Origin of the sequence: Auritidibacter ignavus, from assembly GCF_029853775.1 — a bacterium.
Lineage (GTDB): Bacteria > Actinomycetota > Actinomycetes > Actinomycetales > Micrococcaceae > Auritidibacter > Auritidibacter ignavus.
In genome coordinates this window covers 346,030-1,268,775 of sequence record NZ_CP122564.1, presented here as the reverse complement: position 1 = coordinate 1,268,775, position 922,746 = coordinate 346,030, and the positions used below count along the sequence as shown (strand labels likewise).

812 protein-coding genes, 14 tRNA genes, 3 rRNA genes, 25 pseudogenes and 3 riboswitches (2 of these 857 cut by a window edge) are annotated in these 922,746 nt (G+C 59.7%); of the genes and pseudogenes, 455 read left to right on the top strand and 399 right to left on the bottom strand.

Annotation, left to right across the window (positions count from 1 at the left end):
- Positions 1-615, top strand: the 3' portion of a protein-coding gene (locus QDX22_RS05740; protein WP_279718150.1) for a stage II sporulation protein M. It extends 321 nt beyond the left edge of the window; the window shows 615 of its 936 coding nt (coding positions 322-936); its start codon lies off the left edge, out of view; the stop codon is at positions 613-615.
- 157 nt (positions 616-772) lie between these two features.
- Entirely contained in the window at positions 773-2,287 is a 1,515-nt protein-coding gene (locus QDX22_RS05735; RefSeq protein WP_279718149.1) for a TIGR01906 family membrane protein, read from the top strand.
- Positions 2,288-2,295: 8 nt separating this feature from the next.
- On the opposite strand, the gene QDX22_RS05730 is transcribed toward QDX22_RS05735, so the two are convergent.
- Both QDX22_RS05730 and QDX22_RS05725 read right to left on the bottom strand, forming a co-directional pair.
- Positions 2,296-4,146 (bottom strand): AMP-dependent synthetase/ligase, encoded by a 1,851-nt coding sequence (locus QDX22_RS05730; RefSeq protein ID WP_279718148.1) that lies wholly within the window; start codon positions 4,144-4,146, stop codon positions 2,296-2,298.
- A 63-nt stretch (positions 4,147-4,209) separates the two neighbouring features.
- Complete coding sequence (locus QDX22_RS05725) at positions 4,210-5,856, bottom strand: dolichyl-phosphate-mannose--protein mannosyltransferase (protein WP_482147632.1); 1,647 nt, start codon at positions 5,854-5,856, stop codon at positions 4,210-4,212.
- 58 nt (positions 5,857-5,914) lie between these two features.
- Here QDX22_RS05725 and rsmI point away from each other — a divergent pair, with 58 nt between their 5' ends.
- Positions 5,915-6,796, top strand: a complete 882-nt coding sequence (gene rsmI, locus QDX22_RS05720; protein ID WP_279718146.1) for a 16S rRNA (cytidine(1402)-2'-O)-methyltransferase — start codon at positions 5,915-5,917, stop codon at positions 6,794-6,796.
- Positions 6,797-6,930: 134 nt separating this feature from the next.
- On the opposite strand, the gene QDX22_RS05715 is transcribed toward rsmI, so the two are convergent.
- Positions 6,931-8,199 (bottom strand): ferrochelatase, encoded by a 1,269-nt coding sequence (locus QDX22_RS05715; RefSeq protein ID WP_279675367.1) that lies wholly within the window; start codon positions 8,197-8,199, stop codon positions 6,931-6,933.
- Between the two features lie 208 nt (positions 8,200-8,407).
- On the opposite strand from QDX22_RS05715, the gene QDX22_RS05710 reads away from it, so the two are divergent.
- The 5 genes from QDX22_RS05710 (at position 8,408) to QDX22_RS05690 (ending at position 14,569) form a co-directional block, all read left to right on the top strand.
- A complete protein-coding gene (locus tag QDX22_RS05710; RefSeq protein ID WP_279675366.1) occupies positions 8,408-9,472 on the top strand; it encodes a TatD family hydrolase in 1,065 nt (354 codons plus the stop codon).
- Between the two features lie 245 nt (positions 9,473-9,717).
- Complete coding sequence (locus QDX22_RS05705; RefSeq protein ID WP_158524643.1) at positions 9,718-10,695, top strand: resuscitation-promoting factor; 978 nt, start codon at positions 9,718-9,720, stop codon at positions 10,693-10,695.
- A gap of 110 nt (positions 10,696-10,805) precedes the next feature.
- The gene (rsmA, locus tag QDX22_RS05700; RefSeq protein ID WP_425248476.1) at positions 10,806-11,714 is read left to right on the top strand and encodes a 16S rRNA (adenine(1518)-N(6)/adenine(1519)-N(6))-dimethyltransferase RsmA; all 909 of its coding nucleotides are present in this window, start codon (positions 10,806-10,808) and stop codon (positions 11,712-11,714) included.
- The gene (locus tag QDX22_RS05695) at positions 11,711-12,667 is read left to right on the top strand and encodes a 4-(cytidine 5'-diphospho)-2-C-methyl-D-erythritol kinase (RefSeq protein ID WP_110123404.1); all 957 of its coding nucleotides are present in this window, start codon (positions 11,711-11,713) and stop codon (positions 12,665-12,667) included. The genes rsmA and QDX22_RS05695 overlap by 4 nt, the downstream gene beginning before the upstream one ends.
- 72 nt (positions 12,668-12,739) lie before the next feature.
- Complete coding sequence (locus QDX22_RS05690) at positions 12,740-14,569, top strand: ABC-F family ATP-binding cassette domain-containing protein (protein WP_279718145.1); 1,830 nt, start codon at positions 12,740-12,742, stop codon at positions 14,567-14,569.
- Here the strand turns inward: QDX22_RS05690 and QDX22_RS05685 are convergent.
- Positions 14,566-15,565: pseudogene (locus QDX22_RS05685) on the bottom strand (IS481 family transposase). The gene QDX22_RS05690 and the pseudogene QDX22_RS05685 overlap by 4 nt on opposite strands.
- A gap of 168 nt (positions 15,566-15,733) precedes the next feature.
- Here QDX22_RS05685 and QDX22_RS05680 point away from each other — a divergent pair.
- Positions 15,734-16,387, top strand: coding sequence for a 4'-phosphopantetheinyl transferase family protein (locus QDX22_RS05680; protein ID WP_279718182.1), 654 nt, complete (start codon positions 15,734-15,736; stop codon positions 16,385-16,387).
- On the opposite strand, the gene QDX22_RS05675 is transcribed toward QDX22_RS05680, so the two are convergent.
- The 11 genes from QDX22_RS05675 to QDX22_RS05625 form a co-directional block, all read right to left on the bottom strand.
- The gene (locus QDX22_RS05675) at positions 16,381-16,935 is read right to left on the bottom strand and encodes a hypothetical protein (RefSeq protein ID WP_279673052.1); all 555 of its coding nucleotides are present in this window, start codon (positions 16,933-16,935) and stop codon (positions 16,381-16,383) included. The genes QDX22_RS05680 and QDX22_RS05675 overlap by 7 nt on opposite strands.
- Positions 16,916-18,163: a cytochrome P450 gene (locus QDX22_RS05670; protein ID WP_279718144.1), complete on the bottom strand. Its 1,248-nt coding sequence runs from the start codon at positions 18,161-18,163 to the stop codon at positions 16,916-16,918. Before QDX22_RS05670 ends, QDX22_RS05675 begins: the two co-directional genes overlap by 20 nt.
- Before the next feature lie 10 nt (positions 18,164-18,173).
- Positions 18,174-18,806 carry a hypothetical protein gene (locus tag QDX22_RS05665; RefSeq protein ID WP_279673050.1) on the bottom strand — a complete coding sequence of 211 codons (633 nt, stop codon included), beginning with the start codon at positions 18,804-18,806 and terminating at the stop codon, positions 18,174-18,176.
- Positions 18,803-20,422: an acyl-CoA dehydrogenase family protein gene (locus tag QDX22_RS05660; RefSeq protein ID WP_279718143.1), complete on the bottom strand. Its 1,620-nt coding sequence runs from the start codon at positions 20,420-20,422 to the stop codon at positions 18,803-18,805. The genes QDX22_RS05665 and QDX22_RS05660 overlap by 4 nt, the downstream gene beginning before the upstream one ends.
- The gene (locus tag QDX22_RS05655) at positions 20,419-21,441 is read right to left on the bottom strand and encodes a methyltransferase (protein WP_279673048.1); all 1,023 of its coding nucleotides are present in this window, start codon (positions 21,439-21,441) and stop codon (positions 20,419-20,421) included. The genes QDX22_RS05660 and QDX22_RS05655 overlap by 4 nt, the downstream gene beginning before the upstream one ends.
- Complete coding sequence (locus tag QDX22_RS05650; RefSeq protein ID WP_279718142.1) at positions 21,438-22,205, bottom strand: hypothetical protein; 768 nt, start codon at positions 22,203-22,205, stop codon at positions 21,438-21,440. The genes QDX22_RS05655 and QDX22_RS05650 overlap by 4 nt, the downstream gene beginning before the upstream one ends.
- On the bottom strand, positions 22,202-22,978 hold the full coding sequence (locus QDX22_RS05645; RefSeq protein WP_279718141.1) for a leucyl/phenylalanyl-tRNA--protein transferase: 777 nt from the start codon (positions 22,976-22,978) through the stop codon (positions 22,202-22,204). Before QDX22_RS05645 ends, QDX22_RS05650 begins: the two co-directional genes overlap by 4 nt.
- Entirely contained in the window at positions 22,975-25,977 is a 3,003-nt protein-coding gene (locus QDX22_RS05640; protein ID WP_279718140.1) for a non-ribosomal peptide synthetase, read from the bottom strand. Before QDX22_RS05640 ends, QDX22_RS05645 begins: the two co-directional genes overlap by 4 nt.
- Positions 25,974-26,585: a TetR/AcrR family transcriptional regulator gene (locus QDX22_RS05635; protein WP_279673044.1), complete on the bottom strand. Its 612-nt coding sequence runs from the start codon at positions 26,583-26,585 to the stop codon at positions 25,974-25,976. Before QDX22_RS05635 ends, QDX22_RS05640 begins: the two co-directional genes overlap by 4 nt.
- Positions 26,586-26,842: 257 nt before the next feature.
- On the bottom strand, positions 26,843-28,021 hold the full coding sequence (locus tag QDX22_RS05630) for an FAD-dependent oxidoreductase (RefSeq protein ID WP_279718139.1): 1,179 nt from the start codon (positions 28,019-28,021) through the stop codon (positions 26,843-26,845).
- Complete coding sequence (locus tag QDX22_RS05625; protein WP_279673042.1) at positions 28,018-28,662, bottom strand: TetR/AcrR family transcriptional regulator; 645 nt, start codon at positions 28,660-28,662, stop codon at positions 28,018-28,020. The genes QDX22_RS05630 and QDX22_RS05625 overlap by 4 nt, the downstream gene beginning before the upstream one ends.
- Before the next feature lie 163 nt (positions 28,663-28,825).
- On the opposite strand from QDX22_RS05625, the gene QDX22_RS05620 reads away from it, so the two are divergent.
- The 8 genes and pseudogenes from QDX22_RS05620 (at position 28,826) to QDX22_RS05585 (ending at position 37,537) form a co-directional block, all read left to right on the top strand.
- On the top strand, positions 28,826-30,391 hold the full coding sequence (locus QDX22_RS05620) for an MFS transporter (RefSeq protein WP_279718138.1): 1,566 nt from the start codon (positions 28,826-28,828) through the stop codon (positions 30,389-30,391).
- Positions 30,392-30,452: 61 nt separating this feature from the next.
- Positions 30,453-30,665 (top strand): heavy-metal-associated domain-containing protein, encoded by a 213-nt coding sequence (locus QDX22_RS05615; RefSeq protein WP_279673040.1) that lies wholly within the window; start codon positions 30,453-30,455, stop codon positions 30,663-30,665.
- Position 30,666: 1 nt separating this feature from the next.
- Complete coding sequence (locus QDX22_RS05610) at positions 30,667-31,629, top strand: heavy-metal-associated domain-containing protein (protein ID WP_279718137.1); 963 nt, start codon at positions 30,667-30,669, stop codon at positions 31,627-31,629.
- Positions 31,619-33,942 (top strand): annotated as a pseudogene (locus QDX22_RS05605) (heavy metal translocating P-type ATPase). The gene QDX22_RS05610 and the pseudogene QDX22_RS05605 overlap by 11 nt, the downstream one beginning before the upstream one ends.
- A 39-nt stretch (positions 33,943-33,981) precedes the next feature.
- The gene (locus tag QDX22_RS05600) at positions 33,982-34,260 is read left to right on the top strand and encodes a YHS domain-containing protein (protein WP_279673037.1); all 279 of its coding nucleotides are present in this window, start codon (positions 33,982-33,984) and stop codon (positions 34,258-34,260) included.
- A 125-nt stretch (positions 34,261-34,385) separates the two neighbouring features.
- Complete coding sequence (locus QDX22_RS05595) at positions 34,386-34,961, top strand: YdhK family protein (protein WP_279673036.1); 576 nt, start codon at positions 34,386-34,388, stop codon at positions 34,959-34,961.
- A 112-nt stretch (positions 34,962-35,073) separates the two neighbouring features.
- On the top strand, positions 35,074-37,203 hold the full coding sequence (locus QDX22_RS05590) for a heavy metal translocating P-type ATPase (RefSeq protein ID WP_482147631.1): 2,130 nt from the start codon (positions 35,074-35,076) through the stop codon (positions 37,201-37,203).
- 16 nt (positions 37,204-37,219) lie between these two features.
- Positions 37,220-37,537 (top strand): metal-sensitive transcriptional regulator, encoded by a 318-nt coding sequence (locus QDX22_RS05585; RefSeq protein ID WP_279673034.1) that lies wholly within the window; start codon positions 37,220-37,222, stop codon positions 37,535-37,537.
- Positions 37,538-37,916: 379 nt separating this feature from the next.
- Here QDX22_RS05585 and QDX22_RS12020 read toward each other — a convergent pair whose 3' ends face one another.
- Positions 37,917-38,117, bottom strand: a complete 201-nt coding sequence (locus QDX22_RS12020) for a hypothetical protein (RefSeq protein ID WP_341849191.1) — start codon at positions 38,115-38,117, stop codon at positions 37,917-37,919.
- Between the two features lie 139 nt (positions 38,118-38,256).
- On the opposite strand from QDX22_RS12020, the gene QDX22_RS12015 reads away from it, so the two are divergent.
- The 8 genes and pseudogenes from QDX22_RS12015 (at position 38,257) to QDX22_RS05545 (ending at position 45,754) form a co-directional block, all read left to right on the top strand.
- Complete coding sequence (locus QDX22_RS12015) at positions 38,257-38,751, top strand: helix-turn-helix transcriptional regulator (RefSeq protein ID WP_341849190.1); 495 nt, start codon at positions 38,257-38,259, stop codon at positions 38,749-38,751.
- Between the two features lie 311 nt (positions 38,752-39,062).
- A complete protein-coding gene (locus QDX22_RS05575) occupies positions 39,063-39,995 on the top strand; it encodes a bifunctional DNA primase/polymerase (protein ID WP_279718136.1) in 933 nt (310 codons plus the stop codon).
- A gap of 2 nt (positions 39,996-39,997) precedes the next feature.
- Complete coding sequence (locus QDX22_RS05570) at positions 39,998-40,846, top strand: DUF2637 domain-containing protein (RefSeq protein ID WP_279718181.1); 849 nt, start codon at positions 39,998-40,000, stop codon at positions 40,844-40,846.
- Positions 40,843-41,349: a hypothetical protein gene (locus tag QDX22_RS05565; RefSeq protein ID WP_279718135.1), complete on the top strand. Its 507-nt coding sequence runs from the start codon at positions 40,843-40,845 to the stop codon at positions 41,347-41,349. The genes QDX22_RS05570 and QDX22_RS05565 overlap by 4 nt, the downstream gene beginning before the upstream one ends.
- A gap of 88 nt (positions 41,350-41,437) precedes the next feature.
- A pseudogene (locus QDX22_RS05560) lies at positions 41,438-42,297 on the top strand (hypothetical protein).
- Positions 42,297-43,316 carry a ParB N-terminal domain-containing protein gene (locus QDX22_RS05555; protein WP_279718134.1) on the top strand — a complete coding sequence of 340 codons (1,020 nt, stop codon included), beginning with the start codon at positions 42,297-42,299 and terminating at the stop codon, positions 43,314-43,316. Before QDX22_RS05560 ends, QDX22_RS05555 begins: the two are co-directional and overlap by 1 nt.
- Positions 43,317-43,356: 40 nt before the next feature.
- Complete coding sequence (locus QDX22_RS05550) at positions 43,357-44,091, top strand: hypothetical protein (RefSeq protein ID WP_279673029.1); 735 nt, start codon at positions 43,357-43,359, stop codon at positions 44,089-44,091.
- Positions 44,092-44,107: 16 nt separating this feature from the next.
- Entirely contained in the window at positions 44,108-45,754 is a 1,647-nt protein-coding gene (locus QDX22_RS05545; protein WP_279718133.1) for a M23 family metallopeptidase, read from the top strand.
- A gap of 91 nt (positions 45,755-45,845) precedes the next feature.
- Here QDX22_RS05545 and QDX22_RS05540 read toward each other — a convergent pair whose 3' ends face one another.
- Positions 45,846-46,679 (bottom strand): hypothetical protein, encoded by an 834-nt coding sequence (locus QDX22_RS05540; RefSeq protein ID WP_279673027.1) that lies wholly within the window; start codon positions 46,677-46,679, stop codon positions 45,846-45,848.
- 300 nt (positions 46,680-46,979) lie between these two features.
- On the opposite strand from QDX22_RS05540, the gene QDX22_RS05535 reads away from it, so the two are divergent.
- The 3 genes and pseudogenes from QDX22_RS05535 to QDX22_RS05525 all read left to right on the top strand — a co-directional run.
- On the top strand, positions 46,980-47,246 hold the full coding sequence (locus QDX22_RS05535; RefSeq protein WP_279673069.1) for a DUF6112 family protein: 267 nt from the start codon (positions 46,980-46,982) through the stop codon (positions 47,244-47,246).
- 131 nt (positions 47,247-47,377) lie between these two features.
- A complete protein-coding gene (locus QDX22_RS05530; protein ID WP_137802585.1) occupies positions 47,378-47,647 on the top strand; it encodes a DUF6112 family protein in 270 nt (89 codons plus the stop codon).
- 1 nt (position 47,648) lies between these two features.
- Positions 47,649-48,494, top strand: a pseudogene (locus tag QDX22_RS05525) (conjugal transfer protein TrbL); the annotation flags it as partial.
- Here QDX22_RS05525 and QDX22_RS05520 read toward each other — a convergent pair.
- The 4 genes and pseudogenes from QDX22_RS05520 to QDX22_RS05505 all read right to left on the bottom strand — a co-directional run bounded on the left by QDX22_RS05520 (position 48,494) and on the right by QDX22_RS05505 (position 52,747).
- Positions 48,494-49,803 (bottom strand): annotated as a pseudogene (locus tag QDX22_RS05520) (ISL3 family transposase). The pseudogenes QDX22_RS05525 and QDX22_RS05520 overlap by 1 nt on opposite strands.
- Before the next feature lie 109 nt (positions 49,804-49,912).
- Positions 49,913-50,593 (bottom strand): hypothetical protein, encoded by a 681-nt coding sequence (locus QDX22_RS05515; protein ID WP_279718132.1) that lies wholly within the window; start codon positions 50,591-50,593, stop codon positions 49,913-49,915.
- Between the two features lie 908 nt (positions 50,594-51,501).
- Positions 51,502-52,422, bottom strand: a complete 921-nt coding sequence (locus QDX22_RS05510) for an aminoglycoside phosphotransferase family protein (RefSeq protein ID WP_279718131.1) — start codon at positions 52,420-52,422, stop codon at positions 51,502-51,504.
- A gap of 151 nt (positions 52,423-52,573) precedes the next feature.
- The gene (locus QDX22_RS05505; RefSeq protein ID WP_279718130.1) at positions 52,574-52,747 is read right to left on the bottom strand and encodes a hypothetical protein; all 174 of its coding nucleotides are present in this window, start codon (positions 52,745-52,747) and stop codon (positions 52,574-52,576) included.
- A 217-nt stretch (positions 52,748-52,964) separates the two neighbouring features.
- Here QDX22_RS05505 and QDX22_RS05500 point away from each other — a divergent pair, with 217 nt between their 5' ends.
- The 5 genes from QDX22_RS05500 to QDX22_RS05480 all read left to right on the top strand — a co-directional run bounded on the left by QDX22_RS05500 (position 52,965) and on the right by QDX22_RS05480 (position 57,483).
- The gene (locus tag QDX22_RS05500) at positions 52,965-53,396 is read left to right on the top strand and encodes a hypothetical protein (protein WP_279718129.1); all 432 of its coding nucleotides are present in this window, start codon (positions 52,965-52,967) and stop codon (positions 53,394-53,396) included.
- Complete coding sequence (locus QDX22_RS05495) at positions 53,353-53,685, top strand: hypothetical protein (protein ID WP_279718128.1); 333 nt, start codon at positions 53,353-53,355, stop codon at positions 53,683-53,685. Before QDX22_RS05500 ends, QDX22_RS05495 begins: the two co-directional genes overlap by 44 nt.
- Before the next feature lie 328 nt (positions 53,686-54,013).
- Complete coding sequence (locus QDX22_RS05490; RefSeq protein WP_279718127.1) at positions 54,014-54,247, top strand: hypothetical protein; 234 nt, start codon at positions 54,014-54,016, stop codon at positions 54,245-54,247.
- 1,170 nt (positions 54,248-55,417) lie between these two features.
- Complete coding sequence (locus QDX22_RS05485) at positions 55,418-56,026, top strand: TetR/AcrR family transcriptional regulator (RefSeq protein WP_279718126.1); 609 nt, start codon at positions 55,418-55,420, stop codon at positions 56,024-56,026.
- 200 nt (positions 56,027-56,226) lie between these two features.
- Entirely contained in the window at positions 56,227-57,483 is a 1,257-nt protein-coding gene (locus tag QDX22_RS05480) for an MFS transporter (protein ID WP_279718125.1), read from the top strand.
- A 619-nt stretch (positions 57,484-58,102) separates the two neighbouring features.
- Here the strand turns inward: QDX22_RS05480 and QDX22_RS05475 are convergent.
- From QDX22_RS05475 to QDX22_RS05465, 3 genes and pseudogenes are all read right to left on the bottom strand, one after another.
- A pseudogene (locus QDX22_RS05475) lies at positions 58,103-59,595 on the bottom strand (ATP-binding protein).
- A gap of 285 nt (positions 59,596-59,880) precedes the next feature.
- The gene (locus QDX22_RS05470; RefSeq protein WP_279673024.1) at positions 59,881-60,468 is read right to left on the bottom strand and encodes a hypothetical protein; all 588 of its coding nucleotides are present in this window, start codon (positions 60,466-60,468) and stop codon (positions 59,881-59,883) included.
- A gap of 79 nt (positions 60,469-60,547) precedes the next feature.
- Positions 60,548-62,014, bottom strand: a complete 1,467-nt coding sequence (locus QDX22_RS05465) for a PrgI family protein (protein ID WP_279718124.1) — start codon at positions 62,012-62,014, stop codon at positions 60,548-60,550.
- A 784-nt stretch (positions 62,015-62,798) separates the two neighbouring features.
- Here QDX22_RS05465 and QDX22_RS05460 point away from each other — a divergent pair.
- The 5 genes and pseudogenes from QDX22_RS05460 (at position 62,799) to QDX22_RS05440 (ending at position 67,274) form a co-directional block, all read left to right on the top strand.
- Positions 62,799-64,108: pseudogene (locus QDX22_RS05460) on the top strand (ISL3 family transposase).
- Positions 64,109-64,268: 160 nt separating this feature from the next.
- Entirely contained in the window at positions 64,269-64,907 is a 639-nt protein-coding gene (locus QDX22_RS05455) for a flavoprotein (protein ID WP_110123192.1), read from the top strand.
- Complete coding sequence (locus tag QDX22_RS05450; protein WP_110101396.1) at positions 64,907-65,722, top strand: class I SAM-dependent methyltransferase; 816 nt, start codon at positions 64,907-64,909, stop codon at positions 65,720-65,722. Before QDX22_RS05455 ends, QDX22_RS05450 begins: the two co-directional genes overlap by 1 nt.
- 12 nt (positions 65,723-65,734) lie before the next feature.
- Positions 65,735-66,523 (top strand): class I SAM-dependent DNA methyltransferase, encoded by a 789-nt coding sequence (locus QDX22_RS05445; RefSeq protein ID WP_279718123.1) that lies wholly within the window; start codon positions 65,735-65,737, stop codon positions 66,521-66,523.
- Positions 66,486-67,274 (top strand): helix-turn-helix domain-containing protein, encoded by a 789-nt coding sequence (locus tag QDX22_RS05440; protein ID WP_341849189.1) that lies wholly within the window; start codon positions 66,486-66,488, stop codon positions 67,272-67,274. The genes QDX22_RS05445 and QDX22_RS05440 overlap by 38 nt, the downstream gene beginning before the upstream one ends.
- Before the next feature lie 131 nt (positions 67,275-67,405).
- Here QDX22_RS05440 and QDX22_RS05435 read toward each other — a convergent pair whose 3' ends face one another.
- From QDX22_RS05435 to mobF (QDX22_RS05425), 3 genes and pseudogenes are all read right to left on the bottom strand, one after another.
- On the bottom strand, positions 67,406-68,374 hold the full coding sequence (locus QDX22_RS05435) for a hypothetical protein (protein WP_279718121.1): 969 nt from the start codon (positions 68,372-68,374) through the stop codon (positions 67,406-67,408).
- Between the two features lie 33 nt (positions 68,375-68,407).
- Entirely contained in the window at positions 68,408-69,382 is a 975-nt protein-coding gene (locus QDX22_RS05430; protein WP_244924693.1) for an AAA family ATPase, read from the bottom strand.
- Positions 69,383-69,547: 165 nt separating this feature from the next.
- Positions 69,548-70,756, bottom strand: a pseudogene (mobF, locus tag QDX22_RS05425) (MobF family relaxase); the annotation flags it as partial.
- 154 nt (positions 70,757-70,910) lie between these two features.
- Between mobF (QDX22_RS05425) and QDX22_RS05420 the strand changes: the two are divergent.
- A complete protein-coding gene (locus QDX22_RS05420) occupies positions 70,911-71,195 on the top strand; it encodes a transposase (protein ID WP_110111033.1) in 285 nt (94 codons plus the stop codon).
- Entirely contained in the window at positions 71,165-72,046 is an 882-nt protein-coding gene (locus QDX22_RS05415) for an IS3 family transposase (protein ID WP_158278494.1), read from the top strand. Before QDX22_RS05420 ends, QDX22_RS05415 begins: the two co-directional genes overlap by 31 nt.
- An 18-nt stretch (positions 72,047-72,064) precedes the next feature.
- Here the strand turns inward: QDX22_RS05415 and QDX22_RS05410 are convergent.
- Positions 72,065-72,616, bottom strand: a pseudogene (locus QDX22_RS05410) (IS3 family transposase); the annotation flags it as partial.
- Between QDX22_RS05410 and QDX22_RS05405 the strand changes: the two are divergent.
- Entirely contained in the window at positions 72,560-72,799 is a 240-nt protein-coding gene (locus QDX22_RS05405; protein WP_122549500.1) for an ABC transporter C-terminal domain-containing protein, read from the top strand. The pseudogene QDX22_RS05410 and the gene QDX22_RS05405 overlap by 57 nt on opposite strands.
- Before the next feature lie 7 nt (positions 72,800-72,806).
- On the opposite strand, the gene QDX22_RS05400 is transcribed toward QDX22_RS05405, so the two are convergent.
- Positions 72,807-73,727, bottom strand: a complete 921-nt coding sequence (locus QDX22_RS05400) for a LysR family transcriptional regulator (protein WP_243857622.1) — start codon at positions 73,725-73,727, stop codon at positions 72,807-72,809.
- 69 nt (positions 73,728-73,796) lie between these two features.
- Complete coding sequence (locus QDX22_RS05395; RefSeq protein ID WP_122549502.1) at positions 73,797-74,573, bottom strand: alpha/beta fold hydrolase; 777 nt, start codon at positions 74,571-74,573, stop codon at positions 73,797-73,799.
- Positions 74,574-74,728: 155 nt separating this feature from the next.
- On the opposite strand from QDX22_RS05395, the gene QDX22_RS05390 reads away from it, so the two are divergent.
- Positions 74,729-75,388, top strand: coding sequence for a DNA-3-methyladenine glycosylase I (locus tag QDX22_RS05390; protein WP_122549503.1), 660 nt, complete (start codon positions 74,729-74,731; stop codon positions 75,386-75,388).
- 18 nt (positions 75,389-75,406) lie between these two features.
- Here the strand turns inward: QDX22_RS05390 and purF are convergent, their stop codons facing one another.
- A complete protein-coding gene (gene purF, locus QDX22_RS05385) occupies positions 75,407-76,867 on the bottom strand; it encodes an amidophosphoribosyltransferase (RefSeq protein WP_279718120.1) in 1,461 nt (486 codons plus the stop codon).
- 34 nt (positions 76,868-76,901) lie between these two features.
- On the opposite strand from purF, the gene QDX22_RS05380 reads away from it, so the two are divergent.
- The 12 genes from QDX22_RS05380 to QDX22_RS05330 all read left to right on the top strand — a co-directional run bounded on the left by QDX22_RS05380 (position 76,902) and on the right by QDX22_RS05330 (position 88,388).
- Complete coding sequence (locus tag QDX22_RS05380) at positions 76,902-77,357, top strand: hypothetical protein (RefSeq protein ID WP_279718119.1); 456 nt, start codon at positions 76,902-76,904, stop codon at positions 77,355-77,357.
- A 278-nt stretch (positions 77,358-77,635) separates the two neighbouring features.
- A complete protein-coding gene (locus QDX22_RS05375; protein WP_110098811.1) occupies positions 77,636-78,331 on the top strand; it encodes a metal-dependent transcriptional regulator in 696 nt (231 codons plus the stop codon).
- A gap of 48 nt (positions 78,332-78,379) precedes the next feature.
- Positions 78,380-78,451: transfer RNA gene (locus tag QDX22_RS05370), tRNA-Gln, on the top strand.
- A 59-nt stretch (positions 78,452-78,510) separates the two neighbouring features.
- Positions 78,511-80,001 carry a bifunctional UDP-N-acetylglucosamine diphosphorylase/glucosamine-1-phosphate N-acetyltransferase GlmU gene (gene glmU, locus QDX22_RS05365; protein WP_199446218.1) on the top strand — a complete coding sequence of 497 codons (1,491 nt, stop codon included), beginning with the start codon at positions 78,511-78,513 and terminating at the stop codon, positions 79,999-80,001.
- Positions 80,002-80,156: 155 nt separating this feature from the next.
- The gene (locus tag QDX22_RS05360) at positions 80,157-81,137 is read left to right on the top strand and encodes a ribose-phosphate diphosphokinase (RefSeq protein WP_110098809.1); all 981 of its coding nucleotides are present in this window, start codon (positions 80,157-80,159) and stop codon (positions 81,135-81,137) included.
- Between the two features lie 53 nt (positions 81,138-81,190).
- Complete coding sequence (locus QDX22_RS05355; protein ID WP_110110379.1) at positions 81,191-82,114, top strand: MurR/RpiR family transcriptional regulator; 924 nt, start codon at positions 81,191-81,193, stop codon at positions 82,112-82,114.
- 183 nt (positions 82,115-82,297) lie between these two features.
- Positions 82,298-82,897 carry a tyrosine-protein phosphatase gene (locus QDX22_RS12085; protein WP_425248475.1) on the top strand — a complete coding sequence of 200 codons (600 nt, stop codon included), beginning with the start codon at positions 82,298-82,300 and terminating at the stop codon, positions 82,895-82,897.
- A 135-nt stretch (positions 82,898-83,032) separates the two neighbouring features.
- Positions 83,033-83,887, top strand: coding sequence for a metallophosphoesterase (locus QDX22_RS05350; protein ID WP_158524597.1), 855 nt, complete (start codon positions 83,033-83,035; stop codon positions 83,885-83,887).
- Positions 83,888-83,939: 52 nt separating this feature from the next.
- Positions 83,940-84,965, top strand: coding sequence for an ABC transporter substrate-binding protein (locus QDX22_RS05345; RefSeq protein WP_279674141.1), 1,026 nt, complete (start codon positions 83,940-83,942; stop codon positions 84,963-84,965).
- A 76-nt stretch (positions 84,966-85,041) separates the two neighbouring features.
- Positions 85,042-86,634 (top strand): ABC transporter permease, encoded by a 1,593-nt coding sequence (locus QDX22_RS05340; RefSeq protein WP_110110409.1) that lies wholly within the window; start codon positions 85,042-85,044, stop codon positions 86,632-86,634.
- A gap of 65 nt (positions 86,635-86,699) precedes the next feature.
- Positions 86,700-87,815 carry an ABC transporter ATP-binding protein gene (locus tag QDX22_RS05335; RefSeq protein ID WP_279718118.1) on the top strand — a complete coding sequence of 372 codons (1,116 nt, stop codon included), beginning with the start codon at positions 86,700-86,702 and terminating at the stop codon, positions 87,813-87,815.
- Between the two features lie 27 nt (positions 87,816-87,842).
- Positions 87,843-88,388, top strand: a complete 546-nt coding sequence (locus tag QDX22_RS05330) for a histidine phosphatase family protein (protein ID WP_110098803.1) — start codon at positions 87,843-87,845, stop codon at positions 88,386-88,388.
- On the opposite strand, the gene QDX22_RS05325 is transcribed toward QDX22_RS05330, so the two are convergent.
- Together QDX22_RS05325 and QDX22_RS05320 are read right to left on the bottom strand one after the other, a co-directional pair.
- On the bottom strand, positions 88,360-89,589 hold the full coding sequence (locus tag QDX22_RS05325) for a beta-ketoacyl-[acyl-carrier-protein] synthase family protein (protein WP_110101124.1): 1,230 nt from the start codon (positions 89,587-89,589) through the stop codon (positions 88,360-88,362). The two genes, QDX22_RS05330 and QDX22_RS05325, sit on opposite strands and share 29 nt — an antisense overlap.
- Positions 89,586-91,100, bottom strand: coding sequence for a class I adenylate-forming enzyme family protein (locus QDX22_RS05320; protein ID WP_279718117.1), 1,515 nt, complete (start codon positions 91,098-91,100; stop codon positions 89,586-89,588). The genes QDX22_RS05325 and QDX22_RS05320 overlap by 4 nt, the downstream gene beginning before the upstream one ends.
- A gap of 298 nt (positions 91,101-91,398) precedes the next feature.
- Here QDX22_RS05320 and QDX22_RS05315 point away from each other — a divergent pair, with 298 nt between their 5' ends.
- From QDX22_RS05315 to QDX22_RS05300, 4 genes are all read left to right on the top strand, one after another.
- Entirely contained in the window at positions 91,399-92,040 is a 642-nt protein-coding gene (locus QDX22_RS05315; protein WP_110123077.1) for a 50S ribosomal protein L25/general stress protein Ctc, read from the top strand.
- Positions 92,041-92,069: 29 nt separating this feature from the next.
- On the top strand, positions 92,070-92,669 hold the full coding sequence (pth, locus tag QDX22_RS05310) for an aminoacyl-tRNA hydrolase (protein ID WP_110123078.1): 600 nt from the start codon (positions 92,070-92,072) through the stop codon (positions 92,667-92,669).
- Positions 92,670-92,778: 109 nt separating this feature from the next.
- Positions 92,779-94,254 (top strand): MFS transporter, encoded by a 1,476-nt coding sequence (locus QDX22_RS05305; RefSeq protein WP_279723944.1) that lies wholly within the window; start codon positions 92,779-92,781, stop codon positions 94,252-94,254.
- Positions 94,241-94,807, top strand: coding sequence for a TetR/AcrR family transcriptional regulator (locus tag QDX22_RS05300; protein WP_279718115.1), 567 nt, complete (start codon positions 94,241-94,243; stop codon positions 94,805-94,807). The genes QDX22_RS05305 and QDX22_RS05300 overlap by 14 nt, the downstream gene beginning before the upstream one ends.
- A 1-nt stretch (position 94,808) precedes the next feature.
- On the opposite strand, the gene QDX22_RS05295 is transcribed toward QDX22_RS05300, so the two are convergent.
- Complete coding sequence (locus QDX22_RS05295; RefSeq protein ID WP_110101119.1) at positions 94,809-95,321, bottom strand: DUF2505 domain-containing protein; 513 nt, start codon at positions 95,319-95,321, stop codon at positions 94,809-94,811.
- A gap of 135 nt (positions 95,322-95,456) precedes the next feature.
- Between QDX22_RS05295 and mfd the strand changes: the two genes are divergently transcribed.
- Positions 95,457-99,173, top strand: a complete 3,717-nt coding sequence (gene mfd / locus QDX22_RS05290) for a transcription-repair coupling factor (RefSeq protein WP_279718114.1) — start codon at positions 95,457-95,459, stop codon at positions 99,171-99,173.
- Here mfd and QDX22_RS05285 read toward each other — a convergent pair.
- The 6 genes from QDX22_RS05285 to QDX22_RS05260 form a co-directional block, all read right to left on the bottom strand.
- Positions 99,170-100,282 carry an acyltransferase family protein gene (locus QDX22_RS05285; protein WP_122549511.1) on the bottom strand — a complete coding sequence of 371 codons (1,113 nt, stop codon included), beginning with the start codon at positions 100,280-100,282 and terminating at the stop codon, positions 99,170-99,172. The two genes, mfd and QDX22_RS05285, sit on opposite strands and share 4 nt — an antisense overlap.
- Before the next feature lie 75 nt (positions 100,283-100,357).
- On the bottom strand, positions 100,358-101,506 hold the full coding sequence (locus QDX22_RS05280; protein WP_122549512.1) for an acyltransferase family protein: 1,149 nt from the start codon (positions 101,504-101,506) through the stop codon (positions 100,358-100,360).
- 39 nt (positions 101,507-101,545) lie between these two features.
- On the bottom strand, positions 101,546-101,836 hold the full coding sequence (locus tag QDX22_RS05275) for a hypothetical protein (RefSeq protein ID WP_110101116.1): 291 nt from the start codon (positions 101,834-101,836) through the stop codon (positions 101,546-101,548).
- Positions 101,837-101,903: 67 nt separating this feature from the next.
- Positions 101,904-102,644 (bottom strand): deoxyribose-phosphate aldolase, encoded by a 741-nt coding sequence (gene deoC / locus QDX22_RS05270; protein WP_110101115.1) that lies wholly within the window; start codon positions 102,642-102,644, stop codon positions 101,904-101,906.
- Between the two features lie 11 nt (positions 102,645-102,655).
- A complete protein-coding gene (locus tag QDX22_RS05265) occupies positions 102,656-104,497 on the bottom strand; it encodes a phospho-sugar mutase (protein WP_279718113.1) in 1,842 nt (613 codons plus the stop codon).
- Complete coding sequence (locus tag QDX22_RS05260) at positions 104,494-105,369, bottom strand: purine-nucleoside phosphorylase (RefSeq protein WP_279718112.1); 876 nt, start codon at positions 105,367-105,369, stop codon at positions 104,494-104,496. Before QDX22_RS05260 ends, QDX22_RS05265 begins: the two co-directional genes overlap by 4 nt.
- Positions 105,370-105,460: 91 nt before the next feature.
- Here QDX22_RS05260 and QDX22_RS05255 point away from each other — a divergent pair, with 91 nt between their 5' ends.
- Complete coding sequence (locus QDX22_RS05255) at positions 105,461-106,900, top strand: NAD(P)H-quinone dehydrogenase (protein WP_122548877.1); 1,440 nt, start codon at positions 105,461-105,463, stop codon at positions 106,898-106,900.
- A gap of 96 nt (positions 106,901-106,996) precedes the next feature.
- Here the strand turns inward: QDX22_RS05255 and QDX22_RS05250 are convergent, their stop codons facing one another.
- The 5 genes from QDX22_RS05250 to QDX22_RS05230 form a co-directional block, all read right to left on the bottom strand.
- On the bottom strand, positions 106,997-108,433 hold the full coding sequence (locus QDX22_RS05250; protein ID WP_243857804.1) for an MFS transporter: 1,437 nt from the start codon (positions 108,431-108,433) through the stop codon (positions 106,997-106,999).
- Positions 108,434-108,610: 177 nt separating this feature from the next.
- A complete protein-coding gene (locus QDX22_RS05245) occupies positions 108,611-110,446 on the bottom strand; it encodes an acetyl/propionyl/methylcrotonyl-CoA carboxylase subunit alpha (protein ID WP_110123097.1) in 1,836 nt (611 codons plus the stop codon).
- Positions 110,447-110,650: 204 nt separating this feature from the next.
- On the bottom strand, positions 110,651-111,298 hold the full coding sequence (locus QDX22_RS05240) for a Maf family protein (protein ID WP_110098786.1): 648 nt from the start codon (positions 111,296-111,298) through the stop codon (positions 110,651-110,653).
- Positions 111,298-111,531: an acyl-CoA carboxylase epsilon subunit gene (locus QDX22_RS05235; protein WP_158278482.1), complete on the bottom strand. Its 234-nt coding sequence runs from the start codon at positions 111,529-111,531 to the stop codon at positions 111,298-111,300. Before QDX22_RS05235 ends, QDX22_RS05240 begins: the two co-directional genes overlap by 1 nt.
- Positions 111,532-111,570: 39 nt before the next feature.
- Entirely contained in the window at positions 111,571-113,184 is a 1,614-nt protein-coding gene (locus QDX22_RS05230) for an acyl-CoA carboxylase subunit beta (RefSeq protein WP_233242904.1), read from the bottom strand.
- Positions 113,185-113,344: 160 nt separating this feature from the next.
- Here QDX22_RS05230 and QDX22_RS05225 point away from each other — a divergent pair, with 160 nt between their 5' ends.
- From QDX22_RS05225 to gatB, 10 genes are all read left to right on the top strand, one after another.
- On the top strand, positions 113,345-114,262 hold the full coding sequence (locus QDX22_RS05225; protein ID WP_122548866.1) for a biotin--[acetyl-CoA-carboxylase] ligase: 918 nt from the start codon (positions 113,345-113,347) through the stop codon (positions 114,260-114,262).
- 177 nt (positions 114,263-114,439) lie between these two features.
- The gene (locus tag QDX22_RS05220; protein ID WP_110098783.1) at positions 114,440-115,039 is read left to right on the top strand and encodes a PH domain-containing protein; all 600 of its coding nucleotides are present in this window, start codon (positions 114,440-114,442) and stop codon (positions 115,037-115,039) included.
- Complete coding sequence (locus tag QDX22_RS05215) at positions 115,039-116,256, top strand: adenylate/guanylate cyclase domain-containing protein (RefSeq protein WP_183145586.1); 1,218 nt, start codon at positions 115,039-115,041, stop codon at positions 116,254-116,256. The genes QDX22_RS05220 and QDX22_RS05215 overlap by 1 nt, the downstream gene beginning before the upstream one ends.
- Positions 116,257-116,276: 20 nt before the next feature.
- Positions 116,277-117,044, top strand: a complete 768-nt coding sequence (locus QDX22_RS05210) for a PP2C family protein-serine/threonine phosphatase (protein WP_158524596.1) — start codon at positions 116,277-116,279, stop codon at positions 117,042-117,044.
- A complete protein-coding gene (gene ligA / locus QDX22_RS05205; protein WP_122548865.1) occupies positions 117,041-119,338 on the top strand; it encodes an NAD-dependent DNA ligase LigA in 2,298 nt (765 codons plus the stop codon). The genes QDX22_RS05210 and ligA overlap by 4 nt, the downstream gene beginning before the upstream one ends.
- Before the next feature lie 5 nt (positions 119,339-119,343).
- Positions 119,344-120,246 (top strand): inositol monophosphatase family protein, encoded by a 903-nt coding sequence (locus tag QDX22_RS05200; RefSeq protein WP_122548864.1) that lies wholly within the window; start codon positions 119,344-119,346, stop codon positions 120,244-120,246.
- Between the two features lie 12 nt (positions 120,247-120,258).
- Positions 120,259-120,795, top strand: a complete 537-nt coding sequence (locus tag QDX22_RS05195; RefSeq protein WP_199445893.1) for a GNAT family N-acetyltransferase — start codon at positions 120,259-120,261, stop codon at positions 120,793-120,795.
- A 55-nt stretch (positions 120,796-120,850) separates the two neighbouring features.
- Positions 120,851-121,147, top strand: a complete 297-nt coding sequence (gene gatC, locus QDX22_RS05190) for an Asp-tRNA(Asn)/Glu-tRNA(Gln) amidotransferase subunit GatC (protein WP_110101103.1) — start codon at positions 120,851-120,853, stop codon at positions 121,145-121,147.
- The gene (gene gatA, locus QDX22_RS05185) at positions 121,147-122,676 is read left to right on the top strand and encodes an Asp-tRNA(Asn)/Glu-tRNA(Gln) amidotransferase subunit GatA (RefSeq protein WP_279718111.1); all 1,530 of its coding nucleotides are present in this window, start codon (positions 121,147-121,149) and stop codon (positions 122,674-122,676) included. The genes gatC and gatA overlap by 1 nt, the downstream gene beginning before the upstream one ends.
- Positions 122,673-124,169, top strand: a complete 1,497-nt coding sequence (gene gatB, locus QDX22_RS05180; RefSeq protein WP_110110357.1) for an Asp-tRNA(Asn)/Glu-tRNA(Gln) amidotransferase subunit GatB — start codon at positions 122,673-122,675, stop codon at positions 124,167-124,169. The genes gatA and gatB overlap by 4 nt, the downstream gene beginning before the upstream one ends.
- Positions 124,170-124,283: 114 nt before the next feature.
- Here gatB and QDX22_RS05175 read toward each other — a convergent pair whose 3' ends face one another.
- Positions 124,284-125,888 (bottom strand): ABC-ATPase domain-containing protein, encoded by a 1,605-nt coding sequence (locus QDX22_RS05175; protein ID WP_122548863.1) that lies wholly within the window; start codon positions 125,886-125,888, stop codon positions 124,284-124,286.
- A gap of 148 nt (positions 125,889-126,036) precedes the next feature.
- Between QDX22_RS05175 and QDX22_RS05170 the strand changes: the two genes are divergently transcribed.
- Entirely contained in the window at positions 126,037-127,137 is a 1,101-nt protein-coding gene (locus QDX22_RS05170) for an NAD(P)/FAD-dependent oxidoreductase (RefSeq protein ID WP_279674126.1), read from the top strand.
- 10 nt (positions 127,138-127,147) lie between these two features.
- On the opposite strand, the gene QDX22_RS05165 is transcribed toward QDX22_RS05170, so the two are convergent.
- Positions 127,148-128,029, bottom strand: coding sequence for a phosphotransferase family protein (locus tag QDX22_RS05165; RefSeq protein WP_279674125.1), 882 nt, complete (start codon positions 128,027-128,029; stop codon positions 127,148-127,150).
- A gap of 44 nt (positions 128,030-128,073) precedes the next feature.
- On the opposite strand from QDX22_RS05165, the gene QDX22_RS05160 reads away from it, so the two are divergent.
- Together QDX22_RS05160 and QDX22_RS05155 are read left to right on the top strand one after the other, a co-directional pair.
- Positions 128,074-128,886 carry a CPBP family intramembrane glutamic endopeptidase gene (locus QDX22_RS05160; RefSeq protein ID WP_279723943.1) on the top strand — a complete coding sequence of 271 codons (813 nt, stop codon included), beginning with the start codon at positions 128,074-128,076 and terminating at the stop codon, positions 128,884-128,886.
- Between the two features lie 84 nt (positions 128,887-128,970).
- Entirely contained in the window at positions 128,971-129,225 is a 255-nt protein-coding gene (locus tag QDX22_RS05155; RefSeq protein ID WP_110098772.1) for a hypothetical protein, read from the top strand.
- Positions 129,226-129,274: 49 nt separating this feature from the next.
- Here the strand turns inward: QDX22_RS05155 and QDX22_RS05150 are convergent, their stop codons facing one another.
- Positions 129,275-131,677: an ATP-dependent helicase C-terminal domain-containing protein gene (locus tag QDX22_RS05150; RefSeq protein WP_279718110.1), complete on the bottom strand. Its 2,403-nt coding sequence runs from the start codon at positions 131,675-131,677 to the stop codon at positions 129,275-129,277.
- Between the two features lie 108 nt (positions 131,678-131,785).
- Positions 131,786-131,901, top strand: a riboswitch (SAM riboswitch).
- Between the two features lie 79 nt (positions 131,902-131,980).
- On the opposite strand from QDX22_RS05150, the gene QDX22_RS05145 reads away from it, so the two are divergent.
- From QDX22_RS05145 to QDX22_RS05130, 4 genes are all read left to right on the top strand, one after another.
- On the top strand, positions 131,981-133,330 hold the full coding sequence (locus QDX22_RS05145) for an O-acetylhomoserine aminocarboxypropyltransferase/cysteine synthase family protein (protein WP_279718109.1): 1,350 nt from the start codon (positions 131,981-131,983) through the stop codon (positions 133,328-133,330).
- A gap of 66 nt (positions 133,331-133,396) precedes the next feature.
- A complete protein-coding gene (gene metX, locus QDX22_RS05140; RefSeq protein ID WP_110098829.1) occupies positions 133,397-134,557 on the top strand; it encodes a homoserine O-acetyltransferase MetX in 1,161 nt (386 codons plus the stop codon).
- Positions 134,558-134,603: 46 nt separating this feature from the next.
- Entirely contained in the window at positions 134,604-135,287 is a 684-nt protein-coding gene (locus QDX22_RS05135; RefSeq protein ID WP_110101094.1) for an alpha/beta hydrolase, read from the top strand.
- Positions 135,288-135,423: 136 nt separating this feature from the next.
- The gene (locus QDX22_RS05130) at positions 135,424-137,970 is read left to right on the top strand and encodes a 5'-nucleotidase C-terminal domain-containing protein (RefSeq protein ID WP_279696421.1); all 2,547 of its coding nucleotides are present in this window, start codon (positions 135,424-135,426) and stop codon (positions 137,968-137,970) included.
- 130 nt (positions 137,971-138,100) lie between these two features.
- Here the strand turns inward: QDX22_RS05130 and QDX22_RS05125 are convergent, their stop codons facing one another.
- The gene (locus tag QDX22_RS05125; protein WP_110098767.1) at positions 138,101-138,361 is read right to left on the bottom strand and encodes an RNA-binding S4 domain-containing protein; all 261 of its coding nucleotides are present in this window, start codon (positions 138,359-138,361) and stop codon (positions 138,101-138,103) included.
- Between the two features lie 196 nt (positions 138,362-138,557).
- Here QDX22_RS05125 and QDX22_RS05120 point away from each other — a divergent pair, with 196 nt between their 5' ends.
- From QDX22_RS05120 to QDX22_RS05090, 7 genes are all read left to right on the top strand, one after another.
- On the top strand, positions 138,558-139,940 hold the full coding sequence (locus QDX22_RS05120) for a glycine--tRNA ligase (protein ID WP_122548858.1): 1,383 nt from the start codon (positions 138,558-138,560) through the stop codon (positions 139,938-139,940).
- The gene (locus QDX22_RS05115) at positions 139,941-140,882 is read left to right on the top strand and encodes a GNAT family N-acetyltransferase (RefSeq protein ID WP_122548857.1); all 942 of its coding nucleotides are present in this window, start codon (positions 139,941-139,943) and stop codon (positions 140,880-140,882) included.
- Complete coding sequence (locus QDX22_RS05110) at positions 140,875-142,230, top strand: YibE/F family protein (RefSeq protein ID WP_122548856.1); 1,356 nt, start codon at positions 140,875-140,877, stop codon at positions 142,228-142,230. The genes QDX22_RS05115 and QDX22_RS05110 overlap by 8 nt, the downstream gene beginning before the upstream one ends.
- Before the next feature lie 134 nt (positions 142,231-142,364).
- Positions 142,365-143,864, top strand: coding sequence for a CoA-acylating methylmalonate-semialdehyde dehydrogenase (locus QDX22_RS05105; RefSeq protein WP_122548855.1), 1,500 nt, complete (start codon positions 142,365-142,367; stop codon positions 143,862-143,864).
- A gap of 26 nt (positions 143,865-143,890) precedes the next feature.
- Positions 143,891-144,967 (top strand): enoyl-CoA hydratase/isomerase family protein, encoded by a 1,077-nt coding sequence (locus QDX22_RS05100; protein WP_122548854.1) that lies wholly within the window; start codon positions 143,891-143,893, stop codon positions 144,965-144,967.
- Positions 144,968-144,972: 5 nt separating this feature from the next.
- Entirely contained in the window at positions 144,973-145,857 is an 885-nt protein-coding gene (gene mmsB, locus QDX22_RS05095) for a 3-hydroxyisobutyrate dehydrogenase (RefSeq protein ID WP_122548853.1), read from the top strand.
- 66 nt (positions 145,858-145,923) lie between these two features.
- Complete coding sequence (locus QDX22_RS05090; RefSeq protein ID WP_122548852.1) at positions 145,924-146,709, top strand: enoyl-CoA hydratase-related protein; 786 nt, start codon at positions 145,924-145,926, stop codon at positions 146,707-146,709.
- Positions 146,710-146,800: 91 nt separating this feature from the next.
- Here QDX22_RS05090 and QDX22_RS05085 read toward each other — a convergent pair whose 3' ends face one another.
- Positions 146,801-148,573: an AMP-binding protein gene (locus tag QDX22_RS05085; protein ID WP_122548851.1), complete on the bottom strand. Its 1,773-nt coding sequence runs from the start codon at positions 148,571-148,573 to the stop codon at positions 146,801-146,803.
- Positions 148,574-148,689: 116 nt separating this feature from the next.
- On the opposite strand from QDX22_RS05085, the gene QDX22_RS05080 reads away from it, so the two are divergent.
- From QDX22_RS05080 to QDX22_RS05070, 3 genes are all read left to right on the top strand, one after another.
- On the top strand, positions 148,690-149,883 hold the full coding sequence (locus tag QDX22_RS05080) for an acyl-CoA dehydrogenase family protein (RefSeq protein WP_243857808.1): 1,194 nt from the start codon (positions 148,690-148,692) through the stop codon (positions 149,881-149,883).
- 66 nt (positions 149,884-149,949) lie between these two features.
- Complete coding sequence (locus QDX22_RS05075; RefSeq protein WP_341849188.1) at positions 149,950-151,092, top strand: AMP-binding protein; 1,143 nt, start codon at positions 149,950-149,952, stop codon at positions 151,090-151,092.
- 81 nt (positions 151,093-151,173) lie between these two features.
- Positions 151,174-151,545, top strand: a complete 372-nt coding sequence (locus QDX22_RS05070; protein ID WP_341849187.1) for an AMP-binding enzyme — start codon at positions 151,174-151,176, stop codon at positions 151,543-151,545.
- On the opposite strand, the gene QDX22_RS05065 is transcribed toward QDX22_RS05070, so the two are convergent.
- On the bottom strand, positions 151,528-152,727 hold the full coding sequence (locus tag QDX22_RS05065) for an IS110 family RNA-guided transposase (protein ID WP_279717641.1): 1,200 nt from the start codon (positions 152,725-152,727) through the stop codon (positions 151,528-151,530). The genes QDX22_RS05070 and QDX22_RS05065 overlap by 18 nt on opposite strands.
- A gap of 328 nt (positions 152,728-153,055) precedes the next feature.
- Here QDX22_RS05065 and pcrA point away from each other — a divergent pair, with 328 nt between their 5' ends.
- From pcrA to QDX22_RS05040, 5 genes are all read left to right on the top strand, one after another.
- Complete coding sequence (gene pcrA / locus QDX22_RS05060) at positions 153,056-155,512, top strand: DNA helicase PcrA (protein ID WP_122549289.1); 2,457 nt, start codon at positions 153,056-153,058, stop codon at positions 155,510-155,512.
- Between the two features lie 231 nt (positions 155,513-155,743).
- Positions 155,744-156,913 (top strand): ADP-forming succinate--CoA ligase subunit beta, encoded by a 1,170-nt coding sequence (gene sucC / locus QDX22_RS05055; protein WP_110101367.1) that lies wholly within the window; start codon positions 155,744-155,746, stop codon positions 156,911-156,913.
- Between the two features lie 22 nt (positions 156,914-156,935).
- Positions 156,936-157,853, top strand: coding sequence for a succinate--CoA ligase subunit alpha (gene sucD, locus QDX22_RS05050; RefSeq protein WP_122549290.1), 918 nt, complete (start codon positions 156,936-156,938; stop codon positions 157,851-157,853).
- 176 nt (positions 157,854-158,029) lie between these two features.
- Positions 158,030-159,046: an AEC family transporter gene (locus tag QDX22_RS05045; RefSeq protein ID WP_110101369.1), complete on the top strand. Its 1,017-nt coding sequence runs from the start codon at positions 158,030-158,032 to the stop codon at positions 159,044-159,046.
- Positions 159,047-159,118: 72 nt separating this feature from the next.
- On the top strand, positions 159,119-160,501 hold the full coding sequence (locus QDX22_RS05040) for an aspartate aminotransferase family protein (protein ID WP_110101370.1): 1,383 nt from the start codon (positions 159,119-159,121) through the stop codon (positions 160,499-160,501).
- On the opposite strand, the gene QDX22_RS05035 is transcribed toward QDX22_RS05040, so the two are convergent.
- The gene (locus tag QDX22_RS05035) at positions 160,498-161,586 is read right to left on the bottom strand and encodes a VIT1/CCC1 transporter family protein (protein ID WP_110101371.1); all 1,089 of its coding nucleotides are present in this window, start codon (positions 161,584-161,586) and stop codon (positions 160,498-160,500) included. The two genes, QDX22_RS05040 and QDX22_RS05035, sit on opposite strands and share 4 nt — an antisense overlap.
- Before the next feature lie 118 nt (positions 161,587-161,704).
- Here QDX22_RS05035 and QDX22_RS05030 point away from each other — a divergent pair, with 118 nt between their 5' ends.
- Together QDX22_RS05030 and QDX22_RS05025 are read left to right on the top strand one after the other, a co-directional pair.
- Positions 161,705-162,094: a YidH family protein gene (locus QDX22_RS05030; RefSeq protein ID WP_110099405.1), complete on the top strand. Its 390-nt coding sequence runs from the start codon at positions 161,705-161,707 to the stop codon at positions 162,092-162,094.
- A 4-nt stretch (positions 162,095-162,098) separates the two neighbouring features.
- Positions 162,099-162,425, top strand: coding sequence for a DUF202 domain-containing protein (locus QDX22_RS05025; protein WP_110099450.1), 327 nt, complete (start codon positions 162,099-162,101; stop codon positions 162,423-162,425).
- Here QDX22_RS05025 and QDX22_RS05020 read toward each other — a convergent pair.
- Both QDX22_RS05020 and QDX22_RS05015 read right to left on the bottom strand, forming a co-directional pair.
- Positions 162,422-162,949 carry a pyridoxamine 5'-phosphate oxidase family protein gene (locus QDX22_RS05020; protein ID WP_183145618.1) on the bottom strand — a complete coding sequence of 176 codons (528 nt, stop codon included), beginning with the start codon at positions 162,947-162,949 and terminating at the stop codon, positions 162,422-162,424. The two genes, QDX22_RS05025 and QDX22_RS05020, sit on opposite strands and share 4 nt — an antisense overlap.
- 84 nt (positions 162,950-163,033) lie before the next feature.
- Positions 163,034-163,954, bottom strand: coding sequence for an inositol monophosphatase family protein (locus QDX22_RS05015; protein ID WP_158524636.1), 921 nt, complete (start codon positions 163,952-163,954; stop codon positions 163,034-163,036).
- A 98-nt stretch (positions 163,955-164,052) separates the two neighbouring features.
- Between QDX22_RS05015 and QDX22_RS05010 the strand changes: the two genes are divergently transcribed.
- Positions 164,053-165,342: an App1 family protein gene (locus QDX22_RS05010; RefSeq protein ID WP_233492030.1), complete on the top strand. Its 1,290-nt coding sequence runs from the start codon at positions 164,053-164,055 to the stop codon at positions 165,340-165,342.
- Between the two features lie 50 nt (positions 165,343-165,392).
- The gene (locus QDX22_RS05005) at positions 165,393-165,875 is read left to right on the top strand and encodes an acyl-CoA thioesterase (protein ID WP_110101373.1); all 483 of its coding nucleotides are present in this window, start codon (positions 165,393-165,395) and stop codon (positions 165,873-165,875) included.
- Between the two features lie 69 nt (positions 165,876-165,944).
- Here the strand turns inward: QDX22_RS05005 and gdhA are convergent, their stop codons facing one another.
- Positions 165,945-167,285 carry an NADP-specific glutamate dehydrogenase gene (gdhA, locus tag QDX22_RS05000; protein WP_122549292.1) on the bottom strand — a complete coding sequence of 447 codons (1,341 nt, stop codon included), beginning with the start codon at positions 167,283-167,285 and terminating at the stop codon, positions 165,945-165,947.
- Positions 167,286-167,534: 249 nt separating this feature from the next.
- Between gdhA and QDX22_RS04995 the strand changes: the two genes are divergently transcribed.
- Complete coding sequence (locus tag QDX22_RS04995; RefSeq protein WP_147472546.1) at positions 167,535-168,881, top strand: cell division protein PerM; 1,347 nt, start codon at positions 167,535-167,537, stop codon at positions 168,879-168,881.
- Between the two features lie 6 nt (positions 168,882-168,887).
- Here the strand turns inward: QDX22_RS04995 and QDX22_RS04990 are convergent, their stop codons facing one another.
- The gene (locus QDX22_RS04990) at positions 168,888-169,292 is read right to left on the bottom strand and encodes a hypothetical protein (RefSeq protein WP_122549294.1); all 405 of its coding nucleotides are present in this window, start codon (positions 169,290-169,292) and stop codon (positions 168,888-168,890) included.
- 160 nt (positions 169,293-169,452) lie between these two features.
- On the opposite strand from QDX22_RS04990, the gene purN reads away from it, so the two are divergent.
- The 4 genes from purN to QDX22_RS04970 all read left to right on the top strand — a co-directional run bounded on the left by purN (position 169,453) and on the right by QDX22_RS04970 (position 175,999).
- Positions 169,453-170,115, top strand: a complete 663-nt coding sequence (gene purN, locus QDX22_RS04985; RefSeq protein ID WP_122549295.1) for a phosphoribosylglycinamide formyltransferase — start codon at positions 169,453-169,455, stop codon at positions 170,113-170,115.
- Between the two features lie 65 nt (positions 170,116-170,180).
- Entirely contained in the window at positions 170,181-171,902 is a 1,722-nt protein-coding gene (gene purH / locus QDX22_RS04980; protein WP_425248474.1) for a bifunctional phosphoribosylaminoimidazolecarboxamide formyltransferase/IMP cyclohydrolase, read from the top strand.
- Between the two features lie 325 nt (positions 171,903-172,227).
- On the top strand, positions 172,228-173,601 hold the full coding sequence (gene mgtE, locus QDX22_RS04975; protein ID WP_122549297.1) for a magnesium transporter: 1,374 nt from the start codon (positions 172,228-172,230) through the stop codon (positions 173,599-173,601).
- Between the two features lie 172 nt (positions 173,602-173,773).
- Positions 173,774-175,999: an NADP-dependent isocitrate dehydrogenase gene (locus QDX22_RS04970; protein WP_279672404.1), complete on the top strand. Its 2,226-nt coding sequence runs from the start codon at positions 173,774-173,776 to the stop codon at positions 175,997-175,999.
- Positions 176,000-176,098: 99 nt separating this feature from the next.
- Here QDX22_RS04970 and glsA read toward each other — a convergent pair whose 3' ends face one another.
- The 5 genes from glsA to QDX22_RS04945 form a co-directional block, all read right to left on the bottom strand.
- On the bottom strand, positions 176,099-178,045 hold the full coding sequence (glsA, locus tag QDX22_RS04965; protein ID WP_122549298.1) for a glutaminase A: 1,947 nt from the start codon (positions 178,043-178,045) through the stop codon (positions 176,099-176,101).
- A gap of 95 nt (positions 178,046-178,140) precedes the next feature.
- Entirely contained in the window at positions 178,141-179,340 is a 1,200-nt protein-coding gene (locus tag QDX22_RS04960; protein WP_279717641.1) for an IS110 family RNA-guided transposase, read from the bottom strand.
- A gap of 250 nt (positions 179,341-179,590) precedes the next feature.
- Complete coding sequence (locus QDX22_RS04955) at positions 179,591-181,318, bottom strand: AMP-binding protein (protein WP_122548849.1); 1,728 nt, start codon at positions 181,316-181,318, stop codon at positions 179,591-179,593.
- A gap of 41 nt (positions 181,319-181,359) precedes the next feature.
- Positions 181,360-182,328, bottom strand: coding sequence for a LapA family protein (locus QDX22_RS04950; protein ID WP_147472509.1), 969 nt, complete (start codon positions 182,326-182,328; stop codon positions 181,360-181,362).
- A gap of 69 nt (positions 182,329-182,397) precedes the next feature.
- Positions 182,398-183,177 (bottom strand): LLM class flavin-dependent oxidoreductase, encoded by a 780-nt coding sequence (locus QDX22_RS04945; RefSeq protein ID WP_243857807.1) that lies wholly within the window; start codon positions 183,175-183,177, stop codon positions 182,398-182,400.
- A 20-nt stretch (positions 183,178-183,197) separates the two neighbouring features.
- Between QDX22_RS04945 and QDX22_RS04940 the strand changes: the two genes are divergently transcribed.
- Positions 183,198-183,728, top strand: a complete 531-nt coding sequence (locus tag QDX22_RS04940; protein ID WP_425320824.1) for a recombinase family protein — start codon at positions 183,198-183,200, stop codon at positions 183,726-183,728.
- On the top strand, positions 183,647-183,874 hold the full coding sequence (locus QDX22_RS12145; protein ID WP_243857811.1) for a hypothetical protein: 228 nt from the start codon (positions 183,647-183,649) through the stop codon (positions 183,872-183,874). Before QDX22_RS04940 ends, QDX22_RS12145 begins: the two co-directional genes overlap by 82 nt.
- A gap of 101 nt (positions 183,875-183,975) precedes the next feature.
- On the opposite strand, the gene QDX22_RS04930 is transcribed toward QDX22_RS12145, so the two are convergent.
- The 8 genes from QDX22_RS04930 to QDX22_RS04895 form a co-directional block, all read right to left on the bottom strand.
- Complete coding sequence (locus QDX22_RS04930; protein ID WP_166769962.1) at positions 183,976-184,206, bottom strand: low molecular weight phosphatase family protein; 231 nt, start codon at positions 184,204-184,206, stop codon at positions 183,976-183,978.
- A gap of 72 nt (positions 184,207-184,278) precedes the next feature.
- Positions 184,279-184,446 (bottom strand): hypothetical protein, encoded by a 168-nt coding sequence (locus tag QDX22_RS04925; protein ID WP_166769961.1) that lies wholly within the window; start codon positions 184,444-184,446, stop codon positions 184,279-184,281.
- Positions 184,447-184,492: 46 nt separating this feature from the next.
- Entirely contained in the window at positions 184,493-185,371 is an 879-nt protein-coding gene (locus tag QDX22_RS04920) for a permease (RefSeq protein WP_279718106.1), read from the bottom strand.
- Entirely contained in the window at positions 185,361-185,756 is a 396-nt protein-coding gene (locus tag QDX22_RS04915; RefSeq protein WP_110101658.1) for an ArsR/SmtB family transcription factor, read from the bottom strand. Before QDX22_RS04915 ends, QDX22_RS04920 begins: the two co-directional genes overlap by 11 nt.
- Before the next feature lie 47 nt (positions 185,757-185,803).
- The gene (locus QDX22_RS04910; protein ID WP_122548846.1) at positions 185,804-186,874 is read right to left on the bottom strand and encodes an ArsO family NAD(P)H-dependent flavin-containing monooxygenase; all 1,071 of its coding nucleotides are present in this window, start codon (positions 186,872-186,874) and stop codon (positions 185,804-185,806) included.
- The gene (locus tag QDX22_RS04905; RefSeq protein ID WP_110098754.1) at positions 186,867-187,292 is read right to left on the bottom strand and encodes an arsenate reductase ArsC; all 426 of its coding nucleotides are present in this window, start codon (positions 187,290-187,292) and stop codon (positions 186,867-186,869) included. Before QDX22_RS04905 ends, QDX22_RS04910 begins: the two co-directional genes overlap by 8 nt.
- Positions 187,289-188,407 carry an ACR3 family arsenite efflux transporter gene (gene arsB, locus QDX22_RS04900; protein WP_110101660.1) on the bottom strand — a complete coding sequence of 373 codons (1,119 nt, stop codon included), beginning with the start codon at positions 188,405-188,407 and terminating at the stop codon, positions 187,289-187,291. The genes QDX22_RS04905 and arsB (QDX22_RS04900) overlap by 4 nt, the downstream gene beginning before the upstream one ends.
- Positions 188,408-188,445: 38 nt before the next feature.
- The gene (locus tag QDX22_RS04895) at positions 188,446-189,276 is read right to left on the bottom strand and encodes a methyltransferase domain-containing protein (protein ID WP_122548845.1); all 831 of its coding nucleotides are present in this window, start codon (positions 189,274-189,276) and stop codon (positions 188,446-188,448) included.
- A 91-nt stretch (positions 189,277-189,367) separates the two neighbouring features.
- Here QDX22_RS04895 and QDX22_RS04890 point away from each other — a divergent pair, with 91 nt between their 5' ends.
- Positions 189,368-189,751 carry an ArsR/SmtB family transcription factor gene (locus QDX22_RS04890; protein WP_110098825.1) on the top strand — a complete coding sequence of 128 codons (384 nt, stop codon included), beginning with the start codon at positions 189,368-189,370 and terminating at the stop codon, positions 189,749-189,751.
- A 223-nt stretch (positions 189,752-189,974) separates the two neighbouring features.
- On the opposite strand, the gene QDX22_RS04885 is transcribed toward QDX22_RS04890, so the two are convergent.
- Positions 189,975-190,100: a hypothetical protein gene (locus QDX22_RS04885; protein ID WP_255410796.1), complete on the bottom strand. Its 126-nt coding sequence runs from the start codon at positions 190,098-190,100 to the stop codon at positions 189,975-189,977.
- A gap of 121 nt (positions 190,101-190,221) precedes the next feature.
- Positions 190,222-190,659, bottom strand: a pseudogene (locus QDX22_RS04880) (recombinase family protein); the annotation flags it as partial.
- A gap of 21 nt (positions 190,660-190,680) precedes the next feature.
- Here QDX22_RS04880 and cmtR (QDX22_RS04875) point away from each other — a divergent pair.
- A pseudogene (cmtR, locus tag QDX22_RS04875) lies at positions 190,681-191,040 on the top strand (Cd(II)/Pb(II)-sensing metalloregulatory transcriptional regulator CmtR).
- The gene (locus tag QDX22_RS04870) at positions 191,037-191,639 is read left to right on the top strand and encodes a cadmium resistance transporter (RefSeq protein WP_110101663.1); all 603 of its coding nucleotides are present in this window, start codon (positions 191,037-191,039) and stop codon (positions 191,637-191,639) included. Before cmtR (QDX22_RS04875) ends, QDX22_RS04870 begins: the two are co-directional and overlap by 4 nt.
- A 220-nt stretch (positions 191,640-191,859) precedes the next feature.
- On the opposite strand, the gene QDX22_RS04865 is transcribed toward QDX22_RS04870, so the two are convergent.
- Positions 191,860-192,708: a hypothetical protein gene (locus QDX22_RS04865; protein ID WP_122548843.1), complete on the bottom strand. Its 849-nt coding sequence runs from the start codon at positions 192,706-192,708 to the stop codon at positions 191,860-191,862.
- A 93-nt stretch (positions 192,709-192,801) separates the two neighbouring features.
- Positions 192,802-193,140 carry a hypothetical protein gene (locus QDX22_RS04860; RefSeq protein ID WP_110098749.1) on the bottom strand — a complete coding sequence of 113 codons (339 nt, stop codon included), beginning with the start codon at positions 193,138-193,140 and terminating at the stop codon, positions 192,802-192,804.
- A gap of 159 nt (positions 193,141-193,299) precedes the next feature.
- Between QDX22_RS04860 and QDX22_RS04855 the strand changes: the two genes are divergently transcribed.
- Positions 193,300-193,830 carry a DinB family protein gene (locus tag QDX22_RS04855; protein ID WP_043057151.1) on the top strand — a complete coding sequence of 177 codons (531 nt, stop codon included), beginning with the start codon at positions 193,300-193,302 and terminating at the stop codon, positions 193,828-193,830.
- A gap of 7 nt (positions 193,831-193,837) precedes the next feature.
- Here QDX22_RS04855 and QDX22_RS04850 read toward each other — a convergent pair whose 3' ends face one another.
- Positions 193,838-195,229, bottom strand: coding sequence for a dihydrolipoyl dehydrogenase family protein (locus QDX22_RS04850; protein WP_279718179.1), 1,392 nt, complete (start codon positions 195,227-195,229; stop codon positions 193,838-193,840).
- A gap of 92 nt (positions 195,230-195,321) precedes the next feature.
- Here QDX22_RS04850 and QDX22_RS04845 point away from each other — a divergent pair, with 92 nt between their 5' ends.
- Complete coding sequence (locus QDX22_RS04845; protein WP_043057152.1) at positions 195,322-195,711, top strand: heavy metal-responsive transcriptional regulator; 390 nt, start codon at positions 195,322-195,324, stop codon at positions 195,709-195,711.
- Between the two features lie 43 nt (positions 195,712-195,754).
- Here the strand turns inward: QDX22_RS04845 and QDX22_RS04840 are convergent, their stop codons facing one another.
- The 4 genes from QDX22_RS04840 to QDX22_RS04825 all read right to left on the bottom strand — a co-directional run bounded on the left by QDX22_RS04840 (position 195,755) and on the right by QDX22_RS04825 (position 197,607).
- On the bottom strand, positions 195,755-196,357 hold the full coding sequence (locus tag QDX22_RS04840; RefSeq protein WP_110110350.1) for a cadmium resistance transporter: 603 nt from the start codon (positions 196,355-196,357) through the stop codon (positions 195,755-195,757).
- Entirely contained in the window at positions 196,354-196,716 is a 363-nt protein-coding gene (gene cmtR / locus QDX22_RS04835; RefSeq protein WP_043057154.1) for a Cd(II)/Pb(II)-sensing metalloregulatory transcriptional regulator CmtR, read from the bottom strand. The genes QDX22_RS04840 and cmtR (QDX22_RS04835) overlap by 4 nt, the downstream gene beginning before the upstream one ends.
- A gap of 276 nt (positions 196,717-196,992) precedes the next feature.
- Complete coding sequence (locus QDX22_RS04830; RefSeq protein ID WP_233242821.1) at positions 196,993-197,226, bottom strand: antirestriction protein ArdA; 234 nt, start codon at positions 197,224-197,226, stop codon at positions 196,993-196,995.
- A 111-nt stretch (positions 197,227-197,337) separates the two neighbouring features.
- Positions 197,338-197,607, bottom strand: a complete 270-nt coding sequence (locus tag QDX22_RS04825; protein WP_122548842.1) for an LLM class flavin-dependent oxidoreductase — start codon at positions 197,605-197,607, stop codon at positions 197,338-197,340.
- Between the two features lie 128 nt (positions 197,608-197,735).
- Between QDX22_RS04825 and dusB the strand changes: the two genes are divergently transcribed.
- A complete protein-coding gene (dusB, locus tag QDX22_RS04820) occupies positions 197,736-198,971 on the top strand; it encodes a tRNA dihydrouridine synthase DusB (RefSeq protein ID WP_122548841.1) in 1,236 nt (411 codons plus the stop codon).
- On the top strand, positions 198,964-200,274 hold the full coding sequence (locus tag QDX22_RS04815) for a deoxyguanosinetriphosphate triphosphohydrolase (protein WP_110098742.1): 1,311 nt from the start codon (positions 198,964-198,966) through the stop codon (positions 200,272-200,274). The genes dusB and QDX22_RS04815 overlap by 8 nt, the downstream gene beginning before the upstream one ends.
- 35 nt (positions 200,275-200,309) lie before the next feature.
- Here the strand turns inward: QDX22_RS04815 and QDX22_RS04810 are convergent, their stop codons facing one another.
- Positions 200,310-201,074, bottom strand: coding sequence for an SIR2 family NAD-dependent protein deacylase (locus QDX22_RS04810; protein WP_122548840.1), 765 nt, complete (start codon positions 201,072-201,074; stop codon positions 200,310-200,312).
- Between the two features lie 84 nt (positions 201,075-201,158).
- Here QDX22_RS04810 and dnaG point away from each other — a divergent pair, with 84 nt between their 5' ends.
- The 3 genes from dnaG to QDX22_RS04795 all read left to right on the top strand — a co-directional run bounded on the left by dnaG (position 201,159) and on the right by QDX22_RS04795 (position 205,157).
- Entirely contained in the window at positions 201,159-203,030 is a 1,872-nt protein-coding gene (gene dnaG, locus QDX22_RS04805) for a DNA primase (protein ID WP_122548839.1), read from the top strand.
- Positions 203,031-203,112: 82 nt separating this feature from the next.
- A tRNA-Asn gene (locus QDX22_RS04800) sits at positions 203,113-203,184 on the top strand.
- A gap of 506 nt (positions 203,185-203,690) precedes the next feature.
- The gene (locus tag QDX22_RS04795; protein ID WP_279718105.1) at positions 203,691-205,157 is read left to right on the top strand and encodes a permease family protein; all 1,467 of its coding nucleotides are present in this window, start codon (positions 203,691-203,693) and stop codon (positions 205,155-205,157) included.
- 191 nt (positions 205,158-205,348) lie between these two features.
- Here the strand turns inward: QDX22_RS04795 and QDX22_RS04790 are convergent, their stop codons facing one another.
- From QDX22_RS04790 to QDX22_RS04760, 7 genes are all read right to left on the bottom strand, one after another.
- Positions 205,349-205,597, bottom strand: coding sequence for a hypothetical protein (locus QDX22_RS04790; RefSeq protein ID WP_147472508.1), 249 nt, complete (start codon positions 205,595-205,597; stop codon positions 205,349-205,351).
- A 261-nt stretch (positions 205,598-205,858) separates the two neighbouring features.
- On the bottom strand, positions 205,859-206,791 hold the full coding sequence (locus QDX22_RS04785) for an NAD-dependent epimerase/dehydratase family protein (RefSeq protein ID WP_122548836.1): 933 nt from the start codon (positions 206,789-206,791) through the stop codon (positions 205,859-205,861).
- A gap of 169 nt (positions 206,792-206,960) precedes the next feature.
- Positions 206,961-208,145, bottom strand: coding sequence for a ThiF family adenylyltransferase (locus tag QDX22_RS04780; protein WP_183145585.1), 1,185 nt, complete (start codon positions 208,143-208,145; stop codon positions 206,961-206,963).
- Positions 208,146-208,149: 4 nt separating this feature from the next.
- Positions 208,150-208,974, bottom strand: a complete 825-nt coding sequence (locus QDX22_RS04775) for a thiazole synthase (RefSeq protein WP_279718104.1) — start codon at positions 208,972-208,974, stop codon at positions 208,150-208,152.
- 4 nt (positions 208,975-208,978) lie between these two features.
- On the bottom strand, positions 208,979-209,215 hold the full coding sequence (thiS, locus tag QDX22_RS04770; RefSeq protein WP_199446204.1) for a sulfur carrier protein ThiS: 237 nt from the start codon (positions 209,213-209,215) through the stop codon (positions 208,979-208,981).
- Positions 209,216-209,223: 8 nt separating this feature from the next.
- Positions 209,224-210,417 carry a glycine oxidase ThiO gene (gene thiO / locus QDX22_RS04765; protein WP_279718103.1) on the bottom strand — a complete coding sequence of 398 codons (1,194 nt, stop codon included), beginning with the start codon at positions 210,415-210,417 and terminating at the stop codon, positions 209,224-209,226.
- Positions 210,414-211,124, bottom strand: coding sequence for a thiamine phosphate synthase (locus tag QDX22_RS04760; RefSeq protein ID WP_279718102.1), 711 nt, complete (start codon positions 211,122-211,124; stop codon positions 210,414-210,416). The genes thiO and QDX22_RS04760 overlap by 4 nt, the downstream gene beginning before the upstream one ends.
- 347 nt (positions 211,125-211,471) lie before the next feature.
- Here QDX22_RS04760 and QDX22_RS04755 point away from each other — a divergent pair, with 347 nt between their 5' ends.
- The 3 genes from QDX22_RS04755 (at position 211,472) to bioB (ending at position 214,199) form a co-directional block, all read left to right on the top strand.
- The gene (locus QDX22_RS04755; protein WP_279723942.1) at positions 211,472-212,089 is read left to right on the top strand and encodes a hypothetical protein; all 618 of its coding nucleotides are present in this window, start codon (positions 211,472-211,474) and stop codon (positions 212,087-212,089) included.
- Positions 212,090-212,169: 80 nt separating this feature from the next.
- The gene (locus QDX22_RS04750; protein WP_279718100.1) at positions 212,170-212,889 is read left to right on the top strand and encodes a GAP family protein; all 720 of its coding nucleotides are present in this window, start codon (positions 212,170-212,172) and stop codon (positions 212,887-212,889) included.
- Positions 212,890-212,981: 92 nt separating this feature from the next.
- Positions 212,982-214,199: a biotin synthase BioB gene (gene bioB, locus QDX22_RS04745; protein WP_279718099.1), complete on the top strand. Its 1,218-nt coding sequence runs from the start codon at positions 212,982-212,984 to the stop codon at positions 214,197-214,199.
- 1 nt (position 214,200) lies between these two features.
- Here the strand turns inward: bioB and QDX22_RS04740 are convergent, their stop codons facing one another.
- A complete protein-coding gene (locus QDX22_RS04740) occupies positions 214,201-214,716 on the bottom strand; it encodes a GNAT family N-acetyltransferase (RefSeq protein WP_279718098.1) in 516 nt (171 codons plus the stop codon).
- 146 nt (positions 214,717-214,862) lie between these two features.
- Between QDX22_RS04740 and QDX22_RS04735 the strand changes: the two genes are divergently transcribed.
- The 5 genes from QDX22_RS04735 (at position 214,863) to QDX22_RS04715 (ending at position 218,761) form a co-directional block, all read left to right on the top strand.
- Positions 214,863-215,525 (top strand): hypothetical protein, encoded by a 663-nt coding sequence (locus tag QDX22_RS04735; RefSeq protein ID WP_279718097.1) that lies wholly within the window; start codon positions 214,863-214,865, stop codon positions 215,523-215,525.
- Positions 215,526-215,702: 177 nt separating this feature from the next.
- Positions 215,703-216,596 (top strand): phage holin family protein, encoded by an 894-nt coding sequence (locus QDX22_RS04730; protein ID WP_110098728.1) that lies wholly within the window; start codon positions 215,703-215,705, stop codon positions 216,594-216,596.
- 42 nt (positions 216,597-216,638) lie between these two features.
- Positions 216,639-217,346, top strand: coding sequence for a CDP-alcohol phosphatidyltransferase family protein (locus QDX22_RS04725; RefSeq protein ID WP_279718096.1), 708 nt, complete (start codon positions 216,639-216,641; stop codon positions 217,344-217,346).
- A gap of 116 nt (positions 217,347-217,462) precedes the next feature.
- A complete protein-coding gene (locus tag QDX22_RS04720) occupies positions 217,463-218,674 on the top strand; it encodes a glycosyltransferase (protein WP_279696378.1) in 1,212 nt (403 codons plus the stop codon).
- A 13-nt stretch (positions 218,675-218,687) separates the two neighbouring features.
- Positions 218,688-218,761, top strand: a tRNA-Ile gene (locus QDX22_RS04715).
- Positions 218,762-219,054: 293 nt separating this feature from the next.
- Here the strand turns inward: QDX22_RS04715 and QDX22_RS04710 are convergent.
- From QDX22_RS04710 to QDX22_RS04665, 10 genes are all read right to left on the bottom strand, one after another.
- Positions 219,055-219,312 carry a holin gene (locus QDX22_RS04710; protein ID WP_279718095.1) on the bottom strand — a complete coding sequence of 86 codons (258 nt, stop codon included), beginning with the start codon at positions 219,310-219,312 and terminating at the stop codon, positions 219,055-219,057.
- 38 nt (positions 219,313-219,350) lie between these two features.
- Positions 219,351-220,349: an N-acetylmuramoyl-L-alanine amidase gene (locus QDX22_RS04705; protein WP_279718094.1), complete on the bottom strand. Its 999-nt coding sequence runs from the start codon at positions 220,347-220,349 to the stop codon at positions 219,351-219,353.
- A gap of 439 nt (positions 220,350-220,788) precedes the next feature.
- Complete coding sequence (locus QDX22_RS04700; RefSeq protein ID WP_122548830.1) at positions 220,789-221,187, bottom strand: hypothetical protein; 399 nt, start codon at positions 221,185-221,187, stop codon at positions 220,789-220,791.
- A gap of 49 nt (positions 221,188-221,236) precedes the next feature.
- Positions 221,237-221,551 carry a hypothetical protein gene (locus tag QDX22_RS04695; protein ID WP_279718093.1) on the bottom strand — a complete coding sequence of 105 codons (315 nt, stop codon included), beginning with the start codon at positions 221,549-221,551 and terminating at the stop codon, positions 221,237-221,239.
- Positions 221,552-221,569: 18 nt separating this feature from the next.
- Positions 221,570-222,628: a hypothetical protein gene (locus QDX22_RS04690; protein WP_279718092.1), complete on the bottom strand. Its 1,059-nt coding sequence runs from the start codon at positions 222,626-222,628 to the stop codon at positions 221,570-221,572.
- 63 nt (positions 222,629-222,691) lie between these two features.
- Entirely contained in the window at positions 222,692-223,840 is a 1,149-nt protein-coding gene (locus QDX22_RS04685; RefSeq protein ID WP_279718091.1) for a Gp37-like protein, read from the bottom strand.
- Positions 223,840-224,448, bottom strand: a complete 609-nt coding sequence (locus QDX22_RS04680; RefSeq protein WP_279718090.1) for a hypothetical protein — start codon at positions 224,446-224,448, stop codon at positions 223,840-223,842. Before QDX22_RS04680 ends, QDX22_RS04685 begins: the two co-directional genes overlap by 1 nt.
- Positions 224,449-224,834: 386 nt before the next feature.
- Entirely contained in the window at positions 224,835-228,899 is a 4,065-nt protein-coding gene (locus QDX22_RS04675) for an aggregation-promoting factor C-terminal-like domain-containing protein (protein ID WP_279723941.1), read from the bottom strand.
- Positions 228,900-228,968: 69 nt separating this feature from the next.
- Positions 228,969-229,337 carry a hypothetical protein gene (locus tag QDX22_RS04670; protein ID WP_122548824.1) on the bottom strand — a complete coding sequence of 123 codons (369 nt, stop codon included), beginning with the start codon at positions 229,335-229,337 and terminating at the stop codon, positions 228,969-228,971.
- A 62-nt stretch (positions 229,338-229,399) separates the two neighbouring features.
- The gene (locus tag QDX22_RS04665; protein WP_122548823.1) at positions 229,400-229,768 is read right to left on the bottom strand and encodes a hypothetical protein; all 369 of its coding nucleotides are present in this window, start codon (positions 229,766-229,768) and stop codon (positions 229,400-229,402) included.
- Positions 229,769-229,793: 25 nt separating this feature from the next.
- Between QDX22_RS04665 and QDX22_RS04660 the strand changes: the two genes are divergently transcribed.
- Entirely contained in the window at positions 229,794-230,177 is a 384-nt protein-coding gene (locus QDX22_RS04660) for a PH domain-containing protein (protein WP_122548822.1), read from the top strand.
- Here QDX22_RS04660 and QDX22_RS04655 read toward each other — a convergent pair.
- The 14 genes from QDX22_RS04655 to QDX22_RS04600 all read right to left on the bottom strand — a co-directional run bounded on the left by QDX22_RS04655 (position 230,174) and on the right by QDX22_RS04600 (position 240,121).
- On the bottom strand, positions 230,174-230,347 hold the full coding sequence (locus tag QDX22_RS04655) for a hypothetical protein (protein ID WP_166769916.1): 174 nt from the start codon (positions 230,345-230,347) through the stop codon (positions 230,174-230,176). The two genes, QDX22_RS04660 and QDX22_RS04655, sit on opposite strands and share 4 nt — an antisense overlap.
- Positions 230,348-230,432: 85 nt before the next feature.
- Positions 230,433-230,669, bottom strand: coding sequence for a hypothetical protein (locus tag QDX22_RS04650; protein WP_122548821.1), 237 nt, complete (start codon positions 230,667-230,669; stop codon positions 230,433-230,435).
- 78 nt (positions 230,670-230,747) lie between these two features.
- Entirely contained in the window at positions 230,748-231,437 is a 690-nt protein-coding gene (locus QDX22_RS04645) for a hypothetical protein (protein ID WP_122548820.1), read from the bottom strand.
- A gap of 15 nt (positions 231,438-231,452) precedes the next feature.
- The gene (locus tag QDX22_RS04640; protein ID WP_122548819.1) at positions 231,453-231,875 is read right to left on the bottom strand and encodes a hypothetical protein; all 423 of its coding nucleotides are present in this window, start codon (positions 231,873-231,875) and stop codon (positions 231,453-231,455) included.
- 276 nt (positions 231,876-232,151) lie between these two features.
- Positions 232,152-232,496, bottom strand: a complete 345-nt coding sequence (locus tag QDX22_RS04635; RefSeq protein ID WP_122548817.1) for a hypothetical protein — start codon at positions 232,494-232,496, stop codon at positions 232,152-232,154.
- Between the two features lie 567 nt (positions 232,497-233,063).
- Entirely contained in the window at positions 233,064-234,002 is a 939-nt protein-coding gene (locus tag QDX22_RS04630) for a hypothetical protein (RefSeq protein ID WP_279718088.1), read from the bottom strand.
- A 20-nt stretch (positions 234,003-234,022) separates the two neighbouring features.
- Positions 234,023-234,478 (bottom strand): hypothetical protein, encoded by a 456-nt coding sequence (locus QDX22_RS04625; protein WP_279718087.1) that lies wholly within the window; start codon positions 234,476-234,478, stop codon positions 234,023-234,025.
- Positions 234,479-234,572: 94 nt separating this feature from the next.
- On the bottom strand, positions 234,573-235,460 hold the full coding sequence (locus QDX22_RS04620) for a VG15 protein (protein ID WP_279718086.1): 888 nt from the start codon (positions 235,458-235,460) through the stop codon (positions 234,573-234,575).
- Complete coding sequence (locus QDX22_RS04615) at positions 235,444-236,889, bottom strand: phage portal protein (protein ID WP_279718085.1); 1,446 nt, start codon at positions 236,887-236,889, stop codon at positions 235,444-235,446. Before QDX22_RS04615 ends, QDX22_RS04620 begins: the two co-directional genes overlap by 17 nt.
- Positions 236,886-238,295, bottom strand: coding sequence for a hypothetical protein (locus QDX22_RS04610; RefSeq protein WP_279723939.1), 1,410 nt, complete (start codon positions 238,293-238,295; stop codon positions 236,886-236,888). Before QDX22_RS04610 ends, QDX22_RS04615 begins: the two co-directional genes overlap by 4 nt.
- Positions 238,296-238,314: 19 nt before the next feature.
- Positions 238,315-238,629, bottom strand: coding sequence for a hypothetical protein (locus tag QDX22_RS04605; protein ID WP_279718083.1), 315 nt, complete (start codon positions 238,627-238,629; stop codon positions 238,315-238,317).
- A 196-nt stretch (positions 238,630-238,825) separates the two neighbouring features.
- Positions 238,826-239,140: an HNH endonuclease gene (locus QDX22_RS12080; protein WP_183145584.1), complete on the bottom strand. Its 315-nt coding sequence runs from the start codon at positions 239,138-239,140 to the stop codon at positions 238,826-238,828.
- Between the two features lie 18 nt (positions 239,141-239,158).
- Positions 239,159-239,314 (bottom strand): DUF7455 domain-containing protein, encoded by a 156-nt coding sequence (locus tag QDX22_RS12075; protein WP_425248473.1) that lies wholly within the window; start codon positions 239,312-239,314, stop codon positions 239,159-239,161.
- Positions 239,315-239,440: 126 nt separating this feature from the next.
- Positions 239,441-240,121, bottom strand: coding sequence for a hypothetical protein (locus QDX22_RS04600; protein WP_279696364.1), 681 nt, complete (start codon positions 240,119-240,121; stop codon positions 239,441-239,443).
- Positions 240,122-240,257: 136 nt separating this feature from the next.
- On the opposite strand from QDX22_RS04600, the gene QDX22_RS04595 reads away from it, so the two are divergent.
- The gene (locus tag QDX22_RS04595) at positions 240,258-241,565 is read left to right on the top strand and encodes an ISL3 family transposase (RefSeq protein ID WP_117328628.1); all 1,308 of its coding nucleotides are present in this window, start codon (positions 240,258-240,260) and stop codon (positions 241,563-241,565) included.
- Positions 241,566-241,744: 179 nt separating this feature from the next.
- On the opposite strand, the gene QDX22_RS04590 is transcribed toward QDX22_RS04595, so the two are convergent.
- The 19 genes from QDX22_RS04590 to QDX22_RS04505 all read right to left on the bottom strand — a co-directional run bounded on the left by QDX22_RS04590 (position 241,745) and on the right by QDX22_RS04505 (position 251,910).
- The gene (locus QDX22_RS04590; protein WP_122548808.1) at positions 241,745-242,368 is read right to left on the bottom strand and encodes a DUF7341 domain-containing protein; all 624 of its coding nucleotides are present in this window, start codon (positions 242,366-242,368) and stop codon (positions 241,745-241,747) included.
- Positions 242,369-242,484: 116 nt separating this feature from the next.
- Complete coding sequence (locus tag QDX22_RS04585; RefSeq protein WP_122548807.1) at positions 242,485-242,796, bottom strand: hypothetical protein; 312 nt, start codon at positions 242,794-242,796, stop codon at positions 242,485-242,487.
- Complete coding sequence (locus QDX22_RS04580; RefSeq protein ID WP_122548806.1) at positions 242,796-244,067, bottom strand: replicative DNA helicase; 1,272 nt, start codon at positions 244,065-244,067, stop codon at positions 242,796-242,798. The genes QDX22_RS04585 and QDX22_RS04580 overlap by 1 nt, the downstream gene beginning before the upstream one ends.
- A complete protein-coding gene (locus tag QDX22_RS04575; protein WP_122548805.1) occupies positions 244,025-244,771 on the bottom strand; it encodes a hypothetical protein in 747 nt (248 codons plus the stop codon). Before QDX22_RS04575 ends, QDX22_RS04580 begins: the two co-directional genes overlap by 43 nt.
- Entirely contained in the window at positions 244,764-244,964 is a 201-nt protein-coding gene (locus QDX22_RS04570) for a hypothetical protein (RefSeq protein WP_122548804.1), read from the bottom strand. The genes QDX22_RS04575 and QDX22_RS04570 overlap by 8 nt, the downstream gene beginning before the upstream one ends.
- A gap of 483 nt (positions 244,965-245,447) precedes the next feature.
- The gene (locus QDX22_RS04565; protein ID WP_122548802.1) at positions 245,448-245,708 is read right to left on the bottom strand and encodes a hypothetical protein; all 261 of its coding nucleotides are present in this window, start codon (positions 245,706-245,708) and stop codon (positions 245,448-245,450) included.
- Positions 245,705-246,169: a RusA family crossover junction endodeoxyribonuclease gene (locus QDX22_RS04560; protein WP_279723938.1), complete on the bottom strand. Its 465-nt coding sequence runs from the start codon at positions 246,167-246,169 to the stop codon at positions 245,705-245,707. The genes QDX22_RS04565 and QDX22_RS04560 overlap by 4 nt, the downstream gene beginning before the upstream one ends.
- A complete protein-coding gene (dut, locus tag QDX22_RS12070; RefSeq protein WP_122548800.1) occupies positions 246,123-246,551 on the bottom strand; it encodes a dUTP diphosphatase in 429 nt (142 codons plus the stop codon). The genes QDX22_RS04560 and dut (QDX22_RS12070) overlap by 47 nt, the downstream gene beginning before the upstream one ends.
- Before the next feature lie 24 nt (positions 246,552-246,575).
- On the bottom strand, positions 246,576-246,767 hold the full coding sequence (locus QDX22_RS04555; RefSeq protein ID WP_122548799.1) for a hypothetical protein: 192 nt from the start codon (positions 246,765-246,767) through the stop codon (positions 246,576-246,578).
- Between the two features lie 423 nt (positions 246,768-247,190).
- A complete protein-coding gene (locus QDX22_RS04550) occupies positions 247,191-247,616 on the bottom strand; it encodes a single-stranded DNA-binding protein (RefSeq protein WP_166769919.1) in 426 nt (141 codons plus the stop codon).
- Entirely contained in the window at positions 247,616-248,191 is a 576-nt protein-coding gene (locus QDX22_RS04545) for a hypothetical protein (protein WP_279718081.1), read from the bottom strand. Before QDX22_RS04545 ends, QDX22_RS04550 begins: the two co-directional genes overlap by 1 nt.
- Complete coding sequence (locus QDX22_RS04540) at positions 248,188-249,120, bottom strand: PD-(D/E)XK nuclease-like domain-containing protein (RefSeq protein ID WP_279718080.1); 933 nt, start codon at positions 249,118-249,120, stop codon at positions 248,188-248,190. The genes QDX22_RS04545 and QDX22_RS04540 overlap by 4 nt, the downstream gene beginning before the upstream one ends.
- On the bottom strand, positions 249,117-249,326 hold the full coding sequence (locus QDX22_RS04535) for a hypothetical protein (protein ID WP_279723936.1): 210 nt from the start codon (positions 249,324-249,326) through the stop codon (positions 249,117-249,119). The genes QDX22_RS04540 and QDX22_RS04535 overlap by 4 nt, the downstream gene beginning before the upstream one ends.
- Positions 249,323-250,123: a phage antirepressor KilAC domain-containing protein gene (locus QDX22_RS04530; RefSeq protein WP_279675277.1), complete on the bottom strand. Its 801-nt coding sequence runs from the start codon at positions 250,121-250,123 to the stop codon at positions 249,323-249,325. Before QDX22_RS04530 ends, QDX22_RS04535 begins: the two co-directional genes overlap by 4 nt.
- Before the next feature lie 15 nt (positions 250,124-250,138).
- Positions 250,139-250,591, bottom strand: a complete 453-nt coding sequence (locus QDX22_RS04525) for a hypothetical protein (RefSeq protein ID WP_122548795.1) — start codon at positions 250,589-250,591, stop codon at positions 250,139-250,141.
- Between the two features lie 121 nt (positions 250,592-250,712).
- The gene (locus tag QDX22_RS04520; protein ID WP_279587223.1) at positions 250,713-250,838 is read right to left on the bottom strand and encodes a hypothetical protein; all 126 of its coding nucleotides are present in this window, start codon (positions 250,836-250,838) and stop codon (positions 250,713-250,715) included.
- A 13-nt stretch (positions 250,839-250,851) separates the two neighbouring features.
- The gene (locus QDX22_RS04515) at positions 250,852-251,055 is read right to left on the bottom strand and encodes a helix-turn-helix domain-containing protein (RefSeq protein WP_122548794.1); all 204 of its coding nucleotides are present in this window, start codon (positions 251,053-251,055) and stop codon (positions 250,852-250,854) included.
- A complete protein-coding gene (locus QDX22_RS04510) occupies positions 251,055-251,375 on the bottom strand; it encodes a hypothetical protein (protein ID WP_279672972.1) in 321 nt (106 codons plus the stop codon). The genes QDX22_RS04515 and QDX22_RS04510 overlap by 1 nt, the downstream gene beginning before the upstream one ends.
- A 166-nt stretch (positions 251,376-251,541) precedes the next feature.
- Positions 251,542-251,910, bottom strand: coding sequence for a helix-turn-helix transcriptional regulator (locus QDX22_RS04505; RefSeq protein WP_166769920.1), 369 nt, complete (start codon positions 251,908-251,910; stop codon positions 251,542-251,544).
- A 169-nt stretch (positions 251,911-252,079) separates the two neighbouring features.
- Between QDX22_RS04505 and QDX22_RS04500 the strand changes: the two genes are divergently transcribed.
- From QDX22_RS04500 to QDX22_RS04480, 5 genes are all read left to right on the top strand, one after another.
- Positions 252,080-252,676 (top strand): hypothetical protein, encoded by a 597-nt coding sequence (locus tag QDX22_RS04500; RefSeq protein WP_279718078.1) that lies wholly within the window; start codon positions 252,080-252,082, stop codon positions 252,674-252,676.
- 2 nt (positions 252,677-252,678) lie between these two features.
- Positions 252,679-253,563, top strand: coding sequence for a DUF3800 domain-containing protein (locus QDX22_RS04495; RefSeq protein WP_279723935.1), 885 nt, complete (start codon positions 252,679-252,681; stop codon positions 253,561-253,563).
- A 382-nt stretch (positions 253,564-253,945) separates the two neighbouring features.
- On the top strand, positions 253,946-254,353 hold the full coding sequence (locus tag QDX22_RS04490; RefSeq protein WP_279718077.1) for an ImmA/IrrE family metallo-endopeptidase: 408 nt from the start codon (positions 253,946-253,948) through the stop codon (positions 254,351-254,353).
- Positions 254,350-255,705 (top strand): tyrosine-type recombinase/integrase, encoded by a 1,356-nt coding sequence (locus QDX22_RS04485; RefSeq protein WP_279718076.1) that lies wholly within the window; start codon positions 254,350-254,352, stop codon positions 255,703-255,705. Before QDX22_RS04490 ends, QDX22_RS04485 begins: the two co-directional genes overlap by 4 nt.
- 244 nt (positions 255,706-255,949) lie before the next feature.
- Positions 255,950-257,074 carry a glycosyltransferase family 4 protein gene (locus QDX22_RS04480; RefSeq protein WP_279718075.1) on the top strand — a complete coding sequence of 375 codons (1,125 nt, stop codon included), beginning with the start codon at positions 255,950-255,952 and terminating at the stop codon, positions 257,072-257,074.
- A gap of 1 nt (position 257,075) precedes the next feature.
- Here the strand turns inward: QDX22_RS04480 and QDX22_RS04475 are convergent, their stop codons facing one another.
- Entirely contained in the window at positions 257,076-257,744 is a 669-nt protein-coding gene (locus tag QDX22_RS04475) for a M23 family metallopeptidase (RefSeq protein ID WP_279718074.1), read from the bottom strand.
- Between the two features lie 161 nt (positions 257,745-257,905).
- Between QDX22_RS04475 and QDX22_RS04470 the strand changes: the two genes are divergently transcribed.
- The 9 genes from QDX22_RS04470 (at position 257,906) to QDX22_RS04430 (ending at position 266,028) form a co-directional block, all read left to right on the top strand.
- Complete coding sequence (locus QDX22_RS04470) at positions 257,906-258,316, top strand: hypothetical protein (RefSeq protein WP_279718073.1); 411 nt, start codon at positions 257,906-257,908, stop codon at positions 258,314-258,316.
- A 6-nt stretch (positions 258,317-258,322) separates the two neighbouring features.
- Positions 258,323-259,846 (top strand): sensor histidine kinase, encoded by a 1,524-nt coding sequence (locus QDX22_RS04465; RefSeq protein WP_279718072.1) that lies wholly within the window; start codon positions 258,323-258,325, stop codon positions 259,844-259,846.
- Positions 259,843-260,607, top strand: a complete 765-nt coding sequence (locus QDX22_RS04460) for a response regulator transcription factor (protein WP_279718071.1) — start codon at positions 259,843-259,845, stop codon at positions 260,605-260,607. Before QDX22_RS04465 ends, QDX22_RS04460 begins: the two co-directional genes overlap by 4 nt.
- 276 nt (positions 260,608-260,883) lie before the next feature.
- The gene (gene rpsB / locus QDX22_RS04455; protein WP_110098723.1) at positions 260,884-261,765 is read left to right on the top strand and encodes a 30S ribosomal protein S2; all 882 of its coding nucleotides are present in this window, start codon (positions 260,884-260,886) and stop codon (positions 261,763-261,765) included.
- Between the two features lie 60 nt (positions 261,766-261,825).
- Positions 261,826-262,662: a translation elongation factor Ts gene (tsf, locus tag QDX22_RS04450; RefSeq protein WP_122548786.1), complete on the top strand. Its 837-nt coding sequence runs from the start codon at positions 261,826-261,828 to the stop codon at positions 262,660-262,662.
- Between the two features lie 122 nt (positions 262,663-262,784).
- Positions 262,785-263,567, top strand: coding sequence for a UMP kinase (gene pyrH, locus QDX22_RS04445; protein WP_110098721.1), 783 nt, complete (start codon positions 262,785-262,787; stop codon positions 263,565-263,567).
- A 156-nt stretch (positions 263,568-263,723) separates the two neighbouring features.
- Positions 263,724-264,245 (top strand): ribosome recycling factor, encoded by a 522-nt coding sequence (frr, locus tag QDX22_RS04440; RefSeq protein ID WP_208392252.1) that lies wholly within the window; start codon positions 263,724-263,726, stop codon positions 264,243-264,245.
- A 20-nt stretch (positions 264,246-264,265) separates the two neighbouring features.
- A complete protein-coding gene (locus QDX22_RS04435) occupies positions 264,266-265,399 on the top strand; it encodes a phosphatidate cytidylyltransferase (protein ID WP_110101651.1) in 1,134 nt (377 codons plus the stop codon).
- Positions 265,400-265,449: 50 nt separating this feature from the next.
- Positions 265,450-266,028 carry a DivIVA domain-containing protein gene (locus QDX22_RS04430; RefSeq protein ID WP_136088822.1) on the top strand — a complete coding sequence of 193 codons (579 nt, stop codon included), beginning with the start codon at positions 265,450-265,452 and terminating at the stop codon, positions 266,026-266,028.
- 65 nt (positions 266,029-266,093) lie between these two features.
- On the opposite strand, the gene QDX22_RS04425 is transcribed toward QDX22_RS04430, so the two are convergent.
- The gene (locus QDX22_RS04425) at positions 266,094-266,564 is read right to left on the bottom strand and encodes a GNAT family N-acetyltransferase (RefSeq protein ID WP_110098717.1); all 471 of its coding nucleotides are present in this window, start codon (positions 266,562-266,564) and stop codon (positions 266,094-266,096) included.
- Between the two features lie 429 nt (positions 266,565-266,993).
- On the opposite strand from QDX22_RS04425, the gene QDX22_RS04420 reads away from it, so the two are divergent.
- From QDX22_RS04420 to QDX22_RS04400, 5 genes are all read left to right on the top strand, one after another.
- Complete coding sequence (locus QDX22_RS04420; protein ID WP_279718070.1) at positions 266,994-268,334, top strand: M50 family metallopeptidase; 1,341 nt, start codon at positions 266,994-266,996, stop codon at positions 268,332-268,334.
- Between the two features lie 52 nt (positions 268,335-268,386).
- Positions 268,387-269,307: a GNAT family N-acetyltransferase gene (locus tag QDX22_RS04415; protein ID WP_279718069.1), complete on the top strand. Its 921-nt coding sequence runs from the start codon at positions 268,387-268,389 to the stop codon at positions 269,305-269,307.
- A gap of 115 nt (positions 269,308-269,422) precedes the next feature.
- Positions 269,423-270,436, top strand: a complete 1,014-nt coding sequence (locus QDX22_RS04410; RefSeq protein WP_279718068.1) for a hypothetical protein — start codon at positions 269,423-269,425, stop codon at positions 270,434-270,436.
- Positions 270,426-271,325 (top strand): hypothetical protein, encoded by a 900-nt coding sequence (locus tag QDX22_RS04405; protein WP_279718067.1) that lies wholly within the window; start codon positions 270,426-270,428, stop codon positions 271,323-271,325. The genes QDX22_RS04410 and QDX22_RS04405 overlap by 11 nt, the downstream gene beginning before the upstream one ends.
- Positions 271,326-271,395: 70 nt before the next feature.
- The gene (locus QDX22_RS04400; RefSeq protein WP_279718066.1) at positions 271,396-273,237 is read left to right on the top strand and encodes a proline--tRNA ligase; all 1,842 of its coding nucleotides are present in this window, start codon (positions 271,396-271,398) and stop codon (positions 273,235-273,237) included.
- A gap of 59 nt (positions 273,238-273,296) precedes the next feature.
- Here QDX22_RS04400 and QDX22_RS04395 read toward each other — a convergent pair whose 3' ends face one another.
- Positions 273,297-274,001 (bottom strand): hypothetical protein, encoded by a 705-nt coding sequence (locus QDX22_RS04395; RefSeq protein WP_279718065.1) that lies wholly within the window; start codon positions 273,999-274,001, stop codon positions 273,297-273,299.
- A 211-nt stretch (positions 274,002-274,212) separates the two neighbouring features.
- Here QDX22_RS04395 and QDX22_RS04390 point away from each other — a divergent pair, with 211 nt between their 5' ends.
- From QDX22_RS04390 to QDX22_RS04315, 16 genes are all read left to right on the top strand, one after another.
- Positions 274,213-274,719: a ribosome maturation factor RimP gene (locus QDX22_RS04390; protein ID WP_279723934.1), complete on the top strand. Its 507-nt coding sequence runs from the start codon at positions 274,213-274,215 to the stop codon at positions 274,717-274,719.
- 74 nt (positions 274,720-274,793) lie between these two features.
- Entirely contained in the window at positions 274,794-275,789 is a 996-nt protein-coding gene (gene nusA / locus QDX22_RS04385; protein WP_279718063.1) for a transcription termination factor NusA, read from the top strand.
- Positions 275,790-275,863: 74 nt separating this feature from the next.
- Positions 275,864-276,178, top strand: a complete 315-nt coding sequence (locus QDX22_RS04380) for a YlxR family protein (protein WP_279718062.1) — start codon at positions 275,864-275,866, stop codon at positions 276,176-276,178.
- A 181-nt stretch (positions 276,179-276,359) separates the two neighbouring features.
- Complete coding sequence (gene infB / locus QDX22_RS04375; protein ID WP_279718061.1) at positions 276,360-279,146, top strand: translation initiation factor IF-2; 2,787 nt, start codon at positions 276,360-276,362, stop codon at positions 279,144-279,146.
- Between the two features lie 104 nt (positions 279,147-279,250).
- Positions 279,251-279,688 carry a 30S ribosome-binding factor RbfA gene (gene rbfA, locus QDX22_RS04370; RefSeq protein WP_279674082.1) on the top strand — a complete coding sequence of 146 codons (438 nt, stop codon included), beginning with the start codon at positions 279,251-279,253 and terminating at the stop codon, positions 279,686-279,688.
- Positions 279,689-279,694: 6 nt separating this feature from the next.
- Complete coding sequence (gene truB / locus QDX22_RS04365; protein WP_279718060.1) at positions 279,695-280,657, top strand: tRNA pseudouridine(55) synthase TruB; 963 nt, start codon at positions 279,695-279,697, stop codon at positions 280,655-280,657.
- The gene (locus QDX22_RS04360; protein WP_110101641.1) at positions 280,657-281,022 is read left to right on the top strand and encodes a hypothetical protein; all 366 of its coding nucleotides are present in this window, start codon (positions 280,657-280,659) and stop codon (positions 281,020-281,022) included. The genes truB and QDX22_RS04360 overlap by 1 nt, the downstream gene beginning before the upstream one ends.
- A 5-nt stretch (positions 281,023-281,027) precedes the next feature.
- Entirely contained in the window at positions 281,028-281,540 is a 513-nt protein-coding gene (locus tag QDX22_RS04355) for a hypothetical protein (protein WP_341849186.1), read from the top strand.
- Between the two features lie 17 nt (positions 281,541-281,557).
- Positions 281,558-282,535, top strand: coding sequence for a bifunctional riboflavin kinase/FAD synthetase (locus tag QDX22_RS04350; RefSeq protein WP_279674080.1), 978 nt, complete (start codon positions 281,558-281,560; stop codon positions 282,533-282,535).
- Complete coding sequence (locus QDX22_RS04345; RefSeq protein WP_279718059.1) at positions 282,528-283,376, top strand: class I SAM-dependent methyltransferase; 849 nt, start codon at positions 282,528-282,530, stop codon at positions 283,374-283,376. The genes QDX22_RS04350 and QDX22_RS04345 overlap by 8 nt, the downstream gene beginning before the upstream one ends.
- Before the next feature lie 58 nt (positions 283,377-283,434).
- Positions 283,435-284,727 carry an AI-2E family transporter gene (locus QDX22_RS04340; RefSeq protein WP_279718058.1) on the top strand — a complete coding sequence of 431 codons (1,293 nt, stop codon included), beginning with the start codon at positions 283,435-283,437 and terminating at the stop codon, positions 284,725-284,727.
- Positions 284,728-284,841: 114 nt separating this feature from the next.
- A complete protein-coding gene (locus QDX22_RS04335) occupies positions 284,842-286,062 on the top strand; it encodes an MFS transporter (protein WP_279718057.1) in 1,221 nt (406 codons plus the stop codon).
- A 119-nt stretch (positions 286,063-286,181) separates the two neighbouring features.
- Complete coding sequence (gene rpsO, locus QDX22_RS04330) at positions 286,182-286,451, top strand: 30S ribosomal protein S15 (protein ID WP_110098700.1); 270 nt, start codon at positions 286,182-286,184, stop codon at positions 286,449-286,451.
- Positions 286,452-286,713: 262 nt separating this feature from the next.
- A complete protein-coding gene (locus QDX22_RS04325) occupies positions 286,714-288,933 on the top strand; it encodes a polyribonucleotide nucleotidyltransferase (protein ID WP_279718056.1) in 2,220 nt (739 codons plus the stop codon).
- 383 nt (positions 288,934-289,316) lie between these two features.
- Positions 289,317-289,667, top strand: a complete 351-nt coding sequence (locus QDX22_RS04320; protein WP_279718055.1) for a hypothetical protein — start codon at positions 289,317-289,319, stop codon at positions 289,665-289,667.
- A gap of 10 nt (positions 289,668-289,677) precedes the next feature.
- A complete protein-coding gene (locus QDX22_RS04315) occupies positions 289,678-290,883 on the top strand; it encodes a M16 family metallopeptidase (RefSeq protein WP_279718054.1) in 1,206 nt (401 codons plus the stop codon).
- A gap of 113 nt (positions 290,884-290,996) precedes the next feature.
- On the opposite strand, the gene QDX22_RS04310 is transcribed toward QDX22_RS04315, so the two are convergent.
- Both QDX22_RS04310 and QDX22_RS04305 read right to left on the bottom strand, forming a co-directional pair.
- A complete protein-coding gene (locus tag QDX22_RS04310) occupies positions 290,997-291,551 on the bottom strand; it encodes a hypothetical protein (protein ID WP_279718053.1) in 555 nt (184 codons plus the stop codon).
- Positions 291,532-292,949: pseudogene (locus tag QDX22_RS04305) on the bottom strand (IS30 family transposase). The gene QDX22_RS04310 and the pseudogene QDX22_RS04305 overlap by 20 nt, the downstream one beginning before the upstream one ends.
- Positions 292,950-293,377: 428 nt before the next feature.
- Between QDX22_RS04305 and QDX22_RS04300 the strand changes: the two are divergent.
- From QDX22_RS04300 to QDX22_RS04285, 4 genes are all read left to right on the top strand, one after another.
- Positions 293,378-293,671, top strand: a complete 294-nt coding sequence (locus QDX22_RS04300) for a hypothetical protein (RefSeq protein ID WP_279723933.1) — start codon at positions 293,378-293,380, stop codon at positions 293,669-293,671.
- Between the two features lie 340 nt (positions 293,672-294,011).
- Positions 294,012-295,565, top strand: coding sequence for an alanine/glycine:cation symporter family protein (locus QDX22_RS04295; protein ID WP_122548783.1), 1,554 nt, complete (start codon positions 294,012-294,014; stop codon positions 295,563-295,565).
- Between the two features lie 48 nt (positions 295,566-295,613).
- A complete protein-coding gene (gene dapB / locus QDX22_RS04290; protein WP_110110876.1) occupies positions 295,614-296,375 on the top strand; it encodes a 4-hydroxy-tetrahydrodipicolinate reductase in 762 nt (253 codons plus the stop codon).
- Positions 296,376-296,407: 32 nt separating this feature from the next.
- Positions 296,408-296,851, top strand: coding sequence for a tetratricopeptide repeat protein (locus QDX22_RS04285; RefSeq protein WP_279674070.1), 444 nt, complete (start codon positions 296,408-296,410; stop codon positions 296,849-296,851).
- A 29-nt stretch (positions 296,852-296,880) separates the two neighbouring features.
- Here the strand turns inward: QDX22_RS04285 and QDX22_RS04280 are convergent, their stop codons facing one another.
- The gene (locus tag QDX22_RS04280; RefSeq protein ID WP_279718052.1) at positions 296,881-298,128 is read right to left on the bottom strand and encodes a heparan-alpha-glucosaminide N-acetyltransferase domain-containing protein; all 1,248 of its coding nucleotides are present in this window, start codon (positions 298,126-298,128) and stop codon (positions 296,881-296,883) included.
- 156 nt (positions 298,129-298,284) lie between these two features.
- On the opposite strand from QDX22_RS04280, the gene dapA reads away from it, so the two are divergent.
- From dapA to QDX22_RS04215, 13 genes are all read left to right on the top strand, one after another.
- A complete protein-coding gene (gene dapA, locus QDX22_RS04275; RefSeq protein ID WP_110110885.1) occupies positions 298,285-299,193 on the top strand; it encodes a 4-hydroxy-tetrahydrodipicolinate synthase in 909 nt (302 codons plus the stop codon).
- Between the two features lie 21 nt (positions 299,194-299,214).
- A complete protein-coding gene (locus QDX22_RS04270; protein ID WP_279718051.1) occupies positions 299,215-300,906 on the top strand; it encodes a ribonuclease J in 1,692 nt (563 codons plus the stop codon).
- A gap of 189 nt (positions 300,907-301,095) precedes the next feature.
- Positions 301,096-301,470, top strand: a complete 375-nt coding sequence (locus QDX22_RS04265; RefSeq protein WP_110099579.1) for an ectoine synthase — start codon at positions 301,096-301,098, stop codon at positions 301,468-301,470.
- Positions 301,471-301,630: 160 nt separating this feature from the next.
- On the top strand, positions 301,631-304,672 hold the full coding sequence (locus tag QDX22_RS04260) for an FtsK/SpoIIIE family DNA translocase (protein WP_110110880.1): 3,042 nt from the start codon (positions 301,631-301,633) through the stop codon (positions 304,670-304,672).
- Positions 304,651-305,268 (top strand): CDP-diacylglycerol--glycerol-3-phosphate 3-phosphatidyltransferase, encoded by a 618-nt coding sequence (pgsA, locus tag QDX22_RS04255; protein ID WP_110101729.1) that lies wholly within the window; start codon positions 304,651-304,653, stop codon positions 305,266-305,268. The genes QDX22_RS04260 and pgsA overlap by 22 nt, the downstream gene beginning before the upstream one ends.
- Complete coding sequence (locus QDX22_RS04250) at positions 305,268-305,741, top strand: CinA family protein (protein WP_110101716.1); 474 nt, start codon at positions 305,268-305,270, stop codon at positions 305,739-305,741. Before pgsA ends, QDX22_RS04250 begins: the two co-directional genes overlap by 1 nt.
- A gap of 230 nt (positions 305,742-305,971) precedes the next feature.
- Complete coding sequence (locus QDX22_RS04245) at positions 305,972-306,415, top strand: helix-turn-helix domain-containing protein (RefSeq protein WP_279718050.1); 444 nt, start codon at positions 305,972-305,974, stop codon at positions 306,413-306,415.
- A 103-nt stretch (positions 306,416-306,518) separates the two neighbouring features.
- A complete protein-coding gene (locus QDX22_RS04240; RefSeq protein ID WP_279718049.1) occupies positions 306,519-306,752 on the top strand; it encodes a DUF3046 domain-containing protein in 234 nt (77 codons plus the stop codon).
- Positions 306,753-307,030: 278 nt separating this feature from the next.
- On the top strand, positions 307,031-308,104 hold the full coding sequence (recA, locus tag QDX22_RS04235) for a recombinase RecA (protein WP_110101718.1): 1,074 nt from the start codon (positions 307,031-307,033) through the stop codon (positions 308,102-308,104).
- Positions 308,104-308,760 (top strand): regulatory protein RecX, encoded by a 657-nt coding sequence (locus QDX22_RS04230; protein ID WP_279718048.1) that lies wholly within the window; start codon positions 308,104-308,106, stop codon positions 308,758-308,760. Before recA ends, QDX22_RS04230 begins: the two co-directional genes overlap by 1 nt.
- A gap of 20 nt (positions 308,761-308,780) precedes the next feature.
- Entirely contained in the window at positions 308,781-310,298 is a 1,518-nt protein-coding gene (gene miaB / locus QDX22_RS04225; RefSeq protein WP_110099572.1) for a tRNA (N6-isopentenyl adenosine(37)-C2)-methylthiotransferase MiaB, read from the top strand.
- Between the two features lie 14 nt (positions 310,299-310,312).
- Positions 310,313-311,263, top strand: a complete 951-nt coding sequence (gene miaA, locus QDX22_RS04220; protein WP_279718047.1) for a tRNA (adenosine(37)-N6)-dimethylallyltransferase MiaA — start codon at positions 310,313-310,315, stop codon at positions 311,261-311,263.
- Positions 311,264-311,268: 5 nt separating this feature from the next.
- A complete protein-coding gene (locus QDX22_RS04215; RefSeq protein WP_110099570.1) occupies positions 311,269-312,168 on the top strand; it encodes a hypothetical protein in 900 nt (299 codons plus the stop codon).
- Positions 312,169-312,170: 2 nt separating this feature from the next.
- On the opposite strand, the gene QDX22_RS04210 is transcribed toward QDX22_RS04215, so the two are convergent.
- Complete coding sequence (locus QDX22_RS04210) at positions 312,171-312,794, bottom strand: class I SAM-dependent methyltransferase (RefSeq protein ID WP_110099569.1); 624 nt, start codon at positions 312,792-312,794, stop codon at positions 312,171-312,173.
- Positions 312,795-312,886: 92 nt separating this feature from the next.
- Between QDX22_RS04210 and hflX the strand changes: the two genes are divergently transcribed.
- The 3 genes from hflX (at position 312,887) to QDX22_RS04195 (ending at position 318,272) form a co-directional block, all read left to right on the top strand.
- On the top strand, positions 312,887-314,446 hold the full coding sequence (hflX, locus tag QDX22_RS04205) for a GTPase HflX (RefSeq protein WP_110101731.1): 1,560 nt from the start codon (positions 312,887-312,889) through the stop codon (positions 314,444-314,446).
- Positions 314,433-316,514, top strand: coding sequence for an ATP-dependent DNA helicase (locus tag QDX22_RS04200; protein ID WP_279718046.1), 2,082 nt, complete (start codon positions 314,433-314,435; stop codon positions 316,512-316,514). Before hflX ends, QDX22_RS04200 begins: the two co-directional genes overlap by 14 nt.
- 120 nt (positions 316,515-316,634) lie before the next feature.
- Entirely contained in the window at positions 316,635-318,272 is a 1,638-nt protein-coding gene (locus tag QDX22_RS04195) for a DASS family sodium-coupled anion symporter (protein WP_279675245.1), read from the top strand.
- Between the two features lie 117 nt (positions 318,273-318,389).
- Here QDX22_RS04195 and lexA read toward each other — a convergent pair whose 3' ends face one another.
- Positions 318,390-319,139 (bottom strand): transcriptional repressor LexA, encoded by a 750-nt coding sequence (gene lexA / locus QDX22_RS04190; RefSeq protein ID WP_279718045.1) that lies wholly within the window; start codon positions 319,137-319,139, stop codon positions 318,390-318,392.
- A 246-nt stretch (positions 319,140-319,385) separates the two neighbouring features.
- Here lexA and QDX22_RS04185 point away from each other — a divergent pair, with 246 nt between their 5' ends.
- From QDX22_RS04185 to QDX22_RS04155, 7 genes are read left to right on the top strand one after another with little or no spacing between them, the layout of a single operon-like run.
- Positions 319,386-319,739 (top strand): LysM peptidoglycan-binding domain-containing protein, encoded by a 354-nt coding sequence (locus tag QDX22_RS04185; RefSeq protein WP_110099565.1) that lies wholly within the window; start codon positions 319,386-319,388, stop codon positions 319,737-319,739.
- A gap of 26 nt (positions 319,740-319,765) precedes the next feature.
- Complete coding sequence (locus tag QDX22_RS04180; protein ID WP_233488082.1) at positions 319,766-320,896, top strand: histidinol-phosphate transaminase; 1,131 nt, start codon at positions 319,766-319,768, stop codon at positions 320,894-320,896.
- A 55-nt stretch (positions 320,897-320,951) separates the two neighbouring features.
- Positions 320,952-321,572, top strand: a complete 621-nt coding sequence (gene hisB / locus QDX22_RS04175; RefSeq protein ID WP_110110883.1) for an imidazoleglycerol-phosphate dehydratase HisB — start codon at positions 320,952-320,954, stop codon at positions 321,570-321,572.
- On the top strand, positions 321,569-322,231 hold the full coding sequence (gene hisH / locus QDX22_RS04170; protein ID WP_110099563.1) for an imidazole glycerol phosphate synthase subunit HisH: 663 nt from the start codon (positions 321,569-321,571) through the stop codon (positions 322,229-322,231). The genes hisB and hisH overlap by 4 nt, the downstream gene beginning before the upstream one ends.
- Positions 322,231-322,395 (top strand): hypothetical protein, encoded by a 165-nt coding sequence (locus QDX22_RS04165; RefSeq protein ID WP_166769923.1) that lies wholly within the window; start codon positions 322,231-322,233, stop codon positions 322,393-322,395. Before hisH ends, QDX22_RS04165 begins: the two co-directional genes overlap by 1 nt.
- Positions 322,396-322,449: 54 nt before the next feature.
- A complete protein-coding gene (gene priA / locus QDX22_RS04160; protein WP_110099562.1) occupies positions 322,450-323,223 on the top strand; it encodes a bifunctional 1-(5-phosphoribosyl)-5-((5-phosphoribosylamino)methylideneamino)imidazole-4-carboxamide isomerase/phosphoribosylanthranilate isomerase PriA in 774 nt (257 codons plus the stop codon).
- Positions 323,220-324,173 (top strand): SseB family protein, encoded by a 954-nt coding sequence (locus tag QDX22_RS04155; protein WP_279674059.1) that lies wholly within the window; start codon positions 323,220-323,222, stop codon positions 324,171-324,173. The genes priA and QDX22_RS04155 overlap by 4 nt, the downstream gene beginning before the upstream one ends.
- A gap of 69 nt (positions 324,174-324,242) precedes the next feature.
- On the opposite strand, the gene QDX22_RS12065 is transcribed toward QDX22_RS04155, so the two are convergent.
- Together QDX22_RS12065 and QDX22_RS04150 are read right to left on the bottom strand one after the other, a co-directional pair.
- Positions 324,243-324,518, bottom strand: a complete 276-nt coding sequence (locus tag QDX22_RS12065; protein WP_158278412.1) for a MarR family transcriptional regulator — start codon at positions 324,516-324,518, stop codon at positions 324,243-324,245.
- 114 nt (positions 324,519-324,632) lie between these two features.
- A pseudogene (locus QDX22_RS04150) lies at positions 324,633-325,456 on the bottom strand (LLM class flavin-dependent oxidoreductase); the annotation flags it as partial.
- 88 nt (positions 325,457-325,544) lie between these two features.
- Between QDX22_RS04150 and QDX22_RS04145 the strand changes: the two are divergent.
- Positions 325,545-326,018, top strand: a complete 474-nt coding sequence (locus QDX22_RS04145) for a (deoxy)nucleoside triphosphate pyrophosphohydrolase (RefSeq protein WP_233242905.1) — start codon at positions 325,545-325,547, stop codon at positions 326,016-326,018.
- 46 nt (positions 326,019-326,064) lie between these two features.
- Here the strand turns inward: QDX22_RS04145 and QDX22_RS04140 are convergent, their stop codons facing one another.
- On the bottom strand, positions 326,065-327,165 hold the full coding sequence (locus QDX22_RS04140) for a radical SAM protein (protein ID WP_279718044.1): 1,101 nt from the start codon (positions 327,163-327,165) through the stop codon (positions 326,065-326,067).
- Between the two features lie 807 nt (positions 327,166-327,972).
- Between QDX22_RS04140 and QDX22_RS04135 the strand changes: the two genes are divergently transcribed.
- From QDX22_RS04135 to QDX22_RS04105, 7 genes are all read left to right on the top strand, one after another.
- Positions 327,973-329,313 (top strand): YjiH family protein, encoded by a 1,341-nt coding sequence (locus tag QDX22_RS04135; protein WP_279674058.1) that lies wholly within the window; start codon positions 327,973-327,975, stop codon positions 329,311-329,313.
- On the top strand, positions 329,286-330,182 hold the full coding sequence (locus QDX22_RS04130) for an IclR family transcriptional regulator (RefSeq protein WP_334228565.1): 897 nt from the start codon (positions 329,286-329,288) through the stop codon (positions 330,180-330,182). Before QDX22_RS04135 ends, QDX22_RS04130 begins: the two co-directional genes overlap by 28 nt.
- Positions 330,183-330,228: 46 nt before the next feature.
- A complete protein-coding gene (locus tag QDX22_RS04125; protein WP_279674054.1) occupies positions 330,229-331,920 on the top strand; it encodes a urocanate hydratase in 1,692 nt (563 codons plus the stop codon).
- 211 nt (positions 331,921-332,131) lie between these two features.
- The gene (gene hutI, locus QDX22_RS04120) at positions 332,132-333,352 is read left to right on the top strand and encodes an imidazolonepropionase (protein ID WP_110101725.1); all 1,221 of its coding nucleotides are present in this window, start codon (positions 332,132-332,134) and stop codon (positions 333,350-333,352) included.
- A gap of 42 nt (positions 333,353-333,394) precedes the next feature.
- Positions 333,395-334,363: a formimidoylglutamase gene (hutG, locus tag QDX22_RS04115; protein ID WP_199445924.1), complete on the top strand. Its 969-nt coding sequence runs from the start codon at positions 333,395-333,397 to the stop codon at positions 334,361-334,363.
- A gap of 179 nt (positions 334,364-334,542) precedes the next feature.
- A riboswitch (TPP riboswitch) is annotated at positions 334,543-334,635 on the top strand.
- 107 nt (positions 334,636-334,742) lie between these two features.
- Complete coding sequence (locus QDX22_RS04110) at positions 334,743-335,405, top strand: TenA family protein (protein WP_279674051.1); 663 nt, start codon at positions 334,743-334,745, stop codon at positions 335,403-335,405.
- Positions 335,402-336,052, top strand: coding sequence for a TenA family protein (locus tag QDX22_RS04105; protein WP_136088734.1), 651 nt, complete (start codon positions 335,402-335,404; stop codon positions 336,050-336,052). The genes QDX22_RS04110 and QDX22_RS04105 overlap by 4 nt, the downstream gene beginning before the upstream one ends.
- A 4-nt stretch (positions 336,053-336,056) precedes the next feature.
- Here QDX22_RS04105 and thiD read toward each other — a convergent pair whose 3' ends face one another.
- The 10 genes from thiD to QDX22_RS04055 form a co-directional block, all read right to left on the bottom strand.
- On the bottom strand, positions 336,057-336,917 hold the full coding sequence (gene thiD, locus QDX22_RS04100; RefSeq protein ID WP_279674049.1) for a bifunctional hydroxymethylpyrimidine kinase/phosphomethylpyrimidine kinase: 861 nt from the start codon (positions 336,915-336,917) through the stop codon (positions 336,057-336,059).
- Between the two features lie 93 nt (positions 336,918-337,010).
- The gene (gene thiE / locus QDX22_RS04095; protein ID WP_279674048.1) at positions 337,011-337,700 is read right to left on the bottom strand and encodes a thiamine phosphate synthase; all 690 of its coding nucleotides are present in this window, start codon (positions 337,698-337,700) and stop codon (positions 337,011-337,013) included.
- A 3-nt stretch (positions 337,701-337,703) separates the two neighbouring features.
- Positions 337,704-338,540, bottom strand: coding sequence for a hydroxyethylthiazole kinase (thiM, locus tag QDX22_RS04090; protein ID WP_279674047.1), 837 nt, complete (start codon positions 338,538-338,540; stop codon positions 337,704-337,706).
- 162 nt (positions 338,541-338,702) lie between these two features.
- Positions 338,703-338,805, bottom strand: a riboswitch (TPP riboswitch).
- Between the two features lies 1 nt (position 338,806).
- Positions 338,807-339,718 carry a LysR family transcriptional regulator gene (locus QDX22_RS04085; RefSeq protein ID WP_279674046.1) on the bottom strand — a complete coding sequence of 304 codons (912 nt, stop codon included), beginning with the start codon at positions 339,716-339,718 and terminating at the stop codon, positions 338,807-338,809.
- A 104-nt stretch (positions 339,719-339,822) separates the two neighbouring features.
- Positions 339,823-340,983, bottom strand: a complete 1,161-nt coding sequence (locus QDX22_RS04080) for an NAD-dependent formate dehydrogenase (RefSeq protein WP_279674044.1) — start codon at positions 340,981-340,983, stop codon at positions 339,823-339,825.
- Positions 340,984-341,095: 112 nt separating this feature from the next.
- Entirely contained in the window at positions 341,096-341,956 is an 861-nt protein-coding gene (locus QDX22_RS04075) for an HpcH/HpaI aldolase/citrate lyase family protein (RefSeq protein WP_279674043.1), read from the bottom strand.
- Positions 341,953-342,474: a MaoC family dehydratase gene (locus tag QDX22_RS04070; protein WP_341849185.1), complete on the bottom strand. Its 522-nt coding sequence runs from the start codon at positions 342,472-342,474 to the stop codon at positions 341,953-341,955. Before QDX22_RS04070 ends, QDX22_RS04075 begins: the two co-directional genes overlap by 4 nt.
- Before the next feature lie 50 nt (positions 342,475-342,524).
- Positions 342,525-343,658, bottom strand: coding sequence for an acyl-CoA dehydrogenase family protein (locus tag QDX22_RS04065; protein ID WP_110101694.1), 1,134 nt, complete (start codon positions 343,656-343,658; stop codon positions 342,525-342,527).
- A gap of 32 nt (positions 343,659-343,690) precedes the next feature.
- Entirely contained in the window at positions 343,691-345,736 is a 2,046-nt protein-coding gene (locus tag QDX22_RS04060; protein WP_279675235.1) for an acetyl/propionyl/methylcrotonyl-CoA carboxylase subunit alpha, read from the bottom strand.
- Between the two features lie 198 nt (positions 345,737-345,934).
- Entirely contained in the window at positions 345,935-347,542 is a 1,608-nt protein-coding gene (locus QDX22_RS04055) for a carboxyl transferase domain-containing protein (RefSeq protein ID WP_279674039.1), read from the bottom strand.
- Between the two features lie 119 nt (positions 347,543-347,661).
- On the opposite strand from QDX22_RS04055, the gene QDX22_RS04050 reads away from it, so the two are divergent.
- The 3 genes from QDX22_RS04050 to QDX22_RS04040 all read left to right on the top strand — a co-directional run bounded on the left by QDX22_RS04050 (position 347,662) and on the right by QDX22_RS04040 (position 351,308).
- Positions 347,662-348,312, top strand: a complete 651-nt coding sequence (locus QDX22_RS04050; RefSeq protein WP_110099548.1) for a TetR/AcrR family transcriptional regulator — start codon at positions 347,662-347,664, stop codon at positions 348,310-348,312.
- A gap of 71 nt (positions 348,313-348,383) precedes the next feature.
- A complete protein-coding gene (locus tag QDX22_RS04045; protein WP_279674270.1) occupies positions 348,384-350,036 on the top strand; it encodes an AMP-binding protein in 1,653 nt (550 codons plus the stop codon).
- Between the two features lie 84 nt (positions 350,037-350,120).
- Positions 350,121-351,308: an acetyl-CoA C-acetyltransferase gene (locus QDX22_RS04040; RefSeq protein ID WP_136088725.1), complete on the top strand. Its 1,188-nt coding sequence runs from the start codon at positions 350,121-350,123 to the stop codon at positions 351,306-351,308.
- 31 nt (positions 351,309-351,339) lie between these two features.
- Here QDX22_RS04040 and QDX22_RS04035 read toward each other — a convergent pair whose 3' ends face one another.
- The gene (locus tag QDX22_RS04035; RefSeq protein WP_136088724.1) at positions 351,340-351,732 is read right to left on the bottom strand and encodes a hypothetical protein; all 393 of its coding nucleotides are present in this window, start codon (positions 351,730-351,732) and stop codon (positions 351,340-351,342) included.
- A gap of 154 nt (positions 351,733-351,886) precedes the next feature.
- Here QDX22_RS04035 and QDX22_RS04030 point away from each other — a divergent pair, with 154 nt between their 5' ends.
- The 5 genes from QDX22_RS04030 to QDX22_RS04010 all read left to right on the top strand — a co-directional run bounded on the left by QDX22_RS04030 (position 351,887) and on the right by QDX22_RS04010 (position 357,534).
- Positions 351,887-352,759 carry an alpha/beta hydrolase family protein gene (locus tag QDX22_RS04030; protein WP_279674038.1) on the top strand — a complete coding sequence of 291 codons (873 nt, stop codon included), beginning with the start codon at positions 351,887-351,889 and terminating at the stop codon, positions 352,757-352,759.
- Positions 352,760-352,830: 71 nt separating this feature from the next.
- Positions 352,831-353,547, top strand: a complete 717-nt coding sequence (locus QDX22_RS04025; protein ID WP_279718043.1) for a hypothetical protein — start codon at positions 352,831-352,833, stop codon at positions 353,545-353,547.
- Positions 353,548-353,743: 196 nt separating this feature from the next.
- On the top strand, positions 353,744-354,811 hold the full coding sequence (gene pheS / locus QDX22_RS04020; RefSeq protein ID WP_279718042.1) for a phenylalanine--tRNA ligase subunit alpha: 1,068 nt from the start codon (positions 353,744-353,746) through the stop codon (positions 354,809-354,811).
- A gap of 3 nt (positions 354,812-354,814) precedes the next feature.
- A complete protein-coding gene (gene pheT / locus QDX22_RS04015; protein ID WP_279675234.1) occupies positions 354,815-357,382 on the top strand; it encodes a phenylalanine--tRNA ligase subunit beta in 2,568 nt (855 codons plus the stop codon).
- Positions 357,379-357,534, top strand: coding sequence for a hypothetical protein (locus QDX22_RS04010; protein WP_158278436.1), 156 nt, complete (start codon positions 357,379-357,381; stop codon positions 357,532-357,534). The genes pheT and QDX22_RS04010 overlap by 4 nt, the downstream gene beginning before the upstream one ends.
- 64 nt (positions 357,535-357,598) lie before the next feature.
- Here QDX22_RS04010 and QDX22_RS04005 read toward each other — a convergent pair whose 3' ends face one another.
- Positions 357,599-358,588 carry a quinone oxidoreductase family protein gene (locus tag QDX22_RS04005; RefSeq protein ID WP_110101702.1) on the bottom strand — a complete coding sequence of 330 codons (990 nt, stop codon included), beginning with the start codon at positions 358,586-358,588 and terminating at the stop codon, positions 357,599-357,601.
- A gap of 118 nt (positions 358,589-358,706) precedes the next feature.
- Here QDX22_RS04005 and argC point away from each other — a divergent pair, with 118 nt between their 5' ends.
- Genes argC through QDX22_RS03975 form a run of 6 tightly spaced genes read left to right on the top strand, consistent with a single transcriptional unit; the run spans position 358,707 to position 364,919 of the window.
- Positions 358,707-359,738 (top strand): N-acetyl-gamma-glutamyl-phosphate reductase, encoded by a 1,032-nt coding sequence (gene argC, locus QDX22_RS04000; RefSeq protein ID WP_110101703.1) that lies wholly within the window; start codon positions 358,707-358,709, stop codon positions 359,736-359,738.
- The gene (argJ, locus tag QDX22_RS03995; RefSeq protein ID WP_279674036.1) at positions 359,735-360,895 is read left to right on the top strand and encodes a bifunctional glutamate N-acetyltransferase/amino-acid acetyltransferase ArgJ; all 1,161 of its coding nucleotides are present in this window, start codon (positions 359,735-359,737) and stop codon (positions 360,893-360,895) included. The genes argC and argJ overlap by 4 nt, the downstream gene beginning before the upstream one ends.
- A gap of 42 nt (positions 360,896-360,937) precedes the next feature.
- On the top strand, positions 360,938-361,927 hold the full coding sequence (gene argB, locus QDX22_RS03990) for an acetylglutamate kinase (protein ID WP_425248446.1): 990 nt from the start codon (positions 360,938-360,940) through the stop codon (positions 361,925-361,927).
- Complete coding sequence (locus tag QDX22_RS03985) at positions 361,927-363,237, top strand: acetylornithine transaminase (RefSeq protein ID WP_279674035.1); 1,311 nt, start codon at positions 361,927-361,929, stop codon at positions 363,235-363,237. The genes argB and QDX22_RS03985 overlap by 1 nt, the downstream gene beginning before the upstream one ends.
- A 38-nt stretch (positions 363,238-363,275) precedes the next feature.
- Entirely contained in the window at positions 363,276-364,322 is a 1,047-nt protein-coding gene (gene argF, locus QDX22_RS03980) for an ornithine carbamoyltransferase (RefSeq protein WP_279674034.1), read from the top strand.
- A gap of 9 nt (positions 364,323-364,331) precedes the next feature.
- Complete coding sequence (locus QDX22_RS03975; protein ID WP_279674033.1) at positions 364,332-364,919, top strand: arginine repressor; 588 nt, start codon at positions 364,332-364,334, stop codon at positions 364,917-364,919.
- Between the two features lie 15 nt (positions 364,920-364,934).
- On the opposite strand, the gene QDX22_RS03970 is transcribed toward QDX22_RS03975, so the two are convergent.
- Entirely contained in the window at positions 364,935-365,372 is a 438-nt protein-coding gene (locus QDX22_RS03970; protein ID WP_110099535.1) for an ankyrin repeat domain-containing protein, read from the bottom strand.
- Between the two features lie 152 nt (positions 365,373-365,524).
- On the opposite strand from QDX22_RS03970, the gene argH reads away from it, so the two are divergent.
- The 3 genes from argH to tyrS all read left to right on the top strand — a co-directional run bounded on the left by argH (position 365,525) and on the right by tyrS (position 370,747).
- Positions 365,525-366,997: an argininosuccinate lyase gene (gene argH, locus QDX22_RS03965; protein ID WP_110110912.1), complete on the top strand. Its 1,473-nt coding sequence runs from the start codon at positions 365,525-365,527 to the stop codon at positions 366,995-366,997.
- Positions 366,998-367,023: 26 nt separating this feature from the next.
- Positions 367,024-369,345 (top strand): HelD family protein, encoded by a 2,322-nt coding sequence (locus QDX22_RS03960; protein WP_110110913.1) that lies wholly within the window; start codon positions 367,024-367,026, stop codon positions 369,343-369,345.
- 73 nt (positions 369,346-369,418) lie between these two features.
- The gene (gene tyrS, locus QDX22_RS03955; protein WP_246840144.1) at positions 369,419-370,747 is read left to right on the top strand and encodes a tyrosine--tRNA ligase; all 1,329 of its coding nucleotides are present in this window, start codon (positions 369,419-369,421) and stop codon (positions 370,745-370,747) included.
- A 299-nt stretch (positions 370,748-371,046) separates the two neighbouring features.
- On the opposite strand, the gene QDX22_RS03950 is transcribed toward tyrS, so the two are convergent.
- A complete protein-coding gene (locus QDX22_RS03950; protein ID WP_148707506.1) occupies positions 371,047-371,310 on the bottom strand; it encodes a hypothetical protein in 264 nt (87 codons plus the stop codon).
- A 13-nt stretch (positions 371,311-371,323) separates the two neighbouring features.
- Here QDX22_RS03950 and QDX22_RS03945 point away from each other — a divergent pair.
- From QDX22_RS03945 to der, 21 genes are all read left to right on the top strand, one after another.
- Positions 371,324-372,847 (top strand): 16S ribosomal RNA (locus tag QDX22_RS03945).
- A 631-nt stretch (positions 372,848-373,478) separates the two neighbouring features.
- Positions 373,479-376,576, top strand: a 23S ribosomal RNA gene (locus tag QDX22_RS03940).
- A 325-nt stretch (positions 376,577-376,901) separates the two neighbouring features.
- Positions 376,902-377,018 (top strand): 5S ribosomal RNA (gene rrf / locus QDX22_RS03935).
- Together the 16S, 23S and 5S rRNA genes form the textbook arrangement of a ribosomal RNA operon.
- Before the next feature lie 516 nt (positions 377,019-377,534).
- Positions 377,535-378,518 (top strand): thiamine pyrophosphate-dependent dehydrogenase E1 component subunit alpha, encoded by a 984-nt coding sequence (locus QDX22_RS03930; protein ID WP_110100421.1) that lies wholly within the window; start codon positions 377,535-377,537, stop codon positions 378,516-378,518.
- 24 nt (positions 378,519-378,542) lie between these two features.
- On the top strand, positions 378,543-379,529 hold the full coding sequence (locus QDX22_RS03925) for an alpha-ketoacid dehydrogenase subunit beta (protein WP_110099293.1): 987 nt from the start codon (positions 378,543-378,545) through the stop codon (positions 379,527-379,529).
- 11 nt (positions 379,530-379,540) lie between these two features.
- A complete protein-coding gene (locus QDX22_RS03920; protein ID WP_168186075.1) occupies positions 379,541-380,809 on the top strand; it encodes a dihydrolipoamide acetyltransferase family protein in 1,269 nt (422 codons plus the stop codon).
- 258 nt (positions 380,810-381,067) lie between these two features.
- Positions 381,068-381,967 carry a tetratricopeptide repeat protein gene (locus tag QDX22_RS03915; protein ID WP_110099295.1) on the top strand — a complete coding sequence of 300 codons (900 nt, stop codon included), beginning with the start codon at positions 381,068-381,070 and terminating at the stop codon, positions 381,965-381,967.
- On the top strand, positions 381,964-382,761 hold the full coding sequence (locus tag QDX22_RS03910) for an HAD-IIA family hydrolase (RefSeq protein ID WP_279674031.1): 798 nt from the start codon (positions 381,964-381,966) through the stop codon (positions 382,759-382,761). Before QDX22_RS03915 ends, QDX22_RS03910 begins: the two co-directional genes overlap by 4 nt.
- Positions 382,754-382,921 (top strand): hypothetical protein, encoded by a 168-nt coding sequence (locus QDX22_RS03905; RefSeq protein ID WP_158524631.1) that lies wholly within the window; start codon positions 382,754-382,756, stop codon positions 382,919-382,921. Before QDX22_RS03910 ends, QDX22_RS03905 begins: the two co-directional genes overlap by 8 nt.
- Entirely contained in the window at positions 382,918-383,730 is an 813-nt protein-coding gene (locus QDX22_RS03900) for a TlyA family RNA methyltransferase (protein ID WP_279674029.1), read from the top strand. Before QDX22_RS03905 ends, QDX22_RS03900 begins: the two co-directional genes overlap by 4 nt.
- A 122-nt stretch (positions 383,731-383,852) precedes the next feature.
- A complete protein-coding gene (locus QDX22_RS03895) occupies positions 383,853-385,007 on the top strand; it encodes an NAD kinase (protein WP_110099297.1) in 1,155 nt (384 codons plus the stop codon).
- Positions 385,008-385,023: 16 nt separating this feature from the next.
- Complete coding sequence (recN, locus tag QDX22_RS03890; RefSeq protein ID WP_110100427.1) at positions 385,024-386,751, top strand: DNA repair protein RecN; 1,728 nt, start codon at positions 385,024-385,026, stop codon at positions 386,749-386,751.
- Positions 386,752-386,812: 61 nt separating this feature from the next.
- Positions 386,813-387,484 carry an NUDIX domain-containing protein gene (locus tag QDX22_RS03885; protein WP_110100428.1) on the top strand — a complete coding sequence of 224 codons (672 nt, stop codon included), beginning with the start codon at positions 386,813-386,815 and terminating at the stop codon, positions 387,482-387,484.
- The gene (gene xerD, locus QDX22_RS03880; RefSeq protein WP_110100429.1) at positions 387,453-388,436 is read left to right on the top strand and encodes a site-specific tyrosine recombinase XerD; all 984 of its coding nucleotides are present in this window, start codon (positions 387,453-387,455) and stop codon (positions 388,434-388,436) included. The genes QDX22_RS03885 and xerD overlap by 32 nt, the downstream gene beginning before the upstream one ends.
- A gap of 195 nt (positions 388,437-388,631) precedes the next feature.
- Positions 388,632-389,492, top strand: coding sequence for a ParA family protein (locus tag QDX22_RS03875; protein WP_110099358.1), 861 nt, complete (start codon positions 388,632-388,634; stop codon positions 389,490-389,492).
- Positions 389,489-390,361, top strand: a complete 873-nt coding sequence (locus tag QDX22_RS03870) for a segregation and condensation protein A (RefSeq protein ID WP_158524701.1) — start codon at positions 389,489-389,491, stop codon at positions 390,359-390,361. Before QDX22_RS03875 ends, QDX22_RS03870 begins: the two co-directional genes overlap by 4 nt.
- Positions 390,354-390,935: an SMC-Scp complex subunit ScpB gene (scpB, locus tag QDX22_RS03865; protein ID WP_233487846.1), complete on the top strand. Its 582-nt coding sequence runs from the start codon at positions 390,354-390,356 to the stop codon at positions 390,933-390,935. Before QDX22_RS03870 ends, scpB begins: the two co-directional genes overlap by 8 nt.
- Before the next feature lie 6 nt (positions 390,936-390,941).
- Positions 390,942-391,859, top strand: coding sequence for a pseudouridine synthase (locus QDX22_RS03860; protein WP_110099302.1), 918 nt, complete (start codon positions 390,942-390,944; stop codon positions 391,857-391,859).
- A gap of 44 nt (positions 391,860-391,903) precedes the next feature.
- Positions 391,904-393,034: a prephenate dehydrogenase gene (locus QDX22_RS03855; RefSeq protein ID WP_279674268.1), complete on the top strand. Its 1,131-nt coding sequence runs from the start codon at positions 391,904-391,906 to the stop codon at positions 393,032-393,034.
- Positions 393,035-393,037: 3 nt separating this feature from the next.
- The gene (gene cmk, locus QDX22_RS03850) at positions 393,038-393,763 is read left to right on the top strand and encodes a (d)CMP kinase (protein WP_279674028.1); all 726 of its coding nucleotides are present in this window, start codon (positions 393,038-393,040) and stop codon (positions 393,761-393,763) included.
- Positions 393,760-395,289 (top strand): ribosome biogenesis GTPase Der, encoded by a 1,530-nt coding sequence (der, locus tag QDX22_RS03845; RefSeq protein ID WP_279674027.1) that lies wholly within the window; start codon positions 393,760-393,762, stop codon positions 395,287-395,289. The genes cmk and der overlap by 4 nt, the downstream gene beginning before the upstream one ends.
- 25 nt (positions 395,290-395,314) lie before the next feature.
- Here the strand turns inward: der and QDX22_RS03840 are convergent, their stop codons facing one another.
- A complete protein-coding gene (locus tag QDX22_RS03840; protein ID WP_279674026.1) occupies positions 395,315-395,848 on the bottom strand; it encodes an adenine phosphoribosyltransferase in 534 nt (177 codons plus the stop codon).
- A 124-nt stretch (positions 395,849-395,972) separates the two neighbouring features.
- Here QDX22_RS03840 and QDX22_RS03835 point away from each other — a divergent pair.
- From QDX22_RS03835 to QDX22_RS03820, 4 genes are all read left to right on the top strand, one after another.
- Positions 395,973-396,046: transfer RNA gene (locus QDX22_RS03835), tRNA-Pro, on the top strand.
- 212 nt (positions 396,047-396,258) lie between these two features.
- Complete coding sequence (locus tag QDX22_RS03830; protein ID WP_110100432.1) at positions 396,259-396,708, top strand: FHA domain-containing protein; 450 nt, start codon at positions 396,259-396,261, stop codon at positions 396,706-396,708.
- Positions 396,709-396,829: 121 nt separating this feature from the next.
- Positions 396,830-397,582, top strand: a complete 753-nt coding sequence (gene ftsR, locus QDX22_RS03825) for a transcriptional regulator FtsR (RefSeq protein ID WP_233487848.1) — start codon at positions 396,830-396,832, stop codon at positions 397,580-397,582.
- A 272-nt stretch (positions 397,583-397,854) separates the two neighbouring features.
- A complete protein-coding gene (locus QDX22_RS03820; protein ID WP_233242807.1) occupies positions 397,855-398,454 on the top strand; it encodes a MerR family transcriptional regulator in 600 nt (199 codons plus the stop codon).
- Positions 398,455-398,620: 166 nt separating this feature from the next.
- On the opposite strand, the gene QDX22_RS03815 is transcribed toward QDX22_RS03820, so the two are convergent.
- On the bottom strand, positions 398,621-399,454 hold the full coding sequence (locus QDX22_RS03815) for a ParA family protein (protein ID WP_279674025.1): 834 nt from the start codon (positions 399,452-399,454) through the stop codon (positions 398,621-398,623).
- 291 nt (positions 399,455-399,745) lie between these two features.
- Here QDX22_RS03815 and QDX22_RS03810 point away from each other — a divergent pair, with 291 nt between their 5' ends.
- Both QDX22_RS03810 and QDX22_RS03805 read left to right on the top strand, forming a co-directional pair.
- A complete protein-coding gene (locus tag QDX22_RS03810; protein WP_279674024.1) occupies positions 399,746-403,261 on the top strand; it encodes a pyruvate carboxylase in 3,516 nt (1,171 codons plus the stop codon).
- Positions 403,262-403,439: 178 nt separating this feature from the next.
- Positions 403,440-404,891: a mycothione reductase gene (locus tag QDX22_RS03805; RefSeq protein WP_279718041.1), complete on the top strand. Its 1,452-nt coding sequence runs from the start codon at positions 403,440-403,442 to the stop codon at positions 404,889-404,891.
- A 7-nt stretch (positions 404,892-404,898) separates the two neighbouring features.
- Here the strand turns inward: QDX22_RS03805 and QDX22_RS03800 are convergent, their stop codons facing one another.
- From QDX22_RS03800 to QDX22_RS03785, 4 genes are all read right to left on the bottom strand, one after another.
- The gene (locus QDX22_RS03800; protein WP_279718040.1) at positions 404,899-405,867 is read right to left on the bottom strand and encodes an IS481 family transposase; all 969 of its coding nucleotides are present in this window, start codon (positions 405,865-405,867) and stop codon (positions 404,899-404,901) included.
- A gap of 98 nt (positions 405,868-405,965) precedes the next feature.
- Positions 405,966-407,786, bottom strand: a complete 1,821-nt coding sequence (locus tag QDX22_RS03795; RefSeq protein ID WP_279674022.1) for an AMP-dependent synthetase/ligase — start codon at positions 407,784-407,786, stop codon at positions 405,966-405,968.
- A gap of 160 nt (positions 407,787-407,946) precedes the next feature.
- Positions 407,947-408,402: a hypothetical protein gene (locus tag QDX22_RS03790; RefSeq protein WP_279674021.1), complete on the bottom strand. Its 456-nt coding sequence runs from the start codon at positions 408,400-408,402 to the stop codon at positions 407,947-407,949.
- Positions 408,395-409,264, bottom strand: coding sequence for an alpha/beta hydrolase (locus QDX22_RS03785; protein ID WP_279718039.1), 870 nt, complete (start codon positions 409,262-409,264; stop codon positions 408,395-408,397). The genes QDX22_RS03790 and QDX22_RS03785 overlap by 8 nt, the downstream gene beginning before the upstream one ends.
- Positions 409,265-409,357: 93 nt before the next feature.
- On the opposite strand from QDX22_RS03785, the gene QDX22_RS03780 reads away from it, so the two are divergent.
- Entirely contained in the window at positions 409,358-410,767 is a 1,410-nt protein-coding gene (locus QDX22_RS03780) for a class II 3-deoxy-7-phosphoheptulonate synthase (protein ID WP_110122831.1), read from the top strand.
- A gap of 11 nt (positions 410,768-410,778) precedes the next feature.
- Here QDX22_RS03780 and QDX22_RS03775 read toward each other — a convergent pair whose 3' ends face one another.
- Positions 410,779-412,302: a protein kinase domain-containing protein gene (locus QDX22_RS03775; RefSeq protein WP_279718038.1), complete on the bottom strand. Its 1,524-nt coding sequence runs from the start codon at positions 412,300-412,302 to the stop codon at positions 410,779-410,781.
- 69 nt (positions 412,303-412,371) lie between these two features.
- Positions 412,372-414,003 carry a lytic transglycosylase domain-containing protein gene (locus QDX22_RS03770; protein WP_279718037.1) on the bottom strand — a complete coding sequence of 544 codons (1,632 nt, stop codon included), beginning with the start codon at positions 414,001-414,003 and terminating at the stop codon, positions 412,372-412,374.
- Between the two features lie 253 nt (positions 414,004-414,256).
- Here QDX22_RS03770 and QDX22_RS03765 point away from each other — a divergent pair, with 253 nt between their 5' ends.
- On the top strand, positions 414,257-414,628 hold the full coding sequence (locus tag QDX22_RS03765) for an Rv2175c family DNA-binding protein (RefSeq protein WP_279718036.1): 372 nt from the start codon (positions 414,257-414,259) through the stop codon (positions 414,626-414,628).
- A 29-nt stretch (positions 414,629-414,657) separates the two neighbouring features.
- Here QDX22_RS03765 and QDX22_RS03760 read toward each other — a convergent pair whose 3' ends face one another.
- A complete protein-coding gene (locus QDX22_RS03760) occupies positions 414,658-415,758 on the bottom strand; it encodes a polyprenyl synthetase family protein (RefSeq protein ID WP_279718035.1) in 1,101 nt (366 codons plus the stop codon).
- Here QDX22_RS03760 and dinB point away from each other — a divergent pair.
- The 24 genes from dinB to nrdR all read left to right on the top strand — a co-directional run bounded on the left by dinB (position 415,743) and on the right by nrdR (position 444,111).
- Positions 415,743-417,137 carry a DNA polymerase IV gene (gene dinB / locus QDX22_RS03755; RefSeq protein WP_279718034.1) on the top strand — a complete coding sequence of 465 codons (1,395 nt, stop codon included), beginning with the start codon at positions 415,743-415,745 and terminating at the stop codon, positions 417,135-417,137. The two genes, QDX22_RS03760 and dinB, sit on opposite strands and share 16 nt — an antisense overlap.
- 122 nt (positions 417,138-417,259) lie before the next feature.
- Positions 417,260-417,649 (top strand): DUF3040 domain-containing protein, encoded by a 390-nt coding sequence (locus tag QDX22_RS03750; RefSeq protein WP_110099365.1) that lies wholly within the window; start codon positions 417,260-417,262, stop codon positions 417,647-417,649.
- Between the two features lie 234 nt (positions 417,650-417,883).
- Entirely contained in the window at positions 417,884-418,156 is a 273-nt protein-coding gene (locus QDX22_RS03745; protein ID WP_279718033.1) for a hypothetical protein, read from the top strand.
- A gap of 144 nt (positions 418,157-418,300) precedes the next feature.
- A complete protein-coding gene (gene mraZ, locus QDX22_RS03740; RefSeq protein WP_110099318.1) occupies positions 418,301-418,732 on the top strand; it encodes a division/cell wall cluster transcriptional repressor MraZ in 432 nt (143 codons plus the stop codon).
- A 181-nt stretch (positions 418,733-418,913) separates the two neighbouring features.
- Entirely contained in the window at positions 418,914-419,936 is a 1,023-nt protein-coding gene (gene rsmH, locus QDX22_RS03735; protein WP_279718032.1) for a 16S rRNA (cytosine(1402)-N(4))-methyltransferase RsmH, read from the top strand.
- Positions 419,933-420,676 (top strand): cell division protein FtsL, encoded by a 744-nt coding sequence (gene ftsL, locus QDX22_RS03730; protein ID WP_110100440.1) that lies wholly within the window; start codon positions 419,933-419,935, stop codon positions 420,674-420,676. Before rsmH ends, ftsL begins: the two co-directional genes overlap by 4 nt.
- A gap of 89 nt (positions 420,677-420,765) precedes the next feature.
- Positions 420,766-422,556, top strand: coding sequence for a peptidoglycan D,D-transpeptidase FtsI family protein (locus QDX22_RS03725; protein WP_279718031.1), 1,791 nt, complete (start codon positions 420,766-420,768; stop codon positions 422,554-422,556).
- Positions 422,550-424,346, top strand: coding sequence for a Mur ligase family protein (locus tag QDX22_RS03720; RefSeq protein ID WP_279718030.1), 1,797 nt, complete (start codon positions 422,550-422,552; stop codon positions 424,344-424,346). Before QDX22_RS03725 ends, QDX22_RS03720 begins: the two co-directional genes overlap by 7 nt.
- 12 nt (positions 424,347-424,358) lie before the next feature.
- Positions 424,359-425,867, top strand: coding sequence for a UDP-N-acetylmuramoyl-tripeptide--D-alanyl-D-alanine ligase (locus tag QDX22_RS03715; protein ID WP_279718029.1), 1,509 nt, complete (start codon positions 424,359-424,361; stop codon positions 425,865-425,867).
- A complete protein-coding gene (gene mraY / locus QDX22_RS03710) occupies positions 425,864-426,970 on the top strand; it encodes a phospho-N-acetylmuramoyl-pentapeptide-transferase (RefSeq protein WP_279718028.1) in 1,107 nt (368 codons plus the stop codon). The genes QDX22_RS03715 and mraY overlap by 4 nt, the downstream gene beginning before the upstream one ends.
- Positions 426,952-428,526: a UDP-N-acetylmuramoyl-L-alanine--D-glutamate ligase gene (gene murD / locus QDX22_RS03705; RefSeq protein WP_110099323.1), complete on the top strand. Its 1,575-nt coding sequence runs from the start codon at positions 426,952-426,954 to the stop codon at positions 428,524-428,526. Before mraY ends, murD begins: the two co-directional genes overlap by 19 nt.
- 39 nt (positions 428,527-428,565) lie before the next feature.
- Entirely contained in the window at positions 428,566-429,915 is a 1,350-nt protein-coding gene (gene ftsW / locus QDX22_RS03700) for a putative lipid II flippase FtsW (protein ID WP_279718027.1), read from the top strand.
- On the top strand, positions 429,915-431,069 hold the full coding sequence (gene murG / locus QDX22_RS03695) for an undecaprenyldiphospho-muramoylpentapeptide beta-N-acetylglucosaminyltransferase (RefSeq protein WP_279718026.1): 1,155 nt from the start codon (positions 429,915-429,917) through the stop codon (positions 431,067-431,069). The genes ftsW and murG overlap by 1 nt, the downstream gene beginning before the upstream one ends.
- A 104-nt stretch (positions 431,070-431,173) precedes the next feature.
- Positions 431,174-432,667 (top strand): UDP-N-acetylmuramate--L-alanine ligase, encoded by a 1,494-nt coding sequence (gene murC / locus QDX22_RS03690; RefSeq protein WP_279718025.1) that lies wholly within the window; start codon positions 431,174-431,176, stop codon positions 432,665-432,667.
- Between the two features lie 16 nt (positions 432,668-432,683).
- Positions 432,684-433,784, top strand: coding sequence for a cell division protein FtsQ/DivIB (locus QDX22_RS03685; protein WP_122548883.1), 1,101 nt, complete (start codon positions 432,684-432,686; stop codon positions 433,782-433,784).
- Positions 433,785-433,942: 158 nt separating this feature from the next.
- Positions 433,943-435,166: a cell division protein FtsZ gene (ftsZ, locus tag QDX22_RS03680; RefSeq protein WP_110099327.1), complete on the top strand. Its 1,224-nt coding sequence runs from the start codon at positions 433,943-433,945 to the stop codon at positions 435,164-435,166.
- Between the two features lie 70 nt (positions 435,167-435,236).
- Positions 435,237-435,962 (top strand): purine nucleoside phosphorylase YfiH/LACC1 family protein, encoded by a 726-nt coding sequence (locus QDX22_RS03675; RefSeq protein ID WP_279718024.1) that lies wholly within the window; start codon positions 435,237-435,239, stop codon positions 435,960-435,962.
- A gap of 127 nt (positions 435,963-436,089) precedes the next feature.
- Entirely contained in the window at positions 436,090-436,716 is a 627-nt protein-coding gene (locus QDX22_RS03670) for a cell division protein SepF (RefSeq protein ID WP_110099329.1), read from the top strand.
- A gap of 115 nt (positions 436,717-436,831) precedes the next feature.
- Entirely contained in the window at positions 436,832-437,116 is a 285-nt protein-coding gene (locus tag QDX22_RS03665) for a YggT family protein (RefSeq protein WP_110099330.1), read from the top strand.
- Positions 437,117-437,418: 302 nt separating this feature from the next.
- Positions 437,419-438,162 (top strand): DivIVA domain-containing protein, encoded by a 744-nt coding sequence (locus QDX22_RS03660; protein ID WP_279675201.1) that lies wholly within the window; start codon positions 437,419-437,421, stop codon positions 438,160-438,162.
- A gap of 142 nt (positions 438,163-438,304) precedes the next feature.
- Positions 438,305-438,868, top strand: a complete 564-nt coding sequence (gene lspA, locus QDX22_RS03655; protein ID WP_233492026.1) for a signal peptidase II — start codon at positions 438,305-438,307, stop codon at positions 438,866-438,868.
- The gene (locus QDX22_RS03650) at positions 438,855-439,802 is read left to right on the top strand and encodes an RluA family pseudouridine synthase (protein WP_279718023.1); all 948 of its coding nucleotides are present in this window, start codon (positions 438,855-438,857) and stop codon (positions 439,800-439,802) included. The genes lspA and QDX22_RS03650 overlap by 14 nt, the downstream gene beginning before the upstream one ends.
- 115 nt (positions 439,803-439,917) lie before the next feature.
- Positions 439,918-443,502, top strand: coding sequence for a DNA polymerase III subunit alpha (gene dnaE, locus QDX22_RS03645; protein ID WP_279718022.1), 3,585 nt, complete (start codon positions 439,918-439,920; stop codon positions 443,500-443,502).
- 123 nt (positions 443,503-443,625) lie between these two features.
- The gene (gene nrdR, locus QDX22_RS03640; protein ID WP_279718021.1) at positions 443,626-444,111 is read left to right on the top strand and encodes a transcriptional regulator NrdR; all 486 of its coding nucleotides are present in this window, start codon (positions 443,626-443,628) and stop codon (positions 444,109-444,111) included.
- A 114-nt stretch (positions 444,112-444,225) separates the two neighbouring features.
- Here the strand turns inward: nrdR and ppgK are convergent, their stop codons facing one another.
- On the bottom strand, positions 444,226-445,029 hold the full coding sequence (ppgK, locus tag QDX22_RS03635; protein WP_279718020.1) for a polyphosphate--glucose phosphotransferase: 804 nt from the start codon (positions 445,027-445,029) through the stop codon (positions 444,226-444,228).
- A gap of 39 nt (positions 445,030-445,068) precedes the next feature.
- On the bottom strand, positions 445,069-446,034 hold the full coding sequence (gene map / locus QDX22_RS03630; protein ID WP_110099336.1) for a type I methionyl aminopeptidase: 966 nt from the start codon (positions 446,032-446,034) through the stop codon (positions 445,069-445,071).
- 82 nt (positions 446,035-446,116) lie between these two features.
- Between map and QDX22_RS03625 the strand changes: the two genes are divergently transcribed.
- Positions 446,117-446,299, top strand: coding sequence for an SPOR domain-containing protein (locus tag QDX22_RS03625; RefSeq protein ID WP_279718019.1), 183 nt, complete (start codon positions 446,117-446,119; stop codon positions 446,297-446,299).
- Between the two features lie 74 nt (positions 446,300-446,373).
- Here QDX22_RS03625 and panB read toward each other — a convergent pair whose 3' ends face one another.
- Positions 446,374-447,222: a 3-methyl-2-oxobutanoate hydroxymethyltransferase gene (gene panB / locus QDX22_RS03620; RefSeq protein WP_279718018.1), complete on the bottom strand. Its 849-nt coding sequence runs from the start codon at positions 447,220-447,222 to the stop codon at positions 446,374-446,376.
- A gap of 50 nt (positions 447,223-447,272) precedes the next feature.
- On the opposite strand from panB, the gene rraA reads away from it, so the two are divergent.
- The 3 genes from rraA (at position 447,273) to QDX22_RS03605 (ending at position 452,358) form a co-directional block, all read left to right on the top strand.
- On the top strand, positions 447,273-447,773 hold the full coding sequence (rraA, locus tag QDX22_RS03615) for a ribonuclease E activity regulator RraA (RefSeq protein ID WP_279718017.1): 501 nt from the start codon (positions 447,273-447,275) through the stop codon (positions 447,771-447,773).
- A gap of 87 nt (positions 447,774-447,860) precedes the next feature.
- The gene (glnA, locus tag QDX22_RS03610) at positions 447,861-449,219 is read left to right on the top strand and encodes a type I glutamate--ammonia ligase (RefSeq protein WP_279718176.1); all 1,359 of its coding nucleotides are present in this window, start codon (positions 447,861-447,863) and stop codon (positions 449,217-449,219) included.
- Positions 449,176-452,358, top strand: a complete 3,183-nt coding sequence (locus QDX22_RS03605) for a bifunctional [glutamine synthetase] adenylyltransferase/[glutamine synthetase]-adenylyl-L-tyrosine phosphorylase (RefSeq protein WP_425248472.1) — start codon at positions 449,176-449,178, stop codon at positions 452,356-452,358. Before glnA (QDX22_RS03610) ends, QDX22_RS03605 begins: the two co-directional genes overlap by 44 nt.
- 26 nt (positions 452,359-452,384) lie before the next feature.
- On the opposite strand, the gene QDX22_RS03600 is transcribed toward QDX22_RS03605, so the two are convergent.
- Together QDX22_RS03600 and glnA (QDX22_RS03595) are read right to left on the bottom strand one after the other, a co-directional pair.
- A complete protein-coding gene (locus QDX22_RS03600) occupies positions 452,385-453,389 on the bottom strand; it encodes an LLM class flavin-dependent oxidoreductase (RefSeq protein ID WP_110110328.1) in 1,005 nt (334 codons plus the stop codon).
- 214 nt (positions 453,390-453,603) lie between these two features.
- Positions 453,604-455,028: a type I glutamate--ammonia ligase gene (gene glnA, locus QDX22_RS03595; RefSeq protein WP_279696281.1), complete on the bottom strand. Its 1,425-nt coding sequence runs from the start codon at positions 455,026-455,028 to the stop codon at positions 453,604-453,606.
- 190 nt (positions 455,029-455,218) lie between these two features.
- Here glnA (QDX22_RS03595) and QDX22_RS03590 point away from each other — a divergent pair, with 190 nt between their 5' ends.
- A complete protein-coding gene (locus tag QDX22_RS03590) occupies positions 455,219-455,695 on the top strand; it encodes an RDD family protein (protein ID WP_279696279.1) in 477 nt (158 codons plus the stop codon).
- Between the two features lie 30 nt (positions 455,696-455,725).
- On the opposite strand, the gene QDX22_RS03585 is transcribed toward QDX22_RS03590, so the two are convergent.
- Entirely contained in the window at positions 455,726-456,514 is a 789-nt protein-coding gene (locus QDX22_RS03585) for a DUF4191 domain-containing protein (RefSeq protein ID WP_110099344.1), read from the bottom strand.
- Positions 456,515-456,660: 146 nt separating this feature from the next.
- On the opposite strand from QDX22_RS03585, the gene QDX22_RS03580 reads away from it, so the two are divergent.
- Complete coding sequence (locus tag QDX22_RS03580) at positions 456,661-458,112, top strand: serine/threonine protein kinase (protein ID WP_279718015.1); 1,452 nt, start codon at positions 456,661-456,663, stop codon at positions 458,110-458,112.
- Positions 458,113-458,203: 91 nt separating this feature from the next.
- Here QDX22_RS03580 and QDX22_RS03575 read toward each other — a convergent pair whose 3' ends face one another.
- From QDX22_RS03575 to QDX22_RS03560, 4 genes are all read right to left on the bottom strand, one after another.
- Positions 458,204-458,551 (bottom strand): hypothetical protein, encoded by a 348-nt coding sequence (locus tag QDX22_RS03575; RefSeq protein ID WP_110099346.1) that lies wholly within the window; start codon positions 458,549-458,551, stop codon positions 458,204-458,206.
- A gap of 38 nt (positions 458,552-458,589) precedes the next feature.
- Positions 458,590-460,389 (bottom strand): 2-oxoglutarate dehydrogenase, E2 component, dihydrolipoamide succinyltransferase, encoded by a 1,800-nt coding sequence (gene sucB / locus QDX22_RS03570; RefSeq protein ID WP_279696275.1) that lies wholly within the window; start codon positions 460,387-460,389, stop codon positions 458,590-458,592.
- 139 nt (positions 460,390-460,528) lie between these two features.
- Complete coding sequence (lpdA, locus tag QDX22_RS03565; protein ID WP_279675194.1) at positions 460,529-461,902, bottom strand: dihydrolipoyl dehydrogenase; 1,374 nt, start codon at positions 461,900-461,902, stop codon at positions 460,529-460,531.
- Between the two features lie 226 nt (positions 461,903-462,128).
- Positions 462,129-463,754, bottom strand: a complete 1,626-nt coding sequence (locus tag QDX22_RS03560) for a leucyl aminopeptidase (protein ID WP_279675193.1) — start codon at positions 463,752-463,754, stop codon at positions 462,129-462,131.
- A 244-nt stretch (positions 463,755-463,998) separates the two neighbouring features.
- On the opposite strand from QDX22_RS03560, the gene QDX22_RS03555 reads away from it, so the two are divergent.
- From QDX22_RS03555 to QDX22_RS03545, 3 genes are all read left to right on the top strand, one after another.
- Positions 463,999-465,060, top strand: a complete 1,062-nt coding sequence (locus QDX22_RS03555) for a proteasome assembly chaperone family protein (RefSeq protein WP_110100460.1) — start codon at positions 463,999-464,001, stop codon at positions 465,058-465,060.
- A gap of 114 nt (positions 465,061-465,174) precedes the next feature.
- A complete protein-coding gene (locus QDX22_RS03550) occupies positions 465,175-466,452 on the top strand; it encodes a DUF4192 family protein (RefSeq protein WP_279673991.1) in 1,278 nt (425 codons plus the stop codon).
- A 316-nt stretch (positions 466,453-466,768) separates the two neighbouring features.
- Positions 466,769-468,265 carry an RNA polymerase sigma factor gene (locus QDX22_RS03545; protein ID WP_279673990.1) on the top strand — a complete coding sequence of 499 codons (1,497 nt, stop codon included), beginning with the start codon at positions 466,769-466,771 and terminating at the stop codon, positions 468,263-468,265.
- A gap of 105 nt (positions 468,266-468,370) precedes the next feature.
- Here the strand turns inward: QDX22_RS03545 and QDX22_RS03540 are convergent, their stop codons facing one another.
- Entirely contained in the window at positions 468,371-468,589 is a 219-nt protein-coding gene (locus QDX22_RS03540) for a DUF7455 domain-containing protein (protein ID WP_110099352.1), read from the bottom strand.
- A gap of 354 nt (positions 468,590-468,943) precedes the next feature.
- Here QDX22_RS03540 and QDX22_RS03535 point away from each other — a divergent pair, with 354 nt between their 5' ends.
- Positions 468,944-471,049 (top strand): DNA gyrase/topoisomerase IV subunit B, encoded by a 2,106-nt coding sequence (locus QDX22_RS03535; RefSeq protein ID WP_110099353.1) that lies wholly within the window; start codon positions 468,944-468,946, stop codon positions 471,047-471,049.
- On the opposite strand, the gene QDX22_RS03530 is transcribed toward QDX22_RS03535, so the two are convergent.
- From QDX22_RS03530 to QDX22_RS03495, 7 genes and pseudogenes are all read right to left on the bottom strand, one after another.
- Positions 471,046-472,062 (bottom strand): NAD-dependent epimerase/dehydratase family protein, encoded by a 1,017-nt coding sequence (locus tag QDX22_RS03530; protein ID WP_279675191.1) that lies wholly within the window; start codon positions 472,060-472,062, stop codon positions 471,046-471,048. The two genes, QDX22_RS03535 and QDX22_RS03530, sit on opposite strands and share 4 nt — an antisense overlap.
- The gene (locus tag QDX22_RS03525) at positions 472,059-472,220 is read right to left on the bottom strand and encodes a hypothetical protein (protein ID WP_233242968.1); all 162 of its coding nucleotides are present in this window, start codon (positions 472,218-472,220) and stop codon (positions 472,059-472,061) included. Before QDX22_RS03525 ends, QDX22_RS03530 begins: the two co-directional genes overlap by 4 nt.
- A gap of 8 nt (positions 472,221-472,228) precedes the next feature.
- Positions 472,229-474,121, bottom strand: a complete 1,893-nt coding sequence (locus QDX22_RS03515) for an alpha/beta fold hydrolase (protein WP_341849184.1) — start codon at positions 474,119-474,121, stop codon at positions 472,229-472,231.
- Positions 474,106-474,540, bottom strand: a complete 435-nt coding sequence (locus tag QDX22_RS03510; protein WP_279718014.1) for an alpha/beta fold hydrolase — start codon at positions 474,538-474,540, stop codon at positions 474,106-474,108. Before QDX22_RS03510 ends, QDX22_RS03515 begins: the two co-directional genes overlap by 16 nt.
- Before the next feature lie 227 nt (positions 474,541-474,767).
- Positions 474,768-475,505, bottom strand: a pseudogene (locus QDX22_RS03505) (3-oxoacyl-ACP synthase III); the annotation flags it as partial.
- Positions 475,506-475,670: 165 nt separating this feature from the next.
- Complete coding sequence (locus tag QDX22_RS03500; protein WP_110099710.1) at positions 475,671-476,666, bottom strand: M56 family metallopeptidase; 996 nt, start codon at positions 476,664-476,666, stop codon at positions 475,671-475,673.
- A gap of 72 nt (positions 476,667-476,738) precedes the next feature.
- On the bottom strand, positions 476,739-477,125 hold the full coding sequence (locus QDX22_RS03495; protein WP_110099709.1) for a BlaI/MecI/CopY family transcriptional regulator: 387 nt from the start codon (positions 477,123-477,125) through the stop codon (positions 476,739-476,741).
- A 441-nt stretch (positions 477,126-477,566) separates the two neighbouring features.
- On the opposite strand from QDX22_RS03495, the gene QDX22_RS03490 reads away from it, so the two are divergent.
- From QDX22_RS03490 to cydC, 3 genes are all read left to right on the top strand, one after another.
- Positions 477,567-479,153 (top strand): cytochrome ubiquinol oxidase subunit I, encoded by a 1,587-nt coding sequence (locus tag QDX22_RS03490; protein WP_279718013.1) that lies wholly within the window; start codon positions 477,567-477,569, stop codon positions 479,151-479,153.
- Positions 479,154-479,190: 37 nt separating this feature from the next.
- Entirely contained in the window at positions 479,191-480,210 is a 1,020-nt protein-coding gene (gene cydB, locus QDX22_RS03485; protein ID WP_110099707.1) for a cytochrome d ubiquinol oxidase subunit II, read from the top strand.
- A gap of 65 nt (positions 480,211-480,275) precedes the next feature.
- Positions 480,276-483,986, top strand: coding sequence for a thiol reductant ABC exporter subunit CydC (gene cydC, locus QDX22_RS03480; RefSeq protein WP_425248471.1), 3,711 nt, complete (start codon positions 480,276-480,278; stop codon positions 483,984-483,986).
- A gap of 18 nt (positions 483,987-484,004) precedes the next feature.
- Here the strand turns inward: cydC and QDX22_RS03475 are convergent, their stop codons facing one another.
- Complete coding sequence (locus QDX22_RS03475) at positions 484,005-486,572, bottom strand: DNA gyrase/topoisomerase IV subunit A (protein WP_110100469.1); 2,568 nt, start codon at positions 486,570-486,572, stop codon at positions 484,005-484,007.
- 136 nt (positions 486,573-486,708) lie between these two features.
- On the opposite strand from QDX22_RS03475, the gene QDX22_RS03470 reads away from it, so the two are divergent.
- From QDX22_RS03470 to QDX22_RS03460, 3 genes are read left to right on the top strand one after another with little or no spacing between them, the layout of a single operon-like run.
- On the top strand, positions 486,709-489,378 hold the full coding sequence (locus tag QDX22_RS03470; RefSeq protein WP_425248480.1) for a bifunctional acetate--CoA ligase family protein/GNAT family N-acetyltransferase: 2,670 nt from the start codon (positions 486,709-486,711) through the stop codon (positions 489,376-489,378).
- Positions 489,379-489,424: 46 nt separating this feature from the next.
- Positions 489,425-490,030, top strand: a complete 606-nt coding sequence (locus QDX22_RS03465; protein ID WP_110100471.1) for a DUF5998 family protein — start codon at positions 489,425-489,427, stop codon at positions 490,028-490,030.
- A complete protein-coding gene (locus QDX22_RS03460; RefSeq protein WP_110100472.1) occupies positions 490,030-491,217 on the top strand; it encodes an alkaline phosphatase family protein in 1,188 nt (395 codons plus the stop codon). Before QDX22_RS03465 ends, QDX22_RS03460 begins: the two co-directional genes overlap by 1 nt.
- A gap of 42 nt (positions 491,218-491,259) precedes the next feature.
- Here the strand turns inward: QDX22_RS03460 and sepH are convergent, their stop codons facing one another.
- Complete coding sequence (gene sepH, locus QDX22_RS03455; protein ID WP_279696261.1) at positions 491,260-492,573, bottom strand: septation protein SepH; 1,314 nt, start codon at positions 492,571-492,573, stop codon at positions 491,260-491,262.
- 382 nt (positions 492,574-492,955) lie between these two features.
- Here sepH and QDX22_RS03450 point away from each other — a divergent pair, with 382 nt between their 5' ends.
- Positions 492,956-493,255, top strand: a complete 300-nt coding sequence (locus tag QDX22_RS03450) for a DUF4193 domain-containing protein (protein ID WP_110099700.1) — start codon at positions 492,956-492,958, stop codon at positions 493,253-493,255.
- Between the two features lie 148 nt (positions 493,256-493,403).
- On the opposite strand, the gene QDX22_RS03445 is transcribed toward QDX22_RS03450, so the two are convergent.
- Positions 493,404-494,015, bottom strand: coding sequence for a DUF3093 domain-containing protein (locus QDX22_RS03445; RefSeq protein WP_110123014.1), 612 nt, complete (start codon positions 494,013-494,015; stop codon positions 493,404-493,406).
- Between the two features lie 217 nt (positions 494,016-494,232).
- Between QDX22_RS03445 and dut (QDX22_RS03440) the strand changes: the two genes are divergently transcribed.
- The 6 genes from dut (QDX22_RS03440) (at position 494,233) to QDX22_RS03415 (ending at position 501,082) form a co-directional block, all read left to right on the top strand.
- Positions 494,233-494,691 carry a dUTP diphosphatase gene (gene dut, locus QDX22_RS03440; protein WP_279718012.1) on the top strand — a complete coding sequence of 153 codons (459 nt, stop codon included), beginning with the start codon at positions 494,233-494,235 and terminating at the stop codon, positions 494,689-494,691.
- 221 nt (positions 494,692-494,912) lie between these two features.
- Positions 494,913-495,611: a DUF3710 domain-containing protein gene (locus tag QDX22_RS03435; RefSeq protein ID WP_233242886.1), complete on the top strand. Its 699-nt coding sequence runs from the start codon at positions 494,913-494,915 to the stop codon at positions 495,609-495,611.
- Between the two features lie 119 nt (positions 495,612-495,730).
- The gene (locus QDX22_RS03430) at positions 495,731-497,182 is read left to right on the top strand and encodes a class I SAM-dependent RNA methyltransferase (RefSeq protein ID WP_279696260.1); all 1,452 of its coding nucleotides are present in this window, start codon (positions 495,731-495,733) and stop codon (positions 497,180-497,182) included.
- Positions 497,183-497,413: 231 nt separating this feature from the next.
- Complete coding sequence (acnA, locus tag QDX22_RS03425) at positions 497,414-500,125, top strand: aconitate hydratase AcnA (protein WP_279696259.1); 2,712 nt, start codon at positions 497,414-497,416, stop codon at positions 500,123-500,125.
- Between the two features lie 156 nt (positions 500,126-500,281).
- Entirely contained in the window at positions 500,282-500,785 is a 504-nt protein-coding gene (locus QDX22_RS03420) for a hypothetical protein (RefSeq protein WP_279696258.1), read from the top strand.
- On the top strand, positions 500,786-501,082 hold the full coding sequence (locus QDX22_RS03415) for a PLD nuclease N-terminal domain-containing protein (RefSeq protein ID WP_279696257.1): 297 nt from the start codon (positions 500,786-500,788) through the stop codon (positions 501,080-501,082). It abuts the gene before it with no gap.
- A gap of 19 nt (positions 501,083-501,101) precedes the next feature.
- Here the strand turns inward: QDX22_RS03415 and QDX22_RS03410 are convergent, their stop codons facing one another.
- The 4 genes from QDX22_RS03410 to msrB form a co-directional block, all read right to left on the bottom strand.
- On the bottom strand, positions 501,102-501,584 hold the full coding sequence (locus QDX22_RS03410) for a Rieske (2Fe-2S) protein (protein ID WP_279696256.1): 483 nt from the start codon (positions 501,582-501,584) through the stop codon (positions 501,102-501,104).
- Position 501,585: 1 nt separating this feature from the next.
- A complete protein-coding gene (locus QDX22_RS03405) occupies positions 501,586-502,911 on the bottom strand; it encodes an HRDC domain-containing protein (RefSeq protein ID WP_279696254.1) in 1,326 nt (441 codons plus the stop codon).
- Complete coding sequence (locus QDX22_RS03400; protein ID WP_110099715.1) at positions 502,850-503,434, bottom strand: DUF3000 domain-containing protein; 585 nt, start codon at positions 503,432-503,434, stop codon at positions 502,850-502,852. The genes QDX22_RS03405 and QDX22_RS03400 overlap by 62 nt, the downstream gene beginning before the upstream one ends.
- A 138-nt stretch (positions 503,435-503,572) precedes the next feature.
- Positions 503,573-504,034 carry a peptide-methionine (R)-S-oxide reductase MsrB gene (msrB, locus tag QDX22_RS03395; protein ID WP_110099692.1) on the bottom strand — a complete coding sequence of 154 codons (462 nt, stop codon included), beginning with the start codon at positions 504,032-504,034 and terminating at the stop codon, positions 503,573-503,575.
- A 91-nt stretch (positions 504,035-504,125) separates the two neighbouring features.
- On the opposite strand from msrB, the gene QDX22_RS03390 reads away from it, so the two are divergent.
- The 9 genes from QDX22_RS03390 to QDX22_RS03350 all read left to right on the top strand — a co-directional run bounded on the left by QDX22_RS03390 (position 504,126) and on the right by QDX22_RS03350 (position 514,845).
- Positions 504,126-505,430, top strand: a complete 1,305-nt coding sequence (locus QDX22_RS03390) for an alpha/beta hydrolase family protein (protein ID WP_166769830.1) — start codon at positions 504,126-504,128, stop codon at positions 505,428-505,430.
- Positions 505,431-505,502: 72 nt separating this feature from the next.
- Positions 505,503-506,264, top strand: coding sequence for a YebC/PmpR family DNA-binding transcriptional regulator (locus QDX22_RS03385; RefSeq protein ID WP_110099690.1), 762 nt, complete (start codon positions 505,503-505,505; stop codon positions 506,262-506,264).
- Positions 506,265-506,330: 66 nt separating this feature from the next.
- The gene (locus QDX22_RS03380) at positions 506,331-506,900 is read left to right on the top strand and encodes a crossover junction endodeoxyribonuclease RuvC (protein ID WP_279696549.1); all 570 of its coding nucleotides are present in this window, start codon (positions 506,331-506,333) and stop codon (positions 506,898-506,900) included.
- Between the two features lie 110 nt (positions 506,901-507,010).
- Positions 507,011-507,649, top strand: a complete 639-nt coding sequence (gene ruvA / locus QDX22_RS03375) for a Holliday junction branch migration protein RuvA (RefSeq protein WP_279675186.1) — start codon at positions 507,011-507,013, stop codon at positions 507,647-507,649.
- Positions 507,650-507,682: 33 nt separating this feature from the next.
- The gene (gene ruvB / locus QDX22_RS03370; protein ID WP_279696253.1) at positions 507,683-508,819 is read left to right on the top strand and encodes a Holliday junction branch migration DNA helicase RuvB; all 1,137 of its coding nucleotides are present in this window, start codon (positions 507,683-507,685) and stop codon (positions 508,817-508,819) included.
- A 176-nt stretch (positions 508,820-508,995) separates the two neighbouring features.
- Positions 508,996-509,514 (top strand): preprotein translocase subunit YajC, encoded by a 519-nt coding sequence (yajC, locus tag QDX22_RS03365; RefSeq protein WP_110099687.1) that lies wholly within the window; start codon positions 508,996-508,998, stop codon positions 509,512-509,514.
- 87 nt (positions 509,515-509,601) lie between these two features.
- The gene (secD, locus tag QDX22_RS03360; RefSeq protein ID WP_279696251.1) at positions 509,602-511,335 is read left to right on the top strand and encodes a protein translocase subunit SecD; all 1,734 of its coding nucleotides are present in this window, start codon (positions 509,602-509,604) and stop codon (positions 511,333-511,335) included.
- Entirely contained in the window at positions 511,332-512,357 is a 1,026-nt protein-coding gene (secF, locus tag QDX22_RS03355) for a protein translocase subunit SecF (protein ID WP_110099685.1), read from the top strand. Before secD ends, secF begins: the two co-directional genes overlap by 4 nt.
- 268 nt (positions 512,358-512,625) lie before the next feature.
- Positions 512,626-514,845 carry a RelA/SpoT family protein gene (locus QDX22_RS03350; protein ID WP_279696546.1) on the top strand — a complete coding sequence of 740 codons (2,220 nt, stop codon included), beginning with the start codon at positions 512,626-512,628 and terminating at the stop codon, positions 514,843-514,845.
- 3 nt (positions 514,846-514,848) lie between these two features.
- Here QDX22_RS03350 and QDX22_RS03345 read toward each other — a convergent pair whose 3' ends face one another.
- Both QDX22_RS03345 and QDX22_RS03340 read right to left on the bottom strand, forming a co-directional pair.
- On the bottom strand, positions 514,849-515,493 hold the full coding sequence (locus QDX22_RS03345; RefSeq protein WP_279696249.1) for a hypothetical protein: 645 nt from the start codon (positions 515,491-515,493) through the stop codon (positions 514,849-514,851).
- A 152-nt stretch (positions 515,494-515,645) separates the two neighbouring features.
- The gene (locus QDX22_RS03340) at positions 515,646-517,193 is read right to left on the bottom strand and encodes a DUF349 domain-containing protein (protein WP_279696247.1); all 1,548 of its coding nucleotides are present in this window, start codon (positions 517,191-517,193) and stop codon (positions 515,646-515,648) included.
- A 180-nt stretch (positions 517,194-517,373) separates the two neighbouring features.
- Here QDX22_RS03340 and hisS point away from each other — a divergent pair, with 180 nt between their 5' ends.
- Positions 517,374-518,723: a histidine--tRNA ligase gene (gene hisS, locus QDX22_RS03335; protein ID WP_110099682.1), complete on the top strand. Its 1,350-nt coding sequence runs from the start codon at positions 517,374-517,376 to the stop codon at positions 518,721-518,723.
- Positions 518,724-518,845: 122 nt separating this feature from the next.
- On the top strand, positions 518,846-520,651 hold the full coding sequence (gene aspS, locus QDX22_RS03330; RefSeq protein ID WP_110099681.1) for an aspartate--tRNA ligase: 1,806 nt from the start codon (positions 518,846-518,848) through the stop codon (positions 520,649-520,651).
- 56 nt (positions 520,652-520,707) lie between these two features.
- On the opposite strand, the pseudogene QDX22_RS03325 reads toward aspS, so the two are convergent.
- The 3 genes and pseudogenes from QDX22_RS03325 to QDX22_RS03315 all read right to left on the bottom strand — a co-directional run bounded on the left by QDX22_RS03325 (position 520,708) and on the right by QDX22_RS03315 (position 522,757).
- A pseudogene (locus tag QDX22_RS03325) lies at positions 520,708-521,896 on the bottom strand (IS110 family RNA-guided transposase).
- A gap of 222 nt (positions 521,897-522,118) precedes the next feature.
- Positions 522,119-522,487 (bottom strand): DUF7698 family protein, encoded by a 369-nt coding sequence (locus QDX22_RS03320; RefSeq protein ID WP_279718010.1) that lies wholly within the window; start codon positions 522,485-522,487, stop codon positions 522,119-522,121.
- A gap of 147 nt (positions 522,488-522,634) precedes the next feature.
- Positions 522,635-522,757, bottom strand: coding sequence for a hypothetical protein (locus QDX22_RS03315; RefSeq protein WP_279675180.1), 123 nt, complete (start codon positions 522,755-522,757; stop codon positions 522,635-522,637).
- 165 nt (positions 522,758-522,922) lie between these two features.
- Here QDX22_RS03315 and QDX22_RS03310 point away from each other — a divergent pair, with 165 nt between their 5' ends.
- Positions 522,923-523,840 carry a hypothetical protein gene (locus tag QDX22_RS03310; RefSeq protein ID WP_279718009.1) on the top strand — a complete coding sequence of 306 codons (918 nt, stop codon included), beginning with the start codon at positions 522,923-522,925 and terminating at the stop codon, positions 523,838-523,840.
- On the opposite strand, the gene QDX22_RS03305 is transcribed toward QDX22_RS03310, so the two are convergent.
- Positions 523,787-524,458, bottom strand: a complete 672-nt coding sequence (locus QDX22_RS03305; RefSeq protein WP_279723932.1) for a TetR/AcrR family transcriptional regulator — start codon at positions 524,456-524,458, stop codon at positions 523,787-523,789. The two genes, QDX22_RS03310 and QDX22_RS03305, sit on opposite strands and share 54 nt — an antisense overlap.
- A gap of 90 nt (positions 524,459-524,548) precedes the next feature.
- Between QDX22_RS03305 and QDX22_RS03300 the strand changes: the two genes are divergently transcribed.
- Genes QDX22_RS03300 through QDX22_RS03285 form a run of 4 tightly spaced genes read left to right on the top strand, consistent with a single transcriptional unit; the run spans position 524,549 to position 527,697 of the window.
- Positions 524,549-525,487 (top strand): ABC transporter ATP-binding protein, encoded by a 939-nt coding sequence (locus QDX22_RS03300; protein WP_110100487.1) that lies wholly within the window; start codon positions 524,549-524,551, stop codon positions 525,485-525,487.
- Positions 525,477-526,256: an ABC transporter permease gene (locus tag QDX22_RS03295; protein ID WP_110100488.1), complete on the top strand. Its 780-nt coding sequence runs from the start codon at positions 525,477-525,479 to the stop codon at positions 526,254-526,256. The genes QDX22_RS03300 and QDX22_RS03295 overlap by 11 nt, the downstream gene beginning before the upstream one ends.
- 2 nt (positions 526,257-526,258) lie before the next feature.
- Positions 526,259-526,993, top strand: a complete 735-nt coding sequence (locus QDX22_RS03290) for an ABC transporter ATP-binding protein (RefSeq protein WP_110099674.1) — start codon at positions 526,259-526,261, stop codon at positions 526,991-526,993.
- Positions 526,990-527,697: a hypothetical protein gene (locus QDX22_RS03285; protein ID WP_279718008.1), complete on the top strand. Its 708-nt coding sequence runs from the start codon at positions 526,990-526,992 to the stop codon at positions 527,695-527,697. The genes QDX22_RS03290 and QDX22_RS03285 overlap by 4 nt, the downstream gene beginning before the upstream one ends.
- Before the next feature lie 284 nt (positions 527,698-527,981).
- Here QDX22_RS03285 and QDX22_RS03280 read toward each other — a convergent pair whose 3' ends face one another.
- The gene (locus QDX22_RS03280; protein ID WP_233492052.1) at positions 527,982-528,584 is read right to left on the bottom strand and encodes a DNA polymerase family A protein; all 603 of its coding nucleotides are present in this window, start codon (positions 528,582-528,584) and stop codon (positions 527,982-527,984) included.
- A gap of 195 nt (positions 528,585-528,779) precedes the next feature.
- On the bottom strand, positions 528,780-529,172 hold the full coding sequence (locus QDX22_RS03275; protein WP_110099672.1) for an IS110 family transposase: 393 nt from the start codon (positions 529,170-529,172) through the stop codon (positions 528,780-528,782).
- Positions 529,173-530,200: 1,028 nt separating this feature from the next.
- On the opposite strand from QDX22_RS03275, the gene QDX22_RS03270 reads away from it, so the two are divergent.
- The 3 genes from QDX22_RS03270 (at position 530,201) to QDX22_RS03260 (ending at position 532,711) form a co-directional block, all read left to right on the top strand.
- Positions 530,201-530,572 (top strand): recombinase family protein, encoded by a 372-nt coding sequence (locus QDX22_RS03270; RefSeq protein WP_233492051.1) that lies wholly within the window; start codon positions 530,201-530,203, stop codon positions 530,570-530,572.
- 95 nt (positions 530,573-530,667) lie between these two features.
- The gene (locus QDX22_RS03265; protein ID WP_279718007.1) at positions 530,668-531,669 is read left to right on the top strand and encodes an IS481 family transposase; all 1,002 of its coding nucleotides are present in this window, start codon (positions 530,668-530,670) and stop codon (positions 531,667-531,669) included.
- 97 nt (positions 531,670-531,766) lie between these two features.
- On the top strand, positions 531,767-532,711 hold the full coding sequence (locus QDX22_RS03260) for an NAD-dependent epimerase/dehydratase family protein (RefSeq protein WP_279673952.1): 945 nt from the start codon (positions 531,767-531,769) through the stop codon (positions 532,709-532,711).
- Here the strand turns inward: QDX22_RS03260 and QDX22_RS03255 are convergent.
- From QDX22_RS03255 to QDX22_RS03235, 5 genes and pseudogenes are all read right to left on the bottom strand, one after another.
- On the bottom strand, positions 532,688-533,236 hold the full coding sequence (locus QDX22_RS03255) for a hypothetical protein (protein WP_110100492.1): 549 nt from the start codon (positions 533,234-533,236) through the stop codon (positions 532,688-532,690). The two genes, QDX22_RS03260 and QDX22_RS03255, sit on opposite strands and share 24 nt — an antisense overlap.
- A gap of 393 nt (positions 533,237-533,629) precedes the next feature.
- Positions 533,630-533,794 (bottom strand): annotated as a pseudogene (locus QDX22_RS03250) (S-adenosylmethionine synthetase N-terminal domain-containing protein); the annotation flags it as partial.
- A 203-nt stretch (positions 533,795-533,997) separates the two neighbouring features.
- Complete coding sequence (locus QDX22_RS03245; protein ID WP_279675174.1) at positions 533,998-535,173, bottom strand: MFS transporter; 1,176 nt, start codon at positions 535,171-535,173, stop codon at positions 533,998-534,000.
- Between the two features lie 4 nt (positions 535,174-535,177).
- Positions 535,178-535,777 (bottom strand): TetR/AcrR family transcriptional regulator, encoded by a 600-nt coding sequence (locus QDX22_RS03240; RefSeq protein ID WP_110100494.1) that lies wholly within the window; start codon positions 535,775-535,777, stop codon positions 535,178-535,180.
- Between the two features lie 12 nt (positions 535,778-535,789).
- Positions 535,790-537,454, bottom strand: coding sequence for an ABC-F family ATP-binding cassette domain-containing protein (locus QDX22_RS03235; RefSeq protein ID WP_279718006.1), 1,665 nt, complete (start codon positions 537,452-537,454; stop codon positions 535,790-535,792).
- A gap of 276 nt (positions 537,455-537,730) precedes the next feature.
- Here QDX22_RS03235 and QDX22_RS03230 point away from each other — a divergent pair, with 276 nt between their 5' ends.
- Positions 537,731-537,958, top strand: coding sequence for a hypothetical protein (locus tag QDX22_RS03230; protein ID WP_279673947.1), 228 nt, complete (start codon positions 537,731-537,733; stop codon positions 537,956-537,958).
- A gap of 382 nt (positions 537,959-538,340) precedes the next feature.
- Here the strand turns inward: QDX22_RS03230 and dtd are convergent, their stop codons facing one another.
- Positions 538,341-538,793: a D-aminoacyl-tRNA deacylase gene (gene dtd, locus QDX22_RS03225; RefSeq protein WP_279673946.1), complete on the bottom strand. Its 453-nt coding sequence runs from the start codon at positions 538,791-538,793 to the stop codon at positions 538,341-538,343.
- Between the two features lie 49 nt (positions 538,794-538,842).
- Here dtd and QDX22_RS03220 point away from each other — a divergent pair, with 49 nt between their 5' ends.
- The 27 genes from QDX22_RS03220 to QDX22_RS03090 all read left to right on the top strand — a co-directional run bounded on the left by QDX22_RS03220 (position 538,843) and on the right by QDX22_RS03090 (position 570,513).
- Positions 538,843-540,396, top strand: a complete 1,554-nt coding sequence (locus QDX22_RS03220) for a replication-associated recombination protein A (protein WP_279718005.1) — start codon at positions 538,843-538,845, stop codon at positions 540,394-540,396.
- Positions 540,397-540,689: 293 nt separating this feature from the next.
- Positions 540,690-541,316: a 30S ribosomal protein S4 gene (rpsD, locus tag QDX22_RS03215; protein WP_110098483.1), complete on the top strand. Its 627-nt coding sequence runs from the start codon at positions 540,690-540,692 to the stop codon at positions 541,314-541,316.
- A 219-nt stretch (positions 541,317-541,535) separates the two neighbouring features.
- Complete coding sequence (locus QDX22_RS03210; RefSeq protein WP_279675124.1) at positions 541,536-541,883, top strand: hypothetical protein; 348 nt, start codon at positions 541,536-541,538, stop codon at positions 541,881-541,883.
- Between the two features lie 130 nt (positions 541,884-542,013).
- Positions 542,014-544,701, top strand: coding sequence for an alanine--tRNA ligase (gene alaS / locus QDX22_RS03205; RefSeq protein WP_279718004.1), 2,688 nt, complete (start codon positions 542,014-542,016; stop codon positions 544,699-544,701).
- A 55-nt stretch (positions 544,702-544,756) separates the two neighbouring features.
- Entirely contained in the window at positions 544,757-545,290 is a 534-nt protein-coding gene (gene ruvX, locus QDX22_RS03200; protein ID WP_110110342.1) for a Holliday junction resolvase RuvX, read from the top strand.
- Positions 545,287-547,005, top strand: coding sequence for an endolytic transglycosylase MltG (mltG, locus tag QDX22_RS03195; RefSeq protein WP_110110300.1), 1,719 nt, complete (start codon positions 545,287-545,289; stop codon positions 547,003-547,005). Before ruvX ends, mltG begins: the two co-directional genes overlap by 4 nt.
- Positions 547,002-547,940, top strand: a complete 939-nt coding sequence (locus QDX22_RS03190) for a shikimate dehydrogenase family protein (protein ID WP_279672957.1) — start codon at positions 547,002-547,004, stop codon at positions 547,938-547,940. The genes mltG and QDX22_RS03190 overlap by 4 nt, the downstream gene beginning before the upstream one ends.
- 92 nt (positions 547,941-548,032) lie before the next feature.
- Positions 548,033-549,277, top strand: a complete 1,245-nt coding sequence (aroC, locus tag QDX22_RS03185; RefSeq protein WP_279672956.1) for a chorismate synthase — start codon at positions 548,033-548,035, stop codon at positions 549,275-549,277.
- Positions 549,274-549,816 carry a shikimate kinase gene (locus QDX22_RS03180; RefSeq protein ID WP_279672955.1) on the top strand — a complete coding sequence of 181 codons (543 nt, stop codon included), beginning with the start codon at positions 549,274-549,276 and terminating at the stop codon, positions 549,814-549,816. Before aroC ends, QDX22_RS03180 begins: the two co-directional genes overlap by 4 nt.
- Positions 549,817-549,884: 68 nt before the next feature.
- A complete protein-coding gene (gene aroB, locus QDX22_RS03175; protein WP_279718003.1) occupies positions 549,885-551,105 on the top strand; it encodes a 3-dehydroquinate synthase in 1,221 nt (406 codons plus the stop codon).
- A gap of 112 nt (positions 551,106-551,217) precedes the next feature.
- Entirely contained in the window at positions 551,218-551,781 is a 564-nt protein-coding gene (gene efp, locus QDX22_RS03170; protein ID WP_110098522.1) for an elongation factor P, read from the top strand.
- Between the two features lie 120 nt (positions 551,782-551,901).
- Positions 551,902-552,318, top strand: coding sequence for a transcription antitermination factor NusB (nusB, locus tag QDX22_RS03165; protein ID WP_279672953.1), 417 nt, complete (start codon positions 551,902-551,904; stop codon positions 552,316-552,318).
- A 118-nt stretch (positions 552,319-552,436) separates the two neighbouring features.
- Entirely contained in the window at positions 552,437-553,048 is a 612-nt protein-coding gene (gene pyrR, locus QDX22_RS03160; RefSeq protein ID WP_110098421.1) for a bifunctional pyr operon transcriptional regulator/uracil phosphoribosyltransferase PyrR, read from the top strand.
- Between the two features lie 2 nt (positions 553,049-553,050).
- Entirely contained in the window at positions 553,051-554,034 is a 984-nt protein-coding gene (locus QDX22_RS03155; RefSeq protein WP_279672952.1) for an aspartate carbamoyltransferase catalytic subunit, read from the top strand.
- 7 nt (positions 554,035-554,041) lie between these two features.
- Entirely contained in the window at positions 554,042-555,427 is a 1,386-nt protein-coding gene (locus QDX22_RS03150) for a dihydroorotase (protein ID WP_279718002.1), read from the top strand.
- Positions 555,428-555,483: 56 nt separating this feature from the next.
- Positions 555,484-556,044 (top strand): PH-like domain-containing protein, encoded by a 561-nt coding sequence (locus QDX22_RS03145; RefSeq protein WP_279696199.1) that lies wholly within the window; start codon positions 555,484-555,486, stop codon positions 556,042-556,044.
- Positions 556,045-556,120: 76 nt separating this feature from the next.
- Positions 556,121-557,287, top strand: a complete 1,167-nt coding sequence (carA, locus tag QDX22_RS03140) for a glutamine-hydrolyzing carbamoyl-phosphate synthase small subunit (protein WP_279718001.1) — start codon at positions 556,121-556,123, stop codon at positions 557,285-557,287.
- Positions 557,288-557,322: 35 nt separating this feature from the next.
- Positions 557,323-560,637: a carbamoyl-phosphate synthase large subunit gene (gene carB / locus QDX22_RS03135; RefSeq protein WP_279718000.1), complete on the top strand. Its 3,315-nt coding sequence runs from the start codon at positions 557,323-557,325 to the stop codon at positions 560,635-560,637.
- An 8-nt stretch (positions 560,638-560,645) separates the two neighbouring features.
- Positions 560,646-561,578: an orotidine-5'-phosphate decarboxylase gene (gene pyrF, locus QDX22_RS03130; protein ID WP_279717999.1), complete on the top strand. Its 933-nt coding sequence runs from the start codon at positions 560,646-560,648 to the stop codon at positions 561,576-561,578.
- 98 nt (positions 561,579-561,676) lie between these two features.
- Positions 561,677-562,006 (top strand): integration host factor, actinobacterial type, encoded by a 330-nt coding sequence (gene mihF / locus QDX22_RS03125; protein WP_279672946.1) that lies wholly within the window; start codon positions 561,677-561,679, stop codon positions 562,004-562,006.
- Between the two features lie 176 nt (positions 562,007-562,182).
- Complete coding sequence (gmk, locus tag QDX22_RS03120; RefSeq protein ID WP_425248479.1) at positions 562,183-562,860, top strand: guanylate kinase; 678 nt, start codon at positions 562,183-562,185, stop codon at positions 562,858-562,860.
- A 49-nt stretch (positions 562,861-562,909) separates the two neighbouring features.
- Complete coding sequence (gene rpoZ / locus QDX22_RS03115) at positions 562,910-563,302, top strand: DNA-directed RNA polymerase subunit omega (protein WP_110100515.1); 393 nt, start codon at positions 562,910-562,912, stop codon at positions 563,300-563,302.
- Positions 563,303-563,351: 49 nt separating this feature from the next.
- Positions 563,352-564,584: a bifunctional phosphopantothenoylcysteine decarboxylase/phosphopantothenate--cysteine ligase CoaBC gene (gene coaBC / locus QDX22_RS03110; RefSeq protein ID WP_279717998.1), complete on the top strand. Its 1,233-nt coding sequence runs from the start codon at positions 563,352-563,354 to the stop codon at positions 564,582-564,584.
- Positions 564,585-564,764: 180 nt separating this feature from the next.
- Entirely contained in the window at positions 564,765-565,592 is an 828-nt protein-coding gene (locus tag QDX22_RS03105; protein WP_279717997.1) for an Ltp family lipoprotein, read from the top strand.
- 195 nt (positions 565,593-565,787) lie between these two features.
- Positions 565,788-567,002, top strand: coding sequence for a thiolase family protein (locus QDX22_RS03100; protein WP_279717996.1), 1,215 nt, complete (start codon positions 565,788-565,790; stop codon positions 567,000-567,002).
- A 180-nt stretch (positions 567,003-567,182) separates the two neighbouring features.
- Positions 567,183-568,388 (top strand): methionine adenosyltransferase, encoded by a 1,206-nt coding sequence (metK, locus tag QDX22_RS03095; RefSeq protein WP_279718173.1) that lies wholly within the window; start codon positions 567,183-567,185, stop codon positions 568,386-568,388.
- A 1-nt stretch (position 568,389) separates the two neighbouring features.
- Positions 568,390-570,513, top strand: coding sequence for a primosomal protein N' family DNA-binding protein (locus QDX22_RS03090; RefSeq protein ID WP_279717995.1), 2,124 nt, complete (start codon positions 568,390-568,392; stop codon positions 570,511-570,513).
- Here QDX22_RS03090 and QDX22_RS03085 read toward each other — a convergent pair.
- Complete coding sequence (locus QDX22_RS03085; RefSeq protein ID WP_279717994.1) at positions 570,510-571,538, bottom strand: alpha/beta fold hydrolase; 1,029 nt, start codon at positions 571,536-571,538, stop codon at positions 570,510-570,512. The genes QDX22_RS03090 and QDX22_RS03085 overlap by 4 nt on opposite strands.
- Before the next feature lie 50 nt (positions 571,539-571,588).
- Here QDX22_RS03085 and glpK point away from each other — a divergent pair, with 50 nt between their 5' ends.
- The 8 genes from glpK to QDX22_RS03045 all read left to right on the top strand — a co-directional run bounded on the left by glpK (position 571,589) and on the right by QDX22_RS03045 (position 582,940).
- Positions 571,589-573,103, top strand: coding sequence for a glycerol kinase GlpK (glpK, locus tag QDX22_RS03080; RefSeq protein WP_279717993.1), 1,515 nt, complete (start codon positions 571,589-571,591; stop codon positions 573,101-573,103).
- A 331-nt stretch (positions 573,104-573,434) separates the two neighbouring features.
- Positions 573,435-574,097: a hypothetical protein gene (locus QDX22_RS03075; RefSeq protein WP_279717992.1), complete on the top strand. Its 663-nt coding sequence runs from the start codon at positions 573,435-573,437 to the stop codon at positions 574,095-574,097.
- A gap of 89 nt (positions 574,098-574,186) precedes the next feature.
- The gene (leuS, locus tag QDX22_RS03070; RefSeq protein ID WP_279717991.1) at positions 574,187-576,685 is read left to right on the top strand and encodes a leucine--tRNA ligase; all 2,499 of its coding nucleotides are present in this window, start codon (positions 574,187-574,189) and stop codon (positions 576,683-576,685) included.
- 13 nt (positions 576,686-576,698) lie between these two features.
- Positions 576,699-577,667, top strand: a complete 969-nt coding sequence (locus QDX22_RS03065) for a DegV family protein (protein WP_110098407.1) — start codon at positions 576,699-576,701, stop codon at positions 577,665-577,667.
- Between the two features lie 80 nt (positions 577,668-577,747).
- Positions 577,748-578,497: a ComEA family DNA-binding protein gene (locus QDX22_RS03060; RefSeq protein WP_110098406.1), complete on the top strand. Its 750-nt coding sequence runs from the start codon at positions 577,748-577,750 to the stop codon at positions 578,495-578,497.
- Positions 578,478-581,027, top strand: a complete 2,550-nt coding sequence (locus QDX22_RS03055) for a ComEC/Rec2 family competence protein (RefSeq protein ID WP_110098405.1) — start codon at positions 578,478-578,480, stop codon at positions 581,025-581,027. The genes QDX22_RS03060 and QDX22_RS03055 overlap by 20 nt, the downstream gene beginning before the upstream one ends.
- 5 nt (positions 581,028-581,032) lie before the next feature.
- The gene (gene holA / locus QDX22_RS03050; protein WP_110098404.1) at positions 581,033-582,025 is read left to right on the top strand and encodes a DNA polymerase III subunit delta; all 993 of its coding nucleotides are present in this window, start codon (positions 581,033-581,035) and stop codon (positions 582,023-582,025) included.
- Between the two features lie 21 nt (positions 582,026-582,046).
- Positions 582,047-582,940, top strand: a complete 894-nt coding sequence (locus QDX22_RS03045) for a GIY-YIG nuclease family protein (protein WP_199445860.1) — start codon at positions 582,047-582,049, stop codon at positions 582,938-582,940.
- A 694-nt stretch (positions 582,941-583,634) separates the two neighbouring features.
- On the opposite strand, the gene QDX22_RS03040 is transcribed toward QDX22_RS03045, so the two are convergent.
- The 5 genes from QDX22_RS03040 to QDX22_RS03020 all read right to left on the bottom strand — a co-directional run bounded on the left by QDX22_RS03040 (position 583,635) and on the right by QDX22_RS03020 (position 589,113).
- Positions 583,635-583,895, bottom strand: a complete 261-nt coding sequence (locus QDX22_RS03040) for a hypothetical protein (RefSeq protein ID WP_110098402.1) — start codon at positions 583,893-583,895, stop codon at positions 583,635-583,637.
- A gap of 2 nt (positions 583,896-583,897) precedes the next feature.
- Entirely contained in the window at positions 583,898-584,395 is a 498-nt protein-coding gene (locus tag QDX22_RS03035) for a hypothetical protein (RefSeq protein ID WP_110098401.1), read from the bottom strand.
- Complete coding sequence (locus QDX22_RS03030; RefSeq protein WP_110110188.1) at positions 584,395-587,103, bottom strand: FtsK/SpoIIIE domain-containing protein; 2,709 nt, start codon at positions 587,101-587,103, stop codon at positions 584,395-584,397. The genes QDX22_RS03035 and QDX22_RS03030 overlap by 1 nt, the downstream gene beginning before the upstream one ends.
- Positions 587,100-587,729, bottom strand: a complete 630-nt coding sequence (locus QDX22_RS03025) for a hypothetical protein (RefSeq protein WP_110100527.1) — start codon at positions 587,727-587,729, stop codon at positions 587,100-587,102. The genes QDX22_RS03030 and QDX22_RS03025 overlap by 4 nt, the downstream gene beginning before the upstream one ends.
- 175 nt (positions 587,730-587,904) lie before the next feature.
- Complete coding sequence (locus tag QDX22_RS03020; RefSeq protein WP_279717990.1) at positions 587,905-589,113, bottom strand: IS110 family RNA-guided transposase; 1,209 nt, start codon at positions 589,111-589,113, stop codon at positions 587,905-587,907.
- A 415-nt stretch (positions 589,114-589,528) separates the two neighbouring features.
- On the opposite strand from QDX22_RS03020, the gene QDX22_RS03015 reads away from it, so the two are divergent.
- Entirely contained in the window at positions 589,529-589,705 is a 177-nt protein-coding gene (locus QDX22_RS03015) for a hypothetical protein (RefSeq protein WP_014320299.1), read from the top strand.
- On the opposite strand, the gene QDX22_RS03010 is transcribed toward QDX22_RS03015, so the two are convergent.
- Positions 589,686-590,093 (bottom strand): hypothetical protein, encoded by a 408-nt coding sequence (locus tag QDX22_RS03010; RefSeq protein ID WP_110098399.1) that lies wholly within the window; start codon positions 590,091-590,093, stop codon positions 589,686-589,688. The two genes, QDX22_RS03015 and QDX22_RS03010, sit on opposite strands and share 20 nt — an antisense overlap.
- A 67-nt stretch (positions 590,094-590,160) precedes the next feature.
- On the opposite strand from QDX22_RS03010, the gene QDX22_RS03005 reads away from it, so the two are divergent.
- The gene (locus tag QDX22_RS03005; RefSeq protein ID WP_279717989.1) at positions 590,161-590,949 is read left to right on the top strand and encodes a hypothetical protein; all 789 of its coding nucleotides are present in this window, start codon (positions 590,161-590,163) and stop codon (positions 590,947-590,949) included.
- 182 nt (positions 590,950-591,131) lie between these two features.
- On the opposite strand, the gene QDX22_RS03000 is transcribed toward QDX22_RS03005, so the two are convergent.
- The 4 genes from QDX22_RS03000 to chrA form a co-directional block, all read right to left on the bottom strand.
- Positions 591,132-591,287 (bottom strand): hypothetical protein, encoded by a 156-nt coding sequence (locus QDX22_RS03000; protein WP_279717988.1) that lies wholly within the window; start codon positions 591,285-591,287, stop codon positions 591,132-591,134.
- Positions 591,251-592,027, bottom strand: a complete 777-nt coding sequence (locus QDX22_RS02995; RefSeq protein WP_279717987.1) for an integrase catalytic domain-containing protein — start codon at positions 592,025-592,027, stop codon at positions 591,251-591,253. Before QDX22_RS02995 ends, QDX22_RS03000 begins: the two co-directional genes overlap by 37 nt.
- The gene (locus tag QDX22_RS02990; protein WP_243857332.1) at positions 591,984-592,415 is read right to left on the bottom strand and encodes a hypothetical protein; all 432 of its coding nucleotides are present in this window, start codon (positions 592,413-592,415) and stop codon (positions 591,984-591,986) included. Before QDX22_RS02990 ends, QDX22_RS02995 begins: the two co-directional genes overlap by 44 nt.
- Positions 592,416-592,923: 508 nt before the next feature.
- A complete protein-coding gene (chrA, locus tag QDX22_RS02985; RefSeq protein ID WP_110100529.1) occupies positions 592,924-594,132 on the bottom strand; it encodes a chromate efflux transporter in 1,209 nt (402 codons plus the stop codon).
- Positions 594,133-595,105: 973 nt separating this feature from the next.
- Between chrA and QDX22_RS02980 the strand changes: the two genes are divergently transcribed.
- Positions 595,106-596,206, top strand: coding sequence for a M20 family metallopeptidase (locus QDX22_RS02980; protein ID WP_233242892.1), 1,101 nt, complete (start codon positions 595,106-595,108; stop codon positions 596,204-596,206).
- A gap of 38 nt (positions 596,207-596,244) precedes the next feature.
- Here QDX22_RS02980 and QDX22_RS02975 read toward each other — a convergent pair whose 3' ends face one another.
- The 3 genes from QDX22_RS02975 to rpsT form a co-directional block, all read right to left on the bottom strand.
- Positions 596,245-597,435, bottom strand: coding sequence for a M20 family metallopeptidase (locus QDX22_RS02975; protein WP_279717986.1), 1,191 nt, complete (start codon positions 597,433-597,435; stop codon positions 596,245-596,247).
- 40 nt (positions 597,436-597,475) lie between these two features.
- A complete protein-coding gene (locus QDX22_RS02970) occupies positions 597,476-599,113 on the bottom strand; it encodes an AbgT family transporter (RefSeq protein ID WP_110098393.1) in 1,638 nt (545 codons plus the stop codon).
- Between the two features lie 338 nt (positions 599,114-599,451).
- The gene (gene rpsT, locus QDX22_RS02965; RefSeq protein WP_110098392.1) at positions 599,452-599,718 is read right to left on the bottom strand and encodes a 30S ribosomal protein S20; all 267 of its coding nucleotides are present in this window, start codon (positions 599,716-599,718) and stop codon (positions 599,452-599,454) included.
- Positions 599,719-599,990: 272 nt separating this feature from the next.
- Between rpsT and lepA the strand changes: the two genes are divergently transcribed.
- Positions 599,991-601,829 (top strand): translation elongation factor 4, encoded by a 1,839-nt coding sequence (lepA, locus tag QDX22_RS02960; protein WP_279717985.1) that lies wholly within the window; start codon positions 599,991-599,993, stop codon positions 601,827-601,829.
- Positions 601,830-601,853: 24 nt separating this feature from the next.
- Positions 601,854-603,116 (top strand): radical SAM family heme chaperone HemW, encoded by a 1,263-nt coding sequence (gene hemW / locus QDX22_RS02955; protein WP_425248470.1) that lies wholly within the window; start codon positions 601,854-601,856, stop codon positions 603,114-603,116.
- Positions 603,117-603,120: 4 nt separating this feature from the next.
- Here hemW and QDX22_RS02950 read toward each other — a convergent pair whose 3' ends face one another.
- A complete protein-coding gene (locus QDX22_RS02950; RefSeq protein ID WP_233487865.1) occupies positions 603,121-603,516 on the bottom strand; it encodes a DUF4870 domain-containing protein in 396 nt (131 codons plus the stop codon).
- Between the two features lie 154 nt (positions 603,517-603,670).
- The gene (locus QDX22_RS02945) at positions 603,671-604,549 is read right to left on the bottom strand and encodes a DUF3097 family protein (RefSeq protein ID WP_279717984.1); all 879 of its coding nucleotides are present in this window, start codon (positions 604,547-604,549) and stop codon (positions 603,671-603,673) included.
- A gap of 211 nt (positions 604,550-604,760) precedes the next feature.
- Here QDX22_RS02945 and hrcA point away from each other — a divergent pair, with 211 nt between their 5' ends.
- From hrcA to QDX22_RS02895, 10 genes are all read left to right on the top strand, one after another.
- The gene (gene hrcA / locus QDX22_RS02940; RefSeq protein ID WP_110100535.1) at positions 604,761-605,777 is read left to right on the top strand and encodes a heat-inducible transcriptional repressor HrcA; all 1,017 of its coding nucleotides are present in this window, start codon (positions 604,761-604,763) and stop codon (positions 605,775-605,777) included.
- A gap of 22 nt (positions 605,778-605,799) precedes the next feature.
- Positions 605,800-606,924, top strand: a complete 1,125-nt coding sequence (dnaJ, locus tag QDX22_RS02935) for a molecular chaperone DnaJ (RefSeq protein WP_110098389.1) — start codon at positions 605,800-605,802, stop codon at positions 606,922-606,924.
- Positions 606,925-606,954: 30 nt separating this feature from the next.
- Positions 606,955-607,755, top strand: coding sequence for a 16S rRNA (uracil(1498)-N(3))-methyltransferase (locus tag QDX22_RS02930; RefSeq protein WP_110098388.1), 801 nt, complete (start codon positions 606,955-606,957; stop codon positions 607,753-607,755).
- 143 nt (positions 607,756-607,898) lie between these two features.
- Entirely contained in the window at positions 607,899-608,936 is a 1,038-nt protein-coding gene (locus QDX22_RS02925; protein ID WP_279718172.1) for a PhoH family protein, read from the top strand.
- A gap of 9 nt (positions 608,937-608,945) precedes the next feature.
- Positions 608,946-609,437 carry an rRNA maturation RNase YbeY gene (gene ybeY, locus QDX22_RS02920; RefSeq protein WP_110098387.1) on the top strand — a complete coding sequence of 164 codons (492 nt, stop codon included), beginning with the start codon at positions 608,946-608,948 and terminating at the stop codon, positions 609,435-609,437.
- A 15-nt stretch (positions 609,438-609,452) separates the two neighbouring features.
- Positions 609,453-610,802: a hemolysin family protein gene (locus QDX22_RS02915; RefSeq protein WP_110098386.1), complete on the top strand. Its 1,350-nt coding sequence runs from the start codon at positions 609,453-609,455 to the stop codon at positions 610,800-610,802.
- An 18-nt stretch (positions 610,803-610,820) separates the two neighbouring features.
- A complete protein-coding gene (gene era / locus QDX22_RS02910; protein WP_110100540.1) occupies positions 610,821-611,849 on the top strand; it encodes a GTPase Era in 1,029 nt (342 codons plus the stop codon).
- 264 nt (positions 611,850-612,113) lie between these two features.
- Positions 612,114-613,862 carry a 2-isopropylmalate synthase gene (leuA, locus tag QDX22_RS02905; protein ID WP_110098384.1) on the top strand — a complete coding sequence of 583 codons (1,749 nt, stop codon included), beginning with the start codon at positions 612,114-612,116 and terminating at the stop codon, positions 613,860-613,862.
- Positions 613,840-614,688, top strand: coding sequence for a DNA repair protein RecO (recO, locus tag QDX22_RS02900; RefSeq protein ID WP_110098383.1), 849 nt, complete (start codon positions 613,840-613,842; stop codon positions 614,686-614,688). Before leuA ends, recO begins: the two co-directional genes overlap by 23 nt.
- A 23-nt stretch (positions 614,689-614,711) precedes the next feature.
- Positions 614,712-615,500 (top strand): isoprenyl transferase, encoded by a 789-nt coding sequence (locus QDX22_RS02895; RefSeq protein WP_233487867.1) that lies wholly within the window; start codon positions 614,712-614,714, stop codon positions 615,498-615,500.
- Positions 615,501-615,529: 29 nt separating this feature from the next.
- On the opposite strand, the gene QDX22_RS02890 is transcribed toward QDX22_RS02895, so the two are convergent.
- Positions 615,530-616,594: an alpha/beta hydrolase gene (locus tag QDX22_RS02890; RefSeq protein ID WP_110098381.1), complete on the bottom strand. Its 1,065-nt coding sequence runs from the start codon at positions 616,592-616,594 to the stop codon at positions 615,530-615,532.
- 90 nt (positions 616,595-616,684) lie between these two features.
- Here QDX22_RS02890 and QDX22_RS02885 point away from each other — a divergent pair, with 90 nt between their 5' ends.
- A complete protein-coding gene (locus QDX22_RS02885; protein WP_110100543.1) occupies positions 616,685-617,842 on the top strand; it encodes a quinone-dependent dihydroorotate dehydrogenase in 1,158 nt (385 codons plus the stop codon).
- Here the strand turns inward: QDX22_RS02885 and QDX22_RS02880 are convergent.
- Positions 617,817-618,422, bottom strand: coding sequence for a DUF3043 domain-containing protein (locus QDX22_RS02880; RefSeq protein WP_110098379.1), 606 nt, complete (start codon positions 618,420-618,422; stop codon positions 617,817-617,819). The genes QDX22_RS02885 and QDX22_RS02880 overlap by 26 nt on opposite strands.
- A gap of 71 nt (positions 618,423-618,493) precedes the next feature.
- Here QDX22_RS02880 and QDX22_RS02875 point away from each other — a divergent pair, with 71 nt between their 5' ends.
- Positions 618,494-619,903, top strand: coding sequence for a M20/M25/M40 family metallo-hydrolase (locus tag QDX22_RS02875; protein WP_122549369.1), 1,410 nt, complete (start codon positions 618,494-618,496; stop codon positions 619,901-619,903).
- 25 nt (positions 619,904-619,928) lie between these two features.
- Here QDX22_RS02875 and QDX22_RS02870 read toward each other — a convergent pair whose 3' ends face one another.
- Entirely contained in the window at positions 619,929-620,261 is a 333-nt protein-coding gene (locus QDX22_RS02870; protein ID WP_110100545.1) for a hypothetical protein, read from the bottom strand.
- A 332-nt stretch (positions 620,262-620,593) separates the two neighbouring features.
- Here QDX22_RS02870 and QDX22_RS02865 point away from each other — a divergent pair, with 332 nt between their 5' ends.
- The 4 genes from QDX22_RS02865 to QDX22_RS02850 all read left to right on the top strand — a co-directional run bounded on the left by QDX22_RS02865 (position 620,594) and on the right by QDX22_RS02850 (position 624,258).
- Positions 620,594-620,989, top strand: coding sequence for a HesB/IscA family protein (locus QDX22_RS02865; protein ID WP_110098376.1), 396 nt, complete (start codon positions 620,594-620,596; stop codon positions 620,987-620,989).
- Positions 620,990-621,239: 250 nt separating this feature from the next.
- Positions 621,240-622,139, top strand: a complete 900-nt coding sequence (gene ctaC, locus QDX22_RS02860; RefSeq protein ID WP_110110177.1) for an aa3-type cytochrome oxidase subunit II — start codon at positions 621,240-621,242, stop codon at positions 622,137-622,139.
- A 5-nt stretch (positions 622,140-622,144) separates the two neighbouring features.
- A complete protein-coding gene (gene ctaD / locus QDX22_RS02855) occupies positions 622,145-623,860 on the top strand; it encodes an aa3-type cytochrome oxidase subunit I (protein WP_110098374.1) in 1,716 nt (571 codons plus the stop codon).
- Positions 623,857-624,258 (top strand): cytochrome c oxidase subunit 4, encoded by a 402-nt coding sequence (locus tag QDX22_RS02850; protein WP_110098373.1) that lies wholly within the window; start codon positions 623,857-623,859, stop codon positions 624,256-624,258. Before ctaD ends, QDX22_RS02850 begins: the two co-directional genes overlap by 4 nt.
- Before the next feature lie 154 nt (positions 624,259-624,412).
- Here QDX22_RS02850 and QDX22_RS02845 read toward each other — a convergent pair whose 3' ends face one another.
- From QDX22_RS02845 to QDX22_RS02820, 6 genes are all read right to left on the bottom strand, one after another.
- Positions 624,413-625,432: an NADP-dependent oxidoreductase gene (locus QDX22_RS02845; RefSeq protein ID WP_110098372.1), complete on the bottom strand. Its 1,020-nt coding sequence runs from the start codon at positions 625,430-625,432 to the stop codon at positions 624,413-624,415.
- A gap of 117 nt (positions 625,433-625,549) precedes the next feature.
- Positions 625,550-627,226, bottom strand: coding sequence for a cytochrome bc1 complex cytochrome b subunit (gene qcrB / locus QDX22_RS02840; protein WP_110098371.1), 1,677 nt, complete (start codon positions 627,224-627,226; stop codon positions 625,550-625,552).
- Complete coding sequence (qcrA, locus tag QDX22_RS02835; RefSeq protein ID WP_110098370.1) at positions 627,223-628,305, bottom strand: cytochrome bc1 complex Rieske iron-sulfur subunit; 1,083 nt, start codon at positions 628,303-628,305, stop codon at positions 627,223-627,225. Before qcrA ends, qcrB begins: the two co-directional genes overlap by 4 nt.
- 73 nt (positions 628,306-628,378) lie before the next feature.
- Positions 628,379-629,179 (bottom strand): cytochrome bc1 complex diheme cytochrome c subunit, encoded by an 801-nt coding sequence (qcrC, locus tag QDX22_RS02830; RefSeq protein ID WP_110110166.1) that lies wholly within the window; start codon positions 629,177-629,179, stop codon positions 628,379-628,381.
- A gap of 95 nt (positions 629,180-629,274) precedes the next feature.
- Complete coding sequence (gene ctaE / locus QDX22_RS02825; RefSeq protein ID WP_279717983.1) at positions 629,275-629,913, bottom strand: aa3-type cytochrome oxidase subunit III; 639 nt, start codon at positions 629,911-629,913, stop codon at positions 629,275-629,277.
- A 141-nt stretch (positions 629,914-630,054) separates the two neighbouring features.
- Positions 630,055-630,480, bottom strand: a complete 426-nt coding sequence (locus tag QDX22_RS02820) for a hypothetical protein (RefSeq protein ID WP_110100552.1) — start codon at positions 630,478-630,480, stop codon at positions 630,055-630,057.
- A 121-nt stretch (positions 630,481-630,601) separates the two neighbouring features.
- Between QDX22_RS02820 and trpD the strand changes: the two genes are divergently transcribed.
- Positions 630,602-631,660, top strand: a complete 1,059-nt coding sequence (gene trpD / locus QDX22_RS02815) for an anthranilate phosphoribosyltransferase (RefSeq protein ID WP_110100553.1) — start codon at positions 630,602-630,604, stop codon at positions 631,658-631,660.
- A gap of 51 nt (positions 631,661-631,711) precedes the next feature.
- Here trpD and QDX22_RS02810 read toward each other — a convergent pair whose 3' ends face one another.
- The 4 genes from QDX22_RS02810 to QDX22_RS02795 all read right to left on the bottom strand — a co-directional run bounded on the left by QDX22_RS02810 (position 631,712) and on the right by QDX22_RS02795 (position 634,050).
- Positions 631,712-631,990, bottom strand: coding sequence for an Lrp/AsnC family transcriptional regulator (locus tag QDX22_RS02810; RefSeq protein ID WP_110100554.1), 279 nt, complete (start codon positions 631,988-631,990; stop codon positions 631,712-631,714).
- 51 nt (positions 631,991-632,041) lie between these two features.
- Complete coding sequence (locus QDX22_RS02805) at positions 632,042-632,500, bottom strand: DUF3054 domain-containing protein (RefSeq protein WP_110100555.1); 459 nt, start codon at positions 632,498-632,500, stop codon at positions 632,042-632,044.
- Positions 632,497-633,318, bottom strand: a complete 822-nt coding sequence (gene aroD, locus QDX22_RS02800; protein WP_279717982.1) for a type I 3-dehydroquinate dehydratase — start codon at positions 633,316-633,318, stop codon at positions 632,497-632,499. Before aroD ends, QDX22_RS02805 begins: the two co-directional genes overlap by 4 nt.
- Before the next feature lie 120 nt (positions 633,319-633,438).
- The gene (locus QDX22_RS02795) at positions 633,439-634,050 is read right to left on the bottom strand and encodes a maltokinase N-terminal cap-like domain-containing protein (protein ID WP_279717981.1); all 612 of its coding nucleotides are present in this window, start codon (positions 634,048-634,050) and stop codon (positions 633,439-633,441) included.
- A 260-nt stretch (positions 634,051-634,310) separates the two neighbouring features.
- Here QDX22_RS02795 and QDX22_RS02790 point away from each other — a divergent pair, with 260 nt between their 5' ends.
- From QDX22_RS02790 to QDX22_RS02780, 3 genes are all read left to right on the top strand, one after another.
- Positions 634,311-634,763: an NfeD family protein gene (locus tag QDX22_RS02790; protein WP_110098354.1), complete on the top strand. Its 453-nt coding sequence runs from the start codon at positions 634,311-634,313 to the stop codon at positions 634,761-634,763.
- A 120-nt stretch (positions 634,764-634,883) separates the two neighbouring features.
- A complete protein-coding gene (locus QDX22_RS02785; protein WP_122549362.1) occupies positions 634,884-636,116 on the top strand; it encodes an SPFH domain-containing protein in 1,233 nt (410 codons plus the stop codon).
- Between the two features lie 77 nt (positions 636,117-636,193).
- A complete protein-coding gene (locus QDX22_RS02780) occupies positions 636,194-636,541 on the top strand; it encodes an RNA polymerase-binding protein RbpA (RefSeq protein ID WP_110098352.1) in 348 nt (115 codons plus the stop codon).
- Between the two features lie 75 nt (positions 636,542-636,616).
- Here QDX22_RS02780 and QDX22_RS02775 read toward each other — a convergent pair whose 3' ends face one another.
- The 15 genes from QDX22_RS02775 to QDX22_RS02705 form a co-directional block, all read right to left on the bottom strand.
- Entirely contained in the window at positions 636,617-637,351 is a 735-nt protein-coding gene (locus QDX22_RS02775; RefSeq protein WP_110098351.1) for a polyprenol monophosphomannose synthase, read from the bottom strand.
- A gap of 90 nt (positions 637,352-637,441) precedes the next feature.
- A complete protein-coding gene (locus QDX22_RS02770; RefSeq protein ID WP_110100558.1) occupies positions 637,442-638,470 on the bottom strand; it encodes a hypothetical protein in 1,029 nt (342 codons plus the stop codon).
- Between the two features lie 21 nt (positions 638,471-638,491).
- Positions 638,492-641,437 (bottom strand): DEAD/DEAH box helicase, encoded by a 2,946-nt coding sequence (locus QDX22_RS02765; protein ID WP_122549361.1) that lies wholly within the window; start codon positions 641,435-641,437, stop codon positions 638,492-638,494.
- Between the two features lie 23 nt (positions 641,438-641,460).
- Positions 641,461-642,351 (bottom strand): twin-arginine translocase subunit TatC, encoded by an 891-nt coding sequence (tatC, locus tag QDX22_RS02760; protein WP_279675102.1) that lies wholly within the window; start codon positions 642,349-642,351, stop codon positions 641,461-641,463.
- A gap of 28 nt (positions 642,352-642,379) precedes the next feature.
- On the bottom strand, positions 642,380-642,676 hold the full coding sequence (gene tatA, locus QDX22_RS02755; RefSeq protein WP_122549360.1) for a Sec-independent protein translocase subunit TatA: 297 nt from the start codon (positions 642,674-642,676) through the stop codon (positions 642,380-642,382).
- Positions 642,677-642,706: 30 nt separating this feature from the next.
- Positions 642,707-644,776 carry a helix-turn-helix transcriptional regulator gene (locus QDX22_RS02750; RefSeq protein ID WP_279717980.1) on the bottom strand — a complete coding sequence of 690 codons (2,070 nt, stop codon included), beginning with the start codon at positions 644,774-644,776 and terminating at the stop codon, positions 642,707-642,709.
- 44 nt (positions 644,777-644,820) lie between these two features.
- Entirely contained in the window at positions 644,821-645,216 is a 396-nt protein-coding gene (locus QDX22_RS02745) for an FKBP-type peptidyl-prolyl cis-trans isomerase (protein ID WP_110123141.1), read from the bottom strand.
- A 62-nt stretch (positions 645,217-645,278) separates the two neighbouring features.
- Positions 645,279-646,277, bottom strand: coding sequence for an FKBP-type peptidyl-prolyl cis-trans isomerase (locus tag QDX22_RS02740; protein ID WP_122549083.1), 999 nt, complete (start codon positions 646,275-646,277; stop codon positions 645,279-645,281).
- A 108-nt stretch (positions 646,278-646,385) separates the two neighbouring features.
- Positions 646,386-647,819: a Pup--protein ligase gene (pafA, locus tag QDX22_RS02735; protein WP_122549082.1), complete on the bottom strand. Its 1,434-nt coding sequence runs from the start codon at positions 647,817-647,819 to the stop codon at positions 646,386-646,388.
- 95 nt (positions 647,820-647,914) lie between these two features.
- Positions 647,915-648,121 (bottom strand): ubiquitin-like protein Pup, encoded by a 207-nt coding sequence (locus QDX22_RS02730; protein ID WP_110110152.1) that lies wholly within the window; start codon positions 648,119-648,121, stop codon positions 647,915-647,917.
- Between the two features lie 48 nt (positions 648,122-648,169).
- Positions 648,170-649,936, bottom strand: a complete 1,767-nt coding sequence (gene dop, locus QDX22_RS02725) for a depupylase/deamidase Dop (RefSeq protein WP_244924663.1) — start codon at positions 649,934-649,936, stop codon at positions 648,170-648,172.
- A 4-nt stretch (positions 649,937-649,940) separates the two neighbouring features.
- Entirely contained in the window at positions 649,941-651,725 is a 1,785-nt protein-coding gene (gene arc / locus QDX22_RS02720) for a proteasome ATPase (protein WP_279717979.1), read from the bottom strand.
- Between the two features lie 49 nt (positions 651,726-651,774).
- Positions 651,775-652,896 carry a tRNA (adenine-N1)-methyltransferase gene (locus QDX22_RS02715; RefSeq protein WP_279717978.1) on the bottom strand — a complete coding sequence of 374 codons (1,122 nt, stop codon included), beginning with the start codon at positions 652,894-652,896 and terminating at the stop codon, positions 651,775-651,777.
- A 71-nt stretch (positions 652,897-652,967) separates the two neighbouring features.
- Positions 652,968-654,179 (bottom strand): site-2 protease family protein, encoded by a 1,212-nt coding sequence (locus QDX22_RS02710; protein WP_279673893.1) that lies wholly within the window; start codon positions 654,177-654,179, stop codon positions 652,968-652,970.
- Positions 654,176-654,904 carry an HAD family hydrolase gene (locus QDX22_RS02705; protein WP_110098339.1) on the bottom strand — a complete coding sequence of 243 codons (729 nt, stop codon included), beginning with the start codon at positions 654,902-654,904 and terminating at the stop codon, positions 654,176-654,178. The genes QDX22_RS02710 and QDX22_RS02705 overlap by 4 nt, the downstream gene beginning before the upstream one ends.
- 214 nt (positions 654,905-655,118) lie before the next feature.
- On the opposite strand from QDX22_RS02705, the gene QDX22_RS02700 reads away from it, so the two are divergent.
- Positions 655,119-656,072, top strand: coding sequence for a PAC2 family protein (locus tag QDX22_RS02700; RefSeq protein ID WP_279717977.1), 954 nt, complete (start codon positions 655,119-655,121; stop codon positions 656,070-656,072).
- Here QDX22_RS02700 and mshC read toward each other — a convergent pair.
- The 3 genes from mshC to QDX22_RS02685 form a co-directional block, all read right to left on the bottom strand.
- A complete protein-coding gene (gene mshC / locus QDX22_RS02695) occupies positions 656,020-657,351 on the bottom strand; it encodes a cysteine--1-D-myo-inosityl 2-amino-2-deoxy-alpha-D-glucopyranoside ligase (protein WP_279717976.1) in 1,332 nt (443 codons plus the stop codon). The genes QDX22_RS02700 and mshC overlap by 53 nt on opposite strands.
- 103 nt (positions 657,352-657,454) lie before the next feature.
- On the bottom strand, positions 657,455-658,291 hold the full coding sequence (locus QDX22_RS02690) for an undecaprenyl-diphosphate phosphatase (protein WP_279673891.1): 837 nt from the start codon (positions 658,289-658,291) through the stop codon (positions 657,455-657,457).
- A gap of 138 nt (positions 658,292-658,429) precedes the next feature.
- On the bottom strand, positions 658,430-658,696 hold the full coding sequence (locus QDX22_RS02685) for a hypothetical protein (RefSeq protein WP_110110147.1): 267 nt from the start codon (positions 658,694-658,696) through the stop codon (positions 658,430-658,432).
- Between the two features lie 197 nt (positions 658,697-658,893).
- On the opposite strand from QDX22_RS02685, the gene QDX22_RS02680 reads away from it, so the two are divergent.
- Positions 658,894-659,124 (top strand): DUF5703 family protein, encoded by a 231-nt coding sequence (locus tag QDX22_RS02680; RefSeq protein ID WP_110098335.1) that lies wholly within the window; start codon positions 658,894-658,896, stop codon positions 659,122-659,124.
- Between the two features lie 30 nt (positions 659,125-659,154).
- On the opposite strand, the gene QDX22_RS02675 is transcribed toward QDX22_RS02680, so the two are convergent.
- Positions 659,155-660,339: an acyl-CoA dehydrogenase family protein gene (locus tag QDX22_RS02675; RefSeq protein WP_334228078.1), complete on the bottom strand. Its 1,185-nt coding sequence runs from the start codon at positions 660,337-660,339 to the stop codon at positions 659,155-659,157.
- On the bottom strand, positions 660,336-661,688 hold the full coding sequence (locus tag QDX22_RS02670) for a M20/M25/M40 family metallo-hydrolase (RefSeq protein ID WP_110100569.1): 1,353 nt from the start codon (positions 661,686-661,688) through the stop codon (positions 660,336-660,338). Before QDX22_RS02670 ends, QDX22_RS02675 begins: the two co-directional genes overlap by 4 nt.
- Before the next feature lie 164 nt (positions 661,689-661,852).
- Between QDX22_RS02670 and QDX22_RS02665 the strand changes: the two genes are divergently transcribed.
- Positions 661,853-661,938: transfer RNA gene (locus QDX22_RS02665), tRNA-Leu, on the top strand.
- Between the two features lie 96 nt (positions 661,939-662,034).
- Here the strand turns inward: QDX22_RS02665 and QDX22_RS02660 are convergent.
- Positions 662,035-662,436, bottom strand: coding sequence for a hypothetical protein (locus QDX22_RS02660; protein ID WP_146206402.1), 402 nt, complete (start codon positions 662,434-662,436; stop codon positions 662,035-662,037).
- Positions 662,437-663,181: 745 nt separating this feature from the next.
- Between QDX22_RS02660 and malQ the strand changes: the two genes are divergently transcribed.
- Entirely contained in the window at positions 663,182-665,443 is a 2,262-nt protein-coding gene (malQ, locus tag QDX22_RS02655) for a 4-alpha-glucanotransferase (protein ID WP_279717975.1), read from the top strand.
- On the top strand, positions 665,436-666,851 hold the full coding sequence (locus QDX22_RS02650; RefSeq protein WP_279717974.1) for a glycosyltransferase: 1,416 nt from the start codon (positions 665,436-665,438) through the stop codon (positions 666,849-666,851). Before malQ ends, QDX22_RS02650 begins: the two co-directional genes overlap by 8 nt.
- On the opposite strand, the gene QDX22_RS02645 is transcribed toward QDX22_RS02650, so the two are convergent.
- From QDX22_RS02645 to QDX22_RS02635, 3 genes are all read right to left on the bottom strand, one after another.
- A complete protein-coding gene (locus QDX22_RS02645) occupies positions 666,763-667,782 on the bottom strand; it encodes a MaoC/PaaZ C-terminal domain-containing protein (protein ID WP_279673888.1) in 1,020 nt (339 codons plus the stop codon). The genes QDX22_RS02650 and QDX22_RS02645 overlap by 89 nt on opposite strands.
- A 3-nt stretch (positions 667,783-667,785) precedes the next feature.
- A complete protein-coding gene (locus QDX22_RS02640) occupies positions 667,786-669,162 on the bottom strand; it encodes a 3-oxoacyl-ACP reductase (protein ID WP_279673887.1) in 1,377 nt (458 codons plus the stop codon).
- 81 nt (positions 669,163-669,243) lie between these two features.
- Positions 669,244-670,581 carry an acetyl-CoA C-acetyltransferase gene (locus QDX22_RS02635; RefSeq protein ID WP_110100573.1) on the bottom strand — a complete coding sequence of 446 codons (1,338 nt, stop codon included), beginning with the start codon at positions 670,579-670,581 and terminating at the stop codon, positions 669,244-669,246.
- A 45-nt stretch (positions 670,582-670,626) separates the two neighbouring features.
- On the opposite strand from QDX22_RS02635, the gene QDX22_RS02630 reads away from it, so the two are divergent.
- Positions 670,627-671,403 (top strand): TetR/AcrR family transcriptional regulator, encoded by a 777-nt coding sequence (locus QDX22_RS02630; protein ID WP_279675094.1) that lies wholly within the window; start codon positions 670,627-670,629, stop codon positions 671,401-671,403.
- A 148-nt stretch (positions 671,404-671,551) separates the two neighbouring features.
- Positions 671,552-673,624, top strand: a complete 2,073-nt coding sequence (locus tag QDX22_RS02625; RefSeq protein ID WP_279675093.1) for an acyl-CoA dehydrogenase family protein — start codon at positions 671,552-671,554, stop codon at positions 673,622-673,624.
- A 126-nt stretch (positions 673,625-673,750) separates the two neighbouring features.
- Here the strand turns inward: QDX22_RS02625 and glgA are convergent, their stop codons facing one another.
- A complete protein-coding gene (gene glgA, locus QDX22_RS02620; protein ID WP_279717973.1) occupies positions 673,751-674,950 on the bottom strand; it encodes a glycogen synthase in 1,200 nt (399 codons plus the stop codon).
- A 149-nt stretch (positions 674,951-675,099) separates the two neighbouring features.
- Between glgA and glgC the strand changes: the two genes are divergently transcribed.
- The 3 genes from glgC to QDX22_RS02605 all read left to right on the top strand — a co-directional run bounded on the left by glgC (position 675,100) and on the right by QDX22_RS02605 (position 680,874).
- Positions 675,100-676,359, top strand: coding sequence for a glucose-1-phosphate adenylyltransferase (gene glgC / locus QDX22_RS02615; RefSeq protein WP_279717972.1), 1,260 nt, complete (start codon positions 675,100-675,102; stop codon positions 676,357-676,359).
- 43 nt (positions 676,360-676,402) lie between these two features.
- Positions 676,403-679,177 carry an aminopeptidase N gene (gene pepN / locus QDX22_RS02610; protein ID WP_279717971.1) on the top strand — a complete coding sequence of 925 codons (2,775 nt, stop codon included), beginning with the start codon at positions 676,403-676,405 and terminating at the stop codon, positions 679,175-679,177.
- Positions 679,178-679,242: 65 nt separating this feature from the next.
- The gene (locus QDX22_RS02605) at positions 679,243-680,874 is read left to right on the top strand and encodes a Na+/H+ antiporter NhaC family protein (RefSeq protein ID WP_279717970.1); all 1,632 of its coding nucleotides are present in this window, start codon (positions 679,243-679,245) and stop codon (positions 680,872-680,874) included.
- Here QDX22_RS02605 and lplAB read toward each other — a convergent pair.
- Complete coding sequence (lplAB, locus tag QDX22_RS02600; protein ID WP_425248469.1) at positions 680,871-681,989, bottom strand: lipoate-protein ligase LplAB; 1,119 nt, start codon at positions 681,987-681,989, stop codon at positions 680,871-680,873. The genes QDX22_RS02605 and lplAB overlap by 4 nt on opposite strands.
- Before the next feature lie 38 nt (positions 681,990-682,027).
- Between lplAB and QDX22_RS02595 the strand changes: the two genes are divergently transcribed.
- The 5 genes from QDX22_RS02595 (at position 682,028) to QDX22_RS02575 (ending at position 688,027) form a co-directional block, all read left to right on the top strand.
- Positions 682,028-682,597 (top strand): hypothetical protein, encoded by a 570-nt coding sequence (locus tag QDX22_RS02595; protein WP_279717969.1) that lies wholly within the window; start codon positions 682,028-682,030, stop codon positions 682,595-682,597.
- A 129-nt stretch (positions 682,598-682,726) separates the two neighbouring features.
- Positions 682,727-684,415, top strand: coding sequence for an ABC transporter substrate-binding protein (locus QDX22_RS02590; RefSeq protein WP_279717968.1), 1,689 nt, complete (start codon positions 682,727-682,729; stop codon positions 684,413-684,415).
- 63 nt (positions 684,416-684,478) lie between these two features.
- A complete protein-coding gene (locus QDX22_RS02585) occupies positions 684,479-685,516 on the top strand; it encodes an ABC transporter permease (RefSeq protein WP_244924661.1) in 1,038 nt (345 codons plus the stop codon).
- On the top strand, positions 685,513-686,328 hold the full coding sequence (locus QDX22_RS02580) for an ABC transporter permease (RefSeq protein ID WP_110100580.1): 816 nt from the start codon (positions 685,513-685,515) through the stop codon (positions 686,326-686,328). The genes QDX22_RS02585 and QDX22_RS02580 overlap by 4 nt, the downstream gene beginning before the upstream one ends.
- Before the next feature lies 1 nt (position 686,329).
- Positions 686,330-688,027 carry a dipeptide ABC transporter ATP-binding protein gene (locus tag QDX22_RS02575; RefSeq protein WP_279717967.1) on the top strand — a complete coding sequence of 566 codons (1,698 nt, stop codon included), beginning with the start codon at positions 686,330-686,332 and terminating at the stop codon, positions 688,025-688,027.
- A gap of 71 nt (positions 688,028-688,098) precedes the next feature.
- Here QDX22_RS02575 and QDX22_RS02570 read toward each other — a convergent pair whose 3' ends face one another.
- From QDX22_RS02570 to QDX22_RS02555, 4 genes are all read right to left on the bottom strand, one after another.
- On the bottom strand, positions 688,099-688,356 hold the full coding sequence (locus tag QDX22_RS02570) for a type B 50S ribosomal protein L31 (RefSeq protein ID WP_110100582.1): 258 nt from the start codon (positions 688,354-688,356) through the stop codon (positions 688,099-688,101).
- A 188-nt stretch (positions 688,357-688,544) separates the two neighbouring features.
- A complete protein-coding gene (locus QDX22_RS02565) occupies positions 688,545-689,390 on the bottom strand; it encodes a TrmH family RNA methyltransferase (protein WP_279717966.1) in 846 nt (281 codons plus the stop codon).
- A 53-nt stretch (positions 689,391-689,443) separates the two neighbouring features.
- Positions 689,444-690,274: a sulfite exporter TauE/SafE family protein gene (locus QDX22_RS02560; protein ID WP_208392102.1), complete on the bottom strand. Its 831-nt coding sequence runs from the start codon at positions 690,272-690,274 to the stop codon at positions 689,444-689,446.
- 178 nt (positions 690,275-690,452) lie between these two features.
- Complete coding sequence (locus QDX22_RS02555) at positions 690,453-691,310, bottom strand: ABC transporter ATP-binding protein (protein ID WP_110100585.1); 858 nt, start codon at positions 691,308-691,310, stop codon at positions 690,453-690,455.
- 49 nt (positions 691,311-691,359) lie between these two features.
- Here QDX22_RS02555 and serB point away from each other — a divergent pair, with 49 nt between their 5' ends.
- Positions 691,360-692,391: a phosphoserine phosphatase SerB gene (gene serB, locus QDX22_RS02550; protein WP_279717965.1), complete on the top strand. Its 1,032-nt coding sequence runs from the start codon at positions 691,360-691,362 to the stop codon at positions 692,389-692,391.
- Positions 692,392-692,412: 21 nt separating this feature from the next.
- Here serB and QDX22_RS02545 read toward each other — a convergent pair whose 3' ends face one another.
- Positions 692,413-693,198: an SDR family oxidoreductase gene (locus tag QDX22_RS02545; RefSeq protein WP_110110131.1), complete on the bottom strand. Its 786-nt coding sequence runs from the start codon at positions 693,196-693,198 to the stop codon at positions 692,413-692,415.
- 66 nt (positions 693,199-693,264) lie between these two features.
- Positions 693,265-694,005: a 3-oxoacyl-ACP reductase FabG gene (gene fabG, locus QDX22_RS02540; protein WP_110110130.1), complete on the bottom strand. Its 741-nt coding sequence runs from the start codon at positions 694,003-694,005 to the stop codon at positions 693,265-693,267.
- A 193-nt stretch (positions 694,006-694,198) separates the two neighbouring features.
- Here fabG and QDX22_RS02535 point away from each other — a divergent pair, with 193 nt between their 5' ends.
- From QDX22_RS02535 to QDX22_RS02520, 4 genes are all read left to right on the top strand, one after another.
- Positions 694,199-694,726 carry a DUF3099 domain-containing protein gene (locus QDX22_RS02535; protein ID WP_279673878.1) on the top strand — a complete coding sequence of 176 codons (528 nt, stop codon included), beginning with the start codon at positions 694,199-694,201 and terminating at the stop codon, positions 694,724-694,726.
- A complete protein-coding gene (locus QDX22_RS02530; protein ID WP_279673877.1) occupies positions 694,723-694,983 on the top strand; it encodes a hypothetical protein in 261 nt (86 codons plus the stop codon). Before QDX22_RS02535 ends, QDX22_RS02530 begins: the two co-directional genes overlap by 4 nt.
- Before the next feature lie 11 nt (positions 694,984-694,994).
- Positions 694,995-695,891 (top strand): SURF1 family cytochrome oxidase biogenesis protein, encoded by an 897-nt coding sequence (locus QDX22_RS02525; RefSeq protein ID WP_279673876.1) that lies wholly within the window; start codon positions 694,995-694,997, stop codon positions 695,889-695,891.
- A 170-nt stretch (positions 695,892-696,061) separates the two neighbouring features.
- A complete protein-coding gene (locus QDX22_RS02520; RefSeq protein ID WP_279673875.1) occupies positions 696,062-697,582 on the top strand; it encodes an HNH endonuclease in 1,521 nt (506 codons plus the stop codon).
- On the opposite strand, the gene QDX22_RS02515 is transcribed toward QDX22_RS02520, so the two are convergent.
- The 7 genes from QDX22_RS02515 to QDX22_RS02485 all read right to left on the bottom strand — a co-directional run bounded on the left by QDX22_RS02515 (position 697,555) and on the right by QDX22_RS02485 (position 705,090).
- Entirely contained in the window at positions 697,555-699,153 is a 1,599-nt protein-coding gene (locus QDX22_RS02515) for an ABC-F family ATP-binding cassette domain-containing protein (RefSeq protein ID WP_122549070.1), read from the bottom strand. The two genes, QDX22_RS02520 and QDX22_RS02515, sit on opposite strands and share 28 nt — an antisense overlap.
- 110 nt (positions 699,154-699,263) lie before the next feature.
- Positions 699,264-699,995: an RNase H family protein gene (locus QDX22_RS02510; RefSeq protein WP_110098307.1), complete on the bottom strand. Its 732-nt coding sequence runs from the start codon at positions 699,993-699,995 to the stop codon at positions 699,264-699,266.
- 253 nt (positions 699,996-700,248) lie between these two features.
- Positions 700,249-700,575 (bottom strand): metal-sulfur cluster assembly factor, encoded by a 327-nt coding sequence (locus QDX22_RS02505; RefSeq protein ID WP_110098306.1) that lies wholly within the window; start codon positions 700,573-700,575, stop codon positions 700,249-700,251.
- Positions 700,576-700,641: 66 nt separating this feature from the next.
- Positions 700,642-701,409, bottom strand: coding sequence for a Fe-S cluster assembly ATPase SufC (sufC, locus tag QDX22_RS02500; protein ID WP_110098305.1), 768 nt, complete (start codon positions 701,407-701,409; stop codon positions 700,642-700,644).
- Between the two features lie 83 nt (positions 701,410-701,492).
- Positions 701,493-702,704 carry a Fe-S cluster assembly protein SufD gene (sufD, locus tag QDX22_RS02495; protein ID WP_110101083.1) on the bottom strand — a complete coding sequence of 404 codons (1,212 nt, stop codon included), beginning with the start codon at positions 702,702-702,704 and terminating at the stop codon, positions 701,493-701,495.
- Between the two features lie 65 nt (positions 702,705-702,769).
- Complete coding sequence (sufB, locus tag QDX22_RS02490) at positions 702,770-704,230, bottom strand: Fe-S cluster assembly protein SufB (RefSeq protein WP_110098304.1); 1,461 nt, start codon at positions 704,228-704,230, stop codon at positions 702,770-702,772.
- An 80-nt stretch (positions 704,231-704,310) separates the two neighbouring features.
- Positions 704,311-705,090, bottom strand: coding sequence for a helix-turn-helix transcriptional regulator (locus QDX22_RS02485; protein ID WP_199223037.1), 780 nt, complete (start codon positions 705,088-705,090; stop codon positions 704,311-704,313).
- A gap of 174 nt (positions 705,091-705,264) precedes the next feature.
- On the opposite strand from QDX22_RS02485, the gene QDX22_RS02480 reads away from it, so the two are divergent.
- The 3 genes from QDX22_RS02480 (at position 705,265) to QDX22_RS02470 (ending at position 708,312) form a co-directional block, all read left to right on the top strand.
- Positions 705,265-706,254 (top strand): ABC transporter ATP-binding protein, encoded by a 990-nt coding sequence (locus tag QDX22_RS02480; RefSeq protein WP_279696150.1) that lies wholly within the window; start codon positions 705,265-705,267, stop codon positions 706,252-706,254.
- The gene (locus QDX22_RS02475) at positions 706,251-707,138 is read left to right on the top strand and encodes an ABC transporter permease (protein WP_233491944.1); all 888 of its coding nucleotides are present in this window, start codon (positions 706,251-706,253) and stop codon (positions 707,136-707,138) included. The genes QDX22_RS02480 and QDX22_RS02475 overlap by 4 nt, the downstream gene beginning before the upstream one ends.
- Positions 707,139-707,199: 61 nt before the next feature.
- Complete coding sequence (locus QDX22_RS02470; RefSeq protein WP_279717964.1) at positions 707,200-708,312, top strand: COX15/CtaA family protein; 1,113 nt, start codon at positions 707,200-707,202, stop codon at positions 708,310-708,312.
- 92 nt (positions 708,313-708,404) lie between these two features.
- Here the strand turns inward: QDX22_RS02470 and QDX22_RS02465 are convergent, their stop codons facing one another.
- A complete protein-coding gene (locus tag QDX22_RS02465; protein WP_279717963.1) occupies positions 708,405-708,947 on the bottom strand; it encodes a Cpe/LpqF family protein in 543 nt (180 codons plus the stop codon).
- 113 nt (positions 708,948-709,060) lie between these two features.
- Positions 709,061-710,059 (bottom strand): heme o synthase, encoded by a 999-nt coding sequence (locus tag QDX22_RS02460; protein ID WP_110101062.1) that lies wholly within the window; start codon positions 710,057-710,059, stop codon positions 709,061-709,063.
- Positions 710,060-710,484: 425 nt separating this feature from the next.
- Here QDX22_RS02460 and tkt point away from each other — a divergent pair, with 425 nt between their 5' ends.
- The 6 genes from tkt (at position 710,485) to pgl (ending at position 719,067) form a co-directional block, all read left to right on the top strand.
- Positions 710,485-712,644, top strand: a complete 2,160-nt coding sequence (gene tkt / locus QDX22_RS02455) for a transketolase (RefSeq protein ID WP_279717962.1) — start codon at positions 710,485-710,487, stop codon at positions 712,642-712,644.
- 84 nt (positions 712,645-712,728) lie between these two features.
- Positions 712,729-713,862, top strand: a complete 1,134-nt coding sequence (tal, locus tag QDX22_RS02450) for a transaldolase (RefSeq protein ID WP_279717961.1) — start codon at positions 712,729-712,731, stop codon at positions 713,860-713,862.
- A 61-nt stretch (positions 713,863-713,923) separates the two neighbouring features.
- The gene (locus QDX22_RS02445) at positions 713,924-715,573 is read left to right on the top strand and encodes a glucose-6-phosphate isomerase (protein WP_279717960.1); all 1,650 of its coding nucleotides are present in this window, start codon (positions 713,924-713,926) and stop codon (positions 715,571-715,573) included.
- A 59-nt stretch (positions 715,574-715,632) separates the two neighbouring features.
- A complete protein-coding gene (gene zwf / locus QDX22_RS02440; RefSeq protein ID WP_279675081.1) occupies positions 715,633-717,228 on the top strand; it encodes a glucose-6-phosphate dehydrogenase in 1,596 nt (531 codons plus the stop codon).
- A complete protein-coding gene (locus QDX22_RS02435) occupies positions 717,228-718,178 on the top strand; it encodes a glucose-6-phosphate dehydrogenase assembly protein OpcA (RefSeq protein WP_110098296.1) in 951 nt (316 codons plus the stop codon). The genes zwf and QDX22_RS02435 overlap by 1 nt, the downstream gene beginning before the upstream one ends.
- Entirely contained in the window at positions 718,168-719,067 is a 900-nt protein-coding gene (gene pgl, locus QDX22_RS02430) for a 6-phosphogluconolactonase (RefSeq protein ID WP_279717959.1), read from the top strand. Before QDX22_RS02435 ends, pgl begins: the two co-directional genes overlap by 11 nt.
- A gap of 49 nt (positions 719,068-719,116) precedes the next feature.
- Here pgl and secG read toward each other — a convergent pair whose 3' ends face one another.
- From secG to QDX22_RS02380, 10 genes are all read right to left on the bottom strand, one after another.
- Entirely contained in the window at positions 719,117-719,368 is a 252-nt protein-coding gene (gene secG, locus QDX22_RS02425; protein WP_110098294.1) for a preprotein translocase subunit SecG, read from the bottom strand.
- 37 nt (positions 719,369-719,405) lie between these two features.
- Entirely contained in the window at positions 719,406-720,221 is an 816-nt protein-coding gene (gene tpiA, locus QDX22_RS02420; RefSeq protein ID WP_279717958.1) for a triose-phosphate isomerase, read from the bottom strand.
- Positions 720,222-720,318: 97 nt separating this feature from the next.
- On the bottom strand, positions 720,319-721,548 hold the full coding sequence (locus tag QDX22_RS02415; protein WP_122549066.1) for a phosphoglycerate kinase: 1,230 nt from the start codon (positions 721,546-721,548) through the stop codon (positions 720,319-720,321).
- Positions 721,549-721,683: 135 nt separating this feature from the next.
- Positions 721,684-722,685: a type I glyceraldehyde-3-phosphate dehydrogenase gene (gene gap / locus QDX22_RS02410; RefSeq protein ID WP_279717957.1), complete on the bottom strand. Its 1,002-nt coding sequence runs from the start codon at positions 722,683-722,685 to the stop codon at positions 721,684-721,686.
- 165 nt (positions 722,686-722,850) lie between these two features.
- Entirely contained in the window at positions 722,851-723,474 is a 624-nt protein-coding gene (locus QDX22_RS02405) for a superoxide dismutase (RefSeq protein WP_110110112.1), read from the bottom strand.
- Positions 723,475-723,711: 237 nt separating this feature from the next.
- Positions 723,712-724,695, bottom strand: coding sequence for a DNA-binding protein WhiA (whiA, locus tag QDX22_RS02400; RefSeq protein WP_122549064.1), 984 nt, complete (start codon positions 724,693-724,695; stop codon positions 723,712-723,714).
- A gap of 96 nt (positions 724,696-724,791) precedes the next feature.
- Positions 724,792-725,844, bottom strand: coding sequence for a gluconeogenesis factor YvcK family protein (locus QDX22_RS02395; protein ID WP_279717956.1), 1,053 nt, complete (start codon positions 725,842-725,844; stop codon positions 724,792-724,794).
- Positions 725,841-726,752 carry an RNase adapter RapZ gene (gene rapZ, locus QDX22_RS02390; protein WP_110098287.1) on the bottom strand — a complete coding sequence of 304 codons (912 nt, stop codon included), beginning with the start codon at positions 726,750-726,752 and terminating at the stop codon, positions 725,841-725,843. Before rapZ ends, QDX22_RS02395 begins: the two co-directional genes overlap by 4 nt.
- A gap of 76 nt (positions 726,753-726,828) precedes the next feature.
- Entirely contained in the window at positions 726,829-728,781 is a 1,953-nt protein-coding gene (gene uvrC, locus QDX22_RS02385) for an excinuclease ABC subunit UvrC (RefSeq protein ID WP_110110111.1), read from the bottom strand.
- A gap of 6 nt (positions 728,782-728,787) precedes the next feature.
- Positions 728,788-729,477, bottom strand: a complete 690-nt coding sequence (locus QDX22_RS02380; protein ID WP_110098285.1) for a lysophospholipid acyltransferase family protein — start codon at positions 729,475-729,477, stop codon at positions 728,788-728,790.
- Positions 729,478-729,782: 305 nt separating this feature from the next.
- Here QDX22_RS02380 and QDX22_RS02375 point away from each other — a divergent pair, with 305 nt between their 5' ends.
- Entirely contained in the window at positions 729,783-731,705 is a 1,923-nt protein-coding gene (locus tag QDX22_RS02375; protein ID WP_168186069.1) for a VanW family protein, read from the top strand.
- Positions 731,706-731,735: 30 nt separating this feature from the next.
- Here the strand turns inward: QDX22_RS02375 and uvrA are convergent, their stop codons facing one another.
- Complete coding sequence (gene uvrA, locus QDX22_RS02370) at positions 731,736-734,693, bottom strand: excinuclease ABC subunit UvrA (protein ID WP_110101078.1); 2,958 nt, start codon at positions 734,691-734,693, stop codon at positions 731,736-731,738.
- Positions 734,694-734,987: 294 nt separating this feature from the next.
- On the opposite strand from uvrA, the gene QDX22_RS02365 reads away from it, so the two are divergent.
- Entirely contained in the window at positions 734,988-735,704 is a 717-nt protein-coding gene (locus QDX22_RS02365; protein ID WP_110098282.1) for an MBL fold metallo-hydrolase, read from the top strand.
- 54 nt (positions 735,705-735,758) lie between these two features.
- On the opposite strand, the gene QDX22_RS02360 is transcribed toward QDX22_RS02365, so the two are convergent.
- Positions 735,759-736,604 carry a methyltransferase domain-containing protein gene (locus QDX22_RS02360; protein WP_110098281.1) on the bottom strand — a complete coding sequence of 282 codons (846 nt, stop codon included), beginning with the start codon at positions 736,602-736,604 and terminating at the stop codon, positions 735,759-735,761.
- 138 nt (positions 736,605-736,742) lie between these two features.
- Between QDX22_RS02360 and QDX22_RS02355 the strand changes: the two genes are divergently transcribed.
- Together QDX22_RS02355 and QDX22_RS02350 are read left to right on the top strand one after the other, a co-directional pair.
- Positions 736,743-739,379 (top strand): DEAD/DEAH box helicase, encoded by a 2,637-nt coding sequence (locus QDX22_RS02355; RefSeq protein ID WP_110101077.1) that lies wholly within the window; start codon positions 736,743-736,745, stop codon positions 739,377-739,379.
- 24 nt (positions 739,380-739,403) lie between these two features.
- On the top strand, positions 739,404-740,753 hold the full coding sequence (locus QDX22_RS02350; protein WP_279675076.1) for an alpha/beta fold hydrolase: 1,350 nt from the start codon (positions 739,404-739,406) through the stop codon (positions 740,751-740,753).
- 24 nt (positions 740,754-740,777) lie between these two features.
- On the opposite strand, the gene QDX22_RS02345 is transcribed toward QDX22_RS02350, so the two are convergent.
- The 4 genes from QDX22_RS02345 to coaE form a co-directional block, all read right to left on the bottom strand.
- A complete protein-coding gene (locus QDX22_RS02345; protein WP_279717955.1) occupies positions 740,778-742,115 on the bottom strand; it encodes a TerC family protein in 1,338 nt (445 codons plus the stop codon).
- A 172-nt stretch (positions 742,116-742,287) separates the two neighbouring features.
- On the bottom strand, positions 742,288-744,432 hold the full coding sequence (gene uvrB, locus QDX22_RS02340) for an excinuclease ABC subunit UvrB (protein WP_110098279.1): 2,145 nt from the start codon (positions 744,430-744,432) through the stop codon (positions 742,288-742,290).
- A gap of 82 nt (positions 744,433-744,514) precedes the next feature.
- On the bottom strand, positions 744,515-746,524 hold the full coding sequence (locus QDX22_RS02335; RefSeq protein ID WP_279723931.1) for an acyltransferase family protein: 2,010 nt from the start codon (positions 746,522-746,524) through the stop codon (positions 744,515-744,517).
- Positions 746,525-746,681: 157 nt separating this feature from the next.
- The gene (gene coaE / locus QDX22_RS02330) at positions 746,682-747,275 is read right to left on the bottom strand and encodes a dephospho-CoA kinase (RefSeq protein ID WP_279717953.1); all 594 of its coding nucleotides are present in this window, start codon (positions 747,273-747,275) and stop codon (positions 746,682-746,684) included.
- Between the two features lie 64 nt (positions 747,276-747,339).
- Here coaE and QDX22_RS02325 point away from each other — a divergent pair, with 64 nt between their 5' ends.
- From QDX22_RS02325 to QDX22_RS02315, 3 genes are read left to right on the top strand one after another with little or no spacing between them, the layout of a single operon-like run.
- Positions 747,340-748,023 (top strand): IMPACT family protein, encoded by a 684-nt coding sequence (locus QDX22_RS02325; protein WP_279717952.1) that lies wholly within the window; start codon positions 747,340-747,342, stop codon positions 748,021-748,023.
- Positions 748,020-749,162, top strand: a complete 1,143-nt coding sequence (locus QDX22_RS02320) for a class I SAM-dependent methyltransferase (protein WP_279717951.1) — start codon at positions 748,020-748,022, stop codon at positions 749,160-749,162. Before QDX22_RS02325 ends, QDX22_RS02320 begins: the two co-directional genes overlap by 4 nt.
- Positions 749,163-749,213: 51 nt before the next feature.
- Complete coding sequence (locus QDX22_RS02315; RefSeq protein ID WP_158278384.1) at positions 749,214-749,789, top strand: phosphoribosylanthranilate isomerase; 576 nt, start codon at positions 749,214-749,216, stop codon at positions 749,787-749,789.
- Positions 749,790-749,912: 123 nt separating this feature from the next.
- Here QDX22_RS02315 and rpsA read toward each other — a convergent pair whose 3' ends face one another.
- The 9 genes from rpsA to QDX22_RS02270 form a co-directional block, all read right to left on the bottom strand.
- On the bottom strand, positions 749,913-751,379 hold the full coding sequence (rpsA, locus tag QDX22_RS02310) for a 30S ribosomal protein S1 (protein ID WP_110098273.1): 1,467 nt from the start codon (positions 751,377-751,379) through the stop codon (positions 749,913-749,915).
- Between the two features lie 221 nt (positions 751,380-751,600).
- The gene (polA, locus tag QDX22_RS02305) at positions 751,601-754,459 is read right to left on the bottom strand and encodes a DNA polymerase I (RefSeq protein ID WP_425248468.1); all 2,859 of its coding nucleotides are present in this window, start codon (positions 754,457-754,459) and stop codon (positions 751,601-751,603) included.
- A gap of 32 nt (positions 754,460-754,491) precedes the next feature.
- Complete coding sequence (locus tag QDX22_RS02300; RefSeq protein WP_110098271.1) at positions 754,492-754,854, bottom strand: cation:proton antiporter; 363 nt, start codon at positions 754,852-754,854, stop codon at positions 754,492-754,494.
- The gene (locus tag QDX22_RS02295) at positions 754,854-755,132 is read right to left on the bottom strand and encodes an MrpF/PhaF family protein (protein WP_279717950.1); all 279 of its coding nucleotides are present in this window, start codon (positions 755,130-755,132) and stop codon (positions 754,854-754,856) included. Before QDX22_RS02295 ends, QDX22_RS02300 begins: the two co-directional genes overlap by 1 nt.
- 6 nt (positions 755,133-755,138) lie before the next feature.
- Positions 755,139-755,645, bottom strand: coding sequence for a Na+/H+ antiporter subunit E (locus QDX22_RS02290; protein ID WP_279717949.1), 507 nt, complete (start codon positions 755,643-755,645; stop codon positions 755,139-755,141).
- Positions 755,642-757,309 carry a monovalent cation/H+ antiporter subunit D family protein gene (locus QDX22_RS02285; RefSeq protein WP_233487931.1) on the bottom strand — a complete coding sequence of 556 codons (1,668 nt, stop codon included), beginning with the start codon at positions 757,307-757,309 and terminating at the stop codon, positions 755,642-755,644. Before QDX22_RS02285 ends, QDX22_RS02290 begins: the two co-directional genes overlap by 4 nt.
- Positions 757,306-757,791 (bottom strand): sodium:proton antiporter, encoded by a 486-nt coding sequence (locus QDX22_RS02280; protein ID WP_110098269.1) that lies wholly within the window; start codon positions 757,789-757,791, stop codon positions 757,306-757,308. Before QDX22_RS02280 ends, QDX22_RS02285 begins: the two co-directional genes overlap by 4 nt.
- The gene (locus tag QDX22_RS02275) at positions 757,788-760,706 is read right to left on the bottom strand and encodes a DUF4040 family protein (RefSeq protein ID WP_279717948.1); all 2,919 of its coding nucleotides are present in this window, start codon (positions 760,704-760,706) and stop codon (positions 757,788-757,790) included. The genes QDX22_RS02280 and QDX22_RS02275 overlap by 4 nt, the downstream gene beginning before the upstream one ends.
- Positions 760,707-761,176: 470 nt before the next feature.
- Positions 761,177-761,261: transfer RNA gene (locus QDX22_RS02270), tRNA-Leu, on the bottom strand.
- A 163-nt stretch (positions 761,262-761,424) separates the two neighbouring features.
- Between QDX22_RS02270 and QDX22_RS02265 the strand changes: the two genes are divergently transcribed.
- Complete coding sequence (locus QDX22_RS02265) at positions 761,425-762,066, top strand: ANTAR domain-containing response regulator (protein WP_110098266.1); 642 nt, start codon at positions 761,425-761,427, stop codon at positions 762,064-762,066.
- 15 nt (positions 762,067-762,081) lie between these two features.
- Here QDX22_RS02265 and pyk read toward each other — a convergent pair whose 3' ends face one another.
- From pyk to hisI, 9 genes are all read right to left on the bottom strand, one after another.
- A complete protein-coding gene (pyk, locus tag QDX22_RS02260; RefSeq protein WP_110098265.1) occupies positions 762,082-763,584 on the bottom strand; it encodes a pyruvate kinase in 1,503 nt (500 codons plus the stop codon).
- Between the two features lie 89 nt (positions 763,585-763,673).
- Entirely contained in the window at positions 763,674-764,672 is a 999-nt protein-coding gene (gene lgt / locus QDX22_RS02255; protein ID WP_279675072.1) for a prolipoprotein diacylglyceryl transferase, read from the bottom strand.
- A 16-nt stretch (positions 764,673-764,688) separates the two neighbouring features.
- Complete coding sequence (trpA, locus tag QDX22_RS02250; protein ID WP_110101036.1) at positions 764,689-765,492, bottom strand: tryptophan synthase subunit alpha; 804 nt, start codon at positions 765,490-765,492, stop codon at positions 764,689-764,691.
- Entirely contained in the window at positions 765,489-766,802 is a 1,314-nt protein-coding gene (gene trpB, locus QDX22_RS02245) for a tryptophan synthase subunit beta (protein WP_279717947.1), read from the bottom strand. The genes trpA and trpB overlap by 4 nt, the downstream gene beginning before the upstream one ends.
- 72 nt (positions 766,803-766,874) lie before the next feature.
- Positions 766,875-767,705 carry an indole-3-glycerol phosphate synthase TrpC gene (gene trpC, locus QDX22_RS02240; protein WP_279717946.1) on the bottom strand — a complete coding sequence of 277 codons (831 nt, stop codon included), beginning with the start codon at positions 767,703-767,705 and terminating at the stop codon, positions 766,875-766,877.
- A 14-nt stretch (positions 767,706-767,719) separates the two neighbouring features.
- Positions 767,720-768,004: an HGxxPAAW family protein gene (locus QDX22_RS02235; RefSeq protein WP_208392072.1), complete on the bottom strand. Its 285-nt coding sequence runs from the start codon at positions 768,002-768,004 to the stop codon at positions 767,720-767,722.
- Between the two features lie 133 nt (positions 768,005-768,137).
- Entirely contained in the window at positions 768,138-768,746 is a 609-nt protein-coding gene (locus QDX22_RS02230) for a Trp biosynthesis-associated membrane protein (protein ID WP_279717945.1), read from the bottom strand.
- Positions 768,746-770,323, bottom strand: a complete 1,578-nt coding sequence (locus tag QDX22_RS02225) for an anthranilate synthase component I (RefSeq protein ID WP_279717944.1) — start codon at positions 770,321-770,323, stop codon at positions 768,746-768,748. Before QDX22_RS02225 ends, QDX22_RS02230 begins: the two co-directional genes overlap by 1 nt.
- Before the next feature lie 78 nt (positions 770,324-770,401).
- Positions 770,402-770,788 (bottom strand): phosphoribosyl-AMP cyclohydrolase, encoded by a 387-nt coding sequence (gene hisI, locus QDX22_RS02220; protein WP_110098258.1) that lies wholly within the window; start codon positions 770,786-770,788, stop codon positions 770,402-770,404.
- Between the two features lie 65 nt (positions 770,789-770,853).
- Between hisI and QDX22_RS02215 the strand changes: the two genes are divergently transcribed.
- Positions 770,854-771,531, top strand: coding sequence for a TIGR03085 family metal-binding protein (locus tag QDX22_RS02215; RefSeq protein WP_110101031.1), 678 nt, complete (start codon positions 770,854-770,856; stop codon positions 771,529-771,531).
- A gap of 30 nt (positions 771,532-771,561) precedes the next feature.
- Here the strand turns inward: QDX22_RS02215 and hisF are convergent, their stop codons facing one another.
- From hisF to QDX22_RS02170, 9 genes are all read right to left on the bottom strand, one after another.
- Positions 771,562-772,344 (bottom strand): imidazole glycerol phosphate synthase subunit HisF, encoded by a 783-nt coding sequence (gene hisF, locus QDX22_RS02210; protein ID WP_110101030.1) that lies wholly within the window; start codon positions 772,342-772,344, stop codon positions 771,562-771,564.
- 68 nt (positions 772,345-772,412) lie between these two features.
- Positions 772,413-773,264, bottom strand: coding sequence for an ATP phosphoribosyltransferase (gene hisG, locus QDX22_RS02205; protein WP_110101029.1), 852 nt, complete (start codon positions 773,262-773,264; stop codon positions 772,413-772,415).
- Between the two features lie 36 nt (positions 773,265-773,300).
- Entirely contained in the window at positions 773,301-773,564 is a 264-nt protein-coding gene (locus QDX22_RS02200) for a phosphoribosyl-ATP diphosphatase (RefSeq protein ID WP_110098254.1), read from the bottom strand.
- 34 nt (positions 773,565-773,598) lie between these two features.
- A complete protein-coding gene (gene pnuC, locus QDX22_RS02195) occupies positions 773,599-774,339 on the bottom strand; it encodes a nicotinamide riboside transporter PnuC (RefSeq protein ID WP_110101028.1) in 741 nt (246 codons plus the stop codon).
- Positions 774,340-774,344: 5 nt separating this feature from the next.
- Positions 774,345-775,043 carry a ribulose-phosphate 3-epimerase gene (gene rpe, locus QDX22_RS02190; RefSeq protein ID WP_110101027.1) on the bottom strand — a complete coding sequence of 233 codons (699 nt, stop codon included), beginning with the start codon at positions 775,041-775,043 and terminating at the stop codon, positions 774,345-774,347.
- Positions 775,044-775,111: 68 nt separating this feature from the next.
- On the bottom strand, positions 775,112-776,662 hold the full coding sequence (locus tag QDX22_RS02185) for an RsmB/NOP family class I SAM-dependent RNA methyltransferase (RefSeq protein WP_110101026.1): 1,551 nt from the start codon (positions 776,660-776,662) through the stop codon (positions 775,112-775,114).
- Positions 776,659-777,714 carry a methionyl-tRNA formyltransferase gene (gene fmt, locus QDX22_RS02180; RefSeq protein WP_110101025.1) on the bottom strand — a complete coding sequence of 352 codons (1,056 nt, stop codon included), beginning with the start codon at positions 777,712-777,714 and terminating at the stop codon, positions 776,659-776,661. Before fmt ends, QDX22_RS02185 begins: the two co-directional genes overlap by 4 nt.
- 1 nt (position 777,715) lies before the next feature.
- Positions 777,716-778,345 (bottom strand): peptide deformylase, encoded by a 630-nt coding sequence (gene def / locus QDX22_RS02175; protein ID WP_110101024.1) that lies wholly within the window; start codon positions 778,343-778,345, stop codon positions 777,716-777,718.
- A 32-nt stretch (positions 778,346-778,377) separates the two neighbouring features.
- Entirely contained in the window at positions 778,378-779,226 is an 849-nt protein-coding gene (locus QDX22_RS02170; protein ID WP_110101023.1) for a cytochrome, read from the bottom strand.
- Between the two features lie 297 nt (positions 779,227-779,523).
- Here QDX22_RS02170 and QDX22_RS02165 point away from each other — a divergent pair.
- The 4 genes from QDX22_RS02165 to QDX22_RS02150 all read left to right on the top strand — a co-directional run bounded on the left by QDX22_RS02165 (position 779,524) and on the right by QDX22_RS02150 (position 779,943).
- Positions 779,524-779,597 (top strand) — tRNA-Gly (locus tag QDX22_RS02165).
- Between the two features lie 17 nt (positions 779,598-779,614).
- Positions 779,615-779,685, top strand: a tRNA-Cys gene (locus tag QDX22_RS02160).
- A gap of 86 nt (positions 779,686-779,771) precedes the next feature.
- Positions 779,772-779,845, top strand: a tRNA-Val gene (locus QDX22_RS02155).
- A gap of 21 nt (positions 779,846-779,866) precedes the next feature.
- Positions 779,867-779,943 (top strand) — tRNA-Gly (locus QDX22_RS02150).
- A gap of 75 nt (positions 779,944-780,018) precedes the next feature.
- On the opposite strand, the gene zapE is transcribed toward QDX22_RS02150, so the two are convergent.
- Positions 780,019-781,083: a cell division protein ZapE gene (zapE, locus tag QDX22_RS02145; RefSeq protein ID WP_110101022.1), complete on the bottom strand. Its 1,065-nt coding sequence runs from the start codon at positions 781,081-781,083 to the stop codon at positions 780,019-780,021.
- A gap of 259 nt (positions 781,084-781,342) precedes the next feature.
- Between zapE and QDX22_RS02140 the strand changes: the two genes are divergently transcribed.
- Complete coding sequence (locus QDX22_RS02140; protein ID WP_110098246.1) at positions 781,343-782,251, top strand: sulfurtransferase; 909 nt, start codon at positions 781,343-781,345, stop codon at positions 782,249-782,251.
- A gap of 146 nt (positions 782,252-782,397) precedes the next feature.
- A complete protein-coding gene (locus tag QDX22_RS02135) occupies positions 782,398-782,838 on the top strand; it encodes a SufE family protein (RefSeq protein WP_110098245.1) in 441 nt (146 codons plus the stop codon).
- Between the two features lie 44 nt (positions 782,839-782,882).
- Here QDX22_RS02135 and QDX22_RS02130 read toward each other — a convergent pair whose 3' ends face one another.
- The 7 genes from QDX22_RS02130 to QDX22_RS02100 form a co-directional block, all read right to left on the bottom strand.
- Positions 782,883-783,617, bottom strand: coding sequence for a GOLPH3/VPS74 family protein (locus QDX22_RS02130; protein WP_110098244.1), 735 nt, complete (start codon positions 783,615-783,617; stop codon positions 782,883-782,885).
- 6 nt (positions 783,618-783,623) lie between these two features.
- Positions 783,624-784,265, bottom strand: coding sequence for an HIT family protein (locus QDX22_RS02125; protein WP_110098243.1), 642 nt, complete (start codon positions 784,263-784,265; stop codon positions 783,624-783,626).
- Positions 784,266-784,268: 3 nt separating this feature from the next.
- Positions 784,269-786,272 carry a threonine--tRNA ligase gene (gene thrS / locus QDX22_RS02120; protein WP_208392110.1) on the bottom strand — a complete coding sequence of 668 codons (2,004 nt, stop codon included), beginning with the start codon at positions 786,270-786,272 and terminating at the stop codon, positions 784,269-784,271.
- A gap of 123 nt (positions 786,273-786,395) precedes the next feature.
- Positions 786,396-786,956: an AMIN-like domain-containing (lipo)protein gene (locus QDX22_RS02115; protein WP_146206426.1), complete on the bottom strand. Its 561-nt coding sequence runs from the start codon at positions 786,954-786,956 to the stop codon at positions 786,396-786,398.
- Positions 786,957-787,124: 168 nt separating this feature from the next.
- Complete coding sequence (locus QDX22_RS02110; protein WP_110101020.1) at positions 787,125-787,619, bottom strand: YybH family protein; 495 nt, start codon at positions 787,617-787,619, stop codon at positions 787,125-787,127.
- A gap of 33 nt (positions 787,620-787,652) precedes the next feature.
- Entirely contained in the window at positions 787,653-791,213 is a 3,561-nt protein-coding gene (locus QDX22_RS02105) for a DNA polymerase III subunit alpha (RefSeq protein ID WP_110101019.1), read from the bottom strand.
- Positions 791,214-791,765: 552 nt separating this feature from the next.
- Entirely contained in the window at positions 791,766-792,593 is an 828-nt protein-coding gene (locus QDX22_RS02100) for an SOS response-associated peptidase (RefSeq protein WP_110101018.1), read from the bottom strand.
- A gap of 179 nt (positions 792,594-792,772) precedes the next feature.
- On the opposite strand from QDX22_RS02100, the gene QDX22_RS02095 reads away from it, so the two are divergent.
- Positions 792,773-793,864 (top strand): S-(hydroxymethyl)mycothiol dehydrogenase, encoded by a 1,092-nt coding sequence (locus tag QDX22_RS02095; protein WP_110101017.1) that lies wholly within the window; start codon positions 792,773-792,775, stop codon positions 793,862-793,864.
- Between the two features lie 85 nt (positions 793,865-793,949).
- Positions 793,950-794,594: an MBL fold metallo-hydrolase gene (locus QDX22_RS02090; protein ID WP_110098236.1), complete on the top strand. Its 645-nt coding sequence runs from the start codon at positions 793,950-793,952 to the stop codon at positions 794,592-794,594.
- An 87-nt stretch (positions 794,595-794,681) separates the two neighbouring features.
- On the opposite strand, the gene QDX22_RS02085 is transcribed toward QDX22_RS02090, so the two are convergent.
- The 6 genes from QDX22_RS02085 to QDX22_RS02060 all read right to left on the bottom strand — a co-directional run bounded on the left by QDX22_RS02085 (position 794,682) and on the right by QDX22_RS02060 (position 801,127).
- On the bottom strand, positions 794,682-795,518 hold the full coding sequence (locus QDX22_RS02085) for a thioesterase family protein (protein ID WP_110101016.1): 837 nt from the start codon (positions 795,516-795,518) through the stop codon (positions 794,682-794,684).
- A gap of 189 nt (positions 795,519-795,707) precedes the next feature.
- Positions 795,708-796,688 carry a class 1b ribonucleoside-diphosphate reductase subunit beta gene (nrdF, locus tag QDX22_RS02080; protein ID WP_110101015.1) on the bottom strand — a complete coding sequence of 327 codons (981 nt, stop codon included), beginning with the start codon at positions 796,686-796,688 and terminating at the stop codon, positions 795,708-795,710.
- Positions 796,689-796,762: 74 nt separating this feature from the next.
- On the bottom strand, positions 796,763-798,889 hold the full coding sequence (nrdE, locus tag QDX22_RS02075; protein ID WP_110101014.1) for a class 1b ribonucleoside-diphosphate reductase subunit alpha: 2,127 nt from the start codon (positions 798,887-798,889) through the stop codon (positions 796,763-796,765).
- Between the two features lie 17 nt (positions 798,890-798,906).
- A complete protein-coding gene (gene nrdI / locus QDX22_RS02070) occupies positions 798,907-799,398 on the bottom strand; it encodes a class Ib ribonucleoside-diphosphate reductase assembly flavoprotein NrdI (protein ID WP_110101013.1) in 492 nt (163 codons plus the stop codon).
- A gap of 30 nt (positions 799,399-799,428) precedes the next feature.
- Positions 799,429-799,674 (bottom strand): glutaredoxin-like protein NrdH, encoded by a 246-nt coding sequence (gene nrdH / locus QDX22_RS02065; protein ID WP_110101012.1) that lies wholly within the window; start codon positions 799,672-799,674, stop codon positions 799,429-799,431.
- Positions 799,675-800,227: 553 nt separating this feature from the next.
- Entirely contained in the window at positions 800,228-801,127 is a 900-nt protein-coding gene (locus tag QDX22_RS02060; protein WP_158524745.1) for an HAD family hydrolase, read from the bottom strand.
- 152 nt (positions 801,128-801,279) lie between these two features.
- Between QDX22_RS02060 and QDX22_RS02055 the strand changes: the two genes are divergently transcribed.
- The 3 genes from QDX22_RS02055 to QDX22_RS02045 are packed head-to-tail and all read left to right on the top strand — an operon-like array spanning position 801,280 to position 805,499.
- Positions 801,280-802,815, top strand: a complete 1,536-nt coding sequence (locus QDX22_RS02055) for a DUF1846 domain-containing protein (RefSeq protein WP_110101010.1) — start codon at positions 801,280-801,282, stop codon at positions 802,813-802,815.
- A 39-nt stretch (positions 802,816-802,854) separates the two neighbouring features.
- Positions 802,855-804,135, top strand: coding sequence for an amino acid deaminase/aldolase (locus QDX22_RS02050; protein WP_146206425.1), 1,281 nt, complete (start codon positions 802,855-802,857; stop codon positions 804,133-804,135).
- On the top strand, positions 804,135-805,499 hold the full coding sequence (locus tag QDX22_RS02045; protein ID WP_146206424.1) for a D-arabinono-1,4-lactone oxidase: 1,365 nt from the start codon (positions 804,135-804,137) through the stop codon (positions 805,497-805,499). Before QDX22_RS02050 ends, QDX22_RS02045 begins: the two co-directional genes overlap by 1 nt.
- Here the strand turns inward: QDX22_RS02045 and QDX22_RS02040 are convergent.
- From QDX22_RS02040 to QDX22_RS02010, 7 genes are read right to left on the bottom strand one after another with little or no spacing between them, the layout of a single operon-like run.
- Positions 805,496-806,434: a ribokinase gene (locus QDX22_RS02040; protein ID WP_110101007.1), complete on the bottom strand. Its 939-nt coding sequence runs from the start codon at positions 806,432-806,434 to the stop codon at positions 805,496-805,498. The two genes, QDX22_RS02045 and QDX22_RS02040, sit on opposite strands and share 4 nt — an antisense overlap.
- A gap of 33 nt (positions 806,435-806,467) precedes the next feature.
- On the bottom strand, positions 806,468-807,250 hold the full coding sequence (locus QDX22_RS02035; RefSeq protein WP_110101006.1) for an amino acid ABC transporter ATP-binding protein: 783 nt from the start codon (positions 807,248-807,250) through the stop codon (positions 806,468-806,470).
- The gene (locus QDX22_RS02030) at positions 807,247-808,215 is read right to left on the bottom strand and encodes an amino acid ABC transporter permease (protein WP_110101005.1); all 969 of its coding nucleotides are present in this window, start codon (positions 808,213-808,215) and stop codon (positions 807,247-807,249) included. Before QDX22_RS02030 ends, QDX22_RS02035 begins: the two co-directional genes overlap by 4 nt.
- 12 nt (positions 808,216-808,227) lie before the next feature.
- The gene (locus QDX22_RS02025; protein WP_110101004.1) at positions 808,228-809,172 is read right to left on the bottom strand and encodes an ABC transporter substrate-binding protein; all 945 of its coding nucleotides are present in this window, start codon (positions 809,170-809,172) and stop codon (positions 808,228-808,230) included.
- Between the two features lie 49 nt (positions 809,173-809,221).
- The gene (locus tag QDX22_RS02020; RefSeq protein ID WP_110101003.1) at positions 809,222-809,614 is read right to left on the bottom strand and encodes an SLC13 family permease; all 393 of its coding nucleotides are present in this window, start codon (positions 809,612-809,614) and stop codon (positions 809,222-809,224) included.
- 26 nt (positions 809,615-809,640) lie between these two features.
- A complete protein-coding gene (locus QDX22_RS02015) occupies positions 809,641-810,675 on the bottom strand; it encodes an SLC13 family permease (protein ID WP_146206423.1) in 1,035 nt (344 codons plus the stop codon).
- Positions 810,676-810,704: 29 nt separating this feature from the next.
- Positions 810,705-811,316: a TetR/AcrR family transcriptional regulator gene (locus QDX22_RS02010; protein WP_110098221.1), complete on the bottom strand. Its 612-nt coding sequence runs from the start codon at positions 811,314-811,316 to the stop codon at positions 810,705-810,707.
- Between the two features lie 185 nt (positions 811,317-811,501).
- Here QDX22_RS02010 and QDX22_RS02005 point away from each other — a divergent pair, with 185 nt between their 5' ends.
- From QDX22_RS02005 to QDX22_RS01990, 4 genes and pseudogenes are all read left to right on the top strand, one after another.
- Positions 811,502-812,308 carry a hypothetical protein gene (locus tag QDX22_RS02005; protein WP_122549164.1) on the top strand — a complete coding sequence of 269 codons (807 nt, stop codon included), beginning with the start codon at positions 811,502-811,504 and terminating at the stop codon, positions 812,306-812,308.
- Positions 812,253-812,498: pseudogene (locus QDX22_RS02000) on the top strand (type ISP restriction/modification enzyme); the annotation flags it as partial. The gene QDX22_RS02005 and the pseudogene QDX22_RS02000, both read left to right, overlap by 56 nt.
- A gap of 26 nt (positions 812,499-812,524) precedes the next feature.
- A complete protein-coding gene (locus tag QDX22_RS01995; RefSeq protein WP_166769818.1) occupies positions 812,525-813,655 on the top strand; it encodes a type ISP restriction/modification enzyme in 1,131 nt (376 codons plus the stop codon).
- Between the two features lie 92 nt (positions 813,656-813,747).
- Positions 813,748-816,582 carry a choice-of-anchor M domain-containing protein gene (locus QDX22_RS01990; RefSeq protein ID WP_279717943.1) on the top strand — a complete coding sequence of 945 codons (2,835 nt, stop codon included), beginning with the start codon at positions 813,748-813,750 and terminating at the stop codon, positions 816,580-816,582.
- A 253-nt stretch (positions 816,583-816,835) separates the two neighbouring features.
- Here QDX22_RS01990 and QDX22_RS01985 read toward each other — a convergent pair whose 3' ends face one another.
- Positions 816,836-817,117, bottom strand: coding sequence for a hypothetical protein (locus QDX22_RS01985; protein WP_199445890.1), 282 nt, complete (start codon positions 817,115-817,117; stop codon positions 816,836-816,838).
- An 8-nt stretch (positions 817,118-817,125) separates the two neighbouring features.
- Positions 817,126-817,782: a TIGR02391 family protein gene (locus tag QDX22_RS01980; RefSeq protein WP_233487927.1), complete on the bottom strand. Its 657-nt coding sequence runs from the start codon at positions 817,780-817,782 to the stop codon at positions 817,126-817,128.
- Positions 817,783-817,944: 162 nt separating this feature from the next.
- Here QDX22_RS01980 and QDX22_RS01975 point away from each other — a divergent pair, with 162 nt between their 5' ends.
- A complete protein-coding gene (locus tag QDX22_RS01975; RefSeq protein ID WP_233242955.1) occupies positions 817,945-818,154 on the top strand; it encodes a BRO family protein in 210 nt (69 codons plus the stop codon).
- Here QDX22_RS01975 and QDX22_RS01970 read toward each other — a convergent pair.
- From QDX22_RS01970 to QDX22_RS01950, 5 genes and pseudogenes are all read right to left on the bottom strand, one after another.
- Positions 818,151-818,462: pseudogene (locus tag QDX22_RS01970) on the bottom strand (integrase core domain-containing protein); the annotation flags it as partial. The gene QDX22_RS01975 and the pseudogene QDX22_RS01970 sit on opposite strands and share 4 nt — an antisense overlap.
- A 4-nt stretch (positions 818,463-818,466) precedes the next feature.
- A pseudogene (locus QDX22_RS01965) lies at positions 818,467-819,884 on the bottom strand (IS30 family transposase).
- A gap of 139 nt (positions 819,885-820,023) precedes the next feature.
- On the bottom strand, positions 820,024-820,233 hold the full coding sequence (locus QDX22_RS12060) for a hypothetical protein (protein ID WP_110100998.1): 210 nt from the start codon (positions 820,231-820,233) through the stop codon (positions 820,024-820,026).
- A 26-nt stretch (positions 820,234-820,259) separates the two neighbouring features.
- Positions 820,260-821,627 carry a group II intron reverse transcriptase/maturase gene (ltrA, locus tag QDX22_RS01955; protein ID WP_233487926.1) on the bottom strand — a complete coding sequence of 456 codons (1,368 nt, stop codon included), beginning with the start codon at positions 821,625-821,627 and terminating at the stop codon, positions 820,260-820,262.
- Between the two features lie 602 nt (positions 821,628-822,229).
- The gene (locus QDX22_RS01950) at positions 822,230-822,637 is read right to left on the bottom strand and encodes an IS3 family transposase (RefSeq protein ID WP_158278425.1); all 408 of its coding nucleotides are present in this window, start codon (positions 822,635-822,637) and stop codon (positions 822,230-822,232) included.
- A gap of 911 nt (positions 822,638-823,548) precedes the next feature.
- Between QDX22_RS01950 and QDX22_RS01945 the strand changes: the two are divergent.
- A pseudogene (locus tag QDX22_RS01945) lies at positions 823,549-824,549 on the top strand (GNAT family N-acetyltransferase).
- 518 nt (positions 824,550-825,067) lie between these two features.
- Here QDX22_RS01945 and QDX22_RS01935 read toward each other — a convergent pair.
- From QDX22_RS01935 to arsB (QDX22_RS01925), 3 genes are all read right to left on the bottom strand, one after another.
- Entirely contained in the window at positions 825,068-825,496 is a 429-nt protein-coding gene (locus tag QDX22_RS01935) for an arsenate reductase ArsC (RefSeq protein WP_110100993.1), read from the bottom strand.
- A gap of 108 nt (positions 825,497-825,604) precedes the next feature.
- Positions 825,605-826,294: a low molecular weight phosphatase family protein gene (locus QDX22_RS01930; RefSeq protein WP_146206421.1), complete on the bottom strand. Its 690-nt coding sequence runs from the start codon at positions 826,292-826,294 to the stop codon at positions 825,605-825,607.
- Positions 826,291-827,403 (bottom strand): ACR3 family arsenite efflux transporter, encoded by a 1,113-nt coding sequence (gene arsB, locus QDX22_RS01925; protein ID WP_183145627.1) that lies wholly within the window; start codon positions 827,401-827,403, stop codon positions 826,291-826,293. Before arsB (QDX22_RS01925) ends, QDX22_RS01930 begins: the two co-directional genes overlap by 4 nt.
- Positions 827,404-827,846: 443 nt before the next feature.
- Between arsB (QDX22_RS01925) and QDX22_RS12055 the strand changes: the two genes are divergently transcribed.
- Positions 827,847-828,155 carry an HIRAN domain-containing protein gene (locus QDX22_RS12055; protein ID WP_110100991.1) on the top strand — a complete coding sequence of 103 codons (309 nt, stop codon included), beginning with the start codon at positions 827,847-827,849 and terminating at the stop codon, positions 828,153-828,155.
- Positions 828,156-829,166: 1,011 nt separating this feature from the next.
- On the opposite strand, the gene QDX22_RS01920 is transcribed toward QDX22_RS12055, so the two are convergent.
- The 3 genes from QDX22_RS01920 to QDX22_RS01910 all read right to left on the bottom strand — a co-directional run bounded on the left by QDX22_RS01920 (position 829,167) and on the right by QDX22_RS01910 (position 832,819).
- On the bottom strand, positions 829,167-829,811 hold the full coding sequence (locus QDX22_RS01920; protein WP_110100989.1) for a TetR/AcrR family transcriptional regulator: 645 nt from the start codon (positions 829,809-829,811) through the stop codon (positions 829,167-829,169).
- 82 nt (positions 829,812-829,893) lie between these two features.
- Positions 829,894-831,558 (bottom strand): AMP-binding protein, encoded by a 1,665-nt coding sequence (locus QDX22_RS01915; RefSeq protein WP_158524741.1) that lies wholly within the window; start codon positions 831,556-831,558, stop codon positions 829,894-829,896.
- Positions 831,559-831,655: 97 nt separating this feature from the next.
- A complete protein-coding gene (locus tag QDX22_RS01910) occupies positions 831,656-832,819 on the bottom strand; it encodes an acyl-CoA dehydrogenase family protein (RefSeq protein ID WP_110100987.1) in 1,164 nt (387 codons plus the stop codon).
- Between the two features lie 265 nt (positions 832,820-833,084).
- Between QDX22_RS01910 and QDX22_RS01905 the strand changes: the two genes are divergently transcribed.
- The 6 genes from QDX22_RS01905 (at position 833,085) to QDX22_RS12050 (ending at position 841,486) form a co-directional block, all read left to right on the top strand.
- A complete protein-coding gene (locus tag QDX22_RS01905) occupies positions 833,085-834,881 on the top strand; it encodes an acyclic terpene utilization AtuA family protein (RefSeq protein WP_233487924.1) in 1,797 nt (598 codons plus the stop codon).
- Complete coding sequence (locus tag QDX22_RS01900) at positions 834,878-836,473, top strand: acyl-CoA carboxylase subunit beta (RefSeq protein WP_110111012.1); 1,596 nt, start codon at positions 834,878-834,880, stop codon at positions 836,471-836,473. The genes QDX22_RS01905 and QDX22_RS01900 overlap by 4 nt, the downstream gene beginning before the upstream one ends.
- An 8-nt stretch (positions 836,474-836,481) precedes the next feature.
- A complete protein-coding gene (locus QDX22_RS01895; protein WP_110100984.1) occupies positions 836,482-838,587 on the top strand; it encodes an acetyl/propionyl/methylcrotonyl-CoA carboxylase subunit alpha in 2,106 nt (701 codons plus the stop codon).
- Positions 838,584-839,369 (top strand): enoyl-CoA hydratase-related protein, encoded by a 786-nt coding sequence (locus QDX22_RS01890; RefSeq protein ID WP_110100983.1) that lies wholly within the window; start codon positions 838,584-838,586, stop codon positions 839,367-839,369. Before QDX22_RS01895 ends, QDX22_RS01890 begins: the two co-directional genes overlap by 4 nt.
- An 873-nt stretch (positions 839,370-840,242) precedes the next feature.
- Complete coding sequence (gene erm, locus QDX22_RS01885; protein WP_279718169.1) at positions 840,243-841,061, top strand: 23S ribosomal RNA methyltransferase Erm; 819 nt, start codon at positions 840,243-840,245, stop codon at positions 841,059-841,061.
- On the top strand, positions 840,980-841,486 hold the full coding sequence (locus tag QDX22_RS12050) for a helix-turn-helix transcriptional regulator (RefSeq protein ID WP_425248467.1): 507 nt from the start codon (positions 840,980-840,982) through the stop codon (positions 841,484-841,486). The genes erm and QDX22_RS12050 overlap by 82 nt, the downstream gene beginning before the upstream one ends.
- 306 nt (positions 841,487-841,792) lie before the next feature.
- On the opposite strand, the gene QDX22_RS01880 is transcribed toward QDX22_RS12050, so the two are convergent.
- Genes QDX22_RS01880 through QDX22_RS01870 form a run of 3 tightly spaced genes read right to left on the bottom strand, consistent with a single transcriptional unit; the run spans position 841,793 to position 843,704 of the window.
- On the bottom strand, positions 841,793-842,653 hold the full coding sequence (locus tag QDX22_RS01880; protein WP_279717940.1) for a phosphotransferase family protein: 861 nt from the start codon (positions 842,651-842,653) through the stop codon (positions 841,793-841,795).
- A complete protein-coding gene (locus QDX22_RS01875) occupies positions 842,641-843,336 on the bottom strand; it encodes a hypothetical protein (protein ID WP_279672889.1) in 696 nt (231 codons plus the stop codon). Before QDX22_RS01875 ends, QDX22_RS01880 begins: the two co-directional genes overlap by 13 nt.
- 5 nt (positions 843,337-843,341) lie before the next feature.
- On the bottom strand, positions 843,342-843,704 hold the full coding sequence (locus tag QDX22_RS01870; RefSeq protein ID WP_279717939.1) for a hypothetical protein: 363 nt from the start codon (positions 843,702-843,704) through the stop codon (positions 843,342-843,344).
- An 859-nt stretch (positions 843,705-844,563) separates the two neighbouring features.
- On the opposite strand from QDX22_RS01870, the pseudogene QDX22_RS01865 reads away from it, so the two are divergent.
- A pseudogene (locus tag QDX22_RS01865) lies at positions 844,564-844,732 on the top strand (transposase); the annotation flags it as partial.
- Positions 844,733-844,937: 205 nt separating this feature from the next.
- On the opposite strand, the gene QDX22_RS01860 reads toward QDX22_RS01865, so the two are convergent.
- Positions 844,938-845,459: a hypothetical protein gene (locus QDX22_RS01860; protein WP_147472557.1), complete on the bottom strand. Its 522-nt coding sequence runs from the start codon at positions 845,457-845,459 to the stop codon at positions 844,938-844,940.
- On the opposite strand from QDX22_RS01860, the gene QDX22_RS01855 reads away from it, so the two are divergent.
- Positions 845,448-845,939: a hypothetical protein gene (locus tag QDX22_RS01855; protein WP_147472558.1), complete on the top strand. Its 492-nt coding sequence runs from the start codon at positions 845,448-845,450 to the stop codon at positions 845,937-845,939. The genes QDX22_RS01860 and QDX22_RS01855 overlap by 12 nt on opposite strands.
- Before the next feature lie 151 nt (positions 845,940-846,090).
- On the opposite strand, the gene QDX22_RS01850 is transcribed toward QDX22_RS01855, so the two are convergent.
- Genes QDX22_RS01850 through QDX22_RS01840 form a run of 3 tightly spaced genes read right to left on the bottom strand, consistent with a single transcriptional unit; the run spans position 846,091 to position 850,269 of the window.
- Positions 846,091-846,882, bottom strand: coding sequence for a siderophore-interacting protein (locus tag QDX22_RS01850; protein WP_122549459.1), 792 nt, complete (start codon positions 846,880-846,882; stop codon positions 846,091-846,093).
- 4 nt (positions 846,883-846,886) lie between these two features.
- A complete protein-coding gene (locus QDX22_RS01845) occupies positions 846,887-848,671 on the bottom strand; it encodes an ABC transporter ATP-binding protein (protein ID WP_279696121.1) in 1,785 nt (594 codons plus the stop codon).
- Positions 848,662-850,269, bottom strand: a complete 1,608-nt coding sequence (locus tag QDX22_RS01840) for an ABC transporter transmembrane domain-containing protein (RefSeq protein WP_279672887.1) — start codon at positions 850,267-850,269, stop codon at positions 848,662-848,664. The genes QDX22_RS01845 and QDX22_RS01840 overlap by 10 nt, the downstream gene beginning before the upstream one ends.
- Positions 850,270-850,412: 143 nt before the next feature.
- Between QDX22_RS01840 and QDX22_RS01835 the strand changes: the two genes are divergently transcribed.
- From QDX22_RS01835 to QDX22_RS01800, 8 genes are all read left to right on the top strand, one after another.
- A complete protein-coding gene (locus QDX22_RS01835) occupies positions 850,413-851,246 on the top strand; it encodes a helix-turn-helix transcriptional regulator (protein ID WP_279672886.1) in 834 nt (277 codons plus the stop codon).
- Between the two features lie 365 nt (positions 851,247-851,611).
- Positions 851,612-852,676 carry an iron-siderophore ABC transporter substrate-binding protein gene (locus QDX22_RS01830; RefSeq protein ID WP_122549462.1) on the top strand — a complete coding sequence of 355 codons (1,065 nt, stop codon included), beginning with the start codon at positions 851,612-851,614 and terminating at the stop codon, positions 852,674-852,676.
- Positions 852,677-852,719: 43 nt separating this feature from the next.
- A complete protein-coding gene (locus QDX22_RS01825; protein WP_244924682.1) occupies positions 852,720-853,787 on the top strand; it encodes a FecCD family ABC transporter permease in 1,068 nt (355 codons plus the stop codon).
- The gene (locus tag QDX22_RS01820; protein ID WP_122549464.1) at positions 853,784-854,857 is read left to right on the top strand and encodes a FecCD family ABC transporter permease; all 1,074 of its coding nucleotides are present in this window, start codon (positions 853,784-853,786) and stop codon (positions 854,855-854,857) included. Before QDX22_RS01825 ends, QDX22_RS01820 begins: the two co-directional genes overlap by 4 nt.
- Positions 854,854-855,690, top strand: a complete 837-nt coding sequence (locus QDX22_RS01815; RefSeq protein ID WP_110122769.1) for an ABC transporter ATP-binding protein — start codon at positions 854,854-854,856, stop codon at positions 855,688-855,690. The genes QDX22_RS01820 and QDX22_RS01815 overlap by 4 nt, the downstream gene beginning before the upstream one ends.
- Positions 855,691-855,884: 194 nt before the next feature.
- Complete coding sequence (locus tag QDX22_RS01810) at positions 855,885-856,937, top strand: ABC transporter substrate-binding protein (RefSeq protein WP_122549465.1); 1,053 nt, start codon at positions 855,885-855,887, stop codon at positions 856,935-856,937.
- A gap of 206 nt (positions 856,938-857,143) precedes the next feature.
- Entirely contained in the window at positions 857,144-857,599 is a 456-nt protein-coding gene (locus QDX22_RS01805) for an ABC transporter substrate-binding protein (protein WP_122549466.1), read from the top strand.
- Positions 857,600-857,630: 31 nt separating this feature from the next.
- Positions 857,631-857,969 carry a TroA family protein gene (locus tag QDX22_RS01800; RefSeq protein WP_110122766.1) on the top strand — a complete coding sequence of 113 codons (339 nt, stop codon included), beginning with the start codon at positions 857,631-857,633 and terminating at the stop codon, positions 857,967-857,969.
- Between the two features lie 58 nt (positions 857,970-858,027).
- Here the strand turns inward: QDX22_RS01800 and QDX22_RS01795 are convergent, their stop codons facing one another.
- The 8 genes and pseudogenes from QDX22_RS01795 to QDX22_RS01760 all read right to left on the bottom strand — a co-directional run bounded on the left by QDX22_RS01795 (position 858,028) and on the right by QDX22_RS01760 (position 869,296).
- Positions 858,028-858,420: an aminotransferase-like domain-containing protein gene (locus QDX22_RS01795; RefSeq protein ID WP_147472561.1), complete on the bottom strand. Its 393-nt coding sequence runs from the start codon at positions 858,418-858,420 to the stop codon at positions 858,028-858,030.
- 660 nt (positions 858,421-859,080) lie between these two features.
- Positions 859,081-861,624, bottom strand: a pseudogene (mobF, locus tag QDX22_RS01790) (MobF family relaxase).
- A gap of 378 nt (positions 861,625-862,002) precedes the next feature.
- On the bottom strand, positions 862,003-863,280 hold the full coding sequence (locus QDX22_RS01785; RefSeq protein ID WP_208392075.1) for an integrase catalytic domain-containing protein: 1,278 nt from the start codon (positions 863,278-863,280) through the stop codon (positions 862,003-862,005).
- A gap of 392 nt (positions 863,281-863,672) precedes the next feature.
- Positions 863,673-864,377 (bottom strand): response regulator, encoded by a 705-nt coding sequence (locus QDX22_RS01780; protein WP_110111053.1) that lies wholly within the window; start codon positions 864,375-864,377, stop codon positions 863,673-863,675.
- Positions 864,374-865,720, bottom strand: coding sequence for a histidine kinase (locus QDX22_RS01775; protein ID WP_158278512.1), 1,347 nt, complete (start codon positions 865,718-865,720; stop codon positions 864,374-864,376). The genes QDX22_RS01780 and QDX22_RS01775 overlap by 4 nt, the downstream gene beginning before the upstream one ends.
- Before the next feature lie 320 nt (positions 865,721-866,040).
- A complete protein-coding gene (locus QDX22_RS01770; protein ID WP_166769823.1) occupies positions 866,041-867,462 on the bottom strand; it encodes an FtsX-like permease family protein in 1,422 nt (473 codons plus the stop codon).
- Positions 867,459-868,220, bottom strand: coding sequence for an ABC transporter ATP-binding protein (locus QDX22_RS01765; RefSeq protein ID WP_233242945.1), 762 nt, complete (start codon positions 868,218-868,220; stop codon positions 867,459-867,461). Before QDX22_RS01765 ends, QDX22_RS01770 begins: the two co-directional genes overlap by 4 nt.
- A gap of 227 nt (positions 868,221-868,447) precedes the next feature.
- A pseudogene (locus QDX22_RS01760) lies at positions 868,448-869,296 on the bottom strand (IS5 family transposase).
- A gap of 546 nt (positions 869,297-869,842) precedes the next feature.
- Here QDX22_RS01760 and QDX22_RS01755 point away from each other — a divergent pair.
- Together QDX22_RS01755 and QDX22_RS01750 are read left to right on the top strand one after the other, a co-directional pair.
- Positions 869,843-871,051 carry an IS110 family RNA-guided transposase gene (locus tag QDX22_RS01755; protein WP_279717937.1) on the top strand — a complete coding sequence of 403 codons (1,209 nt, stop codon included), beginning with the start codon at positions 869,843-869,845 and terminating at the stop codon, positions 871,049-871,051.
- Positions 871,052-871,097: 46 nt separating this feature from the next.
- A complete protein-coding gene (locus QDX22_RS01750; protein ID WP_122548660.1) occupies positions 871,098-871,280 on the top strand; it encodes a hypothetical protein in 183 nt (60 codons plus the stop codon).
- A 4-nt stretch (positions 871,281-871,284) separates the two neighbouring features.
- Here QDX22_RS01750 and QDX22_RS01745 read toward each other — a convergent pair whose 3' ends face one another.
- The 13 genes from QDX22_RS01745 to QDX22_RS01685 all read right to left on the bottom strand — a co-directional run bounded on the left by QDX22_RS01745 (position 871,285) and on the right by QDX22_RS01685 (position 883,373).
- Positions 871,285-871,644 (bottom strand): hypothetical protein, encoded by a 360-nt coding sequence (locus tag QDX22_RS01745; RefSeq protein WP_279672881.1) that lies wholly within the window; start codon positions 871,642-871,644, stop codon positions 871,285-871,287.
- Positions 871,645-871,902: 258 nt separating this feature from the next.
- Positions 871,903-871,975 (bottom strand) — tRNA-Ala (locus tag QDX22_RS01740).
- A gap of 76 nt (positions 871,976-872,051) precedes the next feature.
- On the bottom strand, positions 872,052-872,699 hold the full coding sequence (locus QDX22_RS01735) for a histidine phosphatase family protein (RefSeq protein WP_279717936.1): 648 nt from the start codon (positions 872,697-872,699) through the stop codon (positions 872,052-872,054).
- Positions 872,700-872,719: 20 nt separating this feature from the next.
- Positions 872,720-873,109 carry a ribosome silencing factor gene (gene rsfS, locus QDX22_RS01730; RefSeq protein ID WP_122548662.1) on the bottom strand — a complete coding sequence of 130 codons (390 nt, stop codon included), beginning with the start codon at positions 873,107-873,109 and terminating at the stop codon, positions 872,720-872,722.
- 32 nt (positions 873,110-873,141) lie between these two features.
- Positions 873,142-874,482, bottom strand: coding sequence for a hypothetical protein (locus QDX22_RS01725; protein WP_279717935.1), 1,341 nt, complete (start codon positions 874,480-874,482; stop codon positions 873,142-873,144).
- Positions 874,479-875,171: a nicotinate-nucleotide adenylyltransferase gene (gene nadD, locus QDX22_RS01720; RefSeq protein WP_110099810.1), complete on the bottom strand. Its 693-nt coding sequence runs from the start codon at positions 875,169-875,171 to the stop codon at positions 874,479-874,481. Before nadD ends, QDX22_RS01725 begins: the two co-directional genes overlap by 4 nt.
- Before the next feature lie 114 nt (positions 875,172-875,285).
- Complete coding sequence (locus QDX22_RS01715) at positions 875,286-875,507, bottom strand: hypothetical protein (protein ID WP_279717934.1); 222 nt, start codon at positions 875,505-875,507, stop codon at positions 875,286-875,288.
- A 67-nt stretch (positions 875,508-875,574) separates the two neighbouring features.
- Positions 875,575-876,870, bottom strand: a complete 1,296-nt coding sequence (locus QDX22_RS01710; protein WP_279717933.1) for a glutamate-5-semialdehyde dehydrogenase — start codon at positions 876,868-876,870, stop codon at positions 875,575-875,577.
- Positions 876,871-876,901: 31 nt separating this feature from the next.
- Positions 876,902-878,074, bottom strand: a complete 1,173-nt coding sequence (gene proB, locus QDX22_RS01705) for a glutamate 5-kinase (RefSeq protein WP_279717932.1) — start codon at positions 878,072-878,074, stop codon at positions 876,902-876,904.
- Between the two features lie 55 nt (positions 878,075-878,129).
- On the bottom strand, positions 878,130-879,692 hold the full coding sequence (gene obgE / locus QDX22_RS01700) for a GTPase ObgE (RefSeq protein WP_279717931.1): 1,563 nt from the start codon (positions 879,690-879,692) through the stop codon (positions 878,130-878,132).
- A 144-nt stretch (positions 879,693-879,836) separates the two neighbouring features.
- Complete coding sequence (rpmA, locus tag QDX22_RS01695; protein WP_110099779.1) at positions 879,837-880,097, bottom strand: 50S ribosomal protein L27; 261 nt, start codon at positions 880,095-880,097, stop codon at positions 879,837-879,839.
- Between the two features lie 34 nt (positions 880,098-880,131).
- On the bottom strand, positions 880,132-880,440 hold the full coding sequence (rplU, locus tag QDX22_RS01690) for a 50S ribosomal protein L21 (RefSeq protein ID WP_110099780.1): 309 nt from the start codon (positions 880,438-880,440) through the stop codon (positions 880,132-880,134).
- 236 nt (positions 880,441-880,676) lie between these two features.
- Positions 880,677-883,373, bottom strand: coding sequence for an Rne/Rng family ribonuclease (locus QDX22_RS01685; RefSeq protein ID WP_425248466.1), 2,697 nt, complete (start codon positions 883,371-883,373; stop codon positions 880,677-880,679).
- Between the two features lie 507 nt (positions 883,374-883,880).
- On the opposite strand from QDX22_RS01685, the gene QDX22_RS01680 reads away from it, so the two are divergent.
- Together QDX22_RS01680 and QDX22_RS01675 are read left to right on the top strand one after the other, a co-directional pair.
- On the top strand, positions 883,881-884,555 hold the full coding sequence (locus tag QDX22_RS01680; RefSeq protein WP_110110055.1) for a vitamin K epoxide reductase family protein: 675 nt from the start codon (positions 883,881-883,883) through the stop codon (positions 884,553-884,555).
- 30 nt (positions 884,556-884,585) lie between these two features.
- The gene (locus tag QDX22_RS01675; RefSeq protein WP_110100389.1) at positions 884,586-885,314 is read left to right on the top strand and encodes an NUDIX hydrolase; all 729 of its coding nucleotides are present in this window, start codon (positions 884,586-884,588) and stop codon (positions 885,312-885,314) included.
- An 18-nt stretch (positions 885,315-885,332) separates the two neighbouring features.
- On the opposite strand, the gene ndk is transcribed toward QDX22_RS01675, so the two are convergent.
- The 5 genes from ndk to QDX22_RS01650 form a co-directional block, all read right to left on the bottom strand.
- Positions 885,333-885,767, bottom strand: coding sequence for a nucleoside-diphosphate kinase (gene ndk / locus QDX22_RS01670; protein ID WP_110100388.1), 435 nt, complete (start codon positions 885,765-885,767; stop codon positions 885,333-885,335).
- Between the two features lie 95 nt (positions 885,768-885,862).
- A complete protein-coding gene (locus tag QDX22_RS01665; RefSeq protein ID WP_110100387.1) occupies positions 885,863-886,390 on the bottom strand; it encodes a DUF4233 domain-containing protein in 528 nt (175 codons plus the stop codon).
- Positions 886,383-887,963, bottom strand: a complete 1,581-nt coding sequence (locus tag QDX22_RS01660; RefSeq protein WP_244924633.1) for a bifunctional folylpolyglutamate synthase/dihydrofolate synthase — start codon at positions 887,961-887,963, stop codon at positions 886,383-886,385. The genes QDX22_RS01665 and QDX22_RS01660 overlap by 8 nt, the downstream gene beginning before the upstream one ends.
- Before the next feature lie 6 nt (positions 887,964-887,969).
- Positions 887,970-891,395, bottom strand: coding sequence for an isoleucine--tRNA ligase (gene ileS, locus QDX22_RS01655; protein WP_424923548.1), 3,426 nt, complete (start codon positions 891,393-891,395; stop codon positions 887,970-887,972).
- Positions 891,396-891,734: 339 nt separating this feature from the next.
- A complete protein-coding gene (locus tag QDX22_RS01650; protein WP_279672880.1) occupies positions 891,735-892,523 on the bottom strand; it encodes an SDR family oxidoreductase in 789 nt (262 codons plus the stop codon).
- 128 nt (positions 892,524-892,651) lie between these two features.
- On the opposite strand from QDX22_RS01650, the gene valS reads away from it, so the two are divergent.
- Positions 892,652-895,300, top strand: a complete 2,649-nt coding sequence (gene valS, locus QDX22_RS01645; RefSeq protein ID WP_122548664.1) for a valine--tRNA ligase — start codon at positions 892,652-892,654, stop codon at positions 895,298-895,300.
- Between the two features lie 111 nt (positions 895,301-895,411).
- On the opposite strand, the gene QDX22_RS01640 is transcribed toward valS, so the two are convergent.
- The 6 genes from QDX22_RS01640 to QDX22_RS01615 form a co-directional block, all read right to left on the bottom strand.
- Positions 895,412-896,014, bottom strand: coding sequence for a DsbA family protein (locus QDX22_RS01640; RefSeq protein ID WP_110100386.1), 603 nt, complete (start codon positions 896,012-896,014; stop codon positions 895,412-895,414).
- Positions 896,015-896,131: 117 nt separating this feature from the next.
- A complete protein-coding gene (gene clpX, locus QDX22_RS01635; RefSeq protein WP_110099788.1) occupies positions 896,132-897,442 on the bottom strand; it encodes an ATP-dependent Clp protease ATP-binding subunit ClpX in 1,311 nt (436 codons plus the stop codon).
- A 231-nt stretch (positions 897,443-897,673) separates the two neighbouring features.
- Positions 897,674-898,339, bottom strand: coding sequence for an ATP-dependent Clp protease proteolytic subunit (locus tag QDX22_RS01630; protein ID WP_369860237.1), 666 nt, complete (start codon positions 898,337-898,339; stop codon positions 897,674-897,676).
- Between the two features lie 59 nt (positions 898,340-898,398).
- Positions 898,399-899,019 carry an ATP-dependent Clp protease proteolytic subunit gene (locus tag QDX22_RS01625; RefSeq protein WP_110099789.1) on the bottom strand — a complete coding sequence of 207 codons (621 nt, stop codon included), beginning with the start codon at positions 899,017-899,019 and terminating at the stop codon, positions 898,399-898,401.
- Positions 899,020-899,222: 203 nt separating this feature from the next.
- The gene (tig, locus tag QDX22_RS01620) at positions 899,223-900,605 is read right to left on the bottom strand and encodes a trigger factor (RefSeq protein WP_122548665.1); all 1,383 of its coding nucleotides are present in this window, start codon (positions 900,603-900,605) and stop codon (positions 899,223-899,225) included.
- Between the two features lie 66 nt (positions 900,606-900,671).
- A tRNA-Pro gene (locus QDX22_RS01615) sits at positions 900,672-900,745 on the bottom strand.
- A gap of 257 nt (positions 900,746-901,002) precedes the next feature.
- Here QDX22_RS01615 and QDX22_RS01610 point away from each other — a divergent pair.
- Positions 901,003-901,076: transfer RNA gene (locus QDX22_RS01610), tRNA-Gly, on the top strand.
- A 229-nt stretch (positions 901,077-901,305) separates the two neighbouring features.
- Here QDX22_RS01610 and QDX22_RS01605 read toward each other — a convergent pair.
- From QDX22_RS01605 to QDX22_RS01590, 4 genes are all read right to left on the bottom strand, one after another.
- Positions 901,306-902,409 (bottom strand): lipoyl synthase, encoded by a 1,104-nt coding sequence (locus tag QDX22_RS01605; RefSeq protein WP_110100384.1) that lies wholly within the window; start codon positions 902,407-902,409, stop codon positions 901,306-901,308.
- Positions 902,410-902,444: 35 nt separating this feature from the next.
- Positions 902,445-903,131, bottom strand: a complete 687-nt coding sequence (gene lipB, locus QDX22_RS01600; RefSeq protein WP_110100383.1) for a lipoyl(octanoyl) transferase LipB — start codon at positions 903,129-903,131, stop codon at positions 902,445-902,447.
- Positions 903,132-903,205: 74 nt separating this feature from the next.
- The gene (locus tag QDX22_RS01595; protein WP_110100382.1) at positions 903,206-904,096 is read right to left on the bottom strand and encodes an Fpg/Nei family DNA glycosylase; all 891 of its coding nucleotides are present in this window, start codon (positions 904,094-904,096) and stop codon (positions 903,206-903,208) included.
- A gap of 11 nt (positions 904,097-904,107) precedes the next feature.
- Positions 904,108-904,611 (bottom strand): ribose-5-phosphate isomerase, encoded by a 504-nt coding sequence (locus tag QDX22_RS01590; RefSeq protein ID WP_110100381.1) that lies wholly within the window; start codon positions 904,609-904,611, stop codon positions 904,108-904,110.
- A gap of 233 nt (positions 904,612-904,844) precedes the next feature.
- On the opposite strand from QDX22_RS01590, the gene pepN (QDX22_RS01585) reads away from it, so the two are divergent.
- The 5 genes and pseudogenes from pepN (QDX22_RS01585) to QDX22_RS01565 all read left to right on the top strand — a co-directional run bounded on the left by pepN (QDX22_RS01585) (position 904,845) and on the right by QDX22_RS01565 (position 910,420).
- Positions 904,845-907,544 (top strand): aminopeptidase N, encoded by a 2,700-nt coding sequence (gene pepN, locus QDX22_RS01585; protein WP_279717929.1) that lies wholly within the window; start codon positions 904,845-904,847, stop codon positions 907,542-907,544.
- Positions 907,541-907,987: pseudogene (locus tag QDX22_RS01580) on the top strand (OsmC family protein); the annotation flags it as partial. The gene pepN (QDX22_RS01585) and the pseudogene QDX22_RS01580, both read left to right, overlap by 4 nt.
- Before the next feature lie 144 nt (positions 907,988-908,131).
- Positions 908,132-908,509: a globin gene (locus QDX22_RS01575; protein ID WP_233242980.1), complete on the top strand. Its 378-nt coding sequence runs from the start codon at positions 908,132-908,134 to the stop codon at positions 908,507-908,509.
- Between the two features lie 292 nt (positions 908,510-908,801).
- Positions 908,802-909,641 carry a MerR family transcriptional regulator gene (locus QDX22_RS01570; RefSeq protein WP_279717928.1) on the top strand — a complete coding sequence of 280 codons (840 nt, stop codon included), beginning with the start codon at positions 908,802-908,804 and terminating at the stop codon, positions 909,639-909,641.
- A 161-nt stretch (positions 909,642-909,802) separates the two neighbouring features.
- The gene (locus QDX22_RS01565; protein WP_279717927.1) at positions 909,803-910,420 is read left to right on the top strand and encodes a recombinase family protein; all 618 of its coding nucleotides are present in this window, start codon (positions 909,803-909,805) and stop codon (positions 910,418-910,420) included.
- 231 nt (positions 910,421-910,651) lie between these two features.
- On the opposite strand, the gene QDX22_RS01560 is transcribed toward QDX22_RS01565, so the two are convergent.
- Positions 910,652-911,806 (bottom strand): hypothetical protein, encoded by a 1,155-nt coding sequence (locus tag QDX22_RS01560; protein WP_110123276.1) that lies wholly within the window; start codon positions 911,804-911,806, stop codon positions 910,652-910,654.
- 972 nt (positions 911,807-912,778) lie between these two features.
- Here QDX22_RS01560 and QDX22_RS01555 point away from each other — a divergent pair.
- Positions 912,779-912,901: a DeoR family transcriptional regulator gene (locus tag QDX22_RS01555; RefSeq protein WP_110123443.1), complete on the top strand. Its 123-nt coding sequence runs from the start codon at positions 912,779-912,781 to the stop codon at positions 912,899-912,901.
- Positions 912,902-912,948: 47 nt separating this feature from the next.
- A complete protein-coding gene (locus QDX22_RS01550; RefSeq protein WP_279717926.1) occupies positions 912,949-913,209 on the top strand; it encodes a hypothetical protein in 261 nt (86 codons plus the stop codon).
- Here the strand turns inward: QDX22_RS01550 and QDX22_RS01545 are convergent.
- From QDX22_RS01545 to QDX22_RS01535, 3 genes and pseudogenes are all read right to left on the bottom strand, one after another.
- Positions 913,201-914,510 (bottom strand): annotated as a pseudogene (locus QDX22_RS01545) (ISL3 family transposase). The gene QDX22_RS01550 and the pseudogene QDX22_RS01545 sit on opposite strands and share 9 nt — an antisense overlap.
- A gap of 765 nt (positions 914,511-915,275) precedes the next feature.
- On the bottom strand, positions 915,276-916,025 hold the full coding sequence (locus tag QDX22_RS01540; protein WP_279717925.1) for an SDR family oxidoreductase: 750 nt from the start codon (positions 916,023-916,025) through the stop codon (positions 915,276-915,278).
- A 68-nt stretch (positions 916,026-916,093) separates the two neighbouring features.
- Entirely contained in the window at positions 916,094-916,780 is a 687-nt protein-coding gene (locus QDX22_RS01535) for a DUF8185 domain-containing protein (RefSeq protein ID WP_279717924.1), read from the bottom strand.
- Positions 916,781-916,890: 110 nt separating this feature from the next.
- On the opposite strand from QDX22_RS01535, the gene QDX22_RS01530 reads away from it, so the two are divergent.
- Positions 916,891-917,808, top strand: coding sequence for an acyl-CoA thioesterase (locus QDX22_RS01530; RefSeq protein ID WP_110100376.1), 918 nt, complete (start codon positions 916,891-916,893; stop codon positions 917,806-917,808).
- Between the two features lie 142 nt (positions 917,809-917,950).
- Here QDX22_RS01530 and ettA read toward each other — a convergent pair whose 3' ends face one another.
- Together ettA and QDX22_RS01520 are read right to left on the bottom strand one after the other, a co-directional pair.
- Positions 917,951-919,633 carry an energy-dependent translational throttle protein EttA gene (gene ettA / locus QDX22_RS01525; protein WP_110099519.1) on the bottom strand — a complete coding sequence of 561 codons (1,683 nt, stop codon included), beginning with the start codon at positions 919,631-919,633 and terminating at the stop codon, positions 917,951-917,953.
- Between the two features lie 66 nt (positions 919,634-919,699).
- Positions 919,700-920,164 (bottom strand): single-stranded DNA-binding protein, encoded by a 465-nt coding sequence (locus QDX22_RS01520; RefSeq protein WP_110100375.1) that lies wholly within the window; start codon positions 920,162-920,164, stop codon positions 919,700-919,702.
- 259 nt (positions 920,165-920,423) lie between these two features.
- Here QDX22_RS01520 and QDX22_RS01515 point away from each other — a divergent pair.
- From QDX22_RS01515 to QDX22_RS01505, 3 genes are all read left to right on the top strand, one after another.
- Positions 920,424-920,497 (top strand) — tRNA-Arg (locus QDX22_RS01515).
- 117 nt (positions 920,498-920,614) lie between these two features.
- On the top strand, positions 920,615-922,204 hold the full coding sequence (locus QDX22_RS01510) for a DUF2079 domain-containing protein (protein ID WP_279723930.1): 1,590 nt from the start codon (positions 920,615-920,617) through the stop codon (positions 922,202-922,204).
- Positions 922,205-922,232: 28 nt separating this feature from the next.
- Positions 922,233-922,746, top strand: the start of a protein-coding gene (locus QDX22_RS01505) for a hypothetical protein (protein WP_110110046.1). It continues 599 nt past the right edge of the window; the window shows 514 of its 1,113 coding nt (coding positions 1-514); it begins with the start codon at positions 922,233-922,235; its stop codon lies beyond the right edge, outside the window.

The window sequence follows — 922,746 nt, the reverse complement described above, 5'->3', positions numbered from 1 at the left end:
GCCAATGCTCTGATGTCCGAACAACAACAAGAAATCTACGTGGAACACGAGTTTGTGGGTTATTACTCGCAGAACCCTGCCGCTTCCTTCGCTGGACAAGTCTGGACCAATAACGCCTGGATCGCCGCCCAAGAGGTTGCCTTCGGGATTACCGGATTCTTCGTGCCTGTAGTGCTCTACCTTAACGCCGCGAATGTCGGGGTTGCTGGTGGCATCATGGCCCGCCACGGTGAAACCGACACCTTCTTCAATTACATTCTGCCCCACGGCTATATGGAACTTACCGCCATTTTTATTGCCGGCGCTGCCGGGCTGTACATCTTTTGGTCCTGGGTGGCGCCGGGCCGACACACCAGGTTGTTTTCCTTAGCCAGAGCGGGGCGAATGTTGATTACCGTGGCCATCGGTTTGGTGGTCGTGCTCGTTGTTTCTGGCCTGGTCGAAGGGTTCGTGACTCCCGCCGAGATACCCGACGTCTTGCGTCACGGTATTGGCCTGCTGGTTCTTGCCGCTTATTGGTGCTACACCTGGATTCTGGGAGCTCGGGCGGCACGGATGAACTTGGGCGCCGACGTGGGGCAATACGATGGTGGAACCGTAGAACTTACCGCCTAAATCCGGACTTTCACGCTGGCTGGAGCTCTCTCAGCACACCATTTCCGCCACGTGTCGGTGTGGCCCAGAAATGACCGGGGTACCGACGACTACTGTGGGGGACAACGAGTGCTACCCGTTGCTATTCACCCGCGCCGCGGAAAGAGGTTTCTTGTCGATGTCTGACAAAACATCACCCAACCCCGATGAGACCCCAGAGTTTGAATCTGGCATTGACTACGCCCGTTTTCAGGAACCCGACGACGCTGAGAGCGCGGACGAGCAGAACACGACCGAGTCCTCTCCCACAGCATCGTCACCACAGTCCACCCGGGACACCTCGGAATCAACCCCGCTCTACAGCCAGCTCTCCGAACAGGACACGGTGAGTCATGACTCGGTGGATCAACCCACCCACCCAATCCAGACCCTCCAGCCTGACGCTGAGCCCTCATCCGCCCCCCGGGACTCTGACGAATCGTCTCGGACAACCCCTCCGGCGGACCCTCACGACTCCGGATCGGCCACGACCGCCGCCACCACTGCCATGCCGAACTTCCTCAAAGACCATGACGACAGGTCCTCGCTCGACCGTACTCAGGCTCTCGACGATGGAGTAAGCAACAGCACCACGATGGCCGAGTCTGAAACGGTGCACGAAACCCGGGCCAGCCGGCGACGGCCCAACGCGCAGGCTGAGCTACCTCAGCCCGAAGCTACGGGGGCTCCTGACGTTGCCGCCGTCGCTGGTGCTACCCCTGTTGCTGAACCAGCAACAGCAACCGGAACGCAGCACAACCTGCTGGCAGACCACGACGGTCTACCGGCAGACACCCGGGAAGATCGGGTAGCCGAACAACAACGCCTCCTCACAGACGCGCAGGCGCGTCTTGCTGCCCGCGCCCAAGCACTTGAAGGACCCAAGACTCTCTCCCGGATCCTGCAAACTGTGCTGGCAATCATTGCCCCCATTGCCTTCTTAACCGTGGTCATTCGCGCCGTGGCTTCACCCTTATTTCTCTGGATTGAATACCACCGACCCGGGTTCCCCGCCGATGACTTTGGCCTGACGACCACTGAACGGCTCGACTACGGTTCCTATGGGTTGGATTACCTGTTTAACCTCGCCTCACCCAACTACCTGGCGTCATTGACCTTCGCCGATGGGTCACCACTGTTCACCCAGGACGAGGTCTCTCACATGGCAGACGTCAAGTCGGTGATGCTAACCTCGATGCTGATCGGAGCCGTATTGGTCATCGCTTCGGCGATCATCATGGTGGTGCTCTCTCGGATCTCGAAAGGCGCCATTCGCCGTTCACTGTTTGCGGCCAGCATCTGGCTGTTGCTCGTCATCGTGGCCCTGGCTGTCGTGGCCATCATCGCCTGGCAGGATTTCTTCGCCGGCTTCCACGCGCTGTTCTTCGCTGACGGAACGTGGACTTTCTACGCTTCCGATACCCTGATCCGGTTGTACCCCAATCAGTTCTGGATCGACGCCGGTCTCGCCGTCGGAGCGCTGACGGTGTTGACCGCGGCGATCACGCTGGTGGCAACCTGGCCGACGAAGCGCCGGAAAAAGCGCTCCGCCCAAACCCAGCTGATGATGCTGGCAGCCCGCCAGCAGTGGCCGACGACCGACGGGAAGGTCACCGAGGTCAGCTTGGAAGAAGGATCTCGCCCTGGGCGTTAAGTAGTACGCTATAAATTCCCGGCAGAGCCGGAGGAGTACAGGCTCTCGATCTGGTCCTGGAAGTCCTCAATGACCCGGTTGCGCTGGAGCTTAGCCGCTGGAGTGACATAGCCGGCTTCCTGGGTCAGCTCGGCGGAGATGATCTTAAACTTCCGGACCGACTCTGCCCGAGACACCGACTCGTTGGCCTGATCGATATACTGCTGGATCTCCTCGCGGACCTGCTCATCAGTGGCCGCCTCAGCCAAGCTGAGCGGATGCCGGTCGTGCTGTTCGCACCAGTGCTTTAGCGCATCCGTATCTAGTGCGATCAGCGCACCCACAAACGGACGGTTATTGCCCACCACAACAGCCTGGTCGACCAGCTCGCAGGTGCGGATGGCTTCTTCCAGGGGAGTAGGTGCGACGTTCTTTCCGCCTGCGGTCACGAGCAGTTCCTTCTTCCGGCCGGTGACATATAGGTAGCCCTGGTCATCCAGGCGCCCAATATCACCGGTGTGGAACCAGCCGTGCTCATCGACGGCGGATTCGCCGGAAGCCTGTGCCCCGTAGTAGCCGGGAGTGACCGCAATACCGCGCAACAGAATCTCATCGTCGTCGGCCAGCTGGACTTCCATGCCGTGCATGGGTCGGCCCACGGAACCAATGCGGGTAACGCCGGGAACATTCACCGTCGCCGGGGCGGTGGACTCGGTCAGGCCATAGCCCTCTTTGACGTGAATTCCCATACCGGAAAAGAAGTGAGCCAGTTCGGGATGCAGCGGGCTGGCACCGGAGATCGCCACTCGGGCATTGCCACCCATCAGCGCTCGGATCTTGGAAAAGACGAGCTTGTCAAACACCTTGTGCTTGAGCTTCAACGCCATGGACGGACCGGAGCCTTCTCCGCGTTGTTGAGCGTCGCAGGCAGTAGAGTACTCAATAGCGACCTGGCGGGCAGCGCGGACGATCTTCTCCTGGCCCCCTTCTCGGGCCTTGTTGATGATGCCGGCCTCGACCTTCTCCAACATGCGCGGAACCAGCAACAACCAGGTTGGGCGGAAGGACCCGATATCCCGCAACAGGTAGCCCAGGTTGGGGGTATGGGCAATCTGAATCTTGCCCACCAAACAACCAAACTGCACCGCACGTGCCAGAATATGGGCCAACGGTAGAAACATCAGGGTCCGATTTTCCGGTGCGGCCAGGATCTCACTGGTGTACTCCAGCAGATTGGCTGCGCCCAAGGCAAGATTCCCGTGTGTGATGATGGTTCCCTTGGGGCGACCGGTGGTCCCGGACGTATAGACAATGGTAGCCGGGTCCGAGAGCGTAGCGGCGGAACGGGCCTGCTCGAGCTGCTCATCGGAGATGGTCTCGCCGTCGGTCGTCAGTGCATCGAAGAGGTCCTCGTCGAGAGCCAGCCGTTCGATGCGGGTGGAATCGGTGGCGGACTGATTCAGCTCATCAACAGCTTTCTCAGCCGCCTGGGCCTGTAGTGTGCCCTGGTGCAAGATCACCGTGGTCCCGGAATCGGAGAGAATATGACTAATCTGGGCCGGGGAGGAGGTGTCATAGATTGGCACTGAGATCGCTCCGGCAAACCATAGCGCCTGGTCAATCACGGCCCACTGATAGGACGTCGGAGCCAACACAGCAACGAGGTCGCCGGGTTTGATGCCACGGGCAATGAGGCCTTTGGCGACCGCCCGGACGCGATCTAGAAATTCGCGATAGCTCACATCGATCCAGCCTCCAATGCCGTTGGAGAGCGCGTAGGCGGGAGCCTCGGGGCTGTGGTGGGCGGTTTTCAGCACCAAATCGGTGAGATTGGAGTCTTCGGGAAGGGAGACTTTCAACTGGGTGTTTACGTACCGCATGGGTTCCTTCTCTACTCTCGCTGAACGGTTAAGACGCATCGTTGATCAGCGGTTCTCACCGAATTAAATCCAGGACTGAATCCACATCCGCCACCGCCATTGATCATAGGGAATCTCTTCGGCGGTCCAGATCGGCATAAAGAACGCTGAGACCAGCATAATCACCAGAATATAACCTAGGACAATGACCAGATTTCGGGTTTTGGCTCGGGGATTGTGGCCGGTTTCCCACCGCAACAACCAGCCTAGGCAATAGACGATGGCCAGAATCAGGAAGGGCTCGTAAGCGATGGTGTAGAAGAAGAACATCGTCCGCTCCGGCCAGAGCACCCAGACCAGTTGTCCGGCCACATAGGCACCCAAGATGGCGCCGACGCGCCAGTCGCGCTTGGCAAACCACACCACCGTGAGGATAATAATGGCCACCGTGCCCGACCACCACAGGATGGGGTTGGCCAGATCCAGGATAGCTTCCGAACAGTGTGCTGCCCCGCAATCACCCGAACCGTCGTCGGTGGATTCGTAGTGGAAGGAGACCGGCCGGCCCATAAAGGGCCAGGTCCACGGCGACGAAGCGTAGTTGTGTCCCGAATCCAGACCGGTATGGAAGTCGGTGGAGGCACGATGGTAGTGGAACCAAGAGCGCAACGTGTCAGGGATGAGCGATCCCAGCCACGATTCGGCAGGGTTGTCCTCGGCCCAGTGACGGTGATAGCCCCGGGAGGAGACAAACCAGCCGGTCCAGGTGGCCAAATAGGTCAGGAATCCAACTCCGACCACGCAGACGAATGCCCACAGACCATCGCGGAGAATCCCGCCCAGCGCCCAGCGCCTGATCCCGACCACGCGACGGGCGTTGAGGTCCCAGAACACCGTCATCAGCCCGAAGATTGCCACGAATGCTAGTCCGGAGAGCTTCACCGAACACCCGGCTGCCAACAAAATGCCGGCCACAATACGCCACGGACGCCACCAGATCATCGGCCCATAGCGCAGTACCTGGGACAGGGTTCCGCTGCGATAGGCGGAGCTGATTGTGTCGGCGAGTTGCCGTCGTCCATGATCACGGTCTAAGACCAGGGCGCCGAAACCAGCCAGGACGAAGAAGGACAAGAAGATATCCAGCAGACCGGTCCGGGACATGACCAGGTGGTGGCCGTCGACAGCCATCAATAATCCCGCGGTGGCGCCTAAAAAGGAAGAATGGAAGATTTTCCAGGCGATCAGTGACAAAATCAGCACCGACAAGGTTCCGACCATCGCCGAGGAAAAGCGCCAGCCGAACCCGTTATCGCTACCAAACAGCAGCATCCCCAGGCCGATCAGCCATTTGCCCAAGGGTGGGTGGACCACATAGGCAGGTTCATTGAGCGGTTCGGCCTCACCGGCGATAAAGGCGTCGTTGATGTCTTCTTCCCACTCCATCTCCACACCGAAGTGCAACAAGGAGTAGGCGTCTTTGACGTAGTAGGTTTCGTCAAAGATCAACTTGTGTGGGTGGTCGAGACGGTGGAATCGCAACAGCGCGGCCACGGCAGCGACCGCTAAAATCAGGATCCATTCCCACCGCTGGGTGGTCAGTTTCTCACCCAGCAATCGAGCACGAAGCACCGTGTCGGTATAGGCATGGTCGATAGAATCGAGCCAGGTGCGGCGAGCACCTTGCCTGGCTGTGGGAGCGGGAGTTTCTGTCAACGACACACAGAACATCGTACGTGAGAACACCCGGCGGGACGGCATTTGCGGGAGAAGAATTGAGAGGGGATCAATGAAGGGTGGCCCAGACACCGAAGCTCACGACTTGCACCAGGCGGGCGAGGGCCAGATTGTGTTGGCCGCGACGCCGATCGGAAACCTGCAGGACACCACTGACCGGCTACGGACCGTGCTGGCTAGCGCCGAGATTATCGCCGCCGAAGACACCCGCACCACTCAACGGTTAGCTACTGCCCTAGGAGTGGAGATTCGTGGTCAACTCATCAGCCACCACGAACATAATGAACAACGGTCCACCCCGGAGCTACTGGAGAAAGTACGCCAAGGGGCCACGGTTGCGGTGGTGACCGATGCTGGCATGCCGGTGGTGTCAGACCCTGGTTTCCGTCTGGTGCAGGCGGCGGTACAAGACGGGTTGACCGTGACCTGCGCCCCGGGGGCTAGCGCGGTCACGACCGCGCTAGCAGTCTCGGGATTGCCGAGCGATCGGTTTAGCTTCGAAGGGTTTGTTCCGAAAAAACACGGCGAGAAAACCCGGTTCTTGACGGATCTTCAGGATCAACCGCGCACGCTGATTTTCTTTGAGTCCCCCCACCGAGTGGTCGATACGCTACAGGTAATGACTGAGGTCTTTGGCGAAGATCAGATCGGGTGCGTGGCCCGGGAATTGACGAAACGGCACGAAGAGGTGGTGACCGCCTCCTTGCGTGAGTTATTGGATTGGACGCAGACGGCGACGCTTCGCGGAGAGTTTGTGCTCTTACTGGCTCCAGCTGACAACCGACGGGTCGAACTCGATGACGAACAACAGCTACGGCTCGTGGACGAATTGGTTGCTACCGGGATGCGCGCTAAAGACGCCACCAAACAGATCGCACACGAATACGGCGGTTCGGCCCGGACGCTGTACAACCTCTACCAACAACGTCGGTGATCTCCTGCGACCAGGGGTCAGCTCCGACAGATCAGCCCCGGACACTCAGTGACCTGCCGGCGGGGTGACCGGTCTGCGGTGGACTATGTCTTCCGGGGCTGTGACGAGGAATTCATCGTCGGTCGGGCAGGGCGCTAGGGGAGCAGGCCCCCCACACTGGCACGGAAGCCACCTGAACCAGCGGCACGCCGGGCCCGCGCAACGTCATAACCGGGGCCGTAGGAGGTCAATGCCGGGCGCTGATCTGCCGGGGTACCTTTCAGACGTTCTTCCACCAGGTCGACGAGGGCTGAGACGAAGTCGGGGTGGGTGCCCGGAGTGGCGACGCGTTTGAAGATCAGTCCGCGCCCCTCGGCTTCCTCTTTCGCCTCGTTATCCAGGTCCCACCAGACCTCCATGTGATCAGACAAGAAGGTGACCGGAACGACGACGATGGCCTTCTTCGACTCGTCGAGTTCGCTAATGGCATCTCCAATGTCTGGTTCCAGCCACTTCTGCCAGGCCGGGCCCGACTCCGACTGCCACACCGACTGCCAGGAGATCTCGGAAACACCGAACTCCTTCAGGACAGCGTCAACGATGAGTTCAGCCACGGCCACGTGCTGTTGCTCGTAGGTACCGCGCACCTCGGGGTCGTGCTCATCGGACTCGTCTGAGACCTCATTGTGGGTCAGCGGAATCGAGTGGCCAGCGAACATGAACTCCACATCGCGTTGCAGGTCCAAGTCCGGGATCTCGGTCTGCAGCTCGCGCACCTTGGCGATGGTGTCTTCGATGAAGGGGTTGACGAAACCGGGGTGGTCGAAGAATGCCCGGATCTTATCGATCTGGACTTCATTCCACAGGTCTAGGTGCTCCAGCGCGTCGGCGAAATCCTCGCGGTATTGGCGATTGGAGGAGTACGTCGAGTAGGCCGAGGTCACCAGGGCAAAGATCTTGGTCGGCTCTGGTGGTTCACCGTCTTCGGTGTCGTCGGCCTTGCGAGCCTGCGCGTCGGCGTGAGCCTGGTGGATGGCCTCGGTGAAGTAGGGCTCCCAGTTGCGGTTGCCGAAGTAGATCGGCAGGTCAATACCGCGGGCAACCAGTTCCTTCTCCAGGGCTTCTTTCAGCGCCAAGTTCTGTTCGTTGATCGGGCTGACACCACCGCGCTCGCGGTAGTGTACAGCGACTTCTTCTAAACGCTCGTCGGGGATGCCGCGACCGGCAGTCACATTGCGCAGGAACGGAATGACGTCGTCCTGGCCATTGGGCCCGCCGTAGGAAGCCAATAAGATCGCGTCAAACTCAGTGGGTTCTTCAACCCATTTCACACCGGACTGGGCGTGGGGTGTGGCTGCGGGAACGGCTGCACCGGCCTGAAGCACGACGCGGGAAGCCGGTTTGGGTTTGGACCATTCGGTCACGGTTCCTCCTGAGGGTCGGGGCCACGTTAAATCACAGCCGTGACGCGCGGTCACGACCTGATCTGTAGGGTCACTTCTCAGTCTAGTTCTTCCTCAATACACCGCTGTCAATGCGACCCTGTGCCCCGTAGAACGGGAGTGGTCATGGGCGGAGAGTACACTACAGATCTGGTGCCTGCATAGCCGTCAAACCGTCAGGAACACAGTAATGATCGGAGTGGGAGGTGACTCCGATCTACCGTTGTCCGTGCTCACGCGTGGTAAGGAAATGATGAGTTCGAAGAAGTCGAAAAAGTACGATCAGACCGGCGTGCCCGAGGCCTATCGGGTGCACTGGCCTGATCCAGCCCGTCCCGGAGTCATAGACACTGTGTCCGAAGGGGGTGGCCCACGTCGTGACACCGTGGATGAATACACCGGAAAGCAGCGGGTGCTGGTCTACCCGAAAGCGCCGGAACCTTTGGTCTCGCCGATCATCGACAACCACGCTCACCTGGATTTTCGTGATGGACTCGTCGAGGTCTCCATTGCTGATGCACTCGATACTGCCGAATCCGTTGGTGTAGCCGGGGTAATCCAAGTCGGTTGTGATCTGGACTCAGCACGGTTCACTCTTGAGTCCATCGAGACTCACCAGCGCTTACTCGGGGCCGTGGCCCTGCACCCTAATGAAGTTGCCGAGATCTGGGATCAGCAAGGCCAGGCCGGGCTGGAGCGGGCCATTGAGGCTATTGCAGAGATGGCCCGGCATCCTCGCGTCAGGGCGGTGGGAGAGACCGGGCTCGATTATTACCGTACTGGTGCAAAAGGCCACGAAGCGCAACAATATTCCTTCCGAAAACACGTGGAGCTGGCAGTTCAGTTGGGTAAAGCAGTACAAATCCACGACCGCGAGGCGCATGAGGATGTTGTCGAGATTCTGCTGTCTATGCCGCAACGCCCCGAACACGTGGTTTTTCATGCGTTTTCAGCAGGGCCCGAGCTGGCCGACATTTGTAACGAACACGGTTGGTACATGTCTTTTTCAGGTCCGGTGACTTTTAACGCGAATGACCGCCTGCGAGAGGCTGCAGCCCTGGCACGGCCAGAGCTGATCCTGACAGAGACGGATTCTCCGTTCTTGACTCCTCATCCGCGTCGGGGACGGCCTAATGCTCCGTATATGACGCCACTGACGTTACGAAAAATCGCTGAGGTGCGTGGTACTGGTGAACAGCAGATGTGCGAACAGGTGATGGCCAATACTCGGCGTGTTTACGGGGATTTTTCCTAGATTTCGGTTCGGCAACGGTGATGTGAGGATACCGTCAGTCAACCCTCGGCAACGGTGTGTTGTTCACAAAAATCGTTATAGAGTTGAGACCTTCGTTATCTTTCCGTTATCGTATTGGAATGTCGACGAGGGACACCCCCCTTTGTTGAGGGCTTCCCCAATTTTCAGATCTCTCGTTGGTCGCTAACCATCACCTACCCGAAGCATTGGAACACCTTTTCATGTCACGAGTATTTAGTAGTAGCGTGAGCAAGCTCGTCGCGCAGCTGGCAGCGCTTGCGCTGGTTCTGGGCGGGCTAGCAGCTTTCATCCTGACTCAGAACAACGGAAGCGCTCAGGCACAGGATCAGCAGAACTCTGGCCAAGGGGAAGCACTCGATATCGATCTGGCCTCCAGCGTTCAGCCACTAACCGACTTCATCCCGGCAGCACCCACTGTTGTGGAGGTGACCCGTGCCGGTGAAACCGAAAACTACGCGGTGTACGCCGATACTGTCGGGGAGGCTCTGAGCTTGTCCGGCATCGAGGTCGGCGAGAAGGACAAAGTGAGCCCTTCCACCGACACTAAGATCTCCACCGGTGACAAAATCACCGTGCAGGTTGTCACCACCGAAGAGGTTGTCGAAGAAGAAACGATTGAGTACGAAACCGTTCGTGAAAACGACGACAGCCTGGAAAAGGGGAAGACCAAGGTAGAGACCAAAGGTGAAAACGGCACCGCTGAAGTCACCTACACCGTCACCGTGATCGACGGCGAAGAATCGTCCCGCGAAGAGACCCACCGTCAAATCACCAAAGAACCGACCGACGAAGTCGTGAAGGTCGGCACCAAGGAGAAAGAGCAGCAGGCTAGCTCTTCATCGTCTACTTCCTCGTCTTCCTCATCATCGTCGTCCACCTCCTCCGATGATGACTCAGAGGATTCCTCCTCGGATGATTCTGAAGAGTCCTCCAGCTCCGGCGGTGCGGCTCCCAGCTCTGGTGTCTGGGCGAAACTGGCCCAGTGCGAGTCCGGTGGCAATTGGTCGACCAACAGTGGTAACGGCTACTACGGTGGCCTGCAATTCTCCGGTCCCACCTGGAAAGCCATGGGTGGCACCAAGTACGCACCGACTGCTGATAAAGCCACTCCGGCCCAGCAGATTGAAATTGCTAGCAAATTGCAACGTCAGTCTGGCTGGGGCCAGTGGCCAGCTTGCTCGCGTTCCCTGGGGCTGCGCTAATAACACTCTGGGCTGACCGCAACGGCCAGGACCACGAAAGAGCTCGAGCATCTCTCAAGAGGTGCTCGAGCTCTTTCGTGTGGTCAAGTGAGGTGGTAAATACCACTAAAATGATGACTGTGACTGCTGAAGCCCAACGTCTGCTGTCGGCCGCAGATATTCGTCGTCTTGCCGAGCATTTGCAGCTGCGCCCGACGAAATCCTGGGGTCAGAACTACGTCATCGATCCGAACACCATTCGTCGAATTGTTGATCAGGCACAGCTTGACCCCACAGAGCACGTTTTAGAGATTGGTCCCGGGCTGGGCTCGTTGACTCTGGGCCTGCTTGACCAAGCCACCGCGGTGACCGCGGTCGAAATTGATCCGGTTCCCGCCGCAGCGTTGCTTGAAACCCTAGAACACTTCCGTCCTGGCGCGTCGCGTTGTGCCAGTGTGCTGCAAGCAAACGCTCTGCAGATTGATGCTGACCAGCTCCATGACGTACGCCCGGCTGCGACCAACTCAGCACCGACCGCGCTCGTGGCAAACCTGCCGTATAACGTGGCGGTCCCTGTCCTTCTGCACATTCTGGCGTCAGTGCCCAGCATCCGACACGGGTTGGTGATGGTGCAACAAGAAGTCGCCGATCGGCTCTGTGCGGCACCGGGCACCAAGATTTATGGAGTTCCCTCTGCCAAACTGGCCTGGTACGCTACCGCACGTTCCGCCGGAACCGTGGGAACCCACGTTTTTTGGCCCGCACCGCGTATTAAATCCGGGCTTGTGCATTTTCACCAACGCGAACCAATCCAGACCACAGCATCTCGGAACGAGGTCTTCACCGTTATCGACGAGGCGTTCGCACAGCGACGCAAGACCCTGCGGGCAGCACTATCGAACTGGGCCGGCTCTGGTGCCTCAGCAGAACGGATTCTGCGGGCAGCAGGCCTCAACCCCCAGGCCCGTGGGGAAGTGCTCAGCATTGAAGATTTTGCCGCCATCGCTGAGCAGTCCAAGACCCTCGGAGTCAGCGGATGAGTCTACGTCCCGGAGAGTTCTACGGACACGTCACGGTTACCGCGCCGGGCAGGATTAACCTCACCACCGAGGTCGGGCAACAGCTCAGCCCGTTCTACCACCAGCTAGCCACCATCTCACTGGCGATCTCCCTCAGCGACGAGGTCGTCGCCGTCGCCCGTGACGATGAACATATCACCGTCTCCATCTCCGACTCCTCCCGCGGAATCCTCGATCCCGCTGATATCCCCGATGACCATTCCAATGTGGTTTTTCAAGCAGCTGACCTGTTGCGACGCCGGTTGCAGCTTGAGCCGGAAACTCACGGGGTTGACCTGTATTTGACCAAAGACTTGCCGTTGGCAGGCGGAGTGGGTGGTCGCGCGGCCGACGCTGCGGCAGCACTGATGGCCTGCGCTGCCCTGTGGGACCTGCACCTGTCACGGCGGGACCTGGCCCAGCTGGGAACCGAAATCTCTACCCAGGTCCCGTTTGCCATCCTGGGCGGTGCAGCGGTCGGGATGGAACGCGGTGATGTATTGTCGCCGATCCTGACCCGGGCAAGCCTCAACCTGGTGATCGTTCCAGCCTTTTCGGTCTACGCGCCGCGCGAGGTCTATGCCAACCTCGCTTCCCTCCGTGAGGAAGGTATCCAACCACAGCGGGAGTGCGCAGCAATTGATCCCGAACTACTGGACGCTCTGACTCGTGGGGACGTGGAAACGATCGCGTTGCTCATGCACAATGATCTGCAAGCCGCTGCCGTCTCACTGTTGCCGGAGCTCTCCGACGTGCTGGATATAGGCATGCAAGAAGGTGCTCTGGCTGCCATGATCTGTGGGGCCGGACCGACCGTGATGTTCTTGGCCCGTAACGCCGACGACGCAACGCAGTTGGCCTCACGGGTAGAAGAACGTTGCGGGATCGCCTCCATCCCGATTAGCGCACCGGGGTCGGGCGCTCGCATTCTGTAGAGTGTTTTACCGGTATTAACCTGACCGATTCGTCATGTTGACGTAGTTCAGGACAGAGGAGGGACGCTGTCGATGGCTCACTTGCTTGGTGCTGAAAATATCTCGATGACTTTTGGAACCCGTACCGTGTTGGACGGGGTGACGCTGGGTATCTCGGAAGGCCAACGAATCGGTATCGTGGGTCGAAACGGCGACGGTAAATCAACGTTATTGTCGATTCTTACCTCACAACAGAGTCCCGATACCGGCCGGGTCACCACCCGCAATGGGCTCCGAATCGGTGTGCTGACCCAGTCCGATGAGTTGCGTGGCGCGGACACGGTGGGCTACAGCATTGTGGGAGGCCGGGCAGAGTACGAATGGGCCTCACACCCACGCATCCGCTCGATCATTTCCGGGCTGGTGGCCGATCTGAACTGGAACGCCGCGATCTCAACGCTCTCGGGTGGACAACGCCGTCGCGTGGCTCTGGCCCAGTTGTTGGTCGAAGACTGGGACGTGATTGGCCTGGACGAGCCTACCAACCACCTGGATTTGGAAGGGATTCGGTGGTTGGCCGATCACCTCAATCAGCGTTGGACAGCTCATGAAGGCGGGCTGTTGGTCATCACCCACGACCGGTGGTTTCTGGATGCGGTGTGTACGGACACGTGGGAGGTTCATGACGGCATGGTGGAGCCTTTTGAAGGCGGCTACGCCGCCTACGTATTGCAGAAAGTCGAACGGCAACGCATTGCTGCCGCCGCCGAGGCGAAACGTCAGAATTTGATGCGCAAGGAGTTGGCTTGGCTTCGTCGAGGGGCACCGGCCCGGACCTCGAAGCCCAAATTCCGGCTCGACGCTGCCGCTGAGCTGATTTCTCAAGAGCCCCCAGTTCGTGACTCGATTCAGCTTCAAGCGCTGGCCGTCTCCCGATTGGGCAAAGATGTGGTGGATCTGGAGAATGTTTCGGTTGACTATGACGGGACCCACGTGCTGACCAATGTCACTTGGCGCATTGCACCGGGGGAGCGCACCGGAATTCTCGGCGCCAACGGCGCCGGCAAGTCCACGCTGCTGGGGCTGATCGCCGGAACCGTCGAACCGGACTCCGGACGTATTAAACGTGGGAAAACCGTGAAATTGGGAGTGCTCGACCAGAAGTTCTCGCAACTCGAAACGATTCGCAACGACCGGGTCCGAGACGTCCTGGCACGTACCAAAACCTCATTCACCATCGACGGAAAAGACTTCACCCCGGCCCAATTATTGGAACGGCTGGGGTTCAGTCGTGACCATCTGTCCACCCCGGTCAGAGACCTGTCCGGAGGACAGAAACGACGGTTGCAACTTTTGTTGGTGCTGTTATCGGAACCGAACGTGTTGATCCTGGATGAACCGAGCAACGACGTGGACCACGAAATGCTGACGGCTATGGAAGATGTGCTGGACTCCTGGCCTGGCACTTTGTTGGTCGTCTCCCACGACCGATACCTACTTGAGCGCGTCACCGATCAGCAATATGCCATCATCAACGGGACCTTTCGGCATTTGCCCGGTGGCGTCGACCAGTATCTCCAGCTGGCCGAACAGGCTGAGAGTCAAGCCAAGACGACACCGTCGAGGAACCAGAAACAGCAACAACACAATTCCTCCGGCGCTGACAACGTCGCCGGTGACGAGCAGTCACGTGGCTTGTCTGGGGCTGAGAAACACGCTGCGCGGAAAGAAGCGTCCTCGATTGAGCGCAAACTGGAGAAACTCAACACCGAACTCACTGAGCTAGAAGAAAAAATGGCCGCTCACGACCAGACAGATTTCGAAGGGCTTGCGGACCTGACTGCCCAAGTCTCCGGGCTCCGCGAAGAGATTGATACCAAGGAATCCCGTTGGCTGGAGTTGCTCGACGCGGTAGAGAGCTAACTGTACTTCCCCGTGAGGTTGTGAACACGGACTGAGGGGGTTAGGCCTCCGATGGCGGTGTGGGTTCGATGATGATTGTACTCATGTAGGAAGGCCTGGTAGGAGGCCTCAGGTTCTGATTCGCTAGTGTAGGCGCGCGTAGGCCCATTCGGTCATCAGGGTTCGGTTGAACCGCTCGACTTTGCCGTTGGTTTGTGGCCTGTAGGGCTTGGTGCGCTTGTGTTTGACTCTCTCGCCGAGGGCTTTGCGGTATTCTTTAGAGCGGTAGCATGAACCGTTATCGGTCATCACCGCGGTGACCTCGACGCCGATGCCGGCGAAGAAGGCCCTGGCGCGTTTCCAGAACCCAGCGGCGGTGTGCTTGCGCTCATCGTTGAGGATCTCGGAGTAGACCACCCGGGAGTGATCATCCACCGCGTGGTGCAAGTACCGGTAGCCCCTGCCCGCAGAGGCTCCCTCAGCAGCTGCCTTCTGCGTCTTAGCCAGGGCTTTCAGCGCCTGGGGTGAGCCTCTGCCGTGGACTCGCCAGCCCCCACCGTCAGGGATCTGGCCCAGCTTCTTGATGTCCATGTGCACCAGCTCACCGGGCGTGGATGCTTGATACCGGTTCGGGGCCGCACGGCGCACCGGCAGCCCAGTGGCCTGGTTAATGCATTCCAACCTGGGCATCCGGTACCGCTGAAGCACCCGGCCCACGGTGGAGCGAGGGATACCCAGGTGAGCGTTAATCCGGTGAGGCCCCCACTGGCGGGTGAATCGCAACGCGATGATCCTGCGCTCGGTGCGCTGTGGCAACCTTCGGGGACTATGGTGAGGGCGACTGGAGCGGTCCTGGAATCCGTGGCCGGCCCGGTGGCGGGTCACCCATTTCGAGACCGTGGCCGCAGAGACCTGGAATCGCTCTGCGACTCGGCGCTGGGGCCATCCCTGATCGATAACCAGGGCTACGATGCGTCGCCTTCCCTCCGGGGTCAGCGGTGATCTACGGTGAACCATAGGAGACCTCCGTATCTGATGGTGAGTTGTGGTAACCCACATCGATATCGGAGGTCTCCGCTTAAGTCACGGACTGTTCACAACGTGTCGAGGAACTACAGCTAGTCAACTACGACCTGTGTGCATGAGAATGGGTGGGTGTGGGAATGTCGGGGGTTCGTCGATCTGATGCCCCTGTCTGTGGTATCCGAGCAGACAAAGGGAAACGACCATCATGCTGAGGTATGGCAAGAGGAGTCTGCGCACATAGTGAACGCGACTCCCGAACGACGCGCGGAGTTCGCCACCACCCGTCAATGCGCGCGACGAGCCCTGCAACGTCTAGGCTTCCCGTCCGTCGCGATCCCGGTGCAAATGTCCCGGGTACCGGCGTGGCCAGCCGGTGTCGTGGGGAGCCTGACTCATGGAGCGGACCTACGCGCCGCCGCGGTCGCAACCACAGCAACCTGCCGCGCAGTGGGGATCGACGTCGAACCGAACGACGGTTTGCCTAACGGCACCCTCGAGCTCATTGCGTCTCCCGTCGAGATCTCGGGGCTGCGCGCACTTGATTCCTTGTGGCCGAAGGTTGCGTGGGATCGTCTCTTATTCAGCGCCAAGGAGGCCATCTTCAAGGCATGGTTCCCTATGACGGGACACTGGCTGAACTACCACGAGTGCACCCTCACCATCGAGTCCGACACCGCAACGTTCACTGGTCGGCTGCATCTAGACAGCAGCATCCGAGCACACTTCGGCATCGACATACTCGAGGGGCGATGGGGCCTCAGCGAAGGACGTCTGCTGAGCGCAGTCGTCGTGCCGCCACGGGCTGATCAGTAGCTTCCATCGCTCGCGGACGGTGTGGAGAGGGCGCTCTCGACGGCTCCGATGTCGACAGCCCGCCGTGCCGAGACCCCCTCCGTGTCCCACCGATCGAGATCGAGGATCCAGAGCTCGAGCGGGCGCAGTTCCAGCAGGCGCTGCGGGCCTCCTCCGTCCAGCTGTGTGAGCGGGAGCGCTTGGGCCTGGGCTTCTGCCGGATCGGCGAACATCTGCTGGTAGAACGCCTCCACCACCGCTGCCAGCTCCGTACCGGGCAGCGCGCGGCAGTCACCAGCCATCTGCAGCCCGTCAAGACCGTGCGCGCTGCCGGGCAGGGTGGAGATGGTCGCTGCGGCGACTCCCGTGCTGAGGACCTGCCGCGTGTGCTGCGCGGTGACCCCTGAACCGGCCACGAGTCGCAGCGGATGGGTGAACCAGGCGTATTGGAGCTGTGCTGCCCAGGGGCCTGACTCCGGTGCGGCGGTGGCCATGGTCAGGTAACCGGCATCTCGGATGATTCGCGCGGTGCGGGCAACGATCGCCCGGTCAGTGCTGTGCGCGGTCATGGGTGGCCCCGAGTCGCATGGGCAGTTCGAGCAGGTCGTTGCCGATGAAGGTCGGTCCGGCGTAGTCGTTGATGTCGCCGATGACCTCCGCGTTGGGGAAGGCTTCGAAGAACAAGGTCACGGCGACCTCGGCCTCGAGGATGGCCAGGTGCGAGCCCGGGCAGCGGTGCACGCCGAGGCCGAACGCCAGATGCTCAGGAGTCTCTCGATTCGGGTCGAAGCGCGTCGGGTCTGGGTTGATGTTCTCGTCTCTGCCCTGGCCGCCGTAGTTGAGCAGGATGGGTTCGCCAGACCGGATGATGACGCCCTCGCCGAGGTCGATGTCTGCCAGGGCCCACCGCATCGGGAGGTTCATCACTGGGCAGTCCTTGCGTAGAGACTCCTCGATCATGGGCCTGGGGTCAGCACCCTGTCGCAGGGCGTGGCGAGCGTGCGGGCAGGCCGTGAGGTCGGCCAGGGCGTGGTCGATGAGGTTGATGGTGGTCTGGCTGCCTCCGCCGATCATGAGCAGCAGTGTTGCGATGAGTTCGTCCTCGGTGAGGGGGTTGTCCTCTTTCTGGCTTTCGGTGATGAGGATGCTGGTGAGGTCATCGCCAGGATGGGAGTGTTTCTCGTCGATGAGAGTGCGCATGGCGGTGAGCAGATCTTGGTTGAGCTGGGTGGCTTCGTCTTCGCTGAGATCGTCGGTGCGGGCGACCAGACGGAACACGCGCAGTACCTCGGGCCGTTGAGCCTCGGGGATGCCGAGCAGGTCGCAGATGACCAGGGTGGGGATCTGGTAGGAGTACGTGGCGTGGACATCGACCGGGGTCTCGTTCGTCTGGCCGGCGAGGTCGTCGATGAGGCCGCGCACTGAGTCCTCGATGGCCGAGCGCAGTCGCTGGATGCGGCGATACGTCAGCGAGGGCACGACGACGCGGCGCAGTCGGGCGTGGTCGGCGCCGTCCTTGGTCGTCATGTTCTGCAGATCGATCCACGGTGCCAGCCAGGGCACCTCGCCGGTCTCATAGGTGGGCACAGCGCGGGTGACGTCGCGGGAGACGTCTGGGTGCGTGAGCAGATAGGAGACGGTCTCGCCGCGCACGACCGACCATGCGGTGAGTCCGTCGGGCAGTTCGACCGGGACGGCGGGGCCGAGGTCTCGGAGCTCTTCGGTTTTGGTGTACATGCAGCCGCCGGATCTGCTGGGCAGAGTGGTCACGGGGGCGGTGTGAAACGGGATGGGCATGAGTATCTCCTTAGTCCGTTGGGTTCGGGGCACACAGGGCGAGCATGCGTTGCCAGAAGAGGTCTTCGAAGACGGCAAGATGCCTGGCCAGTTCCAGGGCCGAGGACAGTGCAGCGCGCGGTGCTGTGGCGATCAGGGCGTCGATCGTCTGGATCTCGGCGTCATCAACGTGGCCGAAGTAGGCGAAGTGCTCGAGTTGGTCGTCGGTGAACGCTCCGGTGAGTGCCAGGGCCTCACGCAGTTGCCGGTAGCAGCGCGTGGAGGAGCGCGCGAGATGACGGAAGCAGACCGGATAGTCCCAGGGACTGCCGATGACGGCGATACGCGCAATGTGGGCGGGGTAGGCCATGGCGTACGCGTCCAATCCGCTCCCCTGCTCAGAGGGGCGGGGGTAGGCGCTGACGAACGGTTGCAGGAGGCGGTGTGCTTCCTGTTCGGACTGGTGGCTGAGCGCGTAGAGTTCCGCGGCCGCTGTGTCGTGGTGGCGGTCGGTCATGATTTGGGTGGAGGCGACGTTCGACGCCACGAGGGCGTCGAGATGATACGCGAGCGGGCCGAGATTACCGGGTGTGATGCTGCCGGAACCGATGGCGTGGGCCAGCGGGTTTTCGGGCAGAACCGCGTCCGAGATTGCTGCTGTCATCGACGCGCTCCGAGGTCGTTCAGGGGGCGGGTGAACTCGACAGGCAGGCCCGCCTGAGGGATGTTGAGTAGCTCAGTGGCCAGTGTTTGCTGCCGTTGGAGGGAGGAGGGGTTGGAGAGTTTCTGGAGGTGGGCGTCGATGCGTTGGTCGAGCGTGTCGACCGCCGTCTCCCATGCCGTGGTGGCCGAACGATCATCCTCGCCGAGGTTCCGTCGGTACTGATGGAGGCATGCGAGGGTGAACAGCTCCAGAGCGCAGTCAACGGCGCTCGCTCTCACCCATGGGTCGTCGGGCTCGCTGCCGATCGCGTGGTGCAGACGGGACACCTGCTCGGCGATGCCTCCGGTAGCCGTCGGCGGCACCGTTGTGGGGGTGGTGCTCGGGGGTTGGGCGAGGAGGTCTTTGAGCATCTCGGTGGAGCTGTCGAAGATACGGGTCACGCGGGTGTCACGCCAGAGTCGTTCAATGGGCCATGGTGTGGCCTCGCGTGCTCGCGCCGAGGCTGCGGTTTCGTAGCCTCGTCCGCCGACTAGTTGCATCACTGTGTCGGTCGCTCGATTTGCTGCCTCGCTGACGATGAGCTTGGCGGCTTCGCTGTCGGTCGGTGCGCAGTGCTCGTCGAGGGCATGCCAGGTCACGGCGTTGGCGATCAGCGCCTCGACCATGAGAGTGGAGAGGTGGTGCTGGGTCTGGGGATGCGTGTGCAGTCCGCGACGGGTCTGTCGGTCTTCGCCAGCCCAGGCTACGGCCTGCTGGAGGCAGGCAAGGATCGTCGTCAGTCCCGCCACCGGCAGGGCGGCGCGGCACTGGCTCAGACAGGTCAGGGCGACTTCGACGCCGTTGCCTTCCCCGCCGATGACCCGGTCGGCGGGGATGCAGGCGTCGTCGAACGCCAGTCGGCCGTTGGGCAGGCCGTGCATGCCGGCGAAGCGGCTCTGCAGGCCCCGCGTGACTCCGGGGTCATCGGCGGTGATCAGCAAGGCGGTGATCCCTCCCGGTGAGTCCTCGCCGGCGGCGACGTCGACCAGGACGATCATGTGGGAGGCGATCGTGGCGTTGGTGATCCACGTCTTGGTGCCGGTGACCCGATAGGTGCCCGCCTCGACATCGAAGGAGGCGGTGGTCTGCAGGGGTCCGCTACCGTAGCCGAGCTCGGGCTCGTTGAGGGCGAAGGCCGAGACCTGTTCGGTCAGCTGCGGCAGGTAGCGGTCACGCTGTGCCTCGGTGCCGAACTCCAGGAGGGGGCGGACGGCACCGATGACCTGGTGAGCGGCGATGACCTCGCACAGGCTCGCATGCGCGGAGGTGAGCACGGAGAGGACAGCGAGCAGGCAGGTATCGGAGAACCCCAGACCGCCGTAACGGGTCGGGATAGTGATCCGGAAGGCACCCAGCTGCGCAAGGTCCTCGAGGAGGTCATCGGGTACCTGGGCCGTGGATTCGATGCGCTCTGCCACGTCTTGTCGGGAACACCAGTCGGTGATGCTCGCAACGAAGTGCGCTTCCTCGGGTGATAGTTCCGTGCGGGTGTGCGGTTGGTCGGGGTCGGGGACGTGCCCGCTGAGGATCTGATCGATGACAGAGTTCAGGTCGTAGTCTCGGCTCGGCGCGGTCATCGGCGTGGCCCCAGCTCGACGGCGGTCAGCGGTCCGAGCCGCTCGTGGCGCAGCTCTGCGGTGTCGAACCCTGCCTGATCGAGCAGTGCCGTGAGGTCGGCAAGGGTGCGCTCGCGGCCGCCACTGATGACGAGCATGCACACATCGGTCAGATACCCCACGGCCGCCTCGTCGGTGTAGTCGTCGGGCAGGAAGTTGCCGATGATGATCAGCCGTGCCTCGTCCGGGATCTGCTCTTTGCACGTGGAAAGGAGGGCCAGGGCGTGCTCGTCGTCCCAGTCTTGGAGGACGCTCTTGATGATGTAGGTCGTCCCGTCCGGTGGGATCGTGGCGAAGAAGTCTCCGCCGATGCTGGTGCACCGGTCGTTCAGGCCGGCGCGGGTGATGACGTCCTCGGCGGCGGCGATGCCGGCGGGGCTGTCGAAGACGATGCCGGTCGCTGTCGGTGCTGTCTGCAGCACGTTGGTCAGGAAGGTGCCGTCTCCGCCGCCGATGTCGATGACGGTCTCGTCCTCGCCGATGGTGGTTAGTGCAGCGGCGGACTCGGCCGTGGCGGTGGCTTCTTCCTGCATGGCCTGGTTGAACAGGGTGTTCGCGGCAGTGTCCTGGCCGAGATAGTCGTAGACCGGCTGGTGGTATTCGCGGTCGAAGCCGGCTTCGCCGGTGAGGATCGAGGTCTCGAGGTGGTCCCAGGCGCGCTGGAACAAGGGGCTGGTGAAGTTCTTGGCGAAGGCCGCCAACGAGCCGGGCTTGCCGGGCACTAGGACGGTCCCGAGGTGGGTGTTGTGCAGGGCAGGCCCGCGCTGTTCGATCAGCCCGGCGTAGCGCAGTAGGTTCAGGACACGGTCGAGGTGCTCGGCCGGTGCGCTGGTCCGGGTTGCCAGCTCCTCCAGCGTCATGCCGGGGGTCGTGTCCAGGTGGGTGAAGATGGCGAGGTGTCCTGCTGCGCGGATGGCGTCGGAGACCATGTAGCCGCCGATGAGGCGGATGACGGTGTCGCGTTCTTGGAGGCTCGTCATGATCCCTGTCCTTCCTCGGCGGGCATGTCGGTGAGGCGGTGTCTGACCCAGACGTTGGGTTCGATATAGACGGCGTAGTCGAGGTCCGCATTGGCATAGACCGGGGCGATACCGCCATCGACGGTGGTCAGTCCGGTGGTGGTGAAGGGCTCCGTGGTCCAGGCCCTCCAGGTCTCCAGTGGCGCGGAGATGGTCATGGAGGTGTGGCTGAGTGCGATGATGCGCCCGCCGATCCGTTCGTGGATGCGCAGCCAGTTGTCGGCGCGCTGCCCATCATTTCGGCGACGCTCGACGTAGTCCTCGATGGGCATCTCGGGGAACTCGGTCTTGCCGCTGGGGCGGACCGGGGCGATGAGGTACTCGAATCCGGCCGCGCGAGCGTGATCGCGCAGGGCAGTGAAGACGGGTTGGGACAGACCGCGGCCAGTGTGATCGGTGTCGATGCCGGCTTCGAGCGCGCACAGCGTGTTCAGCTCAGCGCTGTTGTAGGTGTCGGTCGCCGATTGCTCGACGACTCCGTCCCAGCCGCGGCGCGGAAGTGATTCCGGGTCCCCGTCCCAGTGCAGGGGCAGGGAGGAGGCGCGGGCGATCGGGGTATCGCCGTCGAGCATGATGAACTGGTGCTCGGCATGGGCGTGGATGCCCCATTCCACCAGCAGCCGGGTGGGCTCGATGAACGCCGGCCACGGGATGTCCAGGTTCAAGAATGCCGGAAGCAAGTCCGGGCGCTCGGCGAGGGAAAAGGTCTGGATGGGGTCTGTCATGTCGTCACCAACTCTGCGATGTGTTCGGCGGAGCGCCGCTCGTGGGGAATGTGGACCGGGTTCTCTCCCAGCGTGTGCAGGGATTCGAGGTAGGAGGTGCGAGGCATCGGCGCTGCTCCCAGGTTCGTTGCGTGCTGGGAGTCGTACTGGAAGTCGAAGAGACGGCCTCCGCCTTGTAGGAAGCGCGTCATGAGGTCGACGACCGCGATCTTCCCGGCACCCTCGACGAGAGTGAACTGGGAGTCGGCGGAGAAGACGGCTCCGAGTTGGAGGCCGAAGACTCCACCGATGAGCTCTTCGTCGTGCCAGACTTCGCAGCTGTGAGCCAGACCCTGCTCATGGAGCTCCTGCAGGGACTCGTGGAGGGTGTCGGTGATCCAGGTGGTCTGGTGTGTCTGGGCGCAGGCGGTGACGACCTGGTCGAAGGCGGCATTGATGCTCGTGCGCCACTCGGCGCGGCGCCGGGCGAGCCGGCGCATGGTCCGTCCGGTGCGGCGGGTGGTCAGATCTGCCACGGGTCGGGGGTCCGGGTTGAGCCAGGCGACCGAGTAGGGCTCGGATGACTGCTCGTTGACGGCGAGGCTGCCGCTCTCGGCATCCGCGGCGTAGCGGATCTCGTTGAGCATGGTCTCCTCGTAGGAGGAGGCGGGGAAGCAGTAGAAGCCGTGGGAGGCCGCGGCGTGGATGTTCGATGCTGAGAGGTCAGCGTCGAAGGCCACGGGGCCGGTGGCTGGGAGGGTGCCGCGGCTGAGGGCGGTCCAGTCGAGACTCATAGGAACTCCTTTCGCTCCAGGAAGTCGAGGTAGCGGTCGATCAGCTCGGCGTCGACATCGGGGAAGGTGATGTCGGTGCCGGCCAGGGCCTGCTCGACGTTGGTTCGGGTGAACACGGGGAACGTGTCCTCGAGGTACATCTCGGCCACGCTCATCTGTCCGCTGGGGCACTTGTCGATGAACAGGGGCGCGAACGGGGTCATCGGGTGTTCGGGGTTGGTGACCGCCAGATCGATCATCTGAGCGACCCAGTCCGCCCAGGGGATCTCGGCGACCGTGGTGCCGCGAGCCTGCAGACGCTGCTGGAGCAGCGAGATGGGGGCCTTGTGCGGGTTCGTCAGGTGGTAGACCTGCCCGGTGGCCGGTTCGTGGGTGGCGATGTGGACCAAGGCGTCGGCGAAGACGTCGACCGGGGTGTAGTCCATCGGCAGCTCGGCATGCGGGATGGCACCGGTGTCACGGATGAACCGCTTCATGCAGCACATCTCGGTGGTGGTGTTCCAGGTTCCCCGGATGCTGTGCCCGGAGATGTCGGCGGCCCGGTAGATGGCCACCGGCAGCCCGGCCTGTGCCGCGTCGTGGACCAGGTGTTCAGCGACCCACTTGCTTTCGGCATAGCCGACACCGAGCTGGTCGAGGTGATCCAACGGGGCGTCCTCGCTGATGGTGCGCGTGCCGGCGACGCTCTGGCCGGCGACGACGGCCATCGTGGAGACGTAGTGGAATGCGATGCCGTGGGTTGCTGCCAGGCGCAGGAGCTCGTAGGTGCCATCGACGTTGGCCGCTTTCATCTGCGCATAGGGGTAGATGAAGTTGACCGTTCCGCCGGAGTGGACCACGAGGCTGGTGCGCTCGGTCAGCGCCTCGAAGTCGGTCGTCTCCAGCCCGAGGCAGGGTTGGGCGAGGTCCCCGAGGACGATTTCGATGCGGTCCTCATCCTCGGGGCGAACGTCCGGTGCTGAGCCGTAGGTCTCCCAGGCGGCGCGCAGTCGCTGGCGTGCCGCGTCCTCGGATGGGGCGCGTACCAGGCAGGCCACCCGGGCCGGGGTTGTCGCCAGCAGTCGGGGCAACAGATGGGAGCCCAGGAAGCCAGTGGCGCCGGTGAGCAGGATGGTGGAGGTCTCTCCCAGCTCGGGCGGGTCCGCGTTCGGAGCCGAGCCGTCGAGGGTGATGGAGCGTTGCAGGTCTGCTTGCATGGTGGTGCGTGGATCGCTGCCTGCTTCGAGGACTCCGGCGCGGGCGTGGGCGACGGCCTGGCAGTAGCTGGTGAAGTACGGGTCTTTGAGCAGCTGCTCGATCAAGGCCCGGACGAACCGGACGTGGATGCCGAGACTGGACCTGGTGCGGGCGACGAGTTCGGCAGCGGCGATGGAAGTGCCACCGGCGTCGAAGAAGGACAGCCCGAGTTGGGTGCGGGCGATGCCGAGGACATCGGTCCAGATGCCTGCCACTGCATGCTCGATCGCCGAATCCAGTTCGACGGTGGTGCCTGCGGTCTCGGCGGGGCGCGCGTCAAGATCGGCGGCCAGGGCCTTGTAGTCGGTCTTGCCGTGGGCGGTCTGCGGCAGTGAGTCCACCACGGTGGCAGTGTTGGGAACGGCATGCGCCGGAAGCACAGCGCGGACGTGATCCAGGGCGGCCCTGCTGCCGGGGTCGGGGCATCCCGGAGCGACCGTGTAGAAGGCATGCAGCCGGGTCTCCTCGCTGTCGCCGAGTACGGCGGCGTCTCCGATGGCGTCGTGGCTGCGCAGGATGTTCTCGACTTCTTCCGGGTCGACGCGGAAGCCGCGGATCTTCAACTGCCGGTCGGCGCGGCCGGTGATGAGCAGGCCGGAATCCGGGTCCAGGGTGCCGGTGTTCCCGGTGAGGTAGAAGCGGTGACCCTCGAGCGTGACGGTCGGCAGTGGGTTCAGACCGGCTGTTCCGTGCGTGGTGCCCAACGCCAGACGCCCGGAGACAGCGACGTCTCCGCTGCGGCCCTCGGCCACAGGGGCGCCGTTGGTATCGAGGATGCGCACGTCGGCACCGTCGAGGGGGTGGCCGACGGCAGCGGGACCGTCATCGAGGCCGTTGATGTCGGGGACTTCGGGCAGGCAGGAGGTGATGCCCGTCTCGGTCAGTCCGTAGGCGTTGAGGACTCGGGCGTGCGGGTACAGGGCCCGCGCGGCCTTGAGTTCGCGGTTGGAGACCGCTGCACCGCCGAGGATAAGCAGACGGATCGATTCGTCGGCGACAGCGGCGTCCGTGGAGTGTCCGACGACTTCGCGCCAGTAGCTGGGCGTGAGGTCCATGACCGTCACGCCGGCCTGGGTGATCTTGTCGTGGAACTCCGAGGGTGCCCAGAGGGTCTCGGGCAGGACCAGTGTCGCTCCGGCGGCCAGGCTCACGCCGATCTGCTCGATCGAGGTGTCGAAAGTCGGCGCCGCGAATTGCAGCACGCGATCGGTGGGCGTGACCTGGTAGCGGGTGATGAGCTGATCGAGCAGAGAAGCCAGGGCCTCGTGGGAGGCGGCAATGCCCTTGGGGTGGCCGGTGGAGCCAGAGGTGAAGATCACGTAGGCGATCTCTGAATCCTCCGTCTCCTCTGAGCCGACTGGAGGCGCGTCTGTCACGGGGATGTTGGGCGTGATCGTGACGGTCTGCGTGCGAGTGGAGGCGAAGGGTTGCAGGGTGAGGGTGGCGACCGCGCCGGTTGCGTGACGGATCTCGTTGTGTCGTCGGGGCGGGTCGCGATGATCGACGGGCAGGTAGACGAGGCCGGCCCGCCAGATCGCCAGCATCGCCACGATCTGCTCAGGCCCGCGCGGCAGGGCCACCATGACCGGCCTGTTGGCCGGCAGGGAGTATGCCGCGAGCTCGTGTGCCAGCTCGGCAGACTGCGCGGCGAGCTGGGCATAGGTGAGTTCGGTATCGCCGCAGATCAGGGCGATGGCCTCAGGGTGAGTCTGCGCCGTGTGGTCAACACGGTCGCAGAGGTACGGGTGGGGGTTCGTCGTCATGACGCATTCTCCTTCTGGGAGGTCTCGGGGTCGCGAAGCAGTGCGAGGACAGTGCCGGTGATCAACGTCAGCACCTGCCCGTGGTGCAGTCGATTGCGAGTCATGTCGGTTGCGGCACCGTGGAAGACCCGGTGGATGGCAGTGACCAGCCACCAGGCGGGGAGGTCGGTGCGGAAGATGCCGGCTGCCTGACCTCGCTCGATCAAGGTGGTGGTACGCGCTTCGAGGGTGTCGTGGAGTTCACGCAGGCGTGCCGGGGTGAGCTCTTCGGAGGCAGCCAGCACGATGGAGCGTGACTGGTCCATCAGATGCCAGCTGAGACCGATCACGCATTCCAGGGCGCGGGCCGGATCGGGGTCGTCAGCGACGGCGTCGAGGGGTTCCTGCCCGTCTGCGATGACGCGTCCGACGGCGGCGTCGACGAGCGCTGTGCGTGAGGAGAAGTGGCCGTAGATGGTGACTCTGCTGAGTCCGGCTTCGCGGGCGATGCTGGTGATCGTGGCATCGGGTCTGGTCCGCAGCTGTGAGATGGTCGCGTCGATGATGCGCTCGGTGTTTCTCGCCGCGTCCGAGCGGCGGTGTTCGGGTCTGGCAATGGTGCGGGGCATCGTCTGCAACTTCGGTAGCCAAACACGTCTGTTTGACTTACGGTATCAGAAACACAAGCACCAGTGTATGAGTTCTGTTGCGACGGAGACTGTCGGTCAGGTTCTATGACGCCGCGAGAAGCCGCGTTTCGCGGGTGCGGGCCGGGTTGCGCGCAGTGCCGGCACGACCCCGCCCCCTGCCCCGATCGATCCGGAAAAGGGCAGGGAGCGGGGTCTCGGCGCCCTCACACGTCGGCCCACTGCCCGCGGCGTGCGGGTCAGCGTGGAAACGCCGCGGGTTGATGTAGGCCCGGAAGGTGCTGACGTAACGGGCCGGCGGCGTCGATGCCCGTCAGAGCCACCGGAGTGTCACCGAGGTGGTGCGCGATCAGGAATGGGTCGGTCGAGAGGGCGCGGGTGCTGGTGCCCAAGGCCGGGTGTCCTGCTCCAGTCAATGTTCGACCGTGGACGCGTACCGAGAAGGTGGAAGTGGGCAGGTAGGGGCCGGGATCGTCGCCGAAGCCGAGGTCGTGAAGCACCGTCTGTGCGGCGTGGGTGCCTTGGGCGGTCGCGTCATCCCAGTGGTCGATGCGGTAGGAGCTGTGTCCGGGATAGTGGTGGATTGCCACTCCTCCGGCGGCGTAGATCCGCTGATCTGGAGCGTGCAGAGAGCGTAGGCGGGCGTCGACAGGCATGCCCTCGGGCCCGGTCCATGGGGCCGGCGCGTTGGCGAGGGTGCCGTGAGCGATGATCGCGAGATCACCGTCGATTTGCGTGCCGTCATCGAGCGTGAGGCTGATGTGGTCAGTGTGAGTGCGGATCATGCGTACGTCGCGCCCGAGGTATGCCGCATGCTGAGGCTGATGCAGTTCAAGGAGCTGTCTGGCGGCGGGCTCACCGATAGAGCTGGCACCCGGCATCGGTGAGCGGGCGATGAGGACGGAGTCGTGGCCGGCGTCGGTGAGCAGGGATGCGGTCTCGGAGGCGATCAGCCCTCCGCCGAGGATCAGCACCCGCGCCGAGGTCGTCTGGGCGAGGCGATCGCGTACATGTGCTCCGTCGGCCATCGAGTGCAGTGTGGTCAGGCGGCCGGAGCGCAGGGCCTCGTCGCGGCCGATGATCTCCTCGCTCAGCAGGCGGGGGCGGCTGCCGGTGGCGATGATGAACGCGTCGAAGCTCCGGCGTTGTCCGGAGTCGAGCTGGAGCTGGCGTGTGCGGGGATCGAGGGCGCGCACCGTATCGGCCGTGAGGCGCGCACCGGTGTCCGGGAGAACGGCCTGGTGGGGCTCGAGCAGGCCGGCCACTACGCCTTTGTTGACCAGTGTCCGGTTGGTGGGTTGTTCGTGCGTGCGGGTGAACAGTTCGAGGTCGAGGTCGGCGTCTGCGGTGTGCAGGGTTCTCGCCGCGGCGTTGCCGGCTGCTCCGCCTCCGATGACTGCGACTCGTGCGCCCCTCATGCATCCCCCTCGACGTTTGCCGTGTGGGTGAAGGCTGGCAGCAGGATGGCGTCGATGAACCAGGGGGCGTCATCGGCGTCGAGGCGACCGGTTCGGACCTCCTCGGCGGCTCCGTTCATCACCACGTGGGTGGTGGTCAGTAGCCAGGACACGGGCAGATCGGTGCGGAACGCGCCTTCGCGCTGTCCGCGCAGGAGCAGGTCGCGCATGCGGGCCTCAGCGTCCTCGTGCATCTCGCGGATGCGCGCGGCCGGCAGCTCCTTCTGCGCGGCGGCCAGCAGAGCCCGGGACTGATCGACCAGGACCCAACTGGAGGCGACCAGACGCTGGAACGCCTCAGTCGGGTCGCCGTCGAGCGGAACCCCGGAGAGGACCTCCTCGCCACGCTCGAGGCTGTCGACGAGGGCGGCTTCGATGAGTTCGGCCCGGTTCTGGAAGTGGCCGTAGAGGGTCATGCGGCCCACTCCGGCCTCGGCGGCGATGTCGGCGACCGAGGCGTCAGGGTTCTTGCGGATCGCGGTGACCGTGGCCGCGAGGATCTTTGTCCGGTTGCGCTGGGCGTCGGCACGCTGATTGGCCGCGCGGGTCGTCGTCGGGGCACGTCGGGTGCCTCGTGTTGCCTGTGTCTTCTGGGTCGGCATCGTCCACCTCACAAGTCGTATGGGAATGTATGAGATAGTGTAGCTGTTACAACCCGTACACCGATGATTGAGTTACGGTACTGTCGCCCCGACCGGGCGACCCAGACACAGGAAGGAGCGACACGGCCATGAGACCGACACACGCACGTACAGGGGGTGCGTCATGACTGACACGAGCACCCCGGCTCCCAAGGCGGGGGCGAAGCAGTGGTGGGGGCTCGCCGTCCTGGTGATCCCCTCGACTCTGCTGTTCATGATGCTCACGATTCTGTTCCTGGCCGCGCCGAACATGGCCGCGGACCTGAACCCGTCGAGCACGCAGCTGCTGTGGATCCTCGACATCTACGGCTTCGTGATGGCCGGGTTCCTCGTCGCGATGGGTGTGCTCGGCGACCGGGTGGGCAAGCGCCTGCTCATGGTCATCGGCGCGATCCTTTTCGCCGCGGTCTCCATCGCGGCATCGTTGACGACGATCCCTGAGCTGATGATCGTCTGGCGTGCCGTGCTCGGCCTGGCCGCGGCGATGATGGTGCCGGCGACCCTGGGATTGATCTTCGTGCTCTTCGCCGACGCGAAGCAGCGCGGTGTCGCTATCGGCATGTGGGCCGGTGGCATCTCTGCCGGCGTGGCGCTGGGCCCGTTGCTGTCCGGTCTGCTGCTGGAGGGCTTCGGCTGGCAGGCCACGTTCCTCGTCGCCGTGCCGATCATGGCGCTCGTCGCGATCGGCGCCCCGCTTCTCGTGCCCGAGCACAAGGACCCGACCGCGAGGGTCGACCTGCTCAGCGCCCTGCTGCTCGTGGGCGGACTGCTGGCGATCATCTACGGCATCAAGCGCTTCGCCGCCCAAGAGCCCGTCGGGCCCTCCATCGGCCTGTTGGTCGCCGGCGTGCTCATCGGCCTGTGGTTCGTGATCCGGCAGTTGCGCGCCAAGACCCCGCTGCTGGATGTGCGGCTGTTCGCCAACCGCACCGTCTCCGGAGCGCTGGCGGTCTTCCTGCTCTCGGCGGCGGCACTGGGCGGGGTGTACTCGCTGTTCACCCAGTACCTTCAGCAGGTCCAGGGCCTCTCGCCCCTGCAGGCGGGTCTGTCGATCCTGCCGGCGGCCGCGGTGCTGATCGTCGTCTCGACGCTCTCTCCGGTGTTCGCCAGGAAGTTCCGGCCGGGCAATGTGATCGCGATCGGCCTGCTCACTCAGGTGGTCGGCTACGTCCTGTTCACCCAGCTCGACGCCGGCACCGGCCTGGCGCTGGTGATCGCGAGCTTCGTGATCACCTACCCCGGCGTCGCCCCCTCGATGGCGCTGACGACCGACCTCGTGGTCAGCTCCGTGCCCCCGGAGAAGGCAGGCGGCGCCTCCGGGCTCGCGACGACCGCGAATGATCTGGGCATCTCGCTCGGTGTCGCGGTGATCGGCAGCGTCGGCGTGGCCGCCTACCGCGGGAACATCGACGGAACCCTGCCCGAGGGCCTGCCGCCGGAGGCCGCCGCAGCCGCCTCGGACAGCATCGATGGCGCCCTCGTCTCCGCCGGCGAGCTCCCCGGAGCATTGGGCGGGCAGCTCGTCGAAGCCGCGCAGGCGGCATTTACCGGCGGCCTGAACACTGCCGCGATCGTCTCGGCTGTCATCGCCGCCGTGACCTCGATCATCGCCGCGACCCGGCTGCGCCACGTCCGCCCCACCGGCGAAGCGCAACAAGCCGACGAGAGCGCTGACACGACCACCAGTTGACATATACCCCCTATGGGTATAGTCTCGAATAAGTCATACACGAGTGAAGGAGTTAGAGATTATGGCAACCACGACTGAATACCAGGTGACCGGGATGAGCTGCGGGCACTGCGAGACCGCGATCCGGTCCGAGGTCTCCGAGATCGCCGGAGTGACCGGCATCGACGTCAGCGCCCAGACCGGGCGTCTGGCCGTGACCAGCGAGCAGCCTCTCGACGATGCCGCGGTGATCGCCGCGGTCGACGAGGCCGGCTACGCCGCCGTCAGGAGCTGAGATGAAGGCTCCTGCACGGCTGGGCCTGTACGGGCTGGGGCTGGTGGCCGTGTTCGCCGTATCTGGATTCACGGCGAACGCGGTCATCCCCGATCAGACCGTGCAGGCCTGGACACAAGAAACCTCAGAGAACACGCACCACGAGGAAGGAGACGCCATGAGCGACGACGGACACGCAGGCCACGACGCCGGTACCGCGTCGCTGGGCCTGGGCATCGCACAAGACGGCTACGAACTCGATGCCGTCACCGCCCCCACCGAGACCGGAACCGACGGCGAGCTCTCGCTCACGGTCACCGGCCCCGAAGGGGAACCGGTCACGGACTTCGAGCTGGAGCACGAGAAGGAGCTGCACCTGATCGTCGTCCGCGCCGACGGGCAGCACTTCGCACACGTCCACCCGGAGATGGGCGAGGACGGCACGTGGTCGATCCCGTGGCAATGGGAGGAGGCCGGCTCGTATCGGGTCTTCGCCGACTTCGTGCCGGCCGAGACCGGAGAGGGCATCACCCTCTCGACCACGGTGCAGGTGCCCGGCGACTACCAGGCCGTCGCGGCAGAGCCCGTCGCTGAGACCACGGTCGACGGTTTCGACGTCGCGGTAGAAGGCGACCTCGTCGCCGGTGAGGGGTCCGAGCTGACCATGACCGTCACCCGTGACGGTCAGCCGGTCACTGCTTTGGAGCCGTACCTGGGCGCGTTCGGCCATCTCGTCGCCCTGCGCGACGGGGACCTGGCCTACCTGCACGTCCACCCGCACGGCGACGCGCCTGCAGCCGGGGAGACATCTGGGCCGGAGATCGTGTTCGAGGCCACCGCCCCGACCGAGGGCCGGTACCTGCTGTTCCTCGACTTCCAGGTCGACGGGCAGGTCCACACGGCCCCGCTGGTCATCGACACCACTACCGCCAGCGGTGGTTCGGCGAGCGATACGCATGAGGAAGGAGCGGGCCATGAGCACTGACCAGGCCCCCGGCATGAATGCTGCCGGGATTGATCTGCAGATCGGCGGCATGACCTGCGCCTCGTGTGCGAACCGGATCGAGAAGAAACTCAACAAGCTCGACGGCGTCACCGCATCGGTGAACTACGCGACCGAGAAGGCCAGCGTCACCACCCCCGAGGGCTACGACCCGCAGCTGCTCATCGCGGAGGTCGAGAAGACCGGCTACACCGCCGAGCTGCCGACCCCCAAGGGTGAGAAGTCCGCCGACAGGGATGACGGTGAGTCACGTGAGGACGCCGAGCTGCGCACGCTGCGCCAGCGGCTCATCGGCTCCGCGGTCCTCGCGGTCCCGGTCATCGCCATGGCGATGATCCCGGCCCTGCAGTTCGACTACTGGGGCTTCGCCTCCCTCGTCCTGGCCGCCCCCGTGGTGGTCTGGGCCGGGTGGCCGTTCCACAAGGCGGCGTGGATGAACCTCAAGCACGGTGCGGCGACGATGGACACGCTCATCTCCGTGGGCACCTCCGCGGCGATGATCTGGTCGATCATCGCGCTGTTCTTCGGCACCGCCGGCGACCGTGGGGTCGTTCACCCGTTCGAGTTCACGATCTCCCGCTCCGACGGGCTCGGGCACGTCTACCTGGAGGTCGCGGCCGGGGTGATCACCTTCATCCTGCTCGGCCGGTACTTCGAGAAGCGCTCCAAGCGCCGCGCCGGAGCCGCCCTGCGCGCCCTGCTCGAACTCGGCGCGAAGGAAGTCTCCGTCCTGCGGAACGGCCAGGAGCAGCGCATCTCCATCGACGACCTGTCCGTGGGCGATGAGTTCGTCGTCCGGCCCGGCGAGAAGATCGCCACCGACGGCACCATCACCTCCGGCAACTCGGCGATCGATGCCTCGATGCTCACGGGTGAGTCCGTGCCGGTAGAGGTTTCCGAGGGCGATAGCGTCACCGGTGCGACCGTCAACGCTGGGGGTCGGCTCGTGGTCAAGGCCACGCGTGTGGGCTCGGACACCCAGCTGGCGCAGATGGCCAAGCTCGTCGAGGACGCCCAGTCGGGCAAGGCCGAGATCCAGCGCCTGGCCGACCGCGTCTCGGGTGTGTTCGTGCCCATCGCGATCGCGGTCGCGGTCGCAGCTCTCGGCGCCTGGATCGGGGCCGGATTCCCGCTCAGCGCTGGGTTCACTGCCGCGGTCGCGGTACTGATCACGCCTGCCCGTGCGCCCTCGGCCTCGCCACTCCCACGGCCCTGCTCGTGGGCACGGGTCGCGGTGCGCAGATGGGGGTGCTCATCAAGGGCCCCGAAGTGTTGGAGTCCACGAAGAAGGTCGACACGATCGTGCTGGACAAGACCGGTACCGTCACCACCGGCAAGATGACCCTGACCGATGTGCTCCCCGCCGAAGGCGTGGACCGTGATCAGTTGCTGCGCATCGCAGGCGGGCTTGAGGACTACTCCGAGCACCCCATCGCACAGGCCATCGCCGCAGGTGCCACGGCACAGGCCGGCGAACTGCCCGCCCCGGAGTCCTTCGACAACATTGAGGGCAAGGGTGTGCAAGGCGTCGTGGACGGTCACGCCGTGGTCGCCGGCCGGGAGGCGCTGCTGGCTGATTGGTCGATGCACCTCGACGAGGAGCTCAAGGCCGCGAAGCAGGCCGCCGAGTCCGAGGGCAAGACCGCGATCACCGTCGGCTGGGACGGCAAAGCCCGCGGCGTGCTGGTGGTCTCGGACCAGATCAAGCCCACCAGTGCGGAGGCGATCAGCCAGTTCAAGGACCTGGGTCTGACTCCGGTGCTGCTGACCGGGGACAACCAGACCGTGGCCGAGCAGGTCGCCGCCGAGGTCGGCATCGAGCAGGTCGTCGCGGAGGTGCTGCCGAAGGACAAGGTCGATGTCGTCGCCCGCCTCCAGGGCGAAGGCAAGGTCGTGGCGATGGTCGGTGACGGCGTCAACGACGCCCCCGCCCTGGCCCAGGCCGACCTCGGTCTGGCGATGGGCACCGGCACCGATGTCGCCATCGAAGCCGCTGATATCACCCTGGTCCGCGGTGACCTGCGGGCGGCCGCGGATGCGATCCGGCTCGCGAGGCGCACGCTGCGCACGATCAAGCAGAACCTGTTCTGGGCCTTCGGCTACAACAGCGCCGCCATCCCGATTGCGGCCTTCGGGCTGTTGAATCCGATGCTCGCCGGAGCGGCCATGGCCTTCTCGTCCGTCTCGGTGGTCTCCAACAGCCTGAGGCTGCGCAGGTTCAAGGCCAAGGCCGACAACCAGAACACCCCAGCAGACAGTGCCCCTGTCCCGGCACGCGAGCCGGCGCAGGTCTGAGAAGAACCCGTCATCACATCAGAAAGGACACCATTCACGATGACTGCACACGACCACCACAATCACGGAAACGATCACGACCACGGCAGCGCCTCTGGCGGCTGCAGCGGCCACGCTCCCAACACCGAGGACATCGCTAAGGCGAACAGCGACGATGTCACCGAGTGCCTGGTCATGGCCGGCACCCCGGTCATCAAGTCCGACGCTGAGGCCGCCGGCCTCTACCGCGACTACAATGGTGAGCGGTACTGGTTCTGCTGCGCGGCTTGCGGCCCGCTCTTCGACGCCGACCCCGACCGGTACGCCAACGCGGCCTGAAACCGCACAGGGACAACGGATTCTGCGCTTGCCAACGCAGCTCTATTGGCAAGCGCGGAATCCACCATTCGGCGCCCTGTGGCCACCGCCAGCGGAGCCAACGCAGAAAAGCAAGGACCAGACACGTGAAGAAGAAACTGAGACTCACCCTGGGAGCCGCAGCACTATGCAGCGCGTTGATGCTGGTCGGCTGTGCTTCGGCAGATAACGATGAACCGACGACCTCAGAGCCGTCGGCAGAACACGACGACCACGGAGGCCACGGCGATATGGAACACCCGACTGACGGCGGACCGGTGCCCGAAGGTATGAACGAGGCCGCCGACCCCGAATACCCAATCGGCTCAGAGGTGACGCTGACCGCAGATCACATGCATGGCATGGACGGCGCGACAGCGACCATCGTCGGCGCCTACGACACCTTCACCTATTCCGTCGACTACACCCCGGAGGGCGGCGAACCTGTCACCGATCATCAGTGGGTCGTGCAGGAAGAGATCGAGGACGCCGGTGACGAACGTCTCGCTGACGGTGCCGAGGTGGTGCTGCTGGCCGATCACATGGAGGGCATGGCAGGCGTCACCGCGACGATCGCCTCCTCCACCGACGAGACCGTCTACGTCGTTGATTACGAGGCCGACGGCATGACCATGACCAATCACAAGTGGGTCGTTGAAAGCGAGATCGAACCCACGAGCTGACCCCACCGCTGAACCGCGGAGGCGAGTAGGGGTCGAACCGAACAGGAGAAACGAGACAGGCATGAACAACACACACAGTGGCCACCACCACGACCGTGGTGGTGAGCACACGATGCACGACGACCGGTCTGAGCATCACGGCCACGGTCATCACGATCACCATGGACACAACGGTCATGAGCACCACGGCGGTCATGACGACCACAGTGGCCACGCCGGACACGCTGGACACGGCGGTCATGGCGGGCACGCGGGTCATGGGGATCATGTGGGGCAGTTTCGCCGGTTGTTCTGGATCATGCTCGCCCTGGCGATCCCGGTGGTGGGGTTCAATGAGATGTTCGCCCATCTGGTCGGCTACCACCTGCCCGAGGCCGAGTGGGTGTGGTGGGTCTCCCCGATCTTGGGCACCATCGTCTACTTCTGGGGCGGCTGGCCGTTCCTGACCGGTGCGGTCAGCGAGATCCGCTCGCGCAAACCGGGCATGATGCTGCTGATCGGCTTGGCGATCACGGTCGCGTTCATCGCCTCCTGGGGCGCGACCCTGCACCTGCTGGATCATGAGCTGAACTTCTGGTGGGAGCTGGCCCTGCTGGTGGTGATCATGCTGCTGGGTCACTGGATTGAGATGCGCTCCCTCGCCCAGACCACCTCGGCGCTGGACTCCCTTGCCGCCCTGCTGCCCGATGAGGCCGAGAAGGTCGACGGCGACGACGTGGTGAAAGTCGCCCCGGCCGACCTCGCCGTGGGGGATGTGGTGATCGTCCGGCCCGGCTCCTCAGTACCGGCCGACGGCAAGATCGTCGACGGCTCGGCGTCGATGGATGAGTCCATGGTCACCGGGGAGTCCAAGCCAGTACGGCGTGAGACCGGCGACCACGTGGTTGCCGGTACGGTGGCCACCGACTCCGGGGTACGGGTCGAGGTCACCGCAATCGGGGATGACACCGCCCTGGCAGGAATCCAGAAGCTCGTGACTGATGCCCAGGCGTCATCGTCCCGCGCGCAGAGGATCGCCGATACTGCAGCGGCGTGGCTGTTCTGGTTCGCCCTGGGGGCTGCGGTGATCACCGCGATCACCTGGGCGCTGCTCGGGATGCCCGATGCCGCGGTGGTGCGCACCATCACCGTGCTGGTCATCGCTTGCCCGCATGCACTCGGCCTCGCCATCCCTCTGGTGGTCTCGATCGCCACCGAGCGCGCTGCCCGCGGCGGGGTGCTGGTCAAGGATCGTCTCGCGCTGGAGTCGATGCGCACCGTGGACTCGGTGCTCTTTGATAAGACCGGCACCCTGACCAAGGGTGAGCCCACCGTCACCGGTATCGAGCCGGTCGGAGACCGCAATGAGGATGAGGTGCTGGCCTTGGCGGCGGCCGCCGAGGCAGATAGTGAGCACCCACTGGCCCGGGCCATCACCGGAGCCGCCAAGACGAAGGGGCTCCGGGTGCCTATGGCCTCGGACTTCTCCTCCTCACCGGCTGTCGGGGTCAGAGCCACCGTCGATTCAGCGGTGATTGAGGTCGGTGGCCCGTATCTGCTCGAACAGCAGAATCGAGACGAGTTGCCGGTGGCCGATCAGTGGCGAGACGAAGGAGCGATCATCCTCCACGTCCTCGCCGACGGTGAAGTCATCGGAGCGCTGCGCCTGTCCGATGAAATCCGGCCCGAGTCCCGCGACGCTGTCGATGCCCTCCACGCCCGCGGCGTGCAGGTGGTGATGATCACCGGAGACGCCCAAGCCGTGGCAGAGACCGTCGCCAAGGACCTGGGTATCGACCGCGTCTTCGCAGGCGTCCGCCCCGAAGACAAATCAGCCAAGGTCAAAGAGCTCCAGGACGAGGGTCGCAAGGTCGCGATGGTCGGCGACGGCGTCAACGATGCCCCCGCCCTCGCGCAGGCCGATGTCGGGATCGCGATCGGGGCGGGCACCGACGTCGCGATCGGTTCGGCCGGGGTGATCCTGGCCTCCTCGGATCCGCGGTCGGTGCTGTCGGTGATCGAGCTGTCCCGGGCGACGTTCCGGAAGATGAAGCAGAACCTGTGGTGGGCCGCCGGCTACAACCTGGCCGCCGTACCGCTGGCCGCCGGCGTGTTGGCGCCGGTCGGGTTCGTGCTTCCGATGAGCATCGGCGCGATCCTCATGTCCGCCTCCACCGTCGTCGTGGCGTTGAATGCTCAGCTGCTGCGCCGCCTCGACCTCACCCCCGAAGCGGGCACCGACAGAATCCTCGACCGCTCCTGACAGATAAGGACAGACCATGACCACCACCGCACCCACCGTTGAAGAGGCGGCGACCGGCCACGGCTACATCAGCGACAAGAACCGCTACCTCGCCAGGCTCAAGCGCATCGAAGGCCAAACCCGTGGCATCCACCGCATGATCGACGAGGACACCTACTGCATCGACATCCTCACCCAGATCAGCGCCGTAAACGCGGCCCTCGAGAACGTGGCATTGGGCCTGCTCGACGACCATTTGAAGCACTGCGTTGCCGACGCCATCAACGACGGAGAAGAAGCCGACACCAAGCTCAAGGAGGCTTCCGAGGCTATCGCGAGACTTGTGAGGTCCTGAGGAGGAGCCATGCGTATCGCAGCACTTGCCATTCATAACCTGGTCCGTCACGGAAAGATGGAACTGACCCTGCAGCGCTGTTGCTCAGCAGCCCGCTGGACATTCAAGATCAGCACCCACTGAACGGCCATCGCTGGCTCACGCTGAGCCCGCATTTTGCCCATCCCCGACGATGAAAAGCGCTGACCGAATCTGCCTCGAAGGCGGTGCCCCATGCGCCTCCCGGGGACGCTGCGAACCGCAAGGCTTTGGCGGCGAATGGGCGGAAGAGCAGAACACAGACTGGTTCCGACCGATCCTCGCGCGTACCAGAACGGTGCATCGCCCCATCGGCCCAGTGGCTTACGACTGCGTGAAGTTCATCGTCGTGCGAGCCGGGTCAGCACTTCTCTACTGCCGGCATTTCAAAGAGCAGATCATCAGCGTCGGCGACGTGGTACTCATTGGTCCAGGCGTCCTTGTAGGCAGCGAACCCGAAGGGTTCAACACTGTCACGACGATCTATCTCGACACCGACTACGTCGTGGACCAGCTCTACTGGCAGTACGTGGGCTTGCCGCAAGACCGGCTTGATGCACAAGAATTGGCCGACTCGCTCTATTGCGAGCCCACTCAGATCCTAAGGCTCGGCGAAGAACGCGTCGGGCTACTCTTACCGTGGCTGGACGAACTCGTAGCGCTCAGCGTCGACGGAGCCCCTCGCCCCCCGTTTTCACCGCATGCAGTCTCTGTGGCTGGCCATCGCGGACAAGATCGCACCCTATGTCCAGGTGAGCCCCGTTCGCGGCTCCGCATCGAAGCGGTCAACCGTCAGCCCCAACACGCCTCGCTACCGCCGCTTTGCGCCACTGCGGGAAGAAGCAATAGCTATACACCACATCATGAAAAGCGATGTGGCGCGCCATTGGACACTCGAAGATCTGGCCCATCGAGTGCATCTGTCGCAGCGTCAAGTGTCCCGGTTGTATTTAGACGCCTTTGGAAAGACGCCGCTAGCCCATTTACGCATGCTTCGCGTCCAGGAAATGGCACGCCTTTTGAAAGACACGAACATGTCCGTTGCCCGCGCTGCCCAGGAAGTTGGCTGGCGCTCCCGCGATTATGCATCTGAGGTCTTCCGCGACGCTACCGGCATCACGCCGCATCGCTATCGAACCATGAACCGTTCGCACCCAGGAGACCCCACGATCCGGACAACATACCCCGCCAGGTAGACACGTTCGCCCACCAAGGCCTCCTTGCGAACGAGATCACGGGTATGCCGGGTAGACGTCAGGTGCGAGTCGCGTCCTGGCGGCCACCCTACTCACCGATCGTGAGTACTGACCGTCTCGACACGCCAGATCATCTCCGCGCACCTGCCGGAGGTAGAGCCTGCTCCTCACCCCGAAGCCGGCTCTCGGCAAGGAGACCTGGTGATGAGACACGCACGGCACAACCGACACGAACCACGACCTGATCACACAGCAGGCGGTCACGACAGGATCGCACCTGCGACAGGAATCGCTCGAGGGGCGTGGTCGTGATGGCCGAGCACGGTGCCGTCTCCTCGGTCCTCCTCCGCCTCGATGACTCCTGGCCGTTGGGAGCCGCGGCTCGCGAGTTCGCCCGGGCCGGGGTACCGATCTTCCCCTGCGCGCCGAACGGCAAGCGCCCCCTGACCCACGGCGGGTTCCACGACGCCACGACAGATTTCAGCCAGGTCCAGACGTGGTGGGACCAGATCCCCAACGCCAACATCGGCCTGCCGACCGGCCAGCCCAGCGGCGTGGTCGTTGTCGATGTCGACCTGCACGAGAAGGTCAATGGCTACGACGCGATCAACCGTGCCTACGAAGCCGGAAGGCTCGGGCAGTGGGAAGTCGTCACCCGCACCCCCTCCGGCGGCGCCCACCTGATCTACCCCGCCACACCGGCGACGCAGCAGCGGTCGTGGCAGGCGGCTCGGGCGGGTGTGGATTTCCGCGGCGACGGCGGCTACATCGTCGTCCCGCCCTCGTACCGCCGCATCGACGGGCAGCAGCACCACTACCGGCTGGACCAGGTCAACAACGGCCCGGCTACCGCCGTGGATGCTCAGGGCTTGCGGGACTTCCTCGATCCCCGCCCTGCCGTTCCTGCACCCGAGTCACGCGGGACTCGGCGGACGCCGAATATCGCTGCGCTCGCTGACCGGGTGGCCAGCCTGCGCGAGGGCGAACGGAACCTGGGCCTGTTCAAGGCCGCGTGCCGGCTGGCAGAGAACGGGACGCCTCCCGGTGAAGCTCTCCACGTCCTCGGCGCCGCGGCCGGGCAGGCGGGTCTGGGCCAACGGGAGATCTGCCGGACGGTGCAGTCGGCCTACCACAACGTCCACGGCGGCGGGGCACGCCAACGCACCACCGTCGGTGACCAGCAGCGCTCGTTCTCCCCGGCGAGCACGGGTCCGTCGCGTCCGCCGGTGTATCGGGTGATGTGATCATGGGCGGCTCGGAACGGTGGGGATGGTCGGTGGTCACGGCCGCGTGCGGGACGATCGGTATCGCTCTGGGGGCGTTCTGGCTCTCGTTCACTGCTCTGGCGGATCTGGCGCGACGCTCAGGGATCGCCAGCTCGCAGGCGTGGGTGTGGCCGTTACTCGTCGATGGGCTCATCGTCGTCGCCACGATCGCTGTCGTGGCTCTCGATGGCCGTGCCGGGGCCTGGTACCCGTGGGGGCTGCTCATCTCTGGGGCCCTGGTCTCGGTGGCGGCGAACGCGATGCACGCTGTGGTGGCCGCGGAAGCGGCCGTGCCGGGATTGCTGGCCTCGGTGATCGCGTCGGTACCGCCGCTGGTGCTGCTGGCCTCCACGCATCTGACCGTGGTCCTCATCCGCTCCGCCCACCACTATCGCTCACCCGCAGTAGACGGACTGGAGAAGGCCGAGAGCACCGATGCCGTCGACCCCGAGCTGGCAACGGTGCCGGACCGGACAGACGACGACGGCGGTGAGTTGCCGCTGACGTCCTCGACCGTAGCGGACCTGCCCCGGCCGGCTCTGCCCTCACCGACCCCGCTGGAACTGGCCGCCGAGTCTTCGCCTGCACCGACCGAGGCCGTATCCGATGACAGTCCCACGCAGCTTCCTACCCCACCGCGCACGAGCGAATCGGCGGGGTCGGGGCGGAAGGCGGAGGCGGCGCGGCTGTGGGAGGCCGGGTGGTCGAACAAGGCGATCGCCGCGCGCCTGCACGTTCATCCCTCGACCATCGGCCGCTGGCGCACCCGCCAGACCACCACCACCGCCTCAGCCCACCCGGACGAGGCCGAAGAGGAGAGCACATCATGAGTTCCGATCCCGCCCAGGACGCGCAGAACTGGGACACCAGCTTCACCCCGCCCGCTCCCGAACCGTGGGATGCACTGAACACCGCACCCGCCCCGGACCCCGCCGGAGAGCAGAACCCCTGGTGGGACGCGCCAGATCCCGAGGCCGAGCCCGACCACGACACCGCGCGTATCACCGGCCGCGAGGGCACGGGGGCTCCGGATGCGATCGAGCACGAGAAGACCGCGCAGCGCCGCGCGAGCCTGCGCCAGCGCCTCCAGGCCCCGCAGGGCCGCGGCGTCGACTGGGTCAGGCCCACCGACCTGGTTGCTCGGTCCTCCGCTGCGATGGCCGGACGCGGGATCGCCCTGCAGGATCACCTCGCCCGCAAGGTCGACCGCGGCCTGATTACCGCCGGAAAGAGAGCCGGCGCGTTTGCCGCGAAGAAGCTACCCCCGCTGAAGGCCTTCGGCCACGGCCACCCCCGCGAACCAGCCACCCGCTCGGCCATCGCACGGAACTAGGCGGTGACCTCACATGAGCCGACGCCACGACCCGATTCGATCCCCACGAAAGCGACGTGCACCTGACGTACAGGAGGAGATACCCATGATGACGACCTTGTCCGAACCCGAAGACTTCACGACCAGCGAGGGCCTGCGCGTCCTGCTCGTCCGCCTGCATGAGGCCGGGCCCGACGCCTGGCGGACCGACCCCGTAGCGGCGGATCTGATGGAACACGCTGCGGCCAAGTACGCGCCGTTGGCGCGCAAGCACGGCCTCGACCCCTGGGAGGCCGCCAGTGCGGCGTTCGATGTCATGCGCACCCGCTCGGCGCGCACCGCGAAGGACCCGTGGGGTGTGATCACCCACGCGGTGCGAATCACCTGCATCGCCGAAGAACGCGCCCAAGGACTGCTGTGCTCAGTCCATCAGGCTCGCCGCCCGCACGTGTCGGCCTTCCACGATCCCGAACGGATCTCCGACCGTGAGAACCCCCTGACGGACTACCACGAGGCCTTCCACATCACCGACCCCGACCCGACCGAGGACCCCGCCGATCACGACGAGGACGACCAGCGGCGCGAGTACGACACCTTCACCACCGCCACCAGCTTGATCGAAGACGCCATCGCCTTCGTGACCGCGATGAAATGGCCGCCGGCACTGGCTGGGCCGCGGTCGAGCACGTCTGCCAAGAACTGGCCCGGGCCGGGACCCGTCGTACCGCCTACGAGGCGCTGCGCCGAGACAAGCACGCCCAAGCGCTGCTGGATATCGAAGCCGACTCCTAGTCGATTCTGCTCAAGGCACTGCTGGGGCACCCGCACCCGGCCTACGCCGCGACCAGCACCGGCCGCGGGATCCTGCACCGGCTGCTCATCGGCGAGATCCTGCGTGCGCTGCTGCGCGATGAAGACCTCGTGCTCACCCTCTCCCTGGCCGCCCCGCACCGTGGAGGGTATCGCTGATGGGACAGACGCAGGGACACATCCAACTCCAGCGGGCCGTTGCCTCGATCATGATCGGGCACCGGCACCGCACCGACCTCGGCGACATCGACGCCCTGGCCGCATCCATCGCCCAGCTCGGACTGCTGCAGCCGCCGACGATCACCACCGACGGAACCCTGGTCTGTGGCGCTCGCCGGTTGGTGGCCGTGAAGCAGCTGGGATGGCGGACGGTGGATGTGTGGGTCCGCTCGAGCATCTCGGACCGGCTCGGGCACCTGCTTGCCGAACAGGATGAGAACACCCAGCACAAGGACCTCACCCCCGTCGAGGCCGCCGCACTATATGGGGAGCTCAAGACGCTGATGGCCGAAGACGCCAGCCAACGTGAGTCCGCAACGCAGTTCAGTTCCGAACATCAGCCCCGGTGGAACGGGTCCGCAAAATTTGCGGACCCGTTGGGGACTCCCCGAGGTGAAGCCCGCGCACAGGCCGCAGGGATGATCCCCGGCGGGGCCTCCCACACCACGCTGGACAAGATCACCTACCTCCAGCAGCTCGCCACCGACCCCGAGACCCCACCGGCACTGCGAGAGCAGATCACCGCGGAGCTGGAGGCGATCAACGACGGCGCCCCGGTCCATCCGGTCTACGAGCGCATCCGTGCCCTGCAGCAGCGCGAGGCGATGCCGGCGCGCGGCACGGATCTGCAGAGCATGGCCGACGAAGCGATCGCGCGCGCTCACCGGAGCAAGGACGCCCCGGATCAGCCCGCCGGAGACACACCCGAGACCGGTGATGAGGAGCCAGTGGCGAAGATCATCCGCTGGCCCCTGCGCGCGTTCATCGCCACCTGGTCCGAGTTGGAGAACTGGTGGATCCACTACAACGCCGAGGCGCTCGCCGCTGAGCTGAGCGAGGAACAGATCGAGAGCTTCCTCGCCACCGCGGAGGGAACCAGCCAGTTCGCCCGGGACCTGCGCGCTGCCCGCGATGCCCACGACGAGGGCGCGCGGCGAGGGCATCTGCGCGCCCTCTGACCCCGCCCCGGCCGTCGACGGGCGGAGTGCACCTGGGGGTATGACGAGAACTGAAGGCTCCCCGCGGCTGCGCCGCCGCCACATCGCCCTGGCCATCGCCACGATCATCCTGCTCATCTTCACCGGGGTCGGGGTCTACGGCATCATCATCGGCCCCGCCAACCCGGAGCACACCGCACCACAGCCTGACCCTCCAGGCACCGAGACTCCAGCACCGTCGCCGGCTCCGGCGGAGGTCGAGATCCCCGGCATCCCCGCCTCGACCGACCCGGAGGACTTCGCCCGCAGTGCTGCCGAGGCGTTGTTCGCCTGGGACACCACCAGCGGGCTGATGCCCCTGGATTACACCGCCACCGTGTTGGAGGTCGCCGATCCCAGCGGCGTCGAGCAAGCCGGACTGGCCTCGGACATCGCCGGCTACCTCCCGACACGGGAGGCCTGGGTCGAGCTGCGCAAGCATTCCACCCGCCAGCATCTGAGCATCGACCGGGCCTACGTACCCGAGCAGTGGGACGAGGCCCTGGCCCAGGCCCAGCCGGGACAACTGCCCGAGGGCGCGACCGCGATCACCATCGAAGGCACCCGGCACCGCGAAGGCACCTGGAACGACGCCCCCGTGACCTCCGAGCACCCGGTCGCCTTCACCCTCTTCCTCACCTGCCCGAAGGCCACCAGCACCCCGGAGAGCACCGCCACCGCGTCGCCCTCGGTCGAGGGGCAGGAGGACTCCTGTTTCCTCATGCGGCTCTCGGTGCTGGATACGCCCCTGCGCTGAGACGAAAGGCCGTGCGATGAAGAAAGCCGTGGCCGCCCTGGCCGTCCTGGTGCTGCTGGGTCCGATGTTCGCCCTGGTCGGCGTCGGCCTGGTCATGAACCCCGCCGCCTCCGCCCAATGCGTCACCCCGGGCGAGAACATCGACGTCGGTGACGTCCCCGATGAGCTCACCGCCGAGACCGCCAACGGGGAGACGATCACGCTGGAGAAGACCCAACTCGAGCACGCGGCCACGATCATCCAGACCGGCTCCGAGAGCGAGGACATCACCCGCGATGGGATCCAGATCGCCCTAATGGCCGCATTGACGGAGTCCGTGCTCAAGCAGCTGTCGAACACCAGCTCCTACCCCGAATCCGGCGACATGCCCAACGACGGCAATGGCTCCGACAACGATTCGCTGGGTCTGTTCCAGATGCGGCCGCAATCCGGGTGGGGCTCGGTCGAAGAGCTGATGGATCCCGACTACCAGGCTGAAGCGTTCTACGGCGGGCCGGACGGTCCCAACGGTGGTTCCCCGCGGGGCCTGCTGGATATCGACGGGTGGGAGGAGATGAGCAAGGGCGAAGCCGCCCAAGCCGTCGAAGGCAGCGCCTACCCCGACCGCTACGCCAACTACGAGCCGGTCGCCGAGGCCATCCTCACCGAGCTGTCGACCTCGGAGGGCGGCAGCGGCGATGGGGAGGAAGATGATCAGCCGGCCGCGGAGACCTCCCGTGTGGTCTTCCCCCTCCCGGAGGACACCTGGGTCGCGACCTCCCCGTTCGGGCCGCGCACCCATCCGATCACCGGGGAAGAGACGCTGCACACCGGCAGTGACTTCGCCGCCAAGGACGGCACCGAAATCCTCGCCGCCGCCGATGGCACTGTGGCTGAGGCCCAGTACACCGACTCCGGCGGCGGGATCGTCGTCATTGACCACCAGGTCGACGGGCAGCGACTGGCCACGGCCTATATCCACATGTGGGAAGACGGCATCCACGTCCAGACCGGCGACGAGGTCACGGCGGGGCAGCACATCGCCGACGTCGGAAGTTCCGGACAATCCACCGGAGCCCACCTGCACTTCGAAGTCCGCGAAGGTGGACCAGACGGCGACTACACCGACCCCGCCGCTTGGCTCAACGACCACGACGCGGCAGACCTCCCCGAAGCCGAAGGCGGCAACCCCGAACCCGGCGAGGACGGCTGCGAGACCGACGACGGTAGCGGAACGGGCGAAGAACCGGGTGACTTCGACGTGGATGATCCCGGCCAGATGGTCGATGATCCCACCAGCCACGGGCAGATCACCGCGCGCATGCTCCACGTCCACGACGAGGCACTGAAGGCCTACCCCGACACCTCCTGGGCCTGCTTCTCCCCGAGGCCTGGACAGAAGTCCGAGCACCCGTTGGGCCGGGCCTGCGACGTCACGTTCGGCAACCCGATCGGGCAGATGCCGACCCCGGACCAGCTCGAGGCGGGCTGGGACCTCGCGCACTGGATGCAAGACCATGCCGAGGACCTGGGCGTGGAGTATCTGATCTGGCAGGGCAAGATCTGGTCGGTCGGCAGCGACAAGGACGGGTGGCGCGACTACGACGGCGGGGGCATGCACAGTCCCGAGGACATCACAGGCGGACACTACGACCACGTCCACATCACGGTGAAGGAAAACTAGCATTCGATGCAATCGGCAACGGCCCCAGCTTCGGCGAATCCGCCTCCCCACCCGCCGCTTCCACACCGGAAGCGGAAATGCTCGCACACGTCTACCAGACTCCGCGTGTTCTCCACTTCTCAGCCAGCTCGGAATCAATCGCATCCTCCACCGTCTGCGTTGCAGAATCAAGCGAGAAGGACGCTGAGGGCACGAGGGTACGGATGCCCGACACCGCAGGAAGCAAGAGATACCGGACAGCCGCGGGATGATGCCACAGGTCCGGCGAGACCGCAGAACCCACAACTGCCAGCACCGTCCCTTTCTCGCCGGCCGCGACAGCGGTGGTCGACCATGCGCTCGCGATCGGTTTCGCGGCGACGGAGACGGCAGCGGGGAAGGTCATCTCCTTGATGGTCTTCACCGTGTCCCCGGCGTTGGCGCGCGGGTAACGGGCCTGATCGAACACGGTGGAGACGCCTGCGGGAAAGGCTTCGATGACAGGGGCCGAAACGCTCGTCCCCGCCGCATGGGCTCCGGACGCTGCGGCCAACATGGATCCCCAGAAGTATCCGCTGACTCCATCGTGACGGCCAGCGATGACCTCAACACTCGTCACGATCGAATGCCAGCTCGACTGGACGGTCAAGGCGTCCAGGAAGCTCGACCACCCGCGCTTTGCTTGCATTGGCAAACCGTGCACGATACATAGCAGATCGCGGAGAGTGACATCGACGACCCGTTGCTCAATCTGGCTCCGTTTCTTGCCGGTCGAGGCCGTGGCTATCGGCTCCCAGTCATCACGCCGATCCCGCTGCGGTGGAACCGGGTCCATGGACAGAGTCGTGAACGGCGAACCGAATAGGCGGGTCAACTCGCGGTCAAAGTCTGCAGGGCTACCGCGAGACTCGAACGCGGCGACGAGGACATCACGCTGGTGCATCATGCCATCGCACCTGCAACCACAATCGGGAGAAGCTGCGCGTTCGCAGGACGGTTCGTGATTGGCGGGGGCCGGGCCATGGCTCGCTGACATCATTCCTCCTCATTGAGGTAGTCGTCTGCCCGAACACGTATGGCTGAGCGTGCTCGAGCCTGTCTACTCGCCAGGCTAGCGACTCTTCGTTCTAGGGAGGGCGCCGTTTCCGAATCGTGTCCTGCTTAAGAAGCGCTCCATCTGTCAGGCCCTCGTCGCGATGAGGGCCTGACAGATGGGCTTATGCAGTTGATCGTGCACCTGCCCGGCATGGATGTGTTCCCTGACTTCAAGGGCATGAGCGGCATCGGTGATCTCATGGAGGTCGCCGGTGCCTTGCTCATGGCCGCGCTGATCATCGCCGTGCTCATGGTCCTCGTCTCCGCGATCATCTGGGCGATCGCTGCGAGCACCGGCAACTACAGCCTCGCCGCCAAGGGCCGTATCGGCGTGCTCGTCTCCCTCGGCGGCGCGATCCTCGCTGGAGCGGCCACCGGGTGGCTGAACTGGCTGGTCAGCCTCGGCGAACAGCTCTGACTCCACCCCACCTCACGAACGACCCGAGCGCCCATCCGGATACCGGATGGGCGCTTCTTCATGCCACGACGATGCCCGTGCACCTTGCCGCAGACAAGCACCCAACGACTCTGCATGAAGGAGCGTGTGTCGTGATCGACATTGACCCCAATGACTCCGGACTCCCGGGCATCGAACAGCTGCGCGAGATCGTCGGCGCCGTGATGACCGTGGCGCTGATCCTGTCCGTGCTCGCCCTGATTATCTCCGCGATTGTCTGGGCGTACGGCTCCAACTCGAGCAACCCGAACCTCGCGGGCAGAGGAAAAATCGGTGTCCTCATTTCCTGTGCCGCAGCAGTCCTGTCGGGGGCCGCAGTCACCCTGGTGAACTTCTTCTGGGACGTCGGGCAGGGCATCTGAGATGGGCTTCTGCGACGTACCCGTCCTCTCCTCGGTCTGCGACAGTGCAGGGGAAGCCGCGGCCAGCCTCGTCTCGGCACCATTCGAGTGGCTGGCCGCGGGCATGGGCGCGGCCGCGGAATGGATGTTCGAGTCCGTCTGGAAGATCTTCGACACCACGACCCTGGTCGATGTCACCAGCGGCGAATACGTCGAGGTCTTCAACTTGACCTTCGGCATCGCGATCTTCGTGATGCTGATCTTCTTCTGCCTGCAACTGATCACCGGGATGATCCGCCGAGAACCCGGCGCGCTCTCCCGCGCAGCCTTCGGACTGGCCAAGAGCGTGCTCGGTTCCTTCGTCGTGCTCACCCTGACCGCTCTACTGCTCGAGATCGTCGACCAGCTATGCATCGGCATCATCCAAGCCGCCGGCGAGACCACCGAGTCCATGGGCGCGAAGATCACCGGCCTGGTCGCCGCGCTGGCCACACTGAACATCACCGCGCCGGGAGTCGGCGCGATCATCTCGATCTTCCTCGGCGGCCTCGCGATCTCCGCGGCCGCGATCGTGTGGCTGAGCCTGCTCATCCGCAAAGCACTGCTGCTGGTCGCCGTGGTCCTGGCCCCGTTCGCGTTCGCCGGGGCCTCCTGGGACGCCAGTCGTGGCTGGATCGGCAAATGGGCGATGTTCGTCCTCGCGTTGATCTTCAGCAAGCTCGTCCTGGTCATCATCCTGCTCGTGGCCGTCACCCAGGTCTCGGCTCCGATCGAAGCGGATCTGGCCTCGGTCGCCGATCCTCTCGCCGGAATCGTGCTCATGGTGCTCGCCGGGTTCGCGCCCTATCTCACCTACAGATTCCTGGCTCATCGTAATTGAGAGTGTAGAACTGGTCTGAAGCCGCCGGACTCGAGCAGACATCTCGCGATGTAGTGCGTGAGGTTGCGGAAGCCGAGTGCTGAGCCCCGTAGGTGTTCGAGCCTGCCATTGATCGCTTCGGTAGGCCCGTTCGACGTTCCCGGTCGGGTGAAGAACGCCAGGATATCAGCAGCTCGACGCTTCAGAGTCTGTCCTAACCGTTTGAGTTCGGCCAGTCCTGTCGGCAGATTCGTCGTCAGATCGTCGATGACTGTTTGTAAGAGCTTCTTGCCCTCGTTGCCGTCGTTGGTTCGGTAAGCGCGCACAATGTCTTGATAGACGGCCCAGGTGACTTCGACGGCGGTGAAGTTGGCGTCGGCGAAGAGGTCTACGATCCGCTCCTGCTGTTTGGCCGTGAGCAGATCAGCACCGGTGTGCAGAGTCCTGCGCGCTCGATACAACGGGTCTGTTGCTCGTCCGCGATGCCCGGTGGTTTCCTGCTGAATGCGGCGGCGTACCTCGTCGAGGGCATCACCGGCGAGTTTGACGACGTGGAACGGGTCCATGACTTCGACAGCCTCGGGCAGTTCCTCAACGGAGGCTGTTTTGAAGCCGGAGAATCCGTCCATCGCGACGACGTCGATGCCATCACGCCAGTCTTTCGGTCGGGCTTTCAACCATTGCTTGAACACCTGTTTCGATCGTCCGGGCACCATGTCGAGCAGGCGTGCCGGGCCTGCTTTCTGGCTGATGGGAGTAAGGTCGATGATGACGGTGACGTACTTGTCACCGCGCCTGGTGTGCCGCCAGACGTGTTCGTCGACACCAATGACGCTGACCCCGTCGAACCGGGTCGGGTCGTCGATCAGCAGTCGATGTCCCTGCGCGAGGATCGCGGAGTTCGCGGTGTGCCAGGATACGGCGAGTTTGCGTGCGATCACGGACACGGTGTCGTGGTCGATGACGAGGGCACGCAGCGCCCAGTCGAGGCCGGTTCGCGAGATCTTCGCTCGTGGTGGCGCCGCAGCAGTGGTGTTCTGACGCCATACGCGGCCGCATTCGACGCATTTGTACCGGCGGAGGCGAATGTGAAGCGTGGTGGCCGGTGGCCGAAGGGTTCGTGGGCGAGGCGGCGGACGACGGTGTCGCGGACGATCCCGTGTCCGCCACACCGTCGGCACCAGTCATCGGCAGTGTTGGGCTGGCATTCCAGAATGGCTTTGTGCCCGGTGATGTGCTGGCCAATGCACGTGAGGTCAAGGGAGTCGAGCCGGCAGAACGTCGTGAGATCAGGAGATGAGAAAGTAAGCTTGGACACGTCGAGGTCTTTCGGATGGACTGTGTAAGAACTTCCATCATCGGAAGACCTCGACGTCTATCCGGGCAGCGCCACGCCGTGTCCTGGAATCACTGATCCACACCCTCAATTACGAAGAGCCGTATTTCGGCGAGGAATTTGCGACGGAAACCGCCAGGTTGATCGCCATCTTTGCTTTGAATTCGCTCTTGGCTTGAATGAGTGAAGAAGCCCAAATAAGTTCTTCAATCAGTCTTCCAGCGGTTGCAGCTTTTGGGGCTGCATCGCCGAGCGGTGCAAGCACCATTCCTCGACCTGTTGGATCAAGAATGACTCGGCCGAGTCCGATCGGCACCCCCGGCTTTATCGGATATTTCTCACCAGATTTTCCGACGTTTGACGGTTCACTGACAGTATCAATCGTTTCCAGGACTTGCTGTGAAAGTCGAGTGAGCTTCTCCTGCTCGTCTTTGCTCGTGTCAACGTACTGCCGCGTTCGCCCTATTTGGTCAGAGCTCCATGCAGCCTCCCCAGAAGCGGAGATTGTGGCGAGACAACGTAAGGCGTTCTCATAACAAGCCCAATGTGCTTCGTCATACTCACTCTCGTTGAGAAGGTCATCAATGAGCGCATGGTCTGCGGGCACGTCTTCATAGATCACAGTCCCCTTAGGAGTCTTTGGGCGAATCGAGTCAAGCCCTAACTGCGGTACTGATTCACCATACCTGAACTGCTCCGCGGACAGCTCCCAGGTCCATGCTGATTCGCCTTGTTGGCTAATTCGTCTTGTGCCGATCTTCTCTGTGCTCAAAAGAGGGCCTCATTCCAATTATCGATTCCGATTGCTGTCGCGGATTCTTGGAGGATTGCACAAAGTTCCGGGTGGCGCCACAAGTGGGATAGGACTCGACTAAGTACTCACCGGCTTGCCTAGCCACGGTCACTCCAAAACTTGATGTCACCCCAGCTCGATTCAGACCGTATGGGATTCCGTACGGGCCAATAAGTGCGAATCCAGGACCGTTAAGTTCGATGGACTGGGTTGATGGTGCTGCTTGCTGGAGTGCTTCAAATATTTTACAAGCATCGCCAGTTGAGCAATAAAGTACAGTTTTATCTGGACGTTGTGTCGCGAAATTGGCGAACTTTATCATCCACCGGCTGACCGCTTGGTCCAGCTTATCTATTAGATTCTCTGCGCTGTGGCTACTATTGACCCACGGAATGTACATTCGCAGATCTGGAGACAATGGATTGCCATCGAGGCCAGTTATACTATCCCAGCCACTCAAGAATCCTTTACGCACTCTTGGTACGCTTAATGCATCAGGCCCGACAATCCACTCGCTACGCTGCTCGGCAGCGATGAGAAGCTCGACACCACTCAAAGCAGATGTCGCGACGGTAGCGCCCTCGGCGGATGGTCGCAGACTCCAGCCTAGACTAGTTCGGCGTGCATTCCTCAGTGCTGTTGATGCCACCACGGGGCTAGCCACTTCGGCGCCTTGCGCCACTGAGCTTCCTGTCCTCTTTAAGTGGACGTCCTCGTAAAGCCAGCGACTCACCGTCCTCGCTGCGACACTCGAAGTGGCTGAAACAGACTCACCGTTGAGGCACCTCCTAAGTTCCTTGCCATCGACAAATAGAGAGTTAAGACATTCTTCGGCCCAACGCGCCGCGGCCGTATACTCAGTTTCAAGCAGTGCAGACCTAGTGCCCTTACTTAGCATCCCGCATCAACCCTTTGCTTATAGCAGTGGCATTGGCGGTCATGTTTATTGTCATGCGTAACAAAACCGTCGCCAACGCAGTCTGTGGAACCGATGCAGCGGCCACCACTTGTGACCGCGCAAGAAGTTTCAAGGCTACGACACGCACGAGAAGCACCGCCTCGTCGGTGTCGGAGGCAAACCCGTATGTGCCTAGGAGGTGGGCAGTGAACTCTTTAAATTCCCCCATAAGGCCAGCTGGCACGCTGGTACGTACAGTACCTCTCGCGGTTTGTGCCCGCACACGCGATGCAAGGAACGATGCCATTAGTGAGCTGATATCATGCAGATTCGGTCCCGCGCCCGCCAGCTCCCAATCGATAAACACCGCATCGTGCTCAGTGGTAAGTACGTTGTCTATCGAGAGATCGCCATGAATGAACACTGACTCCATCTCCTGGAGTTGTGTGATCGTTCTCTTTAACGTTTCGTGCACCTGTTTTGGAAGTTGCTTTAGCGTCCATAGCGCGCCGTCAGTGATGTGCATGAAGAGGTGAGCCGGAATAGGATACAGAATGGGTGATTCTGGCTCCGCGCCGAAATCTATTGACGCTCGGTGTAGGATGGCTAGCTTCTTCCCGATGAGGGAAACTTGACCTCGCCAGTCCGTGGGAAGATCCCGATCAAAAAAATCCTTGATCGGGGAGGAATATCCGTGAGGGGTCTCCATGGTAATCTGGTTGTCGAGGATACGTGTGCTTGGCAATGCGACCGGGTTTCCGGCTTCATCCAGAATCTCTGCAGCCGCTTGCATAGCCTGGAACTCCCGGTTAAGAAGTCGCTGTTCCTTGTCGAAGCCTCGCGCTGTTTTTACGTACCTCTTGAACTCCTTTTCATCGGATACTGTGACCCGAGACCCCATCCGCTCCATCGCGTCCACCTTTTCCGTCGATCGATTTCACAACGATCAATAATGCTTGCAGAACTACTAGTGCTGGGCCAGGACCCCGGGCACAGATTGGGCCCTACCCGATCGCAATAGGCGACTGCTTCGGTAGGGCCCAATCAGGGTTTCCCGCCTTTTAGCACATGATCAGAGCGGTACCGATCGTTGCGCAGACGGGGGTGGTTGCAACCATCTCAAGGTCCGTGGCGAACGCTTCCTCGCGCTCAGCCTGCTCCATCAGGTCGATGGTGTCCTGAAAGTCGCCGAAGACTGCTTCCGCCATCATGGTGTTCTCGGTCTGCATGGACATGTTCTCTTCCTTGAGTCGTGCCCTCCGCTCTGAGCGACGGGGTCGCGTCATGCACTATCTTCGCTCGAGCCCACAGCTGACGGACCGCCTGCGACGAGACTCATAGAAAGTCCCCGCGTAGTAAGGGGTCGTGCCTCACAGAAAAATCCCCGCGAAATCTTTCTCCCGGGCCACCAGGCACGACGACGATGGGGTCATGGTCGACAAGGACGTATCTATGAGCAGCCGAATCGAGATCACGAAGAACTACGCCACCGCCTACACGCAAGCGCCGAAGAAACCTAAAGCCGCGATCCTCGATACCGTCACCGAACTCACCGGGTGGAACCGCGACCACGCCCGCCAGCAACTCACCCGCCGTACCCGGCAACCCAAAGGACGCGTGAAAGCCACAGTCGCGGTCATCGACAGGCCGAAGACGAAGGCCCGCAAATACTCCTACGACGCGGTCAAGATCTTGCCATACGTGTGCTCGATCGCCGGCGGCATCTGCGGTAAGTACCTCGTTGCAGCCATGGAAGGCCTGCTGGACTGCCTCGAAGCCCACCCACCTGATCCCGGGCAAAGGCCGCTACAACCACAGCGTGCGTGCCGAGCTGTTGGCGATGAGTCCGGCGACCATCGACCGGTACCTCAAACCAGTCCGTGACAAGGATCCCCTGCCTGGGAAGTCAGCGACGAAGCCCGGGAGCCTGCTGCGTAACTCCATCACCGTGCCCAAGGCCGGTGACGAAGTCGACGACGAACCCGGCTTCTTCGAAATCGATACCCTCGCCCACTGCGGCCCGACCCTCAACGGCGAGTTCGCCCGCTGCGTGAACGACACCGACATGCACACCGGGTGGGTCTATACCCACCCGATGAAGAACAACGCCTCGACCCACGTCGTCGATGCCTGCACACAATTCGTCAATACTGTGCCCTACCTGGTGACCTGACTCGACTTCGACAACGGATCCGAGTTCATCAACCACAACCTCATCGACTGGGCCGCTGACCGCAAGATCTTCTTCACCCGGGCACGCCCGGATACGAAGAACGATCAGGCCACCATCGAATCGAAGAACAACCACCTCATGCGCCGGTACGGGTTCTCCTACCGCTACGACACCGCGACCGAGCTGGAGCTGCTGCAACGCCTGTGGCCGCTGGTCAACGACCGCCTGAACTTCTTCACTCCGAGGAAGAAACCGACCGGGTATTCCACCGATCGCGTCGGCCGGACGCAAACGTGTCTACGACTCTGCCAAGACACCGTATCAACGATTGCTGGATTCCGGGATCCTCAACGCCCAGCAGAAACAAGAGCTTCAGAAGTACCGGGCAGGTCTGGATCCGGTCGGCATGGCTGCCGAGATCGATCAGATCCAGCAACGGTTGATCAAGCTCGCTGCGGGCAAGACTGCGAGACTTGAACGCCAGATCGAGAAGTCACAGGCCCAACCGGATCCCGCGGGCATCAAGGTCCACCACACCCGGGCCGGCTCAGACCCCGGTTAGCGGGGGAAATATGTGCGAGGCACAGCCTCATTCCCCGGGGATCTTGACATGAGGCACTCCGTCCAGTTCCGCATTGGTCGAGGGGCTGGGCCGCACAGTTCGCAATAGGGGTTTTTCCATACAGGCACTGTTTCCTGCAACGTGCGAAGGAAGTCCAGATCTATCCGACGCCCCCAAGGCGAGTGAGGGCCTGCTGGAGCCACCACTCGCAATGCCGAGTGGGTAAGCAAACCGCTTACCCACGCTAGTGAGCCTGTCTGCATGCTGAGCCAAGATGTACTGAGGCCAACGTGGGATCTAGTCGAATACAGTCCAACTCCGTCAAGCGATACAGGGCACATGGGGCAGGCTGTTTCGCCAGGTATGACCCATGGTCCGATACTTGCTCCGGTAGGACTAAGCACCACGGGCGACCAGGCAGTTCCAGCTGCGTGATACTTCCTCGAGATTTCGGGGAGCTTCTCCATGTTCGCGACCAATTCGACACATATTGTGCTTGCCGACTCCGAGGTATCAATGGAGAGTCCCTGCGCCTCAAAGGCTGTTCGCCAATGCCCGACCAGTTCCTCGGGCCCAATTAGTCGGAATCGTTGTTCGCGAGCATGTTCATATGTCGACCTCGTGTTTTTGGTTCTCCGGGCGAGGAATGTGAAGAACCTTCGTTGAGCTTCCGAATTGATGTCTTGAGGTGCTTCCAGAAGTACGCCCATCTTTACAAAGTCGTCTACATACGGGCTTAGGGCATCAACTTGAGCCTCGTCCAGATCACGTGCAAAGGCTTCTGAATCTCGTAGCAACGGGACAATCTCGGTGAGCACTTCCCTAAGCTGTTCTGCCTGCGACGGAGTAGCCTCCAGCGTGTAAGTGCTAGAGCCAGTTGTGATCGTCAGGGGACTCTTGCCTCTCAATTCGAAGGTGACATCGCTCGCGGCAATCAACGGCGAGTCTGTTGGTGTCGCCTCCACGCTTGCCACCTTTCATTGGGTATAAGGACGAATCCGAACTAATGCCTTCCTGTTACGCTACGGCTCTCAGGTGAGTCACATCCCCACCGAAACCCGTGGTACTGACCTAGGGGTCACCGTGGGTCGACGGCCTCAAAAGACCTGCATCCAGCTCGGATTCACCAGGACATGCTTGTCCTGGCCCCGATGAGCTACCCTGTGAGACATGAAGCGATCGGCCGAGGATGCGTGGAAAACGAAGCAAACTATCCTGTGGGCTTCGCTAGGTGCGTTCGAAGACCATGGCTGGAGAGGGGCGACTTTCGAGGTCATCGCACGCGCAGCCGGCGTCTCGCGCGGAGCGCTGAATCACCACTTTGCTTCCAAGTCCGCGCTGCTCTCCGAGGCGCTTCAGTTCGGCTGGTCGGAGTTTGGCGACAAACTCTTCGCTGATGACACCACCTCCGCCAGCGCGACAGAGAACTTGCGAGTCTTGCTTCGACGCTACATTCAGTGGCTCCAGGATGACCCCGAGTTCCGTGCACTCGTGAGCACAACAGTGATCGTGGCACCGCAGGCGGCAAGCAGCGGCAACGCCGAGAAGAGCGACGCTCTGGCTTCCTGGAAAAGCCAGATCGAGAACAGCCTGAAACCTGAAGATGATCTACCAGTATCAAGACACCTCATCGCTCGAAGCGTAGTGGTCTTCCTGCAGGGCCTGGCCGTCACTGCCATCACGAACCCCGACGATCTTCCTGCCAGTTCTGAACTCGATTCCAACGTTGACTACCTAGTCCATGGCTTCCTCGGCACGGGGCTCAATTATTCCGAGTAGGCCAGGTCGAGGCAGTAGCCGGGTCAGACCCGCCCGGCTTTGTCTGCGCCCCCGCTGCGCTTGGCATCACCGACCTCGCGAATGATTCGCTGGACAGTCTCACCTCCCCGTGCGATCAGCAAGCTGAGACAGCCCCTCGCCGAAGCGTTTCCGCGGACACCGCGGTGACTTGACGTCTTTTTACATACGAGCTAACCTGTATGCCAAGCTATGTACCTTTAGGATACGGAGGCATCGTGAGTAACTCCCCGCCGAATACCCTTCCGCCAGGTACACTTTCAAAGAGGGCGCTCGTCGTAGCCTCACTTGCACTCTTTGTCGATAACCTCGTCATCGGCTTGGCAGTCCCGGTACTTCCCTTACTGCCCCCAGTCGTCGAAGCGGGGTCCGCCATGACTGGGGTCTTGTTCGCCTCGTACGCCATCGCCCTTGTCTTGTCTGCGTTACTAAGTGGGCGCTTGGTCGATCGGGTAGGACCGAAAGCCCCTCTGCTCATTGGCATGGTCGGGCTCGCAGCAGCAACTCTCATGTTCGCGATCGGCGGGCCCTTTTGGCTACTTGTAGTGACCAGATTCGCCCAAGGCGTTGCCGGGGGAATGTCTTGGGTCGCGGGCTTGGCATTAATCGCTGCCACTACAAGCTTTGATAAGCGCGGAATGGCAATGGGTATTGCCATATCTACGATCACGCTCGGTGTCCTTATCGGGCCCCCACTTGCCGGATTCATGGTTGGAGAGTTTGGAACATCCTCCCCATTTATCTTCGCAGCCGGTGTAGCAGTTCTGGACGGTATTCTTCGCATCACGCTAGTTCGCAAAGTCCCACGTATTGCTGACGACACTGGCAGCCCCTTGACGGTACTCCGAGTACCGGGCTCTGCGTCCATAATTATCGCCATAGCCATAGGGGCGGCTGTGATAGCTGCCCTTGAGCCGGTTTTGCCCGTTCACTTAAATGAAAGTCCGCTGGCTATTGGGTTGCTGTTCGCTCTAGCCGCGCTTGTTGGAGTCATTGCCAATCCGGTCGTAGGATCAATGGTTTCACGCGTTTCGCCCCGCATTCTTATCGGTCTCGGCATCGCCTCAGTAGTGGTCTCACTGCTGCTCGTCGGATGGTCTACACATATCTGGCAGATCGCGATCGGGATGGGCTTGCTTGGTACCGCAGCAGCGTTCCTCCAGGCGCCAGCAACTGCCCTAATAAGTGTTCAAGGTTTCCGCTCTCAACCCCCAACATTAGGCGGATCATACTCTCTGTACACCCTGGCGTACGCGGTCGGACTTGCCGTAGGTCCTCTTCTTGCCGGATTCGCTGTTGAACAGCTCGGATTCCCCAACGCTATGACCTTGACCGCAGTCGTGCTTGCCATCGTTGGCGCCATGTCCCTGGGACGCCTGCCGGGGATGCCGACCGACGAAGCGTCAGTTGACCATGGCTCAACCCAGAGCCGGGCTTGACCCGCGTGGTCGATACCCATAGAGCTGCAGAGCGAGAGGTATCGGCCCGCACCGCGCTGCGCGACATCGAAGCATTTTCGACCGCAGTGGTGCCGGCGTATGCCGAGCGCAGCAGGCAGGGTAGGGCCACCCTCCTACAGGGGCCCACACAGACCTGACGAGGTACCACCTAGACTCAGATGACACCCTGACACTGTTGCCCGCAGGGACGGGGTGAGGCGGACCAGCCCTCAGCTTTCAGCAACGCCGCACAACGCTCCCTGTTCAACTAGAAATCGATCTGCTGTCCGCTGATAGGAGACTAAGCGCATCCCCTTGTCATCTTGACGAAGGTTCCGCGGGTCGGTGCTCACGGGGAGAAAGCTCGGCAACTACTACACTGCGGTTGTACGCGAGACCAAATTGCGCATCATGATGTTCCCTGAAAGGGGGGCGTCCGAGTTGCGAGGGTAACCTTGAGGGTCGTCCTGTCCGAACTCTGATTGCGCTCCCAAGGAGCCCATCAAGCCAGACCAAAGCCGTCTCCGGAGTGCGCCGCACCCTTCCCCTCCGTCATTACCTGCCAGCCGTCGCAATCTCAACCCACCTTCGAGCCATCGCTGATGTGAAGTTATGTGCGTCAGTCCACGGGGTTGTTCCCGGCCGCGCGAGCGCTGGTATCCCACAGGTCCATCTCGGCGGGGTGGAGTTGGTGTTGCCTGACGAAGGACCTCGAGGCGATCTTCCACAGCCCCTGCCCAACACCCAGAGTCGGCAGCAGACCCTGTTCGGTGCCGGTCAGGCCCAGGGCTCTCGCGATGGAGCCGAGCTGGTCGGCCTCCTGCCGATAGATCACCCGGGTCTCGGCATTGGCCAGCAGCGAGGCCGCGATCGAACGCATCGCCGAGCCCTGATCGCCGACGGCTTCCAGGTCCGAGATCCGGTGGAAGAGCATGAGGTTCGCGATCCCGTAGTGGCGGGCCAACCGCCAGTGCGAATCCATCCGGCGCAGCAGCGGGGGTGGCTCATCATCCGCCACGCCTCGTCATAGACGCACCACCGCTGGCCGCCGCGCGGGTCCAACAGGACCGCCTCCATCCAGGCCGAGGAGCAGGTCATGAGCACGCTCATCAGCGTGTTGTTCTCCGTCACCCGCGACAGGCCCAGGATGATCATCGGCAGCGTGGGGTCGAAGACCTCGGTCGAGGGACCATTGAAAAGTCCCGCGAGATCCCCGACGACGAGGCGGCGCAGGGCGTGGCCGGCGATCCTGCCGTCTTCGGCCAGCCTGCCGTCGGTGTCATCGGTCGGGTTGAGGATGTGCTCGACGACCATCGGCAAGATCGGCGTGTCGTTACCCCGCACCGTTGCGGCCAGGGCGGTGTCGATCGCGGTGTGCTCCAGCGGGGTCAGCGGCCGGGTCAGCACGGTCTCGGTCAGGGCCCCGATCTGGTCTCGGCGGCGGTAGGCTACCGTGGAGGACCACTCGGCATCGGTCATGCCGCTGGGCCGGTAGCCATCATCGAGGGGATTGAGCCGACTCGGCAGCCCATGGCCCAAGGCGATGGCACGTCCGCCGACGGCTTGCGCGACGCGGGTGTGCTCGCCCTTGGGATCACCGGGCACGTACACGCGCCGTCCGAACTGCAAGCTTCGGGTGTAGAGGCTCTTGGCCAGGGCCGACTTGCCCGAGCTGCCGATGCCGGCGACGACGACGTTCGGAGCGGTCATCACGCCGCGGGCGTAGAGCACCCACGGGCCATAGACAAAGCTGGCCCCCGAATAGAGGTCCTGGCCAATGAATACGCCTTCACTGCCCAAGCCCCCTACTGCCAAGAAAGGATAGGCCGCGGCCAGGCTGGCGGTGGTGTCCTGGTGCCTGGGCAACCGGAACCGGCCCGGAGTGCGCAGTGCTGCCGGTCCCGGCTCCCCGGCGGCCGGCAGGTACGCCCGGGCGCGGCGTTCGGCGCGGTCGGCCTCGGCGCGGGCCTTCGCTTCGGCCATGTGCTGACGGTTCTGCTTGGCCTGGATCGCGGTGGCCGCGGCACGGCGGGCCTTGCGGGAGGGGCGCCGTTCAGCGGCAGGGGCGACGAGCACGGAGGTGTGCAGGCGCTCGTCGTCGTCCCGGCTCATCGTCCCAGCCCTCGGCTGTCCTTGACCGCGGCGACACCGGGATGTTCGAACCACGAGCTGTCCCGCCGTGATGACTGCCTCGTCCCGGATGGTGTCGCAGGGCTCTGCCCGGTAGGTGCCTGGCGCGGGGCCGGCTTGATGACCGGGCGCGGGAAGCCCGGCACATGGCTGTGGTTCACCGCTGTGGGGGCGGCAGGGGTGTCGAGGGCGTCCTCGGGGTCGGGGGTGAAGGTCCGGTAGAGGCCGACGTGGCCGAGGTCGCGGTTGTAGACCATCATGTAGCCTTCACCGTTGGCGGTGTCGTCCAGGGCCCGTATCGGCGGGGTGGTCCAGGGCCCGTATCGGCGGGGTGGTGTAGACGTAGCCGTTGATCAGGGCGGCGTCGGTGGTCTCGGCACCGGCGTCGAAGGCCTGCAGGTGATCGATCGCGGCGTCTTCGCCTACGGCGTCGATGATCTCGATGACCTCATCGGCGTCCTGGCCTTGGAGGAAGACGACGTTGAGGTACTGCGACTCCGGTTCCGGGGGCGGCTGCCAGGCGATGAGGTGGGCGTGGGTGCTGGCCCAGTCCATGCGCGCATCGACGTCATCGACGAGGGTGGCGGCCTCGTCGATCGCGTCGGCGGTGGCGAAGGCGTGGGCCTCGCCGGTCTTGAAGTCTCCGGTGTCGGTGCTGGCCCGGTCGATGTAGTACACGTGGGTCCGGGCGAGGATTTCGAGGGTTTCGCGCAGGCGCCGGGTGGTGGCCAGCAGGTCACCGACGATGCCGGGCATGGTCTCGGGACGGGAGATGGCGTGGATGGAGTGGGCCAGGCCGCGGGTGGCCTCGACGGTCTCTGAGGCATCGCGGGCGGGGTCGGAGTAGGTCGGCATGATCAGCTCTCCTGTGTCGAAGGTGGGTACTCCCGCTACAGGGCGGGAGCGGAGATAGCACGCAGGTGCACGGGAGGGGTCAGACCCGTCGGCAGAGCGGCAGGGCCGCGGCGGTGAAGGCGCGGGCTTGCTGTCCGACCAGGCGGCGGTTCTCACAGGAGGCCCGGATCGCGGCTTGTTCGAGTGCGGCCAGGTCTCGGTCGAGGTCATCGAGGGTTTCGGCCGAGACGGAGATCAGGCCCGTGTAGCGCACGACGCCGTGGCCGGCCGTCAGATCGGCCTCTTGCTGGAGCACGTCCTGGAATTCGGCGCTGTGCCCGGCGTCTTCGATCTGCCCGATCCGGGCTCGCTGGGTCCGGTCGGAGATGTACTCGACCTTCTTCTTGCGGATATCGCGGGCTGCCTGATCGGTGCGCAGCGGGGTGCAGATCAACGAGAACGCCCGCTGGATACCCGTCGAGAGCAGCACGGGTGAGAGGAACCCGGGGTGGACCATCGCCCGGGGCCACTCGCTGATCCACAGCACCGCGTGGAACGCGGAGTCGGTGCGCAGGTGCCCCCACCGTTCGGTCACAGCGACCGAGCCGGCGGTGGCCAGGTCCTGACCGATCTCGCCGTGGCGTTCCAGGGTCGCAGCGATGGCCGGGTCGTAGGCCGAGCGCAGGATCACTGCGATCTGTCCGGTGCTCAGCCAGTCGGTGAAGGACAGGTCGGCTGCCCGTAACGCTGAGGCGAGGGTGGACATGTCCTGGCGGAGGATGTTCGCCGCTCCGCGCAGCCCACCGCCGGCGGTGCGGATCTGGCGGGCGGCGTGCTTCATGTCCAGGCTCAGACTCAGCGTGGTCGCGTGTCGCTCCCCGGCAGGGCCTGCCCGGTCGATGAGCTCGGCGTAGGTCGTCGCTGCCCACGATCCGTCATCGGTGCCGTGAGCGGCCCACCATTCGGCCAGGCCCTGTCCGGAGTCGGGCAGGGTACGTTCGAGGACTTGGAGCTGACTGATCCGGCCTGACCGGCAGATCGTGGCCAGCACGCGACCCCAGGATTCGACGCGGCGGTTCTGCTCGACCGGGTCCAGCAGCACGAACGCCGGATGGGACAGCTCGATCATCACCGTCAGGGTCGCCGCGGTGGGGTCGTGGATCATGCCGGCCCCGGTCTCGGGATCGGAGTATTCCCGCAGCCGGGCGGCATCACCGGGCAGTGCCAAGGTGCCTGCCGGGCGGGGCATGACGATCCGACGCCGGTAGATCAACTGGCCCATGCTGGCCCGCCACACCCACCAGCCGGCGATCGGCACCCACTCCACCGCGGGGCGGCCACTGATGGGGATCCAAGTCATCGCCGCACCGAGTACCCAGATCGGCGATGTGAGCAGGAACAGCGCCCCGCCGCCGCCGTAGAAAGAGCCGACCAGGCTCACCCCGGCGATGCCGAGGGTGACCAGCTGGGAAGCCGAGAGCCCGAGCAGGATGCCCCGGCGGGTCAGACGACTGAACTTCGCCGGGACCAGGGCGGTCCCGGACTCCGTGGAGGTTTCCGTGGACATGGGGGACTACTCCTTCCCACTCGTCGGGCCCGAGGGCTTCGGACCCTGCCGATTCGGGCCCTGCTTGGGCGCGGACGGTTTCGGTGAGGACGTGTCCGGCGGCGACTTCGGCACCGGCGAGGACGCCGGGGCGGCGTTCGGGGCCGGGATATCGACCGGGGCCGGTGTCGAGGTCGTGGTGTCCTGGGAGGGCTTCTCGGCGCCCTCGGTCGCCGTCTCTGCCTGCCCGGCCAGGGCTTGGCCCGCTTCGGGGCCGGCGGTGGCGGCCTTCTTCGCGACCGCGGCACCAGCCACGACCGCAGCGGCCGGCCCGGCCGCAGCTGCACCGGCACCCGCGCCCGCACCTGCTCCAGCTCCTGCGCCACCTGCTCCTGCGCTTCCGGCCGAACCAGCGCCCGCCGACCCGGCACTTGCACTGGAGGCACCGGAACCACCGGTGCTGCCGCCGGGACCAGGGGTAGCGGCCTGGCTCGAGCTGTTGCCGGACTTCTTCCCACCGCCTCCGCTGTCGCCGCCTTTGTCGGACTTTCCGTCGAGGACCTTGTTCGGGCTGTTGCCCTGCGGCTTGCCCGGTGTCGGCACCGGCCGGTTCAGCGCCGATTTCGCTTCCTGCTCGGAGCCCATCGAGTTGTAGAGGTCGAAGCCGATGAAAGACAGGAATCTGGCTCTTCGTAATTGAGGGTGTGGATCAGTGATTCCAGGACACGGCGTGGCGCTGCCCGGATAGACGTCGAGGTCTTCCGATGATGGAAGTTCTTACACAGTCCATCCGAAAGACCTCGACGTGTCCAAGCTTACTTTCTCATCTCCTGATCTCACGACGTTCTGCCGGCTCGACTCCCTTGACCTCACGTGCATTGGCCAGCACATCACCGGGCACAAAGCCATTCTGGAATGCCAGCCCAACACTGCCGATGACTGGTGCCGACGGTGTGGCGGACACGGGATCGTCCGCGACACCGTCGTCCGCCGCCTCGCCCACGAACCCTTCGGCCACCGGCCACCACGCTTCACATTCGCCTCCGCCGGTACAAATGCGTCGAATGCGGCCGCGTATGGCGTCAGAACACCACTGCTGCGGCGCCACCACGAGCGAAGATCTCGCGAACCGGCCTCGACTGGGCGCTGCGTGCCCTCGTCATCGACCACGACACCGTGTCCGTGATCGCAGGCAAACTCGCCGTATCCTGGCACACCGCGAACTCCGCGATCCTCGCGCAGGGACATCGACTGCTGATCGACGACCCGACCCGGTTCGACGGGGTCAGCGTCATTGGTGTCGACGAACACGTCTGGCGGCACACCAGGCGCGGTGACAAGTACGTCACCGTCATCATCGACCTTACTCCCATCAGCCAGAAAGCAGGCCCGGCACGCCTGCTCGACATGGTGCCCGGACGATCGAAACAGGTGTTCAAGCAATGGTTGAAAGCCCGACCGAAAGACTGGCGTGATGGCATCGACGTCGTCGCGATGGACGGATTCTCCGGCTTCAAAACAGCCTCCGTTGAGGAACTGCCCGAGGCTGTCGAAGTCATGGACCCGTTCCACGTCGTCAAACTCGCCGGTGATGCCCTCGACGAGGTACGCCGCCGCATTCAGCAGGAAACCACCGGGCATCGCGGACGAGCAACAGACCCGTTGTATCGAGCGCGCAGGACTCTGCACACCGGTGCTGATCTGCTCACGGCCAAACAGCAGGAGCGGATCGTAGACCTCTTCGCCGACGCCAACTTCACCGCCGTCGAAGTCACCTGGGCCGTCTATCAAGACATTGTGCGCGCTTACCGAACCAACGACGGCAACGAGGGCAAGAAGCTCTTACAAACAGTCATCGACGATCTGACGACGAATCTGCCGACAGGACTGGCCGAACTCAAACGGTTAGGACAGACTCTGAAGCGTCGAGCTGCTGATATCCTGGCGTTCTTCACCCGACCGGGAACGTCGAACGGGCCTACCGAAGCGATCAATGGCAGGCTCGAACACCTACGGGGCTCAGCACTCGGCTTCCGCAACCTCACGCACTACATCGCGAGATGTCTGCTCGAGTCCGGCGGCTTCAGACCAGTTCTACACTCTCAATTACGATGAGCCCGAAATACCCTAACCTTCTGCTTTATTCCACCCTGCTGGCCTTCTCGGCCCATGTCCAAAGACGTCTATCAGCACCAATGGCTCCAGCTGAGACCGTTGATATCTTCTGGCCAGCAATTGTGAAGGTAGCTAAGAACCCAGCTGAAGTAGGATTACCATGGAAAGGGGTAAGATGACATCCTTTGATCCACAAAATCATGCTAAACCCCCTGTTGCACTCAATTTGCAACGTGGGCAGTTGCTTATTGTCGGAACGGGCGCAATCTCAGTTACCTTCTTGCCCAGTTGGGTTAATGTCCTACGAACATGGTATCCACAGATGTCAATCCGGGTTGTGCTCACGCACTCTGCTACTGCGTTGGTCTCCACGCGCGCTATCGCCGCAATTTCCGGTCATTCGGTAGCTGTTCAGGACGGAGGCGCCTCGTCGCCAGCGGTCATGCATCGCGCCTTGTCCGCTTGGGCCGATCTCGTTCTAGTATATCCTGCTACTTCCAACTTCTTAAGCAAGCTGGCGCACTCGATGACAGACAGCATGGCACTGATGACATGTGCCGTGTCGCCGTCACCAGTTGTCTTGGTGCCCTCTGTACCCGAAAAGATCTGGAAGGCACCCTCGATGGTTCGGAACATCTCGCTCCTCAAGGAGTCTGGGTATTGGGTACATGAACCATCAGCAGCGGTTACCGCCGCTACTCGTACCGGCGAGTTTGGTGGCCCGGCCGATATTTCCAGTGTGGTGCGATTAATGAGCAAGACCTTGGAAACTGACCCAAATACTCAGAAGGAATCCTAATGAACAAGCCACTGCACTCACCTTTTCGGGAGATCGTTGCGTATGTCCCGGGGGTCGTAAGATCTAGCCTCTATAAGGGCTACTTCGCCCGCTTTTATGCAGAGTACACTTCTCTCATTGATTCTGATATTCAGTGGTATCGTAAAGCGATCGGCAGGAAGCAGAAGTTACGTGTTCTCGATCTTTTTAGCGGTACAGGTCGTATTGCGGAGGGTCTTGCTGAAGACGGGCATGAGTGCACCGCAGTTGAGGTATCTCCCGATATGACAGCAGGAAAGAACACGAGTGGCGCGCGGGTCAGAAGAATTCTCGGTGACGTTTTCGATTTTCCTGGTTCGGCCGAATACGATTCTGTTGTAACCGGTCAGATGTCCGTGGCTATGTTTCTGAACGACTCGGAACGGTTTCACTTGTTTCACCACATATGGAGTCATCTGAAGCAAGGCGGTCGTTTAGTTTTTGATATGCCATTGCCTCCTGAGGCTGATTCGGAAGACGTTATAGGGCTACCGCTTTTGAGTGGTGAACGGGGATACGTCTTGTCTGGGGTATTTCGCGATGTGGAAAATGCTGTTCAAACCACTTACTTTCTGGCCGAGGTCGATGCCGCGGATGCACCAACCTCACGAATTCTAGCAAGTCACCAACTGGCGCTACTGAACGAAGCCACTATTCGAGTCGAGCTGGAGAGTGCTGGATTCTATGTCGAGCAATTCGAGATATCCAATCCAGCCCCTCTGCAACCGGGCCTTTCTGCGCCCGTTGCACAGATCAGTGCTGTTAAGCGTTCGGTCGATAGTTTCCCGGCTAGTTGAAAGGCCAACACAATGATTGATCACGTAATTTCTAATGGTCAGCTCACGGCCAGCTTCTATGACGAAGTTACCGCACCTGATAGCTTTCCCGACGAGGCGGCCGAATGGTTGCTTAGCACCATTGGACCAGAGCGAACAAGTATTCTCGACCTTGGGGTAGGCGCGGGTCGGGTTCTCTCTAGAATTGCCCGTTCCTTGCAGCGGGACGAGGTATTGACTCGGTATCGACTTCATGGAGTGGATATTTCTCCGGAGATGATCGCTCAAGCTCGGTCCAAACCGGAACTTGCTGGTGTTACGTTCACAATCGACGATGTCAGGTCGGTATGCTTGAGCGAACAGTACTCTGCAGTTATATGCCTTGGGAACACCCTGGGCATGTCTCTGGAGGACAACGCACTCACGGAAATCTTCAAGACGGCAGCCAGGCACCTCGACTCAGCCGGACTTTTCATTGTCGATTTTCAGAACCCTGTGGCGTTGGATTCACTATTTACTGAGGCGTCAGTTGTGTCGAGCTTTGAACAGAATGATTCGAACGAAGCCTCGGGCATTGTCCAGTTCTTCAGTCGTCCCACCGAGAGATTGTTCAGGATTAACCAGCACTGGATAGTTAAAGATGAGGTTACCTCCTTTGTCGAAGAAATATCCCTTTACCCTGCTGAGCAAGTTCGGGAGGTTGCAGAATCGTGCGGATTCAATCTAGTAGACGCTTATGGCGACTATTTGGGATCGCCGTTGATTGAGACTGCCTCATTTATGAATGTCCTGGTGTTTCGATACGAACCTTCAACCATTTAATGAGTGTTGGAATATGTCCCTGAGCACGAGCGAGATTGCGAAATTATCTGGAGTCACGCGTCGAACAATTCGTCATTATCATGACATAGGCCTGTTGCAGGAGCCGAGGCGGAGACCTAACGGGTACAGGGAGTACTCAACTTCGGATTTGGTGGCGCTTTTGCGTATTCGTCGGCTTTCTACTCTTGGATTTTCCCTATCAAATGTTGCTGATATGATGCGGGGCGAACAGGGTTCGGAAGAACGGCTCATCGATAGCCTTGATTTTGAGCTGGAGTCCCAGATTTCACAGTTGCAAGCGATTCGGGAGGAAATTCGCCTTGCGCGCACGCGCGGCGTCCCTGCGGATGTTAGCCCAGATGCTTTTATGGCAGCTCAAGGTGTGGATGGGCCAAATCGACTTAGACTTGGCGTACTTCTCGGCGCGCTTTTCCCATCGGAACAACTAGAGATTTTCGCGCATTTTGTTGCCTCTCCGCCTAGTGACTATTCTGAGATAAACCAGGAGTTCGCTTTAATTGATGCCAGCACAAGTGAGGAACGTTTGCGGGAGTTCATTAATCGACTTACAGACTCTCTCGCCGAAGCTAGGGCAACGGCAACTTGCCATACCGAGAGTAACGGAAAAGATGCTTTTACGGTGGATTCGTTGTCTTCAAGGCTTCTGGTCGATGTCTTTTTCGAGGGCCTGAACGCTACGCAACGAGGAGTTCTAGAGAAGGTGCTGTCAAGGCTGTCCAGTGAGCAATGAGCCGCTTGGCAGGAAAGCGTGTATGCCTGGGTGGGCGTACTAGCTCTCAGCTCCCCGGGGCTCTCTTCCCTCGGTCATTCGGTAGCGCCTTTCTTGGTCTTCAGTATCCGCGAACAGACACAAATTCCACCCTAGAGGCTCGAGCGCAGTGCCCGTTGTGCTGGCTTCCGGTCTGGTTGAGGGGACGAGCTCGACTGGGGCTGAGAACACAGTCGCGAGTGCGCGATCTGGGCGATCCGCCGTTCGGCTGCCTGTTGCGGGGAGGCCACGGTGTCCGGATCACCGAGGGGCGCGGACTCGTGGATGTCATAGCGCCGGCGGTACAACGCGATGCGCACTGCGAGGCCACGCCACCGCTGGCGCTCACGGGACCTCGGTCCAGGTTTCCCGAGCTTGGCCACCCAGGCGGCCCCGCACTCTATCGCCTCATCCAGCGAAGCCGCGGCTGCGGTAGTGATCAGATCTTCCCGCTCCTGCAGGGCGACTCGCATGTCATCATCCAGGGGGCCGGTCGGGCGCGGGATCAGCCCCGCCACCCGCCCGGGTGTGCTCGTCTTGCGACGTGGCAGTTGCGTGGTGACCGCGTCGATCATAGAGGCCAACCACGCCGCGGGGTCCTTCTCCTCGGTCCACGACTGCAAGCGCGGAGCGAGACGAGCAAGGATCCGGGTCGGTGCGTGCCCGGCGGCCTCGTGGCGGATCACCGCAGCCTCGAGCTGTTCGTAGTGCGGGCTCGTGAACACCTCGTCCGCGATCCCTTCCGGGAACGGGGCGACATCGAGGTAGCTGGCCACGCGCTCGACCTGTGCCTCTCGGGCCAGCACGTCGTACTCCGCTAGCAGGGTGTCCAGGGAGGCGTGCCGGTCGAGTTCCTGCTTCAAGGTCTCGGTGGCCGAGAGGTCCGCGTCGCTGCGGGCCAGCACGCGGTGCAGCTGCCCGATTCGGGTCAGCGGCTCCGGGGGCTCCAGGTGGGTCTCGACATCGTGCGGGTCCGGTTGGATCACATGGGCGCTGTTGTTCTGCTTGCCGGGGGTCATCGCGACGTAGAACAGCTCCCGGGACGCGGTCTCCGGATCGACCAGGGCGTGCACGGTATCCACGCTGGCCCCCTGGGCCCGGTGGACGGTGGTGGCCTAGCCGAGTTCGACGTCCTCGGCAACGTACTCCGCCGGCAGGATCAGCTCAGCCCCGGCAGGGTGGTCTCCGGGTCCGAGGCGGCGCACGGCCAGCGCCCAGTTCTCGAGCCGTCGGGTGACGGCCCGGCGGTCGCCGTTCTTCACCCAGGACCGGCCGAGACTCAGTTGTCGGTCGTTGCGCCTGGTCACCACCAGGTCCCCTACCCCGGCAGTGGTGCCGTCATGCAGTCCGGTCCCGTCGCGCTCGACGTGCCCGGCGATGATGAGGTCTTTGCGGGCGCGGGTGTTCAGCTCGGCGACCATCTCGACGTTGCCCGCGATCATCAGCGTCGCCAGCCCTTCGTCGCGGTCATGTTGCCAGGCGTTGTAGGCGGCATCGAGCATCCGCTCGATGCTCCCATCAGTGAGCCGGCCGTGGTTCTCGTAGTCTTCAAGCACGGCGGTCTTGCCGCGGCGCAGGCCGAGGCTGGCCGTTTTCTCCCACTCGTGGACGAACCGGCGCGCATCGGTCAGCGTCGGCGGGGCAGCACGGTGGCGCACCAGCATCCCGAACGCCCCGCCGGTTTCCACGGAACTGAGCTGGGCCGGATCGCCGACGAGCACCAGCTTCGCCCCGGCCTGCCTCGCGTGCTCGGCGATCCGATCCAACGTGAGCCTTCCGGCGAGGCTGGCCTCATCGAGCAGGATCAGCTGTCCGGGCTGGAAGTCCCAGCGGCCTCTCTCGTGTTCGTAGAGGAATTTGGCGGTGTTCTCGGCGCGGACGCCCAGCGATTCGCCGAGAACTTCGGCCGCCGCCGCCGAGGGTGCCAAACCGATCACGGAGTCCTGCCCGTGGCGGGCGGTCCAGGCACGGTGCAGGCCGCGCAGCGCGGTGGTCTTCCCCGCACCGGCCGGGCCGACCAGCAGGTCCAGGCCCCGCCCAGAACGAGCGATGCGGGTGACGGCGGCGGCCTGATCCTCGGCCAGCCTCACGCCCTGGATCTTCCGGGAGACGTGCCGGGCCACCATCCGAGATGGCAGTCGCGGCGCGGATGTGTCCTCGGAGTGCTCCAGGAGGCGGTGTTCGGCGTCGAGAATTTCCTGGCTGGAATAGGCGACCTGATCGCCAGTCTGGAAACGGTTCCCGCTCTGATCGACCTAGTGCCCCGGCACCGCACGGTCATACTCGGGCGTCAGGCGCAGCGACTGCGCTTCAGCAACAGCCACGATCTGATCCAGCACTGCGATGCGTTCGGCCGGGGTGGTGAAGCGGGTGGACATGAGCTGGCGCATGGCTTCGGCGTGCAAGTTCCACCGCGTCCAGGTCGAGCGCCGATCCGCGACCGTCATCACCACGACCGATGCCAGGTCCTCGACCTGTTGCGCGCCGAGGTCTTCGGCACGCAACCGAGGTGCTTCCGGTGCGCGGGCGAACACGTCTTGTGCCCAGGTGGTTGCATCGGTGCCCAGCAGCTGGGTTGCACGCTCCCGCCAGTCCGCGGTGAGCTCAGCCAACGAATGCAACTCCTTCTCGGGCCGGGCCTCCAAGGTGGCTTGCTGGCGCAACCGAGCGATCGTGTCCGGGCTGGGTGCGTGCCCGTGGGCGTCCCGGTAGTCACGGATGAGCCGGTTCTTCGCCTGCTCGATACCCTCCACACCGACGCTGCCGGTGGTGCGGCGGGAGAACTCCGCGATCAACTCAGGCGGGATGCTGGTGATCTCCCAGCCGGTGTTCCGGTCCTTACCTCGGTCGACGGGTGCCCAGGTCAGGCCGAGCAGGTCGGCGGTGTGGTCGATGAGGTAGGCGTTGTAGTTGGCCGACAGCGCGACGGTGGCCTTGTGCAGCCGCCGCGAATCCAGGCTCCGCCACTTCCCGTCCTCGCCTTGGACCTTGTTCGAGACGACCAGGTGCGTGTGCAGCTGCGGGTCGGCGGCTCTCGAGTCGTAGTGGTCGAAGGCGGTGGCGATGATCCCGGTGATCGGCATCCTCGCGATCCCGCCCTTGCCGACCCGGGTCGAGGCCACCCGCCCTTCGAGCAAGGCGACGGTATCGCGCATCGCGGCGTGATGGGCTTGTGCCAGCAGTTCTTGCGTCGGCGCGTCCGCAACACCCCAGAGGCTGCTCAGGGACTTCGGTGGCGAGAAGGTCAGGTCGAAACCTGCAATCGCTGCACGAGGCTTGCGTGCAATCTCTTCGTCGCGGATGTCCTGGATCGCGACCTCACGTTGCGCAGCCGGCATGTCCGGGCTGAGCTTGGCAACCCGGTCAGCAATCCGCTCATGCGGTGGGCGCAGGGTCGGGTAGGCGTGGCCGAGTTTCGCGCCGGTCACCGGGTGCACGCCGTGCTGAACTAGCCCCCGAAAGTTGGACTGGTTTAATTCTAGGCGGTTAAAGGCTCAAGGGTCTGGTTTCGATATTGCATCGGGGTCAGGCCCTTGATGGAGTGCCCTAGGTTTTTAGGTCCAGGTGACTTGAGTGTTGTCCATTGATGCCCCGCCTGTGGGTGGGGAGAATGGATGAATGGTGAAGAAGTTCAGCAAGCATACTCCCGAGCAGATTGTTCGTAAGCTCGATGAGGCGCGGGAGTTGAAGGAATCGGGATCAACGACAGCTCAGATCCTGACCGCGTTGGGGATTAGCGAAGCCACGTTGAACAGGTGGCAGGCTACCTATGGGTCGATGACGAAGAGCGAGGCGAAAGAGCTCCAGCGATTGCGCGAGGAAAACACGCGCTTGAAGCGTCTCCTTGGTCAGGCAGAGCTGGAGAAGGCTGCGTGGAAAGAATTATCGCAGGGAAACTTCTAAGCCCAGCTCGCCGCCATGATGCCGTCTGGCATCTGGTCGGGCTGGGCTACTCCCAAAGATATGCCTGCCAGATTGTTGGGCTCTCCCGTAGCGCTTACCGGCGCGCTAGGACCCGTGAAAGCAAACCTGATAAGTACGCAGACCTGCGCGAGTGGATGCACGAGTTCGCGCGTGATCACCGCCGGTGGGGACACCGGCGTGCCTGGAGGAACGCCTTGGCTGAGGGGTATGGGATATGCCGGGAAACTTTCCGCAGGATGTGGCGTGAAGAGGGTCTGCGCGTGTTGCCTCGCAAGAAGCGTAAACGCCTCAATGGACACGTCCAGCGCGATGTTCGGTCCGGCCAGTACCCGAACGAGGTGTGGGCACTGGACTTCCAGTTCGATTCAACATGGCACGGCAAGACAATCAAGATCTGCAACATTATTGATGAATACACCCGCGAACACCTCGCCTTCGCGGTCGATAAAAAGATTGATGCGGGCTCGGTGATCGAACTCCTTGACGTGGCTTGTCTGGAGCACAGAGGACGCCCTAGGGTGATCCGGATGGATAACGGGCCTGAGTTCATCGCCCACGCCCTCGAGGCTTGGGCGGCCGAGGATGAGACGATCCAAGCGTTCATCCCGCCAGGCCAGCCCTGGCATAACGGGTTCGTTGAGTCGTTCCATAACCGGATGCGAGACGAACTCTTGGAAGATAACAGTATCGAAAATCTCGACCATGCCCGCCTACTCGTGGCCCAATGGTCACGGCGCTACAATGACTTCCATCCGCACTCATCACTGGGCTACCTCAGCCCGCGGCAGTATGCGGAACAATGGAGACAAGAAAACACGGTCAACGCTTAAACCAAGTGGACCTAATTCTTAGGCCACCCCCTTGAGTCGTTGTTGGATGCGTTCGGTGTTGTACCACTGGATGTACTCGTCGATTGCCTGGTTGAACTCTGTGACGGTGTCGAAGACTTCTCCGTGGTACATCTCGGTTTTCAAGTGCCCGAAGAAATTCTCCATGACCGCGTTGTCGTAACAGTTGGCTTTACGCGACATCGACTGAGCGCCACCGTTGTCATGAATTAGGTTGCGCCAGGACGAATGCTGGTACTGGAAACCTTGATCGGTGTGCATCATCCACCCAGGTTCAGGCGCACACGTTTTAATCATCTGAGTTAAAGAATCGGCGGTAAACGCTGTCGACGGCGATGTAGCCACTGTGTGGGCAACGATTGAACGGTCGAACAGATCCATCACCGGTGACAGGTAGACCTTGCGGCCTGCGACCCTGAACTCGGTGACGTCGCTGACAAAGACGGTGTTTGGCTTAGTTGGGGTGAACTTGCGGTCAAGTGTGTTTTCAGCAATGTGGCTGAACGTCCCGCTGTAGGAAACATATGGCCTACGCTGGCGGACCTTGGCTCGATTGAGCGCAAACTGGAGAAACTCAACACCGAACTCACTGAGCTAGAAGAAAAAATGGCCGCTCACGACCAGACAGATTTCGAAGGGCTTGCGGACCTGACTGTCCAAGCTTCCGGGCTCCGCGAAGAGATTGATACCAAGGAATCCCGTTGGCTGGAGTTGCTCGACGCGGTAGAGAGCTAACTAGCTTTTAAGTTCCGTCCGGCTGGGTTGGTGGGCTGGGAAAGATCCGTTGGGCCAAATCTACGACTGCATGCAGGGCGGGGTTGTTATCGTGACGTCGCCAGATCATTCGCACCTCCAGCGGAGGTTGGGAGATGTCCTGAATTCTGGCGAAGCTCACGTTTTCGTGGGGCACATTGGTAGCTATGGAATCCAGGGTGATACCACACCCCATCCCCACGGCCACGAGGACCACCAAGGTCCAGGAATCAGGTGCGGTCTGTGTGACGCGAGGAACGAATCCGGCGGTATTGGCCAGAGCATTGAAGCGGTTGGGTAGGGCGGCCCCAAACCCGGAAGGCAGAGAAATCCAATTCTCGTGAGCGAGTTCTCTGAGATTGACCGCGGGGCGACCAGCCAAGCGGTGGGACGCTGGTAAGGCCACAATGACTTCTTCAAGCCCCATCAGGTGGGAACTTATTTCTGCCGGGAGGAAATCCCATCGCCCGATGGCCAGATCGACGCTGTGGTCCATCACTGATTGCAACGCCTGGTGAGAGAACTGAGCTGAGTTGTACTCTAGGCGTAACCCAGCGCGTTCTGTTCGCAAGGCTTTGGCTAACCGTGCAACCTGGGTATTGACCGATGCACCGGCAAATCCAATCCGCACGTAACCGGCCGCTCCACTTATGGTGTCCTTTACCGTTTGACGAGCTTGATTCGAGGCGGCAATGAGATGCTGAGCGGGCTCCAATAAGGCTTCACCGGCTGGAGTCAGAGACACCGTCCGTGTGGTGCGCTCAAAAAGAGTTGCACCGAGTTCACGTTCTAGCTGCTGAATCGCCCGCGAGAGAGGCGGCTGGGCCATGCGGAGGGATTTCGCAGCACGACCAAAGTGCAGTTCCCGGGCGACCGCCAGGAATTCTTTGGCCTGCTGGACTTCCATCATGTTCCCCCGCGAGATATTAGTACGGTCTGCGTATCAATATTTCCTTATCTAATATACGGGGGGAACGAGCTACACAGCGGGAACGGTGTGCTCCGGACGAAGCCCACCGGAGAGTAAATCCATCGTCCAGGTAACATAGTGTGGTGCCTGGGCAGGCAGATGGTGTCCGGTTGGGGCAACGATGACTCGCACATTCGGCGGCAGCGATGCCTGTTGCAAATTGTTCAGGTACTCCGCACGGTCGGCAGCGCCGGTGATGACCGTGGTGGGGACGGTGATCTGTTCCAGGTGGTGAATCCCTTTGCCTCGAAAAATCACCCGCCGCAGTGCGCCTTCCCGCGCTCGAGTGCTGTGACGTCCCCAGACATGGAAACCCAGTAAATGAGCCGCGCCCCAGCCGACGGAGCGGAAGCGCGAGGTCATCAGGAATTTATACAGCTTGTTGGTCTGTTCGATGCTGGCCTTGGCCTCATGGGAGTCTCGGAAAAGTGGCGCATTGAACATGACGAGTTCGGAAACGAGGCTGGGGTACTTGCGAGCTAACTTGAGAGCAATCAGGCCACCAAGGGAGTGTCCCACCAGAACGACAGGCTGGCCACCACTGATCGACAGCAACGCATTTTTCACGTGCTCAACGTGCTCGTTGTAATCGTAGCTTGCAGCTGGAACACGAGCTGCGCGTCCAAAGCCCAACAGATCAACAGTCGCCACACGGTAGCCGGCAGCGGTTAGTCGTCTGCGCGCCGGATTCCAGTACTTCGCGGAGGTGAGTAAACCGTGCAAGAGCACCACGGGGTGAGACTCTCCGGGGTACTGATGAATGAACTCATCAACTGTGGCAGTCATGGCAACTCTTCTTCGTTCTCGAGGGTTGGGCTATGCAAGATCCTTACAAAATGGACAGTCGGTTTTCGGACCGGTGTACATACTGTAACACCACGGTTTGAAGAAATTTACCTCATGTTTGCTTTTGGGGTGGTGTTTTCAGGCACACTGAACGTATGGATGACAGCACCTCTCTAGGACAGGGCAGAGGCGTCATCGTCGATGGTCACGGCACCGCCCGAAGCCCGTGGGCGATGAGTAGCCAGCTGATGCAGGATTACTACGACAACGAATGGGGTGTCCCCATCACGGATGAAGCTGGGCTTTTTGAGCGGATCAGCTTAGAAGTCTTCCAAACCGGCCTATCTTGGCGCACCATTTTGACTAAACGCCCCGCCTTTCGCAAAGCCTTCTGCCAGTTCGACCCCGATGAGGTCGCGACCTTCGACGAGGATACGGTGGAGAGTTTGGTACGCCTTGATGGGATTATTCGGCACCGGGGGAAAATTCGGGCAACCATTGCCAACGCTGTGGCGACGCGTGCGCTGCGCGATAAAGGCGGGCTGGTGCAGTTGGTGTGGTCGTTTCATCCAGAGACGACGCCCATGCCACGCACCAGCGATGAGGTGCCCACACAGTCAGCTGAATCGGTAGCGCTGGCTCGCGCGCTGAAGAAATCCGGTTTCCGGTTTGTGGGGCCCACCAATATGTTCGCGATGATGGAGGCTATTGGGATGGTCGATACCCATCTGCTGGGTTCGTTCCGGCGCGGGGTCTCCGGTCTTTTTGATTCCCAAGGGAACCGGATGAAAAGGCCATGGGACGAAACCGGGTGACCTGGGGCAGGGATAGTGCTAAGACTCTCGGGTGGCCTCAATCCAGCTGAGGTATTCCTCGGTGACATCGCCGGTGGTGTAGTGGCCCGTAAAGCACGACAGCTCCAAATTGGTGACGTGAGATCCAGTAGTGACGGCCTCCACCATGGCATCCACTTCTTGGTAGACCAGCCGGTCAGCCCCAATGACTTGGGCTACTTCGTCTTCGGTGCGGTTTGCCGCAACCAATTCGCCTCGGGTGGGCATATTGATACCGTACACGTTGGCGTAGCGGATCGCCGGCGCCGCCGACGCGAAGATCACTTTGCGTGCCCCGGCATCCCGGGCCATCTGGACAATCTGTTTGGAGGTGGTTCCGCGCACGATGGAGTCATCGACCAGCAGTACCGATTTGCCCTGAAATTCTTCGGGTAGCGCATTGAGTTTCTGACGCACTGACTTCTTTCGAACCTTCTGGCCAGGCATGATGAAGGTACGACCCACATAGCGGTTCTTATAGAAACCTTCGCGGTAAGGCAGGTTAAGGGAACGGGCCAGTTCCATGGCGGTGGGACGCCCGGAATCTGGGATAGGCATCACCACATCAATATCGCCCAGATCCAAAGTGGCGCGAACCTTGGCGGCTAGGGTCTCGCCCATGCGCAACCGTGCTTGATAGACCGAGATCCCGTCCAGGGTCGAGTCCGGACGTGCTAAGTACACGTACTCGAAGGCATCCGGAACCAGACGTGGGTTCTCTGCGCACTGCCGGGTGAAGAGCTTTCCACTATCGGAAATGAAAATGGCCTCACCTGGAGCGACGTCTCGGACCAACTCATATCCACCGGAGGCCAAAACCAGAGACTCGGAGGCCACCACCCATTCGGGGTCCCCGTTGTCATCAAACCGACGGCCCAAGACCAGTGGGCGAATGCCGAAGGGGTCACGGAATGCCAGCAAGCCATAACCGGCTATCAAGGCAATCGCTGCATAGGTGCCGTTGACACGCTGATGGACGGTGGAGACAGCTTGGAACAGGTCATCTTCAGTGGGCTCTTTACCAACCAGCGAGTTTTGCAGAGCGTTAGCCAGAACATTCAGCAAAATTTCGGTGTCCGAGGAGGAGTTCAGATGCCGGCGGTCAACGTGGAAGAGCTCTTTGGTTAGTTCGCGTGTGTTGGTGATATTACCGTTGTGCACCAGGGTAATGCCGTACGGGGCATTGACGTAAAAAGGTTGCACCTCATCTTCATTGCTGGCCGAACCACTGGTGGCGTAGCGGACATGCCCCAACCCCACATTGCCCAGCAAAGTACGCATATCCCGGGTCCGGAAGGATTCGCGCACATGCCCGCGGTGTTTGACGGTGTGGAAAGTGGAGTGTTCATCGTAGGTTGAGATACCGGTGGAGTCTTGACCGCGATGTTGCAACAGCAACAATGAGTCATAGATACTCTGGTTAACCGGGCTGGTCGAAACGAGACCGACAATTCCACACACGACGGTGAGCTCCCTCTACATGGGTATACGGCAGATGACCGAACCATTAAATCACTATTCGGTACCGACGGTGTACTTGAAGACAGCGGGACTACCAGCACCAGCCGATGCACAGACAGCACAGCAGACAGAACGTGTCGCCCCGATGATTCACAACCACCACAAGGACCACCCGGCAGACCTGGCGGTCCGAACTGCCCAGCACCCCGATGCTCTTCCGGCGTTGCGGATGCGGAACCTAGCCAATCGCAAGGTAAAGGTATATGCCGGGTTGGGCGACGAGCGGTTCTTCACCCGGCTGGAAGAACGACTAGACCAGGACGTGGCCTGGTCTCAGCGTGGCTTGGCTGCCGAGGCCGATCTGGTCATTGCAGAGACCGGGCCCAAAGATTTTTCCGAGACCTCTGGGATTATAGCAGTGGCGGGAGCTACTCCGGTGTTACCTGAGGATGCCGAGACCGGGGTGGGGATTCAGATGGGTATGCTTTAGGTTCACCCCGTCTGGGAACAGCGTGAACGGCCGGACCAAGACACCGACAGCCCCCGGTTCAGGGTGCGATCCACCTTATGAGAAACGGTCTTAGCCGGACGTCCAGCGTTGGTGTGGGTCCTCGCTGAAGATCAGGACACCCGAGATGTCTATGCCCGCCACGGTTTTACAGCCGATGGACAAAGCGAAAAACTCACCGGCGACTGGAAGGGGCTGACCGAGAGGCGGATGATCCGGAGCCAGTCGGTGACCGGGGGAGCTTTGATAACCTAAAGGTTATGTCGGTCACCGATCTTACGGCCTCTACACAGAACTACCTCAAAGCCATCTGGACGTTGCAGGAATACTCTGAAGATCCCGTGACGGCCAAAGTTCTCGCGGAAAAAATCGGGGTGCGGTTATCCTCCGCATCGGATGCGGTCCGGAAGTTGGCTGACCAACAACTCGTGATCCACCAGCCCTATGGTTCAGTGGAACTCACAGCCGAAGGAACGGGCTATGCCATCGACATGGTGCGTCGCCACCGGCTGATCGAGGCCTTTCTGGTCGAAACACTGGGATACCGATGGGATGAGGTTCACGAAGAAGCCGACGCGCTCGAGCACGCGGTCTCGGACATGATGATCGATCGCATTGACCAACACCTCGGATTCCCGACCCGTGATCCGCACGGTGATCCCATCCCGCGCAGGGATGGCAGTATTGACGCCCCCGAGCTCGACTGCTTGTCCGTGTTACACATAGGAGACCGGGCCCGTATTGAGCGCATCTCAGATGCGGATCCGGCGATGCTACAGTTTTTCGCCCGCCAGGGACTACACCCCGGAGTGGAACTCACGATTGTGCCGTCGGCGCCTTATTCGGGCTCGATGGCCGTCTCAGTCGGCGAGGCATCTACCGAGCCGGTCTGGCTGGGAGTTGACGCCACGAATAGCATTTGGGTGTACCGTTTGTCCTCGCCTGAAACGTCCTGATTCCGACTCACGGCCGGAAGTATGGCACAATGTTTGGGGTGTTCGTGATCCGCCATGGTGTAACGGCAGCACGCCAGCCTTTGAAGCTGCGCGGTCTAGGTTCGAATCCTAGTGGCGGAACTGGAGAGCGATTTTAGCCTTCATCTCACTCTGTGCCGATGACCAAAGGAAGTGACCAGGTGACTCAGCCTCCCGCTCCAGTAGCCGTGATCGTTCTGGCGGCCGGCCAGGGCACTCGAATGAAATCTTCTACTCCGAAAATCCTGCATCAAATCGGCGGGCGCTCACTCGTTGGCCACGCGCTTCACGCAGCTCAGAGCCTCAACCCTGAACATCTCGTGGCGGTAGTGCGTCACGAACGCGATCGTGTGGTGGCACACCTGCAAGAACTCGTGCCCGAGGTTGTTATCGCCGACCAGGACGAGATTCCGGGCACCGGTCGGGCCGTGGAACAAGGGCTCCAGGCGCTACCGGCCGACACAACCGGAACCGTGGTAGTCACCTACGGTGACGTCCCGCTGCTGACCCCGCAAACCCTGAGCACGCTGGTGGCCTGTCACCATGACCAGGGTAACGCCGTGACCGTGCTGACCGCAGAGGTCTCCGACCCCACCGGATACGGTCGTATCGTCCGCGATGACCAGGGCCTTGTGGAGCGCATCGTCGAGCACAAGGACGCGCTACGTCATGCCGAGGAAACCGGCGATGACTCGCTGGTGAACATCCTCGAGATCAACTCTGGGATCTATGCTTTCGACGCTCAAGTGCTGGCTCGTACGCTGGCCGAGGTCTCCACCGATAACGCTCAGGGTGAGAAGTACTTGACGGATGTGCTTAGCCTGGCCCGCGCCGAGGGCGGCCGGGTCGCCAGTTGGGTCACCACCGATGTGTGGGAGGTTGAAGGCGCGAACGACCGTCGTCAGCTGGCAGCCTTGGGCGCCGAACTGAATCGTCGGATCACTGATTTTTGGATGCGTCAGGGCGTGACCATCGTTGACCCGGCCACCACCTGGATTGACATCGAGGTTGAGCTGGCCGCCGACGTCACCATTAAGCCGGGAACCCAGCTCCACGGCTCTACTCGGATTGCTCCCGGCGCCACCATTGGCCCAGACACCACGCTGACCGATGTCCATGTCGGTCAGCACGCGACCGTCAAGCGTACCGATGGGACCGAGGCAATGATTGCTGCGGGAGCTAAAGTGGGACCATTCACCTATCTGCGCCCCGGTACCGTCCTGGGAGAAAACGGCAAAATCGGTGCCTTTTATGAAACCAAGAATGTCACCGTAGGCGCTGGGTCTAAACTCTCCCACCTGGGGTATGCCGGCGACGCCGAGATTGGAGAGAACACCAATATTGGATGTGGCAATATCACCGCAAACTATGACGGGGTCAATAAGCATCGCACCGTGATCGGTTCCGAGGTGCGCACTGGATCTAATACCGTCTTTACTGCTCCGGTAGAAATCGGCGATGGCGCCTACACGGGTGCGGGCGCTGTGGTACGAGACAATGTGCCCGCTGGGGCCCTGGCCATCAACCAGGTTTCTCAGCGCACCATTGAGAATTGGACCATCACCAAGCGTCCCGGTACGGCTGCCGCTCGAGCCGCAGAAGCCGCTGGAGAAGCATCTGAACACACCGATGGCGACCGGTCCGCGAACTAGTCACTAGCATCTCGCTGTGATGACGAGCCACAACACAACTTCCACAACGGCGACGGGAAGACAAGAACCTCTCAGGCCTGCCGTTGAGGACAAAAACTACATAGTGTAGTTTGCAAGAACTATCGCACGCACATTTCTGTCGAGGGAGTCGATCGTTGAGCGAGATTAGTCATCACGAAAATAAGAAGCTGGTCCTGGCTTCGGGCCGGGCGCATCCCCAGTTGGCCGATGAAATTGCCGAGGCCTTGGGTACTGAGCTTCTCTCGCTGTCAGCCTACGACTTTGCCAACGGGGAGATTTACGTTCGCCCCGGCGAATCGGTGCGTGGTAAAGACTGTTTCGTCATCCAGGCGCACCCAGCACCGTTAAACAACTGGCTGATGGAGCAGCTCTTGCTCGTCGATGCGATGAAGCGTGCCTCAGCACGACGGATCACCGTGGTCTCGCCCTTCTACCCGTACGCGCGTCAGGACAAAAAGGGGCGTGGACGCGAACCTATTTCCGGACGCCTGGTCGCTGATCTCTATAAGGCCGCTGGTGCCGACCGCATTATGTCGGTGGACTTGCACACCGCTCAGATTCAGGGGTTCTTCGATGGACCGGTGGATCACCTGTTCGCAGTGCCCATCCTGGCCGATTACATTCGTGGCAAGGTTGGCGACTCCGAGGTTACGGTGGTCTCTCCGGATACGGGACGCGTGCGGGTGGCCGAGCAGTGGGCCGATCGGCTGGGCGGTGTCCCGCTGGCTTTCGTACACAAGACCCGTGACCTGACCACTCCGAACAAAGCTGAGTCGAAAACCGTGGTCGGGAAGATCGAGGGTCGCACCTGTGTGCTGATCGACGACATGATCGATACCGGTGGCACCATCGCCGGTGCGGTGCGAGTGCTGAAAGAAGCCGGGGCGAAAGATGTCATTATTGCCGCTACTCACCCGGTCTTCTCCGATCCTGCCGCCCAGCGGTTAGCCGAGTGCGGGGCCCGTGAAGTGGTGGTTACCAATACCTTACCGATTCCGGCGGCCAAAAAGTTCGAGAACCTCACCGTGCTTTCCATCGCTCCACTGATAGCCCGGGCCATCAAGGAAGTCTTCGAAGACGGTTCTGTCACCAGCCTGTTCGACGGCAACGCCTAAGAACTGGCGATTGGCCGATCACACTGGCCGGCCCTCGTTACTTTGTCGAGTCCATGATGGTCCCACACTCGCCTGCGCAGACACCCAGATCGCTGATAGAGCGTCTGAAAACTGACGCGACCTATCTGGGCCCGGCGGAACGTAAAGTCATCGTGGCAGTCATCGAGGCATTCGAACAGATACCTGATCTATCTGCCACCGATCTGGCTGCTCGCGCTCAAACATCGGCGGCTACCGTCGTGCGAGCCGCACAGAATTTGGGCTATTCAGGCTTTCAGAGGCTGAAGGATGAGATCTCTCGGTCTCTTCTCGCCCAAGCTGACCAGTCGCAGGTGGCCACTGCCCAGGGGCAGGTCAGCGGTGCCGTGCAGCTGTCCGCGTTGCAGTTGTTGAGTCGAGATGTTTTTGCTGCTGCCCAGAGCGAAATCGCCCTGACTGAGCGAATGCTTGCCAGCGAGGTCATGGAGCAGGCGGTCACTGCGGTGGCGTCGGCGAAGACCATTCTGTTAGTCGGCACCGGAGGTTCAGCAATTCCGGCCCAAGAGGCCGCGCTACGCTACACCATGTCAGGCTTAACCGCCGTGGCCCCCGTCGATGTCCTGGGGCAACAATTTACTGCTCGGATGCTCTCTGAGCGGGATGTCTGTATTGCGGTGAGCTACTCGGGAGCCAATAAACACACTCTCGACTCCGTGCGAGCCGCCCAAACTGCGGGGGCACTCATTATCGCTATTACGAGCTCTGGGATTTCTCCTCTGGCTCAACAAGCAGACCTGACGTTGACTGCTGGAAGCCGAAACGACGACCAGGAAGTGCTGGTGTCCAGAATTTCCCACACCTTGGTGCTCAACATCTTAGGTCTCGCCGCTCAGCGTCTCGTGTTTCACGATGCCGAACCTCACATGGGACCTTCAGAAAAACTGGGTCCGCTACTGTCCGACGCGCTCGAACCTGACATCTCTGAGGTCGAGGATTAATCGAAAAAATCTCACGTGGTAACAATCGTCACATCGGTTAGCTGAGATTGTTAAACCGTTGTCGCGACCCGTTCACGGTGTATTTATCTTCGCTCGTTCTACTGGGGTGTAACACCGTTTCATCGATAAAGTAACGATGAAATGTGTGGGCCTCGTTGAGAAATATACCGTGAGGAGGGCGAGATGGCACCGTGGGGCGATCCCAACAGTATTCATAACCTGCGCCCTCTTCCCGGAGTGACCAGCACAGCCAAGGGCCCCGCTAAGATTTACCGCTCGTCGGTTCCGGGGAAACTTCAACTCTCCGCTCCCGAATTGTGCGCCGTCGATGGGATTGGGACCGTGATCGACCTGCGTGAGCCAGAAGAGATCCTTCAGCGCCCGGACACACTGCCAGAGCACGTTGGCTATATCAATATTCCGCTCTATCGGGGACCAGTTCCCAGAGACGAGCCCATTTTGCAGGTCTATTCCAGACTCATCACCCAACGCGGTGCTCAACTCGTCTGCGTGTTAAAAGCTGTCACAATGGCGCTCGATGATGGCGTACTCATTCACTGCACTGCCGGAAAGGACCGCACGGGACTTGTGGCAGCGCTGGTTCTTTCGGTGGCAGGAATCACCGGGACATCATTGTTGCCGATTATGCCCGCAGTGCTGACGAGCTACCGGACAGTTACCACGCACAAGTCGCTACCGAGATGTCGAGTCAATGGGATACCTCGTCTGAAGAATTCTCTCAGGCCCTCAGATTGCATACCCTCAGCCCCGCCTCAGCGATGAGGCACTTACTGGAACACCTAGACCATCGTTACGGTTCAGTCGCGCGTTTTCTTGACTGCGTTGGTTTCAGCCTTCCTGAGCAACGCGTACTGGCTGAGCATCTGCATGCGAGGCGAGAGCCGAAGGGGGCCTGAGATGGCAGACTCATGGCACATAGCTCACTTAACCGACCCGCACCTGACCGAAAACCAGCAGACCCTGTATGGTGGCTCAATCGACCCCTGGGGGCAACTGCGTCAAACATTCGAGGCCCTCGCCCGCGGTGACGCTGGTTTACCGGATGCCGTGGTAATCAGTGGCGACCTATGCCAGCGTGGCCATGATGCCTACGCTGAAGTCGCTGGTTTTCTTACCGAGCAACGAAGGCGCTTGGGCTGTCCGATCCTTGTCGTTCCAGGTAACCACGATGAACCGGGGGCGATCGATGCTCGTTTTCACGATCCTGACACCAGCCATACTGATCCCCACGATGCAAGCAATAGCATCATCGCGGTACCCGGTCTGCGACTCATCGGGCTCAATACCCATGGTTATGGCCACCCACACGGTTGGCTTGAGACCACCTCATTGGATTGGCTAGAACACCACATCCGCCAAGACGGCACCGAGGACATTGTTTTAGTTCTGCACCATCCGCCGGTACCGGGGATGATCGCCGGCCTGCGTCACCGCGGTCTCCTGGATTCTGACTCTCGCCGGCGGCTCGCAGAGATTATGACCGGTTCGCGGGTTTGTCTGATCCTGAGCGGACATTACCACCTGAATCAATACGGCAGCTTTGCCGGAATCCCGGTCAGCGTTGCTCCCGGAATCTCCTATAGCAACGACCCCCTAGCCCCCGGAGAAACAATCCTGGCGCGGGCGGTCTTTGGATTCGTTCGCGTTGAACGAGAACCCCCAGGGCCCCCGGATATCGTGAGCAGCCTTCTTCCCTGTTCAGAACCATCCAGAGTGGTTTTCACTCTGGAGGCTTCTCCCTCGTCCCCCTAAACCCTGACCAACCCGAAACCACTGTTCACCGACAAACGTTGAGGAGGAAACCATGAAAAAAACCACCAAACTGCTCGCTCCGCTTGTTCTCATTCCTGCTCTTGCCTTGAGCTCCTGCGCTGATGAAGCGCAGGAACAGATGAACGAGTCTGACTCTGGGGATAACACCCTGACCGTTTACACCTCAGAACCGCAAGAGAAAATCGACGAGATCATTGATGCCTTTGCGGAGGTTAATCCCGACGCAGAAATTGACGTGTTCCGTGCTGGCACGGGTGAGCTGAAGACTCGTGTGGCCAGCGAAAAAGAAACCGGCGAGATTCAAGCCGATGTCATTTTGGCAGCGGATGTGCCCACTTTCGAAGATTACGCCGCAGAAGGTGATCTTGCCGAGCTGAATTTGGAGAACACCGATTCGCTTGATGACTCCTACGTCGATGAAGACAACTACTGGGTCGGGACCCGACTCATTCCGACCATTATTGCTGTCAATACAGACGTTATTTCCGAAGAGGATGAACCGAGCTTATGGCAGGACCTCACCAATTCGGACTATGAAGGTCAAATAGCGATGCCCAACCCGGACGTATCTGGTGCCGCCGCATTCAACACGGCGGTTTGGCGTTCGAGTGATGAGCTAGGAGATCAATGGCTCGAGGACTTGGTCGCCAATGATCCCACCATCTTGGAATCCAATGGTCCCGTAGGACAGGCCGTGGGTGAAGGGACCACCGGCCTTGGCATCGTGGTGGATTACGTCATTCGCGACCTGGCTGATCAAGGTTCGCAGGTAAAAGTCGTATACCCGGAAGATGGCGCACCTTATGTGTCACAGCCGGCGGGTGTGTTTGCTGATAGTGACAACCAGGAACTGGCTAATCAGTTCGTGGATTTCTTGATTTCCGAAGACGGACAGCAGATGGCTGCTGAACAGTCCTACCTTCCGGTTCGTGATGACGTGGGGGTTCCTGAGGGGGCTCCGGAGCTGGCAGATCTTAATCTGATGGATCCTGATTTGGAAGAAATTGCGGCTGAACAGGATGAAGCCGTGTCCTATTTCAATGGATTGCTGAAGTAAGGTGAGTCAGCTGGCTAGCACCGCGGGTAACGTGGCTCCGAGAACTCGCACAGGACGTGCCGATGGCTTGTTCATCATGCGATGGGCAGTTGTTCTGGCCCTGGTACTCATTGTTGTTGTTCCGCTGGTTGCGCTGATCAAGGTGGGAATTGATCCCACAGCTTTGACGGTTTTTTCCGACCCCGCGGTGCTAGAAGCGCTCACGAATTCGGTGGTCTCAGCTACCATCTCCGCGATGATCGCGACCACGCTGGGGGTGATCTTCGCCATAGTCTTAGACCGGTTGATCATCCCCGGCGCCCAACTCATTCGTTGGTTGTTGCTTATTCCCTTTTTGATTCCGCCCTTCATCGGCGCGATGGCATGGATGGCGCTCTTAGGGGTCAACGGTCCTGTCAACCGGATCTTGGAACAGATGGGTCTCGAGGCGAATCTCAGCATCTTCGGTGGATCCGGCGTGATCCTCCTACTCACCATTCACTCCTATCCCACGGCTTTTCTCGTGGTCTCGACGGCGTTGCGTCGGGTCCCCGGCAACCTTGAGGAAGCCGCAAGAATCTCAGGTGCCTCGACGTTCAAGGTCATGACCACCGTGACTCTGCCACTGATGCGACCTGGGATCGTTGCCGCCTTGATCCTCACCTTGGTGGCGAATCTTTCCGACTTTGGTATCCCCGCTTTGATTGGTCTGCCGGAGGGTTATACCACGCTCACCACGCTGGTATACCGCTACCTCGCCTCGGCAACCATTTCGAATCCTCTTCCAGCAGCCTCGGCGATCGGAATGGTGCTTCTGGTCGTCGCGCTCGTAACCATCCTCGCGCAACGTCGCATGCCGACAGCCTCACAGCTATCCGATACAGCCGTAGCGCAGAAAGCCCATCCAGGCCGGGGCATGCAATACCTGCTCAGCGCGACACTGTGGGCATGGATCGTGCTTATCTGTATCGTCCCTATGGTTGCGCTGAGCGTGCAAGCTCTACTGCCGGCCCCGGGAGTCCCCTTGATCTGGGAGAACCTGACGTTTGACAATTTTGGTTCCGCTCTCACCTCCCGCGGGGCCGTTCAGGGCCTCCAGAATTCGCTGATGTTGGCCGGTTCCGCGGCCGTGATTTGTGGGGTGCTGGGGTTGTTGGTTGGGATCGTGCTGACCAGATCTCGATCCCGACTCAACCCTGCGATCGACGTGCTCGCAACGTTGCCTCAGGCCTTGCCCGGACTGGTGATCGCGGTGGGATGGTTGCTCATTGCCCCGATGCTCAAGATCTTCAATACCCCGTGGGTGATTCTCGGCGCGTATGTCATGGCTTTCATAGCCCTCGTTGTCCAGCAGGTCCGCGCACCGTTGGCCACCATTTCGTCCTCTTTGGAAGAATCAGCTCAGATTTCGGGAGCTACTCATGCCCGAGCGGTGCTGGACATCACTGCCAGAATGGTGACTCCCGCGGTGATCACCGGCATCATCGTTGTATTCTTCACTGCAGTCCGAGAACTCACCATTTCCATTCTGCTGGTCGCACCGGGATCGCAAACGCTGGGTGTCACCATATTCAACCTGCAACAAGCCGGTAACTACAACGCGGCCTCTGCGCTGGCGGTGGTGGTTGCTCTGGTCGGCATGATCGGGCTGTCCTTTGCCGGGTGGTTGGGCTCCCGTCGTGCCAGCTGATGTCTGTCGTTCTTTGTTCTTGCTGGTCTTGCTTCGCCTCTACGTTCGAAAGATGATTGCTTCTTATGTCTGATATCAGCATTTCGCAACTCAACCACAGCTATAACAGTGCCCCCCTGGAATCACAGCTAGCTCTTCAAGATATTTCGCTCAACATCGCCGATGGAGAATTTATCGCCCTGGTCGGGCCCTCCGGATCCGGTAAAACCACCTTGTTGCGCACACTGGCAGGGTTCATCCGACCGCTGAGTGGACGGATAACGTTGGGTGGACGGACCCTACTTGCTTCCGATATCTGGGTACCACCACATCGACGTCAACTGGGTATGGTATTCCAAGACCACGCGGTATGGCCTCATATGAGCGTCAGCGAGAATGTGGCGTATCCTCTCAAACGTGCCGGACTGCGCTCGGCAGAAATTTCGGCGCGGGTCGAGAAGATACTCGAGGACGTGGGACTGGTGGAGTTCGCTCAGCGCAAGCCCACACAGTTGTCCGGAGGACAGCGACAACGAGTTGCATTGGCCCGCGCAATCGTCGCAGAGCCGTCAGCACTTTTGCTTGACGAAGCGTTGTCGGCCTTAGACGAGCCGCTTCGCGCTCGGCTTCGCCTGGAACTTCGCAGGCTCACCACCGAGCAAGGTCTCACCGCGGTGCACGTGACCCACGACCGCTCTGAAGCACTAGCGATTGCCGACCGTGTGGTGGTGATGGATCAGGGCCGAATTGTCCAAGTTGGTACCGCAAGCCAGATGACGGCCAGTCCCGCGTCAAGTTTTGTGGCTGGCTTTCTTAATGATGCGACGCTGTTTCCAGGAAGTATCTCATCGGGTCGGTTCTATCCGGACCACCCGGGGGTGAACCTGTACACTGCTGGCACGGATCATGCTCCCGCGAAGGTCAGTTTCGTTGATGACGTGCAGGCTGGTGCCGGCAGGCAACGAGCTATCGCTAGCGTCGACCCCTACCATATTCGCCTGGAGTCGGTGTCTCAGCCCGACGGAGACGATGTGCAGGTGGCGCGAGTCACCTCGATCTTGCAAGGTCGCGATCGGACCGAAACCGCGCTCGAATGGGGAGACACGGAGGTGCGTGTTTTTGGCGATCCGGATCAACCGGTTCGGCAACCGGGCGAGCTGGTCCAGCCCGTGATTCAATCCGCACACGTATACTTGAACTAAATCAATCCAGCGAACAGGATCTCTTGCGTGCACGACCAAGACCGCCCTCAGCCAGGTGCTACCTGGTATCTCGTCCGCCACGGTCAAACTGATTGGAATAAGGCCGGCCGGATGCAGGGACGCACCGACATTCCGCTCAATGACACCGGTCGCGCCCAAGCGGTTTTGGCAGCTGAGGAACTGGCAAATCTGCGTCCCACGGCGGTGATTAGCTCGCCACTGTCTCGGGCACAAGAAACCGCACAGATTATCGCCACCCGGATCGGGGGAGTCGAGGTCCACATCGAACCTGGGCTGATTGAACGATCCTACGGCAGTGCGGAAGGCCGGGATGTACGGGGATTGTCCGATGAGCAACGTCAGGCTCTGATGGACGGTGGTGAACCACGTGCGGAGGCGGGGCGACGTGGGGTGCGGGCACTGCGAGAGCTTAAAACCCGCTACGGTGATGCCCCGGTGGTCATTATTAGTCACGGGGCACTGATTCGAGTCATGCTCGAGCAACTCACTGGAGAGCCACACCCCCGGATCGCTAACGCCGAAATTAGGGCGATTGACTCTCGACTGGTGTGATCACCACCGCAGCATTGTGGCCACCAAAACCGAAGCTGGGAGCCAACACCGCCGAGGGTTGCCAATGTTGTGTGGATGTCACCACCTGAATCTGATCAGAAAAATCTGGGTGCTGAAGATTCCGGGTGCCCGGAATGAGCCCGGCACAAATAGACTCAACCGCCATGGCCACCTGCAAAGCACCGGATCCGCCCATCAAGTGACCGGTCACCGACTTGAGTGCGGTGACCGGCACACCGGGAAGGCACGCGCCAAAAATTCGTGATAAAGCAGCTACTTCGGCAGCATCCCCACGGGGAGTGGAGGTAGCGTGAGCGCTGATCTGTCCGATCTGGTACGGTTCGAGACCGGCATCCGCTAGAGCATCAGCGATCGTCTGTCCGGCCCAGCGACCGGTGGGGTCTGCCGCGGTGGGATGAAAACTATCCTGGCCCATCCCGCCTCCGGCCAACAGCGCCAGGGGACGGGCCGGGTCGGCTTCCAGGAGTAATGCCACCGCGCCGGAAGCCATCACGAACCCATCGCGTGCGGCATCGAAAGGTCGGCAGATCTGATCCGGATTTGCATTCTTGCTCAGCGCCCCAACCAATGCATTACCGGTCAGATTCACCGGATTCACCGCGTCTTCATAGCCGATTACCAGCACGCGGCGGGCATAACCGTGGCGTATCCGGCGCAAAGCGGTCACGAGCGCGATCGTGGAGGACGCGCACGTGGCACTCACCGCTTCGGTCCCGCCATGACTGCCATAGCGTTGGGCGGCCAGTGTGGCCACCGTATCGGGGGAGGCCGTTAGGACCGCTGGGATCGCGGGCGCTCGCGAGACGCCGGAGGTGATGGCTTCGACCGCGCGGTGAATTGTTGTCACCGGTCCGTTGGCGCTGGCGGCAATAATGTCCCCGCCAAAAAAAGGTTCATCGGATGTGGGGGTGCCGGAATACCCCAGGGCCTGATCGGCTGCACAGATTGCCATCACCACAGCCTGATCCACCCGGTTCGATAACGGTGGGTCAAAGATGTCGGTGGCATCGATCGGCTCAGCTGTGGCAGCTACGCGGACACCGGTTTGCTGTACGAGAGACTCCGGCAGGGGGCTGAACAGATGGTGCCCGTCAGTTACAGAATGCCAGAGCCTAGCGGTCCCGTGCCCAGCTGCGCTCACCGCGCCCATCCCGGTGATGCCAACCTGGTGGATACTCATAACCGGTGGGCCTTTCCCTCATCAATGAGTTGGGTGAGGCGTCGGCGTTGAATTTTCTCTGAGCTGGTCCGTGGGAAACGGGCGATGGAGTACCAGCGCCGTGGTCGGAAGGGCTCCGGGATGTTGTCGCGGGCGAGGGCCACCAATTCGGATTTTGTGGGCGCCTGTGGAGTTTCGATCACCCCGGCGATGATCACGCCCAGACGTGGATCGGGCAAACCGACGGTGGCTGTTGCCCCCGTGACCAGGGGGCCAAGAGCTTGAGCCAGCCTGTCATCGGCCTCGACGAGGCTGATGGTGTTGGCCCCGGTGGTGACGATCTCGTCGCCACGGCCAGCTAACTGAATCCACCGATCCTGCACCATCCCCCAGTCACCCACGGTGCGCCAACCGAATTCGTCGCTGAGTTGGGCAGGGGAATTGAGATACCGTGCTGACGCCGACGGGGCGCGAAACCACAGCTGCCCCAGACAGTTCTCGGCCAAGACCCGGTTGGTGGTGTCTCGGACCTGGGCAGTGACGTGGTCATAGAGGCGTAACCGGTTGGAATAGCTGATCCCGCAGGGATCCGGTGTGGAATCGGCAATGAATCCGATTTCTCCGGTGCCAAAGTAGTTGATCAGTTTTGCGCGCGGCACTTTCTCCGCGACCCGGTCGCGTAATGCTTGAGGGACTGCCGAACCTCCGGTGACCAGTACCTGAAGATTCCCTAGCCGTTCGGTCTGATTCCCGGCGGCCTCCAGAATGCCCAGCAAGACGGCCGGTGCCGCCACGACGCGGGTGATCGGCCAGTGGGTGAAGGCTGCGGTCATGTGCCGAAAATGCGCCCGGCCGGTCACCACGCAGGTTTCACCAGCGCCCAGTGCCTCGACCACCGCGTAGAGGATGAGGCTATACGACAACGTTCCGGGGGCCAGTGTTGTGTGACCTGCTACCTGGAGTCGTTGGTGCGAGGCCCGGTAATTGGCCCGGTACTCGCCCCGGGTTTTGATAAATGCTTTGGGCTGGCCTGTCGTCCCCGAGGAAAACAACACGAGATAGGGATCTGCATCTTGGGGAACCGTGGTGTCTTTGGGATCCACGTCTGGTGCTAGCAGCAGTTGCGGGCCGAGCACCGTTCCAGGAAAGCCGTGGGTACGAAGATACTGGGAGAAAGTCTGGTCATCGGTGACTACTACAGTGATACCGGCAGAGGAGATATTGCCCCACAGCTGGTCGTGCCAGTCCCTTGGATTCAGCACGCTGAGCACCACCGGGCCCATACTGAGCTCGGCAAAGAGACGTACGGTGGTCAACGCATCGTGCAGACACAACGCCACGACCGGGTAACCGGCAAGATCCTGGTGAGGGCTGTCCGGGGTTTCCCGCGCCACCTGCTGGAGTCGTGACGCTGTGGTGCGGGATGAGCTCAGCAGCTCACCATAGGTAATGTATTGACCCTGGTCATCGGCGAGGGCGATGCGCTCGGGAGTCTCGATTGCGCGGGCCAGAACTGATTGTACAAAGGGCATAAGTCGACACCCCCCCTTACCACTTCACCACGGATTGGATAGGCTGTGCCGGAGACTGTCCCGGCGTTCCTTGCTATCTAAACACATCGCTCAGGCGAGGTTGAAGTGGTCGAAGCCAGTGCGCTCATGCTAGAATGCAACAGTTGCCCAGGCGAGGGAGCAGACTTGCTCCGTTATCGACGAGGCTGATGAGATCACCGTTGCCAGCTGTCTTCATGCTCGGCGTATCACAGATTCTCTTTGTTCCTGCCTGGTCGTGATGAGCACTAGCTCGTGAGTATTAACAGGAGGACTCATTATGGCGATTGATACCGTCAACATCAATGTCGAATTTCGCACCGATACTGGCAAGGGTGCTTCCCGCCAGGCGCGCCGCGAAGGCAAAATCCCGGCCGTCATTTACGGTCACGGTTCAGAGCCGCGCCACATTCTGATGCCTGAGTACGACACCTTCATGGCTTTGCGGACCCCCAACCAGTTGCTGAAACTCACCGCTGACGGTGAAGAGATCATGGCACTGGCCAAAGATATTCAGCGCAACCCGCTGAAAGAAAAGATCGAGCACGTTGACCTGCTGATCGTGCGTCGCGGTGAAAAGGTGGTTGTTGACGTGCCCGTTGAGGTCGAAGGCGAAGTGGCACCTGGCTTCACCTACTTCTTGGAAGAAGCCTCCCTGCCGATCGAAGCCGACGCGCTGGACCTGCCGGATTCTGTCACCATCTCGGTAGAAGGACGTGAAGGTGGCAACCACGTGCTGGCTTCCGACGTGCAGCTGCCGGCTGGCACCTCGTTGCAACTGGAAGATGACGCTGTGATCGCTACCGTCGACGAGATCGTCGAGCAGGACCTGGGTGAAGAGCCCGAAGCAGGTACTGAGGGAGACGAAGCCGCTTCTGGCGACGAGGCCAACAGCCAGGGCTCTGAAAACAGCGACGACTAAGTGTCTCGTCACGGAGATATATGGTGCCGATGCGTTTAGGCAGAAGCTCAGCGTCCACCACCAGCCCCTGGCTGGTGGTGGGACTGGGCAACCCCGGCGACAAATACCACAGCACTCGGCACAATATTGGTCACATGGTGGCCGATGAGCTCGTCGAACGCTATGGCGGAAGCTTCCGGGCTCATAAAACACAGAACGCGTTGGCCACCCTGCGGCTGGGACAAACTCGAGAGAAAGTCCTGGTGGCCAAACCAGCTACCTACATGAATCTCTCTGGTGGTCCCGTCAAAGCGTTGACCACTTTCTTTAAAGTGCCACTGGACCAGCTCATTGTGGTCCACGACGAGCTCGATATCGATTTCGATCGCCTGCGCATCAAACGCGGTGGGGGAGATGGCGGTCATAACGGACTGAAATCCATCACGCAGTGTATAGGCGATAAAAACTATTACCGCGTTCGGGCCGGAATCGGACGGCCCCCCGGAGCCATGGACGTATCCAGCTACGTGCTCAAGCCTTTCAATTCCACTCAACGCCAGGTGCTACCGTTGCATGTATCCACAGCAGCTGATGCTGTCGAAAGTCTCATTACTGACGGCTTGACTCCCACACAAAACCGTTTCCACTAGCCTTGGGCCCACCTGTCTGCTAGGACCGAGAACTGTTTGATATCTCACCATCTGTGACGGACCTCTGAGATAGTAACTGTACCGAACGGTTGGTAGAGTTTTGGGGGTGATGACTCGTCTTCAAGCTGAAACCTCAACGCCCGGTCAGCGTTGGGCCTTTTTGGCCATCATCTCCGCCGCACTATTTTTGGTGGGTGCTGATAACTCGGTCCTCTATACCGCATTACCGGTACTGCGCGATGAGCTCGGCACCAGTGAACTGCAAGGTCTCTGGATCATCAATGCCTACCCCCTGGTACTATCAGGGCTGTTACTGGGCACCGGCACACTCGGAGATAAAATCGGTCATCGGCTCATGTTCTTACTGGGCGTCAGTATCTTCGGTGCCGGTTCCTTGCTGGCGGCCTTCTCGCCCAACGCCTGCACGCTGATTGTCGCCCGGGCAATCCTCGGCGTGGGAGCTGCCACCATGATGCCAGCGAGTCTCGCACTCGTGCGGCTAACATTCCGTGACGTTAAAGAACGCAACGTCGCAGTGGCCATCTGGGGGTCGGTGGCGGTCGTGGGCGCCGCATCCGGTCCGGTGCTGGGTGGTTTACTCCTGGAGTTCTTCTGGTGGGGCTCGGTGTTTTTGCTCAACGTCCCCATCGTCATCATCACGGTGATTGCCACCATCGCGGTTGCCCCACCGAACGTGGCACACCCAGAACGGCATTGGGATCTGGTGTCATCGCTGTTGATGATGTTTGCTATGGCGGGGTTCGTGATGAGCATTAAAGAACTAGCCAATCCTCAGCGGAATGCCTGGGTGCTATCGATCGCTCTTGTCATTGCCGTGATTGGTGTTGTGTTGTTTTGGCTTCGCCAGCGCTTGCTCACCCACCCGCTGTTGGAATTGTCGATTTTCCGTGACCCAGTCTTCACCGGCGGCACGCTGACCGCGGTGTTGATCATGGTGGCGCTTTCCGGCGTGGAACTTATGACCACCCAGCGGTTCCAGACCGCTGGCGGTCTCACCCCCTTGCAAGCCGGCGCAATGGAGGCTGCCGTGGCTCTGCCGGCGATTCCTACCGCGTTATTAGGTGGCTCGGTACTCCACAGGGTCGGTTTCCGTCCGCTGATTACCGGCGGGTTCCTGCTTATCGTGGTGGGACTGGGAGTGAGTATGTGGACGTTCACCCTCGATGTGGTGCCCTTGTTCCTGGGCAGTATGATCCTGGTGGGTCTAGGTGGTGGCCTGGCAACCTCGGTCTCGTCGACTGCCATCCTAGGATCGGCACCCCCGTCCAAGGCGGGGATGGCCTCCTCTGTGGAAGCGGTTTCCTACGAGTTCGGCACCTTGGTTGCGGTGGCCGTTTTTGGCTCGGTGATGCCCCTGCTCTACAGCATGAACGCCCCAGCACCGGTAGCCGCAGACGTGGACCACGGGGTCGATCACCCAATGTATGGCGAGCAAGCCGTTGCCGCCTACGATCAGGCCTATCTCAGCATTTTGGGCATAGTAGCGACCGTGGGCCTCATTGGTGCCCTGGTGACCGCCTGGTGTTTCCGAGGCAACCCGAAGGAAGCTGATGCGACCGAGTAAGAAAACCAAAATCATCCGCACCGCTATTGACCTCATTGAGGCCGGAAGCCTGGATTCGGTGTCTTATGATGCGTTGGCCCAATCCTCCGGGCTGTCGAAATCCGGGATCATCTACCATTTTCCCTCCCGCGAGGAAATGATGCGCGCGGTGCATCAGTATATGGCGGATCAGTGGGAAGCCGAACTCGAAGCAGCCCGGGGTGGCCCCGCCGAGCAACTCACGGGGTCCCAGCGCCTGCGCGCCGTCGTGGTATCTCTGCGACGCAGTGCCACCAAAACCGAACTCCTGTTGGAAATTGATGCCCGCTCGAACCCGGAACTGGCCGCTATCTGGCAAGCGGTGGATCAACGTTGGGTCCCCTCCCCGGCGGAGATCGACAGCGCCGGGACTTTGGGGCTCGAGCGTTTCCTCGTGTTGTTAATGGCCGACGGGCTGTGGCTTCACGACTACGTCCACGAGGATCGGCTCAGCGAATCCCAGCGGGAAGCGTTGGTGGACCACGTCCTGGCCAAGATCGATCAAACCGCCACGGACGAACGACCAGACCGCTGAGCTAGTGCTCGGCCAGCCACGCATCGATGGCGCGTGCTTGTGTGGCGATAACCTTTGACACCTGGGGCTCGAGCGTGGAAACCAGTGCGGACCCGATGAACGGGATATGGCACTGTAGATTTCCTTCAACCGCATAATCCGTGTCGCTGGTACTGGTTGCTGACAGGGTCTGGGTGACGGTGCTTTCAGCACGGGCGATGGGGATGAGAATCCTCAGCAATGCTGTCCGCGAGTCGTTTTCAGCTGGTCTAGACCAGACCACTTCCTGCCGAATTTCCACACCGTCTGTGACCAAGCTTCGCAGCGCATGGGGAACCTTATGCTGGATGGCCTCGCCGGAGAGATGAGGAATTATCGTCACCTTCACCCGCCCGTCATCGCCGTCAGCCACCTGAAACTCGGTGAGGGTCGCCCCGACCTGCTCGGTGGCGTGTCGATGAAAATCGTGTGAGGTCAGCGCCTGAAAGACGTGTGCTACGGGGTGATGCACGGTGATGTTTTCCGCAAAAGCCATGATCGGTGCTGGTCCTCTCCGCAGGAGACTTTTGGTTCACTCACGGCGTGAGGAAAGGTGAACCGGGTAGTCTAAATCTGGGCGCCACAATGATGGCGCTGAACCCATTTAACCACGCTGAAGGAAGACCATCCCGTGTCCGAGCATTCACCCTTAGCACCGCTGTTGCCCGCGCTGTCTGAAGATCGCGGATTAGCCACAGCGTTATCGAGCTTGGCCGCCCACGACGAGCCCACCCCAGACCTGGGACTCCACCTGCCTGATGGGGCCCGACCTGCGGCCACCGCGTTGATTTCAGGCGCCGTGAGTGACCTGGCGACTCAACGCAACGGCGACACCCCAGTGCACCCGGTGGTGCTGGTGATGACCGCTACCCACCGTGAGGCCGAGGAACTACGCTCAGCCGTGACCTCGTGGATGGATGCTGACACTGTCGGGCTGTTTCCCTCCTGGGAGACCTTGCCTCATGAGCGACTCTCGCCACGTTCGGATACGGTCGGTGAACGGCTGGCGATCTTGCGCCGCCTGGCTCACCCACAGGATGCCGGGCAGGCCCCGCTGAAAGTGCTCTTCGCCCCGATCCGTTCGATCCTGCAACCGGTGGTCAAAGGACTCGGCGACTTAACGCCGGTGGTGATCAACACCGGTGAATTCTACGAGTTTGAGTCCGTGGTCGCTGCGTTGGCTCATGCCGCCTACTCTCGGGTGGATATGGTTACCAAGCGCGGTGAATTTGCGGTACGTGGTGGGATCATTGACGTCTTCCCGCCCACCGAAGACCACCCACAACGCATCGAGTTCTTCGGCGATGAAGTCGAGGAAATCCGCTGGTTCTCGGTGGCAGACCAGCGCTCCTTGGAAGACACCAGTAATGACGGCTCGGCCACCCCCACCAGTGTGTATGCGCCACCGTGCCGAGAACTGTTGCTCACCGACGCCGTGCGCGAAAAAGCCCGTGCGCTACAAGCCTCCATGCCGCAAGCCGTCGATATGCTGGAACGCATCTCGCAAGGCCAGGCCACCGAGGGCATGGAATCGCTGGCGCCGTTGGTGACCGAGATGGTTGACTTCCTAGACCTGTTGCCGGCTGGATCGTTGAGCCTGCTGATTGAACCGGAGAAAATTCGAGCCCGGGCCGAGGACCTGTTGGCCACCAACGAAGAATTCCTGCAGGCGGCCTGGGCGGCTGCTGCCGACGGGGTGGCAGCACCGCTGGATACCTCTCAAACCGAACAGTCTCAGTTTGGGGGATTCGCCACGCTAGCGGAGACCCGGGCCAAGGCGCTGGAGAATCATCAGGGCTGGTGGCAATTCGCTGTGTTGGGTGCTGACCCCGATTTAATCGCTGATGAGCAGAGCTACCGGACCGGATTCCGGCCCTCTGCAGAATTCTCCGGAGACGTGGAGGCCATGCTAGAGCATATGCGCACCCGGATTTCTCAGGACTTCACTGTCGCGGTGGCCACCGACAGCTCCGGTTCGGCTCGGCGCGTGGCCGAGTTGCTTGTCCAAGCCGGTATGAGCGCCTCGGTGGTCGAGGAAGTGGCCGCAGAATTGCCCGGCCAAGTTCAGATCACGCCAGCAGCTATTAACGCCGGTTTCGTGGCGGAAGCAGAAAAAATCGCGGTGGTATCTGAACGTGACTTATTTGGACGTCGTGCGATTGCCGGATCCGAACGCGGCAAACGTCGTTCCCTCGCCCGGAAAAAGCGCAACGCGGTCGATCCTCTCGAACTGCGCGAAGGCGACTACGTTGTTCACGCTCAGCACGGCATTGCCAAATTCATTGAACTACAACGTCGCAAAGTCTCCACAGCACCATCTGGAGTTGCCGCCCAAGATGGTTATCGGGAATACCTGGTGTTGGAATACGCTCCCTCCAAACGCGGTGCTCCCGGAGATCGGCTGTTTGTGCCCACCGACCAGCTGGACCAAGTCTCGCAGTACGTGGGAGGAGAGACTCCCAGCTTGTCGAAAATGGGCGGCTCTGACTGGGCTCAGACGAAGTCCAAAGCCCGGCGGGCGACCCGCGAAATCGCCAATGAGCTGATCCGGCTCTACTCGGCACGCATGGCCTCTCGAGGGTACTCGTTCTCGGCCGATACGCCGTGGCAGAGAGAACTCGAAGAATCCTTCCCCTTTATCGAAACGCCCGACCAGCTGACTGCAATCGATGAAGTCAAGCACGATATGCAGTCGCAGGTTCCGATGGACCGGCTGATTTCCGGGGATGTAGGCTTCGGCAAAACCGAGGTCGCCGTTCGCGCAGCGTTCAAGGCGGTTCAAGACGGCAAACAGGTGGCGGTGCTGGTGCCCACCACGCTGTTGGCTCGCCAACACCATGAAACCTTTACCGAGCGTTTCGCCGGCTTTCCCATCACCGTCCGGCCTCTTTCACGTTTTCAAACCGGCAAACAGGCTAGAGACACCATCAACGGTGTCGCCGACGGGAGCGTCGATGTGGTGATCGGTACTCACCGGCTGTTGGCCGACCAGGTGCAGTTCAAAGATCTCGGCCTGGTGATTGTCGATGAGGAACAGCGCTTCGGCGTGGAACACAAGGAACAGCTGAAGAAACTTCGCACCAATGTCGATGTGTTGGCCATGTCGGCGACCCCGATCCCGCGCACCCTGGAGATGTCGATGACCGGGATTCGGGAAACTTCGACGCTGGCCACCGCCCCGGAGGAACGCCACCCGGTGCTGACCACGGTCGGTCCCTATACCGACCAACAGGTGATTGCCGCGATACGGCGGGAGATGATGCGCGAAGGGCAGGTTTTCTATGTCCACAACCGGGTCACCTCGATCAATAAGGTAGCCGCCCACATTCAGCAGCTGGTGCCCGAAGCCCGTGTCGCGGTGGCTCACGGCAAAATGGCTGAGTCCACCTTGGAAGAGATCATGGTTAAATTCTGGGAGAAAGAGTTCGACGTGCTGGTCTCGACCACCATCATTGAAACCGGGCTCGACATTGCCAACGCCAACACGTTGATCATTGAAGATGCCCACCGCTACGGGCTCTCCCAGCTGCACCAGTTGCGCGGACGCGTGGGACGTGGTCGAGAGCGGGCCTACGCTTATTTCCTCTACGATCCACATAAACCACTGACCGAGACTGCTCTGGAACGACTGCGGGCGGTGGCCACCCATAACGAGTTGGGATCGGGTCTGAAACTGGCCCAGAAAGACCTGGAAATTCGTGGGGCCGGCAATCTGTTGGGTGGGGAACAGTCCGGCCACATCGCCGGGGTGGGATTCGACCTCTATATCCGCATGGTCGGGGAAGCTGTGGCCGATTTCAAGGGCGAAGACGATCCTTCGCCGGTGGAGGTCAAGGTCGAGCTACCGGTCAACGCGCACCTGCCGCATGATTATGTCCCCGGCGAACGGCTACGTTTGGAGGCGTATCGAAACCTGGCCCAGGCCCACGATGACCAGGCTATCGAGGCGGTGATCGACGAACTCAAGGACCGCTACGGGGACCTACCAGAACCGGCTGAGAACTTGGTCGCGGTGGCTCGATTGCGCAATGTCGCGCGTGGACACGGGATCTCCGAGATCATGTCGATGGGCAGGAACATCAAGTTCGGGCCTGTGGAAGAGCTCCCCGAGTCACGTGTGATGCGCCTGAACAGGATGTATCCAGGTTCGAGTCTCAAACCGGCTTTGAAAGCCGTAATGGTGCCCCGGCCCAAGGACGCTCAGACGGTGGTCGGTAAGGACCTCACCGACCAACCACTGTTGCAGTGGGCCAGTGAGCTGGTGCGCAATATCTTCCCTCAGGTGGCCAAGAACTTACCGGAAGAAGGTGGATCATCGCAGGAGTCCGGTGTGGCTGAGGGTAGTTAGTGTTGGTACTCGCCAGGCTGGAGGATGCGACGCCAGAAAGGTTTCATCGGAACCCCAGCTAAGGGGCGGGACAGTGGTGAATAGATGATCAGCAAGCCGAGTGCCCAGCTGGTAAGTACGGTGAGGATAAAGCGCTGATGCAGGTTATCGACACCCAGCCGGGCGAACTCCATGATCAGCCAGCCATGGGCCAGCACCACCACGGTCCCGGTTCGGACTAGTTGCTGTATCACCGGGCGGGCGGGTTGGACCAGAACGTTGACCCAGGTGCCGAAGATCATCACCATGCCACAGACCATCAGCACCCCGACCACCGGGGTCACCAGGAACAGACCGAATCCAGCGAATTTGATGTTGTGCGGTGGCACGCCCATCAGCACCGCGGCCATGCCGATCAGCACGAGGCCAAGACCGAGGAAACCCAGCGTGGTGGAGTCGAAGGGCGTGGTCGTTGATTTGGCTTTGATCCCCGGAAAATCGCTGAGTCGCGGCAGGATGTGATAGCGGAAGGCTTCACCGCACAGGATGTAGAACATACACGGTATAGCGAGTCCGATGCCCAAGGGCAAGATCACGCCCAACTGGTAGTCCTCGGGCAAGACCGCAGCGGCGACAAAGCCCAGGATGGCCACCGTCCAGGCCACCCAGGTGGGGAATCGTTCGAGGAACCGACGGATAAGTACGGCAAAAAAGAGCACCGAGATAAACCAGAAGGCCCACCACGGCGGGTCTTGCTGCGACCCGCCATACCAGCCGTAGAAGAGTGCTTCGAGGAATTCTTCCCAGGTGTCGTTGAACAGCCATGCCACGACCGACATCAGCACCGCCCAGATCAAATAGGGCACGCCCAGAGTGAGCCACCGGTTTTTCAGTTCGGTGGTGAAGGGCCGGCCGGGGGTGAAGAAGAAACCGGACAGGAAGAAGAACAGCGGCATCCGCCAGATTTCCAGATAACTTTTGAAGGTGAAAGCATCCCCGTAGATGTGTCCGACGACCACCGCGACGATCGAGACGATTCTTAACAGGTCGATCCCCACATTGCGACCGATGGTCCCGGTGAGATGGCGCCGAGTGGCGACGTCACCGGCGGGGTAGGTGGGAGTGGCCATGGTGCGCTGAAGGGGCTTCTCTTCTCGGTCGTGGAACAGCTGTTGGCTGATCGGCTGGCTGGTGTCCGTCCCAGTCTAGCTAACCGAAGACCTCGGTGACGAGGTCTTCGGTGTGCGCATTCCGGTCAACAGACGGGCCCACCAGTAGCGGGGTGCCAGGCGGCACAGCAGAGTTCCGACAGCGAAACAGATCACCACAGTCAGCAGGAAACGCAGGTGGAGGTTGCCCAGGTCCCAGCGGTCTAGTTGCAACAGCACGATCCCGTGCAGGAGCACGACAACGGTTCCGGCACGGGCGAGCTGATATACCCAGTGGCGCATGGGCGGTATAGCTCGGATGAGACGGTCTCCCCAGGTGGCGCTGAGCAAGATGAAACCGGCAGAGATGGTGATCCCGGTAAGCGGGGTGACCAGAAACAAACCGAAGTCTGAGGACTGGATGGAATGGGTGGGAACCCCCAGGGCGGTGGCGATGAAGCCGGCGACGACCAGGTCCGACCCGATCAGCGCATAGGGCGTACTTGGGCGCTCAGTGCCGATGGTTGCTTGCAAGCGGGTGTGCACCAGCATGTGCAAGGCACGTCCGCAGAGGATGTAGAACAAGACCGGCAAACACAATCCCACCGAGAATGGGGTACGCGCTAGGAGCTCGTCGTCGAGAATGTCAGACAGCACGAGTCCGCTCAGTGCCACGGCCCAGGGAACCCAGGCTGGGAGATGTTGCAGGCACCGGTAGAGCAGCACGGTGGCGGTCAACACCGACAGAAACCAGAATGCCATCCAGATAATGGTCTGGTCGACTCCGCCATACCAGCCCATGATGAGTAGCTCCGTGAGATGTTTGGGGTCGTGATACCACCAGATCACGGTCACCACCGAGCAGATGACTGACCACCAAAAATAGGGGACGAGAAGAGTGGTGAATCGTGTATTTGTTTCCGCGCGCAGTGACTTTCCCGGGGTCAAGAAATATCCGGAGAGCACGAAGAACAGCGGCATGCGCCACATCGACAAAAACTCGCGGTGCTCTATGGTAGCACCATAGGTGTGGCCGAAGATTACCGCGATCAGGCACAGCACTCTCAGAGCATCGACGCCGACGATCCGCGGTCGCTTCACAGTCGCGGTGTTGGTGTTCGGGGGTGCTGTTGTCATCATGGTGGGGGTCAGACGGCGGTGGGTAAACAATAGCCCGGGCCGTTGTGGGCCCGGGCATGCAGTCATTGAAAACGAAGGTCGCCACCGTCGGAACGGTGCGCGTGGTTAGTACTGCTCGGGGTCGTGACGAAGGTTCTTGGGATCGTGAATGTGATCGTGATCAACCGTATCGGAGCGACCGACAATGGCCTTGGGGATCAGGAAGGTGATCACCATCAGCACCAGCGCGGTGATGCCCGGGAGCCACACAGCGTTGACGTAGTCGGTGCTGTGCTCCCAGAAACTCAGGGCGAACATGGTTCCCAGCAGGAGTACGAACACCACGGCGAACAGGATAATATTGCCGGTGCCGAATCCGCGACCAGAGTGGTCGGTTGGTTTGCCGTTACGAATCACGGGTCTACCTCATCTTTCACAGCTACAGAAGCCTCTGTAGCCAAGCGTGGGTGCGAGTCGAATATGCTTAGTTACGTTCTAGGATAGCAAGAGTTGCGGAACAGCCCAGCCTGTTAGCCCCTGCATGAAGCATCTGAAGGGCAGATTGCCGGGTTTTAATGCCACCGGAGGCCTTCACCCCCAGCCGGTCGGAGACTGCCTGCCGCATCACGGTGACAGCTTGGCGGGTGGCTGGACCGTAGCCGAATCCGGTGGAGGTTTTGACAAAATCGGCGTGGGCTTCCTCGACGGCCTGGCAGGCCCGGGTGAGCAGGTTGGTGGAGAGGTTGCCGTCGGGGCCGGTCAGCGCCCCGATTTCGACAATGACTTTCACCAGCGCAGAATCGTTGATGGACTTGGTGGCCTCGACCACCTGGGCAATATCGGCGATGACGGTGTGATCGTCCCCGGCATGCAACGCGCCCAGATTGATGACCATATCGATCTCTGTGGCCCCGGCAGCGACAGCTTGTTGAGCTTCGGTGGCTTTCGCCCAGGTCGTGGTGGCGCCCAAGGGAAACCCGACCACGCTACACACCGCGACCGGTGAGTCCTCGAGCTGGGTCACCGCGGTCGGGACCCAGAATGGATTCACGCACACCGAGGCGGTGCGGTGGGCGGCAGCCTGGTCACACAGGGCGGCAATGTGTTCGGCGGTGGCGGTGGCCGTCAACAACGTATGATCGATCAACCCCGCCAACTCGGCGGTGGAGAGGGTGTCAATCTGTTCGGTGGTCAGGGCGGCGGTGGGGGATTCAACAACAGTCATCGTTTGGGTGCTTACCGTTCGGGGTTTAGGGGTTGGGTCAAAAACGTTTCGGCATCCGCTTCAAGCCGTGCTAACAGGTCCGCAAGCCGTGAGGCGGCAGCGGTCTTGTCGGGGGTCTCGGTGGGCCGTTGTGGTGGCAGGTGAACTTCCAGATAGCACTTCAGCTTCGGTTCGGTCCCGGAGGGACGGACCTGGACCGACAGGTGTGCAGCCGGAACCTCGGGGTGGGCGGGGTCGGCTTCGGCGCTGAGAGACACCAACTCGGTGGGGTGTAATCCTTGGGCGGAGGCGGTGGCCGGATCGGCGTAGTCAACCAGCGTGGTGGGGCCGATACCGGCTAAGGAGGCTGGTGGGTGCTGGCGCAGGTGCGCCATGATCTGAGGGATCACGCTGAGATCATCCAGCCGCAACGACAGCTGGCTACTGAGCCCGGACCCCACGAGGGCCTGCAACTGCTCACGATACTCCCACAGGCTCGATCCTTGGGATTTCAGTGCCGCGGCTAGTTCGCAGATTAACAGTCCGGCGCTGAGTCCGTCTTTATCGCGGACCACCTCGGGGGCAACACAGTAGCCCAGGGCTTCTTCGAAACCGAATTTCAGATGGGGCACGCGCGAGATCCATTTGAAACCGGTCAGTGTTGGAATGCATTCAGCCCCCGGGTAGTGGCCGGCCAGCCGGGCTAACGCGGGGCTGGAGACCACCGAGCGGGCCAGCACCTGCGGGTTGGTGGTTGTCGCGTGGGAGCCTGAGCGAGCTAAGAACAACGACCCGAGGATTAAACCGAGATCATTGCCGGAGAGTCGTTGCCAAGTGCCGTTCGGGGAACTGGGGCTCGGGATGGCAACGGCCAGTCGGTCCGCGTCGGGATCGTGGGCGATGATCAGATCGGTCTCCGGTTCCCGATTGGCGGTGCTCAGCGCCAGATCCAGAACACCGTGTTCTTCCGGATTGGGGAAGACCACCGTGGGGAAGTCGGGGTCGGGATCGATCTGTTCGGCTACTGGCCGGAGTGGCCCGTACCCGAAACGGCGCATCATCTCCGGGAACACCACCCCGCCCACTCCGTGCATCGGCGTATACACCACCCGCAGTGACGCCCGAGCCCCGATGGCCTGGTCTGCGGTGAATTCCGTGAGTGGAGACCGCGGTTGCAACGAGTCGGCGAGCGCGAGCCGGTAGCGTTCGGCCACCTCGTCGACGTCCAGAGACTCCACGCCAGCGGCTTGCATGACCGGGATCTGGTCGGTAGTGTGCCAGTGGTTGATGCGCTCGGCGATCTCGGTATCGATTGGGGCAATGATCTGGGCTCCGGTGCCCCATTGGTCACTGAGCCGTCCGCCGAGGTAGACCTTATAGCCGTTATCGGTGGCCGGGTTGTGGCTGGCGGTGACCATAATGCCCACATCGGCGGCGAGCTCCCGGACGGCGAAGGCGAGCAGCGGGGTGGGACACCACGTTCTGAAAAGGTAGGTTTGGCACCCAGCGGCTTGGAACACGGCTGCAGAATCTTCGGCAAAGCTCAACGAGCCGTAGCGGGCGTCGAAACCGATCACCACCCGCGGCGGGCGAGAGTCCTCCGTCAGCCGGGACTGTGCCCAATCGCTGATGCCGGCTGCGCTACGCCGGACGACGACACGGTTCATACGGTTCAGACCCGGACCTTCGGCAGCCCGCAGACCAGCGGTGCCGAAACGAAGGGGCCCGGCAAAACGGTCGGCCAGGGTGGCATAGTCGTGGCGGTTGAGTTCTTCGTGCAGGATCTCGTGGTGTCGCGGGTCGGGGTCGATCTGGCACCAATCCTCGACCAGGCGAACGAGTTGGTCGGGGTCAACGGGGTTATGTGTGGTCATAGCTTGTCGATGATCGAGGCGAGTAAGTGGGAAATGCGTGTCTGGGCGGCACGGCCGGCCTCGATCACTTCGTGATGGGAGAGCGGGTGCTGGCTGATGCCGGCAGCCTGGTTGGTTACCAATGACATCCCGAAGACTTCAAGCCCGGCATGCCGGGCTGCAATGGCGTCTAATGCAGTCGACATACCGACCAGGTCTCCACCGAGGAGCTTGGCCATGCGTACCTCGGCGGGAGTTTCGTATTGCGGGCCGGGGAACTGGACATAAACTCCCTGTGGCAAGGAGGGATCCACGCTGCGGGCGATCTCACGGATGCGAGGCGAGTACAGATCGGTGAGATCAACGAACTCCGGGCCCAGGAGGGGAGTAGCGCCGGTGAGGTTTAGATGGTCGCTGATCAGCACCGGTTCTCCGGGCGGTAACGCCTCGTTGACGCTGCCAGATCCGTTGGTGAGCACCACCAGCTCAGCTCCGGTAGCGGCAGCGGTACGCACCGTGTGTGCTACCGCGTTCACATCGCGGTGTTCGTAGTAATGGGTGCGAGATCCGAACACCAGCACGTGGTCAGTGACCGTACCCTCGGCGGAGCTCCGGGCAATGGAAGACACGGTGGAGCCGTGTCCGGCCACAGACGCAGAAGTGAAACCCGGAATATCACCGGTGGGCAACTCGGTCTGACGGTCACCGAGCAGATCGGTCGCCCCGGACCAGCCAGAGCCCAGTACGACCGCGATGCGGTGCTGTGCTACCCCGGTCGTCTCGGCGATATAGCGCCCGGCTTGGCGGGCTAAATCGAACCCCGGATGGTCCCCGGACAACCCCATGGACTCCGCAGTAGGCTCAAAAATGTTCTTGTCAGTCACGTCTGTCATCCTAGCGAGAACGGCCCCAGCCAGCCTAGCTGTGAGGTTCAGCTGTCATCTGCACTACATCTGTGGGCCTTGGCAGGGTTTGTACGACAGAATAGGACTCGTGTCTTCTTCAGCATTGATTCCTCACCCCTCATTGACCATTATCGGTGCCGGACCCGGAGGCTACGAAGCAGCGCTGGTGGCTGCTAACCAAGGATCCGAGGTCACCATTGTCGAACGTGACGGTATCGGCGGGTCAGCGGTGCTGACCGACGTGGTGCCGTCGAAGACGCTGATCGCGGCAGCCGACGGCCGTCGGCGCGTGATGAAATCGACCAGTCTGGGTATTGAGCTGGATTCGAACGCAGTGTTCTCCAACCTCAACGAGGTGGACCAGCGTATTATCCAGCTGGCCTCGGAACAGTCCGAAGATATCCGCCATAAGTTACAGAAGGCCGGCGTCAGGATTGTCATCGGTCAGGCTCGCTTCCGGGAGCCTCGCGTGCTGGAAGTGGAAACCATCTCGGGCAAGACCGAAACCATCACTTCCGATGCGGTGCTCATCGCCACCGGGGCCTCACCTCGAGAACTCCCAACCGCCCAGCCCGACGGGGAGCGCATTTTCAACTGGAAGCAACTCTACCGGCTCCGTGAACTGCCCGAACACATGATTGTGGTCGGCTCGGGTGTCACCGGTGCGGAATTCGCCTCGGCTTATAACCTGCTGGGCGCGAAGGTATCGCTGGTATCCTCACGTGACCAGGTGTTGCCCAATGAAGACCCTGATGCGGCGCGAGTGCTGGAAAACGTCTTTATAGAAAACGGTGTCAACGTCGTATCCCGAACCCGCGCCAATGCCGTGACCCGCACCGAGCACGGGGTTGCGGTCGAGTTGTCCACCGGCGAGGTGCTGGAGGGCTCCCACTGTCTGTTGGCGGTTGGCGGGATCCCCAACACCCAGCACCTGGGGCTGGACGAGGTCGGGGTGGCCACCACTGAATCCGGACACATTCGGGTTGATGCGGTCTCGCGCACCTCCGTGGAAGGCATCTACGCTGCCGGGGACTGCACCGGTCGGCTGGCGTTGGCCTCCGTGGCGGCGATGCAGGGCCGGATCGCGGTCAACCACCTTATCGGTGATGAGGTTAAGCCCTTCAACCCGTTCCGGGTCTCGTCTAATATTTTCACCTCTCCGGAGATTGCCACCGTCGGTGTGGCTGCCCAGCAGGCCGATCGTACCAAGTATCAGTATGACGAGGTGATCCTGGATCTGACCACGAACCCGCGGGCCAAGATGATGAACGTTGAGCACGGTTTCGTCAAACTCTTTGCGCGCAAAGGCTCCAATAGTGTGGTCGGTGGTATCGTGGTGGCTCCCCGTGCCTCGGAGCTGATCTACCCGATCTCGTTGGCGGTGGCCAAACGACTGCAGGTCGATGATCTGGCCAATACCTTTACCGTCTACCCCTCACTGTCGGGCTCCCTGGCCGAGGCTGCCCGACTGTTGCACGTGCGTAGCAGTGATTTGAACCCGGTCCCCGAAGACGTCTAAATACACCAGAATGCTCGCCCAAGGCCTTTAAAGAGATTCAGGGCTGTCAGGATCGCGATGAGCCCTGACAGCCCTGAACCGTATGTCGGGTTAGCCTCAGGTGCGCTGGACTTCGTCGACAGTGAAGTCATACAGCGAGCGGTACTTGGTTTCCGGGGCCACAACGAGGGCCACCAGTGAGATCGCTGAAGCGATCGAGAGATAATAGCCGACCCAGGCCACTGACATATTTTGCACCAGAGCGGTGGCAATAAAAGGGGTCAGGGCGGCGCCGAGGATCGAGGAGACGTTATAGGCAACGCCCGAACCGGTGTAGCGGGTTTCGGTGGGGAACAGTTCCGGAAGTACCGCCGACATGGGCCCAAAGGTCAAGCCCATCAGCATCATGCCGACGATTAAGAAGGCAGCCATCTGCCAGACCTTCAGCGATCCATCGTCGTGGAGCACTGAATGCGGTGACAGCCAGGGGCCAAAGGTCATCCCGAATAGCACCATCAGCACCGTGATGACGATCAGGGTGGGTCTGCGGCCGAATCTATCGGCGAGGTATCCCGCGACCGGAATGAACAGCGCGAAAAAGACAATGCCGATCAGTTGCAAGACCAAAAACTCCGAGTAGTTTTCGCCCAGACCCTGCCCCTGCTTGGGGCTCCCAATGGCATAAGAGAGGATCCAGGTGGTCATCAAATAGAACATCACGTAGGTGGCATACATGATGAACGTTCCCAGAAGTAACTCCCACCAGTTGCGCTTGAAGACCTGACCCAGGGGAGCCTTGGCCCGTTTGTCCTGGGCAATGACGCGCTGGAAAACCGGGGTTTCTTCCAGGCTGACGCGGATCCACAAGCCGATGATGACCATCACGGCCGAGAGCAGGAAGGGAAGCCGCCAGACCCAGTCGATGAACACGTGATCGACACCGTGTTCCACCGAGTTGTAGCCGACCGCAACAGTCAGGACCAAGAAAAAGCCATTGGCCAGCAAGAACCCAATTGGAGCACCCAGTTGTGGCCACATGGCCGCCCCAGCACGCTTGCCCTTTTGGGCGGTTTCGGTCGCGAGCAAGGCGGCCCCGGACCATTCACCGCCCAGGCCTAGTCCCTGGCAGAAGCGCAGAATGGTCAGCATCGCCGGCGCCCAGATCCCAATCTGGTGGTATGTAGGCAACAGACCAATCAAGAACGTGGCAATGCCCATGGTGAGCAAGGCGCCGATCAACGTGGCTTTGCGTCCGATGCGGTCGCCCATGTGGCCGAAAATGATCGAACCGATCGGCCGGGCCACGAAAGCAGCACCAAAGGTCGCCATCGAGGCCAGTAGTGCGGCCGACTCGTCGCCTTCAGCGAAGAAGATGAGCGGGAACACCGACACCGCGGCGGTGGCATAGATATAGAAGTCGTAGAACTCAATGGAGGTACCCACCAGGGAGGCGATAATAATCCGCCAGCGCGGGACACCGAGTTCTGTAGCGGTGTGGTCATAAGAATCTGACGCGATGTCGTCAGTGACACCAGGCATAGGCTGTCCTGCCATGATGCTCCTCAACAGGTAGTCAGTGAATAAGCGAATGTGGAACTTTTTCAGGCTACTACCGCGCTGAAGTCAACGCTGCAGAAACAGCAAAAACCGGGGTGATCGTCTCACATTTTGAGATTCTGTGAGAGGATCACCCCGGTTGAGGCTATAAAAGACGAGATGGTGGCGGGATTTTTAGGAATCGGAGATGGTGGCCAGAATGCCACCGGCGGCGATGGTTTCCCCCTGGGCTACTGTCAAGGAAGTCACGGTGCCGGACTTGTGGGCGGTGATGGGCTGTTCCATCTTCATCGCTTCCAGTACCACGATCAGATCTCCTTCAGAGACGTGCTCGCCTTCGGCGACGGCGATTTTGACCAGCGTGCCCTGCATCGGGGAGGTTAAGTCATCGCCAGAGGCTTTCTTCGGTCCGGTCGCTCCGGCGGCTTTACGCAAACTGCGACGAGGCTTGCCGGTCGCTCGACCGCCCGATTGTTGCACCGAGGGCAACCCCGGCATGGTTTCCGGTAGCGTGACTTCGACACGCTTGGTGTTGACCTCGATGGTGACGCTACGACGTTCGGTCGCCTCGGTCTCGAGAGCGGTGGGGCCATCGTAAGGGGTGATGGTGTTATTGAACTCGGTTTCGATCCAACGGGTGTGGACATCGAAGGACCGAGCGTCAGGCTCGTTGAGCTCCGGGGCGAAGGCCGGATCGCGGACGACGAGACGATGGAAGGGGAGTACCGTTGGCATTCCCACGATCTGCATCTCAGTCAGGGCGCGGTAGGAGCGTTCCAGGGCCTCACGACGCGTTGCGCCGGTGACGATGAGTTTGGCCACCATAGAATCGAACGCGCCCGAGATGGTCTCGCCTTCTTCCACCCCGGTGTCGATGCGCACTCCGGGGCCACCGGGCAGACGCAACCGGGTCAGGGTACCCGGTGCTGGCATAAAGTTTCGACCGGCGTCCTCGCCATTGATTCGGAACTCGAAGGAGTGGCCACGATTGGTCGGGTGCTGGTAACCAAGTTGCTCACCGCGGGCCACGCGGAATTGTTCGCGGACCAAATCCAGGCCCGTGACTTCTTCGGAGACACAGTGTTCGACCTGCAGTCGGGTATTGACCTCCAAAAACGAGATCGTGCCGTCTTGACCGACCAAAAACTCACAGGTACCAGCGCCGACGTAGTTGGCTTCCTGCAATAGTGCGACCGAGGCATCGTAGAGACGCTGGTTCTGCTCATCGGTCAAAAACGGTGCGGGTGCTTCTTCCACCAGCTTCTGGTTCCGCCGTTGCAACGAGCAGTCGCGGGTCGAGACCACGGCAACATGGCCGGAGGAATCTGCGATGCACTGGGTCTCAACGTGGCGCGGTGCCTCCAAGAAGCGCTCCACAAAACACTCACCACGACCAAACGCGGCGGTGGCTTCCCGCACGGCCGATTCAAACAGCTCGGGAATATCTGCGCGCTCGCGGGCGACCTTAATGCCCCGACCACCTCCCCCGTAGGCGGCCTTGATGGCCAAGGGCAGGCCATGCTCATCGGCGAAGGCGAGAACCTCGTCGGCGGATTCCACCGGATCTTGAGTTCCTGGGGCGAGTGGAGCTCCGACCTTCTGAGCGATCTGTCGTGCTGCGACCTTATCGCCCAGGGAGTCAATGGCTGAGGGAGAGGGGCCAATCCAGACAAGGCCGGCCTCTAAAACGGCGCGGGCAAAGTCAGCGTTTTCAGCCAAAAAGCCGTACCCGGGATGAACGGCATCGGCTCCGGACTCTTGGGCTACACGAATGATTTTGTCGATGCGCAGGTACGTCTCGGCAGCTGTGTCGCCCTCCAAAGAGTAGGCTTCATCGGCCATACGCACATGCATCGCGTCTCGATCCGGGCCTGCATAAACCGAGACCGCGTCGAGGCCTTCGTCGTGGGCTGCGCGGATCACGCGAACAGCGATTTCACCGCGATTGGCAATTAGGACCTTAGAAAACGGCTTGAGCAGCAGCTCGGTGCTAGCGCGTTGAGCGGTCATACAGGCACAGGCTCCTCAATAATGACGAAAACTTGGCGAGGGACGTCGGCAAACGGCCAGGAGAATATTCCACCACAGTCCCTTGAAGAATCCTAGGACCTCACGGTGGGAATTCTACAATTTGACGTGAAATTCTTGGCAGATTGGCAGAATCCCTTGGAGGAAGTCTACAAAAATGCTTCGAGTTCCTTCAGCGGTGTGATGTCAGTCCCACCAATCGGAGAGCCGGTATCCCCACGTTTGAAGTGACTCGCGCACCACACGCAGGCTGAGCCCCAAGACGGTATTGGGATCACCTTGCACGGACTGGATCAGCGATGCGCCCCGGGCTTCGAGGGTAAATCCACCGGCACACCCTAGCGGTTCGCCGGTGGCCACGTAGTCGAGGATCGTTTGCTCGTCCACCGCTGCGAACTCCACCTCAGCGGAGTCGGTGACCACTTGTTGCTTGAGCGCACCGGGTTTTTCAGGGTGGAGGAGCCCCAGCCAGTGTCCGGTGTGCAGGGTACCGGACTGTCCTTGTTGGGCCCGCCAGCGCTCGATGGCGATCTCGGGTTCATGGGGTTTGCCGTAAACGCTGGAGTTGAATTCAAAGACTGAATCGGCCGCCAAAATCAGTGTTGGGGAGGTTATCTCCTGAGCTACCTCGGTAGCGACTGCCCTGCCCTTGGCCTGGGCAAGCAACTCGGGAATCTCAACCGGGGTGAGTTCGCGGTTTTGAGAGGCCACCAATGCCGGTTCATCGATGTCGGACACACGTTGGGTGAAGGGAAGAGCGGCCCGAGCGAGTACTTGGGCTCGGGCTGAGGAGCCGGAGGCCAGAATAATCTCAGGGTGCTGAGATCGCGCCATTAGTCTTCCCCAGCGGAGATACGCCAGTGTGCCGTGACGTCACGGTTCCAGGTCGAGACCCGGCGACGGTGCGAAAAACGACGGGCACGGGCCTTTTCTCGGTCTTCGGCCGTTTCAGGCTGCGCCATGGCTACGATACCCACTACGGCCGTGGCTGCAGCGATGTCTTCGGCGGTGAGATTGCCACCACGCACGATCATCCCGGTGGGATCGTGGTGTTCCTCAACGCTCATCCAGGTTCCTCCCATATCTCGGCCGGTGTGGTCTTGGGTTTACAGTGGAATATTGCCGTGCTTGCGGTACGGGCGCGACTCACGCTTATTGACCGTGGCGCGAATGGCCTTGACAATTTCGGCGCGCGTTTCTGAAGGCGCGATCACGGCGTCAACGTAACCGGACTCTGCTGCCTGATAGGGGTTGAGCAACTCGGCCTCGTAGTCCTCAATCAATTCCTGGCGACGGGTCTCGACGTCTCCGCCCTCGTCAGCGACCTTGGCCAACTCGCGACGGTAGAGAATATTAACCGCACCCTGGGCACCCATAACACCGATCTGGGCGGTAGGCCAGGCCAGGTTGAGGTCTGCACCGAGCTTCTTCGAACCCATCACAATATAAGCGCCCCCGTAGGCCTTCCGAGTGATCACGGTGATCTTCGGGACCGTAGCCTCGGCATAGGCATAAATCAGCTTCGCGCCACGCCGAATGATGCCGTTGAACTCCTGATCGGTGCCGGGCAAGAAACCAGGCACATCCACCAGGGTGACAATCGGAATGTTGAAAGCATCGCAAAAACGCACGAAGCGTGCCGCCTTCTCCGAAGCAGCGATATCCAGGGTGCCAGCAAATTGCATTGGCTGGTTGGCCACCACGCCCACCGAACGCCCATCCATCCGGCCGAACCCGACAATCACGGAGGGAGCATAAAGTTGCTGGACTTCTAAAAAGGCCCCGTCATCAACCAGCGTGGCCACCACGTCGAGCATATTGTAGGGCTGGTTCGCCGAGTCGGGCACGATAGTGTTCAGGGACAGGTCGGCTTCGGTGGTCGCCAGATCGGGGTCGACATCGAAGATCTGACCATCGGAGTAGTTGTGCGCTGGCAGGTAATCCAGCAGTTCCCGCACCCAGTCGAAAGCATCGGCTTCATCCTCGGCCAGATAGGCCGCGGTCCCGGTCCGCTCATTGTGACTACGAGCGCCACCAAGAGTTTCCATATCAATGTCTTCACCGGTCACGGCCTTGATGACATCGGGGCCGGTGATGAACATGTGTGAGGTCTGATCCACCATGACCACAAAATCGGTCAGGGCCGGGGAGTAGGCGGCACCGCCAGCAGCCGGTCCCATAATGATCGAGATCTGCGGAATCACCCCCGAAGCCAACACATTATTGCGGAAGATGTCTGCGAACATCGCGAGGGAGTCCACGCCTTCTTGAATGCGTGCTCCGCCCCCGTCGTTGATCCCGATGATAGGACACCCATTACGGGCAGCGAATTGCTGGACTTTGACGATCTTTTCCCCGTTGACCTTCGACAGGGACCCACCGAACACGGTGAAATCCTGAGCGTAAACGGCCACCAGACGTCCATCGATGGTCCCATAGCCAGAAACCAGACCATCACCTTCGGGGTGTTTGGCGTCCATACCGAACGAGGTGGTGCGGTGCACGCGAAGCTGATCGAATTCGACAAATGAGCCGTCATCCACCAGCTCGTCGAGACGTTCACGAGCGGTGGCTTTACCGCGGGAGTGCTGACGGTCAATCGCGACTTGGCCGGAGGGCACCATCGCAGATTCACGCCGATGGAAGAAGTCTTCGAGTTTTCCCGCGGTGGTAGTCAGATCGGGAGTGGTCTGTCCCGCCTGGTCTGGCTCAGTGCTCAACAGCTTCCTCCAACATGGGTTAGGTGTGCTTTGTTGATCCCGCTGGTACTGCTGATTCTAGCGCGGAGAGCACAGCAAGATTCGAATCTCTAGTGTACTCATCTCAGCGCTCTGGCACCATGAAGTGTCCTGCGGGAAAGGCATCCCCTACGCTAGGAGTGTGACTACTTCCTCTGAGCCCATCATCCCAGCTGATCCGCAACGGATTCGTGAACGTTTCTCCACCGGCCTCAGTGATGATACCCGGCGGGGAGCCAGTCGGTTATGGTTGCCCAGCGTGGATTCCACGCAACGCTTTCTGATGAGGGAGGCCAAAGAGCACCCGGAGTTCTGGCCACACGCCAGTGGAGTGGGAGCTAATTATCAAACGGCAGGTCACGGCCGTCGTGGAAACGCCTGGCAGGCTGCTCCGGGCGCCTCGGTGAGTATGTCGATTCTGCTCAAACCCGCGCGGTTAGGACCCGGCCTCCAGGCCCAATATTGGCCCTGGATTACGTTGGTGGCTGCCGCGACGCTGGTCGACTGGTTCGGTGAACTAGGTGTGACGGCTCAGGTGAAATGGCCCAATGACGTGCTGGGATCTGACGGACGAAAACTCGTGGGAATCTTGGCGCAGGTTGTCGATGACGACCGGGTGATACTCGGTCTGGGCATCAACCGCGATTTCGGTGGTTCCGGCCAGCAACGTCCGGTCGACACCGCTGCGGCACTTAGCGATTACAACCCGGTCCTGGCCACTGTGGGGTCTCGAAAGCTTGCTGACGAGGCGATGACTCGTTTGGTGGCCGGACTCGAGACCTTTGCTGAGCGCGTCAATCCGCCCAACCCGGATCACGTCGAAGACGAACTGCGTCGTCTCAGTCGATTGATCGTTACCGAAGGCCAGTACATTAGCGGTGAACTTCCAGGCCAGCGTCGCTTGACCGGCTGGATCAGAGGCCTCGGGGATACCGGTTCACTGTTGGTCGAACCTGACCCCTCTCTGCCAGAGGACACCCTGGAAGATCTCCCGCGAGATCCCGACACCGGGTGGGTTGATCTGACCTCAGCAGTGATTCATCACGTTAGACCCCGATAGGTTCGCCTCCAGCCAGACAAGCACGACTCCACGTCGGGCTCGACCGGTAGAATGGCAGTGCCGGTCACATATCTCACGCTGTGAACGCTGAGCACACAGCATTTCTTCATCTTTGTCCGGCATACTGTGGTCGATGCAGCAGATGCACCCCGTCCGGGTCGGAGAGGAGGAGGATAAATGGCCAAGCTTGTCACCGGAGAACAAATGCGGATCCGTACCCGTGCCGATGCCTCCATCCTGATTGGCCCAGCCATCTGGCTGGTGTTATTGGGCGGGCTTCAAGGCGCTTGGCAAGGATTCTTAACCCGCCCTGATCTGCCCTGGGCGCTGAGTACGTATGACCGTGTGTGGTCGATCGCCGGAACTGTTGTGGTGGTTTTACTCCTGGCAGTGCTGGTGGTTCGCCCAGTCTGGCAATGGTTGACGGAAGTTTATGAAATCACCACCCACCGGGTGGCCCAACGCTACGGCACCTTATCTGTGCGTCGCCGGTGGATGGCGCTATCCAGTATTGTCCACATCCGGATTCGCCAGTCCCGCCGACAAACTCGTCGCGGGGTCGGAGACCTCCAACTCTTCACCGCTCAAGGACAATCCTGGACTTTGACTAACGTGCCACACGTCGATGACTTCACCCACTTTGTGGAAAACGAACGTCTCGCTTATGCTCGCAAATTTGGCACGTTGTCGGCAACCTATCGGCCCGACTATCGCCATGACGGCATGTCGACACAGACGCCGGGGAACTCCCAACCCCACCCGATGGGAGGCTACTGATGGCTCGCGGATCAGAGAACACCGGGCATTCCGAAGACCAGGTTTACCGGGACCCCACACCTACTCAGCCTGAACCAGTAGTGCAGTCTAACCCTTGGGAAGGGCTCAAAGAGCTCAGCGACTTACAGGACCAGAAAGGTGACACCGCTGCCACTCTTGACCCGATCAACGACCCGGAAACCTGGACCCAGGCGATCCGGGTGCTTGATGAAGAGCTCATCGGGGGGCCACGCAAACTTAATCGTCGCCAGTTGGCCCAGAAACTCGGCGTATCGGCGCTCTCCGTTCGCAAGCTCGGCCGAGCCTTGGGCTTCCCGAATGTCTCCGAAGAAGAACCAGTCTTTACCAATAGTGACGCTGACGCCTTCGCCACCATGATCGACTTGGTGCGACGCGGTATTTTGAACGAAGAAACCGCGATCTCACTCTCACGCTCCATTGGGCAGATGACCGACCGGATGGTGGTCTGGCAGATCGAGGCCCTAGTGGAAGACAAAATGAATGCCGAAGGTCTCTCAGATCCGCAGGCCCGCCGTGAAGTCGTCCAGATGTTGCCCCGAGTCGTGGATTCGCTGGAAGAAGTCATGGCCTACTCCTATAAGCGTCAACTGAATTCAGCGTTGCAACGACTGGCCGTGCGGGTTGAAGCAGGGCTCGCCGCTTCAGCCCGGGGTCGCGATGGCACCGAAGACGATGATTCGCTACCGCTGGCCCGGGCGGTCGGGTTTGCCGATATGGTCTCCTACACCTCGCTGTCGCGCACCATGTCCGAACGCACCCTGGCCCAAATGGTGCAACGCTTTGAGAACCGGTGCGCAGAAATTATCTCTGTGGGCGGAGGTCACCTGGTCAAAACCGTCGGCGATGAGGTGTTGTTCAATGCTGAAACCCCCGAAGACGGAGCCGAAATCTCGCTGGCCTTATCAAAGGCGCTGTCGGATGACCCGGTGCTCCCCTCGGCGCGCGTCTCGTTGGTGTGGGGCCGGGTGCTCTCCCGACTCGGAGATATCTACGGCCCCACCGTCAACCTTGCTGCCCGGCTGACCGCGCTGGCCGATCCGGGCACCGTGCTGGTTGACCAGATGGCTTCCAACGCGCTCGCCGATGATGACCGCTATATTCTGATTCCCCAGCCACCGGCTTCGGTGCGAGGATTCGGTGAAATTCGCCCGGCGATGTTGTTGCGGGGCACCGGTGAAGGTATTGAGATCGACTAGTGGGCGACTATTCTGGTGGGGTGAGTTCATCCTACCGATTCCGTAGTGGCGTCGCCACCGATGTGGGGCACCGACGTGACACTAATGAAGACAGCCATGGCACCGCTGACGACCTGTTCATCGTCGCCGACGGTATGGGAGGACACGATGCCGGAGAAGTCGCCTCGGCGCTGACCGTCAAAGCCCTGCTCACCGGGCGCAAAGAACACGGCGACAAGCTCGTAGAACTCACGGATCTGCAACAGTGGCTCACCACCGGCAACAAAGAAGTCTTTGACTATTCCAATGGGCGAGCTGGCACCACTGTCACGTTGCTCTGCGCGGTCAAACACGAAGGCGTAGAGCGACTGGCGGTGATCAATGTCGGTGACTCTCGCACCTACCTGTACCGCAGCGCCGATGAACAACTTGTGCAATTGACCGAGGATCACTCCGTGGTCCAAGAAATGCTCCGCTCCGGCCACATCACGGCCGATGAAGCACGCCACCATCGGGCCAAAAATATGATCACTCGTGCCGTGGGTTCCCAGCTGCGACTAACCGCCGATGTCATGATGCTCGATGCCGCGGTGGGAGACCGGTTCTTGCTGTGTAGCGATGGGTTGAGTAACGCGGTGGATCACCACGAAATAGGTTTAGTGCTCACGTCGGCCCAAACACCGCAAGATGCCGCCGACACATTTATCGAACAGGCCCTCGACCTCGACGGCTCGGACAATATCACCGCCGTGGTGGTGGAAGTGCTCGATGCCCCACCCGAGACCGACCACCAGAAGGTTCAGCAATGACTTCCTCCGCAGAACATCACGAGCCAGACGTCATCCCCGATTCCGAGCTACGTGAACACTACGAGCAACTCATCTCTCAGGTGCGCCGGCATCGCACCGCGTATTACCAACACGATGAGCCTGAAATCTCCGACGCCGCCTACGACAAGCTGTACCGCGAGCTTGAAGACCTCGAAGCGATGCACCCGGAGATCGTGGCCAATGACTCACCCACCCAAGACGTCGGTGGCGACGTCTCGGCGGCCTTCACCCCGGTGGAACACCTGAACCAGATGTACTCGCTGGAAGATGTCTTCTCCCTGCAGGAGCTGACCACCTGGTTCACTCGCACCGAGACCTCCCTGCACAACATCCGCCCCGATATGCGTCCGGCTTGGTTAGCGGAGGTCAAGATCGATGGTTTGGCCATCGCGCTGGTGTATCGCCATGGCGTCTTAGAGCGGGCCGCAACTCGTGGGGATGGCACTGTCGGTGAAGATGTGACTCACAACGTGCGCACCATCAAAGACATTCCCCAACGACTCCGTGGAGACAACATCCCTGAGTTGGTTGAAGTCCGCGGAGAGATCTTTATGCCTTCCCAGGCCTTCCGAGAATTCAACCAGCAACGTGCTGAGTCCGGGTTGGCGCCCTTTGCCAACCCACGTAACGCCGCGGCCGGGTCACTGCGACAAAAGGACCCGGCCCTCACCGCCCAACGTCCCCTATCGATGTTTGTCCATGGCATTGGAGCTCGGGAAGGACTGGAACTCACCAGCCAATACGAGACCTACCAGCAACTGGGGGAGTGGGGGCTACCTATCAGCCCGTACACCACCTTTTTCTCTGCTGAATCCGCCGAAGCAGCGCACCAGGATGTGCTGGATTATATCGCTCAGTATGGCGACCAGCGCCACGAGCTGGTGCATGACATTGATGGCATCGTGGTCAAGATCGATGACTTCGACCTGCAACGCCAGTTAGGCTATACCTCTCGGACACCACGCTGGGCGGTGGCTTATAAATACCCACCGGAAGAAGTCCATACCCAGTTATTGGATATTCGCGTCAACGTTGGCCGTACCGGACGAGTCACCCCCTACGCAGTGATGGAACCGGTCGTGGTGGCCGGCTCCACCGTCTCCATGGCGACCCTGCACAACCAAGACGTGGTCACAGCGAAGAACGTCAAGATCGGGGACACCGTGGTGTTGCGCAAGGCCGGTGACGTGATCCCCGAGATTGTCGGGCCGGTGCTACCGATTCGTGAACAGATCCAGTCCGGCGAGCGCGATGGTGAGATTCGGGACTTTCAGATGCCATCCGAGTGTCCTTCGTGTGGTGAGCCGTTGGCCCCGGCGAAAGAAGGGGACGTGGATCTGCGGTGTCTCAATGCCGAGAAGTGTCCGGCGCAATTGACCGGACGCATTGAGCACGCCGGCTCCCGGGGGGCCTTCGACATTGAAGCCCTGGGGGAAGAAGCCGCTATTTGGCTAACCAATGGGCCCGGACCTGACCCGGCCCATAACCACGGGCACGTCCACCCCCAAGGCCCGGGCGTGCTGACCTCGGATGCTCAGCTGTTTGACTTGGCAGAAACTAACGGTGACCCGGACCTGAAAGCAGCGCTGGGCGAGGTGAAGGTCTGGCGCGAAAAACGCGTCAAGGACAAGGACGGGCACCTGGTCCCCAGTGGCACGTGGCAGTTACAGCCCTATTTTTACAATCAACGTGGCGAACCCACCGCGAACACCAAGAAGTTATTTGCCGAACTGGACAAAGCCAAAGAACAACCGCTCTGGCGAGTGCTGGTGGCGCTGTCGATCCGCTACGTCGGACCCACCGCCGCCCGGGCGCTGGCCGTGGCCTTCGGGTCACTGCCGGCTATCCGAAAAGCCGCCCAGTCCGGTGACCCTGAAGCCTTTGCTCACGTTGATGGAATTGGCCCGACTATTGCCGAGGCACTGGTCGAGTTCTTCTCCGAACCATGGCGGCTGAAGGTCATCGATGCGTGGGCTGCTTGCGGGGTGCGCACCGAAGACGAACGCAACCAAGCCATCACCAAAACCCTGGCGGGGCTCACGCTCGTGGTGACCGGCACGTTGGAAGAATTCAGCAGGGACTCAGCCAAAGAGGCCATTCTTGCTCGTGGCGGTAAAGCCACCGGGTCGGTGTCGAAGAAGACCGATTATCTCATCGCGGGCGCCAATGCCGGTTCTAAACTCGATAAAGCCGAATCACTGGGCATCACCGTCCTCGACGAAGCGGGATTCCAACGGCTGTTGGAACAAGGACCTGACGGCGTTGAAGGATAGGACCTATGGTCGATGAATGCTCCCATCCGGTCCAGGGCCTGCTCGCGGTCGCACGCGCGGCCGCTCGAGCTGGCGCCGAGACCTTGCAACGACGCCCTGGTCCACTGACACCGTTGCGCGCCGACCAGCTCGGTGCCGAAAACAAAACCTCGACCTCCGATTGGGTCACCGACTACGACCGTGGCGCTGAACACGCGGTGCGTTCGGTCATTATCGCCTATCGGCCCCACGATGAGATCACCGGAGAAGAATACGACCAACACGTCCCCGAGAGCCCGTCGGGCTACCGGTGGTCCATCGATCCACTGGACGGCACCACGAACTTCATCAGGGGCATCCCACACTATGCCACCAGTGTGGCGGTGGGCTACCACGCCGACGAGGGACGGGCTGTCCAATGGCTAGCCGGAGTCGTCCACGCTCCGGCGCTGGGGTGCACCTGGTACGCCGCGCGTGGGGCGGGTGCCTATCTGGTGCGCGAGGCCGATGTCCCTGCGGGTGAAGCAGGTCAGCACCCAGAACCGTTGCGACTTTCCGGCCCGGCATCTCAACAGCAGGGGCGCCTGCTGGGAACCGGGTTCAGCTACGATCAGCAACGTCGTCCCTACCAAATTGAGGCTGCCAACCGGCTGATGGAGCACGAAGGATTCGCCGATATCCGCCGTCTCGGGTCAGCTGCCATTGATCTGTGTCTGGTGGCTCAAGGTACGCTGGACGCCTACGCCGAGTACGGTTTGAGCGAGTATGACTGGGCCGCTGGCGCGTTGATTGGTGAAGAAGCTGGTCTTAGCGTGCGTCGGCCTCGCTGGTCTAATGGCGTTGAGACGGGAGATTGGTGTCTGCTCGGGGAACTGGGTCCGACCGGCAACAGTCTCGGGCTGGAACCAGGCCACCGCTGTCACTACTGAAAGGTGGAGCACGTGATTCAGATCAGAACCGCCACCGAAGACGATTTCGCCGCCATTTCCGACCAACGAGTGCGCTCCTACCTTGACGGTGGTCATCTCCGCCCCGAAGACAGTTATGTCGAGACCTTGGCCGACGTGGCTGCTCACGCCTCCGAACTCCTGAAGGTCGCTGTCGATTCAGCGCACCCGGACCAGGTGCTCGGTTCAGTGATCATGGTTCGCCCCGAGGACGATGCCTCGGAAACCGCTCGGCCGGATGAACGTGAATTTCGCATGCTCGTGGTCGCCCCGGAGGCACGCCGTCGAGGAGTCGGCGCCGCCCTGGTCACTGCTGTATTGGATTGGGCCGAACGTGAAGGCGCTCGCGCGGTGTCGCTGACGACGTTGCAATCTATGACGGAGGCGCACCGGCTCTACGAACGTCTGGGCTTTCGCCGGGCGCCGGAACGCGACTGGTCGCTGTCTGATATCGGCTTAGCTGAGCCGGTCGACGGTGAAGAGGTCTTTCTCGTCTACGTCCGCCCCTTGTCAGCTGAGACAACGGGCTAAACTAGATGCGGACTGAAATACGTGCAGATGAACAGTGCAGTGATAAAGGAGACTCATGTCCGGAATCTCTCGCGAGACGGTCGCGCATCTAGCGCAACTGGCTCGAATTGATCTAACCCCCGAGGAACTTGACCGGTTCTGTGGTGAGCTCGATCTGATCCTGAAGTCCACCGCGATGGTGCAGGAAGCGGCCGGAGACGACGTTCCGCCCACCTCTCACCCGATGCCACTGACCAATGTCTTCCGTGAAGACGAGGTATCCGGTGTGCTCACCCAAGATCAAGCGCTTGGCGGTGCCCCTGATGCCGAAGACGGCCAGTTCAAGGTTCCTTCGATCCTGGAGGCTGAGTAATGACACAGACCACAGATCTGACACGTTTAACTGCCCTGCAGATGGCTGAAAAACTCCAGTCCGGAGAGATCACCTCTAAGGAGCTGACCCAGGCCCACCTCGACCGTATTCACGCCATCGATGGTGACGCCGAGTCCGGGGTTCATGCCTTTCTTCACGTCAACGACAAAGAAGCCCTCGAGGTGGCTGTTGAAGTTGACCAGTTGCGCGCGCAAGGTGCTGAGCTACACCCGTTGGCCGGTGTACCCATTGCCATTAAGGATCTGCTGGTTACCGTCGGACAGCCTACGACCGCAGCATCCAAGATCCTCAAGGACTGGATGAGCCCTTACGACGCCACGGTGATCCGCAAGATCCGTGAGGCCAAACTGCCCATGCTGGGCAAAACGAACTTGGACGAATTCGCGATGGGCTCCACGACCGAATTCTCCGCCTACGGGCCCACGCGCAACCCCTGGGACACCACCCGCGTCCCGGGCGGATCCGGCGGTGGCTCCGCCGTTGCGGTCGCAGCGTTCATGGCCCCTCTAGCGATCGGTACCGATACCGGCGGGTCCATCCGCCAACCAGGTTCCTTCACCGGGACAGTGGGTGCTAAGCCCACTTACGGTTCGGTCTCCCGCTATGGTGCGATCGCGATGGCCTCCTCGCTGGACACTGTCGGCCCGGTGGCCCGCACCGTGGCTGATGCAGCGGCTCTGCACGAGCTGATTGCCGGCCACGACCCGCACGACTCCACCTCGCTACAACGCGAGTGGGACGACCTCGCCCCGGCTGTGGTCGCTGGTGAGGACCTCACCGGGCTGAAAATCGGTGTCATCGAGGAACTTGACGGTGAAGGATTCGATGCTGGGGTGCTGGAATGTTTCCAGGCCAGCCTGAGGCTGCTCGAAGATGCCGGAGCCGAGATCGTGAGGGTCGCGTTGCCTCATCTGAAAGCCGCTCTGCCGGCCTACTACCTGATCATGCCCTCGGAGGCGTCCTCCAACCTGGCCCGCTACGACGGTGTCCGCTACGGTAACCGGGTGGTGCCTGAGCAGGCCACGATCGACCGGGTCATGTCCGCTACCCGTGCTGCTGGCTTCGGGGATGAGGTCAAACGTCGCATCATCCTGGGGACCTACGCACTTTCGGCCGGTTACTATGACGCCTACTACGGTTCGGCCCAGAAGGTGCGCACTCTGGTCCAGCGCGACTTTGCAGCAGCCTTTGAAAAGGTAGACGCTTTGATCTCACCGACCACCCCGACCACCGCGATTGCCCTGGGCGAGGAACTGGACGACCCGATCGCCATGTACCTTAACGACGTGGCGACCTTGCCGTCGAACCTGGCCGGGATTCCTGCGATTTCCGTGCCCGGTGGACTGGCCTCCAACATGCCTGTCGGCGTGCAAATCCAAGCCCCGGCCACCGAAGATGCGCTGATGTACCGCATCGGTGCCGCTCTGGAAACCGGTCTGAAAGCCTCGCATGATGGCGCCGATTTCTTCTCGTTACTTCCCAACGCTTATGAGAGTGATGCCCGATGAGCCAAGATCTCATGAACCTCGATGAGGCCTTTGAAAAATTCGATCCCGTGCTGGGCTTTGAAGTCCACGTCGAGCTGAACACCACGACCAAAATGTTCTCCGCGGCGCCCAATGCCTTCGGCGATGAACCCAACACGAATACCACCGAAGTCGATTTGGGAATGCCCGGCGCGCTACCGGCAGTAAATAAAACCGCGGTGGAATCAGCCATCAAACTGGGCCTGGCCCTGAACTGTCACATCGCCGAGAAGTGCGGTTTCGCCCGCAAACAGTACTTCTACCCGGATCTGGCGAAGGCTTTTCAGACCTCCCAGTACGATGACCCGATTGCGTCGAGCGGTTATGTGGATGTGGAACTTGATGACGGAGAAATATTCCGCGTTGAGATCGAACGCGCGCACATGGAAGAAGACGCTGGAAAGCTCACCCATAAGGGTGGGTCCGGACGCATTCAGGACGCCTCCTATTCCCTGGTGGACTACAACCGTGCCGGCGTGCCCCTGATCGAAATCGTCACCAAGCCCATCGAAGGCGCCGGCGACCGGGCACCGGAGTTGGCCCGAGCCTATGTGACTGCGATCCGCGATATCGTCAAAGCCCTCAATATCTCGGATGCGCGCATGGAACGCGGTAATGTGCGGTGCGACGCCAATATTTCGCTGAAGCCTCGAGGTGCAGAGAAATTCGGGACCCGCACCGAAACCAAGAACGTCAACTCCACGCGTGCGGTACAGAACGCGGTGAGCTACGAGATTCAGCGCCAGGCTGCGATCCTGGATCAGGGTGGGTCTGTCACGCAGGAGACCCGGCACTGGCAGGAAACCTCAAAGACCACCACCTCGGGTCGTCCGAAGTCCGATGCTGACGATTACCGGTACTTCCCCGAGCCTGATTTGGTGCCGATCGTGACCGACCAGGCCTGGATTGACAAATTGCGCGAAGAACTGCCCGAAGATCCCTTGGCCCGCCGGCGTCGTCTCAAAGGCGAATGGGGTTACTCGGACGAAGAGTTCCGCGATGTGGTCGCAGCCGGGCTGATCGATGAAATCGATGCCACCGTTTCGGCCGGGGCCTCGGCATCAGCTGCCCGTAAATGGTGGATGGGGGAAATCGCCCGACTGGCCAATGAAGCTGAGGTTGCACCGCATGAACTCGGTGTCACCCCCGAGCACGTGGTCGAGATTGAGGCGCTCATCTCTGAAAAAACCATCAACGACAAGATCGCCCGCCAGGTCATCGGCCACGTCGCCGACGGTGAGGGCTCTCCTGGAGAGATCATTGAAGCCCGTTCTTTGGCCGTGGTCTCCGACGAGGGCGCGCTGAACGACGCCGTGGCCCAGGCGATTGCCGACAACCCGGACGTGGTCGAGAAGATCAAGGGTGGCAAGAAGAAAGCCATCGGTGCCCTGATGGGACCGGTGATGAAGGCCACCCGCGGTCAGGCGGATGCTGCACGTGTCCAAGAACTGATCAATGAACAGCTCGGCCTCTGAACCCCGGTCTATGCCTGGATTCCCGAGTCGTTGACGGCACCGAAGCCGGCCCCGTCTTACGCATCACGGGGCCGGCGTGGTGCTGTCTAGGCCCGATTTTCGTGCTCTGGCGCCTTAGCTGACCTTGAGCGAGCGCAACCGGTTGACCGCTGCCATCACCTCGTGGCGACGGGGCATTGCCAGGTGACCTTTCCACCGTGGCGCTAGCTCACTCAAGCTACGTAGCGTTAGGTTTGTCTCGCCCCTGTTATGGTTGTCACCCTGTTGTTGCGTTACGATGATCTGTTCCAGAATGCCAGCAATGGCCCGGGTCTGTTCCACACTGATCAGCTGGCTGAGGGCGGAGAGATCAATATCTTCGTGCCCGATCTGAATGGTGTGCACTCCGCGTGCCCGAGGCGGTTTCCGGGGAGATTTGATCTGTTGCGGAACACGATCCTTCGGCAACCTCAGGGGTTGCGCAGCGGACTGGTGTCGTTGCTGGGCACCGAGCCGGTGAGCCTCGGCGGTGAGATCACTGACACGGTAGTTTTCTAAACCTAGGACACGATCGGCCACCGAAAAGAACGCTCCGGTGCCCCCGGCCACCAGCACCGTGGAAATGCCTTGGTCGGCCAGTTCTTTGATGCGTGCGGTAAATGGGGTAATCGGCTCGGTTTTGACTAGCTGACGCATCAACTCATCCCGGACCATGAAGTTCGTGGCAGAGGTATCCTCATCGATCAGCACAGCGCTTGCTCCTGCTTCCAGGGCCTCTACGACGTTAGTGGCCTGCGAGGTGGAGCCCGACGCGTTCGTGGTGGAAAAACGTGTCGTGTCAGTGCCCTGTGGTAGGTCAGAGATGAAGGAGGAAATATCGACGCCGGCCACTGAACGACCGTCTTCGGCCCGAATTGCCACCGCATCGGGATCCGTGATCACGAACTCACGTCCGTCGCCGGCTCGGTGGGGATACACGCCGTGCTCCAGCGCATTGAGTACCGTGGATTTACCGTGGTAGCCCCCACCGACGATCAGTGTGATCCCGTGGGCGATGCCCATACCGGTGAGAGTTCGGCCACTGGGGAGATCGAAGCTGACCGAGACGGAATCCGGGGACTCGAACGGTTCGGCATATTGCAACGGTGCCGAGGAATTACCGGCAGCGCGGGGGAGCACTGAGCCATTGGCGATAAAGGCGACCAGCCCGCGGCGGGGAAGCTCGTCGCGAATGGCCTGCTGGTCCTTCAATAGCGTGATGGTCTCGTCCAGTTCCTGGTGGTCAATCTCCTTCGTGGCATCCCGGAGTAGGTCAGGCAACACCTGGGTGATCAACCGGGCAGCCTGGTGACCTTTGATCCGGCGACCCGCAGCCGGCAAGGACACCAGCAGGTGGATTTCCATCACCCACCGACTCGACCCTGGGACGCGATGAAACTGGATGCACGAACGCTCCAACACCTCAGGCCCAAACGTCCCGATGCTGATCTCGCGCGGGGCACGCTGGCGGATCCGGCGTGCCAAGTAGTCTGTGGTGGCCACTGTGGTCAGGTGGTCGGCGAGGTTCTCTAGGTGGTCGGCTGTGGCAAATACTCGCACCGTCGACGGCGGCGCATACGGGTCAGCCTGAATATGGTCCAGGTGTACCGTGAGCTCTCCGAGCTGGTGCTTACCCTTCAGATTGCGATATTTGGCGTAAGACTGCCCGTCCAGAGCGTGTAACTGCTTCGCCAGCGACATGGCACCTCCATCGTCAGCATCGAGACTTCACGCAGGTTTGGCAGTCTAACAGTGCACCCTTAGTCCCGGCCCAACCTGTCCGCACCTGCATGCGGGCCACCACCGTGTGGTCTCCTGCCATCCAGCCTCGCACGTAGACTGAGGGACTATGAAGTATGTGATTATTGGTGGCGGAATAGCCGGAATTTCCCTGGCCGAAGAGCTCACACGGCGTGTGGCCAGCAACGATCAGGTCACGGTGCTTGAGGCCGAAGACCGGTTGGCGTACCACACCTCCTCGCGGGCCGCCCAGCAACTGACACTGTCTTATGGACCCCAGGCGGTGCGAGAGCTTACCGAGTTGACCGTCCAGGACCTCGACAAACGACAACAGGGACTCGACGAACCACTGATGTGGCAGTCCGATTTCTTGCTTTTCGGTACCCAAGACCATGTCGTGGAGGAAATGTATCCAGGAATGACGCCCTTGACTCACCAGGAGGTGCGCGAGCACGCCCCGGAGATCCGTCCCGACAGTTTCGACGATGGCGCACTGGAACACCGCTCGGTGCGAGTCCGCGCTCTGCCATTCCTGCACTGGTTGGCCGATCAGGCCACCGAACGCGGGGCGAACACCGTGCTGAATGCTCGAATGATCCGGGCTGAACGTGTGGGTGGGCTCTGGCAGCTGACCACTGAGGACGGCCAGGAATTCGTCGCCGACGTGGTGATCAACGCTGCTGGAGCGTGGGCCGATATCGTCGCTGAGGCCTTTGGGGCCCGGCCCTTGGGTCTCATTCCGAAGCGTCGCACGGCACTAGAGGCGGCTCTGGCCACTCCGCTGACTCCCGACCACCCGCTGGTCTGCCGTGCCGGCCACGACTACTACTACCGCTACGACGAACTGGGCATCGTCGCTTCTCCCGGGGAGGATGAGCCCTGGCATGCTGAGGATGCCCAACCCCGCGATGCCGACGTACAACGTCTGATCGATCGCATCCAGACTGAAACGACCTTGGAGATCACCGAGGTCATTCGCTCTTGGTGTGGACTGCGCACTGAAGCCCCCGATGGGGAACCGGTGAATGGATTTGACCCCCAAGTCCCGGGATTGTTCTGGCTGGCCGGACAATCTGGGTACGGATTCCAAAGCTCACTGGCTATGGCCACTCTGGCCACCGACCTGCTCATTGATCGCACCGCTGGCAACTGGGTGAGTGCTGATGCCGTCGCTCGGGTCAGCCCGGACCGCTTTTACCAGCAGGGTTGAGCCGACCGACTTACCGCAGTGCCTGCTGGGCCGCTTCGAGTCGCGGGACCGTCTTCCGCATGAGCCGACGGAAGGCAGAGGCTGGTGGCTGACGCCGGAGTGCGTTCTCGATAGATTCCAGTGCCATCGACGCTGACCATACGCGGGCATGCACCAGCTCGGAGGGTGAAGAACAGATCTGGGGGAGCAGACCGGCGCCGTGCCACAGACTGAGAATCGCCGGATTCAGGGCCGGGTCCCACCGACTTGCCTGGTCCCAGTCCAGCACCCCGTTCAGTCGCCAGGGATCCTGGAGCCAGAGCATATTGTGTCCGGCGAGATCACCGTGCACGAGCCCGAAAGGGCCTTCTTGGGTCCAAGTATGAGTCAGTTCCGCGACGTCTGCGATAAACTGCGCAAAATCCGGTAGGGGTGGGCCGGGCATCTTGGCTAGTCGCGTGACTTTCTGCGGGGTCAGCCCGCCACGCTGGGCAAAGGGCTGGTTCAACGCCAAACCGGTGGTGTCAATCTCCGATAACGTGTGAACAATGTCGCGTAACTGCTCTGGGTCTCCGCTGTGGTTCGGGTGGGCCGTGCCAGCAATATAGGGCTGGATAACTCCGCCGTCGACGATCGACAACGCTACCGGGACCTGCCACGGTAACTGGGGTGCGAGCTGGTCCAGCAATGTTGCCTGACGTTCAAGATTGGTGGCCGGATCCCGTGGAATCCGTACCACAAGGTGGCCCGGAACAATGACCAGACGATGATCTTTTCCTCGCTCGATGACATGAGCTTGAGACCACGGTGCGGACTCGATCAGGGCGCGGTGTCTAGCGCTGATCCCCTCGCGCAAATGCGCGGCCAAATGCTGTGCCAGGGCCAGGTCGTCGTCGGCGGGCAAAGAAGCCATAGTCTCTAATTTAGTGCCCCTGACAGGTTTACACTGGGGTGGTGGTGCTGAGATTCTCGCGAACGGTGGTCTGGTGGCAGATCCTGATTGTCCTGGGGCTATCCCTGGGACGCTCCGGGGTCTACGCCTTGGTGGACTTAATGGAAAAGCTCACTCAAGCACCTTTAGACGAGCAAACCACCGCGCTCAACCCCTCGCTGGCACCAGATCCCGTGTTCGATCTGGTTCGCCAACTCCTCAGCATCGGGTTCGGACTGGTCCCGGTCGCGCTGGTGCTTCACCTGGTGTGGATCTACGGTCGCAACCCGTTGAGAAGCTTCGGTTTGGATTTCCGCCGTCCGGTGACCGACTTTGGGCTGGGACTGATCCTGTTTATCACCATGGGTGGTGGCACTCTGCTGGTCTACGCGGTGGGTCGCTCTTTGGGGCTGACCACCGCGATTATTGGATCGAGCATGAATGACCACTGGTGGACTCCGATCGTGCTGACGCTGGCAGCCGTCCGGCACAGTCTGGTTGAAGAAGTCATTATCTTGGCCTGGTTGGTGGACCGGGTCAGCCTCCTGCGACGCACCCCCTTTCCCACGGCTGACTTGGGTACAAATACCACCTGGCTGCCAACCACCAGGACCGATGTGGTCGCGGTCTTGTTGGTCTCCTCGCTGATCCGGGCCAGCTATCATCTTTACCAGGGCATCGGTCCGGGGATCGGTAACGCGATCATGGGAGTGGTATTCGTACTGGTTTACCTGAAATATCGGCGCGTCATGCCCATGGTCTGGGCTCATCTCTTCTTGGACGTGGCCGGCTTCGCAGGCTTCCCGGTACTCGAAAGCCTGGGCTGGTTTGGGCACTAACGTCGGGCTCGGCGTGCCACGTGGAAGGTAAGCGGTTGTGCATCGCGATCACACAGCGCGCAACGCATCGTGAAAGGAACATTCATGCAGAAAAATAAGCTTCTGATTTATGGCCCGTTGGGTGTGGGCGCTCTCGCGCTGTTTTCGCTCATGGCGCTACTGTTATATCTGTTTATTTTTGGCACCCTCTTGGGCCATAATGTTTCCTCGCTCGACGGTGACGGACCGCAATGGCCGTTTGCGACCGCATGGGTGCTGGGATGGATTAGTGTCATCTGCGTTCCGCTGGGGGCTCTCTGGGCCGTGATCATGCCACATATTGGCCGGGAGCAGGGCTAAAGAGAAGCCAGCTCAACTTGGGTTCGTTCCATGGCCGGTTTGTCCGCTGTCAGCGGTGCAACCGTTTATTGGTCAGCCGGGTCGCGGTGGCGGTCGTGGGGTCTTCTGGCCACGGGTGTTTGGCGTAGCGTCCTCGGTTCTCGGCACGTACCTGGGGATAGACCTCGGACCAGAAAAACGGCAGGTCTTGGGTGATAGCTAACGGTCTTCCGGCAGGGGAGAGCAAATGAATGCTGACCGGAACATCGGCAATGGTTGGTGTCTCCACGGCTCCGAACATCTCTTGGAGCTTCACTGCCAGCACGGGTGGGTCCTGGGAATAATCCACCCGATAGCTTGAACCGGACGGGACCGTGAGCCGTTCCGGGACTCGTGTCTGTAATTCAGCGTCCTTGTCCCAGCCCACCAGCGTCTTCAGACCTGACAGGAGATCTTGGGCAAAAGGAGCCCATTGTTCGGGAGTGAAACTCCGGGGATCGGGCCAGTCTGGCAGATGGTGATGGGCGAAGCGTAGCCGGTCCCAGTACTGCCAGAATTGCTGACTCGGGTTGAGGGCCTCGAGCCCCTGGACGCGAATGGCCCGAGCGGTGGCCTGCAAGGTGTCGTCACTGGTGGCCGCCACCGGAGTCTGGTGGAGAATGATGGCACCGATCCGGGACACCTCGCGGACGTTGACTTTCTGCCCCGACCATTCGGCAACTCGCTCCTGGGTAACGGGTAACAACAGCTCGACAGTGTCTTGATCAACCGGCACTGCCGCGCGGATGATGGGCTTGCCACGCAACAGCCCAACCTCAGTGCACACTAACCAGTCGGTCTGTGGTAGCCGAGAATCTCGGGGTAGTTCGGCGGCGGTTCCGGAGACCAACAAGAATTCTCGGGAGTTGCGGTCTCGGCGACGGGCAATGCGATCTGGGTAAGCCAGAGCCGCTACGGTGGCGAGATCCTGCTCCCGGGGCTTCTCAGCCGGTGCTATACCGGAGGGGGTAGCACCGGTGAGGCCGAGAAATCGGTGCGCCTCGCGTGGAAGCTCACGTGCTCTCACATTGACACCGGGGGCTCTCTGATCGGAATCCAATAACGCTACCGCCGTGGCCGCGGTGGCAGGGTCGAGGAGTTCGGAACCGTCCAGTAAAGCGCGGGCGAGTCGTGGTTCTGTAGGAACTGAAGCTAAACGTCGACCCAGATCGGTCACCACCGGCCACGCACCGGAGTCTTCATCGGGCGGTTCGATAACTTCCAAAGCACGCAAGACCTCCACTGCGGCGCGATATGCGCGTTGCGGTGGACAGGTCGGGAGACGGGTCGGACCCCAACACGCCAGGAACAACACGGCCGAGGTCAGGTCACTGGTGAGGATCTCCGGGGTGATATCACTGGGGCGGGCAGCATATTCGCGTTCCGTCACACACCGTACGACCAGGCCTGGCCCGAGACGCGCCGCACGACCGGCCCGCTGCCGCATCGAGGCCTTGGACGCACCCACGGTGACCAGCCCGGTCATGGCCCGCATCGTGTCTAACCGTTGGGTTCGCTCCAGCCCTGAGTCCACCACGGCCCTGACCCCCGGAACGGTCAAGGACGACTCAGCGACATTCGTTGCCAGAATGATGCGCTGATGGTTGGCTCGGGAGAGTACCCGGTCCTGTTCCTCGACGGTGCTTGACCCGGTCAACACGAGGGCTTCAGGAAGCTGGCGTTGTACCGCGCGGATCTCGGCGACACCGGGCAGAAAGACCAAAACGTCTCCCTCGGTGCGGGCACTGGTCTGGGCCGTCGTCTTCGCAACGTGGGCGAGAAAATCTGGAGTGACGCCACGGTCGTCCAGCGCGGTGGGGGGCTGAGAGAATTCTTCGGTGAGGGCATAAATCTCGGTGTGGGCGGTGAATAATGCAGCATCAAAATAGTTCACCCACTGTTGCGACTGCGCAGTTGCTGACATCGCCACGAGTTCCAGGTCATCGCGTCGTGGTAAGAGATCGCGGATAAATGCGGCGGTGAGGTCGGTTTCTACGGAGCGTTCATGGATTTCGTCGATCACCACCGCCGAATCATCATCCAGGTCCGGATCACGCAACAGACGACGGAGCAACACTCCCACCGTGACGAACTCGATCTGAGTCTGTGCTGAGACCTTCGCATCGCCCCGAACGGTATAACCAATGTGGTCCCCCACGGTGGTGCGAGTGAGCTGTGCCAGTCGCCGTGCTGCTGCCCGGGCCGCAACCCGGCGCGGCTGGGTCACCACGACCTTGAGACCGGGCTCGCGGTGCTCGGCCCTGGCCGCCAACAACGGGGGAATGATCGTGGTTTTACCCGTACCCGGAGGTGATTCCACCACCGCGCGAAGCCGGTGCGGTAGCCCGAGAAGTTCTTCGACTAATGACGCGGCCGGTAACCCGTGGCCGATCTGTGGGAGGGCGTCGTGGAAGGACAATGAAGAACTGGTCATCCCTTGTAGTCTATGGACTCGTCGTTGGTAGGCAGAACCAGTGCAGTCTCCGATGTGATCAGACCTGGGATGAAATGACCGCCCAGATCTGGCAGAATACTTTGTATTGGTCACGAGTGTCAGTGAAACAGCCCCGGCTTGCTGACCGGCAACCCTCCACCGCGGTGGGGTGCCCCGGGTGAGGACCAGGCGCGAACCACAATGGTTCGCAGCAAGCGCGGGTCCACCGTGCTCTGAACGCTGTCTGCCGGCACGGTGTCAGAACACGAGTTGCGACCCCTGAGACAACAGGAGTCAAACCCCATGGGTCAATCACAGCAACCAGACAGCACCAACCCCAACACCTGGGGGCTAGCCACCAAACAGATTCACGCTGGGATTCCGGAGGTAGCCGACTACGGTTCCACCCAGCTTCCCATTCATGCCACAGCGTCCTATAACTTCCCGACTTTGCAGGACGCAGCCGATCGTTTCGCACTCTCCAGCCTGGGCCAGATCTACACCCGCATTACGAATCCCACCACCGACGCGGTCGAACAGAAGGTCGCCGCACTGGAAGGTGGCGTGGGGGCGGTGATGACCTCCTCCGGACAGTCCGCGACCACCCTGGCCGTTCTCAACCTTGCCGGTGCGGGAGATTCGGTGGTGGTGTCCGCATCACTATATGGTGGCACCCAAAACCTGTTCAAACACACCCTACCGCGACTCGGGATTGAAACGATCTTTGTTGACGATCCCGATGACCTTGACGCTTGGAAACAGGCCATTAAACCCAACACCAAGGTGCTCTTTGGTGAAGTGCTGGGTAACCCGAAAGCCGATGTGCTCGATGTGGAAGCGGTGGCAGATATTGCCCATCAGGCGGGGCTCCCCTTGATCGTGGATTCGACATTGACTCCACCGCCGGTGTTCCGCCCGTTCGAACACGGTGTGGATATTGTCGTGCATTCGGCGACCAAATACTTGGGCGGTCATGCCGCGGCGCTCGGCGGGTTCGTCGTTGATTCGGGCCATTTCGACTGGACAGCCGACCCGGAAAAATTCCCCTGGTTCAATACCCCCGACGAGTCGTATCACGGCGTGGTGTTCGGCACCGATTTTGGACCCGATGGACCGCTGGGTGCGAATCTCTCCTATATTTTGCGACTTCGCACCCAGCTGTTGCGCGATCTGGGCAGCGCAGCCAGCCCATTCAATGCTTGGATCGTCAACCTCGGCCTCGAGACCCTCTCCTTACGTGTCTCCCGCCATGTGGAATCAGCGCTGACGGTGGCGCACTGGCTGGAAGACCATCCCTTAGTTCAGCACGTGGCCTACGCCGGTCTGGAATCAAGTCCCTGGTATCACCGTGCCCAACGGCTGTTGCCCGAGGGAACCTCTGGCATCGTCTCCTTCAACATCGCCGGCGGTGCACAAGCCGGTCGGTTTTTCGCTGAAGCCTTGACGCTTCACAAGCGAGTCGCCAACCTTGGAGACACTCGCTCACTGGTGATTCACCCGGCTTCGACCACTCACGCACAGCTCAGTGAAGCAGAACAGCGGGCCGCCGGCGTCGAGCCGTCGTTAGTCAGGCTGTCGGTCGGTCTGGAGAACCCCGAGGATATCCTGGCTGATCTGCAACAAGGTTTTGCAGCAGTCGAACAGCGTCGCTAGCGCCACAACCGCGTAGCTACTCGCAGATACTGCCGGGCACAGTATCGACAACCGGAACTGAGGATGATGAACGTGTCAGTGGATGCAGAACCGATCGTTGCAGGTCGTGCGATCTCACCGGGGCTTCGGACCATCTCAGTGGGTGAACTGACCTTTGAAACCGGAGGCTGGCTACCCGAGGTGCAGCTGGCCTATGAAACCTGGGGCACACTCAATCAGGATGGCTCCAACGCCATCCTGATATTGCACGCCCTGACCGGTGATAGCCACGTGGTTTCCTCAGAAGCGCTTCCGCATCCGGGCTGGTGGGAGTCTCTTGTCGGGCCGGGCCGCCCCATCGATACCCGAAAATGGTTCGTGGTGGCACCCAATATGGTGGGTGGCTGTTACGGCTCGACGGGCCCGTCTTCCCCGGACCCTGACGGGCGACCGTGGGGCTCACGGTTTCCCTTTACCACGATCCGAGATTCGGTTCATGCTGAAGCACGCCTGGCCGACGCGCTGGGCATTGAGACCTGGCACGCCGTGCTGGGCGGTTCTATGGGCGGAGCTCGCGCACTGGAATGGGCAGCCACCTACCCGGAACGAGTCCGGGGTGCGGGTATTTTAGCCTGTGGGGGAGCAGCCAGCGCCGAGCAGATTGCCTTCGCCCAGTCGCAAGTGGCCGCGATCAAACTTGATCCACACTACCGCCGTGGTGACTACTACGGTCAACAGCCGCCCGAGGAAGGGCTGGGTATCGCACGGCGCATTGCTCACATCACCTACCGTTCGGAGGCCGAGCTCCAGTACCGCTTCGCTCGGAAACCTCAAGGGCAGGAAGACCCCTTCGGACAGATCACTCAGCGTACCGGCCGGTACCAGATCGAATCCTATTTGGATTACAAAGCCAAAGACCTGGCCTCCCGGTTCGATGCCAACTCCTACGTGGTTCTCACCGAAGCGCTGATGTCGCACGACGTTGGACGCAACCGTGGCGGGCAACAAGCCGCGGTAGCACGGATTGTGGCAACACCGTTCATCGCTGCGGTCTCCTCGGACCGGTTGTACTTCCCCTCTCAGTCCCAGCAACTAGCCGACGACTTCAACCGCGGCCGTGGTGCCCAGGATCCTAATCATCCGCAGCATGTCCTCAGTCACCAAATCGATTCGCCCATCGGACATGATGGCTTCCTGACCGCTCCCGAAAAAATCGCGGATGAACTCATCCGGGTCCTGGAGCTGTAAAGCGAAGCTTCTGCACTGGTAGACTGGTTCGCTAAGATCATCGACTATGAGCTACAACACTGAGTCGAACCAGCTGGTAGTACGTTTCAGCCACCAGGACCTTTCCTCCCGCAGCGATAGCGACTTACTCGTAGTGCTTCACGGTTACGGCGCCGATGAAACCGATCTCCTTCCGCTCACGGCCGAGTTGCCCGACACTTTTACCGTAGCCGCGGTGCGTGCCCCCATCTGGCTGACCAACGGGATGAATGGATACGCCTGGTTCCCGATCACTGAAGAGTTGAGCTCCCCGCCCGAAAGCGTTCGGAGTAGCTTGGAACAGTTGGATGCCTGGATCCAGAGCGTGGCCGATGGTTTCCGCACCGTCTCCATTCTGGGGTTCTCCCAGGGTATGGCCATGGCCACCTCCATGTTGCGGATGCGCCCCGAGCAGTATGCTGCGGTGGTTGGTCTGTCGGGCTTTGTTCTTGACGCGAGTAACGAGCCACTCCTGGCAGAGCTGTTGAGTCACGACGAAGAACTGGCAACCAAACAGGTGCCGGTCTTCTGGGGTCGCGACCTACAAGACCCCATCATCCCACCCCAGATGGCCAAAGAGGCTGGCATGTGGCTTGACCAGCATGTCGACCTCACACAGGACACGTACCAAGGTGTGGGCCATGGGGTACACCCGCAGGAAATCTCCGATCTCACCGCATTCCTCGTTCGCCACGTCGCGAACCGGCGTTAACCGTAGGTGAATTTCGGGGTGCATCAGGAGACATGGGTTGTTACCAATCTGTAATCTGTGGCCCCTACAGTGATCGTGTTCTTACTGAGGCTGACCAAGCCTTGTTCCAAGATCACTATCACCGAGGAGAACACGCATGTCGTCGAATCGTCGCCCGCTTGCTATCGGGCTGATCACTCTTGTGGGGTTGCTTGCTCCGACCCCGGCTTTGGCAGCGACTTCCGAGTCCCCTGCCCCTGAAGAAAATCTCGCACCTTCGGCACAGGCTACTCAGTCGTCGGAAGTTCCTGACGAAACTCAGCCCGCTGACAACGGACCTGAGACTGAAGATACCGAGACGGAAGGTTCTGAGACCGCGGGCTCCGAATCCCCTAATCCGGATGAGGAAACCGCCGAGAACCCAGACGGAGAAACCACCGTCAGCTTGCTGAACATCAATGACTTTCATGGTCGCATGAGTGAAGATATCGCCATGCCGTTTGCCAAGCTGATCACTGATCAGCAGGCTGTGAACCCTGGTAACACTTTGTTCTTGTCGTCTGGTGACGATATTGGTGCTTCTCTGTATGTTTCCTCTGTGCAGGATGACAACCCGACTCTGGATTACCTGAATGCTCTAGGTCTGGATGCTAGTGCGTTGGGTAACCACGAGTTTGATAAGGGCGTTAGCGACTTAGTAGACCGTGTCTTCCCGCGCTCGGATTTCGATCATCTGGCGGCCAATGTGATCGTGAAGGAAACCGGCGAGCCGCTGACCGATCCTTATAAGATCTACGAAACCGAGTCCGGTCACTCCGTGGCCGTCGTGGGCGGTGTGACCCAGGAGACTGTTACCCTGGTGAACCCGGCGGGCATTGAGTCCGTCGAGTTCAAAGACCCGGTGGAATCGGTCAACACCTACGTTGAGCAGCTGTCCGATGGGGATGCGTCGAACGGCGAGGCAGACATCATCGTGGCTTCGTACCACGAGGGTGTCAACACCGACAATATTGACAACGACCGCATCGTCAACAACACCCACCCTGAAGCTGACGTGATCTTTACCGGTCACACTCACGAGTTGTACAACGTGGATGCTCCAGTTCCAGGCGAGGAGGGCAAGACCCGCCCGGTTATGCAGACCGGTGAATACGGCAGCAACCTGGCTCGTGTTGACTTCAGCCTCGATGCTGAGGGCGAGATCATTGACGTCGAGCACAAGAACTTGCCGGCCGAACAGGACCCGAGTGATGAAGAGATCGCTGCCAGCCCGGTGCTGACCGAGGTTAAGCAGATTGTTGATGACGCCGCTGCTGTGGCTGAAGAAGAAGGCTCTGTGGTGATCGGTGAGCTCGAAGACTACATCACCACCGGTTACAATCCTGAGGCCACCGATAAGGGTGGATTCGACCAGCGTGATCGTGAATCCACCATGGGTCACCTGGTGGCCGATGCGTGGTTGTGGGCCGGCAATAACAACCCGGCTGGTCTGAGTGCTGACATCGGTGTGCTGGCCGCCGGCTCCCTCCGTGACGAATTCCCCAGTGGCCTGCGTTTGAACAAAGACCTGCAACCTGGTGAAGTTACCGTTGCTGATGCTGTATCCGTGAACCCGTTTGCTAACGACATCTACGTCGTAGAGATCACCGGCGAGCAGCTCCGTGAAGCGCTGGAGCAGCAGTGGCAGACCACCGCTGATGGTGAGATTCCTTCTCGCCCCTACCTGCAACTGGCTCTGAGCTCTAACGTTCGTTACACCTTTACCGGTGAAGTGTCGACCAACGCTAACAACCGTGCTGGTCACGAGACTCTGGGTAACAACATCGACCAGATCTGGGTTAACGACAAGCTGGTCACTGGTGACGAGACTTTCAAGGTGGCTCTGCCGTCCTTCTTGGCCGCTGGTGGTGACAACTTCCGTGCTTTTGGTAACAGCCTGAACCAGCAGCAGACCGCGCTGATTGACTCCGACATCTTCGTCAACTACCTGCGTGACGAGCTGGATGGCAAGATTGCTCCGCGTTTCGATCAGCAGGCCATCAAGGTCTCTGATGTGTCTGATAGCTACGACATCAACGGCGAGCTGACTTTCGGCCTGCAGTCCCTGGGTGTTCCGTCCTACAACGCTCCGATTCCGGAGAACTTCGCGGCCAGCATCGTGACCGAAGATGGCACCGAGGTTGAACTGGGCACCGTCGAGGTGCAAGACAAAGCAGGTAACGTCACGTTCGACCTGTCGCAGTTCGATTTGGCTGCCGGTAACGTTCAGGTCAAGCTGGTGGATGAGACCACCGGTACCATCATTACCCGCGCCATTGAGTTGACTGGTGAGCGGGACGACGAGGGCGGACAGCCTGGTGATGGTGAGACGACCGAGCCTGGTGACGAGGAGACCAGCGAGCAGCCTGGTCAGCCTGGTGATGACGAGACCAGCGAGCAGCCTGGTCAGCCTGGTGATGACGAGACCAGCGAGCAGCCTGGTCAGCAACCTGGTGATGAAGATGAGTCGGGCAAGCCTAGCGAAGGTGGCGAGGCTAGCGAAGATGGCGAGGCTGGCGACAAGGGCCAGGGCGGTGCCGAAGGTTCTGAACAGGGCTCCTTGGCTTCCACTGGTGCCACCATTGGTGGTCTGGCACTGCTGGGTGTAGCGGCTCTGGGTGTTGGCGCGCTGTTGGTTCGCCGCCGCGCTAACGCTCACGAGTAAGGGCCCTATCCCCTGAGGGGATAGTTCACACTGACGATCAGGGTGGTGACGGAATCATTTCGTCACCACCCTGAATCGTTGTGGAGGCTGAGTCTTAACCGGGTTAAAGAACGAAAAACATAGGAACAGACTAGACCCCGGGTGATTCTCGTTCGATAGTGACAGCAATGCCTGCGCTCGGGATAGCAATTACGTCCCCGGGGTGCAATTGTCGACCACGGCGAGTTTCGACCTCACCGTTGACCACAATAAGGCCATCCTGGATAATCTCACGGGCCTCCACTCCGTCTTCGACGAGGTTTCCCAATTTGAGGGCCTGGCCTAAACGGATCATGTCATCGTTGATCAATAGTGCTGTGACGTCAGGTGGCTCAGAAGCAGAAATACCCATGATGCCATTCTCACACCCGCCAACGATGTTGTCAGTGCCTGATCTGGGTGTCGCATCCGTGCCCGTGACTCAAACTGCCCGTAGACTAGTCACCGTTAGGCTCGCTTACGCACCATCGAACAGAGTGAGCCTCCACGATATCAAGACACTCATACCACCTTTGTCCCGCGCGAGCCCGCGCAGAAAGTGAAGCTTCATGGCTGCCCCGTCATCTCCTCTGGACCAGGTTATTAATCTCGCCAAACGGCGTGGATTCGTGTTCCAAGCCGGTGAAATTTACGGTGGCTCGCGTTCAGCCTGGGACTATGGACCACTGGGCGTCGAGCTGAAAGAGAACATTAAGAATCAGTGGTGGCAGACCTTTGTTCGTGGGCGTGGCGATATGGTCGGACTGGACTCGTCCATTATTTTGCCCCGTCAGGTCTGGGAGGCCTCCGGCCACGTCGAGACCTTCACGGACCCGCTGGTGGAATGCACGAGCTGTCACCGCCGGCAACGCCAAGACCACCTCGAGGAAGCTTTCGAAGCCAAGCATAACCGTGTTGCAGAATCCATGGCAGAAATCGTCTGCCCCGACTGTGGGACTCGTGGCCAGTGGACCGAACCTCAGTTGTTCTCCGGACTGGTCAAAACCTATCTGGGGCCGGTTGATAATGAGGAAGGCCTGCACTACATGCGCCCGGAGACTGCCCAGGGCATCTTCGTGAATTTCCTGAACGTGCTCAATGCCTCCCGGAAGAAACCACCGTTTGGTATCGGCCAGATTGGTAAAGCCTTCCGTAACGAGATCACTCCGGGTAACTTCATCTTCCGCACCCGCGAATTCGAACAGATGGAAATTGAATATTTCGTCCATCCCGACGAGGCTGGCGAACACTTTGACCGGTGGGTTGATGACTGCTTCAACTGGTTCGTTGATCTCGGCGTCAACTCCGACAACCTGCGTAAGTTCGATGTTCCTGCCGAAGACCGGGCACACTACTCGGACGGCACCATCGACTTGGAGTATCGTTTCGGTTTCCAGGGTTCTGAGTGGGGCGAACTGATGGGTATTGCGAACCGGACCAACTATGACCTGTCGCAACACACCGAGTATTCCGGTACCAAGATGCAGTACTTCGACCAGGGCACCAACGAGCGGTACACACCCTATGTGATTGAACCCTCCTTCGGTCTCACACGCTCGCTGATGGCCTTCTTAGTGGATTCCTACCGCGAAGACGAAGCCCCCAACACGAAGGGTGGGGTTGATGTGCGCACCGTACTGGGCCTGGACCCCCGATTGGCACCGATTAAAGCCGCCGTGCTCCCGCTGTCGAAGAAATCCGAGCTACAGGTCCCGGCTAGCCAGCTGGCCGACACCCTGCGGAAACGCTGGAATGTCGATTACGACGAGTCCGGGGCGATCGGGCGTCGCTACCGTCGTCAGGACGAAGTTGGTACCCCGTACTGCATCACCGTCGACTTTGACACGCTCGAAGACCAGGCCGTGACGATCCGTGAACGTGACTCGATGAACCAAGAACGTGTGAGCCTTGACCAGGTGGAGAACTACCTCAGCACCAATTTGGGTATCTAAATGACACCAGGCGACGATATTCACATCCGGCCTTGGGCAGAAGGCGACGACCTGAAGCTTCTCGAAGTTTTCGCCGACGTCGCCTCGCCCCAGCAAGCTGCCGACCGACTCATTCTTGCCAGGGCCACCACCGAGCCCTTCGGCATCACTTTGGTCGCTGAACGCGACGGTATTGCCATCGCTGCCGGTGGTGTGCGAGAGCAACCCATCCACCCCCAACGGCACTGGGTATACCTCGAAACTGCTCCGCTCGAGCGTCGTCAAGGATTTGCCGGCCTGCTCTTGGAACGGTTGGGTGAGAACATCCCGGCAGGTAGCGAGCTCAAGGCCCGGTCGGTGGCCGGTGATACCGCCACCGAATCCTTTTTAACCCGGCACGGGTTCTCCCGCATCAACACCGCTCGCAGGGTGCTGATTGGACCCGGTGGACTACAAACTCCCACCTTCAGCGAGAATGGTGAGGACGGTGCCCCAGTGTTAGAAGAACTCGGCACCGGTTCCGTTGAGCTCTCTCAAACGGTCGCGACCTTCTACAATGCCGTGCATGCTAGCTGGGATCCCAGCGAAATCAGCCTGACCAAGGCTCAACAGCTTTTCCTGGCACCTGAAACTGCAGCGACCGGCGCTGTGGTAGTCCGAGACCGCCCCAAAGCGCACTCGGGTACCATTCAGGCATTCGCGATCTCTTACCTGGTGGAAAGACCGGACGGAGCCGAGCACGATGAACGGCAACCGGCCGAGGTGCTCATGGGATGGAACCCGGAGGCTCCCGACCCGCACACCGCCGTGAGAAACTTACTCGCCATGCTCACCGGAACATACCCGATTCAGCTCGAAACCGATGAGTCACTCACCGCGCTCAACCCGGTCATCGACGAGTTGATTGACTCCGGCTATGCCACCGTGGAAGCAACTCATCACCTGTGGGCCACGGATGGCTGATCACCGTCGCCGTTCACATCGAGCAACCACTGCTGGGCACCCCCGCAACGAGACGGAGACTGGGACCCCGCACGCCGGGCACGGCCACGGCCTACCGGCCGGGCCCAGCGCCGATGGACTGGTGGCTGGCACCTCCAGTCGCAAAAAGCGCCGTGTCATCGGGTGGCTGACCGGAATCCTGGCCCCGTTGACCTTGGTGCTGATCATCGGCATGGTGCTGTTGTGGCCCTCCGGCAGCTACCGGGAACTGACCCTCGACGACCCCTACGGCACGACCGAGAACTTCACCATCACACCGGCCACCGTCATCGAAACGGCGGAACGAAGCTGTCAAGACCAAAACCAGGTGATGGAATCAACCACCGGGGCTCCCATGACCCTGCCCGATTCCGAGACCGGGGCTAGCCCAGACTGCCACACCGCTTGGGTCAATCCCGATGGAGGTGGCAGTGAACGAGTCGAAGTGGAGATCCCGCCCCAGGTCTCGGCTTCGGCCAGCATTGAGGTGGGAGACCGACTGAAAATCCTGCGCCCCAACGCCTCGTCGGGATTTGACACCTCGGTGGCCGATTTCGTCGACTTCGAGCGCACCGTACCGATCGTGCTACTGGCCGGCCTCTACGCGCTGGTGGTCGTGCTGGTGGCCCGGTGGCGCGGGGTGCGCGCGATCATCGGACTCGTCGCCTCCTTCGCGGTGATCTTCTTTTTCATGATCCCGGCACTGCTCGAAGGCGGCCCACCACTGTGGATTGGACTCGTCGGGTGCTGTTTGATCATGGTCGCTGTGCTCTACTTCGCCCACGGTTTCTCTCTACGGACCACCACCGCCTTGCTCGGCACCCTCTTAGGCCTGGGCTTGACCGCAGGATTGGCCATTTGGAGCACCGATGCCGCCTATCTGACCGGGATGGGTGAAGAAGAATCCTTCGTGCTCTCCTCGGTCGTGCCCGATATTCGGCTCTCCGGCATTGTGCTCTGCGGACTACTTATCGCCGGGCTGGGAGTGCTCAACGACGTGACCATCACCCAATCCTCAGCAGTCTGGGAACTGCAAGCCGCCAACCCGCAGGCCAGCGCCAGGGAGCTCTTTAGCGCCGGCATGCGCATCGGCCGGGACCACATTGCCTCTACGGTCTATACCATCGCCTTTGCCTATGCCGGATCAGCGTTACCGGTCATGATGGTGATCTCCATGTACGAAACCGGACTGGGCACCATCCTGGTCTCCTCCGAACTGGCCGAAGAAGTCGTCCGGATCTTGGTGGGATCGATCGGACTGGTCTTGGCCATCCCGGCCACCACCGCCATTGCCGTTGTGGTGGCCAGGGCCGTCAGCAGTGACTCTTAACCTCCAGCCCGTGGTAGTGTGATCCGGGGCACAACTCGTGCTAGATTCAGAGATGAACCCTGTCCTGTACGCTCGTACAGTTTGCAGGTGTGTGGCATGAATCGGTAGCACGACGGGAGAAAGAGGTCTCGATCATGGTTCAGCAACTTAGTCACTACCTCAATGGTGCACGGGTACCGGGGTCATCCGGTGCCTTCAGTGACGTCTACAACCCCTCCACGGGAGAAGTTCAAGCTCAGGTCCCGCTGGCCAGTGTCGACGAGGTTCGGGAGGCAATCGCCCAGGCCAAACGAGCCCAGCCCGCGTGGGCAGCCACCAACGCCCAGAAACGAGCTCGGATCATTTCGCGATTCGTGGATGTCGCATACCAGCACGAAGACGAGCTGGCTGAATTGCTCTCGCTGGAACATGGCAAGATTTTTGACGATGCCAAGGGAGATTTGCAACGTGGGCTGGACGTGATGGAATTCGCCACTGCAGCCCCGCATCTGCTGAAAGGCGAGTACTCGACCGGAGTCGGCACCGGCATCGATGTCTACTCCATGCGCCAGCCGTTGGGCGTGGTCGCCGGCATTACCCCGTTCAACTTCCCGGCCATGATCCCGTTGTGGAAGGCCGCCGGCGCGATTGCCTCCGGTAATGCCTTCATCCTCAAGCCCTCCGAACGAGACCCTTCGGTGCCCCTGCGGCTGGCGGAGCTGTTCACCGAGGCTGGGCTGCCCGATGGCATCCTGCAGGTCGTTAATGGCGATAAAACCGCCGTGGATGAGATCCTGGACCACCCAGACATCAAGGCCGTGGGCTTTGTGGGGTCCACCCCGATTGCTGCCTCGATCTATTCCCACGCTGCCGCGAAGGGCAAGCGCGCCCAGTGCTTCGGTGGGGCGAAAAACCACATGGTGATTATGCCCGATGCCGATATGGACCAGGCCGCCGATGCACTGATTGGGGCGGCTTTTGGTTCGGCCGGTGAGCGGTGTATGGCCATCTCCGTGGCGGTGCCGGTCGGCGTTGAGACACATCAGATCATTCGCGATAAGGTCCTGGAACGCGCCCAGCGACTCACCGTGGGACACTCGCTGGCTCAGGACTCCGATTTCGGTCCGGTCGTCTCCCCGGAAGCCAAAGAACGCATTGAAGCAGCCATCGCCCGCGGTGTGGATGAGGGTGCCGAGCTCATCCTGGATGGCCGCCATCCCAAGGTCGCCGATTATCCCAATGGCTTCTATATCGGTGCCACCATTTTCGACCACGTCACTCCCGGGTCCTCACTGCACGCCGATGAGATCTTCGGTCCGGTGCTGTCCATTGTCCCGGCCGCCGACTATGACGCAGCGGTGGAGATCATCCACGGCCACGAGATGGGCAACGGTGTGGCGATCTTTACTCGCGACGGTGACGCTGCTCGGGAATTCGCCGCTGGGATTGAGGTGGGCATGGTCGGTATTAACGTGCCCATCCCGGTTCCGATCGCCTATTACACCTTCGGCGGCTGGAAAGCCTCGGGCTTCGGGGATCTCAATCAGCACGGTCCCGATGCGTTCCGGTTCTATACCCGCACCAAGACCGTCACCCAACGGTGGCCATCCGGTATCAAAGACGGCGCCAGCTTCGTGATGCCCACCGGCAACTAACACCCCACCACGAAAGGATCACGAAGATGACCGAGAACCATTCCGAACACGTCATAGCAGAGGTCCGTGGATCACTGGGCATCATCACCTTGAATAAGCCCCAGGCGATGAACTCGCTGTCACTGGAGATGGTCCGCACCATCACCGCGACACTGCAGCAGTTCCGCGAGAACTCTGCGGTGGTCTCAGTCGCGTTGCGCGGCGCCGGCGATCGCGGTTTCTGTGCCGGCGGGGACGTGGTGGCGCTGTACCACCAGGTCGTCGATGATCCGCGTGATGCCTCGCCGTTCTTCATTGCGGAGTACCAGCTCGACCACGCCATTTCGGTCTACCCTAAGCCGGTGCTGGCCGTGATGAACGGTGTGGTGCTCGGTGGGGGAGTGGGCCTGGCCGGCCCCAGCTCCCACCGGATCGTGACCGAGACGACCCGGCTGGGTATGCCAGAAACCGGGATCGGTTTCAGCCCCGATGTGGCTGGAGTCAACTACCTAGCCCAGGCGCCTGGACTGCTGGGACGCCACCTGGCACTGACCGGTGCACACATTTCAGCTGCCGATGTCCTACATATCGGAATGGCTGATTATTTCGTCAACGACGAGTCCATCGAGGAACTTTTGGACGCGGTGTCTCAGATCAGCACCGCAGACCAACTGGACCCGACCATCCGGCAGTTTCAGGCTGAGCCGGGCCAGTCAGAGCTGGCCGCCCAGGCGGAATGGATCGACCGAGTCTACGACGCAGACACCGTGGAACAGATGCTGAGCAATGTGAGTGGCTTGGTGGAAAACCACCCCGACCACCCGGCCGGAAAGGCGCTCCGAGCACTACAGCGTAATTCACCGACCGGGATGAAAGTGGCTTTAGAAGCCGTCAAACGGGCCGGAGACCAGACCATTGGTGAAACCCTGGCTCAAGATTTGCGGACCACCATGAATGCTGCCTATGGCCACGACTTGCGCGAGGGTATTCGCGCTCAACTGGTGGATAAAGACCGCAACCCGCGGTGGAAACCGGCTGAGCTCTCGCAGGTCAGCCAACAGCTGGTCAACAGCTTCTTTGACCCTGTCGATGGGGTAGCAGATCTAGAACTCAACGAAGGATGAACCTGATGAACATCGCGTTTTTGGGATTAGGAAATATGGGGGCCCATATGGCCCGCAACCTGCTGGAGGCCGGCTACCAGGTGACCGGTTTCGACGTGGTTCCCGCTGCCGTGGAGCGTGCCGCCGAGGCGGGGATTGCCCCGGCCGAGTCAGGAGAGGCCGCGGTGCGCGACGCCGAGGTGGTGATCACCATGTTCCAAAACGGGCAACAGGTGTTGGATGCCTATCAAGGCTTACTAGCTGCCGCGCCGGAGAACACGCTGTTTATTGACTCGTCGACTATCAGCGTCGATGAAGCCCGTCAGGCTGCAGAACAGGCTCGTCAGGCAGGCCACCGCCCACTGGATGCTCCGGTCTCGGGCGGCATGTCCGGTGCTGAGGCAGGAACCTTGACTTTCATGGTGGGTGGCGATGCCGAAGCGTTTGCCACGGCCGAACCGCTTTTCCAGGCCATGGGACGCAAGATTGTGCACTGCGGTAACTCCGGTGCTGGACAAGCGGCAAAAGTCTGTAACAACATGCTGTTGGCGGTGACCACCATTGGCGCCAGTGAGGCCTTCGCGCTGGGACAGAATCTGGGGCTCAGCGACCAGGCACTGTACGATGTGCTGTCGACTTCGGCGGCACAATGTTGGGCCGTGACCACCAACTGCCCGGTGCCCGGCCCGGTGGGGACGGCCCCGGCCGATCGGGGCTACGCCCCGGGGTTTGCAACCGCGCTGATGGCCAAGGATCTCGGGTTGGCGCATGCGGCGATTGAAACCACCGGGACCTCGGCTTCGTTCGGGGAAGCAGCCTACGAGGCATACCGTCAGTTCAACGAGCTAGATGGTGGTGCCTACTCAGGACAGGACTTCTCAGCGATCATTAAAACTATTCGCCAGAGTTGACCTCGTGATGACGACGAGAAAGCACAAAACAACGAGACCCACCACTGAAAGGTAGATGACGAGACGATGACTGAGTCCAGCGAAGAGATTATTCTGACCGAAGTCCAAGACCGGATCGGAATGATCCGGCTCAACCGTCCTCAGGCCCTGAATGCACTGAATGCCGAGGTCATGACCGCGGTGGTGGACACCGTCACAGGTTGGGAAAAAGACCCCCAGATCATGGCTGTCGTCATTACGGGCAACGAGAAAGCCTTCGCTGCTGGTGCTGACATTAAAGAAATGTCGACCAAAACCGCAGTAGAGATGGCGCGCAACGACTGGTTTGCCGATTGGGACGCCTTTGCGAATCTACGGATCCCTACCATTGCTGCGGTCAACGGGTATGCGCTCGGTGGTGGCTGCGAGCTAGCCATGATGTGCGATATTCTCATCGCCGGTCCCTCCACCAAATTTGGTCAGCCTGAAATCAACCTCGGTGTCATCCCCGGGATGGGTGGTTCCCAACGACTCACCCGAGCGGTCGGAAAAGCCAAGGCCATGGACATGGTGCTGACCGGTCGGATGATGCCAGCCGACGAAGCAGAACGCGCCGGTCTCGTTTCACGACTAGTCGACGAGGATGAAAAGGTTTTTGACACCGCGATCGAGGTGGCCGGAACCATCGCCTCGAAATCGCGTCCGGTGGTTCTGGTCGCCAAGGACGCGGTGTCTGCTGCCTTTGAGACCACCTTGCAACAAGGTGTGCTCTTTGAACGCCGGACCTTCCATAGCCTGTTCTCCCTGCAGGACCAGAAAGAGGGCATGGCCGCCTTTAACGAAAAGCGCAAACCTGAATTCACAGATCACTAAAAATCCCCACACATACAGGATCCGCCGGTTGGTGTCCTACCAGCCGGCGGATCCTGCTGTGCTGAGGGCTGAAGTCCGGGAAATCGGTCAGTTACGCGGTGACATCCGTGTCGGAAAACTCGTGGTTGTACCCTTCGGTGCTGGTGCGCGTGGCACGAGCTTGATCCGTGAGTTCGCCTTCCTCACCGTGGAATTCCCGCTCTTTTGCACGCAATTCAACACGGCGGATTTTGCCCGAAACCGTCTTGGGCAACTCGGCGAATTCCAGCCGGCGAATCTTGGCATACGGAGGCAACACCGTGGAAGTGTGAGCGAAAATCGATGCCGCGGTCTCAGCAGTCGGCTCGTGCCCGGCGGCCAACACCACATAGGCTTTCGGCACCGAGAGTCGAATCGGATCTGGGGATGGGACCACCGCCACCTCGGCCACTGCCGGATGCTCAATCACTGCCGATTCCAATTCGAAGGGGGAGAGCTTATAGTCAGAAGCTTTAAACACGTCATCGGCTCGACCAATATAGGTGAAGATTCCCTGCTCATCTCGCTCCATGATGTCACCGGTGTGGTAGTAGCCACCGCGGAACGCTTTGTCGTTCTTCTCCGGGTCCTTATAGTAGCCCTTCATCAGCCCTACCGGCTGAGGGTCGGCAACCAGGCATACCTCGCCCTCTCCTGCCCCTTCGATGAGCTCATCGGTGGCCGGATCGATCAGGACCACCTCAAAGCCGGGGAGGGGCCGGCCTACGGAACCGGGCTTGAGCTCCTGGCCGGGAGTATTAGCGATCTGCAACGTGGACTCGGTCTGTCCGAACCCGTCGCGAATGTCTCGATTCCAGTCTTCGCGGACTTTATTGATCACCCGGGGGTTCAACGGTTCACCGGCAGCAACAACTTTGTCGGGTGGATTCTTCAGTTTGGTCAAATCCGCCTGAATCAGCATCCGCCAAACCGTCGGCGGAGCGCAGAAACTCGTCACCCCTTCGTCATCCATAACCTGCATCAATTTTTCGGCATCGAAGCGTGAATAGTTGTAGAGGAAGATCGTCGCTTCAGCGATCAACGGGGCAAAGAAATTCGACCAGGCGTGTTTTGCCCACCCTGGCGACGCGACATTGAGGTGAACATCTCCGGGTTCTAAACCGATCCAATATACCGTGGTGAAATGCCCAACCGGGTACGAGAGATGGGAATGAGCCACCATTTTGGCCCGTGATGTGGTCCCGGAGGTGAAATACAACAGGACCGTGTCATCAGCAGGAGTTGGTTGATCCGGTGTAAAGGCGATGTCCGCATCGAACGAGGCAACGTAGCTGAACCGGGGGTGGGCCACATTCTGCGCTTCGGTGTCCGACCTCGTGGTTCCGGTGGTGATGACCGTCATCTCACCGGTGACGGCCTCGAACTTCTCTGCGTTATCTGGGTTGACCACAACCCAGCGAGCCTCGGAACGATCAATGCGCTCCTGTAGATCATGGGGCGAGAGCATCACCGTGGTTGGTAACAGCACCGCCCCCAATTTGATGCCAGCCAGCATCGTTTCCCACAGCTCCACCTGGTTATTGAGCATCACCATCACGCCATCGCCACGCTGTACACCCAGAGAACGCAACCAATTGGCAACCTGCGAGGAGCGGTCGGCCAGTTCTCGATATGTCAGTCGCGTCGAGGAACCATCCTCTTCAACGATGACTAACGCGTTGTGATCCCCGCGTTCGGTCTCATAGGCCACGTGGTCGACCCAGTCTAGGGCGAAATTGAAGTGCTCAAACTCTGGCCACCTGAAGTTCTCTCGGGCGCTCTGGATATCGGTGCGGTAGCTAAGAAGTTGATCGCGGGCTGCGCGAAATGTCTCGGTAGCTGACATGAGGATTGTTCTCCTTGCCAAGGATGGAAACAGGGGGATGGAATCACAGGCTGTACAAGTGTATAGTTCCAACTGGAGTGATACAGCTCACTTTATAGTTTCGAGAGAGGATGTCAATGACTTCGACCGTGGACTGCGACCCTGAGCTTCGTCTCCCTTTCCCTGATGCGGATCTGCTCGATGTTGCATCGTTGCTGACGGCTGATGAACGTCAAGCTTTGCGTGCCGTGCGATCCTACATGCAGGACGTGGTTCGCCCGGTGATTGTCGACTACTGGAACCGTGAAGAGTTTCCTTTTGAGTTGCTTCCGGGGATGGCTGAGGTTGGGCTCGCCGATGTGGCTTTACAGGACCGGTCCTGGCTCTACCGTGGGCTCGTCTACTCCGAAGTGAGTCGTGTCGATGTCTCGCTCGGGGCGTTGGTGGGTATTCATAATGAGCTCATTGTCGGTATGGTCAACCAATTGGGGTCTGAGGCTCAACGACAGCGGTGGCTACCAAAACTCACCCGTTTTGAGGCGGTCGGGTCGTTTGGAATGACCGAGCCGGATCACGGGTCCGACATCGCCGGGGGTTTGGAAACCACTGCCACCCCGGTTGAGGGTGGATGGGTTATTAATGGTGCCAAGCGCTGGATCGGCGCCGGGACTTTCTGTGATTTTCTCTTGGCCTGGGCCAAGGATGCCGCTGATGGTTCGGTGAAGGCTTTCCTGATTGACTCATCGACCCCAGGGTTTTCGGCCGCAAAGATTGGGCATAAGATCGGTCTGCGCGTGATGCAAAACGCGGACATCACCCTCGATAACGTCTTGGTTTCCAGCGATGACATGCTCCCCGGAGTGGTCGGCTTTGACTCCGCGAACGAAATGTTGCGCAATTCCCGGGTCTGGGTCGGCTGGCAAGCCGTCGGCGCCCAGCTGGGTGCCTTTGATGTGATGCGAAACTATGCGCTGAATCGACAACAATTCGGTCGTCGGTTGGTGAAGTTCCAGCTCATCCAGCAAGGTCTTGCAGACCTGATCTCCAATGCCCATGCATGTCTGGGCATGATGATGAATATTGCTCGCTTGCAAGAAACCAACCAGATCGAAATGGTCCATGCCGCCATGGGTAAGGCGACCGGGTCTCGGCTGTTGCGAGAATCGGCGGCGATTGCGCGCAACGCGCTGGGTGGTAACGGGATCCTATCGACCTATGAAGCAGCCAAGATCTTCTGTGATGCCGAGGTGATACACACCTATGAAGGCACCTATGAGATCAACTCGCTGATTGTGTCTAGGGCGGTGACGGGGCACTCTGCTTTCGTGTAGAGTCGGCCGTGTCACACCGTGTTTTCTCTCACATAGTATCCCAAAGAACCTCATAAAAAGGGCCCCATGAAAACCAGTGAAATGATTCAACGTGCCCGCTTGAACACCATTGGGCAAGCTTTGCACCGGGTAGCTGTCGGATCGCCCGATAAGCCAGCTCTGAAATATCTGCAACGCGAATTTAGTTATCGAGATCTAGACGATGCGGCCACCATCACCGCTCGTCTGCTGATCGAAGCCGGGGTGAAACCGGGTGACCGCGTGGCTTCCTATGCCAAGAACTCCGATGCCTTTGTGTTGGCATTCTTTGGGTCTTTACGGGCCGCTGCAGTTCACGTGCCCATTAACTTCGCCCTCACCGGTGAAGAGTTGGTACATGCGTTGATTGACTCCGGGTCCACCTATGTCTTTTGTGATCCAGACCAATATGACAAAGTCGAGGAAGTTCGTGGTGATACGGCCGTGCAACAGGTGACCTTGCTCCACGGGGACATGGACTCGCTACTGGCTCGGGTGCAGTTGATTCTCGAGGATCCTGAGCAACGCCAGGCCTACACCTCTGGTGAGACACCGGATAGTCAGGCACAATCTAGTGACGTAGTGCAACTGCTCTATACTTCCGGAACCACCTCGCGCCCGAAGGGTGCGATTCACACGCACGAATCGTTGATGACCCACTATGGTGCGGTGCAACAGGCTCTGGACTTTACGCCCCAGGATCGTCCTGTGGTGTGTATGCCGCTTTATCACTCGGCCGGGCTCCACGTGTTTTTGACCCCTTATCTGCTGATGGGGGTAACCGTTCGACTCCTAACCGTTCCGGATATCTCAGAGATCTTGGCGAAGGTGGAAGAAGACCGGGCCACCAGCTTGTTTTTAGCCCCGACCGTTTGGGTGCCGTTGTCGCAGCATCCAGAGCTGGAACACCGGGATCTCTCCTCGCTGACGCACGCCTACTACGGAGCCTCTATCATGCCGGTCACGGTGCTCCAAAGACTGCGGGAGGCTTATCCGAAAATCGGGTTCTACAACTGCTTCGGTCAATCTGAAATGGGGCCGCTCGTTTCTGTCTTGCGTCCAGAAGACCATGATGAACGGCCGAAATCCGCGGGTCTACCGTTACCCACGGTGCAAATCCGGGTGGTGGACCCAGAAGGACAGCCGGTCCCTGAAGGAACCCCGGGGGAGATTCAGTATCGTTCGCCGTAACTGTGTCGGGGCTACTGGAACCGAGATGAGGCTACTGCCGAAAGCTTCGCCGATGGCTGGTTCCACTCCGGAGATCAGGTCGTGCTCGATGAAGACGGCTACATTGAGGTGGTCGACCGGATTAAAGATGTCATTAACACCGGCGGTATTCTGGTTGCCTCTCGCGAGGTCGAAGATGCCATCTACCGTCACGACGCCGTTGCGGAAGTTGCGGTCATTGGACGCCCCGATGAGAAATGGATCGAATCCATTACCGCCTATGTGGTGCTCAAGCCCGATCAGCAGCTCGACGCTGACGAGCTCAAAGAGTTCCTGCGTCCCATCTTGGCCGGGTTCAAAATTCCTAAGAGTTACGAGTTCGTTGACGAGCTACCCCGGAATCAGTCCGGCAAAATTCTCAAGCGTCAGCTCCGGGGGGTGCTTCTATCGTTTTCGTCAAGCTGCTGGGGCTAGTTGGGCTGGTCGAGATTCGTAGAAGGTACCGTCTCTGAGCATCGCGAACAGGACGTCAGTTCTTCGACGGGCTAGGGCGATGACGGCTTGGTTGTGACGTTTCCCTTCGGCGCGTTTCTTGTCGTAGTAGGCCCGCGAGGCGGGGTCGCCTTTAATCGAAGCAAAGGCAGACAAGAACAGCACTCGTTTGAGGACTTTGTTGCCGCGCCGAGATGGGGATTCTCCACGAATGGAGGTGCCGGATTGGCGGGTCACGGGTGCGATGCCAGCATATGAAGCTAGGTGTGCTGCGGATTTGAAGTCTTTGCCGACGACTTCGGTGAGGATGCGTGCGGCTGTCCTGACCCCGATGCCTGGCATGGAGGTCAGGACTTCGGTAAGAGGGTGCGCATCAACGACTTTCAAGATCTCTGTTTCGATATCTGTTCGTTGTTGGGTCAGCTGTTGAAGTTGAGCCGCCAACCGCCCGACGATGTGTTCAGCAGCGTGCGTGCCAGTCACGATGGTGGTTTGTTCAGCTAGCGCGGCAAAGATCTCGTCGGTGAGTCGCGCCGCCATTCGGGGCGCTAATTTCTTTAACCGGGTTCTGACATGTCCTCGCCCGGCGCGCTGCAAAGCGGCCGGAGTTGGATACCTACCCAGCAAATCTACCACGGCCGGGTGGGCCAGCCTGGGTCCAAGCACCCGTTCCAGCGTTGGGTGAATCTGGGTCAATAATCCTCGCAGCCGGTTGCGGACTTGGGTCAGTTGCGCGGCGAGATCGTCATCAAAACCACACAGCATCGATAGTTCTGCAATCCGCTCCTCAGCCACGGTGATGCCGCGCAATGTGTGGGGCATGGTGCGCGCTGTTTCAGCAATTATGTAGGCATCTCGGGCATCCGTTTTAGCCTGGCCCGGATGTAAATCGGCCACCCGGCGCATCGTCAATCCTGGTAGGTAGGCGACTTGGATCCCGAGTTGTTGGGCAACCGCGATCACTAACGCGCCGATGGTTTTGGGCTGATCTACCACAACCAACAGCTCACCGTATTTGGCCGCAAGATCTTTCAACAGCTCCTGAATCTTTGGTTCAGATTGCGGCAATGGCTTGTCATATACAACCTTGCCATCGTGGTTGACAGCGGTGGCATGATGGTCGGACTTGCCGACGTCGATTCCAAGAAACACTTGAGGTTCCATCGGGTACCTTCTTTGACTCGTTCCACTAAAAGACCAGGTCACCGATGGCCCGTCCGCTCACAACCACGTTACAAGGGCCCGCAAGTTCCAAGAGCGTGCTTCTATTAGCGATCCGAACGAACCAGACCGGTTCCGGTGACAACACCCCCCGGATTATGGTCAACTGGGGGCAAACATCATGCCGGAACCAGCCGGCTCCCTACACTGCATATCCTGCCGGAAAACAGTGACACCTAAAAGGTAACGGGGGTGCACGGTGATAAGTGTTATCCCCACGCCCACCCATCCTAGTCTGCTGTGTCAGTGGAGCTGACTAGACTGGGGGACTATGGCATCGATGATCACCCCCTCGTCTTCGGATCCTGACACGCTGATCGCTGACCTGAACGACCAACAGCAGGCCGCAGTCGCTCACCGCGGGGGACCGTTGCTGATCGTCGCCGGAGCAGGCTCGGGTAAAACCAAGGTGCTCACCCACCGCATTGCTCATTTACTGGCCACCGGGGAAGCTCGTCCCTGGGAGTTCTTGGCCATTACCTTCACCAATAAGGCCGCCCGAGAAATGCGCGAACGCATCGAAGGGCTGATCGGTCCTGATGCCCAAAAAATGCGGATCTCGACCTTTCACTCCTCAGCGCTACGCATCCTAAGAGCTGAAGCTAGCACCGTGGGATTGAAATCCAATTTCTCCATCTATGATGCTGCTGATTCCTTGCGGTTGATAAGCCAGCTTGTCAAGGTGGCGGACCTGGATCCCAAACGGGTGAAACCTAAATCGATTCAGCACAAGATTTCCTCGCTGAAGAATGATTTGGTGGATGCCGACGAGTTCGCCTCGAACAACAGCGGGGACCCTTTCCAGCAGGCGGTGGCCGAGGTCTACACCGAATACACCGCGCGCTTGCGTCAGGCGAATGCGATGGATTTCGACGACCTGATCTCCACCACTGTCAATATGTTCCGCGCTTTCCCCGCTGTGCTCGATAACTACCGTCGCCGGTTCCGTTACGTGCTGGTCGATGAGTACCAAGACACCAACCATGCCCAGTATCAGCTGGTCCGATTGCTCACCGGGGAACCCGGAGACCCCTCCGGGTGTGAGACCAGTGGGGGGCAACTGACTGTCGTCGGGGACTCCGACCAGTCGATTTATGCCTTCCGCGGTGCCGATATCAGCAACATTATCGAGTTTGAGCGGGATTACCCTGATGCCACCGTGATCAATCTGGAGCAGAACTACCGTTCCACCCAGAACATTCTCGACGCCGCTAACGCGGTGATCTCGCATAATCCCTCCCGAGAGGCCAAACGGTTGTGGACCGATGCTGGGACCGGGGCAGCACTGATCGGTTACGCGGGCGAGAACGAATCGGATGAAGCCGGCTGGGTGGCCGATAAGATCGATGAGCTGATCGACAATGATGAGGCGATCCCCGAAGACATAGCGGTCTTCTACCGCACGAACGCCCAGTCCCGTGCGCTGGAAGAACGCCTCATCTCCGCGGGGATCCCTTACCGGGTGATCGGAGGAACCCGATTCTATGATCGCAAAGAAATCAAAGATGCCCTGGCGTATTTGCGCGTGATCGATAATCCCGATGACGACGTGAACCTTCGCCGGATTCTCAACGAGCCCAAACGCGGTATTGGTGACCGCTCCGAAGCGGCCTTGGCGGTACTACAAGACCGAGAACGCATCAGTTTCTTTGACGCACTCCACCGCGCCGATCAAGCACCCGGGATTGGGTCTCGAGCCGTGAAGAAAGTCCAGGAGTTTGCCCAGTTATTGGACGACCTGCAACAGCTGGCCACGACCGAATCCCCGGCCAGGGTGCTCGAAGCTGTATTGGAACAAACTGGGATGTTACACGCGCTACGCTCCTCAGAAGACCTGCAGGACGAATCCCGGGCCGATAACCTCGGAGAGTTGGTGGCGGTGGTGCGGGACTTCGAGAAAACTCACCCCGACGGAGATCTGAGCCAGTTCTTGGAACAAGTCGCCCTGGTGGCCGATACCGATCAACTGCCCACCCCTGTCGAAACCGACACTGAGGGTCAGGACTTGGCTGAGCAGTGGGGCCAAGTAACCTTGATGACCTTGCATACCGCTAAAGGTTTGGAGTTCCCGGTGGTATTTTTGACCGGAATGGAACACGGCGTCTTCCCACACGCCCGGTCGATGGGGGACACTCAAGAGCTGGCCGAAGAGCGCCGACTGGCCTATGTGGGGCTGACCCGGGCCGAAAAGCGACTGTACCTGTCCCGGTCCGAATCCCGTTCGCTATGGGGTCAGCATCAGTTCAACCCGCCCAGCCAATTCCTCACCGAGATTCCCGACGCCCTCATCGAATGGGAACGAGAAGGGCGCTTGAACGGCGTCGACACGCGTGGGTCCTGGAACGATATCGGTGCGGGGCTAGGATTTGGCGCCCCCGGATCTCGGTATCCAAAACGGTTCACTGGCTCCCATTGGGGCGCTTCAACCTCACGCAGCCACTACGGCAAGCCCGGCCAGAGTTCTGGGTCCCGAGCTGGGGCTACCGGGATCACCGAGGCGCAAGAACGCGCCGAGGTGGTTCGAGGCGAAAAACCGACCCGAGTGGTGCCCGACCACGAGGTCATCAGCCTCAGCCCCGGCGACCACGTCAAACACAAAAGCTTCGGTACTGGGGTGGTCACAGCCATCTCTGGCAGTGGAGACAAGACCGTTGCCACGGTGGCGTTCTCCGGTTCGGAGAAACGGCTGTTGCTACGCTACGCCCCAGTCGAAAAAATCTCCTTCTAATGCACGCCTTTGACCTGTACCGGCCCGGGGATGTGCTGACGGTCCTGGTGGGCACAAAAGCCCGTCATTTCTGGGTCAGTGGCTAGTTTTCAACTGTCTACAAAACCCCAGGCAGTGCACTAAGGTTATTTACTGGAGCCCGCAGTGGCGGGTCGTCGAGTGCTACCGCGCAAACATCGCCGGTGAGACTCGAAAAATCGAACTATTGTCGACGTTAAAGGACTCCAACCCGTGGACCTGTACGAATACCAGGCGCGCGATCTCTTCGAAGCACACGGTGTTCCCGTGCTCGCCGGAATCGTGGCCGAAACCCCACAAGATGCCAAAGCAGCCGCTGAAAAACTCGGTGGCGTGACCGCCGTCAAAGCCCAGGTCAAAGTCGGTGGGCGTGGTAAGGCCGGTGGCGTCAAAGTCGCCAAGACCCCGGACGAGGCCTACGAATACGCCCAGCAGATTCTGGGCATGGACATCAAGGGCCACACTGTCCACCGCGTGATGATCGCTGCCGGTGCAGATATCGCTGAAGAATACTACTTCTCGGTGTTGCTGGACCGCGCAAACCGCACCTACTTGGCCATGTGCTCCGTCGAAGGTGGCGTGGAAATTGAGCAACTGGCCGCTGAACGTCCCGACGATCTGGCACGCGTTCCGGTCTCCGCTCTGGAGGGAATCACCTTCGAGGTGGCCAAGGACATCGCCACTCAGGCGAAATTCCCCGCTGAGCAGGTTGATGCTGTGGCCGAGGTACTGGTCAAGCTCTGGGAGGTTTTCGACGAAGAAGACGCCACCCTGGTTGAGGTCAATCCGCTGGTCAAGACCGGTGACGGCACCATCTTGGCCCTGGACGGCAAGGTCACTCTGGACGACAACGCGGATTTCCGCCACGAAGACCACACCAAGCTGGTCGATGAGCGCACCGAGAATCCGTTGGAGGCCAAGGCCAAGGCTAAGGGACTGAACTACGTCAAGCTTGACGGTGATGTGGGCATTATCGGCAACGGGGCCGGTTTGGTGATGTCCACCCTCGACGTGGTTGCTTACGCCGGTGAGAACCACGGCAACGTCAAGCCCGCCAACTTCCTGGACATCGGTGGCGGCGCCTCGGCGCAGGTGATGGCCGATGGTCTGGATGTGATCCTCAACGACGATCAGGTCAAGTCCGTGTTCGTCAACGTCTTCGGTGGTATTACCTCCTGCGATGCCGTGGCCAACGGTATTGTTCAGGCCCTAGACATCCTGGGTGACAAAGCTACTAAGCCGCTGGTCGTGCGTCTGGACGGCAACAACGTGGAAGCCGGCCGCCAGATCCTGGCCGATGCCAACCACCCGCTGGTGCACATTGCCAAGACCATGGACGCCGGTGCTGACCAGGCCGCTGAGCTGGCCCACGCCGCCAAGTAAGTTAAGGACGGATTGAACAACAATGTCGATTTATCTCAATAAAGACTCCAAGGTCATCGTCCAGGGTATTACCGGTGGTGAAGGTACCAAGCACACCGCGCTAATGCTCAAGGCCGGTACTAATATTGTCGGCGGTGTCAACGCTCGCAAGGCTGGCACCACCGTGACTCATGAGGACAAAGACGGTAACACCGTTGAACTACCGGTCTTTGGTTCCGTCGAAGAAGCCATGACCGAAACCGGTGCCAATGCGTCGGTGATGTTCGTGCCTCCGAAGTTCGCGAAGGACGCCGCGATCGAGGCCATCAAGGCTGAAATTCCGTTGCTGGTGGTCATCACGGAGGGCATCCCGGTTCAGGACACCGCCGAGTTCTTCGCACTGTCTCAGTCGATAACTGACGAGCAGGGTCAGGCCAAGACACGCATCATCGGCCCGAACTGCCCGGGTATTATTACCCCCGGCGAATCCCTGGCGGGTATTACCCCGAACTCGGTCACTGGTTCCGGTCCGATCGGTCTGGTCTCCAAGTCCGGAACCTTGACCTACCAGATGATGTTCGAACTCTCGGACTTCGGTATCTCCACCGGTATCGGTATCGGTGGTGACCCGGTGATCGGCACCACCCACATCGATGCGCTGGAGGCCTTCGAAAATGACCCCGACACCAAGGCCATCGTGATGATCGGTGAAATTGGTGGTGACGCCGAGGAACGTGCCGCCGAGTACATCAAGGCAAACGTCACCAAGCCCGTTGTCGGCTATGTGGCCGGTTTCACCGCGCCCGAGGGTAAGACCATGGGCCATGCCGGCGCGATTGTCTCCGGCTCCTCCGGAACCGCGACAGCGAAGAAGGAAGCTCTCGAAGCAGCCGGCGTCAAGGTCGGTAAGACTCCGACCGAAACCGCGGAGCTGATGCGCGAGATTCTTAACAACGGCTAAGTGCGCGCAGTGTGAACTATGTAGTGACCGGTGCCCCGAACCGTTCTGGTTCGGGGCACCGGGGTTTAACGACTGGTGTCTTAATACGGCATGCACCCCACCCGGTGAGTGACAACGGCGGTACCCTAGATAGCGTTTGACCGTGGCCAACACAGACCACCGGGGAAGGAAAGCACATGGCAGAGATGCTGGCGACCATGGTCCCGCTCTTTCTGATTTTGGGGCTGGGCTTTGCCATCGGATTCTCGGATAAGATTCTGGGATGGCAACCAGCCCTGAACGGGTTTGTCTTCCATATCTCGTTGCCGACTTTCGTGTTCTCCTCCATGGTGACCGCGCCCATACCCGACGTCGTTCCCTGGGGAACACTGGCGATCGCAGGACTGGTGCCCATCGTGTTAGCCATTGTGCTCTACTTCGGGGCCCGCTGGCTGTTAGGCTCACAGGAGACACAAGCTTCCACGCTGTCGGTCTCAGCGGTCTTCGGCAACGTGGGATATCTGGGCATCCCGTTATCGATCGCATTCTTCGGCGAGGAGTCCATCATTCCTGCCGTGGTGATCGGCATGGTGCACAATATGGTCTTCCTGCTGGGATTCCCCTTGGTGCGCACCACCGTGAATATGCGACAGAACTACCGAACCCTGGCTCAGGCTGGTGGATCAGCTGATCCCGTCCCAGCACAGCAACGAAAAACCCACGGTTCGCTGACTTCTGTGCTCATTCGTGTGGTGGTCGATGGGCTCTTTTTCAACCCCTTATTCATCGCCGCCGCCCTGGGGTTGACCGTGATGCTCACGCCCTTTGAGCTACCACAGGTCATCAGCGAGTCCGTGGCGCTGTTGGGTGCAACTGCGGTGCCTTTGTCCCTCTGCGCGGTGGGGCTGGCCATCCACCCGGCCCTGCAGGCTTTCACATCCGGTTCGTTGAACTACGTGCTGGTGCTGATTGGTGTGGCGACGAAGGCTTTTGTGGTGCCGGCGATGACCTTCCTGGTGGCGGTGGTGTTGTCGTTCTGGGTGCCCGAAGACTGGCTCGGCGTCCTGGTGCTGATGGCAGCCACACCCTCATCGACGACCGTGTTTATTCTGGGCACCCAATACGACAGACAAGGGCCCTTGGCCGCTTCCATCTTGTCCATCACGACGGTGGCTTCTCTGTTCACCGTGCCTGTGATGCTGATTATGATTTAGATAACGTTTAGACTCACAGAGAAAGCCCAACGCCAGAACGTTGTTCAGACACCCCACAGGAGGATCGTCACGGTGAGCACCGAGTACGTAGAAGCTGACCCGACAATCACCCCGGAGCAGATCGAACAAGGTCAGCAGGCCTATCGTCTCGATCGTGAACATGTCTTCCACTCCTGGGCGGCGCAGGCGCAACTAGACCCGATGACCGTCATCAAAGCTGAGGGCAGTTACGTCTGGGACGGTCAAGGACATAAACTGCTGGACTTCTCCTCCCAGATGGTCAACACCAATATCGGGCACAGTCACCCCGCCGTGGTGGCCGCTATCCAGCAGCAGGCAGCGCGGATTGCCACCATCGCTCCGGCACACGTCAATGACGCTCGCTCGGAGGCTGCTCGGTTGATCAGTGACCTCGTTCCGGACCATTTGAACCACGTGTTCTTTACCAACGCTGGTGCTGAAGCGGTCGAGCACGCCACCCGCATGGCGCGTTTGCATACCGGACGGCCCAAGATCCTTTCGGCCTACCGTTCCTACCACGGAGGCACCGAACGAGCCATCAACATCACCGGCGACACCCGTCGGTTCCCGGTCGATACCGCCAGTCAGTCGGTGGTGCACTTCATGCCCGCTTACTTCTACCGCTCCTTGTTCGGGTCCACCACCCTGGAAGAGGAAACCCAGCGAGCTCTGGACCATCTGGAACAAACCATCATTTTTGAAGGTCCCGACACCATCGCCTGCATTATCCTCGAGACTGTTCCGGGAACCGCCGGGATTTACGTGCCACCTCCCGGCTACATGGCGGGGGTACAACACCTGGCTCGTCGCTACGGGATCATGTTCATCACCGATGAGGTCATGGTTGGTTTCGGTCGAACCGGTGCGTGGTTTGGTTTCCAGCACTGGGACCTGACACCGGATTTGGTGACCTTTGCCAAGGGTGTGAATTCCGGGTACGTGCCGTTAGGCGGTGTGATCATCTCCGATGAAATCTACACCAGCTTTGCTGACCGGGCCTACCCCGGGGGGCTGACCTACTCCGGTCACCCGTTGGCCTGTGCTGCCGCGGTGGCCTGTATTCGGGCGATGGACGAAGAAGGTATGGTGACCAACGCCGATCGGCTGGGTCGGGAGATCCTGGGACCGGGAGTCGTCGAGTTGGCCGAAAAGCACCCCTCTGTGGGAGACGCCCGTGGCCTCGGGGCCTTCTGGGCTCTGGAATTGGTGACGAACCGGGAGACCAAAGAACCCTTGGCACCCTATGGTGGCTCGTCGCCGGCCATGAACGCCGTGGTAGCAGAGTGCAAGAAGCTCGGCCTGTTGCCGTTCTCCAACGCCAACCGCATTCACCTGGCCCCGCCATTGAACATCAGCGACGCGGATGCCCGTCGTGGCCTGGAGATCCTGGATTCAGCCCTCGACGTTGCTGATAGCTACTACGAAGGCGCCTAAACCCCGAAGATCAATCCCACCAGGTAGGTGATCATCGCGGCACCTAAACCAATCGCCAGTTGGCGCAGTCCTCGCGTGACCGGGGAGGTTCCTGACAGCAGACCGGTGACACCACCGGTAAACAACAGGGCTACCGAGACCAACCCTGCCGACCAGAGGATTCCGGCAGTACCGGTCACTCCGAAAAGGAACGGGAGGACGGGAATGATCGCTCCGGAGGAGAAGAAACCGAACGACGAAAAGGCAGCGCCCCACGCGCTACCGAGTTCTTCGTGCTTCGGAGAGCGCTCCACCGGCCCCTGGGAGCCATCAGGGCGGGCCGACAGGCTGGGGTTACAGTCGCAGTTGAAATAGCCCATGCGCTCCATGGCGCGATGTCGGGCGTCCTCTTGAGACATGCCACGGGCCCGATAGACGAGCTCGAGCTCATTGGAATTCAAATCCAGATGCGGGGCAGCTTCCAGGGTTACTTGGGTTGGTGAGGAGGCCTCGATCAGCTCGCGTTGGGACCGCACTGAAATGAATTCACCGGCGCCCATGGACATCGCCCCGGCCAGCAGTCCGGCGATGCCGGCTACGAGGATGAATTCATTGGTCGCTGAGGTGGCTGCGACACCCATCACCAGGGCCAAATTCGACACCAGGCCGTCGTTGGCGCCAAAGACAGCCGCACGGAAGTTCCCGGCTAGTTTTTGACGGCCTCGGGCCGCCAGTCCACGGACGACTTCACTGTGGATGGCCTCATCGGCGGCCATGCTCGGGGTGGCATCGGCGTCACGGGCATACGGGTTATCCGTCTCGGCACGTTGCATCAGTGCCAAGACAAACACCGAACCAAAGATGCGAGCCAAGAAACGTAATAGCGAGCGTCTCAGTGATGGTCGGGGCGGATTGTTGGCGTGTTCTCCCAACAGATCGCGCCAGTGCTCTTCGTGACGTTTTTCCGCTGTGGCCAGATCCAACAAGATTTCGCGTTCTTCGCCGGTTTTTCGCTCGGCGAGCTGTTCGTAAATGGCCCCCTCGGCGATCTCGTCTGCTAAGTAGCGTCGCCACCGGCGTATCTGCGCTTTAGTGGGTGCACTCATTCGTGTCTCACGACTCCCTTAGTACTGCAAGCCCCGATTCGTGTACGAGTGTGCAGCTTCGGCTTGTAACCTGGTCAAGTCTACTGAAAGCGGGCACGCCCAGAGTACTGTGAGAGGTATGGGCACTGATCCACACGATTCATCGAAAGCGTCATCGTTGCGTACGAAACTCCTCGCCGAGGGGGAGGAACCAGATGCCCGCTTTTCATTGGCCAACGAACGCACCTTCTTAGCCTGGATCAGAACCGCGTTGGCACTGCTCGCAGCGGGGATCGGGATTGAAGCCTTTACCACGCACGTGTTTGAGACGCCAATTCGTCAGATCCTGGCCTCGATCCTGCTGGTATTGGGAGCCTTCATGGCCATTTCAGCGGCGATTCGGTGGGTGCGCGTCGAGCGGTCCATGCGCACCGGACGTCCGCTACCGTTGCCACTGTGGGGGCCACTGGTGGCTGTGGTCTGCGCAGTGACGGCGGTGCTGGTGATGCTCGCTGTGGTGACGGGGTAGTGTGATGGCCACCACTTACCGTCTCCACGAAGATCCTGCGTTACAACCGGAACGCACCATCCTGTCCTGGTCCCGCACCATACTGGTACTGTGTGTGGTCTCGAGCCTGTTTCTCCGCTGGTATCCCGACGTCGGGCTGATCTCTCTGGCCCCTGCGGTGGGATGCGTGGTGGCGGGGTTGGTCATCCAGCTAACCCAACGCCACCGTTACGCGCTCCAGTCGCGCGGAATCGTCCGTGGCCAGGTTGAAGCCAACCTCATCGCGGTGGGACTGATGACCGCTTTGGTGGTCGCGGTGGCCGGCTTGGGGCTGATGGCGTTGTGGCTCTAATTGGCTGAACCGTCGTGGCGAGACAACCGAGAGGTATCGGGGTGGCGCGGTGGCTCGGAGGTTTTCAGGTCCGGATCGTAGCGGAACCCACCGTCCTCGTCGCGCTCTGGTTGCCGGCCAAAAATGAAATGGCGACCGGATAATTCCTCGATTGAGATTGAGGCGAAGAAGTCTTTCAGTGTCGGAACCCAGGGAGCAATACCGAGTTGGCGCACGTGTTCAAGCTCCGCTGTATCGGTGACCATCCGCGCGACGCCACGAACCACCACCGACCAGGCCTGCTCGGGGAGAATCCCGTCGGTTTCAAAGGCCACATCGAGTCCGTGTTCGGCGGCTGCTAATTTACTCCCGGGTGCGGTGCGGAAATAGAGCAAGTCACCGTCGCGGACATAATTGATGGGGAAGATCTCGATCTTGGGACCATCGGCAAAGGCGAAACGACCGTGGCGAGTGTTGTCCAGCAACTTCCGGCACTGTTCCTCGGTCAGGGTCAGGACCGGTTCGTTTTCGGGGTGCTCAAACATCAGGTGGTTCATCTCACTATTGTCTCCCATTTAGGTCATGAGGGGAATCGATGACGCGCCGAGGATCCGGTGATGCCCTGCTGATCATCGAGGTAGGTGCAGAATCCGCTCGAAGATCTCGCTGGCCGCAGCCGGGTCTCTGCCCGGTGCGAGCCCGAGGTAACACGGCGCCCTGTGCGCCGGACCGGACTCGGCAGGGGAGAACCAGCCGGGGCGGTAATGGCCACCGGCACACTGCAGAATCAGCTGTGCGGCCGCGATATCCCAGGGTTTGGTGTCCACCCCGATGACAAGGTCGAAAACTCCTTGGGCGGCTAAACACAATTCGAGTGCTCCGGAGACCATTCGGCGTACGGTGGAAAACTGGCAGACCGCCTGTCCAAAAATCTCCAACGCGGTGTGAGGAGTCGGTGGGCTAGCCTGCAAGATTTCGGCTGCCGGAAACGAGGTCACCAGATTGTAGTCCTGGAGCCGTTGCGGGCACGGACGTCGGACGCGGAGTTTGGAGTCGTTCACCCAGGCGGTGCCTGACTCGATATCGGCAGAGAACTCGAGGCCCATCGCCGGGGCAACGACTACTCCGGCGAGCACCTGGTCGTCGATCACCGCCGCGATGGAGATGGAATAGGTGTCGAGACCGTGGGCCAGGTTTGAGGTCCCGTCAATCGGATCGATGAGCCACACCACGGCATGGTCTGGTCGGGGCTCCAGCGCCGAGGTTCCAGTTGGGGAGTGCTCACCGAATTCTTCGCCAAAGATTTGTGAGGTCGGTAACCGCTCGTGCAAAAACTCCCTGAGGTGGATCTCCACAGCACGATCGAGGTCGGTGACCACATCGTGGTGGTTGGTTTTATGGGTAGTTCCCCACCGAACTGTTCCATCGTTAACCTGATGTTTGTTTGGTGGGTCTAAAACTCTCGTGGCAGAGCGTGCAGCCGCGAGCGCCAGCTGGCGCAAGGCTGAGGGTCCAGAGATCGTTGTGCTATGACGGGATGCAGTGGCCACGGTGTGTATCCTAGCCAGTTTTACATCATCCAACGGTTCAGGCAACGGCCACGCCCGTGTGGTCACAGCAGCATTAATAATGGGGGATACTAGAGAGCATGGGAAAAATCTTTCGCCGCGCCGGACGTCAGAGGGCCACATCGACCACATCATCACGGCGGGACACCTCGGCGCTTGCTCAGCGGAAGTTGGTTCAGGGGCGAAACTCTATCCGTGCTGCCGCGCAACACGATCGTCAGGACCCGGTGCCAGAACGCTTGGTGACCTGGGCTTATTACCGGTACCAAGGCATGCGCAAGAAACAAGCTCTCGACCGCGGAGATGTGCCGACTCTGCTACCGTTCATCGGATACGGTTCCACCAGCTGGGTCCGAGTCTTTGCACGAGTGTTGCTCGCCCGTGAGGACGCCTTCGAAGCTGGGCACCGGTTGACTAAAGTCGTTCAAGATGGAGTCCGCGGGTGGCGTAACTTCGTCTCCCCACCGCTGCCGTATGCAGAAGTCCACGTCGATATCGACGGTGTCACCCACACGGTGCGTGCTGATCGTAGTGGCGTGGTGGACACAGTGCTACCGGCCGCGCTCGACGAGGGATGGCAGTCGATCACCCTTCATGTAGCTGACGGTGACTCCGCTAATGCCGATATTTTCGTGATCTCCGACCAGGCCCGCTCCGGAGTGATGTGCGACGTCGACGACACCGTGGTGGTCACCGCCCTACCACGTCCGTTGTTGGCAGCCTGGAACTCCTTCGTTCTCGACGAACACGCTAGAACGCCCACTCCGGGGATGTCGGTGCTACTCAACCGGATCGTCGAAGCCGAAGCGAAGTCCCCGGTGTTCTATGTCTCTACCGGGGCATGGAACGTCGCCCAAACTCTCACGCGGTTCTTAGCGCGTAACCTCTACCCGTTCGGCCCACTGTTACTGACTAGCTGGGGGCCCACCGAACACCGCTGGTTCCGCTCCGGTGTGGAACATAAGGTTACGGCGCTGCGCAGACTGGCCGAGGACTTCCCGCATATTACGTGGATTTTGATCGGTGACGATGGGCAGCACGATCCCGAAATCTATGCCGATTTCGCCCGAGACTATCCGCACCAGGTACGCGCGATTGCGATCCGTCAGCTGACGCCTTCTGAAGCGCTCTTGGCTGGCGGTCGGGCTGAAGAAACCCGTTACTCGACGCCGGGCATCCCGTGGGTATACGGCCCTGATGGGGCCACATTGGAATTGCAACTAGAGCGTTTAGGTATCCTGGATCCCCAGTCCGAAACTGCCTCGCCGTTGGCCTGGCCGGCATCCATTCAGCAAAATGAGTCCAAGGCTGTCGCTGAGCTACAACAAGACTATCCGCGATTTACCCAAGATATTCCGCGGGAAGACTAATGAGTCAGTGGCGGGCTAGGTCAGCAGACACATTCGAGGAGGCCACCACCATGAGTCCGGTATCAACCAACAGCTCCCACGGTGTCAACACCACCGTGCAGATCCACCTGCGCTGGGGCGATATGGACGCCTATGGGCACGTCAATAACGTCCAAATCGTGCGTCTGATGGAAGAAGCCCGCGTGCTGGCTTTCGGAACTCCCTCGGGCACTGGAGCTCCCGAATCCGAAGACCAGCCGGAGGTGGCAGCCCCGATTGACTTGATTAGTTCCGTCCCCGAAGGCGTGCTGACCCTGATTTCCGAGCACACCGTGAGATATCGGCGACAACTGCCCTACCGACGCCAACCGGTCCCGGTCCGTCTGCAGATCACGAAGGTGAAGGCCGCCGCGATCGAGGTTGGCTATGAATTCATCGACCCGGTGACTGCCGAGGTGGCAGTGACCGCCAGCTCCACCATGGTCTTCGTTGATGCCGAGTCAGGACGACCAGTGCGGCTCAATGATGAACAGAAAGCGCGGTTGCACGGTTAGCGCGCCGGTGCCTCTGGGACGCCGAGACGGTGGTACCGGTCATGACCGGATGGGACGGGCTCGCCGAGTTTAAACAACACCTTGGGCCAGCATCGCGTCGGCGACCTTGGTGAAGCCAGCGATATTAGCGCCCATCACATAGTCACCGGGGACGCCGAAATCCTCGGCAGTAGCCACGCAACGATCGTGAATATCTGTCATGATCTGCTCGAGACGGTCGTGAGTGTAGCTGAAGCTCCAGCTGTCGCGCACCGCGTTCTGTTGCATTTCCAAAGCCGAAGTAGCCACACCGCCGGCATTGGCAGCCTTTCCCGGCCCGAACAATACTCCAGCTTCTTTGAAAGCTGCGGCGGCGTCGTGAGTACATGGCATATTCGCCCCCTCAGCCAGAGCCACCACGCCGTTTTTAATCAGGGTCTTGGCATTCTCTTCGGTTAGCTCATTCTGGGTAGCGCACGGTAGAGCGACGGTGACCGGAACATCCCACACCGAGCCAGAGGATTGATAGGTGGCCTTGCCACCGCGGCGGTCGGCGTAGTCTGAAATCCGGCCACGCTCAACTTCCTTGATCTGGCGCAACAGATCCAGGTCAATGCCGTCAGGGTCATGAACGTAGCCGGAAGAATCCGAGGCAGTCACCACGGTGGCTCCCAACTGGGTGGCCTTCTGGATGGCGTAAATGGCCACGTTGCCCGAACCGGAAACCGCAACGGTTTGGCCATCCATGGACTGGTTCTTGGTGTGCAACATCGAATCGGTGAACATCACCGCGCCGTACCCGGTAGCCTCGGTACGGGCCAAAGAACCACCCCAGGAGATGCCCTTACCGGTCAACGTGCCGGCCTCCCACTTATTGGTGATGCGCTTGTATTGGCCGAACAGATAGCCGATCTCACGGCCACCGACACCGATGTCTCCGGCAGGAACGTCGGTGTACTCACCGATGTGTCGGTACAGCTCGGTCATGAACGATTGGCAGAAGCGCATGATTTCATCTTCGCTTCGTCCGGCCGGATTGAAGTCAGATCCGCCCTTACCGCCGCCGATCGGCATACCGGTCAATGCGTTCTTGAAGATCTGCTCAAAGCCGAGGAATTTCACGATTCCTAGATACAGCGAGGGGTGGAAACGTAGACCGCCTTTATAAGGGCCGAGTGCGGAGTTGAATTCCACCCGGAAGCCACGGTTGATGTGGACGTTGCCGTCATCGTCGAGCCACGGCACCCGGAAAATAATCTGGCGCTCAGGCTCACACATCCGTTGCAAAATGGATTGTTCAGCGTATTCGGGATGGCGCTTCATGACCGGGGACAGCGTCTCGAAGATCTCGGTGACCGCCTGGTGGAATTCCGATTCGCCGGGATTGCGACGGAGAACTTCTTCGTGGACTTTCTCTAATGCTGCATCCATATCAGGCAACCTCTTTTATCTTTGGAGTCATAGATCATTCGGTGAGGCTGCCTCCGAAAGTAGGGTACGGCTGCACCCTCTCGGGGAGACAGCCGTTGTCTACCACGTATCACCATAACACCTTGAGGCGACAAAGGAAAATACCAGTTGCCATTATCTCGCAACATTTACCTTCAGCGGGTTCGGAAGTCTTTCGCTCCGAGACAGTAAATCCCCAGATCGAGCGTCGATAATGGCACCATAGGGAATGTGCCAGACAAAACTTCCCCCCAGCCTTCCCACGGGGTTCGTCCCCTGCCGATGCCGTTGTGGCTTCAAGGCGTGATCGAATCCTGTGCTGCAGCTCTGATGGGTATCGCCGGGCTTGCCGTGCTCCTGATTGGGATGTGGCTCTTTGGAGCCTGGGCCAATATGGATCTACTGGCGGTGGGACAGCTTGCTGGCGTGTTGTGGCTGGCCGGTCAAGGAACCCCGGTAGCACTGTCGGTTCCCCAACCTGGGACCGAAGAGATCATGTCGGGAACTCTGTGGTTCCTCCCGCTGGGCCTGACCGCGATCCTGCTGTATCTCACCACGCGCGTCGGGCACCGACTGGCTCGAGCCAGCGAGGCTCGCAAACTCTGGCAGGCGCTGATCCCCGCGGTACTGGCCTACGGGCTGTTCGCTTTTGGGCTTTCCTCACTGATTTCTGTTGAGCGCATCCACGTTCCCCCGGCGGGCGTGCTGGCACCCCTTGGGATCTTTGGACTCGGTATTGTGCTCGGGCTGCGCCGACGCTACGGTAGCTGGCGTTTTCTGGGGACCGAGGCGATCGGCACCTGGATGAGTGCCCGTTCCCAGCAGGTGCGCTGGATGTTGAGCTTCCTGGCCTCGATGGTCAAAGCTGCCACCGTGGGAATCCTGGCCGCAGTGGCCAGCGCGGCAGTACTGACCGTCGTGCTCATCGGAGTGCAGTGGGCGCCGATTACCGAGGTCTATCAACGTTTAGGTACCGGAATATGGGGTGGCCTGGCGCTGACCCTGTTGCAGGTGGCGCTGTTACCGAACCTGGTGCTGTGGGTGTTGTCGTGGATGACCGGTATTGGATTCAGCCTGGGCACCGGCTCACTGATCGCCCCAGCCGGAACGATTCTTGGCCCGCAACCGGCCATACCGTTACTGGCTGCCATTCCACCGGAGTCTTCCTTGGCCGATACGTGGTGGGTGCTGTTGATCCCGGTGGCCTGCGGCATCGTCGCCGGTGTGTGGCTCTTCCGTGACGGGGAAAATCACGTAGAAGATTGGATCACTCAACGGGTTGGCCACCCCATCGTCGCGCCCGCGCTGGCCACCCTGACGACTGGGGTCATCTTGGCTGCGATCGTCGCGGTGGTCATGATGTTGGTATGGTGGCTGTCCTCAGGGTCCTGGGGCTTCGGCAAATTTGACGAGGTCGGCCCCACCGCATGGCTCAGCGGGTTGACCCTGGGCGGCGAAGTTGGGGTCGGGGCCATGCTGGGCTATGTGCTGGCTCCGCTGGTTGACGCTCCGCTGTACTCCAGTACGACAGACCAGGCCCAGCCAACGGTCACATCAGGATCGGCTGACCCCGACTGAGTGCTACTACTCAGTCAGTCTGAGCTGCTGAAGGATATCGGAGTATTGCTGATCGCACTCACTGACCGCAGTGTGGGTGATCGCCGAGTGCAAGCATTGTTCATAGTCCTGGGTGGGGGCCCACAAGACCATCTGCGCAACCGCAATGGCGGTAAACAGGACACAACCCAGTGCTCCGGCAGTGCCTGCTAACCAGGTCAGCATGGTGGTTTTGACCTGAGTGGCACCTCGGAATAACACGACCGCAACCACGACACCAGCAATCCCAAAGATCGGGGTGACGACTTTATACGGCAGAGGTAACACCGACCCGGCGTAGGTGGCGATCAACGCGGCCAACAACCAGAGCACCAGCTGACTCAGCGATCCGGTGCGAGAACTGGTCGATGAGGCCGAGGTCTTATTCGACACGATCCTGGTGGTCCTCTATTCCGTCGTTGGGGTGATGTCCAGAACACCATCCTAGCCAGAGGTAGCCACTCTTTGCGTCGGGCCTCGCGTTAGAGTTAAGGCCGGTCATGATCGTCTGGCTCGCATCCAGCTCACCTCTGGCGGAAGGATCCCCCATACTATGCGCGTTGTTGTATTGCTATCTGGCTCCGGTTCCAATTTTCAGGCGGTGCTCGACGCGGTTCAGGCCGGGCGCCTGGCGATCGAAATCGTTGCGGTGGGGTCTGATACCGCCGAGGCCTATGGTCTGCGTCGTGCCGACGCAGCCGAGCTGGAGACCTTCGTGGTCGACTGGACCAATTATCACAACCGCACCGAGTGGACGAAGGCGCTACTGACCGTGGTGGATAGCTATGCACCCGATCTGGTTGTCTCGTCTGGTCTGATGCGGGTGGTCGGTGAAGAATTTGTCCGGGCCTACCACGGTCGATTTATCAACACTCATCCGGCGTTACTACCGAGCTTTCCCGGAGCCCACGCGGTCCGGGACGCCCTACAGGCCGGGGTCATCACCACCGGTGCCACCGTGCACCTGGTGGATGCCGGGGTGGACACCGGCCCGATCATTGCTCAGACCGAGGTCGAGGTCACCGCAGATGATGACCAGGACAGTCTGCACAAACGCATCAAAGTCGTTGAACGAGACATGCTGATTGACACCCTGGCCGCCGTGGCTGCGGGGCACACGGCGCTGGAACTGGCCGAACAATTTGCCCAGAAGCGACGGGGCCGCGCCGGTGCGGACGCTACTGAGGCATCAAAAGAACACTCGAGTCCAGACTAGACTTGAACTGTGAATGGAGCGCTGGCCCGTTCACGCCAAATGTATTTTCGAGTGACCGCGAACCGATGGTAGGAGTAGCTGGCGTGGCAGAATCCACAGATAAAATCCCGTTCAAACGTGCACTGATTTCGGTTTACGACAAAACCGGTCTTCAGGATCTAGCTCGCGGTCTAGCTGATGCCGGTGTGCAGATTGTCTCGACCGGGTCGACTGCCAAAACCATTGCGTCCACTGGGGTGGATGTTACCGAGGTCGCAGATATTACCGGGTTCCCCGAAGTGCTTGACGGGCGGGTGAAAACTCTGCACCCGCGCATTCACGCCGGCATTCTGGCTGATCGCCGCCTGGAATCGCACCGGGCCCAGCTGGACGAACACCACATCGAACCTTTTGACCTGGTCATCGTCAACCTCTATCCCTTCGTCGAAACCGTTGGTTCTGGCGCGGGGGAAGACGACGTGATTGAAAAGATCGACATCGGTGGGCCCTCCATGGTTCGGGCGGCAGCGAAGAACCACCCCTCTATCGCGGTGGTCGTCGACCCGCGCTCCTATCAAGACGTTGTCACCGCAGCCCAGCAGGGTGGTTTCGACTTGGCCACTCGCAAGCGACTGGCCTCGTTGGCTTTTGCGCATACTGCCGCTTACGACAACGCGGTGGCGGCTTGGACTGCCGCGCAATTCGGTGAAGCTCCCGAGCAGGAATCCACGGTCAGCCAGCTTCCGCCCTACGTTGGGGTATCGCTGAGCCGTGCCGAATCGTTGCGCTATGGTGAAAATCCCCACCAGCCCGCTGCCCTGTATGTCGAGGATGGGGCCAGTACCGGTATCGCCCAAGCGCAGCTGCTGCATGGCAAGCCGATGAGCTACAACAACTATGTGGATGCCGACGCCGCGGTGCGCGCCGCGTTCGACTTCAGCGATCCGGCCGTGGCCATCATTAAGCACGCCAACCCCTGCGGTCTGGCCGTCGGGGACGCACATGCCACCGACCCGATCGCTGATGCTCACGCTAAAGCTCACGCCACGGACCCGGTTTCTGCTTTCGGGGGAGTGATCGCGGCGAACCGTGAGATCACCGCGACGTTCGCCACCCAGGTCAAGGACATTTTTACCGAAGTGATGGTGGCCCCCAGTTTCTCGGCCGAGGCGGTTGAGATCCTCTCGGCGAAGAAGAACCTGCGCCTGCTCGAATTGCCCGCAGGCTTTCACCGCGACTCCGTGGAGTATAAGCAGGTCTCCGGGGGCATGTTGTTACAGGTCGCCGACACCTTCCAGTCTCAGGGCGACAACCCTGCCGACTGGGAACTGGTTTCGGGCGAGCCCGCCGATGAAACCACCCTGGCCGATCTGGCTTTTGCTTGGAAAGCCGTGCGCGCGGCTAAATCCAACGCCATTTTGTTGGCCCAACAGCAGGCAGCCGTGGGTATCGGGATGGGCCAGGTCAACCGCCTGGACTCCTGCCGGTTAGCCATCGAACGTGCCAACACCCTCGGTATGGCAACCACCGGAGCTCAACAGACCGGCACCAACGATCAGGTGAGATCGGTCGGAGGCGCTAGCAACCCGACCTCGACCGAGCAGGCCCCGGTGCGCGCTCGCGGTTCGGTAGCAGCCTCGGATGCGTTCTTTCCCTTCCCCGACGGGCTCCAAATCCTCATCGATGCTGGGGTGCGTGCCGTGGTGCAACCCGGTGGCTCCATCCGAGACGAGGACGTTATCGCCACAGCGCGCCAGGCGGGGATCACGATGTACCTGACCCATTCCCGACACTTCTACCACGGCTAAGCACGGCTGTAATCATTCAGGTGGTGCCAACTGACCGCAGGCTGGCAAAGTTTGAAGTTGGTCTCTGCGGTCGGCTAGTGTTAGTGACCGTTCAGCCAGCGCCTGAGCGACACAGCCTCATCACTCAGCTCTTTCAGATAATCCCGCGTAGCCACCGGCGTCTCCGGGGTCACCGTGACTCCTTCACGGTGTTGACCGACGTTGAGCTCAGGTGTTGCTGTGTCCCCACGGTGCCGGCGCGTTTGCAACGACTCCACCCTGGGCCGCACTCCCGGTCCGGACGGTGGCCGGTCGTGGCCTGATCTGGGGAACTGGAGGCGGGATCATGTCGAAACAGCAGACCACGATCTACGACGTGGAGGCACTGGAAGAGTCCATCCAAGACCACCTCAAAGAAGATCGACTGGCTGAAGCCACCGTCGAGCTACGACGGTTACGCCCCTCTGATCTGGAGCGGTTCCTGGACCGGACCTCTCGCACGATGTTGCCGGTGGCCTTCCGCCTGCTGGATAAAGACGCAGCCGTGACCGTGTTTGAGACCATGGAGCCGCAGTTGCAGTCGGATCTCATTGACGGGTTGCAAACCAGCCGGGTGCAGGAAATTTTCGGGGAACTGGAATCGACCTCCCAGGCTCGGCTCCTCGATGAGGTGCCCGCCGAGGTCGCCCAACGGTTGCTGTCCGGACTCTCGGCTGCCGATCGCAATCAAGCCGGGCGCGTGCTCGGGTACCCCGAAGACGCGGTGGGTCGACGCCTGACCCCCATCACGGTCGAGCTCAGTGCCCACATGAGTGCCACCGAAGCCCTGCAAGCTGTGCGAGCCGCTGACGTCGATGCCGACGATGAAAATGAGCTCGCCACCCTGCCGGTCGCCTCCTCCACGCACAAGGTCCTGGGCTTGGTCGACCTGACCCGCCTCGTGCGGGCTGAGCCGGATACCTTGGTCCGCGACATCATGCACGACACCGATACGGTCAATGCGACCGAAGAAGCCGAAGTGGCCGCGCGGATGGCTGTGCACCACCGAGTGCAAGCGGTGCCTGTGGTCGACGACGCCGAACGGCTCATCGGTATGCTGCTGGTTGATGATGCCCAGCGTATTCTGGAAGAAGAAGAGTCCGAAGATACCTATCGTTCCGGTGGTGCCGAACCTCTGGGCCAGCCGTATCTGACCACTTCGATCATGCAACTGGTCAAGTCCCGCATCGTCTGGCTGCTGGTGCTGGCGATCGGCGCAACACTGACCGTGCAGGTATTGCAGGTCTTTGAAGAGATGCTTGCGGTCATGGTGGTGCTGACCTTGTTCATTCCGTTGCTGACTGGCACCGGTGGAAATACCGGTAACCAGGCGGCCACCACCGTTACCCGTGCCATCGCCCTGGGCCAAGTGACGCCCCGAGACGTCTGGCGGGTCATCGGTCGAGAAGCACTGGTGGGTTGCACCCTGGGCGCCTGTTTAGGTGTCCTCGGGTTTGTGATTACCGGACTGATCTTCGGGTGGGATATTGGCACAGTGATCGGACTGACACTGCTGGCGATCTGCACGGTGGCTGCTACGGTGGGCTCGATGATGCCGCTCATCGCGTCCAAGATCGGTGTGGACCCGGCGGTGTTCTCCAACCCATTTATCTCCACGGTGGTGGACGCTCTGGGGCTGATCATCTACTTTATGGTCGCCCAGTCCGTTCTGGGGCTCTAAGCTCTGCGCCAGATCTGCCGGCAACTGCCTTTACCTATCGACCCATGACTCCGGTAGATTAAGAAAGAACCTGTGTTGGTCGACGGTGTTCGCACCGTTGGTCGGTGTGCTTTAGGGCGCACCCATGAGAAATCCGAGACGGATGAGCATCCACGAGGAGATTGGTACACCCATGTCCAAGATTATCTATACTCACACCGATGAGGCCCCCATGCTCGCCACAGCATCGCTGTTGCCGATCGTGAGGGCTTTTGCATCCACCGCCGGTGTTGAGCTGGAGACGCGCGATATCTCCCTGGCCGGACGTGTGCTGGCTGCTTTCAACGACGTCCTGCCCGAGGAACAGCGCACCAATGATGCGTTGGGCGAACTGGGTGAATTGGTCAAAGAACCCGAAGCAAACGTCATCAAGCTTCCTAATATCTCCGCCTCCGTCCCGCAGCTGGTGGCCACCATCAAAGAACTGCAACAGGCCGGCTACGAGTTGCCGGACTACCCTGACGAGCCTGCCACCGAGGAACAGAAGGATGCTCGGGCCCGCTATGACTCGGTCAAGGGGTCGGCGGTTAACCCGGTGTTGCGCGAAGGAAATTCGGACCGTCGCGCCCCGCGGGCGGTCAAAAACTTCGCCAAGAAGCACCCGCATTCCATGGGGGAGTGGTCTGCGGACTCCCAGACCAACGTGGCCACCATGCACGACCATGACTTCGTCTCCAATGAGCAATCGGTGACCATGGATTCCGACGATGTGCTCACCATTCGGCATACCGACGCTGACGGCAATGTCACCATCCTGAAAGACGAGCTCAAAGTCCTCAAGGGCGAGATTGTGGATGCCACCTTCATGTCGGCCCGTGCCCTGGATGACTTTTTGGCAGAACAGGTTGCCAAAGCCAAAGAGCAGGGCGTGCTGTTCTCCGCTCACCTGAAAGCCACCATGATGAAGGTCTCCGACCCGGTGATCTTCTCCCACGTGGTTAAGGCCTACTTCCCGGAGTTGTTTGAAAAATATGGTGACCAGCTGGCCGCTGCCGGGCTATCGGCCACCAACGGGCTGGCTTCGATCGAAAACGGTTTGGACCAGCTGGACGACCAGACCGCTGAAGGCATCAAACAGGCGATTGCTGATGGCTACGCCAACGGCCCGGATTTGGCCATGGTCAATTCGCATAAGGGCATCACCAATCTCCACGTTCCCTCGGATGTGATCATCGATGCCTCCATGCCGGCGATGATTCGCACCGGCGGCCAGATGTGGAATAAGAACGATGAAACCCAGGACACCTTGGCTGTGATCCCGGATTCCTCCTATGCTGGCGTTTACCAGACCGTGATTGACGACTGCCGTGCCAACGGCGCCTACGATCCGACCACCATGGGCACCGTGCCCAATGTGGGGCTGATGGCACAGAAGGCTGAAGAGTACGGCTCTCACGACAAGACCTTTATCCAGGACACGGCCGGCATCGTGGAGATCATCAATTCGGACGGGGATGTATTAACGAGCCACCAGGTGGAAGCACATGACATCTGGCGGGCCTGCCAGACCAAGGACATCCCGGTGCGCAACTGGGTTAAGCTTGCAGTCACCCGCGCCCGGGCCTCGAAGACTCCGGCGGTCTTCTGGTTGGACGCTGAGCGCGCTCACGATGCGCAGCTGATTGCCAAAGTCAAAGAGTACCTACCCGAAAATGACACCGACGGACTGGATTTGCGCATCCTGGCACCCGAAGAGGCCACGCGGTTCACCCTGGAGCGGATCCGTGCCGGTGAAGATACCATTTCGGTAACCGGTAACGTGCTACGCGACTACCTCACCGACCTGTTTCCCATCCTGGAGCTGGGTACCTCGGCGAAGATGCTCTCGATTGTTCCACTGATTAATGGTGGCGGGCTCTTCGAGACCGGTGCCGGCGGATCGGCTCCCAAGCACGTCCAACAGTTCGTGGAAGAAAACCACCTGCGCTGGGATTCACTGGGTGAATTCTTGGCCCTGGCCGTCTCCTTCGAACACCTGGCCCAGTCCTTCGACAACTCCCGCGCCCAGGTGCTCGGCGATACTCTGGATGCCGCCACCGGTACCTTCTTGGAAGAAGGGCGTTCCCCGTCCCGTCGAGCCGGGGAGATTGACAACCGTGGCTCCCACTTCTATCTGGCGCTGTACTGGGCTGAAGAACTGGCAGCCCAGACCGATGACCAGCCGCTGGCTGATGCCATGAAGGATGTCGCTTCCCAGCTACGGGCCAAAGAAGACCAGATTATGGAAGAACTCAATAGCGTCCAGGGTGAGCCGGTGGATATCGCCGGGTACTACTACCCCTCGGTGGAGAAGATTTCTGCTGCTATGCGTCCCTCCGAAACGCTCAACAGCATTATCTCCAGCCTCGACCAGCGCTAAAAAATTGACGACCCGGGTCAGAATCGGCCGGTTCCTGCTTTCAAAGCGGGCACCGGCCGATGGTGGGTCGGTGGCCTGGCGCCGAGTACGCTGCCGGCGCTAGTCAGCGAATTCCTCACGAGCGCCGGCCTCGCGGGCTGACTGTTCCAGTACCGTGTAGGCCTCACGTGTCAAAGCGGTCCACAGCTTGATCGCCAGGTTCGGATCGGTTTCTTCCACCGATGCGATCATCTGGGCGGTGAGCACCAAACACACCACGTCGTCCACGGCACGAATCGTGGAGACCTGACGCCCGCTACGACCCAGGGCGATCTCCCCGAAAGTGGTACCGGGGGAGAGATAGGTCTGCCGATACCGGGCACCACCGGAACCGTGGGAGGTGGTTTCTACCCGCCCGGAGCGGATGAAGTAGATGCCGCCGAAAGGCTGGCCGGCACGTCGGATAATCTCCCCGGCTTTGTACTTGCGCCGTTCCATGATCGCAGCCAGCACATCCACGTCGCGATCGTCGAGGAACTCGAATAACGGAGCTGATTCTGGTTCTTCGCTCGAAGCGGGCAGATTGTCCTGTGCGTACCGTTGCGCCAGTCGGTGTTCGGCCCATTCCAGCGCTGCCGCACGGTTCTCGAACAGGCGGAAAGTGCCCTGAACTTCGGCGTTCGAGGATGCGGACCGGGGGCCATCGGAGAGTACCAACTCGCCTTCCGAGGCAGCCTTGGCCTTCTCCCGCGGGTCTTCGACTTCCAGCCCCTCGGTGCTGTTGACGAAGTCCATAATATGATCCACCAGCCGGTCTTCGTGATCGATAATTGCCAGGTCTCGGTTATCTGCATTGAGCTTGGAAGCCAGGGAGGCTAAGACGCGAATCGCGGAACGACCGAACTCATCGATCCCGTTGAGATCGATCATGATGGTCGAGACGTCGTCGTCGAATTCCACGATGCTACGCTGCAATGCTTCGGTTTCGGCAAAGCCCAGATCGCCAGAGATTTCCAAAATCTGGCATCGGTGGCCATAGGCTGAAACCGCCCGGGACAGGTCGGTGGAGCGGATGACACCTGAGAAAGCATCGGCCAGGGAGTAGTGGGCACGCAGGGTAGACCGGCCCAGTGGTGGGGCATCGGCGTAGTGCAGGCCCAGATCACTGGTGATCCGTGCAATGGCGGCGGCCCCGCGCACTGAGGTGCCGTGTTCGTCCAGTGGGGGAGAGAACACCCCGATGCCCAGCTGTCCGGGAAGCACCACCATGATGCCTCCATCAACCCCGGACTTTGCCGGCAGTCCCACGTCAATGGCCCAGTTACCGGCCGAATCGTACATACCGCACGTGTTCATGACCGACACCACCTGACGTACTGTTTCAGGCGTGAAGACCTGACGGCCGGTGACCGGGTTTTCACCGCGTCGTGCCAGGGTAGCGGCCATCATGGACAGCTCAGCACTGGTGAGTCCGACCGCACATTGCCGGAAATAGTCGTCCACGATGGGTTGGGGGTCTGATTCGATGATGTCGAAGGAACGTAGTAACCAGGCCAGTGCCCGGTTACGGTGGCCGTGCTTATTCTCCGCCCGATAAATCTGCTCCATGATCTTCAGTTCCCGGTCGCATCCGGCTGAGGCTTCCTCGAACGCGTGCATGAGACGTCCGATGCGATTACGACCACCGCGACCTTTAATCAGCCCGACGGTGGCGATCGCCCCGGCATTAATCATGGGATTATCTGGGCGTCCCGTCCCGGACTGCAGAGAGATTTCGTTGAACGAGTCCCCGGAGGGTTCCACATCGACCTTTTCCCCGACTTTCTGGGGGCCCAAATCGTCCAGGGCCAGCGCGTAGGCAAAGACCTTGGCGATGGACTGGATGGCGAAGCGCTGATCCACATCGCCGGCCGAGTACTGTTGGCCGTTGACCGTGGTCAGCGTGATGCTGAGATGGTCTGGATTTGGGTTGGCCACTGATTCGGTTACGGGATTGACCGCGCCATGGCGCATCGGACGCAAGTCGGTGACGAGCTGCTCCAAATAATCCTGCAGAGGAGAACGCATGATGAGCGACAGACTTCTTTCTCCCGCGCATCACGCGCGGGCCTCGTCGAGTGAATGGGCGAAGATGGGATCGGGGGGTGCTTCTATCGTTTTCGTCAAGCTGCTGGGGCTAGTTGGGCTGGTCGAGATTCGTAGAAGGTACCGTCTCTGAGCATCGCGAACAGGACGTCAGTTCTTCGACGGGCTAGGGCGATGACGGCTTGGTTGTGACGTTTCCCTTCGGCGCGTTTCTTGTCGTAGTAGGCCCGCGAGGCGGGGTCGCCTTTAATCGAAGCAAAGGCAGACAAGAACAGCACTCGTTTGAGGACTTTGTTGCCGCGCCGAGATGGGGATTCTCCACGAATGGAGGTGCCGGATTGGCGGGTCACGGGTGCGATGCCAGCATATGAAGCTAGGTGTGCTGCGGATTTGAAGTCTTTGCCGACGACTTCGGTGAGGATGCGTGCGGCTGTCCTGACCCCGATGCCTGGCATGGAGGTCAGGACTTCGGTAAGAGGGTGCGCATCAACGACTTTCAAGATCTCTGTTTCGATATCTGTTCGTTGTTGGGTCAGCTGTTGAAGTTGAGCCGCCAACCGCCCGACGATGTGTTCAGCAGCGTGCGTGCCAGTCACGATGGTGGTTTGTTCAGCTAGCGCGGCAAAGATCTCGTCGGTGAGTCGCGCCGCCATTCGGGGCGCTAATTTCTTTAACCGGGTTCTGACATGTCCTCGCCCGGCGCGCTGCAAAGCGGCCGGAGTTGGATACCTACCCAGCAAATCTACCACGGCCGGGTGGGCCAGCCTGGGTCCAAGCACCCGTTCCAGCGTTGGGTGAATCTGGGTCAATAATCCTCGCAGCCGGTTGCGGACTTGGGTCAGTTGCGCGGCGAGATCGTCATCAAAACCACACAGCATCGATAGTTCTGCAATCCGCTCCTCAGCCACGGTGATGCCGCGCAATGTGTGGGGCATGGTGCGCGCTGTTTCAGCAATTATGTAGGCATCTCGGGCATCCGTTTTAGCCTGGCCCGGATGTAAATCGGCCACCCGGCGCATCGTCAATCCTGGTAGGTAGGCGACTTGGATCCCGAGTTGTTGGGCAACCGCGATCACTAACGCGCCGATGGTTTTGGGCTGATCTACCACAACCAACAGCTCACCGTATTTGGCCGCAAGATCTTTCAACAGCTCCTGAATCTTTGGTTCAGATTGCGGCAATGGCTTGTCATATACAACCTTGCCATCGTGGTTGACAGCGGTGGCATGATGGTCGGACTTGCCGACGTCGATTCCAAGAAACACTTGAGGTTCCATCGGGTACCTTCTTTGACTCGTTCCACTAAAAGACCAGGTCACCGATGGCCCGTCCGCTCACAACCACGTTACAAGGGCCCGCAAGTTCCAAGAGCGTGCTTCTATTAGCGATCCGAACGAACCAGACCGGTTCCGGTGACAACACCCCCCGGATTATGGTCAACTGGGGGCAAACATCATGCCGGAACCAGCCGGCTCCCTACACTGCATATCCTGCCGGAAAACAGTGACACCTAAAAGGTAACGGGGCCTAAGACCGTAACTGGGCCTCAGCAAACTCGACGTTGAACCCTTCGGTAACCACGGGCGGAGTCTTCTGCCCATCGTCACCGTGGAGTTCTTGTTCTTGGCGACGTAATTGCACCCGTCGGATCTTGCCGGAGATCGTCTTGGGTAGCTGCGAGAACTGGAAGCGACGAACCCGGCCGTATGGTGGCAGTGTCTCACGACCGAACTCATAGATGGACCGCGCGGTCTCTTCGGTAGGTTCATAGCCTTGAGCCAAAACGATATAAGCCTTCGGCACGGCCATACGAATGGCATCCGGTGAAGGCACCACGGCAACTTCCAGCACCGCGGGGTGCTGGATGAGCCCGGATTCCAGTTCAAAGGGCGAGAGCTTGTAGTCGGAGGCTTTGAACAGATCATCGGCGCGGGACACGTAGGTGTAGACCCCAGATTCATCGCGCTTCATCACGTCCCCGGTGCGGTACACGCCCTGTGAGAAGGCTTCGGCATTACGCTCATCGTCCCGGTAGTATCCCGGGGTTAACCCACCCGGTCGTGGGTCAAGGCGGAGAACGACCTGGCCTTCACCGGGGCCGGAAATGATGTCTTCGGTGTCCTGATCCATCAGCTCGACCTGGTAGCCCGGCAACGGGCGACCCAAAGCCCCCGGGGTGAGCTCTTGGCCGGGGGTGTTGGCGATTTGGAGCGTGGTTTCGGTCTGCCCATAACCGTCGCGAATATCCACGCCCCAGCCGCGCCGGACGTGTTCGATAATGCTGGCGCTGAGTGGTTCCCCAGCCGAGAGTGCAACCGTTGGAGGAGTGGACAGTTGGGTCAGATCTGCCTGGATCAGCATTCGCCACACGGTCGGAGGAACACACAGGGAGGTGACCTGCTGGCGATCCATTAACTCCATCAGCGCCTCAGGATCAAAGCGACGGTAGTTGAATACCAGAATGGTGGCCTCGGCAATCCAGGGTGTAAAGAAGCTGGACCAGGCGTGTTTGCCCCAGCCCGGGGAGGCGATATTCAGATGGACGTCTCCGGGACGCAACCCCATCCAATACAGAGTGGAGAAGTGCCCTACTGCGTAGGAGTACTGCGTGTGAGTAACCATCTTCGGTTCCGAGGTGGTCCCGGAGGTGAAATAGATCAGCATCGTCTCCGCCGCTTCGGTCAGCCCCGGATCGGTCAGCTCGCCGGTGGCCTCGCGGGTGAACCCGTGGGCCTGATCTGTGGCCTCCCCAGTGGTGATCAAACCATCGAGCTGGTCGGCACAGTTGGCGAATTTGTCGAGATTGTCCGTATTGGTCATCGCCCAACGCACTTGGGCGCGTTGCAGACGAGAGATAATGGCCTGGGGAGCCAGCATCGTGGTGGTGGGCAGAACGACCACACCGAGCTTGATCGCCGCCAGCATGGCTTCCCACAGCTCGACCTGGTTGTCCAGCATCAGCATGAGCTTATCGCCACGGCGCATGCCCAGGGATTGGAACCAGACCGCCACGCGGGCAGCGCGCTCCGCGAGCTCGCGGAAGGTCAAGGAAATGTCTACGCCGGCCTCGTTGGCAATGATCAGAGCTGGTTGATCGCCACGGACGGGGTCGGCGGCCAGCTGGTCGAACCAGTCGGAGGTGAAATTGAAGTGGTCGATCTCAGGCCACGAGAAGCTCTTGCGTGCTTGGTCGAGATCCTCACGTAAACGTAGCAGGTCATCTCGGTAGGCTCGGTAGGTCTCCGTGACTGTCATCAACACACACCTTTCGTGGCTTCAATCTTGGCTCGAGCTGATCAGATGTCGTGCACCACTCGGCGGTAGCCCGACTCAAAGTCCTTCCGGCCACGGGCGATGTTCTCACCAACTAACCGCAACCTGTCGGTACGCAATCCCACGGTGAGTGCATCTTGGAGCACTTCACGATTTTTTGGTGTAAAGAACAGAAAGCCCAGGATCCGCTGTGCCCGATGGAAAAGCGACTGTGCGTCGAGATCGTCGCCGCCGAGCGCCTCATAATAAACATTAGCAATCTCCACCGGGCTCAGATCCTTCAAACGCCCATGTGAGCCCAACATCACGGTGCGGTATACCGCCCATTGATCGATGTTGACACTGGCGGGCCAGAGGAAGCCGTACTCGTCGGTGATCCAGGTGCCGTGAGCGAGCCGCTCACGGATGACCTGGCTGGCCGCGGAGCTGACGCGGGTGACGAACCGTGGCCGGCAGGGCCAGAGGTGATCGAGCAGATATTCCGCCCGGGGCCGACCGGACATCCCCGACGTATCGGGGTACCGCAACCGCTCGCCCCAGCGTGGTTCCAAATACTGCTGCAACTGAACATTGTCGACCTCGGCGCCGGACTGTGTGAAGCGCATAATGGTCTCCGTCTCCCGGAGCACATCCTCCAACTGCGAGGTAATCATTTCGATGCGGTTCAGATCCCGATTCGATAAGCGGGGATTTGTGGCTACATCAGAACTTGGGTCCACAGGTGACACCGCCGGTGCCCAGAGTCGCTGGGCGCGCGCGTACTGTGTATGGAGACGTTGAATCGCTGGGTGCTGGCCGGTGACCCATTCGGGGTGGTCCAAGGCCTGAGCGGGGTCGGTTTCTCGCAGTGCCAGTTCCGACTGCAACCGCTTGATCTTGTGTTGTAAGGCGTTCAATCGGGCACGCTGGACACGACGTTGATATAAGAACACGGCACAACAGCCCACAGCGATCACCAGGGCCACCAGTAAGAAGAAGATCACAGGCTCCACGATGCTCACTCTATCTTGTGCGCTCGGTGTGGTGAGATGAAACGGTGGGACGCACGGCGGGCTGATCCATCACTTCCACCCCAGGTGCTCAAATACCCGGACCCAACTGGCAAAGAGGCGCCGGTTGGCAACCACGCCCCACTGGTTGGGGTTGGCCACCAGGAGCAGGTCAGCCTCTCGCACCGCCTGATCTGCGGCCAGCTGCTCCGCGACGCTGTCTACGGTGCCCACCACCGTGGGCCCGGACCGAGCTCGAGCACCATCGAGCATCCCGACAGAGTCTGTCTCCCCCGAGATCGGGGCATAACGGAGCTTGTCTTCGGCCGATTCGATCACGTAGATAGACCGAGTGACCGCCGTCTGTCCGCCTGTCGTGTGGCCCGAGGCAGTATAAGCGGCACGATACTCGGTGAGTTGGTGAGCCTGCTGGACATGGAAGGGGCGTCCGTCGTCTTCCAACAACAGGGTAGACGAGACCAAGTTATATCCCTGTTCGCCGGCCCAGACCGCCGACGAGGTGCTTCCGGCTCCCCAATACAGGCGGTTAATCAAGGTCGAGGAATACGGTTCGATGCGCAACCGGTCCACCCCCACCGGCGCCCAGGACGACTCCGGGTCAGCGTGAGCGATGGGCTCACCGGAGACTGCCTGTCGAATGCGTCCCCCGGTGTTGCGGGGATAGTCAGACCAGGACTGGCCCTGGTCACGGTGATAACCGAACTGGTGTTGCCCATCCAAGGCCGCCTCAGGAGAACCACGGGAGATCCCCAGATGTAGACGCGCATCGGAGATGAGATCGGTGGTGGCGGCTTCCTCGGCAAAGTACAGCGGATTCTCGTAGCGCAACATTCACCCGTAACATTGGATTCATGACGAGTCGCGTAGCCGCCTACATGCGGATCTCCCAGGACCGCACGGGCGACGGATGGGCCATCGACACCCAGCTCCGCAAGATCAGCGACCTGGCCACGCTGAGGGGCTGGCGGGTCGTCGCCGAGTACGAGGACTCCTCCGTCTCGGCCTCCAAGCCGCGTGGTGCCGGCACGGACTGGGCCAGGATGCTCAAGGACGCCGACGCCGGTCAGTTCGACACCGTGGTCGCCGTCGACATCGACCGCCTCCTGCGCAGCACCAAGGATCTGAACACGCTGATCGACCATGGGCTGCAGGTCGTCACGGTCGACGGCGAGATCGACCTCGCCACGGCCGATGGGGAGTTCCGGGCGACGATGCTGGCCGGCACGCGCGCTTCGAGGCCAGGCGCAAGGCGGAGCGGACGATCCGCTCGAACGAACGCCGTCGTACCGAGGGGATGCCGGTGCTCTCGGGCTGGACGCCGTTCGGCTACACGAAGGACGGGGCGCAGATCCCGGAGCAGGCCGAGGCGGGTGCGTACCTGATCCGGTCGGGCGGGGGCACCTTCCGCCAGTTCTACGACGAGCGGATGGAGCGGGTCGACAAGCTGCGGGCGCCGGGCAAGCAGCTCGAGGACGAGGCGCGTCGTCATGAGGACGAGGCGCGCAGGATCACCGGCAGGGTCCGATGATGGAGATGACGGAATAGCCCCGGCCAGGGCCGGACGGGGCTATCGGTGAAGAGGGAGAGGTCCATGCTCGGCAGGTGCGCTGGGCCGGTCATGATCTTGGGTCAGGTGAGTTCGGTGATGAGGTCGCGGATGCGGGAACCGATCTCGTTATGGATGGGGCGCACAGCGTCGAGCCCAAGTCCTGTGGGGTTGTTCAACTGCCAGTCCTCGTAGCGTTTGCCGGGGAAGACCGGGCAGGTGTCGCCACATCTCGTCGTGCTCACTGCAGCCGAGGTCTGCGCGGTATCGGTGGCGAGCAGCGTGGCATGGTCGGAGGGTTGGATTGCGCACACGGCGAGGGCCTTCGCCAGTGGCGGGGCCCTCGTGGCTGTTCCTATGACGGCATCGAAGTTCTGTGGATAGCGTCAGCCTTCCGTCTTGGCGTCCTGGCAGCAGTTCTCCTCCGTTGGCTGAGGCGTCGTAGTGTTGGTGTTCTGCTGCTTATCGTCTTCGTCGGCCGGGACGATCTCGACGTTGCAGCAGTCTGACTGCTCGTTCTTCGAGCGTCCGGTGAACAGGTCTTTCAGTCCCATGGTGGTTCCTTTCCTATGGTGGGTTTACGGGGGACAGTTGTAGGGATCAGGCTGTGATCGTGAGGATGTAGCCGCCGGCGATCGCCACGGTAAGGATGGTGACGACGAATGCCACGAGAAGCCGTGGCTTGAAGATCGCCGTGAGCATCGAGACCTCCGGCGGGGAGGCCCCGGCCCCGCCGATCATCAGGGCGAAGATCGGGCCGAGGGCCACACCGGCGGACTGGAGGGCCAGCCCGACCGGGAGCATGGTCTCCAAGCGGATGTAGAGCGGGATGCCGATGACCGCGGCCAGTGGCACCGCCCACCAGATGTTGGCTCCGGCGAAGGCGGTCAGCTGGTCCTCGGGGACGAACTCGTAGATCGCGGCTCCGATCGCCACGCCGATGAGCATGGGCACAAGCAGGGGGCGCAGATCGGTCCAGGCTTGGCGGAGCGCTCCGGGCATCTCGCCGCGCATTCCTTTCCACGGCTCGGGCGTCGTCTCGCCCAGCACGCGCACGCGCTTGAGCGCCTTCTTCAGGCCCAGGCCGCGCCATACCCACGGGATGATCAGTGAGACGGCCAGGGTGAAGAGCGTGTAGACGATCGCGGTCGTCCACCCGAAGATGATTCCGATGCTGCCGACGATGATCGGGTTGAGCAGCGGTGAGGCGATGAGGTAGGTCATCGCGGTCTGGAAGGCGACCCCGGCGTTGAGCATTCCGACCAGCATCGGCAGTGTCGAGCAGGAGCAGAATGGAGTCACCGCCCCCAAAAGTAGTCCCTTGATGGATCCGGGGACTTTCCCGCTGCTCATCCAGTCACGCATCTTCTCCGGGCCGAATCGCCGGTTGATCAGCGCGACGGCGGTCGAGACGACGAGGAACAGGGCCAGCAGCTCGCCCAGCAGCAGTGCGAAGGTGCCGAGCGTGTCAGTCAGCATCGGTCACCACACTGCGTGCCGGGATCTCGGCCTCGGTGCAGCAGGCTCGCTGTCCGGCGGGAGTCAGGGTGGCAAGGTGGGCCAGCCATTGGACTGGGGCGGCCAACTGTTCGCAGCAGATCGAGATGAGGTTCGACCGGCCCTGCGGGGTCACGTCGATCAGTTCCGCTTTAAGCAGGGCGGAGACGTGGTGGCTGACCAGCGCCTGACTAAGGCCGGTGGCCTCCTGCAGCTGCTTGTTCGTCTTGGCGCCATCGGCGAGGCACAGCACGATCGTGAGCCGGTTCTCATCGGCCAGGGCCGAGAGGGTGGGGGCCAGGTAGGCGGCGCGTTCTTTGGCTGAGAGGTCCGAGGCCACGGCCGGAATTTGTATCGGTGAAGACATACCTCCACACTAACAAGCCACTGCTTATGACACAAGCGACGGCTTATCTATTGTGGGGGTGACGCCTCGGGGAGGTGGCTGGTGATGTCATGGACTGCGTCCTTGGCGGTCCTGCCCGCCCCGATCAGGGTGGCTGAGGCGAAGCCGGTCCAGTCCCCGTACCCGAGCAGGTGCAGGCGGGGCTCGTCGGCGGAGCGTGTGCCGATGGTCTTGGGCACGCCGTTCTCGCGCCTCAGGCCCAGGGACGCGAGATGGTTCAGGGTGGGGCGGAAGCCGGTGCACCAGATGATCGCGTCGTAGGGATCCATGGTGCCGTCGCTCCAGGCCGCTCCCTCGGCGGTGAGCCGGTCGAACATGGGGCGGGGGCGCAGCACGCCGCGGTCGCGGGCAGCACGGACACTGGGGACCATGACGATGTCGCCCAGACCGGAGACGCCATCGGCCTGGGTTCCCGCCTTCCGGGCGGCTTCTTCTCGGGTGGCGGTGTCGAAGAGGACGCGGCCGTCGACGTCGTCGGGCATGAACCGGGGCGGGTGTCGGGTCGCCCAGGTCGTCTCCGCGATGGTGGAGACCTCGGCGACGATCTGCGCGGCGGAATTGCCGGCACCGACGACCAGCACCCGCTGGCCGCGGAATCGCTCCGGGACGGAGTAGTCGACCGTGTGTAGCTGCTCGCCCGCGAAATCGGCCATGCCCGGATAGGCGGGCATGAAGGGGGTGTCCCAGGTGCCGGTGGCGCTGATGACGAACTCGGCGTTCCAGGTGCCCCGGTCGGTCTCAACGCTGAGCCCGCGGCTGTGGGCGCGGACGCCGCTGACCTGGACGGGCCGGTGCACGGGCAGCTCGTAACGCTGTTCGTAGTCGTGCAGGTACTCGACGACGTGACCGGCGGTGGGGAACGTCTCGCCCCGCTGGCGCGGCATTGGCCAGCCCGGTAGCGGGCTGTACTCGGCCGGGGAGAACAGTCGCAGTGAGTCCCAGCCGTGACGCCAGGCCCCGCCTGCACGGTCCTGCCGGTCGAGGATCACGAAGTTCAGCCCCGCCCGGCGCAGATAGTAGCCGGCGGCCAGGCCTGCTTGGCCGCCGCCGATCACCACGACGTCGGCGTGCTCACTCATCGGTCTCCTGAGGAACGAGCAGTTCGGCGATGAGGACGCGGACGCGGGTCTCGATCTCGTTCCGGATAGTACGCACGGCGTCGAGCCCACGCCCTGCGGGGTCGTCGAGCTGCCAGTCCTCGTAGCGCTTGCCGGGGAGAAACGGGCAGGTATCGCCGCACCCCATGGTGATGACGACATCAGCGGTCTGCACCGCGTCGGTGGTCAGCAGCTTGGGCCGCTCGGCGGTGATGTCGATGCCGACCTCGCGCATGGCCTCGACCACGGCCGGGTTGAGCTGGTGGGCGGGCTCCGACCCAGCGGAGCGGACCGCGATGCGGCCCGCCGCGTGGTGGGTGAGGAAGGCGGCGGCCATCTGGGAGCGTCCGGCGTTGTGGACGCAGACGAACAACACCGTCGGAGGGGTATCGGTGGTCATCGGGGGCTCGTTTCTGTCTGGTAGGGGTCGGTGTGGAACCAGCGGCGTGCAGCCCACAGGGAGACGTAGACGAGAGCGACGAGGACAGGCACCTCGATCAACGGGCCGACCACCCCGGCCAGCGCCTGCCCACTGGTTGCGCCGAAGGTGCCGATGGCGACGGCGATGGCGAGTTCGAAGTTGTTGCCCGCCGCGGTGAATGCCAGCGTGGTGGATCGGGCGTAGCCGAGGCCGATGCCCTTGCCGAGCAGGAGGCCTGCGAACCACATGAACGCGAAGTAGACCAGCAGCGGCAACGCGATCCTCGCGACATCGAGGGGATTCTGCGTGATGGTTTCGCCTTGGAGGGCGAAGAGCAGCACGATCGTGAACAGCAGCCCGTAGAGCGCCCACGGCCCGACGCGCGGGATGAACTTCTCTTCGTACCAGGCGCGGCCCTTGCGTTTCTCGCCGATCCAGCGGGTCGCGAACCCCGCGACCAGCGGTACGCCGAGGAAGACGAGCACGTTGAGGGCGATCTGCCCGACCGAGACGTCCAGGCCCTGGGTGTCCAGGCCCAGCCAACCAGGAAGCACGGTGAGGTAGAACCATCCGAGCACGGAGAACATCACGACCTGGAAGATCGAGTTGATCGCGACCAGCACCGCGGTCGCTTCCCGGTCGCCGCAGGCCAGGTCGTTCCAGATCACCACCATCGCGATACAGCGGGCGAGACCGACGATGATGAGGCCGGTGCGGTACTCGGGCAGATCGGGCAGGAACAGCCAGGCGAGGGCGAACATGACCGCGGGGCCGAGCAGCCAGTTCAGCACCAGCGAGGACACCAGGAGTTTCTTGTCGCCGATGACGGCGGCGATCTTGTCGTAGCGGACTTTCGCGAGCACCGGGTACATCATCACCAGCAGGCCCAGTCCGATCGGCACCGAGATGCCGGCGACCTCCATCCTCGTGAGCACGTCAGCCAGGGCGGGGATGAAGCGGCCCAGGAGGAGGCCGGCGATCATCGCCAGCCCGATCCAGACCGGCAGCCACTTATCCAACGTCGACAACTGCCGCCTCGCCGCAGCCGCAGGCGCTGGGGTGTTCGTGCTCTTGGTGTTCGGGGGTGCCGGCATCGTGCTGCTCAGTCTCCTCGTCAGCTCGGGGTATGCGGTTAGTTCGTAGGCTTAGTGGCGCGGATGATCGCGGCGTGCATCCCGTCCGCGGGCTCGTGCGTGAACTCCACGCTCGCACCCGTGAACCCCGCCTTGGCGAGGCCGTCGAGGTACTCGGTCTTCGACAGGGCTCCGGCGATACACCCAACGTAGGAACCGCGCTCAGCACGCTCTTCGGGGGTGAGGGGGTCTTCGGCGACGACATCGGAGGCCCCGATACGGCCACCCGGCGCGAGGACGCGGAACATCTCGGCAAGGTCGGCGGGCTTGTCGGTGGAGAGGTTGATGACGCAGTTGGAGATCACCACATCCACCGACCCGCCCGAAAGCGATATGTCCTCGATGGTGCCCTTGAGGAACTCGACGTTCTCCGCCCCGGCCTCGTTCTTGTTCTTCTCGGCCAGCGGGAGCATCTCGTCGGTCATGTCCACCCCATAGGCGAACCCCGACTTACCGACCCTGCGGGCGGGGAGCAGCACATCGAGGCCGCCACCGGAGCCGAGGTCGAGGACGCGCTCACCCTTGTGGAGTTCGGCGACCGCCGTGGGATTGCCGCAGCCCAGGCTGGCCTCGACCGCCTCCAATGGGAGTCCGGCGGCGGTCGCCTCGTCGTAGAGGCCCGCGCCGAAGCTCCGCTCGGTCGGAGCACAGCACGAACCCGAATCCGGCTCAGTGCCCTCGGCGGCAGTCGTGCTGGAACAGCACGAGGAGACGGGGGTCTCCTCGGTGAGGAGGTCGGCGTTGCAGGTGCCGGTGGTGACCGCGGTCGCGGCCTGGGCGTAGCGGGCGCGGACCTGCTCACGCAGCTCGGTATTCTCGTTCTCGCTCATTGCCTGCTCCATTTCCCGCGGGTACCCCGACTACATATTGATGCTCGTCGATGTATCGACAGTTGTCAATGCATGGCGTAGGGTCGAGGGCATGCCGATCTCACTGTCGCTGGTCGCGACCGACACGGGAGGATGTTGCGCCCCCGTCACGGGTGGGGTGCTCGCGGTCGAGGATGCGCAGCAGTTGGCGCGGATGTTCAAGGCCCTCGGTGATCCCACGAGGGTGCGGTTGGTGTCGATGATCGCTGCGCAGTCCGGCGGGGAGGCGTGTGTGTGCGATCTGACCGAGCCTGTCGGCCTCTCCCAGCCCACGGTCTCGCATCACATGAAGCAGCTCGTCGACGCCGGCCTGGTCACGCGTGAGCAGCGCGGCAAGTGGGCCTACTACGCGGTCGTTCCCGAGATCCTGGGGATGCTCTCGGCCGCGCTCGACCCGCAGACACTGAGCACTGACACTCCCGCGTGCTCCTGCTGAGGAGATTCGGGGTTCAGCGGCGCAGGGCGGCGTAGCGGTTCCACGCTGCTCCCGCGAGGGTTCCAGTTCGTCGGCCTCATGCTCAAGGCAGGGCTACTGGTGCTGCCGGAGGATGACGGCCCGACTTCCGCGAGACGAAGGGTGCCCTGCGCACGGCATGGCGCGAGTTCCAGGCGTTCCAGGCCCGCTCGCCCATCTGGCGGCTCGCGCTCATGGCGGCGCTCTACACCGTCGGCTTCATGGTCGTGCGGCTGCTGTTGACGCAGGCGATGGGGATCTTCGAGAACGTCTGGATCGCAGGCGGCATCTCGGCGCTCGTCGCCTCGGTGATCGTCGCCCCGACGCTCATCAGCAACCTCATCAAGGGGGTCGGCTCCAAGATGGGCGTGAAGGTCACAAGGGACAAGAGCTGTGGATGTGATGGCTTGGTGGCGGGTTTCTGTGATCTCTCAGTGGCGGTGCAGGCGCGATCAGGTGGCGGCCGTGGTGCGGCGCAGCTCGCGGTAGATGGTGGTGCGGGAGACGTTGAACAGCTCGGCGAGCTCGGCTTGGGTGTGTTCGCCGGCGGCGTGCAGCGTCAGCAGGTGCTTGCGCTGAGAGGGCGAGAGCTTGGGCTTCTTGCCTTTGAGTTTGCCCTTGGATCTGGCGATGGCCATGCCCTCGCGGGTGCACAGGCGGATGAGGTCCGCCTCAAACTCGGCCACCATGCCGAGCACGTTGAACAGCAACCGGCCGACGGCATCGTTGGGGTCGTAGACGCTGCCTCCGAGACTGAGCGCCACTCCCTTGATGGTGAGCTCGTCGGCGGTGTCCCTCGCGTCCGGGAGCGAGCGCGCCAGCCGACGTACGGTGAAGGATCCCCTTACGGGCATGCGATCTGGGCTGACGCCTGTGACCGAGTGTTCAGTACCTGCTGTATAGTTAAGTTCATGCTGACTATTGCTTCGCGTCTCGACGTGATGAACCGCCTGGGTCGTGCACTGGCCGACCCCACTCGATCCCGGATCATCTTGACCCTGCTCGACCATCCCGCTTACCCGGCGGAACTGCCCTGAGATCTGGACCTGACACGCCCGAACGTGTCCAACCATCTGGCATGCCTGCGCGATTGCGGGATCGTCGTCTCCGAGCCCGAGGGTCGTCGGACACGATATGAGATCGCCGATTCGCACCTGGCGCAGGCGCTAACGGCACTGGTCGATGCCACCCTGGCAGTGGACGAAGACGCCCCGTGCATCGATCCCGCCTGCTCGCTTCCCGGATGCGACGCAGCTGGGGAGGGCGCATGATCCTCACCTCGGTCTTGCAGGCGATGGGCCTGTTCGCAGCGACCAACATCGACGACATCATCGTGCTCTCCCTCTTCTTCGCGCGAGGGGCAGGCCAGCGCGGCACTACCGCCCGCATTTTGGCCGGCCAGTACCTCGGATTCGCCGGCATCCTCGGTGCCTCGGTCCTGGTGACCATCGGCGCCGGAGCATTCCTGCCCTCGGCAGCCATCCCGTACTTCGGTCTCATTCCTCTGGGCCTCGGCCTCTGGGCCGCATGGCAGGCCTGGCGCGGAGACGATGACGACGATGACGACGAGGCCAAGGTTGCCGGCAAGAAGGTCGGCGTGTGGACAGTCGCAGGCGTCACCTTTGCCAACGGCGGCGACAACATCGGCGTCTACACCCCTGTCTTCCTCAGCGTGGAACCTCTCGCAGTAGTCGCCTACTGCATCGTCTTCCTCGCGCTCGTCGCGGTCCTGGTGGCCCTGGCAAAGTTCGTCGCCACCCGCCCCCCGATCGCCGAAGTGCTCGAACGCTGGGAGCACATCCTCTTCCCCATCGTTCTCATCGGCCTCGGCATCGTGATCCTCGTCAGCGGCGGAGCCTTCGGACTCTGACGTAGCGGCAGCGCTCCAAACGGCCCCGACCGGGCGCACCCCTCTCGGTTCAGACCGCGACACCTACCTGCAGCCAGTCCTGGGTGATCGCGGCAACAAGACCGCCACGGAGCGTTGCAAAAACCCCGCCACGAAGCGAACGAAGCCACAACCACACCTCCCGATGCCCGGTGATCCGACGGAGGAGGATCGACGGGCGCCCCGGTCTGCGTGGAGGACCTCAGCCCTCCTCGAGTCGACGCAAGATGTTCGCCAGCAGGATCACGGCATCCGCGGTGATGCCGGTCGTGGTCCGGTCGGCCTTCGGTGAGTGCTTCATCTTGTGGGCGAGAGCCGACGCCTTCTTGGTCAGCCCCCGCAGCTCCTCATTGGACTTGCCGGGCAGACGGTGGTCGATGTACGCGCCGATGCGGATGTCGGTCTTGTCGACCGGAGGCTCTGAGAGTACCGGAGGGCAGTGCACCTCAGGATCGTAGACGTGGGCGCTGAGCGCCTCGAGGACGCCGACGCAACGGTTGCCCACATCCTTGTAGTCGACAGGCGTGGAGGCTGACCTGAAGCGCTGCCGTAGCTGTGAGATGTGATCGTCGACGTCAGTCCAGCCGAGATCGCCGTGCGGCGAGATGCCTTCGGCCAGTTCGCCAAGGAACTGCCACTCTTCGGCCTCCTCAAGCTGATCCTGGATTGGCCGAAACACCTTCTCGATGATGTCGCGGCGGGCTTGCCACTTCCCATAGGCACCTTCAGCGATCCAGTGACTGTGGAAGGACGAGAAGTCACGCCATGGAGGGTCGAAGACGATGCCCCTCCGCTTGAGGAGCATGCGGAGCGCCTTGAGTGCGGCCCTCGCCTCGTCCTCGTCGGTCCGCAGGTGCGACTTCTCGGTGCCGTAGGACTCGTACTCTGCTCGGACGAGCCTGGTGAGCTCGAGCGCGGTCTCCAGCGGGTTCGGGTCGTAAGCGGTGCCCTGTGCGAGCTGGGTGATCAGGTCGGCGTTGAGAACCGGCTTCGATGAATCCCAGGGGTTGTCAGTCCCCGCTGGCTCCTCGAAGAAGTCTTTGATGCGCATGCTTCATTATCCCACGACTCCTGCATTCACGCAGATCAAGAAAGAGACCCTCGAGGAGCGAGCGGATGCTCCCCGGGGGTCTCGTGATCACGCTCAGCTCTCCTGCTTCTGCAGTAGCTTCGAGCTGACGTGGTTCTGGTGCGGGATGGTGATCGAGCCGTCGTCGTTGACCGTGCCGTAGACGTTGTAGCTCATGAGTCCGACGAAGGTCAGCTCATCGCCGTTGCGGGTCCAGGAACAGTCATCGTCGATCTCGGCCTGCGGGTTGGTCCGCTCCTGGTGGCCGCAGGTGCTGTCCTCGCCGAGGACGAGCATGTATCGGCCCTCCTTGGCGTCGAGGTAGGTGCCCTCGAGGCTGTCGCCACTACAGCCGGTGAGCAGGGCGCTGGCGGCGATGGCGAGCGTGGTGGCGGTGATCAGGTGGCATCGCATGGTGGGGCTCCTATGGGAGGCAGAGATCTGTCAGACATGCTATGCCCGATTAGATGCTGCGTACGTGTGCGCAACTATGCTGCCAAGACAGGTTGAAATGCAGTCCATAATAAAAGGACAAGGCGAGCAAGACCCCGCTCCGGACCGAAGAAGGTCACCGTGATAGACCGTGCTGAGATCACCGTTGGATATCTGCACGCCTGTGGCGATCTGGAAACCTTCCTCGCGCTGGCTGGTGACGCCGAGTTGCGTAGCCGAAGCGCCGGTACGCGCTGGACCAACGAAGAATTGTTGTTTCACATGGTGTTCGGTTACATGGTGACCCGACGCCTGCTGCCCCTCGTCAAGTGTTTCGGTCGGTTGCCACCGTCCGTGGGGAATGCCTTTGCTGGGTTGCTCGATGCCGGGACCAAGCCCTTTGATTGGGTCAATTACTGGGGGTCTTGGGCGGCATCGCGCGTGTACAATCGTCACCGGATGGCCCGGAAGTTGCGTCGGGTCACGACCACGCTGGCCGCCAACCTGGAAACCGAGTCCCACGCCTCCTTGGGGCTGCAGATGGCGTTTCCCACCCGGTGGGATCCATTTTTTCGGCCGGTGATGACCGTGGCCGACCTCTACGCCTACCCCACGAAACATTTCGCCTTCCACGCCCAGCAACTGAGTTTCCTGCCCCACACCCCCGAATAACAAAGGGTCAGGCACAACAAGACGTGGGCAGCTCGTCATGGAAGGTGCCTGCCACCAGGCGCAGTGCTTCGGAGGTGGTCAGATAGGGTGCCCAGGTGTCGGCGAGGTGGCGGGTGGTCATCCCCGCGGTGATCGCATAAGTTGCCGGGAGCAGGAGCTCTGCTGCGTGATCGCCGATAGCGCTGATGCCCAGGATTTTGTCGGTTCTTGTTTCGGCGACCATCTTCAGCGCCCCGCAAGTGTCGTGATTGACTAAGGCGCGCGGCAGGTCTTGGAAGCTCAGCACCCGGGAGTGACACCGGTACCCGGCTCTCCGGGCCGCGGCTTCGGTCAGTCCGGCCGTGGCCAGTTGGGGGCGCGAGAAGATCACGGCAGGTAGGCCGGTGTAATCGACTTTCGTGGCCGGCACTTGCGGATCGGTGCGCAGGGCATTGGCCGCGGCAGCTTTGCCGGTGGCCGCGGCGACGTAGACATATTGCGGGGCCGCCGTAACGTCACCGGCAGCAAAGACCCGCGCATTGGTGGTGCGCTGGTGGTCATCGACGAGGATGAATCCCTCCTGGTCGGTGGTGATACCTGCGGCGGGCAGGTTGAGATGCTCGGTGGACGGGCGGCGGCCGGTGGCCACCAGCAGGCGCTCAGCACACAGGCTGCGTCCCGAGGCGGTGGCCACCTGGATCTGGTCATGCTCCTGGGTCACCCCGGTGGCGTGCTCTTCGAGCACCGTAATCCCATCGAGGGTCAGGGTTTGTCGGAGGATGGCGGTCATTTCTGGCTCGGCGGTGGGGGCTATCCGGCCGATGATCGTCACCCGGGTGCCCAAGTCGGCAAAAAGCTGGGCTTGTTCGATGCCGACGTAGCCGCCGATAATAATCATGGACTCGGGCAGCTCGGTCAGTGCCATGGCCGTGGTCGAGGTCAGATAGTCCACCTCGTCCAACCCGGTCACGTCCTGTGGTAAGGCTGGCACCGCGCCGGTGGCCAGCACAATCGAACCGGCTGTCACCGGGGTCCCATCCACCACCAGGGTGTCGGGATCAACAAAGGAGGCCTCCCCGGTGCGGATCTGGAACCCATGCGCGGCCGCGACCTCAGCGTATTTGGTGTCTCGCAGCCGGGTGATTAGCTGGTCTTTTTGTCCGACCAGCGACCCCAGATCCACGCCCGCGGCGGAGGTGGGGACCCCGGGGAACGGGTTGGTCAGGGCGGCTTGCCGGGTGCCGGCCGCGGCCAACAGCGTTTTGGACGGGACGCATCCGATGTTCACGCAGGTGCCACCGAGGGTGTCCCGCTCGATCACCAACACCTCTTTGCCGGCCCGCCGGGCTGTAATGGCTGCCGCCATGCCAGCGCCACCGGAGCCCACCACCACCAGATCAACGTCGAAACCTTGTACCATCTGTTTGCCTCTTTCTTTGGTCTGCACCCAGTATGAACCTTCCAGTACACTGGAAGGTCAAGTCCGACGATCATAAAGGAGCCTTGAGTTCAATGAGGATTGGCGAATTGGCAGACGCTGCCGACACCACCACCAAAACGCTGCGCTATTACGAAGCCATCGGGCTGCTGCCACCCCCGGATCGGGCCCCGAACGGCTACCGAGACTACCCCGAAGCGATGCTCTGGCGACTCGATTTCATCCGTCGAGGCCAACGCGCGGGACTGTCCCTGGCCCACATCGGTGAGATTCTGCGGATGCGCGATACCGGCCAGCCGCCTTGCGCCCACGTCGACGCGCTGCTGGCCAACCGTCTGACCGAGCTCGACCAGCAGATCGCTGACCTCATCCAATTACGCCAGACCGTCACTGCCCTGCACCACACCAGCCGCGCAGCGGACCCCGCCACGTGCCACGCCGAGGCCATCTGCACCAACCTCTGACCGCCAGAGCTGATGACTGCAAGAACTGTTCAACCGCTGTGGCTTAGAGACCGAAGGCTCCGCCGCTGATGAGGATCACAATGCCCAGCCCAATGAGGACTGCTGGAAACAGAATGTGTTCCCACCGTTCCAGGGCTTCGGCGATAGGTTTCCTGGACGTAATCCATCGAGCCACAAACACCAGGACGGCGACGAGGAGTAAGAAGACGATGCAGTAGGCCAGGATTGTGCTCCAGCTAACACTGACGAACACTGGCACATAGACCCCGATATTGTCGCCACCATTGGCGAAGGTCACCGCGGCCACGGTCCAGACCGAGACTCGCTTGCCTTCCAGCTGTGCTGCGTCGTCATCGTCGTCGTCGCGATTGCGCCACGCCTGCCATGTTGCCCATAGGCCTAGCCCCAGTGGGATCAGGCCAAAATAAGGCAGCACTTGGTCAGGTAGCAGCGCTTGGGCGCCCAGGGCCGCAAGCACGGCAGCCCCGAGAATGCCGAGGAATCCGAGATATTGTCCCAGCAGGATACGGCGGGTGGTGCCGGGTTGTCCTTGGCCTCGGCCGAAGAACAACGACAAGATAATGATGTCGTCGATATTGGTGGCGATGAACAGCCCAACTGCTTGCGCAATGGAGGACAGGATCACGCACTCACCTCCGCAACGTCACTACAGTCCCCCACAGTGCAGGCCGGGTCGATGCACGGTGCGGCCTCATCGACGGCCAGGGTCGTGTCCACCAGCGCCGTCAGTGCCCGAGTCAGGTGTGGGTCGGCGATCTCATAGCGCGTCTGGCGTCCCTGGTGGTGCGCCACCACAATCCCACAGTCCCGCAGACAGGCCAGATGGTTTGACACGTTCGACCGCGTCAGCTCAAGGTTCTGGGCGAGTACCGCCGGATACTCTGGCCCACGCAACAGGGTCAACAGGATGCGGGACCGCGTGGGGTCAGCCATGGCTCGACCCAAGCGGTTCATCACATCAATACGTGCATCATTCGTCAGCATGCGCTGAACTATACAGCAGTGACTGAATAGTTCTTCTGGGTTTTACGAGAAGTGGAGTAGATCGATGCTCACCCTAAAGAATTTCCACCACGACAACAGTTGAGTACTGTCAAAGAGGGTATAGGCGCGTTTACGTGACAGTGCAGTAAACGCGCCTATAGCTCAGAGGTTGCGGAAGACGAGGACGCCGCCGTCCTCGGCGACGTAGCTGCCGGACCGCACCCAGGCGAAGAGGGCCTCCTGCTGGTGCTCCGGCACCGAGGTGAGGACGCGGCCCTACTGGGCCGCGGTCATGGGGTCCATCTCGCCGGTGACAGGGATGCCCTCGTGGTCCATCACCCAGAGTTCCTCGTGGTCGGTCGCGTGACCGTGCAGCTGGGCAGGCGTGACCTCGTCGCAGTCCTCGGCGTCGTACCACCTGCCGACGAGATCGCCGTCGTTGTAGCAGGCCAGACAGCCAAGCCACGCGCGGGGCTCGGTGTGACGGATGATCTTGTGCATGATGGCCATGTGGGTCCTCCTCGTCCGCGAGCAGGCTGATCACCTACTCCTCAGGAGGTCTCCCGGCCACGCCTCGCGTGGCGTGTCAGCGGCCGCTGTGCCGCCTCGACGTCACGACCGTCATGAAGCTAAGTGCTCGTAGCGCAAGTCGATCACGCCGGTCCCGAGTTCAATGGTCGAGGTCCGCGCCGCCATCGCAGCCAGCGTGGGGAACGGCGCTGAAAACATCGACTGAAAATGATGCGAGCGAATCCAGGCGGCATCCAGCCCAACCTGCTCGCCAGCGACAGTCATCTGAATCTGGTCGTGCAGGGCTTGGCGCGCGCCACCAGTCCCGTTTTGTCCTTGGGTCCAGTGTCCAAAGTTCAGAAACCCGAGTTTCTTCTTCATGCTCGGTTCAACAATTGATCATCGGGCTTCATTCCTGGTGATTATTCCAGGTGATGTTGCTTGCTTTACGCGCTGTGGACCGCCTGCGGTGGTCCCTGCCGGCCAGGATCTGGGATAATTGAGCAATCATGACAACTACTGTGACTTCTTCTGTGCGAGAACAGCGCATCGCGACTGGTACCGGAGATCAAGGCCGTCCGCACCACACCACGGAGAAAACCACCCTGACGTTGCCCCCATTGCAGATCGGACCGTTGACCATTCCGGTCCCGGTGGTGTTGGCACCGATGGCCGGGATCACCAATACCGCGTTTCGTCGTCTGTGCCGCGAGTACGGTGGCGGGCTCTACGTCAACGAAATGGTGACCGCCCGTGCCTTGGTAGAACGCAAACCGGAGTCGATGCGGATTATCTCCCACGACCCCGATGAGGTACCGCGGTCCGTGCAACTGTACTCCGTGGACCCGGTCACCACTCGCGCTGCTGTGCGCATGCTGGTCGAAGAAGATCACACCGACCATATCGATTTGAACTTTGGCTGCCCCGTCCCGAAGGTCACCCGCAACGGCGGGGGATCGGCGCTACCGTGGAAGATCGATCTGTTCACCTCCATCGTCAAGGGCGCCGTGGACGAAGCCGGCGATATTCCGGTCACGATCAAAATGCGTCGCGGGATCGACGAGGAGCACCTCACCGCCCTGGAAGCGGCCCGTCGGGCTGTGGATCTGGGGGTCTCGGCGATTGCACTCCACGGGCGCACCATGCGCCAGCACTACTCCGGTCAGGCCAACTGGGACTCCATTGCCGAACTGAAAGCAACCGTCAGCGAGGTTCCGGTGCTGGGCAATGGTGATATCTGGTCTGCCGAAGATGCCATCGCGATGGTCGAATACACCGGTGTCGACGGGGTGGTCGTCGGTCGCGGGTGCCAGGGCCGCCCCTGGTTGTTTGGGGATTTGCAGAATGCCTTCACCGGATCGGAAGAGCGCTTCCGGCCCGGACTGGGCACCGTTGCCGATGCGCTCTACCGCCACGGCGAACTACTGGTCGACACCTACGGCGATGAGCTCAAAGCCATGCGCGATATTCGCAAACACGTCTCCTGGTATTTCAAGGGCTACCCGGTCGGCGGAGAAATTCGACGCTCGATGGTTACCGTGGAGACCCTGGACCAGTTGCGTGAGCTCCTGGACACCCTGGACCGGTCGATCCCGTACCCCGGTGCGGTCGCTGAGGGCCCCCGCGGTCGAGCCGGTGGCCCGAAGAAGCCCCACTTGCCTGAGGGTTGGCTGGACTCGCAAGAACTCAATACCGAACAGCAGGCGATGATCCACGCTGCAGAACTGGATATCTCCGGTGGTTAGACAGCAACCCCTCTTCGGCCCCGAAGACCGTCCACCCTATGCCGGCCAAGCGGTACAGACACCCGGGTATACCGATTGGGACCGACAACGCTGGTTAGCTGAACCGCCGAAGTCCTCCTACCGCTCCGACTATGAGCGTGACCGGGCTCGCGTGGTGCACTCGGCGGCACTGCGTCGGCTGTCGGCCAAAACCCAGGTGCTCTCACCCGGAGATGATGATTTCACTCGCACCCGGTTGACGCACTCACTGGAGGTTTCACAAGTGGGACGCGAGCTAGGCCGCTCGTTGGGATGTGATCCTGATGTGGTCGATACCGCCTGTCTGTCACATGATCTCGGGCACCCACCGTTCGGACACAACGGCGAAAAGGCCCTGGACACACTGTCTCAGCACATCGGCGGATTCGAAGGCAACGCTCAAACCCTACGGTTGCTGGCCCGATTGGAGCCCAAAAAATCCTTCGCAGACGGTACCTCTGCCGGGCTGAACCTCACCCGGGCCAGCCTGGATGCCGCTTGCAAATACCCCTGGACCCGTCAACCCGGTGTGCGGAAATTTGGGGTCTATGAAGACGATCTGCCAGTGTTCACCTGGTTCCGACAAGGTCTGACCGGCACCAGGAAATCCATGGAAGCCCAAGTCATGGATCTCGCCGATGATATTTCCTACTCGGTGCACGACATCGAAGACGGGGTGGTCTCCGGGCACTTCCAACTGCATTGGCTCAAAGACCCCGAACAGCGCGCCCGTGCGGTGTCCACAATCCAGGCCTGGTACCTGCCCGACACCGATGAAGCCACCATCGAGGCCGGGCTCGACCGGCTGGAACACGCACCAGAATGGGTCGGTCGGATCGACGGGTCCCGCCAAGCCCGCTCACAGCTCAAGGACATGACCTCCCAACTCATTGGGCGATTCTGCACCTCAGCGTTCAACGCCACCCGTGAGGTCTACGGCAATGACCATCTCACCCGACACAACGCCAACGTGGTGGTTCCCGAAGACACCGAGGTCGAAATCGCGGTCATGAAAGGAATCGCGGCCACCTACGTGATGGAATCCGAAGAACGGCAACCGTTTTACGCCCGACAACGCGAGATCCTGAGTGAATTGGTCGAGCTCTTGGCTGAGAACGACGACCGCTATCTGGAGCCGATCTATGCCCGCGACTGGCAGCGGGCCGACGATGCCGGCAAATTCCGAGCTGTCATCGATCAGGTGGCATCACTGAGCGACTACGCGGCGCTACAGTGGCACGGCAATCTGGTGGCGGGTAACGCCGAACCCACTCGCATTAACTAGTGGTCTCCTGAAACTACTCGGCTACGCAGCATGGTCTAGTCGTGGGCCGGAACCAGCTGTGGCATGACCTCAGCTGCTGGCGCTCGCAGAATAATATCGGCCATTTCCGACAGCTCGGTTGGGGCCGGGTTGATCTCGATCAGCGTCGCCCTTGAGGCCGCCAACGGCAAAGACGCTGCTGGTTGCACCACCGAGGATGTTCCCACAGAGATGACGGCGTCGGCCTGTTGCATGGCGGTCAGAGCGTTCGCGAAATCTTGCTGGGGGAGCACCTCGCCGAACATCACAATGTCGGGACGCAAATACCCGGTACAGATCTCACACTCGAGAGGCTGGGCGAGTCGCTCGGGATCAGTTGGTGCCTGGGTGATTTGCTGTTGGGCCAGGATCTGCTCTAACGAAAACGGCGAGGGACGCTGACAGTCATGGCACCGGAATGTGGCGATTTGGCCGTGTAAGTGCGACAGAACCGTGGCACCCCCGCGTTCGTGGAGGTCATCAACGTTTTGGGTGATGACCCGAACATCGTGGAGCCGGCGTTGCATTTCGGCCACGGCTTCGTGGGCGGGATTCGGAGTAGCCTGGCGCATGGTCACTGCCTGATGCATCATCCAGGTCCATACCAGCTCCGGGTTGTAGTACATGGCCTCAACGGTGGCTAATTCTTGGGGGTCCCACTTCTCCCACAGGCCTTCCAATGGCTCACGGTAGGTGGACAGGCCGGATTCCTTGGAGATACCGGCACCGGAGAAAACGACGATGTGCTCGGCATCGGCCAGGACTTCACGTGTTTTTTCCATGACTAATTCTTGCACCTCTCCATGCTATCCACAGATGCTCAGCCGGTGGAGAACGCTGTCGGTCGTTGCTCCTAGACTGGTGCTATGGCAGGACTGATTAAGCGCGACACCATCGATGCGGTACGGCAAGCCACGGACTTGAAAGCCGTGGTGGAAGACTATGTCACGCTCAAGTCCGCCGGTGTGGGATCCTTCAAAGGCTTGTGTCCTTTCCATGACGAGCGGACTCCGTCATTCCACGTGCGGCCATCGGTGGGTACCTACCATTGTTTCGGATGTGAAGCCTCCGGGGATGTCTTTAGTTTCCTCATGGAGTTGGAACACACCTCATTTACCGAAACGGTGGAAGCGTTAGCGGCTAAAGCTGGCATCGAAGTCGCCTATCAGGACGGTCAGGGTCCAGACCGTCGCGAGGTCGGACAGCGCCAGCGTCTATTGGAAGCCCACAAGATTGCCGACGAGTTCTATCAGAAAACCCTGCAAACATCCCAGGCAACATTGGGACAGCAATTCCTCCAATCCCGGGAATTCACGGCTGAGGATGCCCAACGTTTCGGGGTTGGCTACGCCCCGGCCGGGTGGTCGAATCTGCTCGACCACTTGCACCGCCACGGATTTACCGACCAGGAATTGAAAGCCACCGGGCTGTTCTCAGAAGGACGTCGCGGTCTGTATGACCGGTTCAGAGATCGGCTGACCTGGCCGATCCGGGATCTGACCGGCGCCACCATTGGATTCGGGGCGAGGAAAATGTCAGACGAAGACCCCGGACCGAAATATCTGAATACCCCGGAGACTGCGTTGTATAAGAAGTCCCAAGTCCTCTACGGGCTGGATATCGCCAAACGCCAGATCTCTCAGCACCGTCAGCTCGTGGTGGTGGAGGGCTACACCGATGTGATGGCAGCTCACCTTGCCGGCGTGGACACCGCTGTCGCCACCTGTGGAACCGCATTCGGGTCGGGCCATACCAAAATTGTGCGCCGGCTGATCAGCGATGACCGCAGTGGTGCCGAAGTGATCTTCACGTTTGACGGCGATGAAGCCGGTCAGAAAGCAGCGTTGCGGGCCTTTGAAGAAGACCAACAGTTTCAAGCCCGCACTTTCGTGGCCGTAGAACCCTCGGGTATGGATCCTTGTGACCTGCGTGTTAACAAAGGAGACCACGCTCTGCGGGAGCTCATTGACTCGAAGCGGCCATTATTCGAATTTGCCCTCAACACGACGCTGAAGCGGTTTGATCTTCAGAGCGTGGAGGGTCGTTCCCAAGCATTGCGAGCCACAGCCCCCATTCTGGCTGGCATTAAAGATCCCATCATGAAAAAGGAGTACGCTCGAGATCTTGCTGGAAAACTGGGGCTAGAACTCACCGATGTCGACCAAGCGGTTCGTACCGAAGAACGTCGCCTCCAACAACACCAAAAAGAACACTCGGCCAGAGTATCCCAGCCGGGGCAACAACGGCAGGTAGGTGCGAACCTCCCGGTAGCAAGTCACCCCGATCTTAGGGATCCTGTGGCCAGAATGGAAAAAGGCGCGCTAGAGGTCTTGCTCCAGTACCCGGAGATGCTCTCCCAAGAGCAATGGGAAGCGTTCTACTCCTCTGTCTTTAGAGTGCCGGTCTTCGCAGCGATCCAGGCGGCCATCATTACCACAGGATCAACGACCGAGAGTTTGAACGGCTGGGTTGAAAAAGTCTCTGAGGAAGTGCCCGCTGCCTTGCGTCCCATGGTCGCTGAGCTGGCCGTGACAGCCTTACCTGCAACGAATGAACACGATGTCGTTCTCTACTGCCGCGACATCATGAACAGTCTGTTTGAATTACAGATCACCCGTCGCAAAGCTGACCTGCTAGCCCAGCTAAATCGAGTGGGCGACAATGACGACGAGTTCCTGAAAATCAATCAGGAACTGATGCAACTCGAACAGCGTCGCCGGGCCATCAGAGGCCACTAAGACCCCCAGCCTCACAGATTAGCCGATGTCACCTCGATTTCACACTTCGGATTTCTTCTGCTAAAGTGATTATCCGTTGCTTTCCTCCATAGCTCAACGGCAGAGCATTCGACTGTTAATCGAAGGGTTGCTGGTTCGAATCCAGCTGGGGGAGCTGTGAGGAAACGTCCCCGTTCGGAACTCCCGGGCGGGGACGTTTTGCGTTAAAGGTTCCCTCCCCCAGTAACTGGGCACAACCAATGCCGTAAGCAACTACTAGCACCCTGCAACCGTCTGAGACGCTATCTTGAGACCGAACAAGGTGGGCTAGTGCGCCTTAACTGTTTATATCTCGAGTTCTCAGGGGGCGGGCTAGGTATTCGGCCACCGACGATGGCGTGCCTTCTCACGAGGTCGTTATCGGGGTGCGGACGCCTCTGGCCCCAGGCCAAGCCAGATCGATTTGAGTAGTACCTCACAGTGCTGGCAGTAATTATCCGTACCACGGTAGCAGGAACTAGAATCAGACGTCGTCGAGGTCCGTGGAATCGTGTGGTTCAGTGCCCCTGATTCTTCAGGACCTCGAAGTCTCTCAGGATACAAATACACCCACTGCGAAACCCGATCTCGCCTCACACCCATTCCGAAGAGCGGCGTTTCGTCATGGCATAGAGGAGTTATATGATGACGCGTCGATATGCGAAACCGTGGAAGGCGGGACCGTTTGACGTTCGGCTACCCTTCTTGCACTACCGATTTGAATGGCGAGACTACACGCAGGGTCTCGTAATGTGTGCGGTTGACCTCTCCGCCATTCCGTTGATGACCGAGCTGCTCGAAATGCCGTTTGAGGCTGCGCTTGCGATCGTGATTCTCAACGGCTTGCTCTACCTCACCCATCACATGCTCGGTGACCCGGTCGTCCCTGGCTGGATCACCCCAGCGATTCCACTGTTGGCGCTATATCTTGAATCGTTCCCAGTGGAACAGCGGGTCCATGCGCTGGTTTCGTTCCAGCTGGTGTTGGGGGTGCTGTCGCTGACGCTGGGTGTCACGGGGCTCGCCTCAAAAGTGGTGCGATTCGTGCCGAACGCACTGCGCGCCGGCATCGTCGTCGGTGCTGGACTAGCAGCCGTGCAGGGAGTCTTCTCCGCGGGCGGGCAATTTGAGGACTTCCCTTGGACGATCACTATCTGCGTCGGTATCGCATTTTTCTTGTTGTACTCAAAACACTTCCAGATGTGGCAACGTAAATCCGGGGTCCTGGCTTTCATCGGTAGCCTCGGCATTCTGCCCGCCATGCTCCTGGCTGTGGTTATCGCTCCGCTGTTTAACGAAGTACCTTGGCCTGAAGTCGAGTGGGGTTTCAGCACCCCTGATTTCAACACGCTATTCACTGAATACACGGTGTTTGGTCTGGGTATGCCACCGATCGGGATGTTCCTCACTGCAATTCCCACGGTGCTGGCTGCCTACATCGTCGTCTTCGGCGATGTCCTGCAGGCACGCGCTGTGCTGGACGAAGCAAACGTGGTGCGTACCGATGAGAACGTTCGCTATAACCCCAACCGTGGGCACCTGATTTTCGGTGGTCGAAACGTTTTGATGAGTATCTTCGGGCCCGACACCGCGATGTGTGGTCCGCTTTGGGCTGCCATGCACGTGACAACTTCGGAGCGGTACAAGAAGGGCCCGAAGGCGATGCAATCGATTTTCAGCGGGGCGGGTTCGTTCCGGTTGGGAACGAATACGGGTCTTTGGCTCTTGCCGATCGTGACGTTGATGGAGCCGGTGCTCGGGGTCGCACTGGCACTGACCCTGCTGGTGCAGGGCTTTGTGTCAATTCGAGTTGGTATTACCGAGGCACGCTCGAAAACCGACCTTGGTATCGCTGGGGTGACCGCAGCAATTCTTGCCACCATGGGAGCAAGCTGGGGCTTTGTGGCAGGTATCATTCTGTGCCTGCTCATCTACACGAAGGACTTCTTCAAGGGAGAAGATGACGGTCTCTTTGCGGAGCCTTCGCCCCATGATGCCTCGGACGAGTTTGCTGCTGAACAGCAGCAGGCCAGCACTGAGGGAGGGGAACCTGGCCAGACTGAGACTAAGCGGGCACCGGAGGATGGTTCGGAACCGGGCGGCCGTTAGATGAGCACGGAGAAAGCGCCCGCCCGTTAGTGGTGGGCGCTTTCTCGTGCGTCGAACCTGCGTCTGCTTCAGCCGGAGGCCAATACAACGACAATGAAACGTCCTCGTCCGGAGCACTGGAACGAGGACGTTTCAGGTTGAAATTTTCTGGTGCTTGCTTCGTGGCGATCTCGGACGTGGACTGTGCAGTGTCATCGGTCTCTCATCAGGGCCCCGATCAGTCCGGAACGGCACGCTGTGATCAAGATCCATCCGGCTGAGTAGAGGACAGCATGGCCCCATGCCGGATATTCAGCACCGGTTGAATAGATGATGGTGAATCCTGCCAAGAAAAACAATCCCAGCTGAAGCAGAGTCAACAGCGTCGAGATAGGGCGAGTCCCCAACAGTGCAAAGAGCGTGATGGCACCCAAAATGACCAACGCGATGAACGGTCCCATGGTGATCACTTCCTTGTGGTAGCGGTCGGTATCGGTAATGAACCGTTGGTCCTTTCATTCGTACGGAAAACCACGGACAACATAAAGTTGTGGTCGACATCTCACCCTGAAGTTTTGAGATCGGTGTCGATCATGGCGACATTCGCCTCACAATGGGGCCGGTCCTGACGGCATCATGCCTCGGGCCCCTCCTGACTACCGAGGACAGGCCCGACGAGAAACAGACAGGGCGGGTGCTTCAGGTGCTTGAGGAAGGCCGCGTCAGTCTTGTTGCGACTGTCGCTCGTCCACCATATCGCTCAAGGTTTCTTCCAGTGGACGAGGCTCGAACCCCAGCTCACGGCGGGCCTTGGCATTTTTGAAACGGTTTCCTGAGCTCAGGGTATAGAGAGAATACTTGGTAAATAGCGGGGGCCGTCCGAAGAGACGCGCGACACCTTTGACCGGCACCGCTGTTGCCCGAGCCACCCACAACGGCAATGTCAGGGGGTCACGTCGATCGACCAAGTTGGTGACAATCCGTCCGAGTTGACGCAGGCTCATGTAGCCACCGGTTGCCAGATAGGGTCCCGAACCGGTGCGACAGGCTTTGACCACGCAAGCGGCCACGTCACGCACGTCGACCATGTCATAGCCACCTTTGACCACCACTCCCAGTTCTCCATCCACCAGGCGTTGCACCAGTGTCGTCAGGTTTGTTGCCCCGGGATCGTTCGGGCCTAACAGCCCTGAAGGATGAATGATGACCCGATCGACGTCATCAGCTTCCATGACAAGGGCCGCTGCCTCGGCTTTGGTTTTGGCATACCCACCGAAGACGGTGTCGGGGTCGAACGACTCCGGTTCTTCCATCACGACGCCGGTCGGAGCCTCGGTGAGGGCATGAACGGACGACACATACACCAGACGAGCCTGGTGACGACGCGCCGCTTCCAGGATATTGGCGGTGCCTTCGACGTTGACGGCTCGTACCTGCGGTTTCACCTGGTCTTCAATAGTCACCATCGCTGCGCAGTGGATGATGACATCGCAGGGCCCGATGGTTTGCTCCACGTCCTGGGCATCGGTGATATCGCAATCGTTGGCATCCGCTAGCGCGGTGACTTTTTCCCCGGCTGTTTCCAGCTGGGAAACGACGTGGCTACCGAGGAAACCCCCGGCGCCGGTAACAGTAACGTGGAGAGGCTGATTCATAAGTTGAAGCTGACCTGATACTCGCTCTGACTATGATTTTTCCCGTCACATATCGGCATTTTTCGCGCCAAACATACCGCCGAGTAGTCAGGTCGTCCGAGATAATGCTTGGGGATAGATAGCTTGTGAGGTGATACCACCGGCGCTGATGTCTCGTGTGCCGGGCGATTCAGCCCGAGACTCCTCCGGGAAGGTTGATCAGTGTGACCCCGTGTGCTTGTGCGAGTGATGCGTAGGCCTCAACAAACCGCTGACTGCGTTTGCCAGAAGCGCAGTACGCGACGATGTCTGCTTCGCCGTGACGGGAGAATAGATCTCGGACCTGCGGGGCATCTTGTTCAAGTGTGCCGTCTGGCAAAGTCAACTCCGACATTGCCAGGCGGCTGGAGCGACTGTGTGGTCCTAGCGCTGCGAGATTGTCCAGCAAGGTTTCGTGGTATTCGCGCACGTCCAGCGCGACAGCGTCTCCTTGCGAAATGCGGTCCAACAGTCGCCGGCGTTCAGAGGGGGTACGGGTGTGGGCATCGCCGTCCGGGCACACAGTTTTTGATCTGCAGGTGCTTGGGGTCGTACCAAGCTGTTCTGCCGTGACTGGGTTGCGTTGCGGATCTGCCATCACGTTAAAGGTGCTGGTGGTGGCGTTCAATGCGTCATAGGACAGTACGGAGCCGAGCAGTGGGCGACCGATGCCGGTGAGCACCTTAATGACCTCGGTTGCGGCTAAAGAACCCATGACTGCTGTGGTTGCTCCTAAGACACCTGCAGAAGCACAATCCGGTATGGCGTCTCCACTTGGTTGGTTTGGAAAGAGATCCCTCAGACCTACTTTTCCCGTCTGAAAGACGGAAAGCTGTCCGCTGTATCGCAGTACTGTCGCCCAGACCAGCGGGGTGCCGGTGATCTCGGCTGCATCGGCGACCAAGTACTTGGTGGCAAAAGTATCGGAACCATCCAGTACGACATCGACGTGCGCCAAAGCATCGAGAATATTCTCCGCAGTGAGACGCTCGCGATGTTCTTCGACTCTGATGTCCGGTTGCAAACGACGGAGCTGTTCGGCAGCGACGGTGACTTTTGGTCGGCCCGTGTCGGCTGTGCTGAACAATATCTGCCGGTGCAAGTTGGTGATATCGACGGTGTCGTCGTCATACAGCACGATGGTGCCGACCCCGACTGCTGCCAGCGATTGCATAGCGGGGCTACCGAGTCCGCCAGCACCTACAACGAGCACCTTAGCGTCATGAAGGCGTTGTTGCTCGGCGGGCCCGAAATCGGGAAGATTCAGGTGGCGAGCGGTGCGTCGTTGCTCCTGAACTGGCAGACTACGAAAAGGCTGGGGACTGTGCTCGGTCATCACACTAGAGCATCTCTTGTGCCCAGTTCTCATCCCACCGGGCAAGGCCTTCGAAGGTCGAACTAGCCAGAGCGCCTTCGGCATGGTTGCGGAGGGGGATCCGGCCGGCCTCCCGGGCCAGGCGGCCGGATTCCACCGCACGTTTCATAGCTTGTGCCATCGTCACCGGATCTTGGGAACGATTGATAGCGCTGGCTAAGAGCACACCGCTACAGCCAAGTTCCATGGCCAGCGTTGCATCTGAGGCGGTGCCCACACCTGCATCCAGAATGATCGGAACCTGGGCGCGGGCACAGATCAGCTCAATATTATGGGGGTTAAGAATTCCCAGCCCTGTTCCAATGGGAGACCCGAGCGGCATTACCGCAGCGGCTCCGGCGTCCTCGAGTCGTTTGGCCGCCACGGGGTCATCACTGGTGTAGGCCAGAACCTCAAACCCATCAGCCACGAGCATCTCGCAGGTGTCGACCAGTTCGACAACATCCGGTAGCAACGTGCGATCATCGGCAATCACTTCGAGCTTTACCCAGTTCGCCCCTAAAGCCTCACGTGCCAGCTGAGCGGTAAGGATTGCGTCTTTAGCCGTGCGACATCCGGCAGTATTGGGCAACACCGCAATGCCGAGTCGTTCCAATAACGTAAAGACGCTCTCGCCGCGGTTGCTTGACGGAGTATCGGCGCTGTGTGACGTGCGATAACGACGCATAGCAACTGTGGTCAGCTCTGTGCCACTGGCGACCAAGGATTTTTCTAACAGCTCGTGGCTCGTCGCACCGCCGGTCCCCATGATCAACCGGGAGTTAAAAGACCGTCCTGCAATCTCCAACATGTGCTTAACCACCTTGCACGGCAACGAGTAGGTCGATGTCGTCACCATCGCTGACTTGCTGTGATTCCCATTGGCTCCGCGGGACAACAGTGCGATTAAGTGCGACCGCGATGCCTTGTGCATCCGCTGTAGCTGCGGCAGTTGCCCCGGATGAAGATGTTTCGTGGTGCACAATATCCGCGATGCTCAGCGGAGTAGTGCTGGTGCGTTGTTCCTCGTTGACCGTATACAACACGGGCATATTCTCCTTTACAGGTACCGTTCCAAGGCACAGGCACTGATGTCAATGCCTACCTTATCCGTTGCGTCGTTCCGTGCAAATTTTGAAGTGTCTTGGGTTAACCCTAGGGCCACGTTGGCCTGTCCGGCGAGCGCAGAGAGTAAAATCCCGTGGCGGAAATAACCGGTCGAGATGATCACGTTGGACCCGACCGTGCCCAGCAGCGGGAGATCGTCCGGGGTGGCCGGTCGAGCCCCAGCGAGGGCCTCGATAAATTCGCACTCCTCCAGCCCCGGTACGATACGAATCGCATCCCGCAACAGCGCATACACCCCATCGACGCCGGCACGGGTGCGGTGATCTTCTCGGCTGGTGGCGCCCACGGCAACCGTGTGATCGGTGCGCGGAATGACGTAAATAGGGCGGTCCTCGACGAAACCGCGAATGACGCGATCAACTGGGGCCGGCTGGTCGTTTGGAACCGCCAAACGCACTAGGTCGCCCCAAACCGGGCGCAACGGCAAGACGGGCACACCGGCGATATGCTGGGCGCCTAGGCCATTGCAGACATAGACGCTCCCACTGACCTCGACGACATCATTGGTGGACAGGCGCACCGCGGTACAGCGCGCCGAGTCAAAGGTCAGTGCCGTTGCCCGTTGCTTTATCAGTCGCCCCCCGGCTTCTTGGAGTACCTGAAGCGATGCCACACAAAACAATCGTGGATTGACCTGGTGATCTCCCGGGATTTCCACTGCCCCCGCCAACTGCGGGGAAAGTCCCGGCTCTAAGGTCCGGGCCTGGCGTGTGGTGATGCGGCGGACGTCCATGCCGTGGTGGGTCTGATGCGCTTGGAGCTCAGATACGTGGGTCGCATCGGCCCGATCAGCGGCGACAACTATCGTGGATTCGGACCGATATCCTGTCGGCAGTGTGGTGCGTTCCCGGATCCAGTCCACCACCTGTGGCCAGAGTTCAGCCGAACGCGCCATGAGCGGATACAGCTTTTCTTGTCCATATTGGACCTCCGCCACCGGGGCGAGCATGCCTCCAGCCACGCGGGAGGCACCACTGATGGGGTGGGCGTCGACGAGCGCGATGTCTTGAGCGGGAACCCCGTGGCGTAACAACTCGATTGCGGTTGTCAGCCCAATAATGCCGGCACCAATGATGAGGTGCCCAACGGGGGAGAGAAGGCGGGTAGCGGAGGCGTTCGTCGTCATCGGGTGATCCCCCGGGTTGCAAAGGCCTGGTTGACTTCCTGGGCAACGGCCGCGGGGTCTTCAGCCTGCATGAAGCCTCGTACAATAGCGACACCGGCGACCCCCGTGGCGGCCAAATCGCCCGCATCCTCGGCGCGCACGCTACCGATGGCTACCACCGGAACTCGGCAGGCCTCGACGAGTGCGGGATAACCCTGTAGCCCTAAGGGTTCGCGTCCGGAGTCCTTGGTAGGTGTTGGGTGAAAGGGCCCAGCGCCCACATAGTCAATGACATCGGCATACTCGTTGGCCTGTTCAACCAGTGGCAGTGTGCCGGTGGTTAGTCCGATGATGGCTTGAGGCCCCAAGACCCGCCGGGCGAGTCTGGGGTCCAAATCATCTTGGCCTAGGTGTACTCCGTGAACATGGTGGTCTGGCATCAGCGCGACTGCGACATCGACGCGATCATCGATGACCACTTTGGCCTGCGGGTTGACCTCTTCGACCGCAACTGCAATGATGACCGAAAGCCGGGTCAGGGCACGGACGCCAATCGGCTTACTCCGAACCTGTACGATGCCCGCGCCACCAGCAACCGCGCGCCGAGCAATATCCACGATCGCTTCTATTTCAGCTTCATCTGGCTCGGGAGTGGGCTGGGGCACGGTTCGTCCGGTGACGAAGTAGCACTCCAGGAAGCTCTCGTTCGGGTGTTTGCTTTGATCCAACCGCTCGTTCCTTCAGATCGATCCGAATGTCGCTACCCCATACGACTGTGGTCTCAGACACTTTAACGACTACCGCAACGGATCAGCGCGGAACAAGGGACGGACTGGCTGATGACGATACGGTGTCGCCTCGAGGTACTACTCTACGCTGAGCCCGGCACACGAGAGCACTCTGTGATGAACCCGGCTCGAACTGAAGAAGAGATTCGAGGGGTTGACAGCAAACGATCCCTGTGGCGTTATGTCAACCAAGAAGTTATTCAGATATGTCATGTTTTTGAGATGACAGAGAACTCGGAGAGGAAGTGATGATGATGAACCGACCCGAGATCGAACCAGAACCGAGGATGAACCAACCCAGGATCGAACCAGAACTGCTGTGGGAGGAACGGTACGGGGATCCGATGGTGATGAAACTCGACCAGGAGTTGTGGCAGGCCCAGCAGGACGCATGGGACGAGGATCCCAACGTGTGGCAGAACCCGTTGGAGGAGACCCCGTATCTGCAGTCGCTGGTGGAGATGTACCACGAGGAGACAGTGGACGGGGAGTTTCCGTCGGTGCTGGACCGGGCACTGGAACTTCCGAGGTTTCAGGACGTGACCGAGGAATTCAAGAACTATCTGAAGGCGATCGTTATCAGCCACAAAGTGCAGTTGCGTCGGGAACGAGTACGACCGTTCGATCTGGACGAGATGGAGAGACAGAGCTTGAAGGGTCAGAAGCGGACGATGATGCAGTTGGACGTGTTGATGCATCGGGCGTTCGAGTGGATGAAGTCTCAGGGGATGGACCCGATGCCGGGCCACGAAACGATGCCAGTAGTGATGAACGAGCAGATGTATCAGAGAGCACTACAGCGTCAGAAGGAACACCAACAGGCCTCACCGAGTAACAGAGCAGGCCACACAGAGTCAGAGAGCAGAAGAACACTGCCGAAGAAACCTGGGGCGGATGGTAGCTAATGAAGTCGGTATCGCGTGAGTCCTGTACGCGGAGCTCGTTCTGAACTGTTCCGCTGACCTGATTGGTATATTCGCCCTTGATGTTGCTCCTCGTGATTGGTGGCCTCGCGCTCTTAGACTCCACGGCTTTCGGGACACTGCTCATTCCGGTGTGGTTGACGATGGCACCGGGACAATTCCGCTTTGGTCGTATTGCGACCTACCTAGCTGTCGTGGCGCTGAGTTACTACGCGATTGGTCTGGCCTTCCTATTAGGTGCTGACGCTCTGGTTGCTCGGTACCGGTCAGTATTTGAATCGGAGGGGTTCTCTTGGATTCTGGTGTTCATCGGGGCCCTGGCTGTCATGATTGGGGTGTTTCTGATGTGGCGTGATCGCCGAAGAAACCGCGTCCGGAAGGCGCCGAAGCGAGGCCCAGGCGTCTTGCGGAGAATCAGAGACCACATCATGCAGTCCGAGAGTTCGGGGTTGAAATCGGCGTCCTTAATGACAAGCCTCGCTCTGACAGCAGTGGTTTTGGAGGTGGCCACCATGCTTCCCTATCTGGCGGCGATCGGCATCTTGGTCGCTCAGGAGCTGAGTCTGTGGCAATCGGCTAGTCTGCTGGCCCTGTATTGTGTGGTGATGATTATGCCAGCCTTACTGCTGGCGCTGGGGCGGTGTTTTTTCCCGAAGACAGTCTCCGGGCCCCTGACGACGCTCGACGAGTTACTTTCTGAACAGGCGACATCCTCCAGCGCGGGATTTACCGCAATTTTCGGTGTCGTTATCGCAGGAATTGGTATCTTTGAGCTGCTTTAGCGCCAGATTTCGCCACAGGTGAGCGGTGGAGGCAAGCGTGCCGTTTGTGTGAGGAGGTTGACATTTCCTGAACAGTGTTCAAGGATTGAACGGTGTTCAACTACGGATTACTCGCAGACCGCGTTGAAAACGGTGAAGTCATTTCCGCTGACGACGCGATGGAAATTTTGACCAGTCCAGATACTGACTTGATGGAGCTCGTCAGCGCTACGAGTCGCTTGCGCAGAAAGTACTTTGGCAACCAGGTCAAGGTCAACTACCTAGTGAACCTGAAGTCTGGTCTGTGCCCTGAAGACTGTGGTTATTGCTCACAGCGGTTGGGGTCAGATACCGAGATTCTCAAGTACTCCTGGCTTGATGCTGATGAAGCACGGCGACAAGCTGAATTCGGGCTCGCCGGTGGAGCCTCGCGCGTGTGCTTGGTGGCCTCCGGGCGCGGGCCTTCGAATCGGGACATTAATAAGGTCTCTGGGATGGTAGAGGACATCAAATCGGCCAATCCCGGTGTTGAGGTGTGTGCCTGCTTGGGCTTCCTCAAAGACGGGCAGGCGGAACGATTGAAAGAAGCAGGAGTAGATGCCTATAACCACAACCTCAATACCGCTGAGTCACATTACGGCAATATCTGCACCACTCATACCTTTGCTGACCGCGTTGATACTGTCGGTAAGGCCCGAAATGCTGGATTGTCACCGTGCTCGGGTCTGATTGTGGGTATGGGCGAAACCAATGAGCAGATCGTTGAAACCATTGAGTCGCTCCGGGACGTCGACTCAGACTCGATTCCGGTCAACTTCCTGATCCCTTTTGAGGGCACCCCTCTTGCGGGGACCAATTATCTCACCCCGCAGCAATGCATGCGCATCCTGTGCGCGGTGCGGTTTATGTGTCCTGACCGCGAACTGCGGATCGCGGGTGGTCGAGAAATGCACTTGCGCTCGCTACAGCCACTATCGCTGCACGTGGCTAACTCATTATTCTTGGGAGACTATCTCACCTCAGAGGGGCAACCGGCTGAAGAAGATCTTGACATGATCGTCGATGGCGGATTCTCCATCGTGGGCACTGAAGATGCACAACAATTACGTGACGAGCTCAAAGCACACCGTGCTGCGCATCTAGCTGCTGTATCAACCGACCCACAGCCGGCTCAGAAGGTCAACGAATCTGTGGCTACGGCGGCGTCGGGATCCTTGCCTTGCGGTAAACCGCGTCCCACGGTCACAGGCCACGAGACAGACCCCGACGGTGTGTTGATTCCGTCGATCCGGTTGCGGGGAGCTGGGACTGACTACGCGCCGAATGCCTAATTTACGCCTCTGGCCGGTTGGAATCCTGCGAAGTTCCGAACGATTGGAGTGCCGGGCCATCGAGCCGGAAGACGTGCCAGCCATCCATGGGGTAGGCCCCAAGGTAGCGGTAGAAATCAATGGAGGGTTGGTTCCAGTCCAGCACTGACCACTCGACCCGGCGGTAACCGCGCGCCACGGCAATACTGGCCAGATGCTGGAGTAGCGCCTTGCCGTATCCCTGGCCACGGTGTTGTTCACGCACGTAGAGGTCCTCGAGATAGATTCCGTGCGTCCCCTCCCACGTGGAATAGTTCAAAAACCATAATGCGAATCCAGCTAGCTGGCCGTCGCCGGGTCCGGGCGCGTCAACGACGTGGGCGAAAATGGCAGGGTGCGGGCCGAAAAGATGGACTTGCAACTGCTCGGCAGTATTGCGGACGGCATCAGGCTCTTTCTCGTACACGGCAAGGGCCTGAATCATCTGAAGGATTTCGGGGGTATCTTGCGGACGTGCGGGGCGAATCGTTGGGCTCATGAGTGTCAGTTTAGGCCTCATACGCATCAATTCTCATAGCCTTCTCACAAACTCTCGATACGTTCAGACTCATCAGCCGGGGAAATAGCATCCTCGGGTCAAAACAGAATCACGACGAGATGTAATCCCGCAAGGAGGAGATTCTGATGATGACGACTACCACTACCCGCCATGTCACCACTGTTCTGGGGCTTAGCGTTCTGGGACTGGCCACGCTGACAGGTTGCTCGACCGAAGAACAAGGTACCGACACTTCAGCAAATGCCCCCGCTGAGCAGAGCGCAGACTCTGGGACCGAGGCGAACAACCAGAATGCTGGTGCCGACGACGCTGATGACCAGGTGGAAGAAAATGACCAGTCAGACAGCGATGATCAGGATGATGACGCTAGTAGTGCCAACGACTCAAACGGTACCGCGGAAAGCGAGGACGCGGTCTTCGGCGTGATTGATGCGGCACTGAATGAATATAGTGATGGGGTGGTCATTGCAGTGGATCGCGAGGACTCTGGTGCAAGCTATGAAGTTGACGTCGTTTCTTCGGGTGCTCTTTATGAGTTGGTGATCACTCCAGAAGGTCAGGTCACCGAGACCGAGCAAGACGACGGCGATGACGACGATACGCAGAAAGCCGAACAAGCCACGGTCACCGCGGCTGAAGCAGCTCAGCAAGTCCTTCAGGGACGCGATGATGAAGCGATCGTCGACGAGCTGGAATTGGATGAGGACGATGACCAATTGCGGTGGGACGTTGACCTCGACGACACCAATGGCCAGGATCTTGCTGAAGAGACGGTGCCCCCTAACTAATCTGGTCATTGTGTGAATTCCCCCAGGCATTCAAGCCCAAGGTGTGAAATACTGAGAGAAACACGCTGAGTAGACGTTTGGTGCACCGACGAGGGCCCGATGGTTCTCGTCGGTGCACCGGTCATGATAGTTTGTTGCTGGTACTGAACACCTCCCGTGGAGAGTAGGAATTTTCGAATGGCTCAGAAGAGTGCCCCGACCGTCTCAGATCAGACTCGGTCCAGCTCGCTGATGGATCTGGCCACAACTGGCTCGCGCCTGGTGCCGAAACAGTTAAAGGACAACCTCCAACTACTAAAATCTCATGCCACTTCCAAAGGTGTGACCATCGGGGTAGGGGCCGGATTTGCGGTTGTCGGCCTCTTGTTCCTGTTTATCACCATCGTGGCCTTGATCGTGGCAATGATCGGAGGCTTTGCTACTCAAACCAATATCTGGGTTGCGGCACTCTGGACTGCTCTGGGAGCCTTCGTTCTGACTCTGATCCTGATCGGTATTGGCGCTTGGCGAATCATGGCTGCGATGCCTCTTGTTCCCGCTGACCTGATTCGCGGGGTCAAGCACGACATTGGATACCTCACGGAAGGTAACGCATTCGACCCAGTGGAGTTCGATCGCCTCGAGGCCGAAAAGGCCGAGCAGAAGAAGATCGATAAAGAGCGCGAGAAAGAACTCATCAAGCAGGCGCAGAAGGAACAAAAAGCCGCGATCAAGCGCGGTGAGGCACCTGAGGGCATTCCTGATATCAAGCCCAGCGATGACGAAATCCGCCACCGCATGGACTTGCGTCGCCGTCACCTCGGTGACATTCGCTCCGGCCTGAATGAGAAGACTGACGTCAAAGCCCAGCTGGCGACCTTCACCGACCACGCCCTGGGGCGCGTCGATTCGGCTACCCGTGCAGAACAGTTGCGTCCGGTTTCTTCCTACTCGACCGCGGCAGCAGCAGGCGAGAAAGTCAACGACGCAGGTGAATTCGTCAAAGACCGCTGGGCTCCATTGACTCTGCTGGGTGCTTCGGTGACTACTTTCGCTGTCTTAGTCCGTCGTCTGAACAAAAAGAAGGACTAACCCTGTGGCTCTTACCACCCGATGGAGCTCAGGACCGTCCTGATGCGACTGATTGGTGCAGGTACCCGCGACGATATTGACTATGTTGTCACCGACCGGTGGCTGACCATACCCAATATCATCACCTTTGTCCGGTTTTTGCTGGTGCCGGTCTTTGTCTGGTTGCTGGTCATTGATGAGTATGTCTGGGCATTCATCACTTTGGTGGTGTTGTTCTCCACCGACTGGATTGACGGATATTTAGCACGGCGACTGAACCAAATTTCCGCGGTTGGAAAGTGGCTGGATCCGGTGGCCGACCGCATCGGGATTATCATCGTCGTGGTGTCGGTGGCACTGTCTGGTTTCGCTCCGTGGTGGTTAGCACTCAGCCTGATTGTGCCAGACCTGTTGCTGGCTATCCTGATGGCGTTCTTATTTCTGGGTAGCCCAGAACTTGAGGTCACAGTGCTGGGCAAGGTTCGCACCGCGTTGCTGATGATTGGTATCCCGGCCCTGGTCCTGGCCCAGGGAGTCGCTGAGTCTAACTGGTTGAACCTGATTGCTTACGTTTTTTTGATCCCTGGTAGTGCCGGTCACGTGCTGGCCGCGGTTGACTACGCCTGGCGAGGTATTCAAAAGTACAACTCGTTACGCTCCCAGAACATTAATCCGCGCCACCGTCGAAGCTGGTCCATGGCTTATACTCACGAGCCGAGTGAAGACCTCAGCCACGGACTGCACGAACGAGGTAGCCCGGCATCCGACTAAAAAGGCGATTCGGTTGAGAACCGCCTTGTTGTCTGCTTCCATGACAGTCGTGCAACGAGTTGATATGTTAGCTAGCAAATATTCCCGTTGCCTATCCCGCATACCAAAGGAAGCTTGTGCCCGTACCTGAATCCGGCCCGCTGACCCTCCTGATCGCTGCCGATACCTATCCGCCAGACGTCAACGGGGCCGCAACCGTATGTTTCCGTCTTGCCACTGAACTGCATCGGCGCGGTCATCATGTCCACGTGGTCTCGGCCCGCAACGAGGCGGGGCCTGACACGGTCCAGTACCGCGACGAGGCAACCGTGCACCGTCTGAAGTCGTGTCCGGCGCCGACCCACGAAACCTATCGGCTGGTTTCGCGATCGCATGCGGGACAGACGATTGGGGCGCTTTTGGATGAGATCAAACCTGATGTTGTACATGCGCAGTGCCACTACATGATCGGTGAGGCAGCGATCTTACAAGCTGAGAAGCGACGGATTCGTACCGTGTGCACCAATCACTTTATGCCGGAGAATTTGGACCCCTTCCTTCCGTTTCCGCAGTGGTTCCGTAATATTGTGTCGAAGAATTCCTGGCGCGATATGGGACGACTAATGGGTAAAGCCGTCGCCGTGACAACACCGACCCCGCTGTCAGCTCAAACGATGCGCGAGCGAGCGGGCCTAGATTTGGTGCTACCGGTTTCTAACGGCATTAATGCGGCAAAATATCAGCTTGCCGAGGGCGAAGAAATCCCCAAAAACCCATACCCGACGGTGTTGTTTGTCGGTCGGCTGGCCGTGGAGAAGAATATTGATGTGCTCCTGCGTGCGCTGAGCCATACGGGACCGGAGATTCATGCAGAAATCGTCGGTGACGGTGAGCAGCGGTACCGGTTGTGGGATCTGGCTGAGTCCCTGGGGGTCGATGATCGGGTCCGGTTTTTGGGTCATCTCAGTGATGAGGAACTGCGAGTCGCTTATTTGCGGGCCGATGCGTTCTGCCAACCAGGAACAGCTGAATTGCAGTCTTTGGTCTCTCTGGAGGCGATGAGCGCACAGAAGCCGGTGATCCTGGCCAACGCGTTGGCGCTGCCACATTTGGTCAATGAAGGAGAGAATGGGTATCTGTTCACTCCTGGCGATGCTGGAGACTTAGCGGATAAGTTGCAACGGGTTTTACTGGCAGCTCCGGCCGAACGCCAGAAGATGGGTGAGCGCTCGTATCAGATCGCATTGCGGCACTCTGAGTCCGCCAGCGTTGATGTGTTGGAAGCACTGTACCGCGGCGCCACCCTTGAAGAAGCAACTCAGTTGCTCCCCGAAGCTACGCTACGATAGATTCTTGAGCCTTGGGGCGTTAGCTCAGTTGGTCAGAGCAGAGGACTCATAATCCTTTTGTCGTGGGTTCAAGTCCCACACGCCCTACAGTGGCTACTCCCGCGGGGTAGCAGGGAACCCGCCAGATTTTGGGTCTGGCGGGTTCTGTGTTTTCGGGGTACTGGGTGGAACCACAGGTGGAACAAGCAATTTGGACGGCTGTTCTGGACGGGGAAAAAGGGGGCAGGATGCGGTGTCCAAACAGACTAACTCTCGACCGCGAGCACACACGGTTATATGTTCGCTGGCATAACCCTTTTTAAGACAAAAAAAGGGGGCCGCCCCACCTACCCAATGAGTAAGCGAGGCGGCCTAAACCGTTGTCGCAGGATCACCCGAGCCTATACACCACGGCCAGAGTCCAGCGACGCATCTTTCGCGGTGTTGTCAGCATTACCCACAGCGGTAGCAATGGACAGGAACGTTGCTAGGGCTGAGACGCTCAGCGCGGCCAGCCACGGCGCGTCAAGAATACCGGCCGAGATACCGACAGCGTCAGCGCCGACCCCGGCAACCAGGACCGCAACAAAGGTTTGGAAAAACGTTTTAATTGCCCGGTCAAGGGCACCCGTCCAGAATGCTTTAGTCCAAATAGTCATGTTGTGTTGCTCCTTTAATTCTTGTGTTCCCCGGGGGATCACTCGTCGTCCACCGCTTCGGTGGTGGTTTCTTCGCTGGTGTTGATGTTCAAGGACACGTCGGCTTCAAGGCTGGATAGGGCGTTAGACACGCCATTGTTGACTGCTTTGCCGATCTCTGCGGGGTCTACACCGTCGATCTGTTTGACAGCTTCGACGAGGCCATCAACGGTGCCTTTGATAGCGGCCACGTTGCGATCTGTCTGCTTCAGCACCGCGTGCATGTCCCGAGGGTCCTTCGCCCCCTTGTAGAGCCAGGGCCGGACTTTGGAGTTGTCGCGAATATTTTTGACGACACTGCGGATTTCTCGCAGGATTGCCCAGGCGTCTTTGTTTGCTTTGCCCCGGTATGCCCAGGAGGCGATGCGGATTTCTTCTTTTACGATTTTGCGGAGTTCTTCTGGGGTGGCCATGTCGAACCATGAACCTTTCTTAGTCGATGTTTTTGCGGTCGATGTAGTCGATGGTGTTTTCCAATACCCGCGTTTGACTGCGTTACGGAACGTGGTCATGTTGAAGGTCGGGTCCACTTTACGGCCACGCGGGACCGCCGCCTCCTTATGGCCAATGACCCGTGACATGTCCAAACGGAATTCTTTGCACAGCTCAGCACAGAGTTTCACGTAAGCGTCCATTTGCGCCGAGCCCCATTGTTCGCCGCGACCGGTATTCTCAGCCTCAATACCGATACTGTAAGAGTTCGTGTAATTCGTGTGGCTGACTTTGCCCGCGTGATTTGCCCGGCCGGCGGCAATCACATAAATTGTTCCGTCACGACCAAGCCCATAGTGAGCCAACGGCCCTGGGATGCCCGGCCGACCATCCCGGACCACACCCAGGGACGGATAGTTCCCGTTTCGTGGCCCGGCCGTGTGGTGGCACATGACCGAGCGGGCACCGGACATTTGCCCGTACCCTCGTCGCTTCCAACCCTTGACCTCGACCACCGGGTAGCCAGTCTTTCTGGCGACCCGCGCAAGGCCCGTGTACATGACCATTTTTGTCTCCTTCGTTCGGCAGAAAAAAACGACCACCACACAGGATGGTCAGAATGAATCGTTGATGTACCGCATGTCACGTCCAGGAACAGGCAAACCCGCGCATCATTCAATCAACGAGGGTCCCGTGGTGGCCGGTTCGGAGGCGGCGGCGGCTTCCCCAACCAAATGTGCTCCTGGAGTAGACTGATCCAAGCCGCGTCAACAGCACGATCAGCTTCCAGACGTTTCACTTTCGCTTCGAGCGCGTCCACGCGGGCCAGGATTTTCGTTGTGAATGCGTCCCAGTTCGCTGTTGCCGCTTTCGCGGCTTCGACCTCATTCCCAGATTGACCGGTCCTAGCGGAGGCTCTGGCCGAGTAGATGCCAGCGACTGTCCCACCGAGACCGGTCCCTCCAAGAAGAGTGATGAGGAGAGTCAACCAGCCTGAGTCCACAGTCACCTCCGATGTTGTGCAGCGTGTTTCTTTGCGAGCGCTCTGAGCGAAAGGAGCCGAGTGCCTAGCCCGACCGCGAACGCCGTGAGAATACACGCTTGTGGCCCACGCGTGATTGTTTCGGGCACGTCGGCCCAGACAGCGGCCGCGTAAATGCCAACTCCTGCGATGAGCAGTGGGAGTACCGTTAGCTCGACGCGCCATTTCATCAGCAACGCCGCGACGGCCGCGACGGACGCAAGGAGTAGGAGGGCTCCCCAAACGAAGGTTGATGTTGTTCCGATGATGCCCTCAATCGTCCTCGGCGGTGTGAGGATCACCCATGTGCCTGCGGTGAACATGAGGACGTAGGTTGCCACGCGGGAGAGTGCTTCACCGCGTGTTGGTGCGCCTTCTGACATTGGTTCCGGCCTCCTCTCCGGCCGTGGTGGTGACTTTCCCCGCCGCGCATCATGGTGTGTCGGGGTCGTGTTTTTTCCAGGCAGTCTTGCAGTGTCCAGGCGTGCACACGTTGATGGGGAGCTGCGACACGAATGTTTCCCCGTCCTTCACAGTGGTTTCTCCGAGCGCGAACGCCTCATCAATGGGCGGGGTGTGGGTCCATTCGTCTGCTGGCTCGCGCGCGGCCCCGTTCAGTCGTGCTGTGAGCAGCACGTCATTGATGTCGCGTGCGAGCGCTTCCCGGTTTTGACGTGTCACAAGCTCGTTTTCCAATTGGTGCATGAGTTCGTACATTTCAGCATTAGTCAAATCAGAAAAATCCATGAAAATGTGCCACCTTTCTTAGTCGAGGGTGTAGCTAATTCCGTCGAGAGCAACCCACGAACTTAGTTGCCCGTTCAGATGGCGGATACGAATGTATCCGTCGCGTTTAATTTCCATGGATACTGTTCCGCCATGACCGTGCGTAGCGGACATAACTTTTGTACTGGAAGGGATCACGTCATTTCGAAGCTGCATAATGTCTCTGCCGGTGCTCCAGTGTCCTGGCGACATCATTCCGGAAACATGCACCACATTATTTATCAGTGTGAACTGAACGTCCCCGTAGCCCCCACCGCCTGTGTAGTTCGACCAACCGTTCATGAACCGGGCCGGCGCATACTTCGTTTCTTTATAGATTGGAACCCATCCGTGCACGCCCCGGTTGGTGTACAGTTCCGGCCCGGTATCACGCGCAGAACGTGGGATGACAACACAGGCGAGTGTCCCGTACTCGGTGCGCTCCGGATCAGGCAGCATCTGGTACGACCAAACGTTGATCACATGCCCCAACCAAGGACGGGTCTGTGTGATTGTGGCGTCGGACAGGAGCTGATTGGGGGAGCGGCGGATCGTGTACAACACAATGTGTTTCCTGCCGTGCGTTGTTGGTAGTTTGTTGGCGTGTACTTCGACGCTGATTGGGCCGGCTTCTTCTTCCTCACGACGGGGATCATACGTCAGCGCCAGATAGTAGGTTGTCGGTGTGGTCACGGGCGGAAAACTCACCGGCATGTCTTCGAGTTGCGTATGGAAGAATCCCTCGATGGCGGCTTCTGACCTGCCTGTGGCATTTGAAGTTCGGAGCATCATCTGGTTCTTGGCATTGGTTTCAGAGTCCCCACCGGGCATGCCCACAAGCCGGTATGGTGATTGGGCTGATCCTGGTTCAGATTGTACGAACACGCCGGTGCCTGCAGCGCGTGACATCTGCTGATATTGGCGAGAATCAATGCCCTGCCCAACGACCGGGAATGACCTTTCTGGCGCGTCCGGGGGATCATAGGCCGGTTTGACCAGGCCCTCTAGACCGTCTAACCGTTGGTCTTGGAGTATGTCGTGCGCGGTTGGGTGTGTCATAGCGGCTCCTTTGGTTAAACAAAAAGACCGCCCAAGTGAGCGGCTAGGGGAGTAAGTGTCGGGTTAGTTGTTTTGTGTGCGGCGTAGTTCGGCGCGTAACTCTTTGATCAGCTCACGGACTTTGCCATCGTTCGCGTCGGGTTCTTCCATGACCGGGCCAACGGATACTTTGTATGTGGTGCCGCCTTTGTCCCAGTTGAGCTCCACCCGCTGCAACGTGTCCTGGATGTTCGTCTTATCCGTCAACTGCACGGTGATCAGATCGCCCCTGGTGAAGTCCCGCCCGTATTTGAGATTGCCCATCGTGGACGTGTCAATGGTGATCGACTGCTTCTCCACATGATCAGCTAGGGTGTCTTCCCCGGCCTTGATGAGTTCTTTGGCTTCTTCGGTGTCGCGCCGGTCTTGGAATAGCAGGGTTTTGACTTCCCAATCGGTCTGATCGGATTCGACCAGTCTCAGCATGCGGCCTGTGCCTTCACCTTGGCCTGCTACGAGTACGCGTGACGCTGTGGGAGCTTCGAGAGAATACGAGTATTGTTCGACGCTGCCATTGGCCTCACGCAAACGGATAGACCGGCGGTAATCATTGGGTTCACGAACACCAAACCGGATCTGCGAGGTCTCATGGTCCAAATACGAGAAAAACACGACACCGGAGTTCTTACTGACCGCTTGCAATTCCTCTAAGAGGTTCTGGAAGCGAGAATTGATCGTGACCCTCTTACCGCGCCCCTCAGACAAATCCACCACGATGGGGTTCCGATTCTCAGCACGCGGCGCGTTTTGGCTCACATGCAGTCTCACGGCGTCTTTGATGACCGTCTCTGCAGGCCCGGTTTCACGGTAGTACGGTCGCACAGTCTGAGAGGTGAGCGCCCGGTTAGGTGACGGCACCGTGATCATCCCGTGAACGTAGGACAGGTGGCACTCGAAATGCAGCTCAATATCTTTCAACCCGCTGCTATTCGTTTCAACATATTGTTTGAGCTTCCCCGCGATCAACTGATCTTTGCCGTCGTACACGGCCACGTGACCGCCCTCTAACCGGTAGCGTGGGTCAGTCTCAAACCGCCGCCACAATGGGCTATTGCCGTTCACGTCAAGCACACCGGTAGACACCGCGTTATTGCGGATCACCGCGCTACCACCCAGGATCGGGATCCGCCCAAGACGCTGCAAATCCCGGTTATAAAAGTCAGCGTGGATCACTACCCACCCCCGATCGCGTGGAAGAACGCCTCATGATACCGGATCAAAATCTCCGACTGCTGATTAGCGCCAACCATCGACACGTGAATATGGTTCCGGCCAGGATGCAACGGGAAGAAGTCATCATCTCCAGGGTCGATACGATCCCAAATTGGCGTCCCATCCGCCAACGTGATGTCTTGTTCTTGTGGCCTGGTTTGAATCAGGATTGGTTCATCAACCCTGCCATGCACAAAAATGCGTTCCCCCTGCGCGTTCTGGATCAACAAATCCTCACCAGGTGGGGTAACAACCGCAGACCAATACGCCGGCGCATCACCAGCCACCTGGAGTTCATATTCGCCTTGGACAACTGAGCCACCGATACGCACCGGGAAAAACGGGAACTCATACCCGTTCGGATCAGGCTTCGCCGTAATGAACTTCTTCTCAATGTTGCCCAGACGACGCCGCAACTCACGCACCTGCCCATACCAAAACGGGTCAAAAAACTGCGCCGTGATCCCGACCGTCCACCACCAATCATTATGACGCGTAGGATCAGTGATCTCCGTGGCCATCAACTTCCGGGTGCGCGTCTCCTGCGAGTACGGGTCAAACACGATCACATCAAAAAACCGTTTCTGACCAGGCTGCACAATCTGGACTAGCCGGTCAAACATCTGAGGCAACGTCGAAGGCACCGGCGTGTGTAGGTGGATTGGCAAAAACATGTCACCAGCCTCCAACCGGGCATGCCTGAACACCGACCCACCAGACGCCAACTCAGCAGCCTCCACCGACACCGGCGCAACACCAAGGCCCTCAACATCCGGCTTTAGGAAATACCCCTCACGCCGCTGGTTGTGGTGCAACCGGATCCCAGACTCCATCGGCTCACCAGACGGCTTGATCGACACCACAGGCGGCTTATGATCCCTGCGATCACCCCGCGGCGACTGGAACACCGGAGGCATCAACGCGCTCTCACGAAACGGCATAACGAATGACCTCCCTAGAATGGCACAGCCAACGAAGCTTTACGACGAGCTTCCTTATGAACTTCCTGCGCAAACTCGGCAGGCGACTGAGTCAACACGTCACCATAGAAATTCATGGTCGAACCATGCTGAGCACCACGACGGGACTGCAAAGCACGCTCCAAATCATGCAAATTCCGCTGATTCATCACATACTCATTCCGGCCAGTGTTATTCAGCACCATCGACAAACCAGGAGGAAGAACACCACCCTGATCACGCAAGATCGGTTTCGGGTCAACCAAACCACCAGTATCATAATGGTTATGCCGTTTGTGGAAGTTCAACGCTGAAACAGGGCTACCATAACGGCCCTTAATGTAATTCAAACCCCAATTAGCCTGACCAGCCGCAGTAGACTCAACCGGACCGTGCAAGGATGTCATCTTCTGGAACAACCCCCTCGCACTTGAGGACGGGTTCGCGGCGTTCGGGTTCCACGACGATTCACGCTGAATCAAATCCGACAAAGCGGACCACTGCTGACCGGTGTGCCAGCCGAACCGTTTGGCAACGTCCCTGACCTGATCCACAACAGAACCAGATGGTTCAGCGTCACCGCCCTCATTGTCACCAGAGGAAAGACCGATTTTGCTTTTCGCCCATTCCAGCATGGAATCAAACGCCTGTTTGGCCAGACCGATTGACGCGTCCAAAATGTATTCCGCGTGAGGGAACTTATCGGTTATCCATTTGGTGATTTTCTTGCCAAGCGCTTTGAATGGTGCTAACGGGTCAAACCAGCCGCCGCCGCCGTCGTCGTCACCTTCGGGGATTCCACCCATGTGTTTCAGCGGATCAACAGGTTTCCCACCAGACCAGGTTTCAAAGTGCAAGTGAGGGCCAGTACTGTTACCGGTGTTACCTGATAACGCAATAGTCTGGCCTTTAGAAACGTCATCACCTGCGGCTGCTTTAGCTTTCTGCAAGTGGCCGTAATACGTGTTCCTGTTTCCTGGGTGGTTCAACAGAACGCCGATCCCGGTACGGCCTGTGACGATGTTCCACCCTGTGCGTGCCACCGTGCCAGCCAGCGCGGCCCGAACAGGTGTCCCAGTTGGGACGGCCCAGTCAACACCCGAGTGGTGGCCACCCCACCGTGGACCAAACTTCGACGTGACAGGACCATTCACAGGTTTAACGAGCCCGCCAGACGCGTACCCTTCAAGGTCCCCGTGCTCGTTGATGTGCGACAACAGGCCAGGGTGCAAACGTTCAAACCGGCGACGCGACGACTTGCGGATCACGAACTCATCGGCGTGAACAACACCAGCAGGCTGGAACTTGCCACCAGGACCAGTCCAACCACCGGTCGCGTACTCGTTAATCCAACCCGGCTCCGGAATGCCCGGAATGTTAACCCCAGGAACCTTATTCAGTGCGTTGATCAGGCCGTCGTTGAAGACATCCTGGATGACGAACTTAATCGGTTTAGCCGCGATCCCTTTCAGCCGGTCCCACTGCTTTTGGATGTTCTCCACGGCTGTTTTGAACCGGGATTTAAGGTTCTCCATCTTGTCCCCAAACCAGTCAATAACCGGTTTGATGCCATTGTGGTAAACGTCGGACATGAGGCCTGACATTGACGACCATTTGTCACCAATCCACGTGAAAACCGGGGACAAAACAGCGTTCCATAACCAGAAAGCGATGTCAGCAAGGTAATCCCACGCGGGTTTCAGAATGTTCTGCCACGCCCAGACCATCCGATCAACCATGGATTGCCAGTGGTTCCCAATCCACGAAAACACCGGGGAAAGAACCGCGTTCCACAACCAGAAAGCGATGTCAGCAAGGTAATCCCACGCCGGTTTCAAAACGTTCTGCCACGCCCAGACCATCCGATCAACCATGGATTGCCAGTGGTTCCCAATCCACGAAAACACCGGGGAAAGAACCGCGTTCCACAACCAGAAAGCGATGTCAGCAAGGTAATCCCACGCGGGTTTCAGAATGTTCTGCCACGCCCAGACCATCCGATCAACCATGGATTGCCAGTGGTTCCCAATCCACGAAAACACCGGGGAAAGAACCGCGTTCCACAACCAGAAAGCGATGTCAGCAAGGTAATCCCACGCCGGTTTCAAAACGTTCTGCCACGCCCAGACCATCCGATCAACCATGGATTGCCAGTGGTTCCCAATCCACGAAAACACCGGCGACAAAACATTATTCCACAACCATTGCGCAACAAAAGCAACAGCATGTAAAACGGGTTTCCAAACAGTTTCCCAATTAAATTGGATCGCGAGAACCACGTACTGCCACTTATCAGCAATCCACGAAAACACCGGGCTGAGAATGTTTTCCCACAACCAAGTAGCGACCGCAGCGACCGCGTCCCAGACCGGTTTAAGTATGTACTCCCAAGCGGCCTGCATTGTCGTGGACATGACTTGCCAGTACGTCCAGATCGCCGTAAAAACAACGAAGACCACGGCATCCCACAGCCACTGCAAAACGGTTGCTACCGCATCCCACACTGGCTTCAGAACGTTTTCCCAGGCAGCTTGAATGAATCCGACCGTTGCATTCCAGGCGTCAGCAATCCACGAGGTGACTGGCTGGATGACTGATTCCCAGAGCCACGAGAAAGCGGAGCCGATACCGTCTACCGTGGTGCCGATCCCGTCGCTGATGGCAGTGAAAGCCTCACCGAGCCACTGCCAGGCCGCAACAATCCAATCGACAACCGGTGAGATGACAGACTCCCACAACCATGTGAACGCATCACCCATCCAAGTGATGACCGGCTGCACCACGGTCTCCCATAACCAGGTCAAAGCAGTGCCTAGTGCCTCAGTGAAGGTAGCCCAGAGTTTTTGACCTATCTCGGTTTGTGTGAAAAACCAGGTCAAACCAGCAACCAGGGCGGCTATACCCGAGATCACCAACCCGACAGGGTTTGCTTTCATGACTGCGTTGAGTGCACCGAATGAAATTTTGACCGAATCAATCGCGGACTTGACCGAATCAATCGCGGACTTGACTCCAAGCACGCCAAGGAACGTTGTGATGAACGTTCCGACCGCGAGCGTGAGTGGGATGATCCAATCGCGGTTCTGGATAATCCATTTCCCAATGTCCATGAGCGCGCCAACAACATTGCTAGCGATGGGGAGGAACGTGTTTTGGAACCAGTTCGCCAATCCTGCCACCGCGTCTGCGATGATCGGCTCCATGGACTTAGCCCAATCCTCAACCGGCTCCAAAGCTTCCATAGCCCAGTTCAGGAATGCTTTACCGGCCTCGTACAATGGGCCAAGCAGTGACGCGCCAATGCGACCCAAAGACGCAATAGTGTTCTTCCAAGCGCCAAGAAACGTATCCCCGGATTCCTGGGCGGCCCCGCCAACACCAGTCTCCATGGCTGCGGCAAAGTCCTCAAAGCTGACTTTTCCCTCCGACACCATGTCGGACACTTCCGCAGCCGTCACATTATAATGGTCAGCAAGCAAGTCCAAGATAGGGATTTGCCGCTCAAGCATCTGATTGACAATCTGGCCGTCAATCTTGCCCTTCGCCGCAGCTTTACCCCAGATGAGGCCCATATCATTCAGGTCAGTGCCTGCAACCGTGGCAGCGTCGCCCACCAGCGTCAGCACACGCTCTAGATCTTCACCAGGCTGAATACCAGCAGCGACCATCGTGGCAGCCAGGGATGCAGCCTCGCCCATGCCAAAAGCTGTGCCTTTGACCGCGTTGAGTGCGTTGTCCATGATGGCTTCGACTTCTTCACCACTATGACCAAGACCTTTGAGCTTTGCGCGGGCTTCTTCGATGTCCTGAAGGCGTTGGAATCCTTTGGCGAGCGCTGTTGCGACAACACCAGCACCCACAGCGACCGTGCCCGCAGCCCCCACCTTGAGCGCCTTACCGAGACCAGAAATGACCTTGTCGCCAATTCGTTTCCCGGGATCAGCGGCTCCCACGCCTTTTTCTAGAGGCTTGACGAAGCCCCTCCCAATAGCTGACTGCAAGCCAGAGAAAGTAGGCGTGACAAGTACCTGGGCGTTACCGATAACAGAAATTTGGATCACCCTACCTTCTGGGAACAAAAAAGGAGCCACACAGAATGTGACTCCCGACGTGATGAAGTGGCCCGCTAATCAGCTGCTAAAGAATGCCTTCAGGTCCTCATAGTCAGTCTTCTTAGCGCGCGACTGGGCCTCCCTGACCAGCGGCATACTCGTCTCAGGCGGCATCTCAATAGGCTTCTTCGACTGCGCTGCAAGACGATTCGCAATACGCAGCTCAATCAGCAGGTCATTGATCGCAGACAAAAGCGGCGTGTCCTCAGAAATACGTGTCGTACGCTTCTGATCAGACTCTTTGAATAATCCCTGCTCCGCCATCGCATCGACTTCTTCAGGATCATTCATGATCGCCTCGTTCGTCAGCGAATACGACGGCAACATGTAGAAAAAGTCCAGGACGGCTTGATACCGGTTCTCGGCAACCAGCAGGGCCAAGTCCACCCCGTACTTCGACGCGAAATCTGCGCGAAGCTGCGGGGTGTACTTAGCTACCAGTTGTCCGACTACTTGTCTTTTGGGTCATCCGCCCCATGCTGATTATTGAAATACTGTCCAGCTTGCGCAGAAATCTGTGCACGTTCAACAATCGTGGTTTTGGCCTTGAGCTTCTCGTAAACCTCTTCGCCAATCCACTCTTCAAAGAGCTGATCATTTGCTAAGACAAGCTCCTTGTACGAATCAGCAGTGTTGCCATGTGCCTTGTCCATCAGATCCATCATGCGCAAGTACCGCTCATCATCAAAGTAGTTGAAGTCCTCAAAAATGAGTTCCAAGTCTTTGTCAACGGTGAACGTAAACGCTTTCGCGGGCTTGTGCTCCTTGCGCAGCGCGGCGAGAGATTTGATAGGTTTTGTCTGGTCAGACTTTGCCATGGTGGCCTCCTGATAATGTGGGGATATGCTATTTAAGACAAAAAAGGTCGCCTTACGTGACGACTTACAAAACGTGTTGGATACAAACAAGATCAAACGGAACACCAAGAATAAGGCGCTTCTGAATGATCTGCTTAAAGACGCTGAGACGGTCGAGTACGCGCTGACATGCCGCAAGGGAAAAAGGTTCGGCGTCATGGTGACAACCGATCAACGCCTACTATGGGTTTCCACGATCGCTGGAATGCCAGACGTGTACACGATCGACCGCTCAGAAATAACCGGGCTAGATAGTTCCACAAACTCTGCGAATCTCACAACGTTTACGATTAATCAGGCCGGTCAGAAAACAGTGTTCGATTATGGTCAGAAGAAAGCTGTGGTTGAGCTAGTGAAGCAGCTCAGTTAGTCTTTCTTCTCCTTCTTCTGTGACTGCCCGGTAGCAGGTTTTGTCTTCTGCTCGGACCAGCCATGCAGTTTCAGGTTGTTATATTCGGCTTTCGTGCCAGGCTTGGTGGTTACCGTACCGAGCTGGTCATCCTTTTTGGTCAAGATCACGCCGGGTTTGAAATTCGACATTGTGTCTCCTCAAACTATTTGGTGGGGGGGTGAGGTGGCCGTGGCAATCCCCCGAGGCCACACCACAGCCACCGGTATTGTGAGGCTAGCCTGCTGCGAGGGCTTTGAGTGCTGCGACTTCTTCCTCAGTGAATTGAGGTTCAGCATCCTTGCCAGGCTCGCCCTTGTCACCCTTCGCGCCTTTCGGGCCAGGGGTCAGTTCGATCGCATCAACGTTGGTACGGACTTCCTTAATCGCGTCGTACACCGCGTTGTGATCCTGAACATGCGTATCCGCGCCCTCGACCGCCTTGGCAGGCAGGTCTACATTCCATTCAGCCATCACAGGCTCCTTTCAAAATGATTAGAAAACAGATCATCCCGTTACCAAGCATTTAGTAGCTTGGAAGGTAACGGGCTGTTATTCCCCCGACTCGTCGCCACCACCAGCAGCAATATCAAAACCCAATGCTTTCGCATGACGAAGCGGCCCAGTGCCAGCAATAATCTCACGCGACGGGATGCCTTCAACCGCATCATCGAGTGCAGTAAAGCTCACCGGCCGGTCCATCGTGACGCCCTTCGCCCACGAATACGCATCACGGGAGGACAGCTGCAACGCGAAATACAGTTTGCCCATAATCCACTGATCCTCAGGCGGACCATCCACGGACAAAACCAGGCCACGGTACTCAGTCAGAATGGGCAACGACGGGTCATCAAAAACCACTTCACCATTCTCTGACATCTCCAGGCCAGAGTAGTCAGCACCCCGGACCACGCCTTCAACAAACTTGTTGTACGATTCCTGCAACGTGACTGAAATGCCACGCTCAGTCTCGCCGGGATCTTCACGCGTGTTCGATGTGTACCCGACAGATGAAGATCCTTCAACCTCAAAACTGTCGTTGAATTCCACACCATCATCAGTCAGCAGACCGACCGGATGGAACCCAATCCTGACAGGATCGATCAGCTCGTTACCGGAACTAAAAAGTGAGGTCGGAACTTCGACAGACTGAGGCGCAAGATACACGATCTGCTTCAGCCCACCATGCCGGCGAAGCTTACGATTATGGCCCTCGGCCATCAACGCTTCAATAGTAGCCATAATATTTTCTCCTTATTAATTGATGGACCGTGACACGGCCACAAGGTCGAACACAAACACGATGCTTGTTAGACCGGGTGATTCTTGTAGGAAGGGTGCCTGCTCAGATTCGATATGATCAAAAAACGCAAGCTCTGGATTCATGATGTTTGGCTCAATCGTGACGCCATCATCTAGCAGTGATGAATGGATGACCTCAGCAATTGACTCAGCAGTCCAGTAGTCATGCCCATACAGTGAGAACCTGGTGCGTTGATTTCGCATACCATTCGCGTCTCGCTTCTGCATGTTGCGACCATGCAAGATCACTTCACCAGAGGCAGGGTCAATCGTGGTTAAAATCAGTGATGTCACCACCTTGTGGCCCAGGATTTCCTGGCCATCGAAATGACCAAGAAACGAAGCCACGAAATTCGGGAATACCATCGGGTCAGTCATTTCTGAGACACCTGCCTCATAGCTGACAACAGGGCCGCTGTCGTCGCGCCTGGATACCATTGCCCCTCGACAACAGCGCCATTACGCGGTTCGTTTTCCCACCCCGCATACAGGCCGACACCTCGCGCCGCGTATTTCCCTTTCGGGTCCAACGCATTCGCAGCAGACACCAACCTTGACGCGCCCAGTCCAGCAGCCTTAGACGCCACCTTTGAAACACCAAGAGCACGCATACCAGCCGGTTTCGACTCGTAATACACATTCTTTGTTCTCTTGCTATACCCCCTCGCCATGCTGATTCACCCGCCTGAGTATCGTCTCAGTACCAAACGGCCACTGATTCGACGGCGCCTGAACCTCCCACCTGCCAGCATTCATCAGACCATCACCAACGATGATCAAATCGTTCTGCTGAAACATTTGGGTTTCGTGGTACAAGGCCGCATCAGAATCAGACCATGCGCCATACTGGTCTTCGTTATTCATCGACTTCGGGCCCAAAAGGCAGTTAGTCACTTCAAACTCTTCGACCGGCAACGGCCTACCAAACCGGTCGAGCCCACCGCCGCCACGCTCAACTTTGACCGTGATGAACCAGGATCTCGGGAAAGGCCACACCATTAGTCATCACCTCTCATAGATCGGTTCGCCCGCAATATCAGCCCCACAGGAACAACGGGTGGCCCCAAACATCAACGAGCACCAAGGCCGATGTTGTTCTAACCCTGCTACCTGGCCTGTGACTTGGACACTGAACGCTTTCTGCTGTCCGTCACCCAGTGATCGTTTCTCATTCTTTGTCAGATAGAAGTCTCCGTGCGGATTCGCAGGTGACCCTCCCATGCTGAATGGGCCAGTGCCAACACTGAATTGAGAGAAACCAGAAAGGTCAGCCGTAGACGCTTCCATTGAGCGACGAACCACGGCGCACACCACACGACGGCGCGTGGACTCTTTCGCGTCAGCAGACGATGGAACCATGTCCAGAATGAACTGCGACGCATCCTCTAGCAGAGTCGCTGCGTGATCCTCCGAACCAGCGGGCATGTCCGGCCAGCGGGCCTTGAGCTCTTTTACCGTTGCGAATGGAAACGGTTTAACCGTGTCAGCCATGACCGGACCTCCCAACTAGTTGTTCTCTGACCAGCCCGTTATCAAGCAGCTAGTAGCTTGGAAGATAACGGGCCGTCATTCCCCCGAATCGCCACCGCCGGTCTCAATGACCGCGAACCGGTCAGTGAACACGTACCAGCCGTAGACGATCTCAAGACGCAATGCGATCTGGTTCTTGCGTTTCAAGTCGCCCTGACCATCAGGGTCACCGAAACGAATCAGCTCAACTGGAAGGTCCCGCTGGACACCCCAACGAATACCGGACTGGAAATCACCAACAATGCCACGAACACCAGTATCAGATGCTTCAGGGGTACCAGAAACCGTGTTGCCCTGAGCGGTGTTGACACCCATGAATGAGGTGATGTCGGTGCCGAATCCAAGATTCGGGTACCGCTGGATACCAGACGGGTCACCATTAGCGAGCTTGGTCTGCAGGTTCGACAGCTCCCAAGAGAACCGTGGATCAACCGCGAAACCATTCACACCCCAGGAAGTGTCCTGCTGCAACAACAACCCAACGGCCTCACGGACAACCTGGTCCGCCTCAACAGTGCCGTCATAGGTGACACGCTTATCGGTAGCGTCCAGGTAGTTATCCCATCCGGTGATGGTATTACCAGTCAGCGGGTTAATACGGTGAATCAGGCCAAGATCCAGGGCGCGAGCCAGGGAGACCTGACCAGCATTCGCAAGGTCCTGGAAGATGGACAACTGGTGATCCTCAGACGCCCACTGCACTTCCTGGTTGAACCGCATCGTGACCTGAGCCTTACGAGGCTTCGCAGTCACCGAGCTGTACCCGCCAGAAGTAGACGACTTATCGTCACCTTCTTCAACAAATTCCGCTTTCGGGAAGTCATTGAAGATCATGTAATCAGTTTCACCAAAAAGCTGCGGTTCACGACCAGACAGCTGCGCGACAGTGGACAGAGTGCGAGACTCAGTGATCATGCCATCCGCAATATTGCGAGGCATCAGCACCTGAGCATCACTAGTACCGAAAACGGCCATGATAGATGCCTTTCTATAAGTCAGTTACCGAATAGCCCACGAACGGCTTTCCGCTCTTCGCTATCCTCAACGTTGTTTGGTCTTTTCTCCTGGCCGGGAATCACAGGGCCAGTGGATTGCACAAGAGACTTCAGCACTTCCGCGTGAGCTTCCAACTCATCTTTGGTCGTGCCACGCAAAGCATTAGCCGGTACACCAGTCGCTTCAGACACCTCAGCAATCAACTTGGATTGCTCTTCCTTGGCCTCAAACTCGGCTACCCGATCTGCTAATGATTGGTTCTCTGATTCAAGTTCCTGAGCACGCTCAGCAGCGGCCTTCAGATCCTCATAATCAGAAAACTTGTCTCTCTCGCGTTGCAACCGTTCCTGAACAATCCGGTTCACGTCCTCCTGCGAGAACGTAGACTCAGTCTGCTCTTGGTTTGGTTGCTGTTCTCCCGCTTCTGCGGTGTTCTTCCCAGTGTTTTCAGACAACGCTGATCACACTCCTTCTCCGTAGCTCGTCAGCATTGATAAACCCCGAAATAACGGTCGGGTGCCGTTCACCAGCGGGAGTCCACTGGAAGATCTATTTGATACCGAGTTCGGCGCGCATCGCGGCCAGGATGTCACTGGTCTTATCCGCGGCAGTGTGTTTTTGGCCGTCTTTCACCCAGTAATGATTCCGCTTCGTCGTGCCGTCTTTCAGCGTGGTCTCTTTCCACGCCAAAGACCTGCCCTCGTCAGCGTTCTGAGCGGCATTCTCATACGCTGCGAGATGCTGTTCTTGGATCGCCAAAAGCTCAGCCTGGTTGTCCTGGGTCAGGATCACAACCTCACAACGACAGTAATCGTGGAAATCCTCCCCAAGTTTCCGTGACCCACGAGGACGAATCCCTTTCGCCAACCGGTGCGACCCAATAGGCGTACCCCGCCCCACAACACCAGTAGCCGACCGCTCAGTATAAACCGCACCACGAGAAGCCAACATGCTGCAAAACGCACAGCATCCAGGCTGGGGGACACGCTGCGCGCTATAGAAGTTATCGCGTTGCTGTTCAGCGTTCCCGATCATCGTGTCCGCCGCAGCTTCCGTGAGTATCTTCGTCAACCCGCCCGCAAGACGCGAAAACACCGCATCAGCACCCAGCCGCTCAAACACGTAATCAGCAGCAGACCAATCCACCAACGACCGCCACCGGTTCGGGTCCTCCACGAGCAACGTGTCAGCACGAACCGGTTTCGCCACATCCTGCAACGACATCAGCTCATCAAAAAACTCAGCTGCCACCATCGACGTCGCACCAACATACCGGTCACCCAAATCAGGCATAACATCCCGCAACGCCTCACGCTGCACACGTGGCGACTCCGGCAACACCGACACCATCAACGAGTCCAGGTCATCCATCGCAGCGTCACTAATAACCTTCCGCAACGACGAATACGACCCCAACACGCTAGACGGAATCATCATCAGCATTCACCACGCCCGCATCAGCAGCAGCACGAGCACGCACAGAACGCGGCTCAAGACTCGATATGCGATTCAAGAACGAACCCACAGCCGAACTACGTCGGTCCGCATTAACCCGCTGAATCTGACCCTCATCAAAGATTTCTTCGAGCACCACGGTTGAATCAGCAAGTGTCGGAATAGAAGCCAGCTTGACCGCAGCGTCAGCACGAGCAGACATCGACCGGAACTCAGGATCAAGGAACACAGTAGACAACTTGTGCGACTCAGCAGGCGGCTCTGACAAGCCATCACGAACCATCACCGCATACTGAGCAATCTGCTTCACCGCAGACGACAACACGAACTTATTCTGATACTGAACATCAATCAACAAATCATGCTCATTCGCCCGAATCGCCTCAGCAGACGACGGCTGATCATGAATGATCCCCAACGACGACGGCGGTATGCCCGTCTCCCCGCTAAAAGCCATAGCCACGGTACGCAACATATCCGAGTGCGGCGTCATCGTGGCCTGCTGCATCTGCTTGACGGTCGGAGCGTTGCCGTCCTCATCACGAGTCAACGCAACAAGCCGGTCCATCGCCAGCTTGAACTTTTTCTGCTCCGAAACATTCCCAAACGCTTCAGGATCGATACCCTCAACCGCCAACTGCGGCGAGCTATAGAACTCGGCGTTACCTTCCATCCGGACATAGGCTCGCACAGCCATATCCGTTAGCGACATCACCGGGCGCGTAATCCGCGACCGACCAAACGGCTTACTCGTCTGCGGATCATAAGTAACCGGAACCATCAACGCACGGCCAACAGGATTCGCAGACCGCTCAGCCACCCACTTACCAGAATCGTTGCGCTCACAAATCAGCACAACATCATCCAGGTACACGACAAACCTTGACGGCCCCTTTTCGTCGAGCTCTGAAATCGTGATGCCAGCCTTGATGCGACGGTTCCGGTAATCCCACAACGCCGCAGCAGATTCAGCTTCATGCGACTGAATCTGAACATCCGGCTCACCCTGAGCGCCCCTAGCAACCGTCACGAATGACACGCCATGCTTATACGCCGAAACAACCGACTGCGAAAACTCCAAACCAAAACTGTTCTGACCCAGAATCTCAGACAACTCAAAAGGATCATCCGACCCAGGCAACCGCAGACCATCAAACTGCGAACGGATAGCAGCCTTCCTGACCGCCATATTCGCCCACCCAAGATAAAACTTCGCATTCTTCAACTGCGGCGGCAACATCAGATTCAAATCCTTGAACGCCTGCTCAGCATCATAATAAACAGATCGCTCAAGATTACGGGCCAAACGACCCTGCCACACTCGAATCAGGTCACGAATCGTGTCCATCTCAGCATCGGTGACATTCACAATCGACAAGTTAGCGATGTCCCGCACGCTCAAATCGATCACAACATCACCGCCTTCCTCCCTGGTCTACGATTCGTCACACGAGCACCCCAGTGCGCTAATGTCACAGCCTCAAATGAAGCCACACTGCCACCATCCGGAGCTTCCCAACCAAAGCCGCCAGCAGTACCAATCTTTCGTTTCAAAGCCGCAACCACCTGGCCATCAAGTGCCTCCTGGCCCGTATGTATCAGGCCACCATCACGAATAGCGGCCTCCATCATCGAATGAGCCGCTGTCACATCATCAGTAGTCGGCGTCAAAATCGTTTTCGCAGAGACACCCTCAGCCCTAAGAGCGTTCACAAGATACCCGACACCAGACTTCCCATCAATCACAATCTGCGCCAAATCCGTATGCCGCTCAACCAGGAAATCAACCAGCCACTGAGTGCCCCCGCTAGTAGACCGCTGATCAATCGCTTCAACCACAAACGGTAACGACTCATCATCCGGTTTCACCGCGCCAGCCACAGCAACAGTCGAACCATCAGGAGTGAACCTGACACCAACAACCCGACGACCCTCAGACGCCAACTCAACCTGATCTGACGACCCACGACGTGCGGCCCACACCTCAGACTGAACAGCCTTCTTGCCTAACTGCTCTTCATCCCAAATCCCTAAAGCCTCACGGAGGAAAGACTCAACAGACCCGAGCAACTTCTTGACGCGAAGAATCGCTGTCTCCGTGGTGCGACCAGGGAACGACGGATTAGCTTTCTTCCACTGCTCCCGGTCATCAGGGTTCGCCCGCTTATCAGCAGAGAACTCCACATACAGGGTGTCAGTATCGTCACCAGACAGCGCATCAACACGACGACTCGTAAACACCTCACCAGGATCACCAGGACGAGGCGGCGTACCCATCATCAACACAAGCCCATTCGGAGCCGCGTTCGTCGCAGGAACCATATCTTCCATGGCTTTCTCAGTCAGGATCTGAGCCTCATCAAGCACAAGCACATCAACCTTGGCAAAACCACGACCGAAACCATTCTCACGAGCACCAAACAAAACCCGTGAACCATTCGCAAATTCAACAGCCTCAGTGCCAGCCCCGGTCAACACCCGTTTGACATACGCGGCGACACCAGACCGTTTCGACATCGTGTCCATCGATTTGAAAGTCTCCTGGTGCGTCCTAGCCCTGTGAGCAGACCACAACACCAGCATGTCCGGATTCATCGCACACAGTGCAAAAATCAAAACACCAATCGTGTACGTCTTCCCAACCTGACGCGGGATGCTGACCACTGCCCCACCGATACCGCAGGCGTACATCCCATTCTCACGCTTCGCCAGAATCGCCTGACACAACCCCTGCTGCCAACGATCCAACGGTGTCCCCATGCGCTCGATCTGTGGACCGAGCAAAGGGAAATCAGACGACACAATTCCGTCCGGCATGATGAGATGCCGAGCTACCTCAGATAGCTTCGGAGTTCCAGATGGTGCTAATGTTCCCATCCTTCACCTCCGCATCCTTAGCCTGCTCAGCTTCTTGCGCCTGCAACTGCTCAATCTCCTTAGAGACCTCCATCATCCGCTTCGACAACGACGCCAAATCACGCGCCAAAGTCGTATCAGCATCCAAGGTGGCAGCAATCCGACGACGCAGAGCAATCAACTGGTCCAACTGCGAACCAGACTCAGCAGCCTCGTAAATCGTCTTAGGAGCCTCCCTCAACCCGTCAGGCACCGATGCGCCGTCAACGGCTTTCAAACGCTTCTTACCGGCCATACAGCACCTCCTAAGCTGTGTCCTGTCGCCCCGGGGCCCTGTGGAAAAGACTGAAAATATTCAACTATGCCCGGGGCGCTAGATTTGGTGTGACGGGGACCGGGTGCCCCCTGGGCCGGGGCGCGGGCTTCTAACACACCCGAATCCAGAAGGCAACCCAGAACCTATCTTTTTTCGAAAAACTTTCAAAATCTTTTTACCAGTCGAGGGCGGTCTGGTACTCCACTTTTCGTACTGCGATTACCCCGTGTTTCGCGCCGAGTTTGCCGCCTGACCGCTGGTTGCAGTTGCGGCATATGGTCCGCGTGTTTTCGAACGCGTCTGGCCCGCCTTGGCTGTGCGGGATGATGTGGTCTGGTTCGGCGCTGTTTGGTCGTCGACTGTATTCCCAGTCAAGGAACGTTCCGCAGTCTGGACAGTGTGTTAGTCCGTTGTTGAAGTCATGATCGAGTCGCTGTTGCCTGACTCGTCGCCATCGTGCTGTTCCTGTTCGTGATGAGTTTTGTTTCATACTCATCACTTCCTGTGGTCAGCTGTGGTTCTCGGCGTTGATTGTTTTGCCTTGCGCTATGAGCTGCTCGATGACTGTTCGTGCGTGGTGTCCGCAGAGTGTGAGTTGTTTGCCGCTGCGCAGGGTGATGGTTGTGGTGGCTCGTTCTGCTGGGTGGGCGTCACATACGAGCATGGGGTCCCCTTTCGCAGGGTGGGGGTGGCATGCCTGTGGTGGGGTACCACGTCAGGTAGAGGGGGCCTTTTAAATGGGGTGGACCCCGCCCATAAGGAGGGGTCCTGCTGGAAGGGTCGGGTCGTATTAGTTGGTGGGGGCTTCGAAGTCTAAGTCAAACTCTGCCATCTCGACTGGGAGTGCGTCTGTGCCGCCCATATAGCTACTACCTCCGTTGATTCCGAGGCGTGTGAGCTCGTCTGGGAGGCTTGTTTCTTGGGAGATAAGCCATACGTCTTTGATGGCTCCGGGTTCAATATCGTTATCATATTTGTCTACGAGAGCTTCAAGTTCATCGTACTCTTGCATTGCTGCGTCATCTGAGATGTCGATGTCTTCCCATACTGACCAGAGCGGTCCTGACATTGTTGCGCCGAAGTCTTGGTATTTGTATTCTTTGCCGTCGGTGTCGTATCCGGTGATGTCGTCGACGGTGAATTGTGATTCGCCTTCTCGGTTGTCCACTGTGACTTTGATGAAGGTGGATTCTTCGTCGGGGATGAGAGATGTGAAGATGTGGTTGATTTCTTCGGTGGGTTCGGTTGGGATGGTGAACTTACCTACGGATCGACCGTCGTCTCCGATGAAGTAGTAGTCAGCGTCGGTGGGGTAAGTTCTGACTGTGTTCATGGGTTCTTCGTTGGCTGGTTCAGATGCAGCTGCGGCTGTTGGCGTCGGGTCTTCTGATTCTGCCTGGTCACTGCATCCTGTGAGGGCGAGTGTTAGTGCGAGGGCTGTGAGTGTGGCTGGTGTGCGCGGTTGTTTCATGCGCTCAAGTTTAGCGGCTCTTCACAATCGAGGGTGTAGACGGGGGTCTCGGGGAAGTGGCGCGTCGATAGCTGGATAGAGGTCGAGGCCTTCCGATGATGGAAGTTCCTACACAAGCCATCTGAAAGACCTCGACGTGCCTAACGCTACCTTCGACGACTGTGACCTGACCAAGTTTTGCCGGCTGGACGAGCTCGGCCTTCAAGCTACCGGGCAACGGGTGGAGCCCGGGCGGGCGGTACTGGCCTGTCGGGTGGTGGAGCCAGATGAGTGGTGTCACCGCTGTGGTTCTCAGGGCACCGCGCGGGGCACGGTGATCCGCCGGCTGGCGCACGAGCCGCTGGGCTGGAGGCCCACGACTCTGCACGTCACGGTTCGGCGCTACCGGTGCGCCGACTGCGCCCACGTCTGGCGCCAGGACACCACCGCCGCGGCAGAGCCGAAGGCCAAGCTCTCCCGCCGTGCCCTGCGCTGGGCCCTGGAAGCTCTGGTCGTGCAGCACCTGACCATCGCCCGGGTCGCCGAGGCGTTGGGGGTGCGGTGGAACACCGCCAACGACGCCGTGCTGGCCGAGGGCAAGCGTCTGCTCATCGACGACCCGGCCCGGTTTGACGGGGTCACCGCGATCGGCGTGGATGAACACGTCTGGCGCCATACCCGGCGTGGCGACAAGTACGTCACCGTGATCATCGACCTCACACCACTGCGCGTCGGCACCGGTCCGGCGAGGTTGCTGGACATGGTCGAGGGCCGCTCCAAACAGGCCTTCAAGACCTGGCTGGCCGAGCGTCCGGCTTCCTGGCGGGATGGCGTGGAGGTGGTGGCGATGGACGGGTTCACCGGCTTCAAGACCGCAGCCACTGAGGAGATCCCCGAAGCCACCACGGTCATGGACCCCTTCCATGTGGTCCGCCTGGCCGGAGACGCGCTCGAGCGATGCCGCCGGCGAGTCCAGCAACAGGTGAACGGCCACCGGGGCCGCAAACAGGATCCGCTCTACAAGGCCCGCCGGACCCTGCTGACCGGGGCCGACCTGCTCACCGAGAAGCAGTATTCCAGGATCCAGGACCTCTTCGAGGCTGACGAGCATGTGGAGGTCGAGGCCACGTGGGCGTTCTACCAGCACATGGTCGCCGCCTACCGCCAGACAGACAGGGCCGAGGGCAGGGCGATGATGGAGCAGCTGATCGCCAAGCTGGGCCGGGCAGTGCCGACCAAGCTCATCGAGCTGGCCGGTCTGGGTAGGACGCTGAAGAAAAGGGCGGCAGACATCCTGGCCTACTTCGACCGCCCCGGAACCTCCAACGGACCCACCGAGGCCATCAACGGACGACTCGAACACCTGCGCGGATCCGCCCTGGGCTTCCGGAATCTCACCAACTACATCGCCAGGTCCTTGCTCGAGAGCGGAGGATTCAAGCCCCGTCTACACCCTCGATTGTGAAGAGCCAGTTTAGCCCAGGGTTTTCTCAGGTTGCAGGTTTTGTGCCCGGCCCTTGTGGTTTGCGTATCCGGTGGGGCCGGGCTTAAACAAAAAACCCCCTGACCAAAACGGTCGGGGTTTCTGTGTTGCTCTCGGAAAATCAGACACTTCACCGGGGCACTCACTACTATAGCAGATTTTTATTCGGTTTGCGATGTGTGTGCTGGTGTCCCGTTGATGGGGGCGTCGTGGTTGATGATGCGTGCGAGGTTGGCCATTGATGCTTTGCCTTCCCAGGTGGTTTTGCAGTTGATGCAGGTGGCCCGGTGTTTGTTGAAGGTGAGGCAGCGTTTCCTGATGTTTTCGCCGGCTTCGTGTCTCCAGACGTAGGTTTCGTGGCATTCGGGGCATGGCGCGCTGAGTTCGACGCTTGGTTCGAAGAGTGCTTGGATCTCTCGGACCCATCTGGCTAGGTGCTTGTTGAGGGTGGCTTCGTCGTGTTCGTCGTTGGAGTTCAGTGCGACGGATGCCCATTGCTGGATGCGCCTGTGTAGTGGGGTTCTGGCGAGGTGTGGGCGCCCGTAGCCTGGCCAGTGTTGCAGCGTGGTTTCTGCGATTTCGTGCCAGAGGTCGAGTGCGTTTGTGCTGAGTGGTGCGCTGGTTTGGTTGCCGCCTCTTCCGCGTGATTTGCCGGTGATGGCGTCTTGGAGTTGGGCGAGGTAGGAGTGTACTTCGACGTATTGGCGTGTTCCGTCGTCGTTCTCGATGGTGGTTTTGTGTGTTCTGGTGAGTTGGTGGAGAAGGTCGAGAGTGTCAGTAGTCACTGTTTAGAATCCTCCGTTGGTGTGGTGGCTGTTTCTTCGGCGACTTGGTGGATGAGGTCTACGCAGGCTGGGCTGTGTCAAGGATTGTGGACAGGTCCTCGGTGATTTCCTGTGTGTCAGGCCGCCCCGGGTAGGTCCTCGGCGGCGTCGGCCTGAGCGTCGGCCCAGGTGAAGCAGAGTTCGCCGTAGTAGGTGCTGCCAACGTCGCGGGGGTTCATGTGGTGGTCGCATAGTTTGCATTGCCAATACCAGGTTGAGAATGTTTGCCCAGTGATGGGGTTTGGTCCGCGCCAGATGCGTCGCACTTTGACGATGGGCCGACGTTTATGTTTGAGCAGTCTCATGAATGGTCCTGGCGGGCTGAGTAGGTTGTGGAAGTAGTCGAGTCCTGCCGGGAGTTTCCCGCCGTTGTCGCGAAAAGTGGTCATTAGAATCCTCCATGTGGTTCTCTGAGTTTGCTGTAGTGGCCTGCGAAGTCGAGTGTGAGTCCTCCTGGTGCGCCGTGGCGGTTTTTGGCGACGATCATTTGGAGTTCGTGAGCTTTCCCCTCGTCTACGATGTCGCGGTGGAGGAGCAGTACCACGTCGCTGTCTTGTTCGATCGACCCCGACTCGCGCAAATCGGAGAGTTTCGGCATGCCGTTATTTCTACCTTCAAGTTCACGGTTGAGCTGGCTGAGCATGACCACGGGCACATCGAGTTCCATAGCTAGCAATTTCAGGTTCCGGGACATGTCGGAAACAAACTCCTGCCTGGCCCGCTTGTCGTTCGGCGCTTGCCCCATCAGTTGCAGATAGTCCACCACGACACCGGCCAGAGGGTCACGACGATCCACATTCCTGGCAAACCGGCGTATCTCCCCGATGGTGACCTGCGGCGACTTATTCACCGCGAAAGGCCGCCTGAACTCGTTACGCCATTCCGCGATCTTCCGATAATCGACGTCCGTGAGCTCAGACGGCGACATGAGCCGGTTCATCGGTATCTGCTTCTGATTAGCCAGAATCCGCTTGTTTACGTCATCCTGGGACATCTCAAGACTGAACAGCGCAACACCGCCGTGTTGTGCCATCACTAACCCTAGTTCGATACCCAACACGGATTTGCCGACACCTGGCCTTGAGCCGACCGTGTATACCGCTCCTGGCCTTAGCCCGCCGATGATCCGGTTCAAGGACGGCCACGGGGTCTCAATGAACGTGTCACCCTCCGTGAACGTTGCTACCGTGTCGCCCATCGTTTCCCACACGTACTGAACCGGGCTAGTGATGTTCACGCGGGTCGTGTTGTCGAGTTTTTTTCTCGCCTCATCGATGAGCGCGTCCACGCTACCGGGCTGGCCTGCTAGGTCGATGATCGACCGGCCCACGGTTGCTAGCCTCCTACGGGCCGCGTGCTCAGCGACGATGCCCGCGTAGTAGTTCGCTGAAGCAGGGGATGGTGCGACCTCTACAGCCTTGTGGATCAGCGATGGCTCTACCGGCATGTCACTGTTCGCTAGAGCGTGTATGAGTGTCACCTGGTCTACTGGTTTCCCGTCTTGGACCATTTTCTGCATGACCCGCCAGACTTGTTCCATGACGGGGTGACGGAAGTCTGTCGGGTCAAAGTCCAGTTCGGTGAACGCTCGTCCAGCACTGTTGAGTGTTGCCCCGATCAGGCCGAGTTCTGCTTGTTCCAGTTCATCAGTTTGTGCCATGAGTCATCCCCTGAAGATCTTGAGGGTTGAGGTCGTGCGTTGATCAGCCAGTTACTAAACGCCCGGTTCCAGTCCACGTATTTACGGTCATTGGCTATTGCCCAGTTCTTGAACTTCTCAGCTTCTTCTGCGAGGTTCAGGTTCTTCTCTGCCCCACGCTTCTTGTGAGAGTCGGTAGGTTCCCAGTCGTCTGGGATGCGGGTTTTGCGGGAAGGCTTGGACTGCGCGCCTCTCTCACCTTCACCTTCACCTTCACCTTCACCTTCATCGACGAGTGCACGACGAGCGCCCGACGAGCGGGTGTCTTTACCTTCGTCTTCCGCCTTGCTTGCACGTCGTTTGCTCGGTGAGCGTGCCAGCTTGTCTTTTGGGTAGAACTTCACATCAGGGTCGAACTCACACGCTTCACAGAAAACTAAGAATCTGCGGTCGATCTTCTGATGATGAGGAAGGTTCGGGATCGACAAGTGTCCTTCAATCCGCTTCACCAGCCCGATATTGACTAGCTCATCAACAAGCTCTTTCACGTCGCAGTTATCCATTGGAAGTAACCGGACTTTGAGTTGCACCGGGTTATCTTCGACGTGCCCGTTATCGCACGCTTGAGTCCACATGCCGATGAATAGCCAGCGTGCTAATGGTGAGATTTGCAGGATCTTGTCGTCAGTGAAAGTCTCCGGCTTGATCCCGCGCATCTTAGCCATTGCTGAGTCCTTCCTGCGCTTGGTCTAGGTATCCGAGTAGTTCTGGTCCTTCGTTTGACATTTCGTTTGCGAAGAATGTGGGCATGTCGTCTGGCATTCCCTTGAGTGCTTCTACGAATTTCCTGATGTCTCCAAATGTGGTGTTGTCGTCTAGGTCAACGCTGAGTTTTAGGTTGTACTTTTCGCGGCTCATGTTGGCTCCTCACCGGTAGGTGAGCTGTTTGAGTTGGTGTAGAACACTGGCAGGTATATGGCTGTTTTCTGGGGTGACGCCCAGGTGGTCGAGGGCAAGCAACAAGACGTTCAGACTGACCCCGAGCTCTTTCCTCGCGGTGTTCACGTGAACATAACCCCGATCAACCATGCCCCGGTATTCGTCGCGGGTTTTCGCTGCCTTGTACCTGCCGAGGTGAAAAAGTCCACAGTGTCGGCACTTGTAGGGGTTACCGTGGACGTGACCACTGCCTTGTCTGGCTCGGCGTGCTTGTTTGCGGCTGGTGTACCCGCGTTTGCCAGTCACAGGACAGGTCCCGAAGTAATCGCCAGCGCGGGAGTGGAATGATTCGTGAGACATAAACGCCTCTTAGGTAAGGTAGCTGGGGCCAACGTGTGCTGACCCCAGCTGTTAAACAAAACAACCGCCTCATTGGGCGGTCAGCTTGAATATGGTGTGTGCTTATTTCCGTTTGGCGAATCTGCCAAGGTGGTCACGGGGTGGGAAGGACTCGCAGTGCAAGGCGATGCCGATTGAATTGCCGGTTGACTTCGAGTCGTTCACTGGCGTGTGCGCTTCCACAGCGTCATCAACTAGCTGAATGATCTGGTCATCGTCCAGGTGTTCCAACGATTTGACGTACTCCCGAAGCTCTGACAGACGCACTGTCTTCGTTGCTGATAGGGCGCCTTTGAATTTCAGGCGGTAAATAAAGTTGATCATGTCGTCTCCTTGATGGTGATGGTGATTCCTGCGATGGGTCGTGGATCGCCTTCTCGCATGTCTGGTCCGGTCAGGTGAGCATTCGTGTCATCTGGCAGGACGCCGTAGTCAATGAGCCCGTCAATGGCGGCTTTTGCTGTTCCGTAGAGGTTGTGTACGTCGTAGGTGCGCCTGTTGCTCTTGTGGACGTGCACGGTGATGTGAGCGCGTTTTAGCCCTGTTGGGAGTTTCATTTGACGCGCTCTAAGTGCTGTTGCTTGGCGCCATAGCTTCGTGTTTTTTGCTTTCACGGCCCAGTGTTGGCGTTGATTCGCGTTTATCCATAACGGCTTGCCTCCTTCATGTGGGGCCGTCACAAACAGCTCGTATTCAGTCATCTTGTCATTTGAAGTTGTCACCCGGTCCATGCTGAGTTCATTGACCTGTTGACCCAAAACCGGCACCCCCTCTGTCTGTGCCACTCATCGAGTAGGTTTCGACCACAAGGGCGTGAACGTATTCTTGGATTACGAGTTGGCAGAATCGTTCACCGTCGTGGATGGTGTACGGTTGCATGCCAGTGTTATGGACGACTGCCATAATTTCGCCACGGTAGTCTGCGTCCACAACGCCGGTTCCGTTAGCGAGGGACAACCCGTGTTTTAGTGCGTGTCCTGACCGGATAAACAGCATCCCAACGTGCCCGTGAGGTATTGATGCTGCAATACCTGTTGGGACAGCTACGCGTGCTCCTGACGCGATCCTGGTGGACCCTAGCGCATATAAATCAAGCCCAGCTGAATCGGCTGAGCCACGTGTTGGAAGTTTCGCGTCCGGGTTTAACTTTTTAATTGGTAACTGCATGGGCTCTCCTCGAAGGCGTGTGGGTCATGGCTGGTTTTCTTCTTCGATGTGGTTTGCGATGTCTCTGAGTTGTTGAGCCAAAAGTTCGGGGTTTGTGTTGGTGAATACGGCGTATTCGCCCATCCCGTCGATGGCGATCTGAGACACGTGTTCCCCGATAGTTTCAGCAGATTTCAGGCTGTACGCAGGGTCAATAGGTTTCTGCGGGTTGGTCATTTGTTGTCCTTAAGTTGTGAAAAGATTTCTGTTTGCCAGTGGTAGTCTTCGCATAAAATACAAACCCCGTCCTTCATGAGAAGGCGGGGATGAATTCAACATTCATGCCAGCTCCTTTTCTTCGGAGGTCGAGAATTTCACGAGGGGCTCACAAGCTGGCCCGCAGTACCAGATCATTTGAGCACCGCAATCTGATGGCATCGGCACTGGTATCGGGCGTAACAAACGTTGTAGATTGTTTTGCAGCAACCGCGCTGACAGTCTGCTGAGTCTCTGCTGGGCTGCTCCCGCCATTCAAGGGTGGTATTCGTCATTGGTCTCCTAGGTGCAAGTGAGGCCCGGCCAAACAATGCGTCTGACCGGGCCTTGGGTAATAAAAAAGACACCCGAAAAGGTGTCTTGACTAATTCGTAGTGCTACGGGTCAGAAAGGAGGGTTGCCACCTTGCTGTTGTCCGCCACCTGCCCATGCGTTTTCTGGCGCGTTGTTCCAGTTAGCAGCAGGGGACGACTGAGGCTGGTTAGCCCGGTGGACTAACCCAACATGATCAGCCGCAACGTCTAATGATTCGCGCTGCTCACCGTTGTGCTCGTACCGTCGAGTTTGCGAGCGCCCAGTAACCACGACTTGTTGCTTCTGGCCTTCCTGGATAATGTCTGCCAGGTTCTCGGACTGTTTCCCGAATACGGTCACGTTCCACCATGTCGTTCCAGTGTCTTGCCATTGATTGTGCTGGTCGAACCGGCCATGACTTTCCGCAACGCTGAACTGGAAGCGCGGTTTGCCGTCTTGGGAACGCTTGAGGCCGAACACCTTGCCGACATTGCCTCGAAAACTGACGTTCGCCATTACTGTTGGTCTCCTTGTTGTGCTACTGCTTGAATCTTGTTGAGGACTTCTTGTGGGGCGCCGGTTTCTTGTGCTTGCGTCCATAAGGCCCGCAGATCGTCAGTGTTGCCCTGGCAGTCAGAGATCGCCTCATCCCAATCAGGGGCAGCCTGTGGGGACTGCTGAGGCTGTTGCTGCGGTTGTTGGGGGAGTGGTTCAACATAGAAGTCTTTCCACTTGCCGCGCCCCTCAGGCAGAGCCAATACTTCTGGTTTCTCGATGTGACTCATGCGCGAGACACGAATCCCGCCGACTTCTTGGCCTGCCCATTTCACGGTCGGATCGTTGTAGATTTCGATTTGCCGGCCAACCCATGCCGAACCGTCGTTACCCCATAGGTGGGCAATAATCCGGCGTACAGTCAGGCCGGGTTTGAAGTAGCGTTTAGGGTATTCAGCCACGGTGATCCAAACTGGCTGGTCGTCACCCTTTTTGACCTTCACCTCGGTGATGGTGATGATCGTTGGCTGGGTAATGTCGGAAGCATTGATTTGGTCAGATTTTGCGACTATGGTGCCACTGATATCCACATTCATGCTGCACCTCCTATAAAGATTTCGTCATCCAGCAGGGACTCATTTTTCATGGATTCCCAGGGGGTTAGTTCTTGGGTGAAGATTGCCTCATAACCAGTCCACCCGCGCTCTTGTGCGGCCTTGTAGCGGTCGATGGCATGACCAATGCGAATAGAGCCTTCAGTGAGTGCGTCTGGGCTCATGCGATGAACTGAGACCACGTGCGGTTCTGATTTCTCGACTGCCACGAATAACCAGTCGTACTTGTCTCCGGTGACAGTCTCTAATCCGTTGAGGTAGTGGGATGCTTGAACGTAGTAGGCGAGGTCGGAGATTTGTCGTTTGAAGTCATTTGGTCTTGCTGAACGAACCGTTTTCAAATCCACTGCGAGCTTCCGACCCTCATGCAACGCGTCGATACGGGCTTTCATTGGTACACCGGATTGCTCCCAAAACAGGCTGACTTCTGGTGCATGGTCGGTGAGTAGATCACGCGCAATGTCGTGATGGTACACGGCGGCTTGCATCCCATGAATTGGTTCCATCATGGTTGCCCATTCCGCATTATTCACTGGGATCTTATTTGCGGCGTAGGCGGCGTCTCGTGCTTCTCGTGCCGCTTTCGTCCGGTAGTCGTTGGCATCTACCTCTACGATGAGGTGATCCATTGAGCCTTCCAAAATGAGTGCGTGAGCCAGCGTGCCGACGTCGTACTCTTTCTTGTGCTCGTCGTGTTCGAGTAGGTGTTTGACTTCTTGGAGGCTGATTTCTGGGTCAGATAAATATCGTATTGATGTGCTGCCGAATGCTGGGTTAGCAAAGTATTCTTCTGCCGGCAAGTTATGAATTATCTCGGTCATATCCGTGCTCTTTTCTGGGATCGTCGTCTGCTTCGGCTTGTTGGTTGCGGTTACGAATGCTGGGGTCGAGGATTCTGTCCATTGGCTCATTGTGTTTCCTGGTCGAATAGTTTGGGTGAGCGTTGTTGGCGCCGTCTTTCCCGGTCAACGGTTGTGTCTATCCGGCGCCGTCTAGCGTCGTCTTCACGTTCTTGTGCGAAAAGGATCAGCTCTTCCGCCTTCGCTCGGCTGATCTCCCCTTGCTCCATGCGCTCGATAATCTGCTCAATCTCACCCATTAGGTTGTTTCCTTTCATGCTGCCTTCTTTCTCTCCACAAGACGTGCAATAGCAGACGCGCCAGCCGGAGTGATCTTCAACGTGTGCATCACCTCGCCACGGAAACGCGGCACATCATGATGCAGCACGGCTTGGAAGCAGTTCTTCTTCTCCGCATACGCGCTATACCGGGTAATCGGGATCTTTTTCTGCTTCGACTGCGACCAACGTGAAGTGTGCTGAGCATAAATCCATCCAGCACCCATCAACATCTGCCGTAATTGCTGCTCACCGATCTTCAAATCACTCGCCACAGTGCGGAAAGACAGCAGGTCCTCATCAGCAACAAACGTGTCGTGATAATCAACTTTCGGGGCGTCCTGCTCAACCTTCGCTTCCAGAGCCTTCACCCGGCCAGCAGAGATCTCTAATGCCCGATGCAAGATCTCATCCTCAGACATCTCAATCTGCTGAGGAATCTGAGTCTCAGCAACACGAGTCTGAATCGCGAAATACGACTGAGCGCCAGCAACTTCTGGTTTTCGCGGGTCGCCGTTCATGGCGACCAGATAGCAAGCGAACCGTGGCATCAAATAGTCTTCACGTGGACGGCCACCAGACTTTTCACGGTTGACCTTGAAAAGGGTTTCGGGGGTGTGACCTTGATTCGCTGATGCGCTCATAGCACGTTCAATCACTGGACGGAAGTGTTGCCAGGTGGGGTAACCCATGACTTCCATCAGGTCACGTGCTGACCACCACTCATTACCGTGTTCGTCGGTCTGCTTGATCGCATCAAATGGTGATTCGTTAGTATGCGGTATAATATGTTGCATCTTGGTTTTCCTTTCTTAAACCAAAATGCCCGGTGTTCCCGAACCGGGCTTCTTCTTTTTTCTGTGGTAGTTATTTTTCGTTAATTGCTCCATGTGGTGCTCACAGACCGGGTTGTCCGTGTCCCAACCAGGAACGTGGACGGCGGGCTGGTCACACCGGACGATGCCTTTATCCGTGACCATTGCCGCGCTACAGATCGACGCACGTATTGCCTGGGTGACTAAACTTCTAGCCATCAACCGGAACCAATGCTTGACGGCCGCATCACCAGTCGGATCCTTATACGTCGTCGGATCAAAATCGCATTGCAATTCCTCATCCTCTTTAACGGCATCCTCAAGTAACCGCATGTAATAGTTGCTGATATTGAAAACCTTCTTGGACGACAGCTTCAGACCCTCTTGTTTAGCGGTCTTTTTTATGGTTCGGTAAACATCCCAGAACCCAGTTGAACTATTTTTGGACATGCCAATAGACGCTCCTTTCAGCATTTGCTTGCCGAGAAACCACCCCAGTAGTGGCACGGACTTAGAACCTGGGTACGCCAAAAGGCGGCGTGAAATAATGAGAGAGAGTTTTGCCTAAGTGTTAGGCGGGGAAGTTACCGCCGAGTTGACGGTTCATCATGTTGAACGCGGTCTGAAAGTCCACGCCCTGTTTCTGAAACCGTTCAAGCATCTCGGCCAGACCATCAGTAGGTATAGGTTCAGTCATGGTGGTGCTCCTCTTAATGGGCATGGGAATCGAGATATTCGATGAGGTCGCAGTGGCGAACACGGAACTTGCTACCGGTCCCAAGATTCACGGCGGTGAGACGTCCAGCGTGGATCTCCTTATAAACAAACCCGGGGGAGGTCCCGAGGTGTTCGGCTACCTCACGAACCGTGTAGCAACGAACCTCAAGCAGATCAGGGGAGAGGGTGGCGGTCATCAGTCGTCCTCTTCGTCAGGCAGGGGCGCTACCGGGGAGGCGTCACCAGACACTGCACGCCGCAACGGCTCAACAATCCGGTCGTTGGCTTTGCGTTCCTCGTTGGCCTCAAGCCAGAGCTTGGATTCATAGAACGCGGAGACCTTCCATACCGTCTCAAATGCGGCTTGGACCTCCTCGGTCGTCACGCCCGAGGAGGCAAGCGCGGCCGGGTCACGACGCACATCGTTGAGCTGGTGAAGCACAACAGTCCGAGCCCGTGCGCTTCGGATGTACGTATCTCTGGCTTCGGTGGCATATTCAAGTGGTAAAGTAGACATCAGATACTCCTTTTTCGAGTTGACTGTTTTGGCCCCTACCCGGCACGGTGGGGGTCAATCTTTTGATAGGCGACAGCGACAACCGACTCAAAGTCGGTCACCAGTCCGCTGCCAAACGTGGCCTTATATGCGGAAGCTAGAAGCCCTAGGCCGCTTTTCGGTGTTGTCATGCTGCTGGCTCCGCTTTACGGTGACGAGTGCGGCGTGTATCAATTTTCACTTTGACCGCAGCAACTTCACGGTCGTCGAACTCGTCAAAAAGTTCACGCGGACGACGCCCCAACCAGTAAGCCAGGTGAGTGCCAAGGTCCACACTGATCGTCGTGAGGTTTTCGTTCTCGATGGCGCTAATCGTGGCCTGACTGCATTTCGAGAGAACCGCTAGCTGGGTTTGCGTTAGGCCCTGCTCTTCTCTGAGCTCTCTCATGAGCTCATAGTCGCGTACTTTCATGTAGGTGTGCCCTGCAATTCTTTCCTTTGGTCGGCTCCACTTCTTCTTCAGTGGAGTAACTCTTGGTTGCTGTGTATAAACCATTGTGCCCTCTTTCTTCGGTGAAAACAACTGTAGCATGCCGCAATTGGCACTGCAAGTATTACTAATGGCCGTGGATGCCATACAATGCAAGGGAAGTAGCCGACCTGGTAATAATTACTTTTCACTTTGCGCTGGTATTACTAGTACCAGTACCGGGAAAGTTGAGGACATGAGCACGAGCCAAAACGAATCACTGCGAGACATCGCGCTGATCGCCCAGCAACGCCACGACGGCGTCGGCGGACGACAGATGCAACGAATCGCTGAGCGCGCTGGCAAGACCATGTCACCAACTACCTTTGACCGAATCGTGGCAGGGATCTACCGGTCCAAGCCGCAGGCAAAAACTCTCGAAGCGCTGGCCTTCCTGGCCGGCCTCTCCGAAGAGCGGGTGTATGAAGCTGCAGGCCGTAAATATGTGGCCGCGAAATTCGCAGACCAACTCCCACCAGATGTTGATGAACTGGACCAAGACCAGCGTGAAGCTCTGATTTATGCGGCACGTGCCTTTCTGAAAACCAATCGTGAGATTGAAAGGCTACGAAATGAACTCCGCAAACGAGCCCAAGAACCCAACCGCCCAGACCTCCGTGCTGTCGATAGCCCGGACAATGACACCCAAAGTTCTGAGTCTGAACAGAAGATCCCGTCGCTGGATCCAGAATTCTTAGCGGCACACCCAAACATGCCGATCCAAGCTGATCAGGACGATGAGTTCTTTGATGGGCTCGGCGAAGAAAACCAGGATGAGGAGGGCGAGCGCTAACCATGGAGAAGTTTTCAATGAAGGTTAGCGACATCCCGAATTCGGTTTACTCGAACCCACGGAATCTCGAATGGGACAAAAATGGGAAGCTAACAACCTCAGCAGTGTGTCGTCGACTTCCAAAGCTTCACGTATACGTCGACGAATCCGGGGATCGAAATTTCTCGAGAAATCGGCAAAGTAACTTTTTCTCCATGACTGCTGTGTGCATCCCCGAAGAGTTTGACCGAGACATGAAGTACATGGTGGGTGGCCTACGATACGCCCTGAAAATTAGGAAAACGATGCACTGGGTAAGACACTTCCGCGACAGGCCTGGTCAGGCCTGGAAACGGGATTTCCTGGTTGACAAACTGTCACAACTCCCTGCTATCAGAGCCATTCATGTCGTTATGGATAAACCAAATGTGTACAAAGATGCGCACATGCGAAAGAACCCTGACGTGGCATACAAATACGCTTCGATGCTCTTGTTAGAGCGTATTGCCAGGGTAGCTGCAGGGTGGCCCGGAGGGCAGCGAGTAGCGTTGACCAGGTTTGGGGTGGTCGGTGGCGTGGATCATAAGGAGACCAAGAGATATTTGGAAGACACGGCCATTGGGCCGCCTAAATTTCCGACCCCATGGGAGAACATCCTGTGGCCGGTGACTTGGCGACATCAACACGAGTTTGATGGTTTGCAGTTAGCTGACGTCTATTCGGGGATCTTTGATGCAGCCATTCGACGCAGCAAGCCTCAGCATCTTTTTGGAATCGCAAAACAAGTGCATCAAAATTACCGAGGGGAAGTAGGTGGTTATGGAATCAAATTTTTGCCAACCGCGTCCGCTCAAGATATGTATGGGAGCCCTTGGTGGCTTACGTTTCTTGAGCACAAGGATGCATAAACAAAGAGAGCCCCTGGGAGGGACCAGGAGGGCGTTTCTCCCATTGTTTCAGAGAGTGATCCGCGTACGCGGCTCCGGCTGACTCCTGCGTCCCTTCCAAGGGCTCTCCCTGTTTTAAGTATGACATCTTGGATACCGTGCGGTCAATAGGACGCAACAGCAGGAAACTGCATGTGCAGCCGCAGGGCACGTACTGGAATTTCACGAGATAAAAAGTCGGCCCTTGGTGCTATCCCACGATTGTGGGAACGCCAACCATACGGCGACTATTCGCGCCAAGGGCCTCGGTGACCCCAGTATAACACTTTGGGTGCCGCGCGGTCACACAATTTTGGTTGCTGCTGCTGTTATCGTGTCCTAGCTAACAGCCAGCATGGTGGGCATGGTTGAACGAATTCTTCAGTCCTTCGCGCCCCATGTCAGAGTGATCCACCGTAGACCAGCCGACCATATCCCCGCCGCCACCGATGGCACTCACATCTGGGTTGACCCCCGGATGAATCAAACCGAGTACCGGTGCGCGGTGATGCACGAACTCGTCCACATCGCATGCGGGCACACCACCTGCCAACCACCCCTTGTCGAAGCACGCGTCCGGGCACTCACCGCGAAACTGCTCATACCGTTCGAGACCTTGGAGGAGTCTTGGCGGTGGGCTACCACGATTGATGAACTCGCCGACGAACTCCAGGTGACTCGGCTGGTGTTAGAGGACCGGTTGGACGGGCTGACCTTCAAACAACAGCAACGGTTAGGCAGCATTAACGCGGAGATAGGGAAAACACTATGAGCAAGGGCGCACAGAAGAAACGTAAACGGCTCGATGGGGAGGGGTCCGAGCCCAAAGAAGTCCGACCCGGGGTGTGGCGGTCCACGGTCATGCTCGGGTACAAGCCCGACGGCGCCCGCAACCGGCGCACCGTGACCGCAGAGTCTGCTACAGCGTGCAGGCGGGCGATTGCCCGGCTGGTGCGGGATTATGAGGCCGGCCGAGTCACCACCGTGGACGCCAGCATGACACTGTCGGCGTGGATGGAGCATTATCTGCAGAAACGAGAGTTAGCAGAGGACCTGGATCCGGTGACGCTGAAGGGCTACAGGTCGAAGATCCGAACCTATGTGGACGAAACCAGGTTGGGCAAGATCGGGTTAGCGCGTCTGGTACCGGAGGATGTGGAGCGCCAGTACCGGGTGATGCGCGACGCCGGGTTAGCAATTTCCACGGTCCGGCAATTCCATAACATTCTGCGTAAGGGGATAGATATGGCGGTGCGGCGGGGCGTGTTGGGACATAACCCGGTGGACTTGGCGACGGTGCCGAAGGCGTTGCGGTCGCAGAACATGTCGAGGTCGGGGGAGTCGTTGACCGTGCCCCAGGCCAAGAGGCTGTTGGAGGTGATCCAGGATAGTGAGAATCCGGCCAGGTGGCTTATTGGCACCCTGTTGGGTCCACGCCAGTCAGAGGTGCTGGGCTTGGCCTGGGACCGGGTGTATTTGGAGCAGAAGCGGATCAGAGTGGACCGGAAACTGTATCGGCTCACCTGGCAGCACGGGTGTGCTGAGTCGAGGCGTGGTCCTTCGTGCGGGAAGCGGCGTGGCGCGGATTGCCCACAACGGTTTGGTGGTGGGCTATTTTTGGGGGAGCCGAAGACCGAAACAAGTATCCGCGGGCTGCCCATGCCAGAGGTGATCTATCGAGCGTTGTTGGAGCAGCGGGAGCGTCACCGGGTGTGGGAGGTCCAAGACGGCCACCGGGCGACCTGGACTGCCCCAGACGGTCAGGAGTACGACCTGGTGTTCAAACAGCGCAACGGGCGGCCACCAAACTCGCGTGAGGACTGGGCGCTGTTCAAGGACCTGTTGAAGCAGGCTGGGGTGACAACCGGGACGGTGAAAGACCTGCGGCACACGGCGGCGACCATGCTGCTAGTGGAGGGCGTGGACCCCAGGGTGGTCATGGAGATCATGGGGTGGTCGCAGGTTTCGATGTTGAAGCGGTATCAGCACGTGTTGGATGAGCTGCGGGTGGATGCGGTGGACCGGGTCGCTGACGCCTTGTTAGCGCCTGCGCCGTCCTCGCCACCACCGTCTGAGGGGAATGTGGTGGGGTTGGATGCGTGGCGTGAAGCTAGGGGATTGTAGGTGGAACCACAGGTGGAACAAGCCCGAACACGCCTGCATGTCAGTGAAACAAATTTCGCGGAATGGTGCGGTTTTGGGTGGTAGTGTAACCACGTGAAATGGGTTGACACGGACTCATAATCCTTTTGTCGTGGGTTCAAGTCCCACACGCCCTACCAATTGCCATCCCACCAGGCAACCAATCTGATCAGGTGTGAGCCAGGTACCTTTTCGTGGGGAGAACGTCATCGAGGGAAGGAAGCCCATGACCACAACGTTGAGGCTGGTGATGGACGCTCGATACACCCGCACCGATTTCCACGACGGGATTTCTCGGTACGGGTCCTCCCTGATCGAAGCGGTGGCCGCCCAGCATCCTGTTTCCATGCTCATCAGCGATACCGCACAGCTCAAGCTCCTGCCCAATAATGTCCCGTGGGAGCTCATGCCCGCACCGACGTCTCCGGCCGAACCATTCATTGCTCGACGGATCAACGCATTAGAACCCGATGTGGTGTTTTCCCCTATGCAGACCATGGGGTCGTGGGGGAGGAACTACGGGCTGATTCTCACCCTGCACGACCTGATTTATTATCAACACCGCACCCCGCCACATGATTTGCCCGCCCCGGTGCGTGGACTGTGGCGACTCTATCACCTGGCCTACTGGCCGCAACGGCTGGTGCTGAACAGAGCGGATGCCGTGGCGACGGTGTCGCGTACCACGCAACGGCTCATGCGCAAACACCGGCTAACCACTCGTCCCATCACCGTGATCTCCAATGCGGCCCATGAGGTTTCCCAGCCCCGTGATCCACACCAGCAACCGGATAAATCATTGGTCTATATGGGCTCGTTCATGGACTACAAAAATGTCAACGACCTCGTCCGGGTCATGGCAGAACTCCCTGAGTATCGGCTACATCTATTGTCCAAAATTTCACCACAACGGGAAGAAGAACTGGCTACTGTCGCTGCTGAGGCCGGGGTTGGGTCCGAACAGGTGATCCTGCATCACGGTACATCCGAAGAGGAATATCACCGGCTCTTGCGTACTGCCACCGCCCTCGTGACATTGTCTCGTACCGAGGGTTTCGGCTTGCCGCTGGCCGAAGCAATGGAAGAAGGAACCCCGGTGATTGTTTCCGATATCGAGATATTCCGGGATATCGCTGGGGAGGGACCGCACGCCCACTTTATCGATCTGCAGGACTCTGACTGGCTCTCTGACTTTGCACAGGCCGCTATCCTACTCAACCAGCCCGAACACTTCGCGCGGGCCTCGGTTGCAGCGCGAGAGCAATCTCAGTGCTACCGCTGGGAGGATTCGGCCCGTCGACTCATCGATCTGGCTTACCGCGTTCATGACCAGCGTCGCCGCGGTGCGTGACTCAGTGTTCCGGCGCGACCGGCGGATCATGGTCGAGTGGCCATAACACCGACGGCCGTTGCCATCCCAGCAACAATGACGGATCGATATAGCGATCTCGAAGCGTCGAGCCAATGCGCCATCCATCGGGAACTCGCACCCCCCAGTGCACGCACGAAACATCACAGTGGTCCACGCCCGGTTCAATCTCCCCGATGACATCCCCGGTCTGCACCGTTTCTCCGACCTCGAGCTCGGTCACCACCGGTTCGAACGATGACAACAGACCATTGGGGTGCTCAACTGTCACGACATGTCGGTCCACCACTTTCTGAGCCACCGTCACCCGCCCGTGAGCGGGAGCGACCACGGTGCCCGATGGAGCAACGAGATCTATCCCACGGTGGCCAGCGGACCACGGGGCAGTCGGTGGATCAAAACTGGTGACAATGTCCTGCGGACTCGCGCCGGGAACCGGTGGGTCCCATTGAGTGTCTGCTGGCACCACAGTCAGAGGCGATCTCGACACAGGGGAGTAGTGGGGAGTGGCGAGCACCGTCGCAGCCGGAAACAACCCCATCAGCCAGATCACCGCGAGTAGCCCAAGGAGTCGTCTGCCGATTTCACGACGCCCGGGAGCACGTTGGTCTCGCCGTGGAACTTCGGAACAAAAACGTTGTGTCGTCGTCATATCCGTAGCATCGTCCGCCACCAGTACTTGGATCCAGCAAGAAAGGGAACTGTGGATGAGGAAAGTCTTGTTCCCCGGGAGAGCGTAGATATGTCATGATGAGGACACGGTGAGCGCACATTCTCATTGAGGTCTCACGAAAAAACGACAGAATAGGCATCATGTCAACAGGTGGAAGGACAGCCCTGCTATGGGGTGGGTCGGCGGTAGCGCTGGTCGCCGTGATCATCGGTTTGGGCATGCTCTGGGTCAACCTCTCTGGTGGCTCGGATGAGGTGGAACTCAGTCCTCCAATTTCCGTGAATCAGACCCCCACCTCCTCTCAACACCGCCCATCCCAAGCCGTCGCCGACGAATCATCTGGACCCGTGCCCGCGACCTCATCTAAGATCACCGGTTCTTCTCAGAACCCCTCGTCCGAAGCTCAGCCAACAGAAACGCCCGGCAATACCGAAGTAAACGAAGTGAGCCCGAAGAACGTTGGCCCACCGGCACCTTCGCCCTACCAGCCAGACGATGATGATGACGACGATGAAGACGGGGATGATGAGGACGATGATGACGACGACTAGGCCAGCGTGAACAAAGAGCAGCAAGCACCAGCTTGGAAACGGCTCTCGGTCCGCACCCGAGTGGTGCTGTTTTTGATCGCCATGACCCTACTAGCGCTGAGCCTGACGGGGGCATTGTCCTATCTCTTGCAGCGTGGCGCCTATCTTCAGCGCATGGACGACGGGCTGACCCGAACCGTTCACGAAGTGCGTATTTTGGCCGAACAGGGTGTAGACCCTGAAACGGGAGAGCCCTTTAACGAGTCAGACCAGCTGATCTACGTAGCCATGGCGCGGCACATGCCCGAAGCCCATGAAGGCATGCTGGGCCTGAACCGGAACGGGGTGGTCTGGACCGCTCATGAATCTGTGCCCACCCGCCTGGAACACGACCCAGAACTCGTGTCCTTGCTCGAACGTCGCGTTCAATCAGCAGAATTCACCGCGGTAACGTTGGAAACCGTGCGGACCGAGCTGACTACGTACCGGGTGGTCTCCATTCCGGTGTCTTTTTCTGAAGACCCCGAGCCGTCAGTATTGGTGGTTGCACAAGACCAGCGAGCAAGCCTGCAGGAAGTCAACCGAACTTTTATGACTTTCGGCATTACCGCTGGCGTGGTGGTCGTATTGATCGCTGTTGCCGGTTGGGTGCTGATTGGCAGACTTCTTGCACCACTCCGGCAACTTCAAGCCACCGCGGCCAAGATCTCGTCCGACGAGGACCTTGATCGCCGAGCGCCGGTGACTGGTGACGATGACGTTGCTCGTCTCTCTCAAGACGTCAATGCCATGCTCGATCGTCTTCAAGACAGTTTCTCGTCCCAACGACAGCTACTCGACGATGTGGGTCACGAAATTCGTACCCCGATGACCATCATTCAGGGAAATTTGGAACTGATGAAAAGTGACAATCCCGACGACGTGGAGAGAGTACGCGACATTTCTCTGCACGAGCTTGAACGAGCCACCCGGCTCACTGAAGACCTAATGACGCTAGCTACCTCAAACCGCCCAGATTTCGTGCAACCGATACCCGTAGACGTAGCCACGCTGACTCATGATGTCGCCCGAAAATCCGAACAGCTGGGCACGCGTACCTGGAGCGTAGCCGAAACCGCCGACGTGATCTATCCCTTAGATGAACACCGCATCACTCAAGCGTGGTTACAACTCGCCGAGAATGCCGTCAAACACTCTGAACCCGATAGTGAAATCACGCTGGGCTCGCGCCTGGTCGAGCGCTTAGACAGTGGCGAGGTTCTCGACCGTAGCCTCGATCTCTGGATTACTGACTATGGTGCGGGGATCGCCGTCGACGATCTGAGCACGATCTTCGAACGTTTCGGTCGAGCCCGTAACGCTTCCGGCACCGAAGGGCCCGGGCTCGGACTGACCATTGTTCAAGAGATAGTTCGTGCACACCGTGGCGTGGTCTCTGTCCGGTCTCAGCTCGATGTCGGATCGACTTTTACGATGTCATTGCCCTATCCCTCCGGCTCAGGCAAAACCTTGTGCACCACCAGTTCCTCGCGTCAGGAGAGCACCGAATGACAGTAGCCCGTATTCTCGTGATTGAAGATGAGCCACGTATTTCGGATTTTGTATTCAACGGTCTGTCGGCTGAGGGATTTGACCCGGTAGTCGCTGACACCGGCGCCAAGGGTCTCGCGCTGGTGCGCACCGAAGAGTGGGATTTGATCATCCTCGATCTGGGACTGCCAGATATGGATGGCTTCGAGGTTCTTGAACAAATTCGACTCAGATTTTCGGATCTTCCTGTCATTATTCTCACAGCACGAACCTCTGGGGCAGCGACTGTCCAGGGATTGACGTCCGGGGCCGACGATTATGTTCCCAAACCGTTCCGTTTCCCCGAACTGGTGGCTCGCATCCGGTTGCGACTTCGAGACCGGGAGAACCGTGAGCAAGTAGCGGGCGCCTCGCACGATCAGCCAACCGCTTCGCCCCATGCCGGCAACACCGTCCACGACGCACAAGATCACGACGTGGTCAGTCACGCCGAAGTCGTTATCGATTCCACCCGACATTTGGTCACTGTGGACGGCAAGCCGGTTGATCTCTCACCGCGCGAGTTCGCCCTGGCAGAATTATTCTTCCGCAATCCCGGGCAGGCGCTCACCAGAGATGTGTTACTGAGTAGAGTCTGGGGCGAGGGCTTTACAGGTAGCTCCAACGTGGTCGACGTCTACGTTCGGTACTTACGCAATAAACTCGGTGCGGAGCGCTTCGAAACGGTGCGGGGAATCGGCTATCGGCTCGTGGAGGAAAAACACTGGCATGGTCGCTCCTGACGCGGTTAGGGCCACGGGAAAATACGGTATGCTGATACAAGCAGTAGTATCCGGGCCGGCAAAGCAGCCTGCGATGGTACTGACTTCGCGCACGATGTGAGTGTCTAGTCAGACAACATAACCCCTTCGGTCCCCATCACGGGGTGCTGGTGTTGTGTCGGGAAACCGCCGTCGTGCCAGGAGCGCCGACCAACCGGTTGTGGTGCTAAGTAACCGATAGACAAGAAAAATGTCAGCCTCGGCGCAGGCCGCGAAGGCTGACGGTAAAGGAGCGACATGCCCGTCGTTACGATGCGTGAAATGCTGGACTCTGGTGTTCACTTTGGACACCAAACTCGCCGTTGGAACCCGAAGATGAAGCGTTTCATCTTCACCGAGCGCAACGGCATCTACATCATTGATCTGCAGCAATCGCTGTCTTACATCGACCGCGCCTACGACTTCGTTAAAGAAACCGTGGCACACGGCGGTTCCATCCTGTTTGTAGGAACCAAGAAGCAGGCCCAGGAGGCCATTGCTGAGCAGGCAACCCGGGTCGGGATGCCCTACGTCAACCACCGCTGGCTTGGCGGTATGCTGACGAACTTCCAGACCGTTTCTAAGCGTGTCAATCGCATGAAGGAACTGGAAGAAATCGACTACGAAGATGTTGCCGGGTCCGGCCACACCAAGAAGGAACTGTTGCTGCTACAGCGCGAAATGCAGAAGTTGCAGGCTAACCTTGGTGGTATCCGCAACATGAGTCGCACCCCTTCTGCGGTCTGGATCGTTGACACTAAGAAAGAACACCTGGCTGTGGACGAGGCCAAGAAACTTGGCATTCCCGTGGTCGCAATCCTCGACACCAACTGCGATCCGGACGAAGTCACCTACCCGATTCCGGGCAACGACGACGCGATCCGCTCAGTGGCATTGCTGACCCGCGTGGTTGCAGACGCTGTGGCCGATGGTCTACTGGCACGCAATCAGGGCAAGCAGGGAGAGGCCGGCGGTGAAGAGCCGATGGCTGAGTGGGAACGTGACCTGCTCCTCGGTGAACAGACTGAGACCAAACAGAAGGCACAGGCCGAGCAACCCGCCGAGACCGCAACGCAGCCGGCCACGACTGAGGATCAGGCTACCGCGCCAGCACCTCAGTCTCAGACTGACTCCGAGTGAGATTGACCTTTCGACCTACTCACCACCAATAACTCAGAAACCTAAGGATGGGATTACTGAATGGCCAACTACACTGCCGCTGATATCAAGGACCTGCGCGAACGTACCGGTGCAGGCATGATGGATGTCAAGAAGGCCCTGGATGAAGCCGAAGGCGACGCCCAGAAAGCCATGGAAATCATTCGGATCAAGGGTTTGAAGGGCGCGACCAAGCGTGAAGGTCGTTCCGCTGCTGAAGGTCTGATCGTCGCTACTGTCAACGACGGCGAAGGCGTGATGGTCGAGATCAACTGCGAGACCGACTTTGTGGCCAAGAACCAGAAGTTCATCGATCTGGCTAACAACGTCCTCGAGGTCGCCGTTTCCAGTGGAGCCGATGACGCTGAGGCATTGCTGGCCGCTGAGTACGATGGTAAGACCCTGGGCGAATACGTCACCGAGGAGGCTGCCACCCTGGGTGAAAAGGTCGCGGTTCGTCGTGTCGCCCGGGTTTCCGGTGCGTACGTTGACGCATACTTGCACAAGACCAGTAAAGACCTGCCAGCCCAGGTCGGTGTGCTCATGGCTGTCTCCACCGATGACGAGAAGGCTCAGGAAGCAGCTCACGACGTTGCAGTTCACATTGCAGCTCTGTCTCCGACTTACCTGACCCGTGACGAAGTTCCGGCCGAAACCGTTGAGAATGAGCGTCGCGTGGCTAAGGACACCGCTCGTGCTGAGAACAAGCCGGAAAAGGCCATGGAGCAGATCGTCAATGGTCGATTGAACGGCTATTACAAGGATGTCGTGCTGGTGGATCAGCCATTCGCTAAAGATTCCAAGACCACTGTGGGTAAGGTACTGGAAGAAGCCGGCACCGAAGCCGTGCAGTTCGCACGCTTCCGCGTCGGCGCCTAAGCATGAACAGCAGAAGGGGTGAACACTTATAACTAAGTGTTCACCCCTTCTGACTGCCCCAAACTTTTTCATTAATATCGCTGACTTCGTTCAGATCCGGTGAACCATTGCAGGAGGAGACCATGACCGAACCCACCCCGGCTATTAATATTCCCGGAGGCCTCCAAGATGGGCCGAGATCTGCAGAATCTGACCCTTCGACCCGGAGGCGTCGGGTGCTCTTGAAACTCTCCGGTGAAGTCTTCGGCGGTGGCTCCGTGGGGGTTGATCCCACAACGGTTCGGTTCGTGGCCGAACAAATTGCGGCGGCCTCTGACCAGGTCCAGATTGCCATCGTTGTCGGAGGCGGTAATTTCTTCCGTGGAGCCGAACTATCCGAGAACGGCATGGAACGCCGGCGTGCCGACTACATGGGTATGCTCGGCACTGTGATGAATGCCCTGGCCTTACAGGATTTCTTGTTGCAAACTGGCGTGGATTGCCGGGTTCAGTCTGCGATTCACATGTCACAGGTTGCTGAACCGTACATTCCTCAGCGCGCGGTGCGACACATGGAAAAAGGCCGTGTGGTAATTTTCGGCGCCGGTACCGGTCTGCCGTACTTTTCCACCGACACTGTCGCGGCCCAACGGGCCCTAGAAGTCGGTGCTGACGAGGTGCTCATGGCCAAGTCCGGTGTGGACGGTGTCTACACGGCCGATCCCAAGACGAACCCCGATGCTCAGCTCTTTGACCACCTCAGCTACGACGAAGCCATCATGAGAAATATCCGAGTGATGGATCTCACCGCAATGACGATGTGCAAAGATAATAATTTGCCAATGATGGTTTTTGGCATGGAGCAAAAGGGTAACGTCACCAAAGCACTGCTCGGTGAACGCATCGGTACTACGGTGGAGTCATAACCGCCCCGCCGTATCAACACGACGGTGACTGCACCTAAGCTGTCCTAAGATGGTAATCAGGCGATTAAGTTCGCCCAACCGGAGCCGGTTGGGCAAGTTCATAATGTTGAAGGAGATTCCGTGACCAGCGAAGTACTCAATGACGCCAAGGCCGCGATGGAACGAACCCTGGAGGCCACCTCCGAGGACTTTGCCTCGGTGCGCACCGGTCGAGCCACACCTGGTCTTTTTGCCAAGGTTCTGGTCGACTACTACGGTACTCCCACCCCCTTGCAACAACTTGCCTCCTTCACCGCACAGGATGCCCGTACCCTGCTGATTGCACCTTATGACGTATCCGCCCTGCGTGAGATCGAAAAAGCCCTGTCTGACTCCGAGGTGGGAGCTAATCCCTCCAATGACGGCAAAGTGATCCGGATTGTCATGCCGGAGTTGACCGCTGAGCGTCGAGCCGAATATGTGAAGCTGGTTAAATCAAAGGCCGAAGATCACAAGGTCTCGATACGTAATTCCCGTCGCAAAGCCAAAGAAACCCTCGAGAAGATGGTTAACGACGGCGAAATCGGCGAAGACGAAGGCAAACGTGGTGAGAAAGAACTTGATGACCTGACCCGTAAGTACGTGGACCAGGTTGAAGAGATGGCCAAGAACAAAGAACAGGACCTCATGGAGGTCTAAGCACCTCTAACGTGCACCACATGAGCCAACAAGACCCCACAGGCAACACCGGATCCTCACCAGGTGAGGAGCCGGTTATTACCGAGCTTGAGGGCTTCGAGAATTTGGTCCGGGACCCGGAAACCGGCCGGATCATTCCCCAAACCCGGAAAGAACGCAAGGCTCTGGAAGCCGCCCAAGCCGAAATCGAGCACCAACGGGCTCTTCCCGAGACGGTTGGTGCTGAACGCGGTGAGTCCAATGACACAGACCCCGAGACAGCCGAGCCCGCCACCTACGTTGACAACGATCCCATGGTGGCACCTACCACCGTCTCGGAACGTCCAGCCGAGCTAGAAGAACCCAAACAATCGACGGCTGGTCGTAACCTTCCGGCAGCGATTGCCGTCGGTGCGGTTCTGCTCGTCGCAGCCATCATCGGGATCTTCTGGGTTCCCGTGGTGGTGATGGTGCTCATCTCACTCCTGTTGCTGGTGGGCACTTGGGAAATGTCCCGGTTGTATCGCCCCTACAAGATTGAGGTACCTTTGGTACCGCTCTGGGTCGGGGCCCTTGCGATGCCCATTTCGGCGTATTTTGGTGGCATCGACGCTATGGTGTTCGCCCTGTTCGGGACGATGATCCTTGCGGTGTTTTGGACTGTAGTCAGTGATCCCTACCGGCCCCTAGCCGCGGCAATGACCACCGGATTCATCGTGCTTTGGGTCCCCTTTATGCTCTCGTTCGGGGTCGTGTTGATGCAGGAGCCCGAGGGCAACTATATGGTCGCATTGTTCCTATTGGCCGTCGTTGCCAATGACACCTTCGGGTACATCGTCGGAGCCTTGTTTGGCAAACACCCGATGGCGCCACAGATCTCACCGAAAAAATCCTGGGAAGGTTTCGCGGGTTCTTTGGTCGGAGCCGTCCTGGTCTCGATTGGGGCTGGCTGGTTCATGCTTGACTTGGAAGTCTGGCGGTCGGTGATTGTCGGCCTCGTCATGGTCGTGGTAGCCACTACTGGCGATTTTGCGGCCTCGATGGTCAAACGCGATCTCGGTGTCAAAGACATGGGCAACACGTTGCCCGGGCACGGGGGAGTGATGGACCGGTTGGACTCCCTCGTTTTTGGTGCTCCAGTGGCGTTCGCGCTGTTCGTGGTTCTTTTGCCCTAGGCTACGAGTAGATGACCGAGCAACTCACATCCGTCAGGAAGGATACAACCATGGGCCGACGGGCTGCACGAACCGAGCACGAGAGTTCTCCTTTTACTCGGGTGGAGAAAAAAGCCTATGGTTACCAGCCGAACCAGGTTGATGAATTTATCGCGCGGGCGCGTTCTGCTTATGACGGGAATGAATTCATGGCGGCCAACGACGTGCGTGATGTCTCCTTCGCCGCGGTCAAAGGCGGGTATGCACCCCATCAGGTCGACAAGGTCTTGGACCGTCTCGAGGACGCATTCCGACGGGCCGAACGAGATGAATTTATTGAGAGCCATGGCCTGGAAGCGTGGAACAGCTACCTTGATGACTCCATCCGGGAACTGATGGGTCGCCTTCAGCGCCCAGCCGGGGAACGTTTCCGTCGCCCCAAGAAATCAAAGGCCATCAGCTACCGTGTTGAAGATGTCGACGCGGTATGTGAGACCCTTTTTGCTCACTTTACCGATCGCGATACGGTCACTGCCCAACAGCTTCGAGCCACGACCTTCCGCGCCGCTAAAGGTAAGAAGGGTTACGAAGAGGCCGAGGTTGATGCCTTTGTGCAAGCTGGAATCGAATTGCTGATCAACCTCAGCTAGAAGGTTGATCAAGGCATGACCCAGTCCCAGCTGATCGCCAGGCAACCACCAGGCGCAAGGACTGGTTAGGGTTGGTTGAGCTCTAGCACGTCCTCCGTGATAATCTCAGCGCGAGCATTTGAGAAGGACTGCTCTTCACCAATCTTTTCGAAACCACGTCGGGTGAGTACCTTCTGTGACCCGGCGTTGTCAGCCGGAACCATGGCGCGGATGGGGCGCTGTTGGAAATCCTCCAGGAACTGGTCCACCGCCGCAGTGGTGATGCCCTGGTCCCAGAACTCCCGGGCTGTCCAGAACGACAGCTCCGGAATCTCGTCGATGTTCAAACAGATCAACGCACCGGCCACCTGACCGTTCTCCTCGATGGTGCGAACGATGGTGTTCTCATCGTGAAGCAAGCTATTCCAGTGGAAATCGAAGACGCCACGATCCTGGGGATTGCGAGGCGCAAAGGCGGCCATCAGATTGGCCAAGGTATCCTGCTGGTGGACAAAGAACTCATCGAGGTCCTCGGTCCGTACCTCACGAAGAATCATGCAACTGCCTCCTGGTCTCTGGTAGTCCCACCACTCTACATTCTTCCACCGTGGGATGTGCCGATCCTGCAAACCGCACAGCACTCACGTTGGGCGCGAGCTCTTGGGCCAATGCGGTACAACTGTCTTCTGGTAGCACAGCCGGGCACGCATCAGATGGTGTTCGCTTGCCTCGTCTGAGGAACTCAACGTGGTCGGCCCGGCCGGGTGGACGGCGATGTTCCGCTAGGGGGTGTGTGGTCGCGGAGTTGGCGGCTGTGCTAGCTGATGACATTGTGCCTCTAGCACTGCCTCGACGAGGATTCAACCGTTCATCCGAGCCCACTTCACAGGTTTGACCGGCATAATAGGCCGGTGAACTATCCCTTGGATAGCGCGTGCAGACAACCTTGTGAGAAACAACCCAATGAGAAATGAGAGGAGTACTCCGTGGAGATTTTGGCTTTCACCCTCGGTGTTTTGGCCATTGCCGTGGGGATTATCCTCTCTATTGCGTTGCACGAGATCGGGCACCTGGTTCCGGCCAAACTCTTCGGAGTACGTGTCACCCAGTACATGGTGGGTTTTGGAAAGACACTGTTCTCCATCCGCCGTGGCGAGACCGAATATGGGGTCAAAGCCATTCCCCTGGGTGGCTACGTGGCCATGATCGGGATGTACCCGCCCCAAGCCCCGGGCGAGAAGCCGAAAACCTCGTCGACCGGCGTCTTCCAACAAATGTCCCAACAGGCCCGGGAGATCTCCGCGGCTGAGATTCGCCCCGGAGATGAGAACCGGTTGTTCGTCCAGCTACCGGTATGGAAACGGATCATCATCATGTTGGGCGGTCCGGCGATGAATTTGTTGATTGCGGTGGTTCTGACCGGGATTTTAATCACTAGCTTCGGGGTGAACACCGCCACCACCACGGTTTCTGAGGTCTACCGGTGTGTGCAGGCAGTACAAGTCGCGGCCACCCAGGACGAGATCGCCGAATGCGACGACAATGACCCAGGTGGGCCGGCCTACGCCGCCGGACTACAACCCGGTGACACGATTACCTCCTTCAACGGGGTCGCGGTGGAATCCTGGGACGAACTCACCGGCTTGATCCGACAACGAGCCGGAGACCCCACGCCCATGACCTACGAGCGCGGCGGACAACAACATGACACCGAGATTACCCCGGTGCTGACCGAACGCCCGGTGGTCGACGACCTAGGACGCACCGAAACCGACGAATCCGGCGACCTTGTCACGCACCAGGTCGGATTCGTGGGAATGGGATCGCAGGTAGAACGAGTGCAACAACCGGTCACCCAGACCTTCCCGGTCATTGGACAGCAATTGGAAGCCACCTTCCGCGTGATCGTAGTCTTGCCGGTTCGGCTTTGGGATACCGCCCAAGTGCTGATTACCGACGGGGAACGTGACCCCAACGGTCCGATGTCGGTGGTGGGAGTCGGTCGCATTGCCGGCGAGGCGGCAGCCATGGACGAGATACCCCTGCAGGACCGGGTGGCCATGCTGGTCTCGCTGATCGCCGGGGTCAATATTGCCCTCATGGCCTTCAACCTGATTCCGCTCTTGCCCTTGGACGGTGGCCATGTGGTGGGTGCGCTTTGGGATGGTGGGCGCAAACTCTGGGCCAAGCTCCGGGGTAGACCACGCCCGCCTACCTTCGACATTTCACGACTATTGCCCCTGACTTACGTCGTTGCGGTGGCCCTGTTAGGCATGGGCGTACTGTTGATAGTGGCCGATATCTTCAAACCGGTGACGCTCAACTAGCGCCTGCCTGAACCACCTTGAGCCGTTCGTATCAGTCGAAGGGATACCAGAGATGAGATTTGCCCGGCAGATGCGTTGGCTATTGGACACCGAAGACCAGCTGTCTCGGACCACCGGCGATATGGTTCGGATCCTTTCCGACGACGACACCGAGGCCTTATCCCGACTGGTTGCCAGCGACCCGGTGGCTCACTGCTATGTCCAATCGTTGCTCGACGGCGGCCGTGGTGCTGGGCCTGGACGTGACCTGCATCGCGGGCTATTTCTGGGTATCGATGACGAACGCGATCCGAATGAGCTCCGGTGTGCGGTGTGGGTTGGGTCCAATATCGTCCCGGTCGCGGTCAATGAATTTTATGGAGAAATCCTGGGCATGGCCATCCGGTGCTTGGGCCGACGCTATGGGTCGATCTTCGGGCCGCGGGACGCGGTGCACGGAATCTGGTCTAGCCTGTCGTATGGGCTACAACAACCCCGCGCCATTCGAACGTCACAACCGCTGATGACCACCCGGAGCCTCTCTGCGGTACCGGTCGACCCCGACGTGCGGGTCGCCCAAGCTGGTGACTTCAACACGGTCTTTCCCGCTGCCGTGGAGATGTTCACAGAAGAGCTCGGATACTCACCGATGAAGGACAGCCCCAACTCCTACCGAGCCCGGGTCCGACAGTTGATCGAATCCGGATGGTGCCTGGTGAAGACCCCCGGTCGCCGAATCGGGGGAGAGGTTCTGTTCAAAGCAGACCTGGGGGTGGTCACCAACGACTGCATTCAAATTCAAGGTGTGTGGATCCCCGAGCATTTGCGTGGTCGCGGTGAGGCCAGCGCTCTGATGTCAGCGGTGGTCGCTCACAGCCTGACCCTAGCCCCGGTCGTCTCGCTCTACGTCAACGATTTCAATGTGGCGGCGCTGAAGACCTACCGTAACGTGGGGTTCGAGGTTACCGGAGAGTTCGCCACGGTGTTGTTCTGATCGTTTCGGCGCCCTGCACTGTTCTCCATACCGGACAAACTCGGCTACAGTGAGAGAAGTATGTGCTTCGACCTGAGAACTCCAGAACAGGTCAAAAACAGCGTGCAAACAGCTCGTGACAGAACGTGAAGAGGAAGGCAGTGGTGTGGCCCTAGGCAGAGCGGGACACCTAGCGTTATGGGCGGTGTGTGCGCTAGCGCTGGCCGGTTGCGCCGACGGTGACGACGAGGCTGAACGTGCGCAGGCCACACCGTCTGACACTGCCAGTGCCAGTCAGTCACCGTCTGCTGAATCCGATTCAGACGCGTCGCTGCAGGCCATTCGTCACGCCCTGGGAGATCAGGCCGTGACGCTCGACGGGGACCAGGCTCGGCAGGCGCTGATTGAGGAAGAACGCGCGTTGGAAGAATACGAGATTTCGCCTGCTTCTTGCCAGACCACCTTTGACGAACAGCTGTTGGCCAACACCACCGCTACCTTAGGCGTGGTTACCGAACAAGACGCTGAGACCCTCTCCACGTCGGCGTCCATCATCGAATTTGAATCCGAAGCTGAGGCCGAAGACTATCTGACAGCTCGTCGCCAGGCTGCCAAGGAGTGTCCCACCTATCTCGTGGACCTCGACGAGGACATCGAAGCGGAGGTCACGACCGCGGTCAGCGATTTCTCCAACCCCGAGCTCGCCGGCGAGCAGGTCGAGGACGAACCCACCGAGGACCAAACCGCCACCGGTGGAGACGGAGGCGAATCGGTAGCACCGTCGCCCACCGCCGATCCCGCCCAGGTGGGTGAGGAACTTCAACAGCTGGCCACTGAATTCGATGAAACTCTGTTGATCAACAGCACGACCGTGGTTGATCTTGACGAAGCCCAAGACCAGGCAGATACTGCCGACGCCGTCGAAACGCCTCCCACACCGGCCGAGGAAATGCCCAGCGCCGCCCCGCAACTACAACCTCGGTTGGAAGCACAAACCACGACCACCACAGCCCTGGGACAAGAAAATCATCACGTACTGGTGGTCACGGTCGATCATCCTGTGGAACAGTCTCGTCTGGTGGAGATCTTGACTAAGATCGTAGATCAGCTGCCCGAAATCGCGACGGAGCAGGAGAACCATGCACCATAGCTCGGAACACAGGCCCCGGTTACAGCGCGCTACCTGGATTCTTGCGCTGACGATGGTTGGCATCTTGACGTTGTCCGGGTGCCGAGACGACTTTCAGCCCGAAGACGGTCCGTCGCCGACAGACACCGCTGAGGTTGCGATCACCGAGGACCAGATCGCCGAAACCCTGAACGAGGTGCTGGGACCCGGCGCCGAGGTGGTCGATGGGGAAGCCGCCATTGATTACGTGAATGTGCTGGGCACCACAGGTGAGTGCGTCAGCGGGGGAAGCGATGAAAGCCCCGTCCCTAAGCCTGACTTGCCCTCAGCCGAGGACGTCGTGGCGGTGACCGGGACACACGTCGATGCCTCCGAGCCCGGTAATTTTGATTTTCGGCAACTCGCGGTCATCGAGTTCGACGATGCCGATGAAGCCAAGCGGTACACCGACCAGGTCCGAGAATTCGCCAGCTCGTGCCAGAGAGCCCTTTTTGAGCCCCAAGGGAGCCCGGCCTTAGAACGCGAGATCACCTTCGAAGAACTCACCCATCACACTGACCAGGCGTTTGCGGTGTATCTGGAAGATTATGGCCAGGGTGAGTCCGCTGCGGGGGAGTCTGTCACCGATGAGGCATCCGAGGACGAGTCTGAATCTGCCACGGACGATGAAAACACCCCGGAACCCGAGCACACACTCAGCCCTGCGGGCCAGAGCTCGGAAGATCCCCCTGCAGCGGGCCCGCTCAGCGGTGACGATCAGGAAGTCCTCGGTCACGTGGGTACCTCTACGGTCTGGGTCCAGGACGGTAGCCGTCTCACCGTTGCTCTCAGCGTGCCACCGCGCGCCTACGCTGAGGAACTGAGTGCTATTGACCAGCTGGCCGAGGAACTCAAGGCCCCCGCTGACTAGACTCCGCTGGGGTAGACTTTCCCCAGATCTCAGAATGTCCTGACGCTCTCACCGTGATTGGAGCCGTGCTGTGCCCTTGCGCATGTCCCACCTGTTCTTGCGTACCTTGCGTGACGACCCGGCTGATGCCGAAGTCGCCAGCCACAAGCTACTCGTCCGGGCCGGTTTTATCCGCCGGGCTGCACCTGGTGGTTACACCTGGTTGCCGTTGGGTGTGCGCGTCAAGACTAAAGTCGAACAGATCATTCGCGACGAAATGAACGCCATTGGCGCTCAGGAAGTCTTCTTCCCAGCTTTGCTACCCAAAGAGCCGTATGAAGCGACCGGTCGCTGGGACGACTACGGCGACAATATCTTCCGGGTCAAAGACCGCAAGGACGCCGACTACCTGTTGGCTCCCACCCACGAAGAGCTGTTCACTCTGCTGGTTAAGGATCACTACGCCTCATATAAGGATCTGCCGGTCTACCTGTACCAGATCCAAACCAAATATCGCGACGAAGCTCGCCCGCGAGCTGGTCTCCTGCGGGTGCGAGAGTTCGTGATGAAAGATTCCTACTCCTTCACCATTGATGACGCTGGGCTCGATGAGGCCTATGAAGCCCACCGTGGCGCCTACTTTCGGATCTTCCAGCGACTCGGTCTGCCCGTCGTAGCAGTTCAAGCCACCGCCGGTGCCATGGGCGGTTCTCGGTCTGAGGAATTCCTGCACCCGTCCCCCATCGGTGAGGACACTTTTGTGGAATCCGACGGGGGCTACCGGGCCAACGTGGAAGCGGTAACTACCGTGGCTCCTGAGCCTGAAGACTACTCGGATGTACCGGCAGCTGAGGTGAAAGAGACCCCGGAGTCGACCACCATCGAGGCTCTGGTCGAGGTCGCTAATCATCTGGTGCCACGCGAGTCCGGTGCCTGGGACGCCTCCGATACACTGAAATGTGTGGTATTGGTTGCCATCGATGGTGATCAACGTCTACCCTTCGTCGTCGCTGTTCCTGGCGACCGCGATGTCGACGTCAAGCGTTTGGAATCCACGATTGCCGAGGCTCTTCCGCTCACTGGTGAACCTCAACTGGAACCGGCCACTGCAGATGATTTGGCAAAGAACCCCCATCTGGTGCCCGGATACATCGGCCCCGCCACCGTGGCAGGCGAGACCGTGACCCAGCTGTTGGGTGCAGAGGCACCCTCCGGGGTGCCGTTCTTCGTCGACCCCCGCATTGTCCCCGGGACCCGCTGGATTACTGGCGCTAATCAGACGCAGCACCACGTCTTCGACCTGGTCGCAGGACGCGACTTCACCTGGGACGCGGTCGTGGAAGCCACTGTGGTTCAAGATGGAGACGAGGCCCCGGATGGATCCGGACCATTACACACTCGTCGCGGTATGGAAATGGGCCACATTTTCCAGCTGGGTCGTAAATACACTGAAGCCCTGGACCTGAAAGTGCTGGACGAGAACGGCAAACAAGTTGTGGTCACGATGGGCTCTTATGGCATCGGTGTCACCCGCGCGGTGGCAGCGATCGCCGAAGCACACCACGATGACCGTGGCCTGATCTGGCCACTGAATGTTGCCCCCGCCCACGTCCATGTGGTGGCCACCGGCAAGGACCAAGACATCTTCGATACCGCCGAAAAACTCGTCGCCGACCTCGAAGCCTCAGGCATCGAGGTACTCTACGACGATCGCAAGAAAGTTTCGGCCGGCGTGAAATTCTCCGACTCTGAGTTGGTCGGTGTACCACTCATCCTGGTGGTCGGACGCGGTCTTGCCCAAGGCACGGTTGAGTTCAAAGACCGTCGTGACGACACCCGTCAGGACCTGCCGGTTGATCAAGCGGTTTCTGCTGTCGTCGACATCGTCGCGCAGGGGCTCTCGACGCGGTCGGACAACCAGAACAAGCAGTAAAGAGATCACTCTCTCGCCTTCGAGAGTAACTACCGGTCGGTCCTGTGCCCCTGTGCCCCCTAGGCGGTGAGTTCGGCCAGCTCCGATAGCTTCTGTTCGAACACCATTGATTCCCAGAGCCCGGCCTCAGCAAGTTGTTCCTGAGCCGGGGTGCTGGCCTTCTCCCAGGCGCGCGCCCACTGCGCTTTGAGGCTTTCCGCCGGCTCGTGCAGGACTGTCATCGTCGGCGAGGAGTCTTCCCGTAGCTGTTGGTCAACTACCTCTGGGTGTTCTGGGTAAGCCACGCATTCAGTTGGTAGACCGGCGGTCATCGCCATACTGGAAGATTCGGCAGTTAAATCAAGATCAATCACCGCGTTAGTCCAGTCTTGTTGCTCATCCTCCGTAGGGGCGCTCACAGGTCCCTCGACGCGGGCGGAGAGAAATTCTGTCAGACGAGCGAGTGCCCGGTGCTCTCGGCCGAGGTCTTGGACTTGCTCGACCCAATCACCGTCGCATTCTTCACTGGTCACGGTGGAAGCGGTGTCCCACAGAGCACGATAGTCCTCCGGTTTTTCGCCTTGCTCGGCGAGACGCTGGTACTCCTCCACGATTTCGGTGGCATCCCGCGGTGGCGCAAACAGCGGGAAAGAGAATGGCCCGGGCGCGAAGAGGCTACGAATGCCCCACCATCCCAGAATCAGGATCACCAAGGTGGCTGCCACGGTGAGGGGGATTACCACGTAACGCCAACGAGACGATTGTGTCGGTGCGGAGGATTTCACAGCTCAGATTCTTCCACGTTTACCACTCAACTGTGCGTATTGCTGTCCCAGAGGGCTAAGGTTTAAGATTGCGCACGATATTGAGCGCGCCACAGACGACACCACAGATAACAACCGACAACCTTTCGGAGGTCCATCCCTGATGGCATCACGGTTCTTTCCTCGCACCCATGCTGAGTCCTCGGAAGACGTTTCAGAAAAAACGGTCGAGATGCGAAGCCCACTTGAACAGCTGATCGCCACGGCGCTGACCGATCAACAGGTCTGGGTGGAAGATGTGGAGGTCACCGGGACCCCGGGGTCCAAAGTTCTCACTGTTGTGATTGATGCTTGGACCGGCGCCGAGGGTCTTAGCCTGGATGAGATCGCTACGTCCTCGCAAGTAGTCTCAGACGCTTTGGACGCCCATACCGGCCCGTTGCCGGAGATCGGTGACGACGCTTACCAGCTGGAAGTTTCCACTCCCGGGGTGGGGCGACCGCTGGTGCGTCCCCACCACTGGCAGCGCAATCTCGGTCGCACGGTGGAAGCCGAGTTAACAGGCCAGCCGGGTCGGCAACGCGCGCGTATCGATGATGTGGACGACACCGGAGTCGAACTGACTTTGATCATTCCGGGCGCCAAGAAAGGTATGCCGGAGAAGGTGGGGGAGCGTGCTCACTACTCATTCGACGACATTACCGATGCTCAGGTGCAGGTAAAGTTAAAACAGGCCTAGGCATGCTGGTGGTCTGTGGGACGTCGCATCCCAGGCACGAGATAAGTGAATGATCGAGAAGACCGGAGGCAGAGATGGACATCGATATAAGCGCACTGCGGATGTTGGAGAAGGAACGCGGTATTCCGCTTGAACAGCTGGTGCCAACTATCGAACAGGCCCTCTATCTGGCCTATCAGAAGTCTCCGGGGGCGATCTCGAAATCCCGTGCTGAAATTGATCTGAAGACCGGCAAGGTGACGATCTGGGCCACCGAGTTCGATGAAAACAACAACGCCATCGGGGAATTTGACGACACCCCCAATGACTTTGGTCGCGTCGCGGCCTCAACTGCCCGCCAGGTCATCCTGCAACGGTTGCGCGATGCAGAAGACACCCAAATTTTAGGTGAGTTCAAAAACAAACAAGACCAGCTGGTATCCGGCGTCATCCAACAGGGTAAAAACCCCCATATGATTCAGGTCGATCTCGGGTCGATTGAAGCAGTGTTGCCGCCAGCAGAACAGGTTCCCGGGGAAGAGTACGTGCACGGCAAACGCCTACGGTGCTATGTTGTTTCGGTCACCCGTGGTACCAAAGGACCGTCGGTGACGGTTTCGCGCTCGCATCCGCAGCTGGTGGCCAAGCTGTTTGAGCTAGAAGTTCCCGAAATCGCTGACGGGTCAGTAGAGATCGTTGCTCTTGCTCGTGAAGCCGGGCACCGCTCCAAGATAGCAGTGCGGGCCAAGCAGGCCGGGTTGAACGCTAAAGGCGCGTGCATTGGTGAACTCGGCTCGCGCGTCAGAGCGGTCATGACCGAACTGAACGACGAAAAAATCGACATCATTGACGCCTCAGAGGAACCAGCCAAGTTCGTTGCGAACGCGCTGAGCCCCGCCAAGGTTTCCTCGGTGCCGATGGTTGATGAAGCCACCCGCTCAGCACGTGTGATCGTTCCGGATTACCAACTGTCTTTAGCTATTGGCAAAGAAGGACAAAATGCTCGTCTGGCGGCCAAATTGACTGGATGGCGCATTGATATTATGGGGGAGTCGGGAACCACTGACCCCTTGGCGGTGACCCCGGACTAGAAACCGGCGACAAAATATTTTCAAAACCGCTAAACTATAGTATGTCTTTTTGTGCTCCATGAGATGGGAGAACCATGGGTTCACGTCTTCCGGTGCGAACGTGCATCGGATGCCGAGCACAACAAGAGACTCCTAACCTGGTGCGTTGCGCCTGCGACATGACCGCGGATACCCGATCCGTGGTGGTGGACTGGCAACGAAAACTCCCGGGACGTGGGGCGTGGATACACCCCAACACACAGTGCGTGCGACGTGCTGTAAAATCCGGTGCTTTTCACCGCGCTTTTCGGACTCGCGTCAATGCCGAGTCACTGCGTGCGGTCGAAGCGGAGTTTTCCAAGGTGCTGGGTGAACTAAACCAAGGACAAGAAAGCGGGTCGAAGATCTGATGGATACCCGGTGAGCACACGATGAGTGCCCAACCATGACCAAAAAGACATGCTCACACAGCATGCTACGACATCAAACTGTCGTGGCGTGCCCAAGATTAGAGCCCCACACAACGATGGTACGAATCCGGACGCGCTGAGCATCCGCCCGCCGCCGCGATTCGTCCAGAACAGGAGAGTCGTGGCGAAACTACGCGTCCACGAAGTTGCCAAGCAACTTGGGATCACCTCGAAAGAGGCCCTTGCCAAATTGGAAGACATGGGGGAGTTCGTCTCCTCCGCATCCTCAACCATTGAACCCCCAGTCGTGAAACGGCTGAAGGCCGAATTCAAAGACGACGCTTCGTCCGAAGACAAGCCTAAGCCTGCCCAGAAGCCCGCGCCCAAAAAGCCGGCCGCCAAGCCATCTGCTCCGGCGAAGAAGCCGGCCACCAAGCCAGGCCAGAAGAAGACCACCACTGCGGGACCGAGCACTGAGCCGACCGCGCAGAAGTCAAAGGAGCAGGCACCCCAGGCTCCTGAGGATCCCAAGCCCTCCCAATCCAAACCGAAGCCGGCCGCGCCGACTCCGCGTCCTGGGGCAGCCCCCAAACCCGGAAAGCCGGGGGGTTCCGGGAAGAAACCGGCACCGCGTCCGGGCAATAATCCGTTTAGCCCGAAGGGTGCCGCCACCCCGCGCCCCGCACCGCGTACGGCACCTCGGCCCGGAGCGCCGCGTCCGGGCAATAACCCCTTCGCACCCCAGCAAGGAATGCGGTCTTCCGAAGAACGTCCGGGTGGGCCACGTCCCCGTCCTCGTGGCGGAGCTGCCCCCAAGCCCGGTATGCCCCGTGGTAATAAACCGCGGTCTGCACCCAAGCCAAGTCGCCAGGATTCGCCGGCGCCGAAGCCGTCGAATTTGCGTCCCTCACCGGCGATGATGCCCGGACACATTGATCGTCCGGCCCCGCCGAGTCAACACAAGGGCCCGGGACATCCGGGGGGCCGTCGTTCTGGTGGCGGCGGTGGCCGTCGTCCAGGCGGTCACGGCAACGCTCAGGGCGCATTCGGTCGAGGAGGCCGGGCAGGACGTCGTCGGGCGAAGAAGCGTCAAAAGCGTCAAGAAGTAGAGCAACAAGCACCAGTGATCGGTGGTGTCAAAGTCCCCAAAGGCGATGGCAACACCGTTATTCGGCTACGTCGTGGCTCTTCCATTGCCGATTTGGCCGAGAAAATTGGTGCAGACCCGGCAGCACTGGTGACCGTGATGTTCCACCTAGGCGAGATGGCGACCGCCAACCAGTCTCTGGACGAGGACACCTTCGGTGTACTCGGTGACGAACTGGGGTACAAGGTCCAGATCGTCTCGCCCGAGGACGAAGACAAGGAAATCCTCGAGTCCTTTGACATCAATCTAGAAGCGGAAGAGGCCGCAGAAGATGAGGAGGACCAGGATCCTCGTCCGCCGGTGGTGACCGTGATGGGTCACGTCGACCACGGTAAGACTCGGCTACTGGATGCCATCCGTTCCTCGAGGGTTCGGGAAGGTGAAGCCGGTGGTATTACTCAGCACATTGGTGCGTACCAGATCGATGTGGAGCTTGAAGGCGACCAGCGTGCCATCACCTTCATCGATACCCCGGGTCACGAGGCGTTTACGGCCATGCGTGCTCGCGGTGCTGAAGTCACCGACATCGCCGTGCTCGTCGTCGCCGCTGACGACGGTGTGATGCCGCAAACCGTTGAAGCGCTCAACCACGCTCAGGCAGCTGATGTGCCCATTGTGGTGGCCATCAACAAGGTGGATAAGCCCGAGGCCAACCCAGACCGGATCCGTGGTGAGCTGTCGGAGTACGGGCTGGTGCCCGAGGAATATGGTGGCGAAACCATGTTCGTTGAGGTTTCGGCGTTGCAGAAGATGGGTATCGACCAGCTACTCGAAGCTGTGTTGCTGACCGCAGATGCGACTCTGGAGCTCAAGGCAAACCCGGATAAGGACGCCCGCGGTGTGGCTATTGAAGCCAACCTGGATAAGGGCCGCGGTGCGGTGGCCACCGTCCTGGTTGAGTCCGGTACCTTGCGGGTGGGAGACAACATGGTTTGCGGTGACGCCTACGGGCGTGTGCGTGCGATGTTTGGCGATGACGGTCAGAACGTCTCCGAAGCCAAGCCGTCGACTCCGGTCCAGGTGTTGGGCTTGTCGAACGTGCCACGGGCCGGTGACAACTTTTTGGTTACCGACGAAGAGCGCACCGCCCGTCAAATCGCTGAGAAGCGCGAAGCTGCCAAGCGTAACGCCCAGTTGGCACGTCGTCGCAAGCGGATCACCTTGGAAGAATTCGACCAGGCGGTCGCCGAGGGCAAGTTGGATACCTTGAACCTGATCATCAAGTCCGACGCCTCCGGTCCAGTGGAAGCGCTGGAAGATTCGTTGATGAAGATCGACGTGGGTGGCGAAGACGAGGTCCAGTTGCGAGTGATCCACCGCGGCGTGGGTGCGATTACCCAGAACGACGTCAACCTGGCCACCGTCGACAACGCGATCATCATTGGTTTCAACGTTCGCCCTGCCGAGCGGGTGACCGAACTGGCCGATGCCGAAGGCGTGGATATGCGCTTTTACACGGTCATTTACGACGCGATTGATGATATTGAAAATGCTTTGCGCGGTATGCTCAAGCCCGAGTACGAAGAAGTCGTGCTGGGTCGTGCCGAGGTTCGCGAGATCTTCCGTTCCTCCAAGGCCGGTACCATTGCCGGTTCTCTGGTGCAGTCCGGTGTGATTAAGCGCAACGCATCGGCACGCTTGGTCCGCGACGGTGCGGTGGTCACCGACAATATCAGTATCGAGTCGTTGCGCCGGTTCACCGATGACGTGACCGAGGTTCGTGACGGCTACGAATGCGGTATCGGCCTGGGCAAGTTCAACGACATCAAGGTCGATGACGTGATTGAAAACTACGAAATGCAGGAAAAGCCACGGAGCTAGTCCTGTCGATCTCCTCCCCGACCCGGCGACTGTCATCGCACAATGGCAGTGGCCGGGCCGGAGGGGGATCCCTAGACAACACAGCATGAGAGAGGTTGTCGCCGATGGCAAATAACAACCGTCCGGCACGTTTGGCTCAGCGGATCAAAGTCATTCTGGCTGAAGCCCTGCAAAAAACTGTGAAAGATGATCGCGTGGAAAACGTGACCATTACTGACGCCAAAGTCACCAATGACCTGCAACAAGCCACGGTCTACTACACCGTTTACGGCGACGAGGACACGGTCGCTGCCGGTCACGCGGCGATGACCGAACACCGGGGCATGCTACGCCGAGAAATGGGTCGAGGACTCAACATCCGTTTGGTCCCGACCCTGGAATTGGTGCCGGATACGGTGCCGGAGGCCGCAGCACACCTGGAAGATATCCTGCGTGCTGCGCGCGCTCGTGATGAAGAACTGGCCGCTAACCGAGACGAGTCGCAGTACGCTGGCGAGGCGAATCCGTACCGCACGTCGGACCACCACCGGTTAGGAGACTGACGGGTGGTGAGCTTCTCCACCTCCGCTTCCAACACCTCCCAGGCCCCGGGACGAAGCGTCTCGGGTCTGGTGCTGGTGGACAAACCGACCGGCTGGACCTCTCATGATGTGGTGGCCAAGCTACGCAAACTCGCTGGGACGCGGAAAGTCGGTCACGCAGGAACCTTGGACCCGATGGCTACAGGCTTACTGGTCGTGGGGTTCAATAAAGCCACCCGCCTTTTGACCCACATCACCGGTACGAACAAGACCTATGCGGCAACCATCCGGCTCGGAGTCAATACCACGACCGATGATGCTGACGGTGAGGTCATTCAACGCAGATACGCCAACGCGGTCACTCGAGACCGTCTTGAACTCGCCATCGCAGAACTTAAGGGGGAGATCGATCAGATCCCTTCGGCAGTGTCTGCCATCAAGGTTGGTGGCAAACGAGCCTATCAGCGCGTGCGTGACGGTGAAAAGGTCGAGCTACCGGCACGTCGGGTCACCGTATCTCGGTTCAAGGTCACCGGAGTTCATCGTCTCGACGAGGGAAAGATCCTTGATATCGAGGTCGCTATAGATTGCTCTTCGGGTACCTATATCCGGGCTCTCGCCAGAGATTTGGGCGAGTCTTTGAACACTGGCGGGCACCTGATCACGCTGCGCCGCACCCGGGTGGGGCCCTTTACTATCGATAAGGCCCACACCATAGAACAGCTGGGAAGTCGGTTTGACTACTGTGAGCTATCACAGGCCTGTTCCGAGCTGTTCCCGGTCCGTGAAGTCTGCGACCGCGAGGCGGAAGCGCTGAGTTTCGGGCGACTGATTAGCCCCAATGACGACGACCGATGCTACGCAGCCCGCCATGGTGGCGACACCGTGATCGCGCTGATCGAAAACGCCCGCACCAAAACCGGTTACGGGGCCAAGCCTCAGGTAGTGTTCGTCACCGATTATCGCATCCACACAGAAGGTGAGGCCTGATGGTCCTAGACGCTTGGTTCTGGGTAGCGACAGCGATCTGTCTGGGCTCCCTAGCGATCTGTGTTGTGATGACAATAATCCGCACGTTCCCGGATGATTTGTCGATCCTCTCGGTCGGCGCCGTCGAAATTTTCTTGGTCATTTACGGCATTTATGCGGCGATCTCACCGGTGGAGATCCAAGGTCCACTCTGGGAATTCTGGGGCTATCTCGTGGTCGCCCTTATACTGCCAGTGGTGGCCTTTTTCTGGGCCATTACCGATAAGTCACGATGGTCTAACCTGGTGCTGGGAGCCATGGGCCCCACCGTTTTGGTGATGATTCATCGCATGCAGGTCATCTGGCACGCATGGTATGGAGATTGATGCACGTGGATTCAATTGCAAACACAGTCGGGAACCGTTCAACGGCCCTCAAACCGCCCCGATGGGACCGCCGTCATAAAGGGATCGGTCGTTTGATCGTCGCTGTCTACGGTGTGTTTGCCTTCTCTGCCATGGCCCGTGCCAGCTACCAGATCATCACCAAGTTCGACGAAGCCCCGATCTCTTATGCGTTGTCAGGTTTTTCCGCACTGGTCTATGTCGTGGCGACCATTGCTCTGGCGATTCCCGGCAAAAAAGCCTGGATCGTGGCTATGGTGGCAGTAACCGTGGAACTGGTGGGCGTGATCGGCGTGGGGATTTGGTCCTACGCACAGCCGGAACTATTTCAACATGCTTCGATCTGGAGCCACTTCGGTGAGGGTTACGGCTATATTCCGTTGATCCTGCCTTTCGTGGGGCTGTTCTGGCTGGTCAAGCACGCACCGAAAAACGCAGACTCGCACCAGGCTGACACCGTCCAGACCACTGAGGCGGTAGTCTCAGCACAACGGCGATAGGGGGGGGCGCTCAAATAGTGGAGGCTTGGCAAGGACTGGCAGCGGTGCCGGCCGAACAACCGCCCTCGGCGGTGACCATGGGCAACTTCGACGGGGTACACCGGGGTCACCAAGAGGTGCTCACAGCAACCGTTGACACCGCCCGTGACCGCGGACTCCAAGCGGTGGTGCTGACCTTTGATCCGCACCCCAGACTGGTGCACCATCCCGAAGAACCCCTGGTGCCCATTGTTTCGTTGCCGCAACGGCTGAACCTGATTCAACGTGCCGGTGCCGACGCCACGTGCGTGGTGCACTACACGCTGAACTTCGCGAGCCAATCGCCAGAGGAATACGTGCGCACCACCCTGGTCGAAACCTTTAACGCCCAGGTTGTCGTGGTGGGATCCGATTGTCGCTTCGGCAAGGCTAACGCCGGTGATATCACGACGTTGCGAGAGCTCGGGGAGACGTACGGATTTGAGGTGGTAGAAGTCCCCGAAGTCGGCACTGACTCGCGGTGGTCCTCCACCAGTGTCCGCCAGGCCCTGTCCGAAGGCAGAGTTGCCGACGCCGCCACCATCCTGGGGCGACCGCATGAAGTCTGTGGCGAAGTTGTTCACGGCGAAGCACGCGGCCGCGAACTGGGTTTTCCCACCGCCAACCTCAGCGATGAGGCACAGGGTATGATTCCAGCCGATGGCGTCTACGCGGGATGGTTTATTGATCAAGATCACCACCGCTGGCCCACCGCGATCTCCGTGGGTTCGAACCCGACTTTTGAAGGGGTCCAACGGACCGTGGAAGCCCACATCATGAACCGGCCCGAAGAAGAGCGCGTAGAAGACTTCGACCTGTACGGACAAATCGTCACCGTGGAATTCGTCGCCCGGCTTCGGGGCATGGTCGCCTTCGAAGGTGTGGAGAAGCTCATCGCCCAAATGGGTCAGGACGTGGCTCAAGCCCAAGCTGTTTTGGAAGGCCGGTCCCTAGCCGTTGATGCCGTCGATGGCTGATACACCGTCTCGCCCGCAGTCAGCGCCACGCATCGACACCAACAGCAGACACGCCTTCGGTACCTCCTACCATTCCACCAGCGCCCAGACCTACCACTCGGTGCGACCCGGATATTTCCCAGAGATCATTGATTTTCTCCTGGAGGAGCAGGACCAGCCCTTACAGGTTTCTGCCTCAGCTCTTGACCTCGGTGCCGGAACCGGGCTGTTCACCCAGGTGCTGGTCGACTATGGTTTCACCGTCACCGCTGTGGAACCGGCCGAGTCGATGGCAGCGTTTCTCTCCCAACGACTACCCCAGGCGCAGGTGTTGCAACTCAGCGTCGAAGACCTGGACCACCGGGTCCGTCATGACCCGGACCTCGCTCGACGGCTCGGCGATCAAACACTGATCGTGGCCGCCCAGTCATGGCACTGGTTCGACCCGGACCAACTTTGTACGATGGCAGCGTCCCTGTTGAAACCCACCGGCGTACTGGGTATCGTCCACCACCAGCTGGATACCTCCATTCCCTGGGTCCACCGCTTGACCCGGATCATGCACGCCGGAGATGTTCACCCGGTTGAGCTCAGCCCTGCACTGGTCCCGCCGTTTCGTCCCGCTGAAGGGCGATGGTGGCACTGGAACGACGTCTTAGGACCACAAGAACTTCACCAGCTGATGCAGACCCGATCCTTTTATATGCGCACCACCGACACACAGCGCCAACGTATGCACCACAACCTCGACTGGTACCTGCATCAGCATCTGGGCTACCGGCCTGAGGAGTCTATCGCCGTCCCGTATGTGACCAGCGCTTGGCGCACCCAAGTACACCGGAGATCGCCTGCTAGCGACTGACCACAGCACGTACTATAGTCGTGATGTCGATCAACCCGGATACCAACAGGATCAGTGCATGACACACGCCAGTAACTCCTCGGAACACGCCTCGGAGACTGCTCAACCAGCCGCGGAGACCTCAACGCGAACCCCCAGATTCTCCCTGAAACAGCTTTGGACCGACGTCTTTGGACGCACCAGTATCCGGGCAGCCCAAATCCTGCTGATCGGTATTGTCGCCATCGCGGTGATCTTCGCGATGCTCCAGCTGACCCTGATCGTCATTCCGACCTTGCTAGCCCTGATTATCGCCTGCGCGCTGTGGCCACTGGTGCGACTCTGTCGCACGGTGATGAATAGCATGCTGGCCGCCTGGTCCGTGTTCTTAGGCTCGTTGCTAGTGCTCGGCGGTGTCGGAACCGCTTTGGTGTTCTCGGTGATGAGCGAGTGGGAAACCCTGGTCGATCAGGCCATCAACGGTTTCAATCAGTTGCGTGCCTGGGCTGATGAGCTGCTTGGCGATGCCGATCTTCAACTCCAACAGGAACAGGTCGATAGCCTGCTGAACTCCATTCAGAGCTTCTTAACCTCCCCACAATTCGGCACCGGTGCCGTCAACACGATCAGTGCGGCCGGAAGTTTTGTCACCGGGCTGGTGCTATTCCTGGTGATCCTGTTCTTCTTCCTGAAAGACGGGGACCGGATTTGGGCCTTCTTCGTCTCCTGGACGCCCGAGCACTTCCGCGATAAGTGGATCGCCTCCGGTGACCGCGCCCAGCGGACATTCGGCGGATACATCCGTGGCACCGCGATCGTGGCGGCCGTGGACGCCGTTGGCATTACCATCGCGCTGTTGATCTTGCAGGTTCCACTGGCCATCCCGCTGGGGGTGGTGGTCTTCCTGGGCTCGTTCATCCCCATGGTTGGTGCTACGCTGGCGGGCATTTTGGCCACCCTGATTGCCCTGGTCGCCAACGGCCCGGTGGTGGCGATCATCGTGTTGGCCGCGGTTATTCTGGTCAACCAGCTCGAAGGCAACTTCCTGCAACCGGTAGTGATGTCGCAGACTCTGAAACTGCACGCATTGATTATCTTGATGGCCCTGACCGGTGGTACGGTGCTGGCCGGTATTATTGGCGCAATTCTAGCGGTTCCTCTGGTGGCGGTGATTTGGGCAGTCATCAAGGTCTGGACCGGACGTGACGGAGAAAATGACAAAGTCGACCAGGCCCAGCATCAGATCCGCCGCGTCGCCGAAGAAAATAAGGAACGCGAGCGACAGGCGAAAAAAGAGCGCAAGAAAGAGCATGACAAGCGCAAAGCCGCCAAGGACGCTGAAGCGGTGAACAAAGAGGATTCACTCATTTAATAAGTAGCCACGGCAACGGGGTGGCTCCGCTGGACACCGTAGCCCGCCCTCAGATCCAGTCTGGCCCGTCAGCTTCTGGCGTCAATAGCCAAGAGTAGACCCACGCGCGGATGTGTGGTTATTCAGGGGGCACACACCATCGAACCATCACCACGGCTGTTTACTCCCGCCTACGTGCTGACCATTGGCGTTCAGCTGTTCGTCTCTTTGGTTTTCATCTCGTTGATGACCTTCATGGCGGTCTATGCGATTCGCATGTTCGCCGTTGAGGAGACCGCTGCCGGCTTCGCAGCGGGCGCCTACGTCCTGGGAGCAGCGCTGGCCCGGCTGGCCTTCGGGAAATACATTGACGTGATCGGTAGACGGCGCGTGCTGATAGTGGGACTGATCGTCTTTGGAGCCTGCTCGGGGCTCTACTTGCTGGCGATAAACTACCCCCTACTGATTACGGTGCGACTGATCCACGGGCTGGCCTTCGGCCTGATTAATACCGCCATTACAGCCGTGGCGATTTCGTTGATTCCCGCCCACCGTCTCGCGGAAGGAATCGGCTACTTTGGGATTTCGGGGACCATCGCCAATGGGATTGGTCCGTTGCTCGCGGTGCCGATGAGCCTGTCGGTTGACCCGGTGTGGATGTTTACTTATACCGGGGCGTTGTCGGTCTTGTCGTTGGTCGCGGTCTTGATCCTGAAGATCCCCGAACCGCAGATCTCAGCCACCGAGCGAGAGACGTTGCGCGGTGTCGGGTTCGATACCATCGTCGACCTGGATGCGTTACCTGTTGCCGGGGTGGTGTTGTTGTGCGGACTTGGATACTCGGTGGTGATGACCTATCTGACACCGTTTATGATCTCCACCGGTGAACCGGCCAGCGCCTCGATCTTCTTCGCAGTGTTCTCCGTGGCGATGTTGCTGGTCCGGCTCTTTGCGGGGCGCTTACAAGACCGGCGTGGTGAAAACTCGGTCATACCAGCTCTGTTGCTGTGTTTTGCGGCAGGCTTAGGACTCCTTGCCCTCACCCAAGACCTCTGGGCCGTAGTGCTCGCCGGGACTCTGGTCGGATGCGGATTTGGCGGTGCTGTGCCTTGTTTGCAAGTGGTCGGAGTCCAACGGGCCACACCAGAACGCGTCTCCATGGCCACCTCAACCCACTTTCTCGCGCTGGACTCCGGGGTGGCGCTCGCTCCAGTGTTGCTGGGATCGTTGATTACCTACTCGGGGTATCGTCTGCTGTATGCAACCGGCGTCGGTCTGATGCTGGCCAGCCTGGGGATCTATTGGTTCGTGCACGGCCGGTACCACCGTGGCAGGATACCGCGTGGGGGAATGTAACACAAACCTGTTAGACTGATTCCGGTGCTTGCTGCGGTCCGCGGTGGCGGGCACTGGCTGGCAACCCACGGGTTGGCAGTGTTGTCCTTGAACGCGGCACACTCCAAGGAGTTTTTATCATGGCATTAGCCCCTGAAGTTAAACAGCAGATCATCCAAGAATACGCGACTCACGAAGGTGACACCGGTTCTCCTGAAGTTCAGGTTGCCGTGCTGACCCGTCGTATCTCGGATCTGACTGAGCACTTGAAAGAGCACAAGCACGACCACCACACTCGCCGTGGCCTGATGGCTCTGGTGGGTCGGCGTCGTCGCATGTTGCAGTACCTGCAGAAAGTCGACATTGAGCGCTACCGCTCCTTGATCGAGCGACTGGGACTGCGTAAGTGATCTATCTGACCGAAGGCGGCGAACTTGGGATCAAGTCGCCGCTTTCGTTGTGTCAGGCCACAGTAGGCCGATGCTGATAAGTCAATAACCCTGAAACTCCACTGATAGGTCAGCCACGTTCGTGTGCGGTCCTCGACAGTGGCTTTCGGAACCGCGGTGTCCTACCGGTATCGTACCGGTAGGTTATCCCACAGCATCCGAGGGCTTCGATCGAAGACCGACTGGGGTAGGCCTTGAGGTGGAAAACCACGAAAGGAGACCCATGGAGGGTCCTGAAATTAAGTTTTCCGAAGCCGTGATTGACAACGGCGCCTACGGCAAGCGCACGGTGCGCTTTGAAACCGGCCGGTTGGCCCAGCAGGCTGCTGGGTCGGCCATGGTCTACATCGATGATGAAACCTCGATGCTCTCGGCCACCGCGGTGGGCAATAGCCCGCGCGAAGGTTTCGACTTCTTCCCGCTGACCGTCGACGTCGAGGAACGCCAATACGCCAAGGGCGAGATCCCCGGCTCGTTTTTCCGTCGTGAGGGTCGTCCCTCCACCGATGCGATTCTGACCTGCCGTCTAATTGACCGCCCGTTGCGACCGGCCTTTAAGAAGGGCATCCGCAACGAGGTCCAGGTCGTGGTCACCGTGACCTCCATCGCCCCCGATGAGCTCTACGACACCGTGGCCATCAACGCCGCCTCGATGTCCACCAGTCTGTCCGGCATGCCCTTCTCCGGCCCGATCGGTGGCGTGCGTATGGCGCTGATGGACAACGGCTCCGGGGAGCGCCAGTGGATTGCCTTCCCGAAGCACTCCCAACTGGACGACGCCGTGTTCAACATGGCTGTCGCCGGTCGTCTGGTCGATGACGACGTTGCGATCATGATGGTCGAAGCCGAAGCCACCGACCACGTGTGGAAATTGGTCAAAGAACAGGGCGCTCAGGCCCCCACCGAAGAGGTCGTCGCTGACGGTCTGGAAGCTGCCAAACCCTTCATCCGCGCCCTGTGTGAGGCGCAGGCCGACCTGCGCGAACGGGCTCAGAAGGATCCCGTTGACGTGCCGCTGTTCATTGACTACCAAGAAGACGCCTACCAAGCTGTGGAGAAACTGGCCTCCACGCGATTGGGTGAGATCTACATCATTGCCGATAAGCACGAGCGTGAGTCGGCCGACAACGCTTACCGCGAGGAAGTCGTGGAAGAACTGGCCGGTGAAGGCCGCGAGTTCGAAGAGCGTGCCGATGAAATCGCTAAGGCCTACGGTGCAGTCACCAAACAGGTAGTACGCCAGCGGATCCTGAAGGACCAGGTCCGGATCGACGGTCGTGGTCTGACCGACATCCGCAAGCTGACTGCCGAGGTGGAGGTCCTGCCACGCGTGCACGGCTCGGCCATCTTCGAACGTGGCGAAACCCAGATTATGGGCGTAACGACCCTGAATATGCTCAAGATGGAGCAACAGATTGACTCGCTGAACCCGGTCACCAATAAGCGCTACATCCACCACTACAACTTCCCGCCCTACTCCACCGGTGAAACCGGCCGTGTGGGTTCGCCCAAGCGTCGCGAGATTGGGCACGGCGCCCTGGCCGAACGCGCTCTGGTGCCGGTCATCCCTTCCCGCGAAGAGTTCCCCTATGCGATCCGTCAGGTCTCCGAGGCACTGGGCTCCAACGGCTCGACCTCTATGGGCTCGGTGTGTGCCTCGACCCTGGCGTTGTACAACGCCGGCGTGCCACTGAAAGCTCCCGTGGCCGGTATCGCCATGGGGCTGGTCTCCGACACCGTCGACGGTGAAACGCGCTATGCTGCCCTGACCGACATCCTCGGCGCTGAAGATGCGTTCGGTGACATGGACTTCAAGGTTGCCGGTACCTCCGAGTTCGTTACCGCCATCCAGCTGGACACCAAGCTGGACGGTATTCCCGCCTCGGTGCTGGCTGCCGCCCTGACCCAGGCTCGCGAGGCGCGGTTGCACATCCTGTCGGTGATCGCCTCGGCCATCGACGGCCCCGACGAGATGAGTCCCTACGCTCCGCGGATCCTCACCGTACAGATCCCGGTCGATAAGATCGGTGAGGTCATCGGGCCGAAGGGCAAGATGATCAACACCATCCAGGAAGACACCGGCGCTGAAATCAGTATCGAAGATGACGGTACGGTGCTGATCGGTGCCACCGAGGGTGCTGCCGCAGAAGCGGCCCGGGGTGCGATCAACAGCATCGCTAACCCGCAGGTTCCGGAGGTCGGGGAACGCTACCTGGGTACGGTCGTGAAGACCACCAGCTTCGGCGCGTTCATCTCGCTGACCCCCGGTAAGGACGGTCTGCTACACATCTCCGAGTTGCGCAAGCTCAACGACGGCAAGCGTGTCGCAGATGTTGAAGACGTCGTAGGTGTTGGCCAAAAGATTCAGGTCGAAATCACCAAAGTCGATGACCGTGGCAAGCTGTCACTGATCCCGGTTACCGAAGAGTCCGATGAGGACTAAGTCCCGGCTTTGACTGACACGATGACGGCCCCGCACTCGATATGGGTGGGGGCCGTTGTCGCGCACGGACTAGATGAGGACGAATCCCCGATGATCGTAGCCGGCGAACAACTTGGCCACCGGTTCCAGGTGGTGAACTGGGATAACGCACACGTCGACTGGTGCACTTCGACGTGGTGGTGTTGGGTTCAACCTGGGACTACAGTGACCGACGAGAGGACTTCCTCGCCTGGTCGGATCACGTTAGCCAGGCCAGCACCCTGGCCAATCCGACCGAGATGATCCGGTGGACGACGGGGTGGCTATGATCCCCAGTACAGTGATCGAGCCCGGGGAAACACTCGGTGGCCATCCGCAGTCTGCCGTGGTGATTAAACCTGCCATTGGCGCGGGGAGTCGGTACGTCTCACGGTTCCACCACACCAGCCCTTGAGTCGGTAGCCACCGAGGGAGAATGGCTACTGGTATTCATCATTGGAGAATTTAGCCACGTTGCCAATAAGCGGGTCAGCATTCCCGAAACGGGAGCGATCATCGGCACGCTCTTTGCCGGGGAAACCAACACGCCGTGGCAGGCTACCGCAGATCAGGTGCGCTTGGGGCAGGATGCTATCGCGAGCGTCACTGATCGGTGGGGCACCATCCCGACCTATGCCCGGGTGGATGCAGTCATCGATGACGCCGGATTCTACCGGGTGCTCGAACTTGAACTGCCGGCTGGAGTCAGGCACTAAACTACCCAGCATGGCCACCATCGATATTGACCCGCAGTACTCCGGTGTGATTTATAACGGTGGGGGAGGTAACCTCGTTGAACGCACCGTACTGGAGAACGGTGTGCGTATCCTGACCGAAGTGATGCCTGGACAAAAAGCCGTTTCCATCGGATTTTGGATCGGGGTGGGCTCGCGGGATGAACAGCCATCAGGATACGGGTCAACCCACTTTCTTGAGCACCTGCTGTTCAAGGGCAGCGCGAATTACACCGGGTGGGATATTTCCGAAGCTTTCGACCGGGTCGGTGGAGATGTCAATGCTGCGACCGCGAAAGAGTCCACCTGTTACCACGCCCGGGTGATCAACACCAACCTCGCGATGGCGGTAGACATTCTCACAGATATGGTGACCGCACCACTGCTCGAGTCAGAGCAGATGGATACCGAGCGCGGAGTCATCCTCGAAGAACTCGCCGTCGACAGCGACGACCCGGCTTATGTGGTCCACGAATCCCTGGCCGAACAGGTCTTGCCCGGACACCCGCTCGGCCGGTCCATCGGTGGCACCCCCGAGGTGATCAACTCCATCAGTCGCGAGGACATGGTAAGCCACTACAACCGGTGGTACCGCCCCGAGCAACTCGTGATTACCGCAGCCGGAGGGCTTGACCACAAAGAACTGGTGCAAACGGTTTCTGCCGCACTGAGCCGTAGTGGATGGATGAGTCCGGAAAGCAACCTGATCCAGACCCCGGCACCGCGTCGCGACCACCACGCTGAATTCCCGGTCATGAACACCGAACGCCTCACGCTTACCCGTCCAGTAGAACAAACCGCGGTGATGGTCGGTGGCCGGGGCCTGAATACCGTGGATCCACGCCGGTTCGCGATGACGGTGATGAACGTCATTCTCGGTGGTGGGATGACCTCTCGGTTGTTCCAAGAAATCCGAGAACGGCGTGGCCTGGCCTACTCGACCTATTCTTTTGCTGCCAGCTACTCTGATCTGGGCTACTTCGGAATGTATGCCGGATGCCATCCAGCTAAAGCCGACGAGGTCATTGAGGTCATGAGCACAGAACTCGACACGCTCGCGCAGAAAGGCGTCACCGCCGATGAGCTCGAACGAGCCCACGGTCAAATCGCAGGAAACGTGGTGTTGGGACTAGAAAACACCGAAGCACGGATGTCACGACTCGGACGCGCCGAACTCGTCACGGGTCAATACACGTAGTGCCTCATGTCAAACTGAGCGCGAAGGGTAAGTCGTGCCTCACAGATCGTGAGCGCGAGAGGTCGCGTGGCTGCAGTGTCGTGCCTCAGCTAGTTTGAGCGCGAAAACTTGGGTTAGCTGGCTTTGGTGCGGATGCCGGTGGTGCGGCGTTTTTGCCGGGCCTGGTGCTTGCTGTCGAGGTCGGCGGCGATGGTGAGGGTTTTGTCTTTGGCCAGGCTGATCAGCCGGTCTTGGTAGGTCAGGATTTGGCGGGTCAGCTGGGCTGGATTGATCCTGCGGTAGATGGCCGCTAGCTCTTCTTGTTGGGCGGTGGAGAGGATCCCGGCATCCAGCAGCCGGTGGTAGGGAGTCTTGGGTTTGTCATAGAGGCGTTTGCGCCGCCCGCTGGCGTCTTGGGTCCAGCCGGTGGGTTTTTTGGTGGCGGTGAAGTAGTTGAGTTTCAAACCCACCACCTGCCATAGGGCCGCCAGGATGGCGCGTTCATCTGCGGTGTCGTACCGGTAGTGAAACCCAAATTTTCGCACGGCGTGGTTGTTTTTGGATTCCACGGTGGCTTGATCATTTTTTTGATACGGCCGGCCCCGGGTGAAAAAGATCAACCGGTCAGCAGCCCAGTGCATGACTTCGTGGTTGATGAACTCGGCAGGTTCAACCGGTGGTTGCAACACCGGCCTGTTTCAGGGATTGTAGTGCTTCGCCGAAGACTTCGGCGGGGGTCTTCCAGCCGAGGGTCTTGCGGGGTCTGTTGTTGAGGGTGTGGGCCACCGCTTCGAGGTCGTCTGCGCTCCAGCGGGACAGGTCGGTGCCCTTGGGGAAGTACTGACGTAGCAGGCCGTTGGTGTTCTCGTTGGTGGGCCGTTGCCACGGGGAGTGCGGATCAGCGAAGAACACCTTGGTGCCAGTCTCAAGAGTGAACGCGGCATGTCCTGATAGTTCCTTGCCGCGGTCCCAGGTGATCGTCTTGCGTAACTGCTGGGGCAGGGTCGTGATCGCAGCGGCCAGAGCCGCGTTCATCGCGACTGCACCGTAGCCGCCCAGCGCGGGGCCGTTCTTGACCGGAGGGTGCTCGCCCCAGCCGTCGAGGCGGGGCAAGTGGACCAGGATCGTCGCGCGGCTGCGACGCTCGACCAAGGTCCCGATCGCACAGAGGCCGGTCCCGATGACCAGGTCACCTTCCCAGTGTCCTGGAACAGCACGATCAGCGGCTTCTGCTCGGCGTTGGCTGATCACGACCTCGGCGCCGACATGACCGCCGGGTTTGTTCCGGGAACGCTCACGGGGCTGTCGCAACGCCCTGCCCGTTCGCAGGCAAGCCACCAGCTCACGCTTCAGTGCGCCGCGGCCTTCGATGAACAACGCCTGGTAGATCGCCTCATGACTGATACGCATTGACTCATCATCAGGGAAATCCAGCTTCAAGCGGTGACTGATCTGCTCCGGGCTCCAACTGGTGGCCCACCGTCGATCTTGCCGACGAGGCTTGTTCAACCCCTTCCACGTCGGCGTGACCGGCCCTTCCACCGGCGTCCCGTCCGGGCCAGTGACCTTCCCAGAGAGTCTGTCCTGGACATAGCCGCGAAGCCGCAGGTTGGCCACCAGCTTCGCGGTCTTGGGTCGTTTCGCGGCCTCCTGGGCTTTCCATTGGGCCACCGTGGCGCGATACTCCAGCTTCCCGCTGCGGGTAGCAGCGTTGCGGCGCAACTCCCGACTGATCGTGCCCGGATCCCGCCCAAGGGTACGCGCGATCGACCGGACACCGCGTCCCTGAGCACGCAAGATCGCGATCTCCTCTCGCTCCTCGAAACTGAGATAACGACCAGTTGGCTCCGTCAACGTCAGCGGTGGCATACCGCCAGCGTGACGGAACCACCGCGATCCGACCGGCACCGACACCCCACCGCCAGCGCTGCCTCCGCTGTCGTGACCCCGGCCGCGATCAGGCGCCAGAATTGTCGCTGCACCGCCCTCGATGGCTGCGGTCTGCCCGGAGAACGCATTGCTGGCCGCAACGCCCGGTCCGCGCGCCACTGCCGCCGCATCCCCTCCGGGACCTCGCCGATCTTCATGCTCCAGTCCTTGGTCACCATCCTTGAACACCTTTCTCACCTCAAGGTGTTGCGACGACCAGTTGAATCCGCCCTCTGACCCGTTGTCACAATCTAAGCCCGCGATCCCATAGGGGATGGCGGCTGCGGCCCGGTCCAATCCTGCCAGGATGTGCACTTGGGCGTTATTACGGAGCACTTCTAGGTGCACCCACCCGGTGCGCACATCAGTCATGGTGAGGGTGCGGGCGAATTCGCCTTGCAGGGTTGGCCCGCAATGGGCCACCGTGTCGGTTTCGAAAAACCCTGGTTCGTCTTCGACCTCATCGCCGGCTTGTCGCACCGTAATCGAGTTGCGCAACAAGGCCCCAGGCTTGGTCGTAGCGATGCCTTTGAGGCGTAACCGGTCGCGTTCGGCCTTGAGATACCGGTCAATCGTGGCGGCACTCATGGCCACCAGCTGGGCACGCACCGTGGGGTTATACCCGGAGCGGCCAAACGCCAACTCATCGTGGGCTTCTAACGCGTCTAACCAGTCTTCCATCACCGGTTTCATGTATTTGCCCGAGGGCATGCCCATCAACCGCCACACCCGGATCAACTGCTTTTTCGCATTCGCCGAATACTTCGTGGGTTTATGCTTTCGACGGTCAATGCGCACCACGTTTTTGACCCCGATGGTCTGCGACGTCAGATACCGCCTGGCCGTGGACCGGCCCAACCCAGTGGAAGCACAAAACTGATCTAAAATCGCTGACTTCTCCGCCTTGGACCCCGTGCGATAATCCCTACGTAATTGCTTGGTGACTTCAATCCGAGCACTCATCGAGACAATGTCCTTATCCATGCGTTCACACTATGGCTTCGCGCTCACGATACGTGAGGCACGACCTGAGCTACGCGCTCAATATCAATAAGGTACGTCGATACATTGACTTAGACGGTTCTGTGGCTAGAATCACAGGTGTCTCAGCGGACGAAGTCGTTGGGATGGCCCGGCTGCTGGCGGACTCGCCCAGAACACAGATCAGTGTCGGGCCGGACAACCGATAAACAGTTAAACACTCACACTAAAGGACCGGCATGGACGCTCTGATCAATTCCATCCATGAAGTGATCGTGGCGATTCGAGACTTTGTCTGGGGACCATTTTTTCTGATGCCCTTACTTTTGCTCTCGGGTCTCTACCTGACCGTACGTTACGGCGGTCTTCAATTCCGAACGCTGGGACGCGCCCTGAAGCTGGGATTCGTCCAGCGTAAAGACGACTCTGATGACGGAGATATCTCCCAGTTCCAGGCGCTCACCACAGCGCTAGCAGCGACAGTGGGGACCGGAAATATCGTCGGGGTGGCCACGGCGTTATCAATCGGTGGACCCGGCGCCTTGTTTTGGATGTGGGTCACCGCACTATTGGGTATGGCAACTAAGTACTCCGAAGCCTTTTTGGGTGTGCTCTACCGCACCAATGATGCGAAGGGCGAAAAGTCCGGTGGCCCGGCCTACTACCTGGAACGGGGACTGGGAAGCTGGTACGGCAAAGTCTTGGGCTTGCTGTTCGCGATCTTTGCGTTCTTCGCGTCCTTCGGCATTGGCAATATGACTCAGGGCAATTCCATTGCCTCCAACGTGGAGAACTCGTTCAACGTTGAACCGTGGATCACCGGACTGATCCTGACGGTTCTGACGCTAGTGGTCTTGCTAGGCGGTATTAAATCCATTGGGAATGTCACCTCCGCTCTGGTGCCGGTGATGATTGTCTTCTACGTGCTGGGCTCACTGTGGCTGCTGATCGCTAACGTCGGTCAGCTTCCCGAGGCCCTTGGCATGGTGTTCACCGATGCCTTCACCGGAACCTCTGCGGTGGGTGGTTTCGCCGGCTCGGCGATGATTATTGCCATCCAGTACGGTGTGGCTCGCGGTATTTTCTCGAACGAGTCGGGGATGGGCTCGGCCGCGATTGCCGCGGCAGCTGCCAAGACCACTCACCCGGTCCGCCAGGGCCTGGTCTCGATGACCCAGACCTTTATCGACACCATCATTGTGGTGACCTGCACCGGTCTGGTGCTGATTACCACCGGAGCCTGGCAGGCCGGAGAACGCCAAGAAGCCGCCATCATGACCGCTAACGCCTTCACCGAAGGGCTTCCCGGTAACTGGGGCCACCTGATCGTCACCATCGGTCTGATCCTGTTCGCCTATTCCACCATGCTGGCCTGGTCCTATTACGGCGAGCGCAATGTGGAACGCCTGCTGGGTCGCGCTTGGGTGATGCCCTACCGCGTGCTGTTCTGCATCGTGATTTATCTGGGGTGTACTTTGCCACTGGAAATCGTGTGGGATTTCTCGGACCTGACCAACGGTTTGATGGCTGTGCCGAACATCATCGGCCTGCTGGCGATGTCGGGACTGATTGCACGAGAAACCAAGCGCTACCTGCAGATCGACCCGCGCATGGACTCCTCGGCCGAAGACATCGACCGGCAGATGAGCCATGTGTCGTGGTGGCAGGCATGGCGTCACGACAACCTCACCGAGCCGTTCTACCAGCTCGGGGCTGAGGAATCCCCAACCCACTCTTATTCTGCAGGCCAGTCTGACGGCCGCGGAAGCTTCAGCGAGACTGACCGCTTCTAAACAGTGTCTGTCAGCGCCCATCCAGTCCCGGCCACTAGAGTGGGGGACATGACCTCACAGACAGATATTCACGTGGCCCTGGTGGGCGCGACCGGAAAAATGGGCCAGCATGCCGGGGCTGCCATCGAGGCAGCCCCGGACATGCGCCTGGTGGCTCAACTGAACTCAAAGTCTCAGCTGGAAGAAATTCTTGACTCCGAGGCCACCCACGTGTTGGACCTCACGGTCCCGTCGGTGTCTGAATCAGTGGTTCAGTTCGCTGTCGAACACGACCTGCACACCGTCGTGGGAACCTCCGGGTGGTCCGATGAGAAGCGGGACCGTCTCCAACAACAGTTGGGGGACCACCCCGATGTGGGAGTGCTGATTGCTCCGAATTTTTCGATCGGCTCAGTGCTGGCCACCCAGTTTGCCACTCAAGCTGCACGGTACTTCGACTCGGTTGAAATTATCGAAATGCATCACCCTCATAAAGTTGATGCTCCCTCCGGAACTGCCACCCGCACGGCGTCAATGATTGCCCAGGCCCGCGCCGAGCACGAGCTTCCACCCAGCCCCGATGCCACCGAACAGGATCCCCACGGTGCTCGCGGGGCGACCATTGACGACATTCACGTCCACGCGGTCCGGCTGGCGGGGCTTGAAGCCCACCAAGAGGTGCTGCTGGGTAGTCCCGGGCAACAGCTGGTCTTGCGACACGATGCCTTCGACCGTAGCTCCTATATGCCCGGTGTTTTGCTCGGCTTGCGACAGGTAGCAGATAACCCGGGGCTGAGCTACGGGTTGGATGCGTATTTAGATCTGCACTAAAACCTGAGTCAGTTGAGGTAAAAGTAGTCTCGATGAAGAATAAGTTTGCGGCCATCGCGCTGATTGTGTTGGCCTTGCTTTTCATTTTCCTGGGATTGACGTCTGCGATCGGGTTCATCAGTTCCCAGTCCACCCTGGCCAACCTGATCGGCTGGGCCGTGATCGTCATGCTCCTGTTCGGGATCTGGGCGTTGATGAGAGAATGGCGTTTTGGGGTCGGGACCGAACGGTTGGCGAAAATTCTCGACCAGGAAGGTGGCTTGCCGGTCGATGATCTCCCGCGGGGAAAATACAACAAGATCGATCAGGCTGCTGCCGATGAGGATTTCGAGATCTACCGAATAGAAACCCAGAACGATCCGGAGAACTGGCGGAGCTGGTTCCGCCTGGGACTGGCCTATGATGCCGCCGGTGACCGACGTCGTGCCCGACAAGCGCTGAATAAGGCCATCAAGATGGAAGCCGGGCAAGACTGATTCAGGCCGTCACGTGGTTTGAGACGCGCCTAGCGGGAGTCTTTAGCCGGCGGGTTGAGCACAATTAAATGCGTGGACACCGCGTGTATGAGGAATTCCAACGGGCCACGCCAGCCCACGATCCGAAGTGCAGTGCCCAGAATCAAGCACGCGCCCCATTGGATCAGCAACACGGTCCATTCGGAGCCGGCCTCATCGCCCAACACCGCCATGACCAGCACGTGAGCGACGTACAGGGTCAGGGGAATGGCTCCGGCGCCGATCAGCGGATAGAGGACCTTGTCGCCCAGACCCGCTGTGTGCTGGGTGAGGATGAGACATAATCCGATCACCGCCACGGCAATCCCGGCCGTGGAGAGCACATCGAGGGGAGCCGTGGAATGCGGGGCGACCATCACATACCAGGAAGGATCACCGACAAGGTACTGAGTGACCATACCCGACCCGGTCAGTGCGGCAGCCGGGGCCTCGGCCGGGTCGGTGAAGCTCAGCTCGCTCCACCGCCGGAGCCGCTCCGGATTCGATGCGAGCCCATAGCCGGCGGCACGTGTCAGACCAGCCACCAGCAATCCCGCGCCGAAGAGCAACAGATGCACCGGAAAGGACCGCAGGTCCATCTTGGCGATAAACATGCCCAGCAGTAAGAAACCGGTCCACACGAGCACCGGATAGTAGCCCGAGACCAGCACGTCCCAGAGCGTGACACCCGGTTGCTCCAACAACGTGATGAAATTCGGGTTGGACCATAGCCGAAAGTTGTTGACGTACTCTACTCGGCCCATAGCCGCCTGGAGGAACCGGTTGAGCACTCCGAACAGCAGTGGCATCAGCACCAACCAGCTGACCGCCAGCACGCCCAAGACCTTGGCCGAGAGCTTCAGGAAGGCGATGGCAATGACGAAAAGCACCCCGTAGTGCACCAGGATCACGGCAACCCCGGAATCCAGCTGGCCCAGGGTCAAACCCAGCAATACCAACACGGTGGCTCGTAACAGCAAACGAATCACGATCTGTCCGAAACCCACCGTCGACGCGTTGCGACTAAGCAACACCACCGAAACACCCGCCACAACGCAGAACAGCACCGAAGACGATCCCGCCGCGATCCACCCGGCCCAACTGGGGACGATACGGCCGGTGGCTGCATCCGTGACGTTCAGCGGGTAGACGTGAACGGCAATCATGCCAAGAATCGCCAGTGCGCGGGCGACATCGATACCGGTCAGTCGTTGCCGGAGCTCAAAGGGCGAACCCGTGGTTGAGGAAGAAGAAGCCATAGTTGGGTGCTCATCCTGTGTCTAGATCGTCACCTCTTAAGGCCCGCCTGGATGCTGGGATGCCGTGACGATGAAATACCTGATGCCGTGAACAACTTTACAGAGTGACGGTAAGGCAATGATGTACCCCGCGTGCGTCACAGGTAAGCTATGTCCATGAGCGATTTGAGTCAGCAGGCAGAAGACGTTTTCGGTACCACCCTGGTTGCCATGGTGACACCATTCACCGCCGACGGTCAGGTGGATGCCGACTCCGCTCAAAAACTTGCCACGCATTTGGTGGATTCTGGAGTCAACGGACTCGTGGTGACCGGAACCACCGGTGAGATTTCGACGCTGACGGATGATGAAAACGTGCTGATGTACCAGGTAGTCAAAGAAGCTGTCGGCGACAGGTGCAAAATTATCGCCGGAACCGGGATGAACGACACGGCTCATTCAGCCGAACTCTCCCGACGTGCTGCGGCCACCGGCGTTGACGGGTTGTTGCTGGTGACTCCCTACTACAACAAGCCAGTGCAGGCCGGTATCAAAGCACACTTTGAAACCGTGGCCTCGGCGACTGACGTGCCAGTGATCCTCTACGACATTCCCGGACGTTCGGTGCGTCCCATTGCCGCTGAGACCATCGTCGCTCTGGCCGATCACCCCAATATTTTGGCGCTTAAAGATGCCAAGGGCGACTACCAATCGACCACCACAGTACTGGCTGAAACAGACCTGTTTGTCTATTCCGGCGACGATTTGATGACTTTCCCGCTGATGGCTGCCGGTGCTGTTGGCGTGATCTCGGTCAGCGCTCACATTGCCCCGGGGACTTACCGTGCGATGGTGGACGCCTTGAACGAGGGCGACCTGCTTACTGCCCGAGCACTGCATTTTCAACTCGACCCGGTCCAGCGCGCGGTGATGTCCCACCACCAGGGCGCCGTCGCCTCGAAGGCCATCCTGGCCGGTCAGGGCTTGATTTCATCGGCGACCGTGCGCCTGCCTCTTACCGAGGCCACCGAAGAAGACCTCAAGGCCATCCGTACAGACCTGGCCGAAACAAATATTTCATTCTGATATTTTTCCGAAAGGACCTTCATGCCCCACGAACAGCAAGTAGTGCTGTCTCATCCTCCTCAACTGCCTGGCGGAACCATGCGCATTGTGCCACTGGGCGGGCTCGGCGATGTTGGCCGCAACATGACCGTCTTCGAGCTCAACGGAAAACTACTCATCGTTGACTGTGGTGTGCTCTTTCCTGAAGAAGTACAACCCGGTGTTGACCTGATCCTGCCAGATTTTGACTACATCCGCGATCGTCTTGACGATGTGGTCGGCATCGTCCTCACCCACGGCCACGAAGATCACATCGGCGCGGTACCCTACCTGTTGCGGATGAAAGACGATATCCCCCTGGTGGGCTCGCAATTGACCCTGGCCCTGATTGAAGCCAAACTCGAAGAGCACCGCATCACTCCTTACACGCTGGCTGTCACGGAAGGTCAGCTCGAACAGCTCGGGCCCTTCGAACTCGAATTCGTCGCCGTCAATCACTCGATTCCCGACGCCTTGGCGCTGTTTATCCGCTCGGAGGCGGGCACCGTGTTGCACACCGGTGACTTTAAGATGGACCAGTTGCCCCTTGACGGTCGCATCACCGACCTGCGCGCTTTCGCTCGATTGGGTGAAGAAGGCGTGGACTTGTTCATGACTGATTCCACCAACGCCGAAGTTCCCGGCTTTACCACCACCGAAAAAGACATCGGCCCGGTGCTAGAATCGCTGGTCGGACGCGCACAACGACGCATTATTGTCGCTAGCTTCTCCTCCCACGTCCACCGTGTCCAACAGGTCCTTGATGCCGCGGCGATGCACCAGCGCAAAGTGGCCTTCGTCGGTCGCTCGATGGTGCGGAATATGGGAATCGCTGCCCACTTGGGCTACCTCAACATCCCAGACAACACCGTTATCGACATGAAGAAGGTCGATGACTACCCCGACAACCGCATTGTGTTGATGTCGACCGGCTCCCAGGGCGAGCCCATGGCTGCCCTATCCCGGATGGCGAACGGCGACCACCAGGTCCAAATCCAGCCCGAGGACTTGGTCGTGCTGGCGTCCTCGCTGATCCCTGGTAACGAAAACTCCGTATTCCGGGTGATCAACGGCCTGATGAAACTCGGTGCCGAAGTGGTGCACAAGGGCAACGCCCAGGTGCACGTCTCTGGCCACGCTTCACAAGGGGAACTACTCTATAGCTACAACATTGTTCGACCCCGCAACGTGATGCCGATCCACGGGGAAGTCCGCCACCTGATCGCCAACGGTCGGATCGCCGAAGCCACCGGGGTTCCCACCGAGAAGGTGATTCTGGCCGAAGACGGTTCTGTGGTCGACCTCAAAGACGGTCATGCCGAGATTGTGGGCGAAATCGACTGCAGCTATGTCTACGTCGACGGTAAGTCCATTGGCGAAATCACCGACGCAGATCTCAAGGACCGTCGGGTGTTGGGCGAAGAAGGCTTTATCTCGGTGATTGCGGTGATCAACCGGCAAACCGGAAAGATTGTCTCCGGACCCGACATTCACGCCCGAGGTGTGGCCGAAGATGACACCGTCTTTGAATCGGTCAAACCCAAGATCATCAAAGCCCTGGAAGAGGCAGCCGCTTCCGATAAGAAGCACACCAATCACCAGCTACAGCAAGTCATGCGTCGAGCGATCGGATCGTGGGTGAACCGCAAACTACGCCGTCGTCCAATGATCGTGCCGATCATTATTGAGGCCTAACCAGATCCCACGTACCCGTTGCCCATCTCAACGGGTACGTGCTGAATGCAGGCTGTGTGGTTTTAAACAGTGTCTGAAACACGTCGTTCAGATACTGACACCACGTGAACCGGCCCCTAACGTGAGAAAGAGAAGCGTTCGCTCCGGGCCGGACCTGTCGCCCGGGGCGACGACAACGGAAGGAGAATAATGTTTACTCGTAGCCGTGACGACGTCGAAAAAGTTGAATGGGGTGGCGGAACCTCCGAGCGTCTGCTTGTGGACAAAGACAACATGGGATTTGCTGTGGCCCATACCGTTGTGCGGGCCGGCAGTTCCTCCAAACTGCAGTACCGCAACCACCTGGAGGCCTGCTATTGCATCGGCGGTTCCGGTTCCGTGGTGGAGCCTGACGGTACCGAGCACAAGATCACTGAAGGGACCATTTACGTGCTCGACGAGCACGATGCCCACACCCTGAAGGGCGGCGACAACGAGGACTTGATCCTGGTGTCGATCTTCAACCCGGCCATCACCGGTAACGAGAAGCACGAGCTGACCGAGGACGGTTACTCCTCCTACTAAACCGCTCACTGATACGTCATCGACTGTCAGTGAGCCAAGGGGTCTGCTGGTCATGTGAGTAGCAGACCCCGTGCTTGTCTGCGGTACCAAAGAGCACGATGACGTGCCCGAACCGCGTTCATCCTGTCTCAGTCGCTAGAGCGCGGTAGAATAAGGCCTTATGGCGACTGAAACTTCCCCAGCACGGTCGTCGAAGACCTCCAGCTCTTCGTCGAAGAAGAACGCAGGTGCCGATGAGACCGTGCATTTAGCGTACGAAACCACCGACCCGACCAGTCCGTGGGTTGTCCGGGTGCTACGCGGGTTCTGGATGATGTTTGCCACCCCAATCGGCGCCGGTGTGCGCAAAATCGGGCCCGACCGCCACATCCCGCCCCAAGATCGTCGCGACGGCACCGGCTTCTTCTTAGTACTCGTGGCCACGATCATTGCCTCGGTGGAATGGTGGGGCTTACGCGATTTGCCCGGGTACGGTCACATCGTCCATGGCGTGGCCGCCGGAACCTTCGGATGGATGGCTTTGTTTCTCCCAGTGGCCCTGGTCATCCTCGCCGTGCGACTCTTCCGGTACCCGGAAGCTGACCGGGCCAACGGACGGATCTCGATCGGACTGGTGATCATGATGATCTGCGGTGCCGGTATCGCACAGTTGGCGTTTTCCAACCCGCCGGTTGCCGGCTCGCTTCAGGAAATGCTCAGTTCCGGAGGAGTACTGGGCTTTATTGTTACCGACCCACTGGTCTCACTGATCACCCCGGTCCCCGTGTGGGTGCTGATGATCGTGCTGTTGGTCTTTGGCCTGCTGGTGTTGACCGCCACCCCAGTCGGGAAGATTCCCGCCCGCATCGTGGGCATGTATCAGTGGCTGACCGGACAGGACCCGTCTGAACACAGCGAGGAACCACAGGACTATCGTCGCGAATCTGGACACGATCAGTCTTACCTGTACCAACACGACGCTGTCGGGCAGCCCGGCGAGCCGAAGAAGCCACGCCGGGCCTCAGGTGGGCTGTTGCGCTTCTTGCGACGGTCTACCAACAACCGGGCTGACGACGGGGAGCTCACCGATAACGACGCGGACCACCTCGATCGTCAGTCCGCCGGTCAGCAGGCCTACGCCACTGCGGTGCTCGACGATCACCCGAATCATCCCGATACGACGGAATCTCTCGGATCGGATGGGGCCGGCCGCGAGTCGAAGAAGTCCGCAAAGCGCACGAAAGACCAAGCCACCGAAGTGATCGACTTCGGTGATCTCTTCGACGAGGCATCTACCGAGCCTGACGAAACCGGCGACACTGACGCACTGGACGATGACCCCTCACCCGATCAGGCCGTGGACCAGGACGCCACCCAGCCGATCGACACGACGATTCCGGCCGGGGTGAAACGCCCCACCGCCGATGAACAGAAGTTGCAGCAAGCCCGTCGAGCAGCAGGACTCGTCGCGGATGACAGCGACCAGCCGCCCCAACACTCGGTGCCCTCAACGAAGGTCTCTCAAGCACCGCAACTGCCACCACTTCCAGCCCGGTCAGAACAACTCCACCTGGACGGCGATGTCACCTACACGTTGCCCTCGCTCGAGTTGCTACCACCCGGACCTCCGGCCAAAGATCGCACCGAAGCCAACGACCACATCGTGGCAGCACTGAACTCGACCTTCGAACAGTTCAAAGTCGACGCCGAGGTCACCGGCTTCTCTCGTGGCCCGACGGTGACCCGCTACGAGATTGAAGTGGCACCGGGGACCAAGGTCGAGAAAGTCACCGGTCTGGAGAAAAATATCGCCTACGCGGTGGCCTCGCCCGAGGTACGCATGCTCAGCCCGATCCCGGGCAAATCGGCGATCGGTGTGGAAATTCCTAACCGGGACAAAGAAGTTGTCGCCCTGGGGGATGTGTTGCGCTCTAATGCAGCGCGCAAATCCGATCACCCGATGGTCATGGGCGTGGGCAAGGACGTTGAAGGTGGGTTCGTGATGGCCAACCTGGCCAAGATGCCCCATATGCTTGTTGCCGGTGCCACCGGCGCCGGTAAGTCCTCCTTCGTTAACTCGATGATCACCTCAATCCTGATGCATTCGACCCCGGACGAGGTCCGGATGATCATGGTCGACCCCAAGCGTGTGGAGCTGACCGCCTACGAGGGCGTACCCCACCTGGTGACACCGATTATTACCTCCCCGAAGAAAGCCGCCGAAGCTCTGCAGTGGGTCGTGCAAGAAATGGACACCCGCTACGACGACCTAGCCGCCTTCGGGTACAAGCACATCGACGACTTCAATAACGCTGTGCGCGCCGGAAAAGTGACCCTGCCACCGGATTCGAAGCGCAAGCTCAAGCCCTACCCTTACCTGTTGGTGATCGTTGACGAGCTTGCTGATTTGATGATGGTCGCCCCGCGCGATGTCGAAGACGCGATTGTGCGCATCACCCAGTTGGCTCGTGCTGCCGGTATTCACCTGGTGCTGGCCACCCAGCGGCCCTCGGTGGACGTGGTCACCGGTCTGATCAAAGCCAATATCCCCTCCCGGTTGGCGTTTGCGACCTCCTCGGTCACCGACTCCCGAGTGGTGCTCGACCAGCCCGGCGCAGAGAAACTGCTCGGCCAAGGTGACGCGTTGTTCTTGCCGATGGGCAAGTCCAAACCGATGCGTGTCCAGGGCGCCTGGGTCAACGAATCCGAAATTCACGCCGTGGTGGACCACGTCAAGTCGCAAATGACCGCCCAATACCGAGACGATGTCATCCCGGACAAGCCGCAGAAACAGATCGACGAGGATATTGGAGACGATCTGGAAGACCTGCTGCAAGCCGTCGAGCTGGTCGTCACCTCCCAGTTCGGATCCACCTCCATGTTGCAACGTAAGCTCCGGGTGGGCTTCGCTCGGGCCGGGCGGCTGATGGACTTGATGGAGTCCCGCGGGGTGGTCGGGCCCTCGGAAGGATCCAAGGCCCGTGATGTGCTGGTCAAACCCGATGATCTGGCCGATGTGATCGCCACCATCAAGGGCGAGACCCCGCCTTCGGCCCAGACTGAGACCACGGAACACGCCGAGACGGACTCAGCCCTCGATACTGACTCGAGGACAACCAGCACCGCCTATGATTCGCCCGTGCATACCGACTATGCGGACTACGACGATCTGGGTGAGGCTGACACAACGAATGAGGACGCATGGCAACTGACGGGGCGTTAAACACCAAGCAGGTCTGGAACCTGCCGAATATCCTCACCATGGTTCGCATCGTGCTGGTGCCACTGTTGATGTGGTTCCTGATCGCCGGCGGAGCGTATGGTGTCGAATCGGGAGTGTACCGCTGGTTGGCCTTGGTGGTCTTTGCCGTGGCGATGTACACCGATAAACTCGACGGCGATATCGCTCGAGCCCGCGGGATCGTCACCGACTTCGGCAAGATCGCCGACCCGATCGCAGACAAGCTTCTGACCGGAGTGGCTTTTATCGTCTTGTCCGCGCTCGGGGAGCTGTGGTGGTGGGTTACCATCGTTATCCTGGTGCGGGAGTGGGGCATCACGCTGATGCGTCTGGCCCTAGTCCGAGTCCAAGTCATGCCCGCCTCACGCGGTGGCAAAATCAAGACCGTGTTCCAAACCGCGGGCCTCATCGTCCTGTTGGCCCCGCTGGTTGATCTGGTCGGACTGTGGTGGCTCTACCTTGGCTGGGGTCTCGTCCTGATCGCCATGGCCATCACCGTGATCACCGGCATCGACTACGTGATCAAAGCCATTCAGCTACGTGGTACGACCCCCGAAAAAGATCAGGCGAGCTCCTAATGCACCAAACACCCCTGCACGCGCTGGTTCACACCCTGACTGACCGTGGCCTAACGGTGGCTACTGCAGAGTCTCTGACTGCCGGTTTGCTTGCTGCCCGTATCGCTGACATTCCCGGCGCCTCAGCGATACTCAACGGGGGAGTGGTCTGCTACCAGAATAAGATTAAACAGCGCGTGCTCGGGGTTGACGCCCACCTACTCAGTACCCGGGGAGCCGTGGACCCGGTTACCGCAGAACAGATGGCTCGGGGCGCCCAGAGAGTCTGCGACAGCGACATTGGTATATCCACGACCGGAGTAGCTGGCCCGGAGCCGCACCAGGGCAAAGACGTCGGCACCGTATACATCGGCCTGTGCATTGCCGATCACGTTTCCCAACACGTTGAACTGCATCTGCAAGGAGACCGAGCACAGATCCGGCACCAAACCGTCGAGGCTGCGATCAAAGAGCTCTGCGCAGTCGTAGACTAAGCGCTGAGCGGGCTAACAGTTGAGTGATCTAGACTCAACTCTTCCCAGCTTTACTTCAGGTTGCTCCCGTAGACTACATCACGGCGCTAGAGGATGCGGGAGAAATCTTTCCGAGCGATCGGGAACAAAACCCACGCATCATGAGTTGTTCATAATAGAACACAGGTCGCTAGTCCTTGTTGTCCTCAGAACTAGCAGAATTCCTAAGCGGCAGAGGAGAAACGCCACAGATGATGAAAGAACCAGTCGTAGTCAACGGAATTACCCGTTGGGTTAACGCAGGCGATCCAGGCCGAGAAGAACAAGACACTGCTGAGTACGCAGTACCGGTTCTTCGTGAGGAAATCGGAGAGGTGCTCCGCGATATTCGTCAGCGGCAAGGACGCACTCTCCGCGAAGTCTCCCACGATGCACGAGTTTCACTTGGCTATTTGTCCGAGGTGGAACGCGGACAAAAAGAGGCCTCCAGTGAATTGCTCGCCGCAATCTGTGAAGCCCTCGACGTCCCGTTCTCGGGTATGTTGCGGGAAGTTGCCGATCGTATCGCCGTGGCCGAAGTGGGACACGTACCCGATACCGTTCCAGACGAAATGACCCACCGCTTCCAGCGGGGAGTCGCGCAGCCAAACCAGTCGGCTACGGGACCTCGCGGTTACATGGCTGGAACCCACTAATACACTCTCCAGGGTTGCCTGAATACACCGTAAACTAAAGGAGCAGCCGCCGATTCTCTCCACGAGTCGGTGGCTGCGATGTTGTCAAGGAGAGTCACAGCTGGTGAGAGTCTCAGAGTTCTGGCGTTTAGCCACCGAGGAATTCGGTGACACCACCGCACGCGTCATCGTAGATTCCCTCATACTCCCTAGTCTTCATGTCACTGCCCAGCAGGCCCTGGATCGAGGCGTGGAGCCAAAACGCGTTTGGCGCGACCTCTGCGACTTACATCAGATCCCTGAATCTCGTCGACTGGGCCGAGACATCCCGACGAAAGACAATCCCGACGTCATCTAGTGACGAGTCACTGGCACCGCGAGTGGTTCAGGCGTTCTATAAAATCGCGGACAAACAGTCCACTTTGTACAACACGCCTGCCAATGTTCGAAATAGTGTTCTAATTCCCGTACAGTGGAGCTAGAACAAGGGAGTATTCGTCGGTGCGATAGTTTTCCACACGTTGTCCTTGAGGCTTATCGCGTCCGTGACGGATCCCTAGACTTTTGGGTGCATCGGGACCGTGCTAAGCGGTTCAACGTTGCGGTCTACCTTCCCTCGTGACAAGGAGTACAACCATGGCAGCAACCTCCAGCAAAGGCAATAAAGGAACAGATCGAGACAAGGCGCTCGAAGCGGCCCTGGCACAGATCGACAAAAATTATGGAAAGGGCTCCATTATGCGCCTGGGCGACGAAGCCCGGGCTCCTATTGAAGTCGTAAAAACCGGTTCTGTCGCTCTCGACGTTGCTCTTGGTATTGGTGGTTTCCCGCGGGGTCGTGTTGTCGAGGTCTACGGTCCAGAGTCTTCCGGTAAAACCACTGTGGCATTACACGCTGTGGCCAACGCGCAACGCAACGGTGGCGTGGCTGCATTCATCGACGCGGAGCACGCTCTCGATCCTGAGTACGCTGCCAAACTCGGCGTTGACACTGATTCGTTGCTGGTGTCTCAGCCCGACACCGGTGAACAAGCGCTGGAAATCATGGACATGCTCGTCGGATCCGGCGCACTCGATATCGTCGTTGTCGACTCGGTGGCGGCATTGGTGCCTCGAGCAGAAATTGAAGGCGAAATGGGAGACTCTCATGTGGGCCTGCAGGCTCGCTTGATGTCGCAGGCCCTGCGCAAGATCACCGGTCGCCTCGCTCAGTCAAAAACCACAGCAATCTTCATCAACCAGCTACGCGAAAAAGTTGGGGTGTTCTTTGGCAGTCCGGAAACCACCACCGGCGGTAAGGCACTGAAATTCTACGCTTCTGTGCGCGTGGATGTACGTCGTATCGAGACGTTGAAAGAAGCTGGTAATCCAGTCGGTAACCGTACGCGGGCGAAAATCGTGAAGAATAAGATGGCTCCGCCGTTTAAACAAGCGGAATTCGACATTCTCTACGGCCAAGGTATCTCCCGCGAAGGAGACATTCTGGACCTGGGCGTCCAAGAAAACATCATTCGCAAATCCGGAGCATGGTTTACCTACGAGGGTGACCAGCTGGGCCAAGGCAAGGAAAATGCGCGCCGATTCCTCAAGGACAACCCAGATTTGGCCAATGAACTCGAAGAACGGATCAAGAAGGCCATGGGCATCATTGCCGAGGACGAGGAGATTGAAGACTCCGGTCTGAGTGTGGTCGAAGATACTGGAGCCTGATGAGTCAACCTCACGACCGTCCCGAGGTCCTCGCGCGCTTAAGGGAGCAGATCGAACAACTCGAGTCGAGCGATGAACCTCGGCACGGGATGTACGACGAGCCGTCACAATACTCGGCTACCGACGGTGTAGCTCCCTCCGTGCCCATTGGCGAAAACCAGACGGAACGAGCCCGTCAGATCCTCTTGCGTACCCTGTCGGCGACTCCGAAAACCAGGAAACAACTGGCAGATAAGCTCGCGTCCCAGGAGATCCCCGCTGACGTTGCCGAAAAGGTTTTGGACCGGTTCGAAGAAGTTCAACTCATCGACGATGCTGCCTTCGCCCGGTCCTGGGTCGAATCACGGCAACGTTCAAAGGGATTGGCCAAAACAGCCCTGGCACGTGAGCTACACGACAAAGGCATTGTCGGGGAAACAGCTGAACAGGCACTCGAACTCATCGACGATGACCAGCAATACCAACGTGGCGTTGAGCTCGTAGAGCGTAAACTGGCGCGCAAGTCTGTCCCCGGGACAACAATTGTTGAAGACCGTCGCGAACGCGATAAACTAATTCGACGCATGGTGGGGATGCTCGGTCGCAAAGGCTATGCACCCTCCATGGCCTTTAGCATTGTTAAACAGGTGCTAGAGGAGAAAGAAATTGACTCCTAGCCTCATGAGCGAGTATTACTGTGACTCTGACTTCCCAGCTCATCGCCGATCAGGCTGATTCGACCACGCGCTCGTACGAAGTGCGGACTTTCGGATGCCAAATGAACGTTCACGATTCTGAGCGTATCTCCGGGCTTCTGGAAGACCACGGCTACGTTCCCGCCAGCAGGGACGAACAAGCTGACCTGGTGGTGTTCAACACCTGCGCGGTGCGGGAAAACGCCGATAATAAACTCTACGGAAACCTTGGGAACCTCCGCGCCGTCAAAGAAGCGCACCCCGGCATGCAGATTGCCGTCGGTGGTTGTCTTGCCCAAAAGGATCAGAACACGATTGTGGAGAAAGCTCCCTGGGTCGATGTGGTGTTCGGTACCCATAACATCGGCTCGTTGCCGACACTACTGGAGCGGTCGCGTCATAACCAAGAAGCCGAGGTCGAGCTGTTGGAGTCCTTGGAAGTCTTCCCCTCCACCTTGCCCACCAAACGCGACTCCACCTATTCAGGTTGGGTTTCCATTTCGGTGGGATGCAACAACACCTGCACCTTCTGCATTGTTCCCCAGCTTCGAGGCAAAGAAAAAGACCGCCGACCCGGGGATATTCTGGCTGAAGTTCAGGCCCTTGTCGATGCCGGTGCCGTTGAGGTGACCCTGCTGGGCCAGAACGTCAACACCTACGGTGTAGAGTTCCGGGATCGGGGAGCATTCGCAAAACTCTTGCGCGCCTGCGGAGAAATTGATGGGCTGGAACGAGTGCGCTTTACGAGCCCGCATCCGGCATCGTTCACCGATGATGTCATTGATGCCATGGCGGAAACCCCGAACGTGATGCCACAGTTGCACATGCCACTGCAATCCGGTTCCGACCGGATCCTGAAATCGATGCGACGGTCCTACCGCACGAAGAAGTTTCTGGGCATTTTGGACAAGGTACGCACGCGAATTCCTCACGCGGCGATCACCACTGACATCATTGTTGGCTTCCCCGGCGAGACCGAACAAGATTTCCAGGACACCTTAGATGTTGTGAGATCCTCACGGTTTTCCTCGGCCTTTACTTTTCAGTACTCCATCCGGCCCGGAACGCCTGCCGGTGAGATGCCAGATCAAATTCCTGCCGATGTGGTCCAAGAACGGTTCGAACGTCTCGTGGCATTGCAAGATCAAATTTCTGCCGAAGAATCCGCCACATTGCTAGGCACCACACAAGAAGTCTTGGTCACCAATGACACCGGTTCCAAAGGCGCCACGACCGGTCGTCTCAGCGGGCGGGCTCCAGATAATCGTCTGATTCACTTCTCGGTTCCGGCTGGGGCAACCCCGCCACGTCCCGGTGACTTTGTGACTGTGCCAATCACTGAAACTCACCCCTACTTCCTGATTGCTGACCCCCAGCCTGAGGACTACCAGTTACGGCGGTCTCGTGCCGGGGATGCATGGGATCTGGCGCAGGCCGATAGCTGTGGCGCTAATGCCGGTGGCTCCTCCACAGGTTCCGGAGTAAACCTGGGGATGCCAACCATTCGCGTGGGTGGCTAAAGGTCACTGTAGCTATGCCAGAACCGGTTGTTGCGATTGTCGGTCCGACGGCCACTGGAAAATCGGACCTGGCCTTAGACCTTGCTGTCGAATACTCTGAGGGTCCCGGGCCAGGGGCGGAGATTATCAATGCCGATTCGATGCAGTTTTACCCCGGCATGGATATCGGGACGGCTAAGGTTCCAGAGGCATCACGTCGTGGCATTGTGCATCACCTGATCGATATCCTCCCGCTTCATGCAGAAGCCTCCGTGGCCGAATTCCAGATCGGGGCGCGACGAGCCATCGAGACGATCCGGGCGGAACAGCCCGGCGGCTCCGCCATGCCCATCTTGGTCGGTGGATCCGGGCTGTATGTGCGAGCAGCGCTGGACGACTTGGAATTTCCGCCGACAGACCCTGACCTCAGAGCACGGTTGACCCAAGAAGCTGAGGTGGTCGGAATCCAGGTGATGACCGAACGCCTGCGGTCGGTGGACCCGGGCTCCGCCGCGCGACTAGACGATGACCGGCGCATTATTCGCGCCCTGGAAGTCCATGAGCTCACCGGCAGACCCTTTAGCTCCTACATGCCCCAACGTCGCTATGCCGCGGGGATCCCGCCGGTGGTTCAGATTGGATTAAGGCTGAACCGGGTCCGGTTGCACCAACGGATTCGTGACCGGGTCCACGCCATGCTTGAACAAGGATGGCTGGAAGAAGTCCAACGGCTGGTAGCACAGGGTATCACCGACTCACCCACAGCATCCCGAGCTATCGGCTACCGCCAGCTTTTGGAGGTGTTGGAAGGACGGTTGCCTCTCGACGAGGCTGTCGAGAAAATCGTGATTGCCACCCGACAATTCGCCAAACGACAAGAAACGTGGTTTTCGGCCGACCCACGCGTGCACTGGATCAACGCCGACGCCCCGGACCGGCTACAGCAGGCCCACAAACTCATTGCCGTCGCACAGCAAAGGACCTGATCATCATGAACACCTCCCCGGCGTCACTGGGAGAGCTTTTGGGCCTGAAGGCCACGCGTTTCCAGAAACTCATGAGCGGATCCCTGGATTGGTTAGTCACGATCGGGCCCGAGCTGGCCCCCATGGACCCCGATACCATCCGTGTGCTCACCCACCGCACCAAGGGGATCGGAGCAGCCGGAGTGGTGGGTCTTGCAGATCGTGATGATCACTGGGAGGTCATCGGTTATGCCGCCGATGGACAGCAACTCGACGATCCCACCGAGGCCTTGCGCGTGGCAGCGGAGGTGATCACCGCTCATGGTGGCCAATCCACTCCGAGAGGTCTCACCCTGACCTGTCACCAAGGACCACGGCCTGGATCATATCAGCTGGACTCGCCCCAACCAGGCTGGTGGTCGGTGCGCACCCCTGACTGGAGTTTCGCTGATCCCGAGCAAGCCAGATCCCACGCGGTTGACGCCTTGGTGAAATGCGCGGGCCTACCGGATCCGCGACCGGGGCTAAGCATCCAATCCCACAACAGACGGTTCGTCATTGTGGCCCTGGGATCAGAAGAAGAGTTCGAGGCGGCCTCCACCCAGTCACTGCCCGGCATTGAACCACCGACCCAAGAAGATCCGGTGGTGGGGCTGGTGCTGATGGCCGACCCGGTCGTCTCCAACGGGAAGGGCCAGTTGCGACTGAAACTCTCGCAACGACCCTCAGATATGCACACCGGGGCCACAGCGGCTGCAGCCGCCACAACCGCGGTGAAAACGTGGGCCCATTTACCCCACGAGATGCCTTGGCGAGTGCTAGCCGCCGGGACCGAATACTCCGTGCACTGCGCAACAGCCCCCGAAGGTAGTAACGGCCTGGACGTAGCCACCCCGGTCACCTGGCTCTTTGACGCGGTGCTGTAGGGTTACTGCGCGCGATGAATGTGCAAAATCCGGAATCCCTTGACCGTGGCGTGACGCTGTGCGGTAAATTCTCCGGGCCCATGGTTCTGAAGCATCGTTGCAATCCAGGGCAACAGTGAATCCGCGCCGAGCTTCTTGGCCACCACCAGCCACGCGTGCCCGCCGGGACGCAAACGCGGTAACCACCGTTGCAAAATTTCGTGCAACACTGCTTTACCCACGCGGATCGGAGGATTGGACCAGATCAGATCAAATCCAGGTTCGGGATCCAGCTCGTCCGGGGCCCAGACGCTGATCTGCTCCAGACCCAATGCTCGGGCATTCTCCACGGTCAACTCCCGGGCGCGCTCATTGACCTCCACTGCACAAACCTCGGCCTCGGGGGACAACAGCGCCATGGACAAGGCTAGTGGCCCCCAGCCGCTGCCGATATCGAGAAAACGTCCAGTCGGCGGGGGAGCGGGCACCGTATCGAGTAGAACGCGCGTGCCACGGTCCAATTCGTCGTGGGAGAACACGCCGGCAGCTGAAAAAACCTCGCGCTCGGCCCCAGCCAACGGCACGGTGATGCGGTGTCGACGCTGGTCACCGGCCGGAGTCGCGGAAAAATAATGTGCTGAGTCCACGGTCTCTCAGTGTAGCGGTAGGGGCTAAATGTGACAGAATAGAAGAATTACGCATCCCCGGGATGCTTGATGACGAGAACCCCAAGGAGACCATGACCGATTCCGATCGGAACACCACCACCGCTCAGCACGGCAAGGATGCCGCCCAGCGGATGATCGAGCGCATTCTCGCGCACGAAAATCAACAGACAGAAGTCAGCCATGACCCGCAGCCAGACAACGCGCGCTGGGACGGCGGGACCGCTCAAGCGTTGCATCAGGGCGAGACCACTCACACGGACTTTGATGGCGATCAATTTGACCTCGAAGAACGTCGCGCACTACGGCGTGTGACTGGGCTGTCGACCGAACTGGAAGATATTACCGAGGTCGAATATCGTCAAGTTCGGCTCGAGCAAGTGGTGCTGGCCGGACTGTGGACCGAGGGAACCGCGGCTGAGGCGGAGTATTCGCTACGAGAACTCGCCGCCCTAGCTGAGACTGCTGGCTCCACGGTGCTTGATGGCCTGATCCAACGCCGCCACGCCCAGGACCCAGCAACCTTTCTCGGCAAAGGCAAGGCCCAAGAACTGGCGACAGTCGTGGCTGAAACCGGTGCCGATACCGTAGTGATCGACTCCGAGCTGGCCCCGTCACAGCGCCGGGCGCTCGAGGATGTCGTCGGGGTTAAGGTCATTGACCGCACCGCACTGATTTTGGATATTTTCGCCCAACACGCCAAGTCCAAGGAAGGTAAAGCCCAGGTCGAACTTGCCCAACTCGAATACCTCCTCCCGCGTCTTCGCGGTTGGGGCGAGTCGATGTCCCGGCAGGCCGGTGGTCGTGCCGCATCCGGTGAAGGGATCGGCTCCCGTGGTCCCGGTGAAACCAAGATCGAGTTGGACCGTCGCCGCATTCGCGACCGGATGGCTAAACTACGGCGTGAAATCAAAGCCATGAAACCTGCCCGGGACACCAAACGTGCCCGCCGGCAAGCCCGCCGGGTGCCCTCAGTGGCCATCGCCGGCTACACCAATGCTGGTAAATCCTCCTTGCTCAACCGACTCACCCGCGCCGGTGTTCTGGTCGAAAATGCCCTGTTTGCAACCCTAGACCCCACCGTACGGCAGGCCGAAACTCCCGATGGCATCGGCTACACCCTCTCAGACACCGTCGGGTTTGTCCGGCAATTACCCACCCAACTGGTGGAGGCCTTCCGATCGACGCTGGAAGAAGTCGCCGACGCGGACCTGATGCTACACGTGGTGGATGCTTCTCACCCGGACCCGTTTGGTCAGATTGAGGCAGTCCGCACGGTTCTGAACGACACCGAGGTCGCCGGCGTGGACGAGCAGATCGTGTTCAACAAAGCAGATCTGGCTGATCCTCTCGTTTTAGCAGAGTTGACTCGCAAATATCCCGACGCCATGGTGGTCTCAGCTGCCACCGGCGAAGGGATTGATCAATTGCAACACCGCATCGCCGCACGCATCCCGCGTCCCAACGTCGAATTGAATCTGGTCGTTCCCTACACCGATGGCGCAGTCGTCTCCCGGCTACATTCGCCCGATACTGAAATTCTGCACGAGTCCTATCAGGAAGATGGCACCGCGCTTCGGGTGCTGGTTCGCCCCGAAGATGTGGAGGATTTGCGGGACTATGTCCACGACTAACCGGCTCGATACCCAGCCCGTCACGCAGGCCGACCATCAGGTCATTGACTGGCTGCACCATGTCGTTGAATCTCTGGGAGGTACGCGGCGGGTCGGTCAAGAAGCTATGGCTCTGGCCGTCTCACGAGCACTGGAAAACCAACGCCACCTGCTGGTGCAGGCCGGTACCGGCACCGGGAAATCACTGGCATATCTGATCCCGGCTCTTCAACGCGCCCAGACCAGTGACCGGCCGGTGATTATTGCCACGGCGACGTTGGCTCTGCAGGCCCAGATTGTAGCCAAAGATGGCCCTCGGGCCGTCGAGGCACTCGCTAAGCACACCGAGAGCACACCCAAAGTGGCCTTGTTGAAAGGTCGGGCCAACTACCTGTGCAAGAACCGTCTGCACGGGGGGCTGGCCAGCGAAATGAGCACGCCTCCTTTGGTGGATGAGACCCAATTCGCGGCCGCCGGTGCCATGGCGGAGACGTCTTCTCGACTCGGGACCGAGGTGATGCGTCTGCGCGAATGGGCTGAGACAACCGACACCGGTGATCGCGATGAACTGACCCCGGGTGTCTCCGACGACGCGTGGCGTCAAGTATCTGTCACCGCACGTGAATGCATCGGCTCGTCGTGCCCGTTCGTTGAAGAGTGTTTTTCCGAGCTTGCTCGTCACGAAGCCGAAGAAGCCGACATTGTGGTCACCAACCACGCTATGCTGGCCATTGCCGCCTTCGAAGGGATTCAGGTGCTTCCCTCCTCAGAAGCCGTCATCATCGATGAGGGCCACGAGTTTGTCGACCGGGTCACATCGGCGGTGACCGGGCAACTCTCGGCATCGCTGATTACCTCGGTGGCGAACAGCGCTCAGCGGGATGCAGGATTGAGCGTCACCGACCTGAAAGCTGCGGCCTCCAGCGTTGAGGATGCCTTTATCAACGCCGAGTCCGGTCTGCTCACACCTGGCCTCAACCAGGTTCAAGAACTGGCCATCGAATCGGTCCGGAGTGCCACGCGCACTCTGCTCAGCGAGCTGAAAGACTCTAACACCGCGTCCAGTTCGGCACAATCCGCTGACGAGACCGCATCCCAGGCGCATCTCGTCCGGGCGCGACTCCAAGAGATCTTGGACGTCTGTGAGCGCATCCTCGACCAACCGGCTGAGGAAGATTCTGCCCCCTGGGTGGTCTGGGCCACCAGACCTCAACAATTTACCCCGGGCACCGGATGGCACCCGATTGACGAACACGCAGCACCCACCCTGTATGTGGCCCCGCTATCAGTCGCTGGCAAACTGCGTCATCACCTCCTAGAAGAGAAGACTTGCGTGCTGACCTCAGCCACGCTGAGCATCGGGGGACGATTCGACGAAGTCGCCGGAGACTTGGGTCTAGCAGGGGTAGGGGCTCCCTCCTACACCACGTTGGATGTCGGCAGTCCGTTCAACTACCCGAGCCAAGGTATTCTGTATGCGGCCAAAGATCTGCCCGCTCCGTCGTTCAGCCTGGCAGAGCGGACCGCGGACCGTCTCGAATCATTGCTCCGGGCTTCACAGGGTGGCGCACTGTGTTTGTTCTCCTCCCGACGGGCCGCCGAAGACGCCGCTGCGGAAATGCGCCAACGCCTCGGCGATAAGTTCCCTATTTCATGCCAAGGCGAGGCCACACTGTCCAGTCTCGTGACCGAGTTTGCTGCCGATGAGCAGCTGAGCCTCTTCGGTACGCTGTCGCTGTGGCAGGGCATTGACGTTCCGGGGCGGTCATTACGTTTGGTCACTATCGATCGCATCCCCTTCCCACGTCCTAACGACCCGCTGACCCGGGCCAGGACACAGTGGGTCGTCCAGCACGGGGGTAACGGGTTCATGAAGGTCTCGGCTACACACGCGGCCGTACGTTTAGCTCAGGGCGTCGGCCGGCTGATTCGTTCCACCCAGGACAAAGGTGTGGTAGCCATTCTCGACCCTCGGATCGTCACCGCCCGATATGGTCTCTTCCTGCTGAAATCCCTTCCTGATTTTTATCGAACTGTTGACGAGGAACTTGTCACACATGCCTTGAATCGGCTGGCAAATCTGGCATAAAGAGGTCAGACCTGAGATGTTGTGTGTAAGGGTCTGCCCATGTGCCATGCCGGAACCGATCCCGGAGTCGCAGTTGGTGGGGCCTCATCACATCACTACCGGGTAGAAGGGGGACACATCATGTCATCTGGTACGCCGCAATCGGGACATACCGGTGTCGAACAGTCCGACAAAAAATCCCAACGGCGCCAACGCGACGAGGAAGTAGCCCGCGAAGAAACCAGAATCGTTCGGAGCAATCTCTACGAAGCGCTACAAGCACGCAACGATGACTCGATTCTGGCGCACTTGAGTATGAAACCCCTCTGGTTCGTGCTCGCCTTCGTGGCTATGGGCGTAGTGTTGTTCATGCCGACTCCCGATGGGCTCTCCATCGCCGGGCAACGAGCACTGGCGATCTTGGTGTTCGCGGTGATCATGTGGGTCACCGAAGCCGTCTCCTACCCGGTCAGCTCCGTGATGATTCTCGGACTGATCGCTTTACTGATCGGTTTCTCACCAGAGTTAGATCCCGAGACCGGGGCGGAGCTGGAGGAGCTCTACGGCACTGGTGGTGGCTTAAGTTTTGGGCTTCACGGCTTTTCTACCTCTGCCTTGGCCTTGGTGGCGGCCGCCCTGGCGCTGGCTGCCGCCATGCAAGCAACCGGGCTACACAAGCGCCTGGCGTTCTATATCCTGAAGTTTGCTGGTGAAAAAGTCAGCCACATCCTCGTTGGGGCGATCGTCATCTCGATCATCTTGGCATTCTTCGTCCCCTCCGCGACCGCTCGTGCCGGTGCGGTCGTACCGATTCTGATCGGCATGGTGGTGGCCTTTGGACTGCCGGTGCAGTCCAAACTCGGTGCTTTGCTGATCATCACCGCCGCCAATGCGGTCTCGATTTGGAACGTCGGCATTAAGACCGCAGCCGCCCAGAACCAGGTGGCTGTTGGATTCATCGAAGGAGAATTCGGTGCAACGATCTCATGGCCGGAATGGTTCGCCTACGCCGCCCCGTGGTCCGTGCTGATGTCCGTGGCGTTGTACTTTGTGATGCGCTGGGTCATCAAACCCGAAACCAAAGAACTCTCCGGTGGGAAGAAAGTCGTTGCCGACGGTCTGAACGAGATGGGCAAGATGACCGGTCGCGAGATTCGACTGACCATCATCGCCGTGGTGATGTTGGCGCTATGGGCTACTGAAGGAGTCATTCACGACCTCGACTCCTCGACGATTACCATCCTAGGTATTGCGATCATGCTGATCCCGCGGGTCGGCGTGATCTCCTGGAAATCACTGGAAAAAATGGTCAACTGGGGGACCCTGGTGGTCTTTGCTATCGGTATTTCCTTGGGGAACCTGTTGCTCCAGACCAATGCAGCCGCCTGGCTGTCGGATGCGATTTTCTCCAATATCGGACTGGCAGAAATGCCATTGTTGGCCACGATCGCCCTCGTAGCAGCCTTCAATATCTTGATTCATCTGGGGTTCGCCTCGGCTACTGCACTGGCCTCGGCCCTGATCCCGGTCTTCATTGCACTGGCCGGTTCGATCCCCGGGCTACCGAACGAAGGTCTTGGTTTTGTGCTGATTCAGCAGTTCGTGATCAGCTTCGGCTTCATCCTGCCCATCTCGGCACCACAGAACATGTTGGCCTACGGTACCGGCGCGTTTACCTCGAAACAGTTCATCAAGGCCGGTATCCCGTTGACCATCGTGGGCTACCTGCTGATTCTGCTATTCTCGGCCACCTATTGGCAGTGGATCGGGCTGATTTAGGTCTTCCGCTAGAGCCAGCCGCCCCGATAATAAGGGCAAACCATCGCAGGTGCGACAGAACCCGTTAGTGGTCCTGTCGCACCTGCGATGCTCAAGCGGTGGTTCGGCTGATACAGGCTATACCGAGCGCAAGACCGAGACGACTTTGCCCATAATGGTGGCGTGATCACCGAGGATGGGTTCATAGTTGGTGTTTTGAGGTAGCAGCCAGGTGTGACCATCCCGTTGCCGGAAAGTCTTGACAGTGGCTTCGTCGTCGAGCAAGGCAGCGACAATTTCGCCGTTATCGGCGGTATTCTGTTGGCGGATCACGACCCAATCGCCGTCACAAATCGCAGCGTCAATCATGGAGTCACCGCGCACCTTGAGCATGAACAATTCACCCTCGCCCGTGAGCTGTTTCGGAAGCATCATGTAGTCTTCGACCTGCTGGTCGGCAAGAATCGGCCCACCGGCAGCAATACGGCCCACTAGTGGCACCGCCACGGCTTCGGCTGGTCCCATATTCATGCGAGTATGCAGGGCCATCATTTCCGCGGCATTCATCGGAACTTCTGGAGCCATGTCGTGCTCATTGTCGGTGTCAGTTATCAGATAGCCGTACTCATCTCTGAGGACTTCGATACCGCGTGGAATGTGCGGATCGCGTCGGATATAGCCATACTTGGTCAACTTCTTCAGCTGATAAGTCACCGAGGACAATGACTGTAGATGGCACCCGGTACCAATCTCTCGCATTGACGGCGGGTAGCCCCTCTCGGTGATGGATGCCCGCAAAAAGTTCAGTACCTGGCGCTGGCGCCCACTGAGTTTTGGAACGTGCTCCGCTGGGGTCGTGGACTCAGCAGAGTCCATTTGCTCGCTCATCTAGGTCCTCCGTTCTAAAAATGTCCGTGCCCTCTGATGAACTAGCACCATGAGCCTCGAACGGATTTTTCCGATAACTGGTGGCCGTTGCTGAAATTCTATCGGATTACCGAACAGATTCATAGTTGTGTTCGAGAGATTCATTGCATCGTTCGAACAAGCATGTTAGAAAAGATGTACTAGCAATTGTGTTCGGCAAGAACACGTGGATTCGTACTGATTTTGCACGATGAGATAGGGAAGATCATGACTATCGCTAACCATGCTTCAACCTCGGTGAATGCCATGTCGCTGACTCGTCGCGGGCGTCTGGTCTTCCGCGCTGTCCCTCTGGCTGTGGTTGGTACACTGCTTGTGGGTTTCTTCGCGATGGTGCTGTTTGGTTGGGGTAACCCCTCAGCCGAGGCAAGCCACCAGTCCCATCAAGCCGGTATGGTGACGCTGACTGTCGGGTATGGCGACACGCTGTGGTCTATTGCCGGTGAGATTGCTCCGGAAGAGCCCCGTGCCGATGTGGTCACCCGTATTGCGGAACTCAATGACTTGGAAACCTCCGATATCGCGGTGGGAGATAAGCTGTTTGTCCCGCGTTATCAGTAAGGCTCAGGGCCGGCTAAGCTGGAGGGGTGGATTCTCAGAAAAGCTTCGACCCCACAGCCCTGCAGCGCTTACCTTTACGAGACGCGCTACGCGGTCAGTCTCCCTACGGAGCCCCTCAAATTGAGGTTCCCTACGCGTTGAACACCAACGAAAACACTCACCCTGTCCCGCCGGCGGTAGTGGATGCAATTGGGAAAGCAACGCTTCAGGCTGCGACAACGCTGAATCGTTACCCGGACCGGGAATTCACGGAACTTCGAGAACAGCTGGCGCAGTATCTCGGACACGGTCTGAGCCGGGAACATCTGTGGGCTGCAAATGGCTCCAACGAGATTCTTCAGCAAATACTGCAAGCTTTCGGCGGGCCGGGGCGAAGTGTGCTAAGTTTTCCGCCCACGTATTCGATGTATCCTCTGTTGGCGTTGGGAACTGAGACAGCGTACGTCTCTGGCGTCAGAGCCGAGGACTTCACGCTCAGCCCTGAATCAGCTGCCCAACAAGTACGTGAAACACGACCGAACCTCGTCTTGTTGTGTTCGCCTAATAATCCCACCGGCACCGCGCTAGGTCTTGACGTGGTAAAGGCTGTGTATGAGGTGGCGTCCGAGATTAATGCCCTGGTGGTCGTTGACGAGGCCTACGCGGAATTTGCGCTGGAGGGCACCGCATCCGCACTGAGTTTGCTTCCGTCCCGTCCGTTGCTGATCGTGACGCGGACCATGTCGAAGGCCTTTGCCCTTGCCGGGGCTCGCCTGGGCTACTTAGCCGCGGCGCCAGAAATCACCGATGCTTTGCGTCTGGTGCGTCTGCCGTACCACCTCTCGGCAACGACACAGGCCACCGCATTAGCAGCCCTGGCCCACCGGGAAGCCTTGCTGGAAAACGTGGAAGCCATTCGAACTCAGCGTGATCGTATTGTGGCGGACTTGACCGAGATGGGCCTGAAGCCGCATACTTCTGACTCGAATTTTGTGTTCTTTGGGTGGCTCGAAGATGCTCGCGCGGTGTGGCAGAGCTTGCTTGATCGTGGAGTCTTGGTGCGCGATGTCGGGATCGCGCACCATCTGCGCGTCACTGCGGGGACGGAAGAAGAAACCTCGGCATTCCTCAAAGCTCTCAGAGACATCGTCACCCATACGGACGAGCTCCCGCTGTAGAGTGAGCAGTGTTAACCACTAGTCCAACCGGGAAATCCAGGAAGGCCACGATCCCTTGGGTGCAGAACTACTTTCGGGCCGTCGTGCCAGCATGACACGCACGACCTCTGAGTCCAACGTGTCTGTCGAAGCAGATCTAGACGGTACCGGTCAATCGCAGATTTCCACGTCGGTGCCTTTCTATGACCACATGCTTACTGCGGTTTCGAAGCATTCGTTGATAGATCTGACTGTGACCGCTAGTGGCGATACACATATTGACGTCCACCATGTGGTCGAGGATGTTGCGATTACCTTGGGCGAGGTGTTAAAAACTGCTTTAGGGGATAAATCCGGAATTCGTCGTTTTGGTGATGCCCTGGTTCCGCTCGACGAGTCTCTAGCCCGGGCAGTAGTGGATTTGTCAGGACGGCCCTACGTTGTCCACACTGGTGAGCCAGCAGGGCAGGAATATCACCTGATTGGTGGACACTTCACCGGATCGATGACTCGCCACGTTTTCGAATCCATTGCCCACCACGGTGCCCTGTGCCTGCATATGGATCTCATTCGAGGCCGTGACCCTCACCATATTGTGGAAGCGCAGTTCAAAGCGTTCGCCCGTGCGCTCCGGACAGCCGTCGAGCCCGACCCTCGGATGCAGGGCACGATTCCCTCCACTAAAGGGGCCCTATGAGCCAGCAGGGTCGCGCCACAACTGTGCAGAAGAAAACGGTCGCCGTGCTGGACTACGGCTCGGGGAACATCCACTCCGCCGTTCATGCCTTGCGTCGGCTTGGCGCCAAGGTCGAGGTCACCGCTGACGCCGAACAGGTCCTGAACGCTGATGGCCTTGTCGTCCCCGGGGTGGGATCCTTCGATGCCGTCGCCAACGGCCTGCGCGCCATCGAAGCGATGCGATGGATCGGGCGCCGGATCGCTGGCGGGCGAGCTGTGTTGGGGATCTGTGTGGGCCACCAGATTCTGTTCGAAACCGGTGTTGAACATGGAATTACTACCGAGGGTATGGGGGAGTGGCCCGGCACCGTTGAGAAGCTACCTGCCGAGGTGTTGCCCCACATGGGATGGTCTGAAATTCGGGCTCCCGAGAACTCGGTGCTTTTCGCTGGTCTGCATCGGGAACGATTCTATTTTGTGCATTCCTATGCCGTACGACGCTGGGAGTTCGACCAGAACTCCCAACACATGCGACCACCGCAAGTCACCTGGGCACACCACGGGAGTGATTTCATCGCTGCCATTGAGAACGGCCCACTATCCGGTACCCAGTTTCACCCGGAGAAATCTGGTGATGCAGGAATGCAGTTGCTCAACAACTGGATTGGAACGCTTTAATGCCGGTATGGTCAACATTGTTGATCGCGCTGGGAGGGATTCTGCTGGGCGGATCGTGGTCATCGTATCGGCAGAAATTTCCCCTCTGGGTCACGGTCAGTTTCGTGGTGGTGGGCATCATGGCTATTCTCGCCGGATTCCTGACTGTTCCCGCTGTTGAATGATCGCCCGAACCCAGCACCTTCGCGCCCAACACCCCACAACAAGGAAAACCACCCATGTCTGAACGCTCTACCTCGTTGACCCTGTTTCCGGCCGTCGACATTAAGAACGGCCAAGCCGTTCGTCTCGTCAAAGGCGAGGCCGATCAAGCCACCGATTATGGTAACCCGCTCCAGGCAGCACGCCGTTGGGCTGAGGCGGGTGCCGAATGGATCCACCTGGTGGATCTCGATGCGGCCTTCGGGACCGGGGATAACCGGCAGATCATTCGTGATATCGTGACCGAGTTGCAGATTAACGTCGAAGTCTCCGGCGGTCTGCGTGACGACGCCAGCCTCGACGAAGCCATCACGATGGGCGCAGCTCGCGTCAACCTCGGCACCGCTGCCCTGGAACGCCCCGGCTGGACCGCTGAGGTCATTGCCCGTTACGGTGAAAAAATCGCGGTGGGACTCGATGTGCGCGGCGAAGAATTAGCCACCCGAGGCTGGGTGCAGTCCGGGGGGAACCTCTGGGAGGTATTAGACACCCTGGAACAGGCTGGTTGCGACCGGTATGTGGTCACCGACATCACCAAAGACGGCACCCTGACCGGCCCGAATACCGAGTTGTTGGCTAGCATTGTCGAGCGGGTCCACAAGCCGGTCGTCGCCTCCGGTGGCATTTCCACCCTCGATGATCTCGCCACGCTGTACCAGATGAGTGGCTCCGGGGTGGACGGTGCCATTATCGGCAAGGCACTGTATTCGGGACAGTTCACCTTCCAACAGGCTTTGGCCGTCGCAGGCGGGGCCGACCCGGCCCAGGTGCAGGAGAATTCCCCCTCGTGACCACCGCTGGCCGAGACAACGTGACAGGATCCGGTGACCGCCACCAACGGTCCACCTCCCGGCAGTTGCCCGCCCACATCCAGGCAGCCATTCAGCGGAACCTGGCCCATCAACATCGTGACGCTCAGGGACGACCGGCAGATTCGGCAGGAACCGCTTGGAAGGGCCGGGACCTCAGCGGCGCTGGGATCGATGGATCCCAGAATCCGCTACACGCCTTCGACACCGATGACGGCACCACCGATCAGGCGTGGACGACCATCGCCGAACAACTCATGGCCCGTGAAGCCACAGAGGTTGACGCCATTAAAGCCCTAGCTAAGATGAGGGTTTTTGCGGCCGTGGTGCCGAGAGCGACCGAGGTATCTCAGCACGACCACGCCACCTACGGGGATAAAGCAGCCGACGTCGCGCTGGTGAGCCTGCAGGCCAAAGATGGCAGACAAGCCCTCCCGGTCTTCACCTCGGTACCGGCGCTGACCTCGTGGAATCCGCAGGCGAGACCGGTGGCGGTATGGATGCCCCGGGCGTGCCTGGCGGCTGTGGATGAAGGCGATCAATTGGTGGTGGTGGACCCAGGAGAAGACCTGACCTTTGTGGTGCGACGTCCGGCCGTGTGGGCGCTAGCCCAACAGCGAGACTGGGTGCCGTCCTATCTAGACGAACAGCTCAGCGAACACCTGGCTGATTCTGTGGGTCTCGTACCGGGGCTAGCACGAATCGAAATGCTCCCGGGCCCCGGTGTTGGCAGCCTCACCCGCTCGGGCACGCCGGTGGCCGGTGGCGGGGCAGGCCCGGAACTTGAACTCCGGCTCGTGGCAGAGCAGTCGGTGGACTCTATCGGGCAGAAACTGATGCTCACCACGTTCGAAACGCTGATTGCCGATGACCCGATGCTGGCAGAACGTGCCGATAGTGTAGAGCTGCGACTCATGGGGCACCACCACTAGTCGTCAAGGTCCTCTGGGCGGTGTTGGACTCGAGAAAAGTTCCGAAACAGCGACCGCTGGTCAGCCTCATCAAGCAGATCGGTACGCATCTCTCAGACAGTGTCGAGATGGATCATTGAGGCCTTCCGGAACACATTGCGCCTTTGGTCGGTCAGCACGGTTTCCCTTAGACCGCTCGTCGGTGGGCAGGGACTGTTGCCGGGCGACCAACCCCCGCTGGTGGAAGACCGTGACCGAATAGGTGAGCCAAGAGGGTGAGACGACCGTTTCACGAACTAATTCACTCCTTGTCAGCTTTTGCTCCTGCGCCTCGGCGAAGGCCAACAACACGTTGTATTCCGACACAGTTAGACCGTGGAAGTCTTTCAACCGGTACCCCGTGGCCGATGAGGCTCAGATGGACGTTGCAGGTACCCGCTCTGATGAGAGGGTGTAAAGCTGTTGACGTGGTGGAGGCATCTAGCCAGAGGCAGGATCAGGAGTAGCCTGCGAAACGGGTCCACCACTAACGATGGGGTCGTTGCCGGCATGTTGGCGACCAACCAAGAACTCATGCGTTGGTGCATCAGGAACATTTGACGCTGGTAGTCGCCAACCCAGTCGCGGAAGCTGAGGGTACGTTCAATGACCTGCTGGGGCGAGCCGACGGTGAGAGTGGTCATAGAGGTGAACTCTTCCATCGACGGGCCGTGGCCATAGACTGGCGCGTTAGCAAAATAAGGACGGACCTCACGCCAAGCATCCTGTGAGTTCTTCCGCATCAAGGCCTGGCTACCCAGCACCACGTAGACCTGGTGGGCCTGGCCATGTCCGTAGTACGCATAGCGTTGCCGGTAGATTTCGACCATTCGGATGACGTGTTCTTTATTCCAGAAGATGTTGTTGTGGAAGAATCCGTCACCGTAGTAGGCGGCCTGTTCAGCTATGTCGACGGAACGAATCGAACCGTGCCAAACGAATGGGGCAACCCCGTCGAGCGGACGCGGGGTGGAGGTGAACTTGTGCAACGGGGCCCGAAAACGCCCAGACCAGTCGACATTCTCTTCTCGCCACAGCTGGTGGAGTAACCGGTAGTGCTCTAAAGCTAGAGGGATGCCCTGCCGGATGTCTCGGCCAAACCACGGGTCTACCGGACCGGTATTACCCCGTCCCATCGTCAGGTCAACTCGACCATCAGCTAAGTGCTGGAGGTAGGCGTAATCTTCGGCCAAGCGCACCGGATCCATCGTGGTGATCAGGGGTGTAGCGGTGGAAAGTACGAGATGATCTGTGGTCGCTGCCAGAAGGGTGATCCCCTCGTAGGGTACCCATGACCGTGAAGTAAAGTTGCTATCGGACCATCACCTATCGAGTCGTAACGGAGTGTTACCCGTGGGCCATCATCCCCATCAGTCCTCGGCCTCATCATCGCTCACCGACAGCAACAGTCGGCGTGTTGTTGTGGGAGCTGCCATCCTCGATGACAAGCATGAACCTGGACAGATGATGCTGGCACGTCGCAAAGCACCAAAGTCCTTGGCCGGCTATTGGGAGTTCCCTGGTGGCAAGGTTGAGGCCGGTGAGGATCTCGAACAGGCACTACGCCGTGAGCTTCAGGAAGAACTCGATGTTGAGGCTGAAATATTGGATCGCATCGAATCTCCAGAGCCGCAGGGGTGGCTGTTGGGCAACGGGATGCGGATGCAGGTCTATACCGCAGTGATTATTTCCGGTAAGGCCACGGCGCTGGTCGAACATGATCAATTGGTCTGGGAACAACTCGACTCTACTGCGTTGCACGCGTTCGAATGGATTCCCGCGGACCGTCCTATCGTCGACGCGCTCCTCGAGCAGCTCAGCCGATGAGTGCTGTTTCGATCGTGATAGAGCGCTGGCTACGGCCCCGACGTTTCTAAAACAGCGCCTGTTGATTCGTGCCGGGAGTCTGTGTGGTTGTGGGCCTCGAGTTGACCGGGCGGATTGGTAAATGCGTGCGAAAGTGCACGTCCGGGTCCTTTTCCGATTCGTGCACTGCGCCGATACCGAGCCCGTGCTGGTGGGCCAGTTGTCGTGTCTTGGCTCGTAATTTGTTGGCATAACGTGCCGGAGCATAAATCCGGCCACTGTACATGGATTGAAAACCGGCCAGCAGATGCGGGTACTGTGACTGGATAAACGACATGAACCACTCGCGAGAGCCTGGTCGCAGGAAGAGGGGAGTGGTTTGGATGCTGGTGGCACCGGCGGAGGCCACTGAGCTAAAGAGCTGCTCCATGGCGTTGATTGAGTCGGTCAGCCACGGGATGATCGGCATGGCCATGATTGAGACATTGGCTCCTGCTGATGAGAGCTTCTCAATCAGTTTCAATCGTGCGCTCGGAGATGGCGTTCCGGGCTCAAAAATCTCGGTCAACTGTGGATCAATCATTGCCAGGGAGACCCCAATATCTAGGGGGATCTCTGGGGCTAAGGATCGCAAGAGTGGAATGTCTCGGGAGAGTAGAGTGCCTTTGGTGAGGAGGGAAACCGGAGCGCCGGCTTTGCCAAGTTCAGCCAGTAGCCCCGGCATGAGTTGATATCGGCCCTCTGCGCGCTGGTAAGGGTCAGTATTGGTGCCGAGGGCAACGGTCTGTCCATCCCACTTGCCCCTTTTGAGTTCTTGACGTAGCGCGTCGACAATATTGACCTTGACCACGATCTGTCGGTCGAAGTCTTCGCCGTAGTTGCAATCGAGATACTCGTGTGTGCCCCGAGCGTAGCAGTAAACGCAAGCGTGAGTGCAACCACGATACGGATTGATCGACCAACGGAACGGCATGTTGGATGCTTCGGGCACCTTGTTGAGCGCTGACTTGGTGATGACCTCGTGGAATTCGGTATGAGCAAACTCGGGGGTTGGGGAGGATAACTCCAGGTCGACCATCGGGTGTTGGACACCACCTGACGGGGTATCTCCGTCGGCAATATCCAGCTGCTCGTGGTCGACCTGGAGGGTCTGCGCTTCCCATCGCATATAGAACATTATAGAACAAATTGATCGAAAGCGCATACTCTCTTCGGACAAATGAACGATAGGGGGTGTACGCGCAGGAAGAGGCGGCGATAGCTTCGTGTCGGCGTGAGTTAGCTGGATCACTCGAGTGTCTGGTATCTCAGACGGTTATCTGGGGCTGAGCTTATTACTGATCTCCAAGAGGTGCTGTACTGGTGTGTGTACCCGATTCACCACTGTCGTACGCACCTCGTCGAACGGTGATGGAGGGACGACCAGAAGGTGAGGTGGGCTGAGGCCCTCTCGACTCGCGCGAAAGCATGAAGGAGATTACCTCGATGTGAAACACACATGCCACGACGGTTTTGGTACGCGTTTCCCACACTGTGGAGATTGAGACCGTGATTGCTGTCTCCAGTGGTTGGTTCGTTGGGCAACAGAGAAAACTGCTGTGGCTAGCAGACTGCGTGAGTAGCTATCACGTCGCTTGCTACAAGACGCGGCAGGACCATTGCCGAGAAATGCGTAAGCCGCTGGGCACGATTTTCGGAGAATATACTGAAGATGACCCGGCTAGGACCTCAACTGGGTGTGGCGTACTCACGAGGGTAGTCCAACCGGAGGCGGTATTGTCGCCGGTGAATCCGCCTGGAAACCTCAAGTCGTGGCACCTGAAGACGATGGAATCCAACTGTTAGCTGCTCCGCGAAGTACTCCTCAGCGCGGGGGATATAACAAGAATTTTGGAAAACTACTGATCACCACGTCTCGGAAGATCGGAGACGAGAAAGCGGTTGGACCATCGATCCGGCCCAGACAGGAGCTGACATGACTGTGAACAGTGAAACGTCAGAAACACAACATACCCACACGGCGGGTAACGCTTTCCGCGTCATTTTTTACAGCGCGTTGGGTATTTTCATTTTCTTCGTTCCCTTGACTATCAACGGAGAGAGCTCGATCCTTATTGAACACATCGTCTCGTGGTTCACCGACTGGCTCGGTCAGGCGGTGCCATACATCATTCTGGCACTCGCTGTGGCCGGAGCGGTGCTCACCGTGATTCAGGGCAAGTGGATGACGAACGTCGTGGATGCGGTCTTCGCCGTGTTTGCCGTCTTGGGCGCTCTTTTTTCAGCCATGGTGGTCTTTGACTTCGGACCGAACTGGATCATCGGCGAGGACATTGCACCGTCGATTTTTAACCCGGTGGCATCACAGGTCGGAATCCTGGTGCCGATTGGTGCGATCTTCTTGGTGCTACTGACCAATTACGGGCTGATGGAATTCATCGGTGTTTATGCCCAGCCGATCATGCGCCCAGTGTGGCGCACGCCTGGTCGCTCCGCCGTGGATGCGGTCGCATCGTTCGTGGCCAGCTACTCGGTCTCGATGCTGATCACCGATCGGATGTACAAGAAAGGACGCTACACCGGCCGGGAAGCAGCCATTATCGCGGTGGGCTTTTCCACCGTGTCGGTGACTTTCATGGTCGTGATTGCACGCACCCTGGACCTGATGGACATGTGGCTGTGGTACTTCTTCTTGTCGCTGATCGTAACCTTCCTGGTGACCGCCATTGTCGTCCGCATTCCTCCGCTGGGCACCATTCCGAATACAGCGTATCCCAACGTGGAATTGGAAACCGAAAGCATTGTCAAGAAGAATAAGACCAAAGTGGCCTGGTCTGAAGCGCTGGCGATCGCTGATGCTGCACCCAATATCTTTGTGAACCTCGGCACCAACTTCCTGACCGGGCTTCGTATGGCCACGAATATCGTCCCATCCATCATGGGTGTGGGAACGGTGGCTTTGATCCTGGTGCACTTCACACCGATCTTCGACTGGCTAGGATACCTGCTCTTGCCGTTTACGTGGATCGTGGGCATGAGCGAACCGCTTCTGGCCGCCAAAGCATCGTTCCTCAGTGTCGCTGAAATCTTTTTGCCTGCGACTTTCCTGAGTGGCGATGAAGATCTCGCGTTGCGACTGCTGATTGCCGTCGTCTCAGTTTCGGTGATCGTGTTCCTCTCCGCACTGATTCCGACCGTGATGTCGACGTCGATTCCAATCAGCCTCTGGCAAATGCTCGTGGTGTGGTTTGAACGCGTCGTGCTGACCATTCTGATCGCTGGCCCCTTGTGCCACGTGGTGGTGATGTTGCAATAGTGAAAACAGGCAGTGTCCTTTCGCAACGGAAGCCGGAGCAGTACTCGTCATCTCGCGTGCCGGCAGCTCAGCACGTTCTGGAGATCTTGCTGATGCTGTCTAGACAACGTGGTCCCGTGAGTGCACAACTGGTCTCGGATCAATTGCACATTCCGCGTTCGACCGTCTATCACCTGTTGAACACGGCCATAGCGCAGGGGTTTGTCATCCACTACCCAGAAGAGAAGAAATACGGTCTGGGGCCTTCCGCGGTCGAATTGTCTCACTCCTATGTGCGTTACGAGCCGGTTTCACGTCTGGCCTCGCCACTGCTGGCCAAGCTGGTTGACGAGACACGGGCCAACGGACATCTGTCGACGCTCTACGGGCGTAACGTTGTCTACTTGTTGAATGAACGTGCCGAGGGCCGGCCGGTGCTGGTCAACCACGTCGGCGTGCGCCTGTTAGCTCACGCGACCGCCTCGGGACGGGCCATGCTGGCACAGCTACCCGAAGATCAAGTGGCCGCCATGTATTCACTCAAGAGCGCGTTTGCCACGGGGGAGCACGGCCAGTCGGAGGGAGAACATAAGCTCGATGACGAATCGCTGGAGTTTCCCGTCCGCAATATTGACCTGCTGAGAATCACGACGCTACAGAAATTGCAGGAGGAGTTAGGCGAGATCCGTCAGAGAGGCTACGCCAGCGAGCATTCAGAAGTCACCGAAGGTTTTTCCTCAGTATCAGTGGCGATCTGTGACCGCAATGCCTGGCCGGTTGCTGCGATGACGCTGACCTATATCCCGGCCAAGACCACACCAGAACAACACGACAAGCTTGTGACGGCTCTGCGCCGTTACGCGAACATATTAGAAAAACGGCTGATGTAGTCATCCGGGTGACTACCAGTGTGCTACCCGAGAAAGGAAAAATACGATGTCTTTTACCCGTCATGACCCGTCCCGCGAAATTCATGCGCCTCGAGGCACCGAGATCTCCGCGAAGTCCTGGCAGACTGAAGCTCCGATGCGCATGCTGATGAACAACCTCGACCCCGAGGTGGCTGAACGTCCTGAAGACCTGGTCGTCTACGGCGGAACCGGCCGGGCAGCTCGTAGCTGGGAAGCCTACGATGCCATCATCGAAAGCCTCAAAGAACTCGAAAACAACGAGACGCTACTGGTGCAGTCCGGTAAGCCCGTTGGGGTGCTCAAGACCAACGAGTGGGCACCGCGCGTGCTGATTGCCAACTCGAACCTGGTCGGCGACTGGGCCAACTGGGAAGAATTCCGCAAGCTCGATGACGCTGAGCTGATGATGTACGGACAGATGACCGCTGGATCGTGGATCTACATCGCGACCCAGGGGATTCTGCAGGGTACCTACGAAACCTTCGGTGCGATCGCGAAGAACCGTTTCGAGGGCAGCTTGGCCGGAACCCTAACCCTGACCGCCGGTTGCGGTGGTATGGGTGGAGCACAGCCACTAGCCGTGACCCTTAATGGTGGTGCCGTGCTGATCGTGGACGTCTCCGAGGAACGGCTACGTCGTCGTCAGGGCAAGCGCTACCTCGACGAGGTCGAAACCGATCTGGAAACCGCGCTGAAAAAAGTCCTGGAAGCCAAGGAGCAGAAGAAAGCCCTGTCTGTGGGATACGTGGGCAACGCCGCTGAAGTGTTCCCCGAGCTATTGCGTCGTCACCGTGCTGGTGAAATCAGTATCGACATTGTGACCGATCAGACCTCGGCACACGATCCGCTGTCCTACCTGCCCGTCGAGTACACGATTGATGATTGGGATCGGGAAGCACAGGCTGATCCGGAGGGCTTCACCAAGAAGTCCCGCGAGTCCATGGCCGCCCACGTGCAGGCCATGGTGGAGTTCCAGGACGAAGGTGCTGAGGTCTTCGACTATGGCAACTCCATTCGTGACGAGGCTCGCAAGGCCAGCTACGAGCGTGCCTTCGAATTCCCCGGCTTCGTCCCGGCCTATATCCGTCCGCTGTTCTGCGAGGGTCTTGGCCCGTTCCGCTGGGTTGCTCTCTCCGGCGATCCGGAAGACATCAAGGTCACCGACCAGGCCTTGAAGGAGCTGTTCCCGGATAACGAGCACCTGCACACCTGGTTGGATGCTGCTGAAGAATACGTCGAATTTGAGGGGTTACCGGCACGTATTTGCTGGTTAGGCTACGGTGAGCGGCACAAGGCCGGCCTGCTGTTCAACGAGCTGGTGGCCTCCGGCAAGGTCAAGGCTCCGATCGCTATTGGCCGTGACCACCTGGACTCCGGTTCGGTGGCCTCTCCGTACCGCGAAACCGAGTCCATGCTCGATGGCTCCGACGCCATTGCCGACTGGCCTCTGTTGAACGCGCTGACCGCTACCAGCTCGGGTGCCACCTGGGTCTCGCTGCACCACGGGGGTGGTGTGGGCATGGGCCGCTCTATCCACGCCGGCCAGGTCGGTTTGGCTGACGGTACCGAGCTAGGCCGGGCCAAGCTGGAAGCACTGCTGACTAACGACCCGGCGATGGGTGTCATCCGTCACGTGGACGCCGGTTACAGTCGCGCAGCCGAGGTTGCTCAGGAACGTGGTGTCAAGGTTCCGATGGAGCCGAAGATCCGCGACTAATCGCCGTTGAGTAATGGCCATGTGAGCTGCCTGGGCGCGTCTGTGTCGGTCCTTCAGGACGACACGGACGCGCTCCGGTTTGATCGGTTACAACGCGGGCGAGCCATCGGCCGTGGCCATGGGCACTACACCCTCACCGACAGTCAAAAACATCCGGCAGATCTGCAAAGGCCCCGTATTATTTTTATCGTTGAGAGGAATGAGTGTTTCGATGAGCTCGAAGAATAACGAGTCGACCGCAATCTTCAATATCTCCGAATTACATACTCAGGATGCAGAGTCACGCGTCATCAAGGATGCCGGGATTGTTTTCGAAGACGGAAAGATCGCCTGGGTAGGCCCCTCCAAGGATGTGCCCGCCGCTGACGTCAGTGTTGACGCCGAAGGCAAAGCCGCTCTTCCCGGCTGGGTTGATTCCCACACTCATATTATTTTCGATGGCGACCGTAGCGCCGAATTTGAGGCTCGAATGGCAGGAGAATCCTACTCGGCTGGTGGCATTAACGTCACCACCGAAGCGACTCGGGCTGCCAGCGATGAGCGACTGAGCGGGCTGGTGCGTGATCGGATTCGTCAGGCCGTTGACGGTGGCACCACCTATCTGGAGACCAAGACCGGGTACGGGTTGCAGGTTGCCGAAGAAATTCGGCACGCCAAGTTAGCACACCAGCTGAAAGAAGACGGGGAGCTCGATACCGTCACCTTCCTCGGTGCCCACCTGGTCCCGGCGGGCGTGGACGCCGATGAGTACCTGGCCGATGTCAACGGCCCGATGCTGGAAGGTGTGACGCCATACGTGGATTGGGCCGACGTATTCTGTGAACGGGGCGCCTTCAACGAAGACCAATCCCGGAGCGTATTGCAACACGCCAAAGATGCTGGTCTGGGTTTACGGGTACACGGCAACCAGTTGGGAGAAGGCCCCGGTGTGAGACTCGCCGTGGAGATGGGAGCCACCAGTGTGGACCACGTGAACTACTTGAGCGATTCGGACGTCGAGGCCCTGGCAGGATCCTGGAGCGATGGTGATCGGGACAATGGCACCGGACAACGTGGCACTGTGGCAACCTGCTTGCCGGCCTGCGACCTGTCCACCCGCGAACAGCTGGCTCCGGGCCGTCGCCTGCTTGATGCGGGTGCCGTGATTGCGTTGGCCTCCAACTGCAACCCGGGCACCAGCTATACCTCGTCGATGAACTTCTGCGTGGGTACCGCTGTGCTCCAGATGGGGTTGAGCTTGCACGAAGCTATCCGGGCTGCCACACTGGGTGGCGCCATCGCCGTGGGGGCTGACGATGAAGTCGGCTCCCTGGAAGTCGGAAAACGAGCCGATCTTCACCTGCTGAACGCCCCCGCTGCCATCCACTTGGCCTACCGCCCTGGAATGCCCATGACGCATTCGGTCTGGCGTCGCGGCGTTCGTGCAGTGTAAACCGTCCGTGAGCTTCGTGATTTGAGAACAGGGGTAGATTGTATGGCTCTTATTGACACCATGAACAAAGAGAACTGGAGTGGCCGTGTCGACGGGGACGGGCCAGAGCACCTGCGGTGGCACCAAGCCGTCCGTCCCTTCTCGGCTACAGCCGAATCAGGAACCGCACTGCTAGGGTTCCGCTCCGATGAAGGCGTGAAACGCAATATGGGTCGTCCTGGAGCAGTGGAAGGACCTCAGTCCTTGCGCCAGGCATTAGGCGGATTCGCGTTGCCGGAACCGATCAGCATCTACGATGCCGGAGACATTGACACCGGGGCTGAGCTCGAAGAAGGTCAGAAAGAATTCGGTGACAATCTGAGCACCCTGCTGGACCAAGGCCACTTCACCGTCGGATTAGGCGGGGGCCATGAAATTACCTGGGCCAGTTTTCTGGGTGTTTCCCACTTCCTGCGTGCTGGTGACGCCTCAGACCGTTCGCTGTCAGGCTCGGCAAAATTAGGCATCGTGAATCTGGATGCTCACTTTGACAACCGGGACGCCGGCTTTGCGACCTCCGGAACCGGATTCTTTCAAATCGCTGAGCATGAGCATCTTGCCGGCCGTGACCTGCACTACGCCGCCCTGGGCATTGCTGAGCAAGCCAACACCAAAATTCTGTTCGACCGCGCGAAATCTGAGAATGTGGCCGTCCTCCTTGACCGGGAGGCCACCATCGATCACAAGAGCGCTGTGACAGAGTTTGTGGAGTCGTTCCTGGCAGATCTGGATGCGGTCTACCTGACCCTGGACTTGGATGTGCTTTCGGCCGATGTTGCTCCGGGCGTCAGCGCTCCGGCAGCTGTTGGTGTCTCGCCCCATGTGATTGAGTACGTGATCGGTCTGGTGGCCCGCAGTGGGAAACTACTACATTTTGATGTCGCCGAGTTGAGCCCGAAGCACGATATTGGTGGGCGCACCGCGAGAACTGCGGCCCGGATGATTCACCGTGCCGTGATCGAAAAGCAGTAATGTTCGGATAGAGCCTTCCGGGCCTTCGGGTCCCAAAAACGCTCAGACGGCAACAGGGTTAGTCCAGCCACGCATAGGGGGCTGGACTGACCTTGTTTAAAGAGCCCTGAGAGTGCCCGGCTGTGCACTCGATGAACGAGCAACACCCTAGACGCAAAATGAGGCCATTCGATACAGTGTTGAACGACACGGGGTGCCTGAGAATGGGCTGAGATTAAACCCGAGAACCTGATCGAATTAATCTTCGCGGAGGGATGTCATTGCGGTGCTGGTACCGAATCTTGGTACCTGTGGAGCGAGTCAACGTCAGGCCTTATTCTGAGTGCACGATCGTGTCCTGAGTTTTTCTGTGCAAGAACGGAAAGGACAACAGGACGGAATGAGCCAACGTTTTAGTCAAGAACTCCTTGAAGCCAATCGCGCCACCTGGGATGAAGCGATTAATCACCGGTTCGTGACCGAGCTTTTCGAGGGAACAATCGATGACGCCGTGATGGCCGGATATCTCGACCAGGACTACCGCTTCTTTGAAGCGTTCTTACAGTTACTGGGCGCCGCCATCACCACCGCGGACCGGCTCGATGCACGGTTACGATACGCCAGCTTCGCCGGAGAAATGGTCAATAGTGAAGACACCTACTTCCAGCGAGCCTTTGACGCACTGGGCGTTACCGATGAACTCCGCGCATCGACTCCAGACACCCCGAGTGCCGGCGGTTTCGTCGATCTGATGCGGGAAGCGGCATCCTCACAAAACTACAGTGCGGTGGTCGCGGTGCTGATGGTCACCGAGTGCTTGTACCGAGACTGGGCGGCCCGAGCTCCCGAAAACCATCCGGAGAGTTTTGTTCATCACGAATGGATCACCTTGCACGACAACCCGGACTTCTTGAATTTCGCGACCTTCCTCGAACAGGAGGCCGACCGTTCCGGGGCGCAAGATGCCGAGACCGCCCACGACTTTTTCCGCCGGGCGGTGGAGCTTGAGCTCGGCTTCTTCAACGACACCTATAAGTACCCGCTGAAAGGAATCCACGCATGACGTTGTTCAACGATCTGAAGCAGGCCAACCTGGAGGTGTGGCAGTCCTATACTCGTCACGAATTTATCCAAAAGTTGGCCGATGAATCCCTAGAACTCGAAGCCTTCCAGCGCTACCTGATTCAGGACTACCACTTCCTGATTCACTTTGCCCGCGCCTACGGACTGGCCGTGTATAAGCAACACACGCTCGAGGGCATCCAACATTCGATGGATGGGCTGAAGAACATTGTCTGGGAAACCGGATTACACACCTCGATGACCGCCGAGTGGGGGATCAGCCCCGAGGAACTGAACGCGACCCCTGAGGACCTTGGCACGGTGGCCTACACCCGCTACGTGCTCGACACTGCGCTGACCGGTACCCTGCTGGACCTGTACGTCTCCCTGGCACCGTGTCTGATCGGCTACGCCGAAATCGGTGCCGAGATTGCACCGGCCCTGGAGAAAAACCCCGACCACCGGTATAAAGAGTGGATCGAAACCTACATTGATCCACAGTTTGTCAAAGCCTCGGAACAAGAGGTTGACAACCTCGACGCGCTGGCTGGCGAGGGGCCGTTGTCTGACCAGCGATTCGCCGAGTTGTCACACATCTTTGCCACCGCCTCACGCTTGGAAGCCGAGTTCTGGCAACAAGCACTCTAAGTGGCTAGGCCCGTAGGGCGAGGTGATTGACGGGCCCGTGCCCGGTCTGCGGAGCATAGGAGAGTTCCCAGTGTGCCCCAGCGGCCAGGGCGCGGGCCAGATCAGTTTGGCCCTTCTTGATCCACGCCAACAGATCCTCGGAGCTTGGCGGGGTCTGAGCGGATACGTTCAGGGCCGCCCGGGCTGCGATTGCTGACGACAACGTGCACCCGGTGCCGTGCGTATTGCGGGTGCTAACACGGGGGATCGGTAGCGAATAAGCTTCACCGTTGATGACGACCACATCGGTCATCTCCTGGGTGTCGTGGTAGAGGTGACCACCTTTGACCATCACCGCTCCAGTTCCATGCTGAGCCACAACGTGGGCCTGTTCAGTCATCTGTTCGAGACTTTCGGCCTCAGCATCGGCATCGGAGAGCCACGCAGCTTCGGGAAGGTTGGGGGTCACCACATCCGCTAACGGAAGCAGGTGCTCGACCATCGCCAGAGCGGCATCGTCATCGGACAAGCTATCTCCGCTGGTGGCTACCAGTACCGGGTCGACGACGAGAACACCGAATTCTTCACGCCGATCGGCAATGATCTTTGCGACGGCTTTGACCATCTCGGCCGAGCCGAGCATCCCAATTTTCGTGGCGTCAATGGGCAGATCATCCAGCACCGAGCTGATTTGAGCCCGCAGATCATCGATACCAATGGGGATCACCTGTTGAACGCCCTGGGTGTTCTGTGCGATCAGCGAGGTAATAGCGGAGGTTCCGTACACCCCGAGGGTGGTGAAGGTTTTCAGATCGGCCTGAATGCCGGCTCCTCCCGAGGGATCTGTTCCGGCGATGGTTAAGGCGGTGGCTGGTCGAGATGTCATCGGTCCTTGCCTTCCTTTCGTTCCTTCCGTGTTTTGCTGTGTCTTGATGATTCGAGGGCGAGTAGTGGAGGGTGAAGCGTTGTGCTGGGACAGTTATTCACGGTGCAACGCCGAGAATAACTGCGCAGCCACCTGGGCGGGATCGCTGGCTGCAGCGATAGCAGAGACCACACAGATCCCGTCCACGCCGGTTCTGCGATAGATATCAGCCGCATTGGTGGTGTTGATGCCACCAATGGCAACACATTTCACCTTGGAGCCGGCTGTTGCCTGAACGCACTGGCTGATCCCGGTGAGACCTAAGGGCGTGGCAGCATCGGGTTTCGTGGGGGTTACAGCAAACGGGCCGATGCCTAACACATCAGCCAGCTGGTGGTTTACGGCCTCTCGTACCTGCCGGGGGGTTGACGTAGATAACCCAATCATCACCTCCTCCCCGAGCACGGCACGAGCTTCAGAGATTGGGGTATCGGTCTGTCCCAGGTGTAGGTGACAACCCAGCTGGCGGGCCACGTCCAGCCGGTCGTTGACGAAGAACCTGACCTGTTCGAACCGTTGTTGCCCTAGCTGGTTGCGCACGGCGTGCTGGCAGGCCACGGTCAGTTCGGCGAACTCCTCGTCGGAAAGCGTCTTATCTCTGACCTGGACGACACCGGCCCCGCCTTTCACCGCCTCGACCACGACGTCGGGAACCGCAGTGAGACCACCGGAGTATTCGGTATCGGTGATGTAGTAGAGCCGCCAGTCGGTGGCGTCAGCGAGATGGGTGGAATGCCGTAACATACTTTAGGCCTGTTCGGAGTCGAGGGTGATCAGCTCGAGCACGTCGTCGGCGCTCAGGGTGTGGAGGGCATCCAACCAAGCCACGGCAAAATGTCCCGGTGCGCTCGCGGTCTGTCCCGCAACGGTCCCAGCCGCCGAGACCAAGGCATGGGACGCCACCACGGCAGCGTGGTGTTGGGCAGGCAACTGCGTGACGCCCAGAGTTGCGGCAGTCAGGGCGCCCAAAGCGCATCCGGTGCCGATGACCTGTTGCAACATCGGGTGCCCGCCGGTGACGTGAGTACGCGCTACTGTGGAGACGACCAGGTCGGTGGGCCCCGAGGCGGCCACGATTGCTCCACTACGGTGGCTCAGTCCTGCTGCAATGGTGGCAACCGCCTCCACGGAGTCGGTGGAGTCAACGCCACGCCCGCCGGAACCGGTTCCCGCTAGTGCCGCGATTTCTGAGGGGTTGCCACGGATCGCAGCGGGGCGGGAGTCCAGGATGGAACGGGCAAACTGGGTGCGGACGCTCAACCCGCCGACCGCAACAGGGTCGAGCACCCACGGGGTGTTGGCTGACTGCGCGGCGCTGACCGCTGAGGTCATGGCCTGGCGGATATCGGGGGTCAGTGTGCCGACATTGACCAGAACCCCCGAAGCGACGTGGGCGAACTCGCCGGCCTCTACAGCGTCTTCCACCATCGCCGGTGCTGCCCCGGCCGCCAACAAGGCATTGGCGGTAACCTGTTTGACCACGTTATTGGTCAAACAATGCACCAGCGGATGGCCGGTTTTCACCTGGGTCAGGATGGCGCGCACGTCGTCGTGAATCGCCTGAGGGGTCAATTTATCTGCCACAGTGACTATTCCTTTCCAGCAAGGGGATGAACCACAACGGCCAATACGGTGGGCGTTAACGCGGTGGCACCGTGCCGAAAAGAAACCCGCAGACAGCTCGGGCAGACAAGAAAGAACCATCCGGAAAGAGCACAGGGTACGCACAGTGACCACAGTGACCCGGTGCAACCGGTGAGACGTCCCTTCGCCAGTACGAGCTGGATCAGGTTCAACGGGTATCTTCTCAGCTTCCGTGTGGTGACGTGAAGCACCCCGCGTCATGGAGCTCAGTCTAACTCATCGCGGTTGATATTGGCTAGCAGAGCCGCGACAGAGGGTGCCGGAGAGGTCGCTGGATAGGCAAGCGCCAGAGGTAGCTCGACCGGCGGATCAAGGTCCAAAATCACCGCGTCGGGTCCTGTGACGCTGGGCTCCTGCAAGGTCGAGCGAGGCACGAGTGAAGCGAACTGGGGGGAGGTCGCCACAGCAAGGAGTGTTGGGAGAGTGGTCGTTTCCAACGCCGGGTGCAGCTCCACTCCCACACGCGCCATGGCTCGATCGAGCATGTTTCGTGCCTGCATGGCAGGAGACAACACGGCAAGCGGAATGTGGGCAAGATCGGATAAGCAGATGGAAGGTGAGGGAGACTGTGCCAGGTCTACCACGTCCGGGTATTGGTCCAGCAACTCCCGGCTGGCCAGGAGCTGATATCGGTCCTCTGCCACACGATGGGTATAAAGGTCATCTTCTGCGCCCAGATCGAGGATGATCCCTGCATCGAGCTCGCGGTGGCGCAATCCGTGGAGGATATGATCATTGGACCCGGAATCGACACTGACGGTGACCGTCGGATGTGTTTTTCTCAGGGTGGTCACCAGCTGTGAAGCGATGGCCAGCCCGGTAGGAACGGTACTGAGGCGAAGCGGAACCGTGAGGTGTTGCTGGAAGTACTCGAGCTCAGCGACCATCGAGCGATGATCGGCTAGGATGCGCTCGGCCCACTTCAGCACCACGTGCCCCTGCTCGGTGATCCCCTCCATGGCGTGACCGCGGCGGATGAGTTCCACACCCAGCTCGGATTCCAGCTTCTTGATCGAGGCAGACAACGTTGACTGCGAAATGAAACAGGCTTCTGCAGCACGTGCAAAATGTTGTTCTCGTGCCAAGGCCATAAAATAGGCCAGCTGGTTCAGGTGCATTGCCGGTCACTCCTCGGACGTTTAACGACCGCGGGCCGGTAGCCAGTATGGCTACCGGCCCAGGATATGACCGAGTTTAATCGATGGGGCTTGTCAGGGCCTGGTTACTTCGACTGGCGGTAGGAGGAGGCACCGGTTCCGGCGTAGTCTCCGCCGTCAACAATGAGGTATTCGTCGCGGATCTGACGGTTGGCAAGGAAGTCTTCCAAGATCTCACGAGTACCGGCAGCATAACGAGCCTGAGCCGACAGCGACGAACCCGAGGTATGCGGAGTCATGCCATTATGTGGCATGGTGCGCCATGGGTGATCTTCCGGTGCCGGCTGCGGGTACCACACGTCTCCGGCGTAGCCGGCCAATTGCCCCGATTCCAGAGCGCGGACGACGGCATCGCGATCCATGATGGCACCGCGGGCGGGGTTCACGATGTAGGCGCCATGTCGCATCGTGTTCAGCAGTTTTTCATCGAACATGCCCTCCGTTGAGGGTGTCAGCGGAGTGTGAATGCACAGCACATCAATGTTCGGTACCAGCGCTTCGGCAGACTCGTGGAAGGTCAGATTGTACTTCTTCTCGTAGTCTTCGGGCAGACGATGCTGATCGAAGTAGTGCAGTTTGACATCGAAGGGTGCCAGGCGCTCGATGACAGCCCGACCGATGCGCCCGGCCGCCAGCACACCAACATCCATTCCCTCCAGATCGTAGGACCGAGACACAGCTTCAGCAATGTCCCAACGACCGTTGCGGGAGATGTCGTGCTGGTGCAGATAATCACGCACCAGGGCCAGCACCATCAACACGGTGTGTTCGGCGACCGAAATTGAGTTGGAGTAGGTCTCCTCTGCCACGGTGATTCCGCGCTTGGCGGCCTCATCCAAATCAACGTGGTCAGAGCCAATGCCGGCGGTAAGAGCCAGTTTGAGATTCTTGGCTTTCTCCAGGCGCTCCTTGGTCAGGTAGGCCGGCCAGAACGGCTGGGAGATCACAACATCGGCGTCGGGTAGCTCACGGTCAAATTCGGAGTCTTCCCCCTCTTTATCAGAGGTCACCACCACATCGTGGCCTTCAGACTTCAACCAGTCGACGATACCCAGCCCACCGGAGACGCACCCCAGCAACTCACCCGGGGTGAAATCGATATTGTCAGGGGTTGGTAGGGACTGGCCATCTGGGTATTCGCTGAGCTCGGGGATGCTCTCGCGGGCGTACTGGGGAGGGTATCCATCAGCAGGATCGGGGTAGAGGACCATGAGAATTTTCGCCACAATAACCTCCTTGTTGTTATTGATCTATGGGCTGTGCCTCTAATCCTTACCCTATGGAGCGCGTCACAGGCGGTCCAATAGAAATCTCCGATGCGATGATCGGAAACCCCGATCAGCCGGCCCGGGCGATAATCCTGCGCGCGTGAGCGATGAGCGGACCGTCGACCATGGTGCCCCGGAAGGAGAACACTCCCTGGGGGTGATCCTCGACAGCTGCCAGCAAAGCACGAGCATATTCTTGATCTGCTGCGCTGGGGGTGAAACCCTCCCGGATCGTTGCCACATGTGAGGGGTGGATACAGGCTTTGGCGCTAAAGCCGGTCGCTACAGCGTCTTCGACTTCCACTCGCAGACCCTGCAGATCTTGGATATCGGCCCAGATCGAATCCACACAGGCTACCCCGGCACTTGCGGCGGCCACCATCACCTGGGACCGGGCAAAACGGGGGACATCCCGGTAGGTTCCGTCGGCATGACGTGAGGAGGAACCGCCCATGGACGCGATGAGATCCTCAGCACCCCACATCATGGCCACCACCCGCGGATGCTCGGCGATCGCTGTCGCGTAGGCCACACCACGGGCGGTTTCCACCAGGGCCACCATCCCCACATGGTCGTCCAGACGAGACGCTACGGCATCGAGCTGATGGACCGATTCGACCTTCGGGACCATCACCGTGGTCACCGAACTACCGGCCAACGTCGCCAGGTCGGCCCGACTCATCTCGGTACCGACAGGATTGATCCGCACTATCGTGCGGGCTGCCAGCGTCGCATCCTGCGCCACGGTCGTGGCCAGATGTTCTTGCAGAGCGTGACGGGCCCGGTCTTTGGCATCAGGGGCAACCGCATCCTCCAGGTCGAGGATGACCGCATCAGCCCGTTCGGACGCTTTGATGTATCGCTGCGGACGGTCGGCAGGGCAGAACAAGATCGCTGGCCCCAGCGTGAAGATATCGCGTGGTTGGTTCATGGACGCTGTCCTGACTGCTCTCGCCGATGTTCAGCTTCGTTCTTCCACAGCAGCGTGGAACGCACACACTCGGCGACCACCGTGCCATCCTGATTAACACCTACGTGCTGGAACTTCACGATGCTCTGATGCGGGCGGGAAGCGGAATCCCGTTTGTCCAGGATTTCGGTGCGGGTATACAGCGTGTCACCGTGATACATCGGGTGAGGGAATGCGACAGTGTCGAAGCCCAGATTAGCCACAATGGTCCCTTGAGTCAGTTGGGCCACTGAGGCGCCGACGATGGTTGCCAAGGTCAGCATAGAATTCACCAGGGGTTGGCCGAAGGACTGTTGGGACGACCAGTGCGCGTCCAAGTGCAGAGATTGGGTGTTCATGGACAGCGTCGTGAACAGCACGTTGTCGGCCTCGGTGATGGTTCGACCCGGGGCATGCTGATAGATTGTGCCGACCTCCATCTCATCGGCGTAGAGGCCCCGTTGCACCACCACCGGCGGTGTCTGATCTGCGGTATTCACAAGCAGGCTCCTTTTTCACATAGCATTCAATTTGTCGATGCTCAAGGGGATTACATGCCCAAGGACCGAGCGATCAGCATCAACTGGACCTCGGTGGTGCCTTCGCCGATCTCCAGGATCTTCGAATCGCGGTAGTGGCGAGCGACCAGAGACTCGTTCATGAATCCGTAGCCGCCGAAGACCTGAGTGGCATCTCGAGCGTTGTCCATGGCCGCCTCGGAGGCCACCAACTTGGCGATCGAGGCTTCGGTTTTGAACGGTCGGCCCGCGACCAATTTCTGTGCTGCATCATAGTAGGCCAGCCGTGCGGTGTGGGCGCGAGCCTGCATCCGGGCGATCTTGAAGCTAATGGCCTGATTGCGGGAAATGGGAGAGCCGAAGGTGATGCGCGTATTGGCGTACCGGACCGCTTCATCCACGCATCCTTGGGCAACACCGGCCGATAACGCGGCAATGGCCACCCGGCCCTCATCCAGGGTGTGGAGGAAATTAGCAAAGCCACGGCCCCGTTGACCCAACAGGTTTTCTTGTGGCACTCTCACATCATTCAGCGTCAACGGGTGGGTGTCGGAAGCATTCCAGCCCACCTTGTCATAGGCCGGTTCGGCGGTGAAGCCCGGGGTGTCGGTCGGCACGATGATCGTGGAGATTTCATGGTCCCCAGTCACCGCAGTCACGGTGACCACCGAGGTGATGTCGGTTCCGGAGTTGGTGATGAATTCCTTATTTCCATTAATCACCCAGTGGTCGCCGTCTGCACGAGCAGTGGTGCGGGTGCCACCGGCGTCGGACCCGGCGCCCGGCTCAGTAAGACCGAAACCGGCCAGCTTTCGGCCGGCAACCAGGTCGGGAAGCCAGCGTTGCTTTTGCTCCTCCGTCCCGAAACGGTAGATCGGCATCGCGCCCAGGGAAACTCCCGCCTCCAGCGTAATGGCAACGGATTGATCGACTTTGGCCAATTCTTCCAATGCCAAGCACAGGGCGAAGAAATCCCCGCCCATGCCCTCATAATCCTCGGGGAAGGGGAGACCGAAGAGGCCGAGTTCTCCCATCTGAGCAATGACCTCGTAAGGGAAGCTGTGCTCGCGGTCATGCTGTGAGGACACAGCAGCGACGACGTTCTGTGCGAAGTCGCGGACGGTAGCAATCAATTCCTGTTGTTCATCGGTGAGATCAAGGGACATCGCCAAGGTCCTTTCGTGGTGGTCATCACCAGCTAGTTTGCGGGCTCGTTTTCTGGATTCTTGTCATCGTCAGGGGTGATGCTGGCCAGCACTTGGCCGAGCTTGACCTGTTCGGTTTCTGCTGTGTGGATCGTGACGACACCATCGAAGGGAGCGACCAGCCGGTGCTCCATCTTCATAGCTTCCACGATCACCAGCGTGTCGCCGGCTGATACCTGGTCTCCGGAGGTCACCGGCACCGACATCACTGTGCCCGGTAGCGGGGAGCTCACGTCCGGGTTGGAGATAAGCCCGGCAGTGCCAGCCCGCTGGGCTTGGACCTCGTTGCTGGTGATGGCCTGTCGGTCACTGATGGTCAGCAGTCCGGCAAAGTTCGGGGTGAAACACCACAGCTGGCTTTGCCCGGCGCGTTGTGTGGCGACGACCGCGTGCACCCTGGTGGTCATTGACTCTGGTGTGGATAATAAGTACTCATGGTCTCCCACCTGCTCGACCACCGTGGAGGGGTCCAAGGTGACGTCGAAGTCTTCGGTGTCCCCGGAAGCCGTACGGTAGCTGACATGCCGGCGGACGCTTGTCGGCTCGGCCATGCTGCGCCACCCATCGCAACGCCATCCGGAGGACAGGCTGGTGGTCGGAGCCGGTTCAAAGTGGTAAGCCAATGTGGCTGCAATCTGTGCGTCGTCGGCTCCGGGCCCCGGGAAATCCATCTCCGGCAGGATCCGTTCGATCATGGTGGTATCTAACGCCCCGGCTCGGACCCGGCTATCATTGATCAACTGTCGTAGATAGCTGATATTGGTCTGGACCCCGAGCACCACCATGTTCTTCAACGCCCGATCGAGACGGTCTAGCGCTTGGTCACGGTGCGTGCCGGTCGCGATGACCTTGGCAAGCATCGGATCGAAATTCGTGCCGATGACACTGCCACGACGCAACCCGGAATCAACCCGCACCCCGGTGCCGGCAGGTTCGGCCAGTTCGAGGATGGTTCCGGTGGAGGGCAGGAAGCCGGCGGCAGGAACCTCGGCATACACCCGAGCCTCGACCGAATGACCGCGCAACTGAATCTCGTCCTGGGTGTAGGCTAGTGGCTCGCCGGCGGCGATGCGAAGCTGCTGTTCCACCAGATCGATGCCCGTGATTTCTTCGGTGACCGGGTGCTCGACCTGCAGGCGAGTATTCATCTCCATGAAGTAGAAGGTGTCCGGGTCGTGATCGGAGACTAAGAACTCCACGGTTCCGGCACCGCGATAATTTACAGAGAGAGCGGTATCGCAGGCGGCCTGACCAATTCTGGCACGCGTCTGGTCGGTCAAGACCACCGAGGGGGCTTCTTCAATGACCTTTTGGTGCCGGCGCTGCAAGGAGCATTCTCGTTCGCCCAGGTGGATGACATTGCCGTGCTGGTCGGCGAGAATCTGGACCTCAACGTGGCGTGGGGAGCCGATGAGCTGTTCAATAAAAAGCGTGTCATCGCCAAACGAAGCGTGGGCGATACGTCGAGCGGTGGCCAACATTTCCGGCAACTGGTCCAAGGACTCGGCAACGTGCATGCCCTTCCCGCCACCGCCGGCAGACGGCTTGATCAGCACTGGAAAAGTCATCGAACAGGCTTTGTCGACCAGCTCCTCATCACTGAGTCCGGGTTCAGAAATCCCTTGAATGAGCGGGACCCCGGCGGCACCGACGTGCTTTTTTGAGGTGATCTTATCGCCCATGATCTCCAGGGCCTGTGCATCGGGACCGATGAACGTGATCCCTGCTCGAGCACAGGCTCTGGCAAAGTCCGCATTCTCTGACAGGAAGCCGTAGCCGGGATGGATAGCGTCAGCCCCCGTCTCCACCGCAGCGGCCACGACCGCGTCGATGTCCAAGTAGCCGGTGGTGGCCTGGTGGTCGGGTAAATGCACGGCTCGGTCGGCGAGTCGGACATGCAATGCCTGGGCATCCGGCGTGGTATACACCGCTACAGCGGTCATGCCCATCTGGTGAACGGTCCGGATGACCCGGCACGCAATTTCGCCTCGGTTAGCGATCATAACGGTGCGGAAGACTGAAGCGGTGGGTTGATCCATGAGTCATCTTTCACTGTGCGGTGCAATATGGCTGGCGGTAGGTCAGGGCAGGGCGCTGAACAGACAGAGTCCAGGTCACGACTACATGCGGAAGACTGAAGCGGTGGGTTGATCCATGAGTCATCTTTCACTGTGCGGTGCAATATGGCTGGCGGTAGGTCAGGGCAGGGCGCTGAACAGACAGAGTCCAGGTCACGACTACATGCGGAAGACTCCGAAACCGGTGGGTGGCAGATCGGGCTGACGGCACACGTCCAGCGCCATCGCCAGAACCCGACGTGTATCGCGCGGGTCAATGATTCCGTCATCCCACAGTCGCGCACTGGAATAATACGGTTGGCCCTGGGCCTCGTAGCTGGCCTTGATGGGTGCGGTGAACTCAGCCTCTTCTTCGGCCGACCATTCGGTGCCGGCGGCCTCGTGCTGGTCCCGCTTGACCGTAGCAAGCACACCGGCAGCCTGGTCGGCGCCCATCACCGAGATCCGGGCATTGGGCCACATGAAAAGAAACCGTGGCGAATATGCCCGTCCACACATCGAATAGTTCCCGGCGCCAAAAGACCCACCGATGACCACGGTGATTTTAGGAACCCGTACGGTGGAGACCGCCGTGACCATTTTGGCCCCGTTTTTGGCGATGCCTCCGTGTTCATAATCCTTACCGACCATGAATCCGGAAATATTTTGCAGAAAGATCAGTGGGATGCCACGTTGGTCGCATAATTCGATAAAGTGGGCTCCCTTGAGCGAGGATTCAGAGAAGAGAATCCCGTTATTGGCTACAATCCCCACCGGGTGACCTTCGAGTCGAGCGAAGCCGGTGACCAGCGATGTCCCGTAATCGGGTTTGAACTCTTGGAACGAATCCCGATCAATGACGCGGTCGATGACCTGGTAGGCATCAAAGGCCTGATTCAGATCCTGCGGGATGATCCCGGCTAACTCGTCGGGGTCCGCCGCAGGGGCGCTCGCGGTGATTTTCTGCCAGGCCCGGGGATGCGGAGGAGGTAGCGTCGCGACAATATTGCGAATGATCTGTAACGCGTGGTCGTCGGATTCGGCGATGTGATCGGCTACTCCGGAGGTCTTCGTATGGACCTCGGCGCCGCCCAGCTCCTCGGCACTGACTTGTTCACCCGTAGCTGCTTTCACCAGGGGCGGACCACCCAAGAAGATCGTGCCCTGGTTGCGGACAATCACCGACTCATCACTCATGGCCGGCACGTAGGCTCCACCTGCCGTACATGAGCCCAGCACCGCAGCTAATTGTGGGATCTTCTTCGCCGACATCGTGGCTTGGTTGAAAAAGATCCGGCCGAAATGCTCGCGGTCGGGGAAGACCTCATCCTGCATCGGCAGATAGGCACCGCCGGAGTCCACCAAGTAAATACAGGGCAATTCGTTCTCTAATGCGATGGTTTGGGCACGCAGGTGCTTTTTGACCGTCAGCGGGAAATAGGTTCCCCCCTTGACCGTAGAATCATTGCAGACCACCATCACCGGTCGTGCGTGAACCAGCCCGATGCCGATAATAATTCCTGCTGACGTAGCTTGATTATCGTAGACATCCCAGGCCGCCAGCGCACCAATTTCCAAAAAGGGGCTGCCATCGTCGAGCACGCGGGTTACGCGGTCCCGCGGGAGCATGCGACCACGATCCAGATGGCGCTGCCGAGCCTTCTCTGACCCGCCTCGGCGCACGGTTGCCAGTCTCTGGCGCAATTCGTCCCAAAGTCCGTGGTGAAACGCAGCGTTGGCCTGAAACTGTTCAGATCGAGTATCGACCGGGCTACTGACCTCCGCCATGGGACCTCCTGCGACAAATTGGGTTAATCGCCATTCACTGAATCTTAGGATAGTGATATGATTCACATTTGTCTAGATGGCGGATCTCTGCAGTGAGAAAGTCCCGTAAAGGAGTCACGATGACCACTGAAATTCAGGGGCAACGAACCCGTCGAGCCCAAGATAAAGCCCGCCGGCGACAGTCGCTGCTAGATGCCGCGGCGCGATTATTCGCAGCTCATGGGTATGCGCAAGTGTCCCTGGCTGACGTGGGGGCCGAAGTCGGTGTGACAGCGCAGGCGATCTATCGTCACTTCGATTCCAAGCAACATCTGTTGGGCCAAGTGTTGGTCGATGTGAGTCGAACCCTGTTGGAAGGTGGCCGGTGGATTCAAAGTCATTATCCGGATCCGACGCCCCAGCTGGATGAGCTCATTAGTTTTCATGTGCGCTTCGCTTTGGATGCGCCGGAGGTGATTCGGATTCAAGACCAAGAAATGGCGCAGTTGGCCAATGAGGATCGACAACAGGTTCGTCGGACACAGCGAGAGTATGTTCGCATCTGGTCGCAGGCTCTGGCTCAGTTACACCCCGCTGATACGACCAAGGAGATTCGCACGCGGGTCTACGGGATTTTTGGGCTGATTAACTCCACGGCGCACTCGCTCACTGGCGGCTACCGGGCTCAGCGAGCTGACCAGCGACTGGCGCACCTGTTGGCCGTGATGGCGCATGAATCGGCTCATGTGGGGCAGTCGCCTCTCCCAAGGAGCTGTTATTGTGATTTATGACACATGCTGGTACCTTGGCGTCATTAGAACACCGATCTGGTCGCCAGATCCAGGATGATCAGGAGCCCCCGATGACCGAGTTGCTGACGCTGTCTCATGCTATTGGCCCCCGCGATGTCGCGCTGTTGGAAACCACTATTTTTGACAACCTGAAGGACACCGTCGAAAGATTTCCCGATCGTGAAGCTCTCGTCGATGTAGTGCAGGGTAAACGCTGGACCTACGCAGAATTCCACACCGCCGTCCGTGGTCTCGCCACCGGGTTGTACCGTGCGGGAATTCGTCCCGGAGAACGAGTCGGGATTTGGGGAACTAACCGCTGGGAATGGACCATGACCCAGTACGCCACCGCAGAGATCGGGGCGATTCTGGTCAACATTAATCCCTCCTATCGCCAGCACGAACTCAACTACGTCGTCCAGCAAGCCGGCATCACCTCGGTGATTTCCTCCGAAGCGTTGCCGAAGAGCAATTACCCCGCGATGCTGAACCGCGCCGAAGAGGAACTGGGAGACTTCCAGGTCAAGATCATCATGACCACTGAGTCCTGGGCTCAGGTCTACGACACCGTGGCCGACGAGGAACTGCTGGCCGCGGTTCAGTCTGGGCTCGGCCCCGACGACCCGATTAATATCCAATACACCTCGGGAACTACCGGCTTTCCGAAAGGGGCCACCCTCACCCACCGTAATATCCTCAATAACGGCTACTTTGTGGGCGAAACCATCAACTACACCGAGCACGACCGGGTGTGCATTCCGGTGCCGTTCTATCACTGTTTCGGAATGGTGATGGGCAATCTCAACTGCACCACCCACGGGGCGACAATGGTTATCCCAGGCATGTCTTTTGATCCTGTAGCCGTGTTGCGAGCGGTTGAACAAGAACGGTGCACTGCCCTCTACGGGGTGCCGACCATGTTCATCGCCGAGCTGGCGCTGGCGAGGTTCTCAGAATTTGATCTCTCCAGCCTGCGGACCGGACTCATTGCCGGATCGCCCTGTCCCGAAGAAGTAATGCGCAAAATCATGGGACAGATGCATATGGAAGAAATCTCCATTTGCTACGGCATGACCGAGACATCCCCGGTCTCGACCCAAACCCGGCCTGACGATACGGTGAACCGGCGGGTGTCTACTGTCGGTCGCCCCGGCCCCCACGTCGAAACCAAGATTATCGACCCGGCCACCGGAAAGACGTTACCGATTAACCAGGATGGCGAAGTCTGCACCAAAGGTTACTTGGTGATGCAGGGGTACTGGAATCAGCCTGAAAAAACCGCTGAGGTGCTGGATGACCAAGGATGGATGCGGACCGGTGACCTGGGGCGAATGGATGAACACGGCTACGTCAAAGTAACCGGTCGGCTCAAAGACATGGTGATTCGTGGCGGTGAGAACATTTATCCACGGGAGATTGAAGAATTTCTTTACACGCACCCCGATATTCTGGACGCTCAAGTCATTGGTGTGCCCGATGAGAAATATGGTGAAGAATTGATGGCCTGGGTTCAACTCCGCGAAGATGCCGAACCGTTGACCGCCACGCAATTGCGCGAATTCTGTGTCCCTCATCTCTCCAGCTACAAAATCCCCCGGTACGTTCACCTGGTGAAGGAATTCCCCACCACGGTGACGGGGAAAGTGCGCAAGATCGAGATGCGGGAACAAGCCAAACAACTCCTGGCTGATCACCAGGTTGATGATTCTCGTGCCGTGCTGTGAGCAGGGTCTCAGGTTCGCTAAGATACGAACTGTTAGACGGACGTTCAACACGCAGACTGCACGAATCTGAGGAGAAGATCCCGCATGACTAGTTCGGTGATTATTTCAGGTGCCCGCACCCCGATGGGGCGTCTGCTGGGCTCGTTGTCCAGCATTCCGGCTCATCAGCTGGGCGCCGTGGCTATCCGTGGCGCACTAGAAAAGGGTGGCGTAGACCCCACTAGCGTCGACTACGTCATCATGGGACAGGTCATTCAGGCAGGCGCCGGACAGAACCCGGCCCGCGGAGCTGCCATCGCTGCTGGGATTCCCCCATCCGTTCCTTCGATCACCATCAACAAGGTCTGCTTGTCGGGCCTCAATGCTGTGGCAACCGCTGATCAGCTGATCCGCGCCGGTGAAGCAGAGGTCGTCGTGGCCGGTGGCATGGAGTCGATGTCCTTGGCCCCGCATCTGTTGCCCAAGTCCCGGACCGGAGTCAAATTCGGCGATACAGCACTGGTGGATTCGATGGCTTACGATGCGCTGTATGACCAGGCCACCGAACAGGCCATGGGAGCACTGACTGACTCCTGCAACCTCGGAGAATTCGAAGTGTCCCGTCAGGATCAAGACCGTTTCGCCGCTACCTCGCACCAACGGGCTGCCGCCGCCCAGCAGAACGGGATCTTCGATGACGAAATCGTCAGCGTTCAGGTACCCCAGCGAAAGGGGGAGCCAATGGTGGTTTCCCAGGACGAGGGCATTCGACCCGAGACTACCCCGGAGTCGCTGAGCAAGTTGCCCCCGGCTTTCGGCAAGGACGGCTCCATTACCGCCGGCACTGCCTCACAGATCTCTGACGGGGCCGCCGCCTTGGTGGTGATGTCTCAGCAGAAGGCCGAAAGTCTCGGTCTGCAGTGGATTGCTGAAGTTGGCGCTCACGGTATGGTGGCCGGCCCCGATTCATCGTTGCAAGCCCAACCGGCGAATGCCATTGCGAAAGCATGTGCCAAGGAAGGTCTGACACCCGAAAACCTTGACCTGGTGGAAATTAATGAGGCTTTCGCCGCGGTGGGGCTCGTCTCTGCGCGACAACTCGGCGTCAGCGAGAAGATCGTCAACGTCAATGGTGGGGCCATCGCTTTGGGGCACCCGGTCGGAATGTCCGGCGCACGCCTGGTGCTCACCCTGGCTTTGGAACTGGGCCGCCGTGGCGGTGGCGTGGGTGCGGCCGGTTTGTGTGGTGGCGGTGGTCAGGGTGACGCCCTGATTCTGCGCGTCAGCGCCTAAGCCGGCACAGGATTGAGCCAGGGCTCGTGGCTCAGGGCCGCACCGGAGCGCGTCGTCGGTAACCGCCATCGGTAAGGCCGGCGGCGCGTTCAAAAATATTGCCATTAGCTGTGTCCCCATAACGGTACAGCGACCACAACACCGCCAGCCCGTAGAGCGGTAGGAAGGGCAAACCCAGGCATAACGCCCACTGCGTCGCATGGCGTGATTCATGGGCCAGAAGTCCGGATGAGAGCCGCACTCCGGGACGGACCAGCACCACGTTGCCCAGGGTGATACACCCGCCGGAAGGCCATGGCCACCGATAGTTCATCGCCAGCATTAACCGATCGGGACCGGGCAGAAGTGTAGTGCCGGCAATAACCGCAACAATCAAGCCCAGCACCGTCGAGAGGTTAAGCAGATTGAACGTCGCGCGAAACATGATCTGTAATTTACCCGAGAAGATTTATCTGTGACTCCCCCTGATCATCTTCCTCGGGAGCTCTAGGATAGCGGTGTAGTCCATGTCATAGACCACGTCGTACTCAATCCACTGAGCGCAGACCATCGAAAGAGTACTCGGGGGAGGACACCCCATGACGAACGTTATTCCCGAACACGCCATCGAAGAAGAAGTCACCATTACCAAAGATAACGGCGAACCGTTGGTGGTGACTCGTTTCAGCAACCCGGATGGGGCGCAGCCTCGTGCCGCAGTGATCATTTCCCCGGCCATCGCGGTCCAGGCCAGGTTCTATCGGCGCTTCGCCCGGTGGCTGACGACCCACGGGCTTGTGGCCTACTTGTACGATCACCAGGGGTATGGAGGCTCTTCCCGTGGGCCGTTGAAAGATGTCACCGCGGATTTTCTCACCTGGGCCCAGGACCCCGGAGCAGTTGTTGATTACGTCGCCGAGCACGAGACAGTTCCGGTGCGATGGCTTGGCCACAGCCTTGGTGGACAAATGCTCGCCTTTGCCCGACACGAGCATCTAGAAGCTGCCACCATCGTCTCGGCCGGAACCGGATACTGGAAATACTGGCAGCACTATGGTGCCGGAGTACTGTTGCCGCCGGTGATGTGGTATCTCTTGGCTCCGGTCGCCGTGCGAACTGTCGGCTACTTCCCGGGAAAGAAGTTGGGCATCCTCGGTGATATCCCACCGCAGGTGATGAGACAGTGGGGGAGGTGGTGCACTATGCCTCGCTACATGCTGACCGAATATCCGGAACTGGCCAAAAAATTTGCGGGCTATACCGGACCACTTACCTTTATCACCTTCGCCGATGACCGCACGATGCCCTTACCGGCCAGCCTGTCGTTGATGAGCTGGTATTCCCGGGCTGACCTGGAACATCACCATTATCATCCACAGGATTTAGGACAAGAGCGCATCGATCATATGGGGATTTTTAAAACACACAATGCTCCATTGTGGCAGCAAATCTTTGCCGATATTATTTCCTGATAAATCCTATTCCTGAGAGCAACGGTCCTTAACTGTTGGAAAGCTGGATGGTTCACTGTACTATTTCAAGTATGAACACACTCGCAAAGAAACGCGCCAGCTTGAGCCTGGGCCTGATCGCTGTTGCCAGTTTGTCGTTGACCGCTTGTGGCGGACCGCCATCGGTGTCCGAGGTTAAAGCGGATGCGGTGGAGCATTTCCAAAATGCCGAATCCGCGCGTGTTGACGTTGAGGGGACAAGCTCAGAAGAGCTCGACTTCGGCTTTGGAGACGTAACCGGGTACTTTGAAGGTTTCTCGGAAACCGGTGACATGCGAGGTGAGCTGAAGTCCGAGGAACATGGCTTCACCGTTGAGATGCTGGTCGTCGACAACTCGACCTACATCAAGGGTGACGATAACTTCTGGAACTACTTCGATAGCACCGGCATGGTCGCCTCCACTCTGGATACCTCGAAGTGGATCGATACCGGAACGGTTGATGAACAAGATTTCTCTGCCTTTACCGAGGAGTTCCGGGAGACTCTGGAAAGTATGCCTGACGAGGACGTGGCCGTCGAAGAGGCCGAGCTTGATGGGGAAGAGGCCTATAAGTACTCCGGTGAAGATACCGAGGGGGAACCGATCGACCTGTACTTCAACACCGATAACCAAGTGATTCGTGGTGAATCTCAGGCTGAGGGCGGGGAAACCACCATGGACTTCTCCGCCTATGGCGAAGTGGAGGAGATCACTGCTCCTGATGCGGATGTAATTCTCGATATCCCTGGAGCTCCCGGCAGTTTCTAACCGCAGTTAGACAATATCCTGCATGGCTGATCCGGAGTCGACTCGCCGTGGCGCCTCGACTCCGGATCAGTGTTTAACCAGACCATTCCGAGACCGAGACCTTCTCGGTGTGCCGAGGGAGTAGCAAAAGCCCCTAAACTAGATGAGGGTCGAAGACCCATCCGTAACAGTCGAATCTAGGTGAAGGCGTGTGCCCATGACAGATCGTTCATCAGCTAACGATGACCAGCTGATCTCGCCGGCCGACCAAGATGCGGTCGACCGTGCTGTGGCTGAAGCTCTCGAAGCCTTCGAAGCAGCGGGATCACTCGACGAGCTCAAAGTAGCTCGTCTTGCTCACACCGGAGAAAAATCTCCGCTTACGCTGGCCAATAAGCAGATCGGTAGCTTGGACAAATCTGAGAAAGCAGCCGCCGGCAAGCGCATGGGGCAAGCTCGAGCTCAGGTTAATAAGGCGTTGGCTGCACGTACCGAAGTGCTCGAAGCTGACCATGAACAGCAGGTGTTGCTGGAAGAAACCGTAGATGTCACCACCGCGGTGCGTCGTCGTCGCCTCGGAGCCCGCCACCCGCTCAACGTGCTCCAAGATCGAGTCTGCGACATCTTTGTCGGGATGGGATGGGACATCGCCGAAGGTCCCGAAGTGGAATCCGAGTGGTTCAACTTTGACGCGCTGAACTTCTTACCGGACCACCCAGCCCGGGAAATGCAAGACACTTTCTTTATTGATCCTCCCGAAGATCACTTGCTGTTGCGGACTCATACCTCTCCGGTTCAGGTCCGGGCACTCATCGAACGCGGAGCTCCCACCTACGTGCTGTGCCCCGGCAAAACCTTCCGCACCGATGAGCTAGACGCCACGCACACGCCGGTTTTCCATCAGTTCGAAGGACTGGCCGTGGACAGCGGGCTGACCATGGCAGACCTGCGTGGCACCCTGGAATACTTCGCCCGCGTCATGTTTGGTGACGAGGCAGCCATCCGGTTGCGCCCCAACTACTTCCCCTTCACCGAGCCCAGTGCGGAAATGGACATCTGGCACCCCGGTGCCAAAGGAGGCCCACAGTGGATTGAGTGGGGTGGGTGTGGCATGGTGCACCCCAACGTCTTGCGGGCAGCTGGTGTCGACCCTGATGAATATTCCGGATTCGCCTTCGGCATGGGTGTGGAACGCACCCTGATGTTTCGGAATGATGTTGCCGACATGCACGACATGATTGAAGGCGACATTCGCTTTTCTCAACAGTTTGGATTGGAGATCTAAGGTATGCGGATTCCACTGTCTTGGCTTCGTGAATTCACCCAGCTTCCCGCTGGCGCTACTGCCGAAGATCTCATGGCCGATCTGGTCAGCGTTGGACTCGAAGAGGAAGACGTGCACCGTCCCCTCGATGAGCTGTCCGGACCGATTGTGGTCGGCAAGGTCTTGGACAAAACCCCGGAAGAACATTCCAACGGCAAAACCGTCAACTGGTGTCACGTCCAGGTCGTGCCCGACGGAGCCAGCCAAACTCTGGAAGGCGAGGGCATCGCAGTCGATGGCGTCCAGGGCGTGATCTGCGGAGCACACAATTTCGAGCCCGGAGACAAAGTTGTCGTCACCCTGCCGGGAGCCGTCCTTCCCGGTGATTTCCGCATCTCCGCGCGGAAAACCTACGGTCATATCTCAGCCGGCATGATCGCCTCCGAGAAAGAACTCGGTCTGGGCGAAGGCCATGAGGGGATCATCGTGCTGGGGGACTGGGGGTTGGACCCAGAGCCCGGTACCGATGTGATCGAGCTACTAGGCCTCGATGACGAAGCCGCCGAAATTAACGTCACCGCTGACCGGTCCTACGTTCTTTCCCTGCGTGGTGTCGCTCGCGAGTACGGTCACGCCACCGGGACCACGAGTATCGACCCGGCAGAATCCGTGCACCCTCCTGTGCCCAACGATTCCGGGTATCCGGTCGTGCTGGACGATCAGGCACCGATCCACGGCAACCCGGGAGCAACCCGTTTTGTGACCCGCACCGTAACTGGCGTGGATACTACCGGTGCGACTCCGGTGTGGATGGCACAACGACTGCGACTGGCTGGCATTCGTTCGCTGTCGTTGCCGGTGGACATTTCCAACTATGTCATGCTGGAGATGGGACAGCCCCTGCACTTTTACGATCGTGACCGGCTGAACGGCGCTCTGCGCGTCCGACGTGCCGCGTCCGGAGAAACGCTCGAAACCCTCGACGGCAAGACCCGCACACTGGATCCCGAAGACCTGTTGATCGCTGACGACTCCGGTCCGATCGGGCTGGCCGGCGTGATGGGTGGTTTGGCCACCGAAGTGACCGAACAAACCACCGATATTGTGATCGAGTCTGCCCATTTCGATCAGGTTTCTGTCGCCCGGACCAAGCGTCGCCACAAGCTCCCCTCAGAAGCCTCGCGTCGCAACGAGCGCGGTGTGGACTGGGAGATTTGCGACGAAGCCGCCGAACGCGCCGTCCAGCTCCTCGTGGAACTGGCCGGTGGTGTTGCTGATGAGGGTGTCACCGATATCGGCGAACGCCCCGAACCGACCGTCGTTGAGATGGCAGCTGATTTCCCAACCCAACGCATCGGGTACGAGTTCACCACCGAGCAGATCGACGAGGTGCTGGAACAGATTGGGTGCCAGGTCACCCAGCAGACCGATGAACAGTCTGGCACCACCTACCGGGTCACCGTCCCATCCTGGCGGTTTGACCTGACCATTGCCGAAGACCTGACGGAAGAAATTGCTCGCCTGGTTGGCTACGACAAGATCCCATCACGGTTGCCCGTAGCACCGGCCGGGCGTGGTTTCACCCCGCGTCAGCGGCTGCGTCGCAACGTATCGGAGACCCTGGCGGCTTCGGGACTTGTGGAAGTCCTGTCGTATCCCTTCGTGGCTGAGTCGGACAACCGGTTCTTTGGTTCCGCCGACGAGCAGGTCGGTGCCCAACAACAGATGGTACATCTGGCCAATCCGCTTTCTGCCGAGCTGGGATGGTTACGCACTTCGATGTTGCCCGGTTTGGTGACCACCTTGCACCGCAACATATCTCGCGGTTTCAAAGACGTGGCGCTGTTTGAAACCGGCTTGGTGTTCCACCCGGAGGCCTCCTCGGACGCCGTGTCGGAGATTCCCGGCGTCGGTGTCCATCCCGCACCCGAGGTATTGGAACGCATCGTCAACAGCGTGCCCCACCAACCTCACTACGTGGCTGCGGTGTTCGCCGGTCACGCGGCAACACCCGGACCGGGCTTCGAACCGACCCCCTACGACTGGGAAGACGCCATCGGTACAGCCCTGAACATTGCCGATGCCGTCGGTGTGGCGTTAGAGGTTCGTCAGGGCGCCCATCAGGCCTTCCATCCCGGCCGTTGCGCTGAATTGGTCACCGCCAGTGGATCCGTGCTCGGTTATGCCGGCGAGTTGCTCCCCAAATACGTCCAGCAACAACACCTGCCAGAACGTGTCGCGGCAGTGGAACTGGACCTGGATCGGTTGCTCGATGAGGTCCCCGAGGTAGTGGAAGCCCGTGCAGTCAGCCCCTATCCTGCGGTCACTCAAGACGTGGCGTTGGTGGTGGATGAAGCCATGCCGGCTGCCCAGGTGAAGCGTGTGTTGGAGGAGGCCGCCGGTGAGCTCTTGGAAGAGATCGCCCTCTTCGACGTCTACCGTGGCGCCGGAGTGGAGCACGGCAAGAAGTCCCTGGCCTTCAATTTGCGGTTCCGGGACCACCACAAAACACTCACCAATGATGAAGCCTCTGAAGTGCGGTTGGCTGCCGTGGCTCGCGCGGAACAAGAGTTAGGAGCGCACCTACGATGAGCGACCCAGACCCGTGGGAACTCGAACGTGAGGTACCGCCCAGCGACGAGGACCGCAAACGGGGTCAGATCCAACGGATTGCCGTCGGCGTGATCGCGCTGGTCGTCATCGCCGGGCTACTCTACGCCACGATTTCGGGGCTGTTCGTCTAAATCAGCCAGATCGGCTCATGGGCCGATGCCCCCGGGACGCGGTGAGCCCCGCGGTGATGAGAGACTACACCGTCAACACGGTCTTGCCCGTCGTCTGACGAGACTCCAAAGCGGTATGTGCGCCTCCCACCTCGGACAGTGGCACGGTTTGGTCGATTCGCAAGGTCAACCAGCCCTGCTCGAGTCCATCGAAGAGTTCGCGGGCTCGAGAGGCAGTTTCCTCGGCTGTGGCGGTGTAGTGGCTCAGGGCCGGACGCGTGATGTACAGCCCGCCGGCGGAGTTCAGCCGTTGCAGATCAAAGGGCGGTACTTGCCCCGAAGCTCCACCGAAGAGCACCATCATGCCACGAACCTTCAGCGCCTCCAAAGAGCCGTCGAAGGTTGAGGCTCCGACACCGTCATAGACGACATCGACACCGCGACCACCGGTAACTTCAGCAATCTCTTCCGCGAAATTCTCGTAGTCGAAACAGTGCTCTGCTCCAGCTTGGCGGGACAGTTGCCTCTTTGCATCGGTGGAGGCAGTGGTGTAAACGGTAGCGCCCCAATGCACACACAACTGGGTGAGTAACAACCCCACGCCACCAGCGCCAGCATGGATGAGAACCGCATCACCGGGGGCAACGGGGAATGTCGAACGAGCGAGATAATGAGCGGTCAAGCCCTGCAGAGGTAATGCAGCTGCGGTGACCAAATCCATCGCATCGGGCACGGGTAATAACTGGGAAGCAGGGGCCACAAAGTGCTCGGCATAGGTGCCCCGACCTGCGGCGGTAGCCACCCGCTGCCCGAGGGCCACGTCGGTGACGTCCTCTCCGAGAGCCACCACGGTCCCGGCGCCTTCGGTGCCCGGGATAAAGGGGTAGTCCACCGAGTACACGCCGGAACGTTGATAGGTCTCAATGAAGTTGAGCCCCACAGCGGCCGTGGTGATCAGGACTTCTTCGGGGCCGGGGGCGGGGACAGAGGTTTCAGACCATGAGAAGTTTTCCACGCCACCGGCATCGGAGACGATAGCGGCGTGGTGGGTGGTGGGGATCTCAAAATGTTCCATAGTCACTACGCTAATCGACAGCTTCTGAGAAATCAGTCACAAAAGACATGACACGTACTGAATGCATAAATATGTCACAGAGTGCATAATCGGGTGATGGTGACGTAGGCTGGCCCCTATGTGTATTTCTGTAGCCGTTTCGGGTGCCTCCGGATACGCCGGTGGCGAAGTGTTGCGCCTGCTAGTCAATCATCCCGAAGTGACCATTGGAGCCATCACCGCCCATTCCAACGCGGGACAGCGACTCGGCGAACTCCAACCCCACTTGATTCCCTTAGCTGATCGGGTCTTGGAAGAGACCACGGCCGAGGTTTTATCTGGTCACGATGTGGTGTTCCTGGCACTGCCACATGGCGCCTCGGGCGAGATTGCAGCCCAGCTACCAGAGAACACCCTGGTCATCGATGCCGGCGCTGATCACCGCCTGACATCTGAACAAAGCTGGGAGAAATTCTACGGAACCGATTACGCCGGACACTGGCCCTATGGTCTGCCAGAACTACCGGGTCAACGCGAGATGCTACGGGGAACTCGGCGCATTGCCGTACCCGGTTGCTATCCGACCTCGAATTTGCTGGCCCTGAGCCCCGGGTTCAGTGCTGGACTGTTGGAAACCTCCGATGTGGTCATCGTGGCTGCCTCCGGTACGTCCGGGGCCGGGAAATCGCTGAAACCTCATTTGCTGGGTTCGGAAGTGATGGGGTCGATGAGCCCCTATGGGGTGGGCGGCGTGCACCGGCATACTCCAGAAATTGAGCAAGGATTGACCTGGGCTGCCGGTGAGCCGGTGCAGGTGTCCTTCACCCCGACGCTGGCGCCCATGGCCCGCGGGATCCTGACCACCGCTACCGCTCGGCTCCGGACGGGAGTCTCGGCGACCTCGGTCCGGCAGGCGTGGGAACAGGCTTATGCTGACGAAGCGTTCGTGCATGTGTTGCCCGAAGGACAGTGGCCAGCTACCGCTATGGTGGTGGGTTCGAATCATGCGGTGATGCAACTGGCTGTTGATGAGCACGCCCAGCGCGTGATTGTCAGTTGTGCGATCGATAACCTCACCAAAGGCACTGGCGGTGGTGCAATTCAATCGATGAATATTGCCCTGGGACTTGAGGAGTCCCGTGGACTGACCCAGACAGGAGTTTCCCCGTGAGCGTAACACAAGCCAAAGGGTTCCGGGCCGCCGGTGTTGCCAGCGGTATTAAAGAATCCGGGGCAAAAGACCTGGCCGTTATCATCAACGACGGACCCGATCAGCAGGCGGCTGGAGTTTTTACCTCCAATAAGGTCAAAGCCGCTCCGGTGAAGTGGTCCCTAGAGGCGCTGAAATCCAGTGGGTATCAGGCCGATGCGGTGGTGCTCAACTCCGGTGGTGCTAATGCCTGCACTGGAAAGATTGGCGACCAAGACGTCTCTGACACCGCGCAACGAGCCGCTGAGTTGTTGGACACAGTTGCCGACCGAATTCAGGTGTGCTCGACCGGGCTCATCGGCGAACGGCTGAAGATCCGGGAACTCGTGGACGGTCTTGACGTGGCACTGGACAGCGCGAGTGTTGCGGGAGGCGATGATGCCGCCGAAGCCATCATGACCACCGATACGCGCTCCAAGACTGCGGTGGCCACGACTACCACCGGATACCACATCGGTGGCATGGCTAAAGGGGCTGGAATGATTGCGCCCGGGATGGCCACGATGCTGGCGGTGATTACCACCGATGCCCAGCTCGAGGCCGGCCAATTACAGAGCATGTTGCAACAGGCAGTGGCTCTCAGCTTTAACCGTGCCGACTCGGACGGGTGTATGTCGACCAACGACACCGTGTTATTGCTGGCCAACTCCGCCAGCGGGGTCAGACCCGATCCAGCAGAGTTCCAGGCCGGGCTCAACGAGGTCTGCGCCCTATTAGCTCGCCAGATTATCGCGGATGCCGAAGGTGCCCAGCACGATATTGCCGTCACTGTCGTCAACTCCAGCACCGAAGCCGAAGCTGAGACAATCGCCCGGGCCGTGACTCGCTCCAACCTATTCAAGACTGCCATCTACGGCCAGGACCCGAACTGGGGTCGCGTGATCTCGGCGGTGGGTACCGTCGACGGTGATTACGATCCCGATCAGATTGATGTCACCATCAATGGCGTCCAGGTTTGCCGGGCCGGGGGCATGGGCGAGGACCGCTCTTTGGTCGATCTCTCCCCACGCGAGGCACGGGTGATCATTGACCTCCACGCCGGTGAACACACCGCTACTATCTGGACTAACGATCTGACCTACGACTACGTTGCGGTCAACGCCGAATACTCGTCCTGAATCCCGCTAGCATTCCAGCCTTCATGTATTTTTTACTGCCCCATGACTGATGACGAAAGGTCCCTTCTCGTGACCGAAGATGTGCAAGCCCATCGCCACGACCGCCGGATTGCTGCCCAAAAATCCCAGGTGCTTATTGAAGCCTTACCCTGGATTCGCGGTTTTTCTGGAACCACTGTGGTGGTCAAATACGGTGGCAACGCGATGGTGTCGGAATCCCTTCGGCAGGCTTTCGCTGAAGACATTACCTTCTTGCACCACGCCGGCATCCATCCAGTGGTGGTCCACGGTGGTGGCCCTCAAATCAACGCGATGCTGGACCGGCTGCAGATTGATTCCGAATTTCGAGGAGGATTGCGGGTCACCACCGAGGAATCCATGCAGGTCGTGCGTATGGTGCTGACCGGTCAGGTGGGTCGAGATCTGGTGGGCTTGCTGAATTCTCGTGGCCCCTACGCCATGGGCTTGTCCGGTGAAGACGCCGCGATCTTCCGGGCCCGCCGTCGGAAGGTAAAAATCGAGGGCGAATCAGCCGATCTGGGACTGGTCGGGGAGATCGACCACGTTGCTCCGGAAGCGATCCAGACCATCATTGACTCCGGACATATCCCAGTGATCTCCTCGGTCGCGCCCGAGTTCGACGACAACGGAGAGCCTACCGGCCAGGTCCTCAACATCAATGCCGATACGGTAGCCACCGCTGTCGCGGTAGCCTTGGGAGCCTCTAAGCTACTGATTCTCACGGACGTGGAAGGGCTTTATAGCAACTGGCCAGATCGCGACTCCCTGGTGTCCACCATCGGAGTCAGCGCTCTGAAGGAGTTGCTCCCCACGCTGGAATCGGGCATGATCCCGAAGATGAGCGCCTGTGTCGAAGCCGTCGAAGCCGGAGTTCCCCAGGCTCACATCGTAGACGGTCGGGAAGAACACTCGATGCTGTTGGAGATCTTCACCTCCGCTGGAGTCGGCACCCAGGTACTTCCCGACGACCACCCAGAAGTTCTTGCCCTCAACACCACAGGAGGCCACTGATGACGGACCCGGATTCCACTCATCCCGACTCCATGCAACGGGACTACTTGCAGCGTTATCAGCAGACTGTCACCGGAGTTTTTGGCACCCCGCAACGGGTGCTGGTGCGTGGTCGTGGGGCAACCGTCTGGGATGCAGACGGTGCAGAATACCTGGATCTGCTCGGCGGAATTGCCGTGAACATTCTCGGTCATGCCCATCCGCGGATCCTGGCCGCCCTGTCGGCGCAAGCGGCAACTTTGGGCCACATCTCCAACCTGTTTACCTCACCGGCTCAGGTTCAGCTGGCCGAAAAACTCCTCGAGTTAGCCCAGGCGCCCGACGGGTCCGTGTTCTTCTCGAACTCCGGTTCTGAAGCAAATGAAGCCGCCCTGAAAATTGCTCGCGCCTACGGCAAACAGCTCAGCGAGCACAAGACCCGCATCATCTGCGTGGAGCAGGCCTTCCACGGTCGTACCCTAGGGGCGGTGAGTGTCACGGCTAAGCAGGCCTACCGGGATCCTTTCGAGCCGCTACTACCGGCGATCACCCGAGTGCCTGCCGGCGATCTCGACCAGATGGTAGCCGCCGTCGATGAGACGGTGGCTGCGGTGTTGATCGAACCGGTTCAAGGCGAATCCGGGGTCCACGGGTACCCGGCCGGATACCTTGCTGCGGTGCGCGACCTCTGCGATCGGCATGGCGCGCTATTGATCTTCGACGAGGTGCAGTCCGGGTCTGGACGCACCGGAACCTGGTTCGCTTATCAAAATCCGGCCGTGACTGGGCAAGAACACCCTGTGGTTCCCGATGTGGTGACCTTGGCCAAATCTCTGGGCGGAGGATTCCCGATCGGGGCGACGGTGTGTCTGAACAAGGCCACCTCGATGGCACTGAGCGCCGGTCAACACGGCACCACCTTCGGTGGCAACCCGCTAGCTTGTGCGGTAGCCCTGGAAGTCCTGCACACCCTGGAAGAGGAGAACTTGCTGGAGCGGGCCCAGGCCATCGGGCGCTCCATGGCCACACATCTCACCGAGATCGAGGGGATCGAGACTGTGCGAGTCTACGGCGCCTGGGCCGGGATCGATGTGTCGATACCCGACCAGCCAGCCGACCAGCCACGCCCCGCCCGGGACGACCTCAACACACCGCACCTGGCGGCTCGAGCCGTCACGGCTGCCGCCGAGGCAGGTTTTCTCATCAACGCCACCTCGCCAACCACGTTGCGGTTGGCTCCCAGCTTGGTGGTCACTGACGAGCAGCTGGACTCGTTCTACCAGCGGCTCCCCGCGCTTGTCGCGACAGCCAGCCAGAATCACACCCGGTAGACCGCTACGGCGTTACCGCAGGAGACAAGAAAAGAGACATGATGAGTACAACACCGACTACCGCCACCACGCAGGAAGCAGGTGCCGGGGTGCGTCACTTTCTGATCGACACCGATCTGAGTCCCGAAGAACAAGCCGAAGTTCTCCAGCTCGCTCAGCAGATCAAGGCCGAACCGTATCGTCACCGCCCGTTGTCCGGCCCCCAGACCGGGATTGTGATGTTTGATAAAACCTCAACCCGTACTCGGATCTCTTTTGCCGCCGGGATCGCCGAATTGGGCGGTCACCCGCTGGTGATCAACCCGGGCGAGTCCCAGTTGGGGCATAAAGAAACCATCGCTGATTCTGCGCGCGTGTTTGAACGTATGGTTTCGGTGGTCATCTGGCGCACCTATGCTCAGGCCGGGCTGGAGGAACTGGCCGAGTACTCTCATATACCGGTGGTCAACGCTCTGACCGATGATTACCACCCCTGCCAAATCCTGGCGGACTTGCAAACGGTGATCGAGCACAAAGGTCGTGCCCGTGGGCTGACTATGGCCTACTTGGGGGATGCCGCCAACAACATGGCGAACTCCTACCTGCTCGGCGCAGCGACCGCAGGCATGCACGTTCGGGTCGCCGGTCCCAAAGGATATGTTCCCCGCACCGAGATCGTGCAGGCAGCTCAGCAACGAGCTAATGTCACCGGCGGGTCGGTGACTGTCACACACGACCCTGCAGAGGCGTTGCACGGTGCCGACGTGGTAGTTACCGATACCTGGATCTCCATGGGCCACGAGGAAGAGAAAGCACAGCGCCTGAGCGTCTTCAGCGACTACACGGTCGATCAGGCGGCCATGGCTCAGGCCGCTCACGATGCGATCTTCCTGCACTGTCTGCCGGCCTACCGCGGTGTAGAAGTAGCAGCCGAGGTGATCGATGGGCCTCAGTCGGTCGTCTTTGATGAAGCCGAAAATCGGCTACACGCTCAGAAAGCTCTGGTGGCCTGGTTACTCTATGCCTCGGGGCGGGCTGAGATTCCCGCAGATGTGTCCCTTCCGAAAGCGCACCGATCGGCTCAGCGACTGGGCACAAGCGTTTAGGTCAGTCTCATGGACAAACGCGCTAGCACACCGCGCAGTAAACCCAACACGCCGGGCACTAAGACGGCTCGGCAGGCCCACATCCGGTCTCTGTTGGCCGACTATCCGGTCAGTTCCCAGGCTCAATTGCGGGCCATGCTCGCCCAACAGGGAGTGGAGGTCACCCAGGGCACGCTCTCCCGTGATCTGGTCGAACTCGGCGCCTCCCGGGCCCGGGACGCCGGGGGAGAACTGGTGTATGTGGTTCCGGACCTGGGGCCTCACGCCGATGCGCAGCAGCGCTGGCAGAACGCGCAGACCGGTGATCTCGAGCAGACACCGTTGAGTGGCCCTCGGGCCAAAGCGCTGGCTCGGCTGGCTGGGCTCTGTCGGGAACTGTTGGTCTCCGCCGAGGCCTCCGGGAACTTAGTGGTGGTCCGCACCCCGCCAGGAGCCGCACAATTTTTGGCCTCCTGCATTGACCAGGCGCGACTGGACGAGGTGCTAGGTACCATTGCCGGCGATGATGCGATTCTCGTGATCGCCCGTGAAACTACGACCGGTCATCGACTCGCCACGATGTTCTTGAATATGGCCGGTGGCCAGCTCGCCGAATAGCGGGCGTTCCGAGGGCTAGCGTTGGTGCTGGTCCAGCACGTCCTTCATAGCGGGCAGGTCCATGAACTCTACGGTGGCTCGTGCTGACTGGGCACCCAGCTCAGGGTCCGCACCGGCCTCGAGTAGTTGTTGGACCAGGCCTTTGTCCTGCAGGAATACCGCGCAGGTCAGTGCGGACTGACCCCGCTGATTCGTGGCGTTGACATCCGCACCGCGTTCCAGCAGGGCGCTGACCACCTCGGGCTGGTTGCGGTAGGTCGCCAGAATCAGGAACGTATCACCATTGGCATTGGCGAGATTGACCGGGATCCCTTGATCAATCGCCGAAGACAGCATCTGGACTTTCCCCTCGCGAGCCGCATCGAACAGCGTATGCAGAAACTCGATCTGCTCGTCACTCAACTGGGGTTCGGGACCGGAATGTTCCGGGGTCGGTGTTGCAGAATCAGCCATGCTCCCACTCTAGAACACCCTGCCGGTGGCTTGAAGTCGCCCGTAGACCGATGATCTCTCCCAGCGTGTTTCTTCAGACCACAAAGTCGCTAAAGTGGAGGTGGTAACTTTTTGATTCATCCGACACAGTTCTGAGGGGACAACACACACGCATGAGCGGTTCCTCCACATCTCCAGGCCAACCCGCACCGCGCCACGGCACCAATCAAGGGTCGCTGTGGGGAGGGCGATTCTCCGGTGGCCCCAACCAAGCCGTGGCAGCGCTGAGTAAATCCACCGACTTCGACTGGCGACTGGCCCGCTACGATATCGCCGGTTCGCGTGCCCACGCCCGCGTGTTGTACCGTAGCGGGTTGCTCACCGAGGACGAACTTGCCGGGATGCTCGAGGCCCTGGACACGCTGGAAGCCGATGTGCTTTCAGAAAAATTTCAGCCAGCCGAGACTGATGAAGACGTTCATGGTGCCCTGGAACGTGGACTGTTAGAACGCGCCGGCGAAGAACTGGGTGGAAAACTGCGAGCCGGTCGGTCGCGCAACGATCAAATTGCGACCATGGGCAGAATGTACCTGCGTGATCATGCCCGCATCATCGGTGGCCGGTTACAGGCGGTCGTGCAAGCATTGGTTGATCAGGCAGAGTCCCACCCCTACGCGCCCATGCCGGGGCGTACTCACCTGCAGCACGCCCAACCGGTGTTGCTGTCCCACCACCTGTTGGCCCACGCCTGGGCGATGCTACGCGATCTGCAACGTCTGCAAGACTGGGATGTTCGCGCCGCGGTATCGCCCTATGGCTCCGGCGCACTGGCCGGGTCGACCCTGGGATTGGACCCCAATAGGGTTGCCACAGAGTTGGGATTTGATTCCGCGGTGTTCAATTCCATTGATGGTACCGCTGCTCGGGATATTTTCGCTGAATTCCTCTGGATCGTGGCCATGATCGGCATCGACCTCTCCCGAATCTCCGAAGAAGTGATCTTCTGGGCGACGAAAGAAGCCAATTTCGCCACCTTAGCTGATGCTTTCTCGACCGGCTCGTCCATCATGCCACAGAAGAAGAACCCCGACGTCGCTGAACTCGCCCGGGGTAAATCCGGACGGTTCATTGGTGATCTCACCGGCCTGTTGACCACGCTCAAAGGTCTGCCGTTGGCCTACAACCGGGACCTGCAGGAAGATAAAGAGCCCGTCTTTGACGCCGTGGACAACCTGGAAATCTTGTTGCCGGCGGTCTCTGGCATGATTGCTACCTTGGAATTCAATACCGAGAAGATGGCCGAACTGGCCCCGGAAGGTTTCGCGCTGGCCACCGATATCGCCGAATGGCTGGTCCGACAGGGCGTACCGTTCCGAGTTGCTCACGAGTTGTCTGGCGAAGCCGTCAAAATCGCCGAACGACGCGGAGTGGAACTCTGGGATCTCACCGATGAGGAGTTTGCCTCCGTCTCCGTACACCTCACTCCCGCAGTGCGGGAGGTGTTGACGACCCACGGTTCCCTCAGCGCCCGCAACGCCCAGGGCGGAACCGCCCCGGAGGCGGTGGCTCAACAGCTGGAAGAATTCAAAGCACAATTACATCGTGTCCGTGACTTCATCGACTCCAACCCCACCGGCCTGCTGTAGTCCAGTGCCGGTGAAACAGGTGACATATGCACGTTGATCAGTCCTGCTCCGACGCCCACGATCACCTTCCTGAAACCTACCGGGATGAACTCGCCCGGGAACAACGCTATGTTGGGCAGCTCTACGCTCGGCTTGACCAGCTACGCGCTGAAAAGCGGGAACAACTAGCCCGGGTGCGTAAATCCGGCGCGCAAGGATCCTTGCAGAACCAATCCGAGCGTGATGCCTTTGCCACCCAGTACGAGGACCGGATCGCTCAACTCGACGCCGTCGAAGATCGCCTGGTATTCGGCCGGCTTGACACCGAGAACGAGGACCCACGCTATATCGGACGGATCGGTCTGAGCTCGGCGGATCACTCCCGGCTACTGATCGACTGGCGCGCCCCGGAATCAGCTGCGTTCTACCAGGCCACCGCGCAGAACCGTGGGACGGTTCAACGACGCCGTCACCTGTTGATGTCACGCCGACGGGTCGTGGGCTTTGATGATGACGTGCTTGATGCAGATCTGGTCGATGAAGATATCCAGTATCGTTCCTCGGCATTGCTGAGTGCGGTCACCGCCCGGCGCACCGGACGCATGGGCGACATTGTGGCGACCATTCAAGCTGAACAAGATGAGATCATCCGGTCCCCGCTGTCCGGCGTCTTGGTGGTTCAGGGAGGCCCCGGGACCGGCAAGACGGCCGTGGCCCTGCACCGGGCTGCGTATTTGCTGTACACCCACCGGCAACGCTTGGAGTCCTCCGGCGTACTATTGGTGGGCCCCTCGGAAGCGTTCATGAATTACATTGACCAGGTGTTACCTTCCCTGGGCGAAAACGGTGTGGTGATGAGTTCTCTGGCGGAGCTGTATCCCGGGCTCAAAGCCGTTGCCGAAACCTCTCGGGACGTGGCTCGCATCAAAGGACGTGCGGTGATGGCTGACGTGATGCGCCACGCGGTCCAGGCCCGGCAACGCCGGATCACTACCCCGCGTGAGTTGAAGGTTGAAACCATTACGCTGACCCTGACACCCCAGGTCGTCGACGCTGCGCTGAAGAAAGCACGCCATTCCGGACTGGCCCACAACCAAGCACGAGAAGTCTTCGTCAACGAGGTCGTCGACGCTCTGAGCGATCAGATGATCGCCGAACTTGCCGCCGGGTCCGCAGGCAAGAACGAGGCCGACCGGTCCTATGTGCCCACCGAAATCCGCCAGTCTGTGGATGTGCGGCGCATCCTGAACATGTGTTGGATGCCGTTGAGCCCAGAAAAAGTTCTCGACGAGTTACTGTCCACCCCGCGCCTACTCGTCGATGCGGCTTATATGCTCGACAACCACGAGCTACTGGCGTTGCTCCGTGAGCCCCACGCGCCTTTTACGGTCTCTGATGTGCCACTCTTGGATGAACTGGCTGAACTGCTCGGGGCGGTGGACGCCGCTACCCGCGCGGTACAACGCGCCGAGCAACGTCAATACGAACGTGACCTCGCCAATGCCGAAGCAACGTTGGAGAATGTGCACCAGAGCCTGGAAGACCTCGGAGTCGATGGTGTCGTGACTGCCGAGGCCCTGGCCCGGTCACAAGGACCTCAGCACGTCCGGCGTAGCGCTGCTGAGCACGCTATCACCGATCGGGGCTGGACCTACGGGCACGTCATTGTGGATGAAGGTCAAGAATTGACCCCGATGCAGTGGCGGGTGCTGTTCCGCCGATGTCCGATCAAGTCTTTCACCATCGTTGGCGATATTGCGCAGTCCTCCAACGCCGACACCACCACGTGGCGGCAACGTCTGGAGCCCTTCGCGGATCAGGCGACCCGCGAGATGGAACTGAGCGTGAACTACCGAACACCGGCCACCATTGCCGACTTGGCCGCCGAAGTTGCCACCCGTCACGGGGCGAACATCTCCACTCCGAAAGCGCTCCGCGCCGGTGAGGACCGTCCACGTATTGATGTTGTTGGTGTTGGTGATCGAGACAGGCATCTGCATGAGGTGATTAATCGGTTGGCCACCGACCTGCCCGCGGCACTGATCGCCGTCGTGGTGCCCGAGGCACTCATTGACACGACCGGTCAGAACTTGTCCTCGGCCTTTCCTGAGCGCATCTGGTGGGGACAAGGACTGCGTCACGACCGGGATCTGGTCCTGGTGACAGCCTATGAATCCAAGGGACTCGAATACGACGCCGTGGTGATCGTCGAGCCCCAACAGATCGTGGCCGAAGCCGAGGGCTCGATCGGTGACCTCTACGTGGCCATGACCCGAGCCACCCAAATTTTACGGATGATCACCACCGACGATCCCGAGGAGCTTCCCGCACCATTGGAACAACACTGTCACGCCGTTGAAACAGCCTGAGCCTAACTACTCCAAGCACTGACTGTGGGGAAGATGCACCAGAGTCCAGATAGAAACTGGTATGTTGTGGTGTGTGACTACTCCAGGTGAAATTTCCGTGCCACAAGCCAATGATCCGTCCTTTGACAATATTTGGCAGGAGCTGAAGTGGCGAGGACTGGCACATGTGAGTACCGATGAACAAGCACTGGAAAAAGTGCTTGCTGGAGAACCCATCACCTACTATTGTGGCTTCGACCCGACAGCAGCGTCGCTTCATCTTGGACACCTGGTTCAACTGCTGGTGATGCGCCGACTGCAGCTGGCGGGACACAAACCCCTGGCGTTGGTCGGAGGATTCACCGGACTGATCGGAGACCCGCGACAAACCACAGAACGGACTCTGAACGATAAGGCCCTCGTGGCCGAGTGGGTCAATTCTCTGCAAGACCAGGTTTCGAACTATCTGGAGTTCGACGCCGGAGACAATGTCGCCACCATGGTGAACAACCTGGACTGGACCGGGCAGCTTTCGGCCCTGGATTTCTTACGCGATATTGGTAAGTTCTTCCGCGTGGGAACCATGATCAAAAAAGAGATCGTAGCCAAGAGACTCGAATCTGAAGAAGGCATCTCCTACACCGAGTTCTCCTACCAGATCTTGCAGGGCTACGACTTTCTGGAGCTCTACCGTCGTTACGGTTGCGTGCTACAAACCGGTGGTTCTGACCAGTGGGGAAACCTCACCTCCGGAACCGAGTTGGTCCGCAAAGTTGAAGGTCAACATGTCCACGCCTTCGGGACTCCGTTGATCACCAACGCGGACGGCACCAAATTCGGTAAATCTGAAGGCAATGCGATCTGGCTCGATCCTGAGATGTGTTCGCCCTACACCTTCTACCAGTTCTGGCTCAATACCGCCGATGCAGACGTGATCGACCGGTTGAAAGTCTTCACGTTCCTCACCCGGGATCAGATTGCAGACTATGAGACGAAGGTCAAAGAGCAACCACATTTGCGTGAGGCCCAGAAAATTTTGGCATGGTTGGTGACTAGTCTGGTGCACGGCGAAGAACAAACCCGACAGGTCATTGACGCTTCGGCTGCGCTCTTCGGCCGCGGCGAATTGGCTCATATTGACGAGCAGACCTTAGCTGCGGCAGGTGCCGAACTACCACGGCCCGAGCCAGGAGCCCTGGACTCTTCCGCGCTCACCATAGTTGACTTGCTCGTTGCTACAGGCCTGGAAAAATCCAGGTCCTCGGCACGGCGAACCGTCAGCGATGGTGGCGCCTCCGTCAATAACGAGAAAATTCCCGACCCCGAAGAGCAGTTTGGGGCCGAAAAGGCCCTGCATGGGAAGTACCTCTTCGTGCGTCGAGGCAAGAAGAATCTAGCCTTCGTGGACCTCAGCGCGCTCTAGGGCGAAAGAACCAGCTGACTAACCCCAACGCGAGAGCGGGGTCACAGAAAATAGTTTTCGCACACCGTCGCTATCAGCCTAAAATCGGCGGAATCATGCGGTAGAACCCGACGATTCCGCCGATTTTGTTTTTTGCACGAGGTGTGTGTAAAGTATTCATTGCTGTCAGAGACCAAGCCCGCTGAACGAGCGGCCAAGAAGAGACAGCATCGAGAACAGAATTTGCAACGCAGAGAGATCATCTGCTAAACTACGAATCCGGTTCTCTTCCACGTTGGGTTCGAATTTGCTTCTGAAAATCAGGTGAAGATTTGATTTGACGAGGTGAACATCGAGTGACTATCGTGGAAACCCTGAGAAATGGGAAGTTGAAAACCTCTTCTTCTGTTTCTACGAACGGTTGTTTGATAACTCGATAGTGTGCCAAGTTTGTTGATGCCAAATTTTTTTTGTTTGGTTGCCATGGCCTCTTTTTTGCCTCGTTGGTTTTGGGGTTGTGGTTTGGCCAGTGGTGGGTTTTTCCGGCCTGCCTTTTGATCGTTCTTTCTGGGGCGTGACTTCATTTTTGTTGTTCTTGTTTTGGAGAGTTTGATCCTGGCTCAGGATGAACGCTGGCGGCGTGCTTAACACATGCAAGTCGAACGATGAAGCTACAGCTTGCTGTGGTGGATTAGTGGCGAACGGGTGAGTATCACGTGAGTAACCTGCCCTTGACTCTGGGATAAGCCTGGGAAACTGGGTCTAATACTGGATATGACTTCTGACCGCATGGTTGGTTGTGGAAAGTTTTTGCGGTTTTGGATGGACTCGCGGCCTATCAGCTTGTTGGTGGGGTAATGGCCTACCAAGGCTTCGACGGGTAGCCGGCCTGAGAGGGTGACCGGCCACACTGGGACTGAGACACGGCCCAGACTCCTACGGGAGGCAGCAGTGGGGGATATTGCACAATGGGCGCAAGCCTGATGCAGCGACGTCGCGTGAGGGATGACGGCCTTCGGGTTGTAAACCTCTTTCAGCAGGGAAGAAGCTTTGGTGACGGTACCTGCAGAAGAAGCACCGGCTAACTACGTGCCAGCAGCCGCGGTAATACGTAGGGTGCGAGCGTTATCCGGAATTATTGGGCGTAAAGAGCTCGTAGGCGGTTTGTCGCGTCTGCTGTGAAAGCTCAGGGCTTAACTCTGAGTTTGCAGTGGGTACGGGCAGACTGGAGTGCAGTAGGGGAGATTGGAATTCCTGGTGTAGCGGTGGAATGCGCAGATATCAGGAGGAACACCGATGGCGAAGGCAGGTCTCTGGGCTGTTACTGACGCTGAGGAGCGAAAGCATGGGGAGCGAACAGGATTAGATACCCTGGTAGTCCATGCCGTAAACGTTGGGCACTAGGTGTGGGGGATATTTCCACGTTTTCCGCGCCGTAGCTAACGCATTAAGTGCCCCGCCTGGGGAGTACGGCCGCAAGGCTAAAACTCAAAGGAATTGACGGGGGCCCGCACAAGCGGCGGAGCATGCGGATTAATTCGATGCAACGCGAAGAACCTTACCAAGGCTTGACATACACCGGATCGTTCCAGAGATGGTTCTTCCCTTTTTGGGCTGGTGTACAGGTGGTGCATGGTTGTCGTCAGCTCGTGTCGTGAGATGTTGGGTTAAGTCCCGCAACGAGCGCAACCCTCGTTCTATGTTGCCAGCATTTGGTTGGGGACTCATAGGAGACTGCCGGGGTCAACTCGGAGGAAGGTGGGGATGACGTCAAATCATCATGCCCCTTATGTCTTGGGCTTCACGCATGCTACAATGGCCGGTACAGAGGGTTGCGATACTGTGAGGTTGAGCTAATCCCTTAAAGCTGGTCTCAGTTCGGATTGGGGTCTGCAACTCGACCCCATGAAGTCGGAGTCGCTAGTAATCGCAGATCAGCAATGCTGCGGTGAATACGTTCCCGGGCCTTGTACACACCGCCCGTCGAGTCACGAAAGTTGGTAACACCCGAAGCCGGTGGCCTAACCGTTGTGGGGGGAGCCGTCGAAGGTGGGACTGGCGATTGGGACTAAGTCGTAACAAGGTAGCCGTACCGGAAGGTGCGGCTGGATCACCTCCTTTCTAAGGAGAAAGTTTTTTTCTCAGTGTTTTTGTTGGTGCCCTGGTGTGGTGACTGATGCTGTTGTGGTGTTGGTGCCAGGGTGCTGTTTGGGTGGATCATCAATGAATCCCTGGTTGTGTGGGGGTCATGCTGTGGGCATGGCTGGTTGCTGCTATTAGTACTGTTCCGCGCCGCGTGTTGTGTGTGGTGTGGTTCGTGGAGTGTGGTGGTTGCTGGTGGTGTTCTGGTGTGTTTGGTGCACTGTTGGGTTATGGGGTAATTGTTCCCTGGTGGCCTGTCTGCTCTTGTTGTCATCGTGTTGGTGGTGATGGGGGTGGGTGGGGTGTTGTTGTGGTAATTGCATAGTGGACGTGAGCATCTATCACGACACTGCGGTTTTGTGGTGTTGTGGTTGTGCTGCAAAGAGCATGAGTTTGTGCTGCGATCATTGGCCTGTTGGGGTTGGTGGTTGTGGTGGTGTTTCTTTGTGGTTGCTTTAGTTGTTTGTTTTGTGTGTCCAGTCACCATCGCATGATGCTGGTTTGGTGTTGTGTGTGGTGTTGGTGTTGCTTGTTTTGTGGCTTACGTGTGGCGCCACCGGTTGCCCCCTGTGATTCCTTCGTTGTGTTGGGTTGTGGGGGTTGGTGGTGTTTGTAAGTTGTGAAGGGCGCATGGTGGATGCCTTGGTAATAGGAGCCGATGAAGGACGTGGGAATCTGCGATAAGCCTGGTGGAGTTGATAACCGAGCGTTGATGCCAGGATGTCCGAATGGGGTAACCCCGCGCATCGTGGTGGTGCGTGACCGCTGGTTGAATGTATAGGCCAGTTGGAGGGAACGTGGGGAAGTGAAACATCTCAGTACCTGCAGGAAGAGAAAATAATAATGATTCTGCTAGTAGTGGCGAGCGAACGTGGATGAGGCTAAACCTGGTGCGTGTGATACACGGTAGTGGTTGCGTGCTGGGGGTTGTGGGATGCGCTGTGCTGGTTCTACCGGGCTGGCGAGTGATGGTTGCGTGTATGCGAAGTAGTTTGGATGCTACACCGTAGTGGGTGAGAGTCCCGTAGTGGTAACGCGTTGGCCGGGCTTTGGTGTTTTCCCGAGTAGTACGGGGTTCGTGGAGTCCCGTGTGAATCTGCCAGGACCACCTGGTAAGTCTAAATACTTCCTATTGACCGATAGTGGATCAGTACCGTGAGGGAATGGTGAAAAGTACCCCGGGAGGGGAGTGAAAGAGTACCTGAAACCATGTGCTTACAATCCGTTCGAGCGTCCTGTGGGGTGTGAGAGCGTGCCTTTTGCAAAATGAGCCTGCGAGTCAGTGATGCGTGGCGAGGTTAACCCGTGTGGGGTAGTCGTAGCGAAAGCGAGTCTGAATAGGGCGGTGAGTCGCGTGTTCTGGACCCGAAGCGGAGTGATCTACCCATGGCCAGGTTGAAGCGTGTGTAAGAGCACGTGGAGGACCGGACCCACTTCAGTTGAAAATGGAGGGGATGAGCTGTGGGTAGGGGTGAAAGGCTAATCAAACTCCGTGATAGCTGGTTCTCCCCGAAATGCATTTAGGTGCAGCGTTGCGTGTTTCTTGCTGGTGGTAGAGCTACTGGTTGGCTGATGGGCCCGACAAGGTTACTGACGTCAGCCAAACTCCGAATGCTGGTGAGTGAGAGCGTGGCAGTGAGACTGTGGGGGATAAGCTTCATGGTCGAGAGGGAAACAGCCCAGATCATCGGTTAAGGCCCCTAAGCGTGTGCTAAGTGGAAAAGGATGTGAAGTTGCTGAGACAACCAGGAGGTTGGCTTAGAAGCAGCCACCCTTGAAAGAGTGCGTAATAGCCCACTGGTCAAGTGATTTTGCGCCGACAATGTAGCGGGGCTTAAGCATACCGCCGAAACTGTGACAAACCACCGTGTGGTGGGTTGGGTAGGGGAGCGTCGTGCGTGTGGTGAAGCAGTCGTGTGAACGGTTGTGGAGAGCGTGCGAGTGAGAATGCAGGCATGAGTAGCGATAGGAGGGTGAGAAACCCTTCCGCCGGATGACTAAGGGTTCCAGGGTCAAGTTCATCTTCCCTGGGTTAGTCGGGACCTAAGGCGAGGCCGACAGGCGTAGTCGATGGATAACGGGTTGATATTCCCGTACCAGTGGTAGACCGTCCCTGCTGAGCTGGTGATACTAACCACCCGAGCCTTCCTGGATCACCTTTCGGGGTGACGTGGTTGGTGAGCGTGGGACCTGAACTGGTGAGGCAAGCGTGTTAACAGGTGTGACGCAGGAAGGTAGCCGGGCCAGGCAGTGGAATGGTCCTGGTCTAAGCGTGTAGGATGCAGGGTTGGTAAATCCGCTCTGTGTGTGTCTGAGACGTGATGGGCTCCCACGTGGTGGGAGATCTGGTGATCCTATGCTGCCAAGAAAAGCATCGACGCGAGGTTGACATTGCCCGTACCCTAAACCGACTCAGGTAGTCAGGTAGAGAATACTAAGGCGATCGAGAGAATCATAGTTAAGGAACTCGGCAAAATGCCCCCGTAACTTCGGAAGAAGGGGGGCCTCGACCTTGACACCCACGTGCTGGGTGGAGGGGGTAGGGGCCGCAGAGACCAGGGGGAAGCGACTGTTTATCAAAAACACAGGTCCATGCGAAGTCGTAAGACGATGTATATGGACTGACTCCTGCCCGGTGCTGGAAGGTTAAGCGGAGCTATTAGCCCTTTGTGGGCGACGTGGTGAAGTTAAGCCCCAGTAAACGGCGGTGGTAACTATAACCATCCTAAGGTAGCGAAATTCCTTGTCGGGTAAGTTCCGACCTGCACGAATGGAGTAACGACTTCCCCGCTGTCTCAACTGTGAACTCGGTGAAATTGCAGTACGAGTAAAGATGCTCGTTACGCGCAGAAGGACGGAAAGACCCCGAGACCTTCACTATAGTTTGGTATTGGTGTTCGGTGTGGCTTGTGTAGAATAGGTGGGAGACTGTGAAGCTAGCACGCTAGTGGTAGTGGAGTCGTTGTGTGAAATACCACTCTGGTCATAGTGAACATCTAACTTCGGACCGTGATCCGGTTCAGGGACAGTGCCTGATGGGTAGTTTAACTGGGGCGGTTGCCTCCTAAATGGTAACGGAGGCGCCCAAAGGTTCCCTCAGCCTGGTTGGCAATCAGGTGTTGAGTGTAAGTGCACAAGGGAGCTTGACTGTGAGACTGGCAGGTCGAGCAGGAACGAAAGTTGGGACTAGTGATCCGGCGACTCGTTGTGGAACGGTCGTCGCTCAACGGATAAAAGGTACCTCGGGGATAACAGGCTTATCTTGCCCAAGAGTTCATATCGACGGCATGGTTTGGCACCTCGATGTCGGCTCGTCGCATCCTGGGGCTGGAGTTGGTCCCAAGGGTTGGGCTGTTCGCCCATTAAAGCGGTACGCGAGCTGGGTTCAGAACGTCGTGAGACAGTTCGGTCCCTATCCTCTGCGCGCGGTGGAGAATTGAGAAGGGCTGTCCTTAGTACGAGAGGACCGGGACGGACGAACCTCTGGTATGTCAGTTGTACCGCCAGGTGCATGGCTGATTGGCTACGTTCGGGATAGATAACCGCTGAAAGCATCTAAGCGGGAAGCTTGCTTCAAGATGAATTCTCCTGACACCCTTGTGGTGTGAGAGGTTCCCAGTAGATGACTGGGTTGATAGGCCGGGTGTGTAAGCACGGACTGACGACGTGTTGAGCTGACCGGTACTAATAGACCAAAGACTTACAAACACCCCCAACCAACCACAAACCACTCCCCGCCCGCCGGGGGTTGGTGAAGGATCACGGGTCTGGGGTGTGAGATCGTAAGCCAGACACAACACCACACCCTGACACAACACCACCCCAACCGGGGGTGGCCTGTCAGGGTGATCACGAGCAAACACTCACGGCACACACAAAAAACACGACACCCAACGTGTTCTAGCCAGCACAACCATGCCAACGTCCACTATGGGATTACCCCAACAAACACCGCCGTGTGTGAAACACACAGGCCCACACAATCGAAGACAAGGTTTCCCACCCCCACCCCCCGGGGGTTGGTGAGAAGAGTTACGGTGGTTATAGCGTAGGGGAAACGCCCGGTCCCATTCCGAACCCGGAAGCTAAGACCTACAGCGCCGATGGTACTGCACACGGGAGTGTGTGGGAGAGTAGGACACCGCCGGACAATCATTACACGGTCGGGGACGAACAGACCACCCTGGTGACAACGACGCCACCACCGCCCAGGCTCTGTTCGTCCCCGACCACCATTCAACCCACCAAACACCTGATCGAGGTGTTCAGGTACGCAGGTACGTATTCAGCGCTAAAAAAGTGCCAGTGCTTCGGACTGTGCTATTTTATGTGTATCTGTTGTAGTCTCTTCCAATCATTGTTTGTCACTGACCGCTACCCGGGCGCAATGAGCTAGTGTCCAGTCGTTTCTATCCGACTTCATGCTACGGCGATCACTTCCGCGCGTTTCTTGGTAATGCAACGCGTTCCCTGAGTGCTCTTGACGTGTTGTTGCTGTGGGCATCAGCACCTCAACTGTCGGCCCAGAGGGCGTGGCCCTGGTAACATTAAATATATCGGTAGAGCGTTTAGATAACGATTTACTGATAAAGTTGAATGTCCAAGTTGCACATCGGAACGTTTCCGTGGTGACTTTCCTCAGGCGGAAACGTTGAGGGGCGGGAACATGAAACTCGAGGAGGACCGGCTCATCGAAGCCTATCGGCGGATGAGTCGAATTCGGCAGTTTGAAGAAGTAACAAAAGATTTATTACTTGATGGTCAGCTTTATGGAGCGTTTCACACTTCGGCGGGGCAAGAGGCCTCTATTGTCGGGTCGTGTTTAGCTCTTGAAGAGACCGATTATATGGTTGGTACACACCGGTCACACGGGCACCCTATCGGCAAAGGCGCCGATATCAAGGGGCTGATGGCTGAATTATTCGGCCGCGTGGACGGTGTTAACGAAGGTAAGGGCGGGTCGATGCACCTGTCTGATTTCTCCGTTGGGTCGCTCGGGGAGACCTCGATCGTTGGGTCCGGACTGCCTGTCGCTACCGGCGCCGGGTTGGGCACGAAATTGCAGGGGAAAGACCAGGTCACCTTATGTTTCTTTGGTGATGGTGCTTCCAATGAAGGTGCATTTCATGAGGCTCTCAACATCGCCTCGATCTGGGATCTGCCCGTCGTGTACGTCTGTGAGAATAACGGTTATGGTGAGTTTACCTCCTGGGGAAAGGTAGTGGCATCGGAATCAATCGCTGCCCGCTCCGTGGCTTACGATATGCCGGGCGTTGTTGTTGACGGACAAGAGTTCATGGCTGTGTATGAGGCGGTCAAGACAGCGGTTGATCGGGCACGGTCCGGTGAAGGACCCTCGCTGGTGGAGACTCGCACCTACCGTTTCGAGAACCATGCGATTGGGTTGCCCGTTGAGGAATATCGGGACGACGAAGAGATCGACGAGTGGCGAGAGAACCGTGATCCCCTGGTCCTGTTCCGTGATAAGGCTGAGGAATTCGGTCTGAATATTGCTGATTTAGACAGCATTGATGAAGCGATTATCGATGAAGTCAATGAAGCGGTTGAATTTGCCAAAGCCTCGCCGGAGCCATCGGCGGATGAGGCGTTCACCCACCTATTCACCGAACCCGTCGAGATTCGACACTAGCTGTGTGAGAAGAGGATACAGGCAATGCGTACTTTGACATATCTCGACGCTATCGTCGAAGCACAACGTGACGAGATGGCCCGTGATGAGAACGTGTTCCTCATGGGCTTGGACGTGTCTTGGAACATTACCGGAACAACGGGGAACAAGAATGGCAAACTCTCAGAGCAGTTCGGGTTAGAACGTGTTCGGGACGCTCCCATTTCAGAGAATGGCTACGTTGGCACTGGAGCGGGCGCTGCGATGGTTGGGATGCGACCCATCGTCGAAATTGAAATTGCACCGTTCATCTACGTTGCCATGGACCAACTGGTGTCCATTATTTCGAAATCCACATATATCTACGGTGGTCAAGCATCGCTACCCATAACAATCCGGATGCCCATGATTTATAACGTGGGCAACGCAGCCCAGCACTCGGATCGTCCGATTTCTACCCTTGCAACCATTCCCGGGCTGAAGATTATTGCGCCGTCCACGCCCAGAGACATGTACGGGCTGTTGCGTCAAGCAATCCAAACCGACGATCCGGTGGTGGTCCTGGAAGATTTCACCCGTACCGGTGTACGTGGCGAAGTTCCGGATGCCGACGAGGAATTCACGATTCCCTTGGGCCGGGCCGATATCAAACGGGAAGGCTCAGACGTCACCATCGTGACGGTTGCCGGGGCACTGGGTGCTGCCGAGGCTGCAGCAAATCAACTAGCCGACGAAGGAATTGACGCCGAGATCTTGGACCCGCGATCGATTTTGCCTCTGGACCTGGAAGCGATTCTGACCTCTGTCGCCAAGACAGGAAAGCTTGTTGTGGCCGACCCATGTCATGACTTTTCCTCGATTGCTTCACAGATCTCGGCCGAAGTTGTCCAAGAAGGTTTCTGGGACCTGGAAGCACCGATCCAGCGAGTGACCACTCCGCACACTCACATTCCATACGCGCAGTCGATGGAAAAACCGCTATATCCGAACGCCGACCGCATCGTTGCGGCCGTACACCAAACCATGGAATGAGAGGGGCCGTTGTGACGACTGAAATCAAGCTCCCACAGTGGGGCATGTCAATGGGTGAAGGTACCGTCACGCAGTGGTATGTCAGTGTTGGCGACGAAGTAGAAGCTGGCCAACCTCTCGTTGAAATAGAAGCTGCCAAAGTCACCGACGATGTCAGCTCTCCAACAGCGGGAACCGTTCAGGAAATTTTGGTTGACGTAGACGACACCGTTGAGGTTAACACTGTGCTGTGCGTCGTGGGTGATGGTGCGATGCAGCAACAGGCAGCGCCTCAGGACGGGGATGAGTCACCGTCTGAGACCACTTCGACATCACCGACAGAATCTGAGCGGCGCACCAGCGAGAACACCTCGCATGATGCGGGTGCACCGCGAGGGATTGAAGAAGCTCGCAAGAAATCCGGTCGCATCACCGGGGTGGTTCCTTTGGCCCGCAAACTGGCCAAAGAACACGACATCGACCTTGCTCAGATCGACGGCAGCGGAACCTCAGGCCGGATTGTGACCCAAGACGTCCGAGACGTTATCGAAGGTCGCGACGCTGCACCTGCCGATGACCAAGCCCAGGAGCAACCAAGTACGGCCGAAGCCGGTGGCGTCTCACCAGAAGGCGAAACGCGGGAGAAAATCCCACGGTTACGTAAAGTCATTGCCGATCGGATGCACGCCAGCCTGTCCGACACCGCACAATATACGCTGACGACCACAGCGGATATCACGGACTTTGAAACCTTCCGGGGTGATGTCGGTGGCGGAGTGACGAAACCGTCCTACATGGACGCCGTTCTGCGGGCGGTAGCGGCCGCTCTCGGGCACCATCCGTTGTTGAATTCCCGACTGGAAGACGACTCCATCGTCGATCCGGGCGTGATCAACCTAGGTTTTGCGGTGGCACTCGAGGACGGGCTCGTTGTTCCGGTGATCCACAACGCCGAACGCCTCGGGCTGGCCGAGATGGCAGAGACCACGCGGGAACTGGCCACACGTGCGCGTGACCAGGACCTGGGCGCTGATGACTTTGATGGAGGAACTTTTTCCATCACTGCACTTGGTGGGCAAGGAATTGATTTCTTCACCCCCATCATTAACCCGCCACAGTCAGCGATTTTGGGAATTGGTCGGGTTCGTGAAGTGCCGACACGGTTTGGGTCAGGCTTCGTGTGGCGCCACGAGTTGCCCTTGAGTTTGACGGTGGATCACCGGTTGAACGATGGGTATCCTGCGGCGTTGTTCCTTGCCGAGGTGGTTGACCTTCTGGGGCAACCGAACAAGCTACTGTAGCGAGTCTCCACGCTGACATTTCACGGTCGTTGGTCCTTCGGTACGGCGACAGCGACCGTGAAATGTGTGCTTTAACGTCTGCTGTGCACGCTGTTGAAGAAGCGCGAGTGGCGAGCACAGTGATTTCAGTTCCTGAGGATGTTTCTCAACCGATCAGTGGCTCAGCCGGCCTCGTCTGACCGAACAACACCGGTGGCTTTCTAGTAGACTAACTCCGACGTGTAACAAGGTATTTTCGATCGTTAGAACGGCTCGTTAGTGACAGAACATTCAGAACAGCAGTCCTCCCCACGACGTGACCACGGAGGCCAGCGCCCGCACCGTCACAACAACCACGGTGGTCGGTCACACCCAAACCGTGGGCGTGGGCATCACGGGCAGCGATCTGTTCGGGGACCGCGCAAGGACCGCCCACGGGAGCCACAGATTGACGGAGATGTCACCGGACGGGAACTGGACGGGGCTGTCACCCGCGAACTAGCGGCTTTAGAAGAGCACAACCGCGTCAAGGTCGCCAAGCACTTGGTGATGGCCGCCCGGTACTTAGAAGCAGACCCCGAGCTCGCCTTTGACCACGCACGCGCCGCCTCCAGCCGTGGCGGTCGCATCGGGGTGGTCAGGGAAGCAGTCGGGATCACCGCCTACGAAGCAGAGAAATATCAGGATGCGCTACGCGAGTTCCGGACGTATCGACGTATTTCGGGAGACGATACCCATATTCCGGAGATCGTGGACTGTGAGCGTGCCCTGGGGCGTGGCGAAAAAGCACTCCAAACCGCCGCGGAAGTCAACCGAGAAAAACTAACCAAACGTGTCCGGGTCGAACTTGCTATCGTGGTCTCCGGGATCTTGCAGGACCTCGGCCGCGCTCAGGAAGCCGTTGCAGCGCTCCAGATTCCGGAACTAGATCGGCACAAGGCCTTTAGCTATAGTCCGCGACTATTTACGGCTTACGCGGACGCATTAGCGAACGCAAAACAAGAGCGCGAAGCGCGTCTGTGGCGCCAACGCACCGCTCGAGCGGAATCAGCACTCGGGTTCTCGGTGACTGATGATGATCCAGCGATCATCGACCTCGGTGAAGATTTTGAGCCAGCGCCAGATAAAAGTCCCCGCACCCAGAAAAAACACTCGGGACAAGGAAACCTACGCCGATGAAACTTCGTGACGGACACGATGGGCTCCTCTGTGATCTCGACGGGGTGGTCTATGCCGGGGACCAGTTGATTTCCGGAGCCGAGATCCTCAATGATCTCATCGACCACGGTGTGGCCGTGGGCTTCGTCACCAATAACGCCTCGAAATCTACCGAGGCCGTGGCAGCGAAACTCCAGAAGCTCGGCGTCCACGCCGCGCCAGCTCACGTGTACTCCTCAACTCAAGCCGGTGTTGAAATACTGCGCGCTGAACAACAGCCCGGAGCAACGGTCCTCGTCGTCGGTTCGGACAGTCTGCGACAGGCGGTAGAACAGGCCGGATTTCAGGTGGTGGACCACGCGAGCCAGCAGCCTGAGGCGGTGATTCAAGGATTCGACTCCGGAATCGGGTGGAAGAATCTCGCCGAAGCGAGCTTCGCAATCCACCGGGGCGCCTTCTGGGTGGCTACCAATTTGGACCTGACGATCCCTCAAGAACAAGGCATCGCTCCCGGCAACGGATCGCTGATTGGAGCGGTCACCCAGGCCGTGGGCAGAGGCCCCGATGTGGTGGCTGGCAAGCCGGAACCGCAATTATTCCAGCTGGCCGCCCAAGCTCAGGGAATGAACCGCCCGCTGATGGTCGGTGACCGGCTCGATACCGATATTAAAGGTGCACATGCGGCGGGATTTACTGCGGCCCTGGTGACCACCGGAATCCACCAGCCAGCCGACGTAGCCGGTCGTGACAGAACAGAACAACCTGACGTGATCATTGATCATTTGGGACAATTGGTCGAGGGCGCCCATGAATGACGACGTTGAACTCACGGATGCCAGGTTACTCGAGATTCTCCAAACTCTCGACGGGATCCAGGACCAAGACATCGCCACCGAGCGTCAGCGATACGAGCAGGTGCTGAATCAGCTCCAGGATCATCTCAACGACCCGAATGCGGCAGGGCCCACGCTGTGACCTCGACACCTGGGCAACGGTTGGACCACTATTTGGTTAGTGCCGGGCTGGCACCCACCCGAAGCCAGGCGGCAGGCTTGATTCAGCAGGGGGTGATCACCGTCAACGGCCAGGTGGTACATAAACCCGGGAAAAAAGTTGCCTCCGACGATACGGTGGAATCCCAGGCCGACCAGCAGCAGTGGGCATCTCGGGCCGGGCATAAACTGGCCGGTGCTTTGGACATTTTCCGCGGAATAGACGTCAAGGGCGCTAGCTGCCTGGATGCCGGAGCTTCCACGGGAGGATTTACCGACGTGTTATTGCACCATGGAGCTGGACACGTGCACGCGGTGGACGTGGGCCATGACCAGCTGGTGCCACGGCTGCGAGTTGACCCCCGGGTGAGCGTGTATGAAGGCCTGAACATTCGCGCGCTGAGCCTCGAAACGCTCGGGGAGTCCGTGGAGGTGGTGGTTTCCGACCTATCATTCATCTCACTGACCTTGGTGCTGGAACCGCTGGCCGGAGTGTGTGCCGACGGCGCCGATGTGATGCTGATGGTCAAACCACAATTCGAGGTCGGCAAGAAAGCACTCCCCAAATCCGGAGTGGTGACCGACCCCCAGGCCCGAGTGCAAGCGGTGACTCGCGTGGTGCATACTGCTGCCCGGCATGGGCTCGACCCGGTCGGGCTCAGCGCATCCACTTTGCCAGGACAGGATGGCAACCGGGAATTCTTCTGTCACGCCGTGAAAAGGCCCTCCGCCGTCTCGGCCGACGCGCTTGCCGACTGGGTACGACGCCAAAACGTAGACTGGGGAGAGTAACGGTTGACTGACCGGGTCAGTGCCGATGTTTTCTCCACAGAGTGCTGGCCGAAAAGTACACGCTGATCCCGTGAGACGGTACAGTGATCTGAAGCGAGACGCGCGAGTTTGGAGGTATTGGAATGGCGCCACGCAGGATTCTGATCCTGACCCACACCGGTCGTGAAGATGCCATTCAATCCGGACTCGATGTTGCTGACGAACTGTTAACGTACGGGCTACAACCGGTCATGATGCGTGATGATGCCGAAGCGATCAATCAGGCCATTATCACCGGGGCCGTGCCCCGTCGCACCATGGTGGCCGACGTTCTCGAAGATGCCGGTCAGCTTGGTGATATTGATCTGTGCGTGGTGCTGGGCGGAGACGGTTCGGTGTTGCGCGCTGCTGAGCTGGTGCGCGGTACCGAACTGCCGTTGCTGGCGGTCAACCTCGGCCACATCGGCTTCTTGGCCGAATCTGAACGCACCGATATTCCCTCCACCGTGGCTGCGGTGGCTGAAGAGGCTTACGACGTTGAAGAGCGCATGACCATCGATGTCAGAGTTTTAGTTGACGATCAGCTGGTGGCCCGAACGTGGGCATTGAATGAAGCCTCGGTCGAAAAATCCAACCGCGAACGCACTCTCGAGGTCGTCATCGGGGTCGATGATCGCCCGATCTCCACCTTCGGATGTGACGGGGTCGTGATGGCTACCCCGACCGGTTCGACTGCCTATGCTTTCTCAGCCGGAGGACCGGTCGTCTGGCCCGAAGTCGAAACGATGCTGATGGTGCCACTGTCTGCCCACGCGCTCTTTGCCCGGCCCCTGGTCGTTTCGCCGCGCTCGGTCATGTCCGTGGACGTGTTGCAACGCACCAATGAGGCCGGGGTGCTGTGGTGCGATGGCCGTCGAACCGTGGATCTACCCCAGGCAGCTCGGGTGGAAGTCACCCGCTCGGATCAGCCAGTGCGCCTGGCACGGCTGTCGCACACGCCCTTCTCCGAACGACTGGTCCGCAAGTTCAAGCTTCCCACCAAGGGATGGCGTGGGTCGATCTCAGAAGCCGATCGGGCAGAAATAGCCGCCCGATCCCTGGCGCGTCGTCAGTCCGCAGCCTCCACCGGCTCATCCGGGGTTGAAGTCGTGGAGCCACACCACTTGGCACCCAAAGTCGAAGTCACCGAGCCGCGCACCACCGAGTTGCCGGTGGTGACGAAAGCTGATGAGAAGAATCCGCTGGTGACCAGGGCGCAATTACGAGCAGACCGGACGTCAAACCGGTCCGAGGACTAAAGGGGAGGCCAGTACCGTGATAGAGCACCTAGGCATTTCGTCGCTGGGCGTGATCGAATCCGGGGGTCTCGACCTCGGGCCGGGTTTCACTGCCCTGACCGGTGAAACCGGGGCCGGGAAAACGATGATTGTCACCGCGTTGAACCTGTTGCTCGGAGGCCGGGCTGATGCGTCGCTGATTCGTCGCGGAGACCGCAAGGCCGCGGTGGAAGCTGAATTCATTCTGCCCGAGAATCACCCCGTGGCCGGGCTGGTTGAAGAAGCTGGTGGCTCTGTAGACCCGTTGGAGGACAACGTCCAGGTGCTGGTCTCCCGGACAGTGACCGAATCCTCCGGATCCACTCGCTCCCGGGCCACCGCCGGTGGCCGGAGTGTGCCGGTGAGCTTGTTGGTAGCCGTGGGCGAACATTGCATCGCCATTCATGGGCAGTCCGAACAATTGCGCTTGCGTTCTGCGACCGCTCAACGCCAAGCTCTGGATTCCTTTGCTGGAGCCGAGCTGAAAGACACGCTGGAGACTTATCGGAAGAATTTCTCTCGCTGGAACGCAGTTCGAGAAGAACTCCAGGCGCTACGCGCCCAAGCCCAAGACAGGGCACTAGAGGCCGAGAACCTGCAACGCTCGCTGGAGGAGATCGACGAGGCCGAGATCACCGAGGCAGAAGACCAAGAGTTGGCTTCCACCATTGCGCGACTGGAAAATATTGAAGACCTCAGGTCCGCAGCAACTACCGCCCGTGGCGGGCTGGCCGGTGAAGACGACACCGATCTGAATGCGCCCAGCGCAGAAGTGTTAGTGGAGGCTGCTCGACAGTCCTTGGCGAGTTCACCGGGAGATGATCCGGTGCTTCAGCAACTCGCACAACGGCTGAGCGAAGTGGGGATCCAGCTTGCCGATATTTCTACCGAATTGGCCAGCTATCTGGCCGGGCTCGATGATGAAGGCCCGCACGCGTTGGACCAGGCCCAAGAGCGTCGAGCTGAACTGGATCGGCTGAAACGTCTCTACGGTCCCGAGTTGACAGACGTGCTGGCCTGGGCCCAGGACCACCGGTCCCGACTCGATGAGCTACAGGGCGATACCGGTCGCATTGAAGAGCTTGAGACCGAAGAACAACAGCTCCACCAGGCCGTCACGCAGGGAGCAGAACAGCTCCGCTCCCTGCGCCTGGGTGCCGGTGAGATGCTATCGGAGAAAGTTACGGACGAACTGCACGGGTTGTTGATGCCCACCGCCGAACTGACGGTCCGGGTCAGCCCGTTAGAGACCTTCGGGCCCTCTGGAGCAGATGATGTAGCCATTCTGCTACGGCCCCACCCCGGCTCCGACCCGGTGCCACTGGGCAAAGGTGCTTCCGGAGGCGAGCTCTCCCGCGTCATGCTGGCACTCGAGCTGGTACTGGCCGATACCGACCCGGTCCCGACCTTCGTTTTTGACGAGATTGATGCCGGGGTCGGGGGAGAGGCCGCCGTACAGATTGGACAACGTCTGGCCGCCCTGGCTCGTCGGGTTCAAGTCATTGTGGTGACTCACCTGCCACAGGTGGCAGCTTGGGCAGATCACCACCTGAAAGTCACGAAGAATCCCGATACCGCGGCCGGGGTGACGACCTCGGATGTACAGGAACTGACCCGTCGGGAACGAGTTGAAGAACTGGCCCGCATGCTTGCCGGGCATGCTGACTCCTCCTCGGCGCAGGAACACGCCCGCGAGCTACTAGACCAGTCGCAACTTTGCGACTAACTCACTCAGTGAACCCCGGGCGCTCCGTCAGACCCCGGTGCTAGAGAGGATTCGAGAAATCGTGAAGAACCGTGACGAAGATCAGCGCGCCAACCAGACCCAGGACTGTGTGGATCAGAGCTACCGGGCGCCGGTGAGGCACCGGGAAACTGCTTTCCACGGGGTGGTCTGGGATATCCGACGCGATACTTTCGAGCTGGACGCCGGCGGCAAACGCCAGGAACTGACCCGAGAATATATGGCCCATCCCGGGGCAGTGGCGGTCCTGGCGCTCAACGACCGGGATCAGGTGGCGATGGTGCGCCAATACCGTCACCCGGTGTCCACGTTCTGCTGGGAAATCCCGGCCGGGCTCTTGGACGTCTGCGGCGAATCGCTGGTAGCCGCAGCCCAACGGGAACTGGCCGAAGAGGCTGGCCTGGAAGCCAAAGACTGGCAGATTCTGGTGGATCATTTCTCCACCTCCGGGGCCTCGACCGAAGGGACCCGAATCTTTCTGGCGCGCGAAGTGGCCCAGATTCCCGAAGAGAACCGGGCGGAGCTACACGCCGAAGAGGTGGGGATGCAACTGCACTGGGTGGACCGTGACCGGGTCATTCAGGCAGTACTGGCCGGCGAGATTCACAATGCCAACACCATCATGGCGGTGATGAGTTACACCGTGGGTTCAACCCAGCCATCCTGGCCGGTGCGCGAGCTGGATGATAAGTGGTTGGGTCGTAGCGGTGCTTGATCCGCGCGAGTACCCGGCAGGTTTAAGCACCCCAGCCCAGCGGTACCTCGATGCGGTGAGTATTGAACGGGGCCTATCGGAGAACACTCTGAAAGCATACGAACATGACTTGACTCGCTACGTGAACTATCTGGTCTCCCAGGGGCTGAACGACATCAGCCAGGTCACCACCCATCACGTCACCGGGTTCTTACAAACCATCCGCACCGGGGCCGATGGCGAGACCGCAGTGGTGGCCCGTTCGGCAGCGCGGATGCTCGCCGCCGTGCGCGGGGCACACGAATTCTGGGCGGTCGAAGGGTTGGTGGACCACGATCCGGCTCGGGAGGTTTCGCCACCCAGCCTGGAACAGAGCCTGCCGAAAGCTCTGAGCATCGACGAGGTTGCCCGTCTGTTGGAAGCACCCTCACCGGATACCCCGGCTGGGCTACGGGACCGGGCGCTGCTGGAATTTCTCTACGCGACCGGAGCCCGGATTTCTGAAGCGGTGGCCCTGGATGTTGACGATATTGTCCAGGCTCTGGATGGCACCTCCCAACCGGTGGTGCGACTGTTCGGCAAAGGATCCAAAGAACGCATCGTGCCGCTGGGATCCTACGCCTACCGGGCATTAGACGCTTGGTTGCGTCGGGGACGCCCGGGCATCGTCTCCCGGGGGAGGGGCACAGCGGCACTGTTTGTCAATCTGCGCGGTTCCCGGCTCTCTCGCCAATCTGGGTGGACCATTTTGAAAAAAGCCGCCCAACGGGTCCAGCTCACCGACGAGGTGTCGCCACACACGTTGCGACACTCGTTTGCGACCCACTTATTATCTGGGGGAGCTGATGTGCGGGTGGTCCAGGAACTGTTGGGACACGCTTCCGTGACCACCACACAGGTATATACGTTGGTCACCGCTGAGAGTTTGCGCGAGGTATATGCGACCGCGCACCCGCGGGCGATGAGGTCCTAAAGTGTATACCTTCAGGTTGCACTTTAACCTCAAGGCTCGCCGAGAAAGAGAGTGAACAACGGCTAAACTGCGACTTTCCCATTAGGGTAGTGTTAGAAGAATTTTCGAGGGTCACTAACCCCGGGGAGATCATACACCAGAAGTTTTGCAGGAGCTGTCTAGACCGTGAACGACCAACAGCAACCGTTACCCGTCATGATGGTCACCGGAGAACCGGTGATGGGGCCCACCGGCCGCCCTAAACACGACTTCCCCAACCCCCCGGCACTCGAAACCCACGGTCCGGCACGTATCATTGCGATGGTCAACCAAAAAGGTGGGGTCGGCAAAACTACCTCGTCGATCAACCTTGGAGCAGCGTTGGCTGAATACGGGCGAAAGGTGCTGATGGTCGACTTTGACCCGCAAGGTGCGCTTTCGGCAGGCTTCGGGACCAATCCCCACGAGATGGATCTGACCGTGTACAACGTGATGATGGAGCGAGACATCACTGCTCGCGATGCCATCATCCCCACCCGACACGAGAATATTGACCTCTTGCCGGCCAATATTGACTTGTCGGCTGCTGAAGTGCAACTGGTCAACGAGGTGGCTCGTGAACAAGTGCTCGAACGGGCACTGCGCCAGGTACGCGATGACTACGATGTGATCATCATTGACTGTCAGCCCTCGCTCGGATTGCTGACCGTCAACGCGCTGGCCGCCTCCCACGGTGTCATCATCCCGTTGACCGCAGAATTCTTCGCACTGCGCGCGGTGGCTCTGCTGGTAGAAACGATTGAGAAGGTTCAAGACCGCATCAACCCCGACCTCGAAATCGACGGTGTGTTGGCCACCATGTTCGATGCGCGTACTCTGCACTCCAAAGAAGTAGTCGGTCGACTCGTTGAAGCCTTTGACGATAAGGTTTTCGAAACCGTCATCTCCCGGACGATTAAATTTGCCGACGCCACGGTGGCAGCAGAACCGATCACCACTTTCGCCCACAACCACCCGGGTGCTCAGGCCTATCGGCAACTGGCCCGGGAGCTGATCTGTCGTGGTGGTGCACCGTGAGCCTCGCCGAACTCTCCGGCGATGCCCTCACCACTACAGCGCACCCCGAAGACTTCGAGGAGACCGACCATGGCGGTTTTCAGCTTCGCCTGAAAAATTTTGAGGGACCCTTTGATCTGTTGTTGTCACTGATCGCCCGCAAACGCCTGGAGGTGACCGAAGTCGCCCTGGCGGAGGTCACCGACGAGTTCCTGGCCTATGTGCGCACCATTGAGTCCACGGTTGATGCACTGGATGAAACCAGCTCGTTCATGGTGGTGGCAGCGACCCTGTTAGATCTCAAAACCGCCCGGCTATTGCCGGCTGGGATCTCGGATCCAGACGAAGAACTGGCGCTACTGGAAGAACGAGATCTGTTGTTTGCCCGTCTGTTGCAGTACAAAGCCTTCAAACAGGCTGCTGCGCTGATGACCCAGCGCATGGCCGAAAATGCCAGCGCGGTGCCACGACGGCCCGGTCCTGAACCGGCCCACAGCCACTTTCTCCCACCACTGGTGCTCAACACCACCGTCGAAGAATTCGCGCAACTGGCGCAGCAAGTCTTTTCCCGAACTCCCGTCGAGGATGGCCCTGACCAGGTCGGTACCGATCACTTGCACTCACCGGTGGTCTCCGTCTGGGAACAAGTCAGTATCCTCTCCTCCCGGTTAGCCCAGGCTGGACGGATGAGTTTTACCGAGCTGGTCGCCGATGCCGACAACACCATGACCGTGGTGGCACGGTTCCTGGGTCTCTTGGAGCTCTACCGGGACCGGCTGATCTTCTTGGAACAAGACCATCCGCTAGATGACATCCAGGTGCAATGGCACCCCGAACGTGATGCCCGGCTCCGCCCCGAGCCGTCTGTCACGGAGGGGGAGCATGACTGAGTCTCTGGCCGAGCTACGGGCCAGCCTCGAAGCGGTGCTGATGGTCATCGAAGAGCCGGTGACTATCGATCAGCTGGTCCAAGCCACCGAAGCCACCCCAACGGAGGTACTCCAGGCCCTCGAACGGTTACGCGCCGACTACGACGGTGAAGCTACCGGACCCCGGCGGGGGTTCGAACTGCGCGATGTCGCTGGAGGCTGGCGGATCTACTCTCGTGGTGAGTATGAGCAGACTGTGGAACGATTCATGGTCAGAGGTGCCACCGCTAAACTGTCACCTGCTGCCTCCGAGGCCCTGGCAGTGATAGCCTATTTGCAACCGACTACGCGTTCACGAGTTGCCCAAATTCGGGGCGTGAACTCCGACTCGGTGATTCGGAGCCTGCAAACCCGAGGCTTGATCCAAGATTCGGGTCAAGACCCGCTCACCCAGGCTGTGTTGTACACAACCACCGGATATTTCTTAGAATTACTAGGTCTCGATTCTGTCGCAGACCTGCCGAAACTCTCTCCCTTACTTCCTGGGTTGGCTGATCTTACCGATCTGGACATTCCCAACGACACCGAAGGATAACTCTGTATGGCAACCCGCAAGCCGCGAGGCTCCGGACATTCCTCGTCCCGTCGTACCCCGAAAGCAGGGCAGAAAGGCGGGCCCTTCTCCGGAGCAGACTACGACCGCACCCTTGGCCCGGTGAAATCCGTCCAAAAGTCCCAGCGCTCCGCGTCGGCTTCCGCCCGACGCGGTTCAGCGCGCGCTCAGCACACCCCGGATGGACAACGCCTGCAGAAAGTCATGGCCGCGGCCGGTGTAGCCTCCCGCCGCGTCTGTGAGGACCTGATCACCGAAGGCCGGGTGGAAGTCAACGGCGTGCTCGTCACCGAGCTGGGCACCCGCGTGGATCCGACAACCGCCGAGATCGTCGTCGACGGAATCCGCGTCCACACCAACCCCGAAACCGTCTATTATGCGTTCAATAAACCCCGTGGCGTGATTTCTACCATGCACGATCCCGAGGGTCGACGCTGTGTGGCTGACTACGTCGAAACCACCGATCAGCGCCTGTTCCACATTGGCCGGCTAGATAATGAGACCGAAGGCCTGTTGCTACTGACCAACGACGGAGAACTGGCCAACCGGATGTCGCATCCCTCCTACGAAATTGCCAAAACCTACCTGGTACAGGTTCGCGGGCCGTTGGCCAAAGGGGTGGGCGCCCAACTGCGCGCCGGCGTTGAGGTCGAAGAGGACGGCATAGTCTCGGTGGACTCCTTCCGGGTGGTGGATTCGACTCCCGGACATGTGCTGTGTGAAATCACCTTGCACTCGGGACAAAACCGAATTGTGCGCCGGATGATGAAAGCCGTCGGCTATCCCGTGGAACGCTTGGTCCGGGTCGCGCACGGCCCCATTGTGCTTGGTGACCAGCGTCAAGGCACCCTCCGGGTGCTTAACCAGCAAGAAATCGGTCACCTGATGGCCGAGGTGGGACTGTGAGCCAGCCACGTTTTTCCCGCACTCAGCGGGTCGATACCCAAGCGCTGGCCGAGGCAACCGAAGAAGTCTCCCAGCGGCATGCCATCGCCGAACCCGTGTTGATTCGTGGCACCGGACTGCTCGGGACCAGCATCGGTCTGGGCCTGCGCGCCGCCGGAGTCGAGGTGCTCTTGTCCGACCCATCGCCCTCCGCCCTGGCAGTGGCCGCCGACATTGGCGCGGGAGCGATCTGTGACCCCGCGCAAGCTCAGCCGGGTACCGTGGTGGTCGCAGCACCCCCGGACGTCACCGGCCAGACAGTGGTTGACTCACTCCAGCACTACCCGCATGCGGTGGTCCTTGACATCGCCTCGGTCAAAGTCGCCATCGCCGATCAGGTGCATCAAGCAGTCCAGACCGGTGTGATCGCGGATCAAGACGCCACTCGGTATATCGGTACCCACCCGATGGCCGGACGCGAAAAATCTGGTCCGGTCGCTGCCCGTGGCCAACTATTCACTGCTGCCCCCTGGGTGGTATGCGCCCGGCCAGAGACCGCTGCTACCGCCCTGGCCGTTGCCGAAGATCTCGCTCGGGTGCTAGGTGCGACCGTCTACCGCCTCGACCCGGTTGCTCACGACCGTGCGGTGGCCCTGGTCTCACACATGCCCCAGATCACCGCGAGTCTGCTGGCCAGCCGGTTGCAGAATATTCCGTCTCAGGCGCTGGAACTGGCTGGCAACGGGTTGCGCGATACGGTCAGAATTGCTGGGAGTGACCCCAGGCTGTGGGTCCAGATTCTGGCAGCTAACTCCACCGAAATCCTGCCACACCTCTACGGGATGAAAGCTGATCTCGACCGCCTGATTTCCACCCTGGAGGACCCCACCGCTCTCGGGGCGCGCCTGGACGTGGCCCAGCTGATCGATGAAGGCAACCGTGGCCAGGCCAGAATTCCGGGTAAACACGGCAACCCTGCGCAATCCTTTGCGGTTATCACCGTGCTGGTGGACGACTCGCCCGGCCAGATCCTCGCGGCCTTGCAGGATGTCGCCGAGGTCGGTACCAACGTCGAGGATTTGCGCATGGACCACTCCGCTGGGTACCAGGTCGGGATGTTAGAGATTTCGGTGCTGCCGGGCCAAAAGGATCTCCTGGTGCAGGAGTTGACCTCTCGAGGATGGAAGGTGCTCTAGCTGATGACTTCACCCCGTGCTGACCACACCGCTCAGGCGCCGTTGGTTATTGCCATCGACGGGCCGTCAGGGTCGGGCAAATCCACCGTGGCGAAAGCTCTCGCACGACATTTCCAGGCTCGCTACCTGGACACCGGGGCGATGTATCGCACCGCCGCGCTGTGGTGCCACCAGCAGGGAGTGGACCTGGCTGCTGCGCCCAGCCCGGAGCGGACCGAGCGAATCATCGAGCTGGTCCAAACCATGCCGGTGCACCAGGACCTCGACCCTGATGCCCAACTCATCCTGCTGGATGGCTCCGATGTCACCGAGGCCATCCGGGACCCAAACCTCTCGTCGGTGGTCTCGGCGGTGTCCACCATTCCCCAGGTACGCGAGATTCTGATTGCCCGGCAACGTCAGCTGATCGCTGGTAGCCCGCGCATTGTGGCTGAAGGTCGAGATATCACCACCGTGGTCGCCCCGCAGGCTGATGCGCGACTGTTGTTGACCGCCTCCGAGACCTCTCGGATGGCCCGACGGGGACTGCAACAACAGCAAGAATCAACCCAAGCATTAAGCGCCGAAATTACCGAGCGGGACCAACGAGACCTCTCGGTGGTGGATTTCATGACACCGGCCGACGGGGTGGCCCTGGTGGATTCCACCGAGCTGGATCTGGACGAGACGATTGCCAGTGCACTGCAGGCAGTGCAGACTCAATTGGCGGAGAGGACATACCGATCATGACCGAGCGTGACGACCACGACGACACTGAGTTCACCCCCTCGGGCCCCGACACCGTCGACGAGTCCTTTGCGGCGCTGACCGATGAGGACTACCGCAACCGTGAAGCTGCGTATCGGGCTGGACTGGAACAGTATGACCTCGATGACGAGGACACCGCCCTGTTAGCAGCTGGCGAGGATGAGGATCCGCTCCGATTCCAACCGAGCCATGTTCCTGCCGTGTTGGCCGTGGTGGGTCGCCCCAACGTGGGTAAATCCACCCTGGTCAACCGCATCATCGGTCGCCGGGAAGCCGTCGTGGAAGATGTTCCCGGTGTCACCCGCGATCGGGTGCAGTATCAGGCTGAATGGAACGGCGTGGACTTCACCCTGGTTGATACCGGTGGCTGGGAGTACGGGGTCAAAGGTATGGCCGCTCGCGTTGCTGAACAAGCCGAACGCGCGGTGGAACGCGCCGATGCGGTGATGTTCGTCGTCGATGCCACTGTGGGGATCACCGCCACCGACGAGGCAGTGGTCACCATGTTGCGTAAATCCGGCAGGCCGGTGATCCTGGCGGCCAATAAGGTCGATGGGATGAACCAGGAAGCTGACGCGGCGATGCTGTGGGGCCTGGGCTTGGGCTACCCGTTCCCGGTCTCGGGCATCCATGGTCGAGGCACCGGTGACCTGCTCGATGCGGTGGTGGCCACCCTGCCGGAAGAATCCGCCTACGGTCAGGCTCCAGATCTCACCGGGCCGCGCCGGGTGGCGCTGGTGGGGCGACCCAACGTGGGTAAATCCTCGTTGCTGAACACGCTGGCCAATGCTGAACGTGTGGTCGTCGACAATACCGCGGGAACAACCCGCGACCCGGTCGATGAGCTGATCACCCTGGATGGTCGCACCTGGAAATTCGTTGACACCGCCGGGATCCGGCGACGGCAACACATGGCTTCTGGGTCCGACTATTACGCCTCACTGCGCACCAAATCTGCCCTGGACCGCGCTGAGGTAGCCGTGGTGCTGATGGCAGCCCCCGAAGTGGTCTCCGAACAAGACGTGCGGATTATCCAGCTGGTGTTGGAGTCCGGGCGAGCCATGGTGTTGGCCTTCAATAAATGGGACCTGATGGATGAGGAGCGCCGGGATGATCTGGAACGCGAAATCGATCTGGACCTCAGCCACGTGTCCTGGGCGCCACGCATCAATATTTCCGCCAAAACCGGCTGGCACAACAACCGGCTGGTGCCGGCCCTTGATACTGCGCTGACGTCCTGGGATCAGCGCATCCCCACCGGTCAGCTCAACTCCTTTATTGGGGAACTGGTCGCGGCCCATCCGCACCCGGTGCGTGGGGGCAAACAGCCTCGCATCCTGTTTGCCACCCAGGCCTCAGCCCGGCCTCCAAAATTTGTGTTGTTCACCACCGGGTTCTTGGACCCCGGGTACCGTCGGTTCATTCAGCGTCGGCTTCGGGAGACGTTTGACTTTACCGGGACGCCGATTGAGATCACCATGCGGATCCGCGAAAAGCGCAAGCGTTAACACACACGCCACACAGTGGCCAGGATTAGAGCCTAAACAGGGCCTTGGCATCGGGGATAATCTCGCGACCGCCGAGACCTGCCAGTTCTAGCAACACCGTGATACCGACCAGTTCGGCACCGCGGGCCTGGATCAGATCCATTCCGGCCCGCAACGACCCGCCGGTAGCCAAAATATCGTCAACGAGCAACACCTTCATCCCCGGGGCCAGGTCGGCCGAAACCTCCATGGCTTCCGTGCCGTATTCCAAGTTGTAGTTCACTGAGGCAACCGGCTGGGGGAGCTTGCCCTTTTTGCGCAACGGGATGAAGCCACGGTTGGCCTCGACCGCTAAGGCACCGGCCAAGATAAACCCGCGAGCCTCGATTCCGGCGACGACATCGAACTCACCAGCATATGGTTCGATCAAGGCTGCCATGCAAGAGGTGAAGGCCCGCCGGTCGGCCAAGAGTGGAGTAATATCGCGGAATGTCACCCCCGGTTCTGGATAGTCCGGTACCGAACGAATCAAGGACAGCGCACGATCAAGTTCTGCGGTGGAAACCGGGGAGTGTTGCATGGTCTCCAGTCTACGGTGTTCGCACCACGTCCGTGCCGGTCATCTCCGCGTCGACCTCCCGTTTCGTCATTCCGGGTTAACCTGGTGTAGTATATTCCAGGTGCTCTTCGGAGACCACACGATTCGGGCTGTGGCGCAGCTTGGTAGCGCACATCACTGGGGGTGATGGGGTCGCAGGTTCAAATCCTGTCAGCCCGACCGAATAGATCAGCAACAAGCCCAGCTCAGGCACGATGTCTGAGCTGGGCTTTTCTGATGTGCTGTTGCCGGCGGTGTAACCGGTTCTCGTTGACAGAATATCGTCAAAATTTCTCAGTGCATCACGGCTGTGAAACCGATAGAATAGGGACTTCAGAGGTCACACGCGATCACATCGTGTGCGTCACGTTGAGGAAGGACATGCGAGCGGTATGGCACATGAGGGTGCGGTCCCTGGAGGAGAGCCCCAGGACGAATCAATCGAGACGACCACGGTCGGTTTGCCTCGATTTGAGCCAATCAGTGAACGCTCTCTGAACGCAGAGGATCGGGCAGCAATTAATGCTCTGCCCGTCGGCTCGGCTCTTTTGGTCGCCCACGAAGGTCCACACCAAGGGTCCAGATTCCTGCTCGACCGTGATGAAGTCGTCGCCGGACGGCACCCCAAGGCTGACATCTTCCTCGATGACGTCACTGTCTCCCGCCAGCACGCGAAGTTCCAGCGCGTCGAAGACGGTTTCGTCCTTTACGACACCGGATCGCTCAACGGCACCTATGTCAACCAAGACCGCGTTGATTCAGTCAAGCTTCGGTCCGGTATGGAAGTTCAAATCGGCAAATTCCGGTTGACCTACTACGAAGGTATTCAACCGGTTCAGTAGCGCCACCTCGGCTGGCATAGCTCGAGGGTGACTCCCGTGATGTGCTAGAGCGATCGGCTCGCTGTACGGGAACCGAGTGGTGATCTGTTGTACCCGTGACTGACGTTCTGAAGGTCGTGTTGTGAATCCCGTTTCTGCTCTGAATTCCTATCCCTCCGGTTCCTCGCGTGGAGTGGCAGGACTGCTGACCATCGGCGAGGTTCTGGCTGAAATCAATGATGAGTTCCCCGAGGTACGGGCCTCAAAAATTCGGTTCTTGGAAGAAAAGGGACTCATCACCCCACGACGGACACCGGCAGGATATCGCAAATACTCCCATACCGATATCGAGCGGTTGCGGTTCATCCTCTCGGTCCAACGTGACCAGTACCTTCCCCTGCGGGTGATCAAAGATTATCTGGACGCTGTGGATGCTGGACAACACCCTGAATCTTTGCCCGGGGGGCTACGGTTTGAACCTCGTAGCGTCTCCGAACAGCTCGCCCAAGAAATTGCCGGTCATGCCCGCCCCCTAACCCGTTCGGAGCTTATCGGCACCACTGGTGCCGATGAACAACTGATCGCCGGACTTGAAGCCAATAAACTGATCTGGCCCACTGACTCCGGTCGCTACACGGAGCACGCTCTGAAAGTAGTGCGGGCGGCTATGGTTTTGTCCACTCATGGGTTTGAGGCCCGCCACCTCCGCCCGTTCCGGATGATGGCTGATCGAGAATTGGGGCTCATCGAACAAGCCACCGCCGGGCTGAAAAACTCCGCCCAGACTACGGCGGCGTCGCAGCGTGAAGAAATTGCCCGCGATATCTCTCAGGCCTGTCTTGAACTACATGCGGCGGTGATCGGTGCAGAAATCGCCGAGGCCACTGACGAATAATGCCACCACTGGCCCCAGGGAAGTGCCGACTGCGAGTCTCCCGCGCTACTGATACTGTTGTGACAAATGTAAACTCGAGCGACACGCTGGAGAAAAATGGGCAGGGTCTTTGACCCGGGACAGCTCACCGCATAGCGTTATCTTAGACGTTCCAGATCACTCACCTCATGAGTTCTGTCGGGTCGAGGGCTATCATAGTCTCAAGGGTAGTTTCAGCCCGTCTACGCGACTCAGAAACTTCCCCACAATGGAGCGCGGAAACAGGAGGAATCGTGTCAGGTATCCATGACGCGGGACAGACAGACGCCGAGCGCCAGGCTCAAGGCGTACTTTTCAGTGATGACGCGCCCTGGCTTGCTGAAGAGATCGGTTATCGGGGCCCCACTGCCTCTAACGCTGCGGGCATCACCTATCGCCAGCTGGACTATTGGGCTCGCACCGGGTTGGTCGTGCCGAGCCTGCGCGGTGCTAAGGGCTCAGGGTCACAGCGCCTCTATTCTTTCCGTGACATCTTGGTCCTCAAGGTGGTTAAGCGTCTGTTGGATACCGGCGTTTCTCTGCAACAGATTCGTAGCGCTGTTGAGCACCTGCGTGAGCGCGGTGTCGAAGACCTCGCTCAAATTACCCTGATGTCTGATGGTGCCTCGGTGTACGAGTGCACCTCCGCAGATGAAGTGATCGACCTGGTGCAGGGCGGACAGGGTGTCTATGGTATTGCTGTCGGACGGGTATGGCGCGAGGTCGAAGGCACGTTGGCCGAGTTGCCAGCAGAATATTTGGTCGAAGACGCCCAGCATCCTCGTGGCGTGCAGTCGTTCCCTGGCGACGAGCTGTCGGCACGCCGGGAAGCCCGCCGTCAGTCGGCCTCTTAAAGCCACTCGTTGCGTGGCTTTCCAGCCCGGGGTGCTGGGAAGCCGAAAGACACACACGATATGCAAACAGCCCGCTTGATTTAGGTGGACTGTTGTTCCCGCGGTCCGGGCGCTACCCGCAGGCAATGACGACGGGCGAGGTTGTCAGCACTCTCGACACCGCGGATTACTGGGCTCGTCGAGAGCGACGGGAGGACTCCTGTTGCTGGGTTATTTCCTGCAGGAGCTGGTCGAACTGTCGGGCCGTTCTCGCTGCGGTCTCACCCGGCCAGAGATGAATCGGCCATGCTGCGCCCTGGATCTGTTGCCAGTTGGAGATTTCGGGAATGCTCAGTGGCAATAAGCGGTCACCGTACATCCGCTCCATTTCGGTAAGCCGGTACTTGTGCTCGGTTGAGGCAGTGCGCACACGATTTGCCAGCACACGAATACTCTTAATAGAGGGGGCAAACTCGCGGCGGAACTGATCCAAAGCTCGCAAGGTACGTTCAGTACCCGCTACGGAAAACAGCGACGGTTCAGCGACCAGGACCACATCGGTGGAAGCAGCCCAGGCAATCCTGGTCACTCCGTTCAATGCCGGCGGGCAGTCGATCAGCACTAGATCATAACCGCGCACCCGATCGAGGGCCACAGCCAGACGGTTCACATCGCGAGAACGAGTCGAGATACGCTCGAACATGGAGGTCGTGGACGACCCACGGACCACATCCAACCGGCTACCGCTGATGGGCGAGGAAGGTTCGGCGTCAGACTCAGTCCAACCGGCCGGTTCGGCATTGGTGTTCAGATCGGCTTTCTTCGGCTTACGCAATAACGTCCCGATATCCTGGGTGTTCAAGCCCTGCTTCATTCCCAACCCGGTGGTGGCATCGGCGTGTGGGTCGAGGTCGATCACCAGCGTCGACATGCCGGCGGTTCGAGCTGCTGACGCCAGCCCGAGGGTGACCGAGGTTTTACCGACTCCACCCTTGAGGCTCGAGATGGAAATGACCTGCACCGTTAGGGATCCTCACGTAGACGTTACGAAACAACACCATAGTCTAGCGTGCTTACCACCACGATGATGAACAGTTTTCACAGCGGGCCATTGACAAAACGATACGCCACCAGCTGTTATCGCTGGTCATGAACGCCTCATACGAGAGATTGATCAGGCGAGTCGCTAAACTATGGGAGAACCCACCGTCTCGTGCCCTGCCGGGTTTGAGCCGGTGACGAATCAACCACGCTAGCTTGGGTGAGCCGTGGTGCGACCCGGGCGTGGAAACGGCGCAACCTTGGAGGCCTCGTGGCGAGTAAAGACTCAGTCCAGCCGAACCGACCGGCACAGTCCGATCAGCCGACCGGTTTTTCGAAAGTACTGGTGGCTAACCGCGGAGAAATCGCGGTGCGTGCCTTTCGTGCCTGCTATGAGCTGGGGGCAAAGACGGTCGGGGTTTTCCCGTATGAAGACCGCAACTCCATTCACCGGCAGAAAGCCGATGAAGCCTACCTCATTGGTGAAGAGGGACACCCGGTTCGCGCCTATCTGGATGTGGACGAGATGATTCGCGTGGCCCAGCAAGCTGGCGCCGAAGCGATCTATCCCGGATATGGTTTCCTCTCCGAGAACCCGGAACTGGCACGCAAGACTGCCGAAGCTGGTTTGACCTTTGTGGGTCCGCCGGCCGATGTTCTGGAAGTCACCGGTAATAAGGTGGCCTCACTCCGGGCTGCCCGTCAGGCTGGTATCCCGACGTTGCAGTCGACTGATCCGACCGATGACGCCGAGGCCTTGATTGCTCAGGCTGACGACATTGGCTACCCGCTGTTCGTCAAGGCAGTTGCTGGCGGTGGCGGTCGGGGGATGCGCCGTGTCGAGCATGCCAAAGATCTTCCTGATGCGCTGTCGGCGGCGATGCGGGAGGCCGACACTGCTTTCGGAGATCCCACCGTGTTCCTCGAGCAGGCCGTGGTGCGTCCTCGTCACATCGAGGTCCAGGTGCTGGCCGATTCCCAGGGCAATGTGGTCCATATTTTTGAACGTGACTGCTCCATGCAACGTCGCCACCAGAAAGTAGTGGAGATGGCGCCGGCCCCGAACCTGGATGACTCCATCCGGCAGGCGCTCTACCGGGACGCGGTGAAATTCGCAAAGTCCATGAACTACGTCAACGCCGGTACCGTGGAATTCTTGGTTGATACCGCCGGTGAGCGTGCCGGCGAGCACTTCTTCATTGAGATGAACCCCCGCATTCAAGTCGAGCACACCGTGACCGAAGAGGTCACCGATATCGATCTGGTGTCCTCGCAGTTACGCATCGCCACCGGTGAGTCCCTGGAGGATCTCGGCATCACCCAGGAGAATCTGCGTTTGCGCGGTGCGGCCATCCAATGCCGTATCACCACCGAAGACCCGGCCAATGACTTTCGCCCGGACACGGGAACCGTGTCGGCTTACCGTTCTGCGGGGGGTTCAGGTATTCGCCTCGACGGTGGCACCATCTACACCGGTGCCGAGATTTCCCCGCACTTTGACTCCATGCTGGTCAAGCTCACTGGTCGCGGTCGCGATTTCGCCGCCGCCCGTCGCCGTGTACGCCGGGCCTTGGCTGAATTCCGAATTCGTGGGGTGGCCACCAATATCCCGTTCTTGCTTAACGTGCTGGATGACCCTCAGTTCATCGCCGGTGATGTTGCCACGGACTTCATTGACCAGCACCCCGAGCTGACCCAGATTAATCGTTCCAAGAACCGTGGTTCCCGGGCCTTACAGTATTTGGCCGATGTTACCGTCAATCAGCCACATGGCCCTCGTGTCGAAGGCATTGACCCTCGCGATAAGTTGCCCAGCTTCCCCGGGGATAAGCGTGAGGAGCCGGAGCGTTCTCCCTTTGACGGTGTCTCCCATAAGGTCGAACCACCTGCTGGCTGGCGGGAGGTCTTGCTGGACAAGGGTCCCGAAGGTTTTGCCACAGCCCTGCGTGAACATCAGGGGCTAGCCGTGACCGACACCACGTTCCGTGATGCCCATCAGTCGCTTTTGGCCACCCGTATCCGTACTCGCGACCTGCTGGCCGCAGCCCCTGCGGTCTCGCACCGTCTGTCGCAATTGTTCTCGGCTGAAGTCTGGGGCGGGGCCACCTACGACGTGGCGCTGCGCTTCTTGGCTGAGGACCCATGGGACCGATTGGCTCGTTTGCGTGAAGCCATGCCGAATATCCCGCTACAGATGCTGTTGCGTGGACGCAACACCGTAGGGTACACGCCGTACCCGCAAGAAGTGACCGAAGCCTTCGTGGCTGAGGCTGCTGAAACCGGGATCGATATTTTTCGGATCTTCGATGCGCTGAATGACGTCGAACAGATCATCCCCGCCATCACCGCGGTCCGGGAGCGCACCAGTGCGGTCGCAGAAGCGGCCCTGTGCTATACGGGTAACCTGCTGGACCCAGATGAGAAGCTGTACACGCTGGACTACTACCTCAATCTGGCCGAACGCATGGTGGATGCCGGTGCCCACGTGCTCGGTATTAAAGACATGGCCGGACTGTTGCGTCCGGAGGCCGCCCGCCGGTTGGTCACCGAGCTACGTAGCCGGTTCGATGTACCGGTACACCTGCACACCCACGACACCGCCGGTGGTCAGCTGGCTACCCTGTTGGCTGCCTCCGAAGCTGGAGTGGATGCCGTGGATGTGGCGGTCGCGTCCATGTCGGGTACCACGTCGCAGGTGTCGATGTCGGCATTGGTGGCCGCCACCAATTTCACCGACCGCGAGACCGGTCTGGGTTTGGACGACGTTGCCAGTCTGGAACCCTACTGGGAGACCGTGCGTAGTATCTACGCGCCGTTCGAATCCGGCATCCCGGCATCGACCGGTCGTGTGTACCAGCATGAGATCCCCGGCGGACAACTGTCCAACCTGCGTCAGCAGGCCATTTCGCTAGGTCTAGCCGATCGTTTCGAACAGATCGAGGATATGTATGGTGCCGCCAATAAGATCCTGGGCAACTTAGTGAAGGTCACCCCGTCCTCGAAGGTCGTTGGCGACCTGGCCCTGACTCTGGTTTCGGCACAGGCCGACCCGGCCGACTTCGAAGAAAACCCGCAGAACTACGACATTCCTTCCTCGGTTATCGACTTCCTCTCCGGTCAGTTGGGCGATCCTCCCGGAGGATGGCCTGAGCCCTTCCGCACTAAGGCCCTGCAGGGTCGGGAGACTTCCCCGCAACAGGACGAGACGGTCTCGGCCGAGGACTCCGCGGCGCTCAAGCGCCCCGGTCGGGAACGTCAAGAAACGCTGAACCGACTGCTGTTTCCCGGACCCACCCGCGAGTATGAGGAGCACACTCGTCGTTACGGTGACACCTCTGTATTGCATACCCGCGACTTCCTCTACGGTATGACCAAGGGCATGGAACACGTGATTTCGTTGGGCACCGGTGTGCGCCTGCTGGCCACCCTGCAGTCGATTTCTGAGCCTGACGAAAAGGGCATGCGCACCGTGATGGTTACTCTCAACGGCCAGGCCCGCCAGCTTGAGGTCCGCGACAATTCCGTGGAGTCCACGGTCCGATCGGCCGAAAAGGCAGACCGCGACCAACCCGGACACATCGCTGCCCCGTTCGCCGGTGCGGTCACCGTCCAGGTCGACGAAGGCGACACCGTTGACGCCGGTGACACTGTGGCCACCATCGAGGCGATGAAGATGGAAGCTGCGATTACCACCCAGGTGACAGGCACCGTTAAGCGCGTGGTTCTCACCGAGCCCACCCCGGTCGACGGTGGCGACCTGGTCCTGGTCATCGACCCGGAGAACTAGGCCAGCACCGGCAAATCACCGACGAACCACACCAACGGCGCCCGTCGGCCCGGTATCCCCGGGTCGGCGGGCGCCGTGATCATCTGTGCGGCTCAGGTTTAACGGTGTGAAGCGCACCGAAAGGCGGTGATGTTTCAGTGGCCTCTTCACCGCGACAGGCACCCACTAGGATGGGGGCATGAGCGTTGAACATTACGATTTAGCGATTATTGGGTCTGGTTCTGGAAACTCGGTGATCACCGAGAGCTGGGATGACAAGAAGGTCGCCATCATCGATTCCGGGGTATTTGGTGGGACCTGTTTGAATAAAGGGTGTATCCCCACCAAAATGTATGTCTATCCTTCCACCGTGGCCTCCACCCCAGAACCTGCCGCTGAGGTTAACGTCGATGTCAGTTTCAATGGGGCTGACTGGTCGGGACTGCGAGACAGAGTATTCTCCCGCATTGACGCGATCTCTGACTCAGGGCGTGCCTACCGCGATGAAGAACTCGAACACACGACTCTGATTGCTGAAGAAGTCCATTTCACCGGAGCACGCCAGCTCACCAGCGCATCGGGTCGGGTGATCGAAGCCGAACAGATCGTGATTGCCGCCGGGTCGCGTCCGCGGATTCCTGACGTGCCCGGTGTGGATCTGCCACAGGTCCACACCTCCGATACGGTGATGCGTCTCGAACAATTGCCTGAGCACATCCTGATCATTGGTGGGGGATATATCGCCGCCGAATTTGCCGCCATTTTTTCCGGTCTCGGCTCGACCGTGCACCAGGTCAACCGCGGTCCCCGGCTTTTACGTCACCAGGATGAGGAGATCTCGGCGGCCTTTACCCAACGAGCCCAGGAACAATGGCAGCTCACCACCGGGTATACACTCAACGGTATCCGCCAAACTGACGGGGATCAGGTGGTTGCTGATTTTACTGCAGTCAATACCGAAGAGAACTCTGCCGATCAGTCCCAGAGCGCGGATCTCAGTGTGCAAACCGATGTGGTGCTGATCGCCACCGGCCGGGTGCCGAATACCGACCGACTGAACCTGACCGCCGCCGGCATTGATACCAACGAACACCACCGCATTTCCACCGACCCGTATTTACGGGTGCTCTCCAACGGTGAGGTATTGCCCGGGGTCTGGGCGCTGGGCGATATCACCAATGACCACCAGCTCAAGCACGTGGCCAATCACGAACAGCGGGTGGTCAATCACAATATGGACCACCCGGACCAGCTTAAGCCCGCCCGGCTGGACCCGGTTCCGGCCGCAGTGTTCTCCCGGCCCCAAATAGCCAGTGCTGGACTCACCGAGGCACAGGCCCGCGCCCAATACGACGACGATGATCTCACGATCAAGGTCCAGCAGTACGCCGATGTTGCCTATGGTTGGGCGATGGGAGATGCCTTCGGCTTCGTGAAACTCATTGCCCAACGCAGTACCGGAACCCTGTTAGGTGCCCACCTGATCGGTGAGGACTCCTCAAACCTGATTCAGCCGTTGGTTCAAGCAATGAGCCTCGGCATCGACGCCCACACTATGGCACGCGGCCAGTATTGGATTCACCCGGCTTTGGCGGAAGTTGTCGAAAACGCACTGCTGGGTTTGGACGTCCCGGATTCCGGGCTGGTCTGACCCCAGCTTAGGTGTAATTCCCCGCGAGGTTGTGAACGCGTTCAGCTGGGGTGAGACCGCCGATGCCGGTGTGGGGTCGGTGATGATTGTAGTAGTGCAACCAGTCGGGGTAGGTTGCGGCGTGGGCTTGGTCACTGTAATAGGTTTGGGCATAGGCCCATTCCTGGGCCAGGGTGCGGTTGAAGCGTTCGACTTTGCCATTGGTTTGGGGTCGGTAGGGTTTGGTGAAGCGATGCTTGACGGTGTCCCCAAGGTTGGCCTTGAACAGGCGTGAGCGGTAACAGGCGCCATGATCATTCATCACGGCCTGCACGGTGATCCCAGCATCGGCGAAGAATGCTTGGGCGCGTTGCCAGAACCCTGCGGCGGTCTCTTTGCGCTCATCGGACAGGATCTCAGAATAGGCCAGCCGCGGGTGATCATCCACGGCGTGGTGTAAGAACGCATAGCCGCGGCCCGTGTTGCCGTACCCGTTGTTTTTGCGGCCTGCGACCCCGAGTTTCCGATGGCCACCGCCGTCGGGGATTCGGCCCAGTTTCTTGATATCCACGTGCACGAGTTGCCCGGGAGCCGATTTTTCATAACGGATGGGGGCTGGTGTGAGCACCGGCAGCCCGGTGGTCTGATCCACGTGCGCTAACCGGGGCATCCGGTATCGGGCCAGCACCCGACCCACCGTGGAGCGGGCGATACCCAGGTGATAACTGATCCGATGCGGGCCCCGCCGGCGGGTGAACCGCAGCGCAATGATGCGCCGCTCCTTGCGAACAGACAACCGATGGGGTGACCGATGCGGCCGCGACGATCGATCCGTCAGCGGCTCCCCGGCCCGATAGCGAGCGGCCCACTTCGAGGCCGTGGCCGGTGAGACTTGCAAGCGTTCGGCCGCTCGACGAATCGTCCAGCCGTGCTCAACAATCAACACAGCAAGGCGACGACGGCCTTCAGGAGTCAACGGTGCATTAGGGTGGAACATGAAGACCTCCGGTTTTCAGATGCAGGTTGTGCTAACCCCATCTGTACCGGAGGTCTTCTTCCTACCGCGAGTGTTCACAACCTCCCGGGGAACTACACCTAGGAGGTTTTCGGCTTGGGCTTGGCATAGATCTCTTCGATCAGGTTTTCGTAGTCGCGGGTGACGACCTCACGCTTGATCTTCAACGACGGGGTCATCTGTCCGGACTCCACGGTGAAGTCCTCGGTGGTAATGCGGAACTCACGGATTGATTCGGCCCGAGACACGGTGTCATTGGCCTTGTCCACCAGTGTCTGGACGTGGGCAATGATGTCGGGATGCTGGGACATTTCCTTGATTGACATCTCCGGGTCCAGCTTGTGCTGACGCAACCAGTCCGGGGCGGTTTCTTCGTCGATGGTAACGAGGGCGGCCACGAAGGGACGCTGATCGCCAATGACGATGGCCTGAGAGATCAACACGTCGGAACGTAACACGTCTTCCAGCTGTGAGGGCGAAACGTTCTTACCACCGGCGGTGACAATCAGTTCTTTCTTCCGGCCGGTGATGGACAGGTACCCGTCCTCATCTAGCTCGCCGAGATCCCCGGTGGCAAACCAGCCGTCGGTGAAGGTGCTGTCGGCCAGGTCAGGACGGTTGCGGTAGCCACGCATCACGGAGACACCCTTGGCCAGTACTTCACCGTCGTCGGCAATCTTGATGGCGTTACCCGGGATGGGGCGTCCCACACTACCGATGCGCAGTTCCGAGGGAAGGTTGACGGTGACCGGCGCGGTGGTCTCGGTGAGTCCGTAGCCTTCTAGAATGGTGACCCCCACACCCCGGAAGAAGTGCCCCAATCGGGCACCAAGCGGGCCACCTCCGGAGACCGCGTGGGTCACTCGACCGCCCATGGCGTCTTTGATCTTGTTGTAGAGAAGTTTGTCGAACAGAGCGTGCTTGAGCTTGAGGCCGAGGGGTACCTTGCCATCTTGTAGAGCGGTCGAATAATCCACCGCGGTCTGGGCGCCGGCTTCGAAGATCTTGCCACGGCCGGAGTCATCGGCCTTCATTTTCGCAGCGTTGTAGACCTTCTCAAATACCCGGGGCACGGCCAACAGGAAGTCTGGTTTGAAACTCTGCAAATCTGGGACCAGCTGTTTGATATTGGCGGTGTGTCCCACCCGGGCGCCCCCGGCTACAGCGATTACCGCGATAAAACGGGCGAAGACGTGAGCTAGGGGGATAAATAGCACCGTGGAGTGTCCCGGACGCACCACGTCGCCCAGTTCTGTGGACAGGACTTGCTGGGAGAGTTCGGAGAAGTTGCCGTGCGTGAGTTCACACCCCTTCGGTTTGCCGGTGGTGCCCGAGGTGTAAATTACCGTCGCTAGGTCTTCCAGTGTGGCAATATTGCGACGCCGTTCCATTTCCTCGGCGTCGGGGCCTTCTTGGCTGTGAGCCCGCAGGTCGTCGAGGTTTTCGTCGAAGAGCCAGATGCCCACTAGAGGGTCGAGATTTTCTTGGCGCACCGCTCGCTCGACGACCTGCTGGTGAGTGGCGTTTTCTGCCAGCACAGCTTTAATACCGGAATCTTCCAGAATCCAGGCCACCTGCGACGGCGATGAGGTTTCGTAAATCGGGACAGTCACCGCTCCGGCGTACCAGATGGCGAAATCGGCCAGCGTCCATTCGTAGCGGGTGGCGGACATGATGCCCACTCGGTCACCAGGTGCAATGCCGATGCCGGCCAGAGCCCGAGCGAGTTCTTTCACCTCGGCCTGGAAGGTCGCAGAGGAAATGTCGGTCCATTCGCCAGGAGAAGTTTGCCGAGCAAAAAGAGCGCGGTTGCGATCCGCTACCACTTGGTGCTCGAGCAAATCGGTGATATTTTCCGTCCGATCAACGGTCCTGGCTGATTCGGTGACGATTTCTTTCATAAAAATCCTCCTGGCGCTGTCCAAAATGTGGCTAGAGCGATGTGTATCAACTCACAATATTAGTCCGTATGCCCAGGATTTACGAAAGAAGGGTAACCTCTCAGCAGGGGGCGGATTCCGCCTACACTGCAAGTCAGGGAGCCAAAAACAAGCCGGTAACTTAAACCCTGGCTCCACTCCCATAGTCATCATCACTGTCTCGGCGACTATATCGATCTCGCGGTAACAGATAAAACAAACTGACCGCGGCCCCGAACCAGGCGAGCCACAGTCCTGTCGTGAACCACCACGATAGCTGCACACCGGGTAGTACCCAGAGCACGAAAAAGATCAGGGGGATACCGATGACGGTGACCCAGGACAGCACAGCACGGGGAGAACCAGAAAAAATCGGCCGGGGTGTCGCCGGGACGAAATCGTCATCGGGTTCCTCGGCCAGAGTGTAATCCCTTGGTCCGCGGGGCGTTGCTGTGGTGGAGGTTTCGCCGTGTTGGTGAGCTGTCCTGTCGACGGGAGCCGGCGCTGTGGCCTGGGTGTCGCTCCCGCCGAGCTCTAAGACGATGTCCCGCCACCGTTGCTCCTCGCTGTGTGGCTCATCAGGTGAACGATCAGGCATCTGCTCTCCCGGCTCTGGTCAGACTGAGTTCGTGTAATAGCGTTGCGCGACTGTGTTGGTGTATCAGCGTAGCATCGGCGTCCAGTGTCGCCACGTGACGAGAATGGGGTAGTGGAACGATCTCCAAAAGCTCTGTTGCCATGTGCCGACGCAAGGTCGACAGGGACCGATCTGAGACCAGCTGATCTTCGGTAGAACGATAGACGGTCACCGGGGTGGAAATCTTTGAGAGCTCGCCACGTATGGTGCGCATCAAACGGGCGAGTTGCTCGACCGCAGCCAGCGGGGTCCGCGGATAGGCATGTTCTGACAGCGGTGTCTCGGTGTCAGAAGACAGCGCGTATGGGTCGGCTATATCGTCAGCGATGGAGCCAATGGTGGGCACCAGAGGAGCCAGCAACGGCGTGAACCATGCGGCGATGCTGGTCCATCTGTGAAGTTCAAGCGCGGGATTGACCAGAAATACTCGGTCGATTTCAGGCAGGTGCGCGGCCGCATCTAGAGCCAGGAGGCCTCCCATGGATAGTCCGCCCACCACTAGCCGGGTGGTGTGTCCGGCATGGCGTTGCTGGCCCTGGCGGTCGAGAACCGCTAAGACGGTGGTTGCCGCTGCGGCACGAATCTCCTCGGCGCTGGTGCGGGCAAGATCTTGCCACTGCGTCCCGTGTCCGGGAAGTAAGGGAGCGACCACGTTGACGCCATGTTCGGCCAAGTCATAAGCCCACGGAGCGATGGAGGCCGGGCCAGACGTAAAACCGTGGAAAATTACCGCCGTCATCGAGACACCGGTGCTCGTTTCGGCCAGCATCCCTGAAGGACGGCCCACCAGGTCCAGGGGCTGTTGCTGCGGGTTACTCGTCACGGTTGCTCTCCTTCTCCCCGGGGTCTTCTCGGGAGATTTGTCTTTTAGATTCATGCACCTGACAACCGGTCCTCAACTTCGTAGACTCATTCTATGAGTTTTGATGCCACAGCAGGAGTGCAACCGTTCGGAACCACCTTCTCTGAAGGTGCCGCACAGTACCCAGGATTGGACGACTATCAGACCAAGCCCATCAAACAGGCTCCTGAGTGGTATGACCCCGAGCTCGCACAGCACGTGATTGATGAGCTTTCCGTGGTGCCTCCGCTCGTTTTCGCCGGCGAGGTTGACGTATTGCGCTCGCGGTTGGCCACCGTCGCAGCCGGAGACGCCTTCGTGCTCCAAGGCGGTGACTGCGCCGAAACCTTTGCCGGAGCCACCGCGAATAAAATTTCCGATCGCGTCAAAACCCTACTGCAGATGGCGGTGGTGCTGACTTACGGCGCGTCCATGCCAGTGGTGAAAATGGGCCGGATGGCAGGCCAGTTCGCTAAGCCCCGTTCCTCGGACACCGAAACCCGTGATGGAGTGACCTTGCCCAGTTTCCGCGGCGAGATCGTCAACGGCTTCGAATTCACCGAAGAAGCCCGCCGCCATGATCCGGAACGGATGCTCAAGGCCTACCACACCTCGGCATCGACCCTGAACCTTATTCGTGCTTTCACCCAGGGAGGTTTTGCCGACCTACGGGCTGTGCACGCCTGGAATAAAGGTTTTATGTCCAACCCGGCCTACGCTCGCTACGACGAACTCGCCGGAGAAATCGACCGTGCCGTGCGGTTCATGGCCGCAGCCGGGGCGGATTTCACGGCGCTACGCACCACCGAATTCTTCGCTGCCCATGAAGCGTTGTTGCTGGATTACGAACGTGCCCTGACCAGGTTGGACTCACGTACTGGTCTGCCCTACGCCACCTCCGGACACTTCCTGTGGGTCGGGGAGCGCACCCGCGACATTGACGGGGCTCACGTGGAGTTCCTGTCCAAGGTGCGCAACCCGATTGGGGTCAAGCTAGGCCCGAACACCACACCTGAGGACGCACTACAGCTACTTGATAAGCTCGACCCAGAGCGCGAGCCGGGACGCATCACCTTCATCTCCCGGATGGGCGCATCCAAGATTCGGGAGAACCTCCCGCCGTTGGTCGAAGCCGTTCGTGACTCGGGAGCCACCCCGCTGTGGGTGACCGACCCGATGCACGGCAACACGGTGACCGCAGCCAATGGATACAAGACCCGTCGCTTTGACGATGTTGTCGATGAGTTGCGGGGCTTCTTCGAAGTCCACCACGCCTTAGGCACCCACCCCGGCGGTATGCACGTGGAAATGACCGGTGACGATGTCGCCGAATGCTTGGGCGGTGCCGGCGCGATTGACGAATCGGCCTTCGCTGATCGATATGAGACCCTGTGTGACCCGCGCCTGAACCATCAGCAGTCGCTGGAATTAGCGTTTTTAGTTTCCGAGGCTCTGTCCCACCCGCGAAACGACGCACGCCACTAAGTCACCATCAATCAGTTATCGCCCTCGGAAACCGTCGAGAACTTGCACCAGGTTTCCGGGGGTATGCTGTCCATCTCGGCCCGTACGGGAACCTCGGCCTGTGCTGAAAGGGCAGGAATACCAAGATTAGTGCTGAGGAATAAATGTCCGGCCAGCATCCAGCCGACGAGTAAAGCAACGGCTGCGAGCATCACGATCACAATGCTGATCATCAACCCGCGCAGTGGTTCGGGCTGAGACAGTCGGTGTGTGGGTGTCAGTGCCCGGCCTTTGAGCCGGGGTTGCCGTGGCGTGGCCATGGAGGGTGATTGGGGTGCGGCAGCCGAGGGGGTCGTCTCTGGCGGTCGAGGAGTGGCTTGCGCGTAAATAGTGGTGCGGTCTGCTGGAGGCATTACCTCCGGAGAATCAGCAACCCACCGTTGCGTGGTGGCACTTGGATGCTGTGGTTGCTGTGTTGCATCGTCGTCGTGTGCTGAAACCGGTGCTGAGGTTACCGGAACCGTTGCGTCGGTTTCGGGAGCCACCACAGCGGTAGCGTCATCCTCCGGGCTCATCCTAGTGGGATGAGCTGGTGTCGGTTGCTGTTGTGAAGGCGGGCTTGTCGGTGGGGTGGGCAGGACAATTCCAGCCGAGTCTTGCACCACCTGTCGGGGACTCAACGCGGGATGCCCCAGAGCGTCTAGCGACTGTTGGACGGCATCGAGCATGGTGAGCATTTCCAGGGCATCGTGGGGTCGGTCTTGCGGGGTTGGCTCCGTACATGCCAACACGAAGTCGACGAGCAATTCGGGTAACTCCGGAACCAGATTGGCGGGCGATGGCACTCGCGCATTGACGTGCTGGAACGCTACCTGTACGGCGGTATCGCCGACGAAAGGCTGACGCCCGGTCAGCAGCTCGTAGGCAACGATACCGGTGGCATAAACATCGGAACGCTGGTCGGCTTTCTTCCCCGAAACTAGTTCGGGCGAAATATAGGCCACCGTACCCATCAACGTGGCCCCGGTGCCGGTGTGTTGTGTGGCGGCGCGCGCCAGGCCAAAGTCTGCCACCTTGATGCGACCATCTTCAGGACACACCAAAACGTTCTCTGGCTTAATATCGCGGTGAATCAGTCCCGCTTGATGCGCAGCGGCAATACCGCGGACCATCGCGGTGAGGTATGTCATCGCGGTATCCGGTTTCAGCGCGCCCTGACGGGTCGCTACGGTACGCAGGGTAAAACCACTGACATACTCCATGGCCAAGTAGACCACAGTTCCTGTGGGAGTGCGCCCCTCGCCTTGGTCATAGACGTTGACGACGTTGGGGTGGGAAAGTTTCGCAGCTGTCTTGGCTTCTTGTTCGAATCGAGCCACTAACGCACGGTCTTCGGCTAGGTGCGGATACAGGACTTTCAGCGCAACTTCGCGATCGAGGCGGGTGTCGAGGGCCCGGTAGACCGTCGACATCCCGCCACGAGCTAGTCGATCGAGAATCCGGTACCGGTCGTCGACCAGTACCCCGATCAGAGTGTCTTGAGCTGAGGACGTCACCCCACCAGGATAATGGCTGAGTCTTAATGGTTGATGAGACAGCGCCGAGCGGGGTGGCTTTCAGCCGGCTTAGAACCGTTGCATGTAACCGCGGACCTTCTTCACATAGTCCTTGGTGTCGGGGTACATACCGTTCTTCCGCACCCCGGCCTGTCCCTGATAGTAGGAGGCAATGCCAAAGTCCAGGGAACTGGAAGTCCGTTGCAAGTGGCGGATGATGGCGATCCCCGCAGTGATATTGTCCTGAGGATTTAATAAGTTCAGTTTCCGACCAACCATCTGGGATGCCCATTCACCGGAGGAAGGAATCACCTGCATCACACCAATAGCGTTGGCCGGGGAGACCGCGGTGGCATCGAAACTCGACTCTGCCATGGCGTGAGCCAACGCGAGTTTCGGATCGACGCCCATGCGGATGGCGGTGTCACGCACCATCGCTTGCACCTCCGCCCGGGAAGGGGTTGGAGCATTGAGTAGAGCCTGCTTATTCGCATTCGCATTCGCTACCACGTGATCCGGGTAGGTGTAGTGCAAGAACGTATTACCCACCAACTGCTTCGGCTGGCCGGAGCCCGAGTTGGTGGACCCGCTTGCGGTTCCGACGGATCCGGTGGTTGCTTTTGATGACCCGGAGAGCTTGAGTTGCTGACCCGGATAGATGGGGGAGCTGACTTTTAGTCCGTTGGCGTTGAGCAGTGTCGAGAGTGAGACTCCGTGGCGGGCGGCGATGCCGGAGAGGGTGTCTCCTCGTTTGACGGTATAGGTCGAGGACTTCGATGAGCCTGCGTTGCCGGAGGTGGTTTTTGTGTTGGTTGCTGGACGTGAGGGTTTCTTTGAGCCGGTGTTGGTGCCAGAGAGCTTGATCTTCTGTCCCGGGTAAATGATCGAGCTGGTCTTCAGTCCGTTGGCGTTGAGCAGTGTCGAGAGTGAGACTCCGTGGCGGGCGGCGATCCCGGAGAGGGTGTCTCCTCGTTTGACGGTATAGGTCGAGGACTGTGATGAGCCTGCGTTGCCGGAGGTGGTTTTTGTGTTGGTTGCTGGACGTGAGGGTTTCTTTGAGCCGGTGCTGGTGCCAGAGAGCTTGATCTTCTGTCCCGGGTAAATGATCGAGCTGGTCTTCAGTCCGTTGGCGTTGAGCAGTGTCGAGAGTGAGACTCCGTGGCGGGCGGCGATGCCGGAGAGGGTGTCTCCTCGTTTGACGGTATAGGTCGAGGACTGTGATGAGCCTGCGTTGCCGGAGGTGGTTTTTGTGTTGGTTGCTGGACGTGAGGGTTTCTTTGAGCCGGTGCTGGTGCCGGAGAGCTTGATTTTCTGTCCCGGGTAGATCACAGAACGCGTGCTCAGGTCCGGGTTCCAGCGTAGCAGGTGAGACAACGAAACGTTGTTCCGGGCGGCAATGTGAGAAAGAGTGTCACCAGGTTTCACGGTGTAAATCTTTTCAGACTGACGCCCGGCCGGGATTTTAGCTGAACTCAGAGAGGCCGGGAGCTCGGTCACAGTGCCTCGGGAAGCGCTGACCCGCTTGGTGATGATCTGCTGTGCGGAGGCAATATTGGCTGGCGACGCGGTCTTTGGTTCGAATTGGACCGTGGGAACGTCAGCATGTGCTGCGGCCACGGACCCCAGAGTGACCAGGGGCAACGTGGTCCCTGCGATGGCGGTCGTATAGAGCCGGGAGGCGCCGGATGCGCGCTGAGACATAGATATATCCTCTTGCGTCAGGCACCTGTAGCCAGGGGAAGTTCTCCCGAGATCATTGTGACAGGAGTAGCAACAAGGTGTTGTTGATGAAAATGTTACCTATGTAAACCTACAACACTGATGGGGCTAATGTGAAGTGAGGGAGATACTTTTTTAGCGACACGCCGTGCAATGTTCGTGAAATCCGGAGAATGTGTGATTCCCGGGTGACATGGGGCATTGTGAGTTGATGGTTATCCGATAGTTTTAAGGCATGACTCAAGAAGCAGAAACATCAGATCTCGATCACCTGGTCGGGGAATGGATGACCCTGCCAGAGGTCGCAGAGCGTTTGGGCGTGGTGGTCACCAAGGTTCACAACATGATTCGTGACCGCCGTCTGATCGCTCTGCGTCGCGGAGAGAATAACGTGCGGAGCGTGCCGGCGCAGTTCTTCGACGACCGAGGTTTATTAGGCTCGCTCAAAGGGACCATTATCGTGCTGTCGGATTCAGGGTTTGATGACGAAGGCATCGTGCGCTGGTTGTTTACCGAGGACGAGTCGCTTCCGGGTCGTCCTATTGATGCGTTGCGCGCTGGACAGAAGGCTGAAATCCGGCGTCGCGCACAGGCGTTGGCCTGGTAACTGACTCACAGGACAGTAGCGCTGACAGGTCAGCTCTTGCGGTGCAGGAGCCGTTGGGTCAGATCGATGATCTCGGATCGGGTGCGATCATCGAGGCTGAGATTATTCAGGTTGGTTAGCGCTTCCGAACCGAGCTGTGAGACCTCCGTTGTCACACGTTGCAGGGCACCTGAGTCTTTGAGAAGATCTTGAATCTCAGCCACCGAGACATCATTGAGGTCCTCGGTCCCTAAAGCTGAGGTCAACGTTTCTCGGCCGGCGGCGTCCAGGGATAACAGCGCGTGAGCGACCAACTCGGTCCGCTTGCCTTCCCGAAGATCATCTCCCGCGGGTTTTCCGGTCAGTTCGGGATCGCCAAAGACGCCGAGAATATCGTCCTGAAGCTGGAAGGCAATGCCAAGGGGGGTGGAAAAACGTCGTAGTTTTTTCAGGGTATTTTCATCGGCCCCAGCGAGAATAGCACCGATTTCAAACGGCCACACGGTGGTGTAGTGGGCTGATTTATGGCGTAGCACAGTGCGAGCCCTTTGCAACATTGCTTCAGCAGAAATAGCGGATACATCTACTTCCGAGACGAGATCCAGATACTGCCCGGTCATCACTTCGAAGCGCATCATTTGAAATGCCGAGGTGGCGGTTGCTGCATACGGGGTGGCATCCGCCACGGCGCTAAAGCACTCTTCACTGGCCGACAGGGCCAGATCTCCGGCCAGAATCGCGGCGGCTACGCCAAAGTGAGAGCCATCCTGAGTCCAACCTTTGATGCTGTGCAAGGCCTCAAAAGATTTATGGACCGAGGGGCCACCGCGACGGGTATCGGAGCGGTCCACAATGTCATCGTGAATCAGGGCAGCAGCCTGAAAAAGTTCCAATGCTGCCGCTGCTTCAACGATGCGGTGATCGGTTGCTGAGCCCCCAGCAGCTCGCCAGCCATACCAAGCGAGCAAACCGCGAACGCGTTTACCGCCGGAGCACAAACGGGAGATTTCATCGACCAGGTCAACCGCTTGTTCGGACATCTGCTCAGCCCGGTCACGGTACTGCTGAAGAAACGTGTCCAGATAGGAGGCAAGCTTGGTACGAAACTGTTCGGCAGTTCTGCCGGCGGATGAGGATGCTTGGGACGACACGATACTCCTACCTTGATGCCAACGTGGTCGGCGGCGCTCTGCTCCCACGCTACCTGCCATGTGACTACAGTGGAGACATGGGCGCGCAGACAGACAGGAATCAACAGCAAGACCCCAGCTGGGATTCCACCATTTTGCATATTGATATGGACGCGTTCTTTTTGTCAGTGGAGTTATTGCAACGCCCCGAATTGGCAGGCAAACCCGCTGTGGTGGCGCACCATGGCCCTCGATCGGTGGTGACCTCGGCTTCCTATGAGGCTCGTGCATATGGCATCAAATCAGCGATGCCCCTCGCACACGCTCAAGCTCTGTACCCTCAGGTGGAGGTCCTGGAACCACACCGGGAGAAGTACACGGCCATTTCGGCTCAACTAACTGAGATCTGGACCTCTTTCACCCCGTTGGTGGAACGGCTCTCTATTGATGAAGCTTTCCTCGATATTTCAGGAGCGCGTAGACGCCTCGGTCCTCCGGCAGAGATCGCAGTGCAGGTCAAGGAGGCAGTGCGTGAGAGAACAGGTTTGGCAGCTACCGTCGGGGTCGCGATGAACAAATCCGTGGCCAAGATTGCGTCCACCCGGTCAAAACCCGATGGGTTAGGTGTGGTCCCGGCAATACAAACAGCCGAATACCTCGCCCCTCTGCCGGTGAATGTCATTTGGGGCGTTGGGCCGAAACTCTTCGAACGGTTCCAGAGTGCCAATATCCTCACGGTTGGTGATCTGGCAACTCAGGACCCGCAACGAATGCGTCGGTGGCTGGGGGTGGTCGGTCCCGATCTCGTCCAGTTGGCCCGTGGTATTGATCCGCGACCGGTGGTGCCACAACGCGACTCGAAATCAGTCGGCGTCGAGCATAGCTTTGATCAGGACCTGGTCTCCGCTGAGCAAGTGCACCGATATCTGCTCGATCTCAGTTATGAATGCGCTCGCCGTCTGCGGAGCGAAGGCGCCCAGGCTCGAGGTATTGTGGTGAAGGTCAAAGATGACCACCGCGCCACTCGCAATAAGTCCCGGGGACTGAGGCACCCCACCGCCTCGGGTGCACAGATCGTTACGGTCGCCGAGGAGCTCTTGGCTGAGCTGATGCAACAACGGTGGCACCCATTGCGCCTCCTAGGGGTGCGTGGGGAACGCCTGATCGATGCCGATTCCCTTGAGACAAGCGACGAAACCGCCACCGTACAGGAGGCTTTGTTTTCCTGGCACGTCAGTGAAGACTCACAGCCGTCTGACCGCGGAAACTCCGGGGAGTCTCTGGCTAGAACCGATGCTGTGATGGACGAAATCCACACCAAATTCCCTGATGCTGGGCTGAAACCAGCTACGTTACTTAAACATCACCGACAAGAACGAATCGGTGAAGATTCCGAGTGATCAAGGCCTCGGGAAGTATTTCTGCTTTTTTGGCGTTCTTCCAGCTATAAGACTTACTATAGGTACAAGGACAGTGGTCGAAGCGCATTTTCCGGGTTGATGTGCTGGACGAGGAGGCTATCGTGGCGTTATCAGAGCGTGAACAAGAGGTTCTTGCCCAACTTGAGCAGCAACTCAGTGACGACCCTCAGTTTGCGTCACAGATGGAGATACAAGAGGGTTCCTCCGCCCGGAAGCTCTCCACTCGAAATATCGTCTTGGGCGTGCTGATTGCCGTGGTCGGTTTGGTCGTGCTCCTTACCGGGGTGACCATTAACCAGATCTGGGTTGGTGTTCTCGGGTTCGTCATGATGGCCGGTGGTGTCTTTTTCACGACGCTGCGTGGCAAAACCGAAAAGGCCAACGCGTCAGACTCAACAGGTCAGTCCAAGAAGTCCTCGTCTAAGCAATCGTCGGGTTTCATGAGCGGTCTTGAAGAGCGTTGGGAACAGCGTCGTAACCAACAGCCCTAACCGCGTCTCAACGACGCGGCAAAAACTTCAGACAAAAGGCCGTGTCGCCTGATGTGTCCGCAGTGCGGATCACGCATCGGCGACACGGTTTTTTCATGCGCTTAACTGGTCTGCTTATAGTGCTCCACACCCCACCCCACCGCCCTCCGCATTCTCCCCTCCACCTTCCTCCACTCGGGCAGCGAGGTCTGTCTGCCCATGGGGGCAAGAGCTGACCGGGCGTTCAAGAACTCGGTGGACAAAACCTCGATGTTTGCGCTGGATCCGCATGATCACGCGCATTTGGCCGATCTCGATGGGGCTGACTTTCGTCGCCAGCAGCGGCCTTCCACCTTGCTGTTGGCAGCCGGTGGTGCTGGCGTCGACGGTTTTTTAACGACGCTTGACGGCCTGTGCGAAAAATCCCTCCACTTTGCTCCCAAGGTCATCCCCACTGTGCTCTACCGTCCGTTTAACCGCAGAATCATGCCGATTTTGAGGAAATTTCGGTGGCTGCATCGTCCGTGATCTCGAGAATTCTCAGCATTTTTTGAGTTGAAAACGCCCGGATTTGGTTGCGGAGGGAGCGAAGTGGGGTAAAGTGGAGGCAGGTAGAGGGCGGTGGCTCAGAGGACGCTCTGAGACACTCAACAAGGAAGAGGTGGTGGGGTCATGTTTTTGGGCACCTACACTCCTCGCCTTGATGAGAAGTCACGACTGATTCTTCCGGCGAAATTCCGGGAGGAATTGGCCAATGGGCTCGTTCTCACTCGCGGTCAAGAGCATTGCGTTTATGTGTTCTCGGCTCGGGAGTTTGAACGAGTGCATGAACAGATGCGTTCAGCGCCACTGTCATCACGCCAAGCACGCGACTACATCCGTGTCTTCCTCTCGGGTGCTTCGGACGAAGTACCGGATAAGCAGGGACGGATCACTATTCCGGTGTCACTGCGCGAATATGCCGGTCTCGACCGGGATGTCGCGGTCATCGGTGCTGGTACACGCGCTGAGATTTGGGATCTTGAGTCCTGGAACAACTACCTCGAGGAACAAGAAACTGCCTTCTCGGAAACCGATGAGGAAGTTCTTCCCGGAATCTTCTAAAACGGTCCGACCATAACTGAACAGACGAGATGGGGACATCTCGAACGTGGTGTCTTGATTCAGACCTCCAGCCGAAGGATTCGCTGGCCTGTCTTCCCCTGGGCCAGGGTATCCGGCTGGGGATCTGGATCAAGAACCGTCTAGAGGAGTAACGCGCATCGGATCAGTGAAGGAGGCGACCGTGCATCATTCCGTATCACCGGACGAAAACGCTGCATGTCGCCACACTCCTGTGATGATCGATCGCGTGGTGTCCTATCTGAATGAGGGGCTGGCGGTTGCGCGGTCTGAGAAGCGTCGCCCAGTGGTCATCGATGCCACGCTGGGTATGGGCGGGCACACTCACCGTTTGCTCTCCGATAATCCCGATCTGAGAATAATCGGCATTGACCGTGACACTCAGGCTCTGCAGATGGCACAACAACGGCTTGGGGAGTTTTCCGACCGGCTGGTGAGTTTTCACGGCACCTACGATGAAATCTCTGCTGCGATCCAGGCCGCCGAGACGCAACTGCAGACCCGGTTGGACGGCGTTGACGGAATCCTGTTTGATCTAGGTGTCTCGTCCTATCAGCTCGATGAACCATCCCGTGGCTTTGCCTACTCCTATGACGCTCCGCTGGATATGCGCATGGACCCCACCGATCAGCTCACCGCCGCCGACGTGGTTAACACGTACTCGGAAGCCGACCTGGAACGAGTGTTGCGCAACTACGGCGATGAAAAATTCGCCCGACGAATTGCCACAGAGATCGTCAAAACGCGACGACAGCGCCCGTATCGTGGCAGTCAAGAACTAGTTGAGACGATTATCCGCGCTATCCCAGCTGCCGCGGCGCACCGAGGCAGTCATCCGGCCAAACGAACCTTCCAAGCCCTACGCGTGGAAGTCAATCACGAACTCGAGGTCCTCACCCGCGCTATACCCGCTGCCATGGCGGTCCTGACGATCGGCGCACGCATGGTGGTCATGAGCTACCAATCCCTAGAGGACAAAATCGTCAAAAAAGCTATTCAACACCAGGCGCAATCACTGACTCCTGCTGGGTTCCCCGTGGAAGTCGAAGAGTACGCGCCGGTGGTGAAAATTCTCAGCAAAGGGACGGAAAAACCCACACCGAGTGAGATCGAGCAGAATCCCCGGGCTGCAGCCGCCCGCGTCCGGGTCATTGAAAAAATTAGACCCACCAGGAGTAACGGATGAGCGCTTCCCCCCAGAGCATCCGCCAGACAGCCTCGTCGGTAACGGCCGATAAGCTTCCTGTGGTCAACGGTTCGAGTGCCGTCAAGGCCCCACTACCGACGACCCAGCCAAAACACGAGACAGCCACGCGACGTCGTCCCCACCTTGCTGTGGTCACGGCTCCGTTGCGAGCCACTCCCATGGGGACAGTCATCTTTTCCGTTGCTGTGCTACTGGCGGCATTGATTGTCGTGTTGGTCATCAATATTTCGGTCTCCAATAAACAGTACGAGCTGTTGGATTTGAACTCTCAGACCTCGGAGTTACGCGAAAAGAATGAGGACCTCGAACAGCAAGTCGCTCATCTGGCAGCTCCTCAGAATCTGGCACAGAAGGCCGTCGACATGGGAATGGTGTTGCCAGGAGCCTCCGCCTCCATCAATCTCGACAGCGGGAAAATCTCGGGTACCACCGAAGCGGCGTCTGACGACAACGTCCCGACGGAGTTCGTGGGATCACCTACGGTTGCGGCCTCGGAAGGACGCCAGGTCGAGGTCGCGGAATCCCAACGCCAAGCACGCGAAGAGCCGGTGGCTGTGGATGCCAAACCGGTCCCGAAAACTCTCGAGATTGACCGCAAGGTGGACGGCCCTGAGATTGGTCGTCCCTCCGACACGAGCCAAAGGTCCGAGTCATCGGCCAACGGTGATGCAGAATTGGATGAGACGAGGATGTCGTCGCCTCAGATCAGCATCCCCTGATGCCTTCCACGAGGTGCCATGGCCAACAAGGGCCAACCAGTCACAGCAGTGATGACGAACAGGCTAGAACGTTAAAGGATGAGTGTGGCATGACATCACAGCATCAGCACCCCGCGATGACCACGCGTCTGCGGATTCGGTGGATCATTGCCGTCGCTCTGGTGTTGCTAGGGGTCCTCGCCACTCGTCTGGTCTGGGTTCAGGGGGTCGATGCGGCAGGTTTTGCCGATGAAGCCATGAATGAACGGCTGCGGTCGGTTCCGTTGCCGGCCGAACGCGGTTCGATCCTGGATAAGAACGGCAACGTGCTCGCCGAATCAGTGTCCCGCTATAACTTGGTGGCCGATCAACGCTTGAACGAGGATTATGGCGTCTGGGACGAAGAAAGTCGCTCGTATCAAGAATACGACATCGATGATCGGATCGATGAACTGGCCACCATTCTGGACATGGACCCAGATGATCTGCGGGCATTAATGATGGGTGATAGCCCCTACCAAATCATCACCCGCGGGGTCACCCCCGAGGTCCGTGATGAAGCTTTGGATCTGGACATTCCCGGTCTGATTGCTGAACCTGTCGCCGAGCGTAGTTACCCCAATGGCGCCGTGGCCGGTAATATTTTGGGCTTCTTGGGCCAAGAAGGCCACGGGCTGGAGGGATTGGAACAATCCCAGGAAGCCTCTCTGGAAGGTACCCCCGGGGAGCGAACGTTTGAAATCGCCGCCAACGGGGTACGGATCCCTCATGCCACGTTTGAAGAAACCGAGCCGGTCGACGGCCAAGACCTGCGGTTGACCATTGACCAGGATGTTTCGTGGTACGCCCAGGAAGCGATCGCAGAAAAGGTCGATGAGTACAACGCCGAATGGGGCAATATTGTGGTCCAGGAAGTCAAGACCGGCAATATTCTCGCTCTCGCGGATTCCACCACGGTTGATCCTTCCGATCCATCGAAAACGGATTCACTGTTTTGGCGCCCTACCTCGGTGACTCAGGCCTATGAACCCGGCTCGACCGGAAAAGTCTCGATTTTTGCGGCCGCGCTGAACGAAGGGGGTGTCGGCCCGACTACTCCCCATACCGTGCCGAATAAGCAGGAGTTCGATCACGAGGTCATTAATGACTCGATGCCGCACGATACCTATGACATGACCACCGCGGGGATCTTCGCCCGGTCCTATAACACCGGCACGGTGCAGGTGGCCGAAACGCTGAGTAAAGAACAGCGGTACGACTACATGAAAAAATTCGGTATCGGAGATCCGATCGATCTCGGATTGCCCTATTCCTCTTCCGGGCAGTTTGCCAACTGGCAAGACTGGGACCGCCGTCAACAGTTCACCACCACGTTCGGTCAGGGCTACTCCGTGACCGCCCTGCACACTGCCCAAATCTTCCAGACCGTGGCCAACGGGGGAGTGCGCAAGAATCCGCGACTCATTGACGCCTACGTGGACCCCGACGGTACCGAGCACGCCTACGATGCCGGTGAAGACCAGCGGGTGATCAGCGAAGAAACCGCCGACGAGATGCTGAAACTCATGGAGGGCGTGGTCGAAAACGGCAGCGGTGGTGCCTCCAAGATTCCCGGTTACCGGGTTGGCGGTAAAACAGGTACCGGTCAGGTCGCCGGTGAATCGGGTGGCTATGATAGCCACGTCACCACCTACGCGATGGTGGCACCGCTGGAAGACCCCGAGTACGTGGTGTCCGTTACGGTGTATCGCCCCGAGGGGAATTGGAAATCCTGGCAGGTCACCGATACTGCAGCAGATGTCATGTCCTACGTTCTGAATAAGAACTCGGTGCCTCACTCCACAACCGATTCGCAAGCCTACGACGTATTTGTCGACGACCCACAGAAGCGCCCATGGTAGATCCTTTGACTCAACACAACCCCTCCTTCCGACCAGAGCACCAGCCTGCCTATAGCATCGACGAGGTACTTGCGGTGCTCGAGCAGGCCGGCTCCCCGGCCATTGTGGTGCCCCCGGGCCAGGACGAGTCATCCCAAACCCACAGCACGGACGCCCCGGAAATTACCGGTGTGGCGTTGGATTCGCGCGACGTGCAATCCGGAGACCTCTACATTGGGGTCCCCGGCGCGAAAGTCCATGGCGCACGGTTTATCGAAACCGCAGTGGCCGCCCCCGCTGTCGCCATCCTGACCGATGCGGATGGCTTGGAAATCCTGCGCGAATATCCCTCGGGTCAGCAACTGCCGGTCATTGTGGTCAAGCAGGTCCGCGAGGTGATCGGTGCGGTCTCGGCACTGATCTACGGCACCGTCGCCACGCCCGGGGCCCCGCAGATCTATGCGGTCACCGGCACCAACGGCAAGACGACGACGACCTACCTGCTGGAATCCGGGCTATCTGGTATGGGGTTGACCACCGGGCTAGTCGGCACGATCGAGATCCAGGTCGGTGGGGCCAACGTGCCGGCTAAATTCACCACCCCGGAAGCACCCGACCTGCACGCGTTATTAGCCAGCATGCGCGAGCGTGAGATTCAAGCCACCGCCATGGAAGTCTCTTCCCATTCGCTGTCTTATCGCCGGGTGGCTGGCGTGCAGTTCGCTGTGTCCGGATTCACCAACCTCACCCAGGATCACCTGGACCTGCACGGGAGCATGCAGGAGTACTTCCTGGCCAAAGCGCAACTGTTCACCCCCGAATATTCCCAGACCTCGGTGATCACTCTCAACGGTGGCCCACAGATCGACTACGGCTACCACATGGCCCAGCATGCGTTGGCCGCCTATGGCGAGGATACATTTGGCGACCATGTGATTACCTTGGATCTCGGCCCGGCGGCCGTCTCCCACGAGATCGCTGATCCGGCGCTGACCAAAGCAGAGATTCCCGCCATCTGGCAGGTGACCGATCTGCAGCCACGCCGGCTAGGATCGGTGTTTACGTTGCAACACCGGGACGGGTTCTGTCTCGACCTCGCTGTGGGCCTACCCGGTGAATTCAATGTCGCCAACGCCGCCCTGGCCGCGGTGATGCTGTTCACCGGATATCCCACCGAACGCTGGGATGAGATCACCAACGTGTTGACTGAAACCACCCAAGACCAGCCCGGTGCCTTCCGTGCGGTGCGGGTGCCCGGGCGGATGGAAATTGTCGCCAATGCTCCTACCACCATTGTCGACTTTGCCCATAACCCTGACGGGCTCTACCAGGCCCTGGAAGCGGTCAACCAAGCACACCAGATTGCAGAGCACCCGGGCAAAACCATCCTGGTCTTCGGTGCCACCGGCGAACGCGATACCACTAAACGTGCGGTGATGGGAGACATTGCGGTGCGCGGAGCCGACATTGTCATTGTCTCCGATGACGATCCGCACTCCGAGGACCCGACTGCCATCCGCTTGGACGTAATGGCCGGGGCCCGCCAAAGCATCGAGGAACACGGGCTGGATACCGCATTGCACGAAATCGCCCCGCGCAACAAGGCCCTGGCGTACGCCGTAGAGCTGGCGGGAGAACACGACATCATCCTGGCCGCCGGTCGCGGGCACGAGACCTCCCAGGACTTTGGCACCCACTCGGTAGAGCTCGACGACCGAGTGGCCTTAGAACAGGCTCTGATGGATTACGGATATGTCACAATACGAGAGGACTCGTCGCGTCGTGAGCAGGTCGAAAGCCGTAACGGATAAACTCGTCTCGTTATGATTGAACTCACCGCTGCTCAGATTGCCGATGCGACCGGTGGTCAGCTCGTTGCTGGCACCGATCCGGACACGAGCGTTAACTCAGCTACCACCGACTCCCGCGAGATCACCGCCGGTGGATTGTTTGTGGCCAAACCGGGAGAATTTGCCGACGGTCACGACTTTGTGCTCAGCGCACGGGAGCGCGGGGCGAAACTGATGCTGGGGCAACGCGAAGTCTCCGATGACAACGGGACCCCGGTTCCCGGTATTATCGTCGCTGACACGGTGGTCGCCATGGGTGATCTCGCCGAATACATTGTGGCCCGGATTCGTGAACATTCACCCACTACGGTGATTGGCATTACCGGCTCGGTCGGAAAAACCACCACCAAGGATCTCCTCGCTGGGCTGTTGTCCGAGGCGGTCGCCTCCGATGACCCGGACGCGGTTATCGCCCCACAAAACTCCTATAACGGTGAAGTGGGCGTGCCGTTGACCATCTTCCGCGCCAGCCTCACCACCCGGTATCTGGTGGTCGAAATGGGAGCCGACCATGTGGGCAATATTGCCGACCTGTGCCGGATGGTGCGCCCGGATATCTCCGTGGCACTGACCGTTGGCTCCGCGCACACCGCCTCCTTCGGGTCGGTGGAGAATATTGTCAAAACGAAGGGCGAAATTGTTGAAGGTCTCAGCCAGGGTGGGGTCGCTGTGCTCAACGCTGATGACCCGCGCGTGACCTCCATGGCAGAGCGTGTCCCCGAGGGGGCTGAGGTGCTGTGGTTTTCCACCGCCAACCGCCATGACAGTGCCTACGCACCCATTGTCTACACCGCCGAGTTGAGCACCGACGACAACGAACGCCCCCACTTCTACCTGGGATATAATCCCACCGGGCGCCCGGCGGATCTACAACTGACGGCAGCTGAGGTCACCAGCGGACTGACCGGTATCCACCACGCCACGAATCTGGCTGCAACCGCTGCCGTGGCTGTGGCGGCAGGTCTCGACCCGGAGACGGTCGGGGGCCTCCTGCAAGGACGCGGGCCAGTCTCGAAGCACCGGATGGCCCGCACCGACCGAGCAGACGGCATTACCATCATCGACGACTCGTATAACGCCAATCCCGAATCCATGCGGGCCGGACTGAAAACATTGGCCCTCACCGGACGTAGCACCGGCCGGCGGACCTGGGCGGTGCTCGGGGAGATGCTCGAGCTGGGTTCCAACAGCATCAAAGAGCATATCCACATCGGTGAAGCCGTGGTCCGGTTGAATATTTCGCAGCTGGTGGTGGTCGGACAACAAGCCAGACCGCTCTATACTGGAGCGGTTATGGAAGGCTCCTGGGGCGACGAAGTTGACCATGTGGCTGACATCGACGAGGCCGAACAGTTACTCAACCAGCGCCTTCAGCCCGGCGACATTGTATTTATTAAAGGATCGAACTCGACCGGCCTGTGGAAACTTGCAGACCGGCTCACCGCTGACCCAACAACCCCAAGGCAAGGTGACCTGCAGTGATCGGACTCCTGATCGGGCTGGCGCTCGGGCTAGTGCTGACATTGATTGGCACCCCGCTACTGGTCAAAGTCTTGGTGAAAAAACACTACGGCCAATTCATCCGTGAAGATGGGCCCACCAGCCACCAGACCAAACGCGGTACGCCCACGATGGGTGGGGCAGTGATTGTCGGGAACCTGGTGATCGTTTACTTCCTGACCCACGGCATCATGTCTCTGATGGGGCTGGGCAATGCCGGAGTCACCGCCTCCGGGCTCCTCTTGCTGTTTTTGACCGCCGGAATGGGGCTGGTCGGCTTCTTTGACGACTTCGCGAAGATCTCTAATCAACGCTCGTTGGGACTGACTGCCTGGGCCAAGATCATCCTGCAGGGTGTGGTTGGTATTGCTTTTGCAATCCTGGTGCTCAACTTCCCCGACGACCGAGGACTAACTCCCGGCTCCACTGCGATCTCTGTCTTCCGCGACACCAGTGTCGACCTGGCCTTTGCCGGACCTGTGGTGGGTGTAGTGCTGTTTGTGATCTGGTCTAATTTGATCACCACCGCCACCACCAACGCGGTTAACCTGACCGACGGGCTCGACGGTCTGGCCACTGGCGCGGTGGCGCTGGTGACCATGGCCTACGGGGCTATCACAGTCTTCCAGCTCAACCAGGCCTGCGGTAGCGGGCCAGAAGACCTGCCGGGGTGTTATCAGACCCGCGATCCCATGGACCTAGCCCTGCTGGCCGCTATTCTGACCGGATGTCTGATCGGATTCCTGTGGTGGAACACGAATCCTGCCAAAATTTTCATGGGAGACACCGGCTCGTTGGCCCTGGGCGGTGCGCTGGCTGGCTTCGCAATTCTGTCTCGCACCGAATTGTTGCTGGTGGTCTTGGCCGGGTTGATGGTGGCCATTGCGCTGTCGGTGATTATTCAGGTCGGATACTTCAAGCTCTCCGGTGGTAAGCGGGTGTTCCTGATGGCCCCGTTACAACACCACTTTGAGCTCAAAGGCTGGGCCGAAGTCACCGTGGTCGTTCGGTTCTGGCTGGTCGGATTGGTGTGCGCGCTGGCCGGTCTGGCCATGTTCTACGCAGAATGGGTGATCGTGCGGTGACAGTGCATCATGATCTATCGGCCCTGACCACCTGGGACTCCGACTGGGCCGGGCTTCGCGTGCTGGTCACCGGGCTCGGTGTGACCGGGTTTTCGGTGGCCGACACGCTGGCCGAACTTGGCGCTGAGGTCGTGGTGGTTGACGGCCAAGACGACGACAAGCGCCGTCACGCCGCCGACACGCTGAAAATTGTCGGCGTGCGCGAGGTACTGCTCGGTCACCAGGCGGTATCCGGTCTACCCGATGAGAACCTCTGGGACGGGCCCCTGGAGTTGGTGGTCACCTCGCCGGGCTGGAACCCCGCTCAACCCGTCCTAGCTGCCGCAGCCACCGCCGGGGTGCCGATCTGGTCAGAAATTGATTTGGCCTGGCGGGTGCGTATCCGTGAGGGTCGGCGCACCGCTGAATGGCTGGCCCTGACCGGAACAAATGGAAAAACCACCGTGGTGACCATGGCCGAGTCCATGGCCCAAGCAGCCGGCCTCGACGCCATTGCTGTCGGCAATGTCGGCACCCCAATTCTGGATGCCATCCGCCGTCCCGAAGGCTTCGATGTGCTCATCATCGAGCTGTCGAGTTTCCAGTTGCATTGGACTCACCACTTCGAACCAGCTGCCTCAGCGGTGCTCAACATAGCTGAAGACCACCTGGACTGGCACGGCGGTTTCGATAACTATGCCGCTGATAAAGCCAAGATTTACGAGAACACCCGGGTGGCCTGTATTTTCAACGAGAACCAGCCGGCCACGATGCGAATGGTTGAAAACGCCGATGTGCAGGAAGGCTGTCGCGCGATCTCCTTCACCACCGACGTACCAGCTCGGTCCATGTTTGGCGTGGTCGACGGGTTGCTGGTTGACCGGGCCTTTTTGGAAGACCGCCACCACTCCGCTTTGGAACTGGCGGCCATTACCGATATTGGCGTGATCGTCCCCGAGCACCAGGTCGCCAACGCCCTGGCTGCCGCCGCGCTGGTCCGGGCTATTGACGTCCCACCCCAAGCGGTGAAACAGGGACTACGCAACTACGCTCCCGAACCGCACCGGGTGGAACTCATTGCTGGGGGGCCTCAGGGGGAGACCCTGCAAACCCTGTGGATTGACGATACGAAGGCCACCAACCCGCATGCCACCGACGCGGCGCTGAAAGCCTTCAACTCGGTGATCTGGGTGGCCGGTGGCCTACCCAAGGGACTCAGCTACGACCAACTGGTGAAAGATCACGCCTCGCGACTGAAAGCTGTTATCGTGATCGGTCTTGATCCAGCACCTGTGACCGAGGCACTCACACGACACGCACCCGAGGTCCCCGTCTACACCCAGTATCTGCGAGACACTAACAGTGACCCCACCGATGGCTGGTCGGTGATGACGCACGTGGTCGAGTTGGCCGCGCAACTGGCAGACGACGAAGACACGGTGTTGCTTTCTCCGGCTGCGGCCTCTTTCGACCAGTTCAGCTCCTACGGAGACCGTGGCGACGCCTTCCAGCACGCCGTGAGACAACACCTGGGGATCGCCCCACCGCCGACCGACGCACCTGACGACGAGTCGTAGACATTCAGCCACCACCAGCGCAGACAGGAGACCGAGGTTATGAGCACAGCTGACTCCTCCTCGGACTCACGAGTGTGGCGCTGGCTTGAAGGGTCATCGCCTAAAACCTCCTACTGGCTGATCCTGGGATCCACCTTGGCGCTGTCGGCTCTCGGAGTGTTGATGGTGCTTTCGGCTTCCTCGGTTGAAAACATTGGCACCGTGGGGTCCTACGACTCACTGCTCAGCCACGGGGTTTACGCCCTGGCCGGGGTAATCCTGATGGTGGTGGTCGCCCGACTGAAACCCGAAACCCTGCGACGTTTGGCCTGGGGGATCGTGCTCGCTTCCATCTTGCTGTTGGTCCTGGTGTTCACCCCGCTGGGCCATGAAGTTAACGGGAATCGTAACTGGTTGCGCATTGGCGGGTTCTCTTTCCAGCCGGCTGAAGCAGCCAAGCTGGGTCTGGCGCTCTGGGGTGGCCACGTGCTCGCCCTCAAAGGTCGCTATGCGACCCACCCGTTACACCTGGTGCTTCCGGTGGTGCCGGTTGGCGGGATGATCATCCTCCTGGTGCTGGTGGGACGAGATCTCGGCACCGGGCTGGTTTTGCTACTGGTGCTGGCCGTGCTGTTGTTTATGGCAGGGATTAAGTTCCGTTGGCTCGCGCTGGCCGGAATAATCGGGCTAATCGGGGTTGCGGTGGTCACCATGCAGTCCGATAACCGCATGTTGCGCATCGGCGCCTGGTTCGGTAACTGCGATCATCCCTCGGACCCGTGCTACCAGTCCGACCACGGCTTCTACGCCCTCGCCTCGGGAGGCTGGTGGGGGGTCGGATTGGGCCAATCGCGTCAAAAATGGTCCTATATCCCCGAAGCCGAAAACGACTTTATCTTCACGATCCTTGGCGAAGAACTCGGGCTACTGGGGGCACTGGCTACCCTGGCATTATTTATCGTGCTGGCCATCGGGATGTTTCGGGTCGCTATTCGCACCCAGCACGCTTTCGTGCGCATCACCACCGGTGCCATTATCGCCTGGCTGATCGGCCAAGCCTTCTTGAATATCGCAATGGTGACCGGCCTGCTTCCGGTCATCGGAGTGCCACTACCGTTTATCTCCCGCGGTGGCTCGGCAATGATGATGGCCATGTTGGCGGTCGGGGTAGTGCTGAGCTTCACCAGACAAGAACGCCGGGACCAGCTGGCCGAGCACGAGCCAAGCCACGATACCACCCCGCTGGGGCCACCGCCGGCCGATGCGGAAAGACCCAGCACACAGCACCACGCCAACCACTCTGAAGTCACCGGTACCGAGGACATGTCGATGACGGCCCCGGTGCCTGGCACCGCACCGAAGAAACCCTCGCCTCTGCGGCGTCCTGGTAGAAAGCAGGTCAATTCCTGATGAGCCCACGATCCGGCACGACTTCGACCGCCTCAACAGCCACCCCGCCCGTGCTTCGGGTGGTCTTGGCTGGCGGTGGCACCGCAGGCCATGTGTCACCGATGATTCAAATCGCCCGGGCCATCCAGCGCGCCCACCCACAGGCTGAGATCACCATGGTCGGTACCCGTGAAGGACTCGAAGCCGACCTGGTGCCTGCAGCTGGCTTCCGGTTAGTAACTATCCCCAAAGTCCCGATGCCACGAACAGTGAATAAGGACCTGTTCTCCATGCCTTTCCGGTTGCGTGCAGCGATCAAAGCCTCCCGTGAGATCCTGCGTGATAGGCGCGCGCAGGTGGTCGTTGGCGTGGGGGGATACGCGGCGACCCCCGTCTACTTGGCAGCACAACGCGAGCGGATCCCGGTGGTGGTCCACGAAGGCAATATTCGCCCCGGACTGGCGAATAAGGTCGGTGCCCGTCGGGCCGCCGCGGTCGCCACCGCCTTTGAAGGTACTCCGCTGCCTGGTGCCCGTCATGTGGGCATGCCCCTGCGACGTGAAATCACCACCCTGGACACCTCCGTCGCAGCACAACGCCGGGCACGTCAGAGTCTTGGATTAGACCCCGACCGCACCACCGTGGTGGTCACCGGTGGGTCCTCCGGGGCCCAGCACCTCAATGAGACCATTGCTGCCAGCCGTGAGGCGATGACTGCCACGGGTGCCCAAATCCTGCACCTGACCGGAAAAGGCAAGACCATATTGGACGACAACGGCGCACCGATCCGCCAGGACGGGTACCGGCAAGTCGAATATATCGACGGGCTCGAAACCGTTTTTCAAGCCGCCGATCTGGTGGTAGCCCGCTCCGGAGCCGGCACCGTATGCGAGTTGGCAGCCGTGGGCAAACCCGCTGTCCTCGTGCCGCTACCGATCGGCAACGGCGAGCAACGCCTCAACGGCGCCGGGCTCGTCGATGCTGGGGCCGCGGTGATGGTAGACGACCAGGACTTCACCGTCGAGTGGGTCCGGTCCCACTTACCGGCGTTGCTCAACGATCCGCAACGGCTGGCCACCATGGCGGAGGCCGCCGCCGCGCAAGGGGTGACCGATGCCGATGAGGTGATGGCCCAGATCGTCACCGAAGTGGTCACCCAGCACGCCGGCGACTAACGTCTCGCTCCAGCTCGTAGCCAACCAGCTCGCACCCAACCAGCACCGACCAACACCTCCCGTACACTGACCACAACCGATGTGCCAACCCCAGGAGCCCCGTGATGACCGACCACCGTTTCGATACCGTGACACACGTGCACTTCCTCGGACTGGGCGGAGTGGGCGTCTCCGGCATTGCCCGGATCATGCTCTCCCAGGGTTATAAAGTCTCCGGTAGCGATGCCAAACACCTGCCCGTGATTGACGAATTGGCGGAGCAAGGTGCCCGAGTCTTCATAGGCTACCGGGCCGAGAACTTCGCCGCTGCTCACCATGACTCTGAACTGGGACCCATCGAGCTAGTTATTGCCTCCTCGGTAGCCACCGCCGAAAACCCCGAACGCCAAGCCGCTGAGGCAGCCGGGATTCCGGTGCTACACCGCTCGGAAGGTTTAGCCATGGCCATGCAGGGCCACAAGGTCCTGACCGTGGCCGGAACCCACGGTAAAACCACCACGTCGTCAATGGCTGCCACCGTGTTGACCGAAGCCGGACTGGACCCCACCTACGCGGTGGGAGCAGCGGTGGCTGGGCTGGGCCCGAATGCCCATTCTGGAGCCGGCGAGTGGTTCGTAGCCGAAGCCGATGAATCCGATGGAACCCTACTCAATTACCGTCCCGATATGGCTATCATCACCAACATCGAGGCCGATCACCTCGACTTCTACGGCACCGAAGAAGCCGTCCACCAGGTCTTTGAAGACTTCTCTCACCTGGTCAGCTCTGACGGGGCGCTCATCCTGTGTGCAGATGACCCCGGCTGCCGACACCTGGCAGACCAGCTGAGGGCTACTCGCGCTGACAACCCGTCGGTGCCCGAGGTGTATTTCTATGGACATGGTCGTGGCGACCACCCGGTGGATCTCGCGATGTGCGACTCTGAACCAGCAGGTAGCGGACAACGGGTGAGCTACCGTTTCGCCGGTCGACTGGCCGATGCCGGGGAACTCAGTGTCGCATTGGCCCAGCCGGGCACCCACAATGCACTCAACGCCGCGGCGGTGGTCTTAGCCGGACACCTGATCGGCATCTCACCCGATGAGAGTACTCGCGGTCTTCGTCGCTTCCACGGCTCGGCTCGTCGTTTTGAGTTCCACGGCGAAGTCGCCGGGGTGAAGGTCTACGATGACTACGCGCATCACCCCACTGAGGTCCGGGCAGCAATCCATGCCGCCCAGACCTTGAGCGGTTGCGGAAAGGTCCATGCCATTTTCCAACCGCACCTGTTTTCTCGTACCCGGGATTTTGCCGCCGAGTTTGCCAATGCACTGTCTACAGCTGATAGCGTGCGGGTTTTGGAAATCTATCCCGCCCGAGAAGAACCGATCCCTGGAGTGGACGCCTCGCTGATCACCAAGGAGCTGACCGAGACGCTACGGTCCGGTTTTCCCGCCGCTGGCCAGGTTGCCATCACACCTGCCGAGGCCATCGAGACCATCGTGGACCGCGCTCAGCCCGGGGATCTGGTCCTGACGCTTGGAGCCGGAGATATTAACGCCTCCACCCAGACGATCCTCGACCAGCTGGCCGCCAGGGCACAGTCACCACAACAGTGAGCACGGACAGTCCGGTATGAACAACAAGACTCACGACACCAACGCACGCACCGCCACCAGCACTGACGCGGACGTAGTACAGAAATACCCGGGGCTGGCTCAGCGCTCGGAAGACGACTCGCTGAGCGCCTCGAAGCCCCTGCCTGAGCATCTGCGGGATACCGAACAGACCGAAGAGTCTGAGTCCACGACAACGTCGCGGAGTTTCAGTGCTGAACGCGACCCGACCCAGCAGAAGCTAACACCGACGGCAAAACCGGCAGGAGGGCCGGTTGCGCAACGGGATGAACAACGGGATAAACCAGCGAAAAAACCTCGGCTCAGATTCTCCCGTCCTACCAAAGACAAGACCGAGAAAACTGACCGCACCTTGGCTGATCAGACCGTGGTGGAACTTCCCCCCACTGCCACACAGCTGACGAAAAAACGACTGAAACTCATGGGGATCTCTTTGGCCGGGGTCCTCGTACTGGCTCTGGTTGCCATTGCCGTGCTGTTCTATTCGCCCATTTTGGCGATCAAGAATATTGAGATCTCCGGAACCTCGATACTCAGCGAACAGCGCGCTACCGAACTATTAGGACCGCTCAAAGAGCGCCCCTTGCCGCAAGTCGGCGACGACGAAGTGATGGAGCTACTCTCCTTTTCACCAGCGGTGGCCTCGGTCAGCACTCGCGCAGAACCACCAGACACCCTGTTCGTCGAAGTGCACGAATTCACCCCGGTCGCCATGGCCCCCAAGGGCGATGGATACGCCGTGTTCAACGACGCAGCCGAAGAGATCGCAACGATCACCGCAGCCCAAGCACAGGACCAGACCTTACCGGTCGTGTCCTCAGCCGAAGACGTCGAAGATCCGGTGCTGTTCAATACCATCACCGAAGTCTTGGGTTCCTTGCCCGACGATCTGCGACAGGAGGTCACTCAGGCCTCCGGAGAGTCCATCGATTCGATTGAGCTCACCCTGGCCAATGACAAAACCGTGGTGTGGGGTAATGCCCAAGACGCCGAAAAGAAAGGACGTGTGGTACAAGCGTTGTTGGCGTTACCTGACGAGGAATCTGCCCAGATCTCCGAATACGACGTCTCTGCACCTGACCACCCGGTGACGCGATAATTCGCTGAAAATATCGACACGACACGCGACGGCGGTCATTGCCGTGACCGCCGTGGCACTCTAACGTCATGGGTAGAACTTTTAGGCTTAATGGACTCGGGATGATCCCGAGCCGTGGCCGGCCTGACATACCCGACATCAGATAAGGGAATCACATCGTGGCATCACCTCAGAATTATCTAGCCGTCATTAAGGTCGTCGGCGTCGGCGGAGGCGGCGTGAACGCCGTCAACCGCATGATCGAAGTTGGACTGCGCGGCGTTGAATTCATTGCGGTCAACACCGATGCACAGGCTCTGTTGATGTCTTCGGCTGATGTGAAGCTCGACGTGGGTCGGGAACTGACCCGTGGACTGGGAGCCGGTGCCAACCCTGAGGTCGGAGCACAGGCTGCTGAGGATCACGTCCAAGAGATCGAAGAAGCCCTCCAAGGTGCTGACATGGTGTTTGTGACCGCCGGTGAAGGTGGCGGAACCGGTACCGGCGCTGCTCCGGTGGTGGCCCGCGTGGCCCGGTCGCTGGGAGCACTCACCATCGGTGTTGTCACCCGCCCGTTTACTTTCGAAGGTCGCCGTCGCGCGACCAGCGCAGAGAACGGCATTGAGGCACTACGCGATGAAGTCGACACGCTGATCGTGATCCCCAACGACCGGTTACTGACCGTATCTGACCCCTCCATCTCGGTCATGGAAGCTTTTGAACTGGCCGACCAGGTGCTACTCTCCGGTGTCCAGGGCATCACCGATCTGATCACCACCGCCGGTTTGATCAACCTCGACTTCGCCGACGTGAAATCGGTGATGCAAGGCGCCGGCTCGGCGCTGATGGGTATTGGTGCCGCCCAAGGCGAAGAACGCGCTGTGAAAGCCACCGAAGCCGCCATCGCCTCTCCTTTGCTGGAAGCCTCGATCGACGGCGCCCACGGCGTGTTGCTCTCAGTCCAGGGCGGTTCCGACCTTGGATTGTTCGAAATCAACGAAGCAGCACGCATGGTGCAAGAAGTGGCTCACCCCGAAGCCAACATCATCTTCGGTGCGGTCATCTCCGATAATCTTGGCGATGAAGTGCGGGTCACCGTTATTGCTGCCGGGTTCGATGATAACGACGATGACCAGCAGCAGAGCGCTACCCAGTCACCGAGCCTGCCCAGCAACTCCGCTGGTCATACCCGGAGCGAGTCGGTTCCTGGCCAGCAACAGACCGGTTCCGTGCCGACGGCGACTCCGTTGGCTCCGGTCGCCGATGACGCAGATCCGGCTGTCCCAGAATCCCTGGACGAAGACGGCAATGCCACAAACGAGGAATCAGAAGATGTCCCCACTGTGGTGGAGAACCAAGAAGATCGCCGCGACGACCTCGATGTTCCGGACTTCCTGAAATAAACTCTGCCATACACCCAGCGCCTCATACAGGCTCTGGTATTGCCTTAAGCTGTAGCGGACGGAACTATTCGTGACTGAGTCTGCCTTTGTAGAAACCTACCGTAGCCCCAGTGGACACACGGTAGGTTTCTCTCATGCCAACATGGGAAACCTCGGGTTGCTGGCCCGCGAACCAGGGGAGAGCATCGACGAGATTTATGCTCGCCGGCGAGCTGTTGAAAAGCAAGCCGGGATTGCTGAAGGAACCACCGTGTTCCTGCACCAGGTGCACTCGGCCACCGTGGTTGAGGCCGATGAACTCCCGGGCTGGTCTCAGACCACCGATTCCGTGGTCGCCGATGCAAGTATCTCGGCTACCGGTGCCACACCGTTGGCCATTCTGGTCGCAGACTGCATGCCTGTGGTATTCACGACCTCCGGGAAAGCCACCGCGGTAGCCCACGCCGGGCGCGTCGGTTTGCTCAGCGGAGTTTTGCAAAACACTATCGCCACCTTGCGCGAACACGAGCCAGAGACCGAGATCACCGCGTGGATCGGGCCATCCATCTGTGGGAGATGTTATGAAGTGCCAGAACAGATGCGCTCGGAAGCCTCTGCGGTGATGCCGGTAATGTATTCCACCACCAGCTGGCAGACCCCAGCGCTGGACCTGCCTGCCGCCGGCCAGCAGCTCATGGAAGACCTGGGGGTGACCGTTCACCGCTCCCAGATTTGCACATTGGAAGACTCGCGCGTTTTTTCACACCGGGGAGGCCACCCCGTGGGGCGGTGCGCAGGCATGGTCTTTGCCGACTAACCTGTCAACGACAACCAGAATTAGTCAGTGACACGCGGCAAAACACCGCCGTTGGTCCCGAGATTTTTGGCCCCCGTGAATTAATGTGAGCTATAGAGTCCACGCTAGCTGAAAGATTGAGGAACTTATGGTTGGTGGAATGAAGAAGGCAATGATCTATTTGGGTCTTGCCGACGGTGACGAACACTACGAGCAAGAGCAACAACAAAAGGCTGAGGCCACGGCATCGCGCTCTGAGTCACGTTCCCAGGACCGTGGCACGTCGCGGTCGAAGAATCAGGCCGAGGCAGACGAACAGCAGGCAAAGGTCGCTGAGCCGGTCAACCAGATGCCGACTCTTCGGCGGGAGTTCAGCCCGGTACGCGCCGTGCCTTCCCCAGACAATAGCTCCGAGGACGGAGACGACAACGGGTACCGTGCACCGGTGACCCCGATCAAGCGTGCCACTCAGACCAGAGAGGAAGCCTCGGAAGTGCACCAGCTTAACACCATTCACCCACGTTCCTATAACGACGCCAAACTGATCGGTGAATCGTTCCGGTCCGGCGTTCCTGTCATCATGAACGTCACCGACATGTCCGAGGCTGAAGCCAAGCGCTTGGTCGACTTCTCGGCGGGGCTGGTGTTCGGTCTTTACGGCTCCATCGAGCGAGTGACCAATAAGGTCTTCCTGCTGACCCCCAACACCGTAGAAGTCATCACCGAAGGCTCACAGACCAACGAAGAAGAAGTCTCCTTCTTCAACCAGGCTTAAGATCAGGCCACTACAGCTTGCGTTTTGGCCGGACTCGGGTGAGCTTTCCACCAGGTTCAGCCGAGTCCGGTAGAATTAAAGTCTCCCGTACAACGTTGCAGAAGGAACTCTGAGAGTGAATATCGTCTTCGCGCTCTTGCACCTCGTGTTGACGCTGTACTGGTACAGCCTGCTCGTTCGAGTCGTTTATGACGTGGTGCAGTCCTTTGCCAGACAGTGGCGACCTCGGGGGATTTCACTCATCTTGGCTAGCGCGGTCTATACCGTTACTGACCCACCGATCCGTTGGTTACGTTCCAAGATCCCACCGCTGAATCTGGGCGGAATCGGCCTTGACGTGGCCTTCCTCGTGGTATTCATTGTGGTTATTCTTCTGCGGGCTCTTGTTCCTTTGCAGTAAAGTTTTTGACACTTCGTGCCACAAAGTTCCTCAACTGTAACCAGCTTCTCGTGCAGATAAATCCCAGTGGTCGATTGTTTCCCACAGCACTAAAAGGTTGAGATGTCCGCGCAATATCTGGTAAAAAATCAATATCATCATTCGAAGCAATGTCAGCTTGATCTCTGATACGGTGTTGCTGGTGGTAATCTAGTTACCAGGGATGACATTGTGACCAATAGTGGTCTGTGAAGATCACCGATAGCACCTAACCCTAGGTTTTACCCAGCTGGGTAGGACACGACACTTATTGAGGAGACCACATGGCTCTCACGCCGGAAGATGTAGTCAACAAACGGTTCCAGACCACAAAGTTCCGTGAAGGCTATGACCAGGACGAGGTAGATGATTTCCTCGACGAGATCGTCGTCGAGTTACGTCGGCTGAACCAAGAGAACGACGAACTACGTCGTCAGGTCTCCGAGCTGCAGGGTGGAGCCGGCTCCGAGAGTTCCCAGGCTGCCGTACCTGCCCCCGTTTCTGCTGATGGTCAGTCCGCTGAGACCCCGGCTGAAGAGCCCGCCACCCAGCCCGAGGCACCTGAAGACCACCAGCCTCAAGCTGAGGCTTCAGGACAAAGCGAAGCACCCGCGACCGAGCAGGCCGCACCCGTTGCCGGCCCGCAGAGTGCCGCTGGTTTCGCCAACAATGACCAGTACGGTACCGGCGCTGTCCCGCAACAGGCCAACGTCCAGACCAACGCCGATGCGAACTCCGCCGCCGGCGTCCTGGCGATGGCTCAGCGTCTGCACGATGAATACGTTGCCGAAGGTCAGCAGACCCGCGACCGCATCATCTCCGACGCGCAGGCAGAAGCTGACAAGCTGGTCAGCGACGCACAGGAACAGTCGCGCAAGACCCTCAACGAGTTCGAACAGAAGAAGTCGGTTCTGGAACGCGAAGTGGAAGAACTACGTGGCTTCGAGCGCGACTACCGCTCCCGGCTTCGTGCCTTCATCGAAGGTCAGTTGCAGGACCTGGACTCCCAGTCTCGTATTGCTGAGTAATCAGCGCGGGTGACCGTCTCGATACCACTATCGACTCAGCCGACCACGTTCTTTTCAGCGTGGTCGGCTGAATTGTGTCAAGGATTGCGACCAGCCGGTACGAAGCCTGGAGATGAAACACGCCCGACCTTGGAGCACCACCGTGAGCGATGCCCAATCACGCCGCCGCACTTTTCCCTGGTGGATGGCCATGATCCCTCTCGTCATCGGCTATCTGATCGATCAAATCACCAAATACGTCGTGGTGGAAAATATGTCCGAAGGACAATCCATCCCGGTCATTCCGCCCTTATTGCACTGGTACTTTATCCGCAACCCCGGGGCAGCTTTTTCCATCGGTACTGACTACACCTGGATCTTCACGATCATTCAAACCCTTGCTCTGGGGGTCGTTATGTATCTGATCATCAGCCGGGCCCGAACCCTTCCGTGGTTGATCACGCTGGGGTGTCTGGCCGCCGGCATTGCCGGCAACCTCACCGACCGGCTCTTTCGTGAACCGGGCTTCGGCGTCGGGCACGTCGTGGACTTCATCTCGTTGCCCAATTTTGCGATCTTCAACATTGCCGACTCACTGATTGTGTGTTCGATGATCGCGGTCGTAATCCTGATCTTTACGGGGCTACCTATGAACGATCATGCCGCCGAGGACGAAGCTCCCGTCGAGCCTGCCCGGACGGAAAGTCCAGAAAATGTCTCAGACTAATCCCGAGCGCCCCGCAGAGCAGCAGCAGATTGAGCTGACCGAATCCGGACGCGCCGATGCGGTGCTCTCGCGAGCGTTAGGGGTCTCGCGCTCTCAAGCAGCCGATTGGATCTCTCGTGGCCTGGTGACCGAGGCTGACAGCGGAGATCAGGTACTGAAATCCACCAAGGTTACACCGGGTACCAGAGTGGTGGTCACCGACGCGCAAGACCCCGACCCGCTAGAGGTTAAAGTGGAGGTTGTGCAAGACCTGACGATTATCGCCGAAGATCCCGATTACCTGGTCGTCGACAAACCCGTCGGCGTGGCTGCACACCCCTCTCCGGGATGGGTCGGCCCCACCGTGGTCGGCGGCCTCGCCGGACTCGGATACCGGATCTCTACCTCGGGGGCCGCTGAACGACAAGGCATCGTGCAGCGGTTGGACGTGGGAACCAGTGGACTGATGGTGGTGGCCACCAGTGAAACCGCTTATACCCACCTGAAAGACCAGTTCCGTGACCGGGTCCCGGCCAAAATGTATCACGCTCTGGTCCAGGGGCTACCGGATCCCGTCGACGGCACTATCGACGCCCCGATCGGTCGCGACCCAGGACACGACTGGAAGTTTGCTGTCCTGGACGGTGGTCGACATGCAGTCACGCACTACGAGACCTTGGAATCCTTCGGTACTGCCACGCTGATCCGTGTGGGGTTGGAGACCGGTCGCACCCACCAAATCCGTGTCCATTTCTCCGCGATGCGTCATCCGCTGGCCGGAGACCTCACCTACGGTGCTGATCCAAAGCTGGCCGCGAACCTGGGGCTGACCCGACAGTGGTTGCATGCCCACCAACTGGGTTTTCAACACCCCACCACCGGCGAATGGGTCACCTACACCAGCCCGTACCCTAACGATTTGCAGTATGCTCTCTCGGTGCTCCGCAATCGGTAGTCGCCCCGTACAGAAGCGGGTGAGGAGCTGCCCCACTCCTGCTATACAGCAGGTGTGAAAGGACTAGACTGGGGTCTGGTGACCCTGGCCGTCGTCGAGGAGATGATCAATTCCTATGACCTCAACTGCCTCTGAGGATCGAGGTTTCGTTCACCTGCACACCCATACCGAGTACTCGATGTTGGATGGAGCGGCGAAACTGGACGAGTTATTCGCCGAGGCCAACAGGTTGGGTATGGAATCCATGGCCATTACTGACCACGGGTATCTCTTCGGCGCCTTCGACTTCTGGTCCAAAGCCAAAAACGCCGGCATCAAACCCATTATCGGGTTAGAAGCGTATTTGGCCCCCGGCCACCAGTCCCGCCACGACAAAACCAGGGTGCGGTGGGGCGAACAGGGCCAGCGTGGTGACGATGTTTCGGGCGGTGGCGCCTATACGCACATGACCATGTTGTCGAAGAACAACACCGGCATGCACAACTTATTCAAAGCTGCCTCGATCGCATCACTGGATTCGGTCTACTCTAAATGGCCGCGCATCGACCGAGATCTGCTGAGCCAATACTCGGAGGGCATTATTGCCACCACCGGGTGCCCGTCCGGGGAAGTGCAGACTCGATTGCGACTGGGCCAGAAACAAGAGGCGCTGGAGGCCGCTGCGGAATTCCGCGATATCTTCGGTAAGGAGAATTTCTACCTGGAAATCATGCAACACGGCCTCGATATTGAGCGCCGGGTGTTTACCGATCTGCTTGAGATCGGCAAAAAACTCAATCTACCCATGGTCGCTACGAACGACCTGCATTACACCCACGAGCACGACGCCGGTCACCATGAAGCCCTCTTAGCCTTGCAATCGGGGTCCCGACTGGATGAGCCCACCTACGATCAGGGCGGTTCCCGTTTCGCCTTTTCAGGCAACGAGTATTATTTGAAGTCATCGCGTGAAATGCGCACTCTGTTCAAAGAGTTCCCCGAAGCCTGCGATAACACCTTGCTCATTGCCGAACAGTGCGATGTCAGCTTCAACACCGATGCCAACTACATGCCGGCCTTCCCCACGCCCGAGGGGGAAGACGAGACCAGTTGGTTGATCAAAGAGGTCAATAAAGGCCTGCGCAATCGTTATCCCAACGGAGTCCCCGACTACGCCCAGAAGCAAGCCGACTATGAGCTTGACGTGATCATCTCCATGGGTTTCCCCGGTTACTTCCTGGTCGTGGCAGACTTCATCAACTGGGCCAAGAATAACGGCATCCGCGTCGGCCCAGGCCGTGGGTCTGGTGCAGGCTCGATGGTCGCTTACGCGATGCGGATTACCGAGCTGGATCCCATCAAGCACGGGCTGATCTTCGAGCGGTTCTTGAACCCGGACCGTGTCTCGATGCCTGACTTCGACGTCGACTTCGACGATCGCCGTCGTCCTGAGGTTATTGACTATGTAACCGAAAAATACGGGGACGAGCGGGTGGCAATGATTGTCACCTACGGCACCATCAAGACCAAGATGGCGTTGAAAGACTCTGCCCGTGTGAAGGGCAAACCGTTCTCGATGGGGGAGCAGCTCACCAAAGCACTCCCACCGGCAGTGATGGCTAAGGACATTCCGCTCAAAGACATTGAGAACCCCGAGGCGCCTCGGTACAACGAGGCTGCAGAGTTCCGCGAATTGCTCCAGACCGACCCGGAGATGGTAGATGTCTTCGAAACGGCGAAGGGCCTAGAAGGTTTGAAGCGTCAGTGGGGTGTGCACGCGGCCGGGGTGATCATGTCCTCGGCGCCGGTGATTGATGTAGTCCCCATTATGCGCCGACTCCAAGACGGCCAGGTCATCACCCAGTTTGATTACCCCACCTGTGAAGGCCTGGGGCTGATCAAAATGGATTTCTTGGGTTTGCGCAACCTGACCATCATCTCGGATGCCCTGGACAACATTGAGGCCAACCAGGGAACACCACTGGATTTGGAAGCTCTCACCTTAGACGACACCGAATCCTATGAGTTGCTGGCGCGTGGAGAAACCCTCGGAGTCTTCCAGCTCGACGGTGGCCCTATGCGCCAGCTACTAAAGATGATGCGCCCGGATAACTTCGAAGATATTTCCGCGACCATCGCGCTGTATCGTCCAGGTCCGATGGGTGCCAACTCGCACATCAACTACGCGTTGCGCAAGAACAACCAACAAGAGATTACCGCGATCCACCCGGAGCTAGCAGAACCACTGGCAGACATTTTGGACACCACCTACGGTCTGATTGTTTACCAGGAGCAGGTGATGGCCATCGCCCAGAAGGTCGCCGGCTACTCGCTGGGTCAAGCGGATATTCTCCGTCGCGCAATGGGCAAGAAAAAGAAAGCCGAGCTGGACCGACAGTACGTGGACTTCCATCAAGGCATGCTGGACCGTGGTTACTCGGAAGAGGCGGTGACTGCGCTCTGGGACATTCTGCTTCCATTCTCTGACTACGCGTTCAATAAGGCCCACTCGGCTGCCTACGGACTCGTCTCGTATTGGACCGCGTACCTGAAGGCTCACTATCCGGCTGAATACATGGCAGCCCTGTTGACCTCGGTGGGCTCGGATAAAGACAAGATGGCAATGTATCTCAACGAGTGCCGTCGCATGGGTATCACAGTGCTTCCGCCCGACGTCAATGAATCAGCTTTGCAGTTCACCCCGGTTGGTAACGATATTCGTTTCGGCCTGGGGGCGGTGCGCAACGTGGGCGACAATGTCGTGCACGGGATCGTGAACGCCCGTGAAGAGCAAGGTCAGTTCACCAGCTTCCAGGACTTCTTTAAAAAGGTCCCGCAGGTGGTGTGCAATAAGCGCACCATCGAATCCTTGATTAAAGCCGGGGGCTTCGATTCGATGGGTCAGCCCCGGCGCGCTTTGTTGGCGGTGCATGAAGAAGCCGTAGACGCCTCGGTGGTGCAGAAACGGCAAGAGGCCAATAACCAATTCGACTTCTTCTCCCTGCTCGACGACAGCGACACCTCAGCCGCTGACGTGGGCCTGGGTATCTCTGTGCCGGACGTTCCGGAATGGGATCGTAAGACCAAGCTCAGCTTTGAACGTGGCATGCTGGGACTCTACGTCTCGGATCACCCGTTGCACGGCCTAGAATCGGTGCTGTCGCAATACGCTGACCACACCATCACCCAGATCCTGGATGAAGATGGCCCTGCTGACGGGGCCCAAGTCACCATTGCTGGCCTGATCAACACCCTGGAGCGCAGGATCGCGAAGAACTCGGGTAATGCCTATGCCCGTACCGAAGTCGAAGATCTCAACGGGTCGATGGATGTGATGTTTTTCGGACAGGTCTATGCACCGATTGCCACCGTACTGGCCGAAGATCTCATCGTCTCGGTCAAAGGCAGAGTCCAACGACGTGACGACGGGTCGGTCTCGCTCTCGGCCCAAGAGATGACGCTGATCGACGCACAGGAAGCCAGTGTAGGCCATGGGGGACCGGTGAACCTCAGCATCCCGCATTTCAAGGCCACCGAAAGTCTGATGCGGGAGCTTGGCGAAACCCTGAAGAACCATTCCGGGTCGACCGACGTGCGGGTGAAACTGATGGGCAATCTCGGCATTGACGTGATGCAGCTTGGCCCAGATTTCCGCGTGTCACCTAATCCAGCCCTATTTGGTGACCTCAAGGTGCTGCTGGGAGCCTCCTGTCTGGACTGAGAGCCACAAACCCTTCGGTTACTACATGTAGTAGCTGTGTATTTGAAACACGCCTATATGTGGGAGTACTGTGGGGGATGTCTAACGTCGATACCGTGACACGGTGAGAAAATCGGAGCGAAGATGCACTGTCCTTTCTGTCGACACGAGGAGTCCCGGGTGGTCGATTCTCGTTCGCTCGAGGACGGCTCTGCAATTCGTCGCCGTCGGCAGTGCCAAGCGTGTGGTAAACGTTTCACCACGTTAGAAACCACCTCTTTGATGGTGGTGAAACGTTCCGGAGTCGCTGAGCCCTTTGACCGCAATAAGGTCATCAACGGTGTCTCGAAAGCTTGCCAGGGTCGCCCGGTATCAAAAGACGACTTGGCTGTCTTGGCGCAAGAGGTTGAAGAGGCCATTCGATCGACCGGTAATTCGGAGGTCGATGCCCACGAAGTCGGGTTGGCCATTCTGGGACCATTGCGCCGATTGGATCAGGTGGCGTATCTGCGATTTGCCTCGGTGTACCAGGACTTTGATTCTTTGGACGATTTCGAGAAAGCCATTAGCGAGCTGAGAGAGCATCCTTTCGCGGTAGAACCCCTACAAGCGAAGCTCTTTACTCGATAAAATAGTTTTCCGGTGGGATTGCGGAGGGGAAGCCGCGATCCCACCGGTTTTCAACTCAATGGACCGCGGCACTGCCTCGTCGCGGTGCAGACTGCGGTGTGAAACCGGCCTCGACTACATCGATGCGTCGGCGATCGAGGCGTACAACGCTGCGCCAATAATGCCAGCGTTATTGACCATCTGTGCCGGGATAGTTCGTGCGCGGAGCTTCACATAGGGCAGGAACTCTTCGGCACGTTGCGATATGCCACCGCCGATCACGAACAGTTCCGGGGAAAATAGTCGTTCCAGATAGGAGAAATAGGGCTGTAACCGTTGCTCGGCATACTCCTGGAAACTTAGCTCAGCACGCTCCCGCGCCGACGCAGAGGCATCGCGCTCGGCCATATTTCCCCGGAACTCGAGTGAACCCAGTTCGAAATTGGGCACCAACACTCCGTTATGGATCATGGCCGAACCGATGCCGGTGCCCAGTGTAACCACCAGCACCGAACCAGACACCCCGCGGGCAGCACCGAAACGGGCTTCAGCCAGCCCGGCAGCATCTGCGTCGTTGATGACTCGCACATCGCGGTGCAGGTGATCGGAGAACAGCTCGTGAGCATTCGTCTCAATCCAGGACGGGTCGATGTTGTTGGCAGACAGCGCCAGCCCGTGGTGAATCACTGACGGCAAACAAATTCCCACCGGGCGATCCCGGGCCGGGGCCATTTCACGGCTGTCAAGTTCATCGATGATCTCGGCGACGGTGCGCGCGACCGCCTGGGGAGTCGCTGGTTGCGGGGTGGGAATCCGGAACCGCTCGCCGGAGAGTTCACCGGCCTGCTGGCCGGAGGCCGAGATTGCGACGATGCCACCCTTCATCCCGGTGCCGCCAATATCCACGCCGATATAGGTTGGGGTGTTGTTACCAGACATCGCTACCACGGTTCCCTTGTACTCGTCTTCCGATCGTGTCTACTCGGCTAGGGTCAAAATTTCGGCGCCATCTTCGCGTACCACGAGTGTGTGCTCGAACTGAGCGGTGCGTTGACGGTCCTTGGTCGTGACCGTCCAGTCGTCATCCCACATCTCCCAGGAAATATCGCCCAGTGTGATCATCGGTTCGATGGTGAACACCATGCCGGGCACCATCACGGTGTTATGGTCCGGGGCGGTGTCGTAGTGGGGCACAATCAACCCGGAGTGGAACTCCCGGCCCACGCCGTGGCCGACAAAGTCGCGGACGACACCGTAGCCAAACCGGTTGGCATATTTTTCAATCACACGACCAATCACGTTGATTTCGCGTCCGGGCTTGACCGCCTTGATACCGCGCATCATGGCTTCGTGGGTGCGCTGGATGAGCAACCGGGACTGCTCGTCGGTGTCACCGACGGTAAAGGTCTTATTATGGTCGCCGTGGTAACCATCCAGGTAGGCGGTGATATCGATATTGATGATGTCACCGTCTTCAAGCACGGTGTCATCGGGGATCCCGTGGCAGATGACCTCGTTCAGCGAGGTACACAGTGATTTTGGGAAACCCCGGTAGTCCAAACATGAGGGGTAAGCCCCGTGATCGATCATGTACTGGTGGCCGATGCGGTCCAACTCGGCAGTGGTGACACCGGGTTGAATCGCAGCTTCGACCGCGTTCATCGCCTCCGCGGCCAGCCGCCCGGCAGCGCGGATTTTCTCGATAGCTACCTCATCATAAACATCGCCGTGCTGACCCTCATTCGGGTCTTTTTTGCCGACATAATCGGGCCGGGGAATTTCGGCGGGTACGTGCAAGCGTGGGGCAACATACCCCGGGGCGAGTCGTCCCACCGGCGCCAGCGAGCCGGGCCCAGGCCGTGCCGGACCATCGACCGGAAGATTATGGGAACCCTCGGTACCGGGTTCTGGGGCAGGATGAAGTGTCACTGAATTGCTGGGCATACCTTGATCCTAACGCTGAATAGCATGTGCGGGGTAGTTCGCCCCCGAGGCTCAGCTCGGGAACATATGAGAGGATGGAGCCATGACTGACAGCGCGACACAGTACTGGTTCAATGCTGAGACTCACGAGGTTGAAAAGGGTCCCCAATCGAACTGGCGCAAATTGTTGGGCCCCTTCGAGACGGCGGAACAGGCTCGTCGGGCTTTGGAGAAGGTCCAGGAGAATAATGAGCGGTGGGACGCCGAGGACGAAGCCGAGGACTAGCCGTCTCGCCCCGCCTGCTGGCGCGCACTCGACCGCGCTACGTGCTCCCCGTTGCACGCTGATCCACCACGGACCTAACGGGCGAAGGAGTAGTCCTCGTCCGGGAATGCCCCCGAACGCACCTCATCGGCATAGGTCTTGGCCGCCTGGGAGAGCTGTTCCGCAAGGGTGGCGTATTGCTTGACGAATCGTGGCAGACGCCCGGTATTAAGTCCGAAAGCGTCCTGCCAGACTAAGACCTGACCGGTGGTGGCATTGCCGGCGCCAATCCCGATGGTCGGTACCTGCAAGGCCTCGTCGACTGCGGCGGCCACCTCAGTGGGCACCATTTCCATCAACACGGTAAACGCCCCAGCTTCTTGAAGTGCTAGTGCGTCCTGGATCATCTGTTGGGTGGCGTCCTGGCCACGCCCTTGGACCCGAAACCCACCGAGCACATGTTCTGACTGTGGCGTGAACCCGATATGGCCCATGACCGCCACACCCGCTGAGGTCATCGCAGCCACGTGTTCGGCATACCGGGCGCCACCCTCGAGCTTGACCGCCGCGACCTGGGCTTCTTTAATCAGCCGAACCCCGCTGTCCACGGCCTGTTGCACCGAGGACTCATAGCTACCAAATGGCATATCCGCGACCACCAGGGACCGTCCGACGCTACGAGCGACCGCCTGGGAGAACAGCACCATTTGATCTAAGGTGACCGGCATGGTCGTGTCATAGCCGAGCACCGTGTTGCCCACGGAATCACCGACGAGCAACACCTCGATACCGGCCTGGTCGAAAATCCGGGCGGTCAGGGCGTCATAGCTCGTGAGCATCGCAAACCGATGGTCGGCGTCTTTGAGTTGCTGGAGGTGGTGGGTGCGAACACGTTTCGGGTTCGGGCTCTCGGTGGCGTAGCTGATGTTCTCTGAACTCGACATGCTCACAGTCTAGGGGATCTAGATCACAGAGGATGTTCTAAGATCGAGGCATGACAACACCACTGAACACCACAGACCTTGCAGATCACCTTGGAGAGTCGGTCCGGAGCTGTCCGGTTCAACTACGGAACTTCGGCGGAGTGCAGAAATTCGCCGGCCAGATCGCCACGGTGCGTTGCTTTGAAGACAACACCGAAGTCCGGGCTACGCTGTCCACGCCAGGAGATAGGCGGGTACTTGTTGTCGATGGGGGCGGAAGCCTGAACCGGGCGTTGCTCGGAGACAATATTGCTCAACTGGCCATCGACAACAACTGGGCCGGGGTGATCGTCCATGGCGCCATCCGCGACTCGGCCGAGATCGCCGAGATGGCGATCGGTGTTAAAGCCTTGGGCACCAACTCCCAAAAATCCCGCAAAGAAGGACTGGGTGTCACGAATGTTAACCTGGTGATCGGTGGGATTGAGTTCATTCCGGGAGAATACGTTTACTCCGATGCCGACGGGATCGTGGTCACTAGTGACCCGGTGGAACTAGACGACACCGAGTAAGCGGTGACGTAGACTTGCCGAGGTAGCTCGTCACCGGCGAGCCCCACCACCTCACGACGCTGATGCAGGAGAGCGACCGTGGAACGATTGGACCGGCAGCAAGAATTCGTGTTGCGCACCCTTGAGGATCGAGACGTCCGCTTTGTGCGACTGTGGTTCACCGATGTGGTCGGTGCCCTGAAATCAGTGGCTCTGGCCCCGGCTGAAGTGGAGTACGCCTTCACCGAGGGCCTGGGGTTCGATGGCTCCTCGATCGATGGGTTCACCCGGATTTTCGAATCCGACATGCTCTTACAACCGGATCCCTCGACCTTCCAGGTTTTGCCCTGGCGGGGTGAAGATGAACAAACCTCACGCATGTTCTGCGACGTGAAGATGCCCGATGGGGAACCGGCGGCCGTTGACCCCCGCTACGTGCTCCAACGCAGTATCGACAAGGCCGCGGATTTGGGATTCACGTGCTACCTGCACCCGGAAATCGAGTTTTATCTGCTCAAGGCAGATCTGGAAGAACGCTCGGACCCGAAGCGGATGATGCACAACCCCGAACCGGTGGATGCTGCCGGGTACTTTGACCACGTGCCCGGTGGGGTCGCCCAAGACTTCCGCCGTCATGCGGTGTCCATGTTGGAGCAGGTCGGAATTTCCGTGGAGTTCTCCCACCACGAAGGGGGCCCGGGCCAGAACGAGATTGATCTACGTGCCATGGATGCGATGGCTACCGCGGATAACATCATGACATTCCGCACCGTGGTCAAAGAAGTCGCCACTTTGCAGGGTTACTACGCGACCTTCATGCCCAAGCCCTTTGGCGAACACCCCGGCTCAGCGATGCACACACACTTTTCGTTATTCGAAGGGGACGTCAACGCCTTCTATGCGCCCGGAGCCGAGTACCAGCTGTCGACCACCGCCCGTCGTTTTATCGCCGGACTGCTAAGACACTCCGCGGAGATCACCGCGGTAACCCACCAGTTCGTCAACTCCTATAAACGGCTCTGGGGCGGGGGAGAAGCACCACCCTATGTTTCCTGGGGCCACAACAACCGCTCCGCCCTGGTCCGTGTTCCCTTATATAAGCCGGATAAGGCCGGATCCGCTCGGGTGGAATACCGCGGTATTGATGCCGCGGCCAACCCCTATCTGACCTATGCGTTGCTACTCTCTGCCGGTCTGAGGGGTATTCAGGAAGAATATGACCTACCTGAGGCTGCCCAAGAAGACATCTCACAGTTGACCTCACACGAACGCCGACTCTTGGGGCACTCACCGTTGCCATCCACCCTCCACGATGCCTTGCGGGTGATGGAAGAATCTGAATTCGTTGCCGAGGTGCTCGGCGAACAGGTCTTTGAGTCCTTCCTGCGCAATAAACGCGAAGAATGGGAACAATACCGGGTCAATGTGTCCCCGTTCGAGCTCTCCCGTTACCTCGGGGCGGTGTAACTTCTTGACCAAACGTACCCCCGCCTCCGCATCCGGTTCACGATCCCGGTCCTCACGCGGGCGCACCCTGGCCGGAGCGGGGTTCACCGACCTGTCGCGAGCGGAAAGCCGGCTACAAGCGCCCGAGCTCGCTGAGCTGGATCGAGACCGTTTGCTCGATGTCATCTCGGTGGCTGCCAATCCTGACCAAGCGCTCATCCTGCTGATCCGGCTCGTGGAGGCCGAAGCCGGTGTCCAAGAGCTCTTCAACGAAGCTGAGCAACACCAGATCCGCTCGCTGATTCGGCTGTTGGGCACCTCGGAAGCCCTTGGTGAATTTCTGATCCGCTACCCTGAGCACCTGGACGTCGTCACCGGGTCCGAGGACGCTGTGGCCAGCGCACCCGCAGTTGCTGGGATCTACGAGCCTGATGCGCACGGAGAAGCACGCTATGCTCCCGAGGCTTTGCGTTGCCTGTTACTGGAGGCTGTGGGAGCTGATCCACAGCAGGAAGAACCGGTGGCCACCCAGGGTGGTAAAGAGGCGGCGGTGGCGCTACGGGTCATGTATCGGCGACAAATTCTCAGCATTACCGTCCAAGACCTCAATGCCCCCGATCCCATGGGTGCCCAGCCGATTATTTCCCGGTGGTTGGCTGACCTGGCTGCTGCGGCCCTGGAGGCCGCTCTGGCGGTGGCGAGATTCGATGCTGAGTCGAAGTTTAGTCGCGAAGAAATCGATGGCACGAGCCTGACCGTGATGGGGATGGGCAAATGCGGTGCCCGAGAGCTGAACTACCTCTCGGACGTAGACGTGATTTTTGTGCACGGACCGGCAGCCTCGGAGCATGTGGAGTCTTTGTCGGAGGAAACCATGACCGCGGTGGCCCGAGAACTGGCCACCGGGATTTCACACACCATCCAGTCTCCCGCCCCAGAGCCCGGGCTGTGGGAGGTCGACGCCAACCTGCGCCCCGAAGGCAAAGATGGAGAACTGTCGCGCACGGTAGCGTCACACCGCACGTACTACAACCGGTGGGCCCATACCTGGGAGTTCCAGGCCTTGCTGAAGTGTCGTCGACTGGCCGGTAACCACCGCTTGGCTGAGGAATATCTCAACGCCATCTACCCCCTGGTCTGGCAGGTCTCCACCCGGCCGGGCTTCGTTTCTCAGGTCCAATCGATGCGACGCCGGGTGGTAAAGAATATTCCGGCGAAGCAGCGTCACCGTGACATCAAGCTCGGCAGTGGGGGACTGCGTGACATTGAATTTCCGGTCCAGCTGTTGCAACTGGTGCACGGAAAAACGGATTCGAGCCTGCATGTGCGCTCCACCGAAGAAGCCATCCAGGCTTTGGAAGCCGGCGGATACGTGGGACGGGCCGACGCGCGCTCGATGACGGACTACTACCGGTTCTTACGCGTGATGGAGCACCGGTTACAACTTGCCCAGATGCGTCGCACCCACCTGCTACCCGAAAAAGAACAACATCTCCGGGTGCTAGCCCGGGCCGTCGGCTCAGGGGCGCAGGAACATCCGCATAACGCTGATGAGTTGCTGAGCAGCTGGAAGAAGACGGCTCGAGCCGTCGCCGAGGTCTTTGAGCGGTTGTTCTACCGGCCGCTCCTTCCCGCCACCGCGGCCCTGCCGGCCGACCAGGTCAGACTCTCCTCTGAAGCTGCCCAACAGCGGCTGGTCGCCCTGGGGTACCGAGACCCCAAGGGCGCGATCCGCCATATTGGGTTCCTTACTGAGGGCGTGTCTCGCTCGGCGGCGTTGCAGCGTCAGCTCTTACCGGCCGTGTTGGGCTGGCTGGCTGCCGGTCCGGACCCCGATGGTGGTCTGCTGAGTTTCCGGCGTCTGTCGGAATCGATCAGTCGCTCAGGATGGTACCTGCGTATGTTGCGGGACTCCTCCGATGCTGCCGAGCGACTCTGCACCGTGTTGTCCAGTTCCCGGTATGTCTGCGACTTGCTGGAACACTCTCCGGAGGCCACCGCCTGGCTAGACCGTGACCAGGACCTGGTGCCCTTGAGCCTGGACACCATCCTGACCGAGATGCGCTCGGTGCTGTCGCGTCACCCTGAAGTCAACGAAGCGATGCGCCACATCCGGCTGATTCGTCGACGCGAAATTCTGCGTACCGCAATGGCTGACGCCTTGGAACTGATCGACCAAGATGAGATCTCTCACGCGCTATGCCGGGCCGACCAAGCCAGCGCGATGGCCGGACTAGATTTGGTGGAACGCGAACTTGTCGACAGTGGTGAGAAACGACTGGCGAACCTGGTGGTGGTGGCCATGGGGCGCCAAGGCGGACAGGAATGCGGCTATGGCTCGGATTTGGACGTGATGTTCGTTCACCAACCCACCGAGGCAGCCACCGACGAGCGTGAGGCCCACCAACAGGCCGTCAGCCAAGCCAAGAAACTCGCCCACTACCTGAAGATGCCGCTGAAACCGGCCATCCCGTTGGAACCGGTACTGATGATTGACGCGGACCTGCGCCCCGAAGGCAAACAGGGTCCCTTGGTGCGCTCGATGGAGTCCTATCGGAACTACTACCAGCAATGGGCTGAGATTTGGGAAATCCAGGCGTTGTTGCGGGCCCGGACGCTAGCTGGAGAACAGGCTCTGCAGGATGAATTCACGGACTGGGCAGACTCGGTGCGCTATCACACCGAGCTGACCCCGCAGCGGTTACGGGCGATCCGTCGAATGAAAGCTCGGGTGGAATCCGAGCGACTACCCCGCGGGGCTGATCCTAACCGGCATGTGAAGCTCGGGCGTGGGTCGCTGTCGGATGTGGAGTGGCTGGTGCAGACCTTCCAGTTGCACTACGCCGGTCAAGCAGAGTCATTGCGCACCACCTCCACCATGGAAGCGTTGGAGGCATTGCACGAGCTCGGGCACCTTGATGCCCACGAGGCCCAAGCCTTGGAAAACTCCTGGAGACTGTGCTCTAGGATCCGCTCGGCGAATATGATCTGGTCGGCCCGTGCCTCCGACACGTTGCCCACCAACCGAGATGACCTAGAAGCGGTCGCCCAGTGGTGCGGGTATGAGTCGGGCAATGCGGGTGTTTTCGAAGAGGACTACTTGCGCATCACCCGCCATGCTCGGCAGGTGTTCGAACATCGGTTCTATGGGATGAACTAGCCTCAACCCATCGGGGTGACTGGAGTTTATCGGTTGATGACCGAGGAGCCGACCAGGTCCAAGGTGGTCAAGCGACTCTGCAACGACGGGGCCAGATTAGTCATGATCAGCTCATCGGCTGAGACCCGTTCGGCAAACTGATCCATGTACTCGCGTACCACTGAGGCGGTGCCCACCGCAGTGTACTTCAACATGCTCAACACCTGTTCGCCGGCCGGAGAGTGGAGCAGTAAGGACACCTCATCGTCGCTGAGGTTCTTACCGCGACCCAGGAAGGACCGAATCCGGGAGCGCTGAGCGGCCTCCAAGCTGGCCTGGGCGCCCTCTTCGGTCTCATCGGCAATGACGTTCAGGGCCGCAATGAAGTAGGGCTCCGGGTGCTGTTCAGAGGGCTCGTAGTGCTCCCGGTACAAGCTGGCAGCCGATTCCAGCATCTGCGGAGCGAAATGAGATGCGAAGGTGTAGGGCAGGCCCAGTTTGGCAGCTAGCTGCGCGCCGAAATGTGAGGAGCCGAGAATGAAGATGGGCAAGTTGGTGTCCTTACCCGGGTAGGCTTCCACCCCGGGAATCTGGGAGTCCCCACTTAAGTAGCCCTGCAGCTCCACAACGTCTTGGGGGAACCGGTCAGCGGACTGAGGATCGCGACGCAGTGCCCACAGGGTCTTCTGGTCGGTTCCCGGTGCACGGCCCAAGCCGAGGTCGATGCGGGGGCCGTAGAGTTCCTGCAACATCCCGAACTGTTCGGCAATCAGCAACGGAGCGTGGTTGGGCAACATCACGCCACCAGAGCCCAAGCGGATCGTGGAGGTGTGGGCGCCGATGTGAGATAGCAACACGGAGGTTGCCGACGAAGCGATCGAGGGCATGTTGTGGTGCTCAGCGAACCAAATACGGTGGAAACCTCGTTCTTCGGCCCGCTGGGCCAAAGTCAGCGATTCACCGACCGCGTCACCAATCGACTGCCCATGGCGGACGGTGGCTAAGTCGAGAATGGAAACCCGGTAGTTCGTTGAAGCGCCAGCTTCAGGCATTCGAAACCTTCTTTCAGTGAGCAGGATCTGTGTTTCTGTCGCGTATAGCTCCAACCGAGAGACAAATATTCCTTGGCGGTGCTACGACGCGTGTCAGATTCACCACGGTATTAACCGACGGTGCTGGTGGGGATCACTGTGATCCCCACCAGCACCGTTGCACTTACCTGAGTCGCCAGGTAGAAGGTCGAAGCCGTCCTTGATGGCGTAGGTGCTAGATCGAGTAGTAGAGCTCGAATTCCTTCGGCGAAACGTAGGCGCGCAACACATTGATTTCGTACTCACGCTTATAGTCAATCCAGGTGTTGATCAGGTCTTCGCTGAACACATCACCGGCCAGGAGGAATTCGTGGTCCTCTTCCAGAGCGTCGATCGCTTCTTCCAGAGTGCGTGGCGCCTGCTTTACATCGGCGGCTTCTTCCGGAGGCAACTCGTAGAGGTCCTTATCCACCGGCTCCGGTGGCTCGATGCGATTACGAATTCCGTCCAGACCGGCCATCAGCTGAGCTGCAAAAGCGAGATAGGGGTTCTGGGAGGGGTCCGGCGCACGGAACTCCAGTCGCTTGGCTTTGGGGTTGGTCCCGGTAATCGGAATGCGGATAGCTGCCGAGCGATTGCCCTGCGAGTAGAGCATGTTGATCGGTGCTTCGTGACCTTTGACCAGACGCTTATAGGAGTTCACCGTCGGGTTGGTGAAGGCCATAATGGCTGAGGAGTGCTCCAGCAGTCCGCCGATGTACCAGCGGGCCAGATCAGACAGTGAAGCGTAGCCCTTTTCGTCGTAGAACAGCGGTTCTCCGTCCTGCCACAGGGACTGGTGGCAGTGCATGCCTGAACCGCCATCACCGTAGACCGGCTTGGGCATAAAGGTCGCGGTTTTGCCGAACAACAAGGCGGTGTTTTTCACGACATACTTGAACACCTGAGCCTTATCGGCCGAGTGCAACAAAGAATCGAAGCGGAAATTGATCTCGGCCTGCCCGGGCGAGCCGACCTCGTGATGAGAGCGCTCGACTTCGAGCCCAACCTGTTCCAAAAGTAAGCAGATTTCATCACGCACATCGGCGATTTGGTCAATCGGGGAGACCGGGAAGTAGCCGCCACCGGACGGAGTCTTGTGTCCTAGGTTGCCACCGGGCTCTTCACGACCGGTGTTCCACCAGGCTTCTTCAGCATCAATTTCGAAGAACGATTTATGTGCCTGATTCTCGTAACGGACGCCATCCAGTAGGTAGAACTCGGCTTCAGAGGCGAAACTGGCAGTGTCGGCGATACCGGTGGAGGCTAAATAATCCTCTGCTCGCGTGGCCACACCGCGGGGATCCCGGTGGTAGGGCTCCCCGGTGCGGGGATTAATGATAGAAAAGAACATAGCCAGAGTCTTCTGCTCCCGGAAGGGATCGATAAACGCGGTGGTCACATCGGGAATCAGTTGCATATCGGACTCTGCGATGGTGGCGAAGCCGGGAATCGACGAGCCGTCGAAGAGCTGGCCACTTTCAAAAAAGTCGTCGTCGACAGCCTTGGCCGGCAGGTTGAAGTGGTGCATTCCACCGAAGAGGTCGGTGAACCGCACATCAACAAAGGCCACATCCTCGTCTTTGAGATAGGCGAGAATTTCTTCTGAGGTGGAGAACATTCTTACTCCTGTCATAGTTTCCGCGATGCAGACTTTCCGCGATGGCATTAACCCTACAGAAAGCGCGCTTTGATCGGGGGAAAGCCGTCGGGAATTTCTGCAATAGCGCAACGGAGAAAGGGTCTTGGTCAGGCGGAGCCGTGCCTGCCACACACTGAGGATGACAAGACCGAACCGATAGAGTTGTCTTATGTCCGCAGAACACCGTCGCGAAGACAACGCCGAGGACCCGTTGATCACCCGGAAAGATCTTGCTTCCTGGGTGGAAGGTCCCCCGGGAGGGCAAGATACCTACCCCGGTGAACGATTAGGGCTCCCCAGAACCGGGCCGAGCTCGGTTGCCTCGCTGGGACGCCGTGTCGGAGCACTGTTTAGCGACTGGTTTATCTCCGTAGGATTGGCTTGGCTTGTTGGCAGTGATCAGCCCTGGCTTCCCCTGCTGTTTTTCGTGATGATGCACTGGCTGTTGGTAGGACTGTTGGGAGCCACCATCGGCAAAGCTCTATTCCGCATTCAGGTGGTTCGCGTTGGCGGGGCCTCCGTGGGCCTATGGCAGGCAGCAATTCGTGCGCTGCTCCTGGGCCTGTTTATCCCGGCGATCGTGATGGACAAGGACCAGCGTGGAGTCCACGATCTGCTCGCCAAAACGGTCGTGATCACCGCCTAGTTAGTGTATCCACGCTCGAGCTCCGGGGCTTTAGCGCCCTCGCATCGCCCGACGATCTGGACGGGATTTGAAAGGATCCACACCCTTAGGAATCGGGAGCTTATTACTAGGCAAGGACGCCAGACGGTTCTCAATGGCCCGAACTTCGTGCTTATTGAGGGTTTTTTTCATCCGTTTGATGGTCTTTCTCAGCTGGTGTAGTGACACTTCATTCTTTCCATGACCGACCTGCAGAATACGGATCTCGACATTAGGCAAATAACGGCTCATGTGGCGACGCTCTTTTTCAGCCAGCTGACGGGCCTTGTTATACGAGCCCTCAGCCACCAGGACCACACCAGCTTTCCCGGTGGCACGGTACACCGCTTCCTGAGACTTAGCGTTCATGGCGACCGGCTCCTGGGGTACCACCCAGCCGCGGCCTAACGTTGACAAAGCCGCGCCCGTAGCACCAGGACGTCCGTCGATGCGCGCAAAAGCCGCGCGTTCAGCCCGCCGGTTCATGATAATCAAGGCGGTCAGCAAACCGAACGGGATAGCAATCAAGATCCACGTCACCCAGTTGCCGGTGAGACCGGCAAGGATGACACCGATCAGAATCGGCACCGCAAAACCAAGTAGCATCCACCACACCACGGCGGGATCGTATTCTTTGGTGTCTTTAAAGACTCGCCCAATACGTTTGAAAAAACCGTCCTGGTTCTTTTTGCGGCTCTTCTTGTTCGCCTTCGCTTCGGCTCTCTGCTGTCGCCGACGCTCTTTCTGCTCGGCTTTGACAGTCTTGAGATCTTTAGTGGGAGAAGAATTATCTGAGGCCATAATGACACCTATACTACCGAAAGTTATCTGTGGATAACTCACCCCGTGAGGGGAGCGATTCCGGCAGAATCAGGGGCAGACATTGTCACCTTTGTCCTCGCACACCCGCATCGCACACCGCGTTGTTACGAGCCCAGGATTATTTGATGACCTATCCCTCATCGCACACCTCCGACGCACTACCTCAGCCTCCACAGCCGCTCTCGGGTGAGGTCGGCGAGCTGTATTGCACCGGCGAACGCTTTAACCTCTGGCGGTTTCGTCCCCCGGGATTTAGCTCACGAGATGCGCCCGCCGTGCTAAAAATTCCAGACCTCGGGCAGGTAGGGGAGGAGAGACACTCACAGATTATCGACCGGGCCCAACGGTTTAGCCATCCGCACGTGGTGCCACTGATTGGCGCCGTCGAGCTCCGCGGCGATTCGGCGCCGCAGGTGGGATGCTGGCAACTGATGCGAGGTTCTCATGCCGCTAAACTCGTCAACACCATGGGTCCGCTGGAACTCGAGCAATGTTTGACCATTGTCATCCCGGTCGCTCAGGCGTTATCTGAACTACACCGACAAGGGCTCAGTCATGGCGGGTTGGGCCCGGCCGAGGTGGTTTTTGACCTCAACGGGGCGCCCTATCTCACGGATGCAGGACCGGGCCAACCGGTGCACGGTTTTGCGGCACCAGAACAGCGCGTTAAGGCCTCAGCCGTGACATCGGCGACGGACGTGTATAGCTGGGCGGCGCTGTGCTGGTATCTTCTCACCGGACGAGTGCCGGGCAAAACATACGTGCGCGCTCCGCTCCCGTCCTTGGTGCCCAACATTGATGAACATGTGGTAGATGTTCTGGAGGCGTGTCTGGACGATGATCCGACACAACGCCCCACTATGCGTCATTGTCTGGAAGCTGCCGTGCATTGGGGCGAGCCCAGGGCGCTGGAGTTGCATTCGATTGTGGCTGCAGACGTGAGGATCTTACTTCCCACCAAATTGTCGGAACCACCGTCGGAGAAGAAAAACCGCCCTCGACGCCCCGCCCGAAGAAGGATACCGAAAACGCGTCGTGGCCTTCGGCAACGGGCCCAACGACGATTCATCGCTGGAGCGGGTGCCATGGCGGTTGGTTTAGCGCTGATTAGCGGGTCGCCGTCGTTGACGGCAGAGTCTCAGGAACCAGCCAGGGCCACACAGGACACTGTCTCGGTCACCGACCACATGGATCCGGAACGTTTGGATGAGCGGTTGGAACAGATTGTGCAACAACGCTCAGCGGCGTTTCGTACCACCGATCCGGACATGGTGGATCGTTATGCGGTCGGGGAATCTGAAGTGGCGGTTCACGATCGAGAAATGATTGAGGGCTTGGTGGAGCAGGGATTGAACTTGGAGGACTTTTCAATGCGCGGACAACGCACTGGCGAGGTTGAGATCCTGGATGATACGACAGTGCGTATTCCCGTCCAGTGGGGGTGGCCGCAACAGGAGGTGACGGACGAAGGTGCTCACGGCGTGGTCAGGGCGTCGATACAAGAGTCACACGCTGATCTCGTGGTCACGTTGCAGTATGACCAGGAATGGAAAATTAGCCGGGTCCATGAGCACTAACGGCGCACACAGGCTTCGGGGCCACCGTCAGGATCCTCCTGGGAGGAATTGACGGTGGCCCCGAAACGTTGGGGATGATCTGCTTAGAGCATTACTGCCATAGCACAGCTACTAAAGCGGTAATGAGCGCGGTCCCGCCGGTCGCGTGCGCAATGCCAGTGGGGACCAGCTCACCCTTATTGACCTTACGTTGGCCCACCCAGGCAACCACCAGCACCGTAATGCCCAGCACCAACTTGATAGTGAGCTTGATGCGGTTTGGTTCACCCATCATTTCGGCCAATCCAAAGAGTACTAGTCCGGACAGCACAATCACGATGGCGCCCCAGAACTGCGACTTGGTCACCGTCGGTCGCTTGAAATGCGCGAACCATCCACCGACCACGGCTGCGAAACCGAGCAAGTGAATTGCAAGAAAAATGAGACGAACAATTTCCATAATGGTGGGGTCAAGCTCCTTTAGTTCAGACCAAGCTTTTAGTTCAGACCAAGCTCAGCGCCGAATTCCGCATTTTCAAGGCGGTTCTTCAACGTGGTCATGAAACGACCTGCGTCGGCACCATCGATGATCTGGTGGTCGTAGGTCAAGGACAGATACATCATGTCGCGGATCGCAATGCTGTCGTTACCTTCAGCATCCGGAACGATCATTGGTCGCTTGACGATGTTCCCCGGGCCCAAGATGGCCGACTGCGGCGCGTTGAGCACCGGGGTGTCGAACAAGGCGCCGAAGGACCCTAAATTGGTGATCGAGAAGGTACCACCTGAGAGTAGATCTGGCGAGATCTTGCCGGTCCGGGACTTCTCAGCCAGCTCAGCGATCTGGGAGGCGATGCCGGAGAGGTTCAGGTTGCCAGCGCCCTTGATAACCGGCACCAGCAGACCCTTTTCGGTATCAACGGCGATGCCGATGTCCTCGGAATCGTGGTAGGTGATTTCCTTGGACTCGGAGTTGTACTCGGCGTTGATGACCGGGTGAGCACGCAGTGCCTCAGCAGCTGCCAGAGTAATGAAGGCCAGGTAGGTTAGCTTGACACCGTGCTGGGCCTGGAACTGTTCCTTGGCGGCATTGCGCAGGGCGACGATACGGGTCAAATCGACCTCGTGAACCTGGGTGAGCTGGGCAGTGGTGTGCAGGGAATCCGTCATGCGCTGGGCAATCACCTGGCGGGTGCGCGAAGCCTTCTCGGTGGAACCACGCTTGGACGGATCGACCGAGGACTTCGGCTCCGGAGGAGAGGATTGTGCAGGAGCCTGAGATGGTGTCGTTGCCGAGGAAGACTTCTGAGCCTGCTTCTCTTCGTACTTCTGAGCTTCAGCGGCAGTGAGCACGTCTTGACGACGGATCCGACCACCCACACCGGTACCGGTCACATCATTGAGGTCCACACCGGACTCACGGGCCAGACGACGTACCAGCGGGGTGACGTAGCCACCGCTACTCTGAGTCGCAGTGTCGGATTCCGCATCAGAAGCCGGTGTAGCCGGTTGTTCAGCGGGTTCTGGGCTCTGGGTGTCTTCGGTCTTGGCCTCGGCTTCGCCCTGATCCTGTGGCTCGGCCGGTGCCGGCTCCTCATCAGCTTGTTCGTCTGCGGTCTCGTGGGTGGACGAGTCGTCTGACGGCGTCTCGGAGGGGGACTCGGTGGCATCGCCGGAGCCCACGATAGCCAGGACATCACCGACCTCGGCAATATCGTCTTCGTTGACCTTGATCTCTAACAGAGTACCGGCGACTGGGGAGGGGATCTCCGTGTCGACCTTATCGGTGGAGATCTCCAACAGAGCTTCGTCCACCTCGACGGTGTCGCCGATGTCTTTCAGCCAGCGAGTCACGGTACCTTCGGTGACCGATTCGCCCAGTTCTGGCAGGGTTACCTCTTCGCCCTCGCCGGAACCGCCGGAGGAAGCAGCCGGAGCCTGCTGGTCAGCGGAGTCGTCACCGGACTCCTCCGGTTGCTCTTCCCGCTGTTGATCTTCAGGTTTCTCTTCAGTCTCGTCTGCGACGCCCTCGTCGTTGGAGGAAGAACCGCTGGCTTCATCGGCATCGCCAATCTGGGCTAAAGCCTGACCAACCTCAACGGTCTCGTCCTCGTCAACCAAAATCTCGACCAGGGTTCCGGCCACTGGGGAGGGAATTTCGGTGTCGACCTTATCGGTGGAGACTTCCACAATGGGTTCGTCGACTTCGACGGTGTCGCCAATTTCTTTGAGCCAACGCGTTACCGTTCCTTCGGTCACGGACTCGCCCAGCTCGGGCAGGTTCACGGTTTCTGACATGGTGTCCCGTTTCCTCTCTCAATTTCCCACTGATCTTGGGCCAATGATGTGCTGATGTCTTCGCTGCAGATCAGTGGTTGTCGGTGGTTCAAGGGTGGACGACGGTCGGTGCCTGCCAGCCACCCGGTGGGGTGGATGATTAGGCGTGCAGGGGGTGACCGAACAGCATCATGGCTGCTTCACCCAGCGATTCGTTCTGCGTCGGGTGAGCGTGCACCAGCGAAGCCACATCCTCAGGGTAGGCTTCCCAGTTGACGATCAACTGGGCTTCACCGACCTGCTCGGAAATGCGGGCACCAACGCCGAAGGCTCCAACAATCGGGCCGTGCTTCTGGCGCACCAGCTTAATCAAACCCTTCGTACCCAGGATCGAGGACTTACCGTTACCGGCCAGGTTGTACTCGGCGACTTCCACGTTGTCTTTACCGAAGCGCTCTTCAGCCTTGGGCTGGGTCAAACCAACCGAGACGATCTCGGGGTTGGTGAAGGTCACCGCAGGGATCCGTTCATCGGGAACGACCATCGGGTTGTTGCCGGCGATTTCTTCGGCCACGAAAATACCCTGCTGGTAACCACGGTGGGCCAGTTGCTTGCCCGGGACGATGTCACCGATGGCGTAGATGTTGCCCACGCCGGTGTGCAAACGCTCATTGGGGGTCACGAAGCCACGGTCCATCGGGATACCGACCTCTTCATAGCCCAAACCTTCAGTGTTGGGTCCACGGCCCACCGCGACCAAGCAGACTTCGGCTTCAAATTCTTTACCGTCCACCAGGGTGACCTTGACACCGTTGTCAGTTTCTTCGACCTTGTCGAAGAAGGTCCCCAGGTTGGACTTGATGCCCTTGGACTTGAACTCACGCTCTAGGACCTTGATGATGGCCGGATCCTCGTTGGGGACCAAGTGGTCCAGGCCTTCGATGATGGTCACCTCAATGCCGAAGGAGTTCCAGACGGAGGCGAACTCAGAACCGATGACACCGCCACCGAGCACGATCGCTGACTTGGGCAAATAGTCCAGCTGTAAGGCCTCGAAGCTGGTCATAATCTTGTTGCCGATCGGCAGGCCCATGGTCTTGGAGTAGGAACCGGATGCCAGGATGATGTTCTCGCCCCGGTAGCGGGTACCATCGACCTCAATTTCGGACTCGGACACCAGCTTGCCTTCGCCCTCAATCACCGTGATCTTGCGCATCTTCATCAGGCCCTGTAGACCCTTGAACTTGCCGGAGACGATTTTGTCCTTGTAGTCACGGACCTTGGACATGTCGATGGACTCCAGGTTGGAGTTGACACCGATCTTGGAACCGCCGCGTGTTTCATCGGCTACCTCTGCAGCGTGCAGGTATGCCTTGGTCGGGATGCAACCAAAGTGCAAGCACGTCCCACCGAGTTTCTCTTTTTCGATCAGACCTACGCTGAATCCGTGTTGCACTGCTCGTAGAGCGGCACCATAACCGGCGGAGCCACCGCCGAGGATTAGGACGTCGAATTCTGTGGCGTTTTCGGTCACGTTGAGTTCTCCTCATCTAGGTCAAGCCTGTTTGGCTCGACAAATATCGACTTTTCGTCAGCGGTGCACCGTGCAGGACCGCACACTGATCCTCGATGCCTTTGATAACCAGCTTATCGCTGACAACCAGGCTGTTGCCACACATTGTCTGCGGTATTAACGACTGCGGTGTAAAACTCGTCACAGCTGATCTTGGAGCGCTGTTTTCGGGGCTGTCTTCGAATGTTTAGCTCTGCTGAGCGTTCTGGCGCAGGTATTCCACCAGGGTTCGAAGCATGACTCCGGTGGCATCTTTGGGCGTGTAGCCAAAGGGTGCCTCTTCGTTGAAACTGGGGCCGGCGATATCCAGGTGTGCCCAGGGGGTCTCGCCGACGAAGTCTCGAAGGAACGCCGCGGCGGTGAGCATTCCGCCAAACTTCGAGCCCATATTAGAGATATCAGCCACGCGTGAATCCAAGGACTCCCGCTGGTTCTCTGGTATCGGCATCGGCCAGATCAGCTCTCCGGCCCGTTGGGCGGCCTCGACCAGCTGGGTGCGGACCTGGTCGTGCCCCATGACGCCGGTGGTTCGTTGCCCCAAGGCCACCATTTGAGCGCCGGTGAGAGTGGCAATGTCAATTACAGCAGCGGGGGCTTCTTCGGTGGCGGCTACCAGCGCATCGGCCATCACGACGCGACCTTCGGCGTCGGTGTTCATGATTTCCACGGTCTTTCCGTTACGGATGGTCACGATATCGGAGGGCTTGACGGCCGTGCTGGAGGGCATGTTTTCGGCCATGGCCAGCCAGCCGGTGACCTTGATCGGCAGGTTCAGTGCCGCCACCGTGTTGATCACCGCGGCCACGGTGGCAGCTCCGGTCATATCGGTTTTCATGGTCAGCATAGAATTGGCGGGCTTGAGCGAAATCCCTCCGGTGTCGAAGGTGATGCCTTTGCCCACCAGGGCAACGTGAGTCGGCTGGACGTGCGAGTCCGTGGCGGGCTGATAGGAGAGCCTGACTAGCCGGGGCGGGTGGGCCGATCCCTGACCGATACCCAGAATGCCACCGCACCCTTCGGCGTCGAGTTGTTGTTCATCCCAGATCTCGCAACTGATCTGTGGCTGATCGGAGACCAGCTGGGTGACGAACTCGGCGAAAGACTCGGGGTAGAGCACCGAGGCTGGAGTATTGACCAGGTTCATCACCGTGTGCACACCACGACTGATCTGAGACGCCTCAGTCACAATACGTTCGGCTTGTTCTTCCTCCACTGCGGTGCGGATCACGAATTCGTCAGCGACCAAGCGATCCTGTCGCTGCCCGGTCGCATCGTGCGGAGTCTCGTCGTTGCTGGTACGCGTTGAAAAGGCGGTGAACCGGTAGCTTGCAATGGCAGCACCTTCGGCAACGGCCTGGAGCAGCTCGGGCGAATCAGCGCCCATCTCAAACACCACGGTGGACACCGGGTGCTGGTCCAACAGGTGGCGAACCGCAGCACCGGCGGCGCGACGGTAGCTTTCGGGTCCCAGGGTATCCGGTGTGCGCTGATCGGGGACCGGCGTGCCCTGCGGGGCTGGTTTGGCCGAGCCTAAGCCAACGAAGGCGATCTTGCGGGCGGCAACATCTTCTGGAGCGGGGAAGACCAGAACCTTCTCGGCAGCACCGGTGACGTGGAAATCACTCAGCAGGCGATGGAGACTCTCCGGGGCGTCGGAGGCCACCAATGTTCCGGATTCTTCTCCGACGGCGACCCCGTAGATCACCAGATCGGCTTCCGGTGCAACGGTGGCATAACGCAGGTGCGGTTCGGCGCAGAACTTGCTCATGAGTTCGGTGATTTCAGTCAACGACATCACTTCCCGGTGATTCATACATCTTTACAATGACAACGCAGTTAATCCTAGACAGTCACCGCTATCTTGTCGCCCGTCACAGGGGCGTAACGTGAAGGGTTCCTCTCAGAGCGCAGACGAGTAAAGAGCTGCCTGACCCGGTCAAGGGAGGATGGAATTAAAGGGAGGTTGGAATAGATCGGGTAGGGAACACAGTTATAGTGCACAAGATCGATAGAATCGACAGAACACTTGATATTCCAGGACGTGAGGAGGCTTCTGGATGCAGGATCCGCATCACCTAATCCAGTTCAGTCCCGCCGGTCGTGACCTCATGACCGGGTCCGAGGACGATCCCTCACCGTTGCGAGGAACCAAGCTACTACTGCTTTTCGGTGGTCATCTGGATGCCGGGCACCTTACCGAACAGATCCGGTACCTTTTGTTCAACCGGCTCAATCACGAGCAACTGATCACCTTTGATACTGATCAGCTCATTGATTACCGGGCTCAACGCCCCCATATTACCTTTGACGGGGAAAAATTCACCGACTATCAGCGTCCAGAAATCTCACTGGATGTCTTTACCGATGAAATGGACCAGCCGTTTTTGGTACTGTCCGGCCCTGAGCCGGACTACCAGTGGGAACGTTTCTCCGATGCGGTCATGTCCATCGTGCGCGAACTGGACCTGTCACAGGTCGCGATAGTGGACGCTATTCCGCTTCCGGTTCCACACACTCGTCCCTTGGGCGTGACCACGCACGGTAGCCGGGAGGAATTACTCGAAGGACTGTCCACCTGGTCTCCTCAGGCCCAGATGTTGGCCGGTATGTCGCAATTACTCGAGGTCAAGCTCACCGAGAACGGCCGAAAGGTCACCGGGTTCACCCTGCACGTGCCACATTATCTGGCCGATGCAACCTACCCGCAGGCGGCCGTGGCCGGACTGGAATACCTTTCAGCGGCGATGGGCATCGTGGTGCCCACCGATGAGTTGCGTGAAGCAGGACGTCAGGTTGATCGGCAACTGGCCCAACAAACCGAGAACTCCCCCCAGATTTCACACATGGTTGCGGCCCTGGAAGCTCAGTTCGACCGGTATACCGAAGACCAGGAACAGCCGCGTTCTTTGCTTCTGCCGCCGAACCAGCACATTCCCGACGGCGAAGAGATTGGTGCTCAAGCCGAGGACTTCCTTAATACCCAGTCGCAGCATAACGCCGAGCGACTCGGGTTGAGCTCAACTGCACACGACGAGGACGAGTCGGCCGAAGAATCCAATGGCGCGGAGTCGGGTTCGGAAACTGACGGAGACAACCCTCAGGACTCGGACGGGCGCTAGATCCCCAAGCGCTAAGTCGGGCTGGTTCTCCACAATGTCGGTCCTGCGCTGAAACCGTCCACAGTTCATCTCGCTAGATAGTGTCGTCTCCGATGATGGACTGATGCTGGGTACATGACAGAAAATAATCAGCATTCAGTAGCCCTTGGAACCACCGACTCAACACCACCAGCCCGGTCGCAAGGACCACGACAGTTTCTCGCCAGAACTGAGGAAGATGTCCTGGCCTTCGTGCAGAATACGTTGGGATTCGTCCCCCAACGAAGTTGCGTGTTAATTAGCACCTGCGAATCCAGCTTCCGCGCCGTACTGCGTGTCGATCTGCCAGCGCTAGATGACCCCGTCGGTGAGGACGAATTCCCTATTTCCACCGGATTCTTCGATCGCGTGGCGACAACCCTGCGCACCGATCCAAAGGCCGACGGTTGCTTTATGCTCTTGCAATCCGAAGATGACACGGTGGGCGATCCCGGTCCGGTCGACCGGCTAGCTGGATACCGACGCTTTGCTGCAAACCTGCAAGAGCATTTGCGCCACCACCAATTACCGGCTCAAGAAGTTTGGGTGCTCAGCCCACACCGAGTATGGCACCTGGACTGCGCGCACGGAGCCGAATGCCCCGTCCAGGGTGCGACGTTGGACGCGACCGAAAACAGTTTCTTAGACCTCTCAATGCGCGCCGACGGTGTTGACACACCCCGAGGCCCGAACGATTTGGTGTTGCCGTTTAATGCCCAACGACTGGCCGAACAACTTGAAACGTGGCCAGCAATGGACCCCACACAGCGCCATCAGGTCGCTGAGGCAAACACCCCCGAGCAAATTCGTGCCTTATACGCGGACCTTCAGGCGTGGGACCGCCTGCTGTCTGGCGAAACCCTACCGCAGTCGCTGGAATCTACTGAATGGTGTGATCTCGTCCGTGGGCTGGGCGAAGACCGTTACCGTGACATGGTGCTCAATATCGCCTGTTTTGGTCTTGAGCCTGCCTTGGCGGGAGCCATCCACCTGGGCCTGATCCCTCAAGGCTATGCCGATGAGTTCGACGTGATCCCCACAGCAACCAGTGGCACACAGTTCAGTCAAGCATTTATCGGTGCTTCGGACACCGTGGCAGACTGGACCCGGATCCAGCGGTTTGAAGATTGTGCACGGTATGCAATGAGTATCTACGACGGTCCGGAAGTCCTTGTCTTAGGGATTTACCTTGTCTATATCGAGTGGGTGAGAGGCCGAGGGAGCATTGCAGCCAATTACCACCGCCAGCTACAACATGCCGGGGGAGACGGATATGAACTGTTGAACCTACTGGGCAAGACTCTGGACCGTGGAATGGTCTGTGATTGGGCCAAAGATGCCCAGCGGGCATGGTCTTCCAGCGGTCGTACCTGATGCTCATCTTCTGGGCAGGACTGTGTTCGCTGTCATGGTGCAAAAGACCAGCGAAAAACATGTAATAATGAGTGCCTAGTTCGACGATGACGTCTGCTGGGTGAAAAGCGAAGAACTTTTTGCCCGGTTTAGGGAATAAGACCTCGACTGTGATCGTTGCACCTGCTATGGACCCTGTTTCTGCGGGACAGAACCGGATGGCTTTCCGATGCGAAAGAACAGCGAGATTCTGTCCATTGCAACGCAGACTTGACAGGGTCATAGGTGTGTAGACCACTGTCTGTTGAACGGGATTGACCCGTAGGAAAGGTATCGAGTGACTGACAGTACCGTAAAGATCGACGCTGTCGACCCAGAAAGCGCGGCATCGAAGTCTTCGACACGAAAGAAGACCACGACGAAGGCCTCGACAACGAAGGCCTCCACGGCCAAGGCCTCGACGACTCGGACGAAGAAGAGCTCGTCCAAGAAGAAGACGACGGGTACTTCGTCTACCGGTAAGCCTGGTGCTAAATCAACGGCCAAATCCACGAGCAAGAAGTCGACTGCGGGGAAGAAAACCACCGCGAAGAAGGCTTCCGGTAAGAAGGCAACTCAGGCCGAGACCGAGCCGGTGGTCGACGACGAAGAGGTTGACGATACCTTATTGGATGAGGACACCGATGACTTCGCCGAGGATGAGGCCGATGATATCGAGGTCGAAGGTGAAGACGATACTCCGGTAGATCTCGATGATCTGGTTGAAGACCAAGAGCCGGAGACCAAGAACGACCGGGGAGTCGTGGATGCGTTTAAAGGGCAGAAGGTCTCTCCGAGCAAAGACGACAATGATGGTTCGTCCTCCGGCTTCGTGGTGTCTGATGCGGAAGATGATGCCCCGGCTCAGCGCGTAAACGTCACTGGTGCCACCGCCGATCCGGTCAAGGACTATCTGAAGCAAATCGGTAAGGTCGCGCTGTTGAACGCAGAGCAGGAGGTAGACCTTGCGTTGCGTGTCGAGGCAGGTCTCTATGCTGAGCACAAGATGCAGGAAGAGACCTACGATGACCCGCGCATGCGCCGCGACATGCAATTGGTGATCGCTGATGGACGTCGGGCGAAGAACCACCTGCTAGAAGCAAACCTGCGTTTGGTGGTGTCGCTGGCTAAGCGCTACACCGGTCGTGGCATGTTGTTCCTGGACCTGATTCAGGAAGGCAACCTCGGTCTGATCCGTGCGGTCGAGAAGTTCGACTACACCAAGGGCTTCAAGTTCTCGACATACGCCACCTGGTGGATCCGCCAGGCGATCACTCGCGCGATGGCAGATCAAGCCCGCACGATTCGTATTCCGGTGCACATGGTCGAAGTCATCAACAAGTTGGCTCGCGTCCAGCGCCAGATGCTCCAGGACCTGGGTCGGGAGCCCACCCCGGAAGAATTGGCCGCCGAGCTCGATATGACGCCCGAAAAGGTGGTCGAGGTTCAAAAGTACGGTCGCGAACCGATCTCCTTGCACACTCCACTGGGCGAAGATGGAGACTCTGAGTTTGGTGACTTGATTGAGGACTCCGAAGCAGTTGTTCCTTCTGACGCGGTGTCTTTCACGTTGTTGCAAGAACAACTGCACTCGGTGTTGGACACCCTGTCTGAGCGAGAAGCTGGCGTGGTGGCGATGCGCTTTGGTCTCACCGATGGACAGCCCAAGACGTTGGACGAGATCGGTCGGGTCTACAGCGTGACCCGCGAACGCATCCGCCAGATTGAATCCAAGACGATGTCGAAATTGCGCCACCCATCTCGGTCGCAGGTTCTGCGCGATTATCTCGAGTAAGAACTCTGCCGTCGCCTGAGACAGCAGGTCTGAGCAGATAACAGCGGGGCGGTTCTCATGATCTGGGGAGAACCGCCCCGCTGTTGCTGTTTGTGCGTTGGAGTCTTATTCGCTACTGGCACCTTCGTGCAGACGCTGGGTCTCATCGTGCCAGGTGCTGGTTTGAGGACGCAACTGGTCCTCGACCTGGCGCGCATGGTGAGCGCAGAACAACAACACGCCACCGGAGGCGAGAACTGCCCGAACGTAGGCCTGTGCGCCGCACCGATCGCAACGATCGGCACCGGTCAAGGTCGGTGACTCAACTGTTGTTGCTGTGGACATTGGGCCTCCTCTGTGTGGTCCAAGCGAAGTTGGGCGGTTGGTACCACCCTCGCAGGTACATGCTGTCTTTGACAAGTTCAACACAAGCATCTCGCCTTTTAGTCCCGGCACACCCCTGAGTGGACAACGCCGTGGGCGAAACGCCATCGAACGGGTGCTGGACCTGACCAATGATTGCATTGATTTCCGGACATGGTCGCGTTTCTGTCAGAGCTTAAGCGAAAGGCGAACCAAGAACATGTGCTGGAACGCCAAAATACTTCCGGCGAGACAAAAAACGGCTAGTGTCAACAGGAGAGAGAATCCAAGCTCTTAAGCGCCCATCACTCAGCAGATGAAAGGTCAGCGGATTCCGTGTCTCGAAACAGTGAATACAATGCCCATCAGCTTTCCGTACTCGAAGGACTTGAGGCGGTTCGTAAGCGGCCGGGCATGTATATTGGCTCTACCGATTCCCGGGGGCTGATGCACTGTCTCTGGGAGATCATCGATAACTCCGTGGACGAAGCTCTGGCCGGCTACGGGCAGTCCATCACCATCACGTTGGATGCCGATGGCAGTGTGGAGGTTGAAGACCACGGACGCGGTATTCCTGTCGACCTCGAGCCCCGTACCGGCTTGTCTGGTGTCGAAGTGGTGTTTACAAAGCTCCACGCCGGCGGAAAATTTGGTAGTGGTTCCTATAACGCCGCCGGTGGCCTCCACGGTGTGGGCGCGTCAGTCGTTAACGCGCTGAGCTCTCGTCTGGACGTGCACGTTTTTCGTGGTGGCAAGACTTACCAGATGTCGTTCCAGCGCGGGAAGCCAGGGACCTTTGAAGATCATCGGGTTCCCAGCCCCGAGGCGCCGTTTAGTCCGAAAACAGAAGCCGGAGATATCCCCGTGGTGGGCAAGGCGAAGCGCGGACACACCGGTACGAAGGTGCGCTATTGGGCCGATGAACAGATTTTCACCCCGGATGCCACCTTCCAGTACCAAGAACTTGAAGACCGTGCCCGTCAGACCGCATATCTGGTGCCCGGCCTGAGGATTACGATCCGAGATTTGCGTCGGTTGCCGGGTACTGCCGGAGCCGAGGGGCCCCACGAACAGGTCTTCCAATACGACGGGGGTATCTCGGAATTCGTCGACCACCTCTCTACACTGAATCCGGTTACCGATATTTGGCGGTTGCAGGGATCAGGGTCCTTTACCGAACGCGTGCCGGTTCTCGACGAGGACGGACGTGCCCAAATGCAGGATGTGGACCGTGATTGCGATGTGGATATCGCTCTGCGTTGGGACATTGGGTACGACACTCGGGTGAAAACTTTCGTGAATATCATTGCTACCCCGAAGGGCGGTACTCACCTCTCCGGTTTTGAACAAGCTATGACGAAGGTGTTCCGGAAAGCGATTCAGGCCAATTCCCGGAAACTGAAGCCCGGTCAGGACAAAATCGAGCGCGACGATATCCTGGCGGGACTTACCGCGGTGCTCACCGTGCGTCTGGCCGAACCGCAATTCGAAGGTCAAACCAAAGAGGTGCTGGGTACTCCGGCTGCCAAACAAATCGTCAATAAGGTGGTCACCGAGCAACTGGGCGCGATTTTGAAGTCCACGAAACGCCAGGACAAACAACAGACCACCCAACTGTTGGAGAAGATCGTCGCGGAGATGAAATCGCGGGTCTCGGCCCGAACTCATAAAGAAAATCAGCGACGCAAGAACGCACTAGAAACCTCGACCATGCCGGCCAAGCTGGCCGACTGCCGCACCAATGACGCCATCGGGTCAGAATTGTTCATTGTTGAGGGTGACTCAGCGCTGGGGACGGCGAAAATGGCTCGTTCCTCGGAGTTCCAGGCGCTGTTTCCGATTCGCGGCAAAATTCTCAATGTTCAAAAGGCCTCAGTGGGGGACATGCTCTCCAATGCTGAGTGTTCAGCGCTGATTCAAGTGGTCGGCGGTGGCTCGGGGCGGTCCTTTGATTTGAACGCGGCCCGCTACGGCAAGGTGATTTTGATGACCGATGCTGACGTGGACGGGGCTCATATTCGCACTTTGCTGTTGACCTTATTCTTCCGCTACATGCGCCCGATGGTGGAAGCCGGCCGGATTTACGCCGCTGTTCCACCGTTGCACCGGGTTGAAATTATCAACTCTGGCTCGAAGGAGAACGAGGTCATGTACACCTATTCCGAACAAGAGCTCAAAAACCTGCTGGGCTCGCTGGAAGCCGATGGCCGGAAGTATAAGGAGCCAATCCAGCGGTATAAGGGTCTGGGCGAGATGGATGCCGACCAGCTCTCAGAAACCACGATGGATCCGCGCTTCCGCACGCTGCGGCGGGTGAATATTTCCGAATTTGAGGCGGCCGAAGAGATCTTTGAGCTACTGATGGGGTCCCATGTGGCCCCGCGCAAGGATTTCATTATCTCTGGGGCACAAGAGCTCAACCGGGAACAGATTGATGCCTAGTGGTTACGGTAATACTCGGCGGTGAGCTCTAGTCCGCGGTCAATGCTGATCTCGGGTTTCCAAGCCAAAACCTCACGGGTACGACGCTGGTCGAACCAGTGGGCGGTGGAGAGCTGTTCGGCGAGAAACCGGGTCAGTGGGGGCTCATCGTCATGTTCTCCGGTGAGGTCCCAGATCTTTTCAATCACGGCTCCAGCGACGGTGGCCAGCCCGGCCGGTAATCGCAAGGTGGGTTCTGCAGCGCCACCGGCGATGGCAATCTGACGAATCAGTTCACCGACCGGACGGGGTTCCCCGTTGGTGACGACCAGGGCTTCACCGTGGTGGTTTTCGATAGCTGACACGGCTGCGAGCACCGCCGAGATAGCGTTGTCGATAAACAGCGTGTCGATCAGTGGGGCACCGGAACCCAGGATGGGCATACGGTGGCTGCGGGCGCGATCGATGATGCGTTCGGTCAGCTGGGTATCACCAGGGCCCCACATCAAATGGGGGCGAAGCACCAGCACACGGAAGTCTTCGCGGTCAGCTGCAAGCACCAGGCGCTCACCGGCTGCTTTGGTTGCGGCGTAGTGCCCGCGTGCCTGGTCGGGGTCGGCCGGTTGGGCGGTGGTACCCACCAGAGAGCGACCGGCGTGAGCGACCGAGGGAGAGGATACGTGAATCCAGCGGTTCACCGTTCCCGCCCGGTGTGCAGCATCTAGCAGGTTGCCCGTGCCCTGAATGTTGACGTTGCGGTACGCTTCGGCCGGACCCGAAACAGAAACCTTGGCGGCTACGTGGATGATGGTATCTACACCCTGCACAGCGCGGGCAACCAGTTCGGGATCAGTGATGGATCCCAGCACGTCGTAAGCGCCGGCGATCCCGCTTCTGCGACGCTGCAACGTGGTTAGCTGTGCGCCGGCAGCGACCAGCGCGGATGCGACACCGGAACCCAGCAGTCCCGAGGCTCCGGTGACCAGGACATGACGCGTGCTGAGATTGGGCAGAGCAACGGCGAAACGATTCATGGCTTGCCAACCTTTCCTCCGGTGAGGACTCGATCGGCCCAGCGGGCCAACCGGGAGCGGTCAATCTTGGAGTTATGGCGGATATCCACCGGGATGCTGTCGACTACCAATACGGCGGCGACGGGAACATCTCCCGGTGTGGTGACGGCGCTACGCACGGTTGCCGTCAGTTGGGTGGGAGCCAGTCCAGGCTTGATTGGGCCAGTGACCTCACGCTCGGGTTCGATAATGACCACCAGAGCTTGGGTGCCGGCCGGTCCGTGTCCGACAGCTGCAGCCCGGTATACCTCTGGTAATGCGGCGACGTGTTCTTCGATGTGCACCGGACCCAGGGGTCCAGCCGGGGTGGAGATGACGTGGTGGGTGCGACCTTCGATCCAGAGTCGGCCGGACGCATCCAGGTGCCCGATATCGCCGGTGCGGTGCCAGCGTAACCCGTCGAGCTGATCGTGGGAGGCTTGAGCGGTGATGTACCACAGTGCGTCATAGCCTTGGCGCATATGGGAGGCCGACACCACGATTTCGCCCAGCTGGTCCACCGTATCCTCGGGGTTATACAGTGTTTCGGCCGGGATACCATGGTCATCCAGCGGGGCCATGGTAAGGCGGACTTCACCGGCCGGGGTGCCCACCAGTACACCGGGGTTGCCAGCGGCTCGGTCATGCCATACGGGGAGTGGATCTCGGCTTGTGGCATCAACACCTGAATATCTCTGACTAGGTCCTGGGACACCGGAGCCCCGGCCGAGAGCATCATGGTAATCCCGGCCAGTGCTTCGCGCTGGGCACGGGAGAGTTCCCGGGCGGTTGCTGCCACATTGCGCAATGCCGCCGGGGAACCAAAGGCGATCGTGGACTGACCGGCAATGGCCGCATCGGCCAGAGCAGAGGCGGTCAGGGTTGCCGGTTTGGTGACCGACATGCGCGGGGTGACCGAGGTCGCACCAATGGCCGGGCCCAGCAGCGCGAAGGGCGCGAACCCAGCCAAAAGCGAGGCGCCGGGAGTGACGCCGAAGGTATCGCGCAACAGCTGGGTGAGGTGGGAGAGCCCGGTGTGGGTGTAGCGCACACCCTTGGCCGGCCCGGTGGAGCCGGAGGTGAACAGGATGGCGGCCAGACTCTCGGGGTCCGGGGTGGGAGCCTGTAGGGCTGAAAGCCGGGTAGTGGTTTTCTCGCGCAGTGCCATACCATAGAGCGAGTCTTCGACGCCCAGTACGCCAGCCAGCGGAGTGGACAGGGTGGACACCGAGATGCGACGGCCTGGCCATCCCTGGGCGCGAGCCAGGATCAGTCCGGGGGTTTCACCAATAATCCAGTCCGGGTTGGCGCTACGAACAGCTCGGGTCATACCGGTGATCCCCAGCCCTTGATCGGCAATTACCGCGACACCGCCGATGCGCAACAGTGCGTAAAGTCCCGCGGTCAGATCACGTCCGGGAGGAACCAGGATGCAGACCCGGTCCCCGGGGCGCAGTCCAAGATCCCACAGCCCCTGGGCTATGGCGGCCACGAGCTGGGAAAGCTGAGCCCAGGAAACGGTGAAGGGTTTTCCGCGGTCGCTGACCGACATATCCACCAGGGCCGCAGCTGCGGAGTCTTCGCCACGGTACAGGAACTCCCACAGTGGCTGGTAGGGCACCTCGTGGGCTGAGCCGGCGGGGCGGGGTTGGTTGGCAGAGTGACCACTGTGTGTGATGGTGGCGGTGGTGTTGACGGTAGGAGAGTTGTCGTCGGCGGAGAGTTGTTGGGAGACCCATTCCAGGACGATAGCGGCGTAGTCGACGTCTTCGACGATCAGGTGCCCGCCGGTTTCCACTCGGTGCACATCGGCTTGAGGCAGGCGTTGGCGCAAATCGTTGAGGTAGCGATCCTGGAATACCGGATCTGTAGCACCCCAGATGATCAGGGCCGGTAACGAGGTCTCGCTGAGTGCTGTGGCCACTCGGCGGAGCGCAGGAGCACTGCGGTGGGTGGCATCAGTGGGGATGTCGGCGACGAACCCGCCCACACCGCCACGGTCGGCTTGGCGCCGGTAAGGCAGGTTCAGTGGATCGCGCACCGCAGGGGAGCAGGAAGGGGATCGTCCTCGGACTGGTGCACGGCCGTGTTCAGTGTCATCAGCCTGGCGAGGTGATGGGATCCAGCCTGATGCGCTCGCAGAGCAGCGCCCAAGGAGATGACCCCGCCCCAGTCGTGGCCGAGGGTGAAGACCGGGTGCTCAGCTTCCGGGATGAGAACTGTGAGCAATTCCTGCAGATCGGTGATCCGATCCTCCAGGGCCAGGTAGTCGCCACCATTGCCGCTGTGACGAAGCAGTCGCCGGTGGGCTAACCGGTCGGAGAGTCCCATGTCCCGCTGGTCGGGGGCGATCACCCGGATGACTGGGTATCGTTGTGGGTCGGAGACGGCCCGGTCGTAGGTGGTGTTGAGCAATGCGCGCCACAGATACGACCAGGTGGGGTTGCCGTGTACGGCCACGATGGTGGCGTGGGGGGGTCAGTCCCTGGGCTTCGAGAGCCGGGCCGGTGTCCATGACGTGGAAGCCGGCGGGATGTTCTGCTCGTGCGAGAGTGACCAGGTGAGAAAACTCTGGACGGAAACCGGGAAGCTCGGTCTGCATGGTCTCGGAGTCGGGTTGATGGGCGGCACGAGTCACAATCACAGCAACACTCTTCTTTCTCGAGGGTGTGGACCGGGTGGGGCTATTACCACTGCAGATCGAGCATGGCCACGTTGAGTCCGGAGCCAACACCCATGCACAACACAGAATCGCCGGGGCTCAGCATGTCTTTTTCCCGGGCCAAGGTCACCGGTAGCGCGGCGGGTCCGATATTGCCCAAATCCGGGAACGTGACCGGGATCTTGTCTGGGTCAATCCCGGCGGCCTGAATAATGGCGTTGGTGTGCTGGGAGGAGACCTGGTGGGTGATGTAGCGGTCGGCCTCGGACCACTTCCATGCCGGGTCGGCGTCGTTCCAGGCAGCCATGACCAGGTCGAGACCATTGGCTAGCAGAGCCGCGGAGTCGGTGCTCATGCCCTTATGGTCTCCGGCGCACAAATGGTTGAACTCGGTACCTGCCCGGGTGACGCTGTGCAGGATGCGGTGCCCCTCGGGGTGACGGTCGCTCGGCCCAATAACCGCAGCGGCGGCCCCTGATCCCAGGGTCAGGGTGGCGAATTGGGAGAGGAAGGCATCGCGGTTGGTGGCTTCGTGTACCTTGGAAGCATCTTCTCCGGCAACGACCACCACCTAGTCCACTTGTCCTGAATCAATCATGGTCGCGGCCAACCCCATCCCGTTGACAAATCCCAGGCAGGCGTTGGTGATGTCAAAGTTCATGGCCGAGCTCGGCAGTCCCATTTTGTCGTGAACCACCACGGACACCGCTGGTTCCAGGTGGGTGCGGATGACCGAGGTGTTGATCAAAAGCCCCACCTGGTCTGGGGTAGGGCACGATGACGCGGAGACTTCAGTTTCGCGGAACCAGGTCTGGGGTCATCGCGATGATAGGGTTCGCCACGACCGCTCGCCTAGCCATGTCTTCTTACTCTATCGGTCACGAAGAAGTTGAAGGCATTTGGCCTTAATGAAAGCCTGTTAGTTTTCTTACACCCCGCACAGCGTCAGGGCTGCCGGGACGGTCAACAGGCAGGCTGCCAGGGTGATGATCAGGGCTTGCTGCCAACCGGGTAAAGGGGGGTGGCTGGAGAGGAGCCGTTTGAGTCGTACCGCGGTCACCGAGGTAGTTCGGTCGGCCGGCTGGTTTGAGGAGAGCGGTTTGGCGATGGTGTGCGGGGCGTCGTGGCTGGCAACCACGGCCATAGACCGGATTAAGGTCTCGCGATCGATGCGTGCCAGAGCTGCATCATCGGCAAGCATCTCGGTGAGCGTGGTCACCGCAATCCGTGAGGTCTCGGTGGCGACCAGCCAGGATGCCGCTCGGTGCCAGGCCTCAAACCCCACCCGCAATAGGTCGTGACGCTGACGCAAATGGGCCTTTTCATGTTCGATCACCGCTGACAATTCGGCTTCGGTTAGTCGCTCCATCAATCCCTGAGAGATCACGGTATACGAGCCGGACAGTGCGGGAATGCAGTAGGCCAGCGGGTGCTCGGAGGGGAGCAATAAGGTGGTGACGCCACCGGAATTGCGTTGGTATGGGGTCAGGGTCTCAGAGGCCGTGGGGTCGTGGATGACTTTGGAGAGTAACTGCACCGTCTCGCGGTGGCGACGACGCTCCAGGGTGGTTCGCCATGCGGAGTACACCAGGCTCAGCACCAGATGTACGCCGATGGCGACTGCTAGGGTTCCAGCCACGATCTCTAGCCCACCCCAGCGTGGGTCGAGGTGGAGAGCGAATAAACCGTGGTTGGCGATCGCCTCGAATATTTCTGTCCCGGCAGGGATGAGCCCGGAGCCGAATTTGCGGACTGCATAGAGCAAGGGTGCTGAAATGAGGGCTAGACCGCCACCGAGCCCCACCGCTTGCCATAAAATCATCGCTGCCACGGGAGCGCGAGCAGGCCACTGGGCGCGCCCCAGAAGCACGGGTACGGGCCAGGCCAATAGCACGGCCACGAGGGCGAGAAGAATGGGGGCCATAACATCGTGGGTCGAGAATGCGACGAATGGGCGGACGGCGCTGCGGTTAGGGGACTGGGCCCCTCTAGTTTACTAACTGAGTGATTCGTCGCGAGCATTCAGGATGCTCCGAAGAGTCGCGAGTTCCTCAGAGTTAATGGAGCCCACAAATTGAGCAAGCACCGCTTGACGATCTGGCGCTTGGTTGAGGACCTCGTGCAAAACATCAGCGGTGTGGGCTTCCCGGGTTGCTCGGGCGGTGAAGGTGTGCGGACGCTGTTGCTGGTCCTTATTCACAAAACCTTTTTTCGTCAGCCGGGACAGCACCGTCAGGATCGTGGTGATCGCCGGAGTATTTTTGGTGGAGCCGGTACGCTGCTCTAATCGCTCGCGTAAGTCATTAGCGGTCATCGGCGCAGAGGAATCCCACAGCAGATTCATGACGGCTTGTTCCAACTGTCCTAATGAACCGGTGTTCATACTCTGTACTCCTTGGGGCTGACGGTCACGGTAGTAGATTTATTCTACGCATTGTAGAAGTTTCGGTGCACTATGACGACATAGTGGCCTGATGCCATATCCATGACCGTTGCTCTCGGGTGCTTTTCACGGGGCGCGCCTGCTTGATCTGCGTCATACGCTACCGGGGCACCGTGTGTTGAGCTCAGCCCAGGCGAATTTTCTACAACGCGTAGAAATCTTTTCTACACAGCGTAGAAAAGTGGTTATGATGGTGGTAGCTTATCCGGCGATCAAGCGTTGTACGGAGTGAGCCTCACTGCGAGCATCGTGTCGTATCACCGTTTGAGCCTCGAGTTTGAGGCCTTGGCGACAGGGTTTTGACCGAGGTCGACCACAGCCGAACTCGACCCATCTCTTGCATTCGTCGGCGCGTTAGGCGCTCGTGAGGAAGGAATCCTGATGGATCCACTTGAGGTAGCCCGGTGGCAATTCGGTATCACGACCGTTTACCACTTCCTGATGGTTCCATTGACAATCGGCCTCGGTATTGTGCTGGTGTCAATGCAGACCATGTGGCATCGCACCGGTAAAGAACACTATTTACGCATGACGAAGTTCTGGGGCAAGATCTTTTTGATCAACTTCATCATGGGTGTAGCCACCGGTATTGTCCAGGAGTTCCAGTTCGGAATGGCCTGGAGCGAATACTCCCGGTTCGTTGGCGACGTTTTCGGTGCCCCGCTGGCCATGGAAGCTCTGATCGCATTCTTCTTGGAATCGGTCTTCCTCGGCATCTGGATTTTCGGCTGGGGCAGAGTTTCTCCTCGTTTGCATTTAGCGACTCTGTGGGCCGCGGTGATTGGTTCGGTGGTGTCGGCCTATTTCATTTTGGCCGCAAACGCCTTCATGCAGCACCCAGTCGGCATTGAATACGCCGATGGTCGAGCTCAGATGATCGATATCTGGGCCGTGCTAACTAACCCCACCTTGTTGGTGCACTTCCCCCATACCATTTTCGGCGCCCTGGCCGTGGCCGGCTCCATGCTTTTCGGTGTGGCCTGGTACCACCTGTGGAAACGTCGCAAAGACGGTATCGACTCCCTCAACACCAACGGCGAAGTGATCATTGGTGCCACCGGCTCCAAAGCTCGTGACGGTATTGACCACACCGTGTGGCGGACCTCGTTCCGCTGGGGTGGTTGGATCGCCTTGGGTGCGTTCCTAGGCACGGCCTTTACCGGTCACGCTCAAGCTCAAATGATGATCGAACAGCAACCGATGAAAATGGCAGCCGCTGAAGCTGCCTGCCACGACGGGACCGGCTTCTCGGTGCTGACGGTCGGAGATATTTCCAATACCGACGGAGCCACCACCTGTGATGACGTGGTGGGCGTCTTTGAGATTCCGGGCCTGCTGTCCTACCTGGCCTACGGCGACTTCAACACCGACGTCCCCGGTGTGAACACCCTGATCCCGATTTATGAAGAAAACTTCGGTACCCACCTGCCCGACGACCCCATGTACGGTGAACGTGCCGGGTCAGAGATTGAGTACCTGCCGGTCATGGAAGTCACCTACTGGGGCTTCCGGCTGATGATCACCTTTGGTGGTCTGGCGGCCTTGGCAGCCGCTATTGGACTCTTCCTGGGGCGCAAGGGCACCGTGCCGCAAACTCCGTGGCTGATGCACGCCGCCTGGCTGTCGATCCTGGCACCGTTTGGCGCCAACGCGGCCGGTTGGATCTTCACGGAAATGGGGCGTCAACCCTTCACGGTCGCCCCCAACCCCGACCCCACCGGAGTGGATCAGGTCTGGCAGTTTACCGCTGCCGCGGTGTCACCGGGAGTCGACGGGCGTGAGATTTTGTTCTCGCTGATCGTCCTCACTCTGGTTTATGCGGTGTTGCTGGTGGTCGAAGTGGTTCTGTTGGTCCGTTACATCCGCGGTGGTGTGCCGGCAGGTATGCCGGAGCTGACTGCAGATGAAGAAAACGACGGGGATGACCAGAACAAAGATTCCTCTGATGTTCTGTCCTTCGCGTACTAAATGAGAGAACCCAGTAGAGAAAGGTAATCACGCCATCATGGAATTTCTTCCCACCCTGTGGTTCATCCTCATTGCAGTGCTCTGGACCGGATACCTCGTGCTTGAGGGTTTCGACCTCGGTGTCGGAATGCTCATGAAGTTCTGGGCTCGCAACGAGTCCCAACGACGTGTGTTGCTGAACACGATTGGCCCCGTGTGGGACGGCAACGAAGTGTGGTTGCTCACCGCCGGTGGCGCCACCTTCGCGGCTTTCCCAATGTGGTACGCCTCGTTATTCTCAGCCCTCTACATCCCGCTTACCCTAGCCCTGCTGGGGCTCATCTTCCGCGCGGTCGCGATCGAGTACCGGGGCAAAGCCCACACCACACGAGTGCGTAACTTGTGGGATTGGGCACTGTGTCTCGGGTCGTTGACGGCAGCCTTCTGTGTCGGGGCGATGCTGGCCATCACCACCACCGGTCTGCCACTGAATGAGAACGGTGACCGAGTGGGTCACGCCTTCGTCTGGCTGAACTCTTGGGCTGTGATCGGCGGACTGGCCGTGGTTGGTTTCGCCTTGGCTCAGGGATGGGCCTTCCTCGGCCTGAAGACCATGGGCGCTCCACGAGCAGCCGCCAAACGCCACCTGTCCCGGTGGCTGTGGGTCTACCTGTTACCGATGGCCGGCTGGGCTGTCGGTGTCCTGATCCTCTACCCGAAGGTGATGCCGTGGATCCTGCTTGTTGTCGCCGTGGCAGGCATGATTGCCGCACTGGTTTTCGCGGCCCAGGAACGTGAAGGTTGGGCCTTCTTTGGGATGACGGTCTTCGTTGCCGCCGGTGTGGCAGCGATCTTCTGGGCGCTGTACCCCAATGTGTTGCCCTCTACGCTCAACGACGCGTGGAACCTTACCGTCAACAACGCCTCCTCCTCGGATTACACGTTGACCGTGATGGCCGTGGTCGCAGCGATCTTCGTGCCGATCGTTTTGGCGTACAGTAGCTGGAGTTACTGGGTGTTCCGCAAGCGGATCGCCGAAACCCATATCCCTGAATCCAAGGTCGTGACTCCGGTCTGAAACCAGAACTACCAACCTCTGCGACAGGACGCCGTGCTCTGATAGGGCTCGGCGTCCTCGCCGTCGTGAAAGCTCTCGGATGGATCCTGATTGCCATCGGGATCGCCCGAGGCATCTCGCAGCTGGCTGCCTCACTGCCCACCCAGGACGCAGCCCAACTCATTGACCTCTTCTTCAATCCTCCGGCCACCTCACCGGGCATCGTCGAATCACTAGCTCAGGCTGCCTTCACTACCGAATTCCTCGCTCCCGTGGTGACCGGCTTCGGGGGAGCGGTGTTGCGCGGTGTCGCCGTCTGGGGCCAACAGGTGTTGGCCTCCCGGGCCGCGCTGGGCGAAAAAGAATATTTGCGCGCCCAGCTGGTCACTCATCGGCTCAACGCCGCCGGCGAACACGCCGATCGAGCCGGCGAAGACGCGGTACTGGCCTCCAAAGGTCTCGATGGGTTGGATAAGTACTACACCGAGTTCCTGCCGGCCCTACTTTCCGCCCTGGTCATTCCCGTTCTGCTTGGCGGCTGGATTCTGCTACACGACTGGGTTTCGGCACTCATTTTGGTCATCACCGTGCCACTGATCCCGGTCTTTATGATCTTGATCGGTCGGTATACCGAATCCCGGGTCGATGACGCCACCGCGGGGCTCAACCGGCTCTCGCATCACTTATTAGAGCTCGCCCGCGGTCTGCCCGTGCTCGTTGGGTTGCGCCGTGCTGGGGTGCAGCGGAAGTCCTTGGCGACGGTGTCAGAAAAATACCAACGCACCACCATGTCCACCCTGCGGGCCGCGTTTATGTCCAGCCTGGCTCTGGAACTCATCGCGACCCTGTCGGTGGCGGTGATTGCGGTGTTGATCGGGGTGCGTCTGGTCTACGGGGGACTAGAACTCAGCGTGGGCCTGATGGTGCTCACCCTGGCCGCGGAAGTATATTTGCCCTTCCGTGATGTTGGCTCTGCCTTCCACTCTTCCGAAGACGGGGTGGACGCACTGCGACGCGCTCGCGAACAGATTAACCAGCCCGAAGCCAAAACCCTCGCCGAATCCTTGCGGGCTGAGTCAACACACCAGACGAGCACCGTCTCCATCGACAACCTCAGCATTGCCTACCGCTCTTTCACCGAAATCACAGCGGAAAAACTCCCCGATATTCGGGCGCTCCACCACGATGACCCACGACGGGCCAAAGTGCTGGCCCACAAGAACCATGCGGGCCCGACCCATCGGATGCAGGTGTTAGACCCGGTGGTCACCGGGTTGAGTTTGAACTTGGCACCGGGAGAAATCACCGTGTTCGGTTCGGCCTCGGGGACCGGAAAATCTACGGTGCTCAACGCCTTGGCCGGAGTACTCACCGAGGCCGAAGCAGAATTCCGTGGCAGGGTGAGCGGCCTCGATGAGCTCCATGTGGCCTGGTTGGCCCAGCACCCCAATTTCAGTGAACCCACCGTGGCCGAGGAATTGGAGTTCTATGTCCGACTGGACCGCCCTGAGGCCACCGCCGATACCGTCGAGTCCTTGGTGGCTCACGCGTTGGCTACGAGCGGGCTGGCCGACTATCAATCCCGCATCGTCAACGATCTCAGCCCCGGGGAGCGCCGGCGCCTGGGCTTCGCCCGCGTGGTTATCCGGTTACTCGCCGCCGGTGACGACGCCCGTGGCTGGCTACTGATACTGGATGAGCCCACCGCCCACTTGGATCCAGCCTCCGCTGACGCCGTCCGGGACACGCTGGCCACGCTGAGACAACGACGTCTCCCTAAAGCGACCGATCGCACGCACCACGTCGGTGAAACACCACTGCTTCCACCGATCACGATGGTGGTGGCCTCCCACGATCCCGAAGTGCACCACCTGGCCGACCATTTGGTGGACGGTGCCAGGGTGAGGACCGATGCCACGACCGTTCAGACCGTGACACACGCTGCGACCACACCGGTAGCAGATACCGTGTCTGCCGGTGCACGAATCACCGACCAGGCGGAGCATAGCGCTACCACGCCCCAGAGGTCTTCCCCAGACCACCACAGGGCGCACCAGCCACACGACACCGAGAACCACCGGCTCAGCCTGGGACAGTGGTTCCGGTTCTTGCCGTTGAACCGCGGAAAATTCCTGGCCGGAGTCTTTTGGTCGGCCGCTGCTGTGCTTTCCGCCGCGCTCCTATCGGCCCTGTCCGGATGGCTCATTGTGCAGGCCTCTTACCAGCCCCCGATCCTCTATTTGCTGGCCATCATTGTCGCGGTTCGCTTCTTTGGCATCGGCCGGGCCGTGTTTCGTTACGCCGAACGCTTGGCGGTCCACGACGCGGTGCTGTCCTGGGCTGATGACTTGCGCCTGAAGATTTGGGACGCTCTAGGCTCCCAAGCGCAACAGTGGACCCGACTGACCCGCACCGGTGGCGCCCTGTCGGTGTTGATCTCTGATGTTGACGAACTGCGCGATGCAGTTCCGCGCGTTATCGTCCCCATTCCTGCCGCGGTGATCGCGTGGTTGGCGACGCTAGGGATAACCATGTACTTCGCCCCCGGAGCCTGGTGGCCCGCCCTGGTTGCCGGAATTCTCGGCGTCGTCGTCATCCCGGGCTTGGTCGCTCTCAGCGATGCGCGGTCGACCGCGATGCTGGCCGATCACCGCACCCAGGTGATGTCGCAAACCTCCCGACTGTTGACAGCGGCCGCAGATTTGGCCGGCAATGGGGGCGCAACGGTGGCCTCGGAACGCTTTGCCCGCTGGGATCTCCACCACCAGCGCCCCTTGAAACGCCATTCGATGGTTGCCGGCCTCGGCCAGGGGCTATCCTCATTGGTCTCCGGCTGGGCCGCCATCCAGATCATGTGGGAATGCGTCCAACACGGCATCAACGCCCCTCATACCGCGCTGGTGGTGATGATGATGCTCGCCCTCGCCGAGCCCTTCGGACTGTTGAACCAAGGGGTTCAAGAGTTCTCAATTCTCCGCCGGCAACTGCAGAAGATCGGTCCATTACTGCAGACCTCGCAGACCGCCACTGGTGGTTGGGTGCAGGTAGAGGCAGTGCCCGCCCCACCGGCGACTGACGACGTGGCTGAACAGAAGCGCGCCCACCATCGCGATGTGGTCGTCAGCGCGGTGGAGGTTGACCAGATTGACGTGGCTTATGCGCCACACGGACCGTTAGTACTGGCAGATTTGAGCTTGCGGGCCACCCGCGGTGACTTTTGTGTGGTCACCGGACCGTCGGGGTCTGGAAAGTCCACCCTGTTGGCGGTACTACTGGGTTTCTTGCGACCACAATCCGGGCGCATGGTCCTGCATGCCACCCGGCGCACAGACGCCACCGAGTCCGGTACTGACAGCATCATCGGCCCGGAATCTGCCCTGGGCGCGATCGCCTGGTGCCCGCAAGAGGCGTATCTTTTTGACTCCACGCTACGCTCCAACCTGGCCCTGGCCCGCGACCCGGATGACCGACCCGAGGATGCCGAGCTCATCCGTGCCCTGAAAACCGTGGGACTGGCCGACTGGCTCGAGGTGGCCCCGAACGGGCTCGACACTCGACTGGGCCCCTCCGGACATTTTGTCTCCGGCGGTCAACGTCAACGCATCGCCGTCGCCCGGGCTCTCATCGCTCGTGCTGACGTCGTGCTCTTGGATGAACCCACTGCACACCTAGGTGCCGATGAAGCAGCGCACCTCGTAGCGGATCTCAAGAAGGCTTTGGCCGATCGATCCGTGGTGATGGTCACCCACGATTCCCGATTCGCCACCGCTGGAAACCAGGCGGTGACGCTGGGTTAGCCGGTGCGTGGGCAGGGGCTAGAACAATCCTTCCGGTTGCTGGTCGGATGGTTCGGACGGTGCCGACGCGCTGTTTACGGTCACCGGTGAGCTGGCGGTCCCCACGGTCTCTACCGCCGAATCCAATAGCACACCGGAGGCATCCCGGTCACTGTGCTCAGTGGGCAGGTTCCGAGCCGTACCACCGCTGGTACTACCGCGCGGATCGCTTCCGGCCCAGGCGAGTTTCAGCCCGGTCTCGCCACGTAGCATCCGGTGAGCGCGCACGCCCCTGGTCGCCCGGCCTTTGGCCGGGAACTGACTGAGCAGGCTACGCTTAGCTGACCCCACCGCGCCTAACAGGTCTTCCTCTGCCTCGGTGACGGTCACCACCTCCGCCTGCTCGGTTGCGACAGCCGGTATGACGCCCAGGGCAATGACCTCATCCTCCTCGGAGAGCTTGATGCCGGCCACCCCACCGGCGTGGCGCCCTTGAGGGCGCACCTTGCTGGCTTCAAACCGCAAGAGCTGTGCTTGGGCGGTGATTAACACGATCGTGTCGTCGTCACGGTCGGCCACGGCGACTGCCACCACCTGATCGTTGGTCTTTAGGCTAATGGCATCAAATTCGTCCTGGTTCAACGGCCACTCATCCCGCACCCGCTTGATGACACCCTGGCGGGTCGCCAGTGCCAGCACCTTATTGAGTGGCACCAGGCCGACGAGGTCTTCTCGGTCCGGTAAGGGAAGGAACTGCGAGACCTTCACCGCATCGGTCATTGTCGGCGATTCGGTAGGTTGACTGAGCACCGGTACATCGACCGTATTGAATCGAATAATCCGCCCCGTGGAGGTCACCGCGCCCACTTCGCCGCGGGCGGTGGTCGCGACCACCGACTGGAAGACATCATGGCGTTTCCGTCGCCCGGCGGCCACGAGCGGGGTTCGATCCACAGTGCGCACCAGCTGACCAGAGGTCGACAAAATTACCCAGCACGGGTCATCGGCGATCATCATCGCCGAGGCAGCTTTCTCCGGGGACTTCTTCGCCTGGGCGGTCGAGGGGACCGGCGCCAATTCCTCGGACTTCAGCAAGGTTGTGCGGCGCGGGTCGGAGAAACTCTCTGCGATCTGCCCCAGCTCGTCCGAGACAGTTTCGCGGAGCTTGTCATCAGAAGCCAGAATCGCTTCCAGTTCGGCGATCGCTGCCGTAAGCTCTGCCTGTTCAGATTCGAGTTCGATCCGGGAGAACTTTGTCAGCTGTCGTAGTCGCAACTGCAGAATATGGTCGGCTTGTACCTCGGTGAGGTCAAAGACCATCATTAGTCGTGACCGGGCCGTTGCAGCGTCATCGCAGGAGCGGATGATCTCAATAACCTCGTCAATATCGACGAGTGCCAACAGTAGTCCCTGGACCAAATGCAGCCGGTCCCGGCGTTTGCCTAACCGGTATTCGGTGCGCCGACGCACCACGGTGAGTCGGTGGTGTACATAGACGTGAAGCAGTTCTTTTAGTCCCAGCGTGCGCGGCTGGCCATCGACGAGGGCCACGTTATTGATCCCGAAGGATTCCTCCAACGGAGTGTGCTTATACAGCTGAGCCAACACTGCCTGCGGATTGAACCCGGACTTCAGCTCAATGACCATCCGTAGCCCGTGATGCCGGTCGGTGAGATCCACCACGTCGGCCACGCCGGTGACTTTTTTGTTATTGACCGCGTCCTTGACCTTATCGATCACCTTTTCCGGCCCCACCCCGTAGGGGAGGGCGGTGATCACCAAACCGGTCCGGCGAGCACTGACCTGCTCCACGGTGATGCTGGCCCGCATCTTGAACGAGCCACGGCCGGTTTCATAGGCCTCTTTAATGCCCTCCAGCCCCACGATCTTGCCACCCGAGGGCAGGTCCGGGCCGGGCACAAACTTCATCAACGCGGCGGTATCGGCCTCAGGGTGGGCCAGCAGGTGTTGGGCGGCAGCAATAACCTCACCTAAGTGGTGGGGTGGCATATTGGTGGCCATCCCCACCGCAATACCGGAGGCGCCGTTGACCAACAGGTTCGGAAAGGCCGCTGGCAACACCGAGGGCTGGAAGATCTGATTATCGTAGTTGGGCTCAAACTCTACGGTGTCTTCACCAATATCGGCGGTCATCGCCACCGCGGCCCGGGTCATCTTCGCCTCGGTGTACCGAGAGGCCGCTGGACCGTCATCGACCGAGCCGAAGTTCCCGTGACCATCCACCAGTGGCAGGCGCATATTAAAGTCCTGAGCCAACCGCACCATTGCGTCATAAATGGCCCCATCACCGTGCGGGTGGAGCTTACCCATCACTTCGCCCACCACGCGCGCCGATTTCACGTGCCCTTTCTCTGGGGTCAGCCCCATCTGGCTCATCATGTACAGGATGCGACGTTGCACCGGTTTTAGTCCGTCCCGGGCATCGGGCAGGGCGCGAGAATAAATAACCGAATAGGCATATTCCAAAAAGGACTGTTCCATCTCGGCAGACACATCGATATCGATGATCTTCTGTTCCTGGTCCGGCACGGTTTGGGGCGCCAGCTTGCTGTCAGCGGTGGAACGCGGTGTCGACTTTTTCGCCATGGTCCTCTTCGGTCTATACTTTCGCTGATATCGGTCCAGAGTCTAAGCTGAGTCTATGGGAGAGCTCACCACAGACCGTGCATATCCAGCTCATTGGGAAGCAGATGTCGTACTCGCCGATGGTGCCACTGCCCGGATGCGCCCGGTGTCACCTCATGATGCGCAGGCGCTACAACAGATGCACCAGCATCAGTCCCAGGACTCTATCTACTTCCGCTATTTTACGTATAAGTCCTCGCTGTCAGCCAAAGAGCTCGAGCGTTTTACCGTCGTGGACTATCGCGACCGGGTCGCGTTCGTGATCTTGCACGGCGACGAACTGCTTGGCATTGGCCGATATGATCGCTTGCCCAACTCCTATGACGCCGAGGTTGCCTTCAATATCGCCGACCGGCACTCCGGTCGCGGACTGGCCTCGATTCTGATGGAACACCTGGCCGAAGCCGCCCGCGAGAACGGGATCCGACGTTTCGTGGCCGACGTGTTGCCGGAGAACCAGAAGATGCTCTCCGTTTTCCAGGCCGCCGGCTTCGATATCAAACGCTCTTTTGAAGACGGTGTCATTGTTGTGGAATTTCCGCTGGACGAGACCGCCAAAACGCGTGCGGTCATGGAATCGCGCGAACACCGCGCCGAAGCTAAGTCCTTGGGTGAGTTGCTACGGGCCGAATCCATTGCGGTGATCGGTGCCTCGCGGGACTGGGGGTCGGTCGGTTACGCGCTGATGGAAAATATCATTGAAGGCAAGTTCACCGGACCGGTCTACGGCATCAACCCCGAAGCACTCGAGCTGGCCGGGATGATCTCGTTGGGGTCCATCGCTGAGGCTCCCGGCGATGTGGACGTCGCGGTGATCGCGGTGCCGGATCACCAGCTTGATAAGGTCATTCGTGACTGTGCGGCCAAAGGTGTGCGCGGTCTGGTGGTGGTCTCCGATCTGAGTGCCCAGGACACTTCGGCCTTAGACCGCCAGCGCCAGCTGGTCTCCTTGGCTCGCTCCTACGGGATGCGTCTGATCGGGCCCGCCTCGGCCGGAATTATTTCCACCGACCCCGAGGTTTCGCTCAACGCCTCGGTGGCTGCGGCGATGCCCAAACGTGGCTCCATCGGACTGTTCTCCCAATCGGCTGCGCTCAGCGCTAATCTCTACACCGAATCCAGCCGACGTGGCATCGGGGTCTCCTCGGTGATTTCGGCCGGGAACCGTGCCGATGTGTCCGGTAACGATGCGATGCAATACTTCGAAGACGATCCCTACACCTCAGCGGTGGGTATTTATCTGGAATCCTTCGGTAATCCGCGGAAGTTCTCCCGTATCGGACGGCGTCTCTCGCGGAAGAAACCGGTGGTGCTGGCCAGTTCACCGGCCATGGGACGCCGGTTGCCTCCCGGTCACTCCACCCGTACCACCCAGGCTCCGCTGGGCACCGTGGAATCGATGCTGGACCAGGCCGGGGTGATTCAGACCAACTCCACCGCCCACATGATGGACGTCCTCCAGGTGCTGGCCTGTCAGCCGGTCCCTGGTGGCGACCGGCTCGGCGTGATCGGCAATGCGGTTGCTATCAATGAGCTAGTTGCCGAATCGGCCGAAATGCAGGGTCTGAAGGTTACTCGCCGGGACGCGGTGTCGGGACTGCCCGAAGACCATACCGTCGAGCAGGCTTTCGGTGCCTTCTCCGAGGCCATTGAACAGGCCGTGGAATCGCAACAGGTCGATACCGTACTGGTCTGCGTGCAGTCAGCCATGACTCAGTTGCCTGGCGATGCCCGAGAATTGGCCAATCAACTCGGTGAGATCGCTGCCGACACTGATGTTACCGTGCTGGCCTGCTTTACCGCGGTGCTGGACCAGGCCTTTACCCCGACCGGCGTTTTCGGTGCGGGCACCTACCGGGAACGCACCGAAGCTGAAGCCGCGGAAGAAATCACACTGTCGGCCCAGCACGGACTACCGGTCTTCAGTACTCCGGAAAGCGCGCTGAAAGTCATTGCCCAGCTGACTCGCTACCAGGCTTGGCGGGACGCCGATCAGGGCAAAGAACTCGAATACTCTGATCTTGATCGGCACCGTGCCGTTGATCTGGTCACCGAATGGGCCCAAGAAGCCGTCGGCACCGACCTGCTGGCTCTGGATCAGCACCAAACCGCCGAGCTGTTGGCGTGCTACGGGATCTCGGTGTTGGAATCCCGGGGATTTAGTACCGCAGACGAAGCTGTGGCCGCTGCTGAAGAACTTGGCTTCCCGGTCGCCCTAAAAGCCGTGGACGCCAATCTGCGCCACCGCTTGGATCTTGGCGGGGTGCGCCTGAATATTGTCGATGCTGAATCACTGCGAGGCAATGTCGCCCAAATGCGTGAGGTGCTCACCCGCTACGGTAGCCCTGAACTCGAGGTGCAATCGATGGCACCGGCCGGTCAAGGTTGCACGGTTGTGGCCGTGGAAGACCCGCTGTTGGGACCGGTGGTGTCCTTCGGGATCTCCGGTGACGCCGTAGAACTCCTCCACGACTGGGTGCATATGGTGCCACCGCTAACCAGCGCAGATCTGGAACGGATGGTGCGCACCCCGCGGGCGGCCGCCAAACTCTTTGGCTACGGTGGGCTTCGTCCGGCCGATATTCACGGGGTGAAAGAAGTACTCGGACGGCTGTCGATCTTGGCCCATGACTTACCCCAGGTGGTGCGGGTGCGGTTCTCGCCACTATTGGCCTCCGAAGACAACGTCAGCGTGCTCCAAGCAGAAGTCCAGCTGGCCAACGCAGCTCGCCGGACCGACTCAGCCCGCCGGGCCTTGAGCGGATGATGAGATATCCAGTAGCAGACCACCGGTTACGCTTTATGATGGGATCATGACAGACCTCTCCTCGGACATCGATACCTCGCTGTCACCCTGGTCAGACATTTACCACGCTGGGTTCTACCCCGAACTGGTGATCAGTGCGCTGTACGATCAACTCGATTCCCGTGAGATCCTCGCTTCGCTAGTCCACGTGGAGACCCACGTGGACTACAACGACCTACACCGCCACCTGACGGTCTTGGCACTGACCGACACCGCACTGGCTGCCGTGCACCTGACCGACTTCGTCGCCGAAGAATACGCAGGTGCCACCCGGGCGCAAGTGACCACCGAGATGGTCCCGCTGGATGCGCTGGACTCGGTCTCGGTCACCACCGTCCACGACCAGCCGGCCACGTGGACCCCGGACCTGCCGGTGGCTGAGGTGACCCTGAGCGTGTTGTGGCGTGGCAATCAGCGCCTGGAGCTGGTCCCGGCAGTCTGCCCGGATCCCGACTGTTCTGCCGACCACGGGGTGACCGGAACCAGTACACCAGAAGATCTTGCTCTGCGGGTCGCTGCCGAAGCCGAGGGCCAACAGGCTGTGGACCAGGCCCTGGCCTTTGCCCGCACCCTGCGGACCACCTTTTTGACCGCTCGGGACCAGCATCGCTGATGATCGATCGTCATACGCACTACCCCCAGTCTCCGGGGATCTGGGACGTTGTTCCGGCCCTGCTGAATTCGCTGAGGCCCTCGTCTGATGCCCAGCCGGTCGCGACGACGAGCCTGCAGCTTCCCCAGGCTGGGTCTGGCATGGTGATTCTGGTCGACGGGCTAGGAATCCGCCAGCTGGTGGCCTACTCTTCCTACGCTCCCACCTTGCGCCAGATGCTCACCCGCCAAGGAGATCACGCTGCTGCTACCGGTGGTGCCCCAACCGAAATCTCTACGGTGTTACCCACCACCACGGCGAGCGCTTTGACTTCGATGGCCACAGGGTTGTTACCCGGCCGACACGGACTAGTGGGCTATGACAGTTTCGACCCGGATCGTGGCCAGGTTATTAACCAGCTGGGCAACTGGGACCCGGAGGTTAATCCCGAACAATGGCAACCCCATCCCACACTTTTTGAGAGTGTGCAGGCACCGCTGGAGGCCGTCACGGTCTCCTTGCCGGAGTTTGCTGACAGCGGGCTGACCCGGGCTGGTTTGCGCGGTCCGCGCTTTGTGGGGGCACGGTCCCTGGGAGCCCGCTTTCATAAGGCGTTGACGGAGTTGCAACGACCCGGCGCGCTTGTCTACCTGTATATCCCGGAACTGGATAAAGCAGGGCACCGTCACGGGGTCGGTTCTGCCGAATGGATTGAGGTACTGGAAGCGATCGATAGTCACATGCGTCGGCTACGCAGAAAACTATCGACGATCGGCCACCCGGTGAACGTGCTCCTGACGGCCGACCACGGTATGGTCACCATTGCCCCGGCAGACCGGTTGGACACCCGAGAACATTCCGAACTCTACGACGGCGTGCTGCACACGGCCGGGGAACCTCGCTTTTTCCAGTTGTATTTCGCTCCCGAGGCCGACGACAGTCACCGGCGCGAGATCCAGCAACGGTGGGAGAAAATCTATGGCGAAGTAGCCATCGTCATTAGTCGCGACCGAGCAGAACACGACGGCTGGTTCGGGCCCTTAGAACCCCGGGTGGTGCCCCGTATTGGAGACCTGCTGGTGGTAGCCCAGAGCGATATCGCACTCTACGACTCACTCCGGGCTTCAGCGATGTCCTGGGAGATGTGGGGCCACCACGGATCGACCACCGACGATGAACGCCTGGTGCCACTGCTGGTGATCGACTGAGAAATCTCACAACGAGCGGAGGCTGTAGAGTAGCGCTTCGTCTCAGTCGTCTTTGCGGGTGCCGAACATAATCTCGTCCCAGCTGGGCACCCGGGGACGCTTGCGTGTGGACTTAGACGCGGAGCTACCGCTCCGCCCGTCTTTGCCGTCCTGGTGGTGTTGGGTGGATTGCTGGTGCAAGGCGTTACCGCGAGAGGCCTCATCCATCCCGTCAAAGGCATCGGTTTGACCCTCATATTCAGAGGATGAGACAGAAGACAGTGATGATGTAGACTTCTCTGGTTGGCTTGACTCGTCCTCGACCCCTGCCCGCGTGGACGGCTCCGGCTCCTGCTGCCCCGGTTGTTCCGTATCCGGATCGGTCTGATCAGCTGTCTCAGACTCAGCAGGTTTAGCGGAATCGGAATACCCGCTGACTACCAGACGTGGTCCAGTCCAGGAGGTGGGGTGCTCCTCACGAGTGATCATCATCGCCAACTCGTCATCAGCGTCTTCATCGACGCCCAACCGTTGCCCGCGCCGGGCGTGCAGGACCTCGAGTAACTCTTCTTGCGCATCGGAATCAAAATGCCGTCGCGGTCGCGGGTCAGGCTTTTCGGTGGATTCCACGTCAAAAACACGTTCCGCTGATGACACTGCGCTCAGCCGTCGGGTGGGTGTCGCGGTAGGAGTATCGAGTGGTTCGAGTTCGGAGAGCACCTGGGCCCACCGGTTGAGATTATCGACATGCTTGGCGGCGGGACGGAAACTCCAGCGGGCCACCGGCTCGTCGCCGATTTGGGTTTGGGCGCCGTTATCTTGGAAACTGGCCGAGATGGTCCAGTGGTTGGAGCCCTCTTCCTTCCACGCGTCCCATTCCAGGGTGGAGGTGTCTAAGCCCAGTGCCGCCAGCCGGTGTCGCACCATGGGTTCCAGCAGAGCCGGTTCTTCACCAAAAACGGCCCGGTAAATATCGTGACCTAATTGCGGAGAAGAGACTTCGATCGCGCGGGCCTGATCAACAATCCAGCGGCGTTCGGCCAGCACCGGGGCCTCGTAGATCTTCAACCGGTCCAGGCTGACGTCGTACCGAGAAGCCAGCTCGTCCACAGAGTAGCCGGCGCGGATCTTGGATTGAATATCTCGGGGAGACAACTTCACCGCTGCTGCCTCGTCGGCTGCGGCCGCCGAGGGCCGGCCAATGGGGCGGGTGGTGGCATGACGTAAAGCATCGGTGATCGGCAGGGAGAACTCTTCGCCAGCATCATTGGACAGAATCAGGTGGTCACCGGCATCATCGACACCAACCAGGCGCAACGGTTGGGCGCGACGTGCACCGGCCGCGGTGGTATGGTCTGGTGACTGCGGTGAATCCATAAATTGCCTCCAGAATAGTCCTAGCTCTGTGCTGAACTCTGCCACGTCAGCCCCCACTACACCAGAATCTCGCTCGGTGTGGCGACACATCCCAGGGGGATCGACGGGTGTGAGCGATCCCATAAAGCGGTCAACACGGCACTTCAAGGCACTTCAAGATGTGTTCACTGTTGGCGATTTGAAATTCTGGTCGGGGACAGTAGGATTCTCTGCGAAATGATACTCGGTGAGCGCGTTGTCACGAAGGTCATTCCAGGGATCATGCACCGCGGTAAGCCATCGGTTTGGGCCTGGAATAAAAGAACCAATCACCGAGATTAACCTGTCAGACACTGACACCTGTGCGTTCAGTCGATGACTTAGTGGAGTGGATAGCAAATATATGGCAACTGATTACGATGCGCCCCGCAAAAACGACGATGAGGTCCGGGAAGACTCCATTGAGGAGTTGAAGAATCGTCGGACCGATACGCAGTCTGCCGCGGTCGATGAAGACGAGGCCGAAGCTGCTGAGGGGTTTGAGCTGCCCGGCGCTGACCTGTCGAATGAAGAACTGCAGGTTACTGTGCTGCCGGCACAATCTGATGAATTCACCTGCGCCTCCTGTTTTTTGGTGCGACATCGATCCCAGGTGGCTTATGAAGAAAATGGTCTGCTGTATTGCACCGACTGTGAAGGGTAGCAAGGTTCAGCTGAGCAACAACTGATCGACAACCATGTAGTGGGCGGGCCCGGTCACACCCGGGCCCGCCCACTACATTGTTATGTCCCTGAGCTGACGTTCCTGCGTCGCGCCGGCAGTGTTGCTGAGCGCGGGGGCTGATGTTGCGCTAATCGGTGTTGGAGTCGGTGGGGGTGTGACCTTCGGAATCGTCGCGCTGTTGTGCTTGTTGTGTTTCTCGTTCTTCGCGCAACCAGTCGGGGATGTTCTCATCCTCGAGATCTTCGGGACGGGCGTACATAGCCCCACCGAGGGCATCAACGAGTTGTTCAGGATTGCGGGTTGACGTCAGCCAATAGGGAGTGCGGTCCCGTTCGTCGGTAATTTGAATACGCACCACCGGCGAGGCCCAACTGCGCAGATTGGTGTAAGCCAAACCGTGAAGTTTCTGACCGCGCTGTTCGAAGGCGTCGTCACCGCGATATCCGGTCACGTTGCCCACGAATCGTCGTTCAATCCCAGCGCGACCGACTTGTAAAAACTGTTCGGTGACAATAATTTCAGAGCTCATCCCGACCAAAATGGCCACGGTGATCAGGGCCAATACCACAGCGGAGCCGATTCCGGCCGCGACGTTGATCGGTGCCAGCACCATGTATCCGAGGACACCGAAAAGGACCACGAGTAACCACATCCAGGGTGTGGCCCGAAGCTTTTCATGGTACAGCACCGGATCATCGGCGGAATCAAGACTGTGCGGAGTCGTCGGTGAAGAGCTCATAATTCTAGGGTCCCATATTTTTGTTCTGTTCATGTTTTCCCGGTGTTGTGTTTTCCCGGTGTTGCATTCACCTGCAGGTAAGGTGCTCGCCACGAGCCGGGACCGAAAACAGACCGAACCCTGGCAGAATACGTGCTGGAGCACACCGGTGCATCCAGTCTCGGGAGTCCAGCCCAGGAAATAATCTCGGAAACGATCCAGAAAGGAACCTTCCACCATGCCTCAGATCGATGTAGCCCTGCAACTCTTAGCCCCCGATGTCCCGGTCCCGCACTATGCTCAGCCCGGTGATGCCGGTGCCGATCTGGTCACGGTAGAAGATGTGCGTCTGGGTCCGGGGGAGCGCTACCTGGCTTCCACGGGGATTGCGATTGCTTTACCGGAAGGATTCGTGGGGTTGGTACACCCTCGTTCTGGATTGGCTGCGAAAAAAGGCCTGAGCATCGTTAACGCGCCTGGCACCATAGATGCGGGATATCGTGGCGAGCTCAAAGTGGCCCTGATCAATACCGATCCTCACACCGAGATTGTGCTCAACCGGGGGGATCGTATTGCGCAATTGGTCATTCAGCCCGTCTATCAGGCCTGTTTCCAAGTGGTCGACAAGTTGCCGGAATCGGTTCGTGGCCAGCAGGGTTTTGGTTCTACCGGTGGGTTTTCGCACACAGAGAACTAGAACGAACCCCCGTCGTGCTCTGAAACCGCGCGCGAATCCGCGTAGACTATCACCGGTGAGCCAGTCACGACGGCTAGTTCGCCCAGGCAGGACGACACCGCAGAACGCCACGATAGGTGAACACTGCAGCAGATGGATGAACGAGAAACTGCCCCACCGCTGGAGAGAGGACAGGTTGATTGAAGCTCTTTGGACGCAACCGCGACGTGAAGGTCGAGCGTGTGACACTTCCAGAACACCTGCGGGAAGCGCCAGAGTCGACCGACCCCGACGCGCGCCCGGCAGGTCCCCGCGACATTTCGGAAATTGATCATGCCAAGGGCCTGGTCGATCTCGGCGCGTTGAAACTTGCTGCTGACCCTCAGATCGCTGTGCGACTGGACGTCGAAGAAAAGACCAAGGACATCATTGGTGTCACCTTGTCCCACGATAAGTCCAGCTTGCAGATCCAGACTTTTGCGGCCCCACGCTCGCAGGGACTATGGGACGAAATTCGGGAAGAACTTACCGAATCGTTAACCTCTGCCAACAACGCCACTGTGACCGAAGAACAGGGACGGTTTGGCACCGAGCTCTTGGCCAAGATTCCGGCGAAATTGCCAGATGGTCGTCCTGGCTGGCGCGTGGCTCGGTTTATCGGCATTGATGGACCCCGCTGGTTCGTCCGTGCCGTTGTGGGAGGCCCAGCGGTCTTGAAGTCCGAACACGCTGAACGGTTGCTCGACGTGCTGGGTCGCTCTGCGATTGACCGAGGCCAGGAACCCCACCCCTCGCGGGAGATCCTGCGCCTGCACGCTCCGAAGAACCTGCGTCGGGTCAAACCAGCCGCCGAACAATCGGAGGCAGGTCAAGCGGAGTCAACCCCGACCGATGCGAAGGGCATGCCCACACGCGGCCCTGAGATCACCGAAACTCGCTGATACGTCGCGGACCGAAATGAGTCTTGTTATTCCCGGCGATCAGCGTATTCTGTTTTTGTGCCCTACCTGCTTAAATTTGAGGGTTCACACGGTACGCGCATGATGAAAGAGACCGGTGCATGGTGAATGTGACTACCTTAGACGAGACTTCGACGCTCGGCGTCGGTGACACCGGTTATCCGGAAATCCTGACCCTTGAGGTGGGAGTCATGGCCCACGGTGGTCACTGCGTGGCCCGGCACGAAGGACGCGTTGTTTTCGTCCGCCACGCCATTCCTGGCGAAGTGGTGCGAGCCGTGGTGACTTCCGGTGGCGCGAAGGCTCGCTTTTGGCGGGCCGATACCGTCAACGTAATCCGGGGCTCCGAATTCCGGCGGGCACACCAGTGGAAATTGGCCGACTCCTTGCGCGCCTATCAGGCTGGGCGTCAGCCGATCGGTGGCGCCGAATACGGTCACATCACCCTGGAACACCAACGCCGGCTCAAGGCCCAAGTTTTTCGCGACACACTCAATCGGATTGGTCGCCTCGCCGTAGACCCTCAGGTGACCTCAGTGGAAGCCGATGAGCCTACCGGTTTGCACTGGCGGACCCGCAACCGTTTCGCGGTGACCGCCTCCGGGCGCTTGGCGATGTTCGTCCACCGATCCAAGACCATGATTCCGGTCCGCAATATTCCCCTGGCGGTGCCCGAACTCGATGAGCTACACCTGTGGGATATCAATTTCCTCGGGGCCTCCAGCGTGGACGTCATTACCCCCGGCTATAGCCAGGAAGTCATGGTCGTCATCCACCCGGCTACCGAGACGCTGGCGCACGAGCCCACGCTGAATAAGGCGATCAACAATTGGCGACGCCAACTCTCCGGGCTACCCGGTACCGTCTCGGCAGTGGTGTCTGTTCCTCAACTCCAACCGGACCAGAAGCCACGCACCATACGGTTGCGTGGTCGCACGTGGGTGAGTGAAAGTGTGCGCAGTTTGCACCACGGAACTTTTACATTCCGGGTCTCGGCCGAAGGCTTCTGGCAATCCCACCGCGACGCCCCGCATATCTTGGTCGACGCCGTCATGCAGGCGACGAACCCGCAACCCGGTGATGTCATTGCCGACTTATATGCAGGAGCTGGGCTCTTTTCAGCGTTTCTGGCTCGGGCGGTCGGGGAGACTGGCCGGGTCTACTCGGTCGAACGGGCCCGTCAGGCCAGCAAAGACGCCCGGAAGAACCTGCACGAGATGAAGCAGGCCGTAGTGATCAATGGTCGCACTGAGAAAGTGGTCTCCTCGTGGGCGCACCGCCCTCAGGCCCCCAGCGGCCAAGGCGGACTGGAAGGTCGTGACATCGATACGGTGGTGCTTGACCCGCCACGCTCTGGTGCTGGCCGGGCTACCATCAAAGGCATCAACGCGTTACCGGCCTCCAAGGTCGTCTATGTCTCCTGCGACCCGGCCTCGCTGGCTCGAGACGCCAAACTGTTGGCCGAACTGGGCTGGCAACACCAGAGCTCGGAGATTTTCGACCTGTTCCCCGACACCCACCACATGGAGTCGGTCAATATCTTCACCCGGTAGTGTCGCGCTGATCCGGGTACCGACGTCATCGTGACGCAGATAACGACATCTGATCCGGATCAGTGGCTGCGCGTTGTAGAATAATTCTCTGGTCGCTGGATTTCGAGCCCAGCGACACTGGCATCGCACCGGTACCGAGTCGCACGTCGCTGATCAGCGAAGAGGGACTGCTGCCAGCGGCTTCGGCGAGATCGGTTGAGCGCCCCTTGATGGGCAGGAAGAGGAATCTCCGTGACTACTGTCGATAGTTTCGGCTCGAAGGGCGTATTGGACGTCAACGGCGCCGAGTATGAAATTTTTAGACTTAACAAGGTCGAAGGTGCACAGAACCTTCCCTACTCACTGAAGATTCTGCTCGAGAATCTGTTGCGCACCGAAGATGGCGCCAACGTCACGAAGAAGCAGATTGAAACGCTGGCCCAGTGGGACCCGCAGGACGATCCCCGCCACGAGATCCAGTTCACCCCGGCCCGGGTGCTGATGCAGGACTTCACCGGTGTGCCCTGTGTGGTTGACTTGGCCACCATGCGTGAGGCCATCGCGGATTTGGGCGGTGACGCCAAGCGCGTGAACCCGCTGGCACCGGCCGAGCTGGTGATTGACCACTCCGTGCAAATCGATAGCTTCGGTAACCCTGACGCCATCGAGCGCAACATGGAAATCGAATACGAGCGCAATGGTGAGCGCTATCAGTTCCTGCGCTGGGGTCAGACCGCCTTCGATAACTTCAAGGTCGTTCCTCCCGGACAGGGCATTGTCCACCAGGTCAACATCGAATACCTGGCACGCACCGTGATGACCCGCGAGGTCGACGGCGTGTTGCGCGCCTACCCGGACTCCTGTGTGGGCACCGACTCCCACACCACGATGGTCAACGGCCTGGGCGTGCTCGGCTGGGGTGTGGGTGGCATCGAGGCCGAGGCCGCGATGCTCGGCCAGCCGGTCTCCATGCTCATCCCGCGCGTGGTGGGCTTCAAGCTCACCGGGTCCATCCCCTCAGGTGCCACCGCAACCGACGTGGTGCTGACCATCACCGAGATGCTACGTCAGCACGGTGTGGTGGGTAAGTTCGTCGAGTTCTACGGTGAAGGTGTGGCCTCGGTGCCGCTGGCGAACCGCGCCACCATCGGCAACATGTCGCCCGAGTTCGGTTCCACCGCCGCGATCTTCCCGATCGATCAGGTGACCCTGGACTACCTGCGGCTGACCGGTCGTACCGAAGAAAACATCGCGCTGGTTGAGGCCTACACCAAGGAACAGGGCCTGTGGCACGATCCGGCCAATGAGGCTCAGTACTCCGAGTACCTGGAGCTAGATCTATCCACTGTGGTTCCTTCCATCTCGGGTCCGAAGCGTCCGCAGGACCGGATCGTGCTCTCTGACGCCAAGGAGCAGTTCCGCAAGGATATCCACAACTATGCCACTGAGAGCGACGATGCGGGTGCAGGCCGTCCCTCGCACACCGTTGACGTGAAGATGGAGGATGGTCGTGAGTTCGAACTCGACCACGGTGCTGTGTCGATCGCCTCGATCACCTCTTGCACCAACACCTCTAACCCTTCGGTCATGATGGCCGCCGCGGTGCTGGCCCGCAATGCCGTGGACAAAGGCCTGTCCTCCAAGCCGTGGGTGAAGACCTCTGTGGCTCCCGGTTCCCGGGTGGTGACCGAATACTACGAGAAGTCGGGTCTAATCCCGTACCTGGAGCAGTTAGGCTTCAACATCGTGGGTTATGGTTGCACCACCTGTATCGGTAACTCCGGTCCGCTGGAGTCCGAGATCTCCCAGGCCATCCAGGAAAACGACCTGTCGGTGACCTCGGTGCTGTCGGGTAACCGTAACTTCGAGGGCCGGATTAACCCGGACGTGAAGATGAACTACCTGGCCTCCCCGCCGCTGGTGGTCGCTTACGCTCTGGCCGGGTCCATGGACTTCGACTTCGACAATGACGTGCTGGGTCAGGACCAGGACGGTAACGACGTCTACCTGAAAGACATTTGGCCGGACCCCACCGAGGTGCAGCAGATCATCGATGACTCCATCGACACCGAGATGTTCCACACCGAATACTCCACGATCTTCGATGGTGACCAGCGGTGGCAGTCGATCGATACCCCGACCGGGGATGTTTTTGACTGGAACGATGAGTCCACCTATGTGCGCAAGCCCCCGTACTTCGAGGGCATGAAGGAAACCCCGGACCCCGTCCAGGACATCTCCGGGGCCCGCGTGCTCCTGAAGTTGGGTGACTCGGTGACCACCGACCACATCTCTCCGGCAGGCGCCTTCAAGTCCGACACCCCGGCCGGTCGCTACCTGACCGAGCACGGTGTGGCCCGTAAGGATTTCAACTCCTATGGGTCCCGTCGCGGTAACCACGAGGTGATGATTCGCGGTACCTTCGCGAACATCCGTATCAAGAACCAGTTGCTGGATGGCGTTGAAGGTGGCTTCACGCGGGACTTCACCCAGGAGGGTGGACCGCAGGCTTATGTCTACGACGCTGCGATGAACTACGCTGAGCAAAACACTCCGCTGGTGGTGCTGGGCGGTAAGGAATACGGGACTGGTTCCTCCCGTGACTGGGCCGCTAAGGGAACCGCACTGCTGGGCGTCCGCGCGGTGATCAGCGAATCCTTTGAGCGTATTCACCGCTCGAACCTGATCGGCATGGGTGTGTTGCCGTTGCAGTTCCCGCAGGGGGAGTCCGCGAACTCACTGGGCCTGGACGGCACGGAAACCTTCGACATCTCCGGTATCACCGAGTTGAACGAGGGCACCACCCCGGCCACCGTGCACGTGACCGCCACCCACGCTGAGGGTAAGGTCACCGAGTTCGACGCCGATGTGCGTATCGACACCCCCGGTGAAGCTGACTACTACCGCAACGGCGGTATTCTGCAGTACGTGTTGCGTCAGATCGCTTCCTCCGAGAAGAACTAACGTAGCCAGCAGCCAAGCCAGTCCACGGGGCCTGCGCCCACGACCCATGCGGTCACGGTGCAGGCCCCGAGGCCATTAAACCGCTTTCTTGATCAGGTCACGGGTACGCTAAACTAGCAGGGTTATCAACCGGCCCGCGCGCAGGAGGTGCTCACCGTGACCATTATCCGAGCCTATTTCTGCCCCGAAGATAGCACTCGTCCCACCCACTACCGGGAGGCGTGGTGGGATGAAGACCAGCACGAATTCGTGGTCCACTACGGCAAAGTCGGTGCCACTGGTGTAGACACTGCCGAGAAACTCGAGGACTGCGCGCAGGCCGAAGCGCTACTGTCAGGCTTCAGCCAACAGTGCACCGAAGACGGCTACCAGCCCATCGACCCCGCCGAGATGGAACAGCTACAGATCACCTATACCTTGCGTGGCACCGAACCGAGTGACGTGGAATCTCATCAAGCGCAGACTCTGGCAACCTTGACCACCCGCGAGCTGGCCTGGCGCGGACTCGGTGAGGCGGACTCGCCGGTCTTAGGCGCCGCAGCATTTACCATTTCGGTCGCCACCGTCCACCCGGGCAAGGCCCGCGAGATCATCCCGACCGTAGTGAAAGCTGCCGGCGTGCAGGCCTCAAAAGTCACCGTGCGAAAGACCAACGCCTGAATGCTCGAATCAGCCCTATGGTGGATTGTCTCCATCCTGGTCGTGGCCGTGATGGTGTGGTCAGTGATCAGCCTGCTACGGTCGCCTCTGGAACCACAGCGTCGTATCGTCTGGGTTGTGGCGATCTTCTTATTGCCGGTGCTCGGGAGCCTGGTGTGGGCGTGGTGGAGGTTGTACTACTACCCGCGCCGGAAGGCAGAAACCCCCGACTGGGATCCCAACCGTCCCGGCACCGGGCACGTGGTGCCCCGACGGTTACGTGCCGATCACCGGCAACACGGGGCGTGGAACCCTTAGAGACGAGCTCGATGACCCGTTAGACCTCGACCCAAATGCCGCCGTCGCGGACCTCGGCGGGGTGTCGTCGCAAGCCCCGGGGAGCCGGCCCGCCCAGCACATCACCGGTTTCGGAATCAAAGAGGGAAGAATGGCAGGGGCAGGTGAAATCCGGGGCGCGCTCCGCCCCTTCACCGACACGCACGACGCATCCCTGGTGGGGGCAGATCGCGTGAAACGCCTGCACCGAGCTCTCGCTGTCCCGATAGATCAGCAGGTCATAGTCGCCGGTATGGACCCCGGTGGCTTCCCCGACGGGCAACAGATCGGCGTCGAGGACTTCAGTGGGCTGACCCGAGAAGTCCTCGACCGTATCCGGCTCGGCCGGTGCACAGCTGGACAGCCCCAGCATGCTGGCACCACCTGCCACGATGGCTGCGGTGCCAGAGAGCAATTGGCGACGGTCGAGATGAGAGGAACCATCGGCACAGGTGGAACCTGTCTGTTCAGGATTCTCAGTCATCTCAGGGCTGCTCGTCATCGCTCTCCCATGGATCCGGGTCTAGTAATGCAACGGTAATGATTGCCGAGCAGGCCCAGACCTGCCAGTTACGGGCACCCCGGTCTTTGAGATACTCTTCGACGGTTTCCGGGGTAATGGGTGAGGGCGGACGCCAACAGAGATCTCGTAGCGTCGAGGGGAGTAAGAGGTTCTCTAACGGCACGCCCATCGCCTCGGCTTGGCGAGTCAATCGCACCTTACACGTGGCGAATCGCCGAGCGGCCAGCTCGTCGAGAGACTTCCACCTTTTCACCGGCGGAGGGCCACCGGAGCCAGCCGGTTTCTTCTCCGGTCGCGTTGCGGGATCCCGTCCGTCGGCCACCCCGCGCCGAATCGCCTCCAACCACCGGTCCTTCTCCCGACCGGCAGCCCGGCCGGTGAACCCCTTGGTGTTCATCAGCTCACCTGCGGTTGCAGGTTGTGCGGTCGCGGCGGCAATAATCGCCCGATCGGGTAGTAGCCGCCCCGGGAAGACATCTTCCTGACGGCCCAGTTCATCACGGGCATGCCACAGGGCACGGACAATGGCCAGCTGTTGTGGTGATTTCACCCGGTGAATACCGGAGGTTTTCCGCCAGGGCTCGTGAGGGGGCTCCGGGGGTTGCCAGGCGGTCAACGCTTCGAACTCTTCGGTAGCGATCTCCAGCTTGTCCTGCCGACGTAGTGTGTGAATCATCTGTGCGCGTAACGGGACCAAAAATTCCACATCCAAGGCGGCGTAGTTGCGCATACGCTCGGGCAACGGGCGCTGCGACCAGTCGGCAGCTGAGTGCTCCTTGGCCAAGGTTATTCCCAACGTACGCTGTAGCAGTGCGGCCAGATTTACTTTCTGGAAGCCGCACAGGCGTCCGGCTAGCTCGGTATCGAAGAGGGCGCAGGGACGTAATCCACAGTCAGCCAGACACCCTAAGTCTTGCGTGGCAGCGTGTAAGATCCACTCGGTGTCACCGATGGCTTGCTGAATAATGTCCAAATTCTCCAAGGGTTCGGGGTCGATGAGCCAAATGCCGGAGCCTTCACGCTTGAGTTGGACCAAGAATGCTCGCTGACCGTAGCGAAATCCGGAGGCTCGTTCGGTATCGATGGCCACCGGTCCGCTACCGGCGCGGAGCGCTTCAGCGCATTCGGTGAGCCCTTCGGGCGTGTCGGTAAGTTCTGGGATGCCCTCGGCCGGCTCGGTGATCAGAACCGGTGCCTCAGATTCTGCGTTTGTGGTCAGGATGATGTTACGTCCTTCGTGCTCGAGGGAGAACTGTGACGCCTTCAGGAACCGGTGGTAAACCAGCAAAGGCGCAGACCATATCTGCCCAGGCCTCCAGGTGGTTCTCCATCGATTCGCCCATCAGGTTGGTAGGACTCCACGAGGCCCGCATTTCAATGTCAATGGCATCGGCCCGATCATCCAACACTCCGAAACTTTCCGACAGCACCCGCGTGGCGGTCCCACCGGCTTGGTCATAATCCACCTGGTGACCATCTAAGGCTTCCACCAGCCATGTCCACGCCACCTCAGCGGCCATCGGGTCCACGCCCATTTCGGCTTCAACCGACGCCCGAATGAAGGTCACAATGCGGAACGTGGATTTCCACACGGCCGAACCGGCCGGGTCATGCAAGAGAATAAAACGCCCGGTGGCTAGTGGCTCATTGGGGTCCTGGTCTTCAACCGCTCCGAGTGTGGTGACGGTTGAGGTGATCGGGGCCGGAAGCACGGCCGGGTAAACATCGGCGGCCATAGCCACCGCATAGGGTGCGATTTTCTGCGGTGCCGGGATTTCAGTCAGCCGGACTTCCGCTCGGGGCTGGGCCATCCGCAGTCCCGATAGCGCCCGACGAAAAGTCACAGGCGCCGAAGCCAAGGTTTCTGCACTCGACCGATCAATGCTCACCCCTCAAGGTTAAAGCGCTACCTGAAGGGTGGGGGCAGGCCACGCCGAGAACCCTCGAGCTTATCGGTCTGAGCGGGGGACTTTCTCCAGGGAAATGGAGTTCATGCAGTAGCGCAGGTCCGTCGGGGTATTGAAGCCCTCACCTTCGAACACGTGGCCCAAGTGGGACTGACACTGGGCACACAAGACCTCGATGCGGGTCATCCCCAAGGAGGTGTCTTTGCGGTATTCCACCCGATCTTCAGCCAACGGGGCAAAGAATGAGGGCCAACCGCAGTGGGCATCAAACTTCTGATCCGAACGGAACAGCTCAGCCCCACAGGCCCGGCACCGGTAGATCCCTTCGCTGAAATCATCCCAGTATTCCCCGGTAAAGGGTCGTTCAGTGGCCGCCTGGCGAAGCACCTGGTACTCCGCAGGACTGAGGCGTTGTTTCCACTCGTCCTCGGAGAGCTGACCGGAGCGGGTAGTGGTGGTTTGTGTGGTGTCGTCTTGGTGGTGAGAGGTATCTGAAACTGTCATATCCGCTATAACGTCACAGGCCAGGGGATTGTTCCCGACCCGACGTTTGAGAAACTGGAAATTCCCCGGTAAACGGGGAAGAATGACCAGTATGCGAGTCTTCCCCCGATCCCGCGCTGAGTCTGACAACTCGCGTTCTCGAGCACGGTTTTCCCAAGTGCTCGCCGTGGTCGGTGCCTCTGCTGCGGTGGTGGGCTCGCTGTTTGCCGGCACCATTTCTACCCTGGCTACCGTCTTTGCCCGTACGGTCGTGACCCCGACGCGACGGGTGGCCGAAGACATCCGGATTTACGCAATCATTGAGCCCTACGGTCCCCGGCCTCACATCGCGTTGCAGGCCACCCGTGAAACCACCGTGGAAGGTCGCTATTCGCTGACCTTCGCCGCCGGTGAAGGTATCGCCCGCATCGGTAAGATCGTTGACCGCGACGCTGAAGCCGGGATTGTGGTGCGAGAAATTGAACAGATCTATTCCGGGGATCTCACCGCGGCGCAAAAAGGCTCCTGGACCGGCTTTACCTGGCCCCACCCCGGTGATGCCGGGTTTGTGTCCGAGGAAGTGTCCATTCCCGTCGAACGTGGCGAAGCCCCGGCCTGGTATGTACCACCCCAAGTCCCGCGTGTCGCCGAGTCCCCCCTTCCTACCCAGACCCCTGAATTCGGAGAAGACACCTGGGCGATTATGGTTCACGGACGTGGCTCCCGGCGTACCGAAGGAATTCGTGCCCTGCGCGTCGCCGGCGCTCTAGGTATGCCGAGCTTATTGATTTCCTACCGCAACGACGGCAACGCCCCGCCGGCCGGAGATGGCCGATACGGGCTCGGAGCTACCGAATGGCCCGACGTGGAAGCTGCCATGCACTATGCGCTGAGTCACGGTGCCCGACAAGTCGTGATTTTCGGCTGGTCCATGGGTGGTGCGGTGTCCCTGCAATTGGCTGCCCAGTCACCGTTACGCGACCGGATTGCGGGGCTGGTCCTCGACGGACCGGTTATTAACTGGATTGATGTCTTGGCCTACCAGGCCCGGTTGAACCGGCTTCCCGACGCGGTGGGTCATCTGGGGCAATTTATGATTGCCAATAAATGGGCCCGTCGTCTTGCCGGGCTGGCAGCCCCGGTGGACTTGAAAGCCTTGAACTGGGTGGACCGGGCCGAGCAACTCCAGCACCCGGTGCTGATTCTGCACTCTGAAGACGACGACTTCGTTCCGATCGGGCCGGCTGGACAGCTGGCGAATCTGCGTCCGGATTTGGTCTCGTTGGTGCGATTCACCAAGGCCCGGCACACGCGAGAATGGAATGTTGACCCTGACCGCTGGGAACAAGCAACGCTGAGCTGGCTCTATGTGGTGCTCAGTGGCCCGCGACGTGTAGTGCCACAGTTATCGCGGTAGAGAAGCGGGCTGGGTTTAGACTATAGGGCAGAGTTTTATTGTTCGCACCCTGACCCCCATAAGGAGGCTCCATTGGCCGGTCACTCAAAATGGGCAACAACCAAGCATAAAAAAGCTGCCCTGGATGCCAAGCGCGCCAAAATGTTCGCCAAGCACATTAAGGCGATTGAGGTAGCCGCTCGTGCCGGTGGGCCAGATCTGGAAGGTAACCCGGCGCTGGATCTTGCAGTCTCCAAAGCCAAGAAGCAATCGGTGCCCAATGACAATATTGACCGTGCCATCAAGCGCGGTGCCGGTCTGACCGGTGAGGTCATTAACTACGAAGAGATTATCTACGAGGTTCGCGGTCCCGAAGGCTCGGCGTTGATGGTCGAATGCTTGACTGATAACAAGAACCGTGCCGCAGCCGAAGTGCGCCACACCGTCACCCGCAATAACGGCACCCTGGCCGACTCCGGGTCGGTCGCTTTCCTCTTCAACCGCCAAGGCGTGGTCCGCATGGACGCCGAGGGTAAAGAAGAAGACGAAATCCTGATGGCGGTCCTGGATGCCGGAGCCGAAGAAGTGGCCAAGTCCGGTGGTAGCTTCGAAGTCTACTCGGACCCCTCCGATCTGCAGGATGTAGCCAAAGCACTCGACGAAGCCGAGATCGACTACGAATCCGACGAAGTCGAGTTCGTGGCCACGATGAAGGTCGAGCTCGATGCCAAAGCTGCCCGCCAATTCCTGCGCTTAGCTGATGCTCTCGAAGAGCTCGACGACGTACAGAACGTCAGCTCCAACGTGGACATCACCGATGAGGTGGCCGCAGAACTTGAGAACGAGGACGACTAACCGGTGCGGGTTCCCAGCAAACCCTTGCGGGTGCTGGCGGTCGACCCGGGACTGACACGTTGTGGCATGGCCGTGGTCGACGTCGCCCCCAACCGGCAGGCCACTCTGGTGGACGTACGCGTGGTGGGGACTCCGAACACGGCCTCGATCGGTGAGCGACTGGCGACCATCGACGAGGCCATTGCCGATTTCTTTGAGTCGCACCGTCCCGACCACCTGGCCGTGGAGCGGATGTTCGCTCAAAACAACACGCCGACCGTAGTCGGTACCGCCCAAGCTTCCGGAGTGGTGATCGCAGCGGCGGGCCGACGCAATATTCCGGTCGCTTTGCTGACCCCCTCCGAGGTGAAAGCTGCGGTCACCGGAAACGGTTCCGCCGATAAAAACCAGGTCACCGCGATGGTAACCCGGGTCCTGGGCTTAGATTCGCCACCGAAACCCGCCGATGCAGCCGACGCGATGGCACTGGCGATCGCCCACGCCTGGCGCGGGGGACTCCACGGGCGTGGACTGGACACCGGGAAATTGACCAGCCCGGCCCGGCCATCGAAATTTCCCGGTGTGACAGCAAAGAATTCCCGCCCCACAACCCCAGCCCAGCGAGCGTGGTTGGAAGCCGAACGGCGTGCCCGTTAACATCGGTTGCACCCTGCGGGGTACAGTGTTCGTAGATTAGTTCTATCATTTGCGGTACGGGCAGTGGACAAAACACCTGGCGGAGCTCGACGCACAGCTACGGAGGCTTCATGATTTCCTCGTTGACCGGAGTGGTTGAGTACCTCGGTGTCGATTCGGCGGTGCTCAATGTCAACGGCGTCGGCTATACCTTCTTCGCCACCCCGCAAACACTAGCGACACTGCGGATCGAGGACCAAGCACGCGTGCTGACCGAGCTGATCGTTCGTGAAGATGCCATGACCCTCTACGGGTTTCGCTCCCGGGACGAACGCGAAATTTTCACGACGATGCTGACCATCTCCGGGATCGGGCCCCGGATCGCTCTGGCGGTTCTGGCGGTCTATGCACCCGAAGAGGTCCGGCGCGCGGTCGCCCAAGACGACGATAAGGCCTTCACCCAGGTGCCCGGCATCGGTGCGAAAACCGCCCGCCGGATCATCCTGGAACTGTCCGGTAAGCTCGTACCGACCGAGGGCCCCGCACAGGCAGGGCAGCCGAGCGGTGCCACGCCGGGCAATGACCCGGTGTGGCAGGAGCAAGTTCACGAAGCTCTCACCGGGCTCGGCTGGACCGACAAGGATGCCACCAAGGCGTTGAAATCCACTCTGGAACATGAACCCGAATTGCGCGAGTCACAGGACGTCTCCCAGGTTCTGCGCGCGACGTTGCGTCACCTGGGACAAGGACAACGTCGCGTCCATTCATAACACGTTCTCCATCGGAAGGCATGCTAGATCGAGATGAGTACCGATCCCCACCACGCTGAGCAGGATTCCCGCCTGATCGGGCCCAATGCCTCCACCGAAGAACGTGAAATTGAGGCCGCACTGCGTCCGAAGCATCTCGGAGACTTTGTCGGCCAATCCCGGGTTCGCGAACAACTGTCCTTAGTGCTCGAAGCCGCCAAACTCCGTGATGCCACCGCCGACCACGTGTTGCTCTCAGGTCCTCCGGGGCTGGGCAAAACCACTCTGTCGATGATTATCGCCGCCGAAATGAACGCCCCGCTGCGGATCTCCTCTGGTCCGGCCATCCAACACTCAGGTGACCTGGCTGCGATCCTTTCTTCGCTCACTGAGGGAGAAGTGCTCTTCCTGGACGAAATTCACCGGATGTCACGTCCAGCTGAAGAAATGCTCTATATGGCCATGGAAGATTTCCGGGTCGACATCGTGGTCGGCAAAGGTGCTGGGGCGACGTCCATTCCGCTCGAGCTCCCACCCTTTACGCTAGTCGGAGCCACCACCAGAGCGGGGCTCTTGCCGGGTCCCCTACGGGATCGGTTTGGTTTCACCGGTCACTTGGAGTTCTATGACGTGGCCGAACTCGAACTGGTGCTACGCCGCTCGGCAGCCATGCTGGATATGCGCCTGTCACCGGGAGCCTTTGCCGAAATCGCAACACGGTCCCGTGGTACCCCGCGTATCGCCAACCGACTGCTACGCCGGGTGCGTGACTGGGCACTGGTCCACCACCTTGACGAAGTGGATGCCCGGTCGGCCTCCACCGCCCTGGATATCTACGAAATTGACCGGCGTGGTTTGGACCGCCTCGATCGTGGCGTGCTCGAAGCATTGTGTCAGAAATTTGGCGGAGGCCCGGTCGGACTGTCCACCCTGGCCATTGCCGTCGGTGAAGAGGTCGAAACCGTCGAAGAAGTTGCCGAGCCCTACCTAGTGCGTGAAGGACTCCTGGGACGTACCCCGCGCGGGCGGATCGCGATGCCGGCGGCCTGGGAACATTTAGGACTTGATGTTCCTCACAACGCAGAGGTGCAGTCAATGTGGCGACTCGCAGAATCCCAGACCGATGAACCCGGTCAGACCTCTCCGTTATTCGGCCCAGATGACTTCTCCCGGGACGAGTCCCACGACTAGATCCGGGCAAAAATCAAGCGACCGTGCCGTGAGAATGGTCTCCAGCGTGAAGGTGACCCTTAAGAATTAGGCCCGACCTCAGGTGCCTAAGGTAGCCTGAGAATAATGCGTTCCACCACGAGACTTGTCGTGGTGGAAGATCTAGACATCATTGTCCCGAGGAATTGGATCGATACATGCACTTTGCTGACCTGACTCATCTCGTCAACCCACTGGCTCAGAATGCTGAAGGTGGCGGCGGTTTTGGCGCTGGCTTTTTGATCGTCATGCTGGTCATCTTCGGTCTGCTGATCTTCTTGTCCATGCGTGGCACCCGGAAACAGCAGAAGAAGCAGATGGAAACTCGCCAGGCCTTGGCCCCGGGCGTTGAGGTCATGACCGCTGCCGGAATCTTCGGTACCGTGATTTCGGTCAACCACGACGACAATAAGGTGGTCCTTGAGGTCTCGCCCGGCAACAGCGTGACCGTACACCTGCAGACCATTGCTCAAGTCATCGAACCGGTGGCAGACACCGCTGACTCGACTGCTAGCTCGGAACCAACACCGGATGAGTCCAACAAGATCGTGATCAACAGCGAGAACCGCGACGCCACCGACACTCAGGCATCGGGTAACCCGGAGGATCCCCGCGAAGAATACGGTTCGACCGAGGAGACCGACAAAGATTCCCCAAACGACGACGAGAAGAAATAACCACCAGACCATCACGAAAGGTTCAGCACCCCGGGGTGCTGAACCTTTCGTGAGTCCGCACTCCAGAACTGAAAGATCCACACCATCATGGCCTCAAAGACCCCCCAAGGGCGCGCGCGACGCACTCTGGGCTGGCTGGCAGCGATAGTCGTCGTGCTGGCTGGCATCCTCGGCGTAGGTATCGCCACCAACCAAACCAATGGCTTGCCCCTGCTCGCCTTGGACCTCGAAGGCGGTACCCAGATGGTGCTCTCACCGCAGACCGCCTCTGGTGAAGAAGTCACCGACGAAACGCTGAACCAGGCCGTCGAGATTATTCGTGCCCGTGTGGATGGTTCCGGTGTCTCGGAAGCTGAAATTAATACCCAAGGCGATAACAACGTTGTGGTCGCCCTGCCCGGCAACCCGGATCAACAAACCCGCGATTTAATCCAGGCTTCGGCCAATATGGAATTCCGCGCGGTCCTCCAAGGCGCCCCGGGTATTGCTACCCCGGAAGAGGAGCGCCAAGACGTGGAGGATTTCCCCGAGCCAGAGGCGGAACCCGAAGATGGCTCGGATCAGAACTGGATCAGCCCAGAGCTGGCCTACGAGTTTCAAAACACCGACTGTCGTGAGCAACAACAGCAGGAAATAAACGAACAACTGCCCACAGATGAAGCGGTCGTTGCCTGTGACCCCGAGTATGGGATGAAATACATTCTGGGCCCCGTCGAAGTTGAAGGGACCCAGATCGACAACGCCGACTACGGTATGGCACAGACCCCAACTGGAGTGTCGGCTAATAACTGGGTGGTCAACCTCAGCTTCGACGACGAAGGCACGGAGGCCTTCCGCGAGGTCACTCAGCGCATCACGGGCATGCCGGAACCACAGAACCAGTTTGCGATCGTCCTGGATGGCACCATCGTTTCCGCACCGCGTTCGAATGCGGTGATCACCGACGGCCGTGCCACGATTGAAGGAAACTTCACCGAAGTATCGGCCCAAGCCCTGGCCGAACAGCTCCAATATGGTGCTCTGCCGATTAGCTTCACTATCGAATCTGAACAACAGATTTCGGCGACCCTGGGCCAGGACCAGTTGTTCTGGGGCGTGGTGGCTGGACTGATCGGTTTGGGCCTGGTGGCGGTCTACCAGTTCTACCAGTACCGTGCCCTGGGTTTTGTCACCCTGACCTCGTTGCTGGTGATGTTCCTGCTGACCTACGTGGCGATCGTGTTGCTGGGTTGGTCGGATAATTATCGATTATCGCTGGCCGGTATGGCCGGTATTATCGTCGCCGTTGGTCTGACCGCGGACTCCTTTATCGTCTACTTTGAAAGAATCAAGGACGAAATGAGGTCGGGGCGACGGTTCGAATCAGCCGTGGAATTCGGGTGGTCGCGGGCTAAACGTACCATTATCGTTTCTAAGGCCGTGAACCTGCTGGCCGCGGTAGTGCTGTACTTCGTGGCTGTCGGTAATGTCCGCGGTTTCGCCTTCACTCTGGGCCTGACGGCACTGATCGATGTGTTGCTGGTGTTTATGTTCACCCACCCAGTTATGCAACTGTTAGCACGAACGAAGTTCTTCGGTGGCGGACATCCGCTGTCGGGGATGGACCCCTCGTTGCTGGGACAAAAAGCGCTCTACCAGGGCGCTGGCCGGGTCCGGGAGTTTAACGACGAACCCAGCCGGGCACCCGTGAAGAAGAAAAAGATCAAGGGCAGAGCCAAAGAAGCTCAGCGACGCCAAACCATTGCCGAGCGCAGGCAACAAGAGCGTGAGGAAAAGCTTGGTCTGACACAGGACGAGAAGACCACGGAGGACGCAGAATGAGTAGCATCGCTGAGTGGGGAAATAAACTCTATACGGGCAAAAAGTCCTACCCGTTTATCCAGAAGTGGCGACTGTGGTTTTCCATCGCGGCTATAGTGCTACTGGTGGCAGTCGGTATCACCGTGGCACGGGGTGGCTTCAACTTCGGCATTGAGTTCCGTGGTGGGTCCGAGTTCACCGTCTCCTCGGTGCAGAACACCGACCCGACGGTGGGCGAGCAGGCCGTGACCGACGTCGTTGCTGAGGTGGAAGCCACCGCGACCAATATCGCGCCCGGAACCATGCGGGTTCAAACCGAAGAGCTCACCGATGACCAGACCCTTGAAGTGGCCTCCAATCTGCAAGAGGCCTATCAGGTCTCGGCCAATGACGTGACCTCCAGCTTCGTGGGCCCGACCTGGGGTGAGGCGATTTCTCAGCAGATGTTGATTGGCTTGGTGATCTTCATTGTGCTGGTTACCGTGCTGATGGCCATCTACTTCCGGACCTGGAAGATGTCGTTGGCAGCAGTGCTGGGGTTGTTCTACGTGGTGGCCCTCACCGTGGGAATCTATGGGGCCACCGGGTTTGAGGTCACGCCCGCAGCCATTATTGGGTTCCTGACCATCTTGTCCTACTCGCTCTACGACACGGTGGTCGTCTTCGATAAGATTCGTGAAAATACCGCGAATATGGACGAAAATACCGTCAGAACCTTCCGCGAGATGGTCAACCTGGCGGTTAACCAGACCTTGGTCCGGTCCATTACCACCTCTATAGTAGGTATTTTGCCGGTCGGGTCCATTCTGTTTATTGGTGCCGGGCTTCTCGGGGCAGGGACCCTGCGCGATATTTCGCTATCGATCTTCGTGGGGATTATCGTCGGTACCTTGGCCACACTGTTTATTCAGGCGCCACTGTATGCACTGCTGCGGGGTGGGGAAGACAAAGTCAAAAACCATGATCGCCGAGTGCTCAACCTCCGTGAGGAAACCGGTCTGCGCCCTGAGGACGTGACTGAAGAACAAATTACGACAGCCTAACGGCGCCGGACCGTCGCACCACAGTCCGTCTGCCCCGATGCTACCGGTGTTTTGTCACCGGCGACATCGGGGGACTAGTGTATGAAAACAATCAACCACAATCCGTACTGGAATCAGCGTTTGGGCTCCAGAGGTCAGCGGAGAGAAAGCGGGGCGGTGCCGGATGAGTAGTACTTCTGATGCGCAAAAATCCGGTCGCCACGGTGCCGGAGAGCAACGGTCTGCGCCCAAACGTCACCGCTCCCGACTGGCCAGGCTCACCGGCAGGATGGGCGGCACAGACTATTCGCCCATCCTGGAGCCGTTGATTCGTACGCTCAAGGTCCGCCACCCCAAAGAAGACCTGGACGTGATTATCCGGGCCTTCACCATTGCTGAACAACACCATGACGGCCAATTCCGTAAGTCGGGGGACCCCTACATTACCCACCCGGTGGCAGTGGCCACGATCTTGGCTGAATTGGGTATGACGGGCACGACGTTGGCGGCAGCGCTGTTGCATGACACCGTCGAGGACACCTCCTACTCCCTCGAGCAGCTCACCGCCGAATTTGGCGAAGAAGTCGCCCTGCTCGTCGACGGTGTCACCAAGCTCGATAAAGTGCACTTTGGTGCCGCCGCACAAGCGGAGACTGTGCGCAAAATGGTGTTGGCTATGGCCAAAGATGTCCGCGTGCTCCTGATCAAACTCGCTGACCGTCTGCACAATGCGCGCACCTGGCGCTACGTGCCACCGGAGTCCTCGGCTCGGAAAGCCCAAGAGACCCTGGAAATCTATGCCCCTTTGGCCCACCGGCTGGGCATGAACACGATCAAGTGGGAGTTGGAGGATCTCTCATTTGCCGCCTTGTGGCCGAAAATGTACGCCGAGATTGTGCGCCTAGTGGGGGAGCGCACTCCGGAGCGACAAAAAAATATTGCCCAGCTGACCGACATCATCGAACAGACCCTGCGCGAGGCGAAAATCAATGCCACGATCACCGGCCGCCCCAAGCACTACTACTCGATCTATCAAAAGATGCAGGCGCGCGGAAAAGAGTTCAACGATATCTACGATCTGCTCGGGGTCAGGGTCATGGTGGACTCTGTGCGCGACTGCTATGCGGCCTTAGGCGTGCTACACGCCAAGTGGTCGCCGATGCCGGGGCGTTTCAAAGACTATATTGCGATGCCGAAGTACAACATGTATCAGTCGCTTCACACCACGGTGATCGGGCCCCGCGGTAAACCGGTGGAAATCCAGATCCGCACCCATGAGATGCACCATCGGGCCGAATACGGTGTGGCAGCCCACTGGAAGTACAAGCATCGCGGTGGTGGGAACGCCGCGGACACCGCGAGCACACCCGGTTGGCTGAAGGCCGTGTTGGATTGGCAAAAAGATGCTCAGGACCCCGACGACTTCTTGGACTCGCTCCGGACCGAAATAGGATCCTCGGAGGTCTACGTTTTTACACCGCAAGGTGAAATCAAAGCCCTCCCATCGGGCTCGACACCGGTGGATTTCGCGTACGCGGTTCACACGCAGGTGGGGCACCGCACCGTAGGTGCCAGGGTCAATGGTCGCTTGGTGGCCTTGAACTACGTGCTGAATCACGGTGACTGGGTCGAAATCTTCACCTCCAAGTCCGAAGATGCCGCACCCAGTCAAGACTGGTTGGGCTTCGTCCGCTCCGGTCGTGCTCGACATAGAATCCGGCAATGGTTCTCGAAAGAACGTCGCGAAGAAATTGTCGAACGTGGCAAGGAGCAGTTGACCAGAGAAGCCCGCAAACATCCGTTGCCACTCCAGAAGATCATGAACGCCGGGATTCTGGGCGATGTGGCCGACCAACTCAACGTTGGGGGAGTCTCCGGGGTTTACGCGGCGATCGGTGATGGCAACGTGTCGGTTGAGAATGTGCTGGATCGGGTGGAGAAACTGGTATCACCTCCCGAGCCGGAACCGAAGCTGGTGGACGATAACGACCCCGACACCATCTCCCTGCCACTCATTCCGAGACCAACCCGCAGCTCGGATTCTGGCGTGGTGGTTCCAGGAGCCGGAGACGTGATGGCAAAACTGGCCCGGTGCTGCACCCCGGTGCCACCCGATGAGATCATCGGATTCGTCACCCGTGGTACTGGCATTTCGGTCCACCGTGCCGACTGCAACAACATCAGTAATCTCGCCAACGATTCGGAGCGTCTCATCCAGGTCGATTGGCAACCAACCCAGGACTCGGTGTTCATTGTCGACATCACCGTTGACGCCCTGGACCGGACCTCGTTGCTCTCTGATGTCACCCGGATCCTTGCTGAACACCACGTCAATATCCTCTCGGCCACGTCCACCACCCGGAAGAACAGGATCGCCTCGTCGAGCTTCGTGTTCGAAATGGGAGATCCCGGCTACCTGAAGCACCTGCTCAATGCGATTCGTCGGATCGATGGTGTCTACGAGGTTTACCGGTCCTCCGAGCGGAAAAAGCGCTCGAGTAAGAAATAATCCCTAGGCTGCTGGCTGGACGAGCTGACGATAACGGGCTATCGCGGTCTCCATCCCCGCCAGATGACGCTGTGACGCCAGCGTTCGGGCCAGCCGAGCCTCATCACAGTGCGGTAAGAGCTCGCTGACGGTGCGGAGCTGGTGATTTCCCGGAAAGAAGCGCAACAGGTCGATGATCGTTTGTTCCACACTGGTAAACAGGATCGGACCCAGACTCAAAATGAGCCCGTGGTGGAGGCTAGTCTCCACAGCCTGCATGTACTCGATTTTGCGCATCGTGACCTGGATGCCACGCGTCTTCGACCGCGACATCCGTCGAGGGTGACCACTGACCGCCTGAAAATCCGCTGGTGCAGGGCCTGAGAGATGAATCCAGGCTGCGGTGGAATGAGATACCGCCCAACGTCCGGTAAATAAGTTGGCACCAAAGCAATAGGCGGCTACTGCTCGTTGCAACACGCTATCGGGATGTTCGGTCTTGATGAAGCTCCCGCCAACTTGTTCACGGATCACGCCACGTAACTGCAAAGCCTGCAATTCGCCTGGGCTCAACGGTGCGTCGGGATGAATTAAGCGACTTACCGCACGGTCGAGACGTTGGCGGGTGGTGGGAACCGGGATCGAGGACGAAGTGTCTGGCTGAGGCATGCCTCCAGAATGTCACGAGGTGGCACCGGGAAAAATACTCAGGACACCATTGTGGACAGCCAGTGCTTGGTAGCTGAGGCGGGTGTTCTCGCTGTGGACAGCTAGTCTCGAGGTCCTCGTCAACGACCTCGGCGAGACGATCGATCGTGCAGTTACTCGGCCGAGGCTTGGACCGCTTGCAACCAAGCCCGGCGGGCGTCCAGTGCTTCTTGCTTCTCAGCAATCTTGCGTTCATCGCCGGCTTCTTGGGCTTGTGCCAATTCTGTCTCCAGTTGAGCGATGGTTTCTTCGAGCTGGGCCAGGGCAGAATTGGTGCGTGCCTTAGTTTCCGGGTTGGTTCGTGACCAGTGGTCATCCTCGATCTGTTGCAACGCGTCTTCAAGTTCGCGGAAGCCAGCATCCATGCGTGAGATATCCTTGCGCGGAACCTTTCCGGCCTCATCCCACCGAGTGCGTAGATCATTCATGGTAGCCCGGGCTTTCTCGACATCGGTAAAGGGCAGAAGGCTGCGACCTTCCTCCAGGATTTGTTCCTTGACCTGAAGATTCTGCTGGAATTCGCGATCGATCTCGTCGTGAGCGGCCTGACGAGCACCGAAGAACACGTCCTGAGCGGCGCGGAAACGAGCCCACAGCGCATCGTCTTCCTTGCGCGCCGCCCGCGGAGCTTTCTTCCACGCCGTCATCAGATCACGGTATTTCTGCGTGGTGCGAGCCCAATCGGTAGAATGCTGTAGCTCTTCAGCCTCACTGATCAGCTTCTCCTTGACCTTCTTGGCCTCAGCATTCTTGCTATCCAGCTCCGAGAAAAAGGCCCGACGAGCCTTATCGAACCGATTCCGAGCCGAACGGAACCGCTTCCACAGTGCATCTTCGACGTCTTTGGACAATCGCGGGCCGGATTTCTGGAGTTCCCGCCAGCTCTCAAAGAGCTCCTTCATCCGGTTGGAGGTCTTCTTCCAGTGAATCTGCTGGGGATCTTGTGCAGCCAGTTCCTCGGCTTCATTGACCACTGCTTCACGCTGCTGGCGCTGTTCTTCCAAGGCCTCGGCCCGGGCCTGCTTTTCCCGCTCGCGCCGATTCTCGAGGGCGGTGGAAAGCTGCGCAACCTTTTCCCGCAACGCTGACATATCACCGACCATGCCACGAGCCTCTACGGCATCGGCTAGTGGTTTCAGCGTCTTCGTCAGCTCGTTGGTGGCGGTATCGGTGGACAAGCGTTGCTCCAGCAGGAGTAACTGTGTCATCACGTCATCGTATTTGCGCACGAAGTAGGCCAGCGCTTGGCCTTCAGTGGCATCGGTGACCTGACCTACTTCGACCCGGTCGTCACCATCGATCAAGAACACGGTGCCGTCCTCGGCGACATCAGCGAAGGGGCGCGCCTGTGCCAGATCCGTGTGGAAGTCCGGCACGGCCGGAGCAACCGGAGTCTTCGGCGTCGCCGTGGCCGGTACTGTCAGCGGAGGCCCCGGTTTGGGAGCCAGAGCGCTGGGTTTGGGGGCCGGCGTCGGCTCGGGGGCCGATTCGGTAGCTACCGTGGATGCCAACACGTCCTGTTCCTGGGCCTCAGCGGCTTCCTGGACCTCAGTACCATCGGCGGACTGTTGGTCCACAGCCTGGCTTTCTGTCGCCTGGCTGTTCTGTTCGGCATCGGATAAGACGGGTTGTGGGTTGTCGGATTCTTGACCGTTAGTCACCGCTAAAACTCTCCTGGTATTGGCCGGGTGTGCCTGCCTCCATAAAGTGGAGAATCGGCACACATGGTCACAAATAGCCTACCCCGATAGGCATAGAATGGCATGGTATTCAGTGAATCGATGCCGAAATGACATCCCAGCGGCATCACCGCAATCGACCCCTGGAGAACGCAACAGACTATGGCACGGAAGAGCTCCCTCTCTGGCTTCAACGAATGGTTACCAGCTGAACGCATGGTGGAATTGCATGTGTTACAGACATTGACCGAGGTCTTCCGGCTCCATGGGTTCACCAATATTGAAACTCGTGCTGTGGAAACCCTCGGTACCCTGTTACGTAAGGGAGAGATCGACAAAGAGGTCTACGCGGTGTCACGCCTGCAAGGCGATGAAGACCAAGCCAGCGACGACCCCAACCGCCTGGCATTGCATTTCGACCTCACCGTTCCCTTCGCCCGGTACGTCACCGAAAACGCCGGATATTTGCACTTCCCATTCCGCCGCTACCAAATTCAGAAAGTCTGGCGGGGTGAACGCCCCCAAGAAGGTCGTGCCCGTGAATTCACCCAGGCCGATATCGATGTGGTCGGTGACGGTCAGCTGGGTTTCCGCTACGACATCGACGTCGCCCTCGTGATGGCCGAAGCCCTCAGTAAACTTCCCATTGGCGAGTTCACCATTCGGATTAATAATCGCAAACTCGCCGAAGGCTTTTACCGTGGGATTGGGTTGGACGACACTGAGGGCGTGTTGCGCAATATTGACAAGCTAGAAAAAATCGGTGCTGAGAAGGTTGCCGAAGCGTTGCAGGATGAAGTTGGTGCCACCGCTCAACAGGCCGAACAAGCCCTGGCCTTGGCCCAGATTCGCACCGAAGACACCGGATTCGTTGATCAAGTTCGTGCTCTCGGCGTGGAACACGAACTGCTGGAGGAAGGTCTGACCGAGCTGGCCGAGGTCATCGATCAGCTCCACCGCCGGGTTCCGGGCACCGCCGTGGCGGACTTATCCATTGCCCGTGGTTTGGACTACTACACCGGTACGGTGTATGAAACCGTGCTGGTCGGTCACGAACAACTCGGGTCAATTTGCTCTGGTGGTCGCTACGACTCGCTGGCCACCAAAGGCAAGCGCAGTTTCCCCGGTGTGGGGCTATCCATCGGCGTGACTCGCCTGGTGATGCGTATCCTGTCGCAGACCATGGCCGAAGCCTCGCGCTCGGTACCCAGCTGTGTGCTGGTGGCGCTGACCCACGATCAGGACTGGGACACCGCACTGGATACCGCTCAACAGTTGCGTGAGCGTGGCATTAGCACCGAGGTCGCGGTCTCGGCCGAGAAATTCGGTAAGCAGATCAAATACGCCGATAAGCGGGGCATCCCCTTCGTGTGGTTCTCCTCGGTCGCTGAGGATGGCAGCGTCTCCCACGAGGTGAAAGATCTTCGCTCCGGGGAACAAGTCCCAGCTGATCCCACCACCTGGATGCCACCGGCCGACGACCTGGACCCTCAGGTACGAGCCACACGTTAGGGGCCAGCGCGCCTCCAGGCCACAGGCTCCAGGCACGAGACAGAGCCGGTAGAATACAAAGCTGATCGTGTCCACGAGCATCAGATAGACAAACCACAACACGTTTAAGGGGTCGTTGCACTGTGTTGCGCACTCATCAGCTTGGCGAGCTCACCGCCGAGAACATCGGAGAAACCGTCACCGTGGCAGGCTGGGTGGCCCGCCGGCGCGATCACGGAGGGGTAGCCTTCGTCGATCTGCGTGATGTCTCGGGGCTGGGCCAGATCGTCATCCACGATGAGGCAGATTTCGATCACCTGCGCAACGAATACGTCCTGCAGGTTACCGCCGAGGTCCGACGTCGCCCCGAAGGCAACGAGAATCCGAACATCACTTCCGGGGACGTCGAGCTGTTTGCCTCGGAGGTCACTGTACTCAATGCCGCCGCCCCGTTGCCCTTCCAGATCGATGAGCACGTCGAAGTCGGGGAAGAAGCCCGCCTGCGCTACCGGTACCTGGATCTGCGTCGCCCGGAGCCGGCCCGGATTATCCGCCTACGCTCGGAGGTCAACCGGGTGGCACGCACGTTGCTGGCCGAGGAAGGATTCCATGAGGTCGAAACCCCAACCCTGACCCGCTCCACTCCAGAAGGCGCTCGCGACTTCTTGGTTCCGGCCCGGCTAGCACCGGGCTCGTGGTATGCGCTACCGCAGTCCCCGCAACTGTTCAAGCAGCTTTTGCAAGTGGGCGGTATTGAACGCTACTACCAGATCGCCCGTTGCTACCGCGACGAGGACTTCCGCGCCGACCGTCAGCCAGAGTTCACCCAGCTGGATATTGAGGCATCGTTCGTAGAAGAAGACGACGTGATCGAGTTAGCCGAAAAAATCATTGCCCAGCTATGGTCGCTGATCGGGGTGGAACTGTCGGCCCCATTTCCGCGGATGACCTACGCGGAGGCCATGGCCTCATACGGGACGGACAAGCCGGATTTGCGCTTTGGCTTGGAACTGACCGAGCTGACCGAGTACTTCGCTAACACCCCTTTCCGGGTGTTCCAGAACGACTACGTCGGCGCTGTGGTGATGCCCGGTGGCGCTTCCCAGCCGCGTCGCACCCTGGACGCCTGGCAAGAATGGGCCAAGCAACGCGGGGCCAAGGGGTTGGCCTACGTGCTGATTCAGGATGACGGTGAGCTAACCGGCCCGGTCGCGAAGAATATTTCCGAAGACGAAAAGGCCGGGCTGGCTGATGCCACCGGCGCCCAGCCCGGGGACTGCATCTTCTTCGCAGCCGGCAAGCCCACCGAGTCCCGTGCGCTACTGGGGGCAGCTCGGGTGGAAATCGGTCACCGCACCGGTTTGATTAAGCACCCCTCCGAAATCGCCGCAACCGACCAAGACTGGGCATTCGTCTGGGTTGTGGATGCTCCGATGTTCGAACCCGCTGACGAAGCGGTGGCCGCCGGAGATGTGGCCGTTGGGTCCGGCGCCTGGACAGCGGTCCACCATGCCTTCACCTCGCCCAAACCGGAGTTTTTGGACACTTTCGACACCGACCCGGGCTCGGCATTGGCCTATGCCTACGACATTGTCTGCAATGGCAATGAAATTGGTGGTGGCTCGATTCGTATCCACAATCCCGAGGTTCAGCAACGTGCCTTTAACGTCATGGGCATTACCGATGAGGAAGCCCGGGAGAAGTTCGGGTTCTTGCTGGATGCTTTCCAATACGGGGCACCCCCGCACGGCGGAATTGCCTTCGGGTGGGACCGGATCGTGGCCCTGCTGGCCGGAACCGACTCAATCCGTGAGGTGATCGCCTTCCCGAAGACCGGTAACGGTTTCGACCCACTCACCCAGGCTCCGGCGCCGATCACCGCTCAGCAGCGCAAGGAAGCTGGCGTGGATGCGAAACCGGAGCCCACGACATCCGAGAAGTCAGAATAATCTGACCACCTGTGCAGAGTGCTGGAACGGGGTCCGGGGGGCTTCTATCGTTTTCGTCAAGCCGCTGGTGTTAGTGGGGCTGGTTGAGATTCGTAGAAGGTACCGTTTCTGAGTATAGCGAATAGGACGTCAGTTCTTCGACGGGCTAGGGCGATGAGGGCTTGGTTGTGACGTTCCCCTTCGGCGCGTTTTTTATCATAGTAGGCGCGCGAAGCGGGGCTGTCTTTGATCGAGGCAAAGGCAAACAAAAACAGCGCTCGTTTGAGGACTTTGTTGCCACGTCTGCAGGGCGCTTGGCCGCGGGTCGAAGTCCCCGATTGGCCGGTGACGGGTGCGATGCCAGCAGACGCGGCCAGGTCTGTTGCGGATTTAGAGTCTTTGCCCACCACTTCGGTGAGGATTCGTGCGACTGCCCTGATCCCTACGCCGGGCATGGACGTCAGGAAGTCGGTAAAGGGGTGGGCATCAACTACTGACAGGATCTCAGTTTCGATGTCGAGTCGCTGTTGGGTGAGCTGCTGAAGTTGGGTAGCCAAGCGCCCGATAATATGTTCAGCGGCTCTGGTTCCGGTCACGACGGTGGTTTGTTCGGTGAGTGTTGCCAAGATCTCGTCGGTGAGTCGCATCGGGATACGGGGCGCGAGTTTCGTGAACCGGTTCTGAAGTGTCCTCGCCCGGCCCGTTGGAGGGTTGCTGGGGTGGGATACCGGCCCAGTAGATCCACCACCGCTGGATGAGCGAGTCGAGGTTCTAGTACTGTCTCGAGCGAGGGATGGATCTGGGTCAGCAGGCCTGGCAAGCGATTGCGCACCTGGGTCAGTTGTGCGGCAGTTCGGCAATGTGCTCTTCAGCTACAGTCATACCGCCCAGCGTATGGGGCATGGTGCCTGCTGTTTCAGCGATAATGTCGGCGTCTCGAGCGTCCGTTCTGGCCTGGCCCGGATGCAGATCGGCTACCCGGCGCATGGTTAATCCAGGCAAATACGGCATCTGAATCCCAAGGTGTTGGGCAACGGCAATTACCAATGTGCCGAGAGTCTTGGGCTGATCCACTACCACCCACAGCTTAGCGTGTGGGGCCACAAGTTCTTTCAGCAGTTCCTGAATCCTCGGTTCAGATGGTGGCGGTGATTTGTCATGTACCAGCGTGCTATCGGGTGTGACAGTGGTGGCATGATGGTTGGTCTGGACGATGTCGATGCCACGAAACAGGTGGAGTTTTATCGGCCAGTTTCTGTGGTTCATTCCAGTACACGACAAGCTCACCGATAGTTCCTGCGTTCACATTCACGTGACACGGTGCCACCATAATGCCACCATGATCAGAGCGTGCTTGTCGTAGCGATCCGAACGAACCAGACCGGTTCCGGTGACAACACCCCCTGGATCATCAATGACTGGGGGCAAACATCATGCCGGAACCACCCGGCAACCTACACTGCATATCCTGCCGGAAAACAGCGACACCTAAAAGGTAACGAGGCGTCGTTGGTTGACGCTGAGGTGCCAGGCTGGCAGAAGGTCCTGCTGCCCGGTGGTCCAGTTCGTCGAGCGGGATTTCACCTGTATCAGGCCGTTGAGCCTGGCCCGGCGTTCCACGAGCTGCCAGATGATGGTCGTGGTGTTGGTCTGCGGGGCGGAGATCGTGAACTCGGTGATCTCCAACTCGCGTAACTCGTCTAGCAGGGTGGGGACTTCATGGTCGAAGACCTCGCGGGCGAGGTCGACTAGTTCGTTGCCTGCTTCCAGGGTGTCCTTATAGCCCGAGACAATCGCCATCAGATTCTTCTCCTGGCGAGTCTCGATTTGCTCATCAAGTGCTCCGATTGTGCGCATCGTATCCATCCTTTGTTCTTGGCGTGTATTCGGTCATGTCTATACAGCCATAGGTGCGCGCACATATCTAGCCATAAAATCTCTCGTCAGGCACTGTTTTTCCGAGATATACGGCACTTGTGCCGCCAGGTTTTCTGGGTGCTGGTTTTATGTGCAGGCTTTCACCGGTGGGGTGCGCCAGGCCGCATCCCCGGTCAGGTTCGCCAGCAGGGTGCGCCACAGCGCTTTGTCCTCAGGCCCAATGAAACCGAGGAAAGCAGGAAACATCACATCGTGTAATAATCATTCCCTTCTGCAGTTCGAAGTGAACTTTGAGGATGGCTCGGCGTTCGCACATCCATCGTGGCCACGCCTTCCAGACGACTGCCCAACGTGTGGCACTGGCGATCCCGCCACCTGGGAAGTCTTCGGCCACTACCTCCAGCAGATCTGACAATGGCCGAACCGACAGAGCAGGCCATACGTCTGAAGCCAGTCCGGGGGCGGAAGCTCCGCGACGGCATGTGGGTGGTCGTCGCCGACGGCTCGGAACCGCTTGTAGTCAGCGAGCCCGTCGCACACGCACTCCGAGCACAGGACGATCATGCCTCCATCATCGCCCCGCTAGCCGCCACGTTGTCAGATGCGGGATTCATGTGCGACTTCTCTGAGGAGGTCCGGCAACCTCCTGCCGCGCCCGTTAGTGGGAGGTGGAAGGTCGCGCGTGCGACGCTGTGGGTGGCCGGAGCAGCGCTCTGCCCCTCCGCAACCGTGCTCCTGCTCCAAGGCGGCATTCCCACCGGTGCGGACGTCATCTCCGCAGGATCGCATCCGCTGCTCGTGATTGCCGTGGCGCTCGCCTTAGCGATCACCACGGCCGTGTCGCATGAGCTTGCGCACATCGGCTTCGGGCGCAGGTTCGCGCGCCCAGGAGGTACCGTGCGAATTCGCGTACTTCAGGCGGCCGCCACCACCAATCTCACGCACGTCTGGGCGTGGCCATTGTCACCACGTCTATCAGCGGTTGCTGCAGGCGTGGTAGTCGACTTCGCATTCCTAACGACGGCGCTTGCCTGGCGTGCCCTGCCAGGCTCGTGGATCGCGACCGTCGCCGTTGCAGTGATGGTGTTGCGCCTCGTGTGGCAGTTCAGATTCCATCGAAATTGCGATGGTCGTCACATGGCAAAGATGTTGCTCGATGCCCCCACGATCGACACCGTCACTAGGAAGTTACTCACGGCCCGGCTCTGGACATCTGCACCCATAACGCCTTGGCTATGGCTTGCGTTGGTGGCAGTTGGCGCATTGGCTGAGCTCGCCCTACTGGCGATCTGGCTCGTGCCCGCCATTCTGCGGCTGTTGGGAGTACTCTGACTCCGTACTTGCGTCGTAGAGCGTGTGGGCGAGCGAGAGCACAGCCGTCTTGTACAGCTCGGGCTTGACGTTGTCCGGATCGAACAGCCCCAGAGCGGATAATCCTAGATCGAGCGCCGTCAGGATGCGGAACTGATCTCCAACCGGGATGCGAGCGAAGGTGCTATCGGATGGGATCGGCGACTCCGCAATTGAGATATCGTCGGCAGGCGAGATGAACTCCAGAAACCGTGCGGTCAACTGCTCGTCCCGCAGGGCGTAGGGAATGAAGTCAAACAGTAGGCGGACATAGCTGGAGCGATCACCGCTCCTGGCTGTCAGTATCCAAGCATCGCACCAAGCCTCTAGGCGCTCGCGGTCGTCAGTAGCGCGATCAAGGATCGCGTGGAAGTCCTGAGCTTCCTGCGAGAGTGTCTGACGATACCGGATTACCTCCAGGATCAAATCACCCTTGTTACGGAAGTTTGAATAGACCGCCCCCTTAGTTAGACCGGCTTCTAAGGCCACATCATCAAGAGAAGCACCCTCCACGCCACGCGCAGCGAAGATACGCTCACCCGCCTCAAGCAATAGCACTCTGTTGCGTTGCCGTTGCTGAACGCGTGTCATCCGAACCATAAACTCCATTCTATTAGACAGCACCCCCGGCACACCCCGGAGGTCGCGTCACCATTGATTCACATTGCAGATACCAATAGTATGTGAAATATGTTAAGCTCGACCCCTCCCAGCCAACCACTCCTGCTGGAGGCGATCACCAAGACGTTCCAGCGAGGAGCTGTCGCGGCGAATGACGCCATCAGTCTCACGTTCCACCCCGGAGAGCTGATCGCGCTCATCGGACACAACGGGGCAGGCAAGACTACCCTTCTCAACCAAATCGTCGGCACGGCCAAGCCTACCTCCGGCGATATCCGCTACGGCACAGAATCGCTCGCGAAAAACCCGGATCTGGCTCGGCGCATCGCCTCGATGATGCCGCAGATGCACGCTCCTCTAACTGGAGTCACACCCCGCCAGGCGATCACATCCATCGGCAGACTGCGGGGCCTTTCGGCGAGAGATGCACGCTGCGAGGCCAGCGCTCTCATAAACGAGCTCGACATCACACCGTGGCAGAATGTCGGAGGTGAAAAACTGTCTGGCGGACTGCGCCGCCTGACCTCATACGCGATGGCCGTGATCGCGCCTCCACCTGTCCTGCTCATCGACGAGCCAACCAACGATGTCGACCCGACGCGACGTCCCCTGATCTGGCGGAACCTGCGCCAACTCGCTAACGCGGGACACATTATCATCGTCGTCACTCATAATCTGCTCGAAGTGCAACGGACCGCCGACCGCTACGTACTGCTTCAGAACGGCCAGGTGCTGATTGACAGCACCCCGAGGCAGCTATCGCAGCAGGCGCAAACAACCAGCCTCAGCGTTTCCGTCCGATCCCGCGCCGACCTCACAAAGACCCCATCAGCCTCGCGGGTTCATCCAATCGACGACGGGCAACTTCGACTCGACCTCGAACCCAAGCATATTCCCGGCGCCGTGGCTTGGGTCCTCGAACAGGTTGAGGCCGGAAACGTAGACAGTTACGTGCTCGCACCGGCATCCCTGGAATCGCTGTATGAAGGGATCACTAATGTCCGTTAATAACGCGTCTACTCAGACCGTTAGGTTGCCTCGCAAACTCGGGTGGTTCCGTAGCTGGACCGGTCTCGTGCGTTGGAGCTTGCTCCGCCATAAATATCTACTCCCTGTTTTCACTGCGGTCCAGGCACTGTTTGCCGTCGCGGTCATATACGGCCTGGCCTTACTCATCCCCGACATCGATAGCGAAGCTGCCCGCTATCTGTCCTCCGGTGCCTGGACCCTCGGCATCATCGCGGTCGGATGCGTCCTCGCTCCGCAAATCACAGGCTCTTCGAAGCAGGAAGGCCTCCTCGACTACCAACGGACACTCCCGGTTCCCCGCTCGGCGATTCTCCTCGCCGATGCTGCGGTTTGGAGCCTTGCAGCCCTTCCCGGAATCGCGGTCGGCATGCTCGCAGCGGCCTTCCGATTCGGGGTTGACATCCAGGTCGATGCGCTCACCGTCGCCGCCGTGCTCGGCGCGCAGTTCACGATGGTGAGCATCGGGTATGCCATCGCGTTCTGGCTGCCCCTCAACGCCACGTCCCTAGTAACGCAGATCATCATGATCGGCGGTCTGTTGTTCACTCCGATCACATTCCCAGCCGAGCGCCTTCCGGAATGGGCGGTCACAATGCATCAGTTCCTTCCGTTCGCGCCAATCGGTAATCTCATCCGAGAGGCCACTTTCCGTGCCGGTGACCCCCAACTGCTGAACCTCGTCGCTGCGGTTAGTTGGGCTGTTGCCGCCTACACCGTGGCCTATTTGGCCCTCCGGAAAAGGAGCTGACCATGACAAACACCACTCCGACGCTCGAACTCACCGGTGTCATGAAATCGATCGATGGCCGGGACATCCTCACCGGGTGCAGCATCACGCTTCATCCCGGTGAGATCTGCGCCATCATCGGACCGAACGGGGCTGGGAAAACCACTCTCTTCAAACTGATCGCAGGCCTGGCCTTCCCTTCCTCGGGCGCCATTGTCGTGACCGGACGGATGCTTGATTGCGACTCGCGCGATGCACTCCTGGCGCGAATCGGTACGAGCATCGAAGCACCAGAGTTCCGAAACGGTGCCACCGCCGAGCAAGTTCTCCAGCTACACTTCGATCTTCTCGGCCTAATCGATCACCGGCCAATCGACGAGCTACTCGCACTGGTCGGCCTCACTGCGGCCGCCAGATCGCCTGTCGCCTCGTTCTCACTCGGCATGAAACAGCGTCTCGCTATAGCTCGAGCGATCAGTCATCGGCCCACCCTGCTAATCCTCGACGAGCCCGCGAACGGCCTTGACCCGACTGGCATTTCTGACCTGCGTTACCTGATCACCAGACTGGCCGCAGAAGGCGTGACGGTGCTTATGTCTAGCCACGTACTCACCGAGATTGAACAAACGGCACACACCGTTGCTGTACTCACAGATGGGCGCCTTGGAGCAAAGCAGGATTTGACCAGCATCCTGGACAGGAACGATGGCAGTCTCGAAGAGTTCTACAGATCAAGCATTGCGGAGGCAGGACGATGAACCACTTCCTTCGACTCGAGCTATCCCGATACCTGCGGGTCATTCCGCGCTTCGGAGCAACAGTAGCCTGCTCAACACTAATGGGACTGTACTTCTTTACTTTCGTCGGTCGGTTCGACGACAGCTCCGACAGCGCGATGCTACGAGAACCTGCCGCTGTAATTACGCTTGCCCTCACCCTCGCTTTCTGTGTCGTCGTCATTTACGGGACGGTTGTCTACCAGCGTTTCATTGTCTCGGATTACATTGGCAACCGACGGATCCAGCTGTACTCATACCCCGGCGGGCGTAGCCCTCTTTTCCTCGCTAAGAACACCGCTTATGCTCTCGCCATCGGAGGCAGCGCGGCGGTCGGCCTCGTGCTCGGTACAGCAGTTTTCTTGACTTTTGAGTCGTTCATGCCCGTGTCCGATGCGCATGTGACTGCGCGAACTTGGCCCGCGACGCTCACTATGGTTGCCTGCATCACTCTGCTCACACTGAGTGCTATCACGATCGCCGGGTTCATCGGCGTGCGCCGTAGGTCAACTGTGTCGAGCATCGTCACCGCTGTGATTCTCATCGTTCTATTTGGAAACGCCGTTGCCATGTCATTGAACGCTCCACCGTGGGTTCCATGGACGGCAACGGCAGGAAGTATGGCTCTTGCGCTAAGCTTGCTTGCAGTTCAGAATCTCGCAATCCAACAAGATGAGGTGCTCTGACGCAGGGATAGTCAAATCGGATGCCGTGGAATACGCTCAATTACACGCCCACCATCACCGGCGACGACCGCGCGCAAGGGGTAGCGATAGCCTCTGCCCTCCGACATGACCCCCACCGAGACCGTCATACCGGACAGGGGAACGGGTTGACGTGAGTGCGTGTAGGTGCCTGGTCATAGAGGAGCGTCACGCCCTCTGAGTAGTGCCTCGTAATCAGAGATTTTGTTACAGCGTGATTGGTGTGGAGGTGACCGAGGTTGAGGCGATTATGAGAAGTTGGTCACTTAGTCTTTCCTATAGAAGGCGCACTCGTAGCCAACTGCGGCCAGCGGTAATCCCTTGGACCAAGCTGGGGATGGTGGGCAGAGGTGGCAGATGTCTCCAACGGTCGTATCTGCGGTTTCGACGACGATTTCGTCGTGGATGTGCATCACGATCTCGTGCCCTGTAGCCTCGACATGGTGCATGGCGTGGGTGAGCGGGTCGGGGGCGATGGCTTGGACGATGTTCTCGACGAGTTTCCCGCCACAGGTCTTGAGCTTGCCCCACTTGCGGCCCTTGGTGATGCCGTCATAGATGATGGCGGTGCCGCCGAACCGGTTCTCACTCAACCGTGGCCGCGCATAGGCCAACTGCCTCCCTGAGGGTAGGTGGATGAACAGCCAGTGTTCGACGGCGAACGTCAGCGGACCAATCTTGACAGGCTGGCTAGTGCTGATTGCCTCGATGGCGGCGGCGTTGACATCAGTCCAGAGTTGGACGATGTTGGGGTTGGCGGCCCGCCACGCATCCACCAACGGTTGCAGCTCGGACTCGGCCAGGCCCATGCGCAAGGCTCCCATAGCTTTCAGCGCACCAACACCGCCTTGATAACCACAGGCGAGCACTGCGATCTTTCCTTTTTGGCGCAGCTCACTGTTGGCTCCGTGTTTGTCGACGGGGACACCGAATATGCGGGAGGCGGTTTCTCAGTAGAGCTCCTTGCCCTCAGGAACGCTTCGAGTGTGGTGGATTCTCCGGCGAGCCAGGCGATGACGCGGGCTTCGATGGGCTTGTCAGGTTTGTTGTGTACGGGGTTGGGTTTAGAGGTAGGGGTTGATTCGGTCGGGGTAGGTGGCGGCGAGTTGTGAACCGTCCTGGGTTTTATTCCATCCTCTCATTTCAGGACGGAACAAAACCCAGGACGGTTCATACGGCATCTGAATCCCAAGCTGTTGGGCAATGGCAATCACCAATGTGCCGATAGTCTTGGGCTGATCCACTACCACCCACAGCTTAGCGTGTTGGGCCACAAGATCTTTCAGCAGTTCCTGAATCCTCGGTTCAGATGGTGGCAGTGATTTGTCATGCACCACCGTGCCATCGGGTGTGACAGCGGTGGCATGATGGTCGGCCTGGCCGATGTCGATGCCACGAAACAGGTGGAGTTTTATCGGCCAGTTTCTGTGGTTCAGTCCAGTACACGACCAGGTCACCGATAGTTCCTGCGTTCACATCCACGTTACACAGTGCCACCATGATCACAGCGTGCTTGTCGTAGCGATCCGGACGAACCAGACCGGTTCCGGTGACAACCCCCGGATCATCAATGACTGGGGGCAAACATCATGCCGGAACCACCCGGCAACCTACACCGCACATCCTGCCGGAAAACAGCGACACCTAAAAAGTAACGAGGGCAGGAGAGAACTCATCCGCACTTGGATCATTGCGCCACGGCTTTCAGATCTCGGTTGGAGGGCCCGCAGGGACATCGACAGGGCGGACGTGCTTAGCACAGCTTTTTCGATACTCCGGGGCAGTTTGGGCCCCCTTGGCGCTCGGTCAGGCCTGTTCATGCCATACAAGAACACACTTTCGAGGTGCCATGACGCGGGAAGGCACGCATCCTCCACGTGGTGGATTCCCGATTCCCAGGGTCTGGATACGTGAGGCCCTACCGTATGCCGTCGCGTTGCTGAGTATCGACGGGTAAAGAGTGGCGTTTCGCTAGCTCGCAAGGCGGAAGAACTGGGAATGCGACCGAGAGCAGCGAAGAGGTAGTGCGATAGCGTCGCCATCGTCGAATTCGGCGGTAGCCCAAATCGACCAGTCGGAAAGTGCGTCGAGGAGGAGCTTTCGTCATCCATCCAATCGAGCGGATGGATCCCCATAGAACCCATGATCGAGCACAGCGTAATCCATATATATCAAGTCGACGATGATCTCGTACCTATGCATGAACATGAGCTTGCGCTATGTGCTCCGCTGTTTGGGAGTTTAACCGGCGGTGCGGTGGTCCGCTGTACTTGAGACGTTGACGCCGCCTCCGAGCTCGAGTTCGATTGTATAGTCGGCCCACTCCCTTTGACGCGCGTCGTGGGAAACCATGACGACAGTGATGTCTTCCGGCAGTTGGTAAAGCGCGTCCATTACCATCGCGTAGGTTCTTACGTCCAAGCTTGAGGTCGGTTCAGCGAGCCAGGAGGCAGGGGGGTAGGAAAGGCAGACGTACCTCATGTCCATGACCACCACTACTGACTCCATGCTCGAAGCCCCTCAACTCTCAACCTCGGTGGAAGCCTCGACCGCACGGCTAGGCGAGATCGCGCACGACTGGACGCCGGCGATCGTTTACGGACGCGCTTCCCAGGACCGTAAGAAGCGCATGCGCTCGATCAACGACCAGCTGCTCGGCTGCGTGTCCTGGTGCGAGCCATTGCGCTGGTACCCCGACGCGATCGTGCGTGACTCCGACCGGTCTGCCTCCCAGTGGCGGAAGCAGATCCGCGAGGGCTTCGACGAGGTGATGGCGCTACTCGAGGAAGGCAAGCACGGCGGCTTCGTCACCTGGGAGCCCTCCAGAGCCGCGCGTGACCTGGAGGTCTACGTGTAGTTCCTCGACACGTTGTGAACAGTCCGTGACTTAAGCGGAGACCTCCGATATCGATGTGGGTTACCACAACTCACCATCAGATACGGAGGTCTCCTATGGTTCACCGTAGATCACCGCTGACCCCGGAGGGAAGGCGACGCATCGTAGCCCTGGTTATCGATCAGAGATGGCCCCAGCGCCGAGTCGCAGAGCGATTCCAGGTCTCTGCGGCCACGGTCTCGAAATGGGTGACCCGCCACCGGGCCGGCCACGGATTCCAGGACCGCTCCAGTCGCTCTCACCATAGTCCCCGAAGGTTGCCACAGCGCACCGAGCGCAGGATCATCGCGTTGCGATTCACCCGCCAGTGGGGGCCTCACCGGATTAACGCTCACCTGGGTATCCCTCGCTCCACCGTGGGCCGGGTGCTTCAGCGGTACCGGATGCCCAGGTTGGAATGCATTGACCAGGCCACTGGGCTGCCGGTGCGCCGTGCGGCCCCGAACCGGTATGAAGCATCCACGCCCGGTGAGCTGGTGCACATGGACATCAAGAAGCTGGGCCGGATCCCTGACGGTGGGGGCTGGCGAGTCCATGGCAGAGGATCACCCCAGGCGCTGAAGGCCCTGGCTAAGACGCAGAAGGCCGCTGCTGAGGGAGCCTCTGCGGGCAGGGGCTACCGGTACTTGCACCACGCGGTGGATGATCACTCCCGGGTGGTCTACTCCGAGATCCTCAACGATGAGCGCAAGCACACCGCCGCTGGGTTCTGGAAACGCGCCAGGGCCTTCTTCGCCGGCATCGGCGTCGAGGTCACCGCGGTGATGACCGATAACGGTTCATGCTACCGCTCTAAGGAATTCCGCAAAGCCCTCGGCGAGAGAGTCAAACACAAGCGCACCAAGCCCTACAGGCCACAAACCAACGGCAAAGTCGAGCGGTTCAACCGAACCCTGATGACCGAAGGGGCCTACGCGCGCGCCTACGCTAGCGAATCAGAACGTGAGGCCTCCTACCAGGCCTTCCTACATGAGTACAATCATCATCGAACCCACACCGCCATCGGAGGCCTAACCCCCTCAGTCCGTGTTCACAACCTCACGGGGAAGTACATCTAGTTTTCATGAACACAAGTCATTTTAGCCACTCGTCCGCCACCGGCGATTCAAGGATCTACTGTGTCGGAGTAGCTACAGAATCAAAGGAGAATAGACAGTGACCGACGAACGCCGTGTAGCGGTGATAGGTGCGAGTGGACAAATCGGACGCCTCGTCGTGAGTACGCTGACCCAACGTGGTGTTCGAGTCGCCGCCATCTCGCGCCGGCGAAGTGATGCTCCTTCCGCTGGAGCGGTCTCCTGCCGGGAGATCTCCTCGTATGAACCCACCCAGCTAGAGCCAGCACTTGCCGATTGTACGGACGTTATCGCAACAGTAGGCTTGCCTTATCGGGCGCGCATATGGAACCAGGAGTGGCCAGGGCTGGTTCGCTCCATCGTGTCGTCGACCGAAAGCCGTCAGACTCCGCTCACCTTTCTCGACAACCTCTATGTCTATGGCCGGGCTGAATCGCCGATATCTGAGTCACAACCGATGGCTCCCTGCAGCGAGAAAGGATCTGCCAGGCTCAAGGGCACGGAGATCCTTTCTCAGGCACGTGCGAAAGGTCATGATGTTGTCATTTGTCGATCGGCAGATTTCCTCGGCCCTGGAAGTGAAACCACGGTGATGCCGTGGAGTTCTCTTGAGGAGGTCGTCATGAAAAGAAAAAGAACTTTCAGGTGGTTCGGAAGACCCGACAACTTGCACTCTTTCGCACTGCCTCGCGATGTCGCTCGCGGGCTGGCTGAAGTGTGCCTTGATTCAGATCTCCGATCTACGCTAACACTTCATATGCCAGCGATCACCGCGTTCTCAGCCAACGACTTATCGCACGAACTGTCGTCTATTATGGGACGATCCGTTAAACCAGCAGTTCTAGGAAGAAACGTTCTCGCCATGGCCGGCGTTCTCAGCACCGCCGCACGCGAACAGCGCGAAATGATGTACCAGTTCGAGAGTGACTACACGATCGACGACTCTACATTTCGGAGTCGAGTACCTGATTTTCCGAGGACAAACATCAAGGATGTAGTGTCAATGCTTCCTGCCACGGCCTGAGTCTATCGTAATCGCCCTCAGGAGACGTTCGAGCGAGTCTACGGCGTTTACCGCGTGGGTCTGGCCGGGCATCGGCGGATTGCTGCTGAGTTGCCGCTCATACAGACCTACCGCCAGTACAACCACATCACGGACAGGTAGGGCGAGTGTCGAACCGGTCTGGTTCTGTACGTAATTGAGTATGCTTTCCAGCTGACCGTACAGATCGTCTTGCGCCTTAATCAAGACCTTACGGGAGGCTTGATCGTGCACGCTGGCTCCCCGTAGTTCCGTGACCATTCCAAACCACTGCACTTCATCACCAGTGCCGAAGTTGAGGGTTCGAAGGGCGGTGCAGATGATGGAGGCCAGATCAGCCGATTCAGCAGACCTTTTCTTTTGAGAAGCGTCTATAGCGGTATGAACCGCTCGCTGAATTTGTTCGGTCTGCCACCGGTTTGCTTGGAAGTAGATCGTTTCAAAGAGCTCTTCCTTCGATTGGAAATTTGAGTAAAATGCCCCCTTGTATAGCCGGCACTTGTGCAAATACCTTTTATCGTTGTGTTCAAGTAACCGTTACGCAGGAACGCACGATAGGCGGTCTGTATGAGCCGCTCCTTGGTCGCGTCGCGTCCTGTGCCGGGTTCCGGGGCCAAGCGCTTTGGACGCTTCGTAGAAGCCTTCGCCATGGGCGTCAACAGCCCTCTCTCGCATGCCATACCTGTCGCCGTTGCCGGCGACAAGGCCACGGTGGCCTGAGAACATCATACCTGGAGGCCTTGAGGCTGTCGGAGGGCGTGAGCCGACACGGAAGAGAATGTTTCTCACCTCAGCACCACGGGAGTGCGATGACGAGATACACGCCCGCGTGATCCGCATGTACCAGTGCTATCTGACCGAGGCGGGATCCAGGAGGCCGGAGCCCGACGTGAGAGCGGCGATGTCGGCGTGTCCGCTGGTGCGAATCTCCCCGGCGACGTGGACCAGACCGGTGGTGACCAGCGTTTTCATGGCAGTGCGTGAGTGGGCGTCTTGGGTGATCAGTGCGTCAAGGATGCTGTCGCTGATCTGGTCGCAGATCTTGTCCGGGTGGCCTTCGGTCACTGATTACGAGGTGAAAAGCCGTAGCGTCATGGTCTGTTCCTCATTCTTAGGTGGTATCGCGGTCGGGGTGGCGATGGGGAGCATCATTTTTGGTTCTCCCCACCGCCAGTAATTTGTTGGTAAAGTGCGGACTCGTCGTCGCAGGCGCATCTCCTGCAAAACCGGATGGTCCGTATGGCAAGCGGGACATTCAAAGCAACCAGTTAATGACGCTCTCGAGAACGTGCGCCTGCCAGGCAACGTGCAATCGCTATCAAGATCAACGCAATCAGTCCAAAGCTCGCTGCCGTCAAAGGCAAAGCTCCGGCGCCGCCAGTTGTAAGCGCAATACCTCCAACAGCGGCCCCAATTGATACACCGAGATAGGTACCTGAGGTGTTCAGTGCTAGAGCTTGGGGTGCTACTGGCCCGGCCAACATGTACAAGCGAGCTTGGATGGCTGGCGAATTCCAGAACGCCAAACCGCCCCACACTGTCACAACGCAGATAACCGCAGGAATCGGTGCCGGTCGTCCCATCCATAGAAGCCACAAGATGACCATCGTGACGATGATGCCGCCGATTCCGATACTCAGGGTCCGGTCAGGGCCCCATCTGTCCGTTGCGATACCACCCAACCAAATCCCGAGGATGCCAGCTATACCCGACAGACTAAATGCCAATGCCCGTTCATCAACTCCAGCTGAGCTCGTGGCATCGAGGTAGGGGGCAAGGTAGGTCAACATCATCATGGACCCAGTCATCAGCGCACAGTTCGCAAGCAAGGCGAACGAGATAGGTCCGGCACTTAGCGTCCGGAGCTGATCCCGAAGGAGTGGCACCTCCCGTTCGCCATCTTCACGCGGTAGCGTAGGCAAGAGTGCAAGAAGGACTATCAGCCCTGCGACGGCCATGGTGGCAAAGCATGCACGCCATCCAAGATGTCCGCCGATCCACGTCCCAATCGGGACACCGGCAGCAATAGAACCGGTCACTCCCAGGGACACAATAGCGATGTAGCGACCGGTCTTATCTGCAGGAGCCCGCTCCGCGGCAAAGGCGAACACGGCAGGAGTCATCCCAGCCGCAGCCACAGCGGCTACCACCCTCAAAACCAGGAGGAGGGGGTATGACGGTACAATTACAGCCAGACCATTTGCGAGAATGAACAAGCATAGACCGACAGTAAATAGTCGTCGCCGCGGCACTTTTGCCAAGACGACTGCGGCCAAAGGCGCCACTATAGCTACGGTCAGCGAAAATGCGGTAATGAGCTGTCCCGCATGGGATTCACTCACCCCCAGATCAGCGGCGAGTTCAGGTAGAATTCCGGCGATGACATAGTCATCCGTATATAGTACAAATCCTGTGGCGAGCAGGGCGAAGAGCCATGCAGGCATCAGGCTACCTTTCTGCATTAAGAAGATTGCGCAACGCGTTCCGTAGAGTCGAACGCAGTTGATAAACTGTGAGAGCTCCATGAGGCGTGACGGTGTCAAGTGTCAGGCCACCAACAAGGGCCGAAACTTGCCGGGCTGCCGCGCTGGGGTTGGGCACTTCGAGGCAGGCTAGTGCCGCAGCAATAATGTCATGAAGATCGCTTGCCATCTGTGCAGCGGATGATGCAAATACTGTCTGTGTTCTTGAGGCACGTATGAGTTCAAGGACAACGATCGCCTCCATCCTCCGCGGTTCATCGACAGGGAGAACTTGTTCCAGGAGATCTTGCAAGGAAGTTAGAGCCTCCTCACCTTCGAGGCCCCTCAACTGCTCGACCGGATGGTGCATGAGTCGCTGTCCCATCCGGTTTCCGGCTTCGTGAGCTGCAGCCGTCAGTAGGTCTTCATGGCCATCAAAAAAGTGCCGTACCGACCCTATATTGAGGTCCGCTTCAGCTGCCACCTTCCTTAGGGTAAGTCCTTCAAGGCCCTCTGCTACGATCAACCGAAATGCAGCATCGATGACATACTGGCGGCGTTCCTCTGCGTCTATGCGTGCAGGCATGTGTTTTCATCCTCATTTCCTTTTGACAGATTCGTCCCATACAGGTTGGTCGGTTTCGTACGTCTGTCCGTCCTTGGCGAAGACCAAGAAGCGATCGAAATCTCGGGCAAACCAACGGTCATGGGTCACGGCAAGAACTGTCCCGTCATAGGCTCTGAGCGCTCGTTGAAGGGCCTCCGCTGACTCCAAGTCGAGATTGTCAGTCGGCTCGTCGAGAAGCAACATTGTCGCACCGCCAAGTTCGAGCAAAAGGATCTGGAAGCGAGCTTGTTGCCCCCCAGACAGGGAATCGAAGTTCTGCTCGGCGGAACGGGCGAGCTCGTAACGAGCTAGCACTCGGGACGACTCTTCTCGCGGCATTCCACGCCGGTGCTCGTCACCACGATGCAGTATCGAGAGCAGACTACGGCCGCGAAGGTCGGGGCGTCCATGTGTTTGAGCGAACCAGCCCGGACGGACTCGGGCGCCTAGACGCGCGGTACCGTCGTGCGTCACTGGATCAATCTGCATCTCGGATACAGGTTCGTGTTCAGGGGTGGGGTCATCGCCGCCGGCTGCTAGCAGACGAAGGAAGTGCGACTTTCCAGATCCGTTCTTGCCGAGAACGGCAATGCGGTCACCGTACCAAGCTTGGAAGTCGAAGGGCCGGACGAGTCCGGTGAGTTCGAGTTGCTCACACGTCAGGGCCTTCTTGCCCGTCCTGCCTCCATGTAGACGTATCGCAAGTTCTTGCTCCCGTGGTTGCGCCTCAGGCGGACCAGCCTGTTCGAACCTGGCCAACCGAGTCTGCGCCGCCCTGTACCGGGAGGTCATATCTGAGTTATAGGCCGCCTTCTGCTTATACATCTGAACAAGCGAACGTAACTTTGCATGCTCGTCATCCCATCGACGCCGCAGTTCGTCCAGCCTTTCAAACCGCTGCGTGCGTGCCTTCTGATATCCGCTGAAGCCGCCAGAGTGAACCCATGCGGTGTTACCTGCGCTGCCCAGCTCGAGAGTGACGATACTCGTGGCAGTGTTTGCGAGAAGTTCGCGGTCATGGCTGATATAGAGCACGCTCTTATTACATTCGACCAACTGGTTTTCAAGCCAGCGTTTGCCTGGGACGTCGAGGAAGTTGTCTGGTTCATCGAGGAGAAGAATCTCATCAGGGCCACGAAGGAGCGCGTTAAGAATGAGGCGTTTCTGCTCACCGCCCGATAACGTTGTCACCGGACGGTCCCAACACTTCTCGAATGGCAAGCCCAGGGAATCTGTGGCGCACGCATCCCAAAGAACTTCGAGATCGTAACCACCCCTCTCGCCCCAAGCGGCCAGAGCGGATGCGTATTCCATCTGCCGATCAATATCGTCTGTAGTGGCAACCGCTTGTTCGGCACGACGTAGTTCTGCGGCGGCTTCCTGCAAGGGCGGAGGAGCCACCGACAGTAGCAATTCTTGGACCGTCCCGGAATCGACGAACTGGCGCATCACTCCAATCGAGCCATTGCGGGAGACTGCCCCCGCTTCGGGAGTGATCTCGCCTGTGATGAGGCGTAACAGTGTCGTCTTGCCTGCTCCATTCGCTCCAATCACCGCCACTCTCTCCCGAGGGCCGACACGGAACGAGACGTCGCGGAGCAGGGGCCGACCGTCGGCCAGCGTGTAGCTCACCGACTGTGCTTCGAGGTAGCTCATGGGCCACCACGGTATCACGGTCGTGACAAATGATGGAACCCAGGCACTGGTGGCGGCGTTGAGCCGCAGCGTCGTTCGAGCCGATTCCCCGCTCCAACGTCGTCGCCACGGGGGTCGGGTGGCGATGGCTTGGATCGGGGCGGTACGGTGTGTCACACTCGTGCTATATATCACGCCCGTGATAGCTTCGGTTCGAGTACAACACACAGAAGCGCTGAGCGGTGGCTCGTCAGCACCGCAGTCGCCTACCGGTCAGCGCAGGAAGGTGGCAAGGTCATGACCGATGACTTCATCGTCGAACAGCCTCAGAAGAGTGACTTTGACGCTCTCCGTGGCTTGTTCGTCAGCACTCTGGAACCTCACTACGACGGCGATCACGACGCGCATCTCACTCGCCTGATCGAGGACCACCGTTCAAACGGACAAGACTTCAACGGCCTCAACTCTCTCGTCCAACTGGGATATGTCGCCAGACTAGAACCCGGAGGTCGCCCGCTGGGTTAAATCAACCTCGTGATCAAGCGCCACGGTACTGCCAAGATCAGCCCCCTGATTGTTGACCCGTCGGCCAGGCGCCGTGGCGCAGGAGAGGCACTATTGAATGTGGCTCCCCATGACGTCCGGACCTTCTTCTCTCGGCAGGGATTCGTACAGGTCGGGACAACACCGGACCAGTACGGTCGGGGAAAGACGGAACTGATCTGACAGCGACCACGATTGCGTGCAGGCGCGAAATCCGACGATCCGTTCAATTTGGTCCGTGTCCAAGATTCAGCACAGTGGCGACGGTTTAGGGGGCTCGCCCACTCCGCGCACGTGAACCACCCGGCTACCTACACCGCACATCCTGCCGAAAACCAGTGACACCTAAAAGGTAACGGGGGGCTTACCCACGGCGGGGGCGCTTGAGGTCATCAGAGTCAATCACGATCGTGAACGGCCCGGAATTGGTTAAGGAGACCTCCATCTTCGCCCCGAACTCACCGGTCTGCACATCGGCCCCCAGGTCCCGTAGCGTCGAGACAAAATACTCATACAGTGGTTTGGATACCTCGGGGCGGGCTGCCGCCGACCAGGAGGGGCGACGGCCCTTGCGGACGTCCCCGTAGAGGGTGAATTGAGAAATGACCAACAAGGGTGCACCGGTTGATTCCGCCGACGTTTCCCCCTCCAAGATCCGTAGCCCGAAGAGCTTTGTCGCGACAGCGGTCGCGTCCTGCTGGGTGTCTGTGGTGTTGATACCGAGCAGGACTACCAGCCCTGGTTGGTGCAACTGTCCAATAACCTCCTCGCCGACGGTGACCTGGGCCTGTGAAGCAACTTGAACCACTGCGCGCATAGCGCACAGTGTACCCAGTCGTTGGCGGGCGCTTACTAGAATGAAGACCATGGCTGATTTGTTTAGTTCGATGCACGATGATGCCGGTGATCAGGCTCCGGCAGGAATCGACACTCATCGAGCTGGGGGAGCCCAAGCGCCACTGGCGGTGCGGATGCGACCGCGAACCATCGACGAAGTCGTCGGACAACAGCACCTGTTGACCCCGGGCTCGCCACTACGGAATCTGGCCGGGGGAGAACCCAGCACCGGGGGACGTGCCGCCGGACCAGCCTCGGTGATTCTCTACGGTCCTCCTGGAACCGGCAAAACCACGCTGGCGCATGTCATTGCCCGGGGCGAAGGACGGAAGTTCGTGGAGTTATCGGCGATTTCTTCCGGTGTCAAAGACGTCCGGCGGGTGATGGACCAAGCTCTGAACGATCGAGATCTCTACGGTCGGACCACAGTGTTGTTTCTCGACGAGATTCACCGGTTCAATAAGGCCCAACAAGATGCGTTGCTACCGGGGGTCGAGAACCGCTGGGTGGTGCTGGTGGCAGCAACCACCGAGAACCCCTCCTTCTCCGTGGTTGCCCCCTTATTATCTCGGTCCCTGTTATTGACCTTGAAACCGTTGACTGACGACGATATCGCCGGGCTGATCACCCGAGCCGTCAGCGATGAACGCGGTCTGAATTCCGCCGTGTCACTGTCCGACCAAGCCCTGGACTACCTGGTGCGTATGGCGTCCGGGGACGCCCGTCGCGCACTGACCACGCTGGAGGCTTCCGCCGGGGTGGCACTCGACCACGCCCCGGAGTCCTCTGCCACCTCCGAACAGGGTGAGCAACCCAGCGTGCCGGTGATCACCGAAGAAGATGCAGCCCAGGCGATGGACCGGGCGGTGCTACGTTACGATAAAGACGGCGACCAGCACTACGACGTGATCTCGGCGTTCATTAAATCCATTCGGGGCTCGGATGTGGATGCGGGGCTACATTATCTGGCGCGCATGATTGAAGCCGGTGAGGACCCCCGATTCATTGCCCGCCGGCTGATTATTCTGGCTTCCGAGGACGTTGGGATGGCTGACCCAACCGCTTTGCAAACTGCGGTCGCAGCCGCTCAAGCGGTGCAGTTAATCGGGATGCCCGAAGGACGGATCATCCTGGCTGAAGCCGTCGTCCATCTGGCGACCGCGCCCAAATCCAATCGGGCCTATCAAGGCATTAACGAGGCCATCGCCGATGTCCGCGCGGGTCGCTCCGGGGTCGTGCCAAACCACCTGCGCGATAGTCACTACCCCGGAGCCAAGGCACTCGGACACGGTGTTGGCTACCGGTACGCCCACGACGCCCCGCACAGCATCGCCACCCAGCAGTACCTGCCCGACACGTTGAGAAACCGGGAGTACTACCATCCAACAACCAACGGAGTGGAACGTTCCCTCTCCGAACGGCTACCGGTGCTCCGCGATATTCTTCGCGGTCATCCTAGCGCGCCACGACAAGCTGAGACTTCCACAACGACCACGGGGGACAAGACCGTACCGACCGCGCAGTCGGAACAGAACGACCACGAGAACCACGACAAGCACGACGACGTCACGACTCAGGACTAAACAAGGGCCAGAAGCGTCCACGAGACCAACACCACCGTCAGGATGCTCGGTGAGGTTCGGTGCCGGCGACGATTTCTGATAGGGTAGGCAAGTCTGGCACATTCATCGCAGGACCTGCGTGTGCACCGGGCCCACGATGCAATGGTAGTGATGACGGGTGACGGCAAACCCCTCAGCTCTCCCGAAGATGATATGGGAGGCCAGGAACGCTCGCTGTGTATCCCGGAAACCTCCGGTTCTTGTCGCGCGAGTGGAACAAACATGACATTGCCGTATGACAAGAAAGTTGATTCATGACTAAGAACTTGCGTTCTCGCCGCACGGTGCGCCACTCACGCGCACTCGGCATTGCCCTGACTCCAAAAGCTGAAAAGTACATGGAGCGCCGTCCCTACGGCCCCGGTCAGCACGGTCGCGCTCGTCGTCGCGCCGACTCAGACTACTCGGTTCGTCTGAAGGAAAAGCAGCGGTTGCGCGCACTGTACAACGTGCGTGAGGCTCAGATGCGCCGTTACTTCGCCGAAGCGAAGCGCCGTAGTGGTCAGGCCGGTGAAAACCTCATTACCCTGCTGGAATCCCGTCTAGATGCCCTGGTGTTACGTGCCGGTTTCGCACGCACCATCGCTCAGGCTCGTCAGTTGGTGGTCCACCGCCACATCCTGGTTGACGGTCAGCGTGTGGACCGCCCCTCCTTCCAGGTCAAAGAAGGCCAGCTGATCCACGTTCACGAGCGCTCGGAAACCATGGTGCCCTTCCAGATTGCTGCCACCGGCGCTCACCAGGAAGTGCTTCCCGATGTTCCCGGCTACCTCGACGTGGAAATCGACAAGTTGCGTGCTCGCCTGGTTCGGACCCCGGAACGCTCTGAAGTTCCCGTCAGCATCCAGGAAAATCTCGTGGTTGAACATTACTCGCGCTAAGCCCGGACTTACCGGAGCGTACCCCGTTGGATGATGGGATCCAGCGGGGTACCGCTGGTTAAGGGCAGGTTCAAACCGAGGTATCTGGTGTGACAAGTGTGGGTCCTGTGACGCCACGGTAGCGTGCTGACAAGGTAAAGTGGAGATTGATATCATTTCGTAACCATGTCGGAAACGAGTGTTTGCTCGGCGAACTCGTGAGAAAGGTTGGAAACCTCCGTGATCAACAAGGTCCTGACGTTGGGTGTGGGAGTTGCACTCGGATGGGTTGGACACACGCTCATCTCCAAAGGCCGTGATGAGGCTGTGGTGCGTGCAGAGGAGTCCCTGAGAACCACGTTGAGCCCTGAAAACATCGGACGCCAGGCCGGCAGTGCCACCGCAACGGCGGTGACCGAAGGTGCTAAAGCCTTCTTCTCCCAGTTGCGTGAAGAAGTTCCCGCCTTCCGCTCCCAAGATGAACACGACCAACCAACCACCACGCAGACCGCTCCGCGACGGACCCTGCGGGCCCAGCAGATGACCACGATTCAAGGGACCGCTACGGTCAACTCCCCGAAGCAGTAAGCCCGGTCCCAGTCTCCGTGACAATCGGTGCACGGGCGACGGTGACGGCGTCGGGGAGCGTTCGGCAAGCCCATGGTAGTCGCCACGCGTCTGTGGCGAGACAGAAAATACAGTACAAGGAACACGTTGCATGAAATCGCATGAAATTGCCCGCCGTTGGAATGCTTTCTTTGAATCCAAGAACCATACGGTGGTGCCTTCAGCCTCGTTGGTGTCTCCTGACCCCTCCTTGCTGTTTACCATCGCCGGCATGGTGCCCTTCATCCCGTATTTCCTCGGCCAGGAAACCCCCTCATTCACCCGCGCCGCCAGTGTGCAGAAATGTATTCGCACCGCCGACATTGAAGAAGTTGGAAAAACCGTCCGCCACGGAACCTTCTTTCAGATGTGCGGGAATTTCTCCTTTGGCGATTACTTTAAAAAAGATGCCATCCAATTTGCGTGGGAACTACTGACCACTCCCCAAGACCAGGGGGGATACGGACTGGACCCAGAACGCCTGTGGGTCACCGTCTATGAAGAGGATGAGGAAGCAGCTAGCATTTGGCGTGATGTCGTTGGCCTGCCCGAAGAGCGTATTCAGCGGTTTGGAAAAGCTGATAACTACTGGAATACCGGTCAGCCCGGCCCGGGCGGACCCTGCTCCGAGATTTACTACGACCGTGGTCCGGCCTATGGCGTGGACGGGGGACCCGCCGCGGATGAAACCCGGTTCATGGAGATCTGGAACCTGGTGTTCATGCAGTATCAGCTCTCCGAGGTCCGGACCAAAGAAGACTTTGACATTGCCGGAGAACTGGCGAATAAGAACATCGACACCGGTCTGGGACTAGAACGGTTGGCGATGCTCTTGCAGGGCGTGGAGAACATGTACGAGACCGACCAGGTGCGTCCGGTCCTCGACCGGGCCGCAGAACTCGCCCAGGTCACCTACACCTCCAGCGAGAACCCTGCGGACCCCACGTTCGAAAATGACGTGCGGTTGCGCTACATTGCCGACCATATCCGGTCCTCACTGATGTTGATTTCCGACGGCGTGGTCCCCGGTAACGAAGGCGGGGGATATGTGTTGCGCCGGCTGATTCGCCGGGCTGTACGCGCGATGCGACTGATGGGGGTCACCAAGCCGGTGTTGCCCGAGTTGCTACCGGTCTCCCGGGACGCCATGAAAGGAACCTATCCTGAGGTTGAGACCGACTTCGACCGGATTTCCCGCATTGCATATGCCGAAGAAAAAGCCTTCTTGCGCACCATTGCGGCAGGAACCACTCGGTTGGAACACTCAGTGGCCGCTGCCAAGAGCGCTGGCACCCCGCTATCGGGCCAGGATGCTTTCGAGCTGCACGACACCTACGGATTCCCCATCGACCTGACCCTGGAAATGGCCGAAGAAGCTGGGGTGAGCGTCGATGAAGAGAAATTCCGGGCCTTGATGGCCGAGCAACGTGACCGGGCCCGCCGAGATGCGAAGTCCAAAAAGTCCGGTCATGCGGATGCTGCGGTGTATCACCAGCTACATCAGGGCCACGACACGGTCTTTACCGGATATACCGAGCACACCACCGAATCCCGGATTCGCGGACTGCTGGTCGACGGCCACGAGGCGAGCTATGCTGAGCAAGGCCAAGAAATCGAAGTAGTGCTGGATGCCACCCCGTTCTACGCCGAAGCCGGTGGCCAGGCCGCCGACACCGGTGTGATCACCGGTGACGGTTTCGTCCTGAAGATTACTGACGTGCAGTCTCCGGTCAAGGGGCTCAGTGTCCACTCCGCGGTGGTGACCGAAGGTGAAGTACCCGCCGGCGCCGAAGCCGTGGGTGCGATCGATGTGCAACGCAGGTTGGACGCCCAGAAAGCGCACTCGGCCACCCATATTATCCATGCCGCCCTGCACGATATTCTCGGACATGACGCAGTTCAGGCCGGGTCGTTCAATAAAGAGGGTTACCTGCGGTTCGACTTCACGTGGCGGGATGCCATTTCACCCAACGCTCTGGCCGAGATCGAAGGCCTGGCCAACACCACGATTCGCGATAACTTCCCGGTGTTGACCATGGAGACTTCACTGGATGAGGCCAAGGCCATGGGCGCCATGAGCCTGTTCGGGGAAAAATACGGCGAACGGGTGCGCGTGGTGGAAATGAACGGCGCCTGGTCCCGCGAACTCTGCGGTGGGACTCACGTGACGACCACCTCGGAAATTGGCACCCTGGCGTTGCTGGGCGAACAGTCGGTGGGCTCCGGTAACCGTCGCGTGGAGGCGCTGGTCGGTTACGATGCGTTCGAGCATTTCGCTGCCGAGCGCACCCTGATGAATCAGCTCACCGAAATGCTCAAGGCCCCGGCCGAGGATGTGCCCGGCCGTGTGGAAGCCACCCTGGCCAAATTGCGCGAGGTTGAAAAAGAACTCGCTGCCCTGAAATCCGCCCAGCTGCAGGCAGTAGCTTCCGGGCTGATCAATCAGGCTGAAACCATCGGCAACACCACCGTGGTGGCCGCCTCGCTGGGGCACGTTCCCGGTGCAGATGATCTGCGTCAGTCCGTGCTGGATCTCAAGGCCCGACTGGAACAGGCCGGACATGCCAGTGTGGTGGTAGCTCTGATTGGTGAGGCGGGATCCCGTCCGCTGGTAGCCGTGGCAGCTAACCACCAGGCCCAGGAACAGGGCCTGAAAGCCGGCACGCTCGTCAAAACCGCTACCGGTGTCCTCGGTGGCGGCGGCGGTGGTAAGCCCGATATCGCTCAGGGTGGTGGCCAAGATGCCAGCCAGGTTGACGCCGCGTTACAAGCCATTCGGGACGAGGTCGTCCAGCACTAGGCAGCTGACCCATCCCGTTATGACCCCTGCCGCTTACGGAGAGTCCACCCCACCGATGTCCGACACGCACAGCACCATGACCCGCGGAGTTCGCCTCGCGGTCGACGTCGGGCGCGCCCGCGTCGGACTGGCCGCCAGCGATCCCGACGGGATTATGGCTCACCCGGTGAAGACCCTGCGTCGAGATCTCAACGGTTCCGGGGGTGATCAGCGCTACATATACTCGGTCGCCAGAGACCGGGAAGCGACCGTGGTGTATGTGGGAGACCCGATCAACTTACACGGTCAATCCACTGCCTCCACCGCTGACGCTGAAGACTACGCTCAGGGACTTGCTGATACACTTGCCGCGAGCGCCGAATGTGCCCACGTGCAGGTTTTCCTGGTTGACGAGCGGCTTTCCACGGTCCTTGCCTCCCAATCACTCCATCAGGCGGGACGCTCCGCCCGCTCTCAGCGGTCGGTTATTGACCAGGCCGCAGCTGTGGAAATCCTGGAACACGCCCTGACCGTGGAGAAACGCGATGGACAACGGGCAGGACGTCGCGTGGTTCCGGCACCCGAACAAGCAACGGAAGGACAGTCATGACGGATGAACAATCCGCCGGTACCGGCTCACCTTCCGAACAGCGACCGATGACGCGTCGGGAGCGTCGCGAACGGGAGCAAGCAGCCGAGCTGGCACGACGTGCGCAACAAATACGCGCTGATGCCTCGGAAGACGGTGTCGCCACCACTCCGGAACAGACCACCCAAACCGCCCAGGCTTATAACCAGGCTGAGGGTGGTACACAGACTGACGAGCCAGCGCCGATGACGCGACGGCAACGCTGGGCCGCTCTCAGAGCCGCCTCGGTGGCCGATGAGGACCTCTCCGGGAACGCTCCGGCCCCGGTCCCGGCCACCGAGCACGCCTCCGAGCCTGACCATGACCGAGCAGAGCCCGAGCACAACACCTCCCAACCCACCCACTACGAGGCAGATCAGAACCAAGACCTGGGCGACTTGGACCCGTTGCCACAGGACGGACGGCAATATCCCGGCTTCGACGCTGAGGAATCCGACCATGATCATGCCGATGATGACGAAGACGAGGAACTCGAGGCACTGGGGTATCTCACCGTGGCCGACGGCTCCGGAAAGTACACCGTGGTGAACGAAGAAAAAGCCGCCGAGCGTGCCAAGCGCCGGCGTCGCCGATACCTCGTGCTGGCGGCAAGTTTCGTGGTATTTGTGGGACTGCTGGCCGTGGTCGGTATCGGACTGCGTCAGCTGATCCCTGGCACCAATGCCGACTACGAGGGACCCGGAGGAGAACCGGTGACCTTTACCGTGAACCCCGGTGAGGGTCCCATTGTGATCGGAGACCGACTGGTGGAAGAAGACATCGTCGCCTCCACCGGGGCCTTTACCGACGCGCTCGACGAAGCCCAAAGCGTTCAAGATATTCAGCCCGGCGACTACGAGATGAAACGCCAAATGTCAGCCTCCGAGGCAGCAGACAGGCTGTTAGGCATTGGAGACCCCGGGGTGAACTATGTCGCAGTCAATTCCGGGACCCGCATCGATGCGGTCTATGAATCCATCGCCGATGCCACCCAGTACTCGGTGGAAGAGGTTGAAGAAGCCGCTACTGACCCCACCGCTTACGGGCTACCCGAACAGGCCGAGAGCCTGGAAGGTTATATCGCCACCGGCGAGTACCGTTTTGACGTGGATGCTAGCCCCGAAGAAATCTTGCAGTTGATGATCGAGCCCACCATGGAAGAGTTCGACCGGCTGGGCATCACCGATGAGGACGACCAATTCGACCTGGTCACCATCGCCTCGATCCTGCAGGCAGAAGCTCGCACCGATGACTTCCAGACCGTCTCGGGCATCATCCGTAACCGGCTGGATCCATCCAACCCCGAAACCGCCGGCTACCTGCAGATTGATGCCACGGTGATCTACGGGCTGGGCACCCAGTCTCTGCAGTTTACGGCAGAAGACCGTGAGGATGCGTCCAACGAGTACAACACCTACGCCCACCGCGGGTTGCCACCGGGGCCGATTGGTTCCCCGTCGCTGGAAGCTCTCGATGCGGCGGCAGAGCCAGAGGACAACGACTACTACTACTGGGTGACCGTCAACATTGAGACTGGGGAAACCAAATTCGCCGCCACTCTGGAAGAACACAACGAGAACGTCGACGAATACCGCCAGTACTGTCAGGACAACCCCGAGATGTGTGGTGGCGGATCCAACGACGACCCCAGTGCCCCGAGCACAGACGGCGAATCAGTCGATAACGGTGCGCAGTGACCACTCGTAGCGCACCGAGCCAGGCCGCCGTATTGGGGCACCCGATAGACCATTCGCTCTCCCCGGTCCTGCACCAGGCCGCCTACCGCGCCCTGGGGCTAGCAATTGAGTACACCCGGGCCGATGTCGACCTCGACCAGGTGGAGACCTTCTACCGAGACCGGCGCCACGAATTGACGACCGGCCACACCCGCTGGCTGGGGTTTTCGGTGACGATGCCGCTGAAACCGGCCCTCGTGCCACTGATGGATCAGCTCTCTGATCGGGTGCGGCGCTTGGGCGTGCTGAACACGGTGGTACTCGACGCCAGCGGACAGGCAACCGGATATAACACCGACTGCGACGGCATCGTCCGGGCGCTGATGCGGGCAGAGACGCCGGCCTCGTCGACGCTGGGCATTATTGGTGGCGGAGGCACCGCCGCGGCGGCCATTGAAGCTGCACAGCTCATGGGCGTCACCGGGGTGGAGCTCTTGGTCCGCAACCAGGCCAAAACTGAACCCCAACGCAAGCTCGCTACCGATCTGGGATTGGCCGCTGAGATAGACTCGATCGCCTCCGGGCTGACGAAACTGGACCGCTACCGCTACGTGATCTCCACACTCCCACCCGGAGCAGCTAGCGAATTTGCTCACAGCCTGTCGGGCTACACCTGGTTGCCACCCCTGCTGGATGTAGCTTACGACCCCTGGCCCTCCCAGCTGGCCCTCGTTTGGCATCGCAATGGTGGACAGGTGATCTCCGGTATGGAGATGTTACTCTACCAAGCCGTCGAACAAGTCAAGCTGTTGACCGCCGAGCTCCGTGCCGAACACGAGGCAAGACAAGCTACCAGATCCCACCAGGCAGAACCCGACTGGGATGCGGTCACTGTGGCCATGGCCGAAGCGATCGGTTTAACACCACGACCGCCGAAAGACTCGAGGGTGATTTAGGCTGGTAGGTAGTCCGCACCGGCGCGAGGTGACCTGGGGCACCACCAAGGTTCCTCGCGTTGCACCCCCTGAATTTGAAGGACGTTAAAGATATGTTGCGATGGCTCACCGCAGGTGAATCCCATGGCTCGGGACTGGTTGGCATTATCGAAGGCCTGCCGGCAGGTATTGAGATCACCACCGCCGATATCCAGGATGCCCTGGCACGGCGTCGACTGGGATACGGCCGTGGCGCCCGCATGAAATTTGAAAAGGACCAGGTCACCCTCATCGGCGGTGTCCGTCACGGCCTCACCCTCGGTTCCCCGGTGGCCATTCACATTGCCAACACCGAATGGCCGAAATGGGAAAAAGTCATGAACCCCGATCCGGTGGACCCTGCCGAGCTCGACGGTCTGGCCCGCAACGCCGCGCTGACCCGGCCGCGTCCGGGACACGCCGATATGGCTGGAATGCAGAAGTACGGATTTGACGAATCCCGCCCGCTACTGGAGCGTGCCTCGGCGCGCGAAACCGCCACCCGGGTCGCCCTGGGGCGCGTTGCCCAACACTTCTTGGCCCAGCTGGGCATTCGCACCGTCTCCCACACCGTCTCGATCTCCACGGTCTTTGTGCCCGAGGACGCCGAACTCCCGACCCCCGACGACGTGCACCGGTTGGACGAGGACCCGTTGCGTTGCACCGACCCGGAGACCTCCCAGCGCATGGTGGAGATCATCGACTCGGCCAAAAAGGACGGTCAAACCCTGGGTGGCACCGTGGAGGTGTTGGTCTACCATGCCCCGGTCGGGCTGGGTAGCCATGTGCACTGGGATCGCCGACTGGATGCCAAACTTTCAGCGGCGCTGATGGGCATTCAAGCCATCAAAGGTGTCGAAGTTGGCGATGGTTTCACCACCGCCACCCGCCTAGGTGGTCAAGCCCACGACGAAATCATCCGCACCGAGGACAACACCGTGGCACGTCGCACCAACCGTGCCGGTGGTATTGAAGCCGGAATGTCCAACGGAGAGATCATTCGCGTCCGGGCGGCGATGAAACCAATCTCCACGGTTCCCCGGGCCCTGGCCACCGTGGATGTGGCCACCGGAGAAACCACCAAAGCCCATCACCAGCGCTCCGATGTCGCTGCGGTACCGGCCGCCGGTGTGGTCGCAGAAGCCATGGTGGCCCTGGTCTTGGCCGAAGCGGTGCTGGAGAAATTCGGCGGTGACTCGATCGCTGAAGTCCAGCGGAACCTCAACGCCTATCTGGACTCCCTGGCCCCGCTACCCACCCTGCAGACCAATACCGGCGGGGCTACGTCAGCTGACCACATGGGAGATCCGATCCAGTGAGTTCACACACCCGCGGTCAACCCATTGCCCTGGTGGGCCCGATGGGATCGGGAAAATCCTCCCTTGCCCCAGTATTAGCCGCAGAACTGGGCTATGACCACGTCGATACCGATGAGCTGTTCGCTCACCAGCACGGCCCCATCCCCGAGTTTTTCCGTGTCCACGGTGAACCCGGTTTTCGCGACGCCGAAGCGCAGGTGGTCGCCGAAGCCCTCACCGGAAAACAACAAACGGTGATCTCTTTGGGTGGGGGAGCGGTGTTGCCAGACACCACCCGCGACTTGCTGGTCGTGCACTGCTACGTGATCTATCTGCAGGTCTCCACCCGGGAGGCCCTGCGTCGGCTCGATGACGGGCAGGGCCGACCGATGCTAGAGAATAACCCGGCCGAGACGTGGGAACAGATCGCCACCGAACGCGACCCGCTCTACCGCAGCGTCGCAGATCAGGTAGTTGATACCACTGCAGATAGTCCTCGTCAACTCGCCGGAAAGATCGCCCGGCGGTATCGTCGAGCAGAAAAAACCCACGACCATTAGACTCGATAAAACAGTACTCAATGGCCCGGACAAGAACCCCGTGCCGCACGTGAGGATGAATATCGATCATGACCGATCAACAACCACAGACTGATCCCACCACCGAGCGAACTCCACAGACACCACCCGAGACGGCACCGGCTGGCGCCGACGCGGGTGTGGTGGCCGAGGACGTTCAGGCCCGCGAAGAGCACGACGAGCCCAGCGTGATACCGGTCGCCGGGGGCTCGGAATACCTCAGCGAAGGTGGTTATGACGTCGTGGTGGGTCGTGGTTTGCTCTCGCAATTACCCGAGATGTTGGGTACCCAGGTCCGCAAGGTACTAGTGGTCCACCCACGGGCCCTGCGCGCCACCGGAGATGTGGTCAAAGAAGATCTTGATCAGGCCGGGTTTAACGCCATCACCGCCGAAATCCCCGACGCCGAAGAAGGCAAGCACATCCAGGTTGCGGCCTTTTGCTGGCAGGTGCTCGGCCAAAACGACTTTACGCGCTCGGATGCGATCGTCTCCGTCGGCGGGGGAGCGGTCTCCGATGTGGCCGGATTTATCGCCGCCACCTGGTTACGTGGCGTGAACGTGGTGCACATGCCCACCACGCTGTTGGGAATGGTCGATGCCGCCGTGGGCGGTAAGACTGGCATTAACACTGCCGAGGGTAAAAACCTGGTGGGTGCCTTCCACCCCCCGGTGGGCGTCCTGGCCGACCTCGACACGTTGCTCACCCTGCCCAAGAATGAGCTAATCTCTGGTCTGGCTGAAGTGGTCAAGTGCGGGTTCATTGCCGATGAACACATTCTGGATCTGATCGAAGCCGAACCTGAACAAGCCACCAATCCGCACTCGGCGGCGCTGCGGGAACTGATTGAACGCGCCATCCGCGTGAAATCCGTGGTGGTTTCCCAGGACTTGAAGGAATCCGGAATCCGCGAGATTCTCAACTACGGCCATACCCTAGGCCACGCCATTGAGCTGGCCGAACGTTACCAGTACCGCCACGGTGCTGCGGTGTCGATCGGGATGGCATTCGCTGCCGAGCTGGCCCGCTCGGTGGGCAAACTCGATGACGCCACCGCCGAACGACACTTCAGCGTTCTTGGTGCTCTGGGGCTGCCGACCTCCTACCGCGGCGACCGCTGGGCGGCCCTGCTGGATGGCATCAAACGCGATAAGAAGAACCGTGGCGATCAGCTACGCTTCGTGCTTCTGGAAGGCCAAGGTCGGCCCATCACCTACGATGTTCCCGATGAGTCACTATTGTTCGCCGCCTATCAGGCAATCGCCGACTAAGGTACCGGAGCCGACGAACAGCACGAACAGGCCTGCGCAAAGGCGTTACACTGTTAGAGGTCATCTTTCCCAACGTTCATCAACCGAAGTGAGGTTATAACGGCGCATGGTCATGCTCACCAGTAACGATATTAAAAACGGCTCGGTGATCTCCCTGGACGGACAACTGTGGAACGTTCAGGAGTTCCAGCACGTCAAACCCGGCAAGGGTGGCGCCTTCGTGCGGACCAAGATCAAAAACCTCACCAGCGGTAAGACCATCGATAAGACCTTCAACGCCGGGGCTAAAGTTGAGTTCGCTACCGTGGACCGCTCGGACTACCAGTTTTTGTACCGCGACGGTGACGAGTTTGTCTTCATGGACAACACCACGTTCGACCAGATCATCGTCCCCGAGTCCGTGGTCGGCGATGCAGCCAACTACCTGTTGGAAAATGAGACCGTGACCATCGCGATCTCCGACGGCACCCCGCTGTACCTGGACATGCCGGCCTCGGTGGTCCTGGAAATTACCTACACCGAACCCGGGTTACAGGGCGACCGCTCCTCGGCCGGTACCAAGCCGGCCACCCTGGAAACCGGTTACGTGGTGCAGGTTCCGCTGTTCGTGGAGCAGGGTACCAAGGTCAAGGTTGACACCCGCAACGGTGAATACCAGGGTCGCGTCACCGACTAAGACTTCTCTTGTCGAGACACCCACCCGGTGCTGCCCGGCCCACCGTCGCACGGCAGGGTGGGTGCAGTCATCTCAGATACTGTGCCGACCGTTGAATCATCAGAAGGACCAGGACAACACGTGAGAACCTCCTCGCGAGGACGGGCCAGACGACGCGCCGTCGAGATTATCTTTGAAGCCGAACAACGCCACTCCACACCCTTGGCCGCGTTGCAGGCTCGCCGGCAATACACCGACCAAATCATCAACCCCTATACCGCCGAAATCGTCGACGGGGTCATTACCGAATACGACCGCATTGATGAGATTTTGGCCACCTACACCCAAGGGTGGAGCATGGACCGGATGCCGGCCTTCGACCGGGCTACCCTGCGCGTGGGGACCTGGGAGCTGCTGTTCAACGACGATGTTCCCGACGCGGTGGCCGTTTCGGAGGCCACCACTATCGCCAAAGAATATTCCACCAATGAGTCTCCGGATTTCGTCAACGGTCTGCTGGGACGAATTCAGCAGGTCAAACCTACCCTGGTGCTCTAACACGATGCGCTCGGGCCGGTGAACGATCGTGCTAGAGTTGACCAGTGGAAAACGCCCTGAACCAACCGGTTGGGGACATCCTTTAAAGACCGTCCTGTGAGGCGGGAAAGGAGACACGGTGGGAGATTTTGTCGAACCCAAAAACCCCGCCTCCCGGCCCGCCCGGGTGGTAGCCAACGCGGCCGATATTGACCGGGCGTTAACCCGAATGGCCCATGAAATTTTGGAATCGAATCACGGTAGCGATCAGCTCGTGGTGCTCGGTATTCCCCGGCGAGGTGTTCCACTAGCCCACCGAATCTCCGAAAAAATCGCCGGAATCGATCCGGACTTCGATGCCACCGAACGCACCGGAACCCTGGATATCACCCTGTACCGGGACGATCTGCGCACCCAGGCCTCCCGGATCCCAGTCCCGACCTCGCTACCGCGTAACGGCATCGATGATGCGGTCGTGGTCTTGGTCGATGACGTACTATTTTCCGGACGCACCGTACGAGCCGGACTTGATGCCCTATCTGATATTGGTCGCCCGGCCGCTGTGCGCCTGGCCGTACTGGTCGACCGTGGCCACCGGCAACTGCCCATCCGCGCCGACCATGTCGGCAAAAACCTGCCCACCTCCACGGCAGAACGCGTCAGTGTCTGGCTGGAAGACGTCGATGGCACCGAACACGAAGACTGCGTGATCATCTCCGATACCGTCGTGACCGCAACGGGGGTGCGGTGATCATGCGACACCTTTTGTCCACCCAGGATCTGTGCTTCCAAGACGCCCTGCACATCCTCGATACCGCCGAAGAAATGGCCGGGGTCAAAGACCGTCAGGTGAAAAAGCTTCCCGCCTTGCGCGGACGCACCGTGGTGAACCTCTTCTTGGAAGATTCCACCCGGACAAGGATCTCCTTTGAAGCAGCCGCTAAGCGGCTCAGCGCCGATGTGCTGAACTTCTCCGCACGGGGTTCTTCGGTGTCCAAAGGCGAGTCCCTGCGCGATACCGTCCAAACCTTGGAAGCCACCGGCGCTGACGCGATCGTGATGCGCCACTGGGCATCCGGTGCCGCCCACCAACTGGCCGAATCTGGCTGGTGCTCCTCCCCGGTGGTCAATGCCGGCGATGGCACCCACGAGCACCCCACCCAAGCGTTGCTCGATGCCTTTTCGATGCGCCACCGCTTCGCCTTCCGCGACGGGTCCGACCCGGCCACCGCCCCGCCGGTTGGTCAGGATTTGACCGGCCGACACGTGGTGATTGTCGGAGACATTCTGCATTCTCGAGTGGCTCGCTCCAATGTGTGGCTACTCAACACCCTCGGGGCGCGCGTGACCCTGGCCGGACCAGCTACTCTAATGCCTCTGGGGGCCGAATCCTGGCCGTGCGAGGTCACCTACGACCTCGACGAAGCCCTGGCCACCGAGCCGGATGCGGTGATGATGTTGCGGATTCAGCAGGAACGGATGCACCAGTCGTTTTTCCCCTCCACCGCCGAGTACACCCGCGGGTGGGGGCTGACGTCTGAACGGCTGAGCCGGCTGGAGGACACCGAAGCGATCATCATGCACCCGGGCCCGATGAACCGCGGGCTGGAAATCTCCTCCACCGCGGCCGATTCGCCACGGAACACCGTGCTCGAACAGGTCGCCAACGGGGTCTCAATCCGTATGGCCGTGCTGTACCTGATCTTGGCTGCTGAGAACCCCGGAAAGGACGGTTGAGCCAACCATGTCATCGACCACCCTGATTCGCCAGGCCACCATGCCCAACGGGCAGGTCACCGACCTGCTGATCCGCGACGGCATCCTGGTCGCCACCGGTCAGGACCTGACCTGCGCCCACGATTCTCAGCCCGCCCCGGAGGAAACCACCACCTGTGACGCCACCGGGATGATCGTGCTCCCGGGGTTGGTGGACCTGCACACCCACCTACGCGATCCCGGTAAAGAAGATGCTGAAACCGTCGAGACCGGCACCCGGGCGGCCGCCAAGGGCGGGTTTACCGCGGTCCATGCGATGGCTAACTCCACCCCGGTGGCCGATACCGCCGGGGTGGTCGAACAGGTCTGGGCCCTGGGTCGCGCCGCTGGTTGGTGCGATGTACACCCGGTCGGTGCCGTCACCGTGGGGTTGGCTGGCGAACAATTGGCTGAGCTGACTGCCATGCATGCCTCCCAAGCCCAGGTGAGTATGTTCTCCGATGACGGGCACTGCGTGTGGGATCCGCTGGTGATGCGCCGGGCCTTAGAATACGTGAAATCCTTCAACGGGTTCATCGCCCAGCACGCCCAAGAACCCCGACTGACCGAGGGTGCGCAGATGAACGAATCGAGCCTGTCCAGCACCCTGGGACTGGCCGGATGGCCGGCCGTGGCTGAAGAAGCCATCATCGCCCGCGACGCGTTGCTGGCCCACCACTTGGGCTCCCGGTTACACATCTGCCACGTCTCGACCGCTGGGTCGGTGGAAATCATCCGTTGGGCCAAAGCCCAAGGGATCGACATCACCGCCGAGGTCACCCCGCACCACCTGCTGCTCACCGAAGACCTGGTGGCCACCTATAATCCGGTGTTCAAAGTCAACCCGCCGCTACGCCGGGAGTCCGATGTGCTGGCGCTACGGGCCGGGCTCGCCGATGGCACCATCGACACCATTGGCACCGACCACGCCCCGCACACCGCCGAAGCCAAAGAATGCGAATGGCCGGTGGCCGCGATGGGCATGACCGGGCTAGAAACGGCCCTCTCGGTGGTCCAACACGCCATGATTGACACCGGAACCTGTGACTGGAATCGGATCGCCCACGCGTTTTCAGCCGCCCCGGCCCGCATCGCCGGGGACTGCGACCAAGGCCACATCAGCCCCGAGGGCGAGCTACGCACCGGGGTGGTGGCCAACCTGGTCCTCTACGACCCTGACACCACCTTTACCGTGGACCCGGCCGAACACGTATCCAAATCCCGCAACACGCCCTACCGCGGCATGGAGCTACCTGGCAGTGTGCGCCACGTGTTTTACCGGGGCCACCAGGTGGTGGCCGATGGTCAGTTGGCGACCCCGAACCCGCACGTTCAGGCCGGCCGCCGGCAAACCCCGGCGCACCCAGTCAACTAGTGATCTTGCCAAGCCACTGATACTGTCCACCCGCTACGAGGAGAAAGAACCACAGCGTGTCACCTTTTGTCACCGTCATGGCCACCAATGCCGAGGCCGAATCAGACACCGGGGCCTACCTGGTGATCATTCTGTTGACTCTGGGCCTGATCGGACTGGTGGTGCTGGGACTGTGGTTCGGGTGGCGCGCGCGGCGACGCCGACAAGTCAATATCCCGGCTCCACTACCGGTGCCCGACCGACTGTTAGCCACCGAGCCACTAGCTCAAGCCCAGGGCATGTATGTCAGCACCGTGCGTGGTGAAGACTGGCTGGATCGGGTGGCCGTGCATGGTCTGGGGATCCGGACCCGCGCCCAGTGCGAGGTCCACCCTCTGGGCGTGGTGCTGTTGCTGGAAGGCTCCCCAAACTTTGTGATTCCGTTCCGAGATATCACCCAGATCAGTACCAGTTCCGGGATGGTCGGCAAGTTCGTGGAAAAAGACGGACTGATCACCATCGGATGGAATCTGGGGCAGATCCCGGTGACCACCGGGTTCCGAACCCGCAACAGTGCAGATCAACACACGCTCCTGGAGACGATGCACCAGACCAGCCAGCAGCGCCAGCCAGAGTAAAGCCCACCACCGTCTCGTCGTTTGTGTCGAGTCGTTCGCGTCGAGAAATGTGTAGCAGGAAGCGAGAAACCCAACCGTGAGCCTTACAGATACCGCACCAGCAGTGCTCGTCTTAGAAGACGGCACCACCTTCACCGGACGGTCCTACGGAGCCGTCGGGACCACCCTGGGAGAAGCCATCTTCACCACCGGCATGACCGGGTACCAAGAGGTGCTCACCGACCCCTCGTGCACCCGCCAGATTGTGGTCCATTCCTCCCCGCACATCGGCAATACCGGGGCCAACGACGAAGACTTCGAATCCGAACGCTACTGGTGCGCCGGCCTGGTGGTTCGTGAGCCCTCCCGCGTGGTATCCTCCTGGCGGGCCACCCGGTCACTGGAAGATGACCTGGTGGCCAACGACATTGTGGGCATCCAAGGCGTCGATACCCGGGCGCTGGTGCGCCGGTTGCGCACTGTCGGAGTGATGAACGCCGGCATCTTCTCCGGCGAGTCCGCCCACGCACCATGGGAACAGCTCATCAGCCAGGTCACAGACCAACCGTCGATGAAGGGCCTGAGCCTGATCGACGGGGTCACCACGGAGAAAGCCTACTCGGTGGGACCGGCCGACTACGGCTACGACAACATCGAGGAAACCTACCGGGTCGCCGTGCTGGATCTGGGCGTCAAAGCCGCCACACTGCGCCAGCTGGCCATGCGCGGAATCCGCCTCGAGGTGCTGCCGGCTAACACGAGCCTGCAGACCATTGTCGAGCTGAACCCCGACGGCGTGTTCTACTCCAACGGACCTGGCGACCCGGCCACCGCTGACGAGCAGATTGCCACCCTGCGTAAGCTACTCACGAAGCGGATTCCGTTCTTCGGTATCTGCTTCGGCCACCAGCTTTTCGGTCGCGCGCTGGGCTTTGACACCTATAAGTTGCCGTTTGGTCACCGTGGACCCAACCAGCCGGTAATGGAAGAAGCCACCGGCAAAACCCTGATCACCACCCAAAACCACGGGTTCGCCGTTGACGCACCCCGCGGCCAGGCCCAGACCGCACCGCGGTCTGAATACGGGGCGGTCAAAGTCTCCTACTACTCCCTGAACGACCAGGTGGTGGAAGGGCTCACCGCTACCGACCTGCCTGCCTTCTCGGTGCAATTCCACCCCGAAGCTGCCGCCGGACCTCACGACTCGCACCCGCTGTTCGACCACTTCACCGAACTGATGGATGCCTACCGCGCCACTCGCTAAGGCCACCCGCTAAGCGCCAAGGAGAAAGAACTCTCATGCCCAAACGCACTGATCTGCACTCAGTTCTCGTCATCGGTTCCGGTCCGATCGTGATCGGCCAGGCCGCAGAATTCGACTACTCCGGAACCCAGGCCATCCGGGTGCTGAAAGACGAAGGAATTCGGGTCATCCTGGTCAACTCCAATCCGGCGACCATTATGACCGACCCACAACTGGCCGATGCCACCTATGTGGAACCCATCACTCCTGACGTGGTCGCCAAAATCATCGCCGCCGAGCGCCCCGATGCGGTACTGCCGACCCTGGGCGGACAGACCGCGCTGAACACCGCCATCGCGCTGGATCAAAACGGGGTGCTGGCCGAATATAACGTGGAACTGATCGGGGCCAATATTGACGCCATCGAGCTGGGCGAAAACCGTGAAGAATTCAAAGGCGTGGTGGAACGCTGCGGTGCCGAGTCCGCCCGCTCGCAGATTGTGCACTCCATGGACGAAGCCCTGGCCGCCGCCGATCACCTGGGGTATCCCATGGTGGTGCGCCCCTCATTCACCATGGGCGGACTGGGCTCCGGGCTGGCCTATAACGAAGAAGACCTGCACCGCATTGCCGGCGCCGGCTTGCAATACTCACCCACCAACGAGGTGCTACTGGAAGAATCCATCCTGGGCTGGAAAGAATTCGAATTCGAGATGATGCGTGACTCGGCCGATAACGTGGTCGCGGTCTGCTCGATTGAGAACTTCGACCCGGTCGGCGTACACACCGGTGACTCCATCACGGTCGCCCCCGCGCTGACCCTCACCGACCGCGAATTCCAAAAGATGCGCGATATCTCGATCGCCATCATCCGCGAGGTCGGGGTCGATACCGGTGGCTGTAACATCCAGTTTGCCGTCAACCCCACCAACGGCCGGATCGTGGTCATCGAGATGAACCCGCGGGTCTCCCGTTCCTCAGCGCTAGCCTCTAAGGCCACCGGGTACCCGATCGCTAAGATCGCCACCAAGCTCTCGCTGGGCTACACCCTGGACGAGATCCCCAACGACATCACCCAGAAGACCCCGGCAGCTTTTGAGCCGATGCTGGACTACGTTGTCGTGAAGGTCCCGCGGTTTGCCTTCGAGAAATTCCCGGCCGCCGACCCAACCCTGACCACCACGATGAAGGCCGTCGGCGAGGTGATGTCGCTGGGACGCAACTTCGCCGAAGCCCTGCAGAAGGCCCTGCGGTCTCTGGAACAGTCCGGGGCAGAACTGGACTTCACCGTGCCCGACGCGCACGAAGTTGCGGAGCTGATCGAAGCCGCCAAGACTCCCACCGTTGACCGCCTGGGCCAGGTCCAGCGCGCCCTGCTGGGTGGGGCCACCGTCGAGCAACTATATGAGGCCACCGGGATTGACCCGTGGTTCCTCGACCAGCTGGTGTTGCTCAACGAGGTGGCCGGCGAGGTCCGTCAGGCACCGGAACTGAACGAGTCCGTGTTGCGCCGGGCAAAACGCCACGGCTTCTCGGATGCCCAGATCGGCCAGCTACGCCACCTGGACCCGGCCGTGGTGCGCGGTGTCCGCCACGCACTGGGTATTCGTCCGGTGTATAAGACCGTCGACACCTGTGCCGGTGAATTCGAGGCCTACACGCCGTATCACTACTCCAGCTATGACGCCGAAACCGAAGTCGCCGACCACGAGCGTGCCTCGGTGATTATTCTGGGGTCGGGCCCGAACCGGATCGGTCAGGGTGTGGAATTCGACTACTCGTGTGTGCACGCCACCATGGCGCTAGAAGCCTCCGGGTACGACACGGTCATGGTCAACTGCAACCCGGAAACCGTCTCGACCGACTACGATATCTCCGACCGGCTCTACTTTGAGCCGCTGACCCTGGAGGACGTGTTGGAGATTATCCATGCCGAAGAAGCCTCCGGGGGAGTCGCCGGTGTGTTCGTGCAGCTGGGCGGTCAAACCCCGCTCAAGCTCGCCCAAGAACTCGCCGATGCTGGGGTGACCATTTTGGGCACCAGCCCGTATGCGATCAACCTGGCCGAAGACCGTGGCGCGTTTTCTCAGGTGCTGGATGAGGCCGGACTGATCTCGCCGAAAAACGGCACCGCGGTGAGCTTCACCGACGCCAAGAAGGTCGCCGATGAGATCGGTTACCCGGTGCTGGTCCGGCCCTCCTACGTACTGGGTGGACGCGGGATGGAAATCGTCTACGACGAGGCCTCGCTGTCCAGCTACATCGACAACGCCACCGAGATCACCCCCGAGCACCCGATGTTGGTCGATAAATTCCTTGACGACGCCATCGAAATTGACGTCGACGCGCTCTACGACGGCACCGAGATGTATCTGGGCGGGATCATGGAACACATCGAAGAGGCCGGTATTCACTCCGGTGACTCCGCCTGTGTGCTCCCACCGCGCACCCTGGCCCGTGACGTGCTGGAGCGCGTCAAAGATGCCACCGAGGCCATCGCCGAGGGCGTGGGGGTCCGTGGGCTGATCAATATCCAGTTCGCCCTGGCAGCCGATGTGCTGTATGTGATTGAGGCCAACCCCCGGGCCTCACGGACCGTGCCGTTTGTGTCCAAAGCCACCGGCGTGCAACTGGCCAAAGCCGCGGCATTGATCGGTGTGGGCAAGACCATCGCCGAGCTGAAAGCTCATGGTGATCTCCCTACCGCCTACGACGGCGCCTCGATGCCGATCAACGCTGCGGTGGCGGTCAAGGAAGCCGTGTTGCCCTTTACCCGGTTCCGTACTCCCGAAGGGCGCGTGGTGGATGCACTGTTGGGCCCGGAAATGCGTTCCACCGGTGAAGTGATGGGGATCGACCGATACTTCGACACCTCCTACGCCAAGGCCCAAACCGCAGCCGGAGGCCCATTGCCCACTCAGGGTCGGGTCTTCATCTCGGTGGCCAACCGCGATAAGCGCGGTGTCGTCCCGTATGCCAAGTCGCTGGTGGATATGGGCTTTACCCTGGTCTCCACCGGAGGCACCGCCGATGTGCTGGCCCGCAACGGCATCACCACCGAGGTGGTCGCCAAGATCACCGATCAGTCTGGTGATACAGATACTGGAGATGCCCGGGCCGAAACCATCTTGGACCAGATCGAAGACGGACGCGTGGATTTGGTGCTCAACACTCCCTCGGGGGGCAATGCTCGCGGTGATGGCTACGAGATCCGTGCGGCTGCCACCAGTCGTGGCATCCCGATCATCACCACCCTGGAATCCTTCGGGGCGGCCCTGCAGGCGATCGATGCCCAGCGCGAATTCGCCTGGGATGTCACCAGCCTGCAGGTCCACGATGAGAACCTGCACCGGGCGATCAACGACAACTGAGCATCACCATGACAGACCCGTCCCAGACTACCCACACCACCCATCCGAGAGGTGGCCAGCCGTTCGGACAACGATTGGCTGCCACGGTGGCCGAGCGCGGTCAGCTGTGTCTTGGCATCGACCCGCACCCAGAACTGTTGCAGGATTGGGGGCTACCGGTCGATGTCAACGGAGTGGAGCATTTCAGTCGCACGGTGATCGAGGTCGCCCACGACTACACCAATGACCCACACCAAGCAGGTGGGGTGGCCGTGCTGAAACCCCAGGTAGCCTTCTACGAACGCTACGGTTCAGCCGGCTTCGCGGTGCTGGAAACGGTGTTGGCCGAAGCTCGCGAGGCGGGGATCCTCACCATCGCTGATGCTAAACGCGGAGATATCGGTTCCACCATGGCCGGTTACGCTACCGGATGGCTCGCCGACGGCTCCGCATTGGCAGCCGATGCACTCACCCTCAGCCCATATCTCGGCTACGAGTCACTCCGACCCGCTATTGAACTGGCCCGGCGCCATCACCGTGGCGTGTTCGTGCTGGGGCTGACTTCCAATCCCGAGGGAGCACAAGTTCAGCACCGGGGAGGGCCCGAAAACTCTGTCGCCCGGACAATTATTGATAGGGTAAGTCGTGACAACAAAAGTGAGATACGACATACTGGGGCGCCGGTCATGGGATCCGTTGGACTCGTTATTGGCGCCACAGTGGCCTCTCGGACTCGAGAGCTGGGGATTGACTTGTCGGATACCCAGGCACCGTTGCTCGCACCGGGTTTCGGCGCACAGGGAGCCGGGGTGGACGATGTGGTCACGGGTTTCGGTCGAGCCTGGCCCCAGGTGCTCGTGAATTCCTCTCGAGGGATTCTCCGGGCCGGTCCCCAGCGATCGGGCATCCAGGAGGCAATTGAGAACACGCTGTGTTCTTTAGCTAGGGTGCACATCGCCTAGGGTTTCACTCTGCTCTGTGGCGAGTTTCTGGACAGCGGGAACATTTGCCCCCGCCGAAGGATTGCACTGCCGATAAAACCACAGAGAGAGTGAGAGAAATGGTCTTGGAACAACTTAGTCCTGCTGAACGACAGGCCGCTCGAGAAAAAGCGCTGGAAGCTCGCACCGCCCGAGCAGAGCTGAAAGCTGCATTCGCCAATGGAGCGATCACGTTGGAAGATGTGTTCTCCATCGCCGATCTCGATGACGCCATTGGTCGGATGCGGTGCATCGACCTGCTCACGGCGTTGCGCAGTGTTGGAGAAGTGCGCGCTACCACGGTGATGGAAGCCTGTGTGATTTCACCCAAGCGCCGATTGCGTGGTCTTGGTCGTCGCCAGCGGGAAAAACTGATTGCCTGGTACAACGCGCGTGTTGCCGTAGAGTAAACCTTTCCCCGCGGTGATCGTGGCCACGTGCGGATCGCTAAGCTGGATAAGGTGGGATCAGGCCCCGCGGGACGTGACCAGTCCTGGCCGAGCCCTGAGATGACTGTTGTATCCAGATCCGACGAGGTGACACTGTGGAGTCCGAACGCGCCGATCAGCCCGCTGACGAACAGCCTGTGGCCCCGCCGATTCCGGGTCCCCGTGCTTTTCAACCGCGTCCAGGCCAACCCAACCACCCGCAGGTCACGGTGCTGGCTGGACCCACAGCGGTTGGTAAAGGCACGGTGTCAACATACATTAGGGACCACTACGCCAACGTGTGGTTGTCGGTATCGGCCACCACCCGGGCACCACGACCCGGGGAAGTGCATGGCAAACACTACTTCTTTGTCACCACCGAAGAGTTCCAGGACCTCATCGAGACCGGCACGATGCTCGAATGGGCGGTGGTCCACGGCAAGAATATGTACGGAACCCGCAAAGATACCGTGGACGAAGCACTCCGATCCGGTCAGCACGTGCTCCTGGAGATCGATTTGCAAGGTGCCCGACAAATACGACAGACTATGCCTGAAGCACAATTCGTGTTTCTTGCCCCGCCGAGCTGGGATGAGCTGGTTCACCGCCTGACCGGTCGAGGGACCGAGTCACCCGAAGAACAGCAAAGACGGCTCGAAACAGCTAAACTAGAGCTTGCTGCTGAACCAGAATTTGATGCGGTCGTGGTCAATGACACCATCGAACAGGCTGCGGCAGAACTTGTGACCCTGATGGGCCTCGATCCGGGGAAACAAAAGCCCCGAGCATGTGGTGACACGCCCGTGACCAGGGTAGGACAAGACCCAACAAGCTAAACGACACTGAATGGTCTCCGCATGCTGCGGAGAGGTGACTGGAGAATTTGTGACTGAACAGTACGAAGGCATTACTAATCCGGCATTGGATTCCCTGCTGGAGAAGGTGGACTCCAAATACGCGCTGGTACTCTTTGCCGCCCAGCGTGCCCGTCAGATCAACGCGTACTACTCGCAACTCCACGAAGGTCTTTTCGAATACGTCGGACCGCTGGTAGATACCAAGCTCAACGAGAAGCCGCTGTCGATTGCACTACGCGAGATCAACGACGACCAGCTGGAATACAAGCACGCCTCCGAGGTACAGCAGCCGGCTGAAGAAGAAGAGCTTGACGACTTCAGCGCCTTCGAGATCTCCGATGACGAAGATCCCTTCGCCCTGCCAGCTGATGAGGACGAGGTCATCCACAGCGAGTCCGAGGACAACGAAGACAACAAGTAGGGAACCTCTCATCCTCCATCGGGTGTGAGCGTGTAAGGGAGACCATTCGGTGCGCATCGTCCTAGGTGTCTGTGGAGGCATCGCCGCCTATAAGGCCGCGTTGTTGTTGCGGTTGATGACCGAATCGGGACATGAGGTCCACGTGGTCCCCACCCGCTCGGCACTGAACTTCGTCGGTGAAGCCACCTGGGAAGCCCTGAGCGGCAACCGGGTGCACACTGACACCTTTGAAGCCGTCGACGAGGTCAACCACGTACGTCAAGGCCGTCGCGCCGACCTGGTCATCATCGCTCCGGCGACCGCAGATTTTCTGGCACGCACCGCCGCTGGTCTGGCACCGGACTTGCTGGGCAACATCATGCTCACCGCAACCTGCCCCATCCTGGTTGCCCCTGCGATGCACACCGAAATGTGGCTCAATCCCGCCACCCAGGCCAATGTGGCCACCCTGCGGGATCGCGGGATCACTGTTCTGGATCCTGATTCAGGACGGCTCACCGGAACGGATACCGGTCAAGGCCGCTTTCCCGAACCAACTGCTATTTGGGACCACGCCCACAACCTGATATCCCCCTCAGCCGGGGTGCTGGAAGGCAAACACCTGGTGATCTCGGCTGGCGGCACCCGGGAACCACTGGACCCCGTGCGTTACTTAGGTAACCGGTCTTCGGGTAAACAAGGCGTGGCCCTGGCCGTGCAAGCCGCCCGCGCGGGCGCTCAGGTCACGCTCATCGTGGCCGCCATGGACATTCCGGCTCCTCAGCACCCGCGCATCGAGGTCGTCGAGATTGAATCCAGCCGCCAGTTGCTTGATGCGGTACTGACCCACGGACGTGGCGCCGACGTGTTGATCATGGCCGCGGCTGTGGCGGACTTCCGGCCCCGCACGGTAGGGGAGTCCAAGATCAAAAAGACCGCTGAACAGCCCGTGCCGGTCATTGAACTCGAACAAACCGAAGACGTGCTGGCCACCGCGGTACAAGCCCGCAACGAGGAGAAGAACCTGCCGGGGCTGATTGTCGGCTTCGCCGCCGAAACCGGGGACGAACACGGCGACGTGCTGACCTACGGACAACAAAAACTCGAGCGTAAAGGCTGTGAGATGCTCGTGGTCAACCAGGTTGGTGTTGGCAAAGTCTTCGGTCAAGACGACACCGAAGTCACCATCCTGTACGCTGACGGTCGTGAAGCAGTGACCGCGACTGGCACGAAAGATCAGGTCGCCGGACAGATCATCTCGGCCGTGGCTGAGCAGTTGTCGGCCCGGCGGTCATGGGCCTGATCCCGACCCTGATGAAACGCCAGAGTCTTATCATGTCTGTGGTGGCTCTTAGCCTTTGAGAAGATCGGGCCAGCGACTGCCACAGTTGCTCGCGCTGATCACCAGTTGATCATTCACACCTCGTGTCGTGGCCTCTCGGTTTCGACCTGCGGTGAGCGCTCACAGACAGGACAACCCATCATGGCGCAGTATTATCCACCCACCCAACCACCTGCTCATTTCCGCAATCCCCTTCCGGACCAGACTCCTCCCCAGCAGTCTCAGCCCAAACGTCCCTGGTACAAGCTCAAACGAACGTGGTTGATCGCTGGTGGACTGGGGCTCTGCGTTCTGATCGGAGGCCTCGCAGCTGGAACGGAGCAACCCGAGGCAGAACCCATGGCTGCCACAACCACCGACGACACGACGCCGGAGGTCAAAACACCGACGCCAACGGACACCGAACCAGCCCTCGACACTGATCTCGAGGCCGATATTGCCTTGGAGACTGAAGACCAGGAAGCATCCGAGGTGCCATTCGAGGCCGCGTCTGAGGCACCTAGTGCTAACGTGAGCCCGACTGAAGAAGAAAACCCAGTGAGCGAGGCGGAGGCGAACGCGGTCAGAGCAGCAGAATCGTATCTTTCTTACTCGGGATTCTCCCGATCTGGACTCATTGATCAGCTCATCTTCGAAGGATTCACCGAGAAAGAAGCCACCGCTGCGGTTGACAGCCTGACGGTCGATTGGGGTGCACAGGCGGGCAGATCAGCCGAAAGCTATCTGAGCACCATGGCGTTCTCGGAGTCTGGTCTGATTGAGCAACTGGAATTCGAAGGGTTCTCCACTGCGGATGCTACTGCCGCCGTGGGGCAAATGACGGTTGACTGGAATGAGCAAGCTGCCCAAAAGGCAGAGAGCTATGTATCCATGTCCGGTTTCTCCCGGTCTGGACTCATCGACCAGCTGAAGTTCGAGGGATTCTCTGACTCCCAGGCGGCCTATGGAGCTGACTCAGTCGGTCTGTGAACCGTCACGCCGACCAGATCATGACCACCAGGGCCTGATCTTTTGCCAGGATGATTAACCAGCGGGCAGAAGATCAGGCCTGTGGTGTGTCTGCAAGCATGTCAGCGACAATGTACCGGTCGGTTAGTAGCGACCACACTAGAATAATCACCCAGAAGTGATCTAGGGCACTGTCATAAAGGAGATCGCCACGCCATGACCGCTCTACAACCCGCGTACGTCTACGATGCAGTGCGCACACCCTTCGGCAAAATCGGCGGGGGACTGGCAGCCGTGCGTCCGGATGACCTGGCCGCTCACGTGATCGGCGAGCTCGTCAAACGGGCGCCGAATTTGCCCAGTGAACTCTCTGCAGCAGACCAGGTCGACGAAGTGATCTTTGGCAATGCCAACGGGGCTGGAGAAGACAACCGCAATGTTGCGCGCATGGCCACGCTACTGGCTGGGCTCCCAGTATCCATTCCCGGTACCACGGTCAACCGCCTGTGCGGTTCCAGCCTGGACGCAGCGATGGTCGCCTCCCGCCAGGTCGAGGTCGGTGATGCCGATCTGATCCTCACCGGTGGGGTGGAGTCCATGTCGCGCGCGCCCTGGGTGTTGCCGAAAACCGATCGCCCGTTCCCGATGTATAACCTGCAGCTATCCAATACCGCGCTGGGTTGGCGACTGATTAACGACAACATGCCGGCTGAATGGACGGTCTCGCTCGGGGAGGCCACCGAGCAGTTGCGTGAGAAATTCGGGATCACTCGCGAACGGATGGATGACTACGCGGCCCGTTCCCACCAGCTGGCGGCCACCGCCTGGGACAACGGCACCTACGACAACCTGGTCTCCCCGGTTGTCGGCACCGAGCTACACCGGGACGAAACCATCCGCCCGGATTCCACCCCGGAAACTCTGGCCGGGCTGCGCACGGTGTTCCGGAAAGACCACGGCACCGTGACCGCTGGTAACGCCTCGCCCATGAACGACGGAGCAGCCACGGTGTGGATTGGATCGGACAAGGCCTCCGAGATTCTGGGGCTGGAACCCCTCGTGCGCATTGCCGGACGCGCAGCCTCCGCTAATGAGCCCCAGTTCTTCGGGTATGCGCCCGTGGAAGCCACCAACCGTGCTATTGCTCGGGCGGGAATTACCTGGGACGACATCGCAACGGTGGAGCTCAACGAGGCCTTTGCCGCCCAAACCCTGGTCTGTTTGGACGCCTGGGGTGTGGACCAGGGGATTGTCAATACCTGGGGTGGAGCCATCGCGTTGGGTCACCCGTTGGGTGCCTCCGGTGCCCGCGTGCTAGGGACCCTGGCTCGACGACTGCACGAATCCGGAGACCGCTGGGGTGTGGCGTGCCTGTGCATTGGAGTCGGTCAAGGTCTAGCCGTGGTCGTGGAGAACATCAACGCACGTTAGAGTACACACGAAAACCTTCCCCTCCCATCGGCTCAAGACGCTGACCGCGTTGCGAGCAAGATAACAGCTCGTGACTTCTGGACTGCAGGTGCTGAGCGCTGAGCGGTAGAATGGCGAACCGTGACAGCTCAGCATTCTTCTCAGAACACGACCGGTTCCGGCTACGCCCGTTACGAGGGCGTGGGCTCGGGCGAGTTGCGTCTGTTCACCTCTGAATCGGTGACCAGCGGACACCCCGACAAGATCTGTGACCAGATTTCGGATGCCATCCTGGACTCCTTATTGGCCCAGGACCCCAACGCTAAGGTCGCGGTGGAAACGCTCACCACGACCGGGCTGGTGCAGGTTGCTGGGGAGGTGCGCACCTCCGCCTACGTGGAGATCCCCGAAATTGTGCGCAATACGATTCTGGGCATCGGCTATGATTCCTCGGCCAATGGGTTCGACGGCGCAACCTGTGGTGTCAATATCTCCATCGGACAACAGTCCTCAGATATCCACTCGGGTGTGTCCCGCTCCCTGGAGGCCCGCGACGGCTCAGTCGACCAGATTGACCTACAGGGCGCAGGTGACCAGGGAATTATGTTCGGCTATGCCACCAACGAGACCCCGGTCTACATGCCGGCCCCGGCCTATTTAGCCCACCGACTCTCGGAACGACTGACCACGGTGCGGAACCTGGAATCCACCCCGATGTCCTACTTGCTACCGGATGGCAAAACCCAGGTCACCGTCGGCTATGACGAGAACCATCGACCGGTGACCGTGGAAACCGTGGTGGTCTCCACCCAACACACCTCGGACGTGTCCCAAGAGACGGTCCGTGCTGATGTGATCAAGCACGTCATCAATCCGGTACTAGCCAGCTCCGATCTGGACTACTCGAACGCTGATTACATTATCAATCCCGGTGGACCCTTCGTGATTGGTGGTCCGGTCGGGGATGCCGGATTGACCGGCCGCAAAATCATTGTCGACACCTACGGTGGGATGGCCCGCCACGGTGGTGGCGCCTTCTCCGGCAAGGATCCCTCCAAGGTGGACCGCTCGGCGGCCTATGCGATGCGCTGGGTGGCCAAGAATGTGGTGGCCGCCGGGTTGGCTGACCGGGCCGAATTCCAGGTGGCTTACGCACTAGGCAAGGCCCGCCCCGTTGGTCTGTACGTGGACACCTTTGGGACCGAAAAGATCTCCCACGAGCAGATCATTGCCGCGGTGAATCAGGTCTTCGACTTGCGTCCGGCCGCCATTATCTCCAGCCTGAAATTGTTGCGTCCGATCTACGCCAAGACCGCCACCAACGGTCACTTCGGCCGGGAAGATCCCGACTTCACCTGGGAACGCCTTGATCAGGTGGAGGCATTGCGCGCGGCTGTAGGCTGGTGACGTGCCACCCACCGATGCGCTCTTTGACCTACCTGTCCCAGAGCCATCCCTGCCACCACATCCCACCGGCTGGCCCGACCGGCCCGTGGCAAAGGTCTTGCTGGAATCCCCGGTCCCGCATTTAGACCGGCTATTCGACTACCTGATTCCGCCCGAACTGGATGCCCCGGCGCAACCGGGGGTGAAAGTCAAAGTCCGGTTCGGTCACCAGACCATGACCGGCTGGCTGGTCGAGCGCACCGACACCATCTCCACCCGGGCTACCCTGACTCCGATTCGCACCGTGGTCTCGGCCCTGCCCGTACTGACCGAGGATATCTACCGGTTGGCCACCACCGTGGCCGCCGACTACGCCGGCACGGTCGCTGATGTTCTCCGGGCTGCCATCCCACCGCGAGTCGCAAAACTCGAACGTCAATGGGCCCAGGATCACGGCACTGTGCGGGAACCGGGCTGGCCCGAACACCCCGAGCAGACTGACCAGGAATCGCCGACCGTGGACTGGACGGTGTTTCCCGGCTGGGAAGGGCTCTTTGCAGAACCCAGCCCCGAAGACACTGCGACGAGCTTTGCGCTGAGTCTTCCCTCCAGCTTCGGCGCCTGGGACTCGATGGCGTTGCTCGCCGATGCCGCCGCCCGGACCCTGGCACGGCAGCAGAGCAGCATCCTGGTGGTGCCGGATCTCAAAGACCTCGATCGGCTCGAGCGACATGTCGCCGACCGGGTCGGGCAGCATCACTACGCTCGGTTGGACTCCCGACAAGGGCCCACCCAGCGCTACCGGTCATTCCTGCAGATTCTGGCCGGCCACCGGCACGTGGTGATTGGCACCCGGTCGGCCATCTGGGCCCCGGTGCATCGGCTGGGGCTGGTGGCGGTGTATCAGGACGCCGACGATCAGCTCACCGAACCCCGAGCACCCTACCACCAGGTCGCCCACGTCGCCCGGCGTCGCACCGGTGCCACGGCCGAGACGACTGCACCCGCACGACTGTTGCTGGTCTCGCCCTCCCGCAGTACCGCGACCCAATACCTGGTTGAGACCGGCCAGGCCCGAGACATCAGCCCGGAGCGCCACACCCGCCATCGATTAGCCCCGCGGGTAGTCTCCACCGCCGACAGTTTTCATGCCAGACGCGACCACATGGGGCCCAATGCGCGACTACCCGGTCTGGCCTGGCAAGCCGCCCGCGAGGGACTAGACGGTACCCGCACCCAGGGCGTCGGTGGTCCGGTGTTAGTCCAGGTGCATCGGGCCGGATTTATCCCCGGGGTGTTTTGTACCCGGTGTCATGCCCCGGCCCGGTGTCCGAACTGTACCGGTCCGCTGAGCTTCACCGACCGGATGGCGGCCGCCAGTGGCGAACTGGCCTGCCGATGGTGCGGAGCCCGGCACCGCGACTACCGGTGCATCAACTGCGGCAACTCCCGACTGCGGGCCGGCGCTCGTGGCGTGGACCGCACCGCCGACGAGTTGGGCCGGGCCTTCCCTCAGGTGCCGGTGATTTCCTCCTCGGCCGACCACATGGTCGCCAGCATCACCGACGAGCCCGCCCTGGTGGTGGCCACCCCCGGCTCGGAGCCGGTGGCCCCCGGCGGATACGCCACCGCGCTCTTGCTGGACGGGGACGCGCAGCTACAACGAGAGGGACTGATGGTCCCGGAAATGGTGATGGGCCACTGGATGCAAGCCGCCACGCTGGTGCGTTCGGCATCTGATGGGGGATTGGTGGTCGTCACCGCAACCCACCAAGAGATCGTAGGAGCCCTGGTGCGGATGAACCCGGTCAGTTTCGCCTCCCGCACCCTGGCCGACCGGGCCGAGCTGGGGTTTCCGCCGATCACTCAGGTGGCCGAGGTGACCGGCACCAGTGCCGAGGTGCACAAATTTATTGCCGGCGTGCAGTTGCCTTATCGTGCCGAACAGTCCCCGTGGATTGGGCCCACCCCGGTGGAGGCCACGGTGGAAGCTACCGAAGAACCCCGGTGGCGGGCTCTGCTGTTCTACCCGCACCGGGTGGCCAGCACCGTCCAGGCCGCTTTGCGGGCTCAAAAGGCGGTGCTGTCGGCCGAACGCTCGGCCACCAGCGTGAAAGCTCGCATTGGGGGAGTGCGCGAGCTCTAAGCCACCTCACTCATCCAGTCGGTCAGCAACCTGCCGATGGCCGGGGCCTGTTCGTAGTGCATCAAATGCCCGGTCTCGGCAATGACCTCCAACCGCACGTGAGACGAGGGGCCAAACCGTGTGGCCAACACCCGCTGGTCATCCACCGAGGCCAGCGGGTCTTTCCCACCGGCAATCAGCAACACCGGGACGGTGATGTCCGGAGCCGCCTCGGCGACGGTGGTGGAGATGGAGGCCTGATAGGCCTGCAACAGGCTGTGGGGAGTGTCGAACTCCGAGAAGTACTGCTGGTGTTGGTCGTGGGTGTAGGCCAGGATATGACGGTCGTCGGTCTCTGACATCACAGCACCGGTGGCCCACACCATCGGACTGGCTGATAGCGCCCACCGGCCCAACGCGGAGGGCAGGCTTGCACAGGCCCGATAGAAGCCAGCCGTGACTGCGGTCCCGACGCGCTGAAACCAGGAGCCATCGGCTGCTAAAGCTGGGCGGGCGATGGGATTCAGCAATGCCAGCCTGCGCCAACCGGGTGAATCGGAAACGGCGGTTGCGGCCGCGTAGCTGGCCACAATCGAGCCAAAGGAATGCCCCACCAACCACGGGGAGGTGCTCAGGCCCAACGCCTCGGGTAGCTGATTAATGAGCGCAGCGAAGTCCTCCGACCGGTGCGGAGCGGTGGGAAAGGCGGGGGATGCCCCGAAACCGGGCAGGTCCGGGATATATATCTCGTGGTCGGCTAAGGCGTCGGCTACCAACTGGAGCCCGTGGTGGTCGCCACGGAACCCGTGGACCATCACCACCGGATCGGGACGGTGAGCAGTACTGGTTTGGGTGGTGCCTGTTGCCGGACGGTAGTGGTAGAGAACCGTGGGGGTGGGCTCTCCGGAGACCGGGTCGGCCAGCCACAGAAGACGGCGTTCGGGAAAGCGCATCGGGAACCCGGTGAAGGTCGCGGTATCACGCACCGAGGTGGGCGGACAGAGCTGGTCGCGGAAGCGAATGCGGGTCGGGGAGTTGGTGAACACCCTTTCAGCCTAGTGTGAGATGGGCTACTGAACGGTTAGGGTGAGGAACTATGGCGGAATCTGTGGTGATGAGTCTCGATATTGGAACAACCTCCTCGCGGGTGGTGATTTATGCGGCCGACGGCACCCAGGTGGCTCTCGCGCAACGGGAACACCGCCAGTACTTCCCTCACCCGGGCTGGGTGGAACACGATGCCGGAGAGATCTGGCAGAACATCCGGGAACTGATGGCCCTGTGCTTAGCGCGTAGCCGGTATACCGCCTCGAATATTGTCGCCATCGGGATGACCAATCAGCGCGAAACCACCGTGGCCTGGGACGTGCAGACAGGACGTCCGGTCCACCGGGCCATTGTCTGGCAGGATACCCGCACCGACGAGATGGTCGCCCGACTGGCCGAGCGCTCGCCACGGGTCCGAGAACTATCCGGTCTTCCGGTGGCCTCCTATTTCTCGGGGCTGAAAATGCGGTGGCTATGGGACCACGTCCCCGAAGTCAGCCAGCTGGCTGCAGAAGGTCGATTGTTGTTCGGCACCATCGACTCCTGGATTTTGTGGAACCTCACCGGCCGGAGTACCCATGCCACCGACATCACCAACGCCTCCCGTACGTTGCTGATGAACCTCCTGGAGGGTGACTGGGACCGGGAACTCATCGAGCTGTTGGGCTTGCCAGTGGAGGAGACCCTGGCGGCTCTGCCGAGTATCAAACCCTGTTCCGGCCACTTCGGCACCGTGGCGGATGGGTCGGGATTTACCGGCATCCCCATCACCGGCATTTTGGGCGACCAACAGGCCGCAGCTTTCGGACAGGGGATTTTCCACTCCGGACAGGTCAAAAACACCTATGGCACCGGATGCTTCGTGCTTCACAACACCGGTACCGAGCTCGTGCGGTCCTCCCACGGACTGATTACCACCGTGGCGTACCACCTGCAGGGAGACGACGTGCACTACGCGCTGGAAGGCTCGGTGGCTCAAGCCGGCTCGGTGGTGCAATGGTTACGCGACCAAATTGGGCTGATTCAGACCTCGGAAGAGATCGAGGAACTAGCCGCCACCGTAGCAGACAACGGTGGTGTGTACTTTGTGCCGGCGTTCTCCGGGCTGTTCGCGCCGTACTGGCGCTCGGACGCCCGTGGCACCATGATTGGCCTAACCAGCTACGCCACCGCCGGACATATTGCGCGTGCGGTGCTGGAAGCCACCGCCTTCCAAACCAGCGATGTGCTGGTCGCCGTCAGTGAAGACACCGGCGTCGATGGTCCCGAGGTGCTACGCGTTGATGGGGGAATGACCGTCAACCACGATCTGATGCAATTCCAAGCCGACCTGTTGCAAATCCCGGTTCAGCGGGCCTCAGATATTGAAACCACCGCCCGTGGGGCTGCCTTTGCTGCCGGACTCGGTGGGGGCTTGTGGACCGACCATCACGAGGTTTCCTCGCTGTGCCAGCCCGGACACGAGTGGACTCCCAACATGAGCGAATCAGACCGTCAGCGTCTCCTGGCCGGCTGGGCTCAAGCCATTGAACACACTATTGGGTGGAACCCTACGAAAGAGTAGATTTTGTGGAGCCGTTCGGATACCCCGGACCCGTCTCGTTCCGTCCCCTCATCGCACGGCACGGAAAGCTCTGAATCCTCACGGGATAAGAGCTTTGTTCCCGGCGCTGGAAGTGATCAACCTGAACAGACTGAAGAGTCTGACCGGGAGGTCTCAGGTGAAGGTAGCCTTGCTTCGACCGGTTTGGCTACCTTCTCAACCGTCGTCGCCAGCACGAACCCCTAGCCCCTCACGACACCGACCCCACAGCGGTGGACGCTCCGTGATGGTTTTCATGAGCCGTTCACTGCTGTGGGGTCTCTGTCGACTGACGTCGGCGTAGCATGGTCTCATGTTCACCGTGACAGCTCTCGATGGTCTGGCACCTGAGGCACCGTGCGATGCCCTTGAGGTGACCGTGGACCTTCGCATAGCACCGACAACCCAGACCACCTGCATCAAGGCCACAGCCGCTCAACCTACGGCCGACACCCTGGTTGTCAGGGCAGGCTTAGAAGAGCTCCAGTCACTGGCTGGTGCGCGGATTGCACTGGGAACCACCCTGGGTCGAGTGGAACTTGACGAAACAGTAGCCACCGGCCAGCTCGTGGTCACCGCCGAACAACCCGGACTGATCACCGTCGGGGATGTCATTCGACCCATTCCTGTCGGAGTCAGCTTCGCCCAACGCCATGGGATGTTCCCCCGCATGCCGGACGGCCTCGCCGATGCCTGGTCGGGCTCTACCGAGAATGCCCGATTTGCCCCACGCTATGAGGCGCGACTCGAAGGGCTCTGGGAGGCGGGCCTGGTTGCCGGCTTGCACCCTGAGGTACAGTGGGCAGGCTCCGAGGATGGAGAAGTGCTGGAGCTATCGCTACCGGGGGAAGCTGAGCAACGCGTCTTTTTGATTGATCTGGAAGAACCCAATAGCCAAGAAGAGATCGATGCTGTCCAGGATCTGGACGCATGGATGACTGAGATCCGTGCGGAACTGACCGAGGACCTACACTAGACTAATGACGTTATGGCCCCGTGCCACCAGCTCACCGGCTCACCCGCGGTGAGCCCAACCCCACCACCCACCTTTCGAACAGGAATCCAGTGACTGACTCGACTTCACCAGCCCCCGATCACCACGAGACGGACTACGATTTCCGGACCCTGGAGAAACGCTGGGGGACCTACTGGACCGAGCACCGCACTTTCTCTCCTGCTGATGATGGCAGCCGGGAACGACGCTATGTCCTGGATATGTTTCCCTACCCGTCCGGGGACCTGCACATGGGCCACGCCGAAGCCTTCGCGATGGGGGATGTGGTCTCCCGGTATTGGATGCTCAAAGGCTACGATGTGCTCCACCCGATCGGATGGGACTCTTTCGGTCTGCCGGCCGAAAACGCCGCAATTAAGCGCAATAGCCACCCGGCGGAATGGACCTACCAGAACATCGAAACCCAGAAGGCATCCTTCCAGCGCTACGCCATCTCGGTGGACTGGGACACCGAGCTGCACACCTCGGACCCGGAATACTACCGCTGGACCCAGTGGCTGTTCCTGCAGTTCTACAAGCACGGGCTGGCCTACCGGAAAAACTCCCCGGTGAACTGGTGCCCGAAAGATCAGACCGTGTTGGCCAATGAGCAGGTCGTCGACGGCGCCTGCGAGCGGTGTGGCACCCAGGTGACCAAAAAGAGCCTGAACCAGTGGTACTTCAAGATCACCGACTATGCCGACCGCCTGCTCGACGACATGGAAGCCCTGGAAGGCAAGTGGCCGGACCGGGTGTTGGCCATGCAACGCAACTGGATTGGTCGCTCCACCGGGGCGAATGTGAACTTCCAGATCGAAGACGGCCCGGAGATCGAAATCTATACCACCCGTGCCGACACGCTCTACGGTGCCACGTTCATGGTGGTGGCCGCCGACGCTGAGCTGGCCGGCGAACTCGTCGATGACGAGCACCGCGCCAAATTGGAGGCCTACCAGGAAGAGCTGAAGAAGGTCTCCGATATTGAGCGTCAGGCCACCGACCGGGACAAGACCGGCGTGTTTTTGGGGCGCTACGCCATCAACCCGCTGTCCGGAGAACGCATCCCGGTCTGGGCCTCGGACTATGTGCTCTCAGACTACGGCACCGGGGCGATTATGGCCGTGCCCGCTCACGACCAGCGCGATATGGACTTCGCCGTCGCCATCGGCCTACCGGTGCGCCAGGTAGTCGACAACGGAGAAGACAACCCCGAAGAGACCAAGCTCGCCACCGTCGCTCACGGCACCCTGGTCAACTCCGGAAAACTCACCGGCCTGGACTCTACCGCAGCCCAGGCCAAAGCCATTGAGTCGCTGGAGGCCCGAGGAACCGGACGGGCTGCGGTGAATTACCGGTTGCGCGATTGGTTGCTATCGCGGCAGCGGTTCTGGGGCGCCTGCATCCCGATCATTCACTGCCCGGACTGCGGTGAAGTCCCGGTGCCCGAAGACCAGCTTCCGGTCCGCCAGCCCGAGAACCTCACGGGTGAACAGCTGGCCCCGAAGGGCACCTCGCCACTAGCGGCCGCTACCGAATGGGTCAACGTCGACTGCCCGAACTGTGGCGGTGCCGCACAACGAGATACCGACACCATGGACACCTTCGTGGACTCCTCCTGGTACTACATCCGGTATGCCTCCCCGAACGTGGACACCGCCTGCTGGGACCGGGACGCCGTGGACCGCTGGCTACCGGTTGACCAATATGTCGGCGGTGTGGAGCACGCGATCTTGCACCTGCTGTACTCCCGGTTCTTCACCAAGGCCCTCTACGACATGGGGCTGGTCTCCTTCGTGGAACCGTTCTCCCGGTTGCTCAACCAGGGGCAGGTTCTCAACCGGGGCAAGGCGATGTCCAAGTCTCTCGGTAATGGTGTGGACCTGGGTGAACAGCTCGACACCTTCGGTGTCGATGCCGTACGACTCACCATGGTTTTTGCCTCCCCGCCGGAAGACGATATCGACTGGGCCCAGGTGTCCCCGCAGTCGTCGCTGAAGTTCCTCGCCCGGGCCTGGCGGTTGGCCCGCGACATCAACGAATCCGGTGCGCCAGTCGGTACCGACCCCTCCACCGGAACCGTCTCGCTCCGCCAGAAGACACACAAAACCGTCGATGAGGCCGACACTCTATTGGATGACCACAAGTTCAACGTGGTGGTCGCCCGGTGCATGGAGTTGGTCAATACGGTCCGGAAAACCGTGGATTCCAGCGAGCAAGGAATCGCCGACCCGGCCGTGCGTGAGGCCGTGGAAGTCCTGGCCCAGCTACTGTCCCTGGTAGCCCCCTATACCGCCGAAGACATGTGGGCGCTGTTGGGCCACGAGCCGTCGGTGTCCCGGTCGTTTTGGCCCACCGTCGACCCCGAGCTATTGGTGGAAGACAGCATCACCGCCGTGGTGCAGGTCAAAGGCAAACTGCGCGATAAGTTCGAGGTCCCGACCTCGATTACCGCCGAGGAGCTGGAAGCCAAAGCCCTGGCCTCAGAGAAAGTCCAGAAATTCCTCGACGGCGCCGAGATTCGCAAGGTCATCGTCAAGGAACCCAAACTGGTCAATATCGTGACCGGCTAGGACACCGTCTGGTATGGCAACCTACACCCGCTGGCTGACCGACCTGCACACCCGGGCCCGAAAAATCCGGGCCGAGGTGCCCGGTCTGGGACGATACATCAAACCGCCCCGCAAAGACCGGACGGTGATCGTCACCGACACCTCCTCGGCGCTTCCCGAAGCGGTTGCCACCACGCTACCGACCGGCTCCCAGTTGCGCCAGATTGCCATGCCGGTGATGATTGGCGAGCAGATCCACTCCGATGGCTCTGCCGATACCAACGACGAGCTCCCCATCGCGCTAGCAGCTGGTACTCCGGTGCGCACCTCCCGGCCCGCGCCGGGACAATTCCGGCAACTCTACGAGCGGATCGCCGAACAGGGCTACGGTTCGATTGTCTCGGTGCACGTCTCCGGCAAGATCTCCGGCACCGTGGAAGCCGCTCGGCTGGCAGCCACCCAATCACCCATCCCGGTCGAGATCGTCGACACCCTGACCTCCGGGATGGCTATGGGATACGCGGTGGTGGATGCGGTGGTCCGTGGCCATAACGGCATTCCGGCAACCAAGCTGGCACAGCTCATTGATGAACAAGCCACAGCCTCGCAGGTGTATTTCACGGTCCCAAACCTGGACCAGTTACGCAAAGGTGGACGCATTCCGCCACTGACTGGTCTGCTGGGGCAACTACTCCAGGTCCGGCCGGTGCTGACCCTGAACGAGGGAGCCATCCAGTTGATGGACCGACCTCGGAATTTTGCCAAAGCCCAACAGATCATGGTGGATAAAGTCGCCCAAGCTGCCACACAACGCCCCATCCGCCTGGCCGTACACGGTTACGGCAATCTCGACTCCGCCATGGAGCTGGCCGCCCGCATCGATGAATACTCCACCGCACCAGTGCCGGTGCTGATGATCCCGGCCGTGCTGGTAGCTCACCTGGGGTTAGGCGCCCTAGGTGTGAGCATCAGCCCCGAGCTGGACTACAGCACCATTCTCTAGACGCACGAGACAAAGGGCCACTGTCCACAGTTGGTGGCCGTGGGCTGATCAGCTGGCCTGCTGTCGGCAAGCTTGGGAGCATGGGCCAACACCAGCATCACCATCCAGCCGAGGGATCAGACACTGCAGTCACCCAGGACAGTTCCTCACCCTTATGGCGGACACGCATTGCCGTCTCCGCGCTGGTGATCTGTGTGATCATCGCCGGAACGTGGTGGCTGTTCCGGTGGCTGTCCATCAACCTGCCCGCATCAGCTGATGACACCGGGGAGGTCGAAGACCGCATCGAGCTCCAAGAAACCGGGGCTGACACTGCGGTTGCTGATGCGGACGGTAGCGACAGTCAGGACAACGGGGCAGATATCGGTGCAGACCAGTCTCACGTGGTGGTCCACGTGGTCGGTGAGGTCGCCAACCCAGGGGTCTACGAACTGACCACCGAGGAGCGGGTCATCGACGCGCTGGATGCTGCCGGCGGGCCCACCGAGGATGCGGTGTTGGAAGGACTCAACCTGGCCGCCCCGGTCCAGGACGGCCAACAGATTCTTGTACCGGATCACCACAGCCAGGACCAGGCTCCGGCCGGATCGGGCGGTGCCAGCACGACCGGTGGTGGGGGAGAGCCAGTAGCCGATGGGGAAGCGGTCAACGTCAATACGGCTGATGCGGCGGGACTGGAGAGCTTGCCGGGTGTCGGGCCGGCGACCGCGGAAAAGATCATCAACCACCGCGACCAACACGGACCGTTTGGGTCACTGGCGGATTTAGAAGCAGTCTCCGGTATTGGTCCGGCGACGTTGGAACGGCTCGATGGTCTCGTCAGCTTCTGAAACCCCCGACCTCCGACACAGTATCGAGCCGCCTCGGGTGCTACCGGTCGATATCCGACTGCTTCCGGCGGTGGGAGTCAGCCTGGTGGGATGTTTATGGATTCCGAGCCTCTCGGTCGAGAAGGCCCGAGCGATCCCGTTGCTGTGCTTAGGGCTGGGACTGATCTGTACCGGGTTGTTCTTTCGGTCACGTCGCCGGACGGGTACGCACCGACGCGCCGGGATGGTGGCTCGCCTGACAGCCGTTCTGGCGTTGGGCTTGTGGCTGGCCCTGGCACCGGTCACCAGTGCCTTCCACCAGCGGCTACAGGCCGAAGAATCCGGGTGGGCCGAGGCCGTGGCAGCCCAAGAACAGATCCGAGTCCACGTCGAGGTGGAGGAAACCCCGACGTCCTCGGCAGGACAATTTGGTACTCGCTGGTTCGTGCAGGCCAGTGTCGAGCGATTCGGTACCGAGCTCACCGAGATCGACCACCCGGCCGAGTTGATGATTTCCAGCAACGATGAGCGGTGGGCCACGGTCGCCGTCGGTGACCACCTGTGCCTGTTTGGGACGCCACAGCCAGCTGAGGGATCGGGTACGGTGTTCTTCTCGGCCGATACCGGGCCCCAACCTGGAGACTGTCAGAGGCCAGCAAGCCACGACAGCACCGGGATTACTGGACGAGAGATCATCCGCTCAGGGCTACGCGAGCACTCTCGCGACACGTTCGGCACCGCCGAGCAACTTCTGCCCGGGCTCATTCTGGGAGACCGCTCAGCAGAAAGCGATGAACTCAACGAGGCGATGAAAACTGCCGGTCTGAGCCACCTATCCGCGGTATCGGGTGCTAACTGTTCCTTGATCGCCGGTGCGGTGACATTAGCACTGCGCTCTTTGCGGGCACCACCGGCTGTGGTGTTGACCGGAGTGTTAGGGACCCTGGTGATCTTCGTCGACATCGTCGGCTGGGAACCGTCGGTGGTGCGCGCCGGGGTGATGGGTGCGATCTCAGCATGGGTGATCTTCTTCGGACGCGGTAAACACGCCCTGCCGGTGCTGTGTTGTGCGGTGATCGGCATCCTCGTGTTCTTACCACAGCTCGCCCAACACCCGGCGTTCCAACTGTCCTTGGCAGCGACACTGGCCATTGTGATCGCCGCTGCGCCTCTGCAACAGGCCCTAGAAGCTCTGCTGGTGAGGGCTAGGGTCGTACCCGATGTGGTGGCCACCCTCGTGTCGGCGGCGCTGGCTGTGTCCACGGTCTCCCAGCTGGCCTGTCAGCCCATCATCATTTCGATGACCGGTAACGTCAACCTTTTTGCTGTCCCGGCGAACCTGCTGGCGGCTCCGCTGGTCCCGTTCATCACGGTTCCCGGAACACTGGCAGCGTTCCTCATTCCGGTCCTTCCCTGGGTGTCGGGACTCATCCTGAGCGTGATCGCTGTGCCCGCAGCCGGAATTGGGGCTATTGCCTTGTGGGTGTCTTCCTGGCCGGCAGCGCTGGTTGCTTGGCCTGAAGGAGCCCTGGGAGGGGTGGTGACTATCCTGCACCTGGCCGGAGCGATGTGCGGACTATATGTTCTGATGCGGTGGCAACGTCGCACCCCACCGGCGGTGACCAGCTACCCTCGTCCCACTCTCACAACACGATTGGCCGTCGCGATCTCTCCCAGCCGGCTGGTGCGCCAGAAAGGTCTGGTGATCTGCGTTGTGGTGGTGTTGGTGGCGCTGATGGCTCAGATCGCCGTCCTGGTTCCGGCACCACAACAACGAGTCGGTGAAAACTGGGTCATACTCGGGTGCGATGTCGGACAGGGAGACATGTTCTTGATTCGTACTGCAGAGAACTCCGCAATCGTGATCGACACCGGCCCAGAAGACGACGTAGCCGCCGCCTGTCTGAACCGACACGACATTGACCACGTGGAATTACTGGTGGTTACACACCACCACGAGGACCACTACGGAGGAATAGATGGGGTCCTTGAGGCAACCGACACCATCGAGTCGGTGCTGTACTCCACGGCAGACGAGACGGCCAGCCTGCCACTAGATCACAGTCTGGTCGTCCACGCCGAACCCGGGATGCAGGGTGACACCACCGGAGACGTGGCCGATGAGGAAATCATGGTCGACTGGCAGGTGATTGCGGCCGATCGCAACGCCACCAACGAGAACAACGCGTCCATCGTCATGCACCTGCAGATCAGCTACGACGGAACCAGCCTCTCGGTGCTCACCACAGGAGACCTCGAAGAAGACGCGATGGCACGTTTGATTCGTGAGGATGAGGTTCCAGAACACATCGATGTCCTGAAGGTCGGCCACCACGGCGCTCGCAACGGTGGAACGGAGATCATTCACCATCTTGAACCGAGTGTGGGTCTTATTGGTGTCGGTGAGGAGAATAGTTATGGACATCCAGCTGATGAAATCGTGGAGGCGATTGAAACCTACGGCTCAGTGCTCAGAACCGATGAACATGGTCACTATGGTTTGGAAGTGGAAGACAACGCACTAATCCCGTCGACTGCGCGACTAGACTAGAGACCATGCCCGCTGGTACCAAACGCGCCTCCACCGCCTCCTGGCGGACCGTTGAACCCGCACCGATCATGTTGTTGCGTGGTCCGGAAGATTTCATCGCGATGCGGGTGACTGATCGTGTGCGGGCTACCGTACGGGAGCAAGAACCAGATCTGGAAACCCACCGACTCTCCGCAGCTGACTACGAGCCGGGCCAACTGACCATGTTGGCGAGTCCTTCGCTGTTTAGCCAAGCTAAATTGATCCAGGTCGATGACTTACAGAAAATGAACGATGCGTTCCTCGCCGAGGCGTTGCAATACGTAAAGGACCCGGCCGACGATGTCACTTTGCTGATGCGACATACCGGGGGTAACCGGGGTAAGAAACTTCTCGACGTCCTCAAGAAGTCGGGCACTGTGGTCGAGTGCGAAAGCATCAAGTCTGACCGCGACAAGTTGGAGTTTGTCACGCAAGAGTTCAAAGTCCACCGTAAAAAGGTCGCCTCCGAAGCTATCCGCGCTTTGGTGGACGCGGTCGGTTCCGATATGGGTGAATTGGCCTCAGCTGTGGACCAGCTGATCTCAGACGTGGAAGGCCCCGTGACCGAGCAGGTCGTCGACCGCTACTATGGCGGGCGTGTGCAGGCCACCGCATTCAAAGTCGCCGATGCCACCTTAGATGGCCAGATCGCTCAAGCCGTCGGACTGCTCCGGCATTCCCTGCTGACCGGCGTCTCGCCCGTGGCCATTACCGCAGCGCTGGCAATGAAGGCCCGCCAAATCGCCAGAATCATTGATGCCAGAATTGGGCAAGGACAAATTGCACAGACCCTCGGTGTTGCGCCTTGGCAGGCCAAGCGAATTGCGGCAACCACCCGCCGCTGGACCGCGCCGGGGATCGCTCAGGCCATCGAGCTGATTGCTCAGGCAGATGCCGAGGCTAAAGGCCTGGCCCGGGACCCGGACTATTCAGTGGAACGCATGATCATCCGGGTGGCACAGGGCACCAGACGCTAGGGGGAGAGATAGACACCAGTGGTGGGCAGAACAATACAACTTTTCCTCATGGATGGCACGGCCAACGGCCGGAAGAAAGCGACCCTACGAAATTGGACCGGAGTCACCCATCTCATCCCTCGCACGATGCTTCAAGAGGCGAAATCTCGAGATGATCTGAAACAAACCGGCGTGTATTTCTTGGTGGGTACCGAAGACGAAACCCCAAAGGTCTATATCGGCCAAGCCAGAGAACGAAAGAACGGCAAGGGCGTTCTCGGGCGGATTCTTGAGCATATTGGTCAGGACGGCTTGGACTATTGGACCCACGCGATCGCCATTGTGACCTCGGACGATTCCTTCGGGGCCACCGAAATCAGTTTTCTCGAAAACAGCTTCTTTACCTTGGCCAAGGACGCTGGGCGATTCAGGGTCACCAACGCCAATGACCCGTCGCCGGGTACCGTGACCGAAGAGAAAGAAGCCGAGCTTAGAGAATTCATAGCCAACGTTAAACTAGTCGTCGCAGCACTGGGATATAAGATGTTTGACCCGGTTGACGAGTCCAAGGACCACAACGTGGTCAATCCAGTCGAGCAGGAACCGGCTGATGAACCAACGCTGTACTTCAGTTACGCAGGAACTGAAGCTCGAGGACGGCAAGCTAGCGATGGATTCATCGTGCTGGCAGGTGCGAGGTTGAGGCCCGATGATGACATCACCACCAGTGGCGAAAGGCGCGGTATTCGAAAATTGCGAGAAAAGTACCGAGACCATATCGGCTCGGATGATGTCCTCACATCGGATTTGCTACTCGGTAGTCCTTCCACTGCTGCATGCTTTGTGGGTGGCAGTAGCCTTAATGGTCTCGATCTGTGGAAAAACGCTGATGGGCTGACTCTGAAACAACTTGAGGCAAAGGAACGGGAGCTGTAGAAGCTCAGTAATCACAGGTGATGCGTTCTCGTTGCTGAACTCATTTTAGAGTTTCGGCGACACGTTCCGTCACCGGGTGATCCAGACAAAAGGTTATCCCTCGTATCAGAGCCGGTCAGTATAGGAGCGTGCCGCGCGGGCTATTGCGATAGCTTCTTCATGGGCGTTTCTTGCCGCGCGGTGACTAGTTTCTAGCGAGATGGTACTTGAAATATCTGTCATAGAACCCGAAAGACCACCGATGTCTCGACTCAAGTCCCAGCTTTCCCGTGCAAAGGAATCGGCTTCGCGAGCCAACTCGTCCAGAGCGAATATGAGACGTTCAACTTCTGATGTCATCATCATCTCCTTGAGGTTTCGTGGCGTTCTGCCTCCTGTTGCAATCTTCGAAGCCGCGAGATTTCAGCTTCGAGACGGTGCACCTGCGACAGGACGGCGTGTGCCGAATCGCTGAGTCGTTCCCGAGTAGAACGTAGTTGCCGGTGTGCTTCTGTCGCTGCGCCGACCATATGGTGATGCTGTTCTGAAATACTCCCCGCAGTGGCAAGATGCGCTCTCTCGGCGATCGGTTCGAGACGGGCAATGAGTCTTTCGCAACGGCCACTGGCGGATGAAATCCGATGCCTAAGGTTCTGAAGCTCAGAAATCTCGGATTTGAGTCGAGAAATTTCTTGTGCGTACATTAAAACGGTCCTTACAAATTATGTGCATAATCGCGGGCGACACGGCTGGCTCTCTGTAGTGCAAGAACCGCTTGTCGTACTTGGCGTTCCGCATCGTCTACGGTGGCCATCAGTTCCTGATCTTTCCGCTGAGTGCTACCACGCAACGTATCGTTAATGCGGACTCGTTGCTTGTTGAATTCATGGCTATAGGCACTGAGACTCTCACCGGTACGTTGCGTGTCGGCGGAGAGCTCTAAAGTCAGGCCACGAAGATTTTCGAGAACGGACATCACTATCCTCCTAAGTACATGAGTGCGGCTCTGATCAGAACGACAACAGCTCCGATCGTGGGAGTAAGAATTGCCATCAGCAAGAGAACCCGGTTTATGATGCGGGAACTGCGGGTTTCGTCATCGAAACGTTGGATCGCCTCCAGCTGGGCGTGATCTCGACTGACGATTTCCCACTCCTGCCTTAACCGCTCACGCTCGTTGTCGATACGATTACTGTCTTCGAAACGAATAATGTCTTGTGGCGGGGTCGCTTCGGATCCGGTGCCTTCCGCGAAGTCGACAGTGTCCTGCCACATCTTTTTCACCCGGGCTGAGGTTTCCTCGAGCCGCCGCATTTGGGAATCATGCTCGTGTTGCGCCGTGTGGATCGAGGACGTTCGTGTCTTGTCATGCCCGGAGATCTGGCGTTCAAAGGATGAATCTTCCTTCAGTAAATTCTCAACCAGCGTCCGGTAACGGGCGACGGCTTCTGCGTTCGTCAGTGATCCACCGTTCATCAATTCGTCTCCTTCAGCAAGGGGGCTTCATAGGGCACGGCAGTCAACGTCGATCCTCCGGTGCCCCGAGAGTGCAACACGAAACGTGGTGAGTCAGTCGGTATTGGGAAGTTATATTCTTGTGTGACGTCGAGCAGCGTGTTTTTGTCTTGGTTGACGAGCGCATAGCAGCCGATGACATTACCGCGATACCCGAAAACCGACTTGACCGACTCAATGCTCCCGAAACGAAGAACAAACCGGAGATTGGTGCTTGGTGTGTCGCCAATCTGCTCTGCGAGGAAGTCAGAAGGATCGAGTCGCGTAAAACTATCCGGATCTGAGTTCAGGCGGTCGCTAAGACCACGAATCTTCTGCAGACCGAGCATGATGATGGATGCATCGCGCATCGTTGGTAGTGAGTCCGCAACAAATTCGCTGGCCTGCTCCCGTGCGATGTACCTGAGCTGACGAGCGAGTGCGGGCTCACGGGCTTCGAGACCGTCGAGCCAGGCAGGGCGGGTTGCAGAATCAACGTTGACCACGAAGATTTGTTCCTGGGGGCGCGCGAGATAGAGAGATCGGACCGCGGCCGCCAAGATGCCAGCGGTTTCACCACCGCTGGCTCCAACAACAGCCAATGCTTGATTAACATCATCGTTCATCGTGTAGGTCGCCGACTGCTCCTCGACGCTAAGCTGGCGGCCCAGGTCGAGAACGATATCTTCGGGATCGTCGGTTTCAAGGTCCAACTTGCCGTGTGCGCTGAACGGCATGTAACTGTCAGGGGTGAACCTAAACGGATAACGGCGTATTCCTCCAGCAGACTGCTCCCACATATGGGTCTGAAGAGATGCTATGAACGATCGGTCGGCGAGGGCACATATTCCCCGTTTATTTTTATCGACATCTTCGCCGATATTCTCGTTGAGTATGACTTCGCCACGATAGGTTAAGTCCGCGGCAGCTCTGTTTTCGTGAGAGAAGAACATCTCAGATTCGCTCGCGTTATTCTTCAACGATAGGCGCGCGTGAAACTGTCCCAAAACCGAATCCCGTTTGCTGTGAAGTGCCTCGATTCCGGACAGAGCTTGCGAGGCCAAAATAAGATGTGTGCCTGTGGCACGACTTTGCCTGGACAACTGCTCGATGAGTGTGACAGCTTCTTCGGACTGAGCGTTATTCCCCGAGAACGGTACTTGGAACTCGTCGATAACGACGACCAATCGGGGAATCTCATGGCCCATACGGCGGTAGGTTTCGTAGTCTTCAGCTCCGGCGTTTTGGAAGAGTCTTTTTCGCTTCTCGACCCGTTGCTGGATGTTACGCAACGCTATAAGTCCATCTTCCTGACGCGTGTGGAGGCCCAGGAGAGAGGCATGGGGTAGCCAGTTTTCCCCATTCTTGTCGGGACCGAACTTCTTGAACTCAAGACCTTCCTTGAAATCCAACAGATAGAGTTCGAGCTCCTCAGGCGGGTACGCGTAGGCCAATCCGTAGACGATATTAAGCAGGAGATTGGACTTGCCCTGCCCGACAGCACCACCGATCAGCATATTAGCGATCGGCGGCGATGCGCCACGCAGTCGCACGATCAGTGGCTCTTTTTGATATCTGCCAATGACGGTTTCGAGACCGTCTATAGCACTCGACTGCCAGAATTCGACATCACTATCCCGGAGCACCGACTGAAGCGGAATGACCGGACCTTTTGCCTCCCGGGCGGTTCTAACAGCGTCCTTCACGACATCTCGTACAGCCGTCGAGTCGTAGGAAATGTGAGTCTGAAATCGGTCAGAGGGAGGGTATCCGGCAATCTCTATCGAATGTGGATGGACAATAACGTGTTCACAGCCGGAAAGGATCTTCTCATCGGCGGTAACGAGATCTTCGTCCATATCGTGGTCCAGCGTGCGCAAGACAATGAGGAACGCTCCCTTATTCGCAACGTGACTGAACTTGGCCAGTCGCTGTGCTCCTTCTTTATCGAGTCCCGCTGGATAGTCGAGCAAAACCAGCACGTGGTATTCGCCTTCAGGGGTATCGAGTGTTTTCCAATACTCAGACAACGATGGGGACTGTACTTGTTTGAGCATGGACGCCGTTTCTTGTACGTGCGCAAAGATCTCGCCCAAACGCTGGCGTAGTTCGTGCACTTCTGACATAGGCTTCGGTGCGGTTTGCGGTCGTGCGTCTTTGAGGGGTCCGAAATCGGCGAGTTCACTACTGACATTGGGGTCGAAGAGACTCAGCCGCAGGTGTAGGGCGGGTATTTGGGAGACGACATCGGCGACCACAGACCGTACTAGCTGTAGGGCGAGTTCGCGTGTCTGCTGGGTTGAACTGATAACGACCCCTGAACTATCGATCAAAGGAATGCTGAGCGGGGCCTCATCCCCCCGTTGTCCGTGAATGGTCCCAACCCGAGTAAGGGGATTTGGGGCACGGACTCCTCCATTCTCAGGAATGTCTCGAACACGGGACGATGGGTCTGCTTTTCGTAGTTCGCTGAGTAATCGTGCGACCGCGTTCTCGCGGGAAGCTGTGGCAGAAATTTCACCTGATCGATAGACGGCCTCGGCGTCTTGGATTGCGTGCTGGAGCTGTTCGCTGGCTTCAGCACGATTTGCGGAGATTCGCTTTTCAGCATCTGTTTGGGCAACGTGAGCTTGTCCTGCCAGTGAACCGATGGATTGTCGAAGATGAGCGATGCGTGTTGTGATATTCACGGGAATCCACCTTTCTCTTCTCGGTTCTTGGCGAGCAAGTCAAGTGTGGTGCACAGCACGAGCGCGATCACGATGGTGATAAATGGTGAGAACGCATACGGTGTATCGACGTCTGAGAAGACAACGGAGGTTGCAACCACCAAGTCTGCCACGAGTGCTAGGCCAAGAGCGCTCCAGAATAGCTTTCTTGCTTGGTTCCGGCCACCTAGTGGAGACAAAGGTCTCCAAATGATGGCTGCAAACCAGAGGATGTTGAGAATCAGTGGTGCGAAAACCATGTTCTCCGGTGGGGTGACGTCCTCGGGGATTATAGATAAAAAAGCGTCCCAGCCGGTGATGAGCTGAAATGCGCATACAAAAGCGGCGACCTCTGTGAGCAGGAGCGCGGCGAACCCGGCGTAACCGAGAGTTACTCGTTCGCGGGCTGCCCACTCGGGGTCAGTTAGAGTTCGGCGAGCATCACGAACATGATGTTGTTGAGACTTTCGCCCCTCGGCGGAAATAAGTTCGACGGTTCGATCGGTAGCTTGATCGATGACACTCGGCGAAGCATCGTGCGGAATGGACAGCATCTCGGCGGCAGTCGACGGATCCAGTCGTTTCGGCGAACTCTTGGGAATTGTCAACGCGGACCTTTCTACAAGCGGTGGTTCTCGTGCCGTGATGTAACCGATGTTACATTAACTATCAGGCATCTGTGCTGGAAAACACATCCAGCAGATCTTGTACAGGAGGAAATACCCCACACGAAAACGCGGGATACCGTAGTTGGAAAATGGGGGGTGTCCCCTGTGCTTTAAGTCAAGCTGCTTGGGGAACTTTGTTTGGGGCGGCATGATAGAAGTTGCCATCTCGGACCAAGGCGAACATGACGTTGAGGCGGCGGCGTGTCAGACAGATCACTGCGGCGTTATGTTTCTTGCCTTCTGCGCGTTTCTTGTTGTAGTGGGCTTTCGATACCGGGTCGTGGCAGGAGGCCACCCATGCGGATCGGAATAAGGCGTTGTTGAGTTGTTTATTGCTAGAGCGGGCCGGGAACTCACCTCGGATCGAGGTCTCAGAGCGACGCGTTACGGGAGCAATGCCGGCGTAGGTGGCCAGGTGATCTGGGGTGGGGAAGGAGCTGAAGTCTGCTGCAGTGAGCAGGATCGTGGCGGCGGTCTTGATTCCGACTCCTGGCATAGAAATCAAGACCTGGGTAAGAGGGTGAGCATCGACCATCGCTTCCACCTCGGTGGCCACCAGAGCGCGTTGAGCTTTGAGCTCTTTGATCTGGGCGGCCATCCTGGGAATGATCAGTTCCACGGTAGCTGTTCCAGGCACGGTGACCGTTTGCTCAGCTAGGGCCGCGAAGATCTGGTCGATCAACGCGGAGGGGTCTTTGCGGGCCTGATTTTTCGCCCAGCGTTTTACCCCAGATTTGCCAGCAGCCTGCAGGCCGTGGGGTCCGTGATACCGAATCAACAACTCCAGGACAATGGGCCGTGTGAGGACGGTGCCGGTGAAGACTCGTTCCAGTGACGGGTAAATGTGCACCAGCAACGATCGTAGTCGGTTGATGGCTGGGGTACATTCCCGAGCCAGGTCATCATCAAACCCAGCCAGCACTTTCAACGCCGAGAACAGATCAGATTCCCGATCCACGGCTCGTAGCGTATGGGGCATGGTTCTGGCAGTATCAGCAATGATGAACGCGTCCCGGGCATCAGTTTTGGGCCGGCCGGGATACAGATCAGCGGCCTTGCGCATCGCCAAGCCCGGCAAGTATGCCACGGTGGCGTCACAGTCTCGGGCCACCGCGATCGGTAAGGCACCAATGGTGTTAGGCTGATCGACCACCACCAGCACTGAATCGTGCCTTTGGAGCTGAACGATGACGTCTTGCAATGCGGTTTCGTCTTGCGGTAATTCCCGGTCGTAGAGTTTCTCGCCGGTGGTTGTCAGGGCGCATCCGTATTGTGCGCTTTTACCAACGTCTAGCCCCAGGATCACATCGTCGGTTGTTGTCATGGCAGTCTTGCTCACTGCTGGTAGCAAGGCCGCTGTGATCATGACACCCGATGCTTGCACCCACGTGACGAAGAAACCTCAACACACTGCTTGGGCCGCATCCCTATGAGAAGTCAACGCGCGTCCTGGACCTCTGGCGGCAACACCCCCGGACCATGAAATGACAGGGCAACACAGCCATACCAGAGCCAGCGACCAGCTCCTTAGATAGACCTAAGAAATATCCTAGAAGGACCTATAAATAAATGTAACGGGGAGAGATAGACACCAGTGGTGGTCAGAACAATACAACTTTTCCTCATGATTGGCACGGCCAACGGGCGGAAGAAAGCGACCCTGCGAAATTGGACCGGAGTCACCCATCTCATCCCTCGCACGATGCTTCAGCGGACGGATAGTCGAATCCGACCAGGCAGTGTTCACCCGCCTGACCTACATCGGTTTAGCCCACCTCGGCCTGAGACAAGACGAGGTGGGCCTGATGGTCTTCGGCGAGCTCCTGGACCTGGTGGACTGCTGGCGGATCGAGACAGGACGAGCGAAACCAGCACGGGTGTGGTTCATCGACGACATCATCCCAGCCGGGATTTAGCCAGCTGCGCGATCATTTCCCACGGTAGGTGCGAGCGAACAAATGCACTGCGGGAACGTCTGGGAATCGTCAACGCTTCGTCAGCCACACGCTGGACCAGATCGGTATCGGCTCCGAGCGCCTCAGCAATCCAGACCAGCCCTTCGGGGTGTTGAAGCCGGTTATAGGTCGTTTTCGCCGACACATTCGGTTCTTTCCGCATGAACGCTCCGCTGCCGGTCGTCGCTTGCGATGCGAACCACTCCGCCATGTGTTCACGCTGCGAGGACCACCAGCGCCCATTCTTTTGTGGATCGGCTTGTTCCATAGCATCAGAAATCGGCAAATGCGCATCCAGCTTTGCAAGCAGTTTCGCGAACCGGCGCACATCAATATCGGTGTCACTCACGTTGTGCTCCCTCGCATCGCGGACGATTCCCACTACCTAATTCTAGTTCGAGGAGGTGACCTTCACCGTGGCTGATAGCTCGTTTGGTCTCAAGATCGGTCTGGAAGGTGAACGCGAGTTCAAGCGGGCCATCACCGACATCAACCGTGAAATGCGGGTGCTGGGCTCGGAGATGAAACTGGTGGCTTCCCAGTTCGGGAAGAACGCCACCAGTGCGGATGCGCTCACGGCTCGTAACCAGGTGCTGGCTAAAGACATCGAGACCCAAAAGGCCAAGATCGAAACACTCAAGGCCGCGCTGGAGAACTCGGCCGAGTCGTTCGGGGAGAACGATTCGCGCACGAAGAACTGGCAGATCCAGCTCAACAACGCCGGAGCTGAGCTCAACGAGCTAGAAAAAGAACTCAAGGCCAACAACGATGCGCTCGGCGAGTTCGGTGACGAGCCCGACGGGGCAGGCGATGACGCGAAAGACGCTGCCAAGGACGCCGGGCACTTGGAGGACGCAGTCGATGATCTCGGTGACGAGATGGACGACACCGGGGATAAGACCCGCGTCTTTGGGGACGTGCTCAAAGCGAATCTGGCCGCCGAGGCGATCATCGCCGGTGTCAAGGGCATCGGCAAGGCGATCGCAAGCATCGGCCGGGGTAACGCCGCCGGCTATGGGGTGAGTACGTTGCAGGAACCAAGGGCCGGCGGGCGATCACCTGGAGCCGGGGACTCAAAGACAGGTTCGACGTCAACGACAAGACCGATGAGGACATCATCGACGATACCGAGTCAGCCCCGGCCCGGTGGCTGGCCGAAGGCCGTGGATACGACCGCCTGCGCAGATCAGACCCGGAACTCTTAGCCGTAGTGCTCGAAGCTGCCGAAGCAGACAAATGGGCCACCGTGGAGAGTCTGCTACCGGGCCGCCCGCCACCAGACCCAGACGACACCGGAGAAGACTGACCTAGCGATCAAGGGACCCCGGAGTGCCTCATGTCAAGATCCCCGGGAATTGCAGGTCGTGCCTCACACATATTTTCCCCGCTAACCGGGGTCTGAGCCGGCCCGGGTGTGGTGGACCTTGATGCCCGCGGGATCCGGTTGGGCCTGAGCTTTCTCGATCTGGCGTTCAAGTCTCGCAGTCTTGCCCGCAGCGAGCTTGATCAACCGTTGCTGGATCTGATCGATCTCGGCAGCCATGCCGACCGGATCCAGACCTGCCCGGTACTTCTGAAGCTCTTGTTTCTGCTGGGCGTTGAGGATCCCGGAATCCAGCAATCGTTGATACGGTGTCTTCGGGAGAGTTGTAGACGCGTTTGCGGCCGGCCGACATGATCGGTGGAATACCCGGTCGGTTTCTTCCTCGGAGTGAAGAAGTTCAGGCGGTCGTTGACCAACGGCCACAGGCGTTGCAGTAGCTGTAGCTCGGTCGCGGTGTCGTAGCGGTAGGAGAACCCGTACCGGCGCATGAAGTGGTTGTTCTTCGATTCGATGGTGGCCTGATCGTTCTTCGTATCCGGGCGTGCCCGGGTGAAGAAGATCTTGCGGTCAGCGGCCCAGTCGATGAGGTTGTGGTTGATGAACTCGGACCCGTTGTCGAAGTCGAGTCCGGTCACCAGGTAGGGCACAGTATTGACGAGTTGTGTGCAGGCATCGACGACGTGGGTCGAGGCGTTGTTCTTCATCGGGTGGGTATAGACCCACCCGGTGTGCATGTCGGTGTCGTTCACGCAGCGGGCGAACTCGCCGTTGAGAGTCGGGCCGCAGTGGGCGAGGGTATCGATTTCGAAGAAGCCGGGTTCGTCGTCGAGTTCGTCACCGGCCTTGGGCACGGTGATGGAGTTACGCAGTAGGCTCCCGGGCTTCGTCGCTGACTTCCCAGGCAGGGGATCCTTGTCACGGACTGGTTTGAGGTACCGGTTGATGGTCGCCGGACTCATCGCCAACAGCTTGGCACGCACGCTGTGGTTGTAGCGGCCTTTGCCCGGGATCAGGTGGGTGGGCTTCGAGGCAGTCCAGTAGGCCTTTCATGGCTGCGGCGAGGTACTTACCGCAGATGCCGCCGGCGATCGAGCACACGTATGGCAAGATCTTGACCGCGTCGTAGGAGTATTTGCGGGCCTTCGTCTTCGGCCTGTCGATGACCGCGACTGTGGCTGTCGCGCGTCCTTGGGGTTGCCGGGTACGGCGGGTGAGTTGCTGGCGGGCGTGGTCGCGGTTCCACCCGGTGAGTTCGGTGACGGTATCGAGGATCGCGGCTTTAGGTTTCTTCGGCGCTTGCGTGTAGGCGGTGGCGTAGTTCTTCGTGATCTCGATTCGGCTGCTCATAGATACGTCCTTGTCGACCATGACCCCCTCGTCGTCGTGCCTGGTGGCCCGGGAGAAAGATTTCGCGGGGATTATTCTGTGAGGCACGACCCCTTACTACCTGGGGGCTTTCTATGAGTCTCGTCGGGCTTTTGCCTTACCGATCACCACACCGGACCAAAAGAAGTGAAACACTTCATCAGGTCTGACCAGAATTGCTGGGCATAGCGTTTCTGTGTTCCTGACTCGGTGCCCTCTGCACGCCATTGGTTGATTCGATCCCGCCAGAAAACAGCCATTTTCTGCAGACGTGTACGGATACCATTTCGGTCAATAACGTCAGACACTAGACCACCTGTTGACGAGAGCAATCAAGCAGTCGTCACAGACTGCCGTATGTAGTGCACTTTGAATCGATTGGTCCGGAGGCCATGCACCACGTCACCATTCGCAACACCCCGAGGTCCAAAAACTGGCACTAGTTTGCTTCCCCGTCTCACAGCCCATACCGCGATAACGGGGGTCGCAATTAGACCCAGGTCAGCCCCACATCGGTCACCGAAGCTACCACACCAACCAATCCACCGATGAGCACCACCGACCATGCTGGGACTTTGGCGAACAGTAGTAAGGCGAAACACCCCACGGCGATGATCAGTGTGGCATATCCGGTAATCCCTTCGGTGATGATGGGAGTGATCAGCGCGGCTGTCATGATGCCGACAACGGCAGCATTGGCCCCGAGAACGGCAGAACGGGCCACCTGGTTCTGCTGAATCTTGGACCAAAATGGCAGGGTAGCCAACAGAAGCAGAATACCTGGAAGGAAGACGGAGACCAGTGCCAGGGCTGCACTCAGCCATGCGCTCCCACCGGATCCCATCTCGAACCCGAGGAATGCTGCGAACGTGAACAACGGTCCAGGTACCGCCTGGGCCGCACCGTAACCGGCCAAGAATTGATCTTGACTGACTGCTTCTGTGACCGCAGGCTCGGCTTGGAGTAGGGGTAAGACGACATGGCCGCCACCGAAGACCAGGGCACCGGCACGGTAGAACGCGTCCGTCAAGCTCACCCAGGGGTCGTCCCAGAGGGCAGTGATGATTGGTAAGCCGAACAGCAAGACCGCAAAGAGTACAACGCTGATGATGCCCACGTATTTGGAGATTTCCACGCTGAGTGGGGCAGGCTGTGTCTGAACCAGGTGACGGCACCAGATGACGCCGGCAATGATTCCGGCCACGATGGCGCCGATTTGACCGATATTCGAGGGGAGGATTAAGACGAGGGCGACGGCAACGATCCCGATGAGAATGCGCCGCAGGTCAGGTGTTAAGGATTTTGCCATGCCCCACACAGCGTGTGCGACCACAGCAACGGCCACCGCCTTCAGGCCGATGACGAGACCTTCTGCGATCGCACCGTCCAAATTCACGGCGCCGATGGCGAATAACACGAGCAATAGTGCCGAGGGCAGGGTAAACGCCGTCCAAGCTGCTACCGCTCCCAGGTAGCCACCTCGGATGAATCCCAAAGCGAAACCTACCTGGCTTGAGGCAGGGCCGGGTAAGAACTGACAGAGCCCGACCAGCTGTCCGTAGTGCTCTTCACTGATCCACCGCCGGCGAGACACTAGCTCATTTCGGAAATATCCAAGGTGAGCAATAGGTCCGCCAAAAGAGGTGAGTCCTAGTCTGAGGAAGACATGAAAGACTTCCCACGGCTTAGTCTTCGTCATGCTGGTCTTCACCCCGTGAAATACCTGCCCCTGTTGTCGTGGACCGCATCCGAGTCATGTGGTTGGCCCTCGTTCATTTTAGATGAGAACTTCGACAAACCGGTGCGGGAAATCCATGTGGCCTCCCGAGTCGTCACGGTTCCCCAGGGCGGTGTCGCCGGGCAGGGCAACGGTGCACACTATTTACTTTATTTCCCGAATTTCATCAGAACACACCAGCAGACTATGCGAATGGTTGATGGTCGAGTATCGAGAGAGAGTCTCTGGAAGACATCGATTTTGACGTGCGAGAATTTGCAGGGCTGCTAGCTCGGTTACCTGAGCCCCTCCCGATATCAGATTCTTTTGAGCAAACCAATCGCCAGAGGACAGGCCGTTGGCGGACCTTTCAACGAGAGCATATGACTGAGTGGTTCGCTTCCCAAACAACGACCGGTTTTGGCGCCTACGTTAGGCGAAGACCGGATCTATCAGCAAAGAAGACTCATAACCGTCTCCAGAGCGCTGAGAAACTCGTATGGATTGCGGAAGCACTTGGAGCTGATGCTGACCTTGTCCAACAAGTTGCCGACGACGTGTTGATCAGGCCTTGTCGCGGTCGGTGCGGACACGTGAGGGAGCACCTGCCTTGGGAGCTGATCGCGGAAATGGCGGAAGACTCCTTTTCGGAATGAGGTGATCGAATCAAGAGTGCCGGGTGTTTCCATGGCCTGTGGTCTCTGATGGATAGCAGTCCACGCGGTTTCGCGGTTGCCCGGTTGATTCCACTGCACCAGAACTTCTCGGGAAAGTCGTTGTTTCCACCTGAAGCCGGGTTTATGTTGCTGTTCGGCGAGCTACTGCGGAAGCGCCCGAAGGTTTTTGGAGCGGAGAGAAAGCAGGGGGCGTTCGTGAGAGAATCTTCGGTATTGTTTTGCCTATGTCAATTATTTCACCTTCCCTCGTTGAATCCGCGTCATCGCGGCTCGCGGACATGCTCCGTGATATTCAGAAGTTGGTAGAGGTCGAGTCTTTTTCCTCGGACCTGGAAGCTGTGGCTCGTGGTGCTGAAGCTGTTTCTGAGGTTATTTCTCAACGGTTGGGTGCCACCGTGGAAACCCTCCAGGTCGATGGTGTTACGCACCTGCGTCTACGTTTCGGAGCAGGCAACCCGAAAGTCGTCATCCTGACTCACCAAGATACGGTGTGGCCCCTGGGGACCCTGGAACGCATTCCCTTTAGCAATGATGGTTCCAAGCTTCGAGGCCCTGGCTCTCTTGACATGCAAACCGGCGTGGTCATGGCCGTTCATGCCACAGCCATGTTGCAGGAATTGGGAGTGGATCTCGATGGTCTCTGCATTCTGGTGACAGGAGATGAAGAAGTGGGTTCGACAACATCGCAGGAGCTCATTCTCTCAGAGAGCCAGAATGCGACGGCAGTTTTCGTTACCGAAGGCGCTTTTGAGACGTCGCTGAAGATTGCTCGTAAAGGCACATCGGATTATGTCGTTGCCGTTAAAGGGCGAGCCGCTCACGCGGGTCTTGAACCTGAGCAGGGCATCAATGCGGGTCTTGCTTTGGCTCTGCTGGTGCCGAAGATTGCCGGCATGAGTGATCCTGACCAGGGGACTACAGTCACACCAACCATTATCAAGGCCGGAACCACGCCCAACACCGTCCCCGCTTCTGCTCAAGTCACCGTTGATGTCCGGACCCCGACCCGAGAAGAGCAAGACCGTGTCGATGCCGAAATGCGCCAGCTCGTGTCTCCGCTTCCTGGGGCAACGGTGACAGTTCTAGGTGGCGTCAATCGTCCGCCAATGGAGCGTAGCACCGGCGCCGATCTTCTAACCCAAGCGCAGACGATTGCGGAGACGTTGGGCATAGAGCCATTCGAGGGAGTCGGTGTGGGAGGAGCCTCTGATGGCAACTTTACCGCCGCCCAAGGGATTCCCACTTTGGATGGAATGGGGGCGTGCGGTGCAGGAGCACACGCTGATCACGAGCACGCTCTGGTGGAGTATATTGCGCCACGAACAGCGCTCTTGGCTGCCATGGTTGCTACCCAGCTTGAGAAACGTGACACGGAATAGGCTGACAAAATTTATGAGGTGTCGCTCAAAAGCTGTCTCTAGCCCAGGCCTTGAATAATACCCGCGAGAAGCGCAGTTTGCGGAGCGATGGAGGAGATCAAGATATGCTCGTGAAATGCGTGAGGTCCTTCGCCGTCGGCTCCAAGACCATCTATCACCGCCAAGCCACGTGCGGCGACAAAATTGGCGTCAGAAGCACCACCGGCGGCCTTCGGTGAAAGTTCTCTGCCCAGCCTCTTGCCTACTTCTAGTGCACGGTAGAGCGCCCTTTCAGAAGCGGGATTGAGCGTCATCGGTGGTCTATCGCCTGCGCCCATCTCAATCTCGAGGGAGAGCCGATCATCACTGGCAAAAGGTTCAGGTAATTTTAGCGCTGGTAACTGGCGATTAATTCGTTGTTGTTCCTCGAGCGTGGTCACTCGAATATCCACGAGAGCTTCGGCGAATCCTGCAACGACGTTGCGTCCTGTGCCACCATTGATAACTCCCACGTTGACGGTGGTACCCTGCTCGGGATCGGCGAGACTGGTGATATCGCTGATTATTGTCGCGAGCGCGTGGATAGCGTTGGCACCTTTTTCTGGTTCCAACCCCGCATGCGACTGGCGCCCATATACCCTAACATCCGCAAACATCACGCCTTTGCGTTCATGTTTGGGATGCCCCTGGGCGCTGGGCTCGGTGACTAAAGTGAGTCTCGATCTCGATGCCACGTCCTCGATCAAGTGCCGCGATGAGAGCGATCCGATCTCTTCGTCCCCCGTGAGTAATAACGTGACGGGCGGGAACGCCTGCCCGAGTGCTTTCATTGCTCTGATCGCCCAGGCGAGTTGTATGATCCCGAACTTCATATCCAAGACTCCGGGACCAGAAAGTTTGTCTCCGTCGGCCTTGAGTGGCCAGTCATCGATCGTGCCCTGTGGCCACACCGTATCGTAATGGCACAGCACCAGTACTGCTTGCTGGATGCTATCAGTGTGGTCTTCGGCGGTACGACCGTGCCAGTGTAGCTTCAAGACATCGCCGTAGTCGGTGTGCGGATTCCTGAATTCAGCGTCAGGTTCTCCAGTACGGGAAATCACAGTATGGCGAATCACTTCGAGACCACTATCCAGCAGGGCTTTGTCGTTACTGGGCGTTTCCGCTGTGACAACCCTTCTGAGGTCGTCGATAAATTCCTGTTGGTGTGAGTTGATGTAGTTCTCAACGGCATCCGTCGTGGCGGGCATCGCGGGAGAAGCCTTCCTGTGGGCTGGCGGTAATCAAACGTTAGCGGACGGGAACGCCGGGGCCTAGGGGAATTCCGATGGCGTACCAGACCATAAAGAAAAGGAACCAGCCGACTAGCAACGCGATAGAGATCGGCAAGGTCATGGAGATCAGTGTGCCGATTCCGGCACGCGGATAGTACCGTTGCAGATACCCTAAGACGAGGGCGAAATACGGGCTCATCGGCGAAATGATATTGGTGGGCGAGTCACCGATGCGGAACAACATCTGAGTAACTTCCGGAGAAATCCCGATCAGCATCAGCATAGGTACCAAAACGGGTGCCATGAGTGTCCATTGAGCAGATCCGGAGGTGATAAAGAAGTTTAGCGCCGCGACCAATAACACCACTCCGCCAAAGAGGACGATTGTCGGCAAGTTGGCCTGCGACAGGAACTCTGCACCGTTAATGGCCATTACCTCGCCCATGTTTGACCATCTGAAGTAAGCGATGAATTGTGCTGCCGCAAAGAAGATAACAATGATGGGTGCCAGTTCTTTAATCGCTTTGGCCATCATGTCCGGGACATCGTGTAGTTTGCGTATAGTTCCGTTCACCAGGCCATAGGTGACACCGGCGACGAAGAATGCCAGTGCGATTGGTAACGCGATGTCGGTAAGTAACGGAGAGTCCAGCGCATCTCCACTTTCAGCCTGCATCGGAGAACCTGGTATGAACAGTAGAGCGAAATAGATAGCCAGGAAGAGCACGATAGCAAGTGCTGTCCATCCCAGAGAACGGACTTCTTTCTTCGTATACGTCAGTAGCGATTCGTCGTCATCGATCGCAGTATCTGCATCTGTATCCCGACCCGTTTGGAGTACTGCGGTCGCCGCGCCTCCTGCTCGATCTTCTTCGTCACGGAAGCGCCGAGTCATTTTCACCAGCAAGAGTTCAGCAACAAGGGTGACCAGGGTGGCGAGGACTACGGCAGACGCCATAGAGAAAAAGTAATTGGCAACTGGGGACACGACGTATTCATCGTCAATAATATGAGCTGCACTCGTGCTAATACCGGCCAGGACGGGATCCACTGCAGTAATTAGTAGTGACGAGTTGTATCCCGCCGAGGCTGAACCGAAGGCAACGATTGCGCCGAGCACTGCGGAGCGACCGGCGGCCTTGAACGCGGCGGCTGCTAAAGGAATCAAAATGACGTAGATTGCGTCGGAGGCCACAGAACCGGTGACGCCAGTCAGAGCGATAGTAAATGTGAGCCATTTGGTCGAGACACGAGAAACAATGACCCGAATTGCACTGCTAATCAGTCCCGAGCCTTCGGCGACAGCCACGCCAAGCATGACCGTGATGATGATGCCAAGTGGCGGGAACTCGACAAAGTTAGCTATCGCATCTTCAATCATCCGCTGAAAACCCGCGGGGTTGAGCAACGATTGGACAGCTACGTGCTCGTCGTCGGCCGGATTCACAGCACTGAGGCCAACGCTTTCAAGAACGGCCGAAAGGACAAGGACAAGAACGGCTAACGCTATAAACAGCCAGAACGGGTGCGGCAGATAGTTGCCGATCTTCTCAAGCCATTGGAGTGACCGTACCAAGCGTCCGTCTCTCGGCGTGGTAGCTACACTATCGGCGGAAGCTACTTTTGGCTCCGGATCGTGTTGTTGAGTTGTCATAGCGGTCCTCTGTTCAAGAGCGAGTGACGAGATGATTTGCGGGCCGGCGATTCAACGTTGGATGTGTCGCGTAGGCCTGTCTAGATAGCTTGACTAATGTGAACTAAATCATAACGAAAGCAACCGGATTTTTTCAAAGCGATCTCGTTGAGGTGCTGAGATGTGAGGGACGAGAAGTCATATATTTCTGTGGGGGATTCATGAGTCAGATCGGATTTTATCGACAGGGTCTCGCGCTCTTTCGTCTTACCAGCTCAGACGGTAACTAGCGTTAAACAAAACCGGGGACCACGCGATCGCGAGGTCCCCGGCCAGATGTGCAGACTTAAACGTCTAGATTAGGCGTCCATCTTCTGAACCTTGGCGGCAGCACCGGACTTGCGGTTTGCGGCCTGGTTCTTGTGAATGACACCCTTGCTCACGGCTTTGTCCAGCTTACGGCTGGCTACGGCCAGAGCCTTCGAGGCGGCTTCCTTATCACCGGACTCAACGGCTGCATCGAGGTTGCGCAGGTGAGTCTTCAGCTCGGACTTGTACGCATTGTTGCGACGACGAGCCTTTTCGTTGGTGAGAATACGCTTCTTTTGCGACTTAATATTGGCCACGGAAATGGTCCTAACTTCTGTCGAGGATTGGTCGGTTGAGGGAGTTTCCTATCCCGAGCGACTGAGCGGTGTGGGGGCACCTAGGAAAGCTCGACACAGGGTGCCCGTCGACCTACGCGGACACACAGCTGACCATCATACCACGCAACAGCGTGCGGATTCTTCGTGGTGTGCGGTGGCACTGAGCACATACACTGGCTGGCACCCTGGTGCAATCATGAGACAATAGACCATTAGACCTTATTCATTGTCATCGATGAAGGATGTTGCCCTTGTCGCCACAGGCTATTGATCCGCCCCGTCCTGGGTCGACCAACCCGGTGCAGATTCGAAACTTCTGCATTGTCGCCCACATCGACCACGGTAAATCTACCCTGGCCGACCGGATGTTGCAGAAAACCGGCGTGGTGACTCCCCGGGAGATGAAAGACCAGTTTTTGGACCGGATGGACATTGAACGCGAACGCGGGATTACCATCAAATCCCAAGCCGTGCGCATGCCCTGGGCCTATGAAGGCACCAACTACGTGCTGAACATGATCGACACCCCCGGGCACGTCGACTTCAGCTACGAAGTCTCCCGCTCTCTAGCCTCCTGTGAGGGGGCGATTCTGCTGGTTGATGCTTCCCAAGGGATTGAAGCTCAAACGCTAGCCAACCTGTATTTGGCGATGGAACACGAGCTGTCCATTATCCCGGTGCTTAATAAAATTGACCTTCCGGCAGCTGATCCCGACCGCTACGCGGTAGAGATCGCCAACCTGATCGGTGTGGAACCCGACGACGTACTCCGCGTCTCGGGTAAAACCGGTGAAGGCGTGGAAGAACTGCTCGATGAAGTGGTCCGGTCCACCCCCGCACCTGAGGGCAATCACGATGCGGCCACCCGGGCGATGATTTTCGACTCGGTCTATGACAGCTACCGTGGTGTGATTACCTACGTGAGAATGGTCGACGGCGAACTCCAACCCCGCCAGAAGATCAAGATGATGGCCACCGGTAGTACCTACGAACTCCAGGAACTGGGTGTGTATTCACCCGATGCCATCCAAGCTGAGGGATTGTCGGTCGGTGAAGTCGGGTACCTGATTACCGGCGTCAAAGACGTGCGCGAATCCAAAGTCGGTGACACCATTACCTCGGCCCACGATCCGGCCGAGGACCTGATTAGTGGCTATGAGGAGCCTCAGCCGATGGTGTTCTCCGGTTTGTATCCCATTGATGGCTCGGATTACCCGGACCTGCGTGATGCCCTGGATAAGCTCAAGCTCAACGATGCTGCGCTGAACTATGAGCCCGAAACCTCGGTGGCGCTCGGTTTCGGATTCCGTGTCGGATTCTTGGGATTGCTCCACCTGGAGATTGTGCGCGAACGTCTGGAACGCGAATACAACCTGGATTTGATTTCTACCGCGCCCAACGTGGTCTACCAGGTCACTACCGAAGACGGCACCGAAGTTGATGTCACCAATCCTTCAGAGTTTCCCGAAGGCAAGATCCGGTCGGTGCGTGAACCCATGGCGCAAGCCACCGTGATTGTGCCCAGCGAATTTATCGGTGCGGTCATGGAACTCTGCCAGGGTAAGCGCGGACAGCTTCAAGGTATGGACTACTTGTCCGAAGAGCGTGTCGAGATCCGGTACTGGATCCCGTTGGCCGAAATTGTCTTCGACTTCTTTGACCAGCTGAAATCCCGGACCAGGGGCTACGCCTCGTTGAACTGGCAACGCGATGGCGACCAAGAAGCGGACCTGGTCAAGGTGGATGTGCTCCTTCAAGGCGACACGGTCGATGCGTTCTCAGCGATCACCCACCGTGACCACGCCTACGCCTACGGGGTCAAGATGACCGGAAAGCTCAAAGAGCTCATCCCGCGTCAGCAGTACGAGGTGCCCATTCAGGCAGCCATTGGTTCCCGGATTATTGCCCGCGAGAATATTCGGGCTATCCGCAAAGATGTGCTGTCCAAGTGCTACGGTGGCGATATTTCGCGTAAGCGGAAGCTGTTGGAGAAGCAGAAGGAAGGCAAGAAGCGGATGAAGATGGTCGGCCACGTGGAAGTGCCACAGGAAGCTTTCATTGCTGCTCTGTCCACCGACGGTGGCGACTAAGCCTCCAGGAGGCCTGACGATCTCGTGCCACACGTTGACCTGCAGGGCTACAGGGTTCCTGACTCCCCGCTGTTTCCCGCTGACGTCGGTCAGCGCATCTCCGAGTCGCTGACAGCGGGAACACCCAGGACCTTCTCGTTGTACGTGCACATTCCGTTTTGTACGGTCCGGTGTGGGTACTGCGACTTCAACACCTACACGGCCACCGACTTTGGGCCCGGAGCCTCCCACGACACCTACGCCACAACGGTCTTACAGGAACTGGAAATGGCCCGGGAGCGGATGGATGCTTCGGGCATTCCGAACCGGCCGATTCATACCGTCTATTTTGGAGGCGGGACGCCGACACTATTGCCTGCCACAGACCTGGTCCGGATTGTTGAGCGAGCCCGGGAGCTCTTCGGTATCAAACCGCAGGCGGAAATCACCACCGAGGCCAATCCGGATACCGTTACCGAGGATTCGATCGCCGAACTGGCCGAGGGAGGATTCACCCGGCTGTCGCTGGGCATGCAGTCGGCGGTCGGCCACGTACTGAAAGTCCTCGACCGGTCACACACCCCGGCCAATATTCCCCCGGCGGTGGTCTGGGCAAAACAGGCCGGGCTGGAGGTCTCCCTCGACCTGATCTTTGGCACACCGGGGGAGAGCCTGGCAGATTGGCAACAGAGCCTTGAGGTCGCCATTGAGCAGGCCCCGGAACATCTGTCTGCCTACGGACTCATCGTTGAACAAGGCACCAAATTGGCGGCCCAAATTCGGCGTGGCACCTACCCCGATACCGACGGGGACGACCAGGCCGATAAATACGTGATGGCCGAGGAGCTACTGGGCCAGGCGGGGTACCGCTGGTATGAAATCTCCAACTGGGCTCATGATCCGGAAGGCACCGGAGTGCATCGGGCAGAACACAATCTGGCCTACTGGCGTAATCAGGACTGGTGGGGCGCGGGCCCCGGAGCTCACTCGCATTTAGCCGGCATCCGGTGGTGGAATGCCAAGCATCCGCTGGCTTATGCGCAACGGTTGAGCTCGGGGGTGCCTGCCGCGGTTGGGATGGAACAACCCGATGAGGCAGAACGCCACCTGGAAAATATTATGCTCGGGATCCGCCTTTCCGAAGGACTCGCCATCTCAGAGCTGAGTCCAACAGAACAAGAACAGATTCCCGAGCTACTGCGACAGGGATTATTAGAACCAGGCGCTGTGAAGAGAGGTCGCTTAGTGCCGACCCTACACGGACGGTTACTGGGGGATGCCATCACCCGCCAGCTGGCCGATATCTAGCTGACTAGCTGATCAGGCGCAGGTTGACCGGGTAGCGGTAGGGGCGACCCTTATTGACCTCGATACCGGCCACCACACCGGAAACGGTCATAAACAGCCAAATCAACACGGTCAGTACAGCGAAGATCGCGCCGATCACCGGCAACAAGGACAAAACGTTCAGCACGATAGCCACCACCGACAATGGCAAAGTGAAGTTCAGGGCTTCCTTCGATTCTTGGGCGGTGAAGGGGCCACGCTCGCGGAAGACCAAGTAGATCACCAGTGAGGGGATGAACATCAAAATGGCACCAAAATGTGCGACAGCGGCCCACTGACGGTCCTCGGAGGGAGTCAGCGGTTTCGGCTCTGACGTCTCATTCTGCTGGGGGCCAGAAGTATTTCCCGAGTACTGGGACACGAGTTCCACCTTTTCTCTCCGAGCTGTCACAGCTACTGTCTCAGCTTTATGCCATCACGTCCGGTCCCTTCGTCAGGTGAATCCGGGCGAATTCAACCATCAGTATAGGAGGACAACCTGAATTTCGTGTAAAGAACACGATCAGGTCCGAGAGCTAGGCGGGCTCCACGGTGACAAAGTCAATCATTTGTTCGACCTTGGCCAGCAATGCCGGTTCCAAGTCCGCGTAGTTGCTCACCCGGGCCAGAATCTGTTTCCAACCCAGCCCTATATCCTCTGCATCCTTGTGCGGTAGCCCCAACCATTCGAGAATCCCGGCCTTCCAGGATTGGCCCTTCGGGATGACCGGCCACTGCTGCCGGCCAATCACCTGTGGCTTGACCGCCTGCCAAATATCGACATACGGATGACCCACAATCAGCACATTGCCCTGAGCCCCGGGAAGCGTCATGGTCTGCTCGGCAATCGCCGACTCTTTGGACCCGGGCACAAGGTGATCCAGCAACACCGCCAAACGGCGTCGCGGAGCCGGACCAAAATCTTCGACCGCACCGGCCAGCTCGTCAATACCGTGTTGCGGTTGGACCACAATCCCTTCAACCCGCAGATCATCGCCCCAGATCTTCTCCACCAGCTCGGCATCGTGGACACCTTCCACCCAAATCCGGGAGGCGCGGGCGACCTTCGCCCGCGTTACCGGAGCCTGACGAGACCCTGAGGCAGTGCGAGCATGACGGTGTCCCGGCTCGGCCGGTTTCTTCGTCTTGGTCGGCATCACCAGCTCAACCGGTTGTCCGTCGATCAGAAATCCCGGGCCCAACGGGAAAGACTTGGTCGCACCGCGACGATCTTCTAAGACCACCACGATCATCCCACCAACCCGTTCTAGCCGGATCATCGCTCCGGTGAAACCAGTGGTGGCATCCTCGACCACCAGATTCTTAGCAGCGGGAACCTTGGGAACAACGGCCTGCCGGGCCCGCCGAGCCTGATCTGCTGCCAGAGTCTCTGGTCCCCACTGATCCCACTCCATCAGTACTCCCTTTCGCTGGCACGTCGTCAGTGACGTGGTCCACTCGGTTCCCGGTGAGACTACCACCGGACGTTTGTCTGCCAGCGAAGCACCGCCGGTGAGACTGCACATCACCACAGCGGGCTACTAGAATTAGCACTAGGCGCCCGACAGTGCTAATTTGTGGAAGATACGCACGACCATCAACAGGGTGAGCAGAAGGGACGGTGAGATGAGCGAGCTACCGCGCCGGATGAAAGTCTTGCAGGCCATCGTGGAAGACTATGTCGCCTCCCGGGAGCCAGTCGGTTCCAAAGCCCTGGTGGATCGTCACGACCTCGGCGTCTCCTCGGCCACGGTGCGTAACGATATGGCCGATTTGGAAGATGAAGGGCTTATTGTTGCCCCGCACACCTCGGCCGGGCGGATCCCGACCGATAAAGGGTACCGGTACTTTGTTGACCGCATCTCCGAGATTCGGCCGCTCTCGGCAGCAGAAAAACGTGCCGTGCAGGCCGTCTTGGACATCACCACCGAAGACCTCGATGAGGTCATGACCCGGAGTGTGCAGGTACTGGCCCAGCTCACCCACCAAGTGGCCGTCGCACAGTTTCCCAAGACCGATACCGCGGTGATTCGTCACCTCGAGCTCGTCTGGTTAGCCGAACACCGCCTACTGGTTGCGGTGATTTTCTCGACCGGGAAAATCGAACAGCGCATGTTCACCGTCGCCGATCAGGAAGATGACCTCGACGTCCAGGTGGTGCGCGACATCTTCGTCCGCCAGCTCAACGGGCTCACTGCCCAGGAAGCGCTCTCGGTGATTCCGGGCATTCTGGCCGGTGTGCCCGGAAGAGAACAGCGCCTGGCCGAAGATTTATCCCACCAGCTCCAGCTGTTGTTGGCCTCCACTCAGCGCGACCGGATCTATTTGGCCGGTACCGCCAACTTGGCTCGGTCTCAAACCGACTTCGGATCCTCGATCGGACCGGTGTTGGAAGCACTGGAAGAACAGGTCGTGTTGCTGAAGCTACTGGCCGAAATGCAACAAGACGTGCGGGGGTTGTCCGTCTCGATCGGTACCGAAAACCAGGGGTCATTGTCGGGGACCTCCGTCGTCGCAGCCGGCTATGGCCCCAACAGCAGTTCCATGTTGGGTGTGGTGGGTCCAACCCGGATGGACTACCCCGGTACCATGTCTGCGGTACGGGCCATCGCCCGCTACTTGTCGAAAATCTTAGCTCAGTAAATTGGAAGGAAGTTACTCCACCGTGGCAGATCACTACGAGGTTCTGGGGGTATCGAAAGATGCCTCGGCAGAAGAAATTAAGCGCGCCTACCGGAAGAAGGCACGCACCCTGCACCCAGATGTGAACCCCTCACCTGACGCTGCCGAAGAATTCAAACAGGTCACCGCCGCCTACGAAGTGCTTTCGGACGAGACCAAACGTCGTAACTACGATATGACCGGTAACGCTAACGGTACCGGAGCGACCGGTGGCTTTGGAGGAGGCTTCGGTGGCTTCTCCGATATCTTTGACACCTTCTTCGGCGGTGGCGGTGGTGCCCGTTCTGGCCCGGCCTCACGTACCCGTCGCGGCCAAGACGCGCTGATTAACGTCAAGATCGAGCTCGAAGATGCTGTCTTCGGTGTAGAGAAAACCATCGACCTACAGACCGCGGTACGCTGTAGCGTTTGCGATGGCTCCTGTGCCGAACCCGGCACCGGCACTCAGACCTGCGAAACCTGCCACGGCCAAGGCCAAATCCGTCGCCCGGTTCAATCCATTCTGGGTACGGTGATGACCGCCGAAACCTGCCCGAGCTGTCGGGGCTTTGGCGACACCATTCCCAACCCATGCCACGAGTGCGGTGGCCAGGGCCGTGTTCGCGAACGGGTGTCGCTGACCATCAAGATTCCCTCCGGTGTCGATACCGGCACCCGCATTCAGCTGGCCGGTCGTGGTGAAGCCGGTCCCGCCGGTGGCCCCCAGGGCGATCTCTATGTGGAAATCAAAGTCGGAGACCACCCGGTGTTCTCCCGTGACGGCGCTGACCTGACCGCCACCATGACCTTGCCGATGACGGCTGCGGCCCTGGGCACCGAGCTGACCTTGGATACCTTCGACGGGGAACAAACGATCCGCGTCAAACCCGGCACCCAATCCGGCTCGGTCGAAACTCTCAAGGGCCTGGGCGTGGGTCTGTTGCGTGGCAACGGGCGCGGGGACTTAAAGGTGACGCTGAAAGTCGAGACCCCCACCAAGCTCGATGATAAGCAACGCGAGCTGTTGGAAGCACTAGCCACCGCCCGCAGTGAACACATCGTCCACGGCCAGACCGAATCCAAAGGCCTGTTCTCCCGGCGGAAGAAAAAGAACCGTGACCGCGACTAAGCATCTGGTGGCGGTGAGTGCGGGCAGGCCATGACGCACCAGCTGTTCTATGTTGCCCCCGGGGCTTTGGAGGGGCTGACAGGCCGCGGCGACCAGGTGGAACTGGATGCTGCAACCACCCGGCACGCGGTGAAATCCCTGCGACTGACGCCAGGAGACCGGGTGCTGGTGGCCGATGGGACCGGCACCGGGGGAGTGGGAGAACTGGTGGAGACCTCCGGGCCCTGTGCCGTGGTCGGTCTCGAGGAACTCACCCACCAACCGGCACCTGCACCCCGGTTGGTTTTAGTCCAAGCCCTGGCCAAAGCAGACCGCGACCTGCTGGCGGTGGCCACCGCGGTCGAACTCGGCGTGGACGCGGTGATTCCCTGGCAGGCCGAACGCTCGATCGTGCGGCTGAAAGCAGACAAGACAGCCAAAACCGTGACCAAATGGCAGTCCCAGCTGCTCACCGCGGCCCAACAGTCCCGCCGATACCGGATCCCTGAGCTCAGGGATCCGGTCAGTGGCACCGCCGTGGCCGAGCTAGCCCAGCACCGGCACCGGCTGGTGCTCGTCACCCACCAAGACGCCACCGAGCACCTGGGTGAAGCGCTCACCGACGCGATGCAACAAGCACACCATGACGGGCCAGCCATCTCCGAGATCGCTATCGTGGTCGGCCCCGAAGGTGGTATCTCACAGGCAGAAATCACCGCACTGCAGGATGCCGGGGCCCGCATCGTCGTGCTGGGGACCCATATTCTGCGGGCCTCCACCGCCGGCCCGGCCGCCGTGGCGGTGATCAATGAACGACTCGGCCGGTGGTATCCGCCCCAGGCCACCGGGTGAGGGATCACCGTCGCGTCGGTGAAGCGAGTAGACTTGACCACAACGTCTGAGAACACGACCTTGACCCCCCTGACGGAGAGTGCACCGAACTCTTGGCTGAGATCACCAACCACAACACCATTAGTTTCTCCTCTGCCGAGCAGATGATTGCCAGCTTGGGACCCCAAGACCTTGCCCTGCGTGTCTTGGACGGTATCTACCCGGAGCTGACCATCGCACTACGTGACCAAACCGTAGTGCTCTCTGGCGCCGACGACGCGGTGACGCAAGCCCACCGCGTACTCGAAGAACTGCGTTCCATCGCCGCCGGTGGCACCACCGTCGACGCCCAGCTGATTGAAGCCACCATCTCCGGTGTCCGGCACCAGGCCCGGATGGCTGGTCTCGCCCAAGCACAGACCCATGCCGGGGGAGTGGCCGGCCTCGGCGCCGGCGCGACCACCTCCGGTACCCGAATCGGTGTGGGAACCGAAGCGATTATTTCCTCCCGGGGGAAGCAGATCCGTCCCAAGACGCTGAACCAACAGGACTATGTGCGAGCCATCGACGAGCACACCGTGACCTTTGGGCTCGGCCCAGCTGGCACCGGTAAAACCTATTTGGCCATGGCCAAAGCGGTCCAAGCCCTGCAGGCCCGGGAAGTCAACCGCATTATTCTCACTCGCCCGGCGGTCGAGGCTGGCGAGTCCTTGGGCTATTTGCCCGGATCCCTGTCCGAGAAAATCGACCCCTACCTGCGCCCGCTCTACGACGCGTTGCACGATATGGTCGATCCCGAAAACATTCCGCACCTGATGGCTGCCGGAACCATTGAAGTCGCTCCGCTGGCCTATATGCGCGGTCGCACCCTGAACGATGCCTTCATCATTCTCGACGAGGCCCAAAATACCTCCTCGGAACAGATGAAAATGTTCTTGACCCGCCTGGGATTCAATTCTCATATGGTCATCACCGGCGACTCCTCCCAAATCGATCTGCCCCGGGGCACCGACTCCGGGCTGGCCCAAGCCGTGGAATACCTGGAGGGGATCGACGATATTGCCATCGTGCGCCTATCCAGCAAGGATGTGGTTCGCCACCGTCTGGTTTCTCAGATCGTCGACGCCTATGAAACTCACCAACCCGCCGGCGCCTCGCGTCCTGCCCGCAGTGCACGCAACGCCCGGAAATCCGGAAGGTAATGGTCTGCCATGTCCGTTGCTGACGCCCTGCCACACGTCGATGTGCTCAACGAGTCCCAGACCCCTGTAGACACCGACCGTCTCTACCATCTCATCCAGCACCTATTTACCGCATTGCACCTGGCAGAGACCACCGAGCTCTCGGTGGTCTGCGTGGACCCGGGTCCGATGGAACAACTCCACCTGGACTGGATGGATCTGCCCGGGCCCACCGACGTGATGAGCTTCCCGATGGACGGCATGACCCCCGGCACCGCCGAGGAACCCACCGATGGGGTGTTAGGAGACGTGGTGCTCTGCCCAGTCGTCGCCGCCGACCAAGCCCGCGCCGGCGGACACGAGACTGCCGATGAAATGGCACTGCTGCTCACCCACGGCGTGCTCCACCTGCTCGGCTACGACCACCAAGACCCCGCAGCACGCGAGACGATGTTCACACTCCAAGACCGGTTGCTGACCGCATTCCTGGGTTACCCGGCACCGGCACCGACCGTGGACTAAGGGATAACACACCAGATGCTGACCATAACGATCCTGATCCTGCTGGTACTGGCCTGCTTTGGGCTGGTCTGGGTGCTCTCCCTGGCTGAAATCGCCCTGGGCTACATCTCCTACCGGCAAGCCGAAGACATCGTCGCTACCCGACCAAAGAACCCAGCGCTGATAGTGGTCTCCCACCTGCAAGAGCACCTGTTCGCGTTGCAATTCTGGCGGGCTTTCTTCCAAACCGGAGTCGCACTGTGTGTCACCATGCTCATCGACTTCTTCACCGACAACCTGTGGCTGACCATGCTGTGTGCCAGCCTGGCGATGCTGATGGTCGCAGGCCTGCACCTGCTGTTTACCCCGCGTGATCTAGCCTCCCGCCACGAATCTCTCGTGGTGCGCCTTACCGCCCGGCTGGTACGTACCCTGCGCCAAATCCTCGGCCCCATCCCGGGTCGGGTGGTGGCGTCTACCGACGATGACGACACCGAGGACGAAGAACTCGACGAAATTCACGACCGTCACTTCCGCGAGTTCATCTCCCGGGCCGAAGATGCCGATATTATCGACCCGTCAGAGGCCGACATGATTCAGTCGGTGGTCGAGCTCGACGACACGCTGGTGCGCTCGGTGATGGTTCCCCGCATCGACGTGATCTGGATCGAGACCGGCACCACCCTGGAGGATGCCCTGAGCCTGTTCATCCGCTCCGGTTACTCCCGCATCCCGCTCACCGGAGAATCTCCCGACGACATTCTCGGCATCGTCTACCTCAAAGACGTGGTCCGGGCCATCCACCGCACCAAGATGGACACCTCTGCCAGGGTTGACCACATTGCCCGCAGTATCTCTTTCGTCCCCGAATCCAAGACCGTGTGGTCGCTGCTACAAGAAATGCAACGCGACTCCACCCACGTGGCGCTGGTCATCGACGAATACGGCGGTACCGCCGGTGTGGTCACACTCGAAGACCTCATTGAAGAAGTCGTTGGGGATATCTCCGATGAATACGATGTGGACGACCGCGAGGATGTCACCCCGGTCGCCCCGGGGGAATTTTTGGTCACCGGGTCCATGTCCGTCTCCGATTTCACCGAAACTTTTGATCTGTCGATGGATGACAACGACGATGTGGATACGGTGCGCGGTCTGTTTGCCAAACATCTCGGCCGCATCCCCATCGAATCCTCCACGGTGGAGATCGAAAACCTTCGACTCGAGGTCGAAAGCCTCGAACCCCGACGCAACCGCGTCGACCAGATCCGGGTCTGGGTGACCGAACGAGACCGGCGTGGCACCGACCAGGATCCTTCCGAGACCGAGACCGATGTCGAGACCGGCGCCGAGACCGAATCCGCCACCAGTTCCGAGGCCAGCTAGACACACCCCAGGACACCGATGAACGATCACCACGCACCCCAGCATCCCGCCGACAACACTCCCGGCTACCGGGCCGGGTTCATCAGCCTGGTGGGTCGGCCCAATGCCGGAAAATCCACCCTCACCAACGCGCTGGTCGGCACCAAAGTGGCCATCACCTCCTCCAAGCCCCAAACCACCCGGCGGGTGCTCCGTGGCATCATCTCCACCGAGGACTACCAGCTGATCCTGGTCGATACCCCCGGCCTCCACCGGCCCCGCACGCTCCTGGGAGAAAAGCTCAACGACCTGGTGGCCGAAACCCTGGCCGGGGTGGACGCGGTCGGATTGTGTTTGCCCGCCGATGAAGCCATCGGCCCCGGCGACCGGTTCATCGTCACCCAACTGTCCTACCTGAAGGACACCCCCGTGATCGCGCTGGTCACCAAAGCCGATAAAGTCACCAAACAACACCTCGGGGAGAAGCTACTTCACGTCCAGGCGCTGGGCGATGAGATGCTAGCCGAGCACGGGGGATTCGCCGAGCTCGTGCCAGTCTCGGCTTTGACGGCCTTCCAGGTCGACACCGTTGCCACGGTGCTGGCCAACTACGTGCCCGAATCCCCGAAACTGTACCCGGACGATGAACTCACCGATGAAGCCGACACGGTCATGGTCGCTGAACTCATCCGAGAAGCCGCCCTGGAAGACTTCCGCGACGAACTCCCACACTCCCTGGCCGTGGTGGTCGAGGAGATGAGCCTGCGCGAGCGCGACGAGGAGACCACCGCGCAACACGACGCCGGAGACGGGCAGCGCGCGTCTCGACGCCACACCAAAGCACCCATCACCGATGTATACGCCGCCATCTACGTGGAGCGTGACTCTCAGAAAGCGATCGTCATCGGCACGAAAGCAGCCCAGCTGCGCACAATCGGGGCGAGGGCCCGGGCCGAGATTGAAAAACTCTTGGGCACCAAGGTGTACCTGGACCTGCGGGTCAAAGTCGCCAAAGAATGGCAACGCGACCCCAAACAAATGCGCCGGGTCGGCTTTGAGGACCTCTGAGACGACGACCTGCGGCACCACCCCGGATACTGACCCGGCGTGGCAGCCATCACTGAGAACACACACCACGTGTTAGAGTTGCGGTATGCGTTCCTCACCGGTTCTCTCGGCTCTCACCCTGCTACTATCGTGCCGTAGCGGGGCCAAGGTGATGGACTAAACGCAACAACTTCACTTGAGGCCGGACCCCGTTACGGAGTATTGACTCACGGCCTGCCACAGCATTGAACTCACACAAAGCTTTCACAAAGGCAGGAACATCTCATGGAGAATCGTCAACAACCCTCGGGTATGAACATCGGCAAATACGTTCCCTTCCAGGACCACATCACTGTGGAGTTGCCGGACCGAACCTGGCCGGATCAGGTCATCACTAAAGCGCCCCGCTGGTGTGCGGTGGATCTGCGCGATGGGAACCAGGCCCTGATCGACCCGATGGGTCCGGCCCGTAAACTGGCCATGTTCGAGCTGTTGGTCGAGATGGGGTATAAGGAAATCGAGGTGGGCTTCCCCTCGGCCTCTGAAACCGACTTCCGTTTCGTCCGCCAGCTGATTGAAGAAGACCGCATCCCCGACGACGTCAGCATCCAGGTGCTCACCCAGTCTCGGGAACACCTGATTGAACGCACCTATGAAGCCGTGGAAGGTGCGCCCCGGGCCATCATCCACCTGTACAACTCCACCTCCATCGTCCAGCGCCGGGTCGTGTTCCGTGAAGACCGGGCCGGGATTATCGATATCGCCACCCAGGGTGCGCGGTTGTGTCGCAAATACGAAGACCAGCTGAAAAACACCGAGATTGTCTACGAATACTCCCCGGAATCCTTCACCGGCACTGAGCTGGAGTTCGCCGCCGAAATCTCCGAGGCCGTCATGGAGGTCTTGGAGGCCTCCCCAGACCGACAGATGATTCTCAACCTGCCGGCCACCGTGGAGATGGCGACCCCCAACGTCTACGCCGACTCCATCGAGTGGATGCACCGCAATCTGGCCCATCGCGACTCCATCATCCTCTCCCTGCACCCGCATAATGACCGCGGCACCGCGGTGGCCGCCTCCGAGCTGGGGTATATGGCCGGGGCCGACCGGATTGAAGGGTGCTTATTCGGTAATGGCGAGCGCACCGGTAACGTCGATCTGGTGACGTTGGGCATGAACCTCTACACCCAGGGCATCGACCCCGAGATCGACTTCTCCAATATGCCCAAGATCCGCCGAGTGGCCGAATACGCCAACCAGATGCCGGTCCACGCCCGCTCGCCCTGGGCCGGGGACCTGGTCTTTACCGCCTTCTCCGGCTCCCACCAGGATGCGATCAACAAGGGCTTCGACGCCATGGACGCCACCGCCGCCGAAAAGGGCGTGGACGTCAACGATCTGGTCTGGGAAGTGCCCTATTTGCCGGTGGATCCCCAAGACTTGGGTCGTAGCTACGAGGCCGTGATCCGTGTCAACTCCCAGTCCGGCAAGGGCGGGGTGGCCTACCTGTTGCGCTCCGAGCACCACCTGGACTTGCCACGGCGGGCCCAGATCGAATTCTCCCGGGTGATCCAAGACCTCTCCGACGCTCAGGGCGGGGAGATCTCCGGCGACCAAATCTGGGAGGTCTTCACCAAGGAATACCTGCCCAGCCCAGAAGAAGCCGACCGCTGGGGCCGCTACCAGTTCGTCTCCTCTTCTTCGACGACCACCGAGTCCGGCGAGTTCTCGATGACCGTGGAGATGATGGTCGATGGCACCGTCCACAGCCGTTCCACCGAGGGCAACGGCCCCATCTCGGCGATGGTGAAGCTCTTCCACGACGCTGGGGTGGATGTGCGCGTGCTGGACTACACCGAACACGCGCTGTCAGAAGGTGGCGAGGCCATGGCGGCCGCCTACGTCGAATGCGCGATTGGCGACCGCGTGCTGTGGGGCGTGGGCTTGGACCACAACACCTCCACCGCATCACTGAAAGCCGTCACCTCCGCGGTGAACCGCTTCATTCGGGATGAGGAAGCCACCGCTGAGTAAGACTCGTGGTGGATCCGGTGGTAGCCGATCGCGTCGTGCCGGGGCCAGCTATGTTGCTCAGAGCTACCGGTGCGATGCGATCGTGCTACGCACCTATAAACTCGCCGAGGCCGACCGGATTATTGTCGCACTGAGCAACACGCACGGCCAGATTCGGGCCGTGGCCCGCGGAGTGCGGCGCACCACCTCGAAGTTCGGGTCCAGCCTGGAACCATTTATGCACACCGGCCTGCAAGTAGTGCCCGGAAAATCCTTAGACATCATCGCCCAAACTCAAACCATCCACCCCTACGGGGCCATCATTGCCGCCGACTACGACTCCTACGGGGCTGCCTCCGCGATGGTCGAAACTGCCGAACGACTCACCCGAGCAGAGGACACGCCCACGACCGCCGAGCACTATCGACTGCTCTATGGGGCAATGGCCGCACTGGCCAAACACCAGCACCCGCCGCGGTTGATTATGGACTCCTACCTGCTCCGGGCCCTGGCGCTGGCCGGATGGGGTGCCCACTTCGGTGACTGTGTCTCGTGTGGGGCGCCGGGACCTCACGTGCAAGTCTCCATCCTGCTGGGTGGGACCGTGTGCTTCGACTGCCGGCCCCAGGGCGCGCTGGCACCCAGCCGGCAGGCCATCAGCCTGTTGGCCGCGCTGGCCACCGGTGACTGGGATGCTGCCGGGCAGGCGTTGGCCGATGCCACAGCCCACGAGCTGGACCCCAGTCGTGTCATCGAGGAGGCCTCCTCGATCGTGGCACAATATTTAAGATTCCATGTTGAACAAAACCTGCACTCGCTGCAGGTCATGAACCAGCGCGAGCTCTGACCCATCGGAAGGCCCTGTCCACCGTGACTCGTACCGACTACCTGGATCCCGCACCCCACCCCTCGGGAGCACAACCGCCACAACTTCCTGCCAAGGTGTTGCCCCGCCACGTGGGGATCGTGATGGATGGAAACGGTCGCTGGGCCAATCAGCGAGGACTGCCGCGCACCGAAGGGCACCGGGCCGGAGAAGCTGCGCTACTGGATGTGATGGCCGGTGCCCTCCAGCTGGGCATCGAATACGTCTCGGTGTATGCCTTCTCGACCGAGAACTGGAAACGCTCTCCCAGCGAGGTCCGGTTCCTCTTGGGCTTTTCGCGGGACGTCTTGCGTCGCCAACGCGACACGCTCAACAGCTGGGGTGTGCGCATCCGGTGGAACGGTCAACACGGGCGACTGTGGAACTCGGTGGTCAACGAGCTACGCGCCGCCGAGGAACTCACCCGGGACAACGACCGCTGTCAGCTGATGATGTGCGTCAATTACGGGGGACGCGCCGAGATTACCGAATCGGTCAAAACCATCGCCGCGCAGGTGGCTGCCGGGAAGCTGAAGCCACAGCACATTACTGAGGACACCATCAGCGCCCACCTGGATGAACCCGATGTGCCCGACGTAGATTTGTTTCTGCGCACCTCCGGAGAGCAGCGCACCTCAAATTTCTTGCTATGGCAATCTGCCTATGCCGAAATGGTCTTCACCGACACCCTTTGGCCCGATGTGGACCGCCGTACGCTGTGGGAAGCCGTCGAAACCTACGCCCGACGGGATCGTCGCTACGGCGTAGCCGTCGACCAGATCACCGGCCGGTAACCACCGCCGCAAGCCCAGCGGAGCAACGTTTAGACTTCCGGCCAGCCCAAGGCCCACTCCAACCAGGTGGTCGCCACGGTCAGCGCCTCCCGACGAACCTCGGGTGCTGAGGCAAAGACATCGTGGAGCGCATCGGTGATTTTTACCAGCGTCATCGTTCGTCCCAGGTGCGCGGCCCGGTCGGCCGTGACCTTGACATCAATCACCGCGTCAGCCCGTTGCACCTCGGGCTGATACTTCATGGTGAACTTCGTGTCCCGACTAGTCAGTACCAAAATCGGCTCCCGAATCTCTAGACCACTGGCCACCAGACGGTGTCCGGTCAGTACCGCGATTAGCCAGGTCCGCGGCACCCGAAACGAGTAGCGGGGCCGCCACAGCGGGTGCAGGTTCCACTCACCGTGCGCCTGGGCCGATAGTGACTGCCAGTAACTATCCGTGTGCGGCAGGTTCACCATCGAGTTCGGCGAGATCTTACTCAACGGCTCCATCACCGCCTGGGCCATGCCGCGCACCCACGAGTTGCCCTGCAACTCCAACCACGGCGAATTCATGATCAGCGCCCGAATCCGCCCCGGATGTCGCTGGGTCCACAGCGATAAGGTCAACGCCCCCGTGGAGTGCCCGAGCAGAACCGGCCGCTGTCCCGGATGCAACCGGTCCAGCACCGCCAGCCCGGCGCGAATCTCATCATCGTAATTGGACAGCGAGTCAATGAATCCCGGGGTTTGATAGCTCCGCAACGACCGGCCATATTTGCGCAAGTCCAGGGCGTAAAACCGGTAGCCGGCCTGCTCGAAGGCCTCGGCCTCATCGGCGTTAAAGAAATAATCCGACCACCCGTGTACCGAGAGCACCGGAATCGTGTCTGGTTCGGCGCTGCAGTTACGCCCGGGCACCGGGAGGCTCCAGTCAACGTCTGCCGGCGCACGGCGCACCAGGGTGGCCGAGACCGGGCCCTGGTCGTCATAGCCCAGGGGCAAAGATAGCCGTTGAAATCCCCGCATGATGTCGGGTTCCCACACCCCCGGGGCAGTATCGGTGAGGTAATCCGGAAGCTGATCTGGTGCAGGATGAATCGGTTGCTCGGACATACAGGACACCTTCGGCTGAATCAGGTCGCGGTCAGAGAGCAGGCGGAGAGGATCACGACGAGGCGAAACAGAATATGGTTCAATGATGGCATGACCGCTGAATCCACCGACTGGAACCTGTCTGGCACACCACGGATCTACCCGGAGGTCTTCCGGCTGGTCTTCCAGAACATGGAACCCGAGCGAGCACACGGGATCGGATTTCAGGCCATCCGTTCAGCGGAATCAACTGGTCTCTCTTTAGCGTACCGAAAGCTCGCTACTGCTGACCCGGCCCTGCGGACGCGGGTGATGGGCCTGGAGTTTCCCTCGCCCTTCGGGCTGGCCGCCGGATTCGATAAAGCAGGCCGGGGTACTGCCGCGCTGATGGACCTGGGCTTCGGGCACGTGGAAGTCGGCACCATCACCGCCCAACCACAACCCGGCAACCCGGCACCGCGAATGCATCGACTACCTCAGGACCAGGCCCTGATCAACCGTATGGGGTTCAACAACGCCGGGGCCCGCGTTATTGAACCCCGGCTGGCTGCAACGCGGAAAAAACTCACCCGCCGGTTTGGGACCCACCGCCCCATCCTCGGGGTCAACATTGGCAAAACCAAAGTGGTCGCACTCGACAACGCCGTGGAAGACTACCGCGAGTCCACCGATCGGCTGGCTCGCCACGCCGACTATCTGGTGGTCAACGTCTCCAGCCCCAATACCCCCGGTCTCCGGCAACTCCAGGCCGTGGAAGCGCTTCGTCCGATCCTGACGGCGGTGCGCGATCAGGCGCTGAAATCTACCGGCCGTCACGTGCCATTGGCGGTGAAAATCGCCCCCGATCTCGCCGATGAGGATGTGCTGGCGGTGGCTGACCTGGCCGGGGAACTCGGGCTGGACGGTTTGGTGGCCACCAACACCACGATCTCCCGTGAGGGCCTGGTCACCGACCCGACCACCGTGGAGTCCTACGGCGGTGGGGGACTGTCCGGCAAACCCCTTAGCCAGCGTTCCCTGGATGTGCTCACTCTGTTGCGTGCCCACCTGGATGCCACTGGATCCTCGCTGGCCGTGATGTCCGTCGGGGGAGTGACCACCGGAGCGGATGTTATCCAGCGCCTGCGTGCCGGAGCTGACTTAGTGCAGGGCTATACGGCCTTCCTCTATCAAGGACCGCTGTGGGTCTACCGGATCAACCGGGATCTGCGCAATAACCTGAGCGCTTGGCGTCACGAGCGGGTTAGCGGGGGAATTCCCCACGCTTGACCTGGGGCTTCGGCAGGCGTAACCGGCGCAACTGCAACGCGCGCATGGCACCGTACCAGCGCACACCGCGCTCCAGCTCCCCAAATTTCTCGGTCAGACGTTTCTTCAGCTGGTGGCCGACCCAGAAGCCTTCGACCACCACGACCACGACCAGCACCATCAGGCCCACCGAAATAAAGACCTGGACCTCTGGAATCTGGACAAAAGACAGCAATAAGAACACCAGCACCATGATCATCAGCCACTCGCTAATCCCATAGCGGGCATCCACAAAGTCCCGGGCATAACGCCGCTGGGGACCCTTATCGCGATAGGGCATGTGCTTCTCATCGCCGGTCTCCATGGCACGACGCATTTTGGCGCGCTCTTCGGCGACCGCCTGGCGCTGGGCCCGTTTGGCCTCCTTGCGGTTATCCATAATCAGCGGGCGACGGTTGGCTGCCTCCTGATCACGACGTTTCGGGGTCGGGGCACCCTTAGCGGGGGTCGTCTTCGAGTTCTTCTTCTCCACCACCGGCTCGATGGTGGCCTCTACCTCGTCGACCTCAGCAGTCTTCTCAGTCTTCTTACGTCCAAACACGTCCCCTATTCTATGCGGAATCACCCTCACCCTCTGCCACCCGACCCGCACCAACAACTACTGTGGTGTTCATGGCCGATCACACTGAACTCACCGCTGACGATGCCACCGACTGGGTCACCGCTCACGCTGACCAGATTCTGCAACACCTCACCGAGCTGGTCGCGATCCCCTCCATCGCCTTTCCCGGCTACGACCGCACCGTGCTGGACACCTGCGCTGAAGCCGTGAAAGCCCTGATGACCCGGGCCGGTTTCGATGAGGTAGAGATCCTGAGCGAACCGCTGGATCCGAAGCAACCGGACGGCGACCGCGGTGGCCCGGCCGTGCTCGCCCGCCGGGCGCCGGCCCCGGGAGCCCCCACGATCCTGCTCTATGCCCACCACGACGTGCAACCCACCGGAGATCTGGCCCTGTGGGACACCGGCCCCTTCACTGCCACACGTATCGGCGACCGCCTCTACGGTCGCGGGGCCGCCGACGATAAAGCCGGGATTATGGTCCACGTGGCAGCGGTGACCGCACTCAACGAGCTACTGGGTACTGACCACGGGCTGGGGATCACCGTGCTGATTGAAGGTGAAGAAGAAGTCGCCTCACCGACCTTCCGCGCCTTCCTTGACCGCCACCGCGACAAGCTCGCCGCCGACGTGGTGGTCGTTGCCGACTCAGCTAACTGGGCCGAAGGCGTGCCCGCGATCACCAGCTCGCTACGCGGGGTGGTTGATGGCACCATTCATGTCAAAATCCTCGATCACGCGGTGCACTCGGGCCTGTTTGGGGGAGTGGTACTTGATGCGGCCACCGTGCTCTCCAAAGTTATTGCGACCTTACACGACGAGCACGGAGACGTGGCCATCCCCGGCCTGCACGGAACATCGGGCCAGGCCCAGGTGGACTACCCCGAAGAGGACCTGCGTGCCCAGGCCGGCATCGTGGACTCGGTGCGGTTAGCCGGCACCGGGTCGATTGCCGAACGACTCTGGCATAAACCCGCCCTGAGCATTTTGGGAACCGACCTACCGGAGCTCAACCACGCCTCAAATACCATCATCCCGCAGGCCCGGGCGAAGTTCTCACTACGCATCGGCCCCGGGGTGACCCCCGACGAGGCGATGCAACGCGTCCGGGAGCACGTGGAGTCCCTCGATATTTTCGGCGCCGAGATCACCCTGGAACCGGGCGAGAAAGGTTCACCATTTAGCACTGACCTCGACTCGGCCACCACCCAGCTGATGTTGTCCTGTCTGCGGGATGCTTTTGGGACCGACCCGGTCGCCACCGGTCTGGGCGGGTCCATCCCCCTGACCGGAGATCTCGCCGAAGTCTTCCCCGAAGCCACTATTTTGATCACCGGGGTGGAGGACCCAAATACCCGGGCGCACTCGGCCAACGAGTCCTTGTACCTTCCGGATTTCTACCGGTGCATTACCGCCGAAATCCTGTTGCTGGCCCGTCTGCTTAATCGGGCCAGATCGTGAACAATAGAACAATCCCACCGCTGGGTCAGTCGCTGGCGGTTAGCTCGGACGGGTTGCCCTCGTTGCGGCTTAGCCCCAACTCGTCGGCGAGGTCCTGGAAATCCTCGACAACTTGTTGTTGTGCTTGTGCTGAGAGATCGTCCTCGAGGATTGAAAAGGTAGTCGTGTAGCGAAAACTGTCACCGCTACCGTAGGGCTCCGGACCGAGCTGAGGCTGGCCCTCGACCGTCCAGAGTTCATCACCGAAAGTCGCGACCTGTTTGCCATATCGTTGCGGCATTCCCCGCACCACTGTGTCAAGTTCGTCCAGGTGCTCCTCGGGGATGGTGACCGTACGCGGGCGGAAGATCGAGGCCATCCTAGCCAAGATCCTTTCTACGATAGTGCGGTCGTGCTGTTAACGCTTCTGAAAACGAACTTGTTCGGTAACCTATGACTCACGCTAACAATCATGTCTGTTTCAGCGGGCACACTGGGGGCGACGATCTACCAGGTGGTCAGGGGACCGTCGCTGAGACCCCGGGTTGCGCTCTGCGTGACAAAACACCCGCCCCGTTATAACAGAGTGTCTACAATGGAAGACAAAGCATCTGAGGCTATGGCTTTCGTGAGGCCCTCAGGCCCAGGTGCGACCTAATTGAACCATCCGATCTACGTGATCTCCTTGATCGATCTGAGAGAAGGCGGAAAATGACTACTGAAGCACAGGAACAGTCGTCCGTGAATCTGCCGCCGGCCGCACCTGCCGACGGGTTGCCCACCCACGAGGTCACCCTCAGTGATGTTGCGGCCGCGAAGGTCCGCGAGCTACTCACCCAAGAGGGCCGCGAAGATCTTCGGTTGCGCATCGCTGTTCAGCCCGGGGGTTGTTCCGGACTGATCTACCAGCTTTACTTCGATGAGCGCGTCCTTGACGGAGATGCCGTCCGCGATTTCGACGGCGTTGAGGTGATCGTCGATAAGATGTCGGTTCCGTATTTGATCGGCGCCAACATCGATTTTGAAGACTCCATCACCAAAGTGGGATTCACGATCGACAACCCAAACGCTGCAGGATCGTGCGCTTGCGGTGATTCCTTCCACTAACGGCTGAGGAACCAAGCCAGAGTGCAGTACCGAGGTACGGGACAGTAAATGACAGCGGACCAGACCATGAGCCCATGATCTGGTCCGCTGTCTCGTGTCATTGTTCACCCCAGGTGGTCCTGAGACTCTAAAATAGAAAACACCATAACGGTCTTGGTCTGTGCCCAGACTTCAGTCCGCTGAGGAAAACGGGGTACAGTTCTATATAGACACACTCGCACTGATTTGTAATGAAGAGGAAGGGCCGTCTGTGAGATCGCAGAATCAAGCCGGCAGCCACGGTAAACGGCTTCTCCAAGGAGGAGCGCTAGCCACCATCGGGTTGCTTGTTCTCACGGCATGTTCAGAACAAGTAAAGCGGGGCTGGCTACCAGGCAGCAACGACACCACGAACCACACGGAAGAACTGACCCACTTGTGGGTCGGCTCGTGGATCGCCGCCTTGGTGATCGGCGTGGCCGCATGGAGCCTGATGCTGTGGTGCATGATCGCCTATCGTCGTCGTAAGGAAGATCGTGGTTTCCCGCGTCAGAACGCCTACAACGTTCCGATGGAAACCATGTTCACTATCATCCCGATCATCTTGGTCCTCACCCTGTGGGGTTTCACCGACCGCGTGCAGCGCTCGGTCGACACTCCGGTTGAAGACTCCCCGCTGACCGTCACCGTTTACGGTAAGCAGTGGGCGTGGGACTTCGACTACGAATACGACGGCGAAGAGCGTCACTTCTACGGCGAGCAGGCTCACCTCGACGGGTCCGAGGGCGTCGAAGAAACCTTGCCGACCCTATATCTGCCGGTTGATGTTCCTGTCGAGTTCCGTCTGAAATCTCGTGATGTGGTCCACTCCTTCTGGATCCCAGCTTTCTTGCAGAAGCTCGATATGGTTCCCGGCCAGACCAACCATATGTACCTGACCCCTCAGGAAGAAGGGACTTTCCAGGGCAAGTGTGCTGAGCTGTGCGGTGAATACCACTCAGAAATGCTGTTTAACGTCGAAGTTGTCTCGGAAGAAGAATTCCGTGACCAACTCGAGCAGTTGCCTGAGGGTCTCTCCGGTGATGAGCTGAACCGTAACACCAACCAGAACGAAGACGGTCAGCAAGATGCTGAGATTCCGCTCGGTGACCCGGAACGGGTTGAGGAGTAATAACTATGACCACCTATGAATACACCCAGGATGACTCGCAGACTCGAGCTCAACCTCGAGTAGTTCCGGTATCCAAGGGGCGCATTGTCGTCAACTGGCTCACCACCACTGACCACAAGACGCTTGGGTACATGTACCTGATCACCTCCTTTGCGTTCTTCTGCATCGCCGGTGTGATGGCACTGTTGATCCGTGCCGAGCTGTTCAGCCCAGGTATGCAGATCCTGCAGACCAAAGAACAGTTCAACCAGCTGTTCACCATGCACGGAACCCTGATGTTGTTGATGTTCGCCACACCGCTGTTTGTGGGTTTCGCCAACGTGCTGGTGCCACTACAGATTGGTGCCCCCGACGTGGCCTTCCCTCGACTGAACGCCCTGGCCTTCTGGTTCTTCCTGTTCGGTTCGCTGATCGCCACCGCCGGGTTCCTGACGCCGCAGGGTGCAGCCTCCTTCGGTTGGTTCGCCTATGCGCCCCTGTCCAACACGACATTCTCACCCGGTGTGGGTGGTGATCTCTGGGTCTTTGGTCTGGCGCTACAGGGCTTCGGCACTATCATGGGTGGTGTCAACTTCATCACCACCATCATTAGTATGCGTGCTCCAGGTATGACCATGTGGCGTATGCCGATCTTCACCTGGAACACCCTGATCACCAGTATCCTGATCCTGATGGCCTTCCCGCCACTGGCCTCGGCGCTTTTCGCACTGGGTCTGGACCGTCGCTTTGATGGCAACATCTTCAACCCGGAAAACGGTGGTGCCATCCTCTGGCAGCACCTGTTCTGGTTCTTCGGACACCCCGAGGTGTACGTGATCGCGCTACCGTTCTTCGGTATTGCCTCAGAGATCATCCCGGTTTTCTCCCGCAAGCCGATCTTCGGGTATAAGTCTCTGGTGTTTGCGACCACCGCTATCGCTGCGTTGTCTATGACCGTGTGGGCACACCACATGTACGTCACCGGTTCGGTACTGTTGCCGTTCTTCTCGCTGATGACCATGCTCATTGCGGTCCCGACCGGTGTGAAGTTTGTGAACTGGATCGGCACCATGTGGCGCGGATCCATTACCTTCGAAAACCCAATGCTGTGGACGCTGGGCTTCATGGTCACCTTCCTCTTCGGTGGTCTAACCGGTGTCATTCTGGCCTCCCCGCCGCTGGACTTCCACGTTTCCGACACCTACTTCGTGGTGGCACACTTCCACTACGTGATCTTCGGTACTGTGGTCTTCGCGATGTTCGCTGGCTTCTACTTCTGGTGGCCGAAGTTCACCGGAAAGATGCTCAACGAACGTCTGGGGAAAATCCAGTTCTGGATGCTGTTCATTGGCTTCCACGGGACCTTCTTGGTTCAGCACTGGCTGGGTGTTATGGGCATGCCTCGCCGCTACGCCGACTACATGCCGGAGGACGGTTTCACCGGTATGAACCAGTTCTCCACGGTCTTTGCGATGTTGCTGGGTGCCTCGATGATTCCATTCTTCTGGAACATCTACATCACCCACCGCAAGGCCAAGAAGGTCACCGTCGACGACCCGTGGGGCTTCGGTGGCTCGCTGGAGTGGGCAACCTCCTGCCCGCCACCGCGCCACAACTTCCACGCTCTGCCACGAATCCGTTCCGAGCGCCCGGCACTGGACCTGCATCACCCCGAGTTGCTCCCCAGTTCGCCGGATCCTGAGTCCTCATACCGTATCGACAAGGAAGGTGCACGGGCATGAAACCATCAATCGCCGTTTTCAACATCATTGGTGCCTTCTTCGTCATCGTCGCTGTGATCTACATGTTCGCCACGCGTTTTACCGAATGGGTTGGCATCCCGGCATTCTTTGCCCTGGCAGCGATGAGCTGGATGATCTCCTTCTACCTGTGGCTCACCGACCGGAAATTCAAGACCGGACCGTCCGATCGTGAAGACGGTGAGATCGAGGATTACTCCGGTACCTACGGCAGCTTTGCGCCGTGGAGCTGGTGGCCGCTTGGGCTGGGCGTGGCCTGCGCAGTCATTGTGCTCGGCGTTGCTGTTGGTTGGTGGATCTTTTTCATCGGTGCCGCACTGGGCTTGTTCTTCCTTATTGGATGGGTCTTCGAGTTCTCGACGGGGGAGCACGCCCACTAAGGCGAAAATTCAGCCCCGCCTAGTATGACGTGACAGACAAGGACCGGCCGTTATCCGCTTTGCTTGGCGGATAACGGCCGGTCCTTGTTTATGTGGTGTTCACGGAACCGGTCCGTGCTGGCGTTGTATCTTGGGCTGAGCGGAGACGGCTAGGCTAGATCTTGACGACCATTTTCCCGGAGTTCTCTCCCCGCAGGAGCCCCAGGAAGGCATCAACGCTGTTCTCAATGCCGTTGACCACCGTTTCGTCGTAGGTCAGCTTTCCGTCTGCAAACCAGTTGCCGACCACAGTGTCGAATTCATCGCCGAGGTCGTCAGTGTAGTCTCCGACGATGAAGCCTTGAATGCGCAATTTCTGGCGCAAGACTTTGGTCATGTTGTCGGGCCCCGGTTGCGGTTCCGTGGCATTGTATTGACCGATCGCACCGCACATCGCGACGCGTCCGAACGGTGCCAGCACGTCGATGGCCGCCTCCAGGTGGTCGCCTCCGACATTATCGAAATACACATTGAGCCCATCGTCACCGATGACCTCGTTGACTTGCTCTCGAATCGGGGCGGCCTTGTAATCGATGGCTTCATCAAATCCGTATTTCTGGGTGATTAACGCACACTTTTCGGGTCCGCCCGCTGAGCCATATACCTTGCTGGCGCCCAGCAACCGTGCAAACTGGCCCACGGCGGTGCCCACCGCACCGGCCGCACCGGAGACGAAGACTGTTTCGCCTGGCTGTAATCGTGCGACACGCGTCAAACCAACATAGGCCGTTCTGCCGGGCATACCGAGTAGTCCGAAGTACAGCGATAAGGGGATGTCGTCGGATGCAGGATGAATCGGGCGAAAGATCTCGGAGGACCCCTGAGCAATATCGCGCCATCCCAGATTGTGGAGGACGATGGTGCCCTCGGGGAGATTGGGATCACGAGACTCGATGACGTGTCCTACAGCGCCACCGGTCATGACCTCGCCGACCTCATAGGGGGCTGAGTAGCTCTTGGCATCACTCATCCGTCCACGCATGTATGGATCAACCGAGATGAAATCATTGGCCACACGCACCTCGGTGTCGCCCAGATCGGGAAGGCCGATGGTGGCGGTCTCAAAATTGTCGTGGGTCGGGACGCCCTGCGGGCGCGATTGCAGATGAATCTGTGTACTGTTAATGGTCGTCATACCACCCAGCCTAGGCACAAACGCAAGACGAGTCACCCTTTACCTAAACGTACGAGACACAGCTGTGGCCCACGCCCCTCAACAGGGGAGTGGGCCACAGACTATGTTGGTGCCGGCTTAGCGCTCCAGCGAGTTGGTGTCCGAGGAGGCGTCGGTGATTTCCTCGTGACCGTGATCGTGGGCCTCGGCTTCAGCCAGCTCAGCACGGGACACCGGCTCGACGCGCTCTTCGAAGAGCAACCGTGCCAGGCCAGCGCGCATCTTCTCCATGCCACCGATCTTGCCCTTCTTATTGGGCTGAGCAGGAACCGGCTTCTGGGATTCGAAGGCCACCAACTCATAGAGACGGTAGTCGCTGACGCGTTCGTGTTTCTCGGAAAAGCCACCGCTCGGAGACATCTGAATGATACCGGCCTCACGACCGTGCAAGGCGATCTCGCGGTCCTTGCGTTGCAACGACAGACACACGCGACGGGTGATGATGAATCCAAGGATTGGGCCCAAGAAGTACAGCACGCGGAGCACGTAGGTCACGTCGTTGAGCGAGACGTGGAAGTGGGTAGCGATCAAGTCCGAGGATGCTGCTGCCCACATCACACAGTAGAAAATGACACCGGCAACGCCGACACCGGTACGACCCGGGGCGTTACGCGGACGGTCAAGAACGTGGTGTTCGCGGTTGTCCTTGGTGATCCAGCGTTCAATCCAGGGCCAGACGAACATCCCCAGGATCAACAAGGCCATTGGGATCAGCGGTGTCAACACGCCCATCGGCAAAGCGTTCTCACCCCACGGCGTGGGAATGTGCCACAGGAAGGAGTAGTCGCCGAGCATACCGGGCATCAGACGCAAAGCGCCGTCACCGAAGCCGACATACCAGTCAGGCTGGGTACCAGCCGACACCGGGGAAGGGTCATACGGTCCGTAGTTCCAGATCGCGTTCATCTGGAACAGGCCGGCAATCAGCGCCAGGATACCGAAGACGATGAAGAAGAACCCACCGGCTTTGGCAGCGTACACGGGGCCAATCGGGTAGCCCACCACGTTCTGCTCGCTGCGGCCAGGACCCGGGTACTGGGTGTGCTTGTGAGTGACCACCATGAACAGGTGGATTGCAATCAACAGGATCAGTAGACCGGGGATGACCATAATGTGCAAGGAGTACAACCGGCTGATGATGTCCTCGCCGGGGAACTCGCCGCCGAAGAGGAACATCGAGATGTAGGTACCGACAATCGGAACGGCCTTGATCATGCCGTCGACAATACGAAGACCGTTACCGGAGAGCACATCGTCGGGCAAGGAATAACCGGTGAAGCCAGCCAGGATGCCCAGCACCAGCAAAGTACAGCCCACGACCCAGTTCAGTTCGCGCGGGCGACGGAAGGCACCGGTGAAGAACACACGCAACATGTGGAAGGATAGCGAAGCCATGAACAGCAGAGCTGCCCAGTGGTGCAGTTGGCGCATAAACAGACCGCCACGAATATCAAAGGAGATATCTAGAGCGGATGCATAGGCTGCCGACATTTCCACACCGTAGAGCGGCTTATATGAACCCTCATAGGTCACGTGGGACATCGACGGGTCGAAGAAGAAGGTCAGGAAAGCTCCGGAGAGCACCAGGATCACAAAACTGTAGAGCGCGACTTCACCGAACAGAAAGGTCCAGTGGTCCGGGAACAGCTTGCGTCCGAACTCCTTGATGATCTTGGAGGCACCAACGCGAGTATCGACAAAGTTCGCGATCTTACCGGTGCGAGTGGATGCATTGTAATCGTGGACTGTTGTCATCGGTTCCTGTCACGCTCCCAATAGGCAGGTCCAACAGGCTCGTGGAAGTCGCTTTGGGCAACCAGGAAGCCTTCATCGTCAACGGTAATCGGTAGTTGCGGCAGCGCGTGGCTAGCCGGGCCGAAGATCACTTTGCACTCCTGCGTGAGATCGAAAGTTGACTGGTGGCAGGGGCACAGCAGGTGGTGGGTGTGCTGCTCGTACAGCGCCACCGGGCAACCAACGTGGGTGCAGATCTTGGAGTAGGCCACGATGCCATCAACGTTCCAGTCCTCGCGACCCTCGGAAATCTGCAAGTCTTCGGGGTTCAACCGCATCAACAGCACGACGGCCTTGGCCTTCTGGTTCAGCTTGTCGTGCTCGAGCTCCAGCAATCCTTCAGGAACCACATGGAAAGCCGAGCCGATGGTTACGTCGCTGGCCTTGATCGGGGTGCCGGTGATGTCGCGGACCAACCGGACGCCTTCGTCCCACATGGTGTGACGCAAACGCTCCACACCGAAGTTCTCAGCGACGTTATCCGAGCGGTTATCGGAGTCATCCAGATCGCGGAACATCGCGATAGCGGGTAACGGAGCCAGGGCGAGTGCACCGATGAGAGTATTGCGCAACAGCGGGCGACGCTTGATCTGGGACTCATCAACGACGTCGTTGACAATCTTGCGAGCTTCCTCTTGGTCCTCGGCGCTGGTGACCTCATGGCGGTCCTCGACCCATTCGTGGTCGGGCATCAGGGTTTTGGCCCAATGCACAATACCCACACCGATACCCAACATCGCGAAGGCCGTGCCAAGACCTAGTAGCGTGTTCTGCAAGCGCAAGGTGTCGAACCCGGTATCGGGGCCAATCTGACCGACACCGAAGTAGCCGATGAAGAAGACGATCGTGCCGATAATCGAGATGATGAACAGCACAGAGACTTGCCGTTCAGCTTTCTTGGCTTCTCGTGGATCCTCATCAGCAAGACGCCGCCGGTGTGGCGGCAGACCCGGGTTGTCGATTGCGTAACGACCCGAATCTTCCCCAGCGCGCTCGACGGTGCCCGATGTCTCGGGTCCTCCGTGGCGTTGCTCGCCCATAGATCTGATTCCTTTACTCGAGTGATGAATGTGCTTGTGTTGGGTTATCGATAGCGCTCAGTGGTCACAGTGGTCAGGACGACCGCGAGGACAGCCAGACCATGAAGCCGATGACCAGACCCAGCCCGGCAGTCCAAATGAACAGCCCCTCAGCAACCGGGCCCAGAGAGCCCAGGCTAAATCCACCGGGGTGGCCCTGGTTCTCAAATTCTTTCAGGTACGCGATCACGTCGCGCTTCTGGTCGGGGGAAATATTGGCATCCGAGAACACCGGCATGTTTTGCGGTCCGGTCTGCATGGCCTCATAGATGTGTTTTTCTTCCACACCATGTAGGGTGGGCGCAAACTTACCGCGGGTCAAGGCACCACCGCCAGCCGAGGCGGCGTGGCACATGGCGCAGTTGACGCGGAAGATCTCGCCACCACGAGCGAGGTCAACGTCGTCGTGGTCGACGTCGAGGTATTCGTCCTCTGGCACGGCCGGTCCAGCGCCCAAAGAGGCAACATAGGCTGCCATCTGCTGGGTTTGTTCGTCATTGAATTGGGGCTGTTTCTGCTGAGCCTGCGGTCCGTGCATTTGCATCGGCATACGACCAGTACCGACTTGGAAGTCCACAGACGCAGCACCCACACCCACCAGCGACGGTGCAACGGAGGTGCCGGTGGCGTTCATGCCGTGGCAGGTGGCGCAGTTGGCGTTGAACAGTCGCTCGCCGGCAGCGACATCGGATTCGGAATACTCTTGAGCCGTCGTAGCGCTAGCAGTATTGAGGCTACTGGCCAACGCGTACAGGCCACCGGTCAACAGCAGCCCGATGAGCAACAATGCGACGGCCACGGCGGGGTGGCGACGGTTCTGTGACAGAGCCTTCACTGATTAGTTCCTTACGTTTTTGCCCAACCGGATGTGACACTTCCGGTTCGACGACCTCGGGGTGCAAATGATGATTAAGTTGTGCAGTGTTTAGGTTACTGGAGGAAATAGATAATTCCGAACAGCACCAACCAAACAACGTCGACAAAGTGCCAATAGTAGGAGACCACAATAGCCGTGGTCGCTTCATGGTGACCGAAGCGTTTTGCCAAGAAAGCGCGACCGATCACGAACAAGAACGCAACCAAACCACCGGCAACGTGCAGGGCGTGGAAACCAGTCGTGATGTAGAACGCCGAACCGTAGGCGCTGGACGCGATGGTGACGCCGTGTTGAACCAGCTCGGCATATTCGAAGGACTGAACGGCGACGAAGACCGTGCCCATAATGAAGGTCAGCACGAACCATTCGACCATGCCCCATTTGCCGATATTCAAGACGCCTCCGGTGCGCCGGGGTTGCAGGCGTTCAGCAGCGAAAACACCAAACTGTGCCGTAAAAGAACTGGCGACCAGAATCAAGGTATTTACAGTCGCCAGTGGCACACTGAGCATCTCGGTGTTTTCCGCCCAGAGGGTCGGAGACGTCGAGCGAAGGGTGAAGTACATGGCAAACAGCCCGCCGAAAAACATAATTTCGGAGGCCAACCAAACAATGGTCCCGACCTGGACGAGATTCGGCCGGGAGGGGAAACCTGTGGTGGGGTGCGAGATGGTTTGAGTCGTAGTTGTCACCCTCTCATTATGGACTGAAAGTGGGCTCGTTCTCCAATCGTTGAGCCGTGTTTCACGAGGAAAATGAGTGACACAGAACACTTAGAGGCCCTCAAGTGGCCTGATTTTTCAGTGTTTTTGCAGGTTTCAACACCCTTTTAGTCAGTTTTCGGCAGGCCATGGAAGATGACGCCCGAAGCATGGGTAAGCACCTGTGTTTGGTGATGAGGGGAGCCCTGCTTTCTCCAAAAACCGGGTTTCGTCGGCGTTCAAAGCGAGGATGATGAGGATTGTCGCGGAGAATATGCCGGGCAAACCGCACCAGAGAACGACTGCGTCTGACAGGTTGACTTGATCGGTTGACAACGTCGCGGCGTTGTTCGACAGGTGCGTTTGAGCAAGCACTGAGATGCCGAACAGAGCCAAAGACAGGACAAGAAGAATCGCCCAGATGATGATGCGTCGTGCCGTGGGATCAATTTTCTGCGACATGTCAATTTCCGGAAGGCGCTGGTTTTGTTCGCGCATATTCTCGACGAGCGATAACGTCGGCAGGTGAATACCCGCGAAGCGAGGGCGTCGTGGCATAAAGGAGACTTTTCGCGGTCCGAGTTGCCAGCACAGGTTTCGTGATGAGCGGGTGCGGCGTGAGGCTGTGATGTTGGTGTTCACTCGCGCACGTTCTGCGCCGTGCAGGTACTAGGATGAGATCGTGCATACCACAGCGAACTGCTCCACACACACCTGGCCGAGCCTGTTATCGTCGGTGATCCACGGCGAAGATCTGTCCGTAGAATCTGCTTCGTGGGCGATGACCGAGATGATGTCTGGCAACGCGTCGGACGCCCAGATCGCTGGTTTTCTCGTCGCACTGGCGTCCAAGGGTGAGACGGTCGAAGAGCTGATGGGACTGGCCAACGCGATGCTCGCGCAAGCTGCCCAGATCGATCTGAGCCCCGATGCGGTCGATATCGTGGGCACTGGGGGAGACCGGTTAGGTACGGTAAACCTGTCGACCATGTCTTCGTTGGTGGCGGTAGGAGCCGGAGCGAAAGTCATTAAACACGGTAACCGTGGATCGTCCTCCACGGCAGGGGCCGCTGATGTGATCGAGTCCCTCGGTGTTGATCTGACCATGGCGCACACCCGCGCGGCCGAGTGTCTGGAACGGGCCGGTATTACCTTCCTGTTTGCTCAGGAATACCACCCCTCGATGCGTTTCGTTGCGCCCACCCGGAAACAACTCGGTGTGCCCACGGCTTTCAATTTCCTCGGGCCACTGTCCAATCCTGCGCGCCCGGAGGCCCAGGCGATGGGATGCGCCCATGAAGCCATGGCCCCGAAACTGGCCGGCGTGTTAAGGGATCGTGGAACTCGCGGGATGGTCTTCCGCGGTTGCGACGGGCGCGATAAGATCACCACCTCGGGTCCGTCGACGATTTACGAGATTCGCGACGGCGCGGTTGAAACCTACGAGCTGAACCCGCAGGACTTCGGGATTTCATTGCAACCGGTCGAAGCGCTGGCCGGCAAAGACGGCGAGTACAACGCCACGATCGTTCGCAAGTTGCTGGCTGGTCAGCCAGGTCCCGTGCGGGATGCGGTGCTACTGAACACCGCCGCCGGGCTCACTGCCTATGACACCTCGGCCGAAGGGCATCTGTTTGAACGTATCGGCAAGAACATGGATCGAGCCCGAGAGTCCATTGATTCCGGTGCGGCCGCTGAGGTGCTGACCACCTGGGTTGCGGTTTCACAGGGGAACTAGCCACCAGCCAGTTTCCGGGGCTGGGTAAAACCTACTCGGTGCTGTCGACTGTTAGTCGAATCCCAGGGCGAAGCCTTCTCCTAGATCGTGCTGGGAATAGGCACGGAACGCCAGCATGGTTTCGGTATCGACGATGCCCTCAATCTTGGAGAGACGATCAGAAATCACGTCTTCGAGGTCGTCGAACTCACGCACCCGGACAATGGCCACCAAGTCCCACGATCCGGTGACCGAATACACCTGAGCGATACCGTCCTGATCCACCAGTTCAGTTGCGACCTCCGGAATACGATTCGTGTCCGTCTTGATCATCACGAACGCAGTAACCATCACCGTGTCTCCTTCGATATCTGCCGGTTCAACGACGGGCTGACCCTTAGTCTAGTCTGTCTCTACACTGCGCTGTGCGGATCGGATAAGGGCTGCGGTGATCAGCTGGGAGATGGCCCGGCGCCCGAGTAGCAGGATGCCCAACACGATGAGTGAGACGGTGACGAAACTCCAGTGGGAACCGTCGGAGAAAATCAGCACGCGTAATGCCACACCAATAAACACTGTGGAGAGCCAAACCACCAGTCCAGCGGGCCACATGCGCTGCCAGCTGTGCCAAAAACCTGTCATGATACTGGCGAATAGGCAGGCGATGGCAAAGGGGGCGGCCACGCGGAACAACTCGCTACCGGTGATCTCTTCTTGGTGTGAACTCATCCCGAGTGCGGCAAATCCGGCCACCAGGGCGATATCGATCACCACTGCCACGATCGGGCGCCATCGGCCACCTGGGACAGGCTGGGTGACTTGTTCGGTTGCTCGCGAGGGGGAGGGGACTGGGTGAGTCATGGTGTCTCATCCTTTGAATTTTTCGCCGAAGTATAGATCGCCTGGCCAGCCTCAACGACCAAGCGCACAGGCACCTGGCCCGGCGCTGAAGCGCCCTGAAGGGTGGCAAAGGTCGCGGCGCTACCGAAAACTCCGCCCGAGAGCCGTGATCCCACGCCCAGCGGGCCCATGGCTACGGAAATCACTGGTTGCGTCAGGACCGAGGCGGCCTGATAGGTGGCCTCATAGATCCGGATCACGTCCGAGGGGGAGTTGGGCATCACCGCGATCTTGGCCAGATCATATCCGCGGTAACCCATGGTTTGGAGTCGTTCGAGAATATCGAAGCTCGATGGGGTGTGCTCAATATCGTGGTAAGACCCCAGCGTGGCGACGTTATGAGCCTGCGCCTGGTCAAGCGCTTCGACTGCGGTGCCTCGCGCCGTTTCAATATCAAGGATCACAGCACCCGGTGTGGTCGCCAGCGCCGTCAAAATCTGCACGTACGTCTGATCACTGACGTCGGCCTGACCGCCTTCGGCGCTCGTTCGGAGTGTGGCCAAGACCGGCACCTCGCCAAAGAACTCGATGAGTTCCTCGTAAACGGCTGTGACCTTTGCCGGCTGGGCATATTTGTCGTAGAAGTCCACGCGCCATTCGACCACGGAGATCGAAGAGAAGTCGGGATGGGCCCGGATCGATGCCGCCTGCCCCAGAAGCTGTTTTCGTCCCGAACCCATGAGCGGGGTGATGATCGCAGGATTGGCTGCATCAAAGGTGGCCGTACCCAGCGTGAGACGGGGGTAGGAGCCGTGCGGGGTGGAGACGGGCGCTGACATAGACAGATGATCCCTCCGAAAACCTCGATACAGAGTTAAGTTGACATAATGTAGATTATCGGCGTTTTACCCATTGGTCCGGCCAGAGACGGTCGCCCGGGCTGATTTTCGCTCGTGGTTTTAGTCGATCGAGCCGGTCTCTTCTGGTGTGGTGGTCTCATCCGAGGTTGGTTGCGGTGCCAGGAGCTCATAGATGGTGGACTGACCAGAGTCCCACATCGCCACGATGCGTCGTGTGGTGCTCTCGGTTTGGTCTAGCAATAAGACGTGGTGTGCACCGACCTGGCCCCAGGGCTCAGGAACCTCGCCACGCACGATCAGTGTGATGTTTGACTCTTCGGACCCCAGGTACTGTCCATCGGCATTATAGAAATACGGAACAGCTTGCTGAATTTCTCCGGCAATCGCCAGATTGAGCAAATGTACGGCCACAGGATCCGCGAGCGCATCGTAGATCCACAGATGTCCGACCGCTGGGTGCTCCATTTCGGCAACCAGGTATGAATCAGCGCCAGCCAGGGGCTTCAGGCGGTATGTAACCGGCACGTGTAAGAAGCGTTCACCTTGATGCAGGATGAACCCTTCGAGCATGATGGAGCCTTCGGTGTCATCAAAATGGTAGCTACCGACGATCTCTATGTCTTCATCAGATCCCCAGTATTGGGAAGCAACCCAATCCGAGAGAATACTATTTCTATCTGGTTCTGTTTCGGCGAGATATACAGTAGCCATTCTTCTAGTTTACGGGGTTGAGTGATGTTCTTCGACAATCTCGGTCCCGAGGGACAGTGTGATTCTGGGATTGAATAGTGAACGTTGGGATCGTTGCTACCTTTCCCCTAGGTCGATATGGATATTTTTTATTACTTGAATTATAAATAGAATCGTCTGTGCTGGTCAAGTGTGAGTACTGTGTTGGGCGGTGCTTTTCGGTAGGCTACGACACAACGGAACCGAGAGTGCTTCGGCGACCACATTCAGGAGGTCACAGGATGTTCGACTGGCTGTCTGACAACACCTGGGTGCTGTGGCTGGTCGTCGCTGCCGGCTCAGTACTCGTTGAGCTCATGATGTTGGATCTGATCTTTCTCATGCTTGCCGGTGGCGCGCTCGGAGCCTTGATCGCCTCGTTGTTCGGCATCCCCTTCGCGGCGGAAATTGGCGTATTCGCGGCGGTAGCAGCGGTGTTGTTATTTGCCCTGCGTCCGGTGGCGATGCGACATTTGAGCTTGCCGGGCAGTCATCCGCACGATGACTCGATCGAGGCCTATCCGGGCCGGAATGCGGCGGTGACTAGCGAGGTGTCAGAACACGCGGGTTTCGTCAAGCTCGATGGCGAGATTTGGTCGGCTCGCACCACCAGCCCGATGCCTCTGGCGGTGGATCAGGAAGTCGTGATCGAGCGGGTTGACGGCGCGATCTTATGGGTCCGTCCTCAGCGATAGGCCGTGCGGTGGCTATGCCCGTCTGCGAGGTCTCGATATACTCGTGTTAGATCTGTCACCCTAAAGCGTTCATTGCGTTGAACAATTGAAAGGCCCCAACAAACTCATCCCGGAGGAACTATGAGTGCCGGAGAAATCATTCTTGTCGTCGTGATGATCATCTTGGCCATCGTGATCATCGCGGTACTGGCGAGTGCCATCAAAATCGTCCCCCAGGCTCGCGCGGGCATCGTGGAACGCTTGGGGAAGTACCAGCGTACTCAAGGAGCGGGCCTGACCATGCTGGTACCGATCATCGACCGGATGCTACCGCTGATTGATATGCGTGAACAGGTGGTCTCCTTCCCGCCACAACCGGTCATCACCGAGGACAACCTGGTGGTCTCCATTGACACGGTGGTATATTTCCAGGTCACCGACCCTAACCGCGCCACCTACGGGATTGCCAACTACATTCACGCCGTGGAAAACCTGGCCACAACCACGCTCCGCAACGTGGTAGGTGGTCTCAACCTCGAACAGGCACTGACCTCCCGCGATTCGATTAACACTCAGTTGCGTGGCGTGCTGGATGAAGCCACCAGCAAATGGGGGCTCCGGGTCTCTCGTGTAGAGCTGAAAGCTATCGATCCCCCGCCCTCAATTCAGGACTCGATGGAAAAGCAGATGCGCGCAGAGCGTGATCGTCGTGCCGCGATTCTCACCGCTGAGGGTGAAAAGCAATCCGAGATCTTGACCGCGGAAGGTAATCGCGAGGCTTCGGTGCTGGCTGCTGAAGGTGAGGCCCAGGCCAGAATCTTGCGTGCCAACGCCGAAGCTGAGGCCATCACCACGGTATTCGAGGCCATCCACGCCGGTCGCCCGGATCAGGATCTGTTGGCCTACCAGTACTTGCAAACTTTGCCCAAACTGGCCGAAGGCGACTCCAATAAGATGTGGATCATCCCGTCTGAACTGACTGACGCGTTGAAGAATATTGCTGGCGGTTTCCATGTTCCCGGACCCAGTGGCGATCCCGTTGGCCCGAGAAACTCCACCGACCAGAATGGTTCTCAGTCGACACCTCAGACCGGGACCGGGAATAATTCCTCGGCCGATGGCGCTGAGACTACTTGGACCCCGCGTACTTCGGAGCATGACTCCGCTGGAACTGCAGAGTCCGAACAGCGTCGCGCCCGGCGTAAGCCCCGGCCGACTACTGCCGCTGAGGTTGCTGAGCACGCTCCCAAGGCTCCCAAGCTGTCGCACACCAGCTTGGAAGAGGCCTTGGCCGAGCCTGATTTCACTGCGGATGGACTGCCGGCCCGTCCGCCCCATCCACCGCAGGCCGGTCGTGCTGACGATCAGCAATGATCTATAGTGGTAGTTTGCGCCGGTGTTCTGCCGGGCCAGCGGTAGCACCACTGAGGTTGATATAGAGGAGTTATTGGATGAGTGATCGCAGTCTTCGCGGGATGCGGCTAGGTTCGCAGTCCATGGAAACTGAAGCCGGTGTGGAGCCGGCAGCCCGACAGCGGGTGGAGTACCGTTGCGAAGACGGTGAAACCGTCATTGTCACCTTCGCCGCTGAAGCTGAAGTTCCCCCCACCTGGACCACAAAAACCGGTAAAGAGGCGCGGCTGGTCAACGGTGAACAGCACGTCGAAGACAACTCCAAACCGGTGCGGACCCACTGGGATATGTTGCTGGAGCGTCGTAGTATCGAAGAACTCGAAGAATCGCTCAAACAACGGCTGAATGCCCTGCGGGAACGTCGTGGTGAAGAGCCACTGCCGTAGCGACAGGCACCCTTTCTCACTCCTGCGTGGTGCTTAAGGGAGGGGTGTCTCAGCTCTTGGCTCTTGGCAGTGAATTTAGTTCAGGCCGAGTTTTTTCTTGGCGGTCTCCCAGCGAGCCTGCACACCCCACTTGGTGACATTTACCAGTGCTTCGGTGATGATATTGCCACTCATCTTGGACTCGCCGAACTCGCGCTCAACGAAGGTAATGGGCACCTCAACGATACGCTTACCGGCCAGCGCGGTGCGGAAGGTCATGTCCACTTGAAAGCCATACCCCTTGGACTGGACAGCATCCAAGTCAAGCTCCCGAAGCGTGTCAGCACGGTAGGCGCGGTAACCGGCGGTGATATCGGTGAGTTTTAGCCCCAAGAGAATTCGTGGGTATACCGAACCACCCATCGAAATCAGCTTGCGGTACCAAGGCCAGTTGACCATCTTGCCACCGGGCACCCGGCGCGAACCGATCACCAGATCAGCCTGATTGACCGCGTCTAGGAGCCGGTGCAATTGTTCAGGCTGGTGGGAGCCGTCGGCGTCCATTTCCACCAGCACGTCGTAGCCACGCTCCAGGCCCCAGGCGAAACCAGCCAAATAGGCCCCACCTAGCCCGTTCTTTTCGGTGCGGTGTAACACGTGGAGCTGAGAGTCCTGAGTTGCCTGCTCATCGGCCCACTCGCCGGTGCCGTCGGGAGAATTATCGTCGACCACTAAGACATCCACCTCGGGGTTAGCCACTCGCACGCGCTGCAGAGTTCCGGGCAAGGATTCTGCCTCGTTATAGGTTGGGATGATGGTCAGTACTTTCATGGCTCTCCTCGATTAGCCGTGCTGGACTTCTCCTCGCATGAGTATAGCGCGGAGTGTTCTCTTCTCGTGGTAGCTGAGCTTGCGTCCCCGTCACCCCCGGTAGTCCTCTCCCACCACAGTGGCCTGGCGCTGCGGCAAGGGGGTAGCGGAATCCACGATCGGCAATAACGCCGAGCCGGCCCGGGCATCTGTGGAAAATTGGGCGCTGGATTCATCCGGCACTTGCACGCCCAGCTCGGTCCCGGTGTAGACACCCAACCGCGCCGGTGAGCCGACCCTAATCCGACCGTGCTGGAATAACCGCTGGGAGATCACCGAGGGCAAAACCCGTACCCCGTTGCGAGTCACCGCATGAAAGGCTGCCCGGGTGGATAGTCGCTGGGCGGGGTCTGGGTGTTCCACCGCTGCGGTGACGACCCGCCACATATTCTCGTGGCTGGCTTCATCATCCCCGGAACCCAGGCTGAGGTGGATGCCGGCTGCGACCACATCGGCCAGCGGCGCCTGCAATTCGGGTGTGTCCGAGCAGAGCGGTGTGACAGTCAACGACAACTGTGTTGCTCGCATGCGCTGAATCTGCTCGGCGCTGAGCGGGTGATTGGCCACTACCCGGTGGCGGGCCCGCATTAGCCAACCGGCATCGGCTCCTTCGAGTCGAGACAGAATCGTATCCAACTCGTGTGGTGACCTCGAGCCGATCAACGCCTGCACCGCCGGTGTCCGGTCACTGTGTTCGAGCAACTGGGTCAACCCGTCATCGATCTCCTGGTGAGGGATCCACCACTGTGGGGCTACAGAGCCGATCGGACCGTAGCGTACCACCGCATTGTGGTCCTCCACCGATTCCGCCTCGGTCGTCATCGACACCAGTTGCCGGTCTTCGGATCCGGTGGTCACGTCGGGGGCCTGAGTACTCAGACCATCGATGAAAGCTGGCACCACCAAGGCTCCTGCCAAGTCCACTTCGACAGTGGGCTCGGGGTCGGTAGTGGCCTTGACCATCGCGTCAGCGGTTTCCTCGGACCCCACCCAGGAGATGGTCTGATCCTCAATGAGCACCGCGGTGGCAAAAGGGTCATCAGCGGTGTGGATGAAGCCGTTACGCAGTAGCAGGCTCATAGCGTGTTCTCTCTCCTGTTCTCAGCGGGTCTCATCGGTGGTCCCAGTAGGTTCGTCCGACTCCAGGGAATCGAGCGGGTCGGGGCCATCCTCCCCCAGCGGGTCGGGGCTGGCGGAGTAGGAGACGATGCCGCGATTAACCAGGTCCTTGGCTTTAAAGCACCGCCGGGAAAAATCCGCATCCGGGCTGGCCTTCGCCAGCTGGTCCAGCATATCGATCACTTGCCGGGCCCACCGGACAAAGTCTCCGGCCGCTAGCGTGGTGCCGGACAGGCACAGGGTCAACGATTGACCGCGAACCCACCGGAAGACTGGCCACACCAACCCCGGGTGCGGTTGCGGAGTGACTTTCAGACTGGCTTGTGACTCGGCATCTTGGAGCTGGTACCAGATCGCGTCGCTGGCATCCAGCGCCTCGGTCAGTGCCGGGGTGGGCATATCGGGTTGGACGATCAATTCCTCCTCGGGGCCCTCAAATACCAACAGCGCCGCCAGCCCGGCTAGGTCTTCGGGCGACATGGTGTCAGTCACCCCGTCTTGAAGCAACAATGCGGTCAACAGGTCACGTTCCCCATAGATCCGGCGCAGGACGTGTCCGGGTTTGGTGAGCGTCTCGGTTTCCAGATCGACGTAGTCGTAATCGGCCAACAAGCCCAGGATGCGTTCGAAGGTGGTGGCAATCGTGTTGGTCCGCGAGTCGATTGTGGAGATCAACCGGTCGGTTTCAGAGCGCAACGTGGCCCACCGGTTGGCCCAGCGGGCGTGTTCTTCTCGGTCGGCACAGGTATCGCATGGATGGGCGCGCAACATCGCCCGCAACTGTTCGACGCGTTCGATCGCGGATTCATCCCGGTACCGGAACCCGGTGATTTCTTCGCGCGGCCGAGGTTTCTGATTCCGGCGCAGGGCTTCGCGAGCCCAGGAGGCAATCGTTTTGCGTTGCGTGGGAGTCTTGGTGAGCAGATTCTTGGGCAAATTCACCGACCCGATCGGTTCCACCGGTTCCGCGAGATCATCAGTGCCGACCCGGCGAAACTGCCCCTTATGGGTAATGACCGCAACTCGGGGGTTATGGGGGTTGCCGGCGGTGGAGACCACGGTACACACCCCGAATTTCCGGGGGCCTGTGACCTCGATAATGTCGCCAACCACCAACCGGGTCAAGGATTGTTCTTCAGCATCGCGCCGGGCACGTTTTTTCACCCGGGACGCAGATTTTTCAGCCGCGGCCAGCTCTCGGCGGAGGGCAGCATACTCGGTGAAGTCCCCCAGATGACAGCTCATCGCCTGCCGGTATCCCTCTAAGGACTTTTCTTGTTCTTTGACCTGTTGGGCCAGACCCACCACGGACCGGTCGGCCTGGAACTGGGCGAACGACGACTCCAGAATCCCCCGGGCAGTATCGAGACCGTAGACCGCCAATAAGTTTACGGCCATATTGTAGGTGGGCTTGAACGAGGAATTCAGCGGGTAGGTGCGACGCGAGGCTAACCCGACCACCTGATGAGGTTCGAACCGGTGGTCGGACCACATCACCACCGCGTGACCCTCAATGTCAATGCCACGTCGTCCAGCTCGCCCGGTCAGCTGGGTGTACTCCCCCGGCGTGATGGGTGCGTGGGTTTCACCATTGAACTTCACCAACTTCTCTAACACCACCGTACGGGCTGGCATATTAATGCCCAACGCCAGGGTTTCGGTGGCGAACACGACCTTGACCAGCCCGGCGGCGAACAGTTCCTCCACCACCTCTTTGAACGGTGGCAACATGCCGGCATGGTGGGCGGCGAAACCACGTTTCAGGCCATCGCGCCACCCCCAAAAGCCCAGCACGTCACGGTCGTGCTCGGGTAGCGTCGCTCCGGCTTGGTCAACCAGATCCTCAATGGCGCGTTTTTCTGCCGGAGTGGTCAAATCCAGGCCGGTTTGCAGACACTGTTCTACCGCAGCATCACAACCGGCACGGGAGAAGATGAAGGTAATGCAGGGCAACAGCGCTTCGCGTTCGAGTACCCGCACCATCGTTGGGCGGGAGGTTCGGGTCTGTGTAGCCATCGACTGGGCGCGCGGGCCGGGACTGTGGCGGTGCTGGGAGGTGTGGTTGCGGAAGCGGTATGCGCTTCCTTTGCCACCCTTTCCTCTCTTGCCACCGCGACCGCGTTTTCCGGAACCGGGTTTACCCCAGTGGGCGGGCTGACCGGCTCGTTGCTGTTCGCTGGCAATCTTCGCCAGCTCCGGATTGAGCTTGGGTTTCTCCACACCTTCACCGGTGGTGGCAAACAGGTCGTAAAGATTCTTTCCGGCCATGACGTGTTGCCAGAGTGGGACCGGACGGTGTTCGGAGACCACGACCTTGGTGGAACCCCGCACCGTATCCAGCCAGGCGCCGAACTCTTCGGCATTGGAGACCGTAGCCGACAACGACACTAACGCAACGTGCTCGGGAAGATGGATAATGACTTCTTCCCACACAGCACCGCGGAAACGGTCGGCCAGGTAGTGGACTTCATCCATGACGACGTAGCCGAGATTTCTCAGTGGCTCCGCGTCGGCATAGAGCATATTACGTAACACTTCGGTGGTCATCACGACAATAGGAGCATCCGGGTTGCGAGCCACATCCCCGGTGAGTAGCCCCACCTGCGCGGCTCCGTAGCGCTGAACCAGATCGGTGTACTTCTGATTGCTGAGCGCTTTAATCGGGGTGGTATAGAAAGCCTTGAGCCCCGAGGACTGGGCGAGATGAATTGCGAACTCTCCCACGATGGTTTTTCCCGCCCCGGTGGGCGCAGCTACCAAGACCGAGTGGCCCTGTTGCAGGTACTGACAGGCTTGTTGCTGGAACTCATCGAGCTGAAAACCCAGTGAGGCGGAAAACTCGCCGAGCGGAGTGCGAGCTTGCCGTCGACGCTTGGCATCCAGCGCATAGCGTTCGGCGGGTGATAAGTGCTGATCTGCCTCGGTCATGCTATTCAGCCTAGGGGAAACGATTAAAGTTCCCCTAGTGGCCTCGCCCCGCGCTGAATCTCCTCATCGAGCTGTCGTTGTTTTTTGGTCTGACGCTTCACCCGACGCTTGTCATTAACCAGACAGATCACCAAGGCCACAAAGAACAAGATGGTCAGTGGCAGCCCCATGAAGAACATGGTGATCACATCCGAGCCCGGGGCCGCCATGGCTGCCACCACGGCGATGACAATCACCGAGATCCGCCACTGTTTCAGGATCTGTTTGCCCGAGATCACCCCGGCCATATTCAGACCCACCAAGATTACCGGCAACACCAAGGCCACCCCGAAGACCAGCAACAACCGGAGCACAAAGGGAATATAGACGGTGGCTTGAATCCGGTGCGCGGTACCTTCCGGAGTCAGTGAGGTGAAAAAAGACAGTGCCTGGGGCAACGCGACCCAGCCCAACACCACCCCGCCGATGAACAGCGGGATTGCCGCGGCGAGAAAACCGAGCGTGTAGATCTTCTCGTTTTTCTTCAGCCCCGGCATGATGAAGGCCCACAACTGATACAGCCAGATCGGGCTGGAGATCACCACACCGGTAAAAAGCGCGACCTGCAACATGATGTCGAACGGCTGAGCGACCGAAGAAAACACGACCTCGGCCGGATGCTCTGCGGTGTCTAACCGTGACACCGGTTCGGTGATCATCGTGAAGGTGGGCTGATAGAGGATAAAACCCACGATCGTGCCGGCCACCAGGGCGAGCCCTGCTTTGATGATGCGGTTGCGGAGCTCTGTGAGGTGGGCCTTCAGGGGCATTTGCCCCTCGGGGTTGTGACGGCGACGTGTGGTGGTGCGCGACTTCTTTTTGCCGGTGGTGCTCGTGCTACTCGAACCAGGGTCGGAGGAGGAGTTTTCAGTCATGGACGTGAAAAGTCACACCGATAAAAATTTAGGAGCGGTTGTTGTTCTGAGCGGTGTGTTCCGAGTGCTGTTGCTTCGGCTCGTCTTCGACCACCGTGCCTTCCACGGCGCGGATATCGGAGCCCTGCTCGGACTCAGCGGAGTCCTTCTGCGAGGACTGGGACTTCTCGGAGTCCTGGTCCTCATCTTTCATCTGCTTGACCTCGGAGCGGAAAATGCGCATGGACTGGCCCAGATTGCGGGCCAACTGTGGCAATTTGGGTGCTGCAAACAGCAGAAGAATAAGAATGATAACGATGACCAGTGGCCAACCCTTAGGTAACATGGCACGTCCTTTCCGTAGCTGTGGAACAGTCTACAGCGATCTAGATGTCACCGGTGACAGAAAGTCCTGCTTTGTCATGGCACGGTGCTGGGTGGCGATTGCTCCATCCAGGCGCTCGACGAGCTCATCTCGCACGCGACGGGACTGTGGTGTGGTGCCCAGTACCTGGATTTCTCCGGGGTGGGAGGTGACCAGATCCTGCAGAGCACGCATCGAATGCATGCGTAGTTCCGCAACCACGCGACCGTCATCGAGTTCGGCCACACGGACAGGATCGTAGGTGGGTACCAGATCCTTCAAACGGTAGGAGAACAGGCACTGCACCACCAACGTCTCATGGTCATCATGCGTCTCGCCGGTGGTGGGCAGGCCCAATGCGTGCAAGGCCACATGTGGGGTGAAGGTGTCCTCGGTCTCGGCCAAACGCCCGATCCGATCGAGCCGGAAGGACCGTTCGGCATTCGCACGACGACACCAGGCCTGCACATAGGTGTGTTGCCGGTAGAACAGTAATCGCAACGGTTCGATCTCCCGGGTGGTGACTCGATCAGCGAACTGGCCGTAGTAGTCGATAACGATCACCCGGCGGTCACTGATGGCCCGGTGAATATCTTGAGCCAGCTGTTGGTAGGGGCCCAAGGATAGGTCCGGGAATAAAGCCACGATGTTAAGGGACTGGTCGGGGTCATCATGATCGGCCGGTGCTGAGGTTCGGATGGCACGATCAATTTTGGCCCGGGCACTGCGGATGGCCTGTAGTTCCTGCTCGCTGGCGATTCCCTGTCGTTGCAGGGCATCCAGGGCTGAGAGCAGGGCCGTGCCCTCGGGCCGTGAGAACCGGCGCGGCGCTTGTAGGTCTTCGGCCTGGTAGATTTCCACCGAATCACCGACCTGGTCGATATCAAATTGCTGGCCGGCAAAATCTCGTTCGGGCATCCCACAGAACTGCAATACGTTGAGATCTTTGCTCAGTTGCTGATCGCTCAAACCCAGCCGAGACTTGAGCTCTTCGCGACTGGTTCGACCGCGGACATTGAGAATTGCGACAATGTCGAGCAAACGGGCGATCCGCTCGGTTTCGGCGGCCCGTAAGCGCTCACGTTTGGGTGCTCGAAGATCAAAACCGGCGGGATCGGGTCGCTGGTGGGCGTCGATGACCTGTTGCCACTGGGCCAGAAGCGACTGCGCCAGATCGGGGTGATGGTGTGGGTCCACCACGACGTGGCCGACCGCGCGAGCCAAAAGCTGGTGGATGCCCACGGTGTGTGCGGCTGGAATCTCTACCAGGTCCCAACCCGGGGTCGAGCTCGAGGACTGCAGTACGGTCCCCAGCATTCGCAATTGCGGGCCGTGGCCGTCCGCAACCCAAACCTGCACCGTGGTGAGCGGATCGTCGGTGGGGATCAGCTGACGTTGCAGTGCGGACACGTCCAGATCTACCGGGCGTTGGGAGTCGGTCGGTAGTGTATTCGGGTCACGGTCGGTGACCGGTTTGGGATCAGTGGTGAACCGAGTCAGGCGGAAATTCCGGACCGCTTGTCGGTCCAGATCCCACCCCACCAGATACCACTGTCCGTTGGCCATGACCACGACCCAGGCCCGGACGGACCGCTGGGCCGAGTAGGTGCCATCTGCAGCACGGTAGCCGAATCGGATCACCTGCTGGGCGAGAGCCATCTTGGACAGTTGCACCAGGTTTTTCGACGTATTGGCCAGCTGTGCTGAGAGGCTGGGTTCGGTACCGTGCTCGTACTGAGTGGCCGTCTGCAGTCCCATCCGGCCGGTGGCACGTCGTGCTGCAGCTTGCAGTGGGGTATGGTCCCAGACCCCACGGGCCTGATTCAGGGCACGGAACTCTTCTGGTTCCAGATCGATGGGAGGCAAGAATAGCTGGTCCCGATCAATCCGGTACCGGTGCTCGGTGTGCTCCAGCGTTTCGATCTCATCGGAAACCAGCGGGATGCCGATGTCTCGCAGACTGGTCTTATCCCGGGTGAACTGTCGGTCGAAACTGTCGTCGTTGAGTTCGCGATAGTCGTCAACGCAGTGCCGAATCTGACGCTTCGTCAGTCCCTGTGTGGAGTCCAGCAGGAGCCACATCAGGGAGACGATGCGTTCAACACTGCGCTGTTGTTTGGTGCTAATTAGTTCACGCTCACCAGGTCGACGACGAAAATCAGGGTCTCGTTCGGGCCGATGTCAGCACCGGCACCACGCTCACCATAAGCCAGGTGGGGTGGAATCTCCAAGCGACGACGGCCTCCGGCCTTCATGCCGAGTAACCCCTGATCCCAGCCTGGGATCACCTGACCGATTCCGGCCGTGAAGTCCAGAGGTGTGCCTCGGTTCCACGAGGCATCAAACTCGGCACCGGTCGACCAGGCGACACCTACGTAGTGGCAGGAAACTTTATCCCCGGCTGTGACCTCGGGGCCGGCCCCGGTGATCACATCCTCAATGACCAGCTCAGTCGGAGGCGTATCCCCCGGAAAATCGATCTCGGGACGGGTCCGGTCGTAGTGGCGTTGGCCAAAAGACATGGTGAATCCTCACAGAGTTGCTACTTAGGGGTGTTGGGGCACACCCTATCGTGTTTGTCGTCCTATTCAGAGGCCTCATCTGAAGGAGCAGGCTGGTCGGCACCTTCGGGCGGGGTCATGTCGACTTTGTGCAGAATGTCGACGACGAACACCAGGGTTTCCTCCTGGAGCTCATGACCTTCCGAATCGCCATAACCTTGCTCGGGCGGAACCGAGATCAGCACGCGGGAGCCGACCTGCTGACCGTCCAGGCCTTCCTTCCAACCCTCAATCAAGCCGTTGATGTCAAACTGTGCTGGGCTACGGTTGGCCCAGGAAGAGTCAAACTCTTCACCATCAGACCACTTAATACCGCGGTACTGGACGGTCACAAACGAGTTGGAATCGACCTGTTCGCCCTCGCCTTCCTTCAGCACCTCGACTTCGAGGTCCTCCGGGGGGTCGCCTTCCGGGGTTTCGATGGTGGGCTCGCCGTTCTCCTCGTTCTCGGTGACGGTCGGCAAGGCGGGGTCTAATTCTGATTCGTCCACGGGTTCGCCGTCGGCGTGGGTGGGCAATTCTTCGGAGATCCGAAACACCAAGAGCTGATCGGGTGTGCCGTTGCCATAGGTGTTGGCTGGCACGTAGTAGGCCATCAGGGACCCGATGGGGTTCGTGGTTAGCGCTTCGTGTAGGGTCGGGTCTTCTTCGGCTAAGCGGGGATCGATGTAGAGGGCCTCCCCATTGCCGGTGAACGATTCTTGTGTCACCTCAGAATTGGTCGGGTCAACCACCGCCGTGTGGATCAGGGCCAGATCTTCGTCATCCAAGGTTTCGCCCTCGCCTTGTTCCAAAACTCGGGTGGAGACCTCATCGGCCTCGATCGCTCCATCCACGGTCACGTCAGGAGCCTGCTGTGGGTCGGACTGTTCGAAGTCAACGACATCCAGAGCATCAACGTCGCCGGTGCCTTCGGCGCCACCACAACCGGACAGTATCAGGGACGCGCTCAGGGCGAGGCTCGTGATCAGTGTTGCGCGTCGGGTTGCGCGTTGTGAACAAGGGGAAGACAACTTAGCCATGGACAAATAGATCCTCGATCATGTAATTGATATAGACATTCCCGGTGGGGTTCTCTTTACCAATGGTTACACAAACATCGGCAGGCGTGACAGATTTTGCACCGTGGTTTATCCCTCGAGCCCAGCCCGTGCCAAGAGTTCATCGACTTGACTGGAATCTGTGTCTAACGGATCTTTTGTATGAACGGTATGAAGCGGGAAATCGACCAATTTCAGATGCGTCCAGTCCACGGCGTATCCCATCCCCGCATCGCGGGCAGCACGGATAAACCGGCCACGAATACTGGCTCGAGTGGTCTTGGGTGGGTGTTCGGTGGCGTGGGCGATGTCCTGATCGGGCAGGACCCGACGGGCTGCATTGCGTGATTGCAACAAGTAAAACAAGCTCCGATCGGGGTTGATGTCGTGATAGGATAGATCCAATTGTTTGACCCGCGGGTGATCAAGACCATAACCGTTTTTCTCGCAATAGCGGTTGATAAACCGGTACTTAATAGCCCAGTCGATCTCGGTATCAATCCGAGAAAAATCTTGGGCCTCCACGGCCTCCAAGGTGCGCTCCCAGAGTTGCATGGCCGCCGATAATTCATCGTGGTGGGCACCATGTCGTTGAATAAAGTGTTGCGCCAAGGCCAGAATCTCCCACTGGATTTCTAATGCCGAACGGGTACCACCCTCAGCGAGGTCAAGTTGCTCGGTTCCGGTTAAATCATGGGAGACCTGCCGAATGGCGCGGACCGGGTGAGCTAGTTGCAACTGCGGTAGGGGCACCCCAGCCTCCAGAATCCGCAACATCAGATCGGTGGTGGCCAGCCGTAACAACTGGGTGGTCTCGGACATATTCGAGTCCCCGACGATGACGTGCAGCCTCCGGTGTACCGCCGCATCGGCATGGGGTTCATCGCGGGTGTTGATGATCGGACGCGCCCTGGTGGAGGAGGATGACACCCCTTCTTGGACGTAGTCGGCACGCTGAGAGAAGGCGAAATGGGGCTCGGGGTTCACCGGGAACCTCGCCTGCTCGGGTAGTTGCGAGGGGTCCGGGATGACCACACCGGATCCGGTCATCAGCTGGCGGGTGATCAAGAAAGGAATCAACGCATCGGTGAGCCGCCGAAACCGTAGCGACCGGGTGATGGTGTAGTTCTCGTGGGAGCCGAACGCGTTGCCCTGGGAGTCGGCGTTATTGCGATAGAGATAGATGGTTCCGGAAAATCCATCCTCGGCCAGGGCCGCTTCGGCCCGGTGGGCCAGCTCACCGAAGATGCGCTCACCGGCTTTGTCCGAGGCGATCAATTCACTGGGCAGACTGCACTCGGCGGTGGCGTATTCGGGATGGGAGCCCACGTCCAGATAGAGCCGAGACCCGTTGGAGATGAACACGTTGGAGGAGCCACCCCAGGACACCACCGGCCGGAACAGGTAGCGGGCCACGTCCTCGGGGCTCAGCCGGCCGGTGGGACTGCCGGTGCGGGGGTCAATTCCGGAGGGAACATAGTGCACCCCATATTCGGTTTCCACGCCGAAAGCGCGATGGTCCATGGTGTGAGGCTCCCCTTTCTGTGTCTCAGCCACGCCGAGGGTACAATGTCTGAGACGGTTGTGGCCTTCGTGGTGCTGGTGGTGCTATCGAGGGTTTACTGGCCACCTTTTTGGACGAAACCTTTGACGAATTCCTCGGCGTTGGTTTCTAAGACGTCGTCAATATCGTCGAGCAACGAGTCCAGGTCCCCGGCCGAGGAGCTGCTACTGGTCGCCGGTGCGGTCGCCGGTTCCGGGGTGCCCGGGTCGTCCTGATCTTCACGTTGGTCGCGGTACTGGGGTGAGTTCTGTTGAGCTGCCATGATGGTGATCCTCCTGATCGGTCCTAATGGTGTGTGGTGGTCCTGAGCCTAGCGGTCATACCGGGTGCTGCGTTGAGAGCGTGGCCCGTTGTGGTATCGGCTCAGCACGGTGAGCACCTCGGTGAGTGCCTGATTGGTCTGCGGTGAGGGTGTCGCCGGGACTGGCTGGCGTCCGGGGCGGAAGATCTCGGTGTCCTTCCCAACCGGGGCACCGGTAGACAGCTCTTGCAGGTGGCGAATTTCGGCCTTGCTACCGGCCAAGGGCTCGCGCAGGTCCAGCCGGTAGAGCCGGCCCTCGTGGTAGGGCCGGAAGACCAGGTTGTCCCAGGACACCCCGGCCAGATGGGCGCCAAAGATGCCAATACTGCGACCGCGGGTATAAGCCCGAGTGTCCTCCGGCGGGTGCATCACCGCCCGGTGAACGACGGTATCGTCGACGAGCTGGCGGATGCTCCCCCGGGCTACCAGCGCGTGGTAGAGGCCCTTGTCGGGACGAATATCGGCCCACTGCAGGTCCATCATGGCCAGTTTGGCCTCGTCCCACCTGCCAGTGGCCGTCCGAGCGCGCATGGCATCGAGCAACCGGTATTTGCCGAGCCACTCGATCCGGTCACTGAACTGATACGGGTCGGTGCGCAACCCGTCCACGGCAGTCCGCCATTCGTAGAGCACCTGACGGGTCTGTTCATCGGTGATCTGAAAACGTTGCACGTGGTCTTCGGCGGCCTCCAGGTAGCGTTCTAGTAAATCCAGCCCGGTATATTGGCCGGCACCATTGACGGTCACTGTGGCCTGCAACGACGGATCGTGGCTGATAGTTTGCAACGCTGCGACCGGGTCGGCCAGCTCGAGGGCGGGGGCGGTTCCTAGCTCGATCATGTGCAACACCAGCGAGGTCATGCCCACCCGCATCCAGGTGGCCCACTGACTGAGGTTGGCATCACCAATAATGACGTGCAACCGCCGGTAGCTGGAAGCGGTCGCGTGTGGTTCGTCGCGGGTATTGACGATCGGGCGGTGAATGGTGGTCTCGATCCCGACTTCTTCTTCAAAGAAATCTGCGCGTTGGGAGAGCTGGAACCCAGCCCGGCGGTCGCTGATGCCGATCCCGACCCGGCCCGAGCCGGTGATCACCTGCCGGGCGACGAAAAACGGCAGGAGTCGGGCGGTGAGTTCTTCGAAATTCAGGCCTCGGTCCACCAGGTAATTCTCGTGGGCCCCGTAGGAGGCGAGTTTGCCGTCGGTGTTGTTTTTATAGATTTGGACCGCGGCCCGATGGCTGTGGGCGTTCAGATACGCTACCGCCGAGCCGATGATCAGATCCCCGGCCTGGTCGTAGATCATCGCCTGCCAAGGGTTGGTGGTCTCTGGGGAGGAGTATTCCGGGTGGGCGTGATCAACGTAGAACCGTGCCCCATTGGGCAATAAGGTGTTGACCAGCTGGTGGATCGGTTTGCCCTCAGCATCGTTGAGTGGCTGGTTGGTTAGCTGGGTGGGGTGGGCTTCGGTAACCGGGATCCGCCATCCGCGGGCGTCCATCAACGGGGATTCCTCCCCGTAGTCCCACTCGGTGCCGGCCACCGGGACGTGGTCGTCCTGAAGCTTTTGAGCGTAGGCGTTGACGACATCGAACGAGAGGGCTGCGTGGGATGCCCCCGGCTGGGTGGGGGCGTGAATCCCGTACTCGGTTTCTAATCCCACCACCCGGTGGACACCCCATCCCACGGTGGCTCGTCCGGCGGGGACGAGGTCTTGGGCGCCTGCTGGCAACAGCGTTGGTGGGCGCTGGCTGGAGCTCTGCTGGTGCTCGGTCACCGGATTACTCCCCCGCCGAGGTGGTGTTCGCTGACGTGGTGTGCTGAGTCTGGTTGGCTTTAACCGCTTCTTCGACCCGGCGGGCATTCTCGTTCTTATCGCCCAAGAACGAGGCCTCACACAGCATCCGTAATCCCACCACCCGGGGTCCGCGGTGACCAGAAATTTTCACCCACTCCTCCGGGGAGGAAGTATTGGGCAGATCCTGCTGTTCGGCAAATTCTTCAGAGACCGCCCGAACCAGGTGCTGGGTCTTCAGTCCCTTGGCTGCCTGCGGGTGATGGTCTTGAGCGGCCAAATACTCCTTGATGGCATGGGTTTTGGCCCGGTCCACCACATTGGCGATGGCAGCCCCCGAGGCGAAATCCGCAAAGTGCAACACCTGAGTGGAGCCATCCAGGTAGGTCACCTCCACATACTCGGTCTGTGGCACCCGGGCGTACATGTAGGCTGCAGCGGTGGAGATCATCGACTCCACCGTGGCCTCACGACTGCCGTGCACCGCCAGCTCGGAGGGGTGCAACGGCACCTCAGCAGTAACGTACTTGCTAAAGATTTCGCGAGCTTCGGCCTCATTGGGGCGCTCTACCCGAATCTTGACGTCCAGGCGACCCGGGCGCAGGATGGCCGGATCGATCATATCCTCCCGGTTGGACGCGCCGATAACAATCACATTATTCAGTGACTCCACACCGTCAATTTCTGCCAGTAACTGCGGGACGATGGTGGTTTCGACATCGGAGGACGTCCCGGACCCGCGGGTGCGGAACAGTGACTCCATTTCGTCGAAGAAGATCACCACCGGGTAGCCGTCCGAGGCTTTTTCCCGGGCCCGAGCAAAGAGCGTGCGAATATGGCGTTCGGTCTCCCCCACATACTTATTCAGCAACTCGGGGCCCTTGATGTTCAAAAAGTAGGCGGTGCGATCCCCGGAGCCACGTTGGGCTAAGGAGTTGGCCACCGCTTTGGCAATCAGGGTTTTACCAGTACCGGGGGGTCCGTACAGCAACACGCCCTTTGGCGGGGTCAACCCGTGTTCGCGGTAGAGATCAGGGTGGGTGAACGGTAGCTCGACCGCGTCGCGGATCATCTCAATCTGATCGCCCAGTCCGCCAATGTCGTCATAGGAAATATTGGGGACCTTCTCCAACACCACATCTTGGACCTCGGAGAGAGCAACCACGTCGAAAACATAACCGGACTTCACGTCCACGGTGACTGCATCACCGACACGGATCGGGCGGTCGGCCAGTTCGTGGACCCGCCGCATCACGTGCTCGTCATCGGCGCGACCGACTACCAGTAACAGCCCGTCATCGAGTACTTCTTTCACGCGAGCCAGCTCGCCGGTGGTGGCGTGTCCCAAGACCGAGATGACGCAGAGGGATTCGTCGAGCAACACCTCGGCACCTGAGACGACCTGCTGTGCATCCAGCAACGGGGACAGGTGCGTGCGGAGTTTACGGCCGTTGTAGAGCACATCCACGCTCGCCCGAGTGGTGGCAGCTAGCTCGGTGCCCTCCACCGCCTGGCGGGCCGGGTGGTACTGCAACACGGTGGCAAAATTAAACGGTGGCAGTGCTGCGTCTTCAATGGATTGCTTTAACGTGGCAATCTGTTCGCGGGTGAGGTCCAGCATCTCCACCATCCGCCGGTTATTGCGGGAGGCGGCGTCAATGTCATGACGTAGCTGCCGATTCTTCTCCACCAATGAGCCCAGACGGCGCCGCATGGAGGACAGCTGTTGCTCGGCGGTGGTTGCGGAATCAACGCGTGCCGGTTCCGTCATTGAAGACCCTCCTAACGTTCTGAGGTCACCCTTCTATTCTACGCGTATCCTACGCGGTGGACCCTGGAGGTTGAGTGTTGTTCTCCCCCAGCTCACCGGAATGTTGCTGTGTGGTGACCTGGGTGGTGCGCTGTGCTGTGGCGGCGTGTTGGGCGTACCGGGTTGCCGCGCGGGCTTCTTTGCGGGCACGTTTGGGTTTGGCCTCGCGTTGGCCGTGTTCTTCGGGTACCCAGCGCGCCTCGTCGCTGGGCGTCCACAACTCGATGTCGTCGTCACTGAACTTTTCGGACTTATCACGCTTGCGCAACTGCAAAGACTCTTGGTGATCGGCCATCCGGCGGGTGACCAACAGGAATCCGGTATGTCCGATCATCCGGTGTTCGGGGCGGACCGCCAGACCTTCAACGTGCCAATCCCGCATCATGGTTTCCGAAGCCCGGGTGGCGGTAAAGGATCCGGCCTCACGAATGGCTTCAGCGGTCCGAGACAGCTGGGTGGCCGTGGCCACGTAGGTCAGCCACACTCCCCCGGGTACCAGGAGCTCACGGACCATCTCCACACACTCCCAGGGAGCCAACATATCCAGCACCACGCGGTCGAAGCTGCCCGGTTCGTGGTCCGCTAACGCCTGAGTTTGGACATCGCCGAGGTGGAGGTGCCAGCCCGGGTGGGGGCCGGCGAAATAGGTTTCGATATTTCCTCGGGCAATGTCGGCGAAGTCCTCGCGACGTTCATAGGAGTGCACCTGTCCCTGATCACCGACCGCTTGCAACAGCGACATGGTCAGTCCCCCGGATCCGGCTCCGGCCTCCAGCACCCGGGCGCCGGGATAGATATCGGCCTGTTGCAGAATTTGACCGGAATCCTTCGGATAGACCACGGTGGCTCCGCGTGGCATGGAGAGCACGAAGTCGTTCAGTAGCGGTCGCAACACCCGGTACTGGTGGCCCAAGGAATTGGTGACCACCACGCCGTCGGGTCCGCCAATCAACTCGTCGTGGGATAAATACCCCTGGTGAGAATGAAACACTTCTCCCGGTACCAGCGTGATGGTGTTCATCTTGCCCTTCTCATCGGTGAGTTGCACCCGCTGGCCGGCCAGCAATGGGCCACGCCGGGCGGTCAGGCCGGTAGGTCGGGGTGTGCCGGGTGTGCAGGGAGTGTACGGCATTGAAGACGTCTCCTGTGGGGTTGAGGGATAGCGTTTGTTTTTGTGCGGGAGCCAGGACCGGGGTCGCAGGCTTATCGGCCGGTGGACAGATATACCGCGATGCGACTTCCCAGCACAGCTGCCGCCGGGAGCTGGCTGGTGCTGGCCGGGGTGCCTGAGCCAGGGGTGAGCAGGAAGACCTGATCGGGATCTGTGGCTAGGGCCGAACCTAGTTCGGAGATCCGCCGGTCCGCGGGCACGTAGTGGGTGCTTCCGGCAAAGGCCTGGCTGACCTCGTGGGCGCTGGTCTGGTGGCGGAATTCGGTCGGTACCTGGGCCAGCGTGGCCGGATCAATCAGACCGGTCACCCGAGGGGGACCGGTCTCCTGCGACGAACTGAGTTGCACAATAAGTGGCTGGTCGTGATAGCCGGCCGGGTATTTCTGCAACTTGTCGATCACCTGGGCCACCGGAGTGGTTGCACTGACGAGGATGACAGCAACGGCGAGCTCTGCCAGCATCGTCGCCTCGGCACGACGCAGGGCGTTGCCACGTTTAATTCCCTCACCGGCAGCCCCCCAGAGCATCAGCACCAGCACCCCGACGACGACCAATAACAGGATGGGTAGCTGATCGCCTCTCAGGATGAGCACAGCCACCACCCCGATGATCAGCGCGGCGACGATCAGGCGCCCAGACCAGCCGGCAGCAATCAATCCTTGGGCCTTGGAACCGGTGATCTTCCAGCCAATGGTTTCCACCACGCTACCACCGTCCAGCGGGTGCCCAGGCAGGAGATTAAAGGCAGCGATCAGCCAGTTTCCAGTGGTGAGCACGGAGATCAGGCCCAGCCAGGGGCTGGGAAGGTGGGGGCCGGTCAGCTCAGCCACCAGGGTCAATATCAGCGCCAGCAGGATATTGGCAGCCGGGCCGGCCAGAGCCACCACCATGGAGCGCATCGGGGTGCGGGGATGGTTGCCATCGTGCTCAGCAAAGGAGGTGTATCCGCCCCAGAGGGTCAGTCGGATCTCATAGACTCGCCACCCGAACGACCGGGCGGCGATGGCGTGGGCAAGTTCGTGGCAGAGCACCGTGATCAGTAGCCCGAGCACGAAGAACGCCGAGAGCAACCAAGGCAACCCGCCCGGGGCCGTCGGCGGGGTGAGGATCACGAAGAACGGGCGAATCAGGATCAGCAAGGCCGTAGCGAAGATCCACCAGCTCCAGGCCAACCGGATCGGGGTCCGATCGTAGCGGGCGATGACAATGCCCTGCTCCGAGATGGTGGCTGATGAGGCACTCACGATGGGGCCACCCAGTCTTGCAAACGCTGATAGCTCACTTCGGTGAGTGAATTCACCACCAACAACTTCCCGGACCGGGCCAGCCGGTGTTCGGTGATCTGGTCGGGTAAGGGGACCGAGCCGGTGCGACGGATGGCCACGGTGGGCAGTCCGGCGCTCAGTCCAGACAGGATCCCGGGGACCGAATCCTCCAAAACCACCACGCGACCAGACTCAGCGGCCCGGTCTAGCCCGAGCCGGGCAACGGCGGTGAGGTAGGGTTCTGGGTCCGGTTTGCCGTGGGTCACCTGGTCTCCCCCCACGGTGGCGGTGAACCCATGGTTCGGCACGGCAGACAACACGGACTCAATCAGGGAGGTAAACGAGGCAGAGACCACCGCGTGTAAAACCGCGCGCTTGTTGAGGTCCGCCAGTAGATCGGCTGCTCCCGGGGTCAGCGGCGCATGGCCGACCACCTGAGCGGTGACTCGCTCATATTCCATCCGGGTCAGCTCCTCGGCCGGAATTTGTACACCAAGTGAGCTGAAGATCTCGGCGGTCGCGGCCATGGTCTGGCCCTGGAGCCGGTGGGCCAGCTCCTCGGTAAACTCCACACCGTGCTCGGCTAAGATCGCGGCATGGGCGGCGTTCCAGGCCGGTTCGGTATCCACGAGGGTACCATCCATGTCCCACAGCACGGCCTGCAGTGCTCGGGGCGGAATGTCACAGCGGTTGGTGTCAGTCACAGTGGTGATGGTTGGCCTTCAGACGTTCGGTGGCATCAGGACTAAAGGTTAACTCTAGCGCTCGCCGTGGGCATTCCCCACTGATCTTTTCGCTCACCGTCGCTGACCCGGCACTTATCCAATAATGAACGTGAGGAGATTTCCCGGATGTCTCCAGCGGTAGTGGGTAAGGTGGATCAATAGTCTCTATTGCGTTGACCGAGGTGAAACGAGCGTGAGTTTTGAAGAATCCATGGATCGGCCAGCCGAGGCCGAGCCGGATGATCGGGAACCGGTGCGGTCTCTGCCGGACTACCTGCACTACCGTGCAGAACAGCCCACGTACCGTTCCCCGGGACCGTTGCGGATTATGGTTGCGGCCTTTGAGGGGTGGAACGATGCCGGTGAGGCGGCCACCGACGCGGTGGAAGAACTCGCCACCCAGGCCCATGCCGAGCAGTACCGGCAGGTCAACGATGACGACTATTACGATTTTCAGATGACTCGCCCGGTGGTCACTCGTGCGGAGAACTCCCTGGGGCAGATCAACTGGCCACAGACCCGGATTCTGCATTCTGCTGCCGGAACCACCACCGAAGACCAGCCGGATCTGTATTTTATGCTTGGCGTCGAGCCGTCACTGCGGTGGCGGGCGTTTGTGTCCGAGATCGTGGAAGTAGCCGAAGACCTCGACCTCGACGCGGTGGTGATGGTCGGTTCGTATCTTTCTGACGTGCCACACTCCAGGCCGCTGACCGCGACCTTGTTCTCGACCCAGTCGGCGGTACGGGCCGGTTTAGAGGATGTGCTCAGCCCCCACTATGAAGGCCCGACCGGTATTACCGGAGTGATCGCCGAGGAAGCCGCCCGTGACGGTTTCACGGTGCTCTCGGTCTGGAGCGTCGTTCCCCACTATGTGTCCCAGGCGCCCTCCCCGAAGGCGAAGCTGGGCCTGGTGACCCGGCTCGAGGAGCTACTGGGCATGCGGGTTGAGGCGGGCTCGCTGACCGAAGACGCTGAGGCCTGGGAGCGTGGCGTTGATGAGCTGGCCGAGGAGGATCAGGAAGTTTCCGATTACATTCGCCGGTTAGAAAAAGCCCAGGACACCGAAGAACTGCCCGAGGCCTCGGGTGAATCTATTGCCCGGGAGTTTGAGCGGTTTCTGCGTCGACGGGATGATCAGCAGTAATCAGCTGGATCCCCAATACCGCCTCCAGAACCTCCGCCACACCGGGGCGTGCCTCGGTTGGGGCGTGAGCCGAGGGTTGCGGTCCTCGTGCGCGGGCGCTTTCTGCCCAGGCATCCACGGCCCGCAGTGCCGTAGGAGCATCCAGGTCATGGCTGAGGGCTTGGTGTATGGCAGAGAGCAACTCGGCCCCATCCTGTGTTGCTTCACCGGCCAGGGCTCGGCGCCAACCAGCGATCCGATCGGCGCTGTCGGTGAGTTCTCGGGTGGTAAATGACCAGTCGGTGCGGTAGTGGTGGTTGAGTAAGAGCGCCCGAATCGTTGCCGGCTCGTGGCCGTCGGCGGTCAGTTGGGAGACTAACACCAAGTTGCCCAAGGACTTTGACATCTTCTCCCCGTCGAGACCGACCATCCCGGCATGCACATATAACCGGGCCATTGGGGTGTGATCTACGGCGGTGGCGTGGGCAGCAGAGAATTCATGGTGCGGGAATCGCAGATCGGAGCCTCCGGCTTGCACGTCGAAAGGGGCGGGGAGGGTCTTGCGGGCAATCATCGAGCACTCAATATGCCAGCCGGGACGACCTCGACCGATGACGGCCGCATCCCAGGAGGGTTCCCCTTCGCGGGCGGCCTTCCATACCAGCGGGTCCAGCGGATTCTTCTTGCCGGGACGTTGCGGGTCTCCCCCACGTTCGGGAAAGACCTGCTGCATCTCCGCCAGACTCATCCCGGACACGCTACCTAGGCGCCAGTTGCAGGCAGCTTCGGCAGCCTCAATAGAAAAGTAGAGGTCGCCGTCGGGGTCACCGTTGTCTCCGGGCACCGGATAGGCGATACCGAGCTCGTAGAGTTGCGTGACGATCTCAATGACCCAGTCCACCGTCTCGGAAACACTGAGGTAGTAGTCCGGTGGCAATACGTTCAGCTGGGCCATATCTGAGCGGAACAGATTGGTCTGGTCTTCAGCGAGTTGCTGCCAGTCCACGTTGGTGGATTGGGCGCGTTCAAATAGCGGGTCATCGACGTCGGTGACGTTTTGGGTGTAGACCACGGACTTGCCAGCGCTACGCCAAAACCGGTTCAACAGATCAAAGGCTACGTAGGTGTTGGCGTGGCCGAGGTGCGTGGCGTCGTAGGGCGTAATACCGCAGACGTATAGGGAGGCCTGATCGCCGGTGACCGTCGCATCCTGCAGGGAGCGGGTTGCGGAATCGAAGAGCTCGAGGCGAGCTGATTGCGGTGGAAGCGACGGTGGTTGTGTGGCGGACCAGGATTCCACGGACCCTCCTGAAAGCGGTGTTGTCAGTGATGGCCGACGTCATCTCACAACGTCGTTGGTACCGTTTTGACTCTAATCGACGGTGCTGATCTGGTCATCTTGATTAGGCCGAGATGACATCAAAGCCCAGCAGAACGAACAGCACCGTACCCAGCCCAATGCGATACCACACAAAGGGCTTATACGAGTTCTGCGAGATGAACCGCATCAGCCAGGCAATGACGGCATACCCAACAACGAAAGACACGACGGTGGCCACGAAGGTCTCACCTAACCCGAAGGCTCCCTGGGCTTCGGCGGGGTCAGTCAGGGCGCCAAAGAGCTTATAAAAACCTGAGGCGAACACGGCCGGCACCGCCAGCAGGAAGGCGTAGCGGGTGGCTGCTTGGCGCGTGTAGCCCAGCGCCAGCCCCATAGTAATCGTGCCACCAGAACGCGAGACGCCCGGTATTAACGCCAGCGCTTGGGCGAAACCGTAGAGAATACCGTCACGCCAGGTGAGTTTCTCCAGCGGTTTGACCTGGCGACCTAACGTATCGGCGACAGCCAGCAACACACCGAAGACGATGAGCATGGTTGCCACGATCCATAGCGAACGGAAGCTGGTATCAATCCAGTCTTCTAACAGCAATCCCAGCACTCCAATGGGGATGGAACCGACAATGATCAGCCAGCCCATGCGCACGTCGGGATCGGATTGAGGTACTTTACGCGCTAAAGCCTGGAACCATTTGCTGATGATGTTGACGATATCTCGCCAGAAAAAAATCAGCACGGCCAGTTCCGTACCGATCTGGGTGATCGCAGTAAATGCAGCTCCGGGATCTTCGGCCCGGGGCAAGAACTCTCCGGCGATACGCAGGTGCGCCGACGACGATATCGGAATAAATTCTGTCAGGCCTTGGATTAGCCCGAGAATGATTGCCTCAATCCAACTCACGCCGGACGATTCTACGTCAGTTCTCTGAGAACCTTAGACACGGGTCGGGTGAGTCGAAAAATGTGGTGGTCGAACAGGGTTCATCCGCCCAGGCCAGCGATATACGTTCAGAAAGACGATCAGACCAGATGGGCCAGCCTAGTAATCCTCGTCCTCGTCGTAGTCATCATCGTCAAAGTCGTCGTCATCGTCGTCGATGTCGTCATCTTCGAAAATGTCGAGAGGGGTGACCTCGCCGGTGACGTTGTAGAGGGCGTCCTCGTAGTTCTCAAATGCCTCAACCAGGGCGTCTTCGGCAGACTCCAACGTGGTCGTGTCCGAATCGTCCTTATTCAACGCCGCCATCATGTGCTCCTGCAGGGCGGATACTAACGACTGGAGCTCTACGCGTGGATCGCTACTCATAGTAGATACGCTAGCTGGAAATCGTGGCGTGGTACACCTTTATTCGGCATCTGTGTCCGATTTTCTTTCACGGTAAGCAATACGGTGTTACGCCCACCTGCCTGGAGTGTCCTTGATCGGCTAGTCTGGACTCCAGCTGAGGATGCCTGCACCCCACACGCGTGCAGGTCCCACCACAACGTCAAGGAGAAGGCTCTGTGCGCGAAGATCCCGTGGTCTCAACCGTCGATAGTCTGACTCGCCAGGACCGCTGGGAATACCTGGTTTTGACAGTTGCCCCGAATGACTCCCTCCCAGAGGCTCGTCGCCGGCTGGTCGAGCACGCCGAGTACGGTAAATGGGAACTGAAACGGTCCTTGATCTACCGCGGTGGGGCACGCCGATTCTGGATGCGTCGGAAGATCTATAAAGTCGCGTCCACCCTCTAGACGGGCTGACTGGGGGATCCCGGTCCGTGGCTACTGGTCAAGCGGACCGAGCGCCCAGGTGGCCAACGTGTTGTGTGCCGACGCGTCGTTGGAGGGATGGAAGAAACCGGCAATCACGTCACGATAAAGCCGTGAAATCTCGGTGTGGCGGTTGAAGCTGGCCCCACCCGATATCTGAAACGCGTAATCCACCTGTTCTTTTGCGGTGCGCACCGCGTGAGTCTTATTGGCCACCAGTCGTGGGAACCACTCCGGGCCGAAGTCTTTGTTGTCTCGGATTGCTTCGGACAGGTAGCGCAGTTGCGCGTTCTGGGTGAGTTGCCGCAGCGCTGCTTCACCGGCGTGATACCGCAACACCGGATCCTGATCCAAGGTGATGCCCTGAACTGTGGAGGTGCGAAGAGCCAAAGCCTGCTGGGCCAGTTCCACCGCCCGGTCCCCGATCCCGGTGTAGACCGCAGACAGTAGCGTCAAAAAAGTCGAGAAAATCCCGAAGACCAGCAGATCTTGGTTGGGGCCTACCGGTAAGCGACGAATGACTTTTTCTGCTGAGATTGTGGCCTGCTCCAAGCGGGTAACGAGTGAGAAGGTAGCGCGCATGCCGAGCATGTCCCAGCTGGAATCATCGGCGCTGATCCCCTCAGCGCTACGATCCAGGACGCCGAAGATCAGTTGCGATCCGTCGGGCGTTTTCCCGAAGGTCAGCAGGTGCGTCCAGGCCGGTGAGAGGCTGGTGAAGATCTTGGTTCCGGTCAACGTCACCGAGCCGTCGGGGTTCGCCACGGCTTCGGTGCTGGAGTCGAACAGCACGGCGTCATTGCCAGCCTCGGAGATACCAAATGCGTATATCTCACCATTGGCAGAGCCACGATGAATAAACGTCAGCGAGTCATCTCCGTGGATGGCGAAGACCGAGGCGACCGCGTTGATGATCTGGTGCATATTGACCGCCAACGCGGTCGCCGGAGAGGCGGTGGCTAGCAGCCGCTGGGCTTCGGTGATCACGGCGAAGTCCCACCCAAGCCCGCCCAAATCCACTGGGGTTTGGGCGCGCAAATAGCCGGTCTCGGCTAAGTCCTGGAGATCGTCGTGTGGGAACGTGTTGTTTTCATCGTGCTCGACGGCGCGAGCCCGCAGTGTTTCTAAGAGTTCAGGGGTGAGAACTTTGCTGATCTTTGCTGAATGCTCTGAGGTGATCTGCGTCAACAGTCTCACCGATTCCTTTCATCGTGTCCGGGTTCCAGCACGCGCACCAGGGTGCGTACTCCGAAGTCCAAGGAATCCACCGGAATACGTTCATCGATGCCGTGGAAAAGGGCCGTGAAGTCCAGATCAGCCGGAAGTTTCAGAGGCATGAAACCATACCCGGTGATGCCGAGCTGGGACAGGTGGTTATTGTCGGTGCCACCAGACATCATAAAGGGCAACACCCGAGCGCCGGGGTCTTCGGCTTCAATGGCTGCGACCATCAGCTCAATGAGATCGCCAGAGAAGGGCACCTCTAAGGACGAGACCTTGTGTTCATAGTCGAACTCGATGCCGTCACCGGCCAGTTCACGAAGCTGTTCCATGACCTTGTCGTCTTCACCCGGTAACACGCGAGCATCGACTGTGCCTCGTGCTGTCCCCGGAATGACGTTGTGTTTATATCCGGCTGTCATGCCTGTGGGATTGGCGGAATTGCGCAAGGTAGAACCGACGAATTTTGCCGCAGAACCCAAAGCTTCCAACTGCGGGGAGGGATCGGTCTCGTCAAAATCGACCCCCATCATCTCTGAGACCTGCTCCATCAAATCCCGCGTGGTCTTGGTGTAATTTAGTGGCCAGGTGTGCCGGCCAATGCGGTCCATGGCTCCGGCCAGTCGGGTGACGGCATTATCGGGGTGCACCGAGGATCCGTGCCCCGGTGAGGCGGTGGCGGTGAGATTCAGCCAGGCGATGCCTTTCTCGCCGGTTTGCAACAGATAAGCCCGTTGCCCGGCAATCTCCGCGGAAAAACCGCCCACCTCGGAAATGGCCTCGGTGGCATCGGTAAGTAGCTCCGGACGGTTCTGCACCATCCACTGGGCTCCGTAGACTCCCCCGGCCTCTTCGTCGGAGAACAGGCATAAGATGATGTCACGACGGGGACGAAGCTCGTTGTGGACCAGGTATTCAAGTGCGGTGAGCATCATGGCATCCATGCCCTTCATATCCACCGCACCACGGCCCCAGATCATGCCGTCCTCGTCAATCTCACCGCTGAACGGGTCCCGGGACCACTCTTCAGCTTGAGCCGGGACGACGTCGAGATGGCCGTGCAGAATCAGTGCTGGAGCCTCCGCGTCCCACCCGGCTAAGCGACCGATGACCGAAAACCGGTCCGGTACCGATTCGATGATTTCGGGATTCATGCCCAGATCCGACATCACGTGGGCACAGTACTCGGCTGCTTCGCGTTCTCCGCGACAGTTATTACCCCCGAAATTCGTGGTGTCAATGCGAATCAAATCCGAGGTGATCTGCGCGACCCGCTGGCTGAGCAGACCGGGTTCTGGAATGTGCGACTCCGGTGAAGCTGTCATGTATCCCACTCTAACGGGAGGGGCTAAATTGGTCACAGATTCGCGGTGAGACGATACGCGCTATAGCACTGTTACCGCAGAACGTTTTTTCTCGTGCTAAGATGTACAGGTTGCCACTCCCCGATGCCGGTCTAAACCGTTCATGGTGGGACATTACTTCACCCGCGCGGGTGGCGGAATTGGTAGACGCGCAGCGTTGAGGTCGCTGTGACCTTTATCGGTCGTGGGGGTTCAAGTCCCCCTCCGCGCACGGATGGAAAACAGTTCGAGCCTGAGAGCATTTGCTCCCAGGCTCGAACTGTTTTGAGCCGTGACATTCCGGGGCTCATCTACGTTTAAGCGGTGCTTATACAGTGCGCTTCCGACCGAGTAGCTGCACCAAAAGCATGATGGAAAAGATCACCATACCCAAGGATGCCAGCAACAACAGCCACATACCGATTCCGGCCATCCCGCCGTCTTCGAAGAAGAAAACGGTGTAGTCATACCCGGCTTCTTCGTTGATCCAGTACAGCATGTAGATGATGTGGAAGGCACCGACCAGGGCTGCCAACAGCGCGGTGGTGAACTGAAAGCTACGAGCTGATTTGCCTAAAGCCAGCAAACTGAACGCCAGGGTGACCAGGAACAGGAGCAGGTGAACCCAGCCGAGGGTTTCAGCATCCTCCTCCAAGGCCGAGACGGACGCCGACAAGGGCTCCGAGAATGAAAAAATTCCGCCAGAATACGAAACCTGTGCTAATGGCATGAAAAGCGATAGTGTGCCCACCCCGGTGAGAACGGCCAGCACCACGGGAACCCAGGATTTCGTGGCGCCGAGCTCCTGTCCAGGAGCTTGTTGCTGAGCAGACTGTCTGGTTGGTCCTGGTGCTACTTGGTGTGCAGTTCAGTGGGCGGTTGGTGCTTGTGGCTGTGAGCGATCATGTGGTGGTTGGGGCTGCTGGTTTTCGGGTTGAGTCATGGTAATCCTCCGCGGTGTTGTACCGCCCAATCGCCAACCCTCGACCGGTGGACCATACCGCGCACCTCAGGCGATACCATCGCGTTGACTGGCCACCATAGACCACCGTTTTGGTCTCGTGGATCCGCTCGTGAGTGTGTTGACGGTCTCCCACGAGATGAGTTGGAAACGAGGTCGGAAGCCAATCATTAAGCGCAGTGTGTGGGTGCCACGAATGGCCCGCAAGAGGTCGGTGAATCGGACGGAGTGACGAGAACCCCTGGTCGAACGAAAGCCCTGATAGTCTTCAGTGCTGTTTTCGTCAGAAGTTGATGACAATAGGACACTGTATATAGAAAGTGCAACTATCACAATGGTTTAGCTCCTCCGTCCATCAACACTTCACTGAGACCTATGCTGGGTGAAGCACGACTCATCATCTCGAGTAGGCATGTTGAGGATGTCGGGGTATCGACAAAGGTTCAGCCAGGGCGAAGAAAAGTGAGACACTAAAGGGTGAAGTCCCGCTGAGTCTTGAGCACGGAGAAGCCAGATGCCTGCACGTCAACCTACACATCAGCCGTTGCGCGAACGGTTGCTGACGGAGCTAGCCGAATACTACGGGGTGCAAACGCATTTCACAGCCCAAAACGGGGACGACGCCAGCGTGGACCTCGACACCGTGGTGCAGATACTCCAGTTTTTCGCCGCACCCCTGCCCGATCAAGCGCAGGAGTTCGCCGACCTCAGCGCACTCGATCTACGTCAAGCCATCGATGAGGCAAAATCTCGACCGACTGAACAACCCTTCACGACCACGGTCATCGTCGATAGCGACCAGGGCCGAGAGCTGTCCTTGCCGTTTGAAACTGGCGACTGGGTGGTTGAATCATTCCAGCCCGTTGATGTGCTCGGAGGCCATGAGACCATCGCAACCGAGTGGTCCACACAGGAGTTGCTCCCTGAGATACAGCATGCGCCTCAGCGGGTCTCAACAGACTGTTCCGAAACCGCCCCGCGACTGATTTTTCCGGCCGGGCTTCCGGTCGGTGATTACCAGCTGAGACTGACTGCGCCGGCTTCAGATGTGGTCGATCTCTCAGTCATCGTGGTGCCTTCCACGATTTCGGCCACCGCAAGATACGACAACCGTCGCGGTTGGGGCGTGACCGTTCAGCTATACTCGGTGCGCTCCAGCGACTCTTGGGGTATTGGTGATTTTGCCGACCTGGCCCGGATCATGGAACTGGCAGCCTTAGAAGGCGCCGATTTTGTGCTCACCAACCCGCTGCACGCCTCAGAGCCGGTACCGCCACTTCTTGACTCACCGTATTCGCCGGTGACGCGAAGTTTCCTCAACCCGCTGTATCTCCGGGTAGAAGATGTGGCCGAATACCAGGGCCTGTCGGTGGATGATCAAAACCGGATTGCCCAGCTGGCTAGCCCGTTGAAGGCCACGAACAACACCGCAGACCGGCTGGACCGTACCGCAAGCTACCGGGCCAAAATTCAGGCGTTGCGCCTGATCTTCACCCGGTTCGAAGAAGAACTCACGACCAAGGCCATCACGGCCGGGGCCTTCCATGATTTCTGCCAGGATCGTGGTGCTCAGTTGCGCAATTTCGCTGCCTGGTGTGTCTTGCGCGAAGACGGACGAGACGACCAGATTCAGCTGAGCGACCTGCCAGCATGCCGGTCGTTGCTCGACCACGATCTGAACCATCACCCTCAGATCGATTCCTCACGACTGCTGTTCTTCGCCTGGCTTCAGTTCCTATGCACCACCCAGCTCCGGGTAGCCCACAAGCGCGGGCTACAGGCCGGGATGCGCACCGGGGTCATGGTGGATCTCGCAGTGGGAGCTGACCGGTATACCGCCGATGCTTGGATGCATCCGGATGCGCTGGTGGAGCCATTCTCGGTAGGTGCTCCCCCGGACATGTACAACCAGCTCGGACAAGACTGGTCCCAGCACCCCTGGAACCCTCAGACCCTCGGTGCCACCGGATACCGGGCCTACCGGCAGATGCTTCGTAGTGTCTTTGCCGGGGTCGGTGCGGTGCGTATCGACCATATTCTGGGCCAGTTCCGCCTGTGGTGGGTCCCCGAAGGCACCACGCCGAACCATGGGGCCTACGTTCGCTACGACTCCCGCGCCATGCTCGGCATTCTTGCACTCGAGGCCCAACGCGCCGGAGTGCTGATCGTCGGAGAAGACCTGGGGACCGTCGACGATTCGGTGGTTACCGAACTGTCTTCCCGAAAGATTCTGGGCACCAGTATTGTCTGGTTTGAACAAGATGACGGCATCCCCCACGATCCCTCCGAGTACCGCCGGTTGTGTCTAGCCACTGTCAACACCCACGATTTGCCACCCACGGCCGGCTACCTGCGCGGAGTCCACCTGGATTTACGGGAAGAACTCCAGTTGCTAACCACCTCTGCCGAGGCCGAGCGAGCCACCTTCCTCCGTGATATACGCGGCTACCTGAAGGCCCTGGTCCAACGCGGACTCTTGACGGCCAGTTCGGCGCGTGTGCACGACCTCGACGAAATTCCCCTTATTCCCGTGATTCAGGCGCTACACCGCTTCATTGCTCGCGCACCCTCTCGGCTCCATGCCGTGGCCTTGGTCGATGCCGTCGCTGATCAACGCATCCAGAATCAGCCCGGCACCACCCAGCACCAGTATCCCAACTGGTGCCAACCACTCACCAACCTGCGCGGTGACCCAGTGCTGATCGACGATCTGGAAACCACCCCGGAATACCGTGAGCTCTTCCGCGTGATGAACACTGCCATCCATCATGACTAAAGCTGATCGTGCTCACTCAACCAGCAGTCGTGGAACCTCGCTGGCTCAGGGGCCACGTTGCCTGGTGGTGATGCTGAGTATGCACACCTCACCCTTAGCGCAGCCTGGGTCCGGCGACGCTGGCGGGATGAACGTCTACGTGGCCAATATGGCCCGGGCACTGCGCGCCCTCGGCCACCGGGTGGTGATCTACACCCGTGCGACCGAACCGGTCACCGATCCGCAAACCGGGGCCCTGCCCGCCGGGCGGCTACTACCGGGCACCGAGGATGTTGCAGAAATTTCCGTCCCCGCAGGACCACGCCAGCCCCTCGCCAAAGAAGTCCTGTCCGAATACGTTGAGGAATTTGCGCAAGCCGTCCACGCTCACCTGTCTGGGTCCGTAAGCCACCTGCCTGGGTTCGACGAAGACATTCTGGTCTATAGCCACTACTGGCTATCGGGCTTGGCTGGGCGGAGCCTCGTCGCCCGGCTACGCGATGAGCACCAGGCGGTCCGAATTACCCACGCCCACTGCATGCACACCATCGCCGCGGTGAAAAATCGCGGAGAAGCCCACGCCTGGCAGGACGCTTCCGGCCAACGGTCTCACCCCGAGCCCTCGGCGCGCGAAGCCGGTGAAACTCAGATCGTCGCCGCAGCTGATATATTGACCGCCAATACCGCCACCGAAGCTGAAGAGCTGGTCACCTATTGTGGCGCCGATCCGGACAAGATCCAGATCATCACCCCCGGGGTGGACCACCGGATCTACACCGAACACGGCCCCCGATGGTGGCCCAGCACCGCTGAAGATAGCCCCGAGTCCGGATTCCGCATCCTTTTCGCTGGTCGTTTCCAACCTCATAAAGGCCCGCAGATTCTGCTCCACGCCTTAGCACAAGTACAGGCGGACCTCGATCGGCAGCGCTCGCCACAGACCGGGCTACTGGACGTGATCTTCACTGGAGCACCGTCCGGGGCGGTAGCACAGCACCTGCCCGAGCTCGCCGACAGGTTGGGAGTCTCCGACGTGGTGCGCTTTATCCCGCCGGTGGAACCCACCAAGCTGGCTGCCATGATGCGCACCGCCGATCTGGTGGTTATGCCCAGTGTGACCGAAAGTTTTGGTCTCGTTGCTGCCGAAGCCCAAGCCTGCGGCACCGGTGTGCTGGCACACCGAGCCGGAGGGCTCAGCACTGTCGTCGACCACGGTCGCACCGGAGAACTTCTCGAGGACCTCAACCCAGATACGTGGGCCACCGCCTTGAAACAGGCGCTGGCCCAACCACAGGTCTGGGAGAACTACGGCCGCGCAGCGGTTGCCCATGCTCAAGGCTTTAGCTGGCAGACGTCGGCGCAACGGGTGATGCAGTTCGTAGCTGACCGAAGAAATGCGGCGATTTCTTCTTCGGGTTCCAGCCGGTGAACTCGGTAACCTCTTCCGAGCTGTGCTCCACGGCCACCGCGACCGTGGTCGGTAGCGTCACCGGTTTGGCGAAGCTGATCTGCCACGAAAACGGTGCCTGGGGCTCGCGCCCGGCCAGCATGCGTCCGGCCAGATACATCCCGTGGGCAATCATCCCGGGCATCCCCAGTGCTTTGGCGGTCAGATGATTCATATGAATCGGGTTGACGTCTCCAGACACCCCGGCGTAGTTCCGACCGGTATCAGCCGGCAACCTCCAGGAGGCGGTGGCTACCGGTGGCTGGAAATCCCGGTGCGCGGAGCCTGCCGAGTCACTGTCTTCGGAGCCGGTTTCCGCTTCGGGCCGGCCGGCGAGGAAAATTCCTCGGGATAAATAGGTGGCCCGGCCCTGCCAGAGCAGTTTCTGCGGGTTCGCCTCATCGTGGATCTGCACCCAGATCGCCACGGTCGTTCCTCGTCGGTGTGCCCCCAGAGAATCCGCCCAGGTGGTCACGATCAACGGCTGATCGATCGCCACCGGATGCAGATGATCTACTGTGTGGTCCAGGTGCACCAGGCCCAGCAGTGGTAGCGGGAAGTTCTTGGAGGCCATCATTCCCATGGACAATGGGAACGTGGCAATGTGTAAGGCCAACGACGGAACCGTGTCGTGACCGATAGCCCCGGTGGCCCCAAAGAGCTGAATGTAGTCATCGACTTGCTGGCGGGAGACCGCCTGGCCGGTGACTTTCCACCCGGCGGTGGGCAACGAGCCGGAGCCCTTGCCCGTCGCCGAGGTTCCCGGGGTGATCTTGCCAATCAGTGACGACAGGGTGGCCCCGACCGTTCCGGCTGCCACCTTGCCATACAGTGCCCCGAGGCTGGGAAGTTGTTCCTGATGTTTCCAGTGTGTCGGTGGTGTGACGTCGTGAAGGAGAGGTGGTGTGGTCATCGGCTAGGCCCCCATCACTGCTTGACCGCACACGCGCAGGGTGCGCCCGTTGATGCCGGCTGACTGATCGGAAAGGAAGAAGCCGATCGCTTCGGCCACATCCACCGGCAGGCCACCCTGGCTCAAGGAGTTGACGCGACGACCGACCTCACGGGTGAGCGTCGGCATTTTTGCGGTCATGTCGGTCTCGATGAAACCGGGAGCCACCGCATTAATGCTGCCGCCGTTGGTAGCCAGCCGGTCGGCATAAGCCTGGGTGAACCCGATGATCCCGGCCTTGGAGGCCGCGTAGTTGGTCTGGCCACGGTTACCGGCTATACCGGAGGTGGACGCCAACGAGACGATGTGGAGGTTGCCGGCCACTGCGGGGTCGCCGGTATCGCGAGCGGCCAACAGTTGCTCGTTGATGCGCAACGGAGCCTGCACGTTGACGGCCAGCACCGAATCCCAGCGCGAAGCGTCCATATTGGCCAGTAACTTATCGCGGGTAATCCCGGCGTTGTGCACGATGCCATCCAGGCGACCGATGCGCTCGGAGACGAATCTCAGGATTTGCTCTCCGGCGTCCTCGGCGGTGATATCCAACTGCAAGGCGAGGCCTTCGACCCGGTTGATGGTCCGTGCCAGCGCTTCACCGGCGGCCGGCACGTCCACACCGACGACCTTGGCCCCGTCCCGGGCCAGCACCTCGGCGATGGCGGCCCCGATACCGCGGGCAGCACCGGTGACCACAATCGTCTTGCCGGCCAGGGGCTGATCGGCGTCAGCCGGTAGCGCTCCGGCGTCGGAGGTGACGGTCAAGAACTGCCCGGAGACATAGGCCGAGCGGGTGGAGAGGAAAAAGGAGATCGCGCCCATCACCGAGGGCGCATCGGCAACCACATCATCGCAGATGAGAATGCCATTGGCGGTGGAGCCGTAACGCATTTCGTGGGCCACCGAGCGGGTGATGCCGGTGATTGCCTGGCGAACACCGAGCTGTTGGGGATCACCGGCGATCGGGGCTGCCTGTGGATCCCGACCGATGATGATCACGCGACCGTTTTTATCCAGCTGGCGCAGACTGGCACCGAGCTCGAGGATCGGTTCGGAGAGCTGGGAGAGATCATCTACATCATCGACAGCGACAATGATGCCGGCGAACCTCGTCTTCAGGCCACGGTCGCGACGGACATCGGCACCGAGGTGGAACAGGTAGCTGGCGGTGGCCTCAGCCACCGGGGACGTGCCAATGATCAGTGCTGGGCCGTCAACGACGGGCTGACCTGGGGCATAGCGTTTCAGCGGTGTGGGCTGGGGCAACCCCAGGGCACCGGTGACTTTCTTGCCGAGCGGGTTTTGGACAAAAGCGGTGTAACCATCAGTGGGTTTAGTACTCATCAATCAACCTCTATGTCAACAGATTGGTATGTGTTGGTATGTGTAGCTGGGGTGTGCAGACGGTGGCGCAGCAGGCGGGGGTTAGCGACCCTTGACGATGGCCACCACGCCCTGACCGCCGGCCGCGCAGACTGAAATCAGACCCAGTGACCCGGTCCCGTGAGCGTGCAAGGTCTTCGACAGGCTGGCCACAATCCGCGGACCGGTGGCTGCGAAGGGATGACCGGCGGCTAAGGAGGACCCGTGGACATTGAGCTTGCTACGATCGATGGCGCCCAACGCGCCATCCAGTCCCAAGACTTCGCGACAGTACTCATCAGATTCGAAGGCAGCCAAAGTGGACAGCACAGTGCCCGCAAAAGCTTCGTGAATCTCGTAGTAGTCGAAATCTTGTAGGCGCAGACCATGGCGAGCCAACATTCGCGGGATCGCGTGCGTGGGGGCCATCAGCAAGCCCTCAGCGCCATCAACGAAGTCCACGGCGCCGGACTCAAAATCGAGAAACTCGGCCCAGACCGGCAAAGAGCGCTCGGTAGCCCACTGTTCGGTACCCAACAGCACCGTAGCGGCACCATCGGTGAGTGGAGTCGAGTTACCGGCGGTCATGGTGGCTTCGTCACCGAATTGCTTGCCGAAGACCGGCTTGAGTTTAGCCAGCGATTCCATGCTGGAATCTCGACGGAGGTTATTATCTTCGCTCAGACCGCGGAAGGAGGTCATCAGATCGGTGAAGAACCCGGAATCGTAAGCCTGCGCTAAGTTCTGGTGGCTGGCCAAGGCCAACTCGTCCTGTGCCTGACGGGAAATGCCGAAGGCGTGGGTGGTCAACGCCTGGTGATCCCCCATCGACAAGCCGGTGCGAGGTTCTCCGGCGGTGGGTGCATGCGGGGCGAAGTGTTTGGGACGCAACGATGCCAGGGCGGCCAATTTGTCTTTGGTGGACCGGGCCCGGAACAGTTTCATAAACGCAGCGCGTCCACCCCGGTTGAAAGCCAAGGGCGCATCCGAGGTGGTGTCTGTTCCGGCGCCAATCCCGGAATCGATCTGTCCCAGCCGAATCTTATTGGCGATCTGTCCGATCGCTTCCAAACCGGTGGCGCACGCTTTCTGCAGTTCGGTGGCCGGAGTGTGCGGGTCCAGGGCGGTGCCTAGCACCGATTCACGGGTCAGGTTGAAGTCCGAGGAGTGCTTCATCACCGCACCGGCGACGACTTCGCCCAGGCGTTCGCCCTGCAGCCCGAAGCGCGCAATGAGTCCTTCTAAGGCAGAGGTCAGCAGGTCCTGGTTCGATGCGGTGGCATAAGCGCCCTGAGATCGGGCGAAGGGGATGCGGTTGCCACCGATGATCACGGCCGGACGGAGCGGGCCGCCAGCCACAGCAGCAGGTGAGGAGGTAGCGGTGGTGTGTTGTTCAGCCATGAGGTGAGAATCCTCTTTCATCAGATTTCAGCAAATTTTCGTGGCGTGCATTACTCAGAACCGATCTTACCTGATACGCTCGGTACCGTGAACAGTCAGTACCACCCACATTCTGTGCACCCGGTCCGACGTGCTACGCCACGTCCGGTAGCGCGTGCTGACCGAGCGGCCAGCGCCACAACCGCCGCGGTCGATGGCCGTTCCACGCGTTGGGACGACCACCGTCGCGCTCGGCGTGCCGAACTGGTCAAAGCCGCCCGTGAAGCCGTCCACGACCTGGGCCCGGACGCCTCTATGGCCGATATTGCCCATCACGCCGGAACGTCCAAACCGGTGTTCTACCGGTATTTCGGCGATAAGTTCGGACTTCAGTCTGCGGTCGGGCAGGCCTCGATTCATTTCATGGAAGACGCCCTGCGCACAGCGATTCTGACCCCCAAAACGGCGCTGGAAGGGTTGCACACGATGATCACCGTGTATCTGCGCCTGGCCCGATCCTCCCCCAATGTCTATTTCTTTTCGACACGTGGCGAACACGAAGTTTCGCAGTTCTTCTCCCGGACTGCCGAACTCGTCGAGCAGCGGGCCCAACAGGAATTCCCTGTGGAAGATAATGGCGCCGATCAGGCAGCTCGTCGCTACTGGTCCTATGCTGCGGTTGGATTTATCCGCAACGCCGGCGAGAAATGGTTGATTGATATGAGCGCCGGACGCCAGGTGCCATCGGCTGACGATTTAGCCAAACGGATGAGCCACTGGCTCGTCCAGGGCCTCAACGCCCCGATGACGACTACCCCTCGGGCAGTGAGAGTGCGGACCTAAACATCGACACTATTTGGGCTCGAGACTGCCACACCGCCGGTGGCCTCTGCACGGTCCCACCGACCAAACGCCAACAACCTACGGACAACACACCAGATAGCACACGATCTGAAAAATCCCAACACCAATAACGAGGAGATAGATCACCATGGGCATTACCCCGTTCCCCGCAGATGACGAGAAACTCACCATCGATCCCGACGAGCTCCAGAAAGCAACGTTGGGGCGTTGGTCCGACGCACACCTGTGGATGCGCAAAGAGGCTGAATCGGCTGACCTACACCACCCCATTGATCTCACGCTGGCCGAGCACCGGGCGCGCAACCTGGAGCAACTCAAGTTGCTCACTGAGAGGAATCTAATCTCGAAGGCCTTCCCGAAGCGCTTCGGTGGCGAAGACGATCACGGTGGCAACGTGGCTGGGTTCTCCGAACTCGTCCACGCACACCCCTCGCTGCAGATTAAAGCCGGTGTGCAGTGGGGACTGTTCGGAGCCGCCATCCTGCACCTGGGCACCGAAAAACACCACGAAAAGTGGCTTGAAGACGTGATCAGCCTAGAGCTTCCCGGCATTTATGCGATGACCGAAATCGGCCACGGTTCCGATGTGGACAAGGTGGCGACCACCGCAACCTATATTCCCGAAGACGGCGAATTCGAAATCCACACCCCGTTTAAGGCCGCTTGGAAGGACTATCTGGGTAACGCCGCGCTGCACGGTAAGGCCGCGGTGGTCTTCGCTCAGCTGATCACCAAAGGCGTCAACCACGGCGTGCATGCCTTCTTCGTGCCGGTTCGCGATGAGCAGGGCAACTTCCTGCCCGGCGTCGGCGGTGAAGATGACGGTTATAAGGGCGGTCTTAACGGTGTCGATAACGGCCGGTTGCACTTTGACCATGTGCGCATTCCGCGCTTCAACCTGCTCAACCGGTACGGCGACGTGGAAGAGGATGGCACCTACACATCTGATATTGATTCCCCGGGCCGTCGTTTCTTCACGATGCTCTCCACCCTGGTACAGGGCCGTGTCTCGTTGTCGGTATCCAGCTCGCTGGCCTCTGCGGTGGGCCTGACCGGTGCGATCACTTACGCCAACCAGCGCCGTCAGTTCAATGCCTCCTCGGATATCGACGAAGAATTCATCCTGGACTACCAGCTGCACCAGCGCCGTTTGCTGGACCGACTGGCTCGCACCTACGCCGATATGTTCGTCTCTAATGACCTGCTGGAGAAGTTCAATGAGGTCTTTTCAGCAGAAGACGATTCCGATCAGAATCGTCAGGAACTGGAAACCTTCGCGGCCGCTATCAAGCCCACGACCACCTGGAATGCCTTGGATACCTTGCAAGAATGTCGCGAAGCCTGTGGTGGTGCCGGGTTCTTGGCTAAGAACCGATTCACACAGTTGCGCGCCGACCTCGACATCTACACCACCTTCGAAGGCGACAATAACGTGCTGTTGCAACTGGTCGGACGCCGTTTGCTGACCGACTACTCCAAAGAATTCGCCGGTCAGTCAGCCGGAACCGTGGGTCGCTACCTGGTCGAGCAGGCCAATGAAGCCGTCTACCAGCGCTCGGGCCTGCGCCGTGTCGCGCAGCAGGTGGTGGATCTGGGCTCAGATATTCGTGCTGGTGAATGGCTGAAGAACGAAGAAGTTCAGCATGAGCTGCTGGCTGACCGGGTGCGGACTCGGATCGCTTCGGTCGCCAGTGCCTTGCGCTCGGTCGCTAAGAAGTCTCAAGCTGAACAGGCCGCGGTCTACAACCAAAACCAGTACGAGGTCATCCAGGCCGCCAAGTGCCACGCCGAGTTGCTCCGGTGGGAATCCTTCACCAAGGTGGTTCATAACACCAAGGACGACGATACCCGCACGATCTTGACCTGGTTGCGCAATCTGTTCACCTTCAGCGCCATCGAAAACGATCTCGGGTGGTTCATCGAAAACGGTCGGATCTCCCAGCACCGCTCCCGCGTGCTACGTGAGTACAACAACCGTTTGGTGGCCCGCCTGCGTCCTTACGCTCAACAACTGGTGGATGCCTTCGGATTCTCCCAGGAGAATTTGCGTATGGACATCACCAGTGGCGTAGAGCAACAACGCCAGGACGAGGCCGCAGAATACTACCGTGCTCAGCGTGCTTCTGGCGATGCACCGATTCATGAAAAGGTGCTCCGCCGTCGCGCCAAGCAGGCTGCGAAACAACAAAAGAACGGATAGCTCGTCATTCGCCCTTTGAGACAATAGCCCCCGCAGCAGTGACCGAAACGGTCCTGGTCGGGGGCTATTGTCGTCGCGAAAGCCGGGCGGATCCCAACTCCGTCAGCCGGTCTTCGCGCCAGCCAGTTAGCCGTTGAGCACCTGGCGGTAGAGCTCAACGGTCTGATCCGCGATGGCCTCCCAGGAGAAGTGCTCAATAGCACGCTGACGACCGGCCTCCCCCATGCTCTGAGCCCGTTGCGGGTCATCCAGCACCTGTTGTAGCGCGGTAGCAAAGTCAGAGGAAAAGGCATTGGGATCCACCGGTTCCCCAGTTTGATCCCCACGATCTTGATAATGGACCAGCAACCCGGTGGTGCCGTCGTCGACAACCTCGGGAATACCGCCGACCGCTGAGGCCACCACAGCGGTCTGACAGCCCATGGCTTCCAAATTGACAATCCCCAGTGGCTCGTAGATCGACGGGCAGGCGAAAACCGTGGCGGCCGAGAGCAGTTCTTGCAGGGCATCACGCGGAGTCATGCCGCGCAGGATGTGCACGCCCTGCCGTTCTTTCTGCAAAGTCGCGAGCAGATCATCCACCTCGTGTTGCAATTCCGGGGTATCGGCAGCCCCCAGGGCCAAGACAACTTGGACCTCAGGTGTCAGTTCACGGATCGCACGCAAGAGGTGCGGCACACCCTTTTGACGGGTGACGCGTCCAACGAAGACCACGGTGGGAGCCTCCGGATCAATGCCCAGCCGCTGGTGGACCTTGCGGGTGGTGCGAGGTTGCCAGACCTGCGTGTCAATGCCGTTATGAATGACGTGCACCTTCCCCGGATTGATCTGCGGATAGGCGGTCAGGATGTCATTCTTCATCCCGTGGGACACAGCAATCACGGCAGCCGCCGAGGCATACGCGGTGGCCTCAGCCCACGATGACAGCTGATATCCCCCACCCAATTGTTCGGCTTTCCACGGTCGCAGTGGCTCCAGCGAATGGGCGGACAGAATGTGGGGCACCCCGTGGAGGAGCCCTCCGAGGTGACCGGCCATATTGGCATACCAGGTATGGGTGTGGATCAAATCGGTGCCGGCCAGATCATCGAGGATGGTCAGATCGGTCCCCAACGTTTGAACCGCACCGTTGGTTGCGGACAATTCGGCAGGGGTGGGATACGAGGAGACTGTGGCCCCGTGATAGTTCGGATCGCGATCCGTACCGAAGGCGTGAACCATCAGCTCAACACGTTGGGCCAGCACTTTAGTGAGCTCGGCAACATGAACACCGGCTCCGCCATAGATTTCGGGTGGGAATTCCTTGGTCACGATATCGATGCGCACACTCTAACCCTAAACGGAAATTCGCCGAATTGATACGGGGGTCCGGCCCAGAACTATGGCGTTAAACCCTCGTGGCTGGGTAGTCTCGAATCACAGGCTCGGTTGATGTCAACCCTGCTCTGGTGGTACGTCGTTGGAGGGATGAACTCGTGAAAAAGAAGGTTTTGGCCATTGTGCTAGCCGGTGGAGAAGGAAAACGTCTGATGCCTCTCACCGCCGATCGAGCCAAACCTGCGGTTCCCTTTGGAGGCCAGTACCGCCTGATTGACTTCGCCCTGTCAAATATTGTCAACTCGGGTTACCTCCAGGTTGTGGTACTGACCCAGTACAAATCTCATTCTCTGGACCGTCACATTTCTGAGACATGGCGACTGTCCACGCAGTTGAGCAACTATATCGCCTCGGTGCCAGCCCAACAACGTCGCGGTAAACAGTGGTTTCTCGGCTCGGCTAACGCGATCTATCAGTCCATGAACCTCATCTCGGACGCCATGCCTGACATTGTGGTGGTCATCGGTGCTGACCACGTGTACCGGATGGACTTCGAACAGATGGTGCAGGCACATATCGAATCCGGTGCTGAAGCCACCGTGGCAGCCGTTCGTCAGCCGGTGGAAATGGCGTCCTCCTTTGGTGTTATCGAGACCGATGACCAGGATCCGACCCGGATCGCTCGTTTTGTGGAGAAACCGGCCACCACCGACGGTCTTCCCGATGACCCGAATCATTTCCTGGCATCGATGGGTAACTACGTGTTCACCAAAGACGCCCTGGTGGATGCTCTAAACCGTGATGCCAAGCTTGCCGATACCAAACACGATATGGGTGGAGATATTATCCCCCGCTTCGTCGAAGCCGGCACCGCCGGCGTGTATGACTTCACCCGCAATGAAGTCCCCGGTGCCGGCACGGACTATCACTACTGGCGCGACGTGGGTACCCTTGACTCCTACTACGAAGCCCACATGGACTTGGTCAAGCCCTGGCCGGACTTTGACCTCTATAACGAACACTGGCCGATCTTCACACACCAGTCTGTCTCTCCCCCGGCGAAGCTGGTCCGTTCGGCCTCAAAACGTCCCGGTACCGCAGTGGATTCCATTGTCTCCCAGGGGGTTATCATCTCTGGCGGGACCGTCTCCCGCTCAGTGCTCAGCCACAACGTTCGGGTCATGCACGATGCCTGGGTGGAGAGCTCCGTGATCCTCGACGGAGTACAGATCGGTGAGGGCGCGCAAATCAAAGACGCGATTATCGACAAAAACGTCGTGGTCCCCGAGGGTGTCTCGATTGGGTTGGACCCTGAAGAAGACCGCCGGCGGGGGTTCACCGTGATTGACTCCGGGCTGACCGTGCTGCCGAAGAACCAGATCATTCTGCCATCGGGACACGCCGCGACGTTCGACTAACCCGGACCAGATTCCTGCAGGACCGCTTGGGCAGTCGTCTAGCATGGAGAACATGGTCGACATCAACAGCGTTGCTCAGCCCCAGATCATTCACGGAATCCCCGATACCACCCGATTGTCCCGAGCCGAAGCCCAGCAACGGGCTGAGATGTTGCGAGTGATCAGCTATGATGTCGACGTCGATGTCACCGACGCCGAAAATCTTGACCAACCCGACTACCCGGTCCACACCCAGATCCACCTCGAGGTCACCAGTGACCAACCGTCGGTGACCACCTTCCTGGATTACCTGGGCGCCAGCGTGACACAGGTCCTGGTCGACGGCGTCGCCGTACCCGGGGAGATGCTTGGTCACAACCGGATCGTCCTCACCGAGCTGGCCCCGGGCGAACACCAGGTCAGCATTTCCTCGCGATCGCGATACTCCCGCTCAGGAGAAGGGCTTCACCGGTTCCAAGACCCTCAGACCAACCAGGTGTACCTCTACACCCAATACGAGCCCGCCGATGCTCGTCGCGTATTCCCCACCTTCGAACAGCCTGACCTGAAGGCGCGCTTCACCTTCCACCTCTCCGGGCCTGAGCAGTGGGTGCTGGCTTCCAACCAGCCCGAGACTGAGCGCACGACGCTGGACCAGCCGGGCATGGTTCGGGTGAGCTTTGCCGCCACGGCGCCGATCTCGACCTACATCACAACCCTCCTGGCTGGTCCCTATCGTGTGTTCACCGACCGGTGGCAAGGCCACGCCGAGACCGACACAGCACCGATCGAACTGCGGATCTTCGCCCGTGAGTCTCTGGCCGATGCTGTTGATGCCGAGGAACTCTTCGATCTCACCCGACGCGGGTTGGACTTTTTCCACCACCACTTCGGTTTCAGCTACCCCTGGGACAAATACGATCAAGCCTTCGTCCCCGAATACAACCTGGGCGCCATGGAGAACCCGGGGCTGGTGACCTTCACCGAGGACTATATTTTCACCTCTGCCAGCACCACCGCACAACACCAAGCCCGGGCCAACACGCTGATGCACGAAATGTCACATATGTGGTTCGGTGACTTGGTGACCATGAAATGGTGGGATGACCTTTGGCTCAAAGAATCCTTTGCTGACTTCATGGGAGCCTTAGCCGTGGCTGAGGCCACCGAATTCCCGGGCTCCTGGACCACCTTCGCTCACGGACGCAAGGGTTGGGCCTACCTCCAGGACCGCTACAGCACCACCCACCCGATCGTGGCCGATATTGCCGATCTGGAGGCAGCCCGACAAAACTTTGATGGCATTACCTATGCCAAAGGTGCCGCGGTGATCAAACAGCTGGTCGCCTTCATCGGCCAAGACAACTTCATGGCCGCCTGTCGGGACTACTTTGACCGTTTCGCCTACAGCAACGCGACCCTGAAGGACTTCATGGAGGTCCTGGGTCGCGTTGCCGGGACCGACACCACCGCCTGGGCACAGGCGTGGTTGCATACCAGCGGATTCTCAACCCTGAGATTGCACCCCGACGAGCATCTCAGTAGTGTCACGTTGACCCAACATGGTACCGACCCGGTCACCGGCAACGATCAGCTTCGCCCGCACACCCTCGAGGTCGGTATCTACCAATCCAATCCGGAACGCGCCACCGGGGGCACCACCTGGTTAACCCGGGCCCTGTCGGAACCGGTCTTTTTTGACACGACCGAGACCACTGTGTCTCTGCAAGGTCACGAGTCCCAGGTCAGCGCCCCGCACACACCCCGGTTGCTGCTCGCCAATGACCGTGATCTGACCTACGCCCGCCTTCAGCTCGATCCGGCCTCGGTCTCGGCCGCACTGACCTACCCCATAGCAGATGACCTCGCCAGTGGCGTCACCTGGGCGTCGCTGTGGACCATGGTCCGCCACGCCGAACTTCCAGCCGAAGACTTTGTGGCCGGGGTAGCCCGGATTAGCCCCCAGATCAACGATGTGGGCGTCCATGCCCGGATGCTGAACCAGGCGATTACCGCCCTGGAACGGTTTGCACCGACCGGGCAGCGTGTGCAGCTCCGACGCCGTCTTGCCGAATCTCTGACCGGTGGACTCGAAACTCTCGGTGATGGCTCCGATCGTCAGCTCAATGCGGCCCGGGCCCTGGCCCGGCTCGCCCATCACCTCCCTGAGCTCGGTGGCGACCTGGTGGTCCTGCTCGGCAGTAGCGACCCGGTCCACACCTCTGGGCTCGCCCCCGGGCTGCGGGTGGATGATGAGCTACGTTGGCAGTTCTTAATCGCGCTCGCCAGTCACGGTGCTGTCGACCAGCAGCGACTAGACCGTGAACTGGACCAACACGTCTCGGCCGCCAACCGAATCCACTATCTCACCGCCCGCGCTGCCCTGCCCGAGGTCGAACAGCAACATCGCTTCGTCGATCAGGTACTCACCGGTACCGATGATCACGGCACGGCCCTGTCTAACCACGAGCTGACCGCCATCGCCCACGGGGTGAGTATCAGCGGACAGGCTGTCCTCGACAACACCTGGGACCGTCTGCGCGATCACCTTGAGTCCATCTGGTCTGACCGGTCCAACGGCTTGGCCTCCCGGACCATCACCGGACTGTACCCCGGTCACCAGGACTTCACCGGCTCCTTTCAACAAGCAACTCAGCCGGATCAGGACAACACCAGTCAGCTCGTGGACTCCCAGTGGCTCCTGGCACAAAGCACCAGCTGGTTGACGGAGCACCGCAATGCCCCGGCCGCATTGCGTCGGGTCATCACCGAACTGGCCGAAGATCTGCGTTGTGAGCTATACGCCCAGGCCAAACGGTGGCATAATAACCGGCAATAGTTTTCTCGCGGTCCCACGCGTGCGGGCCGTGGAGGTCCGCTCACGCGCCGAAAGACTCATCACTCATGGTTGAACAACTTCCTTGGCTTACTATCCTTCCACCCGTGCTGACCATCGTGTTGGCCATCCTTACCCGTCGGGTGGTGACCTCGCTGGCATCCGGTCTCGTGCTCGCCGCCCTGCTGGTCGCCAACTTTCATCCGGTTGAGTTTCTGGTGGCGGTCTGGGAAGCTTTTGCGGCCCAGTTCTGGGCCGACGGGGAGTTCGACACCTATAACCTCTTTATTGTGATCTTCCTGTGGCAGCTGGGAGTGATGACCACCCTGATGATGATGGCCGGGGGAAATCGAGCCTTTTCCCATTGGGTCAGCACGAAGATCAGCTCCCGCCGTGGCGCCCAAGGCCTCAGTTTGGGTATGGCCTTCTTGTTGTTTATCGACGACTATTTCTCCGCGTTGGCCGTCGGCCAGGTTGCTCGGCCGGTGACCGATAAGTTCGGGGTCTCCCGCGCAAAACTCTCCTATATCGTCGATTCCACCGCAGCCCCGATGACCGTGTTGGTCCCCTTCTCCTCCTGGGGCGCTAGCATCATCGGGCTACTCTCCCCCGTCATTGCCGCCTCCACGCTGGGATTCAACGACGTGGTGCTCTTCCTCGGGGCCGCGGTGTCCAACTACTACGCCATCGCCGCAGTCATTCTGGTGATCGCCGTCGTCGCGCTACAACTAGACCTTGGCAGTATGCGGGTTGAAGAGCGCCGGGCAATCACCGAAGGTAAACCCTACCGGGACGGAGAACTGATCCCCGGCGAATTGGATGAAGACCTTCCCAGTGCGAAAACGGCCGGAGTATCCACCCTGGTGGTCCCCCTGGTGGTGTTGACCCTGAGCGTGATCGGCCTGATGTATGTTACCGGCTGGCTGGAATCCGGTGCGCTGAACCCCATCGATGCGCTCGGTGAAACGATGCTTACCGAATCGCTGGTACTCGGCGGCTTGTTGGGTATGATCGTCGCGTTGTTCTACTACATCCGCAACACCGGCACCGACACATCTTTCTCCCATTCTGCCCGCGCGCTGGGTCGTGGCGTGTTCGCCGGGCTGAAATCCATGACCCCGGCGATCGGTATCCTCATGCTCGCCTGGATGCTCGGCGCCCTGATTGAAGTGCTCGGCACCGGTGAATTCCTCGCCGAGCTGATCAGCGACTCCACCCTGGGGGTCGAGTGGTTGCCACTGATGCTGTTCCTGGTGGCTGGATTTATGGCCTTCTCCACCGGCACTTCGTGGGGTTCCTTCGGCCTGTTGATCCCGATCGCTGGAACCATCGTGGTCTCGTTGGGTGCCGATGACCATTTGATGGTCACTCTGGGCGCGGTACTGGCCGGGGCGGTGCTAGGAGACCACATCTCCCCGATCTCAGACACCACGATCCTGTCCTCGACCGGGTCCCAGGCCAACATCATCACCCACGTGCGCACCCAGCTACCCTACGCAGCCGTGGCCGCCGGGGCCGGGCTGGTCGGCTATCTGGTCGCCGGGCTGACCCCGGGGCCCTGGTGGGGTCTGGGGGCCACCGTCGTGGCGCTGTTCATCGAGTTGTGGATCCTTAGCCGGATCCTGACCGATTTGGAAAAGGAAGAAACGCTCAACGGCCGGGTCCACATCGGCGGTTCCCCGCACACCAGCTGGCCCTAAGGCACCCGGTGGGTCCAGGACTCGGTGGAGAACTTCTCGGCCGCCAACGCCTCAGCACGGGTGATCTCCTCATCGGTGAGGTCCCGCACCTCGGCCTGGTAGTGCTCGGCAAAGGTGTTGATCAGCACGTCCCAGATCTGTTGCCGGCTGAGACCGGTTTGGCGCCGGAGCGGATCCACGCGCTTCTTGGCCGAACGAACACCCTTATCAGAGATCTTCTCTCGGCCGATGCGCAACACCTGGGTCATCTTCTCGGCATCAATGTCGTAACTCATCGTCACGTGGTGCAACATTGACCCAGCAGCCAATCGCTTTTGCGCTGCCCCACCGATCTTGCCCTCTGGAGTGGCAATGTCATTCAGTGGCTGGTAGAACGCCTTTACCCCGGTGGAGGCCAATGCGTCCATGACCCAAGAATCCAGGAACGGGTACGAGTCGGTAAAGCTCATCCCATCGACGAGCGAGGTCGGTAAGTACAGCGAGTAGGTTAGGCAGTTATCGTCTTCCATGAACATCGCCCCACCACCGGAGACGCGACGCACCACGGTGATCCCGTGCTCGTCGACGGCCTGGGGGTCGACCTCATTGGAGTAGGACTGGAAGGAGCCGATCACCACCGAGGGTTGATCTTCGGGCCACTGCCACAACCGCATCGCCGGGCGGGTGCGTCCGGCGGCCACATCCTCGGTGAGCAACTGGTCCAGGGCCACTTGGGTCTGGATCGGAATCACCTGTGGGCGGATGACCTCCCACTGGTGATCCTCCCACCGGGTGGCATAACCGGTGGCACGACGCACCGCGGTGGCGATCGCATTGGCATCAAAACCGAACATCACCGTGCCTTCGGCCACCGCGTGATTGACCGCACTGGCCAGCTCGGCATGCGAGGCATCCACCGGCAAGCCCAACAGGGCCCGGTTGATCTCGGCTAGGGCCTCATCGGGTTCCAAGAAGAAATCCCCGTTGAGGTTCATGGTGGTGATGACACCGTCGGCCACCTGCAGATCGGCGACGACGAGTTTTCCCCCGGGGACCTTAAACTCCCCGTGAAAATCTTGGGTGGCACCGTGGACGGCGGAACGGGACTGCTGGACTTTGTCATGATTTTCGCTCACATCTCTAGCCTACGCTGTTGACCGGTAACCTCGAAGGCATGGCCGAAGATTCCTCCCAGATGACCACCGGTCCCCATCCGCCGCGTCCCGGTCTGGTGGGACTGACCTGGGTGGCACTTATCATGGTGGTGGCATGGGTCGGGCTCTCTCGTGTGCTGATCGGCACCGCCGGAGCGTTGAGTGTGATCTACGCACTCACGCTGGTGCCCGTGCTGGCTATCCTCGGAATACTCACGCTGACGGTTCCGCATCTGCGAGGCACCCGCGTTCCCAGCCGAAGTCTGGGCTGGCTGGGGATCTCACTGGGTTGCGGTCTGGTGCTTGGTTTCTTCCTGCCCGACGCCCCGGGAAGCACGTCCTCTGTGGTCGGCGTAATGTTTGGAGAAGCCATGGCAGGAGCCGCCTCAGCAATCTCCAACCCCATGGCCGTAATCATGGTCTTTTGCGCGGTGATGGCCTGCGTTATGGCCTTCCTAGACTCCCGCCCTGCGGGCCCGCGCCGGACCACCGATGAGGACGGCTACCAGGGCACGGGATTCTTCCCCCTCTTAGAGACAGACAACTCAGACAAATCCGGCCACGATCCCCGTCCAGACTCGGATGCATGAGTGCCCTGTGTGACCGCTGTGACGTCGCTTCTGACGTGACACCGGGACATACGATACGTTGGAGTTCGGTATTAAGTTCGTGCCAACATTAGGTTTACTCTCATCACAGATCTTGGAGCACACCCCCTCATGTCCCATCGTTCACATCGTTCCCGTTCACGACGCGCCCTGCTCAGCGCTCTGCCACTCAGCGCGCTGATCCTGGCCGGTTGCTCCGGTGATAACTCCGGGCCGGCCGCCGATGAAGACCGCGAACCGGTTGTCGGTGGCACGCTGACCTATGCGACCGGTGATGCCGAACCCGACTGCCTGGACCCGCATAATGGGGGCAATTATCCGCAGTCCCTGGTCTCCTCCCAGTTCTTGGAGACGCTGTTCACCCGCGATGAGAACGACGAGATCATTCCGTGGTTGGCCGAGTCCGCCGAGCTGTCCGATGATGGGCTGACCTATACGATCACCGTGCGCGAAGGCATCCAGTTCTCGGATGGCACCCCGCTGACCTCGGAGGCTATCAAGGCCAATGTCGAGCACCTGCAGGATCCCGAAACCAAGTCCTCGACCGGGTACCTGGGGGTCGAACAGGTCGAGTCTGTGGACGTCGTTGATGATCGGACCGCCGAGCTACACATGTCCCGCCCCGATAACTCCTTGCTGGAATCCCTGGCCATGCAGTGGACCGCGATCCACTCTCCGGAGTCCCTGGACCGGACCGAAAATGAGATCTGTGAACAACCGATCGGAACCGGGCCCTTCGTCGTCGAATCCTGGGATCGGCAACAGCAGATCATCTTGCAACGCAACGACGACTACGTGCTCCCCAACCGCGATGAGGGCCGGGACGCCCGAGCCGAAGACAACGACGGCCAAGCCTACCTGGATGAGATCATCTGGCGGTTCATCCCCGAAGCATCCACCCGCTATGCCGCCCTGGAATCCGGCGAGGTCGATGTGATCGACAATCCCCAGCCCGATAACGTCCGGCAAGCCATCGATACCGGCACCTTCGGCCATCTCGACGCACCCCGTCCGGGATCATCGAACCGCCTCGAGCTGAACTCCGCCAAGGCGCCCTTTGATGATCCCGCCGTGCGCGAGGCGTTCATCAAATCCCTGGATATCAACTCCTCGATCGATGGGCTGTTCTTCGACACGGTTGACCGCAGCTACTCGCTGTTGAGCTCGGTGGAACCGTTGGGCATCTCCGCCGAAGAGCTGTTTAGCCCGGATGTCGATCGGGCCAATCAGTTGCTCGACGAGGCTGGATGGGACACCAAGGATGACGACGGGATTCGCACCAAAGATGGCGAACGCCTGGAATTAACTTTCCCGGTCTCCACCAACCAGTCCGTGCCGGCCGAGCAGTCGCTGTTTGAACAGATTCAGGCCACCGCCGCGGAGGTGGGCTTCGATGTCCAGATCGAATTGCTTGACCTGTCCAGTTGGTACGCTGCGCTGGGTGAGCACAACTACAATCTGGTTTCGGCCCCCTACACCAAGGTAGGTCCGTCGGTGTTGCGGATTCTCTACCACTCCGAGGGCACGATCCCGGCACCGTCGGGATATTTCGCCAATAACGCCCAGGTCACTGATGACGAGATTGACCAGCTGTTGATGGATGCCGAACAGACCACCGATGAGCAAGAGCGGGCCGATCTGTACGAGCAGGCTCAGCGGCGCATCCTGGAGGATTACTACGTGTTGCCGTTGTACAACCAACAGAACCAGTTCCTCTATCGGGCCGACGTCGGCGGTATGGGTGATACCAACGCGGTCGCGAACCCGCTGTACTACAGCGTCTTTGTTGATGCGCAGTAAAACAATCGGCCACCGGTCAGCGCGTGACGAGGCCGGGGTGGCTTGATGAGGAGGCCCTCCGCTGTGCTCAAACCCCTCGGAACCTGGTTGGTGCGCCAACTGGTCCGCGCCGTGGTGGTGCTCTGGCTGGTAGTGACCGCGATCTTTATCGGGGTGCGGGCGATCCCCGGAGATCCGGCTGAAGCCATTATGGGCGGGCCCGGCTCCCAGGCCTCGGCCGAAGCACTCGATATGGCCCGTGCCGAATATGGTCTCGACCGCCCACTGGTCGAACAGTACCTGATTTTTCTGGGCAATCTGCTCCGCGGTGATCTTGGGGTGTCCTATTCCTATCAGGACCCGGTGACCGAGATCATCGGCGACGTCTTCCCGCAGACACTGTTGTTGGCCGTGGTCTCGTTGCTCACCGCGTGGCTCCTGGCATTGGTCTTGTCGCTGATCTCGGTCGGTCGTGGCCGGGCCAGCCGGTGGATGACGAGTCTGTTAGAAATCATCGCAGCCGCGGTGCCACACTTCTGGCTCGGCGCGGTATTGATCACCGTGTTCTCCACCAACCTGGGTCTGCTCCCCTCGATCGATAACGGTCGGGCCTCTGGTCTTATCCTGCCGGCGCTAACCCTGGCGATTCCGATGTCTGGGTTCATGGCCCAGCTGATGCGCGACTCGCTCACTCAGGCGATGTCCAGCCCCTTCGTGTTGGCTGCCCGCGCCCGTGGGGCGAGCACCGTGCAGGTGTTTTTCGCCCACGGACTGCGCCACTCGATCTTGCCGGTGCTCAATATGTCGGGTTGGTCGTTCTCGTCGTTGCTGTCCGGGGCGGTGGTGGTTGAAGAGGTCTTTGCCCGGCCCGGTATCGGACGGGCCCTGCTACAAGGGGTACTCAGTCGCGATATCCCGCTAGTGACCGGCATCGCTGTGCTGTGCGCGGTCTGCTACATCGTCGTCATGGCCCTGGCCGAAGCTACCGAGCAGCTCATCAATCCCGCCGGCGCGGATCAGCATCCCGACCAGGACAGCCCCGACGGTCCACTCCCCGCCACCGTAGCCGAGGAGACCATCGCACCTAGCGTGGTGCCGGAACCGGGGGTGAGACGTTCGTGAGTCGCACCGGTCACATCTTCTCTGCGATCTTCATCGGCGTGCTCGCCGTCGCTGCCGTGTTCCCCGGAGTGCTGGCCCCCGGCAACCCGCTGGCCGTCGATCCAGCGGCAGCGTTCAGCTCGCCCTCGGTCGATCACCCGCTGGGCACCGATGAATCCGGCCGCGATATCTACACTCGCATCATTCACGGCACCGCCGACTCGCTGCAGATCGGATTATTGGCCACCGCACTCGGCATGAGCGTCGCCCTGGTCCTGGGCTCACTGGCGGCCTTAGGACCGCGGTGGATCGACCAGGCCATCCTGGCCGTGTTGGAAACACTCTACGCGGTTCCCGCCCTGTTGCTGGCTCTGATCATTATCGCCTTCACCGGACCCGGACCCGAACCGGCGATTATCGCTGTGGGCTGCTCAACGGCCCCGGGCTACGCCCGCCTGATCCGTTCCCAGATCCGGATCCTGCGCGGTAGCGAGATGATGGAGGCAGCCACGGTACTGGGCCGGGGACCGGTGCGCAAAACCGTCAACCACCTGATCCCCAATGCGCTGCGGACCTTGATGGTGCTGGTCACCCTCGGGATCGGTCAAGCGGTGGTATGGGCCTCAGCTTTGAGCTTCTTAGGGCTGGGCACCCCGCCTCCGGCCCCGGAATGGGGAGCGATGCTGGCCAGTGGCCGCACCTACCTAAACCTGGCCTGGTGGATGACCGTCTTCCCCGGGCTAGCCATCGTGGTTGTTGCCGCCGGAGCCACCCTGATTGGTCGCGGGATCGGTGCCGGATCGGCCCATTCGTCCGGAAAGGTCACCCTCTAGCATGCAACACCGCCTCCCCTGCTCCAACCGCCCAGAACCTGTCGATCGCCCCGCACCCAGCGACCCGCTGATCACCGTCGAAAACCTCACCGTCAGCTTTTCGGCCACCCCGGCGGTGCAAGGCATCAGCTTCAGCGTGCACGCTGGGGAATGTTTGGCCCTGGTGGGTGAATCCGGCTCCGGCAAATCTGTGACCGCCCGTAGCCTGATGGGCTTATCGGGTGGCACGGTCCACGCCGACACCCTGGAGATCTTCGGTACTGACGCCCGGGCCTATGGCGAACGGGACTGGCGGGCTCTGCGCGGTAACCAGATCGCGATGATCCTCCAAGATGCCCTGTCCGCCTTGGACCCGTTACGTCCCATCGGTCGGGAGATCGACGACGTCTTACGCCGGCACGGCTGGCTGGATCGCACGACGCGTCGCGACCGGGTGCTCCAGGCCCTGGAAGCGGTCAAAATGCCGGATCCGGACCGACGTGCTCGACAATACTCCCACCAACTCTCCGGCGGGATGCGCCAACGAGTGTTGATCGCCCAAGCCCTGATTGGAAACCCCGAGGTGGTCATCGCCGATGAAGCCACCACCGCCCTCGATGCGCCGCTGACCGCGGTGGTGCTCGACCAGCTGGCTACCATGCGGGACCAGGGCCGCGCGGTACTGATGATCAGCCACGATCTGGCCCAAGTTGTCCGGGTAGCCGATCGGATCGCGGTGATGCGCCACGGCGAAATTGTCGAAACCGGTACCACTGAGACCATGCTCACCGCCTGCGAACACGACTACACCAAAACCCTGCTCAAGGCGATGCCCCGCGGGGTTCCCCGACACCAGCCGCTGTCGCCGACCACGGTCGAACCCTCACGCCCCAAACAACCAGCCGACCGCCCAGAGCTCTCCTCAGCGACAACCACCCAGCAGCAGTCCTGCCCGGTGCTGGTCGTGGACGGGCTGAGCAAGTCCTTCGGCTCTCTGACCGCCGTGGACGGGGTCAGTTTCAGCCTCAACCGAGGCACCACCCTAGGGATTGTTGGCGAATCAGGGTCCGGCAAAACCACGACCGCCCGGCTCATCCTCGGGTTGGAAGAACCCGATGCCGGCACCGTCAGGCTCGGCCAGACGCAGTTTACCCCCGCCACCGAATCGGATCGACGCGCCCACCGGGAACGGCTCGGTGCGATCTATCAAAACCCACTGGCCAGTTTCGATCCGCGCTACAGTGTCGAAAATATCCTCGTTGATGCGCTCAGCCGTGGCCGTCACCGACGCGGGGCACGCTATCGTGACCAGGTCACCGACCTACTCAACCGCGTCAGGCTCGCCCCCTCATTGGCCTCCCGCAACCCGGCCCAACTCTCCGGGGGGCAACGTCAGCGACTGGCTATTGCCCGGGCCCTGGCCACTAGCCCCGAGGTGCTCGTGCTTGACGAACCGGTGTCCGCCCTCGACGTTTCGATCCAAGCCACCATCCTGGACCTGCTAGATGAGATTCAACGCGCGCGTGGGACCAGCATGGTGCTGATCTCCCACGATCTGGGAGTGATCGAGCACATGAGCGACCAGGTGGCGGTGATGTATCGGGGCCGGTGCGTGGAACAAGGGGCCACCAGCGATATCTTCGCCGCGCCGCGCGACCCCTACACACAACAGTTGCTCACCGCGGTGCCCGAGCTACAGATCGACCGCTCCCGGCTGTAAACAAAAGCTCCCACCCGGTCGTCGAAACTGACCGAATGGGAGCTATCTGAGCGTCGAGTTGATCAACAAGCTTACTTCTTACCGCCGAAGCCTTTGAAGCGGGCGTTGAAGCGCTCCACACGACCAGCGCTGTCCATAATGCGCTGTTTACCAGTGTAGAACGGGTGAGAGACTGAGGAGATCTCGACGTCGATGACCGGGTACTCGTTGCCGTCTTCCCACTCCATGGTGCGCTCGGAGGTGACGGTGGACCGGGTCAGCACTTTTTCGCCGGAGGCCAGATCGTTGAAGATTACCAAGTGGTAATCGGGGTGAATATCAGTTTTCATCAGGATTCCTTCGCTGGGTGTCCCTGGATTTTGCCAGGGACACGAAAGATCGATCAATCATCGTGCAATAGCCCATCAGGGCCAGCTATTCATCATACACCGTTGGTACCGTGCACGGCCAATGGCCCTGGCGACACCGACATCACGCCGGGTCTGTCAGTGCTGGGGCTGGGGCCGTGCCAGGCCGATCAGAGCGATGGGGCGCGCAATTGCCACATGGCGATCGAGGCCGCGTGGGCGACGTTGAGCGAGTCGACCCCGGTGTGCTCGATGGCCCCGGTGTGCTGCGGGATCTGCACGTGGGCATCCACGGTTTCCAGGGTCGGTTGGGTGATTCCGGGGCCTTCAGCGCCGAGGACCAAAGCCAGCCGATCGAGATGTTGCCACATCGGATCACCGATATCCTGGGCCTGATCGGTCAATTCTAACGCGATCGTGGTGAACCCCTGGGCCTGCAGTCGCTGGATCGCCGAGACCGTATGGGTTACCCGAGCAAAGGGCAACGTGAAGGTCGCGCCCATCGACACCCGCAATGCGCGCCGATAGTACGGATCGGCTGCGGTGGGAGTCAGAATGACCGCGTCCCAGCCCAATGCCGCGCCGGTGCGAAAAATTGAGCCCACATTGGTATGATTATTGACCCCTTCGGCCACGATCACCCGCCGGGTGCCTTTCCCGGTGACCGCCTCCAACGTCCTCGGTGCGGGTCGTTCCATCGCCGCCAGCGCCCCGCGATGCAGATGGAATCCGGTCAGTGCCGCAAGCAGGTCGTCATCGGCGGTGAATACCGGCACCTCGGGGTACGCCGCCAACACATCGGCAAAGGAGTCCAGGTACCGGTGGGCCAGCAGAAAGGAGCGCGGGGTGTGCCCGGCCATCAACGCCCGGCGCACCACGGTCGATGATTCGGCCAGATAGATCCCATAGCGGGCATCGGTACGGGTGCGTAGCGTGGCGTCTTTCAGGTTAAAGTATACCGCCAGCGTGTCCGCAGGATGCTGAAGATCCTGTGGAGTTACCTCATAGCGGGTCATGGTCGACACCTTCGGGTGTTGTTGACTGGGTTGTCGGTGTGAAAAATATTGGGCTACGCTCCGGTCCCAAAGGGATCGAAGACCAGGTTGATCAGACCGGCCACGGCTACGATCACGATCACGATCCGTAGCACCAACGGCGAGATCCGGCGACCAATTTGGGCTCCGACAGAACCACCGATCAGGGATGAGACCGCGATCAGTAGCACCGCGGTCCAGTTGATCCGGTCGAAGGCGAAGATGATGTATCCGAGCGCTGCCACCACATTAACGACCGTGGACAGCCAGGTTTTGACCGCATTAGCGTGCACCAGCAAACCATTGAGGAACACCCCCAACACACCGATCAGCAACACGCCTTGGGCAGCGACAAAATACCCGCCGTAAACACCGATCAAAAACACCAGCACCCACAGCAACGGTGACACCGGACCGGTGGGCACCGGCACGATGGACTCGGATTCGGCCGGCGGTGCATCGTCTTGCTGCTGTCGGGCCTTGCGCGCTTTCACCCAGGCGGACATTTTCGGTTGCAGGATGACAAAAATGATCGCGAACACGATCAGGATTGGTGCCACGAAGCTGAACACGGCCTCGGGGAGCACCATGAGCAAACCGGATCCGATCAGTCCACCAAGCAATGAGGCGGTGGTCAGCACTGGGACGACGGCTTTAGCCTGGTACAGCTCGCGACGGTAGCCCCACGTGCCGGAGAATCCGGCGGCGACCAGGCCGATGGCATTGGACATCTGGGCTGTTACCGGCGGGAAGCCCACCGAGACCAAGACCGGGAACGTTACCAGCGTGCCCGAGCCCACCACCGAGTTAATAGTTCCGGCCCAAAAGCCGGCCAAGAGCACCAGCAGAACCTGCCATAGTTCCAATCCGAGTATTTCCACCCAAGGTAGTGTACCGTCCGGTGGGCCAGAAGTAACGTCGATCGCACTGCCGTGGCTCGATCCGGCTCAGGTGAGGGTTTGCGTCCCCCTGCACGGGAACCCATCCGAGGAATGGGCCGGACGTGCTCTGGGGGTGTTGCGGTCGCGCGTTTGCGAACCGGTCCTAGCCGCGGGCGAAGGCGGTGAATCGTCCCTCGGCGGTACGCGAGACGTGCAACGGCAACCGGAAAGCCTCCGAGAGTGTTTCTTCGGTCAGTGCCGTTTCGATCGGTCCGGCCGAAACCACCCGGCCGTTGCGGAGCACCAAGGCGTGGGTGAAGCCTTGGGGGATGTCCTCCACGTGATGGGTGACCAGCACCGGGGTGGGGGCCAAGGGGTCCTCAGCCAGCTGGGCTAAGGAGCGCACCAGCGTTTCACGCCCGGCCAGGTCCAGTCCGGCCGCCGGTTCATCCAAGAGCAGTAATTCTGGGTCCGTCATCATCGCCCGGGCGATCAGCACGCGCTTGAGTTCACCCTCGGACAGAGTTCCAATGCGCCGATCGCCGTCGTGAGCGATGCCCCACCGACGCAACAACCAGCGGGCCCGATCCAGGTCAAGCTGATCATATTCTTCAGTCCACCGGCCGGTAACACCCCACGACGCGGTGACTACGGTATCCAAGATCTTCTCCGTGGCCGGAATCTGGCGGGCCACCTGCACTGAGCTCACACCCACCAGCGGGCGCAACTCGAAGACATTCACCGCGCCTAAGGTCTCCCCCAGAATCGCGACATTACCGCGAGTCGGGTGCATCCGGGTGGCAGCGAGGTTGATCAGCGTGGACTTACCGGCCCCGTTGGGGCCCATCACGATCCAGCGTTGCCCTTCTGTCACGGAGAAGCTCACCGCATCCAGGATGGTTTGCTGGCCACGCACGACCGTCGCGTCGGCAAATTCCAGCACCGCGTCGGGTTGGGGATCAAATTCGTGGGGTGATGGCAGGGACGTGGCGGGCGTGTCAACTGTATCGGAAGAGGCCATGTCTCCAGACTAGGCTAAAGCACGGTTGTACGTCTTGAAAGGAATCGGCATGGCAACGAATCAGTCCTGGAAAAGCTCCCCCGCGTTGCAATCCTGCGAGCAGAACGTCGGCGAGCTCGCCGGGCGTGAACTGGCCGGGGTGTCGGATATCCCTGCCGGATCCCGCATCGTGCTCTACCGCTCAGATTCCGCCCCCGAAACTGCTGATGGTCCACGGCCCGTTGCGTGTCAGCATCCCAGAGCCCGCCACGTTGAGCCAGTAGCCGGTCCCGGGTGGGCCGGTTATCGTTTCGTGGTTGCAGATCAAGGGCAGGATCACCAGACTGAGGACCATGACGAGAAAGGTACTGCCTCATTAGAGTCCGCTCTGAGCGGGGATCGTGCCGAAGGGTTCCATGTTGCTGTGCTACCGGCTGATTTGGTACAACGCCTCAACACCGCACCCGTTGTGTTGGTTTTTGATGTGGACTCCACGCTGATCCAGCAAGAAGTCATTGAACTCTTAGCCGCCCACGCGGGCCGGGAAGCCGAAGTGGCCGAGGTGACTGAGCGTGCCATGCGTGGCGAAATCGACTTCAGCCAGTCCCTGCACCACCGAGTCGCGGCGCTGGCCGGACTGCCTCGCCAGGTCATTGCCGAGGTGGCCCAGCTGGCTACGCCGACCACCGGCGCGACAAACCTGATCAACGCGGCCCACGCCCACGGCGGAACTGCCTGCGCGGTCTCGGGTGGCTTCACCCAGGTGCTGCAGATCCTCCGCCACCGGCTGGGATTAGACGAGTTCAGGGCGAATACCCTGGAGATTGTCGACGACCGTTTGACCGGTGCCGTGGTGGGCGAGGTTGTTGACGCTACCGTGAAAGGACAGCAACTTACCCGCTGGCGCGAGACCCTCGGAACCACCGACCAGCCTACTGCTGCGGTGGTCGTCGCCATCGGTGACGGTGCCAATGACATGCAGATGGTGCAACGTGCCGACTATGGCATTGCCTTCAACGCCAAACCAGCACTGCGCCCGCACGCGGATCTAGAACTCGATATTGCGTCCCTGGATCCGGTCCGGGCGCTACTGGGTTACTGATCCGCCCCCAGCGCGGTCTGATCAGTTCTCTGCGTGGTCTGGATCGCCGGCCACGGCCAAGAAGTCCTCGGCTCCCCCGACATATTCAGTGTGACCGGTCTGAAGATCGGTGCGACCTACCAATCCGGCAATTTCTTCGGCAAATTCCGCCACAGTATAGAGCTTTCCGGCAGCTTGGCGACGTGCCTCGATCGCTCCGGGACGCATGCGGTTGAGCAAGGTGGCGGTAATGGTGCCTTCGATCATGTCGGCGGTGGCGACCACCAGCCGGATGCCCTTGGCAGTCAATGCCGGGATCTGCGCGCGCAGGGCCACTTCTCCGGCGCGCTTGGACCGGGCAACCTGCTCGTACTCCGGCAAGGTATCAACCTGATCGATGAAGTGCGCCTGGTGGCTGGTCACAAACACGACCTCGGACTGTTCTGGCATCACCTCAGCGGCTTCGGTCAACAGCGCCACCTGGGCGTCACGGTTCAATCGCATGGCGTAATCTTCACCCAGATCGGATTCCATGCCCCCGGAGGCATTCAGGATCAGGATCGACAGCTCTCCGAAATTCTCCGTGGCTGCCTGAATCATGGCGGCCCGGCCTTGAGCCTCAGTGATATCTGCGCCAACAGCCACCGCCTTGCCACCGGCTTCCTCGATGGCGGAGACGACCTTCTTGGCCCGCGGTGCTTTCTGGCGGTAGTTCACCACCACCCCGGCGCCACGCTCGGCTAAAAACTTCGCGGTATCGGCTCCGACCCCGCGAGACGACCCGGTGACGATCGCCCCGCGACCGGTGAGATCTGGTAATTCGGTCATGATGCTCTTTCTCCTCGTATCCATTCTCTCTGACGATATCTCACGATCAGAGCTGATCAGTTTGGGTCAGTGTCCCATCCCCAAACCACCGTCGACCGGAATGATGGCCCCGGAAATATAGCTGGCCTCATCGGAAGCCAACCAACGCACCACACCGGCCACTTCGGAGGGCTCGGCGAAACGCGCCGCCGGAATCTGGGTCTTGTACTTCTTCTTCAAGTCCTCGTCCAGCGACTCGGTCATCTCCGTATTGATGTATCCCGGTGCCACCACATTGGCGGTCACGTTTCGGGATCCCAGTTCCCGGGTCAACGACCGGGCCATCCCGATCAGTCCCGATTTCGAGGCCGCGTAGTTGATCTGCCCCGGCGAGCCCAACATGCCCACCACCGACGAGATCAGCACCACGCGACCTTTTTTGGCCCGGATGAAGCCTTTAGCAGCGCGCTTGAGCACCCGGAAAGCACCGGTCAGATTGGTATCGACCACGTTGGAGAAGCTGTCCTCGTCCATCCGGAGCAACAACTGGTCGTCGTTGATCCCGGCATTGGCCACCAGCACCTCGACCGGCCCGAATTTTTCTTCCACCTCGGTAAAGGCCGCATCGACTGAGGCCATATCGGTGACATCGGCTGTCACGCACTCTAGCCCCTCGGGACCGGTACCGGAGCGGGAGGTAATCACCACGCGATCTCCGGCATCCCGGAAGGCTTCGGCAATGGCCAGGCCGATCCCCCGGTTACCACCGGTAACCAGGACGGTGCGGGCGGTTATGGACTGCGGGCTCTGATCAGACTGCTCGGACATCTCTGCTCCTTGTTGCGAGGGGACGGACGATTTCACGACGGTACGGGATTGGGCGTTCACCGGGGAAGAAACACCCGGATTGATCAGTGTCCACTCTACGGGCGAAAGTGGGACAATGGAGGATGACTTGCAGGATAACGAGACAAAACGGGACAACCAACCGCGCTATGGCACCCACCCAGAAGGCAAGCCGATGACTGAACACCACCGAGGCCGCTCCTCGCGGCCGGCCTCCGGTCGTGGCGGGCACGACAACGAGGTGTACGAGATCACCTCGGCCGACACCTCGTTAACCGAAGATCAGTCCGGCCGTATCCGGCGTTACACCATCCAGATGACGATCCGTACCGTATGTTTCATCGGTGCGGTGCTCGCCGACGGCTGGTTGCGTTGGGTGCTCTTCATTGCCGCGATGGTCTTGCCTTACTTCGCCGTCGTGTTGGCCAACAACACTCGACAGATCGGATCCACGACCGTCGAAGATCAACAGGCACTCCCGCAACCCGAGCCCAGTCCCGGCTCTTCCTCCTCATCGTCGGCGCAGCGTTCAGCGCTTTACGGGCAGCTCATGCCCTCTGAGGAACCGGATGCGTCTGAGGAAACGGATGCGTCGCCGGGGGCACCGCAGAACCAACACGCCGATCCTCTCGCGGATGACCCCGGCCGCAACCGGGCCGACCGCGCTGACCGCGTCGACCGCGCTGACCAGGGCACGTCATGACCGATCATGGACACGACGTGCTGGGCCAACTGTTTGCAGCCAGCTCGGCAGGGACCGATGCTGGGCAGACCGAGGTCGAACAGAAATGTTCCCGTCGCGGATGCCAAGAAACCGCCCGATGGAAGATAGTCTGGAATAACCCCAAAATTCACGCCCGCGAGCGGGAAAAGACCTGGCTGGCCTGCGATGCCCATCGCCAGTACCTGGAACAATTCCTCGCCGCGCGCACTTTCTGGAAATTCACCCGACCCCTCTGACAGAGACGTCCATGGTTTCACACACCACCGACCCGAAACCGAAGCTGGACTTCCGGTTTCTCTTATCCGGCCCCTGGATCGCCGGATTCATATTCTGCATCCTCTTCGCGGTGGTCTGTTACTTCCTTGGCGACTGGCAGATGGATCGTCGCATGCACAAGCTCGATGAGATCAACAAAATCGTGGCCAATTACGATCAAGACCCGGTCCCCTACGCCGAAAATTCCTCAATGTTTACCGAGTTCGACGAGCAGGACAAATGGACCCCGGTCAGTATAGAGGGCGAGTACCTGACCGACGACACCTTGCTGGCCCGCAACCGGCCCCGAGCTGGAAGCCCCGGTTATGAGGTGCTGGTACCCTTTCGCACCGTTGAAGGCGATACGATCCTGATCGACCGTGGTTGGTTGCCCACCGGTGCTGGCGCTGATGGTCCTGACACCGTCCCCGACCCGCCGGGAGGCACCGTCCAGCTTATTGCCCGTGTGGTCAACGGCGAGCCCACCCTGCAACGTCAGGCCCCCGCCGGCCAAGTCGCCTCGATTGATCTACCGGCGATCAATAATCTCGTCGACGACGATATCGCCGAGGCAGCCTATGGGCTGATGGCCAGCGAAACCCCCGATGCCGAATCCACGCCCCAACAACTGCCCCCGCCCGAGCGGGATGAAGGACCGCACCTATCCTATTCGATGCAGTGGTTCACTTTTGGGTTGATGAGCTTCGTCGTCTGGGGTTATATGGCCCGTCTGAAGGCCATTCAACGTCGCGAAGACGAGATGTCCGGAGAAACCGAAGAACAAGGTTTCCTCTCCGCCCAGCGAATCGAGCGCGCCAAGCCGGTCAAGCGTCGCCGTGATGGTTCCAAGACCGATGAGGAAATTGAAGACGAGATGATGGGATACTGACCGCACGTTGCACTGTGCGCGATCGTCCCCACCTGCTCAATCTTCCCAACCTAGTACTGCTTTCGCATCGGCCGGCGGTAGCCTCCACATGTGGCGGTTTTGCGGCCAGGACTCCACAATCATCATCCCCATCAGCCGTCCATGATGGTCCCCCACCTAGTGTGGTGGCCATGAGCCCACAGATTCCCCGCGAGAACTCCGATCAGACCGTGCTGGCAGAGCTCACCACGCTCCACCAGCACCATCGGGCGCTGGCCGAATCCTTGACGCTCACCGACGAATCCACCGCGATCGATGTCATCTCAACCTTGGAAAAAATCCAAGCCACGGCTGTGGCCATGCAGGCTCAAGCCGCCTCCCAGTTAGAGAAGCTCCGTCTGGACCGCGAAAAAGCCGCCGGCATCCCCAAGAATCGGCGTGGTTCGGGGCTCGGGGCCGAGATCGCCATGGCACGCAAACAATCCCCCGAACGTGGCAATGGATTTCTCAACGCCGCCCGTACCATCACCGACCACATGCCCGGTGCCCTCGGTGCCATGCGCTCCGGGGAGCTCTCCGAAGCCCACGCTATGACCCTATCCCGGGAAGTTCGTGGCCTGGCCCCCAGGATCATCACCGAGATCGACGATCTGCTCAGCGACCAATACGGTCGGCTCTCACCCAGACAGTTGGGCAAGCGGTCACGTGGCCATGCTCAACGGCTCGACGCCGACCAGCTCGCTCGTCGCGCGGCTACAGCCCGCAAGAACCGACGTGTGACCACGGGGAGCGCTGGCCCCGGTATGGCCAACCTTAACGCGTATCTGCCCTCCGAACAGGTTGCAGCTGTTTACAACACCTTAGAACGTGATGCCAAGAAACTCCTCGCGCCCACCCAACGCACGACATTAGAACGGCACGGTCCGGCCGATCACCGCACTCTTGAACAAATCATGGCTGACCTGTTGGTCGAACGCATCACCGGGCAGTCCAAGGCCGGTAATGTCGCTGCCCAGGTCAACATCGTGCTCACCGCCGACGCATTCCTCGGCGACGATAACACCCCCGCCATGATTGCCGGCCAGGGCCCCGTGCCCGCAGCCACCGTTCGGAAATGGTTGGCCAACCCCGAGGCCAAGCTGTTCCTTACCAAGCTCTTTGTCGATCGACAGACCGGCAAAATGGTGTCCATGGAATCCGGTTCCCGGCTCTTTCCGGCAGGACTGAAGAAGATGATCAGTCTGCGCGACGATATCTGCCGCACACCGCACTGCGAGAACCCGGTAGAAGAAACCGACCACGCGCAGCGACACACCGATGGTGGCGCCACCAGCTATGACAACGGTCAGGGACTGTGTCGGGTGTGTAACCAAACCAAGGAGAAGATCGGCTGGAAGCACGAGTCCGATGCCGACGGGCTGCAGGTGACCACTCCCACCAATCATACCTATGAAGCCCCCACCGACCCGTTGCTTCCCGGTAGCCTCAGGCCGTTACCGCCACCCAAACCACCGTTTCAGCAGAGACAATCACCGCGCTGTGAAACCTGCTCCAACGACCCACCCGATGACGATTCTCCCGCCGGTCCGGCCGATCCCAACGCTCCGACACCTTCCGAGGACCTGCAAGGTCGCGACCGATCGGATGGGGAAGCTAACGATTACTTCTCCGGCATGGGCGCAGCTCAGGTCAGTGAAACCAGGTCCAGATAGTCCTCTGACCACATATCCTCATCGGCGTCCGGCAGGATCAACACGCGGTCGGGGTCCAAGGCCTGGACCGCACCCTCGTCGTGAGTCACCAACACGATCGCACCTTCATAGCGACGGATCGCGTCCAAGATTTCCTCACGAGATGCCGGATCTAAGTTGTTGGTTGGCTCATCGAGCAACAACACGTTGGCCGAGGACACCACCAAGGTTGCCAAAGCTAAGCGAGTTTTCTCGCCACCCGAAAGGACCCCGGCTGGCTTGTAAACATCGTCGCCGGAAAATAAGAATGATCCGAGCACAGTTCGCACCGCGGTATCGTCCAGGTGCAACGAGGAGCGTTGCATATTTTCCAGCACCGTGCGGTTGACATCCAGCGTCTCGTGTTCCTGGGCGTAATACCCCAGTCGCAGGCCATGTCCGGGAACGACCCGTCCCGCATCAGGCTGTTCCAATCCCGCTAAGAGCTTCAGCAATGTCGTTTTACCGGCCCCATTGAAGCCGAGGATGACCACGCGAGACCCCTGGTCGATAGCCAGGTCCACCCCGGTGAACACCTCCTGGGTGCCATAGGATTTGGTCAACCCCTCGGCCGACAGAGGCACCTTACCGCACGGGGCTGGAGCCGGAAATCGTAGGTTGGCCACCTTTTCGGTGTGACGCTCTTCGGCCAGTCCCTCCAACATCTTGTCGGCCCTTTTAGCCATCTGCTGGGCGGCCACCGCTTTGGTCGCCTTCGCGCGCATCTTATTGGCCTGCGCATACAAAGCCGCTGCTTTCTTCTCCGCTGAAGCCCGTTCCCGGCGACGCCGACGTTCATCATCCTCACGCTGTTTCAGGTAGGCCTGATACCCCATGTTGTAAATGTCAATGACACTGCGCGTGGCGTCGAGAAAAAAGACGGTATTGACCACTTCATCGATCAATGCCAGATCGTGAGAGATCACGATTAGCCCCCCGGAGTAGGTTTTGAGGTAGTCGCGTAACCATTCCACCGAGTCCACATCCAAGTGGTTAGTGGGCTCGTCTAGAATCATGGTGTCCGGAGCTGAGAAGAGGATCCGGGCCAATTCAACTCGGCGACGTTGCCCACCAGAGAGCGTTTTCAATGGCCGTTCCAGCATTTCGGCGTCGATCCCTAAGTTCCCGGCGATGGCATTGGCCTCCGATTCGGCAGCGTAGCCTCCGGCGGAAATAAACGCGGCCTCAGCGGCGGGGTACCGCTTGATGCCTCGTTCCATCACGTCGGGATCTGGCGACGACATCTCCGCCTCGGCCTTGCGCATCCGGCGGAGTAGTTCTCCGAGCTGACGCGCTTCTAAAATCCGTTCTTGCGCCGTTTGCTCGGGATCGCCCGACCGTGGATCCTGTGGCAGATATCCGACCGATCCGGTTCGGGTCACCTCGCCGGTGGCTGGGACTACCTCGTCCATCAACACCTTGGTCAACGTGGTCTTGCCGGCCCCGTTGCGCCCGACTAAACCGACCCGGGTACCGCGGTCCACACGGAAACTCACGTCCTCTAGCAGGGTGCGCGAGCCAACGGTGACGGTCAGATTATGAGCAGAAATCATCAGGGTTACCTTTGGGGGTTGTGGTCGTAGCTGAAAGGGTTCCGCACGGAGGCACACCAGGGTGGCGCAGAGGTGCACATCTGGGGCAACTCCAGACTAGAATAATAGGCTCAATGGCCGGGCGGGCTCTGGTAATCGTGGTTCATTGCCAGTCGGATCAGGCGGGCGAGCTCTTGTTGCGGACTACGCTGAGCCTGTCGGGCTCGGGCAATAATCGTCTCCGATTCATCGTGACTGAGCTCGGTCGTCACCTGCACCCCGGGTCTCGGTTGCGTCGTGGTGGTTCCAGACGCGAGACGGTCGGCTGAGGCTGGCTGTGCGACCGACTCCGAGGCCGTGAGATGCGATGATCTCCCCGCGCTGTTTAATCCCGGGCCATAATCAGGTACGGTACCGTCCCGGAAGGCTTCGGCAACGGCCCGTGCCCGTTGATCGGCGGCCTCATTCAGCTCATGCCCGGTGTGACCTCTCACCCAGTCAAACCGGATTTTTCGTCCGGCCTGCTGGGCTTGAGTCATCAGCCGATCCAGGTGGATCATCATCTGCTGGTTCTGCACCGGTTTGCCGTCCTTCTTCTTCCACCCGCGTTTCTTCCAGCCCGGCATCCACTGGGTGATGGAGTTGATGACGTATTGCGAATCCGCCACGATGTGCAGGTCGGTGTCCAGATTTGCCGTGGTCGCCAGCAACTCAATCACAGCCTGTAACTCGCCCTGGTTATTGGTGGCCTCGTCCCACCCGCCAGCGGCCCAGTGCTCGTCAGAGATATACCAGCACCATCCGGCAGGACCGGGATTGCCCAGGGCCGAACCATCCACGGCGACGGTCAACAGCTCAGTCATGTGCGGTCCTTTTCTGTGCGGGACGTGACGATGTCACGAACGGGAGTTTACGAGAAGAAATGGGGTGGTTGGAGTAGATGGAGACGATCAAGGACCGTATCCACCGGTGTCAGGTGACAACACAGGTGAACACGGCCCTCGAGGTGGATCAGGAGTCACTGCAACAGGTGGGGGTTGCCCCCTCCTGCCGGACAGTCGGAACAGCTGGATCGATCGGACGTGCCAGATCGACACACGATCGCCCTGACCGATCTTAGATGTTGAACCCTAAGGCCCGCATCTGATCGCGCCCGTCTTCAGTAATGCGTTCTGGGCCCCATGGTGGCATCCAGACCCAGTTCAGTCGCCATTCGTCCACCATCGTGCCGATAGCCCGACCGACCTGATCTTCGATTTCATCCGTCAGCGGGCAGGCTGCAGTGGTCAATGTCATGTCCACGATCAGCACACCGTCTTCGGCGTAGTTCAGACCATAGAGTAACCCCAGATCCACGACGTTGATACCCAGTTCGGGGTCAATCACGTCTTTCAGGGCCTCTTCGAGGTCCTCGATCGGTGTTTGTGCACTCACGTCAGTCATGATGGGAACACCTTCTTCAGGTCGGTCGTGGCTTTCGCGCTGTCAGGCTGTGGCCACACGGGCCGACTAGGCCTGAGCTACGGCAGCCTTTTCGTAGTTGATGTAGCCTTCTTCTTCCAGCTTATCGGCCAGCTCAGGACCTCCGGAGTCCACCACGTGACCGTCCACGAACACGTGCACGAAGTCTGGCTTGATGTAGCGCAGAATGCGGGTGTAGTGCGTGATCAACAGGGTGCCCAAGCCGTTGGCGTCCTGTGCCCGGTTGACACCTTCGGACACGATACGTAGCGCGTCAATGTCCAGCCCGGAGTCGGTCTCATCCAGGATGGCGAACTTAGGCTTGAATAGTTCCAGCTGCAAGATTTCGGCGCGCTTCTTTTCACCACCAGAGAACCCTTCGTTCACGTTACGGGTGGAGAACGCCGGGTCCATCTGGAGCCGTTCGAAGGCGTCCTTGACTTCCTTGGACCAGTGACGCAAGGAGGGCGCCTCACCGTCGATGGCGGTCTTGGCGGTGCGCAGGAAGTTGGTCATGGTCACGCCGGGGACTTCCACCGGGTACTGCATGGCCAGGAACAGACCGGCCTGAGCGCGTTCGTCGACAGACTTTTCCAGCAGGTCCTCACCGTCGAGCAGGATCTCACCTGCGGTGACTTCATAGGCCGGGTGACCGGCGATGGCCGAGGCCATAGTGGACTTTCCTGAGCCGTTGGGGCCCATCAGCGCGTGAGTCTCACCGGAATTGACGGTCAGGTTCACGCCTTTCAAAATCTCTTTGACGCCGTCTTCGGTCTCGATCGAAACGTGGAGGTTCTTTACCTCAAGGGTTGACATAGCTACAAATTCTCCTTGATGCCTTGGTTTGGTGAAGGCCAACCGGCCTCCGGTCGTCGTTGGTAGTGGGTAGCTCGCGGGAATTAGAATTCTAGCCCGCGGATTTCGGCTTCCATGACTTCCACGAGTCGGCGTTCCACATCGTCGATACCGATCTTCTGGATGATTTCGTTCAAAAACCCACGCACGATCAGCTTGCGGGCCTGGGGCTCGGGAATACCCCGGGCCATCAGGTAGAACAGCTGATTCTCATCGAAGCGACCGGTGGAGGATGCGTGTCCGCCACCTTCAATGACGCCGGTTTCGATCTCCAGGTTCGGAACCGAATCGGCTTGCGCGCCGTCGGTGAGCAACAGGTTCTCGTTCTTCTCGTAGGTATCAGTGCCTTCTGCCTCTTTACGGATCAGCACATCGCCAACCCACACAGTACGAGCCGAATCACCCTGTAGCGCTCCCTTGTACAGCGCATCGGAGACGCAGTTCTCGGTGGAGTGATCCACGAAGATCCGGTGCTCCAGGTGCTGGCCGGCATCAGCGAAGTATAGGCCGTACATCTCCACGTTGGCGCCGGGACCGGCGAAGCGGGTCGTCGGCGTCAATCGGACTAACGAACCGCCGTAGGTGACCAAGGTATGGCGGTACTTGGCGTCGCGACCCACCTTGGCCTGCTGGGATCCGGCGTGGACCGAACCCTCGTCCCAGGCTTGGATGCTGACCACGTTCAGTGAGGCACCCTCATCCACAGTGATCTCGATATTTTGACCCAGCACCGCTGATCCGGACTGGTTGATCACCAGCACCACCTGGGAATGGCGACCTATGTGAATTCGCACGTGTTGAGCGGCTGGCTCCTGGGACTCGCCAGCGATATCGACCAGCAACGGCTTGTCGAGTTCGGTTTCGTCAGCCACAGTGATCACGGTGGCCTCCTGAAAGTTGTGCCAGGCAGCCGCTGAGACGCGATCATCAGGAATGAAAGCCTGCCCCAGACGCTGATCGTCGCGGCCGACGGTTTCGACCGTGACGCCCTGGGTTTCTTCCACGGTGACCTGCGGACCCGGTCCGGTCAGTCGCTGCTCATCGCCGCCGGGCAACTCCAGACCGGAAAGCCGCTCGATCGGAGTGAACCGCCATTCCTCTTCGCGTCCGGTGAGCTGTGGGAAGTCCGCCAGATCGTAGCTGATGGTCCGGTCGGCGCGTGAGGTACCGAATTTCTGTTTGGTCTCGGCATCCAGATGGGACGCCTGGGTGGCATCGGCGATCTCCGTGGACAAGGTCTCACCCTCATCCGTCATGCCTGGAATCAGGGGAGCCGCTCCCCCGGTTTCCGTGTCACGAGCGTGTGTAGTGTTGGTCACCGTTAGCCCACCGATCCTTCCATTTGCAATTCGATTAGCTTGTTCAGTTCCAGTGCGTATTCCATGGGCAAGTGCCGGGAAATCGGCTCCACGAACCCGCGGACGATCATCGCCATCGCATCCGTCTCGGACAGGCCACGACTCATGAGGTAGAACAGCTGCTGTTCAGAGACCTTGGAGACGGTGGCCTCGTGGCCGAGAGTGACGTCGTCTTCGCGAATATCGATGTAGGGGTAGGTGTCGGTGCGCGAAATGGTATCAACGAGCAGTGCGTCACAGATCGTGGAGTTCGCGGAGTTCTTCGCCCCGGACACGATCTGGACCAGGCCACGGTAGGCTGCGCGCCCCCCACCACGCGCCACCGACTTGGAGACGATGTTCGAGGAGGTATTCGGAGCCAGGTGTACCATCTTGGAACCGGTATCCTGGTGCTGGCCGGCGCCGGCGAAAGCCATCGACAGGGTCTCACCGCGAGCGTGCTCACCGGTGAGGTAGACGGCTGGGTACTTCATGGTGGTCTTGGCGCCAATGTTGCCGTCGATCCACTCCATGGTCCCGCCCTCTTCGCACACGGCACGCTTGGTGACCAGGTTATACACGTTATTCGACCAGTTCTGAATGGTGGTGTAACGCACGCGGGCGTTCTTCTTGACCACGATCTCCACCACAGCTGAGTGCAACGAATCGGTCTGGTAGATCGGGGCGGTGCAACCTTCGATGTAGTGGACGTAGGAGTCCTCGTCGGCGATGATCAGCGTCCGTTCGAACTGACCCATGTTCTCGGTATTGATCCGGAAGTAGGCCTGCAACGGGATCTCGACGTGTACGCCCTTGGGGACGTAGACGAAGGACCCACCGGACCAGACCGCGGTGTTCAGCGCGGCGAACTTATTATCGCCGACCGGAATCACCGAGCCGAAGTACTCCTCAAAGAACTCCGGGTGTTCTCTCAAAGCGGTGTCGGTATCCATGAAGATCACGCCCTGGGCCTCCAGATCTTCACGGACCTGGTGGTAGACCACCTCGGACTCGTACTGGGCGGCCACACCGGCGACCAGGCGCTCACGCTCGGCCTCGGGGATACCCAACCGCTCGTAAGTCTCCAAGATGTCTTCGGGAAGTTCTTCCCAGGTGCTGGCCTGACGCTCGGTGGAACGCACGAAATACTTAATACGATCGAAATCGATCCCGGACAGGTCGGCACCCCAGGTCGGCAACGGTTTGCGGTCGAAGTAGCGCAGACCCTTCAACCGGGTTTTCAGCATCCATTCGGGCTCTTCTTTGATGCTGGAGATGTGCCGGACGACGTCCTCATCCAGGCCACGTTTGGCAACAGCGCCGGCCTCGTCGGAGTCGTGCCAGCCGAATTCGTAGTTACCCAGGGACTTCAGTTCTGGATTGTCGTCCAGAACTCTCTGAATGACCCGTGGATCGGCGGTGTCTTGACTGATCTGATCGGTCATCATCAACCTCTTTTATCGCTGGTTGTCATGGTCGGGTGGTCGCAACGGCTTGCCTCCGGATCACTCCGGATGGTCACCGCTTAAGCTCGGGCAGCATTCTGTTCGGCTTGGGCAGTCAACGACGCATAGGCCTTGCGCCCTAGGGGCACGTGCGTGGTGCACACATGCCCGCCGGTGGGCAGGGTCGCCAATCGGCGCACATCTACCTGCAACAACCGGGCGAACAGTTCGGTTTCTTCTTCACAAAACTCGGGGTACTGCGCGGCCAGATCCTTGATCGGGCAGTGTCCCTGACAAATCTGGGCTGCCCGCAGGGTCGTCACGCGTGCACCACGTCCGGCGCGCCGGGTGGTGGCCGCGTAACCGAGTTCATCCAACACGGCGGTGAGCACCTTGATCCGCTCCGACAGTGTCATCTCGTCGGTGGCTCGATCCAGGAATAGCGTCTCGACCTCGGCGAAATGGTCCCGGGCGAACCGGCGGACCGCTTCGGGCCCACCCAGCTCGGCAATCATTTCCATGGCAGCGCTCGTCACGGCCAGGTAATCATCCCCGAGCTGTTGTTGTCCTTTGTGCGTGACGACATAGCGTTTGGAGGGACGCCCAGCACCCGCATCGCCGGAGACCGACTTAACCTCGATCAACCCCTCGGACTCGAGAGCGTCGAGGTGGCGTCGCACGGCCGCGGCAGTCAGATGCAACTCGCTACCGATGGCAGCGGCGCTCACCGGCCCGCGCGTCAGCACGGCATGGAGCACCTTCTCGCGGGTGTTTTCCCGAGAGCTACCGGCCGGTTCGGCAGACTGCGTCGCAGACTTCGTTCCGGAAGTCTCTTGGTGACGGGGAAAATAAGTAACCATGATATTTCCTAATTATACGCGGGATCGTGCGGACTGATAGTTTGGCATGCCTAAGTTCGCGACGAGATGACGCCGGATGACCGGTCAAGACCGGCCCCCACCTGCTCCACGTCTGATCTCCGAATAGCTTCTGCTGTCCGAATAGCCATGATCCAAGTAGCTATAGTGAACACCGTGACTTCTGCATCCTCTCTCCATCCAGACACGAGCAACGCTGGATCAGATCAGATCCTGCTCGACGTTGATGATGTGTGGCTGAGCGTGAATTCTGACGAAGGCACCGTCAACATTCTGCGGGGTATGAGCCTGCAAGCCCGCGCCGGGGAGGTGACGGCCCTATTGGGGCCCAACGGTGCCGGCAAGACCACCACGTTGTCGATTGCCCAGGGACTGGTCAAGCCCTCTGCCGGTAGTGTCCGGCTGTTAGGTCAGGACCCCTTTACCGCCACCGCAGCGCTGCGAAGCCAGGTTGGGGTGATGTTGCAGGATGGCGGATTACCACCGTCGGTGACGCCCTTGCGCCTGATTGAACATCTGGCTCACCTCTACCGAGAGCCCCTGGATATTTACGCTTTGATCAACCGGTTGGAGATCACAGAGTTTCAGGATCGGACCATACGCCGACTGTCGGGGGGCCAGCAACAGCGGGTTGCAATGGCCGCGGCGCTGATCGGTCGGCCCTCGGTCATCTTCTTGGATGAGCCCTCGGCCGGACTCGATCCAGTCTCTCGCCGGGTCGTGTTTGAGCTGATCCAGCAGATGAAACACGCCGGACTGGCCATCGTGCTCACCACCCACCTCCTCGATGATGCCGAAAAGCTAGCCGATCGGGTCATCCTGATCAATCACGGCCGGGTGGAGCGTGAAGGAACCGTTGCCGAATTGACGGATCGTCATGACCGTCCCGCTGTGCTGTTCTCGGTCGAAACTCCCCTGTCGGACCACGCCCTGGCCGATGTGCCCGAGGCGTTGAGCGTACACCGGGTTACCGCTACCGAAGCGACCGGTATGGTCGGGATGGAAACCTGGCAGGTGCGCGGACTGCAAGAACCAGCCGACTACGTGGAATTGACCCGGTGGTGGCAACGCTGGGATATTCTGCCGCGTGATCTGTCGATGTCCCGGCGGTCGTTAGAAGATGTGTTTTGGGAGGTGACCCCGTGAGCCAACAGCACCCGGACCAACCGGCACGGCCCGACCCACACCCGGATGACCGGCCCGATGGACAGCTCCGTGAACAGGCCGATGAGTTGACATACCGTTCGCACTATCAGGATCGTGTGCTGGACCTCACCCCGGTGGCCAGGCCCCACGCCTCAGGTTTGTTTCGGCGCGTGATTGCTCAGGGCGGCTATGAAACCCGCACCACCTTGTCCAATGGGGAACAGCTACTGGTGTCGATCATCTTGCCACTGATGGTGCTGATCGCGCTGTCGGTGACTGACTTCATCGTCGCTGAAGGGTCCACGATCTCGCCGGTGAACCTCGCGACCCCCGGCGTGTTGGCCTTGGCGGTGTTGTCCTCGGGACTAACTGGTCAGGGCATCGCGACCGGATTTGACCGACGCTACGGGGTGCTTCGCTACCTGTCCACCACTCCCCTGGGACCGACCGGACTCCTGCTGGGCAAGGCGGTCGCGGTGGTACTGGTGCTGATCGTGCAACTGATGGTTTTAGGGCTCGCCGCGCTGTTTCTCGAGTGGCGACCGGTCGCTGTCGGGGTGTTATACGCTGGGATCTTCATCGTACTGGGAGCGGTCACCTTTACCGCCTTGGGCCTGCTGATTGCTGGAACCGTCCGCCCGGAAGCAACCTTAGCGATCACGAATCTGCTCTGGGTGATCCTGGGGGCCGCCGGTGGCGTGGTTTTTGCCGTGCCCGAGAACCTGTTCGGTGAGCTCTTGCAGTTTTTGCCCTCGGCTGCCCTGGGTGAGGGGTTGCGGGCCGCCACGGTGCGCGGTCAATTCGATCTGCTCAGCTTCGTCATCTTAGTGGTCTGGGCGGCGATCTTCACCGGGTGCACAGTACGCTGGTTTAAATGGCGATAACTAAGAGTTTCGCTCCGATTGCCGTGACCCCTGGGCCGAATGTTGAAAGAGGTTGATCAACGTGTCTGGTTTCGCGCTGCGGGATGATGTCCACACTCAGCACCATACTGAAACGTCCCGGTCCCCGCTCCAGCGGACCAAAGACTGGTTGATGCCCACCTCGGTGACCGGGTGGACCATGGCGGTGGCGGTGGCCTCACTGATAACTCAAATCGGCATTATCGTCACCGGTGGCGCGGTGCGACTGACCGAATCTGGGCTGGGCTGTCCGACCTGGCCGAAATGTACCCCCGAGTCTTTGACGAACACCCCCGAAATGGGAATCCACGGTTATATCGAGTTCGGCAATCGGACGCTGACCTTTGTGCTCACCGCGGTCGCGGTGCTGATGCTGTTGGCGATCTGGCGACTGCGGGCCACCTACCGTGCAATCTTCTGGCTATCGATTATTCTGCTGTGTGGCATTCCCGGGCAAGCGGTGATCGGTGGAATGACGGTCCTGACCGAGCTGAACCCCTGGGTGGTCTCCCTGCACTTCTTGTTATCGAGCTTCTTGGTCTGCCTGGCCGCCCTACTGGTCAACCGGGTGGGACTGGAGCGTCGCATCGGCGGCGGCGAGGTGGAGCAGGTCCCGTCCCTGGTGGATGGCGAGACCACCGCCACGACCCGCGGGTTGGCACGTGCGGCTTTCGTGCTGGGCTGGATCACCTTGATCCTCGGCACCGTCGTCACCGGTTCGGGCCCCCACGGCGGAGATGCCGAAGCGCCCCGCCACGATTTTGATCCGGCGATCGTGACCCGCTGGCACGTCATCCCGGTTTACCTGCTGATCGCCGTGGTGATCGTCCTGCTGGTGTTGGTGCATCGGTTGGCGTCCTCCCAGCGCCAGCGGATCAGCGTCTGGGCCATGATTGCGGTGATCGTCCTGCAGGCCAGCGTGGGCTACTATCAGCACTTTAACGGTCTGCCCATCGTGGCCGTGCTGGGGCACATGCTCGGAACCGGGCTCCTAGCGTGGCTGATGACCAATATGATGGATCGGCAATGCTCGTCCTATTCCTGGCACGACACTGTGGTGGATCCCCGCTCTCCGAGATTCGCGGCCAACGTGGACCCGGCCAATCTGGTGGCTGACGCCCAGGCCGAAGGCGCCTCTCCCGGCCCGGCCCGCTAACACCCGCTTTCCCTCCTGCACCCCTTGATGGTGGGTCAGGATCACACCTTCCGACAGGCCAGATCGGTGTCGGTGAGTGGGGAGGCCAGACCTTAGCTGGGATCAGCGCTGGCGCTCGGATCGTTGGTATCGCGGTACCACAGCTCGGTGAGTCGTCCGGCCTCGTCGATACTGAAGTGCAGATCCAGTGGCTGGGCGGAGATATCGGGAGTCAACGTCATCATCGCGCTAGCCTGGTCGGTCTGTTCGTAGTGGGTCATCACATACGGCTTCTGGGGGCGTAGCTCGGCATTGAGGGTGCCCACCAGCGAGTCGACGGGGATCTGTTCGGTCAGTTCGGGGGCCACCCGGTCGTACCAGTCGGAGCGGTCAATGGCGCGGTTGCCGTTAATTTGGTTCAGGATCCAGCGCCCGGTGTCGCCGAGTTGGTTGTCTGGAAAGTGGCCGGGTTCGACATGGGTGGGGGCGGCATTGCCATCCGGGGTGGCCTCGCGGTGCTCGGATTCGACGCAACCGCTCAGCCCCAAAGAGCCCACCAGCGCCAGCCCAGCGAGCAAGGCCAGCCCACGGTGCGCGCGTGTTGATACGGATGTCGCGGTGTGCGGAGAGTGTACGGCACGGTACCTGAATGTCACGATGAGTCCTTTATCTGCTATCTGCAACAGCTTGACCTGCAACAGCGTGCCCACAGCGACCGAGCCTGTCCCGGAGCGATAACCGTACCGGACCGAGACCCGGTCTATCGGGTTTAAAGCGCCGGGGCGGTCACGGCCTCGGCCATCAGCGGCTCACCCACGAACGGGTCGATGGCCAGGCCGATGAACAGCAGGGTCAAATAGGTAATCGACAAGTGGAAGACCTTCATAGCCTGTTTGTCCTGAAAATCCGGTTTCTGCGATTCCCGGTAAAGGACGTGGCTCTCATAGATGAACCAGCCACCCACCGTTGCCGCGATCACGGTGTAGACAACACCAGCCCACCCCAACGGCACCAGCAACAGCGAGCACATCACCGTCGCCCAGGTATAGAGCACACACTGGGTGGAGACTTTCCGGGCGGTGGCGATTGCACCCAGCATGGGGACGTTGGCCTGCCGGTAATCGGATTTGTACTTCAGCGACAGCGGCCAGTAGTGCGGAGGAGTCCATAAGAAAATCACCGCGAACAGCACCACGGCTGGCCATTCGATGGTCTCGCGCACGGCCGCCCAGGCGATCAGTACCGGGAAACAGCCGGCGATCCCGCCCCAGACGATGTTCTGTTCGGTGCGGCGCTTGAGGATCAGGGAGTAGACGACCACGTAGAAGAAGATAGCCAGTGCCCCCAGCGCGGTGGCCAGCCAGTTGGTCCCGACCGCGAGGATGACCAAGGAGATCGCGCCCAGCACCGATGCGAAGATCAAGGCTTCGCGCGGGGTGACCTCACCGGTGACCAGCGGCCGGGATCGGGTGCGGTCCATCACCTTGTCGATATCGCGATCGATGTAGCAGTTGAACGCGGCCGAAGACCCGGCCGCCGCGGCACCGCCGACCATGGTGGCTAGCATCAGCCACCCCGAGGGGAAGCCCTGGGCGGCGAAGATCATGGTTGGCAACGTGGTGACCAGCAACAGCTCCATCACGCGGGGCTTGGTCAAGGACACGTAGGCGGCGATCTTACGCTTCAGACCGATCGAGCCTGGCCGTGAGGTGGTTTCGGAGGCGGAACCCGGTGTGGTCTGCTGAGTGCTTTTAACGGAAGTCGACATCTATCGTGAGTCCGATTCGGTAGGGTGCGGTCTTGGCCCACGTCGCGATGATGCAGTCAGGCAGATGAGGTGTGGTGATGCCAGCAGATACCGCCACGGTGGGTGTCGGGACGCGTGGTTAATATTCTCGTCGTCTGGTGTCTGTGTCTAGTCTACCCGGTTGAGCTCGGTGCTGAGTTTTCTGACATGCTGATGGTGCCTGCCATGCCGGTGGTGCCGGCTACGACGACCGGTTCGTCTAGTGCGGGCCATCGGTTGGGGGCGAACCGATGGGATCTGCTGGTTTTCGGGATGATCCATCGCATGGACGGCTCGATCGGCGCTAAGCTGAAGACGCAGCACTTTTCTCCAGAGCCTGCCCGGAGACGATCCGGGTGGCAGGGAAAGTCATCGTCGCACAAGTTCACCCTGCAGGAAGGTCCTCCGTGGTCTCACAAGATGCACAGACACATCATCACCTAAACCGGCTCCAACCGGCGCGAGACTATACCTATACCGAGCAGGATCAGCGCACCGTCGATTCGCTGCGCGTGCTGGCTGCTGATGCGGTCGAAAAGGTCGGATCTGGGCACCCCGGAACCGCGATCTCGCTGGCTCCGGTGGCCTGGCAGTTATTTCAGAACGTCATGCGCTGGGATCCCACCGATGCTGGCTGGCACGGTCGGGACCGGTTCATCCTCTCCCCCGGTCACACCTCGCTGACCCTGTACCTGCAGTTATTCGCCGCCGGAGCTGGTCTTCAGATGAGCGATCTGGAAGCGTTGCGCACCTGGGGCTCGAAGACCCCGGGGCATCCCGAGTACAGTCATACCGATCATGTGGAGATCACCACCGGGCCGCTAGGTCAGGGCCTCGCCTCGGCGGTGGGTTTCGCCTACGAACAGCGTCGGTTACGCGGATTGTTGGATCCCGAGGCTGCGATAGGGACTAGCCCGTTTGACTATCACGTGTTTGTGATCGCCTCCGACGGGGATATGCAGGAGGGGATAACCTCCGAGGCGTCCTCATTGGCCGGTACCCAGGAACTGGGCAATCTGGTGGTGATCTACGACGACAATAAGATCTCGATCGAAGATGACACCGAGATCGCCTTTAGCGAAGACGTGGCCGCCCGCTACCGGGCCTACGGCTGGCACGTGGAAGAGATCGACTGGACGGCCGGGGGTGACTACGTTGAGGACACCAGGTCGCTGTATCAGGCGATCGTTGCGGCCAAAGCAGAAACCCAGCGGCCCACGCTGATCATCTTGCGCACCATTATCGGGTGGCCGTCCCCGACCAAGCAGAACACCGGGGCGATCCACGGCTCGAAGCTAGGCCCCGAGGAGCTGGCCGGGCTCAAGCACGCTCTGGATGTTGATCCCGAGCAACACTTCCACATTGAACCTGAGTTACTCGAGCGCGCCCGCGAGGTCAAACACCGCAACGGCCAGTACCGGGCTACATGGGACGAGGCTCTAGCAGTGTGGCGGGCTGCCAACCCGGAACGCTCGGCCCTGTATGACCGCCTGATCGCCCGGAAATTGCCCGAGGGGTTTGCCGAGGCATTCCCGGTATTTGACGCCGACCAGAAGGGGATCGCCACTCGGGCCGCCTCCGGCCAGGTGCTCAACGCGCTGGCTGATGTGATGCCAGAACTGTGGGGCGGATCGGCGGATCTGGCCGGATCCAATAACACCACCATGAAGGACAACCCCAGCTTCATTCCTGAACGCCGGTCTACCGGAGCCTTCAGCGGACACCCCTATGGGCGGGTGTTGCACTTCGGAATTCGAGAGCATGCTGCCGGGGCGATCATTAACGGCGTGAATCTGGGCGGGCTGACCCGGGCCTATATGGGAACGTTTTTGATTTTCTCCGACTATCAGCGACCCGCCATCCGGTTGGCCGCGCTGATGGGCGCCCCCTCGGTGTTCGTGTGGACCCACGACTCGATCGGGTTGGGTGAAGACGGTCCGACCCACCAGCCAGTGGAACACCTGGCATCCCTGCGCGCAATACCCGGACTGGACGTGATCCGGCCTGCCGACGCTAACGAGGTTTCGGTGGCCTGGAAAACCCTACTGTCCCACACGGACCGGCCGGCCGGGATGGTGCTGTCGCGTCAGGCGTTACCGATCATGCCCAGGGACGAACGGGGCTTCGCCTCGGCGGAGCATGTCGCCCGGGGCGCCTATGTGCTGATTGATGCCCAAGGAGCTGGCGGTCCGCAGAGCGTTATGCCGGATGTGGTGTTGCTCGCGACCGGATCCGAGGTACAGCTGGCCGTGGCAGCGCGCGACCAGCTCGAGGCCGACGGGATTGGCACCCGCGTGGTTTCGGCACCCTGTCTGGAATGGTTCGACACCCAGGATGCCACCTACCGGACGGAGGTGCTACCGGCCGGTGTTCCCACCGTCTCGGTCGAGGCCGGGGTGGCCCAGGGTTGGCAACGCTACACCGGACCAAACGCCGCCCATATTTCGCTGGAGCATTTCGGTGCCTCAGCCGACTACCAGACCCTCTTTGAGCAGTTCGGAATCACCGTTGACGCGGTGGTGGCCGCCGCCAGAAACCTGGTGCGTGGCGGATCCGGCGATGGGTGAGCCGGCGACCGAACACCGAGCGATGACCGCCTGCCGGCACGACGTTGATCCCGCGTGGTCCCACGCAGAAAGCGAGCGTAACCCGTGACAGTACAACCCAGTCCCCGCACCGCAGAGCTGAGCACCGGCCGGGGTGTCTCGATCTGGTTGGACGATCTCTCCCGTCCGGCGATCACCTCAGGACTGTTGCGCGAGATGATCGAGTCCTACACTCTCACCGGAGTCACCACCAACCCCTCGATTTTCGCCAAGGCGCTGGCCGATGGGGTCGGCTATGAGTCCCAGCTGCGCGCCCTGGCCGCCGAGGGAGCCGATACCGAACGGGCCGTGAGGGAACTGACCACCCGGGACGTGCGCGAGGCCTGCGATCTGTTTGCAGAGATCTACCGGTCCACCCACGGCGTGGATGGCCGGGTCTCGCTGGAGGTCGACCCGCGACTGGCGAAGGACACCCAGGCCACGATTGATCAGGCACTCCAGCTGGCCGACGCGGTGGGACGCGAGAATCTGATGATCAAAATCCCGGCCACCACTGAAGGCCTGCCGGCGATCACTGAAGTCTTGGCGGCTGGAATTTCGGTGAACGTGACCCTGATCTTCTCGCTGGTGCGCTATCGGGAAGTGATCAACGCCTGGTTGCTGGGGCTGGAAGCCGCCCACCGGGCCGGACGCGATCTGAGCACTATCCACTCGGTGGCCAGCTTCTTCGTCTCTCGGGTTGACACCGAGATCGACGCGCAATTACAGCAGACCTCCCTGGAGCCGGCTCGAATCGCGGAATTGCAGGGCCGGGCCGGACTGGCCAATGCCCGGCTGGCCTACCGGATCTTCACCAACGCCCAGGACACCGAACGGTGGCGGTATCTCCGCGATGCCGGCGCGCGAGTCCAGCGGCCGTTGTGGGCTTCCACCGGCACGAAGAACCCCGCCTATTCCGATGTGTGCTACGTCGAGGGGTTGATCGCCGAGCACACCGTCAACACGATGCCACTGGCCACCCTGGAAGCTTTCGCCGATCACGGGGAGGTCGACCAGCCAGAGATCTGGACCTATTTTGCCGACGATGATCAGCTCCTCGACGATCTGGCGAAGGTCGGGATCGACTACCAGCAGGTGGTCACCACCCTGGAAGACGAGGGCATCGCCAAATTTGAGACCGCGTGGTTAGAGCTCTGGGCCACCGTAACCGACCAACTAGACCGCGCCAAGACCGCCTGACCGATCCACCCGTTCCCACCAATCTCAGCGCACGGACACCCCGTATCGACAGGAGCCAACGATGAATTCTCTGGGGATCAATCTTTCCGGTAACGCCCTCCACGGTGTTGACCAGCGTGTTGAGGAATTGCTCAGCAACCGTTTCGCCTCCCGCCTGTTGGAGCGTGATCACACACTGTGGGGCCCCGAGGCCGAAGCTGAAGCGTCGCAACGTCTGGGCTGGGTCGACCCCTTCGACACAGCCTTCGAGCTGATCCCACAGATCACCCAGTTGCGCGAGCAGCTGGCTGACAAGGGCATCACCCGGGTGGTGTTGGCCGGGATGGGTGGCTCCTCGCTGGGTGCTGAAGTCATGGCCCGCGCCGCCGGGGTCCGGCTGGATGTGGTGGATTCCACCGACCCGGAATTGGTGGGCTCGATTTTGGCCGCCGGGGTGGCCGATACGGTCTTCGTGATTTCCTCCAAGTCCGGCTCCACGGCTGAAACCGACGCGGCCCGGCGTGCGTTTACTCAAGCACTGCAGGATGCCGGGCTGACGCCCGGCGATCACCTGATTGCCGTCACCGACCCCGGATCTCCGTTGGAGTCGCTGGCCCGAGACCACCAGTACACCGCAGCGTTTGAAGCCGATCCCACCATTGGCGGGCGCTACTCGGCCCTGTCGGCCTTCGGGCTGGTACCGGCCGGACTGGCCGGAGTCGAGCTGACCACGATCGTCGACGATGCCGAGGCTGCTTCCCACAGTCTGTACGAGGACGACGAGACCAACCCGGCGTTACGGGCTGCCGCAGTCTTGGGGGCCGGGGCGCCGAGTCGCAATAAACTCATCATCACTAATTTTGATCAAGCTCTGCCCGGATTTGGGGACTGGATTGAACAGCTCATCGCCGAATCCACCGGAAAACACGGGACCGGATTCTTGCCGGTGATCGTCGAGCCCGGTGCCGTGGAGAACCGTAGTCACGACGAGGACGTGATCCACCTGCACCTGATCGCCGACCCCGGGGAATCCCAGGCGACGTTGAATCCGGAAGATCCTCGGGACGACGAGGTGCAGATTTATGGCAGTTTAGGTGCCCAGCTAGTGTTCTGGGAGGTCACCACCGTGGCCGCAGCCAGCCTGATCGGGGTCAACCCCTTCGATCAGCCTGATGTGGAATCGGCCAAGGTCGCCACCCGCGCAGTACTGGCCGAGCCGACCACACCGGAACCACCCCAGATCAGCACCGCCGAATTCGATCTATTCGGCCCGGCTGGGTTGCTCGGCGATGTGGAAGCCACCGGTGAAGCCCAACAGATCCTCACCGAGCTGTTCACCGTACTCGGTACGGTGCTGGAGGACGATAGCTACCTGGCGGTGCAGGCCTACACCAACCGGTTGCGGCAACAGCACCTCACCCGCCTGCGCCCGGCGCTGGCCCGTCGTTACGGTCGGCCGGTGACCTTCGGCTGGGGCCCGCGGTTCCTGCACTCCACCGGACAGTTCCACAAGGGCGGTCCGGCCACCGGCGTGTTCATACAAATTACCGCCGATTCCGAACTCGACCTGCAGATCCCGGGGCTGAACTACAGTTTCGCAGAGTTGATCACCGCCCAAGCCGCCGGAGATGGCTCGGTGCTGACCGAAACCGGACAACCGGTGGTGCGGATACATCTCAAGGACCGCTCGGCAGCGATCGAGACCCTGATCAACGCTGCCGAACAGATCTAGCCGCATCTGTCGATCACCACCGATCAACACACCCTACGTAGCAGGAAGGCACAGCACACGTGGCACCAGCATGGCCCGCAACACCCCAGGATCCGCCCCGCCCGTCGCGTCATACCAATCCGTTGCGTGACCCGGCCGACCGGCGCCTGACCTCGATTGCTGGACCCTCGGCCATGGTCATGTTCGGGGTCACCGGCGATCTGGCCCGCAAGAAACTGTTGCCGGCCATTTACGATCTGGCCCATAACGGGTTGCTGCCACCGAGTTTCTCCCTGGTCGGGTTCGGTCGACGCGACTGGGACCAGCAGGAATTCACCGCATTCGTGCAGGCCTCTGTGCGGGCACACGCCAGGACGAGTTTCAACGAGATCGTCTGGGCCCAGCTGTCGGGTGGATTCCGATTCATCTCGGGCGGTTTTGACGACGAGCAGGCCTACCAACGACTGTCCGCCACGTTGGAGGAGTTGCAAGACCAACGTGGCACTGGGGGCAACACTGCGTTCTACCTGTCGATCCCGCCGGCGTGGTTCGAAACGGTCTCCCGTCATCTGGTCGATCACGGGCTGGCTGGCAAACAGCTCGGTGCTGACACGGATACTGCGCTGGCTCCGTGGCGCCGGGTGGTGATCGAAAAACCCTTCGGGCATGATCTGGCTTCGGCTCGGGAGCTCAACGAGGTGATCGAGCAGGTCTTCTCCCCCGATGACGTGTTTCGGATCGACCACTACTTAGGGAAAGAAACCGTCCAGAATATTTTGGCCCTGCGATTTGCCAATCGGCTGTATGAACCGTTGTGGAATGCCGAACACGTCGACCATGTGCAGATCACGATGGCTGAATCGATCGGGATTGAGGGCCGTGCCGGCTACTACGACGGGGTCGGGGCCGCCCGGGATGTGATCCAGAACCACCTGTTGCAGTTGCTGGCGCTGACTGCGATGGAAGAACCCCTGTCTTACCGGGCCGATGATCTGCGGGCAGAAAAAGAAAAGGTGCTCAAATCCGTGGTGGTGCCCCAGGACCTGGGACACTGTTCGGCCCGGGGCCAATACGCCGGGGGCTGGCAAGGCGGAGAAAAGGTCCTGGGCTTTTTGGACGAAGAGGGATTCGATCCCCATTCCCGGACCGAGACCTATGCCGCGCTCAAATTGGGGATCCACAACCGACGCTGGGAGGGGGTGCCCTTCTACTTGCGCACCGGCAAGCGCTTAGGTCGGCGGGTCACCGAGATCGCGGTGGTGTTCAAGAAGAGCCCGGATCTGATCTTCCCGTCCCACGGGACCACAGACTTCGGCCACAACACCGTGGTGATCAGAGTCCAGCCCGACGAAGGGGTGACGATCCGTTTTGCCTCCAAGGTGCCGGGCACTCAGATGACGGTGCGCGATGTAACCATGGACTTCGGCTACGGTCATGCTTTCACCGAGGACAGCCCCGAGGCCTATGAACGCCTGATTTTGGACGTATTGTTGGGTGACCCGCCACTGTTCCCCCGGCACGAAGAGGTCGAGCAGTCGTGGCGGATCCTGGACCCATTTGAACAGTACTGGGAGTCGTTACCGGACCAGCCAGAACCCTATGAGCCAGGGTCCTGGGGGCCGGCCGGAGCGGATGAGATGATGGCCCGTGACGGGCGCGCTTGGAGGAGACCGTAATGATTGTGGAGCTATCCGGTACCACCGTCGATCAGGTCCTGAAGGAGATCGGCCGGCTCCGTGAATCTGGTGGCGTGGTCGCCTTAGGTCGGGTACTGTCGCTGATCATTGCAACCACCGCGGACAGTGTAGAAGAAGCCATTGAGGCAGCCAACCAGGCCTCGCGGGAACATCCCTGCCGGATCGTGGTGCTGGCTACCGGCGACCAGCGGAAGCAGACCGGGCTTGATGCTCAAATCCGCGTTGGTGGCGACGCCGGAGCCTCGGACGTGGTGGTGCTTTACACGTCGGGCCAGAACGCGGTGGAATCGGCGACGTTGATCAACGGGTTCCTGCTCCCCGACGCGCCGATCGTGGTGTGGTGGCCCGGCACGGCTCCCACAATCCCGGCTGAGTCACCACTGGGCCGGATCGCCCATCGCCGGATTGTCGATACCAGCGCACCCACTGGCGTGGACGCCCCGACGGCTCTGAAGCTACTTCGTGAAGGCTACCGGGCCGGGGATACCGATCTGTCGTGGACGCGGCTGACCATGTGGCGCAACCAGGTGGCGGCGATTTTTGACACGATCGACCCGGCGTCGGTGCTGGCAGCGACCGTGGACGGGGCCGAGAATAATGCGGCCACGATTTTGATGGGCGCATGGTTGCAGATGCAATTGCAGATCCCGGTCACCTTGGCTTCGACCGGGACTGGTCCGGGGCTGCGATCGGTGCGTTTGGTGCGGCGCGGCGGAGACATCGTGCTGGCTCGCAATGAGGAATCCCCGGTGGCCTTTCTGTATCAACAGGACCGGAAAGTGCAGCGCATTTCGTTGCCTCGCCGGTCACGCCAGGAGTGTTTGACCGAAGAATTGCGTCGCTTGGACCCGGATGAGTTCTTTGGTCGCGTGCTGGCCCAAGGCTTGCCAGCTACCAATACTAAGGCGGTGCATCCCAGTGCCCGATAACGACACTCCAACCGCATCACACCACGGTGGGCTCGCTCGTGCCATGCGCCGGGAAAGTACAGGTACCGGAGCAACTGTGGCGGTGTTCCCGGATAAGGCACAGTTGCTCGAGGCGGCCGCTGTTGAGCTGGTGGCGGTCATTAATCGGGCCTTGGACCAGCGTGGCCGGGCGCAGATCGTGCTCACCGGAGGAACCTCCGGTATAGGGTTGCTGGAACGGCTCGCGGATCCAAAGAAGAACCTTTTGGGACAGGTCACTGATTGGTCGGGCGTGCAGTTGTGGTTCGGAGATGAGCGCTATCTGGACGCGACTGATGCGCAGCGCAATGCGCGACAGGCCTGGGATGCGCTGGTGGGCACACTCGTTGCGTCCTACGGCCTCGGCCGGGAGCAGTTTCACCCCATGGCGGCTGCCACAGTAGGGCATGCTGACCGAGACCACCACGACGTGTTGGCAACCTCTGCCGAGCAGTACGCCACGGAGTTGGCAACGGCAGCCGAGCGGGATCCCGGAGTTGATCAGCGACTGCCACGGTTTGATGTGGTGCTACTGGGAGTTGGCGAAGACGGTCACGTGGCAAGCCTCTTCCCGGGGTTGCCGGGTGTCACGATAACCGGGCGCACGGTCATCCCGGTGACGGGATCGCCGAAGCCCCCGCCGGAACGGTTGTCGTTGACTCTGGAAGCGCTGAACAGTGGCGACAACGTCTGGCTTTTTGCCCCGGGAGCGGGCAAGGCCGGACCGGTGGGTGCGGTGCGCTCTGCTGACACGCCACCAGCAGCATCCGGGCAACAGCGTGCGATGGACGAGGTGCTACCGGCTCTGGTGGTGCGGGGACGGGTCAAAACGGTGTGGTGGGTGGATGAGCAGGCCCTGTCTGAGGGCTAGTTGCAGGACGTGGCCGAGGCGGACCGGGCTGAGACAAAACTGGCAGGGATCAGAATTCGCGCATGAACTGGGGCAACAGCGCCAGGACGATGATGATCGCACCCCACAGCACGCCGAGGAAGACGGTCAGGCGAGTGAGGTTGCGCTGAGCAACGCCCGAAGAGCTGAGTCCGGAGGTTACGCCACCACCAAACATATCGGACATACCGCCCCCGCGGCCCTTGTGCAATAGGATCAACAGCACCATGGACACACTGATGATCACCAAAAGGATCTGCAGGACAATCTGTAAAATTTCCACGAAAAGATTCTTCCTTTACGCCGTGGGTGACGGCCAGCTAGTCGGTCAACAAATGATGCTCGAACCTAACAATACTAGCAAATTCGGCTTCGTCGAGACTGGCCCCACCGACCAGGGCACCATCGACGTCTTTCTCGCGCATGATGCTGGCCACATTAGCGGCCTTCACCGAACCGCCGTAAAGGATTCGTACCGAGCGGGCCACCTCGGGCCCGTGGTCTTGACTCAGTAACTCACGGATCGCTGAGGCCATTTCTTGAGCGTCCTCAGGGCCAGCGACTTCGCCAGTGCCGATTGCCCAGACCGGCTCGTAGGCAATAACCAGGCCTTGCACGTGCTGGGTGGGTACTTTGGCGATCCCGGCGCGGACCTGGCCCAGGGTGTGCTCGAGATGGCGATGGTCTTCACGCACCTGGAGGTCCTCGCCGACACAGAGGATCGGCACGAGCCCGTGCGTGAAGGCGGCCTGGACTTTGGCGGCCACGATCTCATCGGATTCCTGGTGGACGCTACGACGCTCGGAGTGGCCGACGAGCACGTACCGGCAGTCGAGTTTAGCGAGGAACTGGCCCGAGATATCACCGGTGTAGGCTCCGGAGGCGTGTGGGGAGAGATCCTGGGCTCCCAGAGAGACCGGGAGCTTATCACCGCGGATCAGGGTCTGCACACTGCGGAGATCCGTGAAGGGCGGGAAAACCGCGACCTCAATGGCGTCGAAATCATGATCGGCATCGTTGAGGGTCCAGCAAAGCTTTTGCACCAGCGTGACGGCCTGCTGGTGGTCGAGGTTCATCTTCCAGTTACCGGCCATCAGCGGGGTGCGGTCATAGACTCCGTTAGTTGTGGAGGTCATGCACAGATCAGTCCTTCATCTTCTCGGGTCCGGTCAGCAAAGGCTCGACGAGCTACGCCGTGCCAACGGTCGGGTTGCACGTGCTACAGAGCCTGTCTTAGTTCTGCAGGGCCTGCACACCGGGTAGCTCGCGTCCTTCCAAATATTCCAGGGAGGCCCCGCCTCCGGTGGAGATATGGCCGAACTGGTCGTCACCGAAGCCCAGATTGCGCACGGCAGCTGCTGAATCGCCACCGCCAACCACGCAGAGTCCATCAACCGCGGTGAGAGCTTCGGCTACGGCCTTGGTGCCGGCCGCGAAGGCGGGTAGCTCGAAGACACCCATCGGGCCGTTCCAGAAGACGGTGTGAGCTGCGCGGATGGTCTGGGCGTAATGGGCTGCCGAGTCGGGCCCGATATCGAGGCCCATGGCCGACTCTCCATAGGTACCAGTTGCCAGACCATCGACGGGGCGAACTTCATGCCCGGCGTCAGCACCGAACGTTTCGGCCATCACGATATCGGTCGGCAACACGATGGTGGCCGCGCCACCTTGGCCGGAGCGCTTCAGGTATTCGGCCACGGTATCGATCTGGTCTTCTTCGAGTAGTGAGGAGCCGACCTGATGCCCCTGCGCGGCGAGGAAGGTGAAAACCATTCCCCCGCCGATCAGTAGCGTGTCGGCTTTGTCGAGCAAGTTATCGATGACCGCAAGCTTATCGGAGACTTTAGATCCACCCAGGGCCACTACGTAGGGGCGAGCCGGTTCGGTGATCAGCTGGTCGAGTACCTGCAACTCGGTAGCGACCAGGTCACCCTGGTAGGCCGGAAGGTGCCGGGCGATATCGAAGACAGAGGCGTGCTTGCGGTGCACCGCGCCGAAGGCGTCGTTAACATAAACCCCAGTGTCGCCGACCAAACTTGCCAGTTCAGCTGCCAACTCAGCCCGTTCGCTGTCATCTTTGGAGGTTTCGCGGGGATCGAAGCGGACATTTTCCAGCAACAGGATCGATCCGTCGGCCAGCGCATCGGCCTTGGAACGAGCATCTTCACCGGTCAAATCGGTGGCACGCTGGACCGCGATCGTGGTGAGTTCAGCCAGCCGGGTAGCCACGGGGGCCAGGGAAAATTCGGGGTTGGCCTCACCCTTGGGGCGTCCCAGGTGAGCCATGACGATCACCTTGGCTCCTGCTGTGGCGAGCTTTTCCAAAACCGGCAATGAGGCGCGGATCCGACCGTCGTCCGTGACGGTTCCGGAATCCAGAGGCACGTTCAGATCAGACCGAACCAAGACGTAGCGGGAGCTGACTCCCTGCTCAAGCAAGTCGTTGAGGTTTTGTGCAGGCATAGGAGGAGACCTTTCAAACGGCGATATTCAGGAGCATACACCGGCCCGAGCGGTCCACCGAGCAGTGGACTCGCCCGGGCCGAACGTCTGGTGATCCAGGGGGCTGATGATGGTGTCAGAGCCGAGTTCCAGGGGTTAGAGAGTGTCGGCGGCACGCTCGACGAGGTCAAGCATTTGGCAGGTGTAACCGTACTCGTTGTCGTACCACCCAATAACCTTCACCACGCGACCAATGGACTTGGTCAGCGGGGCGTCATAGGTGCAAGCTGCGGGGGTGGTTGCGATGTCAGCCGAGACCAGCGGGTCGGTAGAGTACACCAGGCGTCCGGAGAGCTCGGGGGTTTCGGAGGCCTTTTTGAAGGCTTCGTTGACCTCCTCGATGGACACCTCATGGTCGAGCTCGACGGTCAGGTCGGTGGCAGAGCCGGTGATCACCGGCACGCGCATTGCGAAACCATCGAGCTTGCCCTTCAGATCCGGGATCACTTCGCCGATGGCTTTGGCGGCCCCGGTGGAGGTCGGGATCATGTTTTGGGCCGCGGCCCGAGCGCGACGCTGATCCTTGTGCGGGGCATCGACCAGCTGCTGATCGCCGGTATAGGCGTGGATGGTGGTCATAATGCCGTCGACGATGCCGAAGCTATCGTGCAGGGTCTTGGCCATTGGGGCCAAACAGTTGGTCGTGCAGGAGGCAGCGGAGATGATCGTCATCTCTTCGGTGAGGTTCTGATCGTTGACACCGACCACGAAGGTGCCATCAACGCCTTTTCCGGGGGCAGAGAGCACGACCTTCTTGGCTCCGGCGTTGAGGTGGGCGCTAGCGGCCTGGCGATCCCGGAACTTACCGGTGGATTCAATCACGACATCGACACCAAGCTCGCCCCAGGGCAGGTTGTTCGGGTCCTTTTCCTGGAACACGCGGATCGTTTGGCCGTTGGCGATGATATTGCCGCCGTCGTAGCTGATCTCGTGTGGGTAGTTACCCAGCACCGTGTCGTATTTGGTCAGGAAAAGCAGGTCTTCGGGTTTGGTCAGATCGTTGACGGCCACCAATTCAAGATCGGGGTGGCGAGATTCGATAACCCGTAACGCGTTACGTCCAATACGTCCGAAACCATTGATGGCGATTTTTGTCATGTCAGGTCAAGCCTGCCTTTCGCAAAAGACTGTGTTGCCGTAAGCATGGTAGCGAGGTCGAGATGCTACGCCGGCCTCCCGTTGTCCAGTCTAAACAGCACCGGGGGCACCCTGCTAGGTGCAAGGTGCCCCCGAAGCATGGTTCACGCTACGACAACGCGATGGTTACGGGGTGACCAGACCGGATGCCTGGGAGCGTGCTACCTCAAAGCGCCGCTGAACATCTTCCCAGTTGACGATGTTCCAAATGGCCTTAACGTAATCGGCCTTGACGTTCTGGTAGTCCAGGTAGAAGGCGTGCTCCCACATGTCCAGCTGGAACAGCGGGATGGTCGCCACGGGGACACCGTTCTGCTGATCGTAGAACTGCTCGATGACCAGGTTGCCACCGATCGGCTCGTAAGCCAGGATCGCCCAGCCCGAACCCTGGATACCCAGAGCAGCTGCGGTGAAGTGGTCGCGGAAGGAATCGAAGGAACCGAAGTACTCGTCGATGGCGGCAGCCAACTCGCCGGTGGGCTTGTCGCCACCGTTTGGGGAGAGGTTCTTCCAGAAGATGGAGTGGTTGGTGTGACCACCCAGGTTGAAGGCCAGATCCTTGGAGAGCTGGTTAATCGCGGAGAAGTCACCGGCTTCGCGAGCTGCCTCCAGCTTTTCCAGCGCGGTGTTGGCGCCTTTTACGTAGGTATTGTGGTGCTTATCGTGGTGAAGCTCCATGATGCGGCCGGAGATATGGGGCTCCAGGGCTGCGAAATCGTAGTCTAGGTCGGGCAGAACGTACTTTTCCACGTTTCCTCCTCATACATCCCCCACGATGGCGTCTGGCGGTGGGGCCACGCACGCAGGGCAGGGTTTTTGATCAGTTCTGTCAGCCGGTGCGGTGTGTCGACCATAAGCTGTCGTGATCGCTCCGGCGAACAGCGACGGGACGCGTCTTCAAGGCCACGCCCGTTGATTCTCATCCTAGACAACGTGACCCGGTAGCGATCAAGAGCACACTGACTCGGATCAGCTCAGGGCGAGAGTTTAGTCATCTTCGCGTAATTCTTCAGGCACGGCGTCGTGGGTATTGGGAATGTTTTCCTCGGCGGCACGCTTATCGGCCATGGCCAATAACCGGCGAATACGGCCGGCGATGGCGTCTTTGGTCATCTGCGGTTCGGCCAGTCGCCCCAGTTCATCCAGGGAGGCATGCTGGTGCTCGATGCGGAGCCTGCCGGCGTATTCCAGGTGCTCGGGCACATCGTCTTCCAGGATCTCCAGGGCGCGAGCGACCCGGGCGCCGGCGGCCACGGCGGCCTGGGCGGAGCGACGGAGGTTCGCGTCGTCGAAGTTCGCCAGCCGGTTGGCAGAGGCCCGAACTTCTTTGCGGGTACGGCGCTCTTGCCAGACTTTAACGGTTCCAGTGGCCCCCATGGCAGTGAGCAGGTCGGCAATGGCATCTCCATCGCGAATCACGACTCGATCGGATTGGCGTACTTCGCGCGCCTTGGCCATCACGCCCAACCGACGGGCAGCACCGACCATGGCCAGAGCAGCCTCGGGTCCGGGTGCGGTGACCTCCAGGGCGGAAGAACGGCCCGGCTCGGTCAGGGAACCATGGGCCAGGAAGGCCCCGCGCCAGGTAGCGGCGGCATCGGCCGTGGAGCCGTTGACGATCGCCGGTGGCATGCCACGAACCGGACGTCCGCGGGGGTCGACCAAACCGGTCTGGCGGGCCAGTTCGGCTCCACCGGCCAACACACGGATCACATAGCGGTCCCCGTGGCGCAAATTTTGGCCGGAGACGCGGATCACTTCGGTTTGGTGGCCGTAGAGCCCTTGGATCGTCTGGCACAGACGCTGGGCCGCTTCGTGGTGGTCGAGTTCGGTCTCGACCACGATGCGACCGGAGATGAGGTGGATACCACCGGCGAAACGCAACATGGCCACGGCCTCAGCGGCGCGCTCCGAGGAGGTGGTGACCGGAATCTGGCACAGCTCTTGCTTCACAGCGGCTGTCAGTGCCATGCAATACCCTCTTTCGACAACGGCACATCGGCAAGATGGCCCGAGTGTTTTACCGAGTGTTTCCGCGCCACCAGGTGTGACGCAACTGGCGAGCAATCATGAGAACCGCGAAAAGATCTCGTCGAAAGCCACCGCCAGTTTCAGTGGATCGTGGACCCCATCGCGCTGATCGTCCAATACCCTACTAAAAACTGCTTCAGCACCAAGTTTTTCTGCTGTCTGCTCAAACTGGTCGCGGTCGGTATCATCGACCACGGAGTGATCGACAATGATCGCGTCAAAACGCAGTTGGGGAGCGTACTGATGGAGCACCTCCAGGTGGTCGGCGGCGCACATGTTGTTGGTCTCGGTGGTATTGGGTTGCAGGTTCATCACCAGGGCGCGTTGTGCGGTGGTTTGGATCAGCGCGTTGCGCAGCTGGGGTAACAGCAAGTGGGGCAAGACTGAGGTGAACCAGGACCCGGGACCCAGCACAACCCAGTCGGAAAGATCGATGGCTTCTAGCGCTTCGGGGGTGGCCGAGGCGGTGTCCGGGTCGAGACGGATCGAGACCACCGAGCCGGCGGCAGCGGCGCGGGCCAACTCAGCCTGACCGGTGATGGTTTCCCGGATCAGTTCTCCCTGATCGTTGCCCGAGAGCACCGTACCGGAGATGGTCAGCGGGACCCGGGACATCGGCAGCACCGTGCCGCGGGCTCCCAACAGGGCTCCGGCCCATTGCAGTCCGGCGACCGAATCGCCCAGTAACTCGCCCAGAGCCACGATCAACAGGTTGCCCAGCGCGTGGTTGTTCAGGGTCCCCGGAGTGCCATCGGCGCGTTGAGTTATGAAACGGTGTTGCATCGTATCGCGCCACGTTCTCCCCCAGTCGGTGTCATCACACAGCGCGGCCAGAGCCATCCGGAGGTCCCCGGGAGGGATCACGTCGAGTTCTTGGCGGATCGCGCCAGAGGAACCGCCGTCATCGGCCACGGTCACCACGGCGGTGAGTTCACCGGCGATGAGTCGCAACGCTGACAGAGTCGAGTACAGTCCGTGGCCACCACCCAGTGCGGTGACTTTCAGCGCGGGAGCATGGTGCCCGGATTTACGGGCCGCATTAGAACGGGAGGGGGTCAGCGGTAGCTGACCGGTGTAATGCACGCTCATTCTCGGCCCCGATCTCGGTGGGAAATGGTGACTTTCAGCCCGGGCTGTTGTCGTAAGCGACGCCCCAGTTCTTCGGCAATCGCCACCGAGCGGTGCTTACCACCGGTGCACCCGATGGCCAGGGTGGCATAGTGCTTATTTTCGGCCCGGTAGCCCTCCATCACCGGGTGCAGGGCTTGGACGTAGTGATCCAGAAAAATATTCACTCCGGGCTTGGCAAGCACGAATTCTGACACGGGCTCATCGAGTCCGGTCAACGGGCGCAGCTCGGGCACCCAGTGCGGGTTGGGGATGAAGCGCACGTCGGCTAAGAAATTGGCGTCTTGAGGCACCCCATACTTGAAACCGAAGCTCAGGACATTGATGCGCAGCACGATCGGGCCCTGATCTGAAAACAGGTCCCGGGTGGCCTTGGTGAGGTCGTGGACATTCATCTTCGAGGTGTCGAGGATGAGCTCGGCCTGGTCGCGAAGATCTTCGAGCAGTTCTCGTTCGCGACCGATCCCGTCATTAATGCGACCATCGCCCTGCAACGGGTGCGGGCGACGTCCGGATTCGAAACGCCGGACCAGGACCGCGTCATCAGCGTCAAGGAACAGCACCCGCAGCTCGGTGCCATCGACCCGCAACTGGTGCATGGCTTCCTGGACCGAGGTGAAAAATTCTTTGCTTCGCACATCAACCACGAGGGCGAGCTTGAGACCCGTGCTTTCGGTGGTCTTGGAGATCAGCTGTGACATGGTCACGAACAGTTGCGGTGGCAAATTATCGACCACATACCAGCCCTGGTCTTCTAAGGCGTGGGCGGCGGTAGTCCGTCCGGCACCGGACATTCCGGTAATGATCAGGACCTCGGTGCGGGGTGGTTTGACAGGTTCCAGCTCGGAGGGTTCCACGGGTGTCGTCATGCCGTTAAGACTACTCACTTCGCGCCCGAAGATCGCCGGGAGCACGACGGTTAATCTGCGCAAGAGTCTCAGCTGCTCAGGAGTCCTGGGAACCTTCGGCTTGCTGCGTCTTGTCCGGGTGTAGGGCCGTATAAATCGTCTCAGCCAGCGCCGGCCCGATCCCTTGGGCATTTTGGAGTTGGTCCACAGTGGCGGCGGTGATCTTTTTGACAGACCCAAATTCGGCCAACAGCGCTTTGCGTTTGGCCGGGCCCAGTCCAGCAATGTCGTCGAGAGCGGAGTGGGTCATGGCCTTGGCGCGACGTTTGCGGTGGGCGGTGATCGCGAACCGGTGGGACTCATCGCGTAGCCGTTGCAACAGGTAGAGCCCCTCTGAGCTGCGTGGTAGCACCAACGGGAAGTCATCACCGGGGACCCACAGCTCTTCGAGGCGCTTGGCCAAACCGACCACTGGAATATCGTCGATCCCAAGGTCGGCCAGCGCCTGGGCGGCCGACGCGACCTGCGCCGGTCCCCCATCAACGACCACCAGAGAGGGCGGATAGGAGAAGCGTTGACGGTCCTGATCGTCCTCGGCGGCCAGCTCAGCTGGATCCAGTTGCCCCGAGAAAGGCTCAGGGGTGTTAGCTTGTTCCTGCAGATACTTCTTGAACCTGCGGGTGAGCACATCGTCCATGGCTCGGGTGTCGTCCCGGGCGGCTTCGCCGGTGACGTTAAACAGGCGATAGTCGCGTTTTTTTGGCAGACCATCTTCAAATACCACCATGGACCCAACTACATTGGTGCCCTGGGTGTGGGAGATGTCGTAGCATTCGATCCGCAACAGCGGTTCATGCAGGCCCAGAGCTTGCTGGAGTTCTTTCAGGGCCGCTGATCGGGCGGTAATATCTCCGGAGCGACGAGATTTGTGCAACCGTAGGGCCTCCACGGCGTTGTCTTTGACGGTATGCATCAGATCCTTTTTGGCGCCTCGCTGCGGGACCCGCAAATTCACGTGGGCGCCACGACGCTCTTCAAGCCAGGATTCTAAACCCGACACCTCGCCGGGCAAGACCGGGACCAAGACCTCGGCAGGGATGCGGTCTTGATCATCGAGCTGGCCATAGACTTGCTGAAGGAGTTGTTCGATCAGATCTTGTTCGGAGACGTCTTCGACCTTTTCCACCACCCAGCCACGCTGACCACGAATCCGGCCGTCGCGAATGTGGAAGACCTGGAAAGCGGCTTCTAGCTCGTCATCGGCGAAGGCAAAAATATCGGCTTGGGTATTTTCGGGTAGCACCACCGCGTTGCGTTCAAAGACTTTGTTCAACGCGGCAATGTCGTCGCGATAGCGGGCGGCATCCTCGTAGCGCAACTCGGCCACGGCCTCGGCCATTTTGGTCTCGAGTTCCCTGACGTAAGGCCGGATGTTGCCGTTCATAAAACTGATGAAGTCGTGGGCAAGTTGGCGATGGTCGGCTTCGGAAATATTGCCCACACAAGGGGCGGAGCACTTGTCGATGTATCCCATCAGACACGGTCGACCGGACAGTTCGGCCCGGCGAAATACTCCGGCCGAGCAGGTGCGGACCGGGAAGACACGCAACAACAGGTCCATGGTTTCACGAATAGCTTTGACCGGGTGGAAGGGACCAAAGTACTTCACACCGGGACGTTTATCTCCCCGCATCACCATCACCCGCGGGAAGCGCTCATTGATGGTCACTGCCAGATACGGATACGACTTATCGTCGCGGTACATAATGTTATAGCGCGGGGTGAACTGTTTGATCCAGGTGTATTCCAACTGGATCGCCTCTTGCTCACTGGCGACAATGGTCCATTCCACACCGCTGGCAGAGGTGACCATGGCTCGGGTTTTCGGGCTCAGTTGGTGCGGCGAGGCGAAATAGGACGTCAGCCGGTTCCGGAGGTTTTTTGCTTTGCCCACATAGATAATCCGGCCGGTGGCGTCTTTGAACCGGTAGACCCCGGGGTCGGTGGGAATATCCCCGGTACGTGGTCGATAGGTTGCGGGATCAGCCACAGCTGATCAGTTCTCCGTATCCTGCTCGGCCGAGGCGGCGGAATTATAGGAATCCACACGTTCTTGGCCGGTTAACTGAGCGATCGCGTCCATAATCTCATCGGTGATCTGGCGGCGAAGCTTGGGCTTGTGCTTCGGGCCAATTTTTTCAAACTGCAGGGGCTCTCCCACCGTAAGCCCGAATTTATGGGGCACGATCAAGTTACGTCCCGGAGGTTGCAGACGGTCGGTTCCAGTCAGTCCCACCGGAATGACCGGTGCGCCGGTGGTCAAGGCCAACCAGCCGACCCCGGTCTTACCACGGTAGAGTCGGCCATCGCGGGAGCGAGTGCCTTCGGGGTAGATGCCCACGCCTTCACCGTTGTCCAGGAATTCCACCAGCCGATCCAGGGCAGCCACTGAGGCGGCTTTTTGTCCACGATCCACCGGAATAGATCCGACCGATTCGAAGAAACTCTTCTGGAGCTTGCCTTTGATCCCCGGTGCGGTGAAGTATTCGGCTTTGGCGAAAAACCGCACCAGACGCGGGAGCATACTTTGTAGCAACACCGAGTCAAAGAATGACAGATGATTGGAGGCGACGATGAACCCTCCGGTGTCGGGAATGTGGTCCAACCCCGAAATGTCAGGGCGACACGTGACCTTCACGAGGCCACGAAATCCGATCCGCACCGGATTTCGTTCGCGCAATCGCATGAAGCTCCTCACAAATGATGGTGGTAGTGATGACAACCGAAATTGCTACCCAGCATGATCTCAGCCGGTGGACAGCACGATTATACCCGTTGACCAGCAGCACCAGCACCGTTGCGTGATCAGCTCACCTTACGGAGCGCTACCGTCGGGTCACTACGATCCCAACACACGCATCGTTGCAGTGTGCGGAAGCGATTTTCCTCGGTACAATCCTTAGGTGTTGCCAGCCTGTACAGGCTCCGACTGCTCCCATCGATCACCATATGTGCACTCAGAGTGCACAGAATTTTCTGGAATCACACAGTATGCCCATTGAACACGATCATCCCGCTGCCCATCACGATTCGGCCGGCTCTGCCACCGAGTCCCCTCGCTCACGACGCATCTGGCCATGGGTGCTGGGCGGTGGCATCGTCGTGTTGGGCGTGGGCGTCTATGTCGGCACTGCCATGGCTTTTGAGGATCGCCTACCAGCGAACTTCACCGTCGAGGGAATCGATGTGTCGGGCATGAATGTTGACCAAGCCCAGCAGAAGGTCGAGGACGAGTTGGACGAACGAGCCTCTCGTGAGTTGACCCTGGTGGGAGACATCCAGTCCCAGGACAGTGCCACGGGGGACGAAACCCCCACAGTAGACGATGCGACTCAGGACGATGTGACCGCCACCGTGGTGCCCGAAGAGATTGGCTTGGACTACGACGTCGACGGTGTACTGCAGGAGTATCGTGGCCTGAATTTCTCCCCGGTGGTGTTGTGGCAACGCCTCACCGGTGAAGGCCACCGTGAGGCGGAGACGACGATCGATGAATCTCAGGCCACCGAGGCGCTGCGCGGTCTTTCCGAGCAGATGAGCCAGGAACCCGTCGAAGGGTCGGTGACCTTCAACGCCGGTGACGTGGCATACCAGGCTCCCGTGTCGGGCGTGGGAATCACCGCCGAAGGGCTCGCAAGTCACGTGGAGGAGAACTGGTTGCAGGAATCCGAGGAGATCCATGTTCAGGGCGAGACCCTGGAGCCTCAAATCTCCGCTGACACCTGGCAGAGCTTCGTGGAAAACACCGCCGAACCACTCGTCGCTGACTCTTATACGGTCACTGCCGGCGAGGCCTCCACTGAGCTCACCCCGGAGCAGTTGGGGGAAGCAGCCCAGGTGGACACCGGAATGCAGGGCCCTTCAGCCACCGCAGACAGTTCGGAAGATAGCGAGGAATCTGAGGCATCAACGGACTCGACGGGCTCGACAGCGTCGATGCAGGAGTCATCGAGCGAGGGCACCGGCGATGCGACACCGTCTTTGGAACTGGACGAGGACTCGTTGGTCGCATCGCTGGAGGCCAATGAGGACGGGTTCGCTTCCTCGGCTACCGATGCGACGGTCAAGCTCAGTGGAAAGGCTGGATCGGCTCGTCCGGAGGTAGTCCCGGGAGAAAGCGGCACCGGGATAGCGGGTGAGGAAGTCGCTGACGCTATTGAGCAGGACCTGGCGCAGGATCAGACCCGCAGTGTCGAAGTCGAGGTCAAATCCCAGGATCCGGAGGTGACCACAGAGGATGCTGAAGCCTGGGATGTCACCCACGAGGTCGCAGAGTTTTCGACGCCGTATCCGGATGATCCCACGCGTACGCCGAACCTTGAGGTGGGTGCTGAACGCGTCAACGGGACCGTGGTGATGCCCGGCGAGGAATTCAACCTGGCCGAGGCCCTGGGCCCGGTGACCGAAGCCAACGGTTACGTTTCTTCCGGTGTCGTCCAGTCGGGTGTGACCGCGCAAGCGGTCGGTGGCGGTGTCTCGCAAATTGCGACCATGGCCTATAACGCTGGCTTCTTATCGGGGATGGACATTAAAGAACACCGTCCCCACTCGCGCTGGTTTGACCGCTATCCTAAGGGCCGGGAATCGACATTCTGGGAAGGCCAAATCAACGTCCGCTGGCTCAATGACACCGATGCTCCCGTGATTGTCGAAATGTGGCTGGACGATGAGAAAGTTCACGTGCGCGTGTGGGGCAACGACTACTACGATGTGTCGATGTCAACCTCAGAGCCGTATAACTACACCAATTCGCAGACCATCACCTCGAGCGAACCCAACTGTGTTCCGGAAGCCGGTGGCCGACAGGGGTTCACCGTGGACGTCACACGCTCGCGTACCGATCCTGAGGGCAACACCGATGACGAGTCCTGGACCTGGACCTACTCGGCATGGCCTCGGGTGATCTGTCAATAGGACTCGGGACTCGGGGAATCCTCCACGTGGTTAGTCCTGTGCGCCATGGAGTAGCGGGGCCAGGTATTGACCGGTATAGGACCCCTGGACGGTGGCCACCTGTTCGGGGGTTCCGGTGGCGACGACCTGGCCACCACCGGAACCGCCTTCGGGTCCCATATCGATAATCCAGTCGGCTGATTTCACCACGTCCAGGTTGTGTTCGATGGTGATCACGGTATTGCCCTTATTAACCAGCCGAGTCAACACCAACAACAGCTTACGGATATCTTCAAAGTGCAGGCCAGTGGTCGGTTCATCAAGCACATAGACCGCCCGCCCTGCCGTGCGTTTTTGCAGTTCGGTGGCGAGTTTGACCCGCTGAGCTTCACCACCGGATAGTGTGGTCGCCGGTTGGCCTAGCTTCACGTAGCCAAGGCCGACATCGACCAGTGTGTTCAGATAACGAGAGATCTTTCCGTAGGCGGAGAAGAACTCGGCGGCCTCAGCGATCGGCATATCCAGCACTTCGGCAATATTTTTGCCCTTATAGTGGACCTCGAGAGTTTCGCGGTTATACCGGGCTCCGTGACAGACCTCGCAGGGCACATAGACATCCGGCAAGAAGTTCATTTCGATCTTTAGTGTGCCATCACCGGAGCAGGCCTCACAGCGACCACCCTTGATATTGAAGGAGAATCGGCCGGGCTGATAGCCACGCACTTTTGCTTCGGGGGTGTCAGCGAAGAGCTTACGGATCGCGTCGAAGACGCCGGTATAGGTAGCTGGGTTGGACCGAGGCGTACGTCCGATCGGGGACTGATCGACGTGGACCACCTTGTCCAACTGGTCCAGACCCGTGACTTTCTTATGCCGGCCCGGCACCAGGCGCGCGTTATTGAGTTCATTGGCCATGACCTTGTACAGGACCTCATTGACCAGGGTGGACTTCCCCGATCCGGAGACACCGGTCACCGCGATGAAAGTTCCCAAGGGGAAGTCGACGGTGACGTTATCGAGGTTATTTTCGCGGGCGCCGACCACTCGGACGATCCGCTGGCGGTCAATCGGTCGGCGGGTCGCGGGAACGTCGATGGTGCGTCGATGAGCCAAATAGTCGCCAGTGATCGAGCGGGTGTTGTTTTTGAGATCTTCGAGCGAACCGGAGTGGACCACCTCTCCCCCGGCCCGTCCGGCAGCCGGGCCAATATCGACAATCCAGTCGGCAGCTTCAATGGTTTCCTCATCATGTTCGACCACGATCAAGGTATTGCCCAAATCCCGCAGGCGCAATAATGTGCCAATCAGGCGGGAGTTATCGCGCTGGTGGAGCCCGATCGAGGGCTCGTCGAGTACGTAGAGCACCCCGACCAGACCGGATCCGATTTGGGTGGCTAGCCGGATACGCTGGGCTTCACCACCCGAGAGAGTGGCTGCCGGGCGTTCCAGGTTCAGATAGTCCAGACCAACATCGATCAAGAAGTGCAACCGGGCGTTGATTTCTTTGAGCACCTGGTCGGCGATTTTGGCGTCCCGGTCACTGAGTTGCAAGTTCTCCATGAAGTCAATGGTGTCTTCCATGGGCATGGCCGAGACCTCGGCGATTGATTTTCCCCCAACCATCACCGACAGCGAAGTGGGGTTCAGCCGGGCACCGTGGCAATCCGGGCAGGCCACCTGGCGCATATAGGACTCATACCGATCACGGGCGTGATCGGATTCGGTTTCGGCGTATTTGCGCTTAATGTAGTCCACCACGCCCTCGAAACCGGACGTGTAACGCCGTTCCCGACCCCACCGGTTGCGGTATGCCACTTCGACCTTGTAATTATTGCCGTGCAACAGCGCTTTTTTGGCCTTGGCGGGCAACTCTTTCCACGGGGTGGTCATCGAAAAGCCCAGCTCATCGGCCAGACCTGCCATCAGCCGTTGCCAATACTGGGAGGCGGCTTTACCCATGTGCCAGGGTGCGATCGCGCCTTCTTCCAGGCTCAGATCCGGGTCTGGGATCACTAAGTCCTGATCAACCTGCAACCGGGAGCCGATACCGGTACAGGTCGGGCAGGCGCCGAAGGGGCTATTGAAGGAGAACGAGCGGGGTTCGATTTCGTCAATGGTCTGCACGTGCCCGTTGGGGCAGGACAGCTTTTCGGAAAACGACCGATATTTGGCCCGGCCCTGCTCATCTTCGGCGACCCATTCGGCGGTGTTCTTTTTCTCCGGGTCGATCTCGGCTTTGACGTCGACGAAATCGACGACCAAGATCCCCTCGGCAAGTTTCAGGGCGGTTTCGACCGAGTCGGTCAGTCGGGTGCGGATACCGTCGCGGATCACCAGCCGGTCAACGATCACGGCGATATTGTGCTTGTACTGTTTCTGCAGCTTGGTGGCCTCGGCCAGCTGGATCTGCTCTCCGTCCACGATGGCGCGGGAGAAGCCTTGCTGGGAGAGCTCGGCAAAGAGGTCGGCGAATTCGCCCTTGCGGCCGCGCACCACCGGGGCCAGGATCTGGAAGCGGGTTTTCTCCGGTAATTCCAGCAACTGATCGACGATTTGTTGCGGGGTCTGCTGGGAGGCAGGCTCACCGCACTCCGGGCAGTGCGGAGTCCCGATCCGGGCCCACAGCAGGCGCATATAGTCGTGGATTTCGGTGATCGTGCCCACGGTGGACCGAGGGTTCTTCGAAGTGGATTTCTGGTCGATCGATACCGCCGGGGAGAGTCCCTCAATAAAATCAACCTGGGGCTTATCGACACGGCCCAAGAACATCCGGGCATAGGCAGACAGTGATTCCACGTACCGGCGTTGGCCCTCGGCGAAGATGGTGTCAAACGCCAAGGACGACTTACCGGAGCCAGATAGTCCGGTAAACACCACGAAAGCATTGCGAGGAATATCGATACTGACATTTTTCAGATTGTGCTCACGGGCGCCGGCCACAATGATCCGGTCGGCTTCGACCGAATCATGGTGAGCGACGGTCTGTCCCGGGTGGGGTCCCGAGGCCAGCGAGTAGTTCTCTGAACCGGTCGAGGTAGTGGTCACGGTATCGTCTAGGTCCTCTCCGACTTACACGGTCGCAGTTGTTCTCAGGTCGTTGTCAGTCAGATCGCGAGCAGCTCGTGATCAGGAATTCTCCCGCTGTGCTACCAGGGCACAGGCAGTGACACAGCGCGGAGCCGACAAGCCTACCTGCTCTATGGTAGTCCGGTCTGCCGGTATGTTTGCCGACAGCTAATCCGGCCCTGAGCGCGTCGGTGCTGACCTGTACAGTCAGCCCACCCAGACCCTAAACTGAGCGCTATGCCCAGTCACGATACCTCGACCCAGCCCAGCAACCACCCCGAAGCCGGTGAGATTCGCGTGATCGCGGACCTGCCACAGGTCACCATCCGCAGCCGCTGGGTCTCCGAGATGCGCAATAACGTCTACCTGCTGACCTCCAAGTGTTCCGGTACGCAAGTGCTTATCGATGCTGCCGACTCCCCCGAGGCCATTGACGAGCTACTGGAATCCGCCCGTGCCGATACGCCCTGTGAACCGCACGTGGCGGTCATTATTACCACCCACCAGCACTGGGATCACATTCGGGCGCTGGCCGCGGTGGCCGAGACCACCGGGGCGCCGACCGCGGCCGGTGCTGCCGATGCCGAGGCCATTGCAGAAGCTACCGGCGTGGCTCCGACCGTGGTGCTCCACCACGGTGACACCGCCCAGTTCGACGGGATCAGCCTGGATGTGATTGGATTGCGCGGGCACACCCCGGGATCGGTAGCCCTGGCCTATCGAGCGGACGACGACGAGTCGCCGGTGATTTTCAGCGGTGATTCGCTCTTCCCTGGGGGTGTGGGCAATACGGACCAGGACCCCCAACGCTTCGCGCAACTGTTTGCCGATGTCACCGCGCGAGTGTTTGATCGCTATCCCGACGACACGGTGGTGTTGCCTGGACATGGCGATCACACCACCCTGGGCGCGGAGCGTCCGCACTTGGACGAGTGGAAACAACGCGGCTGGTAACCCGGCCCAGGACCGGGCTGAACCGGTGACGAGCGGTACCGCCGATACCGATGGTTAGATGGTGTAGTCCAGCTCTTTATGGCCTACCACGAACACCCGGCGCATCGGGAAGATGGTGACCACGGTGCCATCCGGGCTGGTGTAGGGCGGGTAGTCGTGCAACATCCGCTCTCGGTATTCACTCAGATATGCGGCTTGCAGATTGGAGCCGTCGCGCTCATCAATCTCGGCAAGACCTTGGAGCACCGGACGCAGGGCGGCACCTTTTACCCAGTTGTAGACCGGTTCTTCCCCGGTCAGTACCTGGTGATAAGTCGTCTCCCACACATTGGGTCGGAATCCCCGACGGATCAGCGTGTGCGTGTATTCTCGCGGGGTGTAGATCGATTCGCCGGTGTAGGTCCGCTGGGAGGCTTCAGCATATTCGGGCCGATTCGCCAGCTCGGCAATCGTCCTGTGGGAGGGTGCCGAATAATTGCCGGGGACCTGCATCGCAAACCAGGCACCCGGTGACATCTGCCCCAACCAGCGGTCCATCAATTGCCGGTGGTTGGGTATCCACTGCAACATGGCATTGGAGACCACCACGTCCACCGAGGCATCGGGCTCCCACTGTTCGGCCTCGATGTGCTCAAACCGCAGGTTCGTGGGGGCCTGTGGGTCGTCCTGAAGGCTGAGGCGAGCTTCTTGAACCATTTCTCGGGAGGAATCCAGACCAATGACCTCCGCCTGCGGCCACCGTTGGGCCAGGGTGCGGGTCATGTTCCCAGGCCCGCATCCCATATCCACCACGGTGCGGGGTTGATCGGCGTAGATCGCAGCACTGAGATCATAGAAGGGACGGGCCCGGTGCCCGGCGAAGACAGCATACTGGCTCGGATCCCAGATGAAATTCTCCATACCTCTACCGTAGACCCACGCAACGGTGGTGCCGCTGGGGCACTGACACCCAAAGAAACAGATCGTTTCGGTGCCGGCTTTCCGGTGCCGGTCTACGGCCACTGAAGCGAGCGCGCAACTGCCGTAGAGTACGAGATGATGCTTTTGACTGACGTTCTTCCCGACCACCAAGACCGCACCGCCCAGGATCCGGCTGAGCTCTACGACCGTTTCACGCAGTGGGTCGGCTCCCGTGGCATCACGCTGTATCCGGCCCAGGACCAGGCGGTCACCGAGCTGTTGGAATCCAAGAACGTCATTATGGCCACCCCGACCGGATCTGGGAAGTCGATGGTGGCTTTGGCCGCGCACTTTTTGTCGTTGGCCCAGCACCAGGTGTCTTACTACACCGCACCGATCAAGGCGTTGGTCTCAGAAAAATTCTTCGACCTAGTGGATATTTTTGGGGCCGAGAACGTGGGAATGATCACCGGGGATGCTTCGGTGAATGCTCAGGCGCCGATTATTTGTTGCACCGCGGAAATTCTGGCGAATGTGGCCCTGCGGGAAGGCACCGGACTGGACATCGGCCAGGTGATCATGGACGAGTTCCACTACTACGCCGATCCGGCCCGTGGCTGGGCCTGGCAGGTCCCGCTGATTGAGCTCCCCCAGGCCCAGTTCTTGCTGATGAGCGCCACCCTGGGCGACACCACCCGGTTCGAACAGCGCCTCACCGAGGCAACCGGCAAGCCCACTGTGACCGTTACCGCCGCCACCCGGCCGATTCCGTTGCATTTTAGCTACTCCGAACAGTCGGTGGCCCACCGGGCAGAACAGTTGGTGGCAGCCGATCAGGCACCGATCTATATTGTGCACTTCTCGCAACTGGACGCCGTTGAGCAGGCCAGCAATCTCTCCTCGCTGGCGGTCCTGAGCAAAGCAGAGCAAGCGCAACTGGCCGAACAGCTGGAGACCTTTCCCTTCCAGGCCGGGTTTGGCAAGACGCTGAAAAGGCTCCTCAAGGCCGGGATCGGGGTTCATCACGCCGGAATGTTGCCCAAGTATCGCCGGTTGGTTGAAAAGCTCGCTCAGCAGGGCACGCTGAAAATCATCTGCGGTACCGACACGCTGGGTGTGGGTATTAACGTGCCGATTCGCACCGTGTTGATCACCGCGCTGAGTAAGTTTGATGGGCGCAAAACCCGGCACCTGAATGCTCGCGAATTTCACCAGATCGCCGGCCGGGCCGGACGTGCCGGTTTTGATACTGCCGGTTATGTGGTCGTTCAAGCACCCGAGCATGTGATTGAGAATCAGGCCGAGCAGGCCAAATTGGAACAGAAATTTGCCGGCATTAAGGATCCGCAGGAGCGGGCCCGGCGCATCAAACAGTCCAGCAAGTCCTCGGCAAAGAAAAAACCGCCGGAAGGTTTTGTGTCGTGGTCGGAAAAGACCTTCGACAAGCTGGTCGCTGCTGAGCCGGAGCCGATGGTCTCGCAGCTGCGAATCAACCACTCGATGGTGCTGAACCTGGTCGAACGAGTGGGGAACCCGGTCCGGCATGTGCGTCGGTTGATCACGCGCTCGGACGAGACCCCTGCTCGGCAGGCGCAATTACAGCGAGAGGCGATCGGCATCTTGCGTGAGTTACTGGCCACAGGTGTGCTGGTCAAATCCGACACCCCAGATGAGTTTGGTCGTCAACTCGAGATCACGGTAGATCTGCAACCGGATTTTGCACTGAACCAGCCGCTGTCGCCATTTGCCTTGGCGGCGTTTGAGCTATTGGACCCGGACAGCCCCACGTATGCCCTGGATATGGTCTCGATCGTGGAGGCCACCCTGGATTCGCCACGACAGATTCTGTCTGCCCAGACCAAGAAGGCCAAGGACGAGAAGATGGCCGAGATGAAGGCCGAGGGGCTGGAGTATACCGAGCGGATGAACATCTTGGACCAAACCACCTACCCGCAACCGCTCGGTGAGCTTCTCGAGCAACAGTTCGCGGTGTATGCGCAGGCAGCCCCCTGGCTGAAAGATTTTGAGCTGGAACCTAAGTCGGTGGTGCGCGATATGTACGAACGTGCGATGAGCTTTGGCGAGTTCGTCAGCTTTTACTCCTTGGCTCGCTCTGAAGGCGTGGTGTTGCGGTATCTGACCGATGCGGCGAAGGCCATGCGCCAGACTATCCCCCAGGATGTGCGCACTGCCGAGATCGAGATGATCCAGGACTGGCTGGATACCATGATCCGGTTCACCGATTCCTCGCTGTTAGAGGAATGGGAGGACCTGATTGCCGGCGATATCGACCAGGCGCGAGAAGAATATGAGAATCCTGAGCCTCCCAGCCCTCCGAAGCTCACCGAGCAGACCGGCGTGTTCCGGGTGATGATCCGCAATGCCATGTTTCGGCGGGTACAGCTCTTTGGGGCAGAGAAGGACGCGGAGCTGGAAGGGATGGATTATCTGCCTGAGGGCGCCATCCCGTTCACCAGCGATAATTGGGCCGACGCGCTGGATGATTTCTTCGCCGACTACGAGGACCTGGACGATACCGCCTCGGCACGCGACCCGAAGTTATTACGGATCAACACCGAGCCGCAGCTGGGCCCTGGCGAGTTGGACGATCTCGGGGCCAGCCCCGGTGATTACTGGAGTATTACCCAAGTGCTCGTGGATCCCGAGGCAAACTACGACTGGGCACTGAATGCTGTGGTGCATTTGGCGGCCTCCAACGAGCAGGGGGCCCCAGCGATCACGATGCTATCGGTGGGTGAACCAATCGAAGGCTAGCACATACAGTAAAGGAGTGATTCCGTGGAGTCCGTCTCGTCGATGAGCACCGGTGTGAACTCCAGTGAGTTCACCACCCGCCAGGATGGGTACCGGCAGCGCACCCACCGCGTGCAGGTTCCGGTTGATCACCACCAAGCCGGCGCAGTAACCGATCCTGAGATGCTGTGGGTCACCGCTCGCGAGTTTCGCCACCCCGACGATGACCCGGATTCCGAGATCAACACCAAGCCGTGGTTGATTTACTTCCAGGGCGGACCCGGCTCCCCCGGTCAACGGCCGGGCACCATCGGAGGATGGCTGGCCGAGGCACTGAAGACCTACCGGGTGATGATGCTCGACCAGCGTGGCACCGGTCTGTCCACCCCACTGAATCATCACACGTTGCGTGCCCGTGGGGATGCGTCCGCGCAGGCGGACTACCTAACTCATTTCCGGGCACCGGATATTGTGGCCGATGCTGAAGCCCTCCGAACAGGTCTCGGCATCGAGCCGTGGGTCTCGCTCGGCCAGTCCTTTGGCGGATTCTGTACACTCAGCTACCTCAGCTTCGCCCCTGAGGGTTTGCGCGGTAGCTTAATCACCGGCGGTCTAGCCCCACTGTCTGGACCGGCCGACCGCGTCTATCGGGCCACCTACGCGCGGATGCGGGCCCGCAACCAGGAATACTTCGACCGTTACCCGGAGGATCTGAGGGTGTTGGCACGGGTGTATCAGCGGGTTCGTGCCGGCGGAGTGGTCCTTCCCGATGGGTCGGAGCTCACCGTCCCTCGCGTGCAAACCCTGGGGATGATGCTGGGTGGCAATACCCGGGTTGACACCTTGCACTACGTGCTGGAGCAAGCGTTCATCCCGGGGACTGATCAGCTCAGCGATCACTTTCTGCACGCGGTATATGAGCAGGTATCCCGGGCCAGAAATCCGCTGTATCTGATCCTGCACGAAGCCATCTACGCTCAGCCGGATCAAGCCGCCGAGCCCACCAACTGGGCGGCCGAACGGATGCTGAGAGAGTATCCAGACTTCGATGCTGAGGTCACGCAGACCCCGTGGCTGACCGGTGAGATGTGCTACCGGTGGTATACCCGCACTGATCCGACGCTGATTCCGATTGCTGAGGCGACCGAATTGATTGCGCAACACACCGGGTGGGGCCGGTTATACGACCTCGAGCAATTGGCAGCGAACCAGGTGCCGGTGGCTGCGGCGGTCTATCGTGACGATGTCTACGTCGATCGCGACCTGTCACTGGAGACCGCCGGACGGGTGGCCAAGCTACAGGTGTGGGAGACCGATGCCTACCATCATGACGGGATCGGCCAGGCGGGGGCGAAAATCTTCACCCGCCTGCACACGATGATTCACGACCGGTAAGCACGGCGCCCGTCAGCCCGCTGGTTAGCGACGAGTCGAGTCTTGGCTTCGGGCACCCTCTTTCTCGGCGGAATCGTGTGAATCCTCGGTGTCGTCCGGCGGGTCAATAATCGAGCCGGACTCGTTGACCACCTGTTGCGAGACCGGGGCGGAACGCCCGGTGCGTTGGACGTCTTCCAGTCGGGTCTCGTGGGCCTGACGGATAATGCTGGACCATTGGTCTTTATGTTCGATCAGTTCGTCTAGGTATTTATATTCGACCCGACGGGCCTTTTCAGTCCACTCATCCATTTTCGCAGCGGCTTTCTCGCGCTCTTGCTCGGTAGTGGAGTCATCCAGCTTGGAATACCGGAAGGAGAACTTCTCCGCATTCTGCAATGCGATCAGCGCCTTGCCCTTCTTCGAGGTCAACGAGGTGACAACCACCATGAGCAGGATGGCGATAATAACCACCAACGACATCTCGGTCGGAATTTCTTGAACCGGCACTGGTTCCCCACCGTTGATAAACGGCAAACTGTTCTCGTGGAGGGCGTGTAGCACCAGCTTGATGCCGATGAAGCCGAGAATGGCTGCCAAACCGTATCCCAAGTACACCAGACGGTCCAGCAAGCCATCGATCAGGAAGTACAGCTGGCGCAAGCCCATCAGCGAGAAAGCGGTGGCGGCGAAGACGATATAGGGCTCCTGGGTGACACCATAGATCGCGGGGATCGAGTCGAAGGCGAAGAGCACATCGGTGGCACCGATCGCGATCATGACCAACAACATCGGGGTGATCATCAGCTTGCCACGTTCTTTAGTGAACAGTTTGTCCTGGCGATAATCGTGTGAGACCGGGAAAATCCGACGGGCGGTGCGCACCATAATGTTTTCGGCCTCATTGGACTTCTCGTCGGCCGAGGTCAATTCGCCCTTGAGTTGCTGGCCGGCCAGCAGAATCAGGAACAGACCGAAGACGTAGAACACATCCGACCAGGCGTTGATCACGGCTGCGCCGAGGAGGATGAAAATCGTCCGGGAGATCAGCGCGAAGGTAATACCGAACAACAGCACCTTTTGTTGGTACTCGCGCGGTACCTGGAAGTTGCTCATGATGATCATGAACACGAACAGGTTATCGATCGATAGTGACTTTTCAAGTAAGAACCCGGTGTAGTACTCCACGGCGTGGGAGGTATCGCCGAAGAGGAAAAATACCAGGCCAAACAGCAACGCCAGTCCAATGTAAATGGAGGACCACATCGCGGCTTCTTTGATCGTGGGGGTATGGGCTTTCCGAGCGTGGGCAAAGTAGTCGAAAGCCAATAACCCCAGGATGATCGCAACGGTGACCAACCAGGTCACAAGGTTGATTTCCACAGGGAAGCTCCTTTGAGGATACGAGAATGAATCACAAGTCTCTCCCACTTGAGCTGATGGTCTCTGCTCAAGCCTCGCGCCCGGTTGAGAATGATCTCCACGTGCTGACGTTCGCGAGAAAGATCGGGATACTCCCCTGTTCGTGGACTACTGTAGCATCTCGACGACGATATTAGGCGTGTCCGGCTTGTTTCATCTGACGCAGTTCTTTTTTGAGCTCCGCCACCTCGTCGCGCAGGCGTGCGGCAAGTTCGAACTGCAGATCCGTGGCGGCCTGATGCATCTGCTGGGACATGTTGTCGATCAAGTCCTGCAGATCCTTGGCCGGAAGGGCAGCAATCTTCACGGCCTGCTGGCCCTCACGATCGGCCTGTTGGGATTTCTGTTCATCGGTGATCATCGAGGTGTAGCCACGGTGTCCCTCACCAAAATCAAAGCCGGCCTTGACCCCGCCCATGCCCGACAGGAAGTCTTCGGAGTCGGCATCCTCACGGGCCAGTTGGTCCGTAATGTCGGCAATGCGCTTACGCAACGGCTGCGGGTCGATACCGTGCTCGGTGTTATAAGCCTGCTGGATTTCACGACGACGGTTGGTTTCGTCGATAGCCTGTCGCATCGAGTCGGTGATTTTATCGGCGTACATATGCACCTGACCGGAAACGTTGCGGGCGGCACGACCAATAGTCTGAATCAGCGAGGTGGTTGAGCGCAGGAATCCTTCCTTATCGGCGTCCAAGATTGACACCAGCGATACCTCGGGCAAATCCAAGCCTTCGCGCAAGAGGTTAATGCCGACCAGCACGTCGAACGTGCCCTTGCGTAGCTGGGTCATCAGCTCCACCCGTTTGAGCGTGTCGACATCGGAGTGCAGATACTGGACCTTGACCCCGTGCTCGATCAGGTATTCGGTCAGGTCTTCGGCCATACGCTTGGTCAGGGTAGTAACCAGCACGCGTTCGTCACGCTCGACTCGCTGGTTGATCTCGTCCATCAGGTCATCGATCTGGCCGTTGGTGGGCTTGACCACGACCTCGGGGTCGATGAGTCCGGTGGGTCGAATAATCTGTTCCACCACGCCGTCGGCTTGGGCCAGCTCGTAGGGGCCCGGGGTGGCCGACAGGTAAATGGTTTGGCCGATGCGCTCGAGGAACTCATCCCATTTCAGTGGCCGGTTATCCAATGCTGAGGGCAACCGGAACCCGTGATCGACCAGGGTGCGTTTACGCGACATATCCCCTTCATACATTCCGCCAATTTGGGGCACGGTCACGTGGGATTCGTCGATGATCAACAAGAAGTCATCGGGGAAATAGTCGAGTAAACAGTGTGGAGCAGAGCCGGGACCACGGCCGTCAATATGGCGCGAGTAATTCTCAATCCCGTTGCAGTAGCCCATTTGTTGCATCATTTCGAGATCGTAGGTGGTGCGCATCCGCAACCGTTGAGCCTCGAGTAACTTATCTTGGGCCTCTAACTCTGCCAGTCGCACGCGCAATTCATCCTCGATGGACTCGATGGCCCGAGCCATCCGGTCATCACCGGCCACGTAGTGGGAGGCCGGGAAAATGTACATCTCGTCTTCTTCCCGGATCACGTGACCGGTCAGCGGGTGCAGGGTCTGGATCGAGTCGATCTCATCGCCGAAGAATTCCACACGGACCGCAAGCTCTTCATACATCGGGATGATCTCTACGGTGTCGCCACGGACCCGGAAGGTGCCACGGTGGAAGTCGTGGTCATTGCGCACATACTGCATATTCACGAACTGACGCAACAATTCGTCCCGGTCCAGCTCTTGGCCCCGTTTGAGGGTGACCATCTGGCGGATATATTCCTCCGGGGTACCCAAACCGTAGATGCACGATACCGTAGAGACCACCACGGTGTCCCGGCGGGTGAGCAAGGCATTGGTGGCTGAGTGGCGGAGGCGTTCGACTTCCTCATTGATGGAGGAATCTTTTTCAATGAAGGTATCCGACTGCGGGACGTAGGCCTCGGGCTGGTAGTAGTCGTAGTAGGAAACGAAGTACTCGACCGCGTTGTGCGGAAGCAGGTCTCGCAATTCATTGGCCAGCTGGGCGGCTAGAGTCTTGTTCTGGACCATCACCAGGGTGGGACGCTGAAGTTGTTCAATGGTCCAGGCCGCGGTCGCAGATTTACCGGTGCCGGTGGCCCCCATCAGCACCACGTCTTTTTCCCCGCCACTGACACGCTCAGCCAATTCGGCGATAGCACGTGGCTGATCGCCAGAGGGCTGATAGGGAGATTCCACCTTGAAGGGCGCAACTTGCCGGGTGATTTCTTGGGCCAGACTCATGCCTCTACCCTACTCTTCTCCCCCCGGTCTGCCACCGCAAAAGCCCGGTCGTCAGACCCAGAGCGAACGTGCCAGCAACCCGTTAGGAGACCTGCGGTTCTCCCGACTGAGCCCGGGCCAAGGCCTTCTCGACGGTCTGACTGTACAGCGCGCGTCCCTGCTGGTCCTTGGGGTGCACCGAGTCATCGGCCAGCAAGTCAAGGTGGTCCTGGATGGCGTTATTCCAGTCGGCCAGGTAAATATCGTCGTGGTTCTTCACAGCTTCCCGGATGGCCCGGTTGGCCGGGTCGATCCAGGTTGCCCGAGACGGACCATAACCGGTCACCAACACCAGGCGCCGATCGGGACCGATGATCTCGCGAATGGTCTCGATCTGATCCTGGCTAATGACGGCGTTTGTGGCCAGCCCGACCACGACATAGGGTCGCAGTTTGCCCTCGGACTTCAACCGGTTCAAGATCTCCGGCGCAGACTGGATGGAGCGGGAAATCTCTGCATCGAGATAAATGCCGGGAAAATCCTGATTCAGGGTCTTTCCGGCAGCGACGAGCAGAGAATCACCGATCATCGTGATGTTCTCTCCAGTGACTTCTGGGCCGGGATGACCGACCGGTGAGGCGTGTTCGGTGGCAGTATCCTCAGCAGTTTCTGTAGCGGAGTCGCTGGGCTCAGCGGATGGGTCCTCGGCGGGTTGTTCCGAAGGTTGCTCCGAGGGCTGTTGGCCTGGTTCGTCCTGGGCTTCATCGTCGGACTCAGAGCCGATCACGAGGCGGTCTTGATCCCCGGCAGCTTGTTGCAGGGCTCGCTCGGCGCTGGATTGTTGTGGCGATACGGCAATGGCGGAACCCGCAGCGATCAATACCCCGGCCAGACCCGCAATGGTTGCGACCTTGGCTACCGGCATCAGCTGCGTGATTTGCGCTACCAGCTGACGACACCAGGTCAAGAACCCGTGGGTGCGGATGGGGGTTTCAATGAAGCGGTAGGACAGCTCCGCGAAAACGATGCTGAGCACGATGACCGGCAGTGCTGCCAGTAGCGGGTTCATCGTCGGGCTGAGGTAGTACATCAGCACCCACAGCGGCCAGTGCCATAGGTAGATCCCGTAAGAGCGCACGCCCAGCCACACCAGGACCGGGTTCTCCAGGATGGCGGTCAACGCCAGGGCCGGTTGAGACGGGGCCACATCGTTGAGCAGACTGCGGACTGTGATGGCTACGGCCACACTAATCGCAACCATCCCCCAGGGGTACATCAGGGACTCGGGTAGGACCATCATCATCGTGATGGCAGCCAGCAAGCCCAGCCAACCGCCCACGCCCCACAGGGTGGGATAGCGCGTAGGATTGATCGGCATCTTCAGAGCACCCGGGATCGCTAAGGCGATGCCGGCGCCCAACATCAGACCCCAGAGGTGTGTGTCGGTGCCCATGTAGGCACGGGAGAGGTCAACCCCAGACAACCAGACATGGGCAACGATCGACGTCGCGGCAACAGCGAAGACGACGGCGAGTCGTCGGGGCCGGGACCAAAAGACGAGCAACGCAACGATGAGGGGCCAGAAGACGTAGAACTGTTGCTCCACGGATAACGACCACATATTGGTGAACAGTAATGGGGAGTTCTGTTCAAAATAGCTTGCACCATTGGCGATTTCGACCCAGTTATAGGTTCCGGTCAGTGCACCAACAAACTGGCGTGGCAAGGACACGAGTGCATCGCCGCCGACCGCCAGAGCCAGAGCGGAGGCACCGATCAGGGTAACGACCACGGCCGGCACCAGTCGACGGAAGCGACGCAACCAAAAACTCTTGAGTTCAAGCCGTCCGTGACGGTGTAGTTGCTGGAGCAACAGGGCGGTGATTAAGAAGCCGGAGAGCACGAAAAACATATCCACCCCGGCAAAGCCGGCTGGAGCCCACCCGGGAATGAGGTGATACACCAAGACGGCCATGGCGGCAATGGCCCGCAACCCATCAAAGCCACGCAACCGTGGGGGTCGTGCGGCGGTGTGGGAGCTCGTGTTGGTTCCATCGGCGGACACCGTCGTCGATGCCGGTCGCTCCGCTGTATATGACGCCATATTACGCATGCGCTTAGAATAGCTCTGAGATACCCGGCTCAGACCGGCAACACGACCGTGTTGCACAATTAAGATCTTTTCGCTACACCATGACCTACCGCTATCGAGCGGTTGGGCTCGACTGTCACTCCGCCCCTGTCAGACGTGGGTGAACTCACCGAGCGGATTACAGCGACTGCCAGAGTTCGCTGACCTGTTGTTGTGTGTGTTCCAGCGATTGGGAATTGTCAATGACCCACGTGGCGATCTGGGTGCGTTGGGCGTCGGTGGCTTGGGACTCCATCCGGGCTTTGGCATCGGCAGGGTCCATCCCTCGATGGGTGGTGAGCCGCTCTAGTCGAGTCTGCTCATCACATGTCACCACGATCACTCCGTCGAAACGCTCCGCTTGCCCGGTTTCGGCCAGTAAGGGAATGTCTTCAATAAGCACGGTCTCCCCTGAGCTTTCCGCGGTGGCAGCCTCAATCTGGCGCAGGGTCTCAGCCCGGACCGCCGGATGGACGATCGAGTCGAGTGTTTGGCGTGCTTGGTCGTCGTTAAACACGATCGAGGCCAGGGCTTGACGGTCCAGCTGTCCGTGTTCGTCGAGAAGGTGCTCACCAAAATGCTCGACCACTTCCTGTAGCACCGGTTGACCAGGGGCCATCAGCGACCGGGCAATGGCGTCGGCGTCAATGATGACTGCGCCCAGCTCGGCCAGCATCTTCGCCACCGTCGATTTACCGGATCCAATTCCTCCAGTCAGGCCGAGGTGTGTCATCGAGGTCCTCCTGGATGGTGGGCGAGCTCGGGCTCAGCTGGCGAAACCGCCTAGACTGTCGACTATGCCCGATTCACAGTGCTCATCCTATCTGGTCCCCGCCGCCAGGCGCGAGACCGACGAAGTCCGGTTGGAGATCAAGAAATCTGAATTCATCGCCTATGTGCACCGGGTTGAGAGCGAGTCTGCTGCCCGTGAGGTGATCGAGCGGATCCGGAAGCACCACCACGGGGCTCGACATGTGTGTTCAGCCTTTATTCTGGGGCCGGATCGGACGGTACAACGCTGCTGTGATGATGGTGAACCGGCCGGAACCGCCGGGATCCCGATGCTGCAAGCCCTGTATAGTTTCACTCACCCTCAGTTCGACGGGTATCTGTCCGACACGGTGGTGGCAGTGGTGCGATATTTTGGTGGGATTAAACTCGGTGCCGGTGGCCTAGTCCGTGCCTATACGGATGCCGTTGTCGCTGGGCTCGAATCCACAGTGGTGCGACGTCGGGCGCGGGTGTTGTTGTATGAGGTTGCCGCACCGCACGCCGATGCCGGCCGGTGGGAGAACGAGTTGCGTGCCACCGGTGTCGAGGTGTTTGGGACCAATTATGGTGGCACCTCGGCCCACATTCAGCTCGGTATCCGCGACGAACGCGGTGCAGTGGAGAAACTCCAGACTGATCTGGCCACGATCACCTCGGGAGCTGCCCATCCGGTAGCAACCGGCACGCAATGGATGGATATCAGCTCATGACCGATCACCCTCAATCACGGACGCACCGTGTTGCCACCGGTGTCGATCGACTCTTGCTCGACCAACTCGATGAGCTACTCGAGCAGTCACCGAGCTATCGGGATCTGCCGGTCGTGGTGGTGAACGAGACCGAGGGAACAGTGGCCGCGGAGCTGAGAAGCCGGGGCATGCCACTGCGCGTGGTGCAAGATTCGGCGCTACTCTTCGATCGGCTCAGGGCACAGGCCGATCTCGCCCACGAACCGTGGGATGATGTGATGAGCCGCGAGATCCTCCAGGGTGCCGGCACGGTGCTGTATCGGTTGCCGCGCCCGTTGGAAGCGGTGGAGGAAACCGCATGGCATGTGGCCCGCTGGGCCAAGGAGACCGTAGTGTTACTCGCCGGGGCACGACAGAAAGATCTGCAACGGTCGGTTAATGACCGTTTGGGCCAATATTTTGGGCACGTTTCGGCCTCGCGCGGTGCGTATAAGGCCCGTGTTATTCGTGCCCGTGACCCACACCTCCCAGATGCGACACGCCAGACCCCACCACGGATCCCCCGGGTGAACACCGACCGGGTGCTTGACCACGAGCTGGCACTGCGCGCCTACGGGCTAACGTTTGGTGCCGCCCGGGTTGATCCGGGTACCCGGTTGATGCTGGAGACGATTTTGGGAACCCCCCATGCTTTCCAGGATGCTATCCGAGGTGCGGGTACAGCCGTTGATCTGGGCAGTGGTAATGGCACGGTGGCTACCGTGCTGGGATTGGAGACCTCCATCCCGCAGATTATTGCCACCGATGATTCAGCTGCCGCTGTCTGTGCAACGCGCGCGACCCTGGTGGCGAACGGGTTGGACAATAACAGTCGCTTCGCGGTCTACCACCAGCCCGATACGAAGCAACTTGCTGATGCGTCGGTTGATCTGGTGGTGTTGAATCCACCCTTCCATCACGGGTCCTCGGCGGTGACCCGGCAGATTGCACTCGACCTGTTTGTCGCAGCGGGCAGGGTGCTGACCGCGAACGGCTTATTGGTGGCCGTATGGAATTCGGGGCTACAGTATCGTCCGCAGCTGGAACGTCTGGTGGGTCCGACGACACAGTTGGCGCGGACCAAATCCTTTACGGTGACTATCTCTGAAGTCACCGGCTAGGCCAGCCAGGCTATTCTCATGATAAGCGCAAGAGAGGAAAGGCACCCATCAATGTTCATCAAAGTGTGCGGAGTGACCCGGGCGGAGCATGTCGAATGGGCAGCTGAGCTCGGCTACGATGCGGTGGGTTTCATGTGTGTTCGGAACTCACCTCGGTATGTCCCGGTTGAGCAACTGGCTGATCTCGCGCGGGTAGCCCGGAACAGGATTCGGACGATGGCAGTGGGGATGACCTTTACCGAGGTGGAACAGGCTCTCGATCTTGTCGATGCCGTCCAACTCTATGAGTATGATCCTCGGCCGGCACACTTGGCTGTGGCCTCAGCTGAAGCCCCCACCCGTGCCGATGCCCACCCTAATGTCGAGTATTGGTTCTACGACATCAGCCACGGCACCGGGTCCTTTACCGCTCCCCCAGATTGGATGCACGAGGCCAGGATTCCGGTGGTGTTAGCCGGTGGGCTCCATCCCGAGAACGTCGCCGAGGTGGTCCGAAATTACCATCCGGCGGGGCTCGACGTCTCCAGCGGGGTGGAGAAGGAACGAGGGGTCAAGGATCGACACCTGATGGAAGCATTCATCCGCCGTGCTCGGCAGGCTCAGACCACCCCGTCGTCTGAGGCCTAGCGTATGTCATCGTAGCGATGGTAGCCATCATCAAAACAGTGGGCCCGAGGGAAGTTTCCCTCGGGCCCACTGTTCTCGACAGTTCGTCTCAGTCAGCGGCTCGACGAACTGGACAGGCAATGTTTAGTGGCCGGTAAGCTTCTCACGCAGAGCAGCCAGCGCTTCATCGGACGCCAGGGTACCGGCGTCATCAGCATCGGAGTGCTCTTCTTCGGAAGAATACGAAGCCTGGCCGGTGTCGACCGGTCCAGCCGCGGCAGCTTCGGCACTGTCGGCCAGGTGGCGAGCAACCTGTTCCTTGTGAGCTTCCCAGCGGGCCTGAGCATCGGCGTAGTCCTGCTCCCAAGCAGCACGCTGCTCTTCGTAGCCTTCCATCCACTCGTTGGACTCGGGGTCGAACCCCTCGGGGTACTTGTAGTTGCCTTCTTCGTCGTAGTCGGCGGCCATACCGTACAGAGCCGGGTCGAACTCGGTGCCTTCGGGGTCAACGCCCTCATTGGCCTGCTTGAGCGACAGCGAGATGCGACGACGCTCCAGGTCGATGTCGATGACCTTGACGTAGACGATTTCGCCGACGGAGACAATCTGCTCGGCGGTATCGATGTGACGGTGTGCCAATTCGGAGATGTGCACCAGACCTTCGATGCCGTCTTCGACGCGGACGAAAGCACCGAACGGTACCAGCTTGGTGACCTTACCGGGCACGATCTGACCCAGAGCGTGGGTACGGGCGAACAGCTGCCACGGATCTTCCTGAGTGGCCTTCAACGACAAGGAGACGCGTTCACGGTCCATGTCGACGTCGAGGACCTCAACGGTGACTTCCTGGCCCACTTCGACAACCTCAGAGGGGTGGTCAATGTGCTTCCAGGACAGCTCGGAAACGTGAACCAGACCGTCGACGCCACCCAGGTCCACGAAGGCACCGAAGTTGACGATCGAAGAGACCACACCGTTGCGGACCTGACCCTTCTGCAAAGCCTGCAGGAAGTTCGAACGAGCCTCGGACTGGGTCTGCTCCAGCCAGGCACGACGGGACAGCACCACGTTGTTGCGATTCTTATCCAATTCGATGATCTTAGCTTCCAGCTGCTGACCGATGTAGGGGGCCAGGTCGCGAACGCGACGCATTTCAACCAGGGATGCCGGCAGGAAGCCACGCAGCCCGATGTCGAGGATCAGGCCACCCTTGACCACCTCGATGACGGTACCGGTGACCACACCGTCTTCGTCCTTGATCTTCTCGATGTCGCCCCAAGCCCGCTCGTACTGAGCACGCTTCTTGGACAGAATGAGACGGCCTTCTTTATCTTCCTTGGTCAGCACCAGGGCTTCAATGGAGTCGCCCACCGCCACGACATCGTCGGGATCAACGTCATTCTTGATGGACAGTTCACGAGACGGGATCACACCCTCGGTCTTGTAGCCGATATCGAGCAGGACCTCGTCGCGGTCGACTTTGACGACGGTGCCAGCCACCAGGTCGCCATCGTTAAAGTATTTGATGGTCTCATCGACGGCATTGAGGAAATCGTCTTCCGTTCCAATGTCGTTGACGGCAACCTGTGGGGCATTGGTAGTAGTGGTCATGTAGTAGGGACTCCGAATGGATATGGTTTATTAACTAATGGTCTTTGAATGTTGAGAACGACCTCGCTATCGTGAAGACGCCTCAGCGTCGGTGCGGGGAAATCTCAGCAGAGCGCCGGCATGCCGGCGCACCTGATAATCTTACGGCATGACGTTGTCAAGGTCAATGTGACAACACGATCAATTCCGCAGTATTGCGCGGAACATGACGTGCTCTGCACTTAGTGGGCTGCTTGCTGCCAGGTGCGTCCGCGTCCGACTTGCACATCCAGGGGCACCGAGAGCTCGGCGGCCTGCGACATTTCTTCAACCAGAATTGTTTCGGCCCGTTCCCGTTCTGATTCTGGGACCTCGAGAATCAGTTCGTCGTGGACCTGCAACAGCATCCGCGTGTTCATCGATTCCTCGCGGAGTCGCCGGGCGACACCGAGCATCGCGACCTTGATCAGATCCGCGGCCGAGCCCTGAATCGGGGCATTCAGCGCCGCGCGTTCTGCCATATCCCGCAATTGGCGATTATCGGACTGCAAGTCTGGCAGATAGCGACGTCGCCCCATCATCGTGGAGGTATAGCCGTCGTTGCGGGCTTCTTTGACCACCCCACGCAGGTATTTTTGCACGGAGCCGAAGCGCTGGAAGTAGGAACTCATCAGCTCACGGGCCTCATCAACCGGGATTCTGAGCTGTTTGGATAGCCCGAAAGAACTCAGACCGTAGGCCAGACCGTAGGACATCGCTTTGACCTTGTCACGCATCGCAGTGGTCACCTCTGCGGGACGGACATCAAAGACCTGGGAGCCGACGAACCGGTGGAGGTCCTCACCCTCCTGAAAAGCCTGGATCAATCCGGCATCCTCGGACAAGTGGGCCATGATGCGCATTTCGATCTGCGAATAATCCGCTGTCAGCAGTGTGGTGGGTTCATCGCATCCGGGAATGGTCCCGGCCTGGAAAATGCCGCGAATACGTCGACCGGTTTCAGTGCGGACCGGAATATTCTGCAGGTTCGGGTTCAGGCTCGACAGTCGCCCCGTCGCCGCCGCGGTCTGAGAGTAGGTGGTGTGGATGCGCTGATCGGTAGCCACCGAATCGAGCAGACCCTGCACGGTTTGTTTCAATTTGGTGGCATCTCGATAGGCCATCAGGTTGTGCAGAAAGGGGTGATCGGTCTTGTCCAGCAGATCATTGAGGGATTCGGCATCAGTGGAGTGCCCGGTTTTCGTTTTACGAGTCTTGGGTAGATTCAACCGGTCGAAGAGCACGGTTTGAAGCTGTTTGGGCGAGCCCAGGTTCACCGGGTCACCGTCGATGGATTCCCGTGCTCGGTCTTCGGCGGCCTGAGCCTGATCACTAAAGACTTCCAGGAGCTCGTGGAGCTTATTGGTATTGACCGCAACCCCGGTTTCTTCCATCACGGCCAGCACTCGGGAGAGCGGAATTTCCACCTCGGTGACCAGCTGATGCGCATCGCGGGCGATCAGCTCGGGGTACATGACTTCGTGGAGTCGGATCAGCATCGACCCGGCCTGACCCAGATAGGTCTGCATTTCCTGGCTCAGTGCTGGCTCGTGAGTCTCCCCCAGATCGAGCTCACCCTGTTTATTCACCGGTGCTGTTTTGGGCACCTCGAGCGTGGTGTTCAGATACGTCTGTGCTAGCGCTGGCAGATCGAAACCGCGACGGTCCGGCTGGAGCACGTATCCGCAGAGCAGGATGTCGTCGACGACCTCGGCAATGTGGTGGAGGTCTTGGTCCTCGTTCAAGGACTGCGTGAGCACCTCGGTGGCGCCACCGGCTTTGATCAGTGTTTTCAGGTCGTAGACCACTTTTTGGTAGGAGCCCGAGAGTAAGAAATCGTTGACTTCGGCGATCAGCTCGGTGTCAGTAGACCCGGAAAGCTCGATCACACCGGCCTGGTCTTCAGTGGCGATAGAGACTGCGGCCACGGTGCCGTAGTCACCAGGGGCCGGGATTTTGCGTCGGGTGATGACCTCCGGGGCGGTGATCTGGGCGAAAACCCCGAGCGCAGTGCCACCATGGGTGGAGAGAAAATCCCGCAGCTGGGCTGCCTGGGTGATCAGCTCGATGGTGACCTCCACCGAGGCCTGAGCTGAGGAGCCTTCGAGGCCGAGACGTTCATGGAAGACATCGAAAACCCGTTCGCGCACGCGGTTGAATTCCAGGGAATCGAATAAATCGTTGATGTGGTCGTGATCCGGTGCAGACAGCGCGGTGGCTTCGAGCTGAATGGGAAGGTCTAGGTCGCGTACCAGCGCGTTGAGTTTGCGGTTACGGATCACATCGTCGAGGTGCTCGCGTAGCGCTTGGCCTTTTTTCCCCTTGATCTGGTCAGCGTTATCGATCACGCCCTGCAGATCTCCGTATTGTTTCAACCATTTGGAAGCGAAACCGGCGCCAACACCGGGGACACCGGGGAGATTATCGGCTTTTTCCCCGACTAGGGCCGCCAGTTCGGGGTACTGCGCTGGCCTAACCCCGTATTTATCCAGCACCGTTTGGGTGGTCATCGGTGGGATTTCGGAGACACCCTTGGTCGGATACAACACCGCGGTGGTCTCCGAGATCAGCTGGAAGGCGTCCCGGTCGCCGGAGACCACCACGGTGGTCCAACCGGCTTGCTCGGCTTGCGCCGAGAAGGTTGCCACAATGTCGTCGGCTTCGTAGCCGTCGACGGTGATCGCCGGAATGTTCAGGGCCTCGAGGACTTCACCGATCAGATCAATCTGGCCGGAGAATTCCTCGGGAGTTTCTTGCCGACCGGCCTTGTATTCACCGTATTCTTCCGAACGGAAGGTCGGGGTGGAGACGTCGAAGGCGACCGCGACGTGGGTGGGTTGTTGCTCGCGAATCATCGACAGCAACATGGTCAAGAATCCATACACCGCATTGGTGTGTTGCCCGGTGGTTGTGGCGAAGTTCTCCGCCGGTAGCGCGTAGAAGGCCCGAAACGCCATGGAGTGGCCATCGATGACCAACAGCCGGGAGTTCTGCTGGGAGGGCTCCGGGGACGTCACGGCGGAATCCGATGCGGTGGTGCGGGATCTTTGTTGCTCAGTCACAGCTTCCATCCTATCGGTGGGGCGCCGGGTTCTCAGCGGGTTTCCACACTCTCTCCGGTGACGTCGTCTTCGTCCAGCTCGTCAAAGTAGCCGGGGTCCATCCGTACGCCAGTCAGATAACTGGAGCGAGCAATGGCCATCGTGCCGATCGCGGAGGTACCCAGTTGCATGAAGATAATCAGGATGACCTTGAGCGTGTCAACCACGGTGGGTTGGACCAGCAGGCAGCCGACGACCACCAGGATCATGCCCAGTCCCCCGGCGGTACCAACGGCGGAGATGCGCATGAAGGGGTCGGTAAACCGCACCAGGCCCAGGGCTGCGGTGGCAAAAACCAGGGCCCCGAGCACGACGAAGACCTGGCCGAGAACGAAAGAGAAGGTGGTGATATCCATTAGCGTTGCCCCCTGGTGAGTGCTCGACCCAGCGAGATGGCGGAGAGGAATCCGATCACCGAGGCGACCAGCACAATGTCGAAGGTGAACTGACCGCCGAGTCGAACCCCAAAGATCGCGATCAGTCCGGCCACACCGAACATCAGCAAATCCCCGGCGATGGCACGGTCCGCTTCGGTCGGTCCTTTCAACATGCGCCAGGTGGCCACCAGGGTCGAGACGATCAGTAGCGCAAAGGCGATGTCAAGACCGAGGAAATCGAGATCGATCAGGTCCATGATTGGTTACCTCCCGTCCTGCTCGGCCTCGGTGTCATCGGCGAGGGCGCGCTCTCCAGCCTGAACTTCGGGATCGAAGAGTTCTTTGTAGAGTTCCGGGCCCGATCTCGGGTGTTCGGGTCGGGGGTGATCGAAACCTTCGGGACGTTTGGCGTGGAGCATATGTTCTTCCATATCCCAGGACCCCTCGCGAATGGCGTCCGCGTCTCCGTCGTAGAGCGAGTGCACGTAGATCCACCGCACCCCGTGGACGTCAATGGTGGTCCCCAGCGTCAGGGTTCCGGGGGTGATAGTAATCATTGAGGACAGCAATGTGACTTCGAGTTCGGATTCGCACCGGGTGGGCACCCGGGCGATCCCAGAGTGGGCGTTGAGTCCGGGCGTGAGGTTATCGGCAATCACCGCCCAGTTAGCGACGATCACTTCTTTGATGTACCACACCAACACGCAGATGAACCGGAAGGGCCAGCTGAGGTAGTCACCCACGCTGGCAGAACGTCGGGTTGAGATCATCCGTTCATCACCGCCTCGAGATAGTTGCTGGTATCGAGCAGGCCTTCGGCTGCCATCCCGGACAGGGTCAGTAGCAGCTGTGCGCCCAGGCCCAAGCAGATGGTGAGTCCAGCGAGCACGATCGCTGGTAGCGACAGGTTCCAGCTAATGCGTTTTTTGGGCACGGTCGACCGGTCGGATTCGATAATGGTCATCGACTGCGTGAGAGTCTGGAACTGTGATTCGGAGGCCATATGGGCCAGTTGGGGGGTCCGCGAGTTCGGATCGGAGTAGGCCGAAGCGGTTGAGGCAATAATACGGGTGGCCGAGGGGGTGTTACGCGATTTCGATTTGGTCCGCTGGGCGGATTTTTCCCAGAACATCCCCGACCAGATCTTCAGCATCGATAGCAGCGTAACCAACGAGACCACCACCATCACGACGACCGCGGCGATTTCGTCGGCTTCGACCGCTCCAAGGATCAGCAAGAACTTCGCCATAAATCCGGAGAACGGTGGGATCCCGGCCAATGACAGGGCAGCCACCAAGAAGGCTCCAGCCACCCAGGGTTCGGTACGTACGATTCCGCCCAGTGCACCGATCACACCGGTGCCGTAGCGGACTTCCACGGCCCCGGTAGACAGGAACAGGCTGGCTTTGACGATCATGTGGTGCAGCAGGTAGAAGATGCCGGCGGTCAGCCCCAATTCGGTGAACAATGCGACGCCGAGCAGGATGTAACCAATCTGGGAAACCATGTGGAAGGCCAAAATGGTGCGGGTGGTCTTCTCCCCTACCGCCCCGAGCACGCCGATGACCATAGTGAGGCAGAACAGCAATACTCCGACCCACAGAAAGCGGGTGTCGCCGTCGAAAATCACCGCGTACAGCCGGTAAATCGCATAGATGGCGACCTTGGTGTGTAGTCCGGAGAACAGCGCGGTGATCGCCGGTGAGGTGGCCGGGTAGGACCGGGCCAACCAGCCGTGCAGCGGGACGATGGCAGCTTTAATACCCAGCGCCAACAGACACACCGACGCGGCCATGGCCACCGTCCGGTCGGAGGACCCCAGGCTGGCCAGCACACCGATGTTCACGCTCCCGGCGGTGCCGTAGAGAAAACCCACACCGATCATGTACAGGGTGGAGGTGAACAGGTTCAAGGTGACGTATAACCGAGCACCGTGAACGCGACGGGCCGGGGTCTGTCGGTTGGCCGAGAGGACATACAACCCATAAGACGGCAGAAGCATGACCTCAAGGAACACGAAGAGGTTGAACAAATCCGCGGTGAGAAATGCACCGTTGACGCCGGATCCCAGGATCAACACCAGGGGGGCAAAGAACATGGAGTTGGCCGCATAGGAGGCCAGCGCGAACCAGGTACAACAAACCGTCAGGATGCTGGTGACCGTCAGCATCAGGGCCGAAAACATATCGGCCACAAACGGAATGCCGACACCATAGGGCCATAACCCCACCGAGTGGCCCAGCGCATCCGGGTGATCGGGGTGGGCAAAGTAGGCCACCAGGTAGACCGAGAAGGCCAGGATCACGAGCTGGGTGATCATCATCACCCAGGCGTGTAGTTTCAGCCGGTTACCGACCACCGCCAGGGCCCCGCCGACCAGTAGCGGAACCGCGACCATCATCGGCAATAGCATCTCCAGCAGGTTTTGGCTCATTTCTCGCCTCCTGTGGGACGCTGTGTGCCGGCCTGCTGGGACTGCTCAGCGGCTTGTTGGGCCGAGCGGGCTTGGTCGTTGGCCTCTTCCTGGGCGTGCAAGACTTCCAAGGTGTGGGTGGCGGTGCCCGGGATGGTGGCGTCAGAGACCGCTTCTGCTGTGGTGTCCAGAGTCTCGGTGCGACCGGCAGTACGGTCACCTCGGTCACCGGTGACCGCGAGGACGAGCATGAATACCGTGATGGAGAAGGCAATCACGATCGCGGTGAGCACCATGGCTTGAGGCAAAGGGTCGGCGGCCAGTTCGGGGTCAACCTCGCCGAAGGGCTCGTGACGTCGAGACGCGCCACCGGCAGCCATCAGCACCAAGTTTCCGGCGTGGCCAAGCAGGATGAAGCCCAGAATGATGCGCAACATTTCTCGTTTGGTGAACAGGTACACGGCCCCTGCCACAAGGAGGCCAACGGTTAGTGCCAGGGTCATCGTTTCACCTGCCGATCGTGTGAGGGGTTTGCATCAGTGTCTGGTTGCCGGGACCGCGATTCAGTCCGGATCCGCTGTGAGGGGAGCACTCCGGTGGTCGGGTGGGGGTCCGGGGGTGGAGGCAATTGTTGTCCCAGAGCGCCGTCATCGCGAGGTTGATCCATACCCAACAGGTTGAAAGCCATGAGGATCAAGCCCAGCACCGCCAAGTAGACCCCCAGATCGAAGATCAGCGCGGTGTTGAGGTGCAAGCCAAATACATCGGCATGTAGTGGGGTGAGGAAGGATCCTTCGAGCATGCCCCAGATACCGGTGAGCACACCGACGACCACGCCGGTACCGATCAGCGTGATATAAGGCCAGCGCACGGGAGCGCGCTGATCGGAGGAAGCGACCAGGTACAGCAACGAGAACCCGGCCCCGGCCAGTAGCGCGGCAATGAATCCGCCGCCGGGTTCGTTATGGCCCCGGACCAGCGTGACCAGGGAGAGCACCATCATCACCGGGACGGCGATCTTGGTGAAGCTACGCAGATACGCCAGATTCACGTGAGGATGCGACAGTGGCGAGGTGCTAGAGGCTGCTGATTGCAACACCGGGTCGGGCTTGCGCGAGGCCAACAGTGCCGCCACGCCGATACCGGCCACACCGAGTACCGTGAGCTCGCCCAGGGTGTCTAGCGCACGGAATTCGACGAGGATGGTATTGACGATATTGTCGCCGCCGGTGATCTCAGCGGCTTCGGTGGCGTAATAGGAGCCCACATCAGACAGTTCGCGTCGGCCGGTCAGGGCAAAGACGCCGAGGAAGGCGGCGCCACCAGCGCCCAGGGCCGCGATGGCGGCCGGTAGGGCCTGGCGCAGCGAGGTTGTAGAGAATCGTTGGGGCAACCGCTTGAGCAGTAGCACCATGACCACCACGGTGAGGATCTCGATCAGCAGCTGGGTCAGGGCAACATCGACCGAGCCCAGGTTGAAGAACCACAGCGTGGTGGTGAAGCCGACCACGCCAACAACCACCAGGGCTGAAATGCGGGTTTGGGTTCTGATGGTAGCGAATACACCGACCCCGGTCAGCAACACCAGTGCCCAGTCCAGGGGCAGATCGAGACCATCGACTTGTTCGGGTAGGTGGCCCGGGAGTGTGAAAAGTCCGATGACGGCCAGGGCAATGACTGCCACAGCGGGCACGATCAGGTGGCGTCCTGGGTTTTGTCCGGAGGTCCAGGCACCCACACGGGCACCGAAGTCTATGAGTCCTTCACGCAGGGCTTCGACCACGCCGAGCCCGGAAATGGGAATCCCGCGCGGAACCAGGAATGCTTCGATCTCTGGCATCTTCCAGACCGCGATCACACCGCCGATGATGACCAGCACGGATAGCCCCAGGGCGGGGGTGAACCCGTGCCAGAGCGCAGAGTGGACTTCGGTGTAGCTGCCGACGGCCTCGGAGACAGCAGCGGTGGCGAGTTGATCGGTGAGCCCGGGAGCCAGCCCGAGGACGACGCCGGCCAGCGAGACGATCATCGGGAAGATCCAGAAGGTGATCTTGCCATCTTTAACGGTGCGGATATCGGCCGAGGAGCCCCGCGGGGTGTTCAGCCAGCCACGGGGTGAACGGTACTTACCGAAGGCGCCCCAGACCAGTCGGCCCGAGTAAGCGAAGGTGCAGATGGCTGCCACGACGATTGCCACGGCCAGGGCCACGTGTAATTCGCCGGGGAGGTTTGTTTCGATCAGTGCGTCGAACAGGGTTTCTTTGGACACGAACCCGAACAGCGGTGGCAGACCGGCCATGGAGGCGGCGGCGACGGTGAGCACGGTGAGAGTGGCCGGCATGTTCACGTCGCGGGAGGCCAGCATGCGCATATCGCGGGTGCCGGCTTGGTGGTCGATGATGCCAACGGAGAGGAATAAAGCGGATTTAAACAGGGCGTGGGCCATGGTGTGTAGCACCGCGGCGGTGATCGCCAGTGGGGTGCCGATACCGATGAGCATCACCAGATAGCCCAGCTGGGACATGGTGGAGTAGGCCAGCAGTTCTTTGAGGTCGTACCGACGCAGGGCGCCGAAAGCACCGAACAGACACGTGATGGTTCCCAGCAACACCAGCAACAGGGTCCACAGTCCATGCCCGGCCAGTGCTGGCGAGAACAGCAACAGGAGATAGACCCCAGCCTTGACCATCGCGGCCGCGTGCAGGTAAGCAGACACCGGGGAGATGGCCACCATGGAGTCGGGCAACCAGGCTTGGAAGGGGAACTGCGCAGATTTGGTCAGTGCTGCCATCGCCAGCAGTACCACCACGCTGGTGGTGATGCCGGGACGGGTCCAGATCTCGGAGGCTAATACCTCGGTGATCACGGTGGTTCCGGCCGCTACGGTCATCACACACACCGCAGCCAGCAGGCACAGTCCTCCGGCCACGGTGACCAGTAACGTGCGGATGGCCGGCTGGTGGGCGTGCGGGCCGGAGCGGGCGATAAGGAAGAAGGAACAGAAGGTGGTGCCTTCCCAGGCGATGTAGAAGACCAGCAGATCGTTGGACAGTACCAGCACCAGCATGGCCAGCGCGAAGGCTGACATCGTCAGATAGAAGGAGACGAGTTTTGTTGAGCCCAAATACCGTGGCGAGTAGAACAGCACCCCGGCCCCGATGAGCAACACCAGCAGAGAGAACAGCAGGGAGAGACCGTTGAGTCGGAGGTGGAAGCCGATTTCGAGCAGGCCCGGGATCCAGGGATAATACTCGATCACCTCACCGCCGGGACTGATGATGTAGGCGCTCATCAACAGGACGGCGGCCGCCAGCAGCGGCAGGCATAATACCCATCCGGCGTTGCGACCGAGCCATTGCGATAATGGGCCGGCGCTGATCACGCCAAGAAGGACCAGGATGACGGAGGCCAGAAGCACGAAGGAAGTTACCTTTATCGTTGGGGGCAGGGATGAGAAAACCTGCAGGAACCGGAATGGTCCGGGCCCCGCAGCGGGGATGGCCATCGGTCTACGTGGGCGGTAACCCGGACAGCATTTGACCCCACTGGGTGATGTGCCCGTTCGTCCCGGAATGCAAAAGCACCCAACGAATAGGAAGGAACCCGGGATGGGAGCGGCCGTACTGAGCTGGCTGTGGCATGACTCCCCCTCCGAGTATCAGACTGTGTGTTGGTGTGACGTGTGGGTGCCAGTGATGGTCATTCCGATGATCTATTTTAAACCAGGTGACCTGGAACCTCCAGGTAACCAGCAACATCATCCTTCCCTGCTTGCAGGAGACAGTCAAACACAGGCTGGCCCCGTGTCGGGGTGATGTCATAAGCACCGATGTAGCACGGGTGGGGTGCGGTGGTAAACGCGGAGAGACCGCTGAGAACAGTGGAGAGTGGTGCCCGAAGTGGGACTCGAACCCACACATCTTGCGATACCGCATTTTGAGTGCGGCGCGTCTACCAATTCCGCCATTCGGGCTGGCACTCGACCCATATTACACACAATTCTGCCTGGGAAAGAAATTCTGAACACGGTGAGAGCGGTGTCTCACGAGCTGGTGAACAGGTTGCGTAGAATAGTGACTCGGTACACATCAGCGGTCGCTTGACCGGGGTCAACGCCACGATGGTTGGAGGATGTTATGACGTCTGAGCAAGACACCGGACAGCTGGGTTTGCCACGCCAGACCCGTCGTATTGTCGTGGCCGAGGACGAGACCATTATTCGACTCGATATTGTCGAAACGCTCGAAGGCCTCGGGTACGAGGTGGTCGGTCAAGCCGAGAACGGACAACGTGCCATTGATCTCACCCGGCAACACCAACCGGATGTGGTGCTGATGGATATTTCGATGCCGGTGGTGGATGGGATTGTCGCAACCCGTGAGATCTGTGCCGAGAAACTCGCTCCGGTGGTGATTCTCACCGCGCTGCCGCAACGGGAGTTAATAATTCAAGCCACTGAGGCCGGTGCGATGGCGTATTTGGTCAAGCCGTTCAAGGAGCAGGACCTCGTACCGGCCATTGAGTTGGCGGCAGCCCGGTTTGATCAAATGCAAGCTTTGGCCAATGAGGTGTCGGATATCACCGAGCGGTTTGAAACCCGCAAAATGGTTGATCGTGCTAAGACGTGGCTGATGGAGACATTGGGACTAACGGAGCCGGAGGCCTTCCGGTGGATCCAGAAGACCTCCATGGACCGGCGACTGACGATGCATCAGGTAGCTGCGACCGTCGTTGAACAGATGAACTCCAGTCGCGGGGTGCAAGACCCCAAGGACTGAGAGCTCACGGTGGGTTTAGAGCGGTGACCAGCCTGATATCTGATCCATACGGTGACGTGGTGCGGGACTGACCGGTTCTTGACTGGTCTCGACGCTGCCCTCGGAAGTGACATCCCCAAGGCAGTGGACCTTGAGCATATTGGTGGTCCCGGGCTTACCGGGAGGTGAGCCCGCCACAATGATCACAAGTTCGCCGGGTTCGGCGACCCCTTCCCGGATCAGCTCAGCATCCACTTGGGCCGTCATTTGGTCAGTGGAATTCACGAAGGGCACGATCCGCGGTGTGACACCCCAGGTCAGGCACAGCTGGTTGTGAGTCTGGTCGGAGTGGGTGAAGGCATATATCGGCTGTTCGGGACGCAACCGAGACAGCCGATGGGCGGAGTCTCCCGATTGGGTGAAACACACCAGGTTGGTGATTTCTAGCCGTTCGGCGATATTCACGGCCGCCCGAGTCACCGCACCGCCCCGGGTGCGGGGTTTAGAGCCTAGCGGGGCGATGCGTTCCAGACCATGGACTTCGGTGGAGGTGATGATCTCGGACATGGTGCGCACGGTTTCGACTGGGTATTTACCAATCGAGGTCTCACCCGACAGCATCACAGCATCGGCACCGTCGAGGACCGCGTTGGCACAGTCGGAGGCTTCGGCACGTGTGGGGCGTGGGTTCTCAATCATTGATTCCAGCACCTGAGTCGCCACGATGACGGGCTTGGCCCAGCGACGAGCCATTTCAATGGCTCGTTTCTGGACCACGGGCACATCTTCCAAGGGCAACTCCACGCCCAGGTCACCGCGGGCAACCATGATCGCGTCGAAGGCATCAACGATGTCTTGGAGATTATCAATCGCCTGGGGCTTTTCGAGCTTGGCGATAACTGGGATTCGGCGCTGTTTTTCATCCATGATCTGATGAACCAGCTCGATATCAGCAGCGTTGCGCACAAAGGACAGCGCGATCATATCCACGCCGGTGTCCAACGCCCACCGCAGATCTTCTTGGTCTTTGTCTGTCAGGGCCGGGACATTGACCGCCACTCCAGGGAGGTTGATACCTTTGTGGTTGGAAATCTCGCCTCCGACCATGACCTCACAGATCACCTCGGTATCAGTCACCTCAGTGGCGCGCAACTGAATCTTACCGTCATCGACCAGCAATTGGTCTCCGACCGACACGTCGGCGGGCAATCCTTTGAAGGTCGTGGACACCTTTTCTGCGGTGCCGGGCACATCGTCGGTCGTGATGGTGAAGCTCTGTCCAGCGGTGAGCTCATGAGGACCGTTCTCGAAGGTGCCGGTCCGGATCTTTGGCCCTTGCAGGTCGGCAAAAATCGCCACCGGTTGATTCAGGTCCGTAGCCGCCTGGCGGATTGTGTCGTAGGTTTCACGGTGGATCTGGTGGTCACCGTGACTCATGTTCAGCCGGGCCACGTCAACGCCTGCTTCTAGCAGCTGGCGGGTCGTGTGATAGCTGGCGGTCGAAGGTCCGAAGGTGGCGACAATTTTTGCATGTCTCATAGCTTTAACCCTAGGACTGATGGGTAGAGAAAAGAAACGCTTCAGTGACGGATGTTTCGCCGCACTGATGCTGTTGCCGACGCGCGGGTTTAGCTCTCAGATCTGGTGTTGACCTGGGATGATCCTACCGGTTGGGGTGAATCCGGATGCTCGGTGTCTGTAGCGGTCTGTGTGGTGGTATCGGGTGCGCGGCCGGGAAGCCAGACAGTTTCGGCTTCCGCGCGTTTTTCAGCGGTGCGAGGCCGGGTGAAGAACAGGTAGACGAGCATGACAGCGGCCACGACGAACAGCGCCAGAGAAATCCAGGCGTGCAAGCGCATGGTGACACCCAGGATTTCGACGTCGGCGACGTAGTCGGTACGCAGATTCTCGATCACGGTGCGTCCGGCGCCATACCAGGCCACATAGCTCCACAGCATCATGCCTCGGCGTAATTGGAATTTCCGATCGATCAGCAAGAGCACGACCACGCCGAGCAGGTTCCACAACGATTCGTAAAGGAACGTGGGGTGGAACAGCGTATCGGCGGGATAGCCGTCCGGGAAATTGTAGTGGTTGGCATCAACTTCCAGACCCCACGGCAGATCTGTCGGGCCACCAAAAAGTTCTTGGTTGAAGTAGTTGCCCCATCGGCCGATGGCCTGAGCCAGTAAGATGCCGGGAGCCACCACATCGGCGAAGGCAGCAATTTTGTATCCATAACGCCGGCAGGCGATCCAGGCACCCAACGCGCCCATCGAGATCGCCCCCATGATACCGATGCCACCCTCCCAGATGTAGAGGATGCGCACCGGGTCACCGCTCCCGTCGAAACCTGGGCCGAAGAACGGGCCGGGGTTGGTGAAAACGTGGTAGAGGCGAGCTCCGACAATACCAAAGAGCAACGCCCAGATGCCGACGTCGAAGACCGCGCCCTCGGCGCCGTCACGTTTCTTCCAGCGCCTATTACCCAGCCAGAACGCCAGAATGGCGCCCAGGATGATGCACAGAGCGTATGCACGGATCTCGAGGGGTCCTAGCGTGAAGCCGTCCCAGCCGGGGGCCGGGATAGCTGCCAGTGTCTCCCAGGTGCTGATAGTCGACAACATCGGTTCCTACGATTCGTTAGTTGCGAGCAGTACCGGTTGCTAGTTTAGCGGCAAGTTCTCCCACTGCTACAGGACCGTGATCGCGTAAAGCACTCACCAGGGCCGTGCCAACGATCGCGCCATCAGCGTAACGACCAATCTGCTGGATGTGCTCAGGCTGTGAGATCCCCAGCCCCACGCACACCCGCGGTGCCCCCGCCCGGTGCGCACGATCCACCACGCGCTGGGCAGCTTCCGAGACGTGTTGACGGGCTCCGGTCACACCCATGACCGAGACGGCATAAACGAAACCACGGCTGGAGTTCACGACCAGCTCGACACGTTCATCCGAGGACGACGGTGCGGTGAGGAAGATACGGTCCAGCTCGTACCGGTCACTGGCTGTGAACCATTCATCAGCTTCTTCGGGCACCAGATCAGGGGTGACCAGTCCGGCTCCGCCGGCTTCGGCCAGCCGACGGGCAAACTCGGTGACCCCCAGGCGTGACACCAGGTTCCAGTAGGTCATCACCACCACGGCCGCATCGGTAGCTGCGGTGACGTCGTTGACGAGCTGGAAAACCTGATCAGTATGAAAACCGTTGTTCAGGGCGTGGGCGGTGGCCTTCTGGATGACTTCCCCGTCCATGACCGGATCCGAGTAAGGCAAGCCAATCTCGATAATGTCAGCGCCGTTGCGTCCCAGCTCGATGGCGGCCTGAATGGAGTCCTGCAGTGTGGGGAATCCGGCCGGCAGGTAACCGATGAACGCGGTACGCCCGGCTTGGCGGGCAGCTTCGATTTTCTCGGTGCACCGGGAGCGAATCTGGTTCCGTGTCATCTGTGCTGTGTCTCCTCGGTATCGGTGCGGTCATCCAACAGGTTGAGATACTCCGCGGCGGTCGTGACGTCTTTATCGCCCCGTCCGGAGAGATTGACCAGGATGATCTTCTGCTCGGATGCGGGGGTGGATGCAGAGACGAGACCCTGATCGTGCCACCGCTGGGCAAGTTTGATGGCACCGGCGACCGCATGTGCTGATTCCAGGGCGGGCATGATCCCCTCACGACGGGAGAGTTTTAAAAAGGCCTGCATGCACTCATCGTCATTGATGGGCTCGTAGTGGGCTCGCCCGGTGCCGTTCAAGTAGGAGTGTTCCGGGCCAACGCCCGGGTAGTCCAGACCGGCCGAAATGGAGTGAGTTTCCAGGGTTTGGCCGTCGCGGTCCTGCATCAGGTAGGACTTCGCTCCGTGCAGGATGCCCACGTCGCCAACGGTGATGGGAGCCGAGTGCTTACCGGTCTCCACGCCGTATCCGCCGGCCTCAAAACCGTAGAGTTCTACCTCGGGGTCGTCGAGGAATCCGTGGAAGATGCCGATGGCGTTAGACCCACCACCCACACAGGCGGTGACCGCATCCGGTAGCCGGCCGGTGGCATCCAGGATTTGTTGCCGTGCTTCCTCGCCGACGACCCGGTGGAAGTAGTGCACCATGGCCGGGAACGGGTGTGGCCCGGTCACGGTACCCATCAGATAGTGTGTGGTGTCGACGCTGGCCACCCAGTCGCGCAGAGTTTCATTGATCGCGTCTTTGAGTGTGCGGGAGCCAACGGTTACCGGCACCACCGTGGCCCCCAACATGTGCATACGGGCTACGTTCAGGGCCTGGCGACGGGTGTCTTCCTCCCCCATGTAGACGGTGCATTCCATCCCGAACAACGCGGCGGCGGTGGCGGTGGCCACCCCGTGTTGGCCAGCTCCGGTTTCGGCAATCAACCGGGTTTTACCCATCTTCTGGGCCAGGAGCGCCTGACCGATCACGTTATTGATCTTGTGGGAGCCGGTGTGGTTGAGGTCCTCACGCTTGAGGAACACCCGCACCCCGGGCAGGTCCTTGGCAAAGCGCGTCACTTCGGTGAGCAACGAGGGCCGGTTGATGTAGTTGGCGTAGAGATCTGCCAGCTGCGCGGTGAACTCAGGGTCCTCACGGGCGGCGTTAAAGGCCTCGGTGAGTTCGTCCAGAGTTGCAATTAAGGATTCCGGCATCCAGCGTCCGCCGAAAGGCCCGAAATAGGGACCCTGTTCTTCCCGGTATGGTCCCTGTGGTCCGGTCAGGGACCCCGGTGCGATGTGGTGATCGGCAGTTGTCATACACGTTCTTCTTTCGGGATTATTTTTCGCGTGACCGGCACCATTGACTGCGAGCTATCCAGCAGCGCTCAGTCACGCATCGGTCCTCTCGCCAGAGACACTGGTGGCACGGAAGTCACGGATCGCATCTGCGGGGGTACCGTGTTTGACCAGCGCTTCCCCTACCAGCACCGCATCGGCTCCGTGGCGGGCATAGTCGGCCACATGCTCGGGGCCAGTCACCCCGGACTCGGCCACCCGGACAACGTGTTCGGGCAGGTGTTGGGCCAGCTGAGCGTAGTGGGTGCGATTGACCTCAAGAGTTTTCAAATTACGGACGTTGAGACCGACGATCTTGGGTGCGATCTCGTAGGCACGCTGAATCTCATCGACCGTGTGGGTCTCAACCAGCGCGTTCATTCCCAGTTCATGGGTGAGGTCAATGAAGTCTTTCAGTTGCGCATCGTCGAGCGCCGCCACAATGAGCAGGATGAGATCAGCCCCGTGTGCCCGCGCTTCATAGATTTGGTACTCGTCAACGGTGAAGTCTTTGCGCAACACCGGAACATCCACTGCCGCTCGAACCGCGTCCAGGTCAGCCAGTGTGCCACGAAAGCGACGCTGTTCGGTCAGCACCGAGATCACCGCGGCACCCCCATCCTGATACCGGGTTGCCAGCTCAGCGGCAGCCGGAATCTCAGCCAGGGACCCGGCAGACGGTGAAGCGCGCTTGATTTCAGCGATGATCCGGACGCCAGTGGGGTCGTTGCGACCGTTGACCAGGGCTTGATGGGCGTCGCGAGCAGCCGGTACAGACACAGCATCGCGTTGGATTTGAGCGCGGGAGACGGCACGGATGCGCTCATCGATGTCCTCGCGGACCCCGCGGATGATCTCATCCAGAACGGTACCGGTACCACGCATAGCGACTGCGATCCTTAGTGGGAGCTATTGGTTTTGGAGCCACCGACTCCATAACCCATTTGACGCATCACGAAGCCAACAATCAGTCCGGCCACGGCAATGACGCCACCTACCCAGATCAACCAGATCTGTCCGGCCAGTAGCGCCACAGCACCCACAACCGAACCGATCAGGACCAGCACCACCAGGGCCCATGCAGCCGGGGAGTTTCCGTGTTCAACGGGGGCGGCATGGGTGGGATCGTTGAGAATGCGACCGTGATCGTCAATGATGATCTTCTCATCGGTGGGCTGAGACATCGATGCTCCTTTATGCACTGATCAAAGATGGGTGATGATTCTCTATTCTGCCACTAATCGGAACAGATGCCATCAGCACACGTCGTTGTTTACGTCTGAGTCGGCAGTCTGGCCCGGCGCTGATGGGTGCCCGTCAGGTGGGGTCCTGGCCACGGGAAAGTTCATCCCAGGCATCAATTTCAGCTGTGCGGGACGGTTGGGGCGAGGACAACGTGCCACTGGTTCCAGACTCCGGTTGCACGGTAGTCGTGGCTTTTTCGTATTTGCGGGAACTGGACAGTGACCAGTGGCGTCCGACCACCAACACAACTACCCCGAGCAGGGCTAACCCCATTCCCACGATCAAACAAATCCAACCTGCTACCGTCACCTGCACCGGGCCGGGGTCTTGAGCCAGCCCGGTGTATTCAGCCACAGCGGGTTGAATGGACCCGACGGGATCGGCAAGGACCAACCCGCAGGCCCAGGCCAGCATAGCGCCCACCAGGATCAGCAGCACACCGATCACCCAGCGTCCCACCGTGCGGACGATAGTCAGCGCGATTGCGGCGGCCAGGGCGACCAAGGCCATGGCCGTAGTCACCGGTGAGACGTCTTGACCGCTGACGGTGATCTCGGCGTCAAGCGTTTGGGGAATCTCGGTGGCACGTACCCAGGTTTGAGTGGCACAGATCAAGGCCACCGCACCGAGGGCGAGCACTAGCAACACGGTATTGCGACGAGAAAAGATCTTCGCGAGCATTACTGTTCCTCATCACGGTCATCGTCTCGGTAGTGACGGAGTTGTTCAGCGGCAAACAGGGCCCGCAACGGTGCCGAAGCTTTGGCCACGGTTTCTGCTGCTTCGGCGACTGGGACCGAGTCGGCGACGATTCCGGCGCCGGCCTGGACGTAGGCGACCCCGTCTTTGAGCAACACGGTGCGAATGGCGATGGCCATGTCCATATTCCCGGCAAAGTCGATATAGCCGACCACACCCCCATACGGCCCGCGAGCTTGGGGTTCCCATGCGTCGAGCAGTTGCAAGGCGCGGGGTTTAGGAGAGCCCGACAGGGTGCCAGCGGGGAAGGCAGCCGCCAGCACGTCCAGCGCGGATACGCTGGGTTCCAGGGTGCCCGAGACGTGGGAGACCAGATGCATCACATGGCTGAACCGTTCAATCTCCATGAATTGTCCGACCTGTACACTGCCGGGTCGGCAGACTTTGGACAGGTCATTGCGAGACAGGTCTGCTAACATCAGGTGTTCGGAGCGTTCTTTTTCATCGGCCAATAGTTCCTCGGCCAGTCGGTGGTCCTCGTCGAGGCTTGTGCCACGAGGTCGGGAGCCGGCGATGGGGTGGGTAACCACTTGGCCGTCATTGACGGTCACCAGCGCTTCCGGAGAGGCACCAACGAGCTGGAACCGGCCACTACCGTCGGGACGGTCAAAGGTGTAGAGGAACATATACGGGCTGGGGTTCATGGCCCGTAGGGCACGGTAGATCTGAAGGCCCGAGACCTGGGTTTCGGTAGTAAACCGGCGCGAGACCACGATTTGGAAGACTTCGCCGTCAGCGATAGCTTCCTGTGCCTCGGCGACGGTGGCGAGAAATTCGGATTCATCCCAGGAATGTTTAACCCGTTCAAACGTGTCGACGCCCTGCCAGCCGGCTGGGGCGACACTCACCGGTTCGGCAGCGGGTGCACTGATCAGCTGAGCCATGTTCCGGACCCGCGACACGGCGTGCTGGTAGGCCTCATCGGTTCCGTGATGGAGCCCGGTGGGATCGATCGCGTTGGCCACTAAGGTCACGGTGCCATCAACGTGATCGTGGATGGCGACATCGGACATGAGGTTCATCGCCAACTCAGGTAACTGCAGATCATCGACCGGTGGATTCGGTAGGTGCTCCCAGTGCCTGACGGTTTCCCACCCGAGGTATCCCACCATGCCCGACAGTAAGTATGGCACCTCAGTGCCAAGATCGGCACGGACATCGGAGGTCAGCTGATCCAGGGTGGTGGCCAGCACGTCCAGCGCGGTGCCCTGGGTGGGCAGTCCGGCCGGGGGTTGTCCTTGCCAATGGGCCTGGCCGTTGCGTTCGGTCAAGGTGGCTGAACTGGCGGCACCGATAAACGAGTACCGTGACCATACTCCGCCTTGAGCAGCAGATTCCAGCAGGAAGGTGCCCGCACGTTCTTCAGCCAAACGTTGGTAGAGCCCGACCGGTGTCACCGCGTCAGCCAACACCGTCATGGTAACTGGGATCACCCGGTGGCGCTGGGCCAGGTCATGGAACTCCTCAGGGCTGGGACTGATGACGCCCACATCGCGCATGGGGGTCTCCTTAAGGTTTAGGTTCGGTCGGGTCGGGTTTCGGGGCAGGGGTGATGATCACAACGACGTGACCGGACATTAGTGTTGGATCACCGGGATTTCCCGGTCAGTAAAGCAACTGGTGGTGCCGGTGTGGCAGGCTGGTCCGGTTTGGTGAACTTTCAGGAGCACCGTATCGGCATCACAGTCCAAGGAGACGGAAACCACCTGCTGGATGTGCCCTGAGGTCTCGCCTTTGCACCAGTATTCCCCGCGCGAGCGGGACCAGTACCAGGCCCGTCCGGTGGTCAGCGTCCGATGGAGTGCTTCATCGTCCATATATCCCAGCATCAACACCTGGTCGGTATCAGCGGACTGGACGATGGCCGGAATCAATCCCTGGTCATTATGCTTCAGCCGAGCGGCGAGTTCCGGGTCGAGTCCACCGGTGTGAGCGCGGTCTGGTGCGTGGTTGGGAGCATTCATGATTCTTCTAGTCTAAAACGGCTTGTCCACTATCGAGTTCACATCAGACATGCTAGGTTCCAAGTGTGACGGAAAAAGGGTCTGGTGCCCTGGCAGGGGCGGATGATTTTGTAGCGGCATCCCGCGATGCCCTGGTCTCGGCGCTCCTGGCGGCCGGACCTGATCAGCCGACCCTGTGCGAGGGCTGGCAGACCCAGCATTTGGTTGCTCATTTGCACCTGCGAGAGTCATCCCCCCTGGCTGCTGGATTGCTGTTTGCCCCGCTGTCGGAGAAGCTCCATGAGCGCACCATGGAGTTGGGTGACCAGTGCACGTCGGTGGCCGAGTATCATCGCCTCGTCGAACAATTTGCTCGGGGCCCGAAACCGGGACAGAAGCCCTCAACCGCGCGTAAAGTCGCCACCACGTTCCGTCGCACCTTCGCGGGAAAACGACTCGCTGAGGTTTCCAATCTCCTGGAATTCTTCGTTCACACCGAAGATATTCGACGCGCCCAAAACCGATGGGCACCACGCAAGCTCGCGCAGGACTATGCTTCAGCACTTTTTGAACAACTCAGCCACACCGCCAAGTGGCAGTATAAGAAGTCCTCGGTGGGAGTCGCCCTGGTGCGTTCCAACGGTGAGCGTATTGTGGCCAAGAATGGATCGGAGTTTACCTACATCACCGGACCGGCCGGTGAATTGGTGATGCACGCTTTTGGTCGTACCGACCACGCTTTGGTACTGATCGACCAGGCCTAGACCTCATTCACCCTCGCACACGGAGTGAAATCACTGGCCTGAGCACCGAACCGGGAAACCGGCCTGTCGTATCTGCTCCTTGACCCGAGCAATCATTTCGTGGGGCCCGAAGTGGAAGAGCGAGGCGGCCAAGACTGCATCGGCGCCGGCCTGAACGGCCGGAGGGAAATCCTCGGGTTTACCCGCGCCACCGGAAGCAATCAGGGGCACGCTGGCATGGGGACGAACCGCCTGGATCATCTCTAGGTCAAAACCTTGCTGAGTCCCGTCGGCATCAATAGAGTTCAACAGGATTTCGCCCACCCCGCGGTCGCAGGCCTCGCGCACCCACTCCACAGCGTCGATCCCGGTGCCGCGTTGACCACCGTGGGTGGTGACCTCAAAGCCAGAGAGCACCTGCGGGTCACTGGTTCGACGAGCATCAACCGAGAGCACAAGCACCTGGTTGCCAAACCGTTGAGCGATCTCGTTGATCAGTAGCGGACGTGTCACGGCCGCGGAGTTCACGGAGGTTTTATCGGCACCGTGCCGCAATAGCCGGTCGACATCGTCAGTACTGCGCACCCCACCTCCAACCGTGAGCGGGATAAACACCTGCTGGGCTGTTTGTTGCACCACCTCGTAAGTGGTCTCCCGGTCGGCGGTAGTCGCCGTCACGTCGAGGAACGTCATCTCATCAGCCCCAGCTGTGTTATACCGGGTGGCCAGCTCTACTGGGTCCCCGGCGTCACGCAGGTCGGTGAAATTCACTCCTTTCACCACGCGACCGTCATTGACGTCCAGGCAGGGAATAATACGGATAGCGACTGACATTGACGAAGCAGTTCCTTGTCGTAGTTCGGGGACAGCAGGGACGTGGTGCGCGTGGGGTCGGCGCCGGTCTAGAGCCGAATAGCGTGAATGGCCGAGGCCAGGATGGCCCGAGCCTTCAGCTGGTACAGCTCGTCCATGATCTTATTCATGTCCTTTTTCAACACCATGGAGCGCACCGCGACCCAGTTGTCATCGGCCAGCGAGGAGATGGTCGGCGATTCCAGGCCCGGGGTGACAGTGAGTGCCTGATTCAGATGTTCCCGACGGATGTCGTAGTCAATCATCACGTAGCGACGGGCGACCAACACAGACTTCAGACGGCGGATCAGCACATCCAGACCAGTGGGGTGTTGGCCCGTGCGAGTGATCAGGATGGCCTCGGAGTGCATAATGGGGTCACCGATGACCTCCATTCCTGCTGCTTTGAGAGTGCTACCGGTCTCGACCACGTCAGCGATCGCATCGGCCACGCCCAGAGATACTGAAGATTCCACGGCACCATCTAGGTGAACGATACGGCCAGGGGTGATCTCCAACGTATCCAGGTAGTCAGCAAGCAACCCGTCGTAGCTGGTTGCAATACGTTTACCGGCCAGCTCCTGAACGTTCGTGAAGTGCCCGTGAGGTGCTGCGAACCGGAAAGTCGACTCGGCGAAACCCAAGGCCATGATCTCCTCGGCGGTATCGCTGACCTGTGCATCGACGAAAAGGTCACGACCGGTCAATCCGATGTCCAGGCTACCGTCGGCCACATAGACGGCGATATCGCGTGGGCGGAGATAGAAGAACTCGACCTGATTGTCGTTGTCGACCATGACGAGTTCTTTACGGTCTCGACGTTGCCGGTAGCCAGCTTCGAGAAAGATGGCTTGGGCTGCTTCGGATAGGGAGCCTTTATTCGGCACAGCGACGCGCAACATGGGTGTGTTTTCTCCTTGGTGTAGTCCCGAGATGACTTAGAGGTGCCGGTAGATATCCTCGAGCGTGAGGCCTTTGGCGATCATCATCACTTGGAGGTGATAGAGCAACTGCGACATTTCCTCAGCGGCTTCGGCATCGGTTTCATATTCTGAAGCCATCCATACCTCGGCAGCTTCTTCGACGATTTTCTTGCCGATAAAATGTACCCCCCGGTCCAGTTCAGCAACGGTGCCGGAGCCTTCTGGACGGCTGTGGGCTTTCTCAGTGAGTTCGGCAAAGAGTTCTTCGAAGGATTTCACCCCTTCAGACTACCTGGCTTTCCTCGCTTGTGAGTTAGCGCTCACCCGATGCGTCAGAATGAGACCCGGGTTGCAGAGTGGGGTCCGGCATGCGAGTTTCTATTTCGGGCTTCTCGTGGGCTCTGGCGTGGGCCCAGACAAAGAATCCTGCCAACGTAAACGCACCGTAGAAGATGTACATCGATCCGGTTGCGTAATACCCGGCCGAAAACAGCAGGGGCACCCCGACGATATCGACCGCGACCCAGATCAGCCAGAATTCAACCCACCCTTTGGCCATTCCCCAGGTCGCTAACAGCGAGCCGACAAATGTCCAGGTGTCTGCCCAGACCGGTTCATAGGATCCCAAGAGCCTAAACAGGGGTGTGATGGCGGCGGTGCCTCCCACCAGGGCAATAATTAATCCCAGACGCACCGGCCAGGAAGCCCACTGTGGGGTAATCGCCGTGGATTCTGAGTCGTCTCGTCCTGCTTCACGTTCTTTCTTCGATCGCTGCCATTGCACCCATCCGTAGATCGACACCACGATGAACATGATTTGGCGACCGGCCTGACCGAGTAGATTAACCGCGTCTTCCCCACCGAAAACACCTGCAAGAAAGACGGTCAGTAGCAACATATTGCCGATGATGCCCACCGGCCACGCCCACACCCGACGGACCATACCACCCAGCGCAGAGGCCAGACCGAACAGGTTCCCCACGACCTCACGGACCAGTAGACCTCCACCGGCAACCGGGATCGTCCAGTCGAAAACGTCGATGAACCAATCCATACCAGTCAGCTCGCTGTGCTCCGCGATGGGGTCTGAGGGCATCGGTGGCCTCGGGCAGCTAGGATGCGTAGCTGATCAATGGCTTCGCTTGCATCCTCGGCCCCGTAAACCGCCGAACCAGCCACGAACGTGTCGGCGCCTGCTGCTGCCGCACGTTCAATGGTCTCCGCATTAATCCCCCCGTCGACTTGCAGGGCCACCGGTAGTTCTGCCGCACTGATCGCCTGGCGGGCCCGGCGAATTTTCGGCAGGACCATCTCGAGGAATGCTTGGCCGGAAAAGCCCGGCTCGACAGTCATCAATAACAGCATGTCGAGTTCTCCCAGCATGTCCAGGTACGGCTCTATGGGGGTGGCTGGTTTCAACGCCATCGAGGCCCGTGTACCGGTCGCACGTAACTGCTGTGCTAAGCGAATCGGGGCCGCTGAGGCTTCGGCATGAAAGGTTACTGACTCCGCGCCTGCCTCGGCGTAGGCTGGGGCCCATCGGTCGGGGTCTTCGATCATCAAGTGGATATCGAGTCCTAGATTCGTGGCCCGACGAATTGCCTGGACCACCGGCAAGCCGATGGTCAGGTTGGGAACAAAATGATTGTCCATCACGTCGACGTGCACCGCATCAGCAGTGGGTATTTTCTGCAGTTCCTCGCCGAGCCGAGCAAAGTCGGCCGAGAGAATAGAGGGATGAATCTGCGGTATTGTCACGGTGCTCTCTCTGATGTGTCGGGTGCGGATGAGGTGAAGTGTGATGGTGGAGGCGGGAAACTCTTAGCCTAGTCAGGCCCGTCGGTTTTGGCCATCAACGCAATGAACATGGCATCGGTGTGATGCAGGTGTGGCCACAGCTGGGCGGTTGCCGGTTGTCCTTCGGCACTGGGAGTCAGACTGGTTCGCTCCAACCGGTCGGTGGCGGCCCGCAGAACCGCTGCCGGCGTATCGACCAGTCGCAACTCAGGGTGGCGCTGGAGTAAGTCCTGGACTTGGAGCTGAGTTTCCACCTGATGGGGAGAACAGGTGACATACCCCAGGTATCCCCCCGGCTCGAGCAACTCCACGGCCGCATCAGCCAGTTGCCGTTGCAACTGAGAAAGCACCGCCAAATCTTGCGTGGTGCGACGCCACCGCGACTCCGGACGGCGGCGTAGAGCACCCAGCCCCGTACAGGGTGCATCGAGCATAATGCGGTCAAAGGTTTCGGGTGCTCCGTGTTGTGCCAGTCCGTCGGTGAGTTCCCGACCGTCGTAGGTGACCAGCTCCCAGACCGAGCCTTCCACCGGTGCCAGAGCCTGGCCCACCAGGCGCGATCGATGCTCGGAGACTTCATTGGCCACCAGGTGCGCACCGGCGCGTTGGGCTTCTGCCGCCAACAGCGCGGCTTTACCGCCCGGACCGGCGCACATGTCTAACCATCGTTCGCACTCCCCGACCGGGGCAACCTCGACCAGGGCGCGGGCAGCCAATTGGGAGCCGACGTCCTGGATCCGCACAGCTCCGGTAGCCACACCGGGGATCTTGCCGGCGTCGCCACCGGAAAAAGTGGCCGCATCCGGGGCCAAGCTTGAGGGTTCCGCGCCGTGATCCAATACTGGCTGAAGTTCTCCGATTCCCGGAAGTGCCACGAGATTCACATCGGGGGCCAGATTATCGGCCTCCAAGAGTTGCACCAGCTCACCGGCGGATCGGCCGTGGGTCACCAAAGCTTGTTTCAACGCACGAACAATCCAGCGTGGGTGCCCATACCGGATGGCCAGATCATCGTCACCGTCACCGGGCGCCAACTTTTCCAGCCACTCATCGAAGGTGGCGTGCGATACCTTGCGTAGCACCGCGTTAACCAATCCGGACGGTCCGGCACCAATCTGGTCTCGCACCAGGGCCACTGTGGAGTCCAGCGCGGCGTGGGTGGGGACCCGCATATGCATAAGTTGGTGAGTTCCCAAACGCAACACGTCGAGCACTTCGGGATCAAGCTTGTCCAATTCCCGGTCCACACACTCGGCCAGAATCGCATCGTAGCTACCCTGCCAACGCAGGCTACCGTAGGTCAGCTCTGTAGCGAACCCGGCGTCACGTTTGTTCAGCCGGTTGCGCCGAATGTACTGCGGTAGCACCAAGTTTGCGTAGGCATCATCGGCCGAAACAGCACGTACCACCTGGTAAGCGGTTAGCCGCGCCGGATCTGCGGTGCGGTTGCGGTGCGAGGGCGCCTGGGAGGAATACTGCCGTTTCTTGCCCGAGGCACCACGGTTGCGAGTTCGTCCCTGCCGGTTTCGACGTTCACGACGTGGTTCAGCAGCCGAGTTGTCTTGGTATGCAGTGTTCATCGTCTCTGATCTGTCTTCCCTGTGCTGGCCACGAATAGATCGGGGGCGGTCGCGGTAGTCAGGAGTCTGACCGGTGCGTTCTGACCGCGAGCCCAATTAATGGCGGGCATCATTTTCTTCCCGGCCGGCTGGATTGCGGTAATTTCGACGCTTCCCTCCGCACAACTCAGCACGACGCGCTTGCCTCGCACGCTGAGGGTACCGGCCTGGGATGCAGTCGGCTCCTCCGGGGTGACTTGACGTGCGCCGCCGAGCTTGACTCGCACTGCTTGAGCCGTGGGGTCTTCGTCACCGCCGTCTGCCGTCGGACCGAGGTTGTCGGTGACCAGCATCCCCCAAGCGCCCGGCTCCGGGGTGGTGCCGTTAATCCGGGCGAGCACGCGCTCAGCCGGCTGGTTAGCATCAATCAAACCATCGACGCCCGAGAGCTTGGGGGCGTAACTAGAGTCCCCGGTCTGTGCTCGTGGCGTCACCGTTCCGGCCGAGATCGTCTCCACGGTGTGTGCGAGAAGCTCTCCTCCGCGTGTTGCCATGTCTTCCAGCACTGCACCTGCGGTTTGCTCCGGGTCGATGGTGTAGTTTTGTCTGGCCCACACGGCTCCGGAATCGAGCCCTTCATCGAGCTGAAATACCGTCATTCCCGTGTGGTACCGACCGTCAATCATGGCCTGTTGAACCGGGGCCGCGCCACGGTACTCGGGCAAGAGCGAAAAGTGTAGATTGATCCAGCCCAGACGAAGATGCGCCAACACGTCTGCCGGTAGCAGCGCCCCGTAGGCAACCACAACACCCAGATCGGGTTGGAGCTCATCGAGCTGGGGCAGCACGGATTGGCCGTGGACACCACTGAGCCGGTTGGCTTTGATGACCGGTAGCCGGTGGTGCGTGGCATAATCAGCCACCGGTGAGGCCGTGAGTTTCTTGCGTCGTCCAGTGGGGGCGTCCTGACGGGTCAAAACGCCAACGATCTCCACGTCAGTGCTGATCGTAGCCCGCAGGGATTCCAGCGCGGTCACCGCGGGCTGCGGGGTGCCGGCAAACAGTATGCGCATCCTAGCCTCGTTTTCCTCCGGGGGTATGTTGCTTCAGGCTCGGGGCCAAGTGCAGGCCGGCGGAGTGACCCTCGCGCATAAACGCCGAGCCGATCTGCTCGGCCCGTTGATGCTGGGTCTGGGCGGTGTCAGCCTTGAACTGTTTGGTATTCATCGCCCGGCGCGCCTGATGCCGTTGTTCGCCCTGCAGACGATCCACAAACAGGTGACCGGTCAGATGATCGGTTTCGTGCTGAAGCATCCGCGCGAACAAGCCGTGCCCGTGGTAGGTCACTGCCTGGCCTTCAGTATTGAGTCCGGTTACTGTCGCTTCTGCGCGCCGGGGTGGCGCGTAGAACAGTCCCGGTACCGACAGGCAACCTTCCGACGGCTCGTACAATACGTCACCGCTGACCTCGAGGACAGGATTGATGACGTGACCTTGCCGACCCTCCACGTCGAAGACGAATAACGATTGGCTGACCCCGACCTGGGGGCCGGCTAACCCGACACCATCGACCGCCTGCATCGTTTCCATCATGTCTGTGATCAAACGTCGTAGTTTGTCGGTTCCGAAACGAGCCGAATCAACCTCTCGGCAGGTAGTCTTCAGGACCGGGTCTGGTACCGTGCGTAAAGCTAAAACAGTCACCAGGCCACCCTATCCCGATCTGGGCGCACGGCCTAGCGCGCCCTCGCCGGCGGGGCAATGGGTCGTAGCGCAGGAGGAGTGTTCTCCACCACGCGGGCGTACTCCCAGGCTTGACGCAGTGACCAGAATTTGCGCCAGTGATCGGCCAGCACCTCGGGGCGGGCTTGATAGGCCACTGCTTCGGTTTCGCCCAGGGCCACCGCCAACAGCACCGCGTCATGCCCAAATTCCCAGGGCACCCAGCTACCCTGGTCGGCATCACGTAAGGATTCTTCGGCTTTCATGCCGGCGGTCAATTGCATGACCACTTTTTCATCCAGTGGCTTCACCCGCCCATCACGGGTCGTGCCTTTGGTTTTGTAGTCAATCAAGCAGATCCGGCCACCAATTTCGGCCACCAGATCCAACGTCCCGGCATAACCGACCGTGTGATTCCACACCGTGACTTCAGCGGCCAGAGCGCGGACCTGATAGTTTTCCCACCACTCATCGAACCGGTCCGCGAAAGCAGTCTCTGCGTGCTCGACCAGCAGTTGACGAGCCTGTGGCACCTGATGAGATTGACCCAGCTGTGCGCGGGCCACCTGTTCTGCATAGTAGTGCACCCGGTCACCACGTTCGGCTGCCTGGTCGCGGTACTGGCTGGCGGCCTCATTGGCGTGTCGAGCGAGCGCTTTGAGTTTGGGCCCGGAGCCAAGCGCCTGTGGCAATCGGGTATCTGTGATCAGTGCCTGGGTGGCCATATAGCTGGCCCAACCGGTCAGGTCAGCTGGCTGTTGCGCAATGACCGTGGTGATGGACGGAACTTGGGGAGCATCCCGGGTACTTCGGGCATACATACGTCCGGCAGGTGTTTGATGCGCCAACAGGGGTTGAGTCATAGTCACCATTGTCGCCGATGACCACCGACAGCTCCAGATTGAGTCGTGACGATCGCGCCCTGGTGCAGTGGTGCCCATGAGCGCTTGATCACACGACACTCACGCGTCCTTTCTCGGTCTGCCGCATCATTGCGGGCTCACGGTGGCATACGAAGGTGTCTGTTGGGGGCTAAACACCGCAGGATCCCGCTCACGACACACCGCCACTGGTGCTCGATTGGACGAATCGTGAGTTTGTGTAATAGAGTTTCAACTCGTTGGAAATCGCCCCCGGGGCTCCGGACGCGGTTTTCTGATGCGGATGTAGCTCAGCTGGCTAGAGCACCACCTTGCCAAGGTGGGGGTCGCGAGTTCGAATCTCGTCATCCGCTCGCAGAACAAGCACCCTGGTGGGGTGGCCGAGTGGTGAGGCAGCGGCCTGCAAAGCCGTCTACGCGGGTTCGACTCCCGTCCCCACCTCAGATGCTCCCCCGGACAGGGTGGTAACCCAGTAGTATGGGGAGTGTTCAAGTTCTGATACTGTGGTCGATGGCCACGGCATCTGAGCGCGATTGGCGCAGTTGGTTAGCGCGCTTCCTCGACACGGAAGAGGTCACTGGTTCGAGTCCAGTATCGCGCACTGAACCGGTGCATGGTTCATGCGGATGTAGCTCAGCTGGCTAGAGCACCACCTTGCCAAGGTGGGGGTCGCGAGTTCGAATCTCGTCATCCGCTCCAACACCAGGCTGGTCACGCGAGATCGTGACCAGCCTGCTTTTGTCTCTGCAACCCCCGCCGGTGCCGAAACCGGGTCTACTTTGCTTCGGTTTGGCCGAGCACACCTTCCCGTGCTAACGCGGTCATGCGCGAGACCGTTCGGAAATATTTCTTCAGGTACCCGCCGTTCATCATCTCCTCGGTGAACAGCTGGTCGAATGGCACACCGGAGGCGATAACCGGAACGTCCTTATCGTAGAGTCTGTCGGCCAGCACCACGAACCGCAGGGCCATCGCCTGCTCGGTAATGGTCTCCACGTCGTGGAGCACCAGCACGTCGATATCCTTGACCAATTCGCGATAACGGGAGGGATGAACCTGTGAGAGGTTTTTCATCAACGCTGCGAAATCGTCGACCGCCACGACGTGGGCTTCGGGGAAGTTCTCCTGGGCCAGGTGTTCAATCTTGTCATCCTCCACCGGGTCGGGGGCTTCTTCCAGACCGCGGTGGCGGTAGTCTTCACCGTCAATGCGGACCACTTCAAATTGAGAGGACAATACCTGAATCTCCCGTTTGAAGTCTTGGGCAGCGAAGCGTCCTTCTCCGAGTGCACCTGGCAAAGTATTGGATGTAGCCGCCAGTTTCACCCCGGCATCGGCCAGCTCACGCATCAGACGCGACATCAGCACGGTATCGCCGGGATCATCGAGTTCGAACTCGTCGATGCACACCAGTGAGTACTGTTTGAGCACCTCAACGGTTTTGCTAAAGGTTAGTGCCCCGACCAGGTTCGTGTACTCCACAAAGGTACCGAATGCTTTATGGTCGCCTCCGGCCGCATGCCACAGTGAGGCCAACAGGTGGGTTTTCCCTACACCGAAACCACCGTCAAGGTACAGGCCGGCAGGCTGGTTGTCCTTCTTCTTTTTCTTCCCAAATAAACCGAGGAACCCTCCGGAGGTGTTCGAACCGGAACCGGAGATGGACTCGGCGAATTTTTTCAGACGACTGACCGCTTCAGCCTGAGATGGATACCGATCATCAGGAATGTAAGTCTCGAACGACACCTCACCAAAGCGATAGGAGGGGTGGAATCCTGCCAGCAGTTGTTCGGCAGATACCTGGGGTTGACGTTCGGCCAAGCGGACAATCTCGGTCACGAGGAACAGGCCCTTCTGGTAGGAAACGATGATGAGAAGAAACCAGTGAAGTTTCCTGTCACGACACTACCCCGAAAACTTCTCGCCCCGATACATCTGCCAGAAGACATCCTGTTTCGTCCCGACGAGCGCACCTGCATCCTATGACTTTGTATGACGCAAACACCCCCGGGGCCCTGCCATCGACCATCGTCGAAGATTAGGGTTAAACCCACACAGTGACGTGAGTCAATGACCCCAACGGAAAGGTGCAACCACGATGAGCGAGACACAAAACACTCCCCCGGTCGAGTCCAGTGAATACGCCCACCCGGAAAAATTGGTCTCCACCGCGTGGGTTGCCCAGCACAAAGATGATCCCAACGTGGTGATCTTGGAGTCCAATGAAGACACGCTGTTGTACTCCACCGGCCACATCCCTGGCGCGGTCAAAATTGACTGGCACACCGAACTTAATGACCCGGTGACTCGTGACTTCGCGTCGCCAGAACAGTTCGCCGAGGTGGTCGGTTCCAAAGGGATCGACCGCGACACCACCGTGGTGTTCTACGGCGATAAGTCCAACTGGTGGGCTGCCTACGCACTGTGGGTATTCACGCTCTTCGGTCACCCAGACACTCGGTTGATGAATGGTGGACGGGATAAGTGGATTGCCGAAGGACGCGAAATCACCCAGGAGAAGCCTGATGTCAGCGCCGTCGAGTACCCGGTTGTGGACCGCGACGATACCACCAACCGTGCGGTACAATCCCAGGTGCTCAACCATATTGGCCATCGCCCCCTGATCGATGTGCGCTCCTTCGCTGAATACACCGGAGAGACCACCCACATGGCCGGCTACCCGCAAGAAGGAACCCTGCGCGGTGGACACATTCCTACCGCGCAGTCGGTGCCGTGGGCCTCGGCAGCCCGCGAGGATGGAACCTTCAAATCGGTCGAGGAACTTCGCGAGATCTACACCCAGCAGGCTGAACTCGGTGATACCGATGATGTGATTGCCTACTGCCGTATTGGTGAGCGTTCTTCCCACACCTGGTTCGTGCTGAAGTACCTACTCGGCTACGATTCGGTGCGGAACTACGACGGCTCCTGGACAGAGTGGGGTAACTCGGTGGGTGTGCCGATTGTAGAAGGCGAAGAACCCGGCACCGACCCACGGTCGCACTAGGTCAGATTCAGAACCGGATCTGGTCTGCTCAGCCCACAGTGATGGCACCTGTTGTCGTTAGGATGACAGGTGCCATCGGCGTAGAATGGAGCGGTGCCGGTGGCCCAGATCAGCGCCGGCAGGTCCTTCGTTGCTGAAAGGGTGTTATGACCGCAACCTATCCCGCCCCGCTACAGGAGATCATCGACGATTTTCAGGCCGTTCCCGAGGCAGACCGTCTGGAATTACTTTTTGAATTCTCCGAGGAGTTGCCGGAGGTTCCGGAAAAATACGCCGGGCACGAGGACGAGATGGAACAGGTTGTAGAGTGCCAGACCCCACTATTTTTGGCGGTTGAAACCGGTAAGGGAGAAGACCCCGAGGTGACTCTGGTGATTTCCGCGCCAGCGGAGGCACCCACGACCCGCGGTTTCGCCTCAGTGGTCCTTCAGGGGATTTCCGGTTTCAAAGCCTCCGAAATTCTGGCCGTGCCCGATGATATGGCCAGCCAGCTGGGTCTGACTAAGGCACTCACACCCTTGCGTTTGCGTGGCATGAGCGCGCTCTTGGGTCGCATCAAGCGTAATATCACCGAACAGCTCACCTAAAAGCCAACCTTGGTCTCCTCACGGTCTGTGGCAGTTGGTGCTTCTTAGTCCTTGCCACGCAAGTCACGGGTGCCGGGCAAACCGGAGGCCCCGCCACGGGTTGCCGTGAGGTGTTCTGCCAGGACATTTTCGGTAGCTTGCAACACCTCGGCAACAGATTCAGTCACGGAGGTCTGCGTCATGCCCGGGCGGGTATACAGCACGCGCGAGACCGTATCGGCGCTGAAGTTCGGGAAGACCTGGTCTAAGATGCCGGTCATGTTCATCAGCGCCAGCACCGGCCAGGTGGTGAGATCCACAGGCTCATTTTCAAATAACGCTCCGCGAAGCACCGTCACAATGTCGACGTTCTCGAACGCACCCCACTTCCGGTACCGGGTGCAGGGCCAAATGCCCAATATTTTTTTGTTGAGCTCTTCGACCATCTGCCGTTCTTCGAGCTGAGCCAACACCGCATCGAACAGCGCGGTACGACCGAACCGGTAGATCCACTGTTCGGCGTCCTGATTCTCAGGGGAATCCTCTAGGACCTGGGATATTCGCGCCAGCGGCGTGTCACTTCCAGAAAACTCTTCTGATTGGATGACCAGGTCCTGCGTGACAGTCAGCAGGCCACGGCGGGTAAGGTCCGCTAATTCAGCTCCGGCCAAGGCCAACGACACCATGTTTTTGGAAGCCAACAATTTTCCACGATCATCGATGCATAACAGCAAGAACATCTCGCCCAGGCTCAGGGGGTTCTGCGTGGATTCGTCCTCGGCAGGGGTGTAAGTAGTCATAGCGCCTCATTGTGAACGGTCAGCGGCATCGGTCTGGTGACCGGACTGCGACTGGTGGTGGTCAAATTCTTGGGTCGCCTCCGGCCAATCCTCGGCGATGAGCTCGCGCATTTCTGCCAGAGTCTGCGTCAGTGCTTTAGTCTGGGCGATAATGGGCATAAAGTTCCCGTCTCCGCCAAACCGCGGGACAATGTGCTGATGCAGGTGGGCCGCAATCCCGGCACCGCCGACCTTGCCCTGGTTCATCCCCAGGTTATACCCCTGGGCTCGTGAAACCCGTCGGAGCACGACCATGCCAATCTGGCTGAGACGTCCGAATTCGGCAGTCTCTTCGATGGTTAGGTCCGTGTAGTCAGGAACATGACGGTACGGACACACCAACAGGTGCCCGGGGTTATAGGGATAGAGGTTCATCAACACATAACAATGCTCACCCCGGGTGACAATCAAGGAGTCCTCATCGCTACGTGAGGGGCCAGCACAGAACGGACAGCTTGCTTCATCCTTGACTTGTCCCTGGCCACGCTTGACGTAGGCCATCCGGTGTGGGGTCCACAACCGATCGAGCCGGTCCGGGGTTCCCGGCAGCTCAAAGCCATCGGTCACCTCGGCGTCTTCTGGGTGAGGAGTCTGTTGGTTATCCGTCATGATTTAAACCTGCTCTTTAGTCTCCACCGCCTGCACAATGCGTTCAATGGCTTGATCGATCGGCACCCCGTTGTCCTGGGAACCGTCCCGATACCGGAAGGAGACCGCACCGGCTTCTTGGTCTTCTCCCCCGGCAATCAGCACGAAGGGAACTTTCTGCTTCGAGGCGGTGCGGATCTTCTTCGGGAATCGGTCGGTGGAATCATCCAATCGCACCCGAATACCGCGCTCGCGCAACCGTTGCACAATGGTGTCCAAGTAGTCATTGAATGCCTCCGCAACCGGGATGGCAATGACTTGTTCGGGAGCTAACCAGACGGGGAAAGCACCCGCGTAGTGTTCGGTGAGCACGCCAAGGAAGCGTTCAATCGAGCCGAACAGCGCGCGGTGGATCATCACCGGACGCTGCCGGGTGCCGTCGGCTGCCTGGTATTCCAGGTCGAAACGTTCCGGCAGATTGAAATCCAGCTGGATGGTCGACATCTGCCAGGTGCGTCCGATGGCATCGCGAGCCTGGACGGAGACCTTCGGTCCATAGAAGGCAGCCCCACCCGGATCGTCAACCAGTTCCAGACCGGAGTCGGTGGCCACTTCGGCCAGGGTGCGGGTGGCTTCTTCCCAAATCTCGTCCGATCCCACGAACTTCTCGGGGTCCTTAGTCGACAGTTCCAAATAGAAGTCGTCGAGCCCGTAGTCCTTCAGCAAGTCCAGCACAAACTTCAGGGTATTGGACAGCTCGTCTTTCATCTGTTCGCGGGTGCAGTAGATGTGCGCGTCATCCTGTGTCATCCCGCGCACGCGGGTCAGACCGTGCACGACACCGGATTTCTCATAGCGATAGACCGACCCGAACTCAAATAACCGCAACGGCAGTTCACGATAGGACCGGCCACGAGAGGCAAAGATCAAGTTGTGCATCGGGCAGTTCATCGGCTTCAGGTAGTAGTTTTGGCCCTGGCGAGTGACGTCGCCGGTCTCTGGGTCCCGCTCTTCATCGACATGCATCGGCGGGAACATCCCCTCGGCATACCAGTCCAGGTGGCCGGACACTTCATACAGGTGCTGTTTGGTGATATGCGGGGTATAGACGAACTCGTAGCCGGCTTCTTCGTGGCGGGTCCGAGAATAGTCTTCCATTTCCTTACGAATAATTCCGCCCTTGGGGTGGAAGACCGGAAGACCGGAACCGAGCTCATCGGGGAAAGAGAACAGGTCTAGTTCGGCACCGAGTTTACGATGGTCACGACGCTCGGCTTCAGCCACGCGTTCCTGGTAGGCTTTCAGATCCTGTTTGGTCGGCCAAGCGGTACCGTAGATGCGTTGTAGCTGCTTATTCTTCTCATTCCCCAGCCAGTACGCGCCAGCGGCGCGGGTCAGGGCGAAAGCATTGGAGATCAGCTTGGTGGTCGGCACATGCGGTCCACGGCAGAGATCTTTCCAGACGGTTTCACCATGGTGATCGATGTTGTCGTAGATGGTGATTTCGCCGGCGCCAATCTCTACTGAGGCGCCTTCGCCGGTGGTATCGGCTTCGTGCTGTTTGTCGAGCAACTGGAGTTTATAGGGCTCGTGAGCCAGCTCTTCGCGGGCTTGCGCTTCGGTGACTTCACGGCGACGGAAATGCTGAGTCTGGTTGACAATTTTCAGCATTTTCTTTTCCAGAGCCTTCAGGTTTTCTGGGGTAAAAGGTTCCTCGACGTCAAAATCGTAGTAGAACCCGTCGGTAATGTAGGGGCCAATACCCAGCTTTGCATTGGGATACAGCTCTTGAACGGCCTGGGCCAGCACGTGTGCGGTCGAGTGACGCAATACCTCGAGACCTTCAGGGTCGGTGATGTCCACAGCCACCACGTCGGCACCATCGGGAATGGTGCGGGACAGGTCCTGCAATGCGCCATTGACTTTCATGACCACCGTGGTTTTTTGATCGACGAAGAGTTCGGTACCGGTTGTCTCTGCGCCCACCGCACGTTGTTCGCCATCAACGGTGATCGTGATTTGGTTCATTTCGGCCACAGGCCTGTTCCTCCTTGATGTCAGGTTGAGCTTTTGATGGCATACGGGACCACCAAACAACCACAGCACATTCTACGCCTGACCCCGGGTTCTCCCCTATTTCGCTGAGTGTTGTCAGTCATGGGCGAGGTCAATCACCACGCGACTGGGATTTTCGAGAACCTGCACGCGGTACTGACGTTGTTGGTCCACGCCAATGTAATAGGTCGAGGTGGCCTCCCAGGGTAAGTAGGTCACCACATCTTGGGCCACTTGGGCATCCAGGGAGGTCACCCGATGCCCGTTCTGTAGCGCCTGGGCTTCGTCAACCTGATCGTGGGAGGCCATGCCGGTGAGATTGATTTCTAAATAGGTGCCGGAAGACTCCTCGGCTCCCGGAATGGGTTCCCCAATACCTGGAGCCAGTGGGTGATCGGTGTATTCAGCCCGATAGGCCGGTGTTCCGCTCCCGGCGTGGTCGATGACAATGCGGTCATACCCCTCGTGGACCGCTGACCGCACACCGGTGGCATACAGGCCGTCACCCTGGGAAGAGTCCGGGAATCCCTCAGATTCCTGAACACCGGAGCTCAGCGGTGGCTGATCCCCTGACGTGTCCTGGTCGGTTGCTGACGGACTGTTGCTGTCAGTCAGCGTTTTCTCGCCCGGCTTTAACGTGTTTGATGGCCTGTCCATAACCGTCTGTGACGGACTCGGAGTTGAGGCAGTGGTGGCTGATTCTGGGCTCGCGGGCTCCTCCGGCTCCTGGGAATCGTTCGAGCAGCCTGCCAAGGTCACCGTCAGCATTAGTCCGGCGGTCAAGACCAGCCATGAAGTCTTCATCATAAGACAACAGTATTCCCGTTAGAGCCCAGTAGGGCCGGCATCGACACAAGCTGCGAGACCATGAGTGGTGAGATCAGTCTGGTGCGCGGAGACGATACGCCAGTGTGCTCCACCGGTGGTCGCTGACTCCGGTGAGGAATGCGTTGTTCGGGCGAGGACGAAACTCATGATCATGCGACGGGGGTGATCAGCCGGTACTGTGCGATCGTGGTGTCCGGTCATGGTGACGCGGGCCTGGACCATGGCGTGGCGGTCGCCCAGCATGCGTAGTTCGACCCGGCCGACGATGATGCTTGCCGCCCGCAGGGGGCCCTGAAAGTCTTCCGCGTGAGCTCGCTGAATCTCGTCGTGGCCTGTCCACCACAATCCGGTGTCACTAACGAATGAGGCGTCAGCAACAAACAGTTTGGCTAAGTGGTGGTCGTCGTGTTGATTCCAGGCCTGCTGGAATGCGTAGACGATGTTTTTGGGAGCAGCCAGGCTAATGGGTTGATCTGGTGTGCTCAGGTACATGGTGGTCCCTTCGTTTTTGTTTGTGTCCTGAGATCATGGTTGTGGAGTGCTGTCAAGGGGCGTGGGTTCCCACGTCTCGGGATCTGGAACGGGAATGGGCCGGGCATGGTGGGGTATGACCTTCAGCGGCGGAAGCTTGCGGTCACGGTCTAACCAGGCGGCCCATTGCTCTCGGGTTTTGTCTAAGTAGTCCGGGTCGGGCAGACGTTGCCGGTCATGGAGGTCCCAAGCCCGAACAGCCTGCACATTGACCGCTCGGCGACCGGTTCTACGTGTCGTACCTTCAATGAGCAAGAGACGGGAACCAAACAGCAGGTTGCCGGAGTTATGTTGGGCCTCAGTAAAGAACGTGGTGTCAACGAGTCCGGTCCCGTCATCGACAGAGATAAACACCACCCGACGTCCGCTACGCATCGGCGGAGTTTGAGTAGCAACTCTAACTCCAGCAACCAACACGCGAGATTGAGTGCGCAGGCTCAACAGTTTGTCAGCTGGGGTCACGCCCAGAGCATTCAGATACGGGTAGTGGGATTGCATCAGGTGCGCGGTGGTATCCAAGGCGGTGAGATCTAATTCGGTCGCAACCTGTTCGGTTACCGTCGGAGCAGGAAACAGTGCCGGCAGGCTCGACAGCTCGGTGTCGGGAAGTTCAAAGGCCAGTTGCCCGGGAATTTGACGCGACGGTTTGCGGACTCGACGGCCCGACAGGTCTCCTGTGGCAGAGTCTTGTCGGGCATGTTGGTGTTGCAGATAGTGCACCAGATCGGTCCGCGACAGCCCGTGCGGGGTGATCAGAGCATCGAGAGCACCGAGCTGTGCTAAGTGTTCTAAGGTCCGGCGATGGAGTCCGGAGCGATCGCGCACATCAGCCAGGGTGGTATAGGGTCGTGCCGCGAGGAGACGTTTTCGTTCGGTCGCGCTCATGCCCGAGACCGTCGTCAGCGACAGCCGGATGCCCCAACGCTTTTGGTCGGGCACCCATTCCAGGTGCATGTGCTCAGTGGACCGGTTAATATCGACCGGAAGCACCGGGATACCCAACCGGCGGGCTTCGGCGACCATCACACGTTGCGGATACATACCGGGGTCGTGTTCGAGTACTGCAGCCATAAAGGCTTCGGGGTAATGGGTTTTTAGCCAGGCTGAATGGTAGGTCGGCACCGCGAAGGCTGCCCCGTGTGCTTTACAGAACCCAAATGACCCGAAAGCTGCCAGGGTATTCCACACCTCGTCGATGACTGCGCGGTCCCAACCTCGTTGGTGTGCCCGGGAACGAAAATAGGATTCAACCTTGTCTTGTTGCTCCGAGCCGAGTTGACGACGTAGCTCATCGGCTCGGGCCAGTCCGCAACCGGTCAGTGTATCCAGGGTGCGCAGAATTTGTTCATGGAATACCGTGACCCCGTGGGTCTCTTCCAGAATCCCTTGTAGCGCCGGGTGAGGATAGTGCGCCGGGGCATCTCCGTTGCGGAAATCAAGGAAAGGCCTCACCATGTCGGATTTCATGGGGCCGGGGCGAAATAACGAGATATCAATGATCAGGTCATTGAGGTTTCGGGGTTCCAGTTTGCCGATCAGCTCACGCTGGCCCGGTGATTCAATTTGGAAACATCCGAGGGTGTGGGTACTACCGATCATGTCGAAGGTAGCGCGATCATCGCGGCTGACGTGTTCGAGGTCGATGACTTCCCCGGTGGATTCCTGGATCTGCTGGAGCGTGTAGGCGATGGTGGACTGCATGCGCACTCCCAGCACATCCAGTTTCAACAGCCCCATCGAGTCCATGTCGTGTTTATCAAACTGACTCATGGGCAAATCGATCCCGGAAGGTTGCACCGGGGTGCGATCGAGCAGGGTGGAATCGGAGAGGATCACCCCGCAGGGGTGCATGGAGATGTGTCGTGGCAACCGGTCGAGGCGTTCGGTGATATCAACTAGTAAGTCCAGCTGGTGATTGCCCAAGCTCCGTTGGGCCTGTAACCGGTGGGAGAACTCTGCTAGTTCTGGCATAGTCTCCATGGCTTCTCGAAAATGTGAGGCTGAAAACCGCCACATCTGTTGGGCAATGGCATCGACGTCGTGTTCTTCCATGCCCAGGGCACGTCCAGCATCACGGATCGCCCCGCGAACTCGGTACCCGTTTTGCATGCTCATTAACGTGGTGCGTGAGTCACCGAAGCGATCAAAGATCGCTCGGTAGATCTCGTGGCGTCGGGCAGATTCGACGTCGATATCAATATCGGGCAGAGTCGACCGATCTTGAGAGAGGAACCGTTCAAAGATCAGCTCGTGTTCGATGGGGTCGACATCTGAGATACGTAAAACGTAATTGACCAGCGAGGACGCACCCGAGCCACGGGCCGAGGCACGCACTCCCATGTTCTCAATCATGGCAACCACTTCTGCCACGGTGAGAAAATAGCTGGAAAAATCCAAGTCCTGGATGATGTTCAGCTCGTGTTGCAGGCGATGGGACAGCTGAATTCCGTGGCGGGAATGTTCCGGCACTCCGGGAAAGCGTTGAGTAAGTCCGGCCCGACAACGTTGCGTGAGTTCACGTCCGGGATCTGCGCTCAGACCGATCACCCCGGTTTCTGGCACCCTGGGTTGTCCCCATCCAAGATCGGTTCGAGGATCCAGCACACACCGGCGAGCCAGCTCTTGGGTACGGGTGATCAGCTGACGGGCTCCGCTCAGACCGGTACCTGCCTGATGCGATATTTCGCCAGCCAGCTGGTGCATCTGTGCGGAGCTTTTCAGCCACCCTTGGCCAGTGGGCTGAAGATCGTGTAACTGATCTAAACTGGTCAAGCTACGGGCCGCATCCAGCACATCGGCGGTGGCTGCTTGATCGGGGCTAACATAGCGCACCGCATTGGTGAGCACCGAGGGAAGTCCCAGGTCTTCGGCAACCCGTAAAAACTTCACCGCGTGTGAGGTTGAGAGTCGTTGCCCCGGCGGAGCTAGATGGCTGACAACCTCAATCCACAGCCCACCGTGTGGCAGGATATTTCGCCATTGACGTAGCAACTTCCGCCCGTCGTGGTAACGCCGTTGGGCAAAGGCGCGACCGACCGGTGATTCTGGACCCAGCAGAACATAGAGATCCGGTGCCGGTGCCGTAGTAGAGTAGCCGCCTCCCATGGCATCAGCCAGCTCTGTGACGGTGATGTAGGGGGCTCCCCCGCTGGTTCCGCCCAGCGTGTGTGCATGGGCCTGAGAGATCAGCCGTACCAGCGCACGGTAGCCAGCACCCATATGAGGTGAGGAGCATGACCCGGCCTCATGATGACCGGCTGCCAAAATAGTGAGGCGTCCTAACCGATGGCGTGGGATACGGCCTGGTTTCGGTGCAGGATGATCTCCAGCGACCGCTAGGTTAACTCCCACCACAGGTGCAATCCCGTGATCAAGACATGCGCGGAGGTGCTTTGCCATCCCGTAGAGCCCATCACGGTCTGTGAGCCCTAGAATTTCTGCCCCATCAGCAGCTGCTGCAGCCACTAAATCTTCTGGCCAGGACACACCGTAGTGCGTACTATACGAGCTGGAAACATTCAGATGGGGAAACGGCGAGGTATGCCGGATGCCCATCCCTAAGCGGTTTCCCGTTCGGCAAGCTGGGCACCATCGTGAACCTTAATGAGCCTCCACAGCCCGGAGTCCAGATGATGGGAGACATCCACGGTCATCACCGGTTGCGTGGACGAAGATATAGCGGGTCTGATCTGTAGGCGCCATACTTCGTGATCGATCATCCCTTGGCCCCTACCAGCGACAAAACGTGATTGTTGGGACCACCAGCGGCAACGTTGAAACCAACGCTGTGGTTCAGCGACCACGGTATAGTTTCGGCCCTTGAGATGCAGATGTAAGGGCATGCCGGCCGTGGTGCACACGACCCGAACAGATTGAGTTAACAACCCCATGATGATGCCTTCTTTCACCATACTTCCAATCAATCAGCCTGGTTCTCAGGCCAAATATGCAGAAATGGGAAGCACATGATCGTTGGGAAGGCCGATCATGACCACCAGTCTAAGAGAACATTCGTTCTAACTGCAACTGAACTTATCGGGCTACCAGGGACAAGATAAGAACATTTGATTGGTAGATAAAAGAGGGTGTGCGACCAAGCGAAGGATCTTAGAGTCCTGGAAGATGTTGCGTCTCGACCGGTTTAGTCAGTTCGGGGCCGTTGTTGCGCACATTGCCGACCGCGGTCGAGACCGGGTGCATCTGCCACTGGTCGCCCGCTGTGTCGTAGGCTTGTGCAACCACGGTATCGACCAGAGCTTGGGCCTGATCAGCATTGGTCAATTTCTCCGGCGCCAGCCAGTGGTCCATGGTCAACTGATTCATGGGCAACGGAAACCGATCATGCAGTCCCGCTAGCTCGTCGAGGACCTCGGGGCTACTACCGGGTTCCGGAGAAGCCCCGGTGAGGATCGTGGTAGACAGCACCCAGCCACGCGGATCATCGGTGGCTATTTCAGGGTCAGCCCACCATTCGTATAACCCAGCAAAAAAGATCGGGGCACCGTCTTTGCGGCTCACATAATAGGGCTGTTTTTTCTGGGTGCCTCGTGCAGTGGTACCGGGAAGCTTTTTCCACTCGTAGTATCCATCGACCGGAACCGCGCAACGTTGGGATCGAACGGCAGCACGAAAACTTGGTTTGGTGACCACCGTTTCTGATCTGGCATTGAACGTTCTGGACCCAAAGGACAGATCCTTCGCCCAGCCAGGGACCAGACCCCAGTGTGCCAGATGAACCTCCCGGCGCACGTGTCCGCCGGAATCGTCCGCGTTTTCGGACGTTGCCTCGACCGGTCGCTCCACGACAATCGCTACGTCCTTGGTCGGAGCCACGTTGTAGTCTTCACGGAGTTCTAGCTGTTCTTCCGGGGTGTGAGCCCCTGCGGCTGCAACTAAGTCGCCGATCGCTCGAGCCATCACAAATCGTCCGCACATGGTGCCAGTATGCCACGAGCTGCTCAAGCGTTCATGGTGAAGGACTGATCACAGCTTGCGGTAGCAATAATAAACAAACTCTTATATTTCGGTGCCGAACTGTGATGAGATGGAGAGCAAGGGAAAATTCCCTCTCACAACACTGAGCTTTCGTCAATTGAGGAGCGTGTGTTTCCCTGATGTCCCACCACGTCAAAGCAGCGGTTGTTAAATCCCAAGATGACCCGGTCTCCATTGAAACCATCGTGGTCCCCCATCCTGGGCCCGGTGAAGTCGTCGTCGATGTCAAAACCTGCGGCGTCTGCCATACCGATTACAGTTATGTCTCCGGTGGCGTAGGCGATAATTATCCGTATCTTCTCGGCCACGAGTCCACCGCTGTCGTCTCCGAAATTGGGGAAGGCGTTACCGAAGTTGCTGTCGGCGATAAGGTCATTCTGAACTGGCGAGCTGTCTGCGGTGAATGCCGCGCGTGCCGTAAGGGTGATCTGAAGTACTGTTTCAATACCCACAACGCCACCCAGAAAATGACTCTGGAGGACGGGACCGAACTCGAAGCAGCCCTGGGTATCGGGTCCTTTGCCGAGAAAACCCTTGTTGCCGCCGGTCAGTGCACCAAAATCGATGAAGTCCCAGAGTCTTCTGACGCTGCCGTAGGACTGCTGGGTTGTGGCGTCATGGCAGGTATCGGTGCTGCCATCAATACTGGCGAGATCAAACGAGGGGAAGCTGTGGCAGTCATCGGTTGCGGTGGTGTCGGCATGGCCGCTATTGCCGGGGCACAATTGGCCGGAGCTACCACGATCATCGCCGTCGATATCGAAGATCGGAAACTCGAGCAGGCGAAGCAGTTTGGTGCCACGGAAACGGTCAACTCGAAAAATACCGATCCGGTAGCTGCCATCCAAGAGCTGACCGGTGGGTTCGGAGCCGATGTCGTCATTGAGGCAGTCGGTCACCCTGAAACCTATAAACAAGCCTTCTACTCCCGTGACTTGGCCGGTCGCGTGGTCTTGGTCGGTGTACCACGCCCAGACATGGAGATCACCCTTCCCTTCCAGGATGTCTTCTCTCATGGTGGCGCTCTCAAATCGTCCTGGTATGGCGATTGCTTGCCGTCTCGAGATTTCCCGATGCTTGTTAACCAGTACCGGCTGGGGCGCCTAGATCTCAATGCTTTTGTCACCGAACGAATTGGTCTCGATGACATCAATGGTGCTTTCAAAAAGATGCACGCGGGCGATGTCCTCCGCTCGGTTGTCGAGCTCTAACATCCAGTTTCGTTGCGACACTTTGTGCTCCAAAACCTCTGATTACCCGATACCGACCGTTGAGCGGTCCGAAGGAGAACCGACCATGACAGCCCGCATTGACCACCTCGAAACGTCAGGAACTTTTAGTCTCGATGGCGAAACCCATCAGGTCGACAACAATGTATGGATCGTCGGTAACTCGACCGAGTGCATCATCATCGATCCAGCGCACGATGCCAATGCTGTCCATCAGGCAGTCCAAGGTCGCAACGTCGCCGCTATCCTGCTCACGCACGGTCACGATGACCATATTTCCGAAGCTCTCACAGTTCGTGATTTCGTCGATGCCCCGGTTTTGCTCAATGCTGAAGACCGGATGCTCTGGGACGCGGTCTACCCCGTCCAAGGTCCCGACGGATCTATTCAGGACGGAGATACTTTCACGATTGCTGGTGTCACCTTAACAGCGTTTGAAACCCCCGGTCACTCGCCCGGATCCACCTGTTTCTATTCTGCGGAGCTGGAAGATGGGCAGGGCGCGGTCTTCACCGGTGACACACTTTTTGCTGGGGGGCCCGGTGCTACCGGAGGACGGTCCTACACCAGCTTTGACGCCATCATTAAATCGATTTCCGAGGTGTTGTTGGAGTTGCCTGAATCCACGCGGGTATTGACCGGTCACGGTGAGTCCAGCACCATCGGCACCGTCAAACCACACCTGCAGGAATGGATTGATCGCGGATACTAAAGATTATCGCGAAAACCAATCACAAGCGCTTATTCAGCAGTGGCCGGAGACCTGTCGGGCCACCGGCCACAACGATAGGCATGCATGTTAGGCCCTCATATCACGTACCGACAGTGACTGTTCGGCACGCCCGAGATATCCTTTGCTGTCGGAAAGCACCGTGGAGGTAATCCCCAGACCGTTATCGCCCAACGACACCGAGGTGGCCATCCCCAGCCAGTCCTCAGAGGGTTCGCGCATCAGGTGGATGCTCAGGTCAACGTTGGCGAAATAGACCTCGTCGTGATAGGGCTCGACTGCTGGTGCCAACCCGTTGGCGATATCGATCATCCCGATCGCGTGCGCGAACGGGCTGGTTGGCTCATCCAGGATCATGGGAATCTCCGTATTGGCCCAGATCCGACCGTGTCCCGGCGCGTGATCGTCTGCTGCCCGAGATTGAATGGAGGCCACCAGTCCCCCAGCCCACCGCTTATTGAAGCCGGCATCCGGGGAACACTGATCAATCGGAGCGAGAAGTGTGTCATCATGCAGACGGTGCGCCCGGGACGTATCAGAGGAAATGAGTCGCCAGGTCCGCGCAGTCAGTACCGCACGGCCTTGGGCCTCCACAGTGGACTGAACCAGCTCGATAGTGCGACCGGGGCGAATGTTGCGGGTGGTGACCTTCACTTCGCCGGCATGAAGCTTGCCGAGAATATCGAAACTGATACGTGAGGTGGTGAAGTTCTCACGCGGTTCATAGGCCTCCAGTTCCGCGGCGACCAGGCCAGACACAGCAGCCATGTGCAGTTCATCGTCTTGCCAGGATCCAGTGGCATGTTCTGTTGAGGTGAAATATGAAATCCGAGTTCCCTCAGTGAACTCGGTTGCCCCGGATCGAACGAAATATGCGTGTGGTGTGGAGTGTGTTTCTTCAGCCATAACCGCTATCTAACCACTTTTTCACCACAAATATGAGGTCACACACTCCCGAAGGGACCGAATGACTCTCAAAGAGTCGTCCTGTCAATCTGTTTGACTCTTTGGCGTTGCTTCTCGACGTGGAGCTAACATAGCTCAGCCCCGCAGGTTTCTGCGGGGCTGAGCTATCGTGGTGGCGTGAAGTATTAGTTAGAAGTCCCAGTCGTCGTCTTCGGTTTCCTCAGCTTTACCAATCACGTAGGAAGAACCAGAACCGGAGAAGAAGTCATGGTTCTCATCAGCATTCGGGCTCAACGCCGAGAGGATCGCCGGGTTCACATCGGTGAGGGTATCCGGGAACATGGCCTCGTAACCGAGGTTCATCAGGGCTTTATTGGCGTTGTAGTGCAAGAACTTCTTGACGTCTTCAGCCAATCCCAACTGATCGTAGATGTCGTGGGTGTAGGTAACTTCGTTGTCGTAGAGATCTTGCAGCAGGTCGAAGGTAAATTCCTTCAGCTCTGCCTGGCGCTCCGGGCTATCGTTGACCAGGTTGCGTTGATATTTGTACCCGATGTAGTACCCGTGCACGGCCTCGTCACGGATGATCAGTCGGATCAAGTCTGCGGTGTTGGTCAAACGTGCTTGGGAGGACAGGTACATCGGCCAGTAGAATCCGGAGTAGAACAAGAAGGATTCCAGCATCGTGGAGGCAATCTTGCGCTTCTGGGGGTCATCGCCTTCGTAGTGTTCGACCACCTGGGAGGCCTTGTACTGCAACGTGGGTTCGTCCCCGGCCCAGCGAAACACCTGGTCAATGGCGTCCGTGGAGGCCAAGGTCGAAAAAATCGAGGAGTAGGACTTGGCGTGAACTGATTCCATGAAACAGATATTGGTGTATACCGCTTCTTCATGCGGAGTCAGCGAGTCCGGCATCAGCGAGACCGCACCAATCGTGCCCTGAATGGTATCGAGCAGGGTCAGACCCGCAAAGATCTTCATGGTCACGTCTTTTTCTTGGTCGGTCATTCGCGCCCACGACTGTAGGTCGTTGGAGAGCGGAACTTTTTCAGGCAACCAGAAGTTCGAGGTCAGACGATTCCAGACCTCCAGGTCTTTTTCGTCTTCTATATCGTTCCAGTTAATGGCCTGAAAGTTCGTGAACCGTGCTTTGACTTCTTCAGGTGTCATGATGTCCTTGGTGTCCTTTGGAGCAGATCGTCACGGAGTAGGGAGACAAGTGCGGAACGAATCCGCTCACGACCCTACAGCATGCACGATACGCAACCTTCGACTTCAGTTCCTTCCAACGCCAGCTGGCGAATCCGAATGTAGTACATGGTCTTGATGCCGTGGGTCCAGGCGTAGATCTGAGCCTTGTTGACATCGCGGGTCGTGGCGGTGTCTTTGAAGAACAGTGTCAGAGAGAGCCCTTGGTCCACATGCTGGGTCGCAGCGGCGTAGGTGTCGATGATCTTTTGGTATCCGACCTCGTAGGCATCCTCGAAGTACTCCAAGTTGTCGTTATTCAAGTAGGGAGCCGGGTAGTAGACACGACCCAGCTTGCCTTCTTTACGAATCTCGATCTTGGACGCGATCGGGTGAATCGAGGAGGTCGAGTTATTGATGTAGGAGATCGAACCTGTCGGTGGGACGGCCTGTAGGTTCTGGTTGTAGATCCCGTGGGTCATCACCGAGTCCTTCAGTTCCCGCCAGTCATCCTGGGTCGGGATGTCAATGCCACTGTCGGCAAATAGCTGAGCGACCCGTTCGGTCGCTGGCTGCCACGCCTGGTCGGTGTACTTATCGAAGAACACTCCGGAGGCGTAGTCCGAGTCCTCGAATCCTCCAAAACGTTCTCCGGTTTCGATCGCGATCTTGTTGGAGGCCCGCAACGCGTGGTACAGCACCGTGTAGAAATACATGTTGGTGAAGTCCAGGCCTTCTTCGGAGCCGTAGTGGATGTGTTCGCGTCCGAGATAACCGTGCAGGTTCATCTGCCCCAGACCGATGGCATGCGAGGAGGCATTGCCTTTGGCAATCGAAGGCACCGAAGCAATGTTGGACAGATCCGACACAGCAGTCAGCGCCCGGATCGCGGTCTCCACCGAGCCACCCAGGTCTCCGGAGTCCATAGCTTTGGCAATGTTCATTGATCCGAGATTGCACGAGATGTCCTTGCCCACGAACTCGTAGTCGAGGTTCTCGGCGTAGGTGGAGGCTTCCGAGACCTGCAGGATCTCTGAGCACAGATTCGACATGGTGATCCGACCCTTGATCGGGTTGGCCCTGTTGACCGTGTCTTCAAAAACGATGTAGGGGTAGCCCGATTCGAACTGGATTTCCGCTAGCGTCTGGAAAAAATCACGAGCGTTGATTTTGGTCTTGCGGATCCGAGGATCATCGACCATCTCGTAGTACTTTTCCGTTACCGAGATATCGCTAAACGGCTTACCGTAAACCCGCTCAACGTCATAGGGACTGAACAAGTACATGGCCTCGTTCTTCTTAGCCAGTTCAAAGGTGATATCAGGGATCACCACTCCCAAAGATAGGGTCTTGATCCGGATCTTCTCATCAGCATTTTCGCGCTTGGTGTCGAGGAACCGGTTGATGTCGGGGTGGTGGGCGTGCAGGTATACGGCCCCGGCCCCCTGACGGGCACCGAGCTGGTTGGCGTAGGAGAAGGAGTCCTCCAGTAGCTTCATGACCGGGACCACGCCCGAGGACTGGTTCTCGATGTGCTTGATCGGTGCGCCGTTTTCACGCAAGTTGGTCAGCGACAGTGCCACGCCACCACCACGCTTGGACAGCTGCAGTGAGGAGTTGATGCCACGGGCGATAGATTCCATATTGTCTTCAACCCGTAGCAAAAAGCACGACACTAGTTCGCCCCGCTGTTTCTTCCCCGCGTTCAAGAAGGTTGGGGTGGCAGGCTGGAACCGTCCGCCGATGATTTCATCCAGCAGATTAGTGGCTAGTTGTTCATCGCCACGGCCCAGGTAGAGTGCGTTCATCACCACACGGTCTTCATAGCGCTCCAGGTAGCGTTCGCCGTCGAAGGTCTTCAGCGCATAAGAGGTGTAGAACTTAAACGCTCCCAAGAAGGAGGGAAAACGGAACTTATATGCGTAGGCACGGTCGAAAAGTGAGTCAATAAATTCTTTCGAGTATTGCTCGAAAGTCTCTGGCTCATAGTAGTCGTGCTCAATGAGGTACTTAATCTTCTCATCGGTGCTGTGAAAGAAGACAGTATTCTTATTGACGTGCTGTAAGAAGTACTGTCGAGCAGCAGCGTGATCGGCCTCAAACTGGATCTTGCCGTCGGGCCCGTAGAGATTGAGCATGGCGTTCAGCTCGTGGTAGCCCATGTTCTGCCATGCTTCGGGCATCGATTTAGCGGACTGAATCAATTCTTGTTCCGTGACTGCTGTTGCCAAAATTCTTCCAATCCTTCTTTAACGCGGGCAACGTCGGAGGCGGTGCCCATCAGTTCAAACCTGTACATTACCGGTACCTGGGTCTTGGCGGAGATGATGTCGGCACCCAGGCAATAAGCATCGTAAAAATTGGTATTTCCAGAACCGATCACGCCTTGAAGTAGGTCCCGGTTTTTTTTGAGGTTGAGGAATTTGATGACCTGTTTGGGGACGGCCCCGCGACCGTCTCCCCCACCATAAGTGGGAAGCAACAGCACAAAAGGTTGTTGTGCTTCGAGGGTGGGTTCTTTGGTCATCAACGGCAACCGGGCGGTTACCCCAGCTGGTAGCTGAAGTTTTTCCACGAAATGGTGGGTGTAGCCTGACGCCGATGAAAAATAGATCAGCCGAGCATTGGTGGTCTGCAGCTGCTGCTGTTCTGGGGAGCGAATAAATGAACGATCTGCGACCGCGGTGCTCATCTCGTGACTCCCTCCTGACAGAAAAAGGTGTTAGGCGACAGTGGTGGCCTGCTGCTGGCCAAGCTCAGCAATCTTGTCGGGACGGAAACCTGACCAGTGGTCACCTTCGGTCATCACGACAGGAGCCTGCATGTAGCCCAGTGCACGCACCTGCTCCAGTGCCTCGATGTCTTCAGACATGTCGACCACCTTGTACTCGATACCCTTCTTATCCAGGGCACGGTAGGTAGCGTTGCACTGAACGCAGGCTGGCTTGCTGTAAACGGTCACGCTCATGATCTATCTCCTGAAAAACAAGGACGGTTTTTTCAAAGCAACGCTTGACAACCAATCCGGGGTTCTTGGTCTCTTTATTCGATCTGCCAGGTCATGTACGTTGTGGCGATCGATCTTGTTTAATACTACATCTAGGGATGAGCTTTGCAAGCAACCACAATATCCTGTGGATTACATGCCTGTAACTCCTCCACAGGCTTGTCCACAGAACATGAGGGTGAATGGCAGATGAACAGCAGTTGCGCATCCGCACGAACGCGCGCTTCTGACTCAACACCACGCAGGGTATCCACAACGTGTGCATGAGGTTGTCCACCCAAAAATCGCCAAAAAGTTTCTTATCTCACCCCGCGTGTCGCGCGTCGTAATCTGACAAAACACAATCCCTAGTGGACTCCATAACGGAAAACCACTAGGGATTGTGTCTAAGGGGCGCCGGTGGTGAAGATCGCCAGAATATAACTATGAGTCGTGCAGGAGCCCTGAAACGACCACCACCATGAGAGCTGACGCAGACCGAGCGTCTGGCGTACTCGGCCTGTCGATGTCAGGTCTAAGGCGCGTATTCCACGAGTGCTTCCATCAAGGCAATCACTCCGTGATCTGTATTGGCGCCAATCGCAAAATCTGCCACCTCGAATACCTCAGGATGAGCATTAGCGACCACGACCGAGGTGCCAACGCCTTTAAGCATCTGCAGATCATTGAGGTAATCTCCCACGGCCATGCAGTCTTGTAGTGAGACCTCGTGATGCTTTCCCAAAGCGGACAACCCCGTGGCTTTACTGACGCGGGAATCCATGATGTCAACCCATTGGCGTCCCGAGCGCACGATATCGACAGTGGCGAGTTGCTCAGTATTTGCGGCATGCTCTTCGAGACTCCTCAGGAACCGTTGGTATTGATCCGCGTCGGGAATGTAGACGGCCATCTTCACGACGTCAAACTCTGCACGACCGACGGCGCTCACCAGCTCATCGTCATACCGCAGGCTCCGGTAATAGGCCTGAATGGCCTCGAACAGGGACGGATCAACCTGGCGAATGAGCGCTTCCGCAGCTGAACAGACCACCACCCCTACCCGGTCTAGTCCGGTCGTGGCAGCGGTGATCGCCCCTAATGTGGCCATCACCGTGGGCTTGTTCCACGATTGGGTGGCGATAACCTGGCCTTGACTGGCGACCACAGCACCGTTTTCCGCCACGAAGTCGCTGATCGTTTCGTCTGAAGCAAACATCTCTGACAAGGTCGCCAGCTGGCGCCCCGAGCTGGGCACCACCTGACATCCCGCCCGATGTAGATCCTGGGCTAATGACCAGAACGAATCCGGAATTCTCTTGGCCCCGTCCAGCAGGGTCCCGTCCATATCCAGGGCCAGTAACCGGGGAAAACGAGCCTCGGGATCCTGTCTGACATACTCCACAATCGCCGGCCATGCCGTTGTTGCGTTCATAACTGTCTTCCTCATTCTCACCTATCCACCGGGGCAAGAATAGTCCTCGCCGTCTGGCCTCATCCTCGCTACTGCTCAACTCACCGGCTAATCTCACATCACGCGGCGGGGTGTCAGGTTTGTCCCAGCAGAAGGTGCTTGAATGGACAGACATGACCACACTGCGTGAATTCGTTGCTCCAGAGCCATCCACCATTCACCCTCACGGTTTCGACCCGCAACGCTACATTGAGTTACAGTCACGCTATATTATCGAACGTCGCGAGAAGATCGGCGGCAAACTCTACCTCGAAATGGGTGGGAAGCTCTTCGATGATTTCCACGCTTCCCGAGTCCTTCCCGGTTTCACCCCGGACAATAAGATCTCGATGCTCCATCAGCTCCGCGATGAGCTGGAAATCCTCATCTGTGTCAATGCTTTCGATATCCAAGGTCAGAAGATTCGTGCCGATTTAGGCATTACCTATGAAGAAGATGTGCTACGGCTCATCGACGTGTTTCGCGAACGCGGATTCCTGGTGCAGAACGTCGTGATTACACAATATTCAGACGATAATGCCCTCGCGAAAGACTTCTCTCGTCGCCTCGGCAATGCCGGACTGCAGGTCTCGCACCACTTCACCATTCCCGGATACCCCAATGACACGTCCCGGGTGATTTCCGACGAAGGATTCGGACAGGACGAATTCGCCGAAACGACCCGAGACCTGGTGGTCGTCACCGCACCGGGACCGGGGTCTGGCAAATTGGCGACCTCGCTATCGCAGATCTATCACGAGTACCAACGAGGTGTCGTCGCCGGCTATGCCAAGTTTGAAACCTTCCCGATCTGGAACCTCCCCCTAGAACACCCGGTTAACCTCGCCTATGAGGCCGCTACCGCCGACCTCGACGATATTAACGTGATCGACCCGTATCACTTGACCGCCTATGACGAAAAGGTGACCAGTTATAACCGCGACGTCGAGGTCTTCCCCCTGCTAAAGGCGATGCTGGAAAAGCTCTCGGGAACATCGCCCTATCAGTCGCCCACCGATATGGGCGTGAATATGGCCGGTCGGTGCATCAGTAACGATCTCGCCTGCCAGCACGCCGCTCAACAAGAGATCATCCGGCGCTGGTATAAGGCCAAGGTCGATGAATTCAAAGCCGATATCGACGACACCGTATCATCCCGGATTCGGATTGTGATGGCCAAAGCCGGGGTGGAGCCTCATGACCGCGTGGTGGTCGCACCTGCCCTGGAGCGGGCTGAGAAGAGCGGCCAGCCGGCCAGCGCCATGCAAGTCGCCGACGGCAAGATTATTACCGGCAAGACCTCACCGCTGTTGGGGTGTTCCGCGGCGATGTTGCTTAACGCACTGAAGTACTTGGCCGGCATTGACGATCACCAACACCTGCTGTCTCCTGAGTCGATTGAGCCGATCCAGACCCTGAAAACCCAGCACTTAGGTTCGAAGAACCCGCGTCTGCATACCGATGAGGTGCTCATTGCGCTATCGGTCTCGGCCGCTTCCAATCCCACGGCAGCCCGAGCCATTGACCAGATCAAGAATCTGCGTGGCTGCGATGTACACACCACGACTATTCTGGGCTCGGTGGATGAGGGCATCTTCCGGTCCCTGGGGATGCAAGTCACCTCCGAGCCAAAGTATCAGCGCAAAACACAGCTGTATCACAAGCACTAAAAACCATCCGCTGGGCCGGTGGCACGATATGCTATCAGTGTGACAGAACACACATTGCTTGCTCATCGCCAGCCCGCCACCCCGGACGCTGCCACCGAGTTGCTCGGGCTCAGCGACCTGGCTACCACCAGCGATACACCCAGCGCGCAGCAACGGTCCGGCTTTGCGGAGATGGCTCGCGCTATCACGGGGTTCAGCGCGCCCCTGGGTGTGCTAGACCGGCGGGCGTTCACCACCAATGTTGCTACCCTGCGCAACCGTGCCGACGGGGTCCCGCTGCGGGTGGCTTCTAAATCGGTGCGTTCTGTGCCGGTGCTTCATGCGGTGTTGCGTGTGCCGGGTTTTCAGGGGGTTCTGGCCTATTCACTGCGCGAGTCGATCTGGTTGGTGCGTGACGGTCTGGATGATGTGGTGGTCGCCTATCCCAGCGTCGATACCGCGGTACTGACAGAGCTGATCAGCGACCAGACACTCAGCGATGCCATCACCCTGATGGTCGACCACCCTGACCACCTCGGGCTGCTGGCTTCAGTGCACCGCCAGGCGGGCTCGCCGCCCCACCGGTTTCGAGTCTGTTTGGACCTGGATTGTTCCTACCGGTTTGCGGGCTTGCACTTAGGGACCCGGCGCTCGCCCATTCACCACCGCCAGCAGGCGGTCAACGCAGCCCGTGCAGTGATCGCGACCCCGGCGCTCAACCTCGTGGGGATCATGGGCTATGAGGCTCAAGTGGCCGGGGTGAACGACACCAGCCCTGCGGTGCGGATGCTGAAGAAGCTCTCGGTGCCTGAACTGACCGCCCGCCGTGGTGCGGCGGTGTCCGCTATCGGCGAGCTGACCGAGCTGGAATTCGTCAACGGCGGGGGCACCGGCTCGGTGGAGTCCACCAGGATTGATCCGTCAGTCACCGAGATCACGGTCGGCTCAGGGCTCTACGCCTCCCACTATTTCGATCACTACACCACCTTCACGCAGCGCCCGGCTACCTACTTCGTCTTGGATATCACCCGGATACCGGCACCCGGGTACGTCACCGCCGCCGGTGGCGGATGGATTGCCTCCGGAGCACCCGGTCCAGACCGGTTACCGGTTCCGGTCTACCCCGAGGGGTTACGCCTGACCTCGCGGGAGGGTGCCGGCGAGGTGCAGACCCCAATGACCGTAGCTGCCGGTCACCAAGTGGGTATTGGCGACCGAGTGTGGATGCGCCATACCAAGGCCGGAGAGCTATGTGAGCATCTCAATGAATTGCACGTCGTTGATGGCGCTGACCATCTCGGAGTGGTCACGACCTATCGCGGAGAAGGACAGATGTGGTGATGGCAATACCACGGTGGTTACCATGTCGAAAACCCATCGGATCACAGCGGAATTGGTCGGGTCATTACCGGTGGAGCCCGCGCACCACCCTGAATCCTAGGTCGGTGGAGGAACTACAGGCCATTCTCACCCGGGCCCGAACCACCGGCCGGCAGGTACGTCCGGTCGGTTCTGGACATAGCTTTTCGGCCGTCGCGGTCGGTGAAGACATCCAGGTGCTCACCGATCATCTCAGCGGGCTAATCGACTTCGATCATCGCGCCGGGCGGGTGACGCTAGCAGCCGGTACAAAGTTGTGGCAGATCCCGCACCTGTTGGCCGGCACGGGGTGGGCGATGGAGAATCTCGGTGATATTAACCGCCAGTCCATTGCCGGGGCCATCTCCACCGGAACTCATGGCACCGGACTCCGGTTCGGTGGGCTTTCCTCCCAACTTGCCGGATTGGCTATGATCACCGGCGACGGCGAGCACCTGAAAGTTTCCGATCAACACCCGCAACTGCTGGACGCCTTGCGGGTGACCCTGGGCGCTTGTGGTGTCCTCACCGAGGTCACCCTGCAACTGGTCCCCGACTATGATCTGCACACCAGCCAGTGCTTGCAACCCATCGACGAGGTACTCGATGGGTGGGAACAGCTGAACACTGACAACGACCACTTTGAGTTCTTTTGGTTCATGCGTAGCCAGCAGGCGGTCACCAAAACCTCTCGTCGGCTTCCCGCCGGAACCGTGGCACAGACTCAGGCCGGGCATTCCCGCCTCGTGCAACGAGGTCAAGACCTCACCGGGCTGGTGCGCGAGGAGGTGATCAGTAACGCCGGATTCGCTGCGATCTGCCGGCTGGGCAATCTGGCACCGCAGGTGACCCCACGGCTCAATGACCTCACCACTCGGGGGTGGGGTCAATCCGAGCGGATCAAGAATTGGGCGACTGCTTTTGCTTCACCGCGGCGAGTACGGTTCAACGAGACCGAGTTCGCCGTAGATTTCCAGGCAGTTCCCGAAGTACTACGCGAACTTGACCGAGCCCTGCGTGATCGGGGCTTATCAGCCACATTCCCGATCGAGGTGCGTAGTGCGGCCGCCGATAGCGGATGGTTAGCCACCAGCCAGGGTCGAACCACCGGCTATATTGCCGTGCACCGGCACGCCCCAGAGGATTTCGCCGACTACTTTGCCACCGTCAGCGAGGTGATGTCGGCGTATCAGGGCCGGCCTCACTGGGGTAAGTGGCATACACTGACCGCCGAGCAGTGTGCTACACGCTATGAACACTGGGAGGATTTCCTCCGGGTGCGTCAATGTCTGGATTCCTCCGGGACGATGCTGAGTCCGCATCTGCGCGAGGTGTTCGGTCTCTAGCGGATAGCGTCCAGAATGGCCGGAACCTTTTCCTCCAGGTCCGGCTGTCGTGTGGGGTAACCTTGGGTGCCCTGGGACTCACAGGCGAAGGATCCGGCGACGGTGCCCCAGGCGGCTGCCGTGACCACGTCTTCGCCAGCGACCAAGGCCGCCACCAGGGCTCCCGTGAAAGCATCCCCGGCGCCAGTGGTATCGACCACGTCGGTGTCTCGCGCCGGCACCGTCACCAGCTTCTGGCCCTGCTGAGTACACACCTGGCTCCCGCGCTCGCCCAGGGTCACCACCACATCAAGGTGATAGCGCTGGGAGAGTCGAGTAGCCAGATCAACGGTGCCCAGACCCGAGGTATCGCCACTCAACGTGGTGGCTTCAATCTCATTGACCACCAGCACGTCGGTGTACTCCAGCACCTCAGCGTGAGTGGTTGCCGGGGCAGCGTTGAGCACAGTGCGAGCACCAGCCCGCTGCCCAGCGCGGAGTCCGGCCACCACGGTGGGGTAGGGAATCTCCAGCTGGGCCAGGACGAGATCATCGGTGCTGACTTGGTTCAACGCCGCGACGGCATGGTCGGGATGCAAGGCAGCATTGGCTCCGGCGGCCACAATAATGCTATTTTCCCCGGCCGGATCACGCTGGATGGTGGCAATGCCGGTGGGATGGGACTCCACCTGGGTCATCAGCGAGGTATCGAGACGGGGTTCGGACGTGATGGTCTCGAAGATCAACTCAGCTTCGACATCAGTTCCGAGACATCCCACCAGATGCGTTCTCGCCCCGTAGCGTGCGGAGGCCACCGCCTGGTTGAGTCCCTTTCCGCCCAGTGAGGCGGAAGTGTCCTGGGCAAGAATGGTCTCCCCTGCCCGCACGATGTGTTCGACCAACAGATAACGGTCCACATTAGCGCTACCCAGCACGTAAACCTGTGGCTCGGCCATGAGCTGCTCCCTTCCCGACGGCCCAGCCCGACACTAACGTCGGATACTGGCTAAGAATTCCTGGGTGCGACGTTGCTGGGGGTCTTCGATGACCTGCCCGGCCTCCCCTGCTTCGACCACGACTCCCCCGTCCATGAACACCACCGTATCGGCGACATTCCGCGCAAAGCCCATTTCGTGGGTGACCACCAACATGGTCATTCCATCCTCGGCGAGCTCGCGCATCACGGTCAAGACTTCTCCGACTAGCTCTGGGTCCAGCGCCGAGGTGGGCTCGTCGAACAGCATCAGTTTCGGGTTCATCGCCACCGCCCGAGCGATGGCGACACGTTGTTGCTGACCACCCGAAAGCTGGGCCGGATAGGCGGTGGCTTTCGCAGCCAGACCCATTTGGGCCAAGAGCTTCTTCGCGGTGGCTCGGGCCTTATCCAGGGGCTGCTTTTTCACCTTGACGGGTGCCTCGATGATGTTCTCCAACGCCGTGCGGTGCGGGAAGAGGTTGAACTGTTGGAACACCATGCCAATCTCAGAGCGCTGGGCGGCGGCCTGTTTCGGCGTGATTTCGTGCAGTACCCCGTTCTGTTCCCGGTAGCCCATCAGTTCTCCATCGACGTAGAGTCGGCCGGCGGTGATCTGCTCCAGGTGATTCACGCATCGTAAAAACGTGGACTTGCCCGAGCCCGAGGGGCCAATCAGACAGGTGACTTCTCCGGGGTCAACCTGTAGATCGATGCCTTTGAGCACGTCCAGATCTCCGTAGGACTTCCAGATCTGCTGAGCATCAATCATGGGTGTCAGGCTGGCTTGAGCATTCATCGGTTACGACGCTCCTTGTCTGCGGAGTTGACCAGGGTGATGTTGGAGGGGAAATCACCTTCCGCGTCGGCCAGTGCGGCCAACTGACGTGGCGTCAGTTCGCGGGAGACTCCCTTGTTGAAATGCTCTTCCAGGTAGTGTTGTCCGATCATCAGCACCGAGGTGATCGCCAGGTACCAGGTGGCTGCCACCAACAGCATCGGCACCGGATCAAACAGCGCATTGGCAATATCCAGCGACCGGCCGTAAAGCTCCAGCGAGTACGGGATTGCCACGACCAGGGAGGTCGTTTTCAGCATCGAGATCAGCTCGTTGCCGGTGGGTGGAATGATGATGCGCATCGCTTGCGGCAGGATGGTGCGACGCATGGTCAGCCACCAGCCCATGCCCAACGCTTGGGAGGCTTCCACCTGTCCTTCGGGGACCGCTTGAATGCCGGAGCGGACAATTTCGGACATGTACGCGCCTTCATTGAGCGATAGGCCGACCACGGCCAGGACGAACATATTCGACAGCAACGACTGCACGTCGATCTCGGCAAATCCGAGGTTGATTGACTGGTACAACGAGCCGGCCAGCCCCCAAAACACCAACTGGACGTAGATCGGGGTGCCACGGAAGATCCACAGGTACAGCCACGCCACCGATTTGAGCACGATATTCGGCGACATCCGCATCACCGCAGTGACCGAGCCGAGGATGACGCCGAACAGCATCGACAGCACGGTCAGTGCCAGGGTATGTCCGGCGGCGTTGATGATGCGGGTGTCAAACAGGTAAGACCGGTAGACGTCCCATCCGTAGTTCTCGTTGTTCAGCGCCGAGATCACGAACCACAACAGCAATCCGGCCACCACGGCGGCGGCTACCCACCGACCGGGATGGCGCAAGGGCTTGGCGCGAATGGGTTCGGGCCTAACCGCTCGGCTCTCGGGTGATGTCTTAGCTGTGGTGTGATCTGTCATGTGCTGGCTCCACTAGGGCGCGAGTGTGTGGGATAAGGGGATCTCGACGGGTTTTTCGTTGACTAAGGGTTCTTCAATCAGACCGTCCTGAATATTCCATTGGTCCAGAATCTCTTCGTAGGTACCAGTTTCAATGAGATGATCCATGGCTGCGACCAGCGCGTTGGTGAGTTCTGCATCTTTCGGCACAGCAAAACCGTAGGGAGCGGCGTGATACATCGGCCCGACCTCCTGAATCTCGCCGTCAGCTTGGTCTTCAACCCAGCTGACAATCGGAGAATCCGCGGCGAAGGCATCAGCCCGCCCCAGCACAAACGCGGTCGCGGCATTATCCGAGGTGTCATAGGCCAGAATCTCGATTGGTTCCTCGCCGGCTCCTGCACACGCTTGGGACTTGGGAATGATTTCATCGGTTTGGGCCACGGTATTACGTTGCACGGCCACGGTGAGTCCACAGGAATGTTCGGGGTCGATCTCTGCGTCGCGCTCGGCGTGCTGGGCCCACTGAATGCCGGCGTAGAGCGTATTGACGAAATCGTAGTTCTGCCGACGCTCTTCGGTGTCGGTGAATCCGGAACCGCCCACATCCACGGTGCCGGATGACACCGAGGGCAGGATAAGGGCGAAGTCCTGTTCTACCGGTTCAAACTCTAGACCCATCACTGAGGCCAAAGCCCGTCCCAGGTCCATTTCGGTGCCAATGATGGTGCCATCGGAGTCTTTGAATTCGAAGGGTGCAAAGGGCGTGTTGGTGCCCATCCGGAGCACGCCACGTTTTTGCAGGTCCTCGGGAACCAACGCAGCAATCTCCGGGACGGTCTCAGGCACGATCTCGACCCAACCATCAGGATTGCCCCGCTCTTGGTTGGTGCAACCGGTCAGCACCAGGCTGAGCGCTACCAGAGTAGCCCACAGCTGCCACAGCGAGACGACACGTCTGGTTTGGGTTCTGGACATGGTCGAATACTACCTGTTTCTCCAGGTCAACGGCGCATCCTGTGATCGGCTACCGGAGAATGACCGGAAGAACGAAGAGAGCGAGGGAACTGACTAGGATCAAGCCGACCACAGTCATCCAGAGTCCGGCTTTGACCATATGTGAGATCTTCAGCTCCCCGGTAGAGAACGCAATCGCATTGGGCGCGGAAGCAACCGGCAGCATGAAGGCACATTGGCAGGCCTGGGTCACCATCATCGCGAAAATCACCGGGTCGTGTCCCACGGAGGCGGCGACCACAGCCACGATCGGTACAAAGGTGGTGATCGTGGCCATCGAAGACGTGAATTCCCTCTGGATGATCACCAGTAGCACCACCATTGGGGCCAGCACCCAGACTGGAACGGCACCAAGGCCGCCCAGGGAAGCACCTAGCCAATCAGCCAAGTAGCTGTCGGTCACTTGGGCCGATAGCGCTCATCCGCCACCTAAAGAATCAGCACACCCCACGGTGTCTTCAGCTCGGTTTCCCAATTCATCAGCATCACACCTTTGGATGGCTGAGCTGGGATCACGAAGGTAGCCACGCCGGCAATCATGGCGATCACCGCGTCGGTGGCCCAGGGGTCGTCAAAGAGCACCGGGACCACGATCCAGGACACTGCAGCGCTCAGAAACATCATCGTGATACCCAGTTCGCCCGAACCTATCGGGCCCAATTTCTTCAGTTCCGCAAGGAAGAGGTCGCGACCTCCAGGGAGATCTTTCACCTCCGGGCGGAACAAAACCTTGGTGATGATCAGCCAACCCAGGACGAGGAAGACGATCAAAAACGGAATGCCAAACAGCATCCACTGTAGGAATCCGACCTGGTAACCGACCGTTTCCTGCAGGTATCCCACCACGAAGATATTGCCTGGTGAGGCGATGATGGAACCACAGGCACTGAGCGTGGCGGCATAGGCAATCGCAATCATCAGCCCAATACCGAATTGTGAGTGGCCGGAATCGGCGTCCCCCACATCATGACCCCCGCCTTCCTCGCGCACCAGTGCAACCAGCGAAGAACCCAGTGGAATCATCATCAGCGCGGTGGCGGTATTGGAGACCCACATACCGAGCGCAGCGGTGGCCATCATCAACCCCAGAATCATCCGGGAAGGTTTCGTCCCCACGACCAAGACGATGAGTATGGCGATGCGACGGTGCAGGTTCCAGCGCTGAATGCCACGTGCGAGCAGGAATCCGCCGAGGAACAAGAAGATGATCTCGCTGGCATATGATCCGGCGACTTCATCCAGGGGAAACACCTGGGTGGCCGGGAACGCAATAAGTGGCACCATGGCGGTAACCGGCAACGGCACGGCTTCGGTAACCCACCAGGTTCCCATCAGCACGACGACCGCGGCGGTCACCCGTGCCGCTATGGCTAGCTCATCGGGCATGAGAAAACCCACAAGCACGGTCAGCCCCAGGCCGAGCAATAATCCCGCATACCGGATGTTTCGGGTTCTGGATGTCACGCCTTAGTGATAGGCACCGCGCAGCTCCCTCACATCGTGTGGCATCGTGACAGCAGCGCGTCCACAGCATCTGCCAGAACTTTGTGGGGACTGATCTGGTGTGTGGCCTTGAGTCGAGCGTAGGTCGGCGCCCGCTCGGCATCGACGGGCACGCGTTTTTCATCGAAGGCCATGGGCGCAGTGAGCGCCGACCCTATCACCACATTGGACAACTGATAGGCGGTCCCGAGCGGATCGGCCACTCCTGCGCTGTCCAATAACACGCACATCCGCTCGGACAGGGCCAAATACGCTGGGCCCCGAGGGGCCCGCATGCCGATGACCTGACCGGCCCACCGATGAGTGGTGAGATGTGTAAAAAAGCACTGCATCAGCAATGGCAGCTCAGCCTCACGGGTCGCTACCGCCATCTGTGCGTCGTCCGCTAATGCTATATCCAAGGCAAGATCGTAGAGATCATCTACCGATTCCACGCGTGAGTAAAGACTAGCGGGAGCTACACCGATGTCTTGAGCGACAGCACGCAGGGTTAGTGCTTTCAGCCCCCCAGCATCTAATAATCTCACCGATGCTCTGGCAAGATCTTGGATATCCACCGCGCGGAGGCGTTGCACAGGCTTGGGGTGTTCCCAATAAGTCATCGCACCATCCTGCCGATCACCGCCGAGAACACCCGCCTGCGTCTCCTATCCGAGCTAGATACAGAAGCGTATGCGACCGGCGCCAGAGATGAGTCGGTGCGACGCTACGGCCACCTCCCCGAGCCGGACTACACATCGGAGTCTGTGCAGCGGATGATCCGTTCACGGGTACAGGAACCTTCATTGTGCGCCTGCTGCAGTCGGGCATCATCAACACGCACGACCTGGCTCGCAAATATGCGAACGAACTCCACGCGAACGAACTCATGCTGTTGGCCTACTACGTGGCCGCTATCAATATTGAGGCCACCTACCACGGTGTTATGGGTGGTGAGTACACGCCGTTTGAGGGAATCGTCCTGGCTGACACATTCCAGATGTCAGAAGACGGCGACACCCTCGACACGCAAATGTTCACGCAGAACAGCGAACGTGCCACTCGCCAGCTGGACTGCCCCATACAGATTATTCTGGGCAACCCGCCGTACTCAGCCGGACAAACGAGCGCGAACGATAACAACCCAAATCAGACGTATCCGACACTCGATAGCCGAATCCGCGACACTTACGCTGCCAAACGAACAACCAAGGGCGGAAACGTCAACAGCCTGTACGGCTCCTACATTCGGGCTATTCGCTGGGGAGCTGGCCGTTTGGACGACCAGGGCGTTTTGGCCTATGTGACGAACGGTGGGTATATCGACTCGAATTCAGCCGACGGGTTGAGAAACAGCCTCATCGACGACTTTAACCACCTGTATGTGCACAACTTGCGAGGTAATGCTCGAACCTCGGGAGAACAGCGTCGCAAAGAAGGCGGAAATGCGTTCGAAGCGGGAAGCCGCGCGACTGTTGCCATCATGTTGGCGGTCAAAGACCCTGCTCACGCAGGGCCGTGCGTGCTGCACTACAACGACATTGGCGACTATCTGAGCCGTGAAGAAGCTCGAAATCGTAGAGACATCCGACGTTGGCACTATCGAATGGTCTGAGCTTGAGCTGAACGAGCGTGGCGAATGGATCAACCAGTCGTCAGACGCGTTTCAGGCGTTTTATCCGATTGGCGATAAGCATCGTGATGAAACTACGAGGGCATTGTTCTCAACGTACTCAGCAGGCTTGCAGACTAATCGTGATGCGTGGGTCTACAACTTCAGTGAGAAGAAGCTGAGGTCAAATGTGGCCGCTCTAGTGGGACATTTGATGAGGTGCGCGTTTCCTACCAGGCTGAACCGCGTGAGCACCGTAACGAAACCGATGTCCAGAAATGGCTTGGAGACAATCCAGAGTATTTGGACGCAACGAGGATCAAATGGTCCCGCTCTTTGCGTAACTGGGCGGCCCGGGACAGACAGATTGAAATCAGCTCAGACACGTTCCGCAGGAGTATCTACAGGCCCTTCATGAAATCCAGTCTTGCTTTTGGGTCGGGACTCAATCATGAACGCAGCCAGGTTCCGCGGATGTTCCCGGAAGCGGGAATGGAGAACTACGGGTTTTATTGCTTGTCGGGTGGAGGAGGACACCACTTTGCAGTTTTGGCTGTCAACGTGATCCCAGACTTGCATCTAATTGAGACTGGCCAGTTCTTCCCACGGTTTACGTACGAAAAGCTGGATGACTCATCAGGGCCGAGCGATCCGCAGGGGACGTTCGACCTGACCGATGGCCGCGTTTCGGGTGACACCGTCGTCAACGGATACAGGCGGATCGACAATATTTCTGATGACGCGCTCCAGCGCTACCAAGCAGCGTTCGGTGACGGGGTGACGAAGGACGACATCTTCGCAAGCATTTACGCTCTGCTTCATTCGGAGCTGTATCGGAGCACCTATACGGCTGACCTTAAACGGCAGCTGCCGCAGATCTCGTTGCCGGACACGGCGGAGGATTTCCGTAAGTTCGTTGAAGCCGGTGAGCAGCTGTTGGAACTGCACATTCGCTATGAGGAGCAGCCGGAGTATTCGTTGGGTGAAGAAGCCGTGTTTGGCGATACTGACGACCTAGATTTCTATCGTGTGCAGAAGCTGCGTTGGGGCGGGAAGTCTCGTACGCCGAACAAAACGCAGATTGTGGTGAATGACAACATCACACTGACGGGCATTCCGGATGAGGCTCACGAATACATGCTCGGGTCACGTTCGGCCTTGGAGTGGATTCTGGATCGATACCAGGTGAAGACTGACAAGGACTCCGGCATTGTCAACGACCCCAGCGACTGGGGTCTGGAGCACGGAAACCCGCGCTACATTGTGGACCTCATCAAGAAGATCACCTATGTGAGTGTAGAGACGGTGAAGATCGTTAATTCGCTACCGAAACTCACGCTGCGGAAATAAGGTGTAACACCTTGGGGTCATGTGCAAGGAGATCAGACCCCGTGCGTTCCCTAGTCACTACCTCCCGCGCCTAAACCGCTATCTAAGGGAGCGTGCACTTTAGCGTCACCCTCGTCGCGTTGACCCTGTTTTATCGGTTTGAAGCGGCGTATAAGCGATACTGCATATCATTCGTGGATGCTTATGCATACGGCAAGTCTCCTTGTGTCATGGTAGTGTTATTCCGCTGGCTCTTGTCAGTGAGAATACTTACATTAAAGGAGAGGTTCATGCGCGTATTTCGTGCAACCTGTGCCTCACTCGCGGCTGTTGCAATTACGGCTTTTTCGTTCGCCACCACTCCTGCCTTCGCGGGACCAGATGACGATCGTAGCGTCGAGACGAAAGCACACGTTGACGCGCCCAAAGTTTTTTGGAACAAAGAGGCGAACACATTCGACATCAACTCACAGTCGAACGGGAAAACAGCTCCGCTGGACAAGACAGCAAACTGGGTGGGTCGTGGCTACAACTATGACGGTAGCCAGAACTACGTATTCCCAGTTACTAACGACCACCGCCTCGGCTTTCTTGGCAAGGACGGCCAGCTTCTCTACATGGCCCCACAGGTCCCTGGGCCTGGCAATAGCCCCATTTGGTCAGGTTTCGGCGCTGACACCGCAGTCCCTATTGAACAGTTCCGTGACGGGAATTTCGCCCTGGAACTCGTGGGCTTTAATGGCCCCGGCCAAATGAACATGTTCAACTATTCGACATTCGGCGACCTACCGGTGACTCGCTTGTTCTCCTCCCACGACAAGGTTTCTCGGACAGTGTGGTTAGACCCAGGTACGCACACCCACAACATCACCACGTTTACAAAGCCGGGCCGCTACGAAGTCACTTTCGATGCAAGTGCGCGGAAATCTGACGGTTCTTTCACGGCTTCAAAACCAACCACGTTAGTGTGGCGGGTAGGTGGTACCAACCCCGCCGACGAAAAGCTCGGTGACGTGAGGGTCGCGTATGACCAGGCCGCAGGTGTCACGGGCAATTCCGCTCCGAGCTTCACGATCGCCCCACACGCAGGCAATGAAAAAGACGGCGATAAGAACCTCACTGATCTCACTTTCAATGCTGGTAACGACGCCGCTGAAGGTACGGTCGTGTTCTACATCGACGGCTACCACCTCGCCGAAATCCCTGTTACGGGTGGTAAAGCAACGTGGAGCGAAATGATCGGATCTCACACATCAAGTTTCCAGGCCGTGTTTGTGCCCACCCAGGGTGCTGCACGCTGGATCAGTGCACCCCTGACCTCAAGCACCGGGCAGACAGCAGTGTCCACCACGAACACAGGGCAATTCCCCACAGAAACACCTGACACACCTGCCGGAGACTTCTCAACAGGCGAAGTAACGGTGAACTCGCGCGATGTGTCCGTCAACGCACACACCCAAGGTGACGGCAACCGAGTCACAATTGACACGAAACCCGCTGATGACTCTCTTATCTACAACATCACGGGTGGCTTTTACGAAGAAGGTTACGACGAACCAACGTGTGCGGTAGATGGTGTAAGTGGCCCTGGGCGCCGTACGCTCGAAGTTAGTCGCGAGTACTGCAAGGGAGACGAGTACACGCTACGGCTCACATTGGAGCCACAGCCGCGCGCCGCAATTGGTAATACAGACACCATTGACCTTGGACAGGTCAGTAACACGGGCAATACAGTTCAGACCCAGTTTTCCGAAAGTGGTGCCACCACCATACCCGACCCAGGCGACGGTGGTGAAACACCAAACCCAGGCGACGGAAACGACGGCTCTGACGAAAGTCTCCTCAACACGCCTGTCACGATTAATAACGGACACGTCGACCTGCGTGCCATGGACCTCAATGGTGAACTGACCGTAGCGCTCGGTGACGATTCGCGACAGCACGCACAGGAATCCGTGACACGCACTATCGACTCGACGACCCTGGAAGTCACGAAACTTGCGAAGGTTAAGCGTGAAGGCAACGTGCTTGCCAACCCAAGCTACGACGTCCTCGGTCCCAAAGGCACTGAACTCTACATTCTGCCGCAAGCTCAACAACCAGGCCGTGTGTGGCCAGGGTTCTCAAGCGAAACACTCGACCGCATGAAGTATCCCGAAGGTGCGACGATGACACTCACACCTGTGAGCGCACCTGAAGGCGGAAAATGGTTTGCCTACACGGAGAACCTCGGCTCCATTCAAACGATGTACGCATCCAGCGAGAAGGCTGCAGACATTCCTCTTCCGCCCGGAACCCACATGCACACTGCGTGGGCATTCACCAAACCTGGAACGTACACGATCGACGTGACGGCGCGCGCCAAGCAGGAGGTGGGCGGTGCACGAAGGGCTGGTGGCAGTGTGACAGCGAAGACGCAACGTCTCACGTTCGTCGTGGATCACAAGCCAGGTGGTGAAGACGGAGACGTCTCGACTCCGCCAAGTGAAAAGCCGAGTGAAGCACCAGGCGAACAGCCAACGCAGGAACCACCTGTGGAGCCGTCGCAGGAGCCAACTCAAGCCCCGTCACAGGAACCATCAGAGGAGCAGCCTGGCGAGGAGCCCGGTGAAGCACCTTCGCAGGAGCCAAACGAACCGGCTCAGCCTGGTGAGTCCGACAACGACGACAGCAGGAAGCCTGACGACAAACAGACGGAAGCTCCTGCTGAAGGAGACGGAGGCGACTCCGACAACGGTGCGAACAGCACCTCGGGCGGTTCAGGTGACAACACTGGTTCGAATGATTCGAACGGCACTGGTGCAAATGGTTCAAACGGCACCGCTTCGAACAACGGCAACTCCCTGTCCCGTACCGGTGCCACGGTACTTCCGGTTGGACTGACCGCTGGTGCACTTGCTGTTGCTGGTGTTGCGCTACTTGTAGCTGCACGCCGTCGCAAGAGCTAAGTCCTGCACAACGAGGGCCCGCACTTTCCTTTAGCGCCTCCCGCCAGGTGAGAAATCAGTTCATCCTGGCAGGTCGCGGTTGGGGAGGTGCGGGCCTACTTTCTACCACCTCGGGAATGGCCACCCCAGCAGATAAGCGACTCTAGTGGGTTGTCCTCAGAGTCAGCTGCTTAACGAACAGTGCCAATACAAGTGCGGCTGCAACGAAGGGCACGCCACTTACAAAAACTAAATGCATCGCTTCGCCCATGCCCTAGTGAATGGCATCGGCAATTGGGCCTGGTAAGGCTTCAAGTTTCGCCGGATCCAAGGCAGAACCAACCCCTGAACCCGCACCCATCGAGTCGCCCATATTCTTGGCCCCCGCAGGCAGGTGTTCTTGAATCTTAGGCATCATCGCCGAACTCATGATCGACCCCAGCACCGCAATTCCAATCGTGGACCCGACGTTACGGAAGAACTGCACCGCCGCAGTTGCAACCCCCAGTTCAGTACGGTCCACCGCATTCTGAACCACCAGCGTGTACGTCTGCATGCACCTGCCTAAACCCTTGTGTTCCGATTTTTCCGACTCCGTGAAAAGCTATTAATCACGAACTTAGGGGCAGAATTGTTTGTTCCCAAAGCTGCGTCCAACAACTTTTGACCATCGTATGTAGAGCCAGTAAGGATGCGGATGCGGTCAGGAATCGACTTGGCTGTCTCGGATACCGCGTGGAACAGAGACTCGGCGATCAGTTCTTGGCTGCAATACTCCATCAGGCGTTCGTGGGTACTGCGCCGCTGAAGCTCCTCCACGAGAGAGCTGGTGAGACGCTCGATATCATCGAATGTGCGTGCCGCCTCAGCGAGTTGGGTCAACTCGCCAGCATCGTCGATATGCCATCCTTCGGTCGCCAGCACCTTGTTGAGCAAGCGGCGCAAATCATCCCAACGCTGACGATCGGTGGTATACCGTGTCGGGCTCATCGCCGTCGCTATGAACTCACGAGTGTGTTGACCTGCTTGCGCTACCGACATTCCCTCCGTAAGCGCGACAAACAGTCCTTCTCGCTTACTCCCGGCAACACGCGGTGGCGCTCCAATGTCGAGGAGAAGTTCGTCGATTTGGTTTCCGCTTAGGCTCGGCAAATCAGTACTGGCCAGGACATTCGCAATACTGCGGATAGTCGAGCGTTGGGAGAAAGAATCGGACTGCATCACCGCTCAAGCTTCTCATGTGAGCGAGTGGCCTGAGTATTTCAGCAAGACCGGGTGTCCGGATTCTTGCACGCTCAGGGGCGTATACGTGAGAGCCCGAAGCGGCCGCACCCGTGGCTTGCTGGAATTCACGTCAATCCTGGCTCTTAGAAGGAGCCAGACATGGCTACGAGAGATCTTCAGGTATTCACTAACGATGCCTTTGGAACGATCCGAACTGTCGAGCATGAGGACAAGGTGTATTTCTGTGGCCGTGATGCGGTAACGGCGCTTGGATACACCAATACGAGCAAGGCGATTCAGGATCATTGCCGTGGGGTTCCGTTTCGTTACCCGATCGTCGATGTGAACCGTCCTGGGTTTCGTTCCTAGATGGTTGGTAAAGACAGTTCATCGTTGGTGAGGCTTTCGGTGTATTGGGCTTCGACTTCTGCTGGTGTCTTGTAGCCCAGTGCTTCGTGCAGCCGGGTGGTGTTCCACCAGTGGACCCAGTTCATGGTCGCGAACTCGACATCGGTCAGGCTGTTCCAGGCCGGCTGGGAGTAGATCAGCTCGGCCTTGTACAAGCCGTTGACGGTTTCAGCAAGGGCATTGTCGTAGCTATCGCCGACTGTTCCGACTGATGGGGTGATTCCTGCGGTGATGAGCCGTTCAGTGTAGGCAATGGCAACGTATTGGGCAGGTTCAACCGGTGGTTGCAACACCGGCCTGTTTCAGGGATTGTAGTGCTTCGCCGAAGACTTCGGCGGGGGTCTTCCAGCCGAGAGTCTTGCGGGGTCTGTTGTTGAGGGTGTGGGCCACCGCTTCGAGGTCGTCTGCGCTCCAGCGGGACAGGTCGGTGCCCTTGGGGAAGTACTGACGTAGCAGGCCGTTGGTGTTCTCATTGGTGGGCCGTTGCCACGGGGAGTGCGGATCAGCGAAGAACACCTTGGTGCCAGTCTCAAGAGTGAACGCGGCATGTCCTGATAGTTCCTTGCCACGGTCCCAGGTGATCGTCTTGCGTAACTGCTGGGGCAGGGTCGTGATCGCAGCGGCCAGAGCCGCGTTCATCGCGACTGCACCGTAGCCGCCCAGCGCGGGGCCGTTCTTGACCGGAGGGTGCTCGCCCCAGCCGTCGAGGCGGGGCAAGTGGACCAGGATCGTCGCGCGGCTGCGACGCTCGACCAAGGTCCCGATCGCAGAGCGGCCGGTCCCGATGACCAGGTCACCTTCCCAGTGTCCTGGAACAGCACGATCAGCGGCTTCTGCGGGGCGTTGGCTGATCACGACCTCGGCGCCGACATGACCGCCGGGTTTGTTCCGGGAACGCTCACGGGGCTGTCGCAACGCCCTGCCCGTTCGCAGGCAAGCCACCAGCTCACGCTTCAGTGCGCCGCGGCCTTCGATGAACAACGCCTGGTAGATCGCCTCATGACTGATACGCATTGACTCATCATCAGGGAAATCCAGCTTCAAGCGGTGACTGATCTGCTCCGGGCTCCAACTGGTGGCCCACCGTCGATCTTGCCGACGAGGCTTGTTCAACCCCTTCCACGTCGGCGTGACCGGCCCTTCCACCGGCGTCCCGTCCGGGCCAGTGACCTTCCCAGAGAGTCTGTCCTGGACATAGTCGCGAAGCCGCAGGTTGGCCACCAGCTTCGCGGTCTTGGGTCGTTTCGCGGCCTCCTGGGCTTTCCATTGGGCCACCGTGGCGCGATACTCCAGCTTCCCGCTGCGGGTAGCAGCGTTGCGGCGCAACTCCCGACTGATCGTGCCCGGATCCCGCCCAAGGGTACGCGCGATCGACCGGACACCGCGTCCCTGAGCACGCAAGATCGCGATCTCCTCTCGCTCCTCGAAACTGAGATAACGACCAGTTGGCTCCGTCAACGTCAGCGGTGGCATACCGCCAGCGTGACGGAACCACCGCGATCCGACCGGCACCGACACCCCACCGCCAGCGCTGCCTCCGCTGTCGTGACCCCGGCCGCGATCAGGCGCCAGAATTGTCGCTGCACCGCCCTCGATGGCTGCGGTCTGCCCGGAGAACGCATTGCTGGCCGCAACGCCCGGTCCGCGCGCCACTGCCGCCGCATCCCCTCCGGGACCTCGCCGATCTTCATGCTCCAGTCCTTGGTCACCATCCTTGAACACCTTTCTCACCTCAAGGTGTTGCGACGACCAGTTGAATCCGCCTTGCGAGCCACGATCGGAGTGATGGACCAGTTCAGCACTGCCTGTGGTCGCGGTGTTCAGCGCGTGCTACAGCGCTTCTAAGGACAGCGCGTGCGTCGTCATCGATGATCTGGTCGCCCAGCCGGCGAAACGACGGGAGTACGCATCGATGACGAACGCGGTGTACACGAAGCCATACGATGTGCGCACATACGTGTAGGGTCGGCCAGCAGCGCCCTGCCCGCGTTGCCGCTGGATGGGTTTCTGCTGGCCGCCCTCCGAACCGGACGTGCCCATTCCTGAGCATCCGGCTCTCCATGTGATCACGCCGTGACGCTCGCCCAGGGGTTTGGGATGCGGGTTCCTCGGTAGCGGTAGCGGGTCACGGGAACCTGCCAGGCGCGGAAGAACTCGATCCCTTCGGCGCGGATCTGCCACCGGGGCAGAAGTCGCCTGACGAGGGTGCGCATGTTCAGCTTCGGGTGCCGCTTTTTCAGCCAGCCCACGATCCGCCAGAAGGCGAACCGGTCGAGATAGCTGAAGAGGTGTTTGACGACGCCGTGCTGGAAGTAGGCGCACCAGCCCCGTAGCGCCGGGTTGAGTCGGCGCAGCAGGTCTGCGAGCGTTCGATGGGATGCCCGGCGGGTCAGCGTCCGCACCTTGTCCCGGATGGAAGCCAGCGACTTCCGTGAGGGGTAGGTGTAGATCGCGGTCTTCCCACCGTGACCTCTGATCCGGCGGCGCTGGATGTGCCACCCGAGGAAGTCGAACCCGGTGTCTATGTGCGTGACCGTCGTCTTCTCGGCCGACAGGCGCAAACCCATCGGCGCGAGCACCGCGGCGACTTCGTCCCAGAGCGCGTCGGCATCCTCGCGGGTGCCTCGGACGAGGACGACGAAGTCGTCCGCGTAGCGGACCAGCTTCATCGTCGCGCCCCCGGCGCGTTGATGCTTCGTGCGCGACCATTGCGGGCCGAGCGCATCCCACTTGCGTTGGAAGTGCTCGTCCACCACGGACAGGGCGATGTTCGCCAGTAGCGGCGACAGGATCCCGCCTTGCGGGGTGCCGGTGTAGGTGTCCCTGTTCACGCCGTCCTCACTGAGGACACCCGCTCTCAGGAACCCGCGGACCAGGCGCAACACGCGCTTGTCGACGATCCTCGCCCGGACGCGCTGCATGAGCGCGTCGTGATCGATCTCGTCGAAGCACGCGGTGATGTCCGCTTCAAACACCTGCACGTAGCCACGTGAGGCGTAGAAATGGATCTCCGCGATCGCGTCCTGCGCCCGCCTGCGCGGCCGGAACCCATACGAGGACGGCTGGAAGTCGGCCTCGAATATTGGTTCCAACACCAGCTTCAGAGAGGCTTGAACGATCCGGTCCGTCATCGTCGGAATCCCGAGCTTGCGGACCTTGCCGTTCGCTTTCGGGATCGACTTCTGACGCACCCGTTCGGGGACGAACTCGCCGCGCTTGACGCTCTCGCGCAGCTCGGCGAGCATCCCGTGCACCTTCTCCGGTGGGACGGATCGCGGGGCGATTCCGTCAACTCCGGCGGTGCGACCTCCCTTGTTGCCCGCCACCCGATTCCACGCCGCAACGAGGAAGCCGGGGTCATAGACCAGGTTGAACACATCATCGAAACGACGACCGGGGTCGGTCGTCGCCCATTGGTGCAGTTTCGTCTGCATTCTCAGTACCCGTGCCCACGCCTCCGAAGTGTCGGCTGGCCACGAAACATCCGCATTCACGGCTGTGTCTCCTTTACCGCTTGCCGATCCTGCGATCACACTGGACCCCTTCGCCATGCGACCGGCTTTCCCAGCCTCGGACTACTACGGGCCCTCCGTCCCATCCCGGCCCGATCAGCAGGCCGTGCGCTCAGCCGTCGGTGTCGTCGCTGGCGGCGACGCACCTCCGGCGAGACCGGGATGGTTCCCACGTTCACTCTCGAACCCTTCGACGGGATCGGCACCCAGTTATGCCCCAGCATCCTCGCCACGGCTACGCCGCAGGCTTTCACCGTGGCCTCCCGACTGGCGACATCACCCAGTCCAGGAGTTCCCCTCACCGCCGAAGCAGTGAGGGTGCGCGATGCAACCCGACCCGCATCCGCCAGGTTGGAGTCGGTGGTCTCGTATTGAGGGGCTTTCAGCCACTGGTTCCTATCCGTATGCCTCTCCGTCTCGCTAGCCGAGCCCGTACCATCTGGCAGTTCTGGCACGACTCGTCGTTGTCGAGGACTGCTCCACCCAACCCGCTCACGCCAACGGGCCAGATCGTCCTCCAGCTATCACACGCCTGCTGCGACAGGCACCGAGCGGTGTCCTTTCACCACCGCAAGGTTCGAGAGCACCTCGTGGCGCTCGATGTCAGCGACCCACAGCCGATTCGGGGCCGGTGCTTTGAAGTCCCGCATCACCAGATCCGGGCGCTCATCCGGTGTGCGCCCGGGTACCGTGGTGCGCGGTTTCCGGCCGCGGACCACGCCGCTGATTCCGGCCTGACGCATCGGCCGTGCGACCTGGTCACGGCCGACCTTCCAGCCGCTTCGGCGCATCGCATGCCACATTTTGCGAACGCCGTAGACCCCGTAGTTGCGGGCATGCAGGTCCTTGATCACCACGGTCAGTTCCCGATCACGGATCTGGCGTTCGCAGGCCGGGCGGGTCTTCGCTGCCCGATAACCACGCGACGTCATGAATCCACACTCGCGTGCTGCAAGTGTGCGGCAGATGAGCTCGACCCCGAACCGATCACGGTACATATCGATGTAGGCGATCATTTCGGCGAGGGGCGGTCGAGCTCGGCTGCAAAAAACGCGGACGCAGTTTTGAGAATCTCATTGGCCCGGCGCAGCTCCCGGTTCTCACGCCGTAACCGGCGCAGCTCTTCAAGCTCATCCGTTGTCGCGCCCGGCTCAGTGCCGGCATCACGTCTGGCCTGCTTCAGCCACCCGCGCATCGTACTGATGCTCTACCGAAGCTCAAGGGTCTCGCGCAGTTTGCCGAGGACTATGGTTCTGAATTCCGACGCATCGAGTCAGTGGCCGAGGCTGGTGGGAAGCTTCGCGTCCTCGACATCGGCCGACCCTCAGTTCGCGAGGCGACCGCTCAAGCGACCGATGCGAAGTCGCTCTAGACTTGCGACCTCGCCGATGACTATCAGTAGCCCTATGACGGTGGGCCCACAGCTCAAACATCTTCGGTGAAGTCGCAACCGCGAGTGCCATACCCATGCGTCTACCGGTACTTCATCGTTCCCTTGACCCTCTGCAGCAAATTGAACTGCAACATGGGGACCTCCTAGTCGTTGCGTGGAGTCCATACACGCTCTGATCAGGAGAAATAGCAAACGGTGTCGCGCACTCAGGCAGGATCTCTCGGAGCCTACCCAGAGGAGCACGTCGTCACACCACCCGAGAGCATTGTTGCGCGCGAAATCCCGCCTGGTTCACCCTTCTTTGGAGGCCAGCCGGGGTAGCGGTGTGCCGGGCACTTAGCGGTTCAGCAAGCTAATCTCCAAATGGCAGCACTGGGACGAATTCCCAGTTCATAGCCGGTATAGACGCTATTCGAGGCCTCCGTTCCGCACTGGGGTCTTGTATCCATCGTGACCGGTTGTGCGATCCGTGACCAGGCTCCGGCGGGCTTGTCGTCCGGTACATTGGCAGTCCTGGCACTCGCCGACGCCGAGACAGACCATTTTGTCGGCTCCTTGGTGCTCTTTGACATCAGGCACGACGATGCCGAAGTCGGTTTTTGGATTCATCCCGATGCACGAGGAACCGGGCACGCTCGCCGAGGCTTGGAACTGGCGTCACGTTTCGCTCATCGTAACGGGCTGCAGACACTGACAGCGCGCACGCTACCTGACAACGAGGCGTCACAACGGTGCCTGGCAGCAGCTGGCTTCCGTAAGGTGGCGCGAAGTGTCGGGGCCACACCCGCCGGAGAACACAAGGAATTGATCCACTACCGACTCAATCTGGTACCGCCCGTTATATTTCCGTTGCGCACGCAACGACTGCGACTCCGTCTACATGAGCAAAACGATACCGGGTGGCTGTATCAGCTCTACTCGCAACCCGAAGTGGCCCGGTATTTACTGGATGATCCGTGGACGGAAGAGGTGACCGGACGCAAGGTAGCTGACCGTCTGAGCAAGTCCGATATCGGTGGTGAGTGCGGAGCGGTGGCACTGGTCATCGAACACGAAGGTGTGCCGGTCGGCGACGTAATGCTGTGGCTTACCGATCACCAGCACCGCCAAGCAGAAATCGGCTGGGTGCTGGACCCCGCGTAGGCGGACGGGGACTTGCCACCGAAGCCGTTCGAGCTGTCCTGGCCCTGGGTTTCGAGCACTATGGACTTCACCGAATTACTGCGCAGATGGACGCACGCAATAGCGCCTCCGCGGCCTTGGCTCGCCGCGTCGGTCTACGACTCGAAGCACACCACATCGCGGACTGGTTTAGCAAAGGCGAGTGGACCGACACTCTGGTATTTGCTCAACTAGCCTCCGATTTCATCGAACCCAGCGGCCAAACTAACCCAAACTCACCCCTTCTCGAGGTGAGGTCGGGTCAGTGGGTCTCCGCCAGGAGCCAATAGCTTCTATATTTTCACACCTGCAAGCTCGTCGGGACGTGGCTCATCGTGACGTCAATTCCGTGTGGTACGGCTTGCCCGACGGTCACCCCTTGGTGTTGGAGGTCGGCTACGGTCTCGAAGCTGGGCAGACGCGCTGGGAAGATTGGTGCGAACCGTGGACGATATCCGAGGACGTACCGACGAGGCACTAGATGCTTTGCCAACTGGGGACAAGGCCGTTAGTCCATCGACACGTTGCACTACGAGAAGGCAATCGTGATGGTCGACTTGATGGTGGAGTTAGGGACCGAGCTCGTATTTGGCGAAGGGTCCGATCGTGGGCCATAGGTCTGCATCGGTGTTGCGCGAGGCACGTGAGTGTTGGACTGTCTGTATTCCGAACCTTATGGCCGGTGACCTTTACTTCAGCCAGCCCATCCGTGCCCTGCGGGCACCACCCAGACCCTTCAGAGGCATTCGCACGACCATAATGTGATGGAAGTTCCCCGCCTGTTGTGTCTTCTCCACACCACAGAAACTCACAAACCCGTTTTGGGCTCCAAGAGGCTGCCAATCAAGGCCCGTACTCGCGTTTTGATCTCGTCACGGATGACACGCACTGCCTCGAGGTCTTGGCCTGCCGGGTCGTCAAGTGTCCACTCTTCATAGCGCTTGCCCGGATAGATCGGACAGGCCTCCCCACATCCCATCGTGATGACCACATCTGAGTCCTGCACGGCCTCGGTGGTGAGCACCTTGGGTTGCTCAGCGGTAATGTCGATTCCCTCTTCGCTCATAGCAGCAACGGCAACAGGGTTGATCTGCTCAGCGGGCATCGATCCTGCCGAGCGCACCTCGATCTGGTCTGCTGCCAAATGGCGCAGATAACCGGCGGCCATTTGGGAGCGCCCGGCATTGTGGACGCAGACGAACAGCACAGAGGGTGTATCGGGTCTTTGGGTGGTCATGGACGGGTCCTCTTTCGGCATGAAGGAAGTGCTGGGCCCAGCGTGCGAACACGTGGTTGTATCTCCGGCAAGATGGCAATCAGCCCCTCGGGTGAGGCCAGAACGGGATCACTCACGGCCCAGTCTTGATAGCGTACCCCAGGAATAATGGGGCAGATATCGTCGCACCCCATCGAACGTGAGAGGCTTGGGGAAACGCTCCCGCGCAGTCTGGCTTTCGACGTCGGTCAGCAGGGACACCACATTCGGGTGCACGGTGTCGGCCGGAGCAGAACCAGCAGAGCGAGCCACCGCGTATCCGTCGGTGCTATCGTGCAGAACGGCAGCTACAAGCTGGGAACATCCAGCGTTGGCCACACAGACAAACAGCACTTGTCGTGCGACGGCGGTGTGAACCCGGGTCAGATCAGCCAGTCGTTGGGTGGCGAAGCATTTGGTCCGCCGCAGAAGCTCCGGGGCGCTCGTCGTGGTGTGCACCGCGACGGTATATGACTCCCGGATAATATGGGTGACGAGTCGCTTGGGCACAGTGGTAGCCGTGCCAGACAATTCCGTGACGAGACCACCCAGTTGGTCATCGATCTCTTGTGGTGCAACAGAAGGTTTCCGCGCCGGTGGCGTGTCCGTGGCGGAAGCCGGGTCGAAGGTCTCCACACCCGGGTCACACGACCTTCCGAGTCGACGAGACCAACAGTCCTGAGAACGGTCAGGGGGTGCGAGACGGTCGGCTGAGTCGGCACGCATGGCCTGGAGGGCGGTGGGTGTACATTCCGGAGAGGTCAGTGTCGGCTGACTCATGAGACACTCGTAACTTGTGAGGCGGATTCGGGCGGATACGGATCGGTATTGAACCAATCGCGGGCAATCCAGAGGGAGACGTACACCAGTCCCAGCAACACCGGGACCTCAATCAGTGGCCCAACCACCCCAGCCAGAGCTTGTCCGCTGGTGGCGCCAAAGGTACCGATAGCGACCGCAATGGCCAGCTCGAAGTTATTACCTGCCGCGGTAAACGCCAGCGTTGTTGACCGCGCGTAGCCTAGACCCAGACTCTTGCCTGCCACGATGCCCACAAACCACATCACCACGAAATACACCAACAAGGGCAGAGCGATCCGTGCCACGTCAAGCGGGTTGTTGATAATCGCTTCCCCTTGGAGCACAAAGAGGAGCACGATGGTAAAGAGGAGCCCATATAACGCCCACGGTCCGACACGTGGGAGAAACCGGCGTTCGTACCAGGCCCGACCCCGGTACCGTTCGCCGATCCACCGGGAGGCGAATCCGGCAAGAAGCGGAATCCCCAGGAAGATCACCACGTTTAGAGCGATCTGACCCATCGAGACCTCGAGCCCGTCTGTTCCGAGGCCGAGCCAGCCTGGCAAAACGGTGAGATAAAACCAGCCAAGCACCGAGAACATCAGCACTTGAAACACGGAGTTTATCGCCACCAAAACCGCCGTGGCTTCACGATCACCGCAGGCCAGATCATTCCAGATCACCACCATCGCAATACACCGAGCAAGCCCAACGATAATGAGTCCGGTCCGGTACTCAGGTAGATCGTGCAAGAACACCCAGGCGAGAATAAACATGACTGCAGGACCAACAAGCCAGTTCAGCACCAGAGACGACACGAGAAGTTTTTTATCTCCGGTAACGGCGACGACTTTGTCGTAACGGACTTTGGCCAACACTGGATACATCATGACCAATAGCCCCAACGCGATCGGCACCGAAACCCCACCGATCTCCAGCTGGGTCAGCACATCAGCAAGAACCGGCACGAATCGTCCCAATAACAATCCAGCGAGCATGGCCAGCCCGATCCATACCGGAAGCCATTTATCCAGCGCCGACATCCGCCGTGAAGACGCCGCCACAGTAGGCATTTTTGTTGCAGTCATCTGTCATCTCCTGACGTGTTCCACAGCAACGACTAACCACGTTCTCTTGGTGTACTCCACCGGACCGGTCCAACGTTCGGCAGACCGTGATTCGATCTGCCTCTATGTTAGTGACTATCTCATGAGCGTGGTCGATTCAGGTGTCATGGCTTGTTTCGCCTACCTCCGTGACGCGTTGGCCTGCGTTGCATCTCAGATCGGATCTACGTTGCCATCACGACTGCAGGCAGGAGCTTGTGTTTGTTTCGATAACCGGCACGCGAGTTATCTGTACCAATCTGAGGACCAAGACCACTTGACCACAAGGGAAAAGAACACAAAAGCCATAGTGCAGCAATCAGCTACAGGGCCATCAGCACCTCGTCGTAGAACCTTTCCAGCTCCAGGATGGGGTCCCAGCCGCTCCATCGAGGTCGTGGGCACTTGTCTCTACACCAAGAACATTGCCAACGTGCTCGATTTTTCCGCGACAACAATTTGTTCACGCCAATCTTTCCTTGTCGTTGGTGCCAAATCCCGATAATCCGCATGATCCCATGGCGATCAGTGTTCGAAACAACGGCAAGTTGCTGGGATACCTCAGTCGTGAGGACGCTCTACGCTACGGTTCTGAAGCACACCGGTTGGCAACCTCAGGGTATGCGCGCGAAGTTCAGGAATATCTCTTCAGGCAGAGCACTCAATCCCAAAACTGGTACCCCTCCACCGAGATTCATTTCGTCCTCCCAGAGCCGGGACATGGGCTCCCTTGAATCAGTCCATTCCCGATAGCCTCTCTGTCTTGCCTCACGGCGACGTTGCACAGGTCTTGAAGGAGGCAGACCACTTCGAAGTCCTCTGTGATGACGTTCCACCAGCAAAGGGGTAGCGCAGGCCACAGAACTTACCATTCATGCGCTTCGGTCCTCTGAGCTCAGCAACGACTGGAACAGTACCATGCCGTTCTATCCGGTTCCGGTTGCTGAGTCCGATAGCTACGATGTACCGCCTGCTTATCAGTATGAACCGGAACAACCAGCCAGGCACTATAGGCCCACTCATCACAAGAAGTGGCCCCAGGGCACTCCCCACGATTTGCCAGCTTCGCTCCATCACCGCAAACAGTTCCCCGATTCCTCATTCACTCCTGGGGCTCCAGAACCAATCATCGATTTTCCAGAACCAGCCAATCCTGAACTGATCATTCTTCAACGTTCCAATAAGGGTGATAAGACCGTACGCGTCCTCTTAGACGGTCCAACCGGGGGCCTGACAACGAGACTCGCTACACCGTCGATCACAACAACACGACTGGCACAGACACACATCGAGAAAAGAGTCCTGATGTTCTGCGACGTCGTGGAACCATACGGTTGATCACTCTCCTCATCATTGGAACCGTTCTCCTCGTCGTGATTCCCGATGTGGGGTGGGTTCTGGGCCCGTTAGTAGCCCTGTTTGGTGTTTACGACAAGAACGTGCACAATCGTTAGGCCTAGGTTCTAGAAGACGAAAAGCAATGGGGACAACCGGATTCACACCGCTTGAACGGCCCCCGCAGACCGAGAGGTGTTTGCTTGCGGCCTCGCTGATCAGCGTCAAAGACGGCAAGCCAAGAGGACTCACAACTCGAGATCTGCTGTTCGTTCCGGGCACGTGATTCCCAAAGCCCAACGCGTTAAACCAGCAGGTGTGCATCTTCGTGAAGACGTTTCGGTGCTGTACAACCACTATTCAAAAAACGATCCATACCAGGGTTGTAGATCCACCGGCAAGGTGCGGGTTTACCCCTGTTCTTCCGGATCCAGCCGCTTAATGGTGCGCATCTCTGCGGCCCAGAACTGCGCTATCTTCTTCCGCCGGTCCGAGTCATCGCTCAACAGATCAGCCAACCCGAGTCCGCGAGCCAAGTCCAGCGTCGTCTGGATGAAACGACGAGTACGCTCATCGGAGACATCGGCGTTGAGAATCCGCACCGTTTCTGTATAGATGCCACGTGCGAATTTATCTTCCAGTGGCCGGATACGCTCTTTGAGGGCCAGTTCGGACGCAGCGACGCACCAGATCTGCAGGGCGGCTTTAAAGACGTCGGAAGCGTAATATTCCAGGACTTTCTCCACGATATGGTCGAAGTCATCCCCCGGGGTAGCCTGCGATCTAGGTGCTTGGAGCCCTGCCTGTTCTCGTTCCTCAAACATGTAGTCGATTGCTGTCAGAAACAGATCTTCGCGGGTCGGGAAATGGTGTTGCAACGCACCACGGCTCACCCCGGCTTCTTGAGCGATCAACGTCATCGTCGCACCGTGCCAACCGGATTCTGCCAGGCAACTGATAGTAGACCGCAGGATTCGATCTCGAGTAGCACGGCTACGATCCTGCTTAGGCTCGTGCGACCGGTGGGACTGTGAGGAAGCACTGGAAGTGGTCATAAGTTTCAATCCTAGACCTCAGACGCCACCGCGCCGGGTGATGACATCATCACCACACACCCGAGATAGAGCTTGAGGGGCGTCAAAATTCTTCGCGCAAAACGTTCTTGCGAATTTTGCCAGTTGACGTCTTCGGCAAGGCTTCGACGAACCACACTCTCTTCGGTGTTTCCACGCCGGACAGGTGGTCGCGCACATGAGACAGAATCTCTGCCTCGACCTCGGAGGCAATCTGTTGTCGCTGTTCAGCACTCACTTCTGAAACGGCAGGAACCTTATCGCTACAAACTACGGCTGTGACGGCCTCACCCCAATGATCGTCAGGTGTCCCGATTACGGTACATTCGATGACTCCGGGGGCATCGGCAACGATTCGCTCAACCTTCATCGACGAGACATTCTCACCGCCGGTTTTGATGATGTCCTTGACTCGGTCAACGAACCACACAACGCCTTCGTCGTCCATGTAGCCAACGTCGCCACTATGGAACCATCCGTGACGAAATGCCTCCTGATTGGCATCGGGCCGATTCCAGTACCCCGCGGTGACGTGTGGACCGCGGTAAACGATTTCACCAACCTCTCCGGGAGGTAACAATCTACCGTCTGGAGCCATAATTCGGGTGCGCACCGTTGGGGAGGGCACTCCCCACGACCCGTTCTTACCGTGTCGATGATCAGTACGTTGAAACGTCGTCGCCGGCACAACTTCTGTTTGTCCCGATCCCAGCACTTTCCGTGCATTCGGCATCATGGCATCCATACCTGCCAAAATCCGTTCGGGCATCTGTGCCATTGCGTACATGGCGGTCTCCATCGATGACAGGTCCCGAGCTTGGCGCTGGTTTTCGGCGATCAGGGCTGCCCACATCATCGGTAGACCCGTGAAAACCGTAACTTTCTCTCGCTCAATGGCGTCAAGAACAGTAGCGGGATCGAACCCTTGCTGAAGCACCAACGTGCCACCCAGAAATAACACGGGCTTAGCGAGGGTGTTCAGCCCCGTGACATGGAACAGCGGCAAACATAACAGCATGGTGCCAGGGTGCTCACCCCAATCTTTTCCGATCAACACCGCATTAGACATCACACCGGTCACCACCGCGCTGTGCGTTGCTAGGGCACCTTTTGGTCTAGCGGTGGTTCCCGACGTGTAGAGACACTGAACGATGTCGTCACTGGAAATGATGAGTCTCAGTTCATCGTCCACCGGTGTGGCCAAAAGATCTGTCAGATCTACTCGCGCATAGTTCGTCGCCATCGACAATGCAGCCTCGTTCTCGACCGCACCGGTTCCGGTTTCGCGCACAACGACATTGTCAATCGTGACCCCTTCGGCAATCGTTGCTTCCAGCAGGGGTAGCATAGCGTCGTCGATGATGACAGTCCGCACACCGGCATCGTCGAGAATCCAGGCGATGTCTGACGGCGTTAGCGCGTAGTTGATGGGTAATGCCACTCGCGCGGATTTGGCGATCCCAAAGTAGATTGCCAGAAAATCCGCGCTATTGGCCACCATGATGGCGACCGGTTCTCCCTGTTCCGGGGCGTCGGGGAGATTAATAATCCCGCGGGCCATCGCTTCGGCATCGTGGTCCAGCTGGGCATAACTGATACGTCGTTCTCCTTCCACAACGGCAATCTGTTGTGGATGTTTCTCGGCGGCGCGGGTCAACGCGTCGCCCACCGTATGACGACGGGCAAGATTGAGATCAACGGGGTCGACGGTACTGGTATCGGGTTTCATAATGTTCACTTCCTGGTGAATGTATGGGTCAGTAAGAAGCAGTAGAGGCGCAAACCGCAGGCCAGGATCCAGTAGCGCAGAGCATCGAGAAGAGAGGTTAAACCGGATAGCCATCCATTCGGGCAAGCACCTGGAGCATGACCTCGTCGGCGCCACCGCCGATCGAGGACAACCGCACGTCGCGGAGGAATCGGCTCGTCCAGTTCTCCTCCATATAACCCATGCCCCCATGGACTTGTAGCACCGTATCGGCGACATCGCGTAGCAAGCGTCCAGCTACGAGTTTGCCCACGGTGGCTTCCCGAGTAATGTCTGCACCGGCATGAGATAGCCGGCACATCTTTTCGTTGTGCGATCGCAATAGTTCCAGTTGGGCAGAAAGCTCGGTCAGCTTGAACACGGGGTACTGGCGAGCGGCAAGGGGTGCCCCGAATAGCTCACGTTGTCCCAAGTATTCCCGGGTCTTAGCGAGCGCCCACTCACTGGCACCGACGGCTGTGAAACACGCCGAGAGACGCTCGACCACGAACTGTTGCATCTGTTGTTGGAATCCCCGACCGATCTTACCGATCGTATTTGATACCGGAACCCTCACCTCATCGAGGTGTAGCTCAACGGTGTCAGAGGAACGATTCCCGAGTTTGTCGAGCGGGCGCGAGACGGTGAACCCAGCAAGCCCTGAGGGCACAATAATCTGCGACATCCCCCGATACCCGCCCTCATCGGACGTCCGGACCAACATGCAGAACCAGTCGGCCTGAGTGCCGTTGGTAATGAAGATCTTGCCACCATTGATCACCCAGTCGTCACCGTCGCGACGGGCCTTGGTGGACAGACCTGCGACATCTGATCCGGCCCCGGGTTCTGTCACCGCGATGGCTGCCACTTGTTGCCCTTCAAGGGCCGGGCGTAGATATTGCTCTTTCAACTCCGGACTACCAAAACGGGCCAAGGATGGCGTAGCCATGTGCATCTGGACGTTGATTGCCATCGACACTCCAGCGGTATTCCCCTTGGCCAGTTCCTCGGCGAAGACCATCTGGTACTCCATGGGCGCGCCTTCCCCACCGTCTTCTTCGGGATACCCCAGCCCTAAGTACCCTGCTGCGGCCAACTTAGGAAACAGTTCGTGGGCGTCGAAGACTCCGGCGTCCTCCCACTGGTTCATTCTGGGGACAATTTCCTTGTCGCAGAACGATCGGACGCCTGCGCGAAACTGTTCGAGGTCAAACTGGTCAAGATCGTCTGGTTCTTCGGTCATATTTGCCTCTCTGACGCCAACGACATGGTGGCTTACACCGGTTACACCGTGTCTATCGTGATGCAGGTCACATTAGCACCCTTAATGAAGAAAAAACAATCACGCTTGCTTGTTGTCAAAAAATGTGCCAACATGAGGTCCACGACTCGTTCAATCCGCTCCCACGGGAAGGCACGTGAGCATGGACTCCGAGCACAGCAGGAACAATCCCTTACCCACCCGAACTGGCCACTGTCCTCGTGGTGTTGCGAATGCGGACGCTATCTTGGCTGACCAGGATGGCCCGGTGGTGAGGATCGGTAATGCTTCCGGGTTCTATGGGGATCGCTTCGCCGCTTTCGACGAAATGGTTCGGGCCGGCGTGGACGTCATCACCGGTGACTACCTTGCAGAACTCACGATGCTGATCTTGGCCCGGCAGAAGGCAACGGATCCCACCACAGGATTTGCGCGCACGTTTTTGTCTCAGCTGAAGCACTCGCTGGAGGCCTTGGTTGCCACCGATGCCCGTGTAGTCGTCAATGCGGGCGGGATGAATCCGTCCGGGCTAGCTGAGGCGATCAATCAACTGGTGACGAAGACCGGAGCTGAGCTTCCGGTGGCCTATGTGGACGGCGATGACCTGACTGACCGCAGTCAGCAACTCGGTTTGGGCCAACCACTAGCTGCCAATGCCTACCTGGGTGGTTTTGGCATTACCTCAGCCTTACGGGCAGGGGCACGGATCGTGGTAACAGGGCGGGTGACCGACGCTGCGCTGACCACAGGTGCAGCTGCCTGGTATCACGGGTGGGAACGGGATGATCTTGATGCCCTGGCCGGGGCGATGGCCGCCGGCCACGTCATCGAGTGCGGGATGCAGGCCACCGGTGGAAATTTCTCCTTCTTTACCGAGATCCCCGACTTGATCCGTCCCGGATTCCCCATCGCTGAGATAGCCACCGACGGTAGCTCGGTGATCACCAAACCCGTCGGCACCGGTGGTGCTGTCACCGCCGAGACGGTGATCTCTCAGTTACTGTACGAGGTGGCCGGGGCCAGATATCCCGGCCCGGATGCCACCCTGCGACTAGATTCCATCACGGTCACCGATCTCGGTGCCGATCGAGTGGCGTTGAGCGGAATCCTCGGTGAAGCCCCACCACCGACCCTCAAGGTCTCAGCTACCGAACTCGGTGGATTTCGACAGGAGATGACCGTCTATCTCACCGGCCTGGACGTCGATGCCAAGGCGAATCTGATTCAAGCGCAGTTCCACCACGCCCTGAACACCGCTGGATTACCGATGCCGCAGCAGTTGCAATGGACGTTGGCGCGCACCGATCACTCCGATGCGACCGTGCAAGAGGAAGCGAGCGCCCGCCTGACCCTGGTCGCTCGCGACAATGACCCCCAGGTGGTGGGACGAAAATTGGCAAATATTTTTGTCGAGATCGCACTGGGTAGCGTTCCCGGTATCTTCTTATCTTCTCCACCTAAAGAAGCCGAAGTGTATGGCCGGTTCCGTCCGGAATTCGTTCCCCAGACCATCCCAACTCACCGCGTGCATTACCCCGACGGGTCGGCAGAAGTCATTGTGCCACCTGAACGCACTCTGCGACTTGAACCCACGGATCTGGACGAGCACTCCCCTGCTACCGGGCAGGGACCCACCATCACTCAGTCCTCGTCCGATGCCACGGAATCCTCTGTTGCGTTGGGCCGATATTTCGGTGCCCGTAGCGGCGATAAGGGCGGGACGATCAATGTTGGTGTCTGGGCCCGTAGCAACCCGGGCTGGACTTGGCTACGCCAAGAGCTCACACCGGAACGACTGCGAGAGTTGCTCCCAGAATTTCGAGATCTCCCGATGGACCGTGTCGAGCTGGCCAAGCTACGGGCGGTGAATTTCGTCATTCACGACGCACTCGGGGAAGGCGTCGCCTTCGGTGCCCGCTTTGATGCACAGGCCAAAGGTGTGGCCGAGTGGTTGCGCAGTCGTCACGTTTCACTACCGTCCGACGTCACGGAATTTTCGGGCCTCGACGATAACTTCACGACCGGATTCGGAGTATCCTCATGACTCGTCTCATCAGCACCATCGACACTTCCTCCCCGGAGTTCCAGCGGAGCGAAGAAGCGATGCTGCACAAAATCTCCGAGATCGATGCGGTCTTCGAGCAACTGGCTGCAGCCGGTGGTCCGCGTGCCGTGGCCCGTCACCGCGACCGCGGTAAGCTCACCGCACGAGAGCGCATTGAGCTCCTCATTGACCGCGACAGCCCCTTTCTTGAGCTTTGCGCCGTCGCGGCCTGGGGATCAGATTTTCCCGTCGGAGCCAGCATCATTGGTGGCATCGGAACCGTGTGCGGGGTTGAATGCGTCATTATTGCTAACGACCCCACGATTGCCGGCGGTACGTCAAATCCATTCACGCTCAAAAAGCAACTGCGCATCATGGATATTGCACTGAAAAACCGGCTTCCGCTGATGACCTTGGTCGAATCAGGCGGGGCGAACTTACCGACACAGAGTCAGGTCTTTATCCCGGGGGGTGATTCCTTTCGGCGACTAGCCCAGCTGTCTAAAGAGGGCATCCCCACGATCTCAATCGTGTTTGGCAACTCGACTGCGGGAGGCGCCTATCTTCCGGGCATGAGTGATCACGTGATCATGATCGAAGGCCAGTCGAAAGTCTTTCTTGGCGGACCACCACTGGTGAAGGCCGCCACCGGCGAAGTGAGCGACGATGAATCACTGGGTGGAGCCGGAATGCACGCGCGAACCTCGGGGCTTGCCGATTATTTCGCCCACGACGAGCAAGACGCATTGCGTATCGCACGCCGTGTTGTCTCCCGGCTCAACCACCGCAAAGCAGGCCCCGCGCCTGCCACCTCGATGCCACCGGTCTTCGACGAGGAAGAGTTGCTCGGCATCGTGCCCGATGACCTCAAGATTCCATTCGATCCGCGGGAGGTTATTGCCCGGGTCGTTGATGGGTCGGATTTTGATGAATTCAAGCCTCTTTATGGTGCTGGCATGGTGACCGGTTGGGCGAACATCCACGGTTACCCGGTGGGCATGATCGCCAACGCCAAGGGCGTGATTTTCAGCGAGGAAGCACAAAAGACCACCCAGTTTATCCAGATCGCCAACCGGCAAGCCACTCCCCTGGTGTTTGTACACAATACAACCGGATACATGGTCGGTCGCGCCTACGAGGAGGGTGGGATCATCAAACACGGTTCGATGATGATCAATGCGGTGTCCACCTCCACGGTTCCCCACATCTCTGTGCTGATCGGGTCCTCGTATGGGGCCGGCCACTACGGGATGTGCGGCCGTGCCTTTGACCCGCGTTTCCTCTTCGCCTGGCCCTCGGCCAAATCGGCAGTTATGGGTGGCGCCCAATTGGCCGATGTGGTGACCTCCGTGGCGAAAGCTTCGGCCCAAGCCCGTGGTACACCCGTCGATGTCGACGCGCTGGAACATCGCCGAGCTGCCATCGAGCAACAGATCGAAGACGAATCTCTGCCACTGTTTCTCTCGGGTCTCGTCTACGACGATGGGATCATCGACCCCCGAGATACCCGCACGGTGCTGGGGCTGTCGTTGTCGGCCATTGCGAATAGACAGGTCGAGTCCGATCGGTCTTACGGAATTTTCCGGATGTGAGGAACCACATGACTGTCCAGACCACAACACGCCCGATCACCCGGGTGCTCGTCGCCAACCGTGGGGAAATCGCTCGACGGGTCTTCGCCACATGCAAAGCCCGCGGGATCGGAACCGCAGCGGTATTTTCCGATGCGGATGCCCATGCTCCGTTCGTCGCCGAAGCCGATCTTGCCGTGCGTCTGCCGGGTACCGCCCCAGCAGACACCTACCTGCGTGCCGAGCTCGTGATTGCGGCCGCCCAGAAAATGGGCGCCGATGCGATTCACCCCGGCTACGGGTTCCTGTCCGAGAACGCTGGCTTCGCCCGAGCTGTTATCGAGGCCGGATTGATCTGGATCGGTCCGGATCCCGCTTCTCTTGAACAAATGGGGTCCAAAATCGAGTCCAAGCGCCTCATGGAGCAGGCCGGCGTACCGGTCTTGACGGATCTCGACCCCGAATCCATCACCGAAGCTGAGTTACCGGTGCTCGTCAAAGCCTCAGCAGGTGGTGGCGGTCGCGGGATGCGGATTGTGGAACGTCTCGATGAGCTTGCTGACACCGTGTCCTCGGCCTCGCGCGAGGCCGCCAGTGCCTTCGGCGATCCCACGGTTTTCTGTGAGCGCTATATTCCTACCGGGCACCATATCGAGGTCCAAGTGTTTGGTGACCGGGCCGGCAACGCCTGGGCAGTGGGAGAACGAGAATGTTCGATTCAGCGTCGCCACCAGAAGATTATCGAAGAGGCGCCCGCTCCGCTGGTTGAACGCCGGGGCGCGCGAATGCGTGAACGTCTCTATCAGGCCGCTCGCAACGCGGTGCAACGGCTGGGGTATATCGGAGCAGGAACCGTTGAGTTCTTGGCCGACGAGGACGGGTCCTTTTACTTCCTGGAAATGAATACCCGCTTGCAGGTCGAACACCCGGTGACTGAATGTACCACCGGGCTCGACCTCGTTGGGTTGCAGTTGGACATCGCGGCCGGGGCAGAGCTGGTCGGTGACGAACCCCGGGCTCAGGGACATGCCATTGAAGTGCGCCTCTACGCCGAGGACCCCACGCAGAATTGGTCGCCCCAAGCCGGACCGATCCGAGAGTTCTTGGTGCCGGAAGTGGACGCTGTCTTCAACAACCCAGCACCCGGACACCCGGCGATTCGTCTCGATGCTGGTGTCCAAGCCGGAGATGTGATGGGCACCGATTACGATCCGATGATCGCGAAGATGATTGGTGTTGCCCCAACCCGGCACGGTGCCGCACGCAAACTTGCCTCAGCTCTGGAAAGGATGGTGTGGGACGGCCCCGTCACCAATGCCGACCTGCTCGTGAGCATCCTGGGCGAAGAGGATTTTCTCTCGGGGCACACCGCCACCTCCTACTTAGAGGATCATCCTGCTGTGTTCACGCCGGCCACTGACGAGACCACCACAAGGTTGTTTGCCGTGGTGGCAGCCATCGCTACGGCGGCAGCTGTGGCCGAAGGCGCTCCCGCGTGCCCCGATGGCGTGGTGGTGCTCGGCGCACCAGAGAACGCAGACCAGGCATTGGCCCGCCACATCGCCGAGGAGAATCCGCGACCGCGCATTGGTGGGTGGCGGTTGTTCCACCCCGACTGGCGAACTCGCGCCTTCCTTCTCGGTAGCCAGGAGATCTCCATCGACTATCGCCAACGTCGGTATGGCTGGGAGATCTCCCCCAGCTCGGTGCCTGACGTTAACAGCGTGGAGGTCGTCTCGGCATCCTCGGCTGTCGTGCGGCTGCGCATCGACGATGTGGAGCGACGTTTCGTCGTGTCACGAACGGGCCGTCAAGTGGTCGTCACCGGGTCCGAACGGTCCGTAACGCTCACTGAGGTCGAACACTTCACCGATCCGGAGACGGTCTCTGCACCGGGTAGCCTGATCGTGCCCATGCCAGGCACCGTGGTACATATCGAGGCAACAGTTGGTGACGCCGTGGTGGCAGGCCAAAAAATCCTGTGGGTGGAAGCTATGAAAATGGAGCACGCCATCACCAGCGATGCTGATGGCATTGTCGAACAGCTCACGGTCAGTGTCGGTGATCGTGTTGACGTTGGTGCCGTGCTGGCCGTAATTGTTGCCCAGAGTGAAAAGGAGGCTGTCACAGCATGACGAGCGTGGTCTATACCCTCGAGGGGTCAACGGCGACCCTGACACTCGATGCACCGGAGAATCGCAACGCGATCAACCAGGCACTACTGCAGGGCATCTCTGAGGGGTTGGACCGGGCCAGTGCTGATGATTCGGTACGCAGTATCGTGCTGACTCACACCGGTTCGGTGTTCTGCGCTGGTGCAGATCTGAAAGACCACTCCTTAAACGACACCGAAGGTGGCACGCCGACGACAGGCGCTTCGACTGCGAACGCTGTCATCCGTGAGTTGCTAACATGCCCTAAACCGATCATCGCAGCGGTCCACGGTCATGTCAGGGCCGGTGGAATGGGCTTTGTGGCTGCCTGCGACTTTGTCGTCGCGGGTCCGCAGTCCACTTTCGGGCTCACCGAAGTGCGGATCGGGGTCGTCGCCGCCATGATCGCGCCCGTGGTCTTAGCCCGGCTTGGTGACCGAACCGCAGCAGGTTGGCTTCTTCGGGCACGCACCATCACCCCAGACGAAGCGCTGTCAGCAGGCTTCATTTCTCATGCCATCACTGACACCGATGGTTCTGTTGACGGCACGGTCGAGGAGATTCTGACCGACTTACGCAAAGCTGCTCCGGCAGCGCTGGAAGCATCAAAGATGCTGGTCAACCGTCATGTTCTCGAGCTTATGGATACCCGTGAGCAGGACATGGTTGAGCTCTCCCAGCGCTTTTTTGGCGGAGATGATGCCAAAGCCGGGATGACGGCGTTTCTGAACAAACAACATCCGCCGTGGGTCCTGGACGCCTGATCCCACGATGCCTAGTCACCGATCATGGCCTGATCACCCAGCTCGCTACTGGCATACGCTGTGAGGTTCAGCTACTAGTTGTGAAGATGGCTGTGAACTGATCATTTGGAGTCAAAGCACCGAGATTTCCGATATCAGCGATAACGGGGACCAACTGGACCGGTCAATCTGTGGTATTTGTCAGCATCTCCATGCCCTTCGAAGATCCATCCAGCGTCGACTCAGCATCCCGGCTGTACACCGGGTCGGATAGGCCTGCCCCGACCGCAGTCCATGAGCGTGTCCCCCAGACGCTGAAGTTGTCCCTCGATACCTGCGCTCCCCGGGCACGTAGACCATATCCCCAAACAGTCATGCCACAACCGAGCCAGCCCGCCCCCGAGCAGGCTACCCACTTCGGCGAAACAACGAGGTAGGAACACCGAGCACCCATTGGTCGTTGCCGTCGGTCGCGATGGGGCGTGGCAGAAATTTCGAGCCGACATCTGCCCACATTATCCGCTCCTCAAACAGGCGCGTCGAAAGCGTTCCACCATCGGCCGCTACGGCGCCTAGCAACCTTATCGAGATCTCTCACGGAGCTGACCTCGATAGTGCAGAGCACCTGTGGTCGCAGAGGCGCATGAATTCGTGATGGCCCGCGATGATACGGATCTGCGCATCTTTGATGCATGGACGGGCTATGGGGTCGCCGAGTGACGGTGGGTCACCTACACTAGTTGGCATGTTGTTTTACGGCACTGCTTCACTGCGTCTGCGCCGCCGCTAACGGCGGCGAGCACACTCCCCGTTGTTGCTCCTGCCTCCGGAGAAATCACCCGGCCGGGCGGTTTATTCATCGTGCCCGGTTCCACAACCACCACGGAGCAAACAGTGCCTACCTATCACGGTGGCCGTCATGAACACGGCCAAAACTTCCTCACTGACCCATCATTCATCGCCACGATAACCCGACTCGTGGCAGCGACCAAAGGCCCGATTATCGAGATCGGCCCCGGTGATGGAGCCCTCACCACGCCACTGGCCCAGCTGGGGCGAGCGGTCACTGTCGTCGAGATCGACCCTCAGCTCGCAAAGCGCTTGGCAGACCGTCTCCCGTCACATGTGGAGGTCATTAATGACGACTTCCTGGCCTACCGGCTTCCGCCATCTGCGCATGTGATCGTCGGCAACCTGCCATTTCACCAGACCACCGCCATACTGCGACGCATGCTGCACGCCCCAGCATGGAATGAGGCGATCCTGCTCGTACAATGGGAGGTTGCCCGCCGCAGAGCGGGCGTTGGCGGTGCCACAATGATGACCGCACAATGGGCGCCGTGGTTCGAGTTCAGGCTACACAGCCGTGTTCCCGCTCGCGCCTTCACCCCACGTCCGAGCGTGGACGGTGGAATCCTCACCATCCAACGTCGCGAACACCCGTTGCTGTCCCCGGCACACAGACGTCAGTTCCGCGCCTTGGTCCACCGTGTCTACACCGGACCGGGACGCGGAATCGCCCAAGTTCTGGCACGCAACACGACGCTCGGCTCACTGCAGACAGTTAAAGCGTGGCTAACACGCCACCAGGTGAGTGCCACCGACCTGCCGAAAGACCTGCCGGTCCCGGTATGGGTGGACCTGTTCAAAACCGCACGCTCCTCGCCACCGCGTCACCGCGCACCGTCGTCTTCCACAAGGCGAGGCCGATGAGTATCAGACCCTTGCGACGACCCTTAGCTGAGGAGAATGCAGCAAGCCATGCCGACCCGACTGAGACAGCCACACATCGTGTAGCACGCCTCCTCTGTCAAGATCCCGCCCAGGACTGGCGACTTCGTGACCTCGCCGACCGTGTGCACCTATCGATCTCGCAGCTGGGCAGGGCCTTCAGCCAGCGCTTTGGAATGTCGCCCATTCAGTACCTGTCTCACGTTCGAGCCCAACGCCTTGCTGAGCTCTTGGTGACGACTGACCTTCCGATCGGTGTCGCTATGGCACAAGTTGGGTGGCATAGCCGTGGCCACGCGGCACGTCAGTTCACCGCGATTGTTGGGGTCAGCCCATCCGCGTATCGACGCGCAGCAACCCAGCGAGCAGACCTAACATGTCCGTGCTGCGGAAAGTGCCGGGAATGATCCCGGTGACGCCCACACAGTATCCGCGCTCCGGCGGTGCCAATAGACCGGTTGCTGGCATGGCCAATCGAGTGCCGGCTGGGCATGCGTTTGAAAGATGCGCGGAACGCCACCTTGCGATCCGGAGCATCCTTGACCCGTTGGGACACCCACCGTCGTGATCTTGCCTGCGCTGTGTGGTCGAGGATGCTCGAGACCTCACCGCTGTCACCTGCGAAGCGGACCTCAACGACGACGTGAGCATCTTTGACGAGCTCACGGAGGTTAGGTGCCACAACAGTCCCCGCTGACGGCAAGTCGCCTCAGTTATGATGCGCTACCAAATGTATGGTCGAACGCTCTCCAGGCGTTGTCGAGATACGGTCTGCGCGATAGCGGATCTCTGAGACCGAAGACGACGTCCTCAAGCCATCTGCACCGGGCGTGGAAGCGGATGCGATGTAGCTCGTCTTCAGTCAGAGGCCCGTTCAACGCTTCCCCAATGTGACTGGCCGCCTCAGGCCCCAGGTCCCGGTAGATGGATCCAATGTCACGGGCAGGGTCGGTGAGCGCCGCATCGGTCCAATCGATGATGCCAGTCACTGTTCCGTGGTCATCGACGAGAATGTGTTCGGCCCCCAGATCGTTGTGCTGTGCGATAAGGAGCGACCGTGTCGGCGGGGGCGGCTCGTCCAGGAACGCGCGAATGAGACGTCCCTGCCCCGCACTTAGGTGACCACGCACCGCCCGGTAGCTACGCACAGCGTCCTGATGCCAGGCGTGATATGGATACCGATCAGCCGGCAGTTGCGAAGCCGGCAGAAACCGGCGGAAGGCCGATAACGCATCGATGATGGCCTGCCGAACCTCCGTCGAGTCCCGCTTTCGTCGACGAAGCAGTGGCGTGCCACGAAGTCTCCGGTAGGCAAACGTGCCGAGTTCGGCCTCATAAAACACTGGTATCGGGATTGGGGCCGAGGTGACGCGCGCGAGCGTATCGAGCAGGTGCACTTCGCGGTTGAGGGCTTCGTGGTCAGCCGAACACCGCACGATATAGTCCCCGACAGCGATGGTCGTGTTCTCTGCTCCGCAGGCGAGGAGGACTGGCTCGTCGTTGGGCGACCAGAGTTCATGCATTTTTCCCAGCTCCGCCAGGCGGGCGCGGTCCTTGGGGGTCACTGCGGACATCGCGGTCGCGCCGTCGCGTCCTGCCTACGCCGAGAGACGTCGAAGACCCACCAGAGGGTTTGCGCCAACAGCACCGTTCCTCCACCGAGGAGCGCAACCCGCACCAATTGCGGGTGCCAGGCAGTACCGATCCCGATCAGCACTGCGATCAAACCCGAAATGACCACGGCTATCAGCATCACGATCTTCGGAAGCGCATCTCGGCGAGTTGCCGTCCGAGTAGCGAGGTATACGAGCTCGCCCCCTTGCAACAGCCCGATGACCACAACTGCGCCGAGAGCGAAGACGAGCACCGCGAGTGGGACCCGGTGAGCGTGAGCAACGAGCACGAAAGCAATCGTCGCGGCGACTAGCGCGACTGCATCGATGCCTGCCGCGCCCATCCTCCACCCCATCCCGTCGCGCTGCAGCTGTCGCTTTCGGGGTACAAAGTCCCACGCCCGAGCGGTGTACCAGCGCCCGGCCGCGATGCCGATAGCGTAGGTCGTTAGCGCTGCCAGGAGGGCCGGGATTAGGTTGTTATTAAGTAGCCAGATCACAGATCCGAGTGCAACCGCCACGGGGATTGAGCCCAGGCGTGCGAACCACCATCCGCGGATGTAAACAGCTCGTGCCTGCCCGATATGTATCGGATGCAACAGCTGTCTTTCAGCCGGAACAGGGAGCTGGATTTGTTCTTTCATGTCGTTCATTCCATCCTCCAAGGGGAATGGTCCAGGTAGTCCTTGTCCGCCTCGGGTTTGGCAAGCTCGTAGACTTTTTGCCGAGCCACGCCGATCGCTCCAGCGACCGTGACGGCGCTAAATTCCTCGAGCATTGCCTCCACACAGACAGACCGAATGTTTGCAGCCCGTGCGACAAGGTGGGACATCAGTGCGCTGATCTCCGCTGCGAGAAGAGCGACCGCTCGTGGGCCACCGAACTCGTCTGCGCACCGGTCATCGTCTGAGGTGGCAGCCGCATAAAGACGGTCACCAGCATCGCGCAGGTGCGATTCAACATCGTCGGGTCGAACGCCTGTGGCACGAAACCGTTCGACAACCTTGTCCATAACGTGTTGTCCTTCCCTCTGCCGGTGCGCCAATACGCGCACCCACTCGGCTCCGAAAGCGTCATCCGGAGTCTTGTCACCCCTGGGGTTACTCCTCATGCCTGTTAGCACGGCAGGTCGTCATTGTCCCCGTCAACCCTGGGGTGAAAAAGCGGCGCGGCAGGTACTGATGTCCCTATTGGTGCAGAGCTACACGCAGACCTCGAGCCTTGCGCGTCCGAGGTGGTGGTACATCCCTGCGTTCCCGGCAGCATGGGACGCTTGGTGATGTGATCGAGCGGAGTGGCGTCACCCGGCCATCACCGTCAGGAATCCGTCACCGTGGTCGACACGAGCAAGATTCGAGAGCCATGAGCACGCAGACGATGCGAAATCGGTGCGGGACGACGAGCGTCGTCGCCCGTCCGTAGCGGGTCGAGCTCGGAAGCGTCGAACTCAGCCTTCCTCCCCGCGTGGTGCCCTTCGTTCGGTGGCCTGCGATGAGGTATCTGCCACGTCGGCGCTGTGGGGCCCAGTTGACCGAAAGCATACAGAGCTGCGGAATCACAGGGAGGCGTGAGGGCTCAAGGTGTTCGCTGGCGAAATCCAGAAGCCTCCGCAATAGTCGCGGAGGTTCGCGGGGAACTCCCGACACCGGAAACACGCTGGTCTCAGTCGCCGAGTCTCCAATCTGTACCTGACTCGAGAGACCACCAAGGATGGTGCCGAAAACCCAAGTGGCCGACGCTATCGGCGATGTTTCAAACGATCTTGTAAGCAACCCGACGCCCAGGCCGTGTGGGACCAAGCCCGTGACGTCGTTGAGTTTTGCCAGCAGACATTCCCCCATGTGGCGGATTACCTGGAGGAATCCCTCGACGATCTGTTGGCGTTTACGAATGCGCCAAAAAGCAGTGTGGACGAAGGTGTGGTCAAACAACCCCACCGAAAGGCTCAACCGGGAGATCAGACGCCGCACCGACGTCGTGGGGATCTTCCCCAACCGCGACGCCGTCGTGCGTCTGGTCGGGGCGGTACTCGCCGAGCAACACGAGTGAGAAGGATCCAACAGAAACGCTACATGTCACTGACTAGTCTCGAGCAGACCAAAGGCATTGTGGCGGCCGGCACGATCGATGCCGCCCCAGCAGAAGGACACGAGGTCGCCGCATGATCACACCCCCACCCCAGCCCCGAGCCGGGCCCTGAGAACAAGCCCCCAAACATCACCAAGATTCGAAACCAGATACACCACTACCCAGGACTTGACCGCTGCATGTCATCGCCGAGGACATGGCGGATGGGCGTGCGCAGTTCGTCGCAGCGATGGAGCGCGACCCCGCCGACCGCGGCCTCGACCACGCCACCATACAGGCGACAGCGGCGGTCCGCGGCATCATCAGGAACGGCCCGATCCAGCGCGTTTCGGAAGAACTCGCCAGGCTCGATCGTGAGGCAGAGCGTGCAGAGCAGGCGGCGGAGCGGTGGGAGCAGACCTCGAACCGGCTTGACGCCCAGCGCGCCGCGCACCGGGCCGAGAATGACGAGAACACCGCCATGCTCCGTCGGGCCGAGGAAGAAGCCGCACGAGTGCGTGCGCAGGTCGCCGCGCCCCTCACCAAGCAAGCTGAACGCGACGGCGCGGACTACCTTGCCAGCGCCGAAGCAGAGAGGACAGCGAGCACGCGCCTCGCCACTGTTGGGCGGATCGGGCGGCGCAAGGCCCGCGATGAGCACCGCACCGCGAGAGAACAGAAGCAGACCATGCGAGATCACGTCCGCGATGCATGGGAGGCTGAACCGCCACGAACCCCGAGCGCGCTACCCGAATGGGCTGTGCAGGTCGCGTGGCGGCGAGCAGAGGCCGATCCCCGAGTACGCGGCGCTGACCATGCTGTCGAAGTCGCTCGCACCGAACGAGCCGCAACAGATGAGCGTCATCGGAACGAGCGTCTGGTGCTCCTGGCGAGCGAATACGGGCCGGAGAACGCGCGTGCTCACCAACACGGGATGCGCGCCCTCAACCCTGCTCGTAACGCCCGCGCCGCCCGCGCTCGTGCAGCGCTGCTTCGTGCCGAGAACGAGGAAATCCGCGGCCTTCCCGTGAATGACGTAACTGAGCTTATCGAGGCCAAACGCGTAGAGCGGGAACTTGCGCAACATGAAGCCGAACGGCGTCAATGCCAACTCACCTCTCCTGATGGGGCGATGCATCGTAACCCAGAGGGGCGATCAGGACAGGGGCTGGGACTATGACCCGCACTACGGCACTGCGTTCGTCTTGGGTTCTCCAAGTGGTCTTCCTGTGGTCGTGACGACTCGGGCCTGGTCCTCCGCCTAGCGTTCTGCTTGGAGACTCTGCAGCGGGTTTGGCGTCAGAATCGCGGTGTGGCGCTTCAGGAGTCTGTTAGTCAGAGCCCCCTAAGTCGGCGGGGTGGTTTCCGGCTCTGGTTTCGGTCCAGTAGCCGATCACGTGGTGACGGTCGCGGGGTGAGCCGAGGCGTTTGCGAAGGTCGGTGCGGATGGAGCGGCTGGCGGCCGCTTCGCAGGCCGCCCACGCGTACCAGGGCTCATCGGGCGGGGTGAACTCAGCCACTGCAGCCGGCAGCGCGCTGGGGCCCTGACCGTTTCCGGTCCCGGTCAACCAGCGGTACTCGATGGTGGCCGCGGCGTCGATGGTTTGGATGTCGCCTGTCTCGGGTATTTCGATGACGGCGAGGGCTCGGGTGGTTTCGGGGAGTTCTTCGATGATACGTCCAAGGCCGGGAAGCCCAGTGGAATCGGCAACGAGGAGTTGGAAGGTTGCGTCGGATGGTGGGCGGTAGTAGGAGCCTCCGCCGTGGAAGGCACCGATGATGTGGCCGGGCTCTGCGCGTTCGGCCCAGCTCGAGGCGAATCCTTGGCCATGGATCGCAAAGTCGATGTCGAAGCAGCGCCCGTCGTCACGGACGGCGCGGACAGTGTAATGGCGCCACGGGGGTTCTTCGCCGGCCCACCCGGGCCCATACTCAGGCAGGTTAAACGTCGTCAGATCGGCTTCCGTCTCGCCGGGGCGGGGGATCGCGATATCCATGCGCTCGTCGCCGGTGCCGTCGGTGTGCCAGCGCCAGTCGCCGATGGTCTGGAACGAGATCCGGATCATGTGCGGGGTGAGTCGTGCGACGCGTTCGACGCGTGCGGGGGAGCAGGGGACGGGCATGGGGCTATTCCTCCTTGAGAGGTGCGGGTGATGGGTGAGGTTGGGAAGTCTGGCCACATCCACGTTTCCAGGCGTCCCAGAGTGAGCGGAAGACGCCGCCACGGTCGAGGAGCTCGCCGAGGTCGCCTTGCTCGATGATGCGGCCGGTCTCGAACACAGCGATGGTGTCGGCATGCTCGGCGTGGGAGAGACGATGGGCGATGATGATTGCGGTGCGTCCGCGAACGGCCGCATCGACGGCACGGTCGAGTGCTGTATCCGCACCTGCGTGAGCGGAAGCTTCGTCGAGCACCACGATGGGCGGGTCGGCGATCAGGACGCGGGCGAGCGCGATCTGCTGGAGGCCTTGCACGTCGAGGTCCCGCGGGGCGGGGGTGTCGAGCCCGTGCGGGAGGTCGCTGACCCAGTCTGCGCCGACGGCGTCGAGGGCGGTTCGGAGTTCGTCATCGGAGGCGTCTGCGCGGGCCAGGCGCAGGTTGTCGGCGAGCGTGCCGGAGAACAGGTGTGTTTCTTGCGTGACGAGCATGACCGCTGGCCTGCCTGAGTCCTGCATGGCTTGGATTGCCGGCTGTCCGCCGACGAGCACGGCACCACGGGCAGGCTCGGTGAGCCCTGCGATGAGTCGCGCCGTGGTGGATTTCCCCGATCCGCTCGCCCCGACGAGAACGGCACGCGCCCCCGGGTTGATTCTGATGCTGACATCGGCGATGGCGGGTCGATCCGATCCCGATCCGGGATAGGTGTACGTCACGTGGCGCAGTTCGACCGAGGCATCGCGGATCGGATGTTGTTGGGGCGCGCGCGTCGTGCTCTGCACCAAGCCGACGAGACGCTCTAGTCCCGCCTGGGCACGTTGAAGATCATCGATGCTAGACAGCAAGGCACCGATGGGGCCGAACAATCTGTGGAAGAACAGCGCCGCGGCGGTCACCGTCCCGACGGTGATTCCGATCGTCTCGACCCGCCAGAACCCGACGGTGAGCACCGCGGCGAGACCCGCGAACTCTGCCAGGTTGAGCGTGCCGTTGAACACGTTTCGCGCCCGGCCTGCCGTGCGAGCGGTCTCTACCGCGGTCAGGCTTCGCTCGGCAATCAAGCGGAGACGAGAAGGGGCGAGACCATGGGCGCGGACGGTATCCGCTCCGGCGACGCTCTCGATGATCGCTTGTCCGCGGTCGGACTCCTCACGGCGCAGCCTCACATACAGAGGGCGCGAGCGACGCAAGAACCGCGTTACCGCGATCACCTGCAGCGGGACGGCGATGAGCGCGGCCAGTGCGAGGAAAGGATCAAGTGCGGCGATCCCGACCGCCGTGAGCACGATCGTGAACAGGGCGCCGACGAAGCGCGGCAGCACTCCTGAGCCGGCCTCGGTGACCGCCTCGACATCACCGGTCAGGCGCGATACCACATCCGAGCTTCCCGCCCGTTCAACCGTCGTAGCGTCGATCCGCATTGCGGCGGTGAACACGTCCTCGCGCAGCTCGGCAAGCACCCCTTGCACGCAGACGACCAGCAGCCGTCCGCCCCACCAGGCGGTCGTGGCCGAGACGACCCCAGCTGCGACGAGGACACCAGCTGCGGACGGGATTCGCCACACGTCGTCGCCTGAGAGGACGATGTCGACGATCCAGCCCAGCACGGGCGGGATCGTCAAAGCACTGGCGGATCCGGTCAGCAGCAACGCCACTGTGGCGGTGATCAGGCCTCGTCGTCTCGCGAGGAGACCACCGACAGTGCGCACCGTGTCGCGGACGGATGCGACGGGCAGCGCCCCGATCACGTGCACACCTCGTGTGGAATCGCGTGGGGTGTGGTGAGGTCGATGACCGTCGCGCAGCTGTCGAGCAGGATCGGGTCACTCGTAATCAGCAGGATGGTGCGGCCGCATCGTGCGAGGCTCGCTCCGACGCGGTGCGTCGTGATGGGGTCGAGCGCGGTCGCCGGTTCCTCGAGCACGAGAATATCGGCTCGGGTGTGCAGCGCTCGAGCCAAAAGGAGGCGCTGTCGCTGCCCGCCGGACAGGCGACGCCCCTGTTCACCGACGGGCGCGTCCGGCGATCCGACATGCTCGATCACGTCGTCCAACGCTGTCAACTTCACCACAACGTCGTTCAATGGGCAGGGGGTGAGGGTGACGTTGTGTCGGATGCTGCCGGTGAACACGAACGCGTCATGAGGTGGGGCCAGCACGTGCTCCCGATAGGCAGCGGGGCCAATGGTCAGCGCGTCGACCCCGCCGAGCATGAGTTCGCTCGGTGCGGGCACGCTGCGGAACCCCAGCCGGGACGCCACGTCGTGAGCTTGCCTGGCGCCAGCCACCCGGATGCCGACCATCCGTCCCGGCTGGGCCTCGATCACAGGACCGTCCATCTTGGTCCACCGCAACATGCCGCACTCTGCGCGCGTGTCTTGTCCGGCCGGGAGAGGGTGTGGTTCGGTGAGCAGGTCGTGCAGGCGCCAGGCTGATGCGCGCTTATGTGCCCAGTTCGCCCCGAACGTGCCGATGTGGTCGAGGGAGGCCTGCAGGAACTGGGCCAGCCCCACCACGGTGATCAACTGCCCCGGCGTGATCGTCCCGTACATCGCCATCCACCCCGCCGCGGCAGCCAGCGTTCCCAGGTGGAGGATCGACACCGCCGTGCTTACCGCCTGGTAGGTCAACAGCGATCGAGACGCGCGGATCGCGCCGTCGCGGGAGGCCGTGCTCGCTTCGCGGTAGCGGGCGACGATCTGCGGATGGGCGGCGAGGCCGTGGATGATCCGCAGTCCCTCCATGGCGTCCGTCGCCATGTCGCTTGCCCGTGAGACCGCGCTCTGTTCGGCCATGCCTAGCCGTTCCAGCGGCCGAGCCAGTGCGGCCATGCCGCACAGCACCAGCAGCGCCGCGGCCAGCACTCCGAGGCCGAGCGGGATCGAGATGAGCAGCAGCGCCGCCACCGCAGTGAGCAGCGCCGCGATGGTGGCGGCCTGTTCGGCAACGCTCCAGGCGACGCCCGCGACGCGATACGTGTCGCTCGTGACGACGGACAACACCTCGCCCGTCCGTCGCGCTGGTATTCCTCGCGGATCCAGCACCCGCGCGACCGCGAGCTGGCGCAGGTCATGCTCACCATGCCCGTAGATGCGAACCATCGCCAGGCTCGCCCCTTGGTAGCTGACCGACAGGACGAGAAACACCGCCCCCAGCACACCCAGCCACAGCGCCAGCGCGCCCGGATCACGAGGGAGCACCGCACGGTCGATGGCCACACCGATCAGGATCGGCACCGCCGCTTCGCTCGCCTGGTGAAGGATGAACCCCGCAGTCGCCGCCGATAGTCGCCAACCACGTCCGCCACGCGACAGCGCCAACCGCATCACCCGAGCAGGGGTCAGCCGCTTCAACGCAGAAGTGTCTGTGCTCACTCTTGAGACGCTATGCGTATGGGCAACCGCATGGAGGACGATTGTTGTCGCTCACCGGACAATAATACCTATGTTAGCCTTACCTAAATATGATGTTAGTCGTAGATCGTTGAGGGGTGCTGGTGACTCTGCTCGATTCGTCGTCGACCGGTGAGGATATCGATGATCCTGTGGGTTTTCCGGTGCGGGAGCGGATCGTGCCCGACGGTTACCTGCTGACCACTCGGTTCCTGAGATATGCGTACGTCGATGACGCCGATGGGTGCTCGCCGGACGAGCACGCTCACCCCGAACATGTCGTGTTCTGGCCTGAACGTGCTGCCGCCGAGGTCGAGGTGGAGGGCACCCGCCACAACCTCACCCTTGGGCAGGGGCTGTGGGTGCCCGCCGGAACACGGCACGCGGCAAGCCGCGCCCCCTCCACCACACTGGCGGCCCTACACCTCCTACCCGAGGCGTGGGAGGGCCCCGCACCGGAGGTGCACCCGGTCACCGTGAACGCCGCTCTGCGGGCACTTCTTAGTCACCTGGCGATCACCGGTATGCCCCGCCAGCAGCGGCTGCGCGCCCAGCAGGTCTGTCTAGAGCTGGTCACCGATGACGCGTGCCCTGTGATCGAACTGCCGCTCCCGCGGGATCCGCGCATCGCCCCGATCGCCCGGGCGATCATGAGCGACCCTGCCGATGACCGCTCGATCGAGCACTGGGCATGGGCCACCTCCACCAGTGCCCGCACCCTCGCACGTGCGTTTCGTGCCGAGACCGGGATGACGTTCAGTCAGTGGCGCACGGCCGCACGCATGTCAGCTGCGGTCCGTCTCCTCAGCGACGGAACACCCGTCGGGATAGTCGCACGCAGGGTCGGCTACGCCACCATTAGCGCCTTCAGCGCCGCATTCCACCGCGTCATGGGACGCCCGCCGCACCGATTCCTGCCCGCAAATAACGACGACTGACGAAAGCTCCAGCCGAAGAATCGAAGCTGCTGAGCAGCGCTCAACGGCAACGGGCGCAGCGGCGTTGATCGTGTGCTCTCGGTGCTACCCGCTGCTTGGGGAGCTCCGGGCCCGGTTCGGTTCCATGCGGGGTGCTCTTTGGGGTCATGGTGATTGTCGCCCTGCGGTGTCTCTTCCCTGAGGGCTGCTCGTGCGGGTGCCCGCTCACGTCGATGCGACAGGAGCAGCGGTGAGCTTGTGTCCGTCCAACGCAAAGAGGTGTCCGCTATCGGCAACCATCACTGCGTAGGGTGAACTATGGCACGCCTAACCTGGCTGCCGGTCGTCTTTCCCCGGAGACACCCGATCACGTCCTGAGAGGTCCCATGTCCGTTCTGCGTCACACCATCGCGCTCGTCACACTCGCCACATTGGCCCTTGTGGCCGCCGGCTGCTCGTCCACGCCCGACTCGACTGCACCCCCTGACGGGGCAGCTGCGACGGAATCGGGTTTCCCTCGCACGATCGAGCACGCGCTAGGTGAGGCGACCATCCCGGAGAAGCCGGAACGCGTGGTGACGCTGAGTTGGATGAACCACGACATCGTCGCCGCCCTCGGCGTTGTTCCCGTCGGCGTGCCAGAAACGTGGGGCGGGGATGAAGAAGGCTTCACCCCGTGGTTCCGTGACCAGGTCGAGAACGAGCTGGACGCGGAGATGCCGGAGGTCATTAACGTCACCGAGGACGGACCCGACTACGAGCAGATCCTCGCCCTCCAGCCGGACGTCATCATCGGCGTGTACTCCGGCTTCACCGAGACAGAGTACGAGCGGCTCAGCGAGATCGCTCCGACCGTCGCGTACATGGATCGGCCGTTCACTGCCGGCACCTGGCAGGAGCACACCGAGATCATCGGTGAGATCCTCGGCGAGGACGACAAAGCCACCGAGCTGATCGAACAGACCGAGGCAGCCATCGACGAGGAAGCCGCCAAGTACCCCAACCTCGACGACGCCTCGTTCCTCTACAGCACGACCTTCTCCGAGGGGTCAACGGAGATCACCGCCTATATCAGCGAAGATCCGCGCGTGCGGCTGCTGCACGAGTTCGGCATGGTCGACACTCCGCAGCTCGCGGCAGAGACCGCAGACGTGCCGGCGGACACCTTCTTCGGCGGCATCAGCCTCGAGGAGCTCGATTCGGTGGAGGCGGATGTCGTCTTGGCGTGGTCGTACGCCGCAGCCGACACCGCGTACACACTCGAGCACCCGGTCTTCACCCGGTGGGATCCGATCACGAACGGCCGCTACTTCATCGCCGAAGACAACACGCTCGGCATGGCCACCAGCGGCCCTGACGTGCTCAGCATCCCGTGGGCGATCGAGCAGGGCTACATCGAGGACATCTCCGCAGCGATCGACGGCGACGCCGTCGTGCACACGGCGGAGTGACACGGTGCCCCAGGGCTCCTCCCATCGATCCAGATCCGAGCAGGTGAGCGTCACGACAGTGACAGCCACCCGTGCGATCGAGGAGCGGGCGGCACCGTCCGGTGTGGCCCGCTCCGGGGTGTTTCGACTGGCTGGTCTCGGTGTCGCGACTGCCGTGCTTGCTATCGTTGTCATGCTCAGCGTTGGCGTCGGAGCTCGAGCTATCGCACTGCCGACGATCTGGGACGCGCTGTGGGCGTATGACCACACGATCGATGAGCACGTGATGATTCTCGAGCTGCGCGTGCCGCGCACAGTCGTCGGCTTGGTCGTGGGCCCGGCGCTCGGGATGTGCGGGGCACTGATCCAGGCGTACACCCGGAACCCCCTCGCTGATCCCGGCATCCTCGGCGTGAATGCCGGGGCGACGTTCGCGGTGACGATGGCGGTCGGGTTCCTCGGCATCGCCGCCCCGCTCGGCTATGTCTGGTTCGCGTTGCTCGGCGCTGGCGCCGTCACGGTACTCGTGTACGCGCTTGGCGCCGTGGGCGGCGGTCAAGCCACCCCGGCGAAGCTCACCCTCGCGGGCGTGGCGATCAGCGCCGTGCTGGGCGGCCTCACCACCGCGATCGTTCTCGGCAACCGCGATGCCTTCGACGACCTCCGATTCTGGGGCGTCGGATCCATCGGCGGACGACAGCTCGACATCGTCTTCTCCTTTGCCCCGCTGGTTTTATTCGGGCTCCTGCTTGGCCTTGGTGCCGCCCGTGCGCTCAACGCCCTCGCCCTCGGAGACGAACTCGCCGCCTCGCTCGGCGTTCGCACCGGCCGGGTGCGGATCATCGTGATCATCGCCGTCACCCTGCTCGCTGGCACGGCGACCGCGCTAACGGGACCGATCGGGTTCGTCGGGCTCATGGTCCCGCACGTCGTGCGCTGGTTCGTCGGTCCCGACCAGCGATGGATCTTCGCCTACACGTTCGTCGTCTCACCGATCCTGCTGCTGCTCTCCGACATCCTCGGACGAGTCATCCTTCCCAGCGGAGAACTGCGCGTAGGCCTGGTCACCGCCGTCATTGGTGCCCCCGTGCTCATCCTCCTCGCACGACGACGGATGGTGAGCGGCCTATGAGCACCAGCACCCGCCGCCGCGCCGGGCGCGACACCTTCGACCACGGATACCGCGCGATCGCCATTCGCGTGCCCCGGGTCTCGGGAGTCGTTAGTGTGCGTGTCCTCGCTGTCTGCACCACCCTCGCTCTGCTCACCCTGATCCTCGCGGTCGTCTCCCTCACGCTCGGCACCTACCCCGTGCCCATCGGTGACGTCGCCGCCGCGCTCACCGGCACCGCCAGTGAGCAGACGCGCATGCTCGTGGTGGGGTGGCGACTGCCGCGGGCACTGTTCACCATCGCCTGCGGCATCGCCCTCGCCATCTCCGGCGCTATCTTCCAGTCCCTCACCCGCAACCCGCTCGGCTCCCCGGACATCATCGGGTTCTCCTCCGGTTCCTACACCGGCGCGATCCTCGTCATGCTCCTGCTCGGATCCACCCGCTACCTCGACATCGCCGCAGGCGCCATCCTCGGCGGCATCATCACCGCCGCCATCGTCTACCTCCTCGCTACAGTGCGTGGAACCGTGCAATCGTTCCGGCTGATCATCATGGGCATCGGCGTCGCCGCCCTACTGTCCTCGCTCAACTCCGCACTCATGCTGTCCACCAGCGTCGACACCGCCATGCTCGCCGCCGTCTGGGCAGCCGGATCCTTCAATGCACTCGGCCACGACCAACTCGGGCCCATGACCGGGCTCCTCATTATCCTGCTCGCCGCCGCGACGACCCTTGCCCCGGGCCTGCGCCAGCTCGAACTCGGCGACGACGCCGCCCAGTCTCTCGGCTTGCGCGCCAATCGAACCCGCGCGCTCTCCGTGGTCCTCGGCGTCGCCCTCACTGCGCTCGTCACCGCTGCCGCCGGCCCCATCTCCTTCATAGCCCTCGCCGCCCCACAGATCGCGCGCCGCCTGGTGCGCGGATCGGGGCTGCTGCTCGTCCCGTCGGCGCTCGTGGGCGCATTCAGCCTGCTCACCTCCGACGTCCTCGCCCAACGCATCGGGATGCCCGTCGGAGTCGTCACCGTCTCACTCGGCGGCACCTACCTCGCTTGGCTGCTGATCTCGGAGTTCCGGAGAAGAAAATGACCACCACCAACCCTGCCACTCACACCGCTGCTGTGGACGCAGTACGCACGGTCGCCGTGCGCGCCGGATACGACAAGCGGATCATCGTCGACGGCGTCGACATCACCATCGCCCGTGGCTCCTACACCGCCATCATCGGCCCCAACGCATGCGGCAAATCAACCCTGCTACGCACGATTGCCCGCGTCCTCCCGTCCCTCGACGGTTTGATCCTGCTCGACGGAGATGACATCCACCGCCTACCGCCGAAACAGCTCGCCACCCGGCTCGGCCTGCTGCCGCAAACCTCCCTCGCACCGGACGGGATACGCGTCGCCGACCTCGTGGCCCGCGGGCGCTACCCGCACCAGGGCATGTTCGACCGGTGGTCCGCCGAGGACGAGGCCGCCGTCACCGCCGCCCTCGAAGCGACCGGCACCGCCGACCTGTCTGGAAGGCTCGTCGACGAACTCTCCGGCGGGCAGCGTCAGCGCGTCTGGGTCGCGATGGCGCTCGCCCAGCAGACCCCGGTCCTACTCCTTGACGAACCGACCACATTCCTCGATATCTCCCACCAGTACGGGCTCCTCGAACTGTTCGAGACCCTCCGCAGCCAGCTCCGCCGCACCATCGTGGTCGTCCTGCACGACCTCAACCAGGCCGCCCGGTACGCCGACCATCTCATCGTCATGAAGGACGGCACAGTCGTCGCGTCCGGTGAACCAGCCCAGGTCCTCACCGCCGAGCTCGTCGAGGACGTCTACGACCTCCCCTGCGTCATCCAATCCGACCCCGAGACCGGGACACCCCTGGTCATCCCTCGCCGCACCGTCCGACGACCGCTTGCCGACTGAAACGGCCACTTACCAGGGCTCTCAGCGACATCACACCGGGCTCGTTCACTCCGTCGGGAATCGCTTGCCCACATCCCCGGAGAAATGTCGCGAGGACGACGATAGCTGTCCGCCAAGGGAAAACGGCGACGGATAGCGTTGGAAGTAAGGCTCACCTTATCTCGCTGAATCACCGCTACTCGTGAGGACCGTCCATGCTCTCTGCCTCCCGCCGCGCCGCGCTCGCCGTGCTAGCCTTCGCCCTTCTCCTCTCCGGATGCGCGTCCTCGCCGCCGCACGCGGGGGCCGAGCAGCGCGTTTTCGCCGAGCCGGAGGACGGCGCGTATCCGGTGACGATCGACCACGCGTACGGGTCCACCGAGGTCACGACCCAGCCGCAGCGCGTCGTCGCCATCGGATGGAGCGGCGCCGACATCGCGATCCAGTTCGGCACGGTTCCGGTCGCGCAAGGCAACGCAACCGGAATCGAGGGCCACTACTACCCGTGGGTCTCCGAAGCGATCGGGAAGCTCGGTGCACCCCTTCCCTCCCTAAACCCTTCGCTCGAGCGTGGGGAGGTCGACCTGGAGTACGTCCTGATGCAGCAGCCCGACCTCATCGTCGCCATCAACTCCGGAATCACCGAGGACGAATACGAGGCGCTGTCCGACATCGCACCGACGATCGCTTTCCCCTCGGAACCCTGGGCGACCACGGTCGATGAGCACATTCAGATGATGGGTGCCGCGCTCGGGCGCCCGACCTACGCGGGCGAGATCAAGAAGGAGACCGCCCAACGCGTCGCCGACGTCGCAGCCCAGCACCCGGAATTGTCGGGAGTCACGTACCTGCACAGCTTCCTGCCCTCCGACGACGGACAGGTCGTCGCCTTCGGCTCCGTCGATCCCCGAGCCCAGATTCTCGAAGACCTCGGGCTTGAGCCCCTCGCCGGAACGCTCGAACTGCAGCACGAAGCCGGCGACCCCAGCAGCTTCACTGTCAGCATGGAGCAGCTCCTGCAACTGAACCCCGATGTCCACATCGTCATCTCCGATGAAGACACTTGGCGCGAAGCCGTTGCCGCGAACGCCGCATTCCAAAGCTGGGCGCCAGTCGCGGAGAATCGCGTCGTCCTGATCGAGGACGCGGCCACCGGGCTTGCCTTCTCGACTGCGACCCCGCTCGGCATCGACTGGGGCATCGACGCCATCGCCGACGACATCAGCCGCCTCGTCACCGAGACCCGTGGGGACGGAGACGCAGAGTGACCTCCGATACGATTCGGCAGGCACCACGTCAGGTCGGGCTTCGCCGCGTACTGGCTCCGTTCGTCGTTCTGGCTCTCGCGCTGTCTTTGACGGCGTGCGGGTCATCGGCTGACGACCGCCCGACCTCAGGAGAGCAGCCGGGCGGCTTCCCGATATCCGTAACGCATGCGCACGGCCAGACGAGTATCCCGTCAACCCCAGAACGTGTGGTTGTCCTCGGGGGCAGCGCCGAAGACGCGGTCGCCGCGCTGGGCGTCGTTCCCGTCGCGGTCCCCGAAGAATACGGCACGCCGGACGGCTATACCGATTGGTTCCGAAAGCATGTGACTGTCGAACTCGGTGCCGAACTGCCGCCGGTTCTCTCGCCAGGAAAGGACGGTGTCTACGACCCAGAGGAGATCCTCAGTTACGCCCCGGATCTGATTTTCGCGCCATACTCCGGGATCACCGAATCCGACTATCAGCAGCTCAGTGACATCGCCCCGACGATCGCCTATGCGCACACACCGTGGACTTACGGTTCGTGGTCGGACATCGTCGAGCTCGCAGGCAACGGTCGATTCAGCGCGCGATGCGCACCCTCAGCTCAAAGGGAGGACCTTCATCTTCGGCGAGTGGCTGGAAGACGGTTCCACGGACCTTGCCGTCTACTCGCCGGATGACCCCCGACCTACACTGCTTCGTGAGTTCGGGATGACTGACGATCCGTCCGTCGTTCAGGAAGTCAATTCATTTGGGGACGACTACTACGGCTCCGTCAGCCTCGAGAGACTGGATGCGCTCACCACCGACGTGTTCATCGGATGGTCGAACTCCCGAGACAAGATCGCGCAGACTCTCGCCCATCCACTGATGTCGCGGTGGGCTCCGATTGCCGAGGGCCGCTACTACTACTTGGAAGACCCGGAGCTTCTGATGGCAGTCACTACTCCCTCCGTGTTGAGTGTCCCCTGGGCCATTCAGAACGGATTCCTAGATGACATCACGTCCGCGCTCGGGGCCGATGCGGTGGTACGCACCGGCGACGAATAGCGGTCACGCCGAGCAGTGAACGCTGGCGTCTGCCGCGACGTGGATGGTGGAGATGACGTCATCGCGAATGGGTGGAAGCAGACGATGTGATGTGACTCACGATGATGTTTCGCAGTCGTCGCAGGCCCTGTTCCAGCCGTCGGGCCTCGGCGCGTCCGGTACAGACTCGAAGACCGGATTCCGGGGCGGACGGATCGGTGAGGATCGTCCTGAGTGGCGTGACGGTAAGAACCTCCCGTGCCGCGGTGCGCGCTGCTTCCTCGGCGTGATGTAGCGGCATGGGAAGTCGCAGGTGGAAGCCACCCGACGGGACGGCGGGCACGAGGTCTCCGAGTGCGGACGCTGCGATCGCGAGACGCGTTTGAGCTTCGGCGCGCAGCGCGCTAGCGATGTTCGCCGCAGTGCCATCCCGAATCCACCGCGTGATGAGCTCCGCCATGAGTGGACTCACCGCCAGGAGGTGTCCTGAAGGATCACATCGGCGCGCGCGTGCTGCCGCTCCGGAGGCACCAGCGCGCCGACCCGCAGGCCAGGACCGAGGCTCTTGGAAAAGCCGTGACGTACCAGGTCCGTTCCGGCGCGAGCGTCACCAACGGAGTCGTTGCTCGCGACGCTGACCACCAGCCTCGACTGGCAGCGACAAGGAGAGTCTGGTCGCGTCCGTGACCGTCAAACTGCCCGCCGACGGACGTGCTGCGCTCCGGGTGCTCAACCGTCAACAGACCCACTGTCGACCCATGCCACTCCGGGTTGAGCCCGGCACTTAATCCATCGAGCTCGAGCACCAAGACAGCGTGTCATTCGTCGAGCACACGTCGAACAACTTCACCACGCAGGCACACGCGATCTATCAGCACTCGTCAGCGCCCATCTCCCGGAGGCGAACCCGCCACGAGAAGCCGATGTGCGCTCACTCGTCACGCACGCGTACACACCGTCGGATACAAAGCTGGTCGAGCCGACAAGCGGGCCGCCAGGCTGGAGAGCCGCCACCCACGCGTCTGGAAGCTCAGCGATACGCGAGGGCTTCGGCGCTGTATCCCTTGCTGCTCGTAGACTGGAGACGCGCAAAAGCAGACGATCATAGGTGGGTGTGTTTCGGGCACCTCGGCTAGCCGAGGTCGACGTGCTCGGCCACGTAGTCGGCGGGCAGGACGATGCTGTTGCCGAACCGGGCACCGGGCGGGCGGATGGCGGCCGACCCGTCATCGCGCACGGCGGTGATGGTCCAGGTTTGGCCGTTGCGGACCCAGCCGTGCCGGTTCCGCAGCCGACGGTCGTTACGGCGGGTGATGATCGTGTCACCCACGCCCGCTGCCGATCCGTCGGACAGGGTGATTTCGGGGCCGGGCTTCAAGGTGCCGTCCAGGATGAGGTCGGCGCGGACACGGACGTTGAGAGCGGTGACGTTCTCACGGGTTTCAGCGATCAAAATCGACACCAAATCCTGCTGCCGGTCGTTACGCCAGGCTATGTAGGCGGCATCGGTCATAGCCTCGGCGTCACCATCATGGATGCGATGGTGGTCGAGGTAGGTGTCGATGACCGGGGTGCGGCCGTGCCGCAGCTCCAGGGACGCGGTCTTCTCCCAGTCGTGGGTGAACCGGTGGACATCGACCAGCTCGGGAGCATCGTGACGGTCGTGGATCAACAGGCTGAACGCACCACCAGCATCCACAGATTGAAGCTGGGCATAGTCACCGACCAGCAGCACCTTCGCCCCCGCCTCCTCAGCCGCCTGCGTGATCCGATCCAAGGACAGGGTGCCAGCGAGGGAGGCTTCGTCGATGATGACCAACTGCCCGCCCTGGAAGGTCGCGACGGTGGGTTGATGGGTGGTCCACCACTTCGCCGTGTTCTCGGTGGAGATCCCCAGGTCGTCGGCCAGCACCTTCGCCGCCACCGCAGACGGGGCCAAGCCCTACTACCGACCCGGCACCATGCGAGGTCTCCCACGCCCGGCGCAGCGCGTTCATCGCGGTCGTCTTCCCTGCCCCCGCCGGGCCCACCAACACATCCACCGCCCGACCAGACACCGCGACCGACGCCAAAGCTGCCGCCTGGTCCTGTCCGAGCACCCGGCCCTCGGCATCGGGGCGACCGGTGCTAGCCTCGACAGTGGCCAGTTCGATACTCGGGCCGGTGGTCGTACGAGCCCTTTGCAGGAGGCGGTCTTCTGTCGCGAGGAGGGTGTCGGAGGAAAACACGGTCGAGTGCTTCGGCCGGAACACGCTGGTGCCGTCCGGGCGGCGGAACTCCACCGGACTGATCGCTAGCTCGGGCGGTATCAGCCGCTGAGACGCTTGTTCGGTAGCCTCGGCAACCAAGGCGGTGATGGCTTCGCGGTCCTCGACGGTGGCGAACCGCCACCCCATCGTTTCGCGGGCGGCTTCGGCCATGAGGTTCCAGCGCCGCCACGTCGAGCGCTTCTCACCGACCACCTCGACCACCGACCGCCCCACCTCCTCGATCAGATCCAACGGCACATCATCAGCCCGCAACAGCAGCTGCTGCTCCCCACCCGTGACGGTCCGCGCCCACACCCTGGCATCGACACCGAGCTACTGGCTGGCGCGGGTGCGCCACCGCCCGGTCAGCTCCGCCAACGAGCGGACCTGCTTCTCCGGACGCATCGCGAGCGTGGCCTGGGCACGCAACCGGATCACGGTGGCATCAGATGGCTGAGGGCCGGAGGAAGCCACGTACTCGGCTACCAGTAGGTCCTTCTCCATCGCGATCTGTCGCGCCCGCGTGGAGAACTCCGCCATCAGTTCTTCGGGGACGTCGGTGATCGCCCAGGACGGGTTCCGGTCCCGGCCCACTTCCCGCGGCTCCCAGCTCACGTCGAAGGTGCGGGTCATGTGGTCGGCAAACACCGTCTCGTACAGCTCCGCCAACGACACCGCCGTGGCATGCATCGGACGCCCACCCAGACTCCGCCACTTTCCATACAACACCGTTTGGGCCTTGTTGCTGATCACCACATGCGTATGCAAGTGCGGGGTCACCGGCCCGGGAACCGAAGTTATCAAACGCCGTCGCGATCAAACCCGTGACATCAACCTGTGCAACCGCGCCATCCCCAGCAGTTGCACCCGTACGGGTGGCTGCAACCTCGCGCTCCATGAACGCAACCACCGCCGCAACCGCCTCATGATGAGCTTGCGAAATTAACCCCTGCGTCCCCGCGTCCGCAACCACCCACAACACCGACGCCGACTTCGGCACACTGAACGTGAAATCAAACCCCGCCACCGCACGCCGCGACCCCCGCGCAGCCTCCTCCGCCTCGATCTGCGCAACCCTCCGACCCCGCTCCACCGCCCCCCCAGCGCCGGGTCAAGTTGCGCGACACGACCCGCGACCCGATCAGCCGTCGAGCTGTACGCCGGATACGCCCGCCCCAGCGGGTCACCCGTGATCGGGTCGCGTCCATCCCGACCAGCAACTGAAGCTGTGCCTCTGAGACCTGGGCGCCAGGGGTGAGTTCACCATGCCCCAGAGCGGCCACGCCCGAGCCAAGCCAGCGTCCGGGTGGGGTTCCGGCCCCGGCGTAGTAACGGGTCAGGGGCGTCGAAAGTGACCGGTCGCCGTCGCCGGCCGCCACCGTGCGCAGCAGGTACTTGTAGCCATCGCCGGCCGACATCACCCGCATCGACACCGTCACCCAAACGACCCCTCACCTGCTCGTCACACAGGTGAGCCGGCAGCCTCCCAACCTCGATCTGCAAGCAGCCTCCCAACCTCGATCTGCAAGAGGCGTGGCAGCAATTGATTGGGGTCACGTCACCGATAGCCGGATGGTCGAGTACGTGAGCGTCGACTCAGATGTCAGCTAAAATCATGCGGGCAGGATGTCAGCTAAACTCATGCGGGCAGCCGCGGTACTTCAACGGGGAGGTCAAATCTTGCGGGCGTAGTGCCTCATGTCAAACTGAGCGCGAAGGGTAAGTCGTGCCTCACAGATCGTGAGCGCGAGAGGTCGCGTGGCTGCAGTGTCGTGCCTCAGCTAGTTTGAGCGCGAAAACTTGGGTTAGCTGGCTTTGATGCGGATGCCGGTGGTGCGGCGTTTTTGCCGGGCCTGGTGCTTGCTGTCGAGGTCGGCGGCGATGGTGAGGGTTTTGTCTTTGGCCAGGCTGATCAGCCGGTCTTGGTAGGTCAGGATTTGGCGGGTCAGCTGGGCTGGATTGATCCTGCGGTAGATGGCCGCTAGCTCTTCTTGTTGGGCGGTGGAGAGGATCCCGGCATCCAGCAGCCGGTGGTAGGGAGTCTTGGGTTTGTCATAGAGGCGTTTGCGCCGCCCGCTGGCGTCTTGGGTCCAGCCGGTGGGTTTTTTGGTGGCGGTGAAGTAGTTGAGTTTCAAACCCACCACCTGCCATAGGGCCGCCAGGATGGCGCGTTCATCTGCGGTGTCGTACCGGTAGTGAAACCCAAATTTTCGCACGGCGTGGTTGTTTTTGGATTCCACGGTGGCTTGATCATTTTTTTGATACGGCCGGCCCCGGGTGAAAAAGATCAACCGGTCAGCAGCCCAGTGCATGACTTCGTGGTTGATGAACTCTGACCCGTTGTCACAATCTAAGCCCGCGATCCCATAGGGGATGGCGGCTGCGGCCCGGTCCAATCCTGCCAGGATGTGCACTTGGGCGTTATGACGGAGCACTTCTAGGTGCACCCACCCGGTGCGCACATCAGTCATGGTTAGGGTGCGGGCGAATTCGCCTTGCAGGGTTGGCCCGCAATGGGCCACCGTGTCGGTTTCGAAAAACCCTGGTTCGTCTTCGACCTCATCGCCGGCTTGTCGCACCGTAATCGAGTTGCGCAACAAGGCCCCAGGCTTGGTCGTAGCGATGCCTTTGAGGCGTAACCGGTCGCGTTCGGCCTTGAGATACCGGTCAATCGTGGCGGCACTCATGGCCACCAGCTGGGCACGCACCGTGGGGTTATACCCGGAGCGGCCAAACGCCAACTCATCGTGGGCTTCTAACGCGTCTAACCAGTCTTCCATCACCGGTTTCATGTATTTGCCCGAGGGCATGCCCATCAACCGCCACACCCGGATCAACTGCTTTTTCGCATTCGCCGAATACTTCGTGGGTTTATGCTTTCGACGGTCAATGCGCACCACGTTTTTGACCCCGATGGTCTGCGACGTCAGATACCGCCTGGCCGTGGACCGGCCCAACCCAGTGGAAGCACAAAACTGATCTAAAATCGCTGACTTCTCCGCCTTGGACCCCGTGCGATAATCCCTACGTAATTGCTTGGTGACTTCAATCCGAGCACTCATCGAGACAATGTCCTTATCCATGCGTTCACACTATGGCTTCGCGCTCACGATACGTGAGGCACGACCTGAGCTACGCGCTCAATATCAATAAGGTACGTCGGGGGGTTGAGGGCGGTCTCAGGAAGCCATAGCCTACAGACCAGATCCTGCTCTGAGGGTGCTCGCAGTTGTGCCTGAGCTACTTACCAGGGCAGACCGTTGCCGGCGTAGGCCTTAGGCGCAACATGACGGGTACGCGAGTCGTAAGTGACGAGGGTGAAGACGTGGGGTCGAGAGAACACTTTCAACTTGTCACTCCACGGGAGCGAGTTTCATTGCGCACCTGCAATATTGATATGCGCGTCGGAGAGGCATGGCATACCTCGGCTGCTTGCCTTTGTCGCCGGTTGCAACATAGATACGAGGTTCGGAAGTCACATGCCTGACTTATACCATTCGACGGCGATCTGTACCCGATCGCGGAGTTCCAGTTTTGCCAAGATTCGGCTAACATTTCGGCGGATCGATGCCGGCTGAAGAACGAGCTTCTGCGCTATTTCAGCATTTGAAAGGCCATCCGCGATTAAACGTGCAATATCGAATTCGCGAGGGCTTAGCTGTGCGAACTGCGCTTGCCGGGCGCGCTTCTCGCCAGCGGAAGAAGCCCTAAGTACGCCACGTTCGAGGACTTGGCGCGTGATACGTGGAGTCAAGATCGCGTCCCCCTGCGACACAGACTGCAACGCCGTGGCAAGCTGGGGCGCTCGAACATCCTTGAGTAGAAAGCCCGAAGCGCCTGCGGCGAGTGCTCCGAACGCATAGTCATCCTCGTCGTAAGTCGTCAGCACGAGGACTTTTACGCTGGGATAACTGATCGTGATGCGTCTGGTTGCCTCGATGCCGTCCATAACTGGCATCCGGACATCCATGAGTATGACGTTGGGGAGGGGGTCGCAGCTGCGATAGCGTGAATCCAGCACCTGAATTGCTTGCTGGCCATCGGAGGCCTCCGCTATCACGTCGACCGTTCCCGTCTTCGCCAGCATCAAGGAGAATCCTGTGCGAGCGAGCCGCTGATCGTCAACAAGCATGACCTTCAACGTCCGGTGGTGCACTGCGGTCAAAGTTGAATCCGTCATGGGTGGCCGACCTCCTTATCGGGAACTAGAACGTCGGACACTAGTACCCAGTCCGCACCGTCTTCGTAGCCAGAGGATAGAGAACCCCCAGTTTGCTCCACCTGTCGTTGCAACCTCCGGAGTCCGGTCCCGGGCGCGTACTGGGAGCCGGCGCTCGGCGGTAGCGACCGCTCAACTCCGTCGTTCCTCACAGTGATGCGTGTCGCTTTTTCTGAATGGTCCCATGACACGGTCACGCGCTTGAGACAAGCGGCATGGCGGATGGCGTTGGTCAGACTTTCTCGGGTAATCGAAAAACACAAATGCGAATGTTCCCGGTGTTCCTGACGCCGGCCGGTTTCTGTAAATATGACAGTCACGCCGAGGGACCGTACGTGGTCAAGGATAGGTACTATGTCGTCCCAGTGACGGTACCGAGACCGACTCTCACCGTTTCCTGCATCGACGGTGGCTCCCGTCTCAATAAGTGCGACGTCGGGGCCTTCGGATACGTGAGCAGCCGCCGAAAGCCGATGTACTGCGCGACGGGTATCTTCCAGGCTTTCGCGCGCTACCTGATTGATGCCGTCCAATGCCTCGTCGAACTGGGCGTCGCCGGTCACGCCGCTTAGTCCTTCAGCCAACGCGGCGATGGTGGTTAAACCATGGCCGACACTATCATGCAGTTCTTCCGCAATGCGTGCCCATACGATGGCCTCATCTCTTTCGTACTCGAAGTGTTGAGCCTGGGCCAGCGCAGTGCGAACCCTTCTACTTGAGCTACGCCACGCACGGACGCTGCGGGTCGCAATTCCAACCGCAGCGAAGGCGGCCGCAGTGATGAGTTGGCCCACGAATTCGGCAGCGAAGGTTCCCGGACGAGCGACTATGAGAGAGCTGGCGGCCATCGCGACGAGGACGGTCAGAATCCCAGTTGTGACACCCCACGCCAAAGACCTGGTGATGCAGCTAAACAGAGCGAACAACAGGGGGAAAACAAAATAGTTCTCCATTCCGAGAGCCGAGCCCACAACATGTAAGACACACTCAACCCCCAGCACTGTTAGTGGAGCACGAGATGAGGCTATCAGGACAGCAGCGGAGCCAATGACCGCCACGGCGAGCAATACCGCGCCATACCAGACGCCGCTAAGGTGGAAGGCGGTACCGTCCGTGGGCGTACCGACGAACAGGAGGCGCGCAATAAAGAAAGTCTGGTAGCTGGAACAGATGATCACGCCTGCGATGAGGCCAGCAGATGGCCTGCCGGGAGGCACTGCCGACTGCGACAGCCAGTCGCCGAGCACCTGCCAGTAGCGTGCGGCCGTCTCCTTTACTGGATTCTGGCGCTGCTCGTAAGGCACTTGCGGTGCTCCCTCATAGTTGGTCTGGCCACACATACTTCGCGAGCTCGCCGGACGGCAGTGCGGCAAGCGTAAACAAAACGGTACCGACTACAATCAGCAAAATCCAGACAATCGGAGACAACAGGCACCCCGTCCAAGCTGCGGCAGCGGCCCCGCTCTTCCAATGGTTGTCACTCGTTCTCAATGCCCAGGCGAGCAGGACACCGGGAAGACAGAGGAGCATCCCCAGCATAAGTGAGACGAGGACCCCAGAGCTGTCTGAGTCATCCGGAGCTACCTCAGTTGGCGAGTAGTGTGACTTCGGTGCGCCCATCATGTCAAGCCCTCCTTAGGCTATCCGCGGGACTACGGCGCAACCATGGAGCCAATTGCGCCCATTGAACCAGGAATAGTGCAAGCCAGCATACAAATGCTGCGGCGATAAAATGGAGAAAGGGGATTGAGAGCATCGAGGTTCCAGCGATTAGGGTGGACCTAGCCACCAAGACGGTGCTCGTGATGAGTACCGGGATCAGCGCGATGATGATTGTGCTCACTGTCAGCTGGAAAGTTTGCCATACCAGGAGAGCCAGGACTTGATGTGGCGTGAGACCTGCTGTCCTCAAGGTGCCTTGTTCCAATACGGAATCTCGTCCTGAAAGGCAGATAACTGCGATGCTGGTCAACAAAGCGGCAAGGCCAAATAGGCCGGTCATCAGTACTGTGTCTGTGTAGTTGGGATTCGTGAGGGCAAACCCTTCGGCCGCCATCGTATTTTGGTAGGAACGCAGTGTGGTGAACATAACGACGCCTAGGCCCACTGCGGCACCGAGAGGAGCGATCATGTTCGCGTTGAATCCCGCTCGGGCGTTCGCTTGCTTAACGGCCACCTGTGCGATCGCTGAGCCCGGAATCGGCCGAAGCAATATTCGGATGCCACCCAGCACGATGGGGATGACTTCGGAGCCTAGGACGAAGGCCCCAAACGCCGCCACGAGCCCCGCCATGATCGCTGAGTTGACCATATTGCCGGCTTCAACACCGACATCAGCATTCTGGGGCATGAGTGAGCTACTGAAGGCGAGGAAGACCGCGACAAGCAGCACGATCAAACCTACTATCCATCTGAGCACCCTGCGCCGTCCTGCGACCGCGGACACGCCACGTATTGCCTCGACAGGCTTTACCTTCGAAGCTCGTCTAGCTGGCACGACTGCTCCAGCTAGGCAGGTGACGACTCCAATGAGGAACGACATGATCGTGGCCACGACAGAGGGAAAGAAGGGCGGCGCGCTGAAGTTGCCGGTTCCGTCTGGGAAACTTTCGGCTGCCATCTCGTTGAATAGCGGAACAGCCGCTGTGCTCAAAAAGGCCCCAAGCACCGCTCCCGGCACAGCTCCTATGACGCTCGATAGCCCCAGAAGAAGCCAAAGCCCGCCACGCACCTGACGAGGGCTGGCTCCGGCTAGACGCCACTGGGAGAAGGTCTGACGAGTGCGTTCTACGGTAGCGGCACCAACCACAGTGAGTGTAAAGACGGCCACAACAGCAATCAGGATGTAGATGGTAACCGATACTATTGAAAACTCACTTGGATCGAGTTTCGCATTCGCGGCAGCGGCTTGAAAGGGACTGCTGTTCGTCCAGATGAACTGATTAATGCAAGCCCCGATGAGAGCAGTCACTATAGCCACGACAACTATAGTTGGAATCCAGTTCTTAGCATCACTGGCAAAAATTTTCCAAATATAACGTGTCATGACGTCGCACTTCCCCGATGCTCCAGATTGCTTCCCCATTCGCCTCGAAGAACGGATGATATTTCATTTGGGCTGATTTGATCCGAAGAGATATTCGTTACGGTTCCGTCGTGCATGAACACGACTCTGTCTGCGAGTGCAGCAGCATCGACGTCATGCGTAACCATAACGATCGTCGCGCCTTGGGAAGCCAAGTCTCGGAGCGACTGCAGGACCAGTGCCGAGTTTCTTGAGTCAAGAGCACCAGTCGGCTCGTCTGCGAAAATGACTGCCGGCGATAGTATGATCGAACGACAGAGCGCAACCCGCTGTTGCTCGCCACCTGAAAGTAGACTTGCCCGAGCTTTCCGTTTCTCAAGCAATCCAAACGTCTCCATCGTATGGGTTAGGAAACCATGGTCCACTTTCCTGCGGGCCATAGTCGAGGGTAGCGTAATGTTTTCTTCGACGGTTAAGTACGGGATCAGATTGTATTGTTGGAATACGAATCCAACGTTCTCCCTCAGGAATTTTGCTCTCGCTTCGCTCCGCAGGTTATAGATGTCGGTTTGCCCCACAAGGATCTGCCCTGTGTCTGGCTGGTCGAGTCCGCTCAGGCAGTATAGGAGTGAGGTTTTTCCGGCGCCGCTCGGTCCGACTATGGACGTCAGACCTCTCTGCGGGATTCTTACCGAGCAGTCTCGCAGAATCCTAGTGTTCCCGGCTGCAAGGTTCACAGACCTCGCCTGCACGGCGGCAGCCTCTGTTGTTGCGTACATTGTGAGTGAGCACCCTTTCTCTGACATCTGGCAGTACATGGCCTACTGTGTACAACTTCCCAAGCTTCGTCTCGTCTCGCCACCGTCACACGTAGATTGACACCTGGTGATGACAGTTGCAGCGACTGCCGCGGCCTCCGGATCGCTGCATGCGTAGCTGTGGCCACCAGTCGCCGAGCGCCACGTCGTGCTCGGCGGGGCCGGTGCGGGAGTAGCCGGTGCACTGACTAGGGCGTGTCTCCCAATGGCCGCTCCCAGATGAGGATGGCGCAAAGAGTTGTGCCACCGCGGTAGGTGATCGCGCGCTTGTCGAAGTGAGTGGCGATACCGCGCCATTGAGTGGCCAGGGCGAGGAACCGCTCGATCACGTTCCGTCCACGGCGGGCGTCGATGCCGGGAGAGTGACCGCCATAACTGCCCCTGCACTTCCTGGCAGCGCTCTGGTCTCGCCCGTCTGGAGACGGCCGTGATGCCGCGGCGGCGCAGCTCATTGCGGATGACACCGCTCGCCCCGGCGCGGTCGGCGGTCACAGCGTCCGGGCGAGTGCGTGGGCGACCCGAGCCGAAGGACGTAACTCTCGGTGGGTATCATCGTTGCGCTGCCCGCCAGTGAGGACCATTGCCAACGGTCAGTCGCGCCCATAGATGGCCTGGTGGATCTTCGTGCTCAGCCCATCAGGTGAGCGGCCCATGCCGTGACCGGGTGGTTCAATCTCCCGCCGCGGCGGGTTCTTGTGATTCGATCTCGCTCTCTGTGTCCTGCGCAGGGCGGGTGGTATTCGTTGCGGGTCGATGGGCCTGCGCGATCGTCGCATCGATCGACACGGCCCAGTCGCTCTTCCCCGCAGAATTGGCCCCGGCAAGGCTCCACGTCAGCACTTGGTTCCAGGTGCCGTCACCGGCGTACCGGCGATGCCGCTTCCACGCCGTTTGTCACGGCGCAAACTGCTGGTAAGGCAGATCCCGTCATGGAATCCCGGTCCGGAACCGGTACGCGACGTTCTCCATGATCCGCGCCGTTCATCGCCGAACGGATGACCGCGGCGGTCCGCGTCCGAGGGCAGCAGCGGTTCGATGCGCTCCCACTACTGCTCGTCCGTGATCACTCGATACCGTGGACCTGCTGGCCTCACCCAGCCAGAGCATCCTGCGCACCTCACCGCAAATATGGGAGATACGCCCCAGAGGTGTCTTGCTCCGCTATCGCGTGACCCCGGCAAGCGTTGGGCAGCGCACGCGGTCCTCGTTTTGTCTGACTAAGGGAGGGCTGCCGCGCAAGGTGAACGACCATGTTATGTGCCCAACCCAGAGGCCGGGAGCTCCCTCAGGCCGTGATCGCCGTGATAGGCGCATCGAGCATAGGGACACCCGTTACATTTGTTTATAGGTCCTTCTAGGATATTTCTTAGGTCTAACCAAGGACCTGGTCGCTGGCTCTGGTATGGCTGTGTTGCCCTGTCATTTCATGGTCCGGGGGTGTTGCCGCCAGAGGTCCAGGACGCGCGTTGACTTCTCATAGGGATGCGGCCCAAGCAGTGTGTTGAGGTCTGTTCGTCACGTGGGTGCAAGCATCGGGTGTCATGATCACAGCGGCCTTGCTACCAGCAGTGAGGAAGACTGCCATGACAACAACCTACGATGTGATCCTGGGGCTAGACGTTGGTAAAAGCGCACAATACGGATGCGCCCTGACAACCACCGGCGAGAAACTCTACGACCGGGAATTACCGCAAGACGAAACCGCATTGCAAGACGTCATCGTTCAGCTCCAAAGGCACGGTTCAGTGCTGGTGGTGGTCGATCAGCCTAACACCATTGGTGCCTTACCGATCGCGGTGGCCCGAGACTGTGACGCCACCGTGGCATACTTGCCGGGCTTGGCGATGCGCAAGGCCGCTGATCTGTATCCCGGCCGGCCCAAAACTGATGCCCGGGACGCGTTCATCATTGCTGATACTGCCAGAACCATGCCCCATACGCTACGAGCCATGGATCGGGAATCTGATCTGTTCTCGGCGTTGAAAGTGCTGGCTGGGTTTGATGATGACCTGGCTCGGGAATGTACCCCAGCCATCAACCGACTACGGTCCTTGCTGGTGCACATTTACCCGTCACTGGAACGAGTCTTCACCGGCACCGTCCTCACACGGCCCATGGTCCTGGAGCTGTTGATTCGGTATCACGGACCCCACGGCCTGCAGGCTGCTGACAAATCGGGGGTAAAACGCTGGGCGAAAAATCATGCCCGCAAAGACCCCTCCGCGTTGATCGACCAGATCTTCGCGGCCCTAGCCGAGCAAACGGTCACCGTGCCTGGAACAGCTACCGTGGAACTGATCATCCCCAGGATGGCCACCCAGATCAAAGAACTCAAAGCTCAACGCGCTCTGATGGCCACCGAGGTGGAAACGATGGTCGATGCTCACCCTCTTACCCAGGTCTTGATTCCTATGCCAGGAGTCGGAATCAAGACCACCGCCACGATCCTGCTCACTGCAGCAGACTTCAGCTCCTTCCCCACCCCAGATCACCTGGCCACCTACGCCGGCATTGCTCCCGTAACGCGTCGCTCTGAGACCTCGATCCGAGGTGAGTCCCCGGCCCGCTCTAGCAATAAACAACTCAACAACGCCTTATTCCGATCCGCATGGATGGCCTCCTGCCACGACCCGGTATCGAAAGCCCACTACAACAAGAAACGCGCTGAAGATAAGAAACATAACGCCGCGGTGATCTGTCTGACACGCCACCGCCTCAACGTCATGTTCGCCTTGGTCCGAGATGGCAACTTCTATCACGCTACCCCAAACAAAGTTCCCCAAGCAGCTTGACTTAAAGCACAGGGGACACCCCCCTCAGGGATGCTTCCTGGCCTCTATGGCCGAGTTCTACTCGCTGAACCTAGCCCAAGAAATCCCCCGCGACATGACCCGGAGGACCACTATCGGCGGCACCCCCACCAAAGCACCCCTGGGCTACCTCACCGCCCGCACCGTAGCCGACTGGTCCCCGTCGCACCTGGCCAAAGAACTCACAGCCCGCCAAAACAGTCACCACTAACGGGCTACACAAGACCAACCACTCCTGCCAGGGCAGCGTCACCTTCCGTAGCGTCACCTACGACGGCACCCACCAGCCCCTCGTCGACGCCACGACCTCGGTGCGTGTCCACGCCAACCTCGACGCCAACAACACCCGTGGCGAACAATCCCAGAAGTATCACCACTACCGCAAAGGCACCCTGTTCTACACCTGCGCAGCCAAGCTCATGGTTGAACGTCGGCGCGACAGAGCCGGGGACCACTACGAGTAGTTCCACGGCTCCGCGATCCTCGTCGCACGCGCCGAAGCTCAGATGGAACACGCCTACCAGCACAACTCCCTCAGCTAAACCCAGGCCACGCAGGCCCGGAAGGACCGCCACGACGTCTCCGACAAACGCACAACTTAACGCCTCGAGCTGATCCCAACCCACTACACCGACACGCGATCACACTCGGCCATTTCACCGACCTCCTGCTCGACCTCGGTGACCTCTACAGCAAGTGCGAATCAGCCGAACGACGCATCTTCAACCGCGCGTCGTTCACCCGTATCACCATCGACGTCCCGGCCCACGTCGCCGCAGAAACAAAACGGCCCCGCCATCAGGCGGGGCGAGTTTCGATATTCTCATCTTACGTGGAGGTAAGGGGACTCGAACCCCTGACCTTCTCCATGCCATGGAGACGCGCTACCAGCTGCGCCATACCCCCGTAGTGAGTAGTTGCAACCTCTCGGAAGCAACTTCTCTACTATACAACCGCATCTTTTAATTGTGCAAATCGGCGGTTAAACGTTCGCATCGATGAGCTGAAATTCTCGGGACGCCCCGGGTGTATAGGTCAAGATGTGGGCTCGACAGTTGTCGAGCCGGGGGATGCTACCGTAGTGAGAATCCGGTTGTCCCAACAGTACATGAGTCGCGGCCCGTAAGGTGTTGCCGTGCGCGACAAACAGCACAGTAGCCGATGCTCCATTATGGCCCAGCTTCGGTAAGACCCCACTCAGCGTTTCCCGGATTGCTTGGGCGCTGCGAGTGCCGGATTCTTTGGGTGTTTCGCCCTGGACCGGCCCGCAATTGATATCGGGCCTGCGCCATTGAGCAAATTCTTCTGGCCACTGGGTAGCAATCTCGGAGAAGTAGAGTGATTCCCACTGTCCCCCGGCCGTTTCGGCCAGACGCGCGTCCACGGTGACAATCTGCGAGACTGGACGACGTACTCCACGAGCCTGCAACACATACTCCGCCGTACTCCGCGCCCGCATGAGTGGAGAACTCCGCACGGCCAGGAAATCGGTCCCGAGCCAGCGTTCGGCTGCTTCTTTTGCCTGGACGACTCCGGTCTCATTGAGAGGCACGTCGGTTTGCCCTTGATATCGTTCACGAGCATTCCATTCCGTTTGACCATGTCGTAGCAAAACAATGCGGAATGTCATGGGACGTGCTCTTCTCCGGTCTAGTCCAGCTCGTTGTCCTGTTCGGGGCGTGCCACATCTAGCTCGATCTGAGGTGCTTCTGCCCATAAGCGGTCTAGGGCAAACAGTTCACGTTCTTCACGGTGTTGGATGTGAACGACAAAATGGCCATAGTCCAGCAGTATCCAGCGGGCTTCTTCGGTGCCTTCACGCCGGATTGGTTTCAGATCTTCCTGCTGCCGCAGGGCATCTTCAATCTCTTCGGTGAGTGCTTTTACCTGGCGTTCTGAGCTGGCACTGACGAATAAGAAGGCATCAGTAATTCCCAGGCGCGTGGCCACATCAACAGCGGAGATATGCTCCCCCTGTTTGCTATCGGCCGCCTGGGCGGCAACGTTGAGTGCTGTCAGGGTGGTCTCGGGAACGCTCACTAAGCTCCTTAGCAGGTTGAGATCGTCATCACTTAGAAAAACAGCAGAACCAGGCCGATAATCAAGGTGGCCACACCGATTATTAATACCACGGTAGACCACATCATCATTCTCCGCTCAGCAGCAGCGGAATCGCGGGTATCCAGGGGGTCCAGCCCGTGGGCAGAGCCAGCACCGACGGGGTTCTTCTTGACTTTCGCCGGCGCTGGCACCGGTTCGCTCGCCGACGTGGCGGTGGTACGGGAACGGGGTGCTGGATGGTCCTGAGTGGCAGGTTCCACCACGGATTGGGTTGCTGTGGCCTTGGCCTGGAGCTGATCGTTTATTTTCGGCGGTGCGGTGTCCTCGCTGACAGCTGGCAACCCGGTATGTGACGTCCACTCTTCATCGGAGATCACCTGACTCTGGGCGCGCTGATTAATCTCGCCCATTCGTTTGGCCAGATCTTGTTGCCGTTGTAACAGGCGCGGATCAATCCGGTTGGGGTTCGTTTCACCGATCCGGGCGATCTCCTCAGAGACATGCTGAATTTCGCGCTGAAGTTCGGCACGCTCATCCTCGATCGGTTGGGTCAACCCAATTCCGGTGATCTCGGTGGTGGCAGTGGAGGAATACTCGTGAAACTGCTGCACTTCTTGAGGTGCTGCCGGGTGGTCTTCGACGGTTTGTGGTGCCTCAGCCCGGCGCGGATGCTGTTGCGGGCGCTGTTGGGCGGCCACATCGTCAGCGTCGGGACTGAAAATATTCGAAGACTCTGCCTCGGCGTAGGCTTGGACACGCTCTGCTCGCGCCTGTCGTCGAGACCGTGGGGTGGTGTCCTGCGAAGGTGCGGGGCTTGGTTGAGGTTGCTGAGAGATGAGCGGGATACCACCGGTGGAGGTGGCTTCTGCATCGGCACGACGGTGACGCCGGGGAGTCGCCGGCGGGGTGCGTTCGGCACTGGGCGCACGACGAACTGGCTCGGGTTGTCCCGTCACGTCAGTTCGCCGGAAACTCTCGGTGACCTGATCAACAGGAGCTGACCGCGCTGAGTGCGCTGCGGTTCGGTGGTGCTGTGGAACGGTGGTGTGCCTCGGCGCATCGGGTACCGCTTGCGGATCAGCGTGTTGTCCGGGATGGCCCGGAACACTTCCGCGCTGAGTATCGGCGACGCGGTGTCCTGCGGATCGATATTCCTGCTGGATCCGAGGAACCCGACCAGAGACCATCGACGGAGCATCCGTGGGTGAATCCGCAGCCCGACGCGCGCGACGGGGCTGGTTGTTTTGTTCGCTTCGTCCGGTCTGCTCAACCGCAGTGCCCTCGAAGATGGCCCGTTCACGGCGACGACGTAGCTCACGACGGGACAGCGGGCGTGATGACTCGTTGCTCACGAGATCACCTCCTGATCAGTCGCGTTGGTCGGGTCCATGTGTCTGACGACCGCTGGGCGAAGCGGGTCTGTAGCGGCCTCTTCGGTGTCTTCGCTCAGGTATAAACCGTACTTGGCGATATATTGTACGACTCCGTCTGGAACCAGGTACCACACCGGCTTGCCGGCTCTGACCCGGGCCCGACAGTCCGTGGAGGAAATAGCCATGGCCGGAATGGACATCAGCGAAATGTCATCGCGCCCAAAGTCATCGAGGGCATGACCGGGCCGGGAGACACCGACAAAATGCGCTTTACCCCACAAATTCTCCACGTTTTTCCAGGACATGATGCTTTCCATCGCATCCGCACCGGTGATGAAATAGAGCTCGGCATCGGGCCGCAAGGCGTGGAGGTCATCGAGGGTATCGGCGGTGTAGGTCGGCCCGGGACGGTCAATATCCACCCGTGAGACGGAGAACCGCGGGTTGGCCGCGGTAGCAATAACGGTCATGAGATACCGGTGTTCGGCGGCGGTGACGTCTTTATCGGCCTTCTGCCAGGGACGTCCGGTCGGCACGAAGACGACCTCGTCCAACTCGAATTCGGAGGCAACTTCCGAGGCTGCGACCAAGTGGCCGTGGTGGATGGGGTCGAAGGTACCGCCCATAATGCCCAGACGGGGCCGGCGCTGGGCACCGTTACCTGCCATCTGGGACTGATCAGAGTGAGTCACGACTTAAACTACTTTCACATCCCGGTCCCACCCTGCAACGATCGTGGGTCCGAGACCGGGATGGCGACGGAGAGGTTTCCAGAACGGTCTTTAGTGTCCAGACTGCTCGTCGAAACGCTGGTGTGCGCGCTCGCGGGTGACGACCTCGGTGCCCGGGGCCTGGTGACGACGCCGAACGGAGCGTAGGGACATGGTGGCAAACAGCAAGCACATCAGGATCACGAAGACTGCAACCCCGTAAGCCCAGGGTTCAACCGGTAATTCGTTGACAATCTCCGGACCGGAGCCAAGGGTGGTGAGATGTGAGAGCATGGGCGTTCTCTTTCTTATCGCTCAGCGGTGTGCAAAATCATCACCTAGTCTACTCACATTGTTTCCACTACGTTCTGATTTGTCCTTGACCGCGCAGAATCCACTTGGTACTGGTCAGCTCTTCCAGCCCCATGGGCCCGCGGGCGTGGGTCTTTTGGGTGGAGATTCCAATTTCTGCGCCCAGCCCAAATTGCCCACCATCGGTGAACCGTGAGGAGGCGTTGACCATGACCACGGCAGCATCAATGCCAGCGATGAACGTGTCGGCATGGGAGAGGTCGTTGGTGATAATCACTTCGGTGTGGCCGGTCGTGTGAGCTTGGATGTGCTCCATGGCGGTCTGAAGATCATCGACGACGCCCACCGCCATCTCCATGTCAAGGTATTCGGTATCCCAGTCCTGTTCGGTGACCTCCAGCAACATCCCGGCGCTCGGTGAGTCGGTGGCGGCAATGAGTTGCCGAGCTGCATCGTCCAGGTGCAAACGCACCCCGGCTTGGGCCAGGGCGCGCAGCGCCTCACGGCCGGCCTGGACCGCCTCGCGGTGGATCAGCAGGGTTTCGGCCGCATTGCACACGGAGGTGCGGTGGGTTTTCGAATTCAGCACGATGTCGGCGGCCATCTGTGGGTCAGCACTAGCATCCACATAAACGTGCACGTTACCCGCCCCGGTCTCAATGACCGGGACCCGGGCGTTGTCCACCACCGAGCGAATCAGCCCCGCTCCCCCGCGCGGGATCAGCAGATCGACTCCCCCGCGCAATTCCATCATGGCCCTCGCCCCAGCGCGACCGTGCTCGTCCACGGATTGAATGACATCGGGGTCAAAGCCTTGATCAGCCAGGGCAGAGCGCAGGATGGCGATGGTAGCCCGGTTGGTGTGTTCAGCTGCCGATCCACCCCGTAGTAGCACCGCGCTACCGGCTTTGAGCCCAATACCGGAAATATCGACAGTGACGTTCGGCCGGGCCTCATAGATGGCGCCGACCACGCCGATGGGCACCCGAACTTGTTGCATCCGGATCCCGTTGGGAAGGTTACGTCCGCGGACCACCTCACCGACGGGGTCGGGTAACGTGGCCAGCTCGTTGAGCGCGGAGCGCAGTCCGGCCATACGCTGTTCGGTGAGCGTGAGCCGGTCGAGTAGCGCCGCCGAGAGACCGTTGTCGGCTCCGGCGCTCAGATCCGCTTGATTGTGGTCCAAGATGTAGCGACGTTGGTCCCAGATTGCCTCACCGAGTGCCTGCAGGGTGCGATCTTTGCGGGCTCGCGATGCCGAGGCCAATGTCTGCTGGGCGCGACGGGCCCGCTGAGTCATCTCCCAAACTGCCGCGCGTACCGTGGAGTCCTGCTGTGTGGTCATACAGGCCAGTCTAGCGTCGATGGGATACATCTCACGGGCGGGTAGTGAGACCGAAGGAATCGCGGGTGACGGTATCGTCGATGTGGACCACTGCCCGATCGTATTCAGGCCCGAGTGCCTCCCGCAGCTCCGCGGTGGACTTGCCCAACATCTCGGGTAGCTCATGGGAGGAGTAATTGATCAAGCCTCGGGCAACGATGGTGCCGTGCACATCGCAGATTTCGACCGCGTCTCCAGGCTCAAATTCTCCGCGGACGTCGACCACTCCGGCAGGGAGCAAGGAGCGATGCCGCTGGGTGACCGCAATGACCGCCCCGTCGTCGATGAGAATTGATCCTCGAGTCTCGGCCATCAACCCCAACCAGGCCGAGCGAGCGGTTTTGCGTTCACCGCGCACATCAAACCAGGTGCCCACATCCTCGCCGTCCAGTGCCGGGGCTGCCAGTGACGCCGCGGTCAGCAGTGCTGGAATCCCGGACCCAGTGGCGATCGAGGCGGCTTCGACTTTGGTCACCATCCCTCCGGTGCCCACACCGGCAGTGCCGGTGGTGCCAATCGTGACGTCGTGGAGGTCCTCGGCAGAGCGGACACGGGCGATGCGGGTGCTACCGGGTCGGGTGGGTGGTCCGTCGTAGAGGGCGTCCACGTCGGTCAGGAGCACCAGCAGGTCGGCTTTGACCACATTGGCGACCAGTGCAGCCAGGCGGTCGTTATCGCCAAACCGAATTTCTTGGGTGGCCACCGCGTCGTTTTCGTTAACCACCGGGATCACGCCCAGATGCAAAAGCCGTTGAAGCGAACGGAAAGCATTGTTGTACTGGGTGCGGCGCATCAATTCATCGGCGGTCAGTAACACCTGGGCAACGGTATATCCGTGGCGGTGGCAGGACTGCGCATAGTAGGCCATCAGCTGGCTCTGCCCCACCGCGGCAGTGGCCTGTAGCGTTGCCAGATCCTTGGGTCGTTTATCGAAGTCCAAAACCGGTAACCCGGCAGCGATCGCGCCAGAGGAGACCAGCACCACCTGGGTGCCAGCCTTCCGCAGGGAGGCGATCAACGCGGTGAGCCGGTCTATAGCCTCCAGCGACACACCGGAGGGAGTGGTCAACGATGACGACCCAATTTTGATCACGATCCGACGCGCCTGGGAAATGGTCGAACGGTCAGTGACCGGGTTGTGCGAGACAGGGGTTCGGGTACTCACGCGGGTATCGCCTTCGGTGCTGGATGGATGTGATCTGTGCGGGGCAAGGACCGGATCAGAACTGGTCGTCGTCTTCGTCGGTATGATGCCAGTCGGTCCACAGACCGCAGCGACGTTCCTGTTCCATTTCGGCCTGGGTGGCGGCCCGGGCCGCTTTGCGTTCTGCCCAGTCCTGACGTTTTTCTTCACGGGTCGGACGGTGTCGCTCGTCCATGCGGTAGTCGGAACCCCGTGGACCGGTGAGGTGTTCCGACCCGGTCGAAATCGTCGGCTCCCAGTCGAAGACGACTCCGGTGTCGTCATCACCGATCACCACAGTAGCCCCAGGCACTGCGCCGGCTTTGAACAGTTCTTCTTCAATACCGATTCGCTCTAAGCGGTCGGCCAGATAACCCACGGCCTCATCGTTGGCGAAGTTGGTTTGAGCCACCCAGCGTTCCGGCTTGTCCCCGCGGATACGGAACAGTGGTTTCGCGCTCCGTTCCTCGGCGGTAATCGTAAAGTCTTGGGTACGATCACCCCGACGGCGCCGGGGAGTGATCGCCACAACGGGAGCAGGCTCGGGTTCGGGGGCAACGGCCCGGGCTTGGTTGACTAACTCAGCCATGGCGAATTTCAAGGCGTCCAGGCCTTGGTGGGCAATCGCTGAGATGTCAAAGACCCGCAGTCCGCGACTTTCCAGGTTATCTCGAACCATCTCAGCCATCTCCTGGCCGTCGGGAAGATCCGTCTTATTCAGCGCGACCAACTGCGGACGTTCGTTCAGCGGTTTCATTTGCTCGCCACTGCTACCCTGGACTGGTTTGACCGAATATGCGGCCAGTTCGTGTTCCAGGGCTTCGAAGTCCGAAATCGGGTCGCGGTCAGATTCCAAGCTCGCGCAATCCAGCACATGGACCAACGCCGCGCAACGTTCGACGTGACGCAAAAATTCTAGCCCTAAGCCCTTACCCTGACTGGCACCGGGGATCAGACCGGGCACATCGGCGACGGTGAACCGGGTTTCACCGGCTTGAACCACTCCCAGGTTAGGAACCAGTGTGGTGAAAGGATAATCGGCGATTTTCGGTCGTGCAGCCGACAGCGCAGCGATCAGAGAGGATTTCCCTGCCGAGGGGAAACCGACCAGGGCAATATCGGCCACGGATTTCAGCTCCAGCACAACACTACGTTCTTCGCCTGGAATACCGAGCAATGAGAATCCGGGTGCTTTACGTTTTGGTGACGCTAACGCCGCATTGCCCAGCCCCCCGGTGCCACCGGCGGCCACGACGTATTCCATGCCGGGATGCACGAGATCTGCCAACACGTTGCCTTCTTGGTCTTTAATCACCGTGCCAACTGGGACCGGTAGATACAGTGATTCACCGTCTCGACCATCTTTATTCCCTCCCTTACCGGGCTCGCCGTTGGTGGCTGAGCGGTGGGGACCGTGGTGATAGTCAAGCAATGTGGTTTCTTGGGAGTCGGCCACGACCACCACGTCTCCACCGCTACCGCCGTTGCCTCCGTCGGGTCCGCCAAGTGGTTTGTATTTCTCCCGGCGCACCGAGGTTTCCCCGTGGCCACCGTTGCCACCGGTGGCGTGCAAGGTGACATGATCAACGAACTGTGGCATTGGTTTCTCCCTCACGAGTCAGGTGGTCTCAGTCGGTGGCGGTTCGGGGGTTTAGATAGCGCAAGCGGGGGCGGACCCAGGCAGGCCCGCCCCCGCTGGAGCGTTGGTCTATAGTGACAGCTATGCTCTCACGGTGCGCAACGGCTATTCTGTCGTTGCCGGTACCACGTTGATCACGCGGCGACCACGGCGCTGACCGAACTCGACGGAGCCGGATGCCAGAGCGAACAGAGTGTGGTCTTTGCCCAGGCCGACGTTGTTGCCGGGGTGGTACTGGGTGCCGCGCTGGCGAACGAGAATCTCACCAGCGGAGACTGCCTGTCCACCGAAACGCTTGATTCCGAGGTACTGCGGGTTGGAGTCACGACCGTTTTTGGTCGAGCTTGCACCTTTTTTCGTTGACATCTGCTAAATCCTTTTCTTTGACGTCTCGATCGACCTAGGCGATAGAGGTGATCTTGACCTTAGTCTGGTTCTGACGGTGACCCTGACGCTTCTTATAGCCGGTCTTATTCTTGAATTTCTGGATGACGACCTTCTTACCACGGAGGTGTTCCAGAACTTCGGCAGACACCTTAACGTTGTCTAGTTCCTTCTTCTCCGAGGTGACCTTGTCCCCATCCACCACCATCAGTGCGGGCAACTCGATGGAGCTACCGGCCTCAGCGGGAACGCGGTCAAGGGTAACGAGGTCTCCAACGGAAACCTTTTCCTGGCGGCCACCAGCGCGGACAATCGCGTACACCACTTGGGACTCACTTCTCTCGACGTTAGAAAATTGTTCTTTTGCTGTGGCTGAGGCCCGATACGCCACACGGAGGTATTTTGACCTTCTCAGCCTCGACTCGGTGGGTGGACCGGCATGTTTTACGCACACTTAACGCGTAACTTCACAGCACCAAAGCTATACCTTACCTTGTCTGTTACGTGAATTTCAAATGACACACCGGGAAAGATGCGCCACATTTTCGCGTCTGCTGACCGTTATTGCGGTGAGGAAATATCCTCTGCACTCACGCCAACACCCAGCATCACCGCAGCAGCCTCTTTGGTCTCGGTCGATTCCTTCGGGGCCTTGGTACTGGAGGTCGTTGACCGGGCGGTGAACTGCGCGCCGGAATCTGGGGTGGACTCTACCGGGGCGGTCTGGACAGTTTCTGCCCCCACATCCGAGGTCGCCCGCCGCCGGCGTGGTTTCGCGCGCTGAGCCGTGTCGGTTGTTGTCACTGAGCCGGAGGGAGTCGAAGCGTGCTGGCTCTCCTGGGACTCGTGGGCGCGCTGCACATCATCCAGTGCGGAATTGATGTCGTCCAAAATGGACTGTTGCGACTGGACAGCACCGTCCGAGTCTGCCCGACGAGGCTTTCGCCCACGGCGACCTCGAGAGGAATCCTGCTCGCCCTTGCTGGACTGGCCTTCATCCTGTTGGCCGTTGGAGCCCTTCTGTTGCGAGGACCCATTGCTGGCTGCGGCAATGGAGTTCATCGCATTGCGAGTCTGCTCGGCTTTCGCATCCCGCTCGGCCTGTTCTTCACGATGGTGTTGCTCCTGGTTCGAGGTGTCGTGCTCGTGTGAGGAGCTGTGGTGGTGATGGTCCGAACGGTTCTTGTCGTTCTTGCGGTTCTTGCGTCGCGACCGCGAATTCGACGCCGAGGAAGAATGGTTGCGGTGTTTGCGAGGTTGCCCGTGGGAGTCGTAGGACACCGATTTCTCCACCGGTTCGTCGTGGACGATAATGCCACGACCGGCGCAGGCCTCACAGGTTTCGGAAAAGACTTCAACCAGTCCAGTCCCCATCCGCTTCCGTGTCATCTGGACCAGGCCCAGCGACGTCACTTCAGCGACTTGGTGCCGGGTCCGGTCACGGCCCAGGCACTCCACCAAACGACGCAACACCAAGTCTCGGTTGGATTCCAAGACCATGTCGATGAAGTCGATGACAATAATGCCACCGATATCGCGCAACCGAAGCTGGCGCACAATCTCTTCGGCCGCTTCTAGATTGTTCTTGGTCACCGTTTCTTCCAGGTTGCCGCCAGAACCGGTGAATTTCCCGGTATTGACGTCGACGACAGTCATCGCTTCGGTGCGGTCAAAGATCAGGGAACCGCCCGACGGCAAATTGACTTTACGATCCAAGGCCTTGTGGAGCTGTTCATCCAGACGGTGTGAGGCGAACAGGTCCTCACCGTCGTGGTCGTCCGGGTCCCACTTGCTGAGCCGATCCACCAGGTGCGGTGCCACATAGGTCACGTAGGCTTCCACGTTGTCCCAGACCTCATCACCCTGAACCACCATGGCGGTAAAGTCCTCATTGAACACGTCACGGACCACTTTGATCGTCAGGTCCGGTTCAGCATGCAACTGCTCGGGGGCCAGCACCTTCGTGGAAGTGGAGGCGGATTCAATCTCTTCCCACTGCGCCCGCAACCGGTTGATGTCGTTCATCAATTCCTGTTCCGAGGTGCCCTCGGCGGCCGTGCGGACAATCACCCCGGCGTTGTCCGGCATGTGATCTTTCAGGATCTTCTTTAGCCGGGAACGTTCCGTATCGGGGAGCTTACGGGAAATACCGGTCATCGACCCACCCGGAACGTAGACCAAATAGCGACCGGGCAACGAAATCTGGGAGGTCAGTCGGGCGCCCTTATGGCCCACCGGGTCCTTGGTGACCTGCACGAGCACCGAGTCACCAGACTTCAGCGCATTCTCGATCTTCTTGGGCTTGCCCTCCAACTGTGCCATATCCCAGTTGACTTCACCGGCATACAGCACCGCATTGCGACCACGCCCGATATCAATAAAGGCCGCTTCCATCGAGGGCAACACGTTCTGGACCTTGCCCAGATAGATATTGCCGATCAACGAGTCTTGGGTGGTGTTGGATACGAAGTGTTCAGCCAGCACACCGTCTTCCAGCACGGCAATTTGGATCCGGTGCTCCCGCTGGCGCACCATCATCGTCCGCTCCACGGACTCCCGACGGGCCAAAAACTCAGCTTCGGTCAACACATTGCCACGACGGCGACGTCCCCGGGCCTGCCGGCGACGCTGACGCTTTGCTTCCAGGCGGGTGGAGCCACGCACCGAGGTGACCTGGTCCGAGCCGGTCCCCGATCCCCCGGCCGGACGCGGTGCACGCACTTTGGTGACGGTGTTCTCCGGGTCATCACCGGTGCCACCGTCAACTTCCAGGTCGGTGGTACCCCGACGACGCTTCCGACGGCGGCGGGCTACCGGCTGATCATCGCCCTGGTCTGCTGGACCCGATGGGCCGGTCTTCTCCGAACCATCTTCAGCACCCGAGCGGTCACCCTGTCCGCGATTCGAACCATCATCACCCTGAGATGACGATTGCTGCTCAGCGTTATTGCGACGACGACCGCGGCGCTTACGGCGTGAGCGACCGGATTTTTCTCCGTGAGAGTCCTTACCGTGTCCGGATCGCTCAGAATCAGAGGACTCTGCATGGCCCCCGTCGTCCTCAGAGTCATCCGTCCGGCGGGTACGAGTCGTAATATCGGAGAGATCAGGGGCGTGAAAGAGCACATCCATCGGGTCGTCGGGAACCTGCAACGACGCCACCTGGTTGTCGGTTCCCTCGTTGCCCTCCGTCTGATTCTCGGTGTTCACTTGTGGTTCGTTGTCAGCTGCCACTGCAGCTCCTTCATTCCTCGGCATCAGCCACACACTGACCGCGAGGCGGTTCGGGTGCCGTGACGGGCGCGTTTCCCCCGATCGTCCGGGGTGCGCCGTGGATGGCACACAAAAAGCTTGGTCTGAACCGGCTCCACCGGGTGAGGTGCCACGGTGAGGCACGGAACCTGTGGCGTCTGGGCGGCGACCGATCTCGTGCTAGCTCAGTCTGTTCTCATCTCCGACGGTCTCCGCGGGATGCCGGTCGGGAACGTCACCCGGGACCGATCCACTTCGCACGATTGAGCTCGTTTCCTCACGTACACTCAACGCGGTTGCGGTTCATCATCGGTGGTCGCGCAAACTATCGCCACAGGACAGCGGTGAGATGGTGTGGACATCTTCCGTGTCGTCTCCCATTGTGGCACAGATTCACCCAGCACGGGGACATTTCCTGGTCGTGCTGGCTGAGAGCATAGACTACATAGTGACCGCGCGTGCCCGCTCTGATGCGATGCCGCCGGTGATCTTCCGATCCAAGGAGTCCCTGGCATGCCCCATGATATCTCCCATCACACCGCAGACCAGACCGCGGTGACCCTCGACGACCGCCTCGATCCCGACCCTGACACCCGTGCCGAGGATCTACCCTGGTTTGCCACCCGCGTCGGGTCAGGCCTGGTGATGCTCATTACCGGGCTGATCGCGATGGGCGCGGCCGCCATCCTGATGTATGAGCGGGTCCAGATCTGGAAGGACCCGGAATATGTCACCAGTTGCGATTTAAGCCCCTGGGTCTCGTGTGGCACCGTGATGCAGTCGTGGCAGGCCCAACTTTTCGGGTTCCCGAATCATTTCATCGGCCTGGTGGGCTTCACCATTGTCATCACCCTGGCCACGGTGTTGGTGATGGGCATGCAGTTCACGCGCACCTATTGGATCTGCATTAATATCGGCGTCGTCTTAGCCCTGGTGTTCTGCCTGTGGCTGTGGACCCAAGCCGTCTATGACATCAATGTTCTGTGTTTATACTGCATGGTGATTTGGGCGGCCGTGATTCCTCTGGCAGTGCTGGTGACCGCTCGCAATATTGCGACGGGAGTGATTCCAACCTCGGCTACGGCCCGCACCTACCTGCTGGCCATGACGTGGCCGATGGTGGTCTTGCTCTACGCGGTGATTGCCGGGTCCATCCTGATTCGCTTCGGCGAGTCATTATTCTCGTGATCCCTATCACTTATTGTCTAAGCTAGGGGCATGGCAGACAGTCCCTATCACTATGTCCCCGAGGCCCGGAACAATCCAGATCATCCGGCCCACCACGTTCCGGTGCGCCCAGCCGCTTCGGTGGTGCTATTGCGTGACCAAGGCGTCGGAGTTGAGGTTTTCGTGCAATTTCGTGCCAAGACCATGGATTTCGCCGCCGGTGTTGCGGTGTTTCCCGGTGGTCGGAGCGAACCGGGCGATCACCAAGCCGGTGACGGTTTATTGAGTCCCGAAGCGATCGCTGAGCATGCCCAGATTTGGTCGCGGACCAGGCTGGTCTTGGATGACGCGACTCCCGGCGTGGCGGCGATGGCAGCCACCGCGGTGCGTGAGGTGTGGGAAGAAACGGCGGTACGACTCAGTGGTGAGCAGCTGGTGCCGTGGGCGAATATCACCACTCCGTTGGGGGCACCCAAACGCTTTGATACGTATTTCTATGTCGCCGCAGTCACTGATGAGCAACAACATCAGGTCCGTAATGTCACCACCGAAGCTACCGAGGCGCGGTGGTTGAGCACCACCGATCTGCTCCAGGCTTTTGCCGCTGAGCAGATCGCGCTGATGCGTCCAACACTGTATCTGGTTAAAACTGTCCACGCGCTGAAAACGATTCCGGAGATTGTGGCCGGGCATCAGCCGGTGGTGACCCCGCTGTCTGGACTGCGCGGAGTCACCCTCGACTCCGATGACTCGCACTTCACCGCTGAGACAAACCACTAACCGCCGTTGCGGCGACGATTAGTCAGCGCGGTTCCAGCCGAACCAGATCTCCATCTCGCGCTCGGCCGACAGGGTTGAATCCGAGGCGTGGATGAGGTTCTGTTGCACACCAGGGCCCCAATCACGACCGAAGTCTCCGCGAATGGTGCCCGGCAGTGCCACAGTGGGGTCGGTCTTGCCGGTCAGCGCGCGGATGCCTTCGATCACGCGATCGCCTTCCACGATGGCGGCCACCAGCGGACCGGAGGACATGAACTCGACCAGGGCGGGGAAGAATTCTTTGCCCTGGTGCTCTTCGTAGTGATCGGCCAACATCTCCGGGTTGGCGGTCATCATTTCCAATTCGACGATACGGTAACCCTTGTGCTCGATGCGGGTCAGGATCTCACCGACCAAGCCTCGTTTGACTCCATCTGGCTTAATCAGAATCAGCGAACGTTCTGGGGTGGCCATCGGGACTGCACCTCTTTCTGTCGTCTTGCTGTTGTGGGTCGGTGACCGGTGACGGTATCTAGCTGAGAGTATACCGAAGCGGTCTGGTGGGCCGGTTAGCTCTTTGTGTCGGGATGGTCGGTAGCACAACGGTACCCGTGGGCAATCTCCCATGCGCGTTGCTGTCGGTCGCGGACGATGTTCTCTTCATCCATCTGCCCTCCCCGGACCACGGCCCACCACCAGGCAGCCAGGAATCCGGCTCCCAAGATCAAGGCAAAGTATTCGAGAAATCCCCCCAGTACAAACAGCACTTGGATCCCCCACCCGATCCAGTATCCCAGGGGCTTAGTGAGCAGTCTCGTGGTGACCAGTGCCAGTACAGCCAGGGCGATCGAGGCCCAGAAGACCGGGACCGCCCAGGGTTCCTCGCGGTTGAGGTTCAACACGGTCATGCCGTAGAAAACCAGTACCAGGGATTCCAGGCCCAGTAGCGAAGCGCAGAACATCACCCGCAGGGAACGGCGTTTCTGTGGTTGGCCCGGGCGCCAGTCTTTTTGGCGTTGTGTTTCGCGCTGGGGCCGCCAGGACTCTCGGCCGGTGGTTCCGGTGGGCGGTTCTGATGGTTGGTGTTGATCAGTCATCGGTATCACCCTGCTGACCGTGGCCACCACGGTCCACGTCGTCATCCGTGTCGTCTTCCTCGGTGGCGAAGAAGGCTGCCAGGTCGTCGTGATCTTCGACCACCGCGGCTGCTGCCGCCGCGTGGGCGGCTGCGGTATCGGTGGTCTCGGTCTGCCCGGGGCCGAGCAGGCCACGGACTTGGCCTACCAAAGTGATTGACCCGGTGACCAATACACCGGGGCCACCGGTGCCATCAGTAATGTTGGCGGTGCCGGATTCGTGCAGTTCTTCATCCTCGTCCACCACGGCTTCGACGGCCCATCGAATCGCATCGGTCGGGGCCGGTTCGGGATGTAGCGTGTCGGCATCCCATCCGGCATCCAGGGCGTATTCCACCAGAGTGTCGGGATCAATGGCGCGTGGTGAGGCAGAGGCTGTCAGGGCCACGTGCTCGACCGTGTCCCCAAAAGCGTCATAGAGACTGGCTAACACGCCGCGGGCATCCTTTTCTTCCAGAATGCCAACGACCAGCGCCAGCTTGGTGAAGTTGAAGGCCTCTGTGACACTGACGGCGGTGGCTTCCATACCGGCTGGGTTATGCGCCGCGTCAATCACCAAGGTTGGGTTGGTACGAAGCACTTCCAGCCGTCCCGGGCTGGTGACCTGCAGTAGCCCCTGTTGCAGTAGCTCCTGGTTCAAGGTGTGACCGCCGTGGCCGAGGAAGGCTTCCATCGCTACGATGGCTACCGCGAGATTTTCTGCCTGATGGGGGCCGTGGAGTGGCAGGAACAGCTCGGGGTATGTACCGCTGAGTCCCTGCACCGAGACTTGCTGCCCGCCGACCGCCACCCGGCGGTCGGTGACCCCAAATTCCAGGTTTTCAAACGCGAAGCTGGCACCAACCTCGCGCGCCTTATCCAGGAGCACCTGGGCAGCCGCCGGTTCCTGCGCAGCGGAGACGACGTACCCGTCGGGTTTGATAATCCCGGCCTTCTCCTCGGCAATCTCTTCGACGGTCTCGCCCAGCAGGTCGGTGTGATCCAGGGAAATGGGAGTGACCACGGAAACTTGGGCATCGGCAACGTTGGTGGCATCGGTGATCCCACCGAGTCCCACCTCAAGCACCATCACGTCGACCGGCGCGTCAGCGAAAACCGCGAACGCCAGCACGGTCATGGCTTCAAAATAGGTCAGTGGCGTCTCGTCCTCAACCAGCAGCTCCTGATCCACCAGGCGCACGACCGGCAAGATCTCCGACCACACCCGCAGCACGGTCTCATCATCGACCGGCTCGGAGTTCAACGTCATCCGTTCGGTGAATTTCACCAGGTGCGGTGAGGTATAGCGCCCGGTGGAGAGCCCGTAGCTGTTGAGCATGGTCTCGATCATGCCAGCGGTGGAGGTTTTGCCATTGGTACCGGTCAGATGAATGACCGGTGCGCAGTGTTGGGGATCCCCAAGCAAATCCATGGCACGATACATCGGCTCCATCCGTGGCTCCATCTTGTTTTCTGGGGCGCGGGCGAGCAGATCGCCATAGAGCTCCTCCAGGCTCTGGGGCCCGGTCTGGGGATCTGGTGACAGCTCTGACACGAGGCACTACGCTTTCTGGATTGATGCGAGGGAATCGGTGGAAGCCGACGAAACCACCTCTACGCTAACACTGACCAGCTTGGAGGCGTCATCGGCCATCGAACCACGCGGGTCGTCCCGGTTTTCATCCGCCACAAGCTCCAGCTGCGTGGTCAGCGTCTCTTGGCTGATCAGCTCCCGGTGGGCGTCAATGGCTGTGATCAGTCCGGTGGGCCCGGTGATCTCGGTCCGAATCCGGTCGGAGACGTCCAGACCGGCTTCACGACGTGCTGCCTGGACCGCGCGGATCACGTCGCGGGCCGAGCCTTCGGCGGCCAACTCGTCATCGACACTGGTGTCCAACACCAGGAACCCGTCGGAGATCACCGCCACCGCAGTCTCGTCGGACCCTTCGGACTGATCCACGGTGGTCGCGAGCTCGTATTCGCCCTCGACCAGCTCGACACCGCCGGCGGTGACCACGCCGTCGGCGACCGACCAATCCCCAGACTTGGAGGCTTTGATGACCTGTTGGACCTGCTTGCCTAAGCGCGGACCGGCGGCCCGGGCGTTGACGACAAGTTGCTGGGTGATGCCGAAATCGGTGGCTGAGGCTTCACTGGTGTCTTTGACGTCGATGGTGTTGATGTTGAGCTCATCGGAGATGATCTCGGAGACGGTCTGATCAACGCGTCCGGCATTTTCAATGACCACCGAGAGCTTGCGCAGCGGCAAGCGGACGCGCCGGCCCGCACCCTTACGCAGCGCAGAACCGGCCGAGGAAATCTCCCGGGCCAGGTTCATGCTGTGCTGGACGGCCTCGGCATCCTCGCCTTGCGGGAACAGGCTGGCGTCCGGGTAGTCGGTCAAGTGCACCGAACGTCCCCCGGTCAGGCCCCGCCAGATTTCCTCGGTCACCATCGGCAACAACGGTGCTGCCACCCGGCAGAAGGCTTCCAGGCACGTGAACAACACGTCCAGGGATTGTTCATTCTCATCGAAGAACCGCTGCCGAGAGCGACGAATATACCAGTTGGTCATGGTGTCCATGTACCGGCGCAGTTCCTCGGTCGCCTGGGGCACGAGGTAGTGGTCCATGTACTCTTTGACCTGGGTGATCATGGTGCCGGTGGTGGCCAGAATGTAGCGGTCCAGCGGGTCGGTGGCCTCATAACGGTACTGGGCCCGATATCCCTGCGGTCGGGTGCCACCGGCGGTGGCAGAATTGGCGTAGAGCGTGAAGAAGTGCCACACGTTCCAGGCCGGAAGGAGCACCTGTCGGGCGGCTTCGCGAATGCCGTCTTCGCTGACGATCAGGGTGCCACCGCGCAGAATGGGCGAGGCCATCAGGAACCAGCGCATCGCATCCGAGCCGTCCCGGTCCAGCACCTCGGAGACGTCCGGGTAGTTGCGTAGCGACTTGGACATCTTCTGCCCGTCCGAGCCCAGCACAATACCGTGGGAGATCACGTTTTTGAACGCCGGGCGGTGGAACAGGGCGGTGGCTAGCACGTGCATGGTGTAGAACCAGCCACGGGTCTGGCCGATGTATTCCACGATGAAGTCGGCTGGGTTGTGGGTGTCGAACCAGTCCTTGTGCTCCATGGGATAATGCACCTGGGCATAGGGCATCGACCCGGAGTCGAACCACACATCGAGCACATCGGGCACTCGACGCATCATCGACGTGCCGGTAGGGTCATCCGGGTTGGGGCGGACCAGCTGATCAATCCAGGGCCGGTGCAGATCCACCTCGCCGTGGGCATTGCGGGGTAGTTCGCCGAAGGCTTCTTCGAGTTCAGCTAGGGAACCGTAGATTTCTTGGCGCGGGTAGTTGGGGTCATCGGATTCCCACACCGGGATCGGGGAGCCCCAGTACCGGTTGCGCGAAATCGACCAGTCGCGGGCGTTTTCCAGCCATTTACCAAACTGGCCGTCCTTGACGTTATCGGGAATCCAGTTGATCTGCTGGTTCAGTTCCAGCATCGAGTCTTTGAACTCGGTAACTTTCACGTACCAGGAGGTGATCGCCCGGTAGATCAGCGGAGTCCGGCACCGCCAGCAGTGCGGGTAGGAGTGTTCATAAGAGGCTTCTTTCACCAGCTCGCCGGCAGCGCGCAACGAGCGAATAATCGGACGGTTGGCCTCAAACACCTGCAACCCAGCAATGTCTTTGAGCTTGCCCTCGCCCAGGGACTCATCGCCGAACAGTGGCAGGAATTTCGCGCCCTCATCGACGGAGAGCACCACGGGGATGTCGTGGGCTTCATTGATCATCTGGTCGTCTTCACCATAGGCAGATGACTGGTGGACCACACCGGTACCGTCATCGGTGGAGACGTAGTCAGCAACCAGCACGCGGAAGGCGTGCTGGTTGCCCCACTTCTCGTCTTCGGAGAAGTAGGTGAAAATCGGCTGGTAGGTCAATCCGCCCAGGTCCGTTCCGGCATAGGTGGCGGTGATCGCTTCGGTGGCAGCTTCCACGGACTCATAGCCTAGATCGGTGGCATAGGCGGCCAGCCGTTCTGTGGCCAGCAGGAAACGTTCACCGTCCAGCGAGTCCACCGTGGTGGCCTTTGGGCCACGGGGTAGCACCACGTAGGAGACCTCCGGTCCCACCGCCAGCGACCCATTGGTGGGTAGCGTCCACGGCGTGGTCGTCCAGGCCAACACGCGCACCCCGGCCAGGTCCTGGGCGGTTTGTGAGCTGGCGATGTACGAGGCATCCAGCAGGTGATCGTCGATCCCGCCGGTGAGTCGGAAGGTTACCGTCACTGAGGGATCTTGACGTTGCTGGTAGACGTCATCGTCCATACGCAACTCGTGGTTGGACAGCGGAGTTTCATCTTTCCAGCAGTAGGGCAGAACGCGGAAGCCACGGTAGGTGAGCCCTTTCTCGGACAGGTCTTTGAACGCCCACAGCACCGATTCCATGTAGGAGGGATACAGTGTCTTGTAGTCGTTATCGAAATCGACCCAGCGCCCCTGCCGATTGACGTAGTTTTTCCACTCTTCGGTGTATTTGAGCACCGAAGACCGGCAGGCGTCGTTGAACTTATCGATACCCATGGCCTCAATTTCGGCCTTATCGGTCATGCCCAGCTGCTTCATGGCTTCCAGCTCGGCGGGCAAGCCATGGGTATCCCAGCCGAACCGACGCTCGACGCGCTTACCCTGCTGGGTTTGGTAACGGGCCACAAGGTCTTTGACGTACCCGGTGAGCAGGTGGCCGTAGTGAGGCAGGCCGTTGGCGAAGGGTGGCCCGTCGTAGAAAACGAACTCATTATTGGTTCCGTCCTCAGCGATGGCCGGACGTTGGTCAATGGAGGCTTGGAAGGTGCCATCGGATTCCCAGTACGCCAGAATGGCCTCCTCAATGGCGGGCATATTCGGCGATGACGGAGTGGAGCCGTTGCGCACGGACTCAGAATCGGAGCTGGCCTGAGGGTACACGGTGGAGTTACCTTCCTTGCTGACGATCAATCACGGGTCGGTGTGAATCTCTGGTGTGCAAGGACGCACAACCTGTGGCGCACCCTGGCTAGCCACAGCGGTGTACGCGGTACCACCCTGCTTATCTGAGTTGAAGCTCAGATCGCTCATCGCAACGCTGTAACGGGCTGACCCGTCCGGTTCTACTAGGTACTCGCCTCAATGTTGATGCCAGTGACACGAGGACTGTTCTTCCGGAAGCTCGCCGGTGATTGCCGGGTCATCGCTGGTGAAGTATGCGGTTATTCTGGGTTCATCCTAAACCACGTGCTGGGCAAAATCGAATTAACCCGAGGTCGCTCAGGCGTCTCGAATCAGCTTGTGTTGGGCGGCTTGTTTAACCGGTCGCATCACGATCTGGTCGAGGTTGATGTGGTGTGGCAAGGTGACGGCGTACACGCACACCTCAGCGACATCTTCTGCGGTGAGCGGCTCGGCGACACCTTCATAGACTTTTGCGGCGGCGTCGGCATCTCCGCCCATGCGGTTGAGAGCGAACTCATCGGTCTTGACCAGGCCGGGGAGCACTTCAACCACCCGTAGATTATGTTCGGCTTCCTCAAGCCGTAGTGCGGCGGTGAGCGCGTGTTCGCCGAATTTGGCAGCGTTGTAACCGGCCCCGCCCTCATAGGCGACGATGCCGGCTGTGGAGGTCAGATTCAGCACGGTGCCGGCACCGGATTCTCGGAGCATCGGAAGGAAGCCCCGGATCACGCGCAACGCCCCCATGACGTTGGTCTGCAACATCCAGTCCCAGTCCTCGTCTTTGCTCTGGCCAATGGGGTCGGTGCCGTGCGCCCCGCCGGCGATGTTGATCACCGTGTCGACTCCTCCGGCTTCGGTCACGGCCACAACGAAGCGGTCCACCGAGTCTTGGTCGGTGACGTCTAGTTCTAGGGGAATAATTTCCCCGGTGGGTTGGGCGACTTGTGCCGCCAGCTCTTCAAGCCGGTCGAGGCGACGTGCTCCGGCGAATACCTTCCAGCCTTGGTCGGAGAGCTGAAGCGCGGTGGCGTGGCCGATACCGGAGGAGGCTCCGGTGACCACGGCCGAACGGGTTGCGTGAAAATCCGTCATCTCTGAGGTCATAGCTTTACAGTACCCGGCTGATGCGGCCCCGGGAGGTAACGCAACGGGTGCCCACCTGGTCCGTCAGGTCTGGGACATACTGCTCAGCACGTGCTGTCGGAGTGGTGGTCTGTGAAAGAATATGTGGCATGGCAGAAGATCTTCAGGGCTCGAACTCGCCCAAAAACAACACCATCCCTGATCGTCCAGGCCTCGAAGGGCTCGAAGAGAAATTTACCGCCCGGTGGGAAGCCGACCGGGTCTATGTCTTCGACCCTGACACGGATCGTGACCAGGTCTACTCCATCGATACTCCCCCACCGACCGCTTCGGGGTCGTTGCACGTCGGTCACGTATTCTCCTATACCCAGACCGACGTGTTGGCCCGCTATCAGCGGATGAACGGGAAGAACGTGTTCTACCCGATGGGCTGGGACGATAACGGTTTGCCCACCGAGCGTCGCGTGCAGAACTACTACGGAGTGCGCACCGACCCGGCCACGCCGTATGACCCCGATTATCGTCCACCGGACAAGCCGGCAAAGAACCAGCGCGACTGGGATGTGATCTCCCGCCAAAACTTCATCGAGCTGTGTCTGGAGTTGTCCACCGACGATGAGAAGGTCTACGAGGATCTGTTCACCCGTCTGGGCCTGTCGGTGGATTGGAATCTGTCCTACCGCACTATCGATGACCACTCCCGAGAAGTCTCCCAGCGGGCCTTCCTGCAGAACCTCGCCGATGGCGATGCCTATATGGCCGAGGCTCCCACGCTGTGGGACGTCACCTTCCGCACCGCGGTCGCCCAGGCCGAGCTGGAAGACCGCGAGATGGAAGGCGCCTACCACCGGTACGCTTTCACCACCGAGCAGGGTGAGAAGATCTTTATTGAAACCACCCGCCCCGAACTGCTACCGGCTTGTACCGCGTTGGTGGCTCATCCCGACGATGAACGGTACAAGCCCTACTTCGGCACCACCGTGACGTCCCCACTGTTTGAGGTTCCCGTCGAGGTCAAGGCCCACCCGCTGGCTCAGCCGGATAAGGGGTCGGGTATCGCGATGATCTGTACCTTCGGTGACCTCACCGACGTGACCTGGTGGCGTGAGCTAGAGCTGGATACCCGCACGGTGATCGGTCGTGACGGCCGATTCCAGTCCGAGACCCCAGAATGGATCACCTCCGAGTTCGGTCGTGCTAACTATGAACGACTGGCCGGCAAGACCGTGTTTTCCGCCAAGAAGGCCGTCGTGGAGATGCTGCAAGAACATGATTTGCTCGATGGACAGCCGAAGAAGATCATGCACGCGGTGAACTTCTACGAAAAGGGCGAAAAGCCCTTGGAGATTGTCACCTCCCGTCAGTGGTATTTGCGCAATGGTGGCCGGGACACCGACCGCCGGGATGCACTGATTGCCCGCGGTGACCAGTTGCAGTGGCACCCAGAATTCATGCAGTCTCGCTACACCAACTGGGTGGAGAACCTCAACGGTGACTGGCTGGTCTCCCGCCAGCGGTTTTTTGGGGTCCCGGTACCGATCTGGTACCGGCTGGATGACCAGGGTGAGCCCGACTATGAGTCCCCGCTGATTCCAGAGGACGCCCAGCTCCCGGTTGATCCGTTGCAGGATGTTCCCGCCGGCTACACTGCTGAGCAGCGCGATCGGCCCGGCGGGTTCACTGGTGATCCGGACGTGCTGGACACCTGGGCGACCTCGTCACTGACTCCACAGATTATTGGCGAATGGTCGACCAATGATGAGCTATTCGACAAGGTCTTTCCTTTCGATCTGCGTCCGCAGGGCCACGACATTATTCGAACCTGGCTGTTCTCCACGGTGGTGCGGGCCGATGCGCTCCACGATTCCGTGCCGTGGCAGCACACTGCCCTGTCTGGCTGGATTCTCGACCCGGACCGGAAGAAGATGTCAAAGTCCAAGGGCAACGTTGTGGTGCCGATGGATATCCTGGACAAATTCGGGGCGGACGCGGTTCGGTATTGGGCGGCGTCAGCCAAGTTGGGCGCCGACACCGCCTATGAGGTCAATCAGATGAAGATTGGTCGTCGTCTGGCGATCAAGCTACTCAACGCCACCAAGTTCGTGTTGCAACTGGGGGCCAACCGCTCCTGGGTTGCGACCACAGCTGACCAGGCCGCACAGATCACCCATCCGCTGGACCGGTCGTTGTTGGCCCAGCTGTCCGACACTATCCAGCAAGCCACTGTTGGCTTTGAGCGCTATGACTACGCCCGGGCATTGACCGTTGTGGAGACCTTCTTCTGGAACTTCACCGACAACTACGTCGAGCTGGTCAAGGACCGCGCCTATGGCGGGCGGGGCGACGACCAGCAACGCTCTGCCGTGGTCACCCTGGCCACCGCACTGGACGCACTGCAACGATTGTTGGCACCTTTCCAGCCCTTCGCTACCGATGAGACCTGGAGCTGGTGGCAACAGGGCTCAGTACACTCAGCACCGTGGCCGGGGCGTGAGGGCGAATCTGCCGGTATTGACGCCGTTGGCCGTGACAGCGATTCCGAGGTGCTCACCGCCGTGGCACGTGCACTGTCCGGGGTTCGTAAGGCCAAGTCCGATGCGAAGGTGTCGCAACGCACCGAGGTCTCAACCGCCACTATTCAGGCGACCTCCGCGCGTGCTGACCAAATCCGGCAGGCCCAAGACGACCTGTACGCTGCCGGGCGCATCCAGCACCTGGAGTTCACCGACCTCACGAATACCGATGAAGAACACGATATCTCCGTGATCAACACCGAGCTCGTGGAGTCCGAGAGCTAAGCTCCTGCCCCGAGTGGTCGGGACCGGATTAGTTAGTCCCGGTGCGACCACAAACGGCGGGGGTGGCCACCAAGACAGTGGCCACCCCCGCCGTTTGTGTCTCAGCGCAGATTAGTCGAAGCGTGGTGTGGAGTCGCGACTGCGCTTGAGCTCATAGAAGTAGGGGTAGCCCGCCAGCGCTACAGCACCATCAAAGATCTTGCCGGCTTCTTCACCGCGCGGAATCTTGGACAGCACCGGGCCGAAGAAGGCAGTGTCACCGAACTGCACCACCGGAGTGCCGACCTCGTTACCGACCAAATCAATTGCCTGCTGGTGGGAGCTGGCCAGTGCCTTGTCGTTCACGTCGGTCCGTGCATCAGCGATGACCTGATCGGCCTGTTCGCTGGCTCCGATCTCCTCCAGAGCGGTCCGGACGGCTGCCTCGCGATCAGAGACGTCATTGTTGTGAATCTGGGTGCCCACTGCAGTGTAGAACTCGCCTAAACGATCATGCCCCAGACGTTGTTCGACGGCGACAGCGGCCCGGGCAGGCAACCACACGTTGGGGTCTTTCTCTTTGCCCTCGGCATCATTGAGGATGCCCAGCGACATCACATGCCAGTCGAGGGTGATATCGCGGACCTGCTCGACTTCACGGATCCAGCGCGAGGTCACCCAGGCGAAGGGGCAGATCGGGTCAAACCAGAAATTGACGACGTTATTTTCGGCCATCGGAGCGTATCTCCTTCTGTCGGGTTCCGGAATCTACTGCAATGCAGTCTGTTGGGCATAGCGACACGCTTCGCGGATTTATTCCGTACAGTTCCGATACCGGTCAAAAACGTAAAATTAGGCCGATTTGGTGCGCCGTTTGTGGGTCACCTCGCGAGTGACCATCAGCGGTTCGGCCTCACCTCGCACGACGTCGCCGGTGATCGTCACCGAGGCAATGTCGTTTCGTGAGGGCAGATCAAACATCACCGGCTGTAGCACGTTTTCCAGAATGGAGCGTAGCCCACGGGCTCCTGCACCTCGTTCTTCTGCCTGGTCCACGACAGCATCAAGAGCGGACTGGTCAAATTCAAGCTCGACACCATCTAACGCAAACATCTTTTGGTACTGCTTCAGCACAGCGTTCCTCGGCTCGGTCAGCACCCGAATGAGTGCCTCCCGATCCAGTGGGTCTACTGCGGTAATGACCGGCAGGCGCCCAATGAATTCAGGAATCAAACCAAATTTCAGCAGATCTTCAGGACGCACATCAGAGTAGGAGGGCAACTCCCCTTCACCGAAACTCGACAAGGCTGCGCCGAAGCCGATCCCCTTACGTCCAGCCCGGGACTCGATAATGCCATCGAGTCCGGCAAATGCACCGGCCACGATGAACAGGACATTAGAGGTATCAATTTGCAGGAATTCCTGGTGCGGGTGCTTGCGACCGCCCTGTGGCGGCACCGAGGCAACGGTACCCTCCAGGATCTTCAGCAGGGCCTGTTGCACCCCTTCACCGGAGACGTCGCGGGTAATCGAAGGATTCTCGGATTTCCGTGAGATCTTATCGATCTCGTCAATATAGATAATGCCCTGTTCGGCCTTCTTGACGTCAAAATCTGCGGCCTGAATCAGCTTAAGCAGAATGTTCTCGACATCTTCGCCCACGTAGCCGGCTTCGGTCAGTGCGGTTGCGTCCGCGACGATAAACGGCACGTCGAGTTTCTTGGCCAGGGTCTGTGCCAAGTAGGTTTTGCCCGAACCGGTAGGGCCGACCAAGAGGATATTCGATTTTCCGACCTCCACATCGGCCAGCGCATCTAGAATCGAGTCATCTCCGAACGTGTCGGTAACAGCCTGGCGGATGGTGTCATTGCCCCGGACACGTTTGTAATGGTTGTAGACCGCGACTGACAAGGCTTTTTTGGCTCGTTGCTGGCCAATGACGTACTGGTCCAAGTGGTCGAAAATCTCGCGAGGAGTCGGCAAGTCGACGTCGTTGGTCTCGGCAACTTCGGTGAGTTCTTCCTCAATGATTTCGTTGCACAGTTCAATGCACTCATCACAGATGTAGACGCCGGGACCGGCGATGAGCTTACGAACCTGCTTCTGGGATTTGCCACAGAAGGAACATTTCAGCAGGTCCGCACTTTCTCCGATTCGTGCCAAGGTGACTCCTCACAATTTTGTTTCGATCCAAGCATAGTAGCTGGCCGGAACTTTTCTGCCCCGTTACACCCGTGTGCCTTGCTCGCTCAGGGGATCTCCCGCCCAAAACTACCCCGAACGTCCCGGGCGATGGAAATCTCGTCTCCACGCTGGGGATAACCACACAGAAAGGCACCGGTGGCGTGAACATCTCATCGCAGAGTGTCCACCCCACCGGTGCTACTGTCAGGCTTAGCTACGTTTGATCTTGCGCGACTCCAGCACCTCGTCGACGAGACCGTATTCTTTGGCCTCTTCGGAGGACAAGAACTTATCGCGGTCAATATCAGCGCGAACCTGATCGACGCTACGGTTGGTGTGCTGGGCGAGGACTTCTTCCATCCAGGTACGAATCCGCAACAATTCGTCAGCGTGAATCTGTAGATCCGTTGCCGTACCACGGTCACCGCCCATGGATGGCTGGTGGATCAGCACGCGCGCGTTGGGAAGCGCCAGGCGCTTGCCCGGAGTGCCGGCGGCCAGCAAGACAGCGGCAGCCGAGGCTGCCTGTCCCAGGCACACGGTTTGGACCTCGGGGCGGATGAACTGGAGGGTGTCGTAGATCGCCGTCATCGCGGTGAAGGATCCACCCGGGGAGTTGATGTACAGAGTGATGTCACGTTCCGAATCCATGGCTTCTAGCACCAAAAGCTGAGCCATAATGTCATCGGCGGAGGCGTCATCGACCTGGGTTCCCAGGAAGATAATCCGGTCCTCAAACAACCGAGCGTAGGGGTCCTGTCGTTTGAAACCGTAGGGAGTGCGTTCCTCAAATTGCGGGAGAATGTAGCGTGCCGAAGGCATCATCGGCGCCTGCGCGGCGGGCATGTCCTGACCAGAGTGTTTGTGCTGTGTCATCGAAGAGCTCCTGAAAAGATGTGGTTAGTCCGCTGAGTGTGGTGGTGACACCAGGATGGTTACTGCTCGACGCCGCCACCACCGGATACGGAACCGGCACGTTCGGCGATGTGGTCGAAGAAACCGTATTCCAGGCCCTGCTCGGCGGTAAACCACATGTCGCGTTCATTATCTTTGAGGATCCGTTCCACACTCTGGCCGGTCTGTTCTGCAGTCAGCTCGGCCATGACTTTCTTCATGTGCATGATCAGCTGGGCCTGAATGCGGATGTCAGACTCGGTACCACCGATACCGCCGGAGGGTTGGTGCATCAGAATGCGGGCGTGGGGGGTGGCGTAGCGCTTGCCCTTGGTCCCGGAAGAGAGCAGGAACTGTCCCATGGAGGCAGCCAAACCGGTTGCTACAGTCACCACGTCGTTGGGAATGTACTGCATGGTGTCGTAGATGGCCATCCCGGCCGTCACCGAGCCACCCGGGGAGTTAATGTAGAGGTAGATGTCGCTCCGGGGATCCTCTGCGGAGAGCAACAGCATTTGCGAGCAGATTGCGTTGGCGTTGTCATCGCGAACTTCAGACCCCAACCAGATGATGCGCTCTTTCAGCAAACGGTTGTAGATGTAGTCTTCACGTTCGGCCGGATCGACAGTGGCCATCCGTGGTGCGGGGGACGAATCTGTCATGGACGTCCTACCTTCCTTCAATGCTGACAGCTACCTCCACGGCAGCCTGGTTGAATCATCTTCGGGAAAAACACTACTGATGATCGGCTCGTTCTGGGGCCACAGCACACGGTATTTCGCTGTTGGCACGAGTCCGTCACATGCCACGGGCCCGCCGGGGAGCAATTCTGCTCCTCAACGGGCCCGTTCAGTATGGCTGAGTTTTATTTCTGCTCGTCGTCGGCTTCCTCGGTGGATTCGCTTGTTTCGTCCTCTTCGGTGGGCTCAGCGACCTCGTCCGCGTCATCGTCCTGTGGCTTAACGAAGGACGACAGGTCCACGGCGTTGCCCTTGGTGTCGGTCACCTCGGCGTATTCGAGGACCTTGGCCAGAGCCTTGCGACGACGCACCTCACCCATGATCATCGGCACCTGGTTGCCCTGATCCAGCATCTGCGCGAACTGGTTGGGGTCCATGCCGTATTGCTGAGCGGTGGTGATAATGTATTCGATCAGCTCAGCCTGTTCGACGCCGATTTCTTCCTGATCGGCGACCTCATCGAGCACGATCTCGTTGACGAAGGCTTCGCGGAAGTTGTTCTCGACTTCTTCGCGGTGCTCCTCCGTGTCATGGTCATCTCCGGCAGAGTGACCGCCATCGTTGAAGTGCTGTTCCAGCTGTTCGGTAATGACCGACTCGGGCACGGGCACCTCGACCAGCTTCAGCAGTTCCTCCAGGACCTTGTCGCGGGCTTCAATCCCCTGGTTGGTCACGGCTTCGTCAGCAGCCTGCTTCTTGAGATCTTCCTTGAGTTCATCGAGAGTATCAAACTCGGAGGCCAGCTGTGCGAAGTCATCGTCAGCCTCGGGCAACTCGCGCTCCTTGACGGCGTTAAGCACCACCTTGACGGTGGCAGCCTCACCGGAGTGCTCGCCGCCGGCCAGGGTGGTCTCGAACACGGCGTCTTCTCCGGCTGATAGACCGTCGAGTGCCTCGTCCATACCCTCGAGCATGGTGCCAGAACCGATCTGGTAGGACAGGTCTTCGGCCTCATCAACCGTTTCACCGTCAATGCTGGCGGTCAAAGAGATCGTCACGAAATCGTCCTGCCCTGCCGGGCGATCGATGTCTTTCAGGGTGGCAAACCGTGCACGCAGGTCGTCCAGAGCCTTTTGCTCATCTTCTGCGCTGGGCTCAGCCGGGTCAACAGTGACCTTCAGGCCCTTATAGTCTGGCAGTTCAACCTTGGGCCGAATGTCCATTTCAGCGGTAAACTTCAGGGGCGCTTCGTCATCGCCGTCGGCTCCGGGAACGGCCTGGATATCCACCTCGGGGCGAGACAGTGGCACGACCTCAGCCTCGCGCAGACCCTGCTGGAAGAATGAGTCCAGGTTGTCGTTGACGGCCTGTTCGATCACCAGACCACGACCGAAGCGCTGGTCGATCAAACGCGGAGGAACCTTGCCCTTGCGGAAACCAGGGATCTGCACCTGATTGGCAATGCTCTTATACGCAACGTCAATACGGGGCTTGAGTTCTTCGTAAGGAACCTCAATCTCCAGCTTGACCCGAGTGGGGCTGAGATTCTCTGTTGTGGACTTGACCACGTAGGACTCCTGATATCGATCGTGGATAAATGGAATTGTGTAGCGGTTAACGACGAACCGAAACTGTCGGGACGACAGGATTTGAACCTGCGACCTCACGCTCCCAAAGCGCGCGCTCTACCAAGCTGAGCTACGTCCCGAAATGCCCGGGCACAACACACCGTGTTGACTCCGACAACAGTGGCACCCTGACGGTGAAACGATCCTTCACCGCACGTGGATTACTCCGCAGGACCGTTGACTGAATAACCATCACGCAGGCCTGGAGGCCACTAGGCACCCACGATATCTTAGTCTGTTTCGCGTCCAAAACGGAAATTTGGACTGAACACTTTTTTGCACTACACTCAAATTCGCTGTGCATTGCAGTGGTGATAACTACTCTGATGTGCACTGCGGGGATGTAGCTCAATGGTAGAGCCTCTGCCTTCCAAGCAGATAGTGCGGGTTCGATTCCCGTCATCCCCTCCACAACGGCTTTGATCCGCCCAGCCCCGGTAGTTCATTGAGGTATGCACACAGAGGGCTCGCGGCCTTTTTCACCTGGGTTCCTCGCCCTCGTCCTCCGTTGAATAAGCAACGGTTGGCAACCCGGTTAGCAATGCTTGCGAGGAATTATCGCGCCCACACTTCATCGGAGCGAAAGCTGTGGTGTCCCGCGCCAAACATCAGGACACTCTCTCGCTCGTCCGTTGCGGGTCTAGGCCACCGGCAACTGGGTGCGGTCACCGGGCTGGTGTGCCGGCAAAGCCGGTTCGTCCGGGTTGTCGTCGACGGCACCGCGGGCCTTGAGACGTTGCACCACAGTGGCAGCTTCCTGACGGGTCGAGCCCTCAGCTGCTTCCTTCAGATGAGCGAACTCGGCAGGGATCTGCCGACCCAGCGCGTTCATGGCCTCAACGTAGAGCTTGCCGGAACGGTAGGAAGACCGCACCAACGGCCCTGACATGCAGGCCTTGACACCACGCTCGTAGGCGAAGTCACGCAACCGGAGGAACTCTTGGGGCTTGACCCAGCGGTCGACCGGCTGGTGTAGCGGCGAGGGTCGCATGTACTGGGTGATGGTCAAAATGTGGGTTCCGGCATCGACCAGATCGCCAATGGTTTCTTCAATTTCTTCGGTGGTCTCTCCCATGCCGAGAATCAGGTTGGATTTGGTGACCAGTCCTGCGTCGCGGGCTTTACTGAGTGCACCCAAGGATTTCTCATACCGAAAGGCGGGACGAATAATCTTCATCAACCGCGGAACAGTCTCGATGTTGTGGGCAAAGACCTGGGGCTGAGCGTCGAAGACCATCTGCAACGGGCGGTCTCCCCCGCGGAAGTCATCGACCAGCAGCTCCACCCCGGTGCCTTCGCCACGACGATGAATGGCACGGCAGGTTTCAGCATACAGCCAGGCGGCACCGTCTTCGAGGTCGTCGCGGGCCACACCGGTCACCGTCACATAGCGTAGCCCGAGTTCCGACACCGAGTCAGCCACACGTTCGGGCTCTTCTTGGTCGTACTCCCCCGGCTTACCGGTGGCGATGTCGCAGAAGCTACACCGGCGGGTGCACACCGCCCCACCGATTAAGAACGAGGCTTCCCGGTCTTCCCAGCACTCGTAAATGTTGGGGCAGTTGGCTTCCGCGCAGACAGTGTTCAGAGACTGCTTGCGGACTTGCTCACGCATGTTCCGGTATTCCGGCCCAACTGTGGCTTGGGTTTTCAACCAGTCGGGTCGATCCTCGCGAGGTACTTGAGCGTTTCGCGCCTCGATGCGCAATAGCTTGCGTCCTTCTACTTTCGGCAAGGTCGACATGTCAGGTGTTCCTCTCCTTGTGAGACGAGATCGGATCAGCTGTGGTGTGGCTGAAGACTCTGGTCCGTTTCTGCGGTGGTGGAGTAGATCGGATCAATCAGTGGGGTCAATCGTTCGGTGAGCTCCGCGACCAGCGGATCAACCAGATCAGCGACCGCAAGGTCGGTGACGCCTTCTTCTGCCATCGAGGTCACCGCAGCGTCATTGATGCCACACGGGATAATCCCAGTGAACGATGTATTGGGGTCGGTCGTGACGTTGAGCGAAATACCGTGCATGGTCGCCCCGCGCGAAATCTTCAGGCCAATGGCCGAGATCTTCCGGTCGGGGTTGCGCAACCAGACTCCGGCCCGGTCCTGGATGCGTTCTACCGGCAAGTCGTAGTGTTCACCCAGCACGGTGAGCACGGAGGCTTCCACACTGCGGATGTAGCGCAATGTGTCGATGGGCTCGGCAAGCTTGACGATCGGGTACACAATGAGCTGTCCGGGCCCGTGCCAGGTCACCGATCCGGCACGGTCCGTCTCAATCACCGGAATCTCATCGGAGATAATGTCGACAGCCTTGGTGTTCCGTCCGGCCGTGTAGGTGGATTCGGCCTGCCAGATCAGTAGCGTTGATTCTTCTCGGCCTTCAGAGACAGCCCGGTGAATTTCACGTTGGCGCTGGTCCATGGTCGCATAGCTCTGTAGACCGTTGTCGAGTTCGTTGAGAATGCGCATGCAATCCCCTCAATCCTGCGCGATGAAAGTACATCCATTAAACCAGATGACTTCGGTTGATGACGCAAATTATCTTATCCCTGACAGCGGGTGCACCAGTACAGTTTTCGTTGGTGCATCGATTCCACGACAATGTTCTGTGTGCCACAGACCCGGCATGGCTCGTTCTGTCGTTGATAGACGTAATAGGCGTGCTCGGGCCAGGCATCGTTCAGAGCGATTCCGGGACGATCTTCGGCCCGGGTGGTGATAATCTTCCCGGTCGCGACACCACGACGCATCAGTCGCACTTCATCCTCCCACAGCTGGTGCAGCTGTTCCGCGCCGAGTTGTCGCGACGGGGTGTGCGGGTTGATGCCGGTGCGAAAGAGCCCTTCGGCCCGGTAGATATTGCCGATTCCACCAATGATTTTCTGGTCCATCAGCACCTCCCCGATGGGACGTCGAGTGGCCAGCGCTCGGTCGATAAACCGTTGCGGGTCGGCATCACGTCGCAAGGGGTCAGGTCCAATACTGGCCACCACGTCGCCAGCTTCATCCACGGTGAGCACCCGGACCACAGAGGCACCGATGAGATCAGCCCACCCGTGGTCGGAGACGATCCTGACCCGAGTGGTGGGTTTGGGCTCTGGCGGATCGACCGGGTTGGTGCTCAGCTGCAAGGAGTGCTGCTCACGTTCGCCGATCTTGCGTGGAGCTCCGATCGAGGACACGGTGGCCACATGCTCGTCACCACCGAAGGTCCAGGCCCCGTACATGCCCAAATGCACGTTGAGGATCAGCTCGTGGTCAAAGACGAGGAAAAAATGTTTCCCGTAGGCTTCAGCCCGCGTAGCCCGCCGCCCGTCTAGCCGGGCGGCGCCGGCACTGAACCGTCCTTGCGGAGAGGTGATGCGTAACGGTTGGTCGGTAAAGACCTCGGAGAAATATCGGGCCAACCGGTGGATGGAGTGTCCTTCAGGCATCAGCTACGTCGTTACGCGTCCAACCCGTCGGTGCCCAGTTCGAAACCTTCGATCTCACCGCGCTGTTCGAACTCGGCAACCTGGTCAATGCGGCGCTGGTGACGTTCTTCACCGCTAAACGGTGTCTCTAAGAATGCGGTCACAATTTCCAAGGCTTCCTCGGCTGCGTGCTGGCGCCCCCCGATAGCGATGAGCTGAGCGTCATTGTGTTCACGGGCCAGGTGGGCGGTGGCTACTGACCAGGCCAGGGCAGCTCGGATACCGGGGACTTTATTAGCAGCAATTTGTTCACCATTGCCGGACCCACCCAGCACAATACCCAAGGAGTCCATTCCGGCTGCACGTTCCCGGGCGACTGCGAGCGCGGCGTTGATGCAGAATGACGGGTAATCATCGTCGGGGTCATAGGCCTGAGGCCCGTGGTCCAACACGTCGTATCCGGAATCAGTCAGGTGATCAATGAAGTAGTGGGCCAAATCCAGCCCGGCATGATCGGTGGCAATGTGCACACGCATGGCGTTGGTCTCCCCTTGGTGTTGCTGCGGTCGATGACGGTGTGAGCCTCACCTTCACCCTACCGCGAACCCTCTCACCGCGGAGCACCGGCTGACGAGCCAGCTATCCAACGGTGAGTCTGCTGTGGCAGACAAGAAACGCACAGAAAGTGACACAATGGGGAACAGACCAAGAGACGACCGGACTTCGAATCCGATCAACCCGAGACGTCCAGCGAGGTGTTTTGTAGAGGATGACCACATCACAGTTGCTCAATATCACGGCCACCGAAGCACAAGCGCGGGCCACCGCGTTCGATGTCGAGTCGTACCAGGTTGAGCTGGATCTCTCGTGGGACGGTGAAGTGTTCGGGTCTCGTACCGAGGTGCACTTTACCGCTGCGGACCGCGCCAGTATCGCCCCGGAATACAGTTTCATCGACTTTGTTGGGGACTCGTTGCGCGAGGTGAGTCTGAACGGCATCAACCTACCCACCGACGAGTATCACGGCGCTCGTATTGCCCTGCCGGTCGAGCATCTCGCCGATACCAACGTGCTGGTCGTCGATGCTGTGGCCCGCTATACCAATACCGGTGAGGGACTACACCGCTTTGTGGATCCGGTCGATAACGAGACCTACCTGTATTCGCAGTTCGAGGTGCCCGACTCGCGCCGGGTGTTCACGGTCTTTGAACAACCCGATCTGAAAGCCACCTTCCAGTTCACGGTCATCGCCCCGGACCACTGGACCGTGATCTCCAACCAACCCACCCCGGATCCGATTCCTCTGGAATTATTAGCCGGAGCCGGTGTGACCGGTCGCCGGGACGACACAGCACACCACAGCCGGGGGCATCTGGCTCGCTGGGAATTCACACCCACGCCACGACTGTCTTCATATGTGACCGCGCTGATTGCCGGCCCCTACTATTCGGTGCACTCCACAGCCACCTCCACCACCGGCCGAGAGATTCCGCTGGGACTGTACTGCCGGGCTTCGATTGCCGAGTATTTGGACGGTGACAACCTCTTTGAAATCACCCGGCAAGGTTTCGACTTCTTTGAGCACGAATTCAATACGCCCTACCCGTTTGAAAAATATGATCAGCTATTTGTCCCAGAGTTCAATGCCGGGGCGATGGAAAATGCCGGCGCCGTGACATTCTTGGAGGACTATGTCTTCCGTGGCCCGGTGGCCGAACAGCTGGTCGAACGACGGGCCATCACGATCCTGCACGAGATGGCCCACATGTGGTTCGGCGACTTGGTGACCATGCGCTGGTGGAATGATCTGTGGCTGAATGAGTCCTTCGCCGAGTTCGTCTCCCACGTCGCAGCGGTGCAGAACACCCGGTTTGATCAAGCCTGGACCACCTTTTCCGCGGTCGAGAAAACCTGGGCCTACCGCCAGGACCAGCTCAGCACCACGCATCCGATTGTGGCCGATATCAGGAACCTGAATGACGTGCTGGTGAATTTCGATGGCATCACCTATGCCAAGGGTGCCTCGGTGCTCCGGCAACTGGTGGCCTATGTAGGTCACGACGCATTTGTGGAAGGTGTGCGTCGTTATTTCCATACTCATGCCTATGGCAATACGGCGCTGAAAGATCTCCTCGGTGAACTGCAGCTGGCCTCGGGCCGTGACCTGGCCGAGTGGTCCGAGCTGTGGCTGAGGAGCTCTGGGATCAACACGCTCGAGCCACAGCTACAGCTTGCCGAGGACGGTGAGACGATCTCCTGTTTGCAGATCCTGCAGTCGTCTCAGCACAGTGAAACGCCATTGCGTCCCCACCGGGCGGTGGTGGGCTGCTACCGGAACGACCCGGCCCACCCCGAACGGCTGATTCGGGCCGAACGGATCGAGCTCGACATCACCGGTGAGACCACCGAGGTCCACGTACCGGCCGGCACGAAGGTCCCGGACATTCTGCTAGTCAATGATGAAGACCTGACCTATGCGAAGGTGGTGCTGGACCCGGATTCCGCGCGCACCACCATCGACCGGCTGTCGGATGTGGCAGATTCCGGAGCTCGTGCGGTGCTCTGGGGTGCATTGTGGCACATGACCCGTGATGGAGTGCTCTCGGCCTCGGCGTTTATTAGTACCTTGCTGAAGCATCTGGGTGCAGAGACCCACTCGAGTTTGATCTTCACTCTGATCCGTCAGCTCAATACCGCACTGAATCGATATGTTCCGGCCAGCCATCAGCCCCAGATCCGGCACACGGTCGCCGAGAAGCTCTGGGAGCTGGCCACCGCGGCACCGGCCGGCAGTGATACCCAGCTCCAGTTCTTCAAGGCGTTCATTCTCCATGCCCGCCACCACCAGCTCGAGATCCTCTCCGAGGTGCTCAGCTATGGTGCTCACGGTCAGGATCCGCGGTTGCCCGGGCTGGTGCTCTCCGACGAACTGCGCTGGGATGCGCTGACCTCGCTGGTAGCCGGTGGCTACGCCGGGGTGACGGAGATCGAGGCAGCGGCTCAGGCCGATACCACGGCCACGGGAGCGTTGTCTCGTCATAAGGCCATGGCAGCCCGGCCCGAAGCACAAGCCAAAGCTGACACCTGGAGCCGGCTGGTGGAGGCTGATATGTCCAATACCACCCAGCGCCAAACCATTATTGGTTTCAACCGGGTCCACGACCGTGCAGTGCTGGAACCGTTCATTGACCAGTACTTCGAGGTCATCGACACCGTCTGGGGCCAGCGCTCGCACGAGATGGCCGAAACGTTCGCCGAAGGCCTCTTCCCCGGCTGGGATGTCTCCGAATCCACTCTCGAGAAGGCCTCGACCGTCCTGGCATCTACCAACCATTCTGCGCTGCAACGAGTTCTGGCAGAAAACCGCGATGATCTGATCCGGTCCCTGAGGGCCCAACGAGCCTTTGAAACGACACCGTCTGGCAATCACCGCAGCACCGGTAGCACGAACGAGACGAACGACGCATGATGGAACACACCTTTCAGTTACGCGCCGAATGGTCGAGCCGTGACACCCCGCACCCGAAGCGGGGGTTCACCCGAGATATCCTCATCCAGGCCGATGGGCCCGGTGAACTGCAGGGCTCAGCGGCCAGAGCGTTTCATGGTGACACCTCCCGGTGGAATCCGGAGCAGTTATTGCTGGCGGCTCTGGCCGAGTGCCATATTCTGTCGTACTTATTCGTGGCAGGCCAAGAAAAATTGGCGGTCTCCCACATCGAGGTCGGTGGCGAGCTACTGCTCTCGCACGACCTGAAAGAGGGCGGACAAGTCGCCAGTGCGGTGTTACGCCCCCAGGTGTGGCTGGATGAGGCGACTCATGACCAGGACCCCCAGGCCTACCAGCGGGCCGGAGAGTTGCACGAGACAGCTCATCAACAGTGTTTCGTCGCCCGGTCGGTGAATTTTCCGGTGGCCATCAAGCCGGTGACCACCGGAGAACCTAAGCGAAAGTCACCTCAGTTCACCACCCGCCTGGGTGCTCCGATTGCACTGCGACCGCCCCGACCGGCCAAAAAACCCGTGTCGGTCACCGGTGCCACCGGTTCCCCGGCAGTGGAACAGCGTAGCTTCTACGACCAGGTGGGCGGACACGAAACCTTCGCGAAACTGGCGCGGGTGTTCTACGAGCAGGTCGCCACGGACCCGGAGTTCCGTGCCCTGTATCCCGAGGAAGACCTGGGTCCTGCAGAAGCTCGACTGCGCATGTTTCTGGAACAGTACTGGGGTGGGCCCACCACTTATTCCCAGCAACGTGGCCACCCGCGGTTGCGGAAGCGCCACATGCCCTTCGAGATCGGGCCCCAAGAACGGGATACCTGGTTGAAATACATGAAGGTCGCGGTGAAGTCCTTAGACCTTGCTCCCCTGCAGGAAGAGACCCTGTGGGATTACCTCGAGCGCGCCGCCCACGCGATGCAGAACCGGTCTTAGCCCTGAATATGTCGCCAAACCAGGCATACCCCTTTACACACTGTCAGTTTCAGAAGGCGACTGCATTTCGATGCCAGTCGTGGCGCGGGGTGTGTAGCCAGCTTCTGACATGTCATTGTCAGGAGTCGCCTGCACAACCTGCCATTGAGTTCCTTATCGGTCAGGCGTTTTCCCTGTGCGGTTGCCGATCCTCAATACGGGTGTCTGGCTGCAGGGTGTGGAGCGTTTGACTCTCCTGTTACTGGAGGCCTGATACTGAAAAGTGTTAGCCCTACTTGAGGAGATTGCAGTCATGATGACTATTGGAGAATTTGCCCTGCACACCGGTATCAGCGTGAAGGCGCTGCGATTTTATGATGAGCGTGGAATCCTGCCAGCGGCCGAGGTCGACCCGGCCACCGGGTACCGGTTCTACGTCGCCGGGCAGCTACGGGCCGCTACCACTATTCGGGTTCTGCGGGCAGCTGGGATGCCGCTGGAATCTGTCGAACAGGTGTTGCAGGAGCCAGACCGTGCTGTGGACCTGCTGGCCACCCATGAGCGTCAGCTCCAAGCCCAGCGGGAAGTTCAAGACCGAGCGATCCGTATCGGCCAAGGCATGCTGGCCGAATCAGGCCAGCAGCCAGACGTCAAAACCCGGCACGTCGGTCCCACCCATTGGGCAGCGATCTCAACCACGGTCCGGGTCGCAGACGATGACATTGACGATGCCGATTGGGCAAACAGCGACTTTCAGATGCTCCACACCGCACTATATCAGGCGGGTAATCCGCCTATCGGCGGCTGGTGGACTGCTATCGATCCAGCTGATGCCGCTGATGAGGTGGAGGTATTGTTGAGTTGGCCGGTGCGTGAACCAGTCCCGAAGGACTTCTCCCTCGACGGTGTAGAGCTACGCACTGGGACTCTGCCAGATCGTACCGAAGCATTCGTGCGCACCGAGATCGATGAGGTTGAAGACGACCTCCTTGACGATACTGCAGGCGGTCGTTTGCTGCATCCGAAGTATCTCGACTTCGTCGAATACCTGGATAAAAACGGCCACCAATTTCGTCAACTACGACAAGCCGCAGTACTCCACGACGAAGGTGTGCCGGTGGCCATGGAAATCACTGCCACCATCAACCCATAAGAGGGTGCTCTTGCGTCTAGAATATCTGTCACATTAGCTGCCGGCGACCCTGTTTGCATGACGTAGAATACATAACGGGTTAAGTGACAATTTTCCCTAGTCGGTGCTGTGCCGTCGGATTGTCACTTAAACGAACGAATACATGACAGGAGCAGACCAGGATGTTGATCGGGTACGCACGAGTCTCAAAAGCAGACGGGTCCCAAACCACGAACCTGCAACGGGACGCGCTGCTTGCCGCAGGCGTGGACCCGGAGCAGATTTACGAAGATCAAGCGTCCGGCAAACAAGACGATCGTCCCCAGCTAGCGGCGTGTCTGAAAGCGTTGCGCTCCGGGGACACGTTGATCGTGTGGAAGCTCGACCGGCTGGGTCGGGATTTGCGGCACTTAGTGAATGTCGTCCATGATCTGACCGACCGTGGCGTGGGGTTGAAGGTGCTCACTGGTCAAGGGGCGGCCATTGACACCACGACTGCTTCCGGCAAACTGGTGTTTGGCATTTTCGCTGCTCTGGCGGAGTTTGAACGTGACCTGAGTTCTGAACGCACCAAGGCCGGACTCGCTTCAGCGCGAGCACGTGGCCGCAAAGGTGGGCGACCCTACAAAATGACGCCGGCCAAAGTCCGCCTGGCTGCGGCGTCCATGGGCCAACCGGGTACCAAGGTCGGTGAGCTGTGCAAAGAACTCGGAGTCACCCGGCAAACCCTTTACCGCCACGTCTCTCCGACAGGGGAACTCCGTCTCGACGGTAAAAAGCTCCTTGGCATCGACCTATGAATCGTCTTCTGAAATCCGTGCAGTCAGCTTCTGGAAATGACAGTGAGCGTGCCGAATATCTGCGGCAGTACAGCCCATATTGCTGGCATCAAACCGAGATAGCAGGTTCGGCAACTCATCTATACCCACCAAAAAGACTTTTCTTTACCAGAGAGCGCCATATAACACAAGCCTGGTCTTTTCTGCGTATCCCGATAAGCTAAATCCACCACTATCGAGCATCACAAACCCTCATTCGTGCTGATGAGGCTTCCGGGTTGATGCGGGTTTCCACACCATGTCGGTGCCACCGTCTTCAAGCATCCAGCAGGTGCTTTCCTGGCTGTGGGTAATGTGCGAGGAGAACCAGTAGGTTTCATCGGGGTTCCAACCGGCGATGACACTAGCAGTACCCGTGATCTCATTGACGGGAATCGTCACACCGGCTGCGGCCAGATATGCGCCGACCTGGAGATGTACGGCGTCATAATGCTCTGCGACCTGCGCCCAATCGGGGATCACCCAACGGCCGGTGCGTCCGGTTGTACGGTACCAATCGTGGCGTTTCTGTGCGGTCACCTCCAGCGGAAATCGCGCGCACAGTTCTGCCCAGTCAGCGGCACTATAAATTTCGAACACCGACGCTTTCTTCGGTACGATCAGCTCCACGCTGTTTGCGCGCTCCCATCCGAGGTGATCCTCGACGAACCAAAGCCCGGCAGGACTGCCATCAAACAGCAAGCGCGTGGAGGAGGGCATGGTCTTGGGTGGGTGTGACCACCATTCGCCACTCCAGTTCGCAGTGGGGTCCGCGTCGCGTTCCGTACGAGCGGCATGTTCTTCGGTCCGTTCGCGGTGTCGGGCTGCCAACAGGGCTGCCTGAATATCATCAGGGATAGCTGGTGGAGGAGCATCTTCCCATTGCACTGAATATTGTGCCGGGATATAGACTGGCGTGCACCACCATGCTGTCAGTTGAGAGGCAGCGACATGCTGGGCTACACGTTGGAGGCCAAGATACATCTCGGGAACTGCCGCTAGTAGGTCTTCGCCGTCGGGCTCCTGCCAGTACCGGGCGTTGCCCACAGCCGCTACCAAGGCTTGTCGGAGCGATTGCGGTGTCGGGTCGGGCAGTTCGACAGCATCGAGGCGCTCTGCGACCGCAGCAGGGGTGACCTCCACTAGGTGCGTATCCGACATGGGCTCACCGAAAACCGCATCCGTGTTGTTATTGCCAGGCTCCAGGTGACGGGAGGCGAGGATCGCTGCATGACCGAACGTGCCTTCGGCACGAACCGGATTGCGTGCAAGTTCGGAAGCCAGGGCATACTCCAGCAAGAAACGGCGGCCTCGGGGGCCGGAAAGTAGGACTTGTTCAATGCTTAATTCTGGGGGACTACCGCCCATGTACTTAACCCTCACTTCTTGGGTTCTTCATCTCCGCTTTGCTTTGTCAGCAAAGCCATGAAACTGTCAGGATGGGAGTCGCCATTCGGCAGCAGGATACCACCTATCGCGTAATACTCAGTGTCCGCGATGGCCTCTTCAACGACGCCTGAGGAGATCTTTACGCCGCTGGTGCCCCAGGCAGCATCCTCGCAGGAAACTTCAGCATGAGGCCCACAAAGAGGGTAGGTTACAACACTAACCGGCACGCCTTCAGCATCGAGTCCGTCTGGGTATACCTTCTTTTACGATCCAAGCCTTCAAGGCTGAGCGCGATTCCCGCGTGCCAATCATCGAACTGGATCTTTTGCGTCCGGAGGACCTCCTTGAGTAAGCGGTGGAGTTTAGCTGCCGTGGATCCCTGAAACATCTGACGTGGTTCAGGCCTACTGTGAAGACGCCTTAGGAAATCCCCCAGACGTCTCGGTTACTGCGCCATCACTTGGGCGATTCTTATGATTTCTACGTGGCTGTGAGTTGGCATGTTCATGAGTTGAATGCGGAGTTCAGTGAACCACTCCGGAAAAATGAGGCCCAACAGATTGCCAACGGCATCCACAGATGGATCACTACCCAGTCCCGGATGTGGACCAATGGGGTAGCAGTCTATGAGGCAACATTCAGCACTATCCAAGTGGCACGAGGACGGGAAAGTGGTCAATAAAGACGGAACGGATTAAGCGCCCAAGATTTATTGGAGGCCTCAAATGTCAGCTGAACAGCTAGGCTTTTCTCCTAGAACCATGCGTGATTTCGTTGCTGAACCCCGGAACGATGATCTCAACCGCGGTGAACAGCGCCGTAGAAAGATCCGCAAACTGCAGGGGCAGAGTTTATCGATGCGGGCCATTGCTGAGCAAGCTGGGTGTTCAGTCAGCACCGTCCACAACGCACTCAATCACCAAGACCACGACCAGGGACCAGATTCGGATCATGTCGAAGCGTCCTGGGTTCACCATCGCCCAAATCACCGAACAGTTCGACGTCTCGCGGTCTACCGTGCGCAGAGGCCTGAATAATAGTCGTTTTTTCATTGACAAGCCTGAGCGGCAGTGAAAACCTCGATGGGTATAGATTTCACCTGCAATCGCTAGGAGCGCCCTATGAAAAGCTCAGCAGCTATCAAACCATTTGGTGTCTTAGCCCTAAGCGCTTGCATGGTTTTTTCTACAGGTGCTGCACATGCTGCAGATGAAAGCCATGATGACCAAACAGTTGACCAGCAACAGCTGAATGAACATCAAGTCCAGCTAGAGTTTTCTGATTATTCTTTTGAGGCTACTGATGATGGCGAAGTAGAGGCAATTAACCTAGAGACGGGCGAGACTGAAGAAGCCCTGCCGGAGGAAACTGGCTCATCGTAATTGAGAGTGTAGAACCGGTCTGAAGCCGCCGGACTCGAGCAGACATCTCGCGATGTAGTGCGTGAGGTTGCGGAAGCCGAGTGCTGAGCCCCGTAGGTGTTCGAGCCTGCCATTGATCGCTTCGGTAGGCCCGTTCGACGTTCCCGGTCGGGTGAAGAACGCCAGGATATCAGCAGCTCGACGCTTCAGAGTCCGTCCTAACCGCTTGAGTTCGGCCAGTCCTGTCGGCAGATTCGTCGTCAGATCGTCGATGACTGTTTGTAAGAGCTTCTTGCCCTCGTTGCCGTCGTTGGTTCGGTAAGCGCGCACAATGTCTTGATAGACGGCCCAGGTGACTTCGACGGCGGTGAAGTTGGCGTCGGCGAAGAGGTCTACGATCCGCTCCTGCTGTTTGGCCGTGAGCAGATCAGCACCGGTGTGCAGAGTCCTGCGCGCTCGATACAACGGGTCTGTTGCTCGTCCGCGATGCCCGGTGGTTTCCTGCTGAATGCGGCGGCGTACCTCGTCGAGGGCATCACCGGCGAGTTTGACGACGTGGAACGGGTCCATGACTTCGACAGCCTCGGGCAGTTCCTCAACGGAGGCTGTTTTGAAGCCGGAGAATCCGTCCATCGCGACGACGTCGATGCCATCACGCCAGTCTTTCGGTCGGGCTTTCAACCATTGCTTGAACACCTGTTTCGATCGTCCGGGCACCATGTCGAGCAGGCGTGCCGGGCCTGCTTTCTGGCTGATGGGAGTAAGGTCGATGATGACGGTGACGTACTTGTCACCGCGCCTGGTGTGCCGCCAGACGTGTTCGTCGACACCAATGACGCTGACCCCGTCGAACCGGGCCGGGTCGTCGATCAGCAGTCGATGTCCCTGCGCGAGGATCGCGGAGTTCGCGGTGTGCCAGGACACGGCGAGTTTGCCTGCGATCACGGACACGGTGTCGTGGTCGATGACGAGGGCACGCAGCGCCCAGTCGAGGCCGGTTCGCGAGATCTTCGCTCGTGGTGGCGCCGCAGCAGTGGTGTTCTGACGCCATACGCGGCCGCATTCGACGCATTTGTACCGGCGGAGGCGAATGTGAAGCGTGGTGGCCGGTGGCCGAAGGGTTCGTGGGCGAGGCGGCGGACGACGGTGTCGCGGACGATCCCGTGTCCGCCACACCGTCGGCACCAGTCATCGGCAGTGTTGGGCTGGCATTCCAGAATGGCTTTGTGCCCGGTGATGTGCTGGCCAATGCACGTGAGGTCAAGGGAGTCGAGCCGGCAGAACGTCGTGAGATCAGGAGATGAGAAAGTAAGCTTGGACACGTCGAGGTCTTTCGGATGGACTGTGTAAGAACTTCCATCATCGGAAGACCTCGACGTCTATCCGGACAGCGCCACGCCGTGTCCTGGAATCACTGATCCACACCCTCAATTACGAAGAGCCAGGAAACTACGGACGCTTACGGGAATGAAGTAGCTCTTAAATATGGCATTGAAGATGACAACACCCTGATAGTCACAGCCGTCGACAGCGATTCCGATGCCTCAGGCTCTTTAGGGGCTCAATCTGCTGGAAGGGACGCTAAATGTTGGCTGGGAATCGTAGGTTCAGGAGTAGGCGGCGGACTTGCAGGAACAGCTACTGGAAGTGCCGTTCCTGTAATAGGAACAGCAGCAGGAGCTGTTTCAGGTGCAATGGCGGAAAACGCTGTTGGCACCGCTAATTACTGCCGATAAATAATAGGGGCGTGTTCTCATACACTGGAATAATCGACAGCGGACTCGTTGGTTTTGGATCATGATGGCTTTTGGTGCAATCTTCTTGCTATTCATGATCAGCGTGAAAACGCCGTTAGAGTCAATTTTGATTGTTTCCGTACCATATTTTATTTGTGCAGTAGCTCTACTAGCAGTAAACCGCCGTTCCTCTAATGACACCTAATATACCTATTCGATCGAGCAACTACCTGCACAGCAAAATTAAAATTCTATCTGAAGATTTACCGCTCGAATCCTCGGTCCTGGTCCCTGTCGCGGGTGGGTCGGCACGGTCTTGCCACCGAATGCCGTTGAGGTAGTTATACGACGCTAGACCAGGTGGCGGAGGACCCGAGCCACCGTCCGGTCCGGGGCCAGCGCACGGAGTTTCCGGAATGCCATATCGGGCAGTGAGACTCCGTAGTGGATACTGGCCCGTTGCCATTGGTTGCGCGGATGCACCGCGGTGTAGATCTTTTCGGCGACGTCTCGCGGGGTAATCCGCACCCCCAGCGTTCGGATGGATTTGGCGCTCACCTCAGCCAGTGCCGTCTTGGCCCACAGCGGCATGACATCGATGACCCGAATATCATCGTGTTTCCATTCCAGCCCGAGTCCTTCGGTCAATCCTTTGACGTAGAATTTCGTGGCCGAATACACCAGCACATCGGGCTGACCGTAAATCGCCGATGCCGAGCACATATTCACCAGGGTGGAGCCGGGTGTGGCCTTCAAATACGGGTGTGCTGCCCGGGCACCGTAGGTTGGTCCGGCGCAGTTGACCTCAATGGTGTTCAGAATTCGGGCGGGGTCTTGGCGAGCCAGAGCACCGTCAATGATCACGCCGGCGTTATTGTCGAGCACATCGAGCCGTCCCCCGGTGTGCGAGGTGAATTCAGCCAGTGCTGTATCCCACTGCTGTGGGTGGGTGACATCCAAGTGCCCGGTGATCAGGTGTGGATGTCCGTAGGGAATCTCGTTGACGTCGTAGGCTCCCACGAACCATCCGGCGGATAAGAATTTTTGTGCGGTGGCCCGGCCAATTCCTGTGGCTGCTCCAGAAATGAAAATTGCCCTCATACGGTCACTCTAAAGGACCAGCACGACACTGAATAGAGATCACTGGTGACGCACCGTACTCGAGGCCGCTAGACGGTGATGGCCGGACGCGAGACGATGTGCCCGCCCCGAGATGTCAGTCGCAACCAGACTCCTGCCCGAAACAGCTGGGAGGTGCCCCGCTGGGTCAAAAAACTCAGTCCGGACGCGGCAAAAGCCATCCCGGCCGGAAATTGCGCCACGGCCGGGTCGCCGTATGTCTCACCCCAGATTGCGGTGCGGGCCTGGTGAACCATTGCGGCCCCGGGACTGGTGGGCAACGTTTCTGCGACGTGGCGGATGCCCTGTCGAGATAATTCGCTCAGCTCAGCGTCGTCGATCACCGCTACCAGTCGCCACTGGGTTCTAGGCGGTGTCATGCCGGTCCAGGCGGTTTCTTCTTCTACCGGAGGTAGCGTGAGCCACGTGATGTCCTGGGAGGTCATCCGACTGGTACGGTCGGTAATCGCTTGTAACGGGTAGACACGGTCGAGTCCATCCAGCACACCAACTTGGTCCTCAGAGTTGTTCAACCCCACGGTCCGAACACCGAGGACGTAGGGCATCTGGTCGCCAAGGCTCAGGGGGCTGAAAATATTGACGGTGGTCACCAAAACATTGCGTTGGACTTGGAGACGCATGCTGGTGGCTTGAAGGTGCTTGGCCCGTTCCGCAAAGCGATGCAAATCGTTCACGACACGGTCATTGGCCAGCGGTATGCGGTGCCCCTGAGTCATCCCGCCATTCTCCCACGAATGGAACACGCGTGCGCTCTGTTGACGACACGAGCGGTTATGATCGATGACAGAATTATTCGCATCGCACTCATCAGAGGGGCACCATTCACATGACCGAGACCAATGGTTCCGAGACGCCGAGGCTAGATTCAACGGATCTACTCCGTCAAGTCTTGGATCTGGAGTATCAGGCAATCATTGATTCCAAGAAAATCTATACCGGCACAACGCCGCCACAATATGGTGGGCGTGTGTTTGGGGGCCAGGTCCTGGCCCAGGCATTGATTGCCGCTGGTGACACGGTCGATGACGAACGGCACCTGCATTCGATGCATGCCTATTTCGTCCGACCCGGCGATGCCCAGGTGCCCATTAACTTTGTGGTGGAAGAAGTCCGCGATGGACGGTCTTTTTCGGTTCGCCATGTGGCAGCGCAGCAACACGGTAAGACCATTCTGACCCTGACCTGTTCCTTCCAGGCCGAGGCATCCGGGATGGACTTTTTCCAGCCCATGCCGCAGGGCATGCCCGACCCACGGAGCATCCCCAGCACTGAAGAGTTGTTGGGCGGCATTGACCATCCTCAAGCCCAGGAGATGGCCTCACGTCGCCCCTTCGATATTCGGATGATTTCCGAACCGGTCTACATCGGTCCTGCGCAGGAGCGTTCCTCGCAAACAGCGTGCTGGTTGAAGACCTTTTCCGGCATCGAGCTGGGACATAATCAGCAGGCGGCTGCCCTGGCCTATGCAGCTGACTATATGCCCTTTGATCCGATTCTGCGCCAGGCCGGGCTGTTCTGGGCCACTCCCGGGATTTCGATGGCTTCGCTAGACCACGCCATGTGGTTCCACCGTCCCATCAAGGTCGATGAATGGATGCTGTATGTGCTGTCCAACCCCTCAACCCAGTCGGCGCGAGGCACCAGTATCGGGCAGTTCTATTCCACCGCTGGAGACCTCATTGCCACCGTCGCCCAAGAAGGCATGATCCGCACCCCGGATGACGACAACGCCCCGTCCTCATGATCTCGTCAGTCCTGACACGTGCCGTAACTGTCGTCTGTTAGCACAGCATCTAATCGCACTAACAGCACAGAAACCACCAACGGGGTCTCACCACACACGATGGCGAGACCCCGTTGGTGTTCAGGGCGTGGAGATCGTGACTCTAGTCGCGAGTCAGTTTCCGGTGGGTCACCCGGTGCGGACGTGCTGCCTCGGGGCCGAGACGCTCGACCTTATTTGCCTCGTAGGATTCGAAGTTCCCCTCGTACCAGTACCAGTGAGCGGGGTTTTCTTCGGTGCCTTCCCAAGCCAACATGTGGGTCGCGACACGGTCTAAGAACCACCGGTCGTGGGAAATGACTACCGCACACCCGGGGAATTCCAGCAGAGCGTTTTCCAGTGAGGTGAGTGTTTCCACGTCGAGGTCGTTGGTCGGCTCGTCAAGGAGGAGCAGGTTGCCACCTTCTTTCAACGTCAGCGCCAGGTTCAATCGGTTACGCTCACCGCCGGAGAGCACACCAGCTTTCTTCTGCTGGTCCGGGCCTTTGAATCCGAAAGCGGACACATAGGCCCGAGAAGGCATCTCCACATTGCCAACTTGAATGTAGTCCAGTCCGTCAGAGACGACCTCCCACAGGGACTTCTCGGGATCAATATTGGCACGGTTCTGATCCACGTAGGAGATCTTCACCGACTCACCGATCTTCAGCTCTCCACCGTCGAGGTCTTCCAGCCCCACGATGGTTTTGAACAGGGTGGTCTTACCCACACCGTTCGGCCCGATGATACCGACGATGCCGTTCGGCGGGAGCGAGAACGACAGGTCATCAATCAGGACGCGATCGCCAAAGCCTTTGCGAATATTGGTGGCTTCGATGACCTGCGATCCCAAGCGGGGGCCCGGCGGAATCTGAATCTCTTCGAAGTCAAGCTTGCGGGTCTTCTCCGCTTCAGCTGCCATCTCTTCGTAACGTGCCAGACGAGCCTTCTGCTTGGCTTGACGCCCCTTGGCATTGGTCCGAACCCAGTCGAGTTCGTCCTTGAGGCGTTTGGCCAGCTTGGCGTCTTTGCGCCCCTGAACGGCCAACCGTTCACGCTTCTTCTCCAAATACGTGGAGTAGTTACCTTCGTAGGGGTAAAGACGACCGCGGTCGACTTCTGCAATCCACTCGGCCACGTGATCCAAGAAATACCGGTCGTGAGTCACGGCGATAACAGCGCCGGGGTAGGTCTTTAAGTGACCTTCCAGCCACTGCACCGATTCTGCGTCCAGGTGGTTGGTGGGCTCATCAAGCAACAACAGGTCAGGCTGTTCCAGCAACAATTTACACAGCGCAACACGACGACGTTCACCACCAGAGAGATGCGTGACGTCAGCGTTACCATCTGGTAGTTGTAGGGCTTCCATGGCTTGTTCCAACTGAGAGTCGATGTCCCACGCATCAGCGGCATCAATCTCTTCCTGCAACGTGCCCATTTCTTCCATCAAGGCATCGAAATCCGCATCTGGCTCGGCCATTTCGGCAGAGATCTGGTTGTAGCGCTCAAGCTTCTGGTAGATCTCTCCAACGCCCTCACGGACGTTGTCCAGCACATTTTTCTCTTCGTTGAGCGGAGGTTCCTGCAAGAGAATTCCGACCGAGTATCCCGGGCTGAGACGTGCTTCACCATTCGAGGCCTCGTCCAGACCGGCCATGATTTTCAGAATCGTTGATTTACCCGCACCGTTGGGGCCGACCATACCGATCTTCGCTCCGGGGAAGAACGACATGGTGACGTCATCGAGGATGACTTTATCGCCAACTTTTTTGCGGGCATTGATCATGGTGTAAATAAATTCCGCCATGCCCTCTACAGTAGTCGGTGGCCGTGGCAAATGCGTACTCGCACGCCACGGCCACCGCACGCTAGCTTAGGCAGCAACCTCTGGATCGTCGCCCTCCCCCTGCGGGGTTTCGACCGGGTCGCGCACCAGCGGAGAGGCGTCCCAAGACTCGGTGGACCCCGCAAATATTTCGTACGGACGCGAGAATTCCGCAAACCCCATCGCCAGATCGTGGCCGATGGTGGTGGCATAGATTTCGACTGCTGTCCCTTGGCGCTGTCCGTCTTTGGACGTCCAGGGACGAATGGACAAATTGCCCGTCACGACCACGGGTTGACCTTTCACGACACTGCGGTAGACATTATCGGCCAGTTTCTTATAGGCGGTGACGGTAAACCAGTTGGTATTGCCGTCTTCCCACTCTCCCGTGCGCTGATTCCATTTGCGTTCCGTCGAGGCCAAGCGGAAATCCACCGCCGAATCCCCCGAGGGTAGCGTGACTTTTCGTGGTTCGGTTCCCACGGTGCCTCGTACCGTCATGTTTTGTCGCATCGTCCAGCCCCTTTCTCATCATGTCTGCCCCCTGAATACCCCGATGCGGTGGGTGGGTGGGAGCTGACGGTGATGGTTATTCATCGATGGCATTGTTCTCAGCTCCCAGACTGGCAGCACGTGTGTGCCCTGTCCGGGTTACCTCCAGCTTCGTCGAGTTGAGGACAACTCGACACCTGCAGGACCTCAACTGTGGATAGTGGTGGCGCGTGTATTGGCCCTGTGGGGAACAAAGCGGATACAATAGGGGTGCTCATTTGCCTCAGTAGCTCAGCTGGATAGAGCAACGGCCTTCTAATCCGTAGGTCGGGGGTTCGAATCCCTCCTGGGGCGCTGTTGACCAGGTGCTGGTGTGCTGATCTGGTGTGCCGGTCTTGCCTCGACCGGTGTGCCCCTGACCCCGCGGGGCATGATATATGGCGAGACCGGACCGTGAGGAGACCCAATAAGGTGTCACATGCTATGCAGCAGAACACCCAGCAGACTCAAGCTGAGGCCGAGACCGGACCGGCGATCCCGTCTCGTGCCAAAGTGTGGTGTCATCTCGGCATCCTAATGGCCGTGGCGATCGCGGTGTATATCACCCATTCGATCCTGCGGTTTAACGGCTACCACGCCAAAGGGTTCGACCTGGGAATTTTCGACCAGGCAGTACGCCAATACTCGTTGTTTAAGCCTCCAATCGTGCCGATTAAAGGCGATGGTTTCCACCTGCTCGGGGACCACTTCCACCCGATCCTGGCGCTACTATCTCCCTTCTACTGGATCTGGGACGACCCGCGCATGTTGGGGATCATCATGGCCCTGGCACTGGCCTCAACGGCGATTCCGGTCTATTTCTTCACCCGGCGCCGCAGCCACCACCACGTCTGTGCCTTAGTGGTCAGCACCGCATTGCTAGCGTTCTGGCCTTTCCAGGCCATGGTCAACTGGGACTTTCACGAAGTCACGCTCGGGGTGCCGGTCATTGCGTGGGTGATGTGGGCGCTGGATGCGCGCCGTTTCTGGCTGGCGTGCGGGCTGAGCCTGATCCTGCTCACTGTTCGGGAAGACATGGGGATCACGCTGGTCGCCATCGCCGTGGTCATGTTGTTTTATCGGGCCTGGTGGCAGGCTCTGGTCACCGCGGTGAGTGGCATGATCGGTTTCGTCGTGGTTTTACAGGTCGTGATCCCTTATTTCTCCCCCTCGGGAGAATTCTCGTATTGGGAATATACCGCCCTGGGTGAGGATCTGGGTTCCTCCTTGACCTTTATGCTCACCAACCCCTTGGAAACAATCGGCATCCTGTTTGATCATCCGCTAAAGATCGGGCTGTGGCTCCTTCACTTCGTGCCCCTGTTGCTCTTGCCGTTGTTATCGCCCATTACCCTGGCAGCAGCTCCGCTGTTACTTTCCCGGTTGTTCAATGACCGGTTAAACGTCTGGGCGCCGGTGTACCAGTACGACGCCATGCCCTCGGTGATTTTGATGCTGGCTGCCGTCGATGGGGCTTATCGACTTACTCGATGGGTCCGGACCTGGCCAGACAGCTCCCAGACACCTGGCACCAACCACCTCCCGAAGGACGCCACGGAGGCGACTACCGGTCAGCCCCGACCACGACCGGCTTCCGTGGTCGGTACGGTGGTGCTTGGCGTGAGCTTGGTCGGCACCGTGACCTTCCCGGCTGTCTTCCCGTTCCACCAGCTACTCACTGCTACGTACTGGATACCCAGCGAGAAAGCACAAGCCTTTGACCGCGCCGTATCAATGGTCCCCGACGACGTCTGTGTCGAAGCGGCCGACCATGCCGCCCCGCATCTGAGCACTCGCACCGCGGTGGGTCTCCACGGGACGTTGAACGACGACCGGTCGACCTGGATGATTATTGATGACGAGGTCGAGGAGCTGGGTGGCAACCACCCGCTGACCCCATCGCAAGCATTCGACCGGGCTGAACGGCTCGGCTTTGAGGTAGTTTGGGAGGATCAAGGTGTCTGGGTCCTTCACCGCGATCAGCCGGTTGACCCTGCCTGCTCGCAGTATCTGCACCGCTAATTCCACGACCGGTTGACAAGGAGGATCCATGGATGGTTTTGAGCTCTTCCGCACCTTACTAGTGGCCGTAGCGGTGGTGGGTGGTATCGCTCTGTTGGTGTTCGGCTGGAACATGATGGCCTCCCGGCTGTTGGGAGGTCGCAGTGAAGACCACGAGCTGACAGCTACGGAAGGAAACCACGCCGGTTTAGATGCGCAACGGCGTCTGGCGGAATTGCAACAGGAGCTCTTTGCCTTGCTGGCCTTGCCCGAGGGACCTGACCCCCGACACCCTGGTTCGAGCACCGAGGTGGTTTTCGACACCCCGGGCTGGGCCGATGAGTCCAGTCGGTTCGTCCGCGCTTTCCGAGCCAGCCAGTCAGCGTGCTATCAACGCTTCACCGAGCTCGCTCCAGAACCCGGTAGCCTGCAGGTGTCCTCACAGCAACTGGACGCCCTCGTCTCGGTGCTGGGCGAACTGACCGAAAACTTCCTCGAAATTGATCGAGCCATCAAACTCAGCGATACGGTTAGCGATTCCAACAACACCCAATTCATCCTGG

Excerpts from the sequence above, each read along its gene's own strand:
- QDX22_RS02625 (WP_279675093.1), top strand. The coding sequence starts at position 671,552 with ATGGGCATTACCCCGTTCCCCGCAGATGACGAGAAACTCACCATCGAT.
- QDX22_RS01535 (WP_279717924.1), bottom strand. The coding sequence starts at position 916,780 with ATGACTCAGGGGCACCGCATACCGCTGGCCAATGACCGTGTCGTGAAC.
- QDX22_RS04230 (WP_279718048.1), top strand. The coding sequence starts at position 308,104 with ATGAGTCAACCTCACGACCGTCCCGAGGTCCTCGCGCGCTTAAGGGAG.
- ctaD (WP_110098374.1), top strand. The coding sequence starts at position 622,145 with ATGACCACCTATGAATACACCCAGGATGACTCGCAGACTCGAGCTCAA.
- QDX22_RS05085 (WP_122548851.1), bottom strand. The coding sequence starts at position 148,573 with ATGTCAGCTACCGAGACATTTCGCGCAGCCCGCGATCAACTTCTTAGC.
- sufD (WP_110101083.1), bottom strand. The coding sequence starts at position 702,704 with ATGACGGATGAGGGTGAGACCTTGTCCACGGAGATCGCCGATGCCACC.
- QDX22_RS02970 (WP_110098393.1), bottom strand. The coding sequence starts at position 599,113 with ATGACAACTCAACAACACGATCCGGAGCCAAAAGTAGCTTCCGCCGAT.
- QDX22_RS03860 (WP_110099302.1), top strand. The coding sequence starts at position 390,942 with ATGGCAACCCGCAAGCCGCGAGGCTCCGGACATTCCTCGTCCCGTCGT.
- QDX22_RS03470 (WP_425248480.1), top strand. The coding sequence starts at position 486,709 with ATGCGCCCGGTGTCACCTCATGATGCGCAGGCGCTACAACAGATGCAC.
- pheT (WP_279675234.1), top strand. The coding sequence starts at position 354,815 with ATGCGGATTCCACTGTCTTGGCTTCGTGAATTCACCCAGCTTCCCGCT.
- QDX22_RS02660 (WP_146206402.1), bottom strand. The coding sequence starts at position 662,436 with ATGCCATTAGCACAGGTTTCGTATTCTGGCGGAATTTTTTCATTCTCG.
- QDX22_RS03495 (WP_110099709.1), bottom strand. The coding sequence starts at position 477,125 with ATGAACACCGGTTCATTAGGACAGTTGGAACAAGCCGTCATGAATCTG.
- rapZ (WP_110098287.1), bottom strand. The coding sequence starts at position 726,752 with ATGACGACACCCGTGGAACCCTCCGAGCTGGAACCTGTCAAACCACCC.
- QDX22_RS05065 (WP_279717641.1), bottom strand. The coding sequence starts at position 152,727 with ATGGAACCTCAAGTGTTTCTTGGAATCGACGTCGGCAAGTCCGACCAT.
- QDX22_RS01850 (WP_122549459.1), bottom strand. The coding sequence starts at position 846,882 with ATGCCCGTCCCCTGCTCCCCCGCACGCGTCGAACGCGTCGCACGACTC.
- gatA (WP_279718111.1), top strand. The coding sequence starts at position 121,147 with ATGACACAGACCACAGATCTGACACGTTTAACTGCCCTGCAGATGGCT.
- QDX22_RS03530 (WP_279675191.1), bottom strand. The coding sequence starts at position 472,062 with ATGAATCGTTTCGCCGTTGCTCTGCCCAATCTCAGCACGCGTCATGTC.
- dnaE (WP_279718022.1), top strand. The coding sequence starts at position 439,918 with ATGACCTCAACTGCCTCTGAGGATCGAGGTTTCGTTCACCTGCACACC.
- QDX22_RS02595 (WP_279717969.1), top strand. The coding sequence starts at position 682,028 with ATGGCCGAAGATTCCTCCCAGATGACCACCGGTCCCCATCCGCCGCGT.
- QDX22_RS04075 (WP_279674043.1), bottom strand. The coding sequence starts at position 341,956 with ATGAACCAACCACGCGATATCTTCACGCTGGGGCCAGCGATCTTGTTC.
- nrdR (WP_279718021.1), top strand. The coding sequence starts at position 443,626 with ATGCACTGTCCTTTCTGTCGACACGAGGAGTCCCGGGTGGTCGATTCT.
- QDX22_RS01770 (WP_166769823.1), bottom strand. The coding sequence starts at position 867,462 with ATGACACGTTATATTTGGAAAATTTTTGCCAGTGATGCTAAGAACTGG.
- QDX22_RS01755 (WP_279717937.1), top strand. The coding sequence starts at position 869,843 with ATGACAACAACCTACGATGTGATCCTGGGGCTAGACGTTGGTAAAAGC.
- ftsW (WP_279718027.1), top strand. The coding sequence starts at position 428,566 with ATGAGCACAGCTGACTCCTCCTCGGACTCACGAGTGTGGCGCTGGCTT.
- ligA (WP_122548865.1), top strand. The coding sequence starts at position 117,041 with ATGACTTCCTCCGCAGAACATCACGAGCCAGACGTCATCCCCGATTCC.
- QDX22_RS05500 (WP_279718129.1), top strand. The coding sequence starts at position 52,965 with ATGAGCAGCCGAATCGAGATCACGAAGAACTACGCCACCGCCTACACG.
- QDX22_RS04315 (WP_279718054.1), top strand. The coding sequence starts at position 289,678 with ATGGCCACCATCGATATTGACCCGCAGTACTCCGGTGTGATTTATAAC.
- recO (WP_110098383.1), top strand. The coding sequence starts at position 613,840 with ATGAGGAAGCCACCGCTGAGTAAGACTCGTGGTGGATCCGGTGGTAGC.
- recA (WP_110101718.1), top strand. The coding sequence starts at position 307,031 with ATGGCAGCAACCTCCAGCAAAGGCAATAAAGGAACAGATCGAGACAAG.
- pepN (WP_279717971.1), top strand. The coding sequence starts at position 676,403 with ATGGAGAACATGGTCGACATCAACAGCGTTGCTCAGCCCCAGATCATT.
- hutG (WP_199445924.1), top strand. The coding sequence starts at position 333,395 with ATGGCTCTTATTGACACCATGAACAAAGAGAACTGGAGTGGCCGTGTC.
- QDX22_RS04480 (WP_279718075.1), top strand. The coding sequence starts at position 255,950 with ATGACCACAACGTTGAGGCTGGTGATGGACGCTCGATACACCCGCACC.
- QDX22_RS12080 (WP_183145584.1), bottom strand. The coding sequence starts at position 239,140 with ATGAAACAAAACTCATCACGAACAGGAACAGCACGATGGCGACGAGTC.
- QDX22_RS05035 (WP_110101371.1), bottom strand. The coding sequence starts at position 161,586 with ATGAGTGCACCCACTAAAGCGCAGATACGCCGGTGGCGACGCTACTTA.
- QDX22_RS04495 (WP_279723935.1), top strand. The coding sequence starts at position 252,679 with ATGGAGAAGTTTTCAATGAAGGTTAGCGACATCCCGAATTCGGTTTAC.
- QDX22_RS01570 (WP_279717928.1), top strand. The coding sequence starts at position 908,802 with ATGATGACTATTGGAGAATTTGCCCTGCACACCGGTATCAGCGTGAAG.
- QDX22_RS05010 (WP_233492030.1), top strand. The coding sequence starts at position 164,053 with ATGGGAAAAATCTTTCGCCGCGCCGGACGTCAGAGGGCCACATCGACC.
- QDX22_RS02265 (WP_110098266.1), top strand. The coding sequence starts at position 761,425 with ATGACGTCTGAGCAAGACACCGGACAGCTGGGTTTGCCACGCCAGACC.
- dnaG (WP_122548839.1), top strand. The coding sequence starts at position 201,159 with ATGGCAGGACTGATTAAGCGCGACACCATCGATGCGGTACGGCAAGCC.
- QDX22_RS02010 (WP_110098221.1), bottom strand. The coding sequence starts at position 811,316 with ATGACTTATTGGGAACACCCCAAGCCTGTGCAACGCCTCCGCGCGGTG.
- QDX22_RS04960 (WP_279717641.1), bottom strand. The coding sequence starts at position 179,340 with ATGGAACCTCAAGTGTTTCTTGGAATCGACGTCGGCAAGTCCGACCAT.
- QDX22_RS04610 (WP_279723939.1), bottom strand. The coding sequence starts at position 238,295 with ATGCCGGACGGAATTGTGTCGTCTGATTTCCCTTTGCTCGGTCCACAG.
- QDX22_RS03230 (WP_279673947.1), top strand. The coding sequence starts at position 537,731 with ATGACCGATGACTTCATCGTCGAACAGCCTCAGAAGAGTGACTTTGAC.
- QDX22_RS03390 (WP_166769830.1), top strand. The coding sequence starts at position 504,126 with ATGCGAGTCTTCCCCCGATCCCGCGCTGAGTCTGACAACTCGCGTTCT.
- QDX22_RS02990 (WP_243857332.1), bottom strand. The coding sequence starts at position 592,415 with ATGAGCAGCCGAATCGAGATCACGAAGAACTACGCCACCGCCTACACG.
- QDX22_RS02515 (WP_122549070.1), bottom strand. The coding sequence starts at position 699,153 with ATGATTTCTGCTCATAATCTGACCGTCACCGTTGGCTCGCGCACCCTG.
- QDX22_RS03320 (WP_279718010.1), bottom strand. The coding sequence starts at position 522,487 with ATGCGCACAATCGGAGCACTTGATGAGCAAATCGAGACTCGCCAGGAG.
- pgsA (WP_110101729.1), top strand. The coding sequence starts at position 304,651 with ATGGCAACTGACGGGGCGTTAAACACCAAGCAGGTCTGGAACCTGCCG.
- QDX22_RS04390 (WP_279723934.1), top strand. The coding sequence starts at position 274,213 with ATGCGAAGCCCACTTGAACAGCTGATCGCCACGGCGCTGACCGATCAA.
- QDX22_RS03350 (WP_279696546.1), top strand. The coding sequence starts at position 512,626 with ATGGGCGGCACAGACTATTCGCCCATCCTGGAGCCGTTGATTCGTACG.
- QDX22_RS03605 (WP_425248472.1), top strand. The coding sequence starts at position 449,176 with ATGTGTCCCCGTTCGAGCTCTCCCGTTACCTCGGGGCGGTGTAACTTC.
- QDX22_RS02740 (WP_122549083.1), bottom strand. The coding sequence starts at position 646,277 with ATGGCTAAGTTGTCTTCCCCTTGTTCACAACGCGCAACCCGACGCGCA.
- QDX22_RS02095 (WP_110101017.1), top strand. The coding sequence starts at position 792,773 with ATGTCCCACCACGTCAAAGCAGCGGTTGTTAAATCCCAAGATGACCCG.
- QDX22_RS01530 (WP_110100376.1), top strand. The coding sequence starts at position 916,891 with ATGACCGAGACCAATGGTTCCGAGACGCCGAGGCTAGATTCAACGGAT.
- QDX22_RS03265 (WP_279718007.1), top strand. The coding sequence starts at position 530,668 with ATGGTTCACCGTAGATCACCGCTGACCCCGGAGGGAAGGCGACGCATC.
- thiO (WP_279718103.1), bottom strand. The coding sequence starts at position 210,417 with ATGACGACGAACGCCTCCGCTACCCGCCTTCTCTCCCCCGTTGGGCAC.
- QDX22_RS05575 (WP_279718136.1), top strand. The coding sequence starts at position 39,063 with ATGGCCGAGCACGGTGCCGTCTCCTCGGTCCTCCTCCGCCTCGATGAC.
- QDX22_RS01640 (WP_110100386.1), bottom strand. The coding sequence starts at position 896,014 with ATGGCCGAAAATAACGTCGTCAATTTCTGGTTTGACCCGATCTGCCCC.
- QDX22_RS03975 (WP_279674033.1), top strand. The coding sequence starts at position 364,332 with ATGGACAAACGCGCTAGCACACCGCGCAGTAAACCCAACACGCCGGGC.
- nrdH (WP_110101012.1), bottom strand. The coding sequence starts at position 799,674 with ATGAGCGTGACCGTTTACAGCAAGCCAGCCTGCGTTCAGTGCAACGCT.
- QDX22_RS04945 (WP_243857807.1), bottom strand. The coding sequence starts at position 183,177 with ATGTTGCGCTACGAGAATCCGCTGTACTTTGCCGAGGAAGCCGCCACC.
- QDX22_RS04055 (WP_279674039.1), bottom strand. The coding sequence starts at position 347,542 with ATGGCGGAGGTCAGTAGCCCGGTCGATACTCGATCTGAACAGTTTCAG.
- alaS (WP_279718004.1), top strand. The coding sequence starts at position 542,014 with ATGAAATCGCATGAAATTGCCCGCCGTTGGAATGCTTTCTTTGAATCC.
- arc (WP_279717979.1), bottom strand. The coding sequence starts at position 651,725 with ATGACGGAACCGGCACGCGTTGATTCCGCAACCACCGCCGAGCAACAG.
- QDX22_RS04645 (WP_122548820.1), bottom strand. The coding sequence starts at position 231,437 with ATGGCTACTATTGAAGCGTTGATGGCCGAGGGCCATAATCGTAAGCTT.
- QDX22_RS01870 (WP_279717939.1), bottom strand. The coding sequence starts at position 843,704 with ATGGACAAGGTTGTCGAACGGTTTCGTGCCACAGGCGTTCGACCCGAC.
- mraZ (WP_110099318.1), top strand. The coding sequence starts at position 418,301 with ATGTTTTTGGGCACCTACACTCCTCGCCTTGATGAGAAGTCACGACTG.
- QDX22_RS04710 (WP_279718095.1), bottom strand. The coding sequence starts at position 219,312 with ATGACTATTTGGACTAAAGCATTCTGGACGGGTGCCCTTGACCGGGCA.
- QDX22_RS02795 (WP_279717981.1), bottom strand. The coding sequence starts at position 634,050 with ATGGCTACTGTATATCTCGCCGAAACAGAACCAGATAGAAATAGTATT.
- QDX22_RS04620 (WP_279718086.1), bottom strand. The coding sequence starts at position 235,460 with ATGATGATTCCGTCTAGCGTGTTGGGGTCGTATTCGTCGTTGCGGAAG.
- QDX22_RS04825 (WP_122548842.1), bottom strand. The coding sequence starts at position 197,607 with ATGAAGAAGAAACTCGGGTTTCTGAACTTTGGACACTGGACCCAAGGA.
- QDX22_RS04430 (WP_136088822.1), top strand. The coding sequence starts at position 265,450 with ATGGGCCGACGGGCTGCACGAACCGAGCACGAGAGTTCTCCTTTTACT.
- QDX22_RS04810 (WP_122548840.1), bottom strand. The coding sequence starts at position 201,074 with ATGGAAAAAACACGTGAAGTCCTGGCCGATGCCGAGCACATCGTCGTT.
- ruvA (WP_279675186.1), top strand. The coding sequence starts at position 507,011 with ATGATTTCCTCGTTGACCGGAGTGGTTGAGTACCTCGGTGTCGATTCG.
- QDX22_RS05645 (WP_279718141.1), bottom strand. The coding sequence starts at position 22,978 with ATGAGTCTCGACTGGACCGCCCTCAGCCGCGGCACCCTCCCAGCCACC.
- QDX22_RS03875 (WP_110099358.1), top strand. The coding sequence starts at position 388,632 with ATGATGGTCACCGGAGAACCGGTGATGGGGCCCACCGGCCGCCCTAAA.
- yajC (WP_110099687.1), top strand. The coding sequence starts at position 508,996 with ATGCACTTTGCTGACCTGACTCATCTCGTCAACCCACTGGCTCAGAAT.
- QDX22_RS01900 (WP_110111012.1), top strand. The coding sequence starts at position 834,878 with ATGACTCGTCTCATCAGCACCATCGACACTTCCTCCCCGGAGTTCCAG.
- QDX22_RS03930 (WP_110100421.1), top strand. The coding sequence starts at position 377,535 with ATGAAACTCGAGGAGGACCGGCTCATCGAAGCCTATCGGCGGATGAGT.
- QDX22_RS02460 (WP_110101062.1), bottom strand. The coding sequence starts at position 710,059 with ATGTCGACTTCCGTTAAAAGCACTCAGCAGACCACACCGGGTTCCGCC.
- QDX22_RS05170 (WP_279674126.1), top strand. The coding sequence starts at position 126,037 with ATGAAGTATGTGATTATTGGTGGCGGAATAGCCGGAATTTCCCTGGCC.
- QDX22_RS04535 (WP_279723936.1), bottom strand. The coding sequence starts at position 249,326 with ATGAAAGGAAACAACCTAATGGGTGAGATTGAGCAGATTATCGAGCGC.
- QDX22_RS03490 (WP_279718013.1), top strand. The coding sequence starts at position 477,567 with ATGGATCCACTTGAGGTAGCCCGGTGGCAATTCGGTATCACGACCGTT.
- QDX22_RS02850 (WP_110098373.1), top strand. The coding sequence starts at position 623,857 with ATGAAACCATCAATCGCCGTTTTCAACATCATTGGTGCCTTCTTCGTC.
- QDX22_RS02785 (WP_122549362.1), top strand. The coding sequence starts at position 634,884 with ATGAGTGCCGGAGAAATCATTCTTGTCGTCGTGATGATCATCTTGGCC.
- gap (WP_279717957.1), bottom strand. The coding sequence starts at position 722,685 with ATGACAAAAATCGCCATCAATGGTTTCGGACGTATTGGACGTAACGCG.
- QDX22_RS04265 (WP_110099579.1), top strand. The coding sequence starts at position 301,096 with ATGTTTACTCGTAGCCGTGACGACGTCGAAAAAGTTGAATGGGGTGGC.
- gatB (WP_110110357.1), top strand. The coding sequence starts at position 122,673 with ATGAGCCAAGATCTCATGAACCTCGATGAGGCCTTTGAAAAATTCGAT.
- gdhA (WP_122549292.1), bottom strand. The coding sequence starts at position 167,285 with ATGGATGCAGCATTAGAGAAAGTCCACGAAGAAGTTCTCCGTCGCAAT.
- QDX22_RS03380 (WP_279696549.1), top strand. The coding sequence starts at position 506,331 with ATGGCCGTGGTCGACGTCGCCCCCAACCGGCAGGCCACTCTGGTGGAC.
- QDX22_RS04795 (WP_279718105.1), top strand. The coding sequence starts at position 203,691 with ATGATGACGCGTCGATATGCGAAACCGTGGAAGGCGGGACCGTTTGAC.
- QDX22_RS02535 (WP_279673878.1), top strand. The coding sequence starts at position 694,199 with ATGACTGAACACCACCGAGGCCGCTCCTCGCGGCCGGCCTCCGGTCGT.
- QDX22_RS03925 (WP_110099293.1), top strand. The coding sequence starts at position 378,543 with ATGCGTACTTTGACATATCTCGACGCTATCGTCGAAGCACAACGTGAC.
- QDX22_RS04915 (WP_110101658.1), bottom strand. The coding sequence starts at position 185,756 with ATGTCTTCACCGATACAAATTCCGGCCGTGGCCTCGGACCTCTCAGCC.
- QDX22_RS03780 (WP_110122831.1), top strand. The coding sequence starts at position 409,358 with ATGAGTTTTGATGCCACAGCAGGAGTGCAACCGTTCGGAACCACCTTC.
- QDX22_RS05030 (WP_110099405.1), top strand. The coding sequence starts at position 161,705 with ATGGGCACTGATCCACACGATTCATCGAAAGCGTCATCGTTGCGTACG.
- sepH (WP_279696261.1), bottom strand. The coding sequence starts at position 492,573 with ATGGATTCACCGCAGTCACCAGACCATACCACCGCGGCCGGTGCACGT.
- QDX22_RS03585 (WP_110099344.1), bottom strand. The coding sequence starts at position 456,514 with ATGGCCTCAGATAATTCTTCTCCCACTAAAGATCTCAAGACTGTCAAA.
- leuA (WP_110098384.1), top strand. The coding sequence starts at position 612,114 with ATGGAGAATCGTCAACAACCCTCGGGTATGAACATCGGCAAATACGTT.
- QDX22_RS12015 (WP_341849190.1), top strand. The coding sequence starts at position 38,257 with ATGCAGTCTCTGTGGCTGGCCATCGCGGACAAGATCGCACCCTATGTC.
- QDX22_RS05025 (WP_110099450.1), top strand. The coding sequence starts at position 162,099 with ATGGCCACCACTTACCGTCTCCACGAAGATCCTGCGTTACAACCGGAA.
- QDX22_RS05625 (WP_279673042.1), bottom strand. The coding sequence starts at position 28,662 with ATGCCGACCCAGAAGACACAGGCAACACGAGGCACCCGACGTGCCCCG.
- mmsB (WP_122548853.1), top strand. The coding sequence starts at position 144,973 with ATGAACATCGCGTTTTTGGGATTAGGAAATATGGGGGCCCATATGGCC.
- secF (WP_110099685.1), top strand. The coding sequence starts at position 511,332 with ATGAGTAGCATCGCTGAGTGGGGAAATAAACTCTATACGGGCAAAAAG.
- QDX22_RS03465 (WP_110100471.1), top strand. The coding sequence starts at position 489,425 with ATGACAGACCTCTCCTCGGACATCGATACCTCGCTGTCACCCTGGTCA.
- nrdI (WP_110101013.1), bottom strand. The coding sequence starts at position 799,398 with ATGAGCACCGCGGTCGCAGATCGTTCATTTATTCGCTCCCCAGAACAG.
- QDX22_RS03970 (WP_110099535.1), bottom strand. The coding sequence starts at position 365,372 with ATGGCTGATTCTGCAACACCGACCCCGGAACATTCCGGTCCCGAACCC.
- cmtR (WP_043057154.1), bottom strand. The coding sequence starts at position 196,716 with ATGCTGACGAATGATGCACGTATTGATGTGATGAACCGCTTGGGTCGA.
- murD (WP_110099323.1), top strand. The coding sequence starts at position 426,952 with ATGGGTGATCGTGCGGTGACAGTGCATCATGATCTATCGGCCCTGACC.
- QDX22_RS05545 (WP_279718133.1), top strand. The coding sequence starts at position 44,108 with ATGAAGAAAGCCGTGGCCGCCCTGGCCGTCCTGGTGCTGCTGGGTCCG.
- QDX22_RS03840 (WP_279674026.1), bottom strand. The coding sequence starts at position 395,848 with ATGCAACACTCCCCGGTTTCCACCGCAGAACTTGATCGTGCGCTGTCC.
- pcrA (WP_122549289.1), top strand. The coding sequence starts at position 153,056 with ATGGCATCGATGATCACCCCCTCGTCTTCGGATCCTGACACGCTGATC.
- QDX22_RS02730 (WP_110110152.1), bottom strand. The coding sequence starts at position 648,121 with ATGGCAGCTCAACAGAACTCACCCCAGTACCGCGACCAACGTGAAGAT.
- argC (WP_110101703.1), top strand. The coding sequence starts at position 358,707 with ATGTGTATTTCTGTAGCCGTTTCGGGTGCCTCCGGATACGCCGGTGGC.
- QDX22_RS05495 (WP_279718128.1), top strand. The coding sequence starts at position 53,353 with ATGAGTCCGGCGACCATCGACCGGTACCTCAAACCAGTCCGTGACAAG.
- QDX22_RS02280 (WP_110098269.1), bottom strand. The coding sequence starts at position 757,791 with ATGACCCTGGCACTAACCGTTGGCCTCCTTGTGGCAGGGGCCGTGTAC.
- QDX22_RS04415 (WP_279718069.1), top strand. The coding sequence starts at position 268,387 with ATGAGATTTGCCCGGCAGATGCGTTGGCTATTGGACACCGAAGACCAG.
- QDX22_RS12085 (WP_425248475.1), top strand. The coding sequence starts at position 82,298 with ATGGCACCGTGGGGCGATCCCAACAGTATTCATAACCTGCGCCCTCTT.
- QDX22_RS04890 (WP_110098825.1), top strand. The coding sequence starts at position 189,368 with ATGCCGATCTCACTGTCGCTGGTCGCGACCGACACGGGAGGATGTTGC.
- QDX22_RS01980 (WP_233487927.1), bottom strand. The coding sequence starts at position 817,782 with ATGCAGTCCGATTCTTTCTCCCAACGCTCGACTATCCGCAGTATTGCG.
- QDX22_RS04955 (WP_122548849.1), bottom strand. The coding sequence starts at position 181,318 with ATGACAGTCACGGAGACCTACCGAGCCTACCGAGATGACCTGCTACGT.
- QDX22_RS05510 (WP_279718131.1), bottom strand. The coding sequence starts at position 52,422 with ATGGAGCGGATGGGGTCTCGGGTCACAGTATCCGATGAAAAGGAGTTC.
- msrB (WP_110099692.1), bottom strand. The coding sequence starts at position 504,034 with ATGACAGTTTCAGATACCTCTCACCACCAAGACGACACCACACAAACC.
- QDX22_RS04575 (WP_122548805.1), bottom strand. The coding sequence starts at position 244,771 with ATGGCTAAGATGCGCGGGATCAAGCCGGAGACTTTCACTGACGACAAG.
- QDX22_RS04600 (WP_279696364.1), bottom strand. The coding sequence starts at position 240,121 with ATGAAACAACCGCGCACACCAGCCACACTCACAGCCCTCGCACTAACA.
- QDX22_RS02780 (WP_110098352.1), top strand. The coding sequence starts at position 636,194 with ATGAGTGATCGCAGTCTTCGCGGGATGCGGCTAGGTTCGCAGTCCATG.
- QDX22_RS01595 (WP_110100382.1), bottom strand. The coding sequence starts at position 904,096 with ATGCCTGAAGGACACTCCATCCACCGGTTGGCCCGATATTTCTCCGAG.
- mihF (WP_279672946.1), top strand. The coding sequence starts at position 561,677 with ATGGTCTTGGAACAACTTAGTCCTGCTGAACGACAGGCCGCTCGAGAA.
- gatC (WP_110101103.1), top strand. The coding sequence starts at position 120,851 with ATGTCCGGAATCTCTCGCGAGACGGTCGCGCATCTAGCGCAACTGGCT.
- QDX22_RS01985 (WP_199445890.1), bottom strand. The coding sequence starts at position 817,117 with ATGCAGACGTACACGCTGGTGGTTCAGAATGCGGTGGACCGTACTGAA.
- QDX22_RS05355 (WP_110110379.1), top strand. The coding sequence starts at position 81,191 with ATGATGGTCCCACACTCGCCTGCGCAGACACCCAGATCGCTGATAGAG.
- QDX22_RS05600 (WP_279673037.1), top strand. The coding sequence starts at position 33,982 with ATGACTGCACACGACCACCACAATCACGGAAACGATCACGACCACGGC.
- QDX22_RS04460 (WP_279718071.1), top strand. The coding sequence starts at position 259,843 with ATGACAGTAGCCCGTATTCTCGTGATTGAAGATGAGCCACGTATTTCG.
- QDX22_RS04785 (WP_122548836.1), bottom strand. The coding sequence starts at position 206,791 with ATGAATCAGCCTCTCCACGTTACTGTTACCGGCGCCGGGGGTTTCCTC.
- QDX22_RS04470 (WP_279718073.1), top strand. The coding sequence starts at position 257,906 with ATGTCAACAGGTGGAAGGACAGCCCTGCTATGGGGTGGGTCGGCGGTA.
- QDX22_RS05135 (WP_110101094.1), top strand. The coding sequence starts at position 134,604 with ATGAGCTACAACACTGAGTCGAACCAGCTGGTAGTACGTTTCAGCCAC.
- rraA (WP_279718017.1), top strand. The coding sequence starts at position 447,273 with ATGACAACACCACTGAACACCACAGACCTTGCAGATCACCTTGGAGAG.
- QDX22_RS03550 (WP_279673991.1), top strand. The coding sequence starts at position 465,175 with ATGACAGAAAATAATCAGCATTCAGTAGCCCTTGGAACCACCGACTCA.
- QDX22_RS03765 (WP_279718036.1), top strand. The coding sequence starts at position 414,257 with ATGACTCAAGAAGCAGAAACATCAGATCTCGATCACCTGGTCGGGGAA.
- thiS (WP_199446204.1), bottom strand. The coding sequence starts at position 209,215 with ATGCCCGTGTTGTATACGGTCAACGAGGAACAACGCACCAGCACTACT.
- QDX22_RS05450 (WP_110101396.1), top strand. The coding sequence starts at position 64,907 with ATGAACAAGCCACTGCACTCACCTTTTCGGGAGATCGTTGCGTATGTC.
- QDX22_RS01735 (WP_279717936.1), bottom strand. The coding sequence starts at position 872,699 with ATGACATTCCGCATTGTTTTGCTACGACATGGTCAAACGGAATGGAAT.
- nusA (WP_279718063.1), top strand. The coding sequence starts at position 274,794 with ATGGACATCGATATAAGCGCACTGCGGATGTTGGAGAAGGAACGCGGT.
- QDX22_RS04490 (WP_279718077.1), top strand. The coding sequence starts at position 253,946 with ATGGTTGAACGAATTCTTCAGTCCTTCGCGCCCCATGTCAGAGTGATC.
- QDX22_RS02870 (WP_110100545.1), bottom strand. The coding sequence starts at position 620,261 with ATGGCCTCGATCTTCCGCCCGCGTACGGTCACCATCCCCGAGGAGCAC.
- hrcA (WP_110100535.1), top strand. The coding sequence starts at position 604,761 with ATGAGCGAGCTACCGCGCCGGATGAAAGTCTTGCAGGCCATCGTGGAA.
- QDX22_RS05100 (WP_122548854.1), top strand. The coding sequence starts at position 143,891 with ATGACCGAGAACCATTCCGAACACGTCATAGCAGAGGTCCGTGGATCA.
- QDX22_RS04200 (WP_279718046.1), top strand. The coding sequence starts at position 314,433 with ATGTCCACGACTAACCGGCTCGATACCCAGCCCGTCACGCAGGCCGAC.
- tatC (WP_279675102.1), bottom strand. The coding sequence starts at position 642,351 with ATGACTGAAAACTCCTCCTCCGACCCTGGTTCGAGTAGCACGAGCACC.
- QDX22_RS02750 (WP_279717980.1), bottom strand. The coding sequence starts at position 644,776 with ATGTGGCTCCTGCTGGACTCCACACAGGGACTGACGAAGCGTCAGATT.
- rsmI (WP_279718146.1), top strand. The coding sequence starts at position 5,915 with ATGAAGGGTGGCCCAGACACCGAAGCTCACGACTTGCACCAGGCGGGC.
- argB (WP_425248446.1), top strand. The coding sequence starts at position 360,938 with ATGACTGATGACGAAAGGTCCCTTCTCGTGACCGAAGATGTGCAAGCC.
- QDX22_RS01650 (WP_279672880.1), bottom strand. The coding sequence starts at position 892,523 with ATGACCTCAGAGATGACGGATTTTCACGCAACCCGTTCGGCCGTGGTC.
- purH (WP_425248474.1), top strand. The coding sequence starts at position 170,181 with ATGGTAGGAGTAGCTGGCGTGGCAGAATCCACAGATAAAATCCCGTTC.
- QDX22_RS05320 (WP_279718117.1), bottom strand. The coding sequence starts at position 91,100 with ATGCCCTTTGTACAATCAGTTCTGGCCCGCGCAATCGAGACTCCCGAG.
- QDX22_RS04885 (WP_255410796.1), bottom strand. The coding sequence starts at position 190,100 with ATGAGCGTCGGGGCGACGATCACCGAGGCGACGAGCGCCGAGATGCCG.
- QDX22_RS04830 (WP_233242821.1), bottom strand. The coding sequence starts at position 197,226 with ATGGCCATCATGCACAAGATCATCCGTCACACCGAGCCCCGCGCGTGG.
- QDX22_RS04245 (WP_279718050.1), top strand. The coding sequence starts at position 305,972 with ATGATGAAAGAACCAGTCGTAGTCAACGGAATTACCCGTTGGGTTAAC.
- QDX22_RS02365 (WP_110098282.1), top strand. The coding sequence starts at position 734,988 with ATGCCCAGTCACGATACCTCGACCCAGCCCAGCAACCACCCCGAAGCC.
- QDX22_RS05150 (WP_279718110.1), bottom strand. The coding sequence starts at position 131,677 with ATGACCAGTTCTTCATTGTCCTTCCACGACGCCCTCCCACAGATCGGC.
- QDX22_RS12050 (WP_425248467.1), top strand. The coding sequence starts at position 840,980 with ATGGGTGGACCTGTTCAAAACCGCACGCTCCTCGCCACCGCGTCACCG.
- QDX22_RS04655 (WP_166769916.1), bottom strand. The coding sequence starts at position 230,347 with ATGTCGAATTTCAAACCCGGCGTGATCTTGACCAAAAAGGATGACCAG.
- QDX22_RS01520 (WP_110100375.1), bottom strand. The coding sequence starts at position 920,164 with ATGCGACAAAACATGACGGTACGAGGCACCGTGGGAACCGAACCACGA.
- QDX22_RS02135 (WP_110098245.1), top strand. The coding sequence starts at position 782,398 with ATGACCGCAACCTATCCCGCCCCGCTACAGGAGATCATCGACGATTTT.
- QDX22_RS02890 (WP_110098381.1), bottom strand. The coding sequence starts at position 616,594 with ATGTCCGAGCAACCGATTCATCCTGCACCAGATCAGCTTCCGGATTAC.
- lgt (WP_279675072.1), bottom strand. The coding sequence starts at position 764,672 with ATGTTGTCGACTATCAGCACCTGGGAGACACTGGCAGCTATCCCGGCC.
- arsB (WP_183145627.1), bottom strand. The coding sequence starts at position 827,403 with ATGACTGCAACAAAAATGCCTACTGTGGCGGCGTCTTCACGGCGGATG.
- secD (WP_279696251.1), top strand. The coding sequence starts at position 509,602 with ATGGCCTCAAAGACCCCCCAAGGGCGCGCGCGACGCACTCTGGGCTGG.
- QDX22_RS04905 (WP_110098754.1), bottom strand. The coding sequence starts at position 187,292 with ATGACCACCGATACCCCTCCGACGGTGTTGTTCGTCTGCGTCCACAAC.
- QDX22_RS05505 (WP_279718130.1), bottom strand. The coding sequence starts at position 52,747 with ATGTCCATGCAGACCGAGAACACCATGATGGCGGAAGCAGTCTTCGGC.
- QDX22_RS04640 (WP_122548819.1), bottom strand. The coding sequence starts at position 231,875 with ATGACTGACCCGATGGTATTCCCGAATTTCGTGGCTTCGTTTCTTGGT.
- QDX22_RS05665 (WP_279673050.1), bottom strand. The coding sequence starts at position 18,806 with ATGACAGCAGCAATCTCGGACGCGGTTCTGCCCGAAAACCCGCTGGCC.
- QDX22_RS05200 (WP_122548864.1), top strand. The coding sequence starts at position 119,344 with ATGGTCGATGAATGCTCCCATCCGGTCCAGGGCCTGCTCGCGGTCGCA.
- QDX22_RS02300 (WP_110098271.1), bottom strand. The coding sequence starts at position 754,854 with ATGGATATCACCACCTTCTCTTTCGTTCTCGGCCAGGTCTTCGTCGTG.
- QDX22_RS05340 (WP_110110409.1), top strand. The coding sequence starts at position 85,042 with ATGCGATGGGCAGTTGTTCTGGCCCTGGTACTCATTGTTGTTGTTCCG.
- nadD (WP_110099810.1), bottom strand. The coding sequence starts at position 875,171 with ATGGCAGGTAACGGTGCCCAGCGCCGGCCCCGTCTGGGCATTATGGGC.
- priA (WP_110099562.1), top strand. The coding sequence starts at position 322,450 with ATGTCTGAACGCTCTACCTCGTTGACCCTGTTTCCGGCCGTCGACATT.
- pyk (WP_110098265.1), bottom strand. The coding sequence starts at position 763,584 with ATGAGACATGCAAAAATTGTCGCCACCTTCGGACCTTCGACCGCCAGC.
- QDX22_RS02875 (WP_122549369.1), top strand. The coding sequence starts at position 618,494 with ATGGCCGATCACACTGAACTCACCGCTGACGATGCCACCGACTGGGTC.
- rsmA (WP_425248476.1), top strand. The coding sequence starts at position 10,806 with ATGATGACTGTGACTGCTGAAGCCCAACGTCTGCTGTCGGCCGCAGAT.
- QDX22_RS03055 (WP_110098405.1), top strand. The coding sequence starts at position 578,478 with ATGGTCTCGTCAGCTTCTGAAACCCCCGACCTCCGACACAGTATCGAG.
- QDX22_RS04500 (WP_279718078.1), top strand. The coding sequence starts at position 252,080 with ATGAGCACGAGCCAAAACGAATCACTGCGAGACATCGCGCTGATCGCC.
- QDX22_RS04515 (WP_122548794.1), bottom strand. The coding sequence starts at position 251,055 with ATGACCGCCACCCTCTCCCCTGATCTGCTTGAGGTTCGTTGCTACACG.
- QDX22_RS05420 (WP_110111033.1), top strand. The coding sequence starts at position 70,911 with ATGGTGAAGAAGTTCAGCAAGCATACTCCCGAGCAGATTGTTCGTAAG.
- QDX22_RS02355 (WP_110101077.1), top strand. The coding sequence starts at position 736,743 with ATGCTTTTGACTGACGTTCTTCCCGACCACCAAGACCGCACCGCCCAG.
- trpB (WP_279717947.1), bottom strand. The coding sequence starts at position 766,802 with ATGACAACTGCCGATCACCACATCGCACCGGGGTCCCTGACCGGACCA.
- tpiA (WP_279717958.1), bottom strand. The coding sequence starts at position 720,221 with ATGACCTCCACAACTAACGGAGTCTATGACCGCACCCCGCTGATGGCC.
- QDX22_RS03960 (WP_110110913.1), top strand. The coding sequence starts at position 367,024 with ATGCACGTTGATCAGTCCTGCTCCGACGCCCACGATCACCTTCCTGAA.
- QDX22_RS02975 (WP_279717986.1), bottom strand. The coding sequence starts at position 597,435 with ATGCCCGCCACGACGGATGCCGTTGAGAACTACATCAACTCACACCAA.
- QDX22_RS02380 (WP_110098285.1), bottom strand. The coding sequence starts at position 729,477 with ATGCGATTGCGCGAACGAAATCCGGTGCGGATCGGATTTCGTGGCCTC.
- QDX22_RS02650 (WP_279717974.1), top strand. The coding sequence starts at position 665,436 with ATGACTAAAGCTGATCGTGCTCACTCAACCAGCAGTCGTGGAACCTCG.
- QDX22_RS04050 (WP_110099548.1), top strand. The coding sequence starts at position 347,662 with ATGACCACTGAAATTCAGGGGCAACGAACCCGTCGAGCCCAAGATAAA.
- QDX22_RS05590 (WP_482147631.1), top strand. The coding sequence starts at position 35,074 with ATGCACGACGACCGGTCTGAGCATCACGGCCACGGTCATCACGATCAC.
- QDX22_RS04565 (WP_122548802.1), bottom strand. The coding sequence starts at position 245,708 with ATGATCAACTTTATTTACCGCCTGAAATTCAAAGGCGCCCTATCAGCA.
- dapB (WP_110110876.1), top strand. The coding sequence starts at position 295,614 with ATGACCTCACAGACAGATATTCACGTGGCCCTGGTGGGCGCGACCGGA.
- QDX22_RS02995 (WP_279717987.1), bottom strand. The coding sequence starts at position 592,027 with ATGAGTCCGGCGACCATCAACCGGTACCTCAAACCAGTCCGTGACAAG.
- QDX22_RS05285 (WP_122549511.1), bottom strand. The coding sequence starts at position 100,282 with ATGGCCACTCCCACCTACCCCGCCGGTGACGTCGCCACTCGGCGCCAT.
- QDX22_RS01930 (WP_146206421.1), bottom strand. The coding sequence starts at position 826,294 with ATGAGTCAGCCGACACTGACCTCTCCGGAATGTACACCCACCGCCCTC.
- QDX22_RS05615 (WP_279673040.1), top strand. The coding sequence starts at position 30,453 with ATGGCAACCACGACTGAATACCAGGTGACCGGGATGAGCTGCGGGCAC.
- QDX22_RS05610 (WP_279718137.1), top strand. The coding sequence starts at position 30,667 with ATGAAGGCTCCTGCACGGCTGGGCCTGTACGGGCTGGGGCTGGTGGCC.
- QDX22_RS04695 (WP_279718093.1), bottom strand. The coding sequence starts at position 221,551 with ATGGATTTTTCTGATTTGACTAATGCTGAAATGTACGAACTCATGCAC.
- QDX22_RS02525 (WP_279673876.1), top strand. The coding sequence starts at position 694,995 with ATGGTTTCACACACCACCGACCCGAAACCGAAGCTGGACTTCCGGTTT.
- QDX22_RS04845 (WP_043057152.1), top strand. The coding sequence starts at position 195,322 with ATGAGGATTGGCGAATTGGCAGACGCTGCCGACACCACCACCAAAACG.
- mltG (WP_110110300.1), top strand. The coding sequence starts at position 545,287 with ATGACGGATGAACAATCCGCCGGTACCGGCTCACCTTCCGAACAGCGA.
- QDX22_RS05130 (WP_279696421.1), top strand. The coding sequence starts at position 135,424 with ATGTCGTCGAATCGTCGCCCGCTTGCTATCGGGCTGATCACTCTTGTG.
- QDX22_RS02520 (WP_279673875.1), top strand. The coding sequence starts at position 696,062 with ATGAGCCCACAGATTCCCCGCGAGAACTCCGATCAGACCGTGCTGGCA.
- QDX22_RS04920 (WP_279718106.1), bottom strand. The coding sequence starts at position 185,371 with ATGCTGACTGACACGCTCGGCACCTTCGCACTGCTGCTGGGCGAGCTG.
- QDX22_RS02545 (WP_110110131.1), bottom strand. The coding sequence starts at position 693,198 with ATGACCGAATTACCAGATCTCACCGGTCGCGGGGCGATCGTCACCGGG.
- QDX22_RS02100 (WP_110101018.1), bottom strand. The coding sequence starts at position 792,593 with ATGTGCGGACGATTTGTGATGGCTCGAGCGATCGGCGACTTAGTTGCA.
- ybeY (WP_110098387.1), top strand. The coding sequence starts at position 608,946 with ATGTCCGTTGCTGACGCCCTGCCACACGTCGATGTGCTCAACGAGTCC.
- pepN (WP_279717929.1), top strand. The coding sequence starts at position 904,845 with ATGACCACATCACAGTTGCTCAATATCACGGCCACCGAAGCACAAGCG.
- coaE (WP_279717953.1), bottom strand. The coding sequence starts at position 747,275 with ATGACACACCTCGGCCTGACTGGAGGAATTGGATCCGGTAAATCGACG.
- QDX22_RS05400 (WP_243857622.1), bottom strand. The coding sequence starts at position 73,727 with ATGATGGAAGTCCAGCAGGCCAAAGAATTCCTGGCGGTCGCCCGGGAA.
- QDX22_RS04580 (WP_122548806.1), bottom strand. The coding sequence starts at position 244,067 with ATGGCACAAACTGATGAACTGGAACAAGCAGAACTCGGCCTGATCGGG.
- QDX22_RS05345 (WP_279674141.1), top strand. The coding sequence starts at position 83,940 with ATGAAAAAAACCACCAAACTGCTCGCTCCGCTTGTTCTCATTCCTGCT.
- dtd (WP_279673946.1), bottom strand. The coding sequence starts at position 538,793 with ATGCGCGCAGTGGTTCAAGTTGCTTCACAGGCCCAGGTCACCGTCGGC.
- QDX22_RS03410 (WP_279696256.1), bottom strand. The coding sequence starts at position 501,584 with ATGACTGAGAATCCTGAACAGACAGGTTCCACCTGTGCCGATGGTTCC.
- QDX22_RS05455 (WP_110123192.1), top strand. The coding sequence starts at position 64,269 with ATGGAAAGGGGTAAGATGACATCCTTTGATCCACAAAATCATGCTAAA.
- cydB (WP_110099707.1), top strand. The coding sequence starts at position 479,191 with ATGGAATTTCTTCCCACCCTGTGGTTCATCCTCATTGCAGTGCTCTGG.
- metX (WP_110098829.1), top strand. The coding sequence starts at position 133,397 with ATGAACGTGTCAGTGGATGCAGAACCGATCGTTGCAGGTCGTGCGATC.
- QDX22_RS05020 (WP_183145618.1), bottom strand. The coding sequence starts at position 162,949 with ATGTTTGAGCACCCCGAAAACGAACCGGTCCTGACCCTGACCGAGGAA.
- QDX22_RS01630 (WP_369860237.1), bottom strand. The coding sequence starts at position 898,339 with ATGACACAGCACAAACACTCTGGTCAGGACATGCCCGCCGCGCAGGCG.
- QDX22_RS02360 (WP_110098281.1), bottom strand. The coding sequence starts at position 736,604 with ATGGAGAATTTCATCTGGGATCCGAGCCAGTATGCTGTCTTCGCCGGG.
- QDX22_RS05350 (WP_158524597.1), top strand. The coding sequence starts at position 83,033 with ATGGCAGACTCATGGCACATAGCTCACTTAACCGACCCGCACCTGACC.
- QDX22_RS03580 (WP_279718015.1), top strand. The coding sequence starts at position 456,661 with ATGACCTATCCCTCATCGCACACCTCCGACGCACTACCTCAGCCTCCA.
- QDX22_RS01910 (WP_110100987.1), bottom strand. The coding sequence starts at position 832,819 with ATGACCGAAGAACCAGACGATCTTGACCAGTTTGACCTCGAACAGTTT.
- QDX22_RS05440 (WP_341849189.1), top strand. The coding sequence starts at position 66,486 with ATGTCCTGGTGTTTCGATACGAACCTTCAACCATTTAATGAGTGTTGG.
- QDX22_RS04660 (WP_122548822.1), top strand. The coding sequence starts at position 229,794 with ATGCTATTTAAGACAAAAAAGGTCGCCTTACGTGACGACTTACAAAAC.
- QDX22_RS02530 (WP_279673877.1), top strand. The coding sequence starts at position 694,723 with ATGACCGATCATGGACACGACGTGCTGGGCCAACTGTTTGCAGCCAGC.
- QDX22_RS04485 (WP_279718076.1), top strand. The coding sequence starts at position 254,350 with ATGAGCAAGGGCGCACAGAAGAAACGTAAACGGCTCGATGGGGAGGGG.
- QDX22_RS04790 (WP_147472508.1), bottom strand. The coding sequence starts at position 205,597 with ATGGGACCGTTCATCGCGTTGGTCATTTTGGGTGCCATCACGCTCTTT.
- QDX22_RS04475 (WP_279718074.1), bottom strand. The coding sequence starts at position 257,744 with ATGACGACGACACAACGTTTTTGTTCCGAAGTTCCACGGCGAGACCAA.
- QDX22_RS05005 (WP_110101373.1), top strand. The coding sequence starts at position 165,393 with ATGAGTCCGGTATCAACCAACAGCTCCCACGGTGTCAACACCACCGTG.
- QDX22_RS05535 (WP_279673069.1), top strand. The coding sequence starts at position 46,980 with ATGGATGTGTTCCCTGACTTCAAGGGCATGAGCGGCATCGGTGATCTC.
- QDX22_RS01920 (WP_110100989.1), bottom strand. The coding sequence starts at position 829,811 with ATGACCACTTCCAGTGCTTCCTCACAGTCCCACCGGTCGCACGAGCCT.
- pafA (WP_122549082.1), bottom strand. The coding sequence starts at position 647,819 with ATGGACCATCGCGCTTTCGGCGTGGAAACCGAATATGGGGTGCACTAT.
- obgE (WP_279717931.1), bottom strand. The coding sequence starts at position 879,692 with ATGCCACAGTTCGTTGATCATGTCACCTTGCACGCCACCGGTGGCAAC.
- QDX22_RS03720 (WP_279718030.1), top strand. The coding sequence starts at position 422,550 with ATGGTAGATCCTTTGACTCAACACAACCCCTCCTTCCGACCAGAGCAC.
- QDX22_RS01815 (WP_110122769.1), top strand. The coding sequence starts at position 854,854 with ATGACCACCACCAACCCTGCCACTCACACCGCTGCTGTGGACGCAGTA.
- QDX22_RS02320 (WP_279717951.1), top strand. The coding sequence starts at position 748,020 with ATGACCGATCACCCTCAATCACGGACGCACCGTGTTGCCACCGGTGTC.
- QDX22_RS04665 (WP_122548823.1), bottom strand. The coding sequence starts at position 229,768 with ATGGCAAAGTCTGACCAGACAAAACCTATCAAATCTCTCGCCGCGCTG.
- QDX22_RS02395 (WP_279717956.1), bottom strand. The coding sequence starts at position 725,844 with ATGAGCGTGCATTACACCGGTCAGCTACCGCTGACCCCCTCCCGTTCT.
- fmt (WP_110101025.1), bottom strand. The coding sequence starts at position 777,714 with ATGCGCATACTGTTTGCCGGCACCCCGCAGCCCGCGGTGACCGCGCTG.
- QDX22_RS05730 (WP_279718148.1), bottom strand. The coding sequence starts at position 4,146 with ATGCGGTACGTAAACACCCAGTTGAAAGTCTCCCTTCCCGAAGACTCC.
- sufB (WP_110098304.1), bottom strand. The coding sequence starts at position 704,230 with ATGACCGATCAGATCAGTCAAGACACCGCCGATCCACGGGTCATTCAG.
- QDX22_RS02335 (WP_279723931.1), bottom strand. The coding sequence starts at position 746,524 with ATGCGTAATATGGCGTCATATACAGCGGAGCGACCGGCATCGACGACG.
- QDX22_RS01890 (WP_110100983.1), top strand. The coding sequence starts at position 838,584 with ATGACGAGCGTGGTCTATACCCTCGAGGGGTCAACGGCGACCCTGACA.
- QDX22_RS03020 (WP_279717990.1), bottom strand. The coding sequence starts at position 589,113 with ATGACAACAACCGACGATGTGATCCTGGGGCTAGACGTTGGTAAAAGC.
- QDX22_RS05395 (WP_122549502.1), bottom strand. The coding sequence starts at position 74,573 with ATGACTGCCACAGTTGATGAGTTCATTCATCAGTACCCCGGAGAGTCT.
- cmk (WP_279674028.1), top strand. The coding sequence starts at position 393,038 with ATGACTTCACCCCGTGCTGACCACACCGCTCAGGCGCCGTTGGTTATT.
- QDX22_RS03600 (WP_110110328.1), bottom strand. The coding sequence starts at position 453,389 with ATGCCTGAAGCTGGCGCTTCAACGAACTACCGGGTTTCCATTCTCGAC.
- QDX22_RS04530 (WP_279675277.1), bottom strand. The coding sequence starts at position 250,123 with ATGCAACATATTATACCGCATACTAACGAATCACCATTTGATGCGATC.
- mgtE (WP_122549297.1), top strand. The coding sequence starts at position 172,228 with ATGTCGAAACAGCAGACCACGATCTACGACGTGGAGGCACTGGAAGAG.
- QDX22_RS02035 (WP_110101006.1), bottom strand. The coding sequence starts at position 807,250 with ATGAATGCTCAAGCCAGCCTGACACCCATGATTGATGCTCAGCAGATC.
- efp (WP_110098522.1), top strand. The coding sequence starts at position 551,218 with ATGCTCACCAGTAACGATATTAAAAACGGCTCGGTGATCTCCCTGGAC.
- QDX22_RS05710 (WP_279675366.1), top strand. The coding sequence starts at position 8,408 with ATGATCGGAGTGGGAGGTGACTCCGATCTACCGTTGTCCGTGCTCACG.
- era (WP_110100540.1), top strand. The coding sequence starts at position 610,821 with ATGAACGATCACCACGCACCCCAGCATCCCGCCGACAACACTCCCGGC.
- thiE (WP_279674048.1), bottom strand. The coding sequence starts at position 337,700 with ATGTTACGGCATTCCACCCATCTCGCTGACGCCACCGACTGGCGGCTC.
- hisG (WP_110101029.1), bottom strand. The coding sequence starts at position 773,264 with ATGTTGCGCGTCGCTGTGCCGAATAAAGGCTCCCTATCCGAAGCAGCC.
- QDX22_RS05565 (WP_279718135.1), top strand. The coding sequence starts at position 40,843 with ATGAGTTCCGATCCCGCCCAGGACGCGCAGAACTGGGACACCAGCTTC.
- QDX22_RS02130 (WP_110098244.1), bottom strand. The coding sequence starts at position 783,617 with ATGACTACTTACACCCCTGCCGAGGACGAATCCACGCAGAACCCCCTG.
- QDX22_RS03305 (WP_279723932.1), bottom strand. The coding sequence starts at position 524,458 with ATGGTTCGGATGACACGCGTTCAGCAACGGCAACGCAACAGAGTGCTA.
- QDX22_RS03220 (WP_279718005.1), top strand. The coding sequence starts at position 538,843 with ATGGCTGATTTGTTTAGTTCGATGCACGATGATGCCGGTGATCAGGCT.
- QDX22_RS01685 (WP_425248466.1), bottom strand. The coding sequence starts at position 883,373 with ATGCCGAGGAATGAAGGAGCTGCAGTGGCAGCTGACAACGAACCACAA.
- QDX22_RS05540 (WP_279673027.1), bottom strand. The coding sequence starts at position 46,679 with ATGATGCACCAGCGTGATGTCCTCGTCGCCGCGTTCGAGTCTCGCGGT.
- rpsA (WP_110098273.1), bottom strand. The coding sequence starts at position 751,379 with ATGACCACTACTACCAATGCCCCACAGGTTGCCGTCAACGACATTGGA.
- nrdF (WP_110101015.1), bottom strand. The coding sequence starts at position 796,688 with ATGACACCTGAAGAAGTCAAAGCACGGTTCACGAACTTTCAGGCCATT.
- aroC (WP_279672956.1), top strand. The coding sequence starts at position 548,033 with ATGTTGCGATGGCTCACCGCAGGTGAATCCCATGGCTCGGGACTGGTT.
- QDX22_RS02235 (WP_208392072.1), bottom strand. The coding sequence starts at position 768,004 with ATGTCTCAGCCCACCGATGAGAAGATCATCATTGACGATCACGGTCGC.
- QDX22_RS03240 (WP_110100494.1), bottom strand. The coding sequence starts at position 535,777 with ATGCCTGCACGCATAGACGCAGAGGAACGCCGCCAGTATGTCATCGAT.
- QDX22_RS04345 (WP_279718059.1), top strand. The coding sequence starts at position 282,528 with ATGGCTGATACACCGTCTCGCCCGCAGTCAGCGCCACGCATCGACACC.
- scpB (WP_233487846.1), top strand. The coding sequence starts at position 390,354 with ATGACTGAGTCTCTGGCCGAGCTACGGGCCAGCCTCGAAGCGGTGCTG.
- nrdE (WP_110101014.1), bottom strand. The coding sequence starts at position 798,889 with ATGCCCGAAGCATGGCAGAACATGGGCTACCACGAGCTGAACGCCATG.
- QDX22_RS03715 (WP_279718029.1), top strand. The coding sequence starts at position 424,359 with ATGATTGAACTCACCGCTGCTCAGATTGCCGATGCGACCGGTGGTCAG.
- QDX22_RS04405 (WP_279718067.1), top strand. The coding sequence starts at position 270,426 with ATGCACCATAGCTCGGAACACAGGCCCCGGTTACAGCGCGCTACCTGG.
- QDX22_RS04860 (WP_110098749.1), bottom strand. The coding sequence starts at position 193,140 with ATGCGATGCCACCTGATCACCGCCACCACGCTCGCCATCGCCGCCAGC.
- sucB (WP_279696275.1), bottom strand. The coding sequence starts at position 460,389 with ATGTCAGAAACCGTGAACCTGCCCGAGCTGGGCGAGTCCGTGACCGAA.
- QDX22_RS03065 (WP_110098407.1), top strand. The coding sequence starts at position 576,699 with ATGGCAACCTACACCCGCTGGCTGACCGACCTGCACACCCGGGCCCGA.
- thrS (WP_208392110.1), bottom strand. The coding sequence starts at position 786,272 with ATGAACCAAATCACGATCACCGTTGATGGCGAACAACGTGCGGTGGGC.
- map (WP_110099336.1), bottom strand. The coding sequence starts at position 446,034 with ATGCCCAGCAATTCAGTGACACTTCATCCTGCCCCAGAACCCGGTACC.
- QDX22_RS03075 (WP_279717992.1), top strand. The coding sequence starts at position 573,435 with ATGTTCACCGTGACAGCTCTCGATGGTCTGGCACCTGAGGCACCGTGC.
- qcrB (WP_110098371.1), bottom strand. The coding sequence starts at position 627,226 with ATGACAACAGTCCACGATTACAATGCATCCACTCGCACCGGTAAGATC.
- QDX22_RS04510 (WP_279672972.1), bottom strand. The coding sequence starts at position 251,375 with ATGTCTACTTTACCACTTGAATATGCCACCGAAGCCAGAGATACGTAC.
- QDX22_RS01605 (WP_110100384.1), bottom strand. The coding sequence starts at position 902,409 with ATGTCGACCTTGCCGAAAGTAGAAGGACGCAAGCTATTGCGCATCGAG.
- QDX22_RS05090 (WP_122548852.1), top strand. The coding sequence starts at position 145,924 with ATGACTGAGTCCAGCGAAGAGATTATTCTGACCGAAGTCCAAGACCGG.
- fabG (WP_110110130.1), bottom strand. The coding sequence starts at position 694,005 with ATGTCCGAGCAGTCTGATCAGAGCCCGCAGTCCATAACCGCCCGCACC.
- QDX22_RS02290 (WP_279717949.1), bottom strand. The coding sequence starts at position 755,645 with ATGATCTCAACCCGACGTTCTGCCAGCGTGGGTGACTACCTCAGCTGG.
- QDX22_RS05690 (WP_279718145.1), top strand. The coding sequence starts at position 12,740 with ATGGCTCACTTGCTTGGTGCTGAAAATATCTCGATGACTTTTGGAACC.
- QDX22_RS04775 (WP_279718104.1), bottom strand. The coding sequence starts at position 208,974 with ATGTTGGAGATTGCAGGACGGTCTTTTAACTCCCGGTTGATCATGGGG.
- QDX22_RS02770 (WP_110100558.1), bottom strand. The coding sequence starts at position 638,470 with ATGAGCCTGCTACTGCGTAACGGCTTCATCCACACCGCTGATGACCCT.
- pyrF (WP_279717999.1), top strand. The coding sequence starts at position 560,646 with ATGACAGACCCGTCCCAGACTACCCACACCACCCATCCGAGAGGTGGC.
- QDX22_RS05655 (WP_279673048.1), bottom strand. The coding sequence starts at position 21,441 with ATGACGAGCCTCCAAGAACGCGACACCGTCATCCGCCTCATCGGCGGC.
- QDX22_RS03035 (WP_110098401.1), bottom strand. The coding sequence starts at position 584,395 with ATGAACGGTGGATCACTGACGAACGCAGAAGCCGTCGCCCGTTACCGG.
- QDX22_RS05075 (WP_341849188.1), top strand. The coding sequence starts at position 149,950 with ATGAAAACCAGTGAAATGATTCAACGTGCCCGCTTGAACACCATTGGG.
- QDX22_RS03310 (WP_279718009.1), top strand. The coding sequence starts at position 522,923 with ATGGCCGAACCGACAGAGCAGGCCATACGTCTGAAGCCAGTCCGGGGG.
- QDX22_RS04540 (WP_279718080.1), bottom strand. The coding sequence starts at position 249,120 with ATGAGCCAATGGACAGAATCCTCGACCCCAGCATTCGTAACCGCAACC.
- QDX22_RS02885 (WP_110100543.1), top strand. The coding sequence starts at position 616,685 with ATGACCGCTGAATCCACCGACTGGAACCTGTCTGGCACACCACGGATC.
- QDX22_RS02125 (WP_110098243.1), bottom strand. The coding sequence starts at position 784,265 with ATGACGGATAACCAACAGACTCCTCACCCAGAAGACGCCGAGGTGACC.
- QDX22_RS05300 (WP_279718115.1), top strand. The coding sequence starts at position 94,241 with ATGCGACCGAGTAAGAAAACCAAAATCATCCGCACCGCTATTGACCTC.
- QDX22_RS01875 (WP_279672889.1), bottom strand. The coding sequence starts at position 843,336 with ATGAAAGAACAAATCCAGCTCCCTGTTCCGGCTGAAAGACAGCTGTTG.
- QDX22_RS05390 (WP_122549503.1), top strand. The coding sequence starts at position 74,729 with ATGGATGACAGCACCTCTCTAGGACAGGGCAGAGGCGTCATCGTCGAT.
- QDX22_RS04260 (WP_110110880.1), top strand. The coding sequence starts at position 301,631 with ATGGCGACTGAAACTTCCCCAGCACGGTCGTCGAAGACCTCCAGCTCT.
- QDX22_RS05145 (WP_279718109.1), top strand. The coding sequence starts at position 131,981 with ATGGGTCAATCACAGCAACCAGACAGCACCAACCCCAACACCTGGGGG.
- QDX22_RS02805 (WP_110100555.1), bottom strand. The coding sequence starts at position 632,500 with ATGACTCACCCAGTCCCCTCCCCCTCGCGAGCAACCGAACAAGTCACC.
- aroB (WP_279718003.1), top strand. The coding sequence starts at position 549,885 with ATGACCGATCAACAACCACAGACTGATCCCACCACCGAGCGAACTCCA.
- QDX22_RS05735 (WP_279718149.1), top strand. The coding sequence starts at position 773 with ATGTCTGACAAAACATCACCCAACCCCGATGAGACCCCAGAGTTTGAA.
- QDX22_RS03270 (WP_233492051.1), top strand. The coding sequence starts at position 530,201 with ATGACCACCACTACTGACTCCATGCTCGAAGCCCCTCAACTCTCAACC.
- QDX22_RS05725 (WP_482147632.1), bottom strand. The coding sequence starts at position 5,856 with ATGTTCTGTGTGTCGTTGACAGAAACTCCCGCTCCCACAGCCAGGCAA.
- QDX22_RS01680 (WP_110110055.1), top strand. The coding sequence starts at position 883,881 with ATGCCCCATGATATCTCCCATCACACCGCAGACCAGACCGCGGTGACC.
- QDX22_RS05250 (WP_243857804.1), bottom strand. The coding sequence starts at position 108,433 with ATGGCAGGACAGCCTATGCCTGGTGTCACTGACGACATCGCGTCAGAT.
- hisI (WP_110098258.1), bottom strand. The coding sequence starts at position 770,788 with ATGAATGCTCCCAACCACGCACCAGACCGCGCTCACACCGGTGGACTC.
- rbfA (WP_279674082.1), top strand. The coding sequence starts at position 279,251 with ATGGCAAATAACAACCGTCCGGCACGTTTGGCTCAGCGGATCAAAGTC.
- chrA (WP_110100529.1), bottom strand. The coding sequence starts at position 594,132 with ATGACGAAGACTAAGCCGTGGGAAGTCTTTCATGTCTTCCTCAGACTA.
- QDX22_RS03295 (WP_110100488.1), top strand. The coding sequence starts at position 525,477 with ATGTCCGTTAATAACGCGTCTACTCAGACCGTTAGGTTGCCTCGCAAA.
- uvrB (WP_110098279.1), bottom strand. The coding sequence starts at position 744,432 with ATGAGTCTGGCCCAAGAAATCACCCGGCAAGTTGCGCCCTTCAAGGTG.
- QDX22_RS03795 (WP_279674022.1), bottom strand. The coding sequence starts at position 407,786 with ATGAAAGAAATCGTCACCGAATCAGCCAGGACCGTTGATCGGACGGAA.
- QDX22_RS02055 (WP_110101010.1), top strand. The coding sequence starts at position 801,280 with ATGACCACACTGCGTGAATTCGTTGCTCCAGAGCCATCCACCATTCAC.
- QDX22_RS05680 (WP_279718182.1), top strand. The coding sequence starts at position 15,734 with ATGCCCCTGTCTGTGGTATCCGAGCAGACAAAGGGAAACGACCATCAT.
- QDX22_RS05245 (WP_110123097.1), bottom strand. The coding sequence starts at position 110,446 with ATGACCGCTCAACGCGCTAGCACCGAGCTGCTGCTCAAGCCGTTTTCT.
- QDX22_RS04030 (WP_279674038.1), top strand. The coding sequence starts at position 351,887 with ATGACGAACGTTATTCCCGAACACGCCATCGAAGAAGAAGTCACCATT.
- QDX22_RS01950 (WP_158278425.1), bottom strand. The coding sequence starts at position 822,637 with ATGACGTCGCGTGGTTATCGGGCAGCGAAGACCCGCCCGGCCTGCGAA.
- QDX22_RS02925 (WP_279718172.1), top strand. The coding sequence starts at position 607,899 with ATGATTGCCAGCTTGGGACCCCAAGACCTTGCCCTGCGTGTCTTGGAC.
- QDX22_RS05620 (WP_279718138.1), top strand. The coding sequence starts at position 28,826 with ATGACTGACACGAGCACCCCGGCTCCCAAGGCGGGGGCGAAGCAGTGG.
- sufC (WP_110098305.1), bottom strand. The coding sequence starts at position 701,409 with ATGTCAACCCTTGAGGTAAAGAACCTCCACGTTTCGATCGAGACCGAA.
- QDX22_RS04380 (WP_279718062.1), top strand. The coding sequence starts at position 275,864 with ATGGGTTCACGTCTTCCGGTGCGAACGTGCATCGGATGCCGAGCACAA.
- QDX22_RS05480 (WP_279718125.1), top strand. The coding sequence starts at position 56,227 with ATGCCAAGCTATGTACCTTTAGGATACGGAGGCATCGTGAGTAACTCC.
- QDX22_RS04700 (WP_122548830.1), bottom strand. The coding sequence starts at position 221,187 with ATGTCAGAAGGCGCACCAACACGCGGTGAAGCACTCTCCCGCGTGGCA.
- QDX22_RS02670 (WP_110100569.1), bottom strand. The coding sequence starts at position 661,688 with ATGACAGCTTCACCGGAGTCGCACATTCCAGAACCCGGTCTGCTCAGC.
- QDX22_RS01675 (WP_110100389.1), top strand. The coding sequence starts at position 884,586 with ATGGCAGACAGTCCCTATCACTATGTCCCCGAGGCCCGGAACAATCCA.
- QDX22_RS02090 (WP_110098236.1), top strand. The coding sequence starts at position 793,950 with ATGACAGCCCGCATTGACCACCTCGAAACGTCAGGAACTTTTAGTCTC.
- QDX22_RS01710 (WP_279717933.1), bottom strand. The coding sequence starts at position 876,870 with ATGACCACACAGCAGGACTCCACGGTACGCGCGGCAGTTTGGGAGATG.
- QDX22_RS05080 (WP_243857808.1), top strand. The coding sequence starts at position 148,690 with ATGACTTCGACCGTGGACTGCGACCCTGAGCTTCGTCTCCCTTTCCCT.
- QDX22_RS04550 (WP_166769919.1), bottom strand. The coding sequence starts at position 247,616 with ATGGCGAACGTCAGTTTTCGAGGCAATGTCGGCAAGGTGTTCGGCCTC.
- QDX22_RS04730 (WP_110098728.1), top strand. The coding sequence starts at position 215,703 with ATGGCTCAGAAGAGTGCCCCGACCGTCTCAGATCAGACTCGGTCCAGC.
- QDX22_RS04325 (WP_279718056.1), top strand. The coding sequence starts at position 286,714 with ATGGAGGGTCCTGAAATTAAGTTTTCCGAAGCCGTGATTGACAACGGC.
- ruvB (WP_279696253.1), top strand. The coding sequence starts at position 507,683 with ATGAGTACCGATCCCCACCACGCTGAGCAGGATTCCCGCCTGATCGGG.
- QDX22_RS05125 (WP_110098767.1), bottom strand. The coding sequence starts at position 138,361 with ATGGGTATTTCTGCTTCTGAGCCACCTGACGTCACAGCACTATTGATC.
- QDX22_RS01565 (WP_279717927.1), top strand. The coding sequence starts at position 909,803 with ATGTTGATCGGGTACGCACGAGTCTCAAAAGCAGACGGGTCCCAAACC.
- QDX22_RS05465 (WP_279718124.1), bottom strand. The coding sequence starts at position 62,014 with ATGTCCACGGAAACCTCCACGGAGTCCGGGACCGCCCTGGTCCCGGCG.
- QDX22_RS04010 (WP_158278436.1), top strand. The coding sequence starts at position 357,379 with ATGAGCGACCCAGACCCGTGGGAACTCGAACGTGAGGTACCGCCCAGC.
- QDX22_RS05675 (WP_279673052.1), bottom strand. The coding sequence starts at position 16,935 with ATGACCGCGCACAGCACTGACCGGGCGATCGTTGCCCGCACCGCGCGA.
- qcrA (WP_110098370.1), bottom strand. The coding sequence starts at position 628,305 with ATGGGCGAGCAACGCCACGGAGGACCCGAGACATCGGGCACCGTCGAG.
- QDX22_RS03650 (WP_279718023.1), top strand. The coding sequence starts at position 438,855 with ATGTCTCAGACTAATCCCGAGCGCCCCGCAGAGCAGCAGCAGATTGAG.
- QDX22_RS03560 (WP_279675193.1), bottom strand. The coding sequence starts at position 463,754 with ATGAATCACCGGGAAGTGATGTCGTTGACTGAAATCACCGAACTCATG.
- QDX22_RS04005 (WP_110101702.1), bottom strand. The coding sequence starts at position 358,588 with ATGGAACATTTTGAGATCCCCACCACCCACCACGCCGCTATCGTCTCC.
- QDX22_RS02105 (WP_110101019.1), bottom strand. The coding sequence starts at position 791,213 with ATGGGCATCCGGCATACCTCGCCGTTTCCCCATCTGAATGTTTCCAGC.
- miaA (WP_279718047.1), top strand. The coding sequence starts at position 310,313 with ATGCCAGAACCGGTTGTTGCGATTGTCGGTCCGACGGCCACTGGAAAA.
- QDX22_RS04750 (WP_279718100.1), top strand. The coding sequence starts at position 212,170 with ATGTTGCTCCTCGTGATTGGTGGCCTCGCGCTCTTAGACTCCACGGCT.
- QDX22_RS04740 (WP_279718098.1), bottom strand. The coding sequence starts at position 214,716 with ATGAGCCCAACGATTCGCCCCGCACGTCCGCAAGATACCCCCGAAATC.
- QDX22_RS02575 (WP_279717967.1), top strand. The coding sequence starts at position 686,330 with ATGCAACACCGCCTCCCCTGCTCCAACCGCCCAGAACCTGTCGATCGC.
- QDX22_RS01625 (WP_110099789.1), bottom strand. The coding sequence starts at position 899,019 with ATGACAGATTCGTCCCCCGCACCACGGATGGCCACTGTCGATCCGGCC.
- QDX22_RS03830 (WP_110100432.1), top strand. The coding sequence starts at position 396,259 with ATGGCACATGAGGGTGCGGTCCCTGGAGGAGAGCCCCAGGACGAATCA.
- QDX22_RS04570 (WP_122548804.1), bottom strand. The coding sequence starts at position 244,964 with ATGAGCCGCGAAAAGTACAACCTAAAACTCAGCGTTGACCTAGACGAC.
- hisS (WP_110099682.1), top strand. The coding sequence starts at position 517,374 with ATGGCACGGAAGAGCTCCCTCTCTGGCTTCAACGAATGGTTACCAGCT.
- carB (WP_279718000.1), top strand. The coding sequence starts at position 557,323 with ATGCCCAAACGCACTGATCTGCACTCAGTTCTCGTCATCGGTTCCGGT.
- argH (WP_110110912.1), top strand. The coding sequence starts at position 365,525 with ATGAGCGGTTCCTCCACATCTCCAGGCCAACCCGCACCGCGCCACGGC.
- QDX22_RS05485 (WP_279718126.1), top strand. The coding sequence starts at position 55,418 with ATGAAGCGATCGGCCGAGGATGCGTGGAAAACGAAGCAAACTATCCTG.
- QDX22_RS02645 (WP_279673888.1), bottom strand. The coding sequence starts at position 667,782 with ATGACCACACCACCTCTCCTTCACGACGTCACACCACCGACACACTGG.
- QDX22_RS04215 (WP_110099570.1), top strand. The coding sequence starts at position 311,269 with ATGAACACCTCCCCGGCGTCACTGGGAGAGCTTTTGGGCCTGAAGGCC.
- QDX22_RS03725 (WP_279718031.1), top strand. The coding sequence starts at position 420,766 with ATGACATCACAGCATCAGCACCCCGCGATGACCACGCGTCTGCGGATT.
- malQ (WP_279717975.1), top strand. The coding sequence starts at position 663,182 with ATGCCTGCACGTCAACCTACACATCAGCCGTTGCGCGAACGGTTGCTG.
- QDX22_RS04360 (WP_110101641.1), top strand. The coding sequence starts at position 280,657 with ATGGTCCTAGACGCTTGGTTCTGGGTAGCGACAGCGATCTGTCTGGGC.
- QDX22_RS04895 (WP_122548845.1), bottom strand. The coding sequence starts at position 189,276 with ATGAGCGAGAACGAGAATACCGAGCTGCGTGAGCAGGTCCGCGCCCGC.
- QDX22_RS04630 (WP_279718088.1), bottom strand. The coding sequence starts at position 234,002 with ATGGCCGTTTTCGGTACTAGTGATGCTCAGGTGCTGATGCCTCGCAAT.
- QDX22_RS05155 (WP_110098772.1), top strand. The coding sequence starts at position 128,971 with ATGCAGAAAAATAAGCTTCTGATTTATGGCCCGTTGGGTGTGGGCGCT.
- QDX22_RS04850 (WP_279718179.1), bottom strand. The coding sequence starts at position 195,229 with ATGGTACAAGGTTTCGACGTTGATCTGGTGGTGGTGGGCTCCGGTGGC.
- QDX22_RS05280 (WP_122549512.1), bottom strand. The coding sequence starts at position 101,506 with ATGACTGCATGCCCGGGCCCACAACGGCCCGGGCTATTGTTTACCCAC.
- QDX22_RS04585 (WP_122548807.1), bottom strand. The coding sequence starts at position 242,796 with ATGACCACTTTTCGCGACAACGGCGGGAAACTCCCGGCAGGACTCGAC.
- QDX22_RS05375 (WP_110098811.1), top strand. The coding sequence starts at position 77,636 with ATGTCGGTCACCGATCTTACGGCCTCTACACAGAACTACCTCAAAGCC.
- panB (WP_279718018.1), bottom strand. The coding sequence starts at position 447,222 with ATGTCGAGTTCAGAGAACATCAGCTACGCCACCGAGAGCCCGAACCCG.
- QDX22_RS02485 (WP_199223037.1), bottom strand. The coding sequence starts at position 705,090 with ATGGTTACTTATTTTCCCCGTCACCAAGAGACTTCCGGAACGAAGTCT.
- QDX22_RS03000 (WP_279717988.1), bottom strand. The coding sequence starts at position 591,287 with ATGGCTGCCGAGATCGATCAGATCCAGCAACGGTTGATCAAGCTCGCT.
- QDX22_RS03540 (WP_110099352.1), bottom strand. The coding sequence starts at position 468,589 with ATGTCCACAGCAACAACAGTTGAGTCACCGACCTTGACCGGTGCCGAT.
- QDX22_RS01785 (WP_208392075.1), bottom strand. The coding sequence starts at position 863,280 with ATGGATAAGGACATTGTCTCGATGAGTGCTCGGATTGAAGTCACCAAG.
- rpsD (WP_110098483.1), top strand. The coding sequence starts at position 540,690 with ATGACTAAGAACTTGCGTTCTCGCCGCACGGTGCGCCACTCACGCGCA.
- dusB (WP_122548841.1), top strand. The coding sequence starts at position 197,736 with ATGACAACTACTGTGACTTCTTCTGTGCGAGAACAGCGCATCGCGACT.
- rpmA (WP_110099779.1), bottom strand. The coding sequence starts at position 880,097 with ATGTCAACGAAAAAAGGTGCAAGCTCGACCAAAAACGGTCGTGACTCC.
- murG (WP_279718026.1), top strand. The coding sequence starts at position 429,915 with ATGAGCCCACGATCCGGCACGACTTCGACCGCCTCAACAGCCACCCCG.
- QDX22_RS03475 (WP_110100469.1), bottom strand. The coding sequence starts at position 486,572 with ATGGCGAAAAAGTCGACACCGCGTTCCACCGCTGACAGCAAGCTGGCG.
- QDX22_RS04705 (WP_279718094.1), bottom strand. The coding sequence starts at position 220,349 with ATGGTCATGTACACGGGCCTTGCGCGGGTCGCCAGAAAGACTGGCTAC.
- QDX22_RS04635 (WP_122548817.1), bottom strand. The coding sequence starts at position 232,496 with ATGGTGTGGCCTTTCCCGAGATCCTGGTTCATCACGGTCAAAGTTGAG.
- argF (WP_279674034.1), top strand. The coding sequence starts at position 363,276 with ATGATGAGTACAACACCGACTACCGCCACCACGCAGGAAGCAGGTGCC.
- QDX22_RS03445 (WP_110123014.1), bottom strand. The coding sequence starts at position 494,015 with ATGAGCTCTTCACCGACGACTCCGCACAGTCTTGATTCCGCCGATGAT.
- QDX22_RS02115 (WP_146206426.1), bottom strand. The coding sequence starts at position 786,956 with ATGGACAGGCCATCAAACACGTTAAAGCCGGGCGAGAAAACGCTGACT.
- QDX22_RS05220 (WP_110098783.1), top strand. The coding sequence starts at position 114,440 with ATGGCCAAGCTTGTCACCGGAGAACAAATGCGGATCCGTACCCGTGCC.
- QDX22_RS03790 (WP_279674021.1), bottom strand. The coding sequence starts at position 408,402 with ATGCCTGATCGTTCACCTGATGAGCCACACAGCGAGGAGCAACGGTGG.
- QDX22_RS02230 (WP_279717945.1), bottom strand. The coding sequence starts at position 768,746 with ATGCTCGCGAAGATCTTTTCTCGTCGCAATACCGTGTTGCTAGTGCTC.
- QDX22_RS05115 (WP_122548857.1), top strand. The coding sequence starts at position 139,941 with ATGACACCAGGCGACGATATTCACATCCGGCCTTGGGCAGAAGGCGAC.
- QDX22_RS01880 (WP_279717940.1), bottom strand. The coding sequence starts at position 842,653 with ATGTCCGCAGTGACCCCCAAGGACCGCGCCCGCCTGGCGGAGCTGGGA.
- QDX22_RS04925 (WP_166769961.1), bottom strand. The coding sequence starts at position 184,446 with ATGGGACTGAAAGACCTGTTCACCGGACGCTCGAAGAACGAGCAGTCA.
- QDX22_RS05445 (WP_279718123.1), top strand. The coding sequence starts at position 65,735 with ATGATTGATCACGTAATTTCTAATGGTCAGCTCACGGCCAGCTTCTAT.
- QDX22_RS02570 (WP_110100582.1), bottom strand. The coding sequence starts at position 688,356 with ATGAAAACTGATATTCACCCCGATTACCACTTGGTAATCTTCAACGAT.
- tatA (WP_122549360.1), bottom strand. The coding sequence starts at position 642,676 with ATGTTACCTAAGGGTTGGCCACTGGTCATCGTTATCATTCTTATTCTT.
- QDX22_RS04065 (WP_110101694.1), bottom strand. The coding sequence starts at position 343,658 with ATGTCCCTTGATCTCACCGATGAACAACAGGAATTGATTGCTACCGTC.
- QDX22_RS04300 (WP_279723933.1), top strand. The coding sequence starts at position 293,378 with ATGGCCACCAGCTGGGCACGCACCGTGGGGTTATACCCGGAGCGGCCA.
- QDX22_RS05305 (WP_279723944.1), top strand. The coding sequence starts at position 92,779 with ATGACTCGTCTTCAAGCTGAAACCTCAACGCCCGGTCAGCGTTGGGCC.
- QDX22_RS02085 (WP_110101016.1), bottom strand. The coding sequence starts at position 795,518 with ATGGCTGAAGAAACACACTCCACACCACACGCATATTTCGTTCGATCC.
- QDX22_RS04270 (WP_279718051.1), top strand. The coding sequence starts at position 299,215 with ATGCCCCACGAACAGCAAGTAGTGCTGTCTCATCCTCCTCAACTGCCT.
- QDX22_RS04045 (WP_279674270.1), top strand. The coding sequence starts at position 348,384 with ATGACCGAGTTGCTGACGCTGTCTCATGCTATTGGCCCCCGCGATGTC.
- pnuC (WP_110101028.1), bottom strand. The coding sequence starts at position 774,339 with ATGGATTGGTTCATCGACGTTTTCGACTGGACGATCCCGGTTGCCGGT.
- QDX22_RS04025 (WP_279718043.1), top strand. The coding sequence starts at position 352,831 with ATGAACACACTCGCAAAGAAACGCGCCAGCTTGAGCCTGGGCCTGATC.
- QDX22_RS01975 (WP_233242955.1), top strand. The coding sequence starts at position 817,945 with ATGGCTACGAGAGATCTTCAGGTATTCACTAACGATGCCTTTGGAACG.
- rpsO (WP_110098700.1), top strand. The coding sequence starts at position 286,182 with ATGGCATTAGCCCCTGAAGTTAAACAGCAGATCATCCAAGAATACGCG.
- dut (WP_122548800.1), bottom strand. The coding sequence starts at position 246,551 with ATGCAGTTACCAATTAAAAAGTTAAACCCGGACGCGAAACTTCCAACA.
- QDX22_RS04125 (WP_279674054.1), top strand. The coding sequence starts at position 330,229 with ATGTCTTTTACCCGTCATGACCCGTCCCGCGAAATTCATGCGCCTCGA.
- QDX22_RS02820 (WP_110100552.1), bottom strand. The coding sequence starts at position 630,480 with ATGCCACGACGCCCTCGCTTCGCGGGTATTCACCTGCCGACGTTATCG.
- QDX22_RS01915 (WP_158524741.1), bottom strand. The coding sequence starts at position 831,558 with ATGAAACCCGATACCAGTACCGTCGACCCCGTTGATCTCAATCTTGCC.
- QDX22_RS05325 (WP_110101124.1), bottom strand. The coding sequence starts at position 89,589 with ATGAGTATCCACCAGGTTGGCATCACCGGGATGGGCGCGGTGAGCGCA.
- QDX22_RS03150 (WP_279718002.1), top strand. The coding sequence starts at position 554,042 with ATGTCATCGACCACCCTGATTCGCCAGGCCACCATGCCCAACGGGCAG.
- QDX22_RS02045 (WP_146206424.1), top strand. The coding sequence starts at position 804,135 with ATGGCAATACCACGGTGGTTACCATGTCGAAAACCCATCGGATCACAG.
- QDX22_RS03415 (WP_279696257.1), top strand. The coding sequence starts at position 500,786 with ATGCTCGAATCAGCCCTATGGTGGATTGTCTCCATCCTGGTCGTGGCC.
- QDX22_RS04185 (WP_110099565.1), top strand. The coding sequence starts at position 319,386 with ATGACTATCGCTAACCATGCTTCAACCTCGGTGAATGCCATGTCGCTG.
- QDX22_RS04060 (WP_279675235.1), bottom strand. The coding sequence starts at position 345,736 with ATGGATCAACCCACCGCTTCAGTCTTCCGCACCGTTATGATCGCTAAC.
- QDX22_RS02185 (WP_110101026.1), bottom strand. The coding sequence starts at position 776,662 with ATGAACACTGCATACCAAGACAACTCGGCTGCTGAACCACGTCGTGAA.
- QDX22_RS01540 (WP_279717925.1), bottom strand. The coding sequence starts at position 916,025 with ATGAGGGCAATTTTCATTTCTGGAGCAGCCACAGGAATTGGCCGGGCC.
- QDX22_RS02225 (WP_279717944.1), bottom strand. The coding sequence starts at position 770,323 with ATGCGCGATGTGGGCGTCATCAGTCCCAGCCCTGAGGAGTTCCATGAC.
- QDX22_RS02640 (WP_279673887.1), bottom strand. The coding sequence starts at position 669,162 with ATGAGTACTAAACCCACTGATGGTTACACCGCTTTTGTCCAAAACCCG.
- QDX22_RS04340 (WP_279718058.1), top strand. The coding sequence starts at position 283,435 with ATGACACACGCCAGTAACTCCTCGGAACACGCCTCGGAGACTGCTCAA.
- QDX22_RS02845 (WP_110098372.1), bottom strand. The coding sequence starts at position 625,432 with ATGACGACCATTAACAGTACACAGATTCATCTGCAATCGCGCCCGCAG.
- QDX22_RS05630 (WP_279718139.1), bottom strand. The coding sequence starts at position 28,021 with ATGAGGGGCGCACGAGTCGCAGTCATCGGAGGCGGAGCAGCCGGCAAC.
- QDX22_RS01765 (WP_233242945.1), bottom strand. The coding sequence starts at position 868,220 with ATGTACGCAACAACAGAGGCTGCCGCCGTGCAGGCGAGGTCTGTGAAC.
- QDX22_RS04690 (WP_279718092.1), bottom strand. The coding sequence starts at position 222,628 with ATGACACACCCAACCGCGCACGACATACTCCAAGACCAACGGTTAGAC.
- dinB (WP_279718034.1), top strand. The coding sequence starts at position 415,743 with ATGCTTGGGACGACACGATACTCCTACCTTGATGCCAACGTGGTCGGC.
- QDX22_RS01590 (WP_110100381.1), bottom strand. The coding sequence starts at position 904,611 with ATGCGTGTGCACATTGCCACCGATCATGCCGGGCTGGATTTGGCCCAC.
- QDX22_RS03040 (WP_110098402.1), bottom strand. The coding sequence starts at position 583,895 with ATGTCCGTTCTCGAAAATCTTCGTGGCCTGACTTTAGAGCTCTCCGCC.
- QDX22_RS03245 (WP_279675174.1), bottom strand. The coding sequence starts at position 535,173 with ATGCCTGCATGGCTCTTCGCCCTGCTCGCCACAGGATTTGTACTATAT.
- QDX22_RS04940 (WP_425320824.1), top strand. The coding sequence starts at position 183,198 with ATGACGAGTCGCGTAGCCGCCTACATGCGGATCTCCCAGGACCGCACG.
- QDX22_RS01550 (WP_279717926.1), top strand. The coding sequence starts at position 912,949 with ATGAAAAGCTCAGCAGCTATCAAACCATTTGGTGTCTTAGCCCTAAGC.
- QDX22_RS05650 (WP_279718142.1), bottom strand. The coding sequence starts at position 22,205 with ATGACAGACCCCATCCAGACCTTTTCCCTCGCCGAGCGCCCGGACTTG.
- murC (WP_279718025.1), top strand. The coding sequence starts at position 431,174 with ATGACCGACCACCGTTTCGATACCGTGACACACGTGCACTTCCTCGGA.
- QDX22_RS03450 (WP_110099700.1), top strand. The coding sequence starts at position 492,956 with ATGGCAACTGATTACGATGCGCCCCGCAAAAACGACGATGAGGTCCGG.
- deoC (WP_110101115.1), bottom strand. The coding sequence starts at position 102,644 with ATGACTGTTGTTGAATCCCCCACCGCCGCCCTGACCACCGAACAGATT.
- QDX22_RS05110 (WP_122548856.1), top strand. The coding sequence starts at position 140,875 with ATGGCTGATCACCGTCGCCGTTCACATCGAGCAACCACTGCTGGGCAC.
- QDX22_RS03155 (WP_279672952.1), top strand. The coding sequence starts at position 553,051 with ATGCGACACCTTTTGTCCACCCAGGATCTGTGCTTCCAAGACGCCCTG.
- QDX22_RS04505 (WP_166769920.1), bottom strand. The coding sequence starts at position 251,910 with ATGGTTTATACACAGCAACCAAGAGTTACTCCACTGAAGAAGAAGTGG.
- QDX22_RS04085 (WP_279674046.1), bottom strand. The coding sequence starts at position 339,718 with ATGCACCTGAACCAGCTGGCCTATTTTATGGCCTTGGCACGAGAACAA.
- ettA (WP_110099519.1), bottom strand. The coding sequence starts at position 919,633 with ATGGCGGAATTTATTTACACCATGATCAATGCCCGCAAAAAAGTTGGC.
- QDX22_RS01810 (WP_122549465.1), top strand. The coding sequence starts at position 855,885 with ATGCTCTCTGCCTCCCGCCGCGCCGCGCTCGCCGTGCTAGCCTTCGCC.
- trpA (WP_110101036.1), bottom strand. The coding sequence starts at position 765,492 with ATGACACGGAACCAGATTCGCTCCCGGTGCACCGAGAAAATCGAAGCT.
- QDX22_RS03590 (WP_279696279.1), top strand. The coding sequence starts at position 455,219 with ATGTCCGCAGAACACCGTCGCGAAGACAACGCCGAGGACCCGTTGATC.
- QDX22_RS02445 (WP_279717960.1), top strand. The coding sequence starts at position 713,924 with ATGAATTCTCTGGGGATCAATCTTTCCGGTAACGCCCTCCACGGTGTT.
- QDX22_RS05635 (WP_279673044.1), bottom strand. The coding sequence starts at position 26,585 with ATGCCCCGCACCATTGCCAGACCCGAACACCGCCGCTCGGACGCGGCG.
- QDX22_RS02765 (WP_122549361.1), bottom strand. The coding sequence starts at position 641,437 with ATGACCGAGGCAGATCAGCACTTATCACCCGCCGAACGCTATGCGCTG.
- QDX22_RS12060 (WP_110100998.1), bottom strand. The coding sequence starts at position 820,233 with ATGGGCACGTCCGGTTCGGAGGGCGGCCAGCAGAAACCCATCCAGCGG.
- pyrH (WP_110098721.1), top strand. The coding sequence starts at position 262,785 with ATGACCGAACCCACCCCGGCTATTAATATTCCCGGAGGCCTCCAAGAT.
- QDX22_RS02415 (WP_122549066.1), bottom strand. The coding sequence starts at position 721,548 with ATGCCTGCACAAAACCTCAACGACTTGCTTGAGCAGGGAGTCAGCTCC.
- QDX22_RS04165 (WP_166769923.1), top strand. The coding sequence starts at position 322,231 with ATGCCGGTATGGTCAACATTGTTGATCGCGCTGGGAGGGATTCTGCTG.
- QDX22_RS04140 (WP_279718044.1), bottom strand. The coding sequence starts at position 327,165 with ATGCGATGGGAAGCGCAGACCCTCCAGGTCGACCACGAGCAGCTGGAT.
- QDX22_RS04285 (WP_279674070.1), top strand. The coding sequence starts at position 296,408 with ATGAAGAATAAGTTTGCGGCCATCGCGCTGATTGTGTTGGCCTTGCTT.
- ppgK (WP_279718020.1), bottom strand. The coding sequence starts at position 445,029 with ATGTCTGGTAACAACACCCCAACCTATATCGGCGTGGATATTGGCGGC.
- QDX22_RS03500 (WP_110099710.1), bottom strand. The coding sequence starts at position 476,666 with ATGGCCCCCATTCTTCTCGCCCTCGTGGCCGTGCTATTGGCCTGGCCC.
- QDX22_RS02505 (WP_110098306.1), bottom strand. The coding sequence starts at position 700,575 with ATGACTGACGTGAGTGCACAAACACCGATCGAGGACCTCGAAGAGGCC.
- QDX22_RS05235 (WP_158278482.1), bottom strand. The coding sequence starts at position 111,531 with ATGAGCGTTGAGGAACACCACGATCCCACCGGGATGATCGTGCGTGGT.
- QDX22_RS02810 (WP_110100554.1), bottom strand. The coding sequence starts at position 631,990 with ATGGTTACTGCGTTCGTGATGATCAAGACGGACACGAATCGTATTCCG.
- arsB (WP_110101660.1), bottom strand. The coding sequence starts at position 188,407 with ATGCCGGCACCCCCGAACACCAAGAGCACGAACACCCCAGCGCCTGCG.
- glpK (WP_279717993.1), top strand. The coding sequence starts at position 571,589 with ATGGCGGAATCTGTGGTGATGAGTCTCGATATTGGAACAACCTCCTCG.
- QDX22_RS03100 (WP_279717996.1), top strand. The coding sequence starts at position 565,788 with ATGACCGCTCTACAACCCGCGTACGTCTACGATGCAGTGCGCACACCC.
- rpsB (WP_110098723.1), top strand. The coding sequence starts at position 260,884 with ATGCCCGTCGTTACGATGCGTGAAATGCTGGACTCTGGTGTTCACTTT.
- serB (WP_279717965.1), top strand. The coding sequence starts at position 691,360 with ATGGCAACGAATCAGTCCTGGAAAAGCTCCCCCGCGTTGCAATCCTGC.
- dapA (WP_110110885.1), top strand. The coding sequence starts at position 298,285 with ATGAGCGATTTGAGTCAGCAGGCAGAAGACGTTTTCGGTACCACCCTG.
- QDX22_RS02060 (WP_158524745.1), bottom strand. The coding sequence starts at position 801,127 with ATGAACGCAACAACGGCATGGCCGGCGATTGTGGAGTATGTCAGACAG.
- der (WP_279674027.1), top strand. The coding sequence starts at position 393,760 with ATGACCGAGCGTGACGACCACGACGACACTGAGTTCACCCCCTCGGGC.
- QDX22_RS05295 (WP_110101119.1), bottom strand. The coding sequence starts at position 95,321 with ATGGCTTTTGCGGAAAACATCACCGTGCATCACCCCGTAGCACACGTC.
- QDX22_RS05260 (WP_279718112.1), bottom strand. The coding sequence starts at position 105,369 with ATGACAGACGTGACTGACAAGAACATTTTTGAGCCTACTGCGGAGTCC.
- aroD (WP_279717982.1), bottom strand. The coding sequence starts at position 633,318 with ATGTCAGCGCCCGTCTCCACCCCGCACGGCTCCTACCCCCGTCTCACG.
- QDX22_RS01555 (WP_110123443.1), top strand. The coding sequence starts at position 912,779 with ATGTCGAAGCGTCCTGGGTTCACCATCGCCCAAATCACCGAACAGTTC.
- QDX22_RS04035 (WP_136088724.1), bottom strand. The coding sequence starts at position 351,732 with ATGTTTCGCGCGACGTTCAATCTGCTTAACCTCTCGACGGTGCTGGGC.
- QDX22_RS02315 (WP_158278384.1), top strand. The coding sequence starts at position 749,214 with ATGTTCATCAAAGTGTGCGGAGTGACCCGGGCGGAGCATGTCGAATGG.
- QDX22_RS03300 (WP_110100487.1), top strand. The coding sequence starts at position 524,549 with ATGTTAAGCTCGACCCCTCCCAGCCAACCACTCCTGCTGGAGGCGATC.
- ltrA (WP_233487926.1), bottom strand. The coding sequence starts at position 821,627 with ATGCAGACGAAACTGCACCAATGGGCGACGACCGACCCCGGTCGTCGT.
- QDX22_RS01820 (WP_122549464.1), top strand. The coding sequence starts at position 853,784 with ATGAGCACCAGCACCCGCCGCCGCGCCGGGCGCGACACCTTCGACCAC.
- pheS (WP_279718042.1), top strand. The coding sequence starts at position 353,744 with ATGACAGATCGTTCATCAGCTAACGATGACCAGCTGATCTCGCCGGCC.
- QDX22_RS03555 (WP_110100460.1), top strand. The coding sequence starts at position 463,999 with ATGCAGGATCCGCATCACCTAATCCAGTTCAGTCCCGCCGGTCGTGAC.
- QDX22_RS03460 (WP_110100472.1), top strand. The coding sequence starts at position 490,030 with ATGATCGATCGTCATACGCACTACCCCCAGTCTCCGGGGATCTGGGAC.
- QDX22_RS02590 (WP_279717968.1), top strand. The coding sequence starts at position 682,727 with ATGTCCCATCGTTCACATCGTTCCCGTTCACGACGCGCCCTGCTCAGC.
- QDX22_RS05335 (WP_279718118.1), top strand. The coding sequence starts at position 86,700 with ATGTCTGATATCAGCATTTCGCAACTCAACCACAGCTATAACAGTGCC.
- QDX22_RS05570 (WP_279718181.1), top strand. The coding sequence starts at position 39,998 with ATGGGCGGCTCGGAACGGTGGGGATGGTCGGTGGTCACGGCCGCGTGC.
- QDX22_RS04545 (WP_279718081.1), bottom strand. The coding sequence starts at position 248,191 with ATGAATGTGGATATCAGTGGCACCATAGTCGCAAAATCTGACCAAATC.
- QDX22_RS04110 (WP_279674051.1), top strand. The coding sequence starts at position 334,743 with ATGAGCCAACGTTTTAGTCAAGAACTCCTTGAAGCCAATCGCGCCACC.
- QDX22_RS04755 (WP_279723942.1), top strand. The coding sequence starts at position 211,472 with ATGAACCAACCCAGGATCGAACCAGAACTGCTGTGGGAGGAACGGTAC.
- QDX22_RS03685 (WP_122548883.1), top strand. The coding sequence starts at position 432,684 with ATGAACAACAAGACTCACGACACCAACGCACGCACCGCCACCAGCACT.
- QDX22_RS03575 (WP_110099346.1), bottom strand. The coding sequence starts at position 458,551 with ATGGAAATTGTTCGTCTCATTTTTCTTGCAATTCACTTGCTCGGTTTC.
- QDX22_RS04555 (WP_122548799.1), bottom strand. The coding sequence starts at position 246,767 with ATGACCAACCCGCAGAAACCTATTGACCCTGCGTACAGCCTGAAATCT.
- QDX22_RS02325 (WP_279717952.1), top strand. The coding sequence starts at position 747,340 with ATGCCCGATTCACAGTGCTCATCCTATCTGGTCCCCGCCGCCAGGCGC.
- QDX22_RS02775 (WP_110098351.1), bottom strand. The coding sequence starts at position 637,351 with ATGAAAGTACTGACCATCATCCCAACCTATAACGAGGCAGAATCCTTG.
- QDX22_RS02285 (WP_233487931.1), bottom strand. The coding sequence starts at position 757,309 with ATGAGCCAAAACCTGCTGGAGATGCTATTGCCGATGATGGTCGCGGTT.
- QDX22_RS04970 (WP_279672404.1), top strand. The coding sequence starts at position 173,774 with ATGTCCAAGATTATCTATACTCACACCGATGAGGCCCCCATGCTCGCC.
- QDX22_RS05470 (WP_279673024.1), bottom strand. The coding sequence starts at position 60,468 with ATGCCGACCTACTCCGACCCCGCCCGCGATGCCTCAGAGACCGTCGAG.
- QDX22_RS01665 (WP_110100387.1), bottom strand. The coding sequence starts at position 886,390 with ATGACTGATCAACACCAACCATCAGAACCGCCCACCGGAACCACCGGC.
- QDX22_RS05315 (WP_110123077.1), top strand. The coding sequence starts at position 91,399 with ATGGCGATTGATACCGTCAACATCAATGTCGAATTTCGCACCGATACT.
- QDX22_RS05695 (WP_110123404.1), top strand. The coding sequence starts at position 11,711 with ATGAGTCTACGTCCCGGAGAGTTCTACGGACACGTCACGGTTACCGCG.
- QDX22_RS05670 (WP_279718144.1), bottom strand. The coding sequence starts at position 18,163 with ATGCCCATCCCGTTTCACACCGCCCCCGTGACCACTCTGCCCAGCAGA.
- QDX22_RS05105 (WP_122548855.1), top strand. The coding sequence starts at position 142,365 with ATGGTTCAGCAACTTAGTCACTACCTCAATGGTGCACGGGTACCGGGG.
- QDX22_RS04295 (WP_122548783.1), top strand. The coding sequence starts at position 294,012 with ATGGACGCTCTGATCAATTCCATCCATGAAGTGATCGTGGCGATTCGA.
- QDX22_RS02435 (WP_110098296.1), top strand. The coding sequence starts at position 717,228 with ATGATTGTGGAGCTATCCGGTACCACCGTCGATCAGGTCCTGAAGGAG.
- QDX22_RS05555 (WP_279718134.1), top strand. The coding sequence starts at position 42,297 with ATGGGACAGACGCAGGGACACATCCAACTCCAGCGGGCCGTTGCCTCG.
- dut (WP_279718012.1), top strand. The coding sequence starts at position 494,233 with ATGCCTCAGATCGATGTAGCCCTGCAACTCTTAGCCCCCGATGTCCCG.
- QDX22_RS02715 (WP_279717978.1), bottom strand. The coding sequence starts at position 652,896 with ATGCCGTACACTCCCTGCACACCCGGCACACCCCGACCTACCGGCCTG.
- QDX22_RS02685 (WP_110110147.1), bottom strand. The coding sequence starts at position 658,696 with ATGAGTAGCGATCCACGCGTAGAGCTCCAGTCGTTAGTATCCGCCCTG.
- QDX22_RS01895 (WP_110100984.1), top strand. The coding sequence starts at position 836,482 with ATGACTGTCCAGACCACAACACGCCCGATCACCCGGGTGCTCGTCGCC.
- QDX22_RS01830 (WP_122549462.1), top strand. The coding sequence starts at position 851,612 with ATGTCCGTTCTGCGTCACACCATCGCGCTCGTCACACTCGCCACATTG.
- QDX22_RS04135 (WP_279674058.1), top strand. The coding sequence starts at position 327,973 with ATGACTGTGAACAGTGAAACGTCAGAAACACAACATACCCACACGGCG.
- pth (WP_110123078.1), top strand. The coding sequence starts at position 92,070 with ATGCGTTTAGGCAGAAGCTCAGCGTCCACCACCAGCCCCTGGCTGGTG.
- QDX22_RS04425 (WP_110098717.1), bottom strand. The coding sequence starts at position 266,564 with ATGATTCTTCGTGAGGTACGGACCGAGGACCTCGATGAGTTCTTTGTC.
- QDX22_RS03985 (WP_279674035.1), top strand. The coding sequence starts at position 361,927 with ATGACGGACCCGGATTCCACTCATCCCGACTCCATGCAACGGGACTAC.
- QDX22_RS05165 (WP_279674125.1), bottom strand. The coding sequence starts at position 128,029 with ATGGCTTCTTTGCCCGCCGACGACGACCTGGCCCTGGCACAGCATTTG.
- QDX22_RS04870 (WP_110101663.1), top strand. The coding sequence starts at position 191,037 with ATGATCCTCACCTCGGTCTTGCAGGCGATGGGCCTGTTCGCAGCGACC.
- whiA (WP_122549064.1), bottom strand. The coding sequence starts at position 724,695 with ATGGCACTGACAGCCGCTGTGAAGCAAGAGCTGTGCCAGATTCCGGTC.
- QDX22_RS03950 (WP_148707506.1), bottom strand. The coding sequence starts at position 371,310 with ATGAAGTCACGCCCCAGAAAGAACGATCAAAAGGCAGGCCGGAAAAAC.
- ftsL (WP_110100440.1), top strand. The coding sequence starts at position 419,933 with ATGAGCGCTTCCCCCCAGAGCATCCGCCAGACAGCCTCGTCGGTAACG.
- QDX22_RS01855 (WP_147472558.1), top strand. The coding sequence starts at position 845,448 with ATGCGAGATCACGTCCGCGATGCATGGGAGGCTGAACCGCCACGAACC.
- QDX22_RS02930 (WP_110098388.1), top strand. The coding sequence starts at position 606,955 with ATGACGCACCAGCTGTTCTATGTTGCCCCCGGGGCTTTGGAGGGGCTG.
- QDX22_RS04195 (WP_279675245.1), top strand. The coding sequence starts at position 316,635 with ATGTCATCTGGTACGCCGCAATCGGGACATACCGGTGTCGAACAGTCC.
- QDX22_RS03105 (WP_279717997.1), top strand. The coding sequence starts at position 564,765 with ATGGCGCAGTATTATCCACCCACCCAACCACCTGCTCATTTCCGCAAT.
- QDX22_RS04520 (WP_279587223.1), bottom strand. The coding sequence starts at position 250,838 with ATGACTGAACCTATACCTACTGATGGTCTGGCCGAGATGCTTGAACGG.
- QDX22_RS05120 (WP_122548858.1), top strand. The coding sequence starts at position 138,558 with ATGGCTGCCCCGTCATCTCCTCTGGACCAGGTTATTAATCTCGCCAAA.
- QDX22_RS02295 (WP_279717950.1), bottom strand. The coding sequence starts at position 755,132 with ATGGACCTGATCGATCTCGATTTCCTCGGTCTTGACATCGCCTTTGCG.
- ruvX (WP_110110342.1), top strand. The coding sequence starts at position 544,757 with ATGTCCGACACGCACAGCACCATGACCCGCGGAGTTCGCCTCGCGGTC.
- QDX22_RS01715 (WP_279717934.1), bottom strand. The coding sequence starts at position 875,507 with ATGCTCTCACATCTCACCACCCTTGGCTCCGGTCCGGAGATTGTCAAC.
- QDX22_RS01935 (WP_110100993.1), bottom strand. The coding sequence starts at position 825,496 with ATGACCACCCAAAGACCCGATACACCCTCTGTGCTGTTCGTCTGCGTC.
- QDX22_RS02980 (WP_233242892.1), top strand. The coding sequence starts at position 595,106 with ATGCTCCGTGATATTCAGAAGTTGGTAGAGGTCGAGTCTTTTTCCTCG.
- QDX22_RS03430 (WP_279696260.1), top strand. The coding sequence starts at position 495,731 with ATGGTGAATGTGACTACCTTAGACGAGACTTCGACGCTCGGCGTCGGT.
- QDX22_RS03670 (WP_110099329.1), top strand. The coding sequence starts at position 436,090 with ATGGTTGGTGGAATGAAGAAGGCAATGATCTATTTGGGTCTTGCCGAC.
- QDX22_RS05175 (WP_122548863.1), bottom strand. The coding sequence starts at position 125,888 with ATGTCGCTGGCGAAGCAGTTACACGCTCTGGACGGGCAGTCTTACGCC.
- QDX22_RS12075 (WP_425248473.1), bottom strand. The coding sequence starts at position 239,314 with ATGCTCGTATGTGACGCCCACCCAGCAGAACGAGCCACCACAACCATC.
- purN (WP_122549295.1), top strand. The coding sequence starts at position 169,453 with ATGCGCGTTGTTGTATTGCTATCTGGCTCCGGTTCCAATTTTCAGGCG.
- QDX22_RS02745 (WP_110123141.1), bottom strand. The coding sequence starts at position 645,216 with ATGTCTTTTGGCCAACGCCACTACGACCGGACCCGTCCCGAGATCGAT.
- hisH (WP_110099563.1), top strand. The coding sequence starts at position 321,569 with ATGAGCCAGCAGGGTCGCGCCACAACTGTGCAGAAGAAAACGGTCGCC.
- hisF (WP_110101030.1), bottom strand. The coding sequence starts at position 772,344 with ATGTCAGTCGCTATCCGTATTATTCCCTGCCTGGACGTCAATGACGGT.
- QDX22_RS03285 (WP_279718008.1), top strand. The coding sequence starts at position 526,990 with ATGAACCACTTCCTTCGACTCGAGCTATCCCGATACCTGCGGGTCATT.
- lexA (WP_279718045.1), bottom strand. The coding sequence starts at position 319,139 with ATGAGCGAGCAAATGGACTCTGCTGAGTCCACGACCCCAGCGGAGCAC.
- QDX22_RS04250 (WP_110101716.1), top strand. The coding sequence starts at position 305,268 with ATGCACCAAACACCCCTGCACGCGCTGGTTCACACCCTGACTGACCGT.
- QDX22_RS02605 (WP_279717970.1), top strand. The coding sequence starts at position 679,243 with ATGGTTGAACAACTTCCTTGGCTTACTATCCTTCCACCCGTGCTGACC.
- QDX22_RS02510 (WP_110098307.1), bottom strand. The coding sequence starts at position 699,995 with ATGACTGAGCTGTTGACCGTCGCCGTGGATGGTTCGGCCCTGGGCAAT.
- lipB (WP_110100383.1), bottom strand. The coding sequence starts at position 903,131 with ATGCGCATTCTCAACGAACTCGACAACGGTCTACAGAGCTATGCGACC.
- QDX22_RS03345 (WP_279696249.1), bottom strand. The coding sequence starts at position 515,493 with ATGCCTCAGCCAGACACTTCGTCCTCGATCCCGGTTCCCACCACCCGC.
- QDX22_RS02170 (WP_110101023.1), bottom strand. The coding sequence starts at position 779,226 with ATGACTCAACCCCTGTTGGCGCATCAAACACCTGCCGGACGTATGTAT.
- QDX22_RS05660 (WP_279718143.1), bottom strand. The coding sequence starts at position 20,422 with ATGACCGCGCCGAGCCGAGACTACGACCTGAACTCTGTCATCGATCAG.
- QDX22_RS03770 (WP_279718037.1), bottom strand. The coding sequence starts at position 414,003 with ATGTCTCAGCGCGCATCCGGCGCCTCCCGGCTCTATACGACCGCCATC.
- QDX22_RS03400 (WP_110099715.1), bottom strand. The coding sequence starts at position 503,434 with ATGGCCCAGCCCCGAGCGGAAGTCCGGCTGACTGAAATCCCGGCACCG.
- glnA (WP_279696281.1), bottom strand. The coding sequence starts at position 455,028 with ATGTTCTCCACCTCAGAAGAAATTCTCGCCTATCTCAAAGACGAGGAT.
- glsA (WP_122549298.1), bottom strand. The coding sequence starts at position 178,045 with ATGCGTTCTCCTCTGCAGGATTATTTGGAGCAGCTCGTCACCGACTTG.
- QDX22_RS03895 (WP_110099297.1), top strand. The coding sequence starts at position 383,853 with ATGGCGCCACGCAGGATTCTGATCCTGACCCACACCGGTCGTGAAGAT.
- QDX22_RS02865 (WP_110098376.1), top strand. The coding sequence starts at position 620,594 with ATGACTACTGAAGCACAGGAACAGTCGTCCGTGAATCTGCCGCCGGCC.
- QDX22_RS05215 (WP_183145586.1), top strand. The coding sequence starts at position 115,039 with ATGGCTCGCGGATCAGAGAACACCGGGCATTCCGAAGACCAGGTTTAC.
- hutI (WP_110101725.1), top strand. The coding sequence starts at position 332,132 with ATGAGCTCGAAGAATAACGAGTCGACCGCAATCTTCAATATCTCCGAA.
- QDX22_RS04105 (WP_136088734.1), top strand. The coding sequence starts at position 335,402 with ATGACGTTGTTCAACGATCTGAAGCAGGCCAACCTGGAGGTGTGGCAG.
- valS (WP_122548664.1), top strand. The coding sequence starts at position 892,652 with ATGGCAGAAGATCTTCAGGGCTCGAACTCGCCCAAAAACAACACCATC.
- QDX22_RS05550 (WP_279673029.1), top strand. The coding sequence starts at position 43,357 with ATGACGAGAACTGAAGGCTCCCCGCGGCTGCGCCGCCGCCACATCGCC.
- QDX22_RS02040 (WP_110101007.1), bottom strand. The coding sequence starts at position 806,434 with ATGGCCGAGCCACAGGTTTACGTGCTGGGTAGCGCTAATGTGGACCGT.
- QDX22_RS02025 (WP_110101004.1), bottom strand. The coding sequence starts at position 809,172 with ATGTCCAGAACCCAAACCAGACGTGTCGTCTCGCTGTGGCAGCTGTGG.
- QDX22_RS03910 (WP_279674031.1), top strand. The coding sequence starts at position 381,964 with ATGAAACTTCGTGACGGACACGATGGGCTCCTCTGTGATCTCGACGGG.
- QDX22_RS03290 (WP_110099674.1), top strand. The coding sequence starts at position 526,259 with ATGACAAACACCACTCCGACGCTCGAACTCACCGGTGTCATGAAATCG.
- trpC (WP_279717946.1), bottom strand. The coding sequence starts at position 767,705 with ATGCGTGGTACCGGTACCGTTCTGGATGAGATCATCCGCGGGGTCCGC.
- QDX22_RS03905 (WP_158524631.1), top strand. The coding sequence starts at position 382,754 with ATGAATGACGACGTTGAACTCACGGATGCCAGGTTACTCGAGATTCTC.
- QDX22_RS02565 (WP_279717966.1), bottom strand. The coding sequence starts at position 689,390 with ATGACCCGCTATGAGGTAACTCCACAGGATCTTCAGCATCCTGCGGAC.
- QDX22_RS05640 (WP_279718140.1), bottom strand. The coding sequence starts at position 25,977 with ATGACGACGAACCCCCACCCGTACCTCTGCGACCGTGTTGACCACACG.
- QDX22_RS04435 (WP_110101651.1), top strand. The coding sequence starts at position 264,266 with ATGAGCCAACAAGACCCCACAGGCAACACCGGATCCTCACCAGGTGAG.
- QDX22_RS03060 (WP_110098406.1), top strand. The coding sequence starts at position 577,748 with ATGGGCCAACACCAGCATCACCATCCAGCCGAGGGATCAGACACTGCA.
- QDX22_RS03625 (WP_279718019.1), top strand. The coding sequence starts at position 446,117 with ATGACTGACAGCGCGACACAGTACTGGTTCAATGCTGAGACTCACGAG.
- QDX22_RS02375 (WP_168186069.1), top strand. The coding sequence starts at position 729,783 with ATGCCCATTGAACACGATCATCCCGCTGCCCATCACGATTCGGCCGGC.
- QDX22_RS03660 (WP_279675201.1), top strand. The coding sequence starts at position 437,419 with ATGGCTCTCACGCCGGAAGATGTAGTCAACAAACGGTTCCAGACCACA.
- holA (WP_110098404.1), top strand. The coding sequence starts at position 581,033 with ATGCCCGCTGGTACCAAACGCGCCTCCACCGCCTCCTGGCGGACCGTT.
- QDX22_RS04910 (WP_122548846.1), bottom strand. The coding sequence starts at position 186,874 with ATGAGTGAGCACGCCGACGTCGTGGTGATCGGCGGCGGCCAAGCAGGC.
- QDX22_RS05265 (WP_279718113.1), bottom strand. The coding sequence starts at position 104,497 with ATGACCACACATAACCCCGTTGACCCCGACCAACTCGTTCGCCTGGTC.
- QDX22_RS04735 (WP_279718097.1), top strand. The coding sequence starts at position 214,863 with ATGATGACGACTACCACTACCCGCCATGTCACCACTGTTCTGGGGCTT.
- QDX22_RS05380 (WP_279718119.1), top strand. The coding sequence starts at position 76,902 with ATGACCGAACCATTAAATCACTATTCGGTACCGACGGTGTACTTGAAG.
- QDX22_RS01750 (WP_122548660.1), top strand. The coding sequence starts at position 871,098 with ATGGCCGAGTTCTACTCGCTGAACCTAGCCCAAGAAATCCCCCGCGAC.
- QDX22_RS04725 (WP_279718096.1), top strand. The coding sequence starts at position 216,639 with ATGCGACTGATTGGTGCAGGTACCCGCGACGATATTGACTATGTTGTC.
- QDX22_RS02110 (WP_110101020.1), bottom strand. The coding sequence starts at position 787,619 with ATGTACCTGAGCACACCAGATCAACCCATTAGCCTGGCTGCTCCCAAA.
- QDX22_RS03800 (WP_279718040.1), bottom strand. The coding sequence starts at position 405,867 with ATGTTCCACCCTAATGCACCGTTGACTCCTGAAGGCCGTCGTCGCCTT.
- QDX22_RS05045 (WP_110101369.1), top strand. The coding sequence starts at position 158,030 with ATGGCAGAGATGCTGGCGACCATGGTCCCGCTCTTTCTGATTTTGGGG.
- QDX22_RS02915 (WP_110098386.1), top strand. The coding sequence starts at position 609,453 with ATGCTGACCATAACGATCCTGATCCTGCTGGTACTGGCCTGCTTTGGG.
- QDX22_RS05585 (WP_279673034.1), top strand. The coding sequence starts at position 37,220 with ATGACCACCACCGCACCCACCGTTGAAGAGGCGGCGACCGGCCACGGC.
- QDX22_RS02945 (WP_279717984.1), bottom strand. The coding sequence starts at position 604,549 with ATGGAGTGGGATCAGTGGGGACCAGAGACTCTGGCAGCAGATCAGGCT.
- sucD (WP_122549290.1), top strand. The coding sequence starts at position 156,936 with ATGTCGATTTATCTCAATAAAGACTCCAAGGTCATCGTCCAGGGTATT.
- QDX22_RS03235 (WP_279718006.1), bottom strand. The coding sequence starts at position 537,454 with ATGAGCTACCTCGAAGCACAGTCGGTGAGCTACACGCTGGCCGACGGT.
- QDX22_RS02030 (WP_110101005.1), bottom strand. The coding sequence starts at position 808,215 with ATGACAGATCACACCACAGCTAAGACATCACCCGAGAGCCGAGCGGTT.
- QDX22_RS02790 (WP_110098354.1), top strand. The coding sequence starts at position 634,311 with ATGTTCGACTGGCTGTCTGACAACACCTGGGTGCTGTGGCTGGTCGTC.
- hflX (WP_110101731.1), top strand. The coding sequence starts at position 312,887 with ATGACCGATTCCGATCGGAACACCACCACCGCTCAGCACGGCAAGGAT.
- QDX22_RS04525 (WP_122548795.1), bottom strand. The coding sequence starts at position 250,591 with ATGTCCAAAAATAGTTCAACTGGGTTCTGGGATGTTTACCGAACCATA.
- QDX22_RS05240 (WP_110098786.1), bottom strand. The coding sequence starts at position 111,298 with ATGGCGCGATCTCAGCACCCTGAGATTATTCTGGCCTCCGGCTCCTCA.
- xerD (WP_110100429.1), top strand. The coding sequence starts at position 387,453 with ATGATAAGTGGTTGGGTCGTAGCGGTGCTTGATCCGCGCGAGTACCCG.
- QDX22_RS04280 (WP_279718052.1), bottom strand. The coding sequence starts at position 298,128 with ATGGCTTCTTCTTCCTCAACCACGGGTTCGCCCTTTGAGCTCCGGCAA.
- QDX22_RS04605 (WP_279718083.1), bottom strand. The coding sequence starts at position 238,629 with ATGGCCGGTAAGAAGCGTTTGAAAGCCGTTGACGGCGCATCGGTGCCT.
- QDX22_RS02140 (WP_110098246.1), top strand. The coding sequence starts at position 781,343 with ATGAGCGAGACACAAAACACTCCCCCGGTCGAGTCCAGTGAATACGCC.
- QDX22_RS04650 (WP_122548821.1), bottom strand. The coding sequence starts at position 230,669 with ATGGCTGAATGGAATGTAGACCTGCCTGCCAAGGCGGTCGAGGGCGCG.
- QDX22_RS01800 (WP_110122766.1), top strand. The coding sequence starts at position 857,631 with ATGACTGACGATCCGTCCGTCGTTCAGGAAGTCAATTCATTTGGGGAC.
- QDX22_RS01780 (WP_110111053.1), bottom strand. The coding sequence starts at position 864,377 with ATGACGGATTCAACTTTGACCGCAGTGCACCACCGGACGTTGAAGGTC.
- QDX22_RS01560 (WP_110123276.1), bottom strand. The coding sequence starts at position 911,806 with ATGGGCGGTAGTCCCCCAGAATTAAGCATTGAACAAGTCCTACTTTCC.
- thiD (WP_279674049.1), bottom strand. The coding sequence starts at position 336,917 with ATGACATCTCGACCAGCCACCGCCTTAACCATCGCCGGAACAGATCCC.
- QDX22_RS03805 (WP_279718041.1), top strand. The coding sequence starts at position 403,440 with ATGAGCGTTGAACATTACGATTTAGCGATTATTGGGTCTGGTTCTGGA.
- QDX22_RS04040 (WP_136088725.1), top strand. The coding sequence starts at position 350,121 with ATGACTAGTTCGGTGATTATTTCAGGTGCCCGCACCCCGATGGGGCGT.
- QDX22_RS04780 (WP_183145585.1), bottom strand. The coding sequence starts at position 208,145 with ATGACCGAGCACAGTCCCCAGCCTTTTCGTAGTCTGCCAGTTCAGGAG.
- QDX22_RS02555 (WP_110100585.1), bottom strand. The coding sequence starts at position 691,310 with ATGGCCTCTTCCGATACAGTTGACACGCCCGCCACGTCCCTGCCATCA.
- frr (WP_208392252.1), top strand. The coding sequence starts at position 263,724 with ATGGAACGAACCCTGGAGGCCACCTCCGAGGACTTTGCCTCGGTGCGC.
- tsf (WP_122548786.1), top strand. The coding sequence starts at position 261,826 with ATGGCCAACTACACTGCCGCTGATATCAAGGACCTGCGCGAACGTACC.
- QDX22_RS02635 (WP_110100573.1), bottom strand. The coding sequence starts at position 670,581 with ATGGCTGAACAACACACCACCGCTACCTCCTCACCTGCTGCTGTGGCT.
- QDX22_RS04865 (WP_122548843.1), bottom strand. The coding sequence starts at position 192,708 with ATGCGCATCAAAGACTTCTTCGAGGAGCCAGCGGGGACTGACAACCCC.
- ndk (WP_110100388.1), bottom strand. The coding sequence starts at position 885,767 with ATGGCCACCCCAGAACGTTCGCTGATTCTGATTAAGCCAGATGGAGTC.